This window comes from Pseudomonas sp. Y39-6 (assembly GCF_023651955.1).
GTDB classification, from domain to species: domain Bacteria; phylum Pseudomonadota; class Gammaproteobacteria; order Pseudomonadales; family Pseudomonadaceae; genus Aquipseudomonas; species Aquipseudomonas veronii.
In genome coordinates, this window is record NZ_CP069594.1 from 2785794 (window position 1) to 3708539 (window position 922746).

Genomic DNA, 922746 nt, shown 5'->3' on the forward strand with positions numbered 1-922746 from the left:
CTTGCTCCAGGGCGGGCAGGGCGCCGAGCAGGCGCAAGCGCTGGCGCCAGGCGCGGAAGGTCAGCCCGGTGTCACGCAAAAACAGGCGGCTGAGGGTCTTCTCGCTGACCCCCAGCTTGCGGCTCCAATCCCCCAGCGTGGTGGGTTGCTCCGGGTGCAGCTCCAAACTGCGATAGATCTGCCGCAAGCGCGGGTCGAGGGGCAACGGCAGCATCAAATCCACCTGGGGCGCCGCCGCCAGTTGGTCCAGCACCACCTGGGCCAGCCTGCCGTCCGGGCCCTCTTCGGCATATTCCACCGGCAGTTCGCTGAAGCGGCGGATCAACTCGCGCAACAAACTGCTCACCTCCAACACCTGGCAACGTTCGTCCGCCCAGGCGGTGACGCTGCAATCCAGGTACAGGCTGCGCATCTCCGTGTGCGGCGAGCTGTAGACCCGGTGCGGCATGCCCGCCGGAATCCACACCGCGCGCTGCGGCGGCGCGACGAAGCGGCCGACGCTGGTCTGGATCTCCAGCACCCCGGAAATCGCGTAGGACAACTGCACCCACGGATGGCTGTGCCGACGGGTCAAGGCGCGGTTGGGCAAGGATTCGGTGCGTCCGTACACCGGGCGTGGCAGGCTGGAAAGCCCGGGCACGCTGCGGCGGACGGTCTTGTCATGTCCTTTAGGCGGCATTTACTGGCTCATTGGCGTTAGTCGGTAATAAAGCGTTACGTTAGAGTCGCGATGACGTTCTTGGCAACCCCGGAAGATCCTGCTTATGACTCGCCCGCGTTTTCTGCCCGACAATTTCACCCTGACCCTGATTGCCACCGTGCTCCTTGCGTCCTTGCTGCCCGCCAGCGGCCAGACCGCCGTGGCTTTCGGCTGGGTGACCAACCTGGCCATCGCGCTGTTGTTTTTCCTGCACGGCGCCAAGCTGTCGCGCCAGGCCATCGTCGCCGGGGCCGGGCACTGGCGCCTGCACCTGCTGGTGTTCAGCCTGACTTTTGTGCTGTTCCCATTGCTGGGCCTGGCGCTCAAACCGCTGTTGTCGCCGCTGATCGGCAAAGACTTGTACATGGGCATGCTCTATCTGTGCGCGTTGCCGGCCACGGTGCAGTCGGCGATTGCCTTTACGTCCCTGGCGCGCGGCAATATCCCGGCGGCGATCTGCAGCGCGGCGGCGTCGAGCCTGTTCGGGATCTTCCTCACGCCGTTGCTGGTGACGCTGTTGCTGAATGTCCACGGCGAGAGCGGTTCGACCGTCGACGCCATCCTGAAAATCAGCGTGCAACTGCTGTTGCCGTTCATCGCCGGGCAGATCGCCCGCCGCTGGATCGGCGAGTGGGTCGGCCGCAACAAGGCCTGGCTGAAGTTCGTCGACCAAGGCTCGATCCTGTTGGTGGTCTACGGCGCGTTCAGCGAAGCGGTCATCCAAGGCATCTGGCAGCAGATTCCGCTGTGGGAGCTGGGCGGCCTGGTGGTGGCCTGCTGCGTGTTGCTCGCCCTGGTATTGCTGGCGTCCACGCTGCTGGGCAAGGCTTTCGGCTTTAATCAGGAGGACCGCATCACCATCCTGTTCTGCGGTTCGAAGAAAAGCCTGGCGACCGGGGTGCCGATGGCCCAGGTGCTGTTCGCCGGGGCGACCATGGGTGTGTTGATCCTGCCGTTGATGCTGTTTCACCAGATCCAGCTGATGGTGTGTGCGGCGTTGGCGCAACGTTATGCGCAGCGCCCGGAAAGCATTCCGCAATTGATGGGGCAGGTGGACCCGTGATCGGTCTATCAGACATTTCTTAAAGCGACGAAAGGCCTAAAGCCTGCGTCAAAACGGACGACTCACTTCTTGTCAACCCAAGAAGGAGCGTCGACATGAACGTTATACGTTTGTCACTGGTTACAGGCTTCCTCGCTGTATGGACGGGGACGTGCATGGCGGCGCCGCAGGGTGGCGTCGTCCGATTCTACGGCAGTATCGTCGAGCCGGGCTGCACCACGGCGGCGGCGAGCGGCTCGATAATGGACTTGAAAGGCTGCCCGCAGGCCAGTCGCGGCAACCAGCTCGCGGTGCAGCCGGTCCGCAGCGTCAAGGCGGTGGGCGCGCCCAACGCCTATGTGCGGTTGATGGCCGACACCCCCAACGGACGTTATTACGACCAGCAGTATGTCCTGGTGGACGCCTTCGATAAGCCCATTCAGACGGGTAGCTACTTGATCACCCTGACCTCGCCCTGATCGATCCGCAGGCGATTTGCCCCGGATGAGCGTCAACAGCCGCCCGAGAAACCTATAGAATGCTCGGCGGCGGCGCTTGTCCTGGGTGGCCGTTTGATCATCGTCAGAGTGCCGCGCCCTTCAATGAGCCTTTCAACCGCAACGCCCCGTGCCAACTGGCAACCGGTCATCGCCCTCGCGCTGGCCGCCTTTGTGTTCAATACCACCGAATTTGTGCCCGTCGGCCTGCTCAGCGCCATCGGCGCCAGCTTCGACATGCCCATTGCCAGCGTCGGCCTGATGCTCACCATCTATGCCTGGATCGTGTCGCTGACCTCGCTGCCGGTGATGCTGCTGACGCGCAACATCGAACGGCGCAAGCTGCTGATCGTGTTGTTCGGCCTGTTCATCGTCAGTCATATCCTCTCCAGCGTCGCCACCAGCTTCGGCCTGCTGATGGTCAGTCGGATCGGCATCGCCTTGTCCCATGCGCTGTTCTGGTCGATTACCGCGTCCCTCGCGGTACGCCTGGCGCCGGCCGGCAAACAGGTGCAAGCCCTCGGCCTGTTGGCCACCGGCACGTCGCTGGCGATGGTGTTGGGCATTCCCCTGGGCCGCCTGCTGGGCGAAGCGATGGGCTGGCGCACCACGTTCCTGGTGATTGCGGCCTTCGCCGCCGGCCTGGTGTTCTGGCTGGCGCGCACCTTGCCGCTGTTGCCGAGCCAGAACTCAGGCTCCCTGCGCAGCCTGCCGCTGCTGTTCAAGCGCCCGGCGCTGGTGGCGCTGTACGTGCTCACCGCCATGGTGGTCACCGCGCAATTCACCGCCTACAGCTATATCGAACCGTTTGTCGAACGTGTCGCTGGCCTGAGCGGTAACGTCGTGACCCTGTTCCTGCTGGTGTTCGGCGGCGCGGGCATCATCGGCTCGCTGTTGTTCAGCCTGGTACACCGCTTCAACCCGCATCTGTTCGTGGTCGGCGCGGTGTTCCTGCTGGGTGCGTGCCTGGCACTGATGCTGCCGTTGAGTGGGGCCGAATCCTACCTCGTCGGCCTGAGCGTGTTCTGGGGCATGGCGATCATGGGATTCGGCCTGGCCATGCAGTCCAAGGTCCTGGTGCTCGCCCCGGACGCCACCGACGTGGCCATGGCGATGTTCTCCGGCATCTACAACATCGGCATCGGCGGCGGCGCGTTGCTGGGCAGTTGGGTCGGCAGCCACTTCGGCTTCGCCTGGATCGGCGCAGCGGGCGGGTTGCTGGCGGCGTTGGCGTTGATCGGTTATTGCCTGGCGATCCGGCGGTTCGGCCAGGGTGTCGCGCGCGACTGAAATCAGACAAGTCTTACAGGGCACTTTGATGCCTGTTGCTACCGTCTCCCAGGACCTCCCACATCCTGTGGTGACGGCGATCACCACGCCCTTCGATCAGGGCCGTGGTGTTTGAAAAGCAATGGAGTCGATTGTGCAAAAGCGTTTGACCGCAGAGTTTGCAGGTACCTTCTGGTTGACGTTCGGCGGGTGTGGCAGTGCCATCCTGGCGGCGGCATTCCCGGCGCTGGGGATCGGGTTTCTGGGGGTGTCCCTGGCGTTCGGGCTCACCGTGCTGACCATGGCCTACGCGGTGGGCGGTGTCTCAGGCGGGCATTTCAACCCGGCGGTGACCATCGGCCTATGGGCCGGGCGCCGCGTTCCCGGTGCCGATGTGCTGCCTTACATCGCCGCCCAGGTCGCAGGAGCGATTGTCGCCTCTGCCGCCCTGTACGTGATTGCCAACGGGCAGTCGGGTTTTGAGCCGGGTGGTTTTGCCGCCAACGGCTATGGCCCGCTGAGCCCGGGCCAGTTCGACATGAAGGCGGCGTTGCTGGCCGAACTGATCGCTACGTTCTTCTTTGTCCTGATCATCATGCGCGTGACCGCACCGGGCGCGGTTGCCGGCTTTGCGCCGATTGCCATCGGCCTGGCGCTGACTTTGATTCACCTGATCCTGATCCCCGTGACCAACACCTCGGTCAACCCGGCGCGCAGCACCGGGCCGGCGTTGTTCGCCGGGGTCGAGTACCTCGCGCAACTCTGGGCGTTCTGGCTGGCGCCGATTGCCGGCGGGGTGTTGGGGGCGTTGGCGGCGCGCGGGTGGGAGGCGCGCAGCCCGGCTTGAATCGAAAAAGGGGGGAATCAAGCGCATTCCCCCTGCATCACGTCCGGGTCTGCACGTCCTGTGCATCCACCGCCTTGAAGAACGCATCCGCGATCTTCTGCTGCTCAGCCAACTGATCGATCGTCCCCGGTTACAGGTGCGGTTTCTCCCATTTCCCGGTCTGTACCCACTGCGCGTACACCCCGATAAATACTGTTCCGATCTGAGCTTAGGGCGCTTTTTGTGCGTTTCGAGGCATCGGGCATAACCATAGAATTATATGGTTCTTTCATAATTGTCGCTGATTAATATAATCAAATTGTAGTTTTGTCACAGGTGCCCTGCATGACGCAAGGCGCGCAATCTATTTAGCGAACACAATCATGGGAGTTTTTGCATGGCCGCTTTCGATCCTTTAACCCGCCGCCGCCTCCTGGGCATGGCCGGTATTACCCTGGCCAGCCCCTTGCTGCTGTCGCTGCCCCGCCTGGGCTTCGCCGCCGACGAGCACGCCGCGCACCACACGCCCCAGGAGCCCGCCGGCACCGGTGAGTTCATCCGCCTGGATGCGCCTCGCGCGCTGAAACTGGCGGTCAACCTGAATGCCGTGTGCCTGGCCCCGGTGGTGATCGCCCACGGTCAAGGTTTCTTCAAACAGCACAACCTGGATGTGGAACTGGTCAATTTCGGCAATTCCACCGAGGTGCTGCTGGAAGCCATCGCCACCGGCAAGGCCGATGCCGGTGTGGGCATGGCGCTGCGTTGGCTCAAGGCCCTGGAGCAGGGCTTCGACGTCAAGCTGACCGCCGGCACTCATGGCGGCTGCCTGCGTTTGCTCAGTGCGGCGAACGGCGGCGTAAGCACACTCGAAGCCCTCAAGGGCAAGACGATCGGCGTGACGGACATGGCCAGTCCGGACCGCAATTTCTTCTCGATCCTGCTCAAGAAGCACGGCATCGACCCGGTGCGCGACGTCGAATGGCGCCTGTACCCGGCCGACCTGCTCGGCACCGCCCTGGAGCGCGGCGAGGTGCAGGCGGTCAGCGGCAGCGACCCGTTCATGTATCGCCTGATCAAATCCGGCGTGGCGCGGGAACTGTCCACCAACCTGGTGGAGGCCTACGCCAACCTCAGCTGCTGCGTGGTCGGTGTCACCGGCAAGCTGGTGCGCGAAGACAAGCGGGTGGTCGCGGCGCTGACCCAGGCGATCCTCGAAGCTCATGACTATTCCGTGCAACACCCCGAGGTCGTCGCCAAGGGTTTCCAGGCCTATGCGTTGAACACCTCCACCGAAGAAGTCCAGGCGATCCTCCACGACCACACCCACGGCCACCATGCGGTCGGCACCGCGCTGACCGCGGAAATCACCACCTACGTCACCGACCTGAAAACCGTGGAAGTGATCAGCCAGGGCACCGACCCGCTGGCGTTCGCCAAGGAGATCACCGCCGATGTCTTCAGTTGACGCGACCACCCTCAACCCACCCGTGGCGTTCAAGGTCGGGTGGCCGGGCCTGGCGGTGATCGGCGCCTGGTTGGCCGTGGCGCTGCTGATCAGCTACTGGCCCAATGCGACGCGCGACTGGCCGATGACCCAAGGTTTGGCCCATCTCTGCGTGGGCGTGGCGGCGGTGTTCGGAGTGTCGAGTGTGGCCGGGCGCCGGTTCGCCAGGCTCGGCCTGCGCCTGCGCGGAGCCGCGTCATGGCTGATCGCTTTACCGCTGCTGTTGGGCATTTGGGAGCTGCTCACGGCGAAACTCGCGCTGCTGCCGGTACCGTTCTTCGCGCCGCCCCAGGCCCTGCTCGCGGTGTATGTCGAAGACTACGCGCGCCTGGCCGACAGCCTGCTGCATTCGGCGTTGCTGCTCGGTGCGGGCGTGGCGTTGGGCGCGGCGACCGGGTTTATCGCCGGCGTGGCCATCGGTTGGTCGACGCGTATCGGCTATTGGCTGCATCCGGTGCTGCGCATCCTCGGCCCGGTGCCGTCGACGGCGCTGTTGCCGTTGTGCTTTTTCCTGTTCCCCAGCAGTTGGAGCGCCAGCGTCTTCCTGATCGCCCTGGCCACTTGGTTTCCGGTCACGGTGCTGACCTGGTCCGGCGTGGCCAGTGTCGATAAAGCCTATTACGACGTGGCGCGCACCCTTGGTGCAAAACAGCCTTTCCTGATCTTCAAGGTGGCGATTCCCGCCGCCTTGCCCCATGTGTTCGTCGGCCTGTTCATGGGCCTCGGCGCCTCGTTTTCGACCCTGGTGGTGGCGGAAATGATGGGCGTGAAATCCGGCATCGGCTGGTACCTGCAATGGGCCCAGGGGTGGGCGGCCTACGCGAATATGTATGCAGCGTTGTTAATCATGGCGCTGGCCTGCTCGGGGTTGATCAGCGGCTTGTTCCGGCTGCGCGACCACTTGCTGGCCTGGCAGAAAGGAGCGATGAAATGGTAGCCCTGGCAACCGCAGTAGAAGCCGCGGCGGGATTGGCGCTGCGCATCGAAAACCTGAGCCACGGGTTTGCCTTGGACGGTGAGCATCTGCCGGTGCTGCAGCGGGTTTCGCTGGACGTGGCCGCGGGGGAGTTCGTTGCCTTGCTCGGGCCTTCGGGGTGCGGCAAGTCCACCTTGCTGCGTCTGGTCGCTGGGCTGGAACCGGCGGATTCCGGGCGCTTGCTCGCCGATGGTGAGCCGATCAGCGGCCCGGACCCGAGCCGCGTGGTGGTGTTCCAGGACCCGACCTTGTATCCGTGGCGCCGCGTGTGGGACAACGTCGCCCTCGGCCTCGAAGCCCAGGGCCTGCTCAAGACCCATGCCGCCAAAGTCGATGAAGCCTTGGAAAAAGTCGGCCTCAGCCAATTCGCCCGCGCCTTCCCTCGGCAACTGTCCGGCGGCATGGCGCAGCGGGTTGCGCTGGCGCGTGCGCTGGTGAACCAGCCGCGCCTGCTGATCCTCGACGAGCCCTTGGGCAAACTCGATTCCCTGACCCGCATCACCATGCAAAAGGAGCTGATCGACCTGTGGCAACGCCAGGGCTACACGGCGTTGCTGGTGACCCACGATGTGGAAGAAGCCTTGCTCCTGGCCAACCGCGTGATCGTGTTCAGCGACCGCCCGGCGACCCTGCAGGCGCAATTGACCATCGAGCGGCCATACCCCCGGCACCGCGACGATCCTTATCTGGTGGACCTGCGCCGGCAGATACTCGGCTTGCTGGGGTTGGGGGAGAACTGGTAGGTATGACTTGATCAGTCTGAGCAGCGCCTGGCGGCTCAATCTATAAAGCTGTCGATGACAAGGGCCGGTATCTGCATTGGGACGAGTTTCGTCGATATCCAGCGCCGGGTCTCAAGAAAGAGGCCGCGTGGGCAGCTATCAAGATGTCCCGGGCTTGCGCGAGTAAGACCCTGGAGCTTCGCAGCGAGTGCGGCAGTGCGTTTTTTTTGTGCATCACTGACTTTTGTGAGGCGGTTGTTCACGGCGTCGAGTCGTTGACGTCCAGCTTGGGCGGGGCAGTGGCGTCTTCTCCCCAATACCGCGATAACACTCGGTATCTGGTGGACTCCTATATCCAGCGCGCAGTTGGAAGGCGCCGCGACGACGCGTAAAATCGCCAAGGACATGTTGGCCAAGGAGCGCATGCCTCAAGACGATGATGAGCGGATGATCCTCAATCCTGTTCCTCACCTCGCAATTGCACGCTCATCGCCTCGCAACTCTGCGCCCAGTCGCTCAGCCACTGCGGCAGGGGCGGCGATGTTTCGGCCAGCCCCAGCTCCCGCAGGAAATCCGCCGGGGGCAGGGTGCCCTTGGGTGAGCGGAACAGCCCGCGCATCACCACCACGCCGACCACCCGACCCTTGCTGACGAAACGGTGCTCCATCAGGCTCCACTTGTGGTCCCAGCCGAGTATGCGGGTGTGTACCTCGAACACTTCGAACACCTTGAGTTCGCGGCGGAACTTGCCCCAGGTATCGCCCACGATCGGCAGCGCCTTGTTGCGCAGGGCCACCCGAAAAGCGCCGGTGCGCAAGACAAAATCCATCCGGGCAACGTCCGCCAGGGTGAAGTAGCGGCCATTGGTGACATGCCGGTTGAGATCCAGGTCCAGCGGCCACACCCGCATGCGTACCACGGTGGTGGCCAGGCCATGGGCAGGCTTGCGCCAGGGGCGACGGCAGAGCATGTAGAGCAATCGAAACCAGAGATTCATAAAGACGCCACAGAGTTGAACAGTGGCAGCACTGTAAGGGCGCCAAATCGGCTAAGGTAGGTGCGCAAATGACTTATTTAATGCGAAAAGCGCAAAAAGGTCCGTGAATGCACATTACCTTGCTCCTGGCCGATCACTGCTCCGCCGCCAGCGCCACCCTGGCCCTGGAAATGCTCAGCGCCGCCAACCTGTTTGCCGACCATCCGCCCTTCGAGATCGTGGTCGCGTCCCTCGACGGCCAGGCCGTGAATGCCTGGGGCGGGCAGCGTCTGCAAGTGGCCTGTTCGACCGCGCAGATCGCACAGACCGATCTGGTGTTGATCCCCGGCTTTCTCTTCACCTTGAAAGAGGCTTTGCCGACGTTTGCCGCCTTCGGCCCCTGGCTGCGCGAACAGCATGGGCGCGGCGCCGTGCTGGCGTCGATGTGTACCGCCGCCTTTCTGTTGGCGGAAACCGGTGTACTGCAAGGCTTGCGCGCCACCACCCACTGGGCGTTTGCCGAGCTTTTCCGGCGACGCTACGCAGACGTAAGCCTCGATGACGCGCAGATGCTCTGCGAAGAAAACCGCGTGATCACCTGTGGTGGCGCCAGTGCGGCGATGGACTTGATGCTTCACCTGATCCGCCGCTTCGGCTCGCCGGAACTGGCTCACACCTGTGGCAAATACCTGCTGATCGACACGGTGCGGACGGTGCAGTCGGTGTACGCGATGTGGTCGTTGCCCAAGAGTCACGGCGACGCGCAGATACTGCGCGTGCAGCATTGGCTGGAGCAGCACTGCGCCGAGGCGCTGGTGATTGACGAGGTGGCCCGGCACTTTGGTTTTGGGGTGCGCAATTTCAAGCGACGTTTCAAGGATGCCACCGGCTATACACCGATCGCTTATGTGCAGACCCTGCGCCTGGAGCGCGCCAAGCAGATGCTGGAGTCGACGCGCATGACCCTCGAAAGCATCACCTATGCGGTGGGCTACGAAGACAGCAACTCGTTCCGGCGCCTGTTCCAGCAGCGGGTGGGGATGCTGCCGGCAGCGTATCGCAAGCGATTTCAGGCCAGTACCCGATAAGCAGGCGAAAAAAAACCGGCTGATCAGGCCGGTTTGGGGTGCCGCGCACACAGCGCGGGGTCAAGCGTTGTTGCCCTGCAGGCGATCTGCACCGCCTTCAGCCAGGCCACGTTCCTGCAGACGATCTGCACCGCCTTCAGCCAGGCCACGTTCCTGCAGACGATCCGCACCGCCTTCAGCCAGGCCACGTTCCTGCAGACGATCAGCACCGCCTTCAGCCAGGCCACGTTCCTGTAGACGATCTGCACCGCCTTCAGCCAGACCACGTTCTTGCAAGCGATCCGCACCGCCTTCAGCGACGCGACGTTCCAGCAGGCGTTCAGCACCGCCTTCGGCGACACGGTTGCCTTGCAGACGCTCGGCACCGCCTTCGGCGACGCGGTTTTCGTTGAGGCGATCAGCGCCGCCTTCAGCGACGACTGGGTGGGCAAAAGCGTTTGCAGCAAGTACCGAGAAAGCGAGGCTAAGCAAGAGTTGGCGTTTCATGAGAGTGTGCTCCGAGTGTTTGATTAGGGTGTTGCCTGGTGTGGGTTTGATGTTACGCGTTGGCATTTTTAAGAGAACTTCATTGGGCTGATGGTGACTATCGACGCCAGCGATAGCCCGCGTCGGCGGGCTATCGTGCAGCCGTCATGGCATCTGCGGCAGTTCCAGAGGGCGCAGGTCAAATACCAGCACCTCGGCATCGTCACCGTGGCTCAGGCGGATCTGGCGCTCATCGCGCACGCGGGCCCCGTCACCTTCCTGTAGGCGTTGGCCGTTGATCTCGACGCTGCCGCGGGCCACGTGGATGTACACGTGGCGGTCCGGCGCCAGGTCCAGGCTTGCGCTTTCGTCAGCGTTGAACAGCCCGGCATAGACCCGTGCATCCTGGCGCACGTGAAGGGAGCCTTCGGCGCCATCCGGCGAGATGATCAACTGCAAGCGTCCACGTTTCTGCGCTGCACTGAAGTGCTCCTGCTGATAGCGTGGTTCGGCGCCGGAGACATTCGGTACGATCCAGATCTGCAGGAAATGCACGCCACGGCTCTGGCTATGGTTGAACTCGCTGTGGGCCACGCCGCTGCCGGCGCTCATCAGTTGCACATCGCCGGGGCGGATCACCGAGCCGGTGCCCAGGGTGTCCTTGTGTTCCAGGGCGCCTTCGAGCACATAGGAGAAAATCTCCATGTCGCGGTGCGGGTGCTGCCCGAAGCCACGGCCTGCGGCGACGCGGTCATCGTTGATCACCAGCAGGTCGGAAAAACCCTGTTCGGCGGGGTTCCAGTAGTTGGCGAACGAGAAGGTGTGGAACGACTTCAACCAACCGTGATTGGCGGCGCCGCGGTCGGAGGCTTTGCGAAGGGTCAGCATGGTGGTGTCCTCAAGTCAGAGCGGGCTGCGAAATGCAGGGCGCTTGCGTTGAGAAGAAGGTTACTGGTTACTGGAATATTCATTAAGAAGCTGATATCTGAATAACTGTCGCATTGAGGTTGACAGTTGCGGGCGTGGCATAATACCCGCTGCCTTCCTTCCTGATGGACGTCTCCCTCTATGAACACCGTGGCCATGGCGCTGTTTCCGGACTTCCTCCTGCTCGACATGGCTGGGCCGCTTGAAGTGTTTTCGATTGCCAACCGCTACCTGCCAGCGGCGCAGCACTATCGGATCCTGATCGTCGGCACCGAGCCCGGCCCGCTGCGTGCGTCCAATGGCGTGGTCGTGCAGCCCGACCTGCTGCTGGCCCAGGCGCACGATGCCTATGACCTGCTGCTGGTGCCCGGTGGTCCCGGTGCCTATAACGAATGCCACCCCGACCTGTTGCCCTGGCTCCAGGCCGCTGCTCCACGCGCGCGGCGCTTCGGCTCGATCTGCACCGGTGCCTTTGTGCTGGGGTATGCCGGGTTGCTCGACGGCCACCGCGTGACCACCCACTGGCATTACACCGAGCGGCTGATCAAGGCCTTCCCCCAGGCCGTTGTCGAAACCGACCGCATCTACCTGCAGGACGGCCGCCTGATCACGTCCGGCGGGGTGACGGCGGGCATCGACCTGGCGCTGTCGGTTGTCGCCCAGGACCACGGCAAGCAGGTCGCGGTGGACGTGGCCAAAGTGCTGCTGGTGGTGATGAAGCGCCAGGGCGGGCAGGCCCAGTTCAGCCCGATGACCGCCGCCGTGGCGCCCCAGGAAACTGCGATCACGCGGGTGCAGAGCCATGTGCTGGCGCATCTGGACCAGCCGTTCACCATCGAATCCATGGCGGCACTCGCCGGCATGAGTGCGCGGCACTTTGCGCGGTTGTTCGCCAAAGAGGTGCAGATGACGCCGATGGCCTTCCTGCAGGGCGCGCGCATCGACCGCGCCCGGCACCTGCTGGAAACCACCGACCTGCCGCTCAAGACCGTGGCCTTTCACGCAGGCTTCGGCAGCGTGCGGCATATGCGCTTTCTGTTCAGTGAAAAACTCGGCCTCAACCCCACCCAATACCGACAGCAGTTCAGTTAACGACAGGATGTCCGTCTCGCGCACCCGATTGTCCGTATCGCTCCCCGTGCCAGCATTGTCCTGTTACAACGAGCTGGCAAGATAACGGCAGGCCCATGGAAGAAGGATGCGCGGACGCCCAAGCTCGGGTGTTTCAGCGCTTTTACGCAGATGAACAACGACCATGCGATGCGCTTTGGCCCTTACACCTTTCATCGCCAGCAGCGCCTGGTCAGCAAGGCGGGCATGCCCGTGCCGTTGGGCGGGCGGGCGCTGGACATCCTGGCGGTGCTGCTCGAAACGCCCGGGCAATTTGTCAGCAAAGACACCCTGATCGCCCGCGTCTGGCCGTGCAGCGTGGTGGAAGAGAACAACCTGCGGGTGCATATCGCCGCCCTGCGCCGTGCATTGGACGGTCGTCGCTACATTCTCAATGAACCCCAACGCGGCTATTGCCTGGTTGCGCCGCTGCAGGAGGCCGCTGGGAACGCGGCACCGCGGCACAACCTGGCGACCCGGCTCAGCCCGCTGATCGGTCGCGACGAACTGGTGGGGACGTTGGTCCGACGCCTGTCGGGGCAACGCCTGATGACCCTCACCGGAGGCGCTGGCGTCGGCAAGAGCAGCCTGGCCCTGGCGTTGGCCGAGCGTGTGTTGCCGCGTTATCGCGACGGCGTGTGGTGGCTGGATCTGGCCGGTGTCGATACGCCCACGGCAATGCTGCGCCAGTTGGCCGAGACCCTCGGGCTCGACGCGGCTGACAGTGCCGCGGCGCTCTTCCGTCAATTGGCCTCGCGCCAGTTATTGCTGGTGCTCGATGGCGCCGACGTGTTGCTCGGCGCCTGCCGTCATCTGGTGCGCGCGCTGCAGGCCAGCGCGCCTGGGGTGACGCTGTTGTTGAGCAGCCGCGAAGCCTTGCGGGTGCCCGGCGAGTGGGTGCAGCGCGTGCCTCGCCTGGCGCTGCCGATGCCATCCGCCTGGGGCAGCGTCGAGCAGGCGATGGCCTACTCGGCGGTGCAGGTGTTCGTCGCGCGCGTGCGCGCCAGTCAGCAAGGGTTTGCCCTGCGGCCCCAGGACTTGCCGGCGCTGCGCGATATCTGCCGCCGGCTCGACGGTATTCCGTTGGCCCTCGAACTGGCGGCGGCCCAGGTCGATGCTCTCGGCGTGCAGGGCTTGCAGGTGCAATTGCGCAGCGGCCTGCAAGTGCTGGCGCGCGGTCGGCGCACGGCGCTGGAACGCCACCGATCCCTGGCGGCGGCCCTGGACTGGTCATACGAGCGCCTGAGCCTGCCGGAGCGTTGGCTGTTCCTGCAACTGGGCCTGTTCAAGATGGCGGTGAGCTTGCCCGTCCTGGGGCAGTTAATCGCCGGCACTGAGCTGGCTCACGCCGACCTGCCATACCTGCTGCGGCGACTGGTCGACATCTCGCTGCTGAGCGTGGAGCCCGGCCTCGGTCCCGAGCGTTACCGCTTGCTCAACAGCGTGCGCAGCTACGCCCTGGCGCAACTGCGCGACCCGCTGCAAGTGGCGCGCCTGCAGCAAGGGTATGGGCATTATCTGGGGGCGTTTTCAGGCCGGCCGTTTGTCCTGCAACTCGTCGAGCAGGCGGCGCACGCCGATTAGGTCCTGGGTGGCGAACCCTTCGCTGAATCGCCCGTAGACCGAGTCCAGCAACTCGCGAGCCGCTTGCCGGCGGTCTTGGCGCTGCCACAGCCGCGCCAGCGCGGTCGCACTGCGTAACTCCCAGGCCAGGGCGCCTTGCTGGTGCGCCAGGCCGAGTGCCTCGAGCAACAGCGCTTCTGCCGGGATGTCGTCACTGTGCTCGGCGCGCACCCGCAGGATCTCTGCTGTACACCAGCCGGCCGCGCCGCTTTTGGCGCGTTCGAACATCGCCGCGTCCAGCGCGCCCGCATTGAAGGTCACCAGGGTATCCGCGATCAGGCCGAGCCCGGGCATGGCTTGCGTCGGCGCTGCGCCCGCGTAGTGTCGGGCCCAGGTATGAAACAGCTGCACCGAGTGCTTTTGCGCTTGTTGCAACAACAGTTCCTGCAGCGAATGGGCCGCGGCCGCGTCGCCGTTGTAGCGGGCGATGACCACCCCGGCCAGGGCCAGGGTGTAGCAGATCGAGGTGCCGTGGTTGATCTGCAGCGCCAGTTCCAGGGCCTGGTTCGCGGTGCGCCAGGCCCGCTCCGGGAACCCCCGCAGCCACAGGATGCGAGCGAGGATCGTCAGCGAGGCCACGCCCTGGTCGTACTGCACGCCGAAGCCATGGGTGAACCGGTTCAGATGGCCGCTGTGGGCCATGCGCTGGATCACCTGTTCGGCATTTTGCAGGGCCAATGCCTGGTGACCGGCAAAGTGCTGGGCCAGTACCCGCAGGCGCTGGGCGCTGAGGTCGAGCAAGGGGTCGGCCTGGGGGCCGAGTTGATCGAAGTGCAGGCTTTGCGCAAGTGCCTGGCGATAATTTCCGCAACACAGGTTGACCGCCATATGGCCCGACACCGCACGCAACTGGCCGCTCAAGTCGTTGTTCGCTTCGGCCAGGCGCCGCGCGTAGGCAAAGGCGTCAATGGTCTGCGGCGTACCGCCCTGGGTGTGATACGAAAAACTGCCCAGCGCCAGTTGCAACGCCATGTGCAAGTGCGGGTTCGGCGCGGGCGATTGCGCCAGCCGTGCGAGCGCCTTGCCCACGTACAGCCCGTGTTCCCCCAGCAATGACAGCTCCTGCCACAACGGCATCGCGCTGACCGTCAGGCGAATACCCAACAGGTGCGTGCCCTGGTCGCCCAGGCCCCAATCCAGTGCGGCGCGGATGTCTTCGCGCAGGGGCGCGTAGCGGTCGATCCAGGGCTGCGTCGCGGTCAGTTCCCAATCGTCCCGGGCCTGTTCCATCAAGGCCAGGCAGCGTGCGGCGTGGCGCTCGCGGGTGGTGTCGAGTTCAGCGGCCACGCTGAGCTTTTCCAGGGCGTAGGTGCGGGTGATGTCCAGCAGGCGGTAGACCATCTCGTCATCGCCGGGCTCGACATTGAGCAAGGACTTGGCCACCAGTTGGGTGATCGAACCCAGCACCTCGGCCGGCGCGATCTGTTCCCCGGCGATCACCGCCGCCGCGCTGGCCAGGCTGAAACCGCCGCGAAACACCGCCAGGCGGCGCAGGCAGATCTGTTCGCAGGGCGCGAGCAGGTCGAAACTCCAGTCCAGCGTGGCGCGCAGCGTCTGTTGACGGGGCAGGGCACTGCGGCGGCCACGGGTCAGCAGGCGAAAGTTGTCTTCCATCTGTACCAGCAGGCCTTGCAGGCCGAAACGTTCGATCTGCGCCGCCACCAGTTCAATGGCCAGCGGGATACCGTCGAGGCGCTGGCAGATATCAATCGCCAATGGCAGTTCGGCTTCGCTGAGCGCGAAGCTGTCCTGATGGGACATGGCGCGCTCGATCAACAGTTGCAGGGCCGGATAGCCCAGCGCCTGGGCACGGTTGCCGGTGGCGGGCGGGCAGGCCAGCGGCTCCAGGCGCTGCACGTATTCACCCTCGGCGCGCAGTGCTTCACGGCTGGTGGCGAGGATGTGAACGTTGGGGGCGTGGCGCAGCAGGGTCTCGCTGATCAGGGCGATGTCATCGAGCAGGTGTTCGCAGTTGTCGATTACCAACAGCAACTGGCGCGTGTGGAGACTGCGCGCGAGGGTCAACAGCGGCGCGTGTTCGTCGGGGGTGAGGTCGAGCAGGGCGGCGAGGTTGGGCAGGATCATCGACGGCGCGCTGAGGGGGGCGAGGTCGAGCAGGCGAATGCCGTCGCGGTAATGCCCGATCAACAACTCGGCGACACGCAGCGCGACCGTGGTCTTACCGATGCCTCCCGCGCCGGTCAGAGTGATAAAGCGTTGTTGCGGCAATTGCTGCACCAGCGCATCGATCAGCGCCTGGCGGCCGATCATCCGCGTGCTGCGCAGCGGCAGGTTGTGGGCCTGGCTTTGCGCACTGCCGTCGGTTGGAAGGGTCATCGGTTCGATGCTCAGTGGCGCAACAAAACTGTAACCGCGCTGGGCCACGGTGACGATATAGCGCTGCCCGGCCTGGCCATCGCCCAGGGCCTTGCGCAACGCCGCCATATGCACGCGCAGGTTGCCGTCTTCGACCACGCTTTTGGGCCAGACCCGCGCGATCAGTTCCTGCTTGCTCACCACATTGCCGGCCTGTTCCAGCAGGATCAGCAGGATGTCCACTGCCCGCCGTCCCAGGCGCAACGGCCGGCCAGCCTCCAGCACCAGGCGTTGGCGCGGGTGTATCCGATACGGGCCGAAGTGTACGGCCTGTTCGCTGAGGTCGTTCATGCCAGCGCGCGCTCTGAAAAAAGGGTTCGCCCAGCATATTCCACGCTTGCGCTGACCACTAGGCGGCAATCGCCTGCTTGCGACGCAATTGGTGATTGCGCCAGGTCATCGGGTTGACGCCTTCGCTGCGCGTGAACATATGGCAGAAGTGCGCCTGGTCGCAGAAACCACATTCCAGGCTGATTTGCGTCAGGCTCAAGGACGTACCGGTGATCAACTCCTTGGCGCGCTGGATGCGCTGTTGGCGAATCCATTCCTGCGGCGACAGCCCGGTGGTGCATTTGAAGGCGCGGGAGAAGTGGCTGCGCGACAGTGCGCAGGCCTGGGCCAGGTCGGCAATCGCCAGGCTTTCGCCGAGGTTGGCGAGGATCAGTTGCTTGGCGATACGCTCGCGCCGGGGGCAGAGGCCGCCGGTCGCGCAGAAGCTTGGAGCACCGTGCTCAAGTCGGGCCATGACGAAATATCCGCAGTCGATGGGAGCGTTCCCGGTGAATGGATGCAGTGTAGACGGCCTCATTCTTGGTGCCGTGCCGTCCGACTGACGAGTTAATCGTTGTTAATTTCGCCAGTTGTTGGCGTGGAAAAGACAGCACAGGTGTGCAATCGCGCTCGCCGCGCTGCGTGCTTAGCTGGTGCTCTGTCAACTGTTTGGGGACCGCCATGAACCGCAACGACCTGCGCCGCGTCGACATGAACCTGCTGGTGATTTTCGAAGCGCTGATGTTCGAGAAGAACCTGACCCGGGTCGCCGAAAAACTGTTTATGGGCCAACCAGCGGTGAGCGCGGCCTTGGGCCGTTTACGCGATTTGTTCGACGACCCGTTGCTGCTGCGCAATGGGCGCGGCATGGAGCCCACACCACGCGCAATGGCGATACTCAAGGAGCTGCAACCGGCCATGGACACCATCTCGAGCGCGGTCAGCCGCGCCAAGGATTTCGACCCTTCCACCAGCTGTGCGGTGTTCCGCATCGGCCTGTCCGATGACGCCGAATTCGGCCTGTTCCCGCCGTTGCTCAGCCAACTGCGCGACGAGGCACCGGGGATCGTGGTGGTGGTGCGCCGCGCCAATTACCTGTTGATGTCGTCGCTGCTGGCCAGTGGCGAGATCACCGTGGGGGTCAGCTACACCACGGATCTGCCGGCCAATGCCAAGCGCAAGAAACTGCGCGACATTCCGTGCAAGGTGCTGCGCGGCGATGGCGGCACCGCACCGCTGAGCCTGGACGAATACTGTGAACGGCCGCATGCCATGGTGTCGTTTTCGGGGGACTTGAGCGGCAATATCGACCTCGACCTGGCGCGCATCGGCCGGGCGCGCCGGGTGGTGCTGGCGGTGCCGCAATTCAGTGGCTTGCGGGCGTTACTGGCGGGCACGCAGATCATCGCGACCGTGCCGGACTACGCAGCGTGCGCCTTGACCGAAGGCACCACGTTGCGCGCGCAGGACCCACCGTTTGCGATCGACGCCGCAGAGCTGTCGATGGTGTGGAGCGGGGTGCATGACAACGACCCGGCGGAGCGCTGGTTGAGGAGCCGGATCAGCGCGCACATGTCCAGCTTCCCCGCGTAGGCGGCCCGGCAAGTCACCGCGCCAAACAGCACAAACATCCAATTCCGAATCGCTCGTCGCCGCCAAACTCGTCTCATCGCTCAGCTCTCCAGGGGGAAGAACACACCATGGACCCAACACCTGAAACCGGTTCCGACGAAGTCGTCACCCTGATCGTCAAACACCGGATCAAATCCGGCAGCGAGGCCAACTACGAAGCGTGGCTACGCCGCATAGTACGCATCGCCGGCGAACGCCCGGGCCACCTCGGCGTCGACGTCGTGCGCGGTAAACACGACGGCCTGTCGCTGTTCACCTGCGTGTTGCGCTACCGCTCCACCGACGACCTGCAACGCTGGCTCGACTCCCCCGAGCGCAAAACCCTGATCGAAGAAGCCGCGCCGATGCTGGCCGACGGCGACCACACCGAAATCGGTGCGGTCAACGAGTTCTGGTTCACCCCCCAAACCGACAGCGTCGCCAAACCGCCGCGCTGGAAACAGGCCGTGGTCACCCTGTGCGTGATCCTGCCGCTGACCCTGCTGGTACCGATCGTGTGGGGCCCGATATTGCGCCTGCACCCGTTCCTGTCCAACTACGTGGTCGCCACCTTCCTGATCACCCTGACCATCGTGTTGCTGGTGGTGTACGTGCTGATGCCGGCGGCTACCCGCCTGTTCGCTCCCTGGCTTGAAGCCTCTGTAAAGGAAACCCTATGAACGCCGATCTGATTTTGTTCAATGGCCAGTTCCACACCGTGGACCGTGAAAACCCACGCGCCACCGCCGTCGCCATTCGCCAGGGGCGCTTCGTGGCCGTGGGCACCGATGGCGAGGCCATGGCTCTGCGCGGCAGCGGCACCCAGGTCATCGACCTCAAGGGCCGCACGGTGATCCCCGGCCTCAACGACTCGCACCTGCACCTGATCCGTGGCGGCTTGAACTACAACCTCGAACTGCGCTGGGAAGGCGTGCCGTCCCTGGCCGATGCCTTGCGCATGCTCAAGGACCAGGCCGATCGCACCCCGACGCCGCAATGGGTGCGCGTGGTCGGCGGCTGGAACGAATTCCAGTTCGCCGAAAAGCGCATGCCGACCCTGGACGAGCTCAACCAGGCGGCGCCGGACACGCCGGTGTTCGTGCTGCACCTGTACGACCGCGCCTTGCTCAACCGCGCCGCCCTGCGCGTGGCCGGCTACACCAAGGACACCCCGAACCCGCCGGGCGGCGAGATCGTGCGTGACAGCAACGGCAACCCCACCGGCATGCTGGTGGCGCGGCCCAACGCAATGATTCTCTACGCGACCCTGGCCAAGGGCCCGAAACTGCCGTTGGAATACCAGGTCAACTCGACCCGCCAGTTCATGCGCGAACTCAATCGCCTCGGCCTGACCAGTGCGATCGACGCCGGCGGCGGCTTCCAGAACTACCCCGACGATTACGCGGTGATCGAGCAACTGGCCAAGGATGAACAGCTGACGGTACGTATCGCCTACAACCTGTTCACGCAGAAGCCCAAGGAAGAACTCAGCGACTTCAAGCACTGGACCGGCAGCGTCACCCTGCACCAGGGCGACGACTACCTGCGGCACAACGGCGCCGGCGAGATGCTGGTGTTCTCCGCCGCCGACTTCGAAGACTTCCTCGAGCCGCGCCCCGACCTGCCGCTGAGCATGGAGCAGGAACTGGAGCCGGTGGTGCGCCACCTGGTCGAGCAGCGCTGGCCGTTCCGCCTGCACGCCACCTATAACGAATCGATCTCGCGCATGCTCGACGTGTTCGAGAAGGTCAACCGCGACATCCCGTTCAATGGCCTGCCGTGGTTCTTCGACCACGCCGAAACCATCACCCCGCACAACATCGAGCGTGTGCGCGCCCTCGGCGGCGGGATTGCGATCCAGGACCGCATGGCGTTCCAGGGTGAGTACTTTGTCGAGCGCTACGGCGCCAAGGCCGCCGAAGCCACGCCGCCGATCAAACGCATGCTCGCCGAAGGCGTACCGGTCGGCGCGGGCACCGACGCCACGCGGGTGTCGAGCTACAACCCGTGGACCTCGCTGTACTGGATGGTCAGCGGCCGCACTGTGGGCGGCCTGGAGCTGCACGCCGAAGGCCTGCCGCGCCTGACCGCGCTGGAGCTGTTCACCCATGGCAGCGCCTGGTTCTCGTCCGAGCAGGGCAAGAAGGGCCAGATCAAGGTCGGCCAGTTGGCGGACGTCGCCGCGCTGTCGGCGGATTTTTTCAGCGTCGATGAAGAGGCCATCAAGTGGATCGAGTCGGTGCTGACCGTGGTCGGCGGCAAGGTGGTGTATGGCGCCGGCGACTTCGAAGATTTCGCACCGCCGCGCGTGCCGGTGCTGCCGGACTGGTCGCCGGTGGTCAAGGTGCCGGGGCACTGGCGTCCCGCTTCGCCGCTGCAGGCGCAGGCTCACCACTGCAGTGGCCCGTGTGGCGTGCATGCTCATGGCCATGAGAAAGCGCGTCTTTCCAACGTGCCGGTCAGCGACTTCCAGGGCTTCTGGGGTGCGTTTGGCTGCTCGTGCTTTGCGTTCTGATACCTAAACCCACAAAGGAGTTAACCCATGACTTACAAGCGCTTGAACAAAGATGACGCCGTGGTGCTGATGGTGGATCACCAGACCGGCCTGATCTCCCTGGTGCAGGATTTCTCCCCCAACGAATTCAAGAACAACGTGCTGGCCCTGGCCGACGTGGCGAAGTTCTTCAACCTGCCGACCATCCTCACCACCAGCTTTGAAAGCGGCCCCAACGGCCCACTGGTGCCCGAGCTCAAAGCACTGTTCCCGGACGCGCCGTACATCCCGCGCCCTGGCCAGATCAACGCCTGGGACAACGAAGACTTCGTCAAGGCGGTGAAGGCCACCGGCCGCAAGCAGATCATCATTGCCGGTGTGGTGACGGATGTGTGCGTAGCGTTCCCGACCCTGTGCGCTCTCTCCGAAGGCTTTGAGGTGTTCGTGGTCACCGACGCTTCCGGTACCTTCAACGAAACCGTGCAACAGGCTGCCTGGGCTCGTATGACCGCAGCCGGCGCGCAACTGGTGAACTGGTTCTCCGTGGCCTGCGAGCTGCAGGTTGACTGGCGCAACGACATGGAAGGCCTGGCCAACCTGCTGTCGCCGCGCATTCCCAACTACCGCAACCTGATGAACAGCTACTCGGCGTTCACCACCAAGTAACCCGACCTCGGGAATCTCGGTAATCCCCTGTGGGAGGGGGCTTGCCCCCGATAGCGGTGGATCAGTCATGCATGTAGTGGCTGACATATTGCTATCGGGGGCAAGCCCCCTCCCACTTTTGATTGTGTTGGCACATTAGGTTTGTGGTGCAGCACCTGACAGGCTATAAATCAGCAAAATGTCCACCGAGACGCGACAATGAATCCCTTCGAAGACATGCGCCTGTTTTGCCAGGTCATGGAGTCCGGCAGTTTCACCGCCGCCGCCGAGCAATTGGGGCTGTCCAAGCAATTCGTCAGCCGCCGCCTGATCCAACTCGAAGACCGCCTCGGCGTGCGCCTGCTCAACCGCTCGACCCGCCGCCTGGATGTCACACCCCTGGGGCAGAGTTACTACGAATCGGCCTTGCGCCTGCTCAGCGAAGTCGAGCAGGTGGAGCAGGGCATTGCCGGGCAGAACAGCGAACCGCGCGGCACCATTCGCCTGAGTGCGCCGTTGTCGTTTGCCATGGCCCATCTGGGTTGCCTGTTGCCGCTGTTTTTGCAGCGCTATCCGCAGGTGTCGGTGGAAGTCGATCTGAGCGACCGCCCGGTGGACTTGATCGGCGAAGGCTACGATCTGGTGTTGCGCATCGGCATCCTCGAAGACTCCACCCTGATCGCCCGGCGTATCGCCAGCGTGCAGCGTGTGTACTGCGCCAGCCCCGAGTACCTTGCGTTGCGTGGCACACCGCAGAAACCCGACGACCTGACCGACCACGATTGCCTGCCCTACGGCCACGGCCGCCAGGTGCAATGGCGGTTCCAGAGCAAAGGCAAGCCGCAGTCGCTGAACGTCAGCGGGCGCATGCGCGTCAATAATGGCGAGTTGCTGCGCGACGCCGCCATCGCCGGGTTGGGCGTCACCTACCTGCCGACCTTTATCGTCGCCGATGCCTTGGCGGACGGGCGCCTGGTGACGCTGTTGCAAGACTTCGCCCCCGAGGCCCTGACGCTGTCGGCGGTGTACCCGCAGCACCGGCAGAGTTCGAGGCCGGTGCAGGCGCTGGTGGAGTTCCTGCGCGAGCGCCTGGCTAACGGCTGTTGAACAGCTGACGGATCAGGTTCGGCGTGGTGCCTGTCCAGCGCTTGAACGAACGCCGGAAGTTCGCCGCATCGTTGAAGTTCAGGTACGCGGCCACTTCATCGTTGCTGAACCCCTTGACCTGATAAAGGTGCAACGCGACGTGCTTGCGCACCCGATCCACCTGCTGCTGAAAGCCGGTGTCGTGCTTGTGCAGTTTGCGCTTGAGGGTCGCCGGGCTCATGGCGAACGCCTGGGCCGCCTGTTCCAGGCTGGGCGGCTGGCGCACCTGTTCGCGCAGGTAGTCGTAGAGGCAATCGAGAAAACTGTCGGCAAAACCGAGCTGTTCGATCTGCTCGCGGGCCTGCTGGCGCGCGACTTGGCCGGCGGTGGCCGACGCGCCGGGCCAGGCCATGACCAGGTATTCGCGCGGGATGCACATCATGTCCAGCGGGCGCGCGAAGCGCGTGTGTTCGCCCAGGTGAACCCAGTATTGTTCGACGTAATGCGGCTCGCCATGGCTGAAGCTGCATTGCCACGGCAGGCGCTGGCCGCTGAGCCAGCGGCTCATGGCGACCAGCGAGGTCATGCTGGCTTCCAGCAGGAACCGCCAGTGTTCGCCGGCGCCGCAGCTGTCCCGCCAGTACAGGTAGGCATGGTGTTCATCCCGCTCCAATTGCAGCGTCACCAGCGGGCTGAGCAGCACCTGTTGCTGGATCAGGATCTCCAGCGCCTGATCCAGATTCTGCGCGTGGCCCAGGGCATGGCTGGCGGCGCCGTAATAGCCGGGCAGCAGGCGTTGGCCAAACAGGAAGCTGCTCTCATCGGCAGCGAGCAAGCGCCGGCTGTTGCCGATCAATCCGAGAAACTGCTGCGGGCTCAGTTGTGCTGTACCGGCGAGGATGTCCTCGTGGAACAGCCCGGTGCCGCGCAACAGGCGATGGCTGTCGATGTCGCGGGACAAGGCCAGGTCGATCAACGCGGCGGGTTGGTAATGCCCTGGGATGAAGCGGCTGTCGGCCTCATACCAACGGGTTTTCACGGCCATCTCAGGCGCTTTTCGCAAGCGGTTGTTTGGCCCGGGCGAGCGTCAGGTTCAGGCGCTTGAGCAAGTCCTGGGGCGGCTCGTCCAGGGCCATCACCACGGCCGTGCTCGCCGCCAGTTGCAGGCGCTCGCCGTGTTGTCGCGTCTTGTGCGCCAGGCTGCGCACCGCTTGCTCCAACTCCAGCGCCAACGCCTGGGCCTGGCGCTCGCCGGTGTTGGGCAACACCACCACAAAGCGGTCGCCGGCCAGGCGGCAGAGTAAGTCCTGGCGGCGCAGATTGAGCAGTAGCACATGGCTGAGGGCCTGCAATACCGCATCGCCCTCGGCGTGGCCATAGGCCTGGTTGATCGCAGTGAAATTGTCCAGGTCCAGGGCCAGCAGCGACAGCGGTTGTTGCTGGTCGCGGCTGTCTTGCAGGCTGTCGGCCAGTTGGCGCTTGAGGTAATCGGCGCCGCCCAGGGGCGTGAGTGTGTCGAACAGCCGGTGCTCGCGAAACAGCCGCTCGCGCTTCTCCATTTGCGCGCTGATCGCCAGTTGTTCGCGGTGCCAGTGGTAGATACCCAGGGTCAGCAGGATCATGCCCACCGGCATCGGCCCGGACTCCAGCCAGTGATCCCAGGTGATGCTGGCAGGCAGGCGAATGAATTCGTCGAGGCTGTCGATCCACCAGGAGAAAAAGATGCACGACAGGCCCAGTGCCAGGTAATTGGTGACGCGCCCGGCGGGGCGGCTTTTCAGCACCAGGCCCAGCCATACCAGGGCGAGCAGGGCGGAGCCGCCTTCGCCGATGATATCCAGCCATACCCACTCGCTGACGCTTTTGAGCTCGCCGCAGGCCAGGTGCAGGATCAGCCCAAGATTGGCCGCGAGCAGCAGCAGGGCGAGTTTCCAGCGGTGGGGTTTGAGCACGCAAAACATGGCCGCGAGTCCTCTGGCGAATGAGCGATGGGCGCCAGCACAGCAGATGGATGTGACGGTTGGATGACGAGGGGGGAGGGTCGAATCAGCTCACCCCACACGCGATGAAAACCAACGGTGGGAGGGGGCTTGCCCCCGATTGCGGTGTGCCAGATGGCTTATCTATTGACTGACCCACCGCTATCGGGGGCAAGCCCCCTCCCACCGTTGACCTCCAGAGGTCATTTTGGCTCATTCCACGTTGAGAACCAGGCAAAACTCCCGGTTTACGGGCCTTGCGGCCAACCCCTGTCACAGAACCGTCATCCCCCGGCCCTAGCGTGCCCTCCCAGTTGCCGGGCCTCTTGCCTGGCGCCAACGGACTCTTGGGGAGGACTTCATGTACAAGCGCACCGGGCTCGTCAGCTTTACGCTCACCGCCTTGGCCCTGGCGATGGCCAGCGAGCGGCTCCAGGCCGCCGACGCCACCCACACCGAGCACGTCGACGTGGTCGGCCAGGCGGCCGCCATCGACCAGGCGCTTAAGGAACAGCGCTCCTCCGACAGCATCAAGAGCGTGGTGCATGCCGACGGCGTGGCGCAGTTGCCGGATGAAAACGTTGCCGAAGCCGCGCAGCGCCTGCCCGGCATCAGCGTCGAGCGCGACCAGGGCGAAGGGCGGTTCGTCAGCGTGCGCGGCCTCGGCCCGGACCTCAACAGCGTGACCATCAACGGCACCCTGGTGCCGTCGCCCGAAAGCGAACGTCGCGCCGTGGCCCTCGATGTACTGCCCTCCGAGCTGGTGCAGTCGCTGTCGGTGATCAAGACCCTGACCCCGGACATGGACGCCAACTCCCTCGGCGGCACCGTCGATGTGAAGAGCCTGTCGGCGTTCGATCACAAAGGCCTGTTCTACACCGGCAGCACCGAGGCCAGCTACGACAAGAACACACGCCAGACCAGCCCGAAATTCTCCGGCGCGGCGAGCAACCGCTTCAGCCTCGGCGATGGTATCGACAACTTCGGCGTCGCCGCGGCCCTGAGCTGGCAGAAGCGCGACTTCGGCTCGGACAACGTCGAAACCGGCGGCGCCTGGGACTTCAGCCAGGGGGCCAAACTCAACAAGTTCGAACAGCGTGACTACGACATCAGCCGCGAACGCGCTGGCGGTGGCCTGAACTTCGACTACAAGCCCGATGACCTCAGCAGCTACTACCTGCGCACCCTCTACAGCCGCTACACCGACACCGAGACCCGCAACGCCGCCAGCCTCGAATTTGCCGACCCCCAGGCCCCTGGCGAGCTGGGTGTGGCCGAGGGCAAGCGCAAGTTGAAGAACCGTGAGGAAACCCAGGAAATCCAGTCCTACGTGTTCGGCGGCGAACGCATGCTCGGCCTGTGGACCCTCAGCGGCCAGGCCGGCTACAGCCAATCCAGCGAAGACAGCCCGGCGCATATCGCCGGCGCCACCTTCGATGGCGGCGACTTTGCCGACAGCGGCTTCTACGACAAAGACAAACCGCGCCCGATCGTCGGCGCCGGCTTCTACGACGCGAGCAACTTCACCCTGGACAAGGTCGACTGGGAAAAACAGAACACCCAAGACACCGAGAAAAACCTGCGCCTGGACCTGGCCCGCGACTACGACCTGAGCGGCTACGCGTCCCAGGTCAAGTTCGGCGGCAAGGTCAGCCGTCGGCACAAGGACAACGACCTGGAAGCCTGGGTCTACAAGAACTTCGACGACCTGGGCTTCACCGACGAACAACTCAACCTCACCCGGTTCCAGAAGGGCAGCGTCGACTACCGTCTCGGCAATTACGGCCCGGGTATCAGCGCGGGGAGTATCAAGCAGCTGATCGGCAGCCTCAACCGTGATGACTTCTATGACGAGACCGAATCCCGGGTCAACGACTTCACCATCCGCGAGGACATCAACGCCGGCTACCTGATGAACACCATCGACATCGACGACTGGCGTTTCATCGCGGGCATGCGCTACGAAGGCACCGAGTTCGAAGCCAAAGGCACCGGCGCCACCGACGGCCAGTTCAGCGCCACCGAGACCAAACGGCGTTATCACCATTGGTTGCCGGGCCTGCATGCGCGTTACCAGATCGACAAGAACACCCAGGTGCGCGCGGCCTGGACCAAGTCCGTGGTGCGCCCGACCTTTGGCCAACTGGCGCCGGGGTTCGTGATCGACGATGACGAAGCCACCTTCGGCAACCCGGACCTCAAGCCCCTGGAGTCGAGCAACCTCGACCTGGGCATCGAGCACTTCATGGGCCGCGCCGGCACTGTGTCGGCGTTCGTGTTCTACAAAGACATCAAGCACTTTGTCTACAACACCGACGTGGCCGGCACCGGCGCCTGGACCAACTTCGCCGAGGCCCACACCTACGCCAACGGCGACAGCGCCAAGCTCTACGGCCTGGAACTGGCCTACTCACAAAAGTTCGACTGGCTGCCCGCGCCGTGGAACGGCCTGTTGGTCGGTGCAAACACCACGTTCAGCCGCTCCAGCGCCGATATCGAAGGCTTCGACGCGGCCAGCGGCGGCAACCGCACACGCAACATCAGCTTGCCCAACCAGTCGGACACTGTCGGCAACCTGATGCTCGGCTGGGAAAACGACAAGCTCAGCCTGCGCGTGTCGGCCAACTACAAATCGGCCTACCTGTATGAGTTGGCCTCGATCAACGACAAGGCCCACGACCTGCACGTCGACGCACAGACTTTTGTCGACTTCAGCGCACGCTACTCGCTGACCAAGAACCTGCAAGTCAGCTTCGAGGCGCAGAACCTCACCGACGAGTCGTACTTCGTCTACACCGGCCACCGCAGCTACAACGGCCAGTACGAAGAGTACGGCCCGACCTACAAGCTCGGCCTGACCTTCACCCATTTCTAACCACCACCTCGACCCGAGTGTGGGAGGGGACTTGCTCCCGATAGCGGTGTGTCAGTCGCCGGATTTATCAGCCGAACCACTGCCATCGGGAGCAAACCCCCTCCCACATGGGTTGTTCATCGTTTTCGAAGGATTTGCCTGTTCATGAGATTTTCCAAGCTATACCTGCTGATGGCCCTGGCCACCTGCGGCCATGCGCTGGCCGCCGACCTGGCCCTGACGCGTTGGGCGCCGAACCTGAACGCCGAGGCGCTGGCCTTCCTGCCCAACGGCCCCGAACGCCTGGCCGCCAGCACCCGTGACGGCCTGTTGCTGCTCGACGAAAAAGGCGCCGAACTGGCGCGTTTCAAGGGCAACTTCAGCAGCCTCGACAGCCGTGCCGCCGGTGCCCAGGTGCTGGTGGCGACCCTGGATAACCAACGCCAGCAGGCCATGCTGATCAGCCTGGATAGCGCCGGCAAACGCTGGGGCGCGCCGCTGTACCTGCCGACCCGCGACTATCCGGTCAACGGCGTGTGCCTGTATCGCGACTCGGCGGCCAACCTGTTTGTGTTCCTGGTGGGCGAAGAGGGCAAGGGCGAGCAATGGCTGGTGGGCAATGGTCCGACGTTGCTGGCCCGACCCCAGCGTGTGCGCGGCGTGCCGCTGCCGCCGTCGGCGCAGTTCTGCCAGGTGGACGATGCGACCCATCAACTGGTGGTGAACGAAGAAAACGTCGGCTGGTGGGCCTACCCGGCGCACCCGGAAGCCGAGGTGAAACGCACCCCGGTGGCGCTGTTCGACAATCCCGGGCGCGCCGCCGGGGCCATGGCGCTGGTGCCGGGTGGGCTGGTCGCGCTTGATCCGAAGAGCGCGCAACTGCAGCTGTTCCAGCAGGACGGCGAGCGCTGGGTCGCCCTGCCGAGCCTGCACCTGCCGGGTGTGAAGGAGGCGGAAAACCTGGCAATCAAAGGCCGGCAACTGCTGCTGCGCGACGACGACAGCGGCAACCTCTATCAGGCCGAGTTGACGTGGCAGGCTACGCCCGTCGCGCCGCTGCCGGTGCTGCCGGAAGTCGCCGCCCAGCGCCAGACCGACCCGGTCGGGCGCCAAGGCGATGCGGCGGACGACCCGGCGATCTGGATTCACCCGCAACGACCGGCGCAGAGCCGCGTGCTCGGCACCAACAAAAAACAAGGCCTGCTGGCCTACGACCTCGACGGCAAGCTGTTGCAGGAGCTGGCAGTGGGGCGCCTGAACAACGTCGATGTCCGCCCCAACTTCAAGCTCGGCCAACAGACCGTCGACCTCGCCGTGGCGAGCAATCGCGATCACAACAGCCTGAGCCTGTTCAGCATCGACCGTCAGAGCGGCGAGTTGCGCGAAGCCGGCGAAGTGCCGACGCCGCTCAAGGAAATCTACGGCATCTGTCTGTTCCAGCCGGCCAGCGGTGAACTGTACGCGATCGCCAACGGCAAGGACGGCACCTTCCTGCAATACCGTTTGAGCGCGCCGGCTGGCCGCGTGCAGGGCGAGTTGGTGCGCCAGTTCAAGGTCGACAGCCAACCCGAAGGCTGCGTCGCCGATGACCAGCGTCAGCGCCTGTTCATCGGTGAAGAAGATGTCGGCGTCTGGGCGGTGGACGCCCGAGCCGATCAGCCGGCGACGTTGACCAGCGTGATCAAGGTCGGCGCGCAACTGCACGCGGATGTCGAGGGCCTGGCGCTGTACCAGAGCGGCGCGCGCGATTACCTGGTGATCTCCAGCCAAGGCAATGACAGCTACCTGGTGGTGGATGCCGAACCGCCGTTCGCCGCCCACGGCGCCTTTCGCGTCGGTTTGAACGCTGAGGCCGGGATCGATGGGGCGTCGGAAACCGATGGCCTCGAAGTCACCGCCGTCAACCTCGGCGGGCCGTGGAGCCAAGGCATGCTGGTGGTGCAGGACGGGCGCAAGCGCATGCCCGAGCAAACCCAGAACTTCAAGTTCGTGCCCTGGCGCGATGTGACCCGCGCGCTGAAATTGCCGTAAGCCGTCATCACCCGGTCATCACTTTTTAATCGAATAGGAGTTCACCACCATGCACGCGACGATGGAACATATGACGATCTGGGGGTTGATCAGCGACGCCAGCCTGTTGGTCAAGGCGGTGATGGTCACGCTGCTGTTGGCGTCCTTGCTCAGTTGGTACTTGATCCTCCAGCGCGGCAGTGTGCTGCGGCGCCTGGAGCGCCAGTTGAACGGGTTTTTGCCGCGCTTTCGCGCGGCTCCGGACCTGCAGGCGCTGTACCGCGACACCGTGCAGGCGGGCGAGGGCGGCGTGGCGCCGATCTTTATCGCCGGGGTCGAGGAATACCAGCACCTGCACAGCCACGATCCGGCGGTACTCGAAGGGGTGGAGCGCGCCTTGCAGGTGGCGATCAGCGCGCAGGAAATCGAGTTGGAAAAGGGCCTGCAGTTTCTCGCCACCGTGGGTTCGGTCAGCCCGTACATCGGCCTGTTCGGCACGGTGTGGGGCATCATGAATTCCTTTCTCGGCTTGTCCCAGGTGCAACAGGCCACGCTGTCCACGGTGGCGCCGGGCATCGCCGAAGCCTTGATCGCCACGGCCATCGGCCTGTTTGCCGCCATCCCGGCGGTGATCGCCTACAACCGCTTTTCGGCGCGCAGCCAGACGCTGCTCACCCGCTACTACGCCTTCGGCAATGAACTGCAAGTGCGCCTGCATCGCAGCCTGAGCGGCATGCCGACCCACCTGGCCACGGCCGCCTGAACAGGAGCAAGCCCATGTTAACCAGGCCGCAACGCAAGCACGGGCCCAAGGCCGAGATGAACGTGGTGCCCTATATCGATGTGATGCTGGTGCTGTTGGTGATCTTTATGGTCACCGCACCGATGCTGACCCAGGGCGTGAAGATCGACCTGCCCAAGGTCGCCGCCGAGGCGCTGGCCACCGACACCCGCCAGCAGATCCTCACGCTGTCGGTAAAGGCCGACGGCAGTTACTACTGGAACCTCGGCGACGAGCTGGACACGCAGCACCAGACCGACAGCGCCGTGAGCCTGGAGGACATGGGCGCCAAGGTCATGCAAGTGGTGGCGGCGCGCAGTGACACCCAGGTCTATATCCGCGCTGACGAAGACGCCGGGTATGGGCGCGTGGTCGCGGCGATGGCGGTGTTGCAAAAGGGCGGCGTCAGCCACCTGGGGCTGGTGACCGAGGCCCCGCAATGACGGCGATGATCATGCACAGTCCGAGCCTGGTGATGGCGCCTCGGGATTGCAGCGGGTGGTGGCGCAAAGGCTTGGCGGCGAGCCTGGCCGTTGCGCTGCATGTGGGTGTGGTGGCCGGGCTGATGTTGGGCTGGTCACCGCAGAAGCCGATGGTGCAAGCGCCGCAGGTGATGCATACGCAACTGGTGATGCTGCCGCCGGCCCCGGCCCCCGTGCCTGAACCGCTGCCTGAAGCGCTGGCGGTGGCGCCGCCACCGCCGGAGCCCGTGGCGGTGCCGACGCCGGTGAAACCCACCCTCGACCCACAGATCCAGGCGCAAAAACTGGAGAAAGCGGCCCTGGCGCGTAAGCGCGTCGAGCAAAAGCGCCTTGAACAGCAACAGGAACGCCAGGCCACCGAACAGCACAACCGCGAGCTGGAGCAACAACGGCTGAACCAGGCGCGGCTGGCCGCTGAAACCGCGCGGGTTGCCACACCTGCTCCAGCCCCGGCGTTCGACAGTCGCCAATACTTGCCGCTGAGCAAAGAAGCACCGCAGTACCCCGAACGCGCCCTGGACAAAAACATCGAAGGCGATTGCTCGGTGGAGTACACCGTCAACTCCCTGGGCCGCGTGGAAAACCCCAAGGTGCTGGACGGCTGTCACCCGCTGTTTATCCGGCCTTCATTGGCGGCGGCGAATACCTTCCGCTACCAGCCGAGGATCGTTGACGGCAAGGCGGTAGCGGTGCCGGCGGTGCGCAATACCTTTCACTACCGCATCAAATGAGATTGGCCAGCCGACACAAGGCCCCTGCCACATTTTTTAACCGAGTCAGGCGTTGGCCGAGCGCACCACAGACGAGGATGCTCAGGGTGGTGCCCTTGCTCATGTGCGTTCCTTCTGCCGTTGGGCGAAGGCCGCCTTGCCGACGCCTTGCAGCACGGCATCGTTCTGCGGGGTGTGGACGCGGCTGCACAACACGTCGCGGTAGTGGCGCTGCAGCGGGCTGTGGCGGGACAGACCGGGGTTGCCCGAGGCTTCGATCGCCAGCTCCACGGCGCGGATCGCGTTGCCGGTCACCAGGTACTTTAACTGCGCCGCATTGCCGGCCGGGGTATGCCCTTCGGCGGCGGCGTCGAGCAGGCTGCGGTTGGCAAACAGCAGGGTGTCGATATGCCCGACGGTTTCCTGGAAACGCGGCAATGTCGCCAGCGCGGCGCCGAGGTTGGACGGCTGGCGCGTTTGCAGCCAGTTCACCAGCCAATCGCGCGCGGCCTGGGCCACGGCGTCATACACCGACGACAGCAGCACTGACATCCACAGCAACCCCTCGGCATCCAGTTCCGGCTGCGGTGCGCTCCAGGGGCTGACGCTGACGGCGTGGTCGAGCGGCACCAGCACGTTGTCGAACACCACGTCATGGCTACAGGTAGCGCGCATGCCCAGGTGGTCCCAGCTGTCGATGATGCTTATGCCGGGGCTGTTTTTGGGGACCAGCCAGGCGCCTACCAGCGGGTCGGCATCGTCACTGCGCGCCCACACGCTGAACCAGCTCAGGCCGTGGCTGCCGGTGGAGTAGAGCTTGCGCCCGCTGATGCGCCAGCCTTCAGGGCTGCGCACCGCGGTGGTCGCCGGCAGGCCGCCGCGGGCGGGGGTGCCGAGGTCCGGCTCGACGCGCAGCGCGTTGATCAACGCACCGTGGCGTACCGCGTCTTCGGCGACTTTTACACGCAGGTGCGCGGGCCAGGTTTTGCTGTCTTGCAGGCGCGTGTGTTGCAGGTACTGCATCACCAGGATCAGCGCGGTAGAGGGTTCGCCCTTGGCAATCGCGCTGATGGCTTTGCGTGCCTGGGCCAGGCTGGCGCCGCCGCCACCGAGGGCCTTGGGCACGGTGAGGGCGAGCAGGCCGTGTTCATGCAGCCGTTTGAAGTTGGCGTGGGGGAAGGCGCCGCTCTCGTCGAAAAGCTGAGCGCTGCCGGCCAGTTCGGCGCTGAGACGGTCGAGCAGGGCGTCGAAGTTGGCGACTTCCACGGCGCGCAAGGACGGTGGCGAGGATGACGTCATGATGCGTGGACTCGGTCAGAAATCGGGCAGCGGGCTGGCTCCCCGATGTGGAGGGATTCGCTCATGCCAATGCCTCCTGCTGTGCTTCGACCTCGGCGGCGACGCTGTAGCGGTTGGCCGGTACGTCCAGGCCGAGGTTGTCGCGCAGGGTCTGGCCGCTGTATTCGCTGCGGAACAGGCCGCGCTGTTGCAGCAATGGCACCACCCGTTCGGTGAAGTATTGCAAGCCATCGGGCAGCACCGAATTGACGATGAAACCATCGCTGGCGCCGGTCTCGAACCAGGTCTGGATCGTATCGGCGACGTGCTCCGGGGTGCCGACAAAATCACGCTTGGGCCGCGAGAAATGCAAGGCCACTTCGCGCAGGGTCAGGCCTTTGTCCCGGGCCAGTTGTTTGATGTGGTCGGAGCCGCCTTTCTGGCTGTTGGAACCCAGTTCGCCCAACTCGGGGAACGGTTCGTCCAGCGGGTACTGGCTGAAGTCATGGTCGTTGAACGGGCGACCGAGGGCGACAATCGCATCTTCCACGGTCACCAGGTCCACTGCCTGCTGATAGCGGCGTTCCACTTCGGCGGCGTCGCGGCCGACAATCGGGCGGATACCCGGCAGGATCGACAGGCTGTCGGCGTCGCGGCCGAAGCCTGTGGCGCGGCGTTTGAGGTCTTGGGTGTAGGCCAGGCCGTCTTCGATGCTGTCGACATGCACAAAGATCGCATCAGCATGCTCGGCGGCGAAGTTGCGCCCGTCCTCCGAGGTGCCCGCCTGGAAAATCGCCGGCTGGCCCTGGCGCGAACGGGCGATGTTGAGCGGGCCTTTCACCGAGAAAAACTCGCCCTGGTGATTCAGCGTGTGCAGCTTGTGCGGGGTGAAGAACTCACCGCTTTGCTTGTTGTAGGCAAAGGCGTCGTCCTCCCAGGAGTCCCACAACCCCTTGACCACATTCAGGTGTTCCCTGGCGATGCGATAGCGCACCGCATGTGGCGGGTGCTCGGCCTTGCCGAAGTTATCGGCGGTGCCGCTCAGCCACGAGGTGACCACGTTCCAGCCGGCGCGGCCGCCGCTGATGTGGTCCAGCGAGGCGAACTGGCGTGCGACCTGGTAGGGCTCGGTGTAGCTGACGGTGACGGTGGCGACCAGGCCGATGTGCGTGGTCAACGCGGCCAGGGCCGAGAGGATGGTCAGCGGTTCGAACCGGTTGAGGTAATGCGGGCTGGATTTGGCATGGATGTGCAGGCTGTCGGCGATGAACACGAAGTCGAACTTGGCGGTTTCGGCCAGTTCAGTCTGCTGCTTGTAGAACGCAAAATTCGTACTGGCATTCGGTTGCGCCTGTGGGTGGCGCCATTCGCCCCAGCCGTGGCCGACACCGTGAACCATGGCGCCGAGTTTCAATTGACGTGGCTTGCTCATGTTCTGCTCCTGTTAACGCGATGCTTGGTTTTGGGGGGCACGCTTGGCGTTAAAGCTCTTGTCGAAACCCTGCGACACGTCGATGTGCCGGGGCAGCAGGCCTTCTTGTTGGTAGGTGTCGGCGGTCGCTTGCAGGCCGCTGATCACGGCGTCGTCAATCAGTACCGGGGTCAGGTGGGTTTCTTTGGCCACGGCCACATGCACGGCCAGCGGCAGCCCGGTGATTTTGCTCTGGGCGGCGGCGTACTCGTTGGGGTGCGTATTGGCCCAGGCGTAGGCGCGGTCGACGCGTGCGACAAAGTCGTCGAGCTGCGCGCGTTTTTCGCTGATGGCCTGGCTGGTTGCCGCGAGGTACAGGTGATTGCTCAACAGCGTGTTGCCGCTGGCCACGATCCGCGCCTGGCTTTGTGAGGTGACCACGGTGGTGTAGGGGTCCCAGGTCGACCAGGCATCGGCGCTGCCATTGTCCAGCACCAGGCGCGATTCGCTGGGCAGCAGGAAAATGAACTGCACGTCCTGGGTGGTCAGGCCGGCGCTGGCCAGGGCCTTGATCGCCAGGTAATGCCCGATGGAGCCTCGGCCTGTCACGATGCGCTTGCCTTTGAGGTCCGCCACGGTCTTGATGGGCGAGTCCTTCGGCACCAGCAGGGCGGTGGTGCTACGCCCGTCGGCGTGGATGATGCTGACCACCTTGAGCGCTGCACCGGCACCGAGGGCGAACACATACGGTGCATCGCCCAGCGCACCGATATCCACGGCGCCGGCATTCAAGGCTTCACCCAGCGGCGAGGCGGACGGGAATTCCGCCCACTGGATTTCATAGGGCACATTCTTGGCTTCGCCGGAGACTTCCAGCAGCGCCTTGATCGTCGATTTCTGATTGGCCACCCGCAGCGGTTGCAGGTCGGCGGCATGGGCGCCGGTGCTCAGGCCGAAGGCCAGTGCGGTGCCCAGGAGCAGGCGTTTGAACGGGGAGGCAAAGACCATGGGATACAGGCTCCAGGCAGATCAAGAAAGGGTTCGGCTACCTCCGCCTGGAGAAGGGGTCGGTGAGGGGTTAACGTTATTCCCATAAAAACCTGCTGTGAAGTTCTTTTTGGTTATATGTTAATTATTAAAATAACTGATTATCTGGTTTATGATTATTCCTTTTATGCATTTAGTTTGGGTGCTGATTCGGAGCATTCCTACGAACGCGTCGGAAAGTCTCACCTGAGCAAGGCAACCACCGCGTGATTTGATCCGGGTCTTTTTCAAACACGGATCGTTGCGCATGACTGACACGCCTTGGGCCGCCCGCGAGGGCGATGCGCTTCTGCACAGTTCCATGCTGGCCGACGTTTTAGGCGGAGTTCTGGAGATTGCCGCCAATGTGGCCGTGACCGCATTGGCGACAGCGGCGGTGGTTGCGGCGGCGGGTGTCACCGTGGCGACTGGCGGCCTCGGCTGCGTTGTACTCGGCGCCGTGGTGGGTGCGGTGGTCGGCGTCGGCATGAGCAAATCCGGCGCGGACAAAGGCCTCTCACGATTATGTGAGTCTTTCGCCAATGCCCTGTTTCCTCCCGTCATCGACGCCTTCATCAGCAGCGGTTCGCCCAACGTATTCATCAACGGCAAACCCGCGGCGCGGGCGGCTGGCAAGATCTCGGATGTAATCGCAGCGCCCGACGGTGAGCCTACTTATCTGGATATCGCTGAAGACTTTTTCTCTCAGCTATGGCGCCCGACAGTCGCTACGCCAGCCTTGGGCGCCGTGCCTTGTCCTGGCGATAAAGTCGACTGCGATAAACATCCGCCGATGCCAGAGCAGTACATGGCCGAGGGTTCCAGTCGCGTATTTATCAACGGCCAGCCCGCCGTGCGCAGTGGGGATCGCAGCACGTGCGAGGCCAAGGTTGGGACGGCGCAGGTTTCGCCGAATGTGATCATCGGCGGCGCCCCGGTCGTCGTCCGCGAAATCCGCAGCGGCAAGACGCCGGGGGTTGGCTTGGCGGTGACGGCGCTGCTGACGTTGCGCGGCGGTGGCGCGAAGTTTTTCAGCAAGCTGCCGTGCATGGTGGTGAGCGGGCTGGTGTCGTGGGGCAGCGGCCAAGTGAGCAATGCCATTACCTCGGCGGTCGCCGGTTCGCCCAACCCGGTACACAGCGCCACGGGGGCGAAAATTCTCGACGGTGAGGACGACTTGGACTTCACCCTGCCTGGCCTGTTGCCGATCGAGTGGCAGCGCTACTACAGCAGTCGGGACGAACGCCGCGATGGCCTGTTCGGCGCCGGTTGGAGTGTGATCTACGAGGTTTTCGTCGAAATGGAGGGGCTTGCTGAGGGCTGCGAGCGCCTGATCTACACCGACGAGCAGGCGCGGCAGATCGATATGGGCGTGATCCCCTTGGGCGGTGCGGTGTTCAGCGCGGGCGAAGGCCTGAGCGTGCGGCGCCATGCCCACGGGCAGGTGCTGATCGAGAGCGTCGATGGGCTCTACAGGTTGTTTGAGCCGGCGCCAGGCAACCCGTTGCACCTGCGGCTGAGCCAGTTGGGGGACCGCAATGACAACCGCATCCTCCTCGACTACGACGCCCAAGGTCGCCTGAGCCAGTTACACGATTCCTTCAATGATGTACGAATTGAACTCGGCTACAAACTCGGCCGAGTCGAGCAGATTGACCGCCTGTTCCCCGATCACAGCCGCGAAGTGTTAGTCAGCTACCACTACGATGCCGCTGGCGACCTGGCCGAAGTTCGCGACGCTGCCGGGCATGTGCAGCGCCGCTTTGCCTACGACAGCGGCCGGCGCATGGTCGAGCACCAACGGCCCGCCGGACTGCGTTGCTATTACCAATGGGCCTGTGTGGAAGACGCCGAATGGCGCGTGGTCCGACACTGGACCGACGAAGGCGATGACTACCAGTTCGACTATGACCTACACGCCGGAACCACGCGGATTACCGATGGCTTGCAACGGGTCAGCACCCGTCGGTGGAATGCCCAGTACCAGATCACCGAGTACACCGACAACCTCGGCCAAACCTGGCAATTCGACTGGAATGACGAGCGCCAGTTGCTCGGCGCCACCGACCCTCAGGGCGGTCAGTGGACGTTCGGTTACGACGAGTCCGGCAACCTGTGCGAGGCGCAAGATCCGCTGGGGCGTATCGAATCCACCGTGTGGCTGGAGCATTGGTCGCTGCCGTTGGTGGAAACCGATGCCGCCGGACAGGTTTGGCAATACCGGTACGACCCGCGCGGCAACTGCGTCAGCGAAATCGATCCACTTGGTCAGACCACGCGCTATCGATACGACCGTTTCGGCCAAGCAGTGGAAATCACCGACGCCACCGGCAAAAGTAAAAAGCTGCGCTGGAACCCGTTCGGGCAACTGGTCGAGCATGTCGATTGCTCGGGCTACCCCACGCGCTTCAGCTATGACGAGCGAGGCTATTTGCAGGTCATCACCGACGCCCTCGGCGAACGCACTCAATTCAGCTATGACGCCAACGGGCGCTTGCTCAGCAGCCAACTGCCGGACGGACGCATTGAGCGCTATCAGCGCGATGTCAGCGGTCAGTTGGTGGGCTACACCGACCCGGCCGGGCACACCACGCTCTACCAGCACAACCGTCGCGGCCAGGTACGCCAGCGCACCGACGCCCATGGCCGGCAGGTGCAATTCGGCTATGACAGCTATGGGCGGCTGCAAGCGCTGGTCAACGAGAACGGCGAAAGCTATCGGTTCGCGTGGGATGCAGGGGATCGGCTGACCCAACAACAAGACCTCGACGGCAGCGCCAAGCGCTACACCTACGACCGGCTGGATAACATCACGGCAGTGACCGCCGTTGCGGCGCCTTATGGCAATGGCTTGGCGATAGTTCCCGAGGAGCCACCGACCCCCATCATTCATCGGCTGGAGCGCGATGCGGTTGGCCGGTTGATTGCCAAGACCACCGACGATGGCCGCACCGACTACAGCTACGATGCGGTGGACCAGCTAACCGCCGTCACCTTCACCGACTTGCAGGGCAATACCCAGGCTCTTGGTTTCGCTTACGACGCCCTTGGCCAGTTGCTTGCCGAACAGAGTTCAGCGGGCAATCTGCACCATCGCTACGACGAACTCGGCAACCTGATCCAAACCCAACTGCCCGACGGCCGCTGGCTCAATCGCCTCTACTACGGCAGCGGCCACCTGCACCAGATCAACCTCGACGGCCAGGTCATCAGCGACTTCGAACGCGACCGCCTGCACCGCGAAGTGCTGCGCACCCAAGGCCAACTCAGCACCCGCAGCGAATACGACCGCAGCGGCCGCCTGCGCGCACGCCAGCGCCGCCACGCCAGCCAGCCCTCGTTGATGCCGGCGGCCACACAAAAACACTTCGAGTACGACCCCGCCGACAACCTGATCGGCAAACTCGACCAGCAACCCGCCGCGCAACATCGCCAACTGCTGCACTACGACGCCACCGGCCGCATCATCGCCAGCCAGGACAACCTGCACGGCCAGCGCGAAACCTTCGCCTACGACGCCGCCGCCAACCTGCTCGACGGCCCGCAAACCGGCGCCGGGCTGGTGGTGCATAACAAACTGCTGACCTACCAGGACAAGCGTTACCGCTACGACGGCTTTGGCCGACTGATCGAAAAACGCAGCGCCGCACGGGGTTTGCAACATTTTGCCTACGACGCTGAACACCGCTTGATCGAAGTACGCAGCCAGAAGAACGGGCGCGAAACGCTGGTGAACATGACCTACGACCCGCTCGGTCGACGTATCACTAAAACCGAACACGACAGCCGGGGTTATGCGCTGGGAGAAACCCGATTCACCTGGGATGGCCTGCGTTTGTTGCAGGAGCATAAACACAGCCAGACCAGCCTTTACGTCTACGCAGACGAAGGCTACGAACCCTTAGCGCGAGTCGACGGCATCGGCCCGCTGCAAAAAATCCGCTACTACCACAACGACCTCAACGGCTTGCCGGAACAATTGACCGAAGGCGACGGGCACAACGTCTGGCGCGCGACTTATCGGGTGTGGGGCAATACGCTGGAGGAGGTGCGTGAGCCTTATTACATTGAAGAGCAGAACCTGCGATTTCAGGGACAGTATCTGGATCGGGAGACGGGGCTGCATTTCAATACGTTCAGGTTTTATGATCCGGATGTGGGGCGATTTACGACGCCGGATCCGATTGGGTTGATGGGTGGGGTTAACTTATACGTATATGCACCAAACCCTTTTGGATATGTCGACCCTATAGGATTAAACTGTGGCTCATCGAAGGGTTTTTCCAGGAAATCTACGATAGCCAAACGCTGGATTGATAAGTTGACAGGCAAGAAATCTGCTGACCTTGACGGCTATCTAAGCACTCGTGGCTGGACTAAAAGTTATCCTCAAGCTGGCAGACCTGATGCCATTCAGCACGTTCATTTTTCTCGAACTACAAAATCCGGATCCATATATAAGCTGGATTATCACCCGGGCGGAAATAAAAGCCAAAAAAATATTCACGGCAACGACTACTGGAAGATTTATAAAGTAAATAAATCGGGGGAAGATGTGGTTTTTGGCCGAATCGGTCACGGAGGATTTAAAAATTACGATTTAATCAAAGATTCTCCAGTCTATGTCGATGGCGCACTAATGAACGGGAGTTTATAAATGATTGACTTCAATGCTGAAATAAAATCCGGGGAGTCTCTCGCGAACATTGTACTCAATAGCAATGTTTCTATTTACCTTAAAGAGCTGTATGAGTACCATGAGGTCGTAGTTAAAAACTATACTTTGCCTGATAGCGAAATCAGGACGGCTTATTGGGTGGATAATACAATAACTATTACTACCAAGGCTGACGGTGCTATATGTTCGCTGGGTTGCAATAAGAACTACAAGGGTACGTACCGGAAAACATTTAGGACTGGCATGTTTTTTTATGAAATAGCTGAGTTATCAAAAAGACAACGCATTTTCAATGGTTCCCTCATCCTAGAGGAAGACTTCGGTATTTCATACGTAATACCTTCACCTTTCGATGAAATTGCCGACAGTATTCAAGATATCCCCGCAAATCTAAGATTAGATGAAATCTATATTTCTGATTTTTCCTCATGGGTAAAATAGTGTGTACGATCGGCCAGGTAAATTATTGACTTCTAGGGGGCGGTTTACGACGCCGGATCCGATTGGCTTGGCGGGGGGGCTAAATCTATACCAATTCGCGCCTAACCCGATTGAATGGGTAGACCCTCTCGGGTTAACTTGCATTAAAGCCCTTAATGGAGGGAAAAACATTTCTAAAAAGTGGGCGAGCAAGCTTTTCGGCAAAACGCCTCAGCAAGTTGAAATGTCGTTATTGAAAAAAGGCTATACCAAAAGCATCACAAATTTTAACACCAACAAGACTCAGCACACGCAGTTTACTAGGATCACAAAATCCGGAAGCAAAGATGTCCCGGACTACCATCCGGGCGGAAGCAACCACTAATCCAGCTATTGGAAGGTGTACCGGAATGGGGAAGTCCAAGGACGCGTAGCCCCAACAGATTTTGTAAAATACGAAAAAATTGTCGATAGCCCAGTTTTTGTAGGCAGGGCATTAGTGAATGCTCCGAAATAGAGGTGGTTATGGATTTGACTAACGCAATAGTGCCAAAAGTTTCGATCGGTGGAATAATCATTGGAGAAAGCATTACACAAGTACAAGCACGTCTGTCAGATAAGTACAAAACCCATAACAGCCCCAATTCGTTCACCATCGACAACGGGTTTGTTGCTGCGTATCAGGTGTATGATTTTTAGACTCAATTTCCATCAGTACACACCTAATCCATTCATGTGGATTGACCCCTGGGGTCTTGAAACCTGCTTATCAGAAGAGAACGAAAAGTGAAATCAAGAAGATGCGTGCCAACCTTGGAAAAAAGGCGGAGCTAAGGAAAAGTATCTGAAGAAAGTGGCAAAAGATCCAAAATCGCTTAAAAAATATGGCCGGGCAGGGGTAGATAGAATGACAAAAGGCCAAGTCCCTGATGGCTTTGACGTGCATCATAAAAATCCGAATTGATATTACTGCCAACTCGATGTCGCCCAAGCCAATCTACTACTGGCAGGCAGAGCAACCCACCCACCATGACCTATCGACTCAACGAACTGCAATTCACGCTGCCCACTGATGATGTCCAAGACTCATCCATCAACATTCTGAAATTCGCCGACCTGAGCACTTCATTGATCATCACCCGTGCCGTGCTCGCTGATGGAGAAACCCTGCGCAGTAACTTTACAGAGCAACTGAAAAAGCTTGAGCAGCAGGTTCAGGAACTACGCTAACAACCACTGCAAAATGTTCGCGTCGGTGCCAGGCAAGATGTTGACGCCCTCGAGGTCCACAACCAGTTCGGCAGAGGTGGCGAGCGCATTTATCAGTATCAGTTAGGGCTGATCGTACCTGGCACTCGCCAACTGCTTGCCCTGAGTTACATCAAGGCCCAGCCCATGGGTGATCTCGAAAACGCGCAGTGGACGGGCCTGAAAAACACACTGGTGCTTAACTAACAACCTACAAGCCGTTCTTCCATGTCGACGCACATTTGGCGGCGCGCCCGGACATCAACTTCGACGGGGCGTCATCAGCGATTTCGAATGCGGCCGCGTCTGCCTATGCACACGCAGCCAGCGCAGCCCGCGCTGATGGCAGACTCAGATCACATAAAACCCATGTGTCCCATCCCGAGCCAATTGCTCCACCAGTCCAAACTCCCAATCCAGATAGGCCTGCATGGCTTCCTTGGGATTGTCGGTGCCTTCATACGGCCGGCGGTAGCGGTCGATGCGCGGCGAGGCCAGGCGGGTTTCACCTGTTTCCAGCGGCAGTTGGGCGGCGATCCAGCCGGCGGTGCCGTCTTGCAGCAGGAACACGTGTTTGCCGGTGAGGGCTTCGACTTCGGCCACGGCCAGGCGCGCCAGTTGGCTGCTGCCGCAGGTCAGGACGTAGCGCTCGGCGTTCGGCACTTTGGCCAGGGCTTGCGGCAGTTGCGCGCGCAGGGTCCACCAGGCGCCGGGGATGTGGCGCTTGACGTAGTTGGCGCTGGCGGTGAAGTCCAGCACCACGGTGTCGCCATGGGCCTGCCACTCGGCCAGGGTCTGCGGGCTGATCAGTTCGGCCTGGGGCGCGGCGGGCACCGGGGCGATCCAGGCGCCGGTTTCACTGAAGTGTGCCGGTTGCAGGTCATCCAGCACATGCACTTCCCAGCCCAGTTGGGCCAGCCAGGACGCAGACATATTCGCCCGCACACCGTCGTCATCGGCCAGCACCAATCGCGCACCGCGCACGCTGGCGACATGGTCGGTTTCCTGGACCAGTTGGCCGCCCGGGGTGGAACGGGCGCCGGGCAGGTGGCCGGTGTCGAATTCTTCCGGGGTGCGTACATCGAACAGGTAGGTGGTGCGCGTCGTGTCCTGTTGCCAGCGTTGCAGGTCGGCCAGGCTTGCGCGGCCGACGCGGGCCCGGTCGGCCACTCGGCGTGCATCCTGGGCAGCGAGCTGGCGATGGGCTTCGCCGGTCGGCGCAAAGCGGCGCGACTGGCCGTGGGCGAGTGTCTGCCCGGCCAGGGTCCAGCCGATGGTGCCATTGCGCAGGGCCGACACGGGGTTGGCCACGCCGGCATTGATCAGCGACTGGGTGCCGATAATGCTGCGGGTGCGCCCGGCGCAGTTGACGATGATGCGGGTGGCCGGGTCCGGCGCCAGCTCACGGGCGCGCAACACCAGCTCGGCGCCGGGCACGCTGATGCCGGTGGGGATGCTCATGGTCTGGTATTCGTCGAAGCGGCGGGCGTCGAGCACCACCACATCGGCCTGGCTGTCGAGCAGGGCCTGCACCTCTTCGGCGGCCAGGGACGGCGTGTGGCGTTCACTCTCCACCAACTCGCCGAAGGCCTTGCTCGGCACGTTGACGTCGATAAACAGCTCGCCACCGGCGTTGCGCCAACCGTCCAGGCCGCCCTCCAACAGGCTGACCGCGGTGTAGCCCAGCGCAACCAGGCGCTCGGCGGCGCGGCTGGCGAGCCCTTCGCCGTTGTCGTAGACCGTCACCTGGGTATCGCGCCGCGGGATGCGCGAGTACACCTCCAGTTCCAGTTTGGACAGCGGGATGTTCGCAGCGAACAGCGGGTGGGATTCGGCAAACGGCGCTTCTTCGCGCACGTCCACCAGGGCGACTTCTTCGCGCTCCAACAGGGCCTGGCGAATCTGGGCAAAGCTGCGGTGCGATACGGTGCTCATAGGGCAGGGCTCTTTTCTTTGGACAAGTCCCAGATGTTCGGGAGAAAGGCGTTGGAATAACCGGAGATAAACAGTTTTTCGCTGCCGTCAGGCTGGTACACCGCGCGGCGCACGGCACCGATATTGGCGCCGTACACATGAATGCTGATCGACGCCTGATCGGGGTGAGCATTGCTGACTTGATGGATATCGCCGACCTTGGGCGACACGGCCTCGACCTGGCCCGGCACCAGTTGGATCGGCTGGCCCGCGGCGACCAGGCGCCCGTCGGTGGCGCGCGCGAAGCTTTGGGAGAATTCCGAACCGCGCAGCATGCCGATCAGGCCCCAGACCCGATGGTCATGAATCGGCGTGCTTTGCCCCGGCCCCCATACGAAACTGACGATGCTGAAGCGCTGGCGCGAATCGGCATGCAGCAAAAATTGCTGGTAGCGCTCGGGGTCGGGTTGGGCGTATTCGTCGGGGAGCCAGTCGTCATGGCTGACCAGTTGCGCGAGCAGCTTGCCGCCACGGTGCAACAGGTCGCCTTCGCGTGGATTAGCGTCGATCAATTCCGCCAGGGCGCCTATGAAGGCCCTGAGTCTTTCGGGGTGCTTGGCCTGGGTCATGACACTTCCATCGGCTACTGTTGATCGGTTTATCTAAGCATAATGTTTGTAGTTAATATGCTATTTTTTAATGATTAGCTTATAGCTGAAGGTGATTTAGAACCGCTCTGCATCGTGTTAGACGTTATCGAACACAGCCCGGGCTATCCAGAAAACGTGCCTGCAACTATGCTTCGCACACATCTTAATGACTGTTTTCTATGTGCGGCCCAAATGAAAATTGACGATATCGATGCTTTTGTCGAAGTGATTCGGTGCCAGTCCATCAGCCATGCCGCCGAGTCGTTGCAACTGACCCAGCCGGCCATCACCCGCCGTGTGCAGAACTTCGAGCAGGCGTTGGGCGTGGAGCTGTTCGACCGCAACACCAAGCCCCTCAAGCCTACGCTGATCGGCACGCGCGTCTATGAGCAGTGCCGGCTGATCCTGCGTGAGATGGATGCCCTGCGCGAACTGGTGGCCACCGATGCGCCGCCCACCGGGTTGTTGCGCCTCGGTGTGCCGCAAACCATCGGCGACGTGGTGCTGCTCGATGCGCTCAAGCACCTGCGCACCGAATACCCTGACCTGCGCGCCCAGGTCGCCACTGGCTGGGGCAGCCAATTGGTCGGCAAGATCGAACGCGGCGAGCTGGATGCGGCGGCGGCGTTGTTCCCGGCCGGCAAGATTTTCCCGGACAACGTGGTGGGTGAATCCATCGGCAAGATGGAGTTGGTGGTGGTCTGCGCCAAGGCACAGTTGCCGAAGAAACCGTGCAAGCTGGCCGATGTGTACCAGAACGGCTGGATCCTCAACCCGGACGGCTGCGGCTTCCGTGCCGGCTTGCAACGCACCTTGTCCGATCAGGGCCTGGCGTTGCGGGTGAACCTGGAAACCTTCGGCACCGAGCTGCAACTGGGCCTGGTGGCGGACGGCCTGGGCCTGGGCCTGGTACCGCGCCCGTTGCTGGAGCGTAGCGCCCACCGCGAGCAACTGGCAGTGATGCCGCTCAAGGACTTCAAGCCGGTGATGAACCTGTGGCTGATCTACCCGCACTTCCTCGGTAACCTGCAAGGGCCGGTGGATGCGTTCGGCAAGTGGGTGGCGGACGCCTTGCACAAGATCCGCAACGCCGCTTGACCCCTGTGGGCGTGTAGGGGCGCGGGCGGCAAGGGCTTTAACCTGACCTTAGATAACGTTGTGTTTTCCCTGGGCCTGAGGTCTGATGGGCGCGGAAAATTGCTGGGTCAGGTGGGTCACTCATGCGCGAAGAACTCGCACACTATGGCGGTATTACCGTCATGATTCCGGCCGCGCTGGTCATCGCTGTGTGGCTGCGCTATTCGTCGCCGCGGGCGCTCAAGGGATGGCTCATCACCGTCGCTTGCACTTATTCAATCGTGGCGTTCAGCAAGTTGCTGTTCAAGGGCTGGGGCGTTTCGTTTCAACACCTTGATATTGCTGTGCTCAGTGGCCACGCCATGAACACATGCCTGGTGGTCACCGTGGCAATGAGTTTGGTGGCGCGCCAGTTCAACCCGGCCTTGCGCTGGCCCGCGGCGCTCGCCGGATTGATCGCCACCGGTTGGTTCAGTGCTTATTGTGTCGCGCCGTACATCCACCCTCTGAACGAGGCGCTGGCGGGCGGGTTATTGGGCGCGGTGGCCGCGCTGACGTTCTTGTGGCGAATAGATGTCGCGCAGGTCAATGTGTCGCCATCGCTGATCGGCGCTGGGGCAGTGGTCGTGTTATTGAGTGCGCTGGTGCCCAAGTACAACGCCGAGAACCTGCTTAACCATGTCGCCGTCAGCGTCTCCGGGGCGTCACGCGCCCATCAGGAACCCGCGTGGCGCGTCGGTTCCGGGCCGATCAAGGCGCAATGAGTGGAGGCGAGTCTTGAACGGGCATACCGGTTGATGGGCGTCCCTCGGTGTTGAAGATGTTCGCCAGTAGCTCGTCGGTCTTGGTTTGCATGAAATGGCGGTCGCCACGGCTCTCTACGCACAGGCAGACGGACAGGGCATTACTGACTTGCAACTTGAAGCGCCAGTCGGCGAAGACCATGGACAGCCCGGAACCGGATTCGTCGAAGTCTAAAGAGTTGCTGGCATATAACATGTGCATTCGCTCAACCACCGTTGTCGAGTTGTCGACATTGACATGAATGTTTCCCGAAGACGGGAACAGGCCAATACGCTCTACCAGTAACTTTGAACTTTTCATGGCCGTGCCTCGTTGCTGTACTCGTTGGGCACTTTATTATGAAGAGGCGCAAAAGTAAGGGAATGTTATTTTTAGTCGGATAATACAATTATTGTTATTTATTGTCCTGCTCGACAGATAGTCGCCCTATGTCAGCTGTGATCATAATTAAAGGGTCGTAAGTTGTTGGTTGTTGAAAGTTGGAGATAAGGTAGTCCCTTTGCCGATTTATTACTGTGCGGTGTGTGGGAGGTTGCCTTGTTCAAAAAAGTTTTGATTGTGTGTATCGGCAATATTTGCCGCAGTCCCACTGCGCAACAACTGCTAGGGGCCGCCCTTCAACCATCCGATATCAAGGTGAGTTCGGCGGGCTTGGCGGCATTGCGTGATCACCCGCTGGAGTCCACGGCAAGCGAAGTCCTGCGAGAGCATGGGCATGTTCCCCAGGAGCACAGGGCCCGGCAACTGAGCGTTGAGGCCGTGAGCGAGGCTGACCTGATCCTGGTGATGGAGCAGCATCACGTTGACGGCGTACTCAACCTCGCTCCCGAGGCCCGGGGCAAAGTGTTCCTGCTGGGTAAGTGGCAGCAAGAGCGTGAAATCAGGGACCCCTATCGACAGGGCAAGCCGGCCTTTGTGCAGGCCTATGCCTTGATTGAGCAGGCCGCAGAGGCCTGGGCACAGCGCTTGGCGCGCTGACGCCCTTTTAACGATTGCAAGGACGAAGAGTCGATTTATGTATTCACCCCAGAACGCCTCCGCTGACAATCCGCATCATGACGAGATCGATTTGCTCGGCATGTTGGGCACGCTGATCGATCACAAATGGCTTATTGCGGGAGTCACCGGTACGTGCATGTTGATCGGCGCAGCCTACGCGGTCCTGTCGTCTCCGGTGTACCAGGCCAACGCCTTGATCCAAGTGGAACCGAAGAAAAACGATATGCTCGGTTTCTCCGATGTGAGTAGTCTGTTGGGCAAGGAATCACCGGCGGTGACTGAGATCGAGCTGATCAAGTCGCGCACGATCATCGGCAAGACGGTCGATACCTTGAAGTTGGACATTACCATCACACCCCAGCACTTCCCGTTGATTGGCGGCTTTCTTGCCCGGCATTATGCGCCGCAAACCCCGGGCGATATCGCACCGCCACTGTTCGGCATCAGCCGCTATAGTGCCGGTGGAGAGCGCCTGAGCCTAGCGACGTTGAAGCTACCGGCCGCACTACTGGGTACCACCCTGGTGCTGGTGACCGGAGATGATCAGAGCTACCAACTGTTTGACGAGGACGATCGGCAGATCGCTGCGGGCCGCGTCGGCGAACCTTTCGCCGAGGACGGCGTGGAGGTGCTGGTCGAAGTCCTGCGGGCTAACCCGGGGGCGCGTTTCAAGATTGTACGCAAGCCACGCCTGGATGCAGTTGCTGATTATCAGGACCTGCTCAATGTGGTGGAACGCGGTAAGGAATCGGGGATCATCAGCCTATCGCTGGAGAGCACACACCCAGCTTTGGCGGTGCGTACGCTGAATGAAATCTCCAGCCTGTATGTGCGCCAAAATGTTGACCGCACTTCAGCCGAGGCGGCGCAGAGCCTAGCGTTCCTCAATGATCAATTGCCACAGGTGCGCCGCGACTTGGAGAAGGCTGAAAGCGCGCTGAATAGCTTTCAGACCCGGAGCAAATCCATCGACATTAGCCTCGAAGCCAAGGCTGTGCTCGATCAGGTGGTGGCCCTGGACACCGGCATCTCCGAGCTCAAGCTGCAACAGGCCGAAATGGACCGCAAGTTCACCCGTCAACATCCGGCCTACCGTGCGTTATTGGCCAAGCTTGATGAACTCACCGGTAAGCAGGCGCAATTGACCAAACGGATCGAAGGTCTGCCCAGCACCCAGCAAGAACTGTTGAGCCTGACCCGAGATGTACAGGTGGGCACCGAGATTTATACCCAACTGCTCAATCGTTCCCAGGAACTGGATGTGATGCGGGCCGGCACCGTGGGTAACGTGCGCTTGATCGACAGCGCCGACGCTAACATCAGCAAGCCCGTAGAGCCGCGCAAGGTCATTGTGGTACTGCTGGCGATGCTGCTCGGCGGCATGCTTTCGGTGGGCCTGGTGCTGATGCGCAGCCTGCTCAGCCGTGGCTTGGAAAACCCCGATGACATCGAGAAACTCGGCTTGCCGGTGTATGCATCGATCCCATTCAGCTCGTTGCAAAAGACCGAGGAAATCCGTGCCTTCAAGGGTCGCTCAGCGGTGCCGTCGCTGCTGGCCATGAATCATCCTAATGACCTGGTTATGGAGGCAATGCGCAGCCTGCGCACCAGCCTGCATTTCGCGATGCTGGAGGCGAAGGACAATCGCCTGATGATTTGTGGTCCCAGCCCGGGGGTGGGCAAGACGTTTGTCTCGGCAAACCTGGCTGCGGTGGTGGCCCAGTCTGGGCAGCGGGTATTGCTGATCGATGCGGATATGCGCAAGGGCTATATGCACAAAATGCTCGGTACTACGGCGGAAATAGGTTTGTCGGATCTGTTGGTCAAACGGTGCCAATTGCAGGAGGCGACTCAAAAAACTGATGTAGAACTGTTTGATTTCATCGGTCGCGGGCAGATCCCACCCAACCCGTCCGAATTGCTGATGCATCCCAATTTCGCTGCGTTGTTGGCCGAGGTCAGCGAGCTGTATGACCTAGTGATCATTGATACGCCGCCATTGCTGGCGGTGACGGATGCCGCCATTGTCGGGCGTCAATCCGGAACAAGCCTGCTGGTGACCCGTTTTGGCATCAATTCGGCGAAGGAAGTCGAGCTGACCCTACGGCGCTTTAATCAGAACGGCATCGAGCTCAAGGGCGCGATCTTCAATGGTGTGGAAAAACGTCGTTCTGCCAGTTACGGCTACGGCGATTACGGTTACTACCACTACGCCTACCAGTCCGACAAAGCCTGACGACTTATGAGCAAGGTTCTTGAGAAGCCGCCGCTGGTATCCCGTTCGCTGTCGAGCCGGTTTCGCCTCAATGTTTTGAGTTATGGCTATACCCAGCTGGTGACACTGGCGGCGCAATTGGTACTGGTGCCGTTCTTCCTGCATGCCTGGGGTACCGGGCGTTATGCCGATTGGTTGGTACTCACCGGTATTCCGTCGATGCTCAGCCTGTTGGACCTGGGCGTTGCCCAAGCCTCTGCCACTCGCGCTACGGTACGCGCAAGCCAAGGGGATGTGCCGGGTGCGCGGCGCAGTGTGCAGACTGCGTTGGCATTCACCCTGGTGGTGGTTGCACTGGTGTTGCTGTTCTCATTGACCCTGGGTCGGTGGATCGACTGGGTTGGGTTATTGAAGCTCAAGAGCCTCGACCCTGGCCAGGCGAGCCTGGTGGTGGTGTTCATGTCCGGTTACCTGTGTACGCGTTTATTGGGTGGGCCGATTGAGGCATGGTTCCGGGTGATCGACAAAACCGTCGGCGGTGTCTTTATCATGGCCAATCGCAGAACTTTGGATATCGTGCTGTCGATTCTCATCCTGATGCTGGGCGGTACCGAGCTGCAGTTGGCCCAAGGCATGTTCTTCAGCCAAGCGCTGTTCGTTGTGTTGGTGACGCTGTTTGTGCGACGTGTTTCGCCGTGGCCGCTGCTTGGACTGGCGTCGGCCTCCTGGGCAGAGTTTCGGGGTATTTGGAAACCCGCCGTGGGCAGCGCAGCCATCCCGCTAGCACAGTTGATCACCCTTCAAGGCGGTTTGCAGTTGCTGAACCAGATCGCCGGCCCAAGCGTAGTGGTGGGTTACACCATGGCACGAACCTTGATGCGGTTGATCATCCAGTTGGGCATCACCTGCAGCAATGCGCTGACCCCAGAAATCTCGCGCCTGGCCGGGCGCGGCCAGTTCGAGGAAGCTCGGCGCTTTACCCAGCGCGCCAGTTCCCTGGTGCTGAGTGTGTGCGTGCTGGTGTACGGCGCCGGTATCTGGGGCGGCCCACAGATTATTGCGCTGTGGAGCCATGGTTTGGTGCAGATTGACCGGGTGTCATTGGCGCTGATCGGCTCCCATACAATTTTGAACGTGGCCTGGTTCATTCTCGCGGCGATGTTGATCTCCACTAATCGTCATACCCGTACATCGGTGATTTACGCGCTGAGCAGCCTGTTGGTGTTGCTATTGTGGATGCTGTGCATTGACCGGATTGACCCGTTGTTGGGGGCTTCGTTGTTGTTGTCGCTGCCAGAGCTGGTGGTGTTGGTGTATCTGCGGTTGATTAGTAAGGTGCAGTTCGCTGGGGAGGTTTCCCCATGACGTTGTCCCAGGCGCGCCTGACCCTATACCTGCCGCTGACGTTTTTCGCCTTGCCGTTGGCGTTGAGCAATAACCTATCGCAGCCCTTGGCATTGCTGCTGCTATTGCCCTTTGTGGTGTATGCGGCGCGCGGATTCACCCGGGCTGCAGCCTTGCTGTCGCTCGTGGTTGGCGCCAGCGTCCTGCAGGTGCTGGTGTCCAGCGGCTCGAAAATTTCCTTGTATCAATTCTTGCGTTCCGGAATTCCGTTTTTCTATTTTGTGCTGCTGTTGGCCGGCTATAGCTATGCGCTGGCCAATGTGGAGAAAATTGCCCGCGCCCACAGCGTCAGCTATCGCCGCATCATCGAACGGGCGATTTACATTTTTGCTCTTGGTCAGTTGCTGCAAGTGAGCCTGTATGGCGTTGGTATTGACTTGACCAACGCTGCCTCCAAGTCCAGTGACGAGGTGGGCAGGATCATGCTGTTTCCCACTAGCTCGGCCGTGCTGCTGTTTTTCTATGCCTGTTGCCAGCGCAAGATCGCGTTGATGCTGATCCTTGCGGTGACACTGCTGGCGGCCGGCTCCAAGACCATCCTGGCGGCGATGGCGGTGATGATCCTGTTATCAGCGATCACCCAGCGCAAGCTCAAATCTCTTGCGGTGCTAGTAGTGGCCATTGTTGCCTTGGGCACTCTGACGTTTTATGCCAGCCCCCTGGCTGTGTCGCGCTTTGCCACATATTTGTTTGAGGAGAAGGGCGAGGACGTCACCCGTGCCTTCGAGATCTCTCACGCCAAGACGTCCTTTCTGGAGAGCCCGGCCACGGTGTTTCTCGGTAATGGCCTGGCGAAGCAATTGACGCCGGGGGTGCCAACCAATGACGAGCGTTGGTTCGAGAATTCCAAGTTTGACATCGAGAACGGGTATTGGGGCGTACTCGCGAAGTTGGGCTTGGTGGGGGTCGTGCTATTTGGTCTCCTGTTCAGCACCTTGCCACGCAACTCCGTGTCGCTGGCGGTGGGGGCGATCCTGCTGATCTTTTCGTTCAAGACCAGTTATCAGTTCTTCACCACTTTTGACGGCAGCTATTTGTTGGTGTGGTCGATATTCATCGGTCTGCTCAATAAAGCAGCACCTGCGCGCCAGGCCTTTGTCCTGCCTACACCCTCTACACATTCCTTATTAAGACAGGCTGGATCATGAGCGCATCTGTACGCCCCGTCAGGGCTGGGATACTGACGTACCATTTCAGTGAGAACTTCGGCGCTGTGTTGCAAGCCTATGCGTTGCAGCGTTGGTTGCAGCAACAGGGCTTGCAGGTCAGCCTGATTAACTACCATCCGGCGTACGTCGAAGACGGCAGCGAGCTCAAACAGCTGCTGAATCCACGTCACTTCAAGGGCAATCTCAAGGCGCTGTACTTGAAAACCCTGTCTTTGAAAACCCGGGTGTTTGGGGCTAACGCCCAATCTCGTCAGTTTGAGGCGTTCAAGGTGCGCTTCCTGAATATCGACGGGCCGCGCTATACCTGTGCAGATCAGCTCAACCAAGCGGTCCGCGGCCAGCAGTTGCTGGTGGCAGGCAGTGACCAGATTTGGAATCCTTCGGGCCAGACAGGCCTGGACCCCGCCTATTTTCTCGCTTTCGATTGCGACAAGGCTATTCGGCGCATCTCTTACGCCGCGAGCTTTGGCAAGGAGTACCTGGAGCCTGAGTACCATGCTGAAGCCGAGGTGCTGCTCAAGCAACTGTCAGCGGTCAGCGTGCGTGAAGAGAGCGGGGTGGAAATTGTCCAACAGGTTTCGGGGCTGACGGCCCAGTGTGTGCCCGACCCGACGCTGCTGCACCGCGATTACTCGGCGTTGCTGGCCACGTCCACCCAGACGCGCAGCGGCCATGTGTTCTGTTATGCGCTGCGTACTGGCGTCGGCGTCAGGGAGGTCGCCCAGGCGTTGTCCTGGCACGTCGCTGGACCGATTGTTTCACCCTATAACGCGCACCGGCGCTGGCGGCAGATCGGCCAGACGGTGCAAGTAGGACCGCAGGACTGGCTCAAGTTGTTGAAGGAGTCGGCATATGTGGTGACCAACTCTTTCCATGCAACAGTGTTCGCGATCATTTTCGAGAAGCCGTTTATTGCCGTTGGCTTGCCGGGCAGCAAGGCCTCGCTCAACGCCCGCGTGCGCAATCTGCTGGCAAAGCTGGAACTGTCCCAGCGCTTTTTGCCGGCTGACAACACCGATCAGGTGCATAGCTTGATTGCTGCGCCGATTGACTGGGTCGCGGTGCGCGCTCGGCGTCAGGCGTTGCAGCAAGTGGGTGAGCGCTATTTGTTGGAACAGCTTGCGGCGATCAAGTCATGAGTGGTTTTGAACGCCTGAAGTATGTAGACACCTTGCCCCGCAGCAACAAGGCTCGGCGCCTGGTATGGGGCGCGGTGTATCAGTTGCTGTTTCGCCCCACGCCACGCTGGATGCTGCATGGCTGGCGGTGTTTCCTGCTGCGCTGTTTCGGCGCCAGGATCGGTGTTGGTTGCCGCATCGCACCCACATGCTGCATCTGGGCACCGTGGAACCTTGAAGTCGGTGACTTTACAGCCATCGCCGATGGAGTGGATGTGTACGCCATGGCCAGGATCACCATTGGATCAAAAGTCGCCATCAGCCAACGCAGTTTTTTATGCGCGGGCACCCATGACACTCGCAGCTTGCTGCGGCCGCTGGTAACTCGAGAGATCGTCATCAAGGACCACGTATGGGTTGCCGCCGAGTCGTTCATCCATCCGGGTTGTCTGGTGGGCGAGGGTTGTGTGGTTGGCGCGCGCTCGGTGGTCACCACCGATTTGCCGGCCTGGATGATTTGCGTCGGCGCGCCCTGCCGCCCCATCAAACCGAGAGACATCGCACAATGAAACAGGTAAAGCGCATGATGGATAAGACATGGAAGTTGATGTTTTTCTTGAGCGAGTTTTTTCGCGACATGTATACGTTTGTTCGCCACAACGGGTATTCGCCGTTCGCGAACCGCAACAAGAAGTTGTTTTACAAAATCCTAATTGAAACCCACACCGTTGAAAAAGGCTTGTCGCTCAAGGAGCCCAAACCGTTGTTCGGAAAGGACAAAATCAACGGCATCATTCATATGCTCAACGAGTACGACCGCACCTACTCAGCGTTACCGCTGGAAATGGCTCTGGGCGCCTTCCAGGGTTATCTCGACCTGCATCGTACTCTGGGTTTGAGCGATGACTTTCTGTTTTATCTGGATGCTTATGTCGAGCATCTTAAGCGCGACGGCACCCTAGGCAATGGCGGCACCAAGCGCGCCGCGCCGTGGCTGGGCAATGGCGAGTTGGACGCCAAGGCGTTCCTGCAGTCGCGCTCCAGTTGCCGGATGTTCCAGCCCGGCAAGCTTGACAGCTGCTTGCTTACCTCGCTGGTGGAGCTGGCGCAGTCGGCACCGTCGCAATGCAATCGCCAGTCGTCGCGGGTGCATGTCTACCAGGACCGTGCGGTGATTGCGCAAATGCTCGAGCTGCAAGGTGGCTCACGTGGCTTTGCGCATTCCGTGGACAACCTGTTCGTGGTCACCTCAGAAGTGACCGCCTGGGGTGGTGCCGGCCAGCGTAACCAGCTGTATGTCGACGGTGCGTTGTTTTCCATGGGCTTGCTGCTGGCGTGTCATGCCAATGGGCTGGGCGCTTGCCCGTTGAACCTGGCGATCCTGAACGCAGTGGAAAAGAAAATTCGCAGCGTGGGCGGTATCGAAGCCAGCGAGCGGTTGATCATGATGATCGCGGTGGGCAAGCCTCTGGAAAGCCACTTCCGGGCCGCGCGTTCGCCACGGCGTCAGACCGCCGAAATTCTGCAACTGCACGGTGGCTGACATGAAACGCGAAACCGTCAGTGTGATCATCCTCACCTACAACGAAAGCCTGCATATCGCCCGCGCGATCGAGTCGGTGCGCGCCTTCAGCGACGAAGTGCTGGTGGTCGACTCGTTCTCCAGCGACGACACCTGCGAGATCGCCCGGCGCCACGGCGCCCTGGTGGTGCAGCACGCGTTCGTCAACCAGGCCAGGCAGTTCCAGTGGGCGCTGGATAATTTGCCGATCACCGGTAACTGGACGATGCGCCTGGACGCCGATGAAATAATCGAGGCCGATCTGGCGGCGCAGATCAACACGCGGCTGCCGACGCTGGACCAGGGCATCACCGGCATCAATTTCAAGCGCAAGCATATTTTCATGGGCCGCTGGGTGCGCCATGGCGGCCGCTACCCGTTGAAGATGCTGCGGCTGTGGCGCACGGGGCAGGGGCGCATCGAAGATCGCTGGATGGACGAGCACATCTCGGTGGCCGAGGGTCGCACCATCACCCTGGAGGGCGGGTTTGCCGATCACAACCTGCACGACTTGACGTTCTTCACCCACAAGCACAACCAGTACGCGACCCGTGAAGCGATTGAGATCATCAACTCGCGCCTGGGGTTGTTTGCGGTGCGCCATGAATTGAATGAGGGCCACAGTTCGTTCCAGGCCAAGCTCAAGCGCCTGGTTAAAAACCGGGTGTATAACCGCGTGCCGTTTACCTTGAGTTCGACGGCGTACTTCCTCTGGCGCTACATCGTTCAACTGGGTTTTCTCGATGGCCGCAGCGGCCTGGTTTATCACTTGCTGCAAGGTTACTGGTACCGCTTTCTGGTGGGCGCCAAGGTGCTTGAACTGGAAACCGCGATCGCTCACTTAGACGATAAGGACTCAATCGTCCGCGAACTTTCAAAGTTGACCGGACATAACTTGACGCTGCCCATACCGAAATAACTGACCGTTTTTAACAAACACCCAAGTTCGGGTGTCGGCCTTCGCTCGCCTATTATTTGGGAGATAGACATGAAAAAAGTCGCGCTTATTACCGGGATTACCGGGCAGGATGGTTCTTACCTGGCGGAACTGTTGCTGGAAAAAGGCTACGTCGTGCATGGCTTGAAACGCCGCTCTTCGTCGTTCAATACCCAGCGCATCGATCACATTTACCAAGACCCCCAAGCCCTGCATAAAAACCTGATCCTGCATTATGGCGACCTGGCGGACTCGTCCAACCTGACGCGCATCATCCAGCAGATCCAGCCGGACGAGATCTATAACCTCGGCGCCCAATCCCACGTGGCCGTCAGCTTCGATTCGCCGGAATACACCGCCGACGTAGACGCCCTCGGCACCTTGCGCATCCTCGAGGCCATCCGTCTGCTTGGCCTGGAAAAGAAGACCCGCTTCTACCAGGCCTCCACGTCCGAGTTGTACGGGCTGGTGCAGGAAACCCCGCAAAAGGAAACCACGCCGTTCTATCCGCGCTCGCCCTATGCCGTGGCCAAGCTGTATGCCTACTGGATCACCGTGAATTTCCGCGAAGCCTACGGGCTGTATGCCTGCAACGGCATCCTGTTCAACCACGAGTCGCCCCGTCGTGGCGAAACCTTCGTCACCCGCAAGATCACCCGCGCCTTGACCAACATCGCCCTGGGCCTGGAGCAATGCCTGTACATGGGCAATATGGACGCCTTGCGCGACTGGGGCCATGCCAAGGACTACGTTCGCATGCAGTGGATGATGCTGCAGCAGGACAGCCCCGAAGACTTCGTGATTGCCACCGGGGTGCAGTATTCGGTGCGCGATTTCATTCGCTGGTCGGCGGCGGAACTGGGGCTGCGCTTGCGCTTTGTCGGCGAGGGCGTGGAGGAAGTCGGGGTGGTCGAGCACATCGACGGCGACCTGGCGCCCGGCATGCTGGTGGGTGACGTGATTGTGCGGGTGGACCCGCGTTACTTCCGCCCGGCGGAAGTCGAGACGCTGTTGGGCGACCCGTCCAAGGCCAAGCAGAAGCTGGGCTGGGTGCCGGAAATCAGCGCCCAGCAGATGTGTGCGGAGATGGTCCGCGAAGACCTGCAAATCGCGCGGCGCCATGCGTTGCTGCGCCTGCACGGCCACGATGCGCCGATTGCCGTGGAGAACTGAGCATGGCACGTGATCTGAACGCACGGATCTTTGTCGCCGGCCATCGCGGTATGGTCGGCTCGGCCATCGTGCGCCGCCTCTGGGCCTTGGGCTATACCCAGATCCTCACCGCCGGCCGCGATCGACTGGACCTGTTGGACCCCGCGGCCGTGCACGCGTATTTCGCCGAACAACGGGTCGACCAGGTGTACCTGGCGGCGGCCAGGGTCGGTGGGATTCACGCCAACGCCACGTACCCCGCCGATTTCATCTACCAGAACCTGATGATCCAGGCCAATGTGATCCACGCCGCCCACACTCATGGGGTGTTCAAGTTGTTGTTCCTCGGATCGTCGTGCATCTACCCGGTGCTCGCCGCCCAGCCGATGACCGAGCAGGCGCTGCTTGCCGGCTCGCTGGAACCGACCAACGAACCCTACGCCGTGGCCAAGATCGCCGGCATCAAGTTGTGCGAAAGCTACAACCGCCAGCACGGGCGCGATTACCGCAGTGTGATGCCGACCAACCTGTACGGCCCGGGCGACAACTACCACCCGGACAACAGCCATGTGATCGCCGGCTTGCTGCGCCGTTTTCATGAGGCGGTACAGCGCGGTGACGAAGAAGTGCTGATCTGGGGCAGCGGCGCGCCACGGCGCGAGTTCCTGCATGTGGATGACATGGCGGCCGCCAGCGTGCATGTGATGGAACTCAGCCAGGAGGGCTATGGCGAACACACCGAGCCCATGCGTTCCCACGTCAACGTCGGCACCGGCGTGGATTGCACCATCCGCGAACTGGCCGAGGCGCTGGCCCGGGTCACGGGCTTCAAGGGCCGTTTGCGGTTCGATACCAGCAAACCCGACGGTGCGCCGCGCAAGTTGCTCGATGTCAGCCGTATCAACGCCCTCGGCTGGGAAGCCTACGTGCCGTTGGAGGAGGGGCTGCGCGATGCCTACAACGCGTATCTCGCGGCCCTCGAACAGCCTCGGGGCCATTAATGAAGATCCTTTTGTATGGCATCAACTACAGCCCCGAGCTGACCGGCATCGGCAAGTACAGCGGTGAACAGGCGCGCTGGCTCGCCAGCAAGGGTCACGCGGTGCGGGTGGTCACGGCGCCGCCGTATTACCCGCAATGGCAGGTCGGCGAGGGCTACTCGGCGTGGCGTTTTCGCACCGAACAGGTCGACGGCGTGACGGTGGTGCGCTGCCCGTTGTACGTGCCGCGCAAGCCCACGGCGCTGAAGCGCTTGCTGCACCTGATCAGCTTTTCCGCCAGCTCGTGCCTGGCGGTATTGGGGCAACTGCGCTGGAAACCGGACCTGGTCATCCTGGTGGTGCCGACCTTGTTCTGCGCGCCCCAGGCCTTGTTGTTGGCCAGGCTGTGTGGCGCCAAGTCCGTGCTGCATATCCAGGATTATGAAGTCGATGCGATGTTCGGCCTGGGCCTGGGCGGCAGCCCGTTACTGCGGCGACTCGCGTGGGGCGTGGAGCGCGGCTTGCTGCGGCGCTTTGACCGGGTCTCGACGATATCCAGCGGCATGCTGGAGAAGGCGGCCGGCAAAGGCGTCGAGGCGCAGCGCCTGCTGTTCTTTCCCAACTGGTCGGAGACCGAGCGTTTCCTCGATGTACCGCGCAACAGCGGGCTGCTGGAACGGCTCGGCGTGCCGGCGGGAAAGCGGGTGCTGTTGTACTCGGGCAACATCGGCGAGAAGCAGGGGCTCGAACTGATCCTCGATGCCGCCCAGGCTCACGTCCATCGCCCGGAGCTGGTGTTTCTGATCGTCGGCCAGGGCGCCGGCCAGGCCCGCCTGCTGCAGCGCGCACACAGCGAGGGCCTGCATAACGTGGTCTTCGCCCCGTTGCAGGCGTATGAAGACTTGCCTGCGCTGCTGGCCTCGGCGGACGTCCACCTGGTGATCCAGAAACGCGGCGCGGCGGATTCGGTATTGCCCTCCAAGTTGACCAATATTCTGGCCGTCGGCGGCAATGCAATCATCACCGCCGACCCCGATACCACCCTTGGCCGGCTGTGCGACGAGCATCCGGGCATTGCCGTGCGGGTCGAACCCGAATCGGTCAGCGCCCTGAATGCAGGGATCGAGCGGGTGCTGGCATTGCCTGTGCGCAACAGGGTGGCGTTGAACTACGCCGCGGATTTTCTCGATAAAGAGCGTGTCCTCCAACGCTTTATGGCACAGGTCTGACGCTTATGTGGCTTGATTTACCGACCTTCAATACGGTCGTGACGTCGACGCCGTTGGTGGCCATCGACTTGATCGTGAGGAAACCCAACGGCGATACGCTGCTGGGCTTGCGGATCAACCGGCCGGCCTATGGCTTCTGGTTCGTCCCCGGCGGGCGCATCCAGAAAAACGAAACCCTGGACGACGCCTTCCGCCGCCTGACCCACGAAGAACTCGGCCACACCTTCGAACGCGCCGATGCGCAGCTGCTGGGTGTGTTCGAGCACTTCTACGATGACAGCGTCTTCGCCAACGCCGGGAACGGCCCGGACACCCACTACGTGGTGCTGGGTTATTGCCTGACCCTTGCCGAGAATCAGGTCCTGGAACCGCCCACCGAGCAGCACCGGCATTACCGCTGGTGGCCGCTGGATGAGCTGCGCTACAGCCCACGTGTACACGAGAACACCCGTGCCTATTTCTGACCCTCTATCGAAGGACGCGTTCATGTTATTACCGGTGATCTTGGCGGGCGGTTCGGGTTCGCGCCTGTGGCCGCTCTCGCGGCAACTGAACCCCAAACAGTTCTTGCGCCTGACCCATAAAAGCCTGTCGATGTTGCAGCAGACCATCGGTCGACTGGAGGGCGCGGATGTCGCCTTGCCGCAAGTGATCTGCAATGAGCAGCACCGTTTTCTGGTGGCCGAACAATTGCGTCAATTGGGCATGGAGCAGGCGAGCATCCTGCTCGAACCCATGGGGCGCAATACCGCGCCGGCGATTGCGCTGGCGGCCTGCAAGGCGCTCGACGAGTCCCGCGACCCGATCCTGCTGGTGCTGGCGGCGGATCATCTGATTGAAGATGTTCCCGCGTTTCATGCCAGCCTCGCGGTGGCGCTGCCGCTGGCCGAGGCCGGCAAGCTGGTGACGTTCGGCATCACGCCGACCAGCGCGCACACCGGGTACGGCTATATCGAGCAGGGCGAGGCGGTGGGCGAGGGCGGGTATGCGGTGAAGCGTTTCGTCGAGAAGCCGGATGCCGCCACCGCTGCCGACTACGTGGCGCGGGGCGATCATTACTGGAACAGCGGCATGTTCATGTTCCGTGCCAGCCGTTACCTGGACGCCTTGGCACGCTTGCAGCCGGCGATTCTCACGGCCTGCCGCGCGGCGTTGGCCGCGGGTAGCCAGGATCAGTTGTTCACCCGGGTCGATGAGGCGCTATTCGCCGCCTGCCCGGACGACTCCATCGATTATGCGGTGATGGAAAAAACCAGCGACGCGATCATGGTGCCGTTGCAGGCCGGTTGGAGTGATATCGGTTCCTGGTCGGCGTTATGGGAAGCCAGCGAGAAAACCGACGGCGGCAACGTGCTGCAGGGCGATGTGCTGCAACTGGATACCCGCGATACCTACGTGAACGCCGACAGCCGCCTGGTCGCCACGGTGGGCGTGCAGGACCTGATCATCGTCGAAACCAAGGACGCGGTGCTGGTGGCGCACAAGGACCAGGTGCAGCAGGTCAAGGGCATTGTCGACCAACTCAAGCGCGACGGGCGTCATGAGCACCTCAACCATCGTGAGGTCTACCGGCCCTGGGGCATGTATGACGCCATCGACAGCGGCCACCGCTACCAGGTCAAACGCATCACCGTGAAGCCCGGCGCCAAGCTGTCGGTGCAGATGCATCATCACCGTGCGGAGCACTGGATCGTGGTCAGCGGTACGGCCAAGGTCACCAATGGCGAACAGACGTACCTGGTCTCGGAGAACCAATCGACCTACATCCCCATTGGCCAGGTGCATGCCTTGGAGAACCCTGGCGTGATTGCACTGGAATTGATCGAAGTGCAGTCGGGTTCTTATCTGGGCGAGGACGATATTGTGCGTTTCGAAGACAAGTACGGCCGGGCCTGAGGTTTTCCGACAATTAATAACATTTGCTCCGATGTTAAACCGCCAGCCTTGTTAGTTTCGCGGCCTCAACGTGTTGATACACGGGGGCTGGCTTCGAGAAATGTTATTTTCGAACGAATACGTTCAACTTTCCGGGTAATGTCCGGGCTGGTGCGTTGTTTACTTGAGTGGCACTATCAAGGTGTATTTCAGCGGCACCCGCTCGTTTGCTAAATGCTCACTATCGATAAGGAGTCTGATATGAGAAAACAACTGGCTATTATTGTGCTCAGTCTCTTGAGTACTTCTGCCATGGCTGCCGAGTTGCCGCTTGGCCTGAGTACCGCGGTGGTCGGCTCTGTGACGGTGGGGGAAACCCTGCTGGTCGGCGCGGCCCTGGTCGCGGGCGTCGCCGCCGCGTCCAGCAGCGGTGGCAGCGCCAATGGAGGCACCACCACAGGCACCACTGGCACCACGGGTACCACCGGTACCGGCAACTAACAGAACGCCTTCCGCTTTATAAGACTGCTTGGAAACCCCTCCCAAGTAGTCTTTTTTTCTTGTCGTTTATCGCGAGTGTCTTAGCACTATGATGCGTATTTTTTCTGTGGCGGTCGTGGCCTCCGCATTGTTACAAGGCTGCATGTTTGCGCCCGGTCAATATATGGACACCGAGGCAATGACCAAGGAGGGCGGTGCTGAAAGCAGTCGCGTGGAGTTGATCCCGATTACTCCAAAGTTGCTGGCCATGGACGCGGCGACTCAAGTCTCTTATGCGCTTCCCAAAGAACTGCTCGATTATAAACCCGGGCCCTATTTGATCGGCCCAAATGATGCGTTGTACATCACGGTCTGGGACCATCCGGAATTGACTGCGCCTTCCGGTCCGCAGCAGCAAATCGATGCCAACGGGCGCCTGGTCAACCCCGACGGCAACCTGTTCTACCCCTACGTGGGCGAAGTGGTTGCCAAGGGCCGCACCCTCGCGGCGCTGCGCAGTGAAATCACCGATAAGCTCCGTCAGTACATCGACAGCCCCCAGGTGGATATCAGTGTGCTGCGTTTTGCCAGCCAGCGAGTGGTGATCACCGGGGCAGTGCTCAAGGCTGGGCCTGTACCGATCACCACCACCCCGATGAGCGTCATGGAGGCCATCGGTGCTTCCGGCGTCGATCCGATCAATGCCGACCTCTCGAACCTCACGCTGACCCGCGGCGGCAAGCGCTACACACTCGACCTGGACACGTTCAATCTCAACCCGTCGCGCTTGAACGATATCTACCTCAAGGACGGTGACCAGTTGTACCTGCCCTACAACGACCGCAAGCGCATCTATGTGATGGGCGAGGTCATGCAGCCCCGCGCATTGAGTTTCAAGACACGCAGCATGAACCTCACGGATGTGTTGGGCTCGGTGGGCGGCATCAACCAGAACACCTCGAACGCCGATGCGATCTACGTGATCCGCGGCGCACAGAACCTGGACACGCAACCGGCCAAGGTCTTCCATCTGCAAGCCGGCTCCCCGGCAGCCATGGCCCTGGCCACGCGCTTCGATGTGCAACCCCAGGACGTGGTGTTCGTCGGCCCCGCCAATATCACCCGCTGGAACCGGGTCATCAGTCAGTTGATACCTTCCGCCTCGATCATCGGCACCGGTGCTTCCACCCAAAACAACCTGAGCGAAGCCAACAGCCGATAAGGGTGGAACCTGCGTGAACAGTGTGAAAACCGGTATTTACGTGTGCCTTGCGTGGCTGTTGTGCGGCTGCAATCCACTGATGCAGGCCTCGCTCGATACCTTCAAGGCGGCCGTCGTCGGGCCTGCGCCATTGGTGCTGAGCCAGGCCCAGGTGGACGCCGTGCCGTTTCCCCAGATCAAAGTGACCACGGTGTCCAGCGAAGGCGTGATGGCGTTGATTCGTCAGCGCGACGACCTGCAGTTCTGGGTCGCCTCCGGCAAACAGGTGCTATTGATGCGCGATGGCCTGGTGGTGCGTACCGTTGGCCTCGGCACTGATCTGGATGGCACGCGCTGGCAAGGGCAGTCGCCGTTCCAGCAGGGGCTGCACCGCGTGCCGGACGGCTACCGCAGCAGCCGGCAGATCGACCTGGTGGATGGCTATCGCGTCGGCATCACCGTCACCAGCCGCCTGACCCGCGAGGGCATGGAGACGCTCGAAATCCTCGACAAGCCTTACACCTTGTTGCGCGTCGATGAGGACATCGAAGCCGAGGCGCTGGGGTTTCGTGCGCGCAACCGTTATTGGGTCGACCCCACTGACGGCTTCATTGTGCAGAGCGAACAGCACCTCAGCCCGCGCCTCACGTTGAAAATCACCCAACTGCAACCCGCCCGCAAGGAGGCCCGATGACCGCCCGCAAACGATGGGCGCTGGCGCTGTTGTGGAGTTGTGCCAGTGCATGCCACGCCGCCCTGACGGTGAGCGGCCAAGTCCTGCACCCCGGGCCGATCGCCCTGCCGCCCGAGGCGCGCTTGCTCGACGCGATCATTGCGTCACAACCGGATGCCCAGGGCTATTGGCTGGCGGCGGCTTGGCTGCACCAGCCATTGATCGAGCCCCAGGCCCGGCTCAAAGCCGGTGTGCTGTTTGACCTGGATACGTTGCGCCAGGCTGCCTTGGCCGCCGGGTACGACAGCCGGGCCGACTTGGCGGCGCGCGTTTATCGACAGGTGCAGGCCTTGCCGGTGACCGGCCGGCAACGCGCGATGCTGGACCCGGTGGCGGTGGAGGTCGGTTTTGCGCCCAATCTGCGGGTCAGCGACGGCGATCGACTGATCTACCCGCCCAGGCCGGCAGGTGTGCGCGTCCTGGGCGCGGTCGCGCAGCCTTGCACCCTGGTGTTCCAACCGATGCGGGCGGCACGCGATTATCTCGACGAATGCCCGGCGGTGGCGGGGGCCGACGTCGACTACCTGTGGCTGATCCAGCCCGACGGCCTGGTCACGCGCCTGGGCATTGCCCCCTGGAACCGCGAGACGGCGGCCGCGCCTGCACCGGGCAGCACGCTGCTGGTGCCGCTGCGCAGCGACGACCTGGAACCGCCCACCCCTGAGCTGAACCAACAACTGGCCGAGTTTCTTGCCACCCAACCCCTGGCTGAGGTCACGCCTTGAAATTATGTATTGCAGCCGTGCTGCTGGTGCCCTGTGGCGTCGCGCACGGCGATCCGCGTTACACCCAGAGTGATTTTGGCGGGGTCGGGCTGTTGCAAACCCCGACCGCACGCATGGCCCCGGCCGGCGAACTCAGCGTCAATGCCAACCGCACCGAACCTTACAGTCGCTACAGTTTTTCCGCGCAACCGCTGGACTGGCTCGAAGGCACCTTTCGCTACACCGCCATCACCAACCGCCCCTATGGTCCCGAATCGTTCAGTGGCAGCCAGAGCTACAAGGACAAGGCCGTCGACGCCAAAGTGCGTCTCTACGAGGAAAGCCACTGGTTGCCCCAGGTCGCGCTGGGGATGCTCGACCTGGGCGGCACCGGGCTGTTTTCCAGCGAGTACCTGGTGGCCAACAAGCGTTATGGCGAATTCGATTTCAGTGCGGGCATCGCCTGGGGTTACCTGGGCAGCCGGGGCGATTTTGGCAACCCGCTGGGCGCGCTGAGTGATCGCTTCAACGAGCGGCCCACCGCCGAAGGTTCCGGCAATTTCTCCAACGGTTACTTCCGCGGCCGGCCCGCGCTGTTTGGCGGCGTCGCCTACCAGACACCCTGGGCGCCGTTGAGCCTCAAGCTGGAATACGAGGGCAACGACTACCAGAACGAGCCTCGAAACAACCATCTGCGCCAGGACTCGCCGGTCAACCTCGGGCTGGTTTACAAGGTGGCCGACTCCGTCGACCTGAGTGCCGCGTGGGAGCGCGGCAACACGGCGATGTTCGGTATCACCCTGCACACCAATTTCGTCAGCCGCAAGGCGCCGGTCAAAACCTACGACCCGCCGGCCCCCAAGCTGCCCGCTCAGGCGCCGAGCGTCGCGATGGATCAAGTGGATTGGGCCGCGGTGTCCAAGCGTTTGCAGGACAATGCCGGCTATAACGTGCAGCGGATTGCCCAGCGCGGCCCTGAGTTATTGGTGTATGGCGAGCAGCAGCGCTATCTCTACAGCGCCAAGGCCGTGGGGCGCGCCAGCCGTATCCTGGACGACAGCGTCAATGACCAGATCAGCTGGTTCACCCTGGTGAGCGAGCGGTACGCCATGCCGATCGAAGAAACCAGCGTGCCCCGCGAGACGTTCCGCGAGGTGGTCAACCAACGCGAGCCCCTGCAGACCCTGCATCGCCAGACCGAAGTCAACCCGCCCAGCGCCCAGGCGCAAACGCTGCTTTACACCCAAGCGCCCAAGCCCCTGAGCTACGGCGTCGGGCTGGGTTACAAGCAGAACGTCGGCGGGCCGGATGGCCTGCTGTATCAGATTTCCGCCGACCTCGACGCCGAATACCGCTTCACCCGCAACACCTGGTGGAGCGGCCTGCTCAGCGTCAACCTGCTGAACAACTACGATGGCTTCACCTACGACGCGCCCAGCGGCTTGCCGCGCGTGCGTACCGATCTGCGCAAGTACATGACCAGCTCTGACGTGACCGTGCCGACGTTCCAGCTCAACCACGCGGTGCGACTGGATCAGGACCTGTATGGCATGGTCTACGGCGGGTTGCTGGAATCGATGTACGCCGGTGTCGGCAGTGAGGTGCTGTACCGGCCGATGGGCCAGCGCTGGGCCTTGGGCGCCGACCTGAACTACGTGCGCCAGCGCGGGTTCGAACAGGACTTCAGCCTGCGCGACTACCGCACGGTCACGGGGCATATCACCGGCTACACCGACTTGCCGTTCAACACACAGGGTGCGCTGAGTGTCGGTCGCTACCTGGCCCGGGACTGGGGCGCCACCCTGGACTTGTCGCGCGAGTTCAACAATGGCGTGCGGATTGGCGCCTGGGTCACCCGCACCACCGCGTCAAAAGAAGCCTTTGGCGAAGGCAGCTTCGACAAAGGCCTTTACCTGTCAATTCCCTTTGATGAGCTGATGAGCCTGTCGACGATGCGCCGCGCCAATCTGGTGTGGGCGCCGCTGACCCGCGATGGCGGCGCGCGCCTCAATCGCGCGTATTCGCTGCATACGATGACCGATGGCCGTGACAGTGATCTGTTCTATCGGAACTTCGAGAAGATCACTGAATAGACAAGGAAAGGGGGACGTGAAGTCCCCCTTTGTTTGCCTCAGTAAATGTCTTTGGACAGCAGTGTGAACGGCGTTTTCAGCAGGATCTTGATGTCCAGCCACAGTGACCAGGTGTTGATGTAGCGCAGGTCGATGTCGACGCGCTTTTGCATCTTCTCCAGGGTCTCGGTCTCGCCCCGGCACCCATTGATCTGCGCCAGCCCCGTGATACCGGGCTTGATACGGTGGCGCGCCATGTACGCGTGAATCTTCCCTGAGTAGTAGTCGTTGTGCGCAACTGCATGGGGCCTTGGACCGACCAGGGCCATGTGCCCTTGCAACACGTTGAACAACTGCGGCAGTTCATCGATGGACGTGCGGCGCATGAAACGCCCCACGGGGGTGATGCGTGAATCGTGGCGGCTGGCCTGGCGTACTTCGTGGTCGTCATGCACGCGCATCGAGCGGAACTTCCAGACCTTGATCACCTGACCGTTCCAGCCGTGACGGTCCTGCTTGAAGATCACCGGGCCGGGGGAGGTCAGTTTGATCAGCACGGCGAACAGCAACAGCAGCGGGCTCAGCAGGATGAGCGCGAGCAAGGCCACGCTTTTGTCCAGCAGCGACTTGCTCAGTGCGGCGGTCGGACGGCTGGTCAGCGGGCTTTCATTGAGGAAAATCGCCGGCAGGCCGTCCACCTCGGCCACGCAGTGATTGAGCAGCAGCATGTTGTTGAGGTCGGGGACCCAGATGACGTCGACGCTGATCTCCAGCAGGTTGATGTACAGCGCCTCGATATGGGTGGCTTCCTGCAGCGAATGGGTGATGTACAGCCTGCGGATGCCGTGCTGCCGGATCAACTGCGGGAGGTCCGGCAGCTCGCCGAGTATCTGCGATTGCACGCCCGGGGCTGCAGTCGCCGTGGCGCCGACGAGGCCGACCAACGGTGAGCGTTTTTGCCGGGAAAGTGTTTTCGCCAGGTCGGCAGCAAGTTTACCGGTACCCACGATCAGCGATTTATGTCGCTCGTGAAGTTGCCCGTGGTAATAGCGGGAAAGACTGTGGACCGGGATGTAACAGAGCGCCAGCACGGCATAACTAATCGCCGCCCACAGTAGCAGGATTTCGAGGGGGAACAACGCGTTAGCATTGCAGGCAATACCCACCGCAACCAGTATCAGCAGGGTAAGTAACCAACCCATGAAGAGTCGGCCCAGTCCCACCGCGTAATCATCTTTCTTGCTGTAGACGTCACATAACATATAGGCCGGGATCGAGGCCAATATGCTAAAGGCAGCCAATACCCGGTAGGGATATTCCAGCTGGCCAGTCTTTAAAATAACCAATGCAAATAACAGTGTGACGACCAAACTTGACGCCAGCGTCCACTGCCCCCAAAAGGTCAGACCTTTGGGTGTTAGGTTACGATGCATTCTCCGGTTATTCAGCATACTACTGCTCCCAGTGGTGACCACTCATGGTGGCAGGCTTAAGCGAGGCGTGGCATTGAAACAGCCAAATAGACAGGCACGCGTAGGCGCGCACAGATTGATATTAATCAACGGCAGGGGGCAGTAGCTGACGAGTTATAACAGGCACATAGCGATAGTTAAGTGGCTGTTGGGTGAGACGGATTGTTATAAAAAGGCAGAGAGTGGAGCGTGATCAACGCCAAGATTAACGACTCTAGAATTATTATATTTTTTTTCAGCGAAGCTGCTGGGCGAGTTCCAGGGGGTTTTTTATCCTCTGGGTCAAGCAATAGCCCCGATTTCTCACCGAACGGAACAAACGCTCGCCATCGTTGACGCGCTTGAATTTTTCCTGAAGTCGGCTGAGGCACATTTCCAGGCCGCGATACAACTCAGGTTCACGACCAATATTGCGAATAAGTTCTTCTTTACTCACCACGCGTTCTTCATGATGTAACATTTTTTTGATAAGTGCTGACTCGATCGTGGTCAAGGAAATGCGTAAACCACCCTTGACCAACATTCGGTCATGTTGTGTAAAGGTCCAGTAGTCGGGTGCCTGTAGCGGAGGTTTTTCGGTGAGGGTCGCCAGCGCTTTTTGAGGCCTGTCGGTGCTGTGGAGTTGAACGTTTAGTTCCAGTTTATTGTAGGGTTGCAATGTTTTGTAAATGACCGGCGTTGATGCGTTATTGGCGCTGTCGGGTTTTTCGATCGTTGAGTTGTTAGTGTAGTGCGAATTGAAATACTGGTTGCCAAACAATGGCGTGCTGGTTGCCTGGGTTTCTGCTGTCTTGGTTCGCGGCGGGCAAGCTATATCGCCATAGAGTAACTCCGCATGCGACGCAAAGTCGGGCAGCGGAATAAAGGTGGGCGTAGTGGTGGATAGGTGTTTTTTGAGTGAGCTCATAGTGGTTACCATGGTCCTATGGGTTGAGTGTTATACATTTTCGGCCGGCGAGTAATAACCGCCCTGAAAGTAATTGAAAGGCAAACGCTTAGCGAGTGTTGCACTGTCAGAGAATTCAACTTTGTCTGCAATGAATGAGGCTCGGCTGGTGCTTATCAGCTCTAACATGCGGTCGTAGAGCCGGTCGAACAGATCTGAGCGTATATTCAGGCTGAGTCTCAGGAGCACATCCGGAAATGGCATTTTTATATAGTCATAGAGTTTCAGTTCGATCAATAGGTCGGCCTGCTTTGTATCCAGAGTGTAGTTATTGTAGGCAAGCTTGATACTGCTGCGGTCTTTGAGGTTATACAGTTGGCGCACCATCGCGCGGCGTTCTGCGGGGCCGGGAAGTGCGTCCAAGGGGTTTTCTATAGTGATAACGAGTTGCTGCTTATAGCTTTCCAAGACATGCGCGACCTGGATAAGTTCCTTGAGCGTGTCTTCGGACATAAGCGTTGATTGCTCGATGCGCAGAAATTTATGAGTCACCGGCTGTGCAGAAGCAAGTGGTAAATGGCTAAAATCGGCAGTCATGCGTGGGTCGATGCGCGACAGGGCGTCACGGTAGGCGCATTTAAGTTGAGCGCGATACAAAGGCTGCGAATGCTCTGGGAGATTGAGCAGATTATGTGCGCTGGTTACGCGAATCTCATTGCCCCAAAGTGCGCAACTGCGCTCAACTATCGCTTGTCTGAAGAGCTTGGGTTGGGCTATTGTGACAGGCGATATTTTCTCGTTATTCACGACGCTATCTCTCCTGGGTTGGGTGCAAATACTGGGCGGAAATAATTCCACGGCTCAACTTGTAACCGTAGCCACGGATGTTCTGAATGATATTTTCGCCATAGCGCGCCTTGATTTTGCTGCGCAGGCGGCTGATGGATTTTTCCAGGGCTCGGGAGTCGTAGAATTTGGTGTTGAGCCCCATAACATTGGCGATTTCATCGTGACTGAGCAGTCGGTTATAGATCAGTGCCTCGAGAACTTTCATTTCGATGAAGGAAATCTCAAGTTTCTGACCGTTGCCGTAAATGCACATCCGGTCCTGATCGAGAATAAGTTTGCAGCAGTCCAAGCGATACGTTTCATTGAGAAACGCCTCGACTAAACTCAACTTTTCTTCAGGGGAGGTTTCGGTGACTTTTAGGCAGTAGTCCGCGCCGGCCAAATAATATTTGGTTTTACTTTGAGTAGAGGCGAACGTGATGAAGACAACTATCAGGCCAGTCGGGTTTTTATGCCTGGTTTTTTTTATGATGTCCAGGGTTTGATTGCTGGCAGAAGGCGTGTCGATTTCTATGACGATGGCGCGATAATCGGCGTGATCTTCATGATGACCGACTAGTTGACCGTAGCTGCGTGTATCGACTTTTAAATCATTCGGTACAGTACGAACTATAAGTGCTCTGAAATCCTCAGTTTTAGACGCAGTCCGTGCAATAGCGAGGACGTTGGAAAAATGCATCACCTACTCCCTTTTCTGGCATGCAAGGCCGACAGTTCAATCGCCGCTAGCGTTAGATACTAATCGAATTGATTCCGCCAAAACGTGACAAATTTTAACATTCGTAGCTTTATTCTAAAGGCTGCGGCGGGGTGCGAGGGAGGTGTTGCGGGTGGGGCGTTTGCGTGGGTGTACACATATGCTAGTGCAGATTGTTAGTGTGCGATAAGTATCTTAGGTCAATTGGTTTTTAGGCCAATGGCGATTTAATTTTTCTATAAATGAGGCCGGGTGACGGGGCGACTAATTGCCTTAAACCGCCAGGAATTTGCCAGCGAAGCCAGCATCGGATCACTGCAGCTCGGCGCCACCGACGCCTGCCCGGTGCTGTCGATTCTGCGCTTTACCTGCGCGGTCCGCCCGGATCCGACGACGGCTTAAGCTAATTCTAAAAAGGTATTTATTACCGATTTTTAAGATCGTTTAGCTTGGTTGCTCCCCCAAGACGTTCATGGAGTGAGCCGCCGATGCTGCAATCAATCACCGCCTTGCCGCTGCTGGACCTGTCGCTGCTCGATGGCAGCCCGGCGCAGCGCAGCGCGTTTCTCGATGAGCTGCGTTTTGCCGCGCGGCATGTCGGCTTCTTCTACCTCACCGGTCACGGTATCGCCCCGGCATTGCTGGCCGAGGTGCAGCAGCAGGCGCGGGCTTTTTTCGCCTTGCCCGAGGCAGACAAGCTGGCCGTCGGGATGATCAACTCTCCGCACTTTCGCGGCTATAACCGCGCGGCCTCGGAAATCACCCGGGGCCAGCCGGACCTGCGTGAGCAGTTCGACGTCGGTGCCGAGCGCGAACCCTTGGCCGTCGCGCAACACCCCGCGGCCTGGGCGCGCCTGCAAGGCCCCAATCAATGGCCGGCGGCGCTGCCCGAGCTCAAACCTCGGGTGTTGGCCTGGCAGCACGCGATGACCCGGATGTCGTTGCGCCTGCTGCGCGCGTTCGCCCAGGCCTTGTCCCTGCCCGAAAATGCGTTCGACGCGCTGTACGGCGACAAGCCCAACGAACATATCAAGCTGATCCGCTACCCCGGTCGCCACGCCGGGCAGAGTCGCCAGGGCGTTGGCGCGCACAAGGACTCCGGCTTCCTGAGTTTCCTGCTGCAAGACCAGCAGGCCGGTTTGCAGGTGGAAGTGGAGGAGGGGCGCTGGATCGACGCCGCGCCGCGGCCCGACACGCTGGTGGTGAACATCGGCGAATTGCTCGAGCTGGCCAGTAACGGCTATCTGCGCGCCACGGTCCACCGCGTGGTGTCGCCGCCGGTGGGCCGCGAGCGCGTGTCCCTGGCGTTTTTCCTCGGCGCGCAGCTGGATGCGGTGGTGCCGGTGTACCCGCTGGCGCCCGAACTGCTGCGCGATGCCCACGGCCCCACCAGCGACCCGCGCAACCCGTTGCTGCGCGACGTCGGCTGGAACTACCTCAAGGGCCGCCTGCGTTCCCACCCGGATGTGGCCCAGCGTTTCTACGCCGACGCCACACTGCCCCATGCACTGTCCGCCTGATCAGGAGATCACTCTGTTGAAGACCTTCACACTTACCCTGGCGACCTTGCTGAGCGCTTTCAATGTGGCGGCCGCCGATGCCTTGCGCGTCGCCGCCGACCCGATTCCCCATGCGCAAATCCTCGAATACGTGCAGAAGCTCGACCCGGACCTGAAGCTGAACATCATCGAGATCCCCAGCGGCGTGAACTCCAATGAGTTGCTGGCCCATGGCGATGTCGACGCCAATTACTTCCAGCACCTGCCGTATCTCAAGGCCCAGGAACAGGCGCTCGGCCAGGCGTTCGCGGTGGCGGCCACCGTGCATATCGAACCGTTGGGGATCTATTCGCACCGCCACACCCGCTTCGACCAGGTGCCGGACAAAGGCACCGTCGCCGTGCCGAATAACGTCACCAACCTCAGCCGCGCCCTGTACCTGTTGCAAGCCAATGGCCTGATCACCCTCAAGCCGGGCTTCAACGATGCGTCCAAGGACCAGGCCACGCCCAAGGACATCGCCGAGAACCCCAAGCACCTGAAGATCCTGGAAATCGAATCACCGCAGATTCCCCGGGCGCTGGAGGATGTCGACCTGGCAGTGATCAATGGCAACTTCGCCCTGGAAGCCGGGCTGCAACCGGCCAAGGATGCGCTGGGGCTGGAGAAGGCTCAGGGCAACCCTTACGCAAATATCCTGGTGACCACGCCCAAACTGGCGCAGGACCCGCGCATCCAGCAACTGGCCAAAGACCTGCGCTCGCCGGCGGTGGCCAAGTTCATCAGCGAGAAATATGCCGGCTCGGTGATCCCGGTGGCGCTCGAATGATCGTCGTCGAGGGTGTCAGCAAAACCTACGCCGACGGCCAGCCGGCGGCGCTGGACAACGTGTCGTTGCAGATCGCCGATGGTTCGATCTTTGGCATCGTCGGCCGCAGCGGCGCCGGTAAAAGCACGTTGCTGCGCTGCCTTAATCTGTTGGAGCGGCCGACGTCCGGGCGCATCCTCATGGATGGCCAGGACCTGACCCGGTTAACCGGCAAGGCGCTGCGCCAGCAACGCCAGCGCATCGGCATGATCTTCCAGGGGTTCAACCTGCTGCACTCGCGCAACGTGGCGGATAACGTCGCGGTGCCGTTGGAGATTGCCGGGGTGCCCAAGGCCGAGCGCGTCGCGCGGGTGGCGCAGTTGCTGGCGTTGGTTGGCTTGAGCGACAAGGCGGCGGCGTTTCCGTCGCAACTCTCCGGTGGGCAGAAGCAGCGTGTCGGCATCGCTCGCGCACTGGCCGCGCGCCCGGCGTATTTATTGTCGGATGAAGCCACCAGCGCCCTGGACCCGGAAACCACCGCTTCGATCCTGGCGCTGTTGCGCGATATCAACCGGCAACTGGGGGTGACCATCGTGTTGATCACCCATGAGCTGGATGTGGTCAAGGCGATCTGCGACAGCGCAGTTTCCCTGGCGGCGGGGCGCGTGTTGGAAAGCGGCACGCTGCTGCAACTGCAGGCCGACCCGTCCTCGCGCCTGGGCCGTGCGCTGGCGCCCAACCTGCAGGTGGTGAGGGCGGGATGAAAACCGACTGGGATGAAGTTCTCCAACTGCTGCTCAACGCCACCGGCGAAACCCTGTACATGGTGCTGCTGGCGGGGCTGTTCACCTTGTTGATCGGCCTGCCATTGGGCGTGCTGCTGTTTATCAGCCGCGCGGGTGGGCTGTTCCCGCTGCCAAGGCTCAACCGTGCGTTGGGTGCGGTGATCAACCTCGGGCGTTCGCTACCGTTTGTGGTGATGCTGATCGCGCTGATTCCGCTGACCCGCCTGATTGTCGGCACCACCCTGGGCAGCACGGCGGCGGTGGTGCCGATCACCATCGGTGCTTTTCCGTTTTTCGCACGTATCGTCGAGACCGCCCTGGATGACGTGGACAAGGGCCGCATCGAGGCAATCGTGGCCATGGGCGGCGATATCCGCCATGTGATTTTCAAGGTGCTGCTGCCCGAAGCCTTGCCGGCGCTGGTGGCCGGGGTCACGTTGACCCTGGTGATGCTGATCGGCTTTTCCTCCATGGCCGGGGTGATCGGCGGCGGTGGGTTGGGCGACTTGGCGATTCGCTACGGCTACCAGCGTTTCAACAACCAGATCATGGTGGTGACGGTGGTGGTGTTGGTGGTGCTCGTGCAGGGCGTGCAAAGCCTGGGCGATCGCTGCGTCAGGTCGTTGGCGCATCGCCGATGAGCCTTCATGTCGATAGTGATCGCGGCTCGCGCACAGCCTTGAGCAACAGCGTTTCGAAGGCTTGTTGCACCCCGGGCCCGTCACTGTGGGCCACATTGAAGCGCATCGAATCAGGCAGCGCCGGGTCGTAACCGAACAATGCCCCCGGTGCCAGCACCATGTTCTGCTTCAACGCCTCCTGGGCCAGTTGTTCGCCGTTCACCCCCGGCGGCAGGCGGGCCCAGATGAACATGCCGCCTTCATACGCCATCGGCAATTGACAGCCGCAGCGCTTGAGCCATTGTTCGACACGCGCACCGGCTTCCAGCAAGCGCTGCACCATGCGCTTGCGGTGCCGGGCGTAACTGCCTTCGCTGAGCATGCGGTAGACGATCTGCTCGAACAGCTCCGAGGTCACGCCGCCGCTCATCAACTTCATATGGGTCAGGTTGGCCGCCAGTTGCGGCGCGGCCACCACGTAGCTGACGCGGGTGTTGGCGCTGAGGATTTTCGAGAAGCCCGACAGGTAGGTGACCTGGTCCAGGCCGGCGATGGTGGCCAGGCGCGGCGGCGGGTTGGGATGCAGGTCGCCGTAGAGGTCATCCTCGACGATATGGCAGTGGTACTGGCGGGTCAGTTGCAGCAGACGAAACGCCTGGCTGGGGCTGAAAGAGTGCCCGGTGGGGTTATGCAACACACTGGTGGTGAGGTACAGGCTGGGGCGATGTTCGGCCAGCAACTGTTCGAGGGCGTCGAAATCGAAGCCATCCGGGCGCCGCTCGATCGTCACCACCTTGACCCCGTGCAGGGCCAGGTTGGCGTGGAAGTTGAAGTAGCAGGGCGCGTCGAGCAGCACCGTGTCGCCGGGGCGGGCGAGCAAGCGCATGAGCATGTCCAGGCCTTGCAGGGTGTTGGGCGTGGTGATGATTTGCTCCACCGGCACCGACAACCCTTCGGCATGCAGTTTGTGTTGCAATGCCTGGCGCAACGGCAGGAACCCGGCCGGCGTGCCCATCCCGGCAAGGCGCAGCGACGGCGCGCGCACCACGCTACGCAAGGCTTGGCGAAGCGCCTCGCTGTTCAGCCACTCCTCCGGCAAATGCCCGCCACCGGGGCGCAGATCTCCATTGACGGTGACCAACGGCCGGCGTAACACGCTGAGCAAGTCCTGGGGCAACAGGTCGACCCAGCTCGTCGAGGCGGCGCGGATGATGTCTGTTGTCACAAAGTGGCCAAGGCCCTGGCTCGAGGTCAACAGGTTGCGCCCGCGCAGGCGGTCCAGCGCTTCGTTGAGGGTGAACTTGCTCACGCCCAGGGTCTGGGTCAGTTCACGCACCGACGGCAACTTGCTGCCGGGCGCCCATTCGCCGTTCTCGATGGCCTGGCTGAACGCCTCGACGATCTGTTGCACCTTGGGTGCGCCAGCCCGAAAGGCGATGGCGGATACAAACATGCGGCTTCCTTGTCTTTGCTGGTGATTTTACCGGTGAAGTAGGGCCGGATTAGGCCTTACTTTACCTGCCCTGCGCAATGCCGCGGCCCTAGACTGCCGGCTATCCGGCCACTTTCCGGCTGTCTTCCCAAGGTCCAAGGCTATGACAAGCGCGTTGACGCTCTCTTCGTTTCTCTACTTTCTGCTGTTTTGCGCCACCGTAACGTTCAGCCCCGGCCCCATGACCTTGCTGCTGCTGAGCCTGGGCTTGAAGGACGGCTTGCGCGGCTCGATCCCGGCGCAGCTCGGCGCCAGTGTGTCGTACCTGGTCTCTATCCTGATCTTTGCCGTGGGTTTCTCGGAGTTGATCAAAGGCAACCTCGCCATCACCCAGGGTATCCAGATGGTCGGCGTCGCCTACATTCTCTACCTGGCCTACAAACAGTGGACCGGCAGCGGCGTGTCCATCGACGGGGTCGTTGCCGTGGAAGGCGCACGCAGTCTGTTCGGCAAGGGCTTGCTGACCGGGTTTTCCAACCCCAAGGCGATCATTATGTTCAGCGCCGTGTTCCCACAATTCGCCGGGGCCGGGGAGCACAACTCGATGGCGGACATCGCTATCCTCGGGCTGACCTTTCTGGTGCTGCAGTTTGCCAGTGGCTGCCTGTATGGCTATTTTGGCCAGCGCATCAAGCCGGTACTGGAAAACCCCCGGCGGCGGGTCTGGTTGCAACGGATCACGGCATTGTTGTTGCTGGGCGTCGCCGGGATGCTGGCGCGGGGCTTTTCCCACTGACGGCGCTGAGCTTACAAGGGGTAGTGGCGATATGCTGTTGCCCTGATAGACTCCAGGCACCTACCCAGGATCGCACCTCACCATGCCAGCCGCCGGAGGAAATGGAGTTCCGCTCGCTACCCGCTTGTACAAAACCCGCACGTTGGGGCTGACACTTGGCTTTGCCTGCGTGGCCTTTGGCATGTCTGCGTTGAACCCACCGCTTTGGGTGTGGGCGTTGATGCTGATCAACGGCTTTGTCTGGCCGCACCTGGCTTATCAATGGGCACGCCGCAGCGCCAACACATTGCGTTGCGAGCGCCACAACCTGCTGTTCGATTCGTTTTGCGGTGGCTTCTGGGTCGGTGCCATGCACTTCAACCCACTGCCCAGCGTCACCACGTTGTCGATGATGACCATGAACAATGTGGCCATCGGTGGTCCCCGTTTCATGCTGGCGGGCTGGGTGGCGCAGGCGTTGGGCGTCGGCGTGTCGCTGCTGATCTTCACCCCGGCCTTCATCGGCATGACCAGCCAGGCGCAGTTGTATGCCTGTTTACCGATCCTGATGCTGTATCCGCTGGCCCTGGGCTGGATTTGCTATCGCCAGGCGGTGTCCCTGGCCGGGCACAAGCGTGAGCTGCTGGCCCTGAGTCGCACCGACAGCTTGTCCGGCCTGCTCAACCATGGCGCGTGGAAGGGCCATCTGGACATCGAGTTCCAGCGCTGCCACGGCGGGCAGCAGGGCGCGGTGATTGCCCTGATCGACATCGATCATTTCAAAGTGATCAACGACACCTACGGCCATGTCACCGGCGATCTCGTCCTGCGCCAGCTCAGCAAAGTGCTGCGCCAGAACCTGCGCGCCACCGACCTGGCCGGACGCTACGGCGGTGACGAGTTCTGCGTGATCCTGCCGGACGTGCCGCTCAACCGCGCCACGCAAGTGATGGATACCCTGCGCGATCGCTTCAATGCGCTGGCCTATGCCCAGGACCCGACCCTGCGTGTCAGCTTGAGCATCGGCCTGGCGCCTTATCGGGTCGGGCATAGCGATTCGACCAGTTGGCTCAACGATGCCGACCAGGCGTTATACGACGCCAAGAGCAGCGGGCGCAATCGGGTCAGCGCGGTGCAGGGGCCTTGGTTGAGGTCGGTCTAGTGGGACGGCGTCCCCAGCCAGCAAAAACAAACTGAGGACGTGCTGATTGTCCTATGCATAGAACGAACAACGCCGCGGTTGCCGGCTAGTCCCCAAGGCCCTTGGGACTTATGGTGTAGGCACTTTGGAGGTACACCATGAAAAAACTCATCGGCATCTACACCAGCCCCCGCGCCCACTGGGTCGGCGACGGTTTTCCGGTACGCACGCTGTTTTCCTACGACACCCTGGGCAAGCACATCAGCCCCTTCCTGTTGTTGGACCACGCGGGCCCGGCCGATTTCACCCCGACCACACAACGTCGCGGCGTCGGCCAGCACCCGCATCGCGGCTTTGAAACCGTGACCATCGTCTACGACGGCGAAGTCGAGCACCGCGACTCCACCGGGGCTGGCGGCACGATCGGCCCCGGCGACGTGCAATGGATGACCGCCGCCAAGGGCATCCTCCACGAAGAGTTCCACTCCGAAGCCTTCGCCCGTAGCGGCGGGGTGCTGGAGATGGTGCAACTGTGGGTCAACCTGCCGGCCAAGGACAAAATGGCCGACGCCGGTTACCAGACGATTGTCGACAGCGATATTCCGCTGCTGCCGCTGGCCAATGAGGCTGGCCAGCTGCGCCTGATTGCCGGTGAGTTCGCAGGCACCAAAGGCCCGGCGCGCACCTTCACGCCGATCGACGTGTGGGACCTGCGCCTCAACGCCGGCAAGGCGCTGACCCTGGACCTGCACGCCGGACGCAACACCGCGCTGGTGATCTTGCGCGGTACGGTGCTGGTCAATGGCGAAGAAATCGCGCGCCAGGGGCAATTGGCACTGTTTGAGCGCGACGGCACGCAACTGTCGCTGGAATCCAGCGACGACGCCAGGGTGCTGTTGCTCAGTGGCGAGCCGATCGACGAGCCGATCATCGGCCATGGTCCGTTCGTGATGAATACTGAGCAGGAAATCCATCAGGCGTTTGCTGATTTTAACTCCGGTCATTTCGGGCAGATGCAGCGCTGAAAGGTTGACGCCAAGCCTAATGTGGGAGCGGGCAAGCCCCCACATGCGTAATTGCATGGACTTGACCCGTGAGGCCGAGAGTGGTCGTTATGCTGTAAACGTTCGGCGGCGATCATGAGTTCGAACCGGCAGACTCTTCTTTGCGGACATGATCCGTATGCTTCCTTGGAAAATGCTTACAAGCCTGCCGACGCAACTTTCTATTTTCCGGCTTCTTGGTCAGCTTCGAGAATCAAGCTCGGGGATGGGCCGCGAGCCTTTGCGAACCACCACAGGGCAAATGTCCCAAGAATAGTCGTTAACACGGCCAAAATCAGGATTACGGTCTGGGTGCCCAAGGGCGCAGCTAACAAAGCCACCAGTAAACCTGCCAGAGGCTGGGACATGTTGTTCAGCAGCGTGATCACACCTACCGTCTTACCGAAGTCCTGAGGCGGTATCACCCGCTGCCGGATAGTGCGTATGTAGACGTTGAACATTTTGTCGAAGCCTGCAATCAGCAGGAAACCCAGCACATAGCCGAGCAGACTCGGACTCAGGGCGCTGATGAATGCCCCCGTTGCGATCATCGAATATCCGACACCCCCGAGGACTCGCAGAGGCAGCACCACCCGAGCGAGAAGGAACAGGATCACGATTGTTGTCACCGCACCCGCCGCCTGAAGCCCTGCATAGCTATCCTTGCCGGCGCTGTACTGGCCGATCACCATGGCCGCCGAAGTTGCCAAGGTGACACCAACGATCAGGTTGACGCCTACCGCCAGAATGATGATTTTTTTCAATTCCGCCAGGCTACGGATATGCCCAAAAGCGATCCTCAAGGGCTGCAGCCAGATGTCTTGATGCTGCTCGAACACCTCTAGCGTCATACGGCTAAGACGTTGCCACGCCAGTATGCTCAGGTCTGCCAGCAGGAACAATCCGGCGATCCAAAGCACCACCCAATGCCAAGCCCAAACCTCAAGCATCAGTGCCGCCACCAGAGGCCCGAGGACCAGTCCCGCCTGGTCGGCGATCTGGGAGTAGGACAACGTCTTGGTGTAGCTGTAGTGCTGGAAGATATGCGGCATCAGCACTTCGCGAGCCATGATGCCTTGCGTGGTCAGCACTCCGCACAGTGCCGACAGCACCACTACCCAACCGATGCCACCAAAGATTCCGTAGAGCACCACCCCCAGCACACAGAGCAATGCCCGGTAGACCTGACTGATATGCAGGATCTTAATAGGCGGGTACTTGTCGCACAGCGCGCCGCACAGCGGGAACGCGAGAAATCGCGGCAGCGATTCGACGAAAAACGCTAGCCCTGCCCATGAAGCGCTATTGGTGGTCTGGAACACCACCAGCGGCACAATAAACAACAGGATCTGATCCGCCAGCCTCGATAGAAAGAGCGAGATAAAAAAGGCGAGGTAATCCTTACGCATAGGGAACTCCTTTGTGTAAGCGACGTGGCATAGCGGTCTGAAGAAACATCAGTATGAGTTTACAAGGTGTCTAGATAATCCGGCGCGATGCAAACGCCTGGTCAGTGCTGATGCAATCAGGTGCTCAGATACGGTGCAATTTCCCACCCGCATTTTGCTCCGCGCTATACCCCCACATCCCCATTTCATGCGATCTTCTCGGCATTCACCCTGGAGTCGCCTGGATGCCCTCATTTATCGCTGATCACCCCATGTTGTGCGCCCTGGCGCTGATCTTTATCGACATCGGCGTGTGGCGCTTGATTTCCGCTGAGCTGGCCAATTGGAAGCTGGCGGCGCGGTTGGTGATTTTTGCGGTGTTCAGCGCCGTGTTGTTCAACGACGGCATGAACCCGATGCTCGTCGCGCCGTATGCCGACAACACCGCGCTGCACCTGGCCGCCACCGCGTTGCAGATCGGTTGGTGGCTGTTCGCGGCGCGGACCCTGACGGTGTTGCTCGGCGCGGTGATGATGCAGCGCGTGGGCCACACCGGTCGGCTGTTGCAGGACCTGCTGGGCGCGGTGATTTTCCTGATTGCGATCATCGCCGCCATGGCCTACGTGCTCGACCTGCCGGTCAAGGGCGTGCTCGCCACCTCCGGTGCGGTGGCGATCATCGTCGGCCTGGCGCTGCAAAGCACCCTCAGCGATGTGTTTTCCGGGATCGTGCTCAACACCACCAAGCCGTACCAGCTCGATGACTGGATTTCCATCGACGGCACCGAGGGGCGCGTCACCGATATCGATTGGCGCGCTACGCGGTTGCAGACCTCCCAGGGCAGCATGGCGGTGATCCCCAATTCGTTGGCGGCCAAGGCCAAGATCGTCAACTTTTCGCGCCCGGCGGATATGTTCGGCCTGTCGGTCTGCCTGCAAGTCAGCCCCCACGCCCGCCCGCAGACGGTGATCGAGGCGCTGGAGCGGGCGATGCAAGGGTGCCGGCCGCTGCTGGCCAAACCGGCGCCGAGCGTGGCGTTCAAAACCTCGGCCAGCGACGGCGTGGAGTATGAAATCAGCGGCTTTGTGCCGTCGATGCCGCTCAAGCGCGAAGTGCGCAACCAGCTGTACGACCTGGCTTTCCGGCACTTGCAGGCGGCGGGCGTCGGTTTGCTGTCTGCCACCGAAAGCAGCACGCCGCCGGCGCTGTCGGGGGCGCGGGCGTTGCTGGAGCGCTCGTCGATTTTCTCCACCTTGCGCCAGGAAGAGAAAGACACCTTCAGCCAGAACATGACCCTGCACAGCTACCGTGCCGGCGCGGTGATCCTGCCGGCGGGGGAGGTCAGCGATCATTTGTTTATCGTCGAATCCGGCGTGGTCTCGGTGATGCTGGACAAGGCTGGGCACATGTTCGAAGCCGGGCGCATGGGGCCGGGGGAGGTGATCGGCGAGGCTGGGATCTTGTCCGACGAGGCCACGCTGGCGGACTTTCGCGCCAAGACCTTCTGCACCCTCTATCGCATCGAGAAGGAATACCTCAAGCCGTGCCTGGATGCGCGGCATGACATCGGCGAAGCGATGAAAGCGCTGCTGGATTTCCGCATACATGCGGCGCAGACCCTGACCCAGGAAGCACCGGTGGTGCCGGTGAAGAAGGGGTTCCTGCAGTGGTTGCGCAAGCGCCGGCTGTAGTGCGATCAGGGTGCCGGGGCGAGGCGGCAACGCTCGTCGAAATCCTCGGCCAACTGCGCCAGCGTCACATCCCCCAGCCGCGCCAGTAACAGTGCCTGGGCCTGGTCGAACGCGTCGCTCAGTGCCGCGTTCACTGCCTGTTCCACCAGGCATTGCGGGTGGTCGGTGGACAGGCCGATGGCAAATATCGACGGCGTACCCAAGGCATTGTGGATATCCAGCAAGGTGATTTCACTCAAGGGTTTGCCCAGGGTCCAGCCGCCCTGATGACCTTTTTCCGAGCGGACATAGCCTTTTTCCTTGAGCAGCCCCAGTGTGCGCCGCACCACCACCGGGTTGGTGCCGAGCATCTGCGCGATGGTCTCCGAGGTGGCGCGCGCTTCATGGCGGTCCATATGGATCAGCACGTGCAGCATGCGCGAGAGGCGGGTGTCGTTTCTCATCAAAAAACCTCAAGTCGATTCGGTCGAAAGTATCCTTCGTAACCCAAAAAGTTGCGAGACACTTGACGTGCTATTTTTACGTAACTTATGGTGTGTCGTGAAAGCGCGCGGATAACCGCGCGCACCTGACAAGGGGCACTTTCATGATGCATGACGTCATTATCGTGGGCGGCAGCTATGCCGGCTTGTCCGCCGGCCTGCAATTGGCGCGGGCGCGACGCAAGGTTCTGGTGATCGACGCGGGGCAGCGGCGCAATCGGTTTGCCGCCACCGCCCATGGCTTTTTCGGCCAGGACGGCCAGGCGCCGGACGTCATTGCCGCCGAAGGTCGCAGCCAACTGATGGAGTATCCGAGCGTCACCTGGGTGCAGGACAGCGTATTACAGGCGGCTACGGCACCGGGCGGCTTCAGGGTGCACACGCAATACAACGGCGGATTCGAGGGGCGACGCCTGATCCTCGCCACCGGGGTGGTGGATGAATTGCCCGCCCTCGAAGGCTTGGCGGAACGCTGGGGCAAGCACGTGTTTCATTGCCCTTACTGCCACGGCTATGAGCTGGATCAAGGCCGCATCGGTGTGTTGGCCACCTCGCCGCTGGCGATGCACCATGCGCTGATGTTGCCGGACTGGGGCACCACCACCTTGTTCACCAACGGCGTGTTCACCCCGGATGCCGAGCAACAGGCGCAGTTGGATCGGCGCGGGGTCCGCGTGGAGCGCACGGCGGTGACCCGGATCAGCGGTGAGCGCGTGGCTCTGGAACTGGCCGATGGCCGCGTGATTCAGCTGGACGGCGTATTCACGATGTCCCGCACTCGCCTCAGCCCCTTGGCCGAGCAGTTGGGCTGTGTGCTGGCCGACGGCCCCACCGGCCCGTACCTGCACACCAACGAAACCCGCCAGACCTCCGTGGCTGGCGTGTTTGCCGGTGGCGATGCGTCCCTTGCCGCCGGTTCCGTGGCGCTGGCGGTGGCCGAGGGCGTGCGCGCCGGGGTGGGCGCGCACGTTTCGTTGATCCACGGTTGAGGCTGGCCGGGATCGGCGCTCAGCGCACCAGGCACGGGCGCTTGTTATCGAAACTCCAACCGGGGATCAGAAACTGCATGGCCACGCTGTCATTGCGCGCACCCAGGCCCATGCCTTTGTAGCGTTCGTGAGCCTGGGCCACCGCGTCCATGTCGATCTCGACACCCAGTCCCGGCTTGGTAGGCACCTGGATGTGACCGTCGACAATCTGCAACGGCGCCTTGGTCAGGCGCTGGCCGTCCTGCCAGATCCAGTGAGTGTCGATCGCGGTGATGTCGCCCGGTGCGGCGGCGGCCACCTGGGTGAACATCGCCAGGGAAATATCGAAGTGATTGTTGGAATGCGAGCCCCAGGTCAGGCCCCATTCATGGCACATCTGCGCCACGCGCACCGAGCCTTGCATCGTCCAGAAGTGCGGGTCGGCGAGGGGAATGTCCACCGATTGCAACTGGATCGCGTGGCCCATTTCGCGCCAGTCGGTGGCGATCATATTGGTGGCGGTGGGCAGGCCGGTGGCGCGGCGGAATTCAGCCATGACTTCGCGGCCCGAATAGCCGTTTTCCGCGCCGCACGGGTCTTCGGCGTAGGCCAATACGTGATGCTGGTCGCGGCACAGGGCGATGGCTTCCTTGAGTGACCAGGCGCCGTTCGGGTCCAGGGTGATGCGTGCGTCGGGGAAGCGCTCGGCGAGGGCCGTGACCGCTTCGATTTCTTCGGCGCCGCGCAACACGCCGCCCTTGAGCTTGAAGTCGTTGAAGCCGTACTTGGCCTGGGCGGCTTCGGCCAGGCGCACGATGGCGGCCGGCGTCAGGGCCGGTTCATGGCGCAGGCGGCACCAATTGTCGCCATCGGCTTCGCTGCGATAGGCCAGGTCGGTCTGCTGGCGGTCGCCGATGTAGAACAGGTAGCCGAGCATCTTCACCGCGTCGCGCTGCTGGCCTTCGCCGAGCAGGGCGGCCACCGGCACTTCAAGGAACTGGCCGAGCAGATCGAGCAGCGCCGCTTCCATCGCGGTGACGGCGTGGATGGTGATGCGCAGGTCGAACGTCTGCAGGCCGCGGCCGCCGCTGTCGCGGGCGGCAAAGGTGCGGCGCATGGCATTGAGAATGCTCTGGTACGCGCCGATCGGCTTGCCGATCACCAGGCTGCGCGCGTCTTCCAGGGTTTCGCGGATGCGTTCGCCGCCCGGTACTTCGCCCACGCCGATGTGCCCGGCGCTGTCCTTGAGAATCACGATATTGCGCGTGAAAAACGGCCCGTGGGCGCCGCTGAGGTTGAGCAGCATGCTGTCGTGGCCGGCCACCGGGATCACTTGCAGGTGGGTGACGATGGGGGCATGGCTGGCGTGGTGCTGGTGTTCTGTATTCATCAAAACGCTTCCTTATTTGCTCAAGACGGGGGCGGGGTGCAGCACGCTCGGGCTCTGGGCGCCGGGCCGGGTCTTGGCGAAGAACACCAGGATGGCCGCGAGGATCGAGGTGCCGGCCAGCCCATACAAACCACCCTGGATCGACCCGGTGGTCTGCTCCAGAAAGCCGAAGGTGGTGGGCGCGACAAACCCGCCGAGGTTGCCGATGGAGTTGATCAGCGCGATCACCGCCGCGGCGATGCGCGCATCGAGGTAGCCCTGGGGGATCGGCCAGAACAGCGACGATGCCGACTTGAACCCGATCGCCGCAAAACAGATGGCGACAAAGGCAAAGATCGGCCCGCCGGTGGTGGAGAAAAACATTCCCGCCGCGGCAATCAACAGCGCCGTGGCCACCCACGCCTGTTGGTGCTTGTACTTGCCGGCCAGGGCCGCGAACGAATACATGGCGATGATCGAAATCAGCCAGGGAATGGAATTGTAGAAACCCACCTGGATGTCACTCAGGTCGCCCATCTTCTTGATGATGCTCGGCAGCCAGAACGTGGCGGCGTAGATGGTCAGTTGGATGCAGAAATACAGGGCGCAGAACAGCATGATCTGGCGGTCCTTGAGCAGTGTGCCCAGGCTCGGCTTGACCGTCGTGGCGGCGTCACGCTCGCGTTGTTCGCGTTCGATCTCGCCCACCAGCGCGTCCTGTTCGGCGCGGCTGAGCCACTTGGCGTCATGGGGTTTGGAGTCGAGCCAGAACCACACGAAAAAGCACAACAGCACCGAGGCCATGCCTTCGATGATGTACATCCATTGCCAGCCGTGCAGGCCCAGCCCGCTGATTTGCAGCAGCACGCCGGACAGCGGGCCGGAGATCAGCGAGGCCAGGGCCGAGCCGCTGAGGAAGATCGCAATCGCCTTGCCGCGCTCCACCCCGGGCAGCCAGCGGGTGAAGTAGTAGATCACCCCCGGAAAGAACCCGGCCTCGGCCACGCCCAGCAGAAAACGCAGGATATAGAAGTGGGTTTCGTTCTGGATAAAGGCCATCAGCGTCGCGGTGATGCCCCAGGTGAACATGATGCGGGTCAGCCAGATACGCGCGCCGACTTTTTGCAGCAGCAGGTTGGAGGGCACTTCGAACAACGCATAACCGATGAAGAACAAGCCGGCGCCGAAACCGTAAGCGGCCGCGCCGATGCCCAGGTCGTGTTCCATGTGGGTGCGGACAAAGCCGATGTTGACGCGGTCGATGTAGTTGACGATGAACATGATCACGAACAGTGGCAGCACATGCTGCTTCACTTTCTTGATCGCGCGGGCCAGGACGGGGTCGAGGGCAGGCGCAGCTGTCGCAGGGTTGGAAGAGGTCACGGGGTAGAACTCCCACGGATTATTGTTGTGCGGGGATGGGTTCAGGGCTGCCGGGGGTGCCTGGCAACTTGATAGACATCATACAACTGCTTTTTTCCGCGTCGCAACGTAAATTTTGGCTGTACGAGCACGCGACAGGGCTGGCAATCCTGTTTTACAGGCGTCATAGCGCATGAAATCAATCGCGCCGATACAATCGCAGGCAAATCGGCTCCCGTGAAAACGCGGCGCAGTTGTGGCGGAATTTGTTTGTTGTCATACAAGTAGGTGGTGCAAGGGGATGTTAGTATTGACTGCGCCCAACCGATGGAATGACCGATGCACAACGACACCCCCCGCAAGCGCTCCCAGGGCCTGGCCCATGACATCGTGACCACGCTGACCCAGCGCATTCTCCTCGGCCAAATGGCGCCGGGCGAGAAGCTGCCTTCCGAGTCGGCCATTGTCGGCGAGTACGGTGTCAGTCGCACGGTGGTGCGTGAGGCGCTGTCGAAGTTACAGGCGGCAGGGCTGGTGGAAACCCGGCACGGGGTGGGCACCTTTGTGCTGGCGCGGGACCAGCGCCAGGGCCTGCACCTGAACCACGACACTGCCGTCAGCGTGCGCGGCATCCTCGAGTTGCGCCTGGGCCTGGAAACCCAGGCCGCCGCCCTGGCCGCGCTGCGCCGCAGCGAGGTGCAGTTGCAGCACATGCGCGAGGCCCTCGACGACTACCAGGCCTCGCTGGCCAACAACGACAGCAGCGTCGAACCCGACGTGCGCTTCCATCAGTTGATTGCCCAGGCCACCGGCAACACCTACTTCACCGATGTGATCCAGCACCTGGGCAACTCGGTGATCCCGCGCACGCGCATCAACGCCGAAGAGCGCGGCGATACCGACCTGATGAAACTCGGCCAGTTGGCCAACCTGGAACACGAGGCGATCCTCAACGCCATCCGTCGCCAGGACCCCGACGCCGCCCGCGCCGCGATGTTGTTGCACCTGAGCAACAGCCTGGAACGCATGACCGGCGAGTAGCAGGGGCATTTTCTTCAATACCCGGCTCGCCGGGGTGTTTACCGTGGCCCCTGTTCATCACCACAACAGGGAACCGCAATGAGCTTGATCCTTTCCATGGCCGCCTTCGCGTTGGCCACCTCCATCACACCGGGCCCGGTGAATGTGGTCGCTCTCAGTTCGGGCGCGCGCTTCGGTTTTGTCGCCAGCCAGAAACACGTGTTCGGTGCCGCCACCGGCTTCACGCTGTTGCTGGTGCTGATCGGCCTGGGGCTGCATGAAGTGCTGCTGCGCTGGCCCATTCTGACCCAGTTGATCCAGTGGGGCGGGGTCGCCTTCCTGCTGTACATGGCCTGGAAACTTGCGGTGGACGATGGCCGGCTGGACGCCGAAGGCACCGCAACGGCGCCGTCGATGCTCTACGGCGCGATCATGCAATGGCTGAACCCCAAAGCCTGGCTGGCCTGCGTGGCGGGCATGGGGTTGTTTGTCGCGGATGGTGACGCCCGGCAAGTGTGGCTGTTTGCGGCGCTTTACCTGGTGATCTGCTACCTGTCGGTAGCCTGCTGGGCCTACGCTGGCACGTTTTTGCGCCGTTACCTCGGCAACGCGCAGGGCGTGCGGGTGTTCAACCGTTCGATGGCCGCGTTGCTGGTGGCCAGTGTGGGTTATTTGCTGATGGCTTGAGCAAGTCGCGGTACTGCCCCGGCGTGGCGGCGAAGTGCAGCTTGAAGGTGCGCTGGAAGTGCGCCTGGTCGGCAAAGCCGGCGGCCAGGGCGACGTCGGCGATCAGTTCGCCGTTGCGCAATTGGGTGCGGGCGAACTGGATGCGCCGGTTCACCAGAAACGCATGGGGCGTCAAGCCGTAATACTGCTTGAAGGCGCGGATCAGATAAGACGGCGACAGCTCGGCCGCCAGGCAGATGTCTTCGAGTTTCAAGGCCTGGGTGCAGTGTTCGCGGATGTATTCGGCGGCGCGTTCCAGCTTGTGATTGACCTCCCGCACCGGCGTGTTCGAAGGGTTCAGGCGCTGCTGCACCTCGCTGAAATAACTCACCAGCAGGCTCTGTTTTTGCAGGAGTTCGGCGTGCTCATCCAACAGCATCCGGTACAGCTCGATCAGGCCGTTGTACAGCACCGGGTCGCGGGTATAGGGCGTATTGAACGGTCGATAACCCTGGTCGGTGCTGAAGCCCAACTGGTATTGCAGGTCCGTCAGCCAGGGCGTGTCGAGGTAGAGCATGTGATACGACCAGGGTTGGTCGTGGATCGGGTTGCACGCATGCACATCGCCGGGGTTCATCAGCACCACCGTGCCGGCGCTGATCTGGAAGGTGTCCGCGCCGTAGTGGTAATAGCTGCGCCCGGTGGTGATCGCGCCGATGGAGAAATGCTCGTGGGCGTGGCGGGTGTAGGTGACCTTGCGCCCATCGGCGATGGTCCGCGCTTCGATGAACGGCAAGCGCTCGTCGCGCCAGAAGCGCGGCGCTTGCGCGGGGTGAGTGGCGGTGTTCAGCGACATGGCGGCGGCTCCATCCCTCGGGAGATCGAGGGAGGATCATTGCACAGACTGCCGGGGCCGTCAGCCTAGAAGTCCCATTTAGTCGCCAGTTGCAGGCTGCGCGGTTCGCCGTAGAACCCGGTGCCGAAGTTGCCCAGGCCCGTGTAGTACTTTTTATCGAACAGGTTCTTCACGTTCAGCGTGGTGCTCAGGTGCTCGTTGAAGCGGTAGCGGGCCATCAGGTCGACCAGGTAGTAACTGTCCTGGGTGATGCGTGCGTTCTGGCCGAAGTTGAGCGTGTCGTTCGGGTCGGGTTGGAACACGTTGCCGAAGAACTCGCTCTGCCAATTCACGCCGCCGCCCACGGTGACATGCTCCAGCGCGCCGGGCAGGCGATAGCTACTGAACAGGCGCACCACCTGCTGCGGCGTGGTGGTTTGCAGCACCGAGCTGTACACATAACCGTTGTTGGCATCGCGGGTGTGCTGGTAGGTGTAGCCGGCCGAGATGTTCCAGCCGTCCAGCACTTCACCCGACAGTTGCGCCTCGAAGCCCTTGGTGGTGGCGCCGGCAATCGGGCGGTACACCGAATCGGTCTCGAAGCCCGACACGTACTCGGCGACATTGTCCTGCTCGATGCGGAACGCGGCAAAACTGGCATTCAGGCGGCCGTCGTAGAACGCTGCCTTGAGCCCGGCTTCATAGGTGGCGCCTTCGATCGGGTCGAGCAGTTTGCGGTCGGCGTCCTTGCTGCTTTGCGGGCGGTAGATCTGGGTGTAGCTGGTGTACACCGACCAGGTGTCGTTGAGGTCGTAGACGATCCCGGCATACGGCGTGACCACGCCGCTCTGGCGGTAGGTGGTGCGGTTGTCGGCCTTGGTCGGGTCATAGAAATCGGTGGTGTCGGTGCCGCTGAACGTGCTGACGCGCGTGCCGAGGATCACTGACAAATCGTCCGTGGGTTTCAAGCGCGTGGCCAGGTAGGCGCCGGTCTGGCGTTGCACGATATCGTTCTGGCCGCTGCGCGGGATATCCGGTTTGGCGTACTCGCCGTGCCAGTCGAAAATGCTGCCGCCCACGGCGGGGTAAATCGAACCGTAGACCGGCACGTCCTGCTTCGAGCGGGTGGCCATAAAGCCCATGATCAGCTCGTGCTCGCGGCCAAACAGGTTGAACGGCCCGCTGAGATTGACGTCCAGGGTGTTCTGTAACTGGTCGCCCTTGTACTTGCCCATGAACATGTACATGCCGTCGCCGCTGACCGGGTCCGGGTTGCCGCCGCTGGCGGAGGCGAGCAGGGTGTCGTGCTGACTGCGCTTGCGGTCGAGGCTGACCTTGAGCGACCAGTCGTTCGCCAACTGCTGTTGCACCGAGGCGAACAGCGTCTGGTTCTGGAAGTCGCGGCGGCTCCAGTCGGCCGCCGGGTTGAACGAGCGCGAGAAGTGCGTGCGCGAGCCGTCGCTGAAGAACATCGGGAAACCGGTCCAGCTGGCGCCACGGGAGCGGGTGTCTTGCTGGTCGATACCGAAGGTCAGCAGGGTGTCGGGCGTAAGGTCCGCTTCAAGGATGCCGTAGCCGATGTCCTTGGTGTGCTGGTAGTGATCGAGATACGACTGGCGGTCCTGATACACGCCGACAAAGCGTCCGCGCAGATTGCCCGACTCGGTCAAGGGGCCGGAAATATCGCCTTCGGTGCGGTAGTTGTCCCAGGAGCCGAACGTCTGGGTGACCGAGGCCTTGAATTCCCGCGTGGGCTTTTTGCGGATCAGGTTGACCGTGGCCGACGGGTCGCCGGAACCGCTGAGCAGGCCGGCCGAGCCCTTGATGATTTCCAGGTGGTCGTACACTGCCATGTCGGTGCTGGTGGTGCCGTAGTCGTACACGCCGTCATAGGTGGCGTTGACGCCGTCGTACTGGAAATTGGTGATCGGCAGGCCACGGCTGGAGAACTCCCAGCGTTCGCTGTCGTAGTTCTGCACGCTCACGCCGGGGGCGCGGCGCAGGGTGTCGGCGATGCTGTTGGAGCCCTGGTCGTCCATCTGCTGGCGGGTGATCACCGTGACCGACTGCGGGGTGTCGCGCATCGACAGCGGCAGGCCGGTGGCCGAGGCCATGACACCGGTAGTGTAGGCGTGGGTGTCTTCGGTGATAGCGCCCAGGCCCTGGCCGGAAATCGTCGTGGCGCCCAGCTCCAGCGCGCCGCTGTGGGCGGGGATCAGCTCCAGCACGTAACCGTTGTTGCCTTGGGGCAGCGCCTGCAAACCGCTGCCCTGCAACAGGCGCTGCAAACCGCTGGTCGGGGTGTAGCTGCCGTTCAGGCCGGGGCTGGTTTTACCGGCGGCGAGGCTGTTATGGCCGGCGATGAACATTCCGGACTGTTCGGCGAAGCTGTTCAGCACGGCGACCAGGGCACCGCCCGCGATGCGATAACTGCGCGCGGCTTCCTGGGTCGAGGTCGGCTCGGCGGCGTACAGCGTCGGCGCGCCGAGGCAAAGCAGGGAGGTGGCCAGCGCCAGTGGGCGCAGCGCGAAGCGAGCAGGTTGCGGCATGGAGGTGTCCCTTGGGATCAAGTCGATCGGCGAGTTGAAAGCGTCTGCAGGGTTAACCGAACGAGTGTCGAAAAAGGGAACTGGCGGGTGAAGTTTTTTACTGCGGCCCCACGCTGACCCACCACGGCATCGGCCGCTCGACCCGAATCGGCAGCGCGGCTTGCAGCAGGTGCAGGGCCTGGTCGCTGTCCTTGAGCGGGAACGAACCCATCACCGGCAACTGCGCCACGGCCGGGTCGCAGCCCAGGTGGCCGGGGCTATAGCGGTTGAGTTCGGCGATCAACTCGCCGAGCGGCAGGTTGTCCGCCAGCAGCACGCCACGGCTCCAGGCTTCACGGGCCGGGGAGGCGACGCTGGCGGTGTTGAAGTGGTTGCGGGTAAACGTCAGCTGTTGGCCGGTGTCGACAATCCGTGGGTGCGGGTTGAGCGTACTGACCCGCACCCGGCCCTCGAACACCGTGAGCTGGGTATGTTCATCGCCTTGCACCACGCTGAAGCGCGTGCCCAGCGCCTGCAGCCGGCCTTGTTCGGTGTCCACCAGGAACGGACGGTTGGGGTCCTTGGCGGTGTCGATCAACACTTCGCCAAAACGCAGGCGCAGCAAGCGTTGCGCGGCATCGAAGCGCACATCCAGCGCGCTCTGTGTGTTCAGCCACACGTGGCTGCCATCGGTCAGCAGCGCGTCGCGGGTCTCGCCGTTGGCGGTCGCATAGTCGGCACTCCAGCCGCTTGCCAGGCGGGGCAGGGGGCTGTGGCGCCAGGTGCCCCAGGCCAGTGTCGAGCCGACACCCAGCACCAGCAGGGTCTTGAGCGTCTGGCGCCGCGAGCTGCGCAAGGCCCGGCTGGCGCCATGGGGTTGCTCCAGCAACGGCGCAAAACGCTGGCTGACGCGCTGCACGTACTGCCAGGCCGCCAGGTGCTCGGGGCTTTGCGCAACCCAGGTTTGCCAGCGCAACTGTTCGAGCGCACCGCCTGGGGCCTGCAGGCGCACGTACCAGTGCGCAGCCTGCTCCAGGCTGGCGTGGCTGAGCTGGCCGGGGCGGCTCATTGCACCAGCATCCCGTCGAGTTCGGCTTCCAGAATCGCGCAGTGCAGCAGGGCCTGGGCCATGTACTTCTTGACCATGCGCTCGCACACGCCGAGCTGTACGGCGATCTGCTTGTAGGGCAGGCCGTGCAAGTGCGCGAGTAAAAAGGCCTCGCTGACCTTCTTCGGCAGGCGCGCGAGCATCGTGTCCACTTCGTAGAGGGTTTCGACGATGATCGCCCGCTGCTCCGGCGACGGCTGCTGCGCTTCCGGGCGCTCGGCCAGGGTTTGCAGCCAGGCGCGTTCCAGTTGGCGGCGGCGCCAGTGGTCGATGCACAGGCCACGGGCGATGGTGGCCAGGTAGGAGCGTTGGCCGACGTGATCGGTTTCGGCCAACGGGCGGCCGAGGATGCGGATAAACGTGTCGTGGGCCAGGTCGGCGGCATCCCAGCGGTCGTTCAGGCGCCGCCGCAGCAGGCCGAGCAGCCAGCTGTGGTGGGTGCCATAGAGGTGGGTGAAGGAGGTCGACACACTGTCCATCCAGCGCAAAGGCTTTGGCGTAAATAAGAATTGGTCGCGATTAAACCAAAGCGTCGGGTTGTGCGCAAATGATATTGGTTTGCTTTTGGGAGGCTGTATCGATGGATTGAAGAAATCAGCTCGGGCATCAAGAACCTGGATATCCAGGCCATCATCTATTCACCCGTCGGTACCGGCACGTTGATCTCCAACGAGTGAACGCCTGAATCTCACAGCTGTTTCGACAGAAACACCCGGCTGTTGCCCTCGGGTTCACAGGCGATTTCGCCAAACCGCACCCAGCCGTTCTTCTCATAGAACCCCGGTGCCTGGAAGCTGATGGTGTAGAGCACGGCATTGCGACAACCGCGGCGTCGGGCTTCGTCTTCGAAGGCGCGCAGCAATCGGCTACCGATGCCGGAACCGCGCAGGGTCTCGGGCAAGTGGAAGAGGTCGAGGAAGGCCATGCCGAATGCGCTCCGGCCGGTGATGCCGCCGAGCACCTGCTGGGTGTGCGGGTCTTTGACCAGCACGCTCAGCGGGCGCCGGTCATGGTAGCCGGTGGCTTGTTCGTTGAACGCCGCCAGGCCGTTGCCGAGGATGCGTTCGGCGTCGGGGTTGGGCTGGTCGCTGATTTCAATGAGAGGAGGCTGCATCGCGCTGGATTCCTTGTGGCCCGTTGTCCGACAAGCGTCTAGACAGTTCTTTATACGATTGAGTGTGGGCGTGATCAGGGTTTTTCGACCAATAAAGCGCGTACCTCCTCTTCCTGCAACTGCTTTTCCCTGGCTTCCTGGCGCGCCTGCTCCTCGGCGCGTTGCTTGGCCTCCCGGCGGAACTGGTCGACGGATAAGTTTCGGAGGTGCTCGATGTCCTGCGCAGTGGCACCGAATGCAACCGGCACCATGGCCATCAACGGGGCTGCGATCAAAGAGGAGGTCAACAAGCGGCTGATACGTGCCCTGGACATCAAAGCAGTCCGAGTCAATTCGTGGTGCCTTGTTGGGCGCTGTAACAGGGATAAGTTCCCAGGGTGGCTATTAAAAGGCCATTACCATCTCGTGCCACGCCATCCCTCCATGGTCCGACGCCGACGGCTGCACGTAGCGGTAGCCCAGGCGTGTGTACAGCGCCACATGGCGGTCCTTGCACATCAAGTGAATCGTCTGCTTGCCCAGCGCGCGCATGCGCTGCACAAACTCGCGCATCAACGCGGTGGAATAGCCCTTGCCCTGGTGCGCCGGGGCGACCACCACCGACATGATCACCACATTCGGCGCCTCGGCCGCATGGCCGACCAACTCCTTGAACGCCTCATCCGACATCACCACCTTGTGGGCGCAGCCGCTGTTGATGAAGCCCACCACCTCGCCATCTGCCTCCAGGATCAAAAAGCCTTGCGGGTATTGGGCAATGCGCGTGGCGATCTTTTCCAGGGTCGCGGCTTCGTCGCCTTCGTAGGCAGTGGTTTCGATGTCGAAGCAATGGGCGGCGTCGCTGGGGAGGGCGTTGCGAAAGGAGAGGGCGGGCATGCGGTTTCCTCGGAGGGTAAGCGAAAGGCCACATGATAGCGGGGTGTCAATAGCGCCGCCATTGTGGCCTCTGGGTCGACGAGGATGTTCGGCCAGCGTGGTTTAACGGGGCCAAGTGACGGGGCTTGATGACCGACCCACTTCTGGAGGCCGGACTCGGTCAACGGTGGGAGCTGTCGAGCCCCAGCGAGGCTGCGATGGCGGCGGGACAAACGCCATCAAATCCACTTCACTCGCCAACTTCCAGTTCACCAGAAACCAGAAAACCCGCCAAAGCGGGTTTCTTCAGCACTTACATCACGTCAACTCACCGCAGGCGAATCAAACCCACGCCGCTCCATCACCGTAAACACATCCGCCACATCCTGGACCATGATCCGGGCGGTGTTGGCGACGGTATTGATGTCGTGCTCGGCATAGTCGGACACTTTGGAACAGGCCATCAGGTGCAGGTAGGCGAGCGCGGCATTGAGGCGCTCGCTGGCGCAGGCGTGCAACTCGCTGAGCGGGGCGTCGCTGTCGATCAGCAGGACCGGGTAGTCGGTTGCGGTTTGGGACATGGGGGTGAAGCGGCGGGGCGGATTTTGATTGGTCATGAGGTTCGATTCTATTTGGGTAAAAAGAATCACCACCTTGCTGCTGCGAAACAGATTGGGTGGCAACTGTGCGCGGGTTCGCAGACCAGGAAGAATCACCCCCGGCAGACCCGAAGGTCTCCCACGCACAGCCGCCATAAACGAGGCGCAGACGGACACCGCCTGAGGGTCTGATGACTGTGCAGGTTGATTCTATTGTGTAGGGCTGCGAAACCCTGTCGCCGACCAATGCCAGCGACGGGGCGAACTATAAGGTGCGGTTAATCGAGGCGCAACCGACAGGCTGTTTCAAACTCCACCCACCAGCGTCCCCTCCGCCATCCGCCGCTTATACGCACTGTCCCGACTCGCCAACCAGAAATACAACGGCGACGTCACCACCAACCCCACCACCCACGACAAATCCGCGCCGTTGATGTGCTGCGAAATCGGCCCCACGTACAGCGGTGTGTTCATGAACGGAATCTGCACCGCGATCCCCACCGCATAGGCCAGCAGCGCCTGGGGGTTGTAGCGCCCGTAGATCCCGCCGTCCACGCGGAAGATCGATGCAATGTCGTACTTGCCTTTATGGATCGCGTAGAAGTCGATCAGGTTGATCGCCGTCCACGGCACCAGTACCACCAGCAGCACCAGGACCATGTCGACGAAGTGGCCGATAAAGTCTTTCGAGGCGAATACCGCGGCCACCGAACAGGCCGCGAGTACGATGATCGAGATCACGGCGCGGCTTTTTGCGGTGGGGATCCAGCGGTAGGCGAAGGTCTGCACCAGGGTGATGATCGACAGCACCGCGCCGTACAGATTGAGGGCGTTGTGGCTGATCACGCTGAGCAAGAACAGCACCAGCATCAACGGGCCGATGGCGCCGGTGGCGAGTTTGACCGCGTCCATGGTGTCCATGCCCACCGGGGTGGCGAGCACCGCGACGGCGCCGAAGATGAACGACAGGCTCGAACCCAGCGCCGAGCCCAGGTAGGTGGTCCAGAAGGTCGACGCGACGGGTACGTCGGCCGGCAGGTAGCGCGAATAGTCGGAGACGTAGGGCGCGAACGCGATCTGCCACAGCGCCGCCAGGGACACGGTGGCCAGCCAGCCGGAGAGGTTGAAGCTGCCGCGGGTCAGAAAGTCGCTGGTCTGTATATGGCTGAAGATGTAGCCGAAACCCAGCACGATCCCCGCGCCCAGCACCCAGGTGCCGATGCGGTTGAGTACGTGGATGAAGCGGTAGCCGATGATGCCGATGATCCCGGAACCGATGGCGCCGATCACGATGCCCACCGGCACGGGCACGCTGTCGACCACGCCGTGCAGGGATTTACCGGCCAGCACGATGTTGGAGGCGAAGAAGCCGATGTACATCACCCCGGCGATCACCACCACCAGCAACGCGCCGAGGGAGCCGAATTGTGCGCGGCTCTGGATCATTTGCGGGATGCCCATCTGCGGGCCCTGGGCCGAGTGCAATGCCATCAGCACGCCGCCGACCAGGTGGCCGACGAGGATGGCGACGATGCCCCAGATCAGGTTGAGGTGGAACAGTTGCACGCCCAGCGCACCCGTGACGATCGGCAACGGCGCGATGTTGCCGCCGAACCACAGGGTGAACAGGTCTCTTACCTTTCCGTGGCGATCTTCCGGGGGCACGTATCCAATCGTGTGTTTTTCGATAAGCGGGGCGCTGGATGTTGCAGTGGTAACCATGACGAGCTCCAAGGCAAGGTGAGTACGTTGACGTACTTCGCTGTACGCCGCTCAGCGGCGCTTTGTTGTTGGAGCGATCATCTGCAATGGGGGCGGGGAGGTAAATTAGTAAGTTTGTTGCTATAGACCTTAAAAAAAGTATCTCGCGTGGCCACGCGCTCCGGTATGTTGCCCGCTTGTGTCCTGGGGCGAAGTCCCACATTTGCGGAGGGCCCGATGGCTGCCTATAACCTGCGCCAGCTCAGATATTTCGTCACCACGGCCGAGTGCGGCAGCGTCGCCGAGGCGTCGCGCAAGCTGTATATCGCGCAACCGTCGGTGTCCACCGCGATCAAGCAACTGGAAGACAGCTTTGGCGTGCAGTTGTTTATCCGCCATCATGCCCAGGGCGTGTCGCTCACCCCCAGCGGCGCGCGCTTTTATCGCAAGGCGCTGGAGCTGCTGCGGGTGGCCCACGAGTTCGAGCAGAATGCCCTGGCCGACAATGACGTGGTGGCGGGGCAGATCGATATCGGCTGCTTCGAAACCGTCGCGCCGCTGTACCTGCCGCGTTTGATCGCCGGTTTCAAGGCGCGCTGGCCGGGGGTGGAAATCCGCATGCGCGATGGCGAGCAGCAGGAGTTGGTGCAGGCGCTGACGGCCGGCAGTATCGACGTGGCGATGCTGTTCGAGCATGACCTGGGCGCGACCATCGAGACCACGCCGTTGATGCCGCCGCAGCAGCCGTATGCGCTGTTGCCGGCCGATCACCGCTTTGCGCAGCAGGCCAAGGTGTCGCTCGCGGACCTGGTGCTGGAGCCGATGATCCTGCTGGATGTACTGCCGAGCCGCACGTACTTCGTGAGCATCTTTGAAGAGCGCGGCTTGACGCCGAACATCGTGTTCAGCTCGCCGTCGATCGAGATGGTGCGGGGCATGGTGGGGCGCGGGTTTGGCTTTTCGATCCTGGTGACCAGGCCGTTTACCGAGTACACCTATGACGGCCAGAAAGTCGTGTGCCTGCCGCTGGCGGAAACCGTCACCGGCTCGGGCTTGTCGGCCGTGTGGTTGCGCCGCGCACCGTTGACCAAGCCGGTGCAGTTGTTCGTCGATTACTGCCGCGAGGAGCTGGCGCGTTTGCTCGCCTGATCGGCGCGCTCAAGCCTGGGCCAACAACGCATCGGCCCGGCTGTCCTGGGTCACGCAGGCGTCAACTCTGATCGGCGCTGGGATTACTCCTCGGGCCCGACATTCCGGATGTTCAGTTGCTTCAACCGTGCGTCGAGTTGTGTGCCGAAGTTGTTGACCGCCTTCAAGTGCCCCGGGCTGTAAGTGTCATCCGGACGGTCCGGGCGGAAGTGGACGGACAGCGGCACCACGTTGCCCGGCGGGTTCAAGTTGTTATCGAGGTAGGGCCTGCCGTGGCTCGGGTTCAGATCCTTGATGCCGTTAGCTTCTGCCACGTCAAAAAAGGCATCTAGCGTGCGGTATGCATCCTCTTCTCTTACGGCCATGCGTATGCTTTCCCTGTCAGGTACACCCGCTTCGGGGCGCTGACGCAACTCTTCAGGCGGCGCAGCGTTGAGCGGGTTGTTCAACGGCGAGTGCGGTGGAATTCCTATCATGGTCAATACTCAAAGGCTGTTGAAGTGAAAACGGCTATTAGCCGTTTTCCTATGTGGGCCGCCTTCAAGTACGGTTCCATCAGCTGCGGGTAGCGATTGATGCAGGGTATGTCGCCGGCACAGCCGAGGGCCGTCAACGCAGCGCGTTCAGCATGCTGTGCAACATCTGATCGCACTGTGCCAACTGCGCCACACTCACAAACTCGTCCGGCTTATGCCCCTGGTCCATGCTGCCGGGCCCGCACACCACCGTGGGAATGCCCACCGCGTCGAACAACCCGCCCTCGGTGCCGAACGCTACCGTGCCGAACGCCCGCGAGCCGCAAAATGCCGCGATCAACTCGGCCGCCTCGCTCTGCTGATCGGTCATCAGCCCCGGATACGCCGACAGCTCGGTAAAGCGAATCGCACTCTGCGCGCTCACCGCCTGCATGCGCGGCAATACCTGCTGCTCGGCGTAGGCGCGCAATTCATCCGCCACCGCTTGGGGGGCCTGGCCCGGCAGCGCGCGGACCTCAAAATCAAACCGGCAGTCGGCGGGCACGATGTTCAGCGCCTTGCCCCCGCCAATCACCCCGGTTTGCACCGTACTGAACGGCGGATCAAAGCGCGCATCCTGCTTATCGCGCAGCCGTTGGCCGATGCGTCCCAGTTCGCCGATCAATTCGGCGGCATGCTCGATCGCATTCACGCCATGGGGCGCATACGCCGAATGACAGGCCGCGCCATGCACATCGCAGCGCATCGCCAGCTTGCCTTTATGGCCGAGCACCGGCTTGAGTTCGGTCGGTTCGCCGATGATGCACAGCATCGGCTTCACCGGCCGTTGCGCCAGCACGCTGAGCAACGAGCGCACGCCCAGGCAACCGACTTCCTCGTCGTAGGAGAGGGCGATATGCACCGGCCGGCGCAGCGTCGCCGCGACCAGCGCTGGCACCAGGGCCAGCACACAGGCGATGTAGCCCTTCATGTCCGCAGTGCCCCGGCCGAACAGCCGGCCGTCGCGTTCGGTCAGTTCAAACGGCGGCACGCTCCACGGTTGCCCATCCACCGGCACGACATCGGTATGCCCGGACAGCACAATCCCGGGCACCTCCACCGGGCCGATGCTGGCAAACAGGTTGGCCTTGGTGCGGGCCTCGTTGTAGATCAGCTCGCTGGCCACGCCGTGACTCGCCAGGTAATCGCGCACAAAGGCGATCAACTGCAGGTTGGACTCGCGGCTGGTGGTATCGAACCCCACCAGCGTCTGCAGCAATGCGCGGCTGCGGCTCATCGCTCGTCCCCGGCGACGCCATAGCCGGGCGCGTGGTCGGGGGCCAGGGCGCGGTCGATGTAGGCCTGCACTTGTGGGCGATAGGCGTCCCACAGCGTGTGCAGTTGGCCGATCGGGTTGGCGTCGGCCCAATCCACCCGCAGGTCGATGATCGGCCAGGTCAGTTCGCCCACCACCTGCAACGCGGCCGAATGCACCGGGCCGGCTTCGCCACCGGCGGCGATGGCGGCATGCATCGCGGCCAAGAGTCGCTCGGCCAGTTGGCCTTCGCCTTGCTCGAAGGCCTGGACCATCGCCTCGATCACTGCGCGGTCGGCGAGCATATTGCCGGCCGCGACGCACTGTTCGCCCGACACCGCGTGGTGCTTGCCGAGGGTTTGGCTGCCGCTGAAATGCACGCTGCGGCCCAGGTGATCGATCGCGGTCAGTTGGCGGTATTGGCTGTAGCCGTTGCGGGTCAGCGCCTCATCGATGGCGGCGGCGGGGGCCAGGCCTTGTTCCAGCAGGTCGAGCACGTCCGGGCCGAGGGCCGGCAGCGTGATGTTCTGGGTCGCGACCGCACCGACACCCGGCCGCAGCCAGGGGCAGCGTGCGCCGACGGCGATGCTCGAAGAGCTGATGGCGATACCCAGTTGGCCGGTGTCGGCGCAACGGCCGACGATTGAAAAGGTCATGTACGGCTCCTTACTCGGGAATCACGGCGATCACATCGATTTCCATCAGCCACTGCGGCTGGCCCAGGGCCGATACCACCAGCCCGGTGGAAATCGGGAACACGCCCTTGAGCCATTTGCCGACTTCCTGGTACACCGGCTCGCGGTAGCGCGGGTCGATCAGGTAGGTGGTGGTCTTGACGATATGGCTGAGGTCGCTGCCGGCTTCTTCCAGCAGTTGCTTGACGTTGCGCATGGCCTGCTCGGCCTGGGCACGCGGGTCGCCGAGGCCGACCAGGTTGCCGTCGAAATCGCTGCCGACCTGGCCGCGCACATACACGGTGTTGCCGGCGCGCACGGCCTGGCACAGGTCATTGTCCAGGCTCTGGTTGGGGTAGGTTTGTTTAGTGTTGAACATGCGGATGCGCGTGTGGGTAGGCATCAAAAAACTCCGGGAAAAATGATCAGGCGCTGACAGGAGACGGGCGCACGAGCGGGGCCGCGACGCGATATTCGAGGTACTGACGCTGGGTGGCGATATGGTCGGCGAGGTATTTGGCGTCATGCCACACGCCCCAGATAAACGACGAGCCACGGCGCGACTGCCAGGGCAAACCGAGGAAGTAGATGCCGGCCTCGCTGGACACGCCGCGCTGGTGCTGCGGCTTGCCGGCGGCGTCGAACGCATCGACCTTCAGCCAGCCGTAATCCACGGCAAAGCCGGTGGCCCAGATGATCGAGGTGATGCCGGCGCGGGCCAGGTCCAGTTGCAGGATCGGCTGTTTCACGCACTCGGCATCGGCGAAGATGCGCCGGGCTTCGGGCTCCACGGGCAGGTCGAGGCCGTTGCGTTCGATATACGCATCCGCCGCGTCCAGCAGGGCCAGGTAGTTTTCGTCGCCGCGTGCGAGGTTCTCCAGCAGGGTGGGTTGGAAGGTGGCCACGCCGCCATGGAAAGACTCGGTGGGCCCGACCAGGGTCATGCCGCGCAGGGCCAACTCGCGGAAGTCGATGGTCTTGCCGCCGTGGGCGCCGCTCACGGCAATGGTCACGTGTTCGCGGCCGGGCTTGATCGCGGCCTGGTCCCATTCGCCCAGTACACCGAGCCACCAGCAGAAATCACGCTGGCGATAGGCGCGCGGCGGGCGGTCGTGGGCGCCGACCGACAGGTACACCTGACGGCCGCTGCGCTGCAGTTCATCGGCGATCTGCACCCCCGACGAGCCGGCGCCCACCACCAGCACCGCGCCTTGGGGCAGTTGGCCGGGGTTGCGATAGTCGGCGGAATGGATCTGATGCAGTGCCGTGTCTGTCGGCGCGATCGCCGGGATCACCGGCGTCTGGAACGGCCCGGTCGCCGCCACCACGCGGTTGGCTTCGATCACGCCGTCGCTGGTGTGTACTGTAAAACCGGGGCGGCCGACATTGCGCAGCACCGAGGTGACTTCCACGCCGGTGCGGATCGGCGCATTGAACTGGCGTGCATAGGCTTCGAAGTAATCCGCCACGCGCTCTTTCGGCGCGAAGGCATCCGGGGCGAGCCCCTCGAAGGCCAGGCCGGGAAAGCGGTCGTGCCAGGCCGGCCCGTTGGCCACCAACGAATCCCAGCGGCCGCTGCGCCAGCGCTCGGCGATCCGGCTGCGTTCCAGCACCAGGTGCGGCACGCCGTGCTTGCTCAAATGCTCGCTCATGGCCACGCCGGCCTGGCCGGCGCCTACCACCAGGGTGTCTGTTTGGGTGATTGCTTGCGTCATGTGTCTGTCCTTGCGTAATGCAGTTGGATTCAGCTTGGGCATGACTTCAAGGTAGGGGGCGGGCGGTTTTTAATAAAATATTATTAAGCTGGGAAGTGAGCATAAATATCGGATGCAAAGGGCCTCGGCAGGCGATGGCAAGGCGATGCTGAATCACCTCGAAGCGCTGGCGAGGACGCTCAAGATCGAGGAGTTGGTGCTGGATGCGAGGTTGAATGCGGCCACCCGTTACCGGCGGTGCGGGTAGGTGGGGCACGATGAGGCGATTCACCACTCGCCGTCGGGGTTGCAGTGGGCGTGTATCCCAAAAAAGCCGGCGATCTGTGTCTGTCGTGCAGCATTCCAGACGGTTAGGGTCGGTTCACGTTAACTGACGACCGAGCCCACCATGGAACTCACTGCTGTCCCGTTTGGCATCACCGACTGGTCCACCCTCGAACCCGAGCTTCATCCAGGCATCACCGGCAGTGCCTGGTGGCGCACTGGCCACTTCGGCACCACCCGTGTACGCATGGTCGAATACACCCCCGGCTACCTGGCCGATCACTGGTGCTGGCGTGGGCATGTGCTGCTGTGCCTCGAAGGCGAGCTGCACACGGAACTGGAAGATGGCCGCCAATTCACGCTGACGGCCGGGATGAGTTATCAGGTGGGAAACAACATGGAAGGGCATCGCTCCTCGACGCGGGTTGGCGCCAAGCTGTTCATCGTGGATTGAACCGGCGCCAGCCCATCAATGCATCTTGCCAGGGGCCATGCCATCCAACCCACGGGCAGCGGCCTTGACCTCGACGGTCTGCCGCTCGCCCTTGGCGTTTTCCACGGTCAAGGTCAGCGGCACCTGGTCGCCTTCCTTGATCTGCCCGGTCAGGCCCATCAGCATCACGTGATAACCGTCCGGGTCGAGCTTGACCGGGGTGCCTGCGGGCAGGGTGATCGAGTCCACCGGGCCCATTCGCATCACATCGTCCTTCATGCTCATTTCATGGATCTGCACGTCCTTGGCCACCGGAGAGGCGACGCGCAGCAGTTTGCTGTCGCTGTCGGCCGTCACGGTCATGAACGCGCCACTGGATGGCTGGCCCGGCACCGTGGCGCGCACCCACGCGTCGCTGACCTGGACCTGGGCGCTGGCGTGCGCGGCGAGGCCCAGCAGGGACAGGCCGATCAGGGTGCGCTTGAGGTGTTGAACGGCAGTCATTAACAGACCTCCATGACGGTGAGCAGGTCTTCTGCACACTCTTTTGCGTTAAGGGATGCCGACAGGCCCAGGCGCAGGTTGCCGCGGGTGTCGAACACGAAACTGGTGGCGGTGTGGGACAGGGTGTAGGTGTCGCCGGCGGGGACCTTTTCATAAAAGATCCCGAATTCCTTGGCGGCCACGGCGATCTCTTCCGGGGTGCCATACAGCGCTTCGAAGCTGGGGTCGAAGGCCTTGACGTAGCGGTCGAGGATCTCTGGCGTGTCGCGCTCGGGGTCGAGGGTGATAAAGATCACCTGCATGATCTCGCCGTCGCGGCCCATCAGTTTCTTGGCCTGGGCGGCGCGGGCGAGGGTGGTCGGGCACACGGCCGGGCACTGGGTGAAGCCGAAAAACACCACCGGCATCAGGCCACGGTACGAACTCAAGGTGACGGTTTCACCCTGGGTATTCTTGAGCTTGAAGGTGCGGCCCATGATCTTGTCGCTCAAGTCCTTGCCGTACTTGAAATTCAACTTGGGGCTGTTGTCACAACCGGCCAGCAGGCCCAGACCCAACAGGCCCATGCCGGTCAGGACCTTGCGGCGGGTGAATAACGTACTCATCAACTGTGCATCCTGTGAAGCGCCTGCCTTGCTCTGGATCTATACGCCAGGCGTTGAAAAGGAGTAAACGCGGAGGGCGCCAAGTCTACCAACCCTGGCCGATGCGCGTAATCTGCGACGTTCTGCCACAGGGGCGCGCCGCGCTTCATCCCTGCGGGGCTTCGATGGTAGAGTCGCCGCCATGAAACTGCGCCGCTCGGACCGTTCGCTGATCGCCTGGACCCTGTACTTCTGTGTCCTGCTGAACCTGTTCGTGTGCGGTTTGGGCCATGGCCAGATGCTCGGCCAGCAGCTCAATGGTGTCGGTGGCGCGTTCTGTTCGGTGGACAGCAACCAGGCGCCACTTTCCGACAAAGGGTTGGCTAGCCCGGCTTCCAGCGATATCTCGAACTACTTTGCCTGCCCGCTGTGCGCTGCCGCGAGCGTGGCCATCGTGTTCCTGATCGGCCTGGCTTGGCTGCTGGGCCTCGGCCAGACCCCACGACCGGCCCATGAACGGCGCAACAAGGCGCCGCCGCGTTATTCCTGGCCCTCGGCCAACCCCCGCGCATCCCCCGCATTCTGACGTGTGCCTTGGGCTTCCTGTGATCAGGAGGCGTTTTATCGTCACGACTGTGAGTGCGTTTTATGAAGCCTCTATTGCCTGCCGGCGCCAGCCGCCTGGTCAGCAAGGCGGCGCGCCGCCTGCACACGGAGCCGGCGCGGCCGGAATACCCGAGCAATTCGCGTAGTTTCGTGCATCTGGATGCGCGCCTGTTGCCCTATTGGCACACCTTGTTCGACATCTGCCCGGCGCTGCTCAAGCTCGACCCGCCCGAAGGCTTGAACCTGTTTCGCAGCTTCATGACCTGGGCCTACCACAACCAGTTGGCGCAGGACTGGACCTGGCACCTGAACATCGGCCGTTGGCTGCTGGTCTCGCCGTACCGCGCGCAGATCGACGATGAACCGATCGACGCGTTCATGGCCGCGGCGGCGGCGCGGTGGGTCGACACCGATGACAGCCAGGCCCAGGGTGTGGTCCTGGCCTGGCAGGGTTCGGAAGTCTTCGATTGGAAGGGCAGCGCGTTTGCGCTCGACGAACAGCCGCCGTTGCCGCCTCCCGCCTGGGACTTCGCCTGGTGCCCGTTGACCCGGCGTGGCGGTTTCAGCGCTTGGTTGCCGGTGCCGTGAAGTGCCCGCCGCCGGCACCCCGTGAAGGCTTGCACGCCCCGGCGAGGCTCGCGGGCTCCGGCGATTGTTACAAAAAGTGAAAAACTGAATGACGGTTTTAGCGACTATTTCCCGGCCGCCCAACGCTATACCGTGCGCGCACCCGTTAGATGCAGCACCACCCGACTGACAAAGAACAGGGTTGGGCTGTGACGGGTCGCCTCAATTACTTTCAGGAGCCTTCATGAACCACAAGACTTGCATGGCGCTCGCCGTCTCACTGGGCGCCGCGCAGCAGGTGGCTGCGTCGGGTTTTATCGACGACAGCAAAGCCACCCTCGACCTGCGCAATTTCTACTACAACCAGGACACCCGTAACGCCAAAGCCCCTACGGATAAGGAGTGGGGCCAGGCGTTCATGTTCAACTACCAGTCCGGTTTTACCGAGGGTCTGGTTGGTTTTGGCCTGGACCTGCAAGCCATGTACGGCCTGCGCCTGGACGCCTCGGGGCGCGCGGGCAAGGCTGGTGAAGACAACACCCCCGGCAGTGTTTTCCCGTTGTCCGATGGCAAGGCCGCCAACGACTTCAGCAAGACCGGCGCCACCGGCAAGATGCGTATCTCCCAGACTCAGTTCAAAGCCGGCACGCTGATGCCCAAGCTGCCCGTGCTGACGACTGAAGACGGCCGGCTGTTGCCGCAGACGTTCCGTGGCTATCAAGTGGACTCCAAGGACCTGCAGGGCTTCAACCTGATCGCCGGTAAAATCGAGCAGGTACTGGACCGTAACTCCAGTAACGGCCAGGGCATGTCCATTGTCGGTGCGAATGATCCGGTCAAGGGCAAGTCCAGCAACCAGTTCTACTACGGTGGGGTGGATTACGCCGTCAGCAAGCAACTGCAACTGCAGTACTACTACGCCAACCTGGAGAATTTTTACCAGCAGCACTTCTTGGGCCTGATCCACAACTGGCAGTTGCCGGTGGGGCAGTTCAAGACTGACCTGCGCTATTTCTACAGCACTGCCGACGGCAAGAACGCCAGCGCCGCCGGGCGTGGCGAAGGCTATGTCAGCTCGGGGTATTACGGCGCGGGCGTCAACGCCGGCAAGGTCGACAACCGCCTGTGGAGTGCGCTGTTCACTTACGGCCTGTACGGGCATTCGCTGAGCCTCGGTTATCAGAAGACCACCGGTGAAAGTGACTTTCCGCATATCAACCAGGGGCAGGGCCGTTCGCTGTACCTGATCACCAACTCCCAGTCGCTGAAGTTCGTCAATGCCGGGGAACAGGCCACGGTAGGCAGCTACGCCTACGACTTCAGCAGCCTTGGCCTTCCGGGCCTGCGCTCGAGCGTGACCTACATCCGCGGCAGCCACATCCAGACGGCAGGTCGCGACAACAGCGAGTGGGAGCGCGACCTGCGTGTCGATTACGTGATCCCCTCGGGCACGTTCAAGGGCCTGGGCCTGACCTGGCGCGGTGCGGTGTGGCGCGGTAACGACACGGCCGACAAGGACGAGACGCGACTGATCGTCAGCTACAGCATCCCACTGCTGTAAGCCGCACTCTCGCAACGCTTGATCGGTATCAAGGCCACGCGTTGCGCCAGGCCGCACACTGAAGTCCCAACGGCCGGTCCCCTTGAGAGGCCACCATGCTTTACCCCGTGTTTTTAGTGGCTCACCTGTTCGCTGCGCTGATCTTCATCGGCACGGTGTTTTTCGAGGTGCTGATCCTGGGGCACCTGCACCGGCAATTGCCGGCGCGGGTGATGGTGTTGGTGGAGCAGGGCGTCGGCCAGCGTGCCCGGGTATTGATGCCGTGGGTGTTGCTGGTACTGTTCGGCGCGGGCCTGGGCATGGTCTGGCTGCGTTACCTGCCGGTGCTGGCTGCGCCGTCGGCCTCGGCTTTCGGCACCTTGCTGACCCTCAAGCTGATCCTGGCGGCCAGCGTGCTCCTGCATTTTCTGCTGACCATGGCGCGCATGCGCTGGGGCTCGGTGAGTGCGCGTTATGTCCGCTGGGTGCATCTGAGCCTGTTCGCGCACATGGTCGCCATTGTGCTGCTGGCCAAGGGCATGTTTTACCTGAACTGGTAGACGGGCGGGGCTGCGACCTTGATGCACATCAAGGCGTGTGGCCCAAGCGCACCGGACAATGCACCACCGCCGCCCGAACCGGAGTCCGTCATGCGTACCCTTCTTCATCCCGCTCGCTTTCGTCACGATCAAGGCGTGTTGGACTTGGCTTGCCAAACGGACACCCGTCGCTTCCATGCCGGTGTCGGCTCCCTTGACCTGTTGCGCGCCTTGCGCAACAGCCGCCAGTGCCAGCGGCCCTTGGCATTGAACCTGCACTGGCCGGCGGGCGACGTTGGCGCTGAGTATTTGCACAGCCTCACCCAGGAAATCCAACTGATCGGCTGCCAACTCGGCGGCCGCCAGCCGGTCGATCACTTTCACCTGCGCGGCACCACACCGGCGTTCGCCCAGGTGCAGCAGTTGATGGCGCAGTTGCACGAGCGCTTCAATTTTCTTGACCACGACCGGGGTGACTACTGCGTCGACCTCGACCCCGGGCACACGGACTGGGCCACCATGGGCCTGCTGCGCGAACAAGGCTTCAACCATGCAAGCATCGGCGTGCCGGACGCCAACCGCGAGGGGCCGCTGTGCCAGGCGCGGTATCAGGACCCGGCGCCGATCGAATCGCTGGTGGATGCGGCCCGCACCTTCGGGTTTCGCTCGGTGAACATCGACCTCGGCTACGGCCATGCCTGGCAGACCCCGGCCAGTATCGAGCTGAAACTGGCCAGCCTGATCGCCCTGGAGCCGGATCGCTTGCAGGTATTCGATTACGCCCATGCGCCTGTGCGCTATCAATCCCAACAACCCCAGGCGTTCAGCAGCGAGGCGGATAAGAGCGCGATGCGCCGTATTTGCTTCCAGCTCCTGGCCGCGGCGGGCTATCACTACATCGGCCTGGGGCAGTTCGCCCGGGCCGACGACGACCTCAAGCAAGCCCAGGAACGCGGGCGCCTGAGCCGTAACTGCGAAGGCTTCACCCTGCACGGTTACTGCGACCACATCGGTTTCGGCGTGGGCGCCATCAGCCAGATCGACACGTTGTGCGCGCAGAACACGGCCGATGCCCGCGAGTACCGTGAGCAATTGGGCAATGGTCAGCTCGCCACATGCCGGGGCTGGTTCCGCGAAACCTCTGACCCGGTGCGCCTGCACGTGGCCGAACGCCTGGCTTGTGACCTGGAGCTGGATGTACAGGCGGTGGAACGGCGCTACGGCCTGGTGTTCGCACGCTATTTCGCCTACCTCTGGCCGTTGCTGGAAGCGCTGCACCGCGACGGTCTGATCGAGCTGTCCCCGACGTTCATCTGGTTGCTGCCCGCCGGCCTGCCGCAGGTGGACGGTATTTGCGCATTGTTTGAACGTGCCGTGCTCGCCACCCCGGTCAGCGCCAACGACGAGGTGATCGACACATGAGTGCTTTTGAATTCGACCGTGCCCTGGTCCACAAATACGACCGACCGGGGCCACGCTATACCTCGTACCCGACCGCGCCGCAGTTCAACAGCGCCTTTGCCCTGGATGACTATCACCAGGCGGTCCGCGCCAGCCATGAGGTGGCCGCGCCCAAGGCGTTGTCGGTGTACATCCACATCCCGTTTTGCCAGAGCCTTTGCTATTACTGCGGTTGCCACAAGATCATCACCCGCAAGACCCATCGGGCCGTGGAGTACCTGGCGTATCTCAAGCGTGAGATCCAGATGCAGGCGGCGCTGTTCGAGCGTTCCCGGCGCCTGACCCAGTTGCACCTGGGCGGCGGTACGCCGACCTATCTGGACGACGCGCAATTGGCCGAGCTGATGGCCTGCCTGGCCGAACACTTCACCCTGGATGACAGCGACGCCCATGAGTTCTCCATCGAGGTCGACCCGCGCACCATCAGCGTTGAGCGGATCAACACGCTGCGCGGCCTGGGCTTCAATCGCCTGAGCTTCGGCGTGCAGGACTTCGACCCCGACGTGCAGGCGGCGGTGAATCGCGTGCAAAGCGAAGCGCAGATCCTGCAACTGGTGGCCGCGGCGCGTGAGGCGCGCTTCAAGTCGGTGAGCGTCGACTTGATCTATGGCCTGCCGCTGCAAACCGTGGACAGCTTCGACGTGACCTTGAGCAAGCTGATCGCCCTGCGCCCTGATCGGGTGGCGGCCTACAGCTACGCACACCTGCCGAGCCAGATCCGTGCCCAGCGCATGATCCGTCCCGAAGACATGCCGCCGCCGGCGCGCAAGCTGGAACTGCTGGAACTGACCATCCGCCGCCTGACCGAGGCCGGTTACGTCTACATCGGCATGGACCACTTCGCCTTGCCCGACGACGAGCTGGCGCTGGCCCGTGCCAACGGCACCTTGCAGCGCAACTTCCAGGGCTATTCGACCCATGCCGACTGCGACCTGATCGGCCTCGGCGTGTCGGCCATCGGCAAAGTCGGTGACAGCTACAGCCAGAGCGTCAAGGAACTGTCCCAGTACTACGCCCGGCTCGACGCGGGGATGCTGCCGGTGCAGCGCGGCTATCGGCTCAACCCGGATGACGTACTGCGCCGCGAGGTGATCAATGGCCTGATGTGTGATGGTCGAGTCGACTTCCCACAGATCGAGGCCACCCATGGCGTGCGCTTCAACGACTATTTCGCCGAGGCACTGCTGCAATTGGACGAGCAGGTGGCGGACGGGTTATTGCTGATCCAGGCCGATGCGCTGCAACTGTTGCCCAAGGGCCAACTGATGGTGCGCAGCGTGGCGATGGCCTTTGACGCCTACCTGGGCGGCGCGCACAAAGGCCAGTTTTCCCGCACGGTTTAAGCGAAGAGGCCTGTATCCGCTGTGGGAGCTGTTGATCGCCATGTCCGCCCGCAGCGCGGTCTCCTTGTGGGCGCTGTCGAGCTTCCGCGAGGCTGCGATAGCGGACGGTCAGGCAGCAAAAGTGTCAGCAGGACCGGCCCCGTCGCAGCCTTGGATACTGGACTGCCCCCAGCATCGTAGACGTCTCCAGCCTATCCCTACCAAGCCGGTTTATATTTGTGTTAGCTACGTCATTCAAATAAAGCTACGGCGCGGACAAAACCTGCAGAAGCGTGCCGGATTTTGTAGGGGAAGCACGAAATCCAGAACCCAGATGCTGGAAGCAAATCCAGGTTGGCCAGTTTTTCCATTTGGCCGTAGCCGATGTCACGCCCGGCTTTATGCCCTTCCCAAATGATCGAGGCGTCACCTGATTTAGCGAATCTTTCTCTGGTGTACTTGAAGGGGGCATCCCAACTCCAAGCGTCAGTTCCCACCACTCGCACCCCTCGCTCCAGTAGATATAACGTCGCGTCACGCCCCATTCCGACGCCTGCATCGAGGTAGCCCGGCTGCCCAAATAGACTTCCGGCACGAGTGTTTATTACAACGATTTCCAAGGGCTTCAGATCGTGATTGATTCGGCGCAACTCAGCTTCCAAGTCCGTGACGGTCACGACGTGTCCATCGGGCAGGTGCCGAAAGTCGAGCTTCACGCCAGGCTGTAGGCACCATTCCAGCGGCAACTCATCAATACCAAATGCCGGCTTTCCACCATCCGTTGTGGATGCATAGTGCCAAGGTGCATCCATGTGAGTACCACTATGTGTAGTGATACTGAGCCGCTCAGCCGCCCATGACTCATTGCCAGGCAAGTCTTCTTTGCGCAGACCGGGGAACATGGCTGCCATTTCGGGCCAACCTTCCTGGTGATCCATGTAGTCGATCTTAGGGAGCAGAGGCGGGGGATCTGTATAGGGGTTGTTGTCCAGACAGACCGACAAATCGAGCATGCGACATTTATTGAGGTTCATGGACGACGGCTCCTGCTTTGGATTTTGTCGGTAGGGTGAGACTGGGAGCGTTTTTCAACGCATTGCGCAGCAGTGCAGCAACGGAGCCGTCATGACGAAACCCCATTGCGCGAGCTCGCGGGGTTCGAAGTGGTGGCTGGCGCCCGAACAAGACCTCTAGTTGAGGGTCGGGTTTGAATTTGATTTTTTCGCCATTAGCTTTGCCGAAGCGACCTGCGAGAGCATCGAGTACTTGGGCTATGGACAGTTGCAATACCGGCAACTGCCAGAGTCGATCCTCCGCCAGGTTTGTGATTTCTGCGGCATGTAGCAGGTTCTCCACGCAACAACGAGCCGACATCCACCATGCCGCTGCATGCGGTGAAACCGGGCAGTCATACGGCTCACCTGCAGCGTACGCATGCAAGAGGTCGCTCATGAAAGCGGACTTCAATCCGTTTGGTTCGGTTGGGCGAGCGACAATCCCGGGAAGTCGTAGCACACGTCCATCGACTTCGCCCCGACGAGCCAAGTCCTCAATGGCAATCTCGATCATGCGCTTGTGTGCTGCGTAGGAAAGCTGAGGGTGCGCAGCCTGCGTTTCATCCATTCTCGAAGGGAGTTCACCTCCGTATACGGCAACACTGCTTGCATAGACCAACACGGGGGGGCAGTCGTGGTTGCGCAATTGATGCAAGAGCTCCAGGCTGGCTTGTAAATTGACCTGGTAGCCCAACTCGTAATTCATCTCTGCAGCGCCGCCAGGGATGCTAACGAGGTGAAAAACCACATCGATGCCGTCAGCCAACACCCGCCGCAGCAGTGCCGGATCGGTAATGCTGCCGGAATGGCGGCGCAGGCGACTGTCTGCTGGCAGGTCATCCAGATGTTGGTCAAGCAGCAGAAGCGCTTCGATCTTTCGCCCGCGAATCTCACCCAGCTTCAGCAGGTGGGTGACCAGTTCGCGACCAACGAACCCATTGGCACCACTGACCATCACGCGCATGTCCAGCCTCCCTGCACCACACGCTGATCGATTGCGCCAAATAGCACATCATCATTGGGCCCTCTGACCTCCATTCGTATCCTGTCACCGAAGTGCATGAAGCCGGTGCGAGGTGCACCTTCAGCGATGGTCTCGATGGCTCGGCGCTCCGAAATGCAGGCAGACCCAACAGACCGGTCGGCATTTGAAACTGTGCCTGAGCCGATCAACGTACCGGCACTCAGTTTGCGCGTCAGCGCAGCGTGTGCAATTAACTGGTGGAAGCCAAAGTGCATGGCTCCTCCGTGCGGGTGACCAAACCACTCGCCATTCCACTCGACCTTCAACGGGAGATGTATACGGCCGTTAACCCACGCATCGCCCAGTTCGTCTGGGGTCACTGCTACAGGGGCGAAACTGGTAGTGGGCTTAGCTTGGAGGAAACCAAAGCCAGTCTTCATCTCTCGCGGTGCCAAGGCGCGAAGGCTAACGTCGTTTAACTGCAGTACCAGGCGAATATGTTTTAGTGCCTGCTCAGCAGGACAACCCATGGGGACGTCGTCTAGCAGTACAGCGAACTCGCCTTCGAAATCGATGCCATGAGCCTCGCTGGGCAAGGGTATTTCTGCGCGCGGGCCAAGAAAGTCGTCGCCGGCACCCTGGTAGATCAGGGGGATACGTTCGATGTTCTCGATGGGCTCCAGGTTGAAAGCTTTCTGCATCAATTCGCCATGGCTGAGGAAGCAGGAACCGTCCAGCCACTGCCATGCGCGCGGCAGTGGGGCCATCAACTGTTCAACGGCAAGCTCAAAGCTTCCAGCGACCTCACCGAGGTTCAAACTACGATAAAGAGTGTCCAGATCCGATTGCACGTTACCCCAGCTATCCAACGCAGCCTGCATTGTGGCGACAATCCCGCTGGCGTCTACAGCATGCTGTAGATCGCGCGAGACCACGAGCAGGCGTCCGTCCCGGGTACCGTCATTGAGTGTGGCAAGCTTCATGGCAGGAGCTCCTGCAGATCTGGAGCATAACGACCGTCCAGGAGGATGAAGACCATCCTCGCCATTTGCTCTGTGCGGTTGCTCCAAGCGTGGTTGGTGCCTCGCTGTACCACGATGTCGCCTTTTTTGAGGTGAACCTCTTCCCCGTCAAGCACTAACCAGATCTCACCTTCCGTGACGACTCCATAATCCAGTGTCTCGGTGCGGTGCATAAGTTTGTGTTTAGAGTCGGTCTTTCCAGTACCTGCATGGCTTTGGCCAATCTCTGCGAACGCAGCAGCTGCATCCTCTGCGCTGACCTGGTTCTGGATGCTGTCCGGCGGAATATCCACCACTCGAATCACGCTACCCAGCGGCCCAGGGCTAAGTTGCAGCGGCTGGGCAGTAGGGTCATCAGCGTTGTCCAGCGGGGCAGGGGTGGTTGCGCTGTTCCATACTTCGTAGAAGACGGTGCCTGGAATCGCTTTGAGCGGGAAGTTGTTCGGTGTAGCGCCGCAGCTAGCGACGACGGCATGCCCCTTGGCATCGTGACCCGTAACAATGCGTTTAAAATCTGGAAGTTTTTGCATAAGGTCTCCTTAGTTTCCATCACCGATGGTGGTACCACCATCGACTACAATGTTCTGTCCGGTGATGAACGCGCCGCCTGGTGCGGCCAGTAAAAGTGCCAAGGCAGCTACTTCCTCCGGGCGCCCAACACGACGCAATGGGGTGAGCGCCATGCGGCGCTGCATCACTTCAGGGTTATCTGTTAGTGGGCGTGCGAATTCGGTTTGAATCACGCCGGGGCTGATAGCATTGATGTGGATGTTCTTGGGGCCCCATTCCACAGCGAGATTGCGGGCGAGTTGTGCCAGGCCTGCCTTCGATATTCCGTAAAGCCCCAGTGCCTTGTTGCCGCGCACCCCGGCGATGCTGGCCATCAGCACCACGCTGCCGCCACCTCGCGCGGCCATGGCCGGTAGCACGGCACTGGTCAGCCATAATGCGCTGCGCAGGTTTACGGTCAGGGTGGTGTCCCAGTCGAGATCGCTGGCGGTTGCCAATGGCCCCATGTGCGGGGCGATGCCAGCGTTGCACACCAGCGCGTCGAGGTTGCCAAAGCGCGCGAGCACGGCCTCGGCCAGGATAACGACATCCTCCTGCTGGCTGAGGTCGGCGGCGATGGGCCAGGCGTCGATGCCCTCCCTGGCCAAGGTGGCGGCCACCCGAGTACAGTCTTCAAGACTCTCGCTACTAATGGCCAGGCGCGCCCCGGCACGACCATAAGCACGGGCGATGGCCAGACCGATGCCGCGGGTAGCGCCGGTGATCAACGCCACCTTGCCCGCCAGGTTGAACAGGTCAGCGTTCATGCGTGTTTTTCCAAGAGGGCAATGGTGGGGATGTGCAGGCAGCCAAGGGCTACCAGCCATTGCAGTCCGCCGACTACGGCCAGTGCGGTCGGCAAGGCTGAAGGAACGCCAGCGGTAATGGCCAGCACCACGAGGGGGCTGACAAACTCACCGGCGAAGATCGCTGAGGTAAACAAGCCGCTGGCTCGGCCGCGCTGGCTGAAATCGACCTGGGCCATGATCCGGGTGATCAAGGTGGGCAGCATCAGGCCGATGCCCAACCCGTTGATAAATACCGCCAACGAAACCAAGCCGTGACTGTCGGCCCCCGCCATCAATAACCCGCCGCTGCCGGCCAACACAAACGCAAGCAGCAACAGCCAGGAAGGCCGGGTGCGACCAATCAGTTTAAAGCTCAGGGCGCCCAGCACTACGCCCACCTGGTTACCGCCCATGGTCATGCCGATCTGCTGCGGTGCGTCCACGCCCAGCAGGTTAAGCAGGTAGCCAGCCTGCACCGGTACGATGAACAGGCTCATGCCCGCCAGCAACGCCAGCACCAGCAGCGGCAACAACCCTCGCCATGGCAAGCGGCGCTGGGCGACCTCCGCCGCCACCAGCCCCCGAGGTTCCCATAGCCACAGCGCCATCAACGGTAGAAGCACTAGACCCACGGCATACAAGGCGAACGGCGTGCGCCAGCTGTCCTGGCCCAACTGCCCGCCGATGGCCATAAACAACACCGCCGATAAGGAGGTCGCGACCATCTGCAAGGCAAACAGCCGCTCGCGGCGCCCGCCGCTGTAGTAGTCGCCCATCAGGGTGGTACAGCAGGTCATAATCGCCGCTTCGGCCAGGCCGATGCCGGCGCGGCTTAGGACAATGGCCTGCAGTGAATCGAGCCACAGAGGCAAAGTCCCGCACAGCGTGTAAATCAGCATCGCCACCAGCAACAGGGGCTTACGCCCGGTGCGGTCGGCGATCATCCCGGCGAACGGCGCCAGTAAGGCAATCATCAGGGCCGGTAGCGTCAGGGCCACCGGTACCAGCACGGCAGCCCCCGGTGTGTCGGCGAAATACACCTGCATGCGTGGCAGCACCGGGGCCAGCAGTACCGCGCCCAGTACCGGCAGGCAACTGCCGAGCAACAGCAATAAGGATTGCGGCGTACCGGCTTCGTATTCAGCCTTCATGACGAACCTCCAGAGCAACCGGGCGTTGGAAAGCCTTGTCCTGCGCTACCGGGTTGCGTGTGGCGACCGGGTTCAGCACTGCGGGTGTGTCTGCAACCCGGCGTTTCTGGGGCAAGAGGAAATACGCCAGCGCCGGCAACAAGATCAGCGCCCCGACCATGTTCCAGACAAACATGAAGGCCAGCAGCACGCCCATGTCTGCCTGGAATTTGATCGGAGAGAAGATCCAGGTGCCCACGCCGATAGCGAGTGTCACGCCTGTCAGCATGACGACCTTGCCGGTGAACAGAAGTGCCTGGTAATAGGCCCGGGACAGGCTTTCGCCTTGGCGAAGCTGGGCCAGCACGATGCTCATGACGTACAACGCATAGTCGACACCGATGCCTACACCAAGAGCGATAACGGGCAGGGTGGCGACCTTGACGCCCATGCCCAGCGCGACCATCAAGGCTTCACAAAGAATCGATGTGAGCATTAGAGGCAATACTGCACAGAGCACTGCGCGCCACGATCGGAACGTCACCAGGCAAAGCAGAATGACTGCGCCGTAGACCCACCAAAGCATGTCGTGATTCGCCTGTTTCACAACGATATTGGTGGCCGCTTCAATGCCTGCACTACCCGCTGCCAGAAGAAACGTGGCATCGCCGGAGTTATTGTTCCTGGCAAAACCTTCAACATTTTCGACAACGTTGTTGAGCGTGTCGGCCTTGTGGTCTTTGAGGTAGGCATAGAGCGTCAACAGGCTGCAGTCATCGTTGTACAAGCCACGTGGGGCTCCCGCGGTGACCATGTTCAAGGTCGCCTGGTTGTTCACTAACTCGTACCATTTGGGGTTGCCCTCGGAGAGGCCAACCAGCACGCGGCGATTTAACAAGGCCAAGGAGTTTGTCGAGTCGACACCCTCAAGTCCGCGAAGCTGCCAATCCAGATCATCAACTCGCTTCAGCGTGTTGTACGTCGAGCACTCCCCAGCGCGAGTCTTCACCATCACGGCAAATACGTCGCTGCTTGCACCGTAATGCTGTGTTATGAATCCATTGTCACGGTTGTAGCGAGAGTCAGGGCGAAGCTCTGGAGCGCCGGCATCAAGATCACCAACTTTTAGCTTCAGGCTTACTGCGTAGCCTGCGCAGGCCATGAGCGCAGCGACGATGACGCATAGCGTTGCCCAACGCTTGCGAGTGAAGAGATCCAGGAAACGCCATACAACGTGCTTCTCTTCGCCACACGCCTCAGCTTCTTCACCGCGAAGGCTGCGCCGAGCCGCTTTTTGGCTAACGCCCATGTAGGAGAGCAGGATTGGGAGCAGAATCAGGTTTGTGAAAATGAGGACGGCTACGCCGAGACTGGCGATTACTGCCAGATCCTGGATCACCTGTATCTTGATGATCATCAGAACTGCGAACCCCACCGCATCGCATAGCAACGCAGTCAGGCCGGCCAGGAACAACCGGCGGAATGTAAACCGCGCAGCCACCAGGCGATGCATCCCGCGCCCTATGTCCTGCATGATGCCATTCATTTTCTGTGCGCCATGGCTCATGCCTATTGCGAACACCAGAAATGGCACCAGCACCGAGTAAGGGTCAAGTTCGTACCCGAGCAATGGCAGTAAACCCAGCTGCCAAATCACTGCGACCAAAGAGCAGGTCACCACCAGAAAGGTGCTTCGTGCGCAACGGGTGTACCAGTAAAGTACTGCCGCGGTGATCAAGATGGCTGCAGCGAAGAACACTAGAATTTGTTTGAGACCATCGATCAGGTCACCTACAACTTTCGCAAAACCGGTGATGTGGATCTCAACACCTTGCGCTTGGTATTTAGTACGCAGCTTTTCCAGTTCATGAGCGAAGACGGTGTAATCCAGAGTCTGACCATCAGGTGTTCGTTCCAACAGCGGCACGTACACAATGCTGGAGCTTTGGTTGAAAGCCACCAACTGTCCGATCTCGTTGGAGCGCTCAACGTTGCGCTTGAGGGATTCCAGGCTTGCACTGCCGCCGTCGTAGCCATCGGGAATTACCGGGCCGCCTTCCAGCCCTTCCTCGGTGACACCAGTCCAGCGAGTAGATGGCGTCCACAGCGACTTCATTGCTGCACGGTCAACCCCCGCAAGCAGATACACCTCATCGCTGAGTTGCTGGAGAGTGTGCAAATATTTTTTGTCGTAGATACTCCCCTCTGGGTTCACTACGGCAATTCGCACAGCATTGCCAAGACCCGCCAGTTCCTGGCGGTGCTCCAGGTAGTTGACGATGTACGGATGCTCACGCGGAATCATCTTCTCGAAGCTTGCATTGAGTGTCACGCGTGTCGCCTGCCATGCCAGCAGAACTGTCACGACCAGGCAAAGCAGTACAACCAGGGCACGATGGTTAAAGAGTGCGCGCTCCAGTACGGAGCCAGAGGTGCTGTCGAAATCGTCGAGACTACCGGCAGACGGAGTAGGGGAGGTCTTTACGTGCATGGCTCAGTCCGCGATTTTGGAGGAAAAAGAAGGCGCTATGCGCCACGCGCCTGCCATACCAACAGCGACCAGGGCGCTATCAGATGTTTCACTGACAGAGGTCAAAGGAAGTCCTTCGGATACGGTGATGGGCTGAAAGTGCAGATCTGTAAGTCCGCTTCGCAGGAGGATGCCGGCCTGGTTGACGAGCAACAGGTTTTGACCGGCGATGCGAATGGCATTGAGGGAAGCAGCAAAGGGGTTGTCGACAGGCTGGAAGCTGATGCCACCATCCTCAGAGGAGAACAGCTTGCCTCGCAGGCCTCCGACCAGAATCTTCTTATTGGGAAGAATTGCAGCGGCAAAATAACTGCCTTCGTAAGGACTCTTAAGGGCTTCGAACGTGAGGCCGCTATCGATGGAGTGCAACAGCAGACCTTGCTCCCCCGCGATGATGATTTCATCGCCGTTGCGAGCCATCGCATAGAGATGCAGGCCTCTCGGATTTGGAAGGTCACCCATCCAGGATTGCCAGGTATTGCCTCCGTCCTTCGTCATCAGCGCAAGACCGTACGCCCCAAGGGCAACGCCATGCTTTGCATCAACGAAGTTCACTACCAACAGAGGCTTGTCGGCACCATCGGCCGACAATCTTTGCGCCACAGCGATTCGCTTTGAATCCCCAGAGTATTGGGCTGCTTGCAACTCAAGGGCAGCCGCTTGCTTTCCATCCAACTGCAATTGCCAGCTTTCCCCGCCATCGCTGCTATGCAGCACGACACCGGAGTGACCCACAGCCCAGCCGTTCCTCGAGTCAACGAATTGCACGCTGGTCAACGTTGTGCTGATGGGGCTGGCGGATTGTCGCCAATGTTGGCCGCCATCATCTGATAGCAGCACAACACCGCGTTCGCCGACTGCAACCAGCCGCGAACCGGCTTTGTTGACGTCCAGGAGCACCGCATGCAGTGCTTGAGATCCGAGTACTGCCTTTTGGGAAAGGACATCGACCGTATCTGCTGCCCAGGCAGGCAGCAACGAGCAGCCCGCTGCCATTAGCAAGCCGGAGATTATCTTTTTCATCGCACGCAACCCTTTTTGTTCTTATTTGATGCAGACGGGGCTTACGCCCCGCCAGAATCACCGGATGCCTTCACCCGCCATCGCGTCAGCGGTAAATACCGAGTCCTTGTAGGGCGGCACGATGCGGTATTGCTCGCTCTTCCCGGCAAAAACGTCACCGACGAACCATGCACCGGAAAGCAGGTCGTAAAAGCCGGTAGTGACTGACGCAGTGCCTGGGAGGTCGGGCAGAGCAACTGGCGAGGTCCACAACACTTTTGCGAGCTGCCCCCGGGCGTCGTAGCGATCACCAAGGACGGCTGTCCAGGTGTCCTCATCGAGGTAATAGGTGCTCTTGGGCATAACGTGTCGAGCACCGCTCTTCAGGGTCGCTTCAACTACCCAGACACGGTGCAGCTCCCAACGCACGGCGTCGGATTTCATATGGTGCGCGTCGAAGAGTGCTTCGGGGCTGGAGGCAGTGAATACCCGGTTCGAGTTGTACGGGATGTACAACTCTTTCTTGCCCACCAGCTTCCAGTCGAAGCGGTCAATTCGACCGGTAAACACATTGAGCTCGTCGAAGCTCATCACCCCAGCGGTCGCCGGAGTCGGGGTGTCGCAGCAGGCGTTGGGAAGGCGGCGAACTCGGCGCTGGCCAGGGAGGTACGTCCAGGCAGTGGTGTTGTCGGCGTTGATATTCTCAAGACCTGTGATTGCCTCTCCAGCGCGCAATGGTGGGCCGTCGTTCGTCATCCGGATTGACCAGAAGACGCCCTTGTCACTGCTGAAACCGGGCAGGTACCAAGGCATTTGAACATCTGCCCGGGAGTCGTTCGTCAGTACATGCTTTCCGTCCGCCGTGGTGAGGTACTGAGAGAAATTGGCGTGCCACGAAGCTCCGCGCCAACGCAACAGGTGGTTCCAGATTGCTTCTTCACCATTCTGGGGGATCGGGAACGGAATACCGCCTGCCGCGCCTAAAGGCATAGGCCCCGCCGGGCCGTTCGCCAGTTTGCCGCTGGTGGCATTCGCGAAAGTAGCGTCGTAAATGGACTGCGGGGCAGCGGCAGTGCGACGAGTTGGGTACACCACGACTTTGTAGCTGTCCGGGTACTTTTTCAGCATGGCTTGGGTGCCAGCCGACAGCTTATCGGCGTACTGAGCCATGTTCTGGGCGGTAATGGTGAGCAAAGCCTGGTCGGCCGCGAACGGATCATTGCGCTTGCCGCCTTCCTTGTTTGAGGGATCGGCCTGGGTGAAGCCTCCTTTCCACTCCGGAATACTGCCGTCGGCGTTGCCTGCGCGCTGCGCGCCAAATGGAGTCAGCGTCGACTTCAATTTGGCCGCCTCATCGGCGGAGACGGCTGCCATTGCCCCGTGCGCAAAAAACAGCGAGGCACTCAAGGTGGTGAGCAAAGAGACAAATTTCTTATTGTTTATCATCGAATAATCCCCGGTCAGAAGGTGCGGCTGACATTGAAGGCAAGGAAGTCGCGATCTTTGAGCGACTGTTCGAACGTGTAGTGGTTGGCGGCATCAAGGAAGGTATTTTCCGGGCCGTAGTAGTGCGTATACGTCAGGCCCAGACTCCAGGTGTTCAGATAGTTGCCTTTGAGCCCGATGTTGAGGTCACCGCCGTGATTGGCTCCGAAGCCCGCGCCCAGTGCCTCGGAGGCACCGTTTGTGTAGCTGGCGCCGATAGGCACGGATAAATCCAGACCCGGTAGGAACTGGCGATACATAGGTTCGTAAACAAGTCGCAGACTGGTCGCGTCGCGGTCTGCATTCGGGTCAATGGCGTCTTTGTTTTTGCTGACACTCATGACTCTGTTCCATGCAATCTCACCGATGAAACTGGCTTCCGGGGCGATGAAGTTCGGCTCGAGGCTCGACAGCCATGAGAGGTTGGCGTGTAGCGTCCTCCCCGTTGCGTACAGAGGGTCATCGTCATTTTTGATCGACTCGCCCGGTGCAAGAGTGCGCTGGTTGGTGGATGCCAGAGGCTGGTTCCAGCGAGTGGAGAGCTCGCCAGCGATGTTGTAGTTACCGAGCGTGGTGGAGAAGCTCGCGCCCAGAGCCTCGATACCTTCCGGATAGACCCAGTAGTACTCGCCGGCCTTGCCCGACTGAGGGTTCAGATTCGCGAAGTCCGGGCGCACGTTCAGTTGTGGATTTTTATCATGGAAGCGGATGGCGTAGACGCCCCAGTCGACTGTCTCGGTACGCCAGCGAAGTTGTACGCCGCCTTGCCCCGAGTCCTTCGCATCTTTGTCCTTACCGTGATAGAACGCCAGCGGTTGGGCCCCCGGAAACAGCGGAGCGCCAATGAACATGCGCTCGTTACCTTCACCGAAGCTATCACTGGTGGAAAAGTAGCTGCCTTCGGCTGGCAGGCGGTTTGCTTCCCATTCGAACTGGTAATAGGCGCCGATGGATACATCCGGAGTCAGTTGGAGCTGGCCAGAGAGCTGCTGGACTGGACGGATCAGCTCCTTGAACTGGGTATTGGGTACCGACAAGGCTTTGACTGCATCGACTGGCGCCATGCCGCCGGCGATACCATTCATGCCGTAGAAAAGACTTTCTCCCCACTGCATTGCGTACTGACCCACTCGACCCGAGGCTTGCATGTCGCCGACATCGGTCTTGCCAAACAGGAAGGCATCCAGAAGCTCACCTTTACGACCATGCAGGGTGCGGGTGTCATGGCTGAATTCGTCATAGGCTACTGAATGGCTATTGGCGCGGGACGGATCGTTATTGTCGCTGCCGCGGTTGTAGACGTCGTCGTACCATGCGGCTCCGCTCACACGAGCGCCGACGTTTTTGTACGTGATGTCCATTTCAGAGAGCAGATCTAGACGATTGGAGATCAGACCCTTGTTGAAGTTACGGTCGCCGTCATCCTGATTGAGCGAGGTTTGGCCATCGATCAATTTGTCGCTTTGACCTTTGGTGCGCCATGCCGAACTGTATTTCAGGGTGTTATCCCACCGTGCTCGAATATCGGGATTCCCCGTATCGAATTCGAATGCGTGGGCATCGGGTAGTCCTGCAGTGATCGCTAGCATGGAAACAGCGAATGCAAGAGGTTTGAGTGGCAGCGACGGCCGGGTGGATGCGTGCTTGCAAGACAGCATTTAAGTCACCTCGTTTTTGTTTTTTTTGTAGGTCAGTGTTGGTTTGCGAACGGGTGCGCAACAGGTTTGGCACCCGCCGCGATATCAGACTGGGCGTGCTGTGACCTCCAGCATTTGCTTAACCAGGGAGATGCGATCGAAGTCGCGATCCTGTTGCATCTCTTTTTCGCCAGCGAATAGAGACTTCTCACTGATGAACTTGCAGCGCTCGAATCGACGATCCATGAAACGTTGCAGTTGTTCAGCCAGGGTGCCGGCCGAGACGAGTTCCTCGCTCAGAACAACCGCGTCCTCAATCGCCATGCCCGCACCTTGGCCGAGGTGTGGAGTCGTAGCGTGAGCCGCATCTCCGATAAGCAGGACGCGCCCGTGATACCAACACTCATCGACGAACACAGCCTCAAGCGGCTTGTAGACAACCTGTGAGTTATCAGTGATCTGCTCACGCAATTTGCCGATCAGTCCACCAAAGCCGGAGAGGCGCTTGCGAAGCTCCTCCGCCAGGGTTCCTTCATCCATCCAGGGGTTGCCCGGCTCGTGAGACGTGGTGAAGAGATACATCAAGTCATCAGCCAGAGGGACGAGACCCGCGTTACCCGAAGGGCCTTGGTAGTTGGCGAGATGATCGATTTCGGGGGCGCGTGGAAAGTTGTAACGCCATACGGATTGGCCGGTGAAGCGAGGTTGGTACTTGTCGCCGAACATCAGGTTACGAACCTTGGAGAACAGGCCATCAGCGCCTACAACCAGAGAGTAGCGAGCTCGGCTTGCATCGTTGAACAGCACATCGATACCATCCTCGCTCTGTTCAAAACTCTCGATTGAAGTACCTAGTCGAACGTCGGTGCCGAGTTCGATAGCTGTTTCGCTAAGTACCTTATGAAGGGCTCTGCGGGAGATGCCAACGTTGGCTGGGTACTCCGGGCCGGCAAGGCGCTGCCCAGGAATCCGAACCAGAGGCAGGCCATCGGTGTTGTAGATACCAACGTCTTCGAATGCGTAAGCGGCATCCAGATAAGCATCGAGCAGGCCCAGCTTCGCCATTTCGCGGACTACGTTGCTTTGCTGGATGATGCCGACGCCGTAGACCGTCCATTCGGTCTTGATCTCGACCAGATCGACGTCAATCCCTTTACGGCGCAATGCGATGGCGGCACACAAACCACCAATACCACCACCGACTATCAGCACTTTTGCAATATTCATGAAGTGACTCACGTGTTGTTATTGTTCTCCGCATACTTGATAGATGCGGTCGTTGTTAGTGCGTGGGTTTGAGTTTCCCGAGTGCCGCAGGATTTGACTAATCGAGTCCTCAGATGTGACCTATCGCGCCGCGCGATACCTCAATGGGTTGGTCGAATGGGTCTATGCACAGAAGAAGCAAACCTTCCTCGCACCGGAACTTAAAAGCGGTTAACGATTGCCCTAGACACGGGCCAAATACGCACTCTCCGCTGTCCGGCATGAACTGCGCGCCATGTGCATAGCAAATGACGCGTTGTCCGTCGGCTGATAGGAATCGATTCTTTCGGTATTCCAGGCGCACATCGAGGTGAGGACAGCTATTGCGATAGACCCGTACCTCTCCTCGATGCAGTAAGGCAAACACGGTGTCGTTGCCTGACCTGAAGGGATCAAAACCTAGCGCGCGGCCTTCTTTGAGTTGATCGAGAGGGCAGAGCGCTACGCTACGATCCACCGCTTAGCCCTGCTTCGGCGGTGGGCCACCCGGAGCCCACTTCTCGCGAGAGGTAAACAGGAACAACTGCGAGTTGTCCGCAGACATGGGCGCCTGGCGAGCAGCCCAAGCGTCATCGTGCTTATCCATGTCAGCGTCGTATTCGATGTGACAACCCAATGGGCTGTTGAAATACCAGAACCAATTGGAGCCGTAGAGGTGACGCCCGGGGCCCCAGAAACTCGTCCAACCCTTCTGCTGAAAACGGGTACCCGCGAGAAGGACTTCTGTGCCACTGCCCATATGAAAGGTGAAATGCTCACACCCCTGCATGTGTGGAGGGGTCTGGATCATGAACAGGCAGTGATGGTCATCCATGCCTTTTGCCCGCATGAAGGGGCCGACACCCACGAATCTGTCGGTGGTGACGAATCCCAGTCGATCGCGATAGAAGGCTTCACCCTTTGCTGCATCGGGAACGAAATACACGACGTGCGAAAGCGTGCGAGGTAGAGCCGCCATCTCGGGAGTGATGCCCAGTTGGTTGATCGGGCGTTGTGGTGCGCTGCCCGGGGCGTTGGTCAGGTCTGCTGGCGCATCGAAGCGGCGACGCCAGGAAACCTGGAAGGCAATAGCAAAACCGAGGTCATCTACTGTATGCAGGGTGCCGTTCGCATCGCGACGTACCACGCGATCCCGGCTCAACTCATCCTCGATTGCGTCGAGATCGGTGGAGCTTGCAACGCCATAGATAGTCTCGCGCAGTGAAGGCGCGGGGCCCTTTGCCGCAGGTAGCTCTGGATCTTCTGGACGACGGATGATGATGGCCGATCCGTCCAACGACTCAAAGTGTCCTCTTTCGGCATCCAGGTGTATTGCAGTCAGTCCGTAATCACGAAGGCAATCAGCGCAGGCTTGCAGGTCATCGACGCCAAATACCAAGGCATCAAGGCCAAGAATGTTCATGGTTACCACTCCATTAAAATTATGATCCGGCAGAGGCGCCGGTGGTGGTGTCGCTGCGGTTGGCATGCCGCTCGACTGGAGGGGAGGGTGCTGTCTGAGGCAGTTGCTGACTAATCGCAACTTGAGATGCCTGCTATCCGAAAACTCGATACATGGCGGGAGAGCCGACCAGCAGAGGGCTGTCAGGCGACGGCGAGGAGGCTAGCTTGACGCATCGGAAATATCGGACGAAGGTATCTCAAAAATAACTACAAAAGCGGAGATGCATCGCCATGCGATTTCATCACTTGGATCTCAATCTTCTCGTGGCGCTAGACGTGCTCCTGCAAGAGCAGAACATTACCCGAGCTGCCGAACGCCTCCATATGACCCAGTCCGCTACAAGCGGCGTGCTCGGCAGACTCCGAAAGTACTTCGAGGACGAACTGCTTGTGCAGGTAGGTCGGTCAATGCAACCCACCTCCTATGCGCTTGAATTGGCAAAACCAGTCCGCGAGGTGCTACTGACGATCCGTTCCTCCATCACAGCAAAGCCGCTTTTTGATCCGGCATCCAGCAAGCGGCATTTTCGCTTAGTCACGTCGGACTACTTGATCAGCGTTGTCTTTGCGCAGGTCATTCAGCGCATATACAAGGCCGCACCAGGGATCACGTTTGAAATGCATCCTCCAGGGGATCAGGGCGTGGAGATGATCCTTCGTGGGGAAATCGACCTGATGATTGTTCCGGAGCGCTATCTGATTGACGGGCACCCCTCTCAATTGCTGTTTGAGGAGGAGCACGTATGCGTTATCTGGAGTGGCAACGACTCCGTGGGCGAGGTGTTGACGCTGGAGCAGTACGTAGAAATGGGGCATATTTCTGTCGGGTTTGGTCGGTCTCGACAGCTCAGTATTGAAGACTGGTTTATGAGTCAATACGGCTTCAAGCGTCGACTTGAAGTCATTACCAACGACTTCAACACGCTTCCACAATTGATCGTGGGCACTCATCGAGTCGCCACTATGCACCGCAGGCTGGCTGAGCTTTACTCACGATACCTGCCGCTTCGTATCCTTCCACCGCCGGTGAAGATCCCCGTTATGAGAGAGATCATGCAATGGCACCGCAGCATGGATGGTGATCCCATGCACCGCTGGCTCAGAGAGACTGTCCACGATTTTATTCAAACGCTGGAGGAAGGCGGCAGGTAATCCGATTACCCGCATTACTCAAGGGAGTCAGCAACTGCTGACGTTTATCTTGCGCCCATGATCGCAGAATTGTGGGGTGTTCTGCTTCCAGAACCCGAGTCAATTGGCGGCTCTTGTACGGTGTATCGTGTTTCGTGATACCTCGCATCCTTACTCGCGATTCGCCAAAACCGGTTGCGCTGAATAACGTCCTGCTCTGATCGTGCCCGGAGTGCCGGAAGTTCCCGGGCTCGCCTTCCGACCGCAAAAGGACAATAAAAAATGTTTCGCTATTTCCCCACTAATTATGTTTGGAACCTGTCGGTGGATCTCGCTATCGAAATGGGTGCTCGCATAGGCGAGATCGAAGAGATGTGCGCGCCTTTACAAGAGGCTGCGAAACAACCCGACGCGACTGGCACCTCAGCTTTCCGCGAAACGTGGTCAAAGATGGCCGACAAACTCTGCGGTCTTGCCGAGGAGGACGAGGTTGCTGGCCGGCGGCTCTCTGCAGGCGAAAAGTACAATCGTGCCGCTACCTACTACCTCACATGCGAACGCCTGCAGGCTCATGGTGCACCTGGGCGTAAAGAGCTGTACCAGCGCTTTTTAGAAACCTTCGCCCGTGGCGTCGCCTTATCCAAAGAGAACTGTGAGCGTGTTGAAATCCCTTATGAGGGCAAGATCATCTCAGGGCTCTATGTGCGCGCAGAAGGCGTCGAGGGCCGGGCTCCGTTGCTGGTACAAGTCAACGGACTGGACTCCACCAAAGAAATGAAATACCGCGTTGGCTTGCCGGTATGGTTGGCCAAGCGCGGTGTATCTTCGCTTGTCGTCGATCAGCCAGGTACCGGCGAGGCACTGCGTCTGCATGGTCTTACTGCTCGCTATGACAGCGAGCATTGGGCCAGTCGAATCGTTGATTGGTTGGAAACTCGATCTGAAGTCGACGCCAAGCGTATCGGTCTGGAAGGCGTTTCCCTGGGCGGTTACTACTGCCCGCGCGCAGTTGCTTTTGAACCACGTTTCGCCTGTGGCGTTGTCTGGGGGGCCAACCACGACTGGCGGGATGTGCAGAAACGTCGACTCGACAAGGAAGGTAGCTTTCCCGTACCTCACTACTGGGAACATGTCAGTTGGGTTTGGGGGGCGAAGGACATCAATGACTTCATGCACATTTCAGAGAGCGTTCATTTGGACGGCATTCTCGATCGCATCAAAGTCCCTTTCCTGGTTACCCACGGAGAAAAAGACTCTCAGATCCCGCTCAAGTGGGCTCAGCGCTCGTTTGAGCAATTGGTAAACAGCCCCAAACGCGAATTGAAGGTCTTTACCGACCGAGAAGGCGGTGTTCAGCACTCAAGCTTCGACAATAGCATCAACGCTGGACAGTACATTGCGGATTGGGTAGCTGAAACACTGGGTGGGCATACCGCGTAACAACTGGCTCTGCCTGTGCCAGGCGCAGGCAGAGCCATCGGCTCACCCGATCTTAATCGTGTAATCGACGTTTATTTACGTTTCGTCGTTGCTTCGCAATGTTGAAGCAGTCCCTGGCTCATTTCGGTAGTAGAGACCCACGTGCGCCTGCTGGCTGATGCCCTCGGTGCCCCGGCGAATCTTGTGCACAAACAACCTACCGCCGACCTCGAAGAGCTGGCACCGGGCAAGCTGGATGAGCAGGCATACGGCTGCACTTATGAAGAGATCGACGCCTACCTGATGGGTGAGCCGGTGAGCGAACGGGTGCGAACGATTGTGGAGCGAGCCTATCTGAAGACCGCCCACAAACGCGCGCTACCCATCGCACCTCGGTAGGCGCCGAGCAGGCGAATGAAACGCTACCGCTCAATCGACCGACTCCACCGCGCATTCCACTCCGGCCGCGCCTGGTTCACCTGGTCCCAATCAATCGAAATCGCCGTCTGCAAATAACCCTGCATCGCCTCCACTCGGGCGCGGGTCTTGTCGCTGGTGGGCGTGGTCGGGTTTGACGGGATCTGATCACCTTCCTCCAGCGCCGGCGCCTGGGCTTCGGCGGTCAGCAGGAAGGCCGCGAGTTTCTGCGCCAGTTCCGGTTGGTCGTTGCGTGCGATCACGCATTCGGCCACGTTCAGCACCACGGCGCCTTCCTTGGGTTGCGCGTATTCCATCGGCACACCGAGCAGTTTCTGGGTGGCGACCTGGGTCGGGGTGAGGGGGAAGATCGCCGCTTCGTCGGTTTGCACCATCTCGGAGATTTTCGCGGAGCTGGCGATGTACTCCAGCACGTTGGGGCCGACGGTTTTGGGCCAGGCCTTGAAGCCCGGTTCCACGTTGGTCTCTGAGCCACCCTGGAGGCGGTTGAACATCAGGAAACCGTGCAGGCCGAAGGTCGATGAGGCCAGGGACTGGAACACCACTTTGTCCTTGAAGCGCGGGTCGGCCAGGTCCATCCACGAGGTCGGTGCAGCCCAGCCTTTCTCTTTGAACAGCCTGGCGTTGTAGCCCAGGCCGGTGACGCCGAGGGTCACGGCCACGGCTTGGTCCTTGATTTTCGCCTTGGCCGGGATCTGCTCCAGGGTCGGGCTTGGCGCCAGTTTGTCGCACAGGCCCATGGAGATGGCGCGGTACATGATGCCGTCGTCGAGGAACATCACATGCATCTGCGGGTTGTCTTTGTTGGCCTGGACCTTGGCGAGGATGTCCGACGACGTGCCGGGCACGATCACCACCTTGACGTTATTGGCCTTTTCGAACGCGGGCAGCACCTTGTCGGCATACACCCGTTCCATGGTGCCGCCGTTCATGCCCAGGTACAGCGTCGGGGCCGCATGGGCGGTGGAGGCGAGCAGAGCGAGGGACAAGCAGGACAGCGCAATACGAGTATTCATGGATGTTTTTCCTCTCAGGCTTGGAAACGACGGATGGAAAACGCTTCGATGGGTTGCCGGCTGGCCCCTGTGCAGACGATCTCTGCCAGGGCTTCACCGACCGCCGGGCCCAGCTGGAACCCGGCGCCGGCAAAGCCGAAACCGTGGAGCAGGCCAGGCCGGGTGCTGCTGGGGCCGATCACCGGTTCATGATCGGGTAGGTAACCTTCGGTGCCGCTCCAGGTGCGAATCGCCTGGGCACCCTTGAGAAACGGGTACAGCTCGCCGGCATGGCGCAGAATCTCCAGCACCGCCGCTTGCCCGGGCCGCGCCTGCCGGGGGCCAAGCGCAAAACCGCGCCCGCCGCCGAGGATGCAATTGCCCCGGGCCACCTGGCGCGCATAAATCCCGCCGCCTTCGACGCCGGTGCTGACGTTCATCACCACGGGCAGCGGCTCGGTGACCAGCATGGCCGGGTGCGCAGATGTCATGGGGACCGGCTCGCCGAATTGCGCGGCGACGGTCCCTGCCCAGGCGCCGGCGCAATTGAGCAGCCATGGCGCCTGCAGGTGCAGGCCGTTGGCGCAATCCACTTGGAACTGGCGGCTGTCATGTTCGATGCGGATCACCTCGGCCTGCTCGTAGACACACGCGCCAAGGCGTTGCGCGGCACGGGCGAAGGCGGGGGATACCAGGCGCGGGTTGGCATGGCCATCTTCGGGGCATAACGACGCACCCACTGCGATATCCCCGACCCACGGAAAACGTGCGCGCAGCTCGGCGTAATCGAGCAACTGCAAGCCCAGGCCAAAGCCCCGCGTGTGTTCGGCATACGCCTGCAACGCGGCAAAATCCCCATGACTGCGCGCCAGTTTCAAATGCCCGGAGCGCACGTATTCGCCATCGATACCGATCAAGCCGGGCAGGTCGGCCCACAACTGATGGGCGCGCTGCGACAACGGCAGCTGATGCAACGGGCGTCCCTGGCGCCGCACGCCGCCATAGTTCACGCCACTGGAGTGCGAGCCGCAGAAGTCCCGTTCCACCAAGGCCACACGCTGACCTTTGTGCGCCAGCATCAAGGCCGCCGACGCACCGACAATCCCGCCGCCGAGGACGATGACGTCGATCATGGCTGCACCTCCACGCCAAACGGTAGCGGCTTGATCGGGGCCTGGCCGCGCAAACGCCCGACGTCTTCTATCCCGCGACCGCTGCGCTCGGCGACGATTTCAGCCGCCGCCAGCCCGCACATGCGCCCCTGGCAGCGGCCCATGCCCACCCGGCAATGGGCCTTGACCCGATTGATTTCCCAATGACCTTCATCCACCACGGTGCGGATATCGCCAACCCGGACTTCTTCACAGCGACACAGCATCAAGTCGTCCGGCGCCTGCGCGGCCCAGTCTGCCGGGAAGGGAAACGCCGTCTCCAGGCCCTGGCGAAAGCGCTGGATGCGCGCCAATTGCCGCTCAAGCAGGGCCGGGCGCTGATGATCGATCGCGACGCCTGCATCCGCCAGCACCGCCAACGCCGCCCGCTCACCGGCCATCTGCGCGGCATCGGCACCCATGATCCCGGCACCGTCGCCCGCCAGGTACACACCGTCGACGCTGCTGCGCCCGGCACAGTCCCGTTGCGGCAACCACGCACGGTTCAAGGCATTCCAGGCAAATTCACAACCGAGCAGGTCCGCCAACTGCGTTTCGCTGCGCAGCGCATGGGCGAAGGCCACAGCGTCGCAGGCCAGGGTGTGCTTGCGCCAACGTATGCCGCTGACCCGTTGTTCGCCGTCGATCTGCTGCAGCGTCACGCCCTGATGCACGGGAACGCCGTGGGCCGTGAGCCAGGCGCGGTAATACAAGCCCTTGGCCAAGGTCGCCGGTTGTCCGAGCAGCGCCGGCAAGGCGCGGCATTGGGCGCTGAACGGCGCGCTGTCGAGCACGGCGACCACATCGGCGCCGGCCTTGGCGTATTGATACGCCACCAGATACAGCAACGGCCCGCTGCCACAAAACGCCACGCGTTCGCCGATGGCGCAACCTTGGTACTTCAAGGCGATTTGCGCCGCACCCAGGCTGTAGACACCGGGCAAGGTCCAGCCCGGCACCGGCAGGATACGGTCGGTGGCGCCGGTGGCGACGATGATTCGCGAATACTCGACGCTGGCTGCGTGACCATTGTTCAACAGGTCCAGGCGCCGATCCTCGGCATTCCACACCAGGGTTTCGGGCCGGTAGTCGATCAGCGGCGCCAGTTCATCCAGGGTGCGATGCGCAGCCTCGGCCTTACCCGCCTCAAACCCGTATATCTGCCTGGCGGTACGTTGGAAACCCAGGGGTTGGCGGCGATAGATCTGCCCGCCGCCGCGCAGGCTTTCGTCCACCAGGCACGGCGTTACGCCGTGGTCGAACAGGGTGCGCGCGGCACTGATCCCCGCCGGGCCTGCGCCCACGATCACCACCGGCTTCATAGCTGGCGCCCCGGGTCGCGGCTGATCGCCTGGCCTTCTTCCAGCAGGGTCGAACAGGCGCGCACGCGTTGTCCGTCCGCCAGGCGCACCCAGCAGTCCTGGCAGGCGCCCATCAAGCAAAACCCGGCGCGGCGTTCGGCACTGAAATCGCTGCCGCGCAGGTGCTCGGCGCAGGTCAGTACCGCCGTCAGCAGGGTGTCGCCGAGCAAGCCTGTGGCCGGTTGCCCGTCGAGGGTAAACGCCAGGGCAGGGCGTGCGGTTTCGGTCAATCGTTTGAACAAGGCCATCAATGTTTTCCCACCAGCACGCGATCCAGGCCGTAGACCCGGTCGAGCACAATCATGGCCGCCGCCGTGAGGGCAATCACCAGCGCCGACACTGCAGCCATCATCGGGTCGATGGATTCGGTGGCGTACACGTACATACGCACCGGCAAGGTTTGCGTGGCCGGCGAGCTGACGAAGATCGATAAGGTCACTTCGTCGAAACTGTTGATGAAGGCCAGCAACCAGCCGCCGGCCACGCCGGGCAGGATCATTGGCAACGTCACCAGGCGAAACAGCGTGAAGCGTCCGGCACCGAGCGATTCGGCCGCCTGCTCGGCACTGCGATCGATCCCGATCGCTGCTGCCAATACCAGGCGCAGCACATAGGGCGTGATGATCACCACGTGCGCCAGCATCAGCCAGGTGAAGCTGCCGTTGACGCCCATCAAGGCGAACAACCGCAGCATCGCCACCCCCAACACCAGGTGCGGGATGATGATCGGCGACAGGAACAACGCACTGAAGAAGTTACGTCCCGGGAACTGATACCGGCTGATTGCAAGCGCCGCCGGCACTGCAATCAGCGTCGCCAGGGTTGCAGCGGTAAATGCCAGGATCAGGCTGTTGTAGAACGCCTGGATAAAGTCGGCACGCTCGAACACCGCGCGAAACCAGCGCAGGGAGAAGCCCGACGTGGGCAGGCTCAAGGTATTTTCCGGGGTGAAGGCCACCAGGCACACCACCACCAGCGGCGCCATCATGAACATCACCACCAGGCCGTGGAAACCAAGGGCCAAAGGACCGTTTCTGGACATGCGCTTAAACCCCCAGGGACTTTTTGTAGCGGCCTTCGACCATACGGTTCCAGCTCAGCATGATCAGCAGATTGACCAACAGCAGGACCACCGCGATGGTCGCGCCCATGGGCCAGTTGAGTTCCGAGAGGTACTGGTCGTACACTACGGTGGCGACCATTTTCAGGCGCCGCCCACCAAGCAGGCCGGGGATCGCAAAGGAGCTGGCGGCCAGGCCGAACACGATCAGGGTGCCGGACAGCACGCCCGGCATTACCTGGGGCAACACGATCTTGCGCATCACCGTGGCCTGGCTCGCGCCCAGCGACAAAGCCGCCTGTTCCGCCGAGGGGTCGAGCTTTTGCAGGGAGGTCCACACTGGAATGATCATGAACGGCAGCATCACGTGTACCAGCGCAATGATCACCGCGAACGGCGTGTACAACAGCTTCACCGGGCGCCCGCCCAATGCCTGGATCACCTGGTTGACCAGCCCGTCGGCGCCGAGCAGCAGGCTCCAGCCGAACGCTCGCACCACCACCGAAATCAACAACGGCGTGAGGATCAGGATCAGGAAGATCGAGCGCCACGGCGTACCCATGCGGCTGAGGATGTAGGCTTCGGGCACGCCAATCACCACGCAGAGCAGCGTCACTAGCGCGCTGATCCAGAAGGTGCGCCAGAAGATTTCGTAGAAGTACGCGTCGCTGAACAACGCCAGGTAATGAGCCAAGGTCCACTCATCGGCCTTAACCCCTACTTGGTAGTCGAACACGTTGAACGATAGCACCAGGGTCAGGCCCAGCGGCAGAATCAGCAGCCCGGCGAACAGCAGCAACGCCGGCAGCGAGAGTAGATAGCCGCGACTCATGGGTGCACCTCATCCGCCGTCAGCACCCGCAGCAACTCGGCTTGCCAGTCCAGGCCGACTGCCGCGCCGCAACTCAGCGGTGCGCTGCCGTCGTTGCTGCGCACCACGGTGATTTCGCCCAGCGCGGTATGGATTCGGTACAGCCACTGGCTGCCGAAGAAATAGCGGTCGAGCACCTGGCCTTGCAGGCGACCTTCGCTTGCGCCCACCAGCTGGATTTTTTCCGGGCGCAGGCTCAAGACCAGTTCGCCGTCACCCGCGGCGTGGCGCACCTGCGGGATGCCGCGTGCGTCGTAATCGCCGGCCAGCAGGTTAGCCTTGCCGACGAAGTCCGAGATAAAGCGCGTCCGCGGGTGTTCATACAGCTTGTAGGGCACGTCGATCTGCGTCACGCGCCCGGCCTGCATCACCACCACACGGTCGCTGATGGACAGCGCCTCGGCCTGGTCATGAGTGACCATCAGGGTGGTGATGCCCACCGCGTGCTGGATGCGGCGGATTTCAAACTGCATCTCTTCGCGCAGGTTCGCGTCGAGGTTGGACAGCGGCTCATCCAGCAACAATACCGGCGGCTCAATCACCAGCGCGCGCGCCAGGGCCACGCGTTGGCGCTGGCCGCCGGACAATTCCCGGGGGTAACGGTCGGCGTGGGGGGCCAGGCGCACCAGCTCCAGCACGGTCTTGACCTTGGCGGCGATCTCGGCGGCCGGCACTTTGCGCATCTTCAGGCCGAAGGCGATGTTGTCGCGCACGGTCATGTGCGGGAACAGCGCATAGCTTTGGAACACCACGCCCAGGCCACGGCTGGCGGGCTTGGCGTGGGTGATGTCGCGACCGTCGAGCAGGATCTGCCCAGCGCTCACGTCGACGAAGCCGGCGATCATTTGCAGGGTGGTGGTCTTGCCGCAGCCCGAGGGGCCGAGCAGGGAAACGAACTCGCCTTTTTCCACCGCAAGGTCAGTGGCGACCACCGCGTCGACGGCGCCGTAGCGTTTGCTCAAGGCGTTGAGTTGGAGAAATGCCATGTCTGCGTTCCACCTTTTTTGAGTCGCGTCGAAACGCGCTTTTTTGTTTTGGGCAGATGCGAAAAGGGTGTTGCGGGTGCGTTGGCGCTCGATCTTGAGTCGGCTGCCGGTTGTTGTTCATTTCGCCCCTGTGGACGCAGATTAGGACGAAGACTAGGATGGGCGAAAGATAGAATTTCACTGAATGGAGTGTTTTTTCAGTTTTATTCACTGACAAGAATTATTGATGAGATAACACGCTATGAATTCTACTGAGCGGAATAAAAATACCAAGGAAGTGGGTGCGGGCGGCGTGTCTCGCTTGTTCGCATTGCTGCGTACCTTGGGCGGCGTGCCCGACGGCGGCGAACGCGTGACTCAGCTCGCACAACAGGTCGGCCTGTCCCAACCCACCACCCACCGCCTGCTGCGCAGCCTGATGGATGAAGGTATGGTCGAGCAGGACGCGCGCAGCAAACGCTATCGCCTGAGCCTGGAGTTCTTCGCTCTGGCGGCGAACGCGGGCAAGACCGGCAACCTGCGCGACCTGGTAAGGCCGAGCATGCTGCGCCTCAGTGCGTCCCTGGGGGATTCATTGTTTTTGCTGGCGCGCAGCGGCTTTGATGCGATCTGCCTGGACCGCAGCGAAGGCCCGTACCCGATTCGTACTTTCACGGGTGATATCGGCGGGCGCGTGGCATTGGGCGTGGGGCAGGGCAGCCTGGCGATCCTGGCCTTTTTGCCGGAGGAAGAGCGCGAGACGGTGATCCGCTACAACTTGCCAAGGCTCAAGGATTTTCACCTGTATGACGAGGTGCTGTTGCGTTCGGAAGTGGAGAACGTGCGCAATCTGGGTTATGCGGCGCGCAATACCGGCGTGCTGGAAGGCATGGCGGGATTGGCGGTGCCGATCCTGAACCGGGACGGCCATGCGGTGGCAGCATTGAGCGTGGCGACCATCAGTGACCGGTTGGGGCCGAGTCGCCTGCCGATGGTGGTGGAGTTGCTCAAGCGCGAAGCGGCGGCGATCGGGCCCCGGATCAATCCGTTTGATCCGACGCTGCGCCGGCCCTCACAGACCTTTGGTGGGTAGGTCATCCAGATTGCGCGCCAGCTCCAGAGCGTAGCGTCCAAGCCCCTTGACGCACATCCGTTTTCGGCAGCAAGAATCGGAGTGCGGGTACATTTCGAACACCCTTACGGTGAGACTCCAGACTTAGAGGCGTCCACCATGGCTTCCGTATAACTGGCCTTTTCCCCTTAACTACTGCAACAACTTTTTTACGGCGGCGGGCTTATTTGTTTAGCGGTGTGGTTCGTTCTCAGCAAGAGCCAACCGAAGCAAGAACCCGCACCTGCCTCGGATTGATCCAACCACTCAACTGCCCTCGACGATTTCTCATCTGATGGGCGGGTGACCACGTAAGTGAATACCGTGTCTTGGTTTTGCGCAGTCCGCTGGATGACTTGGCCGGGCGGACGCACTTCTTGAGTTTGATTTATGTACCGGGCTCTTTATTGTCTAAAAAACGATGCCTTTTCATCCGGTACATTTCATTATCCGAGTAGGTGAGCAGTGTGTCGGCATCCTTGCCGTCCTCGGGATAATAGGCAACGCCGATACTGCACGACGGCATCTTGAGTGCGCCGAATTCAGGCGGTAGTGGCGCAGCCATGACGTTGTGAATCTGTTCTAACTTCTTGGAAATGGCGTCTCTCGACTGGATATCGGTCAACAGCACCGTAAATTCATCGCCGCCCATCCGGGCCACGGTATCCGTCTCACGTATGCAGCTTTCTAGACGTCGGGCAATCATGCAAAGAATACGATCCCCCGCGGCGTGGCCATGGACGTCATTGATACTCTTGAAGTCATTGATATCCAGAAACAGCAAAGCCAACTGACTATTGTGACGGTGCGCGACGTGCAGGGCAGATTTCAGTCGATCACTGAAAATCGAGCGGTTGGTTAGTTTTGTCAGCGGATCATGATGCGCGAGGAAACGTAACTCCTCCTCGGCCTGAGTCAAAGCCGTCACGTTGCGTGCGACGCCAATCCTTGCACCAACCTCTTCCGACCAGAATGCCGCCCACAGGATGTACACGACGCCTCCATCCTTACGGATGTAACGGTTGCGGAAATCGAAGTGGAATTGACCATTCATGACACGGGCAATCGAGTCCCGTGTGCTAGCCAGGTCTTCAGGATGCATATAGCGGGTGATAGGGGTGCCGTTCAGCTCGTCAGGACGGTAACCCAGCAGGGCCTCACAGGCATCACTCACAAAAACAATGTGGTCGTCTCTATCAACCACAAACACTGTATCCAACATCAGATGGATCAGTTTGGGGTAGAGCGCTTGTAGGTCAACGGCCATAAGTCATGGGGCATATCCGATTCATAGAGCGCGATCATAGCCTGATCGATAAGGCCTGCGGCGAGTAATCTTACCGGCAAGTATGGGAGCACGTATGCCAGGCGAATACGACCTCATGCCACTCTTGCTTGGTGCGATGGTGTCTGCCTAAACGCGGAAGCTGTTTGCCCTGGATTTATCCGCCTTGATGCGAGCCAAGCTCAGTCAGCAGACGATTGACCGCCGCGCTTGATTCTTCCATTTCGCTTGCGGCGCGCAGTACAGCGCTCCAGTCATTTTCAATGATTGCCCTCATAAAAAGTATGGAAACGCTTCACCGGATGAGCTATCGTTTTTTTGACATCGTATTGCCACTATTCAAATAACAGGCTGATGCCATTTGCAGGAGTGCTGGTAGTGAATGAAAGCTCTTCTCAAATAGGCTTGCGTCAGTGGATCTGGCGGGCGTTCATGCAGAGTGCATTAATCCCGTTGGTCCTGGTGGAGACGATTCTGATTGCTTGTTACCTGCTGACCAATCAGGCGATCCGTGTATCGCAACTCGATTATTTGGAACGCAGTGCAATTGAAAGCCTTGGCGCAACTGCCGACCAGAACACCCGAATCATTCAAGATCAATTAACCCACATCGCCGATGTCACTCAGCTATTTGCGGATATGACGGCTAACTCACTGCGTGCCGCTTCAACACCCTTGAGTGAAACATTAAGCACTTCTGCTGATGGAGCTCTTTACAGCGGAAAAGACCTGGGCGGAGCGGCGTCGTTCTACTCGTCGGTCACACCTGTCGCGCAACAGAACCTGGGTAAAGTGCAGAAGTTGTCCAGCCTCGACCCATTGATGCGTGCGATCAAAGATCATGAACCGATGGTCGCCAGTGTCTATTTCAATACGTGGGACAGTTACAACCGGATTTATCCGTGGATTCGTGCCGATGAACAATATCCGCATGATATGCAGATACCCGGTTATAACTTTTATTATCTGGCCGATGCCGAACATAACCCGCAGCGAGGGGTTCGCTGGACTGACGTCTACCTCGACCCGGCGGGTCATGGCTTGATGATGTCCGCGATCGCGCCTGTTTATGAGCGCAACTTTCTCGAAGGCGTGGTCGGGCTGGATATCACCGTGGGCGATCTGCTGAAAGAAATTTCCACGCTTAAGGTGCCGTGGGGCGGGTACTTGATGCTCGTCGGCGCGGACATGAAGATCATGGTGTTACCGCCCGAAGCCGAACATGACTTTGAAAAAGGCAACTGGAGTGGTTCGGGGTCGAAGGCCACGAATGAAGGCGCGGTCAACCTTGCGGGTTCAAATCTGATCGACGCGGTGGACCCTCGGGAGTTGGCGGCCGCTGTCGCGCGCAATAGTCGTGGCAGCGCCGAAGTCGTGCTCAACGGGCGCTCCCATCTGGTCGCATGGGCCGAAGTGAAGCCGGCGGGCTGGCGATTGCTGGCGGTCGCCGATGAAGAAGACGTCATGGCGGCCACGAACAGCTTGGCGCTCCATTACCGCAACATCGGCTATTTGATGATTGCCGGCCTGGTGATGTTTTACCTCGCATTCTTCAGTTACATGTGGAATCGTGCGCGCAAATTGAGCCATAGCCTGCGGCGGCCGATCCGCGATATCAGAGACATGCTGCAGCAAATTGGTAACGGCCAGTGGCTCCCGCAGCGCGCGCGTTCGAGCATTCGTGAGCTGGATGAAATGGCGGGCAACGTGCTGTCAATGGGCGCCCAACTGTCATCCAGTGAAGCACGGCGCAACGCGGCGCAGAACCGCCTCAATCTTGTCGTTGAAAGCATCACCGCCGGGCTCTGGGAATACCGCCTGGATACTGATCGCCTGTCGTTGAGCGAAGCGTTCTGCACGCGTTTCGGGGTGCCGGCGTGCCAACTGGAGCGCTTCTGTTTTTACGATCACGTCGACCCCGAAGATGTGCAGGCGCTTGATCGGGCGCTCAACGCGTTGCGCACCGGCGCCGCATCGGTGATCGACCTGGAGTTACGTTTATTGCGGCCCGATGGCTCGCCGATCTGGTTTTTGTGCCGTGGACGCCTGATCGAGTCTCTCGATGCGCGCATGCGTTTATCCGCAGGTACGTTTGTCGATATCGACACGCTTAAACAGGTTGAAGAGGATCTGCGTCGCCGTACCCTTGAAGCGCAAGGGGCGAGCAAGGCGAAGTCGCGTTTTATCTCCAGCATGAGCCACGAATTACGCACACCGCTGAATTCGATTCATGGATTCGCCCAGTTATTGCGCCTGCAAGTGGCCGATGGGCAGGAGGAGGCCAAATCCCTTGATGAGATCCTGGGCGCCAGCCAGCACCTGGCTCACCTGGTCGACGATTTGCTCGACTGGTCGAGCCTGCAGGCGGAGGCGCCGCGCTTGCAGATGCGTGTCCTGGAGGTCGACGGACTGATGCGCGAATGTGCCGAAATGGTCCGTTCCCAGGCCAAGGCTGCGGGTCTTGACCTTGAGTTGCAGTCGACGAGCCCCGCGCTGAGTGTGCTGGCCGATGCCAGGCGCCTGCGCCAGATTCTGCTGAACCTGCTGTCCAACGCCATCAAGTACAACCGCCCTCACGCTCGCTTGTTCATGGGGGCTGAACTCCATGGCAAGGGGCGCGTGCGGGTGTTTGTCGAAGATGGCGGCGCAGGTATTTCCGCAGCCCTGCAAGGCGCGCTGTTCGAGCCGTTCCAGCGTTTGGGCCAGGAAAACACCGCAATCCAAGGCACCGGTATCGGCCTTGCGTTGTGCCGAGAACTCGCCACGTTGATGAACGGCAGCATGGGGCTCATCAGCGAAACGGGTGTCGGCAGTCGCTTTTGGGTCGATCTGCCCCAAGGCATCGCGGCACCCAAGGTCCACAAGCGCTTGCTCTCGCTGTGTTTCGTGGGGCAGGACGACGAGACGCTGCGCTGTCTTGAAGACACGTTGACGGGCATGGTGGACCTGCGCCACGGAACGCTTGCGCAGTGTCTGGAGCAGGTACGGCGCGACACGGCGCCGGACGTCATGCTGATTGACTGTGACTTACTGGGAAATGACTTGATCGATGCGCTGTCGCGGTTACGACGTTTGCCAGGTGGCGATCAAATCCTTCTTATTCTGCTGTGTACATCACCACACATGCTCGCGACGTTGGGGTGTGAGTTTCAAGCAGTGCTTAAACAACCGCTGGAACCCAATGAGCTACGCGAACTCATACGCGCGATGATGCAAGTGGAGAAACCGAATGTTCAGTGATATCCCCGCCGATACCCGAATTGTGATTATCGATGATGTGGCTGCGAACCTGCGCTTGCTGGAGTCCAGCCTGAAAGCCTTTGGTTTGCGCAACGTCTTGAGTTTCGCCGACTCGGCCAGCGGGCTGGTTTGGCTCAAAGAGCAACCGTGGGATCTGCTGCTATTGGATCTGGATATGCCCGCGCCCGATGGGTTTGAGATTCTGCGCCAACTCAGCGATCGCAATCGCTCAAGGTCTCCCGTGATTATCTTGACGGCATTGAGCGAGCCGCAAAGCCGCCGTCTCGGCCTTGAACTGGGGGCCAACGATTATCTGACCAAACCGTTGGATTTGCCTGAGCTGCTATTGCGCATACGCAACGCTCTGCGCTTGTCCCATGCCACCCGCCAACTGCAAGACCTGAACAGTGAGTTGGAGCAAAGGGTGTTTGAGCGCACCGCTCAGTTGCAGGAAAGTTATTGCGCCATGATCCGCGCATTGAGTCGTGCGGCCTGCTATCGCGATGATGAAACGGGCGCCCATGTATTGCGCATTGGCGAAACCGCGGCCTTGATGGCCGAAGCAATCGGTATGCCGCAGAGGTGGTGCGAGCTGATTCGATTGGCGGCGCCGATGCATGACTTGGGGAAAATCGGCATTCCTGATCGGATCTTGCACAAGGAAGGCCCATTAACCGTGCCGGAACGCCAGCAGATGATGGAGCATCCGCGCATCGGCCATGCAATCCTGCAAGATGCACACGCCACGGACCTGACCGATATGGCCGCGGACATTGCCTATGGTCACCATGAAAAATGGGACGGCAGCGGCTATCCGCAAGGGCTTGCCGGAAAGGACATTCCGCTGTCGGCAAGGATTGTCGCGTTGTGTGATGTCTATGACGCGCTGCGTATGGAACGTCCCTATAAGCGGGCCTGGAGCCCTGAACGGGCGCAGGCCTATATTCTTGAGCAATCGGGCGTGCATTTTGATCCGGAGCTGGTGACGGTGATGCGCCGCTGTTTCGGCCCGGTTGAACAACTCATCGAGGATGACGCCGAACTGGCTGGCATACACAAGCAACGACAAGCCGATGCGGGCACTGGCCAGCCCCCACATTAAAACGTCGCCAACATGGGCGCCCGGCTCGGGCTCATCGCGGCCAAGGCCACCGACGTCGCCGCCGTGCGCGTCTCCACCCCCAACTTCACATACACATGTTCCAGGTGCTTGTTCACCGTCCGCGGGCTCAGCCCCAAGATATCGCCGATGTCCCGATTGGTCTTGCCGCACGCCACCCAGCGCAGCACCTCGACCTCGCGCTCGGTCAGTTGAAAGCGTGCCGACAACAGCTTGTGCGCCGGCTCATCCTCCAGGGTCAACACACTCGGTTGCGTCGCCGCCCGCGCCGACAGCAGGATGCGCGAGGTGCGTAAATGCGCCGCCACCCGCGCCAGCACCTCGTCGGTCTGGATCGGCTTGGTCACGTAGTCGCTGCCGCCCACTTCAAAGCCTTGCACCACATGCTTGCTGTCGGTCAGCCCGGTCATGAACACCACCGGGATGTCCGCGCTGGCAGGTAACGCCTTGAGCCGGCGGCAGGTCTCGAAACCGTCCAGGCCCGGCATCATCGCGTCCAGCAGGATCAGGTCCGGGCGCCGGCGTTGCACGCGGTTCAGCGCGCTGAGCCCGTCGAGCGCCACCAGCACCATGTAGCCGGCGTCGTCGAGGGCGTCGGAGAGCATGGCCAGGTTGTCCGGGGTGTCGTCGACGATCAGTACCACGCCGGGTTCAGTGCTACGGGTGAGTACATTCATCTTCGGCCTCCTTGAGGGTTCGGTTGAGTTCATCCAGGCGGAAACCCTTGAGCAACCCGCGCACTTTGCTGATGAACGGTGCGGCGTCCGGGCGGCGTTCGAGGATCGTGTCGAGTTTTTCGTGCAGGCCCCGCACGTAGCCGATCGCGCTGAGTTCGGCGAGCACGGCGAGGTCGTCGGCGCTCGGCAGCACGCTGGGCGGTGGCGGCGCGACGAAGGTTTTGGTGCGCCGCAGCCATTGCAGGCCGAGGTGTTGTTGCAGGCGTCCGAGCAGCTCCGGGGTACGCACCGGCTTGGCCAGGTAGTCGTTGCAGGCGGCGGCGATGCTGCGTTCGCGGTCGTCGGTAAAGGCGTTGGCCGAGATCACGATGATCGGCGCGGTGGACAGTGCATTGCGGCGGATCAGCCGGCTGGTTTCCAGGCCGTCCAGGGTCGGCATCGACAGGTCCATCAGGATCAGGTCAGGCGCCAGCAGCGCGACCTGGCGAATCGCATCCTGGCCGTTGCTCGCCTGGATCACCTCAAAGCCCAGAGGCGTGAGCATGCCGCTGAGTACCTTGCGGTGGTCCACATGGTCGTCCACCACCAGAATGCGTCGGCGTGCGCCCTGGTAGCCGATGATGTCGTGTTCCACATGCACCACCGCCTGCGGCGCGCGCACCTGGGACAGGAACAGGCGCACCTGGAAACAGGTGCCCTTGTCCAGCTCGCTGGTAACGCGTAGCTCGCCGCCCATCAGCGCGGTGAGCATGCGTGTGATGGTCAGCCCCAGGCCTACGCCTTTGTCCTGGCGCATCAGGTCGCCGCGCTCGAACGGCTGGAAGATCCGCTCGATTTGCCCGGGGTCGATGCCGATGCCAGTGTCGATGATTTCAAAGTTGGCGGTCTCGCGCATGTAGCTGACCCGCAGGCACACTTCGCCGCTGTCGGTGAAGTTCACCGCATTGCCGAGCAGGTTGATCAGGATCTGGCGCACGCGTTTTTCATCACCGCGCACCACGGCGGGGATCTTGCCGACGCAGTCCAGGCGAAAGCGCAGGCCCTTGTCCTGGGCTTGGGGGGTGAACATCTGCTCCAGGTCGTGGATCAGTTCGGGGAAGGGGATTTCGGTGAGTTCCAGGCGCAATTTGCCGGCCTCGATCTTGGCCACGTCGAGCAGGCCGTCGATCAATGACAGCAAGTGCGAGCCGCTGCGCAGGATGGTCGCCAGTGCGTCCTGGTGCTGCTCGGGCATGGCGCTGTCGCGCTGCAGGATCTGGGTGAAACCGAGGATGCTGTTCAGCGGTGTGCGCAGCTCGTGAGACAGCCCGGTGACGTAGCGGCTCTTGGCGGCGTTGGCGGCTTCCGAGGCTTCCTTGGCCTGTTGCAGCGCCTGGTCGGTGAGGCTGTGGGCGTCGATTTCCTGCATCAGCAGCAGGGTCTGGCGGTCGGATTCCTGCTGGGCGACGCGGCGGCTTTCGCGGGTCAGCACCACCCACCAGGCGAGCACGGCGGCCAGCACCGACAGGGTCAGGAACGCTTTGAAGAACGCCTGGTACAGGGTTTGCGAATGCGGCAAACCCTGGGCCGCCTGCACGTAGATCAAGGCCAGGGCGCCAGCAAGCAGCAGCACCAGCACCGATAACAGCCCCAGGTAATGGGCCAGCCGCGTATGCAGGCGCGGCATCAGGCTGTTGGGCAGCAACCGGCGCAGCACGCCTTCGAACTGGCTGACCAGCCGCGCATGGGGTTTGCAACGGTCGCCGCAGCGCGCATCCAACGAGCAACACAACGAACAGATGGGCGTGCTGTAGGCCGGGCAGAACGCCATGTCCGCCGTCTCGAACGGGTTGCTGCACAGCCCGCAGACCGCATGGGTGGCGGGTGCCACCGGGTGAATCAATTGGGCGTCGCTGGTGCGCGCGATGTAGTACTTGCCCTGGGTCATCCAGGCCAACAGCGGCGCCATCACCAGCGCCGTGCCGAGGGCGACGAAGGGCGGCGCGGCCTGGGCCAGGGCGCCAAACAGGCCGAAGTGGGCGAGGATCGACAGCAGCGAGGCAATCAGCATCGAGCCGACACCCACCGGATTGATGTCGTAGAGGTGCGCGCGCTTGAACTCGATGTGTTTGGGCGACAGTCCCAGGGGCTTGTTGATCACCAGGTCGGCGACCAATGTACCGATCCAGGCAATCGCAATATTCGCGTACAGCCCCAGCACCTGATCGATCACGTCGAACACGCCCAGCTCCATCAGCATCAACGCAATGGCCACGTTGAACACCAGCCACACCACGCGCCCGGGGTGACTGTGGGTGACGCGGGCGAAGAAGTTCGACCAGGCCAGGGAGCCGGCGTAGGCGTTGGTCAGGTTGATCTTCATCTGCGAGATGAACACGAACAGCACCATGGCGCCGAGGGCCCATTCCGGCGAGCTGAACACATAACGGAAGGCGACCAGGTACATCTGGGTCGGCTCGGCGGCGCGTTCCATGGGGATTTCATGTTGCAGGGCAAGGAACGCCAGGAACGCGCCGCCAAACATCTTCAACGCGCCGGGGATAATCCAGCCGGGGCCGGAGCAGAGCAGGGCGGCCCACCAGCGCTTGCGGTTGGCGGCGGTCTTTTCCGGGAGAAAGCGCAGGTAGTCCACTTGCTCGCCGATCTGCGTCACCAGCGACAGCGCCACGGTACAGGCGGCGCAGAACGCCAGCAGGTTGAAACCGCCGCCGTCGCCGCTGCGCCCGACAAAGCTGGTCCAGTCGCTGAACGCGTCGGGGTTTTTCCACCACACGAAACCATAGGGCAACACCAGCAAAAACAGCCACAGCGGTTGGGTCCACAGTTGCAGGCGACTGATCAGCGTGACGCCGTAGGCCACCAGCGGAATCACCAGCAGCGAGCAGATCACATAGGCGAAGGCCAGCGGGATATGGAAATACAACTCCAGTGCCAGCGCCATGATCGCCGCTTCCAGGGCGAAGAACAGGAAGGTGAAGCTGGCGTAGATCAGCGAGGTGATGGTTGAACCGATATAGCCGAAGCCGGCGCCACGGGTCAGCAAGTCCATGTCCACGCCATAGCGGGCGGCGTAATAGCTGATGGGCAGGCCGGTGAGGAAGATCACCAGGCTGATGGCCAGGATCGCCCAGAAGGTGTTGGTGAAGCCGTAACTCAGCACCAAGACGCCGCCGATCGCCTCCAGCGCCAGGAACGACACCGCGCCCAGGGCGGTGTTGGCGATGCGCAGCTCCGACCACTTGCGAAAGGATTTGGGGGTGTAGCGCAGGGCGTAGTCTTCCATGGTCTCGTCGGCGACCCAAGAGTTGTAGTCGCGGCGGATCTTGACGATGCGCTGGGTGCCGGGAGGGGATTGCACGATGGTGAGGCTCCGCAGAGTGGACGAAGGGAGTGAGCAAGTTCCATGCCCTCGACTGCGCTGGGAGCCAAATGTGGGAGGGAGCTTGGTCAGCGGTGGCTGGGCGGACGCGATCCTGCCCTGCATTGGTGCGCAACGGCATACGTCAAATGACGTACTGCGTTACGTCAGGCTGCGTATACCCGCGCTGGCCCGCTGCCGCCATGCTGGAGCCCTCATTGCAGAGGAGTCGCCCCATGGAACCACGATTGATCCGCTCCAAACCGTTGTTGGCCCTGTCGTTGCTGGCGGCCGCGCTGTTCAGCCAGGGCGTGCTGGCCGACAACGAAGGCCTGGCCGTGACGCCGACCGAAGTCACCGTCGGCCAGTTGCACTCGGCCACCGGCACCATGGCTATCTCCGAGACCGGCTCGATCCAGGCCGAACGCCTGGCCATCGAGCAAATCAACGCCTCGGGCGGGATTCTGGGACGCCAGATCAAAGTGATCCAGGAGGACGGCGCCTCCGACTGGCCGACCTTCGCCGAAAAGGCCAAGAAGCTGTTGGTCAACGACAAAGTCGCCGCCGTGTTCGGCTGCTGGACCTCGGCCTCGCGTAAAGCCGTGCTGCCGATCTTCGAGAAAGAAAACGGCCTGCTCTACTACCCGACCTTCTACGAAGGCCTGGAACAGTCGAAAAACGTGATCTACACCGGGCAGGAAGCCACCCAACAGATCCTCGCCAGCCTGGATTGGATCGCCAAGACCAAAGGCGCCAAGACCTTCTACCTGGTCGGCTCCGATTACATCTGGCCGCGCACGTCGATGAAGATCGCGCGCAAGCACATTGAAAACGTACTGCACGGCACCGTGGTCGGCGAAGACTACTACCCGCTGGGCAACACCCAGTTCGGTTCGCTGATCAACAAGGTCAAGCTGAAAAAGCCTGACGTGGTCTTCGCCGCCGTGGTGGGCGGTTCCAACGTGGCGTTCTACAAACAGCTCAACGCGGCGGGCGTGAATGCGTCCAAGCAAACCCTGTTGACCCTGTCGGTGACCGAAGACGAACTGCTTGGCATCGGCGGCGAAAACATGGCCGGCTTCTATGCCTCGATGAAGTACTTCCAGAGCCTGGACAACCCGAACAACAAAGCCTTCGTCGAAGCCTTCAAGGCCAAGTACGGCAAGGATGCGGTGATCGGCGACGTGACCCAGGCGGCTTACCTCGGCCCATGGCTGTGGAAAGCGGCGGTGGAGAAGGCCGGCAGTTTCGACGTGGATAAAGTCGTCGCCGCCTCCCCGGGTATCGAACTGAAAACCGCGCCCGAAGGCTACGTGAAGATTCACGAGAACCACCACCTGTGGAGCAAGTCGCGCATCGGTGAAGTGCAGCCCAACGGCCAGTTCAAGGTGATCTACGAGTCGGATCTGATCGAACCGAATCCGTTTCCAAAGGGTTACCAATAAGCTTCAAGCACACCGATTCAAATGTGGGAGGGGGCTTGCCCCCTCCCACATAGAGCAAAAGCACATCGCATTCCAACTATCACCTCCCGCTCTCAGGAGACCATCATCATGGAATGGCTATCGGAATTTGGAGCCATCGCGGCGATGCAGGGGTTCAACGGCTTGTCCGTGTTCTGCGTGCTGTTGCTGATGGCGTTGGGGCTGGCGATCATTTTCGGCCAGATGGGCGTGATCAACATGGCCCACGGAGAATTCCTGACCATCGGCGCCTACACCACCTACGTGTGTTCCAGCCTCACCGCGCACTTTGCGCCGAGTTTTCAACCCTATTACTTCTTCTTCGCCATTGCCCTGTCGTTCCTCGTTGCCGGCGCGGTGGGCTGGTTGGTGGAATGGGCGATGATCAGCCGCTTGTACAAGCGGCCGCTGGATACCTTGCTGGCAACCTGGGGCCTGTCCCTGGTGATGCAGCAAACCTTCCGCTCGGTGTTCGGCGCTCGGGAGGTCAGCGCCGAGCCGCCGGCCTGGCTGATGGGCTCGGTGAACTTCACCGACGCGATTGAAATCCCGCGTAACGGCCTGTTCATGATGGCCCTGACCGTGCTGCTGACGGCGGCGATCTTCCTGATGCTGTACCGCTCGCGTTGGGGCCTGCAGGTGCGTGCGACGGTGCAGAATCGCCTGATGAGCCGCGCGGTGGGCATCAATACGCGCAAGGTCGACCGCATGACCTTCGCCCTCGGTTGCGGCGTGGCCGGGGTGGCCGGTGCGGCGTTCACCACCATCGGTTCCACCGGGCCGACGGCGGGTTCGCAGTACATCGTCGACACCTTTCTGGTGGTGGTGTTCGGCGGCGCGCAAAGCCTGTTCGGCACCATTGCCTCGGCGTTCGTGATCGCCCAGACGCAATCGCTGTCGGAGTTTTTCCTCAGTGGCTCGATGGCCAAGGTGCTGACCTTGTCCTCGGTGATTCTGATCCTGATGCTGCGCCCGCAAGGGTTGTTCTCCATCAAAGTGCGCAAGTAGAGGCGAGCAGATGAAGGCTTTAGACAAGCTGCTGGGCGGCCAGCAAAACCTGATCGGCATCGCGCTGCTGGCGCTGCTGATTCTCGTGGTGTTCCCCCTGACCCTGGATGCGTTCCGGCTGAACATGGTCGGCAAGTACCTGACCTACGCGTTTGTCGCGGTGGGGCTGGTGCTGTGCTGGGGCTATGGCGGCATTCTCAGCCTGGGGCAGGGCGTGTTCTTCGGCGTCGGCGGCTACTGCATGGCGATGTTCCTCAAGCTGGAAGCGTCCGACCCGGAAAGTACCAAGATCCAGTCCACGCCGGGCATCCCGGACTTCATGGATTGGAACCAGATCACCGAACTGCCCTGGTTGTGGCAACCGTTTCACAGTTTCAGCTTTACCCTGGTGGCGGTGATTGCGGTGCCGGTGCTGCTCGCATTCATTATCGGCATGGCCTTGTTCAAGCGGCGCGTGGGCGATGTGTACTTCTCCATCGTCACGCAGGCGATTGCGCTGATCCTCACGGTATTGATCGTCGGCCAGCAAGGGCTGACCGGCGGCGTCAATGGCATCACCGACCTCAAGACCCTGCTCGGCTGGGACCTGCGCACCGACAGCGCGAAGCTGCTCCTCTACTTCATCAACGCCGGGTTGCTGTTCGGCTGCATCTTCATCGGCCGCTTCATCCTCGCGTCCAAGCTTGGCCGGTTGTTGATGGCGATGCGCGACAAGGAAGAACGCGTGCGCTTTTCCGGGTATGACGTGGCCAGCTTCAAGATCTTTGTGTTCTGCGTGGCCGCGGCGTTCTCGGCGATTGGCGGGGCCATGTTCGCGTTGCAGGTGGGCTTTATGTCGCCGTCGTTCGTGGGCATCGTGCCGTCGATCGAGATGGTGATCTTTGCCGCCGTGGGCGGGCGCATGTCGCTGCTCGGCGCGGTGTATGGCGCGCTGCTGGTGAACTATGGCAAGACCTACTTTTCCGAGTCCTTTCCCGAGCTGTGGCTGTACCTGATGGGCGGGCTGTTCATCGCCGTGGTCATGTACTTCCCCAATGGCCTGGCCGGCTTGTGGGACAGCCATGGTCGGCAGGCATTGGCCCGGCTGCTGCGCCGTCAACCACCGGTGCAAGCCGTGGCGCCGGTGGTCAAGCCCAAGACTGAAAGCAAAATCCTGGAGACCCAGCCATGACCGCCGTCGGCTTTGAAATGAACAAACCGGTGCTGGCCATCGAAGGTCTTACCGTGTCATTCGACGGCTTCAAGGCGGTCGACAACCTCAACCTGTATATCGACCGCAACGAAGTGCGCGTGGTCATCGGCCCCAACGGTGCCGGCAAGACCACGGTGCTCGACCTGATCTGCGGCAAGACCCGCGCCACCAGCGGCAGCATCCAGTTCGACGGGCAGGAACTGACCACGATGCGCGAGTACAACATCGTGCGCGCTGGGGTCGGGCGCAAGTTCCAGAACCCGTCGATCTACGAAAACCTCACGGTGTTCGAGAACCTCGAGATGTCCTACCCGGCGGGCCGCAAGGTCTGGGGTGCGCTGTTTTTCAAGCGCAATGCCCAGGTGATCGCACGGGTGGAAGAGGTAGCGCGGGAGATTTTCCTTGGCGATTTGCTGCAACAACAGGCGGACTTGCTGTCCCACGGGCAAAAGCAGTGGCTGGAGATCGGCATGCTGTTGATGCAGGACCCCGAGCTGCTGATGCTAGACGAACCGGTGGCCGGCATGAGCGTCAACGAACGCGCGCAAACCGCCGAGCTGCTCAAACGCATCAGCCAGGGCCGCTCGGTGCTGGTGATCGAGCACGACATGGAGTTTGTCAAAAGCATCGCCCACAAGGTCACGGTGCTGCACCAGGGCAAGGTACTCGCCGAGGGCAGCATGGAGTCGGTGCAAAGTAATCCGAAAGTCATCGAAGTGTATTTGGGCCACTGAGGAGTCCGGCATGTTCAAGATCGACCAGTTGTCCTGCGGCTACGGGCAGAGCCAGATCCTCCACGACCTGGACCTGAACGTGGCCAAGCGCGAGATCGTCGCGGTGATGGGCCGCAACGGCATGGGCAAGACCACGTTGTTCAAGAGCTTGATGGGCATCCTGCCGCAGTGGAAAGGCCAGGTCAGTGTGGACGGGCACGATGTGTCGGCGCTGGAAACCCATGAACGGGTTGAACGCGGGATTGCCTACGTCCCCCAGGGCCGCATGATTTTTCCGAGCATGACGGTGTTGGAAAACATCCAGACCGGCCTGCCTGCCTCGGCGCGGGGCAAGGTGCCGGAGGATTTGTACGCGCTGTTCCCGGTGCTCTACGACATGCAGTCGCGCAAGGGCGGCAACCTGTCCGGCGGGCAACAGCAACAGTTGGCGATTGCGCGGGCGCTGGCGACCAACCCCAAGGTGCTGCTGCTGGATGAACCGACGGAGGGCATCCAGCCGTCGATCATCAAGGACATCGCACGCACGCTGAAGGAGATTCGCAACTTAAGGGACCTGACCATCGTGGTCTCGGAGCAGGTGCTGTCGTTCACCCTGGAAATCGCCGACCGCTTTTTGGTGATCGAAAAGGGCCGCTTCGTGATCGAAGAAACCCGGGACCGGGTGGACGAGGCAACCATCAGCCGCTACTTGTCCGTCTAGCCGCGACCGATTGTAGGAGCCGGCTTGCCGGCGAAAAACGCCCAGGCGCCGCGTTCATCCTGGCGACGCGCGTCATTGTTAACGACCTTCGCTGGCAAGCCAGCTCCTACAGAAAAGCACACCTGCGAACCTGCCGGCGAAAAACGCCCAGGCGCTGCGTTCATCCTGGCGACGTGCGTCATCGTTAACGACCTTCGCTGGCAAGCCAGCTCCTACAGAAAAGCACACCTGCGAACCTGCCGGCGAAAAATGTCCAGGCGCCGCGTTCATCCTGGCGATGCGCGTCATCGTTAACGACCTTCGCTGGCAAGCCAGCTCCTACAGAAACGCAGGGCTGCGAACCCACCTGTAGGAGCCGGCTTGCCGGCGAAAAACGCCCAGGCGCCGCGTTCATCCTGGCGACGTGCGTCATCGTTAACGACCTTCGCTGGCAAGCCAGCTCCTACAGAAAAGCACACCTGCGAACCTGCCTGTAGGAGCCGGCTTGCCGGCGAAAAACGCCCAGGCGCCGCGTTCATCCTGGCGACGCGCGTCATCGTTAACGACCTTCGCTGGCAAGCCAGCTCCTACAGAAAAGCGCACCTGCGAACCCACCTGTAGGAGCCGGCTTGCCGGCGAAAAATGTCCAGGCGCCGCGTTCATCCTGGCGATGCGCGTCATCGTTAACGACCTTCGCTGGCAAGCCAGCTCCTACAGAAAAGCGCACCTGCGAACCTGCCGGCGAAAAACGTTCAGGCACCGCGTTCATCCTGGCGACGCGCGTCATCGTTAGCGACCTTCGCGGGCAAGCCAGCTCCTACATTTTTGTTTGGGTTTCACTCTCTGGCAGAGCCATACGTCATCCAACGTATTTCCCGTTTTACCTCGCTCCACGAGACTGGTTTCAACGCCACAAGCCATCCGTCCAGGAGCCAGTCCATGACCGAAACGCTGATCAAAGTCGACCTCAACCAACCCGTCACCGAAAACGAGCAGATCCACAACCGTTGGCACCCGGATATCCCGATGGCCTGCTGGGTCAAGCCGGGCGATGACTTCATCCTCGAAACCTACGACTGGACCGCCGGCGCGATCAAGAACAACGACGACGCCAGCGACGTGCGCGATGTGGACCTGTCCACCGTGCATTACCTGTCCGGCCCGGTGGGTGTACACGGCGCCGAGCCGGGCGATTTGCTGGTGGTGGACCTGCTCGACATCGGCGCCAAGGCCGATTCCCAGTGGGGCTTCAACGGCTTTTTCTCGCGGCAGAACGGCGGTGGCTTTCTCACCGATCACTTCCCCAGTGCGCAAAAGGCGATCTGGGATTTCAAGGGCATGTTCACCAGTTCACGGCACATTCCAGGGGTGAACTTCGCCGGCCTGATCCACCCCGGCCTGATCGGCTGCCTGCCGGACCCGGTGATGCTCGCCGACTGGAACCGTCGCGAACAGGAACTGATCGACACCAACCCGACCCGTGTCCCGCCGCTGGCCAACGCGCCGCTGGCCGCCACCGCGCACATGGGCAAGCTCAAGGGCCAGGCCCGCGACGATGCCGCCGCCACCGGCGCGCGCACCGTGCCGCCGCGTGAGCATGGCGGTAACTGCGATATCAAGGATTTGTCCCGCGGCTCGAAGATCTTCTTCCCGGTCTATGTCAAGGGCGCCGGGCTGTCGGTGGGCGACTTGCACTTTAGCCAGGGCGACGGCGAAATCACCTTTTGCGGCGCCATCGAAATGGCCGGCTGGGTGCATATGAAGGTCGAGCTGATCAAGGGCGGCATGGCCAAGTACGGGATCAAGAACCCGGTGTTCAAGCCGAGCCCGATCACGCCGAACTACAAGAATTACCTGATCTTCGAAGGCATCTCGGTCGACGAGCAGGGCCAGCAGCACTACCTGGACGTCAACATCGCCTACCGCCAGGCGTGCCTGAATGCGATCAACTACCTGACCAAGTTCGGCTACTCACCGGCCCAGGGCTATGCGCTGCTCGGCTCGGCACCGGTACAAGGGCATATCAGCGGCGTGGTGGATATTCCGAATGCGTGCGCGACCTTGTGGCTGCCTACGGAAATCTTCGAGTTCGACATCAACCCCAACGCCAACGGCCCCACCAAGTTCCTCGACGGCAGCGTCGACCTGCCCATCGCACCGGACCTGTAGCCATGCCGACCTACGAATACGCCTGCGAGGCGTGCGGCACGTTCACGATGTTGCGGCCGATCGCCCAGCGCAACGAACCCAGCCAGTGCCCGTACTGCGCCGGGCCGGGAGGGCCGTTGCAGGTGTCGGCCCCGGCCTTGCAGCTGTTGTCGACCAACCAGCGCAAGGCCATCGCCGGCAACGAGCGCAGCGCCAACGCGCCGCAAACGGTCGGCGAGTACCAGGAAAACCGTCGCCATCCGGCCGGTTGCAGCTGCTGCGGCACCAGCAAAAAGGTGCTGCCGAGCAAGGCCAACCCGCTGGGCCTCAAGACCAAGACCGGTCCACGGCCGTGGATGATCAGTCACTAGACCAGGAGCATTGCAATGCGTCATGGCGATATTTCCAGCAGCCCGGACACCGTCGGTGTCGCGGTGGTGAACTACAAGATGCCGCGCCTGCACAGCAAGGCCGAGGTCATCGAGAATGCGAAGAAGATTGCCGAGATGATCCTCGGCATGAAGCAGGGCCTGCCGGGCATGGACCTGGTGGTGTTCCCGGAATACAGCACCATGGGCATCATGTACGACCACGACGAGATGATGGCCACCGCCGCAAGCATCCCCGGCGAAGAGACCGCGATCTTTTCCGCCGCCTGTCGCCAGGCCAACACCTGGGGCGTGTTTTCGCTGACCGGCGAGCGCCACGAAGAGCATCCGCACAAGGCGCCCTATAACACCCTGGTGCTGATCAATAACCTCGGCGAGATCGTGCAGCGTTATCGCAAGTGCATTCCCTGGTGCCCCATCGAAGGCTGGTACCCGGGCGACCGCACCTACGTCTGCGATGGGCCCAAAGGCATGCAGATCAGCCTGATCATCTGCGATGACGGCAACTATCCGGAGATCTGGCGCGATTGCGCGATGAAGGGCGCCGAGTTGATCGTGCGCTGCCAGGGCTATATGTACCCGGCCAAGGAGCAGCAGGTGCTGATGTCCAAGAGCATGGCCTGGGCCAATAACTGCTACGTGGCGGTGGCCAACGCCGCCGGGTTCGATGGCGTGTATTCGTACTTTGGTCACTCGGCGATCATCGGTTTTGACGGGCGCACGCTAGGCGAATGCGGCGAAGAGGAGATGGGCATCCAGTACGCCCAGCTATCGGTGTCGCAGATCCGCGATGCGCGCGCCAATGATCAGTCGCAGAACCACCTGTTCAAGCTGCTGCACCGCGGCTACACCGGTATGCATGCTTCGGGCGATGGCGACAAAGGCGTGGCCGATTGCCCGTTCGAGTTCTACCGCACCTGGGTGCTCGATGCGCAAAAAGCCCAGGAGAACGTGGAGAAAATCACCCGCGGCACCGTGGGCGTCGCCGCCTGCCCGGTCGGGCAATTGCCCCATGACGGCCACGGAAAAACCGCGAGGTAACGCATACGCTGGGTAGTTCTGCGCAATAAGACTTGCAGTCTGAAAATTCCCCTCTAATATAACCCGGGTAAAACAAATACTACCCGGGTATAAATCATGGATTCTCAACATCCCCCTCGTTGCACCGCTTTCGTTCACCACCGACGTGTGGCGGACGGTCCCTATGCCCACGTTGCCCAGGCGTTGGCAGACCTTGATCTGCCGGCCGGCAGCTTCCTGGTATTCGACGATGCCACCGGCACCCAGGTCGATTACCCTTGGCCCCCGGGTTATGCACCCGAGCTGCCCGCGCCCGCAGAGGCACCAGATGAGCCGCCGATGTCCCCTGCGGTCGGGCGCCCCAAGCTGGGCGTGGTCGCCCGCGAAGTGACTTTGCTACCGCGCCATTGGGAGTGGTTGAGCCAGCAGCGTGGCGGTGCGTCGGCCGCGTTGCGACGGTTGGTGGATGAAGCGCGCAATGCCCATGCCAGTCGTGATCAAATGCGCCAGGCCAAAGAGGCCAGCTATCGCTTCATGAGCGCCATCGGCGGTGACCTGCCGGGTTTCGAAGAGGCTTCGCGGGCGCTGTTTGCCCACAACGCCGCAGACTTTTCCAACAAGATCGCGCTCTGGCCGGTGGACGTGCAGACGTACCTGGCCTGGCTGTCGCGCAACGCTTTCACTGCCTGATCATCATCCAGGGACTCGAACTACCATGGAAGTGACCCAACAACGCCCGCTGTGGCAGATCTACCTGGTCTTCCTCGCACCGATGGTGCTGTCCAACTTTCTGCAGAGCTTCACCGGCACGCTCAATGGCATCTATGTCGGGCAAATGCTCGGTACCCAGGCGTTGGCGGCGGTGTCGGGGATGTTCCCCATCGTGTTTTTCTTTATCGCCCTGGTGATCGGCCTGGGGGCGGGGGCCTCGGTGTTGATCGGCCAGGCCTGGGGAGCCCGGGAAACCTCGATGGTCAAGGCGATCACCGGCGCCACCCTGACCCTTGGCGCGCTGGTGGGTTTGGTGGCAGCGGTGCTTGGCAGCCTGTTTGCGCGTCCGGCGTTACTGGCGCTGGGCACGCCGCTGGATGTGCTGGATGACGCGGTAGGTTATGCCCAGGTGATGATGCTGATCATGCCGCTGTTGTTGGTGTTTATCCTCTATACCCAGCTGCTGCGCGGCGTCAGCGACACGATTTCGCCGCTGCTGGCGCTGATGGTCTCGACATTCGTCGGTCTGCTGCTGACGCCGGCGCTGATCCGCGGCTGGATCGGCCTGCCGCCCATGGGCATCCAGAGTGCGGTGTATGCCGGCCTGGTGGGTAACGCCGCGGCGATGCTGTTTCTGGTGCTGCGCCTGCGGCATAAAAACCACGTGATGGCGCCGGACCGCGCATTGCTCGCGGCCTTGCGGCTGGACCGGGTGATTCTCGGCAAAGTCCTGCGCATCGGGCTGCCCACCGGGCTACAGATGGTGGTGCTGTCATTATCCGAATTGGTCATCCTGGCCTTGGTCAACCACCACGGTTCCCAGGCAACGGCGGCCTATGGCGCGGTGACGCAGATCGTCAACTACGTGCAGTTTCCGGCACTGTCGATTGCCATCACCGCGTCGATCCTCGGCGCCCAGGCCATCGGTGCCGGGCGCCTGGAACGGATCGGGCCGATCCTGCGCACCGGGTTGCTGATCAATACCTGCCTGACTGGTGGCCTGATCCTGCTCGGCTACCTGTTGTCGCCCTGGTTGCTCGGCCTGTTCATCACCGACGACGCCGCGCGGATCAAGGCCGAACACCTGCTGCATATCATGCTGTGGAGCATCCTGGTGTTCGGCTTCCAGGCCGTGATTGGCGGGATCATGCGCGCCAGCGGCGTGGTGCTGATCCCGGTGGCGATTTCGATCTTCTGTGTGCTCGGCGTGGAGTTGCCGGTGGCCTACCTGCTCAATGCGCGGTACGGCCTGGAAGGGGTGTGGATGGCGTTTCCGGTGACGTACCTGGCGATGCTGGCGTTGCAGACGGCGTACTACCGGATGGTGTGGCGGCACAAGCCGATCACACGGTTGGTGTGATAAAAGGTTGCGCAAATCAAGGAAAGAAGGCGTTTCAATCATGGCAAACCCCTACGCCGAGTTGTTCCAGGCGCCCGGCGCCCGGGCGTTCGTACTGGCCGGCATGCTCGCGCGCATGCCCATCTCCATGACTGGCATCGGCTTGATCACCATGCTCTCGCAGGTGCATGGCGGCTACGGTCTGGCCGGCTCGGTGGCGGCGGTGTTTGCCTTGGCTACGGCATTTTGCGCGCCGCAGGTATCGCGGCTGGTTGACCGCTACAGCCAGGGCAGGGTACTGCCGATCGCCGCGCTGATCGGCGGCGGTGCGTTGTTGTTGCTGTTGTTGTGTACGCGTTTGCAGGCGCCGAACTGGGCGTTGTTCGTGTTCGCCGCGCTGGCCGGTTGCATGCCCAACATGTCAGCCATGGTCCGGGCGCGCTGGACCGAGCTGTACCGCGGCCAGCCCAAGCTCCAGACCGCGTTTGCCCTGGAGTCGGTGCTCGATGAGGTGTGCTTTATCGTCGGCCCGCCGATCTCGGTGGGGTTGTGCGTGGTGCTGTTTCCCGAGGCCGGGCCTTTGCTGGCGGCGTTGCTGTTGGCGGTCGGTGTCACGGTGTTCGTGATGCAACGCCAGACCGAGCCGCCCGTGCATGAGCGCCATGATCATCACGGGCGCTGGCTGATCGCTTCGCCCTCGGTGTTGATCCTGATGATCCTGCTGCTGGCCATGGGCGTGATTGTCGGGGTAGTGGATGTGGTCAGCGTCGCTTTCGCCCAGCACCAGGGCCAACCGGCGGCGGCGAGCATTGTGTTGTCGGTGTATGCCATCGGTTCGTGCCTGGCGGGGTTGGCGTTCGGTACGTTGAAACTCAAGGCGCCGTTGCCCCGGCAGTTCCTGTGCTGTGGTGTCGCCACGGCGCTGACCACCTTGCCATTGCTGCTGGTCACCAACATCCCCGGCCTGGCCGTGGCGATCTTCATCTCCGGGCTGTTCTTCGCCCCGACCCTGATCGTGTCCATGGCCCTGGTGGAGCGGATCGTGCCACCGAGCCGCTTGACCGAAGGCATGACCTGGCTGATCACCGGCCTGAGCATCGGCGTGGCCATCGGCGCCGCCAGCTCCGGCTGGATGATCGACCACTTCGGCGCGGCCAGCGGGTTCTGGGTGGCGCTGGCGGCGGGGGCGGTGGTGTTGGGTTCGGCGGTGTTGGGGTATCGGCGGTTAGGGTGACGGATGAGCGGTGCACTCACCGCTGAGGAGGTCATCCACCGCCTGGCGAAAGGCGGCCTCCAGTTCCGCTTCGGTTTGCCCTTCATAACTGACCAGTGAGTCGATGTTCAAAAGCCTCCCAAACAGGCAGTTGTCTTCGACGCTGGTTTCTATTGAGCCGGTATGACCCTTGTATTTAAGTCGGCGATTCATTGAGCCGCTGCTCCTGTGCGTAATGGTTCTTAGGATCTGGCGCCGTTTAACCTAGGCCCGAAGCGCTTCAAGAAGTATCAGTTGCATACGGGTTTCGTGTAGGGCATTTCCCGGCAGCCCGTATTCCTCGCAGTCAACAGCCTCCCATCCCCCCGCTAATTTTTCCCTCTCCGGTTCGTTTTATAGGGACGACGTGCCTTTGTGCTTCCCGCCTATTGCTCCGGACTCCAAGAAATGAATGCTGAAGACTCCTTGAAACTTGCTCGCCGGTTTATCGGGTTGCCCCTGGAAAAACGCCAGCTGTTCCTCCAGGCGTTGCAGAAGGAAGGGGTGGATTTTTCGCGGTTTCCGATTCCTGCCGGGGTGGATGTGGAGGACCGCGATGCGCTGTCCTACGCACAGCAACGCATGTGGTTTCTCTGGCAGTTGGACCCGGCCAGCGGCGCCTACAACCTGCCGGGCGCCGTGCGGCTCAAGGGTGCGCTGAACCTTGGCGCGATGCAGCAGGCGTTCGCCAGCCTGGTCGAGCGTCACGAAACCCTGCGCACGGTGTTCCAGCGCCAGGCCGACGAGCGTCTGGCGCAGGTGGCGGCACAGCCGGCGCTGGCGATCGAGCAGCACGACCTGAGCGACCTGGCCCCCGCCGAACGCGAGCAGGCCGTCAACGCCGCGGCCACCCGCCAGTCGCTGCTGCCGTTCGATCTGGAGCACGGTCCGCTGCTGCGCGTGCAGCTGTTGAAACTCGACGAGCAGGAACACGTGCTGCTGCTGACCCTGCACCACATCGTCTCCGATGGCTGGTCGATGAACGTCTTGATCGACGAGTTCATCCGTTTCTACGACGCGCATGAGCGCAACGAGGCGCCGCAACTGCCGGCGCTGCCGATCCAGTACAGCGACTATGCCCTGTGGCAACGCCGCTGGCTGGAAGCAGGGGAGCAGGCGCGTCAGCTGGAATACTGGCAAGCGCGGCTGGGTGATGAGCATCCGGTTCTGGAATTGCCCAGCGACCGCCCACGCCCGGCCATGCCCAGCTACAGGGGCACGCGCCACACCTTCGCGATCGATCCGGATCTGGCCGCGCAACTGCGCAGCTGTGCGCAAACACACAACGTCACGCTGTTCATGCTGCTGCTCGGTGCGTTCAATGTGCTGCTGCATCGCTACACCGGCCAGGGCGACATCCGCGTCGGCGTGCCGATCGCCAACCGCAACCGGACCGAAGTCGAAGGGCTGATCGGTTTCTTCGTCAACACCCAAGTGCTGCGCACCGAACTGACCGGGCAGACCCGCGTCAGCGAGCTGCTGCACGCCATCAAGGAACATGCCCTGGGCGCCCAGGCCCATCAGGACTTGCCCTTCGAACGCCTGGTAGAAGCGCTGAACGTCGAGCGCAGCCTGAGCCATACACCGTTGTTCCAGGTGATGTACAACCACCAGCCGGTGGTGGCCGACATCGCCTCGATCCGCACGGCCTCCGGCCTGGAACTGGCCGCGGTGGAGTGGCAGGGCCGCACCACCCAGTTCGACCTGACCCTCGACACCTACGAACAGTCCGGCACCCTGCATGCCGCGCTGACCTACGCCAACGACCTGTTCGACGCGCCATCCATCGCACGCATGGCGCGGCACTGGATCAGCCTGTTGCAGGCCATGGTCGCCGATGGCGAGCAGCGCGTCGGTGAGTTGCCGATGCTCGCCGCCGATGAGCAGCAGGTCCTGGTGAGCGCCTGGAACCAGACCGCGCAGGCCTATCCGAGCGAGCGCGGCATTCATCAGTTGATCGAAGACCAGGTGCGCGCCACGCCGGAGGCGCCGGCGCTGGTGTTCGGTGCGACCACGCTGACCTACGCCCAGCTCGACGCCCGCGCCAACCAGTTGGCCCATGCCTTGCGCGAGCAGGGGGTTGGCCCCGATGCCTTGGTGGGTCTTTGCATCGAGCGCTCGATCGAAATGGTGGTCGGCCTGCTGGGGATTCTCAAAGCCGGCGCTGCCTATGTCCCGCTCGACCCCGAATATCCCCCGGAACGCCTGGCCTACATGATCGAAGACAGCGGCATCCAGCTGCTGCTCAGCCAGCAAAGCCTGCTGCCGTCGCTGCCGGTCGCGGCTGTCCAGGTGATTGCCCTGGACGCGCCCGCGCTGTGGCTCGATGGCTACAGCTGCGAAGCGCCCGCCGTGGCGATTCACGGGCTGAACCTCGCGTATGTGATCTACACCTCCGGCTCCACCGGCCAACCCAAGGGCGCCGGCAACAGCCATCGCGCGCTGGTCAACCGCCTGTGCTGGATGCAACAGGCCTACACGCTGGAGGCCAGCGATGCGGTGCTGCAGAAAACCCCGTTCAGCTTCGACGTGTCGGTGTGGGAGTTCTTCTGGCCGTTGATGACTGGTGCGCGCCTGGTGGTCGCGGCCCCTGGCGAACACCGCGAGCCGGCGCGCCTGATTGCGACCATTGGCCGACACGCAATCACCACCGTGCATTTCGTGCCGTCGATGCTCCAGGCGTTTATCCATGAGCCGGGCGTGCAGGCCTGCACTGGCCTCAAGCGCATCGTCTGCAGCGGCGAGGCCTTGCCGTTGGATGCGCAGAGCCAAGTGTTCGCCAAACTGCCACGGGCCGCTCTGTTCAACCTCTATGGCCCGACCGAAGCGGCCATCGACGTGACCCACTGGAGCTGTGTCGATGAAGGCGCCGACAGCGTGCCCATCGGCCGCCCGATCGCCAACCTCCACACCTACGTGCTCGACGCCCAGCTCAACCCGGTGCCGGCCGGCGTCTCCGGCGAGCTCTACCTGGGCGGCAGCGGCCTGGCGCGCAGTTACCACCGGCGTGCGGCCCTGACCGCCGAGCGTTTCGTGCCCAGCCCGTTCGCTGACGGCGCACGTGTGTACCGCACTGGCGACCGCGTGCGCCAGCGGGCCGACGGCGTGATCGAGTACCTCGGCCGTCTCGATCATCAGGTCAAACTGCGCGGTCTGCGCATCGAACTGGGCGAAATCGAGACGCGCCTGCTGCAGCATCCCGGCGTGCGTGAGGCGGTGGTGCTGGTGCAGGGCGGCAAGCACTTGGTGGCCTACCTGGTGTTGGAAGGCGAAGCGCCCACCGACCTCAAGGCGTGGCTGCTCGGCAGCCTGCCGGAGTACATGGTGCCGACCCATATGCTGCACCTGGATCAATTGCCGGTGACCGCCAATGGCAAGCTGGATCGCAAAGCGCTGCCAGTGCCGGACGCCGCCGCGCAGCAGGCCTATAGCGCCCCGCAAAGCCCCGTGCAGCAGGCGCTGGCCGCAATCTGGGGCGATGTGCTTGGCATCCCGCAGGTCGGCCTGGACGACAATTTTTTCGAGCTGGGCGGCGATTCGATCATCTCCATCCAAGTGGTCAGCCGCGCGCGCCAGGCAGGCATTCGCCTCAGCCCGCGCGACCTGTTCCAGTACCAGAGCGTGCGCAGCCTGGCGTTGGTGGCGACCTTCGAGCAGGCCGCGAGCGTCGACCAGGGCCCGGTCAGCGGTGAGGTGATGCTGACTCCGGTGCAGCAGAGCTTCTTCGCCCAGGCCATCCCGGTGCGCGAACATTGGAACCAGTCGTTGCTGTTGATCCCGCGTGAAGCCCTGGAGCCTGCGCGTCTCGACGCGGCCTTGACCCAGGTGATCAATCATCACGACGCTTTGCGCCTGCGTTTTGTCGAGCAGGCCGAAGGCTGGCAGCAAACCCATGCCGCGCCGATCGCCGCGCCCGGATTGTGGCAATCCCACGCCAGCGACGACACAGAACTGGCCGCACTCTGCGAGGCGGCCCAGCGCAGCCTCGATCTTGAACAAGGCCCGCTGCTGCGCGCCGTTCTGGTGAGCATGGCCGACGGCACCCAGCGCCTGTTGCTGGTGGTCCATCACCTGGTGGTGGACGGCGTGTCCTGGCGCATCCTGCTCGAAGACCTGCAACAGGCCTACGGCGCTGCGCCGCTGCCGGCCAAGACCTGCGCCTACCAAGTGTGGGCCCGGCAGTTGCAGGCCCATGCACAGACCCTCGACGCGCAACTGGCGTACTGGCAGGCGCAGACGGCCGACGCCGATTTGCCTTGCGACAACCCGCAAGGCGGCCTGCAAAATCGCCTGGGCGCCAAGCTGGAAATCCGCCTTGACGCCGAACACACCCGTCAACTGCTGCAAGACGCCCCGGCCGCCTATCGCACCCAGGTCAACGACCTGCTGCTGAGCGCATTGGTGCGGGTGATCTGCCGGTGGAGCGGCCAGACGGCTGCGCTGATCCAGCTGGAAGGCCATGGCCGTGAAGACCTGTTCGACAATGTCGACCTGAGCCGTACCGTCGGTTGGTTCACCAGCCTGTTCCCGCTGCGCCTGCAGGCCGAGGGCGGGTTGGCGGATGCGATCAAGTCGGTCAAGGAGCAACTGCGGGGCGTGCCCGATAAAGGCATCGGCTACGGCCTGTTGCGTTACCTCGGCACACCGGACGCCCGCGAAGCCCTATCAAGCCTTGCCGCGCCGCGCATCACCTTCAACTACCTGGGCCAATTCGATCGCCAGTTCAACCAATCGGCGCTGTTCGTGCCGGCCACCGGGGGCAGCGGTCAGGCCCAGGACCCCGAAGCGCCGCTGGCCAACTGGTTGACGCTGGAAGGCCAGGTGTACGGTGGGGAATTGACCCTGCAGTGGGGCTTCAGCCGTGAGATGTTCGAGGTGTCGACGATCCAGCGCCTGGCGGATGACTATGCGGCGGAACTCAAGGCCCTGATCGTGCATTGTTGTGCCACGCCGGCAGGGCAGGTCACCCCGTCGGACTTCCCGTTGGCGCGTCTGACCCAGCGCCAGTTGGATGGGCTGCCCGTCGCGGGACCGGCCATTGCCGATCTCTACCCGCTGTCGCCGATGCAGCAGGGCATGCTGTTCCACAGCCTGTACGAGCCCGAGGCCCAGGCCTATATCAACCAGTTGCGCCTGGACATCGGCGGCCTCGATCTTTTGGCGTTCGGTCGCGCCTGGCAGGCCGCGCTGCAGCGGCATGACATCCTGCGCAGCAGCTTCCACTGGCTGGGCCTGGACAGTGCCCATCAGTTGATCCAGCGGCAGGTCGACTTGCCGTTGCAAGTCATCGAAGACCCCGACGCCGACGTCGAGGCCCTCGCCGCAGCCGAGCGCGACAAGGGCTTCGCGCTCGACGCGGCGCCGCTGTTTCGCCTGTTGCTGGTACGCGGTGCCGGCGCGACCTGGCAGCTGATTTTCACCAGCCACCACATCCTGATGGATGGCTGGAGCAACGCCCAATTGCTGGGCGAAGTCATCGCCCACTATGCCGGCCATACCGTGCCGGCACCGCTGGGACAGTTCCGCGATTATCTGGGTTGGCTGCAACAACAAGGGTCGGGCGAAGCCTTCTGGAAAGCCACGCTGGCGCCGTTGCAAGCGCCCACCTTGCTGGCGGAGGCGCTGCGTGTGCCGGCCCACGCCACAGGGATGGCCGACCATCAGGTGGTGCTCGACAGCGACTTCACCCAAGCGCTCGGCGAGTTTGCCCGCCGCCAGAAAATCACCCTCAACACCTTGCTGCAAGGGGCGTGGAGCCTGTTGCTGCAGCGCTACACCGGCCAGGATTGCGTGGCGTTCGGTGCCACCGTCGCCGGGCGTTCGGCGCCGCTGCCGGGGATCGAGCAGCAACTGGGCCTGTTTATCAACACCTTGCCGCTCGTCTGCGTGGCCGCGCCGGCCCAATCGGCCGCGTGCTGGCTCAGCGAGCTGCAAGCGCTGAACCTGAGCCTGCGCGATCACGAACATGTGCCGCTCTACGACATCCAGGGCTGGGCGGGCCAGCAGGGCGCGTTGTTCGACACCTTGCTGGTGTTCGAAAACTTCCCGGTGGCCGAAGCCCTGAAACAGGGCGCGCCCGCAGGCCTGACCTTTGGCCGCTTGCACAACCATGAACGCACCCACTACCCGCTGACCCTGGGGATTGAGCTGGGGGCCAGCCTGCGCCTGGAATGGAGCTACGACCGCGCGCGTTTCAGTGCCGATCAGGTCGCGCGATTGAGCGCCAACCTGCAGCACCTGCTGGTGCAACTGCTCGTCGATGCGCAGGCGCCGCTCGGCAACTTGCGCCTGCTCGACCCCACCACGCAGCGCGACATGCTCGCCCTGGGCCGGGCACCCGGCGCGGCCCTACGTGAGCTGCACGTGCATCAACGCATTGCCGCCCAGGCCGCCGCCACCCCGGATGCGCTGGCGGTGCAGGCCGGCGAAGCGCGCTTGAGCTATGCCCAGCTCAACGACCACGCCAACCGCCTGGCCCATCGCCTGCTGGCGCTGGGCGTGGGGCCTGGGCAGCGCGTGGGCCTGGCCTGCCGACGTGGCCCGCAGTTGATCGTCAGTCTGCTGGCGGTACTTAAAAGCGGCGCCGCCTATGTGCCGCTGGACCCGAAATACCCCAACGAACGCCTGGCCTACATGCTGGCGGACAGTCGTGTGGACCTGCTGCTCAGCGAAACCGGGCTGCTCGCCGACCTGCCGCTGCCGCAAGGTCTGATCCGTGTGGACTTCAGCGCATCCGGCGCTGAGTTGGCCGCTTACCCGCGCGCCAATCCGCCCAGCCACGTGGGCGCCGCCGACCTGGCCTACGTGATCTACACCTCCGGCTCCACCGGCCAACCCAAGGGCGTGGCCATCGATCACGCCGCCCTCGGCCAGTTCTGCGACAGCGCCGCGGTCTACAGCCGGCTGTGTGCAGCGGACCGTGTACTGCAGTTCGCCACGTTCAGCTTCGACGGCTTTGTCGAGCAGTGCTACCCGTCGCTGTGTGTGGGCGCTGCGTTGATCATGCGTGGCGATGAACTGTGGGACGCCGGGCAACTGGCACGGGAAATCGTCGAGCAGGGTGTGACCCTCGCTGACTTGCCGGCGGCGTACTGGTACCTGCTGGCCAAGGAATGTGCGGTCGAACACCGCGCCCTGGGCAATCTGCGCCAGGTGCATGTGGGCGGCGAAGCCATGTCGGTGGAAGGCCTGCGCGCCTGGCACGCCGCCGGCCTGGGCCACGTGCGGCTGGTCAACACCTATGGGCCGACCGAGGCCACGGTGGTGTCCAGCGTGCATGACTGCCAGTTGCTGGATGCCAGTGACGCGTTCGGCGTGCCCATCGGCCAGGCCATCGAAGGCCGTTCGCTGTATGTGCTCGACAGTGCGTTCGAGCTGTTGGCCACCGAGGGCGTCGGCGAGCTGTGCATCGGTGCCGAGTACGGCCTGGCCCAGGGCTATTTCGACCGCCCGGCGCTGACGGCCGAGCGCTTCCTGCCGGACCCGTTTTCCGCCGTGCCGGGGGCGCGGCTCTACCGCAGTGGCGACCTGGCCCGTTACAACCAGGCCGGTGCGTTGGAGTACGTCGGGCGCATCGATCATCAGGTGAAGATTCGCGGTTTCCGTATCGAAATCGGCGAAATCGAGGCCAGCCTGCAAGGCTTGCCGCAGGTGCGTGAGGCGGCAGTCATCGCGCAGCCGGGCGCCGTGGGTGCGCAATTGGTGGCCTACGTGGTGCCGACCCAGGGCCAGCGCCTGGACACCCAGGCGCTGGCGGCGACCTTGCACCGTGTGTTGCCCGACTACATGGTGCCGGCGCAGTGGGTGGTGCTCGATGCCTTGCCGTTGAACAACAACGGCAAGCTGGACCGCCGCGCACTGCCGGCACCGGACCTGAACCAGCCCCGACAGGCCCACCGCGCCCCGCACAGCCCGCTGGCGATCCGGTTGGCAGCGATCTGGCAAGCGGTGTTGCAGGTCGAGCGCGTGGGGCTCGATGACCATTTCTTCGAGCGCGGCGGCCATTCGTTGCTGGCCACCCAGGTGATCTCCCGCGTGCGCCATGACCTCAAGCTGGAAGTGCCGTTGCGCGCGCTGTTCGAGCAGCCGACGCTGGAGGCCTTCGCGGCCGCGTGCGCCGGCGTGCAGGGCGACACGGCACCGACGCTGCAGGCGGCCGAGCGTGACCGGCCGCTGGCGTTGTCGTTCGCCCAGGAGCGCCAATGGTTCCTCTGGCAACTGGACCCGACCAGCGCCGCCTATCACGTCCCCGCCGCACTGCACCTGCGCGGCCCGTTGGATATCGCTGCGCTGGAACACGCTTTCCACGCCCTGGTGCAGCGCCATGAACCGCTGCGCACCACCTTCGTGGAGGAGGGCGAGCAGACCTGGCAGGTGATCCACCCCCACCTGGCGATTGCACTGGCGCATCAGCACATCGCTGCAGCCGCGATCGAAGCAACGGTGGCGCAGGAGATCCAGCGCCCGTTCGACCTGGTCAACGGCCCGCTGATGCGCGTCACGTTGCTGCACGTCGAAGCGGAGCACCACGTGCTGGTAATCACCCAGCACCACATCATCTCCGATGGTGGGTCGATGCAGGTGATGGTCGACGAACTGCTGGCCCTGTATCAGGGCCAGGCGCCGTTGCCGGCATTGCCGCTGCACTATGCCGACTATGCCCTGTGGCAGCGCGAGTGGATGGCCGCCGGGGAGAAACAGCGCCAACTCGATTATTGGTGCGCCCGCCTGGGCAACGAACATCCGCTGCTGGAGCTGCCCCTGGACCACCCGCGTCCGGCGCTGCAAAGCCATCGCGGCGCGCGCCGACAACTGCATCTGGACGCCGCGCTGGTCGCCGAACTCAAGGCCCTCGCCCAGCGTCAGGACGTGACCCTGTTCATGCTGCTGCTCGCCGCGTTCCAGACCTTGCTGTTTCGCTACAGCGGCCAGTCCGCGATCCGTGTCGGGGTGCCGATCGCCAACCGCAATCGCCTGGAAACCGAGCGGCTGATCGGCTTCTTCGTCAACACCCAGGTACTGCAGGCCGAGTTGCATGGGCAGATGGGCTTCGACCGCTTGCTGGCCCAGGTCAAGCAACGTGCGGTGGAGGCCCAGGCCCATCAGGACTTGCCCTTCGAACAACTGGTGGAAGCGCTGCAACCGGAACGCAGCCTCAGCCATAACCCGTTGTTCCAAGTGATGTTCAATCATCAGGACAACCTGCGCGCCGGCCCGCTGCAGTTGCCAGGCCTGGACCTGCAACCGTTGGATTGGGCCGGCCACAGCACCCAGTTCGACCTCAACCTGGAAACCGAGGAGTCGGCCGATGGCCTCTGGGCTGCGTTGACCTACGCCACCGACCTGTTCGAACCGGCGACCATCGAGCGCCTGGCCGAGCATTGGCAGAACCTGCTGCGCGCCGTGGTGCGCGATGCCTCCCAACCCCTGGACGAGCTGGCGCTGCTCAGCGCGGCGCAGTGGCGGCAGATGCTCGAAGCGTGGAACCACACGGCCTTCGATTACCCCCGCGAGCGCTGTATGCATCAGCTGTTCGAAGCGCAGGCCCTGGCCCAGCCCGACGCCATCGCTGTGCAATTCAACGACGACGCCTTGAGTTATGCCGAACTCAACCGCCGCGCCAATCGCCTGGCCCATCGCCTGATCGCGGCGGGTGTCGGCCCGGACGTGCTGGTGGCGGTGCATGTAGAGCGTTCCCTGGACATGGCGGTCGGCCTGCTGGCGACCCTCAAGGCCGGTGGCGCCTATGTGCCGCTCGACCCGCAGTTCCCGGCGGAGCGCCTGGCGTTCATGCTCGAAGACAGCCGCGCCCGGGTGCTGCTGACCCAGCCAGCGCTGATCGGCCGACTGGCGCAACCGCAAGGCCTGCACGTGCTGCTGGTCGATGACAGCGACGCTGGCGAACACAACCCGCAAGTGGACGTCAGCCCGGAACACCTGGCCTACGTGATCTACACCTCCGGCTCCACCGGCCAGCCCAAGGGCGTGATGGTGCGCCACCGCGGGCTGTGCAGCTTCACCTGCGGCATGGCCGCCAGCCTGGATATCGGCCGGGAGGCGCGGGTGCTGTCGCTGACCACGTTCTCGTTCGACATCTTCGCCCTGGAGCTGTACGTGCCGCTGACGGTTGGCGCCACGGTGCTGCTGAGCGAGCAGGCCCTGGCCCTCGACCCGGAGGCGATTATCGACCTGGCGCACCACCAGCGCGCCAATGTGCTGCAAGCCACGCCGTCAACCTGGCGGATGCTGCTGGACAGCCCGCGTGCCGAGCGGCTGCATGGCATCAAGGCACTGTGCGGCGGCGAAGCGCTGCCGGCCGACCTGGCCCAGCGTCTGCTCGATCTGCAAGGCCCGGTGTGGAACCTGTATGGCCCCACGGAAACCACCATCTGGTCGGCGGCCCATCGGCTGTTGGCGCCGCAGCCTTTTGTCGGGCGGCCGATTGCCAATACCGCGTTGTTCATCCTCAACGCCGGGCTCAGCCTATGCCCGTTGGGCGCGGCCGGTGAGCTGCTGATCGGCGGTGTCGGCCTGGCGCGCGGTTACCACGCACGGCCGGCGCTCACTGCCGAACGCTTCGTGCCCAACCCTTATGGCGCACCGGGCGAACGCCTGTACCGTACCGGTGACCTGGCGCGCTACCGCGACCACGGCGTGGTGGAGTACATCGGCCGGGTCGACCAGCAGGTCAAGGTGCGCGGTTTCCGTATCGAACTGGGCGAAATCGAAGCCTGCCTGCGCGAACACCCCGGCGTGCGCGAAGCCGTGGTGCTGGCCGACAACGACCGCTTGATTGCCTATCTGGTGACCTCCGCCCCACAGACGCCGCAGGTCTACCAAGCTGCCTTGCGCGAGCGTTTGCCGGACTACATGGTGCCGGCGTACCTGATGTGCCTCGACAGCCTGCCCTTGACCCCCAACGGCAAGCTCGACCGCAAGGCTCTGCCCAGCGTGGACGCCAGCCTGTTGCTCAAAGGCCATGTCGCCCCCGTCACACTGCGCCAACAGCAGGTGGCGGCGATCTGGGCCGAGGTGCTGGGCGTGCCTCAGGTCGGCCTCGACGACCACTTCTTCGAACTGGGCGGGCATTCGCTGCTGGCCACCCGCGTGGTGTCGCGGGTCCGCCAGGCGCTGGCGCTGGAAGTGGCGCTCAAGACCCTGTTCGAACACCCGGCGCTGGGTGACTTCGTCGCGGCGCTGGGCGAGGAGGGCGTGGTCGCACCGGCCATGCTCAAGGCCGACCGCACCCAACCGTTGCCACTGTCCTATGCCCAGGAACGCCAATGGTTCCTCTGGCAACTCGACCCGCACAGCGCCGCGTACCACATCCCCAGCGCCCTGCGCCTGAAAGGCACGCTGGACCTGGCCGCGCTGCAACGCAGTTTCGACACCTTGCTGGCGCGTCACGAAAGCCTGCGCACCCATCTGCATCAGGACGCCAGCGGCACACGGCAAGTGATTGAAGAATCGGGCCTGATCGACGTCGACCAGGCCGACAGCGACGAAGCCGGGCTCAAGGCGCAGGTCGCTGCCGAGGTCGCGCGTCCGTTCGACCTGCTGCGCGGGCCGTTGCTGCGGGTCACGTTGCTGCGCCTGGCTGAGGATGACCACGTGCTGGTGCTGGTGCAGCACCATATCGTCTCGGATGGCTGGTCGATGCAACTGATGGTCGAAGAACTGGTGCAGCTCTACGCCGCGTTCAGCCAGGGAACCACGCCGCACCTGCTGGCCTTGCCGATCCAGTACGCCGACTACGCCCTGTGGCAGCGTCAATGGATGGAGGCCGGTGAGACCGCGCGTCAACTGGCTTACTGGCGTGAGCAACTGGGCGGTGTGCAACCGGTGCTGGAATTGCCGGTCGACTACCCGCGCCCAGCGCTGCAAAGCCACCGTGGCGCGCGCCTGGGTATTGAGCTGGCGGCGCCGTTGCTCGCCGGTTTGCGCAGCCTGGCGCAGCGCACCGGGGTGACGTTGCCGATGGTGTTGCTGGCGTCGTACCAGGCCTTGCTGCACCGCTACAGCGGTCAGGAGGACGTGCGCGTCGGCGTGCCGATTGCCAACCGCAATCGCCTGGAAACCGAAGGGTTGATCGGCTTCTTCGTCAACACCCAGGTGCTCAAGGCCGATATCCACGGGCAGATGAGCGTCGAGCACTTGCTGCACCAGACGCGTCAACGCTCCCTTGAGGCCCAGGCCCATCAGGACCTGCCGTTCGAGCAGTTGGTGGAGGCCTTGCAGCCCGAGCGCAGCCTGAGCCTCAGCCCGCTGTTCCAGGTGTTGTTCAACCACCGCGTGACGTCGGTCGATAGCCATTGGCAGCGCCTCACCGAGCTTGACGTCGAGGTCCTGAGTTGGGATGAAGGCGTCGCCCAATTCGACCTGGCGCTGGACGTCGAGGAAAGCCAGACGCTGTTGCGTGCGTCCCTGAGCTACGCCACCGACCTGTTCGCCCCGGCGACCATCGCACGCATGGCCGGCCACTGGCAGAACCTGTTGCAGGCGATGGTCGCCGATCCGCAGCAGACCCTCGGCCAGTTGAACCTGCTGGACGGGGATGAACAGCGGCACATCCTGCAGTTGTGGAATCAATCCGACGCCGGCTTCCCGGCCCAGCGCCTGGTACACGAGTTGGTCGCCGAGCGTGCGCGGGAAAACCCGCAGGCAGTCGCGATCAAGTTCGACGCACAAACCCTGACCTACGGCGAGCTGGACCGCCAGGCCAACCAGTTGGCCCACGCGTTGATCGCCCGGGGTGTTGGCCCGGAAGTGCGCGTGGCGATTGCCATGCCGCGCAGTGCGGAGATCATGGTGGCGTTCCTTGCGGTGCTGAAAGCTGGCGGCGTGTATGTGCCGCTGGACGTCGAATACCCGCGTGATCGCCTGCTGTACATGATGCAGGACAGCCGCGCCAAGCTGCTGTTGACCCATACCGCCGTGCAGCAGCAACTGCCGATTGCCGAAGGCCTGGATACGCTGGCCATCGACCGCACCGAAACCTGGAGCGGCTTCAGCGACACTGCGCCGTCGGTTGATCTCGACGGCGACAACCTCGCCTACGTGATCTACACCTCCGGCTCCACCGGCATGCCCAAGGGCGTGGCGGTGGCCCACGGTCCGCTGGTGGCGCATATCATCGCCACCGGCGAACGCTACGAAACCGGCCCGGCCGATTGCGAATTGCACTTCATGTCCTTCGCTTTCGACGGCTCCCACGAAGGCTGGATGCACCCGCTGATCAACGGCGCCAGCGTGCTGATCCGCGATGACAGCCTGTGGCTGCCGGAATACACCTACGCGCAAATGCACCGTCACAACGTGACCATGGCCGTGTTCCCGCCGGTGTACCTGCAACAGTTGGCCGAGCATGCCGAGCGCGACGGTAACCCACCGAAGGTGCGCGTGTATTGCTTTGGCGGTGACGCGGTGGCGCAAGCGAGCTATGACCTGGCCTGGCGTGCGCTAAAGCCGACCTACCTGTTCAACGGCTACGGCCCGACCGAAACTGTGGTCACGCCGTTGTTGTGGAAAGCACGCAAGGGCGATCCCTGCGGCGCCGTGTACGCACCGATCGGCACGCTGTTGGGCAACCGCAGCGGCTACATCCTTGACGCCCAACTCAACCTGCAACCCATCGGCGTCGCTGGCGAGCTGTACCTGGGCGGTGAGGGCGTGGCCCGCGGTTATCTGGAACGCCCGGCACTCACCGCCGAACGCTTCGTCCCCGACCCGTTCGGCAAACCCGGCAGCCGCGTGTACCGCAGCGGCGACCTGACCCGTGGCCGCCCGGATGGCGTGGTGGATTACCTCGGCCGTGTCGACCACCAGGTGAAAATCCGCGGTTTCCGTATCGAGCTGGGCGAGATCGAAGCGCGGCTGCGCGAGCAGGACAGCGTTGGCGAAACCGTGGTGGTGGCTCAGGAAGGCCCGACCGGCAAGCAACTGGTGGCCTACGTGGTGCCGGCAGATGCCAGCCTGGCCAACCACGCCGAGTGGCGCGACACCCTGCGCCGCGCCCTGAAAACCCGCCTACCGGATTACATGGTGCCCGCGCACTTCATGTTCCTGGCGCAAATGCCGCTGACCCCCAACGGCAAACTCGACCGCAAGGGCCTGCCCGAGCCGGACGCGAGCCTGATGCAACAGGCCTACGTCGCCCCCGAAACCGAGCTGGAACAGCAGATCGCCGCGATCTGGGCCGAGGTGCTGCGCCTGCCGCACGTGGGCCTGAACGACAACTTCTTCGAGGTCGGCGGCCACTCGTTGCTGGCGATCCAGATCACCTCGCGGGTCCAGGCCGAACTGGGCCTGGAAGTGCCGCTGGTGGAAGTGTTCCAGACCGAAACCCTGCGCGCCTACGTGCAGGCCGCTGCCACCTTCCGCGCCGGCAGCACGCAAGATTTCGACGACCTTCGTGACTTTTTGAGCGAACTAGAGGCGATTTGACCCATGCGTTCCAACCCTAATATCGATCTGGTTTCGCGCTTTCTTCGCCTGCCGCTGGAACAGCGCCAGCAGTTTTATCAGCGCCTGCAAAGCCGTGGCATGAGCTTCGCCCAACTGCCGATTGCTTCGATCCGCGAGGATGGCCAACGCCTGCCGCTGTCCTATGCCCAGGAGCGCCAGTGGTTCCTGTGGCAGTTGGACCCGGACAGCGCCACCTACCACATCCCCGGCGCATTGCGCTTGCAGGGGCGCCTGGACCTGGCGGCGTTGCAGCGCAGCTTCGACAGCCTGCTGGCGCGCCACGAAAGCCTGCGCACCCGGCTGATCCAGGACGGTGAGCAGCTGTTGCAAACCATCGAGCCCGAGGCGAGTGTCGAGATCCGGCAGGAGGTTGTTCACGAGGCGCAACTGATGGCGCGGGTCGAAGCCGAGGTCGCCCGCCCGTTCGATCTGCAACAAGGGCCGCTGTTGCGCGTGACCCTGTTGCAACTGGCGGAAGATGAGCATGTGCTGGTGATGGTGCAGCACCACATCGTTTCCGATGGCTGGTCGATGCAAGTGATGGTCCAGGAACTGGTGCAGTTGTATGCCGCCTACAGTCAGGGCCAGGACCTTAGCCTGCCGGGCTTGCCGATCCAGTACGCCGACTACGCGCTGTGGCAACGCAACTGGATGGAGGCCGGGGAGAGGGCCCGCCAGTTGGCGTACTGGCAGGACCTGCTGGGCGGTGAGCAACCCGTGCTGGAATTGCCCCTCGATCACCCGCGCCCCGCGCAGCAAAGCCATCGCGGCGCGAGCCTGCAGGTGCAGCTGCAGGCGGACCTGGTGGCGGGCCTCAAGCGCCTGGCGCAGCAAGAAGGCGTGACGCCGTTCATGCTCCTGCTGGCGTCGTTCCAGACCCTGCTGTTTCGCTACAGCGGCCAAGCGGATATTCGCATCGGCGTACCGAATGCCAACCGCAACCGCGTCGAAACCGAGCGGCTGATTGGCTTTTTCGTCAACACCCAGGTGCTCAAGGCCGATCTCGACGGGCAGATGACGTTTGCCGAACTGTTGCAGCAGACCAAGCATCGTTCCCTGGAAGCCCAGGCGCACCAGGACCTGCCGTTCGAACAGTTGGTGGTGGCGTTGCAGCCCGAACGCAGCCTGAGCCACAACCCGTTGTTCCAGGTGATGTTCAACCACCAGACCGACACCCAGGCCAGCGGTGACGGCCAGCACCTGCCCGGCCTGCGCGTGACGGAACTGGACTGGGACAACCAGATCACCCATTTCGACCTGAGCCTGGACACCCATGAATCCGCTGAAGGCCTGTGGGCCGCGCTGACCTACGCCACCGACTTGTTCGAGGCGGCGACCATCGAGCGCTTTGCGCAACATTGGCAAAACCTGCTCCAGGCGCTGGTGAGTGCGCCGCGCAGCCGTCTTAGCGCGCTGCCGATGCTCGACCGTGCGCAGCAGCAGACGATGCTCCAGGATTGGAACGCGCCGGCCAGCGTCGCCGTCGCACAAGCCGTACACCACCGGTTCGAGGCCCAGGCCCGCCAGCATCCTGAACGCCAGGCGCTGGCCCTGGATGACCAGACGCTCAGCTATGGCGAACTGAACCGCCAGGCCAATCGTCTGGCGCACTACCTGATCGACCAGGGGATCGGCCCGGACGGCCTGGTCGGTATCGCCGTCGAGCGTTCCTTTGCCATGGTGGTCAGCCTGTTGGCGGTGCTCAAGGCGGGCGGTGCCTACGTGCCGCTTGACCCTGAGTATCCGCGCGAGCGCCTGGTGCATATGCTCGAGGACAGTGGCGTGCGCCTGGTGTTGACTCAGTCTCACCTGCGTGAGCGCCTGCCGTTGGCCGGGTCGTTGACCTGCCTGGATATCGACCTGGCCCACGCGACGTTGGCGCCGTATGCCGAACACGCTCCGGCGCTCGACGTCGAGCCGCAGAGCCTGGCTTACGTGATCTACACCTCGGGCTCCACCGGCAAACCCAAGGGCGTTGCCATCAGCCACGCGGCGCTGAGTGAGTTCGCCGGCATCGCGGCCGACTACTCGCGCCTGGTCCCACAGGATCGGGTGCTGCAGTTCGCCACCTTGAACTTCGACGGCTTCGTCGAGCAGCTGTACCCGGCGCTGACCCTGGGCGCCACCGTGGTGTTGCGCGGCCCGCAGTTGTGGGACGGCGCCGACCTGTACCGGCAGATCATCGATCAGGGCATCACCCTGGCCGACTTGCCGACGGCTTACTGGAAACTGTTCCTGCACGATTGCCTGGCGGCGGGCCCACGGTCTTACGGGGCCTTGCGCCAGGTGCATATCGGCGGCGAAGCCATGCCCCTGGACGGCCCGGCGATGTGGCGCCGGGCCGGGCTGGGGCACGTGCGGCTGCTCAACACCTACGGGCCGACCGAGGCCACGGTGGTGTCCAGCGTGCTCGATTGCAGCGCCGACGATGGGGTGATCAGCGGCAGCGCCAGCCCGATTGGCCGCGCGTTGCCGGGGCGGGCGTTGTATGTGCTGGACGGCGACCTCAACCTGTTGCCGGTCGGCGCCGTGGGCGAACTCTACATCGCCAGTGCCAGCGGCTTGGCGCGTGCTTACCTGCAACGCCCGGGCCTGACCGCCGAGCGCTTTGTCGCCGACCCGTTCGGCCGCCTGGGCGAGCGTCTTTATCGCACCGGCGACGTGGCGCGTTATCGCGCCGACGGGGTGATCGAATACGTCGGCCGCGTCGATCACCAGGTGAAGATCCGTGGGTTCCGTATCGAGCTGGGTGAAATCGAGGCGCTGCTGCTGGCCCAGGATGACGTCCGTGAGGCTTTCGTGCTGGTCGCCGACAATCAGTTGGTGGCCTATCTGGTGGCGACGCAGCCATTGTCCGAGCCGCAGCAGGTGAGCGCCGCCGAACAGCTCAAGGCCACTTTGCGCGAGCAACTGCCCGATTACATGGTGCCGGCGCACCTGATCTTCCTCGAGCGCATGCCCTTGAACCCCAACGGCAAGCTCGACCGCCAGGCCCTGCCGACACCCGCCGGCGGCTCGGCACAGCAGGCATGGTTGGCACCGGTCACGCCGCTGCAGCAACAGATCGCGGCGATCTGGGCCGATATCCTTGGCGTCGAGCGTGTCGGCCTGGCCCATCATTTCTTTGAACTGGGCGGGCATTCCCTGCTGGCCATGCAAGTGGTCTCGCGCATTCGCCAGGCCCTGGACCTGGAAGTCCCGCTCAAGACGCTGTTCGAGCAGCCGCGCCTGGCAGGCTTTGTCGCTGCCTTGACGACCTCCGATCCCGCCGCCCCGAAAGCCCCGGCCCTACTGCCGGCCGGGCGCGACCAGCCGTTGCCGCTGTCGTATGCCCAGGAGCGCCAGTGGTTTCTCTGGCAGTTGGAGCCGCACAGCGCGGCGTACCACATCCCCAGCGCGCTGCGCCTGAAAGGCCAGCTTGACCGCGCGGCGTTGCAGCGCAGTTTCGACGCCTTGCTGGCCCGTCATGAAAGCCTGCGCACCTCCCTGCGCCAGGAGCGCGAGCGCACGGTTCAAGTGATTGAACCGCAGGTGTCGTTGCCCATCGCGTGCGCCGATGTCGATGAAGCTGCGCTGAAGGCCCGCGTAGAAGCCGAGATCGCCCAGCCCTTCGACCTGCAACAAGGGCCGTTGCTGCGTGTCTGCCTGCTGCGCCTGACCGCCGATGAGCATGTGCTGGTGCTGGTGCAGCATCACATCGTCTCCGATGGCTGGTCGATGCAACTGATGGTCGAGGAACTGGTGCAGCACTACGCGGCTTACAGCCAGGGTCAGACCCTGGTATTGCCGGCGCTGCCGCTCCAGTACGCCGATTACGCCGTGTGGCAGCGCCGTTGGATGGAGGCGGGCGAGAAGGATCGCCAACTGAACTACTGGCGCGACCGGCTCGGCGGTGAGCAGAGCGTGCTGGAGCTGCCGTTCGACCACCCGCGCCCGGCGGTGCAAAGCCACCGTGGCGCACGCCTGCCGATCGAACTGGCGCCCGCGCTCGCCCGCGACCTCAAGACCCTGGCCCAGCAACAGGGCGTGACCCTGTTCATGCTGTTGCTGGCTTCGTTCCAGACCTTGCTGCACCGCTACAGCGGCCAGGAAGACATCCGCGTCGGCGTGCCGATCGCCAACCGCAACCGCAGTGAAACCGAGCGCCTGATCGGCTTCTTCGTCAACACCCAGGTGCTCAAGGCCGACATTCACGGGCAGATGAGCGTCGCGCAAGTGGTGCAGCAGACCCGGCAACGGGCGCTGGAGGCGCAGGCCCACCAGGACTTGCCGTTCGAACAATTGGTGGAGGCCCTGCAACCCGAGCGCAGCCTGAGCCACAACCCGTTGTTCCAAGTGATGTTCAACCACCAGACCGACGTCGGCCAGGCCCAGGTCCAGCACCAATTGCCGACGCTGCGGGTAGAAGGGCTGGAGTGGGAAAGCCGGACCGCGCATTTCGATCTGGACCTGGATATTCAAGAGTCCACCGAAGGTATCTGGGCCACATTGGGGTATGCCCAGGACCTGTTCGAAGCCTCGACCGTGCAGCGTATGGCGCGGCATTGGCAGAACCTGTTGCAGGCGATGGTCGCCGATCCGCAGCAGACCCTCGGCCAGTTGAACCTGCTGGACGGGGATGAACAGCGGCACATCCTGCAGTTGTGGAATCAATCCGACGCCGGCTTCCCGGCCGGGCGCCTGGTACACGAGTTGGTGGCCGAGCGTGCGCGGGAAAACCCGCAGGCGATCGCGATCAAGTTCGACACGCAAACCCTGACCTACGGCGAGCTGGACCGCCAGGCCAACCAGTTGGCCCACGCGTTGATCGCCCGTGGCGTCGGCCCGGAAGTGCGCGTGGCGATTGCCATGCCGCGCAGTGCGGAGATCATGGTGGCGTTCCTTGCGGTGCTGAAAGCTGGCGGCGTTTACGTGCCGCTGGACGTCGAATACCCGCGTGATCGCCTGCTGTACATGATGCAGGACAGCCGCGCCAAGCTGCTGTTGACCCATACTGCCGTGCAGCAGCAACTGCCGATTGCCGAAGGCCTGGATACGCTCGCCATCGACCGCACCGAAACCTGGAGCGGCTTCAGCGACACTGCGCCGTCGGTTGATCTCGACGGCGACAACCTCGCCTACGTGATCTACACCTCCGGCTCCACCGGCATGCCCAAGGGTGTGGCGGTGGCCCACGGTCCGCTGGTGGCGCATATCATCGCCACCGGCGAACGCTACGAAACCGGCCCGGCCGATTGCGAATTGCACTTCATGTCTTTCGCCTTCGACGGCTCCCACGAAGGCTGGATGCACCCGCTGATCAACGGCGCCAGCGTGCTGATCCGCGATGACAGCCTGTGGCTGCCGGAATACACCTACGCGCAAATGCACCGTCACAACGTGACCATGGCCGTGTTCCCGCCGGTGTACCTGCAACAACTGGCCGAGCATGCCGAGCGCGACGGTAATCCGCCGAAGGTGCGCGTGTATTGCTTTGGCGGTGACGCGGTGGCGCAAGCGAGCTATGACCTGGCCTGGCGTGCGCTAAAGCCGACCTACCTGTTCAACGGCTACGGCCCGACCGAAACCGTGGTCACGCCGTTGCTGTGGAAAGCACGCAAGGGCGATCCCTGCGGCGCCGTGTACGCACCGATCGGCACGCTGTTGGGCAACCGCAGCGGCTACATCCTCGACGCCCAACTCAACCTGCAACCCATCGGCGTCGCTGGCGAGCTGTACTTGGGCGGCGAGGGCGTGGCGCGCGGTTATCTGGAACGTCCGGCACTCACCGCCGAACGCTTCGTCCCCGACCCGTTCGGCAAACCCGGCAGCCGCGTGTACCGCAGCGGCGACCTGACCCGTGGCCGCCCGGATGGCGTGGTGGATTACCTCGGTCGTGTCGACCACCAGGTGAAGATCCGTGGTTTCCGTATCGAGCTGGGCGAGATCGAAGCGCGTCTGCGCGAGCAGGACAGCGTTGGCGAAACCGTGGTGGTGGCTCAGGAAGGCCCGAACGGTAAGCAGTTGGTGGCCTATGTGGTGCCACTGGATCCGGTGCTGATGGACGATGCGTTGACCCAGTCCACCTGCCGTGAAAACCTGCGCCGCGCCCTGAAAACCCGCCTGCCGGACTACATGGTGCCCTCGCACCTGATGTTCCTGGAGCGCATGCCGCTCACCCCCAATGGCAAGCTCGATCGCAAGGGCCTGCCGCGTCCTGATGTGAGCCAGATGCAGCAGGTGTATGTGGCGCCACAGAGCGAGCTGGAGCAGGACGTGGCGGCGATCTGGGGTGAAATTCTGGGCCTGGAACGGGTTGGCCTGGCCGACCACTTCTTTGAATCGGGGGGGCACTCGTTGCTGGCGATGCAGGTCATCTCCCGTCTGCGCCAGTTGCTGGGCCGGGAAGTTCCCCTCAGAACCCTGTTTGAACACCCGCGGTTGCAGGGTTTTGTCGAGACGCTGCAGCGTTCGGCAGCCGAGACGGACAGTGCGCCAGCGATTCTGCCCGTCAGCCGCCAGCAGCCGTTGGCATTGTCTTATGCCCAGGAGCGCCAGTGGTTCCTCTGGCAACTGGACCCCCAGAGCGCCGCGTACCACATCCCCAGCACCCTGCGCCTGCGTGGCTGGCTGGACCAGGCCGCGCTGCAACGCAGTTTCGAAACGCTGGTGGCGCGCCATGAAAGCCTGCGCACCCAGGTGTACCAGGACGCAGGCCGCGCTCTGCAAATGATCCGGGATGCGGGTGCCGTGGAGATCCTGCATGCCGATGCCGACGAAGCGGATGTGCAGCGCCTGGTGCAAGCCGAGATCGCGCGACCGTTTGACCTGCAACAAGGCCCGCTGCTGCGGGTGACCCTGCTGCGCCTGGCTGACGACGAACACGTGCTGGTGCTGGTGCAGCATCACATCGTCTCCGATGGCTGGTCGATGCAGGTGATGGTCGACGAGCTGGTGCAACTGTACGCGGCCTACAGTCAAGGCCAGGAGCTGCAATTGCCGGCGCTGCCGATTCAATACGCCGACTATGCCCAGTGGCAGCGCGACTGGATGGCGGGCGGCGAGCGCGAGCGTCAATTGGCTTACTGGCAAACGCTGCTGGGCGGTGAACAGCCAGTGCTGGAACTGCCCGCCGAGCGGCCGCGACCTTCGGTGCAGAGCTATCGCGGGGCGAGCCTGGATGTCGTCCTGGACCCGGCGCTGGTGAAGGGGCTCAAGGCCCTGGCGCAGCGTGAGGGGGTCACGTTGTTCATGGTGCTGCTGGCGTCGTTGCAGACCCTGTTGCACCGTTACAGCGGCCAGCAGGATATTCGCGTCGGTGTGCCGATCGCCAACCGCAGCCGGGTCGAAACCGAGCGGCTGGTGGGGTTCTTCGTCAATACCCAGGTGCTCAAGGCCGATATCGATGCTCAACTGACCGTCACCCAGTTGTTGCAGCAGGCCAAGCGGCGGGCCCTGGATGCCCAGAGCCATCAGGACCTGCCCTTCGAGCAATTGGTCGAGGCGCTGCAACCCGAGCGCAGCCTGAGCCATAACCCGTTGTTCCAGGTGATGTTCAATCACCAGAGCGAAGCGCGCCTGGCCAACAGCGGCCAGCAGCTTGCCGACCTGAGGGTTGAAGGGCTGGAGTGGGGCACGCAGACCGCGCAGTTCGACTTGAGCCTGGACACCCAGGAGACCGCCGAAGGGCTGTGGGCGACCCTGACTTACGCCACTGATCTGTTCGACGCCGCGACACCCAAACGCATGGCCCGCCATTGGCAGAACCTGTTGCAGGGCATGCTCGGCGATCCGAATCAGCGGGTCACCCAGTTGCCGATGCTGGAGCGTCTGGAGCAGCAGGTGATGGTCGAGCAGTGGAACGACACGGCGCAGGATTACCCGTTGCAGCAGAGCGTGCAGCAGTTGATCGAAGCGCAAGCCGAACGCACGCCGGCTGCCCAGGCATTGCTGTTTGATTGCGAAGTGCTCACTTACGCCCAGCTGAATGCTCGTGCCAACCGCCTGGCGCACCGCCTGATACAGGCCGGTGTCGGGCCAGACCTGTTGGTGGGCGTGGCGATGGAGCGTTCGGTGGAGATGGTGGTGGCGCTTCTGGCCGTGCTCAAGGCTGGCGGCGCCTATGTGCCGCTGGACCCGGAATACCCGCGCGAGCGCCTGGCCTACATGCTGCGGGACAGTGGGGTGCAACTGCTGTTGACGCAGGCGCATCTGGTAGCGTCGTTGCCCATCGGTGACTGCGTACAGTGCCTGGTGGTGGAGCAGGGTGACAGCTGGCTGGCAGGGTTTGCCACCTTCAATCCCGAGGTCGCCGTCGAGGCCGAAAACCTCGCTTATGTCATCTACACCTCCGGTTCCACCGGGCAGCCGAAGGGCGCCGGTAACCGCCACTGTGCATTGACCAACCGATTGCTGTGGATGCAGCAAGCGTATGCACTGGATGCCAGTGATACGGTGCTGCAAAAGACGCCGTTCAGTTTTGACGTGTCGGTCTGGGAGTTCTTCTGGCCGTTGATGAGCGGCGCACGGTTGGTCATGGCGGCTCCGGGTGATCATCGGGAGCCGTCGCGCCTGGTGACGTTGATCAATCGACACCAGGTCACCACTTTGCACTTCGTGCCCTCGATGTTGCAGGCGTTCCTCCAGGACTCGCAGGCCGGCAGTTGCCAGGGCCTGCAACGCATCATTTGCAGCGGCGAAGCCCTGCCGGTGGACGCCCAGCAACAGGTGTTCGCCAAACTGCCCAAGGCCGGGCTGTTCAACCTGTACGGCCCGACCGAGGCGGCCATCGATGTGACCCATTGGACGTGTGTCGATGAAAACCGCGACAGCGTGCCGATTGGCCAGCCGATCGCCAACCTGCGCACCCATGTGCTGGATGCGCAGTTGCAGCCGGTTGCCGCGGGTGTTGCCGGTGAGTTGTACCTGGGCGGGGTCGGGCTGGCGCGCAGTTACCATCGCCGTTCCGGCCTGACCGCCGAGCGCTTTGTGCCGTGCCCGTTCCAGCCTGGCGCGCGGTTGTATCGTACCGGGGACCGGGTCCGTCAGCGCATGGATGGCGTGATTGAATACCTGGGGCGCCTGGATCATCAGGTCAAGTTGCGTGGTTTGCGGATCGAGCTGGGCGAAATCGAAGCGCGCCTGCTGGAGCATCCGCAGGTGCGTGAAGCATCGGTGCAAGTGCAGGATGGCAAGCATCTGGTGGGCTACCTGGTGTTGCACGACCCGGCCGCCGCCTGGCGTGATGCCCTGAGTCATCACTTGCTGGCGCATTTGCCCGACTACATGGTGCCTGCGCAATGGGTCGTGCTGGACCGCATGCCCTTGAGCCCCAACGGCAAGTTAGACCGCAAGGCCCTGCCGGCACCGGACGCCAGCGTGCATCAGCGGCACTTCGTTGCGCCGAGCAACCCGCTGGAGCACACCGTTGTGCTCGCCTGGCGCGAGGTCCTGGGCCTTGAACAGGTGGGGGTGGAGGACAACTTCTTCGAGCTGGGCGGGCACTCGTTACTGGTGTTGATGCTCAAGGAGCGTATCCGCAAGGCTACCGGCGTCGAGCTTTCGGTGAGTCAGCTGATGCTCAACCCGACGGTTGCGGGGCAGGTGGCCTGTGTCAATGGTCAGGCCGGCAACTCGTTGATCGTCAGGTTGAACAGCCAGACCCGTGGCACACCGTTGTACTTGTTCCACCCCAGTTATGGTTCGGTGCATTGCTACAAGGCCATTGCCCTGGCGTTGCGCGAGCAGCGGCCGGTAATGGGCGTGATCTGCCGGGCGTTGGCCGAGGAGGGCAGTGAAGTGCCGGCCTGGCACGAGATGGTCGAGGACTACACCGCGCAATTGTTGACGGCGCAGCCGGAAGGGGCCTTCCGTCTGGCGGGCTGGTCCCTGGGCGGCAACCTGGCGATGGAAGTTGCCCATGGCCTGGAGCAGGCTGGGCGGGAAGTGGAATGCGTGGGCTGGATCGACGCATCGCCACCCCAGTGGGTCAAGCCCTTCTGGGACACGGCGGTGATGGTCGATGAGCGCGAAATATCCGCCAATGACCGGCGCGTGGAATTGTTGGGCGCGATGTTCCCTGAGTTCACGGCGCAGATCCATGCCAAGTGGTCGGGCCAGCAGGCCACGGTTGACGGCGACGATGAGCAATGGGCCGGGTTCAACCAGTGGGCCGGGGATGTGCTGGGTGAGCGCTTCCATGAACTCAAGGAAGAGTTGCTCAGCGGCCATGAGGCGCAAATCTCGTGGGAGGTCGACCGCATGCTGGGCCAGCGCCTGCATGATGCCGATTTCAAGGCGATCAAGGCGCCGATCAGTTGCTGGTGGGCGACCTTGAGCCGCACGGGTGTGCATCATCGGTTGATTGAGGCGAGCATGCTGGAGGTCGCCGGCCAGTCCCGGATTGAACGTTCGGTGCTGATCGAGACCAGTCACGATCGGTTGATCGACAACGCCGCGTTCGTGCGCAGCTTCGCCGACGCGATGGCGTAACACCGGGCCTGAACGAACAAGCCCCCGGCCACTGATGGTGATCGGGGGCTTTTTCGTGGGGGGGCAACGACCGGCCCCTGCAAAAACGCCCCGGGCAAATGAATGCACGGGGCGTTAGGGTTGGAGCCCTCAGTAGCCGCCAGGGCGGCTACGAGCAGGCCTTAGAAGTCCCAGCGGGTGCTGAGCATGAAGTTGCGTGGCTCGCCGTAGGCGGCAGAGTTATAGAAGCCGATGTTGGTGTAGTAGGTCTTATCGAAGATGTTGTTGACGTTCAACGTTGCCGACACGTTCTTGGTGAACTGGTAGCGGGTCATCAGGTCCACCAGCCAGTAGGACTCCTGGGAAAACTCCTCGTAGCCACCTTTCGGGCTGTTGTAGATGTCCTGCCAGCCAACACTCTGCCAGCGAGCGCCGCCGCCGACGGTCAGCTTGTCGAGGTTGCCCTTGAACTTGTACGAGGTGTAGACGCTGACCTGATCTTCTGGCTCGAAGGTCGAGATCTTGATGTCGTTGTCGTCGCGCACAACCTTGTGGGTATAGCCACCCTGGAGCTGCCAGCCCGGTGCCAGTTCGCCCGACATTTCGACTTCGTAACCCTTGGTCACGGCCTTGGTGCCCTTGAACGCATAGTTCGACGGTGTCGGCGTGCGGTTGTTGTATTCGTCGTCGGACACGGAACGGTTGGTTTCGTGGATCTCGAAGTAGGCGGCGCTGGCGTTTACACGACCGTCCAGGAAGTCTGCCTTGACGCCCAGTTCCCAGTTCTGGCCTTCATCCGGCTCGACCAGTTTGTTGTTGCGGTCGCGGTTGTAGCTTTCCTGCGGCATGAAGATATCGGTGTAGCTGGCGTAGACCGAGTACGTGTCGTTCAGGTCGTAGACCACACCGGCATACGGCACGAACCGTCCGGTTTCCTTGTAGGTCGGGTTGTTGCCGGTGACGGTGTAGTCGACCACGCGGCCGCCGAGCAGCAGCTTGAGGTCGTCGGCGAGGTTCAGGCGGGTGGTCATGTACGCGCCGGTCTGGCGCACGGTGTCGTCGATCTTCGACTGCGGTGTGCCCCAATCCGGTTCGGTCGCGTTGCCGTGCCAGTTGTGGAAATTCACCAGGTTGGGGGCGAGGTTCCAGTAGCCATTGCCGTTCCACTCGGAAGAACTGATGGAGCCGCCGAGGACCAACTCATGCTCGCGGCCACCCAGGCTGAACGGGCCGCTCACATATAGGTCGGCGGAGTCGCTGACGGTTTCGCCGGTGTACTTGCCCGATGTCAGCTGCGAAGTGCCGTCCAGGTTGGGAGTGCTGCCCTGGATCGAGCCCATCTTCGCGTGGTAGCCGTTGATCTTGTGGTCCAGTTGCAGCTTGGTGACCCAGCCATCGCCGAGGTCGTGCTCGACTATGGCGAATAGGGTGCGGGTGTACTGCTCCCAGCTGCTCCAGTCGGCGGCGTTGTTGAACGAGCGCTTCACGTTGTTGCGATTACCCTGGGCGTCGATCAGCGGGAAGCTGCCGGACCAGGACGAGCCTTTTGGCAGGCTGTCCTGGTAGTCGCCACCTACGGTCAGCATGGTGTCCGGGGACAGGTCGAATTCCATGATGCCGTAGTAGACCGGGCTTTGGCGCTCATAGCGGTCCATGAAGGAATGCTTGTCCTGGTAAGCCGCCACCGCCCGACCCCGGACATTCCCGGTTTCGGTCAGCGGGCCGCTCACATCCAGCTCGCTGCGGTAGTTGTCCCAGGAGCCGGCGCCCACGCTGGCGTGGCCCTGGAACTCTGCGGTGGGCTTTTTGCGCACAAGGTTGATGGTCGCACCCAGGGAGCCTGCGCCAGTGAGCAGGCCGGTGGCGCCCTTGAGTACTTCGACCCGGTCATAGATCGCCATGTCGCTCAGGGTGTTACCCGCCGAGTAGGCCACGTTGCGCGCAGTGGACGGAATGCCGTCGTACTGGAAGTTGTTGATGGAGAAACCACGGGCGTAGTAGTTGCTGCGCTCGGTATCGAAGGCCGAGACGGTGATGCCCGGCGTGTGGCGCATCACGTCGTCAACGTTGTTCAGGCCGAAGTCGTCCATGTGCTGGCGGGTGATGACGGTCACCGACTGCGGCGTCTCCTTGGGCGTCAGCACCAGGCGGGTCGAGGTGGCGATGTAGCCTGGGGTATAGGAACCGGTGTTTTCGGTCACGTTGCCCAGTTGGTTGGCGGTCACCTGGGTCGGGCTCAGTTCCAGCCCGGCGGAGGTACCGGCGGCGGTGACGGTCAGCGAATTGCCATTGAGGCTGTGGGTGGTCGACGTTCCTGACAGCAGGGTATTGATCGCCTGTTGCGGGTCCAGTTTGCCTTTGACGGCGGTGCTGTTCTTGCCTTGCACGTCGGTCGGGCTGTAGAGCACCTGCATGTTGGCCTGATGACCGAAGGCCTGCAGCGCGCTCCCCAGCGGCTGCGCGGGAATGTCCAACTCGATCTCTTGTGCCTGCACATAGCCGGCCACCGGCAGTGATATGGCCAGGGCCAGGGCGTTCGGCAGGAGGTTGATGTTCAGGGCCCGACGCATGGATAGCGCTTTGCTCAGTGGGCTGAGACCGAGTCGTGCTGGCATGGGTGTTTTCTCTTCTATGTTTTAAGTGGGCAATTATAGGTGTTTATTGAGTCTGGTTCTCATTACCACTAGTGAGACGTTCCTATCTCGGGAAACCGGAAAAGAAAATTCACGCCGGCGTCATTTCGCGCACGACCTGGCCGGCGCGCAGGCGCACCAATTGGTCGGCGATATCGAAATAGCGGTCGTCGTGACTGATCACGATGATGGTCTTGCCCAGGCGCTTGAGGTCCGGCAGCAGCTCGGTATAGAAGATCCGGCGGAAGGCCGGGTCCTGGTCGGCGGCCCACTCGTCGAACACCAGCACCGGGCGTTCTTCCAGCCAGGCGTTGACCAGCGCCAGGCGCTTGCGTTGGCCGGTGGACAGATCGGTGGTGCTGAACACGCCGTCCTTGACGCTGACCTTGTGGGCGATCTCCAGGCGTTCCAGGTATTTTGTCGCGCTGTCGAGTGACTGGGCGGCGCTGCCCTGGACCAGGTCGTCGAACAGGTAGTAATCGGCGAACACCGTGGTGAACAGTTGGCGATAGTCGTCGCGTTCGGGGTCGCTCACAGCGTTGCCATTGAGCAGGATTTCCCCAGCCTGCGGTGGGTACAACCCCAGCAGCAGCTTGATCAGGGTGGTCTTGCCGCTGCCGTTTTCGCCGACGATGAACACGATATCGCCCTGGGCGATGTTCAGGTCGATCGGCCCCAGGTGGAACGGTTCGCTGCCTGCCACTGCCGGCGGGCTGTAGCGCACACCGCGCAATTCCAGGCTGTTGACCACCGGTTGCGGGGCTTCGCTGTCATCCATCAGCAGGTGCGGTTCCGGCGAGGAGAAGCGCTGTGACAGTTCACTGATACGACCAAATGCAATCTTCGCCTTGCCCACCACCGGCAGGTAGCCGAGCAGGTGTTCCAGCGGGCCTTTCATGTACAGCAGCACCAGGACGAAACCGGTGATCACGCTAGGGTCGGGGTTGGGGTTATAGGCCTGCATCGCCAGGGCCAGGCCGATCACCACGAAGAACAACATCGAGCCAAAGGTCTTGGCAAGGATGTAGATGTTCACGGAACGCACCTGGATGTCGGCGATGCGGTCCGCGGTTTCCTGAATGCGCTGGGTGTTCATGCGAAAGCGCCGGGGCCGGTGCATGCGCAGTTCCTTGGCGCCGGAGGCAATGGCGTTGTAGTAACGCTGCAGCTCATCCTCGTGGCTGCGCGCCAGGTCGAAGCCCTGGATGCCTTTGCCGCCGGCGATGAACTGCACGGCACTGCCGATCACGATGGCGACCACCATCATCAGGAACATCGGTACCGACAGGTAGGCCAGGTAGCCCAGGCAACCCAGGGTCACTGTGGCCGCAATGGCCAGTGGCGTGAACGCGAAGGAGAAATCGCTGATGGTGTCGACGTCGTGGGTCAGTACCGGGATCAGCCGGTGGGAGCGATAACCCTCGATCTGCCCGATCGGCGCCGACAGCACCTTTTCGCCGAGGTCCTTGCGCAGGGCGGCAATAATCCGTTGGCCGACGTAATTGGTGCCGATATCGGAAATGATCGAACTGACCAGCGCCAGCACACACAGCGCAGCAAACGTCAGAATCACCCCCTGGGTCATCCCCGCGGAGGAGTGCAGCGCATTATTGATAGTCGCCAGCAGCAGCGTGATGGCCAGGCCACCGGCCATGCCCAGGGCGACGGAGACGCTCACGATGGCGCGAAAGGGCCTGAGCAATGCGAGCAAACCGCTGAAGGCGCCGCGCTTGGGGTCGGTCATAGGTACTTCCCGGAAAGTGAATGGAGGGGGCTGGGCACACAGACCCTTACCCATGACAAACGAAGCGTCGGCGCGAGTATTTAGCGCGGCGTGCCCGGCGGTGGCGGTGGCGGATAAATTGCCCGCTGCCTGGTTCGTTCTTGTTGGGTAGGCGCACGCGTAGGGTCGCGTGCCGGATCTATCCAGTGAGAGCGAACCAATGACGAAAAAGAACCTGGTGTATGTGTGGTCCCTGAGAAATGCCGCCGCCGACAAGGCCGGGCAGCCAGTGGCCTATAAGGACCACGAGCGCTACATGAAGTCGGTGCTGGAGTTTCTGGTGGGCTCGCTCAACGATACGTCGCTGGGCGAGGCCTATAACCTGGTGGGCGTGGTGTATGACGACGACGAGCAAAACCCGCGTGACCGGCAATTGGTCGCCGACTATGGCTTTGCCTATGCGCCGGGCCGCCAGTGGCTGTACCCGGCGGACCTGCGGGTGCAGGGGTGTCTGGTCAACGATTTGCTGCTGAGCGTGCCGTCCACCTACCGCCGCCTGCCGCGTGGCAGCGCGCAACACATCGCCGGCAAGCAGGACTTCGAACGCCGCCTGCACGACACGCTGGTGGAGCTGAAGGCCGATATCGTGGTGCTGGACGGCCTGTTGGTGATCCTCGATGAGCTGGTGCGCCCGGGTGCGCCATTTGCGCGGCGGATCATGAACATTCACCCGGGCATTACCCGTATCGAATCGCCCTACGAGCGCCGGGGCGCCTACGCCACCTGGAACGCCTTGTACGGTGCCCGTGGCCAGGCGGTGGTGGATTGGACGACCAAGGAGACGCAGCCGTGCGAGCCGCTGTACCTGACCGGTGCGTCGTTCCACTACGTGGACAACGGCATCGACTCCGGAGAAGTGTTCCACGACGTGCTCAAGACCGAGATTTCCCCGGACGACACCATCCTCGAATTGCGCTGGAACAACTTCAATAACAGCCTGTTTCCGGCGTTGCATGAAGGTTTGGAACGGTTGGCTCGGCAGGGCTGACGCACGCCCCCTGTAGGAGCGGGCTTGCCCGCGAAAATCGCCAACGATAACGCGTTTATCCTGGATAAACGCGGCGTACTCGGGGGCTTCGCGAGCAAGCTCGCTCCTACAGTGGGTGCAGTGGGTGCAGTGGGTGCAGCGGGTGCAGTGGGTGCAGTAGGTGCGGTGGGTGCTGCGGGTGCAGCGGGTGCAGTAGGTGCAGTGGGTGCAGCGGGTGCAGTAGGTGCAGTAGGTGCAGTAGGTGCGGTGGGTGCTGCGGGTGCAGTGGGTGCAGTGAGGGGATTTGTTGTTACAGGTCGCGCACTACCCGAAAGCCGATCCAGTCCCCGCGTGTCTGCGGGTAGATGTTGTTGCGATTGCCCGAGCGCGAGAACACTGGCGCTTCGCCCCAGTCATTGCCACGGATCTGGTAGCTCTCGCAGTTCGGTTCCACCCAGGCGCTGCCGTCGGTCGGTGCGCCGATGTAGTTGGGGTGTTCGCAGTCGGCCACGCGCTCGTAGACGTTGCCGTGCATGTCGTACATGCCGAATGCGTTCGGCGGGTAGCTGCCGGCCGGCGAGGAAAAACTGTAGCCATCCGCCGGACCGTAAGTGTTGGCATGTTCGGCAATGCTGTAACCCTTGCCCTCGTCGAACGGAAACGGGAAGGGCCCGCTGGAGCCGGCGCGCGCGGCGTATTCGCGCTGGGCTTCGCTGACCATGTGGTACGGCTGCCCGGTCTTTTTCGACAGCCAGGCCACGTAGTGTTTGATGTCGTCCATGTCCATGCACACTGCCGGCTGACGCGGGCTCTGGGGGTAGCGCGGCTTGCTGGCGATGCATTCGCGGCCGGGGCGGGTGTCGCCGTCGGCGATCTTGACCCCGGTCTGGCGGATATAGCTGTCCCACTCGCCAGCGGTGATCTGGAAGCGGCTCATGGCGAACGGCTTGGCGAAGGTCACGGCATGCATCGGGCCTTCGTCCGGCTCGCGGCCGACCTCATCGTCGGGCGTGCCCATGGTGAAAGTGCCGGCGGGCAGCACCACCATTTCCGGGCAGTCCTTGCAGTCCTTGAATACTTTGCCGGATTGCGGCGTGGCGGCCTCGGCCAGGTTGGGCAGCAGCGCTGCGCACAGGGCGGTGAGGGCCAAAGCGGTCAGGGGGGCGGATGGCGTCATGTGGGCCTCTCGTTCAAAGGGCAAAGGGCGTGCGTCGCCACCGCTGGCTCAGCACGGTCATGTTGTGCTCACGGGCTTACGTCGAGGGTGATGAGCGGTTGGCCAAGGGCTTGGCGGCTTTTTGTACCTGGTCCCACACCCGCAGAAAGTTGCCGCCCCACAGCTTGGCGATATCGGCTTCGGAGTAGCCGCGCTGGATCAGCTCGGCGGTGACGTTGCGGATTTCGCCGACGTTGTTCCAGCCGTCGATACCGCCGCCGTCGTTGAAGTCCGACGCCAGGCCGACATGGTCGATGCCGATCTTGCGCACGGTGTAGTCGATGGCATCGCCCAGGTCCTTGAGGGTGGCCTTGGGTTCGTCATCGAGGATGGCGTACAGCGCGCTGGCGTACTCGCCGAACGTGTGCTCGGGCCAGGCGGCGATGATTGCGTCGCCCGGCATCAGGGCCACGGCCAGGTTGGGCAGGGGTGGCAGGTCGAAGCGGGCGCGCAGGCTGTTGAGCTTGTCCTGGGTCGGCTGGCTCAGCGGGCGAAGGTAGGCGGAGAAGGCCACGATCTGTACCACGCCGCCGCTGCGCTTGATCAGTTGCAGTTCCTTGTCGCTGAGGTTGCGCGGGATATCCACCGCCGCGCGTGGCGCCGAGTGGGAGGCCACCAGTGGCGTGCGGCTCAACTGCGCAACCTGTTCCAGGGCCTTGGTCGACATTTGCGACACATCGATGATCACCCCCAGGTCATTGAGGCGGTGTACCGCTTGCTGGCCGATGTCCGAGAGGCCGTCGAGAGCGTCGGTGGAGTCATTGAAAAATGGCAGTGGCCGCGACGAGTCGGACCAGGCGTTATTGCCGATATAGCTGAAGCCGAACATACGCATGCCGCGTGCTGTCCACAGGTCCAGCTGGTTCAGGTCGCTGCCCAGCGGGTAGGCGTTGAGCATGCTGATAAAGATCGCGAATTTGCCTTCGCCATGCAGGCGCCGGAAGTCATCCGGGGTGTAGGCGATGCCCACTTCGTTGGGGAAGTCGCGCACCATGCCGGAGATGATTTTGTAGCGCACTTCCTGCTCGTGGCGGGCTTCCTCGACAAAGCCGTCGCTGGGCCTGTGGGGAGCATTGGCGCCGTTCCAGATTTCCGGCCAGCCGAAAACCGTCAGCGCCGCCCCGGACAATCGCCCGCGACGCGCCTTGGCCAGGTCGAACTGGCCGCTGCCGTCGTGGTCGGCCTCATTACCGGCGGTGCCGAAATCCAGCGGCACGGTGATATGGCTGTCGAACGACAACAGGCGCTCCTGCAGGTCATTGGCCTGCTTGATCACCGCCAGCGGGTAGCCGGCATTGCCTCGGAACCAGTGATCCCAGGCCAGGAAACCGGCTCCGGCGCCGATGGCCAATGCCAGTGGCAGGCCGATAAACAGCGCCTTTTTCGAACGTGGTTTTGTCATTGCCGTCTCAGTCAGTTGAGGCCTTTGCTATCTGGGAAGAACGAGCGATGAGCGCGGAAATTTAGGCCTCGGCGACGGCGCGGTAAATTTCCCGCGCGAGTAAACGTTCTAGCTCTGATAACGCTGTTTCCTAAGGTAGACAATGACGATCTCTCGACGTGGGTTCATCGCAGGCCTGGCGCTGACTGGTGCCGCCTTGCCGGCGGCCTTATATGCCCATCGCGAGTGGACGCGTGAAGAATTCCCCATCACCCCCGGCGAAGCCACGGTGGATCTTGCCGATACCGCCGGCCAGCACCTGGCGAACACATTGCGCGGGGTGTGGAACCTGCGCCTTGAAGGCCGCGATGCCGGCCTCAAGGGTTTGCCCGCGCAGGGCCTGGCGTTGCTGCTCGATGTCGCGCCGCGTGGGCGTGGCCTGCGTGGTTATCTCGACACGGCCGAGCACCTGCGCGGCGATGGCGAACCCCGTTATCGCGTGTTGGGTGACTTGCTCACGGGCGAGGGCACCGAGCTCTATTGGCGGCTGATCGACCGTGATGCAGCCGACGGCGCGCCGGCCTATGAATTCAGCATGACCGTCGATGAAGTCTGGGGCGTCTTCGGCAACGCCGGCAGCGGCACCCTCAGCGGGCGGATCCTCGACCTCGACCGCCCCCTGGCGCTGACCGCGCCGGAGAATCGCTTTGTTGCCCACAAACAGCCGTTTCCCGAAGCCCGCCAACGCATCGGTCTCAACCCTTCGCTGCTGGCCTGGCTGATTTCCCCCGAGCACCGCCTGTTCCACCAACTGTGGCACGCCACGCGCGACCAATGGCACAAGCTCTCCGAGGAAAAACGCGACGCGTTGCGTGGCATCGGCTGGCAGCCCGGCCCACGGGGCAAGGAGCGCGACGCGCGGGGCAAGCTCAAGGATCGCAACGGCTCGGGCATCGACTTCTTCTTCATGCATCGGCATATGCTCGGCACCGCACGTGCGATGCAAGACTTGCCGTCGTGGTCCGCCTTCCCCGAACCGCAACCGGCCCTGGAACGTGATCGCCTGGGCTTCCTGCGCTACTTCGACAACCATGACGGCTTTGCCCTGCCACCCACTTGGCTGGCGCCGGACGACGGCGACTACACCCAATGGGTCAGCGATATCAAAGCCGCCGAGACCTACCACAGCAACTTCCAGGTCTGGGAATCCCAATACCGCGACCCGCGATACCTGGCCAAATTGACCCTGGGCCAGCTCGGCTCCGAAATGGAACTGGGCCTGCACGACTGGCTGCACATGCGCTGGGCCTCGGTGCCCCGCGACCCCTCCAACGGCGCCCCCGTGCCCTTCGCCCGCGACCCGGCAGACTTTGCCGCGCGTTGGTATGCACCCGAAAACGACTTTCTTGGCGATCCGTTTTCCTCCCACGTCAACCCGGTGTTCTGGCACTTCCATGGCTGGATCGACGACCGCATCGAAGACTGGTTCCGCGCCCATGAGCGCTTCCATCCCGGCCAGGTCAGCCGCCTGGAGGTCAACGGCGTGGCTTGGTTCGCGCCGGGGCGGTGGGTTGAAGTCGGCGACCCGTGGCTGGGCCCGGATACCCATGGCTGCAGCACCACGCCAGGCTTGCAGAGGGGGCGTTCGATGGAGATGGACCCAGAGATCATGAAGCTCGCCCTGCGAATTACGTTTGCTGCGCAAGACGAAGCGCTGCAGGGTTTGTTCAAACGGGTGCCGAAGCGGCCATGGTATGCGCGGCATTTGAAGGTCAAGGCGCGCGAGGTGTAGGCGTTTTTTGCTGGAGTTCAATGTTTATGATGTAAAGCTGAGACGGAGATGGTTTATCTTCTGGTCGGCACGTGGGTGTTTTTTATAGGTTTTAGTACTATAAACAATGGAGGATATTGAAAGAAATTTATATGGGTTTGTATATTTCTACTGATCTTTTATTGGGCGCCGGCGCAGTTAAGAAATATCCGACAGCTGGATCCCTGTCTGTGGTTTAAATCTTCAATAATCTTTGCAAGAAAGATAATCTTTGTGCTTTGTGGGAAATATCCCTGATGCGCAATGGAAAGTTCCCGTCCGTGATCCGGGGGCTGGTAAGTTCCGGCAGTGATACTTCATTCTAGTGAGCAAGCGGACGCCATGTGCCATGTAGCGCTTTGGTTTCCGGAAAGGGAATTTAAGTTGATTGGATTCCGGTTTTAATTTCCATCTGACCGCAGATCAATGCTGTTGGATAACTCACGGAATGAAACGATGACGCTAAGCAGCTTTCAAAATGAAGTGCCCAAGGCCAGGGTTAATATCAAGCTCGACCTGCATACCGGTGGTGCGCAGAAAAAGGTTGAGTTACCTTTGAAACTGATGGTGCTGGGTGACTACAGTAACGGTAAAGAACAGCGTCCGCTCTCCGAGCGCGGCAAGGTTGATATCAATAAGAACAACTTTGACAGCGTCCTGGGCGAGTTCTCGCCGGGTCTGAAGCTGGCTGTCGACAACACCTTGGACGACGATGCGTCCGACACCGCTGTCGAACTGAGTTTCCGGTGCATGAAGGACTTCGAGCCTGAGCAGGTCGCACGGCAGATTCCACAACTGCGTGCGTTATTGGCGATGCGCAACCTGTTGCGTGATCTCAAATCGAATCTGCTGGACAACGTGACCTTCCGCCATGAGTTGGAGCGCATCCTCAAGGATGACGCGCTCAGTGACGAACTGCGCGCTGAGTTGGCTGCCTTGGCGCCTGAAGAAGAGCGTTAATTCATAGCGGTAATTTAAAAGGGAAGTTAAATCATGTCCTTAGAACATTCCAACGTGCAAGTGCGCGGCGCTACAGTGTTGTCTGAAGAGTCTGCGGGTGTTTATGCTGCGCTGTTTAACAAGATCAATTTAAGTCCTGTTGCTGAATTGGTCGGTATTGATATCTTCCAGAACTCGGATGCGCTGTCCGAGGTGTCCGCCGATGAGCGGGTGACGGCAGCGGTCAGTGTGTTTTTAAAGTTGCTTAAGCAATCGCCGCAAAAAATCGAGCGTTTGGATAAAGTCCTGTTGGATGAGCATATTGCTTCGTTGGACCGGCAGATTGGCCGTCAACTCGATGCGGTCATGCACCATCCGGACTTCCAGCGCGTCGAGTCAACCTGGCGCGGTGTGAAATCGCTGATTGATCAGACGGATTTCCGTCAGAACGTTCGCATAGAACTATTGGATGTCAGCAAGAACCACCTGGTGCAAGACTTCGAGGACGCGCCTGAAATTGCCCAGAGCGGCTTGTACCTGCATACCTACACGCAGGAGTACGACACCCCGGGGGGCGAGCCGATTGCGGCGGCTATTTCAAACTACGAATTCGATCGCAGGCCTCAGGACATCGCGCTGCTGCGCAATATTTCCAAAGTCGCCGCCGCCGCCCACATGCCGTTTGTGGGGGCTGTAGGCCCAGCGTTCTTCGGCAAGGAAACCATGGAGGAGGTGGCCGCGATCAAGGACATCGGCAACTATTTTGATCGTGCCGAATACATCAAGTGGAAGTCATTCCGTGACAGTGACGACGCGCGTTACATCGGCCTGACCATGCCGCGGGTCCTGGGGCGCTTGCCCTACGGGCCCGACACCGTTCCTGTGCGCAGCTTCAATTACGTCGAGAATGTCAAAGGGCCGGATCACCACAAGTACCTGTGGACCAACGCATCGTTTGCCTTTGCCGCGAACATGGTCAAAAGCTTCATCAGCAACGGTTGGTGCGTGCAGATACGTGGGCCGCAGTCGGGTGGTGCGGTCACTGAACTGCCTATCCATTTGTATGACTTGGGCACCGGCAATCAGGTCAAGATTCCTTCCGAAGTGATGATTCCGGAAACCCGTGAGTTCGAGTTCGCCAACCTCGGTTTCATTCCGCTCTCGTACTACAAGAACCGCGACTATGCGTGTTTCTTCTCGGCCAACTCCGCGCAAAAGCCGGCGCTGTACGACACGGCCGACGCCACCGCGAACAGTCGAATCAACGCACGTCTGCCTTACATTTTTCTGCTGTCACGCATTGCTCACTATCTGAAGCTGATCCAGCGCGAAAACATTGGCACCACCAAGGACCGGCGTTTGCTGGAGCTGGAGTTGAACAAGTGGATCGGCGGGCTGGTCACCGAGATGACTGATCCGGGCGATGACTTGCAGGCCTCACACCCGCTGCGGGAGGCGAAGGTCACGGTGGAAGACATCGAGGACAACCCCGGTTTCTTCCGCGTCAAGTTGTATGCCGTGCCGCACTTCCAGGTCGAGGGTATGGACGTGAACTTGTCACTGGTTTCGCAGATGCCCAAGGCCAAAGCCTGATTCAGTCGTAGGGAAACGATGCCATGAATATCGATCGCCCTCTGTGGGCCGCCGGGGCGTTGCTGTCGCCGCAACAATTCCAGCAACAGGCGCGCTGGGAGGCTTGGACCAACGAACAACTCGCGCACCTGGCCCTGGCGCACCCCTGGGGTGTCCAGGCGGTAGGGTTCGACCTGGATGCATTACGGCTGGGTAAGCTCAAGGCGACTCAGTTGCGGGTCCGCATGCCCGATGGCACCTGGATCGACACCGAGCAGGTCGACCGCCTGCCTCCGGCCTTGGAGCTGGCGCAGTTGCTGGCCGACGAAGATCAGGACGCGTTATTGCACTTGGCCTTGCCCCTGGAACAGGCGAATGGCGACAACTGCCTGTTCGACGGTGGCAGGGCCGATCGGCCCACACGCTATCGCCAGTCTTGGCGCGACGTACAGGATATGTATGCCGATGAGGTGCAGTCGATAGGCGTGCTGGAGCATGCACTGAGCCTGCGCCTGCAGCGCGACGATAATGCGGACTACATGACGTGTCCGCTCGCGCGCCTGGTGCGCGACGGGCAGGGCGCCTGGAGCCTCGACCCGGGCTATGTGCCGCCGTTGCTGAGCTTCGCCGCGCACCCGGGGTTGCTGAACCAGCTGGACAACCTGTTGACGCAATTGTCCGCCAAGCGGCAACGGCTCATGGGCATGCGGCGGGAAAGCAATCAGCGCATGGCCGACTTTGCCGTCGCCGACGTGTCGCTGTTCTGGCTGCTCAATGCCTTGAATACCTACCAGCCGGTATTGGCCGATCTTCGGGAGTTTCCCGCGCGCCACCCCGAGCAGGTCTACCAGCAACTGATCAAGCTCGCCGGTGGCCTGCTCACGTTTTCGCTGGAACACGACGTAGACAAAATCCCCGCTTATCGGCACACCTCGTTGGAGGCGGTATTCCCGCCGCTGATGCACACCCTGTCGCTGTTGTTGGAGGCCAGTCTGCCGTCGCGGGTCATTGCTTTGAGCCTGGAGGTGCAGGGGGCCAATCGTTGGCAAGTCACGCTGAATGACCCGCGCTTGCGCGAGCGTGAGGGGGCCGATTTCTATCTGTCGGTGCGCAGTCGGCTACCGGCGGCGCAGGTGCAGGACCAGTTCCCGCGCCTGTGCAAGATCGGTACGCCGGATGAGGTCGATTATCTGATCAACGCGGCGCTCGACGGGGTGCCGTTGCAGTCCCTCAGCCATGTGCCGGCGGCGATTCCATTGCGCCTGGAAAATCAGTACTTCGCCCTGGACCTCGGGCATTCCAAGGGGCAGGCGGTGCTGGACGAAGGGGTCTGTGCTTTCTACGTTCCCAGCAGCTTGGTCGACGTCAAGCTGGAACTGTTTGCGGTGCTGCGCTCATGAAACCGACGCCTTCCAACGAGCAAGCCGCAGCAGCGGTGGATATCGACGCGCTGTTACAGGACACCTACCTATTGGTGGTCGAGTTGCGCCAGGGCGCCTCGGTGCAACCTGGCCGGGAGTTGGGCCAGCTTTGTATCGAACAGGTTGAGCAAGCTCGGCAGCACCTTGAACGGGCGAGCCTGAGTCAGCGCAACATCGACCACATCAGTCATGCTCAATGCGCGCTACTCGACGAAACGGTGCTGACCTGCGCCGACGCAGATGCCCGCGCCGCCTGGGCCAGCGAACCGTTGCAGGCCAAGTTCTTCAATCGTCATCAGGCCGGTGAGTTTCTGTACGAGGCCATGCGTGACGTGTTGAGCGAACCCGCGCCGGACCGGCATGTGTTGACGGTATTTCAGCGCGTATTGATGTTGGGTTTTCGCGGGCGCTATCGTGATTTGAGCGACCCCGGACGCGAGCAACTATTGGCTGCTCTCAACGCACAGGTGGCGCCGTTCAAGGTCAGCCAACACATGCCGACGCAGGTGGTCGGTGGCGAACTCAGCGCGGGTTTTGGCTGGCTGCGCTCGCCCTTGATTCATCTGCTGACAGTGGCCCTGTTGCTGGTTGCGACGTGGTGGGGATTGGATCATCTGCTGAGCGATGCGATTGCCTCGCTCTTGCCTGATCAGGGGTAAGTGCGGATGACCTTCAATCTGCATCGCATCCTTTACCTGTGGGCCGGTGTCCTCGTCCTCGCGTTGCTGCTCATCATTCCGCTGGCGATGTGGGCGCGTGTGCTCGGCGTGCTGATCGCGGTGTGCTGTGTGACATGGGCCTGGGTATCGCTGCGCCTGCGCGCCGAGCGGCAGCGTGGGTCGGTGAGGTTGGCCGAGGGCGTGGTGCTGCCCGCTGCGGGGTTTCGTCAGCCGGTGGTGCTGGTCTGCGGTGATGGCCTGGATGGGCTGTTCGGCGGGGTTGCCGCCGGGCAGTTGGCCCTGCGGGTGACCGAGCAAGGGTGCTACGTGCGCGTACCGAGCCTTGAGCAACTGCCGGCTATCACCGATCACCTTCTGGCCTTGCGTCCTGGCTGGGCCGGGCAACTGGGCGTGATGTTCAGCGTCAGCCCCGGCGCGCACAGTGATGGGGCGGTACTCGCCGGTCAGATGCGCGCCTTCAGTCATCAACTGGCCTTGGCCCGCAAACGCGGGGTTGCGCTGCCGCTGTTGCTGGTGAGCTACCTGCAAACCCTGCAGGACGAGGCACCCTGGTTCTGTTGGGGCAGCGGGCAGGCCGAGGTCCGTGTGTGTGATGCGGGTGCTTGCGTCAGCCTGGATGACTGGCAACAGCAACCCGCTGACTCGCTCAGGCAGGCCGCTCGGATGCACGCCAGCATTCAACTGAACAGCGCTGTGGCCTGGCTTCACGAAGCGGTACTGCCGCACCTTGTCATGCGTAGCGCTTCTGGCCTGGTGGCGATCTGCGCAGTTACGTGGGGGCCGGCATTGGCGCATGCCGTGAAGGGGAACCTGTGGCAGCAATGGTTACGCAGCAAAGTGGCGCTGGCGGATCACAGGGCGGTTGTGGCCGATGCTGTGTTGCCGTTCCCGGACCCTTTGCTCAACCTGCTGCCGCTCGGCCCGCTGCGTTCCCCGGTGCAACGCGCGAGCGTTGTTGCGCTGTGGTTGTTCGCTGTCGCCGGTGTTGTCGCACTTGCCAGTTCGGCGTGGCAGAACGCCCTGTTGCTGCGCCAAGTCAGTGATGACCTGCGACGTTATTCGGCGATCCCGCAACCGACCCAGCGTAATCAGCGCGAGTTTCTTTGGCGTGAAAGTGCCGTGGGCGTGCTGCGCCAGGACGCCCAGCGTCTGGACGCGTACTACCGGCACGGTGCGCCCCCGGCATTCGGCCTGGGCCTGTATCGCGGCGAACGCCTGCGCGCTGCGCTGCTGGCGGTACTGGCTGCTCACGTTGAGCCGCCACCGGCCGCATCGCCTGCGCGGGCTGCCAGCCCGGTGCGGTTGGACAGCCTGTCGCTGTTCGCCAGCGGCAGTGCCCAGCTTAAGGCGGATTCAGCCAAGATCCTGATCAATGCGCTGGTCGATATCAAGGCCCAGCCCGGCTGGCTGATCGTGATCTCGGGGCATACCGATGCCACTGGCGACCCCGAGAACAACCTTCGACTGTCCCGCGCCCGCGCCGCTGCCGTGCATGACTGGATGCAACGCATGGGCGGCATTCCCGACAGCTGCTTTGCCGTGCAGGGTTTCGGCGCCAGCCAGCCGATTGCCGGTAACGACACCGAGGCGGGGCGTGCAGCCAACCGCCGCGTTGATATCCGTCTGGTACCTGAGGCGGGGGCCTGCGCGCTTCCCGTTGCAAGTCCGGACAGGCAACCCCCGGTCGCATTCCGCGACATTTAAATCTACGAGAAAAAGGAGCTTCACATGGCAATTCCCGTTTACCTCTGGCTGCAAGACGACGGCGGCGCAACTATCAAGGGTTCGGTGAACGTGCAACAACGCGAGGGCAGCATCGAGGTGGTTGCCCAGGATCACAGTCTGTACATCCCCACCGACAACAACACCGGGAAATTGACCGGTACGCGGGTTCATACCCCGTTTCTGTTTTCCAAGGAAATCGATGCCTCCAGCCCCTATCTCTACAAGGCGGTCACCACCGGGCAAACCCTCAAGAGTGCCGAGTTCAAGTGGTACCGCATCGATGATGCGGGGCAGGAGGTCGAGTACTTCATCACCAAACTCGAAGAGGTCAAGGTCGTGAAAGTCGCGCCGAAAATGCACGACGTCAAAGACCCCAGCAAAGAGAAGCACAACCACCTCGAGCAGGTGGAGTTGCGTTACGAGAAGGTCACCTGGACCTACAAGGACGGCAACATCATCCACTCCGATTCGTGGAATGAACGCCAAAGCGCTTGATACGCCCGGAGCAGCAGGTGGGTCTTTGCCTGCTGGCTCCCGGTGTGCTGGGTTGAGCGTCCGTTCGCGGGCGTTCAGCCAAACACATCGAGTTTCCGGCCCGCGACTGGCGTTAACGATCGCGTACCACCATCACCGAACAAGGATGTAGCCGTATGGCCCAGAATTCCACGCGCTTGCTTCGTCGTCTCAACCCTTACTGCGCCCAGGCGTTGAGTGCAGCGGCCACGCTGTGCCAAAGCCGTGCCCACGCGCAGATCACCGTCGAACACTGGCTACTCAAGTTGCTGGGGCAAGGTGAAGGCGACCTGACCGTGATCGCACGTCGCTATGAGTGGAATATGGAGACGTTGTGGTATGGCTTGCTGGAGCACATCGATCGTCTGCCGCGTAGCGTGCAGAGCAAGCCGCAGCTGTCGGCGCCATTGCAGCAACTGATCAAAAATGCCTGGTTGCGTGCCTCATTGGACGAGCACAACGACAGCCTGCGTTCCGTACATCTGCTGAGCGCGTTGATGGAGACGCCCAACCTGCTGGCGTGCGAAGCCGTATGGCCTTTGCTCAGTCTCAGTGAGGCGCAGTTGCAGCGGCTGCAGGTGCTGCTGGACCAAACCTCCGAAGAGCGCCGCGCGGTGCAGACGTCAGTGATCGCGGTGCCTTCAAGTGAACTCGCCATACTCCCGCCCAGCGTGTCGAAAGACGATGCGTTAGCGGCGCTGCTGGACAGGTTCACCCAGGACCTGACCGCCAAGGCCGCGCAAGGGAAGATCGACCCGGTGTTCGGCCGCGATGATGAAATCCGTCAGGTCATTGACATCCTCAGCCGTCGGCGCAAAAACAATCCGATCCTGGTGGGCGAGCCTGGTGTCGGCAAAACGGCGCTGGTCGAAGGCCTGGCGTTGAGCATTGCCCAAGGCAAGGTGCCGGACAGTCTCAAAACAGTCAGTGTGCGTACCCTTGACCTGGGATTGTTGCAAGCCGGCGCTGGCGTCAAGGGCGAGTTCGAACAACGCCTGAAAAACGTGATCGACGCCGTACAGCAGTGCGAACAACCGGTGCTGTTGTTTATCGATGAGGCCCATACCCTGGTCGGGGCCGGCAACCAGGCCGGCGGCGCCGATGCGGCCAACCTGCTCAAGCCCGCTCTGGCCCGTGGCGAGTTGCGCACCATCGCCGCGACCACCTGGAGTGAATACAAGCAGTATTTCGAGCGTGATGCCGCTTTGGAAAGACGCTTTCAAATGGTCAAGGTCGAGGAACCGGACGACGCGAACGCTTGCCTGATGTTACGCGGGCTCAAGGCGCGCTACGCCAGCCATCACGGTGTGCATATCCAGGATGCGGCAGTGCAGGCGGCGGTCAGCCTGTCGAGGCGCTACCTGACGGGGCGCCAGTTGCCGGACAAAGCCGTCGACCTGCTGGACACCGCCAGCGCCCGGGTGTGCATGAGCCTGGACTGCGAACCGCAGGCGTTGCGCCGTCTGAGTGCCCTGCAAGTGGCCCTGGAACTGGAGGGCCAAGCGCTGGAGCAGGATCAGCGGCTTGGCGGCCACAGCGTGGATGAGCGTCTGGCGACGATTGCCGCGCAACACGCCGATCTGCAACGTCAGCACGCCGATCTGGAACAGCAATACCGCCAAGAACTCGATCTGGCCCAACAACTGATTGCTGCGCGCCAGGCGCAGCCACCGCAGCGGGATACCTGTGCACAGTTGCAACGGCAGTTGAGTGACATTCAAGGCAGCCAGCCACTGCTGTCTTTGGACGTCGACGCACGTAGCGTGGCGCAAGTCATCGCCGACTGGACCGGCGTGCCGCTGGGCAGCTTACTCAAGGACGAGCAGGCCAATCTGCTGCTGCTCGAACAGCAATTGCAAGCGCGCGTGATCGGCCAGGCTCCGGCCTTGAGTGCCTTGGCTCAGCGCCTGCGTGCGGCCAAAACCGGGCTCACCGATGAGAAGGCGCCGTTGGGCGTGTTCCTGCTGGTCGGCACCAGCGGCGTAGGCAAGACCGAAACGGCGCTGGCCTTGGCCGACAGCCTGTTCGGTGGCGAAAAATCACTGATCACCCTCAACTTTTCCGAGTACCAGGAAGCCCACACAGTCAGTCAACTCAAAGGCTCGCCACCCGGCTACGTCGGCTACGGCCGGGGCGGTGTATTGACCGAAGCCGTGCGCCAGCGGCCCTACAGCGTTGTGTTGCTCGACGAGGTGGAAAAGGCGCATCGCGATGTGCTTAACCTGTTCTACCAAGTCTTCGATCGTGGGTTTATGCGCGATGGCGAAGGGCGCGAGATCGACTTCCGTAACACGGTCATTCTGATGACCTCCAACCTCGGCAGCGATCTACTGCACACCAGCGTGCAGGAACACCCGGAGATACCGGACAGCGTGCTGCATGAACGACTGCGTCCGATCCTGCGCGAACACTTTCAGCCAGCGTTGCTGGCGCGCTTTCAAACCCTGATCTATCGCCCGCTGCGAGCCGACGCACTCAAATGCATTGTTGCGATCAAGCTGGCCCAGGTCGCCAAGCGCCTGCAGCGTCATTACGGCCTGGATTGCCGGATTGACGACACCCTGAACGACGCCTTGGTTGCTGCCTGCCTGCTACCGGATTCAGGTGCACGCAACATCGACAGCTTGCTTAACGAGCAGATCCTGCCGGTCCTCAGTCAACACCTGTTGGCGCGTCGAGCGGCGCAACTGCGCACCCACGGCGTGAGCTTGGGCTATAGCGAGGATGAAGGGATCAGTCTGCATTTCAGCGATGTTCAAGACACGGCGCAGGCCGTCGCCCTGGAGGTGTGAACGTGCTGAGCGGATTGCAGGCTTTCTTCGACCACAGCCGGCACACCCTGAGTGTGCGCAACATCGAAGCCCGTCTCGACGTGTTGGCCTTTGAAGGCCATGAACACCTGAGCCAACCCTTCACCTATCGCGTGGAATTCACCAGCACCGAACGTGACCTCGCCGCCGAAACCCTGCTTGGCCAGGACGCCCGTTTCAGCCTGCACGCCGCCCCGCAAAAACCACCGGCCTCAGGCTTCAGCGCGCCCGCGGTCAAACCGCTGCGCACCTTGCACGGTGTGGTCACCGGCTTCAAGCGTCAGTCCGGCTCGAACGACCAGGCCCGTTATGAAATCACTCTGCAGCCGCGCCTGGCCCTGCTCGGCCAAGGCAGACAATTTCGCATCTACCAGCATCAATCCGTGCCGCAGATCGTCGAAAGCATCCTGCGCAGCCGCCACGACTTTGAAGGCCAGGACTTTCTGTTCAGCCTGAAACGCGACTACCCCAGGCGCGAGCAGGTCATGCAATACGGCGAGAGCGACCTGGCCTTCATCGACCGTCTGCTCGCCGACGTCGGCATCTGGTACCGCTTCACCAGCGACGAACGCCTGGGTATCGATGTGGTCGAGTTCTGCGACGATCAGCGCCTCTACCAGTTCGACATCGCGCTGCCGTATCGCCCGCAATCCGGGTTGGGCAGCAGCGGGCAGGACGCGGTGTGGCACCTGCAATCGAACCACCAGGTGGTCGAACAACAGGTGCATATCCGCGCCTACCACCCCCGCGACGCCGGCGCCCACCTGAGCGGCGAGATCGACCAGAGCCGCGGCGCCAGTGGCACCTACGGCGAGGCCTACCACTACGCCGAGCCCTACACGACCCTCGGCGACCGGCTGGATCAGGACGAAGACCTGCTCAGTGAAAGCGGCTACTTCTACGCACGCCTGCGCCACGAGCGTTACCTCAACGCCCAGACCCAACTCAGCGGCATCACCAGCAGCGCCACGTTAGCGCCGGGGCAGGTGCTGCACATCACCGGCGGCGCGCCCGAAGCCTTCACACCGGGCGCGGTGATCACCGGCCTGACCACCACCGCCGCCCGCGATAGCAGCTTGGTCGCGACCTTCCAGGCCATACCCTATTCAGACACCGTGTGCTTTCGCCCCGCACTGCAGCCCAAACCCCAAATCGCCGGCACCGTCCCGGCCCGCGTCACCAGCCCACAGGCCAACGACCCCTACGGCCACATCGACCTCGAAGGGCGCTACAAGGTCAACTTCCTGTTCGACCGCGACACCTGGAAACCCGGCGAAGAAAGCCTATGGCTACGCCTGGCCCGCCCCTACGCCGGAGATACCCACGGCCTGCATCTGCCCTTGATTGCAGGGACCGAAGTGGCGATTGCGTTCGAGCAGGGCGACCCGGACCGGCCCTACATCGCGCACGCGTTGCACGATAGCCAGCATGTCGATCATGTGACCTTGCGTAACTACAAACGCAACGTGCTGCGTACCCCGGCGAACAACAAGCTGCGGATGGATGACACGCGGGGGCGGGAGCATATCAAGGTCAGTACTGAGTATGGAGGTAAGAGCCAACTGAACCTGGGGCATTTGGTGGATGCCGCGAAACAAAAGCGTGGGGAAGGGTTTGAGTTGCGCACGGATAGTTGGGGCGCGATTCGTGGGGGGAAAGGTTTGTTTATCAGTGCGGATGACCAAGGCCAAGCTCGGGGTGAACAACTCGACATGGTGGCTGCCATTGAGCAACTGAAAAGTGCGCTATCGCTGGCGCGCTCTCTGGCGCAGGCAGCTCGTAGTGCTGGAGTGCAGCCTAGCGATATTGAGAGCCAACTGGATTTGGTTCAGTCACTCATAGGGTTGGCGCAATCGGGATTACTGCTGCATGCCCCGGCGGGTATCGGCGTAATGAGTCCTAAAGCCGTGTGTCTGTCTTCCGGAGGAGAGAGCGTGGGTATCATCGCCGCGCACAACGCCGACATCAGCGCCGGACACGATATCACCGCAGCCGCCGAGGGTGGCGTCAGCGTGCTTGCGCAAAGTGCTGACCTGCAATTCAAGGCGGCCCAAGGCAAAGTTGAACTGCACGCTCAAGGCAGTTACCTCCATGCTTTGGCAAAGACCGACGTTAAGATCGAAAGCCTGGAAGGTCGTATAGAAATCAACGCCCCGCAAGAACTGGTGCTCAACTGTGGCGGTGCCTATATCCGTTTAAAGGGCGGTGATATAGAGCTAGGGGCGCCAGGCAATATTTATCTAAAAGCTAACCATGTGCAAAAGTTTGGCAGCGCCAGCCTCAATACACCGGCGTCACTGTTGCCGGCGGGTTACTCCGGCGGCTATACCTTGAAAGACGACACGGAGACACCACTGCCATTTAGTCGCTACCGGATAACCACCCAACAAGGTGAGGTATTCAATGGAGTGACCGATAAGCATGGGCAGACGATGAGCGTTCATACCTTATTGCCCGGAGACCTGAAAATTGAATTACCAGAATCAGTAACACGCTATGACGAACAGCTTCGCTTGATCGGGCCTGATGGCGAGCTTGTAAGTAACTTTAAATATTCGGTCACTCTGGCAGACGGACATGTATTTGAGGGAGTGACAGGTGCGCAGGGTTTTACCCAGCGCTTCGAAACTCAGGAGCCGACACGGATCACGCAAATAGAACTTTTTCTTACGGAGGATTTCGGGGCTTTCTGCTGCGCTGCGCAAAGCATTAAAACCCCAATGGTCATTGATCTTACGTCAAGTGATGTATCAACTAACGAGGTAGCAATAGGTAGCTCGATAAAGGAGGTTTCTCTACCTAGAGGCAAGAAGCGCTCTTTGACGCTTGGGGAAATTGCCATGGCAGGAACAATCTTTAAGGATGCTATTGATTACACAAAAGTTGAGGTGCATCACGCTGGGTGGTGGGGGTTCGTGGGGCGGCAGAATACGGCTGCAACTCCTAACGGTAATATGTATTACCCTTCAAGTACTGGGTACTATAGGAATGATTTTTCCGCTACTGATGATGATCGAGATAAAGCGCTATTTATACATGAGATGACCCATGTATGGCAGTACCAGTTGGGTTATCCGGTAAAGCGAATGGGGTTGGTGGTTACAAGTCGTGGCGCACCTGCTTATCGCTATGCTCTGACAGAACAGAGCGTCTTGTCGGACTACAACATGGAGCAGCAAGGTGAAATCATCTCGGATTACTATTTGATTTGTGTGGTGGGTAATCCGCACGGTGTGTGGAATGAGCGCAACTTCACCAAAAGTCCAGCGCTTCTTGCGTCGACACTCGAGTCGTTTCTTAAAAAACCAGCCGACAAAAAACATCTTCCAAGTTGAAAAGGAGGGTCGTATGAAATTTGCACTGTTTTTAACGCTCAGCTTGCCATGGTTAGTAGTCGAAAGTGTTTACGCTGCATCATATGGCCGCAGAGAGGCTGGGGATGTGGTTTCGGTTAATGGTAAACCGGCTATTTGCGTGCCTAGCAATGCTAAGGGCGTCTTTGCAGTGAGCCGCGTATCATTAACAGAAAGCTATACACGAAACCCTCCTACTTGGGGGGCGTCCCTTTTGCCGGGATTTAAACCATTGGAGCTGAGTCCAGGTGCCTGTATCGTTTTAGGCACCGTGCCTGAGGGGTACGAGTACGACAACTACAAAATCAAAGCCCGCCCTCTGCTGCTTGAAGTTAATCAAACTTATATATTCAGTCTGCGTAATGCATATCGCTCTACTGATAGTTACGACGCCGTCTTCTGTGTCAATAAAACCGCGACCGGAGTCATGGAATATCTTCAGTACATCCGGCTGGCCGATGGAAGCCAGATCATTCCTTCGTGCGGTGGCAACCGTAACACTGATCCATCGAGTCAGGATGGCACAGGAGATGTTGATAAATGAATGATTCCTTGCACCGCACGGATACGCTCAATTCGCGCAAGGAGTTTACTGGCGGTAAACAGAAACAGCATTGGATTGAATTCCAGTTGGTGGACGAGCAGGGGGCCCCCCTGGCGAATATGCCTTATCAGGCGATCAACGACGCCATCCGACAGAGGTGCTTCCCCGAATGCTCCGGGCTCAGCGATGCTCAGGGCGTGATTCGTATCGAGGGGCTGCACCCCATCCCCATCACCCTGAAGGTGCAGGCCGATCCTTTTGCCGAGTTGCTGCTAACCCGTCGCTTGCGTGCCCTGCGTGCCGAACCGCATCGGCCTGTAATCGGCAACTGCACCCCATTGTATGGCCCGCAGCGTTCGGGTTTCTCGCCCGTCGAGAAGCAGGCACTCGCGGCAGGTCACCGCTACCACTACCTGCGTATCGGTCAGTTATGCGACCGATTACCGACCCTTGATCCGCCTTTGGAGGACCCGAAGCGGCCTCCGGCCTTTCACTTCCCGGACACAGCATTCAGCGGTTTCACCGTTGAGTACGAAGCGCTGAATCACCGCCACGTGTTGGAAGTTTGCCCCTTCCGCGCCTGGTCGTTGGTGCTGCATCACCAACCCGAATACAGCATGGCCAATGCCTATAACCTTGGGCTGATGGCTAACCTGTCCTACAGCATTGTCGCCCAGAACATCTTGAAGCAACGACCGGGCACCGATCCCAGTACCGTCTCAGGCTCGGTGGAGGAGTTCTTTTTACGTCAGTGCCTGGACCTGTCGCGCACGCCGGTGATGATTGACTCTGGAGGGACGCGTCTGCCAGCACTGGTGGTAGACGTCCCCTTCAACCAACGCTACACCACGGCGGTTATGCTGGATTCGCTGGAGGCCAAGCGACCGTCGGGTGCCTCCGAGATTCCGCGGCTCATCATCGAAAACACCCAGTTGTTCTATTGCATCAACCAGACACAAGTGGTTGTGGCCTGGCGCGGGACACAGGAACCCAAGGACTGGCTGACGGATGTGCTGTACCGCCCGATGCCGGCCGATGGCAGCGGCTGTGACTTGAAGTCTGCGTGTACGCCTTTGACTGATGTCGGCAGTGTGCATTATGGGTTTTTGCATGCGTTTGAGGTGGCTAAGAGGTTGTTTCCTAAGCGCTTTGATGACATTCAAAAAGCGGTAGTTGAACAAAAGTTATTTATTTGCGGCCATAGCTTGGGTGGTGCCCTGGCTCTAATCCACTCTGCCGAGCTTATAGATCGCAGCCCTCTACTCTATACCTATGGTATGCCTCGCACCTTTACGGCCAAGGCACTGGAGCGCCTGAAAACGGTGACCCACTTTCGCCATGTCAACGACGCCGACACCATCACCAGCGTGCCACCCGAGGCGGAATTGGATAACTGGCTTTACGATGCCCTGGGGCCGCTGGGCCACGACCTGGGCTACATATGGTCCGTGGGTGAACTGGTGGCCGGCAAACTGGTGCGCTTTGGCGACCCCTACTGGCATCACGGCCAAATCGCCATGTTCTACCGTGCCGACCAGCATGTGGAGTCACGGGCCTCAAATAACCCCGCCGAGCGGAGTAGAGAAGGCCTGGGCGCGCCTTACCACACCACCATTCTTAAGCGTTTGCCACACCGAACCCGCCTCTATCTGGTGCCCAGTCTGAACGATGAGTTCAGCCGCTTCGCCCGTGAAGAGCAGAAGACCCTCATTCGCTCGATGAGCCGGGAAAGTCTGACTCGGTTCTTTCCGTCACACACCAATCCTGAACGCAGCACTCTCCGCAGTGACCCGATGGATCACTCGATGGTCGCTGCCTACTTACCCTTCTTGCACAACCAGTTGCTGGAGTTGAGCGATCCCGACCGGCCACTGGAGCGCAAGGCGCAACGGGCGAAGTTCGAGACGCAGATGCATGGGGTGGGCGTCCCCGAAGCGGAAAAACACCGCAACGAGCAGTTCCTTGCCTTGCAGAAGTTGTTACCCATGGCCTTGCGCATGACTCAAGACCTGGAAGGCGGTCCTGAAGCCCTGCAGCGCTTCTGCCGCGAGCGCGAATTTGGCGTGATGATCGAGATCACCCAGGCCTGAATCTACGCATCCGGGGCGCAACAGCCCACCCAACACACTAGCCATAAGGGAAGACATAAAACCATGAACATTCTGATCCACCCTGCGCAGGGGCCAGTGCAACACGTGAACTATCACGTAGTCGAGGAAATTGGGGGGGACAGCCAACCCATTCCCTCCCGTTACCCAGATGCGATAACCGTCGAGTTTCCCGACGCACTGCCAGCGATCACGGAGGAACACAGCCTATGAATGCTCGCCTAAGCCCCATGAGCGGCGCTTTGTTGCTGTTGCTCAGCCTAAACGGTTGCGCCCAGAACCAGACCTTGGCACCGCCACCGGGTGGAGAGCAGGTCAGCATCGTGGTGAAGGTCCCGCAGAACCTCGCGGCGGAACCCATGCAGGTGATGTACCGCTCGGAAAAATGCTCGATCAAACGCTCCGGGCCAGACTGGACCACTTATGAAGAGGATGGTTACTTATCCACTATGGTTCAACCGCAACAGCAGGGGCAGAGCGACCTGTATGAGGCCAAGTTGCCCATCAATGGTGGTAGCCGATGCCAGTGGCAACTGAGCAATGTGACTTTTGGCGTTACCTACGCCAATACAACGCACTTTGGCGAGAATGTTAAAGCGGGCCCAGGGGGCGGGGTGATCGTGATGTTCGATCAGCATCTGCCACAACAACGTTCTGCTTTTGGGCCGACGATAGAAGTCAGTGGCGACTTGCTGATCCGTAAGGATTACTACCCTTGGGTAAACGAACAGTTTCTGGGCCGACATGAAAAGCTCGCTTGGATAGTCGGACAGGGTGAAATGTATTCGTATTATCGAGCTCCAACGACGCGAAAGGTGGTTTTCGAGCCTCTGCTACATGCTGACTACGTCGTTTATTCGGTAGGGCCGAAGGTGAAAAAAGAGGGTAATCGCAACATCTTCACCTATTCTGACGGCAGTGTTGTGGTTGGTGGCAGTGACCCAAACTTCAAGAAGCTGCAATCCATTCGTCTGGGGCAATCACAATGACAGCGCTATGGATGGGACATGCCTCCGTGCATATGCAGCGCGTCACCCAAACAAGCGCTGCTTTGTTGTTGCTGCTCAACCTCAGCGGTTGCGCCCAGAACCAGACCTTGGCACCGCCACCGGGTGGAGAGCAGGTCAGCATCGTGGTGAAGGTCCCGCAGAACCTCGCGGCGGAACCCATGCAGGTGATGTACCGCTCGGAGAAATGCCCGATCAAACGCTCCGGGCCAGACTGGACCACTTATGAAGAGGATGGTTACTTATCCACTATGGTTCAACCGCAACAGCAGGGGCAGAGCGACCTGTATGAGGCCAAGTTGCCCATCAATGGTGGTAGCCGATGCCAGTGGCAACTGAGCAATGTGACTTTTGGCGTTACCTACGCCAATACAACGCACTTTGGCGAGAATGTTAAAGCGGGCCCTGGGGGCGGGGTGATCGTGATGTTCGATCAGCATCTGCCACAACGACGTTCTGCTTTTCAGCCGACGATAGAAGTCAGCGGCGATCTGCTGATCAGGAAGGACTACTACCCCAGGGTTAGCGAACACTTCCTTGGCGGACACGAAAAACTCGCTAGGTTATTCGGCGAGGGTGAGATTTATTTGTATTACCGCGCCAAAAATGCCCGGCAGGTGGTGTTCGAGCCCGTGCTGCATGCCGACTACGTGCTTTATTCAGTGGGGCCGAAGGTGAAAAAGGAGGGTAACTATACCCGCTACACCTACCCCGATGGCAGCGTGGTGGCTGATGGTCGTGACCCAAGCTTCAAGAAGCTGCAATCCATTCGCCTGACTGCGGAGAAGGTTCGATGAATCGCATGTTTCCTTCTGTTCAGGCCTTACCGTTAACTCTTAATGTTTTATTCCGGATGTCGGATGACGTGAGTCTTAGATAAAACCTAGTCATGTATTTGTATTGGGTGGTTGCGATGATTTATTTGAATTTAATTGCGGGTGCTGGCCAGTCTCGCTTTAAAAATATTGCCGAGGTTAGTCTGGGCTGTGGTTGTGTGAAGCGCTTAAAGTTCGGGGTTTTAGGACTTTTTGCCGGACTGCATTCGGGCTGTGCGGCGATAGGGGCGGCAGTTATGAATGGCCCGGCTTGCCCTTATCAAGGCGTTCAGCTGGATTTTCATGCGGCGACTGATTGGACACTGATCAAGGGGAGTAATGGACTGATTATTCCGTTAGCTATTATCGACTTACCTTTTTCTTTTGTTCTCGACACGTTGACTCTTGGGAATGCATTAGATGCTGACAGCGGTGAGCTGAATTGTCCGCGAAAGTTTACGTAGCGCTTGGGCGCTGGCCAGCTAAAAGGTCGTGCGTTTTTGGGGGGGGTAGTTTTTATTGGTCGAGATCATTTCTCTAACGAATGTTCTGATCGTTTTTATGGAAGCCTGTTTTTCAATGGGCGAGTTTTGGATTGTTTTATTTATGTCCCAGGGATTTGTTTTATTGGGTGATAAAACCACCCACGGTGGAGAAGTGATATCAGCTTCATCCACGATGATCGTAAATGGCAAGCGAGTAGCACTGGTCGGAGACGAGGTTCGTTGCCCGCTGCTGGGGCATGGCGTCAACCGGATTGTCGATGGCTGCCCGGACTGGTCTGAGGGGGATCGGGCGATGGTGATCAACGGCTGCCGCTGCGAGTGCGATTGCCAGGTGATTTCCAGCGCTCTCGATTGCGGGGTGGGTTAGTCATGGGCTGGGATCGTCAGGCACCTCATGTAGTGGAAGCTCCAAAACCGCCTGTGCCGGGTCGTTGGCTATTGGCTGCACTCATAGCGGTACTGGTCTGCGTGCTGCTGTTTTTGCTGCATACCTCCGAACGGATGCCGTTACTGAGTACGCTCAACATTTGGGCATTGTCCGCTTCGCCATTGGTGGTCTGGATCCTGGCGTTCGCTGCGCGTGCCTATGCCTATGGGACTGCGTTGAGCCATTGCCAGTTTCTGGAGGAGGAGGCGCAAAGTGTGCAGCGTTCCTGGCAGGCTTGGGCGCAGCGCTACTTGGCAGTGTCTGCCAGTTGTGTGCTGCTGCCTGATCAGGTGTCTGCGAGTGTATTAACTCAGGGTTCCTTTGATTTGCTTCCCCGCACAGGGCAAGCGCGGCGTATTGCGGCTTTGCCTGTAGGGCCGGAACGTACTCAAGCCGGACTGCAGATGTTGATTCAGGCATTGGTGCCGGCACTGCATGCGTTGCCGACGGGGCGGGAACTCCGGGTCACCCTGCTGAGCGATGCCGATCCCCGCGAATACGAAGCCTTGCGCGATACCTGGCAGCAGAGCTTGGTCATCACGATGAGGCTGCCGCTACCCGTAACGGTCACATTGATTAGCGAATTGTCGTACCGGTGGATCGATGAAACGTTGAAGGCCGCCACCGCAGTCATCGACTTGATCCTGGTGCTTCAGGTTCACGGTGAAGACTCTTACTCCGACGGGCTTGCCGCCTTGCTGCTATGCCCGGACAGCCTGGCAATCGCCTTGGAGCTACCGATCACCGCTGGTTTGTTGCGGCCAATGCCATTGGATATCGATGTACTGGACAGCGAATTACCGTTGTTTCTGCAAACCCAAGTGAGCGCTTGCCGGGCAACCGGCATGTTGGCCGACGCCGCCGACTGGCAGCCACTGACCGGAAAAATGCTTGCTGTAGCAGGCGCCCATGGTGCTTCGCTCAACGTGGAGCAGCGGTGGATTCAGGAAAGTCTGTGCGGGCTATCTGGCCCGTTCGGTCACTGGCTAGTAGCTGCGCTGTGTGTGGAAATTGTCCGGCATCAGCGCGAGCCTTTGTTGGTATTGGCACGAGAAGAATCGCAGCACTGGATGAGCACTGTTGTCACGGGAGAGTTGGCATGAAAGTTTGGAGTAATTCATGGCGCCGTGCGGGGGCAGCAGTTTGGGTCATTATGCTGGTAGCCGCTCTGGGCTGGGTGATCTGGCGTTTTGGCGATCAGATCGGGCTAGCTGAGAATCACCACAAACTGTTGGTTTTTCTACTGATCATCGCCATCGCAATGGGCGGTGTTCTGGCACCACGGTGGTTAGCGCATCTCAAACGTCAAAACCACCGCGAGCAGGGACGTGTGGGTAAGGTCTATCCCCCGGCGGACTCACAGATAGTTTTGCCTCACTCACCGACTACTCACCTCTTAGAAGTGCGCGAGCACCTACGCGAGCACTACGGCCTCTTCTGGCGCCACAAAACCCGCCTGCTGCTCATCATCGGCGAACCCGCCGAAATCGAAGCCATCGCCCCCACCCTGGCCGCTCACCAATGGCTCGAAGGCCAAGGCACCGTCCTGCTGTGGGGTGGCAGTGCGCAGGCCGCGCTGGATCAATCATTCCCTGAGCGCTGGCGTGGGCTGAGCCGCTGGCGTGCGTTGGACGGAGTCGTCTGGGCGCTGAACGAAACCCAGGCCGCCGACGATGTCGCGATGGGCAAAGGTGTACGCCAGGTGCAGCGCCTTGCCCGTGACTTGCGCTGGCAGTTGCCGTTATCTCTCTGGCAGGTCTGCGACAGTGCATGGGCGCAGGACACGCGCAAAGCGCAGCCGGTGGGCTGTCAGTTGCCCGCGCGCTTCTCGGCGGCGGTATTGGACGCCGCGCTGAATCGTTTGCTGGAGCCTTTGCGTCGCGCGGGTTTGGCGCAGATGAACGCGGTGATGAAGGATGATTTTCTGCTGCGTTTGTCGCGAGATTTAAAGGGCGAGGGCATTGATCGTTGGCGTCACACCTTGGCGCATCTGGCCGGCGAATTTGCCCGTGGCGTGCCGTTGCGGGGGTTGTGGTTCAGCCTGCCGGTACAGCGCTCGCCGCATGATCAACAACAGGCGTGGTCGGTGGCCCCGGTGTGGCACGGCGTACTCGGCGATAACCCCCGTGGCCGCCGACTGGGCTGGAGCGTGCCGCGAGTTGGCTACGCATTGGCCCTCGGCTTAGCCATGCTGTGGAGCGCAGGACTGCTGCTGTCATTCATCAGCAACCGCACGCAGATCGCCCAGGTACACAGCTCGTTGTCGACCTTGCAACGCGCATCACAAGGCGACGAACAGCTCCTGGCCCTCCATGAACTGGTCCGCGAATTGGCGCGCCTGGATGATCGCGTTCAAGGCGGCGCTCCGTGGTATCAGCGCTTCGGCCTGAATCAAAACCCAGCGCTGCTTGAAACTGTTTGGCCGCGCTACGTCGAAGCCAACAACCGCCTGATCCGCGACCCGGCCGTCGCCGCTTTACGCCAGCAGCTCACGGCCCTGGTCAAGCTGGCCCCGGACAATCCCGAGCGCGCCGAACGCGCCCGTGCTGCCTACGACCAGCTCAAGGCCTACCTGATGATGGCGCGTCCGGCAAAAGCCGACGCCAGTCTGCTGGTGAAAACCCTCGGCGAAGTCGAGCCTTCCCGCGCGGGCCTCTGGCAAGCCCTGGGCCCCACTTTGTGGCAGTTTTACGCTGAACACCTGGCCGCCAATCCCACTTGGCGCATCGACACCGACGCGCGGCTGGTCGCGCAAGTCCGGCAGGTCCTGCTCGGCCAATTGGGTCAACGCAATGCCGAAGCCAATCTGTACCAACAACTGCTCGATGACGCCGCCCATCACTACCCGGCCCTGGGCCTGCCGCAACTGGTCGGCGACACCGACGCCCAGGCCCTGTTCACCACCGAGGCCAGCGTGCCCGGCGTGTTCACCCGCCGGGCCTGGGAAGGCTCGGTGCGCCAAGCCATCGATGCGATCGCCGAGGCGCGCCGCGAGGAAATCGATTGGGTGCTCAGCGACCAACCTGCCGATGTCGACACCCGCCTGAGTCCTGAGCAACTGCGCGCCCGCCTCACCGAACGCTACTTCCAGGACTACGCCAGCGCCTGGCAGGATCTGCTCAACAGCCTGCGCTGGCAGCAGGCCGCGAGTCTCGATGAGTCAATCGACCAATTGACGCTGATGAGCGACGTGCGCCAATCGCCCTTGATCGCGCTGCTGAACAGCGTGGCCTACCAGGCGCAGGCGGGCAGCCGACCCCAGGCCCTGGCCGACTCGCTGGTGCAGTCTGCGCAAAAGTTGATCGGGCCGGACAAGGCTCCAGCGATCGAACCGTTGGCCCAGGCCGCCACGGGGCCGCTGGCGGCGACCTTCGGCCCGTTATTGGCGCTGCTGGACAAGTCCAACACGGACGGCCTCAGTCTCCCGGCCTTCCTCACCCGCGTGACACGGGTGCGTTTGAAACTGCAGCAGATCAGCACCGCACCCGACCCGCTGGAAATGACCCAGGCCCTGGCACAAAGCGTGTTTCAAGGCCGCAGCATCGACCTCACCGACACCCAATCCTACGGTGCCCTGCTGGCCGCCAGCCTGGGTGCGGAGTGGGGCGGGGCGGCGCAGACGCTGTTCGTGCAGCCGCTGGAACAGGCCTGGCAACGCGTGTTGCAACCCTCCGCCGCGGGCCTCAACAGCCACTGGCAGCGCTCGATCGTCAGCCATTGGAACGCCGCCTTCGCCAGCCGTTACCCGTTTGCCGCCACCACCAGCGATGCGTCGTTGCCGATGTTGGGGCAGATGATCCGCGCGGACTCCGGGCGCATCGCACAGTTTTTACAGCAGCAATTGAGCGGCGTGCTGCGCAAGGAAGGTAGCCGTTGGGTAGCCGACCCCCGCCACAGCCAGGGCCTGCGTTTCAACCCGCAGTTTCTTAGCGCGATCAATCAACTGAGCGAACTGGCCGATGTGCTCTACACCGAAGGCGGCATGGGGCTGAGCTTTGAACTGCAAGGCAAACCCGTGCGCGACGTGGTGCAAACCACCTTCATCCTCAACGGCGACCGGCACCAGTACTTCAACCAGAAAGAAAGCTGGCAGCGTTTCAACTGGCCGGGACGCAGCGACTATCCCGGCGTGAGCCTCAGCTGGACCAGCATACATGCCGGCGAGCGGTTATTTGGCGACTACCCCGGCACCTGGGGCCTGATCCGCCTGCTGGAAAACGCCCAAGTCACGCCATTGGACGACGGCAACAGCCGCTACCGCCTGGCCCTCAAGGCGCCCGACGGCCTGAACCTGACGTGGCACCTGCGCACCGAACTGGATGCGGGGCCGCTGGCGTTGCTCAAGCTGCGTGATTTCAGGTTGCCGCAACAGATATTTCTCAATGAGGGCTGAGCCTTCGAGTCGGTGAGACCGCTCCTTGCAGGTCAGGGAGTGCCCGGTACATTCGGCCAAAGATCCGCCACCAGAAACAACCGCTCGGCTTCCTCCCACTCCTCGCCGTTCTGAACCAGTCGCACCAACAACTGAGCCGGTGCCATCGGTGCCAGGTCCGCCAGCCATTCCAGCATCTGTTCTTCGCTCCACACCGCTTCTGCCTGGTAATGCGCTGGCGCCAGCCACGCATGTCGGGGCAAGGGCTGCCAGCGGCCGGGCGCGCTGGCGCTGACAAAGTCCCGCCAATCACGCTGATGCAGCCAGCGCCCACGCAAATGCTGCGGGTGAGCGCCATAGGGCGGTTCAGCCTGGCCAGGCCAGGGGTAAAGCAAATAGCCGCCGAGCCACAAGTGGGCATCGAACTGCGCGATGCCCAGCGCGGCCAACACCTCGCGGCTCTCCGGTCGTGCCGAAATCGGCAACTGATGCTGGGCCAGGTGCGCCAGCTTGCGATCCAGCCGATCATGACAGCCCGGACCCAGCCACTGCGCGGTGTCCTGGCCATTGCCGTCCTGCGGGCCGAGGTAGAGTTTGATCGCCAGTTCCAGGTGATGCACGCCCTCGCGGTCGCGCAGCAGCATGTCCAGTTCGCCCAGGGTATGCCCGGCGCGGCGGATCGGCAGGTTGGCTGCCAGCAGTTCCACGCCCGGCGCATGCTGCACGGCGAACTGCCACAGGCGTTCATAGTAGAGGCCCAGGCGCCGGGTGCGCGCCAGGTTCAGCCAATGCTGCAGGGGGCTGCTGTCCTGGTCCAATTGCCGCAGCCAGTGTTCGAGACGGTCGGGCGCCTGTACCCAGTCGCTGCCGGCCAGCGGATGGCGTTGCGGCCACGGCGTTTGCGCGAGCATCGGCGGGGCGAGCATCACCCACGCAAGGTCGCGCACCTCGGGATGGCGCAGTTGGCGGGGCAGGTTGTGCAAGTCGGGGAACACGGTCATGGTCCGAGCATAGCCTTTTACACAGGGGAGGGTGGCTGAGAAGCGTTGTCATCAAGGCTTCACGGCGACAAAGGATTTTGCCTGACGCGGCCTTTCGCCCATAATCGTTCTTTTTTGCCACACCCCAATCCCGCAGGAGCCCCATGGAGCAATTTCGCAATATCGGCATTATCGGTCGCCTGGGCAGTACCCAGGTGTTGGACACCGTCCGCCGGCTGAAAAAGTTTCTGCTCGAGCGCCACCTGCATGTGATCCTCGAAGACACCATCGCCGAAATCCTCCCGGGTCATGGCCTGCAAACCTCGTCGCGCAAGATGCTCGGTGAAGTCTGTGACATGGTGATTGTGGTCGGCGGCGACGGCAGCCTGCTGGGCGCCGCACGGGCGCTCGCGCGGCATAACGTGCCGGTGCTGGGGATCAACCGTGGTAGCCTGGGGTTCCTGACCGATATTCGTCCCGATGAGCTGGAAGTCGAAGTGGCCAAGGTGCTCGACGGCCATTACCTGGTGGAGAACCGCTTCCTGCTGCAAGCTGAAGTGCGCCGCCACGGCGAAGCCATCGGCCAGGGCGACGCCCTCAACGATGTCGTGCTGCACCCCGGCAAATCCACGCGGATGATCGAATTCGAGCTGTATATCGACGGCCAGTTCGTGTGCAGTCAAAAGGCCGATGGCCTGATCGTCGCCACGCCCACCGGCTCCACCGCTTATGCGCTGTCGGCGGGCGGCCCGATCATGCACCCCAAGCTTGACGCCATTGTGATCGTGCCGATGTACCCCCATATGTTGTCCAGCCGGCCGATTGTGGTCGATGGCAACAGTGAGCTGAAAATCGTGGTTTCCAAAGACATGCAGATTTACCCGCAAGTCTCCTGCGACGGGCAGAACCATTTCACCTGCGCCCCCGGTGACACCATCACCGTGAGTAAAAAAGCGCAGAAGCTGCGGCTGATCCACCCGCTGGACCACAACTACTATGAAGTGTGCCGCACCAAGTTGGGCTGGGGCAGCCGCTTGGGGGGTGGAGGCGACTGATGCTCGATCCCGCGCGTAGCTACGACCTGATTGGTGATGTGCATGGTTGCGCCCACACCCTTGAGCACCTGCTCGACCAGTTGGGCTACCACAAGCACGCTGGCACCTGGCGCCACCCGTCGCGCATGGCGGTGTTCCTCGGCGATATCATCGACCGTGGCCCGCGGATTCGCGAGGCGCTGCACATTGTCCACGACATGACCGAGGCCGGGCAGGCGCTGTGCATCATGGGCAACCATGAGTTCAACGCCCTGGGCTGGGCCACGCCCGCGCCACCGGGCAGCGGCAAGCAGTTCGTGCGCGAGCACACCCCGCGGCATGAGCGCTTGATCCACGAGACCCTGACCCAGTTCGAGCATCACCCGGCCGATTGGCACGACTTCCTCGGCTGGTTCTATGACATGCCGCTGTTCGTCGACGCCGGGCGTTTCCGCGTGGTGCATGCGTGCTGGGATGACGGGTTTATCCAGCCGCTGCGCGCGACTTTTCCCGATGGCTGTATCGATCAGCATTTCCTGCAGGCCGCCGCCGTGCCGGGCAGCTTCGCCTGCAATGCCTTTGACCGCCTGTTGCGCGGCACCGACATGCGTCTGCCGGACGGTTTGACCCTGACCGGCGGCGACGGCCTGACACGCTCGTTCTTCCGCACCAAGTTCTGGGAAGAAGACCCGAAAACCTACGGCGACATCGTGTTCCAGCCCGATGCATTGCCGGAACCCGTGGCGCGCACACCGTTGTCGTCCTCTGAAAAAAACTCCCTGCTGCGCTACGGCGTCGACGAGCCTGTGCTGTTCGTCGGGCATTACTGGCGCAGCGGCAAACCGGCGCCGATCCGTCCGAACCTGGCCTGCCTGGACTACAGCGCGGTGCTGTACGGCAAGCTGGTGGCGTACCGACTGGATCAGGAAACCCGCCTCGATCCGCATAAATTCGTATGGGTCGACGTTGAGCGCCCCGAGGTGATTACATGAGTGCCGTGCCCGTATTACGCTTGCCGCTGAGCGTCGACCTGGGCGGTTTCGTCAAACTGCTGCAACGCATGCAGGTGCCCCATCGCGTCAGTGAAGAAGCGGGCGAGCAGGTGTTGTGGGTGCCCGAGACCATCAGCGACGACGTGCGCGTCTTGTATCAACGTTTTCCGGCCGGCGATCCGGACCAGCAACTGGATATTCCGGAGCAGGCGCCGGTCACGCGCCCGGGGTTTGTTCAGCAAGTGCGCCATAGCCCGGTGACAGCGCTGGTGCTGCTGGCGAGCCTGATCGTCGGCGCGGTGACCTTGCTCGGTGAAAACCTGCAAGCGATGAGCTGGCTGACCTTCCTGCCGTTCCGGGTGATGGGTGAGTACATCCAGTTCACGCCGCTGGCCGACACCTTGGCCTCGGGCCAGTGGTGGCGGCTGGTCACGCCGATGCTGATCCACTTCGGCATCCTGCACCTGGCCATGAATGGCATGTGGTACTGGGAGCTGGGGCGGCGTATTGAAGCGCGCCAGGGCAGTATCAACCTGCTGGGGCTGACGCTGTTGTTCAGCCTGGCCTCCAATTTCGCTCAATACCTGTATGGCGGCCCCGGCCTGTTTGGTGGCTTGTCCGGCGTCTTGTATGGGCTGCTGGGGCATTGCTGGATCTATCAACTCATCTCGCCCAACCCGGCTTATCGCCTGCCCCGTGGGGTGCTGGTGATGATGCTGGTGTGGTTGGTGCTGTGCCTGTCGGGGCTGGTCTCGATGATCGGTTTCGGCGAAATCGCCAATGCCGCCCATGTCGGCGGCCTGGCCATCGGTTGCCTGACCGGCTTGTTGGGCGGTTTATACAGTCGTCGCAAATCCACTATTCGTTAAGGAAGAGCCTGAATGTCCTCTTTTGCTGAAATGATCGAAAACATCACCCCGGACATCTACCGGAGCCTCAAGCTCGCCGTGGAAATCGGCAAATGGTCCGATGGCCGCAAGCTCACCGCCGAGCAGCGGGAGCTGTCGCTGCAAGCGATGATCGCCTGGGAGATCCAGAACCTGCCGGAAGACCAGCGCACCGGCTACATGGGAACGCAGGAGTGTGAATCGAAGTCGACCACGGTGCCGAACATCCTGTTCAAGTCGGACGCGATCCATTGATTGAAATCGGTCGCGGTGCAGTCAGCAAAATGTCGGCGCAACTCGGTGAGCCGACCGTTCAATATGCGTTTCGTCTGGGCGATACCGAGGTGCCGGTCAACCCGTTGATCGGTACCCATGTGCGCCTGGAGTACCTGGGTGCGATCCATTGCAGCCATTGCGGCCGCAAGACCAAGACCAGCTTCAGCCAGGGTTATTGCTACCCGTGCATGACCAAGCTGGCTCAGTGCGACCTGTGCATCATGAGTCCCGAGCGTTGTCATTACGCCGCCGGCACCTGCCGTGATCCGGCGTGGGGCGAGCAGTTCTGCATGACCGACCATGTGGTCTACCTGGCCAATTCGTCGGGCATCAAGGTCGGCATCACCCGCGCCACCCAATTGCCCACGCGTTGGCTTGACCAGGGCGCCAGCCAGGCGCTGCCGATCGTGCGTGTGTCCACGCGCCAGCAGTCCGGTTTCGTCGAAGACCTGTTCCGCAGCCAGGTCGCCGACAAGACCAACTGGCGTGCCTTGCTCAAGGGCGATGCACAATCGGTCGACCTCAAGCAGGTGCGCGATGAGTTGTTCGCGTCTTGCGCCGAGGGCCTGGCGAGTTTGCAGGAACGCTTTGGCCTACAAGCTATCCAAACGATTGCCGACATTGAACCGATCGAAATCCGTTACCCGATCGAGCAGTATCCGACCAAGATCGTCAGCTTCAACCTGGACAAGAACCCGATTGCCGAAGGCACGCTGCTGGGGATCAAGGGCCAATACCTGATCTTCGACACCGGGGTCATCAATATTCGCAAGTACACGGCCTACCAGCTCGCCGTGCATCAGTAAAAGGATGCCACCCATGCGTACCGAACAACCGAAGATGATTTACCTGAAGGACTATCAGGCGCCGGACTACCTGATCGACGAGACGCACCTGACCTTCGAGTTGTTCGAGGACCACAGCCTGGTCCACGCGCAACTGGTGATGCGCCGTAACCCCGCACGTGGCGCCGGCTTGCCGCCGCTGGTGCTGGACGGTCAGCAGCTCGAACTGTTGAGCGTGAACCTGGCTGACCGGGAATTGACGGACGCTGACTACCAGTTGACCGACAGCCACCTGACCGTGCATCCCACGAGTGAGACCTTCACCCTCGACACCAGCGTCAAGATCCACCCCGAAACCAACACGGCCCTCGAAGGCTTGTACAAGTCCGGCGGCATGTTCTGCACCCAGTGCGAGGCCGAAGGGTTCCGTAAGATCACTTACTACCTCGACCGTCCGGATGTGATGAGTACCTTCACCACCACCGTGATCGCCGAGCAACACAGCTACCCGGTGCTGCTGTCCAACGGCAACCCGATTGCCAGCGGTCCTGGCGAAGACGGCCGCCACTGGGCGACCTGGGAAGACCCGTTCAAGAAGCCGGCGTACCTGTTCGCGCTGGTGGCCGGTGATTTGTGGTGTGTCGAAGACAGCTTCACCACCATGACCAACCGTTCCGTGGCGCTGCGTATCTATGTCGAGCCGGAAAATATCGACAAGTGCCAGCACGCCATGACCAGCCTGAAAAAATCCATGCGCTGGGATGAAGAAACCTACGGCCGCGAGTACGACCTCGACATCTTCATGATCGTCGCGGTCAACGACTTCAACATGGGGGCCATGGAGAACAAGGGCCTCAACATCTTCAACTCCAGCGCCGTGCTGGCCCGCGCCGAAACCGCCACCGACGCCGCGCATCAGCGGGTCGAGGCTATCGTCGCGCATGAATACTTCCACAACTGGTCGGGCAACCGCGTGACCTGCCGCGACTGGTTCCAACTGTCGCTCAAGGAAGGCTTCACCGTGTTCCGCGACTCGGGCTTCTCTGCGGACATGAACTCGGCCACGGTCAAGCGCATTCAGGATGTAGCGTACCTGCGCACTCACCAGTTCGCCGAAGACGCCGGCCCGATGGCCCACGCCGTGCGCCCGGAAAGTTTTATCGAGATCTCCAACTTCTATACCCTGACCGTGTACGAAAAGGGCTCGGAAGTGGTCGGTATGATCCACACCTTGCTCGGCGCCGAAGGCTTCCGCAAAGGCAGCGACCTCTATTTCGAGCGTCATGACGGTCAGGCCGTGACCTGCGACGACTTCATCAAGGCCATGGAAGACGCCAACGGTGCCGACCTCAGCCAGTTCAAGCGCTGGTACAGCCAGGCCGGTACGCCGCGCTTGGCGGTGAGTGATTCCTACGATGCTGCGGCCAAAACCTACAGCCTGACTTTCCGCCAAAGCTGCCCGGAAACCCCGGACAAGGTGGAAAAGCTGCCGTTCGTGATTCCAGTGGCATTGGGCCTGCTGGACGGCAAGGGTGCTGCTGTCGCGTTGCGCCTGGCCGGTGAGGCAAGTGCTGCCGGCACGTCCCGCGTGATTTCGGTGACCGAGGCCGAGCAGACCTTTACCTTCGTCGATATCAACGAGCAGCCGCTGCCTTCGCTGCTGCGCGGTTTCTCGGCGCCGGTGAAACTGAGCTTTGCGTACACCCGTGATCAGTTGATGTTCCTGATGCAGCACGACAGCGACGGGTTCAATCGCTGGGATGCCGGCCAGCAACTGTCGGTGCAGGTGTTGCAGGAGCTGATTGGCCAGTACCAGGCGGGTCAGCCGCTGAAGCTGGATCAGCGCCTGATCGACGCTCTGCGCACGGTATTGAGCGACGAAAGCCTGGACCAGGCGATGGTCGCCGAAATGCTCTCGTTGCCGGGTGAGGCCTACCTGACGGAAATCAGCGAAGTGGCCGACGTCGACGCCATTCATGCCGCCCGTGAATTCGCCCGCAAGCAACTGGCCGACCAGTTGTTCGACGGTTTGTGGCTGCGCTACCAGGCCAACCGCGAACTGTCCAAGCAAACCCCGTATGTAGCGGCTGCCGAGCACTTTGCCCGGCGTGCCTTGCAGAACATTGCGCTGTCGTACCTGATGCTCAGCGGCAAGCCGCAAGTGCTGGCGGCGACGTTGGACCAGTTCGACACCAGCGACAACATGACTGAACGCCTGACCGCGTTGGCGGTGTTGGTGAATTCGCCGTTCGAGGCGGAAAAAGCCAAGGCCTTGGCGGTGTTTGCCGAGAACTTCAAGGACAACCCGCTGGTCATGGACCAGTGGTTCAGCGTGCAGGCCGGCAGCGTGTTGCCGGGCGGGCTAGCGCGGGTCAAGGCGTTGATGGAACATCCGGCGTTCACCATCAAGAACCCGAACAAAGTGCGTGCACTGGTGGGCGCGTTTGCCGGGCAGAACCTGATCAACTTCCACGCCGCGGACGGCTCGGGCTATCGTTTCCTGGCGGACCTGGTGATTCAGTTGAACGGTTTCAACCCGCAGATCGCCTCGCGCCAATTGGCGCCGTTGACCCGCTGGCGCAAATACGACAGCGCGCGGCAGGCGCTGATGAAGGCGGAACTGGAGCGTATTCGAGCTTCCGGTGAGCTGTCGAGCGATGTGTTCGAGGTGGTCAGCAAGAGCCTTGCGTAAACCACGCAATTAAAAAAACGGCCGACAGGCCGTTTTTTTTCGTCCCGGATAATCGGCGGCCGAGCGGCTGCTGACATTTTCTGACAGGGTGCTCTGATAAGCTGTGCCACTTTCTTTTTTTGATGGGCTCAACGTGTCGCGTACCACTCGTCTACTGACTTTGCTCCAGGCTCTGCGGGGCAAGAAGCGTCCGGTGACCGCTGCCGTACTGGCGGCGCAGTTGGAGGTGTCCGAGCGCACGCTGTATCGCGACATCGCCGAATTGACCGCGCTGGGCGCGCCTATTTTTGGCGAGGCCGGAGTTGGGTATGTGTTGCGCAGCGGGCTGTTTTTACCGCCCTTGATGCTCAATGCCGAGGAAACCGAAGCCATCGTGCTTGGTCTGCGCTATGTGGATCAGCGTGGCGACGATGTCTTGAGCCATGCCGCGGCCAACGCCTTGGCAAAAATTGCCGACGTGCTGGACCCCGCCGCCCAGGAAGCGTTACGCAACCCGACGCTGCTACCTGGCCCGCCAGGGTTCGGCTACCCGGAAAACCGCGTACCGCTCAATGTGTTTCGCGAAGCCATTCGCAACCAGGCCAAGCTGCACATCGATTACGCCGACGCGAGCCAGACCCAGAGCCAGCGGCTGATCTGGCCCCTGGCGCTGGGTTTTCTCAATGAGGTGCGGGTGATCGTAGCCTGGTGCGAACTGCGAGACGCGTATCGCACCTTTCGCACCGATCGCGTGGCTGCCGCTGAGTCCCGCGGCGAGCGCTATCCGGGGCGCCGCAGTGATTGGTTGCGGGGCTGGCGCAAGTTGATGGAGCAGCAGCATTCCTCGCCGTTCACTCCTGACAAAAACTGACACAGCCCTGGTTTAGCATGGCGTCATAAATCATCACAAAGGAGCTGTGCCATGTCCCACGCTGATCTGGCCCCGGCCATCGCCGCCTACATTGCGGCAACCAATGCCTGCGACACTTCGGCCGTCGCCCATTGTTTTGCTGACGACGCCAACGTGTTCGATGAGGGCGCGCATCAGGTCGGCACCGCCGCCATCGCACGTTGGATGGAAGACACCGCGCAGCGTTATCAGCCCAGGGTCGAAGTGCTCAACGTGCAGCATCGCACCGGCAAGGTATTGGTCAGCAATGTGGTTTCCGGCAACTTCCCCGGCAGCCCGCTGGAGCTGCGCTACACCTTTCGCTTGAACGAACAGGGCAAGATTTCACGGTTGGATATCTCCTTGTAAGTCATAATGGCGCGCATGACTTTCGACTCGCCGCTCGCCGCTTATCAATACGCCACCACCCAACTGGGCTTCGTCGCCGACGATGCCCAGCGCCGTGCGGTGGATGCCCTGCAGACCTGCCACCAAGCCTTGCACCAAGGGCGCTCGCCGATTCTCGGGGTTTACCTCTGGGGCCCGGTGGGCCGGGGTAAAACCTGGCTGATGGACCAGTTTTACCTGAGCCTGCGCGTGCCGGCGCGGCGCCAGCATTTCCATCACTTCATGGGTTGGGTACACCAGCGTTCGTTCCAGCTCACCGGCACCCATGACCCGTTGCAAGCGCTGGCCCGTGAGCTGGCCCAAGAGGTACGCGTGCTGTGTTTTGACGAGTTGTTCGTCAGTGACATCGGTGATGCAATTATCCTTGGCCGTTTGTTCCAGGTGATGTTCGAAGAAGGCGTGGTGATGGTCTGCACCTCCAATCAACCGCCCGAACAGCTTTACGCCGGTGGCTTCAATCGCGAGCGTTTCCTGCCGGGCATTGCGGCGATCAAGCAGCACATGCACGTGGTGGCGGTGGACGGTGGTGAAGACCATCGCTTGCACCCGGGTGTCGGCGTGCAACGTTATTGGGTCGATCAGCCGGATGCGCTGGCGGCGGTGTTCGAGCAATTGAGCGAGGGCCAAGCGGTGCGCCATGGCCCGATCAGCGTCGGTCATCGCTGCATCGTGGCGGTGCAGGCCAGCGACACGGTGTTGTGGTGCCGGTATGCCGACCTGTGCGAGCAACCTTTGGCAGCGATGGATTTCATGCTGCTGTGTGATCGTTTCAAGGCGATCCTGTTGGGTGAGGTCCCCAACCTGAGTGCACAAAAGCGACCGGGACGGATTGCCCGAGGCACCGAGGACGGTGTCCAGCGAGTAGCGGCCGGTGATCGCGAATTGCCCGAGTTGTCAGTACACGATGACAGCGTGCGGCGCTTTATCGCCCTGGTGGATGAATGCTACGACCGCAAGGTGCCGCTGTTCATCGAGGCTAAAGTGCCGTTGGAAAGCCTCTACACCGAAGGCTATCTGGAATTCCCTTTCCGACGAACCTTGAGTCGCTTGCAGGAAATGCAATTGCAGCGCTTTGGGGGGTAGGAAAAAGCCTGGTGCAAGTCCTATGGCTGCTTTTGATGTGGGTAACCTTCGCGCCTTCTGGCAGCTATTTGTAGTTAATCTCCTTCATCTGGCGCCTGCTTCACGCTTACAATCGTCCTCCTCAAAGGGAACTGATTCCCTTGTTTGTCGTTATCGAGGACGGAAATGGATACCCCTGAAATCCTGGTGCTGCAAGCCAGCTACACCAATCCTGTGCATGCCGAGGCCATTGCCCTGCTGCTCAATCATTACGCTGAAGACCCAATGGGGGGCGGCCACAGCCTGCCCTCCGACCTGTTGCAACAACTGCCGGCTGAACTGGCCAAGCGCCCGCATGCGTTCAGTGTCCTGGCATTCGTGGGCGGCGAGCCTGCGGGATTGGTCAATTGCTTTGAAGGGTTTTCCACCTTCGCCTGTCGTCCGTTGGTCAATGTCCACGATGTCGCCGTGATGAATCGGTTCCGGGGCCTGGGGCTGAGCCAGAAAATGCTGCAGAAGGTCGAGGAAATCGCCCGTCAGCGTGGCTGCTGCAAGATCACCTTGGAAGTGCTCGAGGGCAATGCTGTGGCGCAGTCGGCGTACCGCAAGTTCGGTTTTGACGACTCGGTATTTGATCCGGCCCATGGGCGTATGTTGTTCTGGAACAAACCACTGTAATAAGGCACAGGCAAAAAAAAGGCGCCATTGAATGGCGCCAAGTTAACCTTTGCCAACAGAGCGGGTTGGCACAGGGTGATGCGAGTTAAATAAAAGTTAACTTAACTTTTAGGTTGTGCCTCGGTGCTGGATTGATCCGCTGTGTCGCGTTTTAAAGTTTTACCGTCAGCGGAGGCAGTTTGTTCATTGCTGCCGTGGAATTTCTGCTGCGTGAAGGTGAAGTTATTGTAGAACTCCTTCGAACGCTCCGAGCCGCCTTCTGCAAAAGCCGCCGCGGAAGTCAGGGTTATCAGGCCGGCAAGCATCAAAATCGAGGGTTTCATCAAGGTGTTCCCATTCAGTGTGGTCGGTATCCGCTCGGTCCTTGATCAGATTCATGGGGCGATTGTGCGGGCAGCTTATTAAGTGGGTATTAACGTGGGGAACTCCCGAAGTTAACAATGTTGTTAACTTTGGCGGAGGCTGGTTAGAGTTTCCAGTCGAGTGCCAAGGTTATCGAGCGCGGGTCGCCCCAGTACACGCCATTATAAAAGCCGACGCGTTCATAATATTTTTCATCGAATAGATTATTGACGTTAACCGAAGCCGAAACATGCTCGTCGAACTGGTAGCGCGACATCAGGTTGACCACGGTATAGGCCTGTTGGGTGATCTTGGTGGATTCGGTGAGCAGGTAACCCTCTTGGTCCCGGCCGCCGATCGGCCGCTCGGCGAAGTCATAGAAGTCGCTCTGCCAGTTCACCGCGCCGCCCACCGTCAACCCGCGCCATTCGCCCGGTAAACGATAGGCTGTCGACACCTTCAGCATATTCATCGGCTGGCCGGTGTTGTTGCGTTGTTTATCGCCGTTGAGCGAATGGGTGTAGGTGTAGCCCGCCGTGAGGTTCCAGTCCGGCATGACTTCGCCGGACACCTCCACTTCAAAGCCCTGCACCTTGTTGCCCTTGCCACCGGATTTGTAGAACTGCTCGCGGGTGATCGGGTCCGGCGGGGCCGCATTGTCGAGTTCGGCGACGTTATCCTGGGTGCTCCAGAAATACGCGGTGGCCAGGTTCAAACGTTCGTTGAGCAGGCTGCCCTTGAGGCCGATTTCGTAGTTACTGCCGACCACCGGTTCGAGGTACTGCTTGCTGGCGTTGCGCTCGTCCTGCGGGTTGAAGATGTCGGTGTAGCTGGCGTACACCGTGTATTCCGGCGTCAGGTCGTAGAGCAGGCCCGCGTAAGGTGTCCACATGTCTGTGTGGGTCTGGCTGGATTTGCTTGAGGCGGTCAATTGATTGTCGAGGTTGTACGTGGGCGAGGCGCTTTCGATTTCCCAGCTGCCATAGCGGCTGCCCAGTACCGCATGCAGCGTGTCGGTCAAGCTCAAGCGTGTGGCGAGGTAGCCGGCCTTTTGTTTTTTGCTGCTGTGTTCGCCCTTGAGGCCGGTGGTGCGGTCGGGGAATTTGCCGATGCCGCCCATGTGTTTCCAGTCTTCGATGGTCTCGTAGCCTTGGGGCGTTGCAAAACGTTGGAGGGGTGACGTGTCGCGCTGCTCGGATTCGCCATAACCCAGCATCAACGCATGCTCGCGCCCCAACAGCGCGTAGGTGCCGGCCAGGTTGAAGTCGACCACATCCATTTTCGAGGTGCCGACCATCTGGTTGGTCCAGGCCGTCATGCCGCTGCCATCGGCATTCGGAAAACCGGCGCCGCCGTAATACACCTTGCCGTCGGTATCGCTTTGCCGATGGGTGTAAGCGGCTTTCAGGCGCCAGTCCGTCGCCAGCGTGTGATCGATGGAGGCGAAGGTGGTCTTGTCCTTCAGGGGCCAGGAGCTCCAGTCGGCCGCGAGGTTGGCCGAGCGCGACAGGCGGGCCTTGCTGCCGTCACTGTTCCAGTAGGGCAGGGTGCCCCAGGAGCTGCCTTGCACGTGCTTGTTCTGGTAGTCGAAGCCGACGGCTACCACGGTGTCGTCCGTCAGGTCGGCCTCCAGAATGCCGTAGCCGACTTCCCGTTGCAGCGCGTAGTTGTCGCGAAAGGATTGGCTGTCACGGTAAGCCATCACCGTGCGCCCGCGCAGCCGTCCGTCAAAGGCCAGCGGGCCGCCCACATCCAGGTAGCTGTAGTAGTTGTCATGGCTGGCGCCGCTGACGCCGGTCTTGGCTTGCCATTGCGCGGTCGGGCGCTTGCGGATCATGTTGACGGTCGCCGAGGGGTCGCCGGCACCGGTTGTCAGGCCAGTGGCGCCGCGTACTACTTCGATACGGTCGTAGATGATGGTGTCCGAGTCGGACTTCATGCGCCCGAACGTATTGAGCATGCCGTCCACCTGGAAGTTATTGATCGAATAACCCCTGGAGGAATACCCGGCCCGGTCCGAATCCAGATGCTGGACCGTCACGCCGGTGGTCTGGCGCAAAGCGTCGGTCAGGGTATTGAGATTGAAATCGTCCATCTGTTGGCGGGTGACCACCGAAATGGATTGAGGCGTTTGCTTGATCGACAGGTTCAGCCGGGTGGCGGTACTCATCGAGCCGGTGGTATAGGCCCTGGTGTGCTCGGTATTGGCGCCCAGGCCTTCGGCGCTGATGTGGGTGCTGCCTAGCTCCAGGGCGGTGGCGGGTGTCTGTTCGGGGTCGGTTTCAGCCAGCAGTTCCGGGCTCAGCGCCAGGCTGAACAGGCCGAGGGTAACGGTCATGGAACGGGTAAAGGGCGCGAACATCGCGGAAGACTCCTTGTCGTCTTTGCGGCCTTCTCAGTATGAAAAGGCCTTGGCTCAAAGACGAAAGGAGGCGTGGAACTTTAGGTGTAAACGAGAATGATTGTTATCGTTCTGTTACAAGGCGGTATTTACTTGAGCACCACGTCGGCGTTTTCGGCCGTCTTCGGTTTGATCAGGCTAAAGTCGATCAGCGCTTTCTGCTGGCGCTCATAGGGGTTGCCGATCAACAACGGGCGCGGTTTGAAGCTGTCGCTGACCAGGCTTTTGCTGTGGTCCAGCTCATCGAAATTCAGGCCGGCCAAGTCGGCCCAGGTGTGGATCAACTGCGAGCTGCTGTAGGGCCGTTGCAGGTCGCCGGCAAATTTCCAGTCGTGGGTTTCGCGCCATTTCGGTGAGGCGTAGGCCATGAACGGGATGGTGTACATCGGCGCCGTCGGCTTGCCTTCGTTGCGGCCCAGGGTGGTGTGGCCGGCGGAGTCGAATACGTCTTCACCGTGGTCCGACAGGTACAGCAGGAAACCGTTGGGGTCGGTCTTGGCGTAGTCCTTGATCAGGCTCGACACCACGAAGTCGTTGTACAGCACGGCGTTGTCGTAGCTGTTGTAGATCGGCAACTGGGCATCGGTGATAGCGTCCGGAACACCCTGGCGATCGGTGAACTTCTCGAAGGTTGGCGGATAGCGGTACTGGTAGCTCATGTGCGTGCCCAGCAGGTGGACCACGATGAGCTTGCGCTCGGCGGGGTCGGTCAGGGCCTTGGCGAAGGGCGCCAGCACGTCACCGTCGTATTGGCGGGCGTTCTGGTTGCGGTTGTTGTTCAGGTAGACCTGCTCGTCGGCCTGTTCGGAAAAGGTCGTGAGCATGGTGTTGCGCTTGGTCATGGTCTGCTGGTTGGTGATCCAGAAGGTCTTGTAACCGGCCTGTTTCATCACGCTGACAATCGACGGCGTCTTGAGGTACAGGTCCGGGTTCTCTTCGTCGGCGAAGGTCAGCACCTGTTGCAGCGCTTCAATGGTGTAGGGGCGCGGGGTGATGACGTTGTCGAACACGGCCAACTGGTCACGCAGCTTGTCCAGCTCCGGCGTGGTATTGCGCGGGTAGCCATAGAGGCTCATGCGTTGGCGGTTGGTGGACTCGCCGATCACCAGCACCAGGGTCGAAGGCTGGCCGGCCATGCTGTCCTTGAGGTTTTTCAACGGCGGGATCTGGCTGGCGCTGGTCAGCATGCCTTGCATGTTGTCCAGTTGCTCGGTGTAGCGGCGGTAGGCGACGATCATCTGCCACGGCACAGCCGGCTCGATGCGGGTTTCGAAGCGGTCGATGGCCAGTTCCATGGTTTCGCTCGTGGCGATCTGCTTGACCAACGGGTAGCCGACGACGGCCAGCACAATGGCTACCGCTGCCAGTATCGACTGGCCGCGCGGCAGGTAAACCGGGCGCAAGCGCGTCCACAGGAAGATGGCGAAGGCGGTGTGGGCAATGAATGCCAGCACGATCCACCAGGCGAAATATTGGGTGGCGTATTCGCCCGCTTCAGAAATGTTCGACTCGAACATGATGAAGATGACGCTCTGGGAGAATTCCTGCTGATAGATGAAGAAATAACCCAGGCTGGCCATGGAGCAAGCCCACAGCACCACTCCGATCAAGGCGGCCAGCAGGCGAGTACGGCGCGGGAATAACAACATCGGCGCCAACCACAGCGCACTCATGAAGAAGGCTTGGCGAAAGCCACTGAAACCGGAAGTGCCGGTCAGTTGAATCAGCAGTTGGGTAATACCCGAGAAGTACCAGAAGAACAGGAACAGCCAACCCAGGCCGGCCCAATCAAAACCTTTCGCAGACGTAGTGCTGCGTTTGAACATCGCCATCCAGCGCTCCAACCCGATAATTTTTCAGCTGACGCGCAGGGACGCACGCAGCAGAGGCCGCCCTTGTGTAAGGCGGCCCTTCGGGCGCGAGTATCGTGAAGGAGATGTGAAAACTTTGTGAGTTTTTTGTAGGAGTTACCTTACAAAACCGCTCAGCAGAGGGCGGGCTGTGTGCTGGAGGGCTGATCCAGCTGGCCTTGCAGGTGCGAGCGCAGGCGCAAGACTTCCTGTTGCAGTTGGTCGCGTTCGGCCTTCAATTGGCGCAACTCGTCGCGACGGATGCTGACGTAGAGGGTCTGTGGCGGGCGGGTCATCTGTGCTGTGCTCATTGCTTACCTCGCAAATAGCCGGTAGATCGCGGTGCCAGAACGCATGATTGGAGGTTCTGGGCATCAGTCGGAAGCAATTCTGAATTCTTTTATGTATCAAGGGAACTTTTTTATTTTTGGCGGTCGTGTGACTTTTGCGGCGGTAATGGTGAAATGCTGGCTACTTTTTCTCATGAAACTATACCGATCCGCTCTGAACTAACCCTCATTAGCCTCATTGCGCTATAAACTATGTCACACATTTTTTAGTAGTTAGGAGCATCAGCACATGCAACTGGGGATTATTGGACTAGGCCGCATGGGCGGTAACATTGCGCGGCGCCTGATGCTCAATGGGCATACCACCGTTGTTTACGACCGTAACGAAGCATTTGTCAAAGGCCTGAGCGAAGAGGGCGCCACCGGCGTTGCCGATTTGAAGGCGCTGGTCGCCGGGCTGCAGAAGCCCCGCGCTGTGTGGGTGATGTTGCCGGCAGGCGACCCCACCGAAAACACCATCAATGAACTGAGCGACCTGCTGGACCACGGTGACGTGATCATCGACGGCGGCAACACCAACTACAAGGACGACGTGCGTCGTGCCAAGGCCCTGTCGGAAAAAGGCCTGCACTACGTCGACGTCGGCACCTCGGGCGGCGTCTGGGGCCTGGAGCGTGGCTACTGCATGATGATCGGCGGCGACGCCGCGACTGTACAGCGCCTTGATCCGATCTTCGCCAGCCTGGCGCCGGGCCTGGGTTCCATCCCGCGTACCAAAGACCGCTCGGCCGCCGCAGACCCTCGCGCCGAGCACGGTTACATTCATGCCGGCCCTGCAGGTTCGGGGCACTTCGTGAAGATGATTCACAACGGTATCGAGTACGGGATGATGCAGGCGTTTGCCGAAGGCTTTGACATCCTCAAGACCAAAAACTCGGAAAACCTCGCAGAAGACCAACGTTTCGACCTGAATGTTGCCGATATCGCCGAAGTCTGGCGTCGTGGCAGCGTGGTGTCGTCCTGGCTGCTGGACCTGACCGCCGACGCCCTGGCCACCGACCCGAAACTCGAGGGCTACTCCGGCTCGGTTGCCGACAGCGGCGAAGGCCGTTGGACCATCGAAGCCGCCATGGAACAAGCCGTGCCGGTGCCGGTGCTGTCCACGTCGTTGTTTGCGCGTTTCCGCTCGCGCCAGCAGAGCACCTACGGTGACAAGATGTTGTCTGCCATGCGCTTTGGCTTCGGTGGTCACGTGGAGACGTCCAAAAAATGACCGCCAACGGCAAGAAACCCAAGGCCGAACCCGCTCCTCCCACCACGCTGTTTCTGTTTGGTGCCCACGGCGACCTGGTCAAGCGCCTGCTTATGCCGGCGCTGTACAACCTGAGTCGTGACGGGCTGCTGGGCGAGGGCCTGCGCATTGTCGGCGTTGATCACAACGCCATCAGCGATGCCGACTTTGCCAAGAAACTCGAGGACTTCATTCGCACCGAAGCCGCGAGCAAGGTCAAGGGCAATGCCGACAACGCACTGGACCCACAGCTGTGGGCGCAGTTGGCCAAAGGTATCAGCTACGTCGAGGGTGATTTCCTCGACGACAGCACCTACGCGGACATCGCCGAAAAAATCGCCGACAGCGGCACCGGCAATGCGGTGTTCTACCTGGCCACCGCGCCGCGCTTCTTCAGTGACGTGGTGCAGCGCCTGGGCAGTGCCGGTTTGTTGACGGAGAGCGACGATCACTTCCGCCGCGTGGTGATCGAAAAGCCGTTCGGTTCCGACCTGGCCACCGCCGAAGCCTTGAACGCCTGTTTGCTCAAGGTGATGAGCGAGAAGCAGATCTATCGCATCGACCATTACCTGGGCAAGGAAACGGTACAGAACATCCTGATCAGCCGTTTCTCCAACGTGCTGTTCGAGGCGTTCTGGAACAACCATTACATCGACCACGTACAGATCACCGCCGCCGAAACCGTCGGCGTGGAAACCCGAGGCAATTTCTTCGAAAAAACCGGCACCCTGCGTGACATGGTGCCCAATCACCTGTTCCAACTGCTGGCAATGGTCGCCATGGAACCGCCGGCGGCGTTTGGCGCCGACGCTGTGAGGGGTGAAAAGGCCAAGGTGATCGGTGCCGTGCGCCCCTGGTCCGCAGAGGATGCGCGGGCCAATTCGGTGCGTGGCCAGTACAGCGCCGGAGAGATTGGTGGCAAGCCGGTTCCCGGTTATCGCGACGAAGCCAACGTCGCGCCCGACAGCAGCACCGAAACGTTTGTCGCCCTGAAAGTGATGATCGACAACTGGCGCTGGGTGGGTGTGCCGTTCTACCTGCGCACCGGCAAACGCATGAGCATTCGCGATACCGAGATCGTGATCTGCTTCAAGCCGGCGCCTTATGCGCAGTTCCGCGACACCGAAGTGAATGAGCTGCGGCCCACGTTCCTCAAGATCCAGATCCAGCCCAACGAAGGCATGTGGTTCGACCTGCTGGCGAAAAGGCCTGGGCCGACCTTGGACATGGCCAACATTGAGTTGGGGTTTGCCTACGAAGACTTCTTCGAAATGCAGCCGTCGACGGGTTACGAAACCTTGATCTACGACTGCATGACCGGCGACCAGACCCTGTTCCAGCGCGCCGACAACATCGAAAACGGCTGGCGTGCGGTGCAGCCGTTTCTCGATGCGTGGAAGGAAGACGACGGGATCCAGGCCTACAAGGCCGGTGAAGATGGTCCGGCGGCGGCCGATGCGTTGCTGGCCCGCGATGGCCGTGCCTGGCACTCGCTCGGATGAGTGATACTGCGAAGCATCCCATCCGGTTTGTGTTGAGTGATATGGACGGCACTTTGTTGCGCCCGGATCACACCCCGACCCAACGCACCCTTTCAACGGTTCGCGCCTTGCGTGAAGCTGGCGTGTTATTCAGCCTGGCCAGCGGGCGTCCGCCCAAGGCCATGATGCACATGGTCGAAGCGTTTGGCATCGACGTGCCGGTGGCGGGCTTCAATGGTGGCACACTGGTCAACCCTGACGGCAGCGTGCTGGTCGCGCACCGGCTGCCGGCGGAGGCGGCGCTGGTGGCATTGGCGCTGTTTTCCGGCGAGCCGGACGTGGAAGTCTGGCTGTTTGCCGATGGTGAATGGCTGCGGCGCGATCCGCCTGGGCCCATGGTGGCGGTTGAAACCGCTGGCCTGGGTTATGGGCCGCTGGTGGTGGAGAGTTTTGAACCGTACCTGGATCGGGTCGACAAGATCGTCGCCGCCAGTCGCAACACGCAATTATTGATGGAGCTGGAAGCGCAATTGCAGCCCAAGGTGCAGGGCTTGGCCCAGGTCTCGCGTTCGCAACCGATCTACCTGGATGTGACCGCCATGAAAGCCAACAAAGGCGAGGCCTTGAAAGCCTTGGCCGCGCACCTCGGAGTGCCGTTGGCACAGACCGCAGTGATCGGCGATGGTGGCAACGACCCGGCAATGTTTCATGTGGCCGGATTGTCGATTGCCATGGGCCAGGCTGAAGAGCCCGTCAAGCGCCAGGCCGATGTGGTCACCGGCAGCAATCTCGAAGACGGTGCGGCACAAGCGATCGAGCGGTTTATTCTCAAGGTGCCACACAAAGTGTTCGATACGCCAAGTTAGACCATCGGCGTTTAATACTGAACTTGCGAGCCCTGTCTTTTACAATGCAGTGCTCGCAAGTTGCAGTTTTGGATTACTTCGGCATGGCCCAGGACTGCAACTGGTAGCCATCTTTATCGAGCTCGGCGCGCGCCTGCAACAACAAATCTTCCAGTTGTGCCGGGTCGGTATACGCGCTCGACGACAGTTGTTTAGTGCCGATGCGGGTATTGGTGCGGTCGATGACGCTCAGGCTGAGGGCACCGTTGCCATCGTGCCAGGCCACGCACTGGAAGGGTTGGAAAGCACGGTCTGCGATCAAAAGAGCTTCGTTGATGCGGAGCGGGGCGTTCATGTGGGTCTTCTCTCTAAATGCCCAATCAAGTGAGTGCCGTCGGCTGGGCTGACCGTGCGGCGAGTTACTTGTACTGATGCGCGATGGCGGGGTACGGGTCACATGTTAGAGCAACAATTTTCAACTTTCCGTGATTGGCGTCATGTAAGCGGCTGTTTTGAAAGCTGAATACGCGATTCGGCAGGTACAACTTTTTTGCTGGGATGTGACGGTCGAGTGGCTTTTTGCCAAGACATATAGCAAAACGATACAAGGCAACTGTCAAGATTTTGATACTGTAACTCCCGGGCGTCACAAACCTTTGTTTATAAATAACTTTAGCAATTCTGGCGCCAAGGAATAGTCATGATTGTTACACCTGTGCAGCGCCGCTTGCTCGTGGTCGACCCCTGTGATGACTGCTATGAGTTGTTACCGGGTTTGCGTGCGGCGGGGTGGGAGGTGGACAGTTGTACGTTGGCGGCCGTGGGTGAGCGATCCTGCGATGTCGGCTTGCTGCGCTTGCAGCCGTATCACCTGGAGCGGCCCGAAGCCGTCAAGGAGCTGATCAGCCGCAGCGGCACCGAGTGGATCGCGGTGCTCACCCAAGAAGTGTTGCGCTTGCAGAACGTCGGCGATTTTGTCTGCGAATGGTTTTTTGACTTCCATACCTTGCCGTTCGATGTGTCCAGGGTGCAGGTCACCCTCGGCCGCGCCTTTGGCATGGCACGGCTGCGGGGCAAGGGCTACACCGCGGTGGACGAGCCCGAACATGAACTGCTGGGCGACAGCCGACCGATCCGCGAGCTGCGTAAGTTATTGTCCAAATTGGCGCCCACCGAGTCCCCGGTCCTGATCCGCGGCGACAGCGGCACCGGCAAAGAGCTGGTGGCCAAAACCCTGCACCGCCAATCCCAGCGCCATGCCAAGCCATTTGTCGCGATCAACTGCGGCGCGATCCCGGAACACCTGATCCAATCCGAACTGTTTGGCCACGAAAAGGGCGCGTTTACCGGCGCCCACCAGCGTAAGGTCGGGCGGATCGAAGCGGCCAATGGCGGCACGTTGTTTCTTGATGAGATCGGCGATTTGCCGATGGAGCTGCAGGCCAACCTGCTGCGATTCCTGCAGGAGAAACAGATCGAACGCGTCGGCGGCAGCCAGCCGATCCCGGTGGATGTGCGAGTGCTGGCGGCGACCCACGTCGACCTGGAAGCGGCCGTTGCGAAGGGTACGTTTCGTGAAGACTTGTATTACCGTTTGAATGTGTTGCAAGTGGTCACGGCGCCGTTGCGCGAGCGCCACGGTGACGTCGCTATGCTGGCCAACCACTTTGCGCGCTTCTACAGCCAGGAAACCGGGCGCCGCCCCCGCAGCTTCAGCGAAGACGCCTTGGTGGCCATGGGGCACCACCCTTGGCCGGGCAATGTGCGTGAGCTGGCCAACCGCGTGCGCCGAGGCCTGGTGCTGGCCGAAGGGCGGCAAATCGAAGCCGTTGATCTGGGTTTGCAGAGTCAGCAGGCAATTTCGTCGCCGATGGCTACACTGGAAGACTATAAACACCGCGCCGAACGCCAGGCGCTGTGCGATGTGCTCAACCGGCACAGCGACAACCTGAGTGTCGCGGCCCGTGTGCTGGGGATTTCCCGGCCGACGTTCTACCGGTTGTTGCACAAACACCAGATCCGCTAGGGCGGGTAAACCGAAAAGCCCCGCAACGACCCTTATCGTTGCGGGGCTTTTTCCTGTGCGCGGTTTAGAAGTAGTACGGGAATTTCAGGCTGAAGGTGAAGTCCGGCGCATCATCCGTCATGCCAATGGCCAGGTTCGGCACGATCGTCAGGTTATCCGACGCCGCGATGGTCATGCCCACGTTGAAGTAACCGGCGTTGGCGTCGCTGGAGACCACCGATTGCCAATCCCCGCCGCTTTGCTTGACCTTGCTCTTGCGTTGCACGAGGTCGGACACCGAGAACGACATACTCATTTTCTCGTTGAGGGCGAAGGCGACACCGACCCCTAACTGGAAGCTGTCGCCCAGACTGACCTTGCCGGGGATTTTCTGGTTGACGTTGGGGCTGATGTCGCTGAACGAATCTTCGAAGTTATGGGTGTAGGACAGCGAGCCGAACAGCACCGCCGGGTCGAAGGTCTTGACCAGGGAGATACCTGGCGTCACCGACCACACGCCGTTACCGGTCGGCAGGGTTTCCGGCACGGCGAGGTTGGTGTTGGTCGGCGATTCGATCAGCTTGATGCCATAAGGATCTTTGCCGGTAGGGGCCTTGACCCGTAACGACACCACCGCATCCGGCAGGCTGGCGCTCTCGTCGAGGAATTTATACGCAATGCCGAAGTTCACGTCGCCGATGGTCGGGTCGCGGGTAACCGAGCCTTCCGAGGTGGTGTTGGCGCTGCCGCCCGCACCGCCGGACTGGTAGGTCGACTCGCGATACACCACTGGCACGTTCACGTCGAACTGCCAACGGTTGTCCAGGTTGTAGCGCCCGGTCAGGTCCACGGTCCAGCTGTCGGACTTGATCCGGTCCAGGTTGATATTGCCGAGGAAGATCGAATCCAGTGCCAGAAAGCCGTTTAGGGATAACTGGCGTGCGTCATAGCGCGCATAGGTGACGCCGGTTTCAAAGCTGAACTTGCCATTGCCGAAGAAGCCACTGGCCTCGTTGTACAAGTTGCTCACGCTTTGTGCCGGCGCCGAGTCATCCTTCAGGCTTTGCCCATAGGAACTGCCACCGCCGGCGCCGCCCGATGCTGCCGCCGCGCCCACCCCTGGCGTGTTGCCTGCCACGGTGGTGCCGCCTTTTCTCAAGTCGGCAGGCGACTTGACCAAGCGTCTAGGGGCGGGTGTTGCGGGTTGGTCTTCTACCTGTCGAACGCGTTGCTCCAATACTGCCAGTGCTTTTTGCTGCACTTCATAACGTTGCTTGAGCTCCAGAAGTTCCTGTTTCAAGGTTTCAATATCGGTGTCCGGTGCGGCATAAAGCGCGGACGCCGGCAGGAGCGTACTCAAACAAATCACGGCACGTAACGATAACGATCGATGCATGAAATAAGCCGTCCCATTCCTAATGCGTAAGTGTCGTGGCTCAGCGTAGTTCAATAACCGGAAGGGCGAAGGCCTTTGAGTTGATCTAGGTTAAGATTTTGCGTGATATTGTTCAGACCACTGTTTCCCAGCACCACATTGAGTTGGGTCAGATTGTTCACGAAGTTGCTGTTCCCTTGGATGACCGTGCCTTGCAGGACGTTGCCGCCGCCAATTTGCTGCACGACGTTGCCTTGATTGTTGCTGGCCAGCAGCGCCATCTGCAGGCCGCCGTTCTTGGCGCTCACCGTGACCTGGCCAGCGGCAGTGCTGCCGGTAATCGGCTGGCCGGCCAGTAACGCCTGGCCTGACTGGACATAGTTGGCCGGAGTCAAGCCGTCTTTGGTGACGTTGATGTCAACGCCGTTGGTGGCTGTGTTGCCATCACCCGCTGTGCGGACGCTTTGAACCACGCCCTGGCCGGTGCCGAGGCCGGAGCCGCCGACGACGGTGCCGGTGCCGGTAGGCTGCTGGGTCGTGCCGTTGCCATCGCTGCCGGTAATCTGCACGTAAAATTGCGGCGTAATGGTGGTGGAGTTGACTTGCATGTTGGCAGTGCCGGTCACGGTTGCACCGGCGGCGTTGGTCCAGGTACTGCTCATCACAATGCCAAAGCTGACAATCCGCCCCGGCATCACATAGCGGCCGCGCAACTCGGCCATTTCCGAATCCTTGAGTTCAATCGGCTTGAACGCCGATGAAGCATAAACAGGTGCTGAGGCTGCCAGGCACATGACTGTCAGCCAACGGAGAGTATTCATCGTTTGCTCCTGGAGCTTCCTACCCCTTATTGCGCTTCTATCTAGAAGAAGTCGCTCTGGATAAAACCGAAGTCCATCAATTCGCTGTCGCGCACCGGGCTGAACTCGTTCAGCTTGTTCTTGGCAGTCAGTGGCGTGGGTGGGTCGAGCAAGACGTTGGCCTTGTCGTAGCCTTCACCCAATACGGCGAATACGATGCCGTTCCAGCCCTTGATGAAATCGTCCTTGGCATAACGCTTGTGACCCAGCACGGGATCGCCGATATACACCCAGTCTTTGTCGGCGCGCTGCAGCACCACGAAGTGCTTGTAGCCGCGAATATCAAGCAGCACGACGACCGGCACTTTGACCGTGATCAGCACTTCCGGAGTGATCCGGTAGCCCCTGGCGCGCATGTTGATGCTTTCCAGGTAGTGCTTCATGTCGAGCATGGAGAAGCCCTGGGTACGCACCAGATCCTGGTCGGCGCTGGCCAGCATGCCCTTGATGACGTGATCTTCATCCACGTCCATCCAATAGGCTTGGCGCAGGATGGTCGCCAGTGCGGCGGCCCCGCAGCTGAAATCGGTTTTCTGTTCCACCAGGTTGGCGAACTTGCGCTCGCGGATGCTCTCGACCTTTTTGTAGATCAACCCACCGCCGGGCATGACCACGGCCATTTGCCCTGCCCAGGTTGGGCCGGTGAGTGCTAACAGCAGGCAGAAGGCGACGAGGCGCATGATCGTATGACCTGTTGGACACTGGAAATAAAAAGGGCCTTGTTGCCAAGGCCCGATCTGGATCAGAAGCGAGTGGTGGATTGGACCACTACGTTGTTCTGACCTTGGTTGTTGCTGCCCGACAGAACGTTGGAGTTCGACACCCCAGAGCTGTAGTTCATCGAGTTGTTCACGCTGGCGTTGTTGACAACGGGTTTGGCGCTCCAGCTGTGGCCGCTGCTGATGTTGAGCGTCAGGTTGCTGGATACTTCCTGCACGCCATTGACGGTTGCGAGGCCGCCAGAACCGTCTTTGTTCGACTGAACGACAGTGCTGTTGCTGGCTTGGTTGGAAGTGCCCGCGGCGGCGTTCAACTGAATGATGCCCGAAGCGTTGTTACCGCTATCGTTGAGGGAGGCATTGTTTTTGGTGCCGCTGTTGATCACCAGGTTACCGGTGTTCGACTGTGCGGAGTTCACGGCGGCGAACACGAAATCAGCATCGGCAGACTGAACGACTACGTCGTTTTTGCCTTGGTTGTTGTCACCGCTGAGAACGTTGCCGTTGGCTACGCCGCTGCTGTGGTTGTAGGAGCTGTTGGCCGACGCGTTGTTTTGGGTTTTGTCATTGATCACCACGTTGCCATGGTTGCTTTGACCGTCATTGGCGGCCGCGGCAGCGACGGTTGGTGGTTGTGGATGATGATGAGTCTGACCCGCTTGAGCAGCAACAGCCATGAGAGCAGCGAGAGCGAAAGCCAGTGGTTTAAGAGCCATTGTAGGTTTCATGGTGTATCTCCTTGCTTCTATTTAGTTGGTTAAGTGTTGGTACGGTGTAGCTGGCGACTCAGCTCCATCAGTTGAGTCGTACATTCAGGGTGTTAGCCACTCGGTTCCCCACCCCGGCGCTCTGGTTGACCTGTACCACTCCACGGCTGCCGGTGAAGGCCTGGTCGCTGGTAACGACCTGGCGGCTGCCAGTGATAGGGTTCAACCCTGAGTCTGTTGCAAGTGCAACGTTCTGTTGCGACATGACACTGTCGTCGATGCTCTGCGGGCCAGCGTTGATGCTGATTCGCACGGCATTGATCATCTGGTTCTGGGCCCCGGCCGACTGGTTGACACTCAGTACACCGTTGCCATTGCTGAAGGAGGTGCCGTGGATCGCCGCTTTGGCATCCATGGCGCGGTCTGCGGCAGCGCCGCTGATTTTTTGCGTGACGGCGATGTTCGCCTGGGCGTTGTGGCCCACCGCGATCGCGACGTTGTTGCTCAGTTGTTGCTGGTCGCCTGCGGCCTGGTTGAGCGTCACGACGCCGTTGTATTGCTTGGCAGAGTTATCAATCGTCGCGTTGTTGCTGCTGTCGGCCATTGCCGCCGTGCAGCCCAGTACCGCGAGGAGCATCCAGGAAGCCTTCATTTCATTGCCCCCCCGATCATGCCGCCGATATTGCTCACCGGGGCCAGGCCGCGGGATACCGCGCCGTTGACCGTACCGGCGATACCGCTGCCGCCATGGCCGGCTGCGCTGCCAGCGCCCAGGCCGATGCTATTGGTGTTGGTCAAGCCGGCCAGGTCGCCATTGGGCATGATGCTGCGAGTGATGCTGGCGCCACTGCTCACACCGGCGATGTCGTTGTCGCTGAGTTCGCTGTTGACGGTTGCCGACGGATTGGTATTGACCGTGGTGGGGTAGGGGTCTGTGCCGCGTGTCCGGCCTATCGCGTAAGGTTGGACCTGACGTTGAACGACGATCACACCATCACCTGCCGCGAGCACTGGAAGGCTCACGCCGGTACTCAGTACACAGCTGATCAGCAGGAGGCTCAATGAGCCTGGATTATGCGTATCCACGGCAGTATTCCTTATTCACCGCGCTGACCCTAAACAGCGCTGTAAGGGATAGAGCAGAAGGCGTGCCGCTTTAAATTTATTATTGTTAATCAAATAGTTATGAAACTTAGCAGGCTAAGTGATGGCTATACTGTTTCAGCGTTGATACAGCCGGCCGACGCCGGCCGGCAATTTCCGATACGCCTGGCGCGCAGGCGGTGAGTTCGGGAGCCTGTATCAGCGATGTAACACTTCGTGTAACAAAACCGGGAGTTCGCGCCGGTCGGGCCGTTCAGGGCAGGGCGGTGTTTCAAAAATGGACACTGCGGGCGCAATCAGGCCCGCAGGGACAGGCAGAAGCCTCAGCCCTTGGGCGCTTTACGTGGGATGGAGTTGAGGACGGGATTGCCATCCTGGTTCTGGGTCAGGTAGACCGGCAAAACCTTGGGCAGGGAGGGGACGAGGTTGTTGACCTCGCTGATGTTATAGATGCCGCCGATGCGGATCGTTCCGGTGCCGATATCGGCCAGCATCACCGGTTTGTTCAGGTAGCGGTTGATCAACGGTAACGCGTCGGCCAGGGCCAGGTTGTCCAGGACCAATTTGCCCTGGCGCCAGGCGAGGGCGCTGTCGTTGGGGTTGATCGGGCGCACGCGCGGGGTGGCATCGCCTGGTTGATAGCTGGCTTGCATGCCTGGAGTCAGCGGCACGCTGCCGTGTGCCGGGTCGCTGGAAATCTGCACCGAGCCTTCGAGCAGCATCACCCGCACCTGATTTTCGTATTTCCACACGTTGAATTGGGTGCCGGTCACGCGCACCTGTCCTTCACCGGCCTTGACGACAAACGGATGGGTGCTGTCATGGCTGACCTTGAAAAACGCCTCGCCCTTGCTCAGTGTGACCCGGCGCTGGTCCTTGTAATCGGCGTAGACCAGTTCGGTGCCCAGGTTGAGCTCAACCTGGCTGCCATCGGCCAGGGTGACCTGGCGCAGGCCATTGCTGGCCTCGAACCGTTCATAGGCAGTCGGCAACCAGCCCGCTTCCCAGCCGGTGAACGCCGCCAGGGGCAGCGCGGCCAAGCACACTGCGGCAGCCACCGCGTAATCGCGCAGCCGGCGACGCGGTCTGAACGGCGCTACGAGCGGCGCATGGCGTGGCAAGTGATCGGCCACGTCCCAGATTTCCAGCATCGCCGCGTATTCGAAGGCATGCAGCGGATGAGCATCGTGCCATTGTTGAAAGGCCTGTCGTTCGTCCGCCGTGCAATCACTTGCATGCAAGCGCATGCACCAATGCGCGGCGGCGTCGGTGATGGCGTCATATTCGGCTTCTAAAGCAGACTTTTCGGTCATTAATTCATCCTGATTTCCCACATTCTAACCTCCCGAGACCGAGGGCGAGAACAGCCTTCATGGCAATTGCGCATCAATTGAACTTTTATTCTCGTTGGGGCACGCCCAAACAGGCTGGTGACGGAGTCGCGACACACCGTAATGGACGGCGAAGCGCGTCAGGCAGTAGATAACTCAAGCGCCCGTTGACAGCAGGCACGGGAGGCGTTGTTTAATCGTCGGTCTGGATTCTTGTTGTCTCTTCCAATTACAAAATCGGAGCTACAGATGTCTGCCCAGTCCCCGAGAGTTGACGATTCTTCAGCGTTCATCGGTTTCAACGACCTGGTGGGGTTGCTGCACGCGGTGTTTGTGAAGCACGGCACGTCGCCGCAAGTGGCGCAGATCCTCGCGCACAATTGCGCCAGCGCCGAGCGCGACGGCGCCCACAGCCATGGCATCTTTCGGATGCCCGGATATATCAGCACGCTGGAGAGCGGCTGGGTCGATGGCAAGGCCACGCCGGTGGTCACGGATGTCGCTTCCGGCTTCGTGCGGGTCGACGCCGCGAATGGCTTCGCCCAACCGGCGTTGGCGGCGGCCCGTGCGTTGCTGGTGGACAAGGCCCGCAGCGCCGGTATCGCGTTGCTGGCGATACACAACTCCCATCACTTCGCCGCGCTGTGGCCGGATGTCGAACCCTTCGCCGAGCAAGGCCTGGTGGCGCTGAGCGTGGTCAACAGCATGACCTGCGTGGTGCCCCATGGCGCCGATCGCCCGCTGTTCGGCACCAACCCGATCGCGTTTGCTGCGCCACGGGCGGACGGCGCGCCGATTGTGTTCGACCTGGCCACCAGCGCCATCGCCCATGGTGACGTGCAGATTGCTGCGCGCAACGGCGAGCGCCTGCCGCCGGGCATGGGCGTCGACAGCCTGGGCCAGCCGACCCAGGACCCCAAGGCCATCCTCGAAGGCGGTGCGTTGTTGCCGTTCGGCGGGCACAAGGGCTCGGCGCTGTCGATGATGGTTGAGTTGCTGGCCGCGGCCCTGACCGGCGGCAACTTCTCGTTTGAGTTCAACTGGGCCGATCACCCTGGCGCCCGCACGCCGTGGACCGGCCAGTTGTTGATCCTGATCGACCCGAGCAAAACCGCCGGGCAAAACTTCGCCGAGCGCAGCCAGGAACTGGTGCGGCAGATGCACGCGGTGGGGTTGCGGCGGTTGCCGGGGGATCGACGTCATCGCACGCGGGCGAAGTCGTTGGCGGCAGGCATTGAAGTGGACGCGCAGGCGTTGAATCAACTACGTGAGTGGGCCGTCTGAAAACCCGCGTAGCCGCTACCTCGCCAGGGTTCGGCAGTGGCTACGCAAGGCCTACAGTATTAGTTGCGACGACCGAGCAGCAGGCCGACCACCAGGCCAAAGCCTGCCGAGATCGCCACGGTCTGCCACGGGTGACCGCCGATGTAGGTTTCGGTGGCATCCACCACCGGCTTGCTGCGCTCGCGCACATTGGACACCGAATCGAGCGCTTGCTTGAGCTTGATAGCGACCTGCTCGCGCAGCGTTTCACCTTCTTCGCCGACCAGGGAAGCACTGTTTTTGAGCAGTTTGTCCGACTCTTCGATCAGTGCAGTCAGTTCGCTGAACGCTTGATCCTTGATTTGATCTTCGACGACTTGGGCGGCAGATTTACGGGCCATTGTGTGACTCCTTGCAGGTAAATGTGACAGTGAACAATGGAGTGTCGGGCGGCGGCAAAAGTTGCAGTTTTTTGCCGGCCGGCGTGGGTATGCGAAATCCGAATCAGGAAACTTAGACCTACAGTGTAAGATGTCACCTATTTGTGCAGCAGGAAATTCAACATGAGCTTCAATCTCGCCAACAAGACCCTCGCCGAACGCGCCGAGCTGGAAGATGAAAAGTCCCGTCTCTACGACCTGTGGCAAAGCAACCTGGGCAAGGCCAAGGGCGAAGCCGCGCGCCTGTTCGGCGAGCGCGCCAAACGCAAGGGCAAGTGGGCCGAATGGGTTCGCGCGGAACTCGACGGCATGTCGCCGCCGGAGTTCTCCAACATGGTGCGCAGCGAAGTCAACAAGCTGATGGCGGCGGCGAAGTAAAGCTGGCGACAATCGCCTCGCGCACTTTCAGCAACATCGGATCAAGCTGAGCCTGAGTGCGCCAGCCCAGTTCCACCGGGTAGCGCGGCAGCGCCAGCGGGCACGGCAGAACCTGCAAGCCAGTCATACCAGCGATGGCTTCGGCGGCGTGCCCGGGAATGGTCGCCACCGCCTGGCTGCCCTTGAGCAGAAACGGCAACGCGGCGAAGTGGCTGGTGGAGGCACACACCTGGCGGCTCAGCCCTTGTGCCGCCAGCCCTTCATCGGTGATCCCGATAAACCCGCCGGATGACACCAGCACATGCTCGCGGCTAACGAACGCGTGCAGGTCGATGCATTGCTGGCCTGGCGCCAGACTGTGCGGGTCGACCAGGCAGCGGTAATCACCTTCTCCCAGCACCTGCCGGCTTAGGCGGCGTTCGGCAAAGCCGCCGGCGGTAATCGCCAGGTCGAGGCTGCGGTCGAGCAGGGCGGCGGCGACGATCTGGCTGTGGGTCTGACGGAAAATCACACGCAATTTCGGCAATCGCTGGGCAATTTCCGCCATCAGGCGGCGGCCGTAGGCAATCTCGAAGTCGTCGGATAAACCCAGCACCACGGAGCGTCCCTGATACTGCTGGGTGTCCGGGTGGGTCATTGCCAGGCTCTGTCGGCAGCGGTCCAACGCCTCACTGATCACCGGCTTCAACTGGTTGGCCCGCAAGGTCGGCGCCAGGCCACGGCCGGTTCGCACGAACAGTTGGTCGCCATACACCTCGCGCAAACGCCGCAGGCCCGCGCTGATTGCCGATTGGGTGACGCCCAGGCGCAACGCTGCGCGGCTGGCGCTGGATTCGTCGTGCAGGGCTTCGAAGGTTTTCAGCAGGTTGAGGTCGACTTGGGTGATATTTATCTGGCTCATATCATTCAGCACTGAGGTGGGCTTTATTCATGATCCGGGCTGGCTGGAGAATGGGCAACCCCTCATTGTTCGGAGTGATCCTGATGCCTGTTTCTATTGTGGCCGCCTTGCAAATCGGTTCCTTGCCCGGCGGCAAGGCTGACACCCTGGCGCAAATCCTGGCCTATGAAGAGCCGATCCTGCGCAGTGGCGCGCAATTGGTGGTGATGCCCGAGGCGCTGCTGGGCGGTTATCCCAAAGGCGAAGGCTTCGGCACGCAACTCGGTTATCGCCTGCCCGAAGGTCGCGAAGCCTTTGCGCGATATTTTGCCAACGCCATCGACGTGCCCGGCGCCGAAACCGAAGCGTTGGCCGGTTTGTCGGCGCGCACCGGTGCCAGCCTGGTCCTGGGCGTGATCGAGCGCAGCGCCAGCACCTTGTATTGCACCATGCTGTACTTCGAGCCGGCGCACGGCCTGGTGGCCAAGCACCGCAAGCTGATGCCCACCGGCACCGAGCGGCTGATCTGGGGCAAGGGCGATGGGTCCACACTGCCGGTGATCGACGCGGCGGTCGGGCGCATCGGCGGCGCGGTGTGCTGGGAAAACATGATGCCCCTGCTGCGAACGGCGATGTACGCCAAGGGCGTGCAGGTGTGGTGTGCGCCCACGGTGGATGAGCGCGAGATGTGGCAGGTGAGCATGCGCCACATTGCCCACGAGAGCCGCTGTTTTGTGGTCAGTGCGTGCCAGGTGCAGGCATCGCCCGCGGCGCTGGGCGTTGAGGTTGCCAACTGGCCTTCAGATCGTCCGTTGATTGCAGGCGGCAGTGTGATTGTCGGCCCCATGGGCGACATCCTGGCTGGGCCGCTGCTGGGTGAGGCCGGGCTCTTGAGCGCGCAGATCAATACCGACGATCTGGTGCGCGCACGGTATGACTATGACGTGGTGGGGCATTACGCCCGGCCGGATGTTTTCGAGCTGGTGGTCGATGAGCGGGCCAAGCCGGGCGTGCGCTACATCACGGACTGAGTGCGGTAAAACCGGTGGGAGTCAGCCTACTCCCACCGGTTGATATCTATCGCTTGAAAGAGCGGCGATCCAGCCACTCTTCACGGGTCATTTCCCAGATGTCCCGTGGAAAAATGCCCTCGACAAACTCACCTTCGTCGGCGCGCTTTGCAGGCGGATCGCCCAATGCCATTCCTCGCCCCGGGCCATGGCGGGCAACGCGATGTGTTCCAGGTAGTGACGCGCGCCGTCAGCCGGGTAGGGCCACGGCACCAGGGTATTGAGATAACGCACCACTTCCCAATGGGGGAACTGTTGCTGGATGCCCTCGGCATCGTCGAGCGTCAGCGGGCGCAGAATCAGGCGTTGGGTGACCAAGGTCGGTTGCATGGGGGGTTACCAAGTGGCGGTATTCGGCAGGTCCAGTGTTCCACGATCGACAAACCGCATGGTGCCGAACAGCCCACCGGCCAATTTGCCGCGCAATACGTAGGGCAGGTTGTTCAAACTCTGGGTCTGGCTCAGGCCGAGGGTTTGCCGCAACACGGAAAACGCTGAAACGCTGACCGGCACCATCAGAACCGTCTCGGAAAAGCGTGGGATGCTTCCGCGCTGATCACTCACCCCCGACGCCAGCGGCCGGCCATTGACCTCCAGGTCCAGGGCCACGCCGTTGTAGTCGATCGCCGTTTCATTGGGGTTCTGCACCCGCAGCTTCACGGCGAAGCGCACTTCCAGGTCCTGGCTTTGCAGCGGCTCGATGCCCACCACGTTGATAGTGACCGGGTCGCGATTGGGGAACAGGGCGCAAGCGCTCAAGGTCAGCAGCAGTATCGATAGAACCATGAGCTTGCGCATACGAAGGTGCTCCTAGTGCGTGACGTCCGGGTCTTGCATCACTTTGAGGGTTGAGGACTCCGGATCAAATTCATCTTCTTCCAGTTCTAAGAACTCTTCCGGCAGGAAAATGTTCAGCAGGATTGCACAGAACGCGCCTACGGTGATCGGCGATTCGAAGATGTTGTGCAGCGCCTTGGGCAGGTCGCGCAACACTTCCGGCACGGCGGCGACACCCAGGCCCATGCCCAGGGAGATCGCCACGATCAGCATATTGCGGCGGTGCAGGCCGGCTTCGGCGAGGATCTTGATCCCCGCCACGGCGACGGTGCCGAACATGATCAGCGTCGCGCCGCCCAATACCGGCTTGGGCATCAGTTGCAGCACCGCGCCGATCATCGGGAACAGCCCCAGCAGCACCAGCAGGCCGGCAATGAAGTACGCCACATAACGGCTGGCTACGCCGGTGAGTTGGATCACGCCGTTGTTCTGGGCGAACGTCACCATCGGCAGGCTGTTGAAGGTCGCGGCCATCGCCGAGTTGAGGCCGTCCGCCAGCAGGCCGGACTTGATGCGCTTGATGTACAGCGGGCCCTTGACCGGCTGTTGGGAAATCATCGAGTTGGCCGTCAGATCACCGGCGGCCTCCAGGGGCGAAATCAGGAAGATCACCGCCACCGGGATAAACGCCACCCAGTCGAACGAGAAGCCGTACTTGAACGGCACCGGCACGCTGATCAACGGCACCTGGGGCAAGGCCGCCATATCCACACGGCCCAGCCACCAGGCCACGATGAAGCCCAGGGTCAGGCCGATCACGATCGAACCCAGGCGCAGGAACGGGTTGTTGAAGCGGTTGAGTACCACGATGGTGAGCAGCACCAGCGCGGCCAGCCCCATATTGCTCGCGGCGCCGAGGTTGTCGGCGCCGAAGCCACCGGCCATGTCGGTGACCGCCACCTTGATCAGCGACAGGCCCATCAGGGTGATGATGGTGCCGGTCACCACCGGGGTGATCAGCTTGCGCAACTTGCCGATGAACTGGCTGAGCACGACTTCGATAAACGCCGCGAAAAAACAGATGCCGAAGATCGTCGAGAGAATCTCATCGGTGCCGCCACCCCGGGCCTTGACCATGAACCCGGCACTGAGAATCACGCTGATAAACGAAAAACTGGTGCCCTGCAGGCACAACAACCCCGAACCGATCGGGCCGAACGTGCGCGCCTGCACAAAAGTGCCGAGCCCCGACACGAACAAGGCCATGCTCACCAGGTACGGCACCTCGCTTTCCAGGCCCAGCACGCCGCCGACGATCAGCGTAGGGGTGATGATGCCGACAAAACTCGCCAACACATGCTGCAAGGCGGCAAACATTGCGGCAGAGAAGTGCGGACGGTCTTCCAGGCCATAGATCAGGTCGGATTTATAGCGCGGGCGCGGGGCTTGAGCGTCAGACAAAGTGCGGGCTCTGGACAGAAAATGGAGGCGCAGAATGCCAGAAACCGCTGATCGTCAGAAGTGTAAAAAAATATTTATGGAGGCCCTGCGAAAACCGCTGGGCCTGCCGATATCTTTCATAGGCCCACCCAACAATGACAACAAGTGGTGACCAAGGTCAGAGCAGCGTGTTGACGCCAGCTGATCAATCCGCTGCAGGGATGCGCGCAGACACTCCTTCTTGAGAATACCTCTATGTCTCTTCGTCATCTGAATATTGCCCCTCGAGCGTCTCTCGGTTTCGCATTCATTGCGTTGTTGGTGGTTGTATTGGGAGTGTTTGCAGTCAACCGCATGACGCTGATCCGTCAGGCGTCGGTGGATATGAGCAGCAACCAACTGCCCAGCGTGGCCTACTTGGGCAGCCTCACGGAAAACGTGTTGCGCATGCGTATCTTGTCGTTTCGCGTGCTGGTCAACCGTGAACCGGCCGCGTTGCAAGAGGCGCAAACGCGCATCGCCGCGCTGATCGACAAGGTCAGAGCCGCCCAGGCCGGTTACTCAGCGTTACCTTCCGTGCCTGAGGAAGCGGCCCTGTACAAGACGTTTGTCGGCACCTTGGACAACTACCTGACGGCCCAGGCCGAAATGCTGGCCCTGTCCCAGCAAAACAAGGTCGATGAGATGCGCGCCTTGATCAATACCCGGATCAAGAACGGCACCGATCAGATGGGCGAGCAGTTGAACAAGCTGATCGCCCTCAACTCCGCTGGCGCCAAGCAGGCCAACGAGCAGGCCGGACGCAGCTATGACAGCGCGATCAGCGGGATCGTCGTGGTGGCCGTGGCCGCCGCCTTGCTCACGGTACTGTTGGCCTGGTTGCTGACCCGCAGCATCGTCACGCCGCTGCGCAAAGCCGTGGAAGTGGCGCAAACCATTGCCGGCGGCGACTTGAGCAAAGTCATTGAAGACGATGGCAAGGATGAACCGGCGCGCTTGATCAGTGCGTTGTCGGCCATGCAAACCAACTTGCGCCAGACCATCCAGCACATCGCCGGTTCGGCCACGCAATTGGCCTCGGCGGCGGAAGAGTTGAGCGCCGTCACCGAAGAAGCCTCCAAAGGCTTGCAGCAACAAAACAACGAAATCGACCAGGCCGCCACGGCCGTCAATGAGATGACCGCTGCCGTGGAAGAGGTGGCGCGGAACGCCGTGTCCACCTCCGAAGCCTCCACGCAGTCCAACCAGGCGGCACGGGAAGGCCGCGACCGGGTGGTTGAGACCGTCGGCGCGATCCAGACCATGACCCAGGATGTGCAAAACACCTCGTTGCTGATCGAAGGTCTGGCCACTCAGGGGCGCGACATCGGTAAGGTCCTCGACGTGATCCGGGCGATTGCCGAGCAGACCAACCTGCTGGCGCTCAACGCGGCGATCGAAGCCGCCCGTGCCGGTGAAGCCGGGCGCGGCTTCGCGGTGGTGGCCGACGAGGTGCGGGCCCTGGCCCATCGCACCGCGCAGTCGACCCAGGAAATCGAGAAAATGGTCGCCGGTATCCAGAACGGCACCGGTGAAGCCGTGCAATCCATGCAACAGAGCAACCAGCGCACCCATAACACCCTGGAAATGGCCCGCGCGGCCGGCGTGGCTCTGGAGCAGATCACTCAGTCGATCAGCCTGATCAACGAGCGCAACCTGGTGATCGCCAGCGCCTCGGAAGAACAGGCCCAGGTGTCCCGTGAAGTAGACCGCAACCTGGTCAACATCCGTGACCTGGCGACCCAGTCGGCGGCGGGCGCCAACCAGACCAGCGCGGCCAGCCATGAGCTGTCGCGCCTGGCGGTGGATTTGAATGCGATGGTGGCCAGGTTCGTTATCTGAGCCACTTTGCAGTGCAATCCCAATGTGGGAGGGGGCTTGCCCCCGATAGCAATGGGTCAGTCAACTCATCTACTGACTGATCCAGCGCCATCGGGAGCAAGCTCCCTCCCACATTTGCTCTGTGTGGTGTCAGAAGCTATTGCATCCAGGCGCCTGGATTCACCAGGTTTTTCGGCTTCTGACCGGCGAGCGCCGCGAGCAGATTATCCACCGCGCACTCGGCCATCGCTTCCCGCGTCTCATGGGTCGCCGAGCCGATATGCGGCGTGGCCACCACATTGTTCAAGCGCAGCAACGGCGAGTCGTGGGGCAGCGGCTCGCGCTCGAACACATCCAGCCCCGCCGCGCGAATCGTGCGCTGCTGCAAGGCCTCGACCAGCGCGGCTTCATCCACCACCTTGCCGCGGGAGATATTGATAAAGATCGTCTCCGGGCCCATCAGGGCGAATTCTTGCGCGCCGATCAACCGCTCGGTTTCGGCGGTGAGCGGCAGTGTCAGGCAGACGAAGTCCGCTTGTTGCAGCAAGTCGTTCAGGCGGCGGTACTGCGCGCCGAACCGTTCTTCCACCTGTGGCTTGGGCGAGTGACTGTGGTAGAGCACCGGCATGCCGAAGCCGAAATGCCCGCGCTGGGCCAGCGCTTCACCAATGCGGCCCATGCCGATGATGCCCAGGGTCTTGCCATGCACGTCGCTGCCGAAATGCGCCGGGCCGATGTTCTTGTGCCACTGGCCGGCACGCACCATATCGGCCAGTTCGACCACCCGGCGTGCGGTGGCGAGGATCAGCGCGAAGCCGGTGTCGGCGGTGGTTTCGGTCAGCACATCGGGCGTGTTGCTGAGCAGGATGCCGCGCCGGGTCAGGTACTCGATGTCGTAGTTGTCGACGCCGACGGACACGCTGGCCACCGCCTCCAGTTGCGGTGCCAGGTCCAGCAACGCGGCGTCCAGGCGCAGGCTCGCGCCCAGCAACCCCTGGGCGCCGGGGAGGGCGTCGCGCAGTTTGGCCAGGCCGGGCGGGTCGAGCGCGTCGATCAGCGTGACCTCGGCGTGCTCATGCAGCCGGGCCATCAGCGGCGCGGAGAGTTTTTTGTACAGAACGACAGACTTTTTCATCAGGTCTTCACCTTTAATTCGAGGGACTGCAACGGCGCGCGCTCGCGGTCGCTGGCGCCGGGCTTGAGGAAAATCGTCAGCACCACCGAGACCATCAACGCGCCGCTCATCAACAGGTAAGAGGCGCCGGGGGAACCGGTACTGCTATTGAGGTAACCCACCAGGTACGAACCGCCGAACGAACCGAGCGCGCCCATGCTGTTGATCAACGCCATGGCGCCGCCGGCGACGTTGGCCGGCAGGATCTCCGGGACAATCGCGAAAAACGGTCCATAGGGCGCATACATGCACGCGCCGGCAATCACCAGCAGGGTGTAGGACCACCAGAAATGTTCGGCGCCGAGCACGTAGGACGCATAGAAAGCGATAGAGGCGATCAACAACGGCGGCCACACAAACCGCTTACGTTTTTGCAGCTTATCCGAACCCCACGACACCACCAGCATGCCGATCACCGCCGCGAGGTAGGGCAGCGCCGACAACCAGCCGGCCTCGACCATGTCCATCTGCAAGCCGGCCTTGAGGATCGACGGCAGCCACAGCACAAAGCCGTACACGCCGATGCTCCAGCAGAAGAACTGCAGCGCAAGGATGATCACCTTGGGCGAGCGAAACGCTTCGGCGTAGTTCTTCACCGCTTTGATCCCCACCTGTTCGGTGGCGAGGGCGGTTTCCAGCTGGTGCTTTTCGCTGTCGCTCAACCACTGGGCATCCTTGGGCCGCTCATCGGCCAGGCGCCACCAGATAAATGCCCACAGCACCGCCGGCAGGCCTTCGACGATGAACATCCAACGCCAGCTGAAATGCTGCACCAGGTAGCCGGACACCACCGACATCCACAGCATGGTCACCGGGTTGCCGAGGATCAGGAACGTATTGGCCCGCGAGCGTTCGGCACGGGTGAACCAGTGGCACAGGTACACCAGCATCGCCGGCATCACCGCCGCTTCGACCACGCCGAGCATGAAGCGAATGGCGACCAGCATGTAGGCGTTGGACACCACGCCGGTCAGGGTGGCCAGGCCGCCCCAGAGGATCAGGCTGACGAAAATCAACTTCTTCACGCTACGCTTTTGCGCGTAGATCGCGCCCGGCACCTGGAAGAAAAAGTAACCGAGGAAGAACAGTGCGCCGAGCAGGGACGACATGCCGGGTGTGATCATCAGGTCTTCAGCCATGCCGCTGGCGGCGGCGAAACCGTAGTTGGCGCGGTCCAGGTACGCCAGGCTGTAGGTGATAAAGACGATGGGCATGATGTACCACCAACGGCGGGTGGCGAGTTTCAAGGTATCCATGGGGTTGCTCCTGAGCTTGTTGTAGTTGTGGCAACAGGGAGTGGGTCAAGCAACGGATCGGGTCGGCAGCTCCGTGCGTGTGGGTAAGCCTTCCATATCGCCGCGGCTCTGCACGGCACGGCTGCCGATCCAGTTGCCGCGGTGTACCGCCTCGGGGAAGCTGAGGTTTTCCAGCAGGGCGCTGATCATGCCGACGGCAAAGCCATCACCGGCGCCGACGGTGTCGACCACTTTGTCCACGCTCACGGCGGCGACAAAGCCTTGGTCCAGTTGGGTGCGGTAATACGCGCCGTCCGGGCCGAGCTTGATGGCCACGGCTTCGGCGCCCTGGTCCAGGTAAAACGCGGCGATGTCCGCCGGGTCGTCGAAACCGGTAAGCAGGCGACCTTCGCTCAAGCCCGGCAAGACCCAATCGGCCAAGCCTGCGAGGGCGTTGATCTCGCGGATCATCTGCTGCTGGCTGGGCCACAGCGCCGGGCGCAGGTTCGGGTCGAACGACACGCTGCGCCCGGCCTTGCGCATTTGCGTCATCAGCTCGCGGGACAACTCGCCGGTGGCCTTGGACAAGGCCGGCGGGATGCCGGTGGCGTGCAGGTGGCGCGCCTGCAGCAGCGCCGGGCTGATGGCTGCGATGGATAAGTGACTGGCCGCCGAGCCCTTGCGGAAGTACTCGACCTGGGGATCATCGCCGGCTTCTTCGCGGGACTTGAGCTGAAAACCGGTGGGGTGCAGCGGGTCGACCGCCACGTGCCGGCAATCCAGGCCTTGTTGCTTGAGCGTGTCGAGCACAAAGCGGCCCAGGGAGTCGTTGCCCACCCGGCTCAGCCAGGCGACGTTGAAGCCCAGGCGCGACAGGCCGATGGCGACATTGCTGTCGGCCCCGGCGATGCGTTTGTGGAAGTGGCCCACCTGGGCCAGGTCGCCGCTCTGTTCGGCGACAAACATCGCCATGGTTTCGCCGAACGACAGGATATCGATCTCAGACATGGGCGTACTCCGCACGGGGTTGGCCAAGCAGGGCGAGGGTGGCGACCTGCTGGGCGGTGACTTCGACCAGGTCATCGCCTTGCAGCGGGAATTCCACCGCCCGGGTAATACCTTGAGTCATGTGGCCCAGCAGTTGTTCCCACAGATGCAGGTCGGTGGCGCCGGGCGGCAGTGCCACCAGCTTGCCGTCCGCGCGACGCGCCACGGCCTTGCAGTGCAGGTAGTCGACATGCCGGCCGAGCAGGCGCGCGGCGGTGAGCGCGGACTGGTCCTGCCAGTGCCAGTTACCGATATCGAACGTCATCTTCACCGGCAGGCCAAGGCGCTCGACTTCGCTGAAGAAACGTTGCAGCGGTTCGATGCGGCCGCCATGCAGGGTCTGGTCGTTTTCCACCAGCAACTTGACCGGGTGGCGGTTGAGCAGGGCGTGCAGGCTGTGCAGGTCGTTGGTGTCGGTGAAGTAGCCGAGGGAGACTTTCAGCCAGCGCGCACCAAAGGCCTGGGCGCGATCAAGGGTGGCGGCGAGCTCGGCATTCGGCTGGGCGCGGCCGGCGACCCACAGTTCCAGCGGCGAAGAGAACACGCACTCCAGGCCTTGTTCGGCCGCCGCCCGGGCCAGTTGTGCGGGTTGTTCAATGGTCAGCAGCTCTTCGCGCCACTCGATGCGCCGGGCACCGGCCGCCGCCAGCAGGGCGACGAAACTCAATTGGCCCTGCTGGCGGACGAGGTCGGCGCCGTAGCTGGAAAGGCTGATGGAGACGGGGTATTCATGCATGATTGTGTACCTCTGAAACCGGTTTCATTTTTATGCGCAACCTATTGAATTGACGCCCGCGAGGGCTCGACAGCGGCTACGAGGTGGGTTGGGTGGAACCGCGAACGATCAGTTCGGGCAGGAAATCCAGGGTGCGGGCCGGCGCCGTATCGCCGCGCAGGCGCTTGAGCAGGCAGTCGAAGGCACTGGCGCCAATCGCCTGCGTCGGTTGGGCGAGGGCGGTGATGCCGGTGCCCACCAGCGGGTACCAGTCCAGGTCATCCAGGGCGATCAGGCCGACGTCCGCGAACAGGTCGCACTCCAGCGCCTTGAGCGCGCGGGTGCAAGCGAGGGCGGCGATGCCGTTGGCGCAGAACACGGCTTTGGCGCCGGGCTTGGCCAGAAAGGCGCGCAGGCGCTTTTCCAGCGCGCCGTCCAGTTCCAGCACCGTGCCGCTCAACGCCGGGCGGCGGGCAATCTCGGCGGTGAAACTGTCAAGGCGCTCCAGGCGCGAACTGGTGCCATCGGTGGCCTCGCTGACCAGCACTATCTCGCGGTAGCCCTGTTGCTCAAGGTGTTCCAGCGCCATGCGTACCGCGGCCGGGTTATCCAAACCCACCAGGTCGCTGCGCAACGGTGCGACCTTGCGGTCCACCAGCACCAGGGGCATTTCCCGTTGCAGTTCCAGCAGTTGTTCGAGGTGGTGGCCGAGGGTGTTCACGATCAGCCCTTCGATGTTGTACGAGCGCAGCGCCGCCAGGTGCTGGCGTTCCTGCTCGTCATCGCGGTCGGTGTTGCACACCACCAGGCTGTAGCCGTGCTGGCGGCAGGCAGTTTCGACACCGTGCATCACGGCGATGGAATAGGGGTTGCGGATATCGGCCACCAGCATACCGATCAGGCGCGTGCGCCCGCGTTTCAAGCCACGGGCCATCTGGTTGGGGCGGTAGCCGAGTTCGGCGATGGCGTGCTCGATGCGCAGGGCGATGGCATCGGAGAGCAGGGCGCGATCGTCGCCGATGAAGCGCGACACGCTGGCTTTGGACACGCCGGCGCGCTGGGCGACGTCGAGCATGGTCACGCGGCTGCGCTGGGCGGCAGAGAAACTGTTCACGGTCATCGACCTTCTATTTTTATTGGAATGACTGAAACCGGTTTCAGGAAACCACTAAAGTACGAAAGCCGTCAAGAAGTTGTAGGACAAAGCCAGATAGCCGGTGTGTTCAGGCCAGCACACTTAACCAAGCCGCCGCCAACAGCAGCACGGCCATACCGCGGTTGAAACGCTGCATGGCGCTGGTCGAACGCAACACCCGTGCGGACCCGGCACCCAACAGCGCCCAGGTGCCCAGGCAGGGGATCGATATCAGGAAAAACGCCAGGGAGAGGTACACCACCTGGCTTTGGCGCTCCGCACCATTGCCGGTAAAAACGCTGACTACGGCCAGTGCCATCATCCAGCTTTTCGGGTTGATCAATTGCAGGCTGGCGGCGCCGATCGGGCTCAGGGGTTTTTGGCGTGTATCCGCTTCGATGGTCCGGGTGGGGGCGCTGAAAATCTGCCAGGCCAGGTAATTCAGCCAGGCAATGCCGATCCATTGCATGGCGGTTTGTACCTTGGGTAGCTGCACCAAGGATCGGCCAAACCCCGAGCCCACCACCAGCACGAGCAGCGCCGCGCCGGCGCAGGCGCCCAGGATGATTGGCAGCGTGGCCCTGAAACCGAAACGGGCGCTGTTGCTCAGTACCAGGATATTGGTCGGGCCGGGGGTAATTGAGGCGACGAAGGCAAACAGCATGAAAGGCAACAGCGTGGACAGCATGGGGGACGACTCCGATAGACCCATTGATGGCGTCGATCTTCACAAGCCCGCGTATCACCTGTCTGGAAGATTTGAGCAGCGCTTGCGGTAGGCGGCGGGCGTCAGGCCATAGGCGCGCACGAACCAGCGGCCCAGGTGGCTCTGGTCGGCAAAGCCCAGGGCGATCGCCACATCGGCCGGTTGTTCACCCTTGGCCAGCAAGTGCCGCGCGCGGGCCAGGCGCAGTTGCACCAGATAAGCATGGGGCGGCAGGCCAAACGCGCTCCTGAACGCCCGGGTCAGGCGGAAGCGGTCGACGCCGCAGGCCAGCGCCAGCGCGTCCATGCCTACATCGTGATGCAGGTGGGCATGCAGGTATTCCCGAGCTTTGTGGGCGACCAGCGGCAGGCGTGGGTCGTCACGGTAACGGCTGCGCCAGTGGAGCTGGCCGGTGAGGCGTTCGAGCAACTGGTCCATGGCCCGTTGTCGCACGATGCGCAATTCGCCACTGTGCAGGGTGCGAAAGGCTTGGCTGGTGGCGAGGGCCAGGCGTGGGTCGTTGGTCAAGGTCGCGGCAAAACTCAGCTGGCTGTTGACGGGAGCCTCTTCGAAGACCGCGCTCACTTCCCGCGTCAACCACTGCGGGTCGAGGTAGAGCATGTGGTAGGTAAAACCGTCGGCCGTGGGCGCGTCGCCGTCATGCAACTCGCCGGGTTCCACCAGGAACACCTGGCCGGGCACGCTGTTGTGGCGCGTGCGGCGGCAGTTGAATTGCTGCACGCCTTGTTCGGTCACGCCGATCAGGTAGCTGTCGTGCCAATGGGGATCGTAGGCATGGCCTTCGAAATGCGCGCGCAGGGTTTCGATGCCGGTGTCGGCGTCCTGGGACAGATCGATCCAATTGTGCGCGGCCATCACAACACCGAGGCGGAATAGACGATGCTATCTAGCGCCCATCGAGTCGTGGGCGTCTAGAAGGTTTGTGCGGCGTCAACTGAACAGTCCCGCGGCAATATTGATCGAGAACCCAAGGATCGCTGTGTTGAACAGAAACCCGATCAGCGATTGCCCCAGCACCACCTTGCGCATGGTGCGGGTGGCAACGCCCACGTCTGCTGTTTGCACGGCGACGCCGATGGTGAAGGAAAAGTACAGAAAGTCCCAATAGTTGGGGGTCAACAACCCCTCGGCAAAGCGCAGCGCCGGCTCTTTGCCGGCCCAGGTGTAATAGAGCCGGGCGTAGTGAACGCTGAAGATCACCCCGATCAACAACCATGAGCCGATGACCGTCAGGCCGGTAAAACCGTAGTGCAACAGCCGCTCGGCGGTGCTCAGGTCCTTGCTGCCGACCAGTTCGAAGGTGATGGTGGCCAGGCTGGCGATGGCTGCGATGCACACCGTGAACAGCACCAGGCCGGCGTTTTCATCCTCGATCTCGGCGATGCGTTTGACGTCTTCGGCCTTGGCGCGGATGGTCAGCCACAGCATCAGCACCAGGTAGATCCAGACGCCGGCATTCCAGCCGATCAGGATTTTGCTCACGAGTGTATCGGCGGGTACCAGGATGCCAACGGCAAGGCCCAGGACGGCGGCGCAAGAGAGGCGAGGGTGGGTGCGGGCGAGGAAGGGCATGGGTGCTCACAACAAGGGCGGTTGTGAGCACCATAGCGCATTTTTGCGCGGGTTATGGACGCTTGCGCACCAGCTTCATGACGACCACAAAGAACACCGGCACAAACACCACCGCCAGCGTCGCAGTGATCATCCCGCCGATCACCCCCGTACCGATCGCTTGCTGGCTCGCCGAACTGGCGCCGGTGGCAATCGCCAGGGGCACCACGCCGAGGATGAACGCCAGCGAGGTCATGATGATCGGCCGCAAGCGCAGCCGCGCGGCCTTCAAGGTCGCGTCGAGCAAGTCTTCGCCCTGCTCGTACAGGTCCTTGGCGAACTCGATGATCAGGATCGCGTTCTTCGCCGACAGGCCGATGATGGTGATCAGCCCGACCTTGAAGAACACATCGTTGGGCATGCCGCGCAAGGTCACGGCCAACACCGCGCCGAGCACGCCCAGCGGCACCACCAGCAGCACCGACGTCGGGATCGACCAGCTTTCATACAGGGCGGCCAGGCACAGGAACACAATCAGCAGCGACAGGCCCAGCAACAGCGGCGCCTGGGAGCCGGACAGGCGTTCCTGCAACGACAGGCCGGTCCATTCCTGGCCCAGGCCCGCCGGCAGTTGGTTGACCAGGCGCTGGATTTCTTCCATCGCCTCGCCCGTGCTGTGCCCCGGTGCCGCTTCACCGGAAATGGCGATGGCCGGGTAGCCGTTGTAACGGGTCAACTGCGTCGGTCCCTGAGTCCACTTGGCTGCGACGAACGCCGACAGCGGCACCATCTCGCCGGCCTTGTTGCGCACGTTGATCTTCAACAGATCCGCGACCTGGCTGCGTTGGTCGCCTTCGGCCTGCACCACCACGCGCTGCATGCGCCCCTGGTTGGGGAAGTCATTGATGTAGGCCGAACCGATGGCCGACGACAGTACATTGCCCACATCGGCGAAGGACACGCCCAGCGCGTTGGCCTGCTTGCGGTCGACCTGCAACTGCACTTGCGGCGCTTCGGCCAGGGCGCTTTCACGCACGTTGGCCAGGATCGGGCTTTTTCCCGCAGCGTCCAGCAGTTCGGTACGCGCCGCCATCAACGCCGCGTGGCCGACGCCGCCACGGTCCTGCAGGCGGAACTCGAAACCGCTGCTGGTGCCGAGGCCGTCCACCGGTGGAGGCAGGATCGCATAGGCAATCGCGTCCTTCAGTTCAGTGAACGCCATGTTGGCGCGGTCGGCAATCGCGGCGGCCGAATCGTCGCTGCTGCGTTGCGACCAATCCTTGAGCGTGGTGAACGCCAGCGCCGCGTTCTGCCCGGAGCCGGAGAAACTGAAGCCCATGATCATGGTGGTGTCGCCAACCCCGGGCTCTTCGGCGTTGTGCGCTTCGATCTGTTCGGCCACCTGCACCGTGCGGTTCTTGCTCGCGCCCGGCGGCAACTGGATATCGATGATGGTGTAACCCTGGTCTTCCACCGGCAGGAACGAGGAGGGCAGGCGACTGAACATCAGCCCCAGGCCCACCAGCAGCACCAGGTAGATCAACAGGTAACGGCCGCTGCGCTTGAGGGCATACGCCACCCAGCCTTCGTAGCGGTCGGTGAGCCGTTCGAAACGCCGGTTGAACCAGCCGAAGAACCCGCCCTTGGCGTGGTGCTCATCCTTGGCGATCGGCTTGAGCAGGGTCGCGCAAAGTGCCGGGGTCAAGGTCAGGGCGAGGAACGCCGAGAACAGGATCGAGGTGGCCATCGACAGCGAAAACTGCTGGTAGATCACCCCCACCGAGCCTGGCATGAATGCCATCGGCAGAAACACCGCCACCAACACCAACGTAATGCCGATGATGGCCCCGGTGATCTGGCCCATGGCCTTGCGCGTGGCCTCTTTGGGCGACAGGCCCTCGCTGACCATGATCCGCTCGACGTTCTCCACCACCACGATCGCATCGTCCACCAGGATACCGATGGCCAGCACCATGCCGAACATGGTCAGCACGTTGATCGAGAACCCGAGCAACAGCATGGTGGCGAAGGTGCCCATCAACGCAATCGGCACCACCAGGGTCGGGATCAGCGTGTAGCGCACGTTCTGCAGGAACAGGAACATCACCGCGAACACCAGCGCCATCGCTTCGAGCAGGGTGTAGACCACCTTGGTGATCGAGACTTTGACGAACGGCGAGGTGTCATACGGGATCTTGTATTCGACATTGGCCGGGAAGTAGCGCGACAGCTCATCCATCTTCGCCCGCACCCGGTTCGCGGTGCTCAGCGCATTGGCGCCCGGCGACAGTTGCACACTGACGGCGGTGGACGGCTTGCCGTTCAGGCGTGTGGAAAACTGGTATTCCTGGCTGCCGACTTCCACCCGCGCCACATCGCCGATACGCACGGTGGAACCGTCGGGGTTGGCCTTGAGCACGATGTCGGCGAACTCGGCCGGCGTGGACAACTGGCCCTTGACCAGGATTGCCGCGGTGATTTCCTGGGTCTTGGTGCCCGGCAAGTCGCCGATGCTGCCGGCGGAAACCTGGGCGTTCTGCGCGCTGATCGCGGCATTCACGTCGGCCGGGGTCAGGTTGAAACCGATCAGCTTCTGCGGGTCGATCCACACCCGCATGGCCCGCTCGGCGCCATACAGCTGGGCCTTGCCCACCCCGTCGAGGCGCTTGAGTTCGTTCATCACGTTGCGCGCCAGGTAGTCGCTGAGCGCCACGTCATCGAGCTTGCCGTCGCTGGAGGTGAGGGTCACCAGCAGCAGGAAGCCGGCGGAGACTTTCTCCACCTGTAAACCCTGCTGGGTCACCGCCTGGGGCAAGCGCGATTCCACGGCCTTGAGGCGGTTCTGCACATCGACCTGGGCCATCTCCGGGTTGGTGCCCGGCTGGAAAGTCGCGGTGATGGTGGCCGAGCCGAGGCTGCTCTGGGATTCGAAATACAGCAGGTGATCGGCGCCATTGAGCTCTTGCTCGATCAGGCTGACCACGCTTTCATCCAGGGTCTGCGCCGAAGCGCCGGGGTACACCGCGTGGATTTCGACTTTCGGCGGTGCGACGTTGGGGTACTGGGCCACCGGCAACTGCGGGATGGCGAGCGCGCCGGCCAGCAGGATAAACAGGGCGACCACCCAGGCGAAGATCGGGCGGTCAATAAAGAACTGCGGCATGGTCAAAGATCCTTATTGGCCGGAAGCCTGGGCGGGCGGTGGCGGGCTGTCATCCACTTGAACTTTTTCACCGGGACGCGCGTGTTGCACGCCCTCGACGACGATGCGGTCACCGGCCTTGAGCCCGGCGCTGACGACCCAGCGGTCATCGATCACCGCGCCCAATTCCACCGGTTGCAAACTCACGGTTTGTTCGGCGTCCAACAACAGCACCATCGGGATGCCGGCGCTGTCGCGGGTGATCGCGCGTTGCGGCACGCTGATGCCTTGGCGGTCGACCGCCTGTTCCAGGCGCACGCGCACGAAACTGCCGGGCAGCAGGTCGAGGTCCGGGTTGGGGAACTCGCTGCGCAGGATGATCTGCCCGGTGCCGGGGTCGACGCTGATCTCGGCGAAGAGCAATTTGCCCGGCAGCGGATACAGGCTGCCGTCGTCCTGGATCAGCGTGGCCTTGGCCTGGTCCTGGCCGACCTGTTTCAGGCTGCCGGCGCGGAAGGCGCGGCGCAGCTCGTTCAACTCACGGGTGGACTGGGTCAGGTCGGCGTGGATCGGGTCCAATTGCTGGATGATCGCCAGCGGCGTGGCCTCGTTCTGGCCGACCAGCGCGCCTTCGGTCACCAGCGCACGCCCGATGCGCCCGGAAATCGGCGCGGTGACGGTGGCGTAGCCCAGGTTCAGTTTGGCCCGTTCGACGGCGGCCTTGTTCGCGGCGACCTCGGCGTTGGTCTGGCGCAGGGCGGCGCGGGCGTTGTCGTAGTCCTGGCCGCTGATGGCGTTGCCTTCGACCAACTGGCTGTAGCGCTGTTCTTGCAGGCGCGCCTGGAACGCATTGGCCTCGGCCTTGCTCAGGTTGGCCTGAGCGCTGTCCAGATCGGCCTTGAACGGGGCTGGGTCGATGCGAAACAGCACGTCGCCCTGTTTCACGTCGTGGCCTTCCTTGAACACCCGCTGCATCACCACCCCGGCGACCCGCGCGCGCACTTCGGCAATGCGCGGCGCGGCAATGCGCCCGCTCAGTTCACTGCTGATGGACAGGGGTTTGGCCTCGAGGGTTTCGATGCGGACGGTGGCCAGGGGCATTTCCGGTGCTTCGGCGGACGACTCGTCACACGCACTCAGGGCGAGTGTCAGTGCCAGCAAGCAAAACGGCGCAAACAGATTCTTCGACATGCTCTTATCCCAATATTGACTGGTGCATCCTAATGTCGCCGGCACTGCGCTGCTGTGAAGCTGTGTAGGTCGTCTGTGAAGAAATGTAAGGTGCAGCCCACGTTCGGCCGCGGGCGTATATCCTTGCACAACCTTGCAAACACTGAAGATCAAATGTGGCAGGGCGCAAGTCCCCTCCCACATGGGATTTGTGTAAGACCCATAACTGCATTATTTGGAAACACCATGCCCAACATCCTCCTGGTCGAAGACGACGCCGCGCTCTCCGAGCTGATTGCCAGCTACCTGGAGCGCAATGGCTACCACGTCAGCGTGCTCAGCCGGGGCGACCATGTTCGCGAACGCGCGCGGCTCAACCCGCCAGACCTGGTGATCCTCGACCTGATGCTGCCCGGCCTCGACGGCCTGCAGGTGTGCCGTTTGCTGCGCGCCGATTCGGCGGGCCTGCCGATCCTGATGCTGACCGCCCGCGATGACAGCCACGACCAGGTGCTGGGCCTGGAAATGGGCGCCGACGACTACGTCACCAAACCCTGCGAGCCCCGCGTGCTGCTGGCCCGGGTCCGCACGCTGTTGCGCCGCAGCAGCTTGTCCGAACCGCAGGTGGCCAACGACCAGATCGTCATCGGCAACCTGTGCATCGACCTGTCGGAACGCACCGCGACCTGGCGCGAACAGGCGGTGGAGTTGTCCAGCGGCGAATACAACCTGCTGGTGGTGCTGGCGCGGCATGCCGGTGAAGTGCTCAGCCGCGACCAGATCCTGCAACGCCTGCGCGGGATCGAGTTCAACGGCACCGACCGCTCGGTGGACGTGGCCATCTCCAAGCTGCGCCGCAAGTTCGACGACCACGCCGGGGAAGCGCGCAAGATCAAGACGGTGTGGGGCAAAGGCTACCTGTTCAGCCGATCAGAGTGGGAATGCTGAGTCATGTTTCGTGTGCTGCTGCGTCTCTATCTGATCACGATCGTCACCTACAGCGCGGCGATCTTCCTGATTCCCAAGCTGGTGATCCAGGTGTTCGAGCACCGCTACGTGGACTACAACGTCGAACAGTCCCGCGGCCTGCAGAAACTCATCGTCAAGCAATACCAGCGGGCGCCGGTGGAGCGCTGGTCCCAGGTCACCGAACAACTGGGCCGTGACTTCGCGCCGCTCAAGGTTGAACTGCTGTTGCACCAGGACGCGCGCTACACCCCCGAAGAAGAGCAACTGCTGGCCCAAGGCAAGCCGGTGATCCGCCTGGGCGAGTGGGGGTGGATGGCCGAGGTCAGCTCACCGATCAACCCGCAGTTTGCGGTCAAGCTGACGATCCCGCCGGACTCGCTGGACATGAACCTGCTGTACTGGTCGATGAACGTACTGATCGGTGCCGCGCTGCTCGCCTGCCTGCTGGTATGGCTGCGCCCGCACTGGCGCGACCTGGAGCGCCTGAAAAGCACTGCCACGCAGTTGGGCAAGGGGAATTTTGGCGAACGCACGCGCATTCCGCCAAGTTCCAATATCGGCAGCCTGGCGACGGTGTTCGACACCATGGCCGACGATATCGAACACCTGTTGAACCAGCAGCGTGACTTGCTCAACGCGGTCTCCCACGAACTGCGCACCCCCCTGACACGCCTGGACTTCGGCCTGGCCCTGGCGTTGTCCGAAGATCTGCCTCAGGCCAGCCGCGAGCGCCTGCAAAGCTTGGTGGCGCATATCCGTGAGCTGGATGAGCTGGTGCTGGAGTTGCTCTCCTATAGCCGCCTGCAAAACCCTGCGCAGCTGCCGGAGCGGGTCGAGGTGGTGCTCGACGAGTTTGTCGACAGCGTGCTGGGCAGCGTCGACGACGAACTGGAGCACCCCGAGATTGTGATCGACGTGGCGCTCGACTGCAGCGTCGAGCGCTTCAGCCTCGACCCGCGCCTGACCGCCCGCGCCCTGCAAAACCTGCTGCGCAATGCCACGCGCTACTGCGACAAACGCATCCAGGTGGGGGTCAAGGTATGTCCCACGGGCTGCGAAATCTGCGTGGACGATGATGGCATCGGTATTCCGCCGGACCAGCGCGAACGTATCTTCGAGCCGTTCTATCGCCTGGACCGCAGCCGCGACCGCTCCACCGGCGGGTTTGGCCTGGGCCTGGCGATCAGCCGACGCGCCCTCGAAGCCCAGGGCGGCACCCTGACCGCGCAGGCTTCACCGCTCGGCGGTGCGCGGTTTCGTGTGTGGTTGCCGAGTGTGACGGATTAGAAAAACCGGGTGGGAAGGCGCACACTGTGTCCCCGCTTTACCCGAGGAGAGATTGGCAATGACCGGTGTTCACACGTCTGCGCAACAGGGTTTTTCGACCCAGGCCGTCACTTACGCCCAGGGCCGACCGAACTATCCGCGGCAACTCACGGGCTGGCTGGCTGACGTACTGCGCATCGACGCGCAGTCGACGGTGATCGACCTGGGCGCCGGCACCGGCAAGTTCACGCGCCTGCTGAACGCCCTGGCGCCGACGCTGATTGCCGTCGAACCCGTGCAGGCGATGGCTGCGCAATTGGCCAGGTTGTTGCCGGATGTGCGCTTGGTCAACGGCACCGCTGAATCCATCCCCCTGGCGTCCGCCTGCGCCGATGCGCTGGTCTGCGCCCAGTCCTTCCACTGGTTCTCCACCCAGGCTGCGTTGGCGGAAATTCACCGCGTGCTCAAGCCCGACGGGCGTCTGGGGCTGGTGTGGAATGTGCGGGATGAATCGGTGGACTGGGTGGCAGCGATCACCGCGATCATCACGCCTTACGAGGGCGATACGCCGCGCTTTCACAGCGGAAAATGGCGCGAGGCGTTCACCGGCGAGTATTTTTCCGCCCCCGAGATGACCTGTTTTCCCTACAACCACGTCGGCAGTCCGCAGGAAGTGATCATGGATCGCTTCCTCTCCGTCAGCTTTATCGCGGCACTGCCGGCCGCTGAAAAAGCCGAGGTCACCGCGCAATTACGCAACCTGATCGCCACTCACCCGGCGTTGAAAGGCCGCGATACCGTGGCCTTTCCCTATCAGACCCAGGCCTACGTTTGCCAACGACTGACGTAAAAGGCATAAAGTCAGATCATATTGATATAAGTGGTTATAAGAAAAATCGCTATCCTGCGGCCAGAATTTTACAAGGCCGCAGGTAGCTGTGATGGATGTGGGTAACGTTGGTTTCGTAGTTGCAGGCCTGATCGTTGGTTTTATCGTCGGCATGACCGGTGTCGGCGGGGGCTCCTTGATGACCCCGATCCTGCTGTGGTTCGGCATTAACCCGGCCACCGCCGTGGGCACCGACTTGTTGTACGCCGCCATCACCAAGTCCGGTGGGGTGCTGGTGCATGGCAAAAACAAGAATATCGACTGGACCATCACCGGCTGGCTCACCTTGGGCAGCGTGCCCGCGGTGCTGCTGACCCTGTGGTTCCTCGCCAGCCTGCACACCGACCCCAGCGCGATGAACGCGGTGATCAAACAGGCGCTCGGCGTGGTGTTGCTGCTGACCGCCCTGGCGATTCTGTTCAAGCATCGCCTGTTGGCCTTCGCCCAGCGCCATGCTGGCGACGATTACCACATGCACCCGCGCAACCTGAACGCGCTGACGGTGGTCACGGGGGCGGTCCTCGGCACCATGGTGGCACTGACCTCGATCGGCGCCGGAGCCCTCGGCACCGTGGCGCTGTTTATCCTTTACCCGTTCCTCGCCACGCGGCGCCTGGTCGGCACCGAGATCGCCCACGCCGTACCCCTGACGCTGGTAGCGGGCCTGGGCCACGCCGGCATGGGCAATATGGATTGGCACCTGCTGGGCTTTTTGCTGATGGGGTCGCTGCCGGGTATCTACATCGGTAGTCACATGGCCGGTAAAGTCCCGGACGGCGTGCTGCGCCCGTGTCTGGCGATCATGTTGATGAGCATCGGTTATAAGCTGGCTTTCTAAGCGGAGGCGTCGCGTATGGCCGCTGGCGTGCGAGCTGCCTGCCGAGGCCTCGATCAAGCCGGCAGCTTGAACAGCACCACCGCCGCGCGCAATTTGTTGTTGCCGAACCGGCACATGCGCTCGAACTCCGCGTGGCTGACCGGCAGGTGCTGGCAGTCCAGGGGCTGGCGGTGCTGGCTGTGGTCCACATCCGGGTCGTGCAGGTAGACAAAGTCGTCGTCGCAGTCGGTGACCATCACCCAATGCGGCGACTTGGAGCGGGTCAGCCGATAGCTGCTGATCAGCACCAACGGCTGCCCGCCGTCGCGCAGTACCCTGGGCAGATCCAGCGCGCCGCCGAGCACTTGCTCGACCGTGCTGGTGGCCAACTCTTCCTCGAAGGCGTCATGCACTAAACGCATGACGTCCTTTTTATGTTGATCGCGCACGCCGTCGAGAAACAACGGCCCGCGTACATTCACCTGCATCCGCACACGAAAGCCCCGACGCCAGGCGGCCAGCGCCAGGCCTTGAGGGCTGCAGCCGCCATGGCCGGCGGTCATGAACACGGTGGTCGCTTCACGCCAGATTTGCAGTTCTTCGCGGCGTGTGGCGACGCGCTCCGGCACCAACGCGCCCATGGCCATCAGCAGGCAGGCGGCGCCACAGGTGAAGTCGGTGGTTTGCGGGTAATACGGCACACGCTCCACGCGCGCGTCCTGGTGCTGGACGATGCGTTTTTCCAGGCGCAGGGCGGGAGCGTGGTCTTCGTAGTAATCGTTGATCAGCGCAAAGCGCCGGTAGCCGTTGCGTTCATACAGGGCGAGGGCGCCGGGGTTGTCGCTGCGCACTTCGAGGCGCAGGTACGCACAGTCGTGCTCCACCGCGCAGGCCTCGATGCGACTCAGCAACTGCTTGCCCAGGCCGAGGCCGCGCGCGTGTTCGGCGATGGCAATCGAGTACAGCCGCGCCAGGGACGTGCCGCGATGGAACAACACCAGCGCATACCCGAGCAATTGGCCGTCCTGTTCAGCCACCAGCAACTCGCCATGGGCGCGGCTGATCATCCAGTGAAAACTGCGCGGCGACAGTCGATCGGTGGTGAAACAGTGCTGTTCCAGTGCCACCAATGTCGGCACATCGCTGGGGGTTGCAACGCGAAAGAAAAGAGCCATATGACCGCCGTAAAAGTTGCGTAATGAAACGGGACTTCTCTAAAAGATCGTGCTTAATAGAAAAGGTCGAGTTCTCTAAAGCGGATCAAATATTATGTCGGCGGTACAAAGTCATTGGCGTGAAGTATCCGAGCAAACAGTCGCGGCGACAATAACTTCCAAAGGTTATTTTTCTGCTCCGCCCAGAGGCACGAGCCAAGTGGTGATCATTGTCGAACGCAAGGAAGACTGGGCCTCCTACTTCCCCAGCGAAGACATCGTCACGGCCCAGGAATATCTCGAACAAACCCGCGAAAGCGAGACCGGCAAGCGTGTGCAGGTGATCAACCTGTGTCGCGGCTACAAGTACCTGGGGCACGGTTACTACTGCTCACTGTTGGCCGAGGCTCGCGGGCACAAGGTGATTCCATCGGTGCGGACCATCAGTGAACTGACCAAGAAGTCACTGTACGGGCTGGCCCTGGACGACCTGGATAAAACCCTCGATAAAGCCTTGAGTCATCATCTTTACAGCAATACCGAAGGCTTTACGCTGACACTTTATTTTGGCCGAACGAATATAGAGCCGTTGCAGGAGTTGGCCCGCCAACTGTTTGAAGCGTTCCCGTGTCCGATCTTGTTAGTTGAGTTCAAAAAGAATAACGGCTGGCATATCGAAGGGGTCAAGTCTGGCATCTTGCACAAGTTGCGCGATGACCAGGAAGACCAATTCGCCCACGCCCTCGACAACTTCAGCCGCAAGATCTGGCGTCAGCCGCGCTCACGCCGATTGGCCCGCTATGACCTGGCGATCCTGCATGATCCCCAGGAGCAATTGCCGCCGTCCAACGCCAGGGCCCTGGAAAATTTCATCAGGGTCGGCAAGGGTTTGGGTATCGATGTGGAGCTGATCGAGCGCAAGGACTACGCGCGCCTGGCCGAATACGACGCCTTGTTGATCCGCGAGACCACCAGCGTCGACAACCATACCTACCGTTTCGCCAAGAAAGCCGAAAGCGAAGGTCTGGTGGTGATGGACGACCCCGCGTCGATCCTGCGCTGTACCAACAAGGTCTACCTCACCGACCTGCTCAACAGCCATCAACTGGGCATGCCGGCCACCGAGATTCTCTACAAGGAACGACCGGAAGACTTCGAACGGGTCGGCGAACGCCTCGGCTTCCCCTTGGTGCTGAAAATCCCCGACGGCTGTTTCTCCCGTGGGGTGATCAAGGTCGAAAGCCAGGAAGCGTTGCTCAAGGCCACCGCCGAACTGTTCGAGCATTCGGTGCTGCTGTTGGCCCAGGAGTTTTTCTACACCGAGTACGACTGGCGCATTGGCGTACTCAACCGCAAGCCGATCTTTGCCTGCCAATACTTCATGTCCAAGGGCCATTGGCAGATCTACAACCACAAGGCCATCGGCGCGGACATCAACGGCGAATGCCGCACCCTGGCGGTCCACGAGGCGCCCAAGGCCGTGGTGGAGCTGGCGGTGAAGACCGCCAACCTGATCGGCGACGGCCTCTACGGCGTGGACCTCAAGCAATCGGGCGACAAGGTGGTGGTGATCGAGGTCAACGACAACCCCAACCTGGATGCCGGTATCGAAGATGCCTACTTGCAGGACGACTTGTATGGCCTGGTGCTGGAGGAATTCGTCCGACGCCTGGAGTTGAAGCGTCAGGGCCAGGTCTGGTGAGTCGCGATGATCCAGCGCTTTGAATTGATCGATGGAAAGTTGCGCAGCGGGGACAGTGACGAGGCCCCGATCATGTTGTTCAGCAACCCTGACCATGCCGAGCGCAACTGGCTGCTTGAGCACCACAAACTGGACGAGCATGCCCTGGCCTCGGCGCTCGACCCGGATGAAGTCTCACGCATCGAATTTCACCCCGACAATCTGTTTCTGATCTGGAAGCGCCCGGAGAACTACTCCGGCGGGGGCACCCTGGTGTTTGAGGTGTCGTCCTGCGGCCTGCTGTTTTCACCTGGCCGGCTGTTGGTGATCGCCACCGATGAAACCCCGCTGTCCGGGCTCGGCGCCCGTCGCCCATTGCACACACCGCTGGATGTGCTGCTCGACCTGCTGCTCAACAACATTCACCACTACCTCGGCCACCTCAAAGTGATCAAGCTGGTCGCGCGGGAGTTGCAGCAACAGTTCAACGCGTCCATGAGCAACCATCATCTGATGCAGATGTTCAACCTCAGCGAAAGCCTGATCTATTACATCAACGCGCTGCACAGCAATGGCGCCGTGCTGTCGCGGCTGCGCAACCACGGCGAGAAGGAGCATTTCAGCGCCGAGATTCTCGGCCTGATCGACGACCTGATCATCGAGAACCACCAGTGCTACAAACAGGCGGAGATTTATTCCAACGTGTTCTCCGGGCTGATCGACGCGCGCGGCAACCTGATGAACAACAGCATGAACAACCTGTTGCGCAAGCTGACGTTGATCAATGTGGTGTTTCTGCCGCTCAACCTGATCGCCAGCATTGGCGGCATGTCGGAGTTCAGCATGATGACGGCGGGTACGCCGTGGTGGGTGTCGTACCCGCTGTTTTTGTTGGCGATGGGCTTGGGCGCGGGGTTGATGGTGCTGGGGCTCAAGCGGATTGCAGGCGGCGCGAATGGGAGGTGACCCCCCATCCCTGGGGGGGCCGGCTCAGGACGTGGCTTGCAGGGTCAGCACCTCGAACCCGTCCGCCGTCACCGCCACGGTGTGTTCCCACTGGGCCGACAGGCTGTTGTCCTTGGTCACCACCGTCCAGCCGTCCTTCAGGCTGCGCACCTTGGCGCTGCCCTGGTTCAGCATTGGCTCGATGGTAAACACCATGCCTTCGCGCAGCTCCAGCCCGGTGCCGGGGCGGCCGAAGTGCAGGATCTGGGGGTCTTCATGCATCTGCCGGCCGATGCCGTGGCCGCAGTATTCACGTACCACGCTGTAACCATTGGCCTGCGCATGGTGCTGGATCGCATGGCCGATGTCGCCCAGGCGGGCGCCGGGCTTGACCTGGCGGATACCGGCCCACATCGCCTCGAAGGTCATCTCCACCAGGCGGCGTGCCTTCGGCGAGACGGTACCGATCATGTACATCTTGCTGGAGTCGGCGATAAAGCCGCCTTTTTCCAGGGTGATGTCGATGTTGACGATGTCGCCGTCCTTGAGGACTTGCGTGGCGCTGGGCATGCCGTGGCACACCACTTCGTTGACCGAGGTGTTGATGGAGAAGGGGTAGTCGTATTGCCCGAGGCTCGCCGGGCGGGCTTTGAGCTCGTGGCGGATGAAGGCTTCGACGGCGCTGTCCAGCTCCAGGGTGGAGCGTCCGGCGGCGACAAAACCGTCGAGCATGCTGAACACCTGGGCCAGCAGGCGCCCGGATTCGCGCATCACGGCGAGTTGTGCGGCGGTTTTGATCATCAGCTGCGCCCCCGGATCAGGTCCGGCTTGTCCAGCAACAGCTTGTTGATCAGCTCGTTGTAGGGCAAATGCGGGTTGAGTTCGGCGAGCAGGCCGATCTTGATCCAGAACTCGGCCTGGGCGTTGATGGAACGGTCCATGGCCGCACTGGCCAGGCGTAGTTGTTCGTGCAGTTGGTCGGTGATCTTGACGATGCCCATGTGCTTCACTGTGTCAGATGAATATACGGATCGTATACGTTTCGTATGTCCATCGTAAAGCCCCGTCAGTGAAATGGCCCCTTGCCATTGACTTGACCGGCCACCGCCGGGTAATTTCGTGACATGACATTTCAAACCCTGCGTTGCCAGCCAATTATTATTACCGCCATTCCTCATTTGGCGGGATAGCGCTCGGCTGCACCCAAACCCGCCCTAGAGGCGGGTTTTGTTTTTCCGTCTCCAGGTGCCCTTACCCAAGCCAGGAGACTCCCATGAGCACTTGCCCCGTCCCATCTACCGCTGTCTCGGGACTGCTTGAGCACTACGTCAAAAAGATCCTCGCCGCGCCGGTCTACGATTTGGCCGTGCGAACCCCCTTGCAGGTCGCCCCGGCGCTGTCGCTGTTGCTCGACAACCAGGTGTTGCTCAAGCGCGAAGATCTGCAACCGACCTTTTCCTTCAAGATCCGTGGCGCCTACAACAAGCTGATGCAACTCAGCGCCGAGCAGAAGGCCTGCGGCGTGATCACCGCGTCGGCCGGCAACCATGCGCAAGGCGTAGCGCTGGCGGCGCGGGAATTGGGGATCAAGGCCACGATCATCATGCCGTGCAGCACGCCGGAGTTGAAGGTGCTGGGTGTGCGCTCGCGAGGGGCGCAAGCGGTGCTGCACGGTGAGAGCTTTCCGTTTGCCCTGGCCCATGCGTTGCAACTGGCCGAAGCCTGCGGTTGTACGTTTGTCTCGCCGTTCGACGATCCGGACGTGATCGCCGGCCAAGGCACGGTGGGCATGGAAATCCTGCGCCAGCAGCAGGGCGCGCTGGACGCGATCTTCGTGCCGGTGGGCGGTGGCGGCCTGATCGGCGGGATCGCCGCCTACGTCAAATACTTGCGGCCCGAGGTACGCATCGTCGGCGTCGAAGCCGAAGGCTCGAGTTGCCTGTTGGCAGCCTTGCGCGCCGGTGAACGCGTGGTGCTGCCCAGTGTGGACGGGTTTGCCGATGGCACGGCAGTGGCGCAGATCGGCGCCTATGGCTTTGAGATCTGCCGGGATTGGGTGGATGACGTCATCACGGTCAGCAACGATGAACTGTGCAGTGCCATCAAGCTGATCTACGACGATACGCGTTCCATCGTCGAGCCGTCCGGCGCCTTGGCTGTGGCGGGCATTCGCCGCTATGTGGGGCAACACCGCGTGCGCGGGCAGACGCTGGTGGCGGTCAACTCAGGGGCCAATATCAACTTTGATAGTTTACGACATGTTGCTGAAAGAGCCGCAGCACACAGTGCCAGTTAACGCAAAGCCCAGGGTTAAACGTTTAATCGAAGCTGTTCGGCGATGATGTTCGTCGAGTGAATTTGAGTTGAACAAAGTTATACAAGACTGGGTACTGCTTATGAGGAAAGGTTACAACGAGAACGGATTTTGCCGAGTAGGCTTATTGATTGTAAACGTCTTCCAGGGTTGGCAGGACGTGGCGGGCGAGTGCCTGCAAGACTTATAACAATCGATTGGCAGTCTCAAGAAAGGAGAGGTTGACCATGCTTTCGGAATTAGAACTTCGCAGTATCATTGAAGGAAGTTTCCTGCCTAAACGGTGCGAATGCACCAAAGCTGAAGATGCCTCGTTGACGATCAAGGTCTATGACGATCGTGACCGTGACCGGGTGGATCTGGAAGTCAAAGGCATCAATGCTGACAAACTCGACAGCAGTCGAGCCATTTGCAACCTGATCACCGGGTTGCGCGAAGACCTCAAGCAATCGCAGGGGCCTGCACTGCAAAGAGCAGCAGGGCGCGGCCACTACTAGATAGCGAGCGTTGCTTTCACCGATCTGCGGGCCTGGTAAATACCAGGCCCGATGCTGTTGCTACCCGTCAATCCATGCTGAATGCCGCAGCCTGTGATCGTTTGTTCACCCCAACTGTTGCCGATAGGGCAGGTCCGGGCCCGTTTTGCCGCAGGTCATGGCGGCCGCACGGATCGCAAAGCCCAGCATCGCGTCGATCTGGGCGCGGGTCAGTTGCTGCAGGCCCTCTACCGAATCCAGTTGCTGCTCGGTCAGCCAGGCAATCAACGCCGCCTGGAAGGTGTCCCCGGCACCCACGGTATCGGCCATCACCACCTTCACCGCCGGTTGCGACCAGTGTCCGTGCTGGCGGCTGAACACGCTGGCGCCGTTACCGCCGCGAGTGAGGAAGACCAACTGGCAGCGGTGTTGCAACCAGCCCTCAAGCACGCTTTCCGGCGATTGGTCGGGGTAGAGCAGGTGCAGGTCTTCATCGCTGACCTTGATCAGGTCGGCGTACTTGACCAGTTCGGCCACGCGCTCGCGCCACAGCTGGATATCCGGTTGCGGGTTGAGCCGCACGTTGGGGTCGAGGCTGATCAAGCGCTTGCCGCTTTCGCGCTGGACCAGGGCCAGCAGGGTGTCGCCAATCGGTTGCACCACCAGGGAGAACGAACCCACATGCAGCCCGCGAACCTCATCGCCCAGGGTTGGCAGGTGTGCGCGCGTCAATTGGCGGTCGGCGCAGCCTTCGCCGCGAAAGCTGTATTGCGGGGATCCATCGGCGCCCACGGCGACCATCGCCAGGGTGGTCGGCGCGGCGAATTCCACCAGGAACTGCGGGTTGACGCCTTCGTCCCTGAGCACCTGCAACAAGCGCTGCCCGAGGAAGTCAGTGGACACGCCGCCGAACAGCGCGGCCTCGATGCCGAGCCGGCGTAAACCGACGGCGACGTTGAACGGCGAACCACCGGCAATCGCCTTGTAATTGAGTTTGGAGGCTTGCCCGCTGGGATCGTCCTCGCTGAAAAAATCAAACAGCGCTTCACCGCACACCAGATACATAGTCGTTCGCTCTTAAAGGGTTGCCACGTGCTGTTGATAGCGCTCGTAGGCGTGTTGATAGGCGCTGACATTGTCGGCCACCGGCAGGGTCCGGCTGGCCGGGTCGACGCTCACGCATTTTTCGCACAGGCTGGCCAGGGACTCGCCGGACTGGCTCCACGCCGCCTGGATCGCCGCGCCCAGGGCCGCTGCTTCGCTTTGTTCGGTGCAGATCACTTCGGTGTGCATGATATCGGCAACCATCTGCCGCCACACCGGGCTTTTCGAGCCGCCGCCGATCAGGCGGATGCTCTGGCTGTGCAGGCCGGTCTGGCGCAACAGATCAAGGCCGTAACGCAAGCCGAAGGTGGTGCCCTCGACCACCGCGCGACACAGGTTGGCGCGGGTCAGGTTGGTCATGGTCAAGCCATGCAGGCTGCCGGTGGCGTGGGGCAGGGCGGGCACGCGTTCGCCATTGAGGAACGGCAGCATGCTCACGCCGTCGGCACCGATCGGCGCCTGCTCGACCAGGGCGTTGAAGGCGTCGAGGTCGAGGTCGAACAGTTCGCGAATCACCCCGGTCGCGTTGGTCAGGTTCATCGTGCAGATCAACGGCAACCAGCCGCCGCTGGAGGAACAGAAGGTCGCGACCGACGCCTGGGGGCTGACGTTGGGCTGGTCGGCGAAGGCATACACGGTGCCCGATGAACCCAGGCTCATGGTGATCACGCCGGGGGCGATATTGCCGGTGCCGATGGCGCCCATCATGTTGTCGCCGCCGCCGCTGGACACGATGGCGTCGGGGTTGATGCCCAGGCGTTCGGCGATGGCCGGCAGGATCGTGCCGACGGCTTGGTCGGCTTCGATCAGCGTCGGCAAGGCTGCCTGCAGGCGGCCGCTGGGGTCGATGTGCTGGAGCAGCGCCACGTCCCAGGTACGGCTGCGCACGTTGAAGTAGCCGGTGCCCGAGGCATCGCCGTATTCCGCGACGGCGCGGCCGGTGAGCCAGTAGTTGAGGTAGTCGTGGGGCAGCAGGATATGCGCGATGCGCGCGAACACCTCGGGGTGCTGCTCGCGGGTCCACAGCAGTTTGGACACGGTGTAACCCGGCGCGATCGCGACGCCGAGACGCTCCAGCGAAGCGCTTTCGCCCCCCAGGTATTGCAACAGGCGCTCGTTTTCGGCGGCGGTTTCGGTGTCGCACCACAGCTTGGCCGGGCGCAGCACCTGGCCGCTGTCATCGAGCAACACCAGGCCGTGTTGCTGGCCGGACACGCCGATGCCGAGGATATCCTGGCCGTCCACGCCGGCCTGTTGCAGGGCGCGGTGGGTGGCTTCGGTAAAGGCGTCCAGCCACTCCTGGGTGTGCTGCTCGCGCCGGCCGTTGGCGCCGCTGATCAGTGTGTGTGCCGCGGCGCCCAGGCCCAGCACCTTGCCGCTGGAGGCGTCGAGGACGATGGCTTTGGTGCCTTGGGTGCCGCAGTCGATGCCGAGGAACAGGTTTTGCTGGGTCATGAGGGTTTGCTCAGCATTGTTGTTGGATTGTAAATGCGCTTCAAATGTGGGAGGGGGCTTGCCCCTGATGGCGGTGTTTCAGTGTAAATGTTCTTTACTGACCCACCGCTATCGGGGGCAAGCCCCCTCCCACAGGTTTAAACCGGTTTCTTCAGGAGTTGCTGCAGTGTTTTTGTGACGCCGTTGTCGCGCAGGCTCGCATAGCACCGCTCGAACGCTGCCACAAACTCAGCCGACTTGGGAATAGCTGTGCCGAAAATCTCCTCCACGCCGAGCAGGCGCTGACTGATCCGCGCATCGTCACTCACCAGGCCCTGGCAAAACTCGGCACGCGGGTCGGGAATTTTGTAGACCGCGCCAGTCTCGTCGACACCCTTGAGGTACAACGCCCACGCGGCCACCACCAACGCTGCGCGCTCGGTCTCACGCCCATCGGCAATCAGGCGGTTGATCGTTGGCACGGTGAACTTGGGAAATTTCGACGAGCCATCGGAACACACGCGCTCCAACTGGTCGGCAATCGCCTGGTTGGAGAAGCGATCGACCAGGGTCTGCTTGTACTGCGTGAGGTCGATGCCCGGCACCGGCGCCAGGTTCGGCGTGACGTCCAGGTCCATGTAGGCGCGCATGTACGCGACGAACAACGGGTCATTCATGGTCTCGTGAACGAACCGATACCCCTTGAGAAACCCCAGGTAAGTCAGGGCCAGGTGGCTGCCGTTGAGCAGGCCGATCTTCATTTCCTCATAGGGCGTCACGTCGTCGGTGAACTGCACGCCGACCTTTTCCCAGGCCGGGCGGCCGTTGACGAAGCGGTCTTCCAGCACCCATTGCACAAACGGCTCGCACACCACCGGCCAGGCATCGTCGATGCCGTGCTCATCGTGCAATTGCAGGCGATGCGCGGTACTGGTCATCGGCGTGATGCGGTCGACCATGGCGTTGGGGAACGTCACGTTGGCCTGGATCCAGTCATGCAGTTCGGCGTCGTGCAGGGCGGCGAAGGCCAGCAGGGCCTTGCGCGTGACGGCGCCGTTGTGCGGCAGGTTATCGCAGGACATCACGGTAAATGCCGGGGTGCCGGCGGCGCGACGTTGGGTCAGTGCGGCGCAGATAAAGCCGAACACGGTTTTCGGTGCCTGCGGGTGTGCCAGGTCGTGCTGGATCTGCGGCAGGTGGGCCATGAACTCGCCATTGCTGTCGTCGATGCAGTAGCCGCCTTCGGTGATGGTCAGCGAGACGATACGGATGTGCGGGCTGGCCAGTTTGTCGATCAGCCCCCGGGCGCCGTCCTCGGCCAGCAGCATGTCGCTGATCGAGCCGATCACGCGCACTTCGGTGTCGTCGCTGTCGCCCAGTTCATACAGGGTGAACAGGTAGTCCTGGCCGGCCAGGTCGTCGCGGGCCTTGCGGTCCTCGCTGCGCAGGCCGATGCCGCAAATGCTCCAGTCCAGGCCCTCGCCGGTATTCATCAGCGCATCGGTGTAATACGCCTGGTGCGCGCGGTGGAAACCGCCGACGCCGATATGGGCGATGCCCTGGCGGGTATCGGCAATGGCGTAGGTCGGGATTTTCACTTCCGGCGCCAATTGGGTGAGGTTGTGTTTATTCAGTTTCATCATAACTCTCGCGAAATCAGGCGGCGGCGCGCAGTGGTCGGGTGACGGCCACGCCGTCGGTGTCGAACAGATGGCAGTGCGCCGGGTCCAGGTGCAGGTGCAGCGTCTCGCCATACTGGCTGGCCATGTCGCCGCGAATCCGCATGGTCAGCGGCTCGCCGTTGGCGGTGATGACGTGGCAGAAGGTGTCGCTGCCCAGGCGCTCGCCGACGTCGGCGGTGACGGTCAGGCCGGCCTGGCCCGGCGCGGCGATCTCCAGGTGTTCCGGGCGAATGCCCAGGGTCACCGCGCTGCCCACGCTCAAGGTGGCGCCGCTCAGCGGCAGGCTGATCAGGCTGCCGGCGTCCAGTTGCACGTCGCAGCCCTGGCCCTCGACCCGCGTGACCTTGCCCTTGAGGAAGCCCATTTTCGGCGTGCCGAGAAAGCCCGCGACAAACAGGTTGGCCGGCTGGTGATACAGCTCCAGTGGCGAGCCGACCTGCTCGATGCGGCCGCTGTTGAGCACCACCACTTTGTCGGCCAGGGTCATGGCTTCGACCTGATCGTGGGTCACATAGATCATGGTTGCTTGCAGCTCTTTATGCAGGCGCGCCAGTTCCAGGCGCATCTGCACGCGCAGCGCGGCGTCGAGGTTGGACAGCGGTTCGTCGAACAGGAAGATCTTCGGGTTGCGCACAATCGCCCGGCCGATCGCCACGCGCTGGCGTTGGCCGCCGGACAGCTGCTTGGGCTTGCGCTCCAGCAGCGGGCCCAGTTCGAGGATGCGCGCCGCTTCGCTGACTTTGCTCTCTACCAGCTTTTTGTCGACGCCGGCCAGGTCGAGGGCAAACGACATGTTCTTGCGCACGCTCATGTGCGGGTACAGCGCGTAGGTCTGGAACACCATCGCCAGGTCGCGCTTGGCCGGGGTGACTTCGGTGATGTCGCGGCCATCAAGCTCAATGGTGCCTTCGCTGACTTCTTCCAGGCCGGCGATCAGCCGCAGCAGCGTGGATTTACCGCAACCCGACGGGCCGACGAAGACCACGAACTCCTTGTCGTTCACTTCCAGGTCGATGCCCTTGATGATGGAAAAGCCTTCGAAGCCTTTTTGCAGATTCTTGATTTTCAGGTTGGCCATGGGATGGGCCTCCGCTTCTGAATTCGTTTTTGTTAGAGAGAAGCCGTTATTTCACGGCGCCGAAGGACAACCCGCGCACCAGCTGTTTCTGGCTGATCCAGCCAAAAATCAGGATCGGCGCGCAGGCCAGGGTCGACACGGCCGACAATTTGGCCCAGAACAAGCCTTCGGGGCTGGAGTAGGAGGCGATCAGCGCGGTCAGCGGCGCGGCAGTCGACGAGGTCAGGTTCAGCGACCAGAACGCCTCGTTCCAGCACAGGATCAGCGACAGCAGCACCGTGGACGCCAGCCCGCCCTTGGCGATCGGCAGCAGCACGCGGACCATCTCCTGCCACAGGGTGGCGCCGTCCAGGCGGGCGGCTTCGAGGATGTCTTTGGGGATGTCCTTGAAGTAGGTGTAAACCATCCACACCACGATCGGCAGGTTGATCAGGGTGTAGATGATGATCAGCGCGATACGCGTATCCAGCAGGCCAAAGCTCTTGGCCAGCAGGTAGATCGGCATCAATACGCCCACCGGTGGCAGCATCTTGGTCGACAGCATCCATAGCAGGGTGCCCTTGGTGCGTTGGGTCTCGTAGAACGCCATGGAGTAGGCCGCCGGCACCGAGATCAGCAGGCACAAGGCGGTGGCGCTGAACGAAATCAGCACCGAGTTCCACGCGTAGCTGAAGTAGTTGCTGCGTTCGTTGATGTGCAGGTAGTTCTCCAGCGTCGGCGTGAAGATGAACTGCGGCGGCGTGGCGAACGCGTCGATCTCGGTCTTGAAGCTGGTCAGCACCATCCAGAAGATCGGGAAGAAGATCAGGATCGCGATGGCCCAGGCCAGGGTGCCGAGCAGCAGGCTTTGCAGGCGGCGGGATTGTTGAAGCGTCATGGCGCGGCCCTCAAGGCTTGTCAGTCAGGTTTTTGCCGATCATCCGCACCAGGATGATCGCCGCGATGTTGGCGATGACCACGGCAATCAAGCCGCCGGCCGAGGCCATGCCCACATCGAACTGCACCAGCGCCTGGTTGTAGATCAGGTAGGCGAGGTTGGTCGAGGCATAGCCGGGGCCGCCGTTGGTGGTGGTGAAGATTTCGGCGAACACCGAGAGCAGGAAGATCGTTTCGATCATCACCACCACGGCAATCGGGCGCGCCAGGTGGGGCAGGGTCAGGTGCCAGAAGATCGCGATGGCGCCGGCGCCGTCCAGGCGTGCGGCTTCCTTTTGTTCCTGGTCGAGGGACTGCATGGCGGTCATCAGCAGCAGGATCGCGAAGGGCAGCCATTGCCACGAGACGATGATGATGATCGACAGCAGCGGGTAATGCGCCAGCCAATCCACCGGCTGCGCGCCGAACAGCTTCCACACGGCGGCGAGAATCCCCGAGACCGGGTGGAAAATCAGGTTCTTCCAGATCAGCGCACCGACGGTGGGCATGATGAAGAACGGCGAGATCAACAACACTCGCACCAGGCCGCGGCCGAAGAACTCACTGGCCTCCAGCAGGGCGCTGATCAATACGCCGAACACCACGCTGATCAGCAGCACGCTGCCCACCAGCAACAGGGTATTGGTGGCGCCGGGCAGGAAGCCCGAATCGGTGATGAAGTAGGTGAAGTTCTCCAGCCCCACGAACTGGTTTTCGCCGGGGTAGAGCAGGTTGTAGCGGATCAGCGAAAAGTACAGGGTCATGCCCAGCGGCACGATCATCCACAGTAGCAGCAAGGCTACCGAGGGGCTGACGAGAAACCAGCCGGGGTTGGCCAGGCGGCTTTTGCGTGTTGTATTCATGGTGATCAAGACCGATTAGAGGCAGGTGCGCAAAACTCCTGTAGGAGCGGGCTTGCTCGCGAAGGTATTTCAGGCGCATGTCGGCGTCGGATGTACCTTTTTCGCGAGCAAGCTCGCTCCTACAGAATCGGGGGTTACTTGGGATAACCGGCCCGCTTCATTTCACGCTCGGTGGTGGTCTGCGCGGCGCTCAAGGCTTGATCCACGGTTTGCTGACCGGTCAGCGCACCCGAGAAGAACTTGCCGACCTGGGTACCGATCGCCTGGAACTCAGGAATGGTCACCAGTTGGATACCGATATACGGCACCGGCTTGAGCGTCGGTTGGGTCGGGTCGGCGACTTTCAGCGATTCCAGGGTGACCTTGGCGAACGGCGCGGCCTGCATGTACGCGTCGCTGTAGGTCGACTTGCGCGTCCCTGGCGGGACGTTGGCGATGCCGTCGGTCTTGGCGACCAGGGCGCCGTATTCCTTGGAAGTCGCCCAACTGGTGAACAGCTTGGCGGCGTCCTTGGCTTTGGAGCTGGTCGGGATCGCCAGGCTCCAGGAGTACAGCCACGAGGTGCCTTTGTCGGTCTTCTCGTGGGGGGCGAAGGTGAAGCCGACGTGGTCTGCCACCTTGCTTTGGGTCTTGTCGGTGACGAACGAGCCGGCCACGCTGGCGTCGACCCAGATCGCGCACTTGCCGCTGTTGAACAGCGCGAGGTTTTCGTTGAAACCGTTGCTCGAAGCGCCCGGCGGGCCGGATTTCTTCATGTTGTCGACGTAGAAGTTCAGCGCGTCCTTCCATTCGGGGCCATTGAATTCAGGCTGCCATTTTTCGTCGAACCAGCGCGCGCCATAGCCGTTGGCCAGGGTGGTGATCAGCGCCATGTTTTCACCCCAACCGGCTTTGCCGCGCAGGCACAGGCCGTATTGTTCTTTGGTTTTGTCGGTGAGCTTTGCCGCGTATTCGCCGATCTGCGTCCAGGTCGGGTGCTCGGGCATGCTCAGCCCGGCGTCCTTGAACAGGTCGGTGCGGTAATAGGTGATCGAACTTTCGGCATAGAACGGTAGGGCGTACAGCGAACCCTTGACGGACAAACCGTCACGCACAGAAGGGAACACATCGTCGAGGTCGTAGGACGCCGGTAGGTCCTTCATCGGTTCCAGCCAGCCCTTGGCGCCCCAGAGTGCGGCTTCGTACATGCCGATGGTCAACACGTCGAACTGCCCGCCCTGGGTGGCGATGTCGGTGGTCAGGCGTTGGCGCAGGACGTTTTCTTCGAGCACCACCCAATTCAACTTGATGTCCGGGTGCTCGGCCTCGAAGGTCTTCGAGAGCTTTTGCATGCGGATCATGTCGCTGTTGTTGACGGTGGCAATGGTCAGGGTTTGCGCGCCAAGGCTGACGGCGCTGAGGGTCATGCATGCCGTCATGCAAGAACAGGCAAGCAGTGTTTTTGCTGTGAACTTCATCGCGCACTCCTTTTCTGCGCCCAGGGGCTGCAGAAGGACAGTTATTGTTGTTGTGTCTTCCCACGCGGAGCCAGGAAGAGTGTGCGTTGATTACAGCCCTCAAATGGGGGGTGTGACAAATCCTTGGGCGCACTGGGACTGATACTTTTTTGTACTCGCTCACCAAAAGCCGAATCGATTAAGCCAGGTTCTGTTCGGTGAGCCGCTGCACCGCCAGGCGCCGGTAGTGGGAAGGCGTCATGCCTTTAAGTTGCTGGAAGCGGCGATTGAAGTTGGAAATGTTGTTGAACCCCGACTCGAAGCACACATCGGTGACGGCCTTGTCGCCATCGGCCAGCAGTTCGCAGGATTTGCTGATGCGCAGGCGATTGACGAATTCGATAAACGTGCGCCCGGTGGCCTGCTTGAACACCCGCGAGAAATACGTCGGTTTCATCCCCAGGTAGTCGGCCACTTCCTCCAGTGACAACTCCCGTGCGTAATGCGCAAAGATGTAGTCCACCGCCCGGTTGGTGCGGTCGATGCTGTGTTCGTCGGCCAGTTGCGGCGTGGTCACGCCGGACAGCAGTTGGTAGTCCTCACACGCGCTCAACACGTCCAGCAGGATAAAGAAGTGCCCCAGGCGCGCCATGCCCTGGGCGTCCTCGATGCGTTGCATGAGTGTCATGGCCTGGGCGATGGTCTTCTTGCAGCGAAACTCGATGCCGGACTGCGCCCGCTCCAGTAGCGGCGCGAGGGTCTTGAGCTCAGTAAAAATGTGACTGCCGTTCTCAAGCAGCTCATCGGTGAAATTCACCAGCATGTCGCGCTTGGGCACTACTTCGTCTTCCTCGACCTGGCTGATCCAGTTGTGAGGCAGGTTGGGGCCGGTAAGGAACAGGCTTTCCGGGTAGAAGTTGCCGATGTAGTCGCCGATGAACACCTTGCCGGAACTGGCGACGATCAGGTGCAGCTCGTATTCCTTATGGAAATGCCAGCGCACCAACGGGCAAGGGAAACCGTGCTGGCGATAGATGATGGACAGACCGTTGTGATCGTCCATCAGCTCGTAGGAAGGGTCGGTGATTCGCGTTGCTCGGGTCATGCTGCCGTCGCTTTATTGTGGTTGCGCTCCGCAATAATGCCCCCTTGTGTGCTGTCGCTGCCAGCGGCAAGTTGGTTGGAGCATCCCTGAAGGCCGTTTTGGGTTATCGGCGACTTAATATATTTCACTGGCCTGTGCTATTAACAAAAGCGTTTACGAGCAGGCGTCGTGCTAATCGAGAGGGCATGGTCGCTAGGAGCAAAGAAGCGTTTTATCTGAAACAGAACACGAACAAGGAGTTGGTTATGATTCGTGATGCACTGCCCAAGGACGCGAAGAGCATTGCTGATGTTCATGTCAGTAGCTGGCAACACGCTTATGCGAATCTGATGCCGGCTGATTTTTTGGCCTCGCTGACTGCGACATTGCCAAAAAGGGAGGCTTATTGGGCTCAGGCAATCGAAAGCAAAGACTCTGACGTTTTAGTTTCAGAGGTGGATGGAAACGTTGTCGGTTGGATTTCAGTGGGCCGTTGCCGTGATGAAGACAAGCCCGCAGCGGAGTCGGGAGAGGTCATGGCTATCTATATTTTGGCAGCGTATTGGGGTAAAGGAATCGGTGCCAAATTGTGGGAGTCAGGTTTAAACCGTTTGTTTGATCAAGGTTATAAAAATATTACCTTATGGGTTTTATCTGCAAACGAAAGAGCTGTTCGCTTTTATCAGGGGCTCGGCGGAAGAGAAGAGCCTGGCAGCCGTCGCACGCTGGTCCGTGGTGGCGTGTCGCTGGATGAGGTGAGGTATGTTTGGGGACGTTAAGGTTTAGGGCTGCCCCGAGTGACGTGCCGCGCAGCGGCGGCACGTCGAAGTTACGATATTCACGCTTCCCGATGCGCTAAAGGTTACGGTTTTTTGCCTCGATCCACTGCGACATGTATTGCGTACTTTTGTGGGCATGGTGGCGCAGCATGCTACCGGTGAAATTATTTCGGCGGTGGGCGGCGAGGTCGTTGCGGCACTGCTCCAGGCATTCCACCAACGCGGGGCCGTGGATGTTTTGGTCATACCGGCGGGCCAGGAGTTGGCGCCCGTGCTCCTGGGCCTGGGTCCAGCGTTCGCGGTCTTGGTAAAGGCTCACGGCGGCATCGGCCAACGCCATGGCGCTGTGGGCGATTGCCCCCGGCCACGGTTGCTCGTCGCCCATGGCTTCGGCGCCGACCGGTGTGGTGATATTCGGCGTGCCGCAGAGCATGGCATCCACCAGCTTGCCCTTGATCCCCGCACCGAAGCGCAACGGCGCCAGGCAGATGCGCGCCGCTGTCATCACTTGCAGGGCATCCTCGGCCCAGTTCATCACATGAAACCCCTGGGCCGCGTTGTGTAGGGCCGTCGCCTTGGGCGGGGTGTAGGCACCATAGATATGCAACTGGGCGCCTGGCAGTTGCTGGCGGATCAACGGCCAGACACTGTTCTTCATCCAGAGCACGGCATCCCAGTTCGGCGCGTGACGGAAGTTGCCGATGCTGAGGAAGTGCGCGCGCTCGTCAAAGGGGGCGAATGCTTCGGTTGGCGGCTCGAGCATCAATGGGCACCAGTGGAGCAGGGCGGCGGGCACCTTGAAGTGCTCGGTGAGCAGGCGGATTTCCACGTCGGAGATCATCAGGCTGATGTCGCAGCGATAGATGGCCGCGATCTCGCGCTTGGCCAGGTCGGTGTCGGCCATGCGCTGGAACTCGTCTTCCAGGCCCGGTGCGAACAAGGCGCTGAAGTCATCGTTGCCCGGTTGCGCCTTGAGGTCGTCCTTGAGCCGCTGCTGGCGTGCGTCGCGCAGGCTTTGCAGGTCGGAGGTTTCCAGCACCCGCAAGGCCGCGGGGCAGTGCTTCTCGACGCGCCAGCCGAACTGTTCTTCCATCATGAAGCGGTCGAACAGCACGATGTCCGGGGCCAGTTCGCGGATAAAGTCGTCGAAACTGCTGTTATTGAGTTCGATGGCGCACTCGGTGATACCGAGTGCCGGCAGGTCGGCTTTGTGCTCGCCGATGGTCGCCGGGCTGCTGAAGGTAATATCCCATCCTTGTGTAAGAAAAGTTTCGAGAATCTGCATCATATGCCCGCCGGCGGCCGAGGAGCGCGGTTCCGGCCAGACATAACCAATGACCAGGACTTTGGTGGCGGGCTGATTCATCAACAACAGATTCCTTGAGCGGGGACGAAAACCGCGCAATTAAACCACAACCGCCCGCGTGCCCGGCGAGACATGACAATTTGTGTCTGGCGGTAGGTCGCCACGGCACTTTGTGGTTAACTTCCGCCTCTCGAATTCGTTTAACCAAACCCAGCATAAGGATTCCGTTCATGGCTCAAGTCACCCTTCGTGGTAACCCCGTCCAAGTTGAAGGCGAACTGCCGCAAACCGGCTCCAAAGCGCCAGACTTCACCCTGACCGCCGGCGATCTGTCGGACGTGACCCTGGCCACCTTTGCCGGCAAGCGTAAAGTGTTGAACATCTTCCCAAGCGTCGACACCCCGACCTGTGCCACGTCGGTACGCACGTTCAACGCCCAGGCCGACAAAGTGGCCAACACCGTGGTGCTGTGCATCTCCTCCGACCTGCCGTTTGCCCAGAAGCGTTTTTGCGGCACCGAAGGCCTGGACAACGTGCAGAGCCTGTCGGACTTCCGCAACGCTGATTTCGCCGTTGACTACGGCGTTTCGATTGCTGACGGCCCGCTCCGGGCTCTGACCGCCCGTGCCGTCGTTGTGCTGGATGAAAACGACAATGTGCTGCACAGCGAACTGGTCCCTGAAATCGGCCAAGAGCCAAACTACGAAGCAGCCCTGGCTGTTTTGAAGTAACTGTTTCTGCGCATTACTGTCGTTATGCAGTAACACTGCGCGGTACATAATTGCGGCCTGGCCTAGTCCAGGCCGTTTTTATTTGCTGGTCAGATGTTTAGCGAAATAGCCGGTGGACTAAGCTCAAAAGTTAAAAGTTGTAAGCCCAAGGTAAATAGCCGGTAAAGGCGCTTTTCTTAACGCGCCCCAGTGCTTATCTTTCAGCCTCCCAAAGAAGAAGCCCTCGCGCCCAATGGTTGATCACTCCATGCAATCCTCCCCCCGCAACTCCCGTCGCTGGCTGTTCGGCCTGCTCGTGCTGCTGGTTATCGCCGGCCTGTGCTGGAAATTCTGGCCCACCGGCGCGCCCCATCCAGAAGCGCCAGCCGGCCGCACCGGTAAAACGGGCATGGCGCGCCCTGGTTTCGGCGGCTCCACCGGCCCGGTGCCGGTGCGCGTGGCGCCGGCGGTGCTGGGGGAGTTCCCGGTGTACTACAAGGCACTGGGGACGGTCACCGCGCTCAACACTATTAATGTACGCAGTCGGGTGGGCGGCGAGTTGGTGAAGATCGCCTTTGAAGAAGGGCAGATGGTCAAGGCCGGCGACTTGCTGGCGGAAATCGACCCGCGCAGTTACCAGAACGCCTTGCTCCAGGCCCAGGGCACGCTGATGCAGAACCAGGCCCAATTGAAAAACGCCCAGGTCGATGTCGAGCGTTATCGCGGCTTGTATGCCCAGGACAGTATCGCCAAGCAAACCCTGGACACCGCCGAAGCGCTGGTCCTGCAATACCAGGGCACGGTCAAGACCAACCAGGGCGCGGTCGACGACGCCAAGCTCAACCTCGAATTCACCAAGATCCGCGCGCCGATCACCGGGCGCGTCGGCCTGCGTCAGCTCGACGTCGGTAACCTGGTGGCCGCCAACGACACCACGGCGCTGGCGGTGATCACTCAGACCCAGCCGATCAGCGTGGCCTTCACTCTGCCGGAGAACAGCCTGGAAACCGTGCTCGCCCGTTACCACGCCGGCAACAAGCTGCCGGTGGAAGCCTGGGACCGCGGCGACGCCAAGCGCCAAGCCACCGGCGTGCTGCAGAGCCTGGATAACCAGATCGACGTCACCACCGGCACCTTGAAGTTCAAGGCGCGCTTCGATAACAAAGACCAGGCGCTGTTCCCCAATCAGTTCGTCAACGTGCATCTGCTCGCCGACACCCTGCACAACGTCGTACTGGCACCGTCCGCCGCCATCCAGTTCGGCAACGCCGGCACCTTTGTCTACAAGCTCGACGGCGACAAGAAGGTCAAGGTCCAGCCCCTGGTGGTCGGCGATAGCGACGGCGACAATACCGTGATCAAGCAAGGCCTGGTCGCCGGCGATCGCGTGGTGCTGGAAGGCACCGACCGCCTGAAGGACGGCAGTGAAGTCGAAGTGGTCAACGACAGCAGTCAAGTCCCGACCACGCCGACCGAGCACCTGCAAGGCAAGCCCGCGGCCAAAGGGGAGACCGGCGCTGACGCCGGCAAGGCGCAAAAGGTCGCTTCATGAACCTGTCGCGGCTGTTTATCCTTCGCCCGGTCGCTACCACGCTGAGCATGCTGGCGATTGTCCTGGCAGGGATCATCTCGTACCGCTTGTTGCCGGTCTCGGCCTTGCCCCAGGTGGACTACCCGACCATCCGGGTGATGACCCTGTACCCTGGCGCCAGCCCGGATGTGATGACCAGCGCAGTCACCGCGCCCCTGGAGCGCCAGTTCGGGCAAATGCCCGGCTTGACCCAGATGGCCTCCACCAGCTCCGGCGGGGCCTCAGTGCTGACCCTGCGCTTCAACCTCGATATCAATATGGATGTCGCCGAGCAACAGGTGCAGGCCGCGATCAACGCCGCGACCAACCTGCTGCCCAAGGACTTGCCGGCGCCGCCGGTGTACAACAAGGTCAACCCGGCGGATACCCCGGTGCTGACCTTGGCGATTACCTCCAAGACCATGCTGCTGCCCAAGCTCAATGACCTGGTCGACACACGCATGGCGCAAAAGATCGCGCAGATCAGCGGCGTCGGCATGGTCAGCATTGCCGGTGGCCAGCGCCAGGCCGTGCGTATCAAGGTCAACCCCGAGGCCCTGGCGGCCAACGGCTTGAACCTGTCGGATGTACGCACGCTGATTACCGCGTCCAACGTCAACCAGCCCAAGGGCAACTTCGACGGGCCGACCCGCGTGTCGATGCTCGACGCCAACGACCAACTGGTGTCGCCGCAGCAATACGCCGAACTGATCCTGGCCTACAAAAATGGCGCGCCGCTGCGTCTGAAGGACGTCGCGCAGATCGTCGACGGCGCCGAAAACGAACGCCTCGCCGCCTGGGCCAACGAAAACCAGGCCGTGCTGCTGAATATCCAGCGCCAGCCCGGTGCCAACGTGATCGAGGTAGTCGACCGTATCAAGGCCCTGCTGCCGAGCATCACCGATAACCTGCCGGCCGGCCTGGATGTGACGGTGCTGACCGACCGTACCCAGACCATCCGCGCCTCGGTCACCGACGTGCAGCACGAATTGCTGATCGCGATTGCCCTGGTGGTGATGGTGACCTTCCTGTTCCTGCGCCGCGTCAGCGCGACGATCATCCCGTCGATCGCTGTGCCACTGTCACTGGTGGGCACCTTTGGCGTGATGTACCTGGCGGGTTTCTCGATCAACAACCTGACGCTGATGGCCCTGACCATCGCCACTGGCTTCGTGGTCGACGATGCGATCGTGATGCTGGAGAACATCTCGCGTTATATCGAGGAAGGTGAAACCCCGCTGGCCGCCGCGCTCAAGGGCGCCAAACAGATCGGCTTCACCCTGATTTCCCTGACCCTGTCGCTGATCGCCGTATTGATTCCGTTGCTGTTCATGGGCGATGTGGTCGGGCGGCTGTTCCGCGAGTTCGCCATCACCCTGGCGGTGGCGATCCTGATTTCCCTGGTGGTGTCCCTGACCCTGACGCCGATGATGTGCGCGCGCCTGCTCAAGCGTGAGCCCGAGGAAGCAGAACAGAGCCGTTTCTACAAGGCCAGCGGCGCCTGGATCGATTGGTTGATCGCGGCCTACGGGCGCAAGTTGCAGTGGGTGCTCAAGCACCAGCCGCTGACGTTGCTGGTGGCCATCGCCACCCTGGGCCTCACCGTGGTGCTGTACCTGGTGGTGCCCAAGGGCTTTTTCCCGGTGCAGGACACCGGGGTGATCCAGGGCATTTCCGAAGCGCCGCAGTCGATTTCCTTCGCGGCCATGAGCCAGCGCCAGCAGGAGTTGGCGAAGATCATCCTGGCCGACCCGGCGGTGGAAAGCCTGTCGTCCTACATCGGTGTGGATGGCGACAACGCCACCCTCAACAGCGGTCGCTTGCTGATCAACCTCAAGGCCCATGGGCAGCGGAACTTGAGCGCGGCCCAGGTGATCACCCGCCTGCAGCCGGAAATCGACAAACTGGTGGGCATCCGCCTGTACATGCAGCCGGTGCAGGACCTGACCATCGAAGACCGCGTCAGCCGCACCCAGTACCAGTTCAGCATGTCGTCACCCGATGCCGAACTGCTGGCGTTGTGGAGTGAAAAGCTGGTCCATGCCTTGAGCCAGTTGCCGCAGCTCACCGACGTCGCCAGCGACCTGCAGGACAAGGGCCTGCAGGTGTACCTGGTGATCGACCGCGATGCGGCCTCGCGCCTGGGCGTCAACGTGTCGACCATCACCGATGCGCTGTACGACGCCTTCGGTCAGCGGCAGATTTCCACCATCTACACCCAGGCCAGCCAATACCGCGTGGTGTTGCAGGCCCAGTCGGGCGAGACCCTGGGGCCGGATGCGCTAAACCAGATCCACGTCAAGACCACCGACGGCGGCCAGGTGCGGCTGTCGAGCCTGGCCCATGTGGAACAGCGCCAGGCGCAGTTGGCGATTGCGCATATCGGCCAGTTCCCGGCGGTGATGATGTCGTTCAACCTGGCCCCTGGCGTCGCACTGGGCAAGGGCGTGGAGTTGATCAACCAGACCCAGAAAGATATCGGCATGCCGGTCGGCGTGCAGACCCAGTTCCAGGGCGCGGCCCAGGCGTTCGAAGCCTCGCTGTCGAGCACCTTGCTGCTGATCCTGGCGGCGGTGGTCACCATGTACATCGTGCTCGGCGTGCTCTACGAGAGCTACATCCACCCGGTCACCATCCTCTCGACCCTGCCTTCGGCGGCGGTGGGGGCGTTGCTGGCGTTGCTGCTCAGCGGCAATGACCTGGGCATGATCGCGATCATCGGCATCATTTTGCTGATCGGTATCGTCAAGAAGAACGCGATCATGATGATCGACTTCGCCCTCGACGCCGAACGCAACCAGGGCCTTGACCCGCAGACCGCGATCTATCAGGCGGCGCTGTTGCGCTTCCGGCCGATCCTGATGACCACCCTGGCCGCGCTGTTCGGCGCGGTGCCGTTGATGCTGGCCACCGGTTCCGGTGCGGAGCTGCGTCAACCCCTGGGCCTGGTGATGGTCGGCGGTTTGCTGGTGAGCCAGGTATTGACCCTGTTCACCACGCCGGTGATCTACCTGTACTTCGATCGCCTGGGGCGGCGCTGGCGCAAAGAGCCGCAACGCCTGGAGCCGGTTGAGTCATGAACCTGTCCGGACCTTTCATTCGCCGCCCGGTCGCGACCATGCTGTTGAGCCTGGCGATCATGTTGCTGGGCGGTGTCAGCTTCAATCTGCTGCCGGTGTCGCCGCTGCCGCAGATCGACTTCCCGGTGATCGTGGTGTCGGCCAGCCTGCCCGGCGCCAGCCCCGAGGTGATGGCGTCCACCGTGGCCACGCCGCTGGAGCGCTCGTTCGGCGCGATTGCCGGTATTACCACCATGAGCAGTTCGTCGAGCCAGGGTTCGACGCGGGTGATCCTGGCGTTCGATTCCAACCGTGATATCAACGGCGCGGCGCGCGAAGTGCAGGCGGCGATCAACGCTTCGCGCAACCTGCTGCCCAGCGGTATGCGCAGCATGCCGACCTACAAGAAGATCAACCCGTCGCAGGCGCCGATCATGGTGCTGTCGCTGACCTCGGACGTATTGCAGAAGGGCCAGCTGTACGACCTGGCGTCGACCATCCTGTCGCAAAGCCTGTCCCAGGTGCCGGGCGTGGGTGAAGTGCAGATCGGCGGCAGTTCCCTGCCGGCGGTGCGGATCGAACTCGAACCCAAGGCCCTCGACCAGTACGGCGTGGCCCTCGACGATGTGCGTAACACCATCGCCAACGCCAACCAGCGTCGGCCCAAGGGTTCCCTGGAAGACGCCGAGCGCAACTGGCAGATCCAGGCCAACGACCAGCTGGAAAAAGCCAAGGACTATGAACCGCTGCTGATCCGCTACCAGAACGGCGCGGCCCTGCGCCTGGGCGATGTGGCGAAGATCAGCGACGGTGTGGAAGACCGCTACAACAGCGGCTTCTTCAACAACGATTCGGCGGTGCTGCTGGTGATCAACCGCCAGTCCGGTGCCAACATCATCGAGACCGTCCGGCAGATCAAGGCGCAGTTGCCGGCATTGCAGGCGGTGCTGCCGTCCAGCGTCAAGCTGAGCCTGGCGATGGATCGCTCGCCGGTGATCACCGCCACCCTGCACGAGGCCGAGATGACCTTGCTGATTGCCGTAGGGCTGGTGATCCTGGTGGTCTACCTGTTCCTCGGTAACTTCCGTGCGTCGCTGATTCCAACCCTGGCGGTGCCGGTGTCGCTGGTCGGCACCTTCGCGGTGATGTATCTGTTCGGTTTCTCGCTGAACAACTTCTCGCTGATGGCGCTGATCCTCGCCACCGGCCTGGTGGTGGACGATGCCATCGTGGTGCTGGAGAACATTTCCCGGCATATCGACGAGGGCGTGCCGCCGATGAAGGCGGCGTACCTGGGCGCCAAGGAAGTCGGCTTTACCTTGCTGTCGATGAACGTGTCGCTGGTGGCGGTGTTCCTGTCCATCCTGTTCATGGGCGGAATCGTCACCAGCCTGTTCCGTGAGTTTTCCATCACCTTGTCGGCGGCGATCATCGTGTCGCTGGTGGTCTCGCTGACCCTCACGCCGATGCTCTGCGCGCGTTGGCTCAAGCCTCATATCAAAGGCCAACTGACCGGTTTGCAGCGTTGGAGCCAGAAGGTCAACGACCGCATGGTCTCGGCCTACGCCACCAGCCTGGACTGGGTGCTGCGCCATCGGCGCCTGACCTTGCTCAGCCTGCTGATCACGGTGGGGGTGAATATCGCGCTGTATGTGGTGGTGCCGAAAACCTTCATGCCCCAGCAGGACACCGGGCAATTGATCGGCTTTGTGCGCGGCGACGATGGGCTGTCGTTCAGCGTGATGCAGCCGAAGATGGAGATTTTCCGCAAGGCCGTGTTGCAAGACCCGGCGGTGCTCAGCGTGGCCGGTTTCATCGGCGGCAACAGCGGCACCAACAACGCGGTGATGCTGGTTCGACTCAAACCCATCAGCGAGCGCAAGGTCTCCGCCCAGGCGGTGATCGAGCGTCTGCGCAAGAACGTGCCCCTGGTGCCGGGCGGGCGGCTGTTCCTGATGGCTGACCAGGACCTGCAATTCGGTGGCGGGCGTGACCAGACCAGTGCGCAGTATTCCTACATCCTGCAAAGCGGTGATCTGTCTGCACTGCGCCTGTGGTACCCGAAGGTCGTGGCCGCACTGCGTGCGTTACCCGAACTCACCGCCATCGACGCCCGCGAAGGCCGGGGCGCGGCCCAGGTGACGCTGGTCGTCGACCGCGACCAGGCCAAGCGCCTGGGTATCGACATGAACATGGTCACCGCGGTGCTGAACAACGCCTACAGCCAGCGGCAGATCTCCACGATCTATGACAGCCTCAACCAGTATCAGGTGGTGATGGAGGTCAACCCGAAATACGCCCAGGACCCGATCACCCTGAACCAGATGCAGGTGATCACCTCCACGGGCGCGCGGGTGCCGTTGTCGACCATTGCCCATTATGAGAACAGCCTGGCGGACGACCGGGTCAGTCACGAAGGCCAGTTCGCCTCGGAAAACATCGCCTTCGACATAGCGCCCGGCGTGACGGTGGAGCAGGGCACTGCGGCCATCGAGCGGGCGATTGCCAAGGTGGGCTTGCCGGAGGACGTCATCGCCAAGATGGCCGGCACCGCCGATGCCTTCGCGGCGACCCAGAAGGGCCAGCCGTTCATGATCCTCGGCGCGCTGGTGGCGGTGTACCTGGTGTTGGGTATTCTGTATGAAAGTTATATCCACCCGCTGACGATCCTCTCGACCTTGCCGTCGGCCGGCGTCGGAGCCTTGCTCTCCATTTACCTGCTGGGCGGTGAGTTCAGCCTGATCTCCTTGCTCGGCTTGTTCCTGTTGATCGGGGTGGTGAAGAAAAACGCGATCCTGATGATCGACCTGGCGCTGCAACTGGAGCGCAATGATGGCCTGAGCCCGCTGGATTCGATTCGCAGCGCCTGCCTGTTGCGTCTGCGGCCGATCCTGATGACCACGCTGGCGGCGATCCTCGGTGCCTTGCCGTTGTTGCTCGGCAGGGCCGAAGGCGCGGAAATGCGCCAGCCCCTGGGCCTGACCATTATCGGCGGGCTGGTCTTCAGCCAGATCCTGACCCTTTACACCACCCCGGTGGTTTACCTTTATCTCGACCGCGCGCGCCATCGTTTCAACGCTTGGCGCGGCGTGCGTACCGATGCTGCCCTGGACACTGCGCTATGACCGATTCAATTTTCGCCACATTGGCCATGCCCCGTGGTTCCCGCGTCGCCAGCCTGGTGCTCTGCGGGGTGTTGCTCAGCGCTTGCGCCGTCGGCCCCGACTACACGCGCCCGGAGGTCATCGAGCCGGCGCAGTTCAAGCAAGCCCAGGGCTGGCGCCAGGCTACGCCGAGCGATGCGCTGGCCCGTGGTGCCTGGTGGGAGCTGTACGGCGACCGTCAACTCAATGACCTCGTGGTCCGGCTGAACAACGCCAACCAGACCGTCGCCCAGGCCGAAGCGCGCTTCCGCCAGGCCCAGGCGCTGGTGCGCAGTTCCCGTGGGGCGTTTTACCCGACGGTGGACCTGAGCGTCGGGAAAACCCGCGCCAGCCAGGGCACCGGCAGCAGCAACGCCAGCCTCAGCAGTTCCAGCAGCGGCATCCGCGACACCCTCAACGCGCAGTTGGGCGTGAGCTGGGAAGCCGATGTCTGGGGCAAGTTGCGCCGGGGCCTGGAAGCCAAAGAGGCCAGCGCCGAAGCCAGCTCGGCGGACCTGGCCGCGATGCGCTTGAGCCAGCAGTCGGAGTTGGTGCAAAGCTACCTGCAACTGCGCGTCATGGATGAGCAAACCCGGTTGCTGCAAGCCACGCTGGACACCTACCAGCGCTCCCTGCAGATGACCGAAAACCAATACCGCGCCGGCGTCTCCGGCAAGGAAGCCGTGGCCCAGGCGCAAACCCAGCTCAAGTCCACCCAGGCCAGCCTGATCGACCTGATCTGGCAGCGTGCCCAGCTGGAAAACGCCATCGCCGTGTTGATCGGCGAGGCACCGGCCAACTTCAACCTGGCTGTGAGCAAGGACATTCCGGCCTTGCCGCAGATTCCGGTGAGCCTGCCGTCGCAATTGCTCGAACGGCGCCCGGACATCGCCTCGGCCGAACGCTCGGTGATCGCCGCCAACGCCAATATCGGCGTGGCCAAGGCCGCCTATTACCCGGACCTGAGCCTGAGCCTGGCTGGCGGTTATTCCAGCAGCACCTATTCAGACTGGATCAGCCTGCCGAACCGCTTCTGGTCGGTCGGGCCGAAACTGGCGATGACCCTGTTCGACGGCGGCCAGCGCTCGGCGGAAGTCGACCGCACCGTGGCCAGTTACGATGAAACCGTGGCCAAGTACCGCCAGACCGTGCTGGATGGTTTCCGCGAAGTGGAAAACTATATGGTCCAGCTCAAGGTGCTGGAAGACGAAGCCGTGGTCAGCAACGAAGCCCTGGAGGCCGCTCGCGAATCGCTGCGCCTGACCCAGAACCAATACAAAGCGGGGCTGATCGCTTACCTGGATGTGGTCACCGTGCAGGCAACGGCGCTGAGTAACGAACGCACCGTGCTGACCTTGCTGCAGACGCGATTGGTGGCCAGTGTGCAACTGATCGCCGCGTTGGGCGGTGGTTGGGATGGGCAGACTCAAGTGGCGGAAAAGGAGTGAAGTCCGGGCCTTTTTGAATGGGCAGATTGACCTCAAAATGCCGGTGCTGGTCCTATTATAATTAATCGCCTGTTCAATAATTATTCTCGCTACAATCCGCGGCTTTGCCACCCGGGGCGGGTGTTTACAACCCGTCGCTCTCGAGAAGTTCCATGCTCATCGGTAGTTATTCTCCCTCTCTGGTCGTGATCTCCCTGTTCGTCGCGGTGCTTGCTTCCTACACCGCGCTCGACCTCTCCGGTCGCATCGCCACGGCCAAGGGTCGCGCCATCTACTTGTGGATGCTGGGCGGGGCATTGGCCATGGGCGTGGGCGTGTGGTCCATGCACTTTATCGGCATGTTGGCGCTCAGGCTGCCGTTCGCCCTGGGTTTTGACCTGGACATTACCGCGTTGTCGCTGTTGATCGCGGTGTTGTCCTGCGGCTTTGCCTTGTGGCTGGTCAGCCAGCAGCGCCTGCCTATGTGGCAACTGGGGTTTGGCGCGCTGATCATGGGCGCCGGCATCAGCAGCATGCATTACACCGGCATGGCCGCGATGCGGATGCTGCCGGGCATCGATTACGACCCCGCGTTGTTTGGCGCCTCGTTGCTGATCGCGGTGGCGGCGTCTGGCGCGGCACTGTGGATCGCCTTCAATCTGCGGCGCAACACGCCTTATGTGCGTCTGGCGCGCGGTGGCGCCGCCGTGGTGATGGGCGTGGCCATCGTCGGCATGCACTACACCGGCATGGCGGCGGCGCGTTTTGCCGACGACAGTTTCTGCGGCGCCGCGCTGACCGGCTTGAGCGGCAAGGGCCTGGATAACCTGGTGTTGGTCACCAGCCTGGCCGTGCTGGTTATCGCGCTGCTCACGTCGTTGCTCGACGCGCGCCTGGAGGCGCGTACCGCGGTGCTGGCCGACTCGCTGACGTTGGCCAATCAGGAACTGACCCACCTGGCCCTGCACGACACCCTGACCGGCCTGCCCAATCGCACCCTGCTCGCCGACCGGATTCAGCAAGCCATGCAGGCGGTGAAAGAGCAGGGCGGTTGCCTGGCCCTGATGTTTATCGACCTGGACGGCTTCAAGCCGGTCAACGATGCCTTCGGCCATCACATGGGCGACCAGTTGTTGCGCGAAGTCAGCCAGCGCCTGCGTGAAGATCTGCGCAGCCAGGACACCCTGGCGCGTATCGGCGGTGATGAGTTTGTGCTGCTGGTGCAACTGACGCAGCCCAATGATGCCCTGGGCCTTGCCGAACGCCAGGTGGTGCTGATCAATCGCGCGTTCCAGGTGGCCGAACACGTGCTGAAAATTTCAGCCAGCGTGGGTATCGCGATGTTCCCGGGCAACGGCAGTACGCCCCAGGAACTGCTGATGAACGCCGACGCCGCGATGTACCACGCCAAGGGCATGGGCAAGAATGGCTACAGCTTCTTCGATGTGTCGATGAACTCTAACGCGCGCAAGCAACTGCAGTTGTTGCAGGACTTGCGCAACGCAGTCGAGCAGCAGCAGTTCCGCTTGTACTACCAGCCCAAGTTCGACGCCGTCAGCGGTGCCCCGATAGGCGCCGAAGCCTTGCTGCGCTGGGAGCATCCGCAAGAGGGCTTGTTGCTGCCGGCGGCCTTTATCGAGCTGGCGGAAAAGACCGGGCTGATCATTCCGATTGGCGAGTGGGTGCTTGACGAAGCCTGCCGTCAGATGCGCGTGTGGTACGCCCAGGGTTATGAAGACTGGCGAATCGCGGTGAACCTGTCGGCGTTGCAGTTTTGCCACGCCGGCCTGGTCAAGAGTGTCGCCACCGCGTTGGATCGCCACCAGTTGCCGGCCAACAGCCTGACGCTGGAGATTACCGAAACCACCGCCATGAGCGATGCCGATGCGAGCATGACGGTGTTGCAGCAGCTGTCGGAAATGGGGGTCGATCTGTCCATTGATGACTTCGGCACCGGCTATTCCAGCCTGATGTACCTCAAGCGCCTGCCGGCCAACGAACTGAAGATCGACCGTGGCTTTGTGCGAGACCTGGAACACGACGGCGACGACGCCGCCATTGTCTCGGCCATCGTCGCCCTGGGCCAGGCCCTTGGGCTGCGGATTGTCGCCGAAGGGGTGGAAACCGATGTCCAGCAGAGCTTCCTCACCCGCCTGGGGTGCAACGCGTTGCAGGGCTATTTGCTCGGGCATCCGTTACCGGCGGATGGCTTCATGGCCGACATCCTGCGGGCACAAGCAACGCTGGCGCCTGACAAGCAGCGTGCTTGACGGGTATTCTTGGGGCCAACTCTAAACATTTGGTTGATTCAGGAGAGCGTAGGCATGGACAAAGTCCTCATCATCACCGGGGGCGGTCGTGGGATTGGCGCCGCGACGGCATTGCTGGCGGCTCGCCAGGGCTATCGCATTTGCATCAACTTCCAGTCGGACGAAGAGGCCGCTCATCGCGTGCTCGACCAGGTCCGCGCGCTGGGTGCCCAGGCCATTGCGGTGCGCGCCGATGTGAGCATCGAGGATGAGGTGATCGCGCTGTTCCATCGTGTTGACAACGAGTTGGGGCGGGTGACGGCACTGGTCAACAATGCCGGCACTGTGGGGCATAAATCCCGTGTCGATGAAATGTCCGAGTTCCGCATTCTGAAGATCATGAAGACCAACGTGCTCGGTCCGATTCTGTGCGCCAAGCACGCGGTGCTGCGTATGTCGCCCCGGCATGGTGGGCAGGGCGGCAGCATCGTCAATGTGTCGTCGGTGGCGGCGCGCCTCGGTTCGCCGGGTGAATATGTCGACTACGCCGCCTCCAAGGGCGCGCTGGACAGCTTTACCATCGGGCTGTCGAAGGAAGTGGCGGGCGAGGGCATTCGTGTCAACGCGGTGCGCCCCGGCTATATCTACACCGACTTCCATGCCCTGAGCGGTGATCCGGACCGGGTCAGCAAGCTGGAGTCCGGGATTCCCATGGCCCGTGGCGGCCGGCCGGATGAGGTGGCGGAGGCGATTGTCTGGTTGTTGTCGGACAAGGCGTCCTATGCCACCGGGACGTTCGTCGACCTGGGCGGCGGGCGTTAAGCCCCCCTCCGGCCATCAAGACGGCAGATGGCGCAGCACTTCATAGCCGTTAAGCGAGAACGCCTTGAGCCGGCTGGCTTCGGAGTTATCCAGGGTGCTGTAGCCGTCGTTGAAGAACCCATCGATACGCCCGTTGCGGGCATGGCTGCCATTCAAGGTGCGGTCGTCAAGGTTGTCGAGAAACTGCAGCACTTTTTCCAGGTTGTAAGCCGCGTCAGCACGCGCATCCGGGTCTGCGTTGGATGGGGTCCAGTCACCGACCTGCTGCTTAAGATCATCAGCGATCGCGTAACTGTCGCGGCCTTGCAGGAAGTGCGTCATGACCGGGCTCTGGTCGATGATCTGCTGTGCCGAGCGCAGGTCGCCGGCCGGTCGGTCCAGCGGAGCGTACATCTCGCGAACCTGCTTTTGTTCGACGGCACGCATGTAGTTGGGCGGGATGGGCAGGGGGGCAGGCCTTGGGGGGACAGAAACGCTCATAGGAAACCTCTGGTTCGAACCAGGAATAGTGAGTGTCCTGTGTGGTACGTGCGTCGATCTGGTTCCGCGTCAAAACGAGCGCACAATGCGTCCCAACGTCTCCATCGCTTTTTCCGATGCTTCCGACCACGGGCTGCCGTAGTTCAAGCGGATACAGTTCCTGAAACGCTGGGTTGCCGAAAAAATCGGCCCCGGCGCGATACTGATACCTTGCGCCAAGGCCATCTGGAATAACTTCAATGAATCCGTCTGCTCCGGCAATTCCAGCCAGAGGAAATACCCGCCGGCCGGCTGGCTGACCCGCGTCTGCGCCGGAAAATACCGGGCGATGGCCGCAAGCATGGCGCTTTGCTGTTCTTCCAGGGCGTAGCGCAATTTGCGCAAGTGCCGGTCATAGCCGCCATGTTGCAGGTAGTCGGCAATCGCCGCCTGGGCGGGCATCGACGGGCACAACGAGGTCATCAGCTTCAAACGCTCGACCTTCTGCGCATAGCGCCCGGCCGCCACCCAGCCAATGCGATAACCCGGTGCGAGGCTCTTGGCGAAGGAGCCGCAGTGCATCACCAGGCCCTCGGTGTCGAAGGCCTTGGCGGGTTTCGGTGCCTGTTGTCCGTAGTACAACTCTGCGTAGACGTCGTCCTCGATCAACGGCACCTGATGGCGGCGCAGCAGCTCCACCAATTCCTGTTTCTTCGCTTCCGGCAGCGTGGCGCCCATGGGGTTCTGGAAACTGGTCATGGTCCAACAGGCTTTGATCGGGTAGCGCTCCAGGCTTTGCGCCAGGGCGTTGAGGTCGATGCCGTCACGCGGATGCACGGGGATTTCCACCGCTTTGAGTTTCAGGCGTTCGAGCACTTGCAGGCAGGCATAAAACGCCGGTGCTTCAATGGCCACCAGATCGCCCGGCTCGGTGACGGCCTGCAGGCACAAGTTCAGGGCTTCGAGGGCGCCGTTGGTGATCAGCAGCTCTTCCATCGGCAACATCAGGCCGCCGACCATATAACGCAGGGCAATCTGCCGGCGCAGTTGCGGGTTGCCCGGCGACATGTCGGTGACCACCAGGCGCGGGTCCATCTCACGGGCGGCGCTGGCCAGGGAGCGAGCCAGGCGGGGCAGCGGGAACAGCATCGGGCTGGGGAAGGCCGAGCCGAACGGCACGGTATTCGGGTCTTTGATGGACTCGAGCACCGAGAACACCAATTCGCTCACATCGACTTCGGTGGATTCATGCACGTGCTCACTCACCACCGGTTCGGAGAACGGGCTGGGCGCATGGGTGTTGACGAAGTAGCCGGAACGCGGTCGTGCCCGGATCAGGCCGCGGCGTTCCAGCAGGTAGTACGCCTGGAACACCGTGGACGGGCTGACGCCGTAGGTCTGGCTGGCATAGCGCACCGAAGGCACTCGCTGGCCAGGGCCGAGCACGCCGGAGCGGATCAGTTCTGCGATGTCGTCGGCGAATTTTTCGTAGCGTTTCATGGTAGCCAAATTAATCTTCTCAAGATGTACGCAGGGCGAAATGTGGCCGCCGGCTGAGCGGCTGCCACATTTGATCTCTTATGCCGGCCAACCCTCAGCGGTTCAACGGTGCCACGAAACGGCTGTCGGCAGCGCTGTAGACCCATGGTTCGTCGACGTCGGTGACCTTGAAGCGCAGGATCTGCGAACTGCTCGCCGGCTTGTCCGCCAGCAACGCCACCGACACCGGCACGTCGCTGATTTCCCCCGGGGCCAGGCTGATCTGGGTCTTGCCTTGCAGCTGGAAGCCCTCGCCATCCACCAGTTCCAGGCGGTAGTCCTGGGGTTGCTGGGTCTTGTTGATGACCTTGAGGCTGTAGATGTTTTCGATCAGGCCCTGGCTGTTTTCGCGGAACATGCCGCGGTCCTTGGTCACGTCCAGCGACACCATCGGCCGCTGCACCAGTGCCACGACCAACGCCGCGATCATCACCAGCAGCACCGCACTGTAGCCGATCAGACGTGGTCTGAGCAGGTGGGTCTTGCCGCCTTGCAGTTGATGTTCGCTGGTGTAGCTCACCAGGCCGCGGGCGTAACCCATTTTGTCCATGATCGAGTCGCAGGCGTCGATGCACGCCGCGCAGCCGATGCATTCCATTTGCAGGCCGTCGCGGATATCGATGCCGGTGGGGCACACTTGCACGCACAATTGGCAATCGATGCAGTCGCCGAGGCCGACGTCCGCCGGTTTGGCTTCACGCTTGCGCGGGCCGCGGTGTTCGCCACGGGCCGCATCGTAGGAGATGGTCAGCGTGTCTTTGTCGAACATCACGCTCTGGAACCGCGCATACGGGCACATGTGCATGCATACCGCTTCGCGCAGCCAGCCGGCGTTGAGGTAAGTGGCGGCGGTGAAAAACACCACCCAGAACAGGCTCACGCCGCCCATCTGCCAGGTCAGCAGTTCGCTGGCCAGCGGGCGAATGGGTGTGAAGTAACCGACAAAGGTCAACCCGGTCAGCACGCTGATACTCAGCCACAGCGTATGTTTGGCCGAGCGCCGTGCCAGTTTGTTCAGGCTCCAGGGTGCCGCTTGCAGCTTGATACGCTGGTTGCGCTCGCCTTCGGTGACTTTTTCGCACCACATGAACAGCCAGGTGAACGAGCTTTGCGGGCAGGTGTAGCCGCACCACACCCGGCCGGCGAACACGGTGATCGCAAACAGGCCGAAGGCGCAGATGATCAACAGCGCCGACAGCAGGATGAAGTCCTGCGGCCAGAACGTGGCGCCGAATATGTGGAACTTGCTTTCGGCCAGGTCCCACAGTACGGCCTGGCGACCGCCCCAGTTCAGCCACACCGTGCCGAAAAACGCCAGGAACAGAAAGCCTGCACCGGCCACGCGCAAGGTGCGGTACAGGCCGGTGAAGCTACGGGTATGGATCTGGTTATCGCTGGATTTGGCCGTCACCTTCTTCGGGTGCGCAGGCTCGTGGATTTCCACGGTTCGGACGGGGATCATTTCGCTCATGGTCGTTTGCTCATCAGCCTCCATCAGGCCGGTGAACTATGCTCGTCGTGCTGTTTGCATAACAGACTCAGGTGTGGCGATAAAAAGCGGATCAGATGCGCTGCAAAGGCCCTGCTGCGACAATGTGCTGCACCCCGTGGCGCCTGGGGCGCAGCTCGATTCAGCGTGTGCTGATACAGATCAATCAAATCACCGAATCACTGTCGCTGGCCTTCAGGTGTTTGCGCCCATCCTGGGCGCCGGCGACGGTCAGCGCGTCGGCCTCGACCTCGGTGATGTAGATCCGGTCGTCGTTCAGCGCCACAAAAGACATGGATTTTTCGCTGTCGGTACTGACGGTGACCTGGGACGCCGGCAGGCTTTGTTCCTGGCCGTTGTCATCGACCGTGAAGTAGCAGATCTGGTTTTCGATACGTACAGGCATGGTGAACTCCTTGTCATCGTCTGGTGATGGTGAGGGGATAGCATTGGGCTGAGGGTTCCTCCACCCGCACGGGCGGGTCTTGCGGCGGTTCCTCCTCAGGCGGCGCAGCCGGTTCGGTGGGCGGCAGGGTCGGCTTGTCGATATTCGGATCGGGCGTTTGCGCGGGAATCGGGATATTCATCGGTGTGGCCTCCTTTGTGCTTTGCTCTATCGGTGGACAGCCGCCCGGGGGAATTGATTCCCCCCCGTCGATGGCGGCACATCCACCTGAACTTTTCACCCGGCCCCGGGCTCGGACCTTATGTGGTCCTGCTCAGGGAGAGCGGTGCCGTATCAGAATTCGGATCAAGCAAAGAGCGTCCACAGGGCGTAAGGGGAAGATGCTCGATGACTGCTGAAACACTGACTCCAGACGATTGTGTATTGCCGCTGTCCCAGGCGTTGTTGCTGCCTCGCATAGCGATTGAAAGCACCATGCCGGTGATCGACGGCGGCGAATTTGCGGTCAAGGCCGTGGTGGGCCAACGCATCAATGTCACCAGCAAGGTGTTCGCCGACGGCCACGACACGCTCGCGGTGCTGATCCGCTGGCGCGCCTTGCACGATGAAAGCTGGCACAGCGAGGTCATGGCCGATATCGGCAACGACGGTTGGGAGGGCGCGTTTACCGTCACCGCCCAAGGGCCCCATGAATATTGCATCGAAGCCTGGATCGATACCTTTGCCAGCTTCTGCTACGAACTGCGCAAGAAACATGAGGCTGGCGTGCCGGTCAGCCTTGAGTTGCAGGAAGGCCGCAGCCTGGTGCTGCTGGCCGCCGAGCGCAGTGACAGTGAGCTGCGCGAGCGCCTGATGCGCTTGCACCACGAGCTCTCCGGCCTGCTGGAAACCGAGCAGGTTGCGCTGTTCCTGCACGAAGACAGTGCGTACCTGATGACCCGGGCCGATCACCGCGCCTATTTGAGCATCAGTCCCGCGTACCCGCTCGACGTGGAGCGCGAGCGTGCGCAGTTTGCCAGTTGGTATGAGCTGTTTCCGCGCTCTATCACCGACCATCCAGCGCGTCACGGTACGTTCCTCGACGTGCATTCGCGGCTGTCGATGATCCATGACATGGGGTTCGACGTGCTGTACTTCCCGCCGATCCACCCCATCGGCCGCAGCCACCGTAAAGGCAAAAACAATGCCTTGAGGGCCGAGCAGCACGATCCGGGCAGCCCCTACGCGATCGGCAGCGAGGAGGGCGGCCACGACGCGATTCATCCGCAACTGGGCAGCCGCGACGATTTTCGGCGCCTGGTCAAGGCCGCCGCCGACCATGGCCTGGAAGTCGCCCTGGACTTCGCCATTCAGTGCTCCCAGGACCACCCGTGGCTCAAGCAGCACCCGGGCTGGTTCAACTGGCGCCCGGACGGCACGATCAAATACGCGGAAAACCCGCCGAAAAAGTACCAGGACATCGTCAACGTCGATTTCTACGCCGCGGATGCGATCCCCAGCCTGTGGACCGAACTGCGTGACATCGTGCTCGCTTGGGTCGAGGAGGGCGTGAAGACATTCCGCGTCGATAACCCTCACACCAAGCCGCTGCCATTCTGGCAATGGCTGATCAGCGATGTGCGGTCCAAGTACCCGGAGGTGATCTTCCTCGCCGAAGCATTCACCACACCGGCGATGATGGCGCGCCTGGGCAAGGTCGGTTACTCCCAGAGCTACACCTATTTCACCTGGCGCAACACCAAGGCCGAGCTGAGCGAGTACTTGGCGCAATTGAACGAGTCGCCCTGGCGCGAGTGCTACCGGCCGAACTTCTTCGTCAACACCCCGGACATCAACCCCGCTTTCCTGCATGAGTCCGGGCGCCCGGGTTTCTTGATCCGCGCCGCGCTGGCGAGCATGGGCTCGGGGTTGTGGGGCATGTATTCCGGCTTCGAACTGTGCGAAGCCGCGCCGGTGCCGGGCAAGGAAGAGTACCAGGACTCGGAAAAATACGAGATCCGCCCGCGGGACTTCACCGCACCCGGCAACATCATCGCCGAGATCGCCCAACTCAACCGCATCCGCCGGCAAAACCCGGCATTGCACACGCATTTGGGGCTGACGCTCTACAACGCCTGGAACGAGAACATCCTGTACTTCGGCAAGCGCAGCGAAGACGGCAGCAATTTCATCCTGGTGGCGGTCAACCTCGACCCATTCAATGCCCAGGAAGCGCAATTCGAATTGCCGCTGTGGGAGCTGGGCCTGCCGGACGACGCCCACACCCAGGGCGAAGATTTGATGAACGGCCATCGCTGGACGTGGTACGGCAAGACCCAATGGATGCGGCTGGAGCCGCAGATGCCGTTCGGGATCTGGCGCATCACCACGTACTAAGGATCGACATGTGGGCGGGGGCTTGCTCCCGAAAGCGCTATGCCAGCCAATGGATCAAGTGACTGTCCTGCCGCTATCGGGCGCAAGCCCCCGCGCATCGACCCGCTTCAGTCTGCAAGAATCCTCGAGTTTTCAGGAGTTTCCAATGGCGAAGAAACCCAAGGCTGCCACCTTTATCAAAGACCCGCTGTGGTACAAGGACGCGGTGATCTATCAGGTTCACGTCAAATCCTATTTCGACTCCAATAACGACGGCATCGGTGACTTTCCCGGGCTGATCGCCAAACTCGACTACATCGCCGACCTCGGTGTGAACACCATCTGGCTCCTGCCGTTCTACCCCTCGCCACGTCGCGACGACGGTTATGACATCGCCGAGTACCGCGGCGTGCACAGCGACTACGGGACCATGGCCGACGCCCGGCGCTTTATCGCCGAAGCCCACCAACGCGGGCTGCGGGTGATCACCGAACTGGTGATCAACCACACCTCCGACCAGCACCCGTGGTTTCAGCGCGCACGCAAGGCCAAGCCCGGTTCGGCGGCGCGGGACTTCTACGTGTGGTCCGACGACGATCAGAAGTACGACGGCACGCGCGTCATCTTCCTCGATACCGAGAAGTCCAACTGGACCTGGGACCCGGTGGCCGGCCAGTACTTCTGGCACCGTTTCTATTCGCACCAGCCCGACCTCAACTTCGACAATCCGCAAGTGATGAAAGCCGTGCTGTCGGTGATGCGCTTCTGGCTCGACATGGGCATCGACGGCCTGCGCCTGGACGCAATCCCGTACCTGATCGAGCGCGACGGCACCAACAACGAAAACCTGCCGGAGACCCACGACGTCCTCAAGCAGATCCGCGCCGAGATCGACGCTCATTACCCCGACCGCATGCTGCTGGCCGAAGCCAACCAGTGGCCGGAAGACACGCAGATGTACTTCGGTGACAAAAAGGGCGACGACGGCGATGAATGCCACATGGCCTTTCACTTCCCTCTGATGCCGCGCATGTACATGGCGTTGGCCCAGGAGGACCGTTTCCCGATCACCGACATCCTGCGCCAGACCCCGGAAATCCCGGCCAATTGCCAATGGGCGATCTTCCTGCGCAACCACGATGAACTGACCCTGGAAATGGTCACCGACAAAGAACGCGACTACCTGTGGAACTACTACGCCGCCGACCGTCGCGCGCGGATCAACCTGGGCATTCGCCGGCGCCTGGCGCCGCTGATGGAGCGTGACCGGCGTCGCGTCGAACTGCTCAACAGCCTGCTGTTGTCGATGCCGGGCACGCCGACCCTGTATTACGGCGATGAAATCGGCATGGGCGACAACATCTACCTGGGCGACCGCGACGGCGTGCGAACGCCGATGCAGTGGTCCATCGACCGCAACGGCGGCTTTTCCCGCGCCGACCCGGCCAGCCTGGTGCTGCCGCCGATCATGGACGCGCAATACGGCTATCAGTCGGTCAACGTCGAAACCCAGGCCCAGGACCCGCATTCGCTGCTGAACTGGACCCGCCGCATGCTCGCGGTGCGCAAGCAGTCCAAGGCTTTCGGCCGCGGCAGCTTGAAGATGCTCTCGCCGAGCAACCGGCGCATCCTCGCCTATACCCGTGAATTCACCGGGGACGACGGCCGCACCGAGATCATCCTGTGCGTGGCCAACGTCTCGCGCAGCGCCCAGGCGGCCGAGTTGGACCTCTCGGCCTTCGCCGGCATGGTGCCGGTGGAGATGCTCGGCGGTAATGCGTTCCCGCCCATCGGCCAGTTGAATTTCCTGCTGACCCTGGCGCCGTATGGCTTCTATTGGTTCGTGCTGGCGGCGGAAAACCAGATGCCCAGCTGGCATGTGGAACCGGTGCAAAGCATGCCGGACTTCACCACCCTGGTTCTGAAAAAACGCATGGAGGAGCTGCTCGACGCACCGTGTCGCGCCGTCCTGGAGCACACCTCGCTGCCGGCCTGGCTGCCCAAGCGCCGCTGGTTCGCCGGCAAGGACACGGCCATCGACAGCGTGCATATCGCTTACGGCGTGCGGTTCGGCGACCTGCAGCACCCGGTGCTGCTCAGCGAAATCGAGGTGAGCGCCGGGGGGCAGGTCAGCCGTTACCAGTTGCCGTTCGGCTTTCTCGGCGAAGACCAGTTCACCAGCGCCTTGCCGCAACAACTGGCCCTGGCCCGTGTGCGGCGCGTGCGTCAGGTGGGGTTGGTGACCGATGCGTTCAGCCTGGAACACTTTATCCGCGCGGTGATCCAGGCCTTGCAGGCCGGCACCGTGTTGAACAGCAGCGAGGGCGAGCTGCGCTTTGAAGCCACGCCGCAGCTGGCCAGGCTGCCGCTGACCGATGAGTCGCCCGTGCGCTACCTGGCTGCCGAGCAGTCCAACAGCTCGGTGGTGGTGGGCGAGAGCCTGGTGCTCAAGTTGATCCGCAAGGTCAGCGCCGGGGTCCATCCGGAGCTGGAGATGAGCGCCTACCTGACCGCAGCCGGTTACCCGAACATTTCGCCGTTGCTCGGTTCGATGATTCGGCGTGACGGCCAAGGCCAGGACAACCTGTTGATGATTGCCCAGGGCTACCTGAGCAACCAGGGCGACGCCTGGGGCTGGACCCAGAACAACCTGGAGCGCGCGATCCGCGACGAACAGGCCGAAGCGATGTCCGAACAGGAGCAGCATTACAACGCCTTGGGCGAGCTGGCCGACTTTGCCGCTTTGCTCGGGCAGCGCCTGGGTGAAATGCACGGCGTGCTGGCGGCGCCGACGGCCAACCCAGACTTCCAAGCCGAAGTCACCACCGCCAAGGATGCCGAGGCCTGGGCCAAGGACATCGCGGCGCAGATCGAGCGCGCCCTGCAATTGCTCAAACTGCATCAAAACCAATTGAACCCGGCCGATCAGGCGCGGGTCAGTGAATTGTTGGAGCAGAAAAAAGCCATCGGCGCTCAGGTCCGGGCGTTGGCGCAGGCCACGTTGGGCGGCTTGCGCATTCGCGTCCACGGTGACTTGCACCTGGGCCAGGTGCTGGTAGTGAAAGGCGACGCCTACCTGATCGACTTTGAAGGGGAACCGGCGCGGCCGCTGCACGAACGGCGCGGCAAGCACAGCCCCTATAAAGACGTCAGCGGCGTGCTGCGTTCGTTTGATTACGCGGCGGCCATGGCCCTGAATGTGCAAGGTGTGGACCACTCACCCGCAGCGGACGCGGCGCGCCAGCGTGTGACCGAGCGCTACCTGATTGAGGCGCGTCTGGCATTTATCAAGGCTTATCACGCGGCGACGGCTACACTGGCGCATGACTGGCAGGATGCCAAAGGCCAGGACGCAGCGCTGACCTTGTTCAGCCTGGAAAAGGCCGCGTATGAAGTGGCTTATGAAGCGGAAAACCGCCCGACCTGGCTGCCGGTGCCCTTGCAGGGTTTACACGGTTTGCTCAGCGGGCTCATACCTGGATCGAAATCTGTACGCGGTGGGGAGACGTCATGAGTTTTACGAATAAAGAACCGCTGCAGCCGAAACTGACAGCAATGCCGGCGTCCAACGACGTCGAAGCGCTGGTGCGCGCCGAACACCATGATCCGTTCTCGATTCTCGGGCCCCATGATGACGAGCAGGGCGGCCAGTTTGTCCGTGCGTTCCTGCCGGAGGCCTTGAGCGTCCAACTGCTGAGTCGCGACACTGGCGAGCCGATCGGCAGCCTCGACGCGACCCAGGTGCCGGGTCTGTTTATCGGGCATTTCAGCAGTCGCCAGGCCTACCTGTTGAAGATCCAATGGGCCGGTGGCGAACAGATCACCGAAGACCCTTACAGTTTCCAGCAACTGCTGCTGGGGGAAATGGACCTGTACCTGTTTGCCGAAGGCAATCACCGTGACCTCAGCAGCTGCCTGGGCGCCCAGTTGACCACGGTCGATGGCGTGCAGGGCGTGCGGTTTGCCGTGTGGGCACCGAACGCCCGGCGCGTGTCGGTGGTCGGTGACTTCAATATCTGGGACGGCCGCCGCCACCCGATGCGCCTGCGCCATCCGGCCGGTGTGTGGGAGATCTTTATCCCACGCTTGCAAGCGGGCGCGGCCTACAAATACGAGATTCTCGGGGCCCACGGCATTTTGCCGCTCAAGGCCGACCCGATGGCCCTGGCCACCCAGATGCCACCCGACACGGCATCGAAAGTCGCGTCGCCGTTACAGGTCGACTGGCAGGATCACACGTGGATGCAGGCGCGTGCGCAAAAGCAGAAGCCCACGGCGCCGCTGTCGATTTATGAGTTGCACCTGGGCTCCTGGCAGTGCGAACTGGACGAGGCCGGTGAGGTTTCGCGCCAGTACGGCTGGGGTGAACTGGCCGAGCGGCTGATTCCGTATGTGCAACAGCTGGGCTTTACCCATATCGAGCTGATGCCGATCATGGAGCACCCGTTCGGAGGTTCCTGGGGCTATCAAGCGTTGTCCCAGTTCGCGCCGACTGCGCGCTTCGGTTCGCCGCAAGCATTCGCCGAGTTCGTCAATGCCTGTCACCAGGCCGACATCGGCGTGATCCTCGACTGGGTGCCGGCGCATTTTCCCACCGATGCCCACGGCCTCGCGCAATTCGATGGCACGGCGTTGTACGAATACGCCAACCCGCTGGAAGGCTTCCACCAGGATTGGGACACGCTGATCTACAACCTGGGTCGCACCGAAGTACATGGCTTTATGCTGGCCTCGGCGCTGCATTGGCTCAAACACTTCCACGTCGATGGCCTGCGCGTCGATGCCGTGGCCTCGATGCTGTATCGCGACTATTCGCGCAAGGCCGGCGAATGGGTGCCCAACCGCCATGGCGGCCGCGAGAACCTCGAAGCCATCGACTTCCTGCGGCACTTGAACGACGTGGTCGCCCTCGAAGCCCCCGGCGCGCTGGTGATCGCCGAAGAATCCACGGCCTGGCCGGGCGTCAGCCAGCCGACCCAACAGGGCGGCCTGGGCTTCAACTACAAGTGGAACATGGGCTGGATGAACGATTCCCTGCATTACATCCAGCAAGACCCGGTGTACCGCGCCCACCATCACAATGAACTGAGTTTTGGCCTGGTGTATGCCTGGTCCGAGCGTTTCATCCTGCCGATCTCCCACGATGAAGTGGTCCACGGCAAGCACTCGCTGATCGACAAGATGCCCGGCGACCGCTGGCAGAAATTCGCCAACCTGCGCGCCTACCTGAGTTTCATGTGGACGCACCCGGGCAAGAAGCTGCTGTTCATGGGCTGCGAGTTTGGCCAATGGCGCGAGTGGAACCACGACCAGCAACTGGACTGGTACCTGCTGCAATACCCCGAACACCGTGGGGTACAGAAGCTGGTGAGTGACTTGAATCGCCTGTACCGCGAGGAACCGGCCCTGTATGAACAGGACGACGCGCCCCAGGGCTTCCAGTGGCTGATCGGCGACGATGCGATCAACAGCGTCTACGCCTGGCTGCGCTGGAGCAAGGACGGCAGACCGGTGCTGGTGGTGGCCAACTTCACCCCGGTGCCCCGTGAAGCCTACAAGGTCGGCGTACCGTTCGCCGGGCGTTGGAGCGAGGTGATCAACAGTGATGCGGACACGTATGCCGGTTCGAATTATGGCAATGGCGGAGGGGTCTTCACCGAGGATGAACCGCATCATGGTCAACCGGTATCGCTGTCGTTGAATCTGCCGCCATTGGGCGTGCTGATTTTGCGTCCGCAAGACAGTTAACGGCGCTAAGGTGCTGGCGTCTATTGTCCGCGCTAGTGGCAGGGTGCCACAATGGCACCTTTGTCGCGGCAGTCGAATCAGGCGGTTTTCATGAATGGCCTTGGGCATGAGCAAGACCAGGATTGCGTTATTGAGGAGCAGGTGCGAACCGACCGTTTGCATCAGCTGTTTCGTCAGTCATTTGCCGCCATTTTCGGCAGCTATCTCGCGGCGGCGATGCTTTGCTGGCTGTGTTGGGACCGTTTTGACCACCAGGTCATGCAGGTATGGCTGGCGGTGCTGGCGGCGTCATCGTTGCTGCGGGTGAAAATGTTCCTCGAATGGTTTCGCAGCCCCTACAGCGAGCGCACGCCGGAACGCTGGGAGCGCCGTTACTGGATCACCTTGATACTGTCCGCGAGCATCTGGGGCGCCGGTGCCTTTGCCGTAATGCCCAGTGACGACCGGATGTCCCAAGTACTGGTGATGTTGTTTACCGTGGGCATGTCCGTCAGCGCTGTCTCGTGCTATTCGGCCTATCGCTACATGACCATGGTGTCCATGGGCCTGGTGTTGCTGCCGTGTACGCTGTGGCTGCTGTTTCAGCCGTCGTCGATGCAGGTCGGCGTGGCGATTGCGGTGCTGGTGTTTTCCTCGTTTGTGGTCAGTGCCACGCGCAAGTTGTCCGGCGCCCTGGAAAAAGCCTTCCGCCTGACCAGGCAGATGGAACGCGCCCACACTATTTCCGCGCGCGCCGCACAGACCGATGAACTCACCGGGCTGATGAACCGTCGCGCGTTTTTCGAACATGCACAATTGCTGTACGCGCAGTGCCGCCTCAACCGGCAGCCGCTGTGTGCGTTGATGATCGACATGGACCACTTCAAGCAAATCAACGACACCTATGGCCACCAGGCCGGCGACCAGGTATTGCGGCAGATCGGCGGAGTGATCACCGCGTCGTTTCGCCAGGCCGATGTGTACGGTCGCCTGGGGGGCGAGGAGTTTGCGGTGTTGCTGCCCAATACCTCGCTGGAAACCGCCCGGGGTATCGCTGAGCAGTTGATCAAGGCCATCTCGTGCATGGCTTCCGAACCTGTGCAGGGCATGACCGCCAGTCTCGGCGTGGCGTCGACCTGCACCTTGGATGGCGACCTGCACGCGTTGATGAACACCGCCGACAAGGCGCTGTACCGCGCCAAGGCCCTCGGCCGTAATCAAGTGGTCGTGGCGGAGTAGGGCTCAGTCCTTGAACATGGCCTTGGCCAGCACCCGCGCCACCTGGTCGGCGGAGTAGGGCTTGGCGAGAAACTCGAACCCTTCGTAGCCGCTTTCCGCGAGTTCTTCGCTGTAGCCGGAGGTGAGCACCACCGGCAGGTCGGCGCGACGTTGGCGCAGGAGCTTGGCCATCGCCACGCCGGTCATGCCCGGCATCACCACGTCGGAGAAAATCGCGTCGAAAGCCGCGGCATCCGGACCGGCCAGCGCCAGCGCCTGTTCGGCATTGGTCGCCCAGGTGGTCTGGTAACCGAGGTCCTGGAGGATCTGGTTGGCGAAACGGCCTACGTCCAGGTTGTCTTCCACGATCAGGATATTGCGCAGGCTCGTGTCGTGGGGCGGTGTCGGGTCACTAGGGGAGGGCTCGTGGCGGGCGTCCTCCGGCTCGACCTCGGGCAGATACAGGGTAAACACCGTGCCCTGGCCAAGACAGCTGGCCACGTCGACATTGCCACCGGACTGCTTGGCGAAGCCGAACACCTGTGACAACCCCAGGCCCGTGCCTTTGCCCACGGCCTTGGTGGTAAAGAACGGCTCGAAAATGCGCTCGAACGTTTCCCCCGGAATGCCGCTGCCGGTGTCGGCCAGGGCCACCGTGACAAACGGCTGGCAGGCTTGGGCATCGCCCCGGATGCTCGGCATCGCGTCCACCGTGCCCACGCGCAGGGTCAAGGTGCCCTGGCCGTCCATGGCATCGCGGGCGTTGAGTGCGATATTGATCAGCGCGGTTTCGAACTGGCTCGAGTCGACCCGGACATGGCACGGCCGCTCGGGCAATTGAACCTGCACATGAATGCGCGCACCGGTGACACTCTCGAGCATCTCGCCAATGTCCTTGACCCGCTGCGCCACATCGAAGACTTCCGGGTTCAGCGGTTGGCGGCGCGCGAACGCAAGCAACTGGCTGGTCAACTTGCTGGCGCGCTCGACGGTGTCCGACACTGCGCGCATGTAGCGTTGGCGCCGTTCTTCGGGCAGCCCGGGCTGACGCAAAAAGTCCACCGACGAACGAATGATGGTCAGCAGGTTGTTGAAGTCATGGGCCACGCCGCCGGTCAATTGGCCGATGGCTTCGAGTTTCTGCGATTGACGCAACGCCGCTTCGGCCTGGGCCAGCGCAGCGGTGCGTTCTTCCACGCGCTGCTCGAGGGTGGCGTTCAATTCGGTAAAGGCCGCCAACCCTTCGCGCACGGCGGCATCGGCGCGCACCCGTTCGATGTGCGCCCAGGACCGTTCGGTGACTTCGGCCAACAGTGCCAGGTCATACGGCGACCAGGTCCGCCCTGCTGTGCTGTGAACCGCCATCAAGGCCGTAAGGCGACCGTGTTTGATCAGTGGTATGCAGATCGTGGCGGTGATGCCCAGGGCCTGGAACGCCGCGGCTTCCTGTGCGGGCAGTTCAAGCCGGTTGTTGCCGATCACCAGCGGCTCACCGGCCCGCAGGCACTTGACCGCGGTTTGCCCGAAGGCCTGCAGGCGGTAGTGGCCGACGATGCTGGGCGAGCCGGGAGCCGTCCAGTTGTCACGGATGGTGAAGCCGTCTTCATCGGCGTCCATATCGGCGTAGGCGCAGATGGACACTTGCAGGTGCTGCGCCAGCAGGTGCGTGGTGGCGGTCATGATGGCTTCGGCATCGGTGGCATTGGCGACCGTGCTGCCGATGGTATCCAGCACCGCAAGGCGGCGCGAAAGGAACACCGTGGCGGTGGTTTCGGTCACGGTGTCGAGCATGCCGACGACGTGGCCCCGCGGGTCGCGGATCGGGCTATAGCAGAACGTGAAGTACGCTTGTTCCGGCGCCGCGCCGCGTTCGATCACCAGCGGGAAGTTTTCGATATAGGTCGCATGGCCCTGGAAAGCCGCATCGGCGATGGGGCTGATGTCGTCCCAGACCTCGCTCCAGATCTCGCTGAACGGACGCCCCAGGGCATAGGGTTTATTGCCCAGTATCGGAATGAACGCGTCGTTATAGAGGGTCGTCAATTGAGGCCCCCACACGATGGCTTGGGGGAAACTTGAAGCAAAGCACAGCGCCACGGTGGTCTTGAGCACATCCGGCCAGTGTTCCAGCGGACCCAGGGGCGTACTGGCCCAGTCGTGCTGGCGTACCCGCTCGGCCATGTCGCTGCTGCTTTGCAGCCAATTCATCATCGGGTGAACACCTTGTTTGCCACGGTCTGTTTGGATGCCTGATGCGTCAGGCCAATAAGCAACAGACAGAAATGATTGCTGCCGGTTCAGCGCAATTATCCATGAGATGGCACTTTGATGCTTCACCCGCTGGGATAGATCTCATCGCGGGTGTTCACTTACTGTTGTGTTCCGAACACCGCTGTCCAATAAATGCCTGCATCGCTCTTCGGGTCCATGGCGTAGGCGGCGCCCACTTCACGGAATTGCGGGTTCATCAGGTTGGCGCAATGGCCGGGGCTGGCGAGCCAGCCGTCCACCACTTTGCGCGGGGTGTCGAGGCCGGCCGCGATGTTTTCGCCGATGTTCTTCGCGCTGTACCCGGCCAGCTCGGCACGGTCGCCCGGGGTGCGGCCGTCGTGGTCCAGATGGTCGAAGAAATTGCCGTTGGCCATGTTGCGTGTGTGGCTGTTGGCGGCACTGGCCAAGGTGTCGTTCCACGACAGTGGCGTGGTCGCGGTGAACGCCTGGGGACCGCATTGGCGCGGTTGTGTGCGGGCGGCGTTGATCAGGTTCAGCAATTGCCTGCCTTCGGTCTGCCAATCGCCCAGGCCGCTGGACAGCAGCGGGCGGGCGAGCACGATGCGCCAGTCCTGGCCGCTGTTGCTCACGCCGATGTCGACGAATTGCGGGTCCAGCACCACGCGGCAGAAACTCTCGCGCACGGCTTTCATGGCCGCCTGGGCATCCTTGGGCCCGGACAGGCTGATTGCCTGCACGTTGACCATCGGGTACGCCGCGCGGGCCAGGGCCTGCTGCAAGTCGCCGACATTACTGGCCGGCAGCACCAGGCGTGTATCGCTGGCCAGCGGTGGCAGTTCCTGGGAACCTTGGTCGCCGCAGCGTTGCACCTGGCTGCGGTAAGCGTTGATCTGTTGCACCAACTGATTTTCTTCATTCGCCATCGCGCTGGCGCAGAACACCAGGCTGGCGGCCAGCGTCGTCAGACCCATCATCAATGACAGCACGCGCATGGACGTTACCCTTGAACTTGAAAGTGCCCATGATGCGCGATGTAGGGGCGTCCATGCACCCGTTGGTCCGAACTTTTTTCCTCGGGTTTTGAATGCCGGATGTTCACGGCCCTGGTCATACAAGGCAAACGCCACCACCCGCCGCGCCGGCATGGCGAGGCTGATCAACCCGTCATGAGCGAGGATATTCGGCTCACGCCAACTGACGCGCGGGCTGCCGCCGCCATGCCATGGCGCTGGCGAGCAGGATCAAAGCGAATGCCGCGGTAAAGGTTGCGTGCAGACCGTCAGCCACGGATTGCGGCGTGGCGTGGGTGACATCGGGAGTGGTCCAGGCAAACATCGCGCCCAATGCCGACGCACCGAAAATCAGCCCCAGGTTGCGTGACAGGTTCAGCAGGCCTGAGATCGTGCCTCGGCGTGCCGCATCGGCTTCGCTCATCACCGCAGTGTTGTTGGCGGCCTGGAACAGGCTGTAGCCCGCCGTCAGCGTAATCAATGAGGCAAGATAAGTGACCAGCCCGGACGCCAGGCACAGCGACAGGGCGCCACTGCCGCAGACAGCCAGCCCCACGAGTGTCATGACGTGGCTGCCAAAGCGTTCGCTCAGACGACCGGCCGGAATGCCGGTGAGCGCCGCGACACCAGGGCCGACGGCCATTGCCAGGCCCATCCCGGCCGGATCGAGCCCAAGCCCTCGGGACAAGTAGAACGGCCCGACGACAAAGGTGGCCATGATCACCGCCGACACCAACGCACTCATCACCAGGCCGGCGCGCAACGAGGTCGACTGCAATAAGCGCCAAACGCCACCGCCGCCGACCAGTGGCGCGGGTGGCTGATCCACCGGCAAGTAGCGCCAGGCGAGGGCGGCCGCGAGCAAGCCCAGCGGCATCCCCACCAGAAACAGCGCGCGCCACCCCCACACACTGAGCAACAGGCCGCCCACGCCGGGGCCCATGGCGGTACCGACGGCTGACATCGTGCCGAGCAAGCCCATGACACGCGCAATGCGTGCTTGGGGGACGGTGTCGCCGACCATCGCTAACGTCATCGCCATCATGATCGCCGCGCCCAAACCTTGCAGGCTGCGCGCCGCAATCAGCCACCGCAGGCCAGGCGCGACACCGCATAACCCGCCGGCCAAGGCGAACAGCAGCAAGCCAGCGATCAACAGCCGCCGTCGCCCCAGCCGATCGCCCAGGCGCCCGGCACTGACGATGACTGCCGTGATCGCGAGCAGGTAGGTGAGCACCACCCATTGCGTCGCGTGAAAGGATGCATTGAAGGCCTGCGCGAGGCTGGGCAGGCCGACATTGGCGATGCTGGTGCCAAGGGCGGCCAGCAACATGGACAGGCACAGGCTGACAAGACCGCCACGGGAAGAGGTATGCATGGAAGATTCCTTGAATGAACGCAACTGTCGTAAATCTACGGCGTGGCCTAACATGGCGGAAGACGCATGAGTTGCACTAAATACCTGCATATGACGCCTGCCATGGAGCGCTGATGCCCGATCTCAATTTGCTGATCACCCTGGATGTATTGCTCGCCGAAGGCAGTGTCGCCCGTGCGGCCAAGCGCCTGCGGTTGAGCCCTTCGGCCATGAGCCGGGCGTTGGCGCGCTTGCGTGCGACCACCGGCGACCCGTTGCTGGTCCGCGCTGGCCGCGGCCTGGTGCCGACGCCCCGGGCGTTGGCACTGCGCGAACAGGTCAGCCAACTGGTGCAGGGCGCCCAGGCGGTGTTGCGCCCGGCACAGGCGCTGGAGATGGCCCACGTGGTCCGCACCTTCACCCTGCGAACCAGCGAGGAGTTTGTCGAAGGCTTCGGTTCGGCGTTGCTCGCCCGTCTCGCCGAGGACGCCCCCGGCGTGCGCCTGCGCTTCGTCAGCAAGACCGACAAGGACACTGCGCAACTGCGCGAAGGCAGCGTCGACCTGGACATCGGCGTGGTCGACCCCACGGCCAGCCCTGAAGTGCTGACCCAGGCGCTGTTTCGCGATCGCTTGATCGGCGTGGTGCGCAGCGGCCATCCCCTGAGCCAAGGCGAGATCAGCGCTGCACGGTTTGCCGAGGGCCGACACCTCTACGTATCGCGGCGCGGCCAGGACCGCGGCCAGATCGACGACGTCCTCGAAGCCCAGGGCCTGACGCGGCAGATCGGCAGCATCGTCGCGAGCTTTTCCAGCGCCATCGCCCTGGCACGCAACACCGACCTGATTGCCTCGGTGCCCGAGCGCTATACCCCAGACCGGCGCGACCTGTTCTGTTTTGCGCTGCCGGTGGCGTTACCCGCGTTTACCGTGGCAATGCTCTGGCACCCACGGTTGGACGCCGACCTGGCCCATCGTTGGTTGCGCGGGTGTTTGCGTGAGGTGTGCGGACGATGACAGTGCGGCCCGTCCCCGGGGCGATGTGCATGCGAGCCGCCAGGCATGCAGATCATGGCGGGTATGCCTATCGATCCCGAACCTGCTGCAACAGGTACAATCCCATCTGCCTTGACGCGAAACTCCAGGAATTTGCATGTTCAGCCTTACCCGCTACACCACGCCGTGCCCCGAACCGATCAACAGCCAGATCCTGCAGATGGTGGTCGACAACCTCACCGACATCAGCAGCGTCGCGCTGCCGCCGAGTAACCTGCTCTACAACATTTACCAATATGCCATCGGCTTTGAGGTGCATTTGTACCTGCAGGCGCTGGACGGGTCGAAGGGGATCGCGGTCGAACTGATCGTCGCGACGTCTGCGCAAGACCCGGAAAAAGTCATTGGGTTTTTGCTGTACTTGCCGGTCAAGGACGACCCAGAAGCCTGCGGTGTGGCGTTCATGGCCGTACAGGCAGGCAGCCGGCGCCAGGGCGTGGCGCGGGGCATGATGCAAGAGGTGCTGGCACGTTACCCTCACGCCGAACTGGCCTGCGCCGTGGACAAAGTGCCGGCCTTCGCGGCGATGGGCTTTCAGGTGCGCGGCGCGCGCGGCACGCAGGTGCTGATGAACACCCGCGCCTACGCCACCGATGGCTTGATGGGCGTGCTGGATGTGGCCGCTATCTATAGCTCATTGGAAGTGCGGCAGATTCATACCTACCTGCTGCAAAAACATGGCAAGCGCGCCATGGTGGATGCCGAGAAGCAACGCGACCGGCACCTGGATCAACTGGCGCACAAGGTCCGCTTGTTTGTGCAGGGGCGAGGCTGAAAAACGCCTCTCAACGGGCGCTGTGCGCCCCGCGATTGACCATTGCCAGAATGGTCGCCAGCAACTCCTGTTGCGCCTCTTCACGGCTGAGCTCACCGCTGGCCGCCGCATGAGACAAGGCCTCCGCCGCCCCGAGCATGGCCCGCAGCCCCGCCTGGGACACGCTGCCGCCCGGCGCGAAGGGGGCCATGACGTCGCGGCACTTATCGAGAAAGAGTGCTTCGTACTTGCGCTTGAGGCTTTCCAACTCCGGTGAGCTGCTCAGCGCGGCGATCACCCCCGGAATTTCCCGGCCCTGCAACAACACGCAGTCGACATAGGATGAGGCGATCACCCACGCGCGATCTTCCAGGGTCGGGCTGCTGGCTTCGAGGGCGTCGGCAAGCACCTGATTCTGGCGCCCATCGAAATCCTCATACAACGCCGCCAGCAACCCCGCGCGGGTAACGAAATGGTCATAGACCACCGGCTTGGTCACGCCCGCTCGTTCCGCCAGGTGGCCGAGGGTCAGGGCTTCGGTGCCTTCTTCACGCACCAGTTGCCAGGCCACGTCCAACAATTGGCGCAGACGATCTTCACGCGACAGCCGACGACGTGGGGCAGGGGATTCACTGCTTGACATGCTTATATACCAAAAGTAACTTACCAAAGGTAACTTAAGCCCAGCATAAACCCAATGGGAGTCACTGTCATGCACGCACTGATCGTTGTTGCTCATCACGACCCGCAATCCCTCACCCACAGCCTCGCCGCGCAAGTCGCCGCCGGGCTGAGCGCGTCTGGCCATACGTTCGAAATCGCCGACCTTGCCGCCGAAGGCTTCGACCCGCGCTACAACGCTGCCGACCAGCGCGTACATCGCACCCGCGCCGAACCGCCGGCTGACGTCGCCGCCGAACAAGCCCGCATCGACCGCGCCGACGCCCTGGTCTTGGTGTTCCCCATTTACTGGTGGTCGCTGCCAGGCCTGCTCAAGGGGTGGATCGACCGCGTGTTCGTCAACGGCTGGGCGATCGACTACGGCCCCGACACTCCGGTGGTGAAGAAACTGCGGCACTTGCAGGTTCACCTGCTGGCCCTCGGTGCTGCCGATCAAAGCGCGTTTGAGCGCCATGGTTATGCCAAGGCCATGCACACGCAGATCGATTACGGGATCTTCGATTACTGTGGCGCGCAGGTGCTGACGTCAGCGTTGCTGCTGGAGTCGGAAAGCGGCCAGGTGCAGGTGCATCTGGATCACGCCAAGGCAGTGGGCCAGGGTCTGTTCGAAACCGAGACGGTCGCCGGATGATTTCGTTGCGAGCAGGGAACCAGAAACCGTTGGACAACCAATCAAGGCGTTCACAATCACTGGAGATTTGATAATGACTTCAATTTCTGCTGCATCTGGATCCGCACTGATTGCTCCTCCCATTGACACATCCCAGGAAAAACCCACACAAGATCAAGTGAGACAAGAGCAGGAAAACAATGCGAACCAAGACAGTCCGTATCCAAATCTATCAAATGGCGACCTGCAAAACTTGACCTTTGATCAACACAATACGCTCGATAAATATCCCAATATGAACTTTCAGCAAGTGGTGGATGCACATGGGAAAGAGTTTCCAAATATATCGCCTAGAGAAGTTCAAGATTTGAACTCCGAGCAAGTGGACAGGCTTATCAAGTATCCCACTATGTCTTACCAAGACGTGCTTAATGGGCATGGCGTGAAAGGCGGCGATAATTTCATCTGGTAACTACGTTAGTTGCGGCACGCCTCAGGCCTGGAGCAGCAGCTTGGTGGCGATGCACTGAAAGGACCGACTAGAGTCCAAGCAGGTCATGTGCATCCAGCAGCCGGTAGGCAATCTCCGGTCGTTTCTCCAGGCCTCGGCGAATCGCCGCCGGGATCGATTGCCGGGTCTTGCGGCACAGCCCGGGCAGTTCGTCGATGACGATCTGAATCCCGCGCATGCTCTTGACCTCGGTGTGCCCCGGCGCGATCTGCACGCGGATACCCAATAGCGCGTACATGCGCTGCTGCATGTGTTCGAGGTCTTGCAGGCTTTGCAGGTCTTCCAGGCGTTCGATCAGACGTTTTTCTTCCTGGCGCGTCAGGTTGAGGATGCGCAGGTCGGCGCCTGGGGTTTGCAGCAGCTGTTCGCGGTCACAGACACAGGCGCCGGGCGGGCAGGGTTGGCGAATGTTCATGATCAAGCCCTCCCCATCTCGACGTCGCGGACTCAGTAGCGCAGGGCGACACCCAGGCTGCCCAGTGCCTTCCAGTAGTCAGGATAGGTCTTGGCCACGCAGTCCGGGTCCTGAATACGAATACCCGAGACCTTCAGCCCGGCCAGGGCGAAACACATGGCGATGCGGTGATCGGCGTGGGTGTCGATCAGTGCAGTGCAGGCCGTGCCTGCCAGTGCCGGATCGCTGGCCACCAGCAGGTCATCGCCTTCGATGCGGGCCAGGCCTGGGCGGATCTGGTTGAGGCCGTCGTGCAGCGCCTGCACGCGATCACATTCCTTGACCCGCAGGTTGGCCAGTTCGGTGAAGCGCACCGGGCTGTTGTTGAACGCGGCCAGTACGGCAAGCGTCGGGATCGCGTCCTGCATTTGCGAACCCACCACTGTGGCCTGCATGTTCGGGAACTGCGCGATCAGCGCCTGGGCCTTGGCGTCCGGCTGGGTGAAGTCGTGTGCGGCGACACCGATATCGATGTGCCCGCCGGTCAGCACTTCAGCCGCCCACAGATAGGTGGCGGCGGAGGCGTCCGGTTCGATCAGGTAGTCATGGGCGGTGTAGCCGCTGGGAGCGACGCACCAGGTGGTGTCGTCGACCACCTCGACCTGCGCGCCGAATGCACGCATGCAGTCGAGGGTCAGGTCCACATAGCCGCGGGCGCCGATGTCCTTGCCGGTCAGCGCCACTTCAATCGGCGCTGCGCCGCAGGCCGCGAGCATCAGCAAGGCCGATACGTATTGGCTGGACAGACCGCCGTCGATCTCAAAGCGCGTGGCCTGGACCTTGCCCACGCCATGCACGGTAACCGGCGGGCAACCGGTCGGGCTGTCGACCTGGATGCCGTTCTGGCCGAGGGTGGCGAGCAGCGGGCCGATCGGGCGTTTGCGCATGTAGTCGTCGCCGTCCAGCACCACGGTGCCTTGCACGGTGGCGACGGCGGCGGTGAGAAAACGCATCGCGGTGCCGGCATTGCCGAGGAACAGCGGCTGCGCAGGCAATTGCAGCTGGCCTTGGCCCGTGACCACGAAGGTGGTGTCGTCCGGCTCGTCGATGATCACGCCCATCTGGCGCAGGGCCACCGACATGTGCCGGGTGTCATCGCTCTTCAACGCGCCGCTGAGGCGGCTGGTGCCCTTGGCCAGGGCGGCGAGCAACAGCGCGCGGTTGGTAATGGATTTGGAGCCGGGGGGCGCGACCTTGCCATTGAGGGGGAAAGTGGGCGGTGTAACGGTCACGGTTTTCTGCGAACTCAAGGTACAAGGCTCCTGATTCAAGGCAAGGTGGCACGGAGTGGCCGACGGGCGGACCCGAATAATCGGGCATAGACGTCACGCTTGTCGAGGCTTAGCGCTGGGCGAGCGAGTAATCATGCAGCGCCCGCGCCGCCGGTTCGATCTCGCTGACGCGCTGCTGATGCGCCTGTACATCGAGGTCCGCCGGCAGTTCGAAGTTGTCCTGTTCGGCGCACCAGGAGATTTTCTCCAGCAGTGCGGCCTGTTCGGCGGGCAGTTCAGGCCAGTTGCCGATAGCGGCGCCACGGATATAGCCAAAGCACCATTCTTCGGCGAGGGTCAGGGTCTGGCCCTGATGCTCCGTGTCGTCAAAGCGCGCCCGGAAACCTTTGGCGTCGGTGGCCAGTTGGGCGGCGCGGGCGTTCATGTGGCGAACGCACAGTTCGAGGAACTGCTTGGCTTCTTCGGCACTTTCCCACTGCGGGTTCTGCCCGCCCCAGATCGCCGGGAACCACTCGGCGATATCGACCGGTGCCGGGCTGGACACCAGTGCACAGAAGTAACCATCGAGTTCGGCGAGGTTCAGCACCGAGTGGTCGTCACCGTACTTGAGCAGGGTTTCTTCGATCAGGTCGAAATCGGCGGGGGCCAGAGGTTGGGTGAGCATGGGGCGTATCCTTTAAACGTCGAGCGCCGCTGCGGCAGCGGCTTAAAGCGCGAAGGATGGCGCCTGAGGCGGTTTTTATCCAGCCTTTTCCAAGGCCGACGGCCCGTCCCGGATGAATTTTAGCAGTCCCGTTTTTGGCTGATGCGCCGTGGCTCACCCTTGTTATAGTTCGGCTCTTATTACTCGCCAGTCAGGGATCACTGCCATGTCCGAATACCAAGCCTTCGTCGTCGAGCTCATTGGCAGCGTTGCCCATGTGCAGATCAACCGCCCGGAAAAGATCAACGCCATGAACGCGGCGTTCTGGACCGAGATCATCGATATCTTCCGCTGGGTCGACGACACCGACGCCGTGCGCGCCGTGGTGCTCAGCGGTGCCGGCAAACATTTCTCGTCCGGCATCGACCTGATGATGCTGGCCTCGGTGGCCAATGATTTTGGCAAGGACGTGGGCCGTAATGCACGCCTGTTGCGGCGCAAGATCCTCGAACTGCAAGCCTCGTTCAACGCCGTCGACACCTGCCGCAAGCCGGTGTTGGCCGCGATCCAGGGCTACTGCATCGGCGGTGCCATCGACCTGATCAGCGCCTGCGACATGCGTTACGCCGCCGAGGACGCGCAGTTTTCCATCAAGGAAATCGACATCGGCATGGCGGCCGACGTCGGCACCCTGCAGCGCCTGCCGCGCATCATCGGTGATGGCATGCTGCGCGAGCTGGCCTACACCGGTCGCCAGTTCGGCGCCGAGGAAGCGCGCAGTATCGGCCTGGTCAATCGCGTGTATCCCGATCAGGAAAGCCTGTTGGCCGGCGTACTGGACATCGCCCGGGAAATCGCCGCCAAATCGCCGATTGCCGTGACCGGCACCAAGGCCATGATCAGCTACATGCGTGACCATACAGTCAATGACGGTCTGGAATACGTTGCCACCTGGAACGCGGCTATGTTGCAATCCAACGACTTGCGCGTGGCCATCGCGGCCCATATGAGCAAGCAGAAACCCGAATTCGTGGATTGACTGATATGACCCCAGGCTGGATTACCACCACACTGCTGGACAACCAAACCCCCGGCGGCTGGGCCGTCGCGCGCAGCCGCGAGGGTTTTTTACACGACACCAATGGCGCGCTGTTCCCGCGGGAATGGCTCAAGCGCCAGGACCTGGCGGTGTTCGCCGAACACGGTATCGGCCATCTTGACGGCGAGCCGGTGTACCTGCTCGAACTCAATGCCGCCAGCGACGTGCCTGGATGCAGTTGGCAAGGCCTGCGCGGCTTCATGCTGCAAGGCGATCACCGGCTGTACAAAGTGCTGGCCTATGCCGCGCAGATCGGCACCTGGGCGCGGGAACACCGTTTTTGTGGCAGTTGCGGCCAGGCCATGGTCCAGGTGCCTCGGGAGCGGGCGATGTTCTGCGAGGCTTGTGACCTGCGCAGCTACCCGCGCATCTCGCCGAGCATGATTGTGCTGGTGACCCGTGGCGACGAGATCCTGCTGGCGCGGTCGCCGCGCTTTGTCCCCGGGGTCTACAGCACGCTGGCGGGGTTTGCCGAGCCGGGTGAGTCGGCCGAAGACTGCCTGATCCGCGAAGTTCACGAAGAAGTGCAGCTGGAAGTCCGCAATATCCAGTACGTGGGCAGTCAGTGCTGGCCGTTTCCCCATTCGATGATGCTGGGCTTCCATGCCGAGTACGCCGGTGGCGATATCGTGCCCCAGGCCGATGAGATCGAGGACGCGCAGTGGTTCAACATCCACGATTTGCCGCCGTTGCCGGCGTCACGCTCGATTGCGCGTTACCTGATCGACCTCTACGTGGCCCGCCGCTTAGGCCACGCTGAACCAGTGCTGCCAGGCTAGGCGCACCGTCAGGCCGAGGACCACGGCGATAAACACCGGGCGAATGAATTTGGCGCCGCCGCTGATTGCGCTGCGTGCGCCAAAGAACGCGCCCACCATCACCGACACGCCCATGGCCAGCCCGACGATCCAGTCCACCGAACCGTTGATGATAAACACCGACAGCGCCGCCGCGTTGCTGACGAAGTTCATGCTGCGCGCCACGCCGCTGGCTTTGACCAGGTCGATGGGGTGCAGCAGCATCGTGCTCACCGTCCAGAACGCGCCGGTGCCGGGGCCGGCCACGCCGTCGTAGAAGCCCAGGCCGAAGCCTTGGGTGGCCTGCCATTTCTTCTTGATCGGTGCGTCGCCCTCCAGCGGCGCCTTGGGCGTGCCGCCGAACAACAGGTACAGGCCGCAACCGAAGACGATCACCGGGAGCATCTTGTTCAGGGTTTCGGCGGGCAGGTAGTGGGCGACGATGGCGCCGGCCAGGGCGCCGATAAACGTACCGACGATGGCATGTACCCACTGGCGCGGGTGAAACAGCTTGCGTCGGTAAAAGGTGAAACTGGCGGTGGCCGAGCCGAAGGTGGAGCTGAGTTTGTTGGTGCCCAGTACCAAATGGGGCGGCATGCCGGCGGTGAGCAGGGCCGGAGTGGTGAGCAAGCCGCCACCGCCGGCGATGGCGTCGATGAAGCCGGCGATGAACGCAACGACGGCCAGGATGGCGAGGGTAGTGAGGTCTACGCTGAGTTCGAAGGGCATGGGCAGGGCTTATGGTTGGCAGGGCGCTATGCGAAAGGCGGCCATCTTACCTGCCCGGTGTACGCAAATCCAAATGTGGGAGGGAGCAAGCCTCCTCCCACATTCAAACGGTGCCGGCCTGGCTATTTGTGGGTGCCCAGCCACTCCAGCGCGGTGCGCCAGATGCAGATCCCGAGGAAGTACGCCGACATCAGCGACCACAACCCAAACGTCCACGGGTTGGTGTTCGGGTAATCCACCACCATCAAGAAGCTGCACAGCAACCAGAGCGTGGTCACCGCGATGTTGATCGGCATGAACCGCTTGACCCGGAACGGGTGCAGGAACTTCATCGGCGTCACGGTCAGCAGCGCCAGGCCAATCACCGTGAGCAACGTCACCCACGCGTCGGGCTGGATGATATACACGCAGAGGGCCACCACGTTCCAGGCGGCGGGGAAGCCGACGAAGTAGTTGTCCTTGCTTTTCATGTTCACGTTGCAGAAGCAGAACAGCGACGACACCAGGATCACCGACACCGTGAACAGGTGGGTAAAGTCCGGCAGGTCGATATAGCGGTAGATAAACAGTGCCGGGATAAACACATAGGTCAGGTAATCGATCACCAGGTCCAGCACCGAGCCGTCAAAGCTGGGCAGTACCGTGCTGACATTCACGCGGCGGGCCAGGGAACCGTCGACGCCATCGACCACCAGTGCCAGGCCCAGCCACAGCAGGCACGCCTTGGGTGAGTTCTCCAGCAAGGCCAGCGTGGCCAGGAAGGCCAACACCACTCCGGTGGCAGTGAAGCCGTGGGCGCCCCAGGCTTTCAGTCTGGCTACATGCAGGGTCGATATCACGGGCGGTTCTCCAAAGGGTGAAACGGGGCAGCCGACGCTGTGGCAGCGTCGAGTCTGGCCAGGGGATGCAGGTATCGACCGGGAAGGGGAGGATAAGGTTCACCACCCCGGTGATTGCTTAGCGTAGCAAGCGTCGGACGTTTCGGCATCAGCCTTGGCGGAACACCAAGGCTTTCAAGCCGCTTTGCCGATCGATATCCGGGAATTCCGGTGGGTTTTCCAGCCGCTCGACAAAGCGCAGGCCCGGTGCTTCGCGGGTCACGCCGTCGATCAGGAAGTCCTCGCCGAACGCCGGGTCATTCATGCACGCCAGCACCGTGCCTTGTGGCGTGAGCAAATCCGGCAGGCGGCGCAGCACGCGCTGGTAATCCTTGGTCAGCAGGAAACTGCCTTTCTGGAAGGACGGCGGGTCGATGATCACCAGATCATAGGGGCCGCTGTGGATGACCTTGGCCCAGGACTTGAACAAGTCGTGGCCAAGAAAGGTAACGCGGCTCAGGTCATGCCCATTCAGGCGATGGTTGTCGCGACCCCGGCTCAGGGCGCCGCGGGCCATGTCCAGGTTCACCACATGCTCGGCACCGCCCTCGATGGCCGCCACGGAAAACCCGCAGGTGTAGGCGAACAGGTTGAGTACCCGCAGCCCCTTGGCCTGTTCGCGCACCCAGTTGCGGCCATAGCGCATGTCGAGAAACAGCCCGCTGTTCTGTTTTTTACCGAGGTCGATCAGGTAGCGCAGGCTGCCTTCGGTAATCGTCAGCTCATCGATCGCATCGCCCACCAGCCATTCGGTGGTGCTTTGCGGCAGGTAGCGGTGCTGCAGGGCTACCGTGTGGGCGCCGGACTGCGCCCATTCGAACTGAACCAGCAGCTGTTTCAGCGCGTCCAGGTGCGCCGCCTCCGGCTCCTTGAACAGCGCGACCAGCACCACGCCCTGCAGCCAGTCCACGGTCAGTTGCTCCAGGCCCGGCCAGCAACGGCCGCGCCCGTGGAACAGGCGCCGGGTTTCGGTCGGTGGCGTGGCCAGGGCGGTCAGCAGGTGGGCGTGCAGTGTGGCGAAGGCGTCGGGGTTCATCGTTGAGCGTCGTTCGTTGAGCGGGCGGCATTTTAAACACAATGGCGAGGTTTCGGGGGGTTAGAGCACAACGTGCTGGGAAACGTCTGATTGGCAGCGATTCATGCTCAAAATATGCTTTGGCACGCCTGACATCAGGCAAAAAATCCTCAGTCATCGACATAAACTGGAAAAAAAGCCTGGAGGTGCCCATGAACGGTTTTGCGAGCGCAGTGAATCACACCACAACGGATCAGCTCGCCGGTGATCAAATCGAGCAGGACGAGTGGCGCGACGCCCTGGCCTCGCTGGTGGCCAACGCCGGCCCCGCGCGGGCGCGGCAGATCCTCGACGTGCTGGCCCGTGAAGGCGGCGCCCCGCACATCGACTGGAAACCCCGTCACGGCACTCCGTATATCAATAGCATCAGCGTCGAGCAGCAGCCGGCGTTTCCCGGCGACCTGGCCACCGAAGAGCGCCTGGCCTCGCTGGTGCGCTGGAACGCCCTGGCCATGGTGGTGCGCGCCAACCAGGCGTATGGCGAGCTCGGCGGTCATATCGCCAGCTACGCCAGCGCGGCGGATTTGTTCGAAGTGGGCTTCAATCACTTTTTCCGTGCCCGCCACGAGGGCTTTGGCGGCGACCTGGTGTTCTACCAGCCGCATTCCGCGCCGGGCATTTATGCGCGGGCGTTCCTGGAGGGGCGCCTGAGCGAGCAGGACCTGGCGCACTACCGGCAGGAAATCGGCGGGGCCAAGGTCGGCGCGCGCGGTTTGTCGAGTTACCCGCACCCGTGGTTGATGCCGGACTTCTGGCAATTTCCCACTGGCTCCATGGGCATCGGCCCGATCAGCTCGATTTTCCAGGCGCGCTTTATGCGTTACCTGCAGCACCGCGGCTTGCAGGACACCACCGAGCGCCACGTCTGGGGCGTATTCGGCGACGGCGAAATGGACGAGCCGGAAAGCATGTCGGCCCTGACCCTGGCCGCTCGCGAAGGCCTGGACAACCTGACCTGGGTGGTCAACTGCAACCTGCAACGCCTCGACGGCCCGGTGCGTGGCAATGGGCGGATCATCGATGAACTGGAGGCGTTGTTCGGCGGCGCCGGCTGGAACGTGATCAAGCTGGTGTGGGGCTCGGACTGGGACGCCTTGCTCGCCAAGGACAGCGACGGCGCCCTGGTCAATACGCTGTCGCAGACCGTGGACGGGCAGTTCCAGACCTTCGCCGCCAAGGACGGCGCCTACAACCGCGAGCACTTCTTCGGCCAGAGCGCGTCCCTGGCCAGGCTGGTCGAGGGCATGAGCGATGAACAGATCGACCGCCTCAAGCGCGGCGGCCACGACATGGTCAAGATCCACGCCGCCTACCACGCGGCGCGGCGGGTCAAGGGCAAGCCCACGGTGATCCTGGCCCAGACCAAAAAAGGCTTCGGCATGGGCGAAGCCGGGCAGGGCAAGATGACCACCCACCAGCAGAAGAAACTCGATCGCGAGGCGCTGATCGCCTTCCGCAATCGTTTCCAGTTGCCGCTGACGGATGAGCAGACCGAGTCGTTGAGTTTCTTCAAACCGGCCGCTGACAGCCTGGAGTTGCGCTATCTGCATCAACGGCGCAACGCCCTGGGCGGCTATGTGCCCAGTCGCTGCCAGGCCGCCGCGCCGGTCAGTGTGCCGCCTCTGGCCGGTTACGCCGGCTTCGCTACGGCCGCCGCGGGTAAGGAGATGTCCACCACCATGGCCTTCGTGCGTATGCTCACCAACCTGCTCAAGGACAAGCACCTGGGGCCACGCATCGTGCCGATCGTCGCCGACGAGGCGCGTACCTTCGGCATGGCCAACCTGTTCAAGCAGATCGGCATCTACTCCAGCGTCGGCCAACGCTACGAGCCGGAAGATATCGGCTCGATCCTCAGCTACCGCGAAGCCACCGACGGGCAGATCCTCGAAGAGGGCATCAGCGAAGCCAGCGCCATCAGCTCCTGGGTCGCGGCGGCCACCAGCTATTCAGTGCATGGCCTGCGCATGTTGCCGTTCTACATCTATTACTCGATGTTCGGCTTTCAGCGCGTGGGCGACCTGATCTGGGCCGCCGCCGACCAGCGCGCCCGTGGCTTCCTGCTGGGCGCCACTGCCGGCCGCACCACCCTCGGCGGCGAGGGCCTGCAGCATCAGGACGGCAGCAGCCACCTGAGCGCCGCCAGCGTCCCCAACTGCCGTGCCTACGACCCGGCGTTTGCCGGGGAGTTTGCGGTGATCCTCGACCACGGCATGCGCCAGATGCTGGAGCACGATGTCGACGAGTTCTACTACGTGACCCTGATGAACGAAAACTACCCGCAGCCGAGCCTGCCCGAGGGGGTGGAAGCGGCGATCATCAAAGGTATGTACCGCTTGCAGGGCGCGCCTGACGCCCAGGTGCGCCTGCTCGGTTCGGGTACGCTGGTGCGTGAAGCCCAGGCGGCTGCGCAGCTATTGGCGGACGATTGGCAGGTGGCGAGTGAGGTCTACAGCGTGACCAGCTTCAGCGAACTGGCACGGCAGGCGCGGGAGGTGGAGCGTTGGAATCGCTTGCATCCGCAGGCGATCCAGCGCGTCAGTCATGTGAATGATTGCTTGCCCAAGGGCGCCCCGGTGGTTGCGGTGTCGGACTACGTGCGGGCGGTGCCGCAGATGATTGCTTCGTACCTGGATTCCCCCTACACCGTACTCGGCACCGACGGTTTCGGGCGCAGTGATACACGGGCGGCGTTGCGGGATTTTTTTGAGGTGGATCGCCATCACCTGGTGTTGGCGGCGCTAACGGCATTGGCGGAGCAGGGCAGTCTGGATCGGCAGGTATGCCAGCAGGCGATTGAACGCTATGGCCTCCAGGCGGAGCGTGCAGCGTCCTGGATCTAAATGTGGGAGGGGGCTTGCCCCCGATTGCGCCGGGTCAGTGCGCCATAAGCTGACTGACACACTGCTATCGGGAGCAAGCCCCCTCCCACATTTAGAGCGTGGCGATCAGGGCTGGCCCAAAGGCCTCTTTCAAGAACACGGGGGCGATATACCGCTGGTAATGCGCCTCGGACAGCAGGAAAAACTCGCGATCAATTCCATCGCGCAAATCCGCCAGGCTGTGCTCGCGAAATTCCGGCAGCAACACCAGGCCATAGGCGTCCAGCCTGGTAATCACCCGCGCACCCCGGGCAATCAACTGGTAGGCCCAGCAGTACGGCGACTGGTGCGGCATAAAGCGAATCTTGCGGCTTTCCAGTTGCTGGCGCAGGCGCTGTGGGTCGAACACGTCCAGCTTGGAGGCCATCACCTGCACCAGCAGTTGCTCAAGGCGCAGCCACACCGCCTGTTTTTCCTCGGCGTTGTAGCCATTCCACTGGATGACTTCATGGTGATAACGCTTGCACCCGCGGCAGACCAGATCACCGTAAACGGTGGAGCACAGGCCGACGCAGGGGGTCTTGATGGTTTGATTGGGCATAAAAAAACATCGACAGGTGAAACAACACGGCCCCTGAAGGGGCCGTTTTTTCAATCAATCCCAGCTCAACGCACCGCCAGTCTGGTACTCGATCACACGGGTCTCAAAGAAATTCTTCTCTTTCTTCAAGTCCATGATCTCGCTCATCCATGGGAACGGGTTAGTCGTCCCTGGATACTCTTCCTTCAAACCGATCTGCGACAGACGACGGTTAGCGATGAACTTGAGGTAGTCCTCCATCATCGCCGCGTTCATGCCGAGTACACCGCGTGGCATGGTGTCGCGCGCGTATTCGATCTCCAGCTGGGTCCCTTGCAGGATCATCTGGGTCGCTTCTTCCTTCATCTCGGCGTCCCACAGGTGTGGGTTTTCGATTTTGATCTGGTTGATCACGTCGATGCCGAAGTTCAGGTGCATCGACTCGTCGCGCAGGATGTACTGGAACTGCTCGGCCACGCCGGTCATTTTGTTGCGGCGGCCCATGGAGAGGATCTGGGTGAAGCCGCAATAGAAGAAGATGCCTTCCAGTACGCAGTAGTAGGCGACCAGGTTGCGCAGCAGTTCTTTGTCGGTGTCGACGGTGCCGGTTTCAAATTTCGGGTCGGAGATGGAGCGCGTGTATTTCAGGCCCCAGGCGGCTTTTTTCGCGACCGATGGGATCTCGTGGTACATGTTGAAGATCTCGCCTTCATCCATGGCCAGCGATTCGATGCAGTACTGGTAGGCGTGGGTGTGGATCGCCTCTTCGAAGGCCTGGCGCAGGATGTACTGGCGGCACTCCGGGTTGGTGATCAGGCGGTACACGGCCAGGACCAGGTTGTTGGCGACCAGCGAGTCGGCGGTGGAGAAGAAGCCGAGGTTGCGCATGACGATGCGGCGTTCGTCGTCGGTCAGGCCTTCGGGGTTTTTCCACAGCGCGATGTCGGCGGTCATGTTGACCTCTTGCGGCATCCAGTGGTTGGCGCAGCCGTCGAGGTATTTCTGCCAGGCCCAGTCGTACTTGAAGGGCACGAGTTGGTTGAGGTCGGCGCGGCAGTTGATCATGCGCTTTTCGTCGACAGCGACGCGGGCGGAGGCGCCTTCGAGTTCGGCGAGGCCTTCGGCGATGTCGAGTTTGTCGAGGGCAGCCTTGGCGCGGATGATCGCGGCGGAGTCGTTGGCGGTGACGGCGCGGGCTTCGATGGCGGCAGCGGCGCCGGCACCGTCGAGGCGGTCCATGTTGGCTTCGGTGGCGTGGCCGGCGTTGGCGCCTCTGATCACCGCTGCACCGGTGTCTTCGTTGTCGACTTCATCCCAACTCAGCATTGAAATACTCCTTCCTGGTCTGTGCTGACGGTGTGTGAACCCGTCCAAAAATAAGTGATTTGCAGGCTTCAAGGCATTGAAATACTGCGCATAGTGTGGTCAGCATTTTACGAGTTCGCACACTATGTAGTGGTTGTTTGTTGGCGTGGGCACACTATATGGGGTGTGATCAGCATGGTCAACGGACAACGTGTGCGGTTTTAGGTCGCTGCCAGGCGCCGGGTCCGCTATAACGCCGGGGTTCACTGGGCACATTTGAAATCGCCAGGGAATGAAAAAAACGGCTGATCGGCCTCGCTACGCAGGACGACGCCAGGGCTCGTCTGAAAAGGAGCCCCGACCGCCGAAAAGTTCTACATCTTGAGTGGTTTTCGAAATTTCGGCGGGGACGTTCGGCCGTGGGGAAAGCGCGGTGATTCTTCGAGATCATCAAGATGGAGCGGGTATTGTGAGAGGGGGGCAACTTACGCTGATTAAATTGTTACCACGTTCTCCACACGCCATCTTGATTGAAATAATGTAATTTGGATTTGACCGTTAAATGAGCATAGTAGTCTGCAGGTTTCGGCTCTCTCGCATACCGACCGTTCTTGTCGGCCTTAAATGAAACAGACTCCCCCGGGCCGATAGTGTATTGGGTTTGCCCATGCTTGACTTTGAAGCTTTGGTTGGCTGTTGTTTTTATAATAACTTGATGGCCCTCATGCACATTTTCGGTTGGGAGAGAAATTGACTCCTGCCAATTGCCATTGGCTACTTCCACGTAGGTTCGATAAGTGGAAGGAGGAGGCATCACGCCAGTAACCAATGATTGTGCGCGATAGAACTGACCTGTTGGGCGCAGCATTTCCCATGAGCCGGTCTTGGCGTTGTACTGAAAGTCTATGGCATCGCCTTTGGTTAGTTGCCACACCGTAGGGTCGGTGACATCGGACGTCTTGATATCTATCGGAAGATCCGCATCAGAGTGCAGTCTGATGATATCGCCGTTTGTTCCTTCGATAGGCAGCCTGGCCTGCGGTCTCCAGTTGTGCCTATTCAGGGAAACGACAGCATGGGAGGTGCCGAGCAAGATCTTTGAGCCAATCCACTGCGTTTCGCTGGTCTCTTGAGGCTGCCAGGTTTTGGTCTCTGCGGAGTATTTGAGCGCGCGTTTTTCGCCAGGGTTGATGATGCCTAAATAATTGAATTGGCCGGTATTGTCGTCAATGATTTTGCTCTTGTTAAGTGCCGTTGAGTTAACGATAACGATGTCGTTGTCCTTGGGCTCTTTTGGCAGATTGATGTAGTAATTCCAATGCTCGTTATTCACCGAAACAACCGTGACAGGCGTATGGGCGGAGACCACTTGCGAAACGATGCTGGAGGTTGGCGTTATGTTAGGGAGTGCTACATGGCTGACAGATTGGTTTTGTGCGGTGTGGCCGCTGTTGAATGTTTGAGAGAGAGGTAATGCTTCATTCCGGGCTGTTTGTGGGGTTTCTGGTGGGGCGGGCGGAACAGGATTATTGGGTCCCGATGGTTGCTGCAATGTTGAAACCAGAACATCGCCCGCCCGTACCTGGCCCACGGTCTTAATCAGTAAGCTCGCCTGGCCGTTGCCGGTCAAATCTACTGCTAGGCTGCCCTGGCCGGTTATTGCGTTGTAACTCAGCACGACGTCACCGGCTTTGCCGGTAAAGTTCGCTACAAAGTTTAAGCTTCCGATTCTGTTGTTTCGCAGTACGCCGGAAAGATCGATTTTGTCGGTCCCGCTGCTGAAGTCGGTAATAAGATCCGGGTTTTCGGGGGTAGAGTCGCTGACGTCATCATAGATGAAGGTGTCGGCACCATTGCCGCCCTCCAGACTGTCCGCGCCGGCGCCACCCTTTAGTCGATTGTCTACGTGATTACCAATCAATAAGTCGTCGCCTGCTCCGCCCACGGCGTTCTCCAGGGTCACGCCCCTTGCGATGGAGACGTTGCCTTTCATTCCCCCCACATCGGAAAACGATCGTTCGTAGAGGTTGATTTTTTGGTTCTGGGAAAAACCGGAAAAATCGAGGGTGTCATTGCCACCACCGTCCCAGATACAGAATAGTGCTTTGTCTTTATCAGACTTGAGGCTAAGAAAGTCGCGACCACTATTGGAGTTGAAACCGTAAACAGTATCCGTGTTCCGTGTTTTCAAGTTGGCGCCATACATTTTTTGAACGGCGGCAATATCGTGCATCATGGCGGCTGCGGGGCGGTCGCTCTTTGATTGAACGCCTATGTGGGGGCTCATTATCGTGTAGTCGAGGTTGTCCTTGGTGTGAAATGCCGAATCCTGCGGTTCGCCGGAACTGTTGACGTGTTGTGTTGTTCTGGTTTGAAATGGCGTACCGAGTCCTAACGCTCCGCCAATCAGGGTGGTTAATACTCCACGCTTAACATCGTTGTGATCAAAGTCAGAATCTACTGTGGATGCGCCCAGTATAGCAAGGGACGCGTGGGGGGCGCCGGGATAGTTCGAAATAATGCCACCGCTTTTTATGTGTTCAGTTTGTCCAAATACTATTCTGTGGTCATTATGTTTGTGTTTTCCCACTATCGTTCGGGTATCGTTTGATGAGGTGGGTTCTGGAAGCTCTGTAAATGTTACGTTGGCCAGGTCTTCCCAGGCTTGGATGGCTCTCCGGGTCTGGTGTTTTTGATTGGCGTTGAACTCGGTAGGTGAGTGATAGTGGAAATGATCTGATTTGGATTCTGAGAAGAACTCGTAAAGAATGTTAGTGACCCCGTCTAAGTGGCGATCATGCACTTTTTCTTTAATTATCAGGTTTACAGCGTCCTCTGTGGTCAGGGACGCTTTTTCAGTAACGATCGGTGCCATTGGGCGTGTGTGGATATCGGGTGATAAGTTTGTCAAGCGGTTAGGCGTGCGAGTGCTTAATGAGTCAGTCATGGGTTAAGTAACCTAGTGTATTGAGATATTCTATGTGTGCTGTTGCTATTATATTGTTTTGCTTAAAATGTCACCGGCGTTGATTTTGCCTTGGGTATGAATAAATAGGTCCGCTTTTCCGTTTCCGGTCATGTCTATCCCAACAGTGCTTTCGTTGCTTGTTGAATTATGACGGATAACCGTATCCCCCGAGCGCCTGGTAAACTGAGTGACAAAATTCAAACTGTGAACGCCGGCCTTTTCAAGCGCTTTGGAAACGTCAATCGTGTCAACGCCGGTTTTAAAATCCAGTATCTGGTCCGGTCGTTGAATGGTGGAGTCACTGGCGTGCTCATATACAAAAGTATCCCTGCCTGATCCGCCCACGAGCGTATCTGCGCCAGCACCGCCGGTTATCAGATTGTCCCCATGGTCGCCACGAAGGACATCGTTGTCTTTAGTGCCAATGACGACACTGACGGAGGGCGGTACGACGATCGGTGCCGGAGGCACGTAACCATCGGTGCGTCCTCCGTCGGGGTTGATGCGCGGGGGAGATGCGTCAACGGGTTTGTATGTCGAGGGGACCTGTACTACGTCTGCCGGATATATCTTTCCATGGGTCTTGATGAGGAAAGTAGCTTGACCCTTGCCTGTCAGGTCTATCGTGAGAGTGCCTTCATTCAGCTTCTCATCGAAGCCAAGCGCTGCCTCACCAATTCTCCCGGAAAAATGAGTGACGAAGTTGAGACTATTTACGCCACTTTTTTTCAGTAAAGTGGACACGTCAATACTGTCAATACCGCTTATAAAGTCGGTAATAAAGTCTGGGTTTTCCGGGGTAGAGTCTGATGTGGTGTTATAGATAAAAAAATCTTTCCCTTTGCCGCCCGTTAGTCTGTCCGCACCCGCGCCACCGGTGAGCCTATTGTCGGCTGTGTTGCCGATCAGATGGTCATTGCCGTGGCCACCAACGGCGTTTTCCAGGGTAACGCCTTTGGCGATGGAGACATTCCCCTTCAGTCCGGCCACATTGGAGAATGTTTGCTCGTTTAGGTTGATGCGTTGGTCTGCCGTGAACTCCGAACAGTCCAAGGTATCATTCCCGCCGCCATCCCAGATGCAGAGAACGGGGCGGTCATCCGTCGATTTGAAAGTCAAAGCATCCCGATCGGTATTAGAGTTGAAGCCGTAAGTCGTATCGGTATTTCGAGTGGTGTAGTTGGAACCGTAGATTCTTTGTATCGCGCTTATGTCATCCATCATGGGTGTCCACGGGTGGCCGCCGCTGAAGTGTTGGCCGTTTTCCTGTTCTTCAAAATAACTCATGATGGAGTGGCCTCTGGTGTCCTCAGCGTAGAGGGCATCTTTTGTGTAGTTGGCGCTCCCGTTATAGTGTCCAGGATGGGGTAGTCCTAGATTGTGCCCAAATTCATGCATGGCAACGAAACCACCCACCGACCTGGGGCTCAGGTTTTCATTTGGATTTCTTAATCCCAACCAAACATCCGCTGTTCCGATAGCTGCCTTTCCCCCAATGCCATGACCTAAATGTTTGCGTACCGCAAGTAAGCCTTCCGCGTCGGGGTTATCACTATAAAACTTTGTATCGCCCAGCCACTCACCTTTCGGCGGGTTTTCTTTATAGCGTATATTGGCGATATCTGACCAACTCTGCATTGCCTTTCTAAGGCCGTCTTTTTGCTCTTCGGTAAAGTTGGTGTGGATGTCTGCTTGATGAACTGGGTCCTTGAGATCGAATTCGTAGTAGATAGTTGTATGGCTGTCTCGATTTTTATCGTGCCAGGTCGCGCCATTTCGAGAAATAATTCTTCCGGCTTGAGTAGTGTCGAGCGACATTTTTTTATCCTTCCCTGCGTCATCTTCCGCTTCCGGTTCGTGCTCGGAAACACGAGGAAAGTAATGGGGCGCTTGTAGCGGTGTGCGGGTGGGGAATGTTGAAGTATTGGGCATGATAGATGTTCGGTTGTAAGGGTGAGTGTATTAGAGATATAGGTGCTGGCATTGTTTGTGCGCAGTATATGTACGATGCCAAAAAATGCTGTTGTTCACTATAGGGGAATTGTTGCGAGAAGCGTTTTAAACGTGGTTTTGATTTTTTGTTACTGGTTGAAATGCGCTCTATTAAATTTGGAAGACGTAGCAGGCAAATATTATTAGGCGTTCGGCTACCAGATGATTTATTAGGGTGGATGACGTGATGTATTCAGCAACCTTTATTTATTGTTTGATTGGTTTAGCTTTGTTGTACTCGCGAACCATGGTCGAAATGGCAGAGACAGTTCGCGGTCGTACCGGGCTCCGATTTGGGCATCAAGCAGTGTAGTCGGGCGCGGGCAGGCCTAAGGGGCGGCACAGTCCGCATGAACATTCAGTTGAAAGTCATGGTGTCTCGCCGCGATATTAATTAGAATTAATCTCATTTGAGACTCAATCGCGCTGCGCAGGTTGCTTGCCATGAATGATGCTGTTGTCCCTTCGCACGCCGCCGAACCGACGTTGTCGAGCCTGTATCGCGACCATCGCAGTTGGCTGGAAAGCTGGCTGCGGCGGCGCCTGGGCAATGCCTGGGATGCGGCTGACCTGAGCCAGGACACTTTCGTGCGGGTGCTCGCCAGTGCCCAGCCGCTCGCGCAGATGCAGGAACCGCGGGCCTATCTGGTGACGGTGGGCAAGCGCCTGCTGGTCAATTTTCATCAGCGACGCAGCCTTGAGCAGGCTTATCTGACGGCTCTTGGCAACCTGCCGCCAGCCTGCGTGCCATCTCCCGAGCAGCGCTGGCTGGTGTTGGAAACCCTGCAAGCCCTGGATGAATTGCTCGACGGCTTGCCTGCACTGGTGCGCCGGGCGTTTCTCTGGAGTCAACTGGACGGCCTGGGCTATCGGGAGATTGCCGAGCGACTTGAGGTGTCGGAGCGCACGGTCAAGCGTTACATGGCGCAAGCCTATGAACATTGCCTGCTGGTGGACCTGTGAACCGTGAGGTTGCGCGAGCGGCCGCGCAATGGCTTGCGCTGCTGGAATCGGGGGCGGCCACTGAACGCGATCATGCCGCGTTGCAGCACTGGCGCGACAGTCATCCGCAGCACGAACACATCTGGCAGAAAGCCCAGGCCCTGCGCCAGCGCTTCAGCGCGCTGCCCCAGGCGTTGGCGATGGCCAGCCTCGACCGCCCGCAAGTGGGGCGGCGGGCGTTGCTCAAGCGTGCGTTGGGCGTGGCGGCGCTGGTGCCGACGGCCTGGTTGATCAGTCGCCAGTTACCTATAGATAGTTGGCGCGCCGACCTGCACACCGCCACCGGCGAGCGCAGGCGCCTGCCGTTGGCCGAGGGCGGCAGCCTGCAACTGAATACCGCCACGGCCGTGGATGTGGACCCGGCGCAACGGCGCATCACGCTGGTGGACGGCGAACTGGCGCTGAACGTGCCGGGCGCACACGCGATGACGCTACGCACGCGCTACGGCGAAGTGCGGGTCAGTCAGGCCGAGGTGTGCGTGCGCCAACTGGCTGCCGGCTGCCGGGTGTCGGTGCTCAAGGGCCGCGTGCAGGTGCGCGACGTGAACGGGCAACTGGCGACGTTGCAGGACGGCCAGCAAGCGCCATTGAGCGCCGGCGGGCTCGGTGCGTGGGTGCCGTTCGATGTGCTGCAACTGGGCTGGCGCGACGGCGTGCTGACCGCACAGAACCAGGCGCTGGGGGATTTTCTGCGCGAGCTGGCGCGCTATCGCCCAGGCGTGTTGCGCTGGGCGCCGAACCTGGAGACGTTGCGGGTGACGGGCAGTTTTCGCCTGGATGACACCGACCGCATCCTCAGCCTGCTGGCCTCGAGTCTAGGGTTCGAGGTGCAGGCGCGGACGCGGTATTGGGTCACACTCACTTGAAGACACTGGCGATCAAAAATGTGGCAGTTGTTTTGTTTCGTTTCGACGGAAGGTTTAAGACACTGGGGCCCAGCAGGCTGACGGCTTCGCGTGGTTGCAAGGCCAGCCCACGCATGTTTACGTGGTTTCGAGCGGAGAAGGCTGTAGTGGGGAGGGCAAGCTGTTGATCGACTGTTGGCGGTGAAATAGCTTCTATATACCCATATGGAATAAACAAATAGTTATATATTCCTTTTAATGTCTTTGTGGGTGGCGCACTTTGAGGCTCTGCACATTCGTGCAGATCGACCTAACAGCCAAAAGGAAAGCCGACATGACCATTAAAGCGATCAACGTGCGTAATCAGTTCAAGGGCGTGATCAAGGAGATTCTGCTGGGGGAAGTGGTGTCGGAAATCGACGTGCAGACCGCGTCCGGCATCGTTACTTCAGTGATCACCACGCGCTCGGTGCGTGACCTGGAGTTGAAGGTGGGCAGTGAAGTGATTGCCTTTGTGAAATCGACTGAAGTTTCCATCGCCAAACTCTAAAGACTTGCGTAATTCACTGTAGGCGCCCGCTTGCCGGCGATGGCGGCGCTGTTGACGCCGAGGCTCTGGTCGCCGGTGTTCTGGTTGGCAACTACGCCGCAGAGGGACTCGAAGTCCTGGCTGAGTTGAGCCTGTCGGAGTATTCAAAGGGTGCATGGTTTTTATGAGCGTTGGTGCAGGGCATAAAATAAGATAAATGCCTGGAACTTAGTAAGGGGGCGCTGCCGGTAGTCAAACAGTTTGGGAGTGTCGTTGTGGGTTTCGACCTTCTTACTGTTGGCGCTGTTTTTGAGCCGCGTATGGAGCTGCGTACCGATCTTGGGTGGAAGGGGACAAGGGCATTGGCCGCGCGTATTCTTTAGTGTTTGAGTTTCAGACGTTCAGTCGAAATGTATTGTTTCAAACGATAATGACGGTAAACAGATAAGTCTGACAGTTGAATGCTTTTTGCTTTGCTAGTGTTTTCCGATCAGGGCATTCATCTATACAGGGAGGTTAAGTCGATAATATCATACCGGAATTACTCATGAATATATCTTCTTCTGCGGGTGTGTCGTTTCGTTTAGACGATGAACTTACTCGAGATCCTTCAGCTCCGCATGACACCCTACAAAAGTCACCCGGGCATAGTCGTGTACGACGTGAGGATACGGAACCGACGTCTCCTGTTTCCATTGTGGTTAAGGATGAGGATGTATTAAAAGTAGTTCATGATAAGGTAGTACAGGCCAAGGCCAGTCCTGATTCCAGCGCTTACTTGAAAGGCTATAACACACCCTCGTCCGTTTCTCTGCCAGGTTATTCAGCCCCAATGAGCGACTTGGAACTCCTTCGATTGGCGGTGGATCACCCCACAACACCCGAACAACTGGGGGCGATACAACGCCTGAGTGAACAGCGCGTTATCGGTGATACTCAAGCCAATGTCAGTCTGTTTTCGAAAGTGATGTCGGGCAAAGGCGTGAAAGTAACGCCGATGTCTCAAAGTTACTATCTTTCGATGATCAACAGATTGTCGCCAGGGCAATGTTCAGGTATCTCACATCTTCTTTCGTTGGCCGTCGCTGAGGGCAAACAACATGTTTTTTTGGGAAACGTTTTCCAGGCGATTGCCAATCCGGACGATCCTGAATCGCGGGAGTTTTTCAACAAGCTGGCTGAAGTCCATGGACGAACCAAATACATTGAACTTGCAGCTGATCCCCAAAAGTCCGTACTGGGTCCGTATACTGATATTGCACCTAGACTGTTGGAATCGAAAACCACTCAAACGCTACTGATCAGCGGGAAAGATCATCGTGTCAGTGCCGGCGTGATGGTGGACTCCAATAATAATCGAACTTACTACTTCGCAGAGCCGAATTACGGGTTGGTGGAGTTTTCTTCTTATGAGCTTTTTGAGGAAGGGTTGAAAAAAGTGTTTGCAGGGGCTGAACTTAAAGGCTCTTTTAAACCCATGGAGGAGGGGGGTTACTTTAGTTCTCCGAAATACAAACTCAATGTGTTTGATCCCGATTATATTTCTGATGTCTCTCCTGCCCACAACGACGTCAGGTTTATGTACGACGCCCCTTTGGGCGATCTTGAAAAAATTAAGGTGATTGATACTTCCCGCCTGCCGTTGGCTGAACATTTTCGGGGCCAGACGTCGACTCCGGAACCCGCAGTACAGGTGGACTATGAGCAGGTCGTAACGGGGCTGGAAAAACTGCACGTTTCCAAAGGGATGTCCCAGTATCACCAGACGAAAGCCGTTTTGGGCCATGTGCAGCAATTTATCGAAAATCATCCAGACTCTTATCAGGTCTCGGCGATGAAGGCGCTTGAGCAAAAACTGATAAATGCAATTAATGAGGCCGCCGCGCCCGTTAAATTTCCCTCCGTTTTTGAACGTATGGAAAACGACCGTATCGGGCTGGCTAAGGATAAGCTCGGACCAAAAAAACAGGTTAAAACTGAGTACCGCCCGTATGCGAAAATTAATATCACCACTGATGCGAACAGTGACCCGAGCAGGTCAAAGCAAGTGGCGGACGGTATCAGTACCGCCCTGCAGACGATTGACCAGAGCGACCCGAATACTTGGAAGTTGATAGGTACGGATATATCCGTGGTCATTGCCAGGCCGGGCGATCAAGCAGAAACACAGATACGTTTAGGTCGCGAACCCACGTTGATCATTGGTGATGACTTTTTTGCATCGCCTTCCGCGAGTAACAACACTGTCGCTGATAGAGTGGGTCATCAAGCAAAGGCCAATGGCGGGGACGGTATAGCCCAGAAGCAGGTCGCACTCATTGCCGGAAAATTCGGGTTGCTTAGCCACTACAGAGCCCACCCCAATGAATTTCTCGCGACAATAGACAACAAAGAGCCTTTTCGCGAAAGCGGCCATCAACTCAGTACGCGTGCGAGCAGAACTCCCCTGGATTTTATGGAGCAAAGCTTTACTGCGCGACTCTACGACGGAAAACTCGACAGCCAGGCGCAGGCCTCGCTCGACAAACTGCTTTCCCCGCCACGCGACGCGCCACAAAGCGTTTCTTCTACACCGTCCACCCCCGCCGCACCGATTGACCCGGCGCAAGTCGAGCGCCTGCAAAAACTTGATGTAAGTCATCCCCCTGTACGCATTGGTGAGTTGAACGTAAGTCGTGTCGAACTTTATAAAATGGGCGCCAGTATCGATGGCAAGCCTATTGAAAATCCGCTGCCCGGCGATGCGGATAGTCACCAACTGATCAACAAAGTACAGATCGACCTTGAAAAATTTCAGGCTCATTTGAAAGGGAGTTCGAGTGACGTCGGCGATCGCGTGACAAACGTAATCGCTGAGATCGGCGCTCACCGCAGTACCGACAGTGCGCCGCTGTTCCGTTCGGCAAACAGCAGACCTGTACTTGAATCGCTGCAAAACTCAGTGCGGGATTTATCTGTACAACATGCCCAGATAAAGAAACTTGAGCAAAGTAAAAAGCCTATACCCAGCGATTTTTTCTCCCCGGAAACGCCCGGCAAGTCGGGGGCAAAAAATAACGCCGCGGGACTGGGGTTTCAGGCGTTCGGCACATTCCAAACGCTGCGCAGTTCTATAGAGAGTCTTCAGAATGGCGATACAACGGAAGGGGCCGTTGGTCTGGGCAGTGTTGCGGCTGAATATGTCGGGATGGGCGTGGAGGCGGGTCTCAATAAGGTGGCGCAGAAGACCGCCAGTCGTGTGGCACCGACAATAGTCAACTTTAAATCCTCCAGTATTGGAAAGATGGTTGGGAGGGTCGGCGGTGGGGTTGCTGCGACCATCACGGTTCCTTTTGATATCTACAATGCCGTCGATTCGTTCAATAAAGCGGCTGCCAGTACCGGTAAAGAAGCTCAGGATCACTACGTTAACGGTGCGTTCTCAGTCGCTGGGGCTGTTACTTCGATCACCTTGGGCGTTGCATTTATGGCGGGCGCCGCTGCTGCCGGACCGGCCGGACTCATCGTTGCGGGGGTCTTGATGGCTGCTCAATCGATTTACTCCGCTGTCCGTACTGTAGAGGAAATTGATCAATATACGCCGCTGACCGACGGGCAAAAATTCACGATTGGTGTTAAGTCGTTTCTGGGCTTTGAACCCGGATTCGATGTCATAAAACCCTATCTGGAAAAGAAATATGCCGACGAGCACGAACAGCAGAGCAAGGTTCGTTATCAAGCGTTTTTGGACGGTCCAGGTAAAGAGTATTTTGAACGCGTGGTGTACGGTTCTGCCGATGTTGAGGCCAAACTGGTACCGGGTAAGGTCCCGCTCACGCCCTCACTTTGGTATTCACCTATTACCTGGCTGTTGAACTTGATCCCGGTCAATGGTCAGGTACCTCATGTCGAAATCGCGGGGGGTAATGATCATATTTCAGGTCATAAATCATGGAACGGTAAGCCTATAAACGCCGTGGAAGGCCTGCCCGGGGAGACCAAGGCCACGCTTTGGGATATGGGCGACGGGGATGATTGGGTGACAGGGATAGAAAGCAAACCCAACTACTTTTTATTGGGCGCAGGCAAAAAAGGCGTTAGCGGGGGGAACGCAGACGATACAGTAGTGCTCAACGCTGATGCGCGCCAGACATTGGCACAGGCTGAACAAGTCTCCACAACCGATAAGGATGGTTTCAGTCCTCGACAGACGTCACTCAATGGCGGCGGAGGACGTAATACGCTGTCATTTTCCGGCGCTCTAACGACCCCCTATAAAGAAGATGGAGCGGACAAAGTAGCCCGATACGCGGGGCACGTCGTTAACTTCAAGACGAATACGATCTCGATAAAAACCCAGGAATCGAATACGGAAGGGGTGAAGAAAATCGCGCATTTCCAGTCTTTTTCCAATGTGACTACGGTTGAACGAGGGCAAAGTTTTATCCAGGGTAATGATGAGAACCATATGTTCACGCTCAACGGTCAAAAAGATGTGTTATTCACCGGCAACGGCGCGAACGTTATTGTCATCAATGGTGGTGCCCGCATCACGGGAGAGGGCGGCAACAATACCTATATCGTGAACAGAGCGGTCGAGAACGTGATTATCGAGGACCCGGGCAACAGTATCGTCAGGTTGGACTATTCAGCTGCGCAACTCTCTGGCTGGCGTGTTTCGCCCTCCGGTGATTTATCCGTTGATACGAGCGGCGATACGCCGTGGAATAGCCGCGCACTTGTCTTCAACAATGCCTTTTCCAGCGATACGGAGGATGATCGGGCACGACCAGTGTTCATCACCAACGACGGTGTGACTATGGTGATAAATGCGCCACGCCAAGCTGGCTCATCCATCCGGACTGTGCAGGTGAGCAGCGTGAAGGTTGAAACTGGTAATCCTCAAACCTGACGCACGCCCAAGGGTGGGCCAACACCATCGAACGACTGGCCCCGGGAAGGGGCCAGTCAGTTTTAACGGGTGAGCAAGCTGCGTTCCATCCGCTGCAGACCCTCTTCCAGCAACGCCCGCGGGCAGCCGAAGTTCAGGCGCACGAACTGCTGGCAGTCATCGCCGAATTCGATCCCCGCGCTCAAACCGACCTTGGCCTGTTCCAGGAAGAACTGTTGCGGGTCGTCCAGGCCCAGGGCGCTGCAATCCAGCCACGCCAGAAAGGTGCCTTGAGGCGCATGCATGACCACGCCGGGCAGGCGGGTTTTTACCGCGTCGAGCAGGTAGTCGCGGTTGGCCTGCAGGTACTGCAGCAACGCCTCGAGCCAGTCGCTGCATTGGCTGTAGGCCGCGCGGGTGGCTTCCAGGCCCAGGGGGCTGACGCTGTCGACCATGCCGCAACGCGCCTGGTTGAAGCGCTCGCGCATCTCGGCGTTTTGCACTACGGCAAAACAGGTCTTCAGGCCGGCCACGTTGTAGGCCTTGCTCGCGGACATCAGCGTGATGGTGCGCTGGGCGATTTCCGGGCTGAGGCTGGCAGTGGGGATGTGGCGACGGCCGTCGAAGCACAGCTCGGCGTGGATTTCATCGCTAATGATCAGCGCGCCCTGTTCCAGGCAGGCATTGGCCACTGCGAGCAGTTCTTCGCGGGGGAAGACTTTGCCCACCGGGTTGTGCGGGTTGCTCAGCAATAATGCTCCGGCCCCTGTCAGCGCCTGGCGCAGCAGCGGCATCGGCGTGATGTACTGCGCGTTGACCAGCTTGAACGGCACTTCGATGCGCGGCAGGTTCCAGTTTCCGGGCGCCAGGCGAATCGGCCGATAGTTGGGGGTTTGCAGCACCACCGCTTGGCCGGGCTGCACGAAGGCATGCAGCGCCATATTGAAACCGGGTTCTACCCCAGGCAGAAACAGCAATTCGTCCGGCTGCACGCGCCAGGCGTATTTGGCCCACAGGTCGGCAACGATGGCCGCGCGCACGTCCGGGCCGGCCACGCTGTAGCCGAGAATCTGCTGGTCGAGGCGCTGGTGCAGGGCTTGAAGCACGGCGGGTGGCGCGGCGATGTCCATGTCGGCGATCCACATCGGCAACACGTCGGGCGGGTAACGGTTCCACTTGGTGCTGCCGGTGCCGAGGCGGGGGTGGATCGTGTCGAAATCAAAGCTCATGGGGAGGCTCGTGTCGGAGAGTCAGGTGAAGAATGGCGCCGATTCTAGCGCCATTGGCCGTCGAGGCCAGCGCTGAATCGTTCCGTGACCGACAGGTTCTGTCATAAAAACGCCACTGCGCTGGGGATTGCATCCAAGTCGGGCTATTTTGGTGCATCTCAATAACCCGAGTAGCCAAGGATGAAATACCAACCCTTCAGCCGTACTTTGATTGCCACTGCGCTGGTATTGACGGTCAGCGGTGTGCAAGCCGCCTCCCAGGCCCCGGTGGCCGGTGAAAATGGCATGGTGGTAACGGCCCAGCATCTGGCCACGCATGTCGGTGTGGATGTACTCAAGGCCGGCGGCAACGCGGTGGATGCCGCCGTGGCCGTGGGCTACGCGTTGGCAGTGGTGTACCCGGCGGCGGGTAACCTGGGCGGCGGCGGCTTCATGACCGTGCAACTGGCCGACGGGCGCAAGACCTTCCTCGACTTCCGCGAAAAAGCCCCGCTGGCCGCCACCGCCGATATGTACCTGGACAAGGCCGGCAACGTCGTCGAAGGCCTGAGCGCCAAGGGCCACCTGGCCGTCGGCGTCCCCGGTACCGTGTCCGGCATGGAACTGGCCCTGAGCAAATACGGCACTCTCAAGCGCGCCCAGGTGATTGCCCCGGCGATCAAGCTGGCGGAAAACGGCTTCGCGCTGGAGCAGGGTGATATCGACCTGCTGCACACCGCCACCGGCGAGTTCGAAAAAGACAAGGACCTGCGCGCAATCTTCCTGCACAACGGCCAGCCGTTGCAGGTCGGCCAGAAGCTGGTGCAGAAAGACCTGGCCAAGACCCTCAAGGAAATCTCGGCCAAGGGCAGCGATGGTTTCTATAAAGGATGGGTCGCCAAGGCGCTGGTGGATTCCAGCCAGGCCGGCAAAGGCATCATCACCCAGGCCGACCTCGACAAATACAAGACCCGCGAACTGGCGCCCATCGAGTGCGACTACCGTGGCTACCACGTGGTTTCGGCACCACCGCCGAGCTCCGGTGGCGTGGTGATCTGCCAGATCATGAACATCCTTGAAGGCTACCCGATGGCCGACCTGGGCTACCACTCGGCCCAGGGCCTGCATTACCAGATCGAAGCCATGCGCCACGCGTATGTGGACCGCAACAGCTACCTCGGCGATCCGGACTTCGTCAAGAACCCGATCGAACACCTGCTGGACAAAAACTACGCCACGAAACTGCGTGACGCGATCGAACCGAACAAGGCCGGTGACTCCCAGGCAATCAAACCGGGCGTAGCGCCCCATGAAGGCAACAACACCACCCACTATTCCATCGTCGACAAGTGGGGCAACGCGGTCTCGGTGACCTACACCCTCAATGACTGGTTCGGTGCCGGTGTGATGGCGAGCAAGACCGGGGTGATTCTCAACGATGAAATGGACGATTTCACCGTCAAGGTCGGCGTGCCGAACATGTACGGCCTGGTCCAGGGTGAAGCCAACGCCATCGCACCAGGCAAGGCGCCGCTGTCGTCGATGAGCCCGACCATCGTGACCAAGGATGGCAAGGCGGTGATGGTGGTCGGCACGCCGGGCGGCAGTCGCATCATTACCGCGACCTTGCTGACCATCCTCAATGTCATCGACTACAAAATGAACATTCAAGAGGCCGTGGACGCGCCGCGTTTCCACCAGCAGTGGATGCCGGACACCACCAACCTCGAGACCTTCGCGGTCAGCCCGGATACGCAGAAGATCCTTGAGAGCTGGGGCCACAAGTTTGCCGGGCCACAGGATGCCAACCACTTGGCGGCGATCCTGGTGGGCGCGCCATCCCTGGACGGCAAGCCGGTCGGCAACAACCGTTTCTACGGGGCCAACGACCCGCGTCGCAATACCGGCCTGTCCCTGGGCTACTAAGCGCCGCAACTCACTGTAGGAGCGAGCTTGCTCGCGAAGAGCGTCAACGATAACGCGGGCATTCTGGATTAACGCGGTGTTCTTGCGTTTTTCGCGAGCAAGCTCGCTCCTACAGTATCTGTTTGACGGCTGCGAAGGCTTTGGCGCGGCGTTCTTCCCAATTTCCCCTGATCACCACCAGGGCCTGTCGATGTTGCTGCATCCAATCCAGGCTGTGCTGGAAAAACGCCTGGCGGTCGGCCAGTTCCGGCTGGCAACGCTGGCCGTCGGCGGTCCACTCCACGTCGTCGGGGGACAGCAGCAGGTGCAGGTCGTAGTGGCGGGCCAGCAGTTCGTCGTCAAGCCATGTCGGATAGTCGCCGAACAGGGTCTGGCTCCAGAGTCTGTTGGTCAGCAGGTGCGTGTCGAGGATCAGCAGCGCAGGGCGCTCGGCGCGGGCGGCATCTTCCCAGGCCAGTTGTCCGCGGGCGATGGCCGGGATGTCGGCCAGCGTGGTGTCGCGCTGATGGTGGTCGATGAAGTGCCGCACGTACTCGCCCACCATCAGTCCGCCGAACTGCGTTTGCAACTGCGCGGCCAACCAGCTTTTACCGCTGGATTCGGGGCCGGCCAGGACCACCACCTTCATGCGCGCAACGCCGGGTCGGCGCGCCATTCGCGCCAGCCTTGCACGGCGATCGCGGTGAACAGCGCATAGAGCGCGGCGGTGAGGTAGAGGCCTTTATAGAGGAACAGCCCGACGAAAATCACATCCACGGCAATCCACAATGGCCAGCACTGCACGCGCTTTTGCGCCATCCACATCTGCGCCACCAGGCTGAAGCCGGTGAGGGCGGCGTCGAGCCAGGGTTGGGCGGCGTCGGTCCAGTGAGCCATGGCGGCGCCGAGCAACAGGCTGCCGACCGCGCCGATAGCCAGGCTGGTAAGGATCGCGGACCAGCCCAGGCTGGTGACTTGGCGACCTGGCTTGATGTCCCCGGCGCGTCGGGTCCACTGCCACCAGCCGTAGACTTGCAGGGCGGCGTAGACCACCTGCAACAGCATGTCGGAATAGAGTTTCACGTCGTAGAACACCCAGGTGTAGAGCAGCACCATCACCAGACCGATGGGCCAGCACCAGGGGTTTTGTTTGACCGTCAGCCAGACAGCGATCACCCCCAGCGCGGCGGCGAACAGTTCAAGCCCGGACATGGTGGTTCCTTGGGAGAGAGGGAAAGGGCGGGGATTGTAACCAATCTTCAAAACACAGGAAGGCAAATGTGGGAGGGGGCAAGCCCCCTCCCACAGTTTGAGTGGCGTCAGACTTTGAATTGACGCAGCAGGCCGTCGAGCTGCTCGCTCAACCCGCGCAAGTGTGCGCTGGCCACGCTGGACTGTTCGGCCGCCACTGCCGTGTTGTGGGACAACCCGGCGGCTTGGGTCACGTTCTGGTTGATGTCCTCGACCACGTGGGCCTGTTGCAGGGTGGCGCTGGCGATCGAGGCATTCAGGCCATTGAGGTTGCGCAGGGCCTGGCCGATGGCGGTGAGGCTGGCCCCGGCCTGGCCGGCCTGTTCGATGGTCAGTTGCGACGCGCTGTGGCTGTCGCTGATGACCTTGACGGCCGCTTCCGAGTGACCTTGCAGACGCTCGATCATGACCTGGATTTCAGCAGTGGATTTCTGCGTGCGTTGGGCCAGCAGCCGCACTTCGTCCGCCACCACCGCAAACCCGCGGCCTTGCTCACCGGCGCGCGCGGCTTCGATGGCGGCGTTGAGGGCGAGCAGGTTGGTCTGGTCAGCGATGGAGCGGATCACTTCGAGCACGCCACCGATCTGCGTGCTTTCGCTCGACAGGGTGCGAATCACTTCCACGGCCTGGCTGATGGTGGTGGACAGTTGGTCGATCTGCTGCAAGCTGCTGTCGATGTTCACTTGACCTTGCTCGGCCTGGGCCTGGGCATCGCGCATTTCGCTGGCGGCGTGCTCGGCATTCTTGGCCACGTCCTGCACGCCGTAGGTGACTTCATTGACCGCGGTGGCCACCAGTTCCATCTGTTGCGACTGTTGCTGGCTGCGGTCGTGGGCCTGGCTGGCGTTGTTGCCCAGCTCAGTGGAGGACTGGCCCAGCGCATTCGCGCACATCTGCAACTGGCCGACGACGTGGCGCAGCTTGGCGGTGAAGCTGTTGAAGTGCTGGGACAGTTGGGTGACTTCGTCACGGCCATGGGTGTCGAGGCTGCGCGTCAGGTCGCTCTCGCCGCTGGCGATATTGGCCATGGCATTCACGGCGGCCTGCAGCGGGCGCACGATGCTGCGCACAATCAACGAGACCAGGAGGGCCATGACCACGGCGATGCCCAGGCCGACACCCGAGGCTTTCCACACTTGCGCGTTGAATTCGGCTTGCACGTCATCCACATACACGCCGGAGCCGATGATCCAGCCCCACGGTTCGAACAACTGGATATACGAGGTTTTTTCTATCGGCGTATCGGCACCCGGCTTCGGCCAGCGGTAATTGACGATACCGGCACCCTTGGCCTTGGCCAGGCTCACGAACTCGTTGAATATTGCAAAGCCGTCCGGGTCGCGAATCGACGAGAGGTTCTGGCCATCGAGCTTGGGGTTGGCCGGGTGCATGATCATCACCGGCGTCAGGTCGTTGATCCAGAAATATTCGTCTTTGTTATAGCGCAGGCCGCGCACCGCGCTCAGGGCTTGTTTCTGTGCCGCTTCACGGGGCATGACGCCGCTGGTTTCGAGGCCGTGATAAAACGTCAGGATTCCACTGGCGGTCTGTACGACGTGTCGGGTCTGCAGGCTTTTGGCTTGATAGAGGTCGTCATGGATCTGTTTGAGCATCAGCAAACCCAGGGCCAACAGCATCAACACGGCGACTACTAGGATCAACCAGAGACGGCGGCTGATCGACATATTGCGTAAACTGTTCATCGTCCTGTCACTCCGTGCTTTTTATAATTCTCGGCGTTGCATCGACTTTTACGCCTTGTCTGATAGGCTTTCGGCCCGAAATCGAAAAACCTGAGTACTGCCTGATTTTTCACGGAATTTTTGCAGACCGGCGTTGAATATCAACACCGGGCCTTTAGTGCGCTCAACGTCAGTGAACCATTAAAAAGACTAACGAGGCTTGTCTTAGCGCAAGACCTTTGGGGGAAGTATGGATTTGTGGACCGCCGCACAGGCGTTGATACTCGGCGTGGTAGAAGGGCTGACGGAGTTTTTGCCGATCTCCAGTACCGGCCACCAGATTATCGTCGCCGACTTGCTCGACTTTGGCGGCGAACGCGCCATGGCGTTCAACATCATCATTCAGCTCGGCGCGATTCTGGCGGTGGTCTGGGAGTTTCGCCGCAAGATCCTCGACGTGGTGACCGGTTTGCCGACCCAGCGCAATGCACAGCGCTTTACCGTCAACCTGCTGATCGCGTTCCTGCCGGCCGTGGTGCTGGGGGTGATTTTCGCCGATCTGATTCACCATTACCTGTTCAACCCGATCACCGTCGCCACGGCGTTGGTGGTGGGCGGCATCGTGATGTTGTGGGCCGAGCGGCGCGAGCATGAAGTGCATGCCGAGAGCGTCGATGAGATCAGCTGGAAGGATGCGCTCAAGGTCGGTTTTGCCCAGTGCCTGGCGATGATCCCGGGCACCTCGCGCTCTGGCTCGACCATTATCGGCGGCCTGCTGTTCGGCCTGTCGCGCAAGACCGCCACCGAGTTTTCGTTCTTTCTGGCCATGCCGACCATGGTCGGTGCGGCGGTGTATTCGGGCTACAAGTACCGTGACCTGTTCCAGCCGGCTGACCTGCCGGTGTTCGCCATCGGGTTTGTCACCTCGTTCATCTTCGCGATGATTGCGGTCAAGGGCCTGCTCAAGTTCATCGCCAGCCATAGCTATGCGGCATTTGCCTGGTATCGGATTGCATTCGGCTTGCTGATCCTGGCGACCTGGCAGTTTGGCTGGATCGATTGGTCTGCGGCCAAGGCATGATGATTCAGCACCCACGCCTGAAGGCGCTGATCTTTGCGCTGTTGTGCGCGGCGCCATTATTGGGCTCGGTATTGGTGTGGCATCGCGGCGAGACCGTGATGCCGCTGGCGGCCTATGGCGTGGTCAGCGTGATCGCGTTTTTGCTGTACTGGAGCGACAAGCACAAGGCGCGCACCGACGCTCGGCGCATTCCCGAAAACATCCTGCACGCCGTCGAACTGGCGGGCGGATGGCCGGGGGCGCTGATTGCCCAGCAGGTGTTCCGGCACAAGACGCGCAAGGTCTCGTATCAGGTGCTGTTCTGGGCAATCGTGCTGTTGCATCAGGTGTTTTGGCTTGACCAGTTGTTCCTCAGCGGCACGCTGGGGTCAGTCCTCTAGCAACAACCCGACCTGCGTGCGCTTGGGCAACTTGCTCACCACCAACTGGTGAGAGCGCTGCAACAGGCCACGCAACTCCTCGGTGCCCAGCGGGTAGGGCGTGTTCATGATGATCCACTGCGCGCGCGCCAGGTACGGCGCCGGGTGGATGCCCGGGCGGTCCACATGGCCGAGGAACAGTTCCTTGTCGACCTTGAACGCCAACGAGTCACCCCGCAGGTTCTGCAAGGCGAACATCTTGTTGCCGGCAATCGAAAACACTCGCACGCCACCCCATTTATAGTCTTCCCGCGCGCCGGGCAGGCTCAGGCAGAAGTGCGCGACTTGTTCTTCGGTCATGCTCATAACAGGCGGTCTCCACAGCTTTTAAAGCCTTCTTCCAGGTAATCGATCCACGCGCGAATCGCCGGCAGCACGCCACGGCGATGCGGGTACACGGCCTGCAACCAGCCGCCCGGCAGCGACCATTGCGGCAGCAGTTGCACCAGTTGGCCGCTGGCCAGTTCTTCTTCGCAATACATCATCGGCAGCACGGTGAAGCCCAGGCCCTTGAGTGCGCTGGCTTTGCGCACAATGAAATCATCGATGCCCAGGCGGGCTTCCATCACCAGGTCTTCGGCGTTGCCTTGGGGGTCGAGCAGGCGCAGGTGGACCATGCGGTCGGCTTCCAGGGCGCCGAGCACCGGCAATTGCTTGAGGTCGTCGAGGTTGTCGACCTGTCGGCCGCGCATGAAGTCCGGGCTGGCGACCAGCAGCGTCTGGGCCTGGCGCAGGCGCTTGGTGACCAGCAGCGGGTCTTCATCGCCGAGCTCGCGCACCCGCAACGCCACGTCAATGCCTTCGGCCACCAGGTCGACGCGGCGGTTGACCAGGGTCATTTCCAGCTGCACCTGGGGGTGGGCGGCGAGAAACCCGGCGACCAGCTCCGGCAGGATGTGCTGGGCCATGCCCACCGGGCAACTGACCCGCAGCCGCCCGCGGGGTTCGCTGGACATGCTGGCCACGGCTTCATCGGCCATTTCCGCTTCCAGCAGCATTGCCTGGCAATGGCGCAGGTAACGCTCGCCGACGGCGGTCAGGGTCAGTTGCCGGGTGGTGCGCTGCAGCAGGCGCGCGCCAAGGCGTTCTTCCAGCTCGGCGATCCGCCGCGACAGGCGTGACTTGGGAATCCCCAGCAGGCGCCCGGCCGCCGCGAAGCCGCCGGCTTCCACGACTTTGGCGAAATAGTAGAGGTCATTGAGGTCTTGCATGCTCGGCCTATTGTCCTGTCAGTAGGACGAACTATCGCATTTCAACTACCTTATCGGCTATTGGTTTCATGCGTAGGCTTAACACCATCTGATTCGCATCGCTGATCTTATTTGGAGCTTACCCATGAAACTGTTGCACATCGATTCCAGCATCCTCGGCGACAACTCGGCTTCGCGCCAGCTCAGTGCCGGCGTGGTCAAGGCCTGGCAAGCGGCCGAGCCGGGTGTGGAAGTGACTTACCGTGACCTGGCCAGCGAAGGCATCAACCACTTCTCCGGCGCCACCCTGGCTGCGCTGGGCACGCCGGCCGAACTGCGCGACGCCGCGCAGCAGCACGAAGCCGACCTCAGCGCGTCGACCCTGGCTGAATTCCTCGCCGCCGACGCCGTGGTGCTGGGCGCACCGATGTACAACTTCACCATCCCGTCCCAGCTCAAGGCCTGGATCGACCGCATTGCAGTGGCCGGCCAGACCTTCCGCTACACCGAAGCCGGCCCGGAAGGCCTGTGCGGCAACAAGAAAGTCATCATCGTCTCCACGTCCGGCGGCCTGCATGTTGGCCAGGCAACCGGCGTGGCCCACGAGGAATACTTGAAAGTCATGCTGGGCTTCCTCGGCATCACCGACATCGAATTCGTCCGCGCCCAGGGCCTGGCGTATGGCGATGAGTTCCGCAGCAAGTCCCTGAGCGACGCCAACGTTGTCATCAACGAACAATTGTTCGCCGCCGCGTAAGGCTTGTGTAAATTTCGCTGTTGCTCGGTTTCAATCTGAAGCCGGGCGCCTAAACTCTGTATTCTGCTCGCCTGAACGCGACCGGAGTACGGAGTTTTTTCGTTGGCCCGCTGTCTTTACTTTGGCCCAGGTTATGCACGCATGGGTTTATCACTCGGTGCGAGTACCTTGAACCATGGACATCTTGAATAGACATGCCGGTTATCGCGCAGCAAAGGTGGACATCCTCATGATGCGTCTTTGTGCTGTTTTGGTTCTTTCCCTGCTTGGCGGCCTGGTTTCAGTGCACGCCGCGCCTGCGCCGCACCCGCATTGGAGTGTGGGCTTCCACCGCATGAGTTTTCTCGACCCGCTGGATCTGCAGCCGATGAATGCCATCGCGTTCTATCCGTCCACCGACGTTGAGCACACCACCCGGGTGGGTGGGTATCACGTGGCCGCCACGGAAGATTCGAAGATCGCTATCGGCCGTTTCCCGATGCTGATGCTGTCCCACGGCAACACAGGGACGCCGCTGGCCCTGCATGACCTGGCGACCTCCCTGGCGCGCAAGGGCTTTGTAGTCGTGGCGGTGCTGCACCCCGGCGACAACTACAAGGATCACAGCCGCCTGGGCACGTTGAGCAACCTGTATGGGCGGCCGATCCAGATTTCCGAAGCGATCACCGCGACCCTGGGCGACCCGATGCTGTCACCGTTCGTCAACGTCGACCAAGTGGGTGTCATCGGCTACTCGGCCGGTGGCGAAACCGCGTTGATCCTGGCGGGCGCCAAGCCCGATTTCGACCGCCTGCGCCGCTATTGCCAGGAGCGTCCGGAAGACCGCGACGCCTGCACCACCAAAGGCGAGCTGGTGGTGGACCGTGATGACCTGCAGCCACAAGCCGACCCACGTATTCACGCGTTGATGTTGATGGCGCCGTTGAGCTTGATGTTCGGGCGCCACACCCTGGCCGACGTCCACGTGCCGGTGCTGCTCTATAGCGGTGATGGCGACAAGCTGGTGGCGGTGGACAAGAACGCCGCCGCCCTGGCGCGCAAGCTGCCCGAACCGCCGGATTTCAAATTGCTGGCCGGGGCCGGGCATTTCGTGTTCATGGCGCCCTGCGACAGCGATCAACTGGCGCTGATGCCGGCGATCTGCACCGATGCCGATGGCGTCGACCGCGAAGGCATTCACCGCGATCTGACCTCCGAAGCCGGGCGCTTTTTCGCTCACACCCTCGGGCGATCCACCCGTGCCGGCCTGCAGACGGCGGATCAGTAAGCGCGACGTTTGAGCAGCACGGTCACGCCCAAGGCGCTGAGCGACAGCAGTGCGGCGCAGAAGAAGATCCAGCCGTAGCCGAGGTTCAACGCCACCGCCCCCATCAAGGGCCCGGCAATCGCCAGGGCCAGGTCGAAAAACACGGCGTAGGCACTCAGCCCCGCGCCACGGCTGCTGTTGGGCACCTGCTTGATCGCTTCCACGCCCAGCGCCGGGTACACCAGCGACAAACCGAAGCCAGTCAGCCCTGCACCGATCAATGCCACGCCGGTAGACGGCGCGAGCCACAACAGCGTCAGGCCCAGGGTCTCGATGATCATGCACCCAATCGCTGCGCGGAAGCCGCCAAAGCGGCTGATGGCCGAGATAAACACCAGGCGCGAAACGATGAAACACACGCCAAATACCGTCAAGCAATAGGCCGCGCCTGCCCAGCCGCGATTGAGGTAGTACAGGGTGATAAAGGTGGTCAGGGTGCCGTAGCCGATGGACGCCAGGCACAGGCTGGCGCCAAACGGGGCGATACGCCCGAACACCGCCCAGAACGGCAGGCGCTCGCCGCGGACCACCGGCACGGACGGTTTATTGCGGATCAGCACCAGGCCGAGCGCCGCCAGCACCGACAGGGCGATGCCAAGGCTGTTGTAGCCGTATTCGGCGACCATTACCACGCCCAGCGGCGCGCCAATCGCGATGGCGCCGTAGGACGCAATGCCGTTCCAGGAAATCGAGCGCCCCGTATGCTCGGCGCCGACCTGGCCCATGCACCAACTGATGGTGCCCACGCCAATCAGGCCCTGGGCCACGCCGAGCAACAAACGAGCGACGATCAGGATGCCCAGGCTCAACAGCGGCAGGCTTTGCAGCAGTGTTGCCAGCAGCGTCAGCCCGCCGCTGGCCAGGATGCCGCCCAGGCCGAGCACGATTGCACGTTTGGTGCCCACGTTATCGGACATGCGCCCGGCCATGGGGCGGCTGAGCAGGGTGGCGAGGTATTGCGAACCGATGGTCAGCCCGGCCACCACCGCGCTGAAACCCAGTTGCTCGTGTACGTAGCCTGGGATCACCGCGATCGGCAGGCCGATGCAGATAAAGGCAATAAAGGTGTAGAAGACGATGGAGACGATCTGCAGGGTGATCGACAGTGAACTCGGGGCGGCGGCAGACATGAGCACTCGTTCGCGGGCGGGCGGTGAGGGCATCATCGCAAGGGCTCGGGGGAAAAGAAAGCACCCTAACTATCAACCCGGCTGGCCGACAGATACAAAAAAGCCCCGTCGCAGTGGACGGGGCTTTTTCTTGTCGCTAACAGCTGCTCGCGGTGCTTAGAAGACCACGCCTTGGCTGCGCAGGTAGTCGTCATAGGTGCCGCTGAAGTCGATCACGCCGTTGGCGCTCAACTCGATGATGCGGGTGGCCAGGGACGATACGAACTCACGGTCATGGCTGACGAAGATCAGCGTGCCCGGGTAGTTTTCCAGCGCCAGGTTCAGCGCTTCGATGGATTCCATGTCCAAGTGGTTGGTCGGTTCGTCCATGATCAGCACGTTGGGCTTTTGCAGGATCAGCTTGCCGAACAGCATGCGGCCTTGTTCGCCACCGGAGATGACCTTGACCGACTTGAGGATCTCGTCGTTGGAAAACAGCATGCGCCCCAGGGTGCCGCGGATCACTTGCTCGCCCTGTGTCCACTGGCCCATCCAGTCGAACAGGCTCATGTCGTCTTCGAAGTCGTGGGCGTGGTCCTGGGCGTAGTAGCCCAGTTCGGCGGCGTCGGTCCACTTGATGCTGCCGGCATCCGGCGTCAGTTCGTTGACCAGGGTGCGCAGCAGGGTGGTTTTGCCGATACCGTTCGGGCCGATGATCGCCACGCGCTCGCCGGCTTCAACCTGAAAGCTGAAGTCCTTGAACAGCGGCTTGCCGTCGAAGCCTTTGGCCATGCGATCGACGATGACCGCCTGGCGGTGCAGCTTTTTGGTTTGTTCGAAACGGATGAACGGGCTCACACGGCTCGAAGGCTTGACCTCGGCCAGCTGGATCTTGTCGATCGCCTTGGCACGGGAAGTGGCCTGCTTGGCTTTCGAGGCGTTGGCCGAGAAGCGGCTGACGAAGGATTGCAGTTCGGAGATCTGTGCTTTTTTCTTGGCGTTGTCCGACAGCAGTTGCTCGCGGGACTGGGTCGCCACGGTCATGTACTCGTCGTAGTTGCCCGGGAACAGGCGCAACTCGCCGTAGTCCAGGTCAGCCATGTGGGTACATACGCTGTTCAGGAAGTGACGGTCGTGAGAGATGATGATCATCAGGCTGGAGCGCTGGGTCAGGATGTTTTCCAGCCAGCGGATGGTGTTGATGTCCAAGTGGTTGGTCGGTTCGTCGAGCAACAGCACTTCAGGGTCGGAGAACAGCGCCTGGGCCAGCAATACGCGCAGTTTCCAACCGGGGGACACTTCGCTCATCGGGCCGAAGTGCTGTTCCAGGGGAATACCCAGGCCCAGCAGCAGTTCACCGGCGCGGGATTCGGCGGTGTAGCCGTCCATCTCGGCGAACTCGGTTTCCAGCTCGGCCACGGCCATGCCGTCGTCTTCGCTCATTTCCGGCAGCGAGTAGATACGATCGCGCTCGGCCTTGACCTTCCACAGTTCTTCGTGACCCATGATCACGGTGTCGAGCACGGTGAATTCTTCGTAAGCGAACTGGTCCTGGCGCAGTTTACCCAGGCGCACGTTCGGTTCCAGCATGACCTGGCCACCGGACGGATCCAGGTCGCCACCGAGGATTTTCATGAAGGTCGACTTGCCGCAACCGTTGGCACCGATCAAACCATAACGGTTACCGGCGCCGAATTTGACCGAGACATTCTCGAAGAGCGGCTTGGCGCCGAACTGCATGGTGATGTTAGCTGTGGAGATCAATTACTTTACCTATCAATAGCTTAGGGTGCGCTTATTTGAGCTGGGACCAATTTGGGACCAATCTGGAGCTCTTCCGATTCGCTCCAGTCCGAGCTTGGGTTGATCCAACGCGCATAAGTCGAGAGCAGCATCTGCGCACGATGGCCGAGCTGCTGGGAAATGAAGGCGGGGTTCATGCCAGACATACTGCATATTGTCGCATAGGTGTGACGACAGTTGTATGGCGGTCGACGACGGATGTTCAATGCTTTCGGTGTTGGAGTCCCCTGTAGTGCAGCTCGGTCGTCTGCTTCACGCTCTGCGAGTGCGTCGGTGGCGGGAAAATCAACGGCATTTTCAAGTCGGATAAAAGGTCCAGTCGGAGTCGCAACTTTTTGGGCAGAGCGAAACGCGTACCGCTCAATTGCTGCCGCATAAGTGAATCCCCGTTTAACCACGCGTAGTCGATAGAGCAGAGTCGTATGGCTGGCTAAACCAGCGACTTTTGAATTTGATGATCAAATGTCTCTAGAAAGTCGTGCATGCTGAGTTCTCCGAGATCTACGGTTTTAGCGCCGCCGGCCGCGATAAAGGTTACGTCAGTGATACCCAGGACGTTCAGGATCAGTTTCAAATAGTGAGTCGCAATGTCACGGTCTTTAATCGGCGAGTCGTCGGTATATACACCTCCCGAGGCGAGCAGCACTGTTGCTTTTTTACCGGTCACCAGTCCTTTGCCATCAACGCCCAGGGTCAGGCCTTTACGCACCACATGATCGACCCAGGCCTTGAGTGCCGCAGGGACGTTATAGTTGTAGACGGGTGTTGAAATAACCAAGTGATCGGTTTCCAGCAACTCGGCCGCAAGTTCATCGGATAGTTGCAACACCGCTTTCATTTCAGGCGAATGTTGGGGGGCGGGGGTGAAGTAAGCCTGTAACCAGGGGGCTGTCACGAAGGTCAGCGGGGTGTCCGTTAGATCCCGTATTTTGATGGCGCCCCGAGGGTGCGCAGCTTCCCATGCGGCCACGAAGCGGCGAGTGAGCTGTCGGGAAATCGAAGCATCCCCACGTGGGCTGGTTTCAATGGTGAGAAGCCTGGACATGAAAGTAACTCCTGCGCGGTGAGGGGGCGGTATGTTTTGCGTTGTCGCGGTAGGCGATGTGCGACACACTCTACCCAATGCGATTTATAAGCAGGAGTGATGTAAATATGATTGAGTCCATCTGTTTAAGTGATGGAGCATGATCGGAAATCTCAGCCTGGATCAATTGCGGATCCTTGTAACCATTGCCGATACAGGCAGTTTTTCGGCCACGGGACGTCACCTGCGGCGCGCTCAATCTGCCATTAGCCAATCGATTGCCACACTTGAGTCAGTTCAAGGTGTGAGGCTGTTTGATCGCAGCGGTCATCGTCCAAGGCTCACTGAGGTCGGTAGAGTGCTGGTGGTTCAAGCGCGCGCCGTGCTGGCGAGCGCTGCCCAATTTGAAGCAATGGCTGCAAGTACTGCAGCAGGGGTTGAGCCGGAGTTGGCGCTCGCCATAGACCCTTTAGTCCCCAGCGCCCCGCTCATCGAAAGCCTTGGCGCGCTCCGTGAGGCTTTTCCGCATCTGGCCGTGAGTTTCTCTACAGAAGGCTTAGGCGGCGCTGAGCGCCGATTGCGCAACGGCGATGCGGCACTGGCGCTTTGCACATTGATCCCGACGGTGCCCGACGATATCACCGCGCTGGCGCTGCTCAGCGTCGACTTGAGGCCAGTCGTCGCCAGCGGGCATCCCTTGGCCATGTTAGGCCGCCGGGCAACACGGGCAGACCTCAAGCCCTATGTGCAACTGGTGCTTTCCGATCCGGTTTCTCCCGACGGCCCTAGCTATGGGGTGACGGGCAGTCACCAGTGGCGGTTTGTCGATTTGGTACGGCGCTTGGATTTCTTACTCGCCGGGTTCGGTTGGTGCCGAATGCCAGAGCATCTGATTGCGGATCATCTGGCTTCAGGGCGCCTCCGGCCGCTTGAGTTAACCGCCGAACTTCAACGCACACCAGACACGCTTACGATCTATGCCGCGCACATGCAAAATCGCTCTTTAGGCAAAGCAGGCCGATGGTTGCTGAATGACCTGACCCGTCGTCTGTGCCTGTGAGGGTACGACGATGACCGAGGTCGGCGGTTTGGTGACCTGGGCCGGGAGATAAGTTCGGCCGCAGGCGAGGGTTTCATCTGACGGGCAATTGGCTTATTTTCCGTAGCTCGCTGTAACCGACTTTCTGGAGACGCAATGGACATGCCCTCAGCCCAACAGGCGATTGCCAGTAACAAGGACGCCTGGGACGAATCCGCCCGGCTGCACAAAGACACGGATACCTGGAGGACGCTGCTGGCCTCGGTCGCCGAACCGGATTTTTCGTGCCTGGACCCGACTCTCACCGCCTTGTTGCAAGATGTCGGTGTTGCCGGCAAAGACGTGGTGCAACTGTGTTGCAACAACGGCCGCGAAAGCTTGTCGTTATTCGGCCTGGGCGCACGCACGGTCGTCGGCGTGGACCAATCCCGTGCCTTTCTCGATCAGGCTCGGGAGCTGGCGGCGCTCTCACCCTACAGCCCGGAATTCATCGAAACCGAGATCCACCATTTGCCCGAGCGTTTGCACGCACGCTTCGATATCGCCCTGGTGACCATCGGCGTATTGGGCTGGATGCCGGATGTGGCGCGGTTCATGCGCCAGGTCGCCACAACGCTGAAGCCCGGCGGCACTCTGGTGATGTACGAAACCCACCCGTTCCTGGAAGTGTTCGACCCGCTGGCAGCCAATCCGCTGCTGCCTGCCAGTTCGTACTTCCAGCGTGAGCCTTTTGTGCTGCAAGAGTCGATCGTCTATGAAGGGCAGAGCGCGGTCGCGGGGCCGACGTCCTACTGGTTTGTACACACGCTGGGCAGTGTGGTCAGCGCAGCGATTGCGGCGCGGTTGCAGATCGCTCATCTGCAAGAATACCCGCATTCAAATCGCGAAGAACTCTACGACCAATACGAGGATCAGGCGGCCCAGTTGCCGCTGTGTTTTACCCTGACGGCGACCAAGCGCCTGCCCTGAGCTGTTTTGCGCGTAAAAAAAAGCCCGCCGGGGGAGGCGGGCTAAGGGATTCACTGGAGTAGGTAGGCTTCACCCTATAGACCGGAAGGTGAATGCCTTGTGAAAATCCCGTCGCAAGTTCAGATGGGCGCGGGGCTCAGGATCGACGCACGAATGTACGCATTGTCTGCCCGGGGCCGGTGCTGAATACACACGGTCGCGGCATGCCTTCATCCGCCGCGATGAATACGAACTCGTCTCCTTCCAGGCGGTAGCTGGCCGGCAGCAGCTTGCCCGCGTCATCCCCCATGGCATCGATCCAGGTGATGCTTTTGGGATGGGTGGTGCTGTCCAGGAAGAATCGGCCGGCCAGTAGTCGTTCGCCATCAACGGTGAGCACTTCAAAGTGGTCGTCGGTAATGGTGGTGATTGCACCGGGGGCGCTGTGGGCGTCGGGCGGGTTGAGCACGCCGCTGTCTTCGAGCGAGACCTGCTGCCATGTGCCCTGCAGGGCTTGGTAGTCCGAGTCGGAAATGGATGTCATACAAATTCCTTTTTGTTGGAGTTCATAGGCTGAATAGGCCGACTGAACCGTAAGACGGGCGCTTTTCCCGCCGTGAGCGCAAGGATGATCAGCCGCTGCCGTAACGTTTAATGCGCAAGGGCTTGTCCCATGACAAGCCCCCGTGCCCCCTCCAATTACAATCAGTGGACAGCTTTTCACAATTCTTAGTTAACCTTTAGTTACAAATTGTGGCTAAATATCGGGCGATGGTTATGAACCGAAGGGCTATCCGCCGGTCGTGCCGCCTATATGTGAATTGTGATTTCATGTGCTGCTATCCAACCTCGGCCGTCGTGGGCCCGCAGGAGCAGCCTGTTTTCTCCTGACTTGTGACGAAATCCATTGAAACTCATTATTGTTTTCCTCTACGTTGCCTCTATTGCGTATGTCCACCTGCGTGGCCGGGTGCGGCATAAACTGAGACGCCAGCTCAGCGATCACTCTACGTTCCTGGCGCCGATCAACTGCTTTCTCTACTTATTCTCCAAGCTACCCAGCCGACCGTATCTCTCACCCAGCGACTTCCCGGACCTGAGCCCACTGCAGGAGCATTGGGAAGAAATCCGCCAGGAAGCCCATACCCTGATGCAGGCGGGCGCGATCAAGCGTTCGGACCAATACGACGACGTTGGTTTCAACTCGTTCTTCAAGTCGGGTTGGAAGCGCTTCTACCTGAAATGGTATGGCGACAGCCACCCCTCGGCGATGAAGCTGTGCCCGCGCACCACCGAGTTGCTGCAGAGCATCGGCTCGGTCAAGGCCGCGATGTTCGCCGAGTTGCCGCCGGGCTCCAAGCTGGTGCGCCACCGCGACCCTTACGCCGGTTCCTATCGCTACCACTTGGGCCTGGATACCCCCAACGATCCGGGGTGCTACATCAATGTGGACGGCGAGAACTACTCCTGGCGCGACGGCGAACCGGTGATGTTCGACGAGACCTATATCCACTACGCAGAAAACGCCACCCAGAAGAACCGCATCATTCTGTTCTGTGACGTCGAGCGGCCGATGAAGTACCGCTGGGCGGCCGCGTTCAACCGCTGGTTCAGCCGCACGGTGATGGCCGCCGCCGGCGCGCCGAACGACGCGGGCGACAAGACCGGCGGGCTGAACCGTGCGTTTAGCCGCTTGTACAAAATCCGCCTGCGCGGCAAGGAACTCAAGAAGCGTAACCGCACGCGCTACTACCTGGAAAAGTGGGCGATCTTCGCGGTGCTTGCGCTGATCTTCATCCTGATCTGAACCTCGACGTGGCGCGACTCACTGCGGTGGCGTCGCGCCCAACGTGTCCCACATCTGTTTGCTGAGCCTCTGCCTGTTGGCATAACCGGCCCACGGGTCGCCCTTCAAACCCTGCAACCGCTGTTGCAGGTTGGCGACCGTCCACTGCTGGGCACCGCGCAACCCCTTCAACTCCTCGCGACTGACCGGCACTGACACCGGCAGGCCGGGGCGTGCGCGCACTGAATAGGCCGCCACCGTACTGGCACCGCGCGCGTTACGCAGGTAATCGATGAAGATCTTGCCCTGTCGATTCTTCAGCCCGGAGGTGGCGGTGAAGCGTTCCGGCAGGCGTTGAGTCATGAACTGGGCGATCGCTTTGGCGAAGGCTTTCACGGTGGCCCAATCATCGCGGCGCGCCAGCGGGATCATCAGGTGCAGGCCTTTGCCGCCGCTGGTCTTGACGAAGGCTTGCAGGCCCAACTCGTCGAGCACCGACAAGGTCAACTGCGCCGCCTCCAGCATGGCTTTCCACGGCAGGGCCGGATCGGGGTCGAGGTCGAGGACGAACAGGTCCGGGGTTTCGATCTTGTCCGAGGTGGCACCCCAGGTGTGCAGTTCGACGGTACCCATTTGCACCGCACCGATCAGGCCGGCGAGGCTGTCGATCTGCATCAGGCGCGCATGGTCAGGGTCCAGGCGCTGGTCCAGTTGCTTGATATGGGGAATCGCCAGGTGCTCCGAGTGCTTCTGGAAAAATTGCTCGCCGTCGATGCCCTCCGGCGCCCTCAGCAAGGAAACGGGGCGGTGACGCAGGAAGGGCAGCAGCCATTCGCTGATGCTCTGGTAAAACTGCGCCAGTTCCAGCTTGCGGGTGCCGCTGGCGAGATCGATGACGCGCTCGGCATGGGTGATCTGCACACCGGCGAGGGTGACCGACGCGGCGGTCTTTTGCGGCGCGGGCGTGGGCCTGGCGTTCCCCACGCAGGCACCGCTGAGCACGCTTTGCGGCTGGGCTTCGGTGATGTCGTAGTCGCTGGCCGGGCGGGCGTGCCGGTCGTTTTCCTTGATCAGCAGCCACCGTTCCTTGTCGCCGCTGCCTTTGAGGTGGGTGCGTACCAAGGCCCAATCGCCTGAGAGTTTTTCGCCGGCCAGGGTGAATTCCAGTTTGCCGGCGGCGTAGGCGGTTTGTGGATCGTCGTGGGGGTGCCAAATGCCACGGTCCCAGACGATCACATCGCCGGCGCCGTATTGGCCGGCCGGAATGCTGCCTTCGAAACTGCCGTAGCTCAAGGGGTGGTCTTCGACTTGCACCGCCAGGCGTTTCTGGCTGGGGTCGAGGCTGGGGCCCTTGGGCACCGCCCAGCTCTTGAGCACGCCATCGAGCTCAAGGCGCAAGTCGTAGTGCAGATTGCGTGCGTCGTGCTTCTGGATCACGAACGTCAGCGCCGATGCATTGCGTTGCGCGCCCGACGCGGCGCCGGAAGGTTCGGTGGTGATCTTGAAGTCGCGTTTGCGGTTGTATTCGCTCAGGGGCTTTGCCATATCGTGCTCCCTACCTTGGTCGGCTCAAGAGGCCTTTTCGCTGGCTTTTTACACACCTTGCACCCGTGCGATCGCTGGCGTGGAAGTTGCGGTGCGCGGATGCTCGGACAGAACGTGTTACATCTGATGAGAAACTATTTAGTTACCAAAGGCGAACCCAAAGCGTAGCGTGGTATCGAAAGCACGTACTCCTCGTCCCAAGAGGCTTTGTCATGATCACCTGTGTGCGACATCTTGCAGCGTTGGCGCTAGGCCTGGCACTTTGCGCCAGTGCCCAGGCGCAAAACCTGCCCGGCAGCAATGACGCCAACAATAGCCCGATCCACCGGGCCAATCCCAACAGTATGCAGGGCACCCAGCCCAGTGCGCCGGCGATTCGCGGCATCCAGACCGGGCCGACCACGCGCACGCCGACCCTGGAAAACGGCGGCATCGGCAATCGCTATCCGCAACGCCAGGCTGCGCCTAGCCGCCCGGCGACGGAAACCAAAGCCCCCACGGTTGACGCCAACGGCAATCGCCGGCCTTGAGCGCCGGTAAGGACCCCGTCTTATGTCTCTACGCAAAACCCTGCTTGCCGCATGTTGCGCAAGCGCCTTATTGCCGCTGACAACGCTGTATGCCGCCGAAGCCCAGCAGTTTCCCAGCGAACAAGGCAGCATCAGCGCCACGCCGATCGCCAAAGGCCTGGATCATCCGTGGGCCGTGGCGTTTTTACCGGACAAACAGGGCTACCTCGTCACCGAGCGTCCCGGCCACCTGCGGGTCGTCAGCCCGGATGGCAAATTGTCGGCGCCGCTGACCGGCGTGCCTGAGGTCTGGGCCAAGGGCCAGGGTGGTTTGCTCGATGTGGTGCTGTCGCCGGACTTCAAGCAGGACCGCCTGGTGTACTTGTCATATGCCGAAGGCGGCGGCAAGGGCGGCACAGCCGGCACTGCGGTCGGTCGCGGGCGGTTGGCGGATGACCTGAGCGGTTTGCGCGACTTCAAGGTGATCCTGCGCCAGGAGCCCAAGCTCTCCACCGGCAATCATTTCGGCTCGCGCCTGGCCTTTGACCGCGACGGCTACCTGTTCGTCACCCTGGGTGAAAACAACGACCGGCCCACCGCCCAGGACCTCGACAAGCTGCAAGGCAAGGTGGTGCGGATCTACCCGGACGGCCGCGTGCCGGATGACAACCCCTTTGTCGGGCAACCGGGTGTGCGCCCCGAAATCTGGTCCTACGGCCAGCGCAATCCGCAGGGCCTGGCGTTGAACCCATGGAACGGCACGCTCTGGGAAAACGAGCACGGGCCGCGTGGCGGAGATGAAATCAACATCATCGAACGCGGCAAGAACTACGGCTGGCCCATGGCGACTCATGGCATCAACTATTCGCTGACACCGATCCCCGAGGCCAAGGGCAAGGTGGTGGACGGTACTGTGGCGCCGCACCATGTGTGGGAGAAATCCCCAGCGATCAGCGGCATGGCATTCTACGATGCCGACCGCTTCCAGGCATGGCAGCACAATCTGTTCATTGGCGCCCTGGCCAGCCAGGAGCTGATTCGCCTGCAGTTCGACGGCGACAAGGCGATCCATGAAGAGCGCTTGCTCGGCGGCTTGAATGCGCGAATTCGCGACGTGCGGCAAGGACCGGATGGCTTTTTGTATGTGTTGACCGATGAGGATGATGGGGTGTTGTACCGAGTGGGTTTGAACCAGGATTGAGCAATAAGCCGCAAGCTTCACGCTTGCGGCTACAGGCTAGAGTCCCAACTCCGACAGCCCCGGATGATCGTCCGGACGCCGCCCCAGCGGCCAATGGAACTTGCGCTCGCTGTCCTTGATCGGCATGTCGTTGATGCAGGCAAAACGGTTGGCCATCAGGCCGTGCTGGTCAAATTCCCAGTTTTCGTTGCCGTAGGAACGGAACCAGTTACCCGAGTCGTCGTGCCACTCATAGGCATAGCGCACCGCGATACGGTTATCGCTGAACGCCCACAACTCCTTGATCAACCGGTAATCCAACTCCTTGGCCCATTTGCGGCTGAGGAAGTCTTTGGCTTGTTCGCGGTTGTAGGCGAATTCAGCGCGGTTACGCCACTTGGTGTCCAGGGTGTAGGCCAGGGACACCCGATGCGGGTCGCGGGAGTTCCAGCCGTCTTCGGCCAGGCGGACTTTTTCGATGGCCGACTCGCGGGTAAACGGCGGCAGGGGTGGGCGGGTTTCTGCAGGGGATGACATTGGGCGGCTCCTTAAAACAATAAGGGTTGATCGAAAGTTGCGATGCCTGTGGGTTTAAAGTCCCAATAACGTTCGTGCCATGGATTGCGCCGTATCCGCCGCGGTGGCATCGCCCGTCACCAGGGCCACGGTAATGGCGCCATCGATCAGGATCAGCAGTTGCGCGGCCTGCCGTTGCGGCTCGGGCGTGCCATGGGCTTGACACAGTTCGAGCAGGTACTCGAAGAGTTTGTGTTTATGCGCCTTCGCCAGCAGGCGTACCGGGGCTTGCGGGTCGCCGGTTTCGCCGCTGGTGTTGATGAATGCGCAGCCGCGAAAGTCCGCCGAACCGAACCAGGCCTTGAGCGCGTCGAACACTGCGAGCAGGCGCTCGCCGCTGTCTTCACGGCGTTCCACCTCGGCCCGCAGCCAGTGCATCCAGCGCGCGTCGCGACGTTGCAGGGCCGCGATCACCAGTTCGTCCTTATTGGCGAAATAGCGGTAGATGCTCTTTCGGGAGACACCGGCGGTTTTCACCAGGAAGTCCATGCCAGTGGCGGCGATGCCGTGGCGATAGATCAGCTTCTCGGTGACGTCGAGGATAATGTCGCGGGTAATATCGTTCATGTGTCATACAGTAGAACGATCGTTCTTCTTTCGCAACAAGGTTTTTCACTGACTGGCAACGAGACCTGAGCACCCCCATGGTGTAAGCTCTGGGCCTCTTCGGATTCGACCCATTGCGAGCCTTATGCCGTCGTTCTTCAAACGTTCCCTGTTGCCCAAACTGCGCGCTTTCCCACTCTCCACCGAGGCGATTGAGGTGCTGTCCGGCGCCGCTGCGTTTCGTCGTTGCCTGCTGGAGAAAATTTCCCAGGCTACCCAACGCATCTATATCGTCGCCCTGTACTTGCAGCAGGACGAGGCGGGGCAGGAGATCTACGACGCCTTGCACGCCGCCAAAGCCGCACGCCCGGAGCTGGACATCGTGGTGCTGGTCGATTGGCTGCGCGCCCAGCGCGGGTTGATCGGCGCCGGTAAACAGCCGGGCAACAGCGCCTGGTACCAGGCCATGACCCAAAGCCATGCCACCGAGGTGCCGGTCTACGGCGTGCCGGTGCAGACCCGCGAACTGTTCGGCGTGTTGCACCTCAAGGGCTTTGTGATCGACGACAGCGTGCTGTACAGCGGCGCCAGCCTGAACAACGTGTATTTGCACAAATTCGACAAGTACCGTTTCGACCGTTACCACCTGATCCACAGCGCACCGCTGGCGGATTCGATGCAACACCTGGTGGAGCACGGGCTGATGGCATCCAAGGCCGTGCATCGCCTCGACTTGCCCAACCCGCCGACGACCCGCAGCCTGCGCAACGATATCGGCGACCTGCGCAGCCGCCTCAAGCACGCGGCCTACGACACCACCAGCGGCCAGTTGCCCAACGGCCACCTGTCTGTCAGCCCCTTGCTCGGTGTCGGTAAGAACAACCCCCTGAGCCGGGTGATCCTCGAACTGATCGCCAGCGCCCAGCATCAATTGACCATTTGCACGCCATATTTCAACCTGCCACTGCCGGTGACCCGGGAAATCAACCGCGCCCTGGCGCGCGGGGTGAAGATCGACATCATTGTCGGCGACAAGACCGCCAACGACTTCTACATTTCGCCCAGCGAGCCGTTCAAGGTGATCGCGGCCTTGCCGTACCTCTACGAAATCAGCCTGCGCCGCTTTGCCAAGCGCCATCAGCCGATGATCGACAGCGGCCAGTTGAACCTGCACCTGTGGCGCGACGGCGACAACACCTACCACCTCAAAGGCATGTGGGTCGACCAGCGTTATACGTTGCTGACCGGCAACAACCTCAACCCACGCGCGTTCCGCCTTGACCTGGAAAACGCCTTGCTGATCGATGACCCCAAGAGCGAGTGGCTGGAACCCCGGCGCACCGAGCTGGCGCAGATTTTCCAGCACACCACGCGCATCGAAGGTTATCAGCAGTTGCAGACCCTGGTGGATTACCCGCAGGCAGTCGGCAAGTTCCTGCGCCGCGTCAGTCGCGTGCGGATCGAGCGGTTGTTGTATCGCATTCTGTAACACGGGCATCGCGCAACGAACTCTCTTGCTGCCTTCAAAGCCTTGAGAGTTCGCCTACACGCAGCGCTGGCCCAGGCGGGTATGTTTTCTCTCGACAGTTCTTAAGGACAAGAACTCTTGCCATTCACTGGTAGAGAGGAACTAGAAATGTCGCCCGTCTCCCCAATCCTTCATGCCCGTTCGCCAATTCCGCTGGCGCTGAGCGCCGCGCCGGCGCCGATTGGCAGCATCATCCCCGAAACCGTTGTGCGCAACCGGCGCGCGGCGCCATCCGACCTACCGGCCAGTGCGGCGCCGCCATGGACCTTGCGGCCAGCGCCGGCCACGTCGGCGGAGGCCGATCATCAGTTACACACGGCGTTGAGCACCTCGGCCCTGCGTCAGTTAGCAGACTCGAGCGTCCAGATTCCCCATGGCGCCACGATTCGTCCAGGCTTCGAGGCGCTGCGCAGTGCCTTCAATACCGCCGAGATGCGGGCCTGGGTCGCCAGCAAAGGGATGGCCCTGGATACCGTCGTGGTCAAACCCGACTCGGTCAGTGGTTGGGTCGTCGACAGTGGGGTAGCGACACAAAAAACCTTCACCTTGAACGACACCTCGGGATGGTGGCAGGTCAGCACCAGGCTGCGCGCCGCCGCTGCCGCCCTGGATGTGGCCGGCAACGGGCTTGCGTATGTGCATCCCGAGAGCGAAGGCTTGTCTCGCAACGCGGTGTTGCAGGGGTATGGTATTCCCCCGCCGCACACCGCCGACGAACTGCAGACCGTGCGCCAGGCACTCTCGACGGCGGATTGGTCTGCCTTGTCGCCGGAGGTCAAGGGGCGCCTGGAGCAGCGCAACCTGAGGGCTAGAAAAGTCATCGACGTGATGGACGAGCGCGTGCATCTGGCGGGCACCTTGAGTGAGCGCGTGCGGCACCTCTCCGATGAAGACGAGGTGCTGCTGGCCGGCGTGCAAACGCCGATCAGCCGCACCTCGTCGCTGGCGATTGACGGCGCCGAGCAGGCAGCGGTCAGCGAGGTGCTGGCGTCCCATGGGTTGTCGGTGCCGAAGACGGCGCGGGAGGTGCGCAATATCCTGCGCTGGCTCGACGCTGCGCTGCCGCCAGCGCCGGCGCTGGGGGACTATGCACAGTTGATCGCGCGTCAGTGGGCCCCTGGCGTCTTGTCCGACGCCGACAAACGCTTCGTGGCGGAGTTGAGCGATGACGATACTCCTGGCAACAAGCCTGCGGTGAACCTGCTGCGTGTCCTGGATATCCGCGGGGTGCTTGCTCTCAACAGCGCAGGCACCTTGCGCGCCGACGCTGATCGCTTCCTCGAGCAGGTCCTGAACAGCCCCGTGGCGTTGAACTGGGGCAGGGCCGTGGCGCGCAATCGCCAGTTCCAGGGCGCGTCCGGCAGCGATCAACTCTCGACGCTCGAGGCCAAGCAGTGGGTGCTGGCGGCCATCATGCTGCAAATCGACCCCGACGCACCGGGGCGTCCTGGAACCATTGCCGGCTATGACATCTACCAACCTGCCAACAATGGGCGGACGCTGGCCTCGGTACGCACGGATATCGAAACGCACCTGTGGAAAAAAACCTCACTGGACCCCAAGGTCGCGCCCCTGTTGGCCCACCTGTTTCTGGCCGCTGCCGCCCCTGAGTTTCTGATTCGGGATGTTCCTTCCACGCTGCGCATGGGGTCTGCGGAATGGGCGGATTTGCGCCTGGGTGTGACCTTTGCCGAACGTCAAGGCGGCGCGGGCAGCTCGCGGGCGATGAGTTACCCGGAAATCATGGCGCTTGCCCGACTGGATGCACGCACTGCGGACGAGGCGGCAGTGCTGGATAACCACGGCGTCGACGTGTTGCTGGACTGGGGCTTGATGCAAGGGGTTTACGCCAAGACCGCGGACGGTCGCTATACACCGCAGCACTACCAGCAGGCCAGTGAAGCCTTTCAGGCCCAGCGCGAGCAACTTCTGCAGGCCCTGATGGCGTTCAAGACGCCGCTGCCGACACGCCGGGACCAGGCGGTCGCGAACCTGCAGAAGGTGTTCCCGGAACTCAGCGGGCCCCAGTTGCAAGCGTTGCAGGTCTACGTTGCGGACCCGGACGAGCGCCGCAACATGAAGGTCTCGGAACCCAAGATCCGTTCGCTGATCGAGACCTATATGACCGGCGACCTGGTCAGGGATCGCTGGATGCTGCTGGAGGCTGACACTCCCGGCGCCACTGGCGCTGCAAGAACGCCCTTTTCAAACGCACGCCCAAGTCGCACCGAACAAGCCGCCATCGTCAAAAACGTGCGCGCCCTGAATGCCAGGATCAACCGTTTGCCCAGCCTGCCGGGGCAAGTGGTGAGCGAAGTCGACGGCTACCTGGCGAGCCTCAAGCAAGGCTTGGGCATTACCACCAAGCGCATGATCGCCAACTTGCCCCTGGCTGATCGCCAGGCCCTGGAGTATGGCGCCGTCGAGCTGTTTACCCTGCGCGAACAGATCGACGGGGTGCCCACGCTGGACCAGACATCCGCGCAAGTCGAAGCGCGACGAGGGCGCAAAGGCACGCTGATCCGCTGTGACTACAACGGGGGGATCAGCTACTTTGAAGTGTTCCCGGCCAAGATGATGATCGTTAAGCGCACGGACTTACCCGAGCAACTGGTGCTGGGCGGCACCCTCGAAGAGACGCAGCGCACCTACGGACGTTGGGCGCCCTCGACGGTCCTGTTGCAGAACGGCGCAGTGGAGCCGTTCGACTTCAACGCCTACACCTCCGATGCCTTGCCGCGATCGGACGTTTCGTCCGCCGGCATTATTATCGATAAGCTCGGTGATACCTTGCCGGCCGTTCCCGCGGCTGCGGATGGCCGCGTGAGCGCGGCGGTGCCCAACAGCTTTGCATCGCCCCGCAGCCAAGCGATTGTCGACCGGATCCTGCAGGGCAATTTCATTCATCACCGCGACAGTGTGCTCAAGTATGCCCAGGGCCAATTACCCCTTGAGCAACAACGAGAAGTGTCGCAACGCAACGACAGTATTTTGCTGAGCATGATTCCGTTTGTCGGGGCCATCGTGGACCTGGCCAAGGGCAATATCATCGAGGGTACGCGGGGCTTGTTGATCGATACGGCCGGTGCGTTTCTAGGTGGCGCGGGAACGGCGGTGCGCTCGTTGGTCAAATCCACCAAGGTCGTCGCGCCTTTTGGCGCCAAGGCATTCCGCGTGCTGGAAAAGGGCGTGAGCGTGGTCAGCGCGTTTTTGAATCCGGTAGATGGCGCTGCCGATCTGTTGGTCAACAGTGCCAAAGGCGTGCTCGCCTTGCCTCGCGCGTTGAACAGCGCGCCCAACGTGTCGGCGTTCGCGAACATGCTCGCGGCGCAGGAAAAGTTGCGCACATTCTTCGGCGTACACGCGGCAATAGATCGCGCGGTGGCAACGCACAATGGGCACCATCAAGGCGTGCCCATTCGAGCGGTGCAGATGGGCGCGCATTGGTATGCGGCCAATCCTGAAAGCGGCTTGCCGGTCGGTACGCCGTTGGAAGGGTACCGACCGTTGAGCGAGACCTAGAGGGCTCAGTTCAAACCCAGTTTGCCGCGCAGGGTCGACAGGTCTTCAGCCAGGGTATTGACCGGGCCGACCAAGGCTTTGCGGTCGTTTTCCTTGACCTTGTCGTAGGTCTGGAAACCGCCGTCCGCCGTCTTGTACTTGGCCAGGATCGTGTCCACGCTGGCGAAGTTCTTGTCGACCTTGGCCAGGAAGGCCGTGTCCTGTTTCTCGATCTGGCCGCGGAACAGGTCGACGATTTTCTTCGCGCCGTCGATGTTGCCCTGGAAGTCATACAGGTCGGTGTGGCTGTAGCGGTCTTCCTCGCCGGATATCTTGGTGGCGGCGACTTCTTCGAGCAGGGCTGCGGCGCCGCCCACGACTTTCTCCGGCGGGAAGGTCAGGCCGGCCACGCGCGTCTGCAGGTCCTTGACGTTGTTGTTCAGGCCGTCGGCCAAGGCGTCGAGGCCGTGGGTAGTGTTTTCGGCGAACAGGCTGTACTCGATACGGTGAAAGCCGGTGAAGTCGTCGGCTTTCACGCCTTTTTCGTGGTCGTCGACCCGCGAGTCGATGGCCGCGTCGAGGTCGCTGAACAGCTCGGCGATCGGTTCGATGGCTTCATAGTGCACACGGGTCGGCGCATACAGCTGCTTGGCGGTGGTCAGGTCGCCTTTTTTCACCGCGTCGGTGAACGCCTGGGTCTGGGTCGCCAGCTCAGCGATTTGTTCGGTGACGTAGATCTTGTAGTCCGACACCGGGCCTACCAGGTCCAGCGGCGCCGTGGCGGCGAAGGCCGCCAGGGGCGAGAGGGTGATTAACAGCGACAGCGCGAGAGTCGACTTGTTCATGGGACAGTTTCCGCTTTAAGTGTTGGCAGGGGGTTGAACGTGCGTTGCAGCAAGTAGCGTGCGCCCGATGAAATCCTTCGGTCCCGTTGCCCCCGGCAAGGTGAAGAAATACCCGCCGCCGACTGGCTTGAGGTACTCCTCCAGGGGCTCGCCGTTGAGCCGGGTTTGTACGCTGATAAAACCTTTTTCCAGGTCGGCCTGGTAGCAGATGAACAGCAGCCCCATGTCCAGCTGACCGTTTTTGTTGACGCCGTTGGAGTAGTTGAACGGCCGGCGCAGGATCAGGTTGGCCTGGGTCTGCGGGGTGCGCGGGTTGGCCAGGCGGATATGGGCATCGAGCTTGGTCAGCTTGCCTTGCGGGTCTTTGCTGTAATCGGGCACTTGGGCTTCGTGCTGGCCACCCATGGGCGCGCCGGTGGGCTTGATGCGGCCGATGATGCTTTCCTGTTCCTGCAGCGGCGTGCGGTCCCAACGCTCGACAAAATTGCGAATGATCCGCACCGCCTGGTAGCTGCCATTGGCCGCCCAGGCCGGTTCGTCACTGCCGGGCTGCACCCAGACCACTTGGTCCATGGTCTTGGCATCGTTGGAGTTCGGGTTGGCCGAACCGTCACGAAAGCCCAGGAAGTTGCGCGCACTCTGCGCAGGCTCGCCGGGGCGGGCGGGCGCCTGTGGCGGCACGCTGCCTTCCTGCTTCCAGCGCACCAGCAGCAGGTCGGGCAGGTTCTTCACGATGTCGCGCAGGGCGTGGATATTGGTGTCCGGGGTGTTGGAGCAAAATTGCAGGCTCAGGTCGCCGTGGCACTGCGCCGCTTCCAACGCATCGTTGGGGAAACCGACCATGCGGATCAGGCGCTTGGGTTTGGCTGCGCTGAGGCCGAAACGCTCATCGAACAGCGATTCGCCGACCGATACGGTGATGGTCAGGTTATCCGGCGTAACCACCGGGCCGAGGATGCCCGAATCGGTGGGCGGCAGTTTCGGGTCGACCTGCGGCACGCTGCCGCCGGTCATCAGGAAGCTGATGCGCTCGTTGAGGGTGCGGAACAGCCGCTCCAAGTCGTCGCGATCACCAGCCAGGACATCGAAGGCCACCAGCATGCCGCAGGCCGGGCGCGGGGTGACGATGCCGCTTTGGTGCTTGCCGAAAAAATCGTGATGGTCCTGGGTCTTGTCGCTGCGCGGAGCGGTGGTCACTTGCTCGGCGGCGGCAGCCATGGCCGGGCAGCTCAAGGTGCTGCCGGCAAGCGCGGCACCGGTGGCGGCCATGCCCAGCAGGACGCGACGGCGTTGAAGGTCTAACGGTGGTAAATCACTCATGTATGCGGTCGTCTTCACTGTAGGCCGGAGAGGCCAAGGGCGGGGTCGATTCCATCGAGTGCGGCGGCCAGTACCTTGGCCTTGTCGGCGATCTGCTTGCGCTGATCGGCGGTAACACGGTCGTAGCGGCTGAATTGGCCGTCGACTTTCAAACCATCGAGCGCCGTCTCGAACGCGGCGAGGGCCGTGTCGATGTTTGGCAACAGGTCGGCGGCGGACTTGCTCAGCAGCGGACGCATCAGGTCGACCACCTTGCGCGCGGCATCCAGGTTGGCGGCGAAACCGTTCAGGTCGATATGGCTGTAGCGCTCCTCTTCGCCACTGACGGCGCGCACGTCGGCCAGGCTATTGAGGTTGCGCACCACGATGCTCACCAGTTGTTCCGGTGGCAGCGACTGCGCCAGCAATTGTTGTTTGAGGGTGCCGACGTCGCTCACCAGGCGCTGCGCCAGCGGGGCCAGGCCATCGAGGCTGCGTTGCTGGAACAGGCCGTATTCGAGGCGGTGGAAGCCGCTGAAGGCTGGGTCCTGCTCGCGTTTTTCGAAATAATCGGCGCGGGCGTTGATCGCGTTGTCCAGTTGCGCCAGGCGTTGCGACGCCGCGGCGAGACGCTGATAAGCCTCGCGGGCCGGCACATACAGCGCCTGAGCCTGGGCCAGGTCACCGGCGTCGATCGCTTGTTGCAAGGCGGTCGTGGCCTTGATCAGAGCGCTGGCCTGGCTGCTCAGGTACACACGGAATTCCGACAACGGCCCGATAAACGCCACCATCGACGGCTTGGCCTTGGCTTGGGCGTCGGATGCCGCCGTCGGCGTTACGTGCAAGGTGCCGCGCGGGTTGCTTAACAGGCCGCAGGTAATTGCATAGTCGCCGGGCAACAGATTGGCATTGATCACCTGGCTCAGGCCCGGCGCGATATTTTCGCGTTCTTCGACCACCAGCACGCCGTCGAGGATCTCCCATTCCACCGCGCGGTCGGAGCGGTTGATGATGCGAAAACTCGCGCGCCCGGCCGCAACGGTCAGTGCGTTGGGTTCGCAGGCGTGGCCGTGAATGGTCACGACGGTTTCATCTTGGTGGGTCTGGCGCTTGGTCGCTGCCAGCTGCGAGGCATAGTAGAACAGGCCGCCGGCGGCGATCATCACGACCGCCGAGCCGGCTACCGCCCAGCGCAAGGCGCGTGGCGGCGAGGCCGGTTGAGGAGTTGGGTTGGACAAGGGACGGTCCTTACGGGTGAGAAACGGAAGAGGGCGCGGCGACCGGCTTGGCGGGTGCCGCGGGCAGGAAGAACATCGCCAGGGCCACCACCAGGTAGATCAGGTAGGCCCCCAGCGTGCTGACGGTCGGCGCATCCTGATAGCCGAACATCCCGGCGAGTACCGAGCCCACCGGGCCATCCATCGGCAACGTCGCGCTGACATCGAACAGCACGCTTTGCAGGTGGTTCCACACGCCGGCTTCATGCAGGGCCTGCACGGAGTTGGCGAGGATGCCGGCGGCCACCACCAGGATGAACAGGCCGGTCCAGCGGAAAAACGCGCCGAGGTTCAGGCGCATGCTGCCGCTGTAGATCAGGAACCCGACGATGATCGCCAGCACCAGGCCGAGCAGGGCACCCAGCGGTGCGCCGGGGCCTTCACTCTGCTGGAACACCGCCAACAGGAAGAACACGGTTTCCAGGCCTTCACGGGCCACGGCGAAAAACACCATCAGGATCAGCGCGGTGACTTGGTGGCGCGAGCCGGCCAGGGCATGGTCGAGGGATTGGTGCAGCGAATGTTTGATCGAGCGTGCGACCTTGCGCATCCAGAACACCATGGAACTGAGTATGCCCACGGCGACCAGGCCGACCACGCCTTCGAACAATTCCTGCTGCTTTTGCGGAAATTCGGCACTCATCAGTTCCAGGCCGCCACCGACCAGCAAGGCCAGGGCCGCGGCGAGGAAGACACCGACCCACACGGCGGGCATCCACTGGCCACGGCCGGTCTGTTGCAAGTAACTGGCGATGATGCCAACGATCAATGCGGCTTCAATGCCTTCGCGCAACATGATGAGAAAGGGAACAAGCATTCGACACCGCAGGGAAACTGGATAGGAAGCTAAGTTGTAACATAATGATACTCATTGCCAAACAAGAAACATTGACCTTTACTGAACGGCGGCTGAACGGTGGTGGCAAAGCTCAAGCGCCCTTATGATGCACCCCACCTTTTGTGCCGTTGGATTGCCCCACACCCATGTCGGAAAAAGACACCATCTCCATCCATCTTGTGCGCGAAGCCCTGTTGCAGAGCTGCGCGTCGGGAGCAGCGAGCGTTGAGGCCTTGAGCAAGGCGGGCATTGCTCCCGAGCTGCTGTTGCAGCCTGGTGCACGTGTCTCGGCCACGACCTACGCTCGGTTGTGGCGCCTGTTGGCGCGGCGCCTGGACGATGAGTTTTTTGGCATGGACCCGCGCCCGCTCAAGTCCGGCAGCCTGGCGTTTCTGTGCCGCGTGGCCATGGCTCAACCGACGGTGGCGGCCGGGCTGGAAACCGGCTTGGCGTTCCTGTCATTGATGTTCGAGCATTTGCCTGCCCAACTGGTGCGCCAGCAAAGCCTGGCGGAAATCGTGCTGCTCGAAACCGAGCCCGAGCCGCGCCGGGCGTTCAGCTATTTCACTTATTGGATGATCGTCCACGGCGTCGCCTGTTGGCTCGCGGGGCGGCGTATACCGATCCTGGCCATCGAACTGCGCTGTCCACAACCGGATTTTTGTGACGATTACCGGGTGATGTTCTCCGACAACCTGCGTTTCGACCGGCCGCGCACGCGCATGATCTTCTCCGCCGATTGCCTCGACCTACCGATCAAGCGCAGCGCCGAAGAACTCAAGCGTTTCCTTGGCCACGCACCGGCCAATATCCTGGTCAAATACCGCGACCCCGACAGCCTGGCCACGCGCATCAAGCACGACCTGCGCCAGATGCCGCCCGACATCTGGCCGGAAACCGACGGCCTGGCCGCCAACCTGTGCATCTCCGCCTCGACCCTGCGCCGCCGCTTGGCGGAAGAGGGGCAAACGTATCAGGGGCTCAAGGACAGCGTGCGCAAAGAGTTGGCGATTGTCTGGCTGGCCGAACCGCAGATCAGCTTTGCCGAAATTGCCACGCGATTGGGATTTGCCGATGCCAGTTCGTTCTACAAGGCGTTTCGTAAATGGGTCGGGTCGAATCCGGGGCATTATCGTAGTTTGATTTTGAACGAGACAAATCGCCTGTGATGGAGTGGGTGTACGGGATAAAGAGCCAAACTCAGGCACGCTCCTCTATCGAGAGATCACTGCGGGAAGAATTAACAAAAAATGCCCGTGCATTGATTGCATGATTGGCAGCGAACATGCCTTGAACATATTCGGGGATGCCTTGTGACCGCTTCACGTTGGGATGGCTTTCAAGAAACGAAAGGCAATCGTCCAGCTTTCGTTAAATAAGGCGATTGCCTTGTATTTTACGTCTGTTTCAGCTTGCTGGCCGTTGGCATCAAAAGCACCCAGACCAGATATGAGCATATGAAACGCCTCGCCATCAATTACGTCGTTTTCATAAAACCGTCTGCCGACGTTTTTAGTTCGTTGGTGGTGATCGATGTCATGTCGTAGTCTTTCAAAAATGCTTTCAGATCATCAATCAACTCTTGTTTTCGAAGCTTCAACGTGTCCGAAGCTTTTGATTCTTCCGTTATCGTGAATGTATTGATAACCTGTTTCGGGTTCTTTATCTGGAACGGGTTAGACGCTTTGGTGTACCTCATTTGTTCCGCGGTCAATAAAACGGCCATAGTGAAATCCTTCATTAGTCGAAACGTACACTTTTATATCGGGCCACTCTTGTACCTACTTTAAAAAAGTGCCGTGACCGAATGGGCCGTGGGGCAAAGAATTGGCTGGATGCGACCAATCCAAGGAGATTTTTACATCAGAAGGCGCTGATGGCCTTCGTGCCCGTTGCATTACTGTGGTCATGTTATTTAACGAAAACAGTCTGTTGGAATAGATGCGAGGAAGTGTCTGACAGCGATTAGCTTGCGAGGGGTAGTCTATTTCCCAAATTGATCTACCGCGTGCAAATCCACCGGCTAAATCCGCGACAGCGCTTGAGCCGTTAATTAGATTACGACGCCATCTTCATTCAATCAGGAATGCATGCATGGCAAGCAACAGGCTCACATCAACCGGTTCCCTTCGCCCACTGCGGCTGAGAGTTTTTTAATGTCTCAGCCCTACGCGTTTATCAATGATTGGCAACAAACCTCAGTTGAACTCAAGGCAAGATTGCGCTTGAGCCAGCACGCCGAAGCCAAGTTCGACAGGCTCAATACCCATATTCGAAACGTTGTGGTGCTGCCGGGGCAGTTGGTCATCATCGGTGATGACTCCACGGCGTTGTGCAAGCCGGAAGAGCATCTGCTGATGCAATCCGCCTGGCGTATCCGCCATAGCGTGATGGCCGAAGGGGGCGACGCCTTTGCCCTGCAAAACTACGATTTGTTGCAGAAACTGCTCGGCTACACGTCGCTCGGTATCGGCACGGCGGGGGATGCTTGGAATCGCCACTTGAAGGCGATAGTCAAAACCCTGGAAGAAATCGATGCCCTGCATAAACAGGCATTGCGCCGAGGCGGTGGCGCAGCGCGGGAGGAGTTTTTGGCGCGTCGCCAAACGCTGTTCGCCAAACTGGAGGCACAACTGCGCGGGTTCGCCCGTTACGGCACGGGTTTGCGTAATGAAGGCTCGATCAAGAAAATGCTCGGTATTTCCACCAAGAGTTATTTGCATACTGGAGAGATCAGCCGGTATGCCGAGAGGATTGCGCGGATTTCCAGGGTGGCGAAAGTGCTCAAGGCAGGGACGCCGTTGGGGATTGCTTTGAGCGCTGCGTCCACTGGGCTGGAGATCAAGGAAGCCTGTTCCACGGGGAGGGAGGAGCAGTGTACGAAGGCTAAGTATGTGGAGGTGGGGAAGCTGGCAGGAGGCGTTTCATTAGGCGCTGCCGGAGGGTTGATTGGATCGAGTTTGTGTCTTGCCGTACTGGTACCAACAACGGGTCCAGGTTCGCTGGCTTGTCTATTAATCGGTGGCGCGGCGGGCGGCGTCGCAGGAGGCGCGCTTGGCAGTAGGGGTGGGGAATTAGTGGGTGAAAAGCTCTATGAATATTAACGATTTCCTAAGTTCTCATATCATTTTCTGGTTTGAAATAGCGTTGTGTATTTCACTCGGCGTTGCCTTGCTGATCTATGTTTTTCTGGCCTATCGGCGTTTGGAATACATGGAGCGCCTTCTGAATAAATGCAGTTTCGTTGTGTTTCACGCCCAGTTTTTGGGTAACTCACCGCGAGGGAGAATGATGCGATTCGGCGCGGTCGCAGTAGCAGTATTGCTGCCAAAGCGGAACTTAAAACGTGGTGTCATTGACTGGCAGCAAGTTCAGGAATTTCCTCGCTGTCTGAAAAACTTGTTCCGTGGTATCTATTTCGTCATCGTCGTTGTCTTTATGTACGGCATCGTTTTTTGGCTGCATAAATGAAACAATGTTCAGTAGGACTATTTTTTTCAGTTGAGGAGCCAAAAAAAGCATCGTGACTGAATGGAGTGCGGGGCAAAAACTGGCTGGTTGCGACCAACCAAAGAAACTCTTTACATCATCTGGTGCTGCTGGTATTTCGCGTCAGTTACGTTGCCGCAGTCATATTGTTTAACGAAATTATTCCATTGGAATAGCTATTAGGAAGTGTCTGGCAGCTATTGGTAGGCGAGGGGAAGTCCATTTCCAAAGTTGATCGACGATGCGCGAATTTATCTGGTAAATCCGCGACAACGCTTGAGCCGTTAATTAGATTACGACGCCATCTTCATTCAATCAGGAATGCATGCATGGCAAGCAACAGGCTCACATCAACCGGTTCCCTTCGCCCACTGCGGCTGAGAGGTTTTTAATGTCTCAGCCCTACGCGTTTATCAATGATTGGCAACAAACCTCAGTTGAACTCAAGGCAAGATTGCGCTTGAGCCAGCACGCCGAAGCTAAGTTCGACATGCTCAATACCCATATCCGGAACGTTGTGGTGTTGCCGGGGCAGTTGGTCATCATCGGTGATGACTCCACGGTGTTGTGCAAGCCGGAAGAGCATCTGCTGATGCAATCCGCCTGGCGTATCCGCCATAGCGTGATGGCCGAAGGGGGCGACGCCTTTGCTTTGCAAAACTACGATTTGTTGCAGAAACTGCTCGGCTACACGTCGCTCGGTATCGGCACGGCGGGAGATGCGTGGAATCACCACTTGAAGGCGATCGTCAAAACCCTGGAAGAAATCGATGCCCTGCATAAACAGGTATTGCGCCGAGGCGGTGGCGCAGCGCGGGATGAGTTTTTGGCGCGTCGCCAAACGCTGTTCGCCAAACTGGAGGCACAACTGCGCGGGTTTGCCCGTTACGGCACGGGTTTGCGTAATGAAGGCTCGATCAAGAAAATGCTCGGTATTTCCACCAAGAGTTATTTGCATACTGGAGAGATCAGCCGGTATGCCGAGAGGATTGCGCGGATTTCCAGGGTGGCGAAAGTGCTCAAGGCAGGGACGCCGTTGGGGATTGCTTTGAGCGCTGCGTCCACTGGGCTGGAGATCAAGGAAGCCTGTTCCACGGGGAGGGAGGAGCAGTGTACGAAGGCTAAGTATGTGGAAACGAGTAGGTTAGTAGGCGGGGTTGCTGGTGGTTTAGTGGGGGGCTATGCGGCGGCCACGTTATGTTTCGTTGTGTTGGGGCCCACTACAGGACCGCTATCATTAAGTTGTTTGTTGATCGGCGGCGGGACCGTAGGCGCTGTCATGGGCAGTCGTGGAGGGGATCTGGGCGAGCATTTAGGAGAGAAACTATATGAGTATTGATTGTTTTATTTATCATCCGCTGAAGCTCTGGTTTGATTTGACTCTGTTTTTTTTGGTCTTCATCGCCTTTGTGGTTTTGATATACCTGGCTTATCGAAGACTCGACGAAATGGAATATCTTCTAAACAAATGCAGTCTTATCACACCCAATCAACGTGTTTGGGGTAATTCGATTCGAGGAAGAATGATTCGACTATCTGCCGTCACCGCAGCGGTTGTTCTACCAAAGTGGAACGTAAAACGAGGTGCAGTGGATTGGCAGCAGGTACAAGCCTTTCCTCGTAACCTCAAGCGATTGCTTCAGGGAACCCTGCTTGTTGGAGTGCTTTTTCTAATGAGCGCCACCGCTGACATCTTGTATAAGTGGCTACATCAGTAACTGCGACACAAAAAAAGCCCCATGACCAAACGGACCACGGGGCTAAAAATTGGCTGGATGCGACCAACCAAAGGAGCTCTTTACATCACTTGGCCGTAGCGACCACCGTATCCGGCTGCCAACCGCCACCCAGCGCCTTGTAGATCGCAACAATCCCGCGATACAGATCAACCTCGGCCTGGGCCTGAGAGTCTTCGGCGGCCAGGCGTTCGCGTTGTGCGTCGAGCAGCACGAGGAAGTCCACGGTGCCTTCGCGGTAGCGGATCGCCGCGAGGTCGGCGGCGGCGCGGCTGGATTCGCTTTGGCGGATCAGCGAGACCAGGCGTTGCTGACGCTTGCCGTAGTCGCTGAAGGCGTTCTCGGATTCTTCCAACGCCAGCAACACTTGCTGCTCGTAGTTGGCCAGGGCGCCATCGGCCTCGGCATCGGCGCCGCGCAAGCGTGCACGCACGCTGCCCAGGTCAAACGCGGCCCAGGTGATGCTCGGGCCAAGGGCCCAGGCATTCGCCGCGGATGAACCGATCTGCGAACCGCGCCCGGCGGTGAAGCCGAGGAAGCCGCTGAGGCTGACCCGTGGGAACAGGTCGGCCTTGGCCACGCCGATGCGCGCGGTGGCGGATGCCAGTTTGCGTTCGGCACTCAGAATGTCCGGGCGCCGTTGCAGCAGTAGCCCTGGATCGCCGATCGGCAGCGCCTTGGCAATCGCCGGCAAGTCTTTCGGGCTCAGGTCCACGCTCAGCTTGTCGGGGCGCTGGCCGAGGAGGGTGGCGATGCGGTTGCGCTCGCGCACTTGTTCGGCCTGCAGTTGCGGCACGCTGGCTTCCACCGCCGCGAGGCGCGCGTCGGCACGTTCCACGTCGAGTTGGTCGCCCACACCGGCATCGCGCAGGCTGACGGTGATGGTGCGCGACTCCTGTTGGTTCTTCAGGTTGTCCAGGGCGATGCGTTCACGCAGTTGCGCGCCGCGCAGTTGACCGTAGGCGTCCACCAGTTCGGCAATCAGCGTGACTTGCAGCTGGTACAAGTCGGCTTCGGCCGCTTGCTGGTCGGCGTCGGTGGCTTCCAGGTTGCGCTGGATGCGGCCGAACAGGTCCAACTCCCAGGCCATGTCCAGGCCCAGGTCATAACGCTCGCTGTTGACGCGCTTGGTGGTCTGGCCAGGGATTTGCCCCTTGGCCAGGTCACTGCTGGCGCGGCTGGTGATGGTCGGCATCGCGTCGTTGCTGGCGTCATCGCGGATCGCCCGTGCGGCCCGCAGGCGGGCAAACGCCACACGCAGGTCGCGGTTACCGCTCAGCGACTGGGTCACCAACTGGTTCAGAGTCGGGTCGTCGAACTGCTGCCACCAGATGCCTTCGAATTTCCCGTGGTCGTATTTTTTGGCATCGGCGGCAGCCGTGATATTGGCCGCCTCCGGGGTCTGGGTTGTGTAGTCCGGGCCCACGGCACAGGCGCTCAGCGCCAGGACCAGCAAGCTCGGCAGAAAGACTTTCACACTCATTGCTGTGTCTCCAGCTTCAAGGCCTTGGCCGCTTTGCGCGCGTCCTGGCGCTCCACATAGCGACGGATGAGTACGTAGAACACTGGTGTCAGCAACAGCCCGAAGAAGGTCACCCCGATCATCCCGGAGAACACCGCCACGCCCATGGCATGCCGCATTTCGGCACCGGCACCGCTGGACAGCACCAGGGGCACCACACCCATGATGAAGGCGAACGAGGTCATCAGGATCGGCCGCAGCCGCAGACGGCAGGCTTCCAGCACCGCGGCGAGCGGGTCGAGGCCTTCCTGCTGTTTATCCTTGGCGAACTCGACGATCAGAATCGCGTTCTTACAGGCCAGGCCCACCAGCACGATCAGGCCGATCTGGGTGAAGATGTTGTTGTCGCCGCCCGAGATGATCACCCCGGTGATGGCCGACAGCAGCGTCATCGGTACGATCAGGATCACCGCCAGCGGCAGGCTCCAGCTTTCGTATTGGGCGGCCAGTACCAGGAACGCCAGCAGCACACAGAGCGGGAACACGAACAGCGCGGTGTTGCCCGAGAGGATTTGCTGATACGTCAGGTCGGTCCACTCGTAGGTCATGCCGTTGGGCAGTTCATCCTTCAGCAGTTTTTCAATCGCGGCCTGGGCCTGGCCGGAGCTGTAGCCCGGTGCAGCGTTGCCGTTGATTTCCGCGGTGATGAAGCCGTTGTAGTGCATTACGCGGTCCGGGCCGGAGGTGTCGCTGACCTTGATGAAGGTCGCCAGCGGGATCATCTCGCCTTTGTTGTTGCGCACTTTCAGCTGGCCGATCTGGTCTTCATCCAGGCGGAACTGCTGTTCAGCCTGCACGTTGACCTGGTAGGTGCGGCCGAAGCGGTTGAAGTCGTTGGCATACAACGAACCCAGGTAGATCTGCAGGGTGTCGAAGATGTCGCTGATCGCCACGCCGTGGGTCTTGGCCTTTTCGCGGTCGATGGCGGCATCGACCTGGGGCACGTTGACCGTGTAGCTGGTGAACAGGCCGAACAGCTCCGGCGTGGTGCGGCTCTTGGTGATGACGTTCTGCACTTCTTTGTACAGCTCTTCGTAACCCAGGTTGCCACGGTCTTCGATCTGCAGGCGGAACCCGCCGATGGTGCCCAGGCCCTGTACCGGCGGCGGTGGGAAGATCGCCATGTAGGCTTCCTGGATGTCGCTGTACTTGCCGTTCAGCGCACCGGCAATCGCACCGGCGGACATGCTCGGGTCTTTACGCTCGTCGAACGGTTTGAGGGTCACGAACACGATGCCGCTGTTCGGGCTGTTGGTGAACCCGTTGATCGACAGGCCCGGGAAGGCCACGGCGCTTTCCACGCCCGGCTGTTTCAGGGCGATGTCGGACATGCGCTTGATCACGTCTTCGGTGCGATCCAGGCTCGCGGCGTCCGGCAATTGGGCGAAAGCCACCAGGTATTGCTTGTCCTGGGCCGGTACGAAACCGGTCGGGGTGTGGGCAAACCCGAACCACGTCAGCACCATCAGGCCGGCGTACAGGAACAGCGCGATGCCGCTGCCGCGGATCACCCGGCGCACGGTGCCGACGTAGCCATGGCTGGCTTTTTCGAAGAAGCGGTTGAACGGCCGGAACAACCAGCCCCCCAACAGCTTGTCGAGCACCTTGGAGAAACGATCCTTCGGCGCGTCATGGCTGCGCAGCAACACGGCAGCCAGGGCAGGGGACAAGGTCAGCGAGTTGAAGGCCGAGATCACCGTCGAAATCGCAATGGTCAAGGCGAACTGCTTGTAGAACTGCCCGGTCAAGCCGCTGATGAAGGCTGCGGGAATGAACACGGCGCACAGCACCAGTGCCGTGGCGATGATCGGCCCGGTCACTTCGCTCATGGCCTTTTCAGTCGCCTGGAACGGTTCCAGCCCCAGCTCGATGTTGCGCTCGACGTTCTCCACCACCACGATGGCGTCATCCACCACGATGCCGATGGCGAGTACCAGGCCGAACAAGGACAGTGCGTTGAGCGAGAAGCCGAACAGGTGCATCACCGCAAACGTACCGATCAGCGAGACCGGCACCGCCACCAACGGAATGATCGAGGCGCGCCAGGTCTGCAGGAACAGGATCACCACCAGCACCACGAGGATCAGCGCTTCGAACAGGGTATGCACCACCGCCTCGATGGAGCCGCGCACGAAGATGGTCGGGTCGTAGACGATGCTGAAGTCCATGCCTTCGGGGAAGCTCTTCTTCAGCTCCGCCATCTTGTCGCGCACTTCGTTGGAGATCTGGATCGCGTTCGAGCCTGGGCGCTGGAAGATCGGGATCGCCACGGCCGGCTGGTTGTTGAGCAACGAACGCAGGGCGTATTGGCTCGAACCCAGCTCGACCCGCGCGATGTCTTTGAGGCGCGTGATTTCACCGTTATCGCCGGCGCGAATGATGATGTTCTCGAACTCTTCTTCCGTGACCAGGCGGCCCTGGGTGTTCACCGACAACTGGAAGCTGGTGGCATTCGGTGCAGGCGGCGCACCCAGCGCACCGGCGGCCACTTGACGGTTCTGCTCGCGAATCGCGGTCACCACATCGGTGGCGGTCAGGTTGCGCGAAGCGGTCTTGTTCGGGTCCAGCCAGACGCGCAGGGAGTAGTCGCCCATGCCGAACAGCTGCACATCACCCACGCCGCCCAGGCGCGCCAACTCGTCCTTGATGTTGAGCAAGGCGTAGTTGGACAGGTAAAGCATGTCGTAACGCTGATCCGGGGAGGTCAAATGCACCACCATGGTCAGGTCGGGGGAGGCCTTGTCCACGGTGATACCGATGCGCGTCACTTCCTCGGGCAGCTTGGGTTGCGTGCGCGTCACACGGTTTTGCACCTGCACCTGCGCGTTGTCCAGGTCGGTGCCCAGGGCGAAGGTGATGGTCAGGGTCAGTTTGCCGTCGGCGGTCGACTGCGAGGACATGTACAGCATGTTCTCGACGCCGGTGATCGCCTGTTCCAGCGGCGCGGCGACGGTTTCGCCGATGACTTTGGGGTTGGCGCCAGGGAAGTTGGCACGCACCACCACGGTCGGCGGCACCACTTCCGGGTATTCGCTGATCGGCAGTTGGAACAGCGAGATCGCGCCAGCGATCAGGATCAACAGCGAGAGCACCGCTGCGAAGATCGGCCGCGAAATGAAGAACTTGGAAAAATTCATCTTGAGTCGTATCCCTTAACCGCGTGGAGTCGCGACGGCTGCGAGCTTGGGCGCGGTTTTTTCCGGCGCCACTTGCTCCAGGTTGCTGGCTTCAAGCGCTTGTCGTTGTTGGGCCAAGGCGGCGAGGGTTTCCTTGCTGGCCATCGGGATGGTTTCCGGGGCGACCGGCGCACCCGGGCGCACACGCTGCAGGCCCTTGACGATAATGGTGTCGTCTTTGTTCAGGCCGCTGCGCACGATGCGCAAACCTTCGATCTTCGGCCCCAGTTCCACCGAGCGGTAGGCTGGCTTGTCGCCTTCCATCACCAGCACGAACTTCTTGCCCAGGTCGGTGCCGACCGCTTCATCGTTGATCAGCACGGCGGAGTAAGTGCCGCTGCCGACCAGTTTCAGGCGGGCGTACAAGCCAGGGGTGTATTCGCCTTTGCTGTTGTCGAATACCGCGCGGCCACGGATGGTGCCGGTGGCCGGGTTGACCTGGTTGTCGACGAAGTTCATCTGGCCCAGGTGCGGGTTGCCGGTTTCATTCGACAGGCCCAGGTACACCGGGGTGGTCGCGCCACGGCGACCCTGGCGGGCGAGTTCGGTGTACTTGAGGTACACGCGCTCATCGGCGTCGAAGTAGGCGTAGACCTTGTCGGTGGAGACCACGCTGGTCAGCGCGGTGACGTCGGCGGTGACCAGGTTGCCAGCGGTGATCTCGGCACGGCTGACACGGCCGCTGATCGGCGCGATGACGCGGGTGAAGCTCAGGTTCAGCTTGGCCAGGTCCAACTGCGCCTGGATGCCGGCGACAGCGGCGCGGGCTTCCTGGGCGGCGGTGGTGCGCGAGTCGGCCAGTTCGGCGGAGATCGCGTTGCTCTGACGCAGGCGTTCGCCCCGTTGCGCTTCGTTATCGCTGCGGGTGGCGGCGGCTTTGGTCTGTTGCAGTTGGGCTTCGAGGCGGCGCACCTCGGCCTGGAACGGGCGTGGGTCGATCTGGAACAGCAGGTCGCCTTTCTTCACGAGGGCGCCTTCGGTGAAGGCCACCTGATCGATCTGGCCGGACACCCGTGGACGGATCTGCACGGTTTCCGGTGCTTCCAGGCGTCCGGTGAATTCGTCCCACTCGTTGACCGGTTGCTCAAGCACCTTGGCCACGCTGATTTTTGCAGGAGGCATGGCGGCCGCTTGTTCCGGGGTTTTGCCGCACGCGCTCATCACCGCCACGGCCAGAATCGCCAGGGGCAAGCGTAAGTGTTTGAGTGTCTGTTCCATGAGGTGTATCCGCCAATGTATTTGAGATGGGCGGATCATGCGCGGGGAGCTGCTAGGTCACGAATCGAATGAAGCAAAGATAACTATCATTCGGAATGATATAAGCGCGGAGTGAGCCCTCTAGTCTGCGGGTTTCATTAGGCAGCTATCAATATGCTTGATGACAAAGGCATGTTGCGCGCGCTGCAAGGAACGCCGCAATGCCTACCTGGCACTGTCGCTCGCCAGCTGCGCAACGATGCGTTCTATCAACATTCTCACCCGTCTGGGCTGAATGCGCGTGGGCGGGTAGACGATGTTCAGCGCTGTGCGGCCCAGGTCGTAATCCTCGAGCACCTCGACCAAGCGGCCGGCGTCGAGATCGGCACGCACGTCCCACACCGATTTCAAGCAAATCCCGTGGCCGGCCAGGCACCATTGGCGGACCAGCGCGCCGTCGTTCGCCACGCGGCGGCCACGCACCATGATCCGGCGGGTCTGCCCGTGCTGCGTGAACGCCCACTCCCGCGAAATATTGACGCCGAAGCGCATCACCAGGCACTCGTGCGCGGCCAGGTCCTCGGGGTGTTGCGGGGTGCCGTGGCGCGCCAGGTACAGCGGTGATGCACACACCACTCGGCGGTTTTCGCCAATCAGGCGGGCATGCAGGGTGCTGTCGGCCAGCGCGCCGAAGCGCACGGCGAAGTCGATCCCCTGGCCGACGGGGTCGACATAGCCATCGCTGAGGTTCAGGTCGATGCTGACCTGCGGGTGCTCCTGCATGAACTGCGCAAGGATCGGCTCGATGTATTGGCGACCGAAGTCTTGCGGGGCGCTGAGGCGGATCGGCCCGCAAAGGGTGTCGGCGCCCAGGCGAATGCTGGTGTGCAATTCGTCGGCGTCTGCCAACAGGCGATGCGCGCCATCGACCAGCAGGCGGCCTTCATCCGTGAGGTTGATCGCGCGGGTGGTGCGCTTGAGCAGGCTGGCGCCGTAGAAACTCTCCAACTGCGCCAGCCGTTCCGACACCGAGGCCGGCGATAAGCCCAGTTCCCTGCCGGCGGCAGACAGCCCGCCTTTCTCGACGATCAGCAAAAACAGCTCAAGGTTCTTCAGTAGCATTATTCGGTTTTTCCGAAAGTGATTTTTGATTTCAGCTCAATTATCAAAATAAACCTAAAGGACTAACGTTGCATCCGTGTTTATTCAACGGAGTTACCGTCATGTCATCTGTGAACCTGCAACGGCGTACCTTCCTGGCCCAGGCGGGCGCGGGCGCCGCGGTGTTGACCGCCGGATCGCTGCTCGGCAGCGCCAACGCGAGCGCGGCGCAGGCCGGGCAGAGTGGGGCGGCACCGGCTGCGCGCCAGGCCAAGGGTGGTTTCTGGCCCGGCGACACACGGCTTGTGGTCTCGATCTCGATGCAGTTCGAGGCCGGTGGGCAACCGCTGAAGGGCACCGACAGCCCGTTTCCCAAGGTGGACTTCCCCGACAGCGTGCCCGCTGACCCGGCCACCAATACCTGGTTCGCCTATGGCTACCGCGAAGGCATTCCCAGGCTGCTCGACCTCTGGGACCGGCATGGGGTGAAGGTCACCAGCCACATGATCGGCGATGCGGTGAAGCGGCATCCGCAGTTGGCCCGGGAAATCGTCGCGCGCGGACACGAGGCGGCGGGCCATGGCCCGCGCTGGAGTTCGCAATTTGCCATGAGCCGCGATGAAGAACGCACGTTCCTGCGCCAGGCCGCGAGCATGGTGCAGGACGTCACCGGCCAGCCGGTCAGCGGCTACAACTGCAATTGGCTGCGCCGTGGCCCCAACACCCTGGCGCTGCTGCAAGAGCTTGGCTACGTCTATCACATCGACGATGTGAGTCGCGACGAGCCGTTTATCGAGCAGGTCAACGGCCAGGATTTCGTGGTGGTTCCGTACACCTTGCGCAACAACGACATCGTCTTGATCGAAGGCCGCAACTACTCACCGTCGCAGTTCCTGGAACAGGTGAAGCTGGACTTTGACCAGTTGTACGAAGAGGCCGGCAGCCGGCGCCGCATGATGTCGATCAGCGCCCACGACCGCATCAGCGGTACGCCGCAAATGGTCCGGGTCTGGGATGAGTTTTTGCGCTATGCCAACCGCCACCCCGGCGTGGCCTTCATGCGCAAGGACGCTATCGCGCAGTACACCCTTAAAAGCCCGCTTAGCCTGCGCGAACACGAGACCCTCTGAGCCCATCACCCAAGGAGATTCTTCAATGAAACCCTCACCTATAGCGCGCGTTTGCCTCATCGCCACACTCTTGACCTCGACCTTTTCCGGCGCCGTCCTCGCGGCCAGCACTGAACTGGTCAAGCCGGGTGTGCTGGTGGTGGACAAGAGCCTCCCGCCTGCGCAACTGGCGCTCATGGAAACCGCCGCCCGCCGTTATGACACCTTCTGGGATACCGGCGACGAAAGCCTGGCCCGTGAGGCGCTGGCCGCAGATTTCATCGACAAAACCCCACCGGCCGGACGTAAACAAGGCCCCGAAGGCCCGTTGCTCGCCTCCCGGGCGTTTCGTGAAGCGGTGCCGGACCTGCGTTGCGAGGTCGAACACATGCTCATCGCCGGCGACCGCGTGGTGGTTCACCTGCATTTTCGCGGGCACTTCACCGGCACCTTCGGCCAGATCAAGGGCGGTGGGCAGCCCGTGGACTTTATCGCCACCGATATCTATCAGATCGACAACGGCAAGATCGCCGCCAACTGGCACATCGAAGACAACCTCACCTTGATGAAACAGTTGGGCGCCCTGTAATCCTTGAGAGGCATCGCGTGCCTGACACTTCGGGCCAGGTCGAAGCATGCTGGGGTGGCAATTTTTTACAATTGCGGCTTCTATTAGCAGCGGTGCTGCCACGCGAGGAAACCTCATGACTGCGTCCATCGATCCCGGCCTGCTGGCTATCTATGAAGCCTGGCACGCCAGCGTCTGTGCCGGCGACCTGGCCGCGACGGCGGCGTTGTATGCCGAGCAGGCGGTGTTCGAAACGCCGCTGGTGCTGGCGATCTACCCCGACCACGGCAGCGGCGTGCTGGTCGGCCGGGAGACGATCCAGCGGTTCATGGAGGACAGCAAGCGCCGCTTTCCCAATGACCTGGCTGAGTGGTATCGCAGCGATAAAGCCTTCATCAACGGCCGCAACCTGACGTGGGAATACCCGCGCAAGACGCCGACGGGGGAGCAGGTCGACCTGATGGAAATGATGGAGATAGAAAACGGCTTGATCACCTGCCACCGCGTGTATTGGGGCTGGTATGGCGTGCGCTTGCTGGCGCCAGTGCTGGCGAAGGCGCAAGCGCTGTGAACCCGCGTGCGGCGGTTGCCATCATTGGTGGGTCGGTGACCGGTGTCGCGGCGTTTATCCAACTGGTGCGCGCCGGCAACGCCAAGCGTATCGACATCATCGATCCCGAGGGGCTGGCGGACTCGATTGCCTTCGGTGTCTGCGAGGACGTGCTGTTATGCAATACCTCGGTGCAGACCCTGTCGATACTGGACGATGAACCGCACGACTTTCAGCGTTACCTCCAGGCGCAGGGCATCGACGTCGGCGAAGACGCGTTTGTGCCACGGACCTGGGTGGCGGGCTATCTCAAGCAACGCTATGCCGAGTACCGCGATGTGGCCGAGGCCCGGGGCATTGCACATCGGATCGTGCGGGCGACGGTGCGGCATATCCAGCCGGTCGCTCGCGGCGACTATCGCCTGGTGCTGGATGACGGCGGCGACCTGCGCGCCTGTGCCGTGTTGGTCTGCACCGGCAGTGCCGCGCCGTTCGTGCCGCCGCTGGTCAGCCCGCATGTCGGCGCGCCGGGCATTTTCTCCACGCCATACCCGGCCAAGGCCTGGCTGGACAGCCTGGATAAACCGTCACGGGTCTTGGTGCTGGGCAGTCGCCTGTCGGCGGTCGACAGTGTGTTGCTGCTCTGCGGCGCGGGGCACCAGGTGCTGATGGCGTCGCCTTCCGGGCGTTTGCCGGGCGTGCGTACCGCCACCCCCCGGCGTGGCGCGGTGGCCCTGGATGAAGCGCGATTCGCCCGGCTGGACCTGGAAAACCCCAAGCTGTACTGGCACTTGCTGCGCATCGTTGCGCGGGCGACCAAGGCGATCAATGGCCGCTCGCTGCGCGAACAAGTCGATCGCAGCGCGGAGCCCATCCAGCGCCTGCGCGGCGAGGTCGCCTTGGCCCGACGGGGCGCGACGGACTGGCAGAACCTGTTGGTGCAGTGCATGGACCTAGCCGACGGGAAGTTGCGCGCGGCGCCGCCCTCGGTGCGCGTGGCGGCGCTGCAAAACTGCTGGGAAGCGGTCGGGCGTTACCTGTTCGCGGTGCCTTTGCAGACCGCAACCACGCTGCTGCGCCTGATCGACGAAGGGCGCCTGCAACTGGCCGCGCACTTGCCGACACAGCTTGAGTGGCAAGGCCAATGGCGGGTCCACGATGCCCAGGGGCGCATCGAGGCGGTGGATGCGGTGGTGTGCGCCAGCGGTTTTCATAAACAGTTTTTCCATGCCTCGCGCAACGGCCTTGAGCTGCAGGTGCCGCCGGCAACGCCGTGTACGCCGCCTTATGTGTCAGCGCAGTTGCAGGTCAGCCTGCCCGGCGCCGAAGCGCCGGAAGACATCTGGCTGCTGGGCATGGCCTCGTACCTGGCGGCGCCGATGGTCAATTCGGTGTACCAATCGGTGCGCCAGGCCCGCGAGGTGGTGATGCTGCTCGCCGAGCACCCTTCATTCATGGACAAACACGCAACCGAGGCAGTGGCATGAAAGTGTATGGCGACAGAGGTTCGAGCAATACCCGGCGCGTACTGACGACCGCCGCTTACCTGGGGCTTGAGGTCGAATTCGTCTTCCTCGACCTGTTCAGTGGCGAAAACCGCACGCCGGAGTACCTGGCGCTCAACCCCAACGGCACGATCCCGACCTTGGTCGACGGCGACGTGGTGCTGTTCGAAGCCTCGGCGATCATGATTTACCTGGCGGAACGGGCCGGCTCGTCATTGCTGCCCGCGGGCAACGCCAAGTACGAAACGCTCAAATGGATGTTCTGGGCCGCCGAGCATTTTCGTCGCGGGCCCACGGTGCTGATCGAGCAGCGGTTCATGGACCGCCTCAAAGGCCGCGCCGAGAACCCGACCCTGGTGGCCGAAGCGCTGCAGGCGATCCACCGCTACACGGCGGTGCTCGACGGGCACTTGCGCACCCGGCGCTTTGTGGTGGGCGACGCGTTGAGCCTGGCGGACATCGACCTGGCGGCCCCGCTGAGTCATATCCCGCGGACCCAGGCGCCGTTTCTGGAGTATCCCCATGTGGCGGCCTGGTACGCACGGATCAATGCGCTGCTCGCCTGGCAGCAGAGCGGGGTGGCCCAGGAGCGCCGCATCGCCGAAATCGAGCGCTTGTTCAGCTCGCAACAGGTGCCGGCATAAGGGTTTTCCTGGCCGGGGTCACGGCATGCAGCGGTGCTTCGAGATGGCGCAGGTGCTCAATCCCCAGATGCAGCTTGAATGCCCGCCAGCCCGAGCCGGTCACATGTACCGCGCGCGAGCCGGCGGTTCGGCGCAGCCAACCCAACTGGCAAAAAGTCTCCAGCAGGTGGGTGCCGAGCGGCCCGGCGATGTGGTGTTGCCGTTCGGTCCAATCCAGGCAGCGGCGGGCCTGGAGGTGGTCGTGCAAGCATGGCTCGCCGGCCTGCGGGTTGAGTGACTGCAGCCACTCGGTACCACGCCGGGTGAGCACGTATTCGCGCTCGTCGCTTTCAAGGAGAAAACCCTGCTCCAGCATGCCTTGGGTCACCGCTACGCCGACCTGGCCGGCCAGGTGGTCGTAGCAGCAACGGGCAAAACGCAATTCATGGGCCGAACGGTTGGGCAGGCTACGCCACGAACTGGTTTGCGGTGCGACCGCCGCCAGGCTTTCCAGCACATGGGACACATCGGGGCCGGCCAATTGATAGAAGCGGTTGCGGCCCTTGATCTCCACGGTGAGCAAGCCGCCGTCGAGCAGCTTCGCCAGGTGCGAACTGGCCGTCTGCGGCGTCACGCCAGCGGCATCGGCCAAGGCGCTGGCAGACATCGAACTGCCATCTGCCAGGGTGATCAGGATCACTGCGCGCACGGGTTCGGCGATCAGGTAGGCGATGGATGAGATTTTTGGCTGGGTCATTCCGTCGAACTCCGTGCTGTGCCAGGTGAAATCGGATTTCAGGATGACATAAACATAAACACTTCGACACAGCTCGAAGCGTTTATCCCAGAAAGCTGCATATAGTCGAGCCGCCCCCTTAAAGGACGCTCGCGGTCATGACCTCCAACACTCGCTACCAACGACAAGTACTGATTGCGACGAGTCTGAGCTATGTGGTCGTTATCCTCGACACTTCGATTGTCAACGTGGCAGTTGAATCGATTTCCCGCACCTTTGGCTCGGGTATCACCGGGCTGCAGTGGGTGATCAACGCATATACCCTGACCTTCGCCAGCCTGCTGCTGACGGGCGGCCTGCTGGGCGATCGTTTCGGCGCGAAGAAAATCTACGCCGTCGGCCTCGGCCTGTTTGCCCTGGCCTCGGCGTTGTGTGGCCTGGCCACCGACCTGCCGGAGTTGGTCGGTGCGCGGGTCCTGCAGGGGCTGGGCGCCGCGTTGCTGGTGCCGTGTTCCTTGATGTTGATCAACAGCGCTTACCCGCAGACCCACCAGCGCGCCGGCGCCATTGGCGTGTGGGCCGGGTGCGGCGGCATCGCCATGGCGGCCGGACCGCTGGTGGGCGGTGTACTGATCGAGCTGTTCGGCTGGCGCAGCATCTTCTTGATCAACGTGCCGATCGCCCTGGTGGGCGTGTGGCTGACCTCGCGCATCCCGTCTTCGGCACCGTTGGCGCCAAACCGGCACTTGGACGTCACTGGGCAAGTCGCCGCGATTATCGCGCTGGCGACCTCGGTGGCGGTGCTGATTGAAGGGGCGAAGCTGGGGTGGAACTCCGAATGGGTGTACGCCTGCGTGTTCGTGGCCTGTATCGCCTGGTGCGTGTTCTTTGTGACCGAAAGCCGCCACAAGGACCCGATGCTGCCGCTGCAGTATTTCCGCAACCCGGTGTTCTCGGGGGCGACGCTGCTGTCGCTGGCATCGGCCCTGGTGTTCTATGGCCTGTTTTTCCTGCTCAGCGTGTACTTCCAGAGCGAGCGTGGCTGGTCGCCGCTGGACACCGGGCTGGCTTTCCTGCCATTGACCGCCATGGTCACCCTGGGCAGCTTCACCTGCGGCCGGCTGACCCGTGCGTATGGCGCGCGCGCCGTGCTGTGTGCGGGGTTCGGCCTGTACACCGTGGGGTTTATCGGCCTGTTCGCCCTGGCCAGTGACGCACCGTACTGGCGTATCGCAGTGTGCTACCCGGCCGTGGGGTTCGGTGCCGGGATCATCACCCCGGCCGCCACCTCCGTGCTGATGAGTGTGGTCGACCGCGCCAAGGCCGGGGTGGCGGCGGGCACACTCAATGCCAGCCGCCAAAGCGGCTCCGCCTTCGGCGTGGCGATCTTCGGCGCCTTGCTCACCTCGATTCAGCCCCTGGGCGATGCCATCGACGTCGCCGTCAGCGTCGCCATCGGTTTGTCGTTGCTCGCCATGCTGATGGCCGCCCTGGTGTTGAAAGCGCCGGCGGCGCAACCCGTGGAAAGTTGATGGGCCTGCACCTGTAAAGGCGATTGCCCGGCACGTTTTCGTGACATTCGCGAGGCGTCGCTGCACCTGAAAAACATCATCAATAGGGATAATGATCATGAATCTGCGTTCTGCACCTGCAGTTGTCGATATGGCGGGGATCGGCATCGGTCCGGCCAACCTTAGCCTGGCGGCGCTGGCCCAGCCCAAACCGAGCATTAGCGCAGCGTTCTTCGAGCGCAGCAGCGAATTTCAATGGCATGCGGGGATGATGGTGCCCGAAGCCAAACTGCAGGTGCATTACCTCAAGGACCTGGTCAGCCTGGTGGACCCGTCCAACCCGCTGTCATTCCTCGCTTACCTGGCGCAGAAAAAACAGCTGCTCAGTTTTATCAACGCGCATTTCGAGCAGGTGCTGCGCCGCGAGTTCAACCAGTACTACCGCTGGGCGTGCAGCCAGCTGCCGAATCTGCATTTCAACAGCGAAGTGCGTTCGGTGACGTTCGATAACGGCCTGTTCCTGCTCCAGGGCGATACCTGGGCGCAACCGGCGCGCCACCTGGTGTTGGGCACCGGGCAGCAACCGTCGATCCCGGCGTGCGCGCAGGCGCATCTGGGCGATACGCTGTTTCACTCCTCGCAGTACATGACCCGCAAGCGCAGCTTCAAAGACCAGCGCGTGGTGGTGATCGGTGGCGGCCAGACCGGGGCCGAAATCATCCAGCACCTGCTGTCCGACACCGCCGCCTTGCCCGCCAGCGTGACCTGGGTCTCGCGGCGCTGGAATTTTTCGCCGCTGGATGAGTCGCCGTTTACCAACGAGCTCTACACCCCGCAGTACAGTGACCACTTTTTCGCCCAGCCCGAGGCCGTGCGCCGGCCATTGCTGGTCGAGCAGAAACTGGCGAGCGATGGCATTTCCCAAGCGTTGTTGCAGTCGATTTATCGCCGCCTGTACGAGCTCAAGCACGTCTTGCAGCACCCCTGTCACATTCGCTTGCTGCCCGGGCGCGAGTTGACCGCGATTCAGCAGCGCCCCCATCACTGGAGCCTGTTGATGGCGCACGGGCACAGCCAGGTGCAGGAGGAACTGAGTGCCGACACCGCGGTGCTGTGTACAGGCTATGCCTACCAGATGCCGGCGTGCCTGGCGGCGCTCGAATCACGGATTACCCGATGCAACGGCGAGTATGTCTTCAACGATGACTATTCCGTCGCCTGGGATGGGCCGCAGGGCTCGGCCATCTATGTGCAAAACGCCGCGCGCAGCCAGAAAGGCATCGCCGACCCGAACCTGGGCCTGATCCCCTGGCGTTGCGCGAACATCATCAACAGCGTCAGCGGGCAAGCCCTGTACGACTTGGATGAGCCCGAGGCGTTCGTCCAATGGGGCGCCAACGAAGTATTCGACGAGGTCGGCGATGCGCGTTTCGATCGCCTGACCGCTCTCGCCAATTAGACCCAGGAGCCCGGTCATGGAACCCATCACACTTGCTCCCAACGGCAATGCCCCGGTGATTCGAGAAACCGAGGAGTCCGTGGCGCCGGAAGGCGTGCGCCTGTACCTGCACCACTTTGCCGGCAAACTGGCCAATGCGCCGATCCAGTCATCGCGTTTCACCCTCGAGCCACACAGCGCGACCGACGAAGACAAGCACGCCGTGAACGAAATCTGGTTTATCAGCGGCGGCGAGCTGGACGTCTTCTACGACGGCACCTGGCACGCGGTCAGAAATGGCGAAAGCCTTTATTTCGCGCCCTGGCGGCCGCATTTCGCGCGCAACAACGGCACGACCCAGGTCCAGGTGTTTTCGGTGTGGTGGGCATGAGCATGGAGCAGCACTTCGACCTGGTGATTGTCGGAGGCGGCATTATCGGTGCCTGGGCGTTGCATCATGCGACGCAACGCTATCCCCACTGGCAGATTCTGCTGATCGACCGCTACCGCATCGGCGACGGGGCCACCGCCCATTCGGCGGGTGTGCTGCTGGCCACCGGCCGCTCGCCGCGCGAACGGAGCCTGGCCGGGGAGAGCGCCGAGCTGTATCGGGCCCTGCGTGATCGCCTGGGCATCCGCACCACCCAGGCGCCGGTGTACTGGCTGGCCGAACGCAGCTTTAGCGCAGACATCGAGCAGGCCCTGGTCGATGCGCCGGTTCAGCCCGCCGACCTGTGCGCGCCGGACCTGGGCTTACGCCTGGGCGCCTCACTCAAGGTTGGCGCGAACGAAAGCCTGTTGCGTGGCGGCACCGCCGAAAGCTATGAGCCACCGCTGGTGGCGCGGTTGCTGATCGGCCACAGCCTGGCCAGTGCCCATGTGCGCTGCATCGAAGGCGTGGGCGTGCAGCAGATCGATGCGCTGGGCAGCGGCACGCGCATCACCCTGGCCGACGGCGCCACGCTGCGCGCCCGCCGCACCCTGGTTGCCACGGGGCCGTGGGTCAGCGAGCCGCCGTTCGACGCGCTTGCCGCGCGCCATGGGCTGCGAGTGAAGAAGGTGGTGGCCCTGCATATCGACGGCGTACCGCCGAGCAACGCCGCGGCGCTGTTCCTGCCGCAATCCGACGCTTACCTGATGCCATTGGCGGCGCGTAACCAGTGGTTGTTCAGCTTCCGGTGCGATGAATGGGACGTTGCGCCGCGCAAACACGCACTGGAAATCAACCGCCACGATGTACAGGTGGCCACCCGCACGCTGGCGCACTACCTGCCCGAGCTGGTGGCCCGCTGTCGCGGCGGCCGGGTGTTCTGCGACAGCTACAGCCCCGGCGGAGAGTCGCAGGTGAGCTTCGACGCCGGGCAGAACCTGGTGTTTGCCGGCGCCGGCAGCGGCGCCGGTTTCCGCCTGGCACCGGGCATTGCCCGCGAAGCCGTGGACCTGCTCGTCGCCCAGTGGCCCGATGCGCCCGCTACCGCCAAACCCACCCTTTCTACTGTTTCGATGGATTGAAAAGATGACCGCTATCGCCGCGCAAACCTTCTTCCTGATGCCCATCCCGCCGACTCCGAACGGCAGGCTGCACCTGGGGCATATCGCCGGGCCGTACTTGCGCATGGACATGCTGGGGCGCTACCTGCGCAGCCAGGGCCATCGTGTCGACGTGGTCTCGGCGGTCGACGGCTTCGACTCCTATGTGCTGTGGAAGGCCCTGCAAGAGCAGCGCACGCCCGAAGCCGTGGTGCGCGACTATCACGGGCAAATCGCCCATGACCTGCGTGCGCTGGATGTCGAGGTGGATGACTTCCTCGACCTGGTGCAAGGCCCCTATGCGCAGCAGCATGCGCGCAATGCCCAGCGCACGGTGGAGCGCCTGGTGGCGCTCGGGGTGACGCAAAGCGTGGTCGAACGCGTGCTGTATTGCCCGGACACCCGGCGCTACATGGCGGGGGCCTGGCTGCTGGGGCAATGCCCGTATTGCCGGGCGGGGGCGGGCGGCTATTTTTGCGAAGCCTGCGGCGCACTGTTTCGCCCGGAAGCCATGCTTGACCCGCAACCGCGCATGGGCGACAGCCCCCTGCACTGGGTTGAGGTCGAAAGCCTGTTTCTGACCGTCGCCCACCCCGAGCAGTTGCTGCAGCGCATGGCGACCTCCGGTGCGCCGGCGTCGATCGTCGAGGTGATTGCGCGCTTCCTGGAACGGGAAAACGGCCGGGTGCGGCTGACCGCGCCGGGCGAATGGGGCGTTGCCTGGAGCCCGGACCGCTTCGGCAACCCGCGCGTGTTGTTCGAGTCGGGCTGGGAGTATGCGCTGACCTGCGCCGACCGATCCCAGGAACAGGCGCCCGAGCACGGCCATGCCATGCTGCGCAGCAGCGAGGTGACGACGCTGGTCAGTTTTGGCATCGACAACGCGGTGCTGCTGTTGGCCGGCAGTGTCGCGGTGATGGATGCGTTGCAGGATCACCGCTCATTCGATTACGTGTTGACCAATTACTTCTACAACCTGCAAGGCGCGAAGTTTTCCACCAGCCGCCTGCATGTGGTGTGGGCCGCCGATATCGTCGAAAAGACCCCGGCGACCAGCGACGCGGTGCGTTACTTCCTGAGCCGCGAAAGCCCCGAACAGGGCGAAACCAACTTCGCCGTGGAGGAGTTTGTCGAGGTGGTCAATGTGGACCTGGCCGGTGCGCTCGACGGTCGCATCGACCTGGCGCTGGCCGCCCTCGATCACACGCGGCCGCAGTCCATCGACCCGGCGCTGTGGCCGGCCCTGGAGCTGGCCGTTACGCGGTTGGGGCAGGCCTTCCGGTTGGACGCGGTGTCGGTGCGCGAAGCCTGGGACGTGCTGCATCAATGGATGCAACGCCCCGACCTGGACGTCACGCAGCCCGCCCACGCCTACCTGTGGCTCAAGGGCCTGGCGTACCTGGCCGCGCCGATCATGCCGCGCCTGGCCGAGTACCTGTGGCAGCGCCTGGGGCATGACGTTTTGCCGCTGATCCAGGCGCTGCACGCTGCCTCGCAGCCACGTCCGCAGACCTCGGCGCGCCCGCGCTTTGCGCCGCTGTCGCCGGCCGCATTGGCGCCGTGCCTGCCTGCCAGCGTGGTGCTTGCCGGGGCCACCAACGATGCATGAATACGCCGACGTTATCGTGATCGGCGCCGGCACCACCGGTACCGCCGCAGCCTGGCACCTGGCGCGGGCCGGGGCGTCGGTCAGGCTGCTCGATAAAGGCGCGATTGCCAGCGGTTCGTCGGGCGCATCGCCGGGGATCGTGCGGGCTTACTATGCCGACCCCGCCCTCAGCTACCTGGCGACGCAAGGTGTGCGGGCCTATCGCGAGTGGCCGCAGCACTATCCCGGCGCATGCGGCTACCAGCGCACGGGGTTCCTGACCGGTATTGCCGGGCACGCGCAAGCGACCACCCAGGCCAATGTCGCGCGTCTGCGGGCAGCGGGCGCGCCGCTTGAATGGCTCTGCCCCGAGCAGATACGGGAGCGGGTGCCGGACCTGTACACCGATGGCCTGGCGGGCGCGGTCTACGAACCGGACGCCGGTTATTGCGACCCGCGTCTTACCGCGCGCAGCTTTGCCGCCGGTGCGAGCGCCCTGGGCGCGGTGATCGAAGAGGGCCGGGCGGCGCGGCGGATTGTGCGCCAGGCCGGCCGCGTCATCGGCGTGCAGACCGACTGCGGGTTTATCGCCAGCAGCCATGTGATCAACGCCGCCGGGCCGTGGGCCGCCGCACTGGCCGCCGAGTGCGGCGCGCCGCTGCCGATTCACGCCACACGGCAATGCGTGGGCATTCTCGAGGTCTGCGGCGCGGATAAGCCGATGCCGGGCTACTGCGACCGCGACGTCGGCTTCTACCTGCGCCCGGATCGCCCCGGCAGCTACGTGATCGGCGCGCTGGGCGGCGCCGAAGGGGCGCCCATCGACCCGGATGCCTTCGACGGCACCTTCAGCGACACTCAGGTGTTGGCCTACCGTGACCGCGCCGCGCAACGCGTGCAACGTCTACTGGGCGCACAGCCGATCGGGCGCCGCGTGTCGTTCTTCGACGACACGCCGGACGGTAATCCGCTGCTCGGTCCGGACCCGCGCGTGCCGGGGTTGATGGTCGCGGCAGGGTTGAGCGGGCATGGTTTCAAGTTCGCGCCGTTGTTCGGGCAGGCGATCGCGCAGTGGGTGTTGACGGGGGAGATGTCGGCGGCGATGGCGCCGTTTGCGCTGCAGCGGTTTATCGGCTGACGGGACGTGCTCAGGCTGTTGGTGGGGCAACAGCAGTTCAATAAACTGTGCGATCGCGCAGGCTTAGGTTCTGCGTAAGGTGCTGAATTTAAAGGCTTATGGGTTTGGCATGAATTGTGTTGTCAGTCGATAGGCACTGACCCGACAACGGGAGGGATAACCCCCACTTTTCAAAAGAAACCACACCCATGCACAACACCTTGCAACGCACGTTTATTGCCGGCCTGCTGGCAATCGGCACCTTGGGCGGGCTGCTGCCGGCCGCGGCCCAGGCGGCCAATGATCAACAGTTCATCCCGCTGGCGACCTACCGGGTCGGCGCCTACGCCTCCAGCGGCATCCCGTGGTGGGCGGGGGAGATCGACTACTTCCGCTATATCAATGAGGTCGAAGGCGGCGTGAACGGGGTCAAACTGGTCTGGCAAGAGTGCGAGACCGAGTGGAAGACCGACCGTATCATCGAATGCTACGAACGCTACAAGGCCGGCCTCGACGGCGCGCCGACCGGCTTCTTCTTCACCCACAGCACGCCGGCGTCCTATGCGCTGATGGACCGCGCCGCCGTCGACCATATCCCGCTGATCGACGGTGCCGGCGGGCGTACCGAATCGACCGATGGCCGCGTGTTCCCTTACGCCTTCCCGCTGTTGCTCAACTACTACGGCCAGGCGTCGGTGGGGATCAACTACATCGCCCAGCGCGAAGGCGGCCTGGACAAACTCAAGGGCAAGAAGATCGTCACGGTCTACCACGACTCCGCCTATGGCCGCGAAACCCAGGCGGCGATGCAATTGCTCGCGCAAAAGTACGGTTTCGAGAATATCCAGATCCCGGTGGCGGACCCCGGCAACGAGCAGTCGACCCAATGGCGGCAGGTCCGTCAGATCAACCCGGACTGGGTGTTCCTGCGCACCTGGGGCGTGTCCACCCCGGTCGGCATCAAGACCGCCGTGCGTTTTGGCATCCCGGTGGACCGCCTGATCGGAGACGTGTGGGCCGGCTCCGAAGCCGATGTGATCCCCGCGGGCACCGCCGCCAAAGGCTACCAGGCGCTGGCGCCGTTCCCCGGTGGCGACAGCTTCGAGATCCACCGCAAACTCAAGCAGTTCATCCTGGACCCGGGCAAGAGCAACCTCAAAGACCCGAGTTACTTCGGCAAGGTCTACTACAACATCGGCCTGATCAACGCGGCCATTGCAGTCGAAGCCTTGCGCACCGGCCAGGCCAAGTTCGGCAATCGTGGGCTGAACGGTGAGGAAACGCGCTGGGCGTTCGAGCATTTGGACATCGACGCCGCTCGCATCAAGGCGTTGGGTCTCGAAGGCTTGCTCGCGCCGTTGAAACTGTCCTGCGCCGACCACGAAGGCGGCGGTTCAGCCCGGGTGCAGCAGTGGGACGGGCAAAAATGGGTGCTGGTGACCGACTGGGTCCAGGCCGACCGCGCCACCTTGCGCCCGTTGATCGAGGCCAAGTCTGCCGCGTATGCCCAGGAGAAGGGCATCGCGGCGCGCGACTGCGCGGCCGAGTAAGCCTCAACGCAAAACACCCCGGAAAGCCGGGGTGTTTCGCAACGGGTTAACCTATTGAGGCTTTACCAGAGCGCCAAGGTGTAATCGATGTTCACCCGCAGTTCGTTGTCATCGCGAAACGAAGCGGTAGGGGCGAAGTCATTGCGGTACCAGGCATGGCGCAAGCGGAACGCGACGTTCTTGAAGGTGCCGCTCTGCACCACATAAGACAGCTCTATGTCTTTTTCGCTCTCGCTGCGATCACTGCCGCCCAATGCACTCGGTAGTTCGATATGGCTGGCGTCCAGATACCGCAGCATGCCCTTGAGCCCGGGAACCGCCAGGGCGGCGAAGTCATAGTCGTAGCGGACCTGCCAGGTGCGTTCCTTGGGGTTGAGGAACTCGCTGCTCAAGGCGCCTTCACTGACCACCATCGGTTCTGAACCGGCGATGTAGGGCATTGCCGTATCACCGCTCAGTTGCATGTAACCGAGCCCGAGGCTGTGGGCGCCCAGGCTGTAGGTGCTCATCACGCCGAAGGTGCGGTTGTCGACCTTGCCCGCTTTGGCGGGGCCGTCCTCGCCACTGATGTGGTAGCGCACATCGGTTTTCACCCGCCCCGGGCCCAGTGGGCGATTGTCGATAAACCCGACGAAGTCCTGGCGATAAATGTCCGCAAGTTCCGCGTGGTAGTACTTGAGTGTGAGAGCGTCGGACCATTTGTAGTCGCCGCCGGCAAAGCTGAAGCTGTCCGATTCGGCCGCACCGTTGAAGCGCCGGTTGGGCGAGGCCAGGGTGATCTTCTGGTAGTTGGTCGAATCGCGCTGGTTCATGCGGTCGAGCCAGCCGGCATTGAGCGTCAGGTTGTCGATGTCCTGGGACTTGAGCTGGGCGCCACGAAAGGTCTGTGGCAGCAGGCGCGTCGGGCTGGCAAACAGGATGGGCAGATTCGGCGCGAGCGTGCCGCCCTGCAGTTCGGTTTTCGATACTTTGACCTTGCCGGTCAGCCCCAGTTCTGAATAGCTGTCGTTCGGCTGGCGAGTGACCGGGTTGTACGACAGCAGGCCGGTGCCGGTGCGATCGGGGCTGGAGTCGAGTTTCAAGCCGAGCAGGCCTTGGGCATCCAGGCCAAACCCCACGGTGCCAGGGGTATAACCGGAAGTGAAGCGCAGGATGAAGCCCTGCGCCCATTCACGGGTGGCCGATTGCGCCGAGTCGCCTTTGTAGTCGCGGTCGAAGTAGTAGTTGCGTGAAGTCAGCGTGGCCTTGCTGTCTTCGATAAAACCCTGGGCCAGCAGCGCGGGGCTGATGCTGCACAGCGTACCGAGGGCGAGGGTGGTGTGAACCCGTTTCAGAGTACTCATGGACGTTGCCTTTTTATTATTGTTGTCGGGGTTATTCAGGGGCATGCAAGAGGACCCACTGCTGATCCTGCACCGTCACCAGTGCGCGAGCGCGCTGGTCGTGGCCGAAGTGGTCGGTGGCGCTCAGGTTGTACACGCCGTGGGTGCCGACCACGTTGCGGGTCTGCTCTAGCTGGTCGCGCAGTTGCTCGCGAAACGCTGGCGTGCCCGGTGTGCTGCCTTTGAGCGCGGCCGGCACGGCGGCCTCCACCAGGCGCATGGCGTCGTACAGGTAGGCGCCGAATGGCGACAGGCTGTTGGCGCCGTACTGGGCCTGGTAATCCTGCGCGTATTGGCTGGCGATGGCTTTGGACGGGTGGCTGGCCGGCAGTTTGTCCCACACCACCACGGGCCCCACGGGCAGGATCGCGCCGTTCAAGGCTTTGTCGCCGATGCGCAGGAACGCGCTGTTGGCCGCACCATGGGTGTGGTAAATGGTGCCCTTGTAACCCAGGCGCCGCAGTTCGGTGTGGGGCAGGGCCGCGGGTGTGCCGGTGGCGCCGATCAATACCGCATCGGGCTTGCTGCTCATGACCTTCAGGGCCTGGCCGCTGACCGACGAGTCGGTGCGGTTGAAGCGCTCGTCTCGCACCAATTGGATGCCTGCCGCCGGCGCCATCTCGCTCAGCACTTTGTGCCAGTCTTCGCCCCACACATCGTTGTAGCCGATATACGCCAGGGTTTTTACGCCGGCTTTTTGCATGTGCTCGATCAGCGCCTCGGCCATCAAGGTGTTGGTCTGGGCGACGGTGAAAATCCAGGTCTGTTCGCCGCTTGCCGGGGCGAATGGGGCCAGGGCGATCTGCGCGGTCTTGCTCTCCTTGGCGATTTGCGCCACGGCCGCCGAGGTGGGCACGGTGGTGGAGCCGATCAACAGGTCGACACGGTTTTCACTCACCAGTTTGCGCGCGTTCTTGGCGGCGGCCGTGCTGTCGCTGCCGTCGTCCAGTACCACGTATTTCACCGCCTGGCCGGCAATTTCCTTGGGCAACAGGGCCACGGTATTGCGCTCGGGAATACCCAGCGAGGCACCGGGGCCGGTGGTGGAGAGAATCACGCCGACGGTCATGTCCGCCTGTGCGGCGGCAGACAGTGAGGCCAGCAACAGCAAGGGAAAAATCGATCTCATACACGCTCCTGATATTTTTTTATGGTGTGGCAAAGGCTGTGGCAGGGCGCTACGTGCCGGTAGCGCTGGTGACCTCCATGGCGGCTCGGGTGGGTGGGCGGCCCAGGTAGATTTCGGCCACCTGGGGGTTGTTGGCCAAGGCTTGGGCGCTGCCTTCAAGCACGATTTCCCCGACTTCGAGCACGTAGCCGTAGTCGGAAATCTTCAGCGCGGCGCGGGCGTTTTGCTCGACCAGCAGGATCGACACGCCGCTCTGGCGCAGGGTCTCGAAGATCGTGAAGATTTCGCCGATCACCCGCGGGGCCAGGCCCAGGCTGGGTTCGTCGAGCATCAGCAAGCGCGGCTTGGCCATCAGCGCGCGGCCGATGGCAAGCATCTGGCGCTCGCCGCCCGACAGGGTGCAGGCCGGCTGACTGCGCCGTTCGTACATGCGCGGGAACAGGCCGAAAACTTCGTCGAGGGTCTTCTGGTGGTCGCGAAAGCCACGCCGATGACGGCTGAAGGCCCCCAGGCGCAGGTTGTCCTCGACGCTCATCAGGCCGAACAGTTCGCGGCTTTCCGGCACCAGCGCCATGCCCTTGTCGATGCGCTGGGCGACGTCGTGGTGCGCCAGCAGCGGCTGGCCGGCGTAACTCACCTGGCCCTGTGCTGGCAGCAGGCCGATCAGCGCCGCCATCAAGGTGGTCTTGCCGGCGCCGTTGGGGCCGATCAGGCTGACGATCTGGCCTTCCTCCAGGCTCAGATTGAGTTGGCGTACCGCTTCGACCTTGCCGTGGCTGATCGTCAGGTTGCGTACATCCAGCAGGCGACTCATTCGACACCTCCAAGGTAGGCGGCAAGCACCGCAGGGTTTTGCTGTATCTGCAGCGGCGTGCCACCGGCCAGGCGCTGGCCGAATTCCATCACCACGATCTGGTCGGCCAGGCCCATGACGAATTCCATGTCGTGCTCCACCAGCAGCACGCCGAGGCCTTCGCTGCGCAGTTGTTCGAGCAGGTGGGCGAGTGCCTGCTTTTCGCCATGGCGCAGTCCGGCGGCGGGTTCGTCGAGCAACAGCAACAGGGGATCGCTGCACAGCGCCCGGGCAATTTCGACGATGCGCTGCTGGCCCAACGGCAGGCTGCCGGCGGGGGTGTGCAGGGCGGCGCCCAGGCCCACGCGCTCGATCTGGCGCCGGGCTTCGGCCAGCAGGGCGGCTTCCTCTTCGCGCTCCAGATGCAGCATCGAGCGCAGCAGCCCGGCTTTGCCCCGGGCATGGGCGCCGAGGGCGACGTTTTCCAGGACACTCATGTCCGGCAACAAACGCACGTGCTGGAAGGTGCGGCTGACGCCCAGTCGGGCGATGGCACGCGGCGACAGGCCGTCGATGCGCTGGCCGAGAAAAACGATCTGGCCGGCATTGGGCGCGAGCACCCCGGACAACAGATTGAACAGGGTCGACTTGCCGGCGCCGTTGGGACCGATCAGCGCGGTGATTTCGGCGCCATTGACGGTCAAACCCATGTCCTTGTTGGCCACCAGTCCGCCAAACTGCTTGAGCAGACCTTCTGCGACCATCAACGGCTGCCCGTTGGCGGGCATCGTCCGGCGGGGCAGCGCATGGGCCGGGTGCTCGGGCAGCGGACGGGGTTGTGCCCTCGGGAACAGGCCGCTCAGCAATGGCAACAGGCCGCCACGGGCGTATTGCAGGACCAGGATCACCAGCACGCCGAAGAAAATCATCTCGACGTTGTCGGCGTGTCCGAACAGCTGTGGCAGTACGTCTTGCAGCACCTGTTTGATCAGGGTCAGCAGGGCTGCACCGAGCAGTGCGCCCCAGAGGCTGGCAACGCCGCCGAGCACGATCATGAACAGATACTCGATACCCATCACCACCGAGAACGGCGTGGGATTGACCACCCGTTGCAGGTGCGCGTACAGCCAGCCCGACAACGCCGCGAGCAGGGCCGCGATGATGAACACCTGCAAGCGGCTGCGCGCCGTGTCGATGCCCATCGCCTCAGCCATGCCGGCGGAATCCTTGAGGGTGCGGATGGCGCGGCCCTGGCGGCTGTGCAGCAGGTTGTCGAGCAGCCACAGGCTGATCGCCAACAGCAGCCCAATCAGCAGGCTGAAGTCGGCCGGGTCGCGGACCTGCCAGCCGAACAGGCTGATATTCGGCAGGTTTTGCAGGCCGCCGAAGCCGCCCAGCCCGGGCAGGTTGCCGAACAGATAGAACAGCGCCAGGCCCCAGGCCAGGGTGCCGATGGGCAGGTAGTGGCCGGCCAGGCGCAGGGTCAACAGGCCCAGGCTGGTGGCAACCACAAGGGTAATCGCCAGGCCCGCAAGCAAACCGAGCCAGGGCGACAGGCCATATTGGGTGGTCAGCACCGCGCTGGCGTAGGCGCCGATACCGACGAACGCGGCCTGGCCGAACGAGGTCATGCCGCCGATGCCGGTCAGCAGCACTAGGCCCAGGGCGACCAGGCTGTACAGGCCGATGTAATTCAGCAGCGTGACATGGAAGGTCGGCAGCAGCACTGGTGCCAGGCCCGCCAGCAGCAGCAGGGTGAACAGGGGGATCAGTCGACGGATCATCAGTGTTGCTCCTCAAGGTGAGGGTGCTTCAACGAGAGCCACAGCAGTACCGGGATCACCAGGGTGAACACGATCACCTCCTTGTAGGCCGAGGCGCCGAAGTTGGCGAAGCTCTCCAGGACACCGACGAAAAACGCACTGGCCGCGGCAATCGGGTAACTGGCCAGGCCGCCGAAGATCGCAGCGACAAACCCCTTGAGGCTGATCAGAAAGCCCGAGTCGTAGTACAGGGTGGTCAGCGGGCCGATCAGCACGCCGGAAATGGCGCCGATCAACGCCGCCAGGCCGAACGCTGCCTTGCCGGCCAGCTGTGTGGGGATGCCCACCAGTTGCGCGCCCTTGCGATTCAGTGCCGTGGCGCGCAGGGCCTTGCCATACAGGCTGTGGCCGAAGAACGCGTAGAGCAGGCCGATCAGCAGCAGGGCGCTGGCGATCACCAACAGGCTTTGCAGGCCCACCGGCAGCTCACCGAGCATGAACACCGCTTCGGCCAGGGCATCGGTGCGAACCCCTTCTGCGCCGAACATCAGCAAGCTGATACCCACCAGCGTGATGTGTACGGCCACCGATACGATCAGCAGCAACAGCACCGAGGTCTCGGCCACCCGTTGATACACCAGGCGATACAGCAGCGGCCCCAGCGGCGTGACCAGCGCCAGGGTCAGCAGGATCTGCAACACGGCCGGCAAACCGGCCAGCTCGAAGGTGTCCAGCACCACCCACAGCACCGTCGGCAAGCCCAGGTAGCGTGCCAGCAGGCCGGGCACCCGGCGCGATTGACCACGGCGCAACGCGGCGATGCTGTCCAGTGTGCAGGCGGCCAGCGAGCAGCCGAGCAGCAGCCATAGGGTGCCGGGCATCAGCCCCAGTTGCAGGGTGGCCAGGGTCAGGGCGCTGTAGGTGACGAAGTCGCCCTGGCACACCAGGATGGTGCGCGTCACCGAGAACACCAGCACCAGGGCCAGCGCCACCAAGGCATAAATCGCGCCCGTGGTCAGGCCGTCCTGGGCGAGAAACGCCAGTATCGAGATATCCATGAGCGGCCCTCAGCGAGCGGTAGGAAAGGGAGGCGAAGGTGTGCGCCAGCGGGCGTCGGTCAATGCCGTGCCGGGGTGCTGTCGTCGGGAGGGCGAGGTGTCAAGCGCGCAGGGTGTGGCCGTGCGCAGGGGTGCATGCAAGTGCATAGTGAGGTACCCGTTTTCTATTCTTATTGTCGTGTGGATAAGCCTGAGGGAGCGCCATACACAGCTTTAAAATACACATGTGAATGTGTATGTATAGACTACGCGGGAGGGTGGGCGCTTTGTCAATAGGCGCCGCTGTAACGGTTTGTTTAAAGGCGGGTTTCTAATCTATGTTGTTGTTTTTAGATAAAAAAATAAAATAATCTTTTTCATCTGAAAAGTTCAGCACCCAGTGCGCGTGCTGCTTCGTGATCTTGAAAGATACATTTATGTATTTTTATGAATGCCGACGCAGGTCGGCATCCGGGCTCAGGCGGGGAGGGTGCAGGATTCGGGGATCAGGATGCCGGCCATGCGCTGGCTGCGTTCCAGGCGTTGTTGCGGGGTGTCTTCGCTGTGCAGCAATGACAGGCTGATCTGGTAGGCATAGATCAGGTAGGCGCGGTCCTGGGCATCGCCACTGGGCACGCCGGCCTGGATCAGCAGGCCTTCGATGTAGCTCAGGCGGTGGCTGTCGACTTCGTCGATGGCCTGGCGCGCCTGCTTGTCGCGGCGGGCCCAGCCGCGAATGCCCAGCTCGATCGAGGCGGCGTCCTTGGCGGTCTGCCCGTGGGAGGGCAGTTCGAGCAGGCGATGCAGTTGTTGCAGCGGCGAGCTGTGGGCATTGCGCAGGTGCAGAATCACATCTTCGGTGGCGCGTGCGCGCCAGTTGCCGAGGATGCCTTCGAGCAGTTCCCCGCGACTTTTGAAGTGGTAGTAGAAGCTGCCACGGGTGATCTTCAATTCCTTGGCCAGGGTGTCGACCCGCACAGCGTCGACGCCGCTGGTAACCAGGACTTCCTGTGCCGCATGAATCCAATCTTCCCGCGTGAGGTTGGTGCGTGATGACATTGTCTAGGGGCCTTGTCCAACAAGCTGGATAAGCGCCAGGGCACAGCAGCGTTCGACGCCCGCCTTGGCAGCGAGCCGCCATTCTAACGCCCGGCGCAACGACGAAGCTATTGCCAGCGCACCGACTGTGGCCCGCGCATGGGGGCTGCGTGTGCTCGGATTCTAGAGTACATGTGTGTAGGTTGGCTTTTAGATTATTTGCACAAAGCCACGTTTTTTTAATTGACGCAGGTCAAATCGGTAAATAGCATACAGATACACATCTGTATGTTAAGAATAAGAACCGGAGGCCGACATGAGCGCAAATCCCAAGACTCTGCTTGCAGCAGGGCACCAGACTCACTACCACGAAGCCGGTCAGGGCGAGGCCTTGTTCCTGTTGCATGGTTCGGGCCCCGGTGTATCGGGCTGGGCCAACTGGGCCAATACCGTGCCGGTGTTCGCTGATCGCTGGCGCGTGGTCGTGCCGGACATCGCCGGCTTCGGCTTCACCGAGTTCAAGGACGACGCCAAGTACGACATCAAGCTGTGGGTCAACCATCTGCTCGGCATCATGGATGCCCTGGACATCGAAAAAGCCTCGTTCGTCGGCAATTCGTTTGGCGGCGCGCTGGCCATCGGCCTGGCGGTGTTCGCACCGGAGCGCGTCAACAAGCTGGTGTTGCTCGGCACCCCGGCCGGTGAGTTCGTGCAGACCCCAGGCTTGCGCGGCGCCTGGGAATACGAGCCATCACTGGACAACATGCGCGAGCTGATGAAGCTGTTCCCCTATGACGTGTCGCTGATTACCGAGGCGATGGTGCAGGCACGTTACGAAGCCAGTGCGCGCCCTGGTGCCCAGCAGGCGCTACGCAAACTGATCCCGCAGCCGGCCGCCGACGGTCCGACCCTGGTCAAGGGCTTTCCCGCGGCCGCGTTGGCCAAGATCGTCGCGCCGACGCTGGTGGTACACGGCCGTGAAGACCGCGTGGTGCCGCCCGAGTGCGGGCTGCTGATCGCCAACAGCATTCCCGATGCCGACCTGCACCTGTTCGGGCGCTGCGGGCACTGGGTGCAGAGCGAGCAGCCGCGCCGCTTTGCCGCGCTGGTCCGCGATTTCCTCAGCGAGTAGGCCGGTATGAGCAGAAACGTTATGGAGCGTGCGCTCTGGCAGCTGTGCGTCGAGCGTGTCGCCAAAGAGCGCTTTCGGCAGGACGCGGTCGGGTTCCTCGGGCGTTTTGCCCTGGAGGAGGCCGAGGTCCGCATGATCGTGGAGTTCGATGTTGCCGGGCTGCAGGCGGCCGGGGTCAACCCGATGCTGACCATGGGCTTCTGGCAGGAGCTTGCCCCTGACCGCAACATGAGCCTCTACAAACAGCGCCTGGGCGCTACCGACGAACACAGCGCGGGATTTTCCGCCGCGCTCAAGGGGTGAACCGATGGGCAAGATAGTAGGCGGCTTCTGGATGCCGCATGACCCGGTAATGTTCGTGGCACCCGACGCGCCGCCGTTGGCGCAACGTGAGGCGGTATGGGCTGCATACGAAGCCTGCGCCGAACGCCTGGCGGCCTTGCAGCCGACCTCGGTGATCATCGTCGGTTGCGACCATTACATTCTGTTCGGCACCCATTGCCTGCCGCGCTATGTGATCGGCACCGGCGATGTGGATGGCCCCATCGATCGCCTGCCGGGCCTGGAACGTGGCGCGGTGCGCAATCATCAAGCGTTGGCCGCGCACATTGTCGAGCACGGCGATGGGCAGGGCGTGGACTGGACCGTGGCGCGCAGTTTTACCGTCGACCATTCCTTTTCCATTCCGCACCAACTGGTGGTCAAGCCGGCCGAGGCCTTGCTCGGGCGTGAGTTGCCGAGCATCCCGGTGTACCTGGCGTGCGGCGTTGACCCGTACATCTCGCTCCAGCGGTCGGCCGACCTCGGCCGGCAACTGCGCGCGGCCGTCGAAGCGTTCGATGCCGACGAGCGTGTGGTGATTATCGGCAGTGGCGGGATCAGCCACTGGGTCGGCACCGCCGAGATGGGCCGGGTGGCTGAAGACTTCGATCGCGAGATTCTCGCCCTCGGCGTCAATGGCGACTTGCAAGCGCTGTGCGCCTACAGCGACGAAGAGATCCTGCGTCGGGCCGGCAACGGCGCGATGGAAATCCGTAACTTCGCCTGCGCCCTGGCCGCCATCGAGCGCCCGCAGGGCGAAGTGATTGCCTATGAAGCCGTACCCGCCTGGGTCACCGGGCTGGGCTTTGTGCAACTGAGTGTGAGGGCCGAGCATGAGCCGTGTATTACTTTGCCAACGTGATGAGCTGGCGCCAGGGGAGCTGAAGAAGGTTGCCCACCGCGAGGGCGACGCCATCTGCGTCTACAACCTGGGGGGCACGTTCTACGCCACCACCGACATGTGTACCCACGCCACCGCTTCGCTGGCCGAGGGCGACCTGGAAGACGACCTGATTACCTGCCCGGTCCACTGGGGCCAGTTCCATGTACCCAGCGGCAAGGCGGTGACGTTTCCCTGCGAGCGCCACTTGCGCACCTACAAGGTCATCGTCACCGACCGCGAGGTGTTCGCCGACATCGCCCTGGAGGCTGACGAGGCGCTGGCCGCCGCCAACAGCCCGGTGTGACCGGGCCGCTGTCCAACCGTATTCCTGTGAGTCTGAACCATGGATAACAACAAACACATACCGCTCAGAACCATTGAAAGCACGCCCGCCCTGGGCAACCTCGACCGTATCTGCGACATGGAGGAAGGGCGCCTGTCCGGCAAGGTCTTCTGGGACCCGGCGATCTACGAGCAGGAGCTGGAGAAAATCTTCGCGCGCTGCTGGCTGTTCGTCGCGCACGAGTCCCAGCTGCCCAAGTCCGGCGACTACCTGACCACCTCGATGGGTGAAGACGAAGTGCTGGTGGTGCGCCAGAAGGACGCCTCGATCAAGGTCTTCCTCAATGCCTGCCCGCACCGTGGCAACAAGGTGTGCTTTGCCGAGGCCGGCAACGCCCGCGGCTTTATCTGCAACTACCATGGCTGGTCGTTCGGTGCCGATGGCGGCCGGCTGATGGGCATGCACGAATCCAAATGCTACGAAGAAAGCCAGTTCGACAAGTCCAGGCACGGCCTGCGCGAGGCGCGTGTCGCCAGCTATAAAGGCCTGGTTTTCGCCACGTTTGCCAGCGATGCGCCGACCCTGGAGGAATACCTCGGGCCGATGACCTGGTACATGGACGTGATGCTCGACATGGATGAAGGCGGCAGCGAGTTTCTCGGTGGTTGCATCCGCTCCACCATTGAGTGCAACTGGAAGATCGCCGCCGAGAACTTCGTCGGTGACATCCTGCACGGCGGCTGGACCCACGATTCGGCGGCCAAGGCCATGCTCGGCGGGCCGGTGGCGAATGTCGGCGAGTTGCCCGAGTCGTACTCGGTGAACTGGAATGGCCACGGCTATGAGTTCGCCACCGACGTGGTCGGCAACGCCGCGACCCTGGGCGAGAAAGACATCAACAAATACCTGCACGTGCTGCGTCCCAAGGTGGCGGACCGCCTCGGCGAATTCCGCTCGCGGCTGATCGGGGCGATTTCCTCGTTCACCGTGTTCCCCAACTTTTCCTTTCTGCCGGGGCAAAACACCGTTCGCATCTGGCAGCCGCGCGGCCCGCACAAGATCGAGCTGTTCACCTGGGTGATCGTCAACAAAAACGCCCCGCAGGAGATCAAGGACAAGTGGCGGCGCGGCGCGATGATGACGTTCTCGCCCACCGGGGTGTTCGAGATGGACGACGGCGAGAACTGGGAGTACTGCACCAAGAGCAGCCGTGGCGTGGTCACGCGTTATCAGGACCTGTACGTCGGCCTGGGCATGCACACCCGTCTCGAAAACAGCGAGTTGCCCGGCAATGTGTTCAAGGGCCAGCTCAACGAATGTAATGCGCGGGCGTTCTATCAGCGCTGGAAGGACCTGCTGCAGGCTCCGACCTGGGCCGATGTTCCGGACCGCAACGGCACGCTGCGCTGAGGGGGGCCAGATGACACACGAACAACAGGACAGCCTCGTTTCAGTCGAGGAAACCCGCCGCGTCGAACAGTTCCTGCTGCGCGAAGCGCGCCTGCTCGACGGCGAATGCTGGGACGCGTGGCTGCACGGTCTCAGTGAAGCCATCCACTACTGGATGCCGGGCATCGAGAACCGGCGCCGCGAGGACAAATCCGGGCCCTATTGCCTGGAACACATGGCCTTCTTCGATGACGGCATGCGCGAACTCAAGCGCCGCGTGGCACGCTTCAAGCAGCCGTCGGCCTGGGCCGAGAACCCGCCGACGCGCAACGTTCACCTGATCAGCAATATCGAAGTGTATGCCGGCCCGGCGCCGGGCGAATACCTGGCCTACTCGTGCTTTATCAACGTGCGCAGCCGCGGCCTGGACGAGCATCACCAGATCGCCGGCCGGCGCGAGGATGTACTGCGCCTGGAGGCCGACGGCCTCAAGTTGCTCAAGCGCAAGATCCTGATCCCTAACGCGATGTTGCTGTGCAAGAACATCAACACCTTCCTCTGAGGGCTGGCATATGGCTTGGTTAAAAGGGCAGGTGGCATTGGTCACCGGCGGTACCGGCGGGATTGGCAGCGCCATCGTCCGTCGTTACGTGGCCGAGGGCGCGCGCGTCGCGGTCATGGGCCGCGATGCGGCGCAACTGGCCGCGTTGGCTGACACGCTTGGCGACGCGGTCATCACGATTGAGGGGGATGTGTCGCGGTATCAGGACAATCAGCGTGCGGTGGCGGCGACCCTTGAGGCGTTTGGTAGGCTTGACACCTTCGTTGGCAACGCTGCCGTGTTCGATTATTTCACGCGCCTGGACCGTATTGCCCCGGAAGAGTTCGAGGGCGCCTTCCAGAAACTCTTCGCCACCAACGTGCAGGGTTATCTGCTGGGCGCGCAAGCCTCGATCGAGGCACTGCGCGAAACCCGGGGCAGCATGATCTTTACCCTCTCCAACAGTGCCTTTTATGCCGGCGGCGGTGGCATTCTCTACGTCACCGCCAAGCATGCGTTGGTGGGCATGATTCGCCAACTGGCTTACGAGCTGGCGCCGGACATCCGCGTCAACGGCGTGGCTCCGGGGGCGACCAACACGCCGATGAAAAGCCTGGAAGGCTTGAACAGCCGCAGTGTGCCGCTGAACCAGATCCCGGGCTTCGAAGCCGGTGCGGCGCAGGCGGTGCCGTTGCAACGGATTGCCGAGCCCGAAGACCACACCGGGCACTACGTGCTGTTGGCCTCGCGGGAAAATTCCGGCCTGACTACGGCGAACATCATCCACAGCGATGGCGGCTGGGAGATCCGCAGTGCCGGTGCAGCCAAGCCGCGCAAGGCCTGAGCCAGGCCGACGCCTTGATAACTAGAATAAGAGAGATGCGTGATGACAAGAACAAGCCTGAGTGCACCGCAACAGCAACTCCTGAACCTGTTTGCCGGGCTCAACCTCCCGGTCCTCGCGGCGCCGATGTTCCTGGTGTCGGGGCCGGGCCTGGTGGCCGCCTGCTGCCAGGCCGGCATCGTCGGCAGCCTTCCGGCGCCCAATGCGCGAACGGTCGAACAATTGCAGGAATGGCTGGAGCAGATCAGCCGTGAGCGTGAGCTGGCGCAGCAACGCGGCGAGCAGTGGGCGCCATGGATGCTCAACATGATCGTACACAGCACCTACGACCGCTTCGACGCTGAGCTTGAGTTGGTGCGCCGTTATCAGCCGCCCATCGTGTCCACAGCCCTGGGTAGCCCCAAGCGCGTCCTTGAAACCGTACACGCTTATGGCGGCGTGGTGATCGCCGACGTGATCAGCCCGGCACTGGCGCGCAAGGCGGTGGCCGCTGGCGTCGATGGCCTGGTCCTGGTGTGCAACGGGGCGGGCGGGCATACCGGCAGCTACAACCCGTTCGCCTTCGTCGCCGAAGTGCGCCAGTTCTGGGACGGCCCTCTGGGCTTGGCCGGGGCGATTTCCAACGGCCGCGACATCCATGCGGCGCAGGTATTGGGCTGCGATTTCTCGCTGGTCGGAACCCGCCTGATTGCCGCCCATGAAAGCCTGGTGGAAGCCGCCTACCGCGACATGCTGGTGGCCTGCTCGCTGGATGACGTGACCACCACCAAGGCGGTCAGCGGCGTGCTTGCCAACTGGATGCGGCCGTCGCTGGAAAAGGCCGGTATCGACCCCAGCGCCGAAAACCGCGCCAGCATCGACTTTTCCGGTGACATCTCCACTGCCAACAAGGCCTGGAAACATGTGTGGTCGGCCGGCCAAGGCGTAGGCCAGATCACCGGCACCTACAGCGTGGCGCAACTGGTGGACGAGTTGCACCAGGGTTATCGCGAAAGCCGCGCACGTCAGTTGTGAGCCATCCAGAACCGTTCAGGAGCAACCCCATGCACCACGAAAACCTTCAGGCCGCCGCCGCTGCGCTGGCCCTGGCGCGGTCGAGCCGCAGCCCTTGCCCACGCATTTCCGAGCGTTTCGACATCCAGTCGTTGCACGACGCCTACGCCGTGCAAGAGATCAACACCCAGGCCGCCCTGGCTGCCGGTCGGCGCCTGAGCGGGCGCAAGATCGGCCTGACGTCCCTGGCGGTACAGCAGCAGTTGGGCGTCGATCAGCCCGATTTCGGCATGCTGTTTGCCGACATGGAATACCGCGATGGCGAGACCATCGACAGCACCCGGCTGATCCAGCCCAAGGTCGAAGGCGAAATCGCCTTCGTCCTGGGGCGCGATCTCCCTCACCCCGATACGACCCTGGGCGAATTGCTGCGCGCCGTCGACCATGTGCTGCCGGCCCTGGAAATCGTCGACTCGGCGATCGAGGACTGGAAGATCACCCTGGTCGATACCGTGGCCGACAACGCCTCATCGGGCCTCTACGTGCTGGGCAAGACCCCCGTCAGCCTGCGCGGCCTGGACCTGGCGCTCGAAGGCATGCTGCTGGAGAAGAACGCGGCCCAGGCAGCCATCGGCGTGGGGGCCGCGTGCATGGGCAACCCGCTGGACGCTGCGCTGTGGCTGGCGCGCACCATGGCCCTGACCGGGCGCCCGTTGCAGGCGGGCGACGTGCTGTTGTCGGGCGCGCTCGGGCCCATGGTGCCGGTGGTGGCGGGCGACAGCCTGCGCTTGCGCCTCACCCGCCTGGGTGAAGTGAGCTGTCGTTTCGGCTGAGGCCAGCAGGCAACAACCCTGCTACCGGGCTGACGACCCGGTGGCGATTACAACAATAAAACGAGTGAGCAGCGGGCTGATGGCCTGCCGTATTCACGAGGGCGTGCAATGTACGATTTTTTCAATGATCCGACCCAATTGGCCCCTGCCAAGGTGCTGTATGAGGCACGTGCCGACGGCAGCTTCGTGCTGAGTTCACCCGAGCCCCTGCAGCCCTATGCGCGCTGTGTCGGGCAGTGGCTCGAACACTGGGCCGTGCAGACACCGCAGCGTGCCTACCTGGCCGAGCGGCGCGGCGCCGGCTGGTTCAGCCTGAACTATGCCCAGGTGCGCCAGCGCGTGGGGGCATTGGCCCAGGGCTTGCTTGAGCTGGACTTGCCGGCCGGGCGCCCGCTGCTGATGCTCTCGGAAAACGATCTGGACCAGGCGCTATTGACCTTGGCGGCGCTGCACGTGGGCATCCCGGTGTCGACGATTTCCGTGGCGTACTCGCGCAACACCGGCAGCGGGTGCAGCAAACTCAAGGCGATTGTCGAAGTGCTCAAGCCGGCGCTGATTTTCGTCAACGACGGCGATGCCTATTGCCGTGCCATCGAGTTGGTCAACCCGGATTGCCCGGTGGTGGCGGCGCGCAACGCCCAGGAAATTCGCGGGGCGCTGGCCTTGCCGCTGTTGTACAAGGCCGAAAGCCCAGCGGTGATGCAAGCGTTTGCACGGCTCGACGGCGACACCCCGGCGCGCTACCTGATGACCTCCGGTTCGACCGGTGCGCCCAAGGCGGTGGTCAATACCCACGGCATGCTCTGTGCCAACCAGCAGGCGATTGCCCAGTGCTGGCGCTTTCTTGAGCACGAAGAACTGGTGGTGCTCGACTGGTTGCCCTGGAGCCATGTGTTCGGCGCCAACCACAACTTCAACCTGGTACTGCGCAACGGCGGTACCTTGTACATCGATGACGGCCTGCCGTTACCGGGGCAAATCGACCGCACCGTGGAAAACCTCAAGTCGGTGCGACCCACCCTGTACTTCAACGTGCCGCGCGGCTACGAGGTCTTGCTGCCGTACCTCGAGCGCGACGAGGTACTGGCGCGCGCCTTGTTCGGGCGCCTGCGCATGCTGTTCTACGCCGCTGCCGCGCTGCCCCAGAGCAGTTGGGGGCGGCTGGCGGCGTGTGCCACCAAGGTCCGCGACACCCCGCTGTTCTTTGCCACCGAGTGGGGCTCGACCGAGACGTCGCCGGTGGTCACCAACGTGCATTTCGCCGCCGACAAGGCCGGCATCATCGGCCTGCCGGTGCCGGGCACGCAGCTCAAGTTCGTGCCCTGCGGCGACAAGCTGGAGATGCGCGTGCGCGGGCCGTCGGTGTTCCCGCGCTACCTGAAGGACCCGGTCAGCAGCCTGGCCGCGTTCGATGAGGAGGGCTTCTACCGCATTGGCGACGCGGGGCGCTTGGTCGACCCGCAGCGGCCGGAGTTGGGGGTGCAGTTCGACGGTCGGGTGACTGAAGACTTCAAACTCAGCAGCGGCACCTGGGTATCGGTGGGCACCCTGCGTCCACGCCTGGTCAGTGCCTTGGCGCCTTACGTCAGCGATTGCGTGATCTGTGGGCATGATCGCGACGTGATCGGTGCGCTGATCTACCCGAGCCCGGCCCTGCGCGATCTGCTCGGTGCCGCCGGGCAACAGATGAGCGGCGCACAACTGGCGATGCAATCCGAGGTGCGCCTGGCCTTGTGTTCGGGGCTGCTGGCGCTGGCCAAGGAATTCCCGGCGTCGTCCCAGCATGCCATGCGCCTGGTGATTCTCGATTCGCCGCCCAGTCTCAACGACGGCGAAATCACCGACAAAGGCTACATCAACCAGCGCATGGCGCTGAGCCTGCGCGCCGAGGCCGTGACGCGGCTGTACGCCGACAGCCTCGAGCCCAGCGTGATCCTCCTCGCTGAAGTCTACGGAGAATCCGTATGAACCCTGTAAAACTCAAAGTCGCCATCATCGGTTCCGGCAACATCGGCACCGACCTGATGATCAAGATCCTGCGCAACGCCAAACATCTGGAAATGGCGGTCATGGTCGGCATCGACCCGGCCTCCGACGGCCTCGCCCGCGCCCAGCGCATGGGCGTGGCCACCACCCACGAAGGCGTCGAAGGCCTGACCCGCATGGACGTGTTCCAGCACATCGACTTCGTCTTCGATGCCACCTCGGCCGGCGCGCATGTGCAGAACGATGCGTTCCTGCGCGCGATCAAGCCCGGCATCCGCTTGATCGACCTGACGCCAGCAGCCATCGGCCCGTACTGCGTACCGGTGGTGAACCTGGAGCAGAACCTCGATCAGCTCAACGTCAACATGGTCACCTGCGGCGGCCAAGCGACCATTCCGATGGTCGCCGCGGTGTCGCGCGTGGCCAAGGTGCATTACGCCGAGATCGTCGCCTCGATCGCGAGTAAATCCGCCGGGCCCGGCACCCGCGCCAACATCGACGAATTCACCGAAACCACGTCCAAGGCCATCGAAGTGATCGGCGGCGCGGCCAAGGGCAAGGCGATCATCGTGATGAACCCGGCCGAGCCGCCGTTGATCATGCGCGACACGGTGTTCGTGCTGTCCGAAGCGGCGGACCAGGCGCTGGTCGAAGCCTCCATCGTCGAAATGGCGGCCGCCGTGCAGGCTTATGTGCCGGGCTATCGCCTCAAGCAAAACGTGCAGTTCGACGTGATCCCGGCAGATGCGCCGCTGAACATTCCTGGCCTGGGCAAATTCTCCGGCCTGAAAACCTCGGTGTTCCTCGAAGTCGAAGGCGCCGCCCATTACCTGCCGGCCTACGCTGGCAACCTCGACATCATGACCTCCGCAGCCTTGGCTACCGCCGAGCGCATGGCGCAGTCGATGCAACAGGCCTGAGGAGAGCGACATGAACGCTAAGAAAATCTACATCTCCGACGTAACCCTGCGCGACGGCAGCCACGCCGTGCGTCATCAGTATTCGCTGCAGAACGTGCAGGACATCGCCCGAGCCCTGGACAAAGCGAAAGTCGACTCGATCGAAGTCGCCCACGGCGACGGCCTGCAAGGCTCGAGCTTCAACTATGGCTTCGCGGCGCACACCGACCTGGAATGGATCGAAGCCGCCGCCGATGTGATCAGCCACGCCAAGATCACCACGCTGTTGCTGCCCGGCATCGGCACCGTGCATGACCTCAAGGCGGCCTACAACGCCGGTGCCCGTGTGGTACGGATCGCCACCCATTGCACCGAGGCCGACGTCTCCAGACAGCACATCGAATACGCCCGCGAACTGGGCATGGACACCGTCGGCTTCCTGATGATGAGCCACATGATCCCGGCCGAGCAGCTCGCCGCCCAGGCCAAGCTGATGGAAAGCTACGGCGCGACCTGCGTGTACATGGCCGACTCCGGCGGCGCGATGAACATGCAGGACATCCGCGATCGCTTCCGTGCGTTCAAGGCCGTGCTCAAGCCGGAAACCGAAACCGGCATGCACGCCCACCACAACCTCTCGCTCGGCGTGGCCAACTCGATCACTGCGGTCGAGGAAGGCTGCGACCGCATCGACGCCAGCCTCGCCGGCATGGGCGCCGGGGCCGGCAACGCGCCGCTGGAAGTGTTCATCGCCGCCGCCGAACGCCTGGGCTGGAACCACGGCACCGACCTCTACACCTTGATGGACGCGGCGGATGACATCGTGCGGCCGTTGCAGGACCGGCCGGTGCGGGTCGACCGCGAGTCCCTGGCGCTGGGGTATGCCGGGGTCTATTCGAGCTTCCTGCGCCATGCCGAAATCGCTGCAGCCAAGTACGGTTTGAAGACCGTGGACATCCTCGTCGAGCTGGGCAAACGCCGGATGGTCGGCGGCCAGGAAGACATGATTGTCGACGTCGCGCTGGACCTGTTGGCCGCTGGCAAGCACACACACTGAGGAGGCGCGCATGAGCTATCAACTGCAGATTCTTCCGGTCGGCCTGAGTTGTCCGCTACTGCCTGAACAAACCGTGCTGGACGCGGCGCTGGCCGACGGCCTGATGCTCAAGCACAGCTGTCGCACCGGCACGTGCGGCAGTTGCAAGGGCCAGGTGCTCAGCGGTGAAGTGGAGCACGGCGACAGCCCGCTGGAGGTGCTCAGCGCGGCCGAGCGGGCGCGGGGGTTGGCGTTGTTTTGCTGCGCCACGGCGCGCTCCGACCTGGTGATCGAGGCGCCGGAAGTGACGGCGTTGCGCGGTATCGGCATCCAGCAGATGGGCGTGCGTGTGGCCAGCCTCGACAAGGTCAGCAGTGACGTTGCAGTGCTGCGGCTGACACTCGCCCCGGGCGCCGGGTTTACTTATTTTCCGGGCCAGTACGTGCAGGTGTTGCTCAAGGATGGCAGCCGGCGCAGCTATTCGATGGCCACCCACGCCCCACGGGACAACCAGTTGGAGCTGCACATCCGGCACATGCCCGGCGGGGTGTTCAGCGGGCATGTGTTCAACGCCTTGCAACCCAAGGCCATCCTGCGCATGGAAGGTCCGTTCGGCTCGTTTTACCTGCGCGACAGCGAGCGGCCGATGATCTTCCTGGCCAGCGGCACCGGTTTTGCGCCGATCCAGGCCTTGCTCGAACAGTTGCGCGAACAGGGGCACAACCGGCGTCCGGTTTACCTGTACTGGGGCGGCCGGCGCCGTGAGGATCTGTATCGGCATGAACAGTTGCTGGCCTGGGAGGCGCAGTTGCCGTGGCTGCGCTACACCCCGGTGCTGTCCGATCCTACCCCGGCCTGTGATTGGCAGGGCGCGACCGGCTTCGTCCACCGCCAGGTGCTGAGCGACTTCCAGAGCCTCAAGGGGTTTGAAGTGTATGCCTGTGGCGCGCCGATCGTGGTTGATTCAGCGCGGCGCGACTACGTCGAGTTGCGGCAACTGGAGGCGGCCGACTTCTATGCCGACGCCTTCGTCTAGAGCCTGACCGTGCGCGTTTTTAGCGTGCGTGCCCCCAGGCCAGGTGAATCAGGCGGCTCCCCGAGGCCGCCGGTTTGCTTGCCTGTCCAACAACAAGAATCCTGAGAGGCTTGCGTGCTGAATCTTAGAAAATGGCGCATCACCACGCGTATTGGCGCGTTGGTGGTTGGCCTGGGCGTGTTGATCATTTGCCTCGCCATCTGGCTGGGTCTGTTGCTGCAACGCTCGTTGCTCGAAGAAAAAATGGCGGGCGTCGACACCGCGCTGAACACCGCCAATTCGATCCTTGCGTACTACGCCGGGCAAGTGGAAAACGGCCACATGAGCCTGGCGTTGGCCCAGCGCCAGGCCGCCGAGGTGGTCGGAACCCTGCGCTACCTGGGCGATAACTATTTGCTGATCCTCGACCTGGACTATCGGATGATCATGCACCCGACGGCGCCGGCGTTGGTGGGCAAGGCGCTGGGCGACTTCAAGGACCAGAACGGCAAGCCGTTTTCCCGCCAGTTCGTGGAAGGCGCGCGCGAGCAGGGGCGGGTGTTGGTGGATTACTACTTTCCCCGTGCCAATGGCGCGCCGGCCGAATACAAACTGTCTGAGGCGCGCCTGTTCAAGCCCTGGGGCTGGGTGGTGGCGAGCGGCATCTACCCCAGCGATGTGCAACGGGTCGTCAACCGCGTGTTGGTGGCGCCGGCATGGATCAGCGCCGTGGTGCTGCTCGGGTTGATGCTGTTTGCCTGGATGATCATCCGCAGCATTACCCGGCCGCTGCGTGAGACGGTCGAGGTGCTGGGGGCAGCGGTCAGCGGGCAAACCGACCTGACGATACGGCTGCCCGCCGTTGGCAATGACGAACTCACGCAACTGTCACGCAGTGTCAACTGCTTGATCCATGCCGCCCATGAAGTCAGTCGAGGCACGGCAGTGGCCAGCGGGCAGGTGTTGCGCCTGAGTGACGACCTCGGCGAGGTCACAGCGGCTACCCAGACCAGCCTCGATCACCAACTGTTGGAAACCGACAGCCTGGTCACCGCCATGAATGAAATGGTCGCCACCGTGCAGGATGTCGCACGCAACGCCGCCGTGGCGGCAGATGCCACGCGGCTGGCCGAAGGGCAGGCCAGCGATGGGCAGCACATCGTTCAGTCGACCATCGACGCTATCCAGCAATTGGTCGAAGCGCTGTTCGGCACCCATGCACTGGTCAAGCAACTGGAGGCTGACTCCAGCCGAGTCGGCAGTGTGCTGGATGTGATCAGCGCGATTGCCGAGCAGACCAACCTGCTGGCGCTCAATGCGGCAATCGAAGCCGCGCGGGCGGGCGAGTATGGGCGGGGGTTTGCGGTGGTCGCCGATGAGGTGCGGACCTTGGCTCAGCGCACGCAGGCCTCCACGGTGGAGATCAAGCAGATCATCGAGCAGGTGCAGTCAGGTGCCCGTGGGGCGCTGGAGCGCATCGTCGCAAACGTCGAAACGGCACGTGTGCCGGTCGAGATCTCGGCGCGGGCGGGCGACGCCTTGAAGCGGATCACCCAGTCGGCCGCGACCGTCAGCGACATGACCTTGCAGATCGCCAGTGCGGCCGAGCAGCAGGCGGTGACGGCGGATGAAATCAGCCGCACCCTGGCGCGCATCCATACGCTGGTGACGGTCAGCGGCGCGTCCAGCGTCAGCACGCGTGATTCCAGCGACGCGTTGCGGCAGTTGGCACGGGTGCTGGAAGGGCAGGTCGAGCAGCTCAGGCTCTGAAGGCGGCTGGTTGCTGCGGATCGCGCATGACCGCGTTTATCTAAGCCCGCTTGTGCCTGTTGACCGAGGTTCGTCAGGCGTTGCGGGGGGGCTCCATGGTCAAAGTCGAGTTGGGCCGGCGTATATGCATGACGGCAGTATCGCCACCCTCGAGCCGGGATTTCCCGGCTGGACCGATCTCCCTCGTTGAGGCTGCCCCGCGCCGAACGCCCCGCTAGCGCTGATTGAGCATGGCCAGCATGCGTGGCGCGATAAAGCGATGGAACGGCGCCACCGGCAGCATATACAGGCGGCCCAGCCAGTTGTGCGGCCGGACCACGGTGGAGAGCACCACCCGGCGCGCCCCTTGCGCGTCGAGTGGCATAAGGTTGATGGCCAGGTACACATCCAGGTGCCGGTCCTGGTCGACCAGCAGCACTTCGTCGGGGGTTTGCGACACCAGCGTGAAAATCCCCACTCGGTCGCCGGGCCGATAGTCGGCGTCCGCACGCTCAAGGTCGATGCGTGTCAGCCTGCCGAGGTCTTTGAGGCCAAACACCTGCACCAGTCGATTGCGCAGCGCCATCAATCGGTCGATCCAGACCGGTGTCCGGGCCATCAGCCGCAGCCCATGCCGCAACGCGCTGCGCTCGCGGTCATCGGCGAAGGTGCTCTGACAATCGATGAAACTGGCACCCGTGGCATGGCGGGCAATACTTGAGTCGAGCGGAAGAGCGCAGTGGCTGACGCTGGCGTTCATAAGGGGTGTCCGAAGGCCATGTAGGGTGGGTAGGGCGTTGTCATTTTGGGTTCCACGAGGTGCCGGGTTCGCACGAGCGCAGGATCAAGTGGGCCAGAAAGTGCAGGGCATCCTCAAGCTTTTTAATTGCTCAGTGCCGCGCACCAATGAAAAACCCAGGGGATCAGGCGCTTTGTCGGCCCACTGAACGCAAAAAAGGCGCCCGAAGGCGCCAAGGGGTTCACCCTGACCGAGGGAGCCGGGTGAAGCCGTTCACAGCAATGGTCGCGGTGGTAAGGCGCGACGGGAACGGAAGCGGGGCGCGCCGAGTGAAGGTGCGCAGGGGTTCATTTGGGGTGACACACGACGGCCTAGGCCGTCGCGGGCGTGCGTTGCGGCTGCCAGGTTTCGCTGGCGGTCTGGTCCATGGCTTCCTGGATCGCCCGCTTGCGGTTGGCTTCGGCCTTGCGGCTGAAATACCAGACCATGAACGTCATCAGCGACACCGCCATCAGGATCAGGCTGGCCACGGCGTTGATCTCCGGCTTGACCCCCAGGCGCACGGCAGAGAACACCTCCATCGGCAGGGTGGTGGAGCCAGGCCCGGAGACGAAACTGGCGAGCACCAAGTCATCCAGGGACAAGGCGAACGACATCATGCCGCCCGCTGCCAACGACGGCGCGATCATCGGGATGGTGATCAGGAAAAACACCTTGAGTGGCCGCGCGCCGAGGTCCATGGCGGCTTCTTCGATGGACAGGTCCAGCTCGCGCAGGCGTGCCGAGACGACCACCGCGACATACGCGGCGCAGAACGTGGTGTGGGCGATCCAGATCGTCACCAGGCCGCGTTCCATGGGCCAGCCGATCATCTGCGCCATCGCCACGAACAGCAGCAGCAGCGACAGCCCGGTGATCACTTCCGGCATCACCAGGGGCGCGGTCACCAGGCCACCGAACAGGGTCCGGCCCTTGAAGCGGGTGACCCGGGTCAGCACGAACGCGGCCAGGGTGCCCAGGGCCACGGCGGCGACGGCGGTGTAGCAGGCAATCTCCAGGGAACGGGCCACCGAACCCATCAGTTGGGTGTTGTCCAACAGCCCCAGGTACCACTTGAGCGACCAGCCGCCCCAGACCGTCACCAGCTTGGAGGCGTTGAACGAATAGATCACCAGAATCAGCATCGGCAGGTAGATGAACAACAAGCCGAGTACCAGCATCAGGGTCGAAAAACTGAAACGCTTCATGCCCGTGCCTCCATTTCTTTGGCCTGGCTGCGGTTGAACAGCACGATGGGAATAATCAGGATCGCCAGCATCACCACCGCCAGGGCGGAGGCCACCGGCCAGTCGCGGTTGTTGAAGAACTCCTGCCACAGCACGCGGCCGATCATCAGGGTCTCCGGGCCGCCCAGCAGTTCCGGGATCACGAACTCGCCGACCACCGGAATGAACACCAGCATGCAGCCGGCGACGATGCCGTTCTTGGCCAGCGGCACGGTGATTTTCCAGAAGTTGTTGAAGTTGCTCGAACCCAGGTCCGAGGCGGCTTCCAGCAGGCTCTGGTCGTGCTTGACCAGGTTGGCGTAGAGCGGCAGCACCATGAACGGCAGGTAGGCGTAGACCACGCCGATGTAGACCGCCGTGTTGGTGTTGAGGATTTCAATCGGGCTCGATATCAGGCCGCACCCCATCAGGAACGCATTGAGCAGGCCGTTATTGCTGAGGATGCCCATCCAGGCATAGACGCGGATCAGGATCGCGGTCCAGGTCGGCATCATGATCAGCAGCAGTAATACGTTTTGCATTTCCTTGCGGGTCTTGGAAATCCCATAGGCCATGGGAAAACCGATCAGCAGGCACATCAGCGTGCTGAGCAGGGCGATCTTCAGCGAGCCCAGGTAGGCCGAGATGTACAACTCGTCGGCACCCAGCAGGCTGTAGTTACCCAGGTTCAGCAGCACCTGGAGTTTCTGGTCGACGAAGCCGTAGATCTGCGAATACGGCGGAATCGAGACGGTCGCTTCGGAGAAGCTGATCTTCATCACCAGGAAAAACGGCAGCATGAAAAACAGGAACAGCCAGAGGAAGGGAATGCCGATCACCAGCTTGCGACCGCTGGGCAGCACACGGATCAGCGCTTGATGGAAAGTGCTCATGGTCGATGTACTCATGCCCGCAGTACCACGCCGCTGTCGTCTTCCCACCACACGTACACAGTGTCGCCCCAGGACGGTCGGGAGCCACGGCGTTCGGCGTTGGCCATGAACGACTGGACGATCTTGCCGCTGGGCAGCTCGACGTAAAACACCGAGTGCCCGCCGAGGTAGGCGATGTCGTGGACCTTGCCGCTGGACCAGTTGTGCGCGCAGGTCGGCATTTGGGTGGTGACCAACAGCTTTTCCGGGCGGATGGCGTAGGTCACCGACTTGTCTTCCACCGAGGTGGCGATACCGTAGCCGACGTAGATGTTGCGGTCCAGGTCCGCGCACTTGAGCACCGCGTGGCCTTCGGCGTCGTCGACCACCTGGGTGTCGAAGATGTTGACGTTGCCGACGAACTCGCAGACCAGGCGGCTCACCGGCGCTTCGTAAACGTCCACCGGGCTGCCGATCTGGGCGATCCAGCCCAAGTGCATGATGGCGATGCGCTGGGCCATGGTCATGGCTTCTTCCTGGTCGTGGGTCACCATCACGCAGGTCACGCCGACGCGTTCGATGATCTCCACCAGTTCCAGTTGCATCTGCGAGCGCAGCTTTTTATCCAGGGCGCCCATGGGTTCGTCGAGCAGCAGCAATTTCGGGCGTTTGGCCAGGGAGCGGGCGAGGGCCACGCGCTGGCGCTGGCCGCCGGAGAGCTGGTGGGGTTTGCGCCGGGCGTATTGGGTCATGTGGACCAGCTTGAGCATTTCCTCGACCCGCGCCTCGATCTCGCCGGCTGGCAGGCGGTCCTGCTTGAGGCCGAAGGCGATGTTCTGGGCCACGGTCATGTGCGGGAACAGGGCATAGGACTGGAACATCATGTTGATCGGCCGCTCATAGGGCGGCATCTCGGTGATGTCCACGCCATCCAGCAGGATGCGGCCTTCGGTGGGCCGTTCGAAACCGGCGAGCATGCGCAGCAGGGTGGATTTGCCCGAACCCGAACCGCCGAGCAGGGCGAAGATCTCGCCCTGGTGGATCTCCAGGGACACATCGTCCACGGCCACGGTTTCGTCGAACTTCTTGGTCACGCGGTCGATCTTCACCAGCACCTTTTGCGGTTGCTGATGACCTTCCAGTGCCTTGCGATAAATGCTGGAGGCGTTTGCCATGTGAAACTCCCAACAGGTCGTCGGGCCAATGCGGCCTGACGTAATAAGGTTGATTGCAAACCTGCACCCTCAGTGCAATGCAGGTTTATTCGGCACCGCCGTCCTGGCTGCCTGGCCTTGCTTGTTGTTGTTCGGGTATTGCCGTTCACGCCGCACGGCAGGCGCACACAGGTGCGCGCGCCGCGTGGGCAGGGCGTGTCAATCGGTAAAGCGAGTGCTGGCGGCCCGGTGCGGGCCGCCTGGTGTCAAAGGCGCTGACGCTGCGCGGCACGTTGCCGGCAGGCATCGCCAAAGGCCTGGAAAATACTCAGGTAGGCCGGGTTCGACAGGACCTGCCATTCCGGGTGCCACTGCACGCCAAAGGCAAACGCCTGGCTGTGCTCCACGGAAACGGCTTCGATCAGGCCATCCGGGGCCAGGGCCTCGACCCGCAGGCCGTCACCCAGGCGGTCGATGCCCTGACTGTGGATCGAGTTGACCTGGATCTCGCCGGCCAGGCCCATGGCCTCGAACATGCCGCCGGGCTGGATCGCCACCGGGTGTGCCGGGGCGTACTGGACGTCGAGGCGCGGGTCGTCGGCTTCGCGGTGGTCCATAAAGCCCGGCAGTTCATGCACCTTCTGGTGCAGGCTGCCGCCAAAGGCCACGTTCATTTCCTGGAAGCCGCGGCAGATGCCGAGGACTGGCACGCCGGCCGCCACCGCAGCCCGCAACAGGGGCAGGGTGGTGGCGTCGCGTTGCGGGTCATGGGCGGTGCCCGGCGCGCTGGGAGCGCCTTGATAGTGGAAGGGTTCGACATTGGACGGCGAGCCGGTGAACAGCAGGCCGTCAACGTAGTGCAGCAGGTCCTTGATCTCGCAGAGGTCCGCCAGGGAAGGAATGATCACCGGCAGCCCGAGGGCCGCGACGCTGACAGCACGCAAATACTTGTCGCCGCTGACATGGTAGGGGTGCAAGCCAATCTCTTTGACGCACGCTGTAACACCGATCAATGGCTTGAGTGCCATTTTTATCACCTCGAAATTCACGCTGGAACGAGTTTTTCCAGAGCTTATCTCCGTTGATTTTAATTAACAACTTCAATGTAAAAAATTCTAAACGCTTGCGAGTGTGTTTGTGTTGATTGGTTGGGTTGGCGCCCAATTTTGGTGCTATGGCTACCAATATAATTAACGAGCGGTGCCCGTTCTCGCTATTGACTTCACTTTGGCTTTCGGATTGACTGCTGCCACGAAACAGCTTTGAACATAATAATTAACACATAGGTGCATCATGTCGGTCCCACTGCGTACCGTTCAGCTCAACGAAGCCAACGCCTTTCTGAAAAAACACCCGGAGGTCCTGTACGTCGATCTGCTGATTGCAGACATGAATGGCGTGGTGCGCGGCAAGCGTATCGAACGCACCGCCTTGCATAAGGTGTATGAAAAAGGCATCAACCTCCCCGCGTCGTTGTTTGCCCTGGACATCAATGGCTCCACTGTGGAAAGCACTGGCCTGGGCCTGGATATCGGCGACTCCGACCGCATCTGCTACCCGATCCCCGACACCCTGAGCATCGAGCCCTGGCAGAAGCGTCCCACCGCGCAGCTGTTGATGACCATGCATGAACTCGAGGGCCAGCCGTTCTTCGCCGACCCACGGGAAGTGCTGCGCCAGGTGGTGAGCAAGTTCGACGAACTGGGCCTGACCATTTGCGCCGCGTTCGAGCTGGAGTTCTACCTGATCGACCAGGACAACGTGAACGGCCGTCCGCAAGCGCCGCGCTCGCCAATCTCCGGCAAGCGCCCGCATTCGACCCAGGTCTACCTGATCGATGACCTCGACGAATACGTCGATTGCCTGCAGGACATCCTCGAAGGCGCGAAAGAGCAGGGCATCCCTGCCGACGCCATCGTCAAGGAAAGCGCCCCGGCGCAGTTCGAGGTCAACCTGCACCACGTCAGCGACCCGATCAAAGCCTGCGACTACGCGGTACTGCTCAAGCGCCTGGTGAAAAACATCGCCTACGACCACGAGATGGACACCACCTTTATGGCCAAGCCCTACCCGGGCCAGGCCGGTAATGGCTTGCATGTACACATCTCGATCCTCGACAAGCAGGGCAACAACATCTTCGCCAGCGAAGACCCCGAGACCAACGACGCCCTGCGTCACGCCATCGGCGGTGTGCTGGAAACCCTGCCGGCGCAGATGGCGTTCCTCTGCCCGAACGTCAACTCCTACCGCCGCTTCGGTGCGCAGTTCTATGTGCCGAACTCGCCGAGCTGGGGCATCGACAACCGCACCGTGGCCGTGCGCGTGCCGACCGGCGCGGCGGATGCCGTGCGTATCGAGCACCGGGTGGCCGGCGCCGACGCCAACCCTTATCTGCTGATGGCCTCGGTATTGGCCGGTATCCACCACGGCCTGACCAACAAGATCGAGCCGGGGGCGCCGGTCGAAGGCAACTCCTACGAGCAGAACGAGCAGAGCCTGCCCAACAACCTGCGCGACGCCCTGCGCGAGCTGGACGACAGCGAGGTCATGGCCCGGTACATCGACCCGCTGTACATCGACGTGTTTGTCGCGTGCAAGGAAAGCGAACTGGCCGAGTTCGAAAACTCGATCTCCGACCTTGAGTACAACTGGTACCTGCACACGGTCTGACGGCCCTCCCACTTTTTGCGTTGAGCACACCCTATGACCAAGCATCGCAACGACTGGGAGCAGTACTTTCAGTCCCTGAACCTTGAAGGCCGGGCCTTTATCGACGGCGAATACCGTTGGGCCGCCAGCGGCGAGACCTTTGACAGCATCAGCCCGGTGGACGGGCGTTTTCTGGCCACGGTCGCCAGCACCGATGAGGCCGACGCCGACGCCGCGGTAATCGCTGCACGCCAGGCGTTCGAATCCGGGATCTGGCGCTTGCAGGCCCCGGCGGCGCGCAAGCGCGTGCTGATCCGTTTCGCCGATCTGATCCTCGAACACCAGGAAGAACTGGCGCTCCTGGAAACTCTCGACATGGGCAAGCCGATCGGCGACTCCATGGCCATCGACGTACCGGCCACCGCCAACGCGATCCGCTGGAGCGCCGAGGCCATCGACAAGCTCTACGACGAAGTGGCGCCCACGCCCCACGACCAGTTGGGCCTGATCACCCGCGAACCCTGCGGCGTGGTCGCGGCCATCGTGCCGTGGAACTTCCCGATGATCATGGCCAGTTGGAAGTTCGCGCCGGCCCTGGCGGCGGGTAACTCATTCATCCTCAAACCTTCGGAAAAGTCGCCGCTGACCGCCACTCGCCTGGCCCAGCTGGCCCTCGAAGCCGGCATTCCCCCAGGCGTGTTCAACGTGCTGCCGGGCTACGGTCACACCGTCGGCAAGGCGCTGGCCCTGCATAGGGATGTGGATGTGCTGGCCTTTACCGGCTCCACCGCGGTGGCCAAGCAACTGCTGGTGTATTCCGGCCAGAGCAATATGAAACGGGTGTGGCTGGAAGCCGGTGGCAAGAGCCCCAATGTGGTGTTCGCCGATGCCCCGGACTTGCGCGCTGCCGCCGCCGCTGCGGCTGCAGCGATTGCCTTCAACCAGGGCGAAGTCTGCGTGGCCGGTTCGCGCCTGCTGGTGCAGCGGTCGATCCGCGAGCCCTTCATTGCGCTGCTGGTGGAGGCGTTCCAGGCCTGGAAGCCGGGGCATCCACTGGACCCGGCGACCAAGGTCGGTGCAGTGGTCGATCAGCGGCAACTGGACAACGTGTTGCGCTACATCGAGATCGGCAAGGAGCAGGGCGCCCAACTCTTGGTTGGCGGCCAGCGCACCCTGCAAGACACCGGTGGCCAGTACGTGGAACCGACGGTTTTCGACGGCGTGACCAATGCCATGACCATCGCCCGCGAAGAAATCTTCGGCCCGGTGTTGTCGCTGATCAGCTTCGACACCGAAGAAGAAGCGCTGTCGATCGCCAACGACAGCATCTTCGGCCTGGCCGCCGCAGTGTGGACCGCCGACCTCAGCCGCGCCCACCGCTTTGCCCGGGGCCTGCGTGCCGGCAGCGTGTGGGTCAACCAGTACGACGGCGGCGACATGACCGCGCCGTTCGGCGGCTTTAAACAGTCGGGCAATGGCCGCGACAAGTCGCTGCACGCCTTTGACAAGTACACCGAGCTCAAAGCCACCTGGATCAAGCTCTAAGCCCAAATAACAACGGCGATTGCCGGCGCGTGCCGGCCAGTCGCCAGGGAGTCCTAACCATGCAACCCCATGTAAACAGCTATTACGCCGCGACCCGCAACCACACCGGCGACTTCCCTGTGCTTGAAGAGTTGGTCGAGTGTGATGTCTGTGTCATCGGCGCTGGCTACACCGGCCTGTCGTCGGCGCTGTTCCTGGCGGAAGCCGGCTACAGCGTCACCGTGCTCGAAGCGGCCAAGGTCGGCTTTGGCGCCAGCGGGCGCAACGGCGGGCAACTGGTCAATTCCTACAGCCGTGACGTGGATGTCATCGAGCAGCGCTACGGCGAAAAGAGCGCCGAAATCCTCGGCAGCATGATGTTCGAAGGCGCCGAGATCATTCGCCAGCGCATCCAGCACTACGACATCCAGTGCGACTACCGCCCGGGCGGGATCTTCGCCGCGTTGAACAAAAAACAGCTCAAAGGCCTGGTCGAACAGAAAAGCAGTTGGGAGCGCTATGGCAACCGCAACCTGCAACTGCTCGACGCCAAAGACATGGCAAACGAAGTGGGCTGTGAAAATTACATCGGCGGCCTGCTGGACAAGCAGGGCGGCCACGTCCATCCGCTGAACCTGGCCCTGGGCGAAGCCAGCGCGATTATCGGCCTGGGCGGCAAGATCTTCGAACAATCGGCGGCCGAGGAAATCACCTACGGCGAACCCAACGTGGTACGCACGGCCAAGGGTGTGGTTCGCGCCAAGTACCTGCTGATCGCCGGCAATGCCTACCTGCCGCAGAATCTCGACCCACGGGTGACGCGCAAAAGCATGCCCTGCGGCTCGCAGATCGTGGTCACCGAGCCGCTGTCGGAGGAAGTGGCACGCAGCCTGATTACCCACAATTACTGCGTCGAAGACTGCAACTACCTGCTCGACTATTACCGTCTGACCGCTGACAACCGTCTGCTGTACGGCGGCGGCGTGGTCTACGGCGCCCGCGAGCCGGACGACATCGAACAACTGATCCGGCCGAAGATCCTCAAGACCTTCCCGCAGTTGAAAAACGTCAAGATCGACTACCGCTGGACCGGCAACTTCCTGCTGACCATGTCGCGCATGCCGCAATTCGGCCGTATCGAAAAGAACGCCTACTACATGCAAGGGTATAGCGGCCACGGCGTCACCTGTTCGCACCTCGCGGGCAAGCTGATCAGCGAAGTGATCCGCGGTGACGCCGAACGCTTCGACGCCTTCGCCTCGCTGCCGCACATGCCGATGTTCGGCGGCCGCACCTTCCAGGCCCCGCTGACGGCCATGGGCGCCGCCTACTACGCCCTGCGCGACCGACTCGGTATTTGACCGGTCAGCCACACACGCGCCGCGAGCCCCCGGCCCACGCCACCTTCGGCCGCGGCCGCGGGCTTGCTTTTTTTGCGCATGCAGGCATATTCAGCAGCGCTACAGCTCCACCCGCAAACGTGATTTAATAGCCGCCTTTCAGGTTTCCGGGTCGGGTAATCGGCGAATTTCGCAACATTGCCTGCCCGCGCTCGCCCCAGCTCCTGCAACGCTATCGCAACCGATAAACATCACGACACTCACCCCTTATATAAGGCAGCTATGGACACGGGCACCCGACTCAAACTCGTTCGCGAAAGCTACAAACTCTCCCAGCGCGAGCTGGCCCGTCGTAGCGGCGTGACCAACGCCACCATTTCCCTGATCGAACAGAATCGCGTCAGTCCCTCTGTCAGTTCCCTGAAAAAGCTGCTGGAAAGCATCCCCATGTCCCTGGCGGACTTTTTCACCTTCGACCAGCCGCCACGCGAACACCAATACGTCTTCCGCGCCAACGAACAGCCCGACCTGGGTCGCGACGGCCTGCGCCTGCTGCTGGTGGGCGCGCCGATCCCCAGCCGCCAGATGCGCTTTCTGCGCGAGCAGTACGCACCCGGCGCCAGTTCCGGCGAAGAGCCGATCGTGCATGTCGAAGGCGAGGAGTGCGGCCTCGTCACCCGTGGCACCGTCGAACTCACTGTCGATGGCCAGGTCAGCATATTGAACCCGGGGGATGGTTATTACTTCCCCACCACCTTGCCCCACAGGTTCCGCAATATCGGGCAGGATGAGGCGGAAATCATCAGCGCGAATACCCCGGCGAACTTCTAGGCCAGCGCCCGGCGCCTAATCGAGCAGACTAAGCTCCCGGGCCCGGCTCATGGCCTGGATGCGACTGGTGACCTGGAGCTTGGCGTAGAGATTCTTCAAATGCCATTTCACGGTCTCGCTGGAGATGTCCAGGCTGCGGGCGATCTCCTTGTTCGATTGCCCTTGAGCCACCAGCGACAGCGTCTGGCTTTCGCGCTCGCTCAGGGCACAGCCCAGGTCAGGCTCGGTGATGGGCGTCGAGTCCAGCAGGCGTTGTATGTAGTCTTTGAACGGTGCCTTGAGATCCTTGAGGGCGCTGAGCAGGTCCGTCAGCTCGGCGCCGCTGTCGAGTAATGTCTGTTTCATATGTTGGCGGCGTGCGGTATCCAGCACCGGCAGCAACACCTCCATCGCCTGTTTGCCCTGGCCATCGCGCCACAGGCTCAGCGCCCAGTGCGTACGTGCGCGCAAGCCATCGAGGACTTGCCCGCCGCGCTCATCCTCATCCACTTGCAGTGCCCAGGTGCGGGCGGCTTCGCCATGTTTGCCGTCATTGGCCAATACACACGCATGGCTGACTCGATGGTTGCGCTCAAGGGCCTGGTGCAAAGGTGCCTCGGCCCGGTGGTAGCTGCTCAAGTCGGCCAGTTGCTGGAGCAAGTGGCGGGCCTGGGACGGGGCGTTGCTGTGAAGGTGCGCCTGAATCTGTTCGGCCAGCAGCAACCCTTGCAGGCGTGGCCAGCGCCGTAGCGTTGCCAGTTGTTGGGCGTGCTCCAGCAAACGATGCGCCTGGCTGTAGTCGCCTGCGTGTAACGCACTGCGGGCCAGGGCGCGGTAGGCGCTGAACAGGGCATCGAGCGGCGCAATCGCGTCCACCTGACGCAGCCGTGGCTGCAGTTCGCGGTGCAAGGCCTGCCAGTCACCGCGTTCGTACCACAGTTCGGCGAGCAGCGCGGTGAGGGTGGCGCTGCCGCTCGATTGCGCCCCTGTCAGTTGCTCGGCGTGTACCAGGGCCTGGCGGTAATAGTGCTCGCCGCTCTCCAGGTCCGCCTGGCGGACATGGCTCAGGCCCAGAATAAAAGCGCGGTAGACACTGACAAACAGGTTCTCCGAAGGCGTCGCCGGGCATGGCATGTGCCGTTGCACGGCTTGCGCATCCTGATAACGCCCGCGCACCAGATAGTCGTAACTGAGGATGTTGCACACCAGGCCATCGACCCAGCGATCCCCGCTGGGCAACTGCGCCAGTAGCGGTTCCACATGCTCCAGGCCCTGGCTGATGCGTTCGGCGAAGGACTCGTTGATCGCGCAGATCACCTGGCGTTTGATCAGCAGGCGCGGGCTGACGCCGGGCTGTTCCAGCAACGGGTGCAGGTCGAGCAGCAACTGCCGTGATTCGTCGAAACGAAAGTGGTGGGCCAGGGCCCAGCTCAGGTTCAGTTGCAGGTCGATGCGTTGCTCGTCCAGGGGCGACAAGGCGCTCAGCGGCAGGTTTTGCAGCCAGCGCACCAGGGTGTCGATATCGCCTTCTTCGGCGAGGGACTGGGCACCCTTGTCGGCACAGGTGGTGCTGTTGGCCAGTTGTCCGGCGGCCAAGGCATGGCGGATGGCTTCAGCCCAGTATTGATGGGCGGCCAGCCAGTTGCTGGCGCGTTGATGCAGTTGGGCAACATCGGTGTTGCTGGCGGACAGGCGCTGGTGAAGGGTCTCGGCAAACAGCGCGTGGTAGCGGAACCAATGCCCCTGGGGATCGAGGGAGCAAATGAACAGGTTGTGCTGTTCGATGAACCCTAGCATCTGTTCGCCGTCCTCGCGCCCGGTAATGGCGTTGCACAAAGACGCGGTGAAGCGATTGAGGATCGAGGTGTGCAGCAGGAAGCTCTGCACCCGGGGCGGCAGAGGCTCCAGCACCACGTCTTGCAGATAACCACCGATCACCCGCGATCCGCGTTCCAGATGTGCCCAGCGGCGCACCGGGTCACTGCCGGTGGGCGGTGCCAAGGATGCCATCTGGATCCCGGTGATCCAGCCTTCGGTCAGGCTCAGCAGGCGTTGCAGGTCGGCGGTGTCCAGCTTGAGATCGGTGGTGCGGGAAAAATAGCCCGCTGCTTCGTCGAGGTTGAAGCGCAACGCGTTGGCGTCGATTTCCACCAGTTGGTTGCGTGCGCGCAGGCGGCTCAAGGGCAATTGCGCGGCGTTACGGCTGCCAATCAACAGGTGCAGGCAAGCGGGGGCGTGCAGCACCAGTTCGAGCAGGTCTTGCTCTATCAACTGATGGCGGACCAGATGCACATCGTCTAGCACCCAATACAGCGGCTGTTGGCGCAGGTTGAGTTGGTTGATCAAGGCGCGCATAAAGCCTTGTGCGGACGGCTGCAGGTCGCCGGTCAAATCTGCCAAGGCCGGGTCGGCGCTGCGCAGGGCGGCCAGCAGATAACGACGAAAGTATTCGGGACTATCGTCCTGCTCGTCCAGGCTCAACCACGCCACGCTGTGGCCCTGGTCGAGCAGGCACTGGCGCCATTGGCTGAGCAGGGTGGTCTTGCCGAAACCGGCCGCGCCGCACACCAGTGCCAGACTGCGTTCGTGCAATAGGTCGAGTTTTTCCAGCAGGCGCGAGCGGCTCAGCAGGGTGCCGGCCGCGCGGGGCGGGCCGAGCTTGGTGCTGATCAGCGGCAAGCCATGACGGAGGCTGAACGCGCCCTGGCTGTAGGCAGGCAATGTCAGGTGATCCATGGATGGTCGTCTTGGTGTGGTCGAGTATCGATCATTATTTTTGTAGACCCTCGTTTTGCAAGGTTAATCCCCTCAAGCGGCAATTACCGCCCCCCCATCCGGGTAGTTATGGCATCGGCCAGAGCCTCTTACCGTACCGCCACGCCATCGTCGGTCGCCTGATTCAGGTCATCGACCCCCCTATAAAAAACCAGAGATGAGGGCGAGCCCATGTCGCTTAGCAAGTCAAAACTGCTTCAGGCCTATCGCAAGATGCGCGAGATTCGCGTGTTCGAGGAGCGGCTGCACCAGGAAAACACCACTGGGGATATCCCCGGCTTCATCCACTTGTACAGCGGCGAGGAAGCAATCGCCGTTGGCGTCTGCGAGAACCTGACGGACGCTGACTATATCGGCTCGACTCACCGTGGTCACGGCCACTGCATCGCCAAGGGCTGTGACCTGCACGGCATGATGGCGGAGATCTTTGGCAAGGAGTCGGGCCTGTGCCGGGGTAAGGGCGGCTCCATGCACATTGCCGACCTGAGCAAGGGCATGCTGGGCGCCAACGCCATCGTCGGCGGCGCACCGCCCCTGGCCATTGGCGCCGCACTCACGGCGAAAACCCTGGGCACGCGCAATGTGGCGGTGTCGTTCACCGGCGACGGTGGCTCCAACCAAGGCCTGGTATTTGAAGCCATGAACATGGCCGTGGTGCTCAAGTTGCCAACGGTATTCGTGTTCGAGAACAACGGTTTCGGTGAGGCCACCGGCCACGATTACGCGGTCGGTGGCCGGGATATCGCCAACCGCGCCGCCAGCTTCGGCATGCCTGCGGTGAAGGTCGACGGTACCGACTTCTTTGCCGTCTACGAAGCCGTAGCCGTCGCGGTGGAGCGGGCACGCAATGGTGAAGGCCCGAGTGCCATCGAGGCTGTTGCCCACCGCTGGCACGGGCATTTCGAAGGCGACCCGATGCTGTATCGCGCCGACGGCGAAGTGGAGCGCCTGCGCCGAGACAACGACCCGCTGCAAATTTTCAGTAAGCAAGTCGAGGGGCAAATATCCGCAGAGGAACTGCAAGCCATCGATGACGAGGTCCAGGCCCAGGTCGATGACGCGGTGGCCAAGGCTCGCATCGCCGATTACCCATCGGTGGACAACCTGCTGACCGACGTTTACGTCTCTTACTGAGGATTTGGAATATGGCAATTCGTACTTTTCGTGAAGCAGTCAAAGAAGCCCTGGCCCAGGAGATGGAACTCGATCCGCGCGTCGTGTTGATCGGGGAAGACGTTTGCGGCGGCCAGGCCGGTACCGCCGAGGTCGGCAGCAAGGGCGAAGCCTTCGGTGGCGTGCTGGGGGTGACCAAAGGCTTGTGGACCCAGTTCGGCTCGTCCCGGGTGATCGACACACCGATCACCGAGTCGGCGATCGTCGGCATGGCCGCAGGCGCAGCGGTGACCGGTCTGCGGCCGGTGGCCGAGTTGATGTTCATGGATTTCTTCGGCGTGTGCCACGACATGCTCTACAACCAGGCGGCGAAGTTCCGTTACATGTTCGGCGGCAAGGCCAAGGCCCCGCTGGTGATTCGCGGCATGATTGGCGCCGGGTTCTCCGCGGCCGCCCAGCACTCGCAGTCGCCCTACAACATCTTCGCGACCACCCCGGGCCTCAAGGTGGTGGTGCCGTCCAGCCCTTACGACGTCAAAGGCCTGCTGATCCAGGCGATCCGCGATGACGACCCGGTGGTGTTCTGTGAACACAAGATCCTCTACGACATCAAGGGCGAAGTGCCCGAGCACGCCTACACCATCCCTTTTGGCGTCGCCAACTACACCCGCGAAGGCACCGACGTCACCATCATTGCCCTGGCAGCCATGGTGCACAAAGCCAATGAGGTGGCGGACAAACTGGCGGCTGAAGGGATCTCTGTGGAGGTAGTGGACCCGCGCACCGTATCGCCGTTGGACGAAGAGGGCATTCTTGAATCCGTGGCCTCTACCGGGCGCGTGGTGATTGTCGACGAGTCGGCCGCGCGCATCGGCTTTGCCCATGACATTGCCGCGCTGATCGTGTCCCAGGCGTTTTACCACCTCAAGGCGCCGATCATCATGGTCACGCCGCCGCACACCCCGGTTCCGTTCTCACCGGTGCTGGAGCAAGCGTGGATCCCTAGCGTACAACGCATCGAAGCCGCCGTTCGCAAAGTGATGGAGGGCTGACCATGAGTGATATCCGCGCAATCGAAGTGCCCAAATGGGGACTGTCGATGGAAGAGGGCACGCTGACTGACTGGCTGATCGAGGAAGGCGACAGCTTCGCCGCGCAGCAGGAAGTCTGCGAGATTGAAACCAGCAAGATTTCCAACGTGATGCAGGCGCCTTTTGCCGGTGTGTTGCGGCGCAAAGTGGCGCAACCGGGGCAAACCATTCCCGTGGGCGGTGTGCTGGGGATTGTCGCCGACGCTTCGGTCAGCGATGCCGAGATCGATGCGTATCTGGCGCAGCGTGGCGTCGCTGAGCCGGCGCCAGTTTCTGAATCGGTACCCGCTGAGACCACGGCACAACCGCTGGTCAAGTTGGCCGCCAGCGCGCCGGCCGCTGCGTCGCAACCGTCGGTCAAGACGCCGGGTGCCTGGCAGGTGCCACAGGCGTTGCTGGGCGCCAGTGACGAAGCGTTGTTCGCCACGCCCCATGCATTGAAACTGGCGGCGCAGCTCAATATGAACCTGAGCCGGGTGCCTGGTTCGGGCCGTGAAGGGCGCATCAGCGTGGCGGATATTGAAGCCGCAGTGCGCGCCGAGGGCGGGCAAGTCGCCAGCCGAGCGGCTGCGCAAAAAGCCAATCAGGCCGCACCTTCGCGCCTCGATGACAGCCAGGTTCTCGCCACACCGGTGGCCCGGCGTCTGGCGCAGCAGTGGGGCATCAACCTCCACGACTGCCGCGTTACAGGCACTCGCGGTCGGGTGTGCAAGGCCGATGTGCTCCAAGCCCGGGGCGCCGATGCGGTGCCACAGGCCCAGGCCGCGCCGACGGTTGATAGTCGCGAGGCGTTTGAAACCCTGCCCATGAACGGCATGCGCAAGGCCATTGCCGCGCGCCTGCAAGTCTCCAAACGTGATGCGCCGCACTTTCGCCTGCATGCGGATTTTGATCTGGAGCGCTTGCTTGCATTGCGCGCTGAGATCAACGCCTCGGTGCCGGGGGTGAAAATCTCGGTCAACGATCTGCTGATCAAGGCTTGCGCCCAGGCGCTGGTCAAGGTGCCCGACGTCAATGTGCAATACGATGACGAGCGCCAGGAAGTACGGCGTTACCGCGATGCAGACATTTCCATTGCCGTGGCGTTGCCCGGCGGCCTGATCACGCCGATCATCCGCCAGGCCAACCGCAAGAGCCTGGCCGAAGTCTCCGGGGAAATGCTCAGCCTGGCGACCAGGGCCAAGGCCGGTACCTTGAAACCCGAGGAGTTCCAGGGTGGCACCTTCAGCATCTCCAACCTGGGCATGCTCGGTGTGCGCCAGTTCGACGCGATTATCAACCCACCCCAAGGGGCAATCCTGGCCATCGGCGCCGGAGAAAAGCGCGTGGTGGCCCATGAAGGACAACCTGCGGTACGCACGCAAATGAGCGTGTCGTTGTCTTGCGACCACCGGGTTATCGACGGTGCGTTGGGGGCGACCTTCCTCAAGGAACTCAAGCGCCTGGTGGAAAACCCCACCCTGATGCTGGTCTAGGAGTTGCCATGAGCGATCAATTTGATGTGCTGATTATCGGCGGTGGCCCTGGCGGATATGTGGCGGCGATTCGTGCCGCGCAACTGGGGCTCAATACCGCCCTGGTGGAAAAACAGCACTTGGGCGGTATCTGCCTGAACTGGGGCTGCATTCCCACCAAGGCCATGCTCAAGGGCGCGGAGGTGGCCCATACCTTGCGGCACCTGGAGGCCTTTGGTTTCAGCGCCGAGAACATTCAGTTCGATATCCAGAAACTGGTGGCCCACAGCCGGGACGTGTCGAAAACGCTCACCGGTGGTATTGCCTATTTGCTCAAGAAAAACGGTGTGACGGTGGTTGACGGCCGTGCCCGCGTGACTGCCAAGGGGCGTGTCAGTGTCACCTCGGGCGAGGGTGAGCGGGCCCTTGGGGCCAAGCACATCATCCTCGCCACCGGCGCCCGGCCGCGCTCGCTGCCGGCGATAGTGCCGGACGGGCAACGCATCTGGAGCTACTTCGAGGCGCTGGTGCCGCAGACCGTACCGGCGTCCTTGCTGATTGTGGGTTCGGGAGCCATTGGCGTGGAGTTTGCCAGCCTCTACCACGACCTGGGCTGCGCCGTGACCCTGGTGGAAGTGGCGCGCCAGATCATGCCGGTCGAAGACCAGGAAGTGGCCAGCCTGGTGCAGCGCGAGTTCGAACAGCGCGGTATCCGGGTGCTGACCCAGGCCACTGTGACCGAAGTATTCAGTGAGGCCGATCAGGCGCGTTGCACCTTGCGCCTGGCCGATGGTCGCGAAGAGGTGCTGGCGGTGGAGCGTGTGCTGCTGGCCGCCGGGATTCAGGCCAACACTGAAGACCTGGGGTTGGAGGCGCTGGGGGTGGAGATTGAGCGCGGGTTTATCAAGACAGACCCCTGGTGCCGCACCAATGTCGCCGGGCTCTACGCCATCGGCGATGTCGCTGGCGCGCCGTGCTTGGCTCACAAAGCCAGCCATGAAGGGGTGTTGTGTGTCGAGAAACTGGCCGGGGTGGATGGGGTTCACCCGCTGGACAAAGCCTTTATTCCGGGGTGCACCTACGCCCGTCCGCAAGTGGCCAGCCTGGGCCTGACAGAAGCGGCGGCCAGGGCCAGCGGCAAGCACCTGAACATTGGCCGATTCGACTATCAGGCCAACGGCAAGGCCCTGGCGTTGGGCGAGGCCAAGGGGTTTGTGAAGACCATTTTCGATGCGGACAGCGGCGAGTTGCTGGGGGCACATATGGTTGGGCCGGAAGTGACCGAGCAGATCCAGGGTTTTGGCATCGCCCATAGCCTGGAGGCGACTGCCCAGGCCTTGAGCCAGGTCATCTTCGCCCACCCGACATTGAGCGAAGCTATGCACGAAGCGGTGTTGGCCGCCAGTGGCAAGGCTCTGCATCAGTAAAAGACAGCGGTTCCGGAGTGTTGGAACCGCGATTGTTCATCCGCAGAAGGAAGCAGCGATGCAACGTTTTCAGAACAAAGTCGTATTGGTCACCGGCGCCGCAGCCGGCATCGGCGAAGCCACCGCGAGGCGTTTTGCCGATGAGGGTGCGAATGTGGTGTTGGCCGACTGGAACCTTGAAAAAGCCCAAGCGGTGGCCAGCGAGCTAGCAGCCGACAAGGTGCTGGCGGTGAAGGTCGACGTGTCGAGCATGGCTTCGGTACAGCAGATGATCGACGCAACCATCGAGCGTTTCGGTCGGCTGGATGTGCTGGTCAATAACGCCGGCGTACATATTCCCGGCACCACCCTTGAAACCACGGAAGCCGACTGGCGCAAGATCGCCTCGGTGAACATCGACGGGGTGATTTTCTGCTCGAAGCTGGCGTTGCCGCACCTGATTCAAAGCAAGGGCAATATTGTCAGCACCGCCTCTGTTTCTGGGTTGGGCGGCGACTGGGGCGCGGCGTTCTACTGCGCGAGCAAGGGCGCGGTAGTCAACTTCACCCGGGCCCTGGCGCTGGATCACGGCGCCCAGGGTGTGCGTGCCAACGCGGTATGCCCAAGCCTGACGCGTACGGCGATGACCTGGGATTGGGAGCAGTCTATTCGTGACAAATTCAACGAGCGCATCCCGATGCAGCGCGAGGCCTTGCCCAGCGAAGTGGCGGCAGCGATTGCGTTTTTGGCCAGCCCGGATGCGAGTTTCGTCAATGGGGTGAACTTGCCGGTGGATGGGGGCGTGACGGCGTCTGATGGACAGCCGAAGGTGTCCTGAATCGGGCTAGGATTTGCGCCACTGCACAGCACCACGTGCTCTAAGGCGCCCGGGGAGGGCGCCTGGAGTTACCTGCCATTATCGGTGTGATCTCATGTCGACCCTGCTGTACAGCGCCATCCTGCTGGCGGCTGTGGGCATGAACTTCGGCTGGTCGCTGCGCCGCGCCCGGCGCCATAGCCTCCTGGGAATTTGCTGGCGAGGACGACAAAGCAGACCAGAAAACAATTGAACAGGGCGGCCTCCTCAGAAGGAAAACCCTCGTCTGCTTTTGGCACCGTGCTACCATCGACGCCATGACTTGCAGCAACATAATGTTGCAATGAACTTCAATAATCGGCCTTTCGCTGACTCATGACCTCCCCATTCGACTCGCAATCCGACTTGCCCATGATCCTGGTAGTGGACGATGAGCTGCGTTCGCGCGAATCGTTACGCCGGGTACTCGATCAGGAGTTCCAGGTGCTGCTGGCCGAGTCGGCCGGGCAAGCACGCGAACTGCTGGAACAGCATGTGGTCGCGGTGATCCTCTGCGACCAGCGCATGCCCCATGTCAGCGGTATCGAATTTCTCAAGGAAGTGCGCGAGCGCTGGCCGGGGGTGGTCCGCATCGTGCTGTCGGGCTACACCGATTCGGAAGACATCATCGCGGGCGTCAATCAGGCCGGTATCTATCAGTACCTGCTCAAGCCCTGGCTGCCTGAAAACCTGCTCAACACCGTGCGCAATGCGGTCGAGAGCCAATCGTTGCAAAACCATATGCAGCGACTGGACCTGGAACTGCGCGCCGGTACGCCAGCGCTGCGTCGCCGCAGCCGCGAAACCCTGGAGCGGGTACGCGACACCTTCGATTTCTCGCGCATCGTGCGCAGCCCCGGCGGCCCGCTGGATGCGGTCTGTGAGTTGGCCGCCCGGGTCGCCCGCTATGATTTGTCGGTGCTGCTGCTGGGCGAATCGGGCACGGGCAAAGAGTTGCTGGCCCGCGCCATCCATTACGCCAGCCCGCGTGCGAGTAATGCCTTTGTCATGGAGAACTGCGCGGCGCTGCCTGATACCTTGCTGGAGTCCGAGCTGTTCGGGCACAAGCGCGGCGCCTTCACCGGCGCGCATCAGGATCACATCGGGCTGTTCCAGCGTGCCAATGGCGGTACCTTGCTACTCGATGAAATCGGCGACACCTCGCCGGCTTTTCAGGTCAAGTTGTTGCGCGTCTTGCAAGAGGGCGAACTGCGCCCGGTCGGCGCCTCGAGCACGGTACGGGTCGATGTGCGGGTGATCGCGGCGACCCATCGCGACCTGGAGCAAGATGTCGCCACCGGACGTTTTCGCAGCGACCTTTATTACCGGCTGTCCACGGTCAGCCTGGGCTTGCCGCCGTTGCGCGAGCGCACCGCCGACCTGATGCCCATCGCCAAAAAGCTGCTCGACGATGCCCGCCTGGAACTGGACCTGCCAAACCTGCACTTCGCCGACGACGCCCTGGCGAGCCTGATCGGTTACCCATGGCCTGGTAATATTCGCGAGTTGCGCAACGAAATCTACCGCGCCGCTGCGTTGTCGGAAGGCTCGCAAATCGGTGCTCATTCGTTTTCCTGGCGCGTCATGCAAGGCCAGGGACGCAACACCAACGACATACGCCTGTCGCCCCCCACGGGTACGTTGCAAGAACAACTGGACGCTATCGAAGCGACCATACTCAAGGAATCGCTGCTGCGTCACCGCTGGAACAAAACCCATGCGGCCCGTGAACTGGGCTTGTCACGCGTGGGCCTGCGCCAGAAATTGCGCCGTCTTGGCCTGGAGGAAGCCCGATGAACACCCCATTCCGAGTGCTGTGGCTGCAATCGGGCGGTTGCGGTGGTTGCAACATGTCCTTGCTGTGCGCCGATACCCAGGATTTTTCCGCGATGTGGCGCAGTGCGGGGATTGAGTTGCTCTGGCATCCATCGCTGTCCCTTGAAAGCGGTGATCAGGTGCTGGATATCCTGGAGGACTGCCTGCAAGGTCGCACCCGGCTCGATGCCTTGTGCATCGAAGGCTCATTGCTGCGCGGCCCGCACGGCACCGGGCGCTTTCACATGCTGGCGGGCACCGATGCGCCGATGATCGACTGGGTGCGCAAACTCGCGGCGGTGGCCGAATACACCTTGGGCATCGGCACTTGTGCGGCCTACGGAGGCATCACCGCTGCGGGCAGCAACCCGACCGACGCCTGCGGCCTGCAATTTGACGGTGAGCATCGCGGCGGCCTGCTGGGTGCCGATTATCGGTCGTTGCGCGGCTTGCCGGTGATCAACGTGGCCGGTTGCCCGACGCACCCTGGCTGGGTGACCGACACCTTGATGGCGCTGGCCGCCGGGCTGTTCGCCGAGGCCGATCTGGACGTTATCGGGCGTCCGCGTTTCTACGCTGACCAACTGGTGCATCAGGGCTGCACGCGCAATGAGTTCTACGAATACAAAGCCAGTGCGGAAAAGCCCTCGGACCTGGGCTGCATGATGGAAAACCTCGGCTGCAAAGGCACCCAGGCCCACGGCGACTGCAATACCCGCCTGTGGAACGGCGAGGGCTCGTGTACCCGTGGCGGGTTTGCCTGCATCAACTGCACCGCCCCGGGCTTCGAAGAACCGGGGCACGCGTTTCAGCGCACGCCGAAGCTGGCGGGCATTCCCATCGGTTTGCCCATCGACATGCCCAAGGCCTGGTTCGTCGCCCTGTCGGCGCTGTCCAAGTCCGCCACCCCCAAGCGCGTCAAACAGAATGCGACGTCCGATCACCCGCTGATCGCGCCGTCGGTACGCACCCCCCGCCGTTAGGAGTTTGCATGTCACGTTTGGTGGTCGGCCCATTCAATCGGGTTGAAGGCGATCTGGAAGTACAACTGGACGTGGAAGATGGTCATGTGCGTTCGGCACGGGTCAACGCCACCATGTACCGTGGCTTCGAGCAAATCCTGCTGCAACACGCACCGCTCGATGCGCTGACCTACGCGCCACGCATCTGCGGAATCTGCTCGGTGTCGCAATCGATCGCCGCCGCCCGCGCCCTGGCCGGGCTGGCCGGCGTACAGCCGCCGGACAACGGCCTGCTGGCAATCAACCTGATGGCCGCCACCGAAAACCTCGCCGATCACTTGAGCCATTTCTACCTGTTTTTCATGCCGGATTTCGTGCGCCCGGTGTACGCCGAGCGCCCTTGGTATCCAGACGCGGTGGCGCGCTTTACCCCGCTTCAGGGCAGCCAGCAGCGCCTGGCCATTTCTGCGCGCAAACGCTGGCTGGATTTGATCGGCACACTGGGCGGCAAGTGGCCGCACACCGGCTCGATCCAACCGGGTGGCTCGACCCGCGCCATCGATGCCGCCGAGCGCCTGCGCCTGCTGACCCGCGTTCGCGAGTTCCGGCAGTTTCTGGAAAGCGAGCTGTTCGCCGCGCCGCTGGAGCGTATCAATGGTTTGAGCAGCGAAAGCGAGCTCTGGGCATGGCACGCCGAAGCGCTGGGGCAGGGCGATTTCCGCCAATTTCTGCAAATCGCCCTGGACACCGGGCTTGAGCATCTGGGGCCGGGGCCGGGGCTGTATCTTTCCTACGGGGCGTATCCGCGAGCCGACGGCTCGATGGTGTTCCCGCGCGGCCTGTGGAATGGCGTCACCCAGTGTGCACAAGCGCTGGACCTGGACGATATCCGCGAAGACAGCGCGCATGCCTGGCTCGACGACGCTGGCGGCCCGCGCCACCCGGCCGATGGGCAAACCCAGCCGTTGATGGAAAAAACCGACGCGTATACCTGGAACAAAGCCCCGCGCCTGGCCGGCGCGGTGCTGGAAACCGGCGCCATTGCACGTCAGTTGATTGCCGGCCAAGCGCTGCTGCGCGATGCCGTGGCACGCTGTTCGGCAACGGTTTATACCCGCCTGCTCGCGCGTTTGTTGGAGCTGGCGCAGGTGGTGCCGCTGATGGAAAGCTGGTTGATCGCCCTGCGCCCCGGCGAGCCGTATTACCGCGCCGCAGCATTACCCGACAAAGGCCGCGCGGTCGGCCTGACCGAAGCGGCACGTGGCGCACTGGGGCATTGGCTGGAGGTGGAGCACGGGAAAATCGCCCGCTACCAGATCATCGCCCCGACCACCTGGAACTTCTCGCCACGCGATGCCCAGGGCCAGCCCGGGGCATTGGAACAAGCCTTGCAGGGTGCTCCCGTGCTACCCGGCGAAAAAAGCCCGGTAGCGGTGCAACATATCGTTCGTTCTTTTGACCCGTGCATGGTTTGCACGGTGCATTGAAAAGGAAATCCCATGGAACGCCTGACCATTTCCCTGGACCGTGGCCTCGCTGAGGAACTGGACGCGCTGATTCGCGACCAGGGTTACCACAACCGTTCCGAGGCCATGCGCGACATTTTGCGGCGGCATATCGAACAGGCGCGCCTGGAGCAAGGCCAGGCGCCGCATTGCGTGGCCAACCTGAGCTTCGTTTACGATCACCATTCACGCACCCTCACCGAACGGGTGATGGACCTGCAGCACGCGCATCATCACCTGACCATTGCCAGCCAGCATGTGCATCTGGATCACGACAACTGCCTGGAAAGCCTGATGCTCAAGGGCTCATCCGATGAAGTGCGCGATTTCGCCCATCGCGTGTGCGCCGAACGCGGCGTGCGTCATGGCTCGCTGAACCTGATCCCGGTGGAGCAGGGCGCGAGCCACGAGCAAGTCCACAGCCACCTGCATCTGCACCCTAAAAGCTGACGACCATGGCCCGTAAACCGCCACCCGGCAGCCTCGACGAAGACGCCTGGATCGAAGTCATCGCGAGGATGGACGAGGTCTATTCCAAGCTGGTGCAAGATGAAATCGCCCTGGAAGAGAAGAACGTCGAACTGGAGCAGTCGCAGCAGTTCATCGCCGGGTTACTGTCGTCGATGTCCGACGTGTTGCTGGCCTGCGACCCGCAAGGGCGCATCGAGGAGAGCAACAGCGCGCTGCGCACGCTGGTCGGCCGTGATGAACAGTCATTGTCCGGCAGCCCGGCCTATGTCTTGTTGGCCGACCCCCACAGTGAAACCCAGTTGCGCCAGACCCTCGCCAGCCTGCGCCATCCCAACGCCAGCGCCTCGCTGGAGGTCAACTTCAAGGATGTCAACGGCGCGCCGGTGCCCGTGGACGTCAGTTGCACCGTGCGCAGCGCGGGCAATGGACGCTTTATCGGGCACGTGCTGGTGGGGCGACCGCTGGGCGAACTCCAGCACGCGTATCGCCAACTGCACGAGGCCCACGAGGCGCTCAAGCGCACTCAACAGCAACTGTTGCACGCGGAAAAAATGGCCTCGCTGGGGCGCCTGGTGGCTGGTGTCGCCCACGAACTGAACAACCCCATCAGCTTCGTGCTGGCCAACGCGCATGTGCTCGACAGCTATGGCAAACGCCTGCAGCAGTACCTGCAAGCGGTCCACGGCGGCGAGTCGCACGCCGGTCTTCAAGCCTTGCGCCAACAGCTACGCATCGATCCGCTGCTGAGCGATTTGCCGTCGTTGATCGAGGGCAGCATGGAAGGCGCGCAACGCACCGCCGACATCGTCAGCGCCCTGAAGCGCTTCTCGGCGGTGGATCGTGAAGCGCTGGGCGAGGTCGACCTCAATGACGTCATCGAGCGCGCCATCCACTGGGTCTGCCGTGGCGTCGCGCCCGATCTGCAGGTGCATTGGCAGGCCGTTGACACGCCGCCGGTGCGCGGCAATGCCGGGCAACTGCTGCAAGTGCTGATGAACCTGATGCAGAACGCCTACGATGCCGCGCAAGCGGCCAACCAGGCCTTGCCGACAGTCTGGATCGAGGTGACCCAGGAGCCGGGCTGGGTCACCCTGCGTTTACGCGACAACGGTGCGGGCATCGCAGAGAAACACCTGAGCCAGGTGTTCGACCCGTTCTTCAGCACCAAGTCCGTGGGCAAAGGCACGGGCCTGGGCCTGTCGATCAGCTACGGCATCATCGAACGCTGTGGCGGTCGGATGGTGGCCGCCAATCACCCCGAGGGCGGTGCGCAGTTCACCGTGACGCTGCCCGAAGCCGGGCCCGCCTGAGCCGATAATCCGGCAGCGGCGCTGGAAGCTCATTGTCCAGTTATCGGCTCGGCTGGACAGTCACTGTCCAGCCGCCATGTTCTGCGAGCGCCCGACCACGCCTGAATGGTACTCGGCACGCAAACTGGCACAGGGTTTGTATGAGGTTTTTTCGTTTCTTCATACTTGAACCCATCTTTCTGGAGTTCGCATGCCCTTGCATCCTGTTTCACCGACTCGTGCGCCTTTGACGTTCAAACATCGCGTCCTGGCCATTTTTGCCGGCCTGGTCGCTGCCAACCTGCTGGCCTGGGCCTGGGCTTTCACGGCCTTCCATGACTATCCGCTGTTGCTCGGCACCGCCTTTCTGGCCTACAGCTTCGGCCTGCGCCATGCCGTGGATGCCGATCACATCGCCGCCATCGACAACGCCACCCGCAAGCTGATCCAGGAAGGCCGACAAACCGCGAGTGTCGGCCTGTTTTTCTCGCTCGGGCACAGCACCGTGGTAATCCTGGCTTCGCTCGGCATCGCACTGACGGCCACGGCGTTCAAAAGCGAAATCGAAGCCTTTCACGGCCTCGGCGGGCTGATTGGCACCTCGGTGTCTGCCGCCTTCCTGTTGCTGGTGGCGTTGATCAACCTGCTCATCCTGCGCTCGGTGTACCAGGCGTTTGGCCGCGTGCGGCGCGGCGAACGGATCGGCGAGCAAGAAATGAACGCGATACTCACCGGCGGTGGCCCCATCGCCCGACTGTTGCGCCCGCTGTTCCGCCTGATCAGCCGTCCCTGGCACCTGTATCCGCTGGGCCTGCTGTTCGGCCTGGGTTTTGATACCGCCACGGAAATCGGCCTGCTGGGGATCGCTGCGGTGCAAGCCTCGCAGAGCCTGCCGATCTGGTCGATTCTGGTGTTCCCGGCGCTCTTCACGGCCGGCATGGCGCTGGTCGACACCGCCGACAGCGTGATGATGACCGGTGCTTACCACTGGGCACTGGTCAACCCGGCACGCAAGCTCTATTACAACCTGACCATCACGTCCATGTCGGTGTTGGTGGCATTGCTGGTGGGCGGGGTGGAAGTGCTCGGGCTGATCGCGGCGCGCTGGGATCTGCACGGCGGTGTGTGGGATTTCATCACTGCGCTGACCGACAACTTCGGCATGATCGGCTACCTGATCGTCGGGATATTCATCCTGACCTGGGCCGTTTCCGTGTTGTTCTACCGCTTCAAGGGCTACGACCGCCTGGACGCGACGCCCGCCTGAGCCTTCTCTTCCTTTCAGCGCCTGGCGAGGTTCTCTCGCCAGCCACTTGCCAAGCCGGACATATGGTTTCCAGGCTGCATAAATAGTGGAAACAAACATTCCAGCTTAGGTTTGTTACAAGGTGTCTCAATGCGCTCGGTAAAAAAGTAAAAGTCCTTTAAAAACAGATAGATAAATTAATTAGTAAGCAATTTATCTACACCGCGGCGAAATGGCACAGGTCTTGTACTTACCAGATAACTGAACGTCATGGGTTACCCGCATGTTTCCAGCAGCCGTCGCAATCATGCCCAGGCTGCAGCCTCAACACCCCATAGAACTGATGGCCTTTGTAGCCGACGGCATGGCGCCTGACTCACCTGGTCGGGCACAGATTTCCAACACACCGAGTGCAGCCCCCGTTGAAGCACCTTCTCGGGGAGGAGAAATAAAGTAATGGAAACGTTTTACGAGGTGATGCGCAGACAAGGCATCTCGCGCCGCAGCTTTCTCAAATTTTGTTCCTTGACCGCAACGTCGCTGGGGCTGGGCCCGGCATTCATGCCCAAAATCGCCTGGGCCATGGAGAACAAGCCACGCACGCCAGTCCTCTGGCTGCACGGCCTGGAATGCACCTGTTGCTCGGAGTCATTCATCCGCTCCGCGCATCCGCTGGCCAAGGACGTGGTGCTGTCGATGATCTCCCTGGATTACGACGACACCTTGATGGCCGCCGCCGGGCATCAGGCCGAGGCAATCCTTGACGAGGTCATGACCAAGTACAAGGGCAACTACATCCTGGCCGTCGAAGGCAACCCGCCACTGAACCAGGACGGTATGAGTTGCATCATTGGCGGCAAGCCCTTCGTCGAGCAGTTGAAGCGCGTTTCTCGCGATGCCAAGGCGATCATTTCCTGGGGCTCCTGCGCCAGTTGGGGCTGCGTACAGGCCGCCAAGCCGAACCCGACCCAGGCGGTGCCGATTCACAAGGTCATCACCGACAAACCGATCATCAAAGTGCCGGGCTGCCCGCCGATCGCCGAAGTCATGACCGGGGTGATCACCTACATGCTGACCTTCGACCGCATTCCTGAGCTGGACCGTCAGGGCCGGCCGAAAATGTTCTACAGCCAGCGCATTCACGACAAGTGCTACCGCCGTCCGAACTTCGACGCCGGTCAGTTCGTTGAGTCCTGGGACGACGACGCGGCGCGCAAGGGCTACTGCCTTTACAAAGTCGGCTGCAAAGGCCCGACTACCTACAACGCCTGCTCGACCGTGCGTTGGAATGGCGGCACCAGCTTCCCGATTCAGTCCGGCCACGGCTGCATCGGTTGTTCGGAGGAGGGGTTCTGGGACAAGGGCTCGTTCTATCAGCACTTGAGCGGCATCAACCAGTTTGGCGTTGAAGCGAACGCGGACGAAATCGGCCTGGTTGCCGGCGTCACCGTCGGCGCAGCGATCACTGCCCATGCCGCCGTCACCGCCCTCAAACGCGCCAGCAACGGCAAAGCGCCCACCACCTCGCCCGACGCCCCAGCGACAAGACAGGAATAAGCACCAATGAGCACCTATTCGACTCAGGGTTTCGACCTCAACAACACAGGCCGACGTATCGTTGTCGACCCTGTGACCCGTATCGAAGGCCACATGCGCGTCGAGGTCAACCTCGATGCCAACAACGTTATCCGCAACGCCGTTTCCACCGGCACCATGTGGCGCGGCCTCGAAGTCATCCTCAAGGGCCGCGACCCACGTGACGCCTGGGCATTCGTGGAGCGCATCTGCGGCGTCTGCACCGGTTGCCACGCGCTGGCCTCGGTGCGCTCGGTAGAGGACGCGCTGGGCATTCGCATCCCGCCGAACGCGCACTTGATTCGCGAGATGATGGCCAAGACCCTGCAAGTCCATGACCACGCCGTGCATTTCTACCACCTGCATGCACTGGACTGGGTGGACGTGGTGTCTGCGCTCAAGGCTGACCCCAAGCGCACCTCGGAATTGCAGCAGACCGTTTCGCCGGCTCACCCGTTGTCTTCGCCGGGTTATTTCCGCGACGTGCAAAACCGTCTGAAGAAGTTCGTCGAAAGCGGTCAGCTCGGGCCGTTCATGAATGGTTACTGGGGCAACCCGGCTTACCAACTGCCGCCTGAAGCCAACCTGATGGCCGTGACCCATTACCTTGAAGCCCTCGACCTGCAGAAAGAGTGGGTGAAGATCCATACCATCTTCGGTGGCAAGAACCCGCACCCCAACTATCTGGTCGGCGGCGTGCCCTGCGCGATCAATATCGATGGCGACCTGGCCGCCGGTGCGCCGTTGAATATGGAACGCCTGAACTTCGTGCGGGCGCGCATCGACGAAGCGCTGACCTTCTGCCGCAACGTGTATGTGCCGGACGTGCTGGCTATCGGCACTATCTACAAGCAAAAAGGCTGGCTGCACGGCGGCGGTTTGTCGGCGACCAACGTGATGGATTACGGCACCTACGCCAAGGTCAATTACGACGACAGCACCAACCAATTGCCGGGCGGGGCGATCCTCAACGGCAACTGGGACGAAATCCTGCCTGTCGACGCCCGCGACCCCGAGCAAGTGCAAGAGTTCGTGACCCACTCCTGGTACAACTACCCGGACAACGACAAGGGCCTGCACCCGTGGGACGGCATCACCGAGCCGAACTACGAGCTGGGCGCCAAGACCAAGGGCACCCGCACCAACATCGAAGAAGTCGACGAAAGCGCCAAATATTCGTGGGTCAAATCGCCGCGCTGGCGCGGTCATGCCATGGAAGTCGGGCCGTTGGCGCGTTACATCCTGGGCTATGCCCATGCCCTCAAAGGCAACCCGCATTGCCAGCGGGTCAAGGAACAACTGGAAGGTTCGCTGCGAGCCGTCAACCTCGACTTGCCAAAAGCCCTGGGCCTGGCAGAAACCAACCTCAGTGCCAAGCAACTGTTGCCCAGCACGATCGGCCGAACGCTGACCCGCGCCCTGGAAGCCGAGTACTGCGCAGAAATGATGGTCGACGACTGGAACGAGTTGATGACCAATATCCGCAACGGCGACCGTGCCACCGCCAACGTCGAAAAATGGGACCCGTCCACCTGGCCTGCCGAGGCCAAAGGGGTCGGCATCGTTGCCGCGCCACGCGGCGCACTCGGCCACTGGATCCGGATCAAGAACGGCAAGATCGAGAACTACCAGTGCGTCGTGCCCAGCACCTGGAACGGCAGCCCGCGTGACGCCAAGGGCCAGATCGGTGCTTTCGAGGCCGCGCTGATGAACACGCCGGTGGCCGTCCCCGATCAGCCCGTGGAAATCCTGCGCACGCTGCATTCCTTCGACCCTTGCATGGCCTGCGCCACCCACGTGATGAGCGAGGACGGCGCGGAGCTGAGCACAGTCAAGGTCAGTTGATCGATTGTTCAACGCTGCATTCGGCAGGCGCCACGGCGCCTGCCCATCCAAAGGTGACGCTATGACCCAACCTACTCAAAGCCCCCTCGACGCGTCGGAATACGTGTACGAGGCGCCCGTGCGCCTGTGGCACTGGATCAATGCCGCCTGCATTGTGGTGCTTGCCATCACCGGCTACCTGATCGGTTCGCCGCTGGCGACCCAACCGGGCGAAGCCAGCGACCATTTCGTGATGGGCTACATCCGCTTTGCGCATTTCAGCGCGGCGTACATTTTCACCATCGCCATGATCGGGCGCGCCTATTGGGCGCTGGTGGGCAATCATCACGCCCGCGAACTGTTCTCGGTGCCGCTGACCAGCAAGGTCTACTGGACCGACATGCTCGCTTGGGTGCGCTACTACCTGTTCATCGGGCCGACGCCAAAACCGATGTTCGGCCACAACCCGCTGTCGCGTTTCGCGATGTTTTTCATCTTCTTGCTGTCCTCGCTGTTCATGATCCTGACCGGCTTCGCGCTGTATGGCGAAGGCGCGCAAATGGGCTCCTGGCAGGAACGCACCTTCGGTTGGGTACTGCCGCTGCTGGGGCAATCCAACAATGTGCATGTCCTGCATCACTTGGGCATGTGGGTGATTGTGCTATTCGTCATGTTCCACATCTATGCCGCCGTGCGCGAAGAAATCAACGGGCGCCTGAGCTTGGTCGGGGCAATGATTTCCGGCTACAAGACCTTTAAAAAATGACCAGAATGGTAGAAACCGCCATGAGTCCTCTCCAACCGACACTGCCGCAGATCACTGTGCTGGGCATCGGCAATCTCCTGTGGGCCGACGAAGGCTTCGGCGTTCGTTGCGTCGAAGCCTTGCAACAGCGTTATGAGTTCGCCGACAACGTGGCGCTGATCGATGGCGGCACGCAAGGCCTGTACTTGATCCAGCATGTCCAGCAAGCCGATTACCTGCTGATTTTCGACGCCGTGGATTACAACCTCGCGCCTGGCGAACTGAAGTTCATCGCCGACGACGATGTCCCCAAATTCCTCGGCATCAAAAAGCTCAGCCTGCACCAGACCGGCTTTCAGGAGGTGCTGATGCTCGCGCAACTGACCGGCCATTACCCGACACGCGTGCTGCTGATCGGTTGCCAGCCGGAAAACATGATGGACTACGGCGGCAGCCTGCGCCCCAGCGTCAGGGCCGCCATGGAAGGTGCGCTGGATGAGGCGCTGCGCGTGCTCGAGGGTTGGGGCGCGGCACCGCACAAGCGCGCCTCGCCACTCGCGGGTGAAGAGGCGGTGACCCTGCCGCACCTCGAGCTGCAACGCTACGAAAACGAACGCCCGTCCGAACAGCAAGCCTGCCGGATCGGCGACGAACGCATCCTCGCCAGGCGCGCCTGATATGTGCATCGGATTGCCCATGCAAGTGATCGCGGCCGAGTTGGGCTTCGCCCGCTGCCGCGACCGCCACGGCGAAGAACGCCGTATCGACCTGTCACTGGTCGGCCCGTGTGCGGTCGGCGACTGGCTGTTGATCTTTCTCGACGCCGCCCGTGAACGCCTCGACGCCCAACGCGCCAGCGAAATCGACTCCACCCTGCGCCTGCTCGAAGCGGCCCTGTTCGGCACGGCCCCGCAGCCCGACAGCGTGCCGGGTTTCAGCCTGCCCTCGGCCATGAACGCCGAGCAACTGGCGGCCTTGTTGGGCCACGCGTCGCCACCCCTTGCGCCTGCCGCGCTCACCCCACCTCAACCGTCAGTCAAGGACCCCACATGAGCGACTCCGCTGTTTTCATGGCGCCCATTCCCGTGACACCCGCCATCCCGGCCTTGATCAGCCGGCTGGTGGAGCAATTCGACGCGACCTGGATCGACGCCGACAACCTCGATGCCTGGCTTGCCGAAGGGGGCGACTGCCTGTTGCTGCTGTGCGGTGACCCGGTACGCCATCCCGAATGCCTGGACGTGGCCGTGGTGTTGCCGGAACTGCGCGTGGAAATCGCGCGCCGCCACCAATTGAGCCTGCGCCTGGGCGTGGTCGGTCGCGCCGATGAAGAAGCCATCGCCGCGCGCTTTGCCGTGCGCCGCTGGCCGTCGCTGGTGTGGCTGCGCGATGCGGGTTACGTCAGCACCTTCAGCGGCATGCTCGACTGGGACGAATACCTGCGCCTGGCGGAAGCTGCCGTGAGCCAAAGCAACGCGCGCATTCCATTGCTTGCCGGTGCCCCGGTCAGCGCCCCCGGAGGTTGCCAATGAACCACGATGCCAATCACCGCGATGCACAAAGCCACGCCGTGGAGTTCGATCCGCTGAACTACATCCCCGTGGTGGATATTGGCCCCGGCTCGCAACCCGACGATGAGGACGTGCTCGAATACATCAGCATGCCTCAGGGCATGTATACCCATAGCATTCCGGTGCTGCCCGAACCTGAAGAGCTTGCGGCGCTGCCCGGTGCGCGGCACGCGTTGCAAGCGTTGCTGCAATGCCTGCGCGACTGCAATAACGGCCTGACCACGCAAAGTGTCGACCTCAGTGGCCTGGAAACAGGCGACCGCAAGCTGCTCGACCAATTGCTGGGCGAAGGCGAGGTCAGCGCGATCATTGCCGCGCAGCCGTCGTTGCGTATCCAGGAATCGATCTTCGCCGGCGTATGGCGCATCTACGGCCAGGGCTACGATCACGTCGAAGTGGGCGCCGCGCCTTCGCAACTGCGCGGCAATGCCCGCGCGGCGGCCCGACCGGCGGATTTCGACTTGTCGTCAGCGTTGCCGCTGGGCGTCATGAACGCCCCGGCGATCCTGACCGAGGTACAAGACCGCAGCCAACACTGGCAACCCGGCGATCAGGTGCATGTCATCAACCTGACCTTGCTGCCGTTGTCCGAACAGGACATCGCCTTCCTCGACGCCTACTTGCCCGCCGGCCCGGTGCGCGCCTTGGCCCGTGGCTATGGCAATTGCCTGATCAGCGCGACCCGGATACAGAACTGCTGGCGCATCACGTACTTCAACTCACAGGATGCGCAGATCCTCGACACCATCGAAATCACCGACCTGCCGGAAGTGATCTGCGCCGCCCCCGAAGACCTGGCCGACTCACTGGAGCGCTTCGAAGACGTTATCCAGTGGTTCGAAGGGCAGTGAGGTCACGATGAACGAAAAAACCGGCTTCGAAGGCAGCTACGGCGGCGACAACGCCCGGATCAGCGACGCCACCCGCCTGGAATGCAAAATCTGCTGGTGGGTGTATGACCCGCGCGACGGCGACCCGGTCTGGCAGATTGAGCCGGGTACGCCGTTCTCCGCATTGCCGGAACATTGGCGTTGCCCGAATTGCGATGGCGATGCCGAGCAGTTCATGGTGATCGATGAACCTGTCTGAGCGCCAAGACGGCCCGGCGCAACAGGCACAAACCCTGTGCGCGCACTTCCAGGGCATCGCCGAGACACGCATGCGCGGGTTGCCGTTTCTCAATCAACAGCTGGCGGTCGAGGCGGTGGGCTTCAGCGCGCAAATCGCCGGGGAAAACGCGGCAACCGGGGTGCTGGGTGTTCTGATCAGCCCTTGGTTCATGAACCTGATCTGGCTGCCGGAGAACCGCGACACACTCCTGGCCCAGGGGGCGTCAGGCGAACATCAATTTGGCGGGCAGTGCCTGACCTTCATTGGCGCAGACGGCGAAGGCATCGGTGGCTACGAGAGCTGTTCGCTGTTTTCACCGATGTTTGAATTCGCCGATCAGGACGCGGCCCGGCAAACCGCCGAACAGGTGCTGGCGCTGTTGCGGGATGCGCCCGAACGCGCACCGGAACGCCCGGCCATCAGCCGCCGTGGCTTGCTGTTCGGACGCGTGTCCGGGGGCGCGCAATGACCGCCATGGCAAGCTTGGCACGGCTCGGCGGCTCATTGCGGGTGCGTCCCGGCCAGCAGCCCGCGATTGTCGGCGGGCGCCCGGCGCTGGCCGCCACTTTGTTGCGCGGCCAGCCGCCACAGACCGCCGCGCACCACTTACCGTTGCTCTATAGCCTGTGCGGGCAAGCGCACCGCTTGACCGCAGCGTTGGCCGTCGACACCGCACTGCATGGCGAAACCCCCATCGACCCCAACACCCAGCGCATGCTGGAGGCCGAAACCCGCCGCGAGCACGTGCGGCGTATGCTGCTCGAATGGCCGCGGTTGCTGGGTAACCCGTCGGTGCGCCCCGATCTCAGCCAACTGCATGCCTGGGAACACGCCCCGCAACAGGCGATGTCCGCCTGGTTGGGCGAATCGGTGGCGCAATGGCTTGAACGATGGGACGCCGAGCCGTTCAGCGCGCTCGATGAGTGGAGCCAGCGCAGCGATCATTGGCTGGCGCACGCCCTGGCCGATTGCCGCGAGGATGCCCACGCCCTGCAACTGCCGGTGCATGCCCTGTCACTGGCCGGCAACACCCAAGCGCTGCAGGTGGTGGCCGCCCAACTGCGAGAGGCCAGCGATTTTGCGTTGCATCCGGTGGCCTTCGGGCTACCCTGTGAGACGGGCAGTTGGACCCGCGCGCGTGAGGCCGACCCCCAACGCTACGCCAGCGTCTGGCTGCGTCTGGGCGCGCGCCTCGCCGAACTGGCGCGGCTCTCGCTGCCACAGCCCGCTGGCTTGGCACTCGGCGCATTGGCGCTGGGGCCCGACGAGGCGTTGGCCTGGAGCGAAACGTCGCGCGGCCTGTTGTTGCACCGGGTCTGTCTGGAGCGAATGAATGCCGGTGTGTTGATCCGCGACTATCAGGTCATCGCGCCGACCGAATGGAACCTTCATCCCCACGGCGCGCTGGCCCAGGGTTTGGCGACGATGTCAGCCGGCGATCCGGCCACGCGACGTCGCGCTGAGCTGTTGATCGCGGCTTTCGACCCGTGCATCGGCTTCACCCTTGAGCTTGAAGCCGTACCGAGCGAGGACATTATTCATGCATGAAGTGAGTCTGGCGGGCGGCATTCTCAGCGCCGTCGAGGCGGCGGCCAGGCGCGATCCGTTCGTGCGGGTCAGCCGCCTGCGCCTGGAGGCTGGCACGCTGGCCGGCGTTGAAATCGAGGCGCTGCGTTTCGCCCTTGAAGCACTGGCACCCGGCACCTTGCTGGCCGGTGCGCAAATCGATATTGAACAACCGCCGGGCCAGGCCTGGTGCCTGGATTGCGCCATCAGCGTGCCGCTGATCGAGCGCGGCGCCGGCTGCCCGCAATGCGGCGGCTTTTGGCTGCAACCCACCGGTGGGACTGAATTGCGCATCCTCGACCTGCAGGTCGAGGATCATTAATCGTTTGATTTTGGAGGTACACCATGTGCGTCGTCTGCGGTTGCGGAACCGGACATTCACACGACAAGACCGAAGCTCCGGCCACCGATAGCGATGTGCAGGTCGACGCTACCGGCGACCTGCATTACGGCGCGGGTCAGGCGCGGGTTTCAGTGCCCGGCATGAGCCAGGCCCGCACCATCCGCCTGGAGCAAGACATCCTCGGCGAAAACGACCGGCACGCCGCGCGTAACCGGGAAAACTTCACCGCCCACGGCGTACTGGCCCTCAATCTGGTGTCCAGCCCCGGTTCCGGCAAGACCACCCTGTTGTGCAGCACCCTCATGGCCCTGCGCCAGCGCCGCGCCGACTTGCCGCTGGCGGTGATCGAGGGCGATCAGCAAACCCGTCACGACGCCGAGCGCATCCGCGAAACCGGCGTACCCGCGATCCAGATCAACACCGGCAAAGGCTGCCACCTCGATGCCCGGATGATCACCGAAGCCTACAGCCGCCTGCCACTGCATGACGCGCTGCACGCGGCCGGTCACACGCATCAGTCGCCTATGCATAGCCACGTTGATCAGCAGCCGCACGCCCACGTACAGACTCAACAGCATCAACACAGCCATCATGCCCACGACGGTGGTGAGCCGGCCGGCATGCTGTTCATCGAGAACGTCGGCAATCTGGTCTGCCCCGCGCTCTGGGATCTGGGCGAGGCGGGCAAAGTGGCGATCCTGTCGGTGACCGAGGGCGAAGACAAACCCCTCAAGTACCCGGACATGTTCGCCGCAGCGCGCCTGATGATCCTCAACAAGATCGACCTGTTGCCGCACCTGGATTTCGACGTGCAGCGCTGCCTGGACTATGCGCGACAGGTCAACCCGCAGATCCAGATCATCCAGCTCAGCGCCCGCGACGGCACCGGGCTGGATGCCTGGCTCGACTGGTTGCTGGCCGGCGCCCCCGCGGTTGACCGCCGCGCCGCGCGCATCGCCGAACTGGAAGCTGAACTGGCCCGCCTCAAAGCTCAGGTGGAGGCCCCGCATGCGTAGCGAAAAACTGCCCGGCGCGCAGGTCTGGCCGCCGGTGCTGGCCTGTGGCGCGTGGCTGAAGAACACCGCCTGCCTGTTGCAGGGCGATCAGGTGCTGTGGTCGCCACTCCACGGTGACTTGGGCGACCCGCAAAGCTGCCTGGACCTGGCGGCGTCGTTGGACGCTCTGTTGGCGTGCGCTGAAGTCACGCCGCAAGCCATCGCCCATGACTTGCACCCGGATTTCTATAGCTCGCAACTGGCGGTGACGCTGGCGGAAAAACTCAACGTGTCCGCCGTAGCCGTGCAGCATCACCACGCGCACATTGCCGCGCTGATGGCCGAACATGGCCTCGACGGCCCGGTACTCGGCCTGGCGCTGGACGGCGTGGGCCTTGGCAGCGATGGCGCAGCCTGGGGCGGCGAGTTGCTCTGGGTGGCCAGCGATGCCTGGCGCCGACTCGGTTATCTATTGCCGCTGCCGCTGCCCGGTGGCGATGTGGCCGCCCGCGAACCCTGGCGCCTGGCCGCCGCGGCGCTGCACCTGCTGGGGCGCGACGATGAAATCCTCAGGCGGCTCGGGCCGCTGGTCGGCGAACAAAGCGCGAACACTGTCGCGCAGATGCTCGCGCGCAATCTCAACTGCCCGCCGAGCAGTGGCGCCGGCCGTTGGTTCGATGCCGCTGCGGGGATTCTCGGCATCAGCGTGCGTCAACAATTCGAAGCCGAGGCGGCCATTGCCCTGGAGCGTCTGGCCGCTGAATACCTGGCAACCCACGCCGAGCCCGCCATCGACGGCCTGTGGCATCTCCGCGCTGACGGCGTGCTCGATCTGCTCCCGCTGCTGACCCGCCTGTTCGAACTCGCCGACAGCGCACGCAGCGCAGAAGGCGCGGCGCTGTTTCACCTGACGCTGGCCGCCGCTCTCGCCGACTGGATCGAGCACCAATCCACCACGCTGCCGGTGCTGCTTGGGGGCGGTTGCTTCGCCAATCGCCTGCTCAGTGCCCGGCTCACGCAACGATTGACCGCCAGGGGCTTGCCGGTTTTCAGCGCGCAGGCTGTGTCGTGCGGCGATGCCGGGCTGGCCCTGGGTCAAGCCTGGGTTGCCGCGCACTGGCGCGACCCGCAGCGCCAACCCGCTTTGCCATTGAAGGAATCCCAAGCATGTGCCTAGCCATTCCCGCACGCGTGATCGAATTGCGCGCCGGCGATAACGCACTCGTCGACTTGGGCGGTATCCGCAAGGAAATCTCCCTGGCGCTGGTGCCGCAAGCCCAGGTCGACGACTACGTGATCGTCCACGTCGGTTACGCCCTCGGCCTGATCGATCCCGAAGAAGCCCAGCGGACCCTGGCCATGTTCGAAGAACTGGACCGCCTGCAACCGGAAGCCCTATGAAGTACATCGATGAATACCGCGACGGCGAACTGGCACAGCGCATTGCCGAGCGCATCCGCGACGAAGTCCGGCCGGAACGCCAATACCGCTTCATGGAATTCTGTGGCGGCCACACCCATGCGATATCGCGTTACGGCGTGAGCGATTTGCTGCCCGCCAATGTCCGCATGATCCACGGCCCCGGCTGCCCGGTGTGTGTCTTGCCGATTGGGCGTATCGACCTGGCGGTGAAGCTGGCGCTGGAGGACGGAGCGATCCTCTGCAGCTATGGCGACACCCTGCGCGTGCCGGCGTCCGGTGGCCTCTCGCTGCTGCGCGCCAAGGCACAAGGCGCGGATATCCGCATGATCTACTCGCCCAGCGATGCGCTGAAAATCGCCGAGGCCAACCCCGAGCGTGAAGTGGTGTTCCTGGCCATTGGCTTCGAAACCACCACGCCGCCGACCGCCCTGGTGATCCGCGACGCCGCCGCTCGCGGCCTGAAAAACTTCAGCGTGCTGTGCTGCCATGTCCTGACCCCGGCGGCCATCGAGCATATCCTTGCCGCCCCCGGGCAAGATCCGGCGGCGGTGGAACTGGACGGCTTCGTCGGCCCGGCGCATGTGAGCATCATCATTGGCTCCGAACCCTACGCCGAGTTCGCCCGCCGATACCGCAAGCCGGTGGTGATTGCCGGTTTCGAACCGCTGGACGTGATACAGGCGATTTTGATGCTGGTGCGCCAGGTCAACGACGGGCGCGCCGAAGTCGAAAACGAATTCGTCCGCGCCGTCGGCCGCAACGGCAACAGCGCCGCCCAGACCTTGATGGACGAGATCTTCGAACTGCGTGAGAGCTTCGAATGGCGCGGGCTTGGCGAGGTGCCGTTCAGCGCCTTGCGCATTCGTGCAGAGTTCGCCGCCTTCGATGCAGAAAAACGCTTCGACCTGCATTACCGCGCCGTGGCCGATAACAAAGCCTGCGAATGCGGGCCGATCCTGCGCGGCCAGAAAAAGCCCACCGACTGCCGCCTGTTTGGCAGCGTATGCACCCCGGAAAACCCCATGGGCTCGTGCATGGTCTCCAACGAAGGCGCCTGCGCCGCTCATTACGCCTACGGGCGCTATAAAGACATCGAGGTTGTTGCAGTATGACCGGCCGTTCCCCCGTAAAACGCGGTTATGTACGCCCCCTCAATTTTCGCGACGGCGTGGTCGATATGGGCCACGGTGCTGGCGGGCGCGCTTCGGCGCAGTTGATCGAAGAACTATTCGTCGCCGCCTTCGACAACCCGTGGTTGCGCCAGGGCAACGATGGCGCCGCCTTCAGCCCGGAACTCAAACCCGGCGAACGCATGGTCATGGCCACCGACGCACACGTGGTGTCGCCGCTGTTTTTCCCCGGTGGCGACATTGGCAGCTTGTCTGTGCATGGCACCCTCAACGACGTCGCCATGGGCGGCGCGCGGCCGCTTTATCTCTCAGCCAGCTTCATCATCGAGGAAGGCTTTGCCCTCGCTGACCTCAAGCGCATCGTTGAGTCGATGGGCCGCGCCTCCCGCGATGCCGGGGTGCCGATCATCACCGGCGACACCAAAGTCGTGGAACGCGGCAGTGGCGACGGCGTGTTCATCAGCACCACCGGCATCGGCATTATCCCCAACGGGGTCGACACGGGCGGGCATCGCGCACGTCCCGGCGATGCGATCCTGGTGTCCGGCAGCATCGGCGAACATGGTGTGGCGATCATGTCCAAGCGAGAAGGGCTGGCGTTCGAAACCGAAATCCTGTCTGACAGTGCGGCGCTGCATGGCTTGGTGGCGCAGATGCTCGCGGTCGCTCCCGGCCTGCGCGTACTGCGCGACCCGACCCGAGGCGGTTTGGCGACCACGCTGAACGAAATTGCCGGTCAGTCCGGAGTCGGCATGCTGTTGGACGAAGCGGCGATTCCCGTGCAGCCGCAGGTTGAGGCCGCCTGCGAACTGTTGGGCCTGGACCCGCTGTACATCGCCAACGAGGGTAAGCTGATCGCAATCTGCGCCGAAGAAGACGCCCAGCCGCTGCTCGACTGTATGCGCCTCAACCCGTTGGGCGAACATGCGGTGCGTATCGGCACGGTCCTTGAAGACGCCCACGGTTTCGTGCAGATGCAGACCCGATTCGGCGGGCGCAGGGTGGTGGACTGGTTGTCGGGCGAACAGCTGCCAAGAATCTGCTGAGGCCCTGAAGCCCTGAGTCAGCAACGAGCGGCGGCATCCTCCAGTTGCCGCCATGCGTTCCGCAACCCTGCCAAGTCGGCAGGGGGTAAGGCTGACAAACGGCAGGACGGTGAGAGCCCCCTCGGATGTGCAGCCGTCACGCCGCACATCATCTTCTGAGCGGCGTCAACGTTGCTCCAGCCCGGTCGGTCTGGAACACGAACGCCGGATTGGTCGAGGGCCCGTCGGCCCCCAGCAGTTTCTGGTTGCGCTGGACCAGGATCGAGCCCGCTGCGGTCAATGCCCAGACCTGCGGCCATTGCCCGTCGGGACCGACGCCGGCGCACGTTCCAGCTGCCGGCGACCGCACGCGCCAGATCGCGCAGCGTATTGGCCGCATTGCTCTGCACCGGCGTCAGGGCGCCGCTTTGCGGCAGGTCGAACACAAAACAATCGCCAACGCCGGACGCGCCATGGCGCCCGAGCAGCCTCGTGCAATGGCCGACGCCATCGCCGAGTTTGCGCAGCACGTGTATGCGAGCCAATCAACCGCGCCGGTTTTCAACTCAACCGACATGGGCCACCCCCAAGGCCCATGTTGCTGCGCCAATTGGGCAAAGCGCCTTCAGCGCGCGGCTGTCTGTTGCCGTTCCTGGCACAGGCCTGTCGCTGCCAGGTGTTGCACCACGTATTGAGCATCGCGTGCCACCCCGGAAAACCGCCCGGAGCCCCAGGTGTGCAGCCACGGCAAGCCGAGGAAGTACAAGCCCTGCCGAGCGGTAACGCCACGGGTATGGCCGGGATAGCTGCGGCCGTTGAAGACGGGCACATCGACCCAGCTGAAATCCGGCTGGAAACCGATGCACCAGATGATGCTGGTGATGGCGTTGGCGGTGAGCTCCAGTTCGCTTCGCTCTTCTTGCGGCGCCCACAGCGGCGTGTAGGGCGTGCCGATTGGTGCATCGATCGCGTTCTCGGCAATGTACTTGTCAATGCTGGCGTTGATGCGATTGTAGACCGCGTCGGCGGCCTCCAGGTTGGCGCCCAGGTCGCAGGCAAATTTCAGCGTGGTGCCTTCCAGGCTTTCGAGCCTGCCAAACAATTGCATGCCTTCGTGGGCGAAGCGGCGCAGGTCGATATCGCGTCCGCCATCACGCCCTGTGACGTAGTGGTTGGTGTTGTCGCGCACACCTTCGCGAAGCGGGTGAGTGTCCACCCCAATGTCGTAGTAACCCATCTGCGCCAGCCAGTCGACCACGTCTTTGCCACGGTAGAAGCGCGCGCAACGCGGTGCATCGCCGACGGCCAGGTACACCTTGCGCCCGGCCAGATGCAAGTCTTCGGCGATTTGCGCACCGGACTGCCCGGAACCCACCACCAGCACGGCGCCCTCGGGCAAGGCCTGCGGGTTGCGATACTGCTCGGAGTGAATCTGCGTGATCTGCGCCGGCAACCGTTCGGCCAGGCGCGGAATGATCGGCGTGTGATAGCCGCCGCTGGCGATAATGACGTGGTCGGCGGTGAAGTCGCCCTTGGACGTATTGAGCAGGTAGCCGCCTTCAGGGCGTGCGGTCATGCGCTGTACCGCAACCCCTTCCTTGGTCGGGGCGTTGACCTTGGCGATAAAACCGTCGAGGTAATCGATGATCTGATCTTTTGTCATGAAACCATGGGGCGCATCACCCGTATATGGGTGGCCTGGAAGGGCGCACTGCCAGTTCGGCGTCACTAGGCAAAAGGCATCCCAGCGCTGGCTGCGCCAGGTGTGCGTCAGGGTATGTTTTTCCAGGACCACGTGATCAATGTCCTGTTGTTGCAGGTAGTAACTGGCCGACAGGCCGGCCTGGCCGCCGCCGACGACGATGGTGGTGTAGTGAGTCATGTTGAGGTCCTCTTGAAAAAATGAACAGCGCCGTCAGATGTCGCCGAAGCCTGAGTAATGAACCGTGCCGGTTCCCTGATGTTTGATTTCCACGACCTCGACCTGAGCGTGCGGGTCGGCGAAGTTGCGCGCCCGCATACGCAGGCCGCCCAGGCTGTCCATTGCCGAACTGCAGTAGAAACCCTTGACCTGTTTGACGCGCTCCGAGGCCGCGTTCAAACCGGTTTCCGCGCGCTGTAAAAATTCGGCCATGGGATACGTGCAACCTTCCTGGAGGTGCTCGTAGATGGTCGTTGACGGTGAATAGGTGTTGCTTTCCTGGCCATCGGGCCAGCGCAGGCGAATGTTCACGGCGGGCATGTCAGTGCTCCTTTAACAAAACGGGGTGAGCGAATTCGCGATAGCTGAATCCGGTAAAAGCGTGGCTGGCCAAGTTCCAGAACTCGACCTGTTCCTGGCCTTGAATCACTTGCAGCCGGGCGCTGTCATCGACTTCGCCGATACAGGCGCAGTGAATGCCTTGAGCGGCGAACGCAGCCTCCACGGCGGCGAGGTTTTCGCGCTCAAGCGTGAGCAGGAAGCCGTAACTGGGGAACGCTTGCAGCCAGCGCTCCATCGGCGTGTCAACCGGGATGGGCAGCGCTTCAAGGTGAACCCGCGCCCCGCAGTGGGTGGGTTCGAGCAGCATCAACAGGGTGCCTAGAATCCCGGCGTTGCTGATGTCCTTGGCCGCCAGCAGCAGGCCGGCTTCGGCCAGGCGTGGGATCACCTCGAGTTTCTCGCGCAAACGAGCGGCGGGCACGTTCTCGAAGGCTTTCCAATAGGGCGCGTTACCGTGCCACTGGCCATCCAGGTCCACCGCCATGACGATGAGTTGGCTTGGCGCGACGTGCAGGGTCGAGAGCAGGTTGCGCGCCCAGCCCGTGATGGCGACTGCCAGCGCCACAGGATTGCCGGCCGCCAGGCTGGTATGACCGCCGGCCATGATCAGGCCGTAGGCCGCGCAGGCGTCACGGATACCGGCCAACAGGCTGTCGGTGGCCTGTTGGTCATGGTGCCAATAGGCATTGACCACGGCAGTGGCGCGCCCCCCCATGGCCGTGATGTCGCTGACATTGGCCATAACGGCCGACCAACCGGCGAACCACGGCGCCTGTTCGACAAAGGCCGGGATCATGCCTTCGATGGCCAGCAGTTGGTACTGATCGCCGCAGCGGATAGCCGCAGTGTCATCACCGGGCAACGCGTACAGGTCGTCGCCGCTGGCGCCCTGGCTCGGCTGTGCCGCTGCCGCCTGGCCGATGGCTTGCTTGGCCAGCATGGCCGGTGAGTTGCGCAGTGCCGCGAGCAGATCGTGCAGGGTGGTCTGCGGGTCAGCCATGCCGCACCACCTTGCGTGGCGGCAGTGCCACGTTGCGAGGCATGAAGGGGTAGCAGTCCAGTTGGGCCTGCATCAGGCAGTGCGCGTGTCCGAACACATCGATTGCTTGTAAGGTTTGCCAGTGCAGGCCCAGGAAGTAGCCCTCGTTGGCCTGTTGCACGGTGGCCAGAAAGGTGTGGCAGCCCAGGTCGATCGCACGCGACACCGCCTCATTGATCAGGGCCTTGCCGATCATGCCGTGGCGTCGGTAAGCGCGTTCCACGCACAAACGTCCGCCGTACCAGACGCCCGGTTCGGTTTCATAGATGCGTACCGCGCCGACCACCCGTTCGGGCATGCCGCAGTGATGCGCCACGGCAACGATCGGAATCGCCTGAAAGTCTTTTTCGTCGCGGTCCTGAGCCAGTAATTGCTGCTCGTCGGAAAACACCGCGCGGCGTAATGTGTAGTAGTCCTGACGCTCCCATGTGGCCAGTGCGGGCTTGACCAGCAGGTCATCGGCGAGGAAGTCGGCGAACGTATCGTCGATCAGGGCAAAGGTCTGTGTTGGCATGCTGGCGGCTCCCGTTACTCGTGATGTTTCAGGGCCGAGCACGCGCCGCATTTGGCGCAGCCGGCGTTGATGTTCTCCGAGTGCAGGCCGTGCTTGCGCAGGCTGGCACCGATGCGCGGGTAGAGCCGCTGCATGAAGGCGCTGTCGGGCTTGGGGTGATGGGCCAGCGGGGTACCGTCGATGGGCACGAACGGCACAACGAACGGGTAAACGCCGGCGTGGGCGAGACGCTCGCTCATCTGCACAATTGCCTCTTCGCTGTCGCCCAGCCCGGCCAGGATGTAGGTACTCACCTGGCCGCGCCCGAACACGTTGACGGCGGCTTCGAAGGCGCTGAAATAGCGCTCCAGCGGCACTTGGGCCTTGCCCGGCATGATGCGTTGGCGCACGGCATCAGTGACCGCCTCCAGATGCATGCCCAGCGATACCACGCCACTGTCCTTGAGCCGCATGAACCAGGCATCGTCATCCGGCGGTTCGCACTGGGCCTGGATCGGCAGGTCGACAGCGGCGGTGACGGCCGCCGCCGACTCGCACAGAATGGCGGCGCCGCGATCGGATGTCAGCGGCGTGCCCGTGGTCATGACCATATGCTTGACGCCATCGAGCTCCACCGCGGCCTTGGCCACTTGCGCCAATTGCGCCGGGCGTTTGCGGGCGATGGTTTTGCCCGATGCCAGGGAATGGCCGATGGCGCAGAACTGGCAGGCCGTGGCGGCCTCGTTCATGCGAATGCAGTGCTGTAGAACGGTCGTGGCCAGCACATCCTTGCTGTGCAGGGTGGCGATTTTCCAGTAGGGCGTGCCGTCTTCGGTGTTCAGGGCGTAGAAGTTGGGGATGCCCGGCAACTGCACCTGGCCCACCTGCAGCCCTTCGCGAAAGATCAGCGCTTGAGCTCCCGACGCATCAGGCACGGCGGAGTAGGGGGAGTTTTGCGACGCATGGTTGAGCATCGGCACCATCGCGGTGTGTTCGCCCAGGGTCAGCGCCTTGTGGTCCGAAGGGCCTGCGCCGCCTTTGCGCGTGAGGCCGTCGGCACCTTGCCAGCGCACACCGTGGCATTGCAATGCGTTCAACAGCAGGCTGTCGGGCGAGGACGCAGTCAGATTATTCATGGAGCGCGTCCTCGACGCTTTCGCGCCGTTCTTGCACATGTGCGGTGACGCGCCGGTCAATCAATAGGCTGAGCAGCTCGGGGCGGCTGTAATGACCGACCGAGTCCATCATGCGTTTGCGTTTGTTGATCAGCGCGAAGTCGAGGTCGGCGATGATCGCGCCTTCGCCAGTGCACAGCGGTTCGCCAAGCAATTTCCCTTCTGGCGAGACAATGGCGGTGAAGCAACCACCGGAAATCGGTTCGACGGCACAGCCGGTGTCGGCCATGATCTGCGCCTGTTGCTCGGGGTCCAGCCACGCGGTGGCGTTGACCACGAAACAACCGGACTCCAGCGCATGGTGGCGGATGGTGACTTCGATCTGGTCTGCGAAGATCTGCCCGACCAGTGAGCCTGGGAACATCGCAGCATGGATTTGCTCGCCGTCGGCCATCAGCGCATAACGCGCCAACGGGTTGTAATGTTCCCAGCAGGCCAGCGCGCCGATGCGACCGACCGCACTGTCGGTGGCGCGCAACCCCGAGCCATCGCCTTGCCCCCAGACCATGCGCTCGTGGTAGGTGGGGGTGATTTTGCGGCGATGCTGGATCAGCGTGCCGTCAGCGTCGAACAGCAACTGGGCGTTATAAAGCGTGCCACCATCACGCTCGTTGACGCCGATGCAGGCCACGATACCGGCTTCGCGGCACGCTGCGCCTATTTGCCGAGTGACATCAGAGGGCACGATGACTGCTTGCTCAAGCAGGCGCAGATGCTCCTTGCCCATGGCGAAGGGCGGTTGCACAAAAGAAAAGTAAGGGTAGTAAGGCACCACAGTTTCCGGGAACACCGCGAACTGAACGTCCTTGCGACCCAAGTCCAGGAGCGTGTCACACAGTTTGGCGACCGTGGCTTCACGGGAATACAGCACCGGACTGAACTGAACGGCTGCGGCGCGAATAGTTGGCATGTGATGGGATCCTGTCAGGGATGATCGACGTTTCAATGGCCTTGAGCGTTCGGTGTCGGCGATGGCACGGAAGGTTGCCACCGCACGCTCCTTTCAGAAGGGGGGCGTTAAGCCGTCCAGGTATCTATGATCATGGCGCCCTCACGACGCATCAGCAGGCGCAGGTCCATCACGTCCAGCGGGTTGATGGGGCGGATACCTTCGATCAGTGCTTTCTCGGTTTGGCCATACAGGGCCTGCAAGGCGAAGCGGCAGGCGTACACCTCACCGCCTTCGGCCATGAATGCCTTGATCTGGTTGTTGACGGCCAGATGCCCAGGGAAGGCTTCGGCGCCCAGGGTCGGAAAACCGCGTTGCACGCCCAGTTGTACGCCAGGCCCGTAGAGCAGGATCTTGGTTTCGAAGCCTTTGCGCAGAAGGCGCTTGGCTTGCAGCATGTTGACCAGGCCAATGGAGCCTTCAAAGGCAATGGTGTGGAATGTCAGCAAGGCTTTTTCGCCCGGTTCGGCTTTGACGTCCTCGAAGACTTTCTCCTCGTAATTGACCAGAAAGTCACCGTCCTGATAGTGGGCAATTTCTACATTTGGCATGTCTTACTCCGCAGTGCTGAATGGCTGGCATCGACGGCCGGAATCGGCGAGTCGTCGAGAGACAGAGAGCGAAGGGCGTGCCAGGTTGTGCGTGACCTACTGAGTTATTGCTTATCTAACTGATAAATATCGATATTTATTTTTTATACGATGGGAAAAGGATCAATTGAGGTTGCGCGGAACACTACTTAATTACGTAGATGTACGAATATTCGTACTGGTTTTAACGAATATTCGTAGTTTTTGGCCGCGCCTGAACGGAGGTCTGAACCGGCTTTTTCAGGGTGAACTGGGACTGTCGGTGGGTTACGAAATTCCGTATAAGTGAGGTTGGCCAAACCTGGTAATTACGGGACTTCGTAGCATGCGTGACACTGACTCCCTCGACGGCTGGACCGACCTGGCCTACCCCTCACGTCATATGGTGTTCGAGCACTGTGCCGAAGCCATTGCGTTACTCGACCCCTATAACGACCGCTTCGTGGACTTGAACATCGCGGCCTGCCAGTTGCTCAGCTACCCGCGCCAGGAGCTGCTGGAGTTTCCCGTGAGCAAGCTGTTCGGCCACCAATTGGCGGACTTGATCGTGTTTACCCAGGCGGTCATGGACAAAGGGCGGGGCTGGACCGATGAACTCAGTTGCAATTGCAAGAGTGGCGAGCGGATCGAGCTGGAAATCTCCGCCACCCGCCTGCTGGTCAAGGGCGTACAGCAACTGATCCTGGTGCTGCGTGAAAAGAGTCAGCAGCGCTACCAGCGCGATCAGGCTGAAACCGAGCGCACCATGCGTGGCGGCCTTATCGAGTGGCGCAATATCCTGAACCTGTTTCAGGAGACCGAGCGTGACAAGCAACTACTGCTCAGTTCGGTGGGCGATGGTATCTACAGCATCGACAGCGATGGGCTGGCGACCTTCGTCAATCCAGCCGGCGCCCGCATGTTGGGCTGGGCGCCCGAAGAAATGATCGGCAAGAATATCCATCGTATCCATCACCACACGCATGCCGATGGCGCCCACTATCCGGTGGAGGACTGTCCGATCTACAAGGCCGTACATGACGGCATGGTGCACGAGGGCCGGCAAGAGGTGTTCTGGCGGCGCGATGGCACATCGTTTGCCGTGGAGTTCACCAGCACGCCGGTAATCAGTGACGGCCGCATCATCGGGGCGGTGGTGGTGTTTCGTGATATCACCGAGCGGCGCACCACCGAGTTGCAGTTGCAGAACGCGCTGGTTGAATTGAAGACCCTGAAGCAGCGACTCGAAGAGCAGAACGCGTACCTGCAGGAGGAAATTCATATTGAGCACAATTACCGCGATATCGTCGGGCAGAGCGAGCCGATTCTGAAGATCGTCCAGCAGATAGATGTGGTTGGCCCGACCGATGCCAACGTACTGATCCACGGTGAATCAGGCACAGGTAAAGAACTGATTGCCCGGGCCATTCACCAGGCCAGCAAGCGTCGGGATCAGCCGCTGATCCGGGTCAACTGTGCGGCGATTCCGGCAGAACTGTTTGAAAGCGAATTCTTTGGCCATTTGCGTGGCGCGTTCACCGGGGCGGTACGTGATCGTGTCGGCCGCTTCGAACTGGCCAACGGCGGCACCTTGTTTCTGGATGAGATTGGCGAGATTCCCCTGGAGTTGCAGAGCAAACTCTTGCGTGTGTTGCAGGAAGGGCAGTTCGAACGGGTCGGTGAGGAACGAACCCGCAGTGTGGATGTACGGATCATTGCCGCCACCAACCGCGATTTACGTGCGGAAGTGCAGGCCAAGCGCTTTCGCGAAGACCTGTTTTTCCGGCTCAATGTATTCCCCGTTCACTCCCCGAGCCTGCGTGAGCGTCGTGCCGATGTGCCATTGTTGGCCTCGCATTTTCTCCAGCTCATTGGTGCCCGCTTGAACATGCCCGGTCATCGCTTGAACAAGGGCGACATGGCGCGCCTGCAGGCTTACGAATGGCCAGGCAATATCCGCGAACTGCAAAACGTCATCGAGCGCGCGTTGATTACCGCGACCGGAGCGGAACTGAACATCGACCTGCCCAATACCGCGACGTCCACACAGGTGGCCGCGGTGCAGGACAATGTACGGATCATGACCGAGCAGGAGTTGCGCACACTTGAGCGGGATAATTTGAGCGCCGCAATGGCGGCCTGCGGCGGCAAGATGTTCGGCAAGGACGGTGCCGCGCAGTTGCTGGGGATCAAGCCGACGACCTTGGCATCACGCTTGAAAAAAATGGCGCTCGATTGATCCAGAAAAATGCTCCGAACCTTTCGATTGGAGTAGGTGTAGTCAGAAGCAACGCAGACGTCCTCTGCTCAGCGATTTTTTTGGTAACGCTGGGGCGCACAGCCATGCCAACGCTTGAATGCCTGAGAAAAGCTTGAGGCGTCGCTGAATCCCAACCGCTCCGCAATATCTCTCATTGATAGCGAGTGACTTTCCAGAAGTTCCTTGGCCATTGCATAGCGGACCTCCATGAGCAACGAGCGAAATGAAGTACCTTCCTCGCTGAGACGACGCTTGAAGGTTCTCTCACTGGTGTTCATCAGTTTGGCCATGGATACTTGATCCGGCGGCATACTTCCGGCAATGCTGAGATACTGACGGACAATGCCCGCTGTACCTGCCTTCACACGGCGTTTTTCCAATAGCTCGCTACATTGTTGAGCACACATCAAAGCAGTCACAGGATTGGCTTGAGGGAGCTGATGTTCGAGAAACCTCAATCCGAACGCGAGGCTATTTATGCCTGTTCCAAATCGTGGATGAGCCCCTCCGAAGCTCTCTGGACTGATTTCCAGTTTTGCATGCCTGGGAAGAGGGTTGCGCAGTGTTAATCGCTCTAGCAAGAAACCGCTTCCGGCGAGCTCTCGCATGAGTACATACGCTGCTGCCATGTCTCGCGCTACCAGAAAGCGCTTAAGCTCATCCTTCAATTCGGGCTCTCCGAAACTCAGTACACCGAGCTCTCCATCTCGGTGAAAGGAGATCAACGTGAAGGCATAAGTCAGTGGTAAAAAGCGCAACGCCAGAGTCATCGCATCGCCTAAGGTCGCGCTGCTGATAAGACCAAATCCCCACAGACCATAGGTGGAAAAGCTGTAACGCAAACCGGCCTGGAATCCCAGCGTCTCCGGTAACAACGAAGACTGACACAAGTTGGATATCACGCGAAGCTCAGCCGAAGCGGATACCTGCACGTTAGGGTCCCTTAGCTGATTGAATGAGAGGCCTGTTCCTCTTAACAATGTGGCTGCACTCATACCTAGGTTATGTCCGATCTCGACGAGAAGTCGCACACTACCGACGTCGCGGGTGAAGTCCCAGAAGCTCATCAGGCAGGCTCTTTTTTAGATAGAGTAATGGCCTAAATACTAAAGCAATTGCCACTACGTGTCATTCCTTTAAATAGCGTTAATACTTGTCCTGTCATTGCGGTGTCAATGCCATCCTGACAGTCTCAGGTGCGAAATGATACTGGATGCTATTAATAACAAACCCGCCTGCCCTGATGAAACATGAAACGGAAGATTGCATTAGTGAAGTTGTGTTTTGGTATTGGTGGTGATGGCGAAAACTTCTGTGGTAATAAGTTTGTTAACTAATTGGATGGCTACCAGATTATTCGTTACTAGGTAGCTATCCTCATTGCGATATACCGACGAAGTCTGCTCGGCGCCAGGTTCGTCAAGCGAAAAAGCCACGCCGCGATGAAACCAACCGGACGATGAGGCTTGCTAAAATCTCCTTGGTCATTGGCTGCCGCCCAGATCGACTCGGCAACATTCTCGGGGGTTAATTGAACACCAAGACGCTCAATGCTGCGGGCATTCATACCCTTTATCATGTCGGTTTGCACGAAGGGCGGCATGATGTCGATCACGCGAATCCCATGACGTTGCCATTCAATGTTCAACGCTTCGGTTAATCCGCGCACGGCAAATTTTGTGCTTGAGTAAGTAGCCAATGACGCCTGGCCATAGATTGCTGCGGTCGAAGATAGATTGATAACACAGGCGCCTGGGGTGCCAATTAAATACGGCAAGGACAGATAGCAACCATTAAGCAGTCCCTTGATATTGATATCGATCACCGTGTGGTGGCGTTCAAGCGGACTGGACTCAAAAGGGCCTGAAATCAAAATGCCGGCATTGTTAAGCAACACATCCAGTCGCCCCGTGCGTCGATGGAATTCACTAAGGGCTTGACTCCATTCTTCCGGGCTGGCGACGTCGAATTGCATCGAAAGCACATTCTGCGCACCTAACTCAGCTTTCAGTTCCGCAAGCGCCGCGTTATTAATATCACCCAGCCCGACAAACCAACCGCGCTCTACAAACAATCGCGCGGCTGCTCGACCGATTCCGCTTGCAGCACCCGTAATGAGAATGCTCTGGCGCTTCTCGATAAGAGCCGCTGTCATGAATCAAGGTCCTTGTAACGAGGCACTGGCGTATGTGTTAGCAGTCTCAGCCTCCGCACGTTCACGTGTGAATGCCTCTAGCATGCGTAATGTCCGCCCCAGCATTCAGGCGAAGTTGCAGCCCATGGCTATGGAAAACCATTTTTGGCGCAGCATTGGCCAGTCCCAGTTGGGCAAGTCGTTGCGCCATTGGATGCGTACTGTTTGAGAGCTTCAGACGAAGCGATCCTGGAAGACAGCTTCTGCCGCCACCGCGGGTGTTGATCAGCGTGCGCAGCAGCGATCCGTTGTGGTGGGAGTACAGAACCAAGTCCAACTGCGGGGCTGGCAGGCCTATACCTAGATCTCCAGATAGCTCCACCATAGTGTCCCCGGCTTCGGGATCGCTTACCGTTCCTTTAAAGCGCTTCGCCTCCAACGAAAATCCGATGGGAGTAACGAATTTAGGGTATCCCCAGATCTCTTTTCCCGCTGCGCACGCTGCTTGAGTGGTGACGGGCAAATCGATCACATGGAATCCAATCTGTTGTTTGTCCAAGGACTTATAAAGCGAAAGCAGTGGACAGTGCGGCGTCTGTACGCCGTTGGGAACACAGGCTATGGCTACACCGACCTCGTTGTAGGCAGAGATCGCTGTTTTCCTGTATTCGTAGAAGCCGACAACCACCAATGCTTTCCCCTTGGCGAATTGAACGGCAGTTACACCCGCATCCTTGAGGAAGGCATTTGCGATTTCGAACTCGACCTCAAACATGGCCATGAAATTGGAGTTGTCGAAATAAAGTATGGGTAAGTCAACATGACCTTCCGAGCTTTCGAACGGCGTCAAGGGGTACTGAAAGAATGGATCCTGGAGCAAGGTAGTCATGACTCAAACTCCAACAATAGGGTTATGTGGATTGAGCGGCAGAATCTGCTCCTGCCAATCCTCTATGAGCGATAAGCGATTTATCTGGTTGGTGCCTTCGAAAATCCGTGTCAGACGTATGTCCCGGAAAATCTTTTCGATCTTTTGTTCATGAAGACCACCATGATCAGCCAAGAGATCCATCGCCATTTCGACGACATGCTGCGCCCGGTCAGTAGCGTGGAACTTGCAAAGGGATGCATGCAACTGACGAGGTTTCCAGGCGCTCTTTGCCTCCTGCCAAACCAAGCTGCGTATGGCACGGGTTTCCGCCACCATCGTTGCAAGGTGCAGTTGCACGTCTTGGTAGTGAATGAGTTCTTTACCGCCAAGCTTGTACGTGCGTGCGAAGTCAACGGCGATCTCTGTGGCTGCACGCGCTAAGCCAACACCCATGGAGGCAACAGGCATTCGGGAGGCGTTGAGGGTTGCTCTGTTGAGTGCCCATCCTTTGCGCAATCCACCGATGACCCGGCTGTGGGGAACGAAGACGTCGTTAAATTCAAGCTCGGCGGCGCCGGAAGCTCGCATCCCCATCTTAAGTTCGATACGTGGAACGCTGTAACCTGGGCTATCAGCATCGACGTAGAAGCATGTCCACGAGTCCATTCCTTCGCCGTCGAGCGCCGCAAACACGGTTGTACTCTTTGCAAGATCTCCGCCGCTGATGAAGCACTTTCGGCCATTGAGGAGGAAGCCGCCTTGTGTCGGCGTCGCTATTACGCCGGGGCGATAGCTTTCTGCGCCATGACCTTCCTCTGCATCTGACCCTGCACCGGGTTCGGTGATCGCAAATGCCACCAGATGCGGGTCACCGCTCAGGCAGCTGCGGTATACTGGGGCCAGGTGCCGCGTGATAGTTCCCAGGCTGCCGGAAAGAAGCAATGGCATGCAGCCGAGGTGATGCGCTGACAGCAATAACATCAGGCCGCCGCAAGCGCGGCTGAACTCCTCAACGACTAGCGCGCACTGCCAAATCGGCGGTTGAGTGACGGCCCCCCACGGCATGGTTCCGAGCGGTGCCGGCATAAAGTAGCTCAACCATCCGGCTTTTCCCGCCTCAACCAGAAGTCGTTGGACTACGGGTAGGCATTCACCGACCGGCAGGTGTTCTGCTAAATCCACTTCGCTGGCCAGGGGAGCAATATGCTGATCAGCGAAGAGGCGCGCGGAGCGACGAATCTTGGCCAGCGCCTTTGGCAGCCGAGCTGTATCGGTTTCCCACAAATCCCCACGAACGTAGTGGGTGAACGGTCGAGCGAGGGCTGAAAACTCGCCATACTGCCAGTGTGGCGAGAGTTGATGATTGGATGGCAGATGCCCATCAAGGTGCATATTCAGGGACATGGTTACTTCTCCATCCATGCAGCAAGGAATAAGGGGATCTCTCTCGTGCCACCGCTTTGCAACTTGAGCATGTTCAGATCGCGGACAATCTTTTCTGCCCCACACTCGCGCATGTATCCAATGCCTCCGTGCACCTGTACGACATGGTTGGCTGCCTGGCAGAGGCTTTCATGCAGCCTCGCTCGCATGGACAACACCACGCCTAAATCCAGCTCATCGAGCGGGCGCGTCAACATGCTGAGCACTGCTTCTGCGTGCTGGAGCGTCATCTCCACCTCACCGAGCATGAACTGTACGGCTGGGTGGTGATCGATACGCTTGCTTCCTTGCTTGCGAATGGCGGCATACTCGACGGCGAGGGTTTGCCCTCGCTCCAAAGCCCCCACCGCAATTGCCATCAATCCAATGCATTCAGCCTTAAGTAGGCGCTCATATATGTTTCGGGATCCTGCTGCATCAAGACTGCGGGTTTGCGCATACGCGCCCCCCTGCACGAGGTAACTCGATAACTCGTCGAAACCATGTTGAGCCTCACATCGAGTGACAACCGCCTCAGCGCTGGTACTCAGGCGCCAGACGATTTGTCCGTCACACCACTCGGGCCAAATCAGAGATTGCCAACCCTCTGCCGCGACAATAGGGCTGACATGTCGCTGCCGACACAACCAGTCACTGAGTGTGTTTTGGTCTTCCGGCGGCATTACCGAACCCTTGATCCAACGCGCGAGGCTGTAGCGACCAAGGCCGTAGTGTCCGACGATAGATAGGGTGGAGGCGAGGAGATGCTCTTGGTTGAGCGTGAAGCCGAGCTGTTTTGCTAAGCCATGGGCCAAGCCACTGCGATGCCAGGAGAAGGCAATGCCAGGGTTGGCGCGGCCCAGATGCCTGAGCCCCCCTATGTTGAAGAACATGGTTTCGGCGGTATCGGTGTGATCCCAGATCCCAAATCCATCCTCACCGGTGGACAGGGAAATAATGCCAAGTTCGACAGCTTCTTTTGTCAGCGTCTCAAGGCACTGGGTGGAGACGGGATGTTCGGGTCGCTCCGCTGAGACCCAAACACGTTCTTTTGCGAAACGACCTACTTCATCAAGCAGAGGCAAAATATCTTCGGTGTTCATGGCTATGACATCACCACCCGCGAATTATTGTTATGGGCTGAGCGCCAGTCCGATCCTTAGGCAATCCGGATCGAATACGGCCGCTTTCAAACGTCGAACCGCCTGGTAGATAGGGCGGCCTCGGATGGGATAGAGGATAGGAACAATGGGGGGCTTTAAGGAATTATCAGGGGGGACATTTGCTTTAGAATTTAGGCCAAATTCAAGGCCTGAAGAGCAAGTCTGGATGAACGTGTAGGAGTGGGCTTGCCATACGCAAACGATTCCGATGCGGCAAGCGTTGGTGCTGTCCTCGTTGTCTGGCCCGTTGTCAGCGCTCGGCCCGGCTCGCAACGAATCAGCTTCTGCCAGCGTTCGGATATAGCGTAATGGCCAGCATGGAAGCACGCAGCATGATGTGACCGTAACCGGTGTCACTGAATGAATGCAGGCCTCATCGAGGGGCAGGTTTGCCGTAGACCAGCACAGCCCCCCGATGGCCTGTTGTCATTTCATATCTCTGGCCTGCACCCACAGTACGGCGTCTTGCGACAGGGGTTTGCCTTTATGGGTTTTCGTTGTGCCAATGTTGAGCGCCGCAATGCCCCACCAGCCGGCACGGGGCAGGCCGATGGTGACGATACCTTGGGCATCCGAATACGTGCTCATGGATTTGAAGGAGGCTTGGGGGGGCGTGACATAGTCCTTCTGGCCGAAGGCGTTGTATTTGATGTCGACGGAATGGTTGAGGTATTCGATTTCGACCTCAGCGAACGGAACGGGTTTGCCGTTGGCAAGCACTACGGCGCGGAACACGCCGCCTGTCCAGTTGGCATAGGGTTTGTTCAGGGGTTGGATTTCCACCGGCGCGCCTTGCGGTTCCGACCAATTGCCGGGTACGCCACCCACATTGACGATCAGCTTGGTGAACTGCTGGATGTAGACGTCTTCCTCAGTTTCCAGGTAGGGCTCGGGTTCGAGTACGAAGACATGGTCACCTAGCGAGCGCACCAATTCCCGCGGGATCGACGCACGATAAGCGGTCGCCTGGTTATCCCGACTCTGCCACTGCACAGGCCGCAGATATTTGCGCAGGTCGATTTTTTCCCCGCCATGGGAGCTGACGTGGTTGAAGGCGAGGGGTTGCCCCATGACCATCGTCGGCCCGGCGGAGAACGGGTGGGTGAACACCATCGCGAATTCCAGGTTGTCCGCGCGCGGCAGCGCTGTTTCTTCCACATACAGCAGCTGGAAATGGGCCTGTGCGGCGCACGCCATGCAACCGAAGGTCACGGCGGCAAGGGCTTGAAGCAGTCGTCGTTTGATCGCCATGGTCATTTTCACTTTGTAATGTCGGAGGATTGGATCGTGGCGCCATGGTTCTCTCCGCCGAGGAACACCACGGAGTAGGCGCCAGCCGGGGCCCGGAACGTAAAGCTGTTGTCTTTGTCGACAGTGCCTTCGAGCAACACCTTGTTGCTGGTGTCCTGGACATGGATTTTTCGACCCGCGGCGGAACTGCCGTCGGTGTAACCCGCCTCACACTTGACCCAGTCATCGTTCTCGATATAGCAGTCGAAAACGGGGCCGTGGGCCGAGGCGGCCTGGCAGAACAGCAGTGCAGTTGCCAGCAGTATCGGGTGGACTAGATCTAGCGATTTCATCTGGTTTCAGTCTCCATGGTCGAAGTCGATCACTGGGGCGTTGCGGCTTGAACGCCAGCCTCAGGGGAACCGGCCGGCGCGAAGGCCGCCAGCAAGGCGTCCAGGTTGAAACTCAGCAGCGCCTCGTAGTTAGCGTTGTTGGCGAGCAGGCCAGGGTTGCCGATATCCAGGATCAGCAGGCGTGCGCCCCCTTCCTCTATGGCCTGTGCAGTCTTGGCGTCAGGTGCCCACTTATGGACCACCACGCGGATATCACGCTCGCGCAGGTAGCGGGTCAGGGCGGCGCGGTCGGCGTCAGTCCAGTCGATGTCCTGACGCACAAACCAACCGTCCACATACACGCCGAACTCGCCGAACAGGTAGATCGGCTCGCTGGCCAGCGACAGCACGCGCAGGTCCGGCACCTTCAGCAGCCGATCACCGTAGTCGGCCTTCAGTTGGCGCAGTCGGCCGTCGAGTGCGGCGAGGTTGCGCTCGATCCGGGGCGCGTCGGCCGGGGACAGGCGTGCCAGGTCGGCCGCGATCAGTGCCGACATACGCATGGCATTGACCGGGCCAAGCCAGGCGTAGGGCGACAGGCCGCCTTCGCCGTTGCGGGCGCCAGCCCAGGGAACATCGTTCGAGGGTTCGCGGGTCACGGCTACGCCGGGCTTGAAGCTGTCCCATGAGTGCGACGCATCGATCTCGACGATCCGCAGGTTGTGGCGCCGGGCCGTCGCATACAGCGGGTCTGCGCGCCACAGGCTGCTCACGGTGACCACGGCGGCGGCTTTCTGGAACACGGCCGGCTCCAGGCGTGACAGAGCGTTGGCCTGGCTTTCCATGGGCACTTCGGCGTCCAGCGGCACACGGACTACCTCTATGTGGGTGCCTTCGCCGAGTGCCGAGGTGAGCGCATACAGCGCCGGCAGGGCGACCAGAACTTGTTGCTGTCCTGCATCCGCAAACGCTGACGGCGTGCCGCCCAGCAGCAGTACCAGCAGGGCTAGCCAGGGGGACATGGATGGGGTGAACCGTGTCATACGCTGGCCCCTCTGAACTGCGGCGCGGTGCCGCGGATGAGGGTGGTTAACGCAAACACCAAGGCCGCGACGATCACGATGGCGCCGCCCGTGGGGACTGGAATATGGAACTGCATCGGTGCCAGGATGCCGACCACACAGGAAAAGGCCGCGATCACGACCGCCCACGCGACCAGGCCCGAGAGTGAGCGGCTGATGTTGCGGGCCGCGGCTGCCGGTATCAGCAACAAGGCCTCGACCAGAACGGCGCCGATGATTTTCAAGCAGGCGACCGTTACCAGGGTGACCAGCACCACGAACAGGTACTCGACGCTGCGCACCTTCACACCGCGCGCATGGGCCAGGCTCGGGTTGAGGCTGGAAAGCAACATGCCGTTGTACAGGGGTAGTCCGATCAGCGTGCAAATCACCGTCACGCCCAGCAGTACGTTCATGTCGGTGTGGTCGACGGCCAGGATCGAGCCGAACAGCACACCTTCCATCACGTGCGTGTTGATTTTCGCTGACACGAACAGCAGCAATGAAGCCCCGACCGCCAGCGAGATGGAGAGGAACACGCCGATCAGCGTGTCATTGGCCAGAGTGGTGCGGTGCTGGGTGTATTTGAGGGTCAGGGCGAACAGCAGACAGAAGCCGAACATCGAAAAGTACGGCGAGGTATAGGACTCCCCGAGCAGCACGCCAATGGCCACGCCGGTCATTGCAGCATTGCCCACGGACTGGCTGAAGAACGCCATCCGCTTGATCATCACCATTGAGCCCAGTACGCCCAGCAACGGCCCGATCAGCACTGAGCACATCAGCGCATTGATCACGAACTCGTATTCGAACGGTTGCGGTAACACATGGCTCGCGGCGAGCGCCTGGAGGTGGTCGCGAATGAAGTCGTACAAGGCATTCATCGAATGGCCTCCACTCGGCTGTCGAGCTGATCGGCGGGGCCGTGAAACAGCACCCGCTGGTTGATAACGGTCACTGACTGCGCGATACGCTTGACCTGTTCGAGGTCGTGGTTGATCCACAGGATGGTCACCCCACGGCTGTTCAGCTCGGCCACCAGCGCCTCCACCAGGCGCACACCGGCCTCGTCGATCCCTGCGGTCGGTTCATCGAGGATCAGCAGCGAAGGCATCGGGCTGATCGCCTGGGCCAGCAGCACGCGCTGACGCTGGCCGCCGGACAGGCTGCCAAAGGGTTTTTTACCCATCCCCGCCATGCCGGTACGCGCCAGGGCTTCGGCATTGGCCGCCTTGGCGGCGCGGCTTGCGCCCAGAAATGCGGGCCGGCGTTGACCCAGCAAAGCCATGAGATCGTTGACCGTCATCGGCACGTTGCGGTCGAAGTCCGGCAATTGCGGGACATACCCTATGGGCGTGGTGAATTCACCTTCGAAGCGGATCGTCCCCGAATGCGGCATCTGGCCCAGCAGCGCGCGCACCAGTGAGGTTTTGCCGCCGCCGTTGGGGCCGACCAGGCAGTGCAAGGCGCCGGCTTCTATGTGCACGTTCACCTGATCGAGTACCTGCGTACCTCCCAGCCGCAGGGAGACGTTGTCGAACACAATGGCGGGGCCGCGCATCGCGTGTTCCTCCTTTAGCGCATTCATTGCTGGGTGTACTCAACGGCTTGTGCCAGGGTTTTGAGGTTCTCGCGCATCGCCACCTCGAACTCGTCGGCGCTGTAGGTATCGCCGGTGATATGGGACAGGGCGAACACCTTCACGCCGGTGGCGGCTTCGATGGGTTTGGCCAGGTCGAGGGAGAAGTTTTTCTCGGCGAACAGCACTTTGACGTTGGCCTTCCTGATCGCCTCGATGGTGTTGGCCAGTTGGCGTGCCGTCGGGGCGACGCCGTGGCGCGGCTCGATCACAGCGCTTACGAACAGGCCGAACTCCTGCATCATGTAGTCGTAGCCCGCATGGGTCGTCGCACAGCGGAACGAAGACAGGTCCAGCGCGGCGAAGCGCGTCATGAAGCCTGCGCGTAGCTCGCGGATACGGCCGGCATACGCCAGGGCGTTTTTTCGATACGCCGCAGCGTTGTCCGGGTCCAGCTCTCCCAGCCGGCGAGCGATCTCGAACACCTGCTGGATCGCCGCCGTGGTGGACACGAAGGTGTGCGGGTTGACCACCTTGACCCCTTCCTGGTCGCCACCGATGGGAATCAGCGCCACCGTGGCATTCGCCTGGATAATCGGCAGTGTTTGCGTGCGGCCGGCGGCCTTGATGATCTGGAAGGCCCATTCATCGTGGCCGATGCCGTTGACCACCAGCACATCGATATTCATCGCGCGGGTGATGTCATCGGGCTGCGGCTGGTAGTTGTGCGGGTTGGCCTCTGCCGGGATCAGCGCAATGACCTCTGCCCGATCACCCACGATATTGGCCACGAAGCTGTAGTAGGGATGCAGGGTGATGCCGATCCTGAGTTTCTTTGCCGAGGCGAAGGCCGGGCCGGCGAGCGTGATGGCGAATATCAGCACCAACAGCGCGATACAACGGTGCCACAAGGCGCGTTGTTTCATAGAAACAGTCATGGCTGGGTTCCTTTTACGCGTTCGATTTCGCTGGCGCCGTCGTAAGGGATGACTTGGCGCCAACCCTCGCCGACCAGGGATTCGGGCTTGACGATGGCGGGGTAGGGCGCGTTCGGGTCTCGGTGGACCCAGATCGTCGCTTGGTTGGCCCACATCACCCCGGCATGGGCGTGACCGATGATCAGCAAATAGGCGCTCTGGCCCGGTGCATGGCCGCCAGAGCCGTAGTACACCGTTGCACCTTGCCCCAGGGTGGCCTGGGACACGGCGTTGACGGTCTGGTCCGCCGCAGTGGCATCGTCGTCGCCACCCTTATGGGCCAGGTGGGAGCCAGGCAGGATCAATTGCCAGTGCACCTCGCCATTGGCTTTCCAGAAGGCATCCCGGTAGAAGGGCGGCAGCAACAGCTCCTGCGCACGCTCTAGGGTGATCCAGCCGCCGGTATCGTTGTTGGTCCAGATGATTTCTTCACCGGCCGGTAACAACGCGCTGTGGATGGCCTGATCGACCGCGCCCAAGCCATCGAAGGAACGCACCTGCCAGCTCAACGGGGTCGGCGGGCCAACTCTTTCGGGGCGCAGCAGCACATAGCCGGCCACGCCGGCGATGACGGTCAGAGTCGCCAGTATCAACGCCAGCGACTCCCATCCGCTGGAGCGTGGGCGCACCCGCGTGACGGCAATGGTCGGGCGCGCCATCAGAGAAACGCGATCCAGCGGCCCAGGAAGACCACGCCCGCCCACAACAGCAACGAGCTGAAGCCGGCGATACGCGCCTGACGGGGAGGCGGCAGCGTCGTGTCCCATTCGGCAATCCGGCGAAAGGCGCCCAGGTGGAAAATCGCCATGTTGATCCCGGCCAGCATCAACAGGCCCATCTTGAAAAGGAACGCGGTGTTCTGCACATAGGTCGTGCCATTGGCGCAGAACATCAGCAGGCCAGTGATGACACAGGTCACGAACGCGACCCAGGTGTACGGCAGCAAATCCTGGGTCAGCTTCAGCGCGCCGCGCCGGTGGGCGGCCACGCCCAACAGACGCAGGTCGACCACCGCGATGCTGCCGTAGACGATGGCGATGCCGATCACATGTATCGACTCCAGCATCGGGAACGCCGAGCCTGACTCGCGAATGAACGTTGCGACCGGAGTGTCCTGGACGGCTTGCAGCAGAGGTTGAATATTCATGGCGAATACCTGAGAACTTGGGTTGAAAACGCTTAGATCGTGTAGGCGATCCAGCGGCCGCAGATGATCACGACGCACCACAAACCGATCGACAGCCACGCAAACGCCTTGACGGAACCCGACGCGACGTCACTGCCGGCAGAGCGCAGCAGCGGGCGGCGAAGCAACCAGGTCAAGCTGAACGCGGTCACCACCAGGACCATCTTCAGCCAGAACGTCGAGTTGACGAGCACCCGATCAGGCTCGGCGATGATCATCAGTAACCCGGTGCACAACAGCACGATCAGTGCATTGCGCATCCATGGGTAGTAACGGCATACGATGCCGCGCAAGGGCTCATCGCTGGCGAACACGCCCGCCAGTCGCAGATCGGAAATCAGCGCCGAACCAAACAGCACGGTGATGGCGATGATATGAATGCTCTGCACGGTGGGGATGACCCACAGGATGTCGCGGATGGCAGTGCTCAACGGTGACGCGTAGATCCAGGCAATGATGAGTGAAGAGGACATCGGCTTTTTCTCCCGCAGTGGGTTAGAAATCTTGAGGGGTTGCGATCGGATGCAATCGCGCCGCATCCTCCGGCAGCAAGTACCCTTGCTGGATCGAAACGGCTTTGGCGTCTTCGAATTTCTGTGCGTAGCGGCTGAAATCTCCATAGCGCTGGCCCAGCTCTTCTTTGGAGTACGGCACCTTGGTGTCGTAGATCAGCCCGCAGCCGCTCTCTTGATCGGTGAGGTAGCTGGCGCTGGGCACCTGGATCCACGGCGGGCGCACGCCGCCTTGCAGGTTGCCGGTGGCGGGCGTGCGGGCAGCGGCCTTGCCGTCGCGTACCACCCGGGGGGCGTTGGGCATCGGTTTGCCGTCGCGTACCCACTGGTCCATGCCATCGAGCAACGCCGAGACCACCAGTTCAACCGGTTCGTCGTACAGCGTCCGGCAGCGCGGGTCGTCGCCCTTGCCGATATCGGCAGCGAGCTTTTCGGTGTGCTCCGTGCCCAGGTCGGCCAGGCGCAGATGGGGCATGCCGGTGACTTCGTAGTAGCGCAGCTGCGGAGCGTCGGTGTCCGCGGGCAGGGGGATGCCTTCGATCACGTCGTGCATCAGTTCGGACTGGCTGTAGACGGTCACGAACGGCACGCCTGCGGGCATCTGGCGTGGCACCCGGATCACCTCGCCGCCCACTTCTCCGTAGGCCATGCGGCCGGTCATATAGGCGTCGATCAGCGGCGTTTCGTCGGGCATGCGCCATTGCTGGTGACGGCCCTGGTCGAGATAGTCCATCCACACTTGCGCGGTGACGGCCCAGCTATTCACATAGACGCGCTGCACATCCAGGCCCGCCAACGGGCCCTGTGCCCCGTTGGTTTTAAGCAGCAACGCCAGTTGCGCGCCGATCCCTTGTGACTGGGGCGCAAACGGGTCGGGTGCTTCGCCCCGCGTGAAGTGCGCCGGGTCGTAATAGGTGCCCAGCGGTGCGTAGCGGGCGAAGTCGAAGCGGCGCATGAACTCGAAGTTCACGATCTGTCCGTATTGGGCGATCTGTTCGGCCTCAGCCGCCGGGGTGTCGGAGATGAACTTGGGATCTACCGCCGGCTTGTTCACATTCAATGTGTACCCGACGTATGCGTAGCCGCGCCGCAGCAGATAGTCGCGGGTCAGGATCCAGCCTGCGCCACGCTCGCCGAACCAACTGAATGGCTCGATCACCACCGTGCCATTGAAATGTGCCGGGTCCGCCGGTTTACGCACCAGAATGCGCGTGGTGTAAGGCGCTTCCAACAGGGTTTTGCCGGCGGCGGTAATGGCCGGGGCGACGCCTTGCAGGTAGTACTCTTGCTCGATGTAGTCGTACCGGTCGAGGTCGCTGTATTCAGTGCCCGGGCGTTTCGCCGACGACAGCGGCGGTTTGTCCGAGGGCGGTACCGCGATGGCCGTGGGCATGCGCGGCACCTCGGCGAATGTGTTCGACGCGATGCACAGCGACAGCACGACGCTGAGGCTGATGGGGGTCAGGCGTTCCATTCGTAAAGCTCCAGCAGGGGGGATGGGCAGATTCACTCAAGGCTCAGAGATGCCTTGCCCTCGCTGTCGATCACGATCTGGTTGTTCTCGCACACGTACTCTTGGATGGCGTAGTTGGAGCGCTTGTACTCAAACGTAAAGCGATAGGGGGTGTTGAGTACCTGCGGGTCTTCGATCAGTACCTGGTTTTCCAGGTGATCCGGCCCGCGCAGCCGGATGCGTTCGGTGATCTTCATCGCCGGCCCGTGGGGCACGTCGTAGAAGCGCACGTCCGTTCGCACGCGTTGGGTCTCGACCACCAGCGTGTCGCCCTCCCAGTGGCCGCGTGAATGGCCTTGGTACTTCGGGTCGAGTTTGTCTGTGGGCGGCATGGCCTGGTTCAAGAGAATCCGCCGCACTTGCTGGAGATACTCGCCGAGGATGATCACTTGCTTGTCATCGCGAATGATCTGGATCGGGAAGAGCGCCGCCATCATTGTCGGCATGCCCTCGGGCAGGCACCTGGAACTGGTGGTGGCGATCGGCGTGCCGGCGGCGTTGGCCACGGCTTCTTTCTTCTTGAGTTCGGCGTACTCGGCGGCGTAGGACGCCTTGAGGTCCATCGGCCCACCGGGGTGAACCGGATCGTCCGGGTTCTCGCCGAACCAGTCGTCCGGGGTTCTTTCCCAGGTGCCACTGATGTCCGGCCGGGTGGCCACGCTATGCCTGTCGGTTTGGGTTTTCGATGCCGTGGCAGCGCTGCTCATTCCGGCGAAGGTCGCGAGGACCACGCCCAGGAGGAGCATGGCTGTGTGGGTGGTACGTGCTGGTTTCATTGAAATGTCTCCGCGTTGCTGGTTTGCCCAGTTCTGTTGTTGTCGCATTCGGGAGGGGCTGCGTTTAGCCGCCGCCCGAGAGCACCACGTCACCGATCTTGATCTCCACCAGCAGCCCGCCCGGCTCGCCGTTTTTCAACGGTTTGAAGGACACCTCGGCGGTCTCGCCAGCCTTGATCGAGTTGGCCGTCCAACCCGTTCGTTGCAGCGCGTTGACGCTGCCCGTCTCGATCTTGAAGCGTTGGGAGGGTGGACCGGGCACATCGACGTAAATCGTGATGTGAGGGTTGGTCCAGGCAAAGCGCTCGACGACACCTTTGATCGTGGTTGTCTGGGTCTGGTCGAACAGCGCGAATGAATGATGGGCACTGGCAACCGGTGGCAGTGCACTGCAGGTGATGAGGGTCAGAAGACAAAGCCCCTGACGGAATAAGCGAAAGGGTAATAAAGCGGTCATGACGGGTGCCTCGTTTTTTATGGTTCTTATCGGCCCAGCATAGGGCGGACGCGCTCAGAAGCCGTATCCCAAAACGGCAACTATTGAGCAAAGGGAGGTTGTTGCACCAGTGAGGCGGTGCGTGACGAAGGAGGGGGGAGCAAATGCCTGTACGTGCTGATTTGGGTTACCGCTTCACGGCCCAAACAGGAACACTCGTGCCTCGCCTCACAACTATAAAAACAGGAGAGACGTCATGCGCATCCCCCCTTACGCGCCATTACTGTCGCTGGTTGCACTCTGTGCAGTCGGCTCACAGGCACATGCCTACACGCTTTACAACGAAGATGACGGTACAACCGTTTTGAACGCCGACCTGGGCGCTGCATTTGGCTGGTTTGGCAGTACCCATAACTACCTTGGCGATCCGCAAAAACAACCCGGCGGCATGCACTGGCAGGAGGGTTACGTCAAATACGGTCTCACTGGTTCCACGGATAAGATCGTCGCCGGCTCGGTGTATGGCGGCTTCAGCCTGCTTAGCAGCGGGTCATGGGGGGACGGAGACATGGGGGCGACCACGGCGGGCAATGAGCGACGAACCGCTGTGGAAGACGCGTTCCTGGGCTGGAGATCCGGCGACCTGCTACCCGCCCTGGGCAAGGATGGCGTGGATTTTTCTTTCGGGCGCCAGATTGTCACGGTGGACGGCTTTCTGATTACCGACGATGGATTCGACGCGGGTAACGCATTCAACCCCATTGAGGGCGTGCATGATGGCCGGTTTAACCGTGGTGGCGCCTTTTACCTTGGCCAACGCCTGGCGTTCGGCAATACAGCGGTGCTGAAGTTGGGCGGCAAGGAAGGGCTGCACGCTAGCTTGATATGGCTGAAATCCGACAACGCTGGGCAGTCCAAGACCGAACTGGCAGTGGGCACTATCGATTACACCACCCCCATTGGTTCGATCGGTTCGACCTACGTACACGGCCTGGATGTGGATGAGAAATATGCCTTTGCAGATCGGCTTGAGCGCAAGGGCATGAACGTCTACAGCATTCGTGGGCAGGGCAATGCTGGAATCGAGAACGCCGATTTTGCCTTCGAGGTGGCCCGCCAGGAAAAACGTTCGGGCTCACAGCGAGCGATGTTTTTCGACGCGGGTTACACGTTCGTCGATGCACCATGGCAACCGACCGTCAGCTATCGTTATTCGCGCTACTCCGAAGGCTGGGACTTCCTGTTCCAGGGCGGTTATCGCAAACGCCTCCAGGGGGAAGTTGCGCTTAATTATGCGGGCGCCGTGACTTCGAACATGCAGATCAACGATGTACTCCTCTCGGTCAAGCCGACCGAGAAGTTGACCCTTAACGCGATGGCGTTCGACTACCACCAGCTTTCCCGTCGCCATGAGTTGGACTTCGCTGCGCAGGAGGTCGACCTGTTTCTGGATTGGGCGGTCACGGAAAACATCACGCTTTCGCCGCTGGTGGGCTTCTACAAGCCGGAGAAGTGGCTGGGCAACGGTGGCCGCCAGAGCGGCGACGCATCAACCAATACGTACATGCAGTTCATTGTGTGAGCGACGTTCTGAGTCGTCATTGACGTCTATCGCGGGGCCTTGCAGGCGTTGGCGTTTTGCGTCAACGCCTCATCCATTCAGAGCATGCGGCCGATGCTTTAGCGCCAGAACTTGGAAAGGGGTTTCCCAAGCTTGCTCGACGCCCTGACCTCCAAGTAAAGACCAGGGACATCGGTGGTGGGGCCTGAAAACTGGCCAGGCATGCAGTGTTTGAATAAGCACCGTGATCGCGACGCAGAAGAACCGGGTTTCGGCTGTTCGCAGCAGTCAGTTGGTGGCCACTAAAAATCCCTCCAGATTTTTTACTTCTCAAGTACGACGAGGCTCGCCCTCGGCAATTTCGCGCATCAGACTCAGGTAACGACGCGCGCCCAGCCCCAGAGGTCGGTTCTTTACCCAGATGATGTCGACCCATAACCGCATCTGACTTGGCATGTTGTCAAACACCACCTCCGTCAATGCGCCCGAAGTGATTAGCGGTTGTACCAGCGGCTGTGGAAGATAAGCCCAGCCCAATCCTTGCTGCACCAGATCCAGCGTTGCCAGATAACTGTCGCTGAGCCAAATCCGCCGCGACAGCACAACACGTGGGTCAGAGTCTGTAGGTCCTCCAGTCGCAACGATGATCTGCCGAACGTCCACCAGTTGCTCTTCACCTAAAGGGCTTTTCTTGCCGGCGGCCGCAGGATGATCTGGAGAGGCAACTGCGACTAACAACTGGCTCCCCGCTTCAAGAAACGTCTCCCGCTCGTCAAGCCCGGGTCGTTCAAATCCAAGTGCCAATTGCACACATCCTTCATGGAGCATGCGAATCGCCTCCGGATGGGACGCGGAGCGAATCTCGATTTCAAGGGTGGGAAACTCTTTGGCGATAATGGACAGCGGACGATTCCACACGCCTGTTTGTAGCTCTGGCGCCATCGCAAGGACCAAGCGCCCCTCCAACCCCTGATGAAGCTGGAGGGCATGGGCGTCCAGCAGGTTTAACTGGCTAGCGACCTGTCTTGCCTGGGGCTCAAGTGCTTTGGCGGCTGCGGTCGGAATGGCTTTGCGGGTCGATCGGTCAAAAAGCAAGAGATCCAACTCTGCTTCAAGCTGCGACACCGCCATGTTGATAGCGGAGGGAACCCGGCCTAACTTTCGGGCTGCGGCGGAAAAGGAGCCGCTGTCCACGACCGAAAGGAAAATTTTAAGTGACTCGCTGGTAAACGCCATCGTGGTTGTCAGATTTTCTGATAATGATCGTCTTTATTTATCAGATTCATTAGCCTAATTTCCACTCCTATTACAAATTAAGTACGTGGGGAACACCATGTTAAATACCGAGTTGATGGGGCATGTGGCACTTGTCAGTGGTGCTGGAAGTGAAGCTGGCATTGGTATGGCGATCGCTCGCAGGCTAGGTGCATCCGGGGCGAAGTTGATCATCACTGCCAGCAGCAACCGCATCGCGGATCGGGTTAAAGAGCTACGCCTCGAAGGGTTTGAAGTTGAAGGCCGGCCAGCTGACCTCACCGATGAAAGCCAAGTGCGTGAATTCAGCCTGTGGGCAGAGTCAGTCTGGGGGCGGGTCGATATCCTGGTGAATAACGCCGGTATGGCCATGCAAGGAAGCCCTGAGATTTTTTCGGAATTGGCGAGTATGGAACTGCATGAATGGGATCTTTCACTGGCAAGAAACTTAACCACGGCTTTTCTTTTAACTCGGGCCGTTTTGCCCGGTATGCGGGCGCGAAGTTATGGGCGCATTGTCAATATTAGTTCCACCACGGGCACTCGGGGGAGCAATCTGGGCGAGGCCGCTTATAGCGCAGCCAAGGCCGCGATGGTTGGCATGAACATGGGGCTTGCACTTGAAGTCGCCAAGCAGGGGATTACTGTAAACAGCGTGGCTCCCGGATGGATCACCACCGGCTCAACCACGCCCGTTGAAGCAGAGGCGGGGCGCTTTACCCCGATTGGACGGGCAGGCAACCCCCGTGAAGTGGCGGCGGCGGTTGCATTTCTGGCGTCGCCTGACGCCAGTTACATCACGGGTGAAGTCCTTGTGGTGGACGGCGGGAACTGTCTGGTCGAGAACAAGGCTCCTCACGCCTGACTTCAAGTTACGTCGGTTTATTCCCTGAACCTCAGATTATTCAGCGGGATAAATTAATGATCCAAATAAAGTTTCTGCGCTCACCGCAATATACCCAGGCATAGGTTAATCCGCGCTGCAAATACTGACGGCGAACACTCAAGTTGTAAGAGGTTGGCGCGTTGTTTTCAGTCATTCACGAACTGAGAGGGGAGTGAGTGTGGCGATGGATTGTCTTTTATCTCGACGGTGACGAATTTTAATTAATGTAATAATTAAAAGAGGGTTTTTATCATGTCGAAAAGTGGAATTAGTGAATCAGCGATTGCTGCTTTTACCGCCTCCGAACGTGCCCGTTTTATACAAAACAACCCCACGTCAATGGCGCTCGCCAAGCGTGCCAAGGCTCATCTGTTCAATGGTGTTCCCATGCACTGGATGAGCGATTGGTCGATGCCTTCACCGCTCTTCGTCCAGCGTGCCAAAGGCGCACGCTTCACCGATGTTGACGATCATGAATACATTGACTTCTGCCTGGGCGACACCGGCACGATGTTTGGCCATTCACCGGACCCTATTGCCCGCGCTATCGCCGAGCAGGCAAATAATGGCTTGACCACCATGCTGCCTGGCGAAGACGCGGTGGTCTGCGGCGAGTTGCTGGCTCAGCGATTCGAGCTGCCTTATTGGCAGGTGACCGCCAATGCGACGGACGCCAATCGTTATGTGTTGCGCTGGGCGCGCGCTATCACCAAACGTAATGTGTTGCTGGTGTTCGACGGCTGTTATCACGGCACCGTAGATGACGTGATGGTGCGCTACCGCGACGGCAAAACAGTGCGCCGTGCCGGCCTTGTGGGCCAAGCCTACGACTTGACCCAATACAGTCGATCCATCCCCTTCAACGACGTCGACGCGCTTGAAGCGGCGTTAGCCCAGGGCGATGTGTGCGCGCTGATGTGCGAGCCGGCGATGACGAACATAGGCATGGTCCTGCCCGATCCGGGATTCATGCAGAAGTGCCGAGAGTTGACCCTTAAATATGGCAGCCTGTTGGTCATTGATGAGACCCACACTATTTCCACCGGCATCGGTGGATGCACTCGCCAGTGGGATTTGAAACCCGACTTTTTCGTGGTGGGTAAACCCATCGCAGGTGGCGTGCCATGCGCGGTGTTTGGCATTAGCGAGCAAGTCGCCTTGGCCATGCGCGACGCGCAGAAGGCCGTCAGCGAAGAGAGTGGCGGGCATGGCCACAGTGGAATGGGAACGACGCTGTCCGCCAACGCCCTGGCGATGCATTGCATGCGAGTCAGTCTTGAAGAGGTCATGACAGCGTCTGCGTACCAGCACATGCTGCCCCTGGCCTCAAGACTCGCCCAGGGATTTCGAGCGTTGTTCAAGCGCCACCAACTGAACTGGTCTGTCACAGAGTTGGGGGCTCGTTGTGAGTTTCAATTCTGTGCCACGTCGCCCAGAACAGGCGCGCAAGCCGAAGCGGCTTTTCATGACAGCCTTCAAATGGCTCTGCACCTTTATCTAATCAACCGCGGCATCCTGATCACGCCTTTTCACAACATGACCCTGTGCTGTCCGCAGACAAGTCAGGCGGATATCGACAGGCTGATCGGTGAGTTGGATAGCGCGCTGACCACGCTGCTTGCCCTACCTGGCGCTCGCGTCACCCCTTCATGACTGGACGTCTGAAGCCCAACTTTTCTCACATACTGCCAAGTCGCTTGAATGAGCGCTGAGAGGTTTGACATGCAATTTGCTGATAAAAAAGAGGCTCAGGATTATCTGGCCGCCCACCCTGAAGTGCTGAGCATCGAGTTGTTTCTTATCGACGCCAATGGTGTTCCACGGGGCAAACTGTTGCATCGCGACGAACTGCTGGCGATCTACGAAAATGGTCGGCCGCTGCCAAGTTCGATTCTCGCCCTGACCGTGCAGGGTGAAGACGTAGACGAGACTGGCCTGGTCTGGGACGTCGCTGACGCTGATTGCTGGACTTACCCCCTGCCGGGAAGCCTGACCTTGCAACCCTGGCGTACCAACCCAACAGGCCAAGTGCAGGTGAGCATGCACCCGACCCAAGGTATTCCCGCCGCACCGGCCGACCCGCGCCATGTCCTGGTGAACACCATCGAGCGGTTGAAAGCCGATGGATTCCATCCGGTCATGGCCGTTGAGTTGGAGTTTTACCTGCTGGACCAACAACGCGACGTCAACGGTCGGCCGCAGCCAGCGTTGCAGACCAATGGCTTACGCCCTCATGCGCCACAGGTGTATGGCGTATACGAACTGGAACAGCTTCAACCTTTTCTTGATGACCTCTACGCAGCTTGCGCGCTGCAAGGGCTGCCGGTACGCACGGCGATCTCCGAGTACGCTCCGGGCCAGCTCGAGTTGACGCTGGAGCATCGTTTCGACGCACTCCAAGCCATTGATGAAGGTGTACGTTACAAACGCTTGGTCAAAGGCGTGGCCAACCAACATGGGCTGCAAGCGTGCTTCATGGCCAAGCCATTCAGCGATCAGGCCGGTAGCGGTATGCATTTGCACGTCAGCCTGGCCGACGAGCAGGGTCACAACCTGTATGCGAGCGAAGACCCACAGGGCACGCCGCTGTTGCGGCACTCCATCGGTGGGATGATGGAGACCTTGTTTGACTCGCTGGCGATATTTTGCCCGCATGCCAATTCATATCGACGCTTCCAGACCGGCAGTTACGCGCCGCTGGCCAAAAGTTGGGGCGTCAACAATCGTACTGTGTCGTTCCGCGTACCCGGCGGCCCCGCGATAAGTCGGCACATCGAACACCGTATTTGCGGTGCCGATGCCAACCCCTATCTCGCTGCCGCCGCAGTACTGGCGGGCATTCACCACGGCATCACTCATCAAAGCGATCCTGGCGCGGCGATTGTGGGCAATGGCTATGAACAGGCGACCGATTTTCTACCCACCGACTGGCTTACAGCGTTGCAGGCACTGCAACGTTCAACGTGGGCACGTGAGGCGTTGGGGGCTGAATTCCTGAAGGTGTTCCTGGCGATCAAGTGGCGCGAGTTCCGTACATTCAATGCTGAAGTCGGGGAGCAGGACTGGCGCTGGTACCTCACTCACGCATGAGTGATGGCGGCTGGCATGCCTTGAAATGCGAACTGGTCGATCTCAAAGGCTATCCGGGTCCCCAAAAAACATCTGAATCCGCGATCGCAACCAACGCTCACCCGGATCATTGTCCTGCGAGCCCCGCCATGCCATGTGCAACTCGAACGAGCGCACCGGCAGTGGCGGATCCTCGGCTCGCAAGCCGCCCGCCGCGGTCAGGGCCTCGGCGGCGTAGTCCGGTACGATGGCGACGATGTCGGTCCCGGCAAGCAGGGTGCCCAGGCCGTTGAATTGCGGCACGGCCAACACCACATGGCGTTTGCGGTCGAGCTTTTCGAGTTCTTCGTCAATAAACCCACTCAAGTCCCCGGCAAACGACACCAGCGCATGAGGGCGGGCGCAGAAGTCGTCCAGGCTGAGGGCGCCGGGCACGCTGTCGGCGCGTAGCAGTTTCGGTAGGCTGCGGCGCAGTACCTTGCGCTTGGCGTTGGCCGGTAGCTCGGCGGTGTAGCTGACGCCGATGGAGATTTCGCCGGAGGCGAGCAGGCCGGGCATCAGGATGTAATTGACACGGCGCACGACGAGCACGATGCCGGGGGCTTCGGCGCGCAGGCGTTTGAGCAGTTGGGGGAGCAGGGCGAACTCGACGTCGTCCGACAGGCCGATGCGGAACACGGCGGTGCTGGTGGCCGGGTCGAATTCGGCGGCGCGGCTGACGGCGGTGGAAATCGAGTCCAGGGCCGGGGACAGCAGGGCGAAAATTTCCACGGCGCGGGCCGACGGCTCCATGCTGCGCCCGGTACGCACAAACAGAGGGTCATCGAAGAGACCGCGCAGGCGCGACAGTGCCGCGCTGATGGCCGGCTGGCCGAGGAACAATTTCTCGGCGGCACGGGTCACACTGCGCTCATGCATCAAGGTTTCGAATACGATCAAGAGGTTAAGGTCGACACGACGCAGGTCGTTACGGTTCATCTTGTGTCCTGGATGAGTCTGTAAACTTGACGAGAGCGGCCATACATGATCCCTATGATCTCCATGCTCGGAGCATGACCGGCATGAATCTTACGGGGAAAGGCTGGTACTCTGCACCGGCTAATTGAGTTTTCCTACGATAGTTGAGGTCTATTCCTCAGTCGCGGAATCAATGACAGACATGTCGACTATTAACGGCGACCGGTGGTCTTACCCGGAAAGCCCAGATAGAGTTCAGGGCAATAGAGGTTACTTTGACGAGGTTTGCGATGTCCCGCACGATCCGTTTTCACAAGTTTGGTCCGGCTGAGGTGCTCAAGTGCGAAGAGCATGCAGCCGCGCAGCCTGCACCGGGCGAAGTGCAGGTACGAGTCGAGGCAATTGGCATCAGTTGGTATGACATTTTGTGGCGCCAGAACCTGGCGTCTTCCCATGCACGTTTGCCGTCCGGCCTTGGCCACGAGATGGCCGGGGTGGTCGTAGCCCTGGGCGACGGCGTGGATGACTTGGCCGTGGGCGATAAAGTCGCCAGTTTTCCCGCCGAGAGCCCCAATGATTACCCGGTATATGGCGAACAAATCGTCCTGCCCCGTTCGGCGTTGACCCGTTATCCGGATGTCTTGAGCCCGATCGAAGCCAGCGTGCATTACACGCCGCTGTTGATTGCATATTTTGCATATGTGGACTTGGCGCGGGTCAAACCCGGCCAGTTTGCCTTGGTGACCGACGCCAGCCACTGCGCCGGCCCGTCCTTTGTGCAACTGGGCAAGGCCTTGGGTGTGCGTGTGATTGCCGCGACCAAGGACAGCGCGGAGCGCGAGTACCTGCTGTCCCTCGGGGCGGAAAAGGTCATCGTCACCGAAGAGCAGGACCTGCTCATGCAAATCAACAAGTTCACCGATAATCGCGGCGTTGACGTGGTGTTCGATGGCTTGGGCGGCCCGCAGATGTCGTTACTCGGTGATGTGTTGGCGCCGCGTGGCAGCCTGGTGCTGTATGGCCTGCAAGGTGGCAACCAGACGCCATTCCCGGCCTGTGCGGCGTTCCAGAAGAATATTCAGTTCTTTGTGCATTGCATCGGCAACTTCACCGGCAAACCGGAGCTGGGCATCGCCCAGGACCAAGTGGCATTGCAGCGCGCGTTGCGCGACATCAACCAGATGACCGCCGACCGTGTGCTGGTCCCGCTGAAAACCACCGTGTTTCCATTCAGTCAGTTCGTCGAAGCGCACCGCTACATGGACGAATGCCCGTGCCGTGAGCGCGTCGCATTGCAGGTTGAAGCTGTTTGAGCTGTAGGAGTATTCGCAAATGAATACTCCGGCGTCTGAACGGATGGGGCAAATGCGCCATTTGTCAGGGCTTAACCCTCGCGGCGTTTAAGCTGCCATCAGGGCGCCAGGCCCCGCAAAACACGAGCTTTCCCCCCGATGCCGCGCTGTATTCCAGCGCGGCATCTGTGTGTGCGCGTAATCAACGGCTTGCCCAATTGCCATCTGAACTGGTTTCTTGCGGCGTTCTGTATCTGTTAATCATTATGCCAGTGCCGATAATCGTGACTTCACTCTCATCTCAAGGATTGAGCAATGATTGAATGTCTGACGTTCCGGCCTGATACATATGAAATTAAATTATCGCGATGCTTGCCTGCGAGACAGGGTGCGGCTGTTGGGATAGGTAACTCCAATTTATTGAAGTTTGATTGGTTGAACTGGATCTTTTCTTTATGTCGGATGCATCCTTAGTTTCCTGCTTAAGCCGGTGTAGGGCATTGTCGGAACGGTCCTAGGGTAGCCAGGACGCCCTGGCGCAAGGGTCTCAAGGAGAGGCGGCGCGAAGGGCACACAATTGGCGTTCCCTGTCGAATTGTTACGGCGTGCTAAGGTTTATTTATCGTTACGCCACGCGGTGTGACGACATTCCTACGCATCTAATGGGTCGAGCAAATAACCTCGGCAGTTACTTGGAACTGATATTTCAACTCAGGTAGTAGAACTATGAGCGCAATTCACGAACAAGCCATGAACTATGTTTATCAGCAAGTTCTGCAACGTTTGGTCGGGCACTTCACGCGCGCCGAACGTACTGCACTTCAATTATTGATTCAGCGAATTGTCGTGGCTGCCGGTGGCATGGAACAAGTGGGCGATTACAAAGTGTTGGTTGCCCATGGGGGCGGCGAAGTCAGCAGCTATACCCTGGCACTGCTGCGTGCGGCGCAACTGACTATCGCGGGCCGCGCGCCCAGGACTTTCAACTTGCGTGTGGCGACGCTCCGACATGCCGGCATGACCCAGGCCACGCTGGATAGCCTGCAGCATGGCTACAGCACACTGTTTTTCCACGACGACCCGCGGGTCGAGCTGCTGATGGTGGAAAACCAGGTAGTGCAGCCGTTCAACCACCAGCGCCCGGCCTCAGGTGCGGGCCGGGAGGTCAGCCAGCGCAATATGCTGATGGTGGGGCACCTGACCTCCGGGGATATTCGCGCGACGTTGTGTAACGATACTTACCTGTCCCTGGGGGATTTCTACCAGCGTGTCACCACCTGGAACGGAGGGGTGCATGCGCTGGTCAGCGGTGATTCGCCGCGCAAGCAGAGCCAGTACCTGGCGTGGTTGAAAAAGGCGGCCCAAGCGGCCGGCGTCAGCACTGCGCCGGGCAAGCCGGCCTCGCTCACCGGGTTGTTCGCGCGCATGGAGGAGTGGAGCAACGGCTGTTATCAAGACCTCTATGGCGAGCAATACGTTGCCCATGAGAGCCCCGGCCGGGGTGGGCACCGCCATTTGGCCTACATTGGTATCGCCGACCTGCTTAATAACGTCGACGTTGCTTCAACCCCTCTGCTCAGCGACTTCCTGGGCTACGTCCCCGATCCGTTTGGTTTTCACTTCAGTCATCCGGCCTACCCCAACCCGCTGCTGATGGCTCACCTGCGCGGGGTGCAGGCCCAGTGCCTGCGCGAGCTGTCCTACGAGGACGGCGTGGCGGGTTTTCTGCGCCAGGCGATGGACTACCTGTGTCGCCGGCAAATTCCTGAACATTTGATCGCAGAGGCCTGCGGTGGGGAAGGGCGTGTGCAGTCGACGGCCTACGCCCAAGAGTTCTTTGGCCTGGAGGAGGCCCAGTTGACCTGTTTGTTGTTCTCGCCCTTCATCCATCATGGTGAGCGGCTGGAGGGTTACCTGCGTCAATGCCACCCCGGCATGCTGGTGGCACTCCCCGAGTTGCACAAGGTGCTCCAGGGCAAGCCGGCTGCCGACATGCTGCAGCAATGGGCGATCGACACCAGCGGCTTGCCGCTGCCTCTGCTCCAGCACCTTTACCGCAAGCGCCCGTTGGCGGTTGAACAGGGCGCCGATGCGCGCAAGCGCCGGGCCGCACGCCTGCAGACCAACGCCGAGGCGCGGGCGTTTCAGTTGTTCGGGCGCTAGGCGGGTGCGTCGGTGTGTGCGTCCAGGTAGACAGTCATGAACCTGCGAGGTGAGCGGCAGGCGGATTTCGCCTACCAGGCGGTGTACCGCTACATGATCAACCTGATCAACGAAGTCAGCCTGGACATGCCCGTCAAACTGCCTTCTTTGCGGCAGTTGGCGACGCGCCTGAATGTGTCGATCTCGACGATTCAATACGCATACTCCCTGCTGGAAAAGGAAGGGCGGGTGTATTCGGTGGCCAAATCGGGTTATTTCGCCTGGCCCGTGGCAGCCAATCCGCTGATGGCGGCGGGCGCCGATCTATTGGAGCGCCTGTATGCGGCGGCGCGGCGGCCCGGAATGGTGGTACTCAGCGGCGATGAACCGGCGCTGCTGGGAGCGCTGGACGGCGCATTGCTGATGCTCGAACGCCAACTGGTGCGCCGCCACCCACGCCAGCTGCAACCCTGGTCGCAGCCTTGCGGCGTCTGGGAGCTGCGCGCCGCGTTGGCGGCGCGTTACACCTCATCGCCGACCCGCTGCTGGCAGGCCGATGACGTCTACATCGGTGCCGATCTGCGCGGTGTATTGGAAATACTCATTGATGTACTGGGTCTCAAGGGCGCCGCGGTATTGGTCGAGTCCCCCTGCGACTGGTTAATACTGCGCCTGCTGCAGGCTGCTGGCGTGCGCGTCATTGAGTTGCCCTGGCAGGTCGACGGTCGCCTGGACCTAGCGCGGCTCGAACACCTGTTGCGCCATGAGCCCGTCCACTTGGTGCTGCTGTCGTCGGTGGTGGGCATGCCGTCGGGCAACGTCATGCTCAACTATGAGCGCTTGCGGGTGGCTCAGTTGCTCGAAGAATATGGCTGCTGGCTGCTGGAGAATGACACCTTTGGCGAGTTGGGTTTTGCGCAGAACCACACGGCGCTGCGCAATCAGGTCAACCCCGAACGGCTGATTGTATTTTCGTCGTTCGAAAAAGTACTCGGCCCGGAAGCACCGTTCGGCTATGTACTGTCACGCCACCTGAGCAGTGAGCTGCAGCGCCAGTTCCTGCTGCGTTCGTTTCGCCTGTCGTCGATCCGCCAACGCGCAATTGCCCACCTGTATCAAAGCGGGCGGCTGGACCAGCACCTGCAGACGTTGCGCCAGCGCCTGCGTGAACAGGCCGACGCCATGAGCCAGCGCCTGGATCAGCGCCTGGCAGGGCGGGTGACTTACCGCATGCCGCTGGCCGGGGCGAGTTTCTGGCTGCACGCGTCGGTGCCGGTGGACATGCGCCAGGTGTTCCAGCGCCTGCTGGCGCAACAGGTGGTGATTGCCCCGGGGGAATTGTTCAGCCTCAGTGGCTTGCATCATCAGCAACTACGGCTGAGCCATGCGTTCAACGGGCACCCGAACCTGGACGCGGCATTGGATGCGCTGGCGCAGGCCTTGTTGCAGGCGCAGAGCGCCTAGCGTGTGAAAAATCTCTTGCTGGTGTGGGATCTATAACATCGCGCGGCAGTCCAACTCTCAGTAAACTGTCATTTTTTCCGAATCCTTCTTTCCGAGGTTTATGCATGACAATCAGTCCTTTTGCGGGCAAACCGGCGCCAGCCCAGTTGCTGGTAGATATCCCGCGACTGGTTACGGCCTATTACACCGGTCAGCCCGATGCAGCGATCTCCACCCAGCGCGTCGCGTTCGGGACTTCCGGGCACCGGGGCAGCTCGTTCGAACTGAGCTTCAACGAATGGCATGTGCTCGCCATCAGCCAGGCCATCTGCCTGTACCGCGAAGCCCAAGGTATCGACGGGCCGTTGTTCGTCGGCCTCGACACCCATGCATTGTCGACGCCTGCGGGGGCCAGCGCGCTGGAAGTCCTGGCGGCCAACGGTGTGCATGTGATGCTCGCCGAGGGCGATGAATACACGCCGACCCCAGCCATTTCCCACGCCATCATCTGCTATAACCGCGGTCGCACCAGCGGCCTGGCCGACGGCATTGTCATCACGCCGTCCCACAACCCGCCGCAAAGCGGCGGCTACAAGTACAACCCGCCCAACGGCGGTCCGGCCGATACCCACGTCACCAAATGGATCGAGGCCAAGGCCAACGAGCTGCTGGCCAATCGGCTGGCCGGGGTCAAACGCATCACCCACGCCCAAGCGCTCAAAGCCGACACCACCCATCGCCATGACTACCTCAACAGCTACGTGGCCGACCTGATCAATGTGATCGACATGGACGCCATTCGCAGCGCCGACCTGCGTTTGGGCGTCGATCCGCTGGGCGGCGCCGGGGTGCGCTACTGGTCGGCGATTGCCGAGCACTACCGCTTGAACCTGGACGTGGTCAACACCGAAGTCGATCCGACCTTCCGCTTCATGAGCGTCGACTGGGATGGCCAGATCCGCATGGACCCGTCGTCCAGCTACGCCATGCAGGGCTTGATCGGACTCAAGGAGCGTTTCGACGTGGCCTTCGCCTGCGACCCGGACCACGATCGCCACGGCATCGTCACCCCGTCCGGCGGCCTGTTGGCGCCGAACAATTACCTGGCCGTGTCCATCGACTACCTGTTCCAGAACCGTCCCGGCTGGCGCGCCGATGCGGCCGTGGGCAAGACCGTGGTCAGCAGCGGCTTGATCGATCGCGTCGCGGCGCGCATCGGACGGCGCCTGTACGAAGTGCCGGTCGGCTTCAAGTGGTTTGCCGACGGTCTGTTCGACGGTTCGCTGGGTTTTGGCGGTGAGGAAAGCGCCGGCGCTTCGTTCCTGCGCAAGGACGGCACCGTGTGGAGCACCGACAAGGACGGTTTGATCCCGGCGCTGCTCGCGGCAGAAATGACCTCGCGCAAAGGCCAGGACCCCAGCCAGATCTACCGTGGCCTGACCGACGCTCTGGGCGAACCGTTCGCGATTCGCGTCGACGCCAAGGCCACCCCGGCGCAGAAGGCGTTGCTGGGCAAACTGTCGCCGGAGCAGGTGACGTCCACCGAATTGGCCGGGGAGCGCATCCAGCAGATCCTCAGCCATGCGCCGGGCAACAACCAGGCGATCGGCGGTTTGAAAGTCATGACCGAAAACGGCTGGTTCGCCGCACGGCCATCGGGCACCGAGGACATCTACAAGATCTACGCCGAGAGCTTCATCGGTGAAGATCACCTCAAGCAACTGGTGCAAGAGGCGCAGGTACTGGTTGACGGTGCAATCAGCGCTGGCTGACACGCCTCAGTCAATATAGGCGCGGGTCAGCCCGCGCCTACATTTCGCCTCGAGATCAGGCCAGGTCGACCAGCACGATCTCGCTGTCTTCTATCGCGGTCACGCGCAACAGCTGTTCATCTTCCACCGCGACACCGTCTCGCGCGTGCGCGCGCAAGCCATTGACCTCAATCACCCCCGTCGCCGGCACCAGGTAGGCGCGACGCCCGCTGTCCAGGCGGTATTCGGCAGTTTCCCCGGCTTTCAGGTTGGCCGCCACCAGGCGCGCATCCGCACGAATGCGCAGGCTCTCGCTGTCACCGGCCTTGCCGCTGGCCAGGGTCACAAACCCTTCGCGGTCACCTTTCGGAAACGGCTTGGCGCCCCATGACGGCGGCAGGCCGGCTTCGTTGGGGATGATCCAGATCTGGAAAATCTTGGTGGGGGTGGCTTCCAGGTTGTATTCGCTGTGGGCAATCCCGGTGCCGGCGCTCATGACCTGCACGTCACCCGCCTCGGTGCGGCCCTTGTTGCCGAGGTTGTCGGCATGGCTGATGGCACCTTCGCGCACATAGGTGATGATTTCCATGTCGCGATGCGGGTGCTGGGGAAACCCGGTGCCGGGCGCGATGATGTCGTCGTTCCAGACCCGCAGATTGCCCCAGTGCATGCGCTGGGGATCGTGGTACTCAGCGAATGAAAAGTGATGATGGGCGTCAAGCCAGCCATGATGGGCGCCGCCCAGGGCGGTGAAAGGTCGTAATTCGAGCATGATCGTCTCCAGTTGATGGGGTCATCATCCAACAGTGCATGATCGATAAAAAGCGTAAAAAATGCCTTATTCCTATCGATCAATTGGATTGGTTTCGGATGCTTTGACTTTCACTTCATCGCCTAACTGCATGACGGCAAAGCAATTGGCTGGAACTGCGCGGCGATTCCGGCGACCATGGCGCACTCGTCAACACCCAGCTCATCGCAGGAGTCCGCGTGCCGCAACAAAAGCCTGATCTGCCCCCTGAATTGCGCCCCCTGGCCGAAATGCCATGGTTGAAACGGCTCGCCGCCCGCTTGTTCGGGCATGGCTTGACCCGCTTGCGCGCACAACACCGGTTTTCCTGGCTGCATGGGCAGGCCGACGGTTTTCGCAGTGGGCACGAGGCGGGTGTGGAGTACGGCTATCGCGAGGGCAAGGCCGACGGCATCGAAGAAGGCCGGCAGGTCCTGCTGATTCGCGACTTCCGCCCGGAAGAACACCGTGCGCCGGGGGTGGATGACAACCTGTTCGATGATTGGCGGCTGCCCCTCACGGCCGATCTGAAAAAACGCATCAAGGCCGATGTGGCACGCTTGCTGCCGGCTCACGCGCAGCCCAGCGCCGCCCAATGGAAGATGATCTTCAGCGACACGCCGTCCACCTCGGTGATCGCCGGTGCCGGTGCGGGCAAATCCACCTCGCTGGTGTTGCGTATCCTGCTGCTCACCCATTACCTGGGTTTCGAGCTGAGCTCGATGACCGTGGTGACGTTCACCCGTGAGTCGCGCAAGGACTTCATCAACAAGCTCATGGAAGTGCTCAGCTTGTGGGGGCAACCCCTTGATATCAAAGAAGCTCAGGCCGTGGTGCGGACCTTTCACTCGCGCATCCTGCCGATGGTGCGCAGCCTGCCGGGCTTCGAGCGGCTGCAGGCGTTCGAGAATCTCAGTGCGGGATTCGAGGACGCAGACAGCAACCCGTTCGACCTGCGCCTCAACGAGGCGCAACGCCAGCAGATGAACGCCTGCTACCACCGGCTGTACGGCCAGCACCCGCGCTTTCGCGAACTGATTGCACCGCTGGCGCGCCATGGTTTGCAGCTCAAGGAGCTGGAGCGTGATCACCCGGACGTGCAGAAGCGCATGGCCGTGACAGAACTGGCCGCCAAGCGCGATGAAGAGCTGTGTGACGTGATTGAAGACCTGTGGTTTCGCGCGGGCGCCTGGCCGATCAAAGGGATCGAGCCGAGTCGCCAGACCGTGGAGATCAATGGCGCGCAATTCCATTGCCATGGCTATATTCCCGAGCTGGATGCCTGGGTCGTGCTGGGCTTCGATTCGCGGGAAAACGCCCAGCTCAGCCGCCCCAATGCCAAGCTGTCGGTGCGTGCGGAATGGGCGGTCAAGCGCACCCTGTTTCAAGCATTCTGCCGTAAGCCTTTGATATGGCTTGATAGTTATGAGTCGTCCAAGCGTCTTTTAAGCAGCCTGGCCGGTGATGCCAGTGCGGGGCCGGGGTTCGATTACAAGGTCAAAGGCGAGCTGGCGTCGGCGCCGTTGCTGGACTGTTTTGTCATGGCCGCAGGTTTCATCGAGAACCTCGGTCTGGACGTGCCCAGTGCCGTGGGCCAGATGAATTTCGCCAAAGACGATCCGGACCGCGGCTTCTTCGAGGCCTTGAGCATTTTCTGGAAAGCTCTGGAAGATCATCTGCTCGACCAGTCGCCGCCGATCATGACCTACAACCGCATGTTCTCGCTGTTTGGCGAAAACACCCCGGAAAACCTCAAGTTGCTCAGCGACCCCCTGTTGCGGCCGCTGTCACACCTGATGATCGACGAGTTCCAGGACGTCTCGCCGCAGATCGTCTCCTGGCTGCGCGCCAGCCTGCGTGAAATCCGCAGCCGTGGGCCAGCCATGCATGTAGGACGCGGCGCCCAGCATTCGTCACTGCTGTGCGTAGGGGATGACTGGCAGTCGATCTATGGCTGGCGCGGCAGTTCGCCGAAGTACTTCATGCAGTTCAACCAGGAATTCCCGGCACCGAGTACCACCCGCGTCATGCTCGGCGAGAACTATCGCAGCCATCAGCACATCATCGATGCCGCCGAACACATTGTGCGCGCCGCGCCGGCGATCCCCGGCAAGAAGGCCAAGGCCAGCGGCATACCCAAGGCGTTGGTGCCCGTTACGGTACTGGAACGCGACGATGCGGCCTTGGGCCGGCGCCTGCAGGAGCACTATCAAAAGGGCGATTCGGTGTTAATGCTGTATCGAAAAAGTAGCGATAAGTTATTGATTAGTGAGCATATTCAATCTGTAGTTAATGTGGATTCTAGCTTGCCGCCCGCGGCGCGCAGGCTCAAACAATTGACCTATCACAGCGCCAAAGGCCTGCAGGCGGATGCGGTGTTCCTGCTTGGGGATTGCCAACACGTCACCCGTTCGCCGTACAAGAACCAGGTGTACCGCATGGCGGGCCTGGGCAAGGCCGGCGACACTGAACCCTACGACAACGCGCAAAAAGACGAAGTGCTGCGCCTGGCGTATGTCGGCATTACCCGCGCGGTCAGCCATTGCTACTGGTATGTGGAAAAACCCGAGGGTCAGGCCGTGAATGTGCCGAAGGCCTCGGAGCGGGTCGACGCCAGGAAAGCGTTCTTTGACGATCAGCGCTAAGCACTGTCTGGCACAGGCCCTATGTAGGGGCTTGCCCGCAATAGCGGTGCATCAGTCGATAGACCGCTCGACTGGCGCACCGCTGGTCGTGTTCAAGCCCTTAACAAATGCGGCGGCACAAAACACTCCAGCTCCGCTTCCACCGCTTCGATGATGCGCTCTACATCGGTAGCATTCATCACGGTGGCGCAGGGGATGCCAGCGATGGCGATCAGCGTCTCGCCGCTGGCGCGGTCGAACAGACGCGCGACCATACTGCCGGGAGCGTCCATGCTCCCTTCGAAGCCCATGGGATGGAAATGCCAGCGCATCAGCTGGCAGGCGTTGGGGAATGTCACTTTGTTCATGTTGCCCACCTTGTTCATTGAGCGCTTCCTTTAGCTCGCGGCAGGGGGCCATGACCGTCACTGGTCACAGCGAGTGAGAGTGTAAAAATAACATTCGTTCATAAATGCAAGGGCAGTTTTTTCGCCCCGTTCGGCGGTTCTTTTCCTATAGCTTGACGTGTGTCATGTCTTGCTAAAGGCTGGGCAAAAGGCCATTAGTCAGAAGTTGCCGTCGGCCATTGATGGCAGCGCTGAAATTCGGCAACCTCCACCTTTTACCCGTCGTAGAGCCATGCATGCCCCACACCGCCGCGGACGATGATTGCCAGCACACCCACGCCACGCGCGAGCTAGTGACGCGCCACCACCTGTGCTGGCGTCATCGCGACCTGGATGGCGTGATGTCTTACTACCATCCGCACATCCAGTACCACGACTTCTTCCAGAACCGCGTCGTCGGCTACGCCGAACTGCGCGAGTACCTGCAAGCCAGCATGCCGCGCGGGCCCGACGAGGCCATCGAGCACATGGACCGCATTCGCGCCGATGGCGACACCGCGTTCATCCAGTACCGCATCACCCTGCGCGGCGGGCAGGGCCTGGTGTCGTTCCGTACCAGTGAGGCCATCACCGTGCGCGACGGGCTGATCTGGCGGGTCAACGAATATGCGTCACTGGTGCATGAGCACAGCCCCCAAACCACGCGCCCGAGCGTCAGCCGCCTGGGCCTGTCGCCCCAGCAACTAGGGCATATGGCCAACGACCTGCAGCACTACTTCCAGCAGCAACAACCCTACCTGGACCCGGAGTTGGACCTGCAACGGGTTGCCAAGGAGTGCGGTTACAGTCGCAATCAGATTTCCTACTTGCTCAATCAAGTCCTCGGGCAAACCTTCTATCGCTATGTCAATCAGGCTCGGCTCGTGCATTTGCTGGCTGCGCTGGATAAAGCCAGGCCGCCCATACGCGTGGACGACTTGGCCTATGCGGCGGGGTTCAATTCGTTATCGGCGTTTTATAGCGCTTTTCGCCAGCACACCGGCCTGACGCCGAAGGCTTACATTAAAGGGCGCTTTGAGGGCGAGTCGGCTAGATCAACTGGCAATAAAAAAGATGTGGGTTAAACCTGTCATGTTCGACAGGTTTTTCATTCGCGGATTCGTAGTGTAATGCCCAGGCATCTTTTCTTTCAGTTGGAGTGTCGCTATGTCTAAGCACAATAAATCCGCCCACCCGAACGGTCCAGAGAGTGAAGGCCGCATGGACGGAATCATTAACATCGACGGAACGGGTCACACCTTTCAAGCGGACCGTGTGTCTATGGATGAGCAAGACGGTGCGCTGAGATTTTTCGGTGCCCGAACCGTTGACGAGAACCCGGATAAATTCGAAGCGGTTCAAGTGCAACTCACACCGCCCACCATTTCGACGGGTACATACCACGTGGGCGGGGAGAGTGTTAAAGATGTTATTTACGTCGACCATCAAACCGGTAACAGCTATACAGCTGACAAAGGCGAGGTGTCGCTCACCAGGAGCATCCCCCTTAAACAGTTATTCGGGGTAGTGAGTTGTGAGTTCAGTGTTGGCGGTCGAACGACTATCGTAAACGTCCAGTACTCCTTCAAGGGGTAGAATAAATAGTCGGCCCCGCAGCCTCTGCCCGCGTCGGTTAGCGCCAATCATTCGGCGTTGACGGGGCAGCAGGTCGCGCCAACATTTCCCTGCGTGCACGCACGCAAGACAGCCCCTGACATCCCGCTCTAGGATCCAGCCTATCGAAACGAGGTAGGGGAACCTGGCATGCCGGCATGGCGCACTATCAGTTTATGGATGGACCAGTTGGACGACCCGCTGCTGGCGCGGCCGTCTCTGGAGCACGACCTGGACGTCAACGTGGCCATCATCGGCGCCGGTTACACCGGTCTGTGGACCGCGTATTACCTCAAGCGCCAGGCGCCCGAGCTGAACATTGCCATCATCGAGGCGCAAACCGCCGGTTTCGGCGCGTCCGGGCGCAATGGCGGCTGGTTGATGGGCAACCTGTTGGGGGAAGACCGTTTACTCGCCGGCCTCACGCCCGAGCAGCGGCGTGCTTCGTTTGACCTGCTGCACGGCATTCCCGACGAAGTGGCGCAGGTGCTGGCCCGCGAAGGCATCGACTGCGACTACCGCAAGGGCGGCGCCCTGTACTGCGCCGCGCGTTACCCCGAGCAGGAAAGCAGCCTGCGCCTTTATCTGGACAAGCTCTACGCCCAAGGCCTCACCGAGGCCGACTACCGCTGGCTGAGCCCGCAACAACTGGCTGAGCAACTGCGAATCGCCAAGCCCTTTGGCGCGGTTTATGCGCCCCATGTGGCGACGATCAACCCAGCCAAGTTGGTCCGCGGCCTGGCGCGGGTGGTGGAACGCATGGGCGTCAAGATCTACGAAAACTCGCCCGTCACCCATTGGCAGTCCGGCCGCCTGCGCACTGCAAAGGCCGGCGTGCGTGCCGCCTGGGTGGTGCCGGCCGTGGAGGGCTACGCGACCACCTTGGCGCCGTTGGGTCGCTACCAACTGCCGGTGCAAAGCCTGATCGTCGCCACCGAGCCATTACCCGCCAGCACCTGGGACGAAATCGGCCTGAGGCATGGCCAAGCCTTCGGCGAAAGCAGCCGCCAGGTCACCTATGGCCAGCGCTCGGCCGACAACCGTCTGGTGTTCGGTGCCCGTGGCGGTTATCAGTTTGCTGGCAAATTGCGCCACGACTTCGATTTGACCGACAGCGAAGTGGCGCTGCGTCGCTACCTGTTCGGCGAGCTGTTCCCACAGTTGAAAAACGTGCGGATTACCCACTCCTGGGGCGGCAACCTCGGCATGTCGCGCCAGTTCCGACCGCACATGCTCTGCCATCACGCCACCGGCATCGCGCTGTCCGGCGGCTACGGCGGGGAGGGCGTCGGTGCCACGAACCTGGGCGGCCGCACCCTGGCCGACCTGATCCTGGGCCAGGAGACGCCGTTGACCCATCAACCCTGGGTGATCCGCGAGCGTGGCCTGGAGGCGCTCAAGGCCTGGGAGCCGGAGCCGTGCCGCTGGCTGGGCTACAACGCGATCATTCGCAGTTTTGTCCATGAGGACCAGGTATTGGCCAACCCCAATACCGCGCCCTGGCGCCGCAAGTTGGCGATCGGCGTGGCCGGGTTCATGGAAAGTTTCATGCACTGAGCCGTTCCACTCACACAGGTAGCCCCATGAGCATCACTCAATTCAAAGACGCGCTGAATGCCCACCTGCCGGATTCGTCACCGGTCGCCGTGCCCCTGGGCGAGCCGATCGCCGTGGCGTCGACCTTGAGCGTCGAGCGCAGCGACGGCGTCGAAACCGGTATCTGGGCCTGTACCCCTGGCCGCTGGCGTCGACAGATCAAAGCCCAGGAGTTTTGCCACTTTATCCAGGGCCGCTGCACCTTCACCCCTGACGACGGTGAAATCGTCCACCTACAAGCCGGCGATGCACTGATGTTGCCGGCCAACAGCAGCGGAACCTGGGATATCCAGGAAACCGTGCGCAAGACCTATGTATTGATCCTGTAACGCTTTGATCCTTGATCGCCTGCCATAAAAACAGCCCTAAAACCGCCAGGAAATCGAACCATGAAAGCCATTGCCCTGTTGCCCTTGATGTTGGTGGCCGCTATCAGCCAGGCCGCCGAGACGGTGAAGATCTACAACTGGTCGAGCTACATTGCGCCGGACACCACGAAGAACTTCCAGAAACAAACCGGCATCGGTTTCAGCTATGACGTGTACGACAGCAACGAAACCCTCGATGGCAAGTTGATGACCGGTAACTCCGGCTATGACGTGGTGTTCCCCTCCAACCACTTCATGGCGCGGCAGATCCAGGGCGGTGCCCTGAAGAAGCTCGACAAGAGCCAATTGCCCAACTGGAAGAACCTCAACCCGGTACTGCTCAAGGCCCTGGAAAACAACGACCCGGGCAACGCCCACGGCTTCCCGTACCTGTGGGGCAGCACCGGCATCGGCTACAACGTCGACAAGGTCAAGGCAGTGCTGGGCGATAACGCGCCTGTGAATTCCTGGGACCTGATCTTCAAGCCCGAATACATGCAAAAGCTCAGCAAATGCGGGGTGGCCATCCTCGACAATGGCCCGGAATTGTTGCCGATCGCTCTGAATTACCTGGGGCTGCCACCCCACAGCAAGAAGCCTGAGGACTACAAGAAAGCCGAGGCGCTGCTGATGAAAGTTCGCCCCTACGTGGCGTACTTCCACTCCTCGAAATACACCGGCGACCTGGCCAATGGCGACATCTGCGTGGCCGTCGGTTTCTCCGGCGACGTGCTGCAAGCCGAAAGCCGCGCCAAGGAAGCCAAGAATGGCGTGAACATCGGCTATCAGATCCCCAAGGAAGGCGCCGCGATCTGGTTCGACATGGTGGCCATGCCCGCCGACGCCCCGGATGAAAAGGCCGGGTATGCCTTCATGAACTACTTGCTGGAGCCCCAAGTGATGGCCGACATCACCAACTCCGTTCATTACGCCAACGGCAACAGTGCGGCGGACAGCCTGGTGGACCCGGCAATCAAGGCCGATACCAAGATCTACCCAAGCGCGGAAATGATGGGCAAGTTGTTCGCGCTGGAAGCGATGCCGCTGAATATCGACCGGGTTCGCACGCGGGTGTGGAACACCATTCGTACCGGGCGCTGAAGAACTGATGTGGGAGGACGTAAACCCCCTCCCACATTTGGATTCAGGGGTTTTCCAGGTCATGCCCCAACGACTGGATAAACAACGAGAACAGCTCCGGCTGCGAAGAAATATCCAGCTTGGCGTACAGATGCCGGCGATGCACTTTGACCGTATCCGGCGAGATATTCAGGCGCTCGGCCATGGCCTTGGAGGAGAACCCGCGCAATACCAGGCGGGCGACTTCCAGCTCGCGGTCCGAGAGCACGCCGCAGCCGAAATGGCTCAGCGCATCGCGAATCTGGCTGGCCATCGCCTGCGCTGCCGGTACACGCTGGGTGCTTTGCTGCCAATGCTGCTGCATCAACGGCAGCACCCACGCGGCCAAGGTGGTCAGCAGCCCGGTTTCTTCAGCACTGAAGCGCCGCTGCATGCCCAATGACAGCGACAATGTGCCCGCGCCAGGTAGTTGCAGGATGAATTGCACCTCGTCTTCCAGCACGTTGTCGTGGAAGTAGTTGAGGAAGTATTCGCTCTGGCGGAAATGGTCCGGCGCCACTTCCTCCAGGCGGTACACGCCGCTGGCATACCCTTCGCGGCAGGCCTGGAAAAACGGGTCAAGCACGTACAGGCCGTTGAGGTACACCAGCATCGACGCCGGTTTGCTGCTGGGCTGGGCGTCGTATTCCTCCAGGGCCTGGGGCAGGCCATCGAGCGGGTAGAAAATCGCCAGGGCGTTATCGAACGGCAGGCATTGGTGCAACAACAGCACCAGCTGTTTCCAGAATCGCTCGCTGCCGATCTGTGACAGGGTGCGCCCCAGCCCCGCATGCATGCCGACTTCCCTGAACAGGCTCATGTCACAGGTTCCCCTCATCAAAAGATCGGCCAAGGGTTCGGCTTTTGCCGGGTGTCGTCAAGGGGAGTACGCCAATAGGGGAATTGGCTGACAACAGCTCTGGCTTTAACTTCGCGATCATTGAGTGGGAAACATATCCCACGACTTTCAGACTTTTCGTTTCTGCCTCACACAAAAAACAACGACAGAGGATAACGATATGAGTGCTTCCCCCGCGCCTGACGGCGTGCTCAAGCCCACCCTGAGCGTCTTCGATGTGGTGGCCATTACCGTTTCGGCGGTGACGCCCGCCAGTTCGGTGTTCGTGATCTCCCCGTTCGCCATTCAACAGGCCGGCAGCGGCGTGTTCCTGGCCTTTGTCATGGCCGCCTTGCTCGCGCTGATGTTCGCCTTTTGCTACGCCGAACTGGGCCGCGCCCACAACAGCGCTGGCGGTGAATATGTGTATGCCAAGCGGGTATTCGGCGGCATGGCGGGCTATGCGACGTTCCTGACGGTACTGGTGATGTTGCTGTTTATCCCACCGGTACTGGCCACGGGCGCGGCGACCTACTTGAATAACGCCCTGGGCACCCGGTTCGATGCCCAGACCGTTGCGCTGGTCATTGTGGTGTGCAGTTACGCCCTGGGCATCCTCAATATCAAGCTCAATGCCTGGATCACCGGCACTTGCCTGCTGCTGGAAGTGGCGGCCTTGCTGGTGATCGTGTTCCTCGGCTTCGGCCATCCGGTGCAGCCGGTCAGCGTGCTGTTTCAGCCGCAGATCGTCGAAAACGGCATGTTGCACCTGGCGCCCTGGGCCCTGGTGATCGGCGCGGTCGGCATCGGCCTGTTCTCCTTCAATGGCTACGGGCCGGCGGTGCTGCTGGCCGAAGACATGAAATGCGGCGGCAAGGGCGTACACAAAGCGGTGTTGTGGTCCCTGGGGCTGGTGGTGGTGATCGAACTGGTGCCGATCACCGCACTGCTGATCGGCGCGCCGTCGCTGAGTGCGATGATCAGCAGCCCCGACCCCATCGGCTACCTGCTGACCAGCCATGGCAACGAAACCTTGTCACGCCTGGTCAGTGCCGGGATCTTCCTCTCGGTATTCAACGCCATCGTCGCCATCGTGATCCAGATCGGCCGCGTGGTATTCAGCAGCGGCCGCGACGCCCTGTGGACGCCGACCATCAACAAACTGTTCACGCGCATTCACCCGCGCTGGGATTCGCCCTGGCTGGCGACGCTGTTCCTGGCGATCCCTTCGGCGCTGCTGAGTTTCAGCTCCAACCTGGCGGACCTCACCTCGTTCAGTGTGCTGCTGATCATGCTGGTGTACCTGATCGTGGCCTTGAGTGCGCTGATGAGCCGGGTGCTGCTGCGTGAGCGCGCACATCCGTATCGCATGCCCTTGTGGCCGCTGCCGGCATTGCTGGCGGTGCTGGGCGCCGGGTATCTGTTGATGACCTTGATCGCGGAGGCTTCGGTGCGCGACATCATGGTCATCATCGGCTTGCTGGCGCTGTCGGTGATTCTGTATTGCATCAGTGGCCGGTTGAGTCCGGCGTATCAGAAACTGTAAGGAGTGGTTATGCGCGCACGTCAATTGGGCATCACGTTGGGGCTGGGCACGCCCGGCGCGTTGAATGCCATCACCGATGTTCCCGGCGTCCGGGTCGGCCACAGCACGCTCAAGACCCGCGTCGACGGTAAACAGGTGTGTACCGGCGTCACAGTGCTCCAGCCGCGTGCCGGCGAAGCGCGGCAGCAGCCGTGCTTTGCCGGGTATCACGTGCTCAACGGCAATGGCGACGCCACGGGCCTGGAGTGGATCAGCGAAGCAGGGCTGTTGACCACGCCATTGGCGATCACCAACACCCACAGCCTCGGCATTGTGCGCGACACCCTGATTGCCCTGGAGCGCGAGCGTCTGGCGGACCCGGCCGTGTACTGGTGCATGCCGGTGGTGATGGAAACCTACGACGGCCTGCTGAACGATATCTGGGGCCAGCACGTCAAGCCTGCGCATGTGCGCGAGGCGCTGGACCACGCCGAAAGTGGTCCGGTACAGGAAGGTGCAGTGGGCGGCGGCACCGGGATGATCTGCCATGAATTCAAGGGCGGCATCGGCACCGCGTCGCGCCGGTTGCCGGCGGAGCAGGGCGGCTGGACGGTCGGCGTGCTGGTGCAGGCCAACCATGGCAAGCGCCAGGAACTGCGGGTTGACGGCTACCCGGTGGGCCGGCAGTTGATGACGATCCCATCGCCGTTCGCCGAGCGGGGCACGCCGGGCATGGGCTCGATTGTGGTGATCCTGGCCACCGACGCGCCGTTGCTGCCCCATCAATGCCGGCGCCTGGCGCAACGCGCGTCCATCGGCATTGCGCGCACCGGCGGCGGCACCGAGGACTCCAGCGGCGACCTGTTCCTGGCCTTCGCCACCGGCAATCAGGCGCTGCCCCCGGCGGACTATGGGCGCAAGGACCTGGCGTTCAGCAGCGCGGTGCAGATGGTCAATAACGATCATATGTCCCCGCTGTTCCTCGCCGCGGCGGAGGCGGTGGAGGAGGCGATCGTCAACGCCATGCTGGCCGGTGAGAGCATGACCACCGACGACGGGGTGCGGGTGCCGGGTCTGGACGGCGAAACCCTGTTGCAGGCATTGCGCGAGACGGGCTGGAACAGCTGCCGATAATCCGGTGTATTTATAAAGATGCTGGCTCTTTAATGCGGCGAATGACACCGTGACAATATATTGGATCCATCTAAACAAGTGCGCCGCTCAAGTTGAGCGGCTTTACCGCTATTTAATATTTAAATAACAGCGCGGTGCTTTTTGTCGGACAAAAGCAACTAACCCCCTACAAACATTGCACGCGACTTGCTTAAGTTGCCGACTTGTCGGTTTTCACTGCGTAAATAGATGTAGACGAAAGATTTCAAGTTGTGTCAGTTTCGTGACGCCTTCAAAAGAGGCGAGTGATAGGACGATCTCGCCAGCGGGGTTCCTATCGACCCAAGACTGATGCACTTGCACACAAGGAAGTACGTTTATGTCAAAAGTAAAAGACCAGGCTATTGTGTCTGCCGCGCAAGCCAGCACTGCGTATACGCAAATCGATAGTTTCAGCCATCTGTACGACCGTGGCGGCAACCTCACGATCAATGGCAAACCCTCCTACTCCGTTGACCAGGCCGCCACCCAGCTGCTGCGCGACGGCGCCGCGTACCGGGACGTCGACGGCAACGGCAAGATCGACCTGACCTACACCTTTCTGACCTCGGCCTCCTCGAGCACGCTGAACAAGCATGGCATCTCGGGCTTCAGCCAGTTCAACAGCCAGCAGAAAGCCCAGGCCGCACTGGCCATGCAGTCCTGGTCGGATGTCGCCAACGTTGCCTTCACCGAGAAGGCCAGCGGCGGCGATGGGCATATGACCTTCGGCAACTACAGCGGCGGCCAGGACGGCGCGGCGGCCTTCGCCTACCTGCCCGGCACCGGCGCGGGCTACGACGGCACCTCGTGGTACCTGACCAACAGCAGCTACACACCCAACAAGACCCCGGACCTGAACAACTACGGCCGGCAGACCCTGACCCACGAGATCGGTCATACCCTGGGCCTGGCTCACCCCGGCGACTACAACGCCGGGAACGGCAACCCGACCTACAACGACGCGACCTATGGACAGGACACGCGCGGCTACAGCCTCATGAGTTACTGGAGCGAGAGCAACACCAACCAGAACTTCAGCAAGGGCGGGGTCGAGGCCTATGCCTCCGGGCCGTTGATCGACGATATCGCGGCGATCCAGAAGCTTTACGGCGCGAACTACGCCACCCGCGCTGGCGACACCACCTACGGCTTCAACTCCAACACCGGGCGTGATTTCCTCAGCGCCACCGCCAACGCCGACAAGCTGGTGTTTTCGGTCTGGGACGGCGGCGGCAACGACACCCTGGATTTTTCCGGTTTCACCCAGAACCAGAAGATCAACCTCAATGAGACCTCGTTCTCCGACGTTGGCGGCCTGGTGGGCAACGTGTCCATCGCCAAGGGCGTCACCGTGGAAAACGCCTTCGGCGGCGCGGGCAACGATCTGATCATCGGCAACAATGCCGCCAACCTGATCAAGGGCGGGGCCGGCAACGACCTCATCTACGGCGCTGGCGGTGCCGACCAACTGTGGGGCGGCGCCGGCAACGACACCTTTGTGTTCGGTGCCAGTTCCGATTCCAAGCCAGGTGCGGCGGACAAGATCTTTGACTTCACCAGCGGCGCCGACAAGATCGACCTGAGCGGCATCACCAAAGGTGCGGGCCTGAGCTTCGTCAACGCGTTCACCGGGCATGCCGGCGACGCAGTATTGAGCTATGCCTCGGGCACCCACCTGGGTACCTTGGCTGTGGACTTCTCCGGGCACGGCGTGGCGGATTTCCTCGTCACCACCGTGGGCCAGGCAGCGGTCAGCGACATCGTGGCCTGATGCACCGGCGCGGCGTTGTGGCGCCGCGCTTCCAGGAGGGGCATACACATGCCGCGTTTTGTGCATTTGATCGCCTGTGTCCTACAGGTGTTGTTCGTGTCGGCAGGAGCCCACGCAATGGCTAGCAGTCTCGTTTTACCCACCACCGCGCAGTTGGCCGGACATTGGCAACTGCACCGACAGGATCAGGTCTGTGCCCTGGATTTGCTGGAGCAAGCCACCGCGGTGGGGGGCGATGTGGCCTGCGTCGAGCAATGGCTGGGAGACAAACCCCTGACATGGTCGCCGACGCCGGACGGGATCTGGTTGATGAATGCCGAAGGTTCCGGGATTACCCACTTGAATCGTCAGCGCGACGGTGAATACCAGGCGCGCACGCCATCTGGCGATATCGTGACATTGCAACGAATACCTTAGTTTTTAGTTATAACGCTATAACTCGAATTTAATAGTTAGCCGCCGCTTATTCAGGGGCTGGGGCAACTATTGCCGGTCATTGGGTTCAAGGAAGATCAAACACCATGGCGAAGCCCCCTGTTATTGCGCCTTTATTCAAGGCGCTGGGTGAATATAAAAGTATTTTGATCAGCGTTGGCTGTTTCACTGCATTAATTAACCTGCTGATGCTGGTGCCATCCATTTATATGCTGCAAGTGTATGACCGCGTGCTGTCCTCCCAGAATGAAACCACTCTGGTGATGTTGACGCTGATGGTCGTCGGTTTCTTCGCCTTTATCGGCAGCCTGGAAGTCATCCGCAGTTTTATCGTGATCCGCATCGGCAGCCAGTTGGAACGGCGCTTCAACTTGCGCGTGTATAAAGCTGCCTTCGAACGCAACCTGCAACGCGGCCAGGGGCATGCCGGGCAGTCCCTGGCAGATTTGACCCATCTGCGCCAGTTCATCACCGGGCCGGCGCTGTTCGCGTTTTTTGATGCGCCGTGGTTTCCGATCTATCTGTTGGTGATTTTCCTGTTCAACGTGTGGCTGGGCGTGCTGGCCACGGCGGGGGCCTTGCTGCTGATCGGCCTGGCCTGCCTCAATGAATACCTGACCAACAAGCCCCTGGCTGAGGCTGGCGGTTACTCCCAGCAATCCAGCCAACTGGCCACCAGCCATTTGCACAACGCCGAAACCATCCAGGCCATGGGCATGCTCGGCGCATTGCGCCAGCGCTGGTTTGCCGTGCATTCGCAGTTCCTGGGCTTGCAGAACGCGGCCAGCGACACCGGCTCGGTGATCACCGCGCTGAGCAAATCCCTGCGCCTGTGCCTGCAATCGTTGGTGCTCGGCCTGGGCGCATTCTTGGTGATCAAGGGCGAGATGACCGCCGGGATGATGATCGCCGGTTCGATCCTGATGGGGCGGGTGCTCAGCCCGATCGACCAGTTGATTGCCGTGTGGAAGCAGTGGAGTTCGGCCAAGCTGGCCTATCAGCGGCTTGACCAACTGCTGCGCGAATTTGCGCCGGACGTCGAGCCGATGGCCTTGCCCGCCCCCAAGGGCCAGGTGAGTTTCGAGCAGGTCAGCGCCGGCCCGCCGGGTGGACGCCTGGCGACGCTGCATCAGGTCGGTTTCCACCTGGGCGCCGGCGAGGTGCTGGGGGTGCTGGGCGCGTCGGGGTCCGGCAAGTCCACGCTGGCGCGGGTGCTGGTGGGCGTATGGCCAACCCTGGCCGGCACCGTGCGCCTGGATGGCGCGGATATCCATCGCTGGGACCGTGACGATCTTGGCCCGCACATCGGTTACCTGCCCCAGGACATCGAACTGTTCAGCGGCAGCATCGCCGACAACATTGCGCGCTTTCGCGATGCCGACCCGGCGCAGGTGGTCCAGGCGGCGCAACAGGCCGGCGTGCATGAATTGATTCTGCGCCTGCCGCAAGGCTACGACACCGTGTTGGGCGACAACGGCGGCGGCCTGTCCGGCGGCCAGAAGCAACGGGTGGCCCTGGCGCGTGCGCTGTATGGCGGGCCGCGGCTGGTCGTGCTGGACGAACCCAACTCCAACCTCGACACCGTCGGTGAAGCCGCGCTGGCCAGCGCCATCGTGCAGTTGAAGGCCCAGGGCAGCAGCGTGATTCTCGTCACCCACCGCTCTTCGGCCCTGGCCCAGGCCGACAAGTTGCTGGTGCTCAACGAAGGCCACCTGCAAGCGTTTGGGCCGAGCCAGGACGTGCTGCGCGCGTTGTCCGGCCAGCAGGCGGCGACGCAGGAAAAAACCGGCATCAGTTTCAGTCGTCAGTATCAAACCGCAAGGAATCCAGGCGCATGAGCATGCTCACTGTGGAACAACGCGACGCCGCTTTTTTCGTGCGTCTGGGCTGGTGGCTGACGGTGGTCGGCGCCGGTGGGTTTTTCCTCTGGGCCAGCTTGGCGCCGCTGGACCAGGGCATTCCGGTGCAGGGCACCGTGGTGGTCTCGGGCAAGCGCAAGGCCGTGCAGACCTTCAGCCCCGGTGTGGTCAGCCGGATCCTGGTGCGCGAAGGTGAGACGGTCAAACAGGGCCAGCCGCTGTTTCGTCTCGACCAGACCCAGAACCAGGCCGATGTGCAATCGCTGCAAGCGCAGTACCGCCTGGCCTGGGCCAGTGTGGCGCGCTGGCAGAGCGAGCGCGACAATCGCGCGGCCATCGTGTTTCCCGCCGAACTCAGCACCGCCCCGGACCCCGCGCTGGCCCTGGTGCTCGAAGGCCAGCGCCAACTGTTCAGCAGCCGCCGCGAAGCCTTTGCCCGTGAACAGGCGGGGATTCGCGCGAATATCGACGGCGCCACGGCGCAGCTCAATGGCATGCGCCGCGCACGCAGCGACCTGAGCGCCCAGGCTCAATCCCTGCGCGATCAACTGAGCAATCTGCAGCCCCTGGCCGACAATGGCTACATCCCGCGCAACCGCTTGATGGAGTACCAGCGCCAGTTGTCCCAGGTGCAACAGGACCTGGCGCAGAACACCGGCGAAAGCGGCCGAGTGGAGCAGGGCATCCTCGAATCGCGGCTCAAACTGCAGCAGCACAGCGACGAATACCAGAAGGAAGTGCGCAGCCAACTGGCCGACGCGCAACTGCGCAGCCTGACCCTGGAGCAGCAACTCACGTCCGCCGGGTTCGACCTGCAACACAGCGAAATCAACGCGCCGGCCGATGGCATTGCGGTCAACCTCGGCGTCCACACCGAAGGCGCGGTGGTGCGTGCCGGGGAGACCTTGCTGGAGATCGTGCCACAGGGCACGCGGCTGGAAGTCGAGGGGCATTTGCCGGTCCACCTGGTGGACAAGGTCGGCACCCACCTGCCGGTCGACATCCTGTTCACCGCGTTCAACCAGAGCCGTACCCCGCGTGTGCCGGGACAGGTCAGCCTGATTTCCGCCGACCAACTGCTCGACGAAAAAACCGGCGCGCCGTACTACGTGCTGCGCACCAGCGTCAGCGAGGCCGCGCTGGAAACACTCCACGGCCTGGTGATCAAGCCGGGCATGCCCGCCGAGATGTTCGTGCGTACCGGCGAGCGCTCGTTGCTCAATTACCTGTTCAAGCCGCTGCTCGACCGCGCCGGCTCTGCGTTGACCGAGGAATGAACATGAAACCGCTGTTCATTGCCGTGCTGTTGAGCTGTGCGCCTGCCCAGGCCGCCATGGGCCCGTTCGATGTGTACGAGCAGGCTCTGCGCAACGATCCGGTGTTCCTTGGCGCGCTCAAGGAACGCGACGCCGGCCTGGAAAACCGCACCATCGGCCGCGCCGGGTTGCTGCCGCGGCTGTCCTATAACTACAACAAGGGGCGCAACAATTCCGAAGCGCACCTGCCTGACGGGCGTGGCGGCAGCTATCGCGACGCGCGCAATTACAACAGCTACGGCTCGACCTTCAGCCTGCAGCAGCCGCTGTTCGACTACGAAGCCTATGCCAACTACCGCAAGGGCGTGGCCCAGGCGCTGTTTGCCGATGAAAGTTTTCGTGACAAGAGCCAGGCGCTGTTGGTGCGGGTGTTGAGCTATTACACCCAAGCGTTGTTCGCCCAAGACCAGATCGAGATCGCCCGCGCCAAGAAAAACGCCTTCGAGCAGCAGTTTCAGCAGAACCAGCACCTGTTCCAGCAGGGCGAGGGCACGCGCACCGACATCCTTGAAGCCGAATCGCGCTATGAGCTGGCCACCGCCGAAGAAATCCAGGCGCTGGATGAACAGGACGCCTCGTTAAGAGCGTTGGGCGCGCTGATCGGCGTGCAGAGCGTCAACATCCACGACCTCGCGCCGCTCAATCAGCGCTTCGCCGCCTTCAGCCTGACGCCGGCCAACTACGACACCTGGCACGCGCTGGCGATCAGCAACAACCCGACGCTGGCCTCGCAACGCCAGGCCCTGGAAGTGGCGCGTTATGAAGTGGAGCGCAACCGTGCCGGGCACTTGCCGAAGATCACCGCGTATGCCAGTTCGCGCCAGCAGGAATCCGACAGCGGCAACACCTACAACCAGCGCTACGACACCAACACCATCGGCGTCGAAGTCAGCCTGCCGTTGTATGCCGGTGGCGCTGTCTCCGCGTCCACGCGCCAGGCCAGCCGTGCCATGGAGCAGGCCGAATACGAGCTGGAAGGCAAGACCCGCGAAACCCTGATCGAACTGCGTCGCCAGTTCAGCGCCTGCCTGTCGGGCGTGAGCAAGCTGCGCGCCTACCAGAAAGCCCTGACCTCGGCCGAGGCGCTGGTGGTGTCGACCCGGCAAAGCATCCTCGGCGGCGAGCGGGTCAACCTCGATGCGCTCAACGCCGAGCAGCAGCTCTACAGCACCCGGCGCGACCTGGCCCAGGCGCGTTATGACTACCTGATGGCCTGGACCAAATTGCACTACTACGCCGGCAACCTGCGCGATACCGACCTGGCGCAAGTCGATGAGGCCTTTGGGCCGGTGGGCAAGCAGCCGTAGCAGCACCTGGGACGTCATTGCGCTTTCTCGACAACTCCAACAACAGAGAGGCACTACCGATGGGAATCTTTGATTATAAAAACCTTGGCACCGAGGGTTCCAAAGCGCTGTTCGCCGATGCGATGGCGATCACGCTGTATACCTACCACAACCTGGATAACGGCTTTGCGGTGGGCTATCAGCACCACGGCTTAGGCGTTGGCCTGCCGGCGACGCTGGTCGGTGCATTGCTCGGCGGTGCCGACTCCCAAGGCGTGACTCCCGGTATCCCGTGGAATCCCGATTCGGAAAAGGCCGCCCTGGAAGCGCTGCAACACGCCGGATGGACGCCGCTCAGCGCGAGCACCCTGGGTTACGCCGGCAAGGTCGACGCCCGGGGCACGTTTTTCGGTGAAAAGGCTGGCTACACCACCGCGCAGGCCGAAGTGCTGGGCAAGTACGATGACGCCGGCCGCCTGCTCGAAATCGGCATCGGCTTTCGCGGCACGTCGGGGCCGCGGGAAAGCCTGATCAGCGATTCCATCGGTGATCTGCTCAGCGATCTGCTCGCCGCCCTGGGCCCCAAGGATTATGCGAAGAACTACGCCGGCGAAGCCTTCGGCGGTTTGCTCAAGGCGGTTGCCGAGTATGCCGGCGCCCATGGCCTGAGCGGTTCCGACGTGCTGGTCAGCGGCCACAGCCTCGGCGGGCTGGCGGTCAACAGCCTGGCGGAGTTGAGCGACCAGCGATGGTCGGGGTTCTACAAGGACGCCAACTATGTGGCCTACGCGTCGCCGACCCAGAGCGCCGGCGACAAGGTGTTGAACATCGGCTATGAAAACGACCCGGTATTCCGGGTGCTGGACGGTTCATCCTTCAACCTGTCGTCCCTGGGCGTGCATGACAAACCCCATGAATCGACCACTGACAACATCGTCAGCTTCAACGATCACTACGCCTCGACGCTGTGGAACGTGCTGCCGTTCTCCATTGCCAACCTGCCGACCTGGGTGTCGCATTTGCCCAGCGGCTATGGCGACGGTATGACCCGCGTGCTCGAATCCGGGTTCTACGACCAGATGAGCCGGGACTCGACGGTGATCGTCGCCAACCTGTCCGACCCGGCGCGGGCTACCACCTGGGTGCAGGACCTCAACCGCAATGCCGAGCCGCACAAGGGCAACACCTTCATCATCGGCAGTGACGGTAATGACCTGATCCAGGGCGGCAAGGGCGCGGACTTCATCGAAGGCGGCAAGGGCAACGACACCCTTCGCGACAACAGTGGCCATAACACCTTTCTGTTCAGCGGGCCGTTTGGCCAGGATCGGGTGATCGGCTATCAATCGAGCGACAAACTGGTGTTCACGGATGTGCAGGGCAGCCTGGATTATCGCGAGCACGCCAAGGCGGTGGGCGGCGATACGGTGATCAGTTTTGGCGCGGACTCGGTGACGCTGGTGGGGGTGAGCAACTGGTCGGGGGAGGGTGTCGTGATCGGTTGAAACCGCGTTGGCACGCGGTTCAAAGGGTGGGAGCAAGCGGGCTCCCACATGTTTGATGAGGGATGCAGGGCGGGATCAGTCTTCCTTGCGAACCGTGGCCACATCATCGGCCCTGACGCGGATGCGCTTGCCGGCGATGTCGGTGAATTCATAGAAGCCGTCGGCGGTCTTGGTCTTCGGCGTGTCTTTGGTTAAATACTGCGTGCCGTTCTGCAATGTCACTACGGTTTGCGTCGCGCAACCGGCCAATACCAGAAAAGTGAGTGCAACCAGTGGCAGACCCAAATTCTTCATGTTCATAACCCTTACCTTAACCCTGAAAAGTCCCGCGGCCTGAGGCAGCGGGCCATAAATGTTACGCCATCAATTCCCCTATCTGATCACTTTTACGCAAAAAGTTGCGTGCGCCATTTATCTATTACCGATTGCAACAACGCGTCAGCGGCGGCACTCTGTATGCATAACCAGTACTTAATCGCTGCGGACTATGCCCGAAACCCTCGAAAACCCCCTGTATTACCTGCATAACTTCCGTCAGGTGCTGGATTGGCTGGCACAACGCTATGCCGATCTGCTCGATGCTGAAGAAGCGCATTTCATTCAGCAATTCGACAGGTTGCCGCAGGCGTCCCAGGCATTACTGGTACGTCTGGTGATGCGCAAGGGCGTGCATTTTCGAGCGGGCAAGCTCAATTACCCGGAGATCGGCTGCGCTCATGCGGCAGTGCGCCCGCTGAAGGCTTTGGGTTGGGTGGATGATCAGTGCCTGCTGGGCTTTGACGAACTGTTCGGGTTGCTGCAAAAGGGCGAGTTGCTGGGCGTGTTCCAGCCGTGGATCGAGCAGCCCAAGGGCAAAAAGGCCGATTGGCTCGAGCAACTGGCGCCGCAGTTCGATGAGCGTCGCTGCTTTGCCCACTGGTGCCCCGAGCTGGATGACGTGCTCTACAGCGTCACTGTGATGGACTTGTGTGATCGCTTGCGCTTGATGTTCTTCGGCAACCTGCATCAGGACTGGTCGGAGTTCGTGCTGGCGGACCTGGGCATCTATACCTACGAAAAAGTCGAGTTTTGCGCACAGTCCCGTGGTTTGCGCAGCCGCGATGACGTGCTGGGGTTTCTGTTCCTGCATCAGTGCCAGCAAGCCTTTGAGTCCGCGCAGGCGCTGGGCAGCGTGCTGGCGCAGATCGCTACGTTGCAGACCGACAACCCCTGGCTGGAAAAACGCCGGGCCAAGCTGTTGTTCCAGGTCGGCCAGTCTTGCGAGCGCAGTGCCGAGTTGGCGTTGGCCGAGCAGATCTACCGGGCCTGTGCTTATCCCGGCGCGCGCGCACGCTTGATTCGCGTGCTGGAGCGCCAGGAAGACTACGCCCAGGCGATGGCCCTGGCATGTGCCGCCCACGAGGCCCCGGAAAGCCCCGCCGAGCAGCAACACCTGCTGCGAGTGTTGCCGCGCCTGCGGCGCAAGCTGGGCGCGCCAGCCGTGCCCAAGGCCAAGCCTCGGGACGTCACGCGCCTGGACCTGGCGCTCCCGCCGCCGCCGCCCTCGATGGCGGTGGAGTATTGCGTGCAGGCGCATCTGAGCGAGCCCGATGCGCCGGTGTACTACGTCGAAAACGGCCTGATCAATTCGCTGTTCGGCCTGCTGTGCTGGGAGGCGATCTTCGCGCCGCTGCCGGGGGCATTTTTCCACCCGTTCCAGCGCGGGCCGGCGGATTTGCACAGCGAAGACTTCCATCAGCGCCGTGCGTCACTGTTTGCCGCCTGTCTCGAGCAACTGCAGGATGACCGCTACAAACACACCATCCGCCAACGGTACGTGGACAAGTGGGGCATCCAGTCACCCTTTGTCTTCTGGAACCTGCTCAGTGAAGAACTGTTGGAGCAGGCCTTGGCATGCTTGCCCGCCGAACACTTGCGTTGCTGGTTCGAGCGGCTGCTGCTGGATATCCGCGCCAACCGCGCGGGTATGCCGGACCTGATCCAGTTCTGGCCCGCGCAGAAAACCTACCGCATGATCGAAGTCAAAGGCCCCGGCGATCGCCTGCAAGACAACCAACTGCGCTGGCTGGAGTTCTGTGGCGAGTACCAGATGCCGGTCACCGTCTGCTATGTGCGCTGGGCGCAGTCCGCTTGAGCTACACCGTGGCGGTGCGCGCACTGTGTGAGTTCACGGCCAAGGTCGGCGACCTCGACCTGCGTTTTACCCCATCGCCCAGCGCCCAGGAAGGCATCGCCGGCCATCGCACGGTCGCCTCGCGGCGCAGCGCGCACTACCAGAACGAAGTGGCCCTGGAAGGCGAGTACGAGGAACTCAAGGTGCGGGGCAGGGCGGACGGCTACGACCCGGACAGCAACCGCCTCGAAGAGGTGAAGACCTATCGCGGCGACCTCGACGCCCAGCCCGCCAACCATCGGCAATTGCATTGGGCCCAGGTCAAGGTCTACGGCTGGTTGATGTGCCAGAAGCTCGGGCTTGCGCACATCGATTTGGCGCTGGTGTATTTCGATATCGTCGGCGAGGGCGAAACCTCGCTGAACCAGCGCTTTGCGGCCGCCGATCTGCAATGTTTCTTCAACCGGCAATGCGCGTTGTTTCTCGGTTGGGCCCGCCAGGAGATGCAGCACCGCGACGCCCGCAACCGCGCCGCACAGGCCCTGGCGTTCCCCCACAGCGCCTTTCGCCCCGGCCAGCGCAACCTCGCAGAGTCGGTGTACAAGGCCGTCAGCACCGGCCGCTGCCTGATGGCCCAGGCGCCCACCGGCATCGGCAAAACCGTCGGCACGATCTTCCCCATGCTCAAGGCCTTGGCGCCCCAGCAACTGGACAAGGTGTTGTTCCTCACCGCCAAGACCCCGGGTCGCAAGCTGGCCCTCGACGCCGCGCAAGTGCTGTATGCCAGCAGTCCCGAACTGCCGCTGCGCGTGCTGGAGCTGGTGGCGCGGGACAAGGCCTGCGAACACCTGGACAAGGCCTGCCACGGCGAATCCTGCCCGCTGGCCAAGGGTTTCTACGACCGCTTGCCCGCCGCGCGTATCGCGGCCGCCAAGGTGCGCCTGCTCGACCAACGCAACTTGCGCGAGGTCGCCCTGGAGCACGGCCTCTGTCCGTATTACCTGAGCCAGGAAATGGCGCGCTGGAGCGACCTGGTGGTCGCCGACTACAACTACTATTTCGACGTTGGCGCGCTGTTGTTCGGGCTGGCCCAACTCAACCAGTGGCGCGTCGCGGTGCTGGTGGACGAAGCCCATAACCTGGTGGAGCGCGCACGATCGATGTACAGCGCCAGCCTTGATCAGTACACCCTCAAGACCCTGCGCGATACGGCGCCGGAGCCGTTGAAGAAACCCTTGCAGCGCTTGAATCGTGAGTGGAACGCGTTGCACAAGGACCAACTCGCGCCGTATCAGGCCTACGCGGCCAGACCCGACAAAATGCTCCAGGCCCTGAGCCTTTGCGCCGGCGCCATGGGCGACTATTTCAACGACCACCCCGAAGCACTCAATGGCGATCTGCAGGCGTTCTATTTTGAGGCACTGCAATTTGCCAAGGTCGCCGAGCTGTTCAACGAACATTTCATCTTTGATATCAGCCTGCGTCAGTTGCGCGGCAAGCGCAGCAGTTCCACCTTGTGCCTGCGCAATGTGGTGCCCGCCGAATTCATCCGCCCGCGATTGACGGCGGCGCGCAGCAGCGTGTTGTTTTCCGCCACACTCAGCCCGCGCCACTACTACGCCGACCTGCTGGGCCTGCCGGCGGACACTGCCTGGGTCGACGTGGAATCACCGTTCAATGCCGCGCAGTTGCGGGTGCGGATTGTCGATGAGGTCTCCACCCGGTTCGTGCATCGCCAGGCCTCGCTGGAGCCCATCGTTGAATTGATCGCCGAGCAGTTCGCTCACCAACCGGGTAATTACCTGGCGTTCTTCAGCAGTTTCGATTATCTGCAACAAGTGGCGCTGTTACTCGCCGAGCGACACCCGCATATCGCACTGTGGCAGCAGTCACGCGGCATGGCCGAAGCCGAGCGCCGGGCGTTTCTCGAACAGTTCACCGAACACAGCCAGGGCGTCGGTTTTGCGGTGCTGGGCGGCGCGTTTGGCGAAGGCATCGACCTGCCCGGTGCGCGCTTGATCGGCGCGTTCATCGCGACCCTGGGGCTGCCGCAACTGAACCCGGTCAACGAACAGATGAAGCAGCGCATGGGCGCGATCTTCGGCTCCGGCTATGACTACACCTACTTGTACCCGGGCATTCAGAAAGTCGTGCAGGCGGCGGGGCGGGTGATCCGCAGCCAGCAGGACCAAGGCGTGGTGATGTTGATCGATGACCGGTTCGGCGAAGCGCGGGTGCGGCAGCTGTTGCCTCGGTGGTGGGCGATAGCGACTAAAGCGTGACGCCGCTCAATTGCGCGCTCAATGCCCAGAGCCGCTCGGCTTGCTCCGGATCGATGGCCCATGCGCGGACGCCGGAGCGTTTGGTGTCGTCCTGAGAGAGCACGGCAACCTCACAATCTTCGCAGTACAGGCCGCCCATACCCTCCAGTAAAGGGCTGACGCCACACCACAGCATCGTCGCTGCGCCTTGTTCGGGACGTTTGTAATGTTTGGCAGGACGGATGTTCCCTGAATCGTCCAGTGCTCCAATCAACGCCAGGTCGTCCCTGTCAAGGTAGCGAACCAGGTCCGTGAGGATCTCCCCGGGATGCACGGAAAATGCACGCACACCGTGTGCTTTACCGCGTTGATCCAGCGCCACGGCAAACAGCGCGTTGGCCGTCTTTGATTGGCCGTAGGCGGCCCACTTGTCGTAAGGGCGTCGCTCAAACTGTGGGTCTTCGAAATGAATAGGGCTCAACCGATGGCCTAGCGACGATACCGACACTACCCGCGCACCGTCGGCTTCGCACAAGGCCGGCCACAGGCGCGCGGTCAGTTGAAAGTGGCCCAGATGATTGGTGGCGAACTGCGCTTCCACACCCTTGCCGTTGCGTTGCAGTGGCGTGGCCATGATCCCGGCGCTATTGATCAACAGGTGTAATGCCCGCCCGGACGCCAGGAAATTGCGTGCAAAGCAGTCGATGGACGCCGAGTCGAGTAAATCCAGGTTGCCCCACTCAACCCCGGCAATGCCATCGAGGTTGCGTTCGGCCTTGAGCGGGTCCCGTGCAGGCACGATGACCTGCGCACCTGCGGCTGCCAACACGCGCACGGCTTCCAGGCCAATGCCTGAATAACCACCGGTGACGATGGCAGTCATACCGTGCAAATCTTTACCCGCCAACGCTTGCATAGCGGTTGTCGTGCCGTCGAATCCACTCTCGATAGGGCGTTGTTTATTGATCATAGGGAGTTCTCCAGGGGGAGCCGCTATGTTCTCCCCTGGATGCCGGACGCGAAACGCCATAAAGTCCGTATTTCTGTCGCGATCGTCCGGAGTTTTTTTATGGATACCCTGTCTGACGTGGTGGCGCTGTTAAAGAGTCATCGGTCCTATTTCGCCGGCCTCAAGGCTGGCGGTGATTGGGCCCTGGATTTTCCACCGCCGGAGGGCATCAAGTTCAATGCCGTGGTGGAGGGAAAGTGTTGGCTGGAAGTCGAGGGCATGCCCGTACCGATGCCCTTGAGCGAGGGCGATTGCTTTTTGTTGACGCAGAACCGTCCCTGGAGGTTGTCCAGCAACCTTGCACTGGAGGGCGTTGACGCGCGCGCGGTGTACCGTGACGCTGTGGGGGGGATCGCTCGCCTGGGTGAGACTGTGGATTTGTTCCTGATAGGCGGGCGCTTTAGCTACGGTGACGACGCCCGTCTATTGCTGGAGGGGTTGCCGCCGGTGGTGCGTATCAGTGCGAGGTCCGAGCAGGCCAGCGTGTTGCGCTGGTGTCTGGATCGCCTGGCTCGGGAATATGCCAGCCCGATGCAAGGCGCGGCGTTGATGACCGAGCATCTGGCGCAAATGATGTTGGTGCAGATCCTGCGCCTCTATCAGTCATCCATGGGCGCCACTACCACCGGTTGGTTGGCGGCGTTGAACGATCCGCGGTTGGCGCCGGTACTGCAGCAAATACACGCCGCGCCGGCACGCCGCTGGACCTTGAGCGACATGGCCGGTGTCGCGAGCCAATCCCGGTCGACCTTTGCCCTGCACTTCAAGCAGCGGGTCGGAATGGCGCCCCAGGAGTATCTGACGCGCTGGCGCATGCACCTGGCGTTACAGGCCTTGAACACGTCTGCCAGAAGTGTTTCCTGTATCGGCCAGTCACTCGGGTATCAGTCGGACAGCGCGTTCAGCAGTGCCTTCAAGCGCCTGATGAACTGCTCCCCGCGGGAATACCGCGAGCGAAAGCACGCGCCCCTCGGTGTCTAAACCACCTCCAGGTACGAGCGGTGAATCGCCCGCGCCAATTCGCGTACCGTGTCGATGAATTCCGTCAGGCGGCTGTGCAAGCCTGCTTCGAGGATTTCGTCGATCCCGGTATAGCGCAGCCGCGCTTCGAACTCGGCGGCCAAGCGCTGCGCGGTGCGCCCATAACTGCCTGGCAAGTCCGCCAGAATGTGGCTCAGTTCCTCGATACAGGCATGCAACGAACGCGGCACATCACTGCGCAACAGCAGCAACTCCGAGACCGAGCGTGCATTCAGCGCATTCGGATACAGCTCCGTGTACGCCTCGAATGACGACAGGGCGCGGAGCAGGGCGCTCCACTGGTAATAACCGCGTGCCGACAAGTCGCTGACTTCCTCCGATTCCTCGCCGAACATCTCGTAGCGCGCATCCAGCAGGCGCAAGGTGTTGTCGGCGCGCTCGACGAAGGTGCCCAGGCGAATGAACCGGTAGGCGTCATTGCGCATGATGGTGCCGGACGTCGCCCCGCGAAACAGGTGCGAACGCTGCTTGACCCAATCGCAGAAGTGGCTGATGCCATGGCGCGCCAGCCCGCCGGCGGCGATGCTGCGCATTTCCAGCCAGGTGGCGTTGAGGTTTTCCCACATGTCGGCGGTGATGCGCCCGCGCACGGCATGGGCGTTGCCCCGTGCGGCGCGCAGACAGTTATAGATGCTGGCCGGGTTTTCTTCGTCGAGGGCGAAGAAGTGCAGCATGCGCTCGGCATCCAGTTGGCCGTGGCGCTCCAGGTAGCTGTCCAGGGTGCCGCTGCTGAGCAGCGACATCGCCAGTTCGTCCAGGCCATCGCTGCGCCCGGCCTGGGGCATCAATGACAACGAATAACTGACTTCGAGCATGCGCGCCAGGTTCTCGGCACGCTCCAGGTAACGGGACATCCAGTACAGGTCTGCGGCGGTTCTACTCAACATACTCAGCCCTCCACCACCCAGGTGTCCTTGGTTCCGCCGCCTTGCGACGAGTTGACGATCAACGACCCTTCGCGCAACGCCACGCGCGTGAGGCCACCGGGTACCAGGCGGGTCTCCTTGCCCGACAGCACGAACGGGCGCAGGTCGATATGCCGGGGGGCGATGCCGTTTTCGACAAATGTCGGGCAGGTGGACAGGCTCAGGGTCGGTTGGGCGATATAGGCGTGGGGACGCGCCTTGATGCGTTGGTGGAAGTCCTCGATCTCAGCCGCCGTGGAAGCGGGGCCGACCAACATGCCGTAGCCGCCGGAGCCCTGGGTTTCCTTGACCACCAGTTCCGGCAGGTGGGCCAGCACATGGGACAGCTCATCCGGCTTGCGGCACTGAAACGTCGGCACGTTTTGCAGGACCGGTTCTTCGTCCAGGTAGAAGCGGATCATTTCCGGCACGTAGGGGTAGATCGACTTGTCGTCCGCGACGCCGGTGCCGATGGCGTTGGCCAGCACCACGTTGCCGGCGCAGTAGGCCGCGACCAGGCCGGGCACGCCGAGCATCGATTCCGGGTTGAACGCCAGCGGGTCGAGGAACGCGTCGTCGATACGGCGGTAGATCACGTCCACGGCCTTGGGGCCGTCGGTGGTACGCATGAACACCTTGAGATCCTGCACGAACAGGTCGGCGCCTTCCACCAACTCCACACCCATTTCCCGGGCCAGGAACGCATGCTCGAAAAATGCGCTGTTAAAGCGCCCCGGCGTCAGCACCACCACATTGGGGTTGTCCAGGCGGCTGGCGCTTTTCAGGGTTTTGAGCAGCAGGTTGGGGTAGTGGTCCACTGGCGCGATGCGCTGTTTGGCGAACACTTCGGGGAACAGGCGCATCATCATCTTGCGGTCTTCGAGCATATAGCTCACACCGCTGGGCGTGCGCAGGTTGTCTTCGAGCACGTAGTAGGTGCCGTCGCCATCGCGCACCAGGTCCACCCCGGAAATATGCGAGTAGATGTCGCGGTGCAGGTCGAGGCCGACCATCGCCTTCTGGTAACCCTCGTTGCCCAGCACCTGGTCCGCCGGAACGATCCCGGCCTTGATGATGCGCTGGTCGTGGTAGATATCGGCAAGGAACATGTTCAGCGCAGTGACGCGCTGGATACAGCCACGCTCGATGATGCTCCATTCACTGGCAGGGATGCTGCGCGGGATGATGTCGAAGGGGATCAGGCGTTCGGTGTCCTGCTCGTCGCCATACAAGGTGAAGGTGATCCCGGCGCGGTGGAACAACAGGTCGGCTTCGCGGCGACGCTGGTCCAGCAGTTCTGGCGGCGTATTGGCCAGCCAGCGGGAGAATTCCTGATAGTGCGCGCGGCATACACCGTGTGCGTCATTCATTTCATCAAAGAAAGATCGAGCCATTCCAGTACCTTGTCAGTGCCGAGGGAAGCGCGGGGGGCACTGCCGCTTTGAAAAACGCATTTTTTATGAGCCCGTGGCGCAGGGTGCCATCGGGCCAGGTCCTTACTTTCTTATGGGGTCGGCTCTGGGTCAGGGGGTAACGAATGCTCCTGTATCCGGGCATGGCGGGTGAACGATGAATGGATTAAGCAATGCCTGTGCCGAAACCGGCAAAGCGTCTCTATTCCCTGGTGGCGAGCGCGTTTGCTCGCCACCAGGGAACGGCGCGCGCACTACAACAGTGCATACGCGAACTTGAACGTCTCTGAATGCCCGGCCAGGGATTCATCGGAACTTTAACGACCCGCGCAGGGCCTCATCTTGACGCAGGCCGCGTTCTTCAAAAGAGCTACGCTATGTCAAGGCGATCAGAGGAGACGGTCATGTCAAAAGATTCGGAAGAAGACCTCAACGACCCCGGCAACGAAGACCCGGGGTCGCTGATGGATGATGCAGAAGTGCCGCTCAAGGAACCGGATGACGCGGCGGACCCTGGCAGCGGTGAACATCAAGACTGATTGTTCATACTTTGCCAGCGTTGGCCGGCTGCCGGTATGAGCATTAGTTGATCATGTTCCTATCCAGGAGTGTTCGGCGCCAATCTTTATCTGGAGTTGGTGAAGAAGTGATAGGTAGTGCTCCTTCATCTTTTTTATCTGATTACCCAGCAGGTCCGGCGGAGTAATACCCTTGCTCGCATAATATTGGCGCGCTTCACGTTCAATATCGACTATCGGTCCGGATGAGACCAGCTTACCGTCGACAATCTTCGATTCTTTAGCCAACCCATCGAGGCCCAGATGGTACATGTCAGGTCTTTTTGACTGGAGCACGTCATCAAACATTGTTGGGCCTACCGTCTCGAAAATCTTACTTTCGTAGGTGCGAAATTCAGAGGTGTATTGGATTTCCCCTCCGGGGCCTCTGGTGACGGTGGGGCGGTTGCTTTCAAAGTAAGCTTTGTTAGCGGAAAATCGCTTATTCATCTCCGCGATCATATCGTTAATAACCGGATTGCCAGGCTGTGTCGCAAAGTTACTGGTGTTGTAGAAGGGTTTGTAGTCCGTAATAGTATGGGCGACGGGTCTGTTAAGCAGAATGTCGCTGGAGCCCGCCTTCAATGCGGTAGCGCCAATATTGACTGGAATCGCATCATCGGTGTCGAGGTAAATGCCTCCGTATTTATTCATCAGTGGGTAACGGGCGACATCCGAAGTGGCGGCGAGATTTTTACCTTGCCCCTGTCGAAAATAGTTGTACATTTCAGTGTCTTTCAATTGTTTGAAAAAATCGTCCTCGTGCAGATTCATGACGCTTAGGCCAGGCGCTTGAGTGTGCAATTTGCTTTTGATTTTTTCGAACATCGCCGGGCTGTCCGCATCTACATGGATAATGGATTTATACCCAGGTGCATTGGCAGAGTTGTTGGCGATGTTTTCTATCAGGTTCGGCGGAATGTCACTGCCGGCCCAAAAGTAGTGAATCTGTTTGGGGATAGGGTGAGCATCTTTTGGAACCCGTAAAATTGTCGGAGGGGAAACATCAACATATTTAAACGCGCGGGCATCGACTTTTTTTGCGTGTTTAAACTCACTAAACGTTCCCCGTTGCCATTTTCCTTTGCCACTCCTCCAGAAGTAATCCTGATCTTGGGCACCGCTTGCTGGTTTGAGGTTGCTGGATTTCCACGTACCGGCATAGATGTTGAAGGTGACATCATGTTCTACGCCCTTGTGGTTCAGCGAATAGGGGCGTGTCGGGTTTCCCGTCAGGTGGATATCGTCCAGCGGGATTAAGTAGGTATTTTCTCCGGGGTTCCAGGGGTTGCCGCCCGCGCCCCCCAGGAGGCGGTCGGTTCTGGAGAGTGGTTCCCATCCGGAAAGCCCCAGATCCCTGACCGGTAGGTCAGGCCCAGTGCGCGTCGGATGCCGGATAACTCGCTGGCCATCCTTGAGGTGTGACTCATAAAACTTATCATCGATTTTTACATATTCTTTTTTACTGCGACCCACGTACACATTGGACTGTAAGCCTTTTGTCGATAACTCTTGGGGCGCAATGTACTTGACCTCATAGCCCAACAAATCGGCGTCCATCGACCTCACGTCACCATTGGCCGCGACCCGGCTCGGTTTGAAATCTGTCAGCGGCGGGCCGAAGGCACGTTTATTGATCGCGTCGTAGCGATGCCAATTACCTTGAAACAAAACCACGTTACCTTCGACCGTCTCTTGCCCCACGCTGAATGTGCCGGTTGCTGCCACGCCGTGCTGCTGACTGGCGGTCTTCACCACATCATTACTGCCGATCGAGTGCAGGCTATTGGGGTCATTCAACCTCGGCGTGTCAACGCTGAAATTGTCCAACGGCCTGCCGTATGCCTGCTTCGCGAGCGGATCGTAGGCGTACCACTTATTGGTCGCCTCATCGAATTTGCCCAGCGCTTTGCTTTCGCGTGTGCCATTAGCTGTTTTGAGTGTGCCTTCGGCGACATCGGTTTTTTTCGCCAATTCAAGTAGATCGACACCTCGGTAAGAGCCGCGCAGATGTTTGACCCCCTTGATCGCTGTGCTGACGCCTCGATGCAGGCCGTTCGCCACGCCACGAACCAGGTCGGCAACCCCGTCCAATGGATTGAGTGCGCCCACGGTCGCGCGCCCTATAATCTTGGCGACCTGACCAACCTTGGCAACTGTCGATGCGCCGGCCGCCGCGACTTTCGCGCCTTTTGCCGCGGCTCCCAAGCCGACGGCGAAACCAAAGATATCGAAGGCAAGATCGACAACGCCCCCACCAACATTGCCGTTGGTAAAATTAACAATGGCTGACCGTAACGGGATCAGGTTGAGCGCGATCTCCTCAACGGTCTCATGCAGCGGTACTTCAGAGTCAAAGGTGGTTCTGCCCTTGGCGTACTTCTCCACCGCAGGCAAGTTGATATCCTCTACCAATGCATCAACGATGTATTGGGTTCTAGCGCTACTGAAACTATTGGGTGCGCCTTGTGCATCTTTGTTTTCATGGGTTATCCCCGCTGCATAGTGACCTGCGGGTTTTACCTCATCAAAACGTTTGCCTGCTTTTATAGAATGAACCGTCGGCTCATAGTCCCGATAAGTCTTGTCCGGCAGCTTGGTCACCGTCCCTTTTAGTCGGTCGATTTCGTAGCTCATGCGCTGGCCATTGCGCTCGGTCTCGACCAGCAGAACACCGTCTGAAACACGCCTGGGCTGATCGGCGCGGTGGAACGACATTTCTTTGCGGATTGTTATTTTGCCAAACTCCAGATTCTGCCGATCCTCCAGCGGCTGTTTCGAAATAAGGTGCTTGAGCTGCGCGGCGGTCGTTTTTTTGACGGCACTGGAGTAATCCGAGAACGTCTCGTTGAATATCTCCGTCGGGCGCGGTAGTTCGTTAAGCCGTTCCAGCACATCGCTAATGCTGAACCCGTCCGAGGAGGACACCCATGCGCTGGGACGACCGTCCGGCCGCAGAGTGACGCCGCCAAATGTCAGTAGGTTCACGAAACCACGGCCCGCTTCCCCCCAATTATCCGCTGAGTCCGGTGCGCCTTTGAGTCCTCGACCATCGATATACATGTCCAGTATCGAGTAAGGCCCGGGGAAGTGCCGGTTGGAAGGCTGCAGGGTGATAGTTTTTTCTTCGAACAGTTCCGGGTCGACGTGAGGCAGCGCTACTTTTAACTGTTCCAGCGCAATGCCCCTCGTCGTCGGCATTTGCCCGATGTGCGTTTGCGCAGCCTCTCTCAACTCTCGAATCTGCGCGCTGTAGGCCTCGCGGGCAGTCGTCATTGAGGCATCCGTCGACGGGTAATCCATACCGTTGGCAACGCTCCAGTGTTTGATTGCGTCGGTCTGGGCGACATATTCGACAGTGCGTTCGTCGTCAGAGATCGGCGCAACGCTGGCTTCGAGCATAACGTCGGCGTAGCTCATCGACGCCGTGTTTCCTGGCGCTTTCGCTTCGATTCGGGCAACCGCCGTGGCAAGACTGACCCAGCTGTGGGTGCCCACGACGACGCCTTCCGGGATGTCCTTGATCAGGAATTCCGGTGCCCGGCTGGCCAGTAACAGGTGAGCCTGAATCGTGGCTTTTTCCGGGGATGAGGCTTTACCTTTGGCGACCAGGTGATCCTCCAGCTCCTTGACAACCGTCGACGGTGATTTGCCCGAGTTCTCCGCCGAGACCAGCCGATAGCCTTCAATTTGACCAGGGGCTTGGTGATCGACGTCGTCGCCAGAGACACTGGCGCTTTCGCTGTTCAGGGCCGTGAGCAGCCAGTCAGAAGCACTGCCTTTGACACCCCGCGTCTCGAACGCAGTTTGAATCGCCTCACCCAGCGCCTTGCCTCTGGGCGATGTGATCCAGGTATCGATCAGCCTTCGCGGGTTGCTCTGTTCCGCCGCGGAAATTGTCCTGCCGCTCAGCAGGTAGTCCAGGACATTTTTTGACGGTCCTAAGTCAATATCGCCAATTTTGCCTGTACCAATATCTGCCTTCAGCTGTTGCAGGTCTCCCTGATCCAGCGGCACAGGCCAAGCCAGCGCTCCGCCGAGGTTACCGTGTGCCGGCATCTTGGGCGCCGGGGTTGAGAGGGCGGTTGCGAGGTTCTCCAGCTGTTCGTGATGGGTGGGAATATGCCAGCCATGATCTTCCAGGAATTGCACGAGGCTGACCCTGTTCGATTGGCTAGCACTGATGGGTTGGTAGGTGCTCGGGGAAGACAGAGAGAGCGTCCGCTTCTTCAATTCGCCCGGGATTTGCTCGGGATTGCGGATGTCCACGGACTTTGCCAGGTGCCGCAGCTCGTTGATGGCCTCATGCCGATTCAGCACATCGCCCACCGTGGCTTCCTGTTTTTGGAGCGCGTCCGCGCTACGCGATTCAATCAAGCCTGCCGCGCTGCTCGGGTCGAGAGGTGAAAAACCTTGGTCCCGGTCGAGCTCTTCAGCGCGCCTGCGCATCGCCGGCCCTGTAAGGTCTTGCCGCTCTTGATAAAACCGCCCCACCATAAACCAAGGTGCGGATTCACTGAGATCACTTGCCGGCGGCGTGAAGGCCGTATCCTCGTGGCCCGCGTTGATCACACGCGCGGCCTGGAGGATGGGGCCGCTGATCGCGCCCCAGCGCCTGTCGTCTTGCCCGACGGTATGCAGTTTCTGTTCGGGATCAACCGAAGGCTTGAGCTTGAAGGTGATCGTTCCCGATTCCGGTTTGAGTGTTATCGACTCAGCATTAATACCTTTGTCACGCATCCACTGAACGACGTCAGGTGATCGAAAGGCGGCACGCAACTGCCCCCACCACCGACCGAATGAGGAATCGGCAGGTATCGGGCGGATGTTGATATTGCTCTCGCGATTGGCCGCCAGCAGCAACGCAGTACTGTATTCGGCCGCCAATGCGCGATCGCCTTCGGTACGAGCGTCGCCTGCCGACTCGGTGGGGGCAGGGGCTTCGCGTTTGTGTCTGGCGAGTGGCAGGTGGGATAGGGCGAATGGCTGGGGTTGTGCGGTGATGTGCGTGGAAACACTGGTCATGAGGTCTGTCGCCTGAGGTTACGAGATGACGCCAGGGGGGCAGTGCCCGTGGCATTAACCGTGTGTAGCGACAGAAGCGGTCTTGATTCCTTCGTTCAGCCAAAACACCGTTACCTGGTATTGCGCAGTGCCAGGCGCAGGTGCGGTTCACCCTGCTTACAGGCGTTCGCGCAACAGACGTTTTCGGTTCGGTATGAATACACTCAAACGAGTGTATGGAAGGCAAGGGCGGCGCGCCGCCCTTTTACCGTGCTGCTACTCAGAGCTTCACGCTGCTGATCACTTGGGTAGCGTCATCCGGATTGGTGACGGTGTGGAAGCCCAACGCGTTGGTCAACTCACGCAACGGGGTGTTGCTCGCTTCATCCACGGTGTACATCGACGTGAAGTTGTTTGCTTTCGCCGCGGTCATCAGGTGTTGCATCAAAATGTGCCCAAGTCCCAGGTGCTGCCAAGGGTCCGCCACGGTGACCGCGCATTCGCATTCGTGCTCTTTGGCCGCGGCATAGCGCGCAACGCCGATTTCGATCAGTTTGCCGTTGTCATGCACCAGGGCAATAAACGCCACGCGTTGCTGATTGTCGACATCCATCAATTGATCGAGCAGGGTCTTGCCGGGCTCGTTGATTTCGCCGAGGAAGCGCGCGTGCCGGGACTCGCGGGACAAGCTCTTGATGAAGTTATATTCGCGGTCCCGGTCTTCGATTCTCAGCGGGCGCACCAGCACATGGCGGCCGTCATTGAGCTTATCGATCCAGTGCGGTTCCGGGCTTGTTTTATAGGCGATGGCGGCTTGTCTGTTGTGCTCTTCGACGGTAAGCATGGTGTGAGCTCCGAGGTTTGGGGGCGACAGGAGCGGCCCCCTGTTGCTTCGGTTCTACGCCTTTGCCGACAGATAAAGCTGATTTGGATCAGATGAGGCCCTGTTACTCGGGACCATGCCGATGACAGCCGGATATGAACGTCTTGAGTTTCGCCAGGTCGAGAATCTCGACATTGCGCGCGCTGATATGCACCAGGCCCAGTTTGCGTAACTGCGCAATGCTGCGGCACACCGTCTCCAGGCGCAGGCCCAGATAAGAGCCGATCTCTTCTCGTCTCATGCGTAATATAAAAGATCGCGATGAATAACCACGCGTACTCATACGCATTGATATATTCAATACAAATGCACAAAGCCGCTCATCGGCGTTCATATTACCCATTTGCAATAACATACCGTGATCACGCACAATTTCGCGGCTCATGATTTTGTTCAAGTTATGTTGCAACGACGGTATTTGACCGGCCAGTCGCTCCAGTTGGTTGAAGTGCAGAGGGCACACTTCGCTGTCTTCCAGCGCAATCGCGTTGCAGGCATGGGTGTCGGCACTGATGGCGTCGAGGCCGAGCATTTCCCCGGCCATCTGGAACCCGGTGACTTGCTCGCGACCATCCATGGACAGTATGCAGGTCTTGAAGAACCCGGTACGCACGGCGTAAAGCGAGCGTAACGGATCGGCGGTGCGATACAGCGAAGCGCCTTTTTTGACTTTAACGCGTTGTGGAATCAATGTGTCCAGGCGACCCACTTCGATCTCGGTCAAACCCAGGGGTAAACACAACTCTAAAACGCTGCAGCTCGCGCAGGTTGTTTTTAAATGTTGGACTTGTACAAGAACTGGAGTTGACTTCATCACAAAAGCCTCTTGCACACACACATATATATTCCTCCTACTTAACATCCAAATATTGGAGAAAGATAGGTGCAAGTTTTATATATTTGAACCGCTGATCGCTTTTGAGTGTAATGGGCCTCGCTATGCCACCCTAATGAATGTCTTTGACATGCTCCTCGCTGCGAATTAGCAGCGAGGGTGTGCATATGATCGCGGTACTCAGTCGAGCACTTCCGGTTTAACCATCCACACGCTGCAAGGCATTTTGTACAGCAGCGTTTCGGCGGTACTGCCGAGCAGGCGCGATAGGCCGCGATGACCGACGCGGCCCATGACGATCACATCGACGTTGTAGGCATCGGCATAGCTGGACAGCACTTTCGCCGGGTTACCCAAGATCATATGGCGCTGCGCTGGCGGAATACCGTTGCGCGCGGCCAAATCATTGAAGGCCTGCCCCTGTTCGTCGAACAACCGTTTGGCGGCCACCGAAGAGAAGAACCCGGCACCGCTGCCGAATCCATACTCCTGAGCGCCGAGATCGGACAGGTCATGGGCATAAATCACCTCGACCTCGGCATCGCAGGCTGTCGCCAGTTTGACGGCTTCATGCAGGATGCGGTCGTTAAGGCTGTCGTAGTGCTCGTCGTGATGGAACGGGTCGACGGCCGCCACGATCTTGCGCGGTAACGCATGGGGCGCACCGCTGACAAAATGCAGTGGCACCGGGCATTCGCGAATCAGATGGACGTCCAGCGGCGTAAACATCAAGCGCGACAGCAGGGACTCATGCTCCAGCGCCTTGATCACCACGGCCATGGGCTCTTCCTTAAGACGAATCAGAATCTCCTGCAGCGGGCGCTCCACCCACGCCACTTCGGTGGTGACGGTCAGGCCGAGGTTGCGCAAGGGCCTGGCCTGATCCTCCAGCCACTGATGATGGCGCTCTACATAGCCAATTCGCATCTGTTCCAGGGCCTGCTCGTTGACCAGGCCGGCGGTAGCCAGGCCTTCCAGGTAATCGAAGGCGAGGATGTGCAGCGCCGCGCCTTCAGCCTTGGCCAGGGCGGCGGCCCGGTCGAAGGCGGGGCTGTGTTCCATCAGTGGCGAAACCAGCAGTAAGAAACGTGCTTGAGCAGACATGGGCAATCTCCCTTGGGTAACCAGCAGATAGCATCGGGCAATGATACTTACTCTAGATCATGGCGCCGGGCGCCGACGCCGGTTTGACTTGCATCAAGTCGCCTTGAGCCAGGGCACGCTCAACGACATCCGGCCGGGTGTCTCGATCAATCAGAGGATTGTTGATAATGATCAACCCCCGTGTTGTCATCGCGGTGCAGTCTGGATGTCATTCAGGCTTTTCCAGACGCAGGAGGTCACGCCGTGGCAACCATGAGAGCAGCTGTCTTCGTTGAAAAAAACCGCATCGTCCTCGACGACAAACCCATCCCCGAAGTCGGCCCGCTGGACGCGTTGGTGCGTATCACCACCACGACCATCTGCGGCACCGACGTGCATATCCTGCGCGGTGAGTACCCGGTGGCTAAAGGGCTGACCGTGGGCCATGAACCGGTGGGCGTGATCGAGCGGCTGGGCTCCCAGGTGCGTGGTTTCGTTGAGGGGCAGCGGGTGATCGCCGGCGCCATCACGCCCAGCGGGCAGAGTTATGCCTGCCTGTGCGGCTGCGGCTCCCAGGACGGCCCCGACACCCGGCATGGCTTTCGCGCGGCCGGCGGCTGGAAGTTCGGCAATACCATCGACGGCTGCCAGGCCGAATACGTGCTGGTCCCCGATGCGCTGGCCAACCTGTGCCCGATTCCCGATGGGCTGAGCGACGAACAAGTGCTCATGTGCCCGGACATCATGTCCACCGGCTTTTCCGGCGCCGAGCGCGGTGAGGTGACCATCGGCGACACCGTCGCGGTCTTCGCCCTCGGGCCGATCGGCCTGTGCGCGGTGGCGGGCGCCCGGCTCAAAGGCGCGTCGATGATCATCGGTGTCGATGGCGTCAGCGAGCGCATGAACGTCGCCCGCAGCCTGGGCGCCACCCATATCGTCGACTTCAAGAAAGGCAATGTGGTCGAGCAGATCATGACCATCACCGACGGCCGTGGGGTTGATGTGGCGATCGAGGCCCTGGGGACCCAGGGTACGTTCGAGTCGGCATTGCGCGTGCTGCGTCCGGGAGGGCGGGTCTCCAGCCTGGGGGTCTACTCCAGCGACCTGCGCATTCCCTACGACGCGTTCAGCGCGGGGTTGGGGGATTACAGCATCGTGTCGACCCTGTGCCCTGGCGGCAAGGAACGCATGCGCCGTTTGCTCGCCGTGGTGGCCAGCGGCGGGGTGGATCTGTCGCCCCTGGTGACGCACCGTTTCAAGCTCGACGATATCGAGGCCGCCTATGAGCTGTTTGCCCATCAGCGCGACGGTGTCATGAAGGTCGCGATCACGCCCTGAAGGCGCCTGTAAATGACGCAAACCCTCGGGCTGGCCGGTGCCGCCGCGGCGCTGGGCATCGGCATGCTGATCGGCCTTGAGCGCGAACGCCACAAGGGCCAGGGCGAGTTGCGCGCGTTTGCCGGTTTGCGCACCTATTCGATTACCGCGTTATTGGGCTACGTCTCGCAGCAAGTCGGCGGTGGCCTGTTGCTGGGCCTGATCGCCGGGTGTCTGGCTGTGATCGTCAGTACCGCTTACTGGAAGAGCCGGGACAACGACCCGGGGATCACCAGTGAAGTGGCGTTGCTCACGGTGCTGCTGCTGGGCGCCTGGTGTGGGGTCGCTCCCGAACTGGCCACGGCCGTCGGCGTGGTGGTGGCCGGCCTGCTGGCCTATCGCGACAAGTTGCACAACTTTGCTCGCAGTCAATTGACCGATGTGGAAATGCGCGACGGCCTGTTGCTGTTGGTCGTTGCGCTGGTGGTCCTGCCGTTGGCGCCGGATCGCTTTATCGGCCCCTACGGCGCGCTGAACCCGCGCACCATCTGCACGCTGACGGTGTTGTTGATGGCGGTCGGCGCGGTGGGGCATGTGGCGGTGCGCGCGCTGGGACCACGTTATGGCTACGTCGTGAGCGCCATTGCTTCGGGGTTCGCCTCCAGTACCGTGACCGTTGCTGCCATGGGCCAGATGGTCGCCAAAGAGCCGGAGCACCTGCGCATCCTCGCGGCGGCGGCCATTTTCTCGAATATTGCGACGGTGGCCCAGGCGGCGCTGATCCTCGGCACCGTGGAACCGGCGCTGCTGTCGCAGATGGCCTGGCCGCTGCTCGCCGGGTTTGCCACCACCGCGTTGTACGGTGTGTGCCTGATGTGGCACGCGCCGACGGCGGCGGCCAGCCAAACCATCAAGGTGGGCGGCGCATTCGACCTCAAGCTGGCGCTGATCATGGTCGTGACCCTGACCGGCATTACCTTCTTGTCGTCGCTGATGCTCCATCACTTCGGCCAGGTCGGCGTGATATTGACTGCCACCCTGAGTGGCTTTGCCGATGCCCACGCGTCCATCGCGTCGATCGCGGCCCTGGCCACCAGCGGCCAGTTGTCCCTGGGGGCCGCGTCCATCCCGGTGTTGCTCGCGGTCAGTTGCAACGCGCTGAGCAAGTGCGTGGTGGCCGGGGTCAGCGGCGGTCGTCACTTCGCGGTGTATGTGATCGTCGGCCAGGTCTTGCTGGTCGGCGCGATGTGGCTGGTCACATGGGCCGGCTGATGCTCCGTCAGGCAGGGATTTCCAGGGTCGCCCGCAGGCCGCCGGCCGCCAGGTTTTCCAGGCTGACCTGGCCGCCCAGGCGTTGGGCGATGGTTTGTACGATGGTCAGGCCCAGGCCTGCGCCTTGGGCATTGCCACGGCTGTAGAAGCGTTCGAACAGGCGCTCGCGCTGGTTTTCGTCGATGCCAGGGCCCTGATCGTCGACGGTAAGGGCAAAACGCATGGCGTTCTTGCGCAAGCCCACGGTGATCACCCCGTGTTCCGGGGAGAAATTCGCGGCGTTGGTCACCAGGTTGGTCAGGGCGATATTGATCGCGGCGGTATCGGTATTCACCGGGCACGGGCCATCCTCGACGTCGAATACCAGCTCAAGGCCTTTGCTCAACAGCCACGGGGTCAACTGAATCAAGGTTTCGCGCACCGTTGTCGCCAGGTCGACGGCCTGCAGCGGCGGTTGCCCGGCGCTGGGCTCCAGGCGCGCCATGGTCAGCAATTGGTTGACCAGGCGGCTGGTACGGTCGACGCCGGCGATCAGAAAGGCCAGGGACTCGCGCCGTTCGGTTTCTGTGCCGGCTTCCAGCAGGTTCTGGGCATGCACGCGCAATACCGCCAATGGTGTACGCATTTCATGGGCCGCATCGGCAATAAAGCGCCGTTCGCGGCCGAGCATTTCCTGGATCTGCGCGAGCATGCGGTTGAGCGCCGCCTGCATCGGCTCAAGCTCCGTGGGCAGCGGCGTCAGTTGCATCGGTTCGAGCGAGCCCGAATGCCGCGCACGCAGGGTGGCGGCCATGTCGGCCAGGGGCTTGAGGCCCCAGCCGATCGCCAGCCAGACCATCGCCGCGAGAATCAGGCTGCCCAGCACGTTGGGCCACAAGGTATGCCGCACGATGCGTTGCACCAGGTCGGCGCGCACGTCGTCGCGCTCGCCCACCCAGATCCGCAGGCCGTTGTCCTTGTCCTTGAGCACAAAGCCGCGCCATTGACGGCCGTTCAGGTCTTCGACGTTGCTGAAGCCCGGCTGGGTGGGCGCGGGGACAAATGACGGGGCGCTGGCGGTGAACACCAGCAGTTCGCCCTTGGGGTTCCACACCTGGAAGGCGACTTTGCTTTCGTAGGGGTGCCCATCCACCTTGGGCATCGCTTCGCCCAAGGCTTTGTTGAACGCGCGGTACAGGTCTTCCTGGTCCTGGCTGGCCAGCGGCATGCTCATCACGCCCTGGAGCAGGCGGGCGTTCTGCGCCAGTTGCGCGTCATAGACTTCGGCGATTTCGTGGTTGCTGTCATGCAGGTTGAGCGCGCTGATCAGCAGCAGGCCGACGAGCAGCAGGCCGATGATCAGGGTCAGGGTTCGCCGTCGTATAGAAGTCATCCGCGCTCCTCAACCAGATAGCCGACGCCGCGAACGGTGCGGATCAGCTCGCTGGAGAACTTCTTGCGCAGGTGATGGATATGCACTTCCAGGGTGTTGCTTTCAGCTTCTTCGTTCCAGCCGTAGAGCAACTGCATCAACTGGTCGCGGGTCATGACGCGGCCCGGTGGCGACAGCAGTTCGTGCAGCAGTTGGTATTCCTTGGGGGTGAGCAGCACCGGTTCGCCGTGGTAGCTGACCTGTTGCGTGCTCGGGTCCAGGCAGATGCCCGCGTGTTCGATCATCACCCGTGCGCGCCCGGCGCTGCGGCGCAGCAACGCGCGCAGGCGCGCCTTGAGTTCGGCCAGGTCGAAGGGCTTGATCAGGTAATCGTCGGCGCCGGCGTCCAGCCCGGCGATCCGGTCTTCGGTGGCATCCCGTGCCGTGAGGATCAGCACCGGCAGGTTCGAGCCGCTGTCGCGCAAGCGGCGCAGCACCTCCAGCCCATCCATGCGCGGCAGCCCGAGATCGAGCACCGCCACGTCAAAGGTTTCGCTGAGCAGTGCATGTAATGCACTGCTGCCATCTTTGAGCCAATCAACGGTGTAGCCCTCTCGCACCAGCGCCTGGTGAATACCTTCACCCAATGCTTCGTCGTCCTCGATCAGTAATAGGCGCACGCGGACTCCTGTCAGTTGAGTTTTTTGTTGATGTCGGCCAGCACGCTTTCGATCTCTTTGCGCCGTCCGGCATCGGCGGTTTCCCGGCCCGGCCGTGGAGCGGCGAGCAAGGCTTTTTGCAGGGCCTCGCGGGCTTCGCTGTAGCGTTTCTGCCGGTACAGGTGGTCCCCCCAGAAATACAGACTATCTATGCCCGTCGGGTTCAGTTGCAAGGCCTGTTTGAGTAACTGGTCAGCCTTGTCGGCATCGCCGAAGCCGATCGGCCAGCCGGGAACCCGATCATACAATGCGGCGAGGCTGGTGTAGGCCGAGCCTTGCAGGGCCTTGGGGTCGAGGGCGAGGGCTTTTTCCAGGTCGACCTTGGCCGCCTTGACCTTGCTCAACGCGCCAAGCCCGCCCTGGGCACCGGCCCAGCTGCTGCTGACGATGCCGGACCAGATCCAGGCCTCGGCCGCTTGAGGGCGCGCCTGGGTGAAGGCTGTCGCCTGGGCGGCGAGTTGCTCAAAGGCCTTGGTGCGCTGTTCCTCGGGCAAGTTGTATTGAATATGGGCCCAGCGTGTCTGGATCTCGGTCAGGCGTTGCTGGTCGGCGCTGTCCAGCGCCCAGGTGAGTGGGCTCAGGGCGGTGAGCAGCAGCGCGGCGATGAGGCGTTTCATGGGTTCAGATCCTTTTTCACGGGTTTATCGCTGAGGCGGCGGACCAGCGGCAGTTGTTTGCGCAAGCCTCGGTCGACCAGGTTCGGCAGCAGGCTGTTGAGGCGCACAAAAAAGCGCTCCGGCCAGCCCAGGTAAAGGTCGCGGCGGTCGTTGGCAATCGCTTTGATCACCGCGGCGGCCACGCTGTGCGGGTCGTCGACGTTGGATTTGAGCGCATCGTTCAAGGCTTGCGCCGCGGGGCTGTTCATGCGCGTATGGGTGGCACGCGGCGCGACGTACAACACGCCGACCCGCGTATCGGCCAGTTCCCGGCGCAGGGCTTCGGAAAACCCGCGCAAGGCGAACTTGGTCGCGCAGTAGGTGGCATAGCCGGGGTAACCGATGGAGCCGTAAGTGGAGCCGACGTTCACCACCATCGCGCTCGCGGCTTGCTTGAGCATGGGCAGCAGCAGCTTGGTCAGGCAGATCGGCGCGGTGATGTTCAACGCGAGCATGCCGTTGATCTCGTTTTCGTCGAGCTGTTCCAGCATGGCGAAGTGGTTGATCCCGGCTGCGTTGATCAGCAGGTTGACGCCGCCGATGGCTTGCGCGGCGGCCAGCACCTTGCGCCGGTCGTTGAGGAAGGTCAGGTCGGCGCCGACCCAGCACAGTTGTTCCGGGTATTGCGCCAACAAGGCTTCCAGCGGTTCGCGATGACGCGCCACGGCCAGCACATGCGCGCCACTGGCGCACAGTGCGGTGGCAATCGCCAGGCCAATGCCACCGCTGGCGCCGGTCAGCACCACACGGGCTTCAGACAGGCGCATGGGGAGCCTCCCCGCTACGCGGCAGGTTGCGGAACATGTCGGTGTACAGCGCGTACACGACTTTGGAGGCGCGGATCACGGCGGCCTGGTCTTCGGGGTCGTCCAGGCTGTTCATCAAGCGGCGGTACGTTTCCATGTGCCCGATGTCCAGGGCACCGTGGGAGCTCAGGTAGCTGAACGCCGTCTCCGGCAGTTGCAGGTGATCGCGGATGCTGCCGGCGGCGTGGGTGGCCAGGGCGATGCTGGTGCCTTCCAGTACATTGACCATGCCGAACAGGCCGACCGGGTTGTCACGGGCGATCAGGTCGTAGAGGTAGCTGACCATCAGCTCGATGGGCAAGCCCGGGCGTCCGTCACGTACCGCGTCGCGGTCGCCGCCACAGGCCTCGATGTCATCGAGCACCCATTGCTCATGGCCATATTCATCCTCGATGTAGTCGCTGACTGCCTTGCGCAACCACTCCAGGCGCGAGGGCAGGCGCGCACCGCAGGCCATCATCAACGGCACGGTGTGGCGCACGTGGTAGTAGGCCTGGGCGAGGAATTCACGGTAGCTCTCCAGGCTGACCTTGCCTTCCAGTGCATCACGGATGATCGGCAGGCTGAACAGGGCCTGGCGTTCTTGTTGGGTGGCGTCTTGCAGTGTGTCGAAAAAGTTCACGATGAAGTTTCCTCGTTGAGTGCAGGGGCAAGTTGGGATTGATAACGCGCGACGATGGCGTCACGCCGTGGCCGGCCGTTGGCGGTGAGCAAGCCGTTGGCGGCGGTGAACGGTTCTTCCAGGCGCGTCCAGCGATGCACCTGTGCGTAGTCGGGCAGGCCGCTGTTGGCCAGGGCCACAGCGGCGGCCAGTTGGGCGTCGGAGCAGTCGGCGCGATGAGGCCACAGCAGCGCGTGGTTCTGCGGCAGGGCTTCGCCATAGACGAAGGCCTGGGCGATGGCGCCGCCCTGGGTCAGTTCGGCCTCGACCCAGTCCGGGTTGACGTTGCGCCCGTAACTGGTGACGAACTGATGCTTCTTGCGGCCTTTGAGGTAGAGAAAACCGTCGTCGTCGAACGCGCCCAGATCACCGCTGGGCCACCATTGTTCGGGCTGTTCGGTCTGGCCCAGATAGCCGAGCAAGGTCGAGCCTTTGATCAGCACCTCGTTGTCTTCGGCGAGGCGGATCTCCACATGGGGCAGCGGCTGGCCAACACTGCCGGCGCGCTGGGCGCCGGGGCGGTTGAGGCACACCACCGAGGCGCATTCCGACAGGCCGTAACCTTCGAACACCGGCACGCCCAAGTGCTGCGCGCGCAGCAGCAAGGCCTTGGAGACCCGCGCACCGCCCACCGCGGCAAAGCGCAGGCCTTGCGGGTTGAAGGCTTTCTGCTCGGCGGCGATGACCAGCATCAGCAGCAACTGCGGAACCAGGATCAGGCTGTGGGGTTGGCGCACCGCCAGGCAACCGAGCAATTGCGCGGCATCCACCGCACTGGCGCCCTGGATGCCCAGGCTCTTCTGGCTGGGCAGGCTCAAGGTGGCGCCGGCATACAGCGCGGCGTAGCAACCCAGGTTCTCGAGCAGGATGGCAAGCGGCAATAATGACAGGTGATGGCGCGGGTCGCTGGCATGGCTGGCCTGGTACAACTCGCGGGCCACCCGCAGTACGCTGTCGGCGCTCAGGCACACGCCTTTGGGCGTGCCGGTGGTGCCGGAGGTAAAGGTCACCTTGGCCGTGCCCAGGGGCATTGAAGGGCGGCCGTCGAACGCGCGGCACCAGAAGTCACCGGTTTTGCGGTAACCGCCAGCGTGCAATTCGGCGTCCAGGTAGGGCTCGGCGATCACGCGCTCGGCGTGGCTCTGTTCCAGGCAGTGGGCGCGTTGGGTCGGGCTGAAGAACGGCGGCAGGGTCAGGCAGGTCAAGCCTTCGAACAGGATCGCCAGGTCCCACAGCATGGCCTCGATGCCATTGTCCAGGGCCAGCGCCACCACCTTCACGCCTTCATCGCGCAGGCGTTCCTGTCGAGCGGTCACCTCGGCGAACAGCGCGGTGTAATCCATCTTCAAGGTGTCGCCCCACAGGGCGACGGCGCCGTCATTGCGTTCGGCATAGCCGCGAAGAACAGCGTGGAAACGGCGGGTTTCAGGCGACATGGCTGGCATCCTCAATCGTGGTCGGCAACCCCAGGCGCGAGAACAGGCCCATGTTGCGCAGATGGATGAAGCCGGCGCGGATATTGCCGACATGCACCCAGGGTTGGCTTTCGTAATAACTGCCCCAGTGATGGCGCTCATCGCCCAGGCGCTGCGGGTCGGCGGCGCACAGGGTGACGGGCTTCAGGCCGAGGCGATGGAAACTGTTGACCAGGCCGATATTGCCGGTGAACGCCACCCACTCCAGGCCGGCCATCGCCAGCAACCAGGTGATGGCGATGATGCTCAGGCGCGCACTGCCGGTGTCGCTGGCGGCCAGGTTGCCGACTTCGGCGATGGCCCGGCGGTCTACCGGTTGCGCGGCGGCGGCGCTGATCAGCGGCTCGATCGGATGGTCGAGGTAGCGCTCCAGGAACAACGGCTCGGCGCTCGCCAGGCGCACCCCGGCGACGGCGCAGAGTTCACCGTTGGCCTGGCTGACGCCAAACAGCTGCGGCATGAAATGACGGATATCGGCACCGTGGGCAATCCGAAAGCGCTGCTGGATGAAGGCTTCGAAGGCCGGGCGTTGGGGGTCTTGGGGCAGTGCTCGGGAAAGGCACAGCGATGCGCTGTCGGCTTGGCCGAACAGCAGGGGCAGGGGGATCTTCCAATCGATACTGGGCATTGGCGTTATGCCTCCCAAGTGAAGTTGGGAGGAGTATCGAGGGCGTTTCTTAACGAAGTCTGAAGGTGCTGAAAATGATCGTTTCAGCGATCTTCAGATTGTCTTAAGACTAGCCGGGCAGGGTGATCGCGACTTTATCAAGGCCGGGTTCGGCCCCACCCCCTGCACAAGGTGCCTTTTCTATGAGCGAAAACCTGATGACAGCGCGCTACTCAAGGCTGTCGATGATTCTGCACTGGTTGATGCTGGCGTTGTTTGTCGGCGTGTACGGTTGCATCGAAATCAAAGGTCTGTTGCCCCGCGGGCACGCACTCAAGGGGCTGTTCCTCGGCGCCCATGCGCTGTTCGGTATCGGGATTTTCCTGCTGGTCTGGCTGCGCCTGCTCGGGCGCCTGACGCCGCGCCCACCGATCGTGCCGCGCCCGCCGGCCTGGCAGACGGGCATGTCGCACCTGATGCACCTGGCGTTGTACGGCCTGATGATCGTCACGCCGCTGCTGGCCTGGCTGATGCTCAACGCCGCAGGCAAACCGGTGCCGTATTTCGAGTTTTCCTTGCCGACCCTGGTCGCAGCGGACCCGGACCTGGCCAGGCAGTTCAAGCACTGGCATGAATGGTTGGGCAGCGCCGGTTATTGGCTGATCGGCCTGCACGCCGCCGCCGGTTTGTTCCACCACTATTGGGTGCGGGACAACACCTTGCTGCGCATGCTGCCAAAACGTTAAGAACGCTGAGGTTGCGGTTAAGTCGCTTGATGAAACGTTTCATCAAGCGACAAACGGGATACGCAAGCGCTTGCGTAAGCAAATCTATCTGATTAGAGTCGGTGGTGATCGGCTCTGATCCAAGGAGCGCGAATACAAAAATAATAAATTCAGGAGCTCAGTCATGAGCCTCGAACCCTTGCTTGAAATGCAGGGCATCAGCAAAACCTTCAACGGTTTGCGCGTGCTCAAGAATGTCAGCCTGAAAGTCTACCCCGGCGAAATCCACGCCTTGATGGGGGAGAACGGCGCCGGCAAATCCACCCTGATGAAAATCCTCTCCGGCGCTTACCAGGCCGACCCGGGCGGCACCATCCGCATCGCCGGCCAGCCTGTCGCCACGTTCGACCCCGCCACCGCCAAAGCCCTCGGCATCGCCGTGATCTATCAGGAACTGAGCCTGTGCCCGAACCTGAGCGTGGCCGAGAACATCTACCTGGGCCGTGAACTGCGCCGTGGCTGGACCATCGACCGCCAGGGCATGCAGGCCGGTTGCGTGGAAGTGCTGCAACGCCTGGGTGCCGAGTTCACCGCGGCGACGCGGGTCAGCAGCCTGTCGATTGCCGAACGCCAATTGGTGGAAATCGCCCGCGCCCTGCATGCCCACGCCAAGATCCTGGTCATGGACGAGCCCACCACGCCGCTCTCGTCGCGCGAGACCGACCGCCTGTTCGCGCTGATCAAACAGCTGCGAAGCCAGGGCCTGGCGATCATCTATATCAGCCATCGCATGGCTGAGATCTACGAACTGTCGGACCGGGTTTCTGTGCTGCGCGACGGCCAGTACATCGGCGAACTGACTCGCGACGCGCTGTCGGCCGAGGTATTGGTGAAGATGATGGTCGGCCGCGACCTCTCCGGTTTTTACAAGAAGGAACACGCGGCCTATGACCCTGGCGCGGTGGTGATGCGCGTGCGCGACATGGCCGACGGCAAACGCGTGCGCAACTGCAGCTTCGACCTGCATGCCGGCGAAGTGCTGGGCATCGCCGGCCTGGTGGGGGCAGGGCGCACCGAACTGGCGCGGCTGATCTTCGGCGCCGACCCGCGCACCGGCGGCACCCTGGAAGTGGTGGGCAAGACCGTCACCCAACTGCGCACCCCGGCCGACGCGATCCGCGCCGGCGTGGTGTACCTCACCGAAGACCGCAAGGCCCAGGGCCTGTTCCTGGACATGAGCGTGGCCGACAACATCAATGTCTGCGCCTGTGTGCCGGACGCCCATGCCGGTGGCGTGCTCAATCGACGGCATGCCGCGCAACGCTCGCAGGACGCTATCAAGTCGCTGTCGATTCGCGTGGCGTCGGGCAAGGTCAACGTCGGCGCGTTGTCCGGCGGCAATCAGCAAAAGGTCTTGTTGGCGCGGCTGCTGGAGGTCAAGCCGCATGTGCTGATCCTCGACGAACCCACGCGCGGCGTGGACATCGGCTCCAAATCCGAGATCTACCGCATCATCAATCAACTGGCGCAGGCCGGTGTAGGCGTCGTGGTGATTTCCAGTGAGTTGCCGGAAATCATCGGCACCTGCGACCGCGTGCTGATCATGCGCGAAGGCCAGTTGGTGGCCGAAGTCGGCGGGGCTTCGGGCCACGTCATTTCCCAGGAACGTATTATTGACCTCGCCACCGGTGGCGATCAGGTGGCTGCCCATGGCTGATTCGAACAACACAATGACCCTCCCGCCAATCGGCAAGGCCGAGCGGCTCAGGGAACTGATGCGCAGCGTCGGCATGTTGCCGGTACTGGTCCTGCTGCTGGTGGGCTTTGCCCTGGCCAGTGAAAACTTCCTGACGGTGCAGAACCTGTCGATCATCACTCAACAGGCCTCGGTCAACGTGGTGCTGGCGGCGGGCATGACCTTTGTGATCCTCACTGCCGGCATCGACCTGTCCGTCGGTGCGATCCTCGCAGCGTCCGCCGTGGTGGCGTTGCAGGCCTCGATGTCGCCGCAGTTCGGCATGTTCGGGATTGCCGCCGGGATTGGCTTTGGCCTGTTGCTGGGCCTGGTCAACGGTGGGTTGATTGCGTTCATGCGCTTGCCGCCGTTTATCGTCACCCTCGGCGCGCTGACCGCCATGCGCGGCCTGGCGCGTTTGCTGGCCGACGACAAGACCGTGTTCAACCCCGACCTGCCGTTTGCCTTTATCGGCAATGACTCGATACTCGGCGTGCCGTGGTTGGTGGTGATCGCGGTCGCGGTGGTGGCGTTGTCGTGGTTCATCCTGCGGCGCACGGTGATGGGCGTGCAGATCTATTCGGTGGGCGGCAACCCGGAAGCGGCGCGGCTTTCCGGGATCAAGGTGTGGAAGGTGCTGCTGTTCGTCTACGCGATGTCCGGTGCGTTGGCCGGGCTTGGCGCGGTGATGAGTGCTTCACGCCTGTTCGCCGCCAATGGCCTGCAACTGGGGCAATCCTACGAGCTGGATGCGATCGCCGCGGTGATCCTCGGCGGCACCAGCTTTACCGGCGGCGTCGGCACCATCGGCGGCACGCTGATCGGCGCACTGATCATCGCGGTACTGACCAATGGCCTGGTGCTGCTGGGCGTCTCGGATATCTGGCAGTACATCATCAAGGGCATCGTGATCATCGGCGCGGTCGCGCTGGATCGCTATCGCCAGTCCGGTGCGCGGACCTGAGTTCACTCCTACAACAATCACAAGAGAGACCCACATGAACCTAAAACACATCTTCCCCGTCATTGCCTTGGCTGCCCTGATGTCCCAAGCCGTGGAAGCGCGTGAATTGAAAGCCCTGGGCATCAGCATGGGCTCGCTGGGCAACCCGTATTTCGTGACCCTGGCCGACGGCGCCACGGCCCGCGCCAAGGAGCTGAACCCCGGCGTCAAGGTCACGTCGGTGTCGGCCGACTATGACTTGAGCAAGCAGTTTTCGCAGATCGACAACTTCATCTCGTCCAAGGTCGACCTGATTCTGATCAACGCCGTCGACCCCTCCGCGATGGCCTCGGCGATCAAGAAAGCCCGTGACGCCGGTATCGTCGTGGTGGCGGTGGACGTGGACGCCAAGGGGGTCAACGCGACCGTGCAGACCGACAACGTCGAAGCCGGCAAACTGGCCTGCCAATTCCTGGTGGACAAGCTCGCGGGTAAAGGCAACGTGATTATCCAGAACGGCCCGCAAGTGACCGCCGTGACCGACCGCGTCAAAGGTTGCAAGGCCGCCTTGGCCGCTGCGCCGCAGATCAAGGTGCTGTCCGATGACCAGGACGGCAAGGGCTCGCGTGAAGGCGGCCTGAACGTGATGCAGGGCTACCTCACGCGTTTTGCGAAAATCGACGGTCTGTTCGCGATCAACGACCCCCAGGCCATCGGCAGCGACCTGGCGGCCAAGCAGCTTAAACGCAGCGGTATCATCATCACCTCGGTAGATGGCGCGCCGGATATCGAGAATGCGCTGAAGACCGACACCCAGATCCAGGCGTCCTCCAGCCAGGACCCATGGGCCATGGCGCAGACGGCGGTGAACATCGGCAATGACCTTCTCAACGACAAGGCGCCGGCCGAAACGGTTACGCTGCTCACGCCCAAACTGATCACCCGCGACAACGTCGCGACGTACAGCGGTTGGTCGAGTAAACACTGAGTCATTGAGGGGGGACAGCGCCGTGGTCACCATGGATGACGTCGCAAGCAGAGCGGGGGTGTCGACGTCAACGGTGTCCCATGTGTTGAACGGCACCCGCAAGGTCAGCCCGGCCACGGTGCAAGCGGTGCAGCGCGCGATCCAGGAACTGGGTTATATCCCCAACACCCTGGCGCGTTCGCTGGCGCGTTCGAGCACCAACACCATCGGCGTGGCGATCTCGGCGCTGTCCAATCATTACTTCAGCGAAACCGTACACGCGATCGAAACCGAGTGTGCCAAGCACGGCTACATGATGCTGTTCGTCGATACCCACGACGACCCGGAGCAGGAGCTGCGGGTGGTCACGGCGCTGCATCACCGGCGCGTCGACGGCATTGTATTGGCGCCCTCGAACGGTTCGCTGGCCCTGGAGTATCTGCGGGCCAGCGAGATTCCGGCGGTGCTGGTGGACCGGATGATGAGTGAACAATTCGATCAGGTCGGGGTGGCGAATACCCAGCCCACCCAGGCGCTGATTGCCCACCTGATCGCCCATGGGCATCGCCGAATCGGCTTCATCGCCGGGCGCCTGGGGTTCAGCACCACGGATGAACGGGTGGCCGGTTACCGCGCGGCATTGGCGGCCGCGGGGCTGGCGTTCGATCCGCAACTGCTGGTCAACGGCGGCTCCAACACCGAACCGGCACGCCAGGCCACGGTGCAGTTACTGGGCCTGGCTGCGCCGCCGACCGCGATCATGGCCGGCAACAACCTGATGACCCTCGGCGCCATGCAGGCCTTGCGCGATGCACATATCGAAGTGCCGGCGCAGATGGCGCTGGTGGGCTTCGATGATTTTGATTGGGCGGATTTCTTTGTGCCGCGCCTGACATTGATCGCCCAGCCGGTCCAGGCGCTCGGCGCTCGTGCGGTCAACCTGTTACTGCAACGCATGGCCGCACCCGATGCGCCGACCCGCAGTGTGCGTCTGGAGCCGAACCTGCAAATACGTAACTCCTGTGGCTGTGATTGATTGGAATGACACGCGTATGAACACTGCTGTTTCCCTCGGCATCGACCTGGGCACCTCGGAACTCAAAGCCATCCTGATGGACGCCAGCGGCGCGGTGCTGGCTCAGGCCGGCGTGCGCTTGAGCGTCTCGCGCCGGCACCCCGGCTGGTCCGAACAGGCGCCGCAAGACTGGTGGCAAGCCTGTTTGCAGGCGCTGGATGTGTTGCGCGCTCATGAATCGTTTGCCGGTGTGGCGTGCATCGGCCTGTCTGGGCAAATGCACGGCGCGGTATTGCTGGGGGATGACAACCGCGTGTTATACCCGGCGATTCTGTGGGACGACTCGCGCGCGGTGGCCGAAGCGGCACAGCTCGGCCCAGGGTTTGCCGACGTCACCGGCAGCTTGCCCATGGCCGGCTTGACCGCGCCGAAACTGCTCTGGCTGCAACGGCATGAGCCCGAAGTGTTCAAGGCCATCGATTGCGTGTTGTCGCCCAAGGATTACCTGCGCCTGCGCTTGAGTGGGGAGCGCGTCAGCGAGATGTCCGATGCGGCCGGAACGCTGTGGCTGGACGTGGCCAATCGTCAATGGTTCAGCCCCATGCTGCGGGCCACCGGCCTGGCGCCGGAACAAATGCCCAGGCTGGTGGAGGGCGGTGCGGCAAGCGCGTGTCTGACCGCCCGCGAGCTGGGTTTGCGCGCCGAGGTGGTGATTGCCGGCGGCGGTGGCGACAACCCGGTTGCGGCGGTCGGCATCGGCGCGATCAATGCCGGCGACGGTTTCATCACGTTGGGCACCAGCGCGGCGATTGTCGCGATCACCGACCATGCGGCGGGCAACCCGGCCAGCGCGGTACACAGCTTCTGCCATGCGCTGCCCGACCGTTGGTACACCATGGGCGCGATGCTGGCCGGCGCCAGTTGTTTGCGCTGGGTCACGCGCCTGACGGGCATGCCGGATGAACAGGCGCTGTTGGATCAGGTCCAGGCCCAGTTGCCCATCGGCCAATCGGTGCCGCTGGATACGCCGTTGTTCCTGCCGTACCTGGCCGGCGAACGCACCCCGCATAACGACCCTTTATTACGCGGCGGCTTTATGAACCTGGGCCACGACTGCACCCCGGCGATGCTGGGGTATGCGGTGATGGAAGGTGTGGGTTTTGGCCTGCTCGACGCGTTGCGCGCGGTGCAATCGAGCGGCGCCGACGTCACCGCCTGTGCGCTGGTGGGTGGCGGCGCGCGCAGTGAGTATTGGGCGCAGTTGCTGACCAACATTCTGCAGCGGGAAATCTTCACGCTGCACGGCAGTGAACTGAGCGCGTGCATCGGCGCGGCGAAGTTGGGCTTTTTGGCCATCGGGCAGGGCGCGGCGTTGCTCGCGGCGGGCATGCCGGTCAAGGCGCGGTATGTACCGGACGTGGCGCAACAGCCGGTGCTGGAGGCGCGTTATCGCAAGTTTCAGGGGCTGTTGGGCGCGGCCAAGGCTCTGCACGACTGACTTGATCCGGCCCTGTGGGAGGGAGTTTGCTCCCGATAGCGGAGTGTCAGTCACCGCATAAGTGCCTGAACCACTGCTATCCCCACCTAAGGTTTGTCGGTGTTAGTCAGCCAGCGGTGGCAGGCGCCGCTTCACTGGGGTTTTCTTGACGATGGCGGTGTTGGTCTCGGCATAGGCGTTGAGTCGATCCAGCAGGCTGTCGAGGTGGTCCATGGTGCGTACATGCAGGCGTGCGATGAAGCAGTCCTCGCCGGTGACTTTGTCGCATTCGGTGAATTCGGGGATGGCCTGGATCTGCCGCTCCACTTCCTGCAATTGGCCGGGCAGGGGACGGATACGCACGATGGCTTGCAGCAGGTAGCCGAAGTGTTTGGGGTCGATGTCGACCGTGTAGTGGGTCAGCACGCCGCGCTCTTCCAGGCGGCGCAGGCGTTCGCCGACGCTGGGCGAGGACAGGCCGGTGATGCCGGCCAGGGCCTTGAGGGACAGCCGGGAGTCGTCCATCAAAGCGCCGATCAGTTGTTGGTCGATGGTGTCGATCATGGTGTGCGCCTAATAAATAAAGGTCATTGAGGCTTTTCGCCTTTTTTAGGCGCTGGAGCCGCGGCGAACCAGCTTGCCATAATTGAGCCTCACTTGAGGAGTCTCAATCATGGATACATCCATCCGTCGCGGGTCGTGGGAAATGGTCGCCGCCATGCTGATCTCGGGCACCATTGGCTGGTTTGTACTGGTGTCGGGCGTATCGGTGCTCGAAGTGGTGTTCTGGCGCTGCGTGATCGGGGCGCTGACATTATTGCTGGTGTGCGCGCTGCTCGGGTATCTGCGCCGGGACTTGCTCAGTTGGGCCGGGCTCGGCCTGGCGATGCTCAGCGGAGTGGCCATTGTCGGCAACTGGTTGCTGCTGTTCGAATCGTATTCCCGCGCGTCCATCGCCATCAGCACTGCGGTGTACAACGTGCAGCCGTTCATGTTGGTGATGCTGGCGGCGCTGTTTCTCGGTGAAAAGCTCAGCGTGCCGAAGCTGGCGTGGCTGAGTGTGGCATTCCTCGGGATGCTGGCGATTGTCAGCGCCCATGGCAATCAGCCAACCGGCGACGATTACCTGGCCGGTATCGCCCTGGCCCTCGGCGCGGCGTTTCTGTATGCGCTTGCCGCGCTGATCATCAAGCGCCTGAAGGCAGTACCGCCGCATTTGATCGCGCTGATCCAGGTCACGACCGGTGCGTTGTTACTGGCGCCGCTGGTGCCGTGGCACAGTCTGCCGGTGGCGCACAACGCCTGGGCGGCCTTGTTGACGCTCGGGGTGGTACACACCGGTTTGATGTATGTGTTGCTGTACGGGGCGATCCAGAAGTTGCCGACGGCCATCACCGGCGCGTTGTCGTTTATCTACCCGATTGCGGCGATTCTGGTCGACTGGATTGCCTTCGGGCATCGCCTGGGTTGGCTGCAATGGCTGGGTGTCGCGGCGATTCTGTTGGCTGCCGCCGGGTTGCAAAGGGGCTGGTGGTGGCGCCCCAAAGCTGTGGTGCAAGTGCAGTGATCGAGAGCGGGCGCGCCGTTGCAGCGCGCCCGCGGTTCGATCAATGCGGCGCGCGCGGGATGGTCTTGAGCAGATCGTCCGGGCTGATGTAGCCGACCACGCTGCCTGGCTGCGGCAACCCGAGGATGTGCCCCTTGATCTTGCCCACCACATGCATTTCGCAAGGCTTGCAGTCGAATTTCAGGGTCAGCACTTCATCGCCATGGATCAACTGCATCGGCGCAACCTTGGTCTTCACCCCCGTCACGCCCTTGGCCTGTTTGGGGCAGAGGTTGAACGAGAAACGCAGGCAGTGCTTGGTGATCATCACCGGCACTTCACCGGTTTCTTCGTGGGCTTCGAAGGCCGCGTCGATCAGTTTCACGCCGTGGCGGTGGTAGAAATCCCGGGCCTTCTGGTTATACACGTTGGCCAGGAACGACAGGTGCGCTTCCGGGTACACCGGCGGCGGGCTGGTTTCGGCCTTGCGCCCACCACGCGGGTGAGCGTCGATGCGCGCCGCTGTCAGCGCTTCGATCACTTCACGGCGCGCGGCCTTGAGCTGCGAGTTGGGGATGAAGAACGCCTGCGGCGCATCCAGCTCGATGGCGGTGGCGTGGTATTCGGTGGTGCCCAGTTGGCCGAGCAGGTCACGCAGGGTGTCCAGCGCCTGTTCCGGCTTGTTGGCCGCGCCGAACGGGCCGGGCAGGGCGACGCTGGCGGTGATGCCTTCTTCGCTGGTGGCGTTCAGTTCCAGGCGCTCTTCGCGCAGTCGGGCGACCCACGACAGGCCGATCCGGCGCTCGGCGGAGGTTTTGAGCAGCGCCTGTTGCCAGTTGTGGTCGAGGTTGCGGTTCAGCGGGTGGTTGGGGCGCAACTGATGCAGGCCGGCCGGCATTTCGTTCGGCTCGACGCGATAGCGGTAGCGCTTCTCGCCGTCTTCCTCGAACTCGCCCTTGGCCTCGGCGATATTGGCGCGGAAACCCACCACTTCACGCTTGACCAGCACATTCAGGCCGTCGCCGTTGGACAGCGGCTCATGGGTGATCACTTGCAGGTCGCGTTTGCCGGCTTTTTCCACCACGCCCACCGGCAGGCCGGTGAAGGTCGGGGTGTCGAAGGCGCCGATGTCGATCTTGCGGTCGCTGACGAAATAGTCGGTGCTGCCCCGGTGGAAGGTCTTTTCCGGGTCGGGCAGGAAGAAATGCGCGGTCCGGCCGCTGGAAGCGCGGGCCAGGTCGGGGCGGTCTTCGAGGATCTCGTCGAGGCGCTGGCGGTAATAGGCGGTGATGTTCTTCACATAGCCCATGTCCTTGTAGCGCCCTTCGATCTTGAACGAGCGAACACCGGCATCGACCAGGGCGCGCAGGTTGGCGCTCTGGTTGTTGTCTTTCATCGACAGCAGGTGCTTTTCAAAGGCGACGACGCGGCCTTGATCGTCTTTGAGGGTGTACGGCAGGCGGCACGCCTGGGAACAGTCGCCGCGGTTGGCGCTGCGGCCGTTCTGCGCGTGGGAGATATTGCACTGCCCGGAGAACGCCACGCACAGGGCGCCGTGGATGAAGAACTCGATAGCGGCATCGGTTTCATCGGCAATGGCGCGGATTTCCTGCAGGTTCAGCTCGCGGGCCAATACCAGCTGCGAGAAGCCTGCCTGGTCGAGAAACTTGGCGCGGCCCAGGGTGCGGATGTCGGTCTGGGTGCTGGCGTGCAGCTCGATCGGCGGGATATCCAGCTCCATCACGCCCAGGTCTTGCACGATCAACGCGTCGACGCCAGCGTCGTAGAGCTGATGGATCAGCTTGCGCGCCGGTTCCAGTTCGTTGTCATGCAAGATGGTGTTGAGGGTGGTGAAGACGCGGGCGTGGTAGCGCCGGGCGAATTCGACCAACTGCGCGATATCGCTGACCTCGTTGCAGGCGTTGTGGCGGGCGCCGAAGCTTGGGCCGCCGATGTAGATGGCGTCGGCGCCATGCAGGATGGCCTCGCGCGCGATGGCGACATCGCGGGCAGGGCTGAGCAATTCCAGGTGATGCTTGGGCAAGGACATAATTTTTTTAGTCAGGCTTGTCACGGTCGAGGCGCGCATTGTAGCCGTGAAACGCCTGACCGGCACCTACCGCAGGGCCGCCGGCGGGCTTGGCCTGCAAGGTGCCAGGCCAATGACGGGTGTTTCAATCGACGCGGGTTCAGGCCTTGGCGGCCATCGCGGTGACTTCCACGCGCATGCCTTCCACCGCCAGGGCCGCCACGCCAACTGCGGCACGCACCGGCCACGGCTTGGCGAAGAAGCGCTTGTAGACCTCGTTGAACGCCGCGCGGTCGGCCATGTCGGTCAGGTAGATGGTCAGGTGCATCACCCGGTCCATGGAACTGCCGGCGCGTTCAAGGGCGACTTTCAGGGCTTGCAGGGTGCATTCGCTTTGCGCGGTGATGTCGCCCAGTTCCAGGCTACCGTCGGCGCGGGTCGGGATCTGGGTGGAGACCAGGATGCCGTTGAAGCCGATCACGTCGGAGGAAATCGAGTCGGCATCCGGATCAGGGGTGAAGGACAGGTCGTGGTTGGCCATGACGTTCTCTTGGCAGGGAAAAGGGCCGCCAATTTAAACACAGGGGGCGCGAGGATCAGTACTCTTCGGCGTTGCAGGCGTGGCGAGCGACGGGTATTTGACGTCAAATGATATTTATTTTTCATCGGTCAAGTCCGGTATTTATTGGCCGATAGCGCAGGAGATAACCCCCGATTCCACGCACGGCTGAGGCTACGTCATGTTCAATCACACACTAAAAACAGAACTGGCGGCCAGGAGGGCCGAAGTCGCTGAATACCAAGGATTGATTGCCGCGCTTGAGCGCTCCATGGCCGTGGTCGAATTCGACCTCAATGGCAAGGTGTTGCGCGCCAATGACAACTTTATGAAAACCCTGGGTTACAGCAGCGCTCAATTGGCCGGCAAGACCCACCGTGATTTTTGCCCGTCGGCGCTGACCAGCAGCCCTGCCTATGCCGAGTTCTGGCAGGAACTCAGGGCCGGCAAGTTCGTCTCGGGCACATTCAAGCGCGTGGACGCCCACGGCAAGATCATCTGGCTGGAGGCCAGCTACAACCCGGTGCTGGATGAGCGTGGCCAGGTCGTGAAAGTGGTCAAGTACGCCCTCGACGTCACGCGCAAAGTGGAGCAGGAGGCGGCGACCCGCAGCAAGCTGGCTGCGCTGGACCGGGCGATGGCCGTGATCGAGTTCGACTTGAACGGGCAAGTGCTCGATGCCAACGAGAATTTCCTCGCGGTCATGGGGTATTCACTGACGGAACTCAAAGGCAAACATCACCGTATGTTTTGCGAACCGACCCAGGTCAACAGCCCTGAGTACGCCGACTTCTGGCGGCGCTTGAACAATGGTGAATTCTTCACCGGGCAATTCAAGCGTATCGGCAAGCACGGCCGCGTGGTGTGGCTGGAAGCGAGTTACAACCCGGTGTATGACGGCGACGGCAAGCTGATCAAAATCGTCAAGTTCGCCAGCGACATCAGCGAGCGCGTCGAGAAGTTCGAGGAGGATTCACGCGGTGCTTCCCGCGCTTACCATATTTCCTCGGAAACCGAGCGATTCGCCGAACATGGCACCCAGGTGATCCACGAAACCGCCAGTGAAATGCGCCGCATTGCCGAAAACATCGGCGCCTCCGCACGTCTGGTGGGGCAACTGGGCGATCGTTCCGAGCAGATCACTGCGATCGTCAATACCATTCGCGGTATTGCCGACCAGACCAACCTGCTGGCGCTCAACGCCGCCATCGAGGCCGCGCGCGCGGGCGATCAGGGCCGTGGTTTTGCGGTGGTGGCCGATGAGGTCAGGCAACTGGCGGGGCGCACCAGCCGTTCGACTGCCGAGATTGCCGAGATGATCGGCCTGATTCTGTCGGAAACCCGTGACGCGGTCGCCAGCATGAGCGCGACCCAGGAAGGCGCGCAACGTGGCGTCAGCCTGGCCGACCAGGCGGGTTCGGTGATTCTGCAGATCCGCACCAGCACCAGCGATGCGGTGCAAGCCGTGAGCATGTTTGCGTCAAAGCTGGATGAGTCGGAGGTGGTTCCGAAAACCGCTGTCGGCTGGGTCGGCTAGACGCGCACCCGGGGTCAGTCTCACTCCTCTACATCCATGAACTCTTTGGCCCAGGCCACGTAGCTCTCCGGCAGGGTGTAGGTGTGAGTAAGCTCGGTGGCACTGAGGTTCGAGGTGCTGTGGGTGAGCTGACGTTGGGCGCGCAGGCTGTCGTAGGTGGCCTTGATCGCCGCGAAGTAGGCGCCGTGGCCGGCCACCACGATGCGTACTCCCAGGCTTGCCAGGCGCTGGCTGTCATTGAGTTTCGGGTTGCCGTAGGTCACCAGCATCAAGGGCACCGTGAGTTGTTGCGCAATCTGCTCAAGGTGCTCGAAGTCGCTGACACCCACCATGCAGATCCCATCGGCACCGGCTTTTTCATAGGCCAGGGTGCGTTCGATCACGGCCTCGGTCGGCAACACCTTCGCGTTAGTGCGGGCGATGATGGACAGCTCGGGGTCGACCCGTGCTTCAAGGGCGGCCCTGACTTTGCCGATGCCTTCCTCGATGGAAATCAGATCGGTCGATTTGCGCCCGAACTGTGCCGGCAACAGCGTGTCTTCAATCGTCAGTGCCGCAACGCCTGCGCGTTCCAGCTCCGCGACGGTACGCATGACATTCAGGGCATTGCCATAGCCGTGGTCGGCATCGGCAATCACCGGCAACTGCGCAACGCGGCCGATCCGGGTGGCCTGTTCAGCGAACTCACTCAAGGTGATCAACGCAAAATCGGGTGCCGCCAGTACCTGCAGCGAAGCGACCGAGCCCCCCAGAATGCCGACCTCGAAGCCCAGGTCGGCGGCGATACGCGCCGACATCGGGTCGAACACAGAGGCCGTCTCAACGCACAGTGGCGTAGCAAGCAGTTCACGGAAATTACGACGCAGGGCTGAGTGGGACACTTTGGGCATGATCTTTCCTGGTTCTGGTCATTGTCGACTGACGATCAATGCCTATTCATAGTCGTAAGAGATTACCACGCCACAAAACCCAGGATTATGACGTTTGAGAATGGGCTATGCCCACCGCACATACGGTGGGCGCGAGGTGTGCGCCGTTCAGTCGGCAGGCTGGCTAAGCAGGTTGAAATGACAGGCGCTGCCACCGCGTCGTTTAGCCTGGTACATCGCGTCGTCGGCCCGTGCGAGCAGTTGCTCGACGCTTGCCCCGTCCCATGGATACAGGCTGATGCCGACGCTGATGTGTGTGTTCAGGCGGTGGGCATCGATCATGAACGGCTGGTTGATTGCGCCGATCAATTTATCGGCCAACACCTCGACCTGCCTGGCGTGGTCCATGCCGGTCACCAGGATCGCAAACTCGTCGCCGCTCAAACGGCCGACGACATCGGACCTGCGCACCGACTGGCTGAGGCGTTCGGCCACCGCCACCAGCAATTTGTCGCCGCATGCATGCCCATGGGTGTCGTTGACCGCTTTGAAACGGTCCAGGTCGATAAACATCAACGCCAGCGGCTGTTGCTGCTGGGTGGCATGACTCATCGCTTGATTGAGCAGGCTCAGAAACAGGCTGCGGTTGGGCAAACCGGTCAGTCCGTCATGGAACGCCAGTTGTTGCATGCGCGCACGTTCTTCGTCCATCACCTTGAAGTTGTGCAGGATCGCGATGAAGTGCGTGACCACGCCCTGCGGGTCGAGCACCGGGGTAATGACCTGATTGATCGTACAGTTGGAGCCGTCCTTGCGGCGCTCGACCATCTCACCCTGCCAGGTCAGGCCCGCCATGATGGTCATCCACAGTTCCCGATAGAACGTGGTGGTTTGCCGTCCCGACGACAAAAGGTGCGGGGTTTTACCGACCAGCTCCAGCTTGGAATAGCCACTCAACAGGCTGAACGCTCGGTTGATCCACACAATGCAACCCGATCTCTCGGTGATCAGCACCGGGTTTGTCGCCGCGTCCAACGCCCTCACCAACACTTGCTGCTCATCTTCGATCATGGTGCCCTCCGACGGAGCCGGTGACGCTGCAAGTCTTGATGCAGGCTAGGGGCAAGGGGCCTGGCGGCTGTTGATGAAAATCAACTTTTGCGGGCACCAACTGATAAAGATCAAGTAGCCGCTGAGCCGGAACGCTCAATCTGAAGGCCTATCCACCGAATCAGATGGCCGCGTGCCGAGGTGCCCCCATGTTGCAGACTCAGCGTTTACTGTTGATTGCCCCTTCGTCCATGACCCGCACACCGGCGTTCGATCGTGCAGCTGCCTTGGCGCGCGCGATGCAGTTGCCGTTGCATATCGTGGCATTCGACTATTTGCAGGCCCTGGCGATCGCCGGGCTGTTTGCGCCCGAACAGATCAATCGGGCCCGGGAAGGGTACCTGGACACCCATCGCCACTGGCTCGCCGAGCAGGCCGAGGTAATGCGCCAGCGCGGGGTCGAGGTCACCAGCGAAGTAGTCTGGGTGCATCATCCTTATGAGGAAATCCTGCATTTCGTCAACGAGATGTCGCTGGCCCTGATCATCAAGGATGCCGAGGAAGAGCCAGCGTTGAAACGGGTGTTCTTCACCCCGCTGGATTGGCAACTGCTGCGCGACTGCCCGGTGCCGGTGCATCTGGTCACCGACTCGCGCCACCCGTTGCCACGCAAGGTGCTGGCGATTGTCGATGTGTTGCGCAGCGAGGAGCAGGACCAGATCTTCAACGACCAGATTGTCGAAGCGGCGGTCAAGCTGGCCGCGCAATGCCAGGCCCAGCTCGAGTTGCTGCATGTGTACGACTGGGCCGCGGTGTATGCCAAGGACATGGGCTTCGGCGCGGTGCCCCTGGCCGCCGGGCTCTATGAGTCGTTGAATGAAGCCCAGCATGAGGCGTTTGCCGCGTTGGCCGAGCGCCAGGGGATTCCCGTCGAGCATCGGCACTTTATCGAGGGCACGCCGCTCTTCAACATTTGCGACTTCGCCCGCGATCACCAGATCGACATCATCGTCATGGGCACCGTGCAGCACTGGGGCTTGAACAAGCTGTTGGGCACTACCGCCGAAAGCCTGCTGCACCACGCGCCGTGCAGCATGTGGGCGATCAAACCGACGCGCAGTTGATGAAGGATTGAACCTGGCGCCAGGACCAACCGGTGCCCGACGAGGTGCGAAATGAGCCAATATCAACGTCTGTTGCTGATCACCGACCGTTCGTTGTATCACTCCCCGGCGCTGCTGCGCGCGGTGGCCCTGGCCAAGGCCAGCGGCGCGGCGCTCGATATCAGGGCGTTTATCGAACCTGCGCCGATCATTCATTTGTGGGAAGAACACGTCGATGAGTCGGCTTTTCAGGACTACCTGCACCGCTATCGCGATTGGCTGATCGACGAAGTCCAGCGCCTGGGCGGTAACGGGCTGAAGGTGACGGTTGAATTGCTCTTCACCACCCACCCTGTGCTGGAGATCCTGCGCACGATCGCCGATCTGAACCCGGACCTGGTGATCAAGGACGTGAAGCTGGAGCCGGTTCTCAAGCGCATATTCATCACCCCGCTCGATTGCCACCTGCTGCGCGAGTGCCCGACCCCCCTGCATCTGGTGAGTCAGGCGCGCTACGGTTTGCCCCATCGCGTAGTGGCGGCCGTCGATCCGTTCGAGCCCGGCACGCAGATCAGCGGTCTGAACGACACCATCATTCAGTGCGCCTACTCCATGGCCCTGCAATGCGATGCGCCGCTGCATCTGTTGTACGCCTATGACCTGTCACCGGCATTCAACGGTGATGCGCCGATGGCCATGGGCGGTTGGAACGTGGACTTCGCCGAAGAGCTGCGCCAGTCGTTGCACCAGGCGTTCGTGACCTTGGCCGACCGTTATGGCGTACCGCCGGAAAGACGGCACTTTGTCATGGGCCAGCCAGTGCCGGTGATTCAGGAGTTTGTCGAGCAATTCCAGGCCGACGTGGTGGTCATGGGGACTGCTCACCGGGTCGGGCTCGACCGACTGATCGGCAGCAACACCGAACGGGCGCTGTATTCGGTGCCGGGCAGCATTTTAGCGATCCGCCAGCCGGGAAGCGACGTCAAGGGCTAGCCCGGCCGCTGATCCTTTATTGACAAAGGTCAGAGGCTCGGCGGGCTCACGCCGGATACTGAAAATGTGCGTTGTTGATTTCTTACCGCGATGAATCGAGGGGAAACACCATGAACCGCTACCTGTCCGTTTCACTGTTGGCGCTGGTATTGGCAACGTCCGCCGGGTGCAGTCAACATGTCAAGGAGCTTGAGGCTCGCCTGGACTCCGCGGAAAACAATGCCGCCACGGCGCGCCTGCGCGCTGACGAAGCCTACCTCAAGGCGGAGCAGGCGATGGCGCTGGCCAACCAGGCCCAGCGCACCGCTGACGAAGCCAACGAAAGAGCGATCCATATGCTGACCAGCGCGACCCGCAAATAGCCGCTGCTGCGTGTTATGGGGTCAGCACGATCGCGCCGTTGAACTGCCCGCTGCGCAGGTGCGCGAGTGCCTGATTGGCGTCTTCCAGGGCGAAGCGGGTGATGTCGCAGTGGACCGGCGTGTGCTGCACGGTTTGAAAGAACGCCGTGCCGTCCTGTCGGGTCAGGTTCGCCACTGAACGCACGCTGCGTTCGCCCCATAGCAGTCGATAGGGGAAGGCCGGAATATCGCTCATGTGAATCCCGGCGCAAATCACACAGCCGCCCTTGACGGTGGCGGCCAATGCCAGCGGTACAAGCGCTCCGACCGGGGCGAATATCAGGCTGGCATCCAGCAGGTGCGGCGGCAGTTGGTCCGAAGGCCCTGCCCACACAGCGCCCAATGAGCGTGCATAGGCCTGGCCTGCGCTGTCACCCGGGCGGGTGAACGCGTACACCTGTTGCCCGCGGCCCAGCGCCACCTGGATCGCCAGATGGGCGGCCGCACCGAAGCCGTAAAGCCCCAGGTGGGCGGCGTCGGCGGCCATTTGCAAGGCGCGAAAGCCGATCAGGCCGGCACACAACAGGGGCGCGGCTTGAACGTCCGAGAGTGTGTCGGGAATCGGCAGGCAGAAGCGTTCGTCCGCCACCGTGTATTCAGCGTAGCCGCCGTCCAGATTGCAGCCGGTGAACAGCGCCTGATCGCAGAGGTTTTCCCGGCCCGATCGACAGAAAGCGCACTCGCCGCAGGTCCAGCCGAGCCACGGCACCCCGACGCGGCGGCCGATCCAGTCAGCCCCGACCGCGGCGCCCACGGCCGTCACTTCACCGACGATTTCATGGCCTGGCACCCGTGGCAGTTGCGCTTGCGGCAACTCGCCATCGACCAGGTGCAGGTCGGTACGGCACACGCCACAGGCCAGGACCTTGATCAACAGCTGCCCGCTTCCGGGTGTCGGGATCGGGCGCTGCTCCAGTTGCAGCGGCTGGCCGGGGGTGTGCAGAACCATCGCACGCATGACGAATCTCCAGGTGTTCGGGCGGTAATGCTAGATCGGTCGGCGGCAGCCCGCGACCAGACGCTTGAGACCTTCCAGGTCCAGGATCGTGACGTTGCGGCCGACGATCTGCGCCAACCCCTGGTCGCGCAGGTGCGCGATGCCGCGGCAGATGGTTTCCAGGCGCAAGCCCAGGTAGGAGCCGATTTCCTCACGGCGCATTTTCAGCACAAAGTGCCTGGCCGAATACCCGCGTGAGCTGAAGCGTTGCGACAGGTTCAGCAGGAACGCGGCCAGGCGTTCATCCGAGCTCATGTTGCCCATCAACATCAGCAGGGTGTGATCCTGCACGATTTCACGGCTCAGCAGCCGCGTGAGGTTGTGCTGCAGCGACGGAAGGTTGCGCGCCAGGCTCTCCAGATGGGCGAAGTGGATGGGGCAGACCTCACTGTCCTCAAGGGCGACCGCCGTGCAGGCGTGTGCATCGTCACTGATGGCGTCCAGGCCGAGCATATCGCCGGAGAGTTGAAAGCCGGTCACTTGTTCACGGCCATCGACAGACACGATGCCGGTCTTGAACGAGCCGGTGCGAACCGTATACAGCGAACGCAAGGGGTCGCCGGTACGGAATAAAGCTGCGCCTTTTTTGACCTTGAAGCGTTGCACCACCAACGCATCCAAGTGGGACACGTCCGGACTATCGAGACCGATCGGCAAGCTGCATGCCGACACGCCGCAACCGGAACATGCCGTTTTGGGGGGGATTACCGGTCTGGGGCAGGAGGTGTGCGGTAGCACCGTCGAGCGACCGACTAAACGCAGGTGATGGGCATTCATGCATGCGCTCCGTCCAGGCATGTGCCTGAGTGATAGAGAGAACGAGGAAAATGCGCTGCCAGCGCTTTTGCTCAATATCCCGAGTTCCTGTTTCAATTGAGCTTCAGCGCCGGCTTTAAGACTTGATATACATCAAGCCTCGCGCAGTTGAGGCACCCAGAATCGACGAACGACAATCCACGGGTCGAGCCTTGACGGAGGGGTGTATGAGCGATTTTTTGAGTGCAGAGGAGCTGGAAGGGCTGGACGCGTATTGGCGGGCGTCCAATTACCTGGCGGTTGGGCAGATCTACCTCAAGAGCAACCCGTTGTTAAAGACACCCTTGACCCTGGCGCACATCAAACCGCGCCTGTTGGGGCATTGGGGCACCACGCCGGGGCTGAATCTGCTCTATACGCACCTCAATCGGCTGATCAACCAGTACGACTTGAACATGCTCTTTGTCGCCGGCCCCGGGCATGGCGGGCCGGCGGTGGTCGCGCAGACCTACCTGGAAGGCACCTACACCGAGTGTTATCCCTCGGTGGAGCGCAATGCCAATGGCCTGCTGCGGCTGTTTCGGCAGTTTTCCTGGCCCTATGGGATTTCCAGCCACGTTTCGGCGCAAATCCCAGGCTCGATCCATGAAGGCGGCGAGCTGGGTTATTGCCTGGCGCACGCCTACGGCGCGGTCTTCGATAACCCGGACCTGATCGTCGCCTGCGTGATCGGCGACGGCGAGGCCGAAACCGGCCCGCTGGCCGCCAGCTGGCACTCCAACAAATTCATCAACCCCGCGCGCGATGGGGCAGTGCTGCCGATCCTGCACCTCAACGGCTACAAGATCGCCAACCCCACGGTCCTGTCCAGGATCAGCGAAGATGAACTGTCGGCGCTGTTGTATGGCTATGGTTACGATGCGTACTTCGTCGAAGGCGATGACCCGGCGCAGGTGCATCAGGAGCTTGCCCGCACCCTTCACACCATGCTGCTGAAAATCCGCGAGATTCAGCACGCGGCGCGCCAGCCCCGGCGGGCCGAGACGCCGGAGCGCCAGCTGTGGCCGGTGCTGGTATTGCGCACGCCCAAGGGCTGGACCGGGCCGAAATTTGTCGATGGCTGTCGGGTCGAAGGCACCTGGCGTGCCCACCAAGTGCCGTTGGCCAACTTTCAGGCGCCGGGGCATGTGCAGCAGCTGGCGGAATGGCTGAACAGCTACCGTCCCGACGAACTGTTCGATGCCGACGGTGCCTTGCTCCCGGAAATCGCTGCGCTGGCGCCCACCGGGCACCGCCGCATGAGCGCCAACCCGCACGCCAACGGCGGGCTGGTATTACGCACGCTCGACTTGCCACGCTTTACCGACTACGCGGTAGCCCTGCCGGCCCCCGGTTGCCTGCGTGCCGAGGCGACCCGGGTATTGGGCAGCTTTTTGCGCGACGTGATGAAAAACGCACAGGGCGCTGCCAACTTCCGCCTGTTGGGCCCGGATGAAACCGCCTCCAATCGCCTGGACGCCGTGTACGAGGTCAGCGCCAAAGCGTGGATGGACCCGTTGGAGGCCGACGACGTGAACCTGGCGGCGGATGGCCGGGTCATGGAGATTCTCAGCGAACACGTGTGTGAGGGCTGGCTCGAAGGCTACCTGCTCACCGGGCGTCATGGCCTGCTGTCGTGTTACGAAGCGTTCATCCATATCGTCGATTCGATGGTCAACCAGCATGCCAAGTGGCTGAAAACTGCGGCCGACGTGCCCTGGCGCAAGCCGCTGGCGTCGCTCAACCTGCTGCTGACGTCCCATGTCTGGCGCCAGGACCACAACGGGTTCTCTCATCAAGACCCCGGCTTCATCGACCTGGTGGCGAACAAGAAGTCCGACGTGGCGCGCATCTACCTGCCGCCGGATGCCAACTGCCTGCTGTCGGTGGCGGATCACTGCCTGCGTAGCCGCAATTACATCAATGTCATCGTGGTGGGCAAGCAGCCGGAGTGGCAGTGGCTGGATATCGACGCGGCCGTGCGTCATTGCCTGGCGGGCATCGGCCGCTGGGACTGGGCCTGCCGCGATGATCAGGAGCCGGACGTGGTCATGGCCTGCGCCGGCGACGTACCGACCCTGGAAACCCTGGCCGCCGTGACATTGCTGCGCGAATACGTGCCGGATCTGCGGGTCAGGGTCATCAATGTGGTGGACCTGATGGTGCTGCAGTCGTCATCGCAGCATCCCCATGGCCTGGCGGATGCCGCCTTCGATGAGTTGTTCACCACCGACAAACCGGTGATTTTTGCCTTCCACGGCTACCCGGCGCTGGTGCACCGGCTGTTGTACAAACGCACCAATCACGACAACTTCCATGTGCGCGGCTTCATCGAGGAGGGCGCCACCACCACCCCGTTCGATATGGCGGTGATCAACAACCTGGATCGCTACCGGTTGGCGTTGGACGTCATCGAGCGCGTGCCCCGGCTGCACGAGCAACGTCACACCGCGCAGGCGCGCTACTGGGCGATGATGGAGAAACACAAGCTGTACCTGATCGAACACGGCGAAGACTTGCCCGAGGTGCTGAACTGGCAATGGACCCCGGCCGGCTAGGGGCTACTTGTTCTTCCAGTACTTCTGCATTTCCAGGAACAGAAAGGACGCCGTCCACGTGATCAGCACCAGACCGGTCAGCGCTTGCAGGCCGGTCAGGAACTTGATGTGGCCCATGGGGGTGATGTCGCCGAAACCGATGGTGGTGTAGGTCGTGAAGGAAAAGTACACGCAGTCCATGAACGAGCCATCGAACTGGCCCGACAGGCTGCCCCACTCGCCGTCGCGTGTCATCAGGTAATAGACCAGGGCGAAGCACCAGACTTCGATCGCGTGGGCGAGCAGGGCACCGAATACTCCGATGACCATCCTGAAGCGGCTCCAGACCTTGAGCCGCGGCAACCAGTCGTTCAGGCGCAACAGGCATTCGTAATGAATGACCACGGCGATGATGACCACCAGCGTATTAATCAGCGTGACGGCCAGCATGGCGAGCCTCAGTGCGTGGTTTCAGGGCGACGCTCAACCTGCGGCGACCGGCACGGGTTTCATCGGCAGCAGCGCGGGGAAGTCCTCTGGGGTCAGGCTTTCCTTTTCCATCAACAGGTGCGCGCCGGCCTCCAGGTCGGCGCGATGTGCCTGGAGTAGGCTCTTGGCGCGGGCGTAGGCCTCGTCGAGCAGGCCGCGTATACACAGGTCGACTTCCCTGGCGGTCTGTTCCGAATAATCTTTCTGCCCCGTACTCTGCATCTGCTCACCCAGGTAGGTCATGTTTTGTCGCTCCAGCACCGACTGCCCCAGTTCGGCGCTCATGCCGAAGCGGGTCACCAACTGCCGGGCGATATCGGTCGCACGGGCCAGGTCATCGGCGGCCCCGGTGGACGTCTGAGCATATATCAGAAATTCGGCGGCGCGGCCGGCCATCAGCACGACGATGCGGTCCTTGAGCATCTGGCAACTGATCAGGAAGTGGTCCTCCGTCGGGCGCTGCAGCGTGTAGCCCAACGAGCCAATGGCGCGCGGCACGATGGACACCTTGTGTACCGGGTCCATGGCCGGCAGGTGGCTCGCCGCCAGTGCATGGCCCATCTCGTGGTACGCCACCACCTGGCGTTCTTCGGGGCGCAGCACGCTGCTCTTGCGTTCGATGCCCGCGATCAGGCGTTCCACGGCCGCGGTGAAGTCGTCCAGGCCGACCGTGTCGGCGCCACGGCGGGTGGCGACAATCGCCGCTTCGTTGACCAGGTTCGCCAGGTCGGCGCCGGTGAAACCGGTGGTGATGTCGGCAATGCGCTCGCTGTCGAGGGCCTTGTCCACGGTGATTTTCTGCAGGTGGACCTTGAGAATCGCCTGCCGCCCCTTGCGGTCAGGGCGATCGATCAACACCTGGCGGTCGATCCGGCCGGCGCGCAGCAGCGCCGGGTCGAGAATCTCCGGGCGATTGGTCGCAGCGAGCAGCACCACGCCCTCGCGGGGATCGAAGCCGTCCAGTTCGGCCAGGAGCTGGTTGAGGGTCTGTTCCTTTTCGTCATTGCCGCCCATTACACCGACGCCACGCATCTTGCCCAGGGCATCCAGTTCATCGATGAAAATGATGCACGGCGCCGCTTGGCGCGCCTGTTCGAACAGATCGTGGACCCGCGCGGCGCCGACGCCGACGAACATCTCGACGAATTCCGAGCCCGAGATCGAGAAAAACGGCACCCCGGCTTCGCCGGCGATGGCTTTGGCCACCAGGGTCTTGCCGGTGCCCGGCGGACCGACCAGCAGCGTGCCTTTGGGAATATGCGCGCCCAGCCGTGCGTACTTGGCCTTGTCCTTGAGGAACGAGACGATCTCCACCAGTTCGGCCTTGGCTTCGTCGATGCCGGCGACATCCGCGAAGGTGATCCCGGTGTCGCGCTGGACAAACACCTTGGCCCGGGACTTGCCGATGTTCATCAGCCCGCCCAGGCCCTGTTTTTCCGCGACGCCGCGAAACAAAAAGTGCCAAACCACCATGATCAGCATAAAAGGCAGCAGCCAACCCAGCAGGCCGCTTAAAAAGGTATTGTCAGTGACCCCGGTGAAGCTCGCGCCCGACTGCGCCAGGCTGGTGGCCAACGTCGGGTCGACCCGCACCGTCGTGAACAGGTTATGGCCGTCGATCGGCACTTGCAGCTTGCCGCTGATCTGGTCTTTCTCGACCTGCAGGTCGCTGACTTTCTGCTCGTTCAGCAACTGCAGAAACTGACTGTACGGGATGCTTTGCACCACGCGGTGTTCCGTCCATAGAAACTGCACAACGGTGAACACGACAAACGCGGTCAGAAAGTAAGACAGGTTCCACTGATGGTTCTTTTTCATGACCTTGACTCAAAAAAGGGCACGCAAGGCAGACACAAACGTTGGATGCCCCAGTCGGCGCACTGGAGCCTGCATCACCTCAGGCGAGCAGCAGGTGATCTTCCACCCGCGTGACGCCCGGCACCGACCAGGCTGCCCGTTCTACGAGCTTGCGCTCGCGCCACAGGTGAACCTTGCCGTCGAGCCGGACCACATCACCGTCGACCCTGACATGAATGTCCTTGGCGTCCACTTCAGCATTGCGTTTGAGCGCATCTTCGATGCGTTTGCGGATATCGACGATGTCTACCCGCGGGCTCAGGGTCAGCCGATTATCCACCCCAAGCACGCCGGACAGCTTGCGCACCGCCTTCTCTACGGTTTCTTTCTGGTACTGCCAGTCGACTTGGCCTTCGAGGGTGATCCAGCCGTTCTGAACGATGACCTTAACCGCATTCGCCGGTACGTCGGCGCTCCAGTTGATGATGCTCAGGGCGCGGGAGGCGATGGTGTCGTCCGCGGTACCGGCGCCTTTGTGCAGGCGCACCTGGATCTCCTCGGCGACTGCGCGCACGCCTTTGATGCCTTTTACCGCGCGCTCGGCGCAGACCTTCTGTTCATAGCTACTGACATGTCCGGTGAGCGTGACAACGCCGTTTTCCACGGCAACACCGATGCTGGCTGCATCGATCTGCGGTTGGAATTCAAGCTCTTCCATAATGGCTTTGCGCAAACTCAAGTCGCTCATGATGGTGTCCTCAATCGAATTCGTGGCTGATGACGGGCCGAGAGTGGCCAGTCACTGGTTTCTACGCTCGAACCACGGAAAATCATTGAGCTATATCAACAAGGCCTGAGTGATTCACTCATTGTGTGAAAGCCAGCCATTAGTTGACAAAGATCAGAGCGCGCGCCCTATGGCGCCAGATACTTGACCGACGGTTTTCAGTCACAACAACAGGGCACCACGCTGCTCGCTAGGACGTCGGGTTGCAGTCAGGTGATTACATGCGCCCAGGCCGAGGTATCTAATGCTGCCACTCAAACGTATTTTATTGATTGCACCCTCGGAGATGACACGCACCCCGGCCTTTGACCGGGCCCAGGCACTGGCCATTGCAACCGGCGCGTTGTTGCACATTGTGGCGTTTGATTATGTCGCATCGCTGGAGGTGGCCGGCCTGTTTGACCATGACGCGATGGCCCAGGCCAGGGAAGGCTACCTGCAGGTCCATCGCCACTGGTTGGAGCAGCAAGTGCGCTTTCAACGGCGTGCGGGGCTGGCGGTCAGCTGTGAAGTGGTGTGGGCCAAACCCAACCTGGCGCACGTGCTGGCGTATGTGAACGACTTTCACGCCGACCTGGTGATCAAAGACGTCCAGCATGTCTCGGCCCTTGACCGGACCTTCCATCAACCCCTGGATTGGCTGTTGTTGCGCGATTGTCCGGCCTGTCTGCACCTGGTCACCGACGCCAGGCACCCCAAACCGTTGAAAGTACTCGCGGCCATTGACCTGTCGCACCTCGAAGAACTCACATACGGGCTGAACGAGCGCGTGCTCGAACTGGCTTCGACATTGGCGCATGTGTGCGATGCCCATCTGCACCTGCTCAATGTCAGCAACTGGTCGGTGGTGGGCGATACCCCCACGAGCGTGCCGACCCAAAGCCTGGATAGCAGTTTGGGCGAGGCGGTCAACGACGCGCAGGTGGAAGCCTTCGATGTGCTCGCCGAACGCTATGGGGTCGAGCAGGAACGCCAACATGTGCTGACCGGCATTCCGCACAAAGTGATCAGCTTGTTCGCCCGGCGCAATGCATTCGACGTGGTGGTGCTTGGCACGGTCTATCGCGACAAGCTTGACCGGCTGATCGGCAGCACCGCCGAGAGTGTGCTGAACCGCACCTCCTGCAGTTTGATGATCGTCAAGCCATCACCCTGGGTTGACTGAAACCACCGATCCCATGAGACCTCAAGGACATAGCCATGCGTATGACATTTCTCGGGGCGGCCGGTACGGTCACCGGCAGCAAGTACTTGCTGGAGCATCGCGACCTGCACGTACTGATCGATTGCGGCCTGTTCCAGGGCTATAAGCAATTGCGCCTGCACAACTGGGACACGTTCCAGCTGCCGGTTCAAGACCTGCACGCCATCGTGTTGACCCACGCCCACCTGGACCACAGCGGCTACCTGCCGGTACTGGTGCGCAACGGCTATCGCGGGCCGGTGTATGCCACGCCGGCCACCTGCGAGCTGGCGAAAATCCTCCTGCGCGACAGTGGCCGCTTGCAGGAAGAAGAGGCCGAATTCGCCAATCGGCATGGTTTCTCCAAGCACGACCCGGCGCTGCCGCTCTATACCGAACAGGACGCCGAGCGTGCGTTGAAGCTGCTGCGGCCGATCGAGCTGCACCACCGGGTCGCGATCGCGCCGGGCTTGACCATCCTGCTGCGTGACGCTGGGCATATTCTTGGCGCGGCGACGGTCGAAGTTGTCGCCGATGGCGTTACGCTGGTGTGTTCCGGCGACCTGGGGCGGCCAAACGATCCCCTGATGTTTGCCCCGGAAACCATCGAGCAGACCGATTACCTGCTGGTGGAATCCACCTACGGCGATCGTCGACACCCCGCTGAGCCTCCCGAACAGCAACTGGCGGACGTGATCAACCGCACGGCGCTGCGGCGCGGCATCACCCTGGTGCCGTCGTTTGCGGTGGGGCGCGCGCAACTGCTGATGTATCACCTGTATCGGCTCAAACAACAGCACGCGATCCCGGACCTGCCGATCTACCTCAACAGCCCGATGGCCACCGAGGTCACCCGCCTGTACCAGCGTTTTCGCTCTGAGCATCGGCTGTCGCTGGAGGACTGCCAGGGTATGTGCGATGGCACGCACTTTGTGTGTTCCGTGCAACAGTCGATTGACCTGGACCAGCAGCGCACCCCCGCGATCATCATTGCCGCCAGTGGCATGGCCACCGGTGGGCGGGTGCTGCACCACCTCAAGGCGCTGGCGCCCAACCCGCTCAACACCCTGTTGGTGCCAGGCTTTCAGGCCGGCGGCACACGTGGCGCGCAGATTGTCGCGGGTGTGCCGTCGGTGCGTATCCACGGCCAGGACGTGCCGATCAACGCCGAGGTGGTGCCGATGCAAACCCTGTCCGCGCACGCCGATGCCGATGAAATCATGCAGTGGCTGCGCGGCTTCAAGCGTGCGCCGAAACACACCTACGTCGTACACGGCGAGCCGAACGCCTCGGACGTGCTGCGGCGGCGCATCAGCCAGGAACTGGGCTGGTCGGTGTCGGTGCCGGAGTATCGGGACAGTGTCGAACTGCCGGCGGTCGCGCAGCCTTTGCCGGTCTAGGGCCAAAAAACGCGCCTGAATCACCGCTCCCGCGCCAAGGATGGGTACTTTCCGACCTGCTGAAAAACATCGCAACCGGATACGCTTTGGCTGATTGAGACTTTTGAAAAATTCTGGAGCTTTTTTATGAATACCGATGAAAAGCTTAGGCAACAGGTGATCGAAGAACTGAATTGGGACCTGGCACTCAAAGCCGATCAGATTTTGGTTCAAGTGTCCGATGGCATCGTCACGCTTTCCGGCAATGTCGCCAGTCACGCCGAGCGCTGGCACGCGGAACAGGCGGTCGCACATGTCGCCGGTGTCGTGGATCTGCTCAACCAGATCGATGTCGTGCTGCCTTCCAGTCATGTGCGGACCGACAGCGATCTCGTCGCGGCCGCCGTTTCCGCATTGCAATGGAATACCTCGCTGGCGGACCACCGCGTCAAAGTCAGCGTGACCGATGGCTGGCTGGTGCTCAGCGGAGAAGTAGATTCTGAGCATCAGCGCCAGACGGCCGGCTACGCAGTGCGCTATCTGCAAGGTATCAAGGGGATCAGTAACGATATCGTCGTCAAGGCCCACGCCTCCGCACAAACCATCAAGACCGATATCGAATCAGCGTTTCGCCGCAAGGCGATCATCGACGCCCACGCTATCGACGTGCGTGTGGAGGGCGGGGAAGTCACGCTCTCGGGGGTTGTCGGATCGCTCCCGGAGCGGGATATGGCGCGGTTGACGGCATCGGGCACTGCGGGTGTGCAGAAGGTTGTCGACAATCTGATGGTATCGCCCAGCGGCCTTGAATCGCCTGGTTCGACATAGCCGTCCGCGATTACCCGCCGATGAGCCCGTTGCGTTTGTCATTGGCAGCCGCCGAGAGTGTTTTTTCGCCGGCCGCCAGGGCGATGCGGGCGAGTTCGGGAATCGACCTGGCTTCGGTCCTGCTCATGATCGACGCTCGGTGCTTTTCCACTGTCCGTTGACTGATCCCCAGGTTGGCAGCGATGTTTTTGCTCGGATGACCGTCCAGCACCATCGCCAGAATCTGGCGCTGCCGTGCGGTGAGGTGGTTGATATGGTCAATCGCCGCCTTGCGAAGGACCTGGGAACTCTCGGTTGCGACTTGGCTGGCCAACGCTTTCTTCACGCTGGTTAACAGCTGCTGATAACGAAACGGCTTTTCAATGAAGTCGCATACCCCAGCCTTCATCGCATCGACGACATCGGCAACGCGACTGTTGCAACTGATCATCAGAACGGGCAACTCGTCGCCCTGTGCTTTAAGACGGGCCACCGTCTCAAGCCCGCTGATGCCCGAGCGGCGCGCATCAATGATCAGGCAGCCCGGTTGGTCAGCGGTATAACTGTCGAGAAACTGCTCGGCAGCGCCGTAGTCGCGCACCAGGTAACCTTCCGACTCCAATAGCGTGCGCAAGTCGCTGCGCAGCGCGGCGTCGTCGTCCACCACGTAAATGACGGGTTGGCGCGACGAGGGCATGGCGTGAACAGCGTGTACTTCGGTGTGTGTACTCAATGCACTGGCGAGGGTGACGCGCAGCAGGTTCAGGCTCACCGGTTTGCGAAGGAGCATGCAGTCGGCGGTCAGGGCGGACTGGGAAACCTGCTTTTTCGTCTCGGCGGTCAATATGACCGCGGGTGTGGCTCGACTGAATTGATCGCGAATCTTTTGCACCAGTTGGACGCCGTCCGAGGACCGCTCGAGCACGTGCTCGGTCAAGATCAGGTCCGGTTGAATGCCCGAGCGCGCGATCCATTCCAACGCGGCGACGCTATCGCGGACCGCTGCCGTTCGATAGCCCAGCGCCCCCAAACCGCAACTGAGCATATCGCCTAGCAGTGCGTCCGGTTCCACGATCAACAGCAGGCACGTGCGAGCCATGCCCAGCGCTCGAGCGTTCTGTTGCCTGCGCGCGCCGGGCTGAACGACTGACGGCGATAACGGCGCGCTGATGGAGATCAGCGTCGCGCGTTCGTCGGCGGTTTTGACCTGAAGCTGTAAACCCAGCATCGCGCTGAGCTCCGCTATCGAGCGAAGGGCAGGCTTGCCACAGGCACCCGGCAGCGAGGCCTCATAGACAGGCATCGACACGATACGCAAGGCGTCGTCGCGGCTTTTGCAGCCCGCGAACCACAGCTCGATGCTCAGCCACTCCGCGTGGCGCCTGCAGCCCAGTGTCAGGCGTAGCGTGCTGGTACTGTCCATGATGTTGGCAAGCAGACCGCTCAAGAGTTGCCTGAGGCAATCGGGAAGGCTCCTGACCCACGACGAACACGGCACGATCCGCAGGTTGCGGCGCTGGGCGGCGGCCAATGGCAAAAAGTCTTGAGCCAATGCCTTGAAGAGGGCCTGTATGGGGAAATCCACCGCTGCGTGGCGATCATAGTCTGTCGCGGGGGCGGGTTGGTCGAGCCCGAATCGACTCAACAATTTCTCCAGCGTGGCATCCAATTGTTCAAGCACCCTGCGCGCCGGTGTCGCGGGGTCGAATTCACAGGCCTCAAGCTGCCCGACGATGAGTGAAACCAATTGCGCGGTCTGGCGAAGTTTCTGATCGATGCCGCCCAACCGTTCAGCGGGGAGGGGACAGTAGGCCGATGCCGGGCCTGATGCCTGACGTGGCAACACATCTTCCGACATGGATTGCTTGACTTGCATGATTACCCCTCCTGACAAGACGCAAAGTCGTATTGCCTGATGCGCAATCCTATGCAGTTTGTAAGGCGGCTTAATTGATCTATGTAAGTATTTACCGAGCCCCGACGGTTCTAAACCGCTCGGTTGATCGCGAGCCAGCAGGCCATTCACGCTGAGCGCCTTGTTCAGGCCGCCTTTCGGTTCACATCACCGCGCTTTGCGCCAACGAAGTGCGCCGACGGCACCGTTAGAGTGCCCGTTCTTCAGGCCTTGGCCCGGGCTCAAGGGGGCAGACGTAAGTAGTTTCCGACGCTAGCCAGCTGAATGCATTCAGGCCAACGTAATGCCGGTTCGTGGGGACGGCGGCTGAAGGTAGCCGGTTGACGTTGGTTAACTCAATCTCATGGGAAGGCAACCGTTATGGCTTATACAACGATCAATCCATACAACGGCGAGTTGCTCGCACAATTCGATACGCTGACGGCTGAGCAACTGGAGCACAAACTGGCGGCTGCGGCGCAGTGCTATGCGACGTGGAAACACACAACGTATGCCCAGCGCGCCTCGATCATCGCGAAGGCCGGTGAATTGATGCATCAGCGCTTCGATGCCCTGGCCCGTAAGATCACGCTGGAAATGGGCAAGCGCATCGACGAGGCCCGAGGCGAAGTCAAATTCAGCGCCGATATCATGGCGTACTACGCCAAGAACGCGGAACGCTTCCTGGCCCCGCAAGCGCTGGAGCCGAGCCAAGGCGAGGCGCACATGGAGAGCAGCCCCATCGGCGTGATCTTCGGGGTCGAACCGTGGAACTTTCCGTTCTATCAGTTGGCTCGCGTGGCCGGTCCGCATTTGATGGCAGGCAACGTGCTGGTGATCAAGCATGCCGGTTGCGTGCCTCAATGCGCGATGGCCTTCGAGCAAATCCTGCTCGAAGCCGGCGCGCCTGCCGGGCTTTATACCAACCTGTCGATCTCCCATGAACAGTCCAGACAGGTGGTCGATGACCCGCGTGTTCGCGGGGTTGCACTGACCGGCAGTGTCGCCGCGGGCCGCAGCCTGGCGGCCTGGGCCGGGCAGAACCTGAAACCGTCTTCCATGGAGCTGGGCGGCAGCGACGCGTTCATTGTGCTCGAAGACGCCGACCTGGAGCTGGCCGTCAAATGGGCGATCTGGGGGCGGATGTACAACTGCGGGCAGACCTGTTGCGCGGCAAAACGCTTCATTGTCGTGGATAAGGTCGCCGATACGTTCCTGAAGGGCTTTCAGGCCGGGCTCGCGGCGCTGAAACCCGGCGATCCCATGGACGAAGCGACGACCCTGGGCCCGCTGTCTTCGGAAGCGGCATTGGTGCAGTTGCTCGGGCAGGTTCGCACGGCGACCGATCACGGTGCGAAGGTTCTGCTCGGGGGCACACGTATCGATCGCCCCGGCGCCTTTATGACGCCGACCATTCTCACCGACATCGCCCCTGAAAACCCGGCGTTCCGGGATGAGTTCTTCGGCCCGGTGGCGCTGTTTTTCCGCGTCAAGGACGAAGACGCCGCGATCGCCCTGGCCAACGACTCCGACTTCGGCCTGGGCGGCTCGGTGTTTACACGTGACCTGGACAGGGGACGTCGTGTGGCAAGTCGCGTCGAGACCGGGATGATGTTCATCAACAACATCAGTTGGAGCGATGCCGAGTTGCCCTTTGGCGGCATCAAGGACTCCGGCTATGGCCGCGAGTTGGGCGACATGGGTATCCAGCAGTTCGTGAATAAAAAACTGGTGCGTTACGTGTTGGCTCAGGCGCCGGTCTGAAGCCTTGTCCTGTTTACATTCCGGGTGCCCGGCCATGCGCGGGTGCCTTCAACGGAGCGCGCGATGTACGTCAATGTGGCTGTGCTGAAAGAAACCCACCCGCACGAACGACGTGTGGCCCTCGTGCCTGGCCTCTGCGCGAAGTTATGCGCGCTGGGGGCAAGGCTTCATATGCAGGCGGGGGCGGGTGAAGCGAGTTTTTTGCCGGACGCTGCTTATTCGGATGTGCTGTTCGTGTCCAGTGGCGGACAGTGGCTGCATGAGGCCGATGTGCTTCTCGCGGTGCAGGCGCCCTCGCTGGAAGTCGTAGGCAAGATGAAGCCCGGCTCGGTACTCCTGTGTTTTGTGTATGCGCAGAAGAATCCGGCCTTGGTGCAACGTTTACTGGAGCGCCAAATCACGTGTTTTGCCATGGAGCGCCTGCCGCGCATCACGCGGGCCCAGTCGATGGATGCACTGTCCAGTCAATCGGCGTTGTCTGGGTACTATGCGGTCCAACTGGGCTCGGTGCAGATGTCTCGCATCCTGCCAAAAGTCACCACCGCGGCGGGTATCGTGGGGCCGGCGCGGGTATTGGTCCTGGGGTTGGGCGTGGCGGGGCTGGAGGCGATCGCGACTGCCCATCGCCTGGGCGCGGTGGTGGAGGGCTACGACGTGCGCCCGGAAACCGCGGAACAGGCGCGGTCCCTGGGGGCCGAGTTTGTCGATGTCGGGGTCGATGCGCGAGGCAAGGGCGGCTATGCACGGGAGCTGAGTGAGGCAGAGAAAACCCAAGTCGCTCAAGTGCTGACGGAGCATATCCAACAGGCGGACCTGGTCATTACCACGGCGGCAGTGCCGGGGCGGCCGTCTCCGCGCCTGATCTGTGCCGCGCAGCTTGCCGGGATGAAGCCTGGCGCGGTGATCGTCGATCTTGGCGCCGAAGGCGGCGGCAACTGCGAAGGCTGCGTGCCCGGACAGACCGTCACGATCGGTCGGGTAACCCTGATGGCGCCGTTGAATCTGCCCTCATCGTTGAGCCAGGACGCCAGCCTGCTGTATGCGAAAAACCAGTTCAACCTGTTGGCGCTGATGTTGAAGAACAACGTCATCAGCATCGACTGGGACGATCAGATTCTGGCGCAAACGGTACTCACCCACGCCGGCAAACTCATGCATTCGCTGAACCCGGCGGATGCCGCAACCCAGGAGAAGACCTCATGAACAGTGTTGGCTTCGTCGGGCTTTATATCTTCATGCTCGCCGCGTTCGCCGGCTGGGTCATCATCGGGCGGGTCCCGGCGATCCTGCACACGCCGTTGATGTCGGGCTCGAATTTTATCCATGGCATCGTGGTGATCGGCGGGCTTATCGGCCTGCTCGATGCGGCGAGCGTGGCCGAACAGGCGGCTGGTTTTGTCGCGGTGTTGCTGGGCGCGGGGAATGCCGCGGGCGGGTACGCCGTCACGGGCCGGATGCTGGCGATGTTCCAGACCAGCGCGCCGGAACCCAAGCGGCGCAAAGCTCATCACTCTGCCACCCGGAAGCCTGAAAAGGTTTGAGGTTTGACCATGTTGATTATGACGTCGCAGTGGCTGATAGGGCTGGTGTATTTCTTCGCCGCTTTTCTACTGATTTTCGGGTTGTGGCGCATGTCTTCGCCGGTCACGGCGGCCGGTGGCATCCATGTCGCCGGTTGGGGCATGGCGGCCGCCGTTATCGTGAGTTTTCTCTACGTATTTTCGGTGAGTGAGGCGGCCCGGCCACATTTGCCTGTCAACGTCAGCCTCGCGCTCGTCGCGCTGCTGCTGGGCGGTGGCGCAGCGTGGTGGAGCGGGCGCAAGGCGGCCATGACCGCCATGCCGCAGATGGTCGCGATATACAACGGCATGGGCGGGGGCGCTGCCGCCGCGATCGCCGCCATGGAGTTGTTCGGGGGCCGAGTGTTCGACCTTTCCGCATTGGCCGGCACCTTGTTTGGCGCGTTGATCGGTGCGATTTCGTTATCCGGCTCGTTGATTGCCTGGGCCAAGTTGGATGGCCGCATCAACAAGCCACTGCACATGAAAGGCCTGCAACTGATCAACGCCTTGCTGATGCTGGTGACGCTATGCGTAGGCGCTTGGCTGATGGTGGTCATGCACGCCGAACACGGTTCGTTGAACGGCGTGCTGTGGTTGATCGGTGTGTTCTTCGGCTGCGCGCTGTTGTTCGGTGTGCTGATGACATTGCCCATCGGCGGTGCCGACATGCCGGTGGTCATCTCCATCTACAATGCCTTCACCGGCCTGGCGGTCGGCCTGGAAGGGTTTGTGTTGCAGGTTCCGGCCATGATGATCGCCGGCATGCTGGTCGGCGCCGCGGGCGTGCTGCTCACATTGCTGATGGCCAAGGCCATGAATCGCACGGTCGCGCATGTGTTGTTTGCCCGATTTGGTGGCCAACCCGTGCGCAAAGGCGCGGCGATCGTGGGTGAGCTCAAGCCGACGGCGGCGAGTGATGCCGGCGTCGCCATGCGGTACGCCAATAAAGTCATCATCGTGCCCGGTTATGGCCTGGCCGTTGCACAGGGCCAACAAAAGCTCTATGAGTTCGTGAAGTTGTTACAGGCCCATGGCGTGCTTGTGCGATTCGCGGTCCACCCGGTGGCGGGGCGTATGCCGGGACAAATGGACGTGCTGCTGGCAGAGGCCGGTGTGCCTTACGACCTGATCTTCCAGTTGGACGACATCAACACCGATTTCGCCGACACCGATGTGGTGTTGGTGATCGGGGCAAACGACGTGGTCAACCCCGCCGCGCGCAACGACAAAGCTTCGCCGATCTACGGCATGCCGATCCTCGATGTGGACAAGGCTCATCACGTGTACGTGGTCAAGCGCGGGGAGGGCAAGGGCTATGCTGGTATTCAGAACCAGCTGTTTTATGCGGAAAACTGCAACATGGTGTACGGCGATGCACAGGCCGTCCTGGTCAAGATGATCGAGGCGGTCAGAGGCTTGGGGTAACCAAGCGGGGCGACGTCACCGCGCAGGCGGTGAGTGACTTCAGTAGCGATCGAGAGTGTGAAAAGCATGAACACGTTGAGTCCCGACCTCGATAACGGCGCGCGCCAGGCGGCCTTGCTGACGGTGCGCCAGATGGCGGAAGCCGACCGGCTTTCGGTGGTTGCCGGCGTGTCGTCTTTCGAGTTGATGAGCAATGCCGGCGCGGCGGTGGCACGCGAAATCCAGCGGCGCTGGACACCCCGGCCGCTGCTGGTGCTCTGCGGGCCGGGCAACAATGGCGGCGATGGTTTTGTCTGCGCGTACCGGCTTGCGCAAGCGGGCTGGCCAGTGCGGGTGGCGATGTGGGGCAGTCGCGCCGCGCTGAAAGGCGAAGCCGGGCAACATGCACAGCGCTGGCCCGGCGAGGTGCAAGCCCTGAGCCCCGCGGTGCTTGAAGGGGCCGAGCTGATTGTCGACGCGATGTTCGGCGCCGGCCTCGCCCGTGCGCTGGAGGGGCAGGTGTTGGACACCCTGGCTGCGGCTGGCCGTGGCACGGTGCCGATTGTCGCGGTCGACACGCCCAGCGGAGTGATGGGCGATAGCGGTGAGTCGTTGGGCGCGGTGGCGGCGGTGCTGACGGTGACGTTTTTTCGCAAAAAGCCGGGGCATCTGCTGTTACCGGGGCGCGATCTGTGTGGCGAAGTGATTGTGGCCGATATTGGCACGCCCGAAGCGGTGCTCGACGCCATCGTCCCCCAGGCATTTGAGAATCACCCTGGGTTGTGGCTGCCCGACTTACCGCGAGCCGGTCTCGATACTGTCGCGGGGCACCCAGCGGTCGTTGCGGCGGATGCCACGCAGGTGCTGACCCTTCACGAGAGCGAATTTCGGCGGATGTTCGACTTCGTCGGCGACAAACTGACCCGCACTCGAGCCGCTGCCCAGCACGGCTCGGCTGTGGTTGTGCATCGCGGCAGTGACACGGTGATTGCCTGCCCCGATGGCCGCGCCGTGATCCATTGCAGTGTGCCCTCGGCCGCCACTGGCGAGCTTTTGGGCGGCATTATTCGGTGGCTGCGGACCCAGGGCATGCCGGCCTTTCCGGCTGCGGCAGCGGGCGTGTGGTTGCATGATGTGGCCGCTGCCGAATTCGGCCCGGGGTTACTGGCCAAAGACGTGCCGCATCTTTTACCTGGGTTATTGCGTCGACTGTACGGCTGATTGTCCGTAGACATGTCGGCGAGTGGTGTATTGCACGTCAAATGTCCGATTTGAAACGTGGATGGGCGTGCGTTTGATATTTATCAAGTACGCTTTGCCGGAAAAGCGCAGTTTACCCCCCAGAGGCTTCAGGTCATCGTCGTGTATCCAACAGAGCAGGCCGGGCTTTTTTCGGTTTTAACCTGATAGGCGTTCATGCCCAATCCATCGACCTGACGAACAATCAAAAAGAAAGATGAAGCCACTCTTGAAGTACCTTGCCCCTCGAAAAGGTTATATACGAAGGTATTCAACTAATGGCCTCTCACTGCGGTGTTGCAGTATCTGAGCTCCAATACAAAAAGTTTAACTTTACCGGCTATGAATTGGCCGGTGATCTGCGATTGCCGCGAGGCGCCGAAAGCCTGGTCGTTCTCGTCCATGCCAGTGGCGGCGGTCATTCGAACCCGCGTAACCATTTTATCGCGGAGTACCTGGCGCGCCACGGGATGGGCACCTTGGTGATCGACCTGCTGACAAGGACAGAGCAGCGCTGGGATAACCTGACCGGTGTGCTGCGTTTCGATATTGCATTGCTCGCCGATCGACTGGTCAAGGTCATCGACGCGATCGCCCGAGACGCTGAATTACGCCGACTTGCCATGGGCTTGTTCGGTGCCAGTACGGGCGCCGCCGCCGTGCTGGTCGCCGCGGCTCACGTGGGCGGTGTGCGGGCGGTGGTCTGTCGAGGCGGGCGCACCGATCTGGCCGCCCAGGCGTTGTGCGAGGTCAAAGCGCCGACGTTGCAAGTGGTGGGCGCGGAAGACCCGATGATCCTGCGCTTGAATGTGCGGACCAGTCGGGCGTTGCACTGCACGCAAAGCCTGGAGGTCGTCAAAGGCGCGACGCACCTTTTCAAAGAGCCGGGCACCCTGGCGGACGTAGCCAGGCTGACCGGCGATTGGTTCGAAAAGTACCTGCACAAGGAACCTTTGCCCAGCGAGCCGCTGCCCGGAATCAATGGCAAGGTTTCATCTTCTTAGCGCGGGCCTGTACAACCCAACCCGTCATGGAGCGAACATGCATTTCTTAGCCTTGGCGGTCGACTATGACGGAACCATTGCCGAAAACGGCAATGTTCCCGCACACGTCTGTACAGCGCTTGCCAGCCTCAAGGCCAGCGGTCGCAAGTTGCTGTTGATTACCGGCAGGGAGTTGCAGGCGCTCAAGCATCATTTTACCCAGCTCGATCTGTTTGACCTGGTGGTCGTGGAGAATGGCGCGCTCCTGTACGACCCGCGCACTGACACCGAGGAACTCATCGCCGATTCGGCCTCGACCGAACTGGTGGAGCGCCTGCGCGACAAAGGGGTTTCATCCTTGTCCGTCGGCAGGTCCGTCATCGCCACCTGGCATCCGTTCGAGGACGCGGTGATCAGCTCGATTCGCGAGCTGGGCCTGGAACTGCAGATGACGTTCAACAAGGACGCGATCATGGTCCTGCCGACGGGGGTGAACAAGGCCTCGGGGCTGAGTGCCGCGTTGCTGAGGCTGGGCATCTGCGAACTGAATGTGGTCGGCGTGGGCGACGCCGAAAATGACCACGCGTTTCTCGCGATCTGCGGTTGTGCGGCGGCGGTGAACAACGCGATCGACTCAATCAAGGCCCGCGCGGACATCTGCCTGAGCCAGGATCACGGGCGCGGGGTCTGCGAGCTGATAGACATGCTGCTGCAAAAGGACGCCGCGCTGGTGCCGGTCGAGCGTATCGGCGTGCAACTGGGGCGAACCGCCGATGCACGCAAGGTGTGGTTGCCGCCGGAATCGGTGCTGCTGGTAATCGGCAATTCAGGCTCCGGCAAGTCGAGCTACGTGACCTGGCTGACAGAACGCATGGTCGAGGCCCACCAGGGCTTCTGCATCATTGATCCGGAAGGCGACTATCTGTCGCTGGACGGTGCGGTCACGGTCGGTGGCCTGACCACTCCGCCGACAACCGAAGAGTCGCTGCATCACCTGTTACAGGCGCGGCTTAACGTGGTGGTTAGCACCCTGGCTCTGGACCCGGCCGCCCGCGTGCAGTTGTTCGGCGAATTACTGCCGTTTATCCAGCAGCTACGCAGCAGCACCGGCCGCCCGTACTGGATGGTCGTGGACGAGGCCCACTACATGCTGCCCCATTGCGCTGCGTGGCCTCCGGGGTTTCTGGCGAATATGGGGGCGATCATCGTTGCCCTGGACTTCGATCAAGTCTGCCCGTCGCTGCTGGACGCGGTAGACGTGCTGGTGACCCTGGGCAGCACCGCCCGCGAACTGGTCCAACGCTACGCCCAGCATACGCAGCGACGCTGCCCCGAATTCCCGGCGCGCTCATCCGCGCCCGACTATTTCTGTCTGTGGGACGTTCGTCATGGCGGCGACGTGGTGCTGATGGCGCAGCAGCAACCCGAGCAGAAACATCATCGCCACAGCGGCAAGTATGCGGTCGGGGATGTGGGCGCCTGGCATGCATTCTACTTTCCCAGCCTTGACCAGCGCGCCTCGAACCTTGCGGAGTTTTTGTCTTCGCTTGCGCGCCTGGACGATCCCGCGTTCCGCCAACACCGCGAGGCCGGGGACTTTTCCAACTGGTTTCGCGAGGTGATCCGCGACGACGTGCTGGCCAACGAAACCCGTCTGCTTGAAAACGATGCATCTGTACCGCTGCGGGATGCCCAGGAACAGATCGCGCACCTGGTGCAATCGCGTTACCACTTGGAACCGCAGTGAATGGTCGGGCGGCGTGCGCGTCTACAGTTCCAGCTCGTGAACGATGCGATCAAAATCCCGGCCCAGATAGGCCGAGGTAAAACCCAATTGCTTGTACAAGCCATGAATCGGGTAATCGGTCGACAGGTCCGTCGAGCACATTTTGTGAAACCCCTCACGCTTGGCGGCATCGATCAGATGCCCCAGCAATAAACGGCCCAGGCCCCTGCGCAGCCACGGGTCGGCGACGGCGACCGCGCAATCGCACTGTTCGTCCTGATCGGTGGCGCGCCGATAGCGGCTGACACCGATTACCTGCAACTCGCCGTCATGGTGGATCAAGGCCAGGTAGCCGCGGCTGATCTGCGCCGACTCGCTCAGCAGTGTATCGATTGCGCTCGCATCGACATGGGTCACCGCGCCCAAAAACCGGAACCGCAGCGACAGCGGCGACAACCGCTGAAAAAAATGCAGCAGGCCCAGGTGATCGTGCGTCGACAACGGACGGATAAGCACATGCGTTCCGTCGTGCAGTTTTTCCAGCCAATGCTCGGCGGGCGAGGTTTTATCCATCTCGGCAATCAGAGCAGCGGTGTGTTGATTAGCTAGCATTGGGGGGCTCCAGCGCACAGTGGGGTCGAAGAACGGCCCTGTTCACACTGAGGGGGATGCGCGGCAGGCGTATTGATCAAGGTCAGAAAGCGTGATGCGGACTAACAGACCGTCCAGGGGCAGGTTGACCTGGATCAAACGGCCCCGCCCAGACCGCGCCAGAATCGGACTCTCTGCTGATTCGCTCAGGGGCACGGCATGCCTGTCAAACCGCCCACTGCTGGTTTCATCGATCCGGCTGTACCTGAAGAGGAACAGCATTACAGCCGTTCCGCGCTGTGGCTGACGTGGCTGCTCGGCGCCGCGATGTTTGCGACAGTGGTCGGCGTGGCGCTGCAATTCACCGATGTCGAATCCTTCACACACTTGCTGACCCAGGCAGAGCCGCTGTGGCTGGTCGGCGCCCTGGCGTTGCAAGTCCTGACGTATATGGCGCAAGGGCAGGTCTTTCGGGTGGTGCTCAGGGCCGGGGCGCAGCCGCTTTCACTCTGGGAGGCGGGCAAACTCAGCGTGATGAAGCTGTTTGTCGATCAGGCCCTGCCGTCCTCCGGCATCAGCGGCGCCTTTGCGGTCGTGGCCTCCTTCGTCCGCCTCGGGTTCGCAAAACCGCTGGTGCTGGCGAGCCTGGTGCTGGATTTGTCCGGGTATTTCCTGGCCTATGCGGTGTCGGTCGGCGTGGCGTTACCGGTGGTGATCTTCCAGGGCCACGCCACGCCTGCGGTGGTGACGGCATGCCTGGTGTTCGTTGCCGTCAGCCTGTTGCTGGCAGTGGTCACGCCAAGGCTGGCCGGCAATCGGCGCCTGGTCGCGCATTTGCCGGGGCGCCATTTTCCGATTGTCGCCAGAATCGCGTCATTGCTCACCGGGGCCGACAAGCAACTGGTGCGCAGCCAAGGGTTACTCTGGCGCATTACCTTGCTGGAATTGGTGATCATTGTGCTCGACAGCGCCACATTGTGGGTGCTGGTGCGCGCGCTGGGTGTGTCCGCGCCGCCGTTGGGGCTGTTTGCCGGTTTTATGCTGGCCAGCGTGCTGCGCAGTATCGGCATTGTGCCGGGCGGGCTCGGCGCCTTTGAAGCGGCGGCGGTGGTCACGCTGCATTGGGTGGGGGTGAACATTGCGGTGGCGCTTTCCGCCACGTTGTTATTCCGCGGGCTGACGTTCTGGTTGCCGATGCTGCCCGGCCTCTGGTTGGCCCATCGTGAATGGCGATCCAACGTCAAGCCGCCCGCCCGCGTGGCAACCGGCGATTATTGGAGCCCGCCAGTCAGCCAGGTGTTCAGCAGCCTGCACAGCACGCCGCAGGGCTTGAGCGAGGCCGACGCCAACGCGCGGGTGCGCAGCGCACCGGCCACGCCCAAGGACCGACCGCGCGGCCTGGCCCGGTTGGTGCTGGAGCAAATGCGGACGCCCTTGGTGCTGATCCTGATCGTGGGCGCGCTGGTCGCCGTGGTGGTGGGGGACTGGCTAGATGCGGCGATTGTCGGCTGCATCGTGCTGATCAGCGCGGTTCTCAGCGCATGGTATGAAAATCGCGCCAGTACGGCGGTGGAGCAACTGCGCAGCAAGATCGCGCTGCGCGCCACGGTGCGGCGCGACGGCAAGGCCGTGGACATCGCCGCCAGCGAGGTGGTGCCGGGGGATATCCTGATACTCAGCGCCGGCAGCCTGATCGCGGCCGACGGTCGGATCCTGCAGGCGCTCGATTGCTTCATCGGTGAAGGCCTGCTGACCGGCGAAACCTTCCCGGTGGAAAAATTGCCGGGCGACTGCGCCGCCGATGCCACGCTCGGGCAGCGGCATAATTGCGTGTTCATGGGCACCTCGGTGCGCAGCGGCACCGCCGAGGTGCTGGTCACGCGCTACGCCTCGGACAGTGAGATCGGGCGCATCGCCAAGACCCTGACGCTGCGCCCGCCCGAGACGGAGTTCGAGCGCGGCCTGCGTCGCTTCGGCAGCTTGCTGTTGCGGGTGATGCTGGTGATCACGATCGTGGTGTTCGGCATCAATATCCTGCTGCATCGTCCCGCGCTCGACACCCTGTTGTTTGCCATCGCGTTGTCCATCGGGCTGTCGCCGGAACTGTTGCCGGCGATCCTGAGCATCACGCTGGCCAAAGGCGCGCAACGCATGGCCGCCAAAGGGGTCATCGTGCGGCACCTCAATGCGATTGAAAACCTCGGGGCGATGGACATCCTGTGTACCGACAAGACCGGTACGCTGACCCGCGGCGTCGTCGTGCTGGACGGCGCCATGGATCTGGCGGGCAATGCCGATGCCACGATCCTGCAACTGGCGGTGTTCAACTCCAGCCTGCAGACCGGCATGCGCAACGCCATGGACGATGCGATCACCCTGGCCGGCAAAACCCTGGCGCCATGCCCCGGCGCGAGCAAGCTCGATGAAGTGCCGTATGACTTCGTGCGCAAGCGCCTGAGCGTGGTGGTCGCGAATGCGCCTGAGGCCGCCCGGCTGATGGTGACCAAGGGGGCGCTGGACAATGTGCTTGAGGTTTGCACACAGGTGCGCCGCGGCGAACAGTTGCTGGCGCTGAGCGACACCGAGCGGGCCGCCATCGCGCAGCGTTTCGCCGACTGGAGCGAGCAGGGCTTCAGGGTTTTGGGCCTGGCCACGCGGGTCTTGCCGGACCAGCCGCACTACGGCCGGGATGAAGAAAAGGCCATGACCTTCCGCGGTTTTCTGTTGTTCTTCGACCCGCCGGAGCCGGGGGTGAAAGACACCCTCGCCAACCTTGAGCGCCTGGGTGTGCAAGTCAAGATCATCAGTGGCGACAGCCATCTGGTCGCCCGCCATGTCGGCATGGCCGTGGGTCTGCCCGTAGAGCGCATCATCACCGGCGCCGAGCTGGCGGCCATGAAAGACGAAGCATTGATGCACCTGGCGCCACTGACGACGCTCTTTGCCGAGGTCGACCCCAACCAGAAAGAACGCATCATCCGCGCCCTGCAGAAGACCGGGCACGTTGTCGGCTATATGGGCGATGGCATCAACGATGCCCCGGCGCTGCAAGTCGCCGATATCGGGATCTCGGTGGATAACGCCGCCGACGTGGCCAAGCAGGCCGCCGACTTCGTGTTGCTGGAGCACAACCTCGATGTGTTGCGCGAAGGCATCGAAGAGGGCCGGCATACCTTTGCCAATACCTTGAAGTACATTTCCATCGTCTCCAGCGCCAATTTCGGCAACATGATCAGCATGGCCCTGGCTTCGTTGGTATTGCCGTTCCTGCCGATGCTGGCCAAGCAGATACTGCTCAACAACTTCCTGTCCGATATTCCCTCCATGGGGATCGCCAGCGACAACGTCGACCGCGAATGGGAAAACACCCCGCACCGCTGGAATATCAGGGAAATCCGCAACTTCATGGTGGTGTTCGGGCTGGTCAGTTCGCTGTTCGATGTGCTCACGTTCGCGGCCCTGTACCTGCTGGCGGAAAAGGGCCCGGAAGTGTTTCGCAGCGGCTGGTTCGTCGAATCGCTGCTGACCCAACTGCTGACAATCTTCATCGTGCGAACCTACCGCCCGTTCTACCAAAGCCGCCCGGCCACACTGCTGTTGCTCAGCGCCGCGGCCATCGGCCTGCTGGCCGTCGGGCTACCTTACAGCCCGATCGCGTCCTGGTTCGGCCTGGTGCCCTTGCCACTGCCGATCCTGCTGACAGTGCTGGCAATCAGCCTGGCCTACATGGGCGCGGCGGAATGGGTCAAGCGGCTCTTTTACCGTCGCCAGCGGTTGAGCCGCGCTCGCGCTGCGCCGTAGCGGGGCGTGAGGGGTTACTCGTTACGTGCCCACGTGACGTTCACGCCGTACTGACTATCGCCGTAGCGGTACTGCGCCTTGCCTTTGAATGCGCCTTCCAGTGCATGCGCCAGGCGATTGGCCAGATGAATGCCGGTGGTGGTCACCATCAGGTCGTCCGCCACCTCCGTCACGCGCATGATGCGCTCCAGCGCATGCTCGGCCATTTCGGTTTTTTCGGTGTTTTCGATCAGGTGGATGATTTCATCATGGTGCTTTTGCAAGAAGCCGCCCGATAGCATCAGGGTGCCGGCCGGCATGTTGTCCGCGATGCGGCGGCAGGCCGGGCAGGTGACGGTTTGCGCGTCATGCACCACCGCGTTTTCAGGTCGGTTCCAGGTCCAGTTCCCGGCCTGATACACCGCGTCGCACTGCGGGCACACCGCCGAACCTTCAACCCGCGGCAAGCAATAGGGATCATGGGGCGGCGTTTTGAACAGCTTGTTTTTCTGACTCTGCTGATACTTGTCCATGGTGTTTCTCCTGACGCATCGAGAGGGGCAAACCCGCGTGTTGACGATCGGGTGGATTTCACAGGTTGATTTGGACGCTGTTTCCGCCCGAGCGGGTTGACTTTTGTCAACTCGCAGAGCGCCCGGCGACCGCCGGTGTAAGCGTTGCGGCGGGCGTCGGCAAGGGGTGTGGGTTTGTTGATAAAAGTCAACCTCGCCGCAGGCACTTCAGAGAAGCATGCAAGTTCCGTCGACGTGAGAGGAGAGCACCCTGATGGCTCACAGTAAAATCGTGTTTCGCGCGGCTGCCCGCGAGAAGATCCTCAGCGGCGCCACCCAATTGGCGGACGCGGTGCGCGTGACGCTGGGGCCGAAGTCCAAGTCGGTGTTGATGCAGAACAAGTGGGGCAACCCGACGGTCTGCAATGACGGCGTCACGATTGCCAAACGCATTGACCTGCAGGACCCCGAGGAGAACCTCGGCGCGCAAATGCTGCGCCAGGCCGCGGAACGCACGGGTGACGCGGTCGGCGACGGGACCAGCACGTCAACGGTGCTGGCCCATGCTATCCTGGCCGATGGCATCCGCAACGTGGTCGCGGGGGCCAGCGCGATCGATCTCAAGCGCGGCCTGGATCGGGGCCTGCAGCTGGTCGTCGAGTCGCTGGCGGCGCAGTCCCGTCCCGTCAGCACGCCCAAGGAAAAAGCCCAGGTGGCGACGCTGTCGGCGCATAACGACGCGGTCATCGGTCAACTGGTGGCCGACGCGCTGGAGAAGGTCGGCGTTGAAGGCGTGGTCAGCGTCGAAGAGTCCAAGACCACCGAAACGGTGGTCGAGGTCATGGAGGGCATGCGTTTTGACCGGGGTTATGTCTCACCTTATTTCGTCACCGACACCGAGAAAATGCAGGTCGAACTCGACGATGCCTGCCTGCTGCTCTGTGACCACAAGATCGGCGCACTCAAAGACTTGCTGCCGTTGTTGGAACAGGTCGCCAAAAACGGTCAGCCCCTGGTGTTGATCGCAGATGACATCGAAGGCGAAGCGTTGACCACGCTGGTGGTCAACCACATCCGCGGCGTGCTCAAGGCCGTGGCGATCAAGGCCCCGGGCTTTGGCGACCGGCGCAAGGACATGCTGCAGGACATGGCCGTATTGACCGGCGCCACGGTGGTCTCCAACGAACTGGGGATCAGCCTCGAACAGGTCGACCTGCAGCAGTTGGGACGGGCCCATCGGGTGGTGGTGTCGAAGGACAGCACTTCGCTGATCGGCGGCGCCGGTACACGCGCAGCGATCGACGCACGCCTGCAGCAGATCCGCGGGCAAATGGCGGCTACCACCAGCGATTACGACCGTGAAAAGCTGCAGGAGCGGCTGGCCAGGCTGTCCGGCGGCGTCGCGGTGATCCGGGTCGGCGCGCCGTCCGAAGCCGAAATGAAAGCGCGCAAGGACGCCCTGGATGACGCGATCTCGGCGACCCGCGCGGCGATCACCGAAGGGATTGTCCCCGGCGGCGGCCTCGCGCTGCTCAAAGCGGTGCCGCTGATCGCCGCCGAGGAAGCCCGGCAGGAGGGCGATGTCCGCACCGGCCTGCAGATACTGCGTCGGGCATTGGAAGCACCGGCGCGGCGCATTGCGGAAAACTCGGCGGTGGACGCCGGCGTGGTCGTTGCGCGCATGCTGGCGGAGCCGGGCAACATTGGCTTTGATGCGTCCGCCAATACCTATGTCGACATGTACGAAGCCGGCATCATCGATCCGACCAAAGTCGTGCGTATTGCCCTGGAAAATGCAGTTTCCGTGGCCAGTATCCTGCTGCTGACCGAAGCGACCATTACCGATATCCCAGAAAAAGAACCGCCAGCCCAACCGTCGTTCCCTGAAGGTTGAGCGCCTGCTCGCGCCTTGCTTCGATTTGAATCGCCCTGATGGAGGCATGCACCCATGAACGTAACCAAGGCAATCGCCGGCCGGCGCTCGACACGTGACTACACGCCAGAACCGCTCGATGAAAAACTCATTTGTCGCTTGATCGATGCCGCCGCCCAGGCGCCCAGCGCGATGAACCAACAACCGTGGACGTTCACGGTGATCCGCGACCAGGCGCTGCTGGAGCGGGTTTCCCGCGAAGCCAGGGCCTGGATGCTCGCCACCACGCCCGCCGGAACGCACTCCAGCCACTTCCAAGCGTTGCTCAGCGAGGACAGTTTTCAGATTTTCTACCACGCGCCGGTCCTGGTGCTGATCTCGGGCAACGGGCCCAATCAGTGGATTGTCGAAGACTGTGCCTTGGCGGCCGAGAACCTGATGCTCGCGGCGTATGCCGAGGGGCTCGGGACGTGCTGGATCGGTTTCGCCCAGGGCTTTCTGAATACGCCGCAGGGTAAGCAGGCGCTCGGCCTGCCCGCCGAGTGGATGCCCGTGGCACCGATTATCGTGGGGCACCCGAAGTCTGTGCCCGCGCCCATCGTGCATAAGACCCCAGAGATCCATTGGATAGGCTGATGCCCCAGGCAGGGCTACCGTTGATCCAGCGGTTGACCGGTGTCTCGGTTTTCTGACGTGGATCAGATCGCCCGCCAGGCCGGCTCCTATGCTCGGATTGAACCCACGACGTTGAGATGAGCTGAAATGAACAAGCCACGCTTGCTTGGCCAGTGCTTGCTGATCGCGGCAAGTGTTCTACTGTTACCGTCCACCGGCGCGTTTGCCAACCCCGCGATGCCAGGGTTAGGGCTAGGGCCAGGGCAGGGCGGTATGTTCCGTCACGCCTCGAATTTCGATTGGGTCAAGCATACGCAGCAGACCCTGGAAGAACTCAAGGGCAAGCTCAGCCTCAAGCCGGAGCAAATGCCCGCCTGGGAAACCTGGGCCGCAGGCGTCATCGCAGACGCCAATCAGCAAGTGGAAAACGACAACCCAGCCGCTACTGACAAGGCAAGTGCCAGACAAGCGCTGAAGGACGAAACAACACCGCAGAGAATGGCCAAAGGCATAGAGCGCCTGCGCACGCAAACCAGCTGGATGCAGGCGCAACTGGTCCGTCTGGACGCGGCTCAGGCACGCACCCAAACCTTCTACGATGCCCTCGATGCCCAGCAAAAAACCATCTTCGATCTGTTCTGGACGGTGATGCATCACCGCATCGCCGATCAGGACGGTTGGCGAATGCCCATGCACATGCCCATGCACATGGCATGGCCGCAAGGGTGCGGCGGGCTCAACCCGACCAGCCAACCGTAATGCTATTCGCGAGCCTCCTGGGTAAACATCATGAACAGTGACTCAGTAAAACAGTGCGTGCTGACAGGGTTCATCCTGCTGGCTGCCGCCGTTGCATTGCCGGCGCATGCCGGGCCGCATGGCGGTGGGCATGGGGGCGGGCCGGGCTGGTGGGGGTTTGGTCTCGGCCTGGGACTGGGTTGGGAAGCCGCGCGTATCGCCACGCCGTATTACTACCCGACGTATCCGGTTTATTACTATCCCGCCCCGACGTACTACTACCCGGCCAGCCCGCCGACGGTGGTGGTCGAGCCTCAGCCCGTCACGGCCGCGCCATCGGCCTGGTACTACTGCGATTCCGCCAAAGGCTATTACCCGAGCGTACGCCAGTGTCCTGAGGGATGGCGCATGGTTCCCGCGACGCCGCCGCCTGGCCCCATCCGTTAAGACCCCGGACGCGTGGGCTGTTTTTCATTCCTCCCTGGAGCCAGATCATGAGCCAATACCAGTGTTTGTTACTGATCATCAATCCCGCCCTGCGTGACTCCCCGGCAATCGGCCATGCTGCCGCCCTGGCCAAGGCCAGCGGCGCGAGCCTGCATATTGTCGCGCTGGCAACACCGTTGGACATCTTGTTGCTACTGGCCGAGAACGTGCGTGAAAAGGCCCGGGCCAGCTACCTCGAGGACCACCGCGACTGGCTGAACGCCCAAACCAAGAACCTCCACGCCCTGGGGCTCAACGTGACCGCCCAGGTGACCTGGGCCACCAACCTCAAGCAAGACATCCTGGATTACGTCACCGAGACGCAGCCCGATCTGTTGATCAAACAGGTTCAGCAAGAGTCCGCGTTCAAGCGTGCGTTCTTCACCCCGCTGGACTGGCAACTGCTGCGCGAGTGTCCGATTCCGGTCTATCTGGTCGGCGGTGGTGGGCATGCCTTGCCGCGCATCGTCGTGGCAGCGGTTGACGTGTCGAATGTTCAACCGGCCAACAGCGCGTTGAACCAGCGCATCATTGAGCAGGCCACCAGCCTGGCGCTGCAATGCGATGCCGAGCTGCACCTGCTGTATGCCTGCGATATGTCGACGATCTACATGGCTGACATGGGCGGTATGGCCCTGTCCAATCTCAGTAAGGACCTGGCGAGCAAGGAGGAAAAAACCTTCCTCGAACTGGCGCGAGACTATGGCGTGCCTTCCGATCGTCATCACTTCGTTTTGGGCAATCCGGTTGCGGTGTTGAGTCAATTCGCCAAGGAACACCAGGTGGATGTGATCGTGATGGGCCGGGTCCAGTATCACGGCATCGAGAAGCTGCTGGGCAGTACCACCGAACACATTCTCTATCAGGTGCCTTGCGGCGTACTGGCGGTCTAGCGCGGCAAAGGCGGTGTGCAATGAAACGACAGATGAGGTGACCCATGAGTTATAGCCCTTCGCTGCAAACGCTCTGGCAGGATCGGTCGGTGGCCGGCCAAAGCCTGGTGGAGCCGTTGCTCAGATACGCCCGCCGCCCCGACGTGATCATCCTGGCCTTGCCGCGTGGCGGCGTCCCGGTGGCGTATGAGGTGGCCACGGCCCTGCAGGTGCGCCTGGATCTGATGGTGGTACGCAAGCTCGGCATGCCGTCCCAGCCCGAATTCGCCATGGGCGCCATCGCCAGTGGCGGTATCCATATCCGCAATGAAGAGGTGCTGCGGGCTCATTCGATTGATCAAGACAGTTATGACGCGGTGGTCGCCCGCGAAACTCGCGAGTTATCGCGCCGTGAGCAGGTTTACCGGGGCACACGGGCGCCGCTGCAGTTGAAGGATCAGGTGGTCATCCTGATCGATGACGGCCTGGCCACAGGGGCTTCGATGCTCGCCGCGATCCAGGCGGTGCAGGTGCAGGCCCCGGCGCGGATCGTCGTGGCGGTGCCGGTCGCGCCGCTGGATACGGTGGAAACCCTGCGCTGCATCGTCAATGAAGTGATCTGCCCGCTGATTCCTGAGCGGATGATGTCCATCGGTTACTGGTACTCGAACTTCCCCCAGACCACCGATGCAGAGGTCATTGAGTTATTGCAGCGGGCCTGGCAACGCGAATCGACTGAAGCGCACCCGCTGTAGATGCGTCGCGCCAGGTGAGCCTTACACACCGAACGGAAAGGTTTCGTCTTCCGCTTCCAGCTCCTCGTTTTTGGGCAGTGCCAGGGCCTTTACCGCCTGCGTCTGCTCGAACCAGAGCATGGCGTCGAACTGTTCGGCCAGTACCGCTTCGAAGTAGTGGCTGTCGCGTTCGGTTGTGGGCCGGTAAATCACGCCAATCGCGCGTTCCAGCAGGGTGGCGGACAACACCGTGCGCAGCTCGGCGCGCTGCGGGTCGCGCCAGTCGGTCAGCGAGGCCGGCACGCCGGCTTCGAGGAACTGATGCTCCCAACTGTCGGGACGGGAAGGCCGCACCGCCTTGATGAGCATCTCGGCGTCCCAATCGTCGGCCGCCGCCACGTGGCCACGGTCGGTGCTCATGCCGATCAGCACGGCGTCGCGCCCATAGGCACTGCGGCACAGCTGGCCGATGTTGAACTGGCCCTTCCAGCCCATCTCCGTGGCCGCGGCATTGCCGATATGCGAGTTGTGCGCCCAGACCACCGCTTTGGCCTGCGGGCCCCGGTGCTCCAGCAGGGCGCGCAGGGTGTCGAACATGTGGCGGTCACGCAGGTTCCACGACGCGGTCGAGCCGCGATAGACGGCGCGGTAGTACTGTTCCGCCGCACGCACCACGCGGGCGTTTTGCGTGGCGTTGAAAAAACTTTCGTCATCCTGGATGAGCCCGGCCAATTGCTTGGCCAGCATCACGTTGAGTTGTTCGACCACCTGCGGTTCACAGGGCATCAGGCCATTGCGTTCGACGAAATGACCGTACAAGGCCGGGTCATCCTGCCAGGGCGTCAGGCAGCCGTAGCGCCGCCGTGCTTCCTGGGCCAGTTGCGGGTCAACGCTGTCCAGATAGTGCAGCACCTCATGGATCGAGTTGCGCATGCTGTAAACGTCGAGGCCACGGAACTCCACGCGGTCTTCACTGGCGCGTTGATGGTTGTAGCGGTGCAGCCAGTGGGCAAAGGCTTTGACCTCGGCGTTGCGCCACATCCAGGTGGGGAAGCGGCTGAAGATATGGCGTTTCCAGGCCGACGGGGCCAGCCCTCGGACGTATTTGTCGACATGCCCTGCATCGGGCCAGTCGGCCTCAACGGCGACGATGGAGAAGCCATGCCGCTCAATCAAGCGTTGCGTGATGGCGGCCCGGGCGCGATAGAAATCGCTGGTGCCGTGGCTGGCTTCGCCGATCAGCACCACCCGCGCATCCGCGTAGCGATCGAACATTTCGCCGAACGCTGCAGAATCGAACGCCGGCAGAGGCTCGGCAAATTGGCGCAGGACCGCGGCGATGGCGGCTCTATCGACCTGCCGAGACGCGCCATAGTGTTTATCCAGCATGCGTTGGGCGGGTGTGCTCACGGCCGTCGTCCCGTTCAGTGTTTATCTATTCCTACACCCTGACTCAGGTGAATCATTGAGTTTTGTCAATAAAGCCTGCACGGCCTTGAGCCAAGGTGGCTGAACCCGTTACGCGCCGGCTACCGACGCTGCTCATGGAGGCTTGTGATATGAGGTGCTCTATCAATCGATCACACCTGACGCTTGCCCTCTGTGTGGTGGCCCTTGTGGGCTGTACCGACACCCGCGACCGGGCATCGCAAAAAACCGCATCCATGCCCGCGCTGGCCTTGGTAAACGACGTGTGTTCGCTGTGCCACGGGCTGACGGGGGAGTCGGTATCGCCGTTGTTTCCCAAATTGGCCGGCCAGCAAAAAGACTACCTGAAGCAGCAGTTGACGGATTTCAAAAACCATACGCGCATGGATAAAGCCTCGACTCAATACATGTGGGGCTTTACCCATTTGACCGAATCGCAGATCACTGAACTGGCGGACTACTATTCAAAACAGCCGGCCATGCAGGCTGAAGCCGAAACGCCTGACGCGCGGGGCGAATTGATCTTTCGCCACGGCGTGCCGGAATCCGGCATCGCTCAGTGCAGCGCCTGTCATGGCGCCGAGGGCCGGGGCCATGGCCAGACCCCACGCGTGGCAGGCCAGCATGCCGCCTACATGGTTCGCCAGATCCAGGTGTTTCAACAGGCCGACCTGCGTGAGCGCGGTGACCTGACGAGCCAGATTGCGCACACACTGTCGGACGCCGATGCCGAGGCGGTCGCGCATTACATGGCCAGGCTGGGGCCATGAAGCTCACGGCCGTACCGCAGGCGCCGAGCGCGCCGGCGTCGACGGTCAAGCGCTCGCGGGCGGTGAGTAATGAGGACATTGCCGCGGTGTTTGACGATATCGCCGACCTGCTCGAAATCGATGACGCCAACCCGTTTCGCATCCGCGCTTATCGGGTTGCGGCGCGCACGCTGAGGGCGCTGACGGTCGAGTTGGCGCCGCTCATCGCACGTGGGGAAACCTTGCCGAAACTGCCGGGTATCGGCGTCGATCTGACGGCCAAGATCAGTGAAATCGTCAGCACCGGTGATTGTGCGCTACGGCAACGCCTGCGCTCGACATTGCCGCCTGGGCTGGTTGAACTGCTGTCCATCGCCGGCCTCGGCCCCAAACGCATCAAACACCTGTATCACGGCCTGGGAATCGAAACCGCGCAGCAACTGTGCGAGGCCGCCGAGCAGGGCCACATCCGCCACGTGCCCGGTTTTGGCGAAAGGCTCGAGGCGCGCTTATTGAGCGCCGCGCAGAAGGGGCTCGGAAAGGATCGCCGGTTGCCGCTGGGCGTTGTCGAGCCCGTGGCGCTGCAGTTGATCGAGTATCTGCATCAACTGCCCGGGGTCGAGGACGCGAGGTTGGCCGGCAGTCTGCGGCGCATGCGCGATACCGTGGGCGACATCGACATCCTGGTGGCGGCAGCGCCCGCAGTGGCGGTCACGGCGCACCTGATCAAGCACCCGGAGGTGTCCACCGTATTGGTCAAAGGCCGCACGCGGGCCAGTGTCGTAATGGACTCCGGCCTGCAAGTCGACGTGCGGGTGGTCAAGCCCGCGGACTGGGGCGCCGCGCTGGTGTATTTCACTGGCAGCAAGGCGCACAACATTGCGATTCGCAAGCAGGCGCGGGAACAGGGCCTGAAGCTCAACGAGTATGGCGTGTTCAAGGGCCAGGAACGCCTGGCGGGTGCCACGGAGGTCTCGGTTTATCAGGCCCTGGGGTTGCCGTGGATCACGCCGGAGCTGCGCGAAGATCGCGGTGAGGTCGCGGCGGCACTCAGCGGGCGTTTGCCCAGGCTGGTGGAAGTGAGTGATCTCAAGGGTGACTTGCACGCGCACACTTGCGACGCGGATGGCGCCAATACCCTGGAACAGATGGCACTGGCCGCGCAGCAAGCCGGGTTGGAATACCTGGCGATCACCGATCATTTCCTGGACAGCGAGCGGCTGCTGAAGCAGATCGACCAGATCGATGCGCTCAACGCCCGCCTGCGCGGCATCACCTTGCTCAAGGGGGTTGAAGTCGAGATTCTGGAAGATGGCAGCCTGGGGCTGCCAGACGCTGTTCTCGCTCGCCTGGACCTTGTGGTGGGCGCGGTCCACACGCATTTCAACCTGACGCTGCGGCAACAGACGCAACGCCTGCTCAGGGCCATGGATCATCGCTATTTCACGCTACTGGCGCACCCGCTGTGTCGCCTGATCAATCAGCGCGCGCCGTTGAACATGGACCTGTCGGCCGTCATCAGGGCCGCTTCTGCACGCGGCTGCTGCCTGGAACTCAACGCGCAACCCCAGCGCATGGACCTGTTCGACCTTCAATGCCAATACGCCAAAGACCAACACGTGCTGATCAGCATCAATTCGGATGCCCAGCGCACCGCGGATTTTGCGTACTTGCGCTACGGCGTCGCGCTAGCCCGGCGTGCCTGGCTGGAAAAGGGCGATGTACTCAATACCCGTTCGCTGAGCGCGCTGAAGTCGTTGTTGGCTGCTACGGCAGGCGGGCGTGCGCAAGGCGCCGGGAACTGACGGTTCGGTCTGATTCTTGGTCGAAAGTTGACAAAAATCAGAGCCCCGCACCGACGGCGCCGGATACTTGAACCGTAGCCGGAGCGTTCCTGCTACGACCCTCAAGGAGAATACCCATGAATATGCGTTTACCCGTAGTGTTGCTCAGCGTCCTCCTCGCGTTATCGGCTGGTTGCAGTAACAAACCGGCCAAAGAACTGGATGCACGCCTGGAGGCTGCTCAAAGCACTGCGCTGTCGGCACGCGCCAGAGCCGATGAAGCCTACTCGAAAGCGGAGCAGGCGGCGATGGCGGCCAATCAGGCGCAACAGACTGCCGACCAGGCCAATGAGCGCGCCAGCCGGATGCTCGAAAAAGCCAGCCGCAAATAGTGAACGGTTGCAGCACCCGACACGTCGTCGGGTTTGCTGCAAGACAGCCGCAGGCCTGCAACCAGTCCTGCCAGGCAGCACATCTGGCACCTGCGCGTCGACTCAACAGCATTGGCGTGGTTTTCCCCGACTATCATCTCTTCGCGTAACGGACTGACGCTGAACATGTGGCTTAGGCTGACGTTCGGCAGGCGTTACCTGTGCATTCGCACGCTCTTGAAGATCGAGCTGTTCGATATTTTCCGGGGATGAAGCGTTGAACCACTGCAGATAAAAAAAGCCCCTTGTCGGTTTCCCGCCAAGGGGCAGTGCAGCCTGGGATTCATTCGCCTTTGATCGGCACGACTTTATCCGCTTTCATGGCTTCTGGCTTTTTCGGCAACGAGATGCACAGCACGCCTTTGCTGAAACTCGCGTCGATCTTATCGGCATCAATACCTTTGGGCAGGTTGAACACCCGCTCGAAGGAACCGTAGTGACGCTCGCTAAGGTGGTAGCCTTTGCGTTTTTCTTCCTTGTCCTCCTGTTTCTCGCCTTTGATGATCAGGCTGCCGTTGGACAGTTTGACCTCAATGTCTTTCTGATCCATGCCGGGTACTTCGGCGGTGATCTCGTAGCTTTTGTCTTTCTCGGTGATGTCCACGGCAGGCATGCCATGGCCGATCAGCTCGCGACGCCAGAACGGTTCAACGTCGAACAGCCCCCGGCTGAAGGGCGACAGGCCGGAACCGAGATTGAAGTCATCAAACAGGTGGTCCACCTGTTGCCGCAGTTTTTCCAGCGGCCGCCACAGGTCTGTCGTCACGGGATGCTGGTCGGATTTGTGTTCGGTAGTGACCGGCATTTTTTTTGCGGAATTGCTCATCTTTCGGTACTCCTCTCAGATAGAAGGCAGGCAGCAGAACGGCCTCTGCGCGGCCTGCCAGGACAGAACACGGGGGCAAGCCCATCGTTACAAGGTCAGCGTCCCCGACCACAGCATCCAGCCGGCATAGGCCGCGGCCGCCCAGATGATGATCAACAGGCCGGTCTCGGGGCCGCTGAGCGCTTGTCCCTGACGGGCGCGCAGGGTGCCCAGGTAGATCAACGAGCCCGGGGCGTAGAGGAGGGCGCTGAGCAGCATGTATTTCGGCCCGGCGGCATAGAGCAACCACATGCAATACAGCGTGGCGACGGCCGCGATGGCCATGTCGCGCAATTGCAGGCCGCGGTGGCCGGCATAGGTGTCACCCTTCCAGGTCAGTTTCAGCGCATACAGGCCGCTGAACAGGTACGGCAATAGAATCATCGAGGTGGCCAGGGAGATCAGCGCGAGATAGGTAGCGCTCGAATACAAGGTCAGCAGCAAGAACAATTGAATGCAGCCGTTGGTCAGCCACAGCGCATTGGCTGGCGCGCCTTGGGTGTTTTCCACGCCCAGCGAGACAGGCATGACCTTTTCCTTGGCGGGCGTGAACACCGACTCGGCCGCCAGCAACGTCCAGGCGAGCAGGGCGCCGCCGACCGAAACGATCAGGCCGATGCTGATCAGCACCGCGCCCCATGGCCCGGCCGCGGCCTGCAGCACGCCCGCCATCGAGGGGTTCTTCAAGGCGGCGAGTTCCGGTTGTTTGAGCACCCCCAGCGACAGCAAGGACACCGAAATCAGCAGCAACAACGTGATGACAAAACCGATCACCGTGGCCCGCCCGACATTGGCCCGCTCCGCCGCACGGGCAGAAAACACGTTGGCACCCTCGATCCCGATAAACACCCAAACGGTGACCAGCATCGTGCTTTTGACTTGATCGAGCGTACTGCCCAACGCCGGCGAGCCCCAGAAGTCGACAGTGAACGTTTCACGCTGGAACGCGGCGATCACCAGGCCGATGAACAACAGCAACGGCACGATCTTCGCGACCGTCGTCAACGCATTGGCCCGCGCAGCGGTGCGCAAGCCCCTGAGGATCATCCAGTGCAACGCCCACAACACCACGGACGCACCGGCGATCGCCGCCTTGTTATTGCCTTCGCCAAACACCGGGAAGAAGTAACTCAGCGCAGCGAACAGGATCACCAGGTAACTGACGTTGCCGATCCAGGCACTGATCCAGTAACCCCAGGCGGAGTTGAAGCTCAGGTATTCGCCACCCAGCGCACGCGCATAGGCAAACACACCGTTGTCCAGCGCGGGCTGGCGGTTCGACAGAGTCTGATAGACCAGCGCCAGCGACAGCATGCCGACGCCGGTGATCAACCAACCGATCAGAATCGCACCGGCGCCCGCACTGGCAGCCATGTTTTGCGGCAGGCTGAAAATGCCGCTGCCGATCATCGAACCGACCACCAGGGCAATCAACAAGCTCAGCGACAAGCGCTTGGGTTCTACCTTGCGCAGACTGCCTGCCACGGGTTGGACCGCCGGCGGGACGATCGGTTGAGAGCCTTGCAGATGCGTAGCCATGACGAGCCTCCACGAAAACGTGAGTATCTGCACCGTCGAATGCGAGGGTGCGACTGCTGCATCTAATTTCTGCGCGAAGGGGCTGGGTCTGGTTGATTTAGATCAGATGTAAGTGTCTGCGGATCAGTCGCAATACTTAACTGATTGAATTGTTTTTCAAAAAACATTTTTTCGCGGGTGTTTTCGTCGTTAAACGCCAAAGTGTTGTTCGTCGATGATATTGATGCGCCAGGAACGCGCTGAACCGTAACGGGCACATTTTATTGAGGAAGATCAAGCCGCCGCGCCCCGTGGATGCCAGGATTAGGCCAACCTGGGGTAAGGTTCCCTGTAACCTCATCGAGTGTCGAGGCGGCCCATGATGCGAGCATTACGGTTACTGCTTGGCGGCTCCCGTCAGGCCGTGGATTCCCCGGCGCTGTGGAGCCGCGCATGATGGATGCCCCTTGCCCGGCGTTGTTGGTGCTGAATGCGGGCTCTTCAACCCTCAAGTTTTCCCTTTACTTCGTGGCGGCACCAACGGTCCATTGCCTGGGCAGCGGCATGATTGAAGTGCGCCAGGGCAGGGCAACGCTGGTGTATCAGGCCCCAGGATCCGAGGCCGAACATCAGGAGCAATGGCGCGCCGACAGTTGCATGGACGCAGTTTCCCTGGGCAACCTGATGCGTTGGCTGGGCAGCAACCGCCAATGGCAGATTGTCGGCGCGGCGCATCGGGTGGTCCATGGCGGCGCCCGTCGGGAAGTGGCTGCGCGGGTCGATAGCGCGCTGATCGACGAGATACAACGACTGATTCCAATGGCGCCCTTGCACCAGCCCTTGTGCCTGGCACCGATTCTCCATATGGCCCGCGAGCATCCCGACCTGCCTCAGGTGGCCTGCTTCGACACCGCCTTTCACCACACGCTCGACCCGCTGGAAACCTTGTACGGCCTGCCCCGGGCACTGAGCGAGGCGGGCCTGCGGCGTTACGGCTTCCACGGTTTGTCCTACGAGTACATTGCCGGGGTCCTGGCGGATTACGACCCGCGCGCGGCGGCCGGGCGCACCCTGGTCGCACACCTGGGCAACGGTGCCAGCCTGTGCGCGATGCGTAACCGCATCAGTTGCGGCACCACCATGGGGTTTTCCACCCTGGACGGGCTGTTGATGGGCACCCGCCCGGGCAACCTGGACCCCGGCATCGTGCTGTACCTGCTGCGCGAACGCGGCATGAGCGCGGCGGCGGTTGAACACCTGCTGTACCACGAGTCCGGATTGCTGGGCGTCTCTGGCGGTGTGGCGAGTGATATGCGGACGCTGCTGGCCAGCCACGCCGAAGGGGCCGCGCAGGCCGTTGAGTTGTTTGTACGGCGTGCCGTCAAGGAGATCGGCGCGCTGGCCGCATTGCTCGGCGGGCTCGACGCGTTGGTGTTCACCGGCGGCATTGGCGAACATGCACCCACCGTGCGTGACGGGATTCTCGACGGTTGCGCCTGGTTAGGCGTAACCCGCAACCAGCACCCTCCCACCGGAGCCTGCCTGACGACGCCGGACAGCCCGGTATCGGCCTGGGTCATCGCCACTGATGAAAATGCAGTCATCGCTCGACACAGCCTGGCCTTGCTGCCGGCGCCGGCATCGAGCGAGGCGCTTTAGCCACTATCGCCTTGAGGTGTCGACGTGTATGCATTCTTGCCACGCGAACTGCCAGAGCAGTTGCGCGCATTGACCGAGCTTGCGCTTAACCTGCGCTGGACCTGGAACCATGCGCTCGACGAGCTCTGGAAAAGCATCGACCCGCAGCTGTGGGAGCGTACCCACAACCCCTGGTTGATACTGCAGAACACCTCGCCGCACCGGCTAGGAGAACTCTGCCGAGATGCGACGTTCTCGCAAACCCTCACGCACGCCATCGAAGAGCATCGGCACTACCTCAGCGAGCCGGGTTGGTATGCGCAGCAGACAAGCGCTGGCGATTCCAAGCGGATCGCCTACTTCAGCATGGAATTCGGCCTGAGCGAGGCGCTGGCGCTTTATGCCGGCGGGCTCGGTGTGCTGGCCGGGGATTACCTGAAGACGGCAAGCGACATGGGCGTACCGGTGCTCGGGGTGGGGTTGCTCTATCAGGAAGGCTATTTTCGACAATCCATCGACGCGATGGGGCGCCAGCAGGAGGCCTACCCCTATAACGACCCCACCAGCCTGCCGATCCAGCCGACGTTTGGACAGGACGGCGCGTGGTTGAAAATCCCCTTGGCGCTTCCCGGCCGGACCCTGTATTTACGCGTGTGGCAGGCCATCGTCGGGCGTACCAGCCTGTACCTGCTCGACAGTAATGACCTGCTCAACGGCGCCAGCGACCGTGGTATCACCTCGAAGTTGTACGGCGGCGGTTCGGAGATGCGCTTGCTGCAGGAAGTGGTGCTTGGCATCGGCGGCTGGGCCACACTCGAAGCGTTGGCGATCAATGTCGATGTGTGCCACCTCAACGAAGGTCATGCTGCACTGCTGGTGCTGGAGCGTGCCCGGCGCTTCATGCATCAGAAGGGCACATCGTTCCAGGAAGCCTGGTGGGCGACGCGGGCAGGCAACGTGTTTACGACCCATACGCCAGTGGCTGCGGGTTTCGATGTGTTTTCCGCGGAACTGGTACTCAAATATGCCCGCGGCTATCTCGACGACTGCCGCCTCACATCGCACGAGTTGCTGGCGTTGGGCCGACGCAATCCGTCGGACGCGGATGAACCCTTCAACATGGCTTTTCTGGCGCTGCGTGGGTGCGCTCAAGCCAATGGCGTGAGCCGCTTGCACGGCGAGGTCAGCCGACGGCTATTCAGCGATTTGTATCCCCGCTGGCCTGTTCAAGAGATACCGGTGGGGCATGTCACCAACGGTGTGCATGTGCCGTCCTGGGACTCAATGTGGTCCGATCATCTGTGGACCACAAGCTGCGGCAAGGAGCGTTGGCGCGGCGCAGTCGAGTTGCTGCCGGCGACGGTCGCCAACAATGACGACGAGGCCTTGTGGAACATGGCTGCCGAGCAACGGCGCGACCTGGTGAACTATGCGCGCAAGCGCCTGGCCTGGCAGCTCGAGCAGCGTGGCGAGTCGGCGCAGCAGGTGGCGGAGGGCGGGCAGGTGTTTGACCCCAACTGCCTCACGCTCGGGTTTGCGCGACGCTTCACCGACTATAAGCGCCCGAACCTGCTGCTGCACGACAGCGACCGCCTGGCGCGGCTGTTAACCAACGAGCAGCATCCGGTACAACTGCTCATCGCTGGCAAGGCTCATCCCGCCGATGAGCGCGGCAAGCAACTGATCCAGGCATGGCTCGACTTCGTGCATCGCCCGGGGCTGCGCCGGCATGTGGTGTTCCTGGAAGACTACGACCTGGAAATGGCCCAACACCTGGTGCAAGGCGTCGATGTCTGGATCAACACCCCGCGTCGGCCCTGGGAAGCCTGCGGCACCAGTGGCATGAAGGTGCTCGTCAACGGCGGGTTGAACCTCTCGGAACTCGATGGTTGGTGGGCGCAAGCGTACCAGCCCGCCTATGGCTGGGCGATCGGGGATGACGCGCCGAGCGATGACGACGTCGACGCCGAGCGCTTGTACGGTCTGTTGGAAAACGAGGTGGTCCCCACGTTCTATTCACGCGATGCACAGGGTATTCCACGCGACTGGGTGCAACGCATGCGCGCCAGTATGTCGCAGCTGGGGCCGTACTACAGCAGCAATCGCATGCTGCAGGAATACCTGGAGCATCTTTACCAACCGGCGATTCAGGCGTTTCGACGCCGCCGCGAGGATAACGCGGCACTGGCGCGCACGCTCCATGCCTGGCAGAAGGCGTTGACGGCGGCCTGGGACAATATTCACTTCGGCGCGGTCGAGGGGCATCGCGATGGCGACTGCCTGTGCGTTCGCGTGCCGGTCTATTTGGGTGAGATCTCGCCTCTGTGGGTCAAGGTGGAACTCTATGGCGGCCTGTGCGACGAGTACCCCGCAGAGTGCTTGCTGATGAATGCCGTCGATGTGATTCCGGGCGCCATCCAGGGTTATATCTATTCCATTTCGGTCGCCGCCACGCGCCCGCTGGAGCACTACACTCCGAGGGTTCGCGCCTGGCACGCGGATGCCTTTCTGCCAGCGGAAAACCCATTGATTGCGTGGCAGCGTTGAGCTGCGATACGCCTATTGTCAGCGAGCCAAACCGGGGTAAAGCCTGGCGGCCAACAGCAGAAGAACGGTGAACACCGAGAGCATCACCGCAAAGCTGGTGGTCAGGGCATACACACTGGTTCCACCGACAATCATGCCTGAGCGCAATGCATCGACCAGGTAGGTCAGCGGGTTGCACACGGCAATCACTTTCAACCAGCCGGGCATCAACTCCAGGGGGTAAATCGCGTTGGAGGCGAAAAACAACGGCATGGTCAGGACTTGGCCGATGCCCATGAAGCGCTCCCGGGTTTTGACGATGCAGGCGATGACCAGGGAAAACGTCGAGAAGATACACGAGCCCACGAAGACGCCAGCGGCCACTGTCAGGATCGGCATCAACTCCCAACGGATTTCAACGTGCAAGGCAATCGCCACCAGATAGACCACGGCCGCTTGCACCAGCCCGCGCAGGCCTGCGGCGAAGGCCTTGCCCATGATCAACGCGCTGCGGTGCGCCGGGGTGACCAGGAGTTTATGCACGATCCCCAGATCGCGTTCCCAGATGATGGCGATGCCGTAGAAGATCGCACTGAACAGGATGCTCTGCGCCAGAATGCCCGGGGCCATGAAGTCCAGATAACGCAGGTTACCGGTGGGAATGCCGCGCACCTGGCTGAAGACCTGGCCGAATACCGCCAGCCACAGCACCGGCTGGATGGCTCTGGACAGCAGCTCGGTAGGGTCGCGAATCAGCTTGCGCACCTCGGCGTCGCAGACCGCGAATGTCTCGTTGAGGTAACTGAGCAGGCGGTTCATCCCAACCTCTGGATCGCATCACGGCTATCGCGTGTGCCACGGTAATCGCCGCCTTGTTCAAGGCCGACGCCACTGAAATGCACGAAGACGTCGTCCAGGCTGGCATTTTCGCCGACTTGCGCCTTGAGCGACTCGGGCTTGCCGACGACGGCCAGGCGTCCCTGATGGAGGATTGCCAGTTCATCACACAACGTGTCGGCTTCTTCCATGTCGTGGGTGGTGATCAGGATCGTCGTGCCTTTCTCGCGCAAGTGTTCCAGGCGTTCCCAGACGGTTCGGCGTGCGATGGGGTCCAGGCCGATGGTCGGCTCATCCAGAAACAGCACTTGGGGGTTGTGCAAGGTGGCCTGGGCGATTTCCAGGCGACGGATCATGCCGCCGGAATAGGCACGAACCAGTTTTGAGGCCGTCGCCTCCAGGCCGGCGAACGCGAGCGCTTCTTTGACCCGGGCCCGGCGCTCAGCACCGCGCAACCCCTGCAACCGCGCCGAAAGGTTCAAGTTCTCGATGGCGGTCAATGCGCCGTCCGCCGAGAGCATCTGCGGCACGTAGCCGATATGGCGGCGCACCTCGACGGGTTGGCGCGCGATATCGAAACCCGCCACCGTCGCCGAGCCGGAAGTGGGGTCCAGTAAGGTGGTGAGCATCTTGATGGCAGTGCTCTTGCCGGCCCCATTCGGGCCCAACAGGCCGAATATGCAGGCATGCGGCACTTGCAGGCTCAACCCTTCGAGTGCCACGAAGTGATCGAAGCATTTGCGCAACTGGTGGGTGGCGATGGCAAAGGGTTCGCTGGCATCGGGCATGGTGGCTTCCGTAGGCTGGGGCGGGGACGCACGCCCTCGCTTTAAAATTTCTACACCTGCGCCATGGAAAATCATTGAGCTAAATCAACAACGCCAGGCTGAGGTGTCGTCTGTCGCAATGGGCGCTGTCCCACGCGGCAGCAAAGCGCATTTGTTGATAAAGATCAGAGGCCATTGGGAGCAACCCCAGATACTCGTGCGACTGACTTAACCGTCTTCCCGCACTCTCGACTCAACAAAAAGGAAAAGGATCATGGGCGCAGCCGCCATTTCCCCGCAGGCTGAACGTTTCAATCTGCCGGTCAGTGAATGGGTTACCTCGACTGTTGATCCGCTGGCGCTAGCGCCGGTTTCACCGGCCATTACCAGCGTGGCGGCGAGAGCCAAGGTCTTGTTCGTGACCTCCGAATTGGCCGGCCTCGTGAAAACCGGCGGGCTCGGCGATGTATCGGCGGCATTGCCCCGGGCCCTGCATCCCCTGCACGATGTGCGCGTGTTGATGCCGGGTTACCCGCAAGTGCTCAACAGCGGAAATCCGGTCCATGTGATCAGCGAGCTGGAGGGCCATGCGGCATTGCCGGCGTGCAAGATCGGGCGGATGGACATGACGGATGGCCTGGTCATTTACCTGGTGATCTGTCCCGAACTGTATGAGCGTGAAGGCACTCCTTACGGGGATAACAATGGCCGTGACTGGCCGGATAACCATATCCGGTTTGCCCGTCTCGGCCTGGCCGCGGCCGACTTCGCCGCAGGCGCGGTGAAGTGCCAGTGGCGTCCGGAGCTGGTGCACGCGCATGATTGGCCGGCCGGCCTCGCGCCGGCGTACATGCGCTGGCGTGGGCAGGCCACGCCGAGCGTTTTCACCATCCATAACCTTGCCTATCAAGGCATGGTCAGCAGCGGTTCCCGGCGCGAACTGGGCATCCCCGAGCACGCGCTGGCCTCGGACGGTATGGAGTTCTACGGCAAGCTCTCATTGCTCAAGGCCGGCATGGCCTATGCCAACCACATCACCACCGTCAGCGCGACCTACGCCCGGGAAATCACCACGCCAGCATTCGGTTGCGGCCTGGACGGCTTTCTGCAGAGCAAAGCCGAACAAGGGCTGCTCAGCGGCATTGCCAATGGTATCGACGCCAGTTGGGACGCCGAAACCGATGAGCACTTGATCTGCCGGTTTGCCGCTAACGATTGGCTCGGCAAGGCGGTGAACGCCCACTATGTCCGTCAGTTGTTCAATCTCAAGCCGTCGACGGGGCCTCTGTTCGCGGTGGTATCGCGTCTGGTCTTCCAGAAAGGCCTGGATCTGACCATTGGCGTTGCCGGGCACATCGTCAGGCAGGGCGGGCAGATCGCCATCATCGGCCGTGGCGAACCGCAGGAAGAGGAGGCCGCACGGGAGCTGGCCCAGCGCTTCCCGGGCCAGGTCGGTGTGCTTATCGGCTTCAACGAAACGGATGCCCGGCGCATGTTTGCCGGCAGTGACTTCCTGCTCATGCCGTCGCGCTATGAACCGTGCGGCCTGAGCCAGATGTATGCGCAGCGTTTCGGCTCATTACCGGTAGCCCGTAATACCGGTGGGCTGGCCGACACGATCGAAGATGGCGTGAGCGGTTTTCTGTTCGAGGAACCCACCGTGGAAAGCTACGCGGCAGCACTGACGCGGGCGATCAAGGTGTTCGCCAACCCTGAACTGCTCAATGCAATGCGTTGCCGCGCCATGCGCAAGCCGTTCGATTGGCACCAAGCCATAAAGCCTTACAGCGCCCTGTATCTGCGATTGCTGAAGGCCAATCGGGTATCCCTGGCGGCCCCCTCACTCAATGGAGAGATATCGTGACCCATTCACAGCCGCACATTCGTTGGTTCAAGGACTTGGGTATCAACGACGTCGCACAGGTCGGTGGCAAGAACGCCTCGCTGGGAGAGATGTACCAGAACCTGACAGGCCAGGGCATCCGCGTACCCAACGGGTTTGCCGTTACTTCAGACGCGTACCGTTATGTCCTTGAGCACAACAAGGCGTGGGCGCCGCTGCATGCCGCGCTCGACGGCCTCGACCCCAACGACATCAAGGACCTGCAAGCCCGCGGCAAACGGGCGCGGGCGATTGTGTATGGCTGTACGCTGCCGGAAGACCTGAAGAGCGCGATACTGCACAGTTACGCCCAGCTCAAGCGCGAATATGGCAACAGCCTTTCACTGGCCGTGCGCTCCTCGGCAACCGCCGAGGACTCGCCGCAGGCGTCATTTGCCGGGCAGAACGAGACCTATCTCAACATCGCCAATGAAGATGCGCTGCTCGATGCCTACAAGCGTTGCCTGGCCTCCAACTTCACCGATCGGTCGATCCATTACAAATACGACAACGGCTTTGATTGCTTCAAAGTCGATCTCGCCGTCGTCATCATGAAAATGGTGCGCAGTGATCTCGGGGCCAGTGGCGTGATGTTTTCCCTGGATACGGAAACCGGCTTCAAGGATGTCGTGTTCATCAACGCCGCGTGGGGGCTTGGGGAGAATGTGGTGCAGGGCGCGCTGGCCCCGGACAGTTTCTACGTACACAAACCCAGCTTCGTCGCCGGTTATCGTGGCGTGCTCAAGCGTAGCCTGGGCAGCAAAGAAAAGAAGATGGTGTTTACCGATACCCTCAATACCGGGAACATCGCGCAGGAGTACACCGCGAATATCGAAACACCCGACGAAGAACAAACGCGCTTTTGCCTCTCGGACGGGGACGTGATGGTCCTGGCTGACTATGCCATCAAGGTTGAAAACCACTATTCGAGCAAAGCCGGTTTCTACAAACCCATGGACATGGAATGGGCGAAAGACGGGATCGATGGCCACTTGTATATGGTCCAGGCGCGCCCCGAAACGGTGGCCTCGCAGAAAAAAGGCAGCGTGCTGCAGATCTATCACCTCAAGCAACGCTCGTCAGTGCTGCTCAAGGGGAAGGCGGTCGGCACCCGCATCGGTGCCGGGAAGGCCCGTATCGTCAACGATGTGAAACAGCTCAGCGAGTTTCAACCGGGTGAAGTGCTGGTCTCCGAAGCCACGACTCCGGATTGGGAACCGGTGATGAAAACCGCCGCCGCGATTGTGACGAACCGCGGCGGACGCACCTGCCACGCGGCCATCGTGGCGCGGGAGCTGGGTATTCCCGCGATCGTGGGCGCCACCAATGCGGCAGCGACAATCAAAACCGGCGCCTTGTTGACCGTCAGTTGCGCCGAAGGCGAAATCGGAACGGTCTACGACGGCATCCTGGATTTTGATGTGGAGGAAACGGACCTCAGCCAACTCGGGCATCCCGACACGCGCATCATGATGAACCTGGCCAACCCCGATCAGGCCTTCAGCCTGGCCTCGCTGCCGGTCGACGGTATCGGTCTGGCGCGCATGGAGTTCATCATCAATGAATGCATCAAGGTCCATCCGATGGCCCTTGTCCACCCGGAAAAGCTGGATGACGCCACCCGTGAAAAAATCGCCGTGCTGAGCGCCGCGCATGCGGACCCTACGGATTTTTTCATCAAGACCTTGGCCGAAGGCGTCGCCACCATTGCCGCAGCGGTGTACCCAAAACCGTGCGTGGTACGCATGAGCGACTTCAAGAGCAATGAGTACGCGACCCTGCTGGGTGGGCAGTATTTCGAGCCGGTAGAACACAACCCGATGATCGGTTTTCGCGGCGCGTCCCGATACAGCCATCCGGCTTATGCCGAAGGGTTTGCGCTGGAGTGCGCGGCGATGAAATGGGCGCGCGAACACATTGGCCTCACCAACATCAAGTTGATGATCCCGTTTTGCCGCACCGTGGCGGAGGGCGAAAGGGTATTGGCGACCATGGCCAGCCATGGCCTGCAGCGCGGAGAAAACGGGCTGGAGGTCTACATCATGTGCGAAATACCCAACAACGTGATCCAGATCGACGCGTTCGCCAAACTGTTCGACGGCTTCTCGATCGGTTCCAACGACCTGACCCAGTTGACGCTCGGCGTGGACCGCGACTCGGAAATCGTCGCCTTCGATTTCGATGAGCGCGACCCGGGCGTCAAGCAGATGATTCGCCTGGCGGTAGAAGGCGCCAAGCGTAACGGCCGACACTCGGGAATCTGCGGGCAGGCGCCGTCGGATTATCCCGAGATGGCGGAGTTTTTGGTGTCGATTGGCATCGATTCAATGAGCCTCAGCCCGGACGCGGTGCTGGCGACGATTCGGCATGTGCTGGCGGTGCAGGCGCAGCGGTTACCGAGCGATGAGGCCGACCGGGGCAACATCGGCACGTGAGGCCTTTCACGCAAGGCCTTCGTCTCGCAATGCTTTGCGCACCGCAGGACGTGCCTTGACCCGGTCATACCAGGCCCGGAGGTTATGCAAGTGCTCGAAGTGGATGTCGGCCTTGTAATAGCTGGTCAGCCAAGAGGCCTGGCCCCAGCCGGTCAATGCGAACAGATAGGCATCCGCCACCGTGAAGGCATCGCCCATGAGGTATGGACGGGTACTCAATTGTTCGTCGATCCAGGCGAAGCGCTTTTCCAGCTTTGGCTTGGCAGTCTCGACGTATTGACCTGCGAGTGTGGCGTACAACAGCGGAATGTAGCCCTTGTGAATCTCAGACGACAGGAAGCTCAGCCATTCCTGAAGTCGGTATCGATCGAGGGTGCCATGAGCGGGAACCAGCCCAAGCGCCGGCTTCAGGTCGCCCAAATACTGCACGATTGCCGGGCCTTCACGCAGGAGCGTGCCATCGTCCAGCTCGATGGCGGGTACGTAGCCCAGACGGTTGACCTCGAAGTAGTCGGCGCCCGAGTCGGTAAGGTGCGTCTTGTGATCGACCTTGATCAGCGTGGCATCGAGACCCAATTCATTCAGAACGATGTGGGGCGAAAGCGAGCAAGACGCGGGGATGTAGTACAACTTCATTGGCAAACTCCAGGACAGGGGGGAGCGCTGTCAATCCAATGGAGAGCGCGCTTCAGCTGATTCTAGATGCCCGGTATAAAATAGGAAGAACGCACTATTTTGTAGTATAGGTACAAAAAATATACCTACACCCGGCCAGGACTCTGACTATGAAAGACAACATCTCTGGCTGCTCGGTCGAAGAAGCGATGCGTTTGTTGGGTGGCCGCTGGCGCCTGCTTCTTGCGTCCTACCTGCTCGATGGGCCGAAGCGTTTTAATGCGCTGAGGCGCGACATTCCGGCTATTTCACAACGCATGCTGACCCTCGACTTGCGCGCCCTTGAGCAAGCCGGGCTGGTCAAACGGACGGTATTCCCCACCGTACCCGTGACGGTTGAGTACGAACTCACCGTGGACGGGCGACGGTTGGAACCGGTCGTTGCGGTAATGAAAGAGTTTGGGCTGTGGGTCAAGAGTCGCCCATGTGAGGAGATTGTGAGCATGTCTTCGGTCTTGACTGACAGTGCGCGTGGTTGAGGCAATGGCTGCCCTTAGAGCGACGCCCTGGCAACCAACGGGCAATCGACTGACTGGGCTCCCGATACCTCGACGGCGTCGATCAGGTGTCGGGCGGCCCTGCGACCGATCTCGTAGTACGGCAGTTGTACCGTTGTCAGCGGTGGGATGAACAGTTCGGCGATACCGATCATATTGTCGTAGCCGAGCACGGCGACATCATCGGGGATTTTCAGCCCGCGACCCAACAACACCTGGTAGGCACAAAAAGCAATCCGGTCGTTGCCACAGATCAGAATGTCGAATTGGGGGCGACCCTCGATGATGTGCCGGTCGAGGATGGTCGCGGTTTCACCATAGGCGTCATGATCGGAAAGGTCATATTGCAGGAGTGCCTCAGGCAACAGCCCGAATGCCTGACAGGCACGCTGCAGGCCTTTTTGCCGCAGCCCCCACGCCAGGCTCTGTTTTGGGAGATTGATCAACAGAGGGCGCCGATAGCCTTGGCTCAAGGCGTGATGTACGGCTCGATACTGCCCCATTTCATCGTCGGGCACATAACTGACCAGGCGGCTGTCATCCGCCAGGCAATTGGCAAGCACCAGGCGGGTGCTCTTCAATCGCTCGGGAATGCACACCTGGCGCAGCCCCATGGCGCTGAAGATCAACCCGTCGGGACGGTGCGATAACATCAGGTCGATGTTCTGGTCGGTGGGCGGGTTGCTTAACAGGTTGAGGATAAATACATTCCAGCCGGCTTGCTGCGCGGTCTGTTCGATGGACAGCAGCAGTTCGACGGCGAACGGGGTTGTCGCGGTGTCCAGCGCGAATACGCCGATGGTTCGAGTCTGGAGGTTGTCGCCGCGAATTCTGCGCGCCGACAGGCTGGGCACGAATTGCAATTCGTCGATGGCGCGGCGCACCCGTTGATAGGTTTCGGGGCTCAATTTTTCCGGGTTGTTGAGCGCTCGGGAAACCGTCATCAGGGACACGCCGGCTAGCTGTGCAACGTCTTTCACTGAAGTCATGCGAAGCGAGACCGGTCAGGTTGAGGCCGAATCATGACACATGGCCTGCGCTTCTCGCGACTCGAATGACACGGTTCATAACCATCCCGAGGCGAGTGGCCATGCCTTGGGAATGGCGACACGCCCACCACTCCCGCTTGCAAGGAGCTTCACCCCCAGACTGCCGGGCTGCGGGTAGAGGCGACTGCTCAGGCTGAAGCTGCCGTTTTCGTCGAACACTTCAATGGACGAGCGATCGAGGAACACCCGCAGTGCCAGTTGCCCTTGTGTCGGGTCTATCGCCACGCTGCGCTGGCCGCTGACTTGCGCACCCGAGCGGCTGCGGTCAAGAACCAGGCGCTGCAACGCCGCATCGTAGTAGAGCAGGGTTTGTTCCTGGCCATCGTCGCTGCAACGCAAGGCGACTCCCAAGTGGCCGTCGGTGCAGCCGAGTAAATCCAGATGCACATGGATTTCCAGCATATCGCCACTCACTTGCGGCACCCAGCGGCTTCCCGACGCCTCCCACCACGCGGTAGCCGGCAGCAGCGTCCCGCGCAGTGCGGTGAGTTCCCGTGCCGGAAACATGCGCAGACGATCGGCACACAGTTCAAGTTCGCGTGGCAATCCGAGCATGCCGCTCCAGTGATGGGCCTGGCTTGGCATCGGGCTTTCCCACATGTCGAGCCAGGCCCAGACAAGACGCCGACCATCGGCGGCCACGAGGGTCTGCGCGGCGTAGAAATCGTGGCCGTTATCCAGCTCGATAAACGGCCCGCCGGTGAAGTGCCACGCGCTGTCGAGCCGGCCCACTCGATAACCCGTCTGGTATTTGTTCAGCCGTTCGTACCCTTGGGCAAGCATGCCTTGCGGGGAATACAGCAGCACGTCGCGTCCGTTCAGTCGAAACAGGTCCGGACACTCCCACATATAACCATCGCCGTCGCTGCCCGCGGCAATATAGTCAAGGAACTCCCAGGTGTGCAGATCGGTGGAGCGGTACAACGGAAGCAGCGGCCTGTCGCCCAGGCGTGCGCCGGCAATGAGGTACCAAGCGTCATCCTCCTTCCATACCTTGGGGTCGCGAAAATGCATGATGTTGTCTTGCGGCGCGGTCTCGATGACTGCGCCATGCTTGACGAAGCGGATGCCGTCGACACTGGTGGCCAGGCACTGGACTTGACGGATCGAGCGTTCGTCGCCCACTTCCCCAAGCCAAGTGTGCCCGGTATAGATCAGTGCCAAGGTATCCCCACACACCACTGCGCTACCGGAAAAACAACCGTCACGGTCGCACTCATCACCGGGCGCCAGCGCAATGGGCAGGTGCTGCCAATGAACCAGGTCGGCACTCTTGGCGTGCCCCCAATACATCGGGCCCCATTTCGCTTCAAATGGGTAATGTTGATAGAACACGTGATATTCGCCACGAAAGTACACGACCCCGTTCGGGTCGTTCATCCAGCCGGCCGGTGGCGCAATATGATAGCCGGGGCGATAGTCGTCGACGACGCGAGACGCACCGTCATGCAGTGCGCGCTGCGCAAGGTCAAGGGCTGAAGGCATTGGCTGGCTCAGGGTATTCAAGGACAAAGTCATAGGGCGCGTGCTCGGAATGAATGCAGAGCGACGTCATCGGGCAGGTGTTCGGCGGCGGCCGGATGGCGTTTCAAGGCGGTGCCGTCGGCGTCGAACAGGTGCAGGTTGTCAGTGTCCAGCTGCAGCTCGACCCGATCGCCCACCTGCCATCCGGCGTTGACCTCGCAACGGCAGATCAGGGGTTCGTCCTGACCCGATTCGAGGTGTACATAGGTTTCGCTGCCCAGGTATTCGACCCCGGTCACGACGACACCGTTGGCGCCCTCAGCCGCTTTGAGCGACAGGTGCTCCGGGCGAATCCCCAGGCTCAGCTGCGCGTCTGCCGGCAGGTTCGAGCTGTCGAAGGGCAGGGCAGTCATGCCCGCTACAGGGGTGTCGATCAGGCTGGTTTTGCCTGGGGCATGCAGGCGCGCCGGCATAAAGTTCATTCTGGGCGAGCCGAGAAAACCGGCGACAAAGCGGCTGGCCGGGCGTTCATAGAGTTCGCGCGGTGAGCCGACCTGTTCCACGCGGCCGCCGTTGAGCACGACAATTTTGTCGGCCAGGGTCATCGCTTCTACTTGGTCGTGGGTGACGTAGATCATGGTCGAGCCCAGTCGAGCATGCAGACGGGCGATTTCGTTGCGCATCTGCACCCGCAGGGATGCGTCCAGATTGGAAAGCGGCTCATCGAACAACAGAATGTCCGGCTCCCGCGCCATGGCTCTGCCCATGGCCACACGCTGACGCTGGCCTCCGGACAGTTCCTTTGGCTTGCGTTGCAGCAGTTTGTCCAGTTGCAGGATCTGCGCAGTTTTCAGCACGCGCTCGCGCAAGCTGCTCTTTTCCGTCTTGGCCAGTTTGAGACCGAAGCTGATGTTGTCGTAGACACTCATGTGCGGGTACAGCGCATACGACTGAAACACCATGCCGACGCCGCGCTCACGCGGTTCCAGGTCGTTGACCCGTCGTCCGTCGATCAGCAGGTCGCCGCCGCAGATCGAATCCAGCCCGGCGATCAGTCGCAGCAGGGTCGATTTTCCGCAGCCCGAAGGGCCAACGAACACCACGAACTCGCCCGCGGCAATCTCCAGGCTGACGTCGCGAAGAATCCGTGCGCCGCCCAATTGTTTGTTCACGTTGTCCAGTTTCAATTTGATCACGATGCTGTTCCTTGTATTTGTTGGGCATCAACCCTTTAACGCGCCGGCAGTGAGGCCGGATACGATTCGGCGCTGGAAGATCAGCACCAGAATCACCAATGGGACCGTGACCAGCACCGAAGCGGCCATCAACAGTCCCCACGGCAGCTCATGGGGGCTCCCGCCGGAAATCAAGGCAATGGCGACCGGTACCGTGCGTTGCGTGTCGGTGAGGGTGAAGGTCAGGGCGAACAGGAACTCGTTCCACGCTGCGATAAAGGCCAATAAGCCAGTGGTGACCAGGGCGGGCCAGAGCAGCGGCAACAACACCCGCGTCAGCGTGACCCACGGCGAAGCGCCATCCATGATTGCCGCCTCTTCCAGCTCATGGGGCAGTTGGCCCATGAATGTGGTCAGCACCCAGACGGTGAAGGGCAGGGTGAAAATCGTGTAGCTCAGGATCAACGCCCAGGACGTGTTGTACAGGCCCAGGGCGCGGATCACTTCGAACAGCCCCGACAGTACCGCGACCTGGGGAAACATCGAGACGCCAAGCACCATCATCAATACTGTGCCGCGCCCCCGGAACTTCACCCTGCCCAAGGCATAGGCGGCGGTCAGGCTGAGGAACAACGCCAGCGTCACGACGCACAGCGCAACCACCAGCGAGTTGCCGATAGCTTTCAGGAACGAGGGTTGATGGAGTACCGCCGCATAATTGGAGAAGTCGGGACGGTCGATCCAGTAGCTCACCTCGAACAAGGTGCTGGATGGCTTCAGCGACGTCACGATGGCGTAGTAGAAAGGGAAGACCGCATACAGCAGCAAAATTCCGATCAGGCACCAGAACCCGAGGCGCAACAGCGCTTTTTTGAGTAGACGCGGGCTCATGAGCGCACCTCCAGTTGACGGCGTCCGAGGTAGAGATACAGCAACGCAATCACCGCGACGACCAGGAACAGCAACGTCGACGCCGCGCTGCCATAGCCCACGTCCTGGAACTCCACCAGGTGCTGGCGCGCATAGACCGACATGCTCATGGTGCTCGACGAGTTCGAGGTCAGCACATAGATAACGTCGAATACCCGCAGCGAATCGAGGATGCGAAAGATCGCCGCCACCAGCAATGCAGGCATCAACAGTGGAAGCGTGACACGCCAGAACACGTGCAGCGGATGAATGCCATCGACCCTGGCGGCTTCGTAGCAATCGCTTGGCAACATCTGCAAGGCCGCCAGCATCAGCAGTGTGACAAAGGGCACGGTCTTCCAGACGTCGACGATGATGACGGCCCACATCGACAGACTTGCATCAGCCGTCCAGGCCAACGGCATGTCAATCAGGCCGAGGCTCAGCATCAGGTGATTGATGATGCCGAACTGGTCGTTGAGCATCCACGACCAGATTTTCGCCGAGACAATCGTAGGAATCGCCCAGGGAATCAGTATCAACGCACGCACCAGGGACCGGCCGGTGAACTTGATGTTCAGCAGCAATGCCACCAGCAGCCCGAGGACGATCTCCAGGCCCACCGACACCACGGTGAAATGCAGCGTGTTGCGCACCGCGTTCCACCATTGTGGATCGACCAGGATGCCCGACCAGCCGGAGCCGTTGTAGAACAGGTAATTGCTAAAGCCGACGAAGGTTGCGCCACGCGTGTCCGCCAGGTTGGCGTCGGTCAGGCTGAACCAGAATGTGCGCAATAGCGGCCAGGCCGCTACCAGGGCCAGGCACAGCAACATCGGTGTCAGAAACAGCCAGGCGGCGCGCAGGCGGCGGCGCTGTATGGGCGTCTCCCTGGCGAGCAGGGGCTCGTCACAGCAGGCGTGGGGAGTAGAGACAGACATGGTGATTTCCTTCCTTGTGGCTTACCAGTTCCGGCGTTTGATGCGCGTGAGTTCGCTTTCCAGCTCGGCAAGCGCCTGATCGACGGGCAACTCACCCGCCAACACGCCATGCACCCGATCGAAGAACGCATTGGAAACCCGTGGATAGCGCTCGGCAGTGACTGAGGCGGGGCGCATGACCCCGTCGTTGAGGATGCTGTGGAGCTGACGGTAGTAAGGCATTGCTGCGAGCAGTTCGGGGTCTTGATACAGCGCCTCGATCACCGGGTTATAGGCGCCTATCAGCGCACGCCGTTTTTGCTCTTGAGCGCTGGTCAGATAACTCACCAGCTCTGCGGCAAGCTTCGGATGGGCGCTGTAACGCGAAACCGCCAGACCCCACCCACCAAGGGTGGACGCGTGGCTGCCGGCGTTGCCGCCGCGGGGCAGGGGAGCGACGCCCACCTTGTCTTTGACGGCACTGTCCGGGCTTTGCACCAGGGCCCAGACATAAGGCCAGTTACGCATGAACAGCGCATTGCCCGACTGGAAGACACCACGTCCTTCTTCCTCGGTGTAATTGAGTACGCCACGCGGGGAGATGTCGCCGACCCAGCTTTTCGCCAGGGTCAAAGCCGCTCTCGAAGCCGGGCTGTTGACCACGATGTCGCCTTGCGGGGTGACCAGTCCGCCTTCCGGTTGGCTGCTGATCCACTCCAGTGCATTGCACGTCAGACCTTCGTAGGCGCGCCCCTGAAATATGTAGCCCCACACATTGGGGTTACCGGCGTTGCGTTCGGCCTGTTGAACTTCCTTGGCGGTAGCGGTCATTTCCTCCCACGTCTGGGGCACCGGCTTGTTGTACTTCTCGAGCCAGTCCTTGCGGTAATACAGCAGGCCCGAATCGGTGAACCACGGCATCGTCACCAGCCGTCCGTTCACCGTGGCGTTATCGATCTGGGCCTGGAAGTAGCCTTGGGTCGCGTCCGCCGCAAGCACCTCGCGCAGATCCATCAGGTGTTTGGCCAGCATTCCCGGCCACACCATGTCGATTTGAATGATGTCGATGTCGCTGGACTGCGCACTGAGGATCTGTTGGTAGAACGACAGCCTCTCGGTTGCCGAGTTAGGCGTGGAAACCACCTCGACGTTGTTGCCGGTCTGTTTCGACCATGCCTCGACAGCCTCCTTGCACAGTTGTAACTCGGCACCCACTGCACCGCACGAGATCGTCAGATCGGCTGCGTTCGAGACGCCAGGAAGCCCGGCACAGAGGGTAAGCAGCGCTGCGGGAAGGAGCGATTTCAGTTGTTTCATAAAGCCCTCTTTATTTTTGTTTTTAGAGAAGTTAACGTTAACACGCTCAATGTATCAGCGTATTTTCGATGAGGCATCCTTTTTTTTGCCGACTCTGGCAATTCACACCTCACGGAAAAACACGTCTGTCGCTGGGACAAAACAATAAAAACAAAACAGGGAAATCCACATGCAGAAAGCATCACAATGGCTGCTCGCAGGCGTGCTCAGCACCTCGGCGGCGACGTCCCAGGCCGCGACTCTGGAAGAACGCATGGCCGCGTTCGAAGCCCGTGCCAGCGCCGCCGAGAAACGTGCCGCCGCAGCCGAGCAGCAAACCCAGGCACTCGCCAGAGAATTGCAACAGATCAAACTCGCCACGCCGCCCTTGCAGCCCGCTGCCGCCACTGCGCAAGCAACGGCGGCACCGACGCTGGATACCCGGCTGGCAAAGCTCGAAGCCCGCCAAGAAAGCCTGGAAAAACCGGGCGGTACCGGACACCTCACAGACGGCTTCAGCTTCAAAGGCTATGCCCGCTCGGGATTGCTGATTGACCAGGGACTCGGCGGTGGCCGCGGCGGGCCGTATACGACACCGGCCGGCTCGGTCGGTGGCGCGGTTGGGCGCCTCGGTAACGAAGACGACACCTACATGCGTATAGACCTGTCGAAAGAGATCTATGCGCAGAACGGTACCCGCGCGAAATTCACGGTCTCCATCGCCGACGGCGTGGAAAGTTCCAATGACTGGACCGCCGAAGAAAGCAAGTTGAACGTGCGCCAGGTCTTCACGGAACTCGACCATCTCGCCGCGTTCAAGGGCAACTCAGTGTTCGAGAACGCGACCTTGTGGGCCGGTAAGCGATTTGATCGCGATAACTTCGATATCCACTGGATGGATTCGGACGTTGTCTATCTGGCCGGCACCGGGGGTGGCATTTACGATGTGCAGATGAACAAGAATTGGCGCTCGAATTACTCGTTGATCGGGCGTACCTACGGCGATTTCAGTCGAGACGGGGTTAATGCCGATGTGGAAAGCTACATCCTGACCTCCAACCAGTTCTTCGATAATGGTCAGTGGCAGTGGATGTTCAATGGCATTGGCGCCAAGAAAAACGATTTCGCCACCCGCACCAACGAAGCGGGGTTCAGGCCTGCGAATTCCGGTGTACACACCATGCTGGCCAACCACCAGAAAAACTTTTTCGGCAGGGAAGGCTTCTTCAAAACCGCGCTGCTCTATGGGCAAGGCCTGGGCGCGGAGGTCAAGAACGTCGGCTCGGACGGTGAGTTGATTGACGACGCCCGCGCTCTGCGTCTGGCACTGTATGGCGAGACGCCCATCGCGCCTGGTTGGCGCATCGGCCCGAGCTTGTTGGCCGAGCAGAGCAAGGATAGATACGTCAAGGGTGACGACTACCGCTGGATGACCCTCAACATGCGTTTGGCCAATGAAATCAACAGCAATTTTGAGATGGCCTACGAATTGAGCTGGCAAACCATGAACCTCGACCCGAAGGGCTATCTACAACGTAATGCAGTCGACGGTAACTTCTGGAAGTTCACTGTCGCGCCAACATTCAAGCTTGACGTTGGCGACCTTCTCACGCGGCCCGAGTTGCGAGTGTTCGCAAGCGTGATGAACTGGTCTTCCGATCTGGACAACTATGCGACCTCTGACGCCTTCGGCAAGACCGACTTCAAGGCCGGCGGTGTATGGCAATACGGGATACAGATGGAAACCTGGTTTTAATGCCTGGACGCGCCGGCCTACGCGTCTTCAGCGCGTCGGTCGGGTTGCGTCGCGCCCCTCTGTCGTCGGCCTCGGCGAAGCCCGGTTCATCGCACCGGATTGTTCAAGCTATTCACCATTTCCTTCAAGAGTAGAACGCGCCTCGGTTGTTATCGTTTATCCGTGCCTTAAGCATTGCCTGGCAGCAAGTAAGTAAAGGCAAATATAAACATAACAATATGAGGCTTCAAAATGAGTGCTCAATCTAAACTCGCCGCTGTGTCTGCCGAAAACGGCAAAGTCACGTACTTGGACGCAATGGTGATTGGTGCGGGGGTAGCTGGCCTCTACCAGTTGTATCGACTTCGTGAGATGGGCCTGACGGTCCGTGCCTACGATACGGCTTCCGGAGTGGGCGGCACATGGTATTGGAATCGTTACCCTGGTGCGCGGTTTGACTCTCAGGCAGAAATTTATCAGTACTGGTTCTCTGAAGAACTCTATAAGTCCTGGCAACCCACCGAGCGTTTCCCGGCTCAGCCCGAAACAGAGCAGTGGCTGAACTTCGTCGCCAATCGGCTCGACCTCAAGAAAGATATCCAGTTCAACACCCGCATCGCTGCCGCGCACTTCTGCGAAGAGAGCGGGCACTGGAGGGTGACAACCGAGGCCGGCGAAACGATCAATACGCAATATCTGATCTCTTGCTGCGGGATGCTGTCCGCTCCGCTGTCCGATCGGTTCCCCGGCCAAACCGACTTCAACGGTCAGATCTATCACACCGGCCTGTGGCCAAAAGACCCCGTGGACTTCAACGGCAAGCGCGTGGCCGTGGTAGGCACTGGCGCCACCGGTATTCAGGTGATCCAGACCATCGCTCCGGCGGTGGGATCGATGAAGGTCTTCGTGCGTACCCCGCAGTATGTGATTCCGATGAGGAACCCTAAGTACAGCAAAGAAGACTGGGAAAAGTGGGGCACCCAATTCCACCAGCTCAAGAAGCGCGTGCGAGAGACCTTTGCCGGTTTCGACTATGACTTCGACGCCGGCCCCTGGGCCGAGAAAACCCCCGACGAGCGACAAGCCGTGCTTGAACAACTCTGGGAGGATGGCTCTTTGGCCATGTGGCTGGCGTCGTTTCCCGAGATGTTCTTTGACGAACAGGTCAATGAAGTCGTGTCGGAGTTCGTGCGTATCAAGATGCGTGAGCGCCTGCAGTCGAGGCCTGATCTCTGCAACCTGCTGATCCCGACCGACTATGGCTTCGGCACCCATCGCGTACCGTTGGAAAGCAAGTACCTTGAAGTCTATCTGCAACCCAACGTCGAGGCGGTCGACTGCAAGCAGTCGCCGATCGAGCGCATTGTGCCTGAGGGGATCCAGACCGCGGATGGAAAGATTCACGAGGTAGACATCATCGTGCTGGCCGTGGGTTTCGATGCAGGTTCCGGCGCACTCAGCCGGATCGACATTCGAGGGCGCGATAACCGGTCGTTGAGGGAGCAGTGGAAACAAGAAATCCGTACATCGATGGGGCTGCAGATCCATGGCTACCCCAACCTGTTCACCACCGGTGCGCCGTTGGCACCGTCGGCTGCACTTTGCAACATGACCACTTGCCTGCAGCAGCAGGTGGACTGGATCACCGGATGCATTGAGTTTGCCATCCAGCACGGCAAACACGTCGTGGAAGCTTCCAAAGAGTTCGAGGACGACTGGGTACAGCATCACGACGAGACGGCGGCGAAGACCCTGGTCGTCAAAACCGACTCTTGGTACATGGGCTCCAACGTCGATGGAAAACCGCGCCGACTTGTATCGTATATCGGCGGCGTCGGTAACTATCATCGCCGCTGCGACGAAATAGCCGCACAGGGTTACCCAGGCTTTGAAATGGCTTGAGGTCGAACGACTGCTCATTGATTGCAGCTGTCACTCCGACTCTCTATTGCGCCGTGACAGCTCGATATTCGAGGTAACCTGAAATGAACAACTATTACTCCCAGGAACATCACGGTCCTTTTGAACTGATCAACATCGGAGCGCTTCAGCTTGAAGAAGGCTCGTGCATTCCTGAATGTCAGCTGGCCGTAGCCGTACATGGCACCCTGAACGCCGACAAGACTAACGCCATACTGGTTCCCACTTGGTATTCCGGCACAAGCAAGGCGATGGAGCAGATCTACATCGGCGAAGGGCGGGCGCTGGACCCTGCGAAATACTGCATCATCGTCGTCAACCAGATCGGTAACGGTCTTTCCAGCTCTGCGAGTAACACCGGCGGTTCATTGGCTGGCCCTGGGTTCCCGAATGTCAGAATTGGCGATGACGTCAGTGCCCAGCACACATTGCTCACCGAATACTTTGGCATCGAGAGCCTGGCGTTAGTGGTCGGGGGATCGATGGGCGCGCAGCAAACCTACGAGTGGGCCGTGCGCTATCCAGACTTTGTCAAACGCGCCGCAGCCATAGCGGGCACCGCGCGCAATAGCGAACATGACTTCCTGTTCAGCGAAATACTGATTGATGCGATAACCACCGATCCGGCCTTCCGGGCCGGCTTATACGGCTCATCGGCGGCAGTGGCGGCTGGGCTCAAGCGCCACGCGAAAGTTTGGACATTGATGGGCTGGAGTACCGCGTTCTTCCGCGCCGAGCGGCATAAGGCGCTGGGTTTCGAGTCGATGCAGGTATTCGTCGACAGCTTTATGACGAACTACTTTGCGGCAATGGACCCTAACAACCTCCTGACCATGGCCTGGAAATGGCAGCGGGGCGATGTCAGTCGAAACACGGGCGGTGATCTTGCGACGGCCCTGGGGCGAATCCGCGCGAAAACCTATGTCATGCCCATCTCACATGACCAGTTCTTTACCGTGGACGATTGTCTGTCGGAGCAGAAAATGATCCCGAACAGCGAGTTCAGGCCATTGCAATCAATCGACGGTCACCTCGGACTTTTTGGCACCGACACGCAAATGCTCAATCAACTGGACGCCCATCTGGCAGAGCTGCTTTCGTCCCCGACACATTGAAAAAAGCTTCAAAAAAAATAGCACAGGGCACCTGTGCTAGACCCAGAACAATTTTAAAAAAAACAGGGTTGAAGATGAACATAATAACAACAGCACATGCTTTGCGCGCGGCCAATACGCTCAAGTCGAGTTCTGCTGCTAGCGTCGGCTGCCTGAGGAAAAACAATACCCACTGCCGAATTATGCATGCGTTTCAGTTGGCGACTTTAATGCTTGGCCTACAACTTTCGATTGTGTGCCACGCACTGGATGTCGATCCTGGCGACTATACGCCAATGCCAGACGGCACACAGCTCGGGCTGCTGTATTTACAGCACGCAGAACGCCATGATTATTACGTGCGCGGCAATCAGTTAAGCGACAAATATAACCTGTACTCGGATGTCAGTATTCTGAGGGGGGTCAGCTATCAAGCGTTTGCAGGCGTCCTGACGAATATCCAACTGCTATTGCCTTTTGGCCACCTGTCGGCCGGTGGTGATATTAAAGGCATGGGCAGCGAAAGCGGAATGGGCGATCCGATTCTGGCCAATGCGGTCTGGATCCATCAGGACCCTTCAACAAACCGCGCATTGGCCTTCACTCAATATCTTTTTTTGCCAGTAGGCGACTACAACAAGAATAAAGAGTTGAATATTGGGGAAAACCGATGGAAGTATGTCTTGCAGGGCGGATACATGCACGGCATCGGTAGCCGCGTCATTCTGGATTTCGTCGCTGACGTGACTTTTTTCGGCGACAACGATCGTTATTCCTCCCGCGACCTGACGCTGAAGCAGGACCCGCAGTATCAGATGCAAGGATTCATCAGGTACATGTTCAGTGAGCGCGCGGCTATGCATGTCGGTTATTCCCGGCTATGGGGCGGGCAGAGGAAAGTTGACGGAACTGAACTGGAAGATGAAAGCCGTCAAGCAAAAATAATGCTGGGCGGGTCTTATTTTGTGACGCCGAAAACTCAGTTGCTTGCGACATTGGGGCGAGACCTTTCAGTTGAAAATGGCTTCAAGGAAGAGTCTCGCGTCAATCTTCGATTACTTTACGTATTCTAAGTCACTGAGCAACGCCGGCTACGCCAGGAAAATCAGTGAAGACATCACCAGGGCAGTGGCCTGGCAGGCGTCGCTCCGTTGCGAGAATCACTTCTCGCAGCCCCTTTACGGCCGCCCGGCGGTGGCCGTTTTTTTTGCGGGGCGGGAAACGTTCGCAACCCTCAACCCATGCAAATCATCTCGGTCACGCTTTATACCCATTTAATCCCTGTGTTCGGTTTTTTATAATCACTTAAGTCGCATAACGTTGGATATTTTTTTCGACACTGCTCATCCCGTGCTAGTATTCTGGTGAGCTGTAAATACTAATAAAAACAATACTCCACGGCCATCTCTCGAGTGCTTTCAACTTTGCGTAGGAGCGCAATAAGAGCCAGGGTGACGGCCCTCAAGTGAGACTTCAAGTATGCCGACCGTCATTACTCCAAAGGAACTTCTCAAGTGGGTGCCAGGCGTAGTTCTCAGCTCAAGCGAAGAACTCGGATGGAAAGATATGCAGCAACGCTCATATCGATATAAAGGTCAGGACGTCCTCATTCCACCCCTTGATCATTTCATGATCGTTTATTACTTTGGCGGCCGTACACCGATGGATCGCTGTGTGGATGAGGGCTGGACACGTACCGCTTGCGCGCCGGGCGATATTTCGCTGCTTACGATGTCACAGGACTCCCATTGGAACTGGACGCAAGACATTGATGTTTCTCATCTCTATCTTTCCAATGCGCTGATGTCTCGTGTGGCCATGGATGTTATGGAGCGTCCGATTGAAGAGGTGCGCCTGCATGATCTGCTCCGTACCCAAGACACGATCCTCACGGCTATTGTCGGCGCAATTACCAATGAAGTAAGAAGTCGTGGGATTGGTGGCGCATTGTATGTGGAAGCCTTGAGCATGCAGTTGGCCATTCACCTTCTACGGCATTACGCGAGTGTCACCTTTAAAGAGTCCAGTGCGCCTGGTCGGCTGTCGCAACAGCAAAAAAAATACTTGCTCGAGTTCATCGATGCTCATCTGGAAGAGTCCATACGCCTGGACGAAATGGCCGATGCCGTAGGGTTGGGCGTCTGGACGTTTTCCAGGAAATTCAGTGAATCGTTTGACTGTTCGCCACACACCTTTGTTACCGAGCAGCGCATCGAGCGGGCCAAGCGAATGCTGTACAGCGGCACACTGTCGATTAAGGAAATTGCCTATCATTGTGGGTTTTCAGATCAGGCGCATTTGACCCGCGTCCTGCGCAGCAAACTTGGCGTAACGCCTACACAACTAAGGAAAACAAACAACCTGGAATAGTGTTCTTACAACGATCGGAAAGTAATTTTCTGCTTCGCCGAACAACCATCGGCGAAGTCAAGCCATTGCCGGCCAACGGCTACCGGAAAGAAACATGGACCTTTTAGATATTCTATCCTCGGCCGTCGTAACCGTATTGGTGGTGGTACTGATCGCACTTAGACGCACGGACAGGAAAATCCCGATCGAAGACATCCCTCAGGAGCGTGCCAAGTGGGAAGAGAAGGTTCGCGGTAAGTCCCGGTCAGCCCTCACACGGCGCCCAATCGCACCCTCTATTCCAGAACCGTATGTGCCTCGCGAATCTGCAGCCGTCGCCGAGGCCCTATCGGAGCCAGGCGATAAAACATAACGCCGGTATCCTGCGACGGCGAGCAGCGCGTTAACCCGCTGAAATGGTCAGAACGTCTGGCCCATGGAAAACTGGAACACCTGTTTATCCGCGTTCTCCGGCGTGCGAATCGGATAAGCCAGGTTGACACTCAACGGCCCCAGCGGGCTGTACCAGGTCACGCCAACCCCCACCGAACTGGCCATCTGGCTCAGGTCCACACCACCGCAGCCTTGGGTGGTGCTGAGGTAACACTTGTCCGAATACACCGTGCCCACATCCCAGAACAAGGAGGTCCGCACGGATTTGTTGTCTTTGATGAACGGCACAGGGAACAAGTACTCCGTGCCCCCGGTAATCAGAATATTACCGCCCAGCGCCTCCGTAGTCCGGTCCGAGTAGTACGCTTGACCTGCGCTGGCATAGGTCCCGGTCGCCGGGGTATTGCGCGGGCCGAGCGTGCCGCTTTCAAAACCACGCACCGTGCCTTCGCCGCCGGCCGTATAGCTCTCATAGAACGGCAACCCGTCCGTGGAGCCATAACCGTTGCCGTAACCGAGCTTGGTATGGAAGCGCAGGGCGGTGGTATTGCTGACCGGCAGGAAGGTTTGCCCCGTATAGTCGATTTTGTAGAAACTCAGGTCACTGCCGGGCACCGTCACCGTCAGGTTGAGGTTCTGCGCGTGCCCGCGCGTGGCCAGTACGCCTTTGTTCAAGGTCGACTCCGACCAGCCTGCGCTGGCCTTGAAGTTGGTGAATTCCTTGCCTTCGCGCTCGATGAAATCGTAGATCTCGTCGGCGCTGTAGGTGCCCGGCTCGATGCTGTCGTGTTGTGCGGTCAGGCCGAACGTCAGGCGTGAAGTCTCGTTGATCGGGTAACCGAGGCTGGCACCCAGGCCAAAACTATTGATGGCGTAATAGGACACCCCGTCATCGTAGTATTTGTTGTAGTCGGTTTTGCTGTAGAACGCGTTGTAGCCCAAGCTAACCCCATCGGTGGTGAAGTAGGGGTCGGTGAAACCGATGTTGTACTTGCTCTGGTAGGACGAACGGGTCAGCCCCAGGCTGGCGTAATTGCCCGTGCCAAGAAAGTTGTTCTGGGTAATCGACCCGCCAAGGATCAGGCCCGAACTCTGGGCGAAGCCGACGCTGGCCGTGATCGAGCCGGAGGCTTGTTCTTCCACGGCGTAGTTCACATCCAGCTGGTCATCCAGCCCGGCCACGGCCGGCGTCTCGACGTTCACTTCCTTGAAGAACCCCAGGCGTTCCAGGCGCACCTTGGATTGGTCGATCAGGTAGGTCGACGCCCAGCCGCCTTCCATCTGCCGCATTTCGCGACGCAACACTTTGTCGTCGGTCTTGGTATTGCCTCGGAAGTTGATGCGATTGACGTAAGCCCGCTTGCCGGGGTCGATGCTGAAAGTGATGTCTACCGTGTGGTCTTCTTCATGCACCTGAGGCGTACCGTTGACGTTGGCGAACGTATAGCCTTCGTTGCCCAGGCGGCGGGTGATCAGTTCCGAGGTGGTGGTCATCAACTTGCGCGAAAACACCTGGCCCTTTTGCACCAGCAATAATGACTGGACCTGCTCTTGCGGGACTTTCAGCTCGCCGCTCAGCTTGACTTCACGCACCGTGTATTTCTGGCCTTCCTGGATGTTCACGGTGATATAGACGTGCTTTTTATCCGGGGTCATGGAGACCTGGGTCGAGGTGATATCCATGTTGATATAGCCACGGTCCAGGTAATAGGAGCGCAGCCGTTCGAGGTCGCCGGAGAGTTTCTCCCGTGCGTATTTATCGTCGTTCTTGAAAAATGACAGCCAGTTGCTGGTCTTGAGCGTGAATTGGTCGATCAACGCGTCGTCGGGGAACACGGTATTGCCCACCACGTTGATGTGCTGGATCGACGCCACTTCGCCTTCATCGATCTTGATCTTCAGGCCGACCCGATTGCGCGGCTGGGCCACGACCTCGGTGTCGACCGAGGCCGAGTAACGGCCCTGGGCAACGTATTGACGCTGCAACTCGTTGCGCACGCCCTCAAGGGTGGCGCGCTGGAATATCTCGCCTTCGGCAAGGCCCGATTGCTTCATGCCTTTCATCAAATCTTCGGTGGAGATCGCCTTGTTGCCCTCGAACTCGATGCTGGCAACCGAAGGACGCTCGACGACATTGATAATCAGCACATCACCTTCGCGACTCAGCTGGATATCCTGGAAGAACCCGGTCTTGAACAACGCGCGAGTGGAATCCACCAGGCGCCGGTCATCCGCTTCGTCGCCGACGTTCAGCGGCAATGCGCCGAATACGCTGCCCGCCGAGACGCGTTGCAGGCCATTGATTCGAATATCCGAGATTTTGAAGCCTTGGGCGAGTGCCAGTGAGGTATTGAGCAGCAGCGCAACCGAGCAGAGCAGGCGCGAAAAATTCATCAAGATCTTTTCCAGAACACATCGACAAGCAGCGCCGGCGTGCTGGGTTCACTCGCCGACCGGTGAACAGCCAGCATAAGAGTGCGCGGCGTTTGGTGCGGTTAACCGAATGTCAAGTTAGGTAAAGGTGGGCCTGATAACCTGCGCAAAGGCTGATAATGGACAACCCCACACTGACGAGCCCACGATGATCTGCGTACTGTTGGTCGACGACGACCAGGAATTGACGGAAATGCTCAGCCAATACTTGGCGCGCGAAGGTTTTGAGGCCACGGCCGTGCATACGGGCGAGGAGGGCGAGGTCGAAGCGCTGTCGGGGCGCTACAGCATTGTGGTGCTGGACGTCATGCTGCCCCAGCGTTCGGGTATCGAGGTGCTGCGGCGCATCCGCGCGGTCAGCCAAGTGCCCGTGGTGCTGCTGACCGCCCGCGGCGACAACATCGACCGCATCACGGGCCTGGAACTCGGCGCCGACGATTACGTGCCCAAGCCCAGCTCCCCGGGCGAGCTGGTGGCACGGTTGCGCGCGATCATGCGCAGGGTGCAGCCAGTGGGCCAGCCGCTCACCGAAGTGATCAAGACCGGCGCGCTGGTGTTGTGGCCCGGCAAGCGCCAGGCCCTATGGAGCGGTGTCGAGCTGGGCCTGACCAGCACCGAATTCAGCCTGCTCGAAGAACTGGCCCGCAACGCCGGCCAAGTGGTGAGTAAAAAGGACCTGTCCCTCAACGCCCTGGGCTGCCCGCTGACCCGCTACGACCGGCGCATCGACGTACATATCAGCAGCATCCGGCAGAAGTTGGGGCCGCGCCTGGACACCAAGGCCTGGATCCAGAGCGTGCGCGGCCTTGGCTACCTGTTGATCGCCGAATGACCCGGCCCAGCCTGCTGTTCTGGAAACTGTTCCTGGCCTTCTGGCTGGCGACCACCCTGACGTTTCTGGTCGGGATCGGCGTGCTTGAACTGAGCCGTTTTCGCCCGAGCGACCCGTATGTGGAAGCCATTCTGGCAGCGGAAACCGGGCTGCTCGAACGCGTCGGTGTCGACGCGGCAGGCCAGCTCCTCACGGTCTGGGAACGTCCGCCGGATGAGAACATCGGCGTCTATGACAGCAACGGTCACTTGCTCGTGGGGTCGCCCGTTGAACAACCGGCCTATGAACGAGCGGTCACCAGCAAGGAAGGCCTGGCGCTTTCGATCAGGTCCACCCACGCCCCCGGCAACGTCCCCGGCAGGCCCTGGCACCAGATCCCGTTGCTCATCGGCACGTTGATGAGTGCGCTGTTCAGCGGCTACATGGCGTACTACCTGGCCTGGCCGCTGGCCTACCTGCGTCGGGCGATGAGCGATGTGGCCCAAGGACGCTTCGAAACCCGGGTCAAACCCGCCATGGGCAAGCGCCGCGATGAAATTGTCGACCTGGCCGAAGACTGCGACCGCATGGCCAACCAGCTCAAAGTGCTGGTGCAAGCCCAGCAGCATCTGCTGCACGACATCTCCCATGAATTGCGCTCGCCGCTGACGCGCATGCAAGCGGCCATCGGCCTGTTGCGCCAAGACCCTGCACGCATGGAAATGCTCGAACGCATCGAGCATGAATCCGAACGCATGGACACCCTGATCGAAGCGCTGCTGACCCTGGCTCGCCTGCAGGGCCGGCCCGAAAGCATCGAGCGCGAACCCGTGGACATCATCGAGTTGCTGGCGATGATTGTCGAAGATGCGCAGTTCGAAGCCGGCATCAAAGGCTGCCGCGTACACCTACAGGCTTGCCCGCCGTTTATCGCCTGTGTCAGCGGTGAGCTGCTGTACCGCTGCTTCGAGAACGTGATCCGCAACGCCGTGCGCTACACGCGGCCGGACACCACGGTGCTGGTTTCAGCGCGCATCAATCCCGACGCGAGCCGCCTCACTGTGGCGATCAGCGACCACGGGCCGGGCGTCGACAACGATCGATTGCACAGCATCTTCCAACCGTTCGAGCGTGGCGCGGGGGATACCAGCGTCGGCTTTGGCCTGGGCTTGGCCATCGCCGCGCGGGCAGTACAGATGCACGGCGGCAGCATCGTGGCTCGCAATGAGTCAGGCGGTGGGCTGACCGTTGAGGTCAACCTGCACAACGCGCGATCTTTACACGACATTACATTGGCTTGACCGCCCTGTACGTCGCCGCTCATTAGACTTGTCGCCATTGTTTGAGCGGAGGTGGCGATGTTTCAGGTGCATAAAAAGGGCTTTGTGCCCGGCAGGAAAATGGTCGATGGTCTGGTCCCGTATGACTTCTTTTGTGAAGACAGCCCGACGATCAATATCTTCGTGTTTACCGGCGCCGCCACCCCCGACGCAACCGTCGAGGAGCAGACGCTGTGGGGCTTCACCCGCCTGGAGCGGTTCGAGGCGATGACCAACGCGCTGGTGAGCAACAAGAAACACGCCGGCTGGTTTCAAAGCGTGAATGTGCTGACCGGGCCCAACCAGAACGGCACGCAAAGCGTGAAATTCCAGCGCGTGCTGAAAATCATCAAACACGCCAGCAGCACGCAAAAAGTCGATTATGAGATTCTGACCGACGAAGGCGACACCTACTTCACCCGGCAAACCGTTGCGGCGAACAGCGCGCAAACCGTCATCTATTCGGCGGAGTCGTCCGCTCGTAGCGCGTGATTATCTCACGGGCCTGGCGGGCGTGAGGCGCGCCTGTTCGTCCAGTTACGCGTGTTACCTCTGCCACATATGCGTCTGCCCAAGACACCTTGCTTTTTTTGCGCTATCGATCACCTTTCGGTCCCCCATCAAGCGCTACAAAAAGCGTGGGCAGTACTGGGGCAGAGGACTTCAACAACATTGACGTTAACAAGCACCTGAAGAAGAAAACATGCACGCCGCCTGGCCCCCATTGATGAACTGAAGCTCGCAGTAGACGCTGCCGTTATGCGCTGACGCATACGACTGTGACTCTGCTTCATGCTGCTTTCAAAAAAGGAGTGGCGGCTCTGCTTCGTCCGTGGTTTTTCGACGCTTTGGCGCGAAGAAGCGGAAGTTTGCTGTTTTTCGTCTCGGGTATTGATATGCACCTTTTTAACGCTTTGATGGCTCGTGCCATCCCTTTGATTCCGCGCGCAATTATCCAAAAAATCTCCCGCCGCTACATTGCTGGTGCCACGCTAGGCGAAGCCCTGGCGCGGGTTCAACAGTTAAACGCGCAAGGTTTCTGTGTGACTCTCGACGTGTGTGCGAATCAAATTCGGCCCTGGGCTCTTGGCCGCTCGAATTGGTTGTTCGCAGGCTCGCTGCGCAGTGGCAAACGTGCGGCTGCAATCGCGAGTTTGATCCAGTCGGTACGGCTCAGCGGGCATGATCCGTATGCTTACTTGAAGGATGTTCTTACACGCCTGCCGACGCAGCGTGGGAGTGAGATTACCAAACTGCTACCGCGCAGATGGGCGCCCGTTTAATCAAGCAAGGTGTGTTCGGCGGGCGCTTGTTTTGCAGGTTCCCTGCGCAGCGGAAAACCAGCAGCAGCGATCATTAATTTATACAGATTGCGACCTAGAATGGTAATGATCGTATGTTTACCTGAAGGACGTTCAGGCGCCCACCTACACAGCCGGCGAGTGAAATCAATCAATTGCCGCCACATAAGTGGGACCTCTTTAATCACACAAGGCATGTTCGTACCAAGACTTGTTAGCCGGCAATTAAAACCTGTTGAAGGAGCTAGATATTGAAGTGGATAGTTTTGGCGGTATTGACCTGGATCAGCACACTTTTGTATGCGGACGCTGCTCCGAATGAGACCAGACAATCGACCAGTGCGGCTGTTACAGCCTGCAAAGCAATAAGTAAACTGCTGAAGCCTTCCTTTTCAAGAACTCAAGCGCATTTCCTCGACTCGGAAGAAATTTTCGCAATATTAGTGCGAGGCATTAAGCCCCCTCCATCCATGAAGGATCAATCTGGCGCGGAGTTATGCTTGTACTATTCATACACAAAACGCGCTCGCCTGGCTGATTGGGATGAGATGGCCACATCCAAAAAATGGCCAAGGCGAATCAAGGCGCCCACAGACTTATGATAGATGGTGCATACCTCCGCTTAAAATACGCGAACACCATCGCCATTAATTCTGGAGTTCACAAGATGTGTTTCCGAAACGCTTACGGATTTACGGCGCCTAATACGGCAAGAAAAAGCAGTACCTGTGATGAGGGGCCGTGCCCATAGACAACAATTGGGCCGAAAACCAAATCAGGCCATGGGCTCTTGGGCGCAAGAGCTGGCTCTTCGCAGGGTCTTTACGCCGTGGCAAACGGGCGGCAGCGATCATGAGCTTGATCCAGTCGGCGCGGCTCAACGGGCATGACCCGTATGCTTATCTCAAAGATGTGCTGACGCGGCTGCCGACGCAGCGGGCAAGTGAGATTACCGAGTTGCTGCCGCATAAATGGGCGCCCGTTCAACCGCCCAAAGTATGTTGGGCAGGTGCGGACAGCGCTGGTACTGGGGTTGCCGGAGCAGCGGGTCGGCTCATCGCTAATGTGACGAGACGTACATAGATGGCGTGGACGGCGCAGGCAGTGCGTAGGTCGCCTTCATCCATTCGATCTCTGCCTGGGGCGTGCGCCCAAAGAAACGTTTGAATTCGCGGCTGAATTGCGAGGCGCTTTCGTAGCCTACATTGAACGCCGCCGTCGAAGCGGTCATAGCGTTGCGTAGCATCAGTAATCGCGCCTGGTGCAAGCGCGTCGACTTCAGGTATTGCATCGGCGACGAGTCCGTCACGCTGCGAAAGTGCAGATGAAAATTGGGCACGCTCATGCTCGCTTCTTGGGCAAGGGACACCACATCCAGGCGCTCCTGGTAGCAACTATGGATCTTGCGGATCGCACGAGTGACCTTACCAAAGTGACCCTGGCGATTGAGCGCGGCGCGCATCGAGCCACCTTGCTCGCCGGTTAGGATGCGGTAGTAGATCTCCCGCACCAGCGACGGCCCAAGTATTTGCGCTTCGCCCGGACTGCTCATCGCCTCAAGAAAGCGTAGCGTCGAGGCGCGCAGCAAATCGTCCATTGGCGAGGCATACATGCCCTTGGGCTGGGCATCACTTGGCCCGAGAGCTTCATCCATTTGCAGTATCAACTCGCTGGCCATTTGTAAGTCGAGGCGCATGTAGACCGCCAGCATTGGCTGCGCCTCGCTGGCATCGGTCTCCATGGTGAAAGGAACTGGGACGGACACCACTAGATAGTGCTGGGCGTCATAAACGTATACGTCATCGCCCAGATAGCCACGTTTGCGCCCTTGGCACAGGATCACGATACCCGGGTCATACAGCACCGGAGTGCGAGTCAGTGGCCGATTCGAACGCAAAAAGCGGATATCCTCTAGCGTGCTGAGGTTGTAGCCCTCGACCGGCGCGAGGGTTTCCATCAAATGCACCATGCGCGAGGTGCGTGAGTCGGCCCGATTCATTGATGTCCCCTCTGCTGGCCGCTCAACCGTCGGTGGTAAGAGTCAGCGCTTCCCATTGATCAATCTCCCTGGCCGTGCGATTCAGCTTGTCACGTACCAGTCCCAACGCGTCACTGCCCAATAATAAGTGTGCCGGTGGTGTCGGGCTGGCAATAATCTGCAACATCGCTTGCGCCGCTTTTCGCGGGTCGCCAAGCTGTTTGCCGCTCTTTTCTTCGCGGGCCTTACGTACCGGGTCGAAACTGGCGTCATAGTCAGCAATGCTTCGTGGGGTGCGCTGCATCGAACGACCGGCCCAGTCAGTGCGAAACGAGCCAGGTGCCACGGCGGTCACGAAGATGTTGAAAGGTAGCAGTTCTTTGCTCAGCGTATCGGAGATACCTTCGAGAGCAAACTTGCTCCCGCAGTAGTACGCGATGCCCGGCATCGTGATGGTGCCGCCCATAGAAGTGATATTAAGAATATGACCAGTGCGACGCTTGCGAAAATAAGGCACGAAAGCCTTGGTCACCGCTACCGCGCCGAACACGTTGACGTCGAATTGGCGACGCATTTCCTCCAGCGGCGACTCTTCAAAGATGCCCTCATGACCGTAGCCGGCGTTGTTGACCAACACGTCGACTGGGCCGTGGGTTGCTTCAATAGCAGCTACTACGCTGTCGATCCGGGCGAAGTCAGTGATATCCAGAATCACCCCATGAGCATGATCCACCGAGAGCGCCTGAAAGGCGCGCAAGGCGGCTTCACTACGCACGGTACCTATGACACGGTGGCCCGCTGCAAGAGCTTCTTGCGCCAGCGCGTTGCCGAAGCCACTGCTCACCCCCGTGATGAATATGGTTTTTCTGTTGTTCATGGCGACTTCCAATAAGTAGGGACGAGGCCATGATATCTATCGAAAACTCGGTCACCTATGCCGGTTTGTCTTAGAGCATTGCCTATTCCTATCAGAGTCAACAGTTAAGTGGGCGCGCGTTTAACCACGCAACATGTGTGTTGAATGGACACTTATGTCAATTCCATGCAATTGGATGGGAGAGTCTGCGCAATACCCAACTACTCCAGGAGAGTTGGCCAAACGCTTACTGCGCGGTTGAATGGGCATGGTCCATACGCGTATTTGAGGGATATTCTAACGCGCCTGCCGACGCAGCGGGCGAGTGAGATTGAAGAACTGCCACCGCACAAGTGGGTATCCGCTTAACCACGCGAAAGTATCTTAGTCACAGAAAGGCCCTGAGCAAATGAACCGCCGAGAGCTGTTTTTCTGCTTCGCCAGCGGTAAGAGGTCTTTCACAGTACTCTCGACTTAGAAAAACAATTGCGTCATTACCGTCAGGATTGTCGGAATAACCGGGGTGTTTTGATATCTCTGCGAGCAAGTCTTCCGAGACTGGAACGACATGAAAATGTGCGCTGAAGTCAGGAGAAAATCCCAATTTGTAGAACATTACTTTGTAAGGGGAATACACCTTTGCCAGCAGACGCTCCGAGGTTTTCATCACCAAACCGAGAGATGACATGGCTTCGTCGCTCAAATCGCTGAGATCTGAAGCCGTCTCTTCAGATGAAATTATCAAATACCCGTCGTAACGTGAATCTCGCCGATGAGTTACTATCCAGTGGATGTTGCTGAAAACTCTTAGCTCGTCCATGTAGCTCCAGTTAAACGATGTATTTATGTTGACGGTACAACCTACATTTCTTGTCCAACGATATGCAACCAATTGTCGCACGGCCCAAAGTCGTCTGGTCAAGACGGGTTTGCCATACGCTCACATTGCTGCGACGTTGGTTGATCCCGTTATCATAGGATTACTTCACGAGAGCAGATCCAGCTATGCCAAGGTCGTCATTCGCCATCCGAGTTTTGTTCGCCTGTTGCCTTTTGGTCGCTACCACCAATCACATTCGAGCAGATTTTCAGCATGGGTTGCTCTGGGACTACGGATACGGGGCCAGCGCCTATTGGGCTAGCCGTATTTTCTGGGGGGCGCTTACGTTTTTTGACCCGCTGGCGGCACTGCTCCTTTTCATAAAACCAAGGGTGGGCATCATCCTTACAGCAGCAATCATTCTGGCTGACGTCGCCCATAACACCTATTACGTTGCATTGAACCAGCAGTGGCTGGAGCCGTTCTACCTGTCCCAGGTGGCGTTTCTTGTCGCGGTTCTTCTACTTTCGCCTATTGCCTGGAACTTCACCCGTCGTCGCGTAGCACTAATCAACACGATTCGATTGTGAAGTGTTCCAATGAGGAGCAGCGTCGCTCAGTATTATCAGGATGTTCAATGCGCAGGGGCTCCTATGCAGCGTGTCATGATTATTGGCCAACCGGGGTCAGGAAAAAGTACGTTGGCTCGGGCGATGGGCAAGCACACAGGTCTTCCGGTCATCCATATCGACACGATCCATTGGCAACCGGGATGGGTTGAGCGAAACGCTGATGAGAAGACTCGCCTTTGTCACGAGGCCGAGGCTCGCGATCAGTGGATTTTTGAAGGTGGCCATTCGGCCACCTGGGATAACCGTATTGCCAGAGCCGACCTCTTAATATGGATTGATCGGTCGCCGGTACTTCGGTTTTGGCGTGTGTTTCTTAGAACTTTGACCCAGCGTGGTAGCACTCGCCCCGACCTTCCAGAGGATTGCCCAGAGCAGCTAAAGAACCTTCTAGATCTTTTCAACTTCATGTGGACTACCCGTAAATCGGCGCGTGCCAAGATGAGGCAGCTTGCGGCAACGGCGCCCTCAACATGTCGCGTCGTCTGTCTGCGATCCAACCGTCAAACCAGACAGTTTCTGTCAAGTATTCGGAACGTGCGTTGCGGACAGTCGTCGTGAAAAGTCCAGGTTCCGACAAAGCCGCTGCGTGATTGAAGAGCGCTGAGCGCCAAAGTCACGGTGTATTACTCAAGCGAGTACCCACTGGTGCGCAAGCAACTGGTCAATCTCACTCGCTCTCTGCGTCGGCCATCTTTCAAAAAAACATACGGGTGTAGATCAAGCTCTGTGAGCTTTTTCTCGTTCAAGCAGAGGGGGAGGTCGTGTTGAACGTTTGTGCAAGGTCTTCTGCTTTCGCAAAGAGCAGCATTTCCAGATCACCTATCTTGACGTCAAGTTTTCGGGAGACGCTCATGAGTAACTCGATGTAGGTTGAGTAGACACTGGTCGTTGCAATTCGAATCCAGCTTTGTTAGATCGCCTGAGCCTTCATGCGTGGCCAATGACCCATTTGAATGAATGGTGAACAAGGGTGGTATCAAGCGTCCACATATAGATCTTCGGAAGTGTTGGCAGGTGCTGTCTGGCATATAAAAACAAGGTGTTTTCGAGAGTCTGCATGGACGTGGCAATGTATTGGGCGAGGTCTCTATGTTAATTCAGCATCAAATTTGCAGCTAACGTGTATCCGTCCGGCCAAGCCAAGTCATCTGCCCAGCCCCGAAGAGCCAGGACATGGTGTGCACTTACATTTAAGTGGGCACCAGTTCTAACCTTTTAAGCGGATATTTCATGCAGCCAACACGCCGTTCCTATTCCAAATCCTTCCCTGCTGGTCAATGCAGATACTTTGCCGCAGGCCAGATAGGGGAGCTACATTTTCAACAGAATCGGCCAGAAGCCGACATCTGAAGAGCATCAGTGTGAGCTGCTAGACCTGGCGCTCCAGCGCGGTGGGTAAAGTCATGGGGCTCGGTTTACAGTGAGGCGTCTCCGGGGCCGGAGACGCCATGCGGTGTCCAGATTGCCACCGTCTTTCAGAGGCGGTACAGACTGCCGAAGTCAGCGCCATCCATCGGCGTGCTGTCCGTGCAGCCTGTCATCGGCAAACCCTGTGACCATCCTGCCGCCAAGGCCTGCACATCACGCAAGGGATCGGACGCCTTGGCGCGTTCATTGCGAATGCGGCAGGTTTCAGGATCAGTGGCAAACAGACCGCGAGCGAAGACTCGACCCTGCTCGGCCAGCTTGGCGGTCTTCGGCCCGCGGATCTCCGCGAAACGCTGCAAGGCTTCATCAAGGCCGTTCGTTCCTTCCAGGCATCTAGCAAGGTGCCAAGCGTCTTCCAACGCCTGACAAGCGCCCTGGCCCGATGTCGGCAACGGCGCGTGCGCCGCATCTCCCACAAGCAGCACATTAGCCCGGCTCCACGTGTGCAGCGGCTCCAAGTCGTGCACGGCAATCATCCGGATGGCGTGCGCCGGCGTCGCCTGGATGATACGGGCGATAGGCTCCGGCCATCCCGCGAACAGATCCTCGATCTCCTTGCGCATATCGGCTGCGGGCGTCGCCCCTGACAATGGCCGCGCCTGTGCCGCTGCCCAGTAGACCAACTCCGGCCGGACCGGCACGCATCCGAAGCGATTGCCCGACCCCCAATAATCCTGAATCGCTATATCGCTCACCAACGCACTTTCCCCCTGCGCCACACCTATCCAGTTCACAAATCCCTGATAAACCGGTGTGTTGTCCCCCGCAACGAACCCGCGTGCCACCGACCCCATACGGCCATCTGCGCCGATAAGCAGATCTGGACGGATACTCACCCCGTTCTCGAAGCGCGCTACCGCTTTGCCATTAGCCTCCAGATCGATCCCCACCGCCCGATGCCCGAACTCCACCGGGATTCCGCTCTGTGCCGCATGCTTGAGCAGCACTGCCTGCAAGTCCCTCCGCAAAATGGTATGAGTCGGATATCCCATTGTCTGGTCCAGCAGCGCGATATCGATGCCCCCCAACGAATTGCCCGCAGCGTCCTGGCGGCGCACTACCACTGGCCGGCCACCCGCTGCCGCGATGTCTTGGAGGAGGTCCAGTTCCTCCAGCACAAAACCAGCGTTGGGCCAGAGCGTCACGCCAGCCCCCATGGTCGCTGGCCCCGTCCGGCGCTCATATACCCGGGGACTGTGTCCCCGCTTGCGCAAGGCAAGCGCCACGCTCAACCCCGCAATTCCGCCGCCAAGTATTCCGATTTCCACGCTGGATCTCCTATTCAATCCGTCCCGACACGCCATCGGCGACAACCCATCGGACGAGACGGCATCTTAGATTCCGTCAATGGGGAGAACTATTATGTAAAAATGGGCGACTTTAATACCTTAATCGGGATAATCATGCGCAATGCCCTCGACCTGAACACCGTCCGTGTATACGTGGCGGTCGTCGATGCACAAAGCTTTTCCGGCGCGGCGCGCCTACTGTCCCTGCCATCCTCTAACGTCAGCCGCCACGTCGCCTCGCTGGAACGCAGATTGGGCGTCCGCTTGCTGGAGCGCAGTACTCGCCACCTGCGCATGACTGAAGCCGGCAGACTTCTCTACGAACGTGCAAAACCTTTGCTCGATTCCTTGCTCTCCACTGAGGAAGAACTTGGCGCGGTGCAGCGTGAACTGCGGGGGCCCTTAAGGATGTGCATGCCAGGCGAAGCGCCAAGGCTACTGGCCCCTATCCTGGCCGAATTCTGTAGCCTCCATCCTGGCGTCGAATTGGAGTGCGACACGCGCCTGACCGGTTTAGAAGCGCTCCGGGAAGACGTGGACCTCTCCATCGTCTTCCATCGTGGGCGCCAGGATGACAGCACCATCATCACCCGCGAACTCGCTACGCTACCCAGCATTGTGGTCGCGGCACCCGCTCTGTTAGCCAAAACGGGAACTCCGCGCCAAGTGCGCGAACTAGAGTCCTTGCCGTGCATTACTACACTGAGCGCATTGAAGGGCCAGCCCTGGCTGTTTCTCGACGGCACAGGCGAAATCGTGAAGGTATCTGTGCGTAGTCGCTATCGTGTCAACAGTGGAGAACTTGCGTTGGCGGGCGCGCGGCAAGGCATCGGTTTCGCGATAGTGGCAGCCTATCCATGCCAGGAAGATCTTGCCGCGGGCCGATTGCGGGAAGTGTCGCTGGACCTGCGCCCTGCGCCGCTGCAATTGCTTGGCGCGTACAGCCACCGGCATTCCGTGACTGCGCGGGTTCGGGCGTTGCTGGAATTTATACAGCTGCGGTTGGAACGAGTTGGGAGCGGCTCAAGATAAGGGGCCGCCAAGGATCAAGTCCGAAAGCGTCCCACCAGCCCGCTCAGCTCCGCAGCCAAGCGTGACAGCGCATGGCTCGCTGCGTTGGTCTGTAAGGCGCCCGCCGCGGATTGCGCCGACAGGTCGCGGATCGCCAACAGGTTGCTGTCGACCTCACGGGCAACCTGGGCCTGTTCTTCGGCGGCGCTGGCAATCACCAGATTGCGCTCGTTGATCTGGCCGATGGCCGCGAAGATATCCTCCAGCACCACCCCCGACGCCTGGGTGATTTCCAGCGTGCCTTGCGCCCGCGCCGTGCTGCTGCGCATCGAATCCACCGCGTGTTCAGCAGTGCTCTGCACGCTGGCAATCATCTGTTCGATCTCGCGGGTCGATTCCTGGGTGCGGTAGGCGAGGGTGCGTACCTCGTCGGCCACGACGGCAAACCCCCGACCGGCTTCACCGGCCCGGGCCGCTTCGATCGCCGCGTTGAGGGCCAGCAGGTTGGTCTGCTCCGAGACGGCCCGGATCACGTCGAGCACCTTGCCGATGTTGCGCACTTCATTGGCGAGGTGCTGGATACGCTCGGCGCTGCCGTGAATTTCGGCGGTCATCGATTGCGTACCGCTGATGTTTTCGCGTACCTGCTGACGGCTCTTTTCCGACAGCGTATTGGAGGCGGTGGCCGCTTGCGAAGTCGACACCGCGTTGCGCGCCACTTCTTCGACCGCACTGGTCATCTGGTTCACCGCGGTCGCGGCCTGTTCCAGCTGCATGTCCTGCTGCTGGAGGCCACGGTTGCTTTCTTCGGTGACGGCGTTGAGTTCTTCAGCGGCTGAGGCCAACTGCGTGGCTGAGTCAGCGATCTGGATCAGTGTTTCACGCTGACTGGCCTGCATGCGTTGCAGTTCAAGGAACAACTCGCCAATTTCGTTGCGGCCAGGCGAGACGACTTCGCGGGTCAGATCGCCCCCGGCAATGCGCTTGAAGTGCTCGCCGGCCGCGCGCAATGGGCGCAGGACGGTGCCCGAGATGAATACCCAGCAGACGACAGCGAGTGCCAGGGTCAGCAGGATCAAGGCAATGGCCAGGGTTTGCGAAGTCTGCAGCCGCGCAGCCGCCTCCGTGTTGATCTCCTGGGCACGGGCATCCAACGCGCCGACCAGCTTCACGCGAATCTCCTGAAGCTTGGTCATGCTGTTGCCGGCATCGATGTTGACTTGAAAATACTCTTCGGCGGAGCGCGCGCGCGTGGCGGCGCGTTGTCCGACGATGGCCGTGCCGTATACGGCGAACGCACGCTTGAGATCTTCGGCGAGGGCCTTCAACTGCGGGTCACGCAAGTCTGTGGTCGAGGCATTGACCTTGGCGATGGCGTCACTCCAGATCGCCTCACTGCGCACCAGCCGGGCTTCCGCGTCGTCGAAACGCCCGCCGACGGTCTCGATGAACGCCGAGGACACGTTGGCGCTGGTACGGATTGCCAGCAGCAACGCGTTGTTGATCCCGTCGATTTGTCGCGAGGTACGCCCCAACTCGTCAATGTGCTCGTGACTGCGTACCGCCGACCGCCAGCCGTTCAGGGTAGAGAACAACAGTGCAATAACGAACAGCAGCAGCACCCCGATCATCCCGGTGCGAATTTTCAGATGGGCAAACATGGGCATACTCCGCAGACCACTTAAGTAATAGTGATCGTGCTATCCGCATTCACGCAGTGAACTTGAACGGCAGAAGTGGGAACCCGTTCGATTATCGAACCCTGAATTCAATGGCTCAGGTACATGGGCTGAATGGGGCGCGCACCGGGTTCAATCGAGCAGGCGACTGACCTCACGCAGACGCGCATCGTTCAGGTTCCCCGTCGACGCCAGCAGGTTGAGCTGCGCGAGCAGAATCGCGTAGCGCTGCTGGGCCAAACGTTGCTGGGTGTCCGTGACTTTCTGCTGTGCGTCCAGCACCTCCGTGTTGATGCGCGCACCGGCCTCGAAGCCGTGGGTCACCGACGTGAGGTTGACCTGGCTGGATTTCAGCGCCTGCTTGAGCGCCTGGTATTGGCTCATGCCGCTGGTCACTTGCAGGTAGGCCTGGCGGGCCATCAGCCCGGCGCTGCGGCGCGCATCTTCGAGTTCATCCAGGGCTTTGCTCTGCAACGCATGGGCTTCGCGCACGCGGCTGCTGGTACGGCCGCCGCCATACAGTGGCACGCTCAGTTTGACCCCGACCACCGTCTGGTTATAACGATTCTCCGGCAGGGTGACGTCGTACACATCGCCGCCGACCGAGGCAAAACGGCCATGGGCGGCGATCAGGTCAAGGGTCGGCAAGTGGCCGGCTTGTTCCTTGTCGATGTCCATTTCGGCCAGGCGCTGGGCAATCTGCGCCCGCTGCACGGCGAGATTGCCTTGTTGCGCGGTGGTGGCCCAGGCGCCGATCGCGGCGGGCACCGGAGCGCTGAATTGTGGCTCCTTGCCCGACCATGGGCGCGCCTGGGCGGCGGTCAATTGGGTGAGGGCTTCGGTGGCGATATCCAGCGCGCCGCGTGCGGCGATTTGCTCGGCGAAGGCCTGGTCGTATTTGGCCTGAACCTGTTCGAGCGCGTTGTGGGTGCTGGCGCCGTCGGCCAACAAACGCCGGGTGCGGTCCTGGCTCTCCTGCAGGGTTTGCAACTGTTGCGTGCGGGTGTTCAGCAGTTCCTGGTTAAGCAGTACGTCGAAGTAGGCGCGGGCGACACGCAGCATCAGGTCCTGGCGCGCCTGTTCGGTCTGCACCTCGCTGGCGCTGATCATCAGTTTGCTTTGGTCGTGAGCAACCACACTCTGCCAGCGCAACAGCGGTTGGGTGAGAACCACGGCATAGGCGTTGGTGTTATTGCGGTTGCGATGGTAGTCGGACGAATCCTCGGCATCGACCCACGCCGCGCCGCCGGTGACCGACAGGTCCGGTAACAGGTCGGCACGGCTTTGCGGTTCTTTTTCCGCGGTGGCCAATTGTTGCGCCTGTGCGGCGGCGAACTTCATGTCGTGGGTCAGCGCCTTCTGGTACAGCTGGTACAAGTCTTCCGCCGCCGCATTGGCCGGGCAGCAAGCGAGGCTGAGGCCGCACAGGAAAGTGAGCAGTGTGATCGGGTCGAGATGCAGCCCTGGAATACGCAAGGGGATGTGCTCCACTGGAGAAGTTATCGGCTGAGGGTGCTTCTGCGCATCATCAGCACCATGGGAATGCCGATGGCCATGACCGCGCCCAATGTGCCGAACAGCATGCTGAAGGCCAGCATTTGCGCTTGTTCACGCGCTTGCAGGTAAGGCATCAGGGCCAAGGCTTGTTGATGGCTTGCAAGGTTCAGGGACAGAAACAGCGGGTTGGATTCCACGCCGCCCCAGCCGCTGGCAACCAGGCTGGACTCGGTCACATGCTCGGACAGCAGGCGATAGCGCTCCCACGAAAACCGCGTGAGCAGGGTCGCGGCAATGGCGATGCCAACGCTGCCGCCCAGCTGGCGCATCAGGTTGAGCACGCCCGAGGCGCCCGAGATCAACGTCAGCGGCAGACGGCGCATGGCCAGGTTGGTCAGCGGTACGAAGATCATGCCCAGGCCCAGGCCGCGAATCACCAGGGGCCAATAGAGCGTGTCCGGGTTGCTGTCGAGGGTGAACTGGGTGTGCAGGAACATCGCGTAGCAGTACATGACGATGCCCAAGGTTACGAACACGCGCTCGTCGATCTTGTTTTCCTGGGACAGCTTGCCGATCACCAAGGTGCTGATGGCACTGGCCACCGCTCCGGGGAAAATCACCAGCCCGCTCTGGTACGCGCTCTGTGCCAGCAACGTCTGCAAAAACAGCGGCACCATGAATAACGTGCTGTACAGCCCGAAGCCCACGCAAAACGCGCAGATGCAGCCCATCAAAAACTCGCGGTTCTGAAACAACGCCACATTGACGATCGGGTTGGTCGCGCGCCGTTCCCACCAGAAGAACCCCACCAGGCTGAAGCTGCTGAGCAACAGGCAGGCAACCGTCCAGTTCGATTCCATCCAGTCCCAATGCTCGCCGCGCTCCAGCAGGATCTGCAGGCTGCCGACGCCCAGGGCCAGCAGGCAGAAGCCGCTGTAGTCGACGCTGCTGGGTTTGCTTTCATTGGCGGAGTCGCCGATGCACAGCCAGCACAGCAGCAGGGCCACGGCACCGATGGGCAGATTGATCAGGAATATCCAGTGCCAGGACAAGGTGTCGATCAGATAGCCGCCGACGGTGGGGCCCAACGTCGGCCCCATCATCACGCCAACGCCGTACAACGCCATGCCGCTGCTGACCTTCTCCTTGGGGAATACGTCGTAAATGATTGCCTGGGAAATCCCCAGCAACCCGCCGCCCGCCAAGCCTTGCAGTACGCGGAACGCCACCAGTTGCCAGAGTTCGGCGGAAAAGGCGCAGCCCACGGATGCCAGCACGAACACCGCCGTGGAGACCAGGTAATAAGTGCGCCGCCCGAACCAGGCCGACAGCCAGCCGCTGACCGGCAGGATCACTACGTTGGCCACCACGTAGCCGGTGGACACCCAGGAGATTTCATCGACCGACGCCCCGTAGGTGCCCATCAGGCTGGGAATCGCCACGTTGACGATGGTCACGTCGAGCAGTTCCATCATCGACACCAGCGTCACGGTCAGCGCAATCAGATACGGCGACTTCATAACGTGTGGCTGCCGTGCTGTTGCGTGGCGACTTCGACGAAGGCGCTCATGCCGGGGCTCAACAAGGCTTTGTAGTCATCCGGCACGTCTTTGAGGGCAATCCTGACCTGCACGCGCTGCACCACCTTGGTGAAATTGCCGGTGGCGTTCTCTTGGGGCAGCAGTGAAAACTTTGCGCCGGTAGCCGGTGCGAGGCTCTCGACCACCCCGTCGAAAGCCTGCCCGGGAAACGCATCCACAGTGACCTTGGCCAGTTGGCCGACCCGCACGCGCCCGACCTGGGTTTCCTTGAAGTTGGCGGTAATCCACAGCGGGTCGGTGGCAATCAGGCTCAACAGCTTCTGCCCGGCGACCACGAATTGGCCCGGCTCGACTTCTTTTTTCGAGACGATGCTGCGCACCGGCGCGGTCTGACGAGTGTCGTGCAGCTTGATCCGGGCCTGTTCCAGTTCGGCTTGCGCCGCCGCGATCCGGTAGTCCTGCACTTTCAGTTCGGCTTTGTTGGCCAAGGTGCTTTGCGCGGCAGCCTGGGCATTGCCGCGTGCCACTTCCTGGGCGTGGCTCAGGGCGTCGAAACGCGCCTTGGCCACCTCGAGATCCTGAGTGCTCAACACACCTTGGGCGCCCAGGCGGCGGGCGCGCCCGTAGTCGTTGCGCGCCTGCTCCAGATTGGCGCTGGATTGCGCCAGCGCCGCTTGCGCCGCCTGGCGCATCGCGACCGCGCCGAGGACCTGGCTGTCCAACGCACCCGGACCGCCGCCGCGCCCTGCGGCAGCAAGCAACGCCTGCCATTGCGCCTCACGCTGCTCGACCTGGTATTGATATTCGCTGTCGCGGATCTGAAACAGCAGATCACCGCTTTGCACCGTGAGGTTGTCTGTCACCGGCACGCTCATCACCACGCCCGAGAGCTTGGCGCGCACCGGAATGATCACGCCATCGAGCTCGGCGTTATCGGTACTCACGTAAGCGTTGGAATACTGCCAACGTTGCCAGCCGAGCAGCAGTAACCCACCGACCACAACGCCGCACAGTGTCAGTTTTATCAATTTACCTTTGGTCATGTCCTGCTCCCTGTGGTCATGCGAGGCTTAGGCACTCAGGGCGGTCCGTGGCGTGTTGCGCTTTGTGCTGCAGGAAGTGATGCACGCCATCCCACAAATCGATGCGCGATTTGATCGCGGTCTTGGCGCTTTCGACCATGTGCTGGTGTTGCACAGGGGTGGTGACGATTTCAGCGATGATGCGTTTAGCCGCCGGGCCGTGATCGTCGCCATCCATTTCGATGTGGCGCTTCAAGTAATAGGTGAGCATCGGCACCTCGGTTTCGCTGACCGACCATTGCGACAGCAGGCGTCCGAACATGTCGGGGATGATGTCTTCACGGCCAAAGAAGAAGTACGCCAACACCGCTTCGGTGGTGCCGTGTTGCGCCACATCGAGCGTCTGGCACATGAACACTTTGGCCGCCAATGGGATATCGCGGTCGCTGAGGGCCTTGGCCAGCGGTTCCTTGGCCTGGATGGCCGCGAGGAAACGGCGGAATACCGAGCTGTCGGCGCCGATTTCATCCATGGCGGTCAGGTACAGGTCCAGGTGGCTGATAAAGCCGCCGTCGGGGTGTTCGTCGGTTTCTTCGCCGACCACGATTTCATTGATCAAGCGCGCCGCCGTGATATGCGTTGGCGGTACCCACGGCAACTCCACACAGGTGAGGTCGCGCTGGATGCGCTTGAGCAGGGTCATGAAGTCCCATACGGCAAACACATGAAATTCCATCAGTGTGCGTACATCTTCAACGGTGCGGATGTTGGCGAAAAGCGGGTGGCCGAATAACTGGGCGCGCTCGGTTTCAATGTGGCGGTCGATATCAAAAGGCATAGCTTCTCCTGCGGCCTGACGGTTCAGGCCAAAATCCATGGGGAAAGTAAGGGGACCGTTCAGTCGTTCAGCGTGTCGCCACGGTAAGGATGGCGACCGGAGGCGTACTTGAAGGACGGTATGAAGCGTGTTTCCAGCAGGTATTGCCGGTCTGCGTACCACCCCGCGTCCAGCAATTGGCAGTGGACCTTGGGCAGGCGCCAGCACGGCACCGCTGGATAAAAGTGATGTTCCAGGTGAAAGTTCGCGCCGGCGTGCAGCCAGGTGTTCAGGCGCGAGGTACGCGAGCGGGCAGGGGGCTGGTCATGGCCCTCGCTGAAGGCATGTTCCTGATAGGCATTGACTGCCGAGAGCAGGAACGCAACCGCCAGGCTCAAGGCAAACCCAAGCAGCAGCCCGTCGATCTGCCACAGGGCGACCGCGTAGACACTCAACCAGCCGACCTGGCACGCGATATTGCAGCGCGCCAGTCGTCGCACCTGGGCTGCGCTCAAAGGCGAAGGCAAGGGCGATGGGCTGACCGGCGGGCCGAAAGCCAGGCGCAACGTCGCCTGCAGATAGTTCGAGGTGGCCATCAACCGTGACAGCGCAAGGCGGCTAAACAGGCTCCGATAACGCGAGAAGTGCCGATAGTCCGGGTCCTGTTCGCTGTTGCTGTAGCGATGGTGTTGCCAATGGTCGACGAAGTAACCGGTCACGCAGAATCCAGGCAGCAACGAACTGGTGAAAATGCCCAGGTAGCAACTGTGCATAGGCCTGCTGCTCAGGTTGAAGTGGAAACCTTCATGCCCGAGGATCGCTTGCAGAAACCACCCGTACCCGGCCAGCACCCAAAGGGGCGAGCACAGCAACACCCACAGGGTGGCGGCCGTGTTCGCCACCCACACAAACAGCGCGAGGGGCAGCAGGAAGAGGCACAAGGCGTAACCGATGATCAACAGGGACTCACCCGACCGGGCCTTGAACAAGGCGCGATCGAGGCGGACCTGAGGCTTGCTGTGGAGTTGTCTGGCCATTGGCAACGCGTTACTCGATCAGTTCAGGTTTGAGCGCGAGGTGCCCGCCGCGGGTCAGCGTGCGCAGGCGCAGGGCGATAAAGGCGTCGACCACACTTGGTGCGATACGCGCGGTGTACATGGCCAGCGTGCCCATAAAGGTCAGCCCGCGGTTGCGCAGGCCGTCTTTTTGGCAGGCGCGAACCAGGCCATCGGCGGCGGCATCGAGTTTCTCTTCGAGAGACAGCAGGGTCCTGTCACCCCACATGAACGTCACCAGGCGCTTGACCGACAAACCCACGCGCTGGGCGGGCAAGTGAATGGCGGTGTCGATAAAGCCCGGGTACACGGTGACCACGTCGAGCTGCCCGCGATATTGCATGCGCAGCACGTCCGAATAAGCACTCAGCGCGCGTTTGCTGGCAGCGTATGCGGCTACATAAGGCGCGTTCACCAGGGCAAACAGCGACGACACGTTGACCACTTTGCCGCGCTTGCGCAGCAACCCCGGCAGGAACCCGGCCACCAATTGCCATGGCGCGAACAGGTTCACATCCACCGCGCGGGTGACTGCGTCGGTGACGCCGGTTTCACCGCGTTCCAGGGTCAGGGTGCCGGCGTTATTCACCAGGATATCGATGTCGCCGAAGTCGGTGCTGATGGCGCCAATCACCTGCGCCAGCGCCGTTCGGTCACACAGGTCGACTTGATAAAACCCATCCAGCAACCCGGGCTCTTGTGGCGCAAGAATGTCCAGGCCGATCACGGTGGCGCCCTGTTTTTTCAATGTGCAGGCCGCCGCGTAACCGAGGCCGCGCGCGGTTCCGGTGATCACGACGATTTTTCCGAGCAGGTTCATGGGTGCGCTCCGGCGATGCTGAAGGTTGAGTGGGACAAGTAGGTGTCGAGGTTGCTCGCCATCGAGATCTTCGCCGGCGGGTGAAACTGCAGGCCACGGCAGGCCATCAACCAGTTCGAACTCTGGTTGCTGGTGATAAACGCCATCCCACCGAGCATGGCGTGGGCCTGGTCCGAAAGCTCGGTGAGCAGTTGTTCGATGCCGTAGCGCACCAGCAGCAGGCGGGCCAGCACGTTCGGCAGGTCCTGCGGGTTGCGTTCGATATCCAGCGCCGCGCCTTCCAGCGCACTGATCGCCAGTTGCAGCCGAGCCGCCAGCTCCACGCGGTGATGGGGCGTCCAGCGCCCGGCCTCGATCACAGACTCGACCAAACCGGCGCAGGCCCCCACGTAGGACGCGCAAATCAACAGCTCGAACCAGATGAAACCGACGGTTTGCACGTCACCCAACAGGTGTTTGTAGCCGGCGGAAAACAACATGCGTTCGGGCACGAAGACTTCGTTGAGGCGCACCTCGATGCTTTCGGCGGCGGCCAGTGCGCTGTTCTGCCAGAACGGCGACCGCGTGATGCCCGGTGCATTCGCCGGAATCAGTGCGACCATCAGCTCTTCGCCCTCGGCGGTCTGGCGGGTGTAGCTGGCGGTGAGCAAGTCCATCGACTGCCCGAGGCAGCAGGGCTTTTTGCTGCCACTGAGCAATACACCTTCAGGGGTTTGCAGCGCCTGCATGTTCGAATCGAGAATGCCGGCGCCCGAGTTGCCTTCGGCAAACCCCGAGGACAGCAGCAAGCGCTTTTGTGCGACCGCCGCCAACAGCAAACCTTCGGCGCCGCCGCCGTTCTGGGTGAGGGCCAACAGGCTCGCCACGGAAAACTGATGCATGGTGCTGGCCACCGCCAGCGAGGGTGAGCGCGCGCCCAGGGCGATCTGCACATGCACGGCATCAAGGATGCCCGCGCCCAACCCGCCCGCGGCACGGTTGACCAACAGGCCGACCGGCCCTTGTTGCTTGAACAGGGCGATGACTTCGCTAGGCGGCGCTTCGCGTTCGGCGAATGCGATGCTCGCCAGGCGTTCGTCAAAACCTGGGGCGTAGCTGTGCAGCAAGGCACGCGAGCGATTCAACAGTGAAAGGGACATGGTTCAGGCCTTCAAGTAACTCGCCGGGAACAGACCGGTGATGATCGAGTGAATGTTGTCGCGGATGGCTTTGTGGGCCACGGGGTCGAGCATGTCGGCGAGCATCGGCAGGCCCAGGTCAAAGCGCGAGGCGAAGGTGATGACCGCGTCTTTGCCGTCCGGCAACACTTGCCAAGTGCCGGAGAAGTGATCGACATCGCCGCTCATTTGCTCGAAGTGGATTTCCCGGGTCTGGGTATTGAACGTGTCACGCTCCTGCCACTTGAGAATGCCGCTGTGGAAATTGACTTCCCAGGAGGTGAACGACACCTGGTCGCTGACCTTATTGATCGTGATATTGCGCACCGACTCGCACAGCTCGACGTAGTTGCTGAAGTCGCTGATCACGGCAAAGACTTCATCAGCGCAGGCACTGGGGATATGGGCCAGTACGTTGACTTCTTGCATGGGGGAAACTCCAATCAAAGGGATGGTATTGAGGTGGTCAGCGCGTGGGCGAACCCCTCGATCAACCGATTGCAATCCTGGGCTGTCAGCAGCGGGGAAGGCGTGAGCCTGACGACCCTGTGGTCATTGAGCGAGTGGCACACAATGATTTGCTGTTCGATCAGGGCCATGACCATGTTCGCGGCGACCGAGGCGTCGCTGAATTCAAAGCCCAGCAACAAGCCGGCACTGCGCAACTTGACGCGCTCGGCCAGGCCCCTCTGCTGCAACAGCGCGCTGAAGCGGGCGTGCAGGTCCTGGCCCATCAGCCGGGCACGTTCCACGAGGTCTTCCTGCACCATCACTTGCAATGTGGCCTGCACGGCCGCCATGGCCAGCGGGTTGGCGCCGAAGGTCGAGGTATGCACCGTGGGGTTGCGGTTGAACGGCGCGTAAATCGCCGCGCTGGCGACCATGGCACTGACCGGCACGCAGCCACCGGACAGGCTTTTGCCCACCAGCATGATGTCGGGCACCACCTGTTCCTGGTCGCATGCCCACCAATGGCCGGTACGGCCCATGCCGGACTGGATTTCGTCGATGATCAGCACGGCGTCGTACTGGTCGCACAGTGCGCGGACACGTGTCAGGTAGCCTGGCGGCGCGAGGATCACGCCCGCTTCGGCCTGGATCGGTTCGAGAATCACACAGGCCTTGTCCGGCGAAGCGCGCAATTGCTGTTCCAGCGCGGCGCTGTCGCCGAAGGGGACGAACGTGCTTTCACTGAGCAAGCCGCTGAACGGCTCGCGGTAGCTTTCGCGGCCAGTGACGGCGAGTGCGCCGAGGGTCTTGCCGTGGAAGCCGCCGAGGGTCGACAGCGTGCGGCGGCAGCCGTTGAGCCGGGCGAGTTTCAGGCCGGCTTCGGTGGCCTCGGCACCTGAGTTGCAAAAGAACACATAGTCCAGGTTGCCAGGGCAATGCGCAGCCAGGGCTTGCGCGGCGAAAGCCTGTTGCGGGTTGAGCAACAGCTTGCTGGCCAGGGCGTTTTGCTGCAGCTGCCGGGTAACGGCCGCCACCACCACCGGGTGGCCGTGGCCGAGGAAAAATACGCCATAGCCGCCGGCATCCAGGTACTTGCGGCCTTGGCTGTCGTAGATATAAACGCCATGGCTGGACTGTTCGATCGGCAAATTCATCAACGACGCAAGGCGTGCGTACCCTGAATTCACGTGCTGGCGGAAGTACTGGTCGACCTGTGCGGCGTCGGCTGCGGGTTCGGTAAGAAGCGGGTTCATGCGACTGACGCCTGTGCGACGGTTGGCATCGGCTGCTTGAGCATGCGCGTCAACGCGCCCAGCTTGGGCGCCAAGTGGTTGAGCGAGAGCAGTAACTCACGGCTGACATCCCGTGCGCTGAACGCCGGTTCGCCGAGCAACTCAGGGAGTGACGTGGGCAGCGGTGTACGCAGGCAGGCATAGCGACACAGCTGGTTGGCGCGGCCCAGCGCGGCCTGGATATTGCCGGTCAGTGCCGGGAGGAACACTGGGCGGATCAGCCGCTCATAAATATCCGGCGCCATGCAGCGCGGCCGGGTGAAGGCTTGGGCCTGGGCTTCCATGGATTGGCACATCAGGTCCAACAGGCCGTTGAGATCAAGCGCCTGCGGGCCACTGGTGAGAAAGTAGTCTGCGCCGATCAAGCGCTGGCGCAACGCGTTGGCAATCGCCCGCGCCGCCACGTCACGGGCGATCAAGTCGATATACCCGGCAGGCGGGCAGGGCACGATAGGCAGCACGCCGGACATCATCAGCCCCATGGTCATATGAAACCCCTGGAAGTTGGGCATGTGCCCGCTGTCCGAGTCGCCGATGATGATGGAGGGACGAAAGATCGAAACATCGATACCTGCCGAGCGCACCAGCGTTTCAGCCTGGCGCTTGGCGACTTCGTAAGGCGTTTCTGCTTGCACGCCTTCGTAGTAGTCGCACGGATGGGTGAAGGCGGTGCTGATGTGGTAAAGCGGCACGTTGGCTTGCTGGACAAAGTTCACGACGTTTTCGGTGCCGAGGTAGTTCACCGAAAAGATCTGGTCGATATCGCCATCCATGCGGGTCACCGCTGCGGCGTGGATCACCCAATCGACACGCTTGAGCAGCGCTTCATAATCGCCGACGTCCAGCCCCAGTCGCGGGCTGCATATATCGCCCTTGAGCACCTCCACGCGCGGGTGGCGAATGCGGCTTTTACGCGCCAGGCATACCAGGTCAAAGTCCTCTGCCAGGCAGTCGATCAGTGATTCACCGAGTACGCCTGAGCCACCCGTGAGAAGGACGGTTAATTTTTGCTGTTCTGACATGTAGGACGCTTCCTGCGGACTCATCGAAAGAATTAACGGTGCGTTCCGCCAAATCCCGGGCACGGATACCCCTGGCGAACACTCTTGCATTCACTGTCGGTAGCGCTGAGGTGCTGTGTGAGGCCGGCAATCAGCGCTTATCGTTTTCGCGAATAAGATGCGATCGATATTGGCTTTTTGATATCAATGCGTCTTGAACGAAACGCTTGTCTTTCGCAAAACCCTGGCAGCGGTGCGGGGCGTCATGCCAATCATGCGGCGCATGATGCGGGCCAAGTGCGCCTGGTCGGAAAAGCCGCCGTCGGCGGCGGCATCCGACAAGGTGGAACCGTCAGCGAGGGATTTGGACGCGCGCTCGAGTTTGTTCCAGATGATCCATTGGGACAGCGACACGCCCATCTGGTGCGTGGCGACATAGCGCAAGCGCGGGCTGGACAGGCCGACCGCACTCGCGGCGCGGCTGACGGAGCCCGGACCGTCGCGGTCCAGGCGCAGAATGTTCAAGGCCTTGTAGAGGCGTTGGTCGATGGGCGACGTAATCGCCAGCAAGCGCCCCAGCGCTTCCACAAACTGAGACAGGGAGCTGGAGTGGCGAAAGCACTCGAGCAGTTCGTCACTGGCCAGGGCGATGCCATTGTCTTGCAGCAACGCGTTGAGCGCACGCCCCAACGGGGTATCCGGGTTGACGTAGACAAAGGCCACCGGATGAATGTCGGGCACGGCACGGTGCTCGACATTGGGCCCAATGATCACGCCGGCCGCGCGGATCGACTGGCCTGGCAACTCCAGGGTGACGGGCTGGTGTACGCCGATGCACAGCTGAATGGCAACATGGGAGTGGGCAGTGTTCTGATCCGCGCGGCCAATGTAGCCGGCCCATGAATCACCAAAGGTAACGTTGCCATCCCACATGTAAGGTCTTCCTGACTCAGAGGGTGAATTTTCCGTGTGCAGGGTAGGCCTGCGCCGGACTTGATTCAAGCATCGGGCAGCGGGTTATACCTGCAACGCGGCGCGCATGCCCGCCAATTTGATGCAGGTTTCGTCGTATTCGCTGGCAGGGTCGGAGTGTTCGACGATGCCACAGCCGGCAAATAGACGGGCTTGGTTGCCGTTGAGCAAGGCGCTGCGCAAACCGACGATGAATTCGCCGTTGCCGTGGGCATCCAGCCAGCCTAACGGCGCCGCGTACCAGCCACGGTCAAAGCCCTCGAATTGGCGAATATGCTCCAGCGCCTGGCCGCGTTCATGGCCGCCGACGGCGGGCGTCGGGTGCAGGACTGCGACCATGTCCAGCAAACTGCTCTGCGGGCGCAGTGCGCCTTCGATCAGCGTCGCCAAGTGCTGCACGCGGCTGAGCCGCTTGATGTGCGGCGCCGGGGGAACGTGCAACGGGCGTACCCAGGGCGCCAGGTCACGCTGAATGATCTGCACCACCACGGCATGCTCATGCTGGTTCTTCTGGCAGCCGAGCAGCGTTTGCGCCAGTTGCGCATCCTGCTCCGGGCAGGGATCGCGCCGGGCTGTGCCCGCCAGCGCCAGGGTTTGCAGGTGACCGTTGTGCAGTTTGACCAGGCGCTCCGGGGAGGCGCCGATAAAACACGCGTGGTGGCGTCGAAACGCAAACAAGTACGCCGTGGGGTCGTTGATCGCCAGGGCAGCCAAGGTGCGCCCGGCACTGATGGGCCGGGAAAATTCGCTGACCACTTCCCGCGCCAGCACCACCTTGTTCAACGCGGTGTCGCGCAACACGTCCAGGGCATGCGCGACTTTGCTTTCCCAGCAGGCCCGCGGCAGGCTCTGGTCGCGGGTGTGCTGCCGTGCAGCCGTCGGGGGCGCGCCGCTGACGTAGCGATCCATCAGCGTGTTCCACTCCTTCAGTACGTGCTCGCAACAGCAACGCGCCGCATCGCTGGGCGCGACGCGCTGTTGGCACACCAGCCAACAGTCTGCACCGTCGCGCACCAGCAATAGCGTCATCAGCCACAGGGACGCATCGCCAAAATCCTGCCAGGCGGGGCTGGCCTTGACCTGATGATCGAATCGAAAGCCGCCGCACACCGAAGGCGCCAGCGGGCCGTGTATCACCGCGCTTTCCAGCCAGTATCGCCATTGTGCATCGACCGAGGCAAAACGCTGAGGGCCCGTGCTGCTCAGTTCCGCCGCCACCCCCCAGCCGAACAGGCTTTTGTCGTCTTCCGGCGCCCGCCAGAACAGGCACTCGGCGCCAGGTTGGTCGGCGCTGCCAAACAGCGCCAGCAAGTCCAGCGGGGCGATCCTCATCGAGTAACTGGCCAACACCGGCTCACCTTGTTCGACGGCACGCCGCTGGGCGTGCTCGAACACCTCGGTCATCCCCTCGGCATGAGCGTGCAACTGTGCAAAGGCCCTCATGCCAGCGTTCTCATCGCACGCCAGTGCAACACTTGCTGGCCGATGTACCAATGGATGATCTGGGCAAACAGGGTTTCGACGAAGTGCGGGTCCAGCCCGGCCTGCTCGGCCCACTCGCGGCGTTGCGGGAGCATCTGGGCAACGCGTTCGGGCGCGGCGATGCTGCTTTCGGTCGGCTTGAAGCGCGCGGCGGCTTTGACGTAAGCCATGCGTTGGCGCATGAGGTCGATGATCTGGTGGTCCAGTGAATCGATGGCGTGACGGATGTCCTGCAGGCCATCACAGGCGTCGGGGGTTTTCATTGACAGGTTTCCTTCAAGGAGGGCGATGGGGTCGACAGCGTCGCGACGATGGCGTCGATGAGTGCCTGGCGTTGTTCGACCAGGTAAAAATGTCCGCCTTGCCAGCGCTGCAGGTGCAGTGGCTGGTGGCTGGCGGCTTGCCAGGCCATGGCTTCATCAAGCTCGATTTCCGGGTCTTGCTCGGGGTAGAACACCCCGATGCGGCTCTTGAGTGGCCGCGGTTGTGCGCAGGTGTAGGTTTCAACGATGCGGTAATCGTTGCGCAAGCCGGGCAGGAACAGTTCGCACAGGGCCGGGTTCTCCAGCAACGCATTGGGGCGCTCGGCCAGGCGCCGCACATCGTCCAGCAAGGCCGCGTCGGGGCCCAGGTGCAACTGCCCGCCGCGTTGGCGCTGCGGCGCGGGGTGGGCGGACACGAACAGGTGGTCGACGGCGATTGCCCGTTGTTCCAGGCGCGTCGCCACTTCATATGCCACCACCGCCCCCAGGCTATGGCCGAACAACACCAGCGGCCGGTCGGCGTAACACGACAACGCGTGCGCGGCACCGTCGGCGAGGCGCTGCATGTCGGTCAGGCACGGCTCGCTGAAACGGTCTTCGCGGCCCGGGTATTGGATGGCCAACAGGTCGATGTCGGCGGGCAGGGCATGGACCCAGTCGCGGAAGAAACTCGCACTGCCCCCGGCATGCGCGAAACACACCCAGCGCCAGCGTGGCATGGGCGTGAGTCGATAAGCGCGTACCCAGCGTTCGTCGTGCAGGTTCACGAAGCGACACTCTGCAGCCAGGCCTGGCGCAGGCGCTCGCGCAGGTCTTTGCGGCTGACTTTGCCCACGCCGGTGTGCGGGAAGTGTGCGACGAACTCGATACGGTCCGGCACCTTGAACGCCGCCAGGCCGTGGCCGCGCAGGTAATGCTTGAGTGCGAAGGCCGAGGGCGCCGGGTCACGGGCGACGATAAAGGCACAGGTGGATTCGCCGAGCACCGCATCCGGCATCGCCACCAGTGCGGCGTCGTGTACCTGGGGATGGCCGATCAGCAGGTTTTCCACTTCTTCGGCAGCGACTTTTTCACCGCCGCGGTTGATCTGGTCCTTGTCACGACCTTCGACCACCAGGTAACCGTCGGCGGTGCGCCTGACCCGATCACCGCTGCAATAGAATCCATCGGCGGTGAACGCCCGGGCATTGTGTTCGGGCAGGCGATAGTAGCCGCGAATGGTGTAGGGGCCGCGCACTTGCAGTTCACCCACTTCACCCTCGGGCACCGGTTGGCCCTGTTCATCGACAATGCGTACTTCGTCATCGGCGCTCAGCGGACGGCCCTGGGTATGCAGCAGCAGATCCGGGCGGTCATCCAGGCGGGTAAAACACAACAACCCCTCGGCCATGCCCAGCACTTGTTGCAAGGTGCAGCCCAGCGTCGGCGTGACCCGTTCTGCCGCGCTGCTGAGCAATTTCGCACCGCCCACTTGCAGCACGCGCAGGCTGGACAGGTCGGCCTGGCGCTGGTCCTGGGCGTCCAGCCAGAGCATCGCCAGCGGCGGCACCAAGGCGGTGACGGTGACACGCTGCTCGCTGATCAGCGCAAAGCAGGACTCAGGGTCCGAGCGGCGCGTACACACCACGCGCCCACCGGCCAGCAGGGTGCCGATCACACCCGGGCAACACAGGGTGAAGTTATGCGCCATGGGCAACGCGGTGAGGTAAACGGTACGCGTATCCAGCTCGCAGACTTCGCTGCTGGCGCGCACGTTATAGAGGTATTCGGCGTGCCGCCTCGGGATCAACTTTGGCGTGCCGGTGGTGCCTCCCGACAGCTGGAAACACGCCACGGCGTCGGCGCGACCGGCGTCCCGTTCCAGCGGCGCGCTGTTGTAAAGCTCACTCAACGCGGTGAACTCCTGCGCATCGCCGTCGATCACCACGTGGCGCAACAGCGGGTTGGCAGCGGCCAGTCGGCGCGCCATCGAGCGGCAATCAAAGCCCTCCAATTGAGCGCAGCCGATGTAGGCCGAGGCCTGGGCAAAGCCACAAAAGCCGCCGATCTCATGTTGACGGTGGGCGGGCAGGGCGAGGATCGGCCGGGCGCCCAGGCGGAACAACGCAAAGCACACTTCGATAAACGCAGTGCCGTTGGGCAAGTGCACCACCACATTGTCGCCCTCTGCGATCCCCAGCGCGTGCAAACCGCCAGCCAGGCGCCGACAGCGGTCTGCCAGGCTGCGGTAATTGAGGTGCAAGGGGCCGTCGGTTATCGCAATGGCCGATGGGTTGCGCGCGGCGACCGTGTCGAGGGCCTGAGCGAAGGTCTGGTCTTGCCAGTAACCGGCCTGGCGGTAGCGTTCGGCGAACGCGGCAGGCCAGTCGGGCGCGTCGCCAACGCTGTCTGAATCGGGTGCGCAGGTGTGCAATGACATGGAATCCCCTATTTGTAGAAATAATTGGCTACAAACGTCTAAATGAGATCTATTATCATTGTCCTTCGCCGAGCGCTTCTCAACGCCAAGGCTTTCGGACCTGTGACTTTTTCATTAGGTGAAATACACAGCGGCTATAAACAGGGAGGTTTACGGTTTAAAAGCCTCCTCCTCATTCAGGTCAGGCCCCGCGTAATGGCCTCAGGATCAAGGGAAAACCCAATGACTATTACGATCATCGCCCCCAGTCGACAAGAGACGCAGGCCGAGCCCAAGGGCAACCAACCCGGAACGGTCTACCTGGACCCGCACATGACCCTGGTCACCGGCACGTTGTGGTCAGACAGCGAAAACTGGGTCGAGGACCCGCTGGAGCGCGGCCTCAAGTTGATTCTGGTGCAAAGTGGCGAGCTGTCGTGCCGCATCCCCGGGCACAGCGAGCAGTCGATCAAGGGGCCGAGCCTGTGCACCATCGTCAACGACGGCGAGTTCACCTCGTCGCAGATCTACGGCACCACCACGCCACTGCGCTACACCATCGTCCAGCTGGACCTCGAATCCCTCGACCGCCATCTCGGCCTGGCCCCGCGCAAGCTCCTCAGCAGTGGCGGCGGCGACCCGTACATGATGGTGCGCCCGGCTCCGCGCGCGATGCAGGCACTGGCCACGCAAATTGCAACATGCCCGATGCAGGGCCCGAGCCGCTCGTTGTACCTGGGTGGCAAGGCGCTGGAATTGACCGCGTTGAGCGCGCAGTTCCTGCTCGGTGAGCGCGGGCAGCCGGAGCATAAGCTGCGCATCACCTCGTCGGATGTGGAGCGTGTACACGCCGCCCGGGACCGTCTGGTGCGCTCGCTGCTCGAACCGCCCAGCCTGAACGCCCTGGCCAGTCACGTGGGCATGAGCCCGCGCAAACTGACGGCGGGGTTTCGCAAAGTGTTCGGTACCAGCGTGTTCGGCTACCTGCACGAACATCGTCTCAACGAAGCCCACCGCATGCTCAGCGACGAGGAAAGCAATGTGTCTACCGTCGCCTATGGCGTGGGATTCAGCCCGGCGCATTTTTCCATCGCCTTTCGCAAACGCTATGGTGTATCGCCCAGCGAAATCCGTTGATCACGGCACGGTGTCTCTGAATCGAATGAAAAGGCCTGTTTATCTAAAGCCCTGAGCGCTTTCTGAAAAACCGCTTGCGATAGAGTTCCAATTGAGAATGGCTTCCATCTTGGTGAGCCAGGGACTTTATCTAGACGGGTCACAGGAAGCTTTTCATGAGCGAGCTGACAACAGCAGACACCACCGCACTGCGCAGATGGCTGATCGAACACCTTGCCCAGTTGCTGGGCGCTACCGTGGAAGAAATCGACAGCCTGGGCGATGAGGAAAACCTCTTGGGCTGCGGGTTGGATTCCATCCGCCTGATGTACTTGCAGGAGCGCCTGCGCAGCCATGGGTTGCGGGTCGACTTCGCCCAACTCAGCGCCGAACCCAGCCTCGCGGCCTGGCTTGGCCTGCTGCATGGCCAGGCGGTGCGACGTGTGGAGGTGGCTGATGTCGCCCCGTTGAGCGCAGCCGACGACAGTTTTGAACTCAGCGCGGTGCAACAGGCGTACTGGCTGGGGCGCGGGCCCGCCGAAGTGCTGGGCAATATCAGTTGCCACGCATGGCTGGAATTCGATTGCCAGGGCATCGATGTGCAACGCCTGGAAGCGGCAGTCAAGTGCGTGCAGGCGCGTCACCCGATGTTGCGTGCCAGTTTCAACGACGGCCGCCAACGCATTCTTGGCGCAACGCAATTGCCGGTTTTCGACCATCAGGATTGGCGCCACCACACTCAAGCGGTTGCGCAAGACGCTTGGCACGCGCTGCGTGAATGGCGATCGCATGAATGCCTGGCCGTGGACGCGGGGCAGGTGTTGCTGGTCGGCCTGGTGCAGTTGCCCGAAGGCCGTGATCGTGTGTGGTTGAGTGTCGACCTGCTGGCGGTTGACGTGGAAAGCCTGCGTCTGTTGATGGCGCAACTGGGCCAGGCCTATCAGGCGCCCGCCGCGCTTGCACCCGCGCCGGACGTGCAGTTTGCCGACTACCTGGGCCGGCGCCGCCAACGTCGCGCAGAGGCGTATGCGCGAGATCGTGAGTATTGGTGCGAACGCCTTGCGCAGTTGCCGGACGGCCCCGCACTGCCGCTGGCCTGTGCCCCGGAATCGATCCGTGCGCCACGGTTTACCCGCCAGGCTTACGTACTCAGTCACGCAGAAGCCGAACGCCTGCAACGCCAGGCGACGGCCCATGGCCTGACGTTGCCCAGCGTGTTCGCCACAGCGTTCAACGCGGTGTTGGCACGCTGGAGTGAACAGTCGAGCTTCCTGCTCAATGTGCCGTTGTTCGACCGTCACGATGATCAGCAATCCATCGACCAGGTGATTGCCGACTTCAGCACCTTGCTGCTGGTGGCGTGTGAAGACGCGCCGCAGTTGCCGTTTGCCGAAGGCGCCCGACGCTACCAGCGCGATTTGCACGCCACCATCGACCACGCGGCGTTTCCCGCGCTGGAAGTGCTGCGTGAGGCTCGTCGCCAAGGTCATCCGCGTTCCGCGCCGGTGGTGTTTTCCTGCAACCTGAGCGATTCGAGTTTTGTCCCCGCCAGCTTTCGCGAGGTGTTTGGCGACCTGCACGACATGCTCTCGCAAACCCCGCAAGTGTGGCTCGACCACCAACTGTATCGGCTTGAGGACGGTGTGCTGCTGGCCTGGGACAGCGTTGCCGACCTGTTCCCGCAAGGCGTGCCGCAGGCGATGTTCAGCGCCTATGTCGAGCTGGTGCAGCGTCTCGCCGACAGCGACTGGAACCAGCCGCAACCGGTGTTGTTGCCGCTGGCGCAACAGGCGCGCCGCGACCAGCAGAACAGCCTGCCGGCGTTGGCGCCGGGGCGGGGCCTGCTCGAAGACTTTTTTCGCCAAAGTGCCCGACAACCCGACGCACTCGCCCTGATCTGCGGCGCGCAACGCTGGACATATAACGATCTGGCCACCCAAGCCCTGCGTATAGCGGCGGGTTTGCTTGAGGCGGGCATGCGTCAGGGCGAGGCAGTGGAGGTCTGCCTGCCGCGTGGGCCTCGCCAGATCGCCGCGGTATTCGGCGTGCTGGCGGCCGGTGGTTGCTATGTGCCGGTGGACACCGCACAGCCGGTTGCGCGGCGCAGCCTGATCGAATCGGCTGCGGGCATCACCCGAGTGATTGCCGACCAGCCGCAGGGCAACGCGCTGCAATGGCTTGACCCGGCGGTGCTTGAGCAGTCCGCGCCATTGGCCGCGCCGAAAACGCTATCGCCGCGCGCCAGCGCGTATGTGATCTACACCTCGGGCTCTACCGGCATTCCCAAAGGTGTTGAAGTCTGCCATGGCGCCGCAATCAACACGATCGACGCGGTGCAGGCCGAACTGCAGGTCACGCCGGATGATTGCCTGCTGGCCGTGTCGGCGCTGGATTTCGACTTGTCGGTGTACGATCTGTTTGGCGTGCTGGGGCAGGGCGCTCGCCTGGTGCTGCTGCAACCTGAAGAAACCCGCGATGCGGCGCGTTGGGCGCAACTGATCGCCGAACACCGCGTGAGCCTGTGGAATTCGGCCCCGGCATTGCTGGAAATGGCCCTGGGCGTCGGCGCCGATGCCTGTGATTACCGAAGCCTGCGGGCGGTGTTGCTGTCGGGCGACTGGATTGCCCTCGACCTCGCCGCACGCCTGCGGCGCCACGCCACCGCGCAGTGCCGCGTGTATGGCCTGGGCGGCGCCACCGAGGCGGGTATCTGGTCGAACCTGCAAAGCATTGATGAGGTCCCCGACCACTGGCCGTCGATTCCCTATGGCAAGCCTTTGGCCGGCCAGGCGTATCGGGTGGTGGACGCCACCGGGCGCGATGTGCCGGACCAGGTGATCGGGCAACTGTTGATCGGTGGTGCAAGCCTGGCGCGGGGGTATCGCAATGACCCGTTGCTGACCGCACAGCGCTTTCGCAGTGATGAGCACGGGCGTTGGTACCACACCGGCGACCGCGGGCGCTTCTGGGCTGATGGCACCCTTGAGTTTCTCGGGCGCATGGACCAGCAGGTCAAGCTGCGCGGGCAGCGTATCGAACTGGGGGAAATCGAAGCGGCGCTCACCGCCCACCCACGGATTGAAAGCGCCTGTGCCGCCGTGTTGAACGGCAGCCTCGGCGCGGCCGTGGTGATCAGCCCTGAATCTGCATCGGCGCAGGCGTTGCCGGCCGTCTCGATGCTCGACGACACCTTGGCCGCAGAACACCAGGTCACTGCGCAGCTGTTGCGCTGCCTGCTGCAAGACCCGCCGCCCAGCGCCCTGCTCGACACGTGGCGCGAGTGGCTGGCCGAGCATGTCGAGTCGCTCAGCCTGCACGACGCGTTGGCGCACTTAGGGTGGCGCGAGGCGGATCTGCACCGCATGGTCGGTGCCTTGCAGGTGCTGTTGCGCACCGAAGACGGCGCCTCGCAAGTGTTGTTCGATCCGTTGCTGGCACCGCAGGCCATGGCGTTGAACCTGCCGGCGGGCCGCCAGGTGTTGGACACCCTGAGCCAGGCGCTCCAACAACACCGCGGCACACCGCTGAAAGTCGCGGTGCTGGATGTGCGCGGCGGGCAGTTGCTGGAGCAATGGCTGAACCATGCGAGTTCGCGCGACGTGCAACTTACTTTGTTCGAGAGCAGCCCCGGCCTGCTGGCGGCCAGCGTGGGCAAGCGCCGGCGCGTGGCGAGCCAACTGCTGGTGGAGGGCGTGCTGCCCGCTGAACACTGGTCACAGTACGACGTGGTGATCAGCTTCGCGGCCTTGCACAGTTATGCTCAGCCCGGCGATGGGCTGAATCTGGCGCAGGCACTGCTCAAGCCGCAAGGCCGCCTGTTGCTGGCCGACCTGCTGCGCGACTCGCCGTTGCGGCTGGTCAGCGCGGCGCTGCTGGATGAGCGCGCACCGGTATTGCCTGACGCTGCCGAACTGGCGCACCTGCTCGGCCAGAGCGGTTTTCGCCACCTGGAATGCCTGTGGCAAAACCCCGCGATGCTGCTGTTGAGTGCGCGTGCGGCGGATGAAACCCTGACCGCTGAAAGCCTCGACCAATGGCTGCAACAACGCTTGCCCCAGGCGATGCGGCCCGAACATCTGTGGTCCGTACCGCGCCTGACACTGAATGCCAACGGCAAGATCGACCGCGCGCGCCTGCACGCCAGCCTCAGCGACGCGTTGCAACGCAGGCAACCGGCAAACAACGAAGACGGCGAACTCAGTGCCGAGCTACAGCCCCTGGCAGCGTGCTGGGAGGCCATCCTGGGACGGCCGGTGCGCAGCGCCCAGGCGAGCTTTTTCAGCCTGGGCGGCGACAGCCTGCTGGCGACGCGGCTGCTGGCCAGCGTGCGTGAACAACTTGGCGCCAGCCTGCGCATGAGCGATTTCTACCTGCAGCCGACATTGGCAGGCATGGCCGCGCTGTTGGTGCGCAGCGGCGAAGTGGCTATCGAGGAGGGCGTGTTATGAGCCTGGATGATGTGCTGCACATCTGCCGTGAACGCCAGATCGAACTCTGGGCGACTGACGGCAAGCTGCATTTTCGCGCGCCGCAAGGCGCATTGGACTCAGCCCTGGCGGAGCGTATTCGCGCCCAGCGGCCAGCGCTGCTGGTGCATCTCGCGCCCCAACAATGGCGCGCACAGCCGGAGCAGGCGCTGCAACCCTTCGCCTTGAGCGCGGTACAGGGCGCCTATGTACTGGGGCGCAACCCGGCCTTTGACTATGGCGGCAATGCTTGCCACTTGTATGTCGAATACCCGTGGCCGGCGAACGTCGACACCGGACACCTTGAACAGGCCTGGAACGCCGTGGTGCAACGTCACCCGATGCTGCGCGCGGTGGTCGATAACCATCAGCAACGTGTGCAAGCCCAGGTGCCATGGCAACAGCTGCCGGTGCATGACCGCCGCGACGCCACGCCCGAGGCGTTCGAGGCGCACCTGAACAGCGTGCGCAAGCGCCTGGACCATGCCTGCCATGCGCTCGATCAATGGCCGATCCTGCTGCCCGAACTGAGCGTGGGACGCGAGCAGGCAATCCTGCATTGCTCGGTGGATTTCACCTTGTTCGACTACGCCAGCCTGCAACTGCTGCTGGCAGAACTCACCCAGCGCTACTTGGAACCGACGCGCCACTGGCCATTGCTGGAAGCGACCTTTCGCGACTACCTCGAGCACGAACAGCAAGCGCGCGGCAGCGCCGCCTGGCACGCCGACAAGGCGTGGTGGCTGGCGCGCCTGGACAGCCTGCCCGGGCGTCCGGACCTGCCGCTGAGCGAGCACGCGGGCTTGGGCTCCACGCGTTTCGCCCACCAGCATGGCGTGTTGAGCAGCGGGCAATGGAACGCCCTGTGCGCCCTCGCCAGCACCCAAGGCCTCAGCGCGGCGGGCGTGACGCTGGCCGCGTTTGTCGAGGTGATCGGGCGCTGGAGCCAAAGCCCGGACTTTTGCCTGAACCTCACCGTGCTCAACCGGCCGAACCTGCACCCGCAGTTGGACCAGGTCGTGGGGGACTTCACCGCGCTGAGCCTGCTCGCGGTGGACGGCACCGAGGGCGCCAGTTTTGTCCAGCGTGCGCGGCGTATCGGCGCGCAGCTGTTCGATGACCTCGACCACAGCCGCTTCACCGGCGTTGAGGTACTGCGCGAACTGGCCCGTGTGCGAGGGCGTGGCGCCGACCTGATGCCGGTGGTGTTCACCAGTGGCATCGGCAGCGTCGAACGCATGCTCGGCGATGCCGGGCGTGTGTTGCAGCCGCCCAGCTACATGATCAGCCAAACCCCGCAAGTGTGGATCGACTGCCAGGTCAGCGACCAATACGGCGGTTTGCAGATCGGCTGGGATGTCCGCATCGGCGTGTTGCCCGAGGGCATGGCCGCGCAGATGTTCGCAGCCTACGTCGACTTGCTGCAACGCTTGGCCTGCGACCCGCAATTGTGGCAAGCGCGTGGCGATATCGTGCTGCCCGCGCAGCAGGCAAACCCGCCAATCCACGCCAGCGCCCCAGCGCGCAATATCGCCGACGGCTTCGCCCAACAGGCGCGGCGAACTCCGGATGCCCTCGTGATCAGTGACCGCGACGGCCGTTACCGCTATCGTCAGGTCGCCCAGCATGCCGCCGCGGTGCGCAAGGCGCTTGAAGCGCTCGGCGTGCAGCCGGGGGCGCGGGTGGCGGTGATGCTGCCCAAGAGCGCCTGGCAACTGATGGCGGTGCTGGGCATTACCCAGATGGGCGCGGCCTATGTGCCGGTGGACATCCGCCAACCGGCCTTGCGCCGCGAGGCGATCCTGCGCGACGCGGGGATTGCCGCGGTGATTGTCCTGCAAGCCCAGGCATGGCCGGACACCCTTGAACTTCCGCGCATTGCCATCGATACGCTTGCCGCCGACCCGCATTGGCCACCCCGTGAGCCGCTGGCGGTAGAGGCCGCGGACCTGGCCTACATCATCTACACCTCAGGCTCCACCGGCACGCCCAAAGGCGTAATGCTCAGCCATGGCGCGGTGGTCAACACCCTCGATGACATCAACCAGCGCTACGCGGTGAACGTCGATGACCGCGTGCTGGGCCTGGCAGAGTTGAGTTTCGACCTGTCGGTGTATGACTTCTTCGGCGCCACGGCGGTCGGTGCGCAGGTGGTGCTGCCCGACCCCGAGCGCGGCGCCGATCCTTCGCACTGGGCGCAATTGATGCAGGAACACGGCATCACCTTGTGGAACTCGGTGCCCGCACAAGGGCAGATGCTGGTGGATTACCTGGAGACCGAGCCCGGCGCAATCCCCGGGCCGCGCTGTGTGCTGTGGTCCGGCGACTGGATTCCCACCACGCTGCCGACGCGCTGGTGGCAACGCTGGCCCGAAAGCCAGTTGTTCAGCCTGGGCGGCGCCACCGAAGCGGCGATCTGGTCGGTGGAGCATCCCATTCGTGCCGAAGATACGGCCTTGCCGAGCATCCCCTACGGCCGGGCCCTCAAGCACCAGACCCTGGAAGTGCTCGACGCGCTGGGCCGCCAGTGCCCGGTGGGCGTGCGTGGTGAGATTCATATCGGCGGACTCGGCCTGGCCCTGGGTTATGCCGAAGACCCGCAACGCAGCGCCGAGCGGTTTATCACCCATGCCAGCGGGCGTCGCCTGTACCGCACGGGTGACCAGGGGCGTTACCTGGACGCGGAAGGCTTGATCGAGTTTCTTGGGCGCCAGGATGACCAGGTGAAGATTCGCGGTCACCGCATCGAACTGGCGGAAATCGACGCGGGCTGGCTGGCCCATCCGCAGATCGCCGCGAGTACCACGGTGTTGCTCGGCGAGCGTCACGAACGTTCGCTGTGCAGCTTCGTCACCCTGCACACCAACGCGCCTGCGCCTCACCTGAGCACACAGCTGGGCGAAGTCCTGCGCCAGGCACGCCACACCCTTGAACACGCGGATTTCGGCCCGCGCGCCGCCATCGAAGCAGCACTGGCGGCGCTGGATCGGGCGGCGGATGTGTCGTTGCTGCACTGGTTGGGCGGCAGTGGCTTGCTGATCCCGGGGCAGTCCGTGGCATTCGACTCGCTGTGCCAGGCCTTGCAACTCGACGCGGGTCAGCATCGCCTGTTGCGGCATTGGCTGACGTTGTTGACCGACAGCGGCTACCTGTGTGCAGACGATGACGGTTGGCGCTGCCAGGTCAGCACGGCTGACCTGAATCAGCACGATGCCTGGGCACAGTTCGCCCGCCTGGCGCCGAGCGGTCTTTGGCCGCTGGAATTGGTCGATTACCTGCGCACCAGCGCGACCCGCCTGGCCGAGCAATTGGACGGGCGCCTGAGCCCGGCAAGCCTGATGTTCCCGCAGGGCTCGGCACATATTGCCGAGGCGATGTACAGCCGTGGCCAGCATGCCCAAGTGCTGCATCGGGCCATGGCCGAGGCGGTTTGCGCGATCGTTGCGCGCCAGAGCCAGCGCCGCTGGCGCATCCTGGAAGTGGGCGCCGGCACCGGTGCCGCCAGTGCGCTGATCATCCCCGCGCTGGCGCCGTTGGTGGCGGACGGGGTGCAGATCGACTATGTGTTTTCCGACGTGTCGAGCTATTTCCTTAACGCTGCGCGCGAACGCTTTGCCGCGTATCCGTGGGTGCGCTTCATGCCGTTCGACATGAACAAACCCGCCTGCGAACAAGGGCTTGCCGCGGGGTCCCTGGACCTGCTGCTCAGCTCCGGCGCATTGAACAACGCCCTGGATACACCGCGCCTGCTCGCCGGGTTACGCCAATTGCTGCAAGCCGATGCCTGGCTGGTGATCCAGGAACTGACCCGCGAACACCGCGAAATCAGCATCAGCCAAAGCCTGATGATGGAGACGCCGCAGGACGTGCGCGCCACCTCCGGGCAGCTGTTCGTGCATACGGACCAGTGGCTGGCGTGGCTGAACAGCGAGGCCGGCGACCAGGCCGAATCGCTGGCGTCGACCGACAGCCTGCTGCACCTGCTGGGCTACGACCTGTTGGTCGCACGCGTGAAAACCGACCGGCCATTACTGAGCCAGGAGACGTTGCTGGCCTTCATCGCCGAGCGCGTGCCGCGTTATATGGTGCCGGCGCAGGTGCGGATACTCGACCGCTTGCCGGTCACCGCCAATGGCAAGATTGACCGCCGCGCGCTGACCACCCAAGCCGAGCAGCGCCAGCTCGAACCGGCACGCCGTGCGCGCACGGAAGTGGCGGATGAGCTGGTGCAGCGCTTGATCGCGCATTGGGAGCGAGTACTCGATTGCAGTGGGGTGTCGGCGGATCAGGATTTCTTCGGCGCCGGTGGTGACTCGCTGCTGATCGCGCAATTGATCGCCGGCTTGCGCGAGCAAGAGCCATTGGCCCGTGCGCAACCCTTCGACCGCCTGTTGCGCTGGGCTCTCAGCCAGCCGACCCCGGAAGGCCTGGCCCAGCGCTTGCGCAGTGAGTCGAGCAGTGAAGCCCCCGCAGTGGTGCCCTCCACGGACACCCGCCGTGCGCCGTTGGGTGGGCGCGGGCGGGTGGATGCGCTGACGGAACTGGCCGCGGGTGAAGGCACCGCGCGGGTGCTGGTGCATGAAGGGCTCGGCACGCTGCTGCCGTATCGCGGGTTGATCGCCGAACTGGCCGGCAGCGGCCCGTTGCTGGGGTTGGCGGTGCACGACAGCGACGATTACCTGAGCCTGCCGCCGGAGCATATCAACGCCACCCTCGGCAAACGGTATGCCCAGGCGCTGTGGGACAGCGGCCGGCGCCGCTTCGACTTGCTGGGCTACTGCTCCGGCGGGCTGGTAACGCTGGAGCTGGCCAAGGCCCTGCTGCAATTGGGCGCCGAGGTGCGTCGGGTGGACATCGTATCGAGCTACCGCATTCCGTACCTGGTGGAGGATGAAGTGCAGATGCTCTACAGCTTCGCCGGCACCCTGGGGCTGGACACCGCTGCGCTGGGGTTGCCGGCGGCTGAACAGTTGCTCGACAAACACCTGGGTCTGGACGCCACCGCGCTCAGATCCCGCGTACTGGCGGCGGCCAAGGGCATTGCCGATGAGCAGTTGTATCGGGTGTTCGCTCATTCCGTGCGCGCCAGCCACTACAGCGACGGCGCGCCGTATGTGGGCGCCATCCGCCTGTTTGTGCCGAGTGTCGCCAACCCGTTGATCCCCGATCACCAGGCCGCTCTGCAGGCCTGGTGGCAGGCGGCGTCGTTGGCGCCGCTGACTGTGCAGACCCTGCGCGGCAATCACTTCGAGTGCTTGAACGCCGGGCTGAGTCGTTACTTGCTGGAGGAACGCCCATGACTATGCCTGTGAAAACCCTGGTGGTGGGCTCGCGCTTTGGCCAGTTCTACGCCGTTGGTGTGGCTGCGGCCGAGCACCTGGAACTGGTCGGGGTGCTGGGGCAGGGCAGCCGTCGCTCCCGCGCACTGGCTCGCTATCTCGAAGTGCCGTGTTTCGAGGCCTTGGCCCACGTACCCGCCGACACACAACTGGCCTGCGTGGCGGTGGGCGGCGCAGCAAGGGGCGAACAGGGCCCCGCCTTGGCGCAAGCGCTGATGGAGCGGGGCATTGATGTGCTGATCGAGCACCCGTTGCTGCCCCAGGAACTGCAAGACTTGCTGAGCACGGCGGCGCGCCTGCATCGGCGCTGCCTGCTCAACAGTTTCTACCCGCAGTTGCCGTGCGTGGCGCGGTTCATCGAGCTGGCGCGGCAGCTGCATCGTCAACAGGGCATTCGCCATATCGACGCCGACTGCGCGGTGCAGGTGAGTTACGCGACCCTCGATGTGCTGGCGGCGCTGTTGGAATCGGTAGGCCCATGGTCGGTGGACTGCGTGGCACCGGCGCTGTCGGCCTGGCGGGATATCAGCCTGGTCATGGCGCAAGTGCCGGTGTCGTTGCGCGTGCTCAATGAGTTGGCCGCCAATGATGACGGGCGCATGCAGAGGCTGCAGCGCATCAGCATCGCCACTGACAGCGGCACGTTGCTGTTGGCCTCGCCCCACGGACCGTTGCTGTGGCTGCCGGCCGTGCGTGCGCCGGTGCAAGATGCCGACGGGGTGTTCGACCTGTTTGGGCCGCAGGCCGATGAGCCGCTGCCGTGCGCCGAAGTGTTGGAGGCCGCGGCGGCGGATTGGGCGCAGGTTTACCGCCGCGTCTGGCCGACAGCTGCGGCCAGTGCATTGCAACCGCTGATCACGGGGGTGGGGCTGGCGCGCCTGCAACAGCGCAGCCTGGAAGTGGTGAGGCTATGGCAACAGGTGACGGCGGCGCTCGGGTTCCCGCAGCAGCCGTCGCTGACGTTACCGGCGGCCGGCCTGGCCCAGGCATTGGAGCACGTCCGATGAGCCACTTGAGCGAAATGCTGCGTCCTTTCCGTGCGCGCTTAGGGGCGGCGATCGCGTTGCAGGCCGTCGCCGGGATCTGCTCGCTGCTGCCGCTGATAGCCTTGGCGCAACTGGCGGACAGCTTGCGCCAGGCGCCGCCGCTGGCGTCTTCGGCACTGAACTGGGTGGTGGTGGCGGTGGTGGCGTCAGCGCTGTGGTTGTGCGGCCAGACCCTGGCCTTGCACCTGACCCATCAGGTGGACGCCGACCTGTGTGACCGTCTGCGCGTGCGCCTGGCCGAGCATCTGCAACGCTTGCCCTTGGGCTGGTTTGCACGGCTGGGGCCCGAGGGCGTCACCCGTTACTCCGAGCAGGATGTGCGGGCCTTGCACCAACTGGTGGGCCATGCGCCGACCGACCTGGTCAACCTGCTGTTGATTCCCATGGCCACCCTGGCCTACCTGCTGTGGAGCAACAGTGTCCTGGCGCTCTGGTGCCTGTTGCCGTTGGCATTGGGCGTGTTGGGTTATTGGCGCCTGGGCTCGGCGCATTACCGCGAGGACGTGGCCCAGCGCAATGGCGCAATCCAGCGGTTGTTCAGCGACTACAGCCAGTTCGCCGGCAACCTGGGCCTGGTCCGGCAATTTCCCAGTGCGGGCATTCATCGCCGTGTGCAAGAGGCGGTGCAGCAGTTTGATCAGCGCTTCAGCCATTGGGTGAGTCGCGCCGGTCATCTTGCTGCGCTGATCCAGGTCCTGCTCAGCGCACCGTGGCTGTTGGCCTGGGTGGTACTTGGCACACTATTTATCGGCGTGAGCGAAGTGGGCGCCGTGCAGGTGTGCGGCTTTTTGCTGCTGGTGCGCGCCATGGCGGCGCCGGTATTAGCGCTGGGGCACGGCTTTGATGCGCTGAACAACGCGCGCGCAAGTGCCCGACGCCTACAGGAGGTGTTGAGTACACCGCCGTTGATCGAGCCCGACGCGCCGCAATCGCCTCGGGACGCCAGCGTGGAGATGCTCGATGTGAGCTTCTCCCAGGGTGATGTCACGGTACTGAAGGCGATCAACCTGCGCCTGGAGCCGGGCACTACCACCGCGCTGGTGGGGCCGTCCGGCGCGGGAAAAAGCACCTTGGCCGGTTTGATCGCCCGCTTTATGGACGTCGACAGCGGGCATGTGCGCGTGGGCGGGGTGGATGTTCGGCAGATCGCCAGCCGCCAATTGCAGCAGCATCTGGCGCTGGTGTTTCAGCAGGCGGGGGCATTGCGCCTGTCACTGGCGCAAAACATCGCCCTGTATCAGCCGCACGCCAGTGAAAAACAGATTCGCGCCGCGGCCAAGGCGGCCTGCCTGGATGACTGGATCATGGGGTTGCCCAAGGGCTACGCCAGCGTGGTGGACGATGATGTGCGGCTGTCCGGCGGCGAATTGCAGCGCCTGGCGATTGCGCGGGCGCTGCTGTCGCGGGCGCCGATCATGTTGCTCGACGAACCCACCTCCGCCACCGACCCGCAGACCGAGCGCGCCTTGCGTACTGCACTGCGCGACGACGCAGCCGGGCGCACGCGGCTGATCATCGCCCATCGCCTGGAAACCATCGCCCATGCCGAGCAGATCCTGGTGCTCTGCGAAGGGCGCATTGTGCAGCGCGGATGTCATGCACAGTTGTTGGCCGTGGACGGTCTGTACCGCCAGATGTGGGACGAGCAAATGTCGACGGCCGATCAACTGGAGTTCGTGTCATGAGTGTACTTTCGCCGTTGCGTCATTTGCCCGACCAGGCCCGGCGCGTACTGCGCGGCGCCCTGGGGTGGATGCTACTGGCCGCCGTGCTGGATGGCTTGGCGGGGTTGGCGCTGGTGCCGCTGATACTGGCCTGGTTCGATCAACAGAGTGTGCAGCCAAGTGTGCTGCTGTTGCTGGGGCTGACGTTGTTGCAGGCCTTGGTCAGCTACGTTGCCCAGCGCCGTGGTTATCTGGCGGGAGCCGGGTTGGCGGCCGGCCTGGTCTCGCAACTGGTGCAACAGCTGCCGCGCTTGCCATTGGCGCGTCAGGGCCAGTTGGAAGACTTGGTGCGCGGGCCGGTGTTCAACAGCATGGGCATCCCGGCGCACTTGCTGGCGCCGCTGGTAACGGCGCTGGTGACGCCGACGATGGTGGTGCTGGGGCTGATCTTTATTGAACCGCGTTTGGCGCTGGCGTTGGCCCTGGCTTATCTGCCGTTGTTCGCCCTGCTGCGTTGGGCCGGGCGACGTAGCCTGGCGCTGGAGCAACTGCGCCAGCAAGTCGACCGTCGCGCCGGGCAGCTGTTGCAGACATTCGCGCAGCAACAGGCCTTGATCCGCAGCGCCGGTGATGCCAGCCAGGGCCAGTTGGCGTTGCGTCAGGCCTTGCACGAGCAACACCAGGCCACGCACCGTCTCAACCGCCGCGCGTTGCCCAGCGGGCTTGGCTTTGCGGCGGCGGTGCAGGTGGTGTTTTCGCTGGTGTTGGCAGGTGGCGTGCTGGCGGTGGCGGCGGGGCAGCTATCCGGCGCGCTGTTGGTAGCGGTGTTGGTGTTGCTGGTGCGCTTCATCGAACCGCTGTCGCAACTGGCTTACCTGGACCAGGCTTTACGTATGGCGTGGCAGGCGTTGTCTCAAGTGCTCACGGTGTTGGCCGTGCCGACGCTGCACAGCCCGCACCCCGGAGAGCAGCCTCAGGATGCAAGTTTGCAAGGGCAAGGCTTGAATATCTGCGGCGAAGGCGGCGAGCAGTTGCTCAAGGATGTGGACATCCATTGCGCGCCGGGAACGTTCACGGCGATTGTCGGTCCGTCGGGCGCGGGTAAAAGTACTCTGCTGGCCTTGCTGGGGCGTGGCATGGACCCGCAGACCGGCGCAGTACGACTCGGCCAGGTGGACATTCGCCAGCTAAGCGAACACACCTTGGCCAACCACCTCATGCAAGTGTTCCAGAACAGCGGACTGTTTGCCGGCAGCCTGCTGTGGAATGTCAGCATGGCCCGGCCGCAAGCCACGCCTGCGCAACTGCAACACGCCGCCAAGGATGCTGCATTGGATGAGGTGCTCAGCAGCCTGTCGCAGGGTTGGCACAGTGAGGTAGGGCCGGGCGGCGCATTACTCTCGGGCGGCCAGCGGCAACGGGTCGGCCTGGCGCGCGCGCTGCTGTCCCCGGCGCCGATCCTGTTGCTTGACGAACCCACCGCCAGCCTCGATGCGCGCTGCGAAGCACGGGTCAATCGCAGCCTGCAGGCGCTGCATGGCAGGCGCACCGTGGTGTTGGTGTCGCACAACCCGATGTTGGTGCGCGGTGCCGATCAGATCCTGGTGCTGGAAGGCGGCAGCGTCAGCGGCTGCGGCAGTCATGAGCAGTTGCTGGCCACGCACCGCTGGTATGCGCAGTTCGTCGAGCAAAACCTGCCGGGCAGCCATTGAAAAAGTCCCTTAATCGAAAAGTCGCAGCGTTCGTTTAAACGATACTAATGCGAATTATTATCGATAAAGAGGCTGGGCAATGTCACACCGGGGAGCAACAAAGGCGGGGCGGGGTTTCCAACGTAATGGGGCGCAACTGGGGATGGTGCTGGTGCTGGGCCTGAGCCCGTTGGCACAGGCGATTGCGACCGTGCAATTGCCTGACATCAAGGTCGCGGGTGACGACACCTCGGGCGAGGTGACCCCGCCCGGCGTGACCACCATCGGCAAGCTACCGCTCAAACTGCGGGAAACGCCGCAGTCGGTGAGCGTCATCGACCACGAGCGCATTGAGCAGCAAAACCTGTTCAGCCTCGATGAAGTGATGCAGCAGGCCACTGGCGTGACGGTGCAGCCGTTCCAGTTGCTGACCACCGCGTACTACGTGCGTGGCTTCAAGATCAACTCTTTCGAACTGGATGGCGTGCCGGCGATGCTCGGTGAAACCGCCGGTTCGCCTCAGGACATGGCGGTGTATGAGCGCGTCGAAATCCTGCGTGGCTCCAATGGTTTGCTGCACGGCAGCGGTAACCCGGCGGCCACGGTCAACCTGGTGCGCAAGCGCCCACAAAAGGCATTCGCCGCCAGCACCACCCTCAGCGGCGGCACCTGGGACCGTTACCGTGGCGAAGTGGATGTCGGCGGGCCGCTGACCCAGACTGGCAACGTGCGTGGGCGTGTGGTGGCGGCCTACGAGGATCGCGACTACTTCTACGATGTCGGCAAGCAAGACACCCAGTTGCTCTACGGCATCACCGAATTCGACCTGAGCCCCGACACCCTGCTGACCCTGGGCGCGCAATACCAGACCATCGATTCGGTGACCAACATGGCCGGCGTGCCCATGGCCAAGGACGGGTCGAGCCTGAACCTGTCGCGCTCCACCTATCTGGACGTGGACTGGGACCGCTTCAAGTGGACCACGCGCCGGGTGTTCGGCTCTCTTGAGCAGCAACTGGATCACGACTGGAAAGCCAAGGTCGCCGCCGAATACCAGGATGCCGACTCAAGCCTGCGCTATGCCGGTGCTTTTGGCGCCATTGACCCGCTCACCGGCGATGGCGGTCGCTTGATGGGCGCTGCGTATAAATTCAGCAGCACTCAAAAGAGCGTGGATGCCTCGGTCAATGGGCCGTATTCGTTGTTTGGCCGCAGCCATGAGTTGCTGTTGGGCACCAACTACAGCCACGGCGAAACCGAGCAGCGCACCGCCCAGTTCACCACGCCGCTCAACGTGCCGGTGAATGTCTATCGCTGGGACCCGAGCAGTGTGCCCAAACCCGGGATCGGCGCCTACACATCGCCCGGTTCCACGACGACCACCTCCAAGGGCGTCTACGCGCTGACCCGCTACAAACTGCTCGATCCGCTGACCCTGGTCATCGGCGGCCGGGCCAGTTGGTGGGACCAGAACGCGCCGACCAGCCACTTCACCCCCGGCCGGGAAATAACCCCGTATGGCGGCTTGATCTGGGACTTTGCACAGAACTGGTCGTGGTACGCCAGCTACGCCGAGGTCTACCAGCCGCAGACCGGGCAAACCTGGAGCGGCGACCTGCTCAAGCCGGTGGAGGGCAAGACCTATGAAACCGGGATCAAGGGCGAGTTGGCGGACGGGCGTTTGAATGTGTCGCTGGCGGTGTTCCGTATTGACCTGGAGAACAATCCGCAGGTCGATCCGGACCACCCGGGTGTGGGGCCGACCACCTATTACATCAGCGGCGGCAAGGTGCGCAGCCAGGGCTTCGAGCTGGAGAGCAGCGGTTATATCACCCCCGAATGGAACGTCTCCGCCGGTTATACCTACACCAGCACCGAGTACCTCAAGGACACCAACGCTTCGGGTGAGCGCTATGCCAGCTTCACGCCGCGCCACATGGCGCGGGTGTGGACCCAGTACGAGTTGCCGTGGCAGGACCGCCGCTGGAGCGTCGGTGCCGGCGTGCAGGCGCAAAGTGATTACTCCACCCAATCCGGCGCTGTGACCCTGGAGCAGGGCGGCTATGCCTTACTCAATGCGCGGGTCGCCTACCGCATCGACGAGCATTGGACTGCCGCGGTCAACGGCAACAACCTGGCGGACCGCAAGTACTACCAGAGCCTGTCCAACGTCAATTGGAACAACCGCTATGGCGAACCGCGCAGCCTCAATCTGACCCTGCGAGGTACGTTCTGATGGCCGCGCCGGCCCTCGGTTCCTGGCCGCTGCGCGTTTGTCTGGCGCTGGCGGGCAGTGTGCTCAGCAGCCTGCAACTGGCCGTCCTGCTGGCGCGGCATTATCCGTGGGGCGGTGGGCTGGAGCGGCTGTATGCCGGCGTGTTCCTGGGCTTGGGGTTTCTGGTGACGGTACTGCTGTGGTCGTTGCTGGCGCCGGATCGCAAACGCGTGGTGTGTCGCTCCAGCGTCTGGCTGCTGCTGTTTACGCCCTGGCTGCTTTGGGATGGAGCCTGGCGATGAACCTGATGGGCGCACCGAGGGCATTGGTTCAGCGTGTACACGCCGGGGCAGGCGGGGTGTTTGGGGTACTGCTGTTCGTGATCCTGCTGACGGGGGCGTGGAGCATGGCCCATGAAGACTTGCGCGCCTGGTTTCGCGGCCCGGCGGCGTTGGCTCACGGGCCGGCGCTACCGGTCGCGCAATGGCCGGCTATCGCTCGCGAGCGCGGCCTGGCGCTCGGTGAATTGCGCATTCGTTTGCCGGACAGCCGCCACTCGGTGGTCGAGTTGTGTGCATCGCCCAAGGACTGCACGGTCGCCTTGGACCCCGTCAGCGGCCGTGAGCTGGTGTCAGGCAACGCGGCGGATATCCTGTTCAACCTGCACAAAAGTCTGTTCATCGGTTTTCCCGGCCGGATTTTGATCAGCTTGTTGGGCGTGGTGTTGTTGCTGATGATCTGGGCAGGCAGTGCATTACACAGTGGGCGCCTGCAAGACCTCAAGCGCCTGCGGCGCGACCGTGGGGCACGGGTGTTCGCCCATGACTTGCACAGCCTGATCGGCCGTTGGTGCGGGCTCTGGTTGCTGCTGTTTGGTATCACTGGCGCGTTGTCCGGCCTGGGGGCGCTCGGCACCTTGGGGCTAGCCGCGCAGGCGTTCCCGGGCGCGCCGCAGCAAGCGTTCATGCAATTGCTGGGGGCGCCGCCGCAGGTCGACCGAACAACGGCTTCGGCGCCGGCGGTCGATCTGGATCAGTTGCTGCGCCAGGACGCCGTCGCCCATCCGGGGTTCTCTGCTCAAAACGTCGCCTTGCACCACTGGGGTGAGCCGGATGCCTGGGTGGAAGTGAGCGGTATCCAACAAGGCCTGCCCAGTACGGCCGTCTTTGAACGGCATGCCTATCGCGCCGCTGACGGCCTCGCCGTCGGTTCCAGCAGCGCCAGCGGGCGCGGTCTGTGGTTGCAGGCGTTTATTGCGGTGCAGCCGCTGCACTTTGCCGACTACCGCTGGGTGCCTGTTGGCGGGTCACTGCTGCGTGCCGTGCATTTCGGCATGGCGTTGGCGGCGGCGGGGTTGGTGCTCAGCGGCTTGTACCTGTGGCTGGAGCGTCGGCGCCTCAAGGCCGGCGGCGGTTGGCAGGTGCTACTGCGCCTGGTGATCGGCGGCGGTGGCGGGTTGCTGGCGGCCACGGCGGTATTGCTCTGCGCGGGGGCGCTGGGCAGTGCCAACCTGGCGTGGTGGTTCTGGGGCGGTTGGCTTGCCAGCCTGCTGCTGGCCTGCCTGATGCCCCCCAGGCGTCAACCTCTGCACCTGCTGCTGGCCGTGACGGGCCTGGGCTTCCTGGCGGCGGCGCTGCTGCACCTGGCCGGCAGCCTGAAACAAGGCAGCGTGCCGCTGTGGCCCATCGATCTTGTGTTGCTGCTGTGCGCGGCCAGTGCCCTGTGGGCATTGCGGCGCCTGATTTCTTTTACGCGTGCGGCACGGGCTGCCGCCGCCAATGTTGCCTGAGGGGAGACTTGTAATGCTGGATCTGTTGAAACATTGGCGCATGGTGCTGACCTTTGCACTGTTGTACCTGTCCCAAGGCATTTGCTTCGGCATCGCCATGGACGCCTTGCCGACCCTGCTGCGTCATGACGGCGCGGCGCTCCACGCCTTGGCCTTCCTGCCGTTGGTGGGGATACCGTGGGTGGTCAAGTTCCTCTGGGCGCCCCAGGTGGATAACCATTGGAGCCCACGCCTGGGACGGCGCCGCAGTTGGATCATTCCCATGCAGATACTGGTGCTGCTGTGCATTGCCTGCCTGGCAAGCATCGGCCTGCGCGTCGAGACGGCAGGCATCGCCGTGGGCCTGCTGATTGTTGCCTCGCTGGCCAGCGCCACCCAGGACATCGCCACCGACGGCATGGCGGCCGAGTACTTTAGCGGCAACATGCTCGCGCGGATTAACGCCATCCAAGTGGGCGGCACCATGGTCGGCTTCTTCGTTGGCGGCGCCGGTACCTTGCTGCTTAGCGGCTACCTGGGGCAAACCAGCGCGTTCAGTCTGCTGGCTTTGGTGCCGTTGTTGAGTCTGGTGTGCGTCGGCTGGCTGCACGTGGCACCGGCCAAGGAAAAACAGCCAGATGTGGCGCATGCCTCATTATGGCGGTTTATCAAGCGGCCGAAGGCGCTGGCGCTGGTGGTACTCGCCTTGTTGTCGGCCATGACGTCAGTGTCGGGTTTTGGCTTGTCAAAGCTGTTCCTGAATGACGCCGGTTGGTCCTTGCAGGCTATCGGCCAACTGGGCATGAGCGGCGGCGTGGTCACCATCGTCCTCGGCTGCGGCGGTGGTGCATGGTTGATCCGGGTGTTGGGGCTGTGGCCGACGTTCATCCTGGCGGTGGGCATGGCCGGCGCTGCCGCGTTGACCTGGCTGCTGCAAGCCAACGGCATGCTTGCCACGCAAACCGGACTGATCTGGTTGGCCGTGGGCCTGGGCTCGTTCGCGACCGGCGCCACCTCGGTGGTGATCATGACTGCCTCCATGGCCTTCGCCGCGCAAAGCGACCAGGCCGGTACGGACATGACCGCCGTGCAAAGCACGCGTGATCTGGGGGAAATGCTGTCTTCGACCTTGCTGGTGGGGTTGACTGCGCAGGCGGGGTATAGCGGTGGGTTCCTCGCGGGGATGGTGATGGCGATCCTGGCGTCGTTGGTGGCGTTGAATGTGTCACGTCACCGTGTGGGGGAAAGAGCGGCAGGCTGATTGATAGGTTCAGCGATCGTCAAAGGCGCTCAACGGGTCAATCAGTGCGAGCGCTCGTGATCTTCCGACATCAAGCGTGCGGCGCGGAGCCGCAGTGAGTGCGCGCCTGCTGGCGTTATAAAAGGGGTACATACAAGCCTGATATTGTTCCGTAGGATGCTCCCGCCAGGACGCTACTACAAATCAATAGCCCGTCGATCGAGCTGTTAGCGCCCAACGTGCCCATGAGGGGCCTTTTGGGCCCACGTGTTCGCTACCCAGCGCGCTTTGATTGACTCGACGGGACCTCGGCCTAAATGTCTTATCTTGAATCTGGCGATTGTCCGGTGACCTTCAGGCAATCGAAGAAGGTGATACTGGCGACAGTCGTTGGCAATGGCCTGGTGATCTACGACTTCACGGTATACAGCTTTTCTGCCGTGATCATCGGCAAGCTGTTTTTCCCATCGGACAGTTCGTTCGCCTCGTTGCTGATGGCATTGTTGACGTTTGGCATCGGTTTCGCGATGCGCCCGCTGGGCGCAATCGTGATCGGCAACCTCGCCGACCGCAAAGGGCGAAAAGCCGGCTTGAATGTCACCAATCTATTGATGGCAGCCGGTACCGCCTTGATCGCGTTCATGCCGACGCATGCATCGATCGGCGTCACCGCAACGGTGTTGCTGGTGCTCTCGCGGTTGCTGCAAGGGTTCGCGACCGGAGGGGAGATCGGCGTGTCGTCCGTGGTGCTGATGGAGCTGGCGGCGCGCAATCAACGCTGCTATCTGGTCAGTTGGCGTTCTGCCAGCCAGGCGGCCGCGGTTTTGGTGGGGGCGGTTGTCGGTGCCACCACGACCGCATTGCTGACCCCCGAACAGTTGCTGGCCTGGGGCTGGCGTATTCCTTTCGTGCTTGGGCTTTTGATTGCCCCGTTCGGGTGGTTCATTCGGCGCAATATGGTGGAGACAACACGGCGTGGTATCCAGTCGCCGTCGCTGCGTGTCTTGCTGAAAAACCATCGCCCCCAGCTATTGCTGGGGATCTTGATGATGGCAACCCCCACCGCAAGCATCTACCTGATGGTGCTCTACATGCCGACCTATCTGGTTCGCACGTTAGGCCTGTCGCCGAGCATGAGCTTGCTTTCGGCGTGCTTTTCCAGCGCGATGCTGTTCATTGCCGCGCCATTGTTTGCGCGGTTCGCCGACCGGCTGCCGCGACGCAAGCCGACCCAATACGTGACGATGATCCTCAGCATCCTGTTGGTCTATCCGGTGTTCCTGGCCTTGACCCATGGGGTCGGCGAGCTGGCTTCCTTGCTGATCATCGGCATCTATTCGGCTGTCGCGATGGGCAACAACGGCGTCGCTACCGTCATGATCATGGAGGCTTTTCCGGCGCATCACCGGGCCACAGGGATGTCGATGGTCTACAGTTTCGGCGTGACGATCTTCGGGGCGTTCTGCCCGTTTTTTGTGACGTGGTTGATCGGTGTTACCCAGAACGCAATGGCGCCTTCCTGGTATCTGCTGGGCGCGCTATTGGTCAGCCTGTTCGCACTGGTGAAATTTCCAGCGCGCCAGCCGGCTCACTGATCAATTCGGCCAACGACGTTACGGTGCCCCGGCATAGCGTTGCCCATTCGCTGTGCCGCCATCAGGCGATGGTCCTGCGGCGCCAGGTCATAGCGACGACGAAACGCGCGGGTAAACGCCGATGCGCTGTTAAAGCCCAGGCTGTAGGCGATCTCAATCACCTGGCGGTCCGGATAGCGCACCAGTTCGTCCGCGGCTTCACGCAGGCGGCAGTTGAGGATGTAGCGACCCAACCCTCCCTCATGCTGGAACAGACGGTAGAGCGTGGCGCGAGGCAGCTGCATGGCCATCAGCACGTACTCTGGCGTCAGCCAGGGTTGATACAGGTTGTTCTGCACATAACGCCTGGCTTTATCGAACATCGCACTGCGCGCCGCCGCCCGCACGTGCCCACCCAGCTTGGCCTGTTTCGAGAAGGCCGCGAGCATGAGTTGAACGGCGGTATCGAATGTCGACGCGGCCTCGGCGCTGCTGATAACCGGCAGTTTTCTGGAAAACGCCTCGACGTGCTCGATCATCAATTGGGTCATAGGCGTCGTATTCTCGAAGACACGCCCGTGGATCGACTCGGCATGCGGCAGCGCCGCTTCCACCACCGGGCGCGAGACAAAGAAGGTCAATACGCGGCAACGCCCCCGGCTCATTTTGATCGGCTGGTTCATGTCCATGGCAACGATGCTCGCCCTCGCGGACGCGCCATGTTCCTGGGGGCCGCCTCGAATGGACTCCATTGCGCCTTGGGTGAAGACCTGGAAAACATAGTCCCGGACCTTGTCGGTAGAGATGCGCGCAATCGAACGGTCGAGCAACAAGGCGTCGCTTGAGCAGTCGGTGAAAACGCGATCACCCAATTTGTAGCGGTCAATGCTCGCGTTGAAGGGCGTGGTGGTTGCGTGGGATGTAGGCAGGACGTCGATGACGTGTCCGACCCGATCACGCCAGGCCAGCAGTTGGTTGGCAACCGGCTCGGCGCTGACCTCGAAGTGATCATGGGCGTGCCTGGAGCCGACGTGTTTAGGGGCGCATATCAGTGAGGCTGGTTTGTTCATGGATTCACTACAACCCGGAAAGCCTATGTTCACGCCCCGTGAACAGGCGTTGCATCTTCCCACTGTACGTCCGTGCTGCCTAGCGGCAGCCAGTCAGAATGGGTTGTTGTGCTCCTTATAACCGGTTTCTCCATGAAAGTAATGACAATCCCTCTTGTATCCAACTTGTTGCGCACTTTCTGGCGGCGGCAAGAGCGGGGGCGGGCGCCTGAAAATAATTGAAAAGTTGCAACGCAGGGTCAAGCCATCTGCAAGGCGCTTGATAGATTGACGCGAATTCGAATTTGACAGCGTTTATGTGTTTCCACGCTGTGAACGCGTGCGCTTGTTTCTCAAGCAAAGTGCGCTGGGTATTGGTCTTGTTATTTTCGGCGCGATGATCTGAACGGGTACGTTAAACCGGCGAGTACTTCAGGTGTTCACCCGATGGCCCCGGCGCCTTGGCTGACACATGCTTGTCCGACGCTTCAACGCGCGGGGCTTTGGCTTGGCGGATTACAGCCGCGGTGGGCGGAATATCGGGCCTTGGATCAATCAATGAAGATCGTCACCGCTGCATAAATCAACCCGGCATCGGCGGCGATTTTTTTTACGCGGCAACGATGTATCAAACAACCTGTTGAAGTAAGGAGTAACGGATGAGTTGCCTCGACCGGGAAGTAGGTTCGTTTGCGATCAGTTTGACTCATCCTGCTGGCGTTAATCCTCGGGAAGGGCTGGCTTTTTCCCTCGCGCAAATCGAAGTGGATAAATTGAACAATATCCACGCCGAGTCCGGAGTGGATTGGCAGAAAGTCGCCGATGCCTGTGTAAAAGTGCTGCGAGAAGAGGGCAAGGACTTTAATGCCGCGGTCTGGTTGTTATGTGCCTGGACCACTCTGCAAGGCATTTCCGGCCTGGCGACCGGCGTGCATATAGTGCGCGAAATGCTTGAGCTGTATTGGGAGACCCTGACCCCGCCGCCGGCCAGATTGCGTGCCCGCCGCAACCAGGCCGAGTGGATGCTCGAGTGGCTCGCCGTAAAACTTGAAGCCAACTTCGAAGCGGTGCCCGGAGAACAATTGGCGCAGTTGCTCGAAGACTGGGACGCCATCGATCGCCATTGGCGCGACCGGGACGCCGACGGCCCGAGTTTTTTTGCGTTGCGTCGTCGCCTATCGCAGTTGCCTGTGCAAGCGGGTGTCGAGCCAATAGCGGTGACGGCGGAAGAGGTTCCAGCGGCAGTCGATGCGCCTACAGCGCTCCCGACGCCGGTTGCGCACGCCCCTTCGGCGCCGCTCCCGGCCCTTGTGCCGGCTCCGCCATTGGGCCGTCTTGAGAGCGATGAAGCCATCGAGAACGCGGTCAATAGCGTGTTTGCCTCGCTTGCACCGCTGCTGGGGTTTTGCCTGGAGTCTCGGGCGACCTTGCCATTGCTGTTTCGCCTCAATCGCCAATTGGCGTGGACGACCCTGGAGCAGGTCCCTCCTGCGCAAGGCTACACGACACGCGTGCCGCCGCCTTCGGACGCGGAACTCGAAAGTTTCAGCCGCTTGCAGAGCGTTGGCGAGCCGCTGGACATCGTGCGTTTTTGCGAAGGTCGGTTACCAAGTTATCCGTGCTGGCTGGACCTCAATCGGGCCAGTCATGCCGCGCTCTTGAGGCTCGGTTCGGCAGCGCAGGCCGGTGCCGCCAGCCTGGCCCTGGAAACCCGTCATTTTCTGGCGCGCCTGCCGGCGCTGGTCGAGCTGACATTCGCCGACGGCCAGCCGTTCGCCGACGGCGCGACCCGCAGTTGGCTCGAAGGTTTGGCACCGGCGGCCGGCAGCGGCGCCACGGATGGGCTGCAAACGCTGATCGATGAAGTCGCGCGTGATGCCGCCGAAGGCCGTTTGAACGAAGCGTTGGCGCGTTTGCAGGCCGCCGTGCGAGAGGCCGGCAGCGGCCGCGAGCGGTTTCGCCTGCGCGCTGCCCAATGCCATCTGCTACAGCGTTTCGACCCGCGCGCTCAGTTGGGTGTTGCCTTGGATGTGTTGCTCCAGGAAGCGACGGAGCAGGGCCTCGATCGTTGGGAGCCGGAGCTGGTCCGGCCGTTGTTGGAGTTGGCACTGGCGCATGACGACGGCGGTTCGAGAGCGCTGTGGGCGCAACAGTTGGCGGCAATGGATTTGCCGGCGTTCTGGCGCTTGGCCAGCCCGCCGGCAAGTTGAATGGGCAACAGGCAATACCTGGCAGGCGTGTGCATATCCATGCCATGAGTTTTCTAACGGCTGCGTTGAGCGAGTCCGGTAAACAGGAGTGAGATTTAATGGCTAGTGAAGGTTCGGTCGCGCCTAAAGAGCGCGTCAATATTGTTTACAGCTCTGACACCGGCGGCGCGCAGGAACAGGTCGAGCTGCCGCTCAAGCAACTGGTGATCGGCGACTTCACCTTGCGTGAAGACGACACGCCGGTTGAAGACCTCAAACCGATCCGCGTCGACAAAGACAACTTCACCGATGTGCTCAAGGGCCAGAACCTGAGCCTGCAGTTGGCGGTGCCCAATCATCTGGCGGAAAACGCGCCGGAGGACGAGCAGATCCCGGTCTCGCTGACCTTCCAGTCCATTCGCGATTTTGAGCCGGATGCCATCGTGGCCCAGGTTCCCGAGTTGCAGCAACTGATCGCCCTGCGGGATTCGCTCAAGGCCTTGAAAGGGCCGATGGGTAACTTGCCGGAGTTTCGCAAGCAGCTGCAGGCCCTGATGAACGATGACGGGGCCCGCGAGCGTTTGCTCTCGGAACTTGGCGTAAAGGACAAGGAATAACCCATGAGCGAAGAAAAGAGTCAGGCAGCGAGCACGACCGGCCAGGCGGTCGAGTCGGTTTCCCTGTTGGATCAGTTGGTGGAAGCGACGCGCGTCAAGCCAGGCGACGAGGCGTATGCCGTCACCCGTCAGGGCCTCGAAGCGTTTGTCACCGAACTGCTCGAGCCGGCCCGGCAGGCCGAGAAGGTCAGCGCCGGGTTGATCGACGACATGATCGCCACGCTGGATGCCAAGCTGTGCCGGCAGGTCGACGCGATCATTCACCACCAGCAGTTCCAGAAGCTGGAGTCGTCCTGGCGCTCGCTGAAGTTTCTGGTCGACCGCACGGATTTTCGCGAGAACAACAAGCTGGAAATCCTCAGCGTGTCCAAAGAGAAGCTGCTCGAAGATTTCGAGGATGCGCCGGAGATCACCCGTTCGGGTCTGTACAAGGCGGTGTACACCGCCGAGTTCGGCCAGTTCGGCGGCCAGCCGTTCGGCTCGATCATCGGTAACTACGAGTTCAACCCCGGCCCGCAGGACATGAAGTTGCTGCAGTCGGTCGCCGCGATTTCGGCGATGTCCCACACGCCCTTCATCGCCGCGGCCGGCCCGCAGTTCTTCGGCATCGACAGCTTTGCCGACCTGCCCAACCTCAAGGATCTGCAAGCCGTCTTCGAGGGGCCGCAGTTCACCAAATGGAATGCCTTTCGTGAAAGCGACGACGCGCGTTTCGTTGGCCTGACATTGCCGCACTTCCTGCTGCGCACGCCCTATGGCGAAGACACGGTCCCTGCCAAGACGTTCCGCTACAACGAGAACGTCGGTGGCGGCAACCAGGACTTCCTGTGGGGCAACGCTGCGTTTGCCTTTGCCAGTCGCCTGTCCGACAGCTTTGCCCAGTACCGCTGGTGCGCCAACGTCATTGGCCCACAGGGCGGCGGCACCGTCGGTGATTTGCCGATCTACAACTACGAGGCCATGGGCGAAACCCAGACCAAGATCCCGACCGAAGTGCTGATTTCCGAGCGCCGCGAGTTCGAGCTGGCCGAGCAGGGGTTTATCGCACTGACCATGCGCAAGAACACCGATAACGCGGCGTTCTTCTCCGCCAACTCGTGCCAGAAGCCCAAGTTCTTCGGCAATGACAAAGAAGGCAAGGAAGCCGAGCTGAACTACAAGCTGGGCACCCAACTGCCGTACATCTTTGTGGTCAGTCGCCTGGCCCATTACATCAAGGTCATCCAGCGCGAAAACATCGGCACCTGGAAAGAGCGTGGCGACCTGGAGTCGGAACTCAACACCTGGATTCGCCAGTACGTGGCCGACATGGATAACCCCGCCGCCGGTGTACGCAGCCGTCGCCCACTGCGTCAGGCGGAGATTACCGTCAGCGACGTCGAAGGCGATCCAGGCTGGTACCGCGTCGGTTTGAAAGTCCGTCCGCACTTCAAGTACATGGGCGCGTCTTTCACGCTGTCGCTGGTGGGCAAGCTCGACAAGAGCTGATCGGTAGCGCGAATGGGCAACGCCGCCGTTGCCCATTCAGGTGTTCACCCGAGGGTCATTGCCTCGGCGTTTCCATAAGATGGATTCAACGCAGCGAGACAGGGCCAGAGGCGCTGATCGATGCCTGAAAACTCACTGATTAAACCCGGAGTACACGTTATGCCAATGCCATGCTACTTGAGTATCGAAGGCCAGAACCAAGGCAAGATCGAAGGTTCCAGCACGGTTACCGGTCATGAAGGAAAGATCCTTGTTCAGGCCGTCGAACACCTGATCGATATTCCCAAGAACCCGCAGACCGGACTGCCTGCCGGCAAGCGTGTCCACCAGGGCATGACCCTGACCAAGGAAATCGATAAGTCTTCTCCAAAGCTGCTGCAAGCCCTGACCTCCGGCGAGCAACTCAAGTCGGTAGTCCTGGAGTTCTATCGGATCTCGCCTAAAGGCACCGAAGAAAAGTACTACACCATCACCCTGAGCAATGCCGTGCTCGTTTCGGCCCGCACCTGGGTGCCGAACGTGTTGAGCCCTGAGTTCAAGCAAATGGGCCATATGGAAGACATCGGCATCACCTACGAAAAAATCGTCTGGACCTGGGTGCCGGACGGTATCGAAGCCGAAGACTCGTGGTTGGCGCCAAAAGCGTAAGCCCGGCTCGACGGTTCAATGCCGCCCTGGTCCAGGGCGGTGTTCTTGTTATTGCAGAAGGTACACCGCGTTGAGAGAAAAGCGATTGCTGGAGCGCATCACAAGCCTGCAGGCCGAAACCGGCCGCACGCACCTGACCCAGGCTGAAGTGTTGACGCAGTCGATCGTCCAGCATCTGCAACGCATTTTGAATACCCGGCGCGGCAGCGTGCCGATTGACGCCGAGTTTGGCGTACCCGACTTCACCAATCTGGCCGGTTCGTTTGCGACCGGCGAGACCACGCAAATAATCGAGAACATGACGCGCATGATCGCCCGCTACGAGCCTCGCTTGAAATCGCCGCGCATTCTGGTCGCCGAAGGTGCCCAGGAAGTGTTGTCGCTGAGTTTCAGTCTTGAGGGCGTGGTGTCGATCGACGATCGGGACATTCCTATTCACCTGGCAACGCGTGTGTCTTCGGACGGTCGCGTGTCCCTGGCGATGCACTAAGTCATGCTCAACAGCCATTATCAAAGTGAACTCAACCAACTGCGGCGTCTGGCCGATGAGTTTGCCCGCCGCAACCCGGCCCTGGCGCCGCTGCTGGGGGTGGACTCGGCCAATGACCCGGACGTCGAACGCTTGCTCGAAGGCGTGGCGTTTCTCACCGGGATGGTTCGCCAACGGTTGGACGACGAGTTTCCCGAGTTCATTCAAGAGTTGGCGCAGCTGCTCTATCCCCATTACCTGCAACCGTTGCCCTGCCTGACGCTGCTGCAATTTCAGCCGCGCACGGCATTGCAGGAGGTTACGCGTATCGAGCCCGGCTGCGAAATTGCCTCGGTACCGGTCGATGGCCAGCGCGTACGCTTCAGCAGCACCGCGGCGGTCGACCTGGAGCCGCTGCAACTGCTCGGCAGCCGCTGGGACGGCGGCGCCGGTGAAGAGCGCAGCCTGGTCCTGGACTTCGCTTTTACCACCGCTGACCCGAATAGCTGGCTGGCCGACAGCCTGCGTTTCTATCTGGGGGATGGCCTTGTCGATGGCTCCAAGTTATTGCGTCTGTTGCAGCTCAACCTGCGCGAGATTCGCATCTCTGCGCAAGAGCAGCCCATGACCGTATTGCCGGCCAGCCATTTGCGTGGCCTGGGATTCGATGCGAGCAACGCCTTGCTGCCGTTTCCCGATACCGCGCACCCGGCCTATCGGTGCCTGCAGGAATACTTCGCGCTGCCCGAGAAATTCCTGTTTATCGAGCTTCGCGGCTTCAAACAGTGGCGAGCCAGAGGCGCAGACGGGCGCTTCAGCGTGCGCCTGATGTTCGAGAACCTGCCGGACTGGACACCGAACCTGTCGGCCAACAGCTTTTTGCTGGGGGTGACGCCGGCGATCAATCTGTTCGCCCAGGATGCACACCCGCTGCGCATCGACCACAAGCAAGTCGACTATCGCATCCAGCCTGCCGACCATGGCCAGCGCATGAGCATGCGGATTCATTCGGTGCTCAAGGTCAGTGCTTATTCCGCCGGAGGCGGGGAGCGGCTGCTGGAACCGTTCAATACCTTCTCGCAGCGCGACACGTATAACCTGCGCATCCGCGCCTCGAGTATCGATGCCCAAGGTTATGACCACTATCTGAGCCTGCCCTACAGCGAAGGCAAAGTGCCGGGCGAGATGACCTTGTCCATCGGCTTGCTCTGCACCAATGGCAAGCTGCCGGAAAGCCTGCGCCTGGGGGATTTGAACCAGCCCACCGACAACACGCCGCCCAGGGTCGAGTTCAAGAGCATCCGTGGCATCACACCGTGCCAGCCGCCCAAGTTCGACGACAAGTTGCTGTGGCGCATGCTCTCGCAGCTCAATGCCAACCACTTCCGCCTGGCCGATCGCGACTACCTGCGCGGGCTGCTCGCGCTGTATCTGCCGAGCGTCGGCGAAGGGGCCCAGGATGCCAACCAGCGGCGCATCGATGCCATCGAAAAAGTCACCGTCAGCCACGAGCGGCGTTTTATTCGCGGGCTGCCGATCGAAGGCAGTGTGGTCCGGGTCGAGTGCCGGGGCGACTATTTCCTCAGCCCCGGCAATTTCTACCTGTTCGGTTGTGTGCTCGATGAATTTTTCGCCGGCTGTACGGCCATCAACAGCTTTACCGCCTTCACGCTGTTCGACAGCGTCAACCACGAGACCTTGAAATGGCCAGCGAAGATCGGGCACCAACGCCTGTTGTGATCGATCCGCTGCTCGATGACGGCGGCGAGTTCGGGTTTTTCCAGGCCTTGCGCCTGTTGCGCCTACGTTTCCCGAGCGAAAAACACTTCGTCGACAACGTGCGGGTCCGGCCGCGGCTGGGGCTCGGGTTTCCGCTGCGGGATATCGAAGGGATCGAGCAGGACGACGACGGTCGTTATCGGATCGAGGCCAACTTCTTCGGGCTGTATGGCGTCACTTCGCCGTTGCCGACGTTTTACACCGAAGACCTGATCGACGAGCAACTGCTGGGCCATTCGGCGGGACGTGACTTTCTCGACATCCTGCATGCCTCGCTCTATCCGTTGCTGTTCCGTGCCTGGGAAAAGCACCGGATCTGGATCGACATTACCGAGCGGCGCGACGTCAAGAGCCTGCGTCAGTTGCAGGCGCTGATCGGCATTGCGGATGCGCGTCCGGAGCAGCGCGATCAATCCACCGATTTGCTGCGGTATGCCGGGTTGTTCAACCAGTACCCGCGCTCGGCCCTGGGGCTGCAGCAGTTGGTCAAGGCGGTACTCAGCGATGTGACGGTGGAAGTCGTGCCGTGTGTCGAGACGCGCCTGCGGATCGACCGCACGGCACGCACTTACCTGGGCATGCAGTGCGGGGTGTTGGGCGAAAACAGCCTGCTCGGTCGTGAAGTCATGGACCGCAGCGGCACCCTGGATATCCGCCTGACGGCACTGAGTACCGAGCGTTTTCACGGGTTATTGCCGGGGCAGGCGCTGTATCAAAAGCTCGAACGCTTGGTGGGATTGTATTTGCAGACACCGCTACGCAGCCGTCTGGTCATGCGTCTTGCGGCAGATAAGCAGCAGTGCGCTTCGCTGGGCGGCGGCTGGCAGCGGCTGGGCCTGGATACCTGGCTCGGTGACGGAGACACACAGGACGACGTTGTATTCATGCTGACGGCCGAACACGGACCAATGCTCGAAGAGAGGGCTCGCTAGATGATTCAGGTAGAACTCAAACCGCTGTTCGCACGGCTCAATGTGTACAGCACCAAGGCCCTGGAGAACGCGGCGGGCCAGACCCTGGCGCGCGCTCACTACGAGATTTCCCTGGAGCACCTGCTGCGCCAGTTGCTGGAAGATCCGGATGCCGATACGACGCGCATTCTCGCGCGCTTCGAGATCGATCCGATGCGCTTGCGTGCGCTGCTGGATGAGGGCCTGGCGCAGTTGAAAAACGGCAACCCAGGACGTCCGGTGTTCGCTGGCCTGCTCACCGAATGGATTCAGGACGCCTGGCTGATTGCCTCGCTGGTGGTCGGCAGCGGGCGGATCCGTGGCGGTTCGCTGCTGCTGGCGCTGGTATCGCGCCTGGGCTACTACAGCGCTGGCACGCGTTACGGCGAACTGCTCAAGCCGATTTCCACCGATGCCCTGACCGCAGAGTTCGCTCAACTGTTGGGCGGCTCCAGCGAAGGTCCGCTGGACAGCCTGCAGACCGGCACGGCCTCTGCTTCGTTGGCCGGCGCCGGCGGCAATACGCCCGCAGCCGAAGACAATATCGCGCGCTTTTGCGAAGACCTGACCGCCAAGGCAGCGGCGGGGCGCATCGACCCGATTTTCGGGCGCGATGATGAGATTCGCCAGATGATCGACATCCTCGCCCGGCGGCGTAAAAACAACCCCATCGCGGTGGGCGAGCCAGGTGTGGGCAAGTCCGCCGTGGTGGAGGGCCTGGCGTTGTTGATCAGCCAGGACGAAGTCCCCGACTTCCTCAAAAACACACGTTTGCTCAGCCTGGATCTCGGTGCGCTGGAAGCGGGCGCCAGCGTCAAGGGCGAGTTCGAAAACCGCCTGCGTGGCGTCATCGAAGAGATCAAGGCCTCCACCACGCCGGTGATCCTGTTCATCGACGAAGCGCACATGCTGATCGGCGCCGGCGGCGCGGCGGGTGGCTCGGATGCGGCCAACCTGCTCAAACCCGCATTGGCCCGTGGCGAGTTGCGCACCATCGCCGCCACGACCTGGTCGGAGTACAAGAAGTACTTCGAGAAAGACCCGGCCCTGGCGCGTCGTTTCCAACTGGTCAAGCTGGACGAGCCGAGTGTCAAAACCGCAGTGTTGATCCTGCGCGGGCTCAAGGGGCACTACGAGAAAGTCCACGGGGTCAGCGTGCGTGACGACGCCATCGTCGCCGCCGCCGAATTGTCCGATCGCTACATCACCGGGCGCTTGCTGCCGGACAAGGCCGTCGACTTGCTCGACACCGCCAGCGCCCGGGTACGCATCGGCCTGGGTATCAAGCCTGCCGAGTTGGAGCGCATGGAGCGGCAGTTGTCCGGTCTGGCGCGTGAACAGAGCGCGCTGGAGCGCGACCGTGGCAATGGTTTCCCCGTAGAAGACCAGCGCCTGACGGATATCGCCGACGAACAGGCTGAGATTGACGAGCGTCGGGTTGCGCTGGAAGTCCGCTGGCTGGCCGAGCGCGACGCGGCGCTGCGCGTCCTTGAAGCACGCAAGCAACTGACCCGGCAAGCACAGGATCTGCCGGTTCCGGCCGAAGGCGAGGTTGTGCAGGTACTGGCCTCGCTGGAGGAACGTCAGGCCGAGCTGGATCAGGCCCGTGAAACCCTGGCCGCACTGCAAGGCGATGCGCCGTTGCTGTTCACCGAAGTCAGCCCCGATGCGATTGCCCAGGTCGTCTCCGACTGGACTGGCGTGCCGCTGGGCAAAGTGCTGCGCGATGCGGCGGGCGGCGTATTGGCCCTGGCCGACAACCTCAAGACGCGCATTCGCGGTCAGGACACCGCCGTCGAGCAGATCGCGGAAATCCTCAAGGCCGCGCAATCCGGCCTGCGCGATCCGCAACAGCCGTTGGGTGTGTTCCTGCTGGTCGGGCCGTCGGGGGTCGGCAAGACCGAAACCGCTCTGGCTGTGGCCGAACATCTGTTCGGCGGCGAACAGGCGATGATCTCGGTGAACATGAGCGAGTATCAGGAGAAGCACACCGTCAGCCGCTTGGTGGGTTCGCCCGCCGGCTATGTCGGCTTCGGCGAGGGCGGCATGTTGACCGAGGCGGTGCGCAAGCGTCCGTATTCGGTGGTGTTGCTCGATGAAGTGGAAAAAGCCCACCTGGACGTGGTGAACATTTTCTATCAGGTCTTCGACAAGGGCAGCCTGTCCGACGGCGAAGGGCGGCAGATCGATTTCTCCAACACCGTGGTGCTGCTGACCAGCAACCTGGCCACCGAAGAAATCCAGAACCTGTGCGTCGACGGGCGGCCCGACCCGGACACCCTCGCGGAAAAAATCCGCCCGACCCTGTCCCGGCATTTCAAACCGGCGCTGCTGGCGCGCATGACCATCGTGCCGTTCTTCACCCTGGGTGGCGCGCAACTGGCAGGTATCGTGCGCCTCAAGCTGGGCCGGCTCAGCGAGCGTCTGCTGGCGTCGTCGAAAGTCCGTCTGACGTTTGCAGAAGAGGTCGCCGACGCCATCGCCGCGCGCTGCACGGAAGTGGAGAGCGGGGCGCGCAATATCGACTTCATTTTGCGTAAGAGCCTGACACCGCGCCTGTCTGACGTCTTGCTCGGGGCGATTGCCGACCAGCGGCCCCTGGCCGGCTTGCATGTGGCGGTGGATGCGCGCGGCGAGTGGATCATTACCACGCAAGACATCGATGCGATCAGGTCTTTACCCGAGCGTGAAGCGCTGCTTGAGCCCCTAGAGTGACCGCTCGTTTACCGACTGAAGAACAAGGATTGATTGATGGCTCTCAATGATCATGCACTCTGCACTTTCGCCAGCCTGGCCCCCTCGCTGCTGCTCGAAACATTATGGGTGCAGCAGTGGCAGGGCGAGGAAAAGCTCTCTCAGCCCTATCGCTTCGAGGTTCGGCTGGCCACGATCAATCCATTGTTCGACGACGAAGCGCTGCTGGGCAACCGGGCGGTATTGACCCTGAGCGATGCGTTGGGGCAGCCGCATCCCTATCAGGGCGTGGTCACGGAGGTGGATTATCTCGACGCCGACTCCTTGTATTACTACTACCGCGTGGTGCTGGAACCGCGCTTCGTGCAGTTGCGGCATTTCCGCTTTTCGGAAATCTGGCTGGACAAAAGTCTGCCGGAGCTGATTCGCGACGTGCTCAAGTTGGCCGACCTGACTGTCGAAGGGCCGGGTATGAACGGTTTGCCCGGGGCGGCGTATGACTTCGATATCCGCCTGCCGCTGGCCGATGATCCGCTGACTCAGGCGACATTTACCTGCCAGTTCGAAGAAACGAGTTTCGCCTTTATTTCACGTCTTCTTGAATATTTCGGCGTGTATTACTTCTTTGAGCAGGGGCCTGACGGCGAGGCGCTGGTGTTCTGTGGCGACCGACTGTACCAGCCGCAACTCCCCAGTCTGCTGACCTATCGCCGCCAAGATTCGGAACTGGATGTAGGCCGGGTCCTGGCGGTGGCGCGGACCTTCGAGCGCAAACTCGTGCGGCAAGCGGCGGGGGTCACGCTCCAGGACTTTTCCGCGAGTAACGCGCAGTTGAAGTTAGAGGTCAATGCTTCGGTGGCAGCTGCCAGCCTTGGCGCAGATGCCTCAACCGCACAACGAGAGGCCGTCTCCGGTTCGTCTGTATTTATCGGCGGACAAGGGTTGTATGGCGAGCACTTCGGTTCGCTCGAACAGGGGCAATGGTTGGCCAATCGCCGTGCCCAGGCCATCGGTTGCCGTCAGCGGGAGTTTCATGGCAGCGGTCGAGCCACGGGGTTGCGCGCCGGTTATCCGATGCTGTTAGTCGGCCACCCGCGTCCGCTGTTCAATGCCGGTTATCAGGTGATTGAAGTTCACCACGACGGTTATCAGCCGTTGCCGGGCCTGGGGGCGGAGGGGGAAGGGCCGGGGCAGGGGATCAACACGCGGTTTATCGCCTTGCCCGGCGACGTGCAGTTCCGCGCACCCTGTGTGACACCGCGGCCTTATGTGCAGGGCGTGCTCAGTGCGGTGGTGGATGGTGATGAAGATACCGGTCGGCCGCTGCTCAATGAGCATGGTTGCTACAGGGTGAGTTTCCCGTTCATTCGCGGTGAGAAGAATGCGACGCGTGGTTCGGCCTGGTTGCGTATGGCCACGCTGTCCAGTGGTTCGAGCCACGGCATGAATTTCCCGCTGCTCAAAGGCACGGAAGTGCTGGTTTCGTTCTTGGGCGGCGACCCGGACCGCCCGGTGATCACCGGTAGTGTGCCCAACTCCGAGAATCCCAATGTGGTCACCGGCGAAAACGCGACCCAAAGTGGCTTGAGCACTCCCGGTGGGCATTTGTTTGCGATGGAAGACAGCCCGTCCGGGCCGATGATGAAGATGGGGGCGTCCACCGGTTGTAGTTTTACCTTGGGTGAGGGCGATGTCAGTGGGGCGCATTTGCGCACGGACAAGCATATGCAGCTGGCGTCCAGTTCGTATAAGCATCAGGTGCCAGGTGTTTATTGGCAATCCATAGGGGGAGGGCATGCGCCGGCCCCGGTGGCGGGGACGAGCTCTTCAGAGAGTTTGATGGGTGCCAACTTTAAAGATCGGCCTCCCACTCCCGCAAGTAGCAGCAAGCTTGCCTCCGCGCCAAGCACAACAAATAGCGCATCAGAGAAAAGCGGATTTGATAATTTCAAAGACGCAATAACCAACCCAAAGCTGAGCACAAAATTAGACGTTACAACTTCAATGCTTCAATTGAAGGGTGACGTAAATATAGCCAGCGGAAGTCTCTCTCTCTACGGGGTTGGCGTGTCAGTGAAACTTGGATTGGTTTCGCTTTCGGCCGACTACAGTTTGTATAAGAAAAGCGTTGGCAACAGTGCCTGGGAGTATCATAAGGCGAGTATTAAAAATTCAGAATATCTGAAAGGAATGCATATAGTTCGAGCATCCAACTCAAAGATGGAGTTGAAGAATACAGATATTTACTGCCATGAAAATGTAACCTCATACGAGATTAAGTTGGGTGGGAATAGCATACTTATCAATGCGGCAGGGATTGTCATAAAGTCGGACAAGATTATACATCTTGAAGGCCAGGTGCATGTTACTGGTGATGTTCTTGTGGATGGGGATTTAGAAGTTTGCGGTAACGCCTTTTTTAATAAGTTCATGAGAGTTAGCGGCACTATAGTGGGATCAACGATCACTTCGGATCAAGTACAGGAGTTTCCGTGTTTTGAACTAGCCCCCAGCCCCAGCCTGTTAAGTCTGAAGCTAGCATCACGCCCAAGTCTTGCTGCAGTGAAAGTGGCCGCGGGCGGAGCCAATGCGGTTGTAAACGGCGCCGTTGACCTGCTTGATGGCGCCGCCGATGCGGTCGCGGCAGCGGGCGATGCTGCTGCACCGCCCGCTGCCGCGCCGTGATACGGAAAAAAAGAGGCGTAAGTTTCCTATTCGGAGAGTCCGATGCAGCTCAAATGTGAACAGGCCAGCCTTTTATTGCTCGCCAATGCCAAACCACTGGACCTTCATTGCGTGGTCGTCACCCTGGGTCTGCTGGTGGACGCTGAAGATCAGGTAATGGCCGCTGGGGAAACTTGGGCCTGGTTAACCGAGCGACTTCGCAAGCAGATGCTTGATCGGGGTTTAAAGAAAAGTCGAGGCACATTTGCCGTACAAGGTAAGGCTTATCCGTTGACCGATGTGCAACGGGGTGGCATGGCGGTGCGGGTGCGTCTGGGAGATATGGAAAAAACATTGCATGTACTCGCGCCGCGGCAATGGCGCAAAGGACCTCTGGGTTGGACGTCCGTTGTGAGCGGTCAACTGGATAACCTGCCGTTGGACTTTGAAAGCGCTTATGGCGGTAATAAGTGGCCAGATAATCCGACAGGCAAAGGCCATTATCCCGAGGTGGACGCCGCGCAAGGAATGCCGTTGGCACAACTGGAAGTGGCGAATGCCACAGTTGTTGACCCCAATGATCGGCCAGCCCTGGCGAGTTTTTTGCCATTGCCAGTACAAAGCGCTGAGCGCCGCCAGTATATGGGCACCCTTGACGAGCATTGGACTGCTTATCGCGCCCCATTCTTACCTACGGATACTGATGCGCGCTGGTTCGATGAAGTGGCGCAGGACCAATGCAACGCCGGTTTTTGGCGTGGCGACGAAGCCTGGTCGATCTCAGGCATGCACCCTACCGAGGCCAGGGTCGCCGGGCGATTGCCGGGCCTGCGGCCACGGCTGTTTATTGAGCGTGCGGATAAGCGTGTACCCGTTACCGAAATGTCGATGGACCTGGATACGGTATGGCTGTTCCCTGATGCGCAAAGTGCTCTTCTGCTGTACCGCGTCGAAGTACCGGTACTCGATATAGATGCGCAAGATATCGTCAAATTGGCTATGGCCCTCGAGCGAGCGGGTGACCCCGTGCTGGACGCGCAAGTCTGGATTGAGCGGCTTTGGCCACGCCCTCCCGTCGAGTCGGTCAAGGTTGCGCCTGTCGAACCAACCCCGTTCGACTCCGGGCCGATAATCGCCAGTTTGCAGGCCGTTGCGGATGCGCAATATGCAGAGTTAAGCGCAACTCATGAGCAGTGCATGCAATACGCTCAGATGATGGCGACTCGCATGAACCTGCCTTTCAACCCAACCGATTACCCACCATCAGCGAAAACGGACTTTACGGTTCTGATGCGCGAACCGATGCGCCCCCTCAAGCCCTTTGACCCCGAGGCATTGGCGCTGGAAATTGATTCGGAAATCGCCAAGGCTAAGGCCCAAGGCATGGAGTATGCCCAGCAGATGATGACCCGGCTGGGCATAGATGCAGAGCAAGCGTTGGCGCGTGCTAAACAGCCAGCACCGAAGGTCGATATCATGGACATGCTTGAGCGCCTGGAGCTGCCTCCAGACCAGCAGGCGCAAGCCAAGGAAAAACTGACTGCCGCCATAGCAGAGTCTCAAGCCGTGGAGGCTGAGATAGGCCGTGTTTTAAGCGCCATGAACAAAGCGCTGGCGGCTGATCGAATCCAATTCGCCCCCATTCTCCCGCTTCCTGAATACTGCAGTCTGACCCGTGAGCGGCTGCTAGCATTGCACGCGGCAGGTAAGACACTGCAAGACCTCAGTTTGGAGAGCCTTGATCTTTGCGAAATCGATCTGAGCAGCGCTGACCTGAGAAATACCACTTTTATGAGCTGCAAGCTCAATGGCACTCGACTGCAGAACGCCGATCTGAGCCACTGTCAGTTCATCGACTGCGACTTGGGTGCTTCGGATCTGAGCAAGGCGCGCTTGCAGGACGCAATGTTTCATAGGGTTCTATGCCAAGGCGCTTCGTTCTGCGGCACCAGCTTGATCGATATCCGCGCTCAGAACTGTGATTTCTCCGCTGCTGATTTCACCGAAGCCAACCTGCAACAAGCCCAACTCAACGAATGCAGCCTCGACAAGGCTCAACTGAGCAACGCCAATCTAAGCAAACTACGCCTCAATAAGTGCGACCTGAGCGGCGCACGACTCACCGACAGCAACCTGCACAAAGCCAAGCTCTACGACTGCACACTGGACGCGACGGACATGCGCCGCGCCAACCTCAGCAAAGCCGATTTCGCCAAGGTGGTGGGCCGCGACCTGGACTTGCGCGAGTGCAACCTGCAGAACCTGCGCCTGGCCGCTCACTGCGTTTTGCCGGGTGTGCGCCTGGACGATGCCGACCTGACCGCTGCGAGTTTTCAAGACGCCGATCTGAATCACGCCAGCCTGCGCGGCGCACGGCTTAACGACGCGCTGCTGAGCGGTTGCGACCTGAGTGATTCCGACGGTGTCGGGTTGGTCGCGCAAGGTGCCTACCTGTCGGGATGTGACTTGAGTCGCGCTGATTGGTCTGGCGCCAACCTGCTTAACGGCCGCTTGCGCAAGGTATGCCTGGAGCAGGCCAACCTCAGTGGCAGCAACTTGCATGGCTTGGCCAGTGACGCTGTACACGGCAGCGGTGTGCGCCTGGAGCAGGCATTGATGACGCGCTGCCGACTCAAGGAGAGCCTGACTCATGCTTGAGGTATTAAGTGCTGAGCGTCTAAGGGCATTGCTGGCTGATTGGCAGCCCTTGCGCGCGTTGAATCTGGCCGGTGGCGACTACCGCGGTGTCGATTTGAGCAACGCGCGGCTGGAACAAGTGGATGCGCGTGGCGCGCAATTCAATGGCGCCATGCTGACCCAAAGCCACTGGAAAGACTGCCGCCTGGACGGCGCCGATTTTTCCGACAGCACCGCGGACTCGTTGTACATGAACGGGTGTTCATTGCAGGGCGCATTGTTCACGAATGTGCGTTGGAACAAGACCAGCTGGGCGCAATGCCACGGCGAGGATCTGGATCTGTCGGGCGCGCAGCTACAGGCGTTTACACTCGCGGAGTGCCGCGTACCGCGTATCAGGCTGGCAGCCGCCCAGTTGAGCAAATCCCAATGGAACCGCTGCGATCTGACGGGCCTTGATGCCCAGTCGGCGCATTTTGCGAAGGCACGGTTGATCGATTGCCAACTCGATCAGGCGCGCTTCGGCCTGACGTCGTTGCAGCAGTGTGCCTTCGATGAGTCGTCGTTGAGCGGGGCCGATTTTCATGCCGCGCAGGCCGAGGGCACGTCGTTCTACCGCAGCAAGGGAACCGCGCCGACGTTTGTTGGCGCCAATCTCAAGGGCGCTCTGTTCAATGCCAGCCATTTTGACTCGGTCGATTTCAGTGATGCCGTTCTGGAGATGGCCATCCTGATCGACGCCCAGATGCCAGGCGCGCGCTTTGACCGCGCACTGTTGCGTTATGCCGACTGCACCGCGTTGCTTGCGCCACGCGCCTCGTTCGTCGCCGCCGACGTGACCGGCATGAATGCCCATGCCGCTGATTTCACCCAGGCCGACTGGCAGCAGAGCAACCCCCAGGCCATCCAGCCCGTAGATACCGAACGCCTCGCCGCCGAGCAATGGCAGCCTGCCTCTTTAGGAAAATCGAGATGAATGAAGCCCCGCAGTATTGCGATGCCGCTGCTCAATTGCGTCATGCGCAGGTCAACGCACTGGATGGCGAGCGTTTCGGCGTGGTCAGCAGCGATGGCCGCCGCTATTGGCTAAAACCCGCATTCGGTTGCCTGGTGCGTCCGGCAGTGGGGGACAAGGTGTTGGTCAGCCTGGACGCGCAAGGCGGTTACATCCTTAGCGTGCTGGAACGCGCCATCGCTCAACCGGCGCGTATGCATCTGGAGGGTGACCTGCATTTGAGCCTGCCCGCCGGCGCGTTGAGCATTCAGGCCCGCGACGGCGTGAGCCTTGACGCCGGTATCGCATTACGGGTGTGCGCCGAGCAGGGCAGTGTGCAGATGCAGCGTGCCCATCTGACTGTCGGCACCCTGGCCATGAGTGGCGAGCATCTTCAGAACCACTGGGTCGAGCGCCACGACAGCAGCGTGTATCACCGCGAAAAGGCCGTGCGCCACGAGGCGGATTTTGCTGACAGCCGCCGTCGCGTCGAAGGCCATGAAGAACTTCATTCCGGCTCCTTGCGCCAGCGTGTGCGCGATGACTGGAGCGTGCAGGCCGACACGCTGGACCTGAATGCACAACGTAGCGTTGCCATTGATGGCGACAGCATCAAGCTGGGGTGAGATCGATTATGTATATGCTCAATAACGGCGGTGCGATGGCGCTGTCCACGGTGCCCGATATCTGCAAGACGCCCGTTCCGCCCGCCGGGCCAGTGCCATTGCCTTATCCCAACGCTGCCGATACCAGTGCCGCGGACCCGGGTGGGTTGGTGATGGACGTGCTGGTGGACGGCATGCCAGCGATGAATATGTCGAGCAAGGTGTTGATGACCAGTGGCGATGAAGCTGGGGTGGCCGGTGGCGTCACCAGCGGCAAGGTCAAGGGTGAAATGATCTTCATCGATGGCAGCACCAAAGTGATGGTCGCCGGTAAGCCCGCCGTGCGTGTCACCTGCCAGACCATGCACAACGCCAATAACACCATGGGGACGGTTTCGCAGCCGAGCCAGACTGCTGTGCTGGTGATGGCGTGAGCAGCGCGGGGCGTGCGCCCTCCATCAAGTTTTCCATGGGCGGACTGGCCCTGTGCATCCTGCTCGCCGCCTGCAGCAGCCAGGACCTCACCCCCGAGCAAAAGGCCCTCACTGCGCTCAAATGGGACTACACCGAAAACGCCATCGAGCTGAGCTTCACCGCCGATAACGACCTCAATCAGTACGACGGCCAGGCGCATAACCTGTTGGTGGTGGTCACGCAGTTCGATCAGATCAGTGCGTTTTCCACCTACACCGGCAGTTCCCAGCAACTGAGCAGCCTGCTGCTGATGAACAGCGCGCCGCCCGGGATGATCGGGCTGACGCGGCTGTTTATCGAGCCGGGCCAGACCCGCCAGTTGAGCCTGCCGCGACTGGAGGGCGCGAAGATGGTCGGTATCGCCGCCGGTTACGCGCACCTGGACCCGACGCGCAGCGTCAAGCTCTATCAGATCGGCGTCGACGTGACGTCGACAGGGTTTTTCAGCAAGACCTGGACCGCCACCCCGCGCCCCATCGCCATTGACCTGCTCGTCGGGCCCGATGCGCTGTTGCGTGGCAAGGAGAGTCGCCTGGCGTTGCCCAAGCCGGTGCAGCCCCGAGAGGGTGAGGTGCGCCTGCCCGGCGCACAGGACTGAGCTGCTTGCCGTGAGCGTTGCAGTGGCCACGCTTTTTCAATTTTTTGCCTGAAACCGAGCCCTATGAATATCGATCAGTTGTTGTATTGGCACCAGGGCTTGTTCCTCCAGCCTCAGCATTTTCAACAGAACGATGCGCGTATCGAGCATCGTCTGACCCGGACCACAGAGTTGAACCATCCGTACCCGTGGGGTTTGATCTCGCTGAAGATCAACGAGCCCGCGCTGGTTGCCAAACAGTGCCTGCTGGAGCAATTGTCGGTGCGCTTTGCCGAAGGCACGCTGGCCGAATATCCGGGCAATGCGATGCTGGAGTCGCGCACCCTTGACCTCGGCGAATTCAGTGGCGGCCGCACGCTGTTTGTGGGGCTACGCCGCTTGCTGCCGGGCGACGCCAACGCGCAGGTGTTCGAGACACTGTCGGCGGGGTCCCGGGCCGAAGCGCGCTTTATCGTGGCGGCCGATCCGGAAGTGATCGGTGACCGTCTCGGCGACTCCCCGGAAGCGCGGGTGCGCCCCATGTCCTATGTGTTGCGGCTGTTCTGGGACGATGAGCTGGAGCATCTGAGCGCCTACGAGCTGCTGCCGATTGCACGGCTTGAGCTAGACGGTGATCGCCTCCGGCCGGCCCAACGCTACGTGCCGCCGTCGGTCAATCTGGCGGCATCGCCGATGCTCCTGCAAACCTTGCGCGAAGTCCGCGACGAACTGGTCGGCCGGGCGCGGCAGTTGTCGGTGTACAAGCAGCCGGGGGAGTCGCGGCGGGGCGATCTCGACGCGGCCCAGGTCAACCACCTGATGGCCCTGGCGGTACTGAATCGCTATGGCCCGTTGCTGACGCATTTGCTGGAAACCCCGCAGGTGTCGCCATGGCAGCTTTACGGCACCCTGCGCCAACTTGTTGGTGAGTTGAGTCTGTTTTCCGATGTCTGCGACATGCTCGGCGAAACCCCGGATGGCCGTCTGTTGGTGCCGGCCTACAAGCATGAGGACGCGGGCGCGGCGACGATTGCACTGGTGGCCCTGATCGGCCAGCAGCTCAATGAGATCAGCATTGGCTCAGAGTTGCTGGTCCACCTGCAACTGCAGGAAGGGTTTTATCAGGCCCCATTGCCGGACGCGTTTTTCGGCGCGCGGCATCGTTACTATCTGGTGGCGCGCAGTCTGGTCGATCCGGTGTGGCTGGCCGAGTGCCTACCGTTGGATGGCAAGCTGGGAGCTCTCAGCGTCATGCAAGGCCTGGTCAACCGCGCGTTGCCCGGGGTTGAGTTGATCTATCTGCAGGTTCCGCCCCAGGGCTTGCCGCGGGTGGCCGGCGCGTTGTACTTCCGCCTGGAAACGCTGAGCGAGGGTTGGGAAACGCTGCAGCAGGAGCGTCAGGCGGCGTTCTTCCTGCCCCAGCCGCCGGCTGACCTGAGTATCGACCTGGTGGTGGTTCGCACATGATCAATCCCCGCCTGGCTGACTGCTGGATGTCGAGTTTCGAGGCTGCCAAGCGCGGCTTCGTTGATCCGGCACAGTCCTATGAGACGCTTGCGCCGGCGCTCATCGTGCTGCTCGATGGCGCCGCCAATCGGGCCCGCGAGCTGCACTTTGCCGAAGCCGAAGTGCGCGAGGCGCTGTTCGCGGTGGTCGCCTGGATCGACGAAGCGGCCATGTCCGGCGAATGGCCCGGGGCGGCCGAATGGCGGCGGGCGCCGTTGCAGCGCCACTATTTTTCCACCAGTCGTGCCGGTGTCGAGTTCTTCCAACGCCTGGAGGCTTTGCCCGAGGCGGCGGTCGGTGCCCGCGAGGTCTTCGGCCTGGCCTTGCTCGGCGGTTTCCAGGGGCGTTACGCGACCCGCCCGGGTGGTGAACTGATGCAATACCGCCGGCTTTGCCTTGAGCGGATCATTCTCGATCGGCAGATGGTGCCGCTGGACGCCAACAGCCATCTCTTCGAACAACCCGAGGACCACCTGCCAACGCGCCTGCGTGTGGTGCGCCGGGGCTTGCCCGGTCTTTCGCTGCTGTTGCTGATCGGGGTGCCGTTGATTCTGTTGACCGTGCTTTACATCAGTTTCGATCTCTCGCTGGGTCGACAAGTCAGCCAATTGCTGGAGATGCGCTGATGTTGAAGAAAGCAGGGGTGTTGTTGCTCTGGGTGCTGCTGCTGGCGTGCATCGTGCTATTGCTCTGGGGCCTGGCGCTCTACAAAAGCTGGCCATTGTGGTACGTGCCGCTGATTTGCATCGTGACGCTGTTGGTGGTTTTTTGCCTGCGCGGGGTCGGGCGACGCTGGTATGCCTGGCGCTTGCGTCGCCGGATGAACAGCGAGTTGCCCCAGAGTCGTCGCGATGAAGCGCCGGCGCTTGATCAGGACTGGAACAGCGGCGTGCAGATGTTGCGCCAGTCGCGCCTGAGTCGATTGGGTTCACCGTTGTATGTGCTGCCCTGGTTCCTGACGCTGGGCGAGAGTGGCAGCGGCACCCGGCGGTTGCTGGGCAACAGCGGGCTGACCTCGGCCTTGCGTTCGACCCGCGGTGGAAAGCCGGCGGCCTCGACTGGCACTCTGGATTGGTGGTTCCTTGAGCGTGGCGTGATCATTGACCCCGCCGGCCGCATGGCGGAGGGCAACAGCGACGCCGGCCCGGAATGGCGACGGTTGCTGTACTGGCTGCTGCGTTCGCGGCGCCGCGAACCCCTCAACGGTGTACTGCTGGTGATCGACTGCCAGCGCTTGTTGAGCGACTCCGATGCGCGCCTGGCCGAGCAGGGACACAATCTGCGCCGCCGCCTGGATGATCTGGTGAAGGTCTTTGGTGCCCGTCTGCCGGTGTATTTCATCATTACCGGTGCCGAAGCCTTGCCGGGCTTCACTCAATGGGCTTGCGCTCTCACGCCGCCACAACGCGAGCAACCGTTTGGCCTGCTCAGCCAACAGCGCACGGGGGCGGCGCAGGTGTTTCTCGAAGAGATGTTCAGCGGGCTTGGCCAGCGTCTGTTCGACCTGCGCATCGAGTTGGGCGTGCGTGGCCTGCCGGATGAAGAAGCTTTCAGCCTGCCGGAGCGCATCGTTGAACTGCGCTCGCGTCTCCAGCATCTGCTGTTACCCGCGTTTGACGCCAACCCCTACAGCGAGTTGCCGCTGCTCTGCGGGCTGTTCCTGACCGCGCAAGGGCAAGAGGCAGACGGCACAAGCGAAGGCTGGTTCAGTCATGAGTTGCTGGGCAGGCTTTTGCCTGCGCAACGCCACGCCTATCAGCCCATCGATAGCTGGCATCGCTGGCGCAGGCTGTTGGCCCACGCCGCAGTCATCGGCTGGCTGGGGCTGTGTATCGGCTTTGGCGCATTGCTGGTGTATGCCGACCACCACACTCAAGCCGTGCTCACCGACGCGCTGGACGAGCCGCCAGCGGCCGAGGACTTCAACGGTGGGCTGGAGAGCGATCTGGATGCGCTGCGTCGGTTTCGCCAAGCGTTGATCAGCTTATCTGACCAGCAGCAGGGCGGATGGCATGGTTTGCTGCCGTTCTCACGCCATATCGAACAGGTCCAGGAGCACTACCGCTCTGACTACGTGAGGTTGTTCGACAGCGAAATACGCACGCCGGTATTCGATGGTTTCATTTCGCAGAACCTGCGCGGCGCGTTGAACAGCGGCGATCCACGGCTGATTGCCGCTTATGCCGAATTCCTCGTGCGCCGGATCAACCTGCTCGATGCCCGCCTGAATAACCAGTCGATGGATAACTTGCCGCTGCCGGGTTCCGAGGTGGGTTTCCTGAACCTGACCTACGGTTCCAAGGAAGCGACCAGCGCCGGGCAACTGGTCACCCTGGGGAGCAGCTATCGCTCCTATCTGGAGTGGCAAACCGATATGGCGCAGATGCAGGGCCAACGCGCCGCCTTGCTGGGCCAGCTGGAGAGCATGGGGCTTGAAGGACGCCCCCTGACGTGGCTGAAAGCCTGGGCGGAACTGCAGGGCAATCTGCAACCGATCCGGCTGACGGAGTACTGGAGCGATAGCGATAACCCGGGGTTGAGTCTTTCCGGTGCCTATACGTTGCAAGGGCACAGCGCGATTTTTGCGTTCATGGATGAACTCGGCCTCGCCAGCCGTGACAGCGCGTTGTGGAAGACACAGCGGGTGAAATTCCTCGATCAGTACCAAAGCGATACCCAGGACGCCTGGTATCGGTTTATCCAGGGCAGCCTGCTCAGTGCACAGACACGCTTGAAGACGCGCAGTGACTGGCAATTGGCCCTGAGTGTGGTCGGTACGCCCAATGATCCGTTCCTGAAGCTGTTGCATCGCAGTGCCGAACGGTTTGCCTTGATCCCGCCCGAGCAGCGGGCACCTTGGGCGAGCCGCGCGGTGTCGCTCGATCGTTTGCTTGAACTGGCCAGTAACAACGATCTGCATGCCGAAGCGGGGGCGCTGGGCAGTCTGAAAATCACCAATGCCCTGGGCGGCGATATGCTCAAGGGCGTGGCCAGTGGCGGTTCGATCGAGAGTGGCGTCAACGGCTTGCGCGACGAGTTGACCCAAGCCCGTGCCTTGGCCAGGTTCCAACAGTTGATGAAAGGTGTGGTGGCCGATCTGCAGAAAAGCGACGCACAAGCGTTCCAGGTGGCCGTGGAGACGTGGGGCTTCGGCGCCGATCCTTCGGTGAAGTCCGCACCGCTCTGGGAAGCCGACAGCGTGCGCAGCGCCTTGATCCAGGCGCTGAAGGGACCGGACCCGCGTGAAGATGCGGTCTGGGCGTTGGCCACCGGCCAGTTGGATTTCTCCTCGCATTACGCCGCCGAAGTGGCGGCCTGCCGCCTGCAAGGCGACTGGAGCGGGCAGTTGCTCAGCTCGATTCAGGGCGTGCAGGACCCGGTCATGCTCAACGAGTTGCTGTACGGCGAGCGTGGTCAACTGCCGGCCTTTATGAGCGGAGCGGTGAAAACCTTCGTGCAACGCGATGTGCAGCGCTACAGCGGACGGGAGGCGCTGGGTGTGCAAATTCCGCTGACCGGTGCGTTCTACGCCTATGTCAGCCGCATGCAGCATGCGCGCAACGATCTGCTCGGTGCCGAGCGACAGAGTCAGGCCCAGCAGGCCACGGAGCAGCAAAGCCGACAGGCACTGGAAGCCGAGCAAAAAGGCCTTGTGGCGCAACGGGCGGAGCTCAAGCAGAGCATCGCCATACTGCAGGCCACCGCGGCGGTGGTGGAATTGTCCGCCGCGCCGTCGCAGGTCAACCTTGGTGCCCGTTCGCTGCCCCAGCAGACGCGCCTGACGCTGCAATGCAGTGGCCGTTCGACGGTACTGGACAACTTCAACTTCCCCACCAGCGCCAGCTTCGTCTGGGCGCCGGGGGCCTGTGCCGATGTCGCCCTGGAGATCAGCTTCGCCAACTTCAAGCTGACCCGGCACTGGACCGGAGACCGCGCGTTCGTGGACTTCCTGCGGCTGTTCAACGGTGGGCAACACACCTTCAGCGCCGACGATTTCCCCGGCCAGCGCAATTTGATGGGCAGTGAGAATCTCATCGGCATCCAACTGACGTACCGCCAGGAAGGCGAACAGGTGTTGCTGGACAAGTACGACCAGGCCGACCAAATGCAGCGCGAGGCCAACCTCATCGATGCACGCTTGAGTGCCACCGCCGAACAGTTGGCAGCGATGGATACCCAGGCCGCCGCGACGAATGTGCGGCTGGCTGCCCTCGGTTCACCGGTCGAACAGGGGGTCGCGAGTATTCAACCGCCGACCCAGATTGCCTGGTGCTGGACGCCCCGGCCCGTGGTAACGGGGCTGTCGGCAGGTGAAGGGCTGCGCTTGGATCTTGGCACCTATGGCAACGAGACGCGCTTGAAGAACCTTGAGGAACAGCTGCGTATCCTCGGCTTGACCAGCCGGCGCGAAGCCACGCAGGCGATAACGGGTGACAAGGTGACGCGGTTGCTGGTGGTGGCGCTGCGTGACGACGCGGCTGCGCAACGGGCGATCCGCGATATTGTGCGCAAAATGGGCGTGGCGGCCACACTCGACAGTGCGGCCGCCAGTAAGGTCGACCTGTGATGAAGGGGTGGCGCGCGTCACTGGCGCTGCGCATTACCTGTGTGTTGGCGCTGGTGCTGGCGTTGAGTTGGTGCGTGGCCGCTGGGCTTAGCGCCTGGCGCACGTATGAACAGCTGCAAGGCAAGGCGCTGGACGATCTCAGCCAGCGCCTGGCGCTGCTCTCCAGTGTCGACAATGACGATTTTCGCGATGCGGAGGAGGGCGCCAGACGACTCATGTCACGCTGGAACGGCGGCGCGGTAAACGAGTTCGGCAGCAACATTTTCCAGCGCAGCACCCTGCATTGGGTGCTCAACCCGCCCGGGCAGGGCGCCACGGACACTGCCGCCGCCACTGAGCGGTTGGCCCGCGCCGCTTCCGCAGCCGAAGCATTCGGCACGGCCGGCCAGGCGATGACCGTCGATACGTTTTTCTATTTTCCCGACGCGGGGGCGGCTTTTTCCACGCAAGTCGATATTCCTTCGGGCTTCGCCCAGGCCCGGGCGACCCATTTGCGGGCGCTGTTCGAGGGGCTGCCGGCAGGTGGGCCCGAGGTTGTGTGGGACGGCCCCTATTACGAGCCGTTGCTGGGCCGCCAGTTGATCAGCGTTGCGATGGTCGCCCGGGATGCATCGGGCAAGCCATTGTTCATGACCGGCTATGAACTGAAGCTGGATGAGCGATTGGCCCGTATCGGGCAGTTGCTCAATGGCTATCCCAGCCTGTTGCTGGATGCACAGGGTCAGCGCATTGCCGACCTTTCCGGCAATACGTTGGAGGCGGTTTCCCACGACAGGCTCAAGCAACTGATCGCGGATTTGCCTGCCGCAGTCGGCTTCCCGCAGATCGGCCGCTTCGACGCCGACACGCCGATGATCGTCGCTCACCTGCCACAACCGGATTGGTATCTGTTGACGCTGTATCCGCAAGCGCAACTGCGCGCCGGCGCGTTGGGCCTGATTCTTGCCGAGGTACCTTTTGCGATTGTCGGCTTTATCCTGCTGGCCCTTGGTTTGCTCTGGGTGTTGCATCGCGAGTTGGCGCAGCCGCTGGCCCGGTTTGCGCGGGAAATCGAAGAGACCGCTCGCGGCGACGACCTGTCGCGTCGTTTGCCAGAGGCACGCACCGATGAGCTGGGACGCTTCGCCAGGGCGTACAACCGCTTGCTCGATGCATTGCAGGCCGAGCAGGCCGGGCTGGAGCACCTGGTGGAGGTCCGCACCCAGGAACTACAGGGCGCCCGGGATATGGCCAACCAGGCCAACCAACTCAAGGGGCAGTTCCTGGCCAATATGAGTCACGAGATCCGTACCCCGATGAACGCGGTCATCGGCATGAATCACTTGCTGGCGGATACGTTGCTCACGGCGCAACAACAACATTTTGTCACGGCCATCCGTGAGCACTCCGAAGCCTTGCTGGCGCTGATCAGCGACATCCTGGACTTTTCCAAAATCGAATCGGGCAACCTGAATATCGAGCAGGTCGAGTTCGATCTGACCGAAGTGCTGGAAGATGTCACCGAACTGTTGGCGCCGCGCGCAGCGGAAAAGGGCCTGCGCATGATCTGCCATATCGCCACCGATGTACCGGGGCAGGTGATCGGCGATCCGTGGCGACTGCGGCAGATTCTGCTCAATCTGCTGAGTAACGCGGTCAAGTTCACGGCCAGCGGCTCGATTCGCCTGCTGGTCTGGCGGGGGGATGGCGACCTGCTCGGATTTCAGGTGATCGATACCGGCATCGGTATCGCGCCATCCGCACAGCGCTCGGTGTTTGAGGCGTTTTTGCAGGCCGATGCCTCCACCACCCGAAACTACGGCGGTACCGGGTTGGGCTTGTCCATCAGCCAGCGTCTGGCCGGCTTGATGGGCGGCGGTATCGCGTTGCACAGCCAACCGGAAGTGGGTTCGACCTTTGCACTGACCTTGCCCTTGCCGCAGTGCCCGGCGCGCGCGGCCGACGCCCCGAGGTTGTGGGGGCTGCGGACCCTGGTGGTGGATGAGCACGCCGATGAGCGCGGGGCATTGATGGAGATGCTCGGCCAGTGGCAGATGCTGTGCCAGGAAGCGGCGTCTGCCGAAGAAGCACTGAGCCTGATGCACGAGCAGGCGCAATTGGGTGTCCGGTTCGACTTGGTATTGGTCAATTGGCGCCTACCGCGGGTCGATGGTGTCGAGTTCGCCGACCTGTGTCGTGCAGCCCCGGCGTTGGCAACCGCGCGTATCGTGCTGATGGCCTCGCAGGTCGAATCACTGCCGTCCGCCGATGAACTGCGCGCCCATGGCCTGGCTGCGTGCGTTGTCAGGCCACTGCGTCGCCAGCATTTCTATCGCACCTTGTGCGAGGTGCAGAGCGGCGCAACGCCGACGCTCTGCGAAACAGCCTCGCCGCTGCGCAGCCTGGAGCGGCATGACGTCAGCCTGGATGTCCTGGTGGTTGATGACATCGCCACCAATCGCGAGATTACGCAGTTGTTCCTGGAGCGTTTCGGCCATCGCGTCGCTCATGCCCGCGACGGTGTCGAGGCCCTGGAAATACTCGGGCGGAAGATCTTCGATGCGGTCTTGATGGACGGGCAAATGCCACGAATGGATGGCATGGAGGCGGTTCGTCAATTGCGTTCGGGGCAGCGCCCAGTGCTGGATGAGGATGTTTACGTCATCGCCTTGACCGCCAATGCCATGAGCGGTGACCGGGAACGTTTCATCGAAGCCGGCGCCAATGACTATCTCGCCAAGCCCGTGCTACCGACGCAGCTGTTCGATGCGATCACGCAGGTGATTGTGCGCCAGCAGGCACGCGGGATGGAGTTGCGCAGCGTAGAGCCCACCGCACCGAGACTGGCACGGACCGTGCCGCCGCTGACGCCTCTCCAGGAACAAGATCCACTCCGCGCACCTCGTCTGCAGCGCTTGTTCATGGCGGACTGCCAGGCCTTGCTGGTTCGGCTCAAGGAGGCGGTCGCGCAGGTCGATCATGCCGAAGCTGCGCGTATCGCCCATAGCCTCAAGGGGAGTGCCGGGCAGTTCGCTGAAGCAGCGTTGGAGGCGTCGGCTGCGCTGATGGAGCGGGCCGCCGCTGACGCGGATACCGCCACGATGGTCGCTGCGCTGTTGCAACTGGAAATGCATGGTCTGACCCTGGCTGCGCGTCAGCCCGGCCCCTCTGAAAAAACTGGAAACCCTGACGATGCCTGAGTGCCGTTTACTGCTGGTGGATGACCACGCGATGATTCGCGAAGGGTTATGTGCGCTGCTGGCCGATGTGCCTGAGCTGAACGTGGCTGGCGAGGCTGAAGACGGTCAGCAGGCCGTCGCCATGTGCCGCGCCTTGCAACCCGATCTGGTGTTGATGGACCTGAATATGCCGTTGCTCGATGGCGTCTCGGCCCTGACCCTGATCGCCAGGCGCTGGCCGGCCATCCTGATCATCGCCCTGACTTCCACGGTCTCCGAGCATAACGCCGCGCTGGCGCTGGAGGCCGGCGCGGTCGGCTATGTGCTCAAGCGAAGCCGCCGGGAGGATTTGCTCCAGGCGATCGCCCAGGTGCGCGCGGGGAGAATCTATATCGATGCCGGTCTCGATGCCGCTCAAGTCATGGCACTACGCGGCGCTGCACACACGGCCAGCGGTGTCGGCCTGACCGGGCGAGAACGCCAGGTCTTGAAGCTGGTCGCCGAAGGCGCACGTAATCGCGACGTTGCCGAGATCTTGTGTATCGGCCTCAAAACCGTAGAGACTCATCGGCTCAACCTGATGAAGAAACTGGACGCACACAACGCTGCCGATATGACCCAGTGGGCTTATCGGCTAGGTCTGCTTGGAGAGGATCAATAACCGGCGTTGTGCTCTTGCTCAGTGGTCGCGGGCCGATGGGGTAGGGTGGGGCAGGCCTGCGAAGGGGCAGGGCGTTGATCACCAGGCCCAGCGTATTGCGCGGAAGGCGGGTGATCGCATTATTCGGTTATGCGCTAGTCTCCTGTCTAATCCTGAACGACACTTTGAAGGTTGCATTGATCAGATGGCGAGTTGCCAATGCAGCTTCAAGACAACCAGTCACCGCGCCAGCGGCACCGAAAGGCGGAATATGAAAATAAACTCGGCGGATTTTAGAGTGCGGGAAGGCGACGAGGTCAATCTCCATAAGTGGCCGACCAAGGTGGAACCTTTCTACAAGTCAAAACAGCAATATCGCCAGCTTCTGACAACGCATGTTGCGCAACTGAGCGCGCAGCAGCAGCTGCTTTACGCGTCCAATCGCCATGCCATTCTGCTGATTTTCCAGGCGATGGATGCCGCAGGAAAAGACGGTGCCATCAAGCATGTGATGTCAGGTGTGAATCCGCAAGGTTGCCAGGTGTTCAGCTTCAAGCATCCCAGCGCGGCTGAGTTGGAGCACGACTTTCTATGGCGAACCACACGCAACCTACCGGGACGCGGACAGATTGGCATATTCAATCGGTCGTACTACGAGGAGGTACTGATAGCCCGTGTCCATCCGGAAATTCTCCGAAGCGAGGGCCTCCCGGATGCTCTTGAAAACAATAGTACTGTCTGGCGGGAGCGATATCGTTCAATCTCCAATTTGGAGCGCCACCTGTCAGGTAACGGAACACGCATCATCAAATTTTTTCTCCATCTGTCGAAAGAAGAGCAACGAAAACGCTTCCTGGACCGCATCGACAAGCCGGAAAAAAACTGGAAATTCAGTGCTGCGGATATCGAGGAACGCAAGTATTGGAAAGACTATATGCAGGCCTACGAAAAATGCCTTAGTGCAACGAGCACGACTGAGACGCCTTGGTATGTTGTGCCTGCCGATGACAAGAAAAATGCCCGACTGATCGTATCTCAGATATTTTCAGATGTGCTGGATGGGCTGAAAATGTCATATCCAAAGACCAGTGAGGAGCGTCACCAAGAACTGCTGGATATCCGCAAGCAGCTTCTGGAAGAATGAATGAACGGTGCCGCTTTATCAGTATGCGTGAGAGGCTGATAGATGCCAGTTCAAAAAACATGCTTTGGGACCTGGTTGAAAATCTGGCAGAACTTGGCAGGCTTAGAATTGAGCAGTGTGGTTTGTCCCGGAGCTGGTCGCTCGTCATTCACTTCATGGGGACTCAGCGGACATCTCCATCTCTGGGCTGAGTGTGCCGAGCCAGGCAACCAGGCCCATAATGATCACCGCGACCGAGAACTCTAGAATCATGCTGCGCCGTAAAGCGTTGATCGCGACGGTGTGAGTATCTGCCTGAATGGATCGCTCAAGCAGCGGGCTCAGGTGAAAGCGGTTTACCGCCGCAAATACCAGCATCCCCGCGAACAAGAAGACCTTCAAAGACAGCAGGGCCCCATACGTGCTGGAGGTCAATGTCTCGAATGCTGGCCCGACAACCATCAGATAGTTGACGATCCCGGTGATAGTCAGGGTTGCGACGATAAGCGTCCCCGCTGATTCGAAACCAGTCAGCGTTCGAGCCAGCAACCGTATCTGCAGATCGCCTGTGAGGTTGGTTGAGCGCAATAACAGCGCAAATGCAGCGAGAGCGCCCAACCAACTGCCTGCACCCAGAAGATGGACAATATCGCTGGTGAAGTGCAGGTAGCGTCGACTTCCTTCATCCATGGCGCCATGTCCCGTCCAGGCGAGCGTCGCGAGGGCGATGGCCCCACACAATGTGGCCAGCCAGAGGCTCAATGCCGGGCTTCGTCGATTGAGAGTCGCGGCGATGACCGCCAAGGTCAATGAGGCTATCCGAACCATCCAGGTCAACCCGACGTCAGTGTCCATCAACATCATCTGCAGGATGTGGTGATGCAGCTCCATGACGCTGGACACGCCGCTCATCGTCTTGGCCATCTGTAGCATGGCCACCATCGATAGCAGTATGCCGATAAGGGCAGTTCCCACCAGCAACGACCCAAAATTCAACACGGCACCGTCTGCACGTTCCTTTCCTCTGAGACTGTACAGGCCAAACAGTGCCAGCCCGAAGAGCAGCATCAAGTCGATATAGAGCGCGAAGCGAAGGCTAATGTAGATGGAGTCGTCCATGGATCACTTGACTTTAAAGGTCACGGTACCTGTGATCGGGTGGGTATCGGAAGAAACCGCCCTCCACTCGACCTTGTATGTGCCAGGTGTGAGCGGCGCTGCCGGAGTGATGACCATCATTTTCGGATCGTCGCTACCCGCGACACTCGCTTTGACACCCATGGGGGAGTGGGCGGACATGCCCGGCATTTCGGTCATGATCAGTTTCGCGCCGGAAAACTGGGTGGTGAGCTTTTCCGAGAAACTCAGTTCGATTTTTGCCGGTGCAGCCACGGTGGCGCCATCGACCGGGGTGGAGGACAGTAATTTTGGATGCGCCTGGGCGGCAGTGCTCAACAACAAACCGATGCTGAGTGCAGCGACAACACCGAGGGCTTTAAACGATGACATGCAAGGCTCCTGACGGCCTGGGCCGTGGGTGGGGTGTTACTGTTAGAATGGATGTAGGGATGTATCTTTCGGTCAGGTTTAGAACCACATTCGCACACCGACGACAAAGCGCGTATCGCTCTGGTCTTCGCCTTCTTCGAGGCGGTAATCTGCCGTTTTGCCGTAGGCGCGGTTCCAGGTCACGCCGATGTAAGGTGCGAACTCGCGGCGTATTTCATAGCGCAGTCTCAGGCCGACCTCGGTGTCCGACAGCCCTGAGCCTGTGGCCCGTTGCGGGTCGTTTTTGCCATAGAGGTTGATTTCCGCAGTGGGTTGCAGAATCAAACGGTTGGTCAGCAAAATGTCGTAGTCACCCTTGAGCCGCAGCGCGGTCTGGCCGGCCTCGCCCAGGTAAGCGGTGGCTTGAGTTTCAAAGTCGTAGAGCGCCATGCCTTGCAGCCCCAGCGCCGCCCAGGTCTGCGGTGCGCCAGGTTTGAAGTCTTGTCGCACACCACTGACCACGTCCCACCAGGGACTGACGGCGTGTCCCCAGAGTGCCTGAAGCTCAGCGCTTTCGGTCACGCCATTGGTTCGCTCGCCTTCGGTACGCAGCCAGAGACGATCCGTGTCGCCGCCAATCCAGCCGTTGGCTTCCCAACGTAATGCGCTGCCCTTGTCAGCGTCTTGCCATTCGAGTTGATCGATCAGGAAAAATGAGTTGATGGCGCTGTCGTGCATCTGGTGGCCGGCATGGCTTTCAAACACCGCCGCGCGATCGGCATCGGTGAGCGCCGGAATGGGTGTACGGCTTTGCTGGGGCGCTGCGGGTTTCATACCCTGCATCTGGGAGTGATCCATCTCCTGCATCTGGTTGCCGTCCATACCTTGCATGGGCTCGGTCTGCCCATAAGCAAGCGTCATGACACCCATCCCGAGGATGGCCAGGCCGGCGAGTAGCGGTTTAGCGGTTCTATCGAAGTTCATGTCTGGCTCCTACTCTTGTACACGGACTTCGCGGAACATGCCCATTTCCATGTGGTACATCAGGTGGCAGTGGTACGCCCATCGCCCCAGGGCGTCGGCGGTCACGCGGTAGCTGCGTTTGGTGCCGGGCGGCATGTCGATGGTGTGTTTGCGAACCATGAAATCACCGTTTTCATCCTCCAGGTCACTCCACATGCCATGCAGATGAATGGGATGCATCATCATGGTGTCGTTGACTAGAACCACTCGGATGCGCTCTCCATATTTGAGATGAAGTGGTTCGGCGTCCGCGAATTTGACGCCGTCAAAAGACCACGAGAACTTTTCCATGTGTCCGGTCAGGTGCAGCGTGATGGTGCGGCTGGGTTCCCGGCCATCGGGATCCTGGAAGGTGCTCTTCAGGTCTGAGTAGGTCAGCACCCGGCGACCGTTGTTTCTCAGTCCCATGCCAGGATCGTTGAGTTTCGGTGTGGGACTCATCGTCTGCATGTCGACCAGCGGGTTATTCGCTTCCGAGGCCGGGTGAGGCTCCATCGAGTCCATGCTGCTCATGCCCGGCATCGAGTGCCCCGACGTGTCTGCCGAGCCTGGCGTCTGACTGTGATCCATGCTCTGCATCGATCCACCGTCCATGCCCGTCATACCCTGCATGCCGTTGTCCTCGCCGGCCGCCATTTGGCTGTGATCCATACTCTCCATGCCTTGCATCGAGTCCTGGGTCATACCCGTCATATCGCCATGATCCATGCCGGCCATATCCCCCATGCCCATGTCGCTCATCGTGATCAACGGACGTGGATCCAGGGGCGGCACAGGGGCCGAGAGCCCTTCATGTACAGCCAATGTGCCTCTCGCGAAACCGGTGCGATCCATCGACTGGGCGAACAAGGTGTATGCATTTTCGGTGGGTTCGACGATCACATCAAAGGTTTCGGCCACGGCGATGCGGAACTCATCGACGCTCACCGGTTTCACGTACTGCCCGTCTGCGGCGACGACAGTCATTTTCAGCCCAGGAATACGCACGTCAAAGTAGCTCATCGCCGAGCCGTTGATGAACCTCAGGCGCAGCCGTTCGCCGGGCTTGAAAATGCCTGTCCAGTTGCTGTCGGGAGCCTGTCCGTTGAGCAAGTAGGTGTAGGTGGCGCCGCTAACGTCGGCAAGATCGGTGGGGTTCATGTTCATTTCAGCCCACATTTTCCGATCCGCGACGGTGGCAGACCAACCGTTCTTGCTGACGTCATCAATGAAGTCGCCGACGGTGCGCTTGTGCAGGTTGTAGTAACTGGATTGTTTCTTGAGTTTCTTCATGACCCGCGCTGGGTCTTCATCCGTCCAGTCGGACAGCATCACCACATAGTCGCGGTCATAGCTGAAGGGTTCGGGATCCTTTGCATCGATGACCAAAGGGCCGTAGACGCCGACCTGCTCCTGGAACCCGGAATGACTGTGATACCAGTAGGTGCCGTTCTGTTTGACCTTGAACGAATAAACGTACAGGCCGCCCGGTTCGATGCCGTGAAAACTCAGACCCGGTACACCGTCCATGTTCACCGGCAGAATGATGCCGTGCCAATGGATCGAGGTGTTTTCCTTGAGCCGATTCCTGACCCGCAACGTCACCGTATCGCCCTCGCGCCAGCGCAGTATCGGGCCGGGGAGGCTGCCGTTGATGGTCATGGCGGAGCGGGGCGTGCCCGTGAAGTTCACCCCCATTTCACCGATAGTCAGATCGAAATGAGTGCCCGCGAGCACATTCGGCTGCCCCTGACTGGTAATTGCCCACACCGGGCTGCGCCACAGCCCAAAGCCTGCGAGTACCCCGCCTGCCGCCAAGGCTTTCACGAAAGTGCGTCTTGATGTTCTGGAATGCATCGAGGGGTATCCAGTCAGTCGGAGTCCAGGCAGATACGAAAGTGCTGCCACAGTAGGGCCATGGCTCGCTTCAGAGAGTCGGTGCCAGCCGCCATTTTGCGAGCAAGATGTCACATCATCAGCCCGCGCGTGATTACATTTCCGTCAGGTTGGCGGCGGCAATTTGGCTGCGCTGCGATAGGGCAGCATCGATAGAGTTGTCTTGTTGTGATAGGCCGTGTCAGGTTAGCCCTGACGTAGTCGTCAATTGCCGTTTAACAATATCGCTTACCGACAGCAGCAACCGCCGCCGTTCCCGCCACAACCCGAGGCTTTCTTACTCGGTACGCTTTCCATTGTCGCCAACTGTGCTGGATAGCCAGCCTCCTGCAGGGCTGAAAGCAGCGCATGGCTGTCCGAATCGCCGCTGACCTTCACCCGTCCAGCTTGTAGATCCACTGCTATGTCACTGACGCCTTCAAGTGGGCGCAGCGCTTCGGTGACGTGTTTGACACATGAGCCACAGCTCATGCCCTGGACTTGCAGTTCAACGGTTTTCATCGGTGACTCCTCATAACAAAATGCATCATGCAAAGGCTGAGGCATTCGGCTTTTCTGCGACGTTGGCTTATCTTCAACCTTGCTGCGATGGCAAGGTCAAGCGGTCGTTATCACTCAATCAATGGAAGCCTGGCGCAGGCCATCGTGATTTTGTACTCCTAAGGGAGTGCTATCGAGTAGTACGGCGGTGTCGCTCTAGCCATGCAGGCCATGGCGACACCGCCGTTGCATTGCCAGCGCCGCAATCCTCGGTGGATAGCGGTCGTCACTTCTTCATTGGCATATCCATCATCGACGACTGCTGATCCATCATTTTCATCATCATCTCCATCATTCCTTTACCCATACCCATACCGTCCTTGGAGCCAGACATTCCCATGCCTGAGCCCATCTCCACGCCCGTACAACCAGCAGCACCTTGCTGCTTACTCATCATGGCCAAGCTGTCCTTCATCGTTTTCATACCCTCTTGCATGGCTGCTTGCCGTTCGGCTGGTGTCTTCGCGGCGGCGGCTTTGTCATGAGCGGCCTGCATTTTCTGCATTTGCTCGCTCATCGCTTTATTCATCACCGACTCGGACGGTGCGCTGGCAGCCGTTGCGCTGGCAGGTGCGTCGACAGGGTGATGCTCATCTTCGGCAGAAGCCATGAAGACGCTGCTGGCCAAAATGGCGGCAAGAACCAGTTTCAATTGTGTTTGCATGGTGAACTCCGGGTATTTAGAGATAAGCAGGAACTACTAAGCCGCGCCGAATCGGCGCAATGAAGCAGAGCGGCCACGGTGTGACCGCCCTGAAAGGCGAATTAATCGTTGAAGCGGACGAATATAAGGCGGGCTGGCGGCCCCGGTGGAGCGGGGCGCTTCAGTGCGAGTGCAGCAAAGGTTATTGTTTGAGCGGGGTTAAGCAGCAGCATCGCAGGTAACAGCAAGGCAAGCGCTAAACTGGCGAGATCCAGTGTCGGGATCTGCGATGTGGGGCTGATCGCCTTTGCTGCATCGGCACAATGCTTAAGGCAGCCGCTGGCATGCAGCGCATGTTCATCCACCTGTTGCAGCGTGGAAGGAGTCTCGTGCGTTGCACTCAGGCTGTGCTGCGGCTGCACCAGGCAGCCGTGAAATACCGTCACGATCACAGCCAACACCCACACCCCTAGGGTGAGTCGCAAAAGATTGCGGTAGTGATGACGGAACCAATACATGACGTGCTCCACGGGCCAGTTAGACCCTATTTGTTTCAGTGTAGACACCCAGGCAGTCGCAGAGTTGACCTCAATCAGGTAAGTGGGTTTTTGGGTGCGCTTGGGCAGCAAGGCTGTTGCTCGGCAAGCAGGTGTTGCTGTGGTCATTATTCCCAGAGTGCAATCTCCCCGAGTCGGTTTATTTCGGCAAAACTAAACTCAGCTTTCTTGGAGGCTGGCCATCCTCGCCGGCGGTTCATCGGCAGGCTGTTTAAATGGGCGCTTGGGTTTGACGGTGATGCCGGCGGCGATCAGCGCGCTGCGTAAGGACTGAGGCGCAGCGAAAGCGAGTCGCGCAACTCGAAACTGCCAATGCATAACAATCGGTAAGTGCCATGAGAAAAAAACCAGAGCATCACCTTCAACTTCGAGTACGCGAGCTTGGGCAGTTGTTTAACTCGATGGATCCGACACCTTTTCTTAACAAGGATCTAGATCGCGAAGCTGAAGCGTTCATTGAGACTTGGGCGGCGGAATTTTCGTCGGACAGCCGGCTTCGTATCACAATCCACCTTGAGCACCTACCAGCAGAGGGCGATCCAAGTGCGATCATGATCGAGGCAATCCACAATTACTTTGATCATAAGGCAGGCCTCACGCGCAGTGAGTTAAAACACCTCCTTCGAGATGGCCGCATCAGCCTGGTGATCGGCATCGCCTTTGTTACCCTTTGCCTGATTGCAGTCGATGTCATTGGCCAACTGGGCACTGGCGCTGTAGTCGGCACAGCGCGCGAAAGCCTGATGATCGTTGGCTGGGTGGCAATGTGGCGACCGCTGCAGATTTTTCTATATGACTGGTGGCCGCTTTTAAGATTGATGCGTGTCTACAAAGCCATCAGCCATGCACATGTTCGAGTGGTGCAAGGTAAATAATTTCTGCCGTAAGCCGAAAGAGGCCGGTATCGGCGATGTATCTGCTAGTCCACATTTGCCGCTATCAATAGTTGAGCATCTTTTCTAGCCCCTGGATGCAAATAGGCCGCCAATGACTGTAGGGAGGAAAGATTGGGAATGGGATGAATGGCCGCGTCATTGGTGAACCCGCGCTAGAATCTTTGCGTGGTGCATTTACGTTTAGCAGACGTACTGGGTGCTAGCCAGTCACCAAAGCTTCAGATACGGAAACGGAGATTCCGTGACAGGGCGACCTAAGGGCGGGTGTGAGAATGGAGCGTCAACGGCACTGATTTTTCAGCAAACGGGGTTTTGTGGAAAAGCGACTAGGGGTAAGTGGAAATGGACAGCGCGAATCCGCGGCTTTCTAACCTGGTACAGGATTGAACAAGTGGGCGATGTCAGATGTTCATAAGACGCTCCCCAGTCCACTGCACTTGGCTCAATAGCTCAAAACGAATGCGATTGTTCATCGAGTTATGTTCATGGACGAGATTTTCCGCTCGTCTGGTCGATCCGAACTTTGGCAGCTCCTCAGCGGTGAGGACGCTGCGGTACCGGGCAGGGAGTCGCATTGGGGGCTTGCCATCACAAAATTCCTTTCCGTAGATGGCTGGGAACCCTACAGAATTTCAATTTTCGAAGGGCGCCGATTGGATTTCTTGGAATTTCTTAAAGTCCCTAAGACTAATGGGATGGTTACCATATATTGTGATATTAACGATGGGCTTAGTACACCCATCGTCCTTACCCAGCTATCGTCCTCCGGGTATCAAGCGGCAGGAGAGGAGTCACCACGGGGCTTCTGATCGCCTGTATTGCGTGATTGCAGTTCAGATAACCTCATGTTGAAGATGAAGTCTTTTTCCTGCTCATCCGAAAAGTCCTGGAAATACCAGCCTTGTGCTGATTTAAAGAAACTAAAATCCCAAAATTTGGCGTACTCTTCGTCTTCAATAAAGCTGGATTCTGCCTCATTGAAAGATGGAATAATGAAAACCATCTTTTGGAATGTGAACTGGAACTCGCCTATCGCCAGCGGGAGCCCTCCACCGTTATTGGTTCTCCGGTAAATGGTTAGCTCAGCACCTTTAGTAAAATGGGCATACGACCGCAGAATCGCAATTTTTGGTAAGCGGGCGACGGTCTGATCCCCAGCGACCCACTCGATGGTTTTTTCGAATCCTGTGAGGTTTTCAGTCTCCATAACGCTCAGCGCAAATTTGACCAGCGCCTTGTACACTTGCTGCATGCTGAGTTGTTCTTTGAACTTGAGTGGCAGACTTTCTGGTGGCCTGTCCTCTGGCGCGCGCTCGCCGTCTTCCAACGTGTACTGTAGGCAAAAATCTAGCGTGGAGATTTGCTGTAGTTCTTCAGATGAGAGCTGATCTTTCAGTGTTGAGCGGTTCTCATCTGGCTGTGCCATTTCAGAATCTACCTGCGCCTCCAGTACTTTCTTTTTTCTATCCTCAGACAAATAAAGTAACTTAAAATTCTTGCCTATGATTGATGATACGGTATTGTCTTTATTCTTGACTTTGAAAAAAGTTCCGAGGCATCTCAAGTAAGTGTAGATATGCCTCTCGCAGGATTCGGCAAAGAACTTGTTGCATGCGTCGCACTCTTCATTGAGAATGATTGTTTTGTTACCTAGGGCCTCAGAGATAGCATGCGCCTCCTGCTTGAATGTGGTAACCAACTTTTCAGGGGAGTCATTCTTGGCGGATGGACGAGTATTATGGCAAAAACGGCAGATGCGATCTTTTTTCAGCGGCTCGCCTATCGCTGTTTTCTTTTCAGTGATCCGACCGTCAATTTTGTAGTTATCAAAGAACGGCCCGAGGTTATCCTTGAAGGCGGCTAATGCTTGATCAGGGTCTTGACCTGCATCCAGCGCCATTAGCTCAATGTTCGCCAGAAGCTCTGCCTCAGAAGGCAATTTACTCATGTTGGGTAAATAGAAGAAATGTTCCCCGTCAGGGATCCGATTGATAAATCTTTTTATCTTGTAAGTTCTGGGATCAATTTCTTTGTAAAGTTCAACGAAAACGTTGATCCGTTCTCTCAGCGCAGGTGAAGATACCTGTCTGCACGATATCGCCAATTGATTGTTAACAGGGTTGACGGATTGAGCGAAGCACAGCGAAATGTCCATTGCGAACGTTGACACATCATCTACCGCATCGGCACGCCAAGACAGCTGATGCTTTCCGCGGAAGAGCAAAAATTCAAAAGAATTCATACAGTCCTTGCTTAATTGTCCAGTATTTATACGCGATGATTCTATTCGTTTCGTATGACGGATTAGCCCCTAAAATACGCAGGTGATTCTACTTCACATAGGCATCTGCCACCCAGACTTCACCCATCGGAACTTTGGCTCTTGAACCTTCGGCCCGCCGAAGTCTTCACCTTCAATCTTGAAGCACCTGGCCATCAGATCCCGCACCCCCCCCAAGCGCTCCATGGCAGTGAGTTCCTTGGTGATGTCCTTGACAACCGTTGTAAACGCCTTAGTCGATTCTGACTTCATGAACTCGGGAGTGGAGAGAGCGAAATCCCGGTCGGGTAACGAAACCCCAAATAGACTAGTAACAGAGCTTGCCGCCTTGATTAGAAAGCTCCCCTGGATACCTTGGGCAGACCTGAGACCGTAGCTGCGTTTAAGGTCGCCGCAAATCTTGTCGACATCATCCATGAGCTTGGTGATGCGCTTGTTTCCACTCGCGAGCCCTTGCTCGTCGAAGGCAACTCGAATGGCCTTTAGGGTTTCACGCATCGTTACGAAATGGTCTTCGCTGCGGATCTGTCGAGCTGCCTCGATCGCACCGGAAACGCTTCCGGCGGATTGAGTCAGCCATGCCGAAAACAAGGGCAGGTCCAAAGCAACGGTCTGAGTTGCTCCGTGCGACTGGATTTCCGAAATGCTCGTACTGGTTTTGTCCGAGAGGTTTGCCAGGAGGCGGGCGGTGAAGTCATGGCCGAAGGCGCCGGCTTTCTTCATCCAGTGCACTTGATAGGCATGCCTGATGGGGTGAATGAATGAGTCTGCTTTCAGGTGTTTGGCTGCAGTCGTGTAATAAATTGATTTGTACGCGAGCCAGTTCAGCGAGGCGACGAACATCTCGAGTTGCTTGGTGGGACCTCCGTAGGCACCAGGATACTCTCCAGTGAACTCTGACTTGCTGAATTCGTGGCCATCCGAACTCACTAGCTTGACATCTTTCGACCAACGTCCGCGCGTTTCACTGGCATCGCTTAACTCTGCGAAGATTGCTGCGCTTAGGGCACTGTATTTGCCATAGTCGTCGGACGCACGGTAGCCCAGCATCCTCATGGTTAGGTAATACACACTGGAGGCTTGATCCCAGGTGCAGACCATGTTCATTTTCAGTTGCTCCAAAAGGGCACTAAAGTCCTCATCCACGAACTCGCCGCCGCGAATTTCAGGACGAATCAGCGATGCTTCTTTTTGAGCGACCGTATCAACCCCGTCCAGCCCGAACTCGGTAGGCGACAAGAACCTGAGGTAGGGGAATTGCTGCTTGCGGCTTTCTCTGTGATCTGCTTTGTAGTTGTCTATGCAGAGGAGGTCGTCGTAAAAGAGGTTGCCTTGCAGGAAATTCTCTAACGCGCACAGGTCTCCATTGATCGTATCGCTGGTCTTGACCGCAACCGCGCCGGTGGCGCGCTGGACGGCAGTGAGGGTGGCGTTGTCTATCAGTGCGTAGGTCATGTATTCATTGCCCATCCTAGTGTGGCTGAGACTATAACCACTGAGATTGGATGGTGGCTATATTCGACGGGCAGTCTTCGCGAACCATGAAGCATGGTCTTGGCGCAGGTGAAGCGCCTTATTCGACTGCACGCTCATTGGCGCAGTTCATACGCGCTTGAGCGCGTAATCAAGTGGATGGGCTCGACTATGCTGGGCCATTCACGATCGGATTGACATCAGGTGCTGGAATACTAAAGAAATGCGTCGAGCAACCAGCGATGAATCGGGGAGGGCAGCGATCCATTGAGTGCATTTGGATAATTCTCGAGGCATCTTCGTAACCGCTAGCCATTGCAATGCAATGGCTGGGCGCCGATCTGTGGTAGTGCCAAGTAGAATTTAAGTTCACCCTCAAGCCGGGCGGTGCGAAACCTCGACACATCGCATCTTCCAGCACCCGCTGCAGCTACTCACTCACTAGCCAGTAAGCTTTTGCCGAGCCCTGACGTGCGTAGCCTATGCAGAACGCCATCAAATCGCTCATGCGCTCATCAACCATGGTGCGCCGAATGCCAGGTTGAACGCCTACCACCGTGAAGGTAAGAGCTGTTGCAGGTGTTGACCGCAGCAACTCGTAGGTTTCATCCCTGTCCCCGCTGACAAAGTACGAAGGAGACGTGTGTCTGCGATGCATGCGATCTTCCATATGATGCAGCAAGGTCGCGACGTTGCAGAAGTAAGCTGACTTTACCAGCTGTCCCGCAACCTCATACACATCACCAACTCGCCCTCCATTAGCTGGCCCTCCTGCACCTTTACAGTGATAGAGGGTTACGTTCACTTCATGGGCTGCATTGACAGTAACGCAGATGTAGTCGGCGGCCTCGCCTGAGCGATGGTCGTAATACAAACACCGGAGATCTGGAAGCGTCAGAAGGTATTGCTCCAAGTGCTCCTGCACAGTTGCTTGGCCATTGAGCTCTGCACGTCGCGCCAGTGTGCGAGGCTCCTGATTGTTCGGCAGGAACTCCACCTCGATCGCGCAACCTGTCCAATCGATTGACTCCGCATCACCTGGAGCAAGTGCGAGGGATCTGAGAAGAGGGGCAGCGATTTTGTTTAGCCCTTCAAACGAAGACTTATCTGTTGCATAGAAAATAGGAGGGTACTCACTAAGCCAATCGGCCAATGGCATCCAGCCATCCTGGCTAGACTCGATCGTCATTGTGGCATCTGGTTCCAGGCAGCGAATCAGTTGGCCACCCTCAAGACTCAGGCGCATACGGATCTGCCCCTCAGCATGAACGATCGAAAAATCCAAGTGCCCGGCTTGTGGATCGCACTCAAAGTCCTGGATATCCCACTCCACAAGCCTAGAGGTTCGTAATTCTTGTTCCCGCGTAGTCCTGAAGTGAATACGAGGATTGCGAGTGAGGCCTTGCCGCGACCAGTTGGCTGCCATCACCGCTTCTGGTAGCTCCCGAAGAGTCGTAGTGGTTCTGACCAAGTCGAGGTGTGTTTGGCTAAACGCAGCATCTCCTACGATGCGCCCATGAAGCGTCTGCACCCAAGCAAAGAAGTCAGGAACAGATAGGCGCTGATTGCTCCAGATTCTAGAGCTGCTACTGGCTCCGATGGTTTCACGCACCTGGCCGTTCATGCCACTCCCGAAGTAGTGACCCTGAGCGTAAGCGCGGCTGTCACCGGCAGTGACCGCGCGCTCGGCTTGAGGGCCAGTTAGGGTTCGATAAGTTTCGACTTGCGAATTGAAGGTCGTGTTCTGCAAGCCAACAGCAAAAAACCTCATCCCCTCCAGTCCGGCCCTCGCTCGGCTCGTTTCTTCATAGCTCAACCCTCGGCTGCCGGCACGGCAAACGATATCCATGATGGTCAGGTACAGCTTCTCTGTCCTGAGGGTTGAGCCGATGAAGCAGTAGCTCGATTCAGGAAAATACATCAGCAAGAAGGCCTCGTGCCGAATATCAGTGAGCGTGTTTGAGGTCGACCAGTTCGGAGGTGCTTCATCTGCTGTCAATACGAGGGACAGATTGCCATCTGGCGTTCCCCACTGCTTCACAATCCGAAGTACTCGACCGACCTTTTCTCCTAGCAAGTCGAAATCCGGCCTGCGACTGCAGTGAAACCCTCGGACGTGCGCGTACAAATTGAAGGACAACGCAGACACGGATTCATAGTCAGATTCAGTCATCCGACGCACCGGCAAGCTTTCGATGAATTCTTGGGCTTCAACTGCGCCCTGGATCTCAGCAAGCGCGGCATCATCAATCATCTGAGCCAGATCGACTCCCTCTCTGAGCAGAGTCGCGGTCGCCTCACGCACTCTGAATGCCGGTGCAATGAGGGTTGGACGTCCCGTGGCGTTGTCGATCCTAGCGAATCTGCCGATGAACTGGATTGTGGGTACCAGTGATTTGTGCGGTGCGTGCAACGCGGCGACCTTGAGTTTTGGGAAGTCATAGCCTTCGCCAAACATGTCTACGCAGATGATGGCCTTCAATTCACCAGAAATGAGCTTGGCTTCAATTAAGTCCTGTTGTCGTTTAGTCAGTCGACTGCTTATGGCGGCGACGGAAACGCCCAATTGCTCGTAGATCGGGACGAGCGCTTGCGCGGAAGATATGGTCGAGGCGCGTACGAAAAGCCTATGATCAAAACCGTTAGCAATATCTTCTTCGAGCTGTGCCACTGCAGTTTGGGCAATCACCCGATCAACATGCTCATCATCAAGCTCGTTATCTATTGGGGCCTCCCGGAAGACGATAGGGTCGAACGCCCCTTCAGATACGGCTCTCATCACAGGATATCGGTAGACTAGCTTGCCCGGAATAACGCGGTCATCGCGCCTGAAGGGTGTTGCTGTCAAGAATATAAATCGAGCGGTCGAGTAGTGATCCAGATACGCTGCCCAGGAATCCGCCGGCGCATGGTGAGCTTCATCGAAAATTATCACGTCAAAGAGGTCGGGCGCAGCGCCCGGGGCAATCATTGGCGAAGAACTACCGGGGGTTGAGATCACGACGTCGAACTCCCGCAACTGTTCCCAAGCCTCGGGTGTTATCGGCCGCCCCGAATGCAAGTGAGCGGAAGGTAGCGGCCCGTCTTCAGGTAGCGCACCGATGCGCCTGAGTGTTGAAAGGGTGGAAAAATGCGAGTGCACTTGTTTGCGCAGAGCACTTGATGGCTCGACGACGAGGATCCGGGTTGCTTCAAGTAGAAGCGGTAGCGACATCATCAATGATGTCTTTCCATAGCCAGTGGGCAGGCAGATGATCGCGGGGTCGTCTTGCACAGAGAAATGGGCCAATGTTGCATGCATCGCGCCAAGCTGGCCCGGCCTGAAGCCGCTATTAGGCGCGTCAGCTTGCTGAAGAAGCTTGAGTGATCCCGCCTGCTCTACGAAAAAACCAGCCATTTCGACCGCCCTTGGATATTTCTAACCAATCCTAATGTGCGACGGACTTTAAACAAGTGGTGAAGGTACAAATTTCTTTCAGCATCTCCTAGCTTCTGCTTGCTTCAGTACCCGTCCCAGGTAAAGGCCCGTCAACTGGCATGGTGCTTCCTCGGAAAAATCAAAAAGGTTCTGATGGCGCAAGAAGGCGTCTATTGGCGCCATATTGTCTGGAGTATCCAGCCCTCTAAGCCGCTCTTGGATCAGCCTATGGGATCAATATCACTGCATCTGGGGCCTGAGACGCAGGTCGGACGCGTACATTTCTTGTACGAGACTGCCCAAGGTATTCCAAGCTCCATCCCTTCCAGAGATCCTGGTAATGGCTTATTGATGCCAGTCCGGTTACGCTGTTGTGCACCAGGGAGGAGGCGCGATGAGTCAGTACCTTTTAAGTTTTGCAAGGCAGAACCTTGATGGGCGCACTGATGCTTACCTGGTGCTTCTCTGGTGTATATACCAGGCTAACCAAAGCAAAGGCCGCTACTCCGACCACATCAAGGCACACATCACCACGGCGTCAGATCAACTGCTGGGGCGCAACTACCAACGTGTCGCTGCTCGCTTCAAGAAAGTGCTCGATAAAAAGCCTGAACTGGATCGAATACCACCCTCGGGCTTGGGAGCGCTGGATTATCTTCGCGTCAAGAATTTCCGTGGCTTTGGGGAGTTTGGCGCCGACGATAAAGGCACGTTCATTCGATTCAGTAAGCTGAAAAACATTTTCTACGCGCCCAATGGTGGCGGTAAATCATCGCTCTGCGAAGCCATCGAGATTTGCACCACTGGAGACATCAAGGAAGCCGCCAGGCGCAAGACCAAGGTCAAGCAGTACATTGCACGAGGAGAAACCAAGCCTCAGCTTGCTCTCTTGGGAACGAATAAGCTCAAAATTGCGCCCAGCATTAGTTGGTCGAGCTGTTTCATTGATCGCAACCGCCTTCAAGAGTTTTCGCTCCTGGGCTCCAAGGACACAGGCAGTGGCGAAAGTGATGTTCTGGCCACCTTGTTCGGCTTAGAAGAGCTTCAAGAAGTCATTTCTCGTTTCGTCCGCCCTGAAAGCTTTACGCTCAAAGCATTTATGCGTGCCGACCAAGCCGAGGCACTGACCAACCTTGAACGCGCTCGAACAGAACTAGGTCAACAGAGGAGCAAGCACAGGGCAGATCTTCAAGCCGCGGTTTCGGAGATATGTCAGCTCTTGGGGCTGCGGCCCGATCAGGATTTCGAAATTCGACCAAAGGTACAGCGACTGCGCAAAACGATAGACATGCACATCCGTGGGGCCGAGCGACTGCGAGCAGCCAAAGCACCAGTGGTCATTCCTGTGAAAGGCGTTGCACGTACTTCTGCCATCGCCAAGCGGTTGCTCAACCGCAGAACCCAGATCGAGACAATTTTTCTACAAAGGGCCAGTGACGTTAACTATCGCGCTGTTTTTGAAGCCTTGGAAGCCATTGAACAACAGTCTGAGCAAACCTGTCCTGCCTGTTTGACGCCACTTGATCAGGTCACGGTGAACCCGTTTGAAAGGGCTCGCGACCAGATCAAAGCGCTCGGAGCATTGGAGGCCCTGAAGCAATCCAAGCTGAAAAATGATGCTCAAGTTGTCCTGTGGGCTTCAAGGATCGCTACTGGGATCAGTTCCGTGAAAGGTAATGTTTACGCTGATGTACCTTGCCCACTGGCGATGGACGCGTTGGAAGCGGTGCTCGCAGAATTCCATACGGCCACTGATCGCTCGACAGTGGCGGCGTCTGTCCTCAATGCTTTCATCGCGCTCTGTGCTGACCGTACAGCCCAAATCGAGACCTATCTGCGCGCCTGCGAGCGTAAGCGGCGAGAGGTTGACCAGGCAGAAGTTCAAGCGGCCCGTCTCGATGAGCTAATCGAACACCTCAAGAAGATAGATGAATCGTTGAAGCGACAGTTCGACATCAAAACCCGTGCAGAAACCGAGTTCAAAACCGCCAATAACAGGATGCTTGCCTTGATAGGGCAGAGAATAGTTTTGCTCAACGATTCGGTGGATAACAGTCACTTCAACCAGTTGCTCAAGGATCTTGAGGCCGAATACCGAACGCTGTATGGCGACCTGCTGAATTACAAGCTAGATCTCGAGAAGGCGCGCATTACAGGGATCGAAGCCAAGGCTTCCGAGTATTACCGAGCGATCAATAACCATGACGATGACCATGAGCAGATAGAGGCACTGGCCTTTGAAAAGCTCACGGAGAGCTACCGGATCAAGATTACCAATGTGGACGGATTTCTGCTGGATGCGTTTGCTGTGCTCAGCGAGGGGCATCTGAGGGCATTGGGCTTATCGATTCTTCTGGCGATGGCTGAGAAAAACAATTTCCCCCTCATCGTCTTTGATGACGTCGTCAATGCGATCGACACGGATCACCGATCCAACATCATTGATCTGTTTTTCAATGACACTTACCTGCGTCGGATCCAGATGGTGGTGACCACCCATGATCGCCTCTTCTGGGAGCGCTTCTGCATCATCGCTGACCGTCATCCTCAATGCGACCAGCACGCAAACCATGTGCTCAGCTACACGAACAAAGGCATCGTGGTCATTGATCACGCAGGTGGTTTTCAGAAAAAGGTGCACGTGGCGCTGTCGGTCTTCGACGTCCGGCAAGCATTGCTGTATTGCCGGATCTGGTTCGAGTCCATGGTGCTGGAGTTCTGCATTGAGAACGGTGTACAGGTCACCGCGAATTTCAACAAATCACAGCTCAAGAAGAGTATGTACCTGCAGGTGAGCCTGGAGCACACCTTCAAGCTGGTGGAGCCGTTCATTGACTACGACCTTTCACACTTCAATTCCATCAAGAATGACCTGGTGAACTGGGGTGGCCAAAACCAGGAGCACCACGCCTTTGATGAAGGAAGCCTGAACTTTGTGCACTCCAAGACCAGTGGTGAGGTCTTGAAAATCTACGATGCTATTCGTTTCCTGGAATGCCAGCTCTTTATGGACAAAAAGAGGGAGTCCGGAGAAAGGTACCTTGCAGAGGTGAATGAAAAAATCGAGAAGGGCCGCAGGAAATTGGTAGGACTCGCCAGGGCGCCGGAAGATGTGCAACAAGAGCACCAGGCCGGGTTAAAGACACTGGAAAAGCGCGCCATTGAGCTCACCCAAGAGCTTCAGTTCATCGAGCGCTGCGTAGGGAGCGTTGCTGACCGCGAGCGAGCTAGGGAGCTGCGAGCTGAGTTGCCGCCCGCCTAGCGCGGTATGTTGCGAGCCACCGCTTGGATGGTTCCACCAGATCAATCTCATCCCGGTGTATCAGGAATAAGAGGAATACCGTCGTATGCAGTAAGCCTGTTGGCGCTGACGCAGAATTGACCCAGTAGCCGATACCACGCGGACACAACACCAATCGACGAAAATCCAGCACTAGTAATGGTTCACAAGGTAGGAGCTTGGGTCAGTAAAGTTTCAGCAACTGGGTCAATACTATGCTGGCGATAACAGCACGTGCAAGCCACCCGATTTATCAAATGTTGGAGGATGTCGCTGACGAAATTTGCACCAACGGAGTCAGGGGATTCAAACCGCCAATTTGGATCGAATTGCTGCATGGTTTCGTTCTTGGAAAAAATGGACGTCAGCGGGTTGTGGCATCCGAAGGCGCCCCCTGAAGTAACTTCCTGACAAGGAAGCGGCGTACTTGAGATTGAGGTTAACGCCAGTACTGGAAACCCGTTGAGGCCACGTGCGGACTGACACACAGCAGGTGAAAAAGCCGACGAGTGGTATGATCACTGTTCCCTCTTAACCCGAGTATCAAAATGCCCGTGATAATGTCCACGCCTTTGCTCTCAGTCGTATTGGAATACTATTCAGGACAGAAGAAGCTGTTATCCCAAGGCGCTTACGAAACCCTCGGAACAGCTGAAAGGGTTACGACTTACCAGAAACACAGTACGATTCCCACGCCCGACTTTCTCAACTATTTTATGATCGGCCGAGATAAAATTGACGCATATTCAACCTATAGCAAGCGGTTGGAACGTATCGAGAGAGTGATTGGTTGGTTGGAGGAGGCTGTAACTCTCAACGGCACGGTCAACTACGTACCTGGGTGTGATGATCTTCAAGAAAGCATCGGTGAGGCAGTGTCGCTATCTGTCGCAGGTCAGCTATTCGGGTTGATCGAAGCGGATTGGGCTAGAATCCCGGAACAGAAAGGACCAGGTGCTTGCAAAACCTTCGATTTTGAGAAAACGCTTGTAGGTATCACCGAGGATAATGCCGTCATTCAGGTTGAGGCAAAAGGCACATTCGTGGAAGACAACACGATAGGTCAACATAATGTGTACACTCATGCCAATAATATCAAAGAAAAAAAGAAGAACATCAAATTTGCGGGGGTTTCTTATCAACACCCAGCAACTGCGCTTTATGGCATGATTGTATCTGTTGATCCTATCAATCCGACGAAATGTTGGTTGCTCGATCCTCCGCCGGTGCCATTTGAAGGCGAGCTACGGAATATAAAAATAGCGACGAGGTTAGAGTACATTGCGGCACTCACCGAGATGTTGGCACCTAGAGCCAAGCTACCAGTGGCTCTGCGGGAAAGCGCAACCAATTGGAAAGAGGGAAAAGGCAGTAGTAATACATTGGATGGTCATCCCTATACGGCGTCCAATTACGTAGAGCATTTTCTCGCCAAAAACAAGCTTTGGCTGGCTAATCAAGAGGTGGTGGGTGAGTTGTATGTCGGAGAAACTGGGAAACCGTTCTTCTTTGGCGTGGATAGTGAACTAGTTCGTGTAGCGATTCGGCAAGATGGTGACGAGATAGCAAATTTGCGTTTTTCTCCCGCAATGGAGACCGTAATAGTGTCCGAAGAGCCAAGACACATTCAATCTTGGGCGAAGGGGGAAAAACGGCAGATGAGGCTACAGCTGTACAGGTCGTCAAGTGGGGTAGTGATCGGGCTACCCTCTTACGAAGGCTAAATGCTAGGAGCCAAAAATTTTGTCGAAATGGTGGGCGCGATTTCAGTCTGCCATGGTATCAATAATTGATGCCCTTTGCAGTGTGTGAATCTCCTTGCCGCTGCAAAGCCTATTTTGCTCAAAGCCATAGCATATCGACCCAGCATCTCCCTCACGATTTACTTCCACTCAAAACTGAGTTGCCATGCACCGATCTCGACATGAGGCTGGTCAACGCTCTTCAAGCGAGATGTTTTGTCCAGACTGTAACGGAGAGCGCCTTCTGTTTGCACCCGGACTTTCGGGACGTGCTGTTCTCCATCGCCAAGACGTTGCTCAACGTAGGCCCTCAATCAAAGGGCTAATCATCTGTTTGATGGAAGGAATCGAGGTGCCGATCTGATGCGACCCAATTTCGTCTCCCTGCTTTCGAATGTGAATAGAAATGCTACGGTCATCTTCAACCTTGGCAAAGGCTACCAATCCGTTCTCTAAAGGATGAATTCGCACATAGTCTTCTCCTCCGGGATAATTAACTGCCAGTTGAAAATCGCTTAGAACTGCTATCACTTTTACTGCTGTATGCACCCATGAACCATGCTGGCCCGTCATGTATGAACTGCCGCTCACCAGCACAACCGCCATCATCAGCGAACCAAACGAATGGAGCATTGCAGTTGCGGTGGGTCTTGGGATTTTCTTTTTTAGGCCCACCACTTCCAATACGGGGGCGAGCATCTGTATCGAATTAAGTGTCATCGTCTGGATAAATCCGACTATGACCATCACGAGCGCAAAGAAAAGAAGCGCTATGGACGCAACGGTCATCAGTGCCGGGATGTAAAAGGCGACGATGAGAAAACCGACTGTCACGTCAAAGCTTTGTGGCGGTAAACCTAACGATTCGGAAACAAGCGACCGAGCCATCACCGTGGCGATCAGAAGGACTACAAAATGAAGAAGGGCCACCGCGGTTTTCCCCAGCGTACTTTCCCATACAGCGCTGATCCATTGAACCGCTGGCATACACCACGAAATGAAACCTCCTACAACTCCGACTGATCCAATTATTACGGCAATATCCATCGCAAGGGCGCCGAGCCAGTGTGACAGTATCATTCCGAGTAAGAAGGTCGTCATGGAAAAAATATAAAAAAGGTTAGACGCGGATATTTCTTTGTATTTGTGTTGAATCCAGTCCTGCATGATACCGGTTACTCGCTCTTGGAAATCCGCACAAATGTTGATAGTTGAGGGCCTGCGCGGCTCGTCTCGGGAACAATTGCTTCTGCCTGAATGAATAATCGCCCTTAGTTTGGTAGACCTCTCTCTACCTTAGAGTGAGGTCAATCAGGAGGTGCAATGAGCACCCCGCGTCACACCGAAGAATTCAAAATCCAAGCGGTCAATCAAGCGACCGACAATTGAGTAAGCTGTTGGCAGATCAGGGTAGATCGCCAGGAAAAACTGGTATGTCAAAGTCGTTTCCGTTAGGTCAATGTAGGCGATGATGGTAGAGATCATGAGCCAGAGGCTGAGGTGTTTCTATTTTCTGCCTGCATGAGCTTGCGGATGCACTTCTGGTAATTCTGCAATTGCTTGGAATAATCCGGTTCTTCAGGGTAGTGCTGCTCTTTCACGCCGAACACCAGCCCCCAGTCAAAGTGAGGATCCAAGCCGTCGTGGCACGTTCCACATAACGTCACGAGATTTTCTTGCTCGGTGATTCCACCGTTTCCCCAAGGGACGATGTGGTGAACATGAAGCTCAAGGTCGACATAGTTGGCGGGCGAGCGACCGCAAATGAAACAGCGTCGGCCATCACGGTCGAGCACCTTCATCCGCAATTTCCTGGATGGTGCGTGTTGGCATTGGGACGCAGAGAGCGCTGAAACGTCGACAAATCCAAATGCACCTGAAGCTGTCGCAGTCTCGCGCGGTGCGATTTCTGAGGAAAGCCGAGCTTGAGCAACATCTTCAACGATTACAGCATTCCCTCCGAAGGCATACCAGAGTTTGAGCTCCTCTTCGGAATTGATAAGTAAGCAAGTTTGCCCCATGGAATGAAGGATTGAGCGGCATTTGGGGCCATCCAAAAGCGACGCTTCTCTGATTTCACGCCGTGGTTTTGACTCAGTAAAGCCAACCCATTCAGTATGAGTGCTTTTGAGTAGTAAGCCGTCATCGGTCGCAAGACGTGTGAGCCGGTAATAGGCCTTGTCCGGAATCCCAGGCTGACGCGAAAGGCGTTCGATTTCTGATTTAAGGGATTTTGAAGCAGGCATGTGTAGGGGCTGATCTTCAGGCTGTTTTCAAATTACAAATTTACCCCGTGACCATTACAAATTCCAGTTCCATGCTTGATTACCTTTGCGCTTGTTAGGCCTAAGCATTCGCTCTGGAAGGGTTATGAGGAAGTCTGGAAACCGTGATGCGGGCCAATGGACGGATTCTGGCCGGCGGCTCACGCGATCACAGCTCGAATATACTAGCGATAGGGGCACACCATCGTTAGTTTGCTGCGCAGCTCCGGCGCCCCGAGGCTTACTACTTGATTGCCATGGATTACTTGGTCTGTTGACGCTGATGCGGAGTCGATCCAGTCGTCGAAATTTCACTGACCCACTCAGGCTCCTCATAAATCAATGTCTGTGCTGGATTTTTGCATTTTTGGATATGGGTCAGTCTCGCGTCGGCAACTGGGCCAATCTGGAGTCGGCGTCAACACGATTATGCATTTCCGGTATCAGCTCGCATCGGGGACTTCTAAAGAAACAGGTATCACCTGTAACCGGGCTCACACCTGGTTCTTGGCGTAGGCTCATGCTCATTTACCGTGGTGTTTAGCCAGTAGACAACGTCCCGCACACGCCGCGGGCAGCAGCCATTTCATGATTGTTTCTTGAACACCAGTGCCACTAGCGGAGTCGGTTTCATCGAGCAGTTGGAGCATCGCGATCGACGCGGTAGCGCTGTTATTCAAGGAGGGTTGAAATCGAACTTTTGCCTATCGTGCGAACTCAGGAGGCGGAATGCGTTGACGACGCGATCCAGCTGGCTTTTTCATAACCTCCTTCAAACGCTGAGCAGGTCCTTCTAACTCTGACGGCGACGCAAGGCTAATAGCAAGCATTAACGCATTACGGCGTTTCTGTTTACCTTCCAAAATTTCAGAGAGGCTATTTTCCGGCTGAACTGGTTGCTTCATCGCTGCTGACCTCGATCTTCGGATCAAATTGGATGCTAGCACAAGCCTTACAACCCGCAGTCTTCCGTTGATCTCCTTTGCTTATGGAGGGTAATCCGTCAGATGTTCATTTCATCTCGCTTGGCAGTTCCGTTCGAATTCGAGAAAACAGCTCGTCGAGGGTGATCGGATTGTCCTGAAGCAGATAACAGCCTACGAGGATGGTCAGCGGATGAACGTCCATTACAGATGCTAGCTCGTCTACCTTCTCGATCGTAGGGCTCTTCAGACCGCGCTCTAGGGTGCTGAGATAGGTATGACTACTGACGTCGGAGAAATCTTCCTGGGAAAGCTTCCTCTCCGATCTCAGCTTTTTCAAGGCCGCGCCAAATGCCTGTTTCAGTTCCATATTGCCGACCTCGCAAAAGGAACGATGAAGCCTTCGCGAGCTCTATAGGGCTACAATCTATAGTGTTCACTTTTGGGATGGCGCTATGTTCATCACTCACAAACCAGCAGAGGTTTTCCTCAGCGCGTACCTGGGTGACGACTCTATCCAGTACTGGCAGTACGTTGAGCAGACCACTCATTGCCCCTGGTTTTACGTGCGAGTGGGTCGACAACAAGGCGGTGAAGCGTTGACTAGCATGGTTATGCTTCCCAGCATTTCAGCGCTTGAGAAGCTACTTAACGAACAGGGAGCAGACATCTGGCTGTTGGATGCGCAGTTGGTTTCACCGGCTTATCTGAACGGAAGTGATGGGTGGAAGATGGAGAGACTGTTAGAGGTGCGCGAAACGGTGGATGACATCAGTGAGGAGGCGGCCTACGTGTATAGCCTGGAGGGAGGGCATATCTACACTGAGGCCTTGGGGTCCAGCACATCCGATTTGCAAAATCCTCGTATCATTTTTTCGGCTACACCGGCATCTCGGCGAGCATGAGACCAACACGCTCGAACGGTTAACGGCATCTTCGACGCGCTAGCGATTAGGCAATCTTGCCTGCCCGCCGCATCAGTCAGCAGCGTTGGCAACCTTTCTGCCACTTACCGCTTTCGCAATGGAGCCAGTATGTTTTCGACATCGAGTCCTTTCAGCAAACAATTGTGTGCAATTGCCGACAGTGCTTCATAGAGCTGGTCTCGCTGCTTTATCAAGTCAGCATTCTCTGCCTGCAGGTGAGCAATTCGTTCTTCGAGGCTTCTTCGGCGGCGGGCGCCGTCTGGATCTATCCCACTCTCTTTGAGTTGTGCAATACGGGCGGACTCAATTCGCCTCCCACGATCACCTACTAGGGTAGCGCGGCTCGTCAGGCCCAATCGACGCTGCACTTCGGGGCGTGAAATAGGCGCGAGCTCCAGTCCTAAGCTAATCATTTGAGCGAGGAGGGCGTCGATAGCCTCGTCCAAGGTGCCGCCCCTCAAGATCTGTCGTTTCGCCATGGTCGCCTCTAATCATCCGAAACTGAACTGTGCCGTTTGTCCGAGTCCGCAACCGTCATTGGATGCCCATTTGGAAACACGCGTTGCACACCTACATTGGTATCGCGTGCGAGGACGGAATTTAAATTGTTGAGCTTGTCTTCCTGGTCCGCCAGCCATACATCGCTGCCTGCCTCTCCAGCGCCGGCATCGCGCATGATAGTAATTGCGGTCGTCAGATTCTCGGCTTGTCTCTCAAGGTTGGCCCGCTCCGATGGAGTGCCCATCAGATGGAGATGCGAGCAGCCATTCCAGCACTGAAGATGCTTAGGGCAGGGCGCTTGGGAGAAGTCGTGAATGCAGCCTCCAAAAGGTGTCACGTGCAGCGCCGTGGCGTGTACGGTGAGGAATGCTTCTGCCGTGGTTGGGCCCTTGCGATTCAGGAGAGTATGGTAGCTGTCGCTCAAAGCGCCCTGAATTGCTCCCTTGAACGAGCCCCATGAAAGACAGGACACCGTTTCCCCCTTACGATAAGGGATAGGCAAACGGTTATGTTTATGACTAACAGCAACGATAAGAGTGGTGAGCTTTTGGGTCAGGAGCGGCGACGCCGCTGGAGCCCGGAGCAAAAACTGGCCATGGTTCGCGAGAGCCTTGAGCCAGGGCAAAGTGTGTCGGTCGTCGCTCGGCGCAACGGCATCAATGCCAACCAGTTAGGAGTCAGATGGCGTAACCATCCAGCAAAGCCAGAATCGCCTCAAAGTGGCAGGCCAAGATGGCCTCATCGATATCCAGATCTCGGCTTTTGGCATAGGCGTAGAAAGCCTGGATCGCGCGCAGGTGCGCCGCAGCCGTGTTGTAAGCCCGGTGCCTGAGTTTGAGTTGGACGTAGATGAACGGAATGAGTATGGGCAACGGCGTCGCATCACCAGCTTGTACAAGCCGCGGTAGTCGTTGACCTGAAGAGAACCTGCACTGAATCAGTTTCATCGACAGCCACCTCATTCAAGGAATCGCCATGAACACGAAGGACATGGCCCGTTGAGAGAGTGGACGTCAGAAACGGATTTGTCGAATCAGTGGCTTAGACAGCTCATGAACATCTATGACATGACCTTTTGTTTAACATAATATACATTATGCGAACCTCCATATGCAGAACTGTGGGCCTGTTGTGGTCAGATTTTATGCCTGGCACTGCCTCTCGCCCTCAGACCTGAGGCCCAACAGGTCGAAAAAACAAACCCTCCATTTCACTTGCTAGCTTGCAACCCCGTTTTTCATTCTTCAGGATAACGTCCCATTCCAACGTTTGAATAAGGTTCTTCCCATGAAGCTACTGCGCATCTGGCGCGATCGTCAGGAACGCAAAGCGCTGCGTGCACTGCCGAAGCTTGAGCGTGCAACACAAAAACTGCGCAACCGTTATCCGCAATTCAGCTTTGGAATTGGCACCTATGGCGATCTCAAGGTACATGACTGGCATGAAGGAACCACATTGCGTGTAGGCGCTTATACGTCGATTGCCGGTAACGTCGAAGTCTATCTGGGCGGTCATCATCGCATCGACTGGCTAAGCTGTTATCCGTTTCCCGCCAAGGTCGAAGAAGTTGCCTACATCACTGACTTCGGCGGCAGCAATGGCGACGTCGTGATCGGCAATGATTGCTGGATCAGTTCCCATGCAAAGATCCTTTCGGGTATCACCATTGGCGATGGCGCCGTTGTGGCGGCCGGCGCGCTGGTGACTAAAGATGTGGCGCCCTATTCCATAGTAGGCGGAAATCCCGCCAAGTTTATCCGTTGGCGTTTTGATGAGCCTGTTCGCCAGGTCTTGGAACAATCCGCCTGGTGGTATTGGCCTGAAACCGAGGTACGCAGCGTTGCACATCTGCTGTGCTCCTCTGATATCGAGCCGTTTATCGAGTACTTAAAACAACGCCAGTAAACTGGGAAAATATAGCTCAACTAAATAGCCATTTAGTTGAGTTATTAATATACTCCTTCCCTCCTCCCTCTCTACAACTAAGAAAGGTCTGAAGTAGCCAGAAATTTACGCGTAAGTTTCAACTTTCGCCTTTTGCAAACCCGAATAACATCCGTGGCGAGTCCACTAGCAGCGCACGCATAAGCTCCGTCGAGCACTCCAGTGCTTGAAGTTGATCGATCACCGTATCGAAACCGACGCCTTCTTCATGTTGCGTATGCGGCCAGTCGCTGCCCCACACCAAACGGCGACGGCCGAAGCTCTGCTCCAGCAGCGGTAACGCCATCCGGGCAAACTCGAGGTTCTGTTGTGGCGTACCTTCCAGTCGATAGATACCGGACACCTTCATCCACACTTGCCCGCTCAGCCCCAGTTCCAGCACCTCGGAATAACCTGGCTGATCAAGGCCAAAACGCGCGTCCGGACGCCCCAAGTGATCGATGACGAGTTTGATCCCAAACGGCATCAGCTGACGAATCAGTTTCGGTAAATCCCCCACCTGGCGGTGCAACTCCACGTGCCAGTCCAGTTCAGCGATGTGGCCGAAGAAGTCCTTCCAGGCAGCGTCGTGAAAGTCAGGCAAGGCTTTGCCCATGAGGTTCAAGCGAACGCCGACCACACCCAGCCGAGCCATGTCGTTCAACATGACGCGGCTGACACCTCGCTCCAGCACCACCACCCCTCGCAATCGTTCCGGCACCTGCCTCAGCGCCGCCAGCAGGTAGTTATTGTCGGTGCCGAGAAAACTCGGCTGCACCAATACACCATGACTCAGGCCATGGGTTTGCAAGTGCTTCAGATACTGCGCAAGTGTGGCGTCGTAGCCAGGGGTATAGCGTCGTGCAGCGGCCAGGTTCAGCTCGCGGCTGAACACATGAGCGTGGGAGTCGATGCCGGTGATCGGCGCAGGACAGGTATCAGGCATGGATTTCATCTATCGAAGGTAATGGTCATCAGGCCCGGGCGGTCTCGTTGCCGCCGACCGTGGTTTGCACCGGTGCAGTCGAGGCCTCGAGACTGCGCCCACGGGTTTCCGGCAGGCAAAGTGCCGCGATCACCGCCACACCGTAGGCGACCCCTGCGTCGATGCCAATTGCAGACCCCAAGGACATGGAGTCGCTCATGTGGCCGACCAGGAACGGGAACACCGCGGAAAGTACTCGGCCAAAGTTGTAGCAGAAACCGACACCGGCGCCGCGCACGTCCGCTGGATACAACTCGTTGAACAGCGCACCAAGACTCGCCGGAATGCCGGCGGCGAAGAAGCCGAGCGGAAACCCCAGGAACAGCATCTGGGTATTGGTCAGCGGCAGGAACACATAGCACTGCACGGTGACGACACAGCACAACGCAAACAACACGATGTTTTTGCGACGGCCAATACGGTCGATCAAAAATCCGCTGACCACACAGCCACACCAGAAGGCGAAGATAATCACCGCGAGGTAGCCGCCAGAGTTCAGCACCGACAGGTTGCGCTCTGTCTTGAGGAACGTCGGCAGCCAGGTCATCACTGCGTGGTAGCCGCCGTGCGCGCCGAGGCCCAACAGACCACCGAACAGCGTCACGCGGATGAGTTCAGGGCGGAAAATGCCGGCCAGGGATTTGAAGAAGCTTTGCGGGATGGCGTTTTCTTTTTGCAGGCGCTGGAAGCTGTCGGGCTCCTCGACGTTGCGACGTACCCAGATGATCAGGAACGACGGCAGCAATCCGACCAGGAACATCACACGCCAGGCCATGTCCTGCGGTACAAAGGAGTAAATCAGCGTAAACACCCCGACCGCCAGGCCCCAACCCACGGCCCAGGCGCTTTGCACCGTTCCCATGACCTTGCCGCGATATTGAGGGTTGATTGTCTCAGCCATCAGCACTGCGCCGGCAGCCCATTCGCCACCGATGCCGAAACCCTGGAGCGCTTTGACGATCAAGAGCTGATTGAATCCCGTCACGAACGCGGACAGAAAGGTGAAGACCGAGAACCACAAAATCATCCACTGAAGTGTGCGTACCCGGCCGTAGCGGTCGGACAACGTCCCCCCTACCCAGCCACCAATGGCTGAAGTGACCAGGGTGACACCACTGATCAGCCCCGCGTCGCCCTTGGTCAGGGCGAACGCGGCGATCAACGCCGGAATCGCCAGGCCGAACATTTGTACCTCCAGCGCGTCGAGCGACCATCCACCGAAGCAGGCCCAAAACGTCTTGCGCTCCCGAGGAGTGACTTGGCGATACCAGCTAAACATGATTCTTATCCTTATAGGTGGAACGTGAGGCAGCCGAGAGCGAACCGCGCCGCTACGAGGCCAGTCAGAACAAACAAAACGATCAAACCAGCGGCGACCGACTCGCCGCTGAACGAAACGCTACCCAGGCACGGGTCAGCGAATATCCACGCGGTAACGGAAGTGCTCGGCATGCCCGCGAGAACGACGCCACTCCAGCGGTGTGCCGGCGTAATCACGCGCCAGCCTCTCGATCACCACCACCGGGCTGTTGACCGGGACTTGCAGCAATCGCGCGTGCACGTCATTCACCGATTCAGCGGTCAGCGTTTCTTCGGCCGAGGCGACGACCTGACCGCAGACCTCTTCATAGATCGGATACAACAGCGGCCCTTTGCTACTCAGGTCGATCTCCAGCAGCGGCTGAAAGCGGTTGCGGGGCAACCAGATTTCTTCGGCGAGCACCGGCTGAACATCGAGCAGACGCACACGAACAATGCGGATCACCGGCGCGTCGAGTGGCAGCCCCAACGCCTGGGCCACCGCCGAGGGCGCGGCCACCGGTTCGATCGACAGGATGCGACTCTCTGGCACCCGGCGCTCGCCGGCAGCGGTTTGAAAACGGAAGAATCGGAACAGCGAAGATTGGAACTGAGGCCGGCGAATGAAAGTGCCTCGACCTTGCTGACGTTCCAGGATACCTTCACTGACCAATGCATCGACCGCTTTGCGCACGGTGCCAGTAGACAGTTGGTATTCCGCTGAAAGCGCAGCTTCGGTGGGAATCGCTTCCCCCGGACGCCAGCGATTGTTGGCGATCTGTTCAGCCAAATGGTCACGCAGGCGTTGGTAAAGCGGCAGGCGAACATCACTGGAAAGAGCATTCATCGACTTTATTCACCTTGTTATCTAGTCATATATATGAATATAGAGGTGAGTATTTCCCCATACCGCTTGGCTGTCAATAAGGGTCAAGGCATTTTGCTGACGAATAGCGGGGCCAAGCCGTAGCCAATCTGCGTCAGTTCGACTCGGAAATCCTCTCCGTTGTCTCCCCTGCCCCCCCGCAAATCTTGTCCATCAACGCTTGAGCCACACCGCTGCCCTGCTCAAGGATTTTGAGGGCGGCACTGATCGCGGATCACCAGAACGGCTACTGACGCATTGCCAGGATCGCTGACAACCGCGCAGTCAATTTTGTGTCTCATCGCCGCACCTTCACCCAAGCCATGAGCAACGCCGAGGACAGTACCCCGACCGTCATGAAAATATAGGCCGCTCCGGGGTTGCCGGTAAGGCCGATCAGGTAGCCGACAATCCATGAGCCCACAAAGGCACCTAATGCCCCGCAAGCGTTGATCAAACCAATTGCGCCACCGAAAACATTGGAGGGCAGAACTTCCGGGATCAGCGCAAAAAATGGTCCGTAAGGCGCGTACAAAGCCGCCCCGGCGATGCTCAGCAAAGCAAACGACAACCAGAAATGGCTCGGGCCAAGCAAGTAGGAGCAGAAAAATGCCAGCGCACCCAGCGCCAGAAGCGGCCAGACAAAATGTTTACGCTGCTGGGATTTATCTGACATCCAAGACACCGCAAGCATGGCGGCCACGGCCGCGACATAAGGCACAGCGCTCAACCAGCCTACCGTGACAATATCCGTAGCCGCGGCTTGTTTGATGATCGTCGGCAGCCACATGATGAATCCGTAAACCCCGATGCTCCACAGCGCGTGGACGCAGCACAGTTGGATCACCACCGGGCTGGTAAACGCCTGGCGGTAATTACGCACCACCTTCATGCCTTTCTGTTCGTTTGCCAGTGTCGCGGCCAGCTGGTTTTTTTCCTGCTGAGTCAGCCAGTCGACCTGCTCGGGCTTGTCCCGCGCCAGCCGCCACCAGATGAACGCCCACAACACTGCTGGCGCGCCTTCAATCACGAACATCTCGCGCCAGCCCCACGCGTGAATCAAATAGCCCGAGACCACCGACATCCAAAGTACGGTGACCGGATTGCCGAGAACCAGAAACGTATTGGCACGCGAGCGTTCCTTGCGGGTGAACCAGTTACTGATGAAAATCAGCATGGCGGGCATCACTGCGGCCTCGACGATGCCCAGCGACACCCTGATCACCATCAACATCGGAATATTGGTCACCAGCCCCGTGGCCATCGCGCAGATGCCCCACAAGATCAGGCTCCAGAACACCAATTTGCGCACACTGTATTTCTGCGCGTAGATAGCGCCCGGAACCTGAAAGAAAAAGTAGCCCAGAAAGAACAGGGCCCCGATCAACGAGGACATGCTTTTGGTGATACCCAGGTCCTGCTCGATGCCCGCAGCACTGGCAAAGCCATAATTGGCGCGATCCAGATACGCGAGGCTGTAGGTAATGAAAATTAGCGGAATCAGATACCGCCAACGCTTGGGTGCGAAGCTTTTGGTTTTGACGTGTTGACGATTTTCGGCGGTAGCCTGCCCGGCAATATCGACCAGCGACGCTACCTGCTCTTTGAGGTTGCTCATGGATGTCCCCTGTTATTGTTGTTGTTTGCGGCGGGAGTAACATTCAAACGACGCTTGTCAGGCCTCCGTCGACGAAGATCGTTTGGCCGTTGATGAAGTCCGAGGCAGCGGATGCGAGAAATACGGCGGCACCACACAACTCCTCGACGCGCCCCCAACGGCCCGCGGGCGTGCGTTTGCACAGCCATTGGGAAAATTCCGGATTGTCTACCAGCGCCTGGTTCATCTGCGTCGCGAAATAGCCAGGTGCCAACCCATTGGCCTGAATACCGTGGCACGCCCATTCGGCGCACATGCCCTTGGTGAGCATCTTCACGGCACCTTTCGACGCCGCATAAGGAGCGATCGTCGGCCGGGCCAATTCGCTCTGAACCGAGCAGATATTGATGATCTTGCCGCGACGCCGGGCAATCATGTGCCGGGCGACTGCCTGGGACACATGGAAGACGCCGTCTAGATTGACCCGCATCAATTCGTGCCAATCGTTCGCGGCAAAATCTTCCAGCGGTGCCCGCCGCTGAATGCCGGCATTGTTCACCAGGATATCGATGGCTCCGGTCTGCGCCTCAAAGCTATTGATCACTTCGAAAACCTGAGCCTGATCGGTGACATCAAACACCGCGATCTCTGTGCTTACACCCTCGTCACGCAATTGACTTGCGATGAGTTGCGCTCTGTCACTATTACGATCATTGATCACCACAGTGGCGCCCGCAGCTCCCAAGCCCCTGGCTAGTTCAAGCCCGATGCCTTTGCCCGAACCGGTGATCAGGGCCCTGCGCCCGTTAAGCTGGAAGCTACTGGTATTGAATGACATGCTGTTCTCCACAAATGGCCATTTGTTTTTTTCGGCCTTGCCGTCACTTCATCGCAGCCCAGCGGTCACGTCCAATCGTCATTAATGATATCGTGATCAAAATTCATGATAAGCGCGAAACAGCCCCTGAAAGCTCGGAGTATTCAGATGGAAATCAAACATTTGAGAGCATTTGTGACCTTGGCTCAGGAGCTTCACTTCGGTCGAGCCGCGCAACAACTGTCGATCGTTCAACCGGCGCTGAGCATGCAGATCAAGTTGCTCGAGGAAGAACTGGGGGTGCGCCTGTTCGAGCGCAGTCGGCACTCGGTCGCTTTGACCGAAGTGGGACTGATTTTCCTACCGGAGGCGCGCGCGACCTTGCATCAAGCGGCCCATGCAGCGGACGTGGCCAGGGCGTCAGGGCGCGGTGAAATAGGTCGCGTGCGTTTAGGTTTCGTCTCCTCGGTATTACCCGAATTGCTGCCCACCTTGATCCGCTCACTGCATCAACGATTCCCGCGGATTGAACTGGAACTCAAGGACATGCCGGGCCCGGATCAGACAGCGGCGCTGAAAAATGGCCAGCTCGATTTCGGCTTGATGCGTTTGCCGGCCGTGGCCCCGGGGATTCAAACCCTGGAAGTGCTACGGGAGACCTTCATAGTGGCTTTGCACGGCGATCATCCTCTGGCTGTGTGCGGCACGCTGCACCCCACAGCGCTGGCAAACGTACCCGTTTTCGTCCTCGGCAGACGCTATGCACCCGGATTTTACGATGGCCTAATGCATGCCGTGAGCACCCACGGCGCGCAGCTGGAAATAGCATCGGAACTCGGCGAGTTCACCACCATGCTCGCGCTGGTTTCCGCCGGGCTCGGCGTCGGGTTACTGCCGGCTCGTGCCGGGCGTGCCCTGCCCGCCAACGTGATGTCCAAGCCCCTGGAGTTGGGCGATTACCGGGCAACGACCGGCCTTGCCTGGGTTGATCTGGACAGTCCGGTGAAGAACACCGTATTCAACCTGGTGAACGAGCTGTTGGCTGACCCCGCTGCCGAGCGTTTTCGCTAGCGAAAACAGCGGTTGCTCGCGCCGCGCCGCAGGCAAGTGCGCAAACTCCCCTGCCCTCACCGCAGACTAAGCGCCCATTAGCCGCCACTACTCACTGGGCAATAAGCCTTCGGTGAGCATCGATACTGCTTGCTCCGGCGAAGTCAGCGCGGTGTCTATGCAAAACGGCGCTTCGGCCCACGCTTCATATTCGTGATCCAACACAGATTGCCAGGTTGGTGGAATCAACCCGGGAATATCACCCAGCCTCGTTTCTATCCGGCGCCGATGTTCGTTTTTATCCGAGCAAATCACTTCAATATTTACCAACCGAACACCCGCTTTCGAGGCGGCTTCGCTCCACGCCATTCGGCTTTCGACGACTGGATTTACGCAATCAACGATGACCATACGGCCTAGACTAAGATTACTCAGGGCAAGTTCATTAGCGACCATGTAGCCACTGCGTCCCACGTCTTGCGCAAGAGCACCGGAGTTTCGAATCGCTTGTTCGATCGTATCGATCCGCAGGTAGAGGGCGCCTGTCGTAGCAACGAGGGCCTTGGCGATAGTGGTTTTTCCAGTGCCCGGAAGGCCGCTGAATACGATAAGCATTGTCTGTCCTTGGAAGAGTGCGAACACAATGTACCTTGTAACGTCGGTCATCAGATCACCGTTTAAGTTATGCCTCCCACAAGAAATCTGACACCTCCATCATTCCTCCACGGTTCCTCCCATAAAACCCGACATTCTTTGCGCACAATCAGGATCTCTAATGTCATCGCCGATTAAGCGGTGGGCGCTTGGATGACTAACTGACGGCCTGAAAAAGATACTCCAAAGGTATCTCAGCAACCCCATGCTTCAATCCCGGCCAGATCAGCCCCCTGCTTCAAATTCAAACCGAATGGCAAAATAAGGAGTGGCTATGTCTTTTAATATTGGGCTCAGCGGGCTGTTTGCGGCCAACAAACAGTTGGATGTCACTGGCAATAACATCGCCAACGTCGCCACCACCGGTTTCAAATCATCCCGTGCAGAATTTGCTGATATCTATGCGGCTGCCAAGTTGGGTACTGGACGTAACGCCATCGGTAATGGTGTGAACCTGTCCGCTGTGTCCCAGCAGTTCACTCAAGGCGATGTCAACGGCAGTGGCGGCACACTGGATATGGCGATCCAAGGCGGTGGTTTTTTTGTGCAGAAAGGCAGCGACGGCTCTCTGCAGTACACCCGTAACGGTGCCTTCAGCGCAGACAAAGATGGCTACATCACCAACAATACGGGCACCTCTCGCCTGCAAGGCTACGCCGCAGACGCCGACGGCAAGATCATCAAGGGCGGGTTGACCGACCTGCGGCTGAACCTGTCGAACCTGCCGCCAAAGGCTTCCAGCAAGGTGGACTCCACCAGCAACCTGAACGCGTCTGCGCCGGCGATCAACCAAGCCACCAAGCCGTTCGACCCAACCGACACCAGCAGCTTCACGACCCAATACAGCACCACCTTGTACGACACCCAAGGCAACTCGCACGCTATGGTGCAGTACATGGTGAAGACGGACGCCAATAAATGGATGTCTTACACGCTGATCGATGGACGCAATCCAGACGGCACGGCGATCAGTGGCCCCGCCGGTGTCGCGCCCAGCGGCTCACTGTTGACATTTGACACGTCGGGCACCCTTTCGACTATTACAGTACCGCCCTCCACCACGTCCAAGACCACCCTGACGATTACCGACTGGAAGCCGGGCGCGCTGGTCAATGGCGCATGGAAAGATAACGGCGCTGCCGCCAACCCGGGTGGCGTTGCGATCAACATGGGCAACATCACACAGTACAACTCTGCCAGCTATCGCAACCCGCCGATCACCGATGGTTACGCGACGGGGCAAATTACCGGCCTGAAAATCGACGGTAGCGGTGTGATGTTCGCCACGTTCAGCAACCAACAAAGTAAAGCGATCGGCCAGCTGTCGCTGGCCAGTTTCAACAACGAGCAAGGCCTGCAGCCGGCGGGTGGCACTGCCTGGAAGGAAACCTTCGCTTCTGGCCAGCCGGGTTATGACGTCCCTCAGGCCGGATCACTGGGATCGATCGTCGCCAATGCTCTGGAGAACTCCAACGTTAACCTGACCACCGAGCTGGTGAACCTGATCAAGGCCCAGAGCAACTACCAGGCAAACGCCAAGACGATTTCGACCGAGAGCACCATCAACAAGACGTTACTCCAGATGACGTGAGGCGCGGTCGGAAGTCCATTGTTTGCTCCACCCGATAGATCCTGACCCCGCACCACCGCCCCCAAAGGAGATTTGGATGCTGCCTGCACTGTATGTCGCAAAAACCGGGCTTTCTGCCCAGGACACTAACCTGACCACTATTTCCAACAACCTGGCGAACGTCTCGACTACCGGCTTCAAACGTGATCGCGCCGAGTTTCAAGACCTTGTCTATCAGATCAAACGACAGCCAGGCGCACAGTCAACCCAGAACAGTGCACTGCCCTCTGGCCTGCAACTAGGCACCGGGGTGCATGTCGTCGGCACCCAGAAAAACTTCTCTGCCGGCAGCCTGCAAACGACCGGTCAACCTCTGGACCTGGCGCTGAACGGCCGTGGTTTTTTCCAGATACTGCAACCCGACGGCAGCCTTTCCTACACTAGGGACGGCACGTTCCACTTAAATGCAAACGGTCAGATCGTCACCGCGAATGGGTTCGCCCTGGAACCGGCGATCGTTGTCCCCAACAACGCCCAGACATTCACCGTGGGCCAGGACGGGACTGTATCGATCACTGTCGCCGGCAGCCCTGCCTCGCAGGTGATTGGCAATCTGCAGATAGCCGATTTCATTAATCCGGCAGGCTTGCAAGCACAAGGCGCCAACCTCTTTCTGGAAACCGCCGCCAGCGGGGCTCCTCAAGTCGGCACTCCAGGAGTCAATGGTATCGGCACAACATTGCAGAGCACCTTGGAAACCTCAAACGTGAGTACCGTTGAAGAGATGGTCAACATGATCACCACTCAACGAGCCTATGAAATGAACTCCAAAGTTGTCTCTACCGCAAAAGAGATGCTAGGCAACCTTACAAAGAGTCTTTGATTGAGTAACGAGACAGCACCGATTCAATGCTGCCATGACGACTGTCACGATCGTATATCCCCAGCCGCCAGCCTACCAAACAGCCAAACCTCATCCCTCATCCCTCATCCCTCAGCCATCACGAATTGCCGATGGCTGCTGGCGTTAGGATTGAGTCGAGTTGTCTAAATCAGCGGTGATGCTCAGAGCCGAAATCGATCCACCGACTGCGACAATTTCCCCGCCAACGCAGACAACTCGTCCGTCGTCGAGGCCGTCGTGCCGATCACCTGGCTGTTGCGCTGCGACATGCTGGCAATCATCTCCACTTGATGGGCAATTTCGTTACTGGCCAGGCTTTGCTCGCTGATGGTGCGGGAGATGTCTTTGACCAACTCGGTGGTGTTGAGGGTGGCCTGGAGAATCTCGCGGATGGCGCGCTCGACTTCGGCGGTCACGGCCATGCCCTTGTCCACTTGTGTGACGCCCTCCTCCATGCTGGTCACCGCTTCGCGGGTGTTTTGCTGGATACGGCCGACCATGCTGGCAATTTCCTGGGTCGAGGCGCTGGTGCGTCCGGCCAGGCTGCGCACTTCATCGGCGACTACCGCAAAACCGCGCCCCTGTTCACCGGCACGGGCGGCTTCGATCGCGGCATTCAGGGCCAGCAGATTGGTTTGATCGGCAATGCCCTTGATGACCTGGATAATGCTGAAGATTGCCTCGGACTCCTTGTCCAGCGTGCGGATGACGTGAGCCGACTGCTGCGCCGAACGGGCAATGCCAGCCATGTCACTGACCACTTGGTGGATCACCCGACCGCCGTCCTTGGCCAAGGCTTCTGCCTGGTTGGCCATGTTCAGTGCGCGCGCCGCATGTTGGGTGATTTCCTCGATACTGGCGGTCATTTCACTGGCCGCCGCCGCCATGGTGCTGGCGGCGCTACTTTGCTGCTGACTGCTGCCCGCCACCTCATGGCAACCCTGGCTCAACTGCTCGCTCATGCCGTTGACGCCATGGGCATTGCTGCGCACCACTTCGATCATGCCGCGCAGGTCCCGCTGCATGGTGCCGAGGCTGCGTATCAGCGCGCTGGCCTCGTCCTTGCGCTGGGGCTCGACAATCGGTTCGCTCAAATTGCCACGGGCGATGCTGTCGGCGATGCGGCTCGCGGCCTGCAACGGCCCCATGATGCTCCGGGTAACCCAGCGGCCCTGCGCCAGGAGCAGCAGCAGGCTCGCAATCAACACCACGCCCAAGGTGAAGTTGGCGTTGCTGATGGTTTGTCGGGTGCCGATGCTGGTTTGCTGCGTATTGGTTTCGATCAGCTCGCTGAGGCTCGCCAGTTGGCCTTCCAACTGGCTGAAGGCTGTATTGAAGGTCTCCAGTTCGCCGCGAGCGGCCTCCGGGTTGTCCAGCGCGAGTGCCACAATGCGTTCAGCGGCGCTGATATAGGTATCCAGGCTGGGTTTGATTTTTTCCAGGCTGGTCTTGAGCGTGTCGCCCAGCGGCAGCTTGAGGTTGTCCTCCAGCACCTGGCGAAAGTGCTCGGCATGCTCCTTGAGCGAGTTGCCGACCTCGGCCTTGGTGCTGGTGCTTTTACCCAACCCGACCAACATCGCCGACAACACATCGGCGCGCAGGGCGTCGTGCATCATGTCGGCTTCCATGTGGTTGCGCAGCACCGTCATGCTGATCTCGTTATCCTGCACGGCATCGGCCATCCGGACGTTTCCCAGGTAACCGGCCAGGCTCATGATCAAAGCGGTGAGCAACCCGGTCGCAATCAATAGCCATAAGCGTAATTTGATCGTCATGCTGGTCATCCCCGTAGCCTGGACAGCCGGTTGGGAACCCAACCGCTAGAGCGTCACTGATACTGTTATCGGCAGAGGCTCCCTGTTATTGAAGCTCAATTGCGCAGATCTGCGCAGATAAACTCAAAGCCCTCCCCGCCTTGTTTGCGCGGGGGCGGTTCTTTAAGCTGACCGACCTTTGCTTCACCCGGAACTGCCCATGCCTAAACGTATCGCCCGCCTTGCTTTGCTGCTAGGTCTGATCACGGCCGTCGGCCCCTTTGCCATCGATATCTACCTGCCAGCGCTGCCGACCCTGGGCGCCAGCCTGCAGGCCTCGCCGGCAGCGGTGCAGATGAGCCTCACGGTGTTCTTCATGATCATCGGCGTCTGCCAGCTGTTTTATGGCCCGATCAGTGATGTGTTCGGGCGCAAGCCGCCGATCTATGCCGGGTTGGTGATCTTCGCCGTGGGCAGTATCGGCTGCGCCCTGGCGCCGAGCATCGAAGTGCTGATTGGTTTTCGCGCCGTGCAGGCGTTCGGCGCATGCGCGGGGATGGTGATTCCGCGGGCGATTGTGCGTGACCTGTATACCGGCCATGAAGCGGCACGCCTGATGGCTTTGCTGATGTTGGTGATGAGTGTGTCGCCGATCCTCGCACCATTGGCCGGTAGCCTGGTGATTGCGCTCTGGAGTTGGCGCGAGGTGTTTGCCGTGCTGGCGGTGGTGGCCGTGTTGTGCCTGGGCATGACCATCGTGCAATTGCCTGAAACCCACCCCGCCGAGCGCAGACTGGGCAAGACCCTGGGGCATGCATTCAGCAGTTATGGGGCGTTGTTGCGCGACCCGGTGTTCATCGGTTTATCGGTGGTGTGCGGGTTCGGCCTGGCAACGTTCTTTGTGTTTATCGGCAGCGCGCCGTTCGTATACATCGAGTACTTCGGGTTGACCCCGACCCAATTCAGCCTGTGCTTTGCGCTGAACGCGGCGTCATTTTTTGCCATGAGCCAGCTCACCGCCCGCCTGAGCGCACGCTTCGGGCTGGCGCCGCTGATTCGCTGGTCGGTGGTGGGCGTGGCGGCGGTCATGGTGGTGTTGGCCGCCACCACGCTGTGGGGCAATCACCTGGGCTTGATGATGACACTGCTGTTTATCGGTTTCGGGTTTCTCGGCTTGCTGTTACCGGCGGCCGGTGTGTTGTCCCTGGAGGATCATGGTGCGGTGGCGGGTTCCGCGTCGGCACTGCTCGGCGCGATCCAGATGATCACGGCCGCGGTCTCCATGACCCTGGTGGGAATCTTCGCCGATCACACCCCGGCGCCGATGTTGATTGGCATCGCCTTGTGTGCGGTCGCGGCGATGCTCACCACGTTGTGGACCTTGCGCCGTTTACCGGCGCACTTGCTGCCCGGCGCTCCGCCTTCCTCCTGAGCCATGCCCGAGGATGGAGCGCGGCGACCGCGCGCGCCGGCGGCTACAGGTCAAACCGATCCACCGCGCGCCGGCGTTCATTGTCGTCGCGCATGTCATAGCTGGCGGTGGTCTGGATATTGGTGTGGTGCGCAAGTTTTTGTGCAATCGACAGGTCATGTTCCTCGATCACCCGCGTGATGAAAGACCGCCGGAAATCATGGGGCATGATCGTCACCCCGACTTGCTGACCGCGCTGGCGGGCGATGTAGTAAATCGCATGCTTGGTGATGCGTTCGCGGGTGATGTGGCTGCCCCGGCGGATGCGGTTGAACAGGAACGCATCGTCTGGCTCGCCTTCCTTGAGCTGTTCGCGCCGGAATTCGAGCCAGGCCTGTAATTTGGCGAAGGCCCAGCCCGGCGCGTACTTGATCAGTTCCTTGTTGCCCTTGCCGATCACGCGCAGGCTGCGCTCGCCAAAGTTGATCTGCGCCAGGTCGAGGTTGACCGACTCCGACTTGCGCATGCCTGAGCCATACAAGATGCCGATCACTGCAGCATCGCGCAGGCCCTGGGGGCGCGGATCGGCAGCGCACACATCCATCATTTCGCGGATCAACGTGCGACGCAGGTTGCGCCCCTGGCTCAGGCGTGTGCCGGGCGCAGCCTTGACCGTGCGGATTTTCAGCAGGTGTTCCTGGCTGATCAGGCTCATGCGCCAGGCTTCGTTCATGACCCCGCGCACAGCGTTGACATACAGCGATGAGGTATTGGGCGCGTAGCCGTCCTCGCGCAAGGCCGCAACCAGCGCGATCACCTGTTCGGGTTGCAGCAGGTGCCAGTCGATCTCCTCAAGGTTGACGTCCTCGAAGCCCAGGCGGTCGGCGGCATCCTGCAGCACGTAACGCATGGTCAGTTGGCTGGAGGGCGCCAGGCGGGTGAGGTAGAGGGTCAGAGGGTTGCGGATAGACTCAGTCAAGGTAGATCAGCCTTTGGATTAAATACTTCGAGTAACCAATTGTTTATTCGAGGTATTTATTGAATTGGCGACGGCCGAGTCTAACGCACGATCGGCCCTGGCGCCAAATCACGGGGCGGTCTCTTCGTCCTCGGTCGGCTCCTGGGACGGGGTCTGCGCCTGGCCCCATTCAGCATCCTGTTTCTGCATCAGCGCGAACCAGTGCTGACGCATGAACGTCAGGTAGGCCTCCGGCGCCTTGGCAAAGTCTTTCTCGTCGCTGTAGCAACCCGGCAAAGGCAACTCGGTGCCCTGCTCCTTGTACTGGCTGACCAACGCTTGTTGCCCGGCGACGCTGCAATCCCTGGGCAGCGGCATGCCACGCAGTGCCCCGGCCTCTTCGTCCCACCAGGCGGCGCCGACCCGGTCGACCCCGCGCAGGCGGTACTTCTGCGCCTTGCCGACATGCATGATCAGTTTGAATTCATTAGGGCTGACATCACTGGTGCAGGTGCGCGTGTAACCCACCGTAGCCTGGGTGGTGCCGTCGCCGGCAAGGTCGGTGACTTTGGTCGCCGCCATGTCGAAGCGCAGCGCGGCATCGAATTCACAGTGCTGCACGTCGTCGTAGAGCATCCACATGCGCTTGGGGCGGTCACCGTCGATCAGATACTGGGCCGCGTAGACAAACGCCGACTGGGTGCCGTCATCCTCGCGTTCGCTGATTTGCTCGGCCAACACCAGCAGGTTCTTGCCCTGGCGGTCGTCCCAGGTGTAGGCGGCAACTTGCTTGCCGCGCACTTCAACCCCTTCCGGCAGTTGGGCCACCGTGGTCAGCGCCACTGCGTCATCGGCGCATGCGGTGGTGACGCAGGCTGCGCTCATCAACAATCCCATCAACACCGGCCGCCATTGGCCGCCTAAACGCTGCACGCTATTCATCCGAGTACCCTGGCAAGAGATGGCTTACTTTACCGGCACTTGAGGCGCAATGCAGAGAAGATTCTTCAATAAACACACGTAGCAGACACTCCCGCCACGCACCACGCAGATCCGCGCCTACTCAGTGGAGCCCGGCGTCATGCAAAACGTTCCTATTACGCTAAATAAACAACACCCTCAGAGCCTTAGTTGTGTAGCTGAACCCTAGCTGTCTACCTGTCAAATAAACGAGTTTTTCATACGGCTTTCATATTCGTTGAACATTTTTACGCTTAATCTTGGCCATAGGACTTGAGAACGAGCCGCACTGTGCCGACTAACTTGTTGATTCCCCTTTACCTTTGTGGTTTTTGGTCTTTACTCTCTGCTACACATGGAAGACCTCAATACCCCACCAGGATGGTCGGATGAACTCCCCAATTCCACACTAGGTTTAACCAGACACCCGCCTTTTCGGCCAGTGGCTGTTGTCTTCACGCTCCAAGTTGCTCAAACCCCGAGGTTATGAATCTTTGAAACCCTACCCTATTCATTGTGTGTCGATCGTTATCCCGGTCTACAACGAACAAGAAAGCCTGCCTGAATTGCTGCGTCGCACGACGGCAGCTTGCAAGCAACTGGCCTACGAATACGAAATCATCCTGGTGGATGACGGTAGCCGCGACAAATCCGCACAATTACTTGAAGACGCTGCCGCCGAAGACGGCAGCAATGTGGTCGCGGTGATCCTCAATCGCAACTATGGCCAGCATGCGGCGATCATGGCCGGTTTCGAGCAGTGCCGGGGCGATGTGGTGATTACCCTCGACGCCGACCTGCAGAACCCGCCGGAAGAAATCCCGCGCCTGGTGGAACAAGCCGCGCTGGGCTACGACGTGGTTGCCACCGTGCGCAACAACCGCCAGGATTCGGCCTTCCGCCGCTGGCCGTCGCGCCTGATCAACCTGGCCGTGCAGCGTTCGACCGGCGTTGCCATGAGTGACTACGGCTGCATGCTGCGCGCGTACCGCCGCACCATCGTCGACGCCATGCTCGCCTGCCGCGAACGCAGCACGTTTATTCCGATCCTGGCCAACGGTTTTGCCCGTCACACGACTGAAATCCTCGTACACCATGCTGAGCGCGAACACGGCGAATCCAAATACAGCGCCATGCGCCTGATCAGCCTGATGTTCGACCTGCTGACCTGCATGACCACCACCCCGCTGCGCCTGCTGTCCATCGTCGGCTTCAGCCTGGCGGGCCTGGGCGTGCTGTTCGCCGTTGCGCTGATCGTCCTGCGCCTGGCCTTCGGCGCCCAATGGGCCGGCGGCGGTACGTTCGTGCTGTTCGCGGTGCTGTTCGTGTTCACCGGCGGCCAGTTCATCGGCATGGGCCTCTTGGGTGAATACCTGGGCCGCATGTACAGCGATGTGCGCGCCCGCCCCCGGTTCTTTATTGAAAAAGTGCTGCGCAACCAACCGGCAGCACCGGCACCCGTGGTCGTCGTTGACGGCATGGTGTCCTCCCATACCACCACTACTTCCCCTTCCGATCAGGTTTCGTCATGAATTCAAAAGCTGTTGTCTTCGCTTACCACGATATTGGCTGTGCTGGCATTGAAGCCCTGCTGACTGCCGGTTACGACATTGCTGCCGTGTTCACCCATGCCGATGACCCCAAGGAAAACAATTTCTACGGTTCCGTCGCGCAACTGTGCGCCCGCAAAGGCATCCCGGTGCATGCACCGGAAGACGCCAACCACCCGCTGTGGATCGAGCGCATCGCCAAGCTCAACCCGGATTTCATCTTCTCCTTCTACTACCGCAACCTGCTGAGCGAACCCCTGCTGTCCACCGCCCGCAAAGGCGCGTTCAACCTGCACGGCTCGCTGCTGCCGAAATACCGTGGCCGCGCGCCCGCCAACTGGGTGCTGGTCAAAGGCGAAACCGAAACTGGCGTGACCCTGCACCGCATGGTCAAGCGTGCCGATGCCGGCGCGATCCTGGCCCAGCAGAAAGTCGCGATCGAGCGTTCCGACACCGGCCTGACCCTGCACGCCAAACTGCGTGACGCCGCCAGCAGCCTGCTGCGCGACGCCTTGCCGCAACTGGCCGCGGGCAAACTGGCGGAAACCGCCCAGGACGAAAGCAAGGCCACTTATTTCGGCCGCCGCACTCCAGCGGATGGCAAGTTGGAATGGCAAAAACCGGCTGAAGAACTGTTCAACCTGGTACGCGCCGTGACGCAACCGTACCCGGGCGCTTTCTGCGCCGTGGGCGAGCACAAGCTGATCGTGTGGCAAGCCGAAGTGGTCCAGGGCAACGAAGGCCTGGCGCCTGGCCGCGTGATCAGCGTCAACCCGCTGCGCATCGCGTGCGGTGAAGACTCGCTGGTGATCAAGTTCGGTCAGCGCAACGACAACGGTCTGTACCTGACCGGCCCGTCCCTGGCCAACGAATTGGGCCTGGTAGACGGTTCCGTCCTGCGCGGCGCCGAGTCCGGCCGCAAGCCACGTCGCACCCGTGTGCTGATCCTGGGCGTGAACGGCTTTATCGGTAACCACCTGTCCGAACGCCTGCTGCGTGACGACCGTTACGAAGTCTACGGCCTGGACATCGGCTCCGACGCCATCGAGCGCCTGCGCAGCCACCCGAACTTCCATTACGTGGAAGGCGATATCAGCATCCACACCGAGTGGATCGAGTACCACATCAAGAAGTGCGACGTGGTCCTGCCGCTGGTGGCCATCGCCACCCCGATCGAATATACCCGCAACCCGCTGCGCGTGTTCGAGCTGGACTTCGAAGAGAACCTCAAGCTGGTGCGCTACTGCGTCAAGTACAACAAGCGCGTGATCTTCCCGTCGACTTCTGAAGTCTATGGCATGTGCCAGGACCAGTACTTCGACGAAGACACCTCCAACCTGGTGGTCGGCCCGGTCAACAAGCAACGCTGGATCTACTCGGTCTCCAAGCAACTGCTGGACCGCGTGATCTGGGCCTACGGCGCCAAGGGCCTGAAGTTCACCCTGTTCCGTCCATTCAACTGGATGGGCCCGCGTCTGGACCGCCTGGACTCGGCACGTATCGGCAGCTCCCGTGCGATCACCCAGTTGATCCTGAACCTGGTGGAAGGTACGCCGATCCGCCTGTTCGACGGTGGCGAGCAGAAACGCTGCTTCACCGACATCGCCGACGGCATCGAAGCCCTGGCGCGCATCATCGATAACGACAACGATGCGTGCAACGGCCAGATCATCAACATCGGCAACCCGGAAAACGAAGCGAGCATCCGCCAGTTGGGCGAAGAACTGCTGCGTCAGTTCGAAGCTCACCCGCTGCGCAGCAACTTCCCGCCGTTCGCCGGTTTCCGCGACGTGGAAAGCAAGGCGTTCTACGGCACCGGTTACCAGGACGTGGCCCACCGCAAACCAAGCATCGAAAACGCCAAGCGCCTGCTGAACTGGGAGCCGACCGTGGAGATGAGCGAAACCATCGGCAACACCCTGGATTTCTTCCTGCGTGAAGCCATGCTCGAAATCTCGGACAAGCGCTGATGCAGGCAGGTCTTCGCATTGATGTCGACACCTACCGCGGCACCCGCGAAGGCGTGCCACGGTTGCTCGAGTCCCTGGATGAAGCCGGGGTAAAAGCAACGTTCTTCTTCAGTGTCGGGCCGGACAATATGGGGCGCCACTTGTGGCGCCTGATCCGCCCGCAATTTCTGTGGAAGATGCTGCGTTCCAACGCCGCCGGCCTGTATGGCTGGGATATCTTGCTCGCCGGCACCGCCTGGCCGGGCAAGCCGATCGGCCGCGACCTGGGGCACTTGATGCGCCAGGCCAAGGCCGCCGGGCATGAAGTCGGCCTGCACGCCTGGGATCACCATGGCTGGCAGGCCAACGCCGGACGTTGGAGCGACGCACAGTTGATCGAGCAGGTCCGACGCGGTGTGGACACCTTGAGCGACATCCTCGGTGAACGTATCGACTGTTCAGCGGCCGCCGGTTGGCGCGCCGATGAACGCGTGGTGCAAGCCAAGCAAGCCTTCAACTTTCGCTACAACAGCGATTGCCGGGGCACCAGCCTGTTTCGTCCGACCCTGGCCGATGGCAGCGCGGGCACCCCACAGATTCCGGTAGACCTGCCGACCTTCGACGAAGTCGTCGGGCCGGTGGTGGCTGCCAAGGATTTCAACGGGTTCATTCTCGACCGCTTCGCACAGTCGAAGCTGAACGTCTACACGATCCACGCAGAAGTAGAAGGGATTCTGATGGCCAACGATTTTCGCCAGTTGCTCGCCCAGGCAGGGCAGCGCGGCATCCATTTCAAACCGCTGGGCGATCTGCTCCCGGCGGACGTCTCCACCCTGCCCCAGCAACAACTGGTGCGCGGCGCCCTGAGCGGCCGTGAGGGTTGGCTCGGAGTGCAGCAGGCATGATCCGCCGTTGGGCGCTGCCCCTGCTGCTGTTGGCATTCGGCGCATTTTATCTGTTACCCCTGGCCACCCATGGCCTGTGGATTCCGGATGAAACCCGCTATGCACAGATCAGCCAGGAAATGCTGCTGACCGGCAAATGGGCGTCGCCGCATTTCATGGGCATTCGTTATTTCGAAAAACCGGCTGCCGGTTACTGGATGATCGCGCTGGGCCAGGCGATCTTCGGGCAAAACCTGTTCGGCGTGCGCTTTGCGTCGGCCTTGAGCACCGGGCTCAGCATTCTGCTGGTGTACCTGGTGTCGCGCCGGTTGTGGAATGACCCGCACAAGAGCCTGGTCAGCACAGTGCTGTACATGAGCTTTGTCAGCGTCGTGGCGCTGGGCGGTTATGCCAACCTGGACCCGCAGTTCACCTTCTGGGTCAACCTGACCGGCGTGGCGCTGTGGTTTTGCTTCGACAGCACCACCCGCAACGGTCGCATCGGGTCCTGGGCGCTGCTTGGGGCTGCCTGTGGCATGGGTTTCATGACCAAAGGCTTCCTCGCCTGGCTGCTGCCGGTGCTGATCGCCCTGCCCTACGCGATCTGGCAGAAGCGCTTGCGCGAGCTGCTCGGTTACGGCCTGGTCGCCGTCGCCGTGGCGATTGTCATCAGCCTGCCCTGGGCGCTTGCGGTGCAGAGTCAGGAGCCGGATTTCTGGAACTTCTTCTTTTGGCATGAGCATATCCAACGCTTTGCCGGCGCAGACGCGCAGCACGCCGAGCCATTCTGGTACTACCTGCCGCTGCTGGTCGCATTCAGCCTGCCGTGGGTGGCGCTGTTGCCGTCCACCGTCAAGCAGGCCTGGCAGCAGAAGCGCGCGCCCGGCACCGCATTCCTGCTGTTGTGGCTGCTGATGCCGCTGGCACTGTTCAGCCTGGCCAAAGGCAAGCTGCCGTCCTACATCATGCCGTGCCTGCTGCCGCTGGCGTTGCTCATGGGGAACGCGCTCACCGACAAACTGGCCCAGGCGCGTGACCGTGCCTTGCGCATCAACGGCTGGCTGAACCTGATCCTCGGTGTCGTGGCCTTGCTCGCACTGACGTGGTTCCAACTGAAAAAACCGCTGTACGAACACGGCCAGGAAACCCTCAGCCTGGTGCTGGTATTCACCGGCCTGTTCGGCTGGATCATCGCCAACCTGTTGCAGGTTGCACGCCCACTGAAACTGTGGGCCGCGCCGGCGCTGGGCAGCTGGTTGCTGTTGGCATTGGCCCCGGCCGCGCTGCCCCATTCGGTGGTGTACAACAAGACGCCGGATCAATTCATCATCGACCACCTGCAGGAACTGCAACCGACATCCGCCCTGCTCAGCAATGACCTCGGCGCGGCATCGGCCTTGGCCTGGCGCCTGCAACGCACCGACATCACCCTCTATAACACCATCGGCGAAGTGAAATACGGCCTCGCCTACCCGGACGCCGCCCAGCGCAAGGTCGACATGACCCAGGTCCAGCAATGGATGAACGAGGCCCGCCGGCAAGGCTCTGTGGGCGTGGTGATGCGCGTCAAGGGTGACGAGGAGATCGCCGAAGTGAACCTGCTGCCCCCGGATGGCAAGCGCTATGAGCAAGGCAATATCGTGATCCTGATTTTCCCGCGGGTTGCGCCATGATCACCCTGTTCCTGTTACTGGCCGCCTGCCTGCTCACTTGCATGGGCCAGGTCGCTCAGAAGTTCGCCGTGGAAAGCTGGCGCGACCAACCTGACGGTTGGGCCCTGAAACTGCGCTCAGCCTGGTTGTGGGCCGCGCTGTTGTGCCTGGGTTTTGGCCTGTTGGTCTGGTTGCTGGTGCTGCAGCGCCTCGAAGTCGGGATTGCCTACCCGATGCTCAGCCTCAATTTCGTCTTGGTCACGTTAATGGCGCGCTTCGTATTCAAGGAGCACATCGACACTCGGCATTGGCTGGGCGTGGCGCTGGTGATTGCCGGCGTCGTGCTGCTGGGGCGCCAGGTATGAGCCGGGCTCGCGGGTTTGCCTTCGCCCTGGGCAGTGTCGGCCTGGTCAGCGCCGCCCAGTTGGGGATGCGCTGGAGCATGACGCGCCTGCCCCTGCCGGACGAATGGCTCGGCGCATTCAGCAGCAACGCCATCGACCTGGGCGCCCTCGGCGTGGTGAGCCTGGCAATCCTCGCTTATGCGCTGTCGATGCTGTGCTGGCTCTGTGCGCTCAAGGATTTGCCCCTGGGCCGCGCCTATTCGCTGCTCAGCATCAGCTACGCGCTGGTCTACCTGTTGGCCGCCAGCCTGCCGGTGTTCAACGAACATTTTTCGCTTTCAAAAACCCTGGGGGTGGCCTTGGTCATCCTCGGTGTACTGGTTATTAACTCTCGTCGTGCTAGCACAGCAAGCCCCAGGAATGCCCCATGAAAATCAGTGTATTTGGTAGTGGTTACGTCGGTCTGGTACAGGCCACTGTATTGGCCGAAGTCGGTCACGATGTCATCTGCATGGACGTTGATCAACACAAGGTCAGGCAATTGCAGCAGGGCCATGTGAGCATTTTCGAGCCAGGGTTGGCGGCGATGGTCAAGGAGAACCTTGAAAGCGGACGACTGAGCTTCACCTTCGATGAAAAGCTCGCCGTCGAACATGGCGAAGTGCTGTTTATCGCGGTAGGTACGCCGTCGGATGAAGACGGTTCGGCGGACTTGAAATACGTGCTGTCGGTCGGCGATGCGGTTGCCCGCCATCGCATCGAGCCGGTGATCCTGGTGGAAAAATCCACTGTACCCGTCGGCACCGGCGACACCTTGCGCGCCCATATCGAAAAGGCCCTGCACGGGACCGGCCGGCACCTGGAGTTCGATATCGTCTCCAACCCGGAATTCCTCAAGGAAGGCTCGGCGGTTGCCGACTGCCGCCGCCCGGACCGCATCATCATCGGCTGCGAGCGTGAAGAAGTGCGCGAAGTCATGCGCGACCTGTACGCGCCCTTCAACCGCAACCACGATCGCATCATCTTCATGGACCTGCGCAGCGCCGAACTGACCAAGTACGCCGCCAACTGCATGCTGGCCACCAAGATCAGCTTCATCAACCAGATCGCCGAACTGGCCGAACACCTGGGGGCGGACATCGAAGCGATACGCCTGGGCATCGGCGCCGACTCGCGCATCGGCTATCACTTCATCTACCCAGGCTGCGGCTACGGCGGCTCGTGCTTCCCCAAGGACATGCGCGCCCTGATCCACAGCGCCAAGCAGGCCCATTGCTCGAGCGACCTGCTCGAAGCCGTCGAAGCGATCAACCAGCGCCAGAAGAGCAAGCTGTTTGAGCGCGTCAACGCCTTCTTCAAGGGCGACCTGCGCGGCAAGACCTTCGCCCTGTGGGGCCTGGCCTTCAAGCCCAACACCGACGACATGCGCGATGCCCCGAGCCGCGTGTTGATGGAAGCGCTGTGGGCAGCCGGCGCCAATGTGCGCGCGTTTGACCCCGAAGCCATGCAGGAAACCCTGCGGATCTACGGCGACGACCCACGGCTGATGCTGATGGGCACTCCGGAATCCACCCTGAGCGGCGCCGATGCGCTGATCATCTGCACGGAATGGCAGCAGTTCAAGGCACCGGACTTCGACCTGATCCACCAACGCCTGAACACTCCGGTGATCTTCGATGGGCGCAACCTGTACGACGGCGAGCGTCTGGCGCGCAAAGGCTTCCAGTACTTCCCGATGGGCCGTGGCGACTCCTGCCAGTTGCCGATTCCCCAGCAACAGTGGGTGCCGCAAGCAGGGGAAGCCTGACAAGTGAAAGATCAAATACCCCAGCTGATGAACGCAGCGATCCGGCGCCAGTCGCTGGGGTTGGCGCTGCTGGCGTTGCTGTTATTCATCGCCGGTAACTGGCACCAGGCAATCATCGGGTTTGACTCGCGCTTCGTGGTATTCGCCCAGGAGATGCTGCGCCATGGGCCGAGCTTCTTCCCCACGACCTACGGGCAACCGTATGCCGATTACCTGGCGACCTCGACGCTGATGACGTGGCTGCTGTCCTTGCCCCTGGGCCAGGTCAACAGCTTCACGGCCTGGTTGCCGACGTCCATCGCTTCGGCGCTGATCGTCATGCTGGTGTATCGCCTGACGGCGCCCTACTCCCAGCGTTGGGGCCTGCTGAGTGTTGCGCTGCTGTTGCTCAGCAGCACGTTTATCAGCGAAACCCGCGCTGTGTCGCTGGACCAGATGCTCGCGGCCGTGGCCCTGACGGTGTTCTACCTGGGTTATGCACATGATCACTTCGGCGCCGCCAAGCGCTTGCATTGGCTGTACCTGCTGTTGATCGTGGGCTTTGCGATCCGTGGGCCGATTGGCCTGGTGATTCCCACGGGCGTGCTGTGCAGCTACTTCCTGATCAACCGTCAATGGCGCCAGCTGTTCAGCTTCGGCCTGTTGGCCCTGGCACTGCTGGGGGCGTGCGTCGGCCTGTTGCTGCTGCTGGCCAAGCTCAGTGGCGGCGAAGCGTTCATGCAGGACGTGATCCGCATGCAGTTCCTCGGGCGGATGGATGGCAGCGAAGGCTCCAGCGGTGCGTTGTATTACTTCAGCAGTTCCCTGGGCAATTACGCGCTGGCTTACCCGCTGGCGTTGCTGGTGCTGCTGGCGATAGCGCTGGGCGGCCGACGCGCACCTGATCCAGCGTTGCAGTTGGTGCTGTACTGCGCCGCGGCCGGCTTGCTGGTGATGCTCGGCTTGTCGGTGCCCCAGGCGAAGAAAGCGCGTTACGTGCTGCCGATGCTGCCGATGGCGGCCATTATTGCGGCGTATCCGTTTCAAGTCGCCCACGGCCGGTTGTTCGGCTGGCTGCGCGGCTTGATGCTGAGCCTGTGGACCGTGTTGCCTGCGTTGCTGATCGCCGGGCTCTGGATGGCGCGCCCGCGTTACCCGGAGCAGTTGGCGCACATCGGCTGGGTGTTGGGCGTGCTTGGCGTGCTTCAAGTGCTGGCGTTGGTGGCAGTGTTCCAGGCACGCCTGCGCATGCTGGCGCCGGCGCTGACCGCCGTGCTGGCGGTATGGACCACCTATATTTGGGTGGTCGAGCCACTGGAGCGTAGCCTCTATGACACGCGTACCTTCAGCCTGCAAGTCCAGGCCCAGGTCCACCAGCAACCGGCGCCCGTCGTGCTGCATGCGCTGGGCAAAGATGCCAAAGCCATCAAGTTCATCGTCAACCTCGATTGCGACCGAGTGCCGTTGTTCACACAGCAGCCCGCCGACCTGGCGACGTTGCAAGGCCCGGCGTGGCTGGTCATGAGCCAGGACGACTTCGAAGCGTTGCAAGACCCGCGATTGCGCTCGATCACACCGACGCTCACCGGCACATTCGACAAGAATCCCTACGTGCTGCTGCACTTGGACAAGCCCCTCCAACCTTGACTGCGCCGGCGGCAGCCGGCCAGTTGAGTCCATTATTTTTGTATTTAACCTGCATTAATATGCATTGGCGACCTTGCATCGCGCTCGGCACACTACGCAGGTTCCTCCCCCAAATGCAGGAACTTTCAAGGGCTTTTCCGGGAAACCAGACAAGCCTTTTTTTTGCCCGCTGTTTATGGAAGTTGTCGATGCTCGCTCGCTGGTTACCCGCCGCCATCAATACCCGCCCTGCCGAATGGAGCCGTGCCGCGATCGGCATGGCCTTGGGCACTCTGCTCAGCGTATGGGTCTGCGCCCAAGTGTTTGGCATGGAGGTCGCCCTGCACCTGCTCGGCCCGTTGGGCGCGTCGGCCGTGCTGCTGTTTGCCGTTTCATCCGGCGCCCTGGCCCAGCCGTGGTCGATCATCGGCAGCTACCTGTGTGCGGCCGTGGTCGCGCTGTTGGTCGCGCGGGTCCTGGGGCGCACCTTGGGCAGCGCCTGCCTGGCAGCGGGCATGACTGTGATCCTGATCTGCTGGCTGCGCTGCCTGCACCCACCCGCGGGAGGCCTGGCGATGACGCTGGTACTGGCCGATCCGGCCTCGGCGGCGCTCGGCTGGCAGGAACTGCCGGTGGTGATGCTCGGCGCCGGAGCGTTATTGACCTGTGCACTGGCCTACAACAATGCCACCCGCACGCGCTATCCCAAAGGTGCCAGCGAGTCGCCGACAGCGATCTTTAAGGATGCCAGGGCCGCACGCGATCCGGCGATTACCGCCGCCGACCTGAAGCTGGCATTGGCCGAGATGGAACAGTTCTACGATGTGGAACCCAATGAACTGGAACAGTTGATCCACGCCGCAGAAACCCACGCGCGCCGCCGCAGTATCGGTGAGGTGCTGGCAAGCCGTGTCAATTGAGCCCGTGTATGGCGCACGACGAGTGGCGTGTCCACAGAGTTGCGACGCAGTACACGGCGGCTAAAGTTCTAACTATGTCAGTGGTTCACTTGAGGTCTGGAACGCCGTAACCCAGTAGCGAAGACACGCAGAGTCTGGCTGAGGGTTACGGCATGAACGAATGTCTGCAACACCTGCTTCGCACCCCGTTATTTGCTGCTCGAGAACGTCACCACCTCCCCCTCAGGGCCTACATGGACCTGACCATCAGGCGTATGCACGCCATTTTCAATGCCGGGGTGATCAACAATGACATGTGGCTCGGCCAACCGGACGAATCACATTTCAGGGCACTGTGCGAACAGATCGGCGTGATCGGCGCCTACGATTACGCACTGTATTCCTCGCTGGTCGACCACATGATTGCCGCCAACGCCTTACTGACCCAGGGCAGCCCGGAGCAAGTGGCGCGCTACCGCGATGAAGTCATTCAGATGCGCGCTGTGTATGCCTTTGGCTGCACTGAAATCGCCAGCGGCACCGACGTGCGTAACCTCAAGACGACCGTTACCTACGATCCTGCCCGGCACTGCCTGGTGCTCGACTCACCGTGCGCCGGCGCCTGTAAATACTGGATCGGCAACAGTTTGTATGCTGCCCAGGTGGCGATGGTACTCGCGCGATTGCAGGTCAATGGCGAAGACCAGGGGCACCACTGGTTTCGCGTGGTGATTCGCGACGCGGAGAACGGCCCGTTGCGCCCGGGTGTCAAGGTCATGGCTTGCGACCCCAAGGGCGGCATTCACGCCAATCAGGTCGGCGGTTTGCGCTTTTGCCAGATGCAGCTGGACACCGACGCCTTGTTGCAACGCCACGCCAGGTTTACCCGCAACGGCCAGTTCGTCAGCGACCTGCCCAAAAACGAACGTTTTATCAATGCACTGGAGACATTCCTTCAGGAGCGCCTGCTGTTGATGGCCGCCTCGCGCCTTGGTGCAGGATTGAGCGCGCACCTGGCCTATCAATTCGCCCGCCACCGCCTGACACAGGCCGGCCCGCTACTGGGCAACCCGCTGTTTCGCCAGCGCTTGTACAACGTCCAGCTCAAGGCATTGGCCCTCAAGTATCTTGAGCAAGCCATCCTCGAACGCTTCGAAGCGCAATGGCCGCAGACCGAACGGCGTAAAGACCTGCACATTCTCGCGGCATTAAGCAAATGCATCGGCACCTGGATGGGCCTGGAAGTGATCGCCCAGTGCCGTGAGTTGTGTGGTTCACAAGGGTTTCACCACTACAACCAGATCGTCACCCTGCGCATGGACTTCGAGATCAGCCCGACATTCGCCGGGGACAACAGCGTGATGGCCTACCAAGTGATCAAGGATGCGCTGTCCCGTCCGCGATTTGACCGGGTCGCGCCCTGTAACCCGGGCCAGGCAATCGAGCGGAGCATTGTCCGGCAGTGCCGAGACGCCGGTGATTTTTCCCACCCGCAAGCGGTGGGGCTGACTTACGCCCGCGCCCTCGATCTGATCATTCAGGCGCTCGAAGGCCAGCCGCTCGAACCGGGCCTGCTGCGCGACTTGATCGCAGTGTTTGTCGCCTATTTGCACCGCTGGGGGCTCGCTCACGATGACGAACCGTGCGCCAGCATTGCGCGCATTGCCTGGCTCGGCGACTGGCTGAAGCCGCCTGACGAGCTGGTCGACGCGCCTATCGCGAAAGCCGACTACATCCAGCAGTTCACCCGCGCATTGTATGAGGATCAATAACCATGAACCCTCAAGGCAAACCCGACTTCCGCGACCCCGACACGGTTCGCGATCCCTACCCGGCCTACGCGTTTCTACGCACCCATCATCCCGTGTATTGGAGTTCCCAGCACAAGGCGTGGATGCTGACTCGCTTCGATGACGTCTTCAAGGCGCAAAGCGACGCCGCGCGCTACTCCTCGGATCGGATACGCCAGTTGGTAAACGCGCAACTGCCGCCCGAAAAACGCGCGATGTACGAGCCCTTTATTGAAAAAGCATCGCGCTGGATGTACGCCCAGGATGGCAAAGTCCATGAGGCCAGCCGCCATCTGCTCGGCCGCGCATTCACGCCGCGCTCGATTGAAGCGCTGCGGGCAGACATCCAGGCGGTTACCGATGAACTCCTCGCCACAGTGGGCCCTTCCGCCGAACTGATGAGCCGCCTGTTCAATCAGGTGCCGGCCAGAGTGCTGGCGATGCTCTACGGCATCCCCAAAAAAGATGCGCTCAAGCTGCGGCGCTGGACCGATGTGATCCTGATGTTTCTGGTCGGCAACCTTGACCCGGCGAATACTCCCGGCGCCGCCGCGCAAGGCCTGGAGGAGATGTATGCGTACTTCGGCAACCTGATCGAGCGACGCCGACAGGCCCCGCGTGACGACTTGGTCAGCCGTGTCATTGCCGCCGCCGGCCCCGACACGAGCACAGACGATCTGCTGGCCCAGGTGGCCTTTGTTCTGGTGGCTGGCTACACCACCAGCGCCGATATGCTGGGCATCGGCCTGTGGTACTTGTTGACCAACCCTGCCCAGTTGAACGCACTGCTGGCCGATGGTTCGTTGATGAAACCCGCGATCGAAGAAATGCTGCGCATTGATCCGTCGGGGCAGTTCAGCCATCGCGTCGTGACGCAAGATATCGAGCTCAGAGGCCAGACCCTGCGCAAAGGCGATCTGGTGTACCTGATACGTGCCGCTGCCAACCGCGACCCGGAGCACTTCGCCGACCCGGACCGCTTCAACATTCAACGCGCGAAAAACGACCACCTGGCCTTTGGCCGTGGCGTGCATTTCTGTCTGGGCCCGGCGCTGTTCCGGCTGGAGGCCGAGGTGGTGTTCAGCAGCCTGCTCAAGCGCTTCCCGAACCTGCGCCTGCAGGAGAAAAAGCCGCCGGTGTGGCGTACCAGTAACCTGCAGTTCCGCGGCTTGAAGACCCTCCACGTCGAACTTGAACCGATTCCAAAGGGCGCATCGATCCAGCGCTGCTTTTCCGCCGCCCCCTGGGAGAAAAATGGCGGTTACTGCCGTGCCTTGCGCGTCGGTGAAACCATCGTCACCAGTGGCACGGTAGCCTTCGACGAGCAGGGCAACCCCTACGCCAGCGACGATGTGTACTTACAGACCCGTCGCTGCCTGGAAATCATCGAAGCGGCGCTTAAACGGCTGGGCACCGATCGCACCCGAGTGATTGCCACACGCATGTACACCACCAACGTGAAGTGGTGGCCGCAAATCGCCCAAGCGCATAAGGAGTTTTTCGAGGGCTGCGAACCGACCACCATGTTGTTGGGCGTCAAGGCGCTGATAACCCCGGACTACCTGGTGGAAATCGAAGCCCAGGCACAGGCACCGGAGGCCAGGCCATGAGCCCCGAGCAGGCACGTCGGGAAGTGCGTGATGCGGTGGTGATGGATGTCAGCGACCTGACCCTGGCCACACCGGGGCAGCCGGTGGCCGTGAGGCTGTACCGGCCGGCCCGTCCTGCGCCGGCAGCGGTGCTGATGTATTTCCATGGCGGCGGCTGGGTCACAGGCGACCTCGATACCCACGACAGCTTTTGCCGGGTGATGGCGGAGTGGGCCGGCTGCGCCGTGGTGGCGGTGGACTACCCGAGGCCACCGGAACAACGCTTCCCCGCCGCGGTAAAAAGCTGTTACGCCGCCACGGTCTGGATCGCCCGCCACGGTGCCAGCCTGGGCTTGGACACTCGGCGTATCGCCGTGGCGGGCGGTGGCTCGGGCGGCGGGCTTGCCGCGGTGATCGGCCAAATGGCCAGGGACCTGGGCGAGGCGCACATCGGTTTTCAATTACTGCTCTACCCGCTTCTCGACTGCCTGGCGCGCAATCGTTCCCGACATGACTTCGCCACAGGCTTCGGGCTGACGGCCGAATTGCTGGAGTGGTACGTGAGCCACTACGTACCCGCCGATACGCCGCGGGCGCATCCTTGGCTTTCACCCGCCCGCGATCCGTGCCTGCAGGGCTTGCCTGCGGCCTTGATCATCACCGCCGGCTGCGATCCGCTGCGCGATGAAGGGCGCGCCTTCGCGCGACGCTTGAAAACCGCCGGGGTGCCGGTGCGGCACAAAGAGTACCCAGGCATGCGCCACGGGTTTATCAACCACCCCGCTGCCGAGCCTGCGGCCAGGCGGGCCGTGCTGCTCTGCGCCGAGGCTCTGGCCGGCTATTTTCATCCTTCGGCGGCCTGATCGCCGGTTCTGCATAAATGCAAAAACGACCTGCATGATTCCGGGTTGTACTGGGCAAATTTGCACTGGTACGATCGCGGGAGCGTTCGTCCCCGAACATATTGATAAAGAACAATAAAAGCAGGGAGTTACAGATGACTGCTCAGGTTTCATCCGAGGCAAGCCACGCCGACAGGCTTCAGCAAGAGGTTCTGGCCGACGTTCGCAACCATATTGGCCACCTTACCCTCAATCGCCCCGCCGGCTTGAACGCCATCACCCTGAACATGGTTCGCAGCCTGACCGAACAGTTACAGGCCTGGGCAGACGATCCCCAGGTGTACGCCGTGGTCCTACGCGGTGCCGGTGAAAAAGCCTTCTGCGCCGGCGGCGATATTCGCTCGCTTTACGACAGCTTCAAGAACGGCGACAGCCTGCACCAGGATTTCTTCGTCGAGGAATACGCCCTCGACCTGTCCATCCACCATTACCGCAAACCGATACTGGCCCTGATGGACGGTTTTGTCCTAGGCGGCGGCATGGGCCTGGTGCAAGGCGCGGATCTGCGCGTGGTCACCGAACGCAGCCGCCTGGCGATGCCGGAAGTGGCGATCGGTTACTTCCCCGACGTCGGCGGCAGCTACTTCCTGCCGCGCATTCCTGGCGAACTGGGCATTTATCTGGGCGTTACCGGCGTGCAGATTCGCGCGGCCGATGCGCTGTACTGCGGGCTGGCGGACTGGTACCTGGACAGCACCAAGCTGGCCGACCTCGACCAGAAACTCGATCAACTGCAATGGCAAGACTCCCCTCTCAAGGACCTGCAAGGCGTGTTGGCCAAGCTGGCCGTGCAACAACTGCCGGACGCCCCGCTCGCCGCCTTGCGCCCCGCCATCGATCATTTCTTTGCCTTGCCGGACGTGCCGAGCATTGTCGAACAACTGCAGCAAGTAACGGTTGCCAACAGCCATGAATGGGCGCTGACCACGGCCAACCTGATGCAAACCCGTTCGCCGCTGGCCATGGCCGTGACCCTGGAAATGCTGCGGCGCGGGCGCCGTTTGCGGCTGGAGCAGTGTTTCGCCCTGGAACTGCATCTGGATCGCCAGTGGTTCGAGCGTGGCGACCTGATTGAAGGCGTCCGCGCCCTGATCATCGACAAGGACAAGAGCCCGCGCTGGAACCCGTCGACGCTCCATGGACTGGACCCGAGCCACGTGGAAAGCTTCTTCCACAACTTCACGCAGGTTGCGAGATAAGCCATGCAAGATATTGAATATACTGAAGAACAGATCATGATTCGCGACATGGCGCGCGACTTTGCCCGTGGCGAAATCGCCCCTCACGCCCAGGCCTGGGAAAAAGCCGGCTGGATCGATGATGCCCTGGTGGCGAAGATGGGCGAACTGGGCCTGCTGGGCATGGTGGTGCCGGAAGAATGGGGCGGCACCTATGTCGATTACGTAGCATATGCCTTGGCTGTGGAAGAGATTTCCGCCGGCGACGGTGCCACAGGCGCCCTGATGAGTATCCATAATTCAGTGGGTTGCGGGCCAATCCTCAACTACGGCACACCTGAACAGAAACAAACCTGGCTGGCCGACCTCGCCAGCGGCCAGGCCATCGGCTGCTTCTGCCTGACCGAACCGCAGGCCGGCTCCGAAGCCCACAACCTGCGTACCCGTGCCGAACTGCGCGACGGCCAGTGGGTGATCAATGGCGCCAAGCAGTTTGTCAGCAACGGCAAGCGCGCCAAGTTGGCGATTGTGTTTGCGGTGACCGATCCGGAACTGGGCAAGCGCGGCATTTCTGCCTTCCTGGTGCCGACCGACACGCCGGGGTTCGTGGTCGACCGTACCGAACACAAAATGGGCATCCGCGCCTCGGACACCTGTGCCGTCACCCTCAACCAATGCAGCGTGCCTGAGGCCAACCTGCTGGGTGAGCGCGGCAAAGGCCTGGCGATTGCGCTGTCCAACCTGGAAGGCGGGCGCATCGGCATTGCCGCTCAAGCCCTGGGCATCGCCCGTGCTGCGTTTGAAGCGGCGCTGGCGTATGCCCGTGACCGCGTGCAGTTCGACAAGGCCATCATCGAGCACCAGAGCGTGGCCAACCTGCTGGCCGACATGCAAACCCGGCTCAATGCCGCACGTTTACTGATCCTGCACGCCGCACGCCTGCGCAGTGCGGGCAAGCCGTGCCTGTCGGAAGCGTCCCAGGCCAAGCTGTTCGCCTCGGAAATGGCCGAAAAGGTCTGCTCCTCGGCCATGCAGATTCATGGCGGGTATGGGTATCTGGAGGATTATCCGGTGGAGCGCTACTACCGCGATGCGCGGATCACGCAGATCTACGAGGGCACCAGCGAAATTCAGCGGATGGTGATTGCACGGGAGCTGAAGAACTACCAGCTCTGACTGACACGCCACAAACCCCCTGTGGGAGCGTCCCACAGGGGGTTTGTGGCGTTTATAAGCTGCTTACTGGTCTTTGAATTCAGGCGCGCGCTTGGCCACGAATGCCGCCATGCCTTCCTTCTGATCCTGCGTCGCAAACGCCGCATGGAATACCCGACGCTCAAAGCGCACGCCTTCCGACAGGCTCACTTCAAACGCCCGGTTCACGCTTTCCTTGACCATCATGCTGATCGGCACCGACTTGCCGGCAATCAGCGTGGCGACTTTCAGCGCCTCTTCGAGCAGTTCATCGGCCGGGACAATACGCGCCACGACGCCACAACGCTCGGCTTCCACCGCATCGATAAAGCGCCCGGTCAGGCACATTTCCATGGCTTTGGCCTTGCCCACGGCGCGGGTCAGGCGCTGGGTGCCGCCCATGCCCGGCAGCACGCCGAGGTTGATTTCCGGCTGGCCGAACTTGGCGCCGTCGCCCGCCAGAATGAAGTCGCACATCAGCGCCAGCTCACAGCCGCCGCCCAGGGCGAAGCCGTTGACGGCCGCGATGATCGGCTTGCGACGGTTGGCCACGCGATCGGCTTCGCTGAACAGGTCGTCGATATAGATCCGCGGGTAGGTCAGCTCGGCCATTTCCTTGATGTCGGCGCCGGCGGCGAAGGCTTTTTTCGAGCCGGTCAGCACGATGCAGCCGATTTCAGGGTTGCGTTCCAGGGTGTCCAGCGCCTGATTCAACTCGTTGATCAGTTGTGCGTTCAACGCGTTCAGGGCTTGCGGGCGGTTGAGGGTGATCAACCCGACACGGCCCTGCACGTCGAGCAAAATAGTTTCGTAACTCATGTAGTGGCTCCTTAAAGATTGCGTGAGATGACCATGCGCTGAATATCGCTGGTGCCTTCGTAAATCTGGCAGACCCGCACATCGCGGTAGATCCGCTCCAAGGGGAAGTCGCTCAGGTAACCGTAACCGCCCAAGGTTTGCAAGGCGGCGGAGCAGACTTTCTCGGCCATTTCCGAGGCGAACAGCTTGGCCATGGACGCCTCGACCAGCGCCGGTTTGCCGCTGTCACGCAGGGCGGCGGCGTAATGCACCATTTGCCGCGCGACGGCGATTTGCGTGGCCATGTCCGCCAGGCGGAAGGCCACGGCCTGGTGTTCGATCAAGGGTTTGCCAAAACTTTCGCGCTCGCGGGCATAGTCACGCGCCGCTTCAAAGGCGGCGCGGGCCATGCCCACCGATTGCGAGGCAATGCCGACACGCCCGCCTTCGAGGTTGGCCAGGGCGATGCGGTAGCCTTCGCCCTCCTCCCCCAGACGATTGGCGAGCGGCACCTTGACGTCTTCGAACAGGATCTGGCACGTGTCCGACGCATGCTGGCCCAGCTTGTCCTCGACCCGCGCCACCGTGTAGCCCGGCGAATTCGTCGGCACGATAAACGCGCTGATGCCGCGCTTGCCCGCCGCCGGGTCGGTGACGGCAAACACAATCACGATGCCGGCGTTTTGCCCGGAGGTGATGAATTGTTTGCAGCCGTTCAACACATAGTGGTCGCCTTCGCGGCGCGCCCGGGTTTTCAGGCTGCTGGCATCGGAACCGGCCTGCGGCTCGGTCAACGCGAAGGCGCCGAGCATCGCGCCGCTGGCCAGGGGCTTGAGGAACTGCTCTTTCTGCTGATCGTTGCCGAACGTGAGGATCGGCACGCAGCCCACCGAGTTGTGTACGCTCATGATGGTCGAGCAGGCCCCGTCGCCGGCGGCGATTTCTTCCAGGGCCATGGCGTAGGCCAGGTAGCCGGTGTCGCAACCGCCCCACTGTTCCGGCACCAGCATGCCGAAGAAGCCCAGTTCGGCCATTTCGGCGATGGCCTCCTTGGGAAAGCGGTGCTCGCGGTCCCATTCGGCCGCGAACGGTTTCAGGCGTTCCTGGGCGAATTGTCGGGCCGCGTCGCTGATTTGCAGTTGTTCGTCATTGGGCAGCATGTTCAATCCTTAATACAGGCATTCGACTGCCATGGCCGTGGCTTCACCGCCGCCGATGCAAATGGCGGCGACGCCACGCTTGAGGCCTTTCTGGCGCAGGGCCGACAGCAGCGTCACCAGAATCCGCGCGCCTGAGGCGCCGATCGGGTGGCCCAGGGCACAGGCGCCGCCATGAATGTTGACCTTGTCGTGGGGGATCTCCAGCTTGCTCATGGTGATCAGGCTGACCACGGCAAAGGCTTCGTTGATTTCGAACAGGTCCACGTCGCCCAGGTTCCAGCCGGTCTTGCTCATCAACTTGCGGATCGCCCCCACCGGCGCCTCCGGAAACAGGCCCGGCTCATCGGCAAACGCCGCATGCCCACGGATCACCGCCAAGGGTTGCAGCCCGCGCTTGTGCGCCTCGGACTGACGCATCAGGAGCAAAGCCGCCGCACCGTCGGAAATCGAACTGGAGTTGGCCGCAGTCACTGTGCCCCCTTCACGGAACGCCGGCTTCAGGCTGGCGATCTTCTCCGGCTTGGCTTTGGGTGGTTGCTCATCCTGCAGGATGGTTTTTTGCTCCTTGCCCACTGTGACCTGCACCGGGACGATCTCGGCCGCGAAGCTGCCATTGCTGATCGCAGCTTGTGCGCGGCTCAGGGATGCAATGGCAAACGCATCCTGGGCCTCGCGGGTAAAGCCGTTATGTTGTGCGCAGTCTTCGGCAAAGGTGCCCATCAGGCGGCCTTTGTCGTAAGCGTCTTCCAGGCCGTCGAGGAACATATGGTCGAGCACGCGGCCGTGGCCCATGCGGTAGCCGCTGCGTGCGCGGTCCAGCAGGTACGGCGCGTTGGACATGCTTTCCATGCCGCCGGCAATCACCACATCAACGCTGCCGGCCAGCAGCGAGTCATGGGCAAGCATCGTCGCCTCCATGCCCGAGCCGCACATTTTGTTGAGGGTGGTGCAGCGGGTGGCCTTGTCCAGCCCGGCGCCAAGCGCGGCCTGGCGTGCCGGGGCCTGGCCGAGGCCGGCCGGCAGTACACAGCCGAACAGCACCTCATCCACGGCATCGCTGGCGATGCCGGCACGCTCGACGGCGGCGCGAATCGCCGCGGAGCCCAGTTGCGGCGCGGTCAGGCCTTTGAGATCGCCCTGGAACCCGCCCATGGGGGTGCGTGCGGCGCTGACAATTACGATGGGATCACTCATGACGCTTCCTCTCTTACTTGGCTGCCATGCGCAAGGCGCCGTCGAGACGGATCACCTCGCCATTGAGCATGCTGTTTTCAATGATGTGTCGAACCAACGCGGCGTATTCGCTCGGTTTGCCCAGGCGTGGCGGGAACGGCACGCCAGCGGCCAGGGAATCGCGGACTTCCGGGGTCATGCCGGCCATCATCGGGGTTTCGAAAATGCCGGGGGCGATGGTCATCACCCGAATGCCGAAGCGTGCCAATTCACGCGCGGCGGGCAGGGTCAGGCTGGCGATCGCACCTTTGGACGCAGCATACGCCGCCTGGCCGATCTGCCCGTCAAACGCCGCTACCGACGCGGTATTGATGATCACGCCGCGTTCACCGTCGGCGTCTGCCTGGGTTTCTGCGATGGCCGCAGCGGCCAGGCGCAGCAGGTTGAAGCTGCCGATCAGGTTGACGTTGATCACCTGGGCAAAGCTGGCCAGGCCATGGGGGCCGTTCTTGCCGAGGATCTTCTCGCCACGTACCACACCGGCGCAGTTCACCAGCCCGTGCAAGCCCCCAAAGGCCGCAACGGTGGCCTGCACGGCGGCTTCGGCAGCGGCTTCCTGGCTGATGTCCGCCACCGCGCTGCGGGCGTTGTCGCCCAGTTGTTTGGCCTTGGCCGCGACGGCATCGGCGTTCAGGTCCACCAGCATCACCTTGGCGCCAGCGGCGACCAGCATGTCAGCGGTGGCTGCGCCGAGGCCCGACGCGCCGCCGCTGACCAGAAAAACCTTGTTTGCAATCTGCATCGTTGTTTCCTTGAAAAGTGGATCAGGCCAACACGGCTTGCGCCTTGGCGATTTCCTGATTACGCAAAATGAAGCGCTGCAGCTTGCCGCTCGGGGTCTTGGGCAAGTCGCTGACAAATTCGATTTCCCGCGGGTAGGCATGCGCGGCCAGGCGCTGGCGTACATGCAGGCGCAATTCCTCGGCCAGCTCGGGGGTGGCGCGGAACTGTTCGTTGATCACCACGAAGGCTTTCACCAGTTCGGTGCGTTCCGCGTCGGGCTTGCCGACGACCGCCGCTTCCACCACCGCCGGGTGTTCGACCAGCGCGCTTTCCACATCGAACGGGCCGACGCGGTAGCCGGAAGTGGTGATCACATCGTCACTGCGCCCGACGAAGCTGATGCTGCCGTCCGGGTTCAGTTCGACGGTGTCGCCGCTGAGGTAGTACTTGCCGACAAACGCCTTGGTCCGCACGCCGTCATAGCCGGCGAACCAACACATCGGCGATTGCTCACGGTCGACGGCGAGAATCCCTGGCTGGCCGGCGGGCAATTCCTGGTGATCGTCGTCCAGCACCACGATGCGATGCCCCGGCGAGGCAAAACCCGCCGAACCGACATGCACCGGGTGTTCCAGGCCATGGTGGTTGCACAGCACCATGCCCAACTCGGTCTGGCCGTAATGGTCATGGATGGTCACCCCCAGGTTGTCGGCAAACCAGCGGATCACTTCCGGGTTCAGCGGCTCGCCGGCGCTGCTGACAATACGCAGCTTGCCCTTGATCGAGCGGGCGAATTGCTCGCCGCCGGCAATCAACAGGCGATACGCGGTCGGCGAGCCGGTCAGGTTGGTGATCCCGTATTTATTGATCACCCGGCAGGTGCTTTCGAGGGTGAACGGGCCATCGTAGAAAGTAATCGGGTGGCCCATGGACAACGGTCCGGTCACACCGAAATAGATGCCATAGGCCCAGCCCGGGTCGGCAACGTTCCAGAATGCGTCTTCGGGGCGCAGGTCCACCGCGTCGCGGGTGTAGCTCTGGAACGCAACAATGGCCTTGAGCGGCACCGACAGCGCTTTCGACGGGCCGGTGGTGCCCGAGGTGAACATCAGCAGGAACGGGTCGTCAGCGCCCAGCAGCACCGGCTCGCAGTGGTTGGAACAGGTGGCCAGCTCGGCCCAGAAGCTGAAATCACCGCGTACCAGGCCTTCGCCCTTGGCGCCAGTGACCGTGACGATCGTCGGGCAGCCTTCCACTTGCGCGAGCTTGGGCCGGTTCACCGCATCGGTGACCACCACGGCCGCGCCGGAACTGTTCAGGCGATGCTCAATGGCCTTGGGGCCGAAGGCGGTGAACAACGGTTGATAGACGGCGCCGATGCGCCAGGTCGCAAGGACCACCACCAGTAATTCGGCGGTGCGTGGCAACAGGCCGGCCACCTTGTCGCCGCGTTTGACGCCCTGGGCCAACAGGAAATTGGCGAAGCGTGCAGCCTGGTCTTGCAAGTCGCTGAAGGTGGATGTGGCACTGCGCCCATCCTTGCCTTCCCAGAACAGCGCAATGCGCCCTGGTAACGCATGTCGGTCGCAGCATTCCACGCAGGCATTGAGGCCTTGCAGGTTACCGGCCAAGGCGCTGTCGACGGTGTGTTGGTAATCAAACTCGGTAGTGGCAGCCAAATAGTCACGCATCGCTTCAAATCCTTCAGTATTTTTATTTTCAGGACGTTTTTTCGGACGAGAGCCGCGGAAATAGTCGCTCTAGAGCGCTGCAGCAGCAATGGTCAAAGCCACCAACATGCCTGACTGGTTTGGCCAATGCCGCTTGATCATAGACCCCGCCGATCAAGCGGTCGGCCCAAGCGATTGGACGCGCCGGCCGCCAGCTTCTAACCTGATGGCCTGCGCCACCGAAGAAGCCCCTCCCGATGATCGTTCGCCCCAAACCCAACCTGCTGGGCATTCTGTTTTCGCTCAAGGGCTCGATCGCCAAGCGCATCGCCCTGCGCAGCCTGCTGGTCACGTTGCTGGCCTCGGTCATCGTGCTGGTGGAAACCCTGCACCCGGCCTATTTCTCCAAGGTCAATGCCACGCCGTTCACCTTGCTCGGGCTGTCGCTGTCGATCTTCATGAGTTTTCGCAACAACGCTTGCTACGACCGCTGGTGGGAAGGCCGCAAGCAACTCGGGCAGATGACCATCGAAGTGCGCTCACTGATCCGTGAAACCCAGGTATTCAGCGACCCGCTGGAGCGGGCTGGCCTGCTGCGCGGCCTGTGCGGCTTTGCCCATGGATTGATCGCGCGCCTGCGCCTGGAAGATGAGGCGCGAGCGGTGAAGCCCTGGATCGACGTCGAAGCAGGCCACCCCAACCTCCCGGACCAGGTCCTGCAACAGCTCGGCGCGCGGTTTTCCGGGCTGGCCGAACGGGGCGTGATCAGTGAATGGCGCTACACCCAGCTGGAAACCCGACTGGTCAGCCTGACCCAGGTGCAGGCAGCGTGCGAGCGGATCAAAAGCACACCGCTGCCCTTCCCCTACACCCTGCTGCTGCACCGCACCATCTACCTGTTCTGCATTCTGTTGCCGTTTGCCATGGCCGAACCGCTGGGCTGGCTGACACCGGTGTTCACCGCAATCGTCAGCTACACCTTCTTTGGCCTCGACGAAATCGGCGACGACCTGGAGGACCCCTTCGGCTTCGATGAGAACGACCTGCCCTGCAACGCGATCGTGCGGACCCTGGAGCGCGAGATTCTGGCGGCCCTCGGCGAAACGGCCTTGCCGCCTGTCCTGGAGCCGGTGGAATACGTGCTGACCTGATACAGGTTTGACACTCGCCGTGGTCTGACCGAAGCTGAGAGCTTTGCCCTAGCTGCCTAAGCTCTCGGACGCCTGCATGTCAAAGTCACGCCGTTACTCCATCATCGGCCTGTGCGCCCTGTTGTTGATTGTGCTGATCACCTGGTATTTCTCCCGTTCCACCCCGGTGGCCGTGCCGCCCGCCATTGCCCATGGCTACGCGAAAGCCTTGAAACAGGCGCGCAACGGCGAACCGGGCGCCGCCCGCGTGCTGTACCAGCAACTGGCCCGGCCGGACTTGTCCGACGAGCGTCGTGTGGCCTTACACGCCGAGCTGCCCAATTACCCCAGCCCCCAGGCACTGAAGCTCGCCGACAAGGACCTGGCCGATGACTCGCCGCAGGTGCGTGAAGCGGCGATTCACAGCATCGTCGGCCTGGTGCCCACGGGCCAGCGCACGCTGCTGCTCGGGCCGTTGCTCGACGATCCGCAACAAGACGTGCGCTTTGCCGCCGCCAACGCATTGCTCGGCCTCTCGCCCGACACCCTCGGCCTGTATTTCGGGCCCTTGCAGCAGGTACTCGATGAGTTCGTGAAGAAGCTCAAGGCGCAACCTGAAACCGCCGAAGGTTGGCTCCAACTGGCGCGCCTGTACATCCACAGCGCGCTGTTGCCGGAGGCGCAGAACGCCCTGGAGCAAGCGATGCGCCTGCAGCCGGACAACCTGCAAGCCGTGGTTGCGCAAATCGAACTGCTGGATAAACAAGGCAAGACCGACGAGTCCCGCCAACTGCTGGCCCGCCAGCTCGCGGCGCACCCCGAATCCGCGTACCTGCAACACGCCCTGGGCATGTGGTTGCTGCACCATGGCGAGCGTGCTTACGCCTTGCTCGGCCTGTCCAAGGCAGTGGAACTGGAACCGAGTAATCAGGATTACCGTTACGACCTGGCCACCACCCTGCACGCCCAGGAAGAACTCGAAGCCGCCCAGCGCCAGTTGGAAGAAATCATCCAGCGCCACCCGGCCAATCGCAAGGCGCGAGTGCTGCTGGTCAGCTACTGGAAAGAAAGCGGTCAATTACAGAACGTTCAGGTGCTGCTGGCGCAGTTGGAGCAACAAAACCCGGATGATCCGGCGCTGCAACAGGGCCTGTAGGCGCGCCGCATCGCCGCCCAGGCGCTGACATTGCGCGCAAAAGACGAAAAGGTGGAACCCCGCTCATACGCCAGGGTCAAGAAGGTATAGCGCGCTCGAACGAACGCGCACCCCTTACTCGTATGTGACCTGAGGGCACTTCTTGTCTATGTCCAACGCGCTGTTATCCGAAAAGGCGGCCACCGGTATTGAAGGTCTTGATGACATTCTTTGCGGCGGTTTGTCCCGCAGCCATCTGTTTCTGCTCGAAGGCGAACCAGGGACCGGCAAAACCACCGTCGCCCTGCACTTCCTGAAGGCAGGGGCAGAAAATGGTGAACGCTCGCTCTATATCACCTTGTCCGAAACCGAACGTGAATTGCGCCAGGGCGCAAAATCCCACGGCTGGGATCTGGATGACAATATCCATATTTTCGAGCTGACCCCGCCGGAAAGCCTGCTCAATGCCGAACAACAGCAAAGCCTGTTGTACTCTTCCGACCTGGAGCTGGGCGAGGCCACGCGGCAGATCTTTGAAGTGGTGGAACGGGTCAAGCCGACCCGCGTGGTGGTCGACAGCCTCTCCGAAATCCGCCTGCTGGCGCAAAGTTCCCTGCGTTATCGACGACAGATCCTGGCGATCAAGCACTATTTCGTGCGCTACGACGCCACGGTGTTGCTGCTCGACGACCTGACCACCGAATCCCTCGACAAAACCGTACACAGCGTCGCCCACGGGGTGATTCGCCTGGAAGAACTGACGCCCAATTACGGCGCCGAACGCCGTCGCGTGCGGGTCGTGAAGTACCGCGGCCAAAAGTACCGCGGCGGCTTCCACGATTTCACCATCATGGGCGATGGCGTGCATGTGTTCCCGCGGCTGGTGGCGGCCGAGCATCGCGGCGGCTATGTGCGCGAGACCCTGAGCAGCGGCATTCGCGAACTGGATGCCTTGATGGGCGGCGGAGTCGAGACCGGCTCCAGCAGCCTGATCCTCGGCCCCGCCGGCACCGGCAAGTCGCTGATCTCGATGGTGTTTGCCGCCGCCGCCGTGGCGCGGGGCGAAAAAGCCGCGCTGTTCATCTTCGATGAGGAACTGGGCCTGCTCTTCGAGCGCATGAAAAACATGGGCATCGACCTCGCCGCGCTGCAAGCCACCGGCAACCTGCTGATCGAACAAGTCGACGCGGCCGAGTTGACCCCCGGCGAGTTCTCGCACCGCGTGCGGCGCTGCGTGGATGAGCGCGGGATCAAGACTGTGGTGATCGACAGCATCAACGGCTATCAGGCCGCCATGCCGGAAGAAAATGCGCTGATCCTGCACATGCACGAACTGCTGCTGTATCTCAACCGCCGCGGCGCCGCCACGTTCATGACCGTCGCCCAGCACGGCCTGGTCGGTGACATGCAGGCGCCCGTCGACATTACCTACCTCGCCGACACGGTCATTCTGCTGCGCTATTTCGAAGCGCTGGGCAAGGTGCGCCGCGCCATTTCAATCATCAAGAAACGCACCGGTGCCCATGAATCGACCATTCGCGAGTACCGCATCAGCAGCCAGGGCATGACTGTCGGCGAGCCGCTCGATAATTTCCAGGGCGTACTGCGCGGTATCCCCACGTACATGGGCGCCGGCTCTCCTCTGCTCAAGGATGAGGGCCAGTGACGAGCCTATCCCCCGTCTCCGAGCGCGCCATCGTACTTGCGCCGATGGGCCGCGACGGCGCGTTGGCGCTGATGATGCTCAACGAGGCCGGGTACAACGGCGTGATCGCCACGGGCCTGACGGCCTTGTGCAACGCACTGGAAGAAGGAGCCGGCCTGCTGATTATTGCTGCCGAAGCCTTGCGCGGCGTCGATCTGGAGCCGCTGCTCGAGTATTTGCACCAACAGCCTGCGTGGTCGGACTTGCCCATCGTATTGATGACCCATCACGGCGGCGCCGAGCAGAACGGTTCCTCGCACCTGAGCGGGTTATTGGGCAATGTCACCTTCCTCGAGCGGCCTTTCCATCCTGTGACGTTGATCAGCCTGGTTACGGCGGCACTGCGCGGACGACGCCGACAATACGATGCGCGCGACCGGCTGATCGACCTGAGCGAAAGCGAACTGCGCTTGCAACGCACGCTGGAGACGCTCGAGCAGCAAGTAGAAGAACGCACGGCGCAGCTGCGCAGCAATGAAGAAGCACTGCGTCAATCGCAGAAGATGGAGGCCGTCGGCCAGTTGACCGGCGGCATCGCCCATGACTTCAACAACATGCTCACCGGCATCATCGGCAGCCTGGAGTTACTGCGCAGGCGCGTCTCCCGCGGCAAGCTGGACGACCTGGACAGCCTGATCGACCTGGGCGTCACCTCCGCCAACCGGGCCGCCGGCCTTACCCACCGCCTGCTCGCGTTCTCCCGGCGGCAGTCGCTGGATTCAAAACCCGTCGAGATCAACCAACTGGTGACCTCCATGGGCGAACTGTTGCAACGCAGCATCAATGAAAGCATTGCGCTGGACATGCGCCTCAGCGACCCGCTCTGGACCGCCGAAGCCGACCCCAACCAGTTGGAAAGCGCGCTGCTCAACCTGGTGATCAACGCACGCGATGCCATGCCGAACGGCGGCAACCTCACCGTGGAAACCAGCAACCGCCATCTCGACAGCGTGTTCACCGCCGCCTACGGCACATTGCAACCCGGTGACTACGTTGAATTGAGCGTCAGCGACAGCGGCTGCGGTATCCCGGAAAGTTTAATGGGGCGCGTCTTCGATCCTTTCTTCACCACCAAACCGATCGGCCAGGGCACCGGCCTCGGCCTGTCGATGATTTACGGCTTTGCACGGCAATCCGGTGGCCATGTGACGATCCACAGCGAAGTCGGAAAAGGCACTACCGTCAGCCTGTTCCTGCCGCGTTTCGTCGGTAAAATGGTCGTGGCCGAAGCGGCGAACCCCGCGCGGCTGCCCTTTGCCAATGCCGGTGAAACAGTGTTGATCGTCGAGGACGACCCGGCGGTACGGGTGCTGGTCAGCGCGGTGCTCAAGGAACTGGGCTATGCCTTTGTCGAGGCCAGCGATGCCAACACAGCACTGCCGATCATCGAGTCCGACCAGCGCATTGACCTGATGATCAGCGATGTCGGGCTGCCGGGCATGAACGGCCGGCAACTGGCGGAAATCGGCCGGCAGATTCGGCCGGAACTCAAGGTCCTATTTATCACCGGCTATGCCGAACACGCGGCGGTGCGCGGTGGTTTTCTGGACCCTGGGATGCAGTTGATTACCAAGCCGTTCACGTTTGATCTCTTGACGGCGAAAGTCAGGGAAATGATCCGCGCAGCCGCCAGCCAAGCGGAGGCAATCGGCAACAAGGTGCAATAAAGCCACGGTTCGAAAATGGAATCGGTCAAGGGGCTTGGGTACGAAGGATTACCACTGGGACCTGGAATTTTCACCCAGTGGACCTCAATCCTGATGATAGAGCCGCCACCCATGACGATTTCCAACAGCCTTGCCCACGCTTTTCCCCCGCATTCTTCCATTGCAAGCGACACGCTGGAGCCAGTCGAGCAGGTAGCTGTAGAGCCTGACCGCGAAAGCCCCCACCTCTCTGCCCCTGGCGATTCCCCCCGGGCCAGGGGCGACAGTGCGTTGGCGCAGAACTACGGCAAGGCATTGCAGGGCTTCAGCGGCGTTCCCGCCCACGACAACGCGATCATGGTGGATATTCCGCCGAATTCAACATTTGGCCAGTGGTGGAAGTTACTAGGCAATGCCGCTCGGTCGCCGGAGTTCCTCGACTGGCGGCTCACGGTCAGAGCCCTGCCCGACTCGATCAAAATCCTGCCGCAAAGTGGTCAAGTCACCTACCGTGTAACCCCAGATGTTTCGCTCAATGCGCCCTTACAGTTGCGTGCGAGCGAGGACAAGCGCTGGTCGGCGGTGCGAGAACCGTTAATGAATATCGGAGGGGTCATCTCCGACAGGAACAGGCCGTTTCCCCTTCCGTCGTCCGAGAGCGCCAACCGTGCGCCGGCCTGGCTGGTTGGGCAGTTCTACAAAGAGCCGACGCGAATCGCCCCTTCCGAACTCCAGCAACGCGCCGCCGAGCTGGAGCGCGATAAAACCTTTGCCCCACTTGACCCCGCTGTATTCCCTGGGCTCCAGGAAACGCGCAGCGAGGACGCACTCGAGCAGCAGCAGACGCTGCTGGGGAACATCAACAACCGGCACCAAGCGACTGTGTTGTTGAAGCATCTGGGGACAGTGCTTGCCTCAGGCAGCCTTCAGCTGTCGCAGGTCCCCGCGTATCTGCGTGAAACCACCTTCGAATTGAACCCCCACTCCTCATACGAACGGGATCGAGGTGTGCAGCAAGGAGGCGTGGCTAACCTGGCTGATTTTCTTGAATACCACGGCTTTGAAAAACCCGGCACCGCACAGGAAGTGGAGAACCTCAGGCGATTCCTCCTCACCTCCACACCGCGAAGCCCCGTCCATGGTAACTACGGCGGTGCCCTGTCCTGGCCGCAGCCGATTGACACGGACACCCAGCGCCAACTGTTGGCGTTCTTGCAGCACGGCAATGTGGGCGACCTGAACCTGGGGAGCAACCGCAATGTGTTGGAAGCGTTGATGCAAGGTGTAGCAGTCGAAGCCTACGAGCTTCGCAACCCACGGCAACTGCTCGACCGCATCATCCAGTCGCCCAAGGGCCAGGCGCTGGGGGCGGCCATCCAGGCCAAATTCAACACACTGTCGGTCAAAGGCAGCGTCAATGACTGGTTAATGGCGGCCTTGAACCTGAATTACACCGATGCATTCACCCAGGCAACCTTGCCCCAGAAGCACATTTCAGGCTTTGACCTGGCCGGCCAGCAGCTTAAAGGCAAACCTTTATCAGAGACGGCCCAGCGTGTGGCCGACCATTTGTACTACGTCACGAAAGAGGCTTCGTCACCGGAAAAAGCCAATATCCAGGCCAACCTGAAACTGGCCTCCAAGGCGCCAGAGTTGCTGGTCAAGGATATCCCGGCCACGGTCACTCACGGCTCCCCCGCCCACGTCAGCTTCAGTACCGCGGTGGCGCGCATAGAAGCCGAGACGCCGGGCCGGGCATCCACCATGAGTTACGGCGAGGTCATGTTGTACGCGGATATCGCCCCGGTGTCCCAGGCTCAGCGTCAGATCGAATATGTCGCCCAGCATGACGCGCTCAAGGAATGGGGCCTGACCAACAGCATCGTCACGAGTGTGACGTCGCCCGCAGATATGCAAACCATCGCCGACGCCTTTAACCAGCAGGTCGGCGAACTGCGAACAGCTTCCGAAGCACAGCGCACGCCCGCGCCGGCGTCTCGCAAGGAGATGGCCCTGGCCGAACTGCGCGAAGTTTTGGGCGATGACGCGCGCCTGGAACTGAAGTGCATCGTACTGGACACTTACGATAAAGATCGACCCGGGCCCTATTCGATATTGGACTTGTACATGGAGAACATGCTGCACAACCCGCCCAATGTGCCCTACCACCCGGCCCGGCACAACAACGCGTCACACCCCAATCAATGGGTGATCGAGCCTTACACACCACCGCGCAGGGGCCCCGGACGCTCTGCTGCCAACACGCCCAACTTCACCCTCGAGGAGGTCTTGAGCAAGACGCAAAACCTGAAAAATATCAGCAGGGAATTCGTCAGTGAGTTCCAACAGTTTGGTCGCGCCCTCGACAGCAGCGTCGCCACGCAGGTCAAGCACCTGATCGCCCAGTTGCCGCTGGAGGACCGGCAGAATATCGAATACGGAAGCCTTTCGATCTTCAAGGAGTTCAAGGGCGAACATCAGCTCAGCGGTATCGTCCGGGTCCCGGCTGCCGACGGCAACCCTGTGCTATTGAAAGTGATGCGCGACGGGATTGCCCATACCTATGAACTGAATGTCCAGAAGAACACGCTCACCAAACGCGGGGACCTCGGCGATTTCCAGCCCGGTTATCAGCCTGGGGCTCATATAGAAGACGGAAAACCGCGCGATAACAACACGCCGTATACCGACATGGTCCCCGTCACACTGTCCATTCCCGATGAAGGTTCCCCGCTGGTACGGCAACAGCTGCTACAAGAAAACACCGACACCGCCGGGCCGTTGAACAGTTTCGCCAGCCCCCGGAGCGCGGCCATCGGTGCCACGGTGGCCAAGGTCAGCAGCGTATGGGGCGCGCTGGAGGCCGAGGCTCGAGGGGTGACGACGGTTGAGTCCGAGGTACCCTTTTACAAAAAGTTAAATGAGTTGCTTCTTAACCTGATCCCATTACGGTCAGCCATCAAGCATTTTACGGAGGGCAACCTCGGCGAAGGGATCATCGACTTATCACTCGACCTGTTTGGCATCATGACCGTTGGAGCCTCCACCGCAGGGAAACTGGCTAAAGTTGCAACGAAAACCCTGTCTGCCGGTAGCAAGGCCTTGCATATAGGAAAGACCCTGGGGTTGAGCGCGATCAGCCTGGTTAATCCGTTGGACGGCGCGGCGGATTTACTGCGCGCTACCGGTCGCGGCGTGGCAAGCGTCGGTAAACGCGTCATCACCGACACGATTCAAGACATCCGGCACCTACGCGGTACCCACACTGGCTACGACCTGGTCGCCGCGAGCAAACAATACGACGCAGCAGCGATGGGTACCTTCAAGACGTCCGGCGAGACCTTGCAAGGTGCCGCGGTTCTTCAGGACGGTAAATGGTATGCCTTTGATACGACGACCCGACGCCTGTTTGGCAAAGCACTGGACGATTTCCAGCCGTCAATACGAGGCGGTACTCAGGAGCTTCATGCGTGGCAAAACACGCAGCGCGCGCTCTCGCCGGAGTCGATTCAAATTCGAAAAGACTGGGGAAAGCTACTGGACCGTTACCAGGGCGATGGGGTGACGCCCAGCGCTGCGTTTAAGAGTGGCTATGAGGACGGCGCGCCGGAACTGATTAAAGGCTATGCCAAGGGCATGAAATCAGAAGACGTGATGAAGCTGGCGCTACGCCCGGACAAAACAGCAAAAGAGGTGGGCACCTTGGTCCGCCAGCAGGAAAGGCTGGCTGTCCAGCACGGGCTCAACGGCACACAGCATTTCAACGCCCACGTAAATGCCGTCGGAGGAACGTTCACCCCCGTACCTCAGACCATCTACCTTAGCCAGGTCAACCACCTTTCCGATGGGCAGTGCGCCGCTCTCTCGCGTACGTTCGCATCGGCCAAGGCGCAAGGAAAAGAACGCGTATTTATTGACAACCTGTACGTTGCCGCCGCCAATCCGCGGGCTGAGGGGTCGCGAGTATTTGCTCGCACATTAGACGATGTGCAAAAAAGCATCAGTACACCGTTCATGTTTCACGCCGGTAACCCACAGCGCCAGGTAACGTATCAGGACATGATTACGGAACTGGCCAATGCGCCTGGGGGCAAGACCGTGATGATCGACTCTCCCGGCCATGCGATGGTGGCCGGGTCCGTGCCGGATGGCGACGGTAAGAAGTTCTTTTTTTACGACCCGAATGTTGGAGTGGCCGAGTTTTCAAGCGAGGCCATGATGAGGCGTGGTCTCGAAAAAATATTCAATGACAAGAAGCTGCCGGTCCAATACAAAACTTATAGCAATGACCCCAAAAAACTTGAATTCAAGATCAGCGACCATCACGAGTCGTGGATAAGCACCGCGAGTCTTCATGACAGACCGGTCAAACGGCTTTATGAAGAATCCATCCCGACGACGGTTACTCACCTGAAGCCCCCCGCCCCGACCCACCACATCGCTATGTCGGATTACAAGGACGTCACCGTCACTGACCCGACCGCAATCATCAGCACCAGTGGCATCAGTGATTGTACGGCCCTGGCGGTGCTTACCGACTTGAAAGAAGGTGTCTACCAGAAACGAACATTAATGCACTTCCAAGGCGGCGTGCCGACGACAGAACAACAGCGCGTGCTGAAACAACTGGAGGGATCGTTAGACCAGACAAGCAAAGTGATTTATGTGGGCGGCGATTATGTCCGGACCATTCCGGGATTAGGCATCGCTCTGAAACAAGGTGACGCCGGTGAACAAGTGCTGTTCAACATCGCAAACAAATACCCGGCGTCCACTACGATCGCAACGGCCAACCGTATTGACATAAAACCCGATGGATCGTTTGAGCTCTTCGAGGGAACCAACCCCGCACGGGTACTTGATTCACATGCAAAGGACGAGGTGCTTGCCTGGTAATCCTGACCGGCCAGGGGCATCAGCGGTTGTTGGACTGACACATGCAGGTGTCACGCCAACAACCGCAGGATATGTTCTTGCAGCGTATCCAGGTCGAACGGCTTGGCCAGGATCGGCGCCTTGCGTGTGATCGGGCTGTCGCAGTCACGAATTTCCTGCGGGTAGCCACTGATAAAAATCACCTTCAGCTCCGGGCGCAACTTCACCGCCGGCTCGGCGATCTGCACGCCGGTGACGCCGCCAGGCAGGCGATAGTCCGTCACCATGAGGTCCAGGTGCGGTTTACTGGCGAGGATTTCAAAAGCCTGCTCCCCATTGATCGCCTTCAATACCCGATAGCCCAGGCCTTTGAGGTATTCATCCAGGACAAACATAATCGATTCGTCGTCCTCGACGATCAGAACGACATCTTGTGCATCTTCACTCATGGGAAGCCTTTGTCCGGTCAATTGCTGCACTTACGACCATGCAGTCACGCAGAGGTTGCGTCGAAGTGACGATTGTTTTCACGCCGACGCGTCCAGGGGCAGGCACACCCGGAACAGGGCGCCCTCGCCTATCTGGCTCTCCACCTCAATGGTACCGCCATGGGCCGCGACGATCTGTTCGGAAATAAACAGCCCGAGGCCCAGACCGGCGGCCACATGGCTGGCGGACACGCGCTCGAACTGCTGGAAAATGCGCTTCTGATTGTCGGCGCTGATGCCGATCCCGTGGTCCCGCACCTCCAGCCGTGCTTCGCCGTGTTCGCTGTACACCCGCACGCCCACCGGGCTCTTGGCCCCATAGCGCAAGGCGTTGGTCAGCAGGTTGGACACCACTTGCTCGATGCGGAATTCATCCCAGCTGCCCTCCACCGGACCTTCCGCCTCCAGTTGCATGGACGACTCGGCGGCGGCCACTTGCGGCGCGAAGTTTTCCAGCAGGTTGCGCACCAGTTGCGTGAGGTCGAAGCGCGCCGGACGAATCGACAGTTTGCCGGTGCGGATGCGCGACACGTCGAGCATGTCTTCGATCAGCCGGATCAGGCTCTGGATCTGCCGCTCATCGCGGTCGACCATGGCGCGCATCTTCTCCAGGGTGAACGCGGCGGCGTTGTCCCGGGCCAGGTGCATCTTGCGCAGTTGGGTTTCGAGAATCAGCCCGTTGAGTGGCGTGCGGACTTCGTGGGCGACGATCGACATGAAGTCATCGCGCATGCGTACCGCCTGCTCCAACTCTGCCTGAGTGGCCTGCAGGCGTGTCAGCAGCAACTCCTGTTCGCGGCGGCTGCGCTCCAGCGCTTCCACCTGCTGCTTCATCGCCTTGCTCTGGCGGTACAGGTCGACGAACACATTGACCTTGCTCTTCACCGCATGGATATCCAGCGGCTTGTGCAGGAAGTCCACGGCCCCGCTTTCATAACCCTTGAAGGCATAGTTGAGTTCGCGGCCGGCGGCGCTGACGAATACGATCGGGATGTTCTTGGTCTTTTCGGTGCCGCGCATCAGCTCGGCCAACTCGAAACCGTTCATGCCAGGCATCTGCACATCGAGGATCGCCATGGCGAACTCGTGCTCCAGCAACAGGGACAAGGCCTCGTCGGCGCTCAAGGCCTTGAAGACCTGGCGGTCCTCGCGCTTGATCAGCGCTTCGAGGGCCAGCAGGTTTTCCGGCAGATCATCGACGATCAGCAGTTTGGCCTGGATAGTACTTAACATGGGGAAGATTCCAGGGAAGCCAGCAATGAGGCAATGCGGCTCAAGGTCAGAATATGGTCAGGCGTGTGCAGGGCCAGCGCCGCCCGCGGCATCACGGCAATCCGTGCTTCGTCGGGGTCCTGTACGACAGTGATACCGCCCGATTGCTTGACGTGGGCCAGCCCTTGGGCGCCGTCCTGGTTCGCACCGGTCAGCAGTATGGCCAGCAGGCGCTTGCCGTAGACATCGCCGGCCGAGGCGAACAGGTAATCGATGGCGGGCCGGGAATGATGTACCCGGTCTTCCTGGCTCAAAGACAGGCTGCGGTCATGCTCCACCGACAAATGATAGCCGGGGCTGGCGAAGTACAAGGTGCCCGGTTGGATCACTTCCTTGTCCTGCCCTTCGCGTACCGGAATCTGCAAACGTCGCGCAAACACTTCCGCCAACTGGCTACGGCGCTCGTCCGGCAGGTGCAGCACGGCAATGATCGGCAGCCCGAAGGCCTGCGGCAGATCGCCAAAAATACTCAGCAACGCCTCAACGCCGCCGGCGGACGCGCCGACGACGATGGCTTCTATCCCACACATGGGGTTGGCGGCAGCGTCGTTCATGATTTCCGGTAGATCCGTTCCTGTTTGACCAAGGGCTCGAAATGCTTGTTGTAGGCGGAAAAATCCAGGGTTTCCTTGCTGCCCAGCACCAGGAAGCCACGATGACACAGCGACTCATGGAACAATCCAAACGCCCGATCCTGCAATTTTTTATTGAAGTAAATCAGTACATTACGACATGAAATTAATTGAGTTTCTGAGAAAACACTGTCGGTTGCCAAGCTGTGGTCGGCGAACGTGACATTCTCGCGCAACGTCTTGTCGAAGATCGCATGATCGTAAGCCGCCGTGTAGTAATCGGCAAAGGAACGCTGCCCACCGGCCTGCTGGTAGTTGGCGGTATAGGCACGCACATTCTCCAGGGAAAAAATCCCCTGCTTGGCCTTATCCAGCGATGCCGGGTTGATGTCGGTGGCGTAGATGATGGTGCGTTCCAACAGCCCTTCCTCGCGCAGCAGGATCGCCATGGAGTACACCTCCTCCCCGGTGCTGCAACCGGCGATCCAGATCTTGATCGACGGATAAGTCTTGAGCAGCGGCACCACTTCCTGACGGATCGCGAGGAAGTGCGACGGGTCGCGAAACATCTCGCTGACCGGAATCGTCAAAAACTGCAGCAATTGCATGAACGCTGCCGGATCGTGCAGGACGCGCTCCTGCAACGCCGAAATCGTCGCGCATTCAAACTGGCGCAAGGCGTGGGCCACACGGCGTTTGACCGACGCACCGGAGTAGTCGCGAAAGTCATAGCTGTACTTGAGGTAGATCGCCTCAATCAGCAGGCGCAGCTCAATATCACTGCTTTTTTCCAAAAAACTGCGTTCCACTTAAATACGTTCCATCTTCGGTAACCAGACGCGAATCAGCGAGAACAGGCGATCCAGGTCAATCGGCTTGGCCAGGTAATCGTTGGAGCCGGCCGCCAGGCAACGCTCCTGATCGTCCTTCATGGCCTTGGCCGTCACGGCGATGATCGGCAGCTTCTTCCAGCGCGGGTCCTGGCGGATCAGGGCGGTGGCCTCGTAACCGTCCATTTCCGGCATCATCACGTCCATCAGCACCAGGTCGATATCATCGACTTCATTGAGCCTGGCGATGGCTTCATGGCCGTTACGCCCGATCACCACCACGGCGCCTTTGTGCTCCAGGGCGCTGGTCAGGGCGAAGATGTTGCGCACATCGTCGTCCACCAACAGGATCTTGCGCCCTTCGAAGACCTTGTCGCGGCTGCGCGCGGTCTTGAGCATCTTCTGGCGTTCATGGGACAGCTGCGATTCGACTTTGTGCAAAAAGAGTGTGACTTCGTCGAGCAGGCGCTCCGGCGAACGGGCGCCCTTGATGATGATCGAGCGCGAATACTTGCGCAGCTCGGCCTCTTCGTCGCGGGTCAGGTTGCGCCCGGTGTAGACGATCACTGGCGGGAACGAGCAGATATCCTCGGTGGCCATGCGCTTGAGCAGCTCGTTGCCGAGCATGTCGGGCAACTTGAGGTCGATGATCATGCAGTCGTAGATGTTCGTGCGCAGCAGGTCGAGGGCCTCCTGGGCAAAGCCGACAGCGGTGATCTCGATGTCATCGTCGCCGATCAGGCGGGCAATGCTCTCGCGCTGCAGGTCATCGTCTTCCACCAGTAGCACGCGCTTGACCTTCTGGGTCAGCTTGGCTTCCAGGCGCGTGAATATATCCTTGAGCTCTTCGCGGGTGGTGGGTTTCACCGCGTAACCGATGGCGCCCATGTGCATGGCGGCTTCGACGCGGTCTTCCACGGAGATCACATGCACCGGGATGTGGCGGGTATTGGCGTGTTCCTTGAGGCGTTGCAGCACCGTCAGCCCGGAATGGTCCGGCAGGCGCATGTCGAGCAGGATCGCGTCGGGGATGTACTCCTCGGCCAGGCTGTAACCCTCATCCGCGCCATGGGCTACCAGGCAGTGGTAGCCCAACTCATGGGCGAGGTCGAACAGGATGCGCGCGAAGTTCGGTTCGTCTTCCACCACCAGGATGCAGCGCGTGGCGAACGGCGCTTTCTCGCGGTCGTCGGCAAAGCGCGGGATCTGTGTGGCATCGGCCACCGGCAGCGGCGAGACCGCGATGGGCTTGGGCGCCGGGGCGGCAATCACCTGGCGCGGTTGCTCGATAGGCGCAGCGTCTTCCTCGCGTTCGACGTACTGCTCCGGGATGACCAGGGTGAACGTGCTGCCCTGGCCGGGTTCGCTGGTGACGCTGATATAGCCGCCGAGCAACGCGGCCAGGTCGCGGGAAATCGACAACCCCAGGCCGGTGCCGCCATACCGGCGATTGGTGGTGCCATCGGCCTGACGGAAGGCTTCGAAGATGCTCTCCTGCTGGTCCGGGGCGATGCCTATCCCAGAATCGCGCACGGTAAAGGCGACACCCTCCCCCGGCGCGCGGGACACCGACAGGCTGACCTGGCCCTGCTCGGTGAACTTGACCGCGTTGGACAGCAGGTTCTTGAGAATCTGCTCCAGGCGCTGGCGATCGGTAAAGAGCATGGTCGGCGTACCTTCCTGCACCTGCACCTGGAACCCCAGCTTGCGATCGGCCGCCAGCGGCTCGAACATCCCGCGCAGGCCATCGACCAGGCGCGCCACGCTGGAGTTTTCCGGGCGCATTTCCAGCTTGCCGGCTTCGACCTTGGAGATATCGAGGATGTCGTTGATCAGGTTGAGCAGGTCATTGCCGGCGGAATAGATCGACTCGGCAAACTTGACTTGCTCGGCGCTGAGGTTTTCCTGAGGGTTCTCCGCCAGCAACTTGGCCAGGATCAGCGAGCTGTTCAGCGGCGTGCGCAGTTCGTGGGACATGTTGGCGAGGAATTCTGATTTGTACTTGCTCGAGCGTTGCAACTCGTCGGCGCGGTCTTCCAGCTCAAGCTGGGCCTGGTTGAGCTCGACGTTCTTGCGGTCCATGGCATCGCGCTGCTCGGCCAGGGTAAGCGTCTGCTCAGCCAATTGCTCGTTGGTCTGCTCGAGTTCCGCCTGTTGCGTTTCCAGGTGGGCCTGGGACTCCTTGAGGATGCGCGATTGCTCTTCCAACTCTTCGTTGGCGGTCTTGAGCTCTTCCTGCTGCACTTGCAGCTCTTCGTTGAGCTGCTGGGTCTCGGCCAGCACTTCCTGCAAGCGCTGGCGATAGCGGGCGGCTTCGATGGAGGTACCGATATTGCCGGCGATGAGTTCCAGCAGTTCGATGTCGCGCTCCTGCAGCGGGCGCAGGAAACCCAGTTCGATCACGCCGTTGATCCGGTCGTCATCGCTGGTCGGCACCACCAGCACGCTGCGGGTCGTGCCCTCGCCCAGGCCGGAACTCACTTTGAAGTAATCCACCGGCACGTCGTCCAGGCGAATCAGGCGACCGAGCTGGGCGGCCTGCCCTACGATGCCTTCGTCGCTGTAGATCGCCTGCTCCTGCTGCTCCTGCTCGCGGGAGAAACCATAGGTGGCCACGCGCTTGAGGCCGCCGTGCTCTTCGCGCACATACAGCGCCGCCACCACCGAGCCCATGTACTGGGCAAAGAACTGCAGGATATTGCGTCCCAACATGTTCAGGGTCAGTTGACCGAGCACCTGTTCGGCCAGTTCGGTCTGGCCATTACGCAGCCAAGCTTGTTGCTCCAGACGCAATGCGATCTTCTGTTGCGACGCGAAGTTCGCACTGTAACTATCTGAAAGTGATAGTAAATTTTTACGACCAATGTAAGCCAGAAAGCCGCTCAGCCCCAGCACGAACACCAAGTACAGGGCGACGCTGATGAGGGTGGTACGGGTGACTTCCGCGTTGCGGGTAATCCGGAACTGTTGCTCCATCGCCACCGCGTCGTCGTACTCATTGCGAATCTCATCGGTCAGGCGTTTACCCCGGCCGGCTTTCACCGCGCTGCGGTAGTCGCCGTTCTCGCGCTGCATATCAATCATCGACTGGGCGTACTTGTTCCACTCCAGTTGCAGGCTTTCCAGGCGCTTGAGGCGATCTACCTGCTGCGGGTTGTCCGCCACCAGCTCCTGCAAATTGTGTAAGTCGGCAATGATCCGCGGCTTGGCCACTTCATAGGGGTCGAGGAAATGCTCGTCGCCGGTGATCAGGAAACCGCGCATGCCGGTTTCCAGGTCAACCGTCAGCTTGGACGTTTCGTTGAGGTTATTGATGACCCGGTCGGTGTGCTCTACCCACTGGATCACCGACAACAAATAAGTGATCAGGCACACAAAAAACACCGCACTGAGCACACCCACACCGAGGGGCAGTGCGACGTTGCGGCTCAACAGTGTACGAAAGCTCTTTTCATCGACGGTCGACGCGGGAGTCATGGGCATGCCTTTGCCAAATGCGGAAAAACCGGGAGTTTGCCCCAAAGTTGCGGTTGAACGCTATTTTTCTGCCATGAACCGCTGCAACCCGAAACGGCGCAATCGGGCAACGGCACCCTGAACGCCGCCCATATCCCGTCACAGTTTCAGTTGCTCACACTCCGCCCGTGCTGAACCGGAACCTGGTTGATCAGCCTTTCCACAGACTAAAGCGTCTTGGGAATAAGGAAACTCCGCGAGAAAGGCGCTCACCTTCTGTTCAACAAAACGGTGCTCGTATGACTATTTCCTTGCAAACCCTCCCCAGCGTTTCATTGATGCCGCTCTCCACGCCACCCGCAATACCCGCCGCTACACCGCCGACGTTGACACCCGTCCCCAGCCACGACTCGCCTGCGCCAACGGTGCAGCCGCCAGCCAGCGTCACCGTAGCGCAAAGCGCCAGCCTCAAGGCGAAGCTGGGGCATTATCACAACCTTAAAACACTCGCCGACAAACTCAACGAAATCGCCCTGCGGCTTGGGCCTGACGCGTCCACCCCGGCCGTGCAGGCAGCCCTCAAGACCACGCCGATGGACGTTCACCCCGACTCGGCTTATCACAGCGAAGTCGGCGGCAGCACCAGCGTGGATAGCTTTATCAATCGCCAGGGAGGATTGCTTTCACCCTATAGCCATTTATCCCTGACCGGGCTGTCGGACGCCATGGCCGCCCGATCCCAGGCGCACCCGTTGGGTAACCTGGGCGGCGCCCTCAGCTGGCCGGTGCCCTTGAGCGCCGATGAGCAACAACGCTTGCGCACCCGCACCCAGGATTACACCGACCCTCTTGGGCAAAAACAGCCGCTCAAGCACACCACTGGCGGAGTACTGGAGTTCCTGCGGCATCGAACCCCTCTCGCGGCCGAAGCGCTGACGAGCCCGGGCGCGACGTTGAACGCCCTTGTCAGTTCACCAGAAGCGCAATCATTGGGCCACGCGCTTCAGGAACAGATGCAGGGCATTGCCACCGATAGCAGCAGCCTCGATTACCTGCTCGCGGCCGTGATACTGCAGCTGGACCCAGAGTCCATCACCGCCCCCCAACGCAACAACGTGGCCGGCTTCGACCTGGCCGACGACTCACTCAGGGGCAAGTCGGCCGCCCATATCGTCGATGCCCTGCGCCAACACCTGGTGGCTCAGGGTAAAACCAGCCCAGAACTGGCTGGCGCAGCCGCCCACCTGCTGCTGGCGGGTCGTGCGCCGGTATTTCTGGTCAAGGACATTCCCGACAGCGTGACCTTTGGCAGCCCGGCCTGGGTCAACCTCGCAATCGCCGCGACGATGGTCGACGCGCACATACCCGGCCGGATCGCCAATATGAGCTTCGCCGCGGTCATGCTGGAAGCCGAACACGCCAGCGGCGCAGACGTGAACATGACGAACACCGCTCAACGTAACGCCTTGATCGATTGGGGCACGGCCAATGGCCTGCTGGAGAAAAAAGCCGAGCATCTGTACGCGTCCGATGAACTGAACAACCTGGTGACTCGCTTCAGCGAACGCCAGTCCGTGATGCTGGCCGCCTCAGAGGCCTTCGACAAAGACATCCCGTCCCGTAAAGCGATGGCATTGGCCGAGCTGAAACAACGCTTTCCCGACAAGGAGGCGCTGTTCGAAGAACCCTTGATTCGCGTCACCCATATGCCGGGCGGGGATATCCGGCGTAGAAATCAGGTGCCGGGCGTGCACTCGCTGCTGGATGTCGCGATGATGGACGTTGGACCCGACGCGGTCTACGGCTCCCGTGACAGCCGTATCCCCGTGGGGGCGTTGAACGCCAATCCCGAGTTTGGGGTGGCCACGGCGTTCGAGTCGCAATTCAAGCAGGTGATCGAGGAAAAGAAGAACGCCGTCGGCACGTATATCAAGCACTTGATCAGCCAGTTGCCGGCAGACGACCGAAAAAACTTTGAATATGGCAACGTCACTTTTTATCAAAATCACGCCCATAAACTTGGGCTGGGTTTGTTCAGTGACAAAACCGAGCTGCCCAAAGGCGAAGAACTACTGGTAAGGATCGAGCGCGGTGGGGTGACCACGGCCTATGAGATCGACTTCAATGCCGGCGCTATCCGCAGTATTCCGCAGTGGCAGGCACAGCCTGGCTCTTCAAGGAAGGCGAATATCGTCTCCGAAACAAAGGTGTTCACCCCCAGCGCCGGTCAAACCACGCTTGACACAGAACAGACACCGCCTGGCGATTCACCCAGCGATACCTTCGCCTCGCCCCGCGTCCAACTGATCGCCGATGCCTTCGTTGAACATATCAACCTCGATGATCCGGCAATCAAGCAACAGGCGCGTGGCCTCACCACCGACGACAATATTCGGAACCGGTCCGACATGATTGAAAACTTCCTGTTGGACCTGGTCCCTTTGCGCTCCGCGATCAACCACTTCCGCAACGGCAACATTGCTGAAGGCTTGATCGATCTGAGCCTGGACGCGTTCGGCATCGTGACGGCGGGTGTGGGTGCGGCCGGAAAAGTGGTCAAGATCGCAGGGACCACCGTTTCGGCGGCGACCAAGGTGGCACGGTCGGCCAAAGTCATCGGCATGGCCACGTTCGGCGCATTCAACCCGCTGAGCGGCGCAGGCGACCTGGCGGTTGGCGGGGCTCGCCTGGCCGGTGGCGGGCTCAAGTTCCTCGGCGCCAAAGGCGCGCAAGGTGTGAACGCATTGCGTGGCGCGTCGGGCCGTTACGACCTGCTCAAAGCCGCCAGCAACGCGCATGGCGTCGTCGCCACAGGCACCGTGAAGATCGGCGAACACAGTATCGACGGTGCCGCGGTGCTGAAAAATGGCCAATGGTATGCCTTCGACGCGGAAAAAATGCGCGCCTACGGAGGGCCACTCCAGGGCTTCGCACCCACCACGGTGTCGGCGAAGGGGCAGATCAACCAGAGCTTCACCGACTGGCTCTACAAGAAGCTGGCGGGCGAAATACAGTCGCCGGAGGGCCCGCCGACCGTACTCGGTCAATATGCACCCAAAGAGTTCGAAAACGAGTTGAAACGCGCGCAACGCCCCGAGAAGGTTTCCGACTTCAACGCCGGCTATGCGAACGGTGACCCGCACAAGGTGCCGGGCTTCTCGTCAGACTCGACGATTCTCGAGCTTCAGATGCTGATCTCCCGTGGGTGGCTGGGCGCCGAAGACGTCGGCACGCTGGTCAAACAGATCGAGCGCAAGAAAGTCAGACTGATCCAGGAAGGCTTTACCCTGTTCCAGCGGGATATCCACGCCGTCGGCGGTACCTTGACCCCGATGCCCCAGGAGTTTTACCTCAGCCAAGTCAATCTGGCTTCACCAGGCGAATGTGCGGGTATCGCCAATACCCTGGCGCTGGCCATGCAATCGGGCCAAGAAACGACCTACCTGGGCAATATGTTCAAGGCGGCCGCCGATCCACAGGACCCTGTGGCGACGCAGTTCATCCGCACCCTCAGGTCGTTTCATGAAGCAGTCAAACACGTGGATACCTTTCATATGGGCAAGCAGCCCAGGCAGATTCCCTATCATCAGATCGCCACCGAGCTGACCGATGCGAGCCCGCCAAGGAGCCTGAGGATTGCAACGAAGGATCACGCCCTGCTGGCCGGCGTCATGGTGCGTGACGACAAACCCGTCTGGTTCTACTTCGATCCGAATTTCGGGATGGCCCAATTTGACTCGGCCGAGGCCATGAAAAATGGCCTGGAACGTACCCTGAATCGCGGCACCAGCCCGTTTCAGCATCGGGCTTACGGTACGAATCCGGGCACGCCTGAGTATCAAGTGAGTTATTTTGAGTCCGGTGACATGCAGTTCTACCGCGATTCCGCACAGGTCCACCGTATCGCGTCGGTCCCGTTGTAGTTTTTCCGCCCCTGACGCGACATTCTCCGGCGCGAAGCTCACAATGCCAGCAATTTTTCGGAACTTGCTGGCATTGTCGCTACTCACTACTGGGTTGCCTTTAGACCTGTCGCGCCCAGCACCTTCACTTTTTCAGGAATGTTCACTATGTCGGCACCCACCTCAACCATTCTCGTAGTCGAAGACGACTCCATTGTGCGTATGCTGATCGTCGATGTACTCGAAGAGCTGGGGTTCCGTGTGCTGGAGGCTGAAGACGCCAAATCGGCGCTTGAATTCGTAGAGGACACAAATAAAGTCATTGATCTGATGATGACCGATGTCGGCCTGCCGGATATGAATGGCCGGGACTTGGCCACCCAGGCGCGTAAACTGCGCCCGCAACTGCCGGTCCTGTTTGCCAGTGGTTATCCCGAGAGCATCGAGGTTCAGCCGGGCATGCAATCGATCGCCAAGCCGTTCTCCATCGATCAATTGCGCAATAAGGTTAAGCAAATGCTTGACGCAGCCTGACGTTGCGTTTTTGTCCAGTGCCGCCCACAGGGGCGGCATTTTTACGTCAAGCTGTATGTCATACCGGGATTAACGTGACGTTCGGCCAATAAAGTTGGAAACTCGCCGCTTTGCCACACCATTCAATAGTACTCCTCACAAGCCCTCTGGAAGGACGCAACAACATGATTGGAAAACCGACGCGCCTGCTGTTGGCGAGCCTCTCGATACTCATGAGCTCTGGCGCCTGGGCCGACTTCACGGCCACCCCCTCTGAGGCTCGGGCAATCGCCAAGGAAGCCTATTTGTATGGTTACCCGGTCGTGGAAATGTACAAAACGCTCTACACCCAGGCGGTCGACAAGGGCGGCGTCAACTTCAAGGCGCCGTTCAACCATATTGGCAACACCGCCCAGGTCTTCACCCCCAAAGACACCACACTGGCCACGCCAAACCCCGACACGCCCTACTCCTTCGTCTGGATGGACCTGCGTAGCGAGCCGCTGGTGCTGACGCTGCCCAAGATCGAAGACAACCGCTATTACTCGGTGCAACTGGTCGACCTCTATACGCATAACTTCGCGTACCTGGGCACGCGCAGCACCGGCAACAATGGCGGCCACTACATGATCGCCGGGCCCGACTGGAAAGGTCAGCAGCCGGTCGATGTGGATCGTGTGGTGTATAGCGAAAGTAACCTCGCTTATGCGCTGTACCGCACACAGTTGTTTGATGAAAAGGACCTGAACAAGGTCAAGCAGATCCAGAATGGCTACAAAGTGCAGTCGCTCAGCAGCTATGTGAAACAAGCCGCCCCGGCCAAAGCGCCGAAGATCGATTGGCCCAAACCGCTGGCCAACATGACCGAAGGCCCGCAACTGTTTCGCTACTTGAACTTCATGCTCGCCTTCGCTGCCCCCCAGGACAGCGAGAAAGACCAGCTCGCACGCTTTGCCACCATCGGCATCGCACCGGGTGCGCCGTTCAAGGTCAACCAGTTGAGCGCCGAACAGCGTAAAGCGCTGGAAGACGGGATCGCCGACGCCAAGGCTGAGTTCGCGGCGTTCAAAAAAGACAAACTCGACACCCAGCAGGTCGCCATAGGCGACCTGTTCGGCAACCGCGATCACCTGAAAAACAACGACCTGTACCGCTATGCCGGTGCCGAGGTGGGGCTTTTCGGCAACTCTGCCGATGAAGCCACCTACTTCAATTACGTCGTCGACAGTGAAGGCAAGCCCGCCAACGGCGCGCGCCATAGCTACACCGTCCACTTCGCCAAGGACCAACTGCCGCCGGCCGACGCCTTCTGGTCACTGACCCTGTACAACGCCAAGACCAAGTTGCTGGTGCCCAACCACAAAAAGCGCTATGTGATCAATTCGCGGATGTTGCCCAACCTCAAACTGGACGCCGATGGCGGCCTGACCCTGGCGCTGCAACACCACGAACCGCCAAAAGCCGAACAGAGCAACTGGTTACCTGCACCGCCCGGCCCGTTCTACGCGGTGTTGCGCCTGTACCTGCCCAAACCCGAGGCGAACAACGGCCAGTGGAAGCTGCCGCCGCTGACGCCACTGAAGTGATACGGTCGGCGACTTACCGCTTTTTCAGTTTCAGATACGACTGATGCAAATCCGACGCCCAACCGTCGATCACGCTTTTCACGTCATTGGGCGTCATCACCTGCGAGTCGTTTTCCAGCGGCTTGCCGGTGCCCTTGCGTACTACCTCGGCAACCACCTTGCCGTTGGCGCCGTCGAGAAACTGCGCCTCGGTGCCCAGCACCGTGTCCTGGTCGCGGATGCCGGTGCCGGTACTCACCGCAGCGGCCACCAGGGCGACCGGCACGAACTCATAAGGTTTCAGGCCCTGGGTTTTGCTGCTGACTGCCGTAATCGCCGCACGCACCACTAACACTCCGGCGCCGGGCCCTTGGGCAAGGGGCAATGACTTGCCGACTTCGCGCTTGAGGGCCTGGTTGAAGTAGTCATTGATGCCACGCAACGTGCTCTCAGGAATTTTCGCGGTGGCTTGGGGCCTGGGGTAAAACTGCGTCGGTTCGATATACACCGCGTTGTAGCGGCTCATATCCAGTTTCGGATCGACCCAACGCAGCACCTCGACGCCCGAAGGCGACTTGGCCGGCTTGAGACGGCTGTAATCGGACAGGAATCCTGAATACTCATCCGGTTGCGTGACTTGGCTGGCACAGCCCACCATCCCGATCGTGGCGATGCAGAGCGTGCTGATCATTAGCCTTAGTTTCATCATCGAACTCCTTGGCAGTCATCATCAGAACGTTGAGCTGTAGGTATAGCCAATCCTTGGAAAAAGCGCTGAAAAGCTCAGCCGCGCTCGCGCGGGATCAGGCTCTGCAACTGTGCGGCCAGGAAGTTCGCGTTGAAGGCGAAGGTGTCCGGGTCTTTCAAACCGTTGGTTTTCTTCCACAACCAGTCGTTTTTGTCCGCCGGCAGCACCAGTGAAACACTGCCGTGCCGTGCCGCCGTCAGGCCCATGACCGACACCGAAATCAAGCCGCCGACGCCCATCACGTCCGGCACGAACTCCACATTCTTGCCGGTGATCTGCACGGTGAGTTTTTCGCTCTTGAACGGCGATGTCTCCACCGGAACGCTCGGGCCGCTGGCGACATACGCTTCACGGTGGACTTCAAGCAAACCAGCGGTATTGACCGGTTCCAGCCATTGTTCGATCTGCTGGAACAGCTCGCCGAGCTTTAGCGCCCAGCGCGCCGATTGCACCTCGAACTGCTGTTTTTTGTGCGCTTCGCTATCGGCGTAATGACGAAGCATCTCGCCCAGTTGCTGTACATCATCCATTGCGGTTTTCCTCGGGTGAGCCGTAGTGCGAACCGCGATCATGGCAGATGCGGCAACTCACCGTATGATTAACGCCTGCGAAACAGCGGGCGCGGCTCGATCACGCTACGCCCGTACTGCACGCTCATCCCCGCCAGCCCTTTCAGGGCGTCTTCAGCCGACTTGTCCGCGCGCACCGCAAACGCATCGAACCCGCACTGGCGCATATGGCTGAGCTGATCGCGTAGCACATCGCCAATCGCCCGCAACTCGCCTCGCCAGCCCATACGCGTGCGCAACAGATAGGCCTGGCTATAGGCGCGGCCGTCACGAAAGCTGGGGAAATCCAGGGCAATCAGCGGCAGCGTGGCGAGCCAGGGCTGCAGCAGTTCGACCTCATCATCCGGGCCCAGCCACACGCCATGCCCCGGCGCATAGGACGCCAGCGGCAGGATCAGCGCAGCGCCCTCCGGCACCTCGTCACGCACCAACACCCACGGATCATCCGCCACCAGGCGCGCCTGCCCCTGCTCAAGCTTCAACAGATTGTTCATGCCGGCTGCTCCGCGTACACCTGCTCCTTGAACGGCTCCAGGCCAATGCGCTGCACGGTATCGACAAAGCGCTCTTCGCTTTCGCGGTAGCGCACGAAGGTATTGATCACGCGCTCGATCACATCCGGAATCTCGGCGGCGCTGAACGACGGGCCGATCACTTTGCCCAGTGAACTGTGTTTGCCCTGGGCCCCGCCGAGGGTGATCTGATACCACTCACTGCCATTCTTATCGACGCCCAGGATGCCGATATTGCCGATGTGGTGATGGCCGCAGGCATTGATGCAGCCGGAGATGTTCAGGCTGATGTCACCCAGGTCGTGCAGGTAGTCGAGGTTATCGAAGCGCTGCTGGATCGCCTGAGCGATGGGGATCGACTTGGCATTGGCCAGGGCGCAGAAGTCACCGCCGGGGCAGGCGATGATGTCGGTCAACAGGCCGATATTCGCCGCACCCAGGCCGTGTTCGCAGGCCAGGCGCCACACGGCATGCAGATGCTCCTTGGGCACATCCGGCAACACGATGTTCTGTTCATGGGCGATACGGATTTCGCCAAAACCGAACCGCTCCGCCCACTCCGCCACGGCCTCCATTTGCGGGGCGCTGACGTCGCCAGGCGGCGCGCTGATGCCGGGTTTGGTGGACAACACCACGCTGGCGTAGCCCGCGACTTTATGCGGCATGACGTTGCGGCTGACCCAGCGCGCAAAGCCCGGGTTGTCGGCCAGTTCGGTGCCGTAGGCCAGGCTGGTATCGCTGAGCGACGCATACGCCGGCGGCACGAAGGCCGACGCCACCCGCGCGTATTCGGCATCGGTCAACTGCGCCGGGCCATCGCGCAGGTACTGCCATTCTTCCTCCACCTCCTGGGAAAACGCGTCGATCCCCAGCGCCTTGACCAGGATCTTGATGCGCGCCTTGTACTTGTTGTCCCGCCGGCCATGCCGGTTGTACACGCGCAACACCGCCTCGACGTAGGACAGCAGGTGCCGCCACGGCAAGCCCTCGCGAATCTGCAAACCGAGGATCGGCGTGCGGCCCAGGCCGCCGCCCACCATCACGCGCAGCAGCATCTCGCCTTGGTCATCACGGTAAAGGTACAGGCCGATGTCATGCATCATGATCGCCGCGCGGTCTTCGCGGGCCGAGCAGATGGCGATCTTGAACTTGCGCGGCAGGAACAGGAATTCCGGGTTGATGGTCGACCACTGGCGCAGAATCTCCGCCAACGGGCGCGGGTCCAGCAGCTCGTCGGCCGCGACCCCGGCAAAGGCTTCGGTGGTGATATTGCGCACGCAGTTACCGGAGGTCTGGATCGCATGCATGTCCACCTGGGCCAGGCGTTCGAGGATGTCGGGCACCTGGTGCAGCTCGATCCAGTTGAACTGCAGGTTCTGCCGGGTGGTGAAGTGGCCGTAGCCACGGTCGTAGTCGCGGGCGATGCTGGCCAGGGTACGCATCTGTTCGGCGCTCAAGGTGCCGTAGGGAATCGCCACCCGCAGCATGTAGGCATGCTTTTGCAGGTACAGGCCGTTCTGCAGGCGCAAGGGCAGAAACTCTTCTTCGCTCAATTCGCCGGCGATAAAACGCTCGACCTGATCACGAAATTGCGCCACGCGCTCGAACACCAGCGCCCGGTCGTATGCATCGTACTGGTACATATCACCGCCTCATCAGGGTTGGCCGCGTCCCAGGGCGCGGCTTCTAGGGGGGCGACTATGCGCCTGCGGCGCAGGGCATTAAAGATTCAGGTGCAGGCTTAAAAAGCGGATCAGATGGGCTATAAGCCGTGCTTTCACGCCGAATAAACTGATCCGTAGTAATCAGCTTTTTCTGAGTCTGTTTTGTTTTACCCACACTTCCTACAGTGCCCGCCACTTGGAACCGTGGGAGGACTGAGCATGAGCACAGCAACAATCGGACAGGCCTATAACTACAAGGTCGTCCGCCAATTCGTGATTGCCACCATCGTCTGGGGCGTGGTGGGCATGGCCATGGGCGTGTGGATCGCTTCGCAGCTGGTCTGGCCGGAAATGAACCTCGATTTGCCCTGGACGACTTTTGGCCGACTGCGACCGTTGCACACCAGCCTGGTGATCTTCGGGTTCGCCGGCAGCGCGCAGTTCGCCGCCAGTTATTACGCGGTACAGCGCACCTGCCAGGTGCGGCTGTTTTCCGACAAGCTCGCCGCATTTACCTTCTGGGGTTGGCAATCGGTCATCGTGATCATGTTGATCAGCCTGCCGTTGGGCTACACCACCACCAAGGAATACGCCGAGATCGAATTCTCCGGCGCGGTATGGATGACGGTGGTGTGGGTGGCCTACGCCATCGTGTTTTTCACCACCGTGGTACGCCGCCAGACCCGGCACATCTACGTGGGCAACTGGTTTTTCGGCGCGTTCATCCTGGTGATCGCCATGCTGCATGTGGTCAACCACCTGGCGATTCCGGTGGACTGGTTCAAGTCCTACCCGGTGTATTCCGGCGCCACCGATGCGATGGTGCAATGGTGGTACGGGCATAACGCCGTGGGTTTTTTCCTGACCACCGGCTTCCTGGGGATGATGTACTACTTCGTGCCGAAACAAGTCGGACGGCCGGTGTATTCCTATCGCCTGTCCATCGTGCATTTCTGGGCACTGATCACCTTGTACATCTGGGCCGGTCCGCACCACTTGCATTACACGGCGCTGCCGGACTGGGCGCAGTCGCTGGGCATGGCGATGTCGCTGATCCTGCTCGCGCCGAGCTGGGGTGGCATGATCAACGGCATGATGACCTTGTCGGGCGCCTGGCATAAGTTGCGCAGCGACCCGATCCTGCGCTTTTTGGTGTTGTCGCTGGCGTTCTACGGCATGTCGACGTTCGAAGGGCCGATGATGGCGATCAAGACCGTCAACGCCCTCTCCCACTACACTGACTGGACCATCGGCCACGTCCATGCCGGCGCGTTGGGCTGGGTGGCGATGATCACCTTCGGCTCGCTGTACCACATGATCCCGAAAGTCTTCGGCCGCCAGCAGATGCACAGCGTGACGCTGATCAACCTGCACTTCTGGCTGGCGACCATCGGTACCGTGCTGTACATCGCCTCGATGTGGGTCAACGGCATTACCCAGGGCCTGATGTGGCGTGCGATCAACGATGACGGCACCCTCACCTACTCGTTTGTCGAGGCCTTGCAGGCCAGCCATCCGGGGTTTGTGGTGCGCTTTGCCGGTGGCGTGTTGTTTCTCAGCGGCATGCTGCTGATGGCCTACAACACCTGGCGCACGGTGCGGGTCGCCGACTTGCGGGTTGCGCAGCTTGACGCGAGGATCGTCTGATGTGGAGCTTTCTGATGGTGGTGTGCCTGTATGGCGCGGTGGAGTACTGTTTGCGCGGTCAATCCGAGGAGACGCTGGATGAGGCCAGTTTGATTCCGTTCGCCGACGACCCGGAGGTGGCGCGCCGGGTGGAGCTGGCCACCGGCAAACAGATCCACGCGGTGGCAGCGGAGCAAGCCAGGCCGGGCTGGGGCAATCTGGATATGTGAAACTGCTCCGCTGATTTGGCGCGCAACTGCGTATGACTATTCGGCGGCCGATGGGTAAGGTGATGCGATATTTCTTGTCAGGAGCATCGCATGCACACCATCGGCCTGATCGGCGGCATGAGCTGGGAGTCCAGCGCCGAGTACTACCGCATCATCAACCAGCGCGTGCGCGACCAGCTCGGTCCGCTGCGTTCGGCGCAACTGCTGATGTACAGCGTGGACTTCGGTCCGGTGGAACAGGCCCAGCATGCCGGACGCTGGGACGACGCCGCGCTGATCCTCGAGGATGCCGCGCGCCGCCTGCAAGCCGGGGGTGCCGAGTGCGTGGTGCTGTGTACCAACACCATGCATTTGGTGGCGCCGCGGATCGAAGCGGCGGTGTCGATTCCCTTTCTGCATATTGCCGATGCCGCAGGTGCCGCGGCCGTCGCCGCCGGCACCCTGACCGTGGGTTTACTCGGCACCGCGTTCACCATGGAACAGGACTTTCTCACCTCGCGCCTGGCCGCCCACGGCCTGAACGTGCTGGTGCCCGATGCGAACGAGCGCCAGGCCGTCCACCGGATCATCTATGAGGAATTGTGCGTCGGCGTGATCAGCGAGGCGTCACGCCAGGTCTATCAGCGCGTGATCGCATCCCTGGCCGCACGCGGCGCCCAGGCAATCATCCTGGGCTGCACGGAAATCGGCCTGCTGATCAAACCCGAACACAGCAACCTGCCGCTGCTCGACACCACGGTGCTGCATGCGCAGGCAGCGGTGGCGTTCGCGTTACGGGACTAAGCCGAGGTTCTTGACCCCGCCGCGCGGCGCCACAGCCGCGCAACATCCGCCGCTCTCTCACGCAACAAGCGCGGTGCCTCGCTGCAGGCCTGCTCCAGGCTCATCGGCCCGGACGGCAAGGCGAAGGCTGCATCCACGCCGTGGGCGTACATCTGCTCGTAGCCTTCACCCAGCGTGCCGGCGATCACGATCACCGGGACCTGGTGCCGCTGGGCGATGCGCGCCACGCCGAAGGGTGTTTTACCGCGCAACGTCTGGGCGTCGAAACGACCTTCACCGGTGATCACCAGGTCGGCGCCGCGTATCGCTTCGTCGAGGCCGACCAGTTCGGCGACCACCTCCACCCCCGCACGAAACTGCGCTCCGAGGAAGGCCTTGGCGGCGAACCCCAGGCCGCCGGCGGCGCCACTGCCGGGTTCGTCGCGCACGTCATTGGGCAAGACCTTGGCGCAATGGTCGGCAAAATGGCCGAGGGCCGCGTCGAGTTGTTCGACCTGCTGCGGATCGGCGCCTTTTTGCGGGCCGAAAATCGCCGAGGCGCCGTGGGGGCCGCACAACGGGTTATTCACGTCGGCGGCGATTTCAAAGCGCACCTGGGCCAGGCGCGGGTCGAGTTGTTCCAGGCTGATCCGCGCCAGGCGGGCCAAAGCCAGGCCGCCCGGTGCCAGAGGGTGACCCTCGGCATCGAACAACTGCACGCCGAGTGCCTGCATCGCGCCTGCGCCGCCATCGTTGGTGGCACTGCCGCCAATCGCCAGGATGATGCGCCGGGCACCGGCGTCCAGGGCCGCGCGGATCAGTTCGCCGGTGCCGAAGGTGGTCGTGGAGCACGCGTCGCGCTGCCCCGGTGCCACCAATTGCAGGCCGCTGGCTTCGGCCATTTCGATGAGTGCGGTGTGGCTGTCGGCCAGCCAGCCCCAATGCGCGTCAACCGTAGCGCCCAAGGGGCCTTTCACCGACTGGTGCCGCAGTTCGCCCTGGCAGGCGGCGAGTACCGACTCCACCGTGCCTTCACCACCGTCCGCCATCGGGCACTGGACCACGTGTGCATCCGGCCAGACCTGCGCCAAGCCTTCGGCAATGGCCTGGGCGACGCCTTCGGCACTCAGGCTGTCCTTGAACGAATCGGGGGCGATGATGATTTTCATGGGCGTTCTCCGGTTTTTATGCCGCCCATGCTGCCAGTTGGCAGCGGCAATGACGCTGGTCCGATGCACAAGTGCGAACCCGGCTTGTTGGTCATTCCGACAAAACCTGGGGCAGCAGCTGGACGCCAAGGTACAGCGCGAGCATGCCATCCAGCGTCAACGGGTCGACCCCGCTGAGTTCGGCAATGCGCTCCATGCGGTAGCGCAGGCTGTTGCGGTGAATGCCCAGCGCATCGGCGCATGCCTGGCTTTGCCCGTCGTGTTCGCACCAACTGCGCAAGGTCGCCTGCAGTTGGCCGTTGTTGTCCTTGGCCAGCACTTTTCGCAGCGGGTTGAGCAATTCGTCCAGGGCATCATCGTTGCGATGCCGCCAGAGCATCACCGGCAGGCGATAGCGGTTGAGGGTCAGCAGCCGTGAATGCGGCAGGACATCGCGGCCGTAGGCCAGCAGGTCGCCCACGCGTCGATAACAACGACGCAACCCCGCCAAGCCATCGGCTTGCCCACCGACCGCCACCCGCAGAATCGTCCAGCCCAGGCCTTCGAGCTTTTCCAGCAGGCGCGGATTGTCCACCGGCACCGCCGCCGGCCGGCACCATAGCAGCGAATACTGCGCGGAGCTGACGCACCAGCTGTCCGGATAGCGCGACGTCAACCAGGCGCTCAGCGCTTCCGCCGTCTGCCCCGCCCCCAACTCGAACAGATACGGCGTGCGCGCCATCTGCGGCTTGAGCCCCAGTTGCTGCGCCTCATCCACCAGGCGTGGCGAGTCGCCGGTGTCGGCCAGCAGCAACGCCAACAGATCGTCGCAGCGCTGGCGTCGCCATTGTTGCTCGGCTTGCTGATGCCGGTGGCTGACCAGCATTTCTGCGGTCATGCGTACCAGTTCGGCATACGTGCGCAGCCCCTCCGGCTCGCCGGTAATGCCGAGCACGCCGATCAGGCGCTGGTCGTGCATCAACGGCAGGTTGATGCCCGGTTGCACGCCCTTGAGGTGCTTGGCGGTCTGCCCGTCGATCTCCACCACGCGGCCGTTGGCCAACACCAGTTGCGCGCCTTCATGCCGCGTGTTGATGCGCTCCGGCTCGCCGCTGCCGAGGATCAGGCCCTGGCTGTCCATGACGTTGACGTTATGCGGCAGGATCGCCATGGTGCGATCGACGATATCCTGCGCCAGGTCATGATCCAGCTCGAACATGGGGCTAATTTCCTTGAAAGCGGCGGTTGTTCATCGGCACAGCGCAAAGGATGCTTCACTGTGCGCGAGCACAAAGACAGCACCCCGCCAGGTGGCCGAGACTCATGGGGCGATCAACGTTACCCTCGCATCGCAAAAAATCATAATAAAGAGAGACTCCCATGTCACAGAGCGCCGTTGCACCACTGGCCACCGATGACGATAAAAACGCCATCTACAAGCGCATTACCCTGCGCCTGATCCCCTTCATTTTTATCTGCTACCTGTTCAACTACCTTGACCGGGTGAACGTTGGCTTTGCCAAGTTGCAGATGCTCGATGCGTTGAAGTTCAGCGAAACCGTGTACGGCCTGGGTGCCGGGATCTTCTTTATCGGCTACGTGCTGTGTGGCGTGCCGAGCAACCTGGCGCTGACCAAGTTCGGTCCGCGGCGCTGGATTGCCTTGATGATGATCGTCTGGGGCGCGCTGTCTACCTGCCTGCTGTTCGTCACCACGCCGACGCATTTCTATACGTTGCGCCTGTTGACCGGTGCCGCCGAAGCCGGCTTCTTCCCCGGTGTGGTGCTGTATCTCTCGCAGTGGTTCCCGACGTTCCGCCGTGGGCGGATCATGGCATTGTTCATGTCGGCGATTCCGGTGTCCGGCCTGTTGGGCAGCCCGTTTTCCGGCTGGATACTCAACCACTTCGGCGCCGGCCAAGGCGGGCTCGCCGGCTGGCAGTGGATGTTCCTGTTGCAAGGTATCCCGACCGTAATCCTGGGCGCCCTCGCCTATTTCCTGCTCAGCGACAGTTTTGCCAACGCCAAATGGCTCCAACCGCATGAGCGCGCAATGCTGGAAGCCGACCACGCGACTGACCTGGCGAACAAGCCGAAAACCACCACCGACTCCCTCGCCGAAGTGTTCAAGAACCCGGCGATCTGGGCGTTCGGCTTGATCTATTTCTGCATTCAGAGCGGCGTCTACGCGATCAACTTCTGGTTGCCGTCGATCATCAAGAACCTGGGTTTCAGCGATAACCTGGTGATCGGCTGGCTCAGCGCGATCCCCTACCTGCTGGCCGCGGTGTTCATGTTGCTGGTGGGCCGCTCCGCCGACTTGCGCAAGGAGCGGCGCTGGCATTTGGTGGTGCCGATGTTGATGGGCGCGCTGGGCCTGGTGATCGCGGTGAATTTCGCCACCACCCCGGCCATCGCCATTCTCGGCCTGACCATCGCCACCATGGGCGCCCTCACCGGCCTGCCGATGTTCTGGCCGGTGCCCACCGCCATGCTCAGTGCGGGCGCGGCGGCAGGTGGCCTGGCGTTGATCAACTCGATGGGCCAGATGGCCGGCTTCCTCAGCCCGTACATCGTCGGTTTTGTGAAGGATGCCACCGGGTCCACGGATATCGCGCTCTACCTGCTGGCGGCGGTGATCGTCGGCGGCAGTGTGTTGGCACTGCGTATGACCCGCACCCTCAAAGTCTGACAGTTGGAGCAGACTTGCTCCTACTCTGGGTTGGGGATTTACAACTGGCCGCCGCCGTCGATATCGATCACGGCGCCGGTCATAAAGCCATTTTCCATGGCCAGCACAAACCCCGCCGCCACTTCGTCGGCCTCCCCGACGCGACCTACTGGCAATGCGTCCTCCACCTTGGCAAACATCGCCAGGCGCTGCGTGTCGTCCAACCCGGCATACGCCGGCGTGTCGATCACGCCAGGGCTGATCACATTCACCCGACGCGGTGCCAGCTCCTTGGCCAATTGCTTGCCCAGCGCTTCGGTGGCGGCATTGATACCGGTCTTGATGAACTGACCGGGCGCCAATTTGCGCCCCAGTTGACCGGAGGTCAGGCTGATGCTGCCGTGCTCGTCGAGGAACGGCAGCGCCCGTTGAATCGCACGCAACGAACCCCAGAGTTTAACGTTGAAATTATCCTGGGCTTCGTCCAGGTCGGTGTCGATCAGGTTCTTGGCGCGCACCGACGGGCCGGCGGTATAGACCAGATGATCAAAGTGCCCCACGGCTTCGAACAGGCGTTGCAGGGAGGCGCTGTCGGTGACGTCCACCGGTTCGCTGCGCACGCCGTTATCGACGCCGGAGGACACACGCCGTCCGGCCAGCACCACCTGCGCGCCACGCGCGGCTGCCGCCTTGGCCACTGCCGCGCCAATGCCGCTGCTGCCGCCGATAACGATGACAGTTTTACCGCTGAGGGAATGGGTCATGGGGAAAGATCCTGGGTCAAAAAATGAGCGTTCATCTTCCCAGCTTGGCAATCAGCGAAAAATCCCGGTAAAACGACAAGATATTTAAAGGTTTTTTACAAATGAGCTCGATTCTCGACCTGGAAGTCTTCGTGCGCAGCGCCGACACCGGCAGCCTGTCGGCGGCCGCGCGCAGCCTCAGCCTCACGCCGGCCGCCGCGAGTATTGCGCTCAAGCGCCTGGAAACCCGCCTGGGCATACGGCTGCTGGCGCGCTCCACCCGCAGCATGCGCCTGACCGAGGAAGGCCGGCGATATCTGGACAGCGTGCGCGTGGCCCTGGAAGCCCTGTCCGAAGGTGAACAGGCGATCAAGCAACAAGGCCAAAGCCTCAGCGGTTGGCTGCAATTGGCCGCGCCTTCGGATTTCGGGCGCAACGTGCTGCTGGGCTGGCTGGATGAGTTCAAGCTGGAGCACCCGAACATCCGCGTTCAACTGTTGCTGAACGACAGTAACGCCGACCTGTTCCGCGAAACTGTCGACATCGCCCTGCGCTTCGGTGTACCCCGTGACTCCAGCCTGGTGGCGTTGCCAGTGGTGCCGGACCACCGCCGCATCGCCTGCGCCAGCCCCGCCTACCTCGCGCGCCATGGCGCACCGAGCACGCCGGCAGAACTGGCGCAACACAATACGCTGCGCTACATGCGCCAGGGGCGGGCCAACAACACCTGGTACTTCCGCCAAGGCGCCGAGCTGCAGGAAGTCGAGGTGACGGGCGACTATTTGAGCGATGACGGCGAAATCGTGCGGCGCTGGGCATTGGCCGGGCATGGCATCGCCTATAAAGCCAACCTGGATATCGCCAGCGACATCCAGGCCGGGCGCCTGGTGCCACTGTTGACCGACTGGCAGGGCGAACCCACGCCCTTCAATCTGATGTGCCCCCATCGCCTGCAAGTGTCGGAACGGGTGAAAGTGTTGCATCGCTTCCTCCAGACACGTTGCCGGACGCTGCTGAGCGTATGAAGAAACACGCCCAGGGCTTGTCCCAGAGCCTGCGAGTCTGGTATTGCATGGCACACGTTTTCCTGATTTGAGGAGCTTTGCATGATTTATCGCACGTTGGGCCAATCCGGGTTGAAGGTCAGCGCCTTGACCCTGGGCACCATGATGTTTGGCGAACAGACCAACACCGAAGACTCGTTGCGCATCATCGACAAGGCCTGGGACCAGGGCATCAACTTCATCGACACCGCCGACGTTTATACAGGCGGACGTTCGGAAGAGCTGGTCGGTGAAGCCATCGCCCGCCAGCGTCAGGATTGGGTGGTGGCGTCCAAGGTCGGCTTTGGCCCACCGGACGGTTTGCCCAACCGCAGCGGTTTGAGCCGCAAGCGTATTTTCAATGCACTGGAAGCCAGCCTGACCCGCCTCGACACCGACTACCTGGATATCTACTACCTGCACCGCGAAGACCACAACACCCCGCTGGAGGTCAGCGTATCGGCGATCGGCGACCTGATTCGCCAGGGCAAGATCCGTTACTGGGGCCTGTCCAACTACCGCGGCTGGCGCATTGCCGAAGTGATTCGCGTGGCCGAGCGCCTGGGCGTGGACAAGCCGGTGATCAGCCAGCCGCTGTACAACATCGTCAATCGCCAGGCCGAGATCGAACAGATCACCGCCGCAGCCGCCTATGGCTTGGGCGTGGTGCCTTACAGCCCACTGGCCCGTGGCGTACTCAGCGGAAAATACGCACCCGATGCGACGCCCGAGGCCGGCAGCCGCGCCGCGCGGCAGGACAAGCGCATTCTGGAAACCGAATGGCGGGTCGAGTCGCTGCGCATTGCCCAGCAAATCCAGCAATACGCCAAAGAACGTGGCGTGGGGATTGTCGAATTCGCAATCGCCTGGGTACTGAACAACGCGGCCGTCAGCTCTGCGATTGTCGGCCCGCGCACCGAAGCGCAGTGGGATGCGTACACCGGCGCACTGGATGTGAAACTCACGGCTGAGGACGAGGCCTTTATCGACTCGCTGGTGACGCCGGGGCACTCGTCCACCCCGGGCTTCAATGATGTCGGTCACTTTGTGTCGGGCCGCATGGCACGCACGTAACCCCCCGGAAAATCGCAGTTCACTGCCCTTCTACCGAGGGCAGTGAGCAAAACCTGGATGAAACGCCCCAAAACAGAGCCACCTTCTGACGCCAAAAGCACTATATTCCCCTGCTGAAATCCCCCCTCTTTTGTATCCAACGGTTTTCGCGAGGACAGCGTGTCTAAAGGTGTTGTGTTATCGGTCTTGGCTTCGGTGTTGTTTGCCGTGATGTATTACTTCACGTCGCTGCTGACGCCCTTGAGTGGCCTGGAGATTTTCGGCTGGCGCATGTTACTCACCGTGCCGTGCATGACGGTGTTCATGCTCATCAGCGGCGAATGGCGACGGGTATGGGACGTGCTGCGGATGCTGGCGGCCAGGCCGCGACTGATCGGCGGCATCGTGGTGTCCTCGGCGCTGCTCGGCGTGCAATTGTGGCTGTTCATGTGGGCGCCGCTGAATGGGCGCAGCCTGGATGTGTCGGTGGGCTATTTCCTGCTGCCGCTGACCATGGTGCTGACCGGACGCCTGGTGTACGGCGAACGCCTGTCGCGGCTGCAACAGATCGCGGTGTTTTTTGCAGCCCTTGGGGTGCTTAACGAACTGTATCAGGCCGGTGGTTTTTCCTGGGCCACGCTGGTGGTGATCATCGGCTACCCGGTCTATTTCGTGGTGCGCAAATACCTGACCACCGACCATTTGGGCGGGCTGTGGCTGGACATGGCGCTGATGCTGCCGGTGGCCTGGTGGTTTGTGCAAAGCGGCGAACAGGGCTTTGCGGTGATGGCGGCCCATCCGAAACTGTACGTGTTGATCCCGATGCTGGGCGTCATCAGTGCCTCGGCGCTGGTGAGCTATATCATTGCCAGCCGCTTGCTCGCATTCAGCCTGTTCGGGTTGCTCAGTTATGTGGAGCCGGTCCTGCTGCTGGGGGTGGCGTTGCTGCTGGGTGAAGGTATCAAGGCGGGCGAATGGCTGACCTACATCCCGATCTGGCTGGCGGTGATGGTGCTGGTGTACGAAGGCTTCAAGCACCTGGTGCGTCAACGCAGGGCATAAGCGCGAGAGCGTGGGGGGCATCCATGCCCTCCTGCTCAGGGCTGCGCCGCCATTCAGCGGGTTTGCACCTGGACTGTTGGCTGAACAGGCGTGCCAAATTGCTTTTCCAACAGGTCGGCCACGGCGTTCAGTTGCTCGCGCCTTGAGCCGTAAATCGGGATGTCGCTCTGCACTTGATTGCCTACCTCTTCCAGGGAGGCATCCATCACTTCTTTCTTGACGCCAAACAGATTGCCCAGTCGATTGCCCTGGTTCAGCTCGAGCAACGTGCCTGTGACCGGGTTCTTGGCGATTTTTTCGATAGAATAAGCCACGTCTTCAGGAACGCCCAACGCCTCCAGCGCCGTCCCCAGGCCATGGCCTGGGTTTCTGAGCTGCTTGAGGAATTCGTCGTAGAGCCCATTCAGATCATTGGCGCCCGCATTGCTCAGGAGAAGATTACCGAGATCCGCTTTGTATTCCTTGGGCGTCATCAATACGAGCGGGTCGTTATTGTTCAGCCCGTTACGCACTAAGTAGGGACCATCCTTGCTACCGCCATGCAGGTTGCCGTAACCGTCATAATAATAAAGCACCTTATTGCCATCCGCGCGCGTCCCGACGTAGGTGGCTGTGCCGTCCGGCGATAGGTTGTGGAGGCGCGTGTCGGTCAGGCCGTTGACCGGCACCGGCGGGGTGCTGGCGTCTTTGTCCAAACGCGTAAAGATGTCCCCCTTCTCATACCCATAACTGCCGACCACCGCATTGGGATCGCCAGCGGCAAATTTCCCCAGCACCTGCTTGACCCGCTCCACTTGCTTTGGCGCCGCGTCACTGGAGAAGTGTGCGGCAAGCTGGTCCACCTTCTTTGGATCGCTGAGCGCCGCCTTGAGCGAGGCCGTCATTTCTTCACGGGTGTTGAATGCGTGAAACGACTGACCTTCTTGCTCCGGCAAATACATCAGAAAGTTCGGCCCTTCGGCGGTCGCCGGCGTGCGCTTGGCCATGACGATGTCTTTGGCTTGTACGCCATCGACGCCAAAGGTCGACACCTGCACACCGGGTGCTCCCGGTTTGCCAGGCCTTACGACGGCAGTCGCCAGCGCTCGCCCGCCGGCACTCAGCGAACCGTCGCGGAACTCTGACTGTATGCGGTCCATGTAGTTTTGAAACGCCTGGTCGACTGGGTCCGAGTCGCTGGTCGAGCGGATGCGGCGAGTGGACACTGCGGGCTCGTTTTGCGCGTAAGGGGTAAGCGGATGTTGGCTTGCATAGGATGTATTGATCATAAAATGTATCCCGACGTGACTACTGAAGTTCGGCATCCCTGCATCAAGGCACAGGAGGTTTCCTGCGGCCCTGCCATCTTTGTGGACGCGGCTCGAAATACGGTTCCTCACACCTGGCGTACAAAAAAACCCGGCAGAGGCGACCTCGACCGGGCTTGTTGTGACGAGAAGGTGATCAGTCGGTGTTCAGTACACCGCGGCGCACCTGGTCACGCTCGATGGACTCGAACAGCGCCTTGAAATTGCCCTCGCCGAAGCCATCATCACCCTTGCGCTGGATGAATTCGAAGAACACCGGGCCCATCAGGGTTTCCGAGAAAATCTGCAACAGCAGGCGTTTGTCGCCTTCAATGGACGAACCGTCGAGCAGGATGCCGCGCGCTTGCAGTTGGTCCACCGGCTCGCCATGGTTCGGCAGGCGACCTTCGAGCATTTCATAGTAGGTATCCGGCGGCGCGGTCATGAAGCGCATGCCGATCTTCTTCAATGCGTCCCAGGTCTTGACCAGGTCGTCGGTGAGGAACGCCACGTGCTGGATGCCTTCACCGTTGAACTGCATCAGGAACTCTTCGATCTGCCCGGCGCCCTTGGACGACTCTTCGTTGAGCGGGATGCGGATCATGCCGTCCGGGGCGCTCATGGCCTTGGAGGTCAGGCCGGTGTACTCGCCCTTGATATCGAAATAGCGCGCTTCACGGAAGTTGAACAGTTTCTCGTAGAAGTTGGCCCAGTAGGCCATGCGCCCGCGATACACGTTGTGGGTCAGGTGATCGATGACCTTGAGGCCGGCACCGACCGGGTTACGCTCTACGCCTTCGAGGTAGACGAAATCGATGTCGTAGATCGAACTGCCTTCGCCGAAACGGTCGATCAGGTACAACGGCGCGCCGCCGATGCCCTTGATCGCCGGCAGGTTCAGCTCCATCGGCCCGGTGTCGATATGGATCGGCTGGGCGCCCAGTTCCAAGGCGCGGTTGTAGGCCTTTTGCGAGTCCTTCACACGGAACGCCATGCCGCACACCGATGGGCCGTGCTCGGCCGCGAAGTAGGAGGCGATGCTGTTGGGTTCGTTGTTGAGAATCAGGTTGATCTCCCCCTGGCGATACAGGTCAACGTTCTTGGAACGGTGGGTCGCGACTTTGCTGAAGCCCATGATCTGGAAGATCGGCTCCAGGGTGCCTGGGGTGGGCGATGCGAATTCGATGAACTCAAAGCCCATCAGGCCCATTGGGTTTTCGTATTGGTCAGCCATTTTCGGCGCCTCTTCATTCTTGGGATGAACGGATGTCAATTGCCAGCAAGGATGAAGTGGGAGGGAGGCGCACACGAGAGACCTCGCACGCTGCGGGCGAGGAAGTCACCGAAGATGAGGGGGGAGCCGAGTAGCTTCATGGGTACATCAGTCTCTGACGGCTGAGGCTTGCGTGAGCACAAGTCCATATTCTTGTATGCGTAAATCAATTCTACACAGCGTAACAGTGTTTGTCCGCACTCTTATCAAATCCCCATTGGCCTGCTCGGAGCAAGGGGTTTGTTGCACAGGTAGATACCGAGCAGGATCACCGCGCCGCCCAACAGCATCGGCAGAGTCAGTCGCTCATCCAGCAACACCGCGCCGCAAATGACGGCGGTCAGCGGATTCAGCGCGATAAACACACCGGCGCGGGTCGCGCCGATTCGGCGGATGCCGTCGTACCAGCCGATATACGCCAGCGCCGAGCCCAGCACCCCGAGGTACAACAGGCTGAACAGTTGCGGCCAATGCACGGCGGCCAGCGCATTCAGGCTGATCCTGCCACTGATGAGGGTGGTGGCCGTCAGCATTACTGTCCCCAGCAGAATCGACCACGTGACTGTTTGCAACGCGCCCAGGCTGTGATTGAGCTCACGGGAACACAATGAGTACACGCCCCACCCCACCACGCAGCCGAAGATCAGTAAATCGCCGACCCACGCGTTGGCTGCGGCCTGCAGCAGTTGGGGATTGCGGCTGACAATCACCGTGCCCGCGCCGACCAGGCACAAGGCAATCCCCAGCCACTTGGCCGCGCCCAGGCGCTCCTTGAACAGCCACCATGAAGCCACGCCGATCACTGCGGGGTTTAGGGCCACGATCAAGGAGGCTCGCGATGCATTGATGTAATGCAGGCCGTAAAAGAAGCACAGGTTGTAGAAAAAGATGCCGAAAAAACCCAGCACGGCCAGGCGCACCCATTGCCTGGCGTCAGGGCGAGTCAGGCGCACGCGTGCGCAGGCCATGAACAGCAACAGTGCAACGCTCGCCGATAGAAAACGCAGGGTCGCGGCCAGCAGCGGGTCAAGGTCGGCCGCCAGGTAGCGGCCGGCCACAAAGGTCCCGCCCCAGATCATGGTCACAGCGGTGAGCTTCAGATAAGTCGAGCGGTCGGGGGAAGATGTCATCGGCGGGTTGCTCTGTGGCCTGTAGGATTGGCGTATCCTCCAGCTAATGATCATTCATCGTAAAATGAGTAAATACTCATGACCCTCACGCAATTGGAAATATTCTCGCGGGTCGCCGAACTGCAAGGTTTCACCAGTGCGGCCCTTCGCCTGGGGATCAGTCAGTCTGCCGTGTCCCATGCGATCAAAGCCCTGGAGCAAGAGCTGGGGGTGGAGTTGTTTCGACGCCATCAGCCCCCAATCGAGCTCAGCGACATCGGCCGGCAACTGCTGATGCGCGCCCGCACGTTGCTCGGCGTGGCCGACACCTTGCAGCAGGAAGCCTGCGACGCGCGCGGGATGAAACGCGGTACGCTGCGCATCGGCTCTTTCGGCCCCACCTCATCCAATCGCCTGCTGCCGCGCATTCTTAAGCGCTATCGGCTGCAGCATCCGGGCATTGAAGTGCATGTCGACGAAGGCCCGGATCGCCAAGTGATCCAATGGCTGGATGAGCGGCGTATCGACGTCGGGTTTGTGGTACTGGAGCACGAGCGATTCGATACGTTTGCGCTGTTCAAAGACCAGATGGTCGCCCTTTTGCCCGCCGCCCACCCCTTGGCCGAACGCCCTTGCGTGGCACTGAAGGCGCTGTGCACCGACCCGTTCATCCTCACCGAAGCCGGCTCGCTGGAACTGGTTTCGCGACTGTTCGACAGCGCCCGGTTGACCCCGAATGTGCGTTATCGCTGTTCGCAATTGCTCAGCACCCTGGAGGCGGTGAGTCGCGGCGACGGCGTCAGCGTGGTGGCGCAGGCGTCGCTGCCCGAAACGCCGGATGCGCGCTACACCGTGCGCCCGCTGTCGCCGCCGGTCAGCCGCGAAGTTGGCCTGGCGGTGCTGGATCAACGCCAGTCGACGCCGGCGACCCTGGCCTTTATTCAAGTTGCACAAAGCGTGGATTTCTCTGCCGCGGCGAGCTTAATTGAGCCCGGCCATCTATCATCGAGTTAATCCTGCGCCTTGCGGCGTTCCGCCTCCCACCACAGACCGTTCGCCCCATGCCCCTGACCGTCAACGGCCCGCAAAAACGCGCCACCCGCTACCTGATCAGCGCACTCAGCGCGCTGCTGCCAATCGGCCTGGGCATACTCATCCTGCACTGGCAGGCTGAACGCACGCTGCAACAAAGTACCGCGCAGATGGCCCAGGAAGCGGTGCGCCAGTTCGACCTGATGCTCGACAACACCGCCCTCGCCGCCCAGGCCTTGCTGCCACTGGCCGGCCAGCCCTGTGACAGCGGCGTGCAGCTGGCACTGCGCGAGCAAGTCACGCGCCGGCCGTTTGTCCGGGCAACCACCTTGTCCTGGCAGAAAAACATCTATTGCAGTTCCTTGTTCGGCGGTGGTTATGAATCGCAGGTCAACCCGGGCGATTATGTCGATGGGCGCTTGTGGTTGATGGATGGCAACCCGGTCACACCGGATACCGCGCTGCTGGTATACCGCCTGGTCGACGGCGATCAAGGCGCCTTTGCGTCGATTGACGGCTACCACCTGACCAACGCCCTGCGCCTGATCAGCCGCCACGCAGAGCTGGTCCTGCAGGTCGGGCCGCACTGGATGGGCGCTGACGGCAAGGTGCAGGACACGGCGCTACCGGTATTTGCCGTGGCCCATCACCATCTGGTGTCGCCGCGTTATCACTACAGTGTCGACGCCGGCCTGCCGGCCGGGGAAACCTGGCGCTATATGCAAGAGCGTTACCCGGCGCTGTTCAGCCTGGTGGTGTTCTTCGGTGTACTGGCGGGCGTGCTGGCTCACTGGCTGCAGAAACGCTCGTCGGCCCCGACCCACGAGCTGCAACGGGCCCTGGGTGCCAATGAGTTCGTCGCCTATTTCCAGCCGGTGGTACGCGGCGATACGCGCGAGTGGGCCGGCTGCGAAGTCTTGATGCGCTGGAACCACCCCAAGGAAGGCCTGGTGCGGCCGGACCTGTTCATTCCGCTGGCCGAGGATTGCGGCCTGATCGTACCCATGACGCGCGCGCTGCTGCGCCAGACGGCAGCGCAACTGGCGCCGCATGCCGAGCGTTTTCCCCGTGGTTTCCATATCGGCGTGAATATCACCGCGCGTCATTGCCAGGACTTGGCCCTGGTGCAGGACTGTCGCGAGTTTCTCGCGGCCTTCCCGCCTGGCCAGGTAACCTTGGTGCTGGAACTGACCGAGCGCGAGCTGATCAACCCTACGGACATCACCCGCCGCCTGTTCGATGCGCTGCATGAACTGGGCGTGATGATTGCAATCGATGACTTCGGTACCGGTCACTCCAGCCTGGCCTACTTGCGCAACTTCAATGTCGACTACTTGAAGATCGATCAAAGCTTTGTCGCCATGATCGGTGTAGATGCACTCTCGCGGCATATTCTGGACAGCATCATAGAGCTGTCCGGCAAGCTCGACTTGGGCATCGTTGCCGAAGGCGTGGAAACAATCGAGCAATGTGAATACCTGGCGGCACAAGGCGTGGATTTCCTGCAGGGTTACCTGTTCGGGCGCCCGCTGCCCTGCGATGAGTTCATTAAATCCCTGATCAGCCATTGAATAGCCATCTACCGCGCCGATGAAAGAGTGTTAATTAGCTAAAGACATGATTTACTCGTGACGGATTAACTACTACAATTTTTCATACCTGTGCAGAACTCGCAGGAAGGCTTCTTTCTTGAGTCGCCTTACAGCTCTTGGCTTATAGCGTTATCTGCAGTTGATATCAGCCAAATACACTATTGGAGTAAAGATTTTGTCCAGACTCGCCGAATTTCGCGCAGCAGAAAAAGCCCTTCAAGAGCAGCTTGCCCAGCTGGAATCCCTGAAGAACGACGCTGGCCTGAAGAAAGAAATCGAATTCGAAGAAAAGCTGCAAGCGTTGATGAAGAGCTATGGCAAGGGCCTGCGCGATATCATTTCCATCCTTGACCCTAACCCAGGCAAGGCCGCAGCGGTCGCCACCGCACCAAAACAGCGTCGCGCACGCGTGGTCAAGGTTTACCAGAACCCGCACACCGGCGAACTGATCGAGACCAAAGGCGGCAACCACCGCGGCCTGAAAGCCTGGAAAGAACAGTACGGCGCTGCCACTGTAGATTCCTGGCTTCGCGGCTGATCGACAACGCACTTGCAAAGAGCCCCGCAACAGCGGGGCTTTTTTTGTTTAAACGTTCGAATGCGAACTTAAATAACATTTCACTTTGTTCAAAAACGCTTACCGTGGGGCCTTTTCAAAGTTTCAGGCTGTCGCGCACCGAACGGACTTCATCCTTGCTCGCTTCGTATGCTTGCGCCTGGCCTGCGTATGAAAAAACAAAGGCTTTATCGGTATCAACAGCGCCCACCAATGTTTGCGAGAGTACGTGGCGGCCGTTCTCGGTAATCACACAAGTAGTTTCTAGCGCCTCAAGACGACTCAATGTTGTAGGATGCATCTTGCTGCACACACTTTGATAGCCGCCCTGGGCAAAGTCTTTCTGGATGGACTTGCGCATTTCCAGTAACACGCCCTCAAGATTGACGGCATGCCCGGCCTCGATCGGCGTGCCCGTCAACTCCATGACCATCACTGTCGCGCCATTTTCATCATTCTTGATTGCCCGTTGCCGAGACACCGGTTGAGTGTTGGCGGGCGTCTCCCCGGCAGGCTCCACTTCCTCGATTTGCCAGCCGCTGGGCCAGTGAATTTCCGGTTCGGCCGCCAGCGCCATAGGGCTACCCAATAACAAACACAACGTGCTCAACAACGCTGTACGACATTCGCTCATTACAAAAACATCCCAGGTTCAAGCGCCGAAGTTTGCGGCCCAGCCCCTGCGGCTCGCAAGGCCTGCGTGGGCTTTTTCATTTGGCGCGGCGGGCGGGCCTTGCGTATCATGGCCCAGCCGCACGAATGCTTGCCGCAAGCCAAGGGAACGCACCTCTCATCTCACGCCGCGTTTGCCCCATTTTTTTCTGGAGGGCCCATGAGCCTGCACGATCTGAACACTTTCCCGGGCGTCACCGCCCAGCCTGACACCGCCACGTCGAACTTCGTGTTCAACCACACCATGCTGCGGGTCAAGGACATCACCAAATCCCTGGATTTCTACACCCGCGTCCTGGGGTTCTCGCTGCTCGAAAAGCGCGACTTCCCGGAAGCCGAATTCAGCCTGTACTTCCTCGCACTGGTGGACAAGGCCCTGATCCCCGCAGACGCCACCGAGCGTACCCAGTGGATGAACTCGATCCCAGGCATCCTGGAACTGACCCACAACCACGGCACCGAAAACGACGCCGACTTCGCCTACCATAACGGCAACACCGACCCACGCGGCTTTGGCCATATCTGCATTTCGGTGCCGGATATCGTGGCCGCGTGCGAGCGCTTCGAAGCCCTGGGCTGCGACTTCCAGAAGCGCCTGAGCGATGGCCGCATGAAAAGCCTGGCGTTCATCAAGGACCCGGACGCTTACTGGGTTGAGATCATTCAGCCCACGCCGCTGTAAAAATCCGACACCATCAAAATGTCCGATGCCACGCCTAGCGTGAGGACATGAGACGCCAAGAAAACCTTCACGGCGCAGCCCTCCGCTCACTGAAGCACTGGCGCTTTGGTGGGCTGGGGGCCATATGGGTGTGCAGCGGTTGCACGCGTGGGCATGTCAGAACCAGGCCCCGGCAATCGCAATGACACGACCCAGGCCGGCGGACGTCATCGCGCAATTCCCAAGCGTGCCACGAATGGCGTGTTACGCAGACTCTCCATAACGGAAGAATTCTATGAAGGCCCGCAATGCAGGACGCATCAGTCGCCGGGAAGGATAGTAGATATAAAAGCCATCGAAGGGTGGACACCATTCTTCCATGACGGAAATCAGCCTGCCTGCGCGGACATCGGCCAAAACGTTTTCCTCAAACAAAAAAGCCAGCCCAATGCCGTCGAGGGCGGCCTGCCTCATCAGTTCCTGCTGTGGCAGGATCAGATTGCCGTTCACCCCGACACTGACGGCATGCCCGTCGCGCTCCAATTCCCAGCGGTAGATACGGCCACTCTGGAACCTGCGGCGGATGCAGTTGTGTGCGGCCAGGTCGCGGGGGTGCAGAGGTTTGGGATGCCCGGCGAAGTAAGCCGGGGCCCCAACGATCATGCCGCGCCGTGCCCCACCAGCACGTACCGCGATCATGTCGATCTCCAGGCTCTCCCCGAGCCTGATCCCGGCGTCACACCCTTCCTCGACTATGTTCTCAAACGTATCCGAAACGCGAATGTCGAGCTCAATCGCAGGATAGAGCGCCACGAATGCCGGCAGTCGACGCATGATGACTTCCTGGACAGCGAGGAGCGGCATCGTGATCCGTAAGGGACCAGAAGGCGCAACAGCATCCTCCGTAACTTCCGCGAACCCGGTTTCGATTTCGGCGAGGGGGCCTGTGACCCGTGCCAGAAGGCGTTCGCCCTCCTCTGTCGGGCGTGTCGAGCGTGTGGTCCTTGCCAATAGGCGCAGCCCCAAGGCGCCCTCTAACGTGGAGACCGCATGGCTGACCGCAGAAGGCGCGATGCCGAGTTGATCGGCCGCCGCGCGAAAGCTGCCTGTCTTGGCGACGGCGACGAAAACGACGAGTTGGGAGAGCTGTGTTCTGTCCATTGTTCTAAATTTTAGATCAACACAATCTCGCTTGCACGGGTTATCAGTGCTAGTCGCTCGCTCTACCCTGTTCGTATTCCGGCTAACTTCACAGAGGAACACGTTATGGAACATCGCAAATTAGGCAAAATCGACGTCTCGGCCATCGGTTTGGGCTGCATGGGACTGAGCCAGGCCTATGGCGTCCAAGATGAAACCAGTTCAATCCAGACACTGCATCGTGCAGTCGAACTTGGCGTAACCTTCTTCGATACTGCCGAGGTTTATGGTCCGTATCGCAACGAGATACTTCTGGGCAAGGCGCTCAAGCCGTATCGGGAACGCGTGGTCATCGCGACGAAGTTTGGCTTCATCTACAACCGGGATCGGAACGATTTCGGTGAAATCACCGGAACGGATGGCCGTCCCGAAAATGCCCGGGCCGTCGCGCACGCTTCGCTGAAGCGCCTCGATACCGACGTCATCGATCTCTACTATCTGCACCGTGTCGACCCAGCGGTGCCCATCGAAGAGAGTGTCGGAGCAATGGCCGAACTGGTCACCGAGGGCAAGGTTCGCGCGATCGGCCTTTCCGAAGTCTCTGCCGAGACATTGCGCCGAGCCCACGCCATCCACCCGATCACCGCGTTACAGAGCGAATATTCTCTGTGGACGCGTGATGTCGAAACCAATGGCGTTCTCGACACTTGCCGCGAGCTGGGCATTTCCTTCGTGCCGTTCAGCCCGCTCGGCCGCGGCTTCCTGACCGGCAAGGCGCCCGTTACCGCCACGCTGGAAGCGGGAGATTTCCGACACAATCTGCCGCGCTTCCAGCCTGGGCACGTCGAGGCAAACCGCAGGTTGGTGAGCGTGATCGAAGAAATCGCCGCCGCAAAAGGAGTGAGCGCTGCGCAAGTCGCCCTGGCTTGGGTGCTGGCCCAGGGCAACGACATCATTCCGATCCCCGGTGCGAAACGCCTCGAACATCTGGAGCAGAACGTCGCCGCGACCCGCCTGAAATTGACCGAAGAGGAATGCACCTGGCTCGAAGCGACGTTCTCGCCCGAAAACATCTCGGGCAACCGATACCCGGCAGCGTTTGAGGTGATGTCTCAGAAATAAAACCCGCACTGAAGGTGCAGACCTTGTGTATCGGGCAGTGGCGTAGCCCAGCAAAATACGCTACCGAAACCATCCTGAAATAAAAAACCCCATGTTTACACACGGGGTTTTTTATTTACGGCGCGGACTTCAGGCCGGCGCCGAGGTCCGGATCAGGTGATCGAACGCGCTCAGCGAAGCCTTGGCGCCCTCGCCCACCGCAATCACGATCTGCTTGTACGGCACGGTGGTCACGTCACCGGCAGCGAATACACCCGGCAGTGACGTTTCGCCACGCGCATCGACAATGATCTCGCCCCGGGGCGACAGTTCGACGGTGCCTTTGAGCCAATCGGTGTTGGGCAACAAACCGATCTGCACAAAGATGCCTTCCAGGCCGATGGTCGTGAACTCGCCATTGTCGCGATTCTTGTACACCAGGCCGGTGACTTTCTGGCCATCGCCTTTAACTTCACTGGTCAGTGCGCTGGTGATCACGTCGACATTCGGCAGGCTGAACAGCTTGCGTTGCAACACAGCATCAGCCCGCAGCTTGCTGTCGAACTCGAGCAAGGTAACGTGGCTGACGATGCCGGCCAGGTCGATGGCCGCTTCGACGCCGGAGTTACCGCCACCAATCACCGCTACGCGCTTGCCCTTGAACAGCGGGCCATCACAGTGCGGGCAAAAGCACACGCCCTTGGCCTTGTATTCCTGCTCGCCCGGAACGCCCATTTCACGCCAGCGGGCGCCGGTAGCCAGGATCACCGTCTTCGACTTGAGCGTCGCACCGCTTTCAAAACGGATTTCGTGCAAGTCACCGGCATTTTTCGCCGGCACCAGGCTGCTGGCACGCTGCAGGTTCATGATGTCCACGTCGTACTGACGCACATGAGCTTCAAGCGCGCCGGCCAGTTTCGGCCCTTCGGTTTCCTGTACCGAGATAAAGTTCTCGATGGACATGGTGTCCAGCACCTGGCCGCCAAAACGCTCGGCCGCCACACCAGTACGGATACCTTTGCGCGCAGCGTAGATAGCCGCCGCCGAACCGGCCGGGCCACCGCCGACCACCAGCACATCGAATGCCGCTTTGGCACTGATCTTCTCGGCGGCTTTTTCGATACCGCTGGTGTCGAGCTTGGCGAGGATTTCTTCCAGGCCCATGCGGCCCTGGCCGAAGTTCACACCGTTGAGGTAGACACTTGGCACGGCCATGACCTGGCGCTCATCGACTTCGGCCTGGAACAGCGCGCCGTCGATGGCCACATGTTTGATGTTCGGGTTCAGCACGGCCATCAGGTTCAGCGCCTGGACCACGTCCGGGCAGTTCTGGCACGACAGCGAGAAGTAAGTCTCGAAGCTGAACTCGCCTTTGAGCGCGCGAATCTGTTCAATCACTTCGACACTGGCCTTCGACGGGTGGCCACCGACTTGCAGCAGGGCCAACACCAACGAAGTGAATTCATGCCCCATGGGGATGCCGGCAAAACGCAGGCTGATCTCGGCACCCGGGCGGTTGATGGAGAACGAGGGCTTGCGCGCATCGTCACCCTCGGTTTTCAGGGTAATCAGCGTGGTGAGGCTGGTTACGTCCTGCAAAAGTGCAAGCATTTCCTGGGATTTCGCGCCGTCATCGAGGGAGGCGACGATCTCAATCGGCTGGGTGACCCGTTCCAGGTATGACTTCAACTGAGCTTTAAGATTGGCGTCCAACATACGGGCGATTCCTTTGAATTTGGTAAAAAAAACGCCCGAGCGAATCTCGCCCGGGCGTTTTTGAGGGCGGTTGCAGCTTACTTAGGTGCGGAATCCCGCCCTTGATGTGTCACAGACTTAGATCTTGCCGACCAGGTCCAGGGACGGAGCCAAGGTGGCTTCGCCTTCTTTCCACTTGGCTGGGCACACTTCGCCCGGGTGGGCAGCGACGTACTGAGCGGCTTTGATTTTGCGCAGCAGCTCGGAAGCGTCACGACCAACACCGCCGTCGTTCAGTTCAACGATCTTGATCTGACCTTCTGGGTTGATCACGAAAGTACCGCGGTCTGCCAGGCCGGCTTCTTCGATCAGCACGTCGAAGTTGCGGGAGATGGTCAGGGTTGGGTCGCCGATCATGGTGTACTGGATCTTGCCGATGGCTGGCGAGGTGTTGTGCCAGGCAGCGTGGGCAAAGTGGGTGTCGGTGGAAACGCTGTAGATTTCGACGCCCAGCTTCTGGAATTCGGCGTAGTTGTCAGCCAGGTCTTCCAGCTCGGTCGGGCAAACGAAGGTGAAGTCGGCCGGGTAGAAGAACACTACGGACCATTTGCCTTTCAGGTCAGCGTCAGACACGTCTACGAAGTTGCCGTTTTTGTAGGCGGTCGCTTTGAACGGTTTTACTTGGCTGTTGATGATAGGCATCGTTGACTCTCCGTCAGGGGTTGGTAAGTTGATGAAGTGAATCCTACCCACTCTCTTGGCCGATGGCTCATTGGCAAACCTGATGCTCGCGATTGGCTTTCTCTATCAGCCGACAGTATTAATAGAAGAAACCTCAAATCAGCGGCGCAGTTGCCAGGGTCATGCCTAGAAAGGGTGTCGCTTCAACATAGCGCATGGCGGATTTCATGTCGTTCCAGCCGACGTAACTCATCAACGACTTCAAATCCCAACCACTGCGATGGGCCCACGTGGCAAAGCCCCGACGCAGGGAGTGGCTGGTGTAGTGCTCGGCCGGAATGCCCGCACGCTCCAGGGCCTGGCGCAGCAGCGGGATCACGCTGTTGGGGTGCAACCCCGCCTCGCCCAGGTTGCCCCAGCGGTCAATCCCGCGAAACACCGGGCCGCGGACCAGCGCCGAAGCGCTGAGCCATTCACTGTAAGCCTGCACCGGGCACAGCCGCAGCAATGCCGGGGTTTGGTAGGTCTTGCCGAGGTTGTCGCGGTCGCTTTTGCTGCGTGGCAGGTACAGGCTGATGCCGGCCCCGGGCACGGCCTGGACGTTCTCGATGCTCAATCGGCACAACTCATCACTGCGAAAGCCGCGCCAGAAGCCGAGCAGGATCAATGCACTGTCGCGTTTGGCGCGCAACAGCCGGGCGGGGTCCTGGGCTTCGCTCGCTGCGCGCGCCTCCCCTTCCAGGCATGCAACCACCTGTTCCAGATGCTTGAGCTGCAACGGCTGCGCCTGCTTCTCCCGCGCCGGGTGTACTGCGCGAATTCCCTTGAGCACCTGGCGCACGACCGGCGCCTTGGTCGGGTCGGGAAAACCCTGGCTCGTATGCCATTGCGCCAATGCCGAAAGGCGCAACTTCAAGGTATTCACCGCCAACACCCCGGCATGGGCCACGAGGTAACGCGCCACGCTGTCGCTGGTGGCGGGCAGGAATCCGCCCCAACTCACCTCGAAGTGCTCGATGGCAGCGCGATAGCTGCGGCGCGTGTTATCGCGGGTAGCGGCGTTTAGGTAACGATCCAGATCGCTCATGAAAGCCTTTTCGTACTGCTGATAGGGCGCACTCACGGTGAAAACCGCGCTGATACGGGATAATACGCCAATATCCCATCTGTTAGATCATGATTTTTAACTCGTTTTTATTCATGATATGATATGTAAATACATACCATGTACCACAGTACTAAATCGACGGAGACCCCATGGCTCGTGGCGGCATAAACAAAGCAGTCGTTCAAACGGCACGCCTGGCGATCCTCGCCCGCGGCGAAAACCCCAGCATCGATGCAGTACGCATCGAAATGGGCAATACCGGCTCGAAAACCACGATTCATCGCTACTTGAAGGAACTGGACGAGAGCGAAACGCGGCAGACCATCACCGAAGCGCCCATCGACGATGAACTCGGCGAACTGGTGGCACGGCTTGCCCAGCGCCTGAAAGAGAAAGCCCAAGAGCCCATCGACCTGGCCCTGGCGCAATTCGAACAACAGAAAACCGCCCTGCTCGCCCAGCTCGAAACCCTGCAAGCAGCCCACAACCAACTGCAACAGCAATTCGATATCCAGGCCGCGGCCCTTGCCGAAGAAAGCGCAGCCCTGCAAACCGCCAGCACCAGCCTGCAGACCGAACAAACCCGTAACGCCGGGTTGAGCCAGGCGTGCAGTGACTACGAGCTGCGCATCAGCGACAAGGACGAACAGATTCGCTCGCTGGAAGACAAACACCTGCACGCCCGGGATGCCCTGGAGCATTACCGCAACGCCATCAAAGAACAGCGCGAACAGGAGCAGCGACGCCACGAAGGCCAGGTGCAACAGGTCCAGGCGGAACTGCGCCAGGCCCAGCAGAGCGCCATGGTGCGCCAGGACGAGATCACCCAGTTGCACCGCGACAACGAGCGCTTGCTGATCGAACATCGGGTGACGGTGAAGGAGTTGGCAGCACTGCAGGAGCAAGTGCGCAAGGACCAGGCGCAGCAACTCAACCTGAGCGAACAGTTGAAGCAGATCGACAGCGAACGCACCCTGCTCCAGGAACGCCTGCGGGTCGCGGTGCAAGACAGTCAGTCACGCCAAGCCGCGCTGAGCGAATTCCAGCAGGCCAACAAGGCGCTGGAGCTGGACCTGATCAAGGCTCAGGCCAGCATCGAGGCGTTGCGTCTGACAGCCGCCGTTGCAGCGACCGCCGAGGCAACGCCCAGCACCTGATCAGTCGGCCACGGGCGTTCGCATGGTGACGAACTCTTCGGCCGCCGTCGGGTGTACGCCAATGGTTTCATCAAAATGCTGCTTGGTCGCGCCCGCCTTGAGCGCGATCGCCAAGCCCTGCACGATTTCCCCGGCGTCCGGGCCGACCATATGGCAACCCAGGACCCTGTCGGTGTCGGCGTCGACCACCAGTTTCATCAGGGTTTTTTCCTGGTAGCCGGTCAATGTCAGCTTCATCGGCCGGAAACGGCTTTCGAAAACCTTCACCTTATAGCCTTTGCCCTTCGCATCTTCCTCGCTCAGACCGACCGTACCGATGTTCGGCAGGCTGAACACGGCTGTCGGGATCATCGCGTAGTCCACCGGGCGATACTGCTCCGGCTTGAACAAGCGACGCGCCACGGCCATGCCTTCGGCCAGGGCCACTGGGGTCAACTGCACGCGACCGATCACATCGCCAATCGCCAGGATCGACGATTCGGCGGTCTGGTACAGGTCATCCACTTCGACAAAACCGCGCTTATCCAGTTTGACCCCGGTGTTTTCCAGGCCCAGGTTATCCAGCATCGGCCGACGGCCGGTGGCGTAGAACACGCAGTCTGTTTCCAGCACGCGCCCGTCTTTGAGGGTGGCCTTGAGGCTGCCGTCAGCTTGCTTGTCGATCCGTTCGATATCGGCATTGAACTGCAGATCCAGGCCACGCTTGGTCAACTCTTCCTGCAGATGCTTGCGCACCGCACCGTCAAAACCGCGCAGGAAAAGGTCGCCGCGATACAGCAAAGACGTCTGCGCACCCAAACCATGGAAAATTCCGGCGAACTCAACGGCGATATAGCCACCGCCAACCACCAGCACGCGCTTGGGCAGCGTTTTGAGGAAGAACGCTTCATTGGAACCGATCGCGTGCTCATGCCCCGGTATCTGCGGAATCTGCGGCCAGCCGCCGGTCGCGATCAGGATGTGCCTGGCCGTGAAGCGCTCGCCATTGATTTCCACCTGATGCGGGTCGACCAGTCGCGCATGCCCTTCATGCAGGGTCACACCGCTGTTGACCAGCAGGTTGCGATAGATGCCGTTGAGGCGGTTGATCTCGCGGTCCTTGTTGGCGATCAGGGTCGCCCAGTCAAAGTTCGCCTCCCCCAGGGACCAGCCGAAACCGCTGGCCTGCTCGAAGTCTTCGGCAAAATGCGCGCCGTAGACCAGCAGTTTCTTCGGCACGCAGCCGACGTTCACACACGTGCCGCCCAGGTAGCGGCTTTCCGCCACGGCCACCTTGGCGCCAAAACCGGCGGCAAAGCGCGCAGCACGAACACCGCCGGAACCGGCGCCAATCACATACAGGTCAAAATCGTAGGCCATTTCACTCTCCTCGGCAGGCAATCAGCATACCGACTTAGTTGGGGGCGAAAAACGAAAAAGCCACCCGAAGGTGGCTTTCTCTTACAACAGGCGGGCAACCGTGAATCAGTAAGCCTTGCCAGTCTTGTAGAAGTGCTCGTAGCAGAAGTTGGTCGCTTCGATGTAGCCTTCGGCGCCACCGCAGTCAAAACGACGACCCTTGAACTTGTACGCGATCACGCAACCGTCTTTGGCCTGCTTCAACAGGGCGTCGGTAATCTGGATCTCGCCACCCTTGCCCGGCTCGGTTTCTTCGATCAGCTTGAAGATATCCGGGGTCAGGATGTAACGACCGATGATCGCCAGGTTCGACGGAGCATCTTCAGGCGCTGGCTTCTCGACCATGTCGCGCACGCGGATCAGGCCATCGCCGATGTCGTCGCCGGCGATCACGCCGTACTTGTTGGTTTCTTGAGGATCGACCTCTTGAACCGCGACGATGGTGCAACGGTACTTCTGGTACAGCTTGACCATCTGGGTCAGTACGCCGTCGCCTTCCAGGTTCACACACAGGTCGTCGGCCAGTACCACGGCGAACGGTTCGTCACCGATCAGCGGACGGCCGGTCAGGATGGCGTGGCCGAGGCCTTTCATCTGGGTCTGACGGGTGTAGGAGAACGAGCACTCGTCGAGCAGCTTACGGATACCAACCAGGTATTTTTCCTTGTCGGTGCCTTTGATCTGGTTTTCCAGCTCGTAGCTGATGTCGAAGTGGTCCTCCAGCGCGCGCTTACCACGGCCGGTAACGATAGAGATTTCATTCAAACCGGCATCCAGTGCCTCTTCGACGCCGTACTGAATCAGTGGCTTGTTCACCACCGGCAGCATCTCTTTGGGCATGGCCTTGGTCGCTGGCAAGAAGCGAGTGCCGTAACCGGCTGCTGGGAACAAGCATTTCTTGATCATATGGGTCCTTACAAAGGGCTGTGCGTACGGAATTCGGCGCAGTCTAATCAGGCCGCAGTCACCTTACAATGGGTCCTGCTGGCGTTGCGATGTCATCATAGAGAAAAAATGTCGGCGTAAGTTCCGCTAATCCTACAAAGAGCTTCACCAATACCCCGACAAAAACAGCGTAGCCCTGTGGCTTGAAAAGGGCTGCAACCCTTTTAGCACGCTTTGGCGCCGCAAACATTGACCTGGAATAACTTGGGCGGTGGCGCGACAATTGGCGCTATCATTACGCCCTTGAACCAGACCACGAGATTGTTAATAGATGTCAGAACCCAAAGGCGTGAACGGCTACCTGATCACAAAGCGAGCGGACGGTTGGCACCTGATCAACTTCCACGGCGACAGCGTCGCTGGCGCATTCGCGACCGAGAGCCAGGCAACTGCGGTTGCAGAAGTGTTTGTGGATGAAGCGGGCCACGCATCGAGCAAGCGACCGAAGGGCAAGTAAGCCTTGGAAGCTGCGTAAAAAAGCCCCGGTGAACGGGGCTTTTTTGTATCTTTTGTATAACACTGGAATAGGCTTACACCTGACTTTCAGAACGAGACATGTCTATACGTAGATGGCAGTTCGCTATAGTCTCGTCGAAACGCCCCACGACAGTGTCAGCGCGCCCTCCAACACCCTCGATGATGAACACACATGAACAAGATTCTGGCACTCACTGCAGTATTGGCGCTCGCCGGCTGCACGACCACGTCTGATGTCTACCTGAAAAACGGCGAACAAGGCCTGACCATCGACTGCTCGGGCGAAGCCAATTCCTGGGCCAGTTGCTACGAAAAGGCCGACGCCTCTTGTGCGGGCACCGGCTACCGTATCGTCGGTACCGAAGGCACGCCTTCGCTCAAGGAAAGTGAAAAGACCCTGGGCCAGGACGTGGGCAACTTCAAAAGCCGCAGTGTGGTGGTGGTCTGCAAGTAAGCGCTACATCTACAGCTGGATATCGGCAAACTTGATACCCAGGCCACGGACGGTCTCCACCAGCTCATCCAGGCGCGAGAAAGATTCGACTTCATCCTGATCGTCCACCAGGAAAAAACTGCGACCGCCGCTTTTCTTGAAGAATACGATCCATTCCCCGAGGTCAGCCGGGTTCTGGATGATGTGAGTGGCCGATATCTGACCTTCGGCCTGGCGAGCCCTGACGTGTTCACGCTTCATGAAAGACTTCCCAAAAAAGACACATGCCGCACAAACCGAGGGTTTGCGCGGCATTTTTGCGTTGATTGGGCGTGAGTCTAACGGATGCCCTGCCCAATCAACACGCCTTCTACGGTTTGGCCGTAGAGATTGACCCCATCGTTGGCGTGGAATTTGACCCGGGTTTTCTCCACGGAACCGTCAACCAGGCGCGGGTCCTGCGGTCGCTCGTGGCTGTTGACGTAGGCCGCTACGTCCCAGGCTTGCTGGTCGCTCAGGCTGCCACCCTTGCCCAGCGGCATGTTGTGCTTGATGAAGGACGCCGCAGTATTGATGCGGTGCATGCCGGCGCCCCAATTGTAGGAGTCCTTCCCCCACAACGGTGGCATCACGTAACTGTCACCGACCTTCTGGCCCTGCCCTTCGGGGCCATGGCAGACGGCGCATTGCCCTTTGTAAACCTGCGCGCCCCCGGACAGGTCATAACCCTTGGCCGGTTGGGCCACGTCGGGATACCCACGGCCTGGTAACTCCACGCCCAACGGTGCTTTGCTGGCCAGCCAGTAGGCGTACACCGAGAGCGCGGTAATTTCGCGACTATCAGCGGTCGGCGGCGTACCGCCGTTCATGCTGAATTGGAAACACCCCTGCAACCGCTCGGCAAAGGTGTTGACCTTGTCGTTCTTCTTTCGATAGGCCGGATACATCGGGTAGGCGCCCCACAGCGGCGCCGAGTTGGCCAGGCGGCCCTGATCCAGGTGGCAATTGCTGCAGTTGAGCCCGTTACCGACGAATGTCGGCGCCAGGCGCTTGGTATCCACGAACAACGCGTAGCCCTCCTTGACCAGCTTGCCGTAGGCATTGTCAGGCAGCTCGCTCTCTTGGGGCGGCTGGAATTGACTGACAGCCGCATGGCCGGCAGAAGGCTGCAACTGCGACTGGTCTTCCATGGCGATCGTAGCGGCGTGGGCGGACGGCAGACCCAACAGTCCTAGAACTAAAACAAACGGGCTCATGGCTTGGCCTCCAGTTTCAGTGAGGCGAAATACTGGGCCACGCCCTGTACTTCATCCGGCGTCAGGGATTTTGCGATGTGGCCCATCAGATCATTCGGGTCGTTGTGACGGGTGCCGTTTTGCCAGGCCGTCAACTGTGCTGCCAGGTAGGTGGCAGGCTGACCGGCAAGAGGCGGGAACGTGTCGCCGACACCCGTACCGGCAGGACCATGGCAACTTGCACATGCCGGAATCTGCCGTTCCCACGCGCCCTGCTGGGCGAGCTTTTGCGCAGCACCGATAGGCATCTCGCTGCGATGGATCGGTTGCGGGACGGCGCCTGGCATCGCCGCCAGCGCCTGGCTGACAGCGTCGATCTCGGCGTCAGTGAGGGCATTCGCCAAGGGTTGCATCACCGGGTTGACACGCGTGCCGCGCTTGAAGTCTTCCAACTGTTTACGCACATACAGGGCCGGCAACCCCGCCAACCTGGGGAAGCCCGCGGCGGCGAGCCCCGCGCCATCGGCGCCATGGCAGGCTACGCAAGGCATGGCGCCCGGCTGCGAGCCGCCCTCGGTGAATATCTTCTTCCCATCCAGCGCGTGGGCATTGCCCAGCAGCAACATCAGCGCACTGCCTATCAGCACTCGTTCCAGAGACATCATCACGGCTCCATTTTTTATAGTTATATATTTAGGCGTTTATGTCATAAGCCTACAAATGGTAGGAGAACCTTCCCGTCACGACAACTGCGAAAACGCGCGCAAAAAAAAGCCTGACACCGCAATGGCAGGTCAGGCTTTTTTATCGGATTCAAACGGACCGTGTAAACGCGCGGCCTCAGCCGGAAATGCAGTCCTCCCCGGCCTTCTTCACATCGCCTGGGCGGATCGGCACATTGGACATGCTCTCGTAGAGCTTGATGCTGCTGCCACTGGAGCGCTCGTCAATCTCGAAAATAGCCGACGGGTCAGCGGAGAATTTCTGCGGAACAATCACCTGCACGCCGTCTTTATGCGGCTCGATCTGCGGCGGCCGGCGGGTAGTCGACAATTTGCGTACCACACAGGCGGCATATTCCTGCGGTTTTTTCCCTGAAATGACCGCCAAGGTCGGGGGGGTCTGCTTGATATCTGCAACCGAAGCACACCCACCTATCGCCAAGGCCAGAACCAACACACTCCACTTCATATAAAACCTCCGATAAAGACCCTAGGACAGCGGGGATGGTAATTTTCTCCCGCCCACGTAGGATTTATCCCTGATAACTCGGTAAATAACTGTTTTAAATTGTCGAAGTCGTCGACGACGGCCCGATAATAAACGCGCTGGGGCTGATAAACTCTATCTTAACCTACGTATCGTTCTGATTTTTCAGAAAAAGCCCTTCTGGAGACACCCGCCCATGAAATTCATCCACCAGCGTGAGCACCTCAACGAGGGAGATATTGTCGTCATCGAATGCTCACAGACTTGTAATATTCGTCTGATGAGCGATGCGAATTTTCGCAGTTTCAAGAATGGCGGTCGTCACACCTACCACGGCGGCGCGTTCGACAAGTTCCCGGCAAAAATCACCGCACCGAGCACCGGTTTCTGGAACATCACCCTGGACGTTGTGACGCGCCGCGCCATCAGCGTTACCCGCAAACCTGCGCTGTCCCACAAGATCCGCATCGTTCGTCGCACCAACAGCAAATTGAGCTGACCCGAACACTCGACAGGAAAAAAGCTGTGACCACGACCAAATACGTCATCAAGTACAAACTCAACGGCGAACGCCGCTTTGAGTTTGCCCAACTGCACAGCAACAGCGTCGAAGAAGCCAAGCTAGTACTGGCGAAGATTCACGACGCCAGCGATGAAATCACTGACATCAACGTGAGCAAGGCGCTGTAAGCCCATGCCCGGCCCGACCGTCGACCTGTTCGCCGACGACGCCCTGCAACAACCCGCAGGGCGTGAGCAGATTGGCGAACAGTCCCACGTTCTGAGGGGCTATGCCCTGCCCTGGATTGAGCATCTTCTGCCAGCGTTGCGCTGCGTGCTGGCTCAGTCGCCGTTTCGGCAAATGGTCACGCCTGGTGGTTTCACCATGTCGGCCGCGCTGAGCAGTTGCGGAGAACTGGGTTGGACCACCGATCCCAGCGGCTACCGCTACACCGCGCTTGACCCGCGCAGTGGCCACCCCTGGCCAGCCATGCCCGAAACGTTGCGCCAACTGGCGGCACACGCGGCGGCCGACGCCGGGTTCAGCGATTTTGTGCCCGATGCCTGCCTGATCAACCGTTATGTGCCGGGCGCGAAGATGTCGTTGCACCAGGACAAGAACGAACGCTGCTATACCGCGCCGGTGGTTTCCGTGTCGCTGGGGCTGCCGGCGATCTTCCTGTTCGGCGGCCATGCACGCAGCGACAAGCCGCAAAAAATCTCGTTGTTCCATGGCGATGTGGTGGTGTGGGGCGGGGTCGATCGTCTGCGCTTCCACGGAGTCATGCCGGTCAAGGACGGCACGCATCCGGTCATGGGCCCGCAACGCATCAACCTGACCTTTCGCACCGCCGGCTGATTTGACCGCAAGCTTCAGAGTGCCATGCCGCCGCGACACGACTAATCTGGCCGTGACCCGTCATGAGAGCAGGCAATGAATAACGAACATGACCCGCGCTGGGCAGCGATCCTCGCCCGTGATCCTCAGGCCGACGCGCTGTTCGTCTATGGGGTAAAAACCACCGGTGTGTATTGCCGTCCCAGCAGTGCCTCGCGCTTGCCGCGCCCGGAAAACGTCGAATTCTTTGAGACACCTCAACAGGCCGAAGCCGCAGGCTATCGCCCAAGCAAACGCGCGACCGGTGACCAGACGCAACGCGCGGCACGCCACGCCGAACTGGTGGCCAACGCTTGTCGGCAGATCGAACACGCCGAAACCCCGCCCAGCCTCGACCAACTGGCACAGCAAGCCGGGCTGAGTCCGTTCCATTTCCACCGCGTGTTCAAGTCAGTCACCGGCCTCACCCCCAAGGGCTATGCCAGCGCCCAGCGCTCACGCAAAGTGCGCAAGGGGCTCAAAGGTCGCAACACCGTCACCGACGCGCTGTATGACGCCGGCTTCAATTCCAACAGCCGCTTCTATGAGTCGGCGGACCAACTGCTTGGCATGAAGCCAAGCGATTACAAAGCCGGCGGCACGAATACTCACATCCATTTTGCCGTCGGCCAATGTTCCCTCGGCGCGATTCTAGTGGCGCAAAGTCATCGCGGCGTGTGCGCGATTCTGCTGGGCGACGAGCCGGACACGCTGGTGCGCGACCTGCAGGACCAATTCCCCAACGCCGAACTGCTGGGCGCCGACCCAGCCTTCGAACAGTTGGTCGCCCAGGTGGTGGGGTTTATAGAAGCCCCGGCCCTGGGCCTGGACTTACCCTTGGACCTGCGCGGCACGGCCTTTCAGGAACGGGTATGGCAGGCCTTGCGCGACATCCCGGTGGGCAGCACCGCCAGCTACGCGCAGATCGCCGAACGGATTGGCGCGCCCACCGCCTTTCGGGCCGTGGCCCAGGCCTGTGGCGCCAATCGCCTCGCAGTGGCGATTCCCTGCCACCGCGTGGTGCGCAGTAATGGCGAGTTGTCGGGCTACCGATGGGGTGTGGAGCGCAAGCGCCAGTTGCTGGAACGCGAGCGCGATCGCTAAAACAGCCCGCGCCACTACACGAAACCCAGGCTGCGTCCAGTGAATAAAACAGACTGGCCGGATGCCAAGGGCCCTGCTAAAACAGCGAAAACTCTTACCAACGCTGGAGACGCATCCCATGAGCACCTGGCCAGACACGCGCATTCTCGATCTGCTGGGCATCGATGTCCCGATTATCCAGGCGCCCATGGCCGGTGCGACCACCGCGCAAATGGTCATCGCCGCCAGCGAGGCCGGCGCGCTCGGTTCGATGCCGGCGGCGGCGCTGAGTATCGAGCAATTGCGCGATGCGTTGAGCACTATCCGTCAGGCCAGTACGCGGCCGATCAACGTGAACTTCTTTTGCCATCAACCGCCCGAGGCGGACGACGCCCGTGATCGGCGCTGGAAAGACCTGCTGCAACCCTACTACCGCGAACTGGGCGCCGACTTTGATGCTCCGACGCCGGTGACCAACCGTGCGCCGTTCAACGAAGCGGCTTGTGAAGTGGTGGAAGCGTTCCGTCCCGAGGTGGTCAGTTTCCATTTCGGCTTGCCGGAAAAGTCCTTACTCGACCGCGTCAAAGCGACCGGCGCCAAGGTACTTTCATCGGCCACAACCGTCGAAGAAGCGATTTGGCTGGAACAGCATGGCTGCGACGCGATCATCGCCATGGGCCTTGAAGCCGGCGGCCACCGCGGTATGTTTCTCAGCGACGACCTCAACAGCCAGATCGGCTTGATGGCGCTGGTGCCGCAGATCGTCGACGCCGTGAGCGTGCCAGTGATCGCCGCCGGCGGTATCGCTGACGCACGCGGCATCGCAGCCGCCTTTGCCTTGGGTGCTTCGGCAGTGCAGATCGGTACCGCTTACCTGTTGACCCCCGAAGCCACGGTCAGCCCCTCGCACCACCACGCATTGCGTCACGCCCAGGCCAGCGAAACCGCGCTGACCAACCTGTTCACCGGCCGACCGGCACGCGGCATCGTCAACCGGGTGATGCGAGAACTCGGCGCGATCAACCCGCTGGCCCCGGCCTTCCCCAGGGCCGGCGGTGCGTTGCTGCCACTCAAGGCCAAGGATGAAGCCGGCTTCAGCAACCTGTGGGCGGGCCAGGCGGTGGGCCTGCGGCATCCGTTCGCAACCCGCGAGCTGACCACCTGGCTGGCAGAACAAGCCTTGAGCCGGCTGTCTCGGTAGCGCAAGTCAGATCAGTATCGGCTCTGCGGGTGGAAGGCCGCTGAGCCGACGTTCGTGCAGCGGCGTCAACACAGTAAACCGCTGTTGGCGCAACGCACAGATGCCATATACGACTCGGGCAAAGTGTTCGTTGCTGTCGTCGTAGGGCTGGCTCGCCATGATCAGCGCGAAACAGCATTCGGCCTGGCGCTCCGGGGCCATCTTGCGGATCAATCCCAACCCTATCCCCAGCAACGCCCGGCTACTGGTCATGGTCAGTCGCTCATAACCGGAGCTGCGCTGGTGATGACACTCGCGCTGCTGGCCCCGGGCTAGCTGTTCATACAGCGCGTCCAGTTCAGCGGCGGTGTATAAATCCACCGTCGCCTGCTCGCCTGACACATGAAGTTCCAGTTGTTGTTTAAATAACAGTCGCCACGCATCGTCGTCGATTCCGGCCCGCACCGCGACCCAGTCGACACAATCGACCAGCGCGTTTTGCGCGCTCGCGAGCGTGCCTGGCAAACCGGCCTGCAGGGCTTCGAGGTGGATCAATGCCTGGTTGACCAAGTCTGCCTCCTCAGCCATCACGCCCTCCATCAGTTCTCGATAGCCGCCCCGCGGTTCGTTACGCCATGCCTGAAGGAAGCCCAGCATCAAGGCCCGTAACTCACCGATCGCCTGCACGCCAATGGTGCGCCGCAATAGCCCTTCCGCCTCGTCGACCAGGCCGCTGAGGTTGCTGACTTGCGCCAGCAGTTCAGACTGCTTGAAGGTCGCCGGTTCATTGAGCGATAGCGATGCATTGATCGGCAACTGGTGAAAGACCTGGGCCCAGACACGCTCCAACTGCTCGCGAACCCCGCAGACGAAATCCAGGGGAAACGACAGCACGCTGTAATCGCCGCCATTGACGAAGGGGCTCCAACTGATGCCCAGCGCAAACGCCCCGTCAACCTCCAGGCTTGCGTTGGCAAAATCCGGATAAAACTTGTAAATCACCAACGCGCCCTCCAAGGCCGGCAACCCGCGCACGCAGTCCTCCCAGCCTTTCAACGTACCGAAATAGCCGCGACCGTTCATTGAGGCATCGAGGTCGCCCAGGCTGAAATCGACCATCGCGGTGTCCGTCGCATCCCGAATCGACAACGCAAAATGCGTTTGCGGGCGCTGATCGCCGAGTTCGGAGAAAATCAGCACGCCGACGGCCTGTGTCTCCCAGCGCTGACTGCGCAAAAAGTCGGAACAGCTTTTCGCCTCGGCATAACCGCAGGTGGCGGTTGCCTGGAGGTAACCTTTGAGTTCGGCGCCTTTGCCCCGGTCGTCGAAGGATTTTTCCATGCGCTGGCGCAGGTCGATCAACCAGAATGGCGTGGAGACAAAAGTCTCGGACTCACTGGTCTGTTTCAACTTTATCGGGACGTCGTAGTCTATGGGCGCATTCAGAATCGGCGCGACAGTCCGACCGCCGAGCGTCGACTGCTTGAGCAATATGCGCAACTTGGCATTGGCGCTGGGCAGGTCGGCCCCCAGGTCGACCATCGCCAATAGCACCCCCAGCTTGCACTCATGGATGTAGTGGGCGTAGTCCTCGGGACGATCGGTATTTTGCGCCAACGCATACGTAAGGCCGACATCACCGACATTGGCGATGAAGCGCGCCATGCCGGAAAGCAGCAGCGCGCCCAACCCACTCAGAGGCCCGACGGCCGCCGTCACCAGGCCGGACACCGCACGGGCGACACTTTTGAACATCGCCAGTTTTACCCGGCGCCGCTCTTCGTCGGACGAAAACACTGCGTAGTCGACCTGCCCCTTGATATCCGCGATGGCCGCCAATTGCAATTGCGCGTTGATGTGCTGGGTATCACGAAAGGACACCGGCTCCGGGGCGAAACGCCGGTAATGGTAGCCATAGCGTTTTTTTTGCGGAAAAAAATCCTGGGGCACCAGGTTCATTTTCTGCGGGAAAGGGGAATGTTCCGCGACAAATCGCATCAACACCTCCGAGGGTTGCCCGGCGGTGGTGCTTGGTGCCCAGACCGCCCACTTGAGCTCGGTGAAGTTGAGGGATATCAGCAACGCCTTCTGTGAGTTGAATTTGAGCACAATCGCATTGGGCACCACCGCTTCATTGAATAGCAGCAGTCGCGGTTTCAACTCGCCGTTCAAGTAGCGGAACGCACACCCCCGCAAGTCTTCGTCGGCTGCATCGACTTGCGCGAGGTAGCGTGCGACCCGCACCCTGGCGAGGGCGTCACAGGTTTCGCCGAACAGTTTCTGGTAGTCGTCGCTGGCGGCCAGCGCATCGATATCCGCCAGGAAGTCAGCCAGCAACACGTCGCGCATCCCGGTCAATGTCGCGACTTGCGACGCTGGCAAGGCTTGCCCCTGCACATGCACGGCACTGAGTTTTTCCTGGAAGTACGCACGCCGTTGCGGCTCACCCAACAGCACTTGTTCAAAGGAAAAGTACTTGTAGCGTGGCGGCACGAATGCACTCACGCCAGGAGAATATGTGGGGTGGCCTATCAGGTATTTGAACTTGAATTGGCGTTCTTTTTTGAACAATTGCTGGGTGTCTTGAGACAAACCGGACTTCTTCAGGCAGCGATCGATCAACGATTCGATATAGTCTTTGGCGATCTTGTTATTGCCCACGCTCTCCCTCAGCCCATCCCATTTTTGCCAGGCCTGGGTCGTGGTTGCCTCGGGCGTCGGGGGCGCGGTGGGGGCCTTCCAGCCGGTACGTTCGCGGGGCTGAATGCTGACCGCTATAAACAGCCGCGCGGCATCGCAGCGCACGAACCATTGATTGGGCCGCTCGCTCTGCAGCCGGATGCCGCCGTCTTCCTGCAAGACGCCGCAGTTGACCCAGGGGCAGCGGTAACTCATGTAGACGCTGAGATAGTAGTGCCAATCCGCAGCGGCGCGGCGCGAGGCCGGAACCTCGATGATGTAGCGCTCCTCATCGGCCTGATAAGGCATTGCGCTCAGGGTCACCTCGATCACTTCGTCGGCCTTCAGCGCTTGGTCGGCGAGGAGGACGGCACGGGGCGTCCAGCGCGGGAAAATGCTGAAATCGGCGTCGAGTACCGCCTCGCCGAACGGCTTGACCCACAGCGTGTTTTTGCCGGGCTCATCGGAATAACGAATGTGATCACCGCTGCGTGCGCCAATACGCATCCCCGGCCAACTGGTGCCAATCGCCCTGGGCCATTGCCCGGCCCCCAGGGAAATCAGCGGGAGATCGAACCAGATATCCGCAAGCAGGCGCTTACTGGCCCCCCACACGGAGAACAGCACCACCTCGGTCTTGAGCAAAGGCCGTGTCGCGATCGCCAGGCCACGCTCTTCCCACTCGACACTCTGGGCCTGGCCTGACACTCGCAGGCTGTCGAGAAAGTATCGATGGGCCGTCAAGCGTTGGGCCAATGCCCCGTAAAACTTGGGAAACAGGACATTGACCTGCACGCTGTCAGTCGATTGGTTTTTTCCGACACTCGCGCGCCAGGTGAAGCGCTTGTCGAGGATTTTCCACAGGGGCATTTCCTGGCGCTCGACAATCAACGCAGGACTTCCCGGCTCGGCCCCCTCCTCCAGGATCGAAAACTCCACCGGTATCAACGATTGCGTGGTGATCAGCGCCTTGGCCTGCGGTTCCAGTGCCGAAGCGCTGAGTACGCGGTCCAGCCAGGCTTTCACGGCGGCCTCGCTGGTAAGGTTGTTCGGTGCACCGACGTTGATATAGGCATATTCCCTTTGCATGGCACTTGCTCCTTTGCCGGCTAAAGGAGCTGCACTATCAACGGGTTCCCGTGCATTGGCTGTCAGGAGGCGGGCCGTTGCCGCCGGGAAATGTCAGCGCGGGGCCGGCGGATTCCCCTTGCCATTTTTTCGCTATATACCTATACATACACCGCTTGACCGCCCCCCATGGTCCGGCAGCGCTCAATACTGGCTTTTTTCCTTCTCATACGGAGCTATCCATGACCTTCAGCCTCCCACGCTTGATTCGCCCCGGCCTGGCGGCCGTCATTGCGCTTGTCACCGCCGCTGCGGTCCACGCCGATGAAGTCCAGGTGGCCGTCGCCGCCAACTTCACCGCACCGATCCAGGCGATTGCCGCCGATTTCGAGAAGGACACCGGTCACAAGCTGATCGCCGCCTACGGTGCCACCGGGCAGTTCTATACCCAGATCAAGAACGGCGCGCCGTTCGAAGTGTTCCTCAGCGCCGACGACACCACCCCGCAAAAACTCGAAACCGAAGGCGATACCGTCAAGGGTTCGCGCTTTACCTACGCGGTCGGCACCCTGGCGCTGTGGTCGGCGAAGGAAGGTTATGTCGATGCCAAGGGCGATGTGCTCAAGCAGAACGCGTTCAAGCACCTGTCCATCGCCAACCCGAAAGCCGCGCCCTACGGGCTGGCCGCCACCCAAGTGCTGGCCAAGGAAGGCTTGACCGAGAAGCTCAAGGACAAGCTCGTCGAGGGCCAGAACATCACCCAGGCCTATCAGTTTGTCTCCACCGGCAATGCCGAGTTGGGGTTTGTGGCCTTGTCGCAGATCTACAAAGACGGCAAAGTCACCAGCGGTTCGGCGTGGATCGTCCCGGCGTCCATGCATGACCCGATCAAACAGGATGCGGTGATCCTCAACAAGGGCAAAGACAGCGCCGCTGCCAAGGCGCTGGTCGAGTACCTGAAAGGGCCGAAAGCCGCTGCCGTTATCAAGTCCTACGGTTACGAGCTCTAAATGCCGCTATCGAGTGCCGATTTTTCCGCAATCTGGTTGACCATCAAACTGGCGTCACTGACCACGGTGATCCTGCTGGTCATCGGCACTCCGATTGCCCTGTGGCTGTCGCGCACGCGCTCCTGGTGGCGCGGGCCTATCGGCGCGGTGGTCGCCCTGCCGCTGGTGCTGCCGCCCACGGTCATCGGCTTCTACCTGCTGCTGACGATGGGGCCGCACGGTTACTTCGGCCAGTTCACCCAATGGCTGGGCCTGGGCACCCTGACCTTCAGTTTCGCCGGGCTGGTGATCGGCTCGGTGATCTATTCCATGCCGTTCGTGGTGCAGCCGTTGCAAAACGCCTTCTCCGCCATCGGCACACGCCCCTTGGAAGTGGCCGCGACCTTGCGCGCCAACCCCTGGGACACGTTCTTCAGCGTGATCCTGCCCCTGGCCCGCCCGGGGTTTATCACCGCGTCGATTCTCGGCTTTGCGCATACCGTCGGCGAGTTCGGGGTGGTGCTGATGATCGGCGGCAATATCCCGGACAAGACCCGGGTCGTCTCGGTGCAGATCTACGACCACGTCGAAGCCATGGAATACGCCCAGGCGCACTGGCTGGCCGGCGCCATGGTGGTGTTCGCGTTCCTCGTGTTGCTGGCGCTCTACTCCAGCCGTAAAACCAAGATGGGCTGGAGCTGATGCCGATGATCGATGTACGCCTGCACCTCACGTATTCCGCCTTTGCCCTGAAAGTGGACCTGCAACTGCCCGGTCGCGGCGTCACCGCGCTGTATGGGCATTCCGGCTCCGGCAAGACCACCTGCCTGCGCTGCATTGCCGGGCTGGAACGTGCCGAGGACGGTTTTGTCCAGGTCAACGACGAAGTCTGGCAAGACAGCCGCAACGGGCTGTTCGTACCGCCGCATAAACGTGCGCTGGGCTATGTGTTCCAGGAAGCGAGCCTGTTCCCCCATCTGTCGGTGCGCGCCAATCTGGAATTCGGCCTCAAGCGCATCCCGCGTGCGCAACGTCGCGTCGACATGGCCCAGGCCACCGAACTGTTGGGCATCGGCCACTTGCTTGAGCGGCATCCGCAGCACTTGTCCGGCGGCGAGCGCCAGCGCATCGGTATCGCCCGCGCGCTACTGACCAGCCCGCGCCTGTTATTGATGGACGAACCGCTGGCGGCACTCGACAGCCAACGCAAAGGTGAAATCCTGCCTTACCTGGAACGCCTGCACGACGAACTGGACATTCCGGTGCTCTACGTCAGCCACGCCCAGGACGAGGTGGCGCGCCTGGCCGATCACATCGTGTTGCTGCGCGACGGCCAGGCCCTGGCCAGCGGCCCCATCGGTGAAACCCTGGCGCGGCTGGATTTGCCCTTGGCCTTGGGCGACGACGCCGGTGTGGTGATCAATGGCACGGTAAGCGCTTACGACGCGCACTATCAATTGCTGACCCTGCAACTGCCCGGCAGTGCCTTGCAGATGCGCGTCGCCCATACGCCGCTGGCCTTGGGCAAAGCCCTGCGGGTCAAGGTGCAGGCGCGGGACGTGAGCCTCAACTTACAGGCCGAAGCCCACAGCAGCATCCTCAACCGCCTGCCGGTGACGGTCACCCAGGAAATTGCGGCGGACAACAGCGCCCATGTGCTGGTGCGCCTGGATGCCGGCGGTACGCCGTTGCTGGCACGGATCACACGCTTCTCCCGCGACCAGTTGCAACTGCACCCCGGCCAGACGCTGTGGGCACAGATCAAGGCGGTGGCGGTGCTGGCGTAGCCGCGAAACCTTGTGGCCGCAGCGTCTTGCGTTGCAGTCAATCAGACAGACCGGCCTGATCTGTTTGTAACCTGCCGTCCGCCGACCTGCCCCGCGACCTGCAAGGACATTACCTACGCAACGGGAGTGTCACACCTCGAGTTTTTTACAGGCGATCGAGTCCTCTCATACTTTGGTCTGGCATGACGCTGGCTGGAGGCTGGAAGCTGCCTGAGGTCATTGCGCCAGACATCAAAGCGCCTTACGGTAGTGGCCGCATAATCTCACCGAGGAACCCGGCCCGATGCTGCCTTCGTCCCAAAAGCCCTACGCCAACGTCGTACTCGCCCGTCAACAGCAATGGCGGGGTCGTGTCGGCATGATGCTGGTGGCCAGCCTGTCTGTGCTGGCGGGCATGACCGATGCCATTGGTTTCATGGCCAGCGGCGACTTTGTCTCATTCATGAGCGGCAACACCACGCGCCTGGCGGTAGCAATCAGCGAAGGTGACCTGGGCCTGACCGGGCGCCTGCTGTTGCTGGTCGCGACCTTCGTGGTCGGCAACGCCTTGGGTATCGTGGTCAGCCGCATGAGCGGCCGTCACGCCCTGCCCCTGCTGCTGTGCATCGCGGCGCTGCTCTGCGGCGGCGCGCTGTGGCCGTTCGCCGATATGCTGCCCGCCTTGCTCGCGGCAATTGTGGCGATGGGCATGCTCAATGCCGCCGTCGAAGAGGTCAACGGCTTGCCGGTGGGGCTTACCTATGTCACCGGCGCGCTGTCACGCTTTGGTCGCGGGTTGGGACGCTGGCTGCTGGGGGAGCGTCGCAACGGGTGGCGCGTGCAGTTGGTCCCCTGGACGGGGATGTTCATCGGGGCGGTGATCGGGGCGTTGCTCGAGCACCGCATGGGCTTGGGTGCGCTGCTGGTCAGCGGGGCGCTGGCTGCGGTTTTGGGCCTGGTGTCACTGAAGATCCCCCGGCGCTGGCACTTGGGTTATATGCCGCGCTGATGACCTGGGAGGCTCGCCCGACGTGACGGCCTCGACATCCATGTACTGGTAAAGAGCTATTACGTCGAGCGAGCGGGGGAATCATAGGATAATGCCCCGCGACTGTCCCGCAGGGCATTTCCTAAAAGCACTACGGCAACGGATTACAGACAAGTCGCAAGTGCGGCCAAACGGCGCTTGGCGACCATGGAGTCTTCGGCGGTGTAATAATCGACGGAGGAACCGGCCCCTGCGCTGCGCACGTCGGCAAAGTAATCGCCGCTGGTGGTGTACACCGTGAAACCGCCCGCCCCGATCGGCTCCTTGAAGCCGCCGGCGTCAACACCAAACACCGCCTCGTCCTGCCAGCCGAACTGGATACATTGGGCAACCACCAGCGCAGCCTTGTCCGACGCCAAGGTCTTGTAGGGCGTGCCGGTGCGTGCCGCGTTCATTTTCGAGCCCGCGCAGCCGGCCAGTGCTGCCAGTACCAATGCGCCAATTACCAGTTTCCGCATGCCATCGCTCCTTGGAAAAAAACGCGACTCTACCATTAGCAGGCGACACTCACGGATTATTACGTCACCCTGTCGCCTACTTGCGAGTTCGCTTCTACCTGGAAAACCGATGACACCCAATGCCGAACGCTACAACCCATCCACCGACTATGCCGACAAGCTGATCAGCCGCATCGGCCAGACGCCCACGTGGATCGCCAAGCGCATTGGCGTGACGGACAAGCGCATTCGCTACATTCTCGACGGCGAGCGCACGGTGAAAGGCGAAAGTACGCCGATCCAGATGACCTACACCGAGCAGTTCGCGCTGGAGTGCCTGGCGGCCGAGGCCAAGGCGAAAAAGAAGCCGACGCCGACCACCGAATGAATTTAGTTTCACTGTGACAGGAGAACGCGCCACCGATAATGGCCGGGCTCATTTTTAGAAGTCTCCTTCAGCCCGCCCTCCCGCGGGCTTTTTTTCGCCGGTGTGTTTAGAACCACCAGCGAAACAGGTAGAACAACGCCATGCTCAACAGCACGGTGAGCAGCACATTGCGCGTCCAGACCATCAGCGCCACCGCGCAGATCCCGGCCAGCAGGTAGGGGTTGGCCGGGCTCAGGTTGAGCCGGTGGTCGGCAAAGAAAATGATCGGCCCGCAAATCGCCGTGAGCATGCCCGGTACCGCGAACCCGAGAAACTCCCGCGCACCGCGGGTGAGCCGCACGGGCAGGCGCGGTTCGATAAACAGGTAGCGGTTAAAAAATACGATCAAGCCCATTGCAACAATCATCACAAAAATCATGCCTGCCCGACTCCCAGTCGTTTGCAGGCATACCCTGCACTCATGCCCAACACACCCGATACCACCACGGCCGACTCCCACTGCAGGAAGCTCAAGCCGACCGAGCACAACAGCGCCACCGCCACGCACACCACGGTGGGCACATCGCGCACCACGGGCGTGATCAACGCGATAAAGGTCGCGACAATCGAGAACTCCAGGCCCAGGTGTTCGAGCCCTGGAATGCTCTTGCCCAGGACAATGCCGGCGAGGGTGAACAGGTTCCAGGCAATATAGAACGTCAGGCCAACACCCAGTGCGTACCAGCGATTGAAGGTTTCGCGGTCGTACTGGCTGACCAGGGCGAAGAACTCATCGGTCATCAGGAAACCCAGGCTCATGCGCCAGCGCGGTTTGAGCACGGACAATGTGGAGCGCAGATGCATGCCGTACAGCAGATGTTGTGAGGTCAGCAGCAAAGTCGTGAGCAAGATGGAGATCAGGCTGGCGCCGCTCTTGACCATGCCGATGGCCACCAGTTGCGCGGCACCGGCAAACACGATGGTGGAAAGCCCCTGGGCTTCGAGCGGAGAAAAGTGCGCTTCGATGGCCATTGAGCCAGCCAGCAAGCCCCAGGGCGCGCACGCCAGGGACAACGGAATGACAGCAATCGCGCCACGGGCGAAGGCGTAGTGAGGTAAAGCAGTAGGCATGGGAACCGCTCATCGACAGACAGTCGACAAGCATGCCAGCGCAATATGCAGGTTGTCTTGAACGATCTTGCTCAGGCGAGCCTTACCGACACCAGTTCCACCGAGTCCCGCGCTTCGCGCAGTTCATAGGCGTCCTGGTTGAGACGGTGGATGGTATTGAGCAAGCGCTGGCGCAGCACTTCATCGCCGAGTTTTTCGACGGCACGCATCAGATCGAACGCCGCGGTTTCGTTATTTTCCGCGACGGAATCGAGGGTCTTGCGCAGATTGCGAGTGGCACGGGTCACGCGTGGTATTCCTTCATCAGCTATGGGCAGGCACTTTAGGACATTTGTGTTTCATTTTAATTTCAATCACTTGTGGCGTGTTTCCAGACATTTGATCCATATCAATTGAAACAGGATTTGACTGTAATATATGGAAATACGTATATTCGGATATACCTATACGAGCAGGCCTTGACCGTGTCAGTCCCTTTCTCACCTCCAACCCTATTCAAATGCCTGGCCGATGCCACTCGCGTGCGAATGACCTTGCTGATCCTGCGCGAAGGTGAACTTTGCGTGTGCGAACTGATCCACGCACTTGACGACAGCCAGCCGAAAATCTCCCGCCACCTCGCGCAACTGCGCAACTGCGGGTTGCTGCAGGATCGTCGCCAAGGGCAATGGATCTACTACCGCATCAATCCGGCACTGCCCGACTGGGTGACTCACGTGCTGGACACCACCCTGCAAGCCAACCAGCCATGGTTGCAAAACGACGCGCTGCGTCTTGATGCAATGGGCGACAGACCACAACGAGCCAGCACCTGCTGTTGAGCCATCGGAGCGTTTATTCATGCTTGTCGCAATTGCGATTTTTATCTTCACCATCATCCTGGTCATCTGGCAGCCCAAAGGCCTGGGTGTCGGTTGGAGCGCGACCCTGGGCGCGATCCTCGCACTGGCCTGCGGCGTGATCAGCCTGGCGGACATCCCGGTGGTGTGGCACATCATCTGGAATGCCACCGGCACCTTTGTCGCGCTGATCGTCATCAGCCTGTTGCTGGACGAGGCCGGGTTCTTTGCCTGGGCTGCGCTGCATGTGGCCCGTTGGGGCCGTGGTCGCGGCCGGCGGTTGTTTGCCTACATGGTGCTGCTGGGCGCGTTGGTGTCGGCGCTGTTTGCCAATGACGGCGCGGCACTGATCCTCACGCCGATTGTGATGTCGATGCTGCTGGCGTTGCGTTTTTCTCCGGCGGCGACCCTGGCGTTCGTCATGGGCGCGGGGTTTATCGCCGACACGGCGAGCCTGCCGCTGGTGGTGTCGAACCTGGTGAACATTGTCTCGGCGGACTATTTCAAGATCGGCTTCAATGAATACGCAGCGGTGATGGTGCCGGTGAACCTGGTTAGCGTCGCCGCCACCCTGGCGGTGCTGTTGTGGTTTTTCCGCCGCGATATTCCGCAGACCTACGACCCGGCGGACCTGGCGGACCCGGCCAGCGCCATTCACGACCGCGCCACTTTTCGCGCCGGCTGGTGGGTGCTGGGTATCCTGCTGATCGGCTGCTTTGCCCTGGAACCGTTGGGGATTCCCATCAGCGCGATCTCTGCGGTGTGCGCGGTGTTGCTGCTGGTGATCGCCGCCAAAGGCCACAAGATCTCCACGCGCAAAGTGCTCAAGGAAGCGCCCTGGCAGATCGTGATCTTTTCCCTGGGCATGTACCTGGTGGTCTACGGGCTGCGCAACGCCGGGCTGACCACTTACCTGGCGACCTGGCTCGACACCTTCGCCACCTACGGCGTATGGGGCGCGGCGATGGGCACCGGGGTGCTGACGGCATTGTTGTCTTCGGCAATGAACAACCTGCCGACCGTGTTGATCGGTGCGCTGTCCATCGAATCCAGCCATGCCGCGGGCGTGGTCAAGGACGCGATGATCTACGCCAACGTGATCGGCAGCGACCTCGGCCCGAAAATCACCCCCATCGGCAGCCTGGCCACCCTGCTGTGGCTGCATATCCTGGCGCGCAAAGGCATCACCATCACCTGGGGTTACTACTTCAAGGTCGGCATCGTCCTGACCTTGCCGGTGTTGCTGATCACTCTCGCCGCCCTCGCCTTGCGTCTTAGCCTCTGAAGGACATACGCCAATGAAAGTCTTGTTCATGTGTACCGCCAACAGCTGCCGGAGCATTTTGTCCGAAGCGATGTTCAACCACCTGGCGCCAGAAGGGTTTGAGGCGGTCAGCTCCGGCAGCTTCCCCAAGGGCCAGGTGCTGCCCCGCAGCCTGAGCACCTTGCAGGCGGCGGGCATCCGCACACAGGGCTTGTACAGCAAGGGCAACGACGCCTTTGAAGGCAGCCCGCCGGATGTGGTGATCACGGTGTGCGACAAGGCCGCCGGTGAAGCCTGCCCAGTGTATTTCGGCCCGGCGCTGAAGGCGCACTGGGGGTTGGCAGACCCTTCGGATGTCGACGGCGACGAGGCGAGCATCCAAGCCGCATTCGACGCCACGCTGCGCACCATCGCCGCACGCTGCCGGGCGTTTTTCGCGCTGCCCTTTGCCGACCTCAACCCTGGCGAACTGAAAGCCGAACTCGAGCGCATTGCGCTGTTGCAGGCGGAGTAACCATGAGTACCCTGCCCAATCTGGACGCGTCGTTAATCACCTCCGGCCCGCTCGATTCGAGTCGGCCGCCGCGCATTCTGCTGCTCTACGGTTCAACCCGCGAACGCTCGTTCAGCCGCCTGCTGGTGGAAGAGGCCGCGCGCCTCTTGCAGCACTTCGGCGCACAAACGCGCATTTTCGACCCGAGCGGCTTGCCATTACCCGATGATGCCCCGCGTGAGCATCCGAAGGTGCAGGAGCTGTTGGAACTGATGCAATGGTCGGAAGGCCAGGTCTGGTGTTCCCCTGAACGACACGGTTCGATGTCGGCGGTGTTCAAAGCGCAAATCGACTGGGTGCCGTTGTCCTTGGGCGCGGTCCGCCCGACCCAGGGCAAAACCCTGGCGGTGATGCAAGTGTGCGGCGGTTCCCAGTCCTTCAACACGGTCAACCAACTGCGCGTACTCGGGCGTTGGATGCGTATGTTCACCATCCCCAATCAATCCTCGGTGCCCAAGGCGTTCATGGAGTTCGATGATCAGGACCGCATGAAACCCTCGGCGCTCTATGATCGCGTTGTCGACGTGATGGAGGAACTGGTGAAGTTCACCGTGCTGCTGCGTGATCGTCCGGATTTGGTCGACCGCTACTCGGAGCGCAGGGAAAGCGCCGAAGAACTGTCGCAACGGGTCAATCAACGGTCGATCTGAGCCTGGCTGACGGCGTATGCTCACGTCCATCCCATGACTGAGCCGACCCCATGAGCACCCTGCAACACGCCTGGCTGGGCGACTACGAAATCAACAGCGTCCACTGCTCCGGCCTGACCTTTGCCCGCCACAGCCACGACGAATGCGTGATCGGCGTGAACCTGGTGGGCGAAGAAAACGTGTGGCTGGACCGCCGTGAATTCGTGGCTGGGCCAGGCGCCATCACCTTGTACAACCCCGGGCAGATTCAGGGCGGCGGTGCGGCGGAAGGCGCGCCGTGGCAGTTTGTCAGCCTGTACGTCAGCGCCGAGCAATTGGCCGCCGACCTGGGGTTGGCGCATGTCGAATTCGATCGATCGTTGTGTTTCCAGCCGGATCTGGCGCGGCGCCTGGCGGCTGTGGCAAAAGGCGCATCGAGCGGCGACGTTCTGGTCCGCGAGCTGAACGAAGACGCCCTGGTTGTGCTGCTGGGAGAAGTGGTCCGCCTCAGCGGCGTGCGCTTGCCCGGCAACGCGGCAGCCGGCAAAAGCCTGATCGGCCGCGCCCAGGAATTGCTCGCCGCACAGTTGCATCAATCGCTGCCCCTGGACCACCTCGGCGAGGCGCTGGGGTTGTCCAAGTTCCACCTGCTGCGCACCTTTCAAAAAGAGACCGGGCTCAGCCCTCGCCAGTGGGCCATGCAATTGCGCACGCGCCGCGCCAAAGGCCTGTTGCGCAATGGGATGGCGGCCGGCGAGGTCGCCCATCAGCTCGGTTTTGCCGACCAGAGCCACCTCAACCGGCACTTCCGCGCCGCCTATGGCCTCACGCCTGGCCGCTATCAGAGTGTGGCGAAACGCTGAACAGCACAATCTGGTCCAAGACAACGCGTGCGTGCGCCAGCACACTGCCCGCCATCACTTGATGGAGCATAGGGATGCTGGCGATCTTCTTTTACGCACTGGTATTCGGTTTTGTGTTTTGCCTGTCCCCCGGCGCAGTGCTGGCGGAGACCTTGCGCCGTGGTTTGCAACACGGTTTCACCCCGGCGTTGCTGGTGCAGGTCGGTTCGCTGGTCGGCGATGCGGTGTGGGCCGTGATCGGCCTGACCGGCATCGCGCTGTTGATCCAGCATGACGCCGTGCGCGTGCCGCTGACCCTCCTCTGCGCGCTCTATCTCGCCTGGCTCGGCGTGCGCAGCCTGCTCGACGCCTGGCGTTTGCCCGCAGCCGACAGCGCACCGGCCGGCTCCGGCACGAATGCGCTGGCGGTGGGCGCAGCCATTTCGCTGGCCAACCCGAAGAACATTGTGTACTGGGGAGCATTGGGCAGTGCGTTGTCGGGCATCGTCGGGGCTACGCCCAGCCACACGCAGACGCTGATGTTTTTCGGCGGTTTCATGCTGGCCTCGGTGCTGTCGTGTTTTCTGACGGCCGCACTGGTCAATCTGCTGCGCAAGAACGCCTCGCCGACCTGGCAACGCATCAGTTACGCGGCATGCGGTGTAGTCTTGATCTATCTCGCCGTTCTCGCCGCGCAAGGCATATGAAGTTATATATGCCCGGTAACTTGTGAATATGTTTTATCTGAATAGACTCTGAACACTTGGCATTTTAATTAATCATGCGTTGACATTCCGCAACTGGCTGAGTAGATTGCCCCTGCCCGCAACTGGGGCCTTTTTTAAACCTCACAAAAGAAGCCAATGGACACAGTATCTAGTCGCTGTCCGAGCACCGCGTTGGCGGGCATCGGGCGCCCAACCCAGAATATGACAGGACTTGCCTCTCCGGTCCGGTAAGCTGCGCTAGAGCTTGTGCTCCACCGTAACTGCCTCGCCGGTCGCCCGTCCGGTCCCGAGGTGTGTTATGACCTTCCAAACCTTTGTTGTAAAAGATGTACGAACGCTGGCCGCGACCCTGCGCGCCAAGCTGTGCCGAGCGCCCGCAGGCGTTTGTGTTGCCCGCCCGGCCTTTGCCGTACCCTCCCCTCGAATGCGCCCGGCCCATCCGCTGGCGCGCTGGCGTGCCTGCCCGACGACTGGCCGACTGCAGCAGCATTGGGCTCACGCCGACCCTCAAGACCCACAGAGACGTAACGTTTCCAACCTGGCTGAAGCCCGCCTGATGCCCGCTCTTTACCTGGGCACTCGCGCCGCTTGACCGCTTGGAAACAGCAACTTTCTGATCAATACCCTGGAGTTCTTTTATGAACCTTTCCAGTAGTAGCCCGCTGCGCGCGCAGTAACTAACGCGCACTTAGCGGGCCCATTGAAAGTTATTCAACACCTTATTTGAACCGATCGCGAAGTCCGCGGCTCGGCATGCTTTCGCTCGCCTGTCATCAGGTCAGTACCGGGTATGTTTTGTCGAGAACTGGCGACAGGAGTACACACCATGAGCGCCGTTAAAAAACCGCCACAGCCCAACAAAAACCGCACCGACGCCGACGCTCGGCTATCAATGCGGGCCGCCCGCGAAGCCCATAACGGCCTGTCGGCCACCCTGGCCAATGTGCGAGCCACTCTGGATGGCCTGACCGAGTTGGATGCCACTGCACGCCTGCAACAGCAAGGCCATAACGAAGTCGCCCATGACAAGCCGCCTCACGCATTCATCCAGTTCCTGCAGGCGCTGAACAATCCGTTTATCTATGTGCTGCTGACGCTGGGCGCGATCAGCTTCGTCACCGATTACTGGTTGCCGTTGCAGGCCGGTGAAGAAGTCGACCTGACCAAAGTCATCATCATCATGACCATGGTCCTGCTCAGCAGCCTGCTGCGGTTCTGGCAGGAGCACCGTTCGGCCAAATCCGCCGAAACGCTCAAAGCCATGGTCCGCACCACCGCCACCGTACTACGCCGCGAACAGGTCGGCGCCCAGCCAACCCTGCGCGAAGTGCCGATGCGCGAACTGGTGGCCGGCGATATCGTGCAACTGTCGGCCGGCGACATGATCCCGGCCGACATCCGCCTGATCGAATCGCGTGACTTGTTCATCAGCCAGGCGGTGCTGACCGGCGAAGCCTTGCCCGTGGAAAAATACGACACGCTGGGGGACGTGACGCAAAAGTCCGCCAGTACCCTTGCCGCCGACCAGGGCAACTTGCTCGACCTGCCGAACATCTGCTTCATGGGCACCAACGTGGTCAGCGGCCGCGCCAAAGCCGTGGTGGTGGCCACCGGACCGCGCACCTACTTCGGCTCGCTGGCCAAGGCGATTGTCGGCTCCCGGGCGCAGACCGCGTTTGATCGCGGCGTGAACAGCGTCAGCTGGCTGCTGATCCGCTTCATGCTGGTGATGGTGCCGATCGTGTTCTTCCTCAACGGCTTCTCCAAGGGTGACTGGGGCGATGCCTTCCTGTTTGCCCTGGCGGTCGCCGTCGGCCTGACCCCGGAAATGCTGCCGATGATTGTCAGCGCTAACCTGGCCAAGGGCGCCACCGCCATGGCCAAGCGCAAAGTGGTGGTCAAGCGCCTCAACGCGATCCAGAACTTCGGCTCGATGGACGTGCTGTGTACCGACAAGACCGGCACCCTGACCCAGGACAAGATCATCCTCGAGCACCACGTCAACGCCTTTGGCCAGCGTGACGACGCGGTGCTGTCGCTGGCCTGGCTCAACAGCTATCACCAAAGCGGCATGAAGAACCTGATGGACCAGGCCGTGGTGCAGTTCTCGGCACAAAACCCCAAGTTCCAGGCGCCGTTTGCCTACAGCAAGGTCGATGAATTGCCGTTCGACTTTGTACGCCGTCGCCTGTCAATTGTGGTCAAGGACGCCGCCGGCGACCATCTGCTGGTGTGCAAGGGTGCCGTGGAAGAGATGCTGAGCATTGCCACCCACGTGATCGAAGCCGGCGCCGCGGTGCCGCTGGATCAGCGGCGTCGCGAGGCGTTGCTGGCGATTGCCAATGACTACAACGAAGACGGCTTTCGCGTGTTGGTGGTGGCCACCCGCAATATCCCGAACGCGTTGGCGCGCCGGCAGTACACCACCGCCGATGAGCGCAACCTGGTGATCCAGGGGTTCCTGACCTTCCTTGATCCACCGAAGGAAACCGCAGGCCCGGCGATTGCGGCGCTGCAACAGATCGGCGTAGCGGTAAAAGTGCTGACCGGCGACAACGCGGTGGTCACCAGCAAGATCTGCCGCCAGGTCGGCCTCGACCCAGGCCAGCCGCTGCTCGGCGTGGACATCGAAGCAATGGACGATGCGACCCTGCTGCGCCGCGTGGAAGAGCGCACGGTGTTTGCCAAGCTGACACCGCTGCAGAAGTCGCGGGTGCTCAAGGCCCTGCAAGCCAACGGCCACACTGTCGGTTTCCTCGGTGACGGTATCAACGATGCGCCGGCGCTGCGCGATGCCGACGTGGGGATCTCGGTGGACAGCGGCACCGACATCGCCAAGGAATCGGCCGACATCATCCTGCTGGAAAAGAGCCTGATGGTGCTGGAAGAAGGCGTGCTCAAGGGCCGCGAAACCTTCGGCAATATCATGAAGTACCTGAACATGACCGCCAGCTCCAACTTCGGCAACGTGTTCTCGGTGCTGGTGGCCAGTGCGTTCATTCCGTTCATGCCGATGCTGGCGATCCACCTGCTGCTGCAGAACCTGATGTACGACATCTCCCAACTGGCCTTGCCGTGGGACAAGATGGACAAGGAATACCTGGCCAAGCCACGCAAGTGGGACGCGAAGAACATCGGCCGCTTCATGCTGTGGATCGGGCCAACCTCGTCGATCTTCGACATCACCACCTTTGCGCTGATGTGGTACGTGTTCGCCGCCAACAGCGTGGAGATGCAGACCCTGTTCCAGTCCGGCTGGTTCATCGAGGGCCTGCTCTCGCAAACCCTGGTGGTGCATATGCTGCGCACCCGCAAGATCCCGTTCTTCCAGAGCACCGCGGCATGGCCGGTGTTGCTGATGACCGGTGTGGTGATCGCCCTGGGGATCTATGTGCCGTTCTCGCCGCTCGGCACCCTGGTGGGCCTGCAACCGCTGCCGCTGGCTTACTTCCCATGGCTGGCAGGCACCTTGCTCAGCTACTGCTGCGTGGCTCAACTGATGAAGACGATCTACATCCGCCGCTTCAAGCAGTGGTACTGATCACTCCCGCCGTTCAGACGGTGGCGGTCGCTCGGCTGCCACCGTGCATTACAAGGATTTCAAGCATGCGCGTGTTGATCTGTGCAGGTCGTCATTACGCCGACACCCAACGTTCCCGCCACGTGCTGGACGCTTACCACCGCCTGCGCCCGGTGCAGGTATTGATCCACGGCGGCAACCAGTTCCTCGGCAGCGAGATCGAGGAGTGGGCGCGGGAAATCGGCATCGACGTGGTGCGTTATCCGCCCAATTGGCAACGCCATGGCAAGCAGGCGGAACGCCAGCGCAACCATTTCATGCTGACCGACAGCCGCCCTGATGTGGTCATCGCCCTGCCCGGTGGCGATGACACGTCAGAGCTGGTCTGTCAGGCCAAAGCCAGCGGCATTTCGGTGCTGACCGTAGAAAGCTGAATTCAAGCGAGGCACAACATGTACAAAAAACACCGCCAACCCTCGGACAGGGTTACCCGCTATCGAGGCGCTCGCCATACCCTCTTGTTGTTACCGCCAGCCAAACGGCGGGCGTTACGGCGCAACCTGATGTTTATCGGGCTTACACTCAGCGTCGTCCTGCTCATCAGCCTATTCTCGAAGGCCTTCGCGGCAGGGGGCGCTTATGCAGTCGACGACGGCGCGATCAATGCGCCCGGCGAATGCAACGTCGACGCCTGGTACAGCGCCCACCGACACGACGGCGGCACGCACAATGAGACACTGTCGCCTGCCTGCACCTTCGAGGCCCTGCCCGCCGTGCAATGGGGCGCGGCATTGTCACGGGCCAACCGCGAGACGCAAGTGAGCCCGCAAGTGAAGGCGCAGGTAATGTCACGTCAGGACCTGCGCCTGGAGATAGCCGTGTCCGCCAGCGCCCACGTTGCCCTGGACCGGCGACATGCGTTTGATGGCGCGGACTTCAACGTGCCGTTGACGTGGCAACCGCTGGAGCCCCTGCGACTGAACCTGAATGCCGGCTGGACCCACGCGTATGATGACGGCGAGCAAAACCAGCGTCTCACATGGGGCGCCGGCGCCGAATATCGGGTAGCGCACTCGTTGACGCTGATTGTCGAGCGCTACGGCCAAAAAGGCGCTGAGCAGGCCTGGCAAGCGGGGCCACGGTTCCACCTTGGGCCGTTGATCGACGTCGACGTGGTGGTTGGGCGCAGCCTGGTCGCTGAACGCGCGCAATGGTTGACCACCGGCGCCACGTTGCGTTTCTAGGCGTCACGCCTTCGCAGGGATGGCGTCCTCTGGCGGAACCCGATGACCGCGGGGTGGGCACGCCTTATGATGGCGCCATCGCGCCGCCCAGACAGAGAGAAAGCCCGTGAACCGTATCGAACAGATCGCCCTGATGGCGACCTACAACCAGTGGATGAACCGTAAAGTCTACGACGCGGCCGCGAAGCTGACGGACGCCGAACTACGGATGGACCGCCGCGCATTTTTCGGCTCGATCCTCGGCACGCTGAACCACCTGACACTGGGCGACACCGTGTGGCTCAAACGCTTTGCCCAGCACCCCGCCAGCCATGCGGCGCTGGCACCGTTAAGCGGCATTGCCGCCCCCACCGATCTCAAGCAACTGGCCTTCGCCGACCTGCACGAACTGGCCACCCACCGCACCTGGCTGGATCGACTGATCATCGACTGGGCGCAAAGCCTGCGCGAGCCTGACCTCGACCTGCGCCTGCATTACCACAACATGCGCGGGGTCGCGGCAGACAAGCCGTTCTTCGGCCTGCTGGTGCATTTTTTCAATCATCAGACCCACCACCGGGGCCAGCTGACGACACTGCTGACCCAGGCCGGACACGATGTGGGCGATACCGACCTGCTCGCGCTGATCGACTGAACTCAGCGGGCGCTGAACTCGGCGTAAGCCTGCAACAAACGCGGAAAATCCTCCGGCCCGGGCAATTGTGCAAAGTGCTCGACCGCCGGCGTCGTGGCCCAAGGCAATTTCTCGCTGGTCCAGGTTTCCATGAACGGCGGATAATCCTCGGCATTCTCCAGCATCGTCGCACGCACATTGACGAACTCATCGATGCCATGGGGCCGTGTAAACAGCCAGCTCATGCAATGGGGGCAAAAGTAATGGCGGTCCACGCCATGGATGCCGCCGATCACCGGGCAACCCTGGGTCACGGTGAACGCGCTGGCGGGAATCAGCGCACTGAGGGAGAACGCGCTGGCGGTCATCTTCTGACAACCGGTGCAATGGCAAGCCATGGTGATCACGGGGGGCTGGCTCACACTGAAGCGCACGCGGTTACAACGGCAACTGCCTTCACGTGGCAGGTTTTCGACGCTCATCACTCACTCCTTTTTATGACTGGACTTGAGGCAGAGTAACGTCGAGCCTTGCTGTTGAGAAGGGCCAGGCCCGTAAACCGAACGCTGCGACCAGCGCGGGGTCGTAATTGTAGGTGTCGGGATCAATCGCAGCCCGCCCTCCCCGCGTGCATTGTGGATCTGCAGATGCGCGTACCCCCAAGAAGGAGACGCTTACATGGTCATTCACTTCAAAGTCGCCGGGCACTTAGCCTGCGGCCATCACGGCAGCAGCCTCCCCTCCAGCGCCGAGCTGAACCGCGTCAAATGCCGAACCTGCCGCAACACCGAGGCCTACAAGGAAGCGCGCCGCACCCAGCGCAACGCCGCCCGCCGAGCTTCGCGCGCAGCCAAGACCCACACCTCCAGCGACTGGCGCAGCGCCTGGGCGCAACACTTGACCGACCTGCCAGGGTTGCAGCGCCTGCCACGCGGCTTCAGTGGTCAGCCCTTCGTGTAGTCCCAAACAGCAGAAGCCCCGGTTGCGCCGGGGCTTGGTTCTGCTGAATCAATCACTCAGTCATCATTGATTGGACCCCGGCCTGCCACGCGCCTTGCGCACCGACAGCGTGGCCGCATAGGCCAGCGCCTGCTCGCGGGAATCGAAGGACGCCAACCGGTCCTGAGCCGTACACACCCGCCACGGCCCGAAATTGACCTGCACGATGTCATACCCATTCAGATGCAGCTTCTTGAGTGTTGGAGCGCTCATAGTCACCTCGCTTTTCCTGAGATTTCCAAGCGTTGCACGGCCTACCTTACACCTGCATCCAGCGCCGTTGCGGACCACATGTCGCAGCGGCTTATGCCCAAGGCCGCCACTGCTGAGTCGTCCACTCTGAAGCAGCGTGACGGCGTATTGCCGCACCTGTCATTTATGAGGCGTATTCGCCGGCCCTGGGAATCTTCGGCTTGTGCTCAAAAGCCGATGTAGATCACTGATCTATCGAGCTTTTTCATCCCGGTGTTTGTGCAAGAAAGGCAACCTCCGACCTTGCGCCCTGACGCCCGGATCTATATATTCCCAACCCTGCTGCACCGCGCTGCCGCCCGAATGGCGAAACTGGTAGACGCATGGGACTTAAAATCCCCCGCTCGTAAGGGCGTGCCGGTTCGATTCCGGCTTCGGGCACCATAGATATCAAGGGCTTGCATGATGAACTTCATGCGAGCCCTTATCTTTTTTGCTCCGCAATTTTCAGACCTGTTCCGCAACTCTCCATTCCCCGGCGTCCTGCCGACCGAACACCAACGCCTATTTTGAAACACTCCTCACATACGCCGGGCACGCCCGCAGCGCGATCAATCCTTGATCGCCGTCACCGGTGATGGCGAGAATTCGTTGAGCACTCGGTGACGGATGGTCCAGGCCACGGCGATCTGTCCGTCCAGACCTGCACCACGGACCTCACGCCAAAGGGGGGCGCGCCAAGATATCCCGGTCTGTTCCGGTTGCAGTCAGACTTTTCTCCCTACGAAAAACCCCCGCACAACGGCGGAAATTAGAGGTGAACAGCAGCTTGGTTTACGTGGGCGCGCGGTGCAGTACCAAGATGAATATTGGCAATACAGCTATTGCGACAACGAGTTCCCGCACCGTTATTATTTGACAGCCTCTAGATGGGGCACATCGCTATCATCTGCGCCAAATTACGCATAGCAGAAGGAACGCGTTAATCGTGTTGAGACCCGCCAAAACTACCAATCGCCACGGATGGGTTTGGGTCTACAGAAAAATCAGACACCTTGGATTCTCTCGTTTTACTGCTTTTTACAGGGTCAGCCTCTACGTTCTACGAGGAGATACCGGAACTTTCAGGTTCAAGTATGGCTGGCAAAAATTCCGCTTCCGCCGTTAATTACGGATGGCGCCGGGCTTAAAGGTTCACGCCCGACGCGTGCCCTCATGCGAACTTAAAATCCCCCCCCGTAAGGGCGTGACGGTTCGATTCCGGCTTCGGGTACCATAGATATCAAGGGCGTGCATGATGAACTTCGTGCAGGCCCTTATTTTTTTGAGCCGCAATCATCCGTCCGGCTCCTCAATTCCCCATCCCTAAGCGTCTGGCCAACCGAACACCAGGTCTTTCGCCGTGCCCTCACTTTGTAGCGCAAGGTTCTGAACTTACCGCCCAATACATCTATTACAAATAAATACCCCACGACAATCACATTATTCTTCCGTGCATTTTTCTTGCGCCTGACCGCTTCGGCTCGAGAGATGAAACCCACCCCGCCGCACCGGCCCACCTTTTCTTTAGTGAAGTTGAGAGTCATCCCTATTTGACTCACAAACTCTGCAGCCAGGTGGAAAACTTAGTTACGCGAAGTATTAGCATTTACATCATTACACTCAGACCTAAATACCGATAAATAGGCACTTTTATAACTCATCGCACCTTGCTTTAATTGAGGTAGACGCCTTACCCTCCAACCCCGATAAAAAGCGCAACCAGTACTAAGTAGTGGCGCGTCTTGCCGCGCGAGACGAGTATCAATTTCAATTAGAGAAATACACATGAATCATCAACAGATCTCTGAACAATCTGAAGACGAGGGATATAGTCAAGTCGCCCGCGCGGCGGCAGCCTCGCGATGCACTTGGATGAGCGTCATCGTCAATATCGCGCTGTCGTGCACACAGATTGTCGTAGGCGTGATGTCAAAATCCCAGGGGCTTGTAGCCGATGGTATTCACTCGCTATCAGACTTGATCGCCGATTTCGTAGTGCTGTTCGCCAGCCACAAAAGCAAGGAGGATGCCGACGAAGGTCACCCCTATGGGCATCTGCGTTTCGAGACCGCCGCATCCATGGTATTGGGCATACTGTTGTTGATCGTGGGCGTGGGCATGATCGGTTCTGCAGTGTTCAAGCTTGAAACCCCTGAATCGATTCCAACGGTACACATTGCGGCCTTATGGGTTGCCATCGCAGCGCTGGTGGCCAAGGAACTGCTGTTTCGCTTTATGCTGCGGGTGGCCAAAAAAGTTAAGTCTAGTCTGTTGGTTGCCAATGCCTGGCACGCAAGATCCGACGCCGCCTCCTCCTTGGTTGTCGGCATAGGTATTGTGGGCAATCTGGCGGGCTACCCGATTCTTGACCCGATTGCTGCGCTGGTTGTTGGAGGCATGATCGCCAAGATGGGTTGGAGTTTCACTTGGGATTCATTGCACGACCTGATGGACCGATCGGCTGATGAGCAGGAAGTCGAAACTATCCGCAATACGCTTAAAAATACCCCCGGCATTAAAGGTGTACATGATCTACGCACTCGAAAAATGGGGGACATGATCATCGTCGACGCTCACATCGAAGTGGATGCCTCAATTACCGTTGAGGAAGGTCATGCCATTGCAGTTTGCGCAAGGGAAAATGTGATGCAGATTCATCGTGTTTTGAATCTTATGACGCATGTAGATCCCTGGCACCGCCCCGACCTTGATCATTAACCTGGTGCGACGCCGGCAACACGATCCGCCGACAGGGATAGTGCAAAAGCAACTCGCCAAGCATCACAGACATATCACGAAATTTTCACATAACACTTGAATGCCCAAGTACCGAAACAAACTTAAGTCTGCGAAATACTCTCAATTATTTTTATTCATGAGCGCTTTAACTAGAACGCTTAAATATTGAAATAACATGCCGATAGCATTAACTCAAACCACCGTCACTTAAGGAAGGTCTGAAGTAAGCAGCCGTTTTTAACGGCCTCGCTGTCTGAGGTTCAAAAAACACCGACTTAATCGAAAATCAGACCTTTCCTCCTGTCAGTTCACTGTTTTTTGCGGAATAGCACCTTTTCAGGGCTCATTGTCCACATCACAGGCGCACCTCGCCTGCATTCAACAGTCGTTTTCGCATCATCCACAGGTTCGATAAGGCAAACAGTGTGGTCTGCTGCGCGGTGTTTTTCACCAAGCCTCGGAAGCGGACTTTCGTATAACCAAACTGGCGCTTGATCACCCTGAATGGATGCTCAACCTTGGCCCGGACTTGAGCTTTCGCGTATTCGATTTTGCGGCGCATGCGACCGATCAGGCTCTTTTTTGCATGCTTCTTATAGCTGCTGGGGCGCGCTGCGATCGACCAGATCATCTGGCGATGTTGATGCTCCGCACGCTTCTCCACGCCGGTGTAACCGGCATCGCCAGAGACGTAAGTTTCCTCGCCATGCAGCAACTGATCGACCTGAGTCACGTCCGCCACATTCGCCGCCGTGCCCACCACGCTATGTACCAGACCGGATTCAACATCGACACCGATGTGCGATTTCATCCCGAAATAGTACTGATTTCCTTTCTTTGTCTGGTGCATTTCGGGGTCGCGTTTACCGTCCTTGTTCTTGGTCGAACTGGGCGCATGAATGATCGTCGCATCGACCACAGTTCCCTGACGCAGCAGCAAACCTCGGTCGCCCAAATAGCCGTTGATGACCTGCAAAATCCCACCGGCCAGCTCATGTTTTTCCAACAGCCGGCGGAAGTTGAGGATCGTGGTTTCATCCGGAATCCGATCCAAATGCAGCCCGGCAAACTGGCGCAGAATCGTGGTTTCGTAGAGGGACTCTTCCATCGCCGGATCGCTGTAGCCGAACCAGTTTTGCATCAGATGAACCCGCAGCATGGCCATCAACGGATACGCCGGACGACCGCCTTCACCCTTCGGATAATGCGGCTCGATCAACGCAATCAGGCCTTTCCAGGGCACGACCTGATCCATCTCAATCAGGAAACGCTCACGGCGGGTCTGCTTACGTTTGCCTGCGTACTCGGCATCAGCGAAAGACATTTGCTTCATCGGGGCTCAACCGTTCAGTTCGTGGGACAGCCGTATCTCACCAGATTTGGAAGTCTTTTTCAGAGTTTCCTTAAGGGGATTCACATGGCATCGGCAATCACTGGGTCGACACAGATCGCGCAACCGCAACCCGTAGCAATCAAACCTCAAGTCCGGCCAGCCATGCCGGCGGACAGCGACGGCGATCATGACGGTAGCACTGCAAGCAAAGTCGAACAGCCCAAAGCAACTTCAGGATCGGTAGGTACACGAGTCAACACGACTGCGTAACGGTCAGCTGACCCAAGAGGAGGGACAACCCCCTCTGCGTCTTTGAAGGTTTTCCATTTGGCCCGTGCGCGGGCCTTTTTTGTGAGCCAACGCATGGCTCAACCAATCCGTGAGCCAGGTGTTTATCGATCAACCCGGCCACCTCTGACGGGTGGGTAAAGCCCTGGCGGTTGGCCTGTCTATTTCGGCCGCTGCACGAGCTAGCAGATCATCCGTGCTGGCGACTGAACGGGTTGGCGGCACATCGCCAAAGCCTGGCCATCCGAGATGAAACTTCTGAGCCTTAATGCTGAGACACTCGGTTTTGAGATTCGTACTACCCCCAACCCCATGCTTTCTCACGGCACTAAACAAGCGCAAGTTCGCGTCATCGACAGGAGCAGAACCGAGTGTATTGGCTGGGGTGGCTACCAGGGGCGCCGGAGTGAATTATTACTTTTTCAACAACAATGCTTTCCAGTCTTTGGGATTTATCAAAATCGCCATAGGCATAAACTAGACCCAGCTTCCAAACAAAGCGACGAAGCGCGAATCCATAGGGTCCAAGCAAACCACCCACCCGCGCCTCGTAGAGCCTTCGGCCATAGCCAATCCGACTGAAGACGTAAATCGTTTGCATCGTTGGGACACTGAAAAAATGAAACTGTTTAAAATGTTGATTGCTGCTTCTTTTGTAATGCTGGGTAGCCAGATGGCGTTTGCCGATGAGCCTGCCGTTGAGCAATACAGCTACAGCTCGCACCTCGACATCGCCAAAGTGGTTCACATGGACTCCATCCCTGACAATGTCTGTGCCGTAGTCCCTGTCCAGATGACCTACCTGGACCACCAAGGTCACGAACACGTCATGCAATACAGTGTCATGGCTAACGGTTGCTCCAACAGCTAACAGAGTCCCGACAAAGCCTGCCTGATGGCAGGCTTGTTAAAACGCCCCACTGGGGCAAGCTGGGGGAAGTTCCCAGCACTATTTCCCGCCCTCTGCATCGGTGATGCAGACTAACCCCGCCCAGTGCGGGGTTTTTTATGCGCCGACAAAACCAAGCCAAACCCAAGGAGCGCCAACTGCTGAAGCGGCGCTGCTCGATGAAAAGGCCTGGAACACGTCCAGGCCTTTTTCGAGTCGAACAACACTCGATTGCGTTCTATCAGCCAGATTGATCGGGTGTCACGTCATCCCGAGGTTGAGCCTGCTCTAAGTTACGGTCTCCGGTATCCTCCAACGCCATCCGCCTATTCGATACGACGGTATCCAAGTTGTTGACATGGATCGCCTTGTTCCACCTGACTGAACTTACATCGTATTTAGCGGCAAGTGCTTTGACCTGCACCAAACAAACTAACGGCGAAGTCTCTTCACGGCTGCCGCCTTCGGCAATAATTGCGAATTTCCACGCATCAAGATCCATCATCTGTTGGACTCTGACGCGTCGGACCTTCTTGTGGTCGCTCTTTATATAATGTATCTCGTAATCTGCCTGCATAAGTACCTGGCATTGTCTTTGATTATCACTCTTGCGTTGAATGTGCCGCGACGGAGCCCCTCAGCTTTTGAAGTGACAATCAAGCCAGTGGTCCAGCTCAGAGGCGGAATGGCGTTCGCGCGCGGGCACGTGGGCCAGGCTTTCCGCGACTCGGAGTCTATTTTCCGGGCTCGTGTCATAGCCTCTGGTTATTAAGAAGATCTCAATATACTCGGATGGACTAATGACTTTATTGTCGCCCACGAGAACCGCTTTTACATTGGCTTTTTCGTGAAACTGGTTTTTATACGTATATTCCAATTGGCTCACCTTTTTAAGAGGGAATTTATTTCCCTACTTCAAATATGATCCTGTTTTTTCGGATTAACTCCAAAGTCAGCTATTTTATTTTTTAATGGTGAGTGATTTAACAGTCAAAAATGTAACGTTCTTTATATGGCTCTTCAGCGCACAAAAACAGGAGTCCCGCGTGGCGCTGTGGTCGATAGCCGGGAAGTTCGATATACCCAATCAACAACGACCTATTGAGGCACTCTCCAGTATCCGGCACACTCCCGCGACTCTTGGAAAAAGGAATTCACCGATGCCATTCTCATTGGAAGAAAGAACAGCGTTGCTCGCACTCAAGGGGGTAGGCCCCACGGTGATTACCCGGCTTGAACAGATGGGCATTGAATCGCTGGACACACTCAGCCAATCCAACGTGGGGGACATCCTCGCCCAAGCCTCTGCGGCATTGGGCTCGACGTGCTGGAAGAACAGCCCACAAGCGCGCGCTGCCATCACTGCGGCCGTGGCGCTTGCGAGACGCAACCCGCAGCGGTAAACGCGTTCAATCGCCTCCTGCAGGGGTTGCTTGCTGACTACCTGCGCGGTCTAGCGTGGCTTCATCGCAGACAGCACGATTGATTCAACGAGACGCCGAGCAGCGACAAACTTGTGTTCGCTTGGCGTATTCCACTCGTTGTAGAGCACCGGGCCTTTGTCACTCACCCAGACATCGCCATCTTTCAGAATGCGGAACGCCCAGATTTCTGGCCACGCCTCTCTCCCCTGCTCGTCCAGCGTGTGCTTGCGAAGCACCACGCGACCAAAGGTGCCGCTGCCCTCATTGGCATAGAGCAGATTCGCTCTGATCAGGCCGAAATGGCCTTCAAGCTGGAAGTAACCCTCTGGCGGAACGGTAAAGCTCACGCCAAAACGGCTGTGCGTAGATGTGAAGAGTTCAGAAAGACGCGTTCGCAGGCCTTCAGTGTACTTGGCGACTTGCTCGATATCCTGGACGACAGGTCCGATACCGTTCAGCGACTCTTCAGCATATGCATCAAACAACATGGTCGGGTTTCCTTTATGGCTGGATGAGCGTCGTGTCGGGTTGCCCTCAACCCGGGTGCCAATCTGCACCCAACCAGTTTGGCGGCTCGGTGCCGGTCATCACTTGATCTGCGCTAAAGCATCGGCGAACTGCTGACCACCCGCAACGCCAACCCTTCATATGCGTCCAGGGTAATGGTGAACGCCCCTTCGGCCGTCAGATCGCCCTCGACCCGTTCATTGATGATGTCCACCACCGGCCCCGGCGCGATATTGGGCAGGTGCAGGGTTTCGGTGATCGGCGTGCTGCCGAAGTTCAACGCGGTGATTTGTGTGCCTTTACCGGCCGGCAGTTCGTGGACCATGACCAGCAAGCCAGGATGTTCGACGTCCGGCACCAGGATCTGGCGACTGGCCGCGATGTCATAGGCACGGCGCACAGCGAGGATTTTCTGCAACTGGGAGGCGAACGAGTCCGGGTCCTGCAATTGGCGGTTGAGGCTACCGTACAGGGTTTTCGAACGCGGCATCTGCCCCGCCGAAAGCTCGGCCTGCGGGTTCAGGTCCACCAGGTCATAGGCGCCGCGGTGTATCCAGCGGGTATCGCCATCGGCCATCAGGTGCGCGACGTCATCCGCCGCCAACGGTAATGCCCCGACCAGGTCCCAGCCGGACAAGGCGAACACGCCGGGCTGCATGGCGTTGTACATCACCAGGAGCAAATGGATCTGGCGAATCTGCTCGATATCGGCCGGCGTGATCGCCGCAAGGTCACGAATGCCGAGGGCCGCCGTGATGATGCTGGCGGTGGTGCAGGACACGCCATTGGTGACGAACTTGAGGTTGTACGGCGCATGTTCGCCGGCCAGGCGCTCGTACATCTGCTCGCGGATATGCTCGCGCAGGATGTTGCCGGGAAATGTCTGACCCTGGTAGAGGAAACTGTCATGGGCATGCAGGGTCCAGAAATGCACGAGTTCCAGGGTCAGTTCGTCATGGTTTTGCAAGGCATGGATCAGCGAGCCGGGGTCGATGCCGAGGTTGTGCATCTGGCGCAGCATCAGGCGCAGGAACTCGGTGTCGCCCATCAGCAACGCATGCTGATAGGCCGGACGCGTGATGAAGTCGTAGGAGAGATCAGCACCGCCGTGGGACATCGACGCGATGTCGTCCAGCGTCAGGTTCAGTTCCTGGAAGCTGAAACCGCCAGCCTTGCGAATCGCGCCGCCAAGCAATTGATTACCGGTGATCGACAGCGGATGGCTTTCCGACCAGGCCGTGCCGTCGAGCTTGCGCTCCACACCGAGGAAACCGTTGGCGTCCAGGCGCAGGATCTTGGCGCCCATCACATCGATCGCGTGCAGCGCATCGCCAATGATCATCTGCTGCGCGGCGAAGGATGGATCGAGCCAGTTAAGCGACGGTTGGCCCTCCTTGAAGTAATGCAGGTAGACCCAGCGCCGCGGCTTGCCATCGACGCCGATGACCACCGGGGTGGTGCTCCAGTCGGTTTCCTTCACGCCAGGCTCGAAGAAAATCACCCGCTGCAACTGGCCGACGATGTAGTGTTTATCGCGCAGCGCGTCCACCTGCAGCGGGCTGAGGTTCTGGGCATCGCGCCCGTCGGCGACCTCCGGCAGCAACGGCCAGTCTTCCTCGCGGATTTCCACCATGTGGTAGAGCCCCGGGTAGTCCTCGTAGGCCATCTCGGCCAGACGGAAATCCGCGCCCTTGCCGGTGTGCGAGGGGATCACATCGTCGATGATCACCGCATTGTGAGCCGCCGCCATGCGTGTCAGCGCCTGCAACTGCGCCTCGGTGCCCAACTGCGGGTCGATGTCGAAGCTGATGCGGTCGAAATTGCCATCGATGGTCGGCGTGTGTTCCGTCCCGGCCAAGCCGCCGGACTTTTTCAGCGGACCGTTGTGAATACCCTGGATACCGATCTTCGACAAGGCATGCCACAGCGCCTCATCGCCCAGCGCTTCGAGCACCGTGCCGTTTTCACGGGTGACAATCGACGCCGGGTACGCGGTGAACCACACCGACGACAAGGCCGAAGCGTCACGCGGCCGGGTATGTGCATACGGCTGTTGCCACAGGCGCCCTTGCCCCGAATAGAGCTTGGCGCGCTGGCGCGCCGCGTGCAGCATCGACTGTTGCACCAGCCAGTTCACATGATCGTTGTCAGCCGCCGTCATAAGCCCATTACCTGTCGTCGTGAAAAGGTTATTCGTAAGCATAGGAGCGGCGAGCGGGGCTATTCGTTGCATCGCAATGCCGGCGGTTAGCCCAACTGACGGTACTGCCTCGGGGTAAACCCCGTCGACGCCTTGAACTGGCGGCTGAACGCACTATGGTCGGTGTAACCGCACTGCAGCGCGACGTCGGTGATCGGCAGGTCGCTGTGCAGCAAGCGATGGGCGTGCTCCAGGCGCACTTTCTGGATCATCTGCCGCGGCGTCAGGTGGAACACGCGCTTGCAGTAGCGCTCCAGCTGCGCCACCGAGATCCCGGCGATACGCGTCAGTTCGCCCAAGGTCACGCGCCGATTGAAGTGCGTGCGAATGTGCGCGTCCACGGCGGCCAGGCGTTGGTAGGCGGGGTGGGTTTCGCTGGCCGATTGCAGGTCGACGGAAATGCCGGCCAGGCCGATGATCTGCCCGACGTGGTTGTACAGCGGCCACTTGTGGGTCAGGCACCAGCCCGGTTCGCGGCTGCCGTAGAGATGCAACTCGAGCTGATCCTCCAATACAAACCCCTGCTCCAGCACGCGCCGGTCCTGCTCGGTATAACCCGGCCCCAATTGCGCGGGGAACACCTCGGCGCTGGTTTTGCCGAGCAACGGTTGCAGTTGCTTGAGCCCGCAACGCTGCACCAGGGTGCGGTTGGCGAGCACATAGCGGGCGTCGAGATCCTTGATGAAAATCGCGGCATTGGGGATCACGTCGAGCATCGGCAGCAGTTGCATGACGCCGGCCAATAACTGCTCGATGCTCTGCGGGCGATTCGCCTCGCGCCCTTGGCACAGGGCTGCAAACGCACTCTGCAACATCACTCCGCCCCCCTCTTTGCGCCTCGACGTCCAGCAGATTGCCCCATGCACGGGATGCTGTCGAGCGTAGAAAACTGTGCTGAATTCGTCATCCAACCCGGCGCAAAACATCAATCGTCGCAGCGCTGACGCGTTCACGATATGGCCACTGCATGCCTATCCCATCGGCCAGGCTCACCCCTGAACGGAGCGTGTCATGAAACGACTGCACGTCATCGACTCTCACACCGGCGGCGAACCCACGCGCCTGGTGATGGACGGATTCCCCGCACTGGCCGGCAACAGCATCGCCGCGCAACTCGACAACCTGCGCACCCACCACGACGCATGGCGCCGCGCCTGCCTGCTGGAACCGCGTGGCAACGATGTGCTGGTGGGCGCCTTGTATTGCGCGCCGGTCACACCGGGCGCCACCTGCGGCGTGATCTTCTTCAACAACGCCGGCTACCTCGGCATGTGCGGCCACGGCACAATCGGCCTGGTTGCCTCGCTGCACTATCTGGGGCGCATCGAGCCAGGCGTACACACCGTCGACACGCCCGTCGGGCCGGTGGCGGCCACACTCCATGCAGACGGCGCCGTGACCCTGCGCAACGTGCCCGCCTACCGTTTTCGCCAACGGGTAGCGGTGGAGGTGCCGGGGCATAGCGTGGTCCATGGCGATATCGCCTGGGGCGGCAACTGGTTCTTCCTGGTGTCGGAGCACGGCCAGGCGCTGCAGATGGATAACGTCGACGCCCTGACCGACTACACCTGGGCGATGCTCAAGGCCCTCGAACGCCAAGGCATCTATGGCGAAGACGGCGCACTGATCGATCATATCGAGTTGTTCGCCGATGATGCCCATGCCGATAGCCGCAACTTTGTCATGTGCCCGGGCAAAGCCTACGACCGCTCGCCCTGCGGCACCGGCACCAGCGCCAAGCTCGCCTGCCTGGCCGCCGATGACAAACTCGCGCCGGGTGAAACCTGGGTACAAGCCAGCATCACCGGCAGCCAGTTCGAAGGCCGCTATGAATGGGACGGCGAACGCGTGCGCCCGTACATCACCGGTCGCGCCTACATGACCGCCGACAGCACCCTGCTGATCGATGCGCAGGACCCTTTCGCCTGGGGCATCTGAGCCCTGCATGGTTTGACTGAATATTCCAAGGAGTTAGCCCCATGAGCGACACCATCTTCACCGGCTGCATTCCCGCACTGATGACCCCGTGTACCGCCGCGCGCAAGCCGGACTTCGACGCCCTCGTCGCCAAGGGCCGCGAATTGATCGATATCGGCATGAGCGCCGTGGTCTATTGCGGCTCCATGGGCGATTGGCCGTTGCTCACCGAAGCCCAGCGCCAGGAGGGCGTGGCGCGCCTGGCCGCCGCCGGCGTGCCGACCATCGTCGGCACCGGCGCGGTCAACAGCCGTGAAGCGGTGTCCCACGCGGCGCATGCAGCCAAGGTCGGCGCCCAGGGGTTGATGGTGATTCCCCGCGTGCTGTCCCGTGGCGCTTCGGCCACCGCGCAAAAGGCCCACTTCGGCGCGATCCTCGACGCTGCGCCCCACCTGCCGGCGGTGATCTACAACAGCCCCTACTATGGCTTCGCCACCCGCGCCGAGCTGTTTTTCGAGCTGCGCCGCGAGCACCCGAACCTGATCGGCTTCAAAGAGTTCGGCGGCGCCGCCGACCTGCGCTACGCCGCCGAACACATCACCTCCCAGGACGATAACGTGAGTTTGATGGTCGGCGTCGATACCCAGGTGGTACACGGCTTCGTCAACTGCAACGCGACCGGCGCTATCACCGGCGTCGGCAACGCCCTACCTCGGGAAGTGCTGCAACTGGTGGCGCTGAGCAAGCAAGCCGCCAAGGGCGACGCCAAGGCACGTCGCCAGGCCCTTGAGCTGGAGGCCGCGCTGGCGGTGCTGTCGTCCTTTGACGAAGGCTGCGATCTGGTGCTGTATTACAAGCACCTGATGGTGCTCAATGGCGACCACGGCTACGCCCTGCACTTCAACGAAAGCGACCAGCTCAGCGCGGCCCAGCGTCGTTATGCCGAAAGCCAGTACACACTGTTCCGCCAGTGGTACGCGAACTGGTCGGCGGAACAGAATGTCGCTTGAACCCCCTAGCGCCGACATCGCCGTGGTCGGCGCGGGCATCATCGGCGTCGCCTGCGCCTTGCAGTTGGCACGTCAAGGGCGCCGGGTCGTCGTCATCGACGCGCAGCCCCCCGGCATGGGCGCCTCCTATGGCAACGCCGGCCATCTGGCGAGCGAACAAGTGTTCCCCATCGCCGACCTGTCGATCCTCAAGCGCTTGCCCACGATGCTGATGGACCCCATGGGCCCGCTGCGCCTGGACTGGAAATACCTGCCCCGCGCCCTGCCCTGGTTTGCGCGTTTGCTGCTCAACCTGCGCCCGGCCAGCTACCGGCGCACGGTCGCCGGCATTCGCGCACTGAACGAAGGCAGCCTGGGCGCATGGCAGCGCCTGCTGCAAGGCATCGACCGGCCGGAGCTGCTGCGCGAAGACGGCTCGTTGCTGGTGTTCGAGCGCGCGGATTCGCGAGGGGCCATCGACGCGCTGCAGCAACGCATGGCGCAGCAAGGCGTGCCAGTGGCGTTCTGGTCGGCTGACACCATTCGCAAGGCCGCGCCGCAGTTGAGCGAGCACATCCAGGGCGGGCTGTTCTTTGCGGGCACCGGGCACTTTCTCGACCCCTATCAAGTGGTGTGCGAACTGGTGAACGCCGCCACAGCCAACGGCGTGCAATTTCTCACCCGCCAGGTGCTGGGTGGGCAAGTCGACGCCCAGGGCGTCACGCTGACCACCGATCAAGGCCCATTGGCCGCACGCCAGGTGCTGATCGCCTGCGGAGCCCACTCGGCGAAACTCACCGCCGCCTTGACCGGCAAGCACGTCCCCCTCGACACCGAACGCGGCTACCACCTGATGCTGCCCCACGAACATGAACGCCTGCCCTTCGCCGTCACCTCCCTGGAGCGCAAGTTCATCATGACGCCCATGCGCGGCGGCCTGCGCCTGGCCGGCACCGTGGAATTCGCCGGCCTGGAGCGCCCGGCGAATATGCAACGCGCCTGGCAACTGCATCGCCTGAGCAAAGGGCTGTTCCGGCAAGACCTCAATGCGCAGGACGCCACGCCATGGATGGGCTTCCGGCCCTCCCTGCCGGACTCGCTGCCGATCATCGATCGGGTCGCCGACGGCAAGGTGTTGCTTGCGTTCGGGCATCAGCATCTGGGGTTGACGCAGGCGGCGGTGACTGCGGAGCTCATCGCGCAACTGGCTTCGACGCGGCCGCGGCTGTCGGGTTTGCCGGAGTTGGAGGGGTATCGGTTGGCGCGGTTCTGAAACGTATGATGAGAATCAGCACTCCGTGATCATGACTCGTCACACGAAAAATCCAACAACCTCCACACTACTTGACCAACCTCTTTTCCTTCGACGGCCTGTAGCCGAAATACGAGCTATAACACTTGCTGAAATGACTCGGCGAAACAAACCCGCACGCCACCAGCACCTCCACCTGCGACAACTCAGTGTGTTGCAACAGCCGGCGCGCCTCGGTCACCCGCAGTTCCATGTAATAGCGCTGCGGCGTGGTGCCCAGTTGTTCCTTGAACAGCCGTTCGAGCTGGCGGCGGGAGCGGCCGGCGTAGACGGCGAGCTGGTCGAGCTCCAAGGGTTCTTCGAGGTTGGCGTCCATCAGTTTCACCATCTCGCGTAACGGCGCGCTGACGCAGATGTTTTCCGTCGGTTTGATGCGCCGGTAGCGGGACTCCTCAAAGGCCAGGATATCTTCGATACCTTCGACCAAGGCCTTGTCGTGCAGGCCCTTGATCCAATCCAGCGCCATGTGGAAAGCGCCGGACGGACTCGAGGCGGTCAGGCGGTCGCGGTCGATGACATACGGTTCGCTGGTGACGTGGGCCGCCTTGGACACTTCCGCCAGTGCCGGGCGATGTTCGGGGTGGATGGCGCAGCGGTAGCCCTGCAACAGGCCGGCGCGGCCGAGGAACCAGGCGCCGTTCCACAAGCCGGCCAGGCTGACGCCCTGCTCGGCGGCATTGCGCAGCAGGTGGATGAAGTCGTCGCTGGCCTTGAGTTCGGTGCGAAAGCCGCCGCAGATCACCAACAACTCCAGCGTTTGCAGGGCCGCCACGTCGAGGCGTGCATCCGGGCGGATCACCAAGCCCAGGTCGCTGATGACTTCGCCGTCGCCCCAGCCGAACGTGCGCGATGCGAACAACTCGGGGCGCAACAGGTTGGCGGTGACGAAGGTGTCGAGGGTCTGGGTGAAGGCCGGCAGGGAGAAGTGTTCGAGCAGCAGGAAGCCAACGCGGGTGGCCGACGCCGGCTGGCCGGGTGTTTCATTGAGGTAGCGCAGGTTCTTGCCTTTCATGCCACCGCTGAATTGACGTCTTTCCATCGAGGGTCGGCCCTCTCTTATTGTTGAGGCTGTGGGCGCCATCTTAGGGGGAAATGCTGCGGCTGTCTCAGGTGGCGCGCCGTACCCTCAAGACATGGCTCACCTGCTGATCTTGATAAACCCAGCCCTCTCCAACCCCCCAGGCCAAAGCGTTGCGCGCGCATCTGATACGGTTTTTTCTTTACTATCTGCGCCTGTATCGAAATGTCATCGAGGCGGACAATAGGGCCACTCCCGACACCCTTGTCGAGCGCGACAGGAATGTTCCTGCCGCCCCCTTCCCTTCGGAGGCCTTATGACCAAGATGGCAATTTTCCTGTTTGGCTTTTTGGTGCTGACCATTGGCATCGGTCTGCTGGCGACCATCTCGCCCGTTTGACGTCAGCGCAGCCCCGGCACTCAACGCGAAAACAGCCTCGGGTACAGCGACAGCACCAGCAAACTGGCCATCGACACATTGGCTCAAGCCTTTCACAAAGCTTTCACAGGTGAACGCCTAGTGTTGTTTCAGCTCCTAGAGAAACACCTTTTAGCCCGCTCTCCCCATCGCGGGCTTTTCTTTGCCTGTGATTTAAGCCGGGCAAAAAAAAGGCAAGCCACGCCTCATCAAGATGAATAGCGTGGCTTGCCCCAATAAGCCGTTACTTAACGCAGACCGGGACCGCCCGGACCGCCATGGCCACCGCCCTGACCGTGGCCACCACCACCACCACCACCACCACCACCCGGCGGCATGAATATCCAGCAGCCCGACAGGGACGATAACAACGCGACAATCAGTGCCGCCTTAGTTAGATTGTTCAACTTCATCACAACACTCTCTAGTCACAAGCTTTAATGCTCGATGGATAAGACCGCTCAAAATGAAGTGCGTCACGCCTATCGTGTAACTTGATGGTATTGAATGTATTGGAAAGGCTACAAATACCTGGTCGCTATAGGCTGATAGCGGTGCGACTCACTGAGGGCGAAGATCGGGAGTCTTGGGCGTTTTGATGTCCCAGACGTTAGCGTCTCGATGAAGCTGTTCCCACGCACGAACTTTTAGACGAGCCCCGTTAAAAACGCGCACATAGTTTTCATACTTTATCTTCGCCGCAGCCTGAGGCGACAATGTCGCAAACACCGGATCCAGGATGTTAGAAACACTCTTATAGTCTTGGGCGGCCATTAATTTTCCGGGGGCAACGGTCATTCCGGCACCTGGAAGAGCCTCGAACTTGTTGCGCCCGAAAATAACGGTATCAGAGCCCCAAAGAATCCGGTCCTGATATTTATCTAGAAATGCAGTCCATTCTTCAGTCGATGGCATTGCTGAGCCAGGATGAAGAATCGTTTCCTGTACGATATCCCAAGAAATATCGACCAGCCAATTATTGCAACTATCCAAGACTCGACCAACGATTGCCAAGTGGTCTTTTGTAGGTTTGACGAATCGCCCCAAACCGGTATGAGCCCAAATAGTGACCGTTTTGGGGGCCGTTGAGCACAGCGATTTCAGTTCTGCCTCATAATTCCGTTCAGGGTGGAGAGCTTTTACTTCACCGGTGTGTGTAACATCCGAATCATAGACATCGTTGTGAAGCGTCGCCACGAGCCCTATTTCGCCAGCTTCCTGGAGAAGGCTGGAGAGTGATTCTGAAGTCAGGGACATCGTCTCGTCAGCGCTGTGAACGTCCGATGGAATATCGCCTGCGGCAGTGTGGCTGATTGGCTCACCCGCGATTTTCTTGGAGACGACTTCTTTATGAATTGTAAACTCACCGATCCCCACAAATGCCCCGGGGTACGTGAGTATCGCCCGTTTCAGATGCTGAACGGCATAGCGATCCATGGGATTAAATCCCGTGATCATGAGATCTAATCGTTCTTGGTACTCCCGGGGTAGTTCAAGATATTCCTTGGCGTACATGGCATCGGCGAATGCATAGTAATAAAGATCTGACTTCGGCCCAATATAGTAGTTCGGCCCGAACGCATCCCCTCCGGAATTTGCTTGGTACCCCTCAAAACTGTCCCATCGTTGTTGCAGTGGCAGTGGCATCACGACCGAGCGCGTGATACCCGTCGACATGTAGTTGTCTACCAGATTGCGCAGCGTTGTGCCTTGGAAGGCATAGTTGGAAATATGAAAGTGAGAATCCGCGAGTGGCTCAGTAGGTTTGGTGGAATCAGCGCTGCGCTCTGGCGGTGACGAACACCCCGATGCTACCGCCATAAAAGCAACCAAAGCTGTCCGTTTCATTTGAGTTGCAACATCAATCATTTATTCACCCCGTCTAAAAAATCACAACCTTCAACCAAAATTGAAAGCTCGTTATAAGCCGTATCTGTTTTCTTGCCGGTTAACGTCCATTTACAACAGCGAATAATTCAGTCGTCTTGAGCCGAGCCCAGGGCGAACGAGTCGACTCTCATCAGCTCACAATTTTTGCGATTGCAGTGCCTGCGGCGACGGTCGAACCCACGGACACCGTTAGGGTGATGCGTCCTGCGCGGTGTGCCGTGACTTGCATTTCCATCTTCATCGCCTCCATGGAAGCGAGGGTGTCGCCCACAGCCACGTTGTCGCCGTCGGCGACGTTCCAGGACTGCAGGGTGCCCGAGATCGGGGCTACAACGGCGGCGGCATCCGTCGAAATGGAAGACACATCAGCCCCCTCGCGCTCAGCAGACGGCGCAGTGGAATGTAGCCCGCGCAGCAGTTCAGCCGGCAACCCGAGCGCAATCCTTCGGCCATCGATCTCCACGGCCGTGCGTACCAGCGCGATATCGGCCAGCGGTTCAGGCCGTACAGCGGCCGCCAGCGTGTCGGCAAAATCTGTCTCGATCCAGCGCGTATGCACGCTGAAAGCATCGGCTGATGTGAAATCGGCGTGTGCCATCACCGCCCGGTGAAAAGGAAGCACCGATGGCACCCCTTCGATTCGGAACTCCTTCAGCGCCCGGCGCGCGCGGGCTATAGCCTGGGCACGGGTGGCGCCAGTAATGATCAACTTGGCCATCAGCGAATCGAATGTACCTGGGACGGTAGAACCCGACTGCACGCCGGTATCGACGCGCACGCCGGGCCCCGACGGTGCCTCGAACAGATGCACCAACCCCGGCGCGGGTAGAAAGCCGCGCCCCACATCCTCGGCGTTGATGCGAAACTCGAAAGAATGACCGCGCGGCTTCGGCGTCTCGGTGACCGACAGCGGCAAGCCATCGGCGATGCGCAGTTGCTCGACGACGAGGTCGATGCCCGTCGTCTCTTCGGTCACTGGATGCTCGACCTGCAGGCGCGTGTTGACCTCCAGAAACGAGATTGTTCCGGAAGGACTCAACAGAAACTCGACAGTCCCCGCACCGACGTAGCCTGCCTTCGCGCACACATCGCGCGCCGATTGATGGATGCGCTCACGCTGTTCATCACTGAGGAAGGGCGCAGGGGCTTCTTCCACCAGCTTCTGGTTGCGCCGCTGCAACGAGCAATCGCGCGTGCCGAGCACGACAACATGGCCGTGCGTATCGGCGATCACCTGCGCCTCGACATGACGAGGCCGATCGAGGAACTGTTCAACGAAACACTCGCCACGGCCGAAAGCAGTGATCGCTTCACGCACCGCCGACTCGTACAATTCGGCTACTTCGTCGAGCCGCCATGCGACCTTCATGCCGCGGCCGCCACCGCCAAAGGCCGCCTTGATGGCGATCGGCAGGCCGTTCTTCTCGGCAAAGGCCACGACCTCCTGCGCATCGCGCGCGGGCTCCGACGTGCCAGCCACCAACGGCGCACCGACAGCCAGGGCGATCTTGCGCGCCTGCACCTTGTCACCCAGTGCCTCGATGGCTGCCGGCGAAGGGCCGATCCACTTCAGGCCCGCGCCAATCACGGCCCTGGCAAAAGTTGCGCTTTCCGAAAGGAAACCGTATCCGGGGTGTACCGCGTCGGCGCCACAGCGGTCGGCCACGGCGAGCAGCTTTTCGATGTTCAAGTAGGTGTCGGCCGGGCGCTGGCCGTCAAGGCCGTAGGCCTCATCGGCCATGCGAGCGTGCATCGCGTCGATGTCGGCGTCGGCATACACCGCGACGGATTTCACACCATAATCGGCACAGGCGCGCACGATGCGTACAGCGATCTCGCCGCGGTTGGCGATAAGAACTTTCTTCATGGGGTTTCTCGCAGGTCGGAAGAGAGGGCCGCGGTGAACGCGCGTATGGGGTTGAAGCGCACCTGCGCACCGATGGGGATCTGCCCCGCACGGTCGAGATGGTAAGGGGCGACAGCGCCGATCACTGGGTAGCCACCGGTCAGCGGGTGGTCGGCAAGGAAGAGCACGGGCTGGCCGCTTGGCGGCACCTGAATCGCGCCCAACACGGTGCCTTCACTGGGCAGTTCGGCGATCTGTGCGCGCATCAACGGCGTTTCACCGGCCAGACGCAGGCCGACGCGGTTCGATTGCGGCGTCACAGTCCACAATTGGCTCGCCAACAATGCAATGGCCTGCAGTGTGAACCAGTCGGTGCGCGGCCCCATCACGACATCGAGCACCACGGTCTGCGTCGTCGTCGGTAGATCGGCACGAGGCGTTTCGGGCGCGCCGACGATGGAGCCATGCGTGACCACAGGTACCGGCAAAATGTCACCGGCTTTGATGGGCGGCGGACCGACCTGCGCGAGCGTGTCTGTCGATCGACTTCCGAGCACGGGCGCGATCGCGAAGCCACCGCGCACCGCCAGGTAGCTGCGGATGCCGGCACGCGGGTCGCCAAGCGATAGACTGTCGCCATCAGAAAGTGCGATGGCTTCATGGCCTGGCACACGATATCGAGCGCCGTTCGCACGCGTGAGTTCGATCGGCGCATCGGCACCGGTGAAGGCCACCACCGTGTCTGCGCGGCTCGTGATTTGGAAACCACCGTAGACGATCTCGACGCAGGCCATGTCGCTCGCATTGCCGACCAGACGGTTGGCCGCGCGCAGTGCGCCCTTATCCATCGCCCCTGAGGCGGATACGCCCTGCCCGGCCAGACCCTCGCGCCCGAGATCCTGGAACAGCGCCTGCAGGCCGGTGCTACGGACAACAAGCGCCGGACCATTGTGGAGCGGAACCTCGACGGGGCCAGTCGACGGCGCTGGCAAAGCTGAAACCTGCCGCCCTGAAACATCGACGAAACGTACCTTGAAGCCCGGTTGCAGCAGCGCGGGCACGTCACGGCTTAGGTCCCACATCGGCGTGGCAGTCACGCCGATGATCTGCCACCCCCCCGGACTGGCCTGCGGATAGACGCCGCTGAAAGCGCCGGCCAACCCCACGGCGCCCGCGGGGATGCGCGTGCGTGGCGTAGTGCGACGCGGCACGTTGAGGCTTGGGTGGCCGCCGCTCAGATAGGCGAACCCAGGTGCGAAGCCAGTGAAGGCAACGGTGTAGTCGCAGCCGGTATGGCGGCGAATCACCTCTTCGCGCGAGAGATCAAGCATCTGCGCGACCTCGTCAAGATCCTCTCCTTCGTAGGAGACCGGAATCTCCACGCGAGTGGTCGCACGCTCGATCTGCGCCGTGAGGTCCCGGCGGCTGATGCGCGTGACGAGTTCATCATGCGTCACCGTGTTAGGCCGGAAGTGAACCATGACCGTGCGCGCGGCCGGTACGAGTTCGACGATGCCATCGATGGGCTCGGCCTGTAGTGATGCAAGCAGCGCCAGCGTCTGCGACAAGTCATCCAGCTCGACCAACAGGGCGTCGAGATTAGCGGGCAGAAATCGCATCACGGTACGACTCCCATGTCGACGAAAGGAGCGACCTTGACGCCCGAACGCTCAAGCAGCGCACGCACTTGCCGCGCCATCTCCACCGCGCCGGGGCTGTCACCATGCACGCAGACCGAATCGGCCTTAAGGCGCACGATGCTGCCGTCAATGGCCGTGACCACACCCTCGGTCGCCAGGCGAAGCATGCGCTCGGCAACATCCTGCGCATCGTGCAGCACGGAGCCCTTCTCGCGACGGGAGACCAGCGAACCGTCCGGCATGTAGGCGCGATCGGCAAAGGCTTCGGCCACAGTGCTCAGCCCGCTTGCCTGCGCCCAGCCGAGTAGCGGCGAGCCGGCCAAACCGACCAGCACCAGCGACGGGTCGATTGCGCGGATGGCGGCAATCACGTCGTGTGCCTGGCGCTTATCGTGCGCGATGGTGTTGTAGAGCGCTCCGTGTGGCTTGACGTATCGTACCGACGTGCCGGCCACTGCAGCCAACCCCTTCAGCGCGCCGATCTGGTAGATCACGTCAGCCTGCAGGTCGGCGCTTGCCACGTCCATTTGGCGGCGGCCGAAACCGACGAGGTCGGGATAGGCGACGTGCGCGCCTACTGCCACGCCGCGCTCCGCCGCTTGACGTAGCGTCCGCAGGATGCCGGCGGCGTCGCCAGCGTGGAAGCCGCAGGCCACATTGGCACTGCTCACGATGCTGAGCATCGCGTGGTCGTCACCCATGCGCCAGGCGCCCAGGCTTTCACCCAAGTCACTATTGAGGTCTATCTTCATGTTGTTTTCTTTTCTTTAGCGAAACATCAGGAAATACAGGATGAAAACATTGCAAGTCAGCAAGGCCAGCGCCGTGGGCACCTGCGCGCGGATCACCGCGTTTTTGTCGGGCAGTTCGAGTAGGGCCGCCGGTACGATATTAAAGTTGGCTGCCATCGGCGTAAGCAAGGTGCCGCAATAACCCGAGAGCATGCCGATGGCTGCCATAAGGGCCGGGTTACCGTCGTACATGCCGACCAGGACTGGCACCCCGACGCCCCCTGTCATCACGGGGAAGGCGGCGAAACCGTTGCCCATGATGATGGTGAAAAGCGCCATGCCAACCACGTACACCATCACCGCGAAGAAACGTACATCCATGTTGATGTAGCTGGTGGTGATATGCGCCACGGCCTTGCCCACACCGGCGTCGGAGAATACGAGGCCCAGCATGCCGAGCATCTGCGGCAGTACCAGCGCCCAACCGAGCGCATCGGTCAGCCGACGCGATTCGCGGATGCCTTGCATCGGCGTTTCGTTCGTCATCTTGCAGACCAGCGCAAGCGCGACCATACAGCCCAGCCCTAGGCTTACCATCGTGGTGTTCTTCGGGTCGAGCAGCGGTATGCCGCCAACCACGAGGTACTTCGCCGACAGCGTGCCGATCATGGTCACGACCGGGATCGCCAGGGCGGGGATGAAAAGCTTGTTGCCCAGCAGATTGGCGCTGGCCGAGTACTCCGCCGCCGAGCGGGCCACGTGACGGCCAATGCCGACACCGCCGAAGGCTGCAATCAGCGCCATCACCACAACACCGACGCCGACCCAGACCGGCGGCAACTGGTCGCCGAGCAAGAAGACGAGCGAATAAAGGCCCCAGAAAAAGGCACTGGAATAGCGCTTTGAGTGCTGGCGATCCATGAGCGTCATCACCGCGGTGATGGCGAGGATGGCACCGACGAGGTAGTACAGGTGCGTGATCGTGAGCGTCATGGTCGGGACTCCTTGCCTTCGACTGTGACGGTTGCCGCCGCGGCCGCGGCGCCGCCGGCCATCTCGCGCATCAACCAAGTGTCAAGCCGGCGCAGGCGCCAAGCATGGATGGTGAATGCGCAAACAGCTGTCGGAATCCCCCAGAGCGCGACGCGGATCGGCTCGACTTCGATGCCCGCCTCACGCAAGAACGTGGTCATCAGCACGATCGCGCCGAAAGCCACGAAGATATCTTCGCCGAAGAACAGGCCGACGTTATCGGTCGCTGCGGCATACGCTCGCAGCTTGTGGCGAACCTTCTCCGGCAGTGCCCCAAAACGGGCTTCGGCAGCACCTTCTGCCATTGGTGCGAGCAGCGGTCGCACCATTTGTGGATGGCCGCCCAGGCTGGTAAGACCGATGGCTGCGGTCATCTGGCGTGCGCCAAGGTAGACAATCAGCAAGCGGCCCGCAGTCGCGGACTTGATGCTGCTGATCCATCGCTGGGCGTGCTGGCGCAAACCATAACGCTCGAGCAAGCCAATCACCGCCAGCGGTAGCAGGATGATCAACGGCAGGTTACGTGTCTTGATGAAGCCTGTGCCGATGGCGGCAAGAATCCTATCGACCGGAAAGTGCGCCGCGAAGGCGGTGACGACGGCCGTGACAATCACGACCAACATGGGATTAAAGCGCAGGACGAAGCCCACGATGATGACGACGACCCCCAGCAAGGGCCACAAGTTGATGTCAGTGGGCACCGGCGTTTCTCCAAGTTGTTTGAGTTATTTTCTTAGATCACTCAACTATCTTCATCCGATTGAATGATCATTTCAACAGAATTGTTCAACAATCCAACACGGATAATAAAAAGCAATATGCATGCCAAAATATGAATTCGTTTCAGCCCTACAGGAAAAAGCGACACTGCGAGTAGGGCAAAACCTGCTAGAATCCAATCGCCCCTGCCACTCAGAAGTCCGCTCGATGCCCCTTCCCGCCTCCCCTTCATTCGTAGCCCAGACGCTAAACGAGCGGATCGCCGAACAGTTGCGTCAGCAAGTCACCCAAGGCGAATTCACACCTGGGCAACGGCTGTCCGAGCAGGTGCTCAGCGAAAACCTCGGCATCTCGCGAAACACCCTGCGCGAAGTATTCCGGACGCTGGCCAAAGACGGCCTGTTACGACACGAGCCCAACCGTGGGGTATTCGTGGTGGTTCCCAGCATCGCGGCTGTCATCGACATCTACCGCGTGCGACGCCTCATCGAATGCCAGGCGCTGGCAGAGGCTTACCCGCGCCACCCGGCGAAGAAGAACATGCGCGCAGCGGCAGAACAGGCCCAACGAGCACGGGACGCGGGGGACTGGCTGGCAGTGGGCACAGCTAACATGGACTTCCATACGGCAGTCGTTGAACTTGCGGACAGTGAACGCTTGAACGCCATGTTCCGGCGCATACTTGCAGAGCTACGGCTGACTTTTGGGCTGTTGCAGGACGCCGAGTTCTTGCATGAGCCCTACGTCGATATGAACTTTCAGATTCTTGAACTCGTTGAACGCAACGAGATGGCCAAAGCTCGCGAAGCAATGCTTGAATACCTCATTCATTCCGAACGCATTGTTTTGGCCGTCTATGCGAGGCGCCCTTCCCAGGAAGGGTGAAAGCTCCGACGTCCACGCAACATCTGCCCTACACAGCCGGTCGACTGGTCGATACAGTTAACCAAGCGGGGCTCCTTCAGAAATTTTTGCCGCCCTAGCGCATGAGCGAAGAACTGCCAGACATAGAGCCCCTGTGGCAGGATGACCTGGTTGCCTTCACCATCGGCTGCTCGTTTTCCTTCGAACAAGCGCTCCTGGATGCCGGCACTGCCCTCAACAACAACGAATGGATGCAATGGACAAACAATGAACACAGCTCAACGGTCGATTCAGCAGTACATAAACGCCAAGGACAGTAACCGCCCGCATCTGCTGCGCCAGGCTTTTATGCCGGATGCACAACTGGAGATGGTGGTACACACGGGGTCTATCTCGTTTCCACCCCGCGTTGAAGGCCTTGAGTCCATCGGCGACGTACTGGTCAGGCGCTTCGGCCAGACATTCGAAAACGTCTATACCTTTTGTCTGGGACACCCACCGGAGCCGGATAGCAAAACGCTCCAATGCCAATGGCTGGTCGCTATGTCCGATAAAAACTCCGGCGAGGTCCGAGTCGGTTGTGGTCAATATGGATGGCAGTTCAATCCCGAGTCGGGACTTGTCGAGCGGCTCACTATCACCATCGAGCATATGAAAACCCTGCCACCTACCGATCTTCACACCATCATGGAGTGGGTATCCCACCTGGACTATCCATGGTGCCAACCAGAAGCATTAGCGAGCAACGCTCCAGACATAGGCACCCTTGAAGAGGTGATCCAGTATGTAATCCGGTCAGAACAGTGAAGTTGCGGAACACATCTGAAGCGTTGCGGAAGGGATCGTAAATCGCAGGTATAAAAATCTATGGTCACCCCCATTTTTGCAATACTGATCAACGGGTGGTGTGGTTGGCTTGCTTAAATCTATCCGGCGTCTGTTTGGGGTATGCCCCAGCGCCACGATGAGAGTCGCGCCTGACGATCCTTAAAAACCGGTCGGCTTCTGAAGCCGATTTTTATGTCAGGATCTTCGCCAGGCCGGTGTGCCGTTCACATCATCTGTTGTTCAGCTATCGCAAAACCTGAAGGGTGAATCGTGGTACTGCAACAACTGCAGGGTCAGGCGTTCAAAGCGTCTGGCCCTGCTTCATATTGCGTATGGCGAGCGGCTATCGCCCAAGCGATACGCGCCAGTTTGTTAGCCAGGGCACAGGCCACGACATTTGAATGTCGTCGACTGAGCAAGGTTTTAACCCAGTCAGCCAGAGCGCCTTTCTGGTGATCCAGCCTCTGCATATAGACCCTGGAACACTGCACCAACAGTTGTCGCAGATGCTTGTCACCCCGCTTGCTGATCCCCAGCAGATTGGCCTTGCCGCCCGTGCTGTACTGCCTGGGCACTAAGCCAACGGAGGCGGCAAAGTCGCGACCGCATCGGTACTGTTTACCATCGCCCATCTCCACAGCCAGCAGGCTGGCGGTGATCGGGCCGACACACGGCATGCTCAGCAAACGACTGCCCAGATCATCGTTGGCCAGTTGGCCCGCCAGTTCTTTATCCAGCGCTTTGATTTGCTCATCCAGATAGACGAAGTGATCGTGCAGGCGCTGCAATAAGACCGTCAGACGAACGGGTAAGTCGTGCTCGGCCAAAACGCTCGCCAAACGCTTCATGATGGCCAATCCCTTGGGCAGGCTGATTCCAAACTCCAACAGAAAACCGTGCATCTGATTAGCCGTTTTGGTGCGGTCATGCACCAACGATTCGCGCATCCGATGCAGCACAGACAGGGTTTGCTGGGATTCGGTTTTAGGCGTAACGAAGCGCATGGATGGGCGGGAAGCGGCTTCACAGATCGCCTCAGCGTCGACGAAGTCATTTTTGTTGCCCTTGACGAAGGGCTTAACGAACTGCGGGGAAATCAGCTTGGCCGTGTGTCCCATCGCCATCAGTTGGCGAGCGACAAAATGCGACCCTGCGCAGGCCTCCATCACCACGACACAGCTCGGCACATTGCCGAAAAACTGCATCATCTGCGCTCGTGAGCATTTTTTGCGAAACACCTCGCGGCCCGACTTATCCTGGCCGTGCAGGTGGAAAGTATGTTTGCCGAGATCGATACCGATCAGTGCTGACTCGCTCGTGACGATGGCCTCCGAAAACAAAACACCCCGTGAAAGCGTAGCCCTCACAGGGTGTTGGGGGTGACCATCTCATTAACCCCGGCATGGCCGAAGTCGGATTTTTGGTAAAAAAAAGGCCTGCACTGAGGCAGGCCGACAGAAGAGAACGCTATAAAAGAAAAGCTTGATATTTGCTCACTGAAGAACTAAAATTAACTCACTGAGCGAGTAATGATCGCTCAGTGAGCATTATTTAGGGCGCTTCCGCCCTAAACAAATCATTCAAAGGTAAACAGACATGACTTCAAAAGCGCAATTCATTTATGACGACGAACAGCAACCGCTGTTCGCGATTCTCCCCTATGCCGAGTATAAGCGGCTGCTGGGAGAAGACCAACCTGCTCCGCAAAAACCATCGCTCCTGAGCGAAGACAGGCTTTCGGTCCGCCTTCCAAATGGGGGGCCCGGAGCCCACATCGATCTACCTCGTTTTGTTGATTACTGGTGCAAGACAGGCCTTCTCAGCATGCCAATCAATCAGCGCGCAAAAAAATTCAACGAATTTGAAGTGACCGAGCTTATGTCTCTTGAGGGGCTGATCCGCGGCTGCTTCCTCAAAAAAGATTCGTCGTACCGGAACACCATGCAGGCAACGAACGACGTAATGGCGGCACTAGTTGAAACAGGCATGTTCAAGGAGGTCCGCTTCTATAAAGCGAAGCTTCGGAATAACGAAATTTTCAACCGGGCCGCTGCCTTGGTTCCCGATAATGACCCTCGGGCAATCGATGAAGATGATCCGCTAAGCGACTCCGACTTCCACAAGTTTAGCCGCACCGTAAAATGCATTGAGGGAGTGGAATCGGAGCTCGTTAAATTCAACAAAAAGCATCCTCACAAGGGCCTTAGCATCAATAATCATTGGTTTCGCGACCCCGCGTATAAGCCTTCCTTCCTGAGCTAAGAGAAAAAGGGTGTCCTTAGGACACCCTTTTTTATTTAATCAGTGACAGCCCGCGCATCACCAGGTAATCGGCGAACTGCGTCCTGCTCGGCGCATATGGCGGCGGGCGCATGCGTTGACCTGGCGTATCGCGATTGAGCCGTGAGCGCTGGCCATTCGGCTCGGTGCAGTGCGTCGGCTCTTCGATCTGGAACCCTTGCTCGGCGGCATACAGCTCGACCGCCAGCCGCACATGACCCCATTCAAGCTCAAAGGGTACGAATATCTCAGACAGCGTCTGGTATTCGATCTTGCAGTCACGCCTGGGCCAGGCCATTGCCTGGTCAGGATTGGCCTTGTGGCCCTTCCATTGCCGTCCGTTGACATCAGCGGCAGCGCGCAGCAGCAACTCGACCTGCTCCGCCTCTGCCATAGGTATCCGGAACCCGTAGTAGTCGCGGTAGAAGGTCAGCTTCTCCAGCGGCACAAAGCTGTTGGCGCGTGATCTGCCCTTCCCGTCCTCAACGATGATCTGCATGCGCTATCTCAACCTGATGGAGCGCCGAGTGTAACGCCTGCTCGGGTGAACATGTCGGGTTCTACTTCTTTCAGTTGCGCGAGGGTCAGCGGCTTGAACGATTTGTCGAGCTGCAGCTTGGCGAACTTCTCCAGCGTCAGCCCACCATCGCGGAACAGCTTGCCCCGGACAGGCCCAAGGGCGTGATCCTGGAAGCTCGCCGGCTGTGTCGCCAGCCACTCGTAATAGTTCAGGCCTGCGTCGACCTGGGCCCCGCCGTTTTCGCCCACCGAGGCGCCCGTAGCGTCCTTGGCGAACATCTCCGAAAGCCTGGTAGTCGGCACCGTTGTCGACCGGCAGTTGATGTGCGCCGGTGGCAGCGGCCCCTTGCCCAGGTCGAAGCGCATGCCATCCAGGCCCTTGCATTGCTGCGAGGTCTTGCGGTCGAGCGTCGACACCCAGCGATAGCCCAGTACCACGTCGCTATTTGCCTTCAGCGTCTCCATGCGTGCCGTGGTGGCAACATGCTGGATTACCGTCTGCACCACTGAGGCAGCGTTGCGGTTACTCACCGCAAGTACGCCGTCCGTGAAGTTCTGCGCTGCGGTACCGCGAATCGCCTGGATGATCTTCGCATTGGTCTGACCCTGGCCGAAGCCGAGCCGGATGGTGTTCGTGACCCGCATCGTCTCGGTCCGCGTCCAGCCGCTGACGAAACTCTTCAGCAGCTTGCCGCCATCGATGCCTTTCACCTGCAGCGGATAGGTGAACACCGCCGCACGGATAACCGTGTTGGTCGGCACCACCGCATCGATGGAGAGCGCGTTGCTCAGGCTGTTCGCCTCGAAGGTCGACTCATATAGAGCAATGTCGACCAGATCCGCCTGCACCAGGTCGCCGTAGGACTTGTAGATGTCCAGCAGCTTGCCGTCCACCCGGGCCAGGAATTGCTCAAGGCGATCCCGGCTGTAGGTGGTCAGCTCCTTGCGGGTCAACTGCTCCCGCACCAGCGTGTCGATCTTGGGAGTCAGCTTTACCGGCGGGTCAAAGGTACGGGGTATGCGGCATCCCCTACCGCTGGACGATCTACCTCAGCGCGCTTTGCATCGACGCCCGCGGCGACCGCTACAGCAAGTCAGTAGAGATCGCGCCCGATGGCGTCTACCTCTCCGACCACCTGGAAGACGTGATCGAGCACTGCTACAAGGAGCTGCGCGACTCGGCAAACCAGAGCCAGATGGTGGCCTCAGGTTGGATCGCCATTCCCGAAGCGATGTCGCTGGACGAGGCGCACGCCGCGCGGATCTTCGAAGCGGTAGGCGCCTGGCACCAAGTGAAGGTCGATTCATGCGCCGCATAGCCCGCACCCAGCAACGCAAACGACAAACCTGGCTCGCACTGCCGGCCAGCGGAATAGAAGAGGTAGGCCATGGCCAAGACTAGGCAAGAGCGATCAGCGAAAGCCGCCGAGAAGCGGATCGAATACGACGAGAAGGAGTTGCGGCACCGCTTACGACTGGGAGCGCGACAGAAGCTTGAAGAAGTAATGGCCTGGAACGATATCGAGGAAATCAGCGAGGCGGTGCAAAATCTGATTCTGAACGCTCATGCTCTCGGACCGACACCATCGTATCAAGCGATTCAGAGTCCGCGCCACAAAGTGCAGATTAGCGAAAACGTGGCGCGAATGTTTCGGAGTCAGAGCCTAGCCGAGCTGAGGCGTGATACGGGTGATGATATTGTGAATACAGATAACTAAAAAACTCAATAAAACGGCCCGGACAGTTTACCCGCACTACCACCTTCTGGAACGTTCATAACGTTGAAAAAGCTCGTGCGCTCTTCTGCATCATGAAGATCAAAGTTTGCAATATGGTGATATCCAGCACGCATCACCGGAGAGTACATCCTGCAGTTCAGCTCTTCGCTATTAATCTCAACACTTAACGCCGCTATATTTACGCCATATAACTCTTCAAGAATCACGTGCGTCGGATGTGGAAATCTTTGCTTGTACTTGTCATTATATTTGGGCTGGAAATACTTAATCAAACCCGCCTCTATCAATGCAATCTGCAAGTCCTTGGATAGATTCTGATTAACTGCTTCAAGGTCGCCCATGAAATCCCTATCATCGTCAGCATCAAGTGTCTTGTCCCGACCATTGAAAACCATCATAACCCGCGGCGGAGCGTATCTAAACAAAGCCAACAATACTTCCTTATCCGGGGCCTCATGATTCAAGTCCGCAAGCACAGTTTGCAATGTTGAGTGGCTTAAGAGACGATCCTTAGCAGATCTGCGCCCTTCAGCATATGACATGCCGACGTACTCTACTTCCAGATCCGTTATTTCAGAATTGTCAAAATCTGCAATAAAGCTCATCAAATGCGCTGGAATGGTGTGCACCACCTCACCATTATGAGAAAGATGCATTTTAGAGTGTGGATATGCGCTAACGGACAATGAAAGATCTGGATTCATCTTTCCCGACAGCTTGAACTCGGTATTCCTTTCAGAGCCTTCAACCAAATACTTGAAAACACCGTATGTTGCTTCTTCCTCCACACGGAATCCGTCGGTTAGATAACTAAGTCGAGGACGCGAGAGAATCAAATAAATATGACATTCGTCAGCTAGTTCTTTGTTTTCATCTCCAGAATCGTCGATCGCCTTTAAATCTTTTGCATGGAGGATAAGAGATCCTGAAGAAAAGAAGCCCACGGACATATCCGTAAATTTACGCTGTCCAACTCCTCGAGTCCTTTTTGCCACAATGCTCTCCTAGTTAATTTCTTAGCCATCTGCCAAAAACAACTTATCTACGCACAGACATAAATACCCCAACCTAAACCAAATTGCCACCACCGGTCACGGAGGGCGGCGCCTGACCGGAGATAATCCATGAGCAACTACATGTACAAGACCACCACCCCTGCCGTGGTTGCCGCAGTAAACGCCTGGGGAACCAAGCGCAAAGAGTGGGATGACCAGCGCGCCAAGCTTGGCCAGGTGTTTGGTGGCGCGGCCTCGCCGATGCGGTCAGGCAATCGGAGCTATGTCGGTGGCGTGAAACTCAGTGATAGCCGCGACCTGGACGTGCACTGGTGCCGCCCCGATCAGTACGACTACCGCGCTCTGCGTTCCAGCGCCAAGCCGGCGAAAGGGACGCCAAAGGAAGCGCGCGCCGCCCAGGTCGCAGAGCATGAGCGCCTTTCGGCACTATGGAAGGAGCATTGCCCCGCCAGCATCGACATGGACGAGGCCTGGGAGGCGATCGGTTTGAGCCCAGGCGCGCTGTGGATGTGCGGCGGTGTGTTCTTCGAGCTGGATGGGGTCGTGTACCTGAATCTCGGCCTACGACTTGAGGATGGAAACGAGAGCATCGAGGGCGCCGCCGAGATCCTCGGCAGCGAGCTTGAAGCGGCGCGCCAGTCGGTACTTGGCCAGCGCAAAGCGGCCTGAACTTGTTTCAGATAGGACGAGTAGCGAATTTAGGCGCCCAACGGTCGTACAGTGTCCAAATGTTTCGCATGACGTTGTGAACATCAACGCTCGCTTTGTCATCAAGATCAATCCTGCCTTCGGCCGTCTTGATGATTTCAAGCATCGTTACATCGATTGAATGCTCGAAGTCTGCCTTCTTTAAAACACGCAGTTCGCTTACGGCTCTTTTGAGCCTTTCGTAATCAATACCTTGCGCAGTTGCCAAGGCCTCGACTGCGTTTTTCAGCGCGTAGTGAACTTCACTTTTGCCGTTCAACTTCCTCTCCTTCCGGCTCCATGCCGGTCACCCGTAATACCCCATATCAACGAACTGTGCCAGCCGGCAGCGCCCTATCGCCTTCCGTTCGTATCGGGAATAAAGCTACCCAAGAAAAAGATAGTCGCAGGCCCTATGAGCCAAGCGGTGATCGTTCCTGGACTGAAAAATGGCACGGCAATAGCAATTGCAAACAGCCCTATGCCTGTCCATAGCCGCTTACGCGGCGTGAACCACTCGCGGAACGCTTCAAGCTTTCTACTGGCCATTGCCAATCTCCCTGATAACCGACTCGAAAAGATTATCACTTCTATCAAACAATCACGCCAGCCGGCGAGGCAGGCGCACGCTTGGAGATAACCCATGAGCACTTTTGCAGTGTTTGGAATGACTCTCGATGTCGCCAAGACCGAGGCCCGCAAGAAAACAGCCGGAACCCGGAAGAACCCAAAAGCGCCCGGCGGCGTCGAGCCTATCCCCGATAGCTGAATGGCTGGAGCTGGTTGGCAAGCGCACAGAAAAGATTATGGGGGGGCACGGTTCGCCAGTTATCGCCGCTCTTCGACGCTCCGCAGTACGCCGAGCAGTTCATTGAACTGGCCTGCAAGACCCTGAGGTGCCGAGACATGCAAATCAGGGCCAGGGCCGTGCTTGTGGACCTCAAGGGCAAGCCAATCATTAATCCTAAGACAAAAGCGCCGAAGGTCGGTTTTTCGGAGTGGCCGCCAAAACCTCATGGGCTGGCAGCATGATCAAACCGTAATTAGTCGAAGAGACACCCAGGGAAACGACTACGACTGATCACTGTTTCCTTCCCGGCGATTACGCCTTTTCTTCCAGAGGCATTTGTGTACGCTCGCAAGCTCTTCCCATCAGGCGCTGTGACTAAGACTTGATAGCTGTCCTCTGGTGCGCCGGCCGTTTTGGCCCTAGCGGCGATCATCGCATCAAACTGAAGCGCATCAAGACAGCAAACCTCTTGAGCTTCCACGCAAACCAAACCAACGAACACCTTCTGCTTTTGATAGTGCTGACCGGCCGCCTCAACGCTCTGAAGCTGCTCGGTGGTGAAGGTGAACTGATATTCCCCGGTAGGTTTTGGCTCCTGGCCATATTTCAAAAAAACGCAAGTATCTGCGTTGATCAGGAACGCATTATTCACATTTCCGCCGTTTAAACGGAGAGGATTGATTGCTGTGAAATTGTCGTTTTCAGCAATTTGCATCAGCGCGGCGCCGAGATTCTGGTGTTCTGTACGAATTTTCATCTGACTAATCCATGAGTAAGTGCGGATGAATATACGGCCAAGCCCTCGCGACATCAAACTGCCATTGCAACACTTCTAATCAAAAATCACGCCACCAGGCGAGGTGTCCCCTATGCCCGAGATCACCTACGGCTCCGTTTGCTCCGGCATTGAAGCCGCGACACAAGCCTGGCACCCGCTGGGCATGCGCGCCGCCTGGTTCGCCGAGATTGAGCCGTTCCCCTCGGCGGTCCTGGCCCACCACTACCCCGACGTGCCGAACCACGACGACATGACCAAGTTGGCCGCCCTGGTGCTGGCCGGCAAGATCCCGGCGCCGGACGTACTGGTCGGCGGCACCCCGTGCCAGGCCTTTAGCGTTGCAGGTATGCGCGAAGGCCTCACCGACCCGCGCGGTACCCTCACCATCAAATACGTGGAGCTTGCAGATGCAGTTGACTATGTTCGCGCCGGCCAGCGAAAGCCCGCCAGCGTTATCGTCTGGGAGAACGTCCCCGGCGTCCTCAGTGACAAAGGGAACGCCTTCGGATGCTTTCTTGGCGCGCTTGCTGGGGAAGACTGCGAGCTGCAGCCTCCAGGGAAGAAATGGCAAGACGCTGGTTGTGTGTATGGACCCAAAAGAACAATCGCGTGGCGGGTCTTGGGCGCCCAATATTTCGGCCTGGCCCAACGACGCCGTCGTGTGTTCGTTGTCGCAAGTGCTCGAGACGGGTTCGATCCCACCGAGGTACTTTTTGAGCGCGAAGGCATGCGCCGGGATACTGCGCCGCGCCGAGGCGAGAAAGCGGACGCAGCACTGACGGTGGCAGCGATGTCGACCACGCAGTAGCTGGCCATTTTCAGTCAACTGCATTTGGAGGCGGCGCCAACTGTGAACAGACCGAGGTAGCGACTGCTCTCAGCGCGCATCCTGGCGGCACACGGATGGATGCTGAAACCGAGACCTTCATAGTCTCAGCTCCTCTCACCACAAACCCATATGGCGACCACGAGAGTCGGGAAAGTCTTCTTGTCGTGGCGGGCACATTGCAAGCGAATGGGAAAGCGGCCGGAAGCGCAACCAATCAGGATGCCGAGCAGGGCCTGCTGGTGGTACATGGAACGCAAGACCCTGGCGTCAGCGAGAGACTTGCGTTTGCCCTGGGAAGGAACAACGGCCAGGAAAACGCAGTACTGGCTTTCTCCTGCAAGGATCATGGCGCTGATGCTGGGGTGATCGCCCCTACTCTTCGTGCAATGAACCATTCGGGAAGTCACGCGAACGCCGGTGGTCAGGTCGCGGCGTGCATCACTGGCGGTATCCCCCCTACGCTCAAGGCTGAAGGGTTTGATGGAAGTGAAGACGGTACCGGGCGCGGGCAGCCAATCGTTCCAGCTTACTCGACCAAGCTTCATCACACATCGGCTCTTGGAGCCGGCAAGTGGTACGAGGAATACACCGCCTCTCTGGACGCCTGCAGCCCTCCTCCTGCTCTGCTTGCGCCAACGCAGGTTCGCCGCCTCGTTCCCGTGGAGTGCGAGCGCCTCCAGGGCATGGCCGACAACTACACCCTGATCCCCTGGCGCGGTAAACCTGCCAGAGAATGCCCAGACGGTCCACGCTACAAGGCGATCGGCAACAGCAAAGCTGTCACCGTGGTTCGTTGGATCGGCGCTAGAATTATTCGTCAATTACTCCAGTAAATCTTCGTCCCAAGTTTCAATAATTGGCTCGGGCACAGTTGATGCAAGTTTCTTTTTACGCTCATCCAATAATTTCCGCATTTCATGCATAGGAAATTTGCGACCCTGCATCAAATCGATCAATATTTTGGAGATTTTATAAGTGCCACAGTATTGGCAGTCGATAACCAAATAGTCTTTGGTAGTTCGTTCCTCTAAAGCATCTTTTTCACAAACATAACATTTCATATCAAATCAAATCCCTTTGCTTTTTTTCAATTCTATCCATTTTTAGCTTGGAGAGCTCGCCATGCTTACAGAAAACCCAACCGCCGCGCCGCTGCAAGTGGAGCGATCGACAGTCACAAAGCTGGTGATCACCGGCGCGCCACTGCTGGACCCGATCACCGTCTTCCTCGAGGACTTCGGCCGGCGCGACTGCCCGACCGAATCCGATCCGAACTACCAGACCGCCCAGGGCAAGATCACCATCAACTGCTGGGACAACAGTTGGAATGCGTACTGGAGTGGTATGGGTCCGCGCACCGTCGCCGAGTTCGTCACGAACTACGGTTGGGACTATGTGCTGAATTGCCTGGATCGTGGAATCAGCTCAACCGTGTTCAGCGGAGACGCGCTGCACACCCTGGCCAAGAAGTGCATCGTGCAGCGCCGCCGGCAACAGACCGGGCGCCACGAATGGGAGCTGGGCGAGCTGAGCAAGGATGAAGCGCGCGAGCTTTGGCACGACATCGACTCATTGCGCAGTATCGAGAGCCCGAACGAATGCTGGTACCAGAGCAGATTGTTGACCGAGCTGTTCGGTGAGGAATGGCACTACCCGCTCGACGGCAAAGCTGTCGAAGAAAACCACAAGTTCACGTACCTGCGTCGGGTTGTGGAGGCAGTGCAGCAGTCGCTGCGCCAGGAACAGCAGGCCGGCATGACGGCTGTGAATGCCCATGATCTGGTAACGAGGGAGGCCGTATGAGCGAAGCCTTAACCACCCAATAGGTGCATTAATCCCATTATTTAACCAATCGAAGGTACGGTCGCTCCTTCGGTCCTAAAAGAAACTCTTTCTTGGTCGCGGCAAGCAGATTCGATAGTTTGTCGAGGTAGATGGAACATAGCTCATCTGTACTTAGATCCCTGAGTTCCTGCGGAATATTATCAGGCAAGCTATGAAACACCTGACGAAACTCTCCAATAGACTTGGGGATGCTGATGTAGTACTTGACCGACTCTCCGCCGCCCAAATCAACCTCCCACCCTGATCCGCCGGTCTGATCCCCCATAAAAAAAGAAGTGGACTCGAACGGCGGCTTTTCCAACTTTTCTAAATCATAGCCGTTAAAACTGTTGATCGATCCTGAAGCGGCAACATCTAAACGTCCCTGCTTCTCCAAGTTGTTTCTGGCATCTACGAAGTACCGCATAAGAGGATCAGCACGCATCTGATCTTGTAATGGTGCATACCAACTATTGAATCGAGATTCACCAACAATAGATCGCAGATTCTGTATAACAAATGTCACGGATCTTCCGAAAACCAATACGTTCCTCAAGCCGGCTGATCGCTCTGAGGGGTCGCCACTTTTGAGAACCTTAAGTCCAAAATAGGCGGTATCGAGCACTTGCTCAGCGCGTTTGATCGCGAGATTTGTCAACTCTACATCCATTTTTTTGGCCGGTTTTTTCCTAGGGTTTACGAATGTAACCCCGGAATTGAAAGGCCGAAAGAAAAACCTCCACTCCCCCTTCAAAGTCAGCCGCTACAGCGGCAAGGACGAAGTCATGCCTGAAGAAATTGCAATCAGTCTCAATCGCGCGGCGCGGGACGTTCTCGCCGAACGTAAACGCCAGGTTTCAGCCGAAGGCTATTCACTGCACCGCGATGACCTGTATGTGAAGGGCGAGCTGGCAGAAGCCGGCGCGACTTACGCAAGTCTTGCCGGAAAGCTGACAATCCGGAGCACGGCCTGGCCTTGGGGCCAAGAGACGTTCAAGCCAAGTGCCGATCGGCGCCGTGACATGGTGAAGGCTGCCGCACTGTTGCTGGCAGAAATTGAGCGCCTGGACCGTGTGGGCCTGATAAATCACTGGCCGGTGAGGCGGGACGAAAACGGAATGTTCCAACACCCCGACATGCCGGACTTTGAAGAGGGTGATGGCGATAAGTGCAAGGCCTGGATCGCTGACCAGGGCCTGAAAGTTCAGATGGTGAGCCTTGAATATGCAGACGAAGCGATTGCCACCCGCTACTTCGAATCCCACGACGCTGATTGCAGCTACTGGGAGCCTGAGCGCCCTGAAGGTGAAGGCTGGTTCTGCTTGGCCATCCATGACACCGACGACGGCCCGGTCTGCTGGTGGGCGCGCCGCGAGGTGACGCCATGATCGCAACGAAACTCACCCTGATCCTGCTGGCCGCTCTGCTGTACCTGGTCGGCACCGGCTACTGGTTCATCTGGCTCGGCCCTGACCTGCTCAGCACCGGCACCACCGAAGCGATATTCAGCGCATTCACCGGAACCTGTGCCTGGATGCTGATCACCTTCGGCCTGGTCATCCACATCATCAAGACAGCGCGGCCCACAGCGGGCGGCGGGAGGTAGTATGCAAGCAGAAATCCTGTCGGACGATGAACTCGCCGACCTCACCGGCTACAAACACCGCGCCCACCAGCGCAAGTGGCTGAAGGACCGCAATTGGGTGTTCGTCGAAAGTCGCGGCGGTCGGCCTTTGGTGGGTCGGATGTTTGCCCGTATGAAGCTGGGCATGGTCAGCCCCACCATTGTCGAAAACAATCCGCCGCCGGCACGACCGGTTTGGACGCCAGACTTTTCCAGAGTGAACTGATATGCGCCCCCGCAAGACAGAAAACAGGGACCTACCGCCAGGTATGGTGCGGCGCAAGCGCCCACGCAAGAACGGTACGGTGTGGGTGGGTTATTACTACAGGGACGCGAACGGCAAAGAGCTTTCGCTGGGAGGCGATCTCGATAAAGCCAGACTCAAGTGGGCAGAGCTTGAGTCCAAGGCAAAGCCAGCAGACCTGAAGATCATGAAGGGGATCTTTGACAGGTACGAGCGGGACATCATCCCGAAGAAAGCGCCGCGGACGCAGAAAGACAACAAGGCAGAGCTCAAGCACCTGCGCAAAGGGTTCGAGGCAGCGCCCATCGATGCAATCACCCCGTCCATGGTTGCACAGTACCGGGACGCCAGGACGGCGAAGACCAGAGCAAACAGAGAGATCGCCCTGCTCTCCCACGTCTACAATATGGCGCGAGAATGGGGCTTTACGGATCGGGAAAATCCTTGCGCCGGGGTCCGAAAGAATAAAGAGAAGGTCCGCGACTACTACGCCAATGAAATGGTTTGGAGCGCCGTCTATGGAAAAGCCCCACAAGAACTCAGGGACGCGATGGACTTGGCCTATCTGACAGGCCAGCGCCCGGCAGACGTGATCGCAATGAGGCGGGGGGATATCGAAGGGGATTACTTAACCGTGCAGCAGGGAAAAACAGGCAAGCGCCTCAGGATTCAAATGCAGGCAGGCGGCGTGAAGAACACCCTCGGCCTGCTCATTGAGGACATCATGGCCAGGAACAGTCAGCACAACTCGCAGCACTTCATTCTCAGCAGGACCGGGATGCGTGTCTCTCAACAAATGCTCCGCAACCGGTGGGATGACGCCCGAGAAGCCGCTCGCTCCTTGGCCGCCAGTGAGGGACGAGTTGATGACGCGGAGAATATCCAACTGTTTCAGTTCAAGGATATCCGCCCCAAAGCCGCTTCCGAAATCACGGATATCGCCGACGCAAGCCTCCTGCTCGGTCACTCGGAACAAGAGATCACCAAGCGCGTGTACCGGCGCATCGGTGCGGTCGCGCAGCCTTCAAAATGAGCTAGTTTCGGAACTCCACCCCCTAAAGTTTCGGAACTCCAGCACTTTCCAACAGGCAATAAAAAACCCCGTAGACGCTAATCTACGGGGTTTCTAAGAGTGGAGGCCGAGGTCGGAATCGAACCGGCGTAGGCGGATTTGCAATCCGCTGCATAACCATTTTGCTACTCGGCCTCAAACGATCAGTACCCTGGTTGCTGGCACTCACCGCATACAAACTTGAGTGGGCTATGTAAAGCGTGCCTCTACTCTAACTCATTGAATACATTGAAGTTTTTAATGCTTCATTGCGTTCGATGGGCGCCATTATGTACTCATTTGCTTTTGCCTGCAACCCCTTGATTTCAAAAAATATTCTGCCCTAGCATCAAGGGGTTGCGTGCGCGCCCTACTCTTTGATGACCTGCGATTGGTACTGCGGATCGGCCTTGATCTGCGCTTCGCTGAAGGGCAGCGCGTGGAGGTTTTTTTCGGAGAATGCGTGTGTCTGGTCCTTTGCGTATTTCGATGCAGGGTTGCTGGACAGGGAGAATGTCAGTAAGCCTTGGGCGCGGGGGCCGTTGGCGTCGAAGGTGACGATTTGCAGGTAGCTGCTGCCGCTGACCACTTCGCGTTTGCCATCGGCGCGGGGCACGGTTTGCATGGCGTTGTAGATGCCAAGCTGTTGCGGGCCGCCGTGGATTGGGGTCTGGCCGGAGACTTGTAGGTCGCCCCAGCGGCTGTTGGCGGTGAGCCCGAGTTGGCCGGCCTCGACGGTCGAGGCCAGCATGGCTTCGCGCAGGGCCTTGGCGACGGGCGCTCGCTCGATGGCCAGGCCACGTGGGGTGGTGAGGGGTTGGGCCGGGTCGAAGGCGACACGCCAGGCGTCAGGGCTGTGCTGCAGGTGTTGCATCAGGTTGATGAAATGCACCAGGCCCAGGCCGCTGTCGAGGTTGGCGCGCTGGTCCCAGGTTTGCAGGCTGGCGCACAGCGGTTGCAGCGTGGCGGTGTCGGCGCCGAGGTGCTTGGCGCAGAATTCGAGCAAATCGGGCATCACCTGGCTGGCGAGGTAGACCTGGTTGTCCATCACCATGTTTTGCAGGTCGGCAACGCTGATCGGCCGGTTGTCCAGCGACTGCAGGCGTTGCACGGCGAAACGCGCGCGGGGGCCGAGGCCAGTGTTGTCCTGGCTGATCACCGGGGAAAAACCGGTGAGGGGCGCCTTGGGGTTGACCATCCAGGCCGAATCGTTGGAATGCTGCACGTAGTCGGTACGTTCCAGTTGCGGCAACTGGTCGGCCGCGAAGATCCCGGCTTGGGCAGCGCGTGGGTCGACGTCCCAGGCGCAGGCGCTGCGGGCACCGTCGAGCACGATCAATTGCAGGCCGGCCCGTGGGTCACTGCATTGCGCGAGTTTGGCCGCGTTGACGTTGGGCACCACCGACAGGTTCATGAACAGGCTCTGCCCCTGGTCATCCGCAGCCAGGGTATTGACCCACGGGATGCCTTGCAGGGTGTGTACCGCGGTTTGCAGCTCCTTGACGCTGCCGGCGCGATTCATCGCGTACCACTGTTGCAGCACGCGGTCGTTGCCCAGGTTGGCATCGCGCAGGCTGAAGGCGTAACGGTTGTCCCAATCGAGCTTGCCAGGCCATTGCACCACCGGGCCGAATTGCGAACGGTAGACGGTATGCGCCTGCCCTTTGAGGCTGCCATCGGCTTGTTTGACCTGCACCGTCAGCGTGGTTTTATCCAGCGGGATGGATTTACCGTCCAGCAGGTAGCGCGTGGCATCCTTGGGATCGAGGGTCAGGCGATACACAGTGAAATGCTTGGACGTGTCGACGGTATGGGTCCAGGCCACATGCTGGTTAAAGCCGATATTCACCAGCGGCAAGCCCGGCAGTGCAGCGCCCATCACATCCAGCTGGCCAGGGATGGTCAGGTGCATCTCATAAAAGCGCATGCCGCCGATCCAGGGGAAATGCGGATTGGCCAGTAGCATGCCGCGCCCGTTGAATGAGCGGTCACGGCCCACGGCGACGGCGTTGCTGCCTCGGTCCAGAGTGAAACGCTGTTGATGCGCAGCGGCCAGCTCAAAGGCCTTGGCATCGCCCAGTCGATGGGCGGTGGTGGTGGGCGGCGTGGCGCCGACAAGGGCTTCGGCGAATTGGCCGACGCCGCCTTCCACCAGCAGCCTGCGCGTCAGCTTGATCACATCCTGCGGCGTGATCGGCCGTACCCACGCCGCCTGGCACTGGGCCGGAGCGCCCTGCTCTGTCAGATAACGGTTGTAGCCGGCGACGTACCCTTCGATACGCTGCTGGATCGGTGGGCTCTGCGCCGCCCAGAACGAGGCCACCGCCTCTGGCGTATTCAGCCAGGCAAAGAACACATCGCTGGTAACGTTGTTGCGCTCCTCCAGGGTCGATTGTTCAGGGCCAAAGAACCTGGCGCGCTCTCCGCTCACCGTAACCACCTCGTTGGCCAGCAGGCACAGGTTGTCCTGGGCATAGGCGTAACCGATGCCGAAGCCCAGGCCGCGCTCATCACTGGCGCGGATATGGGGCACACCGAAACTGGTGCGTCGGATGTCCGCCGCCGCCTGCACCACCGCCTCGCGCGCGGATGCGGCCAGGCTCACGCCCAGCAACAGCGCCGTCACACACACCCTGGACAACCCGTTACAAATAATCACGCAGACCCCACCGTCAGATTAAACCGCCTCACAGGGCAATCACCCCAACGTAAGAACGCAACAGCCCGCGAATAATTTAGGTACGAATGCGGCCGCGTCATTCTCTGCGCTACGAGGGTGGCCAGTCCAAGTGCCGATGGCCTCCGTTACACATACTGACAACCCGCACCGCCCGCAAGCGGAACACAAGCACCTGCTTTCAACACCCAAACGAGCGCCTTCATACAAAGGCGTTCGTCGGCAAGGACTGCCTCACCGTGTGAAAGAAGGTACTCAGCATGACATCCGTCACCCTAACCTCCGGCTCGTCCCAGCAACCTGTTTACCCGCTGTTGCCCACGGCTTTAGCGACCGACGACATGGCTCCGGTCGAAGACCCGCCTACAGAGCAAGAAGTCGACAGCAATGACAACCGCCAGGCCCTCAAAACCGCATTGGCGCACAGGCGCAACCTGCAAACGCTCGCCCGCCAACTCAAGCAGGCCGCCCAGTCACTGGCACCGCAAGCCAGCGCCGAAGCAGTGCTGCGCGCACTGCAAGAAACCCTGATGGACGTCGATCCAGACTCGGCGCTTCAGCATCAATCGCCGCAGAAAATCAGCCTTGAGCGTTTCATCACACACCACGGCACGTACATTCCGGCCACGCGTGAAGACCTTTTCGACATGGCCGACGCACTGATCAATCATTCGTTGTCGCACCCATTGGGCAACTTGGGCGGCGGGCTCAGTTGGGCATTGCCGCTGAGCGTGGAACACCAGCGCGTGGTGCGCGACGTCGTTGCCGACAACACCGAGAAACTGCCGGGCCTGCCCCTTTTCGACCCTCGGCGCGGAGCATTGGGGTATCTGCTGGAAGGTAATCCGCTATCCGGTACCGAGCTACAGGACCCGGCCAAGGCGTTGGAGAAACTCCTCGATACCCCCAAGGCGCAGGAGCTGGGCCAGGCGATACAGGCCAAGGTCGGCGGCATCGCGACCGATACCAGCGCAAACGACTATGTACTGAGCGCGATCCACTTGGGGCTGGACCCCGAATCCATCGAACAGCCTGGCAGAAATACCGTCGCGGGCTTCAACCTCGCTGCCGACAGTCACTGGGGCATGTCGCCAGCCAGTGTGATCAGCGCACTGGCCAAACACCTGAGCGACAGCGGCAAGACTTCCCTCGCTAGCGCGGATCTCGGCGCCAGGTTGCTGCTGGCACGGGTGGCGCCGCAATATCTGGTCAAGGATATTCCCGCCACGGTGGTGTACGGCAGCCAGGCATGGGCCAACTTGTGCATCGCCGTGGCTGCGATTGAAGCCCAGGCACCCGGCAAGGCAATGCACATGGATTTTGCCGAAGTCATGCGCCATGCCGACTCAATAGCACCGGCGGGTGAAGCGGCGCAGAAGGCCGCCTTGATCGATTGGGGCGTGGTGAACGGTTTTCTCTACGCCAAAGACGATGCGGCGTACAACAACGCAGAAATCGAGTACACCCGCGAAGCCTTCAATACCCAACACAGCGAATTGAGCGCCGCGTCCAAAGAAGTCGGCGCGACACTGCCCAGCCGCAAACAGATGGCGCTGGATCTGCTGAAAGCCACCTTCGGCGAACGCGATGACTTTGAGGACCGCGTGTTGCACATCAACTATAAATCCAACGACCCCAAGGCCCCGCGCTTCAGCCAAGCCTATTCGATGCTCGACATCACTCAGCAGGGGCTGGAAATCGACGCGCAGAGCTGGCTGGTCAGAGGCGCGCGCGCCGACATCGATCTTGAGGCGTTTGCGCAGTTCACCCGAAGCCCGTCTTTCAATATCCCGCAGGCGTTCGACACGGCATTTACCAACGCGCTGGACACTATCAAACAGGTAAAAAAATACTCACTCATCAGTGCCATTGACCGCCTGCCGTTGGCCGATCGAACACGCCTCAATTATGGAAAAATCAGTTTTTTCAAGGAAAACGACTACCGCACCAGCTTGATTCCTTTCGCCCAAGACAAGCTCTTCCACACCAGCCCAAAGATCCTCGTACACAGCGAATATCAAAACAGCCATCAGACATACGAATTCGATACCACAACCGGCATCATCTCCAAGGTTGACCAGGGCAGGATCAGCCGGCCCCACCAATACGTGTCAGACGAAGTCAACAAAATCGAAGCGTTTCATCCCAATCGCTCAACCCACAACTACGACGCCGAAGAAAAGGAACCGCAATACCCCACCTTCAACACGTTCCAAAGTCCGCGAACCCACTACATCGCCGACGCGCTGATCAAGGCGTTGGGGTTTGATGACCCTGCCGTCAAGCGATACGCCGCAGGCGAAACCCCGGACGAGGCGCGACGCGAATGGGTGAGTTCAACAACGGACGCATTATTGAACCTGATCCCCCTCCGCTCGGCCATCACCCACTTGCGCAACGGTCACTACAAGGACGGCGCGATTGACCTGGCGCTGGATATATTTGGCTTTGTGACGGCCGGGTTGGGCGCTACCGCAAAGCTCGGCAAGGCAGTGACAAACGCGGGTTCAACCCTGGGTGCCTTGGCGCGCGGCGGCAAAATCCTCGGGGTCACCGCACTCAACGCCTTCAACCCGTTGAGTGGCAGCGTTGACCTGGCGGTGGGTGCAGGCAGACTTGTCACGGATGGCATCAGCGCCAGCGCGCAAGGCATCCGCAAGCTGCGCGGCACTGCCAACGGCCAGTCGCTGGTCATCGCCAGCCAACGTTACGAGGCCGCCGCAACAGGCGTTTTACAGGTGGGTACGCAGCAAGTGGAAGGCTCGGCCATACGCCAACACGGTAAATGGTATGCCTTCGATTCAGACGCCATGCAGCCTTATGGGCCCGCACTCGACGCATTCACCCCTGTCCATACGCTGATGCCGCCCTCACCCACTGCCCAACACCCGGGGCGATCGGCTCGCGATCATCGCTTCAACCCGCTGAGCCGACCGTCACGTCCGCCACTCAGTCAACCGCCGGCTGGGCTGCCAGTCGAGCCGGTGCGTAAAATCGACCATTTGCCCGACGCCGAGTACGTGAGCAGCATTCGTGGCCGCCCCATCGAGGGCCATTTCACCCCCAGCAGAAAGCAGGCAACCCATGAGAAATTCGCCCAGGAAATGCGCGATTTTTATACACACATGGCCGCAAACGGGCTGCCCCCCCGCCCCGAGTTTCCAAACATTCCCGCGCCAAAGAAAACGAGCGATGTGATTGCCGATGCTTTTCGCACGGCGCCTGGCCTGGTATTCGGCGAATCCCACAGCAGCTTGGCGGCTTTCCGAACTTTGTATGACAACGTCGATGTGTTTGTTCAGAACAAGGTAAAAAAGCTATTCGTCGAAGGCCTGGTGTACGACAAAATCATGCGCTGGAAAGACGATGGCATGGGCCGGATCGGGCTCATATACCGCCCTCCCAACCAACGCCCGACCCTGGGCGAACTGTTGAAGAAATTCGAAGACAACGGGATCGAAATCGTACCGCTTGACCATTTTTACCTGACGCGGCACAACGACGAACGCCACCTGTTCGGCGGCCCCATCAAGACGCCTGCGCAGGCCAAACGACGACTCGAAGAGTTCAACTACTACGCCACCCGCACCATCGAGCAACACGCAGGCGAGGACAAGTGGGTTGCCCTGGTAGGGCGCCATCATCTCAATACCACCCAGAATGTTCTGGGCCTCTCCGAATTGACCGGCGCCACCGGCATCGCCGTGTATGGAAGAGCCGGACGCGTTAACTACGGCGTTCGCTCGGCAGACCCACGCCCCGGCCCCTCGGGCACCCTCACCCCTGCGGATGACTTGACCGGCGACCTGCAGATTTTCGCCGGCGAAGTGTGGCCGGTGTGACGGGAACAGCAGCCAGAAGACGTCTATCCAGAGCGATTGCAATGTGACAAAGCGGATACCGACAAATTTTCTACATCCGGCACTTCATGATTTGCATCGCTCGTTCGTCTTATTAGGTAACAGCGCCATCATTTTCCTGATCAGGCTCTGATAAGGAGTTTTTTGCATGTACAACTCGCAACTGCCCACGGACGGACATTCACCGACCGTCGAGGCCGCTCATGGCAGAGGCGCCCAAGCGTTCGGCAGCGCACCTGAACAGCACGGCAATCAGCGCATCCGCCATTTGCTCAAGTGTTTTGGTTTGCGCACCAGCCTGATCCGGCTGAAGGTCATCGACGCCCTCCTCACCGCCGCCGACAACCAGCGCACCCTTGGGGTACGCGGGGTACACAGCCATTTGCTGGAGCTGGGCATCCCGTTGTCGTTTCTCAGCGTGCGCGAGGTACTCAAGCGCCTATGCAGCGAGGGCGTGATCACCCTCAATGCCGACAAAAGCTACAGCCTCCATGAAGAGGCTGCCAAAGTGCTCGAAGGCCGCGCCTGACCCACGCAGCAGAATCAGAAGTTGGGCTTGACCTTGCGCCGCATCACACCGTTGATCACGACCACGGTGACCGCCACCGCAATGGCGATGTACTGGAACGTTTTTTCGCTGATAACCCCGGTGTTCTGCAAGTAGGACAGGCCAAACATCGTCCCCAGTACGACCAGGGAGATCAGAATCGAGTATTTCAAACGTTGCTTTTGCGTCATGACGGGTTCCTGAACCTTAAGAATGTATCCACTTTGTATCGCCGAACATGCCAAATACATACCCGCTGGCGGGGATGGAATCGGGTCGGCAGGGTCTCATGTTACAGGCGATGAAAAACTTTGGCTTGCCCGTCGCCTGATTCAATCTATGAGTACCCTAGAGGATTTTGAAATGTTCCGTCGAATCACACTGCTGATTCCCTTGTTGATCATCCTGAGCATGAGCGGCTGCATCATTTTCCCACACGGTGGTGGCTGGCATGACCACCGTTACTACGGTGGCGGCCCGGGTTACTACCACCGCTGATCACACGTGCGTCTCGCTCTCCCTGCGCAGAGCGAGACCGCTCAAGCCGTCGCTTATCCACCTGCCTTCAAAGGGCGCGTTTGGCCCGCCGATCACCGCCGGCACGAAACATTTTGCACCAAGCTTCTCGCCATCCTGCGGAACACTTTCAGCCAACCCACCACGGAATGGGCAGCCCTGATGCGCAATCAGATGCTCACCTCATTGAATGTGAAGGCCCCGCCGATGCTATTTCCTCTCGTTTATTTCGCAGCCACTCATACCCACACGCCACAACCTGCCCCTCGCGATAAACCCTCGCCTTACGATCCCCCATCCGATCTGACGCCAGACGACAGTAACCGCAGAAAACACCCGCTGCACACTGACGGCGACGTGACAATCAGTCGACTCATTGACTGGGATACATCGACCCCTGAAAAGCCGGAGATTATGAACAATTGGCTTTTAGTGGAAAGCGGTAACCATTCGGACCGTATCCATGTACGCAGTTGGCCCGGCGACAAGCTGCAAATCCTGATCAACGACAAGCCCTATTTTTTCGACATCAAAGAAAAACAGGGCCCGGAGCAGCACCTCTGGATCGAAACCCAAGGGGGCGATGACACGGTAATAATCGACGATGACGTCAAGCTTCGTGTTGACGTTGAAGGGGGCGATGGCAACGACTACATCCGGGCAGGCGGCGGCCGGAGCAGACTCTATGGCGGGAACGGCAAGGACTTCCTGCAACTGGGCAGTGGTCTCGGCTATGCCGAGGGCAATGACGGCGACGACACCATCCTTGGGGGAAGCGGCCATGCCGTGATGTATGGCAATAAGGGCATGGACCTGCTCATTGCCGGCGACGGTCCCGCCACCAAGCAGAGTTATCTGGACGGCGGCGACAACGAAGATGTACTCGTCTCAGGCAGCGGGCATACGGTTTCACATGGCGGCAATGACGATGACCTTCTTATAGGGCGCGACCGTACCACCTTCTATACAGGGAAAGGCCACGACACCATTTTGAATAATCAGCGCAAAGACCGTATCTACGCCAACGCCAGTGATCATTTCGACCGTACCCAAGGCTCGGCTTTCACCGAGGTCAAACCCAGCAACGCCGGCGAGCAGGCGTTCATCGTGAAAGACGGGCACCTGGAGTTCAAACAACGGGTAACCGACGACCTCGAATTCCTGCGCAGTTCGCCGCTAGGCCAACAGACCCTTGCCAAAATGGATGAACTCGCCGTGCTGAACGGCGGCAAAGTCACCATCGAACGAGGTGACTCGGGCAACACGTCATACGTTTTCGGGAGAACTGATCAGGACGAGCTGACACCTGAGGCATACGAAGCTCTCACCCCATCGGAGCAGGGAATCATCCAAAATGGTGTGGCCGGTTTGGGCGCCAATAGTGCCCACATTTTTTATGACCCCCAGTCTACCCGGGAGCGAGCTGACGGTACCTTTACAGGGTTTCCCGTAAACGGCCTCTTTCACGAGATTGGGCATGCCTACAATGGCGCCACCGGCACGTTCCTGGCGGGTGAGAGTACCCAACGTCGGGAATCAGGCAGAACGGACGTCGTCCCGCATTTAGAACACCAAGTCGTTGGCCTGCCCAGCGATGCAGAACCTTTTGACCTCGATAACGACCCCGCCACGCCACCAAGCACCATTAATCCAAAACCCTTCACTGAGAACGGTCTGCTCGAAGAAATGGGTAAACCGCTTAGGAAAGAATACCTATTTGAAGCCAGTGCTCAGGGGGACGGTCTCTAGAACATGCTTCACACGCCGGCCAGTCAGCCATATCAACAACCTCAACCACGGCTGCCGAGCAGCAAAGCGCTGTGACCGAGTGGATCAACCGCAGCATGGTCCATATCCGACATATGGTCGAAGAGCGGGTGTAAAGCGGCCATGCCACTGAAACCAATACGCAAAGCCTGCTCAACGCCAATGCCTGGGTGATCGCGCTGATGAGCCGCTTCAAGGTGCAGTGATAAATTAATGAGACACTCCCGTGCAATGCACGGGAGTAGGTCTATCCTGACAGCTCCGGGTGCAGAGTTTCACCACACAGGAGGTGTTCCATGCGCGCTGTCGAGCAGTCGGTCCGCCTGGAGCGGATCAGTCAGGAACGCTTTATCCAAACGCCTATCGAGGCTGTCTACAACTATGTAACCCAGCCCGATCGCTGGCACGAATGGCACCCGACCTCCCTCAGTGCCGACACCGGCACCACCGGTTCACTCTCCGCCGGCACGCGCTTTACCGAGGTGATCGACCTGCTGGGCGTGCGGGTGCCGATGAGTTACCGCGTGCAGATCGCCCGGCCGCCGGAAGAATTCAAGGCGGTATTCACCTCCCTGGCCGTCGACGGCTCGATTCACTACAGCCTGCACGCCTGTCGTGACGGCACGCTGTTCAAGCGCGTGTTGACCTATGAAACCGAACTGCAACTGGCCGGCTTGCACGAGCGCATGGTGGAGCTGTCCACGGTTGCGCTGGACCAGCTCAAGCAACGCTTGGAAAACCCCGCCTTCGTCGAATAAGCCAACATACCGTCGAGCTTCCGCACGGCCGCGATGCGCCTTAGTCTCGACGGCAAGCCTATCGACCCAACGACCGGACAGCCTGCAAACATCTCCGGCAACATCTTGACAAGGCAAAAGCGTAACCTCTATTGTCTGACAACCTGACTACCAAGGTTTTTTCCATGCTTGAGCTCCAGCGCCCTGACTCGCTCGTTGTACGGGTCGTCAGCGCCATCCGCGCCGAAATCGATTCTGGCCAATTGGCGCCCGAGTCGCGTTTGCCCACTGAACAGCAACTGGCTGAACAACTGAACGTCAGCCGCTCGGTGGTGCGCGAAGCCATTGCCCAACTCAAGGCCGATGGTGTGCTGACAGCCAAGCGTGGCCTGGGCTCATTTATCTCGCAAACCCCTGCGGGTACGGTGTTTCGCTTCCCGGAAAAAAACGGTCGTCGTCCGGACCTGGCGCAGATGTTCGAAGTGCGCCTGTGGATCGAAACCCAGGCCGCCTCGATCGCCGCCCAACGCCGTGATGCCGACGACCTGCAGCGCATGCAGAAGGCGCTGCAGGAAATGCACGACCAGCGCGCCGACTTCGAGGCCGCCGCCCTCGCCGATGTCGAGTTTCATCGCGCCATCGCCGAAGCCAGCAAGAATGACTACTTTGTCGCCTTCCACGACTTTCTGCGCAGCCAGTTGGCCAGTGCGCGCAAAACCGCCTGGGAAAACTCGGCGTCGCGTTTTGCCAGTGGCTCGGCCGACGCCACCCAGGAACACCAGGCGCTTTACCAGGCCATCGCCGACGGTGATGCCCAAGCGGCCGCAGCCAATGCCGAAGCGCACCTGCGCGCAGCGGCCAAACGCCTGCAACTTGAGCTGCCTGCCACGAATTGAATGATCCAAGCTTTGTGCAGCGTGCCTCAGGCACGCCATTTTTTTAACAAAAACATTAGTCTGACAACCTGATAAGCAGACTGAAATGTGCAGCCCTTAGGTACTCCAAACCATGATTTACGATTTCTGCATCATCGGCGGTGGCATCGTCGGCCTGGCCACTGCGATGGAGCTGCTCAAACGCCAGCCCAACGCCTCACTGGTGATCCTGGAAAAAGAAGCCTCGCTGGCCAAGCACCAGACCGGGCATAACAGTGGGGTGATTCACGCTGGCATCTACTACGCCCCCGGCAGCCTCAAGGCCGATCTGTGTAAACGCGGCGCCGAGGCCACCAAACGGTTTTGCCGCGAACACGGGATCAAGTTCGAGGTGTGCGGCAAGTTGCTGGTGGCCTCCACGCCCCTGGAAATGCAGCGGATGGAGGCACTTTATGCGCGCTCGCAGTTGAATGAGCTGAAGGTCGAACGCCTGGACGCCGACCAACTGCGCCAGCGCGAGCCCAACATCATCGGTCTGGGCGGCTTGTTTCTCGATGCGACCGGCATTGTCGATTACCGCGAAGTCTGCGAAACCATGGCCCAGGTGATTCGCCGACAAGGCGGTGAGATCTGCCTGGAGCGCACCGTCACCGCCATTTCGGAAGACACCGACAAGGTCACCGTCAACACCCGCGGCGAAGCCTGGCAAGCCAGGCACCTGGTGGTCTGCGCCGGCCTGCAGTCGGATCGGCTGGCGACGATGGCCGGGGTCAAGATCGACCACCAGATCATCCCCTTTCGCGGCGAGTACTTCCGCCTGCCGGCCTCGAAGAACAACCTCGTCAACCACCTGATCTACCCGATTCCGGACCCGGAACTGCCGTTCCTCGGCGTGCACCTGACGCGGATGATCGACGGCAGCATCACGGTCGGCCCCAACGCCGTGCTGGGCCTGGGCCGGGAGAACTACCGCAAGCTCTCGATCAACTGGCGCGACGTGGCGCAGTACGCCAGCTTCCCCGGTTTCTGGAAAACCCTCTGGCAGAACCTGGGTTCGGGCAGCGTCGAGATGAAAAACTCACTGTTCAAGTCCGGCTACCTGGAGCAATGCCGCAAGTACTGCCCGTCGTTGAACCGCGAAGATCTGCTGCCCTACGAAGCAGGCATCCGCGCCCAGGCCGTGATGCGCGACGGCAGCCTGGTCCACGACTTTCTGTTCGCCCAGACGCCCCGCATGCTCCATGTCTGCAACGCGCCCTCACCCGCCGCCACCTCGGCGATTCCCATCGGCGAAATGATCGCCGATCGCATGTTCACACCCGGCTGACACCGCATCCCCGGCCCTTCCCGGGCCATCGCCACAAGCGTCACTTTGACAATAAATATAATGACTCAGAAGGAAGTACAGAATGACGGCAACACCGCATACCGCTGCCCCGGAAACGCCGGCACAAAGCAAAAAACGCCTGCGCAAAGTCGCCGCCGCCACGATCTTCGGATCGATGCTGGAGTGGTACGACTTTTACCTGTACGCCACCATGGCGGCCATCGTGTTCTCGAAGATCTTCTTCGACAACAGTGACCCGAAAACCGCCTCGCTCATGGCCTTTTCCACCTTCGCCATCGGCTTTATCGCCCGACCCTTCGGCGGCATTCTGTTCGGCTACCTGGGCGACAAGTTCGGCCGCAAACAGGTGCTGGTATTGACCTTCTGCATGATGGGCGTGTGTACCACGCTGATCGGCCTGATCCCCAGCTATGCCTCCATCGGCATCTGGGCGCCGATCGTCCTGGTGTTCATCCGGATCATCCAGGGCCTGGGCGCCGGGGCCGAGTTATCGGGCGCGGCGGTCACTTCCTACGAGCACGCGTCGGAAGGCAAGCGCGGTAGCCAGGGCGCCTGGCCGGCGTTGGGCCTGAACCTGGGCCTGCTGCTGTCGTCATTGACCGTGTACCTGCTGACCATCAATGGCAACGACTTCATGCTGGCAGGCGGCTGGCGTATCCCGTTCATCTGCAGTATCGCGTTGGTGGGCGTCGGCCTGTGGGTGCGCAACAGCATTCCGGAAACCCCGGAGTTCAAGGAGCTGAGCCAGGCACCCAAGGTCGCCAAGCCTTCGCCACTCAAAGCGCTGTTCAAGAACGATCTCAAGGGGTTGGCGGTGGTGTTCTTCGTAGCCATTGGCTACAACGCCCTGAGCTATATCTTCAAGACGTTTTCCCTGGCCTACCTGACTCAATTCAAAGGCGTCGATGTGCACGTCACGTCGCTGTCGGTGACCATTGCCAGCCTGATCGCCATCGTCGCGGTGCCGTGCTTCGGCTGGCTGTGCGACAAATGGAGCAGCAAAAAAGTGCTGGTACTCGGCGGCGTCTGCTCGCTGTTGTTTGCCTACCCGTTCCTGGCCCTGCTCGACACTGGCGACAGCCTAATGATCTACATTGCCATCGGCGTCGGCACCGGCCTGCTCGCTCCCATGATGTTCGCGCCCCAGGGCTCGTTCTTAAGCCGTCAATTCCCGACCCAGACGCGCTCCTCGGGCTTCGGCACCGGCCGCGAAATCGGTACCGCTATCGCCGGCGGCCTGGCACCGCTGGGAGCCTTGTCCCTGGTGGCCGCGTCACCGACCCACGCCACAGGCGGGGTGGTGATTATCCTCGCGATCGCGGCACTGCTGGTGGTGGTGTTCGCCCTGTGCGACCAGGGCCGTAAACACTCGACCTTCAAGAACTGAGCGAAAAACCTCGGTCGACTTCAGCGCGGGGGCCAGGCCATGGCCTGTGCCCTTGCGCATGACCGACGTCAAGGCCGCTCTTCACGTAACCGGGTAACCTAAAAATGTGAGATGAGTATTCACTCCCCCGAAGAAACCCTAGGAGCACCCGTTGAAAACCCGTCACTGCCTCGTCGTCCTCTTCCTGATCACGACGTTGACGTTACTCATGGATATACCGGTCAAGACGTGGCTGACCTCAGCGACCCTCAGTTTGCTGCTCGGCACTTGCGCGCTGGTGTACATGGCGGCGTCCTGTGTACTGGCCAGTCGCTGGTCGGTGGTGGAGAACGTGTTTGGCGGCCTGGATCGCGTCTATGAAGTACACAAGTGGTTGGGCATCTGGGCGCTGGTGTTCGCCACGTATCACTTTGTGTTCAAAGCTAACCTGGATGTGTGGAACAGCGTGCCCATCCTGGAGCTGCCCAAATACTGGACGCGCCTCGTCCGTCAACTGAGCTACGTGGCGCTGGGCCTGATCGTGCTGTTGGCGTTGAACCGCAACATTCCTTACAACGTCTGGCGCTGGTGGCACAAGTTGTCTGGCCCGCTGTTCCTGATCGTGATCCTGCACGGGCTGAGTTTCAAATCGCCGATCACCCTGACCGCGCCATCGGGCGTCTGGTTGACCTTGTGCTGCAGCCTGGGCGTCATCGGAGCCCTCTATAAATTGGTGCTCTACCCCTGGGTTGGGCGTGCCGGCGAATACCGGGTGACGGCCGTCAACCGCGCCAACGGCGCGTTGCATTTGACACTGGCGCCAATTCACAAAGGGTTTGACTTCAAGGCCGGGCAATTCGCGTTCCTGGCCATGCAGGTCAAAGGGTTGCGCGAGCCGCACCCCTTCACAATCGCCAGCGCCAACCGTGAAAACGGGCAGATTGCGTTCATGATCAGAGGGTTGGGAGATTACACCAACGCCCTGGCAGACTGCGCCAAGGTCGGCATGCGCGCCGATCTGTATGCGCCTTACGGGCGCTTCAAGCGTGCCGTGCAGGCCGAACGGGAAATCTGGATCGGCGCCGGTGTGGGTATTTCGCCGTTTATTTCCTGGCTGCAAGACCCAGCCGCCAAAGACTTCGACAAAGCCACGCTGGTCTATTGCTTCACGCCCGCACGCGCCTTCCCGCCGGCCGAACAGGTGCAGACCATGGCCCGCTTACGAGGTGCGCAATTCGTCAGTAATGCCGGCGGCCTCGAACGCTTGGCCGACACCCTGCGCCAAGCCGTGGCCGAGACCGACCCCGACAAAGTGCATATCAGCTTCTGCGGCCCCAAAGGCTTGCTGGTCAAGGTTCGCGAGCTGATGAACGCCCACCGGATTCCACCGGCCAACCTGCACAGCGAACGGTTCGAGTTTCGCTGAAACCACGGGACGCAGGTCAACCCAGCACCTGAAGGGGGTTTGGCGGTGGACGTAAACTGGCATGATAGCGCCCATCCCACAACCTTCTCTGACTTGCGAGACGCCCTATGAAAACCCCATTGCGACTGGCCCTGCTTTCAGCCCTGTTGACCACCGGCCTGGCCCAGGCGGCCGAGCTGATCCCCATCGACGTACACCGCGACGCCAACTGCGGCTGCTGCAAACAATGGATCCGCCATCTGGAAAGCCACGGCTTCAAGGTCAATGATCACGTTGAAACCGATATGAGCGCGGTCAAACAACGCCTCGGCGTCGCGCCGCGCCTGGGCTCGTGCCATACCGCCGTGATCGACGGCAAGTTCGTCGAAGGTCACGTACCCGCCGAGCACGTGTTGGCGCTGCGCAAGCGCGATGATCTGCTCGGTATCGCCGCGCCGGGCATGCCCATGGGTTCGCCCGGCATGGAAATGGACGGCCACGGCGACGCCTACCAAGTCATCGGCCTGACCCGCGACGGTAAAGATGTGGTGGTAGCCGACTACCCGGCACACTGATCGATGCTGACGGGTTACCTGGGGCTGTTTTTCGCGGCATTCGGCGCCGCCACCCTCCTGCCCTTGCAATCGGAAGCCGTGCTGGTGGGCCTGCTGCTCAGCGGGCATTACAGCCTGTGGTGGCTGCTAGGCATTGCGACGCTGGGCAACGTGCTCGGCTCGCTGGTCAATTGGCTGCTCGGGCGCTCGATCGAGCACTTCAAGGCGCGGCGCTGGTTTCCGGTCAACGCCCGGCAACTCGACAAGGCGCGCCGCCACTACGAACGCTGGGGGCATTGGACGTTATTGCTCAGTTGGGTGCCGATCATCGGCGACCCGCTGACCTTGATCGCCGGGGTGATGCGCGAGCCGCTGTGGCGCTTTTTGCTGCTGGTGACCCTGGCCAAGGGCGTGCGGTATGGCGTGCTGGCCGCGCTGACCCTGCACTGGGTGTTAATCCCCACTTAATCGCCTGCAAACAGCATCCGAGCTCCCCACTCGGAGCCCCGCCATGCCTCTACTGCGCACCTTTTGCGTTGCCGGCCTGCTCGCCGCCGGCGCAGCGCCCGTATTCGCCACCACCGAAGGCCCCAGCTACGGGCCTGAACTGCAGGGTTTCCAATACCCTTATCCGGTTCAACAGTTCCGCTTTCAGTCCCAGGGCAAATCCCTGCACATGGGCTACATGGACATCCCGGCCAGCGGCACAGCCAACGGTCGCAGCGTGGTGCTGCTGCACGGCAAGAACTTCTGCGGCGCCACATGGGAGGGTTCGATCAAGGCGCTGAGCGACGCCGGTTACCGCGTGATCGCACCCGACCAGATCGGCTTCTGCACCTCGAGCAAGCCCGACAGCTACCAGTACAGCTTCCAGCAACTGGCGATCAATACCCACCAACTGCTGGAAAAACTCGGCATTCAGAAGGTCACCCTGCTCGGCCACTCCACCGGCGGCATGCTCGCCACCCGCTACGCGCTGCTGTACCCAGAGCAAACCGAGCAACTGGCGCTGGTCAACCCGATCGGCCTGGAAGACTGGAAAGCCCTCGGCGTGCCTTATCGCAGCGTCGACCAATGGTACGAACGCGAATTGCAGGTGAGCGCCGACGGCATCCGCAGCTACGAGCGCGACACCTACTACGCCGGCCACTGGAAGCCCGAATACGAGCGCTGGGTACAGATGCTCGCCGGCCTGAACAAAGGCCCCGGCCACACCCAGGTGGCATGGAACTCGGCGCTGATTTACGACATGATCTTCACCCAGCCGGTGTACTACGAGTTCAAGGACCTGCAGGTGCCCACGCTGTTGCTGATCGGCACCAGCGACACCACCGCCATCGGCAAAGACCTCGCGCCGCCGGCGGTGAAGGCAAAGATCGGGCACTACGCGGTGCTGGGTAAACAGGTAGCCAAGTTGATCCCCCGCGCCACCCTGGTGGAATTCCCCGGCCTGGGCCACGCACCGCAGATGGAAGAACCGGCGCAGTTCCACAAGGCCTTGCTGCAGGGGCTCGACCACCTTTAATCCAACGTTATAAGAGGCGCCCGCGTATGTCGCTACAGATTGCAGTCATTGATGATTGGCAGGACGTCGCCCGTGATGTGGTGGACTGGTCAGCCCTGGGGGCGCTCGGCCAGGTGCATTTTCTGCATGATTACCCGGCGGACACCGCCACAATGGTCGAGCGCCTGAAAGGCTTCGACGTGATCTGCGTGATGCGCGAACGTTCGACCTTCGATAGCCCGTTGCTGCAAGGCCTGCCCAACCTCAAGCTGCTGGTGACCGGTGGCATGCGCAACGCCGCCATCGACCTTGCCGCCGCCAAAGCCCTGGGTATCCAGGTGTGCGGCACCGACAGCTATAAACACGCGGCACCGGAGCTGACGTGGGCGTTGATCATGGCGTCCACGCGCAACCTGCTGGCCGAAGCCAATTCCCTGCGCGCCGGTCACTGGCAGGTGGGCCTGGGCGGCGACCTGCATGGCCAGACCCTGGGAATCCTGGGGCTGGGCAGCATTGGCCAGAAGGTCGCGCAATTTGCCCAGGTGTTCGGGATGCGGGTGATTGCCTGGAGTGAAAACCTTACACCGCAACGCGCGGCGGAATCCGGGGTGACGTGGGTCAGCAAGCGCGACTTGTTCGCACAGGCCGATATTCTCACCATCCACCTGGTCCTCAGCGAGCGTAGCCGTGGGCTGGTGGATGCCGAGGCGCTCGGCTGGATGAAGCCGACGGCACGCCTGGTCAATACGGCACGCGGGCCGATCGTGGACGAACCGGCGCTGCTGGAGGCCTTGAGCAACGGCCGCCTGGCGGGAGCCGCGCTGGATGTGTATGCCGAGGAGCCATTGCCGGTCGATCATCCGTTGCGCCGCTTGCCAAACGTACTGGCCACTCCCCACGTCGGGTATGTCAGCGAGCAGAATTACCGGCAGTTCTATCAGCAGATGATTGCCGATATCCAGGCTTGGGCCGCGGGCACGCCCATTCGCGTGCTCGGCTGACGCACCAATTCAGCGCACGCGCACTGCGGTGACGAGGCGCCTGCTCCCGAAACGCCCCTGAAGCGGGGCGCCAGCCCACCAACCGGACCGCGCGCCCTCGCCACGCGCTATCCACCGATCGCCAGGCGCCCATACCGTTTTCTAACGTCGCATATCGTTACAAGTTTTTTTGTCCTACAAAATTTCCACATAAACCCTACAGTCTTTAGGATTTGTCCTAGACTCAAGCTCGATGGGTCCGTTCAAAAACAAAAGCCCCGCAAAAAATCGAAACTTTCAAACTCTGCCGTAGGTCAGGTTTAGGGTAAGGCGTGCATAAGCGGTTCAGACCGAATGCCCGTCCATCCAATCTATTTCAGCTAACCGTGCAACTGGCACAAGCCTTGCCAGTTTGTATAGCGCTTGTGCGTCTGGCCGCAGGAAGCGGTCTTCGGAGCTAGTGGCAGCGGGCCACCAGCCAACCAACATGTGGGAGAGAACTATGATCAGTGCCGCAGTAGAAACTCAGGGAGAGCGTTTTAGTAAATCGGCAGGGGGGCCAACATCGTTGGTCGATCTGCCCAATGCTGTGCGGCCGGTCGTGAGTCATAACCCCAATCGAAAGAAAGTCTTGTTCGTCACTTCCGAATTTGCCGACCTGGTCAAGACCGGCGGCCTAGGCGACGTTTCCGCCGCCCTGCCCCGCGCCATGGGGCACTTGCACGATGTGCGCGTGCTGATCCCCGGTTACCCGCAGGTGATGGAAAGCGACAACCCGATCCATATCATCGGCGAACTGGGTGGCCACGCCGCGCTGCCGCCATGCAAGATCGGGCGCATGGACCTCAAGGATGGCCTGGTTATCTATGTACTGATCTGCCCCGAACTGTACGAGCGCGAAGGCACGCCCTATGGCGCCAACAACGGCCGCGACTGGCCGGACAACCACATCCGCTTCGCGCGCCTGGGCCTGGCCGCTGCCGACATGGCCGCCAACCTCGCCCAGATCCACTGGTGCCCGGACCTGGTGCATGCCCACGACTGGCCCGCCGGCCTGGCCCCTGCCTATATGCACTGGCGTGGGTCACGCACACCGACCCTGTTCACCATCCACAACCTGGCATACCAGGGCGTGGTCAGCCTGGCCTCCACGCCGGAGCTGGGCATTCCGCCCCATGCGCTGCAACAGGAAGGCATGGAGTTCTACGGCAAGATGTCGTTCCTCAAGGCGGGGATGGCCTACTCCAGCCACATCACCACCGTGAGCGCCACCTACGCCCAGGAAATCACCACCCCGGAATTCGGCTGCGGCCTGGACGGCTTTCTCGCCAGCAAGACCCAGCAAGGCTTGCTCAGCGGCATTCCCAACGGCATCGATGAAAGCTGGGAAGCCTCCACCGACACGCACCTGACCCACAACTTCAATATCGGCGATTGGGAAGGCAAGGCAGTCAACGCCGCCCACGTGCGCAACCTGTTTGGCCTGCATGACTCCACCGGCCCGCTGTTCGCCGTGGTCTCGCGGCTGGTCTATCAAAAAGGCCTGGACCTGACCGAAGCGGTCGCCAGCTTTATCGTCGAGAACGGCGGCCAGATCGCGATCATCGGTCGTGGCGAGCCGGAAGAAGAACAGGCCATGCGCGAACTGGCGCTGCGCTTCCCGGGCCAGGTCGGTGTACGCATCGGCTTCAACGAAACCGACGCCCGCCGCATGTTTGCCGGCAGCGACTTCCTGCTGATGCCGTCGCGCTATGAACCGTGCGGCTTGAGCCAGATGTACGCGCAGCGCTTCGGCTCGCTGCCGGTGGCGCGCAACACCGGCGGCCTGGCGGACACCATCGAAGACGGCGTCACCGGGTTTCTGTTCAACGAGTCCACCGTGGACAGCTACCGCGAAGCCCTGAACCGTGCGTTCAAAGTGTTCGCCTACCCAGGCCTGCTCAACGCCATGCGCTGCCGGGCGATGACCCAACCGTTCAACTGGTGCCAGGCGGTCGAACCCTATGCCGAACTGTATGAACAACTGGTGGCCAAGGCGCTGGGGAAATCGACTAAATAATCAAGGGAGGTCTTCATAGATGCCGTTACGGACTCTGGAAACCTGGCCCCACGGCGCAATCATGCTGGACGCGCAACACACGCGTTTCGCCTTGTGGGCGCCAGACGCGTTTTATGTCAGCGTTGAATTGCAAGATGGCCGCTCGGTCGCCATGCTGCCCCAGGCAAATGGCTGGTTCGAAACGGAGATAAAGTGCCCCGCAGGCACGCGCTACCGCTACAACATCGATGGGGAAATGGATGTCCCCGATCCCGCATCCAGGGCCCAGGCCTCGGACGTGCATGGCTGGAGCCTGGTGGTCGACCCGCTCGCCTATGAATGGCGACACCACCCATGGCAGGGCCGCCCCTGGCATGAAGCGGTGATCTACGAACTGCATGTCGGCGCGCTGGGCGGCTTCGCAGCCGTCGAGCAGCACCTGCCACGCCTGGCCGAACTGGGCGTTACCGCGATTGAGTTGATGCCCCTGGCGCAATTCCCCGGCGAGCGCAATTGGGGCTACGACGGCGTGCTGCCCTACGCGCCGCACGCCGCCTACGGCAGCCCCGAACAGCTCAAGCATCTGATCGACAGCGCTCATGAACACGGGCTCGCGGTCTTGCTCGACGTGGTCTACAACCACTTCGGCCCCGATGGCAACTACCTGGGCCAGTACGCCAAAGACTTCTTCCAGCAAGATGTACATACGCCATGGGGCGCCGGCATCGACTTCGAGCGGCGTGAAGTGCGGGACTTCTTTCTGGACAACGCCCTGATGTGGCTGCTCGACTACCGCTTCGACGGCCTGCGCCTGGATGCGGTACACGCCATCGACAACCCCGGTTTCCTGCGGGAACTGGCGCACCGGGTGCGCCAGCAGGTCGACATCGGCCGTCATGTTTGGCTGGTGCTGGAAAACGAACTGAACCAGGCCAGCCTGCTGAAACACGATTTCGATGCGCAATGGAACGACGACTTCCACAACGTATTGCATGTGCTGCTGACCGGCGAAACCGATGCCTACTACAGCGACTTTGCCCAAGCGCCTACCGCCAAACTCGCACGTTGCCTCAGCGACGGCTTTGTCTACCAAGGCCACACCACGCGCCACGGGCATGCACGCGGCGAACCCAGCAGCGGCTTGCCGCCCACCGCCTTCGTCGCGTTCTTGCAGAACCACGACCAGATCGGCAACCGCGCCCTCGGCGAACGCCTGCACCAACTGTGTTCGCCCCAGGCGCTGAAGGCGGCGACCACCTTGCTACTGATGTCGCCGATGATCCCGTTGCTATTCATGGGCGATGAAGTCAACGCCAGCGAGCCGTTTCTGTTTTTCACTGACCACCATGGCGAACTGGCTGAAGCGGTACGCGAAGGACGTCGCAATGAATTCGCCGATTTCGCCGCGTTCCACGACCCCGAGCGGCGCGAGCGGATTCCCGATCCCAACGCGCTGCCGACCTTCGAGCAATCGGCGCCGTCATTCGCCGCCAACGAACACACCGAGTTCTATCGCCACCTGCTGCGCCTGCGCCACCAGCATATCGTGCCGCACCTGCCCGGCAGCGTGGCCCTCGGTGCGCAGGTGCTGGCAGACCGCGCCGTCAGTGCGCGTTGGCGCCTGGGCAACGGCAGCCTGTTACAGATCGACCTGAACCTGAGTGCCACGGCCCTGGCTCACCCCGCTGCGCAGCATGTGCTGTTCCAAACGCCGGCGCATGACCACGCGCACCTGGCGCCCTTCAGCGCACGCGTTACCCTATCCCCTGTTGGAGAGCACCCTTGAGCGAAGCGAACCTGGAAATCCTCGCCGGCCGAGCGGGCCTGGCGGTCGATTGGATCGACGCAAACGGCCGCCCGCAACGTGTCAAACCGGACGCCCTGCGCGCCGTCCTCAAAGGCCTGGGCCACCCGGCAGACAGCGATGCCGAGATCGACGCCAGCCTGCGAGACCTGGAGCAAGTGCAACAGGACAAACACCTGCCGCCCTTGCTCACCGTCGACAGTGGCGAAGGCCTGGACCTGGCGCGCTACTTCGCGCCCGACACCGTCTGCAGGGTCAGCCTCGAGGAGGGCGAAGTCCTCGAATTACGCCTCGACGGCAACGCAGTACTGCCCGGCGTGATCGCCCTCGGCTACCACCAAGTGCATATCGCCGACCAGGCCTTCACCCTGGCCGTGGCCCCTCGTCACTGCTACAGCGTCGCCGATGCCGTCGACAGTCAAACCCCACGTGCCTGGGGCCTGAGCGCCCAGTTGTACGCCCTGCGCCGCCTCGGCGACGGCGGGTTCGGCGACACCCTGGCGCTGGAACACCTGGCCCGCTCGGCCGCCGAACGCGGTGCCGACGCCCTGGCGATCAGCCCGATGCACGCGATGTTCAGCGCCGACCCCGAGCGCTACAGCCCGTACTCGCCGTCGAGCCGCCTGTTTCTCAATAGCCTGTACGCATCGCCCGGCTGCATCCTGGGTGAGCGCCAGGTGCGCAATGCCATCGAGGCCTGCGGTCTGGCCGACGAGCTGCACACCCTCGAACAACACACCCTGATCGACTGGCCCACCGCGGCCAAGGCCAAACACCGCCTGTTGCGTGCCCTGTACGACGACTTCCGCCACGGTCAACACCCGCAACACGCCGACTTCCTCAGTTTCCGCCAGGCGGGCGGTGAAGCCCTGGAGAACCACTGCCGTTTCGAAGCGGTCCAGGCCGCGCGCGCCGCCGCTGGCGAAGACCTCGACTGGCGCCATTGGCCAGAGCAATGGCGCAGCCCGCAAAGCCCGGCGCTCCTGCGCTTCGCCGAGGAAAACCGCGACGACATCGGCTTCTACGCCTTCGGCCAATGGCTGATCGCGCGCTGCCTGGAACGCGCCCAACAAGCCGCCCGAGGCAGTGGCATGAGCATCGGCCTGATCGCCGACCTGGCCGTCGGCGCCGACGGTGGCGGCAGCCAGGCCTGGAGCCGCCAGGACGAATTGCTCGCCGGCCTGACCGTCGGCGCGCCGCCGGACATTCTCAACCGCGCCGGCCAGGGCTGGGGCATCTCCGCCTTCGCCCCGGAAGGCCTCAAGCGCCATGGCTTCCGTGCGTTTATCGAGATGCTGCGGGCCAATTTCGCCCATGCCGGCGGCTTGCGTATCGACCATGTGATGGGCCTGCAACGCCTGTGGGTGATGCCCATGGATGCCTCGCCCCAGGACGGCGCCTACCTGTATTACCCGGTGGACGATCTGTTGCGTCTGCTGGCGCTGGAATCGCACCGCCACCAGGCCATCGTCCTCGGCGAAGACCTCGGCACCGTGCCCGACGGCCTGCGCGACAAACTCATCGGCCGCTCGATTCTGGGCATGCGCGTGCTGCTGTTCGAACAAGGTCATGATGGCCAATTCAAGCCGATCCTCGACTGGCCGGACAACGCCCTGGCCACCACCAGCACCCACGACCTGCCAACCCTCAATGGCTGGTGGCACAGCCGCGACATCGACTGGAACGTCCAGCTCGGCCTGATCGATGCGCCCACCACGGAGCAATGGCGCGAGCACCGCCTGCGCGAACGCCAGGCACTGCGCCAGGCCTTGAGCCAGGACCCGCAGAACTTCGTCGATGAAGTGCGCAATGAAACCGACCACATGATCGATGCCAGCGTGCGCTACCTCGGCCACACCCGCGCGCCGCTGGTGCTGCTGCCGCTGGAAGATGCCTTGGGCCTCGAAGAACAAGCCAACCTGCCCGGCACCATCGACACCCACCCCAATTGGCGCCGCCGCCTGCCAGGCGAGGCGGCGAGCCTGCTCGACAATGCGGGTGCCGCGCGCCGCCTGGAACTGCTGGCGGTGGCGCGCAATCAAGCCCATGAGCGTGACCGATGAAGGCTCTGCCCCTGCGCGCCAGCCAGCGCCTGCAGTTTCATAAAGGGTTCACCCTCGATGACGCGGTGGCTCTGGTGCCGTACTTTGCCCGGCTGGGCATCAGCCATTTGTATGCCTCACCGCTGCTCAGTGCCCGCGCAGGTTCCATGCATGGCTATGACGTGGTCGACCCCACCACCGTCAACCCGGAGCTGGGCGGCGAAGCGGCGTTGCGCCGCCTGGTGGCCGCCCTGCGCCAACACGACATGGGGCTGATTCTCGATATCGTGTCCAACCACATGGCCGTGGGCGGCGCCGACAACCCCTGGTGGCTCGACCTGCTGGAATGGGGCCGGTTGAGTCCCTACTGCGAATTCTTCGACATTCAATGGCACTCGCCCGACCCGCTGCTCAAGGGCCAATTGCTCATGCCGTTCCTCGCCAGCGACTACGGCGAAGCCCTGCAAACCGGCACGTTGACCCTGCACTTCGACGCCGCGCACGGCAGTTTTTCCGTCGAGCACTACGAACACCGCTTCCCGATCTGCCCACAAGATTACGCGACGATTCTGGGCGCCGATGAACTGCTCAAGCCCCTCGCCGACCGCTTCAGCACCCTCGCCTACCAGAGCGATGCCTACGCCGAAGCGGCCTGGCTCAAACAAGCCCTGGCCGAACGCGCCACCGACAACGCCGTGCGGCAGGCCATCGAACAGCGGCTGGGCACCTTCGACGCACGCCAGCCCGACGGGTTCCAGCGCCTGCACGGGCTGTTGGAGCAACAGGCCTATCGCCTGGCCAGTTGGCGCACCGCGGCGGACGATATCAACTGGCGGCGCTTCTTCGATGTCAACGATCTGGGCGGCCTGCGCGTAGAACGCAGTGCCGTGTTCGAAGCCACCCACGGCAAGATCTTCGAGTTGATCAGCCAGGGGCTGGTCGATGGCCTGCGCATCGACCATATCGACGGGCTGGCCGACCCACGCGGGTATTGCCGCAAGCTGCGGCGGCGGGTCGATACGCTGTCGCCCGAGCGTCACCTGCCAATTTTCGTCGAAAAAATCCTCGGCGAAGGCGAAACCCTGCGCGAGGACTGGCAGGTGGACGGCACCACCGGCTACGAATTCATGAACCAGCTGTCGCTGCTGCAACACCGCCCGCAAGGCTTCGCAACGCTGGCCGAGCTGTGGACCCGGCACAGCGAACGGCCGTCGGCCTTTATCGAAGAAGCCTGGCTGGCGCGCCGGCAGATCCTCAACGGTTCTCTTGCCGGCGACTTCGAAAGCGTGGCCCAGGCCTTGCTGCAAGTGGCCCGCGACGACGTGATGAGCCGCGACCTGACCCTCGGCGCGATCCGCCGCGCCCTGCAGGAACTGATCGTGCATTTCCCGGTGTACCGCACCTACATCAGCGCCTGTGGCCGCAGCGAACGCGACGACACGTTTTTCCTGCAAGCCCTGGCGGGCGCGCGCAGCACCTTGAGCGAAGGCGACTGGCCGGTGCTGGACAACCTGGAAAAATGGTTGGGCGGCCAACCGTGGCGCAATCGCCCGCTCGGCCGCGAGCGCAAGCTGCTCAAGCACGCCTGCGTGCGCTTCCAGCAATTGACCTCGCCGGCCGCCGCCAAAGCCGTGGAAGACACCGCGTTCTATCGCTCGGCGGTGTTGCTGTCGCGCAACGACGTGGGCTTCAGTACCGAACAGTTCAGCGCACCGCTGGCCGATTTTCACGCGGCCAATCAGCAGCGCTTGCAGGCGTTCCCCGACAACCTGCTGGCCACCGCCACCCACGACCACAAACGCGGTGAAGACAGCCGCGCCCGCCTCGCCGTGTTGAGTGAGTGCGCAGGGTGGTATGCCGAACAGGTGACGCATTGGCGCCGCCTCGCCGCGCCGTTGCGCAACGACGCCAGCAGCCCATCGGCAGGCGATGAGTTGATCCTCTATCAGGTACTGCTCGGCAGTTGGCCGCTGGACCTGCACCTGGACGACCGGCCGGCACTCGAGGCCTATCAACAACGCCTCTGGCAATGGCAACAAAAGGCCCTGCGCGAAGCCAAGTTGCAGAGCAGTTGGAGCGCGCCCAACGAGGCTTACGAACAGGGCGTGGAAACGTTTCTCACGCGCCTGCTGCTCAGCGACGCAGGCCGCGCACTGCGCACCGCCATCGGCGCCGCCGCCCAAGCGATTGCCCCCGCTGGCGCGCTCAATGGGCTGGCGCAATCCTTGCTTCGAGTCACCGTGCCGGGTGTGCCGGACCTGTACCAGGGCAATGAGTTCTGGGACTTCAGCCTGGTCGACCCGGACAACCGCCGCCCGGTGGATTTCAACGCACGGCAGCACGCGCTGGCTACCCCACCGGACATCGGCAAGCTGTTGTTCAACTGGCGGGACGGGCGTATCAAACAAGCCTTGATCGCCCAGGTGCTGGCCTTGCGCAAGGCCCATCCTGAACTGTTCCATCGGGGCAGCTACACGCCCCTGGACGTGGTCGGTCGACACGCCGAGCACGTGGTCGCGTTCTGCCGCGAATACCAGGGCAAACGCGCACTGGTGGTGGTGCCGCGCTGGCCCTATCGCCTGCTGGAAAACGGTGTGCATCCCCAGGTCAATGCGCGGGTTTGGGGCGATACCCGAGTGAAATTACCGTTCGCCGCGCCAACCGAAAACTGGAAGGGACTTTTTCATACACGCGCAGTCACACCAGACAAGGAGCTGTTGATCAGCACTGCGCTGGGGGATTTCCCGGTCAACGTCTTTATCGATCCTGATGATCAATCAAGCTGAAATTTTCTGCGAGGAACATTGTGATGAGTACTGAAGACAAACGTGTTCGCGAATTCGCGTATCAGATCTGGGAATCGGAGGGCAAGCCGCAAGGTCAGGATGCGCGCCATTGGGAAATGGCCCGCAAGTTGGCAGAAGCCGAAGCGCTGACGCCCAGCAAGCCCAAACCCGCCGCCAAACCGAAAACCGCGCCCAAGCCGGCAGCAAAAGCCAAGCCGCCGGCAGCGGCCGCAGGCAAACCGGCCACGCCGGCGGCTAAAAAGCCGGCGGCCACAAAAAAGCCCAAGCCGTAAGCCCTGTGCCGTCATGAACCTCCGGCCGGCAACCCCGGCCGGAGGTCAGCCACTTGCCCGATTATTAGCTGACCCCTCGTCAGCAGGGCTACGTTCGGCCCGAAAAAAGACCCATGCAGGAGCAACACAATGAGCAAAGCCGATAAAAAACAGGCCCCCCCGGCCCACGAACCATCGCGGATTCGCGAAGGTTTGCCCTTCCCCCTGGGGGCGACCTGGGACGGCCTGGGTGTCAACTTTGCCCTGTTCTCGGCCAACGCTACCAAAGTCGAGTTATGCCTGTTCGACGACGCTGGCGTGGTCGAGCTGGAACGTATCGAACTCCCCGAATACACCGATGAAATCTTCCACGGCTACTTGCCCGACGCCCACCCCGGGCTGATTTACGGCTACCGTGTGTACGGCGCGTATGACCCGGCCAACGGCCACCGTTTCAACCACCACAAATTGCTGATCGACCCCTACGCCAAACAGCTGGTGGGCGAGCTCAAATGGTCCGAGGCGCTGTTTGGCTACACCATCGGCCACCCCGACGACGACCTCAGTTTCGACGAACGCGACAGTGCGCCCTTCGTGCCCAAGTGCAAGGTCATCGACCCGGCGCACACCTGGGGCGACGACCAACCGGTGCGCGTGCCATGGGACCGCACGATCATTTATGAAACCCACCTGCGCGGCATCAGCATGCGTCACCCCTCGGTCGGCGAGGCCGTGCGCGGCACCTGCGCCGGGCTGATGGAAGACGATCTGCTCAAGCACATCCGCCAGTTGGGTATTTCTTCCGTGGAACTGTTGCCGGTACACGCCTTTGTCAACGACCAGCATTTGCTGGAAAAAGGCATGACCAACTACTGGGGCTACAACAGCATCGCCTTCTTCGCCCCGGACCCGCGCTACCTGGCCAGCGGCAAGATCGCCGAGTTCAAGGAGATGGTCGCGCACCTGCACGAAGCCAAGCTGGAAGTGATTCTCGACGTGGTCTACAACCACACCGCCGAAGGCAACGAGCGCGGCCCGACCCTGTCCATGCGCGGCATCGACAACGCTTCCTACTACCGCCTGATGCCGGACGACAAGCGCTTCTATATCAATGATTCCGGCACCGGCAACATCCTCGACCTGAGCCACCCGTGCGTGCTGCAGATGGTCACCGACTCCCTGCGTTACTGGGCCACCGAGATGCACGTCGACGGTTTCCGCTTCGACCTGGCGACCATCCTCGGCCGTTATCGTGACGGGTTCGACGAGCGCCACAGTTTCCTCGTCGCCTGCCGTCAAGACCCGGTGCTGCGCCAGTTGAAACTCATCGCCGAACCCTGGGACTGCGGCCCCGGCGGCTATCAGGTGGGCAACTTCCCGCCGGGCTGGGTGGAATGGAACGACCGCTTCCGCGACACCGTGCGCGCCTTCTGGAAAGGCGATGACGGCCAGCTGGCGGACTTCGCCGGGCGCATGACCGCATCCGGCGAGATGTTCAACCACCGTGGCCGCCGGCCTTACAGCTCAGTGAACTTCATCACCGCCCACGACGGTTTCACCCTGCATGACCTGGTGTCGTACAACGACAAGCACAACGAAGCCAACGACGAAAACAATCAGGATGGCAGCAACAACAACCTGTCCTGGAACCATGGCGTCGAAGGCCCCACCGACGACCCGGAAATCAACGCCCTGCGCCTGCGCCAGATGCGCAACTTCTTCGCCACCCTGCTGCTCGCCCAAGGCACGCCGATGCTGGTGGCCGGGGATGAGTTCGCGCGCACCCAGCACGGCAACAACAACGCTTACTGCCAGGACAGCGAGATCGGCTGGGTCAACTGGGAGCTGGACGATGACGGCAAGGCGCTGCTCAAGTTCGTCAAACGCGTGATCAAACTGCGCATGACGTACCCGATCCTGCGCCGTGGCCGCTTCCTGGTGGGCGACTACAACGAAGACATCGGCGTGAAGGACGTCACCTGGCTCGCGCCGGATGGCAACGAGATGAGCACCGAACAGTGGGAAGACAGTCACGGCCGTTGCCTGGGCATGCTGATGGATGGCCGCGCCCAGGAGACCGGGATTCGCCGTCCGGGTGGCGATGCCACGTTGTTGCTGGTGGTCAACGCCCATCACGACTTGGTCAATTTCCGCCTGCCCCCCGTGCCGGAAGGCCAGTTCTGGACCTGCATGCTCGACACCCATGACACGACGATACGCGGGCAGGAACGCTTTGATTTCCACCATGAGTACGCGGTCACCGGGCGCTCGCTGCTGCTGTTTGAACTGCAGCACGACGAAGAGGTGTGACATGGGCCTGCATGGATTCCTTCAAGGCTACCAAGGCTATGCGGACACGCAGGCCCTGGGCGCGGCCTTGAAGGCGCTGCAGGCCGAGGGGCTGGACCGCCTGCCGCTCCCCGGCAGCGGCCAGACCCTCGAACGGTTCAGCCGCTTGGCCCAGGTCGCCGGACACGACCTGCGCTTGTGCAAGTTGTTCGAAGGTCACACCGATGCCTTGGCGATCATTGCCGAGCTGCGCAGCCCCTTGCCGCCGGAGGGCAGCCTCTGGGGCATGTGGGCGGCAGAACCGCCGACGGCCAGGGTGCGGGCGCGGCGCAACGGCCATCGTCTGGTGCTGCAGGGGCGTAAAGCCTGGTGTTCGGGGGCGGCGGTGGTCAGCCATGGGTTGTTGACGGCCTGGGACGAGGAGGATCGCCAGCAATTGGTCGCAGTGGAGATGGGCCAGCCCGGCATCTGCGTGACCGATGAGGGGTGGCAGGCGGTAGGCATGGCGGCCACCGGCAGTGTCGATGTCCTGTTCGAGGCGGCCAGCGGGATTGCCATCGGCAGGCCCGGCGACTACCTCGCCCGCCCCGGCTTCTGGCAAGGCGCCGTCGGTATCGCAGCGTGCTGGTATGGCGCGGCGCAACGCCTGGCTGAAGTGCTGCGCGAGCAGTGCAACAGGCGTGCGGAACCGCATGCCCTGGCCCACCTCGGCGCGGTCGACAGCGCCTTGAACAGTGCCGCCTGCGTGCTGCGCGCCAGTGCGCGGCAGATCGACCGCGCCCCGCTGGCCGATGCCAGGCAACTGGCCCAACAGGTACGCGCGTCTCTCGAAGACACGGTTGAACAGGTCATGCGCCACGTCGGTCGCGCCGCCGGTGCGG

At 61.1% G+C, this 922746-nt stretch carries 772 protein-coding genes, 2 tRNA genes and 21 pseudogenes (2 of these 795 running past the window's edge); 448 read left to right on the forward strand and 347 right to left on the reverse strand.

All coding sequences use genetic code 11. From position 1 onward, the window contains the following. On the reverse strand, positions 1-679 hold the 5' portion of the coding sequence (locus JN756_RS12850; protein ID WP_079443550.1) for an AraC family transcriptional regulator. The gene continues 110 nt to the left of window position 1, outside the view; only the first 679 of its 789 coding nucleotides appear in the window; it begins with the start codon at positions 677-679; the stop codon falls past the left edge of the window. A gap of 85 nt (positions 680-764) precedes the next feature. On the opposite strand from JN756_RS12850, the gene JN756_RS12855 reads away from it, so the two are divergent. The 7 genes from JN756_RS12855 to JN756_RS12885 all read left to right on the forward strand — a co-directional run bounded on the left by JN756_RS12855 (position 765) and on the right by JN756_RS12885 (position 7557). After that, entirely contained in the window at positions 765-1763 is a 999-nt protein-coding gene (locus tag JN756_RS12855) for a bile acid:sodium symporter family protein (RefSeq protein WP_046383879.1), read from the forward strand. A gap of 95 nt (positions 1764-1858) precedes the next feature. Further along, a complete protein-coding gene (locus JN756_RS12860) occupies positions 1859-2221 on the forward strand; it encodes a hypothetical protein (RefSeq protein ID WP_046383878.1) in 363 nt (120 codons plus the stop codon). Between the two features lie 123 nt (positions 2222-2344). Further along, on the forward strand, positions 2345-3529 hold the full coding sequence (locus JN756_RS12865) for a sugar transporter (protein WP_177034499.1): 1185 nt from the start codon (positions 2345-2347) through the stop codon (positions 3527-3529). Positions 3530-3650: 121 nt separating this feature from the next. Beyond that, on the forward strand, positions 3651-4355 hold the full coding sequence (gene aqpZ / locus JN756_RS12870) for an aquaporin Z (protein ID WP_201022147.1): 705 nt from the start codon (positions 3651-3653) through the stop codon (positions 4353-4355). Between the two features lie 376 nt (positions 4356-4731). Continuing rightward, positions 4732-5799, forward strand: a complete 1068-nt coding sequence (locus JN756_RS12875) for an ABC transporter substrate-binding protein (protein ID WP_126589514.1) — start codon at positions 4732-4734, stop codon at positions 5797-5799. Beyond that, entirely contained in the window at positions 5786-6775 is a 990-nt protein-coding gene (locus JN756_RS12880; RefSeq protein WP_046383874.1) for an ABC transporter permease, read from the forward strand. The genes JN756_RS12875 and JN756_RS12880 overlap by 14 nt, the downstream gene beginning before the upstream one ends. Further along, the gene (locus JN756_RS12885) at positions 6769-7557 is read left to right on the forward strand and encodes an ABC transporter ATP-binding protein (protein ID WP_126589512.1); all 789 of its coding nucleotides are present in this window, start codon (positions 6769-6771) and stop codon (positions 7555-7557) included. Before JN756_RS12880 ends, JN756_RS12885 begins: the two co-directional genes overlap by 7 nt. Positions 7558-7990: 433 nt before the next feature. On the opposite strand, the gene JN756_RS12890 is transcribed toward JN756_RS12885, so the two are convergent. Then, positions 7991-8533 (reverse strand): acyl-CoA thioesterase, encoded by a 543-nt coding sequence (locus JN756_RS12890; RefSeq protein ID WP_201022148.1) that lies wholly within the window; start codon positions 8531-8533, stop codon positions 7991-7993. Positions 8534-8640: 107 nt separating this feature from the next. On the opposite strand from JN756_RS12890, the gene JN756_RS12895 reads away from it, so the two are divergent. Continuing rightward, complete coding sequence (locus JN756_RS12895; protein ID WP_057004844.1) at positions 8641-9600, forward strand: GlxA family transcriptional regulator; 960 nt, start codon at positions 8641-8643, stop codon at positions 9598-9600. 60 nt (positions 9601-9660) lie between these two features. On the opposite strand, the gene JN756_RS12900 is transcribed toward JN756_RS12895, so the two are convergent. Next, positions 9661-10086 (reverse strand): hypothetical protein, encoded by a 426-nt coding sequence (locus JN756_RS12900; RefSeq protein WP_079443559.1) that lies wholly within the window; start codon positions 10084-10086, stop codon positions 9661-9663. Positions 10087-10230: 144 nt separating this feature from the next. Next, positions 10231-10953, reverse strand: coding sequence for a pirin family protein (locus JN756_RS12905; RefSeq protein WP_046383868.1), 723 nt, complete (start codon positions 10951-10953; stop codon positions 10231-10233). A gap of 180 nt (positions 10954-11133) precedes the next feature. On the opposite strand from JN756_RS12905, the gene JN756_RS12910 reads away from it, so the two are divergent. Together JN756_RS12910 and JN756_RS12915 are read left to right on the forward strand one after the other, a co-directional pair. Beyond that, a complete protein-coding gene (locus JN756_RS12910; protein WP_102618580.1) occupies positions 11134-12084 on the forward strand; it encodes a GlxA family transcriptional regulator in 951 nt (316 codons plus the stop codon). A gap of 150 nt (positions 12085-12234) precedes the next feature. Then, positions 12235-13686, forward strand: a complete 1452-nt coding sequence (locus JN756_RS12915) for an ATP-binding protein (protein ID WP_057004842.1) — start codon at positions 12235-12237, stop codon at positions 13684-13686. On the opposite strand, the gene JN756_RS12920 is transcribed toward JN756_RS12915, so the two are convergent. Both JN756_RS12920 and JN756_RS12925 read right to left on the reverse strand, forming a co-directional pair. Then, positions 13633-16392: an ATP-binding protein gene (locus JN756_RS12920; RefSeq protein ID WP_057004841.1), complete on the reverse strand. Its 2760-nt coding sequence runs from the start codon at positions 16390-16392 to the stop codon at positions 13633-13635. The genes JN756_RS12915 and JN756_RS12920 overlap by 54 nt on opposite strands. 58 nt (positions 16393-16450) lie before the next feature. Further along, positions 16451-16846 (reverse strand): helix-turn-helix domain-containing protein, encoded by a 396-nt coding sequence (locus JN756_RS12925; RefSeq protein WP_046383864.1) that lies wholly within the window; start codon positions 16844-16846, stop codon positions 16451-16453. A gap of 206 nt (positions 16847-17052) precedes the next feature. On the opposite strand from JN756_RS12925, the gene JN756_RS12930 reads away from it, so the two are divergent. From JN756_RS12930 to JN756_RS12950, 5 genes are all read left to right on the forward strand, one after another. Further along, positions 17053-17964, forward strand: coding sequence for a LysR substrate-binding domain-containing protein (locus tag JN756_RS12930; RefSeq protein WP_046383863.1), 912 nt, complete (start codon positions 17053-17055; stop codon positions 17962-17964). A 107-nt stretch (positions 17965-18071) separates the two neighbouring features. Next, entirely contained in the window at positions 18072-18662 is a 591-nt protein-coding gene (locus JN756_RS12935) for an antibiotic biosynthesis monooxygenase (RefSeq protein WP_128192625.1), read from the forward strand. Further along, positions 18659-20497 carry an amidohydrolase gene (locus tag JN756_RS12940; RefSeq protein WP_079443563.1) on the forward strand — a complete coding sequence of 613 codons (1839 nt, stop codon included), beginning with the start codon at positions 18659-18661 and terminating at the stop codon, positions 20495-20497. The genes JN756_RS12935 and JN756_RS12940 overlap by 4 nt, the downstream gene beginning before the upstream one ends. A gap of 27 nt (positions 20498-20524) precedes the next feature. After that, entirely contained in the window at positions 20525-21142 is a 618-nt protein-coding gene (ycaC, locus tag JN756_RS12945) for an isochorismate family cysteine hydrolase YcaC (protein WP_046383860.1), read from the forward strand. Positions 21143-21340: 198 nt separating this feature from the next. Further along, a complete protein-coding gene (locus tag JN756_RS12950; protein ID WP_046488517.1) occupies positions 21341-22228 on the forward strand; it encodes a LysR family transcriptional regulator in 888 nt (295 codons plus the stop codon). On the opposite strand, the gene JN756_RS12955 is transcribed toward JN756_RS12950, so the two are convergent. Further along, a complete protein-coding gene (locus tag JN756_RS12955) occupies positions 22215-23252 on the reverse strand; it encodes an AraC family transcriptional regulator (protein ID WP_046383858.1) in 1038 nt (345 codons plus the stop codon). The genes JN756_RS12950 and JN756_RS12955 overlap by 14 nt on opposite strands. Position 23253: 1 nt before the next feature. Further along, positions 23254-24168, reverse strand: coding sequence for a GGDEF domain-containing protein (locus JN756_RS12960; RefSeq protein WP_046383857.1), 915 nt, complete (start codon positions 24166-24168; stop codon positions 23254-23256). Between the two features lie 379 nt (positions 24169-24547). Here JN756_RS12960 and JN756_RS12965 point away from each other — a divergent pair, with 379 nt between their 5' ends. From JN756_RS12965 to JN756_RS12985, 5 genes are all read left to right on the forward strand, one after another. Continuing rightward, positions 24548-27061 carry a TonB-dependent receptor gene (locus JN756_RS12965; protein WP_046383856.1) on the forward strand — a complete coding sequence of 838 codons (2514 nt, stop codon included), beginning with the start codon at positions 24548-24550 and terminating at the stop codon, positions 27059-27061. A gap of 144 nt (positions 27062-27205) precedes the next feature. Then, the gene (locus tag JN756_RS12970) at positions 27206-29071 is read left to right on the forward strand and encodes a phytase (protein ID WP_201022150.1); all 1866 of its coding nucleotides are present in this window, start codon (positions 27206-27208) and stop codon (positions 29069-29071) included. Between the two features lie 49 nt (positions 29072-29120). Beyond that, complete coding sequence (gene tolQ / locus JN756_RS12975) at positions 29121-29813, forward strand: protein TolQ (protein WP_201022151.1); 693 nt, start codon at positions 29121-29123, stop codon at positions 29811-29813. Between the two features lie 14 nt (positions 29814-29827). Further along, positions 29828-30274 (forward strand): protein TolR, encoded by a 447-nt coding sequence (gene tolR / locus JN756_RS12980; RefSeq protein WP_046383853.1) that lies wholly within the window; start codon positions 29828-29830, stop codon positions 30272-30274. After that, the gene (locus JN756_RS12985; protein ID WP_128192627.1) at positions 30271-31044 is read left to right on the forward strand and encodes an energy transducer TonB; all 774 of its coding nucleotides are present in this window, start codon (positions 30271-30273) and stop codon (positions 31042-31044) included. Before tolR ends, JN756_RS12985 begins: the two co-directional genes overlap by 4 nt. Positions 31045-31143: 99 nt before the next feature. Here JN756_RS12985 and JN756_RS12990 read toward each other — a convergent pair whose 3' ends face one another. The 3 genes from JN756_RS12990 to JN756_RS13000 form a co-directional block, all read right to left on the reverse strand. After that, entirely contained in the window at positions 31144-32322 is a 1179-nt protein-coding gene (locus JN756_RS12990) for an acyl-CoA dehydrogenase family protein (protein ID WP_104903427.1), read from the reverse strand. Positions 32323-32383: 61 nt separating this feature from the next. After that, positions 32384-33733: an LLM class flavin-dependent oxidoreductase gene (locus JN756_RS12995; RefSeq protein WP_046383850.1), complete on the reverse strand. Its 1350-nt coding sequence runs from the start codon at positions 33731-33733 to the stop codon at positions 32384-32386. A 12-nt stretch (positions 33734-33745) separates the two neighbouring features. Beyond that, positions 33746-34720 carry an ABC transporter substrate-binding protein gene (locus JN756_RS13000; RefSeq protein ID WP_046488508.1) on the reverse strand — a complete coding sequence of 325 codons (975 nt, stop codon included), beginning with the start codon at positions 34718-34720 and terminating at the stop codon, positions 33746-33748. Between the two features lie 286 nt (positions 34721-35006). Here JN756_RS13000 and JN756_RS13005 point away from each other — a divergent pair, with 286 nt between their 5' ends. The 4 genes and pseudogenes from JN756_RS13005 to JN756_RS13020 all read left to right on the forward strand — a co-directional run bounded on the left by JN756_RS13005 (position 35007) and on the right by JN756_RS13020 (position 41291). Beyond that, positions 35007-39395 (forward strand): RHS repeat-associated core domain-containing protein, encoded by a 4389-nt coding sequence (locus JN756_RS13005; RefSeq protein WP_250690879.1) that lies wholly within the window; start codon positions 35007-35009, stop codon positions 39393-39395. Further along, positions 39396-39857 carry a hypothetical protein gene (locus JN756_RS13010; RefSeq protein ID WP_108526512.1) on the forward strand — a complete coding sequence of 154 codons (462 nt, stop codon included), beginning with the start codon at positions 39396-39398 and terminating at the stop codon, positions 39855-39857. A 37-nt stretch (positions 39858-39894) separates the two neighbouring features. Beyond that, positions 39895-40000, forward strand: a pseudogene (locus tag JN756_RS32405) (RHS repeat-associated core domain-containing protein); the annotation flags it as partial. 865 nt (positions 40001-40865) lie between these two features. Further along, a pseudogene (locus tag JN756_RS13020) lies at positions 40866-41291 on the forward strand (DcrB-related protein). Positions 41292-41435: 144 nt separating this feature from the next. Here the strand turns inward: JN756_RS13020 and JN756_RS13025 are convergent. Together JN756_RS13025 and JN756_RS13030 are read right to left on the reverse strand one after the other, a co-directional pair. After that, positions 41436-43019, reverse strand: coding sequence for a rhodanese-related sulfurtransferase (locus JN756_RS13025; RefSeq protein ID WP_201022155.1), 1584 nt, complete (start codon positions 43017-43019; stop codon positions 41436-41438). Beyond that, positions 43016-43627: a cysteine dioxygenase family protein gene (locus JN756_RS13030; protein WP_128192474.1), complete on the reverse strand. Its 612-nt coding sequence runs from the start codon at positions 43625-43627 to the stop codon at positions 43016-43018. The genes JN756_RS13025 and JN756_RS13030 overlap by 4 nt, the downstream gene beginning before the upstream one ends. Before the next feature lie 213 nt (positions 43628-43840). Between JN756_RS13030 and JN756_RS13035 the strand changes: the two genes are divergently transcribed. Further along, complete coding sequence (locus tag JN756_RS13035; RefSeq protein WP_046383844.1) at positions 43841-44746, forward strand: LysR family transcriptional regulator; 906 nt, start codon at positions 43841-43843, stop codon at positions 44744-44746. A gap of 122 nt (positions 44747-44868) precedes the next feature. Beyond that, positions 44869-45489 carry a hypothetical protein gene (locus JN756_RS13040; RefSeq protein WP_046383843.1) on the forward strand — a complete coding sequence of 207 codons (621 nt, stop codon included), beginning with the start codon at positions 44869-44871 and terminating at the stop codon, positions 45487-45489. On the opposite strand, the gene JN756_RS13045 is transcribed toward JN756_RS13040, so the two are convergent. Next, positions 45476-45829, reverse strand: a complete 354-nt coding sequence (locus JN756_RS13045) for a phosphomannomutase (protein WP_236255108.1) — start codon at positions 45827-45829, stop codon at positions 45476-45478. The genes JN756_RS13040 and JN756_RS13045 overlap by 14 nt on opposite strands. A gap of 237 nt (positions 45830-46066) precedes the next feature. Between JN756_RS13045 and JN756_RS13050 the strand changes: the two genes are divergently transcribed. The 18 genes from JN756_RS13050 (at position 46067) to JN756_RS13135 (ending at position 65379) form a co-directional block, all read left to right on the forward strand. After that, entirely contained in the window at positions 46067-46507 is a 441-nt protein-coding gene (locus JN756_RS13050; protein WP_126589021.1) for a low molecular weight protein-tyrosine-phosphatase, read from the forward strand. Between the two features lie 37 nt (positions 46508-46544). Further along, the gene (locus JN756_RS13055; protein WP_126589020.1) at positions 46545-48764 is read left to right on the forward strand and encodes a polysaccharide biosynthesis tyrosine autokinase; all 2220 of its coding nucleotides are present in this window, start codon (positions 46545-46547) and stop codon (positions 48762-48764) included. 6 nt (positions 48765-48770) lie between these two features. Beyond that, entirely contained in the window at positions 48771-50108 is a 1338-nt protein-coding gene (locus tag JN756_RS13060) for an MATE family efflux transporter (RefSeq protein ID WP_046488494.1), read from the forward strand. Then, the gene (locus JN756_RS13065; protein WP_046488493.1) at positions 50105-51295 is read left to right on the forward strand and encodes an O-antigen ligase family protein; all 1191 of its coding nucleotides are present in this window, start codon (positions 50105-50107) and stop codon (positions 51293-51295) included. The genes JN756_RS13060 and JN756_RS13065 overlap by 4 nt, the downstream gene beginning before the upstream one ends. After that, positions 51292-52455: a polysaccharide pyruvyl transferase family protein gene (locus tag JN756_RS13070; protein ID WP_169882073.1), complete on the forward strand. Its 1164-nt coding sequence runs from the start codon at positions 51292-51294 to the stop codon at positions 52453-52455. Before JN756_RS13065 ends, JN756_RS13070 begins: the two co-directional genes overlap by 4 nt. Beyond that, positions 52452-53003 (forward strand): LbetaH domain-containing protein, encoded by a 552-nt coding sequence (locus tag JN756_RS13075; protein ID WP_046488489.1) that lies wholly within the window; start codon positions 52452-52454, stop codon positions 53001-53003. Before JN756_RS13070 ends, JN756_RS13075 begins: the two co-directional genes overlap by 4 nt. A gap of 14 nt (positions 53004-53017) precedes the next feature. Further along, positions 53018-53977: a nitroreductase family protein gene (locus JN756_RS13080; protein ID WP_162231516.1), complete on the forward strand. Its 960-nt coding sequence runs from the start codon at positions 53018-53020 to the stop codon at positions 53975-53977. Position 53978: 1 nt separating this feature from the next. After that, positions 53979-54914, forward strand: a complete 936-nt coding sequence (locus JN756_RS13085; protein ID WP_198864908.1) for a glycosyltransferase family 2 protein — start codon at positions 53979-53981, stop codon at positions 54912-54914. 69 nt (positions 54915-54983) lie between these two features. After that, positions 54984-56105, forward strand: a complete 1122-nt coding sequence (gene gmd, locus JN756_RS13090) for a GDP-mannose 4,6-dehydratase (protein WP_046383834.1) — start codon at positions 54984-54986, stop codon at positions 56103-56105. A 2-nt stretch (positions 56106-56107) separates the two neighbouring features. After that, positions 56108-57085, forward strand: coding sequence for a GDP-L-fucose synthase (gene fcl, locus JN756_RS13095; protein WP_046383833.1), 978 nt, complete (start codon positions 56108-56110; stop codon positions 57083-57085). Next, a complete protein-coding gene (locus tag JN756_RS13100; protein WP_108526500.1) occupies positions 57085-58293 on the forward strand; it encodes a glycosyltransferase WbuB in 1209 nt (402 codons plus the stop codon). Before fcl ends, JN756_RS13100 begins: the two co-directional genes overlap by 1 nt. A 5-nt stretch (positions 58294-58298) precedes the next feature. Then, a complete protein-coding gene (locus tag JN756_RS13105) occupies positions 58299-58757 on the forward strand; it encodes a GDP-mannose mannosyl hydrolase (protein ID WP_046383831.1) in 459 nt (152 codons plus the stop codon). A gap of 22 nt (positions 58758-58779) precedes the next feature. Continuing rightward, positions 58780-60189, forward strand: coding sequence for a mannose-1-phosphate guanylyltransferase/mannose-6-phosphate isomerase (locus JN756_RS13110; RefSeq protein ID WP_046383830.1), 1410 nt, complete (start codon positions 58780-58782; stop codon positions 60187-60189). Positions 60190-60429: 240 nt separating this feature from the next. Then, positions 60430-60669, forward strand: a complete 240-nt coding sequence (locus JN756_RS13115; protein ID WP_046383829.1) for a hypothetical protein — start codon at positions 60430-60432, stop codon at positions 60667-60669. 88 nt (positions 60670-60757) lie between these two features. Further along, positions 60758-61870, forward strand: a complete 1113-nt coding sequence (locus JN756_RS13120) for a polysaccharide biosynthesis/export family protein (RefSeq protein WP_079443579.1) — start codon at positions 60758-60760, stop codon at positions 61868-61870. Positions 61871-61883: 13 nt separating this feature from the next. Next, positions 61884-62543, forward strand: a complete 660-nt coding sequence (locus JN756_RS13125) for a YjbF family lipoprotein (protein ID WP_046383827.1) — start codon at positions 61884-61886, stop codon at positions 62541-62543. Then, complete coding sequence (locus tag JN756_RS13130; RefSeq protein ID WP_046383826.1) at positions 62540-63307, forward strand: capsule biosynthesis GfcC family protein; 768 nt, start codon at positions 62540-62542, stop codon at positions 63305-63307. Before JN756_RS13125 ends, JN756_RS13130 begins: the two co-directional genes overlap by 4 nt. After that, positions 63304-65379: a YjbH domain-containing protein gene (locus JN756_RS13135; RefSeq protein ID WP_057004819.1), complete on the forward strand. Its 2076-nt coding sequence runs from the start codon at positions 63304-63306 to the stop codon at positions 65377-65379. Before JN756_RS13130 ends, JN756_RS13135 begins: the two co-directional genes overlap by 4 nt. Before the next feature lie 38 nt (positions 65380-65417). On the opposite strand, the gene JN756_RS13140 is transcribed toward JN756_RS13135, so the two are convergent. The 4 genes from JN756_RS13140 to JN756_RS13155 form a co-directional block, all read right to left on the reverse strand. Beyond that, positions 65418-66809 (reverse strand): undecaprenyl-phosphate glucose phosphotransferase, encoded by a 1392-nt coding sequence (locus tag JN756_RS13140; protein ID WP_108526496.1) that lies wholly within the window; start codon positions 66807-66809, stop codon positions 65418-65420. A gap of 256 nt (positions 66810-67065) precedes the next feature. Further along, the gene (locus JN756_RS13145; protein ID WP_108526493.1) at positions 67066-67737 is read right to left on the reverse strand and encodes a winged helix-turn-helix domain-containing protein; all 672 of its coding nucleotides are present in this window, start codon (positions 67735-67737) and stop codon (positions 67066-67068) included. Between the two features lie 30 nt (positions 67738-67767). Then, complete coding sequence (locus JN756_RS13150; protein ID WP_057004816.1) at positions 67768-68523, reverse strand: YuxH family protein; 756 nt, start codon at positions 68521-68523, stop codon at positions 67768-67770. Positions 68524-68527: 4 nt separating this feature from the next. Continuing rightward, positions 68528-69244, reverse strand: coding sequence for a winged helix-turn-helix domain-containing protein (locus JN756_RS13155; RefSeq protein ID WP_057004815.1), 717 nt, complete (start codon positions 69242-69244; stop codon positions 68528-68530). Positions 69245-69750: 506 nt separating this feature from the next. Here JN756_RS13155 and JN756_RS13160 point away from each other — a divergent pair. The 4 genes from JN756_RS13160 to JN756_RS13175 are packed head-to-tail and all read left to right on the forward strand — an operon-like array spanning position 69751 to position 72995. Beyond that, positions 69751-70782 (forward strand): isopenicillin N synthase family dioxygenase, encoded by a 1032-nt coding sequence (locus JN756_RS13160; protein ID WP_046383820.1) that lies wholly within the window; start codon positions 69751-69753, stop codon positions 70780-70782. Between the two features lie 13 nt (positions 70783-70795). Continuing rightward, the gene (locus tag JN756_RS13165; RefSeq protein ID WP_201022298.1) at positions 70796-71590 is read left to right on the forward strand and encodes a MetQ/NlpA family ABC transporter substrate-binding protein; all 795 of its coding nucleotides are present in this window, start codon (positions 70796-70798) and stop codon (positions 71588-71590) included. After that, complete coding sequence (locus JN756_RS13170; RefSeq protein ID WP_082107772.1) at positions 71587-72333, forward strand: methionine ABC transporter ATP-binding protein; 747 nt, start codon at positions 71587-71589, stop codon at positions 72331-72333. The genes JN756_RS13165 and JN756_RS13170 overlap by 4 nt, the downstream gene beginning before the upstream one ends. Beyond that, positions 72330-72995 (forward strand): methionine ABC transporter permease, encoded by a 666-nt coding sequence (locus tag JN756_RS13175; protein WP_057004814.1) that lies wholly within the window; start codon positions 72330-72332, stop codon positions 72993-72995. Before JN756_RS13170 ends, JN756_RS13175 begins: the two co-directional genes overlap by 4 nt. A 4-nt stretch (positions 72996-72999) precedes the next feature. Here the strand turns inward: JN756_RS13175 and JN756_RS13180 are convergent, their stop codons facing one another. Then, on the reverse strand, positions 73000-74427 hold the full coding sequence (locus tag JN756_RS13180) for an aminotransferase-like domain-containing protein (RefSeq protein ID WP_201022156.1): 1428 nt from the start codon (positions 74425-74427) through the stop codon (positions 73000-73002). A 142-nt stretch (positions 74428-74569) separates the two neighbouring features. Between JN756_RS13180 and JN756_RS13185 the strand changes: the two genes are divergently transcribed. The 3 genes from JN756_RS13185 to JN756_RS13195 all read left to right on the forward strand — a co-directional run bounded on the left by JN756_RS13185 (position 74570) and on the right by JN756_RS13195 (position 77347). After that, on the forward strand, positions 74570-75202 hold the full coding sequence (locus JN756_RS13185; RefSeq protein ID WP_046383817.1) for a LysE family translocator: 633 nt from the start codon (positions 74570-74572) through the stop codon (positions 75200-75202). A gap of 82 nt (positions 75203-75284) precedes the next feature. Next, complete coding sequence (locus JN756_RS13190) at positions 75285-76343, forward strand: diguanylate cyclase (RefSeq protein ID WP_046383816.1); 1059 nt, start codon at positions 75285-75287, stop codon at positions 76341-76343. 137 nt (positions 76344-76480) lie between these two features. Further along, positions 76481-77347, forward strand: a complete 867-nt coding sequence (locus tag JN756_RS13195; RefSeq protein ID WP_201022157.1) for a pirin family protein — start codon at positions 76481-76483, stop codon at positions 77345-77347. Between the two features lie 200 nt (positions 77348-77547). Here JN756_RS13195 and JN756_RS13200 read toward each other — a convergent pair whose 3' ends face one another. Beyond that, positions 77548-78774, reverse strand: a complete 1227-nt coding sequence (locus JN756_RS13200) for an MFS transporter (RefSeq protein WP_201022158.1) — start codon at positions 78772-78774, stop codon at positions 77548-77550. A 224-nt stretch (positions 78775-78998) separates the two neighbouring features. Here JN756_RS13200 and JN756_RS13205 point away from each other — a divergent pair, with 224 nt between their 5' ends. Beyond that, positions 78999-80444 (forward strand): mechanosensitive ion channel family protein, encoded by a 1446-nt coding sequence (locus tag JN756_RS13205; RefSeq protein WP_126589015.1) that lies wholly within the window; start codon positions 78999-79001, stop codon positions 80442-80444. Between the two features lie 5 nt (positions 80445-80449). On the opposite strand, the gene JN756_RS13210 is transcribed toward JN756_RS13205, so the two are convergent. Beyond that, entirely contained in the window at positions 80450-80887 is a 438-nt protein-coding gene (locus JN756_RS13210; RefSeq protein ID WP_046383812.1) for an Rrf2 family transcriptional regulator, read from the reverse strand. Between the two features lie 143 nt (positions 80888-81030). Here JN756_RS13210 and JN756_RS13215 point away from each other — a divergent pair, with 143 nt between their 5' ends. Further along, positions 81031-81915 (forward strand): NAD(P)/FAD-dependent oxidoreductase, encoded by an 885-nt coding sequence (locus tag JN756_RS13215; protein WP_201022159.1) that lies wholly within the window; start codon positions 81031-81033, stop codon positions 81913-81915. Positions 81916-81934: 19 nt separating this feature from the next. Here JN756_RS13215 and gudD read toward each other — a convergent pair whose 3' ends face one another. Then, complete coding sequence (gene gudD / locus JN756_RS13220; protein WP_201022160.1) at positions 81935-83284, reverse strand: glucarate dehydratase; 1350 nt, start codon at positions 83282-83284, stop codon at positions 81935-81937. 12 nt (positions 83285-83296) lie between these two features. Next, the gene (locus JN756_RS13225) at positions 83297-84646 is read right to left on the reverse strand and encodes an MFS transporter (RefSeq protein ID WP_046383809.1); all 1350 of its coding nucleotides are present in this window, start codon (positions 84644-84646) and stop codon (positions 83297-83299) included. Between the two features lie 318 nt (positions 84647-84964). On the opposite strand from JN756_RS13225, the gene JN756_RS13230 reads away from it, so the two are divergent. Next, on the forward strand, positions 84965-85666 hold the full coding sequence (locus JN756_RS13230) for a FadR/GntR family transcriptional regulator (protein WP_126589013.1): 702 nt from the start codon (positions 84965-84967) through the stop codon (positions 85664-85666). Between the two features lie 78 nt (positions 85667-85744). Beyond that, positions 85745-86332 carry a LysE family translocator gene (locus JN756_RS13235; RefSeq protein WP_046383807.1) on the forward strand — a complete coding sequence of 196 codons (588 nt, stop codon included), beginning with the start codon at positions 85745-85747 and terminating at the stop codon, positions 86330-86332. Here JN756_RS13235 and JN756_RS13240 read toward each other — a convergent pair. The 9 genes from JN756_RS13240 to JN756_RS13280 form a co-directional block, all read right to left on the reverse strand. Next, positions 86274-87167, reverse strand: coding sequence for an AraC family transcriptional regulator (locus JN756_RS13240; protein ID WP_046383806.1), 894 nt, complete (start codon positions 87165-87167; stop codon positions 86274-86276). The two genes, JN756_RS13235 and JN756_RS13240, sit on opposite strands and share 59 nt — an antisense overlap. Before the next feature lie 65 nt (positions 87168-87232). Continuing rightward, positions 87233-89695, reverse strand: coding sequence for a TonB-dependent siderophore receptor (locus tag JN756_RS13245; protein WP_046383805.1), 2463 nt, complete (start codon positions 89693-89695; stop codon positions 87233-87235). Positions 89696-89792: 97 nt separating this feature from the next. Further along, positions 89793-90743 (reverse strand): FecR domain-containing protein, encoded by a 951-nt coding sequence (locus tag JN756_RS13250; protein WP_046383804.1) that lies wholly within the window; start codon positions 90741-90743, stop codon positions 89793-89795. Further along, positions 90740-91261, reverse strand: coding sequence for a sigma-70 family RNA polymerase sigma factor (locus JN756_RS13255; protein ID WP_046383803.1), 522 nt, complete (start codon positions 91259-91261; stop codon positions 90740-90742). Before JN756_RS13255 ends, JN756_RS13250 begins: the two co-directional genes overlap by 4 nt. Positions 91262-91470: 209 nt before the next feature. Next, positions 91471-91896: a GNAT family N-acetyltransferase gene (locus JN756_RS13260; protein WP_046383802.1), complete on the reverse strand. Its 426-nt coding sequence runs from the start codon at positions 91894-91896 to the stop codon at positions 91471-91473. Between the two features lie 74 nt (positions 91897-91970). Then, on the reverse strand, positions 91971-92210 hold the full coding sequence (locus JN756_RS13265) for a hypothetical protein (RefSeq protein WP_046383801.1): 240 nt from the start codon (positions 92208-92210) through the stop codon (positions 91971-91973). A 70-nt stretch (positions 92211-92280) separates the two neighbouring features. Further along, complete coding sequence (locus tag JN756_RS13270; RefSeq protein WP_102617916.1) at positions 92281-92772, reverse strand: GNAT family N-acetyltransferase; 492 nt, start codon at positions 92770-92772, stop codon at positions 92281-92283. Positions 92773-93074: 302 nt separating this feature from the next. Beyond that, positions 93075-93368: a hypothetical protein gene (locus JN756_RS13275; protein WP_046383799.1), complete on the reverse strand. Its 294-nt coding sequence runs from the start codon at positions 93366-93368 to the stop codon at positions 93075-93077. A gap of 288 nt (positions 93369-93656) precedes the next feature. Then, positions 93657-95072 carry a purine-cytosine permease family protein gene (locus tag JN756_RS13280; protein WP_046488423.1) on the reverse strand — a complete coding sequence of 472 codons (1416 nt, stop codon included), beginning with the start codon at positions 95070-95072 and terminating at the stop codon, positions 93657-93659. A 216-nt stretch (positions 95073-95288) separates the two neighbouring features. Here JN756_RS13280 and JN756_RS13285 point away from each other — a divergent pair, with 216 nt between their 5' ends. Then, complete coding sequence (locus tag JN756_RS13285; protein ID WP_046383797.1) at positions 95289-96200, forward strand: LysR substrate-binding domain-containing protein; 912 nt, start codon at positions 95289-95291, stop codon at positions 96198-96200. Positions 96201-96283: 83 nt separating this feature from the next. Here JN756_RS13285 and JN756_RS13290 read toward each other — a convergent pair whose 3' ends face one another. The 5 genes from JN756_RS13290 to JN756_RS13310 form a co-directional block, all read right to left on the reverse strand. After that, the gene (locus JN756_RS13290; protein ID WP_126589010.1) at positions 96284-96676 is read right to left on the reverse strand and encodes a hypothetical protein; all 393 of its coding nucleotides are present in this window, start codon (positions 96674-96676) and stop codon (positions 96284-96286) included. A 133-nt stretch (positions 96677-96809) separates the two neighbouring features. Then, entirely contained in the window at positions 96810-97952 is a 1143-nt protein-coding gene (gene argE / locus JN756_RS13295) for an acetylornithine deacetylase (RefSeq protein ID WP_126589009.1), read from the reverse strand. Beyond that, positions 97949-98626, reverse strand: a complete 678-nt coding sequence (locus JN756_RS13300; RefSeq protein WP_201022161.1) for a DUF1028 domain-containing protein — start codon at positions 98624-98626, stop codon at positions 97949-97951. Before JN756_RS13300 ends, argE begins: the two co-directional genes overlap by 4 nt. 10 nt (positions 98627-98636) lie before the next feature. Then, positions 98637-99047: a RidA family protein gene (locus JN756_RS13305; RefSeq protein ID WP_046383793.1), complete on the reverse strand. Its 411-nt coding sequence runs from the start codon at positions 99045-99047 to the stop codon at positions 98637-98639. A 22-nt stretch (positions 99048-99069) separates the two neighbouring features. Continuing rightward, positions 99070-100401 carry a flavin-containing monooxygenase gene (locus JN756_RS13310; protein WP_411220350.1) on the reverse strand — a complete coding sequence of 444 codons (1332 nt, stop codon included), beginning with the start codon at positions 100399-100401 and terminating at the stop codon, positions 99070-99072. An 88-nt stretch (positions 100402-100489) separates the two neighbouring features. Between JN756_RS13310 and JN756_RS13315 the strand changes: the two are divergent. Next, positions 100490-100729: pseudogene (locus JN756_RS13315) on the forward strand (GNAT family N-acetyltransferase); the annotation flags it as partial. Between the two features lie 18 nt (positions 100730-100747). Further along, positions 100748-101077: a DHCW motif cupin fold protein gene (locus JN756_RS13320; RefSeq protein WP_046383791.1), complete on the forward strand. Its 330-nt coding sequence runs from the start codon at positions 100748-100750 to the stop codon at positions 101075-101077. 15 nt (positions 101078-101092) lie between these two features. On the opposite strand, the gene JN756_RS13325 is transcribed toward JN756_RS13320, so the two are convergent. Next, positions 101093-101560 (reverse strand): copper chaperone PCu(A)C, encoded by a 468-nt coding sequence (locus JN756_RS13325; protein WP_046383790.1) that lies wholly within the window; start codon positions 101558-101560, stop codon positions 101093-101095. Then, complete coding sequence (locus tag JN756_RS13330; protein ID WP_046383789.1) at positions 101560-102165, reverse strand: SCO family protein; 606 nt, start codon at positions 102163-102165, stop codon at positions 101560-101562. The genes JN756_RS13325 and JN756_RS13330 overlap by 1 nt, the downstream gene beginning before the upstream one ends. Before the next feature lie 181 nt (positions 102166-102346). Between JN756_RS13330 and JN756_RS13335 the strand changes: the two genes are divergently transcribed. The 6 genes from JN756_RS13335 to hemN all read left to right on the forward strand — a co-directional run bounded on the left by JN756_RS13335 (position 102347) and on the right by hemN (position 108200). Beyond that, positions 102347-102730 carry a DUF2946 domain-containing protein gene (locus JN756_RS13335; protein ID WP_201022162.1) on the forward strand — a complete coding sequence of 128 codons (384 nt, stop codon included), beginning with the start codon at positions 102347-102349 and terminating at the stop codon, positions 102728-102730. Between the two features lie 62 nt (positions 102731-102792). Further along, positions 102793-103338 (forward strand): putative natural product biosynthesis protein, encoded by a 546-nt coding sequence (locus JN756_RS13340; protein ID WP_079443602.1) that lies wholly within the window; start codon positions 102793-102795, stop codon positions 103336-103338. Between the two features lie 223 nt (positions 103339-103561). Beyond that, a complete protein-coding gene (locus tag JN756_RS13345; RefSeq protein ID WP_046383786.1) occupies positions 103562-104878 on the forward strand; it encodes an OprD family porin in 1317 nt (438 codons plus the stop codon). A 95-nt stretch (positions 104879-104973) separates the two neighbouring features. Beyond that, entirely contained in the window at positions 104974-105417 is a 444-nt protein-coding gene (locus JN756_RS13350; RefSeq protein WP_046383785.1) for a CopD family copper resistance protein, read from the forward strand. Positions 105418-105507: 90 nt separating this feature from the next. Next, the gene (locus tag JN756_RS13355) at positions 105508-106818 is read left to right on the forward strand and encodes an oxygen-independent coproporphyrinogen III oxidase (RefSeq protein ID WP_046488404.1); all 1311 of its coding nucleotides are present in this window, start codon (positions 105508-105510) and stop codon (positions 106816-106818) included. Next, the gene (gene hemN, locus JN756_RS13360; RefSeq protein ID WP_046383783.1) at positions 106815-108200 is read left to right on the forward strand and encodes an oxygen-independent coproporphyrinogen III oxidase; all 1386 of its coding nucleotides are present in this window, start codon (positions 106815-106817) and stop codon (positions 108198-108200) included. The genes JN756_RS13355 and hemN overlap by 4 nt, the downstream gene beginning before the upstream one ends. Positions 108201-108430: 230 nt before the next feature. Here hemN and JN756_RS13365 read toward each other — a convergent pair whose 3' ends face one another. The 13 genes from JN756_RS13365 to JN756_RS13425 form a co-directional block, all read right to left on the reverse strand. Further along, positions 108431-109213, reverse strand: coding sequence for a cyclase family protein (locus JN756_RS13365; protein ID WP_108526469.1), 783 nt, complete (start codon positions 109211-109213; stop codon positions 108431-108433). Continuing rightward, on the reverse strand, positions 109200-110198 hold the full coding sequence (locus tag JN756_RS13370) for an NAD-dependent epimerase/dehydratase family protein (RefSeq protein ID WP_046383781.1): 999 nt from the start codon (positions 110196-110198) through the stop codon (positions 109200-109202). Before JN756_RS13370 ends, JN756_RS13365 begins: the two co-directional genes overlap by 14 nt. Further along, positions 110189-111181, reverse strand: a complete 993-nt coding sequence (locus tag JN756_RS13375; protein ID WP_046383780.1) for a fumarylacetoacetate hydrolase family protein — start codon at positions 111179-111181, stop codon at positions 110189-110191. The genes JN756_RS13370 and JN756_RS13375 overlap by 10 nt, the downstream gene beginning before the upstream one ends. Then, positions 111178-111750 (reverse strand): cupin domain-containing protein, encoded by a 573-nt coding sequence (locus JN756_RS13380; protein ID WP_046383779.1) that lies wholly within the window; start codon positions 111748-111750, stop codon positions 111178-111180. The genes JN756_RS13375 and JN756_RS13380 overlap by 4 nt, the downstream gene beginning before the upstream one ends. A 9-nt stretch (positions 111751-111759) precedes the next feature. After that, positions 111760-112536 (reverse strand): SDR family NAD(P)-dependent oxidoreductase, encoded by a 777-nt coding sequence (locus JN756_RS13385; protein WP_108526467.1) that lies wholly within the window; start codon positions 112534-112536, stop codon positions 111760-111762. Then, the gene (locus JN756_RS13390; protein WP_046383777.1) at positions 112533-113708 is read right to left on the reverse strand and encodes an MFS transporter; all 1176 of its coding nucleotides are present in this window, start codon (positions 113706-113708) and stop codon (positions 112533-112535) included. The genes JN756_RS13385 and JN756_RS13390 overlap by 4 nt, the downstream gene beginning before the upstream one ends. Beyond that, complete coding sequence (locus JN756_RS13395) at positions 113698-116178, reverse strand: efflux RND transporter permease subunit (protein ID WP_046383776.1); 2481 nt, start codon at positions 116176-116178, stop codon at positions 113698-113700. Before JN756_RS13395 ends, JN756_RS13390 begins: the two co-directional genes overlap by 11 nt. A gap of 3 nt (positions 116179-116181) precedes the next feature. After that, on the reverse strand, positions 116182-117240 hold the full coding sequence (locus JN756_RS13400; protein WP_046383775.1) for a WD40/YVTN/BNR-like repeat-containing protein: 1059 nt from the start codon (positions 117238-117240) through the stop codon (positions 116182-116184). A 57-nt stretch (positions 117241-117297) separates the two neighbouring features. After that, positions 117298-118665, reverse strand: coding sequence for a DUF1329 domain-containing protein (locus JN756_RS13405; protein ID WP_052735804.1), 1368 nt, complete (start codon positions 118663-118665; stop codon positions 117298-117300). A 14-nt stretch (positions 118666-118679) separates the two neighbouring features. Then, positions 118680-120362, reverse strand: coding sequence for a DUF1302 domain-containing protein (locus JN756_RS13410; RefSeq protein ID WP_046383774.1), 1683 nt, complete (start codon positions 120360-120362; stop codon positions 118680-118682). Positions 120363-120446: 84 nt separating this feature from the next. After that, positions 120447-121568, reverse strand: coding sequence for an FAD-dependent oxidoreductase (locus JN756_RS13415; protein ID WP_046383773.1), 1122 nt, complete (start codon positions 121566-121568; stop codon positions 120447-120449). Between the two features lie 109 nt (positions 121569-121677). Beyond that, positions 121678-122064 (reverse strand): Rieske (2Fe-2S) protein, encoded by a 387-nt coding sequence (locus JN756_RS13420; RefSeq protein WP_082107771.1) that lies wholly within the window; start codon positions 122062-122064, stop codon positions 121678-121680. Between the two features lie 3 nt (positions 122065-122067). Continuing rightward, the gene (locus tag JN756_RS13425; RefSeq protein ID WP_046383772.1) at positions 122068-123009 is read right to left on the reverse strand and encodes a VOC family protein; all 942 of its coding nucleotides are present in this window, start codon (positions 123007-123009) and stop codon (positions 122068-122070) included. 272 nt (positions 123010-123281) lie between these two features. On the opposite strand from JN756_RS13425, the gene JN756_RS13430 reads away from it, so the two are divergent. The 3 genes and pseudogenes from JN756_RS13430 to nadE form a co-directional block, all read left to right on the forward strand. Then, complete coding sequence (locus JN756_RS13430) at positions 123282-124202, forward strand: LysR family transcriptional regulator (protein ID WP_046383771.1); 921 nt, start codon at positions 123282-123284, stop codon at positions 124200-124202. 261 nt (positions 124203-124463) lie between these two features. Then, positions 124464-125621: an alpha/beta hydrolase family protein gene (locus JN756_RS13435; RefSeq protein WP_046383770.1), complete on the forward strand. Its 1158-nt coding sequence runs from the start codon at positions 124464-124466 to the stop codon at positions 125619-125621. 135 nt (positions 125622-125756) lie between these two features. Continuing rightward, positions 125757-125999 (forward strand): annotated as a pseudogene (gene nadE / locus JN756_RS13440) (ammonia-dependent NAD(+) synthetase); the annotation flags it as partial. A gap of 23 nt (positions 126000-126022) precedes the next feature. Here the strand turns inward: nadE and JN756_RS13445 are convergent. Genes JN756_RS13445 through JN756_RS13475 form a run of 7 tightly spaced genes read right to left on the reverse strand, consistent with a single transcriptional unit; the run spans position 126023 to position 132462 of the window. Next, the gene (locus tag JN756_RS13445) at positions 126023-127054 is read right to left on the reverse strand and encodes an ABC transporter substrate-binding protein (RefSeq protein ID WP_079443607.1); all 1032 of its coding nucleotides are present in this window, start codon (positions 127052-127054) and stop codon (positions 126023-126025) included. A 14-nt stretch (positions 127055-127068) separates the two neighbouring features. Continuing rightward, entirely contained in the window at positions 127069-128166 is a 1098-nt protein-coding gene (locus JN756_RS13450; RefSeq protein WP_201022163.1) for an NAD(P)/FAD-dependent oxidoreductase, read from the reverse strand. Continuing rightward, positions 128163-129506, reverse strand: a complete 1344-nt coding sequence (locus JN756_RS13455) for an FAD/NAD(P)-dependent oxidoreductase (RefSeq protein ID WP_201022164.1) — start codon at positions 129504-129506, stop codon at positions 128163-128165. Before JN756_RS13455 ends, JN756_RS13450 begins: the two co-directional genes overlap by 4 nt. After that, positions 129503-129793, reverse strand: coding sequence for a (2Fe-2S)-binding protein (locus JN756_RS13460; protein ID WP_046383765.1), 291 nt, complete (start codon positions 129791-129793; stop codon positions 129503-129505). Before JN756_RS13460 ends, JN756_RS13455 begins: the two co-directional genes overlap by 4 nt. Then, entirely contained in the window at positions 129793-130587 is a 795-nt protein-coding gene (locus JN756_RS13465; RefSeq protein ID WP_057004791.1) for an ABC transporter permease, read from the reverse strand. Before JN756_RS13465 ends, JN756_RS13460 begins: the two co-directional genes overlap by 1 nt. A 4-nt stretch (positions 130588-130591) precedes the next feature. Beyond that, positions 130592-131437 carry an ABC transporter permease gene (locus tag JN756_RS13470; RefSeq protein WP_046383763.1) on the reverse strand — a complete coding sequence of 282 codons (846 nt, stop codon included), beginning with the start codon at positions 131435-131437 and terminating at the stop codon, positions 130592-130594. Continuing rightward, the gene (locus JN756_RS13475) at positions 131434-132462 is read right to left on the reverse strand and encodes an ABC transporter ATP-binding protein (protein ID WP_046383762.1); all 1029 of its coding nucleotides are present in this window, start codon (positions 132460-132462) and stop codon (positions 131434-131436) included. Before JN756_RS13475 ends, JN756_RS13470 begins: the two co-directional genes overlap by 4 nt. 241 nt (positions 132463-132703) lie before the next feature. Between JN756_RS13475 and JN756_RS13480 the strand changes: the two genes are divergently transcribed. Then, positions 132704-133534: an IclR family transcriptional regulator gene (locus JN756_RS13480; RefSeq protein ID WP_201022165.1), complete on the forward strand. Its 831-nt coding sequence runs from the start codon at positions 132704-132706 to the stop codon at positions 133532-133534. A gap of 406 nt (positions 133535-133940) precedes the next feature. Here the strand turns inward: JN756_RS13480 and JN756_RS13485 are convergent, their stop codons facing one another. Then, positions 133941-134819 (reverse strand): GGDEF domain-containing protein, encoded by an 879-nt coding sequence (locus JN756_RS13485; RefSeq protein WP_046383760.1) that lies wholly within the window; start codon positions 134817-134819, stop codon positions 133941-133943. Positions 134820-135215: 396 nt separating this feature from the next. Here JN756_RS13485 and JN756_RS13490 point away from each other — a divergent pair, with 396 nt between their 5' ends. Then, entirely contained in the window at positions 135216-138077 is a 2862-nt protein-coding gene (locus JN756_RS13490) for an ATP-binding protein (RefSeq protein WP_328804650.1), read from the forward strand. Beyond that, positions 138067-139179: an HD domain-containing phosphohydrolase gene (locus JN756_RS13495; RefSeq protein ID WP_046383758.1), complete on the forward strand. Its 1113-nt coding sequence runs from the start codon at positions 138067-138069 to the stop codon at positions 139177-139179. The genes JN756_RS13490 and JN756_RS13495 overlap by 11 nt, the downstream gene beginning before the upstream one ends. Here JN756_RS13495 and JN756_RS13500 read toward each other — a convergent pair. Both JN756_RS13500 and JN756_RS13505 read right to left on the reverse strand, forming a co-directional pair. Then, positions 139176-139874, reverse strand: a complete 699-nt coding sequence (locus JN756_RS13500) for a response regulator (RefSeq protein ID WP_079443614.1) — start codon at positions 139872-139874, stop codon at positions 139176-139178. The two genes, JN756_RS13495 and JN756_RS13500, sit on opposite strands and share 4 nt — an antisense overlap. Next, complete coding sequence (locus JN756_RS13505) at positions 139855-143232, reverse strand: ATP-binding protein (protein WP_108526457.1); 3378 nt, start codon at positions 143230-143232, stop codon at positions 139855-139857. The genes JN756_RS13500 and JN756_RS13505 overlap by 20 nt, the downstream gene beginning before the upstream one ends. Positions 143233-143468: 236 nt before the next feature. Here JN756_RS13505 and urtA point away from each other — a divergent pair, with 236 nt between their 5' ends. The 5 genes from urtA (at position 143469) to urtE (ending at position 148329) form a co-directional block, all read left to right on the forward strand. Continuing rightward, entirely contained in the window at positions 143469-144677 is a 1209-nt protein-coding gene (urtA, locus tag JN756_RS13510; protein ID WP_024074866.1) for an urea ABC transporter substrate-binding protein, read from the forward strand. Positions 144678-144785: 108 nt separating this feature from the next. Further along, complete coding sequence (gene urtB / locus JN756_RS13515) at positions 144786-145703, forward strand: urea ABC transporter permease subunit UrtB (RefSeq protein WP_010564283.1); 918 nt, start codon at positions 144786-144788, stop codon at positions 145701-145703. A gap of 10 nt (positions 145704-145713) precedes the next feature. After that, entirely contained in the window at positions 145714-146874 is a 1161-nt protein-coding gene (gene urtC, locus JN756_RS13520) for an urea ABC transporter permease subunit UrtC (protein WP_057004786.1), read from the forward strand. Beyond that, on the forward strand, positions 146871-147629 hold the full coding sequence (urtD, locus tag JN756_RS13525) for an urea ABC transporter ATP-binding protein UrtD (protein ID WP_046383754.1): 759 nt from the start codon (positions 146871-146873) through the stop codon (positions 147627-147629). The genes urtC and urtD overlap by 4 nt, the downstream gene beginning before the upstream one ends. 10 nt (positions 147630-147639) lie before the next feature. Beyond that, a complete protein-coding gene (gene urtE, locus JN756_RS13530; RefSeq protein ID WP_046383753.1) occupies positions 147640-148329 on the forward strand; it encodes an urea ABC transporter ATP-binding subunit UrtE in 690 nt (229 codons plus the stop codon). Between the two features lie 538 nt (positions 148330-148867). Here urtE and JN756_RS13535 read toward each other — a convergent pair. Next, entirely contained in the window at positions 148868-149095 is a 228-nt protein-coding gene (locus JN756_RS13535; RefSeq protein ID WP_250690880.1) for a hypothetical protein, read from the reverse strand. Between the two features lie 152 nt (positions 149096-149247). Between JN756_RS13535 and fmdA the strand changes: the two genes are divergently transcribed. The 6 genes from fmdA (at position 149248) to JN756_RS13565 (ending at position 155149) form a co-directional block, all read left to right on the forward strand. Beyond that, positions 149248-150477, forward strand: coding sequence for a formamidase (gene fmdA, locus JN756_RS13540; RefSeq protein ID WP_046383752.1), 1230 nt, complete (start codon positions 149248-149250; stop codon positions 150475-150477). 2 nt (positions 150478-150479) lie between these two features. Then, positions 150480-150827: an FmdB family zinc ribbon protein gene (locus tag JN756_RS13545; RefSeq protein ID WP_046383751.1), complete on the forward strand. Its 348-nt coding sequence runs from the start codon at positions 150480-150482 to the stop codon at positions 150825-150827. A gap of 15 nt (positions 150828-150842) precedes the next feature. After that, complete coding sequence (locus JN756_RS13550; protein ID WP_046383750.1) at positions 150843-151886, forward strand: aliphatic amidase; 1044 nt, start codon at positions 150843-150845, stop codon at positions 151884-151886. A 96-nt stretch (positions 151887-151982) separates the two neighbouring features. Continuing rightward, entirely contained in the window at positions 151983-152555 is a 573-nt protein-coding gene (locus JN756_RS13555) for a DUF2239 family protein (protein ID WP_201022166.1), read from the forward strand. Between the two features lie 25 nt (positions 152556-152580). Next, positions 152581-153936, forward strand: a complete 1356-nt coding sequence (locus JN756_RS13560; RefSeq protein WP_201022167.1) for an MATE family efflux transporter — start codon at positions 152581-152583, stop codon at positions 153934-153936. A 40-nt stretch (positions 153937-153976) separates the two neighbouring features. Further along, on the forward strand, positions 153977-155149 hold the full coding sequence (locus JN756_RS13565) for an MFS transporter (protein ID WP_057004781.1): 1173 nt from the start codon (positions 153977-153979) through the stop codon (positions 155147-155149). Positions 155150-155173: 24 nt separating this feature from the next. Here JN756_RS13565 and JN756_RS13570 read toward each other — a convergent pair. Then, positions 155174-155341: pseudogene (locus tag JN756_RS13570) on the reverse strand (type II toxin-antitoxin system HicB family antitoxin); the annotation flags it as partial. A 234-nt stretch (positions 155342-155575) separates the two neighbouring features. Between JN756_RS13570 and JN756_RS13575 the strand changes: the two are divergent. Together JN756_RS13575 and JN756_RS13580 are read left to right on the forward strand one after the other, a co-directional pair. Beyond that, positions 155576-169609, forward strand: coding sequence for a non-ribosomal peptide synthase/polyketide synthase (locus tag JN756_RS13575; protein ID WP_250690881.1), 14034 nt, complete (start codon positions 155576-155578; stop codon positions 169607-169609). A 3-nt stretch (positions 169610-169612) separates the two neighbouring features. Continuing rightward, positions 169613-180100, forward strand: a complete 10488-nt coding sequence (locus tag JN756_RS13580) for a non-ribosomal peptide synthetase (RefSeq protein ID WP_250690882.1) — start codon at positions 169613-169615, stop codon at positions 180098-180100. A gap of 161 nt (positions 180101-180261) precedes the next feature. On the opposite strand, the gene JN756_RS13585 is transcribed toward JN756_RS13580, so the two are convergent. Together JN756_RS13585 and JN756_RS13590 are read right to left on the reverse strand one after the other, a co-directional pair. After that, positions 180262-182694: a TonB-dependent siderophore receptor gene (locus JN756_RS13585; protein WP_193791661.1), complete on the reverse strand. Its 2433-nt coding sequence runs from the start codon at positions 182692-182694 to the stop codon at positions 180262-180264. Between the two features lie 109 nt (positions 182695-182803). Continuing rightward, positions 182804-184456, reverse strand: a complete 1653-nt coding sequence (locus JN756_RS13590; protein ID WP_193040131.1) for a cyclic peptide export ABC transporter — start codon at positions 184454-184456, stop codon at positions 182804-182806. A gap of 199 nt (positions 184457-184655) precedes the next feature. Here JN756_RS13590 and JN756_RS13595 point away from each other — a divergent pair, with 199 nt between their 5' ends. Next, positions 184656-185483 (forward strand): formyl transferase, encoded by an 828-nt coding sequence (locus tag JN756_RS13595; RefSeq protein ID WP_169882171.1) that lies wholly within the window; start codon positions 184656-184658, stop codon positions 185481-185483. Positions 185484-185772: 289 nt separating this feature from the next. Here JN756_RS13595 and pvdO read toward each other — a convergent pair whose 3' ends face one another. Continuing rightward, positions 185773-186639, reverse strand: coding sequence for a dihydropyoverdine dehydrogenase (gene pvdO / locus JN756_RS13600; RefSeq protein ID WP_177029924.1), 867 nt, complete (start codon positions 186637-186639; stop codon positions 185773-185775). Positions 186640-186715: 76 nt separating this feature from the next. Then, on the reverse strand, positions 186716-188080 hold the full coding sequence (gene pvdM / locus JN756_RS13605; protein WP_201022171.1) for a pyoverdine-tailoring dipeptidase-like protein PvdM: 1365 nt from the start codon (positions 188078-188080) through the stop codon (positions 186716-186718). 142 nt (positions 188081-188222) lie between these two features. On the opposite strand from pvdM, the gene pvdP reads away from it, so the two are divergent. The 17 genes from pvdP to JN756_RS13690 all read left to right on the forward strand — a co-directional run bounded on the left by pvdP (position 188223) and on the right by JN756_RS13690 (position 212682). Continuing rightward, positions 188223-189851 (forward strand): pyoverdine maturation tyrosinase PvdP, encoded by a 1629-nt coding sequence (gene pvdP / locus JN756_RS13610; protein WP_128192656.1) that lies wholly within the window; start codon positions 188223-188225, stop codon positions 189849-189851. 474 nt (positions 189852-190325) lie between these two features. Then, positions 190326-190829 carry a type VI secretion system contractile sheath small subunit gene (gene tssB / locus JN756_RS13615; protein WP_046383738.1) on the forward strand — a complete coding sequence of 168 codons (504 nt, stop codon included), beginning with the start codon at positions 190326-190328 and terminating at the stop codon, positions 190827-190829. A gap of 33 nt (positions 190830-190862) precedes the next feature. Continuing rightward, entirely contained in the window at positions 190863-192401 is a 1539-nt protein-coding gene (gene tssC, locus JN756_RS13620) for a type VI secretion system contractile sheath large subunit (RefSeq protein ID WP_201022172.1), read from the forward strand. A 23-nt stretch (positions 192402-192424) separates the two neighbouring features. Further along, positions 192425-193780, forward strand: a complete 1356-nt coding sequence (gene tssK, locus JN756_RS13625) for a type VI secretion system baseplate subunit TssK (protein WP_057004772.1) — start codon at positions 192425-192427, stop codon at positions 193778-193780. Next, complete coding sequence (tssL, locus tag JN756_RS13630) at positions 193777-194460, forward strand: type VI secretion system protein TssL, short form (RefSeq protein WP_169882172.1); 684 nt, start codon at positions 193777-193779, stop codon at positions 194458-194460. Before tssK (JN756_RS13625) ends, tssL begins: the two co-directional genes overlap by 4 nt. Positions 194461-194466: 6 nt before the next feature. Then, positions 194467-196185 carry an OmpA family protein gene (locus tag JN756_RS13635; protein WP_201022173.1) on the forward strand — a complete coding sequence of 573 codons (1719 nt, stop codon included), beginning with the start codon at positions 194467-194469 and terminating at the stop codon, positions 196183-196185. Positions 196186-196209: 24 nt separating this feature from the next. Then, positions 196210-196701 (forward strand): Hcp family type VI secretion system effector, encoded by a 492-nt coding sequence (locus JN756_RS13640; RefSeq protein WP_046383733.1) that lies wholly within the window; start codon positions 196210-196212, stop codon positions 196699-196701. Between the two features lie 155 nt (positions 196702-196856). Next, positions 196857-199511 carry a type VI secretion system ATPase TssH gene (gene tssH, locus JN756_RS13645; RefSeq protein ID WP_128192661.1) on the forward strand — a complete coding sequence of 885 codons (2655 nt, stop codon included), beginning with the start codon at positions 196857-196859 and terminating at the stop codon, positions 199509-199511. A gap of 2 nt (positions 199512-199513) precedes the next feature. Then, a complete protein-coding gene (locus JN756_RS13650; RefSeq protein WP_502941142.1) occupies positions 199514-202864 on the forward strand; it encodes a type VI secretion system Vgr family protein in 3351 nt (1116 codons plus the stop codon). Positions 202865-202877: 13 nt separating this feature from the next. Next, positions 202878-203426, forward strand: coding sequence for a hypothetical protein (locus tag JN756_RS13655; protein WP_126589741.1), 549 nt, complete (start codon positions 202878-202880; stop codon positions 203424-203426). Then, a complete protein-coding gene (locus tag JN756_RS13660; protein WP_201021144.1) occupies positions 203423-205516 on the forward strand; it encodes a lipase family protein in 2094 nt (697 codons plus the stop codon). Before JN756_RS13655 ends, JN756_RS13660 begins: the two co-directional genes overlap by 4 nt. 227 nt (positions 205517-205743) lie before the next feature. Next, complete coding sequence (locus JN756_RS13665) at positions 205744-206523, forward strand: hypothetical protein (protein ID WP_250690883.1); 780 nt, start codon at positions 205744-205746, stop codon at positions 206521-206523. A 32-nt stretch (positions 206524-206555) separates the two neighbouring features. After that, entirely contained in the window at positions 206556-207338 is a 783-nt protein-coding gene (locus JN756_RS13670) for a hypothetical protein (RefSeq protein ID WP_232566607.1), read from the forward strand. Positions 207339-207454: 116 nt separating this feature from the next. Continuing rightward, positions 207455-207820, forward strand: a complete 366-nt coding sequence (locus JN756_RS13675; protein WP_158243629.1) for a YceK/YidQ family lipoprotein — start codon at positions 207455-207457, stop codon at positions 207818-207820. Between the two features lie 55 nt (positions 207821-207875). Continuing rightward, positions 207876-208229: a PAAR domain-containing protein gene (locus tag JN756_RS13680; RefSeq protein WP_232566534.1), complete on the forward strand. Its 354-nt coding sequence runs from the start codon at positions 207876-207878 to the stop codon at positions 208227-208229. A gap of 2 nt (positions 208230-208231) precedes the next feature. Further along, positions 208232-209392 carry a KPHS_23130 family T6SS system protein gene (locus JN756_RS13685; protein WP_186352259.1) on the forward strand — a complete coding sequence of 387 codons (1161 nt, stop codon included), beginning with the start codon at positions 208232-208234 and terminating at the stop codon, positions 209390-209392. A 299-nt stretch (positions 209393-209691) separates the two neighbouring features. After that, positions 209692-212682, forward strand: coding sequence for an ImcF-related family protein (locus JN756_RS13690; protein ID WP_502941144.1), 2991 nt, complete (start codon positions 209692-209694; stop codon positions 212680-212682). A 32-nt stretch (positions 212683-212714) separates the two neighbouring features. Here JN756_RS13690 and JN756_RS13695 read toward each other — a convergent pair whose 3' ends face one another. Beyond that, positions 212715-213662: a DUF1853 family protein gene (locus JN756_RS13695; RefSeq protein WP_079443633.1), complete on the reverse strand. Its 948-nt coding sequence runs from the start codon at positions 213660-213662 to the stop codon at positions 212715-212717. Between the two features lie 143 nt (positions 213663-213805). Between JN756_RS13695 and JN756_RS13700 the strand changes: the two genes are divergently transcribed. The 10 genes from JN756_RS13700 (at position 213806) to JN756_RS13745 (ending at position 223323) form a co-directional block, all read left to right on the forward strand. Beyond that, on the forward strand, positions 213806-214696 hold the full coding sequence (locus JN756_RS13700) for an NAD(+) kinase (protein WP_003217892.1): 891 nt from the start codon (positions 213806-213808) through the stop codon (positions 214694-214696). Beyond that, the gene (locus tag JN756_RS13705) at positions 214696-215667 is read left to right on the forward strand and encodes a metallophosphoesterase (RefSeq protein WP_128192518.1); all 972 of its coding nucleotides are present in this window, start codon (positions 214696-214698) and stop codon (positions 215665-215667) included. Before JN756_RS13700 ends, JN756_RS13705 begins: the two co-directional genes overlap by 1 nt. Further along, on the forward strand, positions 215664-216536 hold the full coding sequence (locus JN756_RS13710; protein ID WP_126589049.1) for a rhomboid family intramembrane serine protease: 873 nt from the start codon (positions 215664-215666) through the stop codon (positions 216534-216536). The genes JN756_RS13705 and JN756_RS13710 overlap by 4 nt, the downstream gene beginning before the upstream one ends. Before the next feature lie 12 nt (positions 216537-216548). After that, positions 216549-216809, forward strand: coding sequence for a YeaC family protein (locus JN756_RS13715; protein ID WP_017848373.1), 261 nt, complete (start codon positions 216549-216551; stop codon positions 216807-216809). Next, positions 216806-217636 (forward strand): DUF2797 domain-containing protein, encoded by an 831-nt coding sequence (locus JN756_RS13720; RefSeq protein WP_017848374.1) that lies wholly within the window; start codon positions 216806-216808, stop codon positions 217634-217636. Before JN756_RS13715 ends, JN756_RS13720 begins: the two co-directional genes overlap by 4 nt. A gap of 13 nt (positions 217637-217649) precedes the next feature. Next, on the forward strand, positions 217650-220307 hold the full coding sequence (gene pepN, locus JN756_RS13725; protein WP_201022175.1) for an aminopeptidase N: 2658 nt from the start codon (positions 217650-217652) through the stop codon (positions 220305-220307). A 133-nt stretch (positions 220308-220440) separates the two neighbouring features. Further along, the gene (locus JN756_RS13730; RefSeq protein WP_026140198.1) at positions 220441-221157 is read left to right on the forward strand and encodes a helix-turn-helix transcriptional regulator; all 717 of its coding nucleotides are present in this window, start codon (positions 220441-220443) and stop codon (positions 221155-221157) included. A 51-nt stretch (positions 221158-221208) separates the two neighbouring features. After that, a complete protein-coding gene (locus JN756_RS13735; protein WP_017848377.1) occupies positions 221209-221544 on the forward strand; it encodes a nuclear transport factor 2 family protein in 336 nt (111 codons plus the stop codon). A gap of 15 nt (positions 221545-221559) precedes the next feature. Further along, positions 221560-222666 (forward strand): cell division protein ZapE, encoded by a 1107-nt coding sequence (zapE, locus tag JN756_RS13740; protein WP_057005263.1) that lies wholly within the window; start codon positions 221560-221562, stop codon positions 222664-222666. 165 nt (positions 222667-222831) lie between these two features. Beyond that, positions 222832-223323, forward strand: coding sequence for a GNAT family N-acetyltransferase (locus tag JN756_RS13745; protein ID WP_201022176.1), 492 nt, complete (start codon positions 222832-222834; stop codon positions 223321-223323). Between the two features lie 101 nt (positions 223324-223424). Here the strand turns inward: JN756_RS13745 and JN756_RS13750 are convergent, their stop codons facing one another. The 4 genes from JN756_RS13750 to JN756_RS13765 form a co-directional block, all read right to left on the reverse strand. Beyond that, a complete protein-coding gene (locus JN756_RS13750; RefSeq protein WP_126589047.1) occupies positions 223425-223646 on the reverse strand; it encodes a hypothetical protein in 222 nt (73 codons plus the stop codon). A 143-nt stretch (positions 223647-223789) separates the two neighbouring features. Continuing rightward, complete coding sequence (locus JN756_RS13755; protein ID WP_201022177.1) at positions 223790-226027, reverse strand: TonB-dependent siderophore receptor; 2238 nt, start codon at positions 226025-226027, stop codon at positions 223790-223792. A gap of 128 nt (positions 226028-226155) precedes the next feature. After that, positions 226156-227898, reverse strand: a complete 1743-nt coding sequence (locus JN756_RS13760) for a phosphoethanolamine transferase CptA (protein ID WP_079443636.1) — start codon at positions 227896-227898, stop codon at positions 226156-226158. 152 nt (positions 227899-228050) lie between these two features. Then, positions 228051-228227, reverse strand: coding sequence for a DUF6026 family protein (locus tag JN756_RS13765; protein WP_155678519.1), 177 nt, complete (start codon positions 228225-228227; stop codon positions 228051-228053). A gap of 268 nt (positions 228228-228495) precedes the next feature. On the opposite strand from JN756_RS13765, the gene gnd reads away from it, so the two are divergent. Genes gnd through JN756_RS13780 form a run of 3 tightly spaced genes read left to right on the forward strand, consistent with a single transcriptional unit; the run spans position 228496 to position 231844 of the window. Continuing rightward, positions 228496-229479: a phosphogluconate dehydrogenase (NAD(+)-dependent, decarboxylating) gene (gene gnd / locus JN756_RS13770; protein WP_017848384.1), complete on the forward strand. Its 984-nt coding sequence runs from the start codon at positions 228496-228498 to the stop codon at positions 229477-229479. Next, positions 229476-230999 (forward strand): glucose-6-phosphate dehydrogenase, encoded by a 1524-nt coding sequence (zwf, locus tag JN756_RS13775; RefSeq protein WP_046483711.1) that lies wholly within the window; start codon positions 229476-229478, stop codon positions 230997-230999. Before gnd ends, zwf begins: the two co-directional genes overlap by 4 nt. Continuing rightward, complete coding sequence (locus JN756_RS13780; protein ID WP_057005230.1) at positions 230996-231844, forward strand: Cof-type HAD-IIB family hydrolase; 849 nt, start codon at positions 230996-230998, stop codon at positions 231842-231844. The genes zwf and JN756_RS13780 overlap by 4 nt, the downstream gene beginning before the upstream one ends. Before the next feature lie 73 nt (positions 231845-231917). On the opposite strand, the gene JN756_RS13785 is transcribed toward JN756_RS13780, so the two are convergent. Then, on the reverse strand, positions 231918-232178 hold the full coding sequence (locus JN756_RS13785; protein WP_017848387.1) for a hypothetical protein: 261 nt from the start codon (positions 232176-232178) through the stop codon (positions 231918-231920). Between the two features lie 345 nt (positions 232179-232523). On the opposite strand from JN756_RS13785, the gene JN756_RS13790 reads away from it, so the two are divergent. Then, a complete protein-coding gene (locus JN756_RS13790) occupies positions 232524-233849 on the forward strand; it encodes a sigma-54 dependent transcriptional regulator (RefSeq protein ID WP_046383162.1) in 1326 nt (441 codons plus the stop codon). 64 nt (positions 233850-233913) lie between these two features. Here the strand turns inward: JN756_RS13790 and fapF are convergent, their stop codons facing one another. The 7 genes from fapF to JN756_RS13825 all read right to left on the reverse strand — a co-directional run bounded on the left by fapF (position 233914) and on the right by JN756_RS13825 (position 239906). Next, a complete protein-coding gene (fapF, locus tag JN756_RS13795; protein WP_057005231.1) occupies positions 233914-235224 on the reverse strand; it encodes a fibril amyloid transporter FapF in 1311 nt (436 codons plus the stop codon). 50 nt (positions 235225-235274) lie between these two features. Next, complete coding sequence (gene fapE, locus JN756_RS13800; RefSeq protein ID WP_057005232.1) at positions 235275-236024, reverse strand: fibril amyloid subunit FapE; 750 nt, start codon at positions 236022-236024, stop codon at positions 235275-235277. Between the two features lie 41 nt (positions 236025-236065). Continuing rightward, positions 236066-236743: a fibril amyloid maturation endopeptidase FapD gene (gene fapD / locus JN756_RS13805; RefSeq protein ID WP_126589046.1), complete on the reverse strand. Its 678-nt coding sequence runs from the start codon at positions 236741-236743 to the stop codon at positions 236066-236068. A gap of 62 nt (positions 236744-236805) precedes the next feature. Then, on the reverse strand, positions 236806-237510 hold the full coding sequence (gene fapC, locus JN756_RS13810; protein WP_108526584.1) for an amyloid-like fimbrin subunit FapC: 705 nt from the start codon (positions 237508-237510) through the stop codon (positions 236806-236808). Between the two features lie 67 nt (positions 237511-237577). Then, entirely contained in the window at positions 237578-238141 is a 564-nt protein-coding gene (gene fapB, locus JN756_RS13815) for a fibril amyloid subunit FapB (protein WP_201022178.1), read from the reverse strand. Further along, a complete protein-coding gene (gene fapA, locus JN756_RS13820) occupies positions 238138-238575 on the reverse strand; it encodes a fibril amyloid chaperone protein FapA (protein WP_108526586.1) in 438 nt (145 codons plus the stop codon). Before fapA ends, fapB begins: the two co-directional genes overlap by 4 nt. A gap of 341 nt (positions 238576-238916) precedes the next feature. Continuing rightward, on the reverse strand, positions 238917-239906 hold the full coding sequence (locus JN756_RS13825; RefSeq protein ID WP_126586468.1) for a FecR family protein: 990 nt from the start codon (positions 239904-239906) through the stop codon (positions 238917-238919). A 267-nt stretch (positions 239907-240173) separates the two neighbouring features. Here JN756_RS13825 and JN756_RS13830 point away from each other — a divergent pair, with 267 nt between their 5' ends. Next, positions 240174-241208, forward strand: a complete 1035-nt coding sequence (locus JN756_RS13830) for an Ldh family oxidoreductase (protein WP_057005237.1) — start codon at positions 240174-240176, stop codon at positions 241206-241208. Between the two features lie 59 nt (positions 241209-241267). Here JN756_RS13830 and JN756_RS13835 read toward each other — a convergent pair whose 3' ends face one another. After that, positions 241268-241588 (reverse strand): ElaB/YgaM/YqjD family protein, encoded by a 321-nt coding sequence (locus tag JN756_RS13835; RefSeq protein WP_017848397.1) that lies wholly within the window; start codon positions 241586-241588, stop codon positions 241268-241270. Positions 241589-241750: 162 nt separating this feature from the next. Between JN756_RS13835 and JN756_RS13840 the strand changes: the two genes are divergently transcribed. Further along, positions 241751-242005 (forward strand): hypothetical protein, encoded by a 255-nt coding sequence (locus JN756_RS13840; protein ID WP_017848398.1) that lies wholly within the window; start codon positions 241751-241753, stop codon positions 242003-242005. On the opposite strand, the gene JN756_RS13845 is transcribed toward JN756_RS13840, so the two are convergent. Further along, positions 241977-242906, reverse strand: a complete 930-nt coding sequence (locus JN756_RS13845) for a LysR family transcriptional regulator (RefSeq protein WP_079443641.1) — start codon at positions 242904-242906, stop codon at positions 241977-241979. The genes JN756_RS13840 and JN756_RS13845 overlap by 29 nt on opposite strands. An 83-nt stretch (positions 242907-242989) precedes the next feature. On the opposite strand from JN756_RS13845, the gene JN756_RS13850 reads away from it, so the two are divergent. Next, positions 242990-243916 carry a carbon-nitrogen hydrolase family protein gene (locus JN756_RS13850; protein WP_026140204.1) on the forward strand — a complete coding sequence of 309 codons (927 nt, stop codon included), beginning with the start codon at positions 242990-242992 and terminating at the stop codon, positions 243914-243916. Between the two features lie 138 nt (positions 243917-244054). Here JN756_RS13850 and JN756_RS13855 read toward each other — a convergent pair. From JN756_RS13855 to JN756_RS13865, 3 genes and pseudogenes are all read right to left on the reverse strand, one after another. Next, positions 244055-244285: pseudogene (locus JN756_RS13855) on the reverse strand (GNAT family N-acetyltransferase); the annotation flags it as partial. A gap of 6 nt (positions 244286-244291) precedes the next feature. Next, positions 244292-244753, reverse strand: a complete 462-nt coding sequence (locus JN756_RS13860; RefSeq protein ID WP_017848402.1) for an LEA/WHy family protein — start codon at positions 244751-244753, stop codon at positions 244292-244294. A 12-nt stretch (positions 244754-244765) separates the two neighbouring features. Then, on the reverse strand, positions 244766-246193 hold the full coding sequence (locus tag JN756_RS13865) for a nucleobase:cation symporter-2 family protein (RefSeq protein ID WP_046383168.1): 1428 nt from the start codon (positions 246191-246193) through the stop codon (positions 244766-244768). Positions 246194-246427: 234 nt separating this feature from the next. Between JN756_RS13865 and JN756_RS13870 the strand changes: the two genes are divergently transcribed. Beyond that, complete coding sequence (locus JN756_RS13870; RefSeq protein ID WP_046383169.1) at positions 246428-248053, forward strand: methyl-accepting chemotaxis protein; 1626 nt, start codon at positions 246428-246430, stop codon at positions 248051-248053. A 136-nt stretch (positions 248054-248189) separates the two neighbouring features. On the opposite strand, the gene JN756_RS13875 is transcribed toward JN756_RS13870, so the two are convergent. From JN756_RS13875 to JN756_RS13920, 10 genes are all read right to left on the reverse strand, one after another. Further along, positions 248190-249167 (reverse strand): NAD(P)-dependent oxidoreductase, encoded by a 978-nt coding sequence (locus JN756_RS13875; RefSeq protein ID WP_126589044.1) that lies wholly within the window; start codon positions 249165-249167, stop codon positions 248190-248192. Further along, positions 249167-250462, reverse strand: coding sequence for an MFS transporter (locus tag JN756_RS13880; RefSeq protein WP_201022180.1), 1296 nt, complete (start codon positions 250460-250462; stop codon positions 249167-249169). Before JN756_RS13880 ends, JN756_RS13875 begins: the two co-directional genes overlap by 1 nt. Positions 250463-250507: 45 nt before the next feature. Beyond that, positions 250508-251449, reverse strand: coding sequence for a sugar kinase (locus tag JN756_RS13885; RefSeq protein WP_046383172.1), 942 nt, complete (start codon positions 251447-251449; stop codon positions 250508-250510). Further along, on the reverse strand, positions 251442-252224 hold the full coding sequence (locus JN756_RS13890; protein WP_057005239.1) for a sugar phosphate isomerase/epimerase family protein: 783 nt from the start codon (positions 252222-252224) through the stop codon (positions 251442-251444). The genes JN756_RS13885 and JN756_RS13890 overlap by 8 nt, the downstream gene beginning before the upstream one ends. 76 nt (positions 252225-252300) lie before the next feature. Next, complete coding sequence (locus tag JN756_RS13895; protein ID WP_108526620.1) at positions 252301-253317, reverse strand: LacI family DNA-binding transcriptional regulator; 1017 nt, start codon at positions 253315-253317, stop codon at positions 252301-252303. A gap of 109 nt (positions 253318-253426) precedes the next feature. After that, a complete protein-coding gene (locus JN756_RS13900) occupies positions 253427-254026 on the reverse strand; it encodes a LysE family translocator (protein ID WP_057005241.1) in 600 nt (199 codons plus the stop codon). A 54-nt stretch (positions 254027-254080) separates the two neighbouring features. Further along, a complete protein-coding gene (locus JN756_RS13905; RefSeq protein WP_017848411.1) occupies positions 254081-254920 on the reverse strand; it encodes an AraC family transcriptional regulator in 840 nt (279 codons plus the stop codon). Between the two features lie 75 nt (positions 254921-254995). Next, complete coding sequence (locus JN756_RS13910) at positions 254996-255637, reverse strand: DUF1345 domain-containing protein (protein ID WP_057005243.1); 642 nt, start codon at positions 255635-255637, stop codon at positions 254996-254998. A gap of 52 nt (positions 255638-255689) precedes the next feature. Further along, the gene (locus JN756_RS13915; protein ID WP_057005244.1) at positions 255690-258779 is read right to left on the reverse strand and encodes a multidrug efflux RND transporter permease subunit; all 3090 of its coding nucleotides are present in this window, start codon (positions 258777-258779) and stop codon (positions 255690-255692) included. Positions 258780-258791: 12 nt separating this feature from the next. Next, positions 258792-259949 (reverse strand): efflux RND transporter periplasmic adaptor subunit, encoded by a 1158-nt coding sequence (locus JN756_RS13920; protein WP_046383181.1) that lies wholly within the window; start codon positions 259947-259949, stop codon positions 258792-258794. Positions 259950-260174: 225 nt separating this feature from the next. Between JN756_RS13920 and JN756_RS13925 the strand changes: the two genes are divergently transcribed. The 4 genes from JN756_RS13925 (at position 260175) to JN756_RS13940 (ending at position 263890) form a co-directional block, all read left to right on the forward strand. Next, on the forward strand, positions 260175-260876 hold the full coding sequence (locus tag JN756_RS13925) for a response regulator (protein WP_017848415.1): 702 nt from the start codon (positions 260175-260177) through the stop codon (positions 260874-260876). Between the two features lie 3 nt (positions 260877-260879). Then, the gene (locus JN756_RS13930; protein WP_046383182.1) at positions 260880-262184 is read left to right on the forward strand and encodes an ATP-binding protein; all 1305 of its coding nucleotides are present in this window, start codon (positions 260880-260882) and stop codon (positions 262182-262184) included. A 58-nt stretch (positions 262185-262242) separates the two neighbouring features. Next, positions 262243-263013 (forward strand): class I SAM-dependent methyltransferase, encoded by a 771-nt coding sequence (locus tag JN756_RS13935; protein WP_017848417.1) that lies wholly within the window; start codon positions 262243-262245, stop codon positions 263011-263013. 91 nt (positions 263014-263104) lie between these two features. Beyond that, the gene (locus JN756_RS13940) at positions 263105-263890 is read left to right on the forward strand and encodes a sulfite exporter TauE/SafE family protein (protein ID WP_046383183.1); all 786 of its coding nucleotides are present in this window, start codon (positions 263105-263107) and stop codon (positions 263888-263890) included. A gap of 53 nt (positions 263891-263943) precedes the next feature. Here JN756_RS13940 and JN756_RS13945 read toward each other — a convergent pair whose 3' ends face one another. Then, the gene (locus JN756_RS13945; RefSeq protein WP_128192510.1) at positions 263944-265044 is read right to left on the reverse strand and encodes a peptidase C39 family protein; all 1101 of its coding nucleotides are present in this window, start codon (positions 265042-265044) and stop codon (positions 263944-263946) included. 94 nt (positions 265045-265138) lie between these two features. Here JN756_RS13945 and JN756_RS13950 point away from each other — a divergent pair, with 94 nt between their 5' ends. Together JN756_RS13950 and JN756_RS13955 are read left to right on the forward strand one after the other, a co-directional pair. Continuing rightward, on the forward strand, positions 265139-266725 hold the full coding sequence (locus JN756_RS13950) for a RimK family ATP-grasp domain-containing protein (RefSeq protein ID WP_108526598.1): 1587 nt from the start codon (positions 265139-265141) through the stop codon (positions 266723-266725). Positions 266726-266731: 6 nt separating this feature from the next. Continuing rightward, the gene (locus tag JN756_RS13955) at positions 266732-267670 is read left to right on the forward strand and encodes a magnesium transporter CorA family protein (RefSeq protein ID WP_046383186.1); all 939 of its coding nucleotides are present in this window, start codon (positions 266732-266734) and stop codon (positions 267668-267670) included. Positions 267671-267694: 24 nt separating this feature from the next. Here JN756_RS13955 and map read toward each other — a convergent pair whose 3' ends face one another. Both map and JN756_RS13965 read right to left on the reverse strand, forming a co-directional pair. Beyond that, positions 267695-268450 (reverse strand): type I methionyl aminopeptidase, encoded by a 756-nt coding sequence (gene map, locus JN756_RS13960; RefSeq protein WP_046383187.1) that lies wholly within the window; start codon positions 268448-268450, stop codon positions 267695-267697. Next, positions 268450-268650, reverse strand: a complete 201-nt coding sequence (locus JN756_RS13965) for a ParD-like family protein (protein WP_003190946.1) — start codon at positions 268648-268650, stop codon at positions 268450-268452. Before JN756_RS13965 ends, map begins: the two co-directional genes overlap by 1 nt. Before the next feature lie 272 nt (positions 268651-268922). Here JN756_RS13965 and ilvA point away from each other — a divergent pair, with 272 nt between their 5' ends. Continuing rightward, positions 268923-269945, forward strand: a complete 1023-nt coding sequence (ilvA, locus tag JN756_RS13970) for a threonine ammonia-lyase, biosynthetic (protein ID WP_201022181.1) — start codon at positions 268923-268925, stop codon at positions 269943-269945. Between the two features lie 245 nt (positions 269946-270190). Beyond that, on the forward strand, positions 270191-270460 hold the full coding sequence (locus JN756_RS13975) for a DUF1652 domain-containing protein (RefSeq protein WP_017848424.1): 270 nt from the start codon (positions 270191-270193) through the stop codon (positions 270458-270460). Between the two features lie 105 nt (positions 270461-270565). Here the strand turns inward: JN756_RS13975 and JN756_RS13980 are convergent, their stop codons facing one another. The 8 genes from JN756_RS13980 to JN756_RS14015 form a co-directional block, all read right to left on the reverse strand. Next, positions 270566-271504, reverse strand: coding sequence for a carbohydrate kinase family protein (locus JN756_RS13980; protein WP_046383188.1), 939 nt, complete (start codon positions 271502-271504; stop codon positions 270566-270568). Positions 271505-271516: 12 nt separating this feature from the next. After that, entirely contained in the window at positions 271517-272998 is a 1482-nt protein-coding gene (xylB, locus tag JN756_RS13985; RefSeq protein WP_046383189.1) for a xylulokinase, read from the reverse strand. Between the two features lie 137 nt (positions 272999-273135). Further along, positions 273136-274617 (reverse strand): mannitol dehydrogenase family protein, encoded by a 1482-nt coding sequence (locus JN756_RS13990; RefSeq protein WP_201022182.1) that lies wholly within the window; start codon positions 274615-274617, stop codon positions 273136-273138. Positions 274618-274633: 16 nt separating this feature from the next. Next, complete coding sequence (locus tag JN756_RS13995; RefSeq protein WP_046383191.1) at positions 274634-275737, reverse strand: ABC transporter ATP-binding protein; 1104 nt, start codon at positions 275735-275737, stop codon at positions 274634-274636. Positions 275738-275783: 46 nt separating this feature from the next. Continuing rightward, positions 275784-276614, reverse strand: a complete 831-nt coding sequence (locus JN756_RS14000) for a carbohydrate ABC transporter permease (protein ID WP_012723930.1) — start codon at positions 276612-276614, stop codon at positions 275784-275786. Positions 276615-276624: 10 nt separating this feature from the next. Continuing rightward, a complete protein-coding gene (locus JN756_RS14005) occupies positions 276625-277515 on the reverse strand; it encodes a carbohydrate ABC transporter permease (protein ID WP_046385260.1) in 891 nt (296 codons plus the stop codon). A gap of 134 nt (positions 277516-277649) precedes the next feature. Continuing rightward, positions 277650-278972 carry an ABC transporter substrate-binding protein gene (locus JN756_RS14010; RefSeq protein ID WP_046383192.1) on the reverse strand — a complete coding sequence of 441 codons (1323 nt, stop codon included), beginning with the start codon at positions 278970-278972 and terminating at the stop codon, positions 277650-277652. A gap of 178 nt (positions 278973-279150) precedes the next feature. After that, entirely contained in the window at positions 279151-280056 is a 906-nt protein-coding gene (locus tag JN756_RS14015; RefSeq protein WP_017848432.1) for an AraC family transcriptional regulator, read from the reverse strand. A 245-nt stretch (positions 280057-280301) separates the two neighbouring features. Here JN756_RS14015 and JN756_RS14020 point away from each other — a divergent pair, with 245 nt between their 5' ends. Continuing rightward, positions 280302-280814, forward strand: a complete 513-nt coding sequence (locus JN756_RS14020) for a GNAT family N-acetyltransferase (protein WP_026140209.1) — start codon at positions 280302-280304, stop codon at positions 280812-280814. A gap of 76 nt (positions 280815-280890) precedes the next feature. Here the strand turns inward: JN756_RS14020 and JN756_RS14025 are convergent, their stop codons facing one another. Next, on the reverse strand, positions 280891-282180 hold the full coding sequence (locus JN756_RS14025) for a glycosyltransferase (protein ID WP_201022183.1): 1290 nt from the start codon (positions 282178-282180) through the stop codon (positions 280891-280893). Positions 282181-282350: 170 nt separating this feature from the next. Here JN756_RS14025 and tpx point away from each other — a divergent pair, with 170 nt between their 5' ends. The 7 genes from tpx to JN756_RS14060 all read left to right on the forward strand — a co-directional run bounded on the left by tpx (position 282351) and on the right by JN756_RS14060 (position 295100). Further along, positions 282351-282851: a thiol peroxidase gene (gene tpx, locus JN756_RS14030; protein ID WP_017848435.1), complete on the forward strand. Its 501-nt coding sequence runs from the start codon at positions 282351-282353 to the stop codon at positions 282849-282851. 232 nt (positions 282852-283083) lie between these two features. Then, positions 283084-284382 (forward strand): MdtA/MuxA family multidrug efflux RND transporter periplasmic adaptor subunit, encoded by a 1299-nt coding sequence (locus JN756_RS14035; RefSeq protein ID WP_169882006.1) that lies wholly within the window; start codon positions 283084-283086, stop codon positions 284380-284382. Then, positions 284379-287480: an MdtB/MuxB family multidrug efflux RND transporter permease subunit gene (locus JN756_RS14040; RefSeq protein WP_046483653.1), complete on the forward strand. Its 3102-nt coding sequence runs from the start codon at positions 284379-284381 to the stop codon at positions 287478-287480. Before JN756_RS14035 ends, JN756_RS14040 begins: the two co-directional genes overlap by 4 nt. Then, on the forward strand, positions 287477-290584 hold the full coding sequence (locus JN756_RS14045; RefSeq protein WP_102618159.1) for an efflux RND transporter permease subunit: 3108 nt from the start codon (positions 287477-287479) through the stop codon (positions 290582-290584). The genes JN756_RS14040 and JN756_RS14045 overlap by 4 nt, the downstream gene beginning before the upstream one ends. Then, on the forward strand, positions 290581-292050 hold the full coding sequence (locus JN756_RS14050; RefSeq protein WP_017848439.1) for an efflux transporter outer membrane subunit: 1470 nt from the start codon (positions 290581-290583) through the stop codon (positions 292048-292050). Before JN756_RS14045 ends, JN756_RS14050 begins: the two co-directional genes overlap by 4 nt. Before the next feature lie 152 nt (positions 292051-292202). Then, positions 292203-294299, forward strand: coding sequence for a putative bifunctional diguanylate cyclase/phosphodiesterase (locus tag JN756_RS14055; RefSeq protein ID WP_126589037.1), 2097 nt, complete (start codon positions 292203-292205; stop codon positions 294297-294299). A gap of 54 nt (positions 294300-294353) precedes the next feature. Beyond that, positions 294354-295100 (forward strand): SDR family oxidoreductase, encoded by a 747-nt coding sequence (locus JN756_RS14060; RefSeq protein WP_046383198.1) that lies wholly within the window; start codon positions 294354-294356, stop codon positions 295098-295100. A gap of 15 nt (positions 295101-295115) precedes the next feature. On the opposite strand, the gene JN756_RS14065 is transcribed toward JN756_RS14060, so the two are convergent. From JN756_RS14065 to JN756_RS14085, 5 genes are all read right to left on the reverse strand, one after another. After that, positions 295116-295580 (reverse strand): hypothetical protein, encoded by a 465-nt coding sequence (locus JN756_RS14065; RefSeq protein WP_236255110.1) that lies wholly within the window; start codon positions 295578-295580, stop codon positions 295116-295118. 69 nt (positions 295581-295649) lie between these two features. Then, on the reverse strand, positions 295650-297059 hold the full coding sequence (gene mapR / locus JN756_RS14070) for a GntR family transcriptional regulator MpaR (RefSeq protein ID WP_017848443.1): 1410 nt from the start codon (positions 297057-297059) through the stop codon (positions 295650-295652). Between the two features lie 94 nt (positions 297060-297153). Beyond that, positions 297154-298569: a cytochrome c oxidase accessory protein CcoG gene (gene ccoG, locus JN756_RS14075; protein ID WP_046383199.1), complete on the reverse strand. Its 1416-nt coding sequence runs from the start codon at positions 298567-298569 to the stop codon at positions 297154-297156. A 184-nt stretch (positions 298570-298753) separates the two neighbouring features. Further along, the gene (locus tag JN756_RS14080) at positions 298754-298993 is read right to left on the reverse strand and encodes a DUF3203 family protein (protein ID WP_017848445.1); all 240 of its coding nucleotides are present in this window, start codon (positions 298991-298993) and stop codon (positions 298754-298756) included. Positions 298994-299006: 13 nt separating this feature from the next. Further along, a complete protein-coding gene (locus JN756_RS14085) occupies positions 299007-299174 on the reverse strand; it encodes a hypothetical protein (protein ID WP_164887046.1) in 168 nt (55 codons plus the stop codon). 206 nt (positions 299175-299380) lie between these two features. Between JN756_RS14085 and JN756_RS14090 the strand changes: the two genes are divergently transcribed. From JN756_RS14090 to JN756_RS14105, 4 genes are all read left to right on the forward strand, one after another. Continuing rightward, complete coding sequence (locus tag JN756_RS14090; RefSeq protein ID WP_046383200.1) at positions 299381-301369, forward strand: alpha-1,4-glucan--maltose-1-phosphate maltosyltransferase; 1989 nt, start codon at positions 299381-299383, stop codon at positions 301367-301369. Positions 301370-301514: 145 nt separating this feature from the next. Continuing rightward, the gene (gene treS / locus JN756_RS14095; protein ID WP_046383201.1) at positions 301515-304862 is read left to right on the forward strand and encodes a maltose alpha-D-glucosyltransferase; all 3348 of its coding nucleotides are present in this window, start codon (positions 301515-301517) and stop codon (positions 304860-304862) included. After that, on the forward strand, positions 304859-307096 hold the full coding sequence (glgB, locus tag JN756_RS14100; RefSeq protein WP_046383202.1) for a 1,4-alpha-glucan branching protein GlgB: 2238 nt from the start codon (positions 304859-304861) through the stop codon (positions 307094-307096). Before treS (JN756_RS14095) ends, glgB begins: the two co-directional genes overlap by 4 nt. Positions 307097-307147: 51 nt before the next feature. After that, entirely contained in the window at positions 307148-308314 is a 1167-nt protein-coding gene (locus JN756_RS14105; RefSeq protein WP_201022184.1) for a GGDEF domain-containing protein, read from the forward strand. Positions 308315-308317: 3 nt separating this feature from the next. Here the strand turns inward: JN756_RS14105 and JN756_RS14110 are convergent, their stop codons facing one another. From JN756_RS14110 to JN756_RS14120, 3 genes are all read right to left on the reverse strand, one after another. Next, positions 308318-310504, reverse strand: coding sequence for a GAF domain-containing protein (locus tag JN756_RS14110; protein ID WP_201022185.1), 2187 nt, complete (start codon positions 310502-310504; stop codon positions 308318-308320). A gap of 158 nt (positions 310505-310662) precedes the next feature. After that, the gene (locus tag JN756_RS14115) at positions 310663-311517 is read right to left on the reverse strand and encodes a CAP domain-containing protein (protein WP_201022186.1); all 855 of its coding nucleotides are present in this window, start codon (positions 311515-311517) and stop codon (positions 310663-310665) included. A 193-nt stretch (positions 311518-311710) separates the two neighbouring features. Further along, entirely contained in the window at positions 311711-312913 is a 1203-nt protein-coding gene (locus tag JN756_RS14120; protein ID WP_108526613.1) for an MFS transporter, read from the reverse strand. A gap of 113 nt (positions 312914-313026) precedes the next feature. Here JN756_RS14120 and JN756_RS14125 point away from each other — a divergent pair, with 113 nt between their 5' ends. Next, positions 313027-313908 carry a LysR family transcriptional regulator gene (locus tag JN756_RS14125; protein ID WP_046383206.1) on the forward strand — a complete coding sequence of 294 codons (882 nt, stop codon included), beginning with the start codon at positions 313027-313029 and terminating at the stop codon, positions 313906-313908. Positions 313909-314044: 136 nt separating this feature from the next. Then, complete coding sequence (locus JN756_RS14130; RefSeq protein WP_046383207.1) at positions 314045-314722, forward strand: GNAT family N-acetyltransferase; 678 nt, start codon at positions 314045-314047, stop codon at positions 314720-314722. 10 nt (positions 314723-314732) lie between these two features. On the opposite strand, the gene JN756_RS14135 is transcribed toward JN756_RS14130, so the two are convergent. Next, positions 314733-315344, reverse strand: a complete 612-nt coding sequence (locus JN756_RS14135) for a TetR/AcrR family transcriptional regulator (protein ID WP_046483623.1) — start codon at positions 315342-315344, stop codon at positions 314733-314735. 69 nt (positions 315345-315413) lie between these two features. On the opposite strand from JN756_RS14135, the gene JN756_RS14140 reads away from it, so the two are divergent. Beyond that, the gene (locus JN756_RS14140; protein ID WP_017848457.1) at positions 315414-316013 is read left to right on the forward strand and encodes an NAD(P)H-dependent oxidoreductase; all 600 of its coding nucleotides are present in this window, start codon (positions 315414-315416) and stop codon (positions 316011-316013) included. A gap of 73 nt (positions 316014-316086) precedes the next feature. After that, a complete protein-coding gene (locus tag JN756_RS14145; RefSeq protein WP_126589031.1) occupies positions 316087-316464 on the forward strand; it encodes a hypothetical protein in 378 nt (125 codons plus the stop codon). A 67-nt stretch (positions 316465-316531) separates the two neighbouring features. Here JN756_RS14145 and JN756_RS14150 read toward each other — a convergent pair whose 3' ends face one another. The 3 genes from JN756_RS14150 to JN756_RS14160 all read right to left on the reverse strand — a co-directional run bounded on the left by JN756_RS14150 (position 316532) and on the right by JN756_RS14160 (position 318853). Further along, positions 316532-316918: a hypothetical protein gene (locus tag JN756_RS14150; protein WP_017848459.1), complete on the reverse strand. Its 387-nt coding sequence runs from the start codon at positions 316916-316918 to the stop codon at positions 316532-316534. A gap of 32 nt (positions 316919-316950) precedes the next feature. Next, positions 316951-318207 (reverse strand): 3-phosphoshikimate 1-carboxyvinyltransferase, encoded by a 1257-nt coding sequence (aroA, locus tag JN756_RS14155; protein WP_128192501.1) that lies wholly within the window; start codon positions 318205-318207, stop codon positions 316951-316953. A gap of 91 nt (positions 318208-318298) precedes the next feature. After that, a complete protein-coding gene (locus tag JN756_RS14160) occupies positions 318299-318853 on the reverse strand; it encodes a UPF0149 family protein (protein WP_017848461.1) in 555 nt (184 codons plus the stop codon). A 205-nt stretch (positions 318854-319058) separates the two neighbouring features. Between JN756_RS14160 and JN756_RS14165 the strand changes: the two genes are divergently transcribed. Together JN756_RS14165 and nudC are read left to right on the forward strand one after the other, a co-directional pair. Then, positions 319059-319871: a crotonase/enoyl-CoA hydratase family protein gene (locus JN756_RS14165; protein WP_017848462.1), complete on the forward strand. Its 813-nt coding sequence runs from the start codon at positions 319059-319061 to the stop codon at positions 319869-319871. 5 nt (positions 319872-319876) lie between these two features. Then, entirely contained in the window at positions 319877-320710 is an 834-nt protein-coding gene (gene nudC / locus JN756_RS14170; RefSeq protein WP_017848463.1) for an NAD(+) diphosphatase, read from the forward strand. On the opposite strand, the gene JN756_RS14175 is transcribed toward nudC, so the two are convergent. The 3 genes from JN756_RS14175 to JN756_RS14185 all read right to left on the reverse strand — a co-directional run bounded on the left by JN756_RS14175 (position 320678) and on the right by JN756_RS14185 (position 323371). Continuing rightward, a complete protein-coding gene (locus JN756_RS14175; protein WP_201022187.1) occupies positions 320678-321457 on the reverse strand; it encodes a TSUP family transporter in 780 nt (259 codons plus the stop codon). The two genes, nudC and JN756_RS14175, sit on opposite strands and share 33 nt — an antisense overlap. A gap of 122 nt (positions 321458-321579) precedes the next feature. Continuing rightward, positions 321580-322296: a phosphatidylcholine synthase gene (pcsA, locus tag JN756_RS14180; protein WP_017848465.1), complete on the reverse strand. Its 717-nt coding sequence runs from the start codon at positions 322294-322296 to the stop codon at positions 321580-321582. A 148-nt stretch (positions 322297-322444) separates the two neighbouring features. Next, positions 322445-323371: a class I SAM-dependent methyltransferase gene (locus JN756_RS14185; RefSeq protein ID WP_201022188.1), complete on the reverse strand. Its 927-nt coding sequence runs from the start codon at positions 323369-323371 to the stop codon at positions 322445-322447. A gap of 191 nt (positions 323372-323562) precedes the next feature. Between JN756_RS14185 and mdeB the strand changes: the two genes are divergently transcribed. Continuing rightward, the gene (gene mdeB / locus JN756_RS14190) at positions 323563-326253 is read left to right on the forward strand and encodes an alpha-ketoglutarate dehydrogenase (RefSeq protein WP_201022189.1); all 2691 of its coding nucleotides are present in this window, start codon (positions 323563-323565) and stop codon (positions 326251-326253) included. Positions 326254-326344: 91 nt separating this feature from the next. On the opposite strand, the gene JN756_RS14195 is transcribed toward mdeB, so the two are convergent. The 4 genes from JN756_RS14195 to JN756_RS14210 form a co-directional block, all read right to left on the reverse strand. Continuing rightward, positions 326345-326833, reverse strand: coding sequence for a DUF1289 domain-containing protein (locus JN756_RS14195; RefSeq protein WP_017848468.1), 489 nt, complete (start codon positions 326831-326833; stop codon positions 326345-326347). A gap of 54 nt (positions 326834-326887) precedes the next feature. Next, on the reverse strand, positions 326888-328138 hold the full coding sequence (locus tag JN756_RS14200; RefSeq protein WP_079443666.1) for a ribonucleotide-diphosphate reductase subunit beta: 1251 nt from the start codon (positions 328136-328138) through the stop codon (positions 326888-326890). Positions 328139-328619: 481 nt separating this feature from the next. After that, positions 328620-331064, reverse strand: coding sequence for a M10 family metallopeptidase C-terminal domain-containing protein (locus JN756_RS14205; RefSeq protein WP_201022190.1), 2445 nt, complete (start codon positions 331062-331064; stop codon positions 328620-328622). 48 nt (positions 331065-331112) lie between these two features. Continuing rightward, positions 331113-333017 (reverse strand): M10 family metallopeptidase C-terminal domain-containing protein, encoded by a 1905-nt coding sequence (locus JN756_RS14210; protein ID WP_201022191.1) that lies wholly within the window; start codon positions 333015-333017, stop codon positions 331113-331115. Between the two features lie 504 nt (positions 333018-333521). Here JN756_RS14210 and JN756_RS14215 point away from each other — a divergent pair. The 4 genes from JN756_RS14215 to JN756_RS14230 all read left to right on the forward strand — a co-directional run bounded on the left by JN756_RS14215 (position 333522) and on the right by JN756_RS14230 (position 340344). Continuing rightward, positions 333522-334040, forward strand: a complete 519-nt coding sequence (locus JN756_RS14215; protein ID WP_108523970.1) for a sigma-70 family RNA polymerase sigma factor — start codon at positions 333522-333524, stop codon at positions 334038-334040. Next, positions 334037-334945, forward strand: coding sequence for a FecR domain-containing protein (locus JN756_RS14220; RefSeq protein WP_126589450.1), 909 nt, complete (start codon positions 334037-334039; stop codon positions 334943-334945). The genes JN756_RS14215 and JN756_RS14220 overlap by 4 nt, the downstream gene beginning before the upstream one ends. Positions 334946-335258: 313 nt before the next feature. Beyond that, positions 335259-335474: a TOBE domain-containing protein gene (locus JN756_RS14225; protein WP_003173733.1), complete on the forward strand. Its 216-nt coding sequence runs from the start codon at positions 335259-335261 to the stop codon at positions 335472-335474. A gap of 526 nt (positions 335475-336000) precedes the next feature. Next, complete coding sequence (locus JN756_RS14230; RefSeq protein ID WP_236255111.1) at positions 336001-340344, forward strand: Mcf1 protease effector domain-containing protein; 4344 nt, start codon at positions 336001-336003, stop codon at positions 340342-340344. Positions 340345-340406: 62 nt separating this feature from the next. On the opposite strand, the gene JN756_RS14235 is transcribed toward JN756_RS14230, so the two are convergent. Then, a complete protein-coding gene (locus JN756_RS14235) occupies positions 340407-341552 on the reverse strand; it encodes a MalY/PatB family protein (RefSeq protein ID WP_046383215.1) in 1146 nt (381 codons plus the stop codon). Positions 341553-341732: 180 nt separating this feature from the next. On the opposite strand from JN756_RS14235, the gene ggt reads away from it, so the two are divergent. Beyond that, positions 341733-343457, forward strand: coding sequence for a gamma-glutamyltransferase (gene ggt, locus JN756_RS14240; RefSeq protein ID WP_017847249.1), 1725 nt, complete (start codon positions 341733-341735; stop codon positions 343455-343457). 109 nt (positions 343458-343566) lie between these two features. Here the strand turns inward: ggt and JN756_RS14245 are convergent, their stop codons facing one another. From JN756_RS14245 to JN756_RS14255, 3 genes are all read right to left on the reverse strand, one after another. Continuing rightward, a complete protein-coding gene (locus tag JN756_RS14245; protein WP_046385264.1) occupies positions 343567-344085 on the reverse strand; it encodes an AAA family ATPase in 519 nt (172 codons plus the stop codon). Beyond that, a complete protein-coding gene (pnuC, locus tag JN756_RS14250) occupies positions 344082-344648 on the reverse strand; it encodes a nicotinamide riboside transporter PnuC (RefSeq protein ID WP_046383216.1) in 567 nt (188 codons plus the stop codon). Before pnuC ends, JN756_RS14245 begins: the two co-directional genes overlap by 4 nt. A gap of 107 nt (positions 344649-344755) precedes the next feature. Next, positions 344756-346390: a methyl-accepting chemotaxis protein gene (locus JN756_RS14255; RefSeq protein WP_046383217.1), complete on the reverse strand. Its 1635-nt coding sequence runs from the start codon at positions 346388-346390 to the stop codon at positions 344756-344758. A 229-nt stretch (positions 346391-346619) separates the two neighbouring features. Between JN756_RS14255 and JN756_RS14260 the strand changes: the two genes are divergently transcribed. Beyond that, positions 346620-347450 (forward strand): undecaprenyl-diphosphate phosphatase, encoded by an 831-nt coding sequence (locus JN756_RS14260; RefSeq protein WP_046383218.1) that lies wholly within the window; start codon positions 346620-346622, stop codon positions 347448-347450. After that, positions 347447-347830, forward strand: coding sequence for a DUF1294 domain-containing protein (locus JN756_RS14265; RefSeq protein WP_046383219.1), 384 nt, complete (start codon positions 347447-347449; stop codon positions 347828-347830). Before JN756_RS14260 ends, JN756_RS14265 begins: the two co-directional genes overlap by 4 nt. On the opposite strand, the gene JN756_RS14270 is transcribed toward JN756_RS14265, so the two are convergent. Together JN756_RS14270 and JN756_RS14275 are read right to left on the reverse strand one after the other, a co-directional pair. Beyond that, complete coding sequence (locus JN756_RS14270) at positions 347819-348175, reverse strand: MmcQ/YjbR family DNA-binding protein (protein WP_046383220.1); 357 nt, start codon at positions 348173-348175, stop codon at positions 347819-347821. The two genes, JN756_RS14265 and JN756_RS14270, sit on opposite strands and share 12 nt — an antisense overlap. Further along, positions 348172-349080, reverse strand: a complete 909-nt coding sequence (locus JN756_RS14275) for a LysR substrate-binding domain-containing protein (RefSeq protein ID WP_017847256.1) — start codon at positions 349078-349080, stop codon at positions 348172-348174. Before JN756_RS14275 ends, JN756_RS14270 begins: the two co-directional genes overlap by 4 nt. Positions 349081-349204: 124 nt before the next feature. Between JN756_RS14275 and JN756_RS14280 the strand changes: the two genes are divergently transcribed. After that, positions 349205-349816 (forward strand): FMN-dependent NADH-azoreductase, encoded by a 612-nt coding sequence (locus JN756_RS14280; RefSeq protein WP_046383222.1) that lies wholly within the window; start codon positions 349205-349207, stop codon positions 349814-349816. 229 nt (positions 349817-350045) lie between these two features. Then, on the forward strand, positions 350046-351083 hold the full coding sequence (locus JN756_RS14285) for an alpha/beta hydrolase family protein (protein WP_026140063.1): 1038 nt from the start codon (positions 350046-350048) through the stop codon (positions 351081-351083). Here JN756_RS14285 and JN756_RS14290 read toward each other — a convergent pair. From JN756_RS14290 to JN756_RS14305, 4 genes and pseudogenes are all read right to left on the reverse strand, one after another. Next, a complete protein-coding gene (locus tag JN756_RS14290) occupies positions 351077-352252 on the reverse strand; it encodes an MFS transporter (RefSeq protein WP_046383223.1) in 1176 nt (391 codons plus the stop codon). The genes JN756_RS14285 and JN756_RS14290 overlap by 7 nt on opposite strands. A gap of 156 nt (positions 352253-352408) precedes the next feature. After that, positions 352409-353995, reverse strand: a complete 1587-nt coding sequence (locus JN756_RS14295; protein WP_026140064.1) for an ABC-F family ATPase — start codon at positions 353993-353995, stop codon at positions 352409-352411. Positions 353996-354015: 20 nt separating this feature from the next. After that, positions 354016-354332: pseudogene (locus JN756_RS14300) on the reverse strand (site-specific integrase); the annotation flags it as partial. 132 nt (positions 354333-354464) lie between these two features. Beyond that, positions 354465-355079, reverse strand: coding sequence for an FMN-dependent NADH-azoreductase (locus JN756_RS14305; protein ID WP_046383224.1), 615 nt, complete (start codon positions 355077-355079; stop codon positions 354465-354467). Positions 355080-355218: 139 nt separating this feature from the next. Here JN756_RS14305 and JN756_RS14310 point away from each other — a divergent pair, with 139 nt between their 5' ends. Further along, positions 355219-356118, forward strand: coding sequence for a LysR family transcriptional regulator (locus tag JN756_RS14310; RefSeq protein WP_201022192.1), 900 nt, complete (start codon positions 355219-355221; stop codon positions 356116-356118). 135 nt (positions 356119-356253) lie between these two features. After that, positions 356254-357066 carry a class I SAM-dependent methyltransferase gene (locus JN756_RS14315; protein ID WP_046383226.1) on the forward strand — a complete coding sequence of 271 codons (813 nt, stop codon included), beginning with the start codon at positions 356254-356256 and terminating at the stop codon, positions 357064-357066. A 136-nt stretch (positions 357067-357202) separates the two neighbouring features. Here JN756_RS14315 and JN756_RS14320 read toward each other — a convergent pair whose 3' ends face one another. Further along, positions 357203-357589 carry a TIGR03067 domain-containing protein gene (locus JN756_RS14320; protein WP_126589447.1) on the reverse strand — a complete coding sequence of 129 codons (387 nt, stop codon included), beginning with the start codon at positions 357587-357589 and terminating at the stop codon, positions 357203-357205. A 363-nt stretch (positions 357590-357952) separates the two neighbouring features. On the opposite strand from JN756_RS14320, the gene lpxO reads away from it, so the two are divergent. Further along, complete coding sequence (lpxO, locus tag JN756_RS14325) at positions 357953-358852, forward strand: lipid A hydroxylase LpxO (RefSeq protein ID WP_017847265.1); 900 nt, start codon at positions 357953-357955, stop codon at positions 358850-358852. 18 nt (positions 358853-358870) lie between these two features. Here lpxO and ligD read toward each other — a convergent pair whose 3' ends face one another. Further along, positions 358871-360376, reverse strand: coding sequence for a DNA ligase D (gene ligD / locus JN756_RS14330; RefSeq protein WP_126589445.1), 1506 nt, complete (start codon positions 360374-360376; stop codon positions 358871-358873). 212 nt (positions 360377-360588) lie between these two features. Between ligD and JN756_RS14335 the strand changes: the two genes are divergently transcribed. Then, entirely contained in the window at positions 360589-360906 is a 318-nt protein-coding gene (locus JN756_RS14335) for a hypothetical protein (RefSeq protein WP_126589444.1), read from the forward strand. Positions 360907-360928: 22 nt separating this feature from the next. After that, on the forward strand, positions 360929-362086 hold the full coding sequence (locus JN756_RS14340) for a PQQ-dependent sugar dehydrogenase (protein WP_128191507.1): 1158 nt from the start codon (positions 360929-360931) through the stop codon (positions 362084-362086). Positions 362087-362122: 36 nt separating this feature from the next. On the opposite strand, the gene JN756_RS14345 is transcribed toward JN756_RS14340, so the two are convergent. Beyond that, positions 362123-362602, reverse strand: coding sequence for a nuclear transport factor 2 family protein (locus tag JN756_RS14345; RefSeq protein ID WP_046383231.1), 480 nt, complete (start codon positions 362600-362602; stop codon positions 362123-362125). 54 nt (positions 362603-362656) lie between these two features. Next, positions 362657-363208: a TetR/AcrR family transcriptional regulator gene (locus tag JN756_RS14350; protein ID WP_017847270.1), complete on the reverse strand. Its 552-nt coding sequence runs from the start codon at positions 363206-363208 to the stop codon at positions 362657-362659. A 124-nt stretch (positions 363209-363332) separates the two neighbouring features. Between JN756_RS14350 and pssA the strand changes: the two genes are divergently transcribed. Together pssA and JN756_RS14360 are read left to right on the forward strand one after the other, a co-directional pair. Next, complete coding sequence (pssA, locus tag JN756_RS14355) at positions 363333-364676, forward strand: CDP-diacylglycerol--serine O-phosphatidyltransferase (protein ID WP_017847271.1); 1344 nt, start codon at positions 363333-363335, stop codon at positions 364674-364676. A 147-nt stretch (positions 364677-364823) separates the two neighbouring features. Further along, the gene (locus JN756_RS14360) at positions 364824-368237 is read left to right on the forward strand and encodes a hypothetical protein (RefSeq protein WP_201022193.1); all 3414 of its coding nucleotides are present in this window, start codon (positions 364824-364826) and stop codon (positions 368235-368237) included. A gap of 5 nt (positions 368238-368242) precedes the next feature. Here JN756_RS14360 and efeO (JN756_RS14365) read toward each other — a convergent pair whose 3' ends face one another. Genes efeO (JN756_RS14365) through efeU form a run of 4 tightly spaced genes read right to left on the reverse strand, consistent with a single transcriptional unit; the run spans position 368243 to position 372454 of the window. Continuing rightward, positions 368243-369061 (reverse strand): iron uptake system protein EfeO, encoded by an 819-nt coding sequence (efeO, locus tag JN756_RS14365; RefSeq protein WP_128191504.1) that lies wholly within the window; start codon positions 369059-369061, stop codon positions 368243-368245. 15 nt (positions 369062-369076) lie between these two features. Continuing rightward, on the reverse strand, positions 369077-370381 hold the full coding sequence (efeB, locus tag JN756_RS14370) for an iron uptake transporter deferrochelatase/peroxidase subunit (protein ID WP_026140066.1): 1305 nt from the start codon (positions 370379-370381) through the stop codon (positions 369077-369079). A 14-nt stretch (positions 370382-370395) separates the two neighbouring features. Next, positions 370396-371598, reverse strand: a complete 1203-nt coding sequence (gene efeO / locus JN756_RS14375) for an iron uptake system protein EfeO (protein ID WP_017847275.1) — start codon at positions 371596-371598, stop codon at positions 370396-370398. Positions 371599-371608: 10 nt separating this feature from the next. After that, positions 371609-372454 carry an iron uptake transporter permease EfeU gene (efeU, locus tag JN756_RS14380; protein ID WP_017847276.1) on the reverse strand — a complete coding sequence of 282 codons (846 nt, stop codon included), beginning with the start codon at positions 372452-372454 and terminating at the stop codon, positions 371609-371611. Positions 372455-372621: 167 nt separating this feature from the next. Between efeU and JN756_RS14385 the strand changes: the two genes are divergently transcribed. After that, positions 372622-373644: an AraC family transcriptional regulator gene (locus JN756_RS14385; RefSeq protein ID WP_046383234.1), complete on the forward strand. Its 1023-nt coding sequence runs from the start codon at positions 372622-372624 to the stop codon at positions 373642-373644. A gap of 153 nt (positions 373645-373797) precedes the next feature. Here JN756_RS14385 and JN756_RS32105 read toward each other — a convergent pair whose 3' ends face one another. Both JN756_RS32105 and JN756_RS14390 read right to left on the reverse strand, forming a co-directional pair. Further along, a complete protein-coding gene (locus JN756_RS32105; RefSeq protein ID WP_268933225.1) occupies positions 373798-373932 on the reverse strand; it encodes a hypothetical protein in 135 nt (44 codons plus the stop codon). A 20-nt stretch (positions 373933-373952) separates the two neighbouring features. After that, entirely contained in the window at positions 373953-374201 is a 249-nt protein-coding gene (locus JN756_RS14390) for a hypothetical protein (RefSeq protein ID WP_236255112.1), read from the reverse strand. Positions 374202-374631: 430 nt separating this feature from the next. Between JN756_RS14390 and JN756_RS14395 the strand changes: the two genes are divergently transcribed. The 4 genes from JN756_RS14395 to JN756_RS14410 all read left to right on the forward strand — a co-directional run bounded on the left by JN756_RS14395 (position 374632) and on the right by JN756_RS14410 (position 377682). Then, the gene (locus tag JN756_RS14395; RefSeq protein ID WP_250690885.1) at positions 374632-375579 is read left to right on the forward strand and encodes a hypothetical protein; all 948 of its coding nucleotides are present in this window, start codon (positions 374632-374634) and stop codon (positions 375577-375579) included. Continuing rightward, positions 375569-375946, forward strand: coding sequence for a hypothetical protein (locus JN756_RS14400; protein ID WP_201022194.1), 378 nt, complete (start codon positions 375569-375571; stop codon positions 375944-375946). Before JN756_RS14395 ends, JN756_RS14400 begins: the two co-directional genes overlap by 11 nt. A 409-nt stretch (positions 375947-376355) precedes the next feature. Beyond that, on the forward strand, positions 376356-377303 hold the full coding sequence (locus tag JN756_RS14405; RefSeq protein WP_201022195.1) for a hypothetical protein: 948 nt from the start codon (positions 376356-376358) through the stop codon (positions 377301-377303). After that, positions 377293-377682 carry a hypothetical protein gene (locus JN756_RS14410; protein ID WP_079443682.1) on the forward strand — a complete coding sequence of 130 codons (390 nt, stop codon included), beginning with the start codon at positions 377293-377295 and terminating at the stop codon, positions 377680-377682. Before JN756_RS14405 ends, JN756_RS14410 begins: the two co-directional genes overlap by 11 nt. Before the next feature lie 85 nt (positions 377683-377767). Here the strand turns inward: JN756_RS14410 and JN756_RS14415 are convergent, their stop codons facing one another. From JN756_RS14415 to JN756_RS14430, 4 genes are all read right to left on the reverse strand, one after another. Further along, the gene (locus JN756_RS14415) at positions 377768-379183 is read right to left on the reverse strand and encodes an efflux transporter outer membrane subunit (protein WP_046383236.1); all 1416 of its coding nucleotides are present in this window, start codon (positions 379181-379183) and stop codon (positions 377768-377770) included. Beyond that, positions 379180-382359: an efflux RND transporter permease subunit gene (locus tag JN756_RS14420; RefSeq protein WP_169865885.1), complete on the reverse strand. Its 3180-nt coding sequence runs from the start codon at positions 382357-382359 to the stop codon at positions 379180-379182. Before JN756_RS14420 ends, JN756_RS14415 begins: the two co-directional genes overlap by 4 nt. A 15-nt stretch (positions 382360-382374) precedes the next feature. Continuing rightward, on the reverse strand, positions 382375-383616 hold the full coding sequence (mexE, locus tag JN756_RS14425) for a multidrug efflux RND transporter periplasmic adaptor subunit MexE (RefSeq protein ID WP_046383238.1): 1242 nt from the start codon (positions 383614-383616) through the stop codon (positions 382375-382377). Positions 383617-383820: 204 nt separating this feature from the next. Beyond that, positions 383821-384717, reverse strand: a complete 897-nt coding sequence (locus JN756_RS14430; protein WP_169865883.1) for a LysR family transcriptional regulator — start codon at positions 384715-384717, stop codon at positions 383821-383823. A gap of 101 nt (positions 384718-384818) precedes the next feature. On the opposite strand from JN756_RS14430, the gene JN756_RS14435 reads away from it, so the two are divergent. The 5 genes from JN756_RS14435 to JN756_RS14455 all read left to right on the forward strand — a co-directional run bounded on the left by JN756_RS14435 (position 384819) and on the right by JN756_RS14455 (position 389072). Then, on the forward strand, positions 384819-385826 hold the full coding sequence (locus JN756_RS14435) for a polysaccharide deacetylase family protein (RefSeq protein WP_046383240.1): 1008 nt from the start codon (positions 384819-384821) through the stop codon (positions 385824-385826). A gap of 25 nt (positions 385827-385851) precedes the next feature. Next, positions 385852-386394, forward strand: a complete 543-nt coding sequence (locus JN756_RS14440) for an ester cyclase (protein WP_046383241.1) — start codon at positions 385852-385854, stop codon at positions 386392-386394. Between the two features lie 115 nt (positions 386395-386509). Further along, positions 386510-386944, forward strand: a complete 435-nt coding sequence (locus JN756_RS14445) for a nuclear transport factor 2 family protein (protein ID WP_108523979.1) — start codon at positions 386510-386512, stop codon at positions 386942-386944. Beyond that, entirely contained in the window at positions 386941-388410 is a 1470-nt protein-coding gene (locus JN756_RS14450) for an FAD/NAD(P)-binding protein (RefSeq protein WP_201022196.1), read from the forward strand. Before JN756_RS14445 ends, JN756_RS14450 begins: the two co-directional genes overlap by 4 nt. Continuing rightward, positions 388407-389072: a glutathione S-transferase family protein gene (locus JN756_RS14455; RefSeq protein ID WP_017847290.1), complete on the forward strand. Its 666-nt coding sequence runs from the start codon at positions 388407-388409 to the stop codon at positions 389070-389072. The genes JN756_RS14450 and JN756_RS14455 overlap by 4 nt, the downstream gene beginning before the upstream one ends. Here the strand turns inward: JN756_RS14455 and JN756_RS14460 are convergent. Further along, on the reverse strand, positions 389047-389808 hold the full coding sequence (locus tag JN756_RS14460; RefSeq protein WP_046383244.1) for an ArsR/SmtB family transcription factor: 762 nt from the start codon (positions 389806-389808) through the stop codon (positions 389047-389049). The two genes, JN756_RS14455 and JN756_RS14460, sit on opposite strands and share 26 nt — an antisense overlap. Before the next feature lie 137 nt (positions 389809-389945). Here JN756_RS14460 and JN756_RS14465 point away from each other — a divergent pair, with 137 nt between their 5' ends. The 7 genes from JN756_RS14465 (at position 389946) to JN756_RS14495 (ending at position 398521) form a co-directional block, all read left to right on the forward strand. Next, positions 389946-391319, forward strand: a complete 1374-nt coding sequence (locus JN756_RS14465; RefSeq protein ID WP_046383245.1) for an MFS transporter — start codon at positions 389946-389948, stop codon at positions 391317-391319. Between the two features lie 97 nt (positions 391320-391416). Then, positions 391417-392757, forward strand: a complete 1341-nt coding sequence (locus JN756_RS14470; RefSeq protein ID WP_046383246.1) for a lysine N(6)-hydroxylase/L-ornithine N(5)-oxygenase family protein — start codon at positions 391417-391419, stop codon at positions 392755-392757. Positions 392758-392773: 16 nt separating this feature from the next. Further along, on the forward strand, positions 392774-393127 hold the full coding sequence (locus JN756_RS14475; RefSeq protein ID WP_201022197.1) for a cupin domain-containing protein: 354 nt from the start codon (positions 392774-392776) through the stop codon (positions 393125-393127). After that, positions 393124-394248 carry an NAD(P)/FAD-dependent oxidoreductase gene (locus JN756_RS14480; protein ID WP_236255113.1) on the forward strand — a complete coding sequence of 375 codons (1125 nt, stop codon included), beginning with the start codon at positions 393124-393126 and terminating at the stop codon, positions 394246-394248. Before JN756_RS14475 ends, JN756_RS14480 begins: the two co-directional genes overlap by 4 nt. Positions 394249-394252: 4 nt before the next feature. After that, positions 394253-395875, forward strand: coding sequence for a methionine--tRNA ligase (locus tag JN756_RS14485; protein WP_201022198.1), 1623 nt, complete (start codon positions 394253-394255; stop codon positions 395873-395875). Continuing rightward, positions 395868-396992, forward strand: coding sequence for an NAD(P)/FAD-dependent oxidoreductase (locus tag JN756_RS14490; protein WP_057005525.1), 1125 nt, complete (start codon positions 395868-395870; stop codon positions 396990-396992). Before JN756_RS14485 ends, JN756_RS14490 begins: the two co-directional genes overlap by 8 nt. A 188-nt stretch (positions 396993-397180) precedes the next feature. Then, a complete protein-coding gene (locus JN756_RS14495; protein ID WP_057005524.1) occupies positions 397181-398521 on the forward strand; it encodes an ABC transporter substrate-binding protein in 1341 nt (446 codons plus the stop codon). Between the two features lie 62 nt (positions 398522-398583). On the opposite strand, the gene JN756_RS14500 is transcribed toward JN756_RS14495, so the two are convergent. From JN756_RS14500 to JN756_RS14525, 6 genes are all read right to left on the reverse strand, one after another. Beyond that, positions 398584-399864, reverse strand: a complete 1281-nt coding sequence (locus JN756_RS14500) for an OprD family porin (RefSeq protein WP_046383250.1) — start codon at positions 399862-399864, stop codon at positions 398584-398586. A gap of 31 nt (positions 399865-399895) precedes the next feature. Then, a complete protein-coding gene (locus JN756_RS14505) occupies positions 399896-401032 on the reverse strand; it encodes an ABC transporter substrate-binding protein (protein WP_046486463.1) in 1137 nt (378 codons plus the stop codon). 49 nt (positions 401033-401081) lie between these two features. Next, complete coding sequence (locus JN756_RS14510; protein WP_232566609.1) at positions 401082-401837, reverse strand: ABC transporter ATP-binding protein; 756 nt, start codon at positions 401835-401837, stop codon at positions 401082-401084. Positions 401838-401842: 5 nt separating this feature from the next. Next, positions 401843-403609, reverse strand: coding sequence for a branched-chain amino acid ABC transporter ATP-binding protein/permease (locus JN756_RS14515; protein ID WP_201022199.1), 1767 nt, complete (start codon positions 403607-403609; stop codon positions 401843-401845). Beyond that, on the reverse strand, positions 403609-404646 hold the full coding sequence (locus tag JN756_RS14520) for a branched-chain amino acid ABC transporter permease (protein WP_046486461.1): 1038 nt from the start codon (positions 404644-404646) through the stop codon (positions 403609-403611). Before JN756_RS14520 ends, JN756_RS14515 begins: the two co-directional genes overlap by 1 nt. Before the next feature lie 456 nt (positions 404647-405102). Beyond that, entirely contained in the window at positions 405103-405684 is a 582-nt protein-coding gene (locus tag JN756_RS14525) for a TetR/AcrR family transcriptional regulator (RefSeq protein WP_017847303.1), read from the reverse strand. Positions 405685-405979: 295 nt separating this feature from the next. On the opposite strand from JN756_RS14525, the gene JN756_RS14530 reads away from it, so the two are divergent. The 14 genes from JN756_RS14530 (at position 405980) to JN756_RS14595 (ending at position 419588) form a co-directional block, all read left to right on the forward strand. After that, entirely contained in the window at positions 405980-406795 is an 816-nt protein-coding gene (locus JN756_RS14530; protein WP_017847304.1) for an alpha/beta fold hydrolase, read from the forward strand. 6 nt (positions 406796-406801) lie between these two features. After that, the gene (locus JN756_RS14535; RefSeq protein ID WP_032804499.1) at positions 406802-407098 is read left to right on the forward strand and encodes an extradiol ring-cleavage dioxygenase; all 297 of its coding nucleotides are present in this window, start codon (positions 406802-406804) and stop codon (positions 407096-407098) included. A gap of 4 nt (positions 407099-407102) precedes the next feature. After that, positions 407103-407978 (forward strand): DODA-type extradiol aromatic ring-opening family dioxygenase, encoded by an 876-nt coding sequence (locus tag JN756_RS14540; RefSeq protein WP_046383254.1) that lies wholly within the window; start codon positions 407103-407105, stop codon positions 407976-407978. After that, positions 407950-408303: a non-heme iron oxygenase ferredoxin subunit gene (locus JN756_RS14545; protein WP_017847307.1), complete on the forward strand. Its 354-nt coding sequence runs from the start codon at positions 407950-407952 to the stop codon at positions 408301-408303. The genes JN756_RS14540 and JN756_RS14545 overlap by 29 nt, the downstream gene beginning before the upstream one ends. Before the next feature lie 39 nt (positions 408304-408342). Beyond that, entirely contained in the window at positions 408343-409692 is a 1350-nt protein-coding gene (locus JN756_RS14550) for an aromatic ring-hydroxylating dioxygenase subunit alpha (RefSeq protein ID WP_057005521.1), read from the forward strand. Between the two features lie 10 nt (positions 409693-409702). Beyond that, positions 409703-410233, forward strand: coding sequence for a 3-phenylpropionate/cinnamic acid dioxygenase subunit beta (locus JN756_RS14555; RefSeq protein ID WP_201022200.1), 531 nt, complete (start codon positions 409703-409705; stop codon positions 410231-410233). Between the two features lie 10 nt (positions 410234-410243). Continuing rightward, positions 410244-411056, forward strand: coding sequence for a 3-(cis-5,6-dihydroxycyclohexa-1,3-dien-1-yl)propanoate dehydrogenase (gene hcaB, locus JN756_RS14560; protein ID WP_017847310.1), 813 nt, complete (start codon positions 410244-410246; stop codon positions 411054-411056). A gap of 42 nt (positions 411057-411098) precedes the next feature. Beyond that, a complete protein-coding gene (locus JN756_RS14565; protein ID WP_126589493.1) occupies positions 411099-412070 on the forward strand; it encodes an NAD(P)H-dependent flavin oxidoreductase in 972 nt (323 codons plus the stop codon). 29 nt (positions 412071-412099) lie between these two features. Beyond that, entirely contained in the window at positions 412100-412882 is a 783-nt protein-coding gene (locus JN756_RS14570) for a 2-keto-4-pentenoate hydratase (protein WP_046383258.1), read from the forward strand. Positions 412883-412990: 108 nt separating this feature from the next. Next, positions 412991-414850, forward strand: a complete 1860-nt coding sequence (locus JN756_RS14575) for a feruloyl-CoA synthase (protein ID WP_201022201.1) — start codon at positions 412991-412993, stop codon at positions 414848-414850. Further along, complete coding sequence (locus JN756_RS14580; protein WP_201022202.1) at positions 414847-415788, forward strand: acetaldehyde dehydrogenase (acetylating); 942 nt, start codon at positions 414847-414849, stop codon at positions 415786-415788. Before JN756_RS14575 ends, JN756_RS14580 begins: the two co-directional genes overlap by 4 nt. 10 nt (positions 415789-415798) lie before the next feature. Then, complete coding sequence (dmpG, locus tag JN756_RS14585) at positions 415799-416824, forward strand: 4-hydroxy-2-oxovalerate aldolase (RefSeq protein ID WP_090234859.1); 1026 nt, start codon at positions 415799-415801, stop codon at positions 416822-416824. Positions 416825-416834: 10 nt separating this feature from the next. Continuing rightward, on the forward strand, positions 416835-417839 hold the full coding sequence (locus tag JN756_RS14590) for a CDP-6-deoxy-delta-3,4-glucoseen reductase (protein ID WP_079443697.1): 1005 nt from the start codon (positions 416835-416837) through the stop codon (positions 417837-417839). 114 nt (positions 417840-417953) lie between these two features. Continuing rightward, a complete protein-coding gene (locus JN756_RS14595; protein ID WP_046486945.1) occupies positions 417954-419588 on the forward strand; it encodes a methyl-accepting chemotaxis protein in 1635 nt (544 codons plus the stop codon). 214 nt (positions 419589-419802) lie between these two features. Here the strand turns inward: JN756_RS14595 and JN756_RS14600 are convergent, their stop codons facing one another. From JN756_RS14600 to JN756_RS14620, 5 genes are all read right to left on the reverse strand, one after another. Further along, positions 419803-420327, reverse strand: coding sequence for a DUF2867 domain-containing protein (locus JN756_RS14600; RefSeq protein WP_057004031.1), 525 nt, complete (start codon positions 420325-420327; stop codon positions 419803-419805). 350 nt (positions 420328-420677) lie between these two features. After that, positions 420678-421553 (reverse strand): ABC transporter permease subunit, encoded by an 876-nt coding sequence (locus tag JN756_RS14605; RefSeq protein ID WP_046383265.1) that lies wholly within the window; start codon positions 421551-421553, stop codon positions 420678-420680. Further along, on the reverse strand, positions 421550-422431 hold the full coding sequence (locus tag JN756_RS14610; RefSeq protein ID WP_162231507.1) for an ABC transporter permease subunit: 882 nt from the start codon (positions 422429-422431) through the stop codon (positions 421550-421552). Before JN756_RS14610 ends, JN756_RS14605 begins: the two co-directional genes overlap by 4 nt. A 44-nt stretch (positions 422432-422475) precedes the next feature. Then, positions 422476-423618, reverse strand: a complete 1143-nt coding sequence (locus JN756_RS14615; RefSeq protein ID WP_046383267.1) for an ABC transporter ATP-binding protein — start codon at positions 423616-423618, stop codon at positions 422476-422478. A 245-nt stretch (positions 423619-423863) separates the two neighbouring features. Next, on the reverse strand, positions 423864-424625 hold the full coding sequence (locus JN756_RS14620; RefSeq protein WP_057004033.1) for a gamma-glutamyl-gamma-aminobutyrate hydrolase family protein: 762 nt from the start codon (positions 424623-424625) through the stop codon (positions 423864-423866). A 265-nt stretch (positions 424626-424890) separates the two neighbouring features. On the opposite strand from JN756_RS14620, the gene JN756_RS14625 reads away from it, so the two are divergent. The 4 genes from JN756_RS14625 to JN756_RS14640 all read left to right on the forward strand — a co-directional run bounded on the left by JN756_RS14625 (position 424891) and on the right by JN756_RS14640 (position 429941). Then, on the forward strand, positions 424891-426267 hold the full coding sequence (locus JN756_RS14625; RefSeq protein ID WP_017845581.1) for a glutamine synthetase family protein: 1377 nt from the start codon (positions 424891-424893) through the stop codon (positions 426265-426267). Positions 426268-426300: 33 nt separating this feature from the next. Further along, the gene (locus tag JN756_RS14630) at positions 426301-427791 is read left to right on the forward strand and encodes an aldehyde dehydrogenase (protein ID WP_201022204.1); all 1491 of its coding nucleotides are present in this window, start codon (positions 426301-426303) and stop codon (positions 427789-427791) included. Positions 427792-427850: 59 nt separating this feature from the next. Then, entirely contained in the window at positions 427851-429131 is a 1281-nt protein-coding gene (locus JN756_RS14635; RefSeq protein ID WP_046383269.1) for an NAD(P)/FAD-dependent oxidoreductase, read from the forward strand. Positions 429132-429392: 261 nt separating this feature from the next. Further along, positions 429393-429941 (forward strand): cupin domain-containing protein, encoded by a 549-nt coding sequence (locus JN756_RS14640; RefSeq protein WP_010563061.1) that lies wholly within the window; start codon positions 429393-429395, stop codon positions 429939-429941. A gap of 15 nt (positions 429942-429956) precedes the next feature. Here the strand turns inward: JN756_RS14640 and JN756_RS14645 are convergent, their stop codons facing one another. After that, positions 429957-432656: a winged helix-turn-helix domain-containing protein gene (locus JN756_RS14645; protein WP_201022205.1), complete on the reverse strand. Its 2700-nt coding sequence runs from the start codon at positions 432654-432656 to the stop codon at positions 429957-429959. 210 nt (positions 432657-432866) lie between these two features. On the opposite strand from JN756_RS14645, the gene JN756_RS14650 reads away from it, so the two are divergent. From JN756_RS14650 to hypE, 28 genes are all read left to right on the forward strand, one after another. Next, positions 432867-433829, forward strand: coding sequence for a thiamine pyrophosphate-dependent dehydrogenase E1 component subunit alpha (locus JN756_RS14650; RefSeq protein WP_046383271.1), 963 nt, complete (start codon positions 432867-432869; stop codon positions 433827-433829). 11 nt (positions 433830-433840) lie between these two features. Beyond that, entirely contained in the window at positions 433841-434860 is a 1020-nt protein-coding gene (locus tag JN756_RS14655) for an alpha-ketoacid dehydrogenase subunit beta (RefSeq protein WP_046383272.1), read from the forward strand. A gap of 2 nt (positions 434861-434862) precedes the next feature. Continuing rightward, positions 434863-436374 (forward strand): dihydrolipoamide acetyltransferase family protein, encoded by a 1512-nt coding sequence (locus tag JN756_RS14660; protein WP_201022206.1) that lies wholly within the window; start codon positions 434863-434865, stop codon positions 436372-436374. 8 nt (positions 436375-436382) lie between these two features. Next, a complete protein-coding gene (lpdA, locus tag JN756_RS14665; protein WP_128191487.1) occupies positions 436383-437780 on the forward strand; it encodes a dihydrolipoyl dehydrogenase in 1398 nt (465 codons plus the stop codon). A gap of 58 nt (positions 437781-437838) precedes the next feature. Beyond that, positions 437839-438597 (forward strand): meso-2,3-butanediol dehydrogenase, encoded by a 759-nt coding sequence (gene budC / locus JN756_RS14670; protein ID WP_126589430.1) that lies wholly within the window; start codon positions 437839-437841, stop codon positions 438595-438597. Between the two features lie 94 nt (positions 438598-438691). Further along, a complete protein-coding gene (locus tag JN756_RS14675) occupies positions 438692-438829 on the forward strand; it encodes a hypothetical protein (RefSeq protein ID WP_169881133.1) in 138 nt (45 codons plus the stop codon). Between the two features lie 122 nt (positions 438830-438951). Then, positions 438952-440412, forward strand: a complete 1461-nt coding sequence (locus JN756_RS14680) for a sigma-54-dependent transcriptional regulator (protein WP_017845584.1) — start codon at positions 438952-438954, stop codon at positions 440410-440412. Further along, positions 440409-441413: an NADH-quinone oxidoreductase subunit B family protein gene (locus tag JN756_RS14685; RefSeq protein ID WP_046383276.1), complete on the forward strand. Its 1005-nt coding sequence runs from the start codon at positions 440409-440411 to the stop codon at positions 441411-441413. Before JN756_RS14680 ends, JN756_RS14685 begins: the two co-directional genes overlap by 4 nt. 8 nt (positions 441414-441421) lie before the next feature. Continuing rightward, a complete protein-coding gene (locus tag JN756_RS14690; protein ID WP_177029623.1) occupies positions 441422-442879 on the forward strand; it encodes a nickel-dependent hydrogenase large subunit in 1458 nt (485 codons plus the stop codon). Between the two features lie 12 nt (positions 442880-442891). Continuing rightward, positions 442892-443347 (forward strand): nickel-responsive transcriptional regulator NikR, encoded by a 456-nt coding sequence (nikR, locus tag JN756_RS14695; RefSeq protein ID WP_017845587.1) that lies wholly within the window; start codon positions 442892-442894, stop codon positions 443345-443347. A gap of 5 nt (positions 443348-443352) precedes the next feature. Beyond that, the gene (locus tag JN756_RS14700; protein WP_057004038.1) at positions 443353-444678 is read left to right on the forward strand and encodes a PAS domain-containing sensor histidine kinase; all 1326 of its coding nucleotides are present in this window, start codon (positions 443353-443355) and stop codon (positions 444676-444678) included. A gap of 190 nt (positions 444679-444868) precedes the next feature. Continuing rightward, positions 444869-445924, forward strand: coding sequence for a HoxN/HupN/NixA family nickel/cobalt transporter (locus JN756_RS14705; protein ID WP_057004039.1), 1056 nt, complete (start codon positions 444869-444871; stop codon positions 445922-445924). 435 nt (positions 445925-446359) lie between these two features. Continuing rightward, complete coding sequence (locus JN756_RS14710) at positions 446360-447460, forward strand: hydrogenase small subunit (protein WP_017845590.1); 1101 nt, start codon at positions 446360-446362, stop codon at positions 447458-447460. A 6-nt stretch (positions 447461-447466) separates the two neighbouring features. Beyond that, on the forward strand, positions 447467-449323 hold the full coding sequence (locus JN756_RS14715; RefSeq protein WP_017845591.1) for a nickel-dependent hydrogenase large subunit: 1857 nt from the start codon (positions 447467-447469) through the stop codon (positions 449321-449323). A gap of 61 nt (positions 449324-449384) precedes the next feature. After that, positions 449385-450068, forward strand: a complete 684-nt coding sequence (gene cybH / locus JN756_RS14720; RefSeq protein ID WP_046383281.1) for a Ni/Fe-hydrogenase, b-type cytochrome subunit — start codon at positions 449385-449387, stop codon at positions 450066-450068. A 20-nt stretch (positions 450069-450088) separates the two neighbouring features. Further along, positions 450089-450724 (forward strand): HyaD/HybD family hydrogenase maturation endopeptidase, encoded by a 636-nt coding sequence (locus JN756_RS14725; RefSeq protein WP_046484246.1) that lies wholly within the window; start codon positions 450089-450091, stop codon positions 450722-450724. A gap of 1 nt (position 450725) precedes the next feature. Then, complete coding sequence (locus tag JN756_RS14730) at positions 450726-451100, forward strand: HypC/HybG/HupF family hydrogenase formation chaperone (RefSeq protein WP_017845594.1); 375 nt, start codon at positions 450726-450728, stop codon at positions 451098-451100. Continuing rightward, on the forward strand, positions 451097-451579 hold the full coding sequence (locus JN756_RS14735; RefSeq protein WP_017845595.1) for a thioredoxin domain-containing protein: 483 nt from the start codon (positions 451097-451099) through the stop codon (positions 451577-451579). Before JN756_RS14730 ends, JN756_RS14735 begins: the two co-directional genes overlap by 4 nt. After that, complete coding sequence (locus JN756_RS14740) at positions 451576-452469, forward strand: hydrogenase expression/formation protein (RefSeq protein WP_052743351.1); 894 nt, start codon at positions 451576-451578, stop codon at positions 452467-452469. Before JN756_RS14735 ends, JN756_RS14740 begins: the two co-directional genes overlap by 4 nt. A 7-nt stretch (positions 452470-452476) precedes the next feature. Further along, on the forward strand, positions 452477-452707 hold the full coding sequence (locus tag JN756_RS14745) for a rubredoxin (RefSeq protein ID WP_017845597.1): 231 nt from the start codon (positions 452477-452479) through the stop codon (positions 452705-452707). Next, positions 452694-453197 carry a [NiFe]-hydrogenase assembly chaperone HybE gene (gene hybE / locus JN756_RS14750; protein ID WP_017845598.1) on the forward strand — a complete coding sequence of 168 codons (504 nt, stop codon included), beginning with the start codon at positions 452694-452696 and terminating at the stop codon, positions 453195-453197. Before JN756_RS14745 ends, hybE begins: the two co-directional genes overlap by 14 nt. Further along, complete coding sequence (locus JN756_RS14755) at positions 453194-454276, forward strand: hypothetical protein (protein WP_017845599.1); 1083 nt, start codon at positions 453194-453196, stop codon at positions 454274-454276. The genes hybE and JN756_RS14755 overlap by 4 nt, the downstream gene beginning before the upstream one ends. Next, a complete protein-coding gene (locus JN756_RS14760; protein ID WP_017845600.1) occupies positions 454269-454616 on the forward strand; it encodes a hydrogenase maturation nickel metallochaperone HypA/HybF in 348 nt (115 codons plus the stop codon). The genes JN756_RS14755 and JN756_RS14760 overlap by 8 nt, the downstream gene beginning before the upstream one ends. A 23-nt stretch (positions 454617-454639) precedes the next feature. Further along, a complete protein-coding gene (gene hypB / locus JN756_RS14765) occupies positions 454640-455653 on the forward strand; it encodes a hydrogenase nickel incorporation protein HypB (protein WP_046383286.1) in 1014 nt (337 codons plus the stop codon). Then, on the forward strand, positions 455646-456809 hold the full coding sequence (locus JN756_RS14770; RefSeq protein ID WP_201022207.1) for a Kae1-like domain-containing protein: 1164 nt from the start codon (positions 455646-455648) through the stop codon (positions 456807-456809). The genes hypB and JN756_RS14770 overlap by 8 nt, the downstream gene beginning before the upstream one ends. Further along, on the forward strand, positions 456800-457033 hold the full coding sequence (locus tag JN756_RS14775) for a HypC/HybG/HupF family hydrogenase formation chaperone (protein WP_017845603.1): 234 nt from the start codon (positions 456800-456802) through the stop codon (positions 457031-457033). The genes JN756_RS14770 and JN756_RS14775 overlap by 10 nt, the downstream gene beginning before the upstream one ends. Continuing rightward, complete coding sequence (gene hypD, locus JN756_RS14780; RefSeq protein WP_046383289.1) at positions 457030-458166, forward strand: hydrogenase formation protein HypD; 1137 nt, start codon at positions 457030-457032, stop codon at positions 458164-458166. The genes JN756_RS14775 and hypD overlap by 4 nt, the downstream gene beginning before the upstream one ends. Beyond that, on the forward strand, positions 458163-459230 hold the full coding sequence (hypE, locus tag JN756_RS14785) for a hydrogenase expression/formation protein HypE (RefSeq protein ID WP_128191480.1): 1068 nt from the start codon (positions 458163-458165) through the stop codon (positions 459228-459230). The genes hypD and hypE overlap by 4 nt, the downstream gene beginning before the upstream one ends. A 604-nt stretch (positions 459231-459834) precedes the next feature. Here hypE and JN756_RS14790 read toward each other — a convergent pair. The 7 genes from JN756_RS14790 to JN756_RS14820 form a co-directional block, all read right to left on the reverse strand. Continuing rightward, on the reverse strand, positions 459835-461091 hold the full coding sequence (locus tag JN756_RS14790; protein ID WP_046383291.1) for an MSMEG_0569 family flavin-dependent oxidoreductase: 1257 nt from the start codon (positions 461089-461091) through the stop codon (positions 459835-459837). 33 nt (positions 461092-461124) lie between these two features. Continuing rightward, on the reverse strand, positions 461125-461451 hold the full coding sequence (locus JN756_RS14795; protein ID WP_046383292.1) for an MSMEG_0570 family nitrogen starvation response protein: 327 nt from the start codon (positions 461449-461451) through the stop codon (positions 461125-461127). A 1-nt stretch (position 461452) separates the two neighbouring features. After that, the gene (locus JN756_RS14800; RefSeq protein WP_201022208.1) at positions 461453-462472 is read right to left on the reverse strand and encodes a sll0787 family AIR synthase-like protein; all 1020 of its coding nucleotides are present in this window, start codon (positions 462470-462472) and stop codon (positions 461453-461455) included. After that, positions 462465-463025 carry an MSMEG_0567/Sll0786 family nitrogen starvation N-acetyltransferase gene (locus JN756_RS14805; RefSeq protein WP_046383294.1) on the reverse strand — a complete coding sequence of 187 codons (561 nt, stop codon included), beginning with the start codon at positions 463023-463025 and terminating at the stop codon, positions 462465-462467. Before JN756_RS14805 ends, JN756_RS14800 begins: the two co-directional genes overlap by 8 nt. 14 nt (positions 463026-463039) lie before the next feature. Then, positions 463040-464140: an MSMEG_0568 family radical SAM protein gene (locus JN756_RS14810; RefSeq protein WP_046383295.1), complete on the reverse strand. Its 1101-nt coding sequence runs from the start codon at positions 464138-464140 to the stop codon at positions 463040-463042. Then, positions 464133-465089, reverse strand: a complete 957-nt coding sequence (locus JN756_RS14815; RefSeq protein ID WP_046383296.1) for a Nit6803 family nitrilase — start codon at positions 465087-465089, stop codon at positions 464133-464135. Before JN756_RS14815 ends, JN756_RS14810 begins: the two co-directional genes overlap by 8 nt. Positions 465090-465196: 107 nt before the next feature. Next, complete coding sequence (locus JN756_RS14820) at positions 465197-465679, reverse strand: MSMEG_0572/Sll0783 family nitrogen starvation response protein (protein WP_039012830.1); 483 nt, start codon at positions 465677-465679, stop codon at positions 465197-465199. Positions 465680-466043: 364 nt separating this feature from the next. Between JN756_RS14820 and JN756_RS14825 the strand changes: the two genes are divergently transcribed. Further along, positions 466044-467936: a sigma 54-interacting transcriptional regulator gene (locus tag JN756_RS14825; protein ID WP_046383297.1), complete on the forward strand. Its 1893-nt coding sequence runs from the start codon at positions 466044-466046 to the stop codon at positions 467934-467936. 68 nt (positions 467937-468004) lie between these two features. Here JN756_RS14825 and JN756_RS14830 read toward each other — a convergent pair whose 3' ends face one another. The 17 genes from JN756_RS14830 to JN756_RS14910 form a co-directional block, all read right to left on the reverse strand. Next, on the reverse strand, positions 468005-469024 hold the full coding sequence (locus JN756_RS14830; RefSeq protein ID WP_046383298.1) for an AraC family transcriptional regulator: 1020 nt from the start codon (positions 469022-469024) through the stop codon (positions 468005-468007). A gap of 296 nt (positions 469025-469320) precedes the next feature. Continuing rightward, a complete protein-coding gene (locus JN756_RS14835) occupies positions 469321-470112 on the reverse strand; it encodes an SDR family oxidoreductase (protein WP_046383299.1) in 792 nt (263 codons plus the stop codon). 61 nt (positions 470113-470173) lie between these two features. Next, positions 470174-470980: an acetoacetate decarboxylase family protein gene (locus tag JN756_RS14840; protein WP_177029627.1), complete on the reverse strand. Its 807-nt coding sequence runs from the start codon at positions 470978-470980 to the stop codon at positions 470174-470176. Positions 470981-470983: 3 nt separating this feature from the next. After that, positions 470984-472366 (reverse strand): acyl-CoA dehydrogenase family protein, encoded by a 1383-nt coding sequence (locus JN756_RS14845; RefSeq protein WP_046383301.1) that lies wholly within the window; start codon positions 472364-472366, stop codon positions 470984-470986. A gap of 2 nt (positions 472367-472368) precedes the next feature. After that, the gene (locus JN756_RS14850) at positions 472369-473487 is read right to left on the reverse strand and encodes an acyl-CoA dehydrogenase family protein (protein WP_201022209.1); all 1119 of its coding nucleotides are present in this window, start codon (positions 473485-473487) and stop codon (positions 472369-472371) included. A gap of 486 nt (positions 473488-473973) precedes the next feature. Next, complete coding sequence (locus tag JN756_RS14855) at positions 473974-474798, reverse strand: DUF4198 domain-containing protein (protein ID WP_201022210.1); 825 nt, start codon at positions 474796-474798, stop codon at positions 473974-473976. 8 nt (positions 474799-474806) lie between these two features. Next, on the reverse strand, positions 474807-475130 hold the full coding sequence (locus tag JN756_RS14860) for a hypothetical protein (RefSeq protein WP_046383303.1): 324 nt from the start codon (positions 475128-475130) through the stop codon (positions 474807-474809). 29 nt (positions 475131-475159) lie between these two features. Further along, positions 475160-476131: a metal ABC transporter solute-binding protein, Zn/Mn family gene (locus tag JN756_RS14865; RefSeq protein WP_236255114.1), complete on the reverse strand. Its 972-nt coding sequence runs from the start codon at positions 476129-476131 to the stop codon at positions 475160-475162. 17 nt (positions 476132-476148) lie between these two features. Further along, positions 476149-477054, reverse strand: coding sequence for a metal ABC transporter permease (locus JN756_RS14870; protein ID WP_046383304.1), 906 nt, complete (start codon positions 477052-477054; stop codon positions 476149-476151). Beyond that, positions 477051-477731: a metal ABC transporter ATP-binding protein gene (locus JN756_RS14875; protein WP_052735786.1), complete on the reverse strand. Its 681-nt coding sequence runs from the start codon at positions 477729-477731 to the stop codon at positions 477051-477053. Before JN756_RS14875 ends, JN756_RS14870 begins: the two co-directional genes overlap by 4 nt. A 23-nt stretch (positions 477732-477754) precedes the next feature. Continuing rightward, a complete protein-coding gene (locus JN756_RS14880) occupies positions 477755-478687 on the reverse strand; it encodes a metal ABC transporter solute-binding protein, Zn/Mn family (RefSeq protein ID WP_046383306.1) in 933 nt (310 codons plus the stop codon). After that, a complete protein-coding gene (locus tag JN756_RS14885; RefSeq protein WP_128191475.1) occupies positions 478684-479385 on the reverse strand; it encodes a DUF6162 family protein in 702 nt (233 codons plus the stop codon). Before JN756_RS14885 ends, JN756_RS14880 begins: the two co-directional genes overlap by 4 nt. Continuing rightward, positions 479385-479873, reverse strand: coding sequence for a DUF6644 family protein (locus JN756_RS14890; protein ID WP_046383308.1), 489 nt, complete (start codon positions 479871-479873; stop codon positions 479385-479387). Before JN756_RS14890 ends, JN756_RS14885 begins: the two co-directional genes overlap by 1 nt. Before the next feature lie 32 nt (positions 479874-479905). Continuing rightward, positions 479906-480385, reverse strand: a complete 480-nt coding sequence (locus JN756_RS14895) for a DUF6644 family protein (protein WP_046383309.1) — start codon at positions 480383-480385, stop codon at positions 479906-479908. Positions 480386-480407: 22 nt separating this feature from the next. Beyond that, positions 480408-481898 carry an alpha/beta hydrolase domain-containing protein gene (locus JN756_RS14900; RefSeq protein WP_201022211.1) on the reverse strand — a complete coding sequence of 497 codons (1491 nt, stop codon included), beginning with the start codon at positions 481896-481898 and terminating at the stop codon, positions 480408-480410. Positions 481899-481930: 32 nt separating this feature from the next. Further along, positions 481931-482713, reverse strand: a complete 783-nt coding sequence (locus tag JN756_RS14905; RefSeq protein ID WP_201022212.1) for a hypothetical protein — start codon at positions 482711-482713, stop codon at positions 481931-481933. 64 nt (positions 482714-482777) lie between these two features. Further along, complete coding sequence (locus tag JN756_RS14910) at positions 482778-483170, reverse strand: DUF6152 family protein (RefSeq protein WP_046383311.1); 393 nt, start codon at positions 483168-483170, stop codon at positions 482778-482780. Positions 483171-483405: 235 nt separating this feature from the next. Between JN756_RS14910 and JN756_RS14915 the strand changes: the two genes are divergently transcribed. Beyond that, positions 483406-484731, forward strand: a complete 1326-nt coding sequence (locus JN756_RS14915) for an alginate export family protein (protein ID WP_201022213.1) — start codon at positions 483406-483408, stop codon at positions 484729-484731. 309 nt (positions 484732-485040) lie between these two features. Here the strand turns inward: JN756_RS14915 and JN756_RS14920 are convergent, their stop codons facing one another. Continuing rightward, positions 485041-485946: a LysR family transcriptional regulator gene (locus tag JN756_RS14920; protein WP_201022214.1), complete on the reverse strand. Its 906-nt coding sequence runs from the start codon at positions 485944-485946 to the stop codon at positions 485041-485043. Between the two features lie 97 nt (positions 485947-486043). Here JN756_RS14920 and JN756_RS14925 point away from each other — a divergent pair, with 97 nt between their 5' ends. The 3 genes from JN756_RS14925 (at position 486044) to JN756_RS14935 (ending at position 489940) form a co-directional block, all read left to right on the forward strand. After that, positions 486044-486829: an SDR family NAD(P)-dependent oxidoreductase gene (locus JN756_RS14925; protein ID WP_201022215.1), complete on the forward strand. Its 786-nt coding sequence runs from the start codon at positions 486044-486046 to the stop codon at positions 486827-486829. 273 nt (positions 486830-487102) lie between these two features. Beyond that, positions 487103-488503, forward strand: a complete 1401-nt coding sequence (locus JN756_RS14930) for an aspartate aminotransferase family protein (RefSeq protein ID WP_201022216.1) — start codon at positions 487103-487105, stop codon at positions 488501-488503. Positions 488504-488572: 69 nt separating this feature from the next. Beyond that, positions 488573-489940 carry a glutamine synthetase family protein gene (locus JN756_RS14935; protein WP_201022217.1) on the forward strand — a complete coding sequence of 456 codons (1368 nt, stop codon included), beginning with the start codon at positions 488573-488575 and terminating at the stop codon, positions 489938-489940. 42 nt (positions 489941-489982) lie between these two features. Here the strand turns inward: JN756_RS14935 and JN756_RS14940 are convergent, their stop codons facing one another. Further along, on the reverse strand, positions 489983-490897 hold the full coding sequence (locus JN756_RS14940; protein WP_057004049.1) for a LysR family transcriptional regulator: 915 nt from the start codon (positions 490895-490897) through the stop codon (positions 489983-489985). A 269-nt stretch (positions 490898-491166) separates the two neighbouring features. Between JN756_RS14940 and JN756_RS14945 the strand changes: the two genes are divergently transcribed. The 4 genes from JN756_RS14945 (at position 491167) to pgm (ending at position 497525) form a co-directional block, all read left to right on the forward strand. Next, positions 491167-492189 (forward strand): zinc-dependent alcohol dehydrogenase family protein, encoded by a 1023-nt coding sequence (locus JN756_RS14945; protein WP_017845697.1) that lies wholly within the window; start codon positions 491167-491169, stop codon positions 492187-492189. 705 nt (positions 492190-492894) lie between these two features. Further along, on the forward strand, positions 492895-494331 hold the full coding sequence (locus JN756_RS14950; RefSeq protein ID WP_046484150.1) for a hypothetical protein: 1437 nt from the start codon (positions 492895-492897) through the stop codon (positions 494329-494331). 36 nt (positions 494332-494367) lie between these two features. After that, complete coding sequence (locus JN756_RS14955) at positions 494368-495774, forward strand: aminotransferase-like domain-containing protein (RefSeq protein ID WP_169864516.1); 1407 nt, start codon at positions 494368-494370, stop codon at positions 495772-495774. 104 nt (positions 495775-495878) lie between these two features. Then, positions 495879-497525, forward strand: coding sequence for a phosphoglucomutase (alpha-D-glucose-1,6-bisphosphate-dependent) (gene pgm / locus JN756_RS14960; protein WP_046484153.1), 1647 nt, complete (start codon positions 495879-495881; stop codon positions 497523-497525). Between the two features lie 55 nt (positions 497526-497580). On the opposite strand, the gene JN756_RS14965 is transcribed toward pgm, so the two are convergent. After that, positions 497581-498276 (reverse strand): pirin family protein, encoded by a 696-nt coding sequence (locus JN756_RS14965; RefSeq protein ID WP_057004051.1) that lies wholly within the window; start codon positions 498274-498276, stop codon positions 497581-497583. 218 nt (positions 498277-498494) lie between these two features. Between JN756_RS14965 and JN756_RS14970 the strand changes: the two genes are divergently transcribed. Beyond that, entirely contained in the window at positions 498495-500939 is a 2445-nt protein-coding gene (locus JN756_RS14970; RefSeq protein WP_201022218.1) for a UvrD-helicase domain-containing protein, read from the forward strand. Positions 500940-501031: 92 nt separating this feature from the next. Here the strand turns inward: JN756_RS14970 and JN756_RS14975 are convergent, their stop codons facing one another. Continuing rightward, positions 501032-501304, reverse strand: a complete 273-nt coding sequence (locus tag JN756_RS14975; protein ID WP_017845703.1) for a DUF1652 domain-containing protein — start codon at positions 501302-501304, stop codon at positions 501032-501034. Positions 501305-501561: 257 nt separating this feature from the next. On the opposite strand from JN756_RS14975, the gene JN756_RS14980 reads away from it, so the two are divergent. From JN756_RS14980 to JN756_RS15000, 5 genes are all read left to right on the forward strand, one after another. Next, positions 501562-502389, forward strand: coding sequence for a helix-turn-helix transcriptional regulator (locus JN756_RS14980; RefSeq protein ID WP_046383340.1), 828 nt, complete (start codon positions 501562-501564; stop codon positions 502387-502389). An 82-nt stretch (positions 502390-502471) separates the two neighbouring features. After that, positions 502472-502900: a hypothetical protein gene (locus tag JN756_RS14985; protein WP_057004053.1), complete on the forward strand. Its 429-nt coding sequence runs from the start codon at positions 502472-502474 to the stop codon at positions 502898-502900. Positions 502901-503068: 168 nt separating this feature from the next. After that, positions 503069-504475 (forward strand): NAD(P)/FAD-dependent oxidoreductase, encoded by a 1407-nt coding sequence (locus JN756_RS14990; protein WP_104903137.1) that lies wholly within the window; start codon positions 503069-503071, stop codon positions 504473-504475. A 26-nt stretch (positions 504476-504501) separates the two neighbouring features. After that, complete coding sequence (locus JN756_RS14995; protein WP_046383344.1) at positions 504502-504843, forward strand: cupin domain-containing protein; 342 nt, start codon at positions 504502-504504, stop codon at positions 504841-504843. A gap of 60 nt (positions 504844-504903) precedes the next feature. After that, positions 504904-505983, forward strand: a complete 1080-nt coding sequence (locus JN756_RS15000) for a polyamine ABC transporter substrate-binding protein (protein ID WP_017845708.1) — start codon at positions 504904-504906, stop codon at positions 505981-505983. A gap of 43 nt (positions 505984-506026) precedes the next feature. On the opposite strand, the gene JN756_RS15005 is transcribed toward JN756_RS15000, so the two are convergent. After that, a complete protein-coding gene (locus JN756_RS15005; RefSeq protein WP_017845709.1) occupies positions 506027-506821 on the reverse strand; it encodes a helix-turn-helix transcriptional regulator in 795 nt (264 codons plus the stop codon). 199 nt (positions 506822-507020) lie between these two features. Between JN756_RS15005 and JN756_RS15010 the strand changes: the two genes are divergently transcribed. The 8 genes from JN756_RS15010 (at position 507021) to JN756_RS15045 (ending at position 517691) form a co-directional block, all read left to right on the forward strand. Continuing rightward, positions 507021-508385, forward strand: coding sequence for an APC family permease (locus JN756_RS15010; protein WP_201022219.1), 1365 nt, complete (start codon positions 507021-507023; stop codon positions 508383-508385). A 9-nt stretch (positions 508386-508394) separates the two neighbouring features. After that, the gene (locus JN756_RS15015) at positions 508395-509498 is read left to right on the forward strand and encodes a DmpA family aminopeptidase (protein ID WP_201022220.1); all 1104 of its coding nucleotides are present in this window, start codon (positions 508395-508397) and stop codon (positions 509496-509498) included. 358 nt (positions 509499-509856) lie between these two features. Next, positions 509857-511290: a serralysin family metalloprotease gene (locus JN756_RS15020; protein ID WP_046383347.1), complete on the forward strand. Its 1434-nt coding sequence runs from the start codon at positions 509857-509859 to the stop codon at positions 511288-511290. A gap of 48 nt (positions 511291-511338) precedes the next feature. Next, positions 511339-511707, forward strand: coding sequence for an AprI/Inh family metalloprotease inhibitor (locus JN756_RS15025; RefSeq protein ID WP_017845713.1), 369 nt, complete (start codon positions 511339-511341; stop codon positions 511705-511707). 104 nt (positions 511708-511811) lie between these two features. Next, a complete protein-coding gene (locus tag JN756_RS15030) occupies positions 511812-513563 on the forward strand; it encodes a type I secretion system permease/ATPase (RefSeq protein WP_169881107.1) in 1752 nt (583 codons plus the stop codon). Continuing rightward, positions 513560-514861, forward strand: a complete 1302-nt coding sequence (locus tag JN756_RS15035) for an HlyD family type I secretion periplasmic adaptor subunit (protein WP_017845715.1) — start codon at positions 513560-513562, stop codon at positions 514859-514861. Before JN756_RS15030 ends, JN756_RS15035 begins: the two co-directional genes overlap by 4 nt. Positions 514862-514863: 2 nt before the next feature. After that, entirely contained in the window at positions 514864-516207 is a 1344-nt protein-coding gene (locus JN756_RS15040; protein ID WP_017845716.1) for a TolC family outer membrane protein, read from the forward strand. Between the two features lie 59 nt (positions 516208-516266). After that, positions 516267-517691, forward strand: coding sequence for a polyurethane esterase (locus JN756_RS15045; RefSeq protein WP_201022221.1), 1425 nt, complete (start codon positions 516267-516269; stop codon positions 517689-517691). Positions 517692-517766: 75 nt separating this feature from the next. Here the strand turns inward: JN756_RS15045 and JN756_RS15050 are convergent, their stop codons facing one another. Further along, a complete protein-coding gene (locus tag JN756_RS15050; RefSeq protein ID WP_017845718.1) occupies positions 517767-517991 on the reverse strand; it encodes a YgdI/YgdR family lipoprotein in 225 nt (74 codons plus the stop codon). Positions 517992-518178: 187 nt separating this feature from the next. On the opposite strand from JN756_RS15050, the gene JN756_RS15055 reads away from it, so the two are divergent. Together JN756_RS15055 and JN756_RS15060 are read left to right on the forward strand one after the other, a co-directional pair. Continuing rightward, entirely contained in the window at positions 518179-519825 is a 1647-nt protein-coding gene (locus tag JN756_RS15055) for a VRR-NUC domain-containing protein (RefSeq protein ID WP_201022222.1), read from the forward strand. Further along, complete coding sequence (locus JN756_RS15060; protein ID WP_201022223.1) at positions 519822-522086, forward strand: ATP-dependent DNA helicase; 2265 nt, start codon at positions 519822-519824, stop codon at positions 522084-522086. The genes JN756_RS15055 and JN756_RS15060 overlap by 4 nt, the downstream gene beginning before the upstream one ends. Here JN756_RS15060 and JN756_RS15065 read toward each other — a convergent pair. Continuing rightward, complete coding sequence (locus JN756_RS15065; protein ID WP_169881103.1) at positions 522076-523035, reverse strand: oxidoreductase; 960 nt, start codon at positions 523033-523035, stop codon at positions 522076-522078. The genes JN756_RS15060 and JN756_RS15065 overlap by 11 nt on opposite strands. 99 nt (positions 523036-523134) lie before the next feature. Here JN756_RS15065 and JN756_RS15070 point away from each other — a divergent pair, with 99 nt between their 5' ends. Next, positions 523135-524055 carry an AraC family transcriptional regulator gene (locus JN756_RS15070; RefSeq protein WP_046383354.1) on the forward strand — a complete coding sequence of 307 codons (921 nt, stop codon included), beginning with the start codon at positions 523135-523137 and terminating at the stop codon, positions 524053-524055. On the opposite strand, the gene JN756_RS15075 is transcribed toward JN756_RS15070, so the two are convergent. Further along, entirely contained in the window at positions 524052-525002 is a 951-nt protein-coding gene (locus JN756_RS15075) for an alpha-E domain-containing protein (protein WP_017845722.1), read from the reverse strand. The two genes, JN756_RS15070 and JN756_RS15075, sit on opposite strands and share 4 nt — an antisense overlap. A gap of 2 nt (positions 525003-525004) precedes the next feature. Next, positions 525005-526414 carry a circularly permuted type 2 ATP-grasp protein gene (locus tag JN756_RS15080; RefSeq protein WP_201022224.1) on the reverse strand — a complete coding sequence of 470 codons (1410 nt, stop codon included), beginning with the start codon at positions 526412-526414 and terminating at the stop codon, positions 525005-525007. Between the two features lie 422 nt (positions 526415-526836). On the opposite strand from JN756_RS15080, the gene JN756_RS32110 reads away from it, so the two are divergent. Beyond that, positions 526837-526971, forward strand: a complete 135-nt coding sequence (locus JN756_RS32110; protein WP_256350977.1) for a hypothetical protein — start codon at positions 526837-526839, stop codon at positions 526969-526971. 51 nt (positions 526972-527022) lie between these two features. Here the strand turns inward: JN756_RS32110 and JN756_RS15085 are convergent, their stop codons facing one another. The 4 genes from JN756_RS15085 to JN756_RS15100 form a co-directional block, all read right to left on the reverse strand. Next, a complete protein-coding gene (locus JN756_RS15085) occupies positions 527023-532014 on the reverse strand; it encodes a glycosyltransferase family 32 protein (RefSeq protein WP_201022225.1) in 4992 nt (1663 codons plus the stop codon). 259 nt (positions 532015-532273) lie between these two features. Then, positions 532274-532837: a GNAT family N-acetyltransferase gene (locus JN756_RS15090; protein WP_046383356.1), complete on the reverse strand. Its 564-nt coding sequence runs from the start codon at positions 532835-532837 to the stop codon at positions 532274-532276. Between the two features lie 103 nt (positions 532838-532940). Further along, a complete protein-coding gene (locus tag JN756_RS15095; protein ID WP_046383357.1) occupies positions 532941-533690 on the reverse strand; it encodes a helix-turn-helix domain-containing protein in 750 nt (249 codons plus the stop codon). 201 nt (positions 533691-533891) lie between these two features. Beyond that, on the reverse strand, positions 533892-534815 hold the full coding sequence (locus tag JN756_RS15100; RefSeq protein WP_046383358.1) for a universal stress protein: 924 nt from the start codon (positions 534813-534815) through the stop codon (positions 533892-533894). 243 nt (positions 534816-535058) lie between these two features. Between JN756_RS15100 and JN756_RS15105 the strand changes: the two genes are divergently transcribed. Both JN756_RS15105 and JN756_RS15110 read left to right on the forward strand, forming a co-directional pair. Then, positions 535059-536132 carry an NAD(P)-dependent alcohol dehydrogenase gene (locus tag JN756_RS15105; RefSeq protein ID WP_090234857.1) on the forward strand — a complete coding sequence of 358 codons (1074 nt, stop codon included), beginning with the start codon at positions 535059-535061 and terminating at the stop codon, positions 536130-536132. Between the two features lie 12 nt (positions 536133-536144). Next, a complete protein-coding gene (locus JN756_RS15110) occupies positions 536145-537383 on the forward strand; it encodes an MgtC/SapB family protein (protein ID WP_108524054.1) in 1239 nt (412 codons plus the stop codon). 7 nt (positions 537384-537390) lie between these two features. Here the strand turns inward: JN756_RS15110 and JN756_RS15115 are convergent, their stop codons facing one another. The 7 genes from JN756_RS15115 to JN756_RS15145 are packed head-to-tail and all read right to left on the reverse strand — an operon-like array spanning position 537391 to position 543679. After that, positions 537391-538755: a sensor histidine kinase gene (locus JN756_RS15115; protein ID WP_046383361.1), complete on the reverse strand. Its 1365-nt coding sequence runs from the start codon at positions 538753-538755 to the stop codon at positions 537391-537393. Next, positions 538752-539414: a response regulator gene (locus JN756_RS15120; RefSeq protein WP_017845733.1), complete on the reverse strand. Its 663-nt coding sequence runs from the start codon at positions 539412-539414 to the stop codon at positions 538752-538754. Before JN756_RS15120 ends, JN756_RS15115 begins: the two co-directional genes overlap by 4 nt. Positions 539415-539425: 11 nt before the next feature. Beyond that, positions 539426-540070, reverse strand: coding sequence for a tetratricopeptide repeat protein (locus tag JN756_RS15125; RefSeq protein WP_046383362.1), 645 nt, complete (start codon positions 540068-540070; stop codon positions 539426-539428). Beyond that, positions 540067-540876, reverse strand: coding sequence for an SDR family oxidoreductase (locus JN756_RS15130; RefSeq protein WP_046383363.1), 810 nt, complete (start codon positions 540874-540876; stop codon positions 540067-540069). Before JN756_RS15130 ends, JN756_RS15125 begins: the two co-directional genes overlap by 4 nt. After that, positions 540863-541537, reverse strand: coding sequence for an iron-containing redox enzyme family protein (locus JN756_RS15135; RefSeq protein ID WP_046383364.1), 675 nt, complete (start codon positions 541535-541537; stop codon positions 540863-540865). Before JN756_RS15135 ends, JN756_RS15130 begins: the two co-directional genes overlap by 14 nt. After that, entirely contained in the window at positions 541534-543012 is a 1479-nt protein-coding gene (locus tag JN756_RS15140; RefSeq protein WP_057004073.1) for an AMP-binding protein, read from the reverse strand. Before JN756_RS15140 ends, JN756_RS15135 begins: the two co-directional genes overlap by 4 nt. Continuing rightward, positions 543002-543679 carry a thermostable hemolysin gene (locus JN756_RS15145; RefSeq protein ID WP_057004074.1) on the reverse strand — a complete coding sequence of 226 codons (678 nt, stop codon included), beginning with the start codon at positions 543677-543679 and terminating at the stop codon, positions 543002-543004. The genes JN756_RS15140 and JN756_RS15145 overlap by 11 nt, the downstream gene beginning before the upstream one ends. Before the next feature lie 182 nt (positions 543680-543861). Here JN756_RS15145 and JN756_RS15150 point away from each other — a divergent pair, with 182 nt between their 5' ends. The 6 genes from JN756_RS15150 (at position 543862) to xylB (JN756_RS15175) (ending at position 550541) form a co-directional block, all read left to right on the forward strand. After that, positions 543862-544404, forward strand: a complete 543-nt coding sequence (locus JN756_RS15150; RefSeq protein ID WP_017845739.1) for a cytochrome b — start codon at positions 543862-543864, stop codon at positions 544402-544404. Positions 544405-544567: 163 nt separating this feature from the next. Continuing rightward, positions 544568-546100 carry a sugar ABC transporter ATP-binding protein gene (locus tag JN756_RS15155; RefSeq protein WP_108524059.1) on the forward strand — a complete coding sequence of 511 codons (1533 nt, stop codon included), beginning with the start codon at positions 544568-544570 and terminating at the stop codon, positions 546098-546100. Between the two features lie 13 nt (positions 546101-546113). Further along, a complete protein-coding gene (locus tag JN756_RS15160) occupies positions 546114-547082 on the forward strand; it encodes an ABC transporter permease subunit (RefSeq protein WP_086005473.1) in 969 nt (322 codons plus the stop codon). Between the two features lie 34 nt (positions 547083-547116). Beyond that, positions 547117-548049: an ABC transporter substrate-binding protein gene (locus JN756_RS15165; protein ID WP_057004076.1), complete on the forward strand. Its 933-nt coding sequence runs from the start codon at positions 547117-547119 to the stop codon at positions 548047-548049. Positions 548050-548071: 22 nt separating this feature from the next. Continuing rightward, a complete protein-coding gene (locus JN756_RS15170; protein ID WP_201022226.1) occupies positions 548072-549064 on the forward strand; it encodes a LacI family DNA-binding transcriptional regulator in 993 nt (330 codons plus the stop codon). A 16-nt stretch (positions 549065-549080) separates the two neighbouring features. Further along, entirely contained in the window at positions 549081-550541 is a 1461-nt protein-coding gene (xylB, locus tag JN756_RS15175) for a xylulokinase (protein WP_201022227.1), read from the forward strand. 102 nt (positions 550542-550643) lie between these two features. Here xylB (JN756_RS15175) and JN756_RS15180 read toward each other — a convergent pair whose 3' ends face one another. Continuing rightward, positions 550644-551084, reverse strand: coding sequence for an Lrp/AsnC family transcriptional regulator (locus tag JN756_RS15180; protein ID WP_201022228.1), 441 nt, complete (start codon positions 551082-551084; stop codon positions 550644-550646). Between the two features lie 109 nt (positions 551085-551193). Between JN756_RS15180 and JN756_RS15185 the strand changes: the two genes are divergently transcribed. After that, the gene (locus JN756_RS15185; RefSeq protein WP_057004079.1) at positions 551194-552087 is read left to right on the forward strand and encodes a DMT family transporter; all 894 of its coding nucleotides are present in this window, start codon (positions 551194-551196) and stop codon (positions 552085-552087) included. A 40-nt stretch (positions 552088-552127) separates the two neighbouring features. On the opposite strand, the gene JN756_RS15190 is transcribed toward JN756_RS15185, so the two are convergent. Continuing rightward, complete coding sequence (locus JN756_RS15190) at positions 552128-554116, reverse strand: peptidase U32 family protein (protein ID WP_057004080.1); 1989 nt, start codon at positions 554114-554116, stop codon at positions 552128-552130. 139 nt (positions 554117-554255) lie between these two features. Further along, on the reverse strand, positions 554256-554636 hold the full coding sequence (locus tag JN756_RS15195) for a RidA family protein (protein ID WP_046383374.1): 381 nt from the start codon (positions 554634-554636) through the stop codon (positions 554256-554258). A 199-nt stretch (positions 554637-554835) separates the two neighbouring features. Between JN756_RS15195 and JN756_RS32410 the strand changes: the two are divergent. Next, positions 554836-555603, forward strand: a pseudogene (locus JN756_RS32410) (PAS domain-containing protein); the annotation flags it as partial. Positions 555604-555714: 111 nt separating this feature from the next. Further along, positions 555715-556191: pseudogene (locus JN756_RS32415) on the forward strand (methyl-accepting chemotaxis protein); the annotation flags it as partial. A 20-nt stretch (positions 556192-556211) separates the two neighbouring features. Here JN756_RS32415 and JN756_RS15205 read toward each other — a convergent pair. Both JN756_RS15205 and JN756_RS15210 read right to left on the reverse strand, forming a co-directional pair. Then, on the reverse strand, positions 556212-557081 hold the full coding sequence (locus JN756_RS15205; protein WP_046383376.1) for an oxaloacetate decarboxylase: 870 nt from the start codon (positions 557079-557081) through the stop codon (positions 556212-556214). 147 nt (positions 557082-557228) lie between these two features. Then, positions 557229-558131 (reverse strand): GGDEF domain-containing protein, encoded by a 903-nt coding sequence (locus JN756_RS15210; protein WP_017845750.1) that lies wholly within the window; start codon positions 558129-558131, stop codon positions 557229-557231. A 188-nt stretch (positions 558132-558319) separates the two neighbouring features. Between JN756_RS15210 and JN756_RS15215 the strand changes: the two genes are divergently transcribed. The 3 genes from JN756_RS15215 (at position 558320) to JN756_RS15225 (ending at position 560568) form a co-directional block, all read left to right on the forward strand. After that, on the forward strand, positions 558320-559234 hold the full coding sequence (locus JN756_RS15215; RefSeq protein ID WP_017845751.1) for a universal stress protein: 915 nt from the start codon (positions 558320-558322) through the stop codon (positions 559232-559234). A gap of 51 nt (positions 559235-559285) precedes the next feature. Beyond that, positions 559286-560206 carry a universal stress protein gene (locus tag JN756_RS15220; RefSeq protein ID WP_108524062.1) on the forward strand — a complete coding sequence of 307 codons (921 nt, stop codon included), beginning with the start codon at positions 559286-559288 and terminating at the stop codon, positions 560204-560206. 110 nt (positions 560207-560316) lie between these two features. Then, a complete protein-coding gene (locus JN756_RS15225) occupies positions 560317-560568 on the forward strand; it encodes an Lpp/OprI family alanine-zipper lipoprotein (RefSeq protein ID WP_017845753.1) in 252 nt (83 codons plus the stop codon). A gap of 13 nt (positions 560569-560581) precedes the next feature. On the opposite strand, the gene JN756_RS15230 is transcribed toward JN756_RS15225, so the two are convergent. Further along, positions 560582-561565 carry a zinc-dependent alcohol dehydrogenase family protein gene (locus JN756_RS15230; RefSeq protein WP_102617453.1) on the reverse strand — a complete coding sequence of 328 codons (984 nt, stop codon included), beginning with the start codon at positions 561563-561565 and terminating at the stop codon, positions 560582-560584. A gap of 30 nt (positions 561566-561595) precedes the next feature. Next, positions 561596-562225, reverse strand: coding sequence for a helix-turn-helix domain-containing protein (locus JN756_RS15235; RefSeq protein WP_017845755.1), 630 nt, complete (start codon positions 562223-562225; stop codon positions 561596-561598). Between the two features lie 362 nt (positions 562226-562587). Between JN756_RS15235 and JN756_RS15240 the strand changes: the two genes are divergently transcribed. After that, entirely contained in the window at positions 562588-564957 is a 2370-nt protein-coding gene (locus tag JN756_RS15240; RefSeq protein WP_201022229.1) for a phosphoketolase family protein, read from the forward strand. A 3-nt stretch (positions 564958-564960) separates the two neighbouring features. On the opposite strand, the gene JN756_RS15245 is transcribed toward JN756_RS15240, so the two are convergent. The 3 genes from JN756_RS15245 to JN756_RS15255 all read right to left on the reverse strand — a co-directional run bounded on the left by JN756_RS15245 (position 564961) and on the right by JN756_RS15255 (position 567970). Then, the gene (locus JN756_RS15245; protein WP_046383380.1) at positions 564961-565386 is read right to left on the reverse strand and encodes a potassium channel family protein; all 426 of its coding nucleotides are present in this window, start codon (positions 565384-565386) and stop codon (positions 564961-564963) included. Positions 565387-565419: 33 nt separating this feature from the next. Continuing rightward, positions 565420-567243, reverse strand: a complete 1824-nt coding sequence (gene ftsH, locus JN756_RS15250) for an ATP-dependent zinc metalloprotease FtsH (protein ID WP_057004085.1) — start codon at positions 567241-567243, stop codon at positions 565420-565422. Positions 567244-567322: 79 nt separating this feature from the next. Continuing rightward, on the reverse strand, positions 567323-567970 hold the full coding sequence (locus JN756_RS15255; RefSeq protein ID WP_017845759.1) for a BON domain-containing protein: 648 nt from the start codon (positions 567968-567970) through the stop codon (positions 567323-567325). A gap of 283 nt (positions 567971-568253) precedes the next feature. On the opposite strand from JN756_RS15255, the gene JN756_RS15260 reads away from it, so the two are divergent. The 3 genes from JN756_RS15260 (at position 568254) to JN756_RS15270 (ending at position 571399) form a co-directional block, all read left to right on the forward strand. Beyond that, positions 568254-569174 (forward strand): universal stress protein, encoded by a 921-nt coding sequence (locus tag JN756_RS15260; RefSeq protein ID WP_057004087.1) that lies wholly within the window; start codon positions 568254-568256, stop codon positions 569172-569174. A 35-nt stretch (positions 569175-569209) separates the two neighbouring features. After that, positions 569210-570592: an MBL fold metallo-hydrolase RNA specificity domain-containing protein gene (locus JN756_RS15265; protein ID WP_046383383.1), complete on the forward strand. Its 1383-nt coding sequence runs from the start codon at positions 569210-569212 to the stop codon at positions 570590-570592. 126 nt (positions 570593-570718) lie between these two features. Continuing rightward, a complete protein-coding gene (locus JN756_RS15270) occupies positions 570719-571399 on the forward strand; it encodes a BON domain-containing protein (protein ID WP_017845762.1) in 681 nt (226 codons plus the stop codon). A gap of 10 nt (positions 571400-571409) precedes the next feature. Here the strand turns inward: JN756_RS15270 and JN756_RS15275 are convergent, their stop codons facing one another. Further along, on the reverse strand, positions 571410-573254 hold the full coding sequence (locus JN756_RS15275) for a response regulator (RefSeq protein WP_201022230.1): 1845 nt from the start codon (positions 573252-573254) through the stop codon (positions 571410-571412). Positions 573255-573653: 399 nt separating this feature from the next. Here JN756_RS15275 and JN756_RS15280 point away from each other — a divergent pair, with 399 nt between their 5' ends. The 7 genes from JN756_RS15280 to JN756_RS15310 all read left to right on the forward strand — a co-directional run bounded on the left by JN756_RS15280 (position 573654) and on the right by JN756_RS15310 (position 581971). Beyond that, positions 573654-575036 (forward strand): NAD-dependent succinate-semialdehyde dehydrogenase, encoded by a 1383-nt coding sequence (locus tag JN756_RS15280; RefSeq protein WP_177033214.1) that lies wholly within the window; start codon positions 573654-573656, stop codon positions 575034-575036. A gap of 63 nt (positions 575037-575099) precedes the next feature. Then, the gene (locus tag JN756_RS15285) at positions 575100-576239 is read left to right on the forward strand and encodes an NAD(P) transhydrogenase subunit alpha (RefSeq protein ID WP_201022231.1); all 1140 of its coding nucleotides are present in this window, start codon (positions 575100-575102) and stop codon (positions 576237-576239) included. After that, entirely contained in the window at positions 576236-576577 is a 342-nt protein-coding gene (locus tag JN756_RS15290; RefSeq protein WP_017845766.1) for an NAD(P) transhydrogenase subunit alpha part 2, read from the forward strand. Before JN756_RS15285 ends, JN756_RS15290 begins: the two co-directional genes overlap by 4 nt. A 9-nt stretch (positions 576578-576586) precedes the next feature. Further along, positions 576587-578023 (forward strand): NAD(P)(+) transhydrogenase (Re/Si-specific) subunit beta, encoded by a 1437-nt coding sequence (locus JN756_RS15295; RefSeq protein ID WP_201022232.1) that lies wholly within the window; start codon positions 576587-576589, stop codon positions 578021-578023. 66 nt (positions 578024-578089) lie between these two features. Continuing rightward, positions 578090-579223: an NAD(P)H-hydrate epimerase gene (locus JN756_RS15300; protein ID WP_201022233.1), complete on the forward strand. Its 1134-nt coding sequence runs from the start codon at positions 578090-578092 to the stop codon at positions 579221-579223. A 296-nt stretch (positions 579224-579519) separates the two neighbouring features. After that, positions 579520-580245: a dienelactone hydrolase family protein gene (locus JN756_RS15305; RefSeq protein ID WP_177033227.1), complete on the forward strand. Its 726-nt coding sequence runs from the start codon at positions 579520-579522 to the stop codon at positions 580243-580245. Between the two features lie 37 nt (positions 580246-580282). Continuing rightward, positions 580283-581971, forward strand: coding sequence for an HAD family hydrolase (locus tag JN756_RS15310; protein ID WP_201022234.1), 1689 nt, complete (start codon positions 580283-580285; stop codon positions 581969-581971). A 21-nt stretch (positions 581972-581992) separates the two neighbouring features. Here JN756_RS15310 and JN756_RS15315 read toward each other — a convergent pair whose 3' ends face one another. Continuing rightward, entirely contained in the window at positions 581993-582562 is a 570-nt protein-coding gene (locus JN756_RS15315; protein ID WP_236255115.1) for a GNAT family N-acetyltransferase, read from the reverse strand. 198 nt (positions 582563-582760) lie between these two features. Between JN756_RS15315 and mgtA (JN756_RS15320) the strand changes: the two genes are divergently transcribed. Beyond that, positions 582761-586342, forward strand: coding sequence for a magnesium-translocating P-type ATPase (gene mgtA / locus JN756_RS15320; protein WP_201022235.1), 3582 nt, complete (start codon positions 582761-582763; stop codon positions 586340-586342). A 14-nt stretch (positions 586343-586356) separates the two neighbouring features. Here the strand turns inward: mgtA (JN756_RS15320) and JN756_RS15325 are convergent, their stop codons facing one another. Beyond that, positions 586357-586854 (reverse strand): BCAM0308 family protein, encoded by a 498-nt coding sequence (locus JN756_RS15325; protein ID WP_017845773.1) that lies wholly within the window; start codon positions 586852-586854, stop codon positions 586357-586359. Between the two features lie 253 nt (positions 586855-587107). Here JN756_RS15325 and groL point away from each other — a divergent pair, with 253 nt between their 5' ends. The 6 genes from groL to JN756_RS15355 all read left to right on the forward strand — a co-directional run bounded on the left by groL (position 587108) and on the right by JN756_RS15355 (position 592172). Next, complete coding sequence (gene groL / locus JN756_RS15330) at positions 587108-588727, forward strand: chaperonin GroEL (protein WP_201022236.1); 1620 nt, start codon at positions 587108-587110, stop codon at positions 588725-588727. A gap of 54 nt (positions 588728-588781) precedes the next feature. Continuing rightward, positions 588782-589342, forward strand: coding sequence for a nitroreductase family protein (locus JN756_RS15335; RefSeq protein WP_201022237.1), 561 nt, complete (start codon positions 588782-588784; stop codon positions 589340-589342). 126 nt (positions 589343-589468) lie between these two features. Next, complete coding sequence (locus JN756_RS15340; RefSeq protein ID WP_046383394.1) at positions 589469-590080, forward strand: Spy/CpxP family protein refolding chaperone; 612 nt, start codon at positions 589469-589471, stop codon at positions 590078-590080. A 30-nt stretch (positions 590081-590110) separates the two neighbouring features. Beyond that, positions 590111-590506 carry a hypothetical protein gene (locus JN756_RS15345; RefSeq protein WP_026139877.1) on the forward strand — a complete coding sequence of 132 codons (396 nt, stop codon included), beginning with the start codon at positions 590111-590113 and terminating at the stop codon, positions 590504-590506. Positions 590507-590553: 47 nt separating this feature from the next. Beyond that, positions 590554-591438, forward strand: a complete 885-nt coding sequence (locus tag JN756_RS15350; RefSeq protein WP_108524072.1) for a universal stress protein — start codon at positions 590554-590556, stop codon at positions 591436-591438. Positions 591439-591482: 44 nt separating this feature from the next. Next, on the forward strand, positions 591483-592172 hold the full coding sequence (locus JN756_RS15355) for a phosphoribosyltransferase (RefSeq protein ID WP_201022238.1): 690 nt from the start codon (positions 591483-591485) through the stop codon (positions 592170-592172). 21 nt (positions 592173-592193) lie between these two features. Here the strand turns inward: JN756_RS15355 and JN756_RS15360 are convergent, their stop codons facing one another. Further along, a complete protein-coding gene (locus tag JN756_RS15360) occupies positions 592194-593540 on the reverse strand; it encodes an erythromycin esterase family protein (RefSeq protein WP_046383397.1) in 1347 nt (448 codons plus the stop codon). Positions 593541-593815: 275 nt separating this feature from the next. Between JN756_RS15360 and JN756_RS15365 the strand changes: the two genes are divergently transcribed. The 3 genes from JN756_RS15365 to JN756_RS15375 all read left to right on the forward strand — a co-directional run bounded on the left by JN756_RS15365 (position 593816) and on the right by JN756_RS15375 (position 596504). After that, entirely contained in the window at positions 593816-594349 is a 534-nt protein-coding gene (locus JN756_RS15365; RefSeq protein ID WP_167379485.1) for a c-type cytochrome, read from the forward strand. Then, on the forward strand, positions 594346-596133 hold the full coding sequence (gene polX, locus JN756_RS15370; protein ID WP_201022239.1) for a DNA polymerase/3'-5' exonuclease PolX: 1788 nt from the start codon (positions 594346-594348) through the stop codon (positions 596131-596133). The genes JN756_RS15365 and polX overlap by 4 nt, the downstream gene beginning before the upstream one ends. Before the next feature lie 116 nt (positions 596134-596249). Further along, a complete protein-coding gene (locus JN756_RS15375; RefSeq protein ID WP_017845783.1) occupies positions 596250-596504 on the forward strand; it encodes an Lpp/OprI family alanine-zipper lipoprotein in 255 nt (84 codons plus the stop codon). Between the two features lie 322 nt (positions 596505-596826). Here JN756_RS15375 and JN756_RS15380 read toward each other — a convergent pair whose 3' ends face one another. Then, the gene (locus JN756_RS15380) at positions 596827-597369 is read right to left on the reverse strand and encodes an Hsp20/alpha crystallin family protein (protein WP_046383400.1); all 543 of its coding nucleotides are present in this window, start codon (positions 597367-597369) and stop codon (positions 596827-596829) included. A gap of 87 nt (positions 597370-597456) precedes the next feature. Continuing rightward, on the reverse strand, positions 597457-598947 hold the full coding sequence (gene arcD / locus JN756_RS15385) for an arginine-ornithine antiporter (RefSeq protein ID WP_057004100.1): 1491 nt from the start codon (positions 598945-598947) through the stop codon (positions 597457-597459). A gap of 432 nt (positions 598948-599379) precedes the next feature. On the opposite strand from arcD, the gene JN756_RS15390 reads away from it, so the two are divergent. Together JN756_RS15390 and glgP are read left to right on the forward strand one after the other, a co-directional pair. Further along, positions 599380-600585 carry an acetate/propionate family kinase gene (locus tag JN756_RS15390; protein ID WP_201022240.1) on the forward strand — a complete coding sequence of 402 codons (1206 nt, stop codon included), beginning with the start codon at positions 599380-599382 and terminating at the stop codon, positions 600583-600585. A gap of 24 nt (positions 600586-600609) precedes the next feature. Continuing rightward, a complete protein-coding gene (gene glgP / locus JN756_RS15395) occupies positions 600610-603111 on the forward strand; it encodes an alpha-glucan family phosphorylase (RefSeq protein ID WP_201022241.1) in 2502 nt (833 codons plus the stop codon). An 18-nt stretch (positions 603112-603129) separates the two neighbouring features. Here the strand turns inward: glgP and JN756_RS15400 are convergent, their stop codons facing one another. After that, positions 603130-603909 carry an ABC transporter permease gene (locus JN756_RS15400; RefSeq protein WP_169850537.1) on the reverse strand — a complete coding sequence of 260 codons (780 nt, stop codon included), beginning with the start codon at positions 603907-603909 and terminating at the stop codon, positions 603130-603132. Continuing rightward, positions 603906-604715, reverse strand: coding sequence for an ABC transporter ATP-binding protein (locus JN756_RS15405; RefSeq protein WP_057004103.1), 810 nt, complete (start codon positions 604713-604715; stop codon positions 603906-603908). Before JN756_RS15405 ends, JN756_RS15400 begins: the two co-directional genes overlap by 4 nt. Before the next feature lie 250 nt (positions 604716-604965). On the opposite strand from JN756_RS15405, the gene glgA (JN756_RS15410) reads away from it, so the two are divergent. Both glgA (JN756_RS15410) and ppsA read left to right on the forward strand, forming a co-directional pair. Next, on the forward strand, positions 604966-606558 hold the full coding sequence (gene glgA / locus JN756_RS15410; protein ID WP_057004104.1) for a glycogen synthase GlgA: 1593 nt from the start codon (positions 604966-604968) through the stop codon (positions 606556-606558). Then, positions 606555-609011 carry a phosphoenolpyruvate synthase gene (ppsA, locus tag JN756_RS15415; protein ID WP_201022242.1) on the forward strand — a complete coding sequence of 819 codons (2457 nt, stop codon included), beginning with the start codon at positions 606555-606557 and terminating at the stop codon, positions 609009-609011. The genes glgA (JN756_RS15410) and ppsA overlap by 4 nt, the downstream gene beginning before the upstream one ends. Before the next feature lie 6 nt (positions 609012-609017). On the opposite strand, the gene gstA is transcribed toward ppsA, so the two are convergent. Beyond that, the gene (gene gstA / locus JN756_RS15420; protein ID WP_201022243.1) at positions 609018-609647 is read right to left on the reverse strand and encodes a glutathione transferase GstA; all 630 of its coding nucleotides are present in this window, start codon (positions 609645-609647) and stop codon (positions 609018-609020) included. A 149-nt stretch (positions 609648-609796) separates the two neighbouring features. Between gstA and JN756_RS15425 the strand changes: the two genes are divergently transcribed. Next, positions 609797-610165 (forward strand): winged helix-turn-helix transcriptional regulator, encoded by a 369-nt coding sequence (locus JN756_RS15425; RefSeq protein WP_046383406.1) that lies wholly within the window; start codon positions 609797-609799, stop codon positions 610163-610165. 14 nt (positions 610166-610179) lie between these two features. On the opposite strand, the gene JN756_RS15430 is transcribed toward JN756_RS15425, so the two are convergent. The 6 genes from JN756_RS15430 to JN756_RS15455 form a co-directional block, all read right to left on the reverse strand. After that, on the reverse strand, positions 610180-611172 hold the full coding sequence (locus JN756_RS15430; protein WP_046383407.1) for a LacI family DNA-binding transcriptional regulator: 993 nt from the start codon (positions 611170-611172) through the stop codon (positions 610180-610182). A gap of 75 nt (positions 611173-611247) precedes the next feature. Continuing rightward, the gene (locus tag JN756_RS15435; protein WP_201022244.1) at positions 611248-612750 is read right to left on the reverse strand and encodes a glycoside hydrolase family 32 protein; all 1503 of its coding nucleotides are present in this window, start codon (positions 612748-612750) and stop codon (positions 611248-611250) included. After that, a complete protein-coding gene (locus JN756_RS15440; RefSeq protein ID WP_108524081.1) occupies positions 612747-613892 on the reverse strand; it encodes an ABC transporter ATP-binding protein in 1146 nt (381 codons plus the stop codon). Before JN756_RS15440 ends, JN756_RS15435 begins: the two co-directional genes overlap by 4 nt. A gap of 27 nt (positions 613893-613919) precedes the next feature. Then, a complete protein-coding gene (locus JN756_RS15445) occupies positions 613920-614762 on the reverse strand; it encodes a carbohydrate ABC transporter permease (RefSeq protein WP_046383410.1) in 843 nt (280 codons plus the stop codon). Further along, complete coding sequence (locus JN756_RS15450; RefSeq protein WP_201022245.1) at positions 614759-615721, reverse strand: carbohydrate ABC transporter permease; 963 nt, start codon at positions 615719-615721, stop codon at positions 614759-614761. The genes JN756_RS15445 and JN756_RS15450 overlap by 4 nt, the downstream gene beginning before the upstream one ends. Positions 615722-615742: 21 nt before the next feature. Then, entirely contained in the window at positions 615743-617017 is a 1275-nt protein-coding gene (locus JN756_RS15455) for an ABC transporter substrate-binding protein (RefSeq protein WP_201022246.1), read from the reverse strand. Between the two features lie 169 nt (positions 617018-617186). Here JN756_RS15455 and JN756_RS15460 point away from each other — a divergent pair, with 169 nt between their 5' ends. The 5 genes from JN756_RS15460 (at position 617187) to JN756_RS15480 (ending at position 624115) form a co-directional block, all read left to right on the forward strand. Continuing rightward, on the forward strand, positions 617187-618752 hold the full coding sequence (locus JN756_RS15460; protein WP_046383413.1) for a carbohydrate porin: 1566 nt from the start codon (positions 617187-617189) through the stop codon (positions 618750-618752). 231 nt (positions 618753-618983) lie between these two features. After that, positions 618984-620633 (forward strand): flavin-containing monooxygenase, encoded by a 1650-nt coding sequence (locus JN756_RS15465; RefSeq protein WP_108524083.1) that lies wholly within the window; start codon positions 618984-618986, stop codon positions 620631-620633. A gap of 83 nt (positions 620634-620716) precedes the next feature. Continuing rightward, positions 620717-621766, forward strand: coding sequence for an alpha/beta fold hydrolase (locus tag JN756_RS15470; RefSeq protein WP_108524084.1), 1050 nt, complete (start codon positions 620717-620719; stop codon positions 621764-621766). Between the two features lie 74 nt (positions 621767-621840). After that, a complete protein-coding gene (locus JN756_RS15475) occupies positions 621841-622818 on the forward strand; it encodes a transporter (RefSeq protein WP_236255117.1) in 978 nt (325 codons plus the stop codon). A 406-nt stretch (positions 622819-623224) separates the two neighbouring features. Then, complete coding sequence (locus JN756_RS15480; protein WP_046383417.1) at positions 623225-624115, forward strand: helix-turn-helix domain-containing protein; 891 nt, start codon at positions 623225-623227, stop codon at positions 624113-624115. Positions 624116-624514: 399 nt separating this feature from the next. Here JN756_RS15480 and bamA read toward each other — a convergent pair whose 3' ends face one another. Beyond that, positions 624515-626881, reverse strand: coding sequence for an outer membrane protein assembly factor BamA (gene bamA, locus JN756_RS15485; protein ID WP_079443785.1), 2367 nt, complete (start codon positions 626879-626881; stop codon positions 624515-624517). Positions 626882-627068: 187 nt separating this feature from the next. On the opposite strand from bamA, the gene JN756_RS15490 reads away from it, so the two are divergent. From JN756_RS15490 to JN756_RS15505, 4 genes and pseudogenes are all read left to right on the forward strand, one after another. Further along, entirely contained in the window at positions 627069-627752 is a 684-nt protein-coding gene (locus JN756_RS15490) for a response regulator transcription factor (protein ID WP_046383420.1), read from the forward strand. Beyond that, positions 627749-629032, forward strand: coding sequence for a HAMP domain-containing sensor histidine kinase (locus tag JN756_RS15495; protein WP_201022247.1), 1284 nt, complete (start codon positions 627749-627751; stop codon positions 629030-629032). Before JN756_RS15490 ends, JN756_RS15495 begins: the two co-directional genes overlap by 4 nt. 57 nt (positions 629033-629089) lie before the next feature. Continuing rightward, complete coding sequence (locus JN756_RS15500) at positions 629090-629542, forward strand: hypothetical protein (RefSeq protein WP_046383422.1); 453 nt, start codon at positions 629090-629092, stop codon at positions 629540-629542. 572 nt (positions 629543-630114) lie between these two features. Beyond that, positions 630115-630333, forward strand: a pseudogene (locus JN756_RS15505) (transposase domain-containing protein); the annotation flags it as partial. On the opposite strand, the gene JN756_RS32420 reads toward JN756_RS15505, so the two are convergent. Next, positions 630330-630518 (reverse strand): hypothetical protein, encoded by a 189-nt coding sequence (locus tag JN756_RS32420; RefSeq protein WP_158244792.1) that lies wholly within the window; start codon positions 630516-630518, stop codon positions 630330-630332. The pseudogene JN756_RS15505 and the gene JN756_RS32420 sit on opposite strands and share 4 nt — an antisense overlap. A gap of 568 nt (positions 630519-631086) precedes the next feature. Here JN756_RS32420 and JN756_RS15515 point away from each other — a divergent pair. Next, a pseudogene (locus JN756_RS15515) lies at positions 631087-631335 on the forward strand (transposase domain-containing protein); the annotation flags it as partial. A 76-nt stretch (positions 631336-631411) separates the two neighbouring features. Here JN756_RS15515 and JN756_RS15520 read toward each other — a convergent pair. Beyond that, positions 631412-632350: an AraC family transcriptional regulator gene (locus JN756_RS15520; RefSeq protein WP_046383423.1), complete on the reverse strand. Its 939-nt coding sequence runs from the start codon at positions 632348-632350 to the stop codon at positions 631412-631414. Positions 632351-632372: 22 nt separating this feature from the next. After that, entirely contained in the window at positions 632373-633206 is an 834-nt protein-coding gene (locus tag JN756_RS15525) for an oxidoreductase (protein WP_201022248.1), read from the reverse strand. 228 nt (positions 633207-633434) lie between these two features. Between JN756_RS15525 and JN756_RS15530 the strand changes: the two are divergent. Beyond that, positions 633435-633554, forward strand: a pseudogene (locus JN756_RS15530) (transposase domain-containing protein); the annotation flags it as partial. Between the two features lie 19 nt (positions 633555-633573). On the opposite strand, the gene JN756_RS15535 reads toward JN756_RS15530, so the two are convergent. Then, the gene (locus JN756_RS15535; RefSeq protein ID WP_128191444.1) at positions 633574-634005 is read right to left on the reverse strand and encodes an HIT family protein; all 432 of its coding nucleotides are present in this window, start codon (positions 634003-634005) and stop codon (positions 633574-633576) included. Positions 634006-634190: 185 nt separating this feature from the next. On the opposite strand from JN756_RS15535, the gene JN756_RS15540 reads away from it, so the two are divergent. After that, positions 634191-634595, forward strand: a complete 405-nt coding sequence (locus tag JN756_RS15540; protein ID WP_057004112.1) for a hypothetical protein — start codon at positions 634191-634193, stop codon at positions 634593-634595. A 63-nt stretch (positions 634596-634658) separates the two neighbouring features. Then, positions 634659-635195, forward strand: coding sequence for an AAA family ATPase (locus JN756_RS15545; RefSeq protein WP_236255118.1), 537 nt, complete (start codon positions 634659-634661; stop codon positions 635193-635195). Positions 635196-636112: 917 nt separating this feature from the next. On the opposite strand, the gene JN756_RS15550 is transcribed toward JN756_RS15545, so the two are convergent. Further along, positions 636113-637369, reverse strand: a complete 1257-nt coding sequence (locus tag JN756_RS15550; protein WP_236255119.1) for an FAD-dependent monooxygenase — start codon at positions 637367-637369, stop codon at positions 636113-636115. Positions 637370-637468: 99 nt separating this feature from the next. On the opposite strand from JN756_RS15550, the gene JN756_RS15555 reads away from it, so the two are divergent. Continuing rightward, positions 637469-638386, forward strand: a complete 918-nt coding sequence (locus JN756_RS15555) for a LysR family transcriptional regulator (RefSeq protein ID WP_046385277.1) — start codon at positions 637469-637471, stop codon at positions 638384-638386. 14 nt (positions 638387-638400) lie between these two features. Here JN756_RS15555 and JN756_RS32425 read toward each other — a convergent pair whose 3' ends face one another. The 17 genes and pseudogenes from JN756_RS32425 to JN756_RS15635 all read right to left on the reverse strand — a co-directional run bounded on the left by JN756_RS32425 (position 638401) and on the right by JN756_RS15635 (position 655832). Continuing rightward, positions 638401-639264, reverse strand: a complete 864-nt coding sequence (locus JN756_RS32425) for a methyl-accepting chemotaxis protein (RefSeq protein ID WP_442966392.1) — start codon at positions 639262-639264, stop codon at positions 638401-638403. Beyond that, positions 639265-640032, reverse strand: a pseudogene (locus JN756_RS32430) (Tar ligand binding domain-containing protein); the annotation flags it as partial. It abuts the gene before it with no gap. Positions 640033-640176: 144 nt separating this feature from the next. After that, positions 640177-641520, reverse strand: coding sequence for a TolC family outer membrane protein (locus tag JN756_RS15565; protein ID WP_169864586.1), 1344 nt, complete (start codon positions 641518-641520; stop codon positions 640177-640179). Positions 641521-641543: 23 nt separating this feature from the next. Beyond that, on the reverse strand, positions 641544-643061 hold the full coding sequence (locus JN756_RS15570; RefSeq protein WP_046489551.1) for a DHA2 family efflux MFS transporter permease subunit: 1518 nt from the start codon (positions 643059-643061) through the stop codon (positions 641544-641546). Continuing rightward, positions 643058-644125: an HlyD family secretion protein gene (locus tag JN756_RS15575; protein ID WP_046489549.1), complete on the reverse strand. Its 1068-nt coding sequence runs from the start codon at positions 644123-644125 to the stop codon at positions 643058-643060. The genes JN756_RS15570 and JN756_RS15575 overlap by 4 nt, the downstream gene beginning before the upstream one ends. Positions 644126-644141: 16 nt before the next feature. Beyond that, positions 644142-644942 (reverse strand): DUF3050 domain-containing protein, encoded by an 801-nt coding sequence (locus tag JN756_RS15580; RefSeq protein ID WP_017849072.1) that lies wholly within the window; start codon positions 644940-644942, stop codon positions 644142-644144. A 59-nt stretch (positions 644943-645001) separates the two neighbouring features. Then, the gene (locus JN756_RS15585) at positions 645002-645958 is read right to left on the reverse strand and encodes a fatty acid desaturase (protein WP_201022249.1); all 957 of its coding nucleotides are present in this window, start codon (positions 645956-645958) and stop codon (positions 645002-645004) included. Between the two features lie 10 nt (positions 645959-645968). Then, positions 645969-646796 carry an SDR family NAD(P)-dependent oxidoreductase gene (locus JN756_RS15590; protein WP_017849074.1) on the reverse strand — a complete coding sequence of 276 codons (828 nt, stop codon included), beginning with the start codon at positions 646794-646796 and terminating at the stop codon, positions 645969-645971. Next, positions 646793-647935 carry an acyl-CoA dehydrogenase family protein gene (locus JN756_RS15595; protein ID WP_201022250.1) on the reverse strand — a complete coding sequence of 381 codons (1143 nt, stop codon included), beginning with the start codon at positions 647933-647935 and terminating at the stop codon, positions 646793-646795. The genes JN756_RS15590 and JN756_RS15595 overlap by 4 nt, the downstream gene beginning before the upstream one ends. Before the next feature lie 3 nt (positions 647936-647938). Next, entirely contained in the window at positions 647939-648382 is a 444-nt protein-coding gene (locus JN756_RS15600) for a type II toxin-antitoxin system RatA family toxin (RefSeq protein WP_046383430.1), read from the reverse strand. Between the two features lie 14 nt (positions 648383-648396). Next, positions 648397-649656: an aspartate aminotransferase family protein gene (locus tag JN756_RS15605; RefSeq protein WP_198864359.1), complete on the reverse strand. Its 1260-nt coding sequence runs from the start codon at positions 649654-649656 to the stop codon at positions 648397-648399. Further along, positions 649653-650717, reverse strand: a complete 1065-nt coding sequence (locus tag JN756_RS15610; RefSeq protein ID WP_046383432.1) for an SDR family oxidoreductase — start codon at positions 650715-650717, stop codon at positions 649653-649655. The genes JN756_RS15605 and JN756_RS15610 overlap by 4 nt, the downstream gene beginning before the upstream one ends. Positions 650718-650900: 183 nt before the next feature. Beyond that, complete coding sequence (locus JN756_RS15615; protein WP_017849079.1) at positions 650901-651629, reverse strand: helix-turn-helix domain-containing protein; 729 nt, start codon at positions 651627-651629, stop codon at positions 650901-650903. A gap of 84 nt (positions 651630-651713) precedes the next feature. Then, entirely contained in the window at positions 651714-653111 is a 1398-nt protein-coding gene (locus JN756_RS15620) for an isochorismate synthase (protein WP_201022251.1), read from the reverse strand. Then, positions 653108-653413, reverse strand: a complete 306-nt coding sequence (locus JN756_RS15625) for an isochorismate lyase (protein WP_017849081.1) — start codon at positions 653411-653413, stop codon at positions 653108-653110. Before JN756_RS15625 ends, JN756_RS15620 begins: the two co-directional genes overlap by 4 nt. Further along, positions 653410-654180 carry a thioesterase II family protein gene (locus JN756_RS15630; protein ID WP_284694040.1) on the reverse strand — a complete coding sequence of 257 codons (771 nt, stop codon included), beginning with the start codon at positions 654178-654180 and terminating at the stop codon, positions 653410-653412. Before JN756_RS15630 ends, JN756_RS15625 begins: the two co-directional genes overlap by 4 nt. Continuing rightward, a complete protein-coding gene (locus tag JN756_RS15635) occupies positions 654177-655832 on the reverse strand; it encodes a (2,3-dihydroxybenzoyl)adenylate synthase (protein WP_201022252.1) in 1656 nt (551 codons plus the stop codon). The genes JN756_RS15630 and JN756_RS15635 overlap by 4 nt, the downstream gene beginning before the upstream one ends. Positions 655833-656054: 222 nt before the next feature. Between JN756_RS15635 and JN756_RS15640 the strand changes: the two genes are divergently transcribed. From JN756_RS15640 to JN756_RS15690, 11 genes are all read left to right on the forward strand, one after another. After that, positions 656055-656948, forward strand: a complete 894-nt coding sequence (locus tag JN756_RS15640) for a helix-turn-helix domain-containing protein (RefSeq protein WP_017849084.1) — start codon at positions 656055-656057, stop codon at positions 656946-656948. 155 nt (positions 656949-657103) lie between these two features. After that, the gene (locus JN756_RS15645) at positions 657104-661375 is read left to right on the forward strand and encodes a non-ribosomal peptide synthetase (RefSeq protein ID WP_201022253.1); all 4272 of its coding nucleotides are present in this window, start codon (positions 657104-657106) and stop codon (positions 661373-661375) included. After that, entirely contained in the window at positions 661372-666693 is a 5322-nt protein-coding gene (locus tag JN756_RS15650; protein WP_201022254.1) for a non-ribosomal peptide synthetase, read from the forward strand. The genes JN756_RS15645 and JN756_RS15650 overlap by 4 nt, the downstream gene beginning before the upstream one ends. Next, positions 666690-667739 (forward strand): Gfo/Idh/MocA family oxidoreductase, encoded by a 1050-nt coding sequence (locus JN756_RS15655; RefSeq protein ID WP_108524098.1) that lies wholly within the window; start codon positions 666690-666692, stop codon positions 667737-667739. Before JN756_RS15650 ends, JN756_RS15655 begins: the two co-directional genes overlap by 4 nt. Continuing rightward, positions 667736-669463, forward strand: a complete 1728-nt coding sequence (locus tag JN756_RS15660) for an ABC transporter ATP-binding protein (RefSeq protein WP_201022255.1) — start codon at positions 667736-667738, stop codon at positions 669461-669463. The genes JN756_RS15655 and JN756_RS15660 overlap by 4 nt, the downstream gene beginning before the upstream one ends. Beyond that, entirely contained in the window at positions 669460-671154 is a 1695-nt protein-coding gene (locus JN756_RS15665; protein ID WP_201022256.1) for an ABC transporter ATP-binding protein, read from the forward strand. The genes JN756_RS15660 and JN756_RS15665 overlap by 4 nt, the downstream gene beginning before the upstream one ends. 142 nt (positions 671155-671296) lie before the next feature. Next, a complete protein-coding gene (locus tag JN756_RS15670) occupies positions 671297-673369 on the forward strand; it encodes a TonB-dependent siderophore receptor (protein WP_017849090.1) in 2073 nt (690 codons plus the stop codon). After that, a complete protein-coding gene (locus tag JN756_RS15675; RefSeq protein ID WP_201022257.1) occupies positions 673369-673650 on the forward strand; it encodes a hypothetical protein in 282 nt (93 codons plus the stop codon). Before JN756_RS15670 ends, JN756_RS15675 begins: the two co-directional genes overlap by 1 nt. After that, positions 673647-675137 (forward strand): PepSY-associated TM helix domain-containing protein, encoded by a 1491-nt coding sequence (locus JN756_RS15680; protein ID WP_236255120.1) that lies wholly within the window; start codon positions 673647-673649, stop codon positions 675135-675137. Before JN756_RS15675 ends, JN756_RS15680 begins: the two co-directional genes overlap by 4 nt. Positions 675138-675150: 13 nt before the next feature. After that, positions 675151-676377: a RhtX/FptX family siderophore transporter gene (locus tag JN756_RS15685; RefSeq protein WP_017849093.1), complete on the forward strand. Its 1227-nt coding sequence runs from the start codon at positions 675151-675153 to the stop codon at positions 676375-676377. A 296-nt stretch (positions 676378-676673) separates the two neighbouring features. Further along, a complete protein-coding gene (locus tag JN756_RS15690; protein ID WP_046383439.1) occupies positions 676674-677951 on the forward strand; it encodes an MFS transporter in 1278 nt (425 codons plus the stop codon). Here JN756_RS15690 and JN756_RS15695 read toward each other — a convergent pair. Next, a complete protein-coding gene (locus JN756_RS15695) occupies positions 677945-679000 on the reverse strand; it encodes a helix-turn-helix domain-containing protein (RefSeq protein WP_169881074.1) in 1056 nt (351 codons plus the stop codon). The genes JN756_RS15690 and JN756_RS15695 overlap by 7 nt on opposite strands. A 638-nt stretch (positions 679001-679638) precedes the next feature. On the opposite strand from JN756_RS15695, the gene tssA reads away from it, so the two are divergent. The 20 genes from tssA (at position 679639) to JN756_RS15795 (ending at position 708779) form a co-directional block, all read left to right on the forward strand. Beyond that, positions 679639-681189, forward strand: a complete 1551-nt coding sequence (tssA, locus tag JN756_RS15700) for a type VI secretion system protein TssA (RefSeq protein WP_108524102.1) — start codon at positions 679639-679641, stop codon at positions 681187-681189. Between the two features lie 98 nt (positions 681190-681287). Further along, positions 681288-681785 carry a type VI secretion system contractile sheath small subunit gene (gene tssB / locus JN756_RS15705; protein WP_017849097.1) on the forward strand — a complete coding sequence of 166 codons (498 nt, stop codon included), beginning with the start codon at positions 681288-681290 and terminating at the stop codon, positions 681783-681785. Positions 681786-681788: 3 nt separating this feature from the next. After that, positions 681789-683273 (forward strand): type VI secretion system contractile sheath large subunit, encoded by a 1485-nt coding sequence (tssC, locus tag JN756_RS15710; RefSeq protein ID WP_017849098.1) that lies wholly within the window; start codon positions 681789-681791, stop codon positions 683271-683273. Positions 683274-683432: 159 nt separating this feature from the next. Further along, positions 683433-683921, forward strand: coding sequence for an Hcp family type VI secretion system effector (locus tag JN756_RS15715; protein ID WP_017849099.1), 489 nt, complete (start codon positions 683433-683435; stop codon positions 683919-683921). A gap of 70 nt (positions 683922-683991) precedes the next feature. Beyond that, positions 683992-684411, forward strand: coding sequence for a type VI secretion system baseplate subunit TssE (gene tssE / locus JN756_RS15720; protein WP_226926231.1), 420 nt, complete (start codon positions 683992-683994; stop codon positions 684409-684411). Between the two features lie 3 nt (positions 684412-684414). Beyond that, positions 684415-686130 (forward strand): type VI secretion system baseplate subunit TssF, encoded by a 1716-nt coding sequence (tssF, locus tag JN756_RS15725; protein WP_104903192.1) that lies wholly within the window; start codon positions 684415-684417, stop codon positions 686128-686130. Then, positions 686094-687101 carry a type VI secretion system baseplate subunit TssG gene (gene tssG / locus JN756_RS15730; protein WP_079443810.1) on the forward strand — a complete coding sequence of 336 codons (1008 nt, stop codon included), beginning with the start codon at positions 686094-686096 and terminating at the stop codon, positions 687099-687101. Before tssF ends, tssG begins: the two co-directional genes overlap by 37 nt. Beyond that, positions 687102-689834 carry a type VI secretion system ATPase TssH gene (gene tssH, locus JN756_RS15735; protein WP_201022258.1) on the forward strand — a complete coding sequence of 911 codons (2733 nt, stop codon included), beginning with the start codon at positions 687102-687104 and terminating at the stop codon, positions 689832-689834. It abuts the gene before it with no gap. A gap of 36 nt (positions 689835-689870) precedes the next feature. Then, the gene (locus JN756_RS15740; RefSeq protein WP_201022259.1) at positions 689871-692498 is read left to right on the forward strand and encodes a type VI secretion system Vgr family protein; all 2628 of its coding nucleotides are present in this window, start codon (positions 689871-689873) and stop codon (positions 692496-692498) included. A gap of 42 nt (positions 692499-692540) precedes the next feature. Further along, positions 692541-695135 carry a DUF2169 domain-containing protein gene (locus tag JN756_RS15745; protein WP_201022260.1) on the forward strand — a complete coding sequence of 865 codons (2595 nt, stop codon included), beginning with the start codon at positions 692541-692543 and terminating at the stop codon, positions 695133-695135. After that, positions 695128-696090, forward strand: a complete 963-nt coding sequence (locus JN756_RS15750) for a pentapeptide repeat-containing protein (RefSeq protein ID WP_201022261.1) — start codon at positions 695128-695130, stop codon at positions 696088-696090. Before JN756_RS15745 ends, JN756_RS15750 begins: the two co-directional genes overlap by 8 nt. Then, positions 696087-696734 (forward strand): DUF3540 domain-containing protein, encoded by a 648-nt coding sequence (locus JN756_RS15755; protein WP_104903198.1) that lies wholly within the window; start codon positions 696087-696089, stop codon positions 696732-696734. The genes JN756_RS15750 and JN756_RS15755 overlap by 4 nt, the downstream gene beginning before the upstream one ends. Positions 696735-696742: 8 nt before the next feature. Beyond that, positions 696743-697147 (forward strand): DUF4150 domain-containing protein, encoded by a 405-nt coding sequence (locus JN756_RS15760; RefSeq protein ID WP_026140301.1) that lies wholly within the window; start codon positions 696743-696745, stop codon positions 697145-697147. After that, positions 697144-697785, forward strand: a complete 642-nt coding sequence (gene tssJ / locus JN756_RS15765) for a type VI secretion system lipoprotein TssJ (protein WP_232591784.1) — start codon at positions 697144-697146, stop codon at positions 697783-697785. Before JN756_RS15760 ends, tssJ begins: the two co-directional genes overlap by 4 nt. A 63-nt stretch (positions 697786-697848) precedes the next feature. After that, complete coding sequence (gene tssK, locus JN756_RS15770; protein ID WP_017849110.1) at positions 697849-699231, forward strand: type VI secretion system baseplate subunit TssK; 1383 nt, start codon at positions 697849-697851, stop codon at positions 699229-699231. Then, complete coding sequence (locus JN756_RS15775; protein ID WP_128191425.1) at positions 699228-699896, forward strand: DotU family type IV/VI secretion system protein; 669 nt, start codon at positions 699228-699230, stop codon at positions 699894-699896. The genes tssK (JN756_RS15770) and JN756_RS15775 overlap by 4 nt, the downstream gene beginning before the upstream one ends. Then, positions 699896-703837, forward strand: coding sequence for a type VI secretion protein IcmF/TssM N-terminal domain-containing protein (locus JN756_RS15780; protein ID WP_046383452.1), 3942 nt, complete (start codon positions 699896-699898; stop codon positions 703835-703837). Before JN756_RS15775 ends, JN756_RS15780 begins: the two co-directional genes overlap by 1 nt. After that, complete coding sequence (locus JN756_RS15785; RefSeq protein ID WP_236255121.1) at positions 703837-707016, forward strand: response regulator; 3180 nt, start codon at positions 703837-703839, stop codon at positions 707014-707016. Before JN756_RS15780 ends, JN756_RS15785 begins: the two co-directional genes overlap by 1 nt. Next, on the forward strand, positions 707009-707656 hold the full coding sequence (locus JN756_RS15790) for a response regulator (protein ID WP_201022263.1): 648 nt from the start codon (positions 707009-707011) through the stop codon (positions 707654-707656). Before JN756_RS15785 ends, JN756_RS15790 begins: the two co-directional genes overlap by 8 nt. Before the next feature lie 250 nt (positions 707657-707906). Continuing rightward, entirely contained in the window at positions 707907-708779 is an 873-nt protein-coding gene (locus JN756_RS15795) for an ADP-polyphosphate phosphotransferase (RefSeq protein ID WP_057004125.1), read from the forward strand. A 153-nt stretch (positions 708780-708932) separates the two neighbouring features. Here JN756_RS15795 and copD read toward each other — a convergent pair whose 3' ends face one another. The 7 genes from copD to JN756_RS15830 all read right to left on the reverse strand — a co-directional run bounded on the left by copD (position 708933) and on the right by JN756_RS15830 (position 714845). Then, positions 708933-709877 (reverse strand): copper homeostasis membrane protein CopD, encoded by a 945-nt coding sequence (copD, locus tag JN756_RS15800; RefSeq protein ID WP_057004126.1) that lies wholly within the window; start codon positions 709875-709877, stop codon positions 708933-708935. 3 nt (positions 709878-709880) lie between these two features. Next, complete coding sequence (gene copC / locus JN756_RS15805) at positions 709881-710267, reverse strand: copper homeostasis periplasmic binding protein CopC (protein ID WP_057004127.1); 387 nt, start codon at positions 710265-710267, stop codon at positions 709881-709883. 78 nt (positions 710268-710345) lie between these two features. Continuing rightward, the gene (locus JN756_RS15810) at positions 710346-711230 is read right to left on the reverse strand and encodes a copper resistance protein B (protein ID WP_057004128.1); all 885 of its coding nucleotides are present in this window, start codon (positions 711228-711230) and stop codon (positions 710346-710348) included. A 9-nt stretch (positions 711231-711239) separates the two neighbouring features. Next, a complete protein-coding gene (locus JN756_RS15815) occupies positions 711240-713105 on the reverse strand; it encodes a copper resistance system multicopper oxidase (protein ID WP_057004129.1) in 1866 nt (621 codons plus the stop codon). 267 nt (positions 713106-713372) lie between these two features. After that, the gene (locus tag JN756_RS15820; protein ID WP_128191422.1) at positions 713373-713645 is read right to left on the reverse strand and encodes a heavy-metal-associated domain-containing protein; all 273 of its coding nucleotides are present in this window, start codon (positions 713643-713645) and stop codon (positions 713373-713375) included. Between the two features lie 265 nt (positions 713646-713910). Beyond that, on the reverse strand, positions 713911-714348 hold the full coding sequence (locus JN756_RS15825) for a hypothetical protein (RefSeq protein ID WP_046383461.1): 438 nt from the start codon (positions 714346-714348) through the stop codon (positions 713911-713913). A gap of 101 nt (positions 714349-714449) precedes the next feature. Continuing rightward, positions 714450-714845 carry a hypothetical protein gene (locus tag JN756_RS15830; RefSeq protein WP_126588390.1) on the reverse strand — a complete coding sequence of 132 codons (396 nt, stop codon included), beginning with the start codon at positions 714843-714845 and terminating at the stop codon, positions 714450-714452. Positions 714846-715219: 374 nt separating this feature from the next. On the opposite strand from JN756_RS15830, the gene JN756_RS15835 reads away from it, so the two are divergent. Next, positions 715220-715759 (forward strand): hypothetical protein, encoded by a 540-nt coding sequence (locus tag JN756_RS15835; protein WP_046489498.1) that lies wholly within the window; start codon positions 715220-715222, stop codon positions 715757-715759. Positions 715760-716552: 793 nt separating this feature from the next. On the opposite strand, the gene JN756_RS15840 is transcribed toward JN756_RS15835, so the two are convergent. The 3 genes from JN756_RS15840 to JN756_RS15850 all read right to left on the reverse strand — a co-directional run bounded on the left by JN756_RS15840 (position 716553) and on the right by JN756_RS15850 (position 722931). Beyond that, entirely contained in the window at positions 716553-718022 is a 1470-nt protein-coding gene (locus JN756_RS15840) for a hypothetical protein (protein WP_201022264.1), read from the reverse strand. A 93-nt stretch (positions 718023-718115) separates the two neighbouring features. Continuing rightward, positions 718116-719516, reverse strand: coding sequence for a hypothetical protein (locus JN756_RS15845; protein ID WP_201022265.1), 1401 nt, complete (start codon positions 719514-719516; stop codon positions 718116-718118). 448 nt (positions 719517-719964) lie between these two features. Then, positions 719965-722931 (reverse strand): DEAD/DEAH box helicase, encoded by a 2967-nt coding sequence (locus JN756_RS15850; protein WP_201022266.1) that lies wholly within the window; start codon positions 722929-722931, stop codon positions 719965-719967. Positions 722932-723346: 415 nt separating this feature from the next. Between JN756_RS15850 and JN756_RS15855 the strand changes: the two genes are divergently transcribed. Further along, complete coding sequence (locus JN756_RS15855; protein WP_201022267.1) at positions 723347-726214, forward strand: AAA family ATPase; 2868 nt, start codon at positions 723347-723349, stop codon at positions 726212-726214. Positions 726215-726792: 578 nt separating this feature from the next. Beyond that, a complete protein-coding gene (locus JN756_RS15860; protein WP_201022268.1) occupies positions 726793-727956 on the forward strand; it encodes a hypothetical protein in 1164 nt (387 codons plus the stop codon). 315 nt (positions 727957-728271) lie between these two features. Here JN756_RS15860 and JN756_RS15865 read toward each other — a convergent pair whose 3' ends face one another. The 3 genes from JN756_RS15865 to JN756_RS15875 form a co-directional block, all read right to left on the reverse strand. Then, positions 728272-729141 carry a hypothetical protein gene (locus JN756_RS15865; RefSeq protein ID WP_201022269.1) on the reverse strand — a complete coding sequence of 290 codons (870 nt, stop codon included), beginning with the start codon at positions 729139-729141 and terminating at the stop codon, positions 728272-728274. A gap of 314 nt (positions 729142-729455) precedes the next feature. Then, on the reverse strand, positions 729456-730220 hold the full coding sequence (locus JN756_RS15870) for an HNH endonuclease (RefSeq protein ID WP_197089054.1): 765 nt from the start codon (positions 730218-730220) through the stop codon (positions 729456-729458). Between the two features lie 1029 nt (positions 730221-731249). After that, entirely contained in the window at positions 731250-731531 is a 282-nt protein-coding gene (locus tag JN756_RS15875) for a helix-turn-helix domain-containing protein (protein ID WP_046383476.1), read from the reverse strand. Positions 731532-731616: 85 nt separating this feature from the next. Between JN756_RS15875 and JN756_RS15880 the strand changes: the two genes are divergently transcribed. Next, complete coding sequence (locus JN756_RS15880; protein ID WP_046383477.1) at positions 731617-732066, forward strand: hypothetical protein; 450 nt, start codon at positions 731617-731619, stop codon at positions 732064-732066. A gap of 104 nt (positions 732067-732170) precedes the next feature. On the opposite strand, the gene JN756_RS15885 is transcribed toward JN756_RS15880, so the two are convergent. After that, entirely contained in the window at positions 732171-732566 is a 396-nt protein-coding gene (locus tag JN756_RS15885) for a hypothetical protein (RefSeq protein ID WP_046383478.1), read from the reverse strand. Between the two features lie 8 nt (positions 732567-732574). Next, positions 732575-733213, reverse strand: coding sequence for a hypothetical protein (locus JN756_RS15890; protein ID WP_231590075.1), 639 nt, complete (start codon positions 733211-733213; stop codon positions 732575-732577). Between JN756_RS15890 and JN756_RS15895 the strand changes: the two are divergent. Beyond that, positions 733178-733276, forward strand: a pseudogene (locus tag JN756_RS15895) (transposase); the annotation flags it as partial. The gene JN756_RS15890 and the pseudogene JN756_RS15895 sit on opposite strands and share 36 nt — an antisense overlap. Here the strand turns inward: JN756_RS15895 and JN756_RS15900 are convergent. Then, positions 733269-733535, reverse strand: a pseudogene (locus tag JN756_RS15900) (site-specific integrase); the annotation flags it as partial. The pseudogenes JN756_RS15895 and JN756_RS15900 sit on opposite strands and share 8 nt — an antisense overlap. A 340-nt stretch (positions 733536-733875) precedes the next feature. Here JN756_RS15900 and JN756_RS15905 point away from each other — a divergent pair. Then, entirely contained in the window at positions 733876-734493 is a 618-nt protein-coding gene (locus tag JN756_RS15905) for a CatB-related O-acetyltransferase (RefSeq protein WP_057004134.1), read from the forward strand. A 118-nt stretch (positions 734494-734611) separates the two neighbouring features. On the opposite strand, the gene JN756_RS15910 is transcribed toward JN756_RS15905, so the two are convergent. The 5 genes from JN756_RS15910 to JN756_RS15930 form a co-directional block, all read right to left on the reverse strand. Continuing rightward, positions 734612-735457 (reverse strand): amidohydrolase family protein, encoded by an 846-nt coding sequence (locus JN756_RS15910; protein ID WP_201022271.1) that lies wholly within the window; start codon positions 735455-735457, stop codon positions 734612-734614. A gap of 28 nt (positions 735458-735485) precedes the next feature. Beyond that, the gene (locus JN756_RS15915) at positions 735486-736775 is read right to left on the reverse strand and encodes an MFS transporter (protein WP_126588393.1); all 1290 of its coding nucleotides are present in this window, start codon (positions 736773-736775) and stop codon (positions 735486-735488) included. 135 nt (positions 736776-736910) lie between these two features. After that, a complete protein-coding gene (locus JN756_RS15920; protein WP_046383484.1) occupies positions 736911-737642 on the reverse strand; it encodes a GntR family transcriptional regulator in 732 nt (243 codons plus the stop codon). 316 nt (positions 737643-737958) lie between these two features. Next, positions 737959-739278, reverse strand: coding sequence for an MFS transporter (locus JN756_RS15925; RefSeq protein WP_169881058.1), 1320 nt, complete (start codon positions 739276-739278; stop codon positions 737959-737961). Positions 739279-739321: 43 nt separating this feature from the next. Continuing rightward, entirely contained in the window at positions 739322-740095 is a 774-nt protein-coding gene (locus JN756_RS15930; RefSeq protein ID WP_046383486.1) for an SDR family NAD(P)-dependent oxidoreductase, read from the reverse strand. Between the two features lie 147 nt (positions 740096-740242). On the opposite strand from JN756_RS15930, the gene JN756_RS15935 reads away from it, so the two are divergent. Continuing rightward, positions 740243-741145, forward strand: coding sequence for a LysR family transcriptional regulator (locus JN756_RS15935; protein WP_046383487.1), 903 nt, complete (start codon positions 740243-740245; stop codon positions 741143-741145). Positions 741146-741232: 87 nt separating this feature from the next. On the opposite strand, the gene JN756_RS15940 is transcribed toward JN756_RS15935, so the two are convergent. Then, on the reverse strand, positions 741233-741739 hold the full coding sequence (locus JN756_RS15940; protein ID WP_108524269.1) for a P-loop nucleotide/nucleoside kinase family protein: 507 nt from the start codon (positions 741737-741739) through the stop codon (positions 741233-741235). Between the two features lie 313 nt (positions 741740-742052). Here JN756_RS15940 and flgE point away from each other — a divergent pair, with 313 nt between their 5' ends. Both flgE and flgG read left to right on the forward strand, forming a co-directional pair. Beyond that, positions 742053-743369 carry a flagellar hook protein FlgE gene (gene flgE / locus JN756_RS15945; protein ID WP_201021060.1) on the forward strand — a complete coding sequence of 439 codons (1317 nt, stop codon included), beginning with the start codon at positions 742053-742055 and terminating at the stop codon, positions 743367-743369. Between the two features lie 76 nt (positions 743370-743445). Continuing rightward, positions 743446-744231, forward strand: coding sequence for a flagellar basal-body rod protein FlgG (gene flgG / locus JN756_RS15950; protein ID WP_057004138.1), 786 nt, complete (start codon positions 743446-743448; stop codon positions 744229-744231). 182 nt (positions 744232-744413) lie between these two features. Here flgG and JN756_RS32435 read toward each other — a convergent pair whose 3' ends face one another. Together JN756_RS32435 and JN756_RS32440 are read right to left on the reverse strand one after the other, a co-directional pair. Next, the gene (locus tag JN756_RS32435) at positions 744414-745277 is read right to left on the reverse strand and encodes a methyl-accepting chemotaxis protein (protein ID WP_502941152.1); all 864 of its coding nucleotides are present in this window, start codon (positions 745275-745277) and stop codon (positions 744414-744416) included. Beyond that, positions 745272-746036 (reverse strand): annotated as a pseudogene (locus JN756_RS32440) (MCP four helix bundle domain-containing protein); the annotation flags it as partial. The pseudogene JN756_RS32440 and the gene JN756_RS32435, both read right to left, overlap by 6 nt. A gap of 190 nt (positions 746037-746226) precedes the next feature. Between JN756_RS32440 and JN756_RS15960 the strand changes: the two are divergent. Then, positions 746227-747438, forward strand: a complete 1212-nt coding sequence (locus JN756_RS15960; protein WP_108524167.1) for a multidrug effflux MFS transporter — start codon at positions 746227-746229, stop codon at positions 747436-747438. Between the two features lie 43 nt (positions 747439-747481). On the opposite strand, the gene JN756_RS15965 is transcribed toward JN756_RS15960, so the two are convergent. Together JN756_RS15965 and JN756_RS15970 are read right to left on the reverse strand one after the other, a co-directional pair. Continuing rightward, the gene (locus JN756_RS15965) at positions 747482-748396 is read right to left on the reverse strand and encodes a site-specific integrase (protein WP_201021062.1); all 915 of its coding nucleotides are present in this window, start codon (positions 748394-748396) and stop codon (positions 747482-747484) included. A 108-nt stretch (positions 748397-748504) separates the two neighbouring features. Further along, complete coding sequence (locus JN756_RS15970) at positions 748505-749317, reverse strand: M949_RS01915 family surface polysaccharide biosynthesis protein (protein ID WP_046383491.1); 813 nt, start codon at positions 749315-749317, stop codon at positions 748505-748507. Between the two features lie 512 nt (positions 749318-749829). On the opposite strand from JN756_RS15970, the gene arnC reads away from it, so the two are divergent. The 14 genes from arnC to JN756_RS16040 all read left to right on the forward strand — a co-directional run bounded on the left by arnC (position 749830) and on the right by JN756_RS16040 (position 766660). Next, positions 749830-750867 (forward strand): undecaprenyl-phosphate 4-deoxy-4-formamido-L-arabinose transferase, encoded by a 1038-nt coding sequence (gene arnC / locus JN756_RS15975; RefSeq protein WP_032804319.1) that lies wholly within the window; start codon positions 749830-749832, stop codon positions 750865-750867. After that, on the forward strand, positions 750864-752855 hold the full coding sequence (arnA, locus tag JN756_RS15980; protein WP_201021063.1) for a bifunctional UDP-4-amino-4-deoxy-L-arabinose formyltransferase/UDP-glucuronic acid oxidase ArnA: 1992 nt from the start codon (positions 750864-750866) through the stop codon (positions 752853-752855). The genes arnC and arnA overlap by 4 nt, the downstream gene beginning before the upstream one ends. Next, positions 752855-753739, forward strand: a complete 885-nt coding sequence (arnD, locus tag JN756_RS15985) for a 4-deoxy-4-formamido-L-arabinose-phosphoundecaprenol deformylase (protein ID WP_128191418.1) — start codon at positions 752855-752857, stop codon at positions 753737-753739. Before arnA ends, arnD begins: the two co-directional genes overlap by 1 nt. Then, complete coding sequence (gene arnT / locus JN756_RS15990) at positions 753736-755391, forward strand: lipid IV(A) 4-amino-4-deoxy-L-arabinosyltransferase (RefSeq protein WP_169881054.1); 1656 nt, start codon at positions 753736-753738, stop codon at positions 755389-755391. The genes arnD and arnT overlap by 4 nt, the downstream gene beginning before the upstream one ends. Next, positions 755388-755735, forward strand: coding sequence for a 4-amino-4-deoxy-L-arabinose-phosphoundecaprenol flippase subunit ArnE (gene arnE / locus JN756_RS15995; RefSeq protein WP_017846250.1), 348 nt, complete (start codon positions 755388-755390; stop codon positions 755733-755735). The genes arnT and arnE overlap by 4 nt, the downstream gene beginning before the upstream one ends. Next, positions 755732-756145: a 4-amino-4-deoxy-L-arabinose-phosphoundecaprenol flippase subunit ArnF gene (gene arnF, locus JN756_RS16000; protein ID WP_046489489.1), complete on the forward strand. Its 414-nt coding sequence runs from the start codon at positions 755732-755734 to the stop codon at positions 756143-756145. Before arnE ends, arnF begins: the two co-directional genes overlap by 4 nt. Continuing rightward, positions 756142-757521: a UDP-glucose dehydrogenase family protein gene (locus JN756_RS16005; protein ID WP_057004142.1), complete on the forward strand. Its 1380-nt coding sequence runs from the start codon at positions 756142-756144 to the stop codon at positions 757519-757521. The genes arnF and JN756_RS16005 overlap by 4 nt, the downstream gene beginning before the upstream one ends. 27 nt (positions 757522-757548) lie before the next feature. After that, on the forward strand, positions 757549-759147 hold the full coding sequence (locus JN756_RS16010; RefSeq protein ID WP_169865417.1) for an ArnT family glycosyltransferase: 1599 nt from the start codon (positions 757549-757551) through the stop codon (positions 759145-759147). A 188-nt stretch (positions 759148-759335) separates the two neighbouring features. Continuing rightward, positions 759336-760046, forward strand: a complete 711-nt coding sequence (locus tag JN756_RS16015) for an HPP family protein (RefSeq protein ID WP_017846254.1) — start codon at positions 759336-759338, stop codon at positions 760044-760046. A 233-nt stretch (positions 760047-760279) separates the two neighbouring features. Next, positions 760280-761797: an acyl-CoA dehydrogenase family protein gene (locus tag JN756_RS16020; protein ID WP_046383499.1), complete on the forward strand. Its 1518-nt coding sequence runs from the start codon at positions 760280-760282 to the stop codon at positions 761795-761797. A gap of 2 nt (positions 761798-761799) precedes the next feature. Next, positions 761800-763425 carry a cytochrome P450 gene (locus JN756_RS16025; RefSeq protein ID WP_046383500.1) on the forward strand — a complete coding sequence of 542 codons (1626 nt, stop codon included), beginning with the start codon at positions 761800-761802 and terminating at the stop codon, positions 763423-763425. After that, complete coding sequence (locus tag JN756_RS16030; protein WP_017846257.1) at positions 763422-764267, forward strand: alpha/beta hydrolase; 846 nt, start codon at positions 763422-763424, stop codon at positions 764265-764267. Before JN756_RS16025 ends, JN756_RS16030 begins: the two co-directional genes overlap by 4 nt. Positions 764268-764401: 134 nt before the next feature. Further along, positions 764402-765505: an enoyl-CoA hydratase/isomerase family protein gene (locus JN756_RS16035; RefSeq protein WP_046383501.1), complete on the forward strand. Its 1104-nt coding sequence runs from the start codon at positions 764402-764404 to the stop codon at positions 765503-765505. A gap of 3 nt (positions 765506-765508) precedes the next feature. Continuing rightward, positions 765509-766660, forward strand: a complete 1152-nt coding sequence (locus tag JN756_RS16040; protein WP_057004145.1) for an acyl-CoA dehydrogenase family protein — start codon at positions 765509-765511, stop codon at positions 766658-766660. A 63-nt stretch (positions 766661-766723) separates the two neighbouring features. Here JN756_RS16040 and JN756_RS16045 read toward each other — a convergent pair whose 3' ends face one another. Genes JN756_RS16045 through JN756_RS16065 form a run of 5 tightly spaced genes read right to left on the reverse strand, consistent with a single transcriptional unit; the run spans position 766724 to position 772283 of the window. Next, positions 766724-767497 (reverse strand): enoyl-CoA hydratase, encoded by a 774-nt coding sequence (locus JN756_RS16045; protein ID WP_017846260.1) that lies wholly within the window; start codon positions 767495-767497, stop codon positions 766724-766726. Between the two features lie 11 nt (positions 767498-767508). Further along, complete coding sequence (locus tag JN756_RS16050; protein WP_201021064.1) at positions 767509-768636, reverse strand: acyl-CoA dehydrogenase; 1128 nt, start codon at positions 768634-768636, stop codon at positions 767509-767511. Positions 768637-768645: 9 nt separating this feature from the next. Beyond that, complete coding sequence (locus JN756_RS16055; protein ID WP_201021065.1) at positions 768646-769830, reverse strand: acetyl-CoA C-acyltransferase; 1185 nt, start codon at positions 769828-769830, stop codon at positions 768646-768648. A gap of 13 nt (positions 769831-769843) precedes the next feature. Next, entirely contained in the window at positions 769844-770611 is a 768-nt protein-coding gene (locus JN756_RS16060; RefSeq protein WP_017846263.1) for an SDR family NAD(P)-dependent oxidoreductase, read from the reverse strand. 22 nt (positions 770612-770633) lie between these two features. Next, positions 770634-772283, reverse strand: a complete 1650-nt coding sequence (locus JN756_RS16065; protein WP_108524170.1) for an AMP-binding protein — start codon at positions 772281-772283, stop codon at positions 770634-770636. Positions 772284-772519: 236 nt separating this feature from the next. On the opposite strand from JN756_RS16065, the gene JN756_RS16070 reads away from it, so the two are divergent. From JN756_RS16070 to JN756_RS16090, 5 genes are all read left to right on the forward strand, one after another. Then, entirely contained in the window at positions 772520-773413 is an 894-nt protein-coding gene (locus JN756_RS16070; RefSeq protein ID WP_201021066.1) for a bestrophin family protein, read from the forward strand. A 76-nt stretch (positions 773414-773489) separates the two neighbouring features. Further along, positions 773490-774548, forward strand: a complete 1059-nt coding sequence (locus tag JN756_RS16075) for a tetratricopeptide repeat protein (protein ID WP_017846266.1) — start codon at positions 773490-773492, stop codon at positions 774546-774548. Between the two features lie 142 nt (positions 774549-774690). After that, positions 774691-776193: an ATPase domain-containing protein gene (locus JN756_RS16080; RefSeq protein ID WP_046383506.1), complete on the forward strand. Its 1503-nt coding sequence runs from the start codon at positions 774691-774693 to the stop codon at positions 776191-776193. Continuing rightward, positions 776190-777899: an ATP-binding protein gene (locus tag JN756_RS16085; RefSeq protein WP_046383507.1), complete on the forward strand. Its 1710-nt coding sequence runs from the start codon at positions 776190-776192 to the stop codon at positions 777897-777899. The genes JN756_RS16080 and JN756_RS16085 overlap by 4 nt, the downstream gene beginning before the upstream one ends. A gap of 111 nt (positions 777900-778010) precedes the next feature. Continuing rightward, positions 778011-782774: an Mcf1 protease effector domain-containing protein gene (locus tag JN756_RS16090; RefSeq protein ID WP_201021067.1), complete on the forward strand. Its 4764-nt coding sequence runs from the start codon at positions 778011-778013 to the stop codon at positions 782772-782774. 50 nt (positions 782775-782824) lie between these two features. Here the strand turns inward: JN756_RS16090 and JN756_RS16095 are convergent, their stop codons facing one another. The 5 genes from JN756_RS16095 to JN756_RS16115 all read right to left on the reverse strand — a co-directional run bounded on the left by JN756_RS16095 (position 782825) and on the right by JN756_RS16115 (position 789392). Further along, positions 782825-783202 carry a response regulator gene (locus JN756_RS16095; protein WP_017846270.1) on the reverse strand — a complete coding sequence of 126 codons (378 nt, stop codon included), beginning with the start codon at positions 783200-783202 and terminating at the stop codon, positions 782825-782827. A 78-nt stretch (positions 783203-783280) separates the two neighbouring features. Further along, a complete protein-coding gene (locus JN756_RS16100) occupies positions 783281-784474 on the reverse strand; it encodes a hybrid sensor histidine kinase/response regulator (RefSeq protein ID WP_046383509.1) in 1194 nt (397 codons plus the stop codon). Then, a complete protein-coding gene (locus JN756_RS16105; protein ID WP_017846272.1) occupies positions 784468-785067 on the reverse strand; it encodes a chemotaxis protein CheB in 600 nt (199 codons plus the stop codon). Before JN756_RS16105 ends, JN756_RS16100 begins: the two co-directional genes overlap by 7 nt. After that, the gene (locus JN756_RS16110; protein WP_017846273.1) at positions 785064-785894 is read right to left on the reverse strand and encodes a CheR family methyltransferase; all 831 of its coding nucleotides are present in this window, start codon (positions 785892-785894) and stop codon (positions 785064-785066) included. Before JN756_RS16110 ends, JN756_RS16105 begins: the two co-directional genes overlap by 4 nt. Continuing rightward, positions 785895-789392 (reverse strand): response regulator, encoded by a 3498-nt coding sequence (locus JN756_RS16115; RefSeq protein ID WP_126588405.1) that lies wholly within the window; start codon positions 789390-789392, stop codon positions 785895-785897. Between the two features lie 278 nt (positions 789393-789670). On the opposite strand from JN756_RS16115, the gene JN756_RS16120 reads away from it, so the two are divergent. From JN756_RS16120 to JN756_RS16130, 3 genes are all read left to right on the forward strand, one after another. Next, positions 789671-793294, forward strand: a complete 3624-nt coding sequence (locus JN756_RS16120; protein ID WP_250690785.1) for an Mcf1 protease effector domain-containing protein — start codon at positions 789671-789673, stop codon at positions 793292-793294. 147 nt (positions 793295-793441) lie between these two features. Continuing rightward, on the forward strand, positions 793442-793807 hold the full coding sequence (locus JN756_RS16125; protein WP_169881048.1) for a response regulator: 366 nt from the start codon (positions 793442-793444) through the stop codon (positions 793805-793807). 164 nt (positions 793808-793971) lie between these two features. Continuing rightward, positions 793972-795372, forward strand: a complete 1401-nt coding sequence (locus tag JN756_RS16130) for a DUF1254 domain-containing protein (RefSeq protein WP_046383513.1) — start codon at positions 793972-793974, stop codon at positions 795370-795372. A gap of 13 nt (positions 795373-795385) precedes the next feature. Here the strand turns inward: JN756_RS16130 and JN756_RS16135 are convergent, their stop codons facing one another. The 4 genes from JN756_RS16135 to nirA all read right to left on the reverse strand — a co-directional run bounded on the left by JN756_RS16135 (position 795386) and on the right by nirA (position 798823). Continuing rightward, positions 795386-796057 carry a DUF3313 domain-containing protein gene (locus JN756_RS16135; protein WP_108524176.1) on the reverse strand — a complete coding sequence of 224 codons (672 nt, stop codon included), beginning with the start codon at positions 796055-796057 and terminating at the stop codon, positions 795386-795388. Between the two features lie 77 nt (positions 796058-796134). After that, the gene (locus tag JN756_RS16140; RefSeq protein ID WP_046383514.1) at positions 796135-796629 is read right to left on the reverse strand and encodes a hypothetical protein; all 495 of its coding nucleotides are present in this window, start codon (positions 796627-796629) and stop codon (positions 796135-796137) included. Between the two features lie 68 nt (positions 796630-796697). Next, entirely contained in the window at positions 796698-797162 is a 465-nt protein-coding gene (locus JN756_RS16145) for a DUF934 domain-containing protein (RefSeq protein ID WP_057004157.1), read from the reverse strand. Continuing rightward, positions 797159-798823 (reverse strand): nitrite reductase NirA, encoded by a 1665-nt coding sequence (gene nirA, locus JN756_RS16150; RefSeq protein WP_108524177.1) that lies wholly within the window; start codon positions 798821-798823, stop codon positions 797159-797161. The genes JN756_RS16145 and nirA overlap by 4 nt, the downstream gene beginning before the upstream one ends. Positions 798824-799063: 240 nt before the next feature. On the opposite strand from nirA, the gene ccoN reads away from it, so the two are divergent. From ccoN to JN756_RS16165, 3 genes are all read left to right on the forward strand, one after another. Further along, entirely contained in the window at positions 799064-800491 is a 1428-nt protein-coding gene (gene ccoN / locus JN756_RS16155; protein WP_017846282.1) for a cytochrome-c oxidase, cbb3-type subunit I, read from the forward strand. Beyond that, positions 800491-800700, forward strand: a complete 210-nt coding sequence (locus JN756_RS16160) for a cbb3-type cytochrome c oxidase subunit 3 (RefSeq protein WP_046383517.1) — start codon at positions 800491-800493, stop codon at positions 800698-800700. Before ccoN ends, JN756_RS16160 begins: the two co-directional genes overlap by 1 nt. A gap of 90 nt (positions 800701-800790) precedes the next feature. Then, positions 800791-801483, forward strand: a complete 693-nt coding sequence (locus JN756_RS16165) for an aspartate/glutamate racemase family protein (RefSeq protein ID WP_046383518.1) — start codon at positions 800791-800793, stop codon at positions 801481-801483. Here the strand turns inward: JN756_RS16165 and JN756_RS16170 are convergent. Then, positions 801480-802631, reverse strand: a complete 1152-nt coding sequence (locus tag JN756_RS16170; protein ID WP_108524178.1) for a glycerate kinase — start codon at positions 802629-802631, stop codon at positions 801480-801482. The two genes, JN756_RS16165 and JN756_RS16170, sit on opposite strands and share 4 nt — an antisense overlap. Before the next feature lie 91 nt (positions 802632-802722). Beyond that, entirely contained in the window at positions 802723-803829 is a 1107-nt protein-coding gene (locus tag JN756_RS16175; RefSeq protein WP_046489470.1) for a sugar diacid recognition domain-containing protein, read from the reverse strand. Positions 803830-803990: 161 nt separating this feature from the next. Here JN756_RS16175 and JN756_RS16180 point away from each other — a divergent pair, with 161 nt between their 5' ends. Further along, positions 803991-805301 (forward strand): MFS transporter, encoded by a 1311-nt coding sequence (locus JN756_RS16180; protein WP_057004162.1) that lies wholly within the window; start codon positions 803991-803993, stop codon positions 805299-805301. A gap of 38 nt (positions 805302-805339) precedes the next feature. Here the strand turns inward: JN756_RS16180 and JN756_RS16185 are convergent, their stop codons facing one another. Continuing rightward, positions 805340-806044 (reverse strand): SDR family oxidoreductase, encoded by a 705-nt coding sequence (locus JN756_RS16185; RefSeq protein WP_201021068.1) that lies wholly within the window; start codon positions 806042-806044, stop codon positions 805340-805342. Between the two features lie 101 nt (positions 806045-806145). Here JN756_RS16185 and JN756_RS16190 point away from each other — a divergent pair, with 101 nt between their 5' ends. The 3 genes from JN756_RS16190 to rarD all read left to right on the forward strand — a co-directional run bounded on the left by JN756_RS16190 (position 806146) and on the right by rarD (position 809181). Continuing rightward, complete coding sequence (locus JN756_RS16190) at positions 806146-807048, forward strand: LysR family transcriptional regulator (protein WP_046383522.1); 903 nt, start codon at positions 806146-806148, stop codon at positions 807046-807048. A gap of 81 nt (positions 807049-807129) precedes the next feature. Next, complete coding sequence (locus tag JN756_RS16195) at positions 807130-808140, forward strand: aldo/keto reductase (protein WP_201021069.1); 1011 nt, start codon at positions 807130-807132, stop codon at positions 808138-808140. Between the two features lie 159 nt (positions 808141-808299). Continuing rightward, a complete protein-coding gene (gene rarD / locus JN756_RS16200; RefSeq protein WP_201021070.1) occupies positions 808300-809181 on the forward strand; it encodes an EamA family transporter RarD in 882 nt (293 codons plus the stop codon). A gap of 53 nt (positions 809182-809234) precedes the next feature. On the opposite strand, the gene JN756_RS16205 is transcribed toward rarD, so the two are convergent. The 3 genes from JN756_RS16205 to JN756_RS16215 form a co-directional block, all read right to left on the reverse strand. Beyond that, on the reverse strand, positions 809235-810449 hold the full coding sequence (locus JN756_RS16205; protein WP_231589930.1) for a dermonecrotic toxin domain-containing protein: 1215 nt from the start codon (positions 810447-810449) through the stop codon (positions 809235-809237). A 175-nt stretch (positions 810450-810624) separates the two neighbouring features. After that, a complete protein-coding gene (gene hppD, locus JN756_RS16210) occupies positions 810625-811701 on the reverse strand; it encodes a 4-hydroxyphenylpyruvate dioxygenase (protein WP_017846293.1) in 1077 nt (358 codons plus the stop codon). A 245-nt stretch (positions 811702-811946) separates the two neighbouring features. Continuing rightward, the gene (locus JN756_RS16215) at positions 811947-812870 is read right to left on the reverse strand and encodes a DMT family transporter (RefSeq protein WP_057004167.1); all 924 of its coding nucleotides are present in this window, start codon (positions 812868-812870) and stop codon (positions 811947-811949) included. 78 nt (positions 812871-812948) lie between these two features. Here JN756_RS16215 and JN756_RS16220 point away from each other — a divergent pair, with 78 nt between their 5' ends. The 3 genes from JN756_RS16220 to JN756_RS16230 all read left to right on the forward strand — a co-directional run bounded on the left by JN756_RS16220 (position 812949) and on the right by JN756_RS16230 (position 816011). Continuing rightward, a complete protein-coding gene (locus JN756_RS16220; protein WP_201021071.1) occupies positions 812949-813863 on the forward strand; it encodes a LysR family transcriptional regulator in 915 nt (304 codons plus the stop codon). Positions 813864-813910: 47 nt separating this feature from the next. Beyond that, the gene (locus JN756_RS16225) at positions 813911-815452 is read left to right on the forward strand and encodes an EAL domain-containing protein (RefSeq protein WP_057004168.1); all 1542 of its coding nucleotides are present in this window, start codon (positions 813911-813913) and stop codon (positions 815450-815452) included. Positions 815453-815648: 196 nt separating this feature from the next. Next, positions 815649-816011 (forward strand): histone-like nucleoid-structuring protein, MvaT/MvaU family, encoded by a 363-nt coding sequence (locus JN756_RS16230; protein WP_017846297.1) that lies wholly within the window; start codon positions 815649-815651, stop codon positions 816009-816011. Positions 816012-816126: 115 nt separating this feature from the next. Here the strand turns inward: JN756_RS16230 and JN756_RS16235 are convergent, their stop codons facing one another. Then, complete coding sequence (locus JN756_RS16235) at positions 816127-816663, reverse strand: DUF4946 domain-containing protein (RefSeq protein WP_046383529.1); 537 nt, start codon at positions 816661-816663, stop codon at positions 816127-816129. Positions 816664-816861: 198 nt separating this feature from the next. Between JN756_RS16235 and gloA the strand changes: the two genes are divergently transcribed. Continuing rightward, complete coding sequence (gene gloA, locus JN756_RS16240) at positions 816862-817383, forward strand: lactoylglutathione lyase (protein ID WP_057004169.1); 522 nt, start codon at positions 816862-816864, stop codon at positions 817381-817383. A 243-nt stretch (positions 817384-817626) separates the two neighbouring features. Here gloA and JN756_RS16245 read toward each other — a convergent pair whose 3' ends face one another. Continuing rightward, on the reverse strand, positions 817627-818523 hold the full coding sequence (locus tag JN756_RS16245) for a LysR family transcriptional regulator (protein WP_126588410.1): 897 nt from the start codon (positions 818521-818523) through the stop codon (positions 817627-817629). A 105-nt stretch (positions 818524-818628) separates the two neighbouring features. Here JN756_RS16245 and JN756_RS16250 point away from each other — a divergent pair, with 105 nt between their 5' ends. After that, positions 818629-819624 (forward strand): aldo/keto reductase, encoded by a 996-nt coding sequence (locus JN756_RS16250; RefSeq protein ID WP_057004170.1) that lies wholly within the window; start codon positions 818629-818631, stop codon positions 819622-819624. Positions 819625-819753: 129 nt separating this feature from the next. Here the strand turns inward: JN756_RS16250 and ahpF are convergent, their stop codons facing one another. From ahpF to JN756_RS16265, 3 genes are all read right to left on the reverse strand, one after another. After that, positions 819754-821319, reverse strand: a complete 1566-nt coding sequence (gene ahpF / locus JN756_RS16255; protein ID WP_057004171.1) for an alkyl hydroperoxide reductase subunit F — start codon at positions 821317-821319, stop codon at positions 819754-819756. Positions 821320-821436: 117 nt separating this feature from the next. Then, positions 821437-822000, reverse strand: coding sequence for an alkyl hydroperoxide reductase subunit C (gene ahpC, locus JN756_RS16260; protein ID WP_010210361.1), 564 nt, complete (start codon positions 821998-822000; stop codon positions 821437-821439). A gap of 133 nt (positions 822001-822133) precedes the next feature. After that, positions 822134-823066 (reverse strand): site-specific integrase, encoded by a 933-nt coding sequence (locus JN756_RS16265; RefSeq protein ID WP_057004172.1) that lies wholly within the window; start codon positions 823064-823066, stop codon positions 822134-822136. 170 nt (positions 823067-823236) lie between these two features. Here JN756_RS16265 and JN756_RS16270 point away from each other — a divergent pair, with 170 nt between their 5' ends. After that, a complete protein-coding gene (locus tag JN756_RS16270) occupies positions 823237-824244 on the forward strand; it encodes a DNA-binding protein (protein WP_046383536.1) in 1008 nt (335 codons plus the stop codon). Here JN756_RS16270 and gorA read toward each other — a convergent pair whose 3' ends face one another. Together gorA and galU are read right to left on the reverse strand one after the other, a co-directional pair. Continuing rightward, positions 824245-825603, reverse strand: coding sequence for a glutathione-disulfide reductase (gene gorA, locus JN756_RS16275; protein ID WP_201021072.1), 1359 nt, complete (start codon positions 825601-825603; stop codon positions 824245-824247). It lies immediately after the preceding gene. 105 nt (positions 825604-825708) lie between these two features. Then, positions 825709-826548: a UTP--glucose-1-phosphate uridylyltransferase GalU gene (gene galU, locus JN756_RS16280; RefSeq protein WP_003212579.1), complete on the reverse strand. Its 840-nt coding sequence runs from the start codon at positions 826546-826548 to the stop codon at positions 825709-825711. A 310-nt stretch (positions 826549-826858) separates the two neighbouring features. Between galU and JN756_RS16285 the strand changes: the two genes are divergently transcribed. Continuing rightward, positions 826859-827044 (forward strand): hypothetical protein, encoded by a 186-nt coding sequence (locus tag JN756_RS16285; protein ID WP_017846306.1) that lies wholly within the window; start codon positions 826859-826861, stop codon positions 827042-827044. A 192-nt stretch (positions 827045-827236) separates the two neighbouring features. Next, the gene (locus JN756_RS16290) at positions 827237-827518 is read left to right on the forward strand and encodes a hypothetical protein (RefSeq protein WP_017846307.1); all 282 of its coding nucleotides are present in this window, start codon (positions 827237-827239) and stop codon (positions 827516-827518) included. 9 nt (positions 827519-827527) lie between these two features. On the opposite strand, the gene JN756_RS16295 is transcribed toward JN756_RS16290, so the two are convergent. The 4 genes from JN756_RS16295 to JN756_RS16310 form a co-directional block, all read right to left on the reverse strand. Continuing rightward, positions 827528-827758: a hypothetical protein gene (locus JN756_RS16295; protein WP_046383538.1), complete on the reverse strand. Its 231-nt coding sequence runs from the start codon at positions 827756-827758 to the stop codon at positions 827528-827530. Between the two features lie 77 nt (positions 827759-827835). Continuing rightward, the gene (locus JN756_RS16300; RefSeq protein WP_026139942.1) at positions 827836-828753 is read right to left on the reverse strand and encodes a c-type cytochrome; all 918 of its coding nucleotides are present in this window, start codon (positions 828751-828753) and stop codon (positions 827836-827838) included. Next, positions 828750-829397: a c-type cytochrome gene (locus JN756_RS16305; RefSeq protein ID WP_128191402.1), complete on the reverse strand. Its 648-nt coding sequence runs from the start codon at positions 829395-829397 to the stop codon at positions 828750-828752. Before JN756_RS16305 ends, JN756_RS16300 begins: the two co-directional genes overlap by 4 nt. Positions 829398-829572: 175 nt before the next feature. Continuing rightward, positions 829573-829923, reverse strand: a complete 351-nt coding sequence (locus JN756_RS16310; protein WP_046383541.1) for a hypothetical protein — start codon at positions 829921-829923, stop codon at positions 829573-829575. 214 nt (positions 829924-830137) lie between these two features. Here JN756_RS16310 and JN756_RS16315 point away from each other — a divergent pair, with 214 nt between their 5' ends. From JN756_RS16315 to JN756_RS16335, 5 genes are all read left to right on the forward strand, one after another. Further along, entirely contained in the window at positions 830138-830440 is a 303-nt protein-coding gene (locus JN756_RS16315) for a DUF1883 domain-containing protein (RefSeq protein ID WP_017846312.1), read from the forward strand. A 26-nt stretch (positions 830441-830466) separates the two neighbouring features. After that, on the forward strand, positions 830467-830631 hold the full coding sequence (locus JN756_RS16320; protein WP_017846313.1) for a hypothetical protein: 165 nt from the start codon (positions 830467-830469) through the stop codon (positions 830629-830631). Between the two features lie 4 nt (positions 830632-830635). Then, on the forward strand, positions 830636-831301 hold the full coding sequence (gene alkB / locus JN756_RS16325) for a DNA oxidative demethylase AlkB (protein WP_046489457.1): 666 nt from the start codon (positions 830636-830638) through the stop codon (positions 831299-831301). Positions 831302-831376: 75 nt separating this feature from the next. Beyond that, positions 831377-832423 (forward strand): bifunctional DNA-binding transcriptional regulator/O6-methylguanine-DNA methyltransferase Ada, encoded by a 1047-nt coding sequence (gene ada, locus JN756_RS16330; protein ID WP_169882020.1) that lies wholly within the window; start codon positions 831377-831379, stop codon positions 832421-832423. A gap of 118 nt (positions 832424-832541) precedes the next feature. Further along, on the forward strand, positions 832542-833603 hold the full coding sequence (locus JN756_RS16335) for an NAD(P)H-dependent flavin oxidoreductase (protein ID WP_046383543.1): 1062 nt from the start codon (positions 832542-832544) through the stop codon (positions 833601-833603). 6 nt (positions 833604-833609) lie between these two features. On the opposite strand, the gene JN756_RS16340 is transcribed toward JN756_RS16335, so the two are convergent. Continuing rightward, the gene (locus JN756_RS16340; protein ID WP_201021073.1) at positions 833610-837350 is read right to left on the reverse strand and encodes a hypothetical protein; all 3741 of its coding nucleotides are present in this window, start codon (positions 837348-837350) and stop codon (positions 833610-833612) included. A gap of 221 nt (positions 837351-837571) precedes the next feature. Here JN756_RS16340 and modA point away from each other — a divergent pair, with 221 nt between their 5' ends. The 4 genes from modA (at position 837572) to JN756_RS16360 (ending at position 841093) form a co-directional block, all read left to right on the forward strand. Beyond that, positions 837572-838339 carry a molybdate ABC transporter substrate-binding protein gene (gene modA / locus JN756_RS16345; RefSeq protein ID WP_046383545.1) on the forward strand — a complete coding sequence of 256 codons (768 nt, stop codon included), beginning with the start codon at positions 837572-837574 and terminating at the stop codon, positions 838337-838339. Then, complete coding sequence (gene modB / locus JN756_RS16350) at positions 838340-839020, forward strand: molybdate ABC transporter permease subunit (RefSeq protein ID WP_017846319.1); 681 nt, start codon at positions 838340-838342, stop codon at positions 839018-839020. After that, positions 839020-840105: a molybdenum ABC transporter ATP-binding protein gene (gene modC, locus JN756_RS16355; RefSeq protein ID WP_407691827.1), complete on the forward strand. Its 1086-nt coding sequence runs from the start codon at positions 839020-839022 to the stop codon at positions 840103-840105. Before modB ends, modC begins: the two co-directional genes overlap by 1 nt. A 283-nt stretch (positions 840106-840388) precedes the next feature. After that, on the forward strand, positions 840389-841093 hold the full coding sequence (locus tag JN756_RS16360; protein WP_017846321.1) for a YoaK family protein: 705 nt from the start codon (positions 840389-840391) through the stop codon (positions 841091-841093). Positions 841094-841236: 143 nt separating this feature from the next. Here JN756_RS16360 and JN756_RS16365 read toward each other — a convergent pair whose 3' ends face one another. Next, the gene (locus JN756_RS16365) at positions 841237-841590 is read right to left on the reverse strand and encodes a hypothetical protein (RefSeq protein ID WP_046383546.1); all 354 of its coding nucleotides are present in this window, start codon (positions 841588-841590) and stop codon (positions 841237-841239) included. A 109-nt stretch (positions 841591-841699) separates the two neighbouring features. Here JN756_RS16365 and JN756_RS16370 point away from each other — a divergent pair, with 109 nt between their 5' ends. Next, a complete protein-coding gene (locus JN756_RS16370; protein WP_057004179.1) occupies positions 841700-841957 on the forward strand; it encodes a hypothetical protein in 258 nt (85 codons plus the stop codon). A gap of 106 nt (positions 841958-842063) precedes the next feature. On the opposite strand, the gene JN756_RS16375 is transcribed toward JN756_RS16370, so the two are convergent. The 3 genes from JN756_RS16375 to JN756_RS16385 all read right to left on the reverse strand — a co-directional run bounded on the left by JN756_RS16375 (position 842064) and on the right by JN756_RS16385 (position 843354). Next, entirely contained in the window at positions 842064-842375 is a 312-nt protein-coding gene (locus tag JN756_RS16375; protein WP_046383547.1) for an AzlD domain-containing protein, read from the reverse strand. Further along, positions 842372-843067 carry an AzlC family ABC transporter permease gene (locus JN756_RS16380; RefSeq protein ID WP_057004180.1) on the reverse strand — a complete coding sequence of 232 codons (696 nt, stop codon included), beginning with the start codon at positions 843065-843067 and terminating at the stop codon, positions 842372-842374. The genes JN756_RS16375 and JN756_RS16380 overlap by 4 nt, the downstream gene beginning before the upstream one ends. Positions 843068-843138: 71 nt before the next feature. After that, the gene (locus tag JN756_RS16385; RefSeq protein ID WP_017846326.1) at positions 843139-843354 is read right to left on the reverse strand and encodes a hypothetical protein; all 216 of its coding nucleotides are present in this window, start codon (positions 843352-843354) and stop codon (positions 843139-843141) included. 177 nt (positions 843355-843531) lie between these two features. On the opposite strand from JN756_RS16385, the gene JN756_RS16390 reads away from it, so the two are divergent. From JN756_RS16390 to JN756_RS16440, 11 genes are all read left to right on the forward strand, one after another. After that, positions 843532-843888 carry a metalloregulator ArsR/SmtB family transcription factor gene (locus JN756_RS16390; protein WP_057004218.1) on the forward strand — a complete coding sequence of 119 codons (357 nt, stop codon included), beginning with the start codon at positions 843532-843534 and terminating at the stop codon, positions 843886-843888. Positions 843889-843907: 19 nt separating this feature from the next. Further along, positions 843908-845191: an arsenic transporter gene (locus tag JN756_RS16395; RefSeq protein ID WP_057004181.1), complete on the forward strand. Its 1284-nt coding sequence runs from the start codon at positions 843908-843910 to the stop codon at positions 845189-845191. 13 nt (positions 845192-845204) lie between these two features. Next, positions 845205-845684, forward strand: coding sequence for an arsenate reductase ArsC (locus tag JN756_RS16400; protein WP_201021074.1), 480 nt, complete (start codon positions 845205-845207; stop codon positions 845682-845684). A gap of 2 nt (positions 845685-845686) precedes the next feature. Next, positions 845687-846373 (forward strand): arsenical resistance protein ArsH, encoded by a 687-nt coding sequence (gene arsH, locus JN756_RS16405; RefSeq protein ID WP_046383551.1) that lies wholly within the window; start codon positions 845687-845689, stop codon positions 846371-846373. A gap of 50 nt (positions 846374-846423) precedes the next feature. Continuing rightward, positions 846424-847215 carry an AraC family transcriptional regulator gene (locus JN756_RS16410; RefSeq protein WP_201021075.1) on the forward strand — a complete coding sequence of 264 codons (792 nt, stop codon included), beginning with the start codon at positions 846424-846426 and terminating at the stop codon, positions 847213-847215. A 74-nt stretch (positions 847216-847289) separates the two neighbouring features. Next, positions 847290-847901 carry a LysE family transporter gene (locus JN756_RS16415; protein ID WP_017846331.1) on the forward strand — a complete coding sequence of 204 codons (612 nt, stop codon included), beginning with the start codon at positions 847290-847292 and terminating at the stop codon, positions 847899-847901. 319 nt (positions 847902-848220) lie between these two features. Beyond that, positions 848221-848514, forward strand: a complete 294-nt coding sequence (locus tag JN756_RS16420) for a hypothetical protein (protein ID WP_081610128.1) — start codon at positions 848221-848223, stop codon at positions 848512-848514. Positions 848515-848748: 234 nt separating this feature from the next. Beyond that, positions 848749-851463: a magnesium-translocating P-type ATPase gene (gene mgtA, locus JN756_RS16425; protein ID WP_057004183.1), complete on the forward strand. Its 2715-nt coding sequence runs from the start codon at positions 848749-848751 to the stop codon at positions 851461-851463. A 65-nt stretch (positions 851464-851528) separates the two neighbouring features. Next, positions 851529-851876 (forward strand): DUF2493 domain-containing protein, encoded by a 348-nt coding sequence (locus tag JN756_RS16430; protein WP_046383555.1) that lies wholly within the window; start codon positions 851529-851531, stop codon positions 851874-851876. An 18-nt stretch (positions 851877-851894) separates the two neighbouring features. Beyond that, a complete protein-coding gene (locus tag JN756_RS16435) occupies positions 851895-852686 on the forward strand; it encodes a PA4824 family protein (protein ID WP_201021076.1) in 792 nt (263 codons plus the stop codon). A 106-nt stretch (positions 852687-852792) separates the two neighbouring features. Further along, entirely contained in the window at positions 852793-853320 is a 528-nt protein-coding gene (locus JN756_RS16440) for a DinB family protein (RefSeq protein WP_046383557.1), read from the forward strand. Positions 853321-853322: 2 nt separating this feature from the next. Here JN756_RS16440 and JN756_RS16445 read toward each other — a convergent pair whose 3' ends face one another. Next, the gene (locus JN756_RS16445) at positions 853323-853781 is read right to left on the reverse strand and encodes a GFA family protein (protein WP_046383558.1); all 459 of its coding nucleotides are present in this window, start codon (positions 853779-853781) and stop codon (positions 853323-853325) included. Positions 853782-853977: 196 nt separating this feature from the next. Between JN756_RS16445 and JN756_RS16450 the strand changes: the two genes are divergently transcribed. After that, positions 853978-854259: a hypothetical protein gene (locus tag JN756_RS16450; RefSeq protein WP_046383559.1), complete on the forward strand. Its 282-nt coding sequence runs from the start codon at positions 853978-853980 to the stop codon at positions 854257-854259. Positions 854260-854322: 63 nt separating this feature from the next. On the opposite strand, the gene JN756_RS16455 is transcribed toward JN756_RS16450, so the two are convergent. Next, positions 854323-854511: a hypothetical protein gene (locus JN756_RS16455; RefSeq protein ID WP_046383560.1), complete on the reverse strand. Its 189-nt coding sequence runs from the start codon at positions 854509-854511 to the stop codon at positions 854323-854325. 336 nt (positions 854512-854847) lie between these two features. Here JN756_RS16455 and JN756_RS16460 point away from each other — a divergent pair. Further along, positions 854848-854934: transfer RNA gene (locus JN756_RS16460), tRNA-Leu, on the forward strand. A gap of 120 nt (positions 854935-855054) precedes the next feature. Here the strand turns inward: JN756_RS16460 and JN756_RS16465 are convergent. Together JN756_RS16465 and JN756_RS16470 are read right to left on the reverse strand one after the other, a co-directional pair. Continuing rightward, positions 855055-855147, reverse strand: a pseudogene (locus JN756_RS16465) (lysis protein); the annotation flags it as partial. Further along, positions 855141-855261 (reverse strand): annotated as a pseudogene (locus JN756_RS16470) (cell wall hydrolase); the annotation flags it as partial. The pseudogenes JN756_RS16465 and JN756_RS16470, both read right to left, overlap by 7 nt. Positions 855262-856317: 1056 nt before the next feature. On the opposite strand from JN756_RS16470, the gene JN756_RS16475 reads away from it, so the two are divergent. Next, positions 856318-857250 carry a cation diffusion facilitator family transporter gene (locus tag JN756_RS16475; RefSeq protein WP_046383563.1) on the forward strand — a complete coding sequence of 311 codons (933 nt, stop codon included), beginning with the start codon at positions 856318-856320 and terminating at the stop codon, positions 857248-857250. A 376-nt stretch (positions 857251-857626) separates the two neighbouring features. Here the strand turns inward: JN756_RS16475 and JN756_RS16480 are convergent, their stop codons facing one another. Continuing rightward, entirely contained in the window at positions 857627-858604 is a 978-nt protein-coding gene (locus tag JN756_RS16480; protein WP_033902000.1) for an IS5 family transposase, read from the reverse strand. Between the two features lie 637 nt (positions 858605-859241). Continuing rightward, the gene (locus JN756_RS16485) at positions 859242-859640 is read right to left on the reverse strand and encodes a hypothetical protein (protein ID WP_169865381.1); all 399 of its coding nucleotides are present in this window, start codon (positions 859638-859640) and stop codon (positions 859242-859244) included. Here JN756_RS16485 and JN756_RS16490 point away from each other — a divergent pair. Beyond that, a complete protein-coding gene (locus JN756_RS16490; protein ID WP_169850573.1) occupies positions 859527-859763 on the forward strand; it encodes a DUF2790 domain-containing protein in 237 nt (78 codons plus the stop codon). The two genes, JN756_RS16485 and JN756_RS16490, sit on opposite strands and share 114 nt — an antisense overlap. 259 nt (positions 859764-860022) lie before the next feature. On the opposite strand, the gene JN756_RS16495 is transcribed toward JN756_RS16490, so the two are convergent. Continuing rightward, entirely contained in the window at positions 860023-860286 is a 264-nt protein-coding gene (locus JN756_RS16495) for a hypothetical protein (protein WP_126589485.1), read from the reverse strand. 655 nt (positions 860287-860941) lie between these two features. Here JN756_RS16495 and JN756_RS16500 point away from each other — a divergent pair. Next, complete coding sequence (locus JN756_RS16500; protein WP_046383567.1) at positions 860942-861184, forward strand: Pathogenicity locus; 243 nt, start codon at positions 860942-860944, stop codon at positions 861182-861184. Positions 861185-861234: 50 nt separating this feature from the next. On the opposite strand, the gene JN756_RS16505 is transcribed toward JN756_RS16500, so the two are convergent. From JN756_RS16505 to JN756_RS16515, 3 genes are all read right to left on the reverse strand, one after another. Next, positions 861235-861693: a hypothetical protein gene (locus tag JN756_RS16505; protein WP_057004187.1), complete on the reverse strand. Its 459-nt coding sequence runs from the start codon at positions 861691-861693 to the stop codon at positions 861235-861237. A gap of 113 nt (positions 861694-861806) precedes the next feature. Continuing rightward, on the reverse strand, positions 861807-863873 hold the full coding sequence (treS, locus tag JN756_RS16510) for a maltose alpha-D-glucosyltransferase (RefSeq protein WP_057004188.1): 2067 nt from the start codon (positions 863871-863873) through the stop codon (positions 861807-861809). A gap of 86 nt (positions 863874-863959) precedes the next feature. Next, a complete protein-coding gene (locus JN756_RS16515; RefSeq protein WP_057004189.1) occupies positions 863960-864727 on the reverse strand; it encodes an AraC family transcriptional regulator in 768 nt (255 codons plus the stop codon). 196 nt (positions 864728-864923) lie between these two features. Here JN756_RS16515 and JN756_RS16520 point away from each other — a divergent pair, with 196 nt between their 5' ends. Genes JN756_RS16520 through JN756_RS16530 form a run of 3 tightly spaced genes read left to right on the forward strand, consistent with a single transcriptional unit; the run spans position 864924 to position 868091 of the window. Further along, the gene (locus tag JN756_RS16520) at positions 864924-865850 is read left to right on the forward strand and encodes a 4-hydroxyproline epimerase (protein WP_201021078.1); all 927 of its coding nucleotides are present in this window, start codon (positions 864924-864926) and stop codon (positions 865848-865850) included. Positions 865851-865891: 41 nt separating this feature from the next. Beyond that, entirely contained in the window at positions 865892-866839 is a 948-nt protein-coding gene (locus tag JN756_RS16525) for a dihydrodipicolinate synthase family protein (RefSeq protein WP_079443906.1), read from the forward strand. After that, entirely contained in the window at positions 866829-868091 is a 1263-nt protein-coding gene (locus JN756_RS16530) for an NAD(P)/FAD-dependent oxidoreductase (protein WP_201021079.1), read from the forward strand. Before JN756_RS16525 ends, JN756_RS16530 begins: the two co-directional genes overlap by 11 nt. A gap of 67 nt (positions 868092-868158) precedes the next feature. On the opposite strand, the gene souR is transcribed toward JN756_RS16530, so the two are convergent. The 8 genes from souR to JN756_RS16570 form a co-directional block, all read right to left on the reverse strand. Continuing rightward, on the reverse strand, positions 868159-869142 hold the full coding sequence (gene souR, locus JN756_RS16535) for a transcriptional regulator SouR (RefSeq protein ID WP_177030615.1): 984 nt from the start codon (positions 869140-869142) through the stop codon (positions 868159-868161). 672 nt (positions 869143-869814) lie between these two features. Beyond that, complete coding sequence (locus tag JN756_RS16540; protein ID WP_250690893.1) at positions 869815-869973, reverse strand: hypothetical protein; 159 nt, start codon at positions 869971-869973, stop codon at positions 869815-869817. A gap of 154 nt (positions 869974-870127) precedes the next feature. Then, complete coding sequence (locus JN756_RS16545; protein ID WP_201021080.1) at positions 870128-871435, reverse strand: hypothetical protein; 1308 nt, start codon at positions 871433-871435, stop codon at positions 870128-870130. A gap of 151 nt (positions 871436-871586) precedes the next feature. Continuing rightward, positions 871587-873323 (reverse strand): acetyl/propionyl/methylcrotonyl-CoA carboxylase subunit alpha, encoded by a 1737-nt coding sequence (locus tag JN756_RS16550; protein ID WP_201021081.1) that lies wholly within the window; start codon positions 873321-873323, stop codon positions 871587-871589. Continuing rightward, positions 873320-874921 carry a 5-oxoprolinase subunit PxpB gene (pxpB, locus tag JN756_RS16555; RefSeq protein WP_057004219.1) on the reverse strand — a complete coding sequence of 534 codons (1602 nt, stop codon included), beginning with the start codon at positions 874919-874921 and terminating at the stop codon, positions 873320-873322. The genes JN756_RS16550 and pxpB overlap by 4 nt, the downstream gene beginning before the upstream one ends. Further along, positions 874921-875694, reverse strand: a complete 774-nt coding sequence (locus JN756_RS16560; RefSeq protein ID WP_057004200.1) for a LamB/YcsF family protein — start codon at positions 875692-875694, stop codon at positions 874921-874923. Before JN756_RS16560 ends, pxpB begins: the two co-directional genes overlap by 1 nt. A 15-nt stretch (positions 875695-875709) precedes the next feature. Continuing rightward, complete coding sequence (locus tag JN756_RS16565; protein WP_017846361.1) at positions 875710-876666, reverse strand: DUF979 domain-containing protein; 957 nt, start codon at positions 876664-876666, stop codon at positions 875710-875712. Further along, positions 876663-877406, reverse strand: coding sequence for a DUF969 domain-containing protein (locus tag JN756_RS16570; RefSeq protein WP_017846362.1), 744 nt, complete (start codon positions 877404-877406; stop codon positions 876663-876665). The genes JN756_RS16565 and JN756_RS16570 overlap by 4 nt, the downstream gene beginning before the upstream one ends. Before the next feature lie 226 nt (positions 877407-877632). On the opposite strand from JN756_RS16570, the gene JN756_RS16575 reads away from it, so the two are divergent. From JN756_RS16575 to JN756_RS16585, 3 genes and pseudogenes are all read left to right on the forward strand, one after another. Next, positions 877633-878310 carry a GntR family transcriptional regulator gene (locus JN756_RS16575; RefSeq protein WP_017846363.1) on the forward strand — a complete coding sequence of 226 codons (678 nt, stop codon included), beginning with the start codon at positions 877633-877635 and terminating at the stop codon, positions 878308-878310. Positions 878311-878420: 110 nt separating this feature from the next. After that, positions 878421-878537 (forward strand): annotated as a pseudogene (locus JN756_RS16580) (D-glutamate cyclase family protein); the annotation flags it as partial. 19 nt (positions 878538-878556) lie between these two features. Continuing rightward, entirely contained in the window at positions 878557-879096 is a 540-nt protein-coding gene (locus JN756_RS16585) for a hypothetical protein (RefSeq protein ID WP_201021082.1), read from the forward strand. 314 nt (positions 879097-879410) lie between these two features. Here JN756_RS16585 and JN756_RS16590 read toward each other — a convergent pair whose 3' ends face one another. Then, positions 879411-880442 (reverse strand): IS110 family RNA-guided transposase, encoded by a 1032-nt coding sequence (locus tag JN756_RS16590; RefSeq protein ID WP_201022307.1) that lies wholly within the window; start codon positions 880440-880442, stop codon positions 879411-879413. Positions 880443-880713: 271 nt separating this feature from the next. Here JN756_RS16590 and JN756_RS16595 point away from each other — a divergent pair, with 271 nt between their 5' ends. Further along, positions 880714-881379: a hypothetical protein gene (locus tag JN756_RS16595; RefSeq protein WP_128191392.1), complete on the forward strand. Its 666-nt coding sequence runs from the start codon at positions 880714-880716 to the stop codon at positions 881377-881379. A gap of 31 nt (positions 881380-881410) precedes the next feature. On the opposite strand, the gene JN756_RS16600 is transcribed toward JN756_RS16595, so the two are convergent. Next, the gene (locus JN756_RS16600) at positions 881411-881896 is read right to left on the reverse strand and encodes a DnaT-like ssDNA-binding protein (protein WP_128191391.1); all 486 of its coding nucleotides are present in this window, start codon (positions 881894-881896) and stop codon (positions 881411-881413) included. A gap of 8 nt (positions 881897-881904) precedes the next feature. After that, entirely contained in the window at positions 881905-882870 is a 966-nt protein-coding gene (locus JN756_RS16605) for a minor capsid protein (protein ID WP_236255049.1), read from the reverse strand. Here JN756_RS16605 and JN756_RS16610 point away from each other — a divergent pair. Both JN756_RS16610 and JN756_RS16615 read left to right on the forward strand, forming a co-directional pair. Continuing rightward, entirely contained in the window at positions 882822-883235 is a 414-nt protein-coding gene (locus tag JN756_RS16610) for a hypothetical protein (RefSeq protein ID WP_422047617.1), read from the forward strand. The two genes, JN756_RS16605 and JN756_RS16610, sit on opposite strands and share 49 nt — an antisense overlap. A 69-nt stretch (positions 883236-883304) precedes the next feature. Continuing rightward, positions 883305-883634, forward strand: coding sequence for a hypothetical protein (locus tag JN756_RS16615; protein ID WP_128191389.1), 330 nt, complete (start codon positions 883305-883307; stop codon positions 883632-883634). Between the two features lie 5 nt (positions 883635-883639). On the opposite strand, the gene JN756_RS16620 is transcribed toward JN756_RS16615, so the two are convergent. Further along, a complete protein-coding gene (locus JN756_RS16620) occupies positions 883640-884599 on the reverse strand; it encodes a hypothetical protein (RefSeq protein ID WP_128191388.1) in 960 nt (319 codons plus the stop codon). Between the two features lie 180 nt (positions 884600-884779). Between JN756_RS16620 and JN756_RS16625 the strand changes: the two genes are divergently transcribed. After that, positions 884780-885340: a Mu-Gp12 family protein gene (locus JN756_RS16625; protein ID WP_128191387.1), complete on the forward strand. Its 561-nt coding sequence runs from the start codon at positions 884780-884782 to the stop codon at positions 885338-885340. 7 nt (positions 885341-885347) lie between these two features. On the opposite strand, the gene JN756_RS16630 is transcribed toward JN756_RS16625, so the two are convergent. After that, positions 885348-885638, reverse strand: coding sequence for a hypothetical protein (locus tag JN756_RS16630; protein ID WP_128191386.1), 291 nt, complete (start codon positions 885636-885638; stop codon positions 885348-885350). Positions 885639-886001: 363 nt separating this feature from the next. Here JN756_RS16630 and JN756_RS32115 point away from each other — a divergent pair, with 363 nt between their 5' ends. After that, entirely contained in the window at positions 886002-886127 is a 126-nt protein-coding gene (locus JN756_RS32115; protein ID WP_262381830.1) for a hypothetical protein, read from the forward strand. Positions 886128-886401: 274 nt separating this feature from the next. On the opposite strand, the gene JN756_RS16635 is transcribed toward JN756_RS32115, so the two are convergent. Further along, entirely contained in the window at positions 886402-886905 is a 504-nt protein-coding gene (locus tag JN756_RS16635; protein WP_128191385.1) for a hypothetical protein, read from the reverse strand. 112 nt (positions 886906-887017) lie between these two features. Between JN756_RS16635 and JN756_RS16640 the strand changes: the two are divergent. Both JN756_RS16640 and JN756_RS16645 read left to right on the forward strand, forming a co-directional pair. After that, a pseudogene (locus tag JN756_RS16640) lies at positions 887018-888588 on the forward strand (DNA cytosine methyltransferase). A gap of 289 nt (positions 888589-888877) precedes the next feature. Continuing rightward, complete coding sequence (locus tag JN756_RS16645) at positions 888878-889558, forward strand: phiTE_072 family protein (protein WP_128191383.1); 681 nt, start codon at positions 888878-888880, stop codon at positions 889556-889558. Positions 889559-889595: 37 nt separating this feature from the next. Here the strand turns inward: JN756_RS16645 and JN756_RS16650 are convergent, their stop codons facing one another. Further along, entirely contained in the window at positions 889596-890249 is a 654-nt protein-coding gene (locus tag JN756_RS16650) for an Ea47 family protein (protein ID WP_128191382.1), read from the reverse strand. A 448-nt stretch (positions 890250-890697) separates the two neighbouring features. Between JN756_RS16650 and JN756_RS16655 the strand changes: the two genes are divergently transcribed. From JN756_RS16655 to JN756_RS16670, 4 genes are read left to right on the forward strand one after another with little or no spacing between them, the layout of a single operon-like run. Continuing rightward, positions 890698-890967 (forward strand): hypothetical protein, encoded by a 270-nt coding sequence (locus tag JN756_RS16655; protein WP_128191516.1) that lies wholly within the window; start codon positions 890698-890700, stop codon positions 890965-890967. Beyond that, positions 890964-891185 (forward strand): hypothetical protein, encoded by a 222-nt coding sequence (locus tag JN756_RS16660; protein WP_128191381.1) that lies wholly within the window; start codon positions 890964-890966, stop codon positions 891183-891185. The genes JN756_RS16655 and JN756_RS16660 overlap by 4 nt, the downstream gene beginning before the upstream one ends. 1 nt (position 891186) lies before the next feature. After that, positions 891187-891429 carry a DUF4224 domain-containing protein gene (locus JN756_RS16665; RefSeq protein WP_128191380.1) on the forward strand — a complete coding sequence of 81 codons (243 nt, stop codon included), beginning with the start codon at positions 891187-891189 and terminating at the stop codon, positions 891427-891429. 1 nt (position 891430) lies between these two features. After that, on the forward strand, positions 891431-892480 hold the full coding sequence (locus JN756_RS16670) for a tyrosine-type recombinase/integrase (protein WP_201021083.1): 1050 nt from the start codon (positions 891431-891433) through the stop codon (positions 892478-892480). Positions 892481-892580: 100 nt separating this feature from the next. Here the strand turns inward: JN756_RS16670 and JN756_RS16675 are convergent. Next, positions 892581-892654 (reverse strand) — tRNA-Cys (locus tag JN756_RS16675). 214 nt (positions 892655-892868) lie between these two features. Continuing rightward, a complete protein-coding gene (gene pvdQ / locus JN756_RS16680) occupies positions 892869-895157 on the reverse strand; it encodes a bifunctional acylase PvdQ (protein ID WP_201021084.1) in 2289 nt (762 codons plus the stop codon). A 278-nt stretch (positions 895158-895435) separates the two neighbouring features. On the opposite strand from pvdQ, the gene JN756_RS16685 reads away from it, so the two are divergent. Continuing rightward, positions 895436-899017: a membrane-targeted effector domain-containing toxin gene (locus tag JN756_RS16685; RefSeq protein WP_201021085.1), complete on the forward strand. Its 3582-nt coding sequence runs from the start codon at positions 895436-895438 to the stop codon at positions 899015-899017. Between the two features lie 166 nt (positions 899018-899183). Beyond that, the gene (locus tag JN756_RS16690; RefSeq protein ID WP_201021086.1) at positions 899184-899564 is read left to right on the forward strand and encodes a fe2+ zn2+ uptake regulation protein; all 381 of its coding nucleotides are present in this window, start codon (positions 899184-899186) and stop codon (positions 899562-899564) included. A 14-nt stretch (positions 899565-899578) separates the two neighbouring features. Here JN756_RS16690 and JN756_RS16695 read toward each other — a convergent pair whose 3' ends face one another. Next, positions 899579-899773 carry a hypothetical protein gene (locus JN756_RS16695; RefSeq protein ID WP_017846379.1) on the reverse strand — a complete coding sequence of 65 codons (195 nt, stop codon included), beginning with the start codon at positions 899771-899773 and terminating at the stop codon, positions 899579-899581. A gap of 172 nt (positions 899774-899945) precedes the next feature. Between JN756_RS16695 and JN756_RS32120 the strand changes: the two genes are divergently transcribed. The 19 genes and pseudogenes from JN756_RS32120 to JN756_RS16785 all read left to right on the forward strand — a co-directional run. Then, complete coding sequence (locus JN756_RS32120) at positions 899946-900080, forward strand: hypothetical protein (RefSeq protein ID WP_017846380.1); 135 nt, start codon at positions 899946-899948, stop codon at positions 900078-900080. Between the two features lie 6 nt (positions 900081-900086). Beyond that, positions 900087-901847 carry a M91 family zinc metallopeptidase gene (locus JN756_RS16700; protein WP_236255032.1) on the forward strand — a complete coding sequence of 587 codons (1761 nt, stop codon included), beginning with the start codon at positions 900087-900089 and terminating at the stop codon, positions 901845-901847. A 32-nt stretch (positions 901848-901879) separates the two neighbouring features. Continuing rightward, positions 901880-902071, forward strand: a pseudogene (locus JN756_RS16705) (hypothetical protein); the annotation flags it as partial. A gap of 90 nt (positions 902072-902161) precedes the next feature. Then, entirely contained in the window at positions 902162-902623 is a 462-nt protein-coding gene (locus JN756_RS16710; protein ID WP_128191376.1) for an SRPBCC family protein, read from the forward strand. Positions 902624-902787: 164 nt separating this feature from the next. Then, entirely contained in the window at positions 902788-903498 is a 711-nt protein-coding gene (locus JN756_RS16715) for a FadR/GntR family transcriptional regulator (protein ID WP_017846384.1), read from the forward strand. Positions 903499-903610: 112 nt separating this feature from the next. Next, positions 903611-904804 (forward strand): L-2-hydroxyglutarate dehydrogenase, encoded by a 1194-nt coding sequence (lhgD, locus tag JN756_RS16720; protein ID WP_201021087.1) that lies wholly within the window; start codon positions 903611-903613, stop codon positions 904802-904804. A gap of 82 nt (positions 904805-904886) precedes the next feature. Further along, a complete protein-coding gene (locus JN756_RS16725) occupies positions 904887-906212 on the forward strand; it encodes an MFS transporter (RefSeq protein ID WP_169865274.1) in 1326 nt (441 codons plus the stop codon). Positions 906213-906363: 151 nt separating this feature from the next. Further along, positions 906364-907617: a ferredoxin reductase family protein gene (locus JN756_RS16730; protein WP_057004596.1), complete on the forward strand. Its 1254-nt coding sequence runs from the start codon at positions 906364-906366 to the stop codon at positions 907615-907617. Between the two features lie 107 nt (positions 907618-907724). Further along, positions 907725-908171: a DUF411 domain-containing protein gene (locus JN756_RS16735; protein WP_017846388.1), complete on the forward strand. Its 447-nt coding sequence runs from the start codon at positions 907725-907727 to the stop codon at positions 908169-908171. 3 nt (positions 908172-908174) lie between these two features. Then, a complete protein-coding gene (locus JN756_RS16740; protein ID WP_017846389.1) occupies positions 908175-908618 on the forward strand; it encodes a YqaA family protein in 444 nt (147 codons plus the stop codon). Between the two features lie 43 nt (positions 908619-908661). After that, the gene (locus tag JN756_RS16745; RefSeq protein ID WP_201021088.1) at positions 908662-909675 is read left to right on the forward strand and encodes an alpha/beta fold hydrolase; all 1014 of its coding nucleotides are present in this window, start codon (positions 908662-908664) and stop codon (positions 909673-909675) included. Between the two features lie 26 nt (positions 909676-909701). Then, complete coding sequence (locus JN756_RS16750) at positions 909702-910655, forward strand: D-2-hydroxyacid dehydrogenase family protein (protein WP_126588522.1); 954 nt, start codon at positions 909702-909704, stop codon at positions 910653-910655. Between the two features lie 481 nt (positions 910656-911136). Then, positions 911137-912693 carry a glycogen synthase GlgA gene (glgA, locus tag JN756_RS16755; protein ID WP_079443969.1) on the forward strand — a complete coding sequence of 519 codons (1557 nt, stop codon included), beginning with the start codon at positions 911137-911139 and terminating at the stop codon, positions 912691-912693. Positions 912694-912712: 19 nt separating this feature from the next. Continuing rightward, on the forward strand, positions 912713-914458 hold the full coding sequence (gene treZ, locus JN756_RS16760) for a malto-oligosyltrehalose trehalohydrolase (RefSeq protein WP_201021089.1): 1746 nt from the start codon (positions 912713-912715) through the stop codon (positions 914456-914458). Next, the gene (gene malQ / locus JN756_RS16765; protein ID WP_057004598.1) at positions 914455-916539 is read left to right on the forward strand and encodes a 4-alpha-glucanotransferase; all 2085 of its coding nucleotides are present in this window, start codon (positions 914455-914457) and stop codon (positions 916537-916539) included. The genes treZ and malQ overlap by 4 nt, the downstream gene beginning before the upstream one ends. After that, positions 916536-919304, forward strand: a complete 2769-nt coding sequence (locus JN756_RS16770; RefSeq protein ID WP_128191372.1) for a malto-oligosyltrehalose synthase — start codon at positions 916536-916538, stop codon at positions 919302-919304. Before malQ ends, JN756_RS16770 begins: the two co-directional genes overlap by 4 nt. Positions 919305-919327: 23 nt before the next feature. After that, positions 919328-919597 carry a DUF2934 domain-containing protein gene (locus JN756_RS16775; RefSeq protein ID WP_017846396.1) on the forward strand — a complete coding sequence of 90 codons (270 nt, stop codon included), beginning with the start codon at positions 919328-919330 and terminating at the stop codon, positions 919595-919597. A gap of 129 nt (positions 919598-919726) precedes the next feature. After that, the gene (glgX, locus tag JN756_RS16780) at positions 919727-921886 is read left to right on the forward strand and encodes a glycogen debranching protein GlgX (protein ID WP_201021090.1); all 2160 of its coding nucleotides are present in this window, start codon (positions 919727-919729) and stop codon (positions 921884-921886) included. Between the two features lies 1 nt (position 921887). Next, on the forward strand, positions 921888-922746 hold the 5' portion of the coding sequence (locus JN756_RS16785) for an acyl-CoA dehydrogenase family protein (protein ID WP_046486060.1). It continues 140 nt past the right edge of the window; only the first 859 of its 999 coding nucleotides appear in the window; its start codon is at positions 921888-921890; its stop codon lies off the right edge, out of view.

Coding starts and splice junctions, on each gene's coding strand:
- JN756_RS12855 (WP_046383879.1), top strand. CDS start 765: ATGACTCGCCCGCGTTTTCTGCCCGACAATTTCACCCTGACCCTGATT.
- JN756_RS12860 (WP_046383878.1), top strand. CDS start 1,859: ATGAACGTTATACGTTTGTCACTGGTTACAGGCTTCCTCGCTGTATGG.
- JN756_RS12865 (WP_177034499.1), top strand. CDS start 2,345: ATGAGCCTTTCAACCGCAACGCCCCGTGCCAACTGGCAACCGGTCATC.
- aqpZ (WP_201022147.1), top strand. CDS start 3,651: ATGGAGTCGATTGTGCAAAAGCGTTTGACCGCAGAGTTTGCAGGTACC.
- JN756_RS12875 (WP_126589514.1), top strand. CDS start 4,732: ATGGCCGCTTTCGATCCTTTAACCCGCCGCCGCCTCCTGGGCATGGCC.
- JN756_RS12880 (WP_046383874.1), top strand. CDS start 5,786: ATGTCTTCAGTTGACGCGACCACCCTCAACCCACCCGTGGCGTTCAAG.
- JN756_RS12885 (WP_126589512.1), top strand. CDS start 6,769: ATGGTAGCCCTGGCAACCGCAGTAGAAGCCGCGGCGGGATTGGCGCTG.
- JN756_RS12890 (WP_201022148.1), bottom strand. CDS start 8,533: ATGAATCTCTGGTTTCGATTGCTCTACATGCTCTGCCGTCGCCCCTGG.
- JN756_RS12895 (WP_057004844.1), top strand. CDS start 8,641: ATGCACATTACCTTGCTCCTGGCCGATCACTGCTCCGCCGCCAGCGCC.
- JN756_RS12900 (WP_079443559.1), bottom strand. CDS start 10,086: ATGAAACGCCAACTCTTGCTTAGCCTCGCTTTCTCGGTACTTGCTGCA.
- JN756_RS12905 (WP_046383868.1), bottom strand. CDS start 10,953: ATGCTGACCCTTCGCAAAGCCTCCGACCGCGGCGCCGCCAATCACGGT.
- JN756_RS12910 (WP_102618580.1), top strand. CDS start 11,134: ATGAACACCGTGGCCATGGCGCTGTTTCCGGACTTCCTCCTGCTCGAC.
- JN756_RS12915 (WP_057004842.1), top strand. CDS start 12,235: ATGAACAACGACCATGCGATGCGCTTTGGCCCTTACACCTTTCATCGC.
- JN756_RS12920 (WP_057004841.1), bottom strand. CDS start 16,392: ATGAACGACCTCAGCGAACAGGCCGTACACTTCGGCCCGTATCGGATA.
- JN756_RS12925 (WP_046383864.1), bottom strand. CDS start 16,846: ATGGCCCGACTTGAGCACGGTGCTCCAAGCTTCTGCGCGACCGGCGGC.
- JN756_RS12930 (WP_046383863.1), top strand. CDS start 17,053: ATGAACCGCAACGACCTGCGCCGCGTCGACATGAACCTGCTGGTGATT.
- JN756_RS12935 (WP_128192625.1), top strand. CDS start 18,072: ATGGACCCAACACCTGAAACCGGTTCCGACGAAGTCGTCACCCTGATC.
- JN756_RS12940 (WP_079443563.1), top strand. CDS start 18,659: ATGAACGCCGATCTGATTTTGTTCAATGGCCAGTTCCACACCGTGGAC.
- ycaC (WP_046383860.1), top strand. CDS start 20,525: ATGACTTACAAGCGCTTGAACAAAGATGACGCCGTGGTGCTGATGGTG.
- JN756_RS12950 (WP_046488517.1), top strand. CDS start 21,341: ATGAATCCCTTCGAAGACATGCGCCTGTTTTGCCAGGTCATGGAGTCC.
- JN756_RS12955 (WP_046383858.1), bottom strand. CDS start 23,252: ATGGCCGTGAAAACCCGTTGGTATGAGGCCGACAGCCGCTTCATCCCA.
- JN756_RS12960 (WP_046383857.1), bottom strand. CDS start 24,168: ATGTTTTGCGTGCTCAAACCCCACCGCTGGAAACTCGCCCTGCTGCTG.
- JN756_RS12965 (WP_046383856.1), top strand. CDS start 24,548: ATGTACAAGCGCACCGGGCTCGTCAGCTTTACGCTCACCGCCTTGGCC.
- JN756_RS12970 (WP_201022150.1), top strand. CDS start 27,206: ATGAGATTTTCCAAGCTATACCTGCTGATGGCCCTGGCCACCTGCGGC.
- tolQ (WP_201022151.1), top strand. CDS start 29,121: ATGCACGCGACGATGGAACATATGACGATCTGGGGGTTGATCAGCGAC.
- tolR (WP_046383853.1), top strand. CDS start 29,828: ATGTTAACCAGGCCGCAACGCAAGCACGGGCCCAAGGCCGAGATGAAC.
- JN756_RS12985 (WP_128192627.1), top strand. CDS start 30,271: ATGACGGCGATGATCATGCACAGTCCGAGCCTGGTGATGGCGCCTCGG.
- JN756_RS12990 (WP_104903427.1), bottom strand. CDS start 32,322: ATGACGTCATCCTCGCCACCGTCCTTGCGCGCCGTGGAAGTCGCCAAC.
- JN756_RS12995 (WP_046383850.1), bottom strand. CDS start 33,733: ATGAGCAAGCCACGTCAATTGAAACTCGGCGCCATGGTTCACGGTGTC.
- JN756_RS13000 (WP_046488508.1), bottom strand. CDS start 34,720: ATGGTCTTTGCCTCCCCGTTCAAACGCCTGCTCCTGGGCACCGCACTG.
- JN756_RS13005 (WP_250690879.1), top strand. CDS start 35,007: ATGACTGACACGCCTTGGGCCGCCCGCGAGGGCGATGCGCTTCTGCAC.
- JN756_RS13010 (WP_108526512.1), top strand. CDS start 39,396: ATGATTGACTTCAATGCTGAAATAAAATCCGGGGAGTCTCTCGCGAAC.
- JN756_RS13025 (WP_201022155.1), bottom strand. CDS start 43,019: ATGAGCACCGTATCGCACCGCAGCTTTGCCCAGATTCGCCAGGCCCTG.
- JN756_RS13030 (WP_128192474.1), bottom strand. CDS start 43,627: ATGACCCAGGCCAAGCACCCCGAAAGACTCAGGGCCTTCATAGGCGCC.
- JN756_RS13035 (WP_046383844.1), top strand. CDS start 43,841: ATGAAAATTGACGATATCGATGCTTTTGTCGAAGTGATTCGGTGCCAG.
- JN756_RS13040 (WP_046383843.1), top strand. CDS start 44,869: ATGCGCGAAGAACTCGCACACTATGGCGGTATTACCGTCATGATTCCG.
- JN756_RS13045 (WP_236255108.1), bottom strand. CDS start 45,829: ATGAAAAGTTCAAAGTTACTGGTAGAGCGTATTGGCCTGTTCCCGTCT.
- JN756_RS13055 (WP_126589020.1), top strand. CDS start 46,545: ATGTATTCACCCCAGAACGCCTCCGCTGACAATCCGCATCATGACGAG.
- JN756_RS13060 (WP_046488494.1), top strand. CDS start 48,771: ATGAGCAAGGTTCTTGAGAAGCCGCCGCTGGTATCCCGTTCGCTGTCG.
- JN756_RS13065 (WP_046488493.1), top strand. CDS start 50,105: ATGACGTTGTCCCAGGCGCGCCTGACCCTATACCTGCCGCTGACGTTT.
- JN756_RS13070 (WP_169882073.1), top strand. CDS start 51,292: ATGAGCGCATCTGTACGCCCCGTCAGGGCTGGGATACTGACGTACCAT.
- JN756_RS13075 (WP_046488489.1), top strand. CDS start 52,452: ATGAGTGGTTTTGAACGCCTGAAGTATGTAGACACCTTGCCCCGCAGC.
- JN756_RS13080 (WP_162231516.1), top strand. CDS start 53,018: ATGATGGATAAGACATGGAAGTTGATGTTTTTCTTGAGCGAGTTTTTT.
- JN756_RS13085 (WP_198864908.1), top strand. CDS start 53,979: ATGAAACGCGAAACCGTCAGTGTGATCATCCTCACCTACAACGAAAGC.
- gmd (WP_046383834.1), top strand. CDS start 54,984: ATGAAAAAAGTCGCGCTTATTACCGGGATTACCGGGCAGGATGGTTCT.
- fcl (WP_046383833.1), top strand. CDS start 56,108: ATGGCACGTGATCTGAACGCACGGATCTTTGTCGCCGGCCATCGCGGT.
- JN756_RS13100 (WP_108526500.1), top strand. CDS start 57,085: ATGAAGATCCTTTTGTATGGCATCAACTACAGCCCCGAGCTGACCGGC.
- JN756_RS13105 (WP_046383831.1), top strand. CDS start 58,299: ATGTGGCTTGATTTACCGACCTTCAATACGGTCGTGACGTCGACGCCG.
- JN756_RS13110 (WP_046383830.1), top strand. CDS start 58,780: ATGTTATTACCGGTGATCTTGGCGGGCGGTTCGGGTTCGCGCCTGTGG.
- JN756_RS13115 (WP_046383829.1), top strand. CDS start 60,430: ATGAGAAAACAACTGGCTATTATTGTGCTCAGTCTCTTGAGTACTTCT.
- JN756_RS13120 (WP_079443579.1), top strand. CDS start 60,758: ATGATGCGTATTTTTTCTGTGGCGGTCGTGGCCTCCGCATTGTTACAA.
- JN756_RS13130 (WP_046383826.1), top strand. CDS start 62,540: ATGACCGCCCGCAAACGATGGGCGCTGGCGCTGTTGTGGAGTTGTGCC.
- JN756_RS13140 (WP_108526496.1), bottom strand. CDS start 66,809: ATGCTGAATAACCGGAGAATGCATCGTAACCTAACACCCAAAGGTCTG.
- JN756_RS13145 (WP_108526493.1), bottom strand. CDS start 67,737: ATGAGCTCACTCAAAAAACACCTATCCACCACTACGCCCACCTTTATT.
- JN756_RS13155 (WP_057004815.1), bottom strand. CDS start 69,244: ATGCATTTTTCCAACGTCCTCGCTATTGCACGGACTGCGTCTAAAACT.
- JN756_RS13160 (WP_046383820.1), top strand. CDS start 69,751: ATGCTGCAATCAATCACCGCCTTGCCGCTGCTGGACCTGTCGCTGCTC.
- JN756_RS13170 (WP_082107772.1), top strand. CDS start 71,587: ATGATCGTCGTCGAGGGTGTCAGCAAAACCTACGCCGACGGCCAGCCG.
- JN756_RS13175 (WP_057004814.1), top strand. CDS start 72,330: ATGAAAACCGACTGGGATGAAGTTCTCCAACTGCTGCTCAACGCCACC.
- JN756_RS13180 (WP_201022156.1), bottom strand. CDS start 74,427: ATGTTTGTATCCGCCATCGCCTTTCGGGCTGGCGCACCCAAGGTGCAA.
- JN756_RS13185 (WP_046383817.1), top strand. CDS start 74,570: ATGACAAGCGCGTTGACGCTCTCTTCGTTTCTCTACTTTCTGCTGTTT.
- JN756_RS13190 (WP_046383816.1), top strand. CDS start 75,285: ATGCCAGCCGCCGGAGGAAATGGAGTTCCGCTCGCTACCCGCTTGTAC.
- JN756_RS13195 (WP_201022157.1), top strand. CDS start 76,481: ATGAAAAAACTCATCGGCATCTACACCAGCCCCCGCGCCCACTGGGTC.
- JN756_RS13200 (WP_201022158.1), bottom strand. CDS start 78,774: ATGCGTAAGGATTACCTCGCCTTTTTTATCTCGCTCTTTCTATCGAGG.
- JN756_RS13205 (WP_126589015.1), top strand. CDS start 78,999: ATGCCCTCATTTATCGCTGATCACCCCATGTTGTGCGCCCTGGCGCTG.
- JN756_RS13210 (WP_046383812.1), bottom strand. CDS start 80,887: ATGAGAAACGACACCCGCCTCTCGCGCATGCTGCACGTGCTGATCCAT.
- JN756_RS13215 (WP_201022159.1), top strand. CDS start 81,031: ATGATGCATGACGTCATTATCGTGGGCGGCAGCTATGCCGGCTTGTCC.
- gudD (WP_201022160.1), bottom strand. CDS start 83,284: ATGAATACAGAACACCAGCACCACGCCAGCCATGCCCCCATCGTCACC.
- JN756_RS13230 (WP_126589013.1), top strand. CDS start 84,965: ATGCACAACGACACCCCCCGCAAGCGCTCCCAGGGCCTGGCCCATGAC.
- JN756_RS13235 (WP_046383807.1), top strand. CDS start 85,745: ATGAGCTTGATCCTTTCCATGGCCGCCTTCGCGTTGGCCACCTCCATC.
- JN756_RS13240 (WP_046383806.1), bottom strand. CDS start 87,167: ATGTCGCTGAACACCGCCACTCACCCCGCGCAAGCGCCGCGCTTCTGG.
- JN756_RS13245 (WP_046383805.1), bottom strand. CDS start 89,695: ATGCCGCAACCTGCTCGCTTCGCGCTGCGCCCACTGGCGCTGGCCACC.
- JN756_RS13250 (WP_046383804.1), bottom strand. CDS start 90,743: ATGAGCCGCCCCGGCCAGCTCAGCCACGCCAGCCTGGAGCAGGCTGCG.
- JN756_RS13255 (WP_046383803.1), bottom strand. CDS start 91,261: ATGGACAGTGTGTCGACCTCCTTCACCCACCTCTATGGCACCCACCAC.
- JN756_RS13260 (WP_046383802.1), bottom strand. CDS start 91,896: ATGCAGCCTCCTCTCATTGAAATCAGCGACCAGCCCAACCCCGACGCC.
- JN756_RS13265 (WP_046383801.1), bottom strand. CDS start 92,210: ATGTCCAGGGCACGTATCAGCCGCTTGTTGACCTCCTCTTTGATCGCA.
- JN756_RS13270 (WP_102617916.1), bottom strand. CDS start 92,772: ATGCCCGCCCTCTCCTTTCGCAACGCCCTCCCCAGCGACGCCGCCCAT.
- JN756_RS13275 (WP_046383799.1), bottom strand. CDS start 93,368: ATGACCAATCAAAATCCGCCCCGCCGCTTCACCCCCATGTCCCAAACC.
- JN756_RS13280 (WP_046488423.1), bottom strand. CDS start 95,072: ATGGTTACCACTGCAACATCCAGCGCCCCGCTTATCGAAAAACACACG.
- JN756_RS13285 (WP_046383797.1), top strand. CDS start 95,289: ATGGCTGCCTATAACCTGCGCCAGCTCAGATATTTCGTCACCACGGCC.
- JN756_RS13290 (WP_126589010.1), bottom strand. CDS start 96,676: ATGATAGGAATTCCACCGCACTCGCCGTTGAACAACCCGCTCAACGCT.
- argE (WP_126589009.1), bottom strand. CDS start 97,952: ATGAGCCGCAGCCGCGCATTGCTGCAGACGCTGGTGGGGTTCGATACC.
- JN756_RS13300 (WP_201022161.1), bottom strand. CDS start 98,626: ATGACCTTTTCAATCGTCGGCCGTTGCGCCGACACCGGCCAACTGGGT.
- JN756_RS13305 (WP_046383793.1), bottom strand. CDS start 99,047: ATGCCTACCCACACGCGCATCCGCATGTTCAACACTAAACAAACCTAC.
- JN756_RS13310 (WP_411220350.1), bottom strand. CDS start 100,401: ATGCCCAAGCTGAATCCAACTGCATTACGCAAGGACAGACACATGACG.
- JN756_RS13320 (WP_046383791.1), top strand. CDS start 100,748: ATGGAACTCACTGCTGTCCCGTTTGGCATCACCGACTGGTCCACCCTC.
- JN756_RS13325 (WP_046383790.1), bottom strand. CDS start 101,560: ATGACTGCCGTTCAACACCTCAAGCGCACCCTGATCGGCCTGTCCCTG.
- JN756_RS13330 (WP_046383789.1), bottom strand. CDS start 102,165: ATGAGTACGTTATTCACCCGCCGCAAGGTCCTGACCGGCATGGGCCTG.
- JN756_RS13335 (WP_201022162.1), top strand. CDS start 102,347: ATGAAACTGCGCCGCTCGGACCGTTCGCTGATCGCCTGGACCCTGTAC.
- JN756_RS13340 (WP_079443602.1), top strand. CDS start 102,793: ATGAAGCCTCTATTGCCTGCCGGCGCCAGCCGCCTGGTCAGCAAGGCG.
- JN756_RS13345 (WP_046383786.1), top strand. CDS start 103,562: ATGAACCACAAGACTTGCATGGCGCTCGCCGTCTCACTGGGCGCCGCG.
- JN756_RS13350 (WP_046383785.1), top strand. CDS start 104,974: ATGCTTTACCCCGTGTTTTTAGTGGCTCACCTGTTCGCTGCGCTGATC.
- JN756_RS13355 (WP_046488404.1), top strand. CDS start 105,508: ATGCGTACCCTTCTTCATCCCGCTCGCTTTCGTCACGATCAAGGCGTG.
- hemN (WP_046383783.1), top strand. CDS start 106,815: ATGAGTGCTTTTGAATTCGACCGTGCCCTGGTCCACAAATACGACCGA.
- JN756_RS13365 (WP_108526469.1), bottom strand. CDS start 109,213: ATGAACCTCAATAAATGTCGCATGCTCGATTTGTCGGTCTGTCTGGAC.
- JN756_RS13370 (WP_046383781.1), bottom strand. CDS start 110,198: ATGCGCGTGATGGTCAGTGGTGCCAATGGGTTCGTTGGTCGCGAACTG.
- JN756_RS13375 (WP_046383780.1), bottom strand. CDS start 111,181: ATGAAGCTTGCCACACTCAATGACGGTACCCGGGACGGACGCCTGCTC.
- JN756_RS13380 (WP_046383779.1), bottom strand. CDS start 111,750: ATGCAAAAACTTCCAGATTTTAAACGCATTGTTACGGGTCACGATGCC.
- JN756_RS13385 (WP_108526467.1), bottom strand. CDS start 112,536: ATGAACGCTGACCTGTTCAACCTGGCGGGCAAGGTGGCGTTGATCACC.
- JN756_RS13390 (WP_046383777.1), bottom strand. CDS start 113,708: ATGAAGGCTGAATACGAAGCCGGTACGCCGCAATCCTTATTGCTGTTG.
- JN756_RS13395 (WP_046383776.1), bottom strand. CDS start 116,178: ATGCACGTAAAGACCTCCCCTACTCCGTCTGCCGGTAGTCTCGACGAT.
- JN756_RS13400 (WP_046383775.1), bottom strand. CDS start 117,240: ATGAAAAAGATAATCTCCGGCTTGCTAATGGCAGCGGGCTGCTCGTTG.
- JN756_RS13405 (WP_052735804.1), bottom strand. CDS start 118,665: ATGATAAACAATAAGAAATTTGTCTCTTTGCTCACCACCTTGAGTGCC.
- JN756_RS13410 (WP_046383774.1), bottom strand. CDS start 120,362: ATGCTGTCTTGCAAGCACGCATCCACCCGGCCGTCGCTGCCACTCAAA.
- JN756_RS13415 (WP_046383773.1), bottom strand. CDS start 121,568: ATGAATATTGCAAAAGTGCTGATAGTCGGTGGTGGTATTGGTGGTTTG.
- JN756_RS13425 (WP_046383772.1), bottom strand. CDS start 123,009: ATGAACATTCTTGGCCTTGATGCCTTGGTATTTGGCGTCGATGACCTG.
- JN756_RS13430 (WP_046383771.1), top strand. CDS start 123,282: ATGCGATTTCATCACTTGGATCTCAATCTTCTCGTGGCGCTAGACGTG.
- JN756_RS13435 (WP_046383770.1), top strand. CDS start 124,464: ATGTTTCGCTATTTCCCCACTAATTATGTTTGGAACCTGTCGGTGGAT.
- JN756_RS13445 (WP_079443607.1), bottom strand. CDS start 127,054: ATGAATACTCGTATTGCGCTGTCCTGCTTGTCCCTCGCTCTGCTCGCC.
- JN756_RS13450 (WP_201022163.1), bottom strand. CDS start 128,166: ATGATCGACGTCATCGTCCTCGGCGGCGGGATTGTCGGTGCGTCGGCG.
- JN756_RS13455 (WP_201022164.1), bottom strand. CDS start 129,506: ATGAAGCCGGTGGTGATCGTGGGCGCAGGCCCGGCGGGGATCAGTGCC.
- JN756_RS13460 (WP_046383765.1), bottom strand. CDS start 129,793: ATGGCCTTGTTCAAACGATTGACCGAAACCGCACGCCCTGCCCTGGCG.
- JN756_RS13465 (WP_057004791.1), bottom strand. CDS start 130,587: ATGTCCAGAAACGGTCCTTTGGCCCTTGGTTTCCACGGCCTGGTGGTG.
- JN756_RS13470 (WP_046383763.1), bottom strand. CDS start 131,437: ATGAGTCGCGGCTATCTACTCTCGCTGCCGGCGTTGCTGCTGTTCGCC.
- JN756_RS13475 (WP_046383762.1), bottom strand. CDS start 132,462: ATGGCATTTCTCCAACTCAACGCCTTGAGCAAACGCTACGGCGCCGTC.
- JN756_RS13480 (WP_201022165.1), top strand. CDS start 132,704: ATGAATTCTACTGAGCGGAATAAAAATACCAAGGAAGTGGGTGCGGGC.
- JN756_RS13485 (WP_046383760.1), bottom strand. CDS start 134,819: ATGGCCGTTGACCTACAAGCGCTCTACCCCAAACTGATCCATCTGATG.
- JN756_RS13495 (WP_046383758.1), top strand. CDS start 138,067: ATGTTCAGTGATATCCCCGCCGATACCCGAATTGTGATTATCGATGAT.
- JN756_RS13500 (WP_079443614.1), bottom strand. CDS start 139,874: ATGAATGTACTCACCCGTAGCACTGAACCCGGCGTGGTACTGATCGTC.
- urtA (WP_024074866.1), top strand. CDS start 143,469: ATGGAACCACGATTGATCCGCTCCAAACCGTTGTTGGCCCTGTCGTTG.
- urtB (WP_010564283.1), top strand. CDS start 144,786: ATGGAATGGCTATCGGAATTTGGAGCCATCGCGGCGATGCAGGGGTTC.
- urtC (WP_057004786.1), top strand. CDS start 145,714: ATGAAGGCTTTAGACAAGCTGCTGGGCGGCCAGCAAAACCTGATCGGC.
- urtD (WP_046383754.1), top strand. CDS start 146,871: ATGACCGCCGTCGGCTTTGAAATGAACAAACCGGTGCTGGCCATCGAA.
- urtE (WP_046383753.1), top strand. CDS start 147,640: ATGTTCAAGATCGACCAGTTGTCCTGCGGCTACGGGCAGAGCCAGATC.
- JN756_RS13535 (WP_250690880.1), bottom strand. CDS start 149,095: ATGACGCGCGTCGCCAGGATGAACGCGGTGCCTGAACGTTTTTCGCCG.
- fmdA (WP_046383752.1), top strand. CDS start 149,248: ATGACCGAAACGCTGATCAAAGTCGACCTCAACCAACCCGTCACCGAA.
- JN756_RS13545 (WP_046383751.1), top strand. CDS start 150,480: ATGCCGACCTACGAATACGCCTGCGAGGCGTGCGGCACGTTCACGATG.
- JN756_RS13550 (WP_046383750.1), top strand. CDS start 150,843: ATGCGTCATGGCGATATTTCCAGCAGCCCGGACACCGTCGGTGTCGCG.
- JN756_RS13555 (WP_201022166.1), top strand. CDS start 151,983: ATGGATTCTCAACATCCCCCTCGTTGCACCGCTTTCGTTCACCACCGA.
- JN756_RS13560 (WP_201022167.1), top strand. CDS start 152,581: ATGGAAGTGACCCAACAACGCCCGCTGTGGCAGATCTACCTGGTCTTC.
- JN756_RS13565 (WP_057004781.1), top strand. CDS start 153,977: ATGGCAAACCCCTACGCCGAGTTGTTCCAGGCGCCCGGCGCCCGGGCG.
- JN756_RS13575 (WP_250690881.1), top strand. CDS start 155,576: ATGAATGCTGAAGACTCCTTGAAACTTGCTCGCCGGTTTATCGGGTTG.
- JN756_RS13580 (WP_250690882.1), top strand. CDS start 169,613: ATGCGTTCCAACCCTAATATCGATCTGGTTTCGCGCTTTCTTCGCCTG.
- JN756_RS13585 (WP_193791661.1), bottom strand. CDS start 182,694: ATGCCAGCACGACTCGGTCTCAGCCCACTGAGCAAAGCGCTATCCATG.
- JN756_RS13590 (WP_193040131.1), bottom strand. CDS start 184,456: ATGACCGACCCCAAGCGCGGCGCCTTCAGCGGTTTGCTCGCATTGCTC.
- JN756_RS13595 (WP_169882171.1), top strand. CDS start 184,656: ATGACGAAAAAGAACCTGGTGTATGTGTGGTCCCTGAGAAATGCCGCC.
- pvdO (WP_177029924.1), bottom strand. CDS start 186,639: ATGACGCCATCCGCCCCCCTGACCGCTTTGGCCCTCACCGCCCTGTGC.
- pvdM (WP_201022171.1), bottom strand. CDS start 188,080: ATGACAAAACCACGTTCGAAAAAGGCGCTGTTTATCGGCCTGCCACTG.
- pvdP (WP_128192656.1), top strand. CDS start 188,223: ATGACGATCTCTCGACGTGGGTTCATCGCAGGCCTGGCGCTGACTGGT.
- tssB (WP_046383738.1), top strand. CDS start 190,326: ATGACGCTAAGCAGCTTTCAAAATGAAGTGCCCAAGGCCAGGGTTAAT.
- tssC (WP_201022172.1), top strand. CDS start 190,863: ATGTCCTTAGAACATTCCAACGTGCAAGTGCGCGGCGCTACAGTGTTG.
- tssK (WP_057004772.1), top strand. CDS start 192,425: ATGAATATCGATCGCCCTCTGTGGGCCGCCGGGGCGTTGCTGTCGCCG.
- tssL (WP_169882172.1), top strand. CDS start 193,777: ATGAAACCGACGCCTTCCAACGAGCAAGCCGCAGCAGCGGTGGATATC.
- JN756_RS13635 (WP_201022173.1), top strand. CDS start 194,467: ATGACCTTCAATCTGCATCGCATCCTTTACCTGTGGGCCGGTGTCCTC.
- JN756_RS13640 (WP_046383733.1), top strand. CDS start 196,210: ATGGCAATTCCCGTTTACCTCTGGCTGCAAGACGACGGCGGCGCAACT.
- tssH (WP_128192661.1), top strand. CDS start 196,857: ATGGCCCAGAATTCCACGCGCTTGCTTCGTCGTCTCAACCCTTACTGC.
- JN756_RS13655 (WP_126589741.1), top strand. CDS start 202,878: ATGAAATTTGCACTGTTTTTAACGCTCAGCTTGCCATGGTTAGTAGTC.
- JN756_RS13660 (WP_201021144.1), top strand. CDS start 203,423: ATGAATGATTCCTTGCACCGCACGGATACGCTCAATTCGCGCAAGGAG.
- JN756_RS13665 (WP_250690883.1), top strand. CDS start 205,744: ATGAATGCTCGCCTAAGCCCCATGAGCGGCGCTTTGTTGCTGTTGCTC.
- JN756_RS13670 (WP_232566607.1), top strand. CDS start 206,556: ATGCAGCGCGTCACCCAAACAAGCGCTGCTTTGTTGTTGCTGCTCAAC.
- JN756_RS13675 (WP_158243629.1), top strand. CDS start 207,455: ATGATTTATTTGAATTTAATTGCGGGTGCTGGCCAGTCTCGCTTTAAA.
- JN756_RS13685 (WP_186352259.1), top strand. CDS start 208,232: ATGGGCTGGGATCGTCAGGCACCTCATGTAGTGGAAGCTCCAAAACCG.
- JN756_RS13695 (WP_079443633.1), bottom strand. CDS start 213,662: ATGACCGTGTTCCCCGACTTGCACAACCTGCCCCGCCAACTGCGCCAT.
- JN756_RS13700 (WP_003217892.1), top strand. CDS start 213,806: ATGGAGCAATTTCGCAATATCGGCATTATCGGTCGCCTGGGCAGTACC.
- JN756_RS13705 (WP_128192518.1), top strand. CDS start 214,696: ATGCTCGATCCCGCGCGTAGCTACGACCTGATTGGTGATGTGCATGGT.
- JN756_RS13710 (WP_126589049.1), top strand. CDS start 215,664: ATGAGTGCCGTGCCCGTATTACGCTTGCCGCTGAGCGTCGACCTGGGC.
- JN756_RS13715 (WP_017848373.1), top strand. CDS start 216,549: ATGTCCTCTTTTGCTGAAATGATCGAAAACATCACCCCGGACATCTAC.
- pepN (WP_201022175.1), top strand. CDS start 217,650: ATGCGTACCGAACAACCGAAGATGATTTACCTGAAGGACTATCAGGCG.
- JN756_RS13735 (WP_017848377.1), top strand. CDS start 221,209: ATGTCCCACGCTGATCTGGCCCCGGCCATCGCCGCCTACATTGCGGCA.
- zapE (WP_057005263.1), top strand. CDS start 221,560: ATGACTTTCGACTCGCCGCTCGCCGCTTATCAATACGCCACCACCCAA.
- JN756_RS13745 (WP_201022176.1), top strand. CDS start 222,832: ATGGATACCCCTGAAATCCTGGTGCTGCAAGCCAGCTACACCAATCCT.
- JN756_RS13750 (WP_126589047.1), bottom strand. CDS start 223,646: ATGAAACCCTCGATTTTGATGCTTGCCGGCCTGATAACCCTGACTTCC.
- JN756_RS13755 (WP_201022177.1), bottom strand. CDS start 226,027: ATGTTCGCGCCCTTTACCCGTTCCATGACCGTTACCCTCGGCCTGTTC.
- JN756_RS13760 (WP_079443636.1), bottom strand. CDS start 227,898: ATGGCGATGTTCAAACGCAGCACTACGTCTGCGAAAGGTTTTGATTGG.
- JN756_RS13765 (WP_155678519.1), bottom strand. CDS start 228,227: ATGAGCACAGCACAGATGACCCGCCCGCCACAGACCCTCTACGTCAGC.
- gnd (WP_017848384.1), top strand. CDS start 228,496: ATGCAACTGGGGATTATTGGACTAGGCCGCATGGGCGGTAACATTGCG.
- zwf (WP_046483711.1), top strand. CDS start 229,476: ATGACCGCCAACGGCAAGAAACCCAAGGCCGAACCCGCTCCTCCCACC.
- JN756_RS13780 (WP_057005230.1), top strand. CDS start 230,996: ATGAGTGATACTGCGAAGCATCCCATCCGGTTTGTGTTGAGTGATATG.
- JN756_RS13785 (WP_017848387.1), bottom strand. CDS start 232,178: ATGAACGCCCCGCTCCGCATCAACGAAGCTCTTTTGATCGCAGACCGT.
- JN756_RS13790 (WP_046383162.1), top strand. CDS start 232,524: ATGATTGTTACACCTGTGCAGCGCCGCTTGCTCGTGGTCGACCCCTGT.
- fapF (WP_057005231.1), bottom strand. CDS start 235,224: ATGCATCGATCGTTATCGTTACGTGCCGTGATTTGTTTGAGTACGCTC.
- fapE (WP_057005232.1), bottom strand. CDS start 236,024: ATGAATACTCTCCGTTGGCTGACAGTCATGTGCCTGGCAGCCTCAGCA.
- fapD (WP_126589046.1), bottom strand. CDS start 236,743: ATGCGCCTCGTCGCCTTCTGCCTGCTGTTAGCACTCACCGGCCCAACC.
- fapC (WP_108526584.1), bottom strand. CDS start 237,510: ATGAAACCTACAATGGCTCTTAAACCACTGGCTTTCGCTCTCGCTGCT.
- fapB (WP_201022178.1), bottom strand. CDS start 238,141: ATGAAGGCTTCCTGGATGCTCCTCGCGGTACTGGGCTGCACGGCGGCA.
- JN756_RS13825 (WP_126586468.1), bottom strand. CDS start 239,906: ATGACCGAAAAGTCTGCTTTAGAAGCCGAATATGACGCCATCACCGAC.
- JN756_RS13830 (WP_057005237.1), top strand. CDS start 240,174: ATGTCTGCCCAGTCCCCGAGAGTTGACGATTCTTCAGCGTTCATCGGT.
- JN756_RS13835 (WP_017848397.1), bottom strand. CDS start 241,588: ATGGCCCGTAAATCTGCCGCCCAAGTCGTCGAAGATCAAATCAAGGAT.
- JN756_RS13840 (WP_017848398.1), top strand. CDS start 241,751: ATGAGCTTCAATCTCGCCAACAAGACCCTCGCCGAACGCGCCGAGCTG.
- JN756_RS13845 (WP_079443641.1), bottom strand. CDS start 242,906: ATGAGCCAGATAAATATCACCCAAGTCGACCTCAACCTGCTGAAAACC.
- JN756_RS13850 (WP_026140204.1), top strand. CDS start 242,990: ATGCCTGTTTCTATTGTGGCCGCCTTGCAAATCGGTTCCTTGCCCGGC.
- JN756_RS13860 (WP_017848402.1), bottom strand. CDS start 244,753: ATGCGCAAGCTCATGGTTCTATCGATACTGCTGCTGACCTTGAGCGCT.
- JN756_RS13870 (WP_046383169.1), top strand. CDS start 246,428: ATGTCTCTTCGTCATCTGAATATTGCCCCTCGAGCGTCTCTCGGTTTC.
- JN756_RS13875 (WP_126589044.1), bottom strand. CDS start 249,167: ATGAAAAAGTCTGTCGTTCTGTACAAAAAACTCTCCGCGCCGCTGATG.
- JN756_RS13880 (WP_201022180.1), bottom strand. CDS start 250,462: ATGGATACCTTGAAACTCGCCACCCGCCGTTGGTGGTACATCATGCCC.
- JN756_RS13885 (WP_046383172.1), bottom strand. CDS start 251,449: ATGTCTGAGATCGATATCCTGTCGTTCGGCGAAACCATGGCGATGTTT.
- JN756_RS13890 (WP_057005239.1), bottom strand. CDS start 252,224: ATGCATGAATACCCCGTCTCCATCAGCCTTTCCAGCTACGGCGCCGAC.
- JN756_RS13900 (WP_057005241.1), bottom strand. CDS start 254,026: ATGCTGTCCACGCTGTTGCCTTTCATGCTGTTTGCCTTCGTCGCCTCA.
- JN756_RS13905 (WP_017848411.1), bottom strand. CDS start 254,920: ATGGCCGCGCACAATTGGATCGATCTGTCCCAGGACGCCGACACCGGC.
- JN756_RS13910 (WP_057005243.1), bottom strand. CDS start 255,637: ATGCCCTTCCTCGCCCGCACCCACCCTCGCCTCTCTTGCGCCGCCGTC.
- JN756_RS13915 (WP_057005244.1), bottom strand. CDS start 258,779: ATGCCGCAGTTCTTTATTGACCGCCCGATCTTCGCCTGGGTGGTCGCC.
- JN756_RS13920 (WP_046383181.1), bottom strand. CDS start 259,949: ATGTCGAAGAATCTGTTTGCGCCGTTTTGCTTGCTGGCACTGACACTC.
- JN756_RS13925 (WP_017848415.1), top strand. CDS start 260,175: ATGCCCAACATCCTCCTGGTCGAAGACGACGCCGCGCTCTCCGAGCTG.
- JN756_RS13930 (WP_046383182.1), top strand. CDS start 260,880: ATGTTTCGTGTGCTGCTGCGTCTCTATCTGATCACGATCGTCACCTAC.
- JN756_RS13935 (WP_017848417.1), top strand. CDS start 262,243: ATGACCGGTGTTCACACGTCTGCGCAACAGGGTTTTTCGACCCAGGCC.
- JN756_RS13940 (WP_046383183.1), top strand. CDS start 263,105: ATGGATGTGGGTAACGTTGGTTTCGTAGTTGCAGGCCTGATCGTTGGT.
- JN756_RS13945 (WP_128192510.1), bottom strand. CDS start 265,044: ATGGCTCTTTTCTTTCGCGTTGCAACCCCCAGCGATGTGCCGACATTG.
- JN756_RS13950 (WP_108526598.1), top strand. CDS start 265,139: ATGTCGGCGGTACAAAGTCATTGGCGTGAAGTATCCGAGCAAACAGTC.
- JN756_RS13955 (WP_046383186.1), top strand. CDS start 266,732: ATGATCCAGCGCTTTGAATTGATCGATGGAAAGTTGCGCAGCGGGGAC.
- map (WP_046383187.1), bottom strand. CDS start 268,450: ATGATCAAAACCGCCGCACAACTCGCCGTGATGCGCGAATCCGGGCGC.
- JN756_RS13965 (WP_003190946.1), bottom strand. CDS start 268,650: ATGGGCATCGTCAAGATCACCGACCAACTGCACGAACAACTACGCCTG.
- ilvA (WP_201022181.1), top strand. CDS start 268,923: ATGAGCACTTGCCCCGTCCCATCTACCGCTGTCTCGGGACTGCTTGAG.
- JN756_RS13975 (WP_017848424.1), top strand. CDS start 270,191: ATGCTTTCGGAATTAGAACTTCGCAGTATCATTGAAGGAAGTTTCCTG.
- JN756_RS13980 (WP_046383188.1), bottom strand. CDS start 271,504: ATGTATCTGGTGTGCGGTGAAGCGCTGTTTGATTTTTTCAGCGAGGAC.
- xylB (WP_046383189.1), bottom strand. CDS start 272,998: ATGACCCAGCAAAACCTGTTCCTCGGCATCGACTGCGGCACCCAAGGC.
- JN756_RS13990 (WP_201022182.1), bottom strand. CDS start 274,617: ATGAAACTGAATAAACACAACCTCACCCAATTGGCGCCGGAAGTGAAA.
- JN756_RS13995 (WP_046383191.1), bottom strand. CDS start 275,737: ATGGCCAACCTGAAAATCAAGAATCTGCAAAAAGGCTTCGAAGGCTTT.
- JN756_RS14000 (WP_012723930.1), bottom strand. CDS start 276,614: ATGACGCTTCAACAATCCCGCCGCCTGCAAAGCCTGCTGCTCGGCACC.
- JN756_RS14005 (WP_046385260.1), bottom strand. CDS start 277,515: ATGAATACAACACGCAAAAGCCGCCTGGCCAACCCCGGCTGGTTTCTC.
- JN756_RS14010 (WP_046383192.1), bottom strand. CDS start 278,972: ATGAAGTTCACAGCAAAAACACTGCTTGCCTGTTCTTGCATGACGGCA.
- JN756_RS14015 (WP_017848432.1), bottom strand. CDS start 280,056: ATGACCCGAGCAACGCGAATCACCGACCCTTCCTACGAGCTGATGGAC.
- JN756_RS14020 (WP_026140209.1), top strand. CDS start 280,302: ATGATTCGTGATGCACTGCCCAAGGACGCGAAGAGCATTGCTGATGTT.
- JN756_RS14025 (WP_201022183.1), bottom strand. CDS start 282,180: ATGAATCAGCCCGCCACCAAAGTCCTGGTCATTGGTTATGTCTGGCCG.
- tpx (WP_017848435.1), top strand. CDS start 282,351: ATGGCTCAAGTCACCCTTCGTGGTAACCCCGTCCAAGTTGAAGGCGAA.
- JN756_RS14035 (WP_169882006.1), top strand. CDS start 283,084: ATGGTTGATCACTCCATGCAATCCTCCCCCCGCAACTCCCGTCGCTGG.
- JN756_RS14040 (WP_046483653.1), top strand. CDS start 284,379: ATGAACCTGTCGCGGCTGTTTATCCTTCGCCCGGTCGCTACCACGCTG.
- JN756_RS14045 (WP_102618159.1), top strand. CDS start 287,477: ATGAACCTGTCCGGACCTTTCATTCGCCGCCCGGTCGCGACCATGCTG.
- JN756_RS14050 (WP_017848439.1), top strand. CDS start 290,581: ATGACCGATTCAATTTTCGCCACATTGGCCATGCCCCGTGGTTCCCGC.
- JN756_RS14055 (WP_126589037.1), top strand. CDS start 292,203: ATGCTCATCGGTAGTTATTCTCCCTCTCTGGTCGTGATCTCCCTGTTC.
- JN756_RS14060 (WP_046383198.1), top strand. CDS start 294,354: ATGGACAAAGTCCTCATCATCACCGGGGGCGGTCGTGGGATTGGCGCC.
- JN756_RS14065 (WP_236255110.1), bottom strand. CDS start 295,580: ATGAGCGTTTCTGTCCCCCCAAGGCCTGCCCCCCTGCCCATCCCGCCC.
- mapR (WP_017848443.1), bottom strand. CDS start 297,059: ATGAAACGCTACGAAAAATTCGCCGACGACATCGCAGAACTGATCCGC.
- ccoG (WP_046383199.1), bottom strand. CDS start 298,569: ATGAGCGAAATGATCCCCGTCCGAACCGTGGAAATCCACGAGCCTGCG.
- JN756_RS14080 (WP_017848445.1), bottom strand. CDS start 298,993: ATGCCTGTACGTATCGAAAACCAGATCTGCTACTTCACGGTCGATGAC.
- JN756_RS14085 (WP_164887046.1), bottom strand. CDS start 299,174: ATGAATATCCCGATTCCCGCGCAAACGCCCGATCCGAATATCGACAAG.
- JN756_RS14090 (WP_046383200.1), top strand. CDS start 299,381: ATGACTGCTGAAACACTGACTCCAGACGATTGTGTATTGCCGCTGTCC.
- treS (WP_046383201.1), top strand. CDS start 301,515: ATGGCGAAGAAACCCAAGGCTGCCACCTTTATCAAAGACCCGCTGTGG.
- glgB (WP_046383202.1), top strand. CDS start 304,859: ATGAGTTTTACGAATAAAGAACCGCTGCAGCCGAAACTGACAGCAATG.
- JN756_RS14105 (WP_201022184.1), top strand. CDS start 307,148: ATGGCACCTTTGTCGCGGCAGTCGAATCAGGCGGTTTTCATGAATGGC.
- JN756_RS14110 (WP_201022185.1), bottom strand. CDS start 310,504: ATGATGAATTGGCTGCAAAGCAGCAGCGACATGGCCGAGCGGGTACGC.
- JN756_RS14115 (WP_201022186.1), bottom strand. CDS start 311,517: ATGCGCGTGCTGTCATTGATGATGGGTCTGACGACGCTGGCCGCCAGC.
- JN756_RS14120 (WP_108526613.1), bottom strand. CDS start 312,913: ATGCATACCTCTTCCCGTGGCGGTCTTGTCAGCCTGTGCCTGTCCATG.
- JN756_RS14125 (WP_046383206.1), top strand. CDS start 313,027: ATGCCCGATCTCAATTTGCTGATCACCCTGGATGTATTGCTCGCCGAA.
- JN756_RS14130 (WP_046383207.1), top strand. CDS start 314,045: ATGTTCAGCCTTACCCGCTACACCACGCCGTGCCCCGAACCGATCAAC.
- JN756_RS14135 (WP_046483623.1), bottom strand. CDS start 315,344: ATGTCAAGCAGTGAATCCCCTGCCCCACGTCGTCGGCTGTCGCGTGAA.
- JN756_RS14140 (WP_017848457.1), top strand. CDS start 315,414: ATGCACGCACTGATCGTTGTTGCTCATCACGACCCGCAATCCCTCACC.
- JN756_RS14145 (WP_126589031.1), top strand. CDS start 316,087: ATGACTTCAATTTCTGCTGCATCTGGATCCGCACTGATTGCTCCTCCC.
- JN756_RS14150 (WP_017848459.1), bottom strand. CDS start 316,918: ATGAACATTCGCCAACCCTGCCCGCCCGGCGCCTGTGTCTGTGACCGC.
- JN756_RS14160 (WP_017848461.1), bottom strand. CDS start 318,853: ATGCTCACCCAACCTCTGGCCCCCGCCGATTTCGACCTGATCGAAGAA.
- JN756_RS14165 (WP_017848462.1), top strand. CDS start 319,059: ATGTCCGAATACCAAGCCTTCGTCGTCGAGCTCATTGGCAGCGTTGCC.
- nudC (WP_017848463.1), top strand. CDS start 319,877: ATGACCCCAGGCTGGATTACCACCACACTGCTGGACAACCAAACCCCC.
- JN756_RS14175 (WP_201022187.1), bottom strand. CDS start 321,457: ATGCCCTTCGAACTCAGCGTAGACCTCACTACCCTCGCCATCCTGGCC.
- JN756_RS14185 (WP_201022188.1), bottom strand. CDS start 323,371: ATGAACCCCGACGCCTTCGCCACACTGCACGCCCACCTGCTGACCGCC.
- mdeB (WP_201022189.1), top strand. CDS start 323,563: ATGAACGGTTTTGCGAGCGCAGTGAATCACACCACAACGGATCAGCTC.
- JN756_RS14195 (WP_017848468.1), bottom strand. CDS start 326,833: ATGCCCAATCAAACCATCAAGACCCCCTGCGTCGGCCTGTGCTCCACC.
- JN756_RS14200 (WP_079443666.1), bottom strand. CDS start 328,138: ATGCTGAGTTGGGATGAAGTCGACAACGAAGACACCGGTGCAGCGGTG.
- JN756_RS14205 (WP_201022190.1), bottom strand. CDS start 331,064: ATGACTGACTCATTAAGCACTCGCACGCCTAACCGCTTGACAAACTTA.
- JN756_RS14210 (WP_201022191.1), bottom strand. CDS start 333,017: ATGCCCAATACTTCAACATTCCCCACCCGCACACCGCTACAAGCGCCC.
- JN756_RS14215 (WP_108523970.1), top strand. CDS start 333,522: ATGAATGATGCTGTTGTCCCTTCGCACGCCGCCGAACCGACGTTGTCG.
- JN756_RS14225 (WP_003173733.1), top strand. CDS start 335,259: ATGACCATTAAAGCGATCAACGTGCGTAATCAGTTCAAGGGCGTGATC.
- JN756_RS14230 (WP_236255111.1), top strand. CDS start 336,001: ATGAATATATCTTCTTCTGCGGGTGTGTCGTTTCGTTTAGACGATGAA.
- JN756_RS14235 (WP_046383215.1), bottom strand. CDS start 341,552: ATGAGCTTTGATTTCGACACGATCCACCCCCGCCTCGGCACCGGCAGC.
- ggt (WP_017847249.1), top strand. CDS start 341,733: ATGAAATACCAACCCTTCAGCCGTACTTTGATTGCCACTGCGCTGGTA.
- JN756_RS14245 (WP_046385264.1), bottom strand. CDS start 344,085: ATGAAGGTGGTGGTCCTGGCCGGCCCCGAATCCAGCGGTAAAAGCTGG.
- pnuC (WP_046383216.1), bottom strand. CDS start 344,648: ATGTCCGGGCTTGAACTGTTCGCCGCCGCGCTGGGGGTGATCGCTGTC.
- JN756_RS14255 (WP_046383217.1), bottom strand. CDS start 346,390: ATGAACAGTTTACGCAATATGTCGATCAGCCGCCGTCTCTGGTTGATC.
- JN756_RS14260 (WP_046383218.1), top strand. CDS start 346,620: ATGGATTTGTGGACCGCCGCACAGGCGTTGATACTCGGCGTGGTAGAA.
- JN756_RS14265 (WP_046383219.1), top strand. CDS start 347,447: ATGATGATTCAGCACCCACGCCTGAAGGCGCTGATCTTTGCGCTGTTG.
- JN756_RS14270 (WP_046383220.1), bottom strand. CDS start 348,175: ATGAGCATGACCGAAGAACAAGTCGCGCACTTCTGCCTGAGCCTGCCC.
- JN756_RS14275 (WP_017847256.1), bottom strand. CDS start 349,080: ATGCAAGACCTCAATGACCTCTACTATTTCGCCAAAGTCGTGGAAGCC.
- JN756_RS14280 (WP_046383222.1), top strand. CDS start 349,205: ATGAAACTGTTGCACATCGATTCCAGCATCCTCGGCGACAACTCGGCT.
- JN756_RS14285 (WP_026140063.1), top strand. CDS start 350,046: ATGATGCGTCTTTGTGCTGTTTTGGTTCTTTCCCTGCTTGGCGGCCTG.
- JN756_RS14290 (WP_046383223.1), bottom strand. CDS start 352,252: ATGTCTGCCGCCGCCCCGAGTTCACTGTCGATCACCCTGCAGATCGTC.
- JN756_RS14305 (WP_046383224.1), bottom strand. CDS start 355,079: ATGTCCAGGCTTCTCACCATTGAAACCAGCCCACGTGGGGATGCTTCG.
- JN756_RS14310 (WP_201022192.1), top strand. CDS start 355,219: ATGATCGGAAATCTCAGCCTGGATCAATTGCGGATCCTTGTAACCATT.
- JN756_RS14315 (WP_046383226.1), top strand. CDS start 356,254: ATGGACATGCCCTCAGCCCAACAGGCGATTGCCAGTAACAAGGACGCC.
- JN756_RS14320 (WP_126589447.1), bottom strand. CDS start 357,589: ATGACATCCATTTCCGACTCGGACTACCAAGCCCTGCAGGGCACATGG.
- ligD (WP_126589445.1), bottom strand. CDS start 360,376: ATGGCAAAGCCCCTGAGCGAATACAACCGCAAACGCGACTTCAAGATC.
- JN756_RS14335 (WP_126589444.1), top strand. CDS start 360,589: ATGATCACCTGTGTGCGACATCTTGCAGCGTTGGCGCTAGGCCTGGCA.
- JN756_RS14340 (WP_128191507.1), top strand. CDS start 360,929: ATGTCTCTACGCAAAACCCTGCTTGCCGCATGTTGCGCAAGCGCCTTA.
- JN756_RS14345 (WP_046383231.1), bottom strand. CDS start 362,602: ATGTCATCCCCTGCAGAAACCCGCCCACCCCTGCCGCCGTTTACCCGC.
- JN756_RS14350 (WP_017847270.1), bottom strand. CDS start 363,208: ATGAACGATATTACCCGCGACATTATCCTCGACGTCACCGAGAAGCTG.
- pssA (WP_017847271.1), top strand. CDS start 363,333: ATGCCGTCGTTCTTCAAACGTTCCCTGTTGCCCAAACTGCGCGCTTTC.
- JN756_RS14360 (WP_201022193.1), top strand. CDS start 364,824: ATGTCGCCCGTCTCCCCAATCCTTCATGCCCGTTCGCCAATTCCGCTG.
- efeO (WP_128191504.1), bottom strand. CDS start 369,061: ATGAACAAGTCGACTCTCGCGCTGTCGCTGTTAATCACCCTCTCGCCC.
- efeB (WP_026140066.1), bottom strand. CDS start 370,381: ATGAGTGATTTACCACCGTTAGACCTTCAACGCCGTCGCGTCCTGCTG.
- efeU (WP_017847276.1), bottom strand. CDS start 372,454: ATGCTTGTTCCCTTTCTCATCATGTTGCGCGAAGGCATTGAAGCCGCA.
- JN756_RS14385 (WP_046383234.1), top strand. CDS start 372,622: ATGTCGGAAAAAGACACCATCTCCATCCATCTTGTGCGCGAAGCCCTG.
- JN756_RS32105 (WP_268933225.1), bottom strand. CDS start 373,932: ATGCTCATATCTGGTCTGGGTGCTTTTGATGCCAACGGCCAGCAAGCT.
- JN756_RS14390 (WP_236255112.1), bottom strand. CDS start 374,201: ATGGCCGTTTTATTGACCGCGGAACAAATGAGGTACACCAAAGCGTCT.
- JN756_RS14395 (WP_250690885.1), top strand. CDS start 374,632: ATGTCTCAGCCCTACGCGTTTATCAATGATTGGCAACAAACCTCAGTT.
- JN756_RS14400 (WP_201022194.1), top strand. CDS start 375,569: ATGAATATTAACGATTTCCTAAGTTCTCATATCATTTTCTGGTTTGAA.
- JN756_RS14405 (WP_201022195.1), top strand. CDS start 376,356: ATGTCTCAGCCCTACGCGTTTATCAATGATTGGCAACAAACCTCAGTT.
- JN756_RS14410 (WP_079443682.1), top strand. CDS start 377,293: ATGAGTATTGATTGTTTTATTTATCATCCGCTGAAGCTCTGGTTTGAT.
- JN756_RS14415 (WP_046383236.1), bottom strand. CDS start 379,183: ATGAGTGTGAAAGTCTTTCTGCCGAGCTTGCTGGTCCTGGCGCTGAGC.
- JN756_RS14420 (WP_169865885.1), bottom strand. CDS start 382,359: ATGAATTTTTCCAAGTTCTTCATTTCGCGGCCGATCTTCGCAGCGGTG.
- mexE (WP_046383238.1), bottom strand. CDS start 383,616: ATGGAACAGACACTCAAACACTTACGCTTGCCCCTGGCGATTCTGGCC.
- JN756_RS14430 (WP_169865883.1), bottom strand. CDS start 384,717: ATGCTACTGAAGAACCTTGAGCTGTTTTTGCTGATCGTCGAGAAAGGC.
- JN756_RS14435 (WP_046383240.1), top strand. CDS start 384,819: ATGTCATCTGTGAACCTGCAACGGCGTACCTTCCTGGCCCAGGCGGGC.
- JN756_RS14440 (WP_046383241.1), top strand. CDS start 385,852: ATGAAACCCTCACCTATAGCGCGCGTTTGCCTCATCGCCACACTCTTG.
- JN756_RS14445 (WP_108523979.1), top strand. CDS start 386,510: ATGACTGCGTCCATCGATCCCGGCCTGCTGGCTATCTATGAAGCCTGG.
- JN756_RS14455 (WP_017847290.1), top strand. CDS start 388,407: ATGAAAGTGTATGGCGACAGAGGTTCGAGCAATACCCGGCGCGTACTG.
- JN756_RS14460 (WP_046383244.1), bottom strand. CDS start 389,808: ATGACCCAGCCAAAAATCTCATCCATCGCCTACCTGATCGCCGAACCC.
- JN756_RS14465 (WP_046383245.1), top strand. CDS start 389,946: ATGACCTCCAACACTCGCTACCAACGACAAGTACTGATTGCGACGAGT.
- JN756_RS14470 (WP_046383246.1), top strand. CDS start 391,417: ATGAATCTGCGTTCTGCACCTGCAGTTGTCGATATGGCGGGGATCGGC.
- JN756_RS14475 (WP_201022197.1), top strand. CDS start 392,774: ATGGAACCCATCACACTTGCTCCCAACGGCAATGCCCCGGTGATTCGA.
- JN756_RS14480 (WP_236255113.1), top strand. CDS start 393,124: ATGAGCATGGAGCAGCACTTCGACCTGGTGATTGTCGGAGGCGGCATT.
- JN756_RS14485 (WP_201022198.1), top strand. CDS start 394,253: ATGACCGCTATCGCCGCGCAAACCTTCTTCCTGATGCCCATCCCGCCG.
- JN756_RS14490 (WP_057005525.1), top strand. CDS start 395,868: ATGCATGAATACGCCGACGTTATCGTGATCGGCGCCGGCACCACCGGT.
- JN756_RS14495 (WP_057005524.1), top strand. CDS start 397,181: ATGCACAACACCTTGCAACGCACGTTTATTGCCGGCCTGCTGGCAATC.
- JN756_RS14500 (WP_046383250.1), bottom strand. CDS start 399,864: ATGAGTACTCTGAAACGGGTTCACACCACCCTCGCCCTCGGTACGCTG.
- JN756_RS14505 (WP_046486463.1), bottom strand. CDS start 401,032: ATGAGATCGATTTTTCCCTTGCTGTTGCTGGCCTCACTGTCTGCCGCC.
- JN756_RS14515 (WP_201022199.1), bottom strand. CDS start 403,609: ATGATCCGTCGACTGATCCCCCTGTTCACCCTGCTGCTGCTGGCGGGC.
- JN756_RS14520 (WP_046486461.1), bottom strand. CDS start 404,646: ATGGATATCTCGATACTGGCGTTTCTCGCCCAGGACGGCCTGACCACG.
- JN756_RS14525 (WP_017847303.1), bottom strand. CDS start 405,684: ATGTCATCACGCACCAACCTCACGCGGGAAGATTGGATTCATGCGGCA.
- JN756_RS14530 (WP_017847304.1), top strand. CDS start 405,980: ATGAGCGCAAATCCCAAGACTCTGCTTGCAGCAGGGCACCAGACTCAC.
- JN756_RS14535 (WP_032804499.1), top strand. CDS start 406,802: ATGAGCAGAAACGTTATGGAGCGTGCGCTCTGGCAGCTGTGCGTCGAG.
- JN756_RS14540 (WP_046383254.1), top strand. CDS start 407,103: ATGGGCAAGATAGTAGGCGGCTTCTGGATGCCGCATGACCCGGTAATG.
- JN756_RS14545 (WP_017847307.1), top strand. CDS start 407,950: ATGAGCCGTGTATTACTTTGCCAACGTGATGAGCTGGCGCCAGGGGAG.
- JN756_RS14550 (WP_057005521.1), top strand. CDS start 408,343: ATGGATAACAACAAACACATACCGCTCAGAACCATTGAAAGCACGCCC.
- JN756_RS14555 (WP_201022200.1), top strand. CDS start 409,703: ATGACACACGAACAACAGGACAGCCTCGTTTCAGTCGAGGAAACCCGC.
- hcaB (WP_017847310.1), top strand. CDS start 410,244: ATGGCTTGGTTAAAAGGGCAGGTGGCATTGGTCACCGGCGGTACCGGC.
- JN756_RS14565 (WP_126589493.1), top strand. CDS start 411,099: ATGACAAGAACAAGCCTGAGTGCACCGCAACAGCAACTCCTGAACCTG.
- JN756_RS14570 (WP_046383258.1), top strand. CDS start 412,100: ATGCACCACGAAAACCTTCAGGCCGCCGCCGCTGCGCTGGCCCTGGCG.
- JN756_RS14575 (WP_201022201.1), top strand. CDS start 412,991: ATGTACGATTTTTTCAATGATCCGACCCAATTGGCCCCTGCCAAGGTG.
- JN756_RS14580 (WP_201022202.1), top strand. CDS start 414,847: ATGAACCCTGTAAAACTCAAAGTCGCCATCATCGGTTCCGGCAACATC.
- dmpG (WP_090234859.1), top strand. CDS start 415,799: ATGAACGCTAAGAAAATCTACATCTCCGACGTAACCCTGCGCGACGGC.
- JN756_RS14590 (WP_079443697.1), top strand. CDS start 416,835: ATGAGCTATCAACTGCAGATTCTTCCGGTCGGCCTGAGTTGTCCGCTA.
- JN756_RS14600 (WP_057004031.1), bottom strand. CDS start 420,327: ATGAACGCCAGCGTCAGCCACTGCGCTCTTCCGCTCGACTCAAGTATT.
- JN756_RS14605 (WP_046383265.1), bottom strand. CDS start 421,553: ATGAAGCGTTTCAGTTTTTCGACCCTGATGCTGGTACTCGGCTTGTTG.
- JN756_RS14615 (WP_046383267.1), bottom strand. CDS start 423,618: ATGGCAAACGCCTCCAGCATTTATCGCAAGGCACTGGAAGGTCATCAG.
- JN756_RS14620 (WP_057004033.1), bottom strand. CDS start 424,625: ATGGCACTCAAGCCATTGATCGGTGTTACAGCGTGCGTCAAAGAGATT.
- JN756_RS14625 (WP_017845581.1), top strand. CDS start 424,891: ATGTCGGTCCCACTGCGTACCGTTCAGCTCAACGAAGCCAACGCCTTT.
- JN756_RS14630 (WP_201022204.1), top strand. CDS start 426,301: ATGACCAAGCATCGCAACGACTGGGAGCAGTACTTTCAGTCCCTGAAC.
- JN756_RS14635 (WP_046383269.1), top strand. CDS start 427,851: ATGCAACCCCATGTAAACAGCTATTACGCCGCGACCCGCAACCACACC.
- JN756_RS14640 (WP_010563061.1), top strand. CDS start 429,393: ATGGACACGGGCACCCGACTCAAACTCGTTCGCGAAAGCTACAAACTC.
- JN756_RS14645 (WP_201022205.1), bottom strand. CDS start 432,656: ATGGATCACCTGACATTGCCTGCCTACAGCCAGGGCGCGTTCAGCCTC.
- JN756_RS14650 (WP_046383271.1), top strand. CDS start 432,867: ATGTCGCTTAGCAAGTCAAAACTGCTTCAGGCCTATCGCAAGATGCGC.
- JN756_RS14655 (WP_046383272.1), top strand. CDS start 433,841: ATGGCAATTCGTACTTTTCGTGAAGCAGTCAAAGAAGCCCTGGCCCAG.
- JN756_RS14660 (WP_201022206.1), top strand. CDS start 434,863: ATGAGTGATATCCGCGCAATCGAAGTGCCCAAATGGGGACTGTCGATG.
- lpdA (WP_128191487.1), top strand. CDS start 436,383: ATGAGCGATCAATTTGATGTGCTGATTATCGGCGGTGGCCCTGGCGGA.
- budC (WP_126589430.1), top strand. CDS start 437,839: ATGCAACGTTTTCAGAACAAAGTCGTATTGGTCACCGGCGCCGCAGCC.
- JN756_RS14675 (WP_169881133.1), top strand. CDS start 438,692: ATGTCGACCCTGCTGTACAGCGCCATCCTGCTGGCGGCTGTGGGCATG.
- JN756_RS14680 (WP_017845584.1), top strand. CDS start 438,952: ATGACCTCCCCATTCGACTCGCAATCCGACTTGCCCATGATCCTGGTA.
- JN756_RS14685 (WP_046383276.1), top strand. CDS start 440,409: ATGAACACCCCATTCCGAGTGCTGTGGCTGCAATCGGGCGGTTGCGGT.
- JN756_RS14690 (WP_177029623.1), top strand. CDS start 441,422: ATGTCACGTTTGGTGGTCGGCCCATTCAATCGGGTTGAAGGCGATCTG.
- nikR (WP_017845587.1), top strand. CDS start 442,892: ATGGAACGCCTGACCATTTCCCTGGACCGTGGCCTCGCTGAGGAACTG.
- JN756_RS14700 (WP_057004038.1), top strand. CDS start 443,353: ATGGCCCGTAAACCGCCACCCGGCAGCCTCGACGAAGACGCCTGGATC.
- JN756_RS14705 (WP_057004039.1), top strand. CDS start 444,869: ATGCCCTTGCATCCTGTTTCACCGACTCGTGCGCCTTTGACGTTCAAA.
- JN756_RS14710 (WP_017845590.1), top strand. CDS start 446,360: ATGGAAACGTTTTACGAGGTGATGCGCAGACAAGGCATCTCGCGCCGC.
- JN756_RS14715 (WP_017845591.1), top strand. CDS start 447,467: ATGAGCACCTATTCGACTCAGGGTTTCGACCTCAACAACACAGGCCGA.
- cybH (WP_046383281.1), top strand. CDS start 449,385: ATGACCCAACCTACTCAAAGCCCCCTCGACGCGTCGGAATACGTGTAC.
- JN756_RS14725 (WP_046484246.1), top strand. CDS start 450,089: ATGAGTCCTCTCCAACCGACACTGCCGCAGATCACTGTGCTGGGCATC.
- JN756_RS14730 (WP_017845594.1), top strand. CDS start 450,726: ATGTGCATCGGATTGCCCATGCAAGTGATCGCGGCCGAGTTGGGCTTC.
- JN756_RS14735 (WP_017845595.1), top strand. CDS start 451,097: ATGAGCGACTCCGCTGTTTTCATGGCGCCCATTCCCGTGACACCCGCC.
- JN756_RS14740 (WP_052743351.1), top strand. CDS start 451,576: ATGAACCACGATGCCAATCACCGCGATGCACAAAGCCACGCCGTGGAG.
- JN756_RS14745 (WP_017845597.1), top strand. CDS start 452,477: ATGAACGAAAAAACCGGCTTCGAAGGCAGCTACGGCGGCGACAACGCC.
- hybE (WP_017845598.1), top strand. CDS start 452,694: ATGAACCTGTCTGAGCGCCAAGACGGCCCGGCGCAACAGGCACAAACC.
- JN756_RS14755 (WP_017845599.1), top strand. CDS start 453,194: ATGACCGCCATGGCAAGCTTGGCACGGCTCGGCGGCTCATTGCGGGTG.
- JN756_RS14760 (WP_017845600.1), top strand. CDS start 454,269: ATGCATGAAGTGAGTCTGGCGGGCGGCATTCTCAGCGCCGTCGAGGCG.
- hypB (WP_046383286.1), top strand. CDS start 454,640: ATGTGCGTCGTCTGCGGTTGCGGAACCGGACATTCACACGACAAGACC.
- JN756_RS14770 (WP_201022207.1), top strand. CDS start 455,646: ATGCGTAGCGAAAAACTGCCCGGCGCGCAGGTCTGGCCGCCGGTGCTG.
- JN756_RS14775 (WP_017845603.1), top strand. CDS start 456,800: ATGTGCCTAGCCATTCCCGCACGCGTGATCGAATTGCGCGCCGGCGAT.
- hypD (WP_046383289.1), top strand. CDS start 457,030: ATGAAGTACATCGATGAATACCGCGACGGCGAACTGGCACAGCGCATT.
- hypE (WP_128191480.1), top strand. CDS start 458,163: ATGACCGGCCGTTCCCCCGTAAAACGCGGTTATGTACGCCCCCTCAAT.
- JN756_RS14790 (WP_046383291.1), bottom strand. CDS start 461,091: ATGACTCACTACACCACCATCGTCGTCGGCGGCGGCCAGGCCGGCCTG.
- JN756_RS14795 (WP_046383292.1), bottom strand. CDS start 461,451: ATGCCCGCCGTGAACATTCGCCTGCGCTGGCCCGATGGCCAGGAAAGC.
- JN756_RS14800 (WP_201022208.1), bottom strand. CDS start 462,472: ATGGCTGACCCGCAGACCACCCTGCACGATCTGCTCGCGGCACTGCGC.
- JN756_RS14805 (WP_046383294.1), bottom strand. CDS start 463,025: ATGCCAACACAGACCTTTGCCCTGATCGACGATACGTTCGCCGACTTC.
- JN756_RS14810 (WP_046383295.1), bottom strand. CDS start 464,140: ATGAATAATCTGACTGCGTCCTCGCCCGACAGCCTGCTGTTGAACGCA.
- JN756_RS14815 (WP_046383296.1), bottom strand. CDS start 465,089: ATGCCAACTATTCGCGCCGCAGCCGTTCAGTTCAGTCCGGTGCTGTAT.
- JN756_RS14820 (WP_039012830.1), bottom strand. CDS start 465,679: ATGCCAAATGTAGAAATTGCCCACTATCAGGACGGTGACTTTCTGGTC.
- JN756_RS14825 (WP_046383297.1), top strand. CDS start 466,044: ATGCGTGACACTGACTCCCTCGACGGCTGGACCGACCTGGCCTACCCC.
- JN756_RS14830 (WP_046383298.1), bottom strand. CDS start 469,024: ATGAGCTTCTGGGACTTCACCCGCGACGTCGGTAGTGTGCGACTTCTC.
- JN756_RS14835 (WP_046383299.1), bottom strand. CDS start 470,112: ATGACAGCGGCTCTTATCGAGAAGCGCCAGAGCATTCTCATTACGGGT.
- JN756_RS14840 (WP_177029627.1), bottom strand. CDS start 470,980: ATGACTACCTTGCTCCAGGATCCATTCTTTCAGTACCCCTTGACGCCG.
- JN756_RS14845 (WP_046383301.1), bottom strand. CDS start 472,366: ATGTCCCTGAATATGCACCTTGATGGGCATCTGCCATCCAATCATCAA.
- JN756_RS14850 (WP_201022209.1), bottom strand. CDS start 473,487: ATGAACACCGAAGATATTTTGCCTCTGCTTGATGAAGTAGGTCGTTTC.
- JN756_RS14855 (WP_201022210.1), bottom strand. CDS start 474,798: ATGGCGATCAAACGACGACTGCTTCAAGCCCTTGCCGCCGTGACCTTC.
- JN756_RS14860 (WP_046383303.1), bottom strand. CDS start 475,130: ATGAAATCGCTAGATCTAGTCCACCCGATACTGCTGGCAACTGCACTG.
- JN756_RS14865 (WP_236255114.1), bottom strand. CDS start 476,131: ATGTCCCCCTGGCTAGCCCTGCTGGTACTGCTGCTGGGCGGCACGCCG.
- JN756_RS14870 (WP_046383304.1), bottom strand. CDS start 477,054: ATGAATGCCTTGTACGACTTCATTCGCGACCACCTCCAGGCGCTCGCC.
- JN756_RS14875 (WP_052735786.1), bottom strand. CDS start 477,731: ATGCGCGGCCCCGCCATTGTGTTCGACAACGTCTCCCTGCGGCTGGGA.
- JN756_RS14880 (WP_046383306.1), bottom strand. CDS start 478,687: ATGACTGTTTCTATGAAACAACGCGCCTTGTGGCACCGTTGTATCGCG.
- JN756_RS14885 (WP_128191475.1), bottom strand. CDS start 479,385: ATGGCGCGCCCGACCATTGCCGTCACGCGGGTGCGCCCACGCTCCAGC.
- JN756_RS14890 (WP_046383308.1), bottom strand. CDS start 479,873: ATGAATATTCAACCTCTGCTGCAAGCCGTCCAGGACACTCCGGTCGCA.
- JN756_RS14895 (WP_046383309.1), bottom strand. CDS start 480,385: ATGTCCTCTTCACTCATCATTGCCTGGATCTACGCGTCACCGTTGAGC.
- JN756_RS14900 (WP_201022211.1), bottom strand. CDS start 481,898: ATGGAACGCCTGACCCCCATCAGCCTCAGCGTCGTGCTGTCGCTGTGC.
- JN756_RS14905 (WP_201022212.1), bottom strand. CDS start 482,713: ATGAAACCAGCACGTACCACCCACACAGCCATGCTCCTCCTGGGCGTG.
- JN756_RS14910 (WP_046383311.1), bottom strand. CDS start 483,170: ATGACCGCTTTATTACCCTTTCGCTTATTCCGTCAGGGGCTTTGTCTT.
- JN756_RS14915 (WP_201022213.1), top strand. CDS start 483,406: ATGCGCATCCCCCCTTACGCGCCATTACTGTCGCTGGTTGCACTCTGT.
- JN756_RS14920 (WP_201022214.1), bottom strand. CDS start 485,946: ATGGCGTTTACCAGCGAGTCACTTAAAATTTTCCTTTCGGTCGTGGAC.
- JN756_RS14925 (WP_201022215.1), top strand. CDS start 486,044: ATGTTAAATACCGAGTTGATGGGGCATGTGGCACTTGTCAGTGGTGCT.
- JN756_RS14930 (WP_201022216.1), top strand. CDS start 487,103: ATGTCGAAAAGTGGAATTAGTGAATCAGCGATTGCTGCTTTTACCGCC.
- JN756_RS14935 (WP_201022217.1), top strand. CDS start 488,573: ATGCAATTTGCTGATAAAAAAGAGGCTCAGGATTATCTGGCCGCCCAC.
- JN756_RS14940 (WP_057004049.1), bottom strand. CDS start 490,897: ATGAACCGTAACGACCTGCGTCGTGTCGACCTTAACCTCTTGATCGTA.
- JN756_RS14945 (WP_017845697.1), top strand. CDS start 491,167: ATGTCCCGCACGATCCGTTTTCACAAGTTTGGTCCGGCTGAGGTGCTC.
- JN756_RS14950 (WP_046484150.1), top strand. CDS start 492,895: ATGAGCGCAATTCACGAACAAGCCATGAACTATGTTTATCAGCAAGTT.
- JN756_RS14955 (WP_169864516.1), top strand. CDS start 494,368: ATGAACCTGCGAGGTGAGCGGCAGGCGGATTTCGCCTACCAGGCGGTG.
- pgm (WP_046484153.1), top strand. CDS start 495,879: ATGACAATCAGTCCTTTTGCGGGCAAACCGGCGCCAGCCCAGTTGCTG.
- JN756_RS14965 (WP_057004051.1), bottom strand. CDS start 498,276: ATGCTCGAATTACGACCTTTCACCGCCCTGGGCGGCGCCCATCATGGC.
- JN756_RS14975 (WP_017845703.1), bottom strand. CDS start 501,304: ATGAACAAGGTGGGCAACATGAACAAAGTGACATTCCCCAACGCCTGC.
- JN756_RS14980 (WP_046383340.1), top strand. CDS start 501,562: ATGCCCCACACCGCCGCGGACGATGATTGCCAGCACACCCACGCCACG.
- JN756_RS14985 (WP_057004053.1), top strand. CDS start 502,472: ATGTCTAAGCACAATAAATCCGCCCACCCGAACGGTCCAGAGAGTGAA.
- JN756_RS14990 (WP_104903137.1), top strand. CDS start 503,069: ATGCCGGCATGGCGCACTATCAGTTTATGGATGGACCAGTTGGACGAC.
- JN756_RS14995 (WP_046383344.1), top strand. CDS start 504,502: ATGAGCATCACTCAATTCAAAGACGCGCTGAATGCCCACCTGCCGGAT.
- JN756_RS15000 (WP_017845708.1), top strand. CDS start 504,904: ATGAAAGCCATTGCCCTGTTGCCCTTGATGTTGGTGGCCGCTATCAGC.
- JN756_RS15005 (WP_017845709.1), bottom strand. CDS start 506,821: ATGAGCCTGTTCAGGGAAGTCGGCATGCATGCGGGGCTGGGGCGCACC.
- JN756_RS15010 (WP_201022219.1), top strand. CDS start 507,021: ATGAGTGCTTCCCCCGCGCCTGACGGCGTGCTCAAGCCCACCCTGAGC.
- JN756_RS15015 (WP_201022220.1), top strand. CDS start 508,395: ATGCGCGCACGTCAATTGGGCATCACGTTGGGGCTGGGCACGCCCGGC.
- JN756_RS15020 (WP_046383347.1), top strand. CDS start 509,857: ATGTCAAAAGTAAAAGACCAGGCTATTGTGTCTGCCGCGCAAGCCAGC.
- JN756_RS15025 (WP_017845713.1), top strand. CDS start 511,339: ATGCCGCGTTTTGTGCATTTGATCGCCTGTGTCCTACAGGTGTTGTTC.
- JN756_RS15030 (WP_169881107.1), top strand. CDS start 511,812: ATGGCGAAGCCCCCTGTTATTGCGCCTTTATTCAAGGCGCTGGGTGAA.
- JN756_RS15035 (WP_017845715.1), top strand. CDS start 513,560: ATGAGCATGCTCACTGTGGAACAACGCGACGCCGCTTTTTTCGTGCGT.
- JN756_RS15040 (WP_017845716.1), top strand. CDS start 514,864: ATGAAACCGCTGTTCATTGCCGTGCTGTTGAGCTGTGCGCCTGCCCAG.
- JN756_RS15045 (WP_201022221.1), top strand. CDS start 516,267: ATGGGAATCTTTGATTATAAAAACCTTGGCACCGAGGGTTCCAAAGCG.
- JN756_RS15050 (WP_017845718.1), bottom strand. CDS start 517,991: ATGAACATGAAGAATTTGGGTCTGCCACTGGTTGCACTCACTTTTCTG.
- JN756_RS15055 (WP_201022222.1), top strand. CDS start 518,179: ATGCCCGAAACCCTCGAAAACCCCCTGTATTACCTGCATAACTTCCGT.
- JN756_RS15065 (WP_169881103.1), bottom strand. CDS start 523,035: ATGATCAATAAACAACGCCCTATCGAGAGTGGATTCGACGGCACGACA.
- JN756_RS15070 (WP_046383354.1), top strand. CDS start 523,135: ATGGATACCCTGTCTGACGTGGTGGCGCTGTTAAAGAGTCATCGGTCC.
- JN756_RS15075 (WP_017845722.1), bottom strand. CDS start 525,002: ATGTTGAGTAGAACCGCCGCAGACCTGTACTGGATGTCCCGTTACCTG.
- JN756_RS15080 (WP_201022224.1), bottom strand. CDS start 526,414: ATGGCTCGATCTTTCTTTGATGAAATGAATGACGCACACGGTGTATGC.
- JN756_RS32110 (WP_256350977.1), top strand. CDS start 526,837: ATGTCAAAAGATTCGGAAGAAGACCTCAACGACCCCGGCAACGAAGAC.
- JN756_RS15085 (WP_201022225.1), bottom strand. CDS start 532,014: ATGACCAGTGTTTCCACGCACATCACCGCACAACCCCAGCCATTCGCC.
- JN756_RS15090 (WP_046383356.1), bottom strand. CDS start 532,837: ATGCTTACCGTCGAAGAGCACAACAGACAAGCCGCCATCGCCTATAAA.
- JN756_RS15095 (WP_046383357.1), bottom strand. CDS start 533,690: ATGAAGTCAACTCCAGTTCTTGTACAAGTCCAACATTTAAAAACAACC.
- JN756_RS15100 (WP_046383358.1), bottom strand. CDS start 534,815: ATGTCTGCTCAAGCACGTTTCTTACTGCTGGTTTCGCCACTGATGGAA.
- JN756_RS15110 (WP_108524054.1), top strand. CDS start 536,145: ATGACGCAAACCCTCGGGCTGGCCGGTGCCGCCGCGGCGCTGGGCATC.
- JN756_RS15115 (WP_046383361.1), bottom strand. CDS start 538,755: ATGACTTCTATACGACGGCGAACCCTGACCCTGATCATCGGCCTGCTG.
- JN756_RS15125 (WP_046383362.1), bottom strand. CDS start 540,070: ATGAAACGCCTCATCGCCGCGCTGCTGCTCACCGCCCTGAGCCCACTC.
- JN756_RS15130 (WP_046383363.1), bottom strand. CDS start 540,876: ATGCGCCTGTCTGAAGCCCGTGTGGTGCTGACCGGCGCCAGCGGTGGC.
- JN756_RS15140 (WP_057004073.1), bottom strand. CDS start 543,012: ATGTCGCCTGAAACCCGCCGTTTCCACGCTGTTCTTCGCGGCTATGCC.
- JN756_RS15145 (WP_057004074.1), bottom strand. CDS start 543,679: ATGCCCAGTATCGATTGGAAGATCCCCCTGCCCCTGCTGTTCGGCCAA.
- JN756_RS15150 (WP_017845739.1), top strand. CDS start 543,862: ATGAGCGAAAACCTGATGACAGCGCGCTACTCAAGGCTGTCGATGATT.
- JN756_RS15155 (WP_108524059.1), top strand. CDS start 544,568: ATGAGCCTCGAACCCTTGCTTGAAATGCAGGGCATCAGCAAAACCTTC.
- JN756_RS15160 (WP_086005473.1), top strand. CDS start 546,114: ATGACCCTCCCGCCAATCGGCAAGGCCGAGCGGCTCAGGGAACTGATG.
- JN756_RS15165 (WP_057004076.1), top strand. CDS start 547,117: ATGAACCTAAAACACATCTTCCCCGTCATTGCCTTGGCTGCCCTGATG.
- xylB (WP_201022227.1), top strand. CDS start 549,081: ATGAACACTGCTGTTTCCCTCGGCATCGACCTGGGCACCTCGGAACTC.
- JN756_RS15180 (WP_201022228.1), bottom strand. CDS start 551,084: ATGATCGACACCATCGACCAACAACTGATCGGCGCTTTGATGGACGAC.
- JN756_RS15185 (WP_057004079.1), top strand. CDS start 551,194: ATGGATACATCCATCCGTCGCGGGTCGTGGGAAATGGTCGCCGCCATG.
- JN756_RS15190 (WP_057004080.1), bottom strand. CDS start 554,116: ATGTCCTTGCCCAAGCATCACCTGGAATTGCTCAGCCCTGCCCGCGAT.
- JN756_RS15195 (WP_046383374.1), bottom strand. CDS start 554,636: ATGGCCAACCACGACCTGTCCTTCACCCCTGATCCGGATGCCGACTCG.
- JN756_RS15205 (WP_046383376.1), bottom strand. CDS start 557,081: ATGCCCAAAGTGTCCCACTCAGCCCTGCGTCGTAATTTCCGTGAACTG.
- JN756_RS15210 (WP_017845750.1), bottom strand. CDS start 558,131: ATGATCGAAGATGAGCAGCAAGTGTTGGTGAGGGCGTTGGACGCGGCG.
- JN756_RS15215 (WP_017845751.1), top strand. CDS start 558,320: ATGTTGCAGACTCAGCGTTTACTGTTGATTGCCCCTTCGTCCATGACC.
- JN756_RS15220 (WP_108524062.1), top strand. CDS start 559,286: ATGAGCCAATATCAACGTCTGTTGCTGATCACCGACCGTTCGTTGTAT.
- JN756_RS15225 (WP_017845753.1), top strand. CDS start 560,317: ATGAACCGCTACCTGTCCGTTTCACTGTTGGCGCTGGTATTGGCAACG.
- JN756_RS15230 (WP_102617453.1), bottom strand. CDS start 561,565: ATGCGTGCGATGGTTCTGCACACCCCCGGCCAGCCGCTGCAACTGGAG.
- JN756_RS15240 (WP_201022229.1), top strand. CDS start 562,588: ATGAGCGATTTTTTGAGTGCAGAGGAGCTGGAAGGGCTGGACGCGTAT.
- JN756_RS15245 (WP_046383380.1), bottom strand. CDS start 565,386: ATGCTGGCCGTCACGCTGATTAATACGCTGGTGGTCATCATCGCCGTG.
- ftsH (WP_057004085.1), bottom strand. CDS start 567,243: ATGAAAAAGAACCATCAGTGGAACCTGTCTTACTTTCTGACCGCGTTT.
- JN756_RS15255 (WP_017845759.1), bottom strand. CDS start 567,970: ATGAGCGACTTGAGTTTGCGCAAAGCCATTATGGAAGAGCTTGAATTC.
- JN756_RS15260 (WP_057004087.1), top strand. CDS start 568,254: ATGCTGCCACTCAAACGTATTTTATTGATTGCACCCTCGGAGATGACA.
- JN756_RS15265 (WP_046383383.1), top strand. CDS start 569,210: ATGCGTATGACATTTCTCGGGGCGGCCGGTACGGTCACCGGCAGCAAG.
- JN756_RS15270 (WP_017845762.1), top strand. CDS start 570,719: ATGAATACCGATGAAAAGCTTAGGCAACAGGTGATCGAAGAACTGAAT.
- JN756_RS15275 (WP_201022230.1), bottom strand. CDS start 573,254: ATGCAAGTCAAGCAATCCATGTCGGAAGATGTGTTGCCACGTCAGGCA.
- JN756_RS15280 (WP_177033214.1), top strand. CDS start 573,654: ATGGCTTATACAACGATCAATCCATACAACGGCGAGTTGCTCGCACAA.
- JN756_RS15285 (WP_201022231.1), top strand. CDS start 575,100: ATGTACGTCAATGTGGCTGTGCTGAAAGAAACCCACCCGCACGAACGA.
- JN756_RS15290 (WP_017845766.1), top strand. CDS start 576,236: ATGAACAGTGTTGGCTTCGTCGGGCTTTATATCTTCATGCTCGCCGCG.
- JN756_RS15295 (WP_201022232.1), top strand. CDS start 576,587: ATGTTGATTATGACGTCGCAGTGGCTGATAGGGCTGGTGTATTTCTTC.
- JN756_RS15300 (WP_201022233.1), top strand. CDS start 578,090: ATGAACACGTTGAGTCCCGACCTCGATAACGGCGCGCGCCAGGCGGCC.
- JN756_RS15305 (WP_177033227.1), top strand. CDS start 579,520: ATGGCCTCTCACTGCGGTGTTGCAGTATCTGAGCTCCAATACAAAAAG.
- JN756_RS15310 (WP_201022234.1), top strand. CDS start 580,283: ATGCATTTCTTAGCCTTGGCGGTCGACTATGACGGAACCATTGCCGAA.
- JN756_RS15315 (WP_236255115.1), bottom strand. CDS start 582,562: ATGCTAGCTAATCAACACACCGCTGCTCTGATTGCCGAGATGGATAAA.
- mgtA (WP_201022235.1), top strand. CDS start 582,761: ATGCCTGTCAAACCGCCCACTGCTGGTTTCATCGATCCGGCTGTACCT.
- JN756_RS15325 (WP_017845773.1), bottom strand. CDS start 586,854: ATGGACAAGTATCAGCAGAGTCAGAAAAACAAGCTGTTCAAAACGCCG.
- groL (WP_201022236.1), top strand. CDS start 587,108: ATGGCTCACAGTAAAATCGTGTTTCGCGCGGCTGCCCGCGAGAAGATC.
- JN756_RS15335 (WP_201022237.1), top strand. CDS start 588,782: ATGAACGTAACCAAGGCAATCGCCGGCCGGCGCTCGACACGTGACTAC.
- JN756_RS15340 (WP_046383394.1), top strand. CDS start 589,469: ATGAACAAGCCACGCTTGCTTGGCCAGTGCTTGCTGATCGCGGCAAGT.
- JN756_RS15345 (WP_026139877.1), top strand. CDS start 590,111: ATGAACAGTGACTCAGTAAAACAGTGCGTGCTGACAGGGTTCATCCTG.
- JN756_RS15350 (WP_108524072.1), top strand. CDS start 590,554: ATGAGCCAATACCAGTGTTTGTTACTGATCATCAATCCCGCCCTGCGT.
- JN756_RS15355 (WP_201022238.1), top strand. CDS start 591,483: ATGAGTTATAGCCCTTCGCTGCAAACGCTCTGGCAGGATCGGTCGGTG.
- JN756_RS15360 (WP_046383397.1), bottom strand. CDS start 593,540: ATGCTGGATAAACACTATGGCGCGTCTCGGCAGGTCGATAGAGCCGCC.
- JN756_RS15365 (WP_167379485.1), top strand. CDS start 593,816: ATGCCCGCGCTGGCCTTGGTAAACGACGTGTGTTCGCTGTGCCACGGG.
- polX (WP_201022239.1), top strand. CDS start 594,346: ATGAAGCTCACGGCCGTACCGCAGGCGCCGAGCGCGCCGGCGTCGACG.
- JN756_RS15375 (WP_017845783.1), top strand. CDS start 596,250: ATGAATATGCGTTTACCCGTAGTGTTGCTCAGCGTCCTCCTCGCGTTA.
- JN756_RS15380 (WP_046383400.1), bottom strand. CDS start 597,369: ATGAGCAATTCCGCAAAAAAAATGCCGGTCACTACCGAACACAAATCC.
- arcD (WP_057004100.1), bottom strand. CDS start 598,947: ATGGCTACGCATCTGCAAGGCTCTCAACCGATCGTCCCGCCGGCGGTC.
- JN756_RS15390 (WP_201022240.1), top strand. CDS start 599,380: ATGATGGATGCCCCTTGCCCGGCGTTGTTGGTGCTGAATGCGGGCTCT.
- JN756_RS15400 (WP_169850537.1), bottom strand. CDS start 603,909: ATGAACCGCCTGCTCAGTTACCTCAACGAGACATTCGCGGTCTGCGAC.
- JN756_RS15405 (WP_057004103.1), bottom strand. CDS start 604,715: ATGCCCGATGCCAGCGAACCCTTTGCCATCGCCACCCACCAGTTGCGC.
- gstA (WP_201022243.1), bottom strand. CDS start 609,647: ATGAAGTTGTACTACATCCCCGCGTCTTGCTCGCTTTCGCCCCACATC.
- JN756_RS15425 (WP_046383406.1), top strand. CDS start 609,797: ATGAAAGACAACATCTCTGGCTGCTCGGTCGAAGAAGCGATGCGTTTG.
- JN756_RS15430 (WP_046383407.1), bottom strand. CDS start 611,172: ATGACTTCAGTGAAAGACGTTGCACAGCTAGCCGGCGTGTCCCTGATG.
- JN756_RS15435 (WP_201022244.1), bottom strand. CDS start 612,750: ATGACTTTGTCCTTGAATACCCTGAGCCAGCCAATGCCTTCAGCCCTT.
- JN756_RS15445 (WP_046383410.1), bottom strand. CDS start 614,762: ATGAGCCCGCGTCTACTCAAAAAAGCGCTGTTGCGCCTCGGGTTCTGG.
- JN756_RS15450 (WP_201022245.1), bottom strand. CDS start 615,721: ATGTCTGTCTCTACTCCCCACGCCTGCTGTGACGAGCCCCTGCTCGCC.
- JN756_RS15455 (WP_201022246.1), bottom strand. CDS start 617,017: ATGAAACAACTGAAATCGCTCCTTCCCGCAGCGCTGCTTACCCTCTGT.
- JN756_RS15460 (WP_046383413.1), top strand. CDS start 617,187: ATGCAGAAAGCATCACAATGGCTGCTCGCAGGCGTGCTCAGCACCTCG.
- JN756_RS15465 (WP_108524083.1), top strand. CDS start 618,984: ATGAGTGCTCAATCTAAACTCGCCGCTGTGTCTGCCGAAAACGGCAAA.
- JN756_RS15470 (WP_108524084.1), top strand. CDS start 620,717: ATGAACAACTATTACTCCCAGGAACATCACGGTCCTTTTGAACTGATC.
- JN756_RS15475 (WP_236255117.1), top strand. CDS start 621,841: ATGAACATAATAACAACAGCACATGCTTTGCGCGCGGCCAATACGCTC.
- JN756_RS15480 (WP_046383417.1), top strand. CDS start 623,225: ATGCCGACCGTCATTACTCCAAAGGAACTTCTCAAGTGGGTGCCAGGC.
- bamA (WP_079443785.1), bottom strand. CDS start 626,881: ATGAATTTTTCGCGCCTGCTCTGCTCGGTTGCGCTGCTGCTCAATACC.
- JN756_RS15490 (WP_046383420.1), top strand. CDS start 627,069: ATGATCTGCGTACTGTTGGTCGACGACGACCAGGAATTGACGGAAATG.
- JN756_RS15495 (WP_201022247.1), top strand. CDS start 627,749: ATGACCCGGCCCAGCCTGCTGTTCTGGAAACTGTTCCTGGCCTTCTGG.
- JN756_RS15500 (WP_046383422.1), top strand. CDS start 629,090: ATGTTTCAGGTGCATAAAAAGGGCTTTGTGCCCGGCAGGAAAATGGTC.
- JN756_RS32420 (WP_158244792.1), bottom strand. CDS start 630,518: ATGTGGCGGCAATTGATTGATTTCACTCGCCGGCTGTGTAGGTGGGCG.
- JN756_RS15520 (WP_046383423.1), bottom strand. CDS start 632,350: ATGAATCGGGCCGACTCACGCACCTCGCGCATGGTGCATTTGATGGAA.
- JN756_RS15525 (WP_201022248.1), bottom strand. CDS start 633,206: ATGAACAACAGAAAAACCATATTCATCACGGGGGTGAGCAGTGGCTTC.
- JN756_RS15535 (WP_128191444.1), bottom strand. CDS start 634,005: ATGGACGAGCTAAGAGTTTTCAGCAACATCCACTGGATAGTAACTCAT.
- JN756_RS15540 (WP_057004112.1), top strand. CDS start 634,191: ATGCCAAGGTCGTCATTCGCCATCCGAGTTTTGTTCGCCTGTTGCCTT.
- JN756_RS15545 (WP_236255118.1), top strand. CDS start 634,659: ATGCAGCGTGTCATGATTATTGGCCAACCGGGGTCAGGAAAAAGTACG.
- JN756_RS15550 (WP_236255119.1), bottom strand. CDS start 637,369: ATGGCGTGTCGGGACGGATTGAATAGGAGATCCAGCGTGGAAATCGGA.
- JN756_RS15555 (WP_046385277.1), top strand. CDS start 637,469: ATGCGCAATGCCCTCGACCTGAACACCGTCCGTGTATACGTGGCGGTC.
- JN756_RS32425 (WP_442966392.1), bottom strand. CDS start 639,264: ATGCAGGCCAGTCAGCGTGAAACACTGATCCAGATCGCTGACTCAGCC.
- JN756_RS15570 (WP_046489551.1), bottom strand. CDS start 643,061: ATGAAGTCGCCGTATCTGATTGCGCTGACCGTGACGCTGGTGTCGATG.
- JN756_RS15575 (WP_046489549.1), bottom strand. CDS start 644,125: ATGACCAAAGGTAAATTGATAAAACTGACACTGTGCGGCGTTGTGGTC.
- JN756_RS15580 (WP_017849072.1), bottom strand. CDS start 644,942: ATGCCTTTTGATATCGACCGCCACATTGAAACCGAGCGCGCCCAGTTA.
- JN756_RS15585 (WP_201022249.1), bottom strand. CDS start 645,958: ATGGCCAGACAACTCCACAGCAAGCCTCAGGTCCGCCTCGATCGCGCC.
- JN756_RS15590 (WP_017849074.1), bottom strand. CDS start 646,796: ATGAACCTGCTCGGAAAAATCGTCGTGATCACCGGAACCGCGCGCGGC.
- JN756_RS15595 (WP_201022250.1), bottom strand. CDS start 647,935: ATGTCCCTTTCACTGTTGAATCGCTCGCGTGCCTTGCTGCACAGCTAC.
- JN756_RS15600 (WP_046383430.1), bottom strand. CDS start 648,382: ATGCAAGAAGTCAACGTACTGGCCCATATCCCCAGTGCCTGCGCTGAT.
- JN756_RS15605 (WP_198864359.1), bottom strand. CDS start 649,656: ATGAACCCGCTTCTTACCGAACCCGCAGCCGACGCCGCACAGGTCGAC.
- JN756_RS15610 (WP_046383432.1), bottom strand. CDS start 650,717: ATGTCAGAACAGCAAAAATTAACCGTCCTTCTCACGGGTGGCTCAGGC.
- JN756_RS15615 (WP_017849079.1), bottom strand. CDS start 651,629: ATGTGGGATGGCAACGTTACCTTTGGTGATTCATGGGCCGGCTACATT.
- JN756_RS15620 (WP_201022251.1), bottom strand. CDS start 653,111: ATGAGGGCCTTTGCACAGTTGCACGCTCATGCCGAGGGGATGACCGAG.
- JN756_RS15625 (WP_017849081.1), bottom strand. CDS start 653,413: ATGAAAACCCCCGACGCCTGTGATGGCCTGCAGGACATCCGTCACGCC.
- JN756_RS15635 (WP_201022252.1), bottom strand. CDS start 655,832: ATGTCATTGCACACCTGCGCACCCGATTCAGACAGCGTTGGCGACGCG.
- JN756_RS15640 (WP_017849084.1), top strand. CDS start 656,055: ATGACTATTACGATCATCGCCCCCAGTCGACAAGAGACGCAGGCCGAG.
- JN756_RS15645 (WP_201022253.1), top strand. CDS start 657,104: ATGAGCGAGCTGACAACAGCAGACACCACCGCACTGCGCAGATGGCTG.
- JN756_RS15650 (WP_201022254.1), top strand. CDS start 661,372: ATGAGCCTGGATGATGTGCTGCACATCTGCCGTGAACGCCAGATCGAA.
- JN756_RS15655 (WP_108524098.1), top strand. CDS start 666,690: ATGACTATGCCTGTGAAAACCCTGGTGGTGGGCTCGCGCTTTGGCCAG.
- JN756_RS15660 (WP_201022255.1), top strand. CDS start 667,736: ATGAGCCACTTGAGCGAAATGCTGCGTCCTTTCCGTGCGCGCTTAGGG.
- JN756_RS15665 (WP_201022256.1), top strand. CDS start 669,460: ATGAGTGTACTTTCGCCGTTGCGTCATTTGCCCGACCAGGCCCGGCGC.
- JN756_RS15670 (WP_017849090.1), top strand. CDS start 671,297: ATGGTGCTGGTGCTGGGCCTGAGCCCGTTGGCACAGGCGATTGCGACC.
- JN756_RS15675 (WP_201022257.1), top strand. CDS start 673,369: ATGGCCGCGCCGGCCCTCGGTTCCTGGCCGCTGCGCGTTTGTCTGGCG.
- JN756_RS15680 (WP_236255120.1), top strand. CDS start 673,647: ATGAACCTGATGGGCGCACCGAGGGCATTGGTTCAGCGTGTACACGCC.
- JN756_RS15685 (WP_017849093.1), top strand. CDS start 675,151: ATGCTGGATCTGTTGAAACATTGGCGCATGGTGCTGACCTTTGCACTG.
- JN756_RS15690 (WP_046383439.1), top strand. CDS start 676,674: ATGTCTTATCTTGAATCTGGCGATTGTCCGGTGACCTTCAGGCAATCG.
- JN756_RS15695 (WP_169881074.1), bottom strand. CDS start 679,000: ATGAACAAACCAGCCTCACTGATATGCGCCCCTAAACACGTCGGCTCC.
- tssA (WP_108524102.1), top strand. CDS start 679,639: ATGAGTTGCCTCGACCGGGAAGTAGGTTCGTTTGCGATCAGTTTGACT.
- tssB (WP_017849097.1), top strand. CDS start 681,288: ATGGCTAGTGAAGGTTCGGTCGCGCCTAAAGAGCGCGTCAATATTGTT.
- tssC (WP_017849098.1), top strand. CDS start 681,789: ATGAGCGAAGAAAAGAGTCAGGCAGCGAGCACGACCGGCCAGGCGGTC.
- JN756_RS15715 (WP_017849099.1), top strand. CDS start 683,433: ATGCCAATGCCATGCTACTTGAGTATCGAAGGCCAGAACCAAGGCAAG.
- tssF (WP_104903192.1), top strand. CDS start 684,415: ATGCTCAACAGCCATTATCAAAGTGAACTCAACCAACTGCGGCGTCTG.
- tssG (WP_079443810.1), top strand. CDS start 686,094: ATGGCCAGCGAAGATCGGGCACCAACGCCTGTTGTGATCGATCCGCTG.
- tssH (WP_201022258.1), top strand. CDS start 687,102: ATGATTCAGGTAGAACTCAAACCGCTGTTCGCACGGCTCAATGTGTAC.
- JN756_RS15740 (WP_201022259.1), top strand. CDS start 689,871: ATGGCTCTCAATGATCATGCACTCTGCACTTTCGCCAGCCTGGCCCCC.
- JN756_RS15745 (WP_201022260.1), top strand. CDS start 692,541: ATGCAGCTCAAATGTGAACAGGCCAGCCTTTTATTGCTCGCCAATGCC.
- JN756_RS15750 (WP_201022261.1), top strand. CDS start 695,128: ATGCTTGAGGTATTAAGTGCTGAGCGTCTAAGGGCATTGCTGGCTGAT.
- JN756_RS15755 (WP_104903198.1), top strand. CDS start 696,087: ATGAATGAAGCCCCGCAGTATTGCGATGCCGCTGCTCAATTGCGTCAT.
- JN756_RS15760 (WP_026140301.1), top strand. CDS start 696,743: ATGTATATGCTCAATAACGGCGGTGCGATGGCGCTGTCCACGGTGCCC.
- tssK (WP_017849110.1), top strand. CDS start 697,849: ATGAATATCGATCAGTTGTTGTATTGGCACCAGGGCTTGTTCCTCCAG.
- JN756_RS15775 (WP_128191425.1), top strand. CDS start 699,228: ATGATCAATCCCCGCCTGGCTGACTGCTGGATGTCGAGTTTCGAGGCT.
- JN756_RS15780 (WP_046383452.1), top strand. CDS start 699,896: ATGTTGAAGAAAGCAGGGGTGTTGTTGCTCTGGGTGCTGCTGCTGGCG.
- JN756_RS15785 (WP_236255121.1), top strand. CDS start 703,837: ATGAAGGGGTGGCGCGCGTCACTGGCGCTGCGCATTACCTGTGTGTTG.
- JN756_RS15790 (WP_201022263.1), top strand. CDS start 707,009: ATGCCTGAGTGCCGTTTACTGCTGGTGGATGACCACGCGATGATTCGC.
- JN756_RS15795 (WP_057004125.1), top strand. CDS start 707,907: ATGAAAATAAACTCGGCGGATTTTAGAGTGCGGGAAGGCGACGAGGTC.
- copD (WP_057004126.1), bottom strand. CDS start 709,877: ATGGACGACTCCATCTACATTAGCCTTCGCTTCGCGCTCTATATCGAC.
- copC (WP_057004127.1), bottom strand. CDS start 710,267: ATGTCATCGTTTAAAGCCCTCGGTGTTGTCGCTGCACTCAGCATCGGT.
- JN756_RS15810 (WP_057004128.1), bottom strand. CDS start 711,230: ATGAACTTCGATAGAACCGCTAAACCGCTACTCGCCGGCCTGGCCATC.
- JN756_RS15815 (WP_057004129.1), bottom strand. CDS start 713,105: ATGCATTCCAGAACATCAAGACGCACTTTCGTGAAAGCCTTGGCGGCA.
- JN756_RS15820 (WP_128191422.1), bottom strand. CDS start 713,645: ATGAAAACCGTTGAACTGCAAGTCCAGGGCATGAGCTGTGGCTCATGT.
- JN756_RS15825 (WP_046383461.1), bottom strand. CDS start 714,348: ATGCAAACACAATTGAAACTGGTTCTTGCCGCCATTTTGGCCAGCAGC.
- JN756_RS15830 (WP_126588390.1), bottom strand. CDS start 714,845: ATGTATTGGTTCCGTCATCACTACCGCAATCTTTTGCGACTCACCCTA.
- JN756_RS15835 (WP_046489498.1), top strand. CDS start 715,220: ATGAGAAAAAAACCAGAGCATCACCTTCAACTTCGAGTACGCGAGCTT.
- JN756_RS15840 (WP_201022264.1), bottom strand. CDS start 718,022: ATGAATTCTTTTGAATTTTTGCTCTTCCGCGGAAAGCATCAGCTGTCT.
- JN756_RS15845 (WP_201022265.1), bottom strand. CDS start 719,516: ATGACCTACGCACTGATAGACAACGCCACCCTCACTGCCGTCCAGCGC.
- JN756_RS15850 (WP_201022266.1), bottom strand. CDS start 722,931: ATGGCTGGTTTTTTCGTAGAGCAGGCGGGATCACTCAAGCTTCTTCAG.
- JN756_RS15855 (WP_201022267.1), top strand. CDS start 723,347: ATGAGTCAGTACCTTTTAAGTTTTGCAAGGCAGAACCTTGATGGGCGC.
- JN756_RS15860 (WP_201022268.1), top strand. CDS start 726,793: ATGTCCACGCCTTTGCTCTCAGTCGTATTGGAATACTATTCAGGACAG.
- JN756_RS15865 (WP_201022269.1), bottom strand. CDS start 729,141: ATGCAGGACTGGATTCAACACAAATACAAAGAAATATCCGCGTCTAAC.
- JN756_RS15870 (WP_197089054.1), bottom strand. CDS start 730,220: ATGCCTGCTTCAAAATCCCTTAAATCAGAAATCGAACGCCTTTCGCGT.
- JN756_RS15875 (WP_046383476.1), bottom strand. CDS start 731,531: ATGGAACTGAAACAGGCATTTGGCGCGGCCTTGAAAAAGCTGAGATCG.
- JN756_RS15880 (WP_046383477.1), top strand. CDS start 731,617: ATGTTCATCACTCACAAACCAGCAGAGGTTTTCCTCAGCGCGTACCTG.
- JN756_RS15885 (WP_046383478.1), bottom strand. CDS start 732,566: ATGGCGAAACGACAGATCTTGAGGGGCGGCACCTTGGACGAGGCTATC.
- JN756_RS15905 (WP_057004134.1), top strand. CDS start 733,876: ATGAAGCTACTGCGCATCTGGCGCGATCGTCAGGAACGCAAAGCGCTG.
- JN756_RS15910 (WP_201022271.1), bottom strand. CDS start 735,457: ATGCCTGATACCTGTCCTGCGCCGATCACCGGCATCGACTCCCACGCT.
- JN756_RS15915 (WP_126588393.1), bottom strand. CDS start 736,775: ATGTTTAGCTGGTATCGCCAAGTCACTCCTCGGGAGCGCAAGACGTTT.
- JN756_RS15920 (WP_046383484.1), bottom strand. CDS start 737,642: ATGAATGCTCTTTCCAGTGATGTTCGCCTGCCGCTTTACCAACGCCTG.
- JN756_RS15925 (WP_169881058.1), bottom strand. CDS start 739,278: ATGAGCAACCTCAAAGAGCAGGTAGCGTCGCTGGTCGATATTGCCGGG.
- JN756_RS15930 (WP_046383486.1), bottom strand. CDS start 740,095: ATGTCATTCAATACCAGTAGCTTCCAGCTTAACGGGCGCAGGGCCCTG.
- JN756_RS15935 (WP_046383487.1), top strand. CDS start 740,243: ATGGAAATCAAACATTTGAGAGCATTTGTGACCTTGGCTCAGGAGCTT.
- JN756_RS15940 (WP_108524269.1), bottom strand. CDS start 741,739: ATGCTTATCGTATTCAGCGGCCTTCCGGGCACTGGAAAAACCACTATC.
- flgE (WP_201021060.1), top strand. CDS start 742,053: ATGTCTTTTAATATTGGGCTCAGCGGGCTGTTTGCGGCCAACAAACAG.
- flgG (WP_057004138.1), top strand. CDS start 743,446: ATGCTGCCTGCACTGTATGTCGCAAAAACCGGGCTTTCTGCCCAGGAC.
- JN756_RS32435 (WP_502941152.1), bottom strand. CDS start 745,277: ATGCAGCGGGACCTGCGCGGCATGATCGAAGTGGTGCGCAGCAATGCC.
- JN756_RS15960 (WP_108524167.1), top strand. CDS start 746,227: ATGCCTAAACGTATCGCCCGCCTTGCTTTGCTGCTAGGTCTGATCACG.
- JN756_RS15970 (WP_046383491.1), bottom strand. CDS start 749,317: ATGAATAGCGTGCAGCGTTTAGGCGGCCAATGGCGGCCGGTGTTGATG.
- arnA (WP_201021063.1), top strand. CDS start 750,864: ATGAATTCAAAAGCTGTTGTCTTCGCTTACCACGATATTGGCTGTGCT.
- arnD (WP_128191418.1), top strand. CDS start 752,855: ATGCAGGCAGGTCTTCGCATTGATGTCGACACCTACCGCGGCACCCGC.
- arnT (WP_169881054.1), top strand. CDS start 753,736: ATGATCCGCCGTTGGGCGCTGCCCCTGCTGCTGTTGGCATTCGGCGCA.
- arnE (WP_017846250.1), top strand. CDS start 755,388: ATGATCACCCTGTTCCTGTTACTGGCCGCCTGCCTGCTCACTTGCATG.
- arnF (WP_046489489.1), top strand. CDS start 755,732: ATGAGCCGGGCTCGCGGGTTTGCCTTCGCCCTGGGCAGTGTCGGCCTG.
- JN756_RS16005 (WP_057004142.1), top strand. CDS start 756,142: ATGAAAATCAGTGTATTTGGTAGTGGTTACGTCGGTCTGGTACAGGCC.
- JN756_RS16010 (WP_169865417.1), top strand. CDS start 757,549: ATGAACGCAGCGATCCGGCGCCAGTCGCTGGGGTTGGCGCTGCTGGCG.
- JN756_RS16015 (WP_017846254.1), top strand. CDS start 759,336: ATGCTCGCTCGCTGGTTACCCGCCGCCATCAATACCCGCCCTGCCGAA.
- JN756_RS16020 (WP_046383499.1), top strand. CDS start 760,280: ATGGACCTGACCATCAGGCGTATGCACGCCATTTTCAATGCCGGGGTG.
- JN756_RS16025 (WP_046383500.1), top strand. CDS start 761,800: ATGAACCCTCAAGGCAAACCCGACTTCCGCGACCCCGACACGGTTCGC.
- JN756_RS16030 (WP_017846257.1), top strand. CDS start 763,422: ATGAGCCCCGAGCAGGCACGTCGGGAAGTGCGTGATGCGGTGGTGATG.
- JN756_RS16035 (WP_046383501.1), top strand. CDS start 764,402: ATGACTGCTCAGGTTTCATCCGAGGCAAGCCACGCCGACAGGCTTCAG.
- JN756_RS16040 (WP_057004145.1), top strand. CDS start 765,509: ATGCAAGATATTGAATATACTGAAGAACAGATCATGATTCGCGACATG.
- JN756_RS16045 (WP_017846260.1), bottom strand. CDS start 767,497: ATGAGTTACGAAACTATTTTGCTCGACGTGCAGGGCCGTGTCGGGTTG.
- JN756_RS16050 (WP_201021064.1), bottom strand. CDS start 768,636: ATGCTGCCCAATGACGAACAACTGCAAATCAGCGACGCGGCCCGACAA.
- JN756_RS16055 (WP_201021065.1), bottom strand. CDS start 769,830: ATGAGTGATCCCATCGTAATTGTCAGCGCCGCACGCACCCCCATGGGC.
- JN756_RS16060 (WP_017846263.1), bottom strand. CDS start 770,611: ATGCAGATTGCAAACAAGGTTTTTCTGGTCAGCGGCGGCGCGTCGGGC.
- JN756_RS16065 (WP_108524170.1), bottom strand. CDS start 772,283: ATGCGTGACTATTTGGCTGCCACTACCGAGTTTGATTACCAACACACC.
- JN756_RS16070 (WP_201021066.1), top strand. CDS start 772,520: ATGATCGTTCGCCCCAAACCCAACCTGCTGGGCATTCTGTTTTCGCTC.
- JN756_RS16075 (WP_017846266.1), top strand. CDS start 773,490: ATGTCAAAGTCACGCCGTTACTCCATCATCGGCCTGTGCGCCCTGTTG.
- JN756_RS16090 (WP_201021067.1), top strand. CDS start 778,011: ATGACGATTTCCAACAGCCTTGCCCACGCTTTTCCCCCGCATTCTTCC.
- JN756_RS16095 (WP_017846270.1), bottom strand. CDS start 783,202: ATGAGTGAAGATGCACAAGATGTCGTTCTGATCGTCGAGGACGACGAA.
- JN756_RS16100 (WP_046383509.1), bottom strand. CDS start 784,474: ATGTTAAGTACTATCCAGGCCAAACTGCTGATCGTCGATGATCTGCCG.
- JN756_RS16105 (WP_017846272.1), bottom strand. CDS start 785,067: ATGAACGACGCTGCCGCCAACCCCATGTGTGGGATAGAAGCCATCGTC.
- JN756_RS16115 (WP_126588405.1), bottom strand. CDS start 789,392: ATGACTCCCGCGTCGACCGTCGATGAAAAGAGCTTTCGTACACTGTTG.
- JN756_RS16120 (WP_250690785.1), top strand. CDS start 789,671: ATGACTATTTCCTTGCAAACCCTCCCCAGCGTTTCATTGATGCCGCTC.
- JN756_RS16125 (WP_169881048.1), top strand. CDS start 793,442: ATGTCGGCACCCACCTCAACCATTCTCGTAGTCGAAGACGACTCCATT.
- JN756_RS16130 (WP_046383513.1), top strand. CDS start 793,972: ATGATTGGAAAACCGACGCGCCTGCTGTTGGCGAGCCTCTCGATACTC.
- JN756_RS16135 (WP_108524176.1), bottom strand. CDS start 796,057: ATGAAACTAAGGCTAATGATCAGCACGCTCTGCATCGCCACGATCGGG.
- JN756_RS16140 (WP_046383514.1), bottom strand. CDS start 796,629: ATGGATGATGTACAGCAACTGGGCGAGATGCTTCGTCATTACGCCGAT.
- JN756_RS16145 (WP_057004157.1), bottom strand. CDS start 797,162: ATGAACAATCTGTTGAAGCTTGAGCAGGGGCAGGCGCGCCTGGTGGCG.
- nirA (WP_108524177.1), bottom strand. CDS start 798,823: ATGTACCAGTACGATGCATACGACCGGGCGCTGGTGTTCGAGCGCGTG.
- ccoN (WP_017846282.1), top strand. CDS start 799,064: ATGAGCACAGCAACAATCGGACAGGCCTATAACTACAAGGTCGTCCGC.
- JN756_RS16160 (WP_046383517.1), top strand. CDS start 800,491: ATGTGGAGCTTTCTGATGGTGGTGTGCCTGTATGGCGCGGTGGAGTAC.
- JN756_RS16165 (WP_046383518.1), top strand. CDS start 800,791: ATGCACACCATCGGCCTGATCGGCGGCATGAGCTGGGAGTCCAGCGCC.
- JN756_RS16170 (WP_108524178.1), bottom strand. CDS start 802,631: ATGAAAATCATCATCGCCCCCGATTCGTTCAAGGACAGCCTGAGTGCC.
- JN756_RS16175 (WP_046489470.1), bottom strand. CDS start 803,829: ATGTTCGAGCTGGATCATGACCTGGCGCAGGATATCGTCGATCGCACC.
- JN756_RS16180 (WP_057004162.1), top strand. CDS start 803,991: ATGTCACAGAGCGCCGTTGCACCACTGGCCACCGATGACGATAAAAAC.
- JN756_RS16185 (WP_201021068.1), bottom strand. CDS start 806,044: ATGACCCATTCCCTCAGCGGTAAAACTGTCATCGTTATCGGCGGCAGC.
- JN756_RS16190 (WP_046383522.1), top strand. CDS start 806,146: ATGAGCTCGATTCTCGACCTGGAAGTCTTCGTGCGCAGCGCCGACACC.
- JN756_RS16195 (WP_201021069.1), top strand. CDS start 807,130: ATGATTTATCGCACGTTGGGCCAATCCGGGTTGAAGGTCAGCGCCTTG.
- JN756_RS16205 (WP_231589930.1), bottom strand. CDS start 810,449: ATGATCAATACATCCTATGCAAGCCAACATCCGCTTACCCCTTACGCG.
- hppD (WP_017846293.1), bottom strand. CDS start 811,701: ATGGCTGACCAATACGAAAACCCAATGGGCCTGATGGGCTTTGAGTTC.
- JN756_RS16215 (WP_057004167.1), bottom strand. CDS start 812,870: ATGACATCTTCCCCCGACCGCTCGACTTATCTGAAGCTCACCGCTGTG.
- JN756_RS16220 (WP_201021071.1), top strand. CDS start 812,949: ATGACCCTCACGCAATTGGAAATATTCTCGCGGGTCGCCGAACTGCAA.
- JN756_RS16225 (WP_057004168.1), top strand. CDS start 813,911: ATGCCCCTGACCGTCAACGGCCCGCAAAAACGCGCCACCCGCTACCTG.
- JN756_RS16235 (WP_046383529.1), bottom strand. CDS start 816,663: ATGAGCGAATGTCGTACAGCGTTGTTGAGCACGTTGTGTTTGTTATTG.
- gloA (WP_057004169.1), top strand. CDS start 816,862: ATGAGCCTGCACGATCTGAACACTTTCCCGGGCGTCACCGCCCAGCCT.
- JN756_RS16245 (WP_126588410.1), bottom strand. CDS start 818,523: ATGGACAGAACACAGCTCTCCCAACTCGTCGTTTTCGTCGCCGTCGCC.
- JN756_RS16250 (WP_057004170.1), top strand. CDS start 818,629: ATGGAACATCGCAAATTAGGCAAAATCGACGTCTCGGCCATCGGTTTG.
- ahpF (WP_057004171.1), bottom strand. CDS start 821,319: ATGTTGGACGCCAATCTTAAAGCTCAGTTGAAGTCATACCTGGAACGG.
- ahpC (WP_010210361.1), bottom strand. CDS start 822,000: ATGCCTATCATCAACAGCCAAGTAAAACCGTTCAAAGCGACCGCCTAC.
- JN756_RS16265 (WP_057004172.1), bottom strand. CDS start 823,066: ATGAGCGATCTGGATCGTTACCTAAACGCCGCTACCCGCGATAACACG.
- JN756_RS16270 (WP_046383536.1), top strand. CDS start 823,237: ATGGCTCGTGGCGGCATAAACAAAGCAGTCGTTCAAACGGCACGCCTG.
- gorA (WP_201021072.1), bottom strand. CDS start 825,603: ATGGCCTACGATTTTGACCTGTATGTGATTGGCGCCGGTTCCGGCGGT.
- galU (WP_003212579.1), bottom strand. CDS start 826,548: ATGATCAAGAAATGCTTGTTCCCAGCAGCCGGTTACGGCACTCGCTTC.
- JN756_RS16285 (WP_017846306.1), top strand. CDS start 826,859: ATGTCAGAACCCAAAGGCGTGAACGGCTACCTGATCACAAAGCGAGCG.
- JN756_RS16290 (WP_017846307.1), top strand. CDS start 827,237: ATGAACAAGATTCTGGCACTCACTGCAGTATTGGCGCTCGCCGGCTGC.
- JN756_RS16295 (WP_046383538.1), bottom strand. CDS start 827,758: ATGAAGCGTGAACACGTCAGGGCTCGCCAGGCCGAAGGTCAGATATCG.
- JN756_RS16300 (WP_026139942.1), bottom strand. CDS start 828,753: ATGAGCCCGTTTGTTTTAGTTCTAGGACTGTTGGGTCTGCCGTCCGCC.
- JN756_RS16305 (WP_128191402.1), bottom strand. CDS start 829,397: ATGATGTCTCTGGAACGAGTGCTGATAGGCAGTGCGCTGATGTTGCTG.
- JN756_RS16310 (WP_046383541.1), bottom strand. CDS start 829,923: ATGAAGTGGAGTGTGTTGGTTCTGGCCTTGGCGATAGGTGGGTGTGCT.
- JN756_RS16315 (WP_017846312.1), top strand. CDS start 830,138: ATGAAATTCATCCACCAGCGTGAGCACCTCAACGAGGGAGATATTGTC.
- alkB (WP_046489457.1), top strand. CDS start 830,636: ATGCCCGGCCCGACCGTCGACCTGTTCGCCGACGACGCCCTGCAACAA.
- ada (WP_169882020.1), top strand. CDS start 831,377: ATGAATAACGAACATGACCCGCGCTGGGCAGCGATCCTCGCCCGTGAT.
- JN756_RS16335 (WP_046383543.1), top strand. CDS start 832,542: ATGAGCACCTGGCCAGACACGCGCATTCTCGATCTGCTGGGCATCGAT.
- JN756_RS16340 (WP_201021073.1), bottom strand. CDS start 837,350: ATGCAAAGGGAATATGCCTATATCAACGTCGGTGCACCGAACAACCTT.
- modA (WP_046383545.1), top strand. CDS start 837,572: ATGACCTTCAGCCTCCCACGCTTGATTCGCCCCGGCCTGGCGGCCGTC.
- modB (WP_017846319.1), top strand. CDS start 838,340: ATGCCGCTATCGAGTGCCGATTTTTCCGCAATCTGGTTGACCATCAAA.
- modC (WP_407691827.1), top strand. CDS start 839,020: ATGCCGATGATCGATGTACGCCTGCACCTCACGTATTCCGCCTTTGCC.
- JN756_RS16360 (WP_017846321.1), top strand. CDS start 840,389: ATGCTGCCTTCGTCCCAAAAGCCCTACGCCAACGTCGTACTCGCCCGT.
- JN756_RS16365 (WP_046383546.1), bottom strand. CDS start 841,590: ATGCGGAAACTGGTAATTGGCGCATTGGTACTGGCAGCACTGGCCGGC.
- JN756_RS16370 (WP_057004179.1), top strand. CDS start 841,700: ATGACACCCAATGCCGAACGCTACAACCCATCCACCGACTATGCCGAC.
- JN756_RS16375 (WP_046383547.1), bottom strand. CDS start 842,375: ATGATTTTTGTGATGATTGTTGCAATGGGCTTGATCGTATTTTTTAAC.
- JN756_RS16380 (WP_057004180.1), bottom strand. CDS start 843,067: ATGCCTACTGCTTTACCTCACTACGCCTTCGCCCGTGGCGCGATTGCT.
- JN756_RS16395 (WP_057004181.1), top strand. CDS start 843,908: ATGCTTGTCGCAATTGCGATTTTTATCTTCACCATCATCCTGGTCATC.
- JN756_RS16400 (WP_201021074.1), top strand. CDS start 845,205: ATGAAAGTCTTGTTCATGTGTACCGCCAACAGCTGCCGGAGCATTTTG.
- arsH (WP_046383551.1), top strand. CDS start 845,687: ATGAGTACCCTGCCCAATCTGGACGCGTCGTTAATCACCTCCGGCCCG.
- JN756_RS16410 (WP_201021075.1), top strand. CDS start 846,424: ATGAGCACCCTGCAACACGCCTGGCTGGGCGACTACGAAATCAACAGC.
- JN756_RS16415 (WP_017846331.1), top strand. CDS start 847,290: ATGCTGGCGATCTTCTTTTACGCACTGGTATTCGGTTTTGTGTTTTGC.
- JN756_RS16420 (WP_081610128.1), top strand. CDS start 848,221: ATGACCTTCCAAACCTTTGTTGTAAAAGATGTACGAACGCTGGCCGCG.
- mgtA (WP_057004183.1), top strand. CDS start 848,749: ATGAGCGCCGTTAAAAAACCGCCACAGCCCAACAAAAACCGCACCGAC.
- JN756_RS16430 (WP_046383555.1), top strand. CDS start 851,529: ATGCGCGTGTTGATCTGTGCAGGTCGTCATTACGCCGACACCCAACGT.
- JN756_RS16435 (WP_201021076.1), top strand. CDS start 851,895: ATGTACAAAAAACACCGCCAACCCTCGGACAGGGTTACCCGCTATCGA.
- JN756_RS16445 (WP_046383558.1), bottom strand. CDS start 853,781: ATGAGCGTCGAAAACCTGCCACGTGAAGGCAGTTGCCGTTGTAACCGC.
- JN756_RS16450 (WP_046383559.1), top strand. CDS start 853,978: ATGGTCATTCACTTCAAAGTCGCCGGGCACTTAGCCTGCGGCCATCAC.
- JN756_RS16455 (WP_046383560.1), bottom strand. CDS start 854,511: ATGAGCGCTCCAACACTCAAGAAGCTGCATCTGAATGGGTATGACATC.
- JN756_RS16475 (WP_046383563.1), top strand. CDS start 856,318: ATGAATCATCAACAGATCTCTGAACAATCTGAAGACGAGGGATATAGT.
- JN756_RS16480 (WP_033902000.1), bottom strand. CDS start 858,604: ATGAAGCAAATGTCTTTCGCTGATGCCGAGTACGCAGGCAAACGTAAG.
- JN756_RS16490 (WP_169850573.1), top strand. CDS start 859,527: ATGTTGATTGCTGCTTCTTTTGTAATGCTGGGTAGCCAGATGGCGTTT.
- JN756_RS16495 (WP_126589485.1), bottom strand. CDS start 860,286: ATGATGGATCTTGATGCGTGGAAATTCGCAATTATTGCCGAAGGCGGC.
- JN756_RS16500 (WP_046383567.1), top strand. CDS start 860,942: ATGCCATTCTCATTGGAAGAAAGAACAGCGTTGCTCGCACTCAAGGGG.
- JN756_RS16505 (WP_057004187.1), bottom strand. CDS start 861,693: ATGTTGTTTGATGCATATGCTGAAGAGTCGCTGAACGGTATCGGACCT.
- treS (WP_057004188.1), bottom strand. CDS start 863,873: ATGACGGCGGCTGACAACGATCATGTGAACTGGCTGGTGCAACAGTCG.
- JN756_RS16515 (WP_057004189.1), bottom strand. CDS start 864,727: ATGTTGCAGAGTGCGTTTGCAGCCCTGTGCCAAGGGCGCGAGGCGAAT.
- JN756_RS16520 (WP_201021078.1), top strand. CDS start 864,924: ATGAAACGACTGCACGTCATCGACTCTCACACCGGCGGCGAACCCACG.
- JN756_RS16525 (WP_079443906.1), top strand. CDS start 865,892: ATGAGCGACACCATCTTCACCGGCTGCATTCCCGCACTGATGACCCCG.
- JN756_RS16530 (WP_201021079.1), top strand. CDS start 866,829: ATGTCGCTTGAACCCCCTAGCGCCGACATCGCCGTGGTCGGCGCGGGC.
- souR (WP_177030615.1), bottom strand. CDS start 869,142: ATGAAAGGCAAGAACCTGCGCTACCTCAATGAAACACCCGGCCAGCCG.
- JN756_RS16545 (WP_201021080.1), bottom strand. CDS start 871,435: ATGATTGATGTTGCAACTCAAATGAAACGGACAGCTTTGGTTGCTTTT.
- JN756_RS16550 (WP_201021081.1), bottom strand. CDS start 873,323: ATGAAGAAAGTTCTTATCGCCAACCGCGGCGAGATCGCTGTACGCATC.
- pxpB (WP_057004219.1), bottom strand. CDS start 874,921: ATGCGATTTCTGCCCGCTAATCTCGACGCCCTGTTGGTCGAGCTGGAT.
- JN756_RS16560 (WP_057004200.1), bottom strand. CDS start 875,694: ATGAAGATAGACCTCAATAGTGACTTGGGTGAAAGCCTGGGCGCCTGG.
- JN756_RS16565 (WP_017846361.1), bottom strand. CDS start 876,666: ATGACGCTCACGATCACGCACCTGTACTACCTCGTCGGTGCCATCCTC.
- JN756_RS16575 (WP_017846363.1), top strand. CDS start 877,633: ATGCCCCTTCCCGCCTCCCCTTCATTCGTAGCCCAGACGCTAAACGAG.
- JN756_RS16585 (WP_201021082.1), top strand. CDS start 878,557: ATGAACACAGCTCAACGGTCGATTCAGCAGTACATAAACGCCAAGGAC.
- JN756_RS16595 (WP_128191392.1), top strand. CDS start 880,714: ATGACTTCAAAAGCGCAATTCATTTATGACGACGAACAGCAACCGCTG.
- JN756_RS16600 (WP_128191391.1), bottom strand. CDS start 881,896: ATGCAGATCATCGTTGAGGACGGGAAGGGCAGATCACGCGCCAACAGC.
- JN756_RS16615 (WP_128191389.1), top strand. CDS start 883,305: ATGGCCAAGACTAGGCAAGAGCGATCAGCGAAAGCCGCCGAGAAGCGG.
- JN756_RS16625 (WP_128191387.1), top strand. CDS start 884,780: ATGAGCAACTACATGTACAAGACCACCACCCCTGCCGTGGTTGCCGCA.
- JN756_RS32115 (WP_262381830.1), top strand. CDS start 886,002: ATGAGCACTTTTGCAGTGTTTGGAATGACTCTCGATGTCGCCAAGACC.
- JN756_RS16635 (WP_128191385.1), bottom strand. CDS start 886,905: ATGAAAATTCGTACAGAACACCAGAATCTCGGCGCCGCGCTGATGCAA.
- JN756_RS16645 (WP_128191383.1), top strand. CDS start 888,878: ATGCTTACAGAAAACCCAACCGCCGCGCCGCTGCAAGTGGAGCGATCG.
- JN756_RS16650 (WP_128191382.1), bottom strand. CDS start 890,249: ATGGATGTAGAGTTGACAAATCTCGCGATCAAACGCGCTGAGCAAGTG.
- JN756_RS16655 (WP_128191516.1), top strand. CDS start 890,698: ATGTTCCAACACCCCGACATGCCGGACTTTGAAGAGGGTGATGGCGAT.
- JN756_RS16660 (WP_128191381.1), top strand. CDS start 890,964: ATGATCGCAACGAAACTCACCCTGATCCTGCTGGCCGCTCTGCTGTAC.
- JN756_RS16665 (WP_128191380.1), top strand. CDS start 891,187: ATGCAAGCAGAAATCCTGTCGGACGATGAACTCGCCGACCTCACCGGC.
- JN756_RS16670 (WP_201021083.1), top strand. CDS start 891,431: ATGCGCCCCCGCAAGACAGAAAACAGGGACCTACCGCCAGGTATGGTG.
- JN756_RS16685 (WP_201021085.1), top strand. CDS start 895,436: ATGACATCCGTCACCCTAACCTCCGGCTCGTCCCAGCAACCTGTTTAC.
- JN756_RS16690 (WP_201021086.1), top strand. CDS start 899,184: ATGTACAACTCGCAACTGCCCACGGACGGACATTCACCGACCGTCGAG.
- JN756_RS16695 (WP_017846379.1), bottom strand. CDS start 899,773: ATGACGCAAAAGCAACGTTTGAAATACTCGATTCTGATCTCCCTGGTC.
- JN756_RS32120 (WP_017846380.1), top strand. CDS start 899,946: ATGTTCCGTCGAATCACACTGCTGATTCCCTTGTTGATCATCCTGAGC.
- JN756_RS16710 (WP_128191376.1), top strand. CDS start 902,162: ATGCGCGCTGTCGAGCAGTCGGTCCGCCTGGAGCGGATCAGTCAGGAA.
- JN756_RS16715 (WP_017846384.1), top strand. CDS start 902,788: ATGCTTGAGCTCCAGCGCCCTGACTCGCTCGTTGTACGGGTCGTCAGC.
- lhgD (WP_201021087.1), top strand. CDS start 903,611: ATGATTTACGATTTCTGCATCATCGGCGGTGGCATCGTCGGCCTGGCC.
- JN756_RS16725 (WP_169865274.1), top strand. CDS start 904,887: ATGACGGCAACACCGCATACCGCTGCCCCGGAAACGCCGGCACAAAGC.
- JN756_RS16735 (WP_017846388.1), top strand. CDS start 907,725: ATGAAAACCCCATTGCGACTGGCCCTGCTTTCAGCCCTGTTGACCACC.
- JN756_RS16740 (WP_017846389.1), top strand. CDS start 908,175: ATGCTGACGGGTTACCTGGGGCTGTTTTTCGCGGCATTCGGCGCCGCC.
- JN756_RS16745 (WP_201021088.1), top strand. CDS start 908,662: ATGCCTCTACTGCGCACCTTTTGCGTTGCCGGCCTGCTCGCCGCCGGC.
- JN756_RS16750 (WP_126588522.1), top strand. CDS start 909,702: ATGTCGCTACAGATTGCAGTCATTGATGATTGGCAGGACGTCGCCCGT.
- glgA (WP_079443969.1), top strand. CDS start 911,137: ATGATCAGTGCCGCAGTAGAAACTCAGGGAGAGCGTTTTAGTAAATCG.
- treZ (WP_201021089.1), top strand. CDS start 912,713: ATGCCGTTACGGACTCTGGAAACCTGGCCCCACGGCGCAATCATGCTG.
- JN756_RS16770 (WP_128191372.1), top strand. CDS start 916,536: ATGAAGGCTCTGCCCCTGCGCGCCAGCCAGCGCCTGCAGTTTCATAAA.
- JN756_RS16775 (WP_017846396.1), top strand. CDS start 919,328: ATGAGTACTGAAGACAAACGTGTTCGCGAATTCGCGTATCAGATCTGG.
- glgX (WP_201021090.1), top strand. CDS start 919,727: ATGAGCAAAGCCGATAAAAAACAGGCCCCCCCGGCCCACGAACCATCG.